This is a genomic window from Acidobacteriota bacterium (genome assembly GCA_016700075.1).
Classification (GTDB): domain Bacteria; phylum Acidobacteriota; class Blastocatellia; order Pyrinomonadales; family Pyrinomonadaceae; genus OLB17.
In genome coordinates this window covers 1,669,434-2,592,179 of record CP065000.1, presented here as the reverse complement: position 1 = coordinate 2,592,179, position 922,746 = coordinate 1,669,434, and the positions used below count along the sequence as shown (strand labels likewise).

Annotated in this window: 815 protein-coding genes, 10 tRNA genes, 12 pseudogenes and 1 riboswitch (1 of these 838 cut by a window edge); of the genes and pseudogenes, 377 read left to right on the top strand and 460 right to left on the bottom strand. The window is 55.1% G+C overall.

Annotated elements, in window-relative coordinates:
- From IPM50_11670 to IPM50_11645, 6 genes are all read right to left on the bottom strand, one after another.
- Positions 1 to 721: the 5' portion of a PD40 domain-containing protein gene (locus IPM50_11670; GenBank protein ID QQS32313.1), read on the bottom strand. Its footprint begins 233 nt before the window's first position; only the first 721 of its 954 coding nucleotides appear in the window; its start codon is at positions 719 to 721; the stop codon falls past the left edge of the window.
- A 74-nt stretch (positions 722 to 795) separates the two neighbouring features.
- Positions 796 to 1,830 carry an asparaginase gene (locus tag IPM50_11665; GenBank protein ID QQS32312.1) on the bottom strand — a complete coding sequence of 345 codons (1,035 nt, stop codon included), beginning with the start codon at positions 1,828 to 1,830 and terminating at the stop codon, positions 796 to 798.
- A gap of 95 nt (positions 1,831 to 1,925) precedes the next feature.
- Positions 1,926 to 3,599: a DNA repair protein RecN gene (gene recN / locus IPM50_11660; GenBank protein ID QQS32311.1), complete on the bottom strand. Its 1,674-nt coding sequence runs from the start codon at positions 3,597 to 3,599 to the stop codon at positions 1,926 to 1,928.
- Between the two features lie 12 nt (positions 3,600 to 3,611).
- Positions 3,612 to 4,916, bottom strand: a complete 1,305-nt coding sequence (locus tag IPM50_11655; GenBank protein QQS32310.1) for a peptidase M14 — start codon at positions 4,914 to 4,916, stop codon at positions 3,612 to 3,614.
- A gap of 49 nt (positions 4,917 to 4,965) precedes the next feature.
- The gene (locus IPM50_11650; protein QQS32309.1) at positions 4,966 to 6,081 is read right to left on the bottom strand and encodes a glycosyltransferase family 4 protein; all 1,116 of its coding nucleotides are present in this window, start codon (positions 6,079 to 6,081) and stop codon (positions 4,966 to 4,968) included.
- Positions 6,082 to 6,144: 63 nt separating this feature from the next.
- Positions 6,145 to 9,441: a TonB-dependent receptor gene (locus IPM50_11645; GenBank protein ID QQS32308.1), complete on the bottom strand. Its 3,297-nt coding sequence runs from the start codon at positions 9,439 to 9,441 to the stop codon at positions 6,145 to 6,147.
- Positions 9,442 to 10,090: 649 nt separating this feature from the next.
- Between IPM50_11645 and IPM50_11640 the strand changes: the two genes are divergently transcribed.
- On the top strand, positions 10,091 to 10,492 hold the full coding sequence (locus IPM50_11640; protein QQS32307.1) for a hypothetical protein: 402 nt from the start codon (positions 10,091 to 10,093) through the stop codon (positions 10,490 to 10,492).
- A 75-nt stretch (positions 10,493 to 10,567) separates the two neighbouring features.
- Here IPM50_11640 and IPM50_11635 read toward each other — a convergent pair whose 3' ends face one another.
- Complete coding sequence (locus tag IPM50_11635) at positions 10,568 to 12,472, bottom strand: hypothetical protein (GenBank protein QQS32306.1); 1,905 nt, start codon at positions 12,470 to 12,472, stop codon at positions 10,568 to 10,570.
- Between the two features lie 233 nt (positions 12,473 to 12,705).
- Here IPM50_11635 and IPM50_11630 point away from each other — a divergent pair, with 233 nt between their 5' ends.
- Genes IPM50_11630 through IPM50_11620 form a run of 3 tightly spaced genes read left to right on the top strand, consistent with a single transcriptional unit; the run spans position 12,706 to position 16,264 of the window.
- Positions 12,706 to 14,601 carry a 4Fe-4S binding protein gene (locus IPM50_11630; protein ID QQS32305.1) on the top strand — a complete coding sequence of 632 codons (1,896 nt, stop codon included), beginning with the start codon at positions 12,706 to 12,708 and terminating at the stop codon, positions 14,599 to 14,601.
- 46 nt (positions 14,602 to 14,647) lie between these two features.
- Positions 14,648 to 15,700: a hypothetical protein gene (locus tag IPM50_11625; protein ID QQS32304.1), complete on the top strand. Its 1,053-nt coding sequence runs from the start codon at positions 14,648 to 14,650 to the stop codon at positions 15,698 to 15,700.
- Between the two features lie 6 nt (positions 15,701 to 15,706).
- On the top strand, positions 15,707 to 16,264 hold the full coding sequence (locus IPM50_11620; GenBank protein ID QQS32303.1) for a M15 family metallopeptidase: 558 nt from the start codon (positions 15,707 to 15,709) through the stop codon (positions 16,262 to 16,264).
- A 102-nt stretch (positions 16,265 to 16,366) separates the two neighbouring features.
- Here the strand turns inward: IPM50_11620 and IPM50_11615 are convergent, their stop codons facing one another.
- On the bottom strand, positions 16,367 to 17,047 hold the full coding sequence (locus IPM50_11615) for a YceI family protein (GenBank protein ID QQS32302.1): 681 nt from the start codon (positions 17,045 to 17,047) through the stop codon (positions 16,367 to 16,369).
- Between the two features lie 30 nt (positions 17,048 to 17,077).
- Positions 17,078 to 17,470 (bottom strand): hypothetical protein, encoded by a 393-nt coding sequence (locus tag IPM50_11610; protein ID QQS32301.1) that lies wholly within the window; start codon positions 17,468 to 17,470, stop codon positions 17,078 to 17,080.
- 24 nt (positions 17,471 to 17,494) lie between these two features.
- Between IPM50_11610 and IPM50_11605 the strand changes: the two genes are divergently transcribed.
- Together IPM50_11605 and IPM50_11600 are read left to right on the top strand one after the other, a co-directional pair.
- Positions 17,495 to 18,007: a DinB family protein gene (locus tag IPM50_11605; GenBank protein QQS32300.1), complete on the top strand. Its 513-nt coding sequence runs from the start codon at positions 17,495 to 17,497 to the stop codon at positions 18,005 to 18,007.
- Positions 18,004 to 19,173 carry an NAD(P)/FAD-dependent oxidoreductase gene (locus IPM50_11600; protein QQS34514.1) on the top strand — a complete coding sequence of 390 codons (1,170 nt, stop codon included), beginning with the start codon at positions 18,004 to 18,006 and terminating at the stop codon, positions 19,171 to 19,173. The genes IPM50_11605 and IPM50_11600 overlap by 4 nt, the downstream gene beginning before the upstream one ends.
- A gap of 156 nt (positions 19,174 to 19,329) precedes the next feature.
- Here the strand turns inward: IPM50_11600 and IPM50_11595 are convergent, their stop codons facing one another.
- Together IPM50_11595 and IPM50_11590 are read right to left on the bottom strand one after the other, a co-directional pair.
- On the bottom strand, positions 19,330 to 21,027 hold the full coding sequence (locus IPM50_11595; protein QQS32299.1) for an NAD-binding protein: 1,698 nt from the start codon (positions 21,025 to 21,027) through the stop codon (positions 19,330 to 19,332).
- A 7-nt stretch (positions 21,028 to 21,034) separates the two neighbouring features.
- Positions 21,035 to 21,862 (bottom strand): J domain-containing protein, encoded by an 828-nt coding sequence (locus tag IPM50_11590; GenBank protein QQS32298.1) that lies wholly within the window; start codon positions 21,860 to 21,862, stop codon positions 21,035 to 21,037.
- A 152-nt stretch (positions 21,863 to 22,014) separates the two neighbouring features.
- Here IPM50_11590 and IPM50_11585 point away from each other — a divergent pair, with 152 nt between their 5' ends.
- From IPM50_11585 to IPM50_11575, 3 genes are all read left to right on the top strand, one after another.
- Positions 22,015 to 23,262, top strand: a complete 1,248-nt coding sequence (locus tag IPM50_11585; GenBank protein ID QQS32297.1) for a BtaA family protein — start codon at positions 22,015 to 22,017, stop codon at positions 23,260 to 23,262.
- A gap of 8 nt (positions 23,263 to 23,270) precedes the next feature.
- Positions 23,271 to 23,933, top strand: coding sequence for a class I SAM-dependent methyltransferase (locus IPM50_11580; GenBank protein ID QQS34513.1), 663 nt, complete (start codon positions 23,271 to 23,273; stop codon positions 23,931 to 23,933).
- Positions 23,934 to 24,176: 243 nt separating this feature from the next.
- Positions 24,177 to 25,382 carry a hypothetical protein gene (locus tag IPM50_11575; GenBank protein QQS32296.1) on the top strand — a complete coding sequence of 402 codons (1,206 nt, stop codon included), beginning with the start codon at positions 24,177 to 24,179 and terminating at the stop codon, positions 25,380 to 25,382.
- Here the strand turns inward: IPM50_11575 and bshB1 are convergent.
- Positions 25,379 to 26,113 (bottom strand): bacillithiol biosynthesis deacetylase BshB1, encoded by a 735-nt coding sequence (bshB1, locus tag IPM50_11570; GenBank protein ID QQS32295.1) that lies wholly within the window; start codon positions 26,111 to 26,113, stop codon positions 25,379 to 25,381. The two genes, IPM50_11575 and bshB1, sit on opposite strands and share 4 nt — an antisense overlap.
- Positions 26,114 to 26,151: 38 nt before the next feature.
- Here bshB1 and IPM50_11565 point away from each other — a divergent pair, with 38 nt between their 5' ends.
- Entirely contained in the window at positions 26,152 to 26,910 is a 759-nt protein-coding gene (locus IPM50_11565) for a ribonuclease Z (GenBank protein ID QQS32294.1), read from the top strand.
- Here the strand turns inward: IPM50_11565 and IPM50_11560 are convergent.
- Entirely contained in the window at positions 26,907 to 27,332 is a 426-nt protein-coding gene (locus IPM50_11560) for a hypothetical protein (protein ID QQS32293.1), read from the bottom strand. The genes IPM50_11565 and IPM50_11560 overlap by 4 nt on opposite strands.
- A gap of 58 nt (positions 27,333 to 27,390) precedes the next feature.
- On the opposite strand from IPM50_11560, the gene IPM50_11555 reads away from it, so the two are divergent.
- Complete coding sequence (locus IPM50_11555; GenBank protein QQS32292.1) at positions 27,391 to 27,900, top strand: PepSY domain-containing protein; 510 nt, start codon at positions 27,391 to 27,393, stop codon at positions 27,898 to 27,900.
- A gap of 57 nt (positions 27,901 to 27,957) precedes the next feature.
- Positions 27,958 to 28,623, top strand: coding sequence for a redoxin domain-containing protein (locus IPM50_11550; protein QQS32291.1), 666 nt, complete (start codon positions 27,958 to 27,960; stop codon positions 28,621 to 28,623).
- A gap of 128 nt (positions 28,624 to 28,751) precedes the next feature.
- On the opposite strand, the gene IPM50_11545 is transcribed toward IPM50_11550, so the two are convergent.
- A complete protein-coding gene (locus tag IPM50_11545) occupies positions 28,752 to 29,279 on the bottom strand; it encodes a hypothetical protein (GenBank protein QQS32290.1) in 528 nt (175 codons plus the stop codon).
- A 57-nt stretch (positions 29,280 to 29,336) separates the two neighbouring features.
- Here IPM50_11545 and lipB point away from each other — a divergent pair, with 57 nt between their 5' ends.
- The 3 genes from lipB (at position 29,337) to IPM50_11530 (ending at position 31,756) form a co-directional block, all read left to right on the top strand.
- The gene (gene lipB, locus IPM50_11540; protein QQS32289.1) at positions 29,337 to 30,011 is read left to right on the top strand and encodes a lipoyl(octanoyl) transferase LipB; all 675 of its coding nucleotides are present in this window, start codon (positions 29,337 to 29,339) and stop codon (positions 30,009 to 30,011) included.
- 16 nt (positions 30,012 to 30,027) lie between these two features.
- Positions 30,028 to 31,002, top strand: coding sequence for a hypothetical protein (locus IPM50_11535; GenBank protein ID QQS32288.1), 975 nt, complete (start codon positions 30,028 to 30,030; stop codon positions 31,000 to 31,002).
- Positions 31,003 to 31,069: 67 nt separating this feature from the next.
- Entirely contained in the window at positions 31,070 to 31,756 is a 687-nt protein-coding gene (locus IPM50_11530) for an esterase family protein (protein ID QQS34512.1), read from the top strand.
- Positions 31,757 to 31,829: 73 nt separating this feature from the next.
- Here the strand turns inward: IPM50_11530 and IPM50_11525 are convergent, their stop codons facing one another.
- The 26 genes and pseudogenes from IPM50_11525 to pstS form a co-directional block, all read right to left on the bottom strand.
- Entirely contained in the window at positions 31,830 to 34,385 is a 2,556-nt protein-coding gene (locus IPM50_11525; protein ID QQS32287.1) for a PBP1A family penicillin-binding protein, read from the bottom strand.
- 15 nt (positions 34,386 to 34,400) lie between these two features.
- Positions 34,401 to 35,519, bottom strand: a complete 1,119-nt coding sequence (locus IPM50_11520) for a rod shape-determining protein RodA (protein ID QQS32286.1) — start codon at positions 35,517 to 35,519, stop codon at positions 34,401 to 34,403.
- A complete protein-coding gene (gene mrdA / locus IPM50_11515; protein QQS32285.1) occupies positions 35,520 to 37,409 on the bottom strand; it encodes a penicillin-binding protein 2 in 1,890 nt (629 codons plus the stop codon). It abuts the gene before it with no gap.
- Between the two features lie 7 nt (positions 37,410 to 37,416).
- The gene (gene mreD, locus IPM50_11510; GenBank protein ID QQS32284.1) at positions 37,417 to 37,965 is read right to left on the bottom strand and encodes a rod shape-determining protein MreD; all 549 of its coding nucleotides are present in this window, start codon (positions 37,963 to 37,965) and stop codon (positions 37,417 to 37,419) included.
- A gap of 14 nt (positions 37,966 to 37,979) precedes the next feature.
- On the bottom strand, positions 37,980 to 38,873 hold the full coding sequence (gene mreC, locus IPM50_11505) for a rod shape-determining protein MreC (protein QQS32283.1): 894 nt from the start codon (positions 38,871 to 38,873) through the stop codon (positions 37,980 to 37,982).
- Positions 38,874 to 38,946: 73 nt separating this feature from the next.
- Positions 38,947 to 39,993 (bottom strand): rod shape-determining protein, encoded by a 1,047-nt coding sequence (locus IPM50_11500; protein ID QQS32282.1) that lies wholly within the window; start codon positions 39,991 to 39,993, stop codon positions 38,947 to 38,949.
- Between the two features lie 283 nt (positions 39,994 to 40,276).
- The gene (locus IPM50_11495) at positions 40,277 to 46,690 is read right to left on the bottom strand and encodes a M36 family metallopeptidase (GenBank protein ID QQS32281.1); all 6,414 of its coding nucleotides are present in this window, start codon (positions 46,688 to 46,690) and stop codon (positions 40,277 to 40,279) included.
- A 425-nt stretch (positions 46,691 to 47,115) separates the two neighbouring features.
- Complete coding sequence (locus IPM50_11490) at positions 47,116 to 52,317, bottom strand: hypothetical protein (protein ID QQS32280.1); 5,202 nt, start codon at positions 52,315 to 52,317, stop codon at positions 47,116 to 47,118.
- A gap of 350 nt (positions 52,318 to 52,667) precedes the next feature.
- Positions 52,668 to 59,024 (bottom strand): choice-of-anchor J domain-containing protein, encoded by a 6,357-nt coding sequence (locus IPM50_11485; protein QQS32279.1) that lies wholly within the window; start codon positions 59,022 to 59,024, stop codon positions 52,668 to 52,670.
- A gap of 379 nt (positions 59,025 to 59,403) precedes the next feature.
- The gene (locus IPM50_11480; protein ID QQS34511.1) at positions 59,404 to 61,146 is read right to left on the bottom strand and encodes a hypothetical protein; all 1,743 of its coding nucleotides are present in this window, start codon (positions 61,144 to 61,146) and stop codon (positions 59,404 to 59,406) included.
- A 2,172-nt stretch (positions 61,147 to 63,318) separates the two neighbouring features.
- Positions 63,319 to 64,044 (bottom strand): annotated as a pseudogene (locus IPM50_11475) (DUF4394 domain-containing protein).
- 198 nt (positions 64,045 to 64,242) lie between these two features.
- Positions 64,243 to 65,412: pseudogene (locus tag IPM50_11470) on the bottom strand (choice-of-anchor J domain-containing protein).
- Positions 65,404 to 65,838, bottom strand: a pseudogene (locus tag IPM50_11465) (proprotein convertase P-domain-containing protein). Before IPM50_11465 ends, IPM50_11470 begins: the two co-directional pseudogenes overlap by 9 nt.
- Before the next feature lie 1,983 nt (positions 65,839 to 67,821).
- Positions 67,822 to 69,219: pseudogene (locus IPM50_11460) on the bottom strand (fibronectin type III domain-containing protein).
- Between the two features lie 251 nt (positions 69,220 to 69,470).
- On the bottom strand, positions 69,471 to 72,293 hold the full coding sequence (locus tag IPM50_11455) for a DUF4394 domain-containing protein (GenBank protein ID QQS32278.1): 2,823 nt from the start codon (positions 72,291 to 72,293) through the stop codon (positions 69,471 to 69,473).
- Between the two features lie 147 nt (positions 72,294 to 72,440).
- On the bottom strand, positions 72,441 to 74,828 hold the full coding sequence (gene lon / locus IPM50_11450; GenBank protein ID QQS34510.1) for an endopeptidase La: 2,388 nt from the start codon (positions 74,826 to 74,828) through the stop codon (positions 72,441 to 72,443).
- A 90-nt stretch (positions 74,829 to 74,918) separates the two neighbouring features.
- Positions 74,919 to 75,281, bottom strand: coding sequence for an Hsp20/alpha crystallin family protein (locus IPM50_11445; protein QQS32277.1), 363 nt, complete (start codon positions 75,279 to 75,281; stop codon positions 74,919 to 74,921).
- Between the two features lie 10 nt (positions 75,282 to 75,291).
- On the bottom strand, positions 75,292 to 75,927 hold the full coding sequence (locus IPM50_11440) for a hypothetical protein (GenBank protein QQS32276.1): 636 nt from the start codon (positions 75,925 to 75,927) through the stop codon (positions 75,292 to 75,294).
- 8 nt (positions 75,928 to 75,935) lie between these two features.
- Entirely contained in the window at positions 75,936 to 76,403 is a 468-nt protein-coding gene (locus IPM50_11435; GenBank protein QQS32275.1) for a CBS domain-containing protein, read from the bottom strand.
- A gap of 141 nt (positions 76,404 to 76,544) precedes the next feature.
- Complete coding sequence (locus IPM50_11430; GenBank protein QQS32274.1) at positions 76,545 to 78,152, bottom strand: YbaY family lipoprotein; 1,608 nt, start codon at positions 78,150 to 78,152, stop codon at positions 76,545 to 76,547.
- Positions 78,153 to 78,265: 113 nt separating this feature from the next.
- Complete coding sequence (nadA, locus tag IPM50_11425; GenBank protein QQS32273.1) at positions 78,266 to 79,378, bottom strand: quinolinate synthase NadA; 1,113 nt, start codon at positions 79,376 to 79,378, stop codon at positions 78,266 to 78,268.
- A 57-nt stretch (positions 79,379 to 79,435) separates the two neighbouring features.
- Positions 79,436 to 80,098 carry a phosphate signaling complex protein PhoU gene (gene phoU / locus IPM50_11420; protein ID QQS32272.1) on the bottom strand — a complete coding sequence of 221 codons (663 nt, stop codon included), beginning with the start codon at positions 80,096 to 80,098 and terminating at the stop codon, positions 79,436 to 79,438.
- A gap of 50 nt (positions 80,099 to 80,148) precedes the next feature.
- Positions 80,149 to 80,904: a phosphate ABC transporter ATP-binding protein gene (locus tag IPM50_11415; protein QQS32271.1), complete on the bottom strand. Its 756-nt coding sequence runs from the start codon at positions 80,902 to 80,904 to the stop codon at positions 80,149 to 80,151.
- A 21-nt stretch (positions 80,905 to 80,925) separates the two neighbouring features.
- Positions 80,926 to 81,747 (bottom strand): phosphate ABC transporter permease PstA, encoded by an 822-nt coding sequence (pstA, locus tag IPM50_11410; GenBank protein ID QQS32270.1) that lies wholly within the window; start codon positions 81,745 to 81,747, stop codon positions 80,926 to 80,928.
- Positions 81,748 to 81,750: 3 nt separating this feature from the next.
- Complete coding sequence (gene pstC, locus IPM50_11405) at positions 81,751 to 82,686, bottom strand: phosphate ABC transporter permease subunit PstC (GenBank protein QQS32269.1); 936 nt, start codon at positions 82,684 to 82,686, stop codon at positions 81,751 to 81,753.
- Positions 82,686 to 83,780 carry a phosphate ABC transporter substrate-binding protein PstS gene (gene pstS / locus IPM50_11400; protein ID QQS34509.1) on the bottom strand — a complete coding sequence of 365 codons (1,095 nt, stop codon included), beginning with the start codon at positions 83,778 to 83,780 and terminating at the stop codon, positions 82,686 to 82,688. Before pstS ends, pstC begins: the two co-directional genes overlap by 1 nt.
- Before the next feature lie 217 nt (positions 83,781 to 83,997).
- Here pstS and IPM50_11395 point away from each other — a divergent pair, with 217 nt between their 5' ends.
- Positions 83,998 to 84,198, top strand: coding sequence for a hypothetical protein (locus tag IPM50_11395; protein QQS32268.1), 201 nt, complete (start codon positions 83,998 to 84,000; stop codon positions 84,196 to 84,198).
- Between the two features lie 138 nt (positions 84,199 to 84,336).
- Positions 84,337 to 85,770 carry a M48 family metalloprotease gene (locus tag IPM50_11390; protein QQS32267.1) on the top strand — a complete coding sequence of 478 codons (1,434 nt, stop codon included), beginning with the start codon at positions 84,337 to 84,339 and terminating at the stop codon, positions 85,768 to 85,770.
- On the opposite strand, the gene IPM50_11385 is transcribed toward IPM50_11390, so the two are convergent.
- The 3 genes from IPM50_11385 to IPM50_11375 are packed head-to-tail and all read right to left on the bottom strand — an operon-like array spanning position 85,771 to position 87,470.
- Entirely contained in the window at positions 85,771 to 86,955 is a 1,185-nt protein-coding gene (locus IPM50_11385; protein ID QQS34508.1) for an MFS transporter, read from the bottom strand. It lies immediately after the preceding gene.
- A gap of 54 nt (positions 86,956 to 87,009) precedes the next feature.
- Positions 87,010 to 87,267 (bottom strand): hypothetical protein, encoded by a 258-nt coding sequence (locus IPM50_11380; GenBank protein ID QQS32266.1) that lies wholly within the window; start codon positions 87,265 to 87,267, stop codon positions 87,010 to 87,012.
- A complete protein-coding gene (locus IPM50_11375) occupies positions 87,264 to 87,470 on the bottom strand; it encodes a DNA gyrase inhibitor YacG (GenBank protein ID QQS32265.1) in 207 nt (68 codons plus the stop codon). Before IPM50_11375 ends, IPM50_11380 begins: the two co-directional genes overlap by 4 nt.
- Positions 87,471 to 87,604: 134 nt before the next feature.
- Here IPM50_11375 and IPM50_11370 point away from each other — a divergent pair, with 134 nt between their 5' ends.
- Complete coding sequence (locus tag IPM50_11370) at positions 87,605 to 88,582, top strand: hypothetical protein (GenBank protein ID QQS32264.1); 978 nt, start codon at positions 87,605 to 87,607, stop codon at positions 88,580 to 88,582.
- Between the two features lie 77 nt (positions 88,583 to 88,659).
- Here the strand turns inward: IPM50_11370 and IPM50_11365 are convergent, their stop codons facing one another.
- Entirely contained in the window at positions 88,660 to 89,688 is a 1,029-nt protein-coding gene (locus IPM50_11365; protein QQS32263.1) for a site-2 protease family protein, read from the bottom strand.
- Positions 89,689 to 89,775: 87 nt separating this feature from the next.
- Positions 89,776 to 90,051: an integration host factor subunit beta gene (locus IPM50_11360; GenBank protein QQS32262.1), complete on the bottom strand. Its 276-nt coding sequence runs from the start codon at positions 90,049 to 90,051 to the stop codon at positions 89,776 to 89,778.
- Positions 90,052 to 90,244: 193 nt separating this feature from the next.
- Here IPM50_11360 and IPM50_11355 point away from each other — a divergent pair, with 193 nt between their 5' ends.
- Positions 90,245 to 91,069, top strand: a complete 825-nt coding sequence (locus tag IPM50_11355; protein ID QQS32261.1) for a zinc metallopeptidase — start codon at positions 90,245 to 90,247, stop codon at positions 91,067 to 91,069.
- A gap of 1 nt (position 91,070) precedes the next feature.
- Here the strand turns inward: IPM50_11355 and IPM50_11350 are convergent, their stop codons facing one another.
- A complete protein-coding gene (locus tag IPM50_11350) occupies positions 91,071 to 91,601 on the bottom strand; it encodes a hypothetical protein (protein ID QQS32260.1) in 531 nt (176 codons plus the stop codon).
- 268 nt (positions 91,602 to 91,869) lie between these two features.
- On the opposite strand from IPM50_11350, the gene IPM50_11345 reads away from it, so the two are divergent.
- Both IPM50_11345 and IPM50_11340 read left to right on the top strand, forming a co-directional pair.
- Positions 91,870 to 92,181 carry a TM2 domain-containing protein gene (locus tag IPM50_11345; protein ID QQS34507.1) on the top strand — a complete coding sequence of 104 codons (312 nt, stop codon included), beginning with the start codon at positions 91,870 to 91,872 and terminating at the stop codon, positions 92,179 to 92,181.
- Positions 92,182 to 92,184: 3 nt separating this feature from the next.
- Entirely contained in the window at positions 92,185 to 92,775 is a 591-nt protein-coding gene (locus IPM50_11340) for a riboflavin synthase (protein ID QQS32259.1), read from the top strand.
- A 73-nt stretch (positions 92,776 to 92,848) separates the two neighbouring features.
- On the opposite strand, the gene IPM50_11335 is transcribed toward IPM50_11340, so the two are convergent.
- From IPM50_11335 to IPM50_11305, 7 genes are all read right to left on the bottom strand, one after another.
- Positions 92,849 to 94,081, bottom strand: coding sequence for a type II secretion system F family protein (locus IPM50_11335; GenBank protein ID QQS32258.1), 1,233 nt, complete (start codon positions 94,079 to 94,081; stop codon positions 92,849 to 92,851).
- Positions 94,082 to 94,106: 25 nt separating this feature from the next.
- The gene (locus tag IPM50_11330) at positions 94,107 to 95,309 is read right to left on the bottom strand and encodes a type IV pilus twitching motility protein PilT (protein ID QQS32257.1); all 1,203 of its coding nucleotides are present in this window, start codon (positions 95,307 to 95,309) and stop codon (positions 94,107 to 94,109) included.
- Between the two features lie 25 nt (positions 95,310 to 95,334).
- The gene (locus IPM50_11325) at positions 95,335 to 96,150 is read right to left on the bottom strand and encodes a hypothetical protein (GenBank protein ID QQS32256.1); all 816 of its coding nucleotides are present in this window, start codon (positions 96,148 to 96,150) and stop codon (positions 95,335 to 95,337) included.
- A gap of 15 nt (positions 96,151 to 96,165) precedes the next feature.
- Positions 96,166 to 98,001 carry a type IV-A pilus assembly ATPase PilB gene (gene pilB, locus IPM50_11320; GenBank protein QQS32255.1) on the bottom strand — a complete coding sequence of 612 codons (1,836 nt, stop codon included), beginning with the start codon at positions 97,999 to 98,001 and terminating at the stop codon, positions 96,166 to 96,168.
- Between the two features lie 218 nt (positions 98,002 to 98,219).
- Positions 98,220 to 99,158, bottom strand: a complete 939-nt coding sequence (locus tag IPM50_11315) for a tetratricopeptide repeat protein (protein QQS32254.1) — start codon at positions 99,156 to 99,158, stop codon at positions 98,220 to 98,222.
- Positions 99,159 to 99,212: 54 nt separating this feature from the next.
- Positions 99,213 to 100,460 (bottom strand): cation:proton antiporter, encoded by a 1,248-nt coding sequence (locus tag IPM50_11310; protein ID QQS32253.1) that lies wholly within the window; start codon positions 100,458 to 100,460, stop codon positions 99,213 to 99,215.
- Positions 100,461 to 100,883: 423 nt separating this feature from the next.
- On the bottom strand, positions 100,884 to 101,255 hold the full coding sequence (locus IPM50_11305; GenBank protein ID QQS32252.1) for a transposase: 372 nt from the start codon (positions 101,253 to 101,255) through the stop codon (positions 100,884 to 100,886).
- Between the two features lie 902 nt (positions 101,256 to 102,157).
- On the opposite strand from IPM50_11305, the gene IPM50_11300 reads away from it, so the two are divergent.
- From IPM50_11300 to IPM50_11285, 4 genes are all read left to right on the top strand, one after another.
- Positions 102,158 to 102,234: transfer RNA gene (locus IPM50_11300), tRNA-Met, on the top strand.
- Between the two features lie 436 nt (positions 102,235 to 102,670).
- Entirely contained in the window at positions 102,671 to 103,108 is a 438-nt protein-coding gene (locus tag IPM50_11295) for a hypothetical protein (protein ID QQS32251.1), read from the top strand.
- Positions 103,105 to 103,497: a hypothetical protein gene (locus IPM50_11290; protein ID QQS32250.1), complete on the top strand. Its 393-nt coding sequence runs from the start codon at positions 103,105 to 103,107 to the stop codon at positions 103,495 to 103,497. Before IPM50_11295 ends, IPM50_11290 begins: the two co-directional genes overlap by 4 nt.
- Before the next feature lie 43 nt (positions 103,498 to 103,540).
- The gene (locus tag IPM50_11285) at positions 103,541 to 104,263 is read left to right on the top strand and encodes a VIT1/CCC1 transporter family protein (protein ID QQS32249.1); all 723 of its coding nucleotides are present in this window, start codon (positions 103,541 to 103,543) and stop codon (positions 104,261 to 104,263) included.
- Here the strand turns inward: IPM50_11285 and IPM50_11280 are convergent.
- The 7 genes from IPM50_11280 to bamA form a co-directional block, all read right to left on the bottom strand.
- Positions 104,260 to 107,373, bottom strand: a complete 3,114-nt coding sequence (locus IPM50_11280) for a VWA domain-containing protein (GenBank protein QQS32248.1) — start codon at positions 107,371 to 107,373, stop codon at positions 104,260 to 104,262. The two genes, IPM50_11285 and IPM50_11280, sit on opposite strands and share 4 nt — an antisense overlap.
- Positions 107,374 to 107,422: 49 nt before the next feature.
- Positions 107,423 to 107,638 carry a hypothetical protein gene (locus IPM50_11275; protein QQS32247.1) on the bottom strand — a complete coding sequence of 72 codons (216 nt, stop codon included), beginning with the start codon at positions 107,636 to 107,638 and terminating at the stop codon, positions 107,423 to 107,425.
- Between the two features lie 650 nt (positions 107,639 to 108,288).
- Entirely contained in the window at positions 108,289 to 109,068 is a 780-nt protein-coding gene (gene lpxA / locus IPM50_11270) for an acyl-ACP--UDP-N-acetylglucosamine O-acyltransferase (GenBank protein ID QQS32246.1), read from the bottom strand.
- Positions 109,065 to 109,334 carry a hypothetical protein gene (locus tag IPM50_11265; protein ID QQS32245.1) on the bottom strand — a complete coding sequence of 90 codons (270 nt, stop codon included), beginning with the start codon at positions 109,332 to 109,334 and terminating at the stop codon, positions 109,065 to 109,067. Before IPM50_11265 ends, lpxA begins: the two co-directional genes overlap by 4 nt.
- A 1-nt stretch (position 109,335) precedes the next feature.
- Entirely contained in the window at positions 109,336 to 109,791 is a 456-nt protein-coding gene (gene fabZ, locus IPM50_11260) for a 3-hydroxyacyl-ACP dehydratase FabZ (GenBank protein QQS32244.1), read from the bottom strand.
- An 87-nt stretch (positions 109,792 to 109,878) separates the two neighbouring features.
- A complete protein-coding gene (locus IPM50_11255) occupies positions 109,879 to 110,478 on the bottom strand; it encodes an OmpH family outer membrane protein (protein ID QQS32243.1) in 600 nt (199 codons plus the stop codon).
- Positions 110,479 to 110,632: 154 nt separating this feature from the next.
- Complete coding sequence (gene bamA, locus IPM50_11250; protein ID QQS32242.1) at positions 110,633 to 113,728, bottom strand: outer membrane protein assembly factor BamA; 3,096 nt, start codon at positions 113,726 to 113,728, stop codon at positions 110,633 to 110,635.
- A gap of 353 nt (positions 113,729 to 114,081) precedes the next feature.
- On the opposite strand from bamA, the gene IPM50_11245 reads away from it, so the two are divergent.
- The 3 genes from IPM50_11245 to IPM50_11235 all read left to right on the top strand — a co-directional run bounded on the left by IPM50_11245 (position 114,082) and on the right by IPM50_11235 (position 118,459).
- Positions 114,082 to 114,807: a hypothetical protein gene (locus tag IPM50_11245; GenBank protein QQS32241.1), complete on the top strand. Its 726-nt coding sequence runs from the start codon at positions 114,082 to 114,084 to the stop codon at positions 114,805 to 114,807.
- Positions 114,808 to 114,811: 4 nt separating this feature from the next.
- The gene (gene msrA / locus IPM50_11240) at positions 114,812 to 115,351 is read left to right on the top strand and encodes a peptide-methionine (S)-S-oxide reductase MsrA (GenBank protein QQS32240.1); all 540 of its coding nucleotides are present in this window, start codon (positions 114,812 to 114,814) and stop codon (positions 115,349 to 115,351) included.
- A 171-nt stretch (positions 115,352 to 115,522) separates the two neighbouring features.
- Positions 115,523 to 118,459: a carboxypeptidase regulatory-like domain-containing protein gene (locus IPM50_11235; GenBank protein ID QQS32239.1), complete on the top strand. Its 2,937-nt coding sequence runs from the start codon at positions 115,523 to 115,525 to the stop codon at positions 118,457 to 118,459.
- A gap of 174 nt (positions 118,460 to 118,633) precedes the next feature.
- Here IPM50_11235 and IPM50_11230 read toward each other — a convergent pair whose 3' ends face one another.
- Positions 118,634 to 118,906, bottom strand: a complete 273-nt coding sequence (locus IPM50_11230; GenBank protein ID QQS32238.1) for a TMEM165/GDT1 family protein — start codon at positions 118,904 to 118,906, stop codon at positions 118,634 to 118,636.
- 115 nt (positions 118,907 to 119,021) lie between these two features.
- Here IPM50_11230 and IPM50_11225 point away from each other — a divergent pair, with 115 nt between their 5' ends.
- Positions 119,022 to 119,564, top strand: coding sequence for a hypothetical protein (locus IPM50_11225; protein ID QQS32237.1), 543 nt, complete (start codon positions 119,022 to 119,024; stop codon positions 119,562 to 119,564).
- A gap of 89 nt (positions 119,565 to 119,653) precedes the next feature.
- On the opposite strand, the gene IPM50_11220 is transcribed toward IPM50_11225, so the two are convergent.
- The gene (locus IPM50_11220; GenBank protein QQS32236.1) at positions 119,654 to 120,613 is read right to left on the bottom strand and encodes a phosphoesterase; all 960 of its coding nucleotides are present in this window, start codon (positions 120,611 to 120,613) and stop codon (positions 119,654 to 119,656) included.
- 53 nt (positions 120,614 to 120,666) lie between these two features.
- Here IPM50_11220 and IPM50_11215 point away from each other — a divergent pair, with 53 nt between their 5' ends.
- The 4 genes from IPM50_11215 (at position 120,667) to IPM50_11200 (ending at position 123,180) form a co-directional block, all read left to right on the top strand.
- Positions 120,667 to 121,113, top strand: coding sequence for a GNAT family N-acetyltransferase (locus IPM50_11215; protein ID QQS32235.1), 447 nt, complete (start codon positions 120,667 to 120,669; stop codon positions 121,111 to 121,113).
- Positions 121,110 to 121,388 (top strand): hypothetical protein, encoded by a 279-nt coding sequence (locus IPM50_11210; GenBank protein QQS32234.1) that lies wholly within the window; start codon positions 121,110 to 121,112, stop codon positions 121,386 to 121,388. The genes IPM50_11215 and IPM50_11210 overlap by 4 nt, the downstream gene beginning before the upstream one ends.
- A 126-nt stretch (positions 121,389 to 121,514) precedes the next feature.
- On the top strand, positions 121,515 to 122,207 hold the full coding sequence (locus tag IPM50_11205) for an MBL fold metallo-hydrolase (protein ID QQS32233.1): 693 nt from the start codon (positions 121,515 to 121,517) through the stop codon (positions 122,205 to 122,207).
- A gap of 67 nt (positions 122,208 to 122,274) precedes the next feature.
- Complete coding sequence (locus IPM50_11200) at positions 122,275 to 123,180, top strand: MBL fold metallo-hydrolase (GenBank protein QQS32232.1); 906 nt, start codon at positions 122,275 to 122,277, stop codon at positions 123,178 to 123,180.
- Here IPM50_11200 and IPM50_11195 read toward each other — a convergent pair.
- The 7 genes from IPM50_11195 to IPM50_11165 form a co-directional block, all read right to left on the bottom strand.
- Positions 123,168 to 124,949, bottom strand: coding sequence for a hypothetical protein (locus IPM50_11195; protein QQS32231.1), 1,782 nt, complete (start codon positions 124,947 to 124,949; stop codon positions 123,168 to 123,170). The genes IPM50_11200 and IPM50_11195 overlap by 13 nt on opposite strands.
- 57 nt (positions 124,950 to 125,006) lie before the next feature.
- Positions 125,007 to 126,074 (bottom strand): class I fructose-bisphosphate aldolase, encoded by a 1,068-nt coding sequence (locus IPM50_11190; protein ID QQS32230.1) that lies wholly within the window; start codon positions 126,072 to 126,074, stop codon positions 125,007 to 125,009.
- A gap of 343 nt (positions 126,075 to 126,417) precedes the next feature.
- Entirely contained in the window at positions 126,418 to 127,275 is an 858-nt protein-coding gene (locus tag IPM50_11185; GenBank protein QQS32229.1) for an anti-sigma factor, read from the bottom strand.
- A complete protein-coding gene (locus IPM50_11180) occupies positions 127,272 to 127,826 on the bottom strand; it encodes a sigma-70 family RNA polymerase sigma factor (GenBank protein QQS32228.1) in 555 nt (184 codons plus the stop codon). The genes IPM50_11185 and IPM50_11180 overlap by 4 nt, the downstream gene beginning before the upstream one ends.
- 95 nt (positions 127,827 to 127,921) lie before the next feature.
- Positions 127,922 to 128,416: a vitamin K epoxide reductase family protein gene (locus IPM50_11175; protein QQS32227.1), complete on the bottom strand. Its 495-nt coding sequence runs from the start codon at positions 128,414 to 128,416 to the stop codon at positions 127,922 to 127,924.
- Complete coding sequence (locus IPM50_11170) at positions 128,413 to 129,156, bottom strand: thioredoxin domain-containing protein (protein ID QQS32226.1); 744 nt, start codon at positions 129,154 to 129,156, stop codon at positions 128,413 to 128,415. The genes IPM50_11175 and IPM50_11170 overlap by 4 nt, the downstream gene beginning before the upstream one ends.
- A gap of 9 nt (positions 129,157 to 129,165) precedes the next feature.
- Positions 129,166 to 131,091, bottom strand: coding sequence for a 1-deoxy-D-xylulose-5-phosphate synthase (locus IPM50_11165; GenBank protein QQS32225.1), 1,926 nt, complete (start codon positions 131,089 to 131,091; stop codon positions 129,166 to 129,168).
- A gap of 199 nt (positions 131,092 to 131,290) precedes the next feature.
- On the opposite strand from IPM50_11165, the gene IPM50_11160 reads away from it, so the two are divergent.
- Positions 131,291 to 131,842 carry a Spy/CpxP family protein refolding chaperone gene (locus IPM50_11160; protein ID QQS32224.1) on the top strand — a complete coding sequence of 184 codons (552 nt, stop codon included), beginning with the start codon at positions 131,291 to 131,293 and terminating at the stop codon, positions 131,840 to 131,842.
- A 300-nt stretch (positions 131,843 to 132,142) separates the two neighbouring features.
- Here IPM50_11160 and IPM50_11155 read toward each other — a convergent pair whose 3' ends face one another.
- The 4 genes from IPM50_11155 to IPM50_11140 all read right to left on the bottom strand — a co-directional run bounded on the left by IPM50_11155 (position 132,143) and on the right by IPM50_11140 (position 135,873).
- Positions 132,143 to 132,802 carry an META and DUF4377 domain-containing protein gene (locus tag IPM50_11155; GenBank protein ID QQS32223.1) on the bottom strand — a complete coding sequence of 220 codons (660 nt, stop codon included), beginning with the start codon at positions 132,800 to 132,802 and terminating at the stop codon, positions 132,143 to 132,145.
- A gap of 208 nt (positions 132,803 to 133,010) precedes the next feature.
- Positions 133,011 to 133,757: an aspartate/glutamate racemase family protein gene (locus IPM50_11150; protein ID QQS32222.1), complete on the bottom strand. Its 747-nt coding sequence runs from the start codon at positions 133,755 to 133,757 to the stop codon at positions 133,011 to 133,013.
- 94 nt (positions 133,758 to 133,851) lie between these two features.
- Positions 133,852 to 135,156, bottom strand: a complete 1,305-nt coding sequence (locus tag IPM50_11145; GenBank protein QQS32221.1) for a class I SAM-dependent methyltransferase — start codon at positions 135,154 to 135,156, stop codon at positions 133,852 to 133,854.
- 33 nt (positions 135,157 to 135,189) lie between these two features.
- On the bottom strand, positions 135,190 to 135,873 hold the full coding sequence (locus tag IPM50_11140; GenBank protein QQS32220.1) for an META and DUF4377 domain-containing protein: 684 nt from the start codon (positions 135,871 to 135,873) through the stop codon (positions 135,190 to 135,192).
- 101 nt (positions 135,874 to 135,974) lie between these two features.
- Here IPM50_11140 and IPM50_11135 point away from each other — a divergent pair, with 101 nt between their 5' ends.
- On the top strand, positions 135,975 to 138,611 hold the full coding sequence (locus IPM50_11135) for a PD-(D/E)XK nuclease family protein (GenBank protein ID QQS32219.1): 2,637 nt from the start codon (positions 135,975 to 135,977) through the stop codon (positions 138,609 to 138,611).
- On the top strand, positions 138,599 to 141,757 hold the full coding sequence (locus IPM50_11130) for a UvrD-helicase domain-containing protein (GenBank protein QQS32218.1): 3,159 nt from the start codon (positions 138,599 to 138,601) through the stop codon (positions 141,755 to 141,757). The genes IPM50_11135 and IPM50_11130 overlap by 13 nt, the downstream gene beginning before the upstream one ends.
- 377 nt (positions 141,758 to 142,134) lie before the next feature.
- Here IPM50_11130 and IPM50_11125 read toward each other — a convergent pair.
- A tRNA-Thr gene (locus IPM50_11125) sits at positions 142,135 to 142,210 on the bottom strand.
- Positions 142,211 to 142,580: 370 nt separating this feature from the next.
- On the opposite strand from IPM50_11125, the gene IPM50_11120 reads away from it, so the two are divergent.
- Both IPM50_11120 and IPM50_11115 read left to right on the top strand, forming a co-directional pair.
- Positions 142,581 to 143,108: a helix-turn-helix domain-containing protein gene (locus tag IPM50_11120; GenBank protein QQS32217.1), complete on the top strand. Its 528-nt coding sequence runs from the start codon at positions 142,581 to 142,583 to the stop codon at positions 143,106 to 143,108.
- A 71-nt stretch (positions 143,109 to 143,179) separates the two neighbouring features.
- A complete protein-coding gene (locus IPM50_11115; protein QQS32216.1) occupies positions 143,180 to 143,629 on the top strand; it encodes an ImmA/IrrE family metallo-endopeptidase in 450 nt (149 codons plus the stop codon).
- Positions 143,630 to 143,782: 153 nt separating this feature from the next.
- On the opposite strand, the gene IPM50_11110 is transcribed toward IPM50_11115, so the two are convergent.
- Complete coding sequence (locus tag IPM50_11110) at positions 143,783 to 144,304, bottom strand: hypothetical protein (GenBank protein ID QQS32215.1); 522 nt, start codon at positions 144,302 to 144,304, stop codon at positions 143,783 to 143,785.
- 76 nt (positions 144,305 to 144,380) lie between these two features.
- Between IPM50_11110 and IPM50_11105 the strand changes: the two genes are divergently transcribed.
- Positions 144,381 to 146,906, top strand: coding sequence for a tetratricopeptide repeat protein (locus IPM50_11105; protein ID QQS32214.1), 2,526 nt, complete (start codon positions 144,381 to 144,383; stop codon positions 146,904 to 146,906).
- On the opposite strand, the gene IPM50_11100 is transcribed toward IPM50_11105, so the two are convergent.
- The 11 genes from IPM50_11100 to IPM50_11050 all read right to left on the bottom strand — a co-directional run bounded on the left by IPM50_11100 (position 146,893) and on the right by IPM50_11050 (position 162,005).
- Positions 146,893 to 148,245: an O-antigen ligase family protein gene (locus IPM50_11100; GenBank protein QQS32213.1), complete on the bottom strand. Its 1,353-nt coding sequence runs from the start codon at positions 148,243 to 148,245 to the stop codon at positions 146,893 to 146,895. The two genes, IPM50_11105 and IPM50_11100, sit on opposite strands and share 14 nt — an antisense overlap.
- Position 148,246: 1 nt before the next feature.
- Positions 148,247 to 149,530 carry a tetratricopeptide repeat protein gene (locus tag IPM50_11095; GenBank protein ID QQS32212.1) on the bottom strand — a complete coding sequence of 428 codons (1,284 nt, stop codon included), beginning with the start codon at positions 149,528 to 149,530 and terminating at the stop codon, positions 148,247 to 148,249.
- 20 nt (positions 149,531 to 149,550) lie between these two features.
- Complete coding sequence (locus IPM50_11090) at positions 149,551 to 151,356, bottom strand: glycosyl transferase (GenBank protein ID QQS32211.1); 1,806 nt, start codon at positions 151,354 to 151,356, stop codon at positions 149,551 to 149,553.
- A 46-nt stretch (positions 151,357 to 151,402) separates the two neighbouring features.
- On the bottom strand, positions 151,403 to 152,629 hold the full coding sequence (locus tag IPM50_11085) for a glycosyltransferase family 4 protein (GenBank protein ID QQS32210.1): 1,227 nt from the start codon (positions 152,627 to 152,629) through the stop codon (positions 151,403 to 151,405).
- 153 nt (positions 152,630 to 152,782) lie between these two features.
- Complete coding sequence (locus IPM50_11080; GenBank protein QQS32209.1) at positions 152,783 to 153,610, bottom strand: class I SAM-dependent methyltransferase; 828 nt, start codon at positions 153,608 to 153,610, stop codon at positions 152,783 to 152,785.
- The gene (gene asnB / locus IPM50_11075; protein ID QQS32208.1) at positions 153,607 to 155,496 is read right to left on the bottom strand and encodes an asparagine synthase (glutamine-hydrolyzing); all 1,890 of its coding nucleotides are present in this window, start codon (positions 155,494 to 155,496) and stop codon (positions 153,607 to 153,609) included. Before asnB (IPM50_11075) ends, IPM50_11080 begins: the two co-directional genes overlap by 4 nt.
- Positions 155,496 to 156,869, bottom strand: coding sequence for a hypothetical protein (locus tag IPM50_11070; protein QQS32207.1), 1,374 nt, complete (start codon positions 156,867 to 156,869; stop codon positions 155,496 to 155,498). Before IPM50_11070 ends, asnB (IPM50_11075) begins: the two co-directional genes overlap by 1 nt.
- The gene (locus IPM50_11065; GenBank protein ID QQS32206.1) at positions 156,859 to 158,577 is read right to left on the bottom strand and encodes a carbamoyltransferase; all 1,719 of its coding nucleotides are present in this window, start codon (positions 158,575 to 158,577) and stop codon (positions 156,859 to 156,861) included. The genes IPM50_11070 and IPM50_11065 overlap by 11 nt, the downstream gene beginning before the upstream one ends.
- 21 nt (positions 158,578 to 158,598) lie before the next feature.
- Entirely contained in the window at positions 158,599 to 159,708 is a 1,110-nt protein-coding gene (locus IPM50_11060) for an NAD-dependent epimerase/dehydratase family protein (GenBank protein ID QQS32205.1), read from the bottom strand.
- Positions 159,709 to 159,784: 76 nt separating this feature from the next.
- Positions 159,785 to 160,924: a glycosyltransferase family 4 protein gene (locus IPM50_11055; GenBank protein ID QQS32204.1), complete on the bottom strand. Its 1,140-nt coding sequence runs from the start codon at positions 160,922 to 160,924 to the stop codon at positions 159,785 to 159,787.
- On the bottom strand, positions 160,917 to 162,005 hold the full coding sequence (locus IPM50_11050; GenBank protein ID QQS32203.1) for a glycosyltransferase family 4 protein: 1,089 nt from the start codon (positions 162,003 to 162,005) through the stop codon (positions 160,917 to 160,919). The genes IPM50_11055 and IPM50_11050 overlap by 8 nt, the downstream gene beginning before the upstream one ends.
- A gap of 200 nt (positions 162,006 to 162,205) precedes the next feature.
- Here IPM50_11050 and IPM50_11045 point away from each other — a divergent pair, with 200 nt between their 5' ends.
- Positions 162,206 to 162,979 carry a class I SAM-dependent methyltransferase gene (locus IPM50_11045; protein QQS32202.1) on the top strand — a complete coding sequence of 258 codons (774 nt, stop codon included), beginning with the start codon at positions 162,206 to 162,208 and terminating at the stop codon, positions 162,977 to 162,979.
- Between the two features lie 370 nt (positions 162,980 to 163,349).
- Here the strand turns inward: IPM50_11045 and IPM50_11040 are convergent, their stop codons facing one another.
- From IPM50_11040 to IPM50_11025, 4 genes are read right to left on the bottom strand one after another with little or no spacing between them, the layout of a single operon-like run.
- The gene (locus tag IPM50_11040; protein QQS32201.1) at positions 163,350 to 164,237 is read right to left on the bottom strand and encodes a glycosyltransferase; all 888 of its coding nucleotides are present in this window, start codon (positions 164,235 to 164,237) and stop codon (positions 163,350 to 163,352) included.
- A gap of 3 nt (positions 164,238 to 164,240) precedes the next feature.
- Complete coding sequence (locus IPM50_11035; protein QQS32200.1) at positions 164,241 to 165,038, bottom strand: class I SAM-dependent methyltransferase; 798 nt, start codon at positions 165,036 to 165,038, stop codon at positions 164,241 to 164,243.
- Positions 165,035 to 165,745 (bottom strand): class I SAM-dependent methyltransferase, encoded by a 711-nt coding sequence (locus IPM50_11030; GenBank protein ID QQS32199.1) that lies wholly within the window; start codon positions 165,743 to 165,745, stop codon positions 165,035 to 165,037. The genes IPM50_11035 and IPM50_11030 overlap by 4 nt, the downstream gene beginning before the upstream one ends.
- Positions 165,745 to 166,839: a glycosyltransferase gene (locus IPM50_11025; GenBank protein QQS32198.1), complete on the bottom strand. Its 1,095-nt coding sequence runs from the start codon at positions 166,837 to 166,839 to the stop codon at positions 165,745 to 165,747. Before IPM50_11025 ends, IPM50_11030 begins: the two co-directional genes overlap by 1 nt.
- Positions 166,840 to 167,211: 372 nt before the next feature.
- Here IPM50_11025 and IPM50_11020 point away from each other — a divergent pair, with 372 nt between their 5' ends.
- Positions 167,212 to 168,129: an FkbM family methyltransferase gene (locus IPM50_11020; GenBank protein ID QQS32197.1), complete on the top strand. Its 918-nt coding sequence runs from the start codon at positions 167,212 to 167,214 to the stop codon at positions 168,127 to 168,129.
- On the opposite strand, the gene IPM50_11015 is transcribed toward IPM50_11020, so the two are convergent.
- The 12 genes from IPM50_11015 to thiC form a co-directional block, all read right to left on the bottom strand.
- Complete coding sequence (locus IPM50_11015) at positions 168,099 to 169,601, bottom strand: polysaccharide biosynthesis C-terminal domain-containing protein (protein ID QQS32196.1); 1,503 nt, start codon at positions 169,599 to 169,601, stop codon at positions 168,099 to 168,101. The genes IPM50_11020 and IPM50_11015 overlap by 31 nt on opposite strands.
- Positions 169,602 to 169,646: 45 nt before the next feature.
- Positions 169,647 to 170,126 (bottom strand): isoprenylcysteine carboxylmethyltransferase family protein, encoded by a 480-nt coding sequence (locus IPM50_11010; protein ID QQS32195.1) that lies wholly within the window; start codon positions 170,124 to 170,126, stop codon positions 169,647 to 169,649.
- Positions 170,127 to 170,132: 6 nt separating this feature from the next.
- Positions 170,133 to 170,552 carry a PepSY domain-containing protein gene (locus IPM50_11005; GenBank protein QQS32194.1) on the bottom strand — a complete coding sequence of 140 codons (420 nt, stop codon included), beginning with the start codon at positions 170,550 to 170,552 and terminating at the stop codon, positions 170,133 to 170,135.
- A 96-nt stretch (positions 170,553 to 170,648) separates the two neighbouring features.
- The gene (locus IPM50_11000) at positions 170,649 to 171,251 is read right to left on the bottom strand and encodes a hypothetical protein (protein ID QQS32193.1); all 603 of its coding nucleotides are present in this window, start codon (positions 171,249 to 171,251) and stop codon (positions 170,649 to 170,651) included.
- A gap of 913 nt (positions 171,252 to 172,164) precedes the next feature.
- Positions 172,165 to 172,560: a VOC family protein gene (locus IPM50_10995; GenBank protein ID QQS32192.1), complete on the bottom strand. Its 396-nt coding sequence runs from the start codon at positions 172,558 to 172,560 to the stop codon at positions 172,165 to 172,167.
- A gap of 67 nt (positions 172,561 to 172,627) precedes the next feature.
- The gene (locus IPM50_10990; protein ID QQS32191.1) at positions 172,628 to 173,059 is read right to left on the bottom strand and encodes a helix-turn-helix transcriptional regulator; all 432 of its coding nucleotides are present in this window, start codon (positions 173,057 to 173,059) and stop codon (positions 172,628 to 172,630) included.
- A gap of 145 nt (positions 173,060 to 173,204) precedes the next feature.
- Positions 173,205 to 173,696, bottom strand: a complete 492-nt coding sequence (locus IPM50_10985; GenBank protein ID QQS32190.1) for a GNAT family N-acetyltransferase — start codon at positions 173,694 to 173,696, stop codon at positions 173,205 to 173,207.
- Complete coding sequence (locus tag IPM50_10980) at positions 173,696 to 173,965, bottom strand: DUF1778 domain-containing protein (protein QQS32189.1); 270 nt, start codon at positions 173,963 to 173,965, stop codon at positions 173,696 to 173,698. Before IPM50_10980 ends, IPM50_10985 begins: the two co-directional genes overlap by 1 nt.
- A 145-nt stretch (positions 173,966 to 174,110) precedes the next feature.
- Positions 174,111 to 175,019: a class A beta-lactamase, subclass A2 gene (gene bla / locus IPM50_10975; GenBank protein QQS32188.1), complete on the bottom strand. Its 909-nt coding sequence runs from the start codon at positions 175,017 to 175,019 to the stop codon at positions 174,111 to 174,113.
- Between the two features lie 65 nt (positions 175,020 to 175,084).
- Positions 175,085 to 175,522 (bottom strand): DUF1801 domain-containing protein, encoded by a 438-nt coding sequence (locus IPM50_10970; GenBank protein ID QQS32187.1) that lies wholly within the window; start codon positions 175,520 to 175,522, stop codon positions 175,085 to 175,087.
- Between the two features lie 171 nt (positions 175,523 to 175,693).
- On the bottom strand, positions 175,694 to 176,446 hold the full coding sequence (locus IPM50_10965; protein ID QQS32186.1) for a hypothetical protein: 753 nt from the start codon (positions 176,444 to 176,446) through the stop codon (positions 175,694 to 175,696).
- A gap of 162 nt (positions 176,447 to 176,608) precedes the next feature.
- Positions 176,609 to 178,597 carry a phosphomethylpyrimidine synthase ThiC gene (thiC, locus tag IPM50_10960; protein QQS32185.1) on the bottom strand — a complete coding sequence of 663 codons (1,989 nt, stop codon included), beginning with the start codon at positions 178,595 to 178,597 and terminating at the stop codon, positions 176,609 to 176,611.
- A riboswitch (TPP riboswitch) is annotated at positions 178,589 to 178,690 on the bottom strand. Its footprint overlaps the gene before it by 9 nt.
- 247 nt (positions 178,691 to 178,937) lie before the next feature.
- On the opposite strand from thiC, the gene IPM50_10955 reads away from it, so the two are divergent.
- From IPM50_10955 to IPM50_10945, 3 genes are all read left to right on the top strand, one after another.
- Positions 178,938 to 181,136: a tail fiber domain-containing protein gene (locus tag IPM50_10955; protein QQS32184.1), complete on the top strand. Its 2,199-nt coding sequence runs from the start codon at positions 178,938 to 178,940 to the stop codon at positions 181,134 to 181,136.
- Positions 181,133 to 181,708, top strand: coding sequence for a carboxypeptidase regulatory-like domain-containing protein (locus IPM50_10950; protein QQS32183.1), 576 nt, complete (start codon positions 181,133 to 181,135; stop codon positions 181,706 to 181,708). The genes IPM50_10955 and IPM50_10950 overlap by 4 nt, the downstream gene beginning before the upstream one ends.
- Before the next feature lie 168 nt (positions 181,709 to 181,876).
- Positions 181,877 to 183,052, top strand: a complete 1,176-nt coding sequence (locus IPM50_10945; GenBank protein ID QQS32182.1) for a PQQ-dependent sugar dehydrogenase — start codon at positions 181,877 to 181,879, stop codon at positions 183,050 to 183,052.
- Here the strand turns inward: IPM50_10945 and IPM50_10940 are convergent.
- Positions 183,021 to 183,884 carry a polyphosphate kinase 2 family protein gene (locus IPM50_10940; protein ID QQS32181.1) on the bottom strand — a complete coding sequence of 288 codons (864 nt, stop codon included), beginning with the start codon at positions 183,882 to 183,884 and terminating at the stop codon, positions 183,021 to 183,023. The two genes, IPM50_10945 and IPM50_10940, sit on opposite strands and share 32 nt — an antisense overlap.
- 6 nt (positions 183,885 to 183,890) lie before the next feature.
- On the bottom strand, positions 183,891 to 186,491 hold the full coding sequence (locus tag IPM50_10935; protein ID QQS32180.1) for a serine/threonine protein kinase: 2,601 nt from the start codon (positions 186,489 to 186,491) through the stop codon (positions 183,891 to 183,893).
- 129 nt (positions 186,492 to 186,620) lie between these two features.
- On the opposite strand from IPM50_10935, the gene bshA reads away from it, so the two are divergent.
- Positions 186,621 to 187,766 (top strand): N-acetyl-alpha-D-glucosaminyl L-malate synthase BshA, encoded by a 1,146-nt coding sequence (gene bshA, locus IPM50_10930; protein QQS32179.1) that lies wholly within the window; start codon positions 186,621 to 186,623, stop codon positions 187,764 to 187,766.
- A gap of 88 nt (positions 187,767 to 187,854) precedes the next feature.
- Positions 187,855 to 188,871, top strand: coding sequence for a hypothetical protein (locus IPM50_10925; GenBank protein QQS32178.1), 1,017 nt, complete (start codon positions 187,855 to 187,857; stop codon positions 188,869 to 188,871).
- 49 nt (positions 188,872 to 188,920) lie between these two features.
- Here IPM50_10925 and IPM50_10920 read toward each other — a convergent pair whose 3' ends face one another.
- Both IPM50_10920 and IPM50_10915 read right to left on the bottom strand, forming a co-directional pair.
- Entirely contained in the window at positions 188,921 to 189,397 is a 477-nt protein-coding gene (locus IPM50_10920; protein QQS32177.1) for a DUF3368 domain-containing protein, read from the bottom strand.
- Positions 189,394 to 189,654 carry a UPF0175 family protein gene (locus IPM50_10915; protein ID QQS32176.1) on the bottom strand — a complete coding sequence of 87 codons (261 nt, stop codon included), beginning with the start codon at positions 189,652 to 189,654 and terminating at the stop codon, positions 189,394 to 189,396. The genes IPM50_10920 and IPM50_10915 overlap by 4 nt, the downstream gene beginning before the upstream one ends.
- 174 nt (positions 189,655 to 189,828) lie before the next feature.
- Between IPM50_10915 and IPM50_10910 the strand changes: the two genes are divergently transcribed.
- Positions 189,829 to 190,773, top strand: coding sequence for a sigma-70 family RNA polymerase sigma factor (locus IPM50_10910; GenBank protein ID QQS32175.1), 945 nt, complete (start codon positions 189,829 to 189,831; stop codon positions 190,771 to 190,773).
- Positions 190,774 to 190,972: 199 nt separating this feature from the next.
- On the top strand, positions 190,973 to 192,073 hold the full coding sequence (locus IPM50_10905) for a hypothetical protein (GenBank protein ID QQS32174.1): 1,101 nt from the start codon (positions 190,973 to 190,975) through the stop codon (positions 192,071 to 192,073).
- Positions 192,074 to 192,079: 6 nt separating this feature from the next.
- Here IPM50_10905 and IPM50_10900 read toward each other — a convergent pair whose 3' ends face one another.
- Positions 192,080 to 193,723, bottom strand: coding sequence for a tetratricopeptide repeat protein (locus IPM50_10900; protein QQS32173.1), 1,644 nt, complete (start codon positions 193,721 to 193,723; stop codon positions 192,080 to 192,082).
- Positions 193,724 to 193,784: 61 nt separating this feature from the next.
- Here IPM50_10900 and IPM50_10895 point away from each other — a divergent pair, with 61 nt between their 5' ends.
- From IPM50_10895 to IPM50_10885, 3 genes are all read left to right on the top strand, one after another.
- A complete protein-coding gene (locus IPM50_10895; protein QQS32172.1) occupies positions 193,785 to 195,191 on the top strand; it encodes a M28 family metallopeptidase in 1,407 nt (468 codons plus the stop codon).
- A gap of 120 nt (positions 195,192 to 195,311) precedes the next feature.
- Complete coding sequence (locus tag IPM50_10890) at positions 195,312 to 197,027, top strand: DNA/RNA non-specific endonuclease (protein QQS32171.1); 1,716 nt, start codon at positions 195,312 to 195,314, stop codon at positions 197,025 to 197,027.
- Positions 197,027 to 198,958: a hypothetical protein gene (locus IPM50_10885; protein ID QQS32170.1), complete on the top strand. Its 1,932-nt coding sequence runs from the start codon at positions 197,027 to 197,029 to the stop codon at positions 198,956 to 198,958. Before IPM50_10890 ends, IPM50_10885 begins: the two co-directional genes overlap by 1 nt.
- 10 nt (positions 198,959 to 198,968) lie before the next feature.
- Here IPM50_10885 and IPM50_10880 read toward each other — a convergent pair whose 3' ends face one another.
- A complete protein-coding gene (locus tag IPM50_10880; protein QQS32169.1) occupies positions 198,969 to 199,346 on the bottom strand; it encodes a holo-ACP synthase in 378 nt (125 codons plus the stop codon).
- Here IPM50_10880 and pgeF point away from each other — a divergent pair.
- Positions 199,321 to 200,217, top strand: a complete 897-nt coding sequence (pgeF, locus tag IPM50_10875; GenBank protein QQS32168.1) for a peptidoglycan editing factor PgeF — start codon at positions 199,321 to 199,323, stop codon at positions 200,215 to 200,217. The two genes, IPM50_10880 and pgeF, sit on opposite strands and share 26 nt — an antisense overlap.
- On the opposite strand, the gene IPM50_10870 is transcribed toward pgeF, so the two are convergent.
- The 3 genes from IPM50_10870 to rlmN all read right to left on the bottom strand — a co-directional run bounded on the left by IPM50_10870 (position 200,192) and on the right by rlmN (position 202,392).
- The gene (locus tag IPM50_10870) at positions 200,192 to 200,665 is read right to left on the bottom strand and encodes a protein-disulfide reductase DsbD N-terminal domain-containing protein (GenBank protein QQS32167.1); all 474 of its coding nucleotides are present in this window, start codon (positions 200,663 to 200,665) and stop codon (positions 200,192 to 200,194) included. The genes pgeF and IPM50_10870 overlap by 26 nt on opposite strands.
- Before the next feature lie 38 nt (positions 200,666 to 200,703).
- Complete coding sequence (locus IPM50_10865; GenBank protein ID QQS32166.1) at positions 200,704 to 201,219, bottom strand: hypothetical protein; 516 nt, start codon at positions 201,217 to 201,219, stop codon at positions 200,704 to 200,706.
- A 123-nt stretch (positions 201,220 to 201,342) separates the two neighbouring features.
- On the bottom strand, positions 201,343 to 202,392 hold the full coding sequence (gene rlmN / locus IPM50_10860) for a 23S rRNA (adenine(2503)-C(2))-methyltransferase RlmN (protein QQS34506.1): 1,050 nt from the start codon (positions 202,390 to 202,392) through the stop codon (positions 201,343 to 201,345).
- A gap of 802 nt (positions 202,393 to 203,194) precedes the next feature.
- On the opposite strand from rlmN, the gene IPM50_10855 reads away from it, so the two are divergent.
- From IPM50_10855 to IPM50_10845, 3 genes are all read left to right on the top strand, one after another.
- Positions 203,195 to 204,046, top strand: a complete 852-nt coding sequence (locus IPM50_10855) for a DNA/RNA non-specific endonuclease (protein QQS32165.1) — start codon at positions 203,195 to 203,197, stop codon at positions 204,044 to 204,046.
- 244 nt (positions 204,047 to 204,290) lie between these two features.
- Complete coding sequence (locus tag IPM50_10850) at positions 204,291 to 204,851, top strand: hypothetical protein (protein ID QQS32164.1); 561 nt, start codon at positions 204,291 to 204,293, stop codon at positions 204,849 to 204,851.
- Positions 204,852 to 205,044: 193 nt separating this feature from the next.
- Positions 205,045 to 205,527 (top strand): SRPBCC family protein, encoded by a 483-nt coding sequence (locus tag IPM50_10845; GenBank protein QQS32163.1) that lies wholly within the window; start codon positions 205,045 to 205,047, stop codon positions 205,525 to 205,527.
- On the opposite strand, the gene dapF is transcribed toward IPM50_10845, so the two are convergent.
- Genes dapF through IPM50_10830 form a run of 3 tightly spaced genes read right to left on the bottom strand, consistent with a single transcriptional unit; the run spans position 205,524 to position 208,019 of the window.
- The gene (dapF, locus tag IPM50_10840) at positions 205,524 to 206,369 is read right to left on the bottom strand and encodes a diaminopimelate epimerase (GenBank protein ID QQS32162.1); all 846 of its coding nucleotides are present in this window, start codon (positions 206,367 to 206,369) and stop codon (positions 205,524 to 205,526) included. The two genes, IPM50_10845 and dapF, sit on opposite strands and share 4 nt — an antisense overlap.
- A gap of 9 nt (positions 206,370 to 206,378) precedes the next feature.
- Complete coding sequence (locus tag IPM50_10835) at positions 206,379 to 206,957, bottom strand: hypothetical protein (GenBank protein QQS32161.1); 579 nt, start codon at positions 206,955 to 206,957, stop codon at positions 206,379 to 206,381.
- Between the two features lie 15 nt (positions 206,958 to 206,972).
- On the bottom strand, positions 206,973 to 208,019 hold the full coding sequence (locus IPM50_10830; GenBank protein QQS32160.1) for a PD40 domain-containing protein: 1,047 nt from the start codon (positions 208,017 to 208,019) through the stop codon (positions 206,973 to 206,975).
- 95 nt (positions 208,020 to 208,114) lie between these two features.
- Between IPM50_10830 and IPM50_10825 the strand changes: the two genes are divergently transcribed.
- Positions 208,115 to 208,963, top strand: coding sequence for a ferritin-like domain-containing protein (locus tag IPM50_10825; protein QQS32159.1), 849 nt, complete (start codon positions 208,115 to 208,117; stop codon positions 208,961 to 208,963).
- Positions 208,964 to 208,971: 8 nt separating this feature from the next.
- Here the strand turns inward: IPM50_10825 and IPM50_10820 are convergent, their stop codons facing one another.
- Complete coding sequence (locus IPM50_10820) at positions 208,972 to 209,928, bottom strand: MBL fold metallo-hydrolase (protein ID QQS32158.1); 957 nt, start codon at positions 209,926 to 209,928, stop codon at positions 208,972 to 208,974.
- 320 nt (positions 209,929 to 210,248) lie between these two features.
- On the opposite strand from IPM50_10820, the gene IPM50_10815 reads away from it, so the two are divergent.
- The 4 genes from IPM50_10815 to moaA all read left to right on the top strand — a co-directional run bounded on the left by IPM50_10815 (position 210,249) and on the right by moaA (position 216,748).
- Complete coding sequence (locus IPM50_10815) at positions 210,249 to 214,067, top strand: carboxypeptidase regulatory-like domain-containing protein (protein QQS32157.1); 3,819 nt, start codon at positions 210,249 to 210,251, stop codon at positions 214,065 to 214,067.
- A gap of 68 nt (positions 214,068 to 214,135) precedes the next feature.
- Positions 214,136 to 215,071, top strand: a complete 936-nt coding sequence (gene queG / locus IPM50_10810; GenBank protein ID QQS32156.1) for a tRNA epoxyqueuosine(34) reductase QueG — start codon at positions 214,136 to 214,138, stop codon at positions 215,069 to 215,071.
- 1 nt (position 215,072) lies between these two features.
- The gene (locus tag IPM50_10805; protein ID QQS32155.1) at positions 215,073 to 215,723 is read left to right on the top strand and encodes a hypothetical protein; all 651 of its coding nucleotides are present in this window, start codon (positions 215,073 to 215,075) and stop codon (positions 215,721 to 215,723) included.
- Between the two features lie 35 nt (positions 215,724 to 215,758).
- The gene (gene moaA / locus IPM50_10800) at positions 215,759 to 216,748 is read left to right on the top strand and encodes a GTP 3',8-cyclase MoaA (GenBank protein QQS32154.1); all 990 of its coding nucleotides are present in this window, start codon (positions 215,759 to 215,761) and stop codon (positions 216,746 to 216,748) included.
- Between the two features lie 73 nt (positions 216,749 to 216,821).
- Here moaA and IPM50_10795 read toward each other — a convergent pair whose 3' ends face one another.
- Both IPM50_10795 and IPM50_10790 read right to left on the bottom strand, forming a co-directional pair.
- Entirely contained in the window at positions 216,822 to 217,190 is a 369-nt protein-coding gene (locus IPM50_10795) for a DUF5615 family PIN-like protein (GenBank protein ID QQS32153.1), read from the bottom strand.
- Complete coding sequence (locus tag IPM50_10790) at positions 217,187 to 217,408, bottom strand: DUF433 domain-containing protein (protein QQS32152.1); 222 nt, start codon at positions 217,406 to 217,408, stop codon at positions 217,187 to 217,189. Before IPM50_10790 ends, IPM50_10795 begins: the two co-directional genes overlap by 4 nt.
- Before the next feature lie 120 nt (positions 217,409 to 217,528).
- On the opposite strand from IPM50_10790, the gene acs reads away from it, so the two are divergent.
- The 4 genes from acs to IPM50_10770 are packed head-to-tail and all read left to right on the top strand — an operon-like array spanning position 217,529 to position 222,362.
- Positions 217,529 to 219,481 carry an acetate--CoA ligase gene (acs, locus tag IPM50_10785; protein QQS32151.1) on the top strand — a complete coding sequence of 651 codons (1,953 nt, stop codon included), beginning with the start codon at positions 217,529 to 217,531 and terminating at the stop codon, positions 219,479 to 219,481.
- Between the two features lie 6 nt (positions 219,482 to 219,487).
- Positions 219,488 to 220,774 carry an HD domain-containing protein gene (locus tag IPM50_10780; protein QQS32150.1) on the top strand — a complete coding sequence of 429 codons (1,287 nt, stop codon included), beginning with the start codon at positions 219,488 to 219,490 and terminating at the stop codon, positions 220,772 to 220,774.
- A complete protein-coding gene (locus IPM50_10775; GenBank protein QQS32149.1) occupies positions 220,749 to 221,618 on the top strand; it encodes an energy transducer TonB in 870 nt (289 codons plus the stop codon). The genes IPM50_10780 and IPM50_10775 overlap by 26 nt, the downstream gene beginning before the upstream one ends.
- Positions 221,619 to 222,362 (top strand): 1-acyl-sn-glycerol-3-phosphate acyltransferase, encoded by a 744-nt coding sequence (locus IPM50_10770; protein ID QQS32148.1) that lies wholly within the window; start codon positions 221,619 to 221,621, stop codon positions 222,360 to 222,362.
- Between the two features lie 47 nt (positions 222,363 to 222,409).
- On the opposite strand, the gene rpoC is transcribed toward IPM50_10770, so the two are convergent.
- From rpoC to IPM50_10640, 26 genes and pseudogenes are all read right to left on the bottom strand, one after another.
- Positions 222,410 to 226,723 carry a DNA-directed RNA polymerase subunit beta' gene (gene rpoC, locus IPM50_10765; GenBank protein ID QQS32147.1) on the bottom strand — a complete coding sequence of 1,438 codons (4,314 nt, stop codon included), beginning with the start codon at positions 226,721 to 226,723 and terminating at the stop codon, positions 222,410 to 222,412.
- Between the two features lie 91 nt (positions 226,724 to 226,814).
- Entirely contained in the window at positions 226,815 to 231,257 is a 4,443-nt protein-coding gene (rpoB, locus tag IPM50_10760) for a DNA-directed RNA polymerase subunit beta (GenBank protein QQS32146.1), read from the bottom strand.
- 379 nt (positions 231,258 to 231,636) lie between these two features.
- Entirely contained in the window at positions 231,637 to 232,032 is a 396-nt protein-coding gene (gene rplL, locus IPM50_10755; protein ID QQS32145.1) for a 50S ribosomal protein L7/L12, read from the bottom strand.
- A 304-nt stretch (positions 232,033 to 232,336) separates the two neighbouring features.
- Positions 232,337 to 233,089, bottom strand: coding sequence for a 50S ribosomal protein L10 (locus tag IPM50_10750; protein ID QQS32144.1), 753 nt, complete (start codon positions 233,087 to 233,089; stop codon positions 232,337 to 232,339).
- Between the two features lie 59 nt (positions 233,090 to 233,148).
- Positions 233,149 to 233,841 (bottom strand): 50S ribosomal protein L1, encoded by a 693-nt coding sequence (locus IPM50_10745; protein ID QQS32143.1) that lies wholly within the window; start codon positions 233,839 to 233,841, stop codon positions 233,149 to 233,151.
- Between the two features lie 102 nt (positions 233,842 to 233,943).
- On the bottom strand, positions 233,944 to 234,372 hold the full coding sequence (rplK, locus tag IPM50_10740) for a 50S ribosomal protein L11 (protein QQS32142.1): 429 nt from the start codon (positions 234,370 to 234,372) through the stop codon (positions 233,944 to 233,946).
- Between the two features lie 126 nt (positions 234,373 to 234,498).
- Positions 234,499 to 235,059: a transcription termination/antitermination protein NusG gene (nusG, locus tag IPM50_10735; protein ID QQS32141.1), complete on the bottom strand. Its 561-nt coding sequence runs from the start codon at positions 235,057 to 235,059 to the stop codon at positions 234,499 to 234,501.
- A gap of 12 nt (positions 235,060 to 235,071) precedes the next feature.
- Positions 235,072 to 235,311, bottom strand: a complete 240-nt coding sequence (gene secE, locus IPM50_10730; protein ID QQS32140.1) for a preprotein translocase subunit SecE — start codon at positions 235,309 to 235,311, stop codon at positions 235,072 to 235,074.
- A 25-nt stretch (positions 235,312 to 235,336) separates the two neighbouring features.
- Positions 235,337 to 235,412: transfer RNA gene (locus IPM50_10725), tRNA-Trp, on the bottom strand.
- A gap of 62 nt (positions 235,413 to 235,474) precedes the next feature.
- The gene (gene rpmG / locus IPM50_10720; GenBank protein QQS32139.1) at positions 235,475 to 235,627 is read right to left on the bottom strand and encodes a 50S ribosomal protein L33; all 153 of its coding nucleotides are present in this window, start codon (positions 235,625 to 235,627) and stop codon (positions 235,475 to 235,477) included.
- 82 nt (positions 235,628 to 235,709) lie between these two features.
- Positions 235,710 to 236,895, bottom strand: a pseudogene (gene tuf, locus IPM50_10715) (elongation factor Tu).
- A 64-nt stretch (positions 236,896 to 236,959) separates the two neighbouring features.
- Positions 236,960 to 237,034, bottom strand: a tRNA-Thr gene (locus IPM50_10710).
- A gap of 16 nt (positions 237,035 to 237,050) precedes the next feature.
- Positions 237,051 to 237,126 (bottom strand) — tRNA-Gly (locus IPM50_10705).
- A 46-nt stretch (positions 237,127 to 237,172) separates the two neighbouring features.
- Positions 237,173 to 237,260 (bottom strand) — tRNA-Tyr (locus IPM50_10700).
- Between the two features lie 115 nt (positions 237,261 to 237,375).
- On the bottom strand, positions 237,376 to 239,571 hold the full coding sequence (locus IPM50_10695) for a xanthine dehydrogenase family protein molybdopterin-binding subunit (protein QQS32138.1): 2,196 nt from the start codon (positions 239,569 to 239,571) through the stop codon (positions 237,376 to 237,378).
- On the bottom strand, positions 239,568 to 240,554 hold the full coding sequence (locus IPM50_10690; GenBank protein ID QQS32137.1) for a xanthine dehydrogenase family protein subunit M: 987 nt from the start codon (positions 240,552 to 240,554) through the stop codon (positions 239,568 to 239,570). Before IPM50_10690 ends, IPM50_10695 begins: the two co-directional genes overlap by 4 nt.
- Positions 240,551 to 241,240, bottom strand: coding sequence for a 2Fe-2S iron-sulfur cluster binding domain-containing protein (locus tag IPM50_10685; protein QQS32136.1), 690 nt, complete (start codon positions 241,238 to 241,240; stop codon positions 240,551 to 240,553). Before IPM50_10685 ends, IPM50_10690 begins: the two co-directional genes overlap by 4 nt.
- Positions 241,241 to 241,280: 40 nt before the next feature.
- Positions 241,281 to 242,174 (bottom strand): site-specific tyrosine recombinase XerD, encoded by an 894-nt coding sequence (gene xerD, locus IPM50_10680; GenBank protein QQS32135.1) that lies wholly within the window; start codon positions 242,172 to 242,174, stop codon positions 241,281 to 241,283.
- 65 nt (positions 242,175 to 242,239) lie between these two features.
- The gene (locus IPM50_10675; protein ID QQS32134.1) at positions 242,240 to 242,527 is read right to left on the bottom strand and encodes a hypothetical protein; all 288 of its coding nucleotides are present in this window, start codon (positions 242,525 to 242,527) and stop codon (positions 242,240 to 242,242) included.
- Positions 242,528 to 242,568: 41 nt separating this feature from the next.
- Complete coding sequence (locus IPM50_10670; GenBank protein QQS32133.1) at positions 242,569 to 243,396, bottom strand: hypothetical protein; 828 nt, start codon at positions 243,394 to 243,396, stop codon at positions 242,569 to 242,571.
- Positions 243,397 to 243,497: 101 nt separating this feature from the next.
- Positions 243,498 to 245,180, bottom strand: coding sequence for an energy-dependent translational throttle protein EttA (ettA, locus tag IPM50_10665; GenBank protein QQS32132.1), 1,683 nt, complete (start codon positions 245,178 to 245,180; stop codon positions 243,498 to 243,500).
- Positions 245,181 to 245,290: 110 nt separating this feature from the next.
- Positions 245,291 to 247,531 carry a TonB-dependent receptor gene (locus IPM50_10660; protein ID QQS32131.1) on the bottom strand — a complete coding sequence of 747 codons (2,241 nt, stop codon included), beginning with the start codon at positions 247,529 to 247,531 and terminating at the stop codon, positions 245,291 to 245,293.
- Positions 247,532 to 247,595: 64 nt separating this feature from the next.
- Positions 247,596 to 247,919, bottom strand: a complete 324-nt coding sequence (locus IPM50_10655) for a type II toxin-antitoxin system RelE/ParE family toxin (protein QQS32130.1) — start codon at positions 247,917 to 247,919, stop codon at positions 247,596 to 247,598.
- On the bottom strand, positions 247,920 to 248,156 hold the full coding sequence (locus IPM50_10650) for a type II toxin-antitoxin system ParD family antitoxin (protein QQS32129.1): 237 nt from the start codon (positions 248,154 to 248,156) through the stop codon (positions 247,920 to 247,922).
- Between the two features lie 119 nt (positions 248,157 to 248,275).
- Positions 248,276 to 249,385 (bottom strand): o-succinylbenzoate synthase, encoded by a 1,110-nt coding sequence (gene menC, locus IPM50_10645; GenBank protein ID QQS34505.1) that lies wholly within the window; start codon positions 249,383 to 249,385, stop codon positions 248,276 to 248,278.
- A gap of 17 nt (positions 249,386 to 249,402) precedes the next feature.
- Positions 249,403 to 251,529 (bottom strand): VWA domain-containing protein, encoded by a 2,127-nt coding sequence (locus IPM50_10640; protein ID QQS32128.1) that lies wholly within the window; start codon positions 251,527 to 251,529, stop codon positions 249,403 to 249,405.
- A 133-nt stretch (positions 251,530 to 251,662) separates the two neighbouring features.
- Here IPM50_10640 and IPM50_10635 point away from each other — a divergent pair, with 133 nt between their 5' ends.
- From IPM50_10635 to IPM50_10625, 3 genes are read left to right on the top strand one after another with little or no spacing between them, the layout of a single operon-like run.
- On the top strand, positions 251,663 to 253,957 hold the full coding sequence (locus IPM50_10635; protein ID QQS32127.1) for a transglycosylase SLT domain-containing protein: 2,295 nt from the start codon (positions 251,663 to 251,665) through the stop codon (positions 253,955 to 253,957).
- A gap of 39 nt (positions 253,958 to 253,996) precedes the next feature.
- Complete coding sequence (locus IPM50_10630; GenBank protein QQS32126.1) at positions 253,997 to 254,269, top strand: BrnT family toxin; 273 nt, start codon at positions 253,997 to 253,999, stop codon at positions 254,267 to 254,269.
- On the top strand, positions 254,250 to 254,501 hold the full coding sequence (locus IPM50_10625) for a CopG family transcriptional regulator (GenBank protein ID QQS34504.1): 252 nt from the start codon (positions 254,250 to 254,252) through the stop codon (positions 254,499 to 254,501). Before IPM50_10630 ends, IPM50_10625 begins: the two co-directional genes overlap by 20 nt.
- A gap of 11 nt (positions 254,502 to 254,512) precedes the next feature.
- Here the strand turns inward: IPM50_10625 and IPM50_10620 are convergent, their stop codons facing one another.
- The 15 genes from IPM50_10620 to IPM50_10550 all read right to left on the bottom strand — a co-directional run bounded on the left by IPM50_10620 (position 254,513) and on the right by IPM50_10550 (position 269,158).
- Positions 254,513 to 256,765: a S9 family peptidase gene (locus tag IPM50_10620; protein ID QQS32125.1), complete on the bottom strand. Its 2,253-nt coding sequence runs from the start codon at positions 256,763 to 256,765 to the stop codon at positions 254,513 to 254,515.
- A 61-nt stretch (positions 256,766 to 256,826) separates the two neighbouring features.
- Positions 256,827 to 257,783, bottom strand: coding sequence for a tyrosine recombinase XerC (gene xerC, locus IPM50_10615; protein ID QQS32124.1), 957 nt, complete (start codon positions 257,781 to 257,783; stop codon positions 256,827 to 256,829).
- The gene (locus IPM50_10610; protein QQS32123.1) at positions 257,758 to 258,366 is read right to left on the bottom strand and encodes a transposase; all 609 of its coding nucleotides are present in this window, start codon (positions 258,364 to 258,366) and stop codon (positions 257,758 to 257,760) included. The genes xerC and IPM50_10610 overlap by 26 nt, the downstream gene beginning before the upstream one ends.
- Positions 258,367 to 258,571: 205 nt before the next feature.
- Positions 258,572 to 259,666 carry a VWA domain-containing protein gene (locus tag IPM50_10605; GenBank protein QQS32122.1) on the bottom strand — a complete coding sequence of 365 codons (1,095 nt, stop codon included), beginning with the start codon at positions 259,664 to 259,666 and terminating at the stop codon, positions 258,572 to 258,574.
- Positions 259,667 to 259,674: 8 nt separating this feature from the next.
- On the bottom strand, positions 259,675 to 260,406 hold the full coding sequence (locus tag IPM50_10600) for a sulfite exporter TauE/SafE family protein (GenBank protein QQS32121.1): 732 nt from the start codon (positions 260,404 to 260,406) through the stop codon (positions 259,675 to 259,677).
- 143 nt (positions 260,407 to 260,549) lie between these two features.
- Positions 260,550 to 261,959: a methylenetetrahydrofolate--tRNA-(uracil(54)-C(5))-methyltransferase (FADH(2)-oxidizing) TrmFO gene (gene trmFO, locus IPM50_10595; protein QQS32120.1), complete on the bottom strand. Its 1,410-nt coding sequence runs from the start codon at positions 261,957 to 261,959 to the stop codon at positions 260,550 to 260,552.
- Positions 261,952 to 262,287, bottom strand: coding sequence for a hypothetical protein (locus IPM50_10590; GenBank protein ID QQS32119.1), 336 nt, complete (start codon positions 262,285 to 262,287; stop codon positions 261,952 to 261,954). Before IPM50_10590 ends, trmFO begins: the two co-directional genes overlap by 8 nt.
- A gap of 159 nt (positions 262,288 to 262,446) precedes the next feature.
- Positions 262,447 to 263,550: a Fic family protein gene (locus IPM50_10585; protein ID QQS32118.1), complete on the bottom strand. Its 1,104-nt coding sequence runs from the start codon at positions 263,548 to 263,550 to the stop codon at positions 262,447 to 262,449.
- 240 nt (positions 263,551 to 263,790) lie between these two features.
- Positions 263,791 to 264,114, bottom strand: a complete 324-nt coding sequence (locus IPM50_10580; protein ID QQS32117.1) for a hypothetical protein — start codon at positions 264,112 to 264,114, stop codon at positions 263,791 to 263,793.
- Positions 264,115 to 264,116: 2 nt separating this feature from the next.
- The gene (locus tag IPM50_10575; protein ID QQS32116.1) at positions 264,117 to 264,965 is read right to left on the bottom strand and encodes a P22 coat protein - protein 5 domain protein; all 849 of its coding nucleotides are present in this window, start codon (positions 264,963 to 264,965) and stop codon (positions 264,117 to 264,119) included.
- A gap of 25 nt (positions 264,966 to 264,990) precedes the next feature.
- Positions 264,991 to 265,383 carry a hypothetical protein gene (locus IPM50_10570; GenBank protein ID QQS32115.1) on the bottom strand — a complete coding sequence of 131 codons (393 nt, stop codon included), beginning with the start codon at positions 265,381 to 265,383 and terminating at the stop codon, positions 264,991 to 264,993.
- Positions 265,380 to 266,633 carry a phage portal protein gene (locus IPM50_10565; protein ID QQS32114.1) on the bottom strand — a complete coding sequence of 418 codons (1,254 nt, stop codon included), beginning with the start codon at positions 266,631 to 266,633 and terminating at the stop codon, positions 265,380 to 265,382. Before IPM50_10565 ends, IPM50_10570 begins: the two co-directional genes overlap by 4 nt.
- A 4-nt stretch (positions 266,634 to 266,637) precedes the next feature.
- The gene (gene terL / locus IPM50_10560) at positions 266,638 to 267,975 is read right to left on the bottom strand and encodes a phage terminase large subunit (protein QQS32113.1); all 1,338 of its coding nucleotides are present in this window, start codon (positions 267,973 to 267,975) and stop codon (positions 266,638 to 266,640) included.
- Positions 267,972 to 268,160: a hypothetical protein gene (locus IPM50_10555; protein ID QQS32112.1), complete on the bottom strand. Its 189-nt coding sequence runs from the start codon at positions 268,158 to 268,160 to the stop codon at positions 267,972 to 267,974. The genes terL (IPM50_10560) and IPM50_10555 overlap by 4 nt, the downstream gene beginning before the upstream one ends.
- A complete protein-coding gene (locus IPM50_10550; protein ID QQS32111.1) occupies positions 268,148 to 269,158 on the bottom strand; it encodes a chitosanase in 1,011 nt (336 codons plus the stop codon). Before IPM50_10550 ends, IPM50_10555 begins: the two co-directional genes overlap by 13 nt.
- Positions 269,159 to 269,427: 269 nt before the next feature.
- On the opposite strand from IPM50_10550, the gene IPM50_10545 reads away from it, so the two are divergent.
- Complete coding sequence (locus tag IPM50_10545) at positions 269,428 to 269,661, top strand: hypothetical protein (protein ID QQS32110.1); 234 nt, start codon at positions 269,428 to 269,430, stop codon at positions 269,659 to 269,661.
- 39 nt (positions 269,662 to 269,700) lie between these two features.
- On the opposite strand, the gene IPM50_10540 is transcribed toward IPM50_10545, so the two are convergent.
- The gene (locus tag IPM50_10540; GenBank protein ID QQS32109.1) at positions 269,701 to 270,354 is read right to left on the bottom strand and encodes a hypothetical protein; all 654 of its coding nucleotides are present in this window, start codon (positions 270,352 to 270,354) and stop codon (positions 269,701 to 269,703) included.
- 147 nt (positions 270,355 to 270,501) lie between these two features.
- On the opposite strand from IPM50_10540, the gene IPM50_10535 reads away from it, so the two are divergent.
- On the top strand, positions 270,502 to 271,020 hold the full coding sequence (locus IPM50_10535) for a rhodanese-like domain-containing protein (protein QQS32108.1): 519 nt from the start codon (positions 270,502 to 270,504) through the stop codon (positions 271,018 to 271,020).
- Between the two features lie 34 nt (positions 271,021 to 271,054).
- Here the strand turns inward: IPM50_10535 and IPM50_10530 are convergent, their stop codons facing one another.
- The 11 genes from IPM50_10530 to IPM50_10480 all read right to left on the bottom strand — a co-directional run bounded on the left by IPM50_10530 (position 271,055) and on the right by IPM50_10480 (position 279,627).
- Complete coding sequence (locus IPM50_10530) at positions 271,055 to 271,456, bottom strand: VOC family protein (protein QQS32107.1); 402 nt, start codon at positions 271,454 to 271,456, stop codon at positions 271,055 to 271,057.
- Between the two features lie 4 nt (positions 271,457 to 271,460).
- Entirely contained in the window at positions 271,461 to 272,192 is a 732-nt protein-coding gene (locus IPM50_10525) for an ankyrin repeat domain-containing protein (protein ID QQS32106.1), read from the bottom strand.
- A gap of 126 nt (positions 272,193 to 272,318) precedes the next feature.
- Positions 272,319 to 272,753, bottom strand: a complete 435-nt coding sequence (locus IPM50_10520; protein ID QQS32105.1) for an OsmC family protein — start codon at positions 272,751 to 272,753, stop codon at positions 272,319 to 272,321.
- A 46-nt stretch (positions 272,754 to 272,799) separates the two neighbouring features.
- The gene (locus tag IPM50_10515) at positions 272,800 to 273,915 is read right to left on the bottom strand and encodes an SMP-30/gluconolactonase/LRE family protein (protein ID QQS32104.1); all 1,116 of its coding nucleotides are present in this window, start codon (positions 273,913 to 273,915) and stop codon (positions 272,800 to 272,802) included.
- Positions 273,916 to 273,955: 40 nt separating this feature from the next.
- Positions 273,956 to 275,242 carry a homogentisate 1,2-dioxygenase gene (locus IPM50_10510; protein QQS32103.1) on the bottom strand — a complete coding sequence of 429 codons (1,287 nt, stop codon included), beginning with the start codon at positions 275,240 to 275,242 and terminating at the stop codon, positions 273,956 to 273,958.
- Between the two features lie 21 nt (positions 275,243 to 275,263).
- A complete protein-coding gene (locus tag IPM50_10505; GenBank protein ID QQS32102.1) occupies positions 275,264 to 275,707 on the bottom strand; it encodes a hypothetical protein in 444 nt (147 codons plus the stop codon).
- A gap of 10 nt (positions 275,708 to 275,717) precedes the next feature.
- A complete protein-coding gene (locus IPM50_10500; GenBank protein ID QQS32101.1) occupies positions 275,718 to 276,158 on the bottom strand; it encodes a GNAT family N-acetyltransferase in 441 nt (146 codons plus the stop codon).
- Positions 276,155 to 277,330 carry a 4-hydroxyphenylpyruvate dioxygenase gene (gene hppD / locus IPM50_10495; GenBank protein ID QQS32100.1) on the bottom strand — a complete coding sequence of 392 codons (1,176 nt, stop codon included), beginning with the start codon at positions 277,328 to 277,330 and terminating at the stop codon, positions 276,155 to 276,157. Before hppD ends, IPM50_10500 begins: the two co-directional genes overlap by 4 nt.
- A 48-nt stretch (positions 277,331 to 277,378) precedes the next feature.
- Entirely contained in the window at positions 277,379 to 277,879 is a 501-nt protein-coding gene (locus tag IPM50_10490) for a hypothetical protein (GenBank protein QQS32099.1), read from the bottom strand.
- A gap of 293 nt (positions 277,880 to 278,172) precedes the next feature.
- The gene (locus tag IPM50_10485; GenBank protein ID QQS32098.1) at positions 278,173 to 278,718 is read right to left on the bottom strand and encodes a hypothetical protein; all 546 of its coding nucleotides are present in this window, start codon (positions 278,716 to 278,718) and stop codon (positions 278,173 to 278,175) included.
- A gap of 6 nt (positions 278,719 to 278,724) precedes the next feature.
- Entirely contained in the window at positions 278,725 to 279,627 is a 903-nt protein-coding gene (locus IPM50_10480) for a phenylalanine 4-monooxygenase (GenBank protein ID QQS32097.1), read from the bottom strand.
- Between the two features lie 174 nt (positions 279,628 to 279,801).
- Here IPM50_10480 and IPM50_10475 point away from each other — a divergent pair, with 174 nt between their 5' ends.
- Positions 279,802 to 280,236 carry an Lrp/AsnC family transcriptional regulator gene (locus tag IPM50_10475; GenBank protein QQS32096.1) on the top strand — a complete coding sequence of 145 codons (435 nt, stop codon included), beginning with the start codon at positions 279,802 to 279,804 and terminating at the stop codon, positions 280,234 to 280,236.
- 28 nt (positions 280,237 to 280,264) lie between these two features.
- Here the strand turns inward: IPM50_10475 and IPM50_10470 are convergent, their stop codons facing one another.
- From IPM50_10470 to IPM50_10410, 13 genes are all read right to left on the bottom strand, one after another.
- Positions 280,265 to 280,873, bottom strand: a complete 609-nt coding sequence (locus IPM50_10470; protein QQS32095.1) for a winged helix-turn-helix transcriptional regulator — start codon at positions 280,871 to 280,873, stop codon at positions 280,265 to 280,267.
- Positions 280,870 to 281,448, bottom strand: coding sequence for an NAD(P)H-dependent oxidoreductase (locus tag IPM50_10465; GenBank protein ID QQS32094.1), 579 nt, complete (start codon positions 281,446 to 281,448; stop codon positions 280,870 to 280,872). Before IPM50_10465 ends, IPM50_10470 begins: the two co-directional genes overlap by 4 nt.
- Positions 281,449 to 281,499: 51 nt before the next feature.
- On the bottom strand, positions 281,500 to 281,763 hold the full coding sequence (locus IPM50_10460) for a DUF2024 family protein (protein QQS32093.1): 264 nt from the start codon (positions 281,761 to 281,763) through the stop codon (positions 281,500 to 281,502).
- 72 nt (positions 281,764 to 281,835) lie between these two features.
- A complete protein-coding gene (locus IPM50_10455) occupies positions 281,836 to 282,069 on the bottom strand; it encodes a thioredoxin family protein (protein ID QQS32092.1) in 234 nt (77 codons plus the stop codon).
- Positions 282,070 to 282,312: 243 nt separating this feature from the next.
- A complete protein-coding gene (locus IPM50_10450) occupies positions 282,313 to 282,705 on the bottom strand; it encodes a DUF1801 domain-containing protein (protein ID QQS34503.1) in 393 nt (130 codons plus the stop codon).
- 17 nt (positions 282,706 to 282,722) lie between these two features.
- The gene (locus IPM50_10445) at positions 282,723 to 283,181 is read right to left on the bottom strand and encodes a hypothetical protein (GenBank protein ID QQS32091.1); all 459 of its coding nucleotides are present in this window, start codon (positions 283,179 to 283,181) and stop codon (positions 282,723 to 282,725) included.
- The gene (locus IPM50_10440) at positions 283,178 to 283,588 is read right to left on the bottom strand and encodes a cupin domain-containing protein (protein ID QQS32090.1); all 411 of its coding nucleotides are present in this window, start codon (positions 283,586 to 283,588) and stop codon (positions 283,178 to 283,180) included. Before IPM50_10440 ends, IPM50_10445 begins: the two co-directional genes overlap by 4 nt.
- Entirely contained in the window at positions 283,585 to 284,856 is a 1,272-nt protein-coding gene (locus IPM50_10435) for a glycosyltransferase family 1 protein (protein QQS32089.1), read from the bottom strand. Before IPM50_10435 ends, IPM50_10440 begins: the two co-directional genes overlap by 4 nt.
- Positions 284,853 to 285,617 (bottom strand): hypothetical protein, encoded by a 765-nt coding sequence (locus IPM50_10430; protein QQS32088.1) that lies wholly within the window; start codon positions 285,615 to 285,617, stop codon positions 284,853 to 284,855. Before IPM50_10430 ends, IPM50_10435 begins: the two co-directional genes overlap by 4 nt.
- Before the next feature lie 52 nt (positions 285,618 to 285,669).
- Positions 285,670 to 286,002 carry a DUF5615 family PIN-like protein gene (locus IPM50_10425; GenBank protein ID QQS32087.1) on the bottom strand — a complete coding sequence of 111 codons (333 nt, stop codon included), beginning with the start codon at positions 286,000 to 286,002 and terminating at the stop codon, positions 285,670 to 285,672.
- A complete protein-coding gene (locus IPM50_10420) occupies positions 285,986 to 286,225 on the bottom strand; it encodes a DUF433 domain-containing protein (GenBank protein ID QQS32086.1) in 240 nt (79 codons plus the stop codon). Before IPM50_10420 ends, IPM50_10425 begins: the two co-directional genes overlap by 17 nt.
- A 34-nt stretch (positions 286,226 to 286,259) precedes the next feature.
- Positions 286,260 to 287,813, bottom strand: coding sequence for a glutamate--tRNA ligase (locus IPM50_10415; GenBank protein QQS32085.1), 1,554 nt, complete (start codon positions 287,811 to 287,813; stop codon positions 286,260 to 286,262).
- A gap of 73 nt (positions 287,814 to 287,886) precedes the next feature.
- Positions 287,887 to 287,977, bottom strand: a tRNA-Ser gene (locus IPM50_10410).
- Positions 287,978 to 288,133: 156 nt separating this feature from the next.
- On the opposite strand from IPM50_10410, the gene IPM50_10405 reads away from it, so the two are divergent.
- Together IPM50_10405 and IPM50_10400 are read left to right on the top strand one after the other, a co-directional pair.
- Positions 288,134 to 289,843: a TonB-dependent receptor gene (locus IPM50_10405; protein QQS32084.1), complete on the top strand. Its 1,710-nt coding sequence runs from the start codon at positions 288,134 to 288,136 to the stop codon at positions 289,841 to 289,843.
- Between the two features lie 204 nt (positions 289,844 to 290,047).
- Positions 290,048 to 293,014 (top strand): PAS domain S-box protein, encoded by a 2,967-nt coding sequence (locus IPM50_10400; protein QQS32083.1) that lies wholly within the window; start codon positions 290,048 to 290,050, stop codon positions 293,012 to 293,014.
- Here IPM50_10400 and IPM50_10395 read toward each other — a convergent pair.
- A complete protein-coding gene (locus tag IPM50_10395) occupies positions 293,007 to 294,260 on the bottom strand; it encodes an MFS transporter (protein QQS32082.1) in 1,254 nt (417 codons plus the stop codon). The genes IPM50_10400 and IPM50_10395 overlap by 8 nt on opposite strands.
- A gap of 96 nt (positions 294,261 to 294,356) precedes the next feature.
- Here IPM50_10395 and IPM50_10390 point away from each other — a divergent pair, with 96 nt between their 5' ends.
- From IPM50_10390 to IPM50_10380, 3 genes are read left to right on the top strand one after another with little or no spacing between them, the layout of a single operon-like run.
- Positions 294,357 to 296,219 (top strand): M61 family metallopeptidase, encoded by a 1,863-nt coding sequence (locus IPM50_10390; GenBank protein ID QQS32081.1) that lies wholly within the window; start codon positions 294,357 to 294,359, stop codon positions 296,217 to 296,219.
- A 3-nt stretch (positions 296,220 to 296,222) separates the two neighbouring features.
- On the top strand, positions 296,223 to 297,497 hold the full coding sequence (locus tag IPM50_10385; GenBank protein ID QQS32080.1) for a hypothetical protein: 1,275 nt from the start codon (positions 296,223 to 296,225) through the stop codon (positions 297,495 to 297,497).
- Complete coding sequence (locus IPM50_10380; GenBank protein ID QQS32079.1) at positions 297,494 to 298,036, top strand: DinB family protein; 543 nt, start codon at positions 297,494 to 297,496, stop codon at positions 298,034 to 298,036. The genes IPM50_10385 and IPM50_10380 overlap by 4 nt, the downstream gene beginning before the upstream one ends.
- Positions 298,037 to 298,200: 164 nt before the next feature.
- Here IPM50_10380 and IPM50_10375 read toward each other — a convergent pair whose 3' ends face one another.
- The 5 genes from IPM50_10375 to IPM50_10355 all read right to left on the bottom strand — a co-directional run bounded on the left by IPM50_10375 (position 298,201) and on the right by IPM50_10355 (position 306,061).
- On the bottom strand, positions 298,201 to 300,378 hold the full coding sequence (locus IPM50_10375; protein QQS32078.1) for a CHRD domain-containing protein: 2,178 nt from the start codon (positions 300,376 to 300,378) through the stop codon (positions 298,201 to 298,203).
- Between the two features lie 159 nt (positions 300,379 to 300,537).
- Positions 300,538 to 301,992: a S8 family serine peptidase gene (locus tag IPM50_10370; GenBank protein QQS32077.1), complete on the bottom strand. Its 1,455-nt coding sequence runs from the start codon at positions 301,990 to 301,992 to the stop codon at positions 300,538 to 300,540.
- Between the two features lie 42 nt (positions 301,993 to 302,034).
- Positions 302,035 to 304,818, bottom strand: coding sequence for a CHAT domain-containing protein (locus tag IPM50_10365; protein QQS32076.1), 2,784 nt, complete (start codon positions 304,816 to 304,818; stop codon positions 302,035 to 302,037).
- An 85-nt stretch (positions 304,819 to 304,903) separates the two neighbouring features.
- Positions 304,904 to 305,395 carry a carboxypeptidase regulatory-like domain-containing protein gene (locus IPM50_10360; GenBank protein QQS32075.1) on the bottom strand — a complete coding sequence of 164 codons (492 nt, stop codon included), beginning with the start codon at positions 305,393 to 305,395 and terminating at the stop codon, positions 304,904 to 304,906.
- Between the two features lie 69 nt (positions 305,396 to 305,464).
- On the bottom strand, positions 305,465 to 306,061 hold the full coding sequence (locus tag IPM50_10355; protein ID QQS32074.1) for a sigma-70 family RNA polymerase sigma factor: 597 nt from the start codon (positions 306,059 to 306,061) through the stop codon (positions 305,465 to 305,467).
- Between the two features lie 165 nt (positions 306,062 to 306,226).
- On the opposite strand from IPM50_10355, the gene murA reads away from it, so the two are divergent.
- From murA to IPM50_10275, 16 genes are all read left to right on the top strand, one after another.
- Positions 306,227 to 307,534, top strand: a complete 1,308-nt coding sequence (gene murA / locus IPM50_10350) for a UDP-N-acetylglucosamine 1-carboxyvinyltransferase (GenBank protein ID QQS32073.1) — start codon at positions 306,227 to 306,229, stop codon at positions 307,532 to 307,534.
- A 3-nt stretch (positions 307,535 to 307,537) separates the two neighbouring features.
- Positions 307,538 to 307,882 (top strand): histidine triad nucleotide-binding protein, encoded by a 345-nt coding sequence (locus IPM50_10345; protein ID QQS32072.1) that lies wholly within the window; start codon positions 307,538 to 307,540, stop codon positions 307,880 to 307,882.
- Positions 307,883 to 307,898: 16 nt separating this feature from the next.
- Positions 307,899 to 308,792, top strand: a complete 894-nt coding sequence (locus tag IPM50_10340) for a tetratricopeptide repeat protein (GenBank protein QQS32071.1) — start codon at positions 307,899 to 307,901, stop codon at positions 308,790 to 308,792.
- An 86-nt stretch (positions 308,793 to 308,878) separates the two neighbouring features.
- Positions 308,879 to 310,990, top strand: a complete 2,112-nt coding sequence (locus tag IPM50_10335; protein ID QQS32070.1) for a sigma 54-interacting transcriptional regulator — start codon at positions 308,879 to 308,881, stop codon at positions 310,988 to 310,990.
- Positions 310,987 to 311,688 carry a DUF2071 domain-containing protein gene (locus IPM50_10330; GenBank protein ID QQS32069.1) on the top strand — a complete coding sequence of 234 codons (702 nt, stop codon included), beginning with the start codon at positions 310,987 to 310,989 and terminating at the stop codon, positions 311,686 to 311,688. The genes IPM50_10335 and IPM50_10330 overlap by 4 nt, the downstream gene beginning before the upstream one ends.
- Positions 311,689 to 311,695: 7 nt before the next feature.
- Positions 311,696 to 312,082, top strand: a complete 387-nt coding sequence (locus tag IPM50_10325) for a GxxExxY protein (GenBank protein ID QQS32068.1) — start codon at positions 311,696 to 311,698, stop codon at positions 312,080 to 312,082.
- A 452-nt stretch (positions 312,083 to 312,534) separates the two neighbouring features.
- Positions 312,535 to 313,005: a dihydrofolate reductase gene (locus IPM50_10320; GenBank protein QQS32067.1), complete on the top strand. Its 471-nt coding sequence runs from the start codon at positions 312,535 to 312,537 to the stop codon at positions 313,003 to 313,005.
- Complete coding sequence (locus IPM50_10315) at positions 313,002 to 313,163, top strand: hypothetical protein (protein QQS32066.1); 162 nt, start codon at positions 313,002 to 313,004, stop codon at positions 313,161 to 313,163. Before IPM50_10320 ends, IPM50_10315 begins: the two co-directional genes overlap by 4 nt.
- A 2-nt stretch (positions 313,164 to 313,165) precedes the next feature.
- Positions 313,166 to 313,462 carry a DUF962 domain-containing protein gene (locus IPM50_10310; protein ID QQS32065.1) on the top strand — a complete coding sequence of 99 codons (297 nt, stop codon included), beginning with the start codon at positions 313,166 to 313,168 and terminating at the stop codon, positions 313,460 to 313,462.
- 9 nt (positions 313,463 to 313,471) lie between these two features.
- Positions 313,472 to 314,815 carry a gluconokinase gene (locus IPM50_10305; protein ID QQS32064.1) on the top strand — a complete coding sequence of 448 codons (1,344 nt, stop codon included), beginning with the start codon at positions 313,472 to 313,474 and terminating at the stop codon, positions 314,813 to 314,815.
- A gap of 34 nt (positions 314,816 to 314,849) precedes the next feature.
- Positions 314,850 to 315,098 (top strand): hypothetical protein, encoded by a 249-nt coding sequence (locus IPM50_10300; protein ID QQS32063.1) that lies wholly within the window; start codon positions 314,850 to 314,852, stop codon positions 315,096 to 315,098.
- Positions 315,095 to 315,532 (top strand): PIN domain-containing protein, encoded by a 438-nt coding sequence (locus IPM50_10295; protein QQS32062.1) that lies wholly within the window; start codon positions 315,095 to 315,097, stop codon positions 315,530 to 315,532. The genes IPM50_10300 and IPM50_10295 overlap by 4 nt, the downstream gene beginning before the upstream one ends.
- Positions 315,533 to 315,612: 80 nt before the next feature.
- Positions 315,613 to 317,625, top strand: coding sequence for a transketolase (tkt, locus tag IPM50_10290; GenBank protein ID QQS32061.1), 2,013 nt, complete (start codon positions 315,613 to 315,615; stop codon positions 317,623 to 317,625).
- Between the two features lie 35 nt (positions 317,626 to 317,660).
- Entirely contained in the window at positions 317,661 to 317,879 is a 219-nt protein-coding gene (locus IPM50_10285; GenBank protein ID QQS32060.1) for a type II toxin-antitoxin system VapB family antitoxin, read from the top strand.
- Positions 317,876 to 318,334 (top strand): PIN domain-containing protein, encoded by a 459-nt coding sequence (locus IPM50_10280; GenBank protein ID QQS32059.1) that lies wholly within the window; start codon positions 317,876 to 317,878, stop codon positions 318,332 to 318,334. Before IPM50_10285 ends, IPM50_10280 begins: the two co-directional genes overlap by 4 nt.
- 34 nt (positions 318,335 to 318,368) lie before the next feature.
- Positions 318,369 to 318,863 carry a DinB family protein gene (locus IPM50_10275; GenBank protein ID QQS32058.1) on the top strand — a complete coding sequence of 165 codons (495 nt, stop codon included), beginning with the start codon at positions 318,369 to 318,371 and terminating at the stop codon, positions 318,861 to 318,863.
- A gap of 110 nt (positions 318,864 to 318,973) precedes the next feature.
- Here IPM50_10275 and IPM50_10270 read toward each other — a convergent pair whose 3' ends face one another.
- A complete protein-coding gene (locus IPM50_10270) occupies positions 318,974 to 319,621 on the bottom strand; it encodes a hypothetical protein (GenBank protein ID QQS32057.1) in 648 nt (215 codons plus the stop codon).
- A 324-nt stretch (positions 319,622 to 319,945) separates the two neighbouring features.
- Here IPM50_10270 and IPM50_10265 point away from each other — a divergent pair, with 324 nt between their 5' ends.
- The 8 genes from IPM50_10265 (at position 319,946) to ygiD (ending at position 327,993) form a co-directional block, all read left to right on the top strand.
- Positions 319,946 to 320,599, top strand: a complete 654-nt coding sequence (locus IPM50_10265; protein QQS32056.1) for a hypothetical protein — start codon at positions 319,946 to 319,948, stop codon at positions 320,597 to 320,599.
- Between the two features lie 34 nt (positions 320,600 to 320,633).
- On the top strand, positions 320,634 to 322,169 hold the full coding sequence (locus tag IPM50_10260; GenBank protein QQS32055.1) for a tetratricopeptide repeat protein: 1,536 nt from the start codon (positions 320,634 to 320,636) through the stop codon (positions 322,167 to 322,169).
- A 61-nt stretch (positions 322,170 to 322,230) separates the two neighbouring features.
- A complete protein-coding gene (gene alaS, locus IPM50_10255; GenBank protein ID QQS32054.1) occupies positions 322,231 to 324,189 on the top strand; it encodes an alanine--tRNA ligase in 1,959 nt (652 codons plus the stop codon).
- On the top strand, positions 324,186 to 324,443 hold the full coding sequence (locus IPM50_10250) for a hypothetical protein (protein ID QQS32053.1): 258 nt from the start codon (positions 324,186 to 324,188) through the stop codon (positions 324,441 to 324,443). Before alaS ends, IPM50_10250 begins: the two co-directional genes overlap by 4 nt.
- A 20-nt stretch (positions 324,444 to 324,463) precedes the next feature.
- Positions 324,464 to 326,083 (top strand): aldehyde dehydrogenase family protein, encoded by a 1,620-nt coding sequence (locus IPM50_10245; protein QQS32052.1) that lies wholly within the window; start codon positions 324,464 to 324,466, stop codon positions 326,081 to 326,083.
- 70 nt (positions 326,084 to 326,153) lie between these two features.
- Positions 326,154 to 326,627, top strand: a complete 474-nt coding sequence (locus IPM50_10240) for a MarR family transcriptional regulator (GenBank protein QQS32051.1) — start codon at positions 326,154 to 326,156, stop codon at positions 326,625 to 326,627.
- A gap of 10 nt (positions 326,628 to 326,637) precedes the next feature.
- Positions 326,638 to 327,195: an NAD(P)H-dependent oxidoreductase gene (locus IPM50_10235; GenBank protein ID QQS32050.1), complete on the top strand. Its 558-nt coding sequence runs from the start codon at positions 326,638 to 326,640 to the stop codon at positions 327,193 to 327,195.
- A 33-nt stretch (positions 327,196 to 327,228) separates the two neighbouring features.
- Positions 327,229 to 327,993, top strand: a complete 765-nt coding sequence (ygiD, locus tag IPM50_10230; protein ID QQS32049.1) for a 4,5-DOPA dioxygenase extradiol — start codon at positions 327,229 to 327,231, stop codon at positions 327,991 to 327,993.
- 17 nt (positions 327,994 to 328,010) lie between these two features.
- Here ygiD and IPM50_10225 read toward each other — a convergent pair whose 3' ends face one another.
- Genes IPM50_10225 through IPM50_10215 form a run of 3 tightly spaced genes read right to left on the bottom strand, consistent with a single transcriptional unit; the run spans position 328,011 to position 330,525 of the window.
- Positions 328,011 to 328,427, bottom strand: a complete 417-nt coding sequence (locus IPM50_10225) for a YbaN family protein (GenBank protein ID QQS32048.1) — start codon at positions 328,425 to 328,427, stop codon at positions 328,011 to 328,013.
- 48 nt (positions 328,428 to 328,475) lie between these two features.
- Entirely contained in the window at positions 328,476 to 329,537 is a 1,062-nt protein-coding gene (locus IPM50_10220) for a VWA domain-containing protein (GenBank protein ID QQS32047.1), read from the bottom strand.
- A gap of 1 nt (position 329,538) precedes the next feature.
- Positions 329,539 to 330,525 carry a VWA domain-containing protein gene (locus IPM50_10215; GenBank protein ID QQS32046.1) on the bottom strand — a complete coding sequence of 329 codons (987 nt, stop codon included), beginning with the start codon at positions 330,523 to 330,525 and terminating at the stop codon, positions 329,539 to 329,541.
- A 348-nt stretch (positions 330,526 to 330,873) separates the two neighbouring features.
- Between IPM50_10215 and IPM50_10210 the strand changes: the two genes are divergently transcribed.
- A complete protein-coding gene (locus tag IPM50_10210) occupies positions 330,874 to 332,238 on the top strand; it encodes a phosphomannomutase/phosphoglucomutase (protein ID QQS32045.1) in 1,365 nt (454 codons plus the stop codon).
- On the opposite strand, the gene IPM50_10205 is transcribed toward IPM50_10210, so the two are convergent.
- Genes IPM50_10205 through IPM50_10195 form a run of 3 tightly spaced genes read right to left on the bottom strand, consistent with a single transcriptional unit; the run spans position 332,220 to position 334,610 of the window.
- Positions 332,220 to 332,405, bottom strand: coding sequence for an SOS response-associated peptidase family protein (locus IPM50_10205; protein ID QQS32044.1), 186 nt, complete (start codon positions 332,403 to 332,405; stop codon positions 332,220 to 332,222). The genes IPM50_10210 and IPM50_10205 overlap by 19 nt on opposite strands.
- Positions 332,402 to 332,830, bottom strand: coding sequence for an SOS response-associated peptidase family protein (locus tag IPM50_10200; GenBank protein QQS32043.1), 429 nt, complete (start codon positions 332,828 to 332,830; stop codon positions 332,402 to 332,404). The genes IPM50_10205 and IPM50_10200 overlap by 4 nt, the downstream gene beginning before the upstream one ends.
- Before the next feature lie 4 nt (positions 332,831 to 332,834).
- Positions 332,835 to 334,610, bottom strand: coding sequence for a hypothetical protein (locus IPM50_10195; GenBank protein QQS32042.1), 1,776 nt, complete (start codon positions 334,608 to 334,610; stop codon positions 332,835 to 332,837).
- 473 nt (positions 334,611 to 335,083) lie between these two features.
- On the opposite strand from IPM50_10195, the gene IPM50_10190 reads away from it, so the two are divergent.
- A complete protein-coding gene (locus IPM50_10190) occupies positions 335,084 to 337,762 on the top strand; it encodes an Rne/Rng family ribonuclease (protein QQS32041.1) in 2,679 nt (892 codons plus the stop codon).
- 29 nt (positions 337,763 to 337,791) lie between these two features.
- Here IPM50_10190 and IPM50_10185 read toward each other — a convergent pair whose 3' ends face one another.
- The 6 genes from IPM50_10185 to IPM50_10160 all read right to left on the bottom strand — a co-directional run bounded on the left by IPM50_10185 (position 337,792) and on the right by IPM50_10160 (position 344,985).
- A complete protein-coding gene (locus IPM50_10185) occupies positions 337,792 to 338,067 on the bottom strand; it encodes a hypothetical protein (protein QQS32040.1) in 276 nt (91 codons plus the stop codon).
- A gap of 15 nt (positions 338,068 to 338,082) precedes the next feature.
- Complete coding sequence (locus IPM50_10180; GenBank protein QQS32039.1) at positions 338,083 to 338,586, bottom strand: hypothetical protein; 504 nt, start codon at positions 338,584 to 338,586, stop codon at positions 338,083 to 338,085.
- Between the two features lie 77 nt (positions 338,587 to 338,663).
- Positions 338,664 to 340,943: an ATP-dependent Clp protease ATP-binding subunit gene (locus tag IPM50_10175; GenBank protein QQS32038.1), complete on the bottom strand. Its 2,280-nt coding sequence runs from the start codon at positions 340,941 to 340,943 to the stop codon at positions 338,664 to 338,666.
- A 91-nt stretch (positions 340,944 to 341,034) separates the two neighbouring features.
- Complete coding sequence (locus IPM50_10170) at positions 341,035 to 341,709, bottom strand: nucleotide exchange factor GrpE (protein QQS32037.1); 675 nt, start codon at positions 341,707 to 341,709, stop codon at positions 341,035 to 341,037.
- A gap of 42 nt (positions 341,710 to 341,751) precedes the next feature.
- Positions 341,752 to 344,364 carry an ATP-dependent chaperone ClpB gene (gene clpB, locus IPM50_10165; GenBank protein ID QQS32036.1) on the bottom strand — a complete coding sequence of 871 codons (2,613 nt, stop codon included), beginning with the start codon at positions 344,362 to 344,364 and terminating at the stop codon, positions 341,752 to 341,754.
- 120 nt (positions 344,365 to 344,484) lie between these two features.
- Positions 344,485 to 344,985 (bottom strand): Hsp20/alpha crystallin family protein, encoded by a 501-nt coding sequence (locus IPM50_10160; GenBank protein ID QQS32035.1) that lies wholly within the window; start codon positions 344,983 to 344,985, stop codon positions 344,485 to 344,487.
- A 219-nt stretch (positions 344,986 to 345,204) separates the two neighbouring features.
- Between IPM50_10160 and IPM50_10155 the strand changes: the two genes are divergently transcribed.
- From IPM50_10155 to dps, 6 genes are all read left to right on the top strand, one after another.
- Positions 345,205 to 346,137, top strand: a complete 933-nt coding sequence (locus IPM50_10155) for a GGDEF domain-containing protein (protein QQS32034.1) — start codon at positions 345,205 to 345,207, stop codon at positions 346,135 to 346,137.
- A gap of 67 nt (positions 346,138 to 346,204) precedes the next feature.
- Positions 346,205 to 346,876: a hypothetical protein gene (locus IPM50_10150; GenBank protein ID QQS32033.1), complete on the top strand. Its 672-nt coding sequence runs from the start codon at positions 346,205 to 346,207 to the stop codon at positions 346,874 to 346,876.
- Positions 346,876 to 347,775, top strand: coding sequence for a hypothetical protein (locus tag IPM50_10145; GenBank protein ID QQS32032.1), 900 nt, complete (start codon positions 346,876 to 346,878; stop codon positions 347,773 to 347,775). The genes IPM50_10150 and IPM50_10145 overlap by 1 nt, the downstream gene beginning before the upstream one ends.
- 2 nt (positions 347,776 to 347,777) lie before the next feature.
- Positions 347,778 to 348,851: a hypothetical protein gene (locus IPM50_10140; GenBank protein QQS32031.1), complete on the top strand. Its 1,074-nt coding sequence runs from the start codon at positions 347,778 to 347,780 to the stop codon at positions 348,849 to 348,851.
- Positions 348,835 to 349,506: a type II secretion system protein gene (locus IPM50_10135; GenBank protein ID QQS32030.1), complete on the top strand. Its 672-nt coding sequence runs from the start codon at positions 348,835 to 348,837 to the stop codon at positions 349,504 to 349,506. Before IPM50_10140 ends, IPM50_10135 begins: the two co-directional genes overlap by 17 nt.
- A gap of 86 nt (positions 349,507 to 349,592) precedes the next feature.
- A complete protein-coding gene (gene dps, locus IPM50_10130; protein ID QQS32029.1) occupies positions 349,593 to 350,066 on the top strand; it encodes a DNA starvation/stationary phase protection protein Dps in 474 nt (157 codons plus the stop codon).
- 68 nt (positions 350,067 to 350,134) lie between these two features.
- Here dps and IPM50_10125 read toward each other — a convergent pair whose 3' ends face one another.
- The 3 genes from IPM50_10125 to IPM50_10115 are packed head-to-tail and all read right to left on the bottom strand — an operon-like array spanning position 350,135 to position 355,524.
- Entirely contained in the window at positions 350,135 to 351,427 is a 1,293-nt protein-coding gene (locus tag IPM50_10125; GenBank protein QQS32028.1) for an amidohydrolase, read from the bottom strand.
- Between the two features lie 14 nt (positions 351,428 to 351,441).
- Positions 351,442 to 353,541 (bottom strand): glycosyltransferase family 39 protein, encoded by a 2,100-nt coding sequence (locus tag IPM50_10120; GenBank protein ID QQS32027.1) that lies wholly within the window; start codon positions 353,539 to 353,541, stop codon positions 351,442 to 351,444.
- Between the two features lie 9 nt (positions 353,542 to 353,550).
- Positions 353,551 to 355,524 carry a hypothetical protein gene (locus IPM50_10115; protein QQS32026.1) on the bottom strand — a complete coding sequence of 658 codons (1,974 nt, stop codon included), beginning with the start codon at positions 355,522 to 355,524 and terminating at the stop codon, positions 353,551 to 353,553.
- 610 nt (positions 355,525 to 356,134) lie between these two features.
- Here IPM50_10115 and ychF point away from each other — a divergent pair.
- The 3 genes from ychF (at position 356,135) to IPM50_10100 (ending at position 358,301) form a co-directional block, all read left to right on the top strand.
- Positions 356,135 to 357,238 carry a redox-regulated ATPase YchF gene (gene ychF, locus IPM50_10110; GenBank protein ID QQS34502.1) on the top strand — a complete coding sequence of 368 codons (1,104 nt, stop codon included), beginning with the start codon at positions 356,135 to 356,137 and terminating at the stop codon, positions 357,236 to 357,238.
- Between the two features lie 131 nt (positions 357,239 to 357,369).
- Complete coding sequence (locus IPM50_10105; protein ID QQS32025.1) at positions 357,370 to 357,789, top strand: hypothetical protein; 420 nt, start codon at positions 357,370 to 357,372, stop codon at positions 357,787 to 357,789.
- Positions 357,790 to 357,881: 92 nt separating this feature from the next.
- Positions 357,882 to 358,301, top strand: coding sequence for a hypothetical protein (locus IPM50_10100; GenBank protein ID QQS32024.1), 420 nt, complete (start codon positions 357,882 to 357,884; stop codon positions 358,299 to 358,301).
- A gap of 431 nt (positions 358,302 to 358,732) precedes the next feature.
- Here IPM50_10100 and IPM50_10095 read toward each other — a convergent pair whose 3' ends face one another.
- Entirely contained in the window at positions 358,733 to 359,968 is a 1,236-nt protein-coding gene (locus tag IPM50_10095) for a hypothetical protein (GenBank protein QQS32023.1), read from the bottom strand.
- 4 nt (positions 359,969 to 359,972) lie between these two features.
- Positions 359,973 to 360,329 carry a hypothetical protein gene (locus IPM50_10090; protein ID QQS34501.1) on the bottom strand — a complete coding sequence of 119 codons (357 nt, stop codon included), beginning with the start codon at positions 360,327 to 360,329 and terminating at the stop codon, positions 359,973 to 359,975.
- Between the two features lie 198 nt (positions 360,330 to 360,527).
- Between IPM50_10090 and IPM50_10085 the strand changes: the two genes are divergently transcribed.
- Together IPM50_10085 and IPM50_10080 are read left to right on the top strand one after the other, a co-directional pair.
- Positions 360,528 to 362,114, top strand: coding sequence for a peptide MFS transporter (locus IPM50_10085; protein QQS32022.1), 1,587 nt, complete (start codon positions 360,528 to 360,530; stop codon positions 362,112 to 362,114).
- 57 nt (positions 362,115 to 362,171) lie between these two features.
- Positions 362,172 to 362,547 (top strand): annotated as a pseudogene (locus IPM50_10080) (four helix bundle protein).
- A gap of 40 nt (positions 362,548 to 362,587) precedes the next feature.
- Here IPM50_10080 and IPM50_10075 read toward each other — a convergent pair.
- The gene (locus tag IPM50_10075) at positions 362,588 to 362,812 is read right to left on the bottom strand and encodes a hypothetical protein (GenBank protein QQS32021.1); all 225 of its coding nucleotides are present in this window, start codon (positions 362,810 to 362,812) and stop codon (positions 362,588 to 362,590) included.
- Positions 362,813 to 362,896: 84 nt separating this feature from the next.
- Here IPM50_10075 and IPM50_10070 point away from each other — a divergent pair, with 84 nt between their 5' ends.
- Together IPM50_10070 and IPM50_10065 are read left to right on the top strand one after the other, a co-directional pair.
- Positions 362,897 to 364,432 carry an insulinase family protein gene (locus IPM50_10070; protein QQS32020.1) on the top strand — a complete coding sequence of 512 codons (1,536 nt, stop codon included), beginning with the start codon at positions 362,897 to 362,899 and terminating at the stop codon, positions 364,430 to 364,432.
- 4 nt (positions 364,433 to 364,436) lie between these two features.
- Complete coding sequence (locus IPM50_10065) at positions 364,437 to 365,789, top strand: insulinase family protein (GenBank protein QQS32019.1); 1,353 nt, start codon at positions 364,437 to 364,439, stop codon at positions 365,787 to 365,789.
- 62 nt (positions 365,790 to 365,851) lie between these two features.
- Here the strand turns inward: IPM50_10065 and IPM50_10060 are convergent, their stop codons facing one another.
- Positions 365,852 to 367,837 carry a FecR domain-containing protein gene (locus IPM50_10060; GenBank protein ID QQS32018.1) on the bottom strand — a complete coding sequence of 662 codons (1,986 nt, stop codon included), beginning with the start codon at positions 367,835 to 367,837 and terminating at the stop codon, positions 365,852 to 365,854.
- Between the two features lie 291 nt (positions 367,838 to 368,128).
- Here IPM50_10060 and IPM50_10055 point away from each other — a divergent pair, with 291 nt between their 5' ends.
- The gene (locus tag IPM50_10055; GenBank protein QQS32017.1) at positions 368,129 to 368,638 is read left to right on the top strand and encodes a nuclear transport factor 2 family protein; all 510 of its coding nucleotides are present in this window, start codon (positions 368,129 to 368,131) and stop codon (positions 368,636 to 368,638) included.
- Positions 368,639 to 368,698: 60 nt separating this feature from the next.
- Here the strand turns inward: IPM50_10055 and IPM50_10050 are convergent, their stop codons facing one another.
- Both IPM50_10050 and IPM50_10045 read right to left on the bottom strand, forming a co-directional pair.
- A complete protein-coding gene (locus IPM50_10050; GenBank protein ID QQS32016.1) occupies positions 368,699 to 370,444 on the bottom strand; it encodes a GAF domain-containing protein in 1,746 nt (581 codons plus the stop codon).
- Between the two features lie 213 nt (positions 370,445 to 370,657).
- Positions 370,658 to 371,224, bottom strand: coding sequence for a NifU family protein (locus IPM50_10045; GenBank protein ID QQS32015.1), 567 nt, complete (start codon positions 371,222 to 371,224; stop codon positions 370,658 to 370,660).
- 109 nt (positions 371,225 to 371,333) lie between these two features.
- Between IPM50_10045 and IPM50_10040 the strand changes: the two genes are divergently transcribed.
- The 3 genes from IPM50_10040 to IPM50_10030 all read left to right on the top strand — a co-directional run bounded on the left by IPM50_10040 (position 371,334) and on the right by IPM50_10030 (position 377,472).
- Positions 371,334 to 373,175, top strand: a complete 1,842-nt coding sequence (locus IPM50_10040; protein QQS32014.1) for an ABC transporter ATP-binding protein — start codon at positions 371,334 to 371,336, stop codon at positions 373,173 to 373,175.
- A gap of 114 nt (positions 373,176 to 373,289) precedes the next feature.
- Positions 373,290 to 373,943 carry a GTP cyclohydrolase II gene (gene ribA / locus IPM50_10035; GenBank protein ID QQS34500.1) on the top strand — a complete coding sequence of 218 codons (654 nt, stop codon included), beginning with the start codon at positions 373,290 to 373,292 and terminating at the stop codon, positions 373,941 to 373,943.
- 274 nt (positions 373,944 to 374,217) lie between these two features.
- On the top strand, positions 374,218 to 377,472 hold the full coding sequence (locus IPM50_10030) for a TonB-dependent receptor (GenBank protein ID QQS32013.1): 3,255 nt from the start codon (positions 374,218 to 374,220) through the stop codon (positions 377,470 to 377,472).
- 114 nt (positions 377,473 to 377,586) lie between these two features.
- Here the strand turns inward: IPM50_10030 and IPM50_10025 are convergent, their stop codons facing one another.
- Positions 377,587 to 378,615 carry a carboxypeptidase regulatory-like domain-containing protein gene (locus tag IPM50_10025; GenBank protein ID QQS32012.1) on the bottom strand — a complete coding sequence of 343 codons (1,029 nt, stop codon included), beginning with the start codon at positions 378,613 to 378,615 and terminating at the stop codon, positions 377,587 to 377,589.
- A 104-nt stretch (positions 378,616 to 378,719) separates the two neighbouring features.
- On the bottom strand, positions 378,720 to 380,522 hold the full coding sequence (gene lepA, locus IPM50_10020; protein QQS32011.1) for an elongation factor 4: 1,803 nt from the start codon (positions 380,520 to 380,522) through the stop codon (positions 378,720 to 378,722).
- A 156-nt stretch (positions 380,523 to 380,678) separates the two neighbouring features.
- Here lepA and IPM50_10015 point away from each other — a divergent pair, with 156 nt between their 5' ends.
- Both IPM50_10015 and IPM50_10010 read left to right on the top strand, forming a co-directional pair.
- Positions 380,679 to 381,113, top strand: coding sequence for a YtxH domain-containing protein (locus IPM50_10015; GenBank protein ID QQS32010.1), 435 nt, complete (start codon positions 380,679 to 380,681; stop codon positions 381,111 to 381,113).
- 9 nt (positions 381,114 to 381,122) lie between these two features.
- Positions 381,123 to 381,662, top strand: coding sequence for a hypothetical protein (locus tag IPM50_10010; GenBank protein QQS32009.1), 540 nt, complete (start codon positions 381,123 to 381,125; stop codon positions 381,660 to 381,662).
- Between the two features lie 57 nt (positions 381,663 to 381,719).
- Here IPM50_10010 and IPM50_10005 read toward each other — a convergent pair whose 3' ends face one another.
- Complete coding sequence (locus tag IPM50_10005; protein QQS32008.1) at positions 381,720 to 381,917, bottom strand: hypothetical protein; 198 nt, start codon at positions 381,915 to 381,917, stop codon at positions 381,720 to 381,722.
- A 172-nt stretch (positions 381,918 to 382,089) separates the two neighbouring features.
- A complete protein-coding gene (gene prmC / locus IPM50_10000) occupies positions 382,090 to 383,091 on the bottom strand; it encodes a peptide chain release factor N(5)-glutamine methyltransferase (GenBank protein QQS32007.1) in 1,002 nt (333 codons plus the stop codon).
- A gap of 163 nt (positions 383,092 to 383,254) precedes the next feature.
- On the opposite strand from prmC, the gene IPM50_09995 reads away from it, so the two are divergent.
- Complete coding sequence (locus IPM50_09995) at positions 383,255 to 383,779, top strand: DUF4149 domain-containing protein (protein QQS32006.1); 525 nt, start codon at positions 383,255 to 383,257, stop codon at positions 383,777 to 383,779.
- A gap of 4 nt (positions 383,780 to 383,783) precedes the next feature.
- The gene (locus IPM50_09990; GenBank protein QQS32005.1) at positions 383,784 to 384,575 is read left to right on the top strand and encodes a hypothetical protein; all 792 of its coding nucleotides are present in this window, start codon (positions 383,784 to 383,786) and stop codon (positions 384,573 to 384,575) included.
- Positions 384,576 to 384,608: 33 nt separating this feature from the next.
- Here the strand turns inward: IPM50_09990 and IPM50_09985 are convergent.
- Positions 384,609 to 384,995 (bottom strand): annotated as a pseudogene (locus IPM50_09985) (four helix bundle protein).
- A gap of 44 nt (positions 384,996 to 385,039) precedes the next feature.
- Complete coding sequence (locus IPM50_09980; protein ID QQS32004.1) at positions 385,040 to 385,639, bottom strand: DUF2585 family protein; 600 nt, start codon at positions 385,637 to 385,639, stop codon at positions 385,040 to 385,042.
- 92 nt (positions 385,640 to 385,731) lie between these two features.
- Between IPM50_09980 and IPM50_09975 the strand changes: the two genes are divergently transcribed.
- On the top strand, positions 385,732 to 387,231 hold the full coding sequence (locus IPM50_09975) for a glycerol-3-phosphate dehydrogenase/oxidase (protein ID QQS32003.1): 1,500 nt from the start codon (positions 385,732 to 385,734) through the stop codon (positions 387,229 to 387,231).
- Here IPM50_09975 and IPM50_09970 read toward each other — a convergent pair.
- From IPM50_09970 to IPM50_09860, 23 genes are all read right to left on the bottom strand, one after another.
- On the bottom strand, positions 387,179 to 387,586 hold the full coding sequence (locus IPM50_09970; protein QQS32002.1) for a group III truncated hemoglobin: 408 nt from the start codon (positions 387,584 to 387,586) through the stop codon (positions 387,179 to 387,181). The two genes, IPM50_09975 and IPM50_09970, sit on opposite strands and share 53 nt — an antisense overlap.
- Positions 387,583 to 388,032, bottom strand: coding sequence for an SUF system NifU family Fe-S cluster assembly protein (locus IPM50_09965; protein QQS32001.1), 450 nt, complete (start codon positions 388,030 to 388,032; stop codon positions 387,583 to 387,585). The genes IPM50_09970 and IPM50_09965 overlap by 4 nt, the downstream gene beginning before the upstream one ends.
- On the bottom strand, positions 388,033 to 389,733 hold the full coding sequence (locus IPM50_09960; protein ID QQS32000.1) for a formate--tetrahydrofolate ligase: 1,701 nt from the start codon (positions 389,731 to 389,733) through the stop codon (positions 388,033 to 388,035). It abuts the gene before it with no gap.
- A gap of 79 nt (positions 389,734 to 389,812) precedes the next feature.
- The gene (locus IPM50_09955) at positions 389,813 to 391,033 is read right to left on the bottom strand and encodes a cysteine desulfurase (protein QQS31999.1); all 1,221 of its coding nucleotides are present in this window, start codon (positions 391,031 to 391,033) and stop codon (positions 389,813 to 389,815) included.
- 42 nt (positions 391,034 to 391,075) lie between these two features.
- Positions 391,076 to 391,447: a GxxExxY protein gene (locus tag IPM50_09950; protein QQS31998.1), complete on the bottom strand. Its 372-nt coding sequence runs from the start codon at positions 391,445 to 391,447 to the stop codon at positions 391,076 to 391,078.
- A gap of 34 nt (positions 391,448 to 391,481) precedes the next feature.
- A complete protein-coding gene (gene sufD / locus IPM50_09945) occupies positions 391,482 to 392,627 on the bottom strand; it encodes a Fe-S cluster assembly protein SufD (GenBank protein QQS31997.1) in 1,146 nt (381 codons plus the stop codon).
- Between the two features lies 1 nt (position 392,628).
- Positions 392,629 to 394,752 carry a phospholipid carrier-dependent glycosyltransferase gene (locus IPM50_09940; protein QQS31996.1) on the bottom strand — a complete coding sequence of 708 codons (2,124 nt, stop codon included), beginning with the start codon at positions 394,750 to 394,752 and terminating at the stop codon, positions 392,629 to 392,631.
- Positions 394,753 to 394,755: 3 nt separating this feature from the next.
- Complete coding sequence (gene sufC, locus IPM50_09935; protein ID QQS31995.1) at positions 394,756 to 395,508, bottom strand: Fe-S cluster assembly ATPase SufC; 753 nt, start codon at positions 395,506 to 395,508, stop codon at positions 394,756 to 394,758.
- Between the two features lie 80 nt (positions 395,509 to 395,588).
- Positions 395,589 to 397,028 carry a Fe-S cluster assembly protein SufB gene (gene sufB / locus IPM50_09930; protein ID QQS31994.1) on the bottom strand — a complete coding sequence of 480 codons (1,440 nt, stop codon included), beginning with the start codon at positions 397,026 to 397,028 and terminating at the stop codon, positions 395,589 to 395,591.
- A 28-nt stretch (positions 397,029 to 397,056) separates the two neighbouring features.
- On the bottom strand, positions 397,057 to 397,551 hold the full coding sequence (locus tag IPM50_09925; protein QQS31993.1) for a hypothetical protein: 495 nt from the start codon (positions 397,549 to 397,551) through the stop codon (positions 397,057 to 397,059).
- Between the two features lie 61 nt (positions 397,552 to 397,612).
- Positions 397,613 to 398,092, bottom strand: a complete 480-nt coding sequence (locus IPM50_09920; protein ID QQS31992.1) for an Rrf2 family transcriptional regulator — start codon at positions 398,090 to 398,092, stop codon at positions 397,613 to 397,615.
- 196 nt (positions 398,093 to 398,288) lie between these two features.
- Entirely contained in the window at positions 398,289 to 399,923 is a 1,635-nt protein-coding gene (locus tag IPM50_09915) for a peptidase M14 (protein ID QQS31991.1), read from the bottom strand.
- A 57-nt stretch (positions 399,924 to 399,980) separates the two neighbouring features.
- Positions 399,981 to 403,001 (bottom strand): hypothetical protein, encoded by a 3,021-nt coding sequence (locus IPM50_09910; GenBank protein ID QQS31990.1) that lies wholly within the window; start codon positions 402,999 to 403,001, stop codon positions 399,981 to 399,983.
- Between the two features lie 263 nt (positions 403,002 to 403,264).
- Positions 403,265 to 404,524 (bottom strand): TonB family protein, encoded by a 1,260-nt coding sequence (locus tag IPM50_09905; protein QQS31989.1) that lies wholly within the window; start codon positions 404,522 to 404,524, stop codon positions 403,265 to 403,267.
- A gap of 138 nt (positions 404,525 to 404,662) precedes the next feature.
- Positions 404,663 to 406,072, bottom strand: a complete 1,410-nt coding sequence (locus IPM50_09900) for an amidohydrolase (GenBank protein ID QQS31988.1) — start codon at positions 406,070 to 406,072, stop codon at positions 404,663 to 404,665.
- A gap of 33 nt (positions 406,073 to 406,105) precedes the next feature.
- Positions 406,106 to 406,561, bottom strand: a complete 456-nt coding sequence (locus tag IPM50_09895; protein ID QQS31987.1) for a hypothetical protein — start codon at positions 406,559 to 406,561, stop codon at positions 406,106 to 406,108.
- Between the two features lie 178 nt (positions 406,562 to 406,739).
- Positions 406,740 to 407,138, bottom strand: coding sequence for a cytidine deaminase (locus IPM50_09890; GenBank protein ID QQS31986.1), 399 nt, complete (start codon positions 407,136 to 407,138; stop codon positions 406,740 to 406,742).
- A gap of 8 nt (positions 407,139 to 407,146) precedes the next feature.
- Positions 407,147 to 407,779, bottom strand: coding sequence for a uridine kinase (udk, locus tag IPM50_09885; GenBank protein QQS31985.1), 633 nt, complete (start codon positions 407,777 to 407,779; stop codon positions 407,147 to 407,149).
- Positions 407,780 to 407,859: 80 nt separating this feature from the next.
- Positions 407,860 to 408,717 (bottom strand): purine-nucleoside phosphorylase, encoded by an 858-nt coding sequence (locus IPM50_09880; protein QQS31984.1) that lies wholly within the window; start codon positions 408,715 to 408,717, stop codon positions 407,860 to 407,862.
- A 5-nt stretch (positions 408,718 to 408,722) separates the two neighbouring features.
- A complete protein-coding gene (locus tag IPM50_09875) occupies positions 408,723 to 409,061 on the bottom strand; it encodes a type II toxin-antitoxin system PemK/MazF family toxin (protein QQS31983.1) in 339 nt (112 codons plus the stop codon).
- Positions 409,051 to 409,290: a hypothetical protein gene (locus IPM50_09870; protein ID QQS31982.1), complete on the bottom strand. Its 240-nt coding sequence runs from the start codon at positions 409,288 to 409,290 to the stop codon at positions 409,051 to 409,053. The genes IPM50_09875 and IPM50_09870 overlap by 11 nt, the downstream gene beginning before the upstream one ends.
- A gap of 41 nt (positions 409,291 to 409,331) precedes the next feature.
- Positions 409,332 to 410,252 carry an ABC transporter permease gene (locus tag IPM50_09865; GenBank protein QQS31981.1) on the bottom strand — a complete coding sequence of 307 codons (921 nt, stop codon included), beginning with the start codon at positions 410,250 to 410,252 and terminating at the stop codon, positions 409,332 to 409,334.
- Position 410,253: 1 nt separating this feature from the next.
- Positions 410,254 to 411,333 (bottom strand): ABC transporter permease, encoded by a 1,080-nt coding sequence (locus IPM50_09860; protein ID QQS34499.1) that lies wholly within the window; start codon positions 411,331 to 411,333, stop codon positions 410,254 to 410,256.
- A 363-nt stretch (positions 411,334 to 411,696) separates the two neighbouring features.
- On the opposite strand from IPM50_09860, the gene IPM50_09855 reads away from it, so the two are divergent.
- From IPM50_09855 to IPM50_09845, 3 genes are read left to right on the top strand one after another with little or no spacing between them, the layout of a single operon-like run.
- Positions 411,697 to 413,541: a tetratricopeptide repeat protein gene (locus tag IPM50_09855; GenBank protein QQS31980.1), complete on the top strand. Its 1,845-nt coding sequence runs from the start codon at positions 411,697 to 411,699 to the stop codon at positions 413,539 to 413,541.
- Positions 413,542 to 413,578: 37 nt separating this feature from the next.
- Positions 413,579 to 413,806 (top strand): hypothetical protein, encoded by a 228-nt coding sequence (locus tag IPM50_09850; protein QQS31979.1) that lies wholly within the window; start codon positions 413,579 to 413,581, stop codon positions 413,804 to 413,806.
- The gene (locus IPM50_09845) at positions 413,773 to 414,117 is read left to right on the top strand and encodes a type II toxin-antitoxin system PemK/MazF family toxin (GenBank protein QQS31978.1); all 345 of its coding nucleotides are present in this window, start codon (positions 413,773 to 413,775) and stop codon (positions 414,115 to 414,117) included. Before IPM50_09850 ends, IPM50_09845 begins: the two co-directional genes overlap by 34 nt.
- Before the next feature lie 4 nt (positions 414,118 to 414,121).
- Here IPM50_09845 and IPM50_09840 read toward each other — a convergent pair whose 3' ends face one another.
- The 4 genes from IPM50_09840 to IPM50_09825 all read right to left on the bottom strand — a co-directional run bounded on the left by IPM50_09840 (position 414,122) and on the right by IPM50_09825 (position 416,700).
- Complete coding sequence (locus IPM50_09840; GenBank protein ID QQS31977.1) at positions 414,122 to 414,862, bottom strand: YebC/PmpR family DNA-binding transcriptional regulator; 741 nt, start codon at positions 414,860 to 414,862, stop codon at positions 414,122 to 414,124.
- Between the two features lie 61 nt (positions 414,863 to 414,923).
- Positions 414,924 to 415,193, bottom strand: coding sequence for a YggU family protein (locus IPM50_09835; GenBank protein QQS31976.1), 270 nt, complete (start codon positions 415,191 to 415,193; stop codon positions 414,924 to 414,926).
- A gap of 60 nt (positions 415,194 to 415,253) precedes the next feature.
- Positions 415,254 to 415,844, bottom strand: coding sequence for a YggT family protein (locus tag IPM50_09830; protein QQS31975.1), 591 nt, complete (start codon positions 415,842 to 415,844; stop codon positions 415,254 to 415,256).
- Positions 415,845 to 416,019: 175 nt separating this feature from the next.
- The gene (locus tag IPM50_09825; protein QQS34498.1) at positions 416,020 to 416,700 is read right to left on the bottom strand and encodes a YggS family pyridoxal phosphate-dependent enzyme; all 681 of its coding nucleotides are present in this window, start codon (positions 416,698 to 416,700) and stop codon (positions 416,020 to 416,022) included.
- A 216-nt stretch (positions 416,701 to 416,916) separates the two neighbouring features.
- Here IPM50_09825 and IPM50_09820 point away from each other — a divergent pair.
- The 4 genes from IPM50_09820 (at position 416,917) to IPM50_09805 (ending at position 419,500) form a co-directional block, all read left to right on the top strand.
- Positions 416,917 to 417,003: transfer RNA gene (locus IPM50_09820), tRNA-Leu, on the top strand.
- A gap of 58 nt (positions 417,004 to 417,061) precedes the next feature.
- The gene (gene rsmG / locus IPM50_09815) at positions 417,062 to 417,670 is read left to right on the top strand and encodes a 16S rRNA (guanine(527)-N(7))-methyltransferase RsmG (protein QQS31974.1); all 609 of its coding nucleotides are present in this window, start codon (positions 417,062 to 417,064) and stop codon (positions 417,668 to 417,670) included.
- 35 nt (positions 417,671 to 417,705) lie between these two features.
- Positions 417,706 to 418,230 carry a hypothetical protein gene (locus IPM50_09810; protein QQS31973.1) on the top strand — a complete coding sequence of 175 codons (525 nt, stop codon included), beginning with the start codon at positions 417,706 to 417,708 and terminating at the stop codon, positions 418,228 to 418,230.
- 82 nt (positions 418,231 to 418,312) lie between these two features.
- Positions 418,313 to 419,500, top strand: a complete 1,188-nt coding sequence (locus tag IPM50_09805; GenBank protein QQS31972.1) for a tetratricopeptide repeat protein — start codon at positions 418,313 to 418,315, stop codon at positions 419,498 to 419,500.
- A gap of 2 nt (positions 419,501 to 419,502) precedes the next feature.
- Here IPM50_09805 and IPM50_09800 read toward each other — a convergent pair whose 3' ends face one another.
- From IPM50_09800 to IPM50_09790, 3 genes are all read right to left on the bottom strand, one after another.
- Positions 419,503 to 420,897, bottom strand: coding sequence for a sigma-54-dependent Fis family transcriptional regulator (locus tag IPM50_09800; protein QQS31971.1), 1,395 nt, complete (start codon positions 420,895 to 420,897; stop codon positions 419,503 to 419,505).
- Entirely contained in the window at positions 420,897 to 422,543 is a 1,647-nt protein-coding gene (locus tag IPM50_09795; GenBank protein QQS31970.1) for a PAS domain-containing protein, read from the bottom strand. The genes IPM50_09800 and IPM50_09795 overlap by 1 nt, the downstream gene beginning before the upstream one ends.
- A 236-nt stretch (positions 422,544 to 422,779) precedes the next feature.
- On the bottom strand, positions 422,780 to 423,661 hold the full coding sequence (locus IPM50_09790; protein QQS31969.1) for a hypothetical protein: 882 nt from the start codon (positions 423,659 to 423,661) through the stop codon (positions 422,780 to 422,782).
- A 238-nt stretch (positions 423,662 to 423,899) separates the two neighbouring features.
- On the opposite strand from IPM50_09790, the gene IPM50_09785 reads away from it, so the two are divergent.
- From IPM50_09785 to IPM50_09755, 7 genes are all read left to right on the top strand, one after another.
- Complete coding sequence (locus IPM50_09785; GenBank protein ID QQS31968.1) at positions 423,900 to 424,622, top strand: hypothetical protein; 723 nt, start codon at positions 423,900 to 423,902, stop codon at positions 424,620 to 424,622.
- Between the two features lie 74 nt (positions 424,623 to 424,696).
- Positions 424,697 to 424,784: transfer RNA gene (locus IPM50_09780), tRNA-Leu, on the top strand.
- Between the two features lie 39 nt (positions 424,785 to 424,823).
- Positions 424,824 to 425,855: a tRNA preQ1(34) S-adenosylmethionine ribosyltransferase-isomerase QueA gene (queA, locus tag IPM50_09775; protein QQS31967.1), complete on the top strand. Its 1,032-nt coding sequence runs from the start codon at positions 424,824 to 424,826 to the stop codon at positions 425,853 to 425,855.
- Positions 425,856 to 425,862: 7 nt separating this feature from the next.
- Positions 425,863 to 426,393, top strand: coding sequence for a ribosomal protein S18-alanine N-acetyltransferase (gene rimI, locus IPM50_09770; GenBank protein QQS31966.1), 531 nt, complete (start codon positions 425,863 to 425,865; stop codon positions 426,391 to 426,393).
- A 13-nt stretch (positions 426,394 to 426,406) separates the two neighbouring features.
- A complete protein-coding gene (thiE, locus tag IPM50_09765; protein QQS31965.1) occupies positions 426,407 to 427,039 on the top strand; it encodes a thiamine phosphate synthase in 633 nt (210 codons plus the stop codon).
- A 144-nt stretch (positions 427,040 to 427,183) separates the two neighbouring features.
- Entirely contained in the window at positions 427,184 to 428,392 is a 1,209-nt protein-coding gene (locus IPM50_09760) for a PilT/PilU family type 4a pilus ATPase (GenBank protein QQS31964.1), read from the top strand.
- 27 nt (positions 428,393 to 428,419) lie between these two features.
- On the top strand, positions 428,420 to 429,148 hold the full coding sequence (locus tag IPM50_09755) for a zinc-ribbon domain-containing protein (protein ID QQS31963.1): 729 nt from the start codon (positions 428,420 to 428,422) through the stop codon (positions 429,146 to 429,148).
- Here IPM50_09755 and holA read toward each other — a convergent pair.
- The 7 genes from holA to argH all read right to left on the bottom strand — a co-directional run bounded on the left by holA (position 429,145) and on the right by argH (position 437,130).
- On the bottom strand, positions 429,145 to 430,185 hold the full coding sequence (gene holA / locus IPM50_09750) for a DNA polymerase III subunit delta (GenBank protein ID QQS31962.1): 1,041 nt from the start codon (positions 430,183 to 430,185) through the stop codon (positions 429,145 to 429,147). The two genes, IPM50_09755 and holA, sit on opposite strands and share 4 nt — an antisense overlap.
- Before the next feature lie 6 nt (positions 430,186 to 430,191).
- Positions 430,192 to 430,746 carry a hypothetical protein gene (locus tag IPM50_09745; protein QQS31961.1) on the bottom strand — a complete coding sequence of 185 codons (555 nt, stop codon included), beginning with the start codon at positions 430,744 to 430,746 and terminating at the stop codon, positions 430,192 to 430,194.
- A gap of 18 nt (positions 430,747 to 430,764) precedes the next feature.
- Positions 430,765 to 431,625 (bottom strand): dihydropteroate synthase, encoded by an 861-nt coding sequence (folP, locus tag IPM50_09740; GenBank protein ID QQS31960.1) that lies wholly within the window; start codon positions 431,623 to 431,625, stop codon positions 430,765 to 430,767.
- Positions 431,626 to 431,741: 116 nt separating this feature from the next.
- The gene (gene ftsH, locus IPM50_09735; GenBank protein ID QQS34497.1) at positions 431,742 to 433,628 is read right to left on the bottom strand and encodes an ATP-dependent zinc metalloprotease FtsH; all 1,887 of its coding nucleotides are present in this window, start codon (positions 433,626 to 433,628) and stop codon (positions 431,742 to 431,744) included.
- A gap of 225 nt (positions 433,629 to 433,853) precedes the next feature.
- Complete coding sequence (tilS, locus tag IPM50_09730; protein ID QQS31959.1) at positions 433,854 to 434,987, bottom strand: tRNA lysidine(34) synthetase TilS; 1,134 nt, start codon at positions 434,985 to 434,987, stop codon at positions 433,854 to 433,856.
- Between the two features lie 99 nt (positions 434,988 to 435,086).
- Positions 435,087 to 435,500 (bottom strand): PaaI family thioesterase, encoded by a 414-nt coding sequence (locus IPM50_09725; GenBank protein QQS31958.1) that lies wholly within the window; start codon positions 435,498 to 435,500, stop codon positions 435,087 to 435,089.
- Between the two features lie 241 nt (positions 435,501 to 435,741).
- Positions 435,742 to 437,130, bottom strand: coding sequence for an argininosuccinate lyase (gene argH / locus IPM50_09720; GenBank protein ID QQS31957.1), 1,389 nt, complete (start codon positions 437,128 to 437,130; stop codon positions 435,742 to 435,744).
- Positions 437,131 to 437,249: 119 nt separating this feature from the next.
- On the opposite strand from argH, the gene IPM50_09715 reads away from it, so the two are divergent.
- From IPM50_09715 to IPM50_09695, 5 genes are all read left to right on the top strand, one after another.
- The gene (locus IPM50_09715) at positions 437,250 to 438,266 is read left to right on the top strand and encodes a tetratricopeptide repeat protein (protein ID QQS31956.1); all 1,017 of its coding nucleotides are present in this window, start codon (positions 437,250 to 437,252) and stop codon (positions 438,264 to 438,266) included.
- Positions 438,267 to 438,272: 6 nt separating this feature from the next.
- Positions 438,273 to 439,472, top strand: coding sequence for an argininosuccinate synthase (locus IPM50_09710; GenBank protein QQS31955.1), 1,200 nt, complete (start codon positions 438,273 to 438,275; stop codon positions 439,470 to 439,472).
- A 2-nt stretch (positions 439,473 to 439,474) separates the two neighbouring features.
- Positions 439,475 to 439,852, top strand: coding sequence for a nuclear transport factor 2 family protein (locus IPM50_09705; protein QQS31954.1), 378 nt, complete (start codon positions 439,475 to 439,477; stop codon positions 439,850 to 439,852).
- A 58-nt stretch (positions 439,853 to 439,910) separates the two neighbouring features.
- Positions 439,911 to 440,168 carry a type II toxin-antitoxin system ParD family antitoxin gene (locus IPM50_09700; protein ID QQS31953.1) on the top strand — a complete coding sequence of 86 codons (258 nt, stop codon included), beginning with the start codon at positions 439,911 to 439,913 and terminating at the stop codon, positions 440,166 to 440,168.
- 373 nt (positions 440,169 to 440,541) lie between these two features.
- Positions 440,542 to 441,366, top strand: a complete 825-nt coding sequence (locus tag IPM50_09695; protein ID QQS31952.1) for a 2OG-Fe(II) oxygenase — start codon at positions 440,542 to 440,544, stop codon at positions 441,364 to 441,366.
- On the opposite strand, the gene IPM50_09690 is transcribed toward IPM50_09695, so the two are convergent.
- From IPM50_09690 to IPM50_09640, 11 genes are all read right to left on the bottom strand, one after another.
- A complete protein-coding gene (locus IPM50_09690; protein QQS31951.1) occupies positions 441,363 to 442,811 on the bottom strand; it encodes an ammonia-forming cytochrome c nitrite reductase subunit c552 in 1,449 nt (482 codons plus the stop codon). The genes IPM50_09695 and IPM50_09690 overlap by 4 nt on opposite strands.
- Before the next feature lie 26 nt (positions 442,812 to 442,837).
- Positions 442,838 to 443,305: a cytochrome c nitrite reductase small subunit gene (gene nrfH, locus IPM50_09685; GenBank protein QQS31950.1), complete on the bottom strand. Its 468-nt coding sequence runs from the start codon at positions 443,303 to 443,305 to the stop codon at positions 442,838 to 442,840.
- A 65-nt stretch (positions 443,306 to 443,370) separates the two neighbouring features.
- Positions 443,371 to 444,447, bottom strand: coding sequence for an RluA family pseudouridine synthase (locus IPM50_09680; GenBank protein ID QQS31949.1), 1,077 nt, complete (start codon positions 444,445 to 444,447; stop codon positions 443,371 to 443,373).
- 11 nt (positions 444,448 to 444,458) lie between these two features.
- A complete protein-coding gene (gene lgt / locus IPM50_09675) occupies positions 444,459 to 445,277 on the bottom strand; it encodes a prolipoprotein diacylglyceryl transferase (protein QQS31948.1) in 819 nt (272 codons plus the stop codon).
- 6 nt (positions 445,278 to 445,283) lie between these two features.
- Positions 445,284 to 445,799 carry a signal peptidase II gene (lspA, locus tag IPM50_09670; GenBank protein QQS31947.1) on the bottom strand — a complete coding sequence of 172 codons (516 nt, stop codon included), beginning with the start codon at positions 445,797 to 445,799 and terminating at the stop codon, positions 445,284 to 445,286.
- A 4-nt stretch (positions 445,800 to 445,803) separates the two neighbouring features.
- Positions 445,804 to 446,244, bottom strand: a complete 441-nt coding sequence (locus IPM50_09665; GenBank protein QQS31946.1) for a hypothetical protein — start codon at positions 446,242 to 446,244, stop codon at positions 445,804 to 445,806.
- Between the two features lie 43 nt (positions 446,245 to 446,287).
- The gene (locus IPM50_09660) at positions 446,288 to 446,725 is read right to left on the bottom strand and encodes a hypothetical protein (protein ID QQS31945.1); all 438 of its coding nucleotides are present in this window, start codon (positions 446,723 to 446,725) and stop codon (positions 446,288 to 446,290) included.
- Positions 446,722 to 449,664, bottom strand: coding sequence for an isoleucine--tRNA ligase (gene ileS, locus IPM50_09655; protein QQS31944.1), 2,943 nt, complete (start codon positions 449,662 to 449,664; stop codon positions 446,722 to 446,724). Before ileS ends, IPM50_09660 begins: the two co-directional genes overlap by 4 nt.
- A 265-nt stretch (positions 449,665 to 449,929) precedes the next feature.
- A complete protein-coding gene (locus IPM50_09650; GenBank protein QQS31943.1) occupies positions 449,930 to 450,436 on the bottom strand; it encodes a hypothetical protein in 507 nt (168 codons plus the stop codon).
- Entirely contained in the window at positions 450,433 to 450,744 is a 312-nt protein-coding gene (locus tag IPM50_09645; GenBank protein QQS31942.1) for a DUF1778 domain-containing protein, read from the bottom strand. The genes IPM50_09650 and IPM50_09645 overlap by 4 nt, the downstream gene beginning before the upstream one ends.
- A 59-nt stretch (positions 450,745 to 450,803) precedes the next feature.
- Positions 450,804 to 451,124, bottom strand: a complete 321-nt coding sequence (locus tag IPM50_09640) for an ATP-dependent Clp protease adaptor ClpS (protein QQS31941.1) — start codon at positions 451,122 to 451,124, stop codon at positions 450,804 to 450,806.
- A gap of 136 nt (positions 451,125 to 451,260) precedes the next feature.
- On the opposite strand from IPM50_09640, the gene IPM50_09635 reads away from it, so the two are divergent.
- Positions 451,261 to 454,308, top strand: coding sequence for a sigma 54-interacting transcriptional regulator (locus IPM50_09635; GenBank protein ID QQS31940.1), 3,048 nt, complete (start codon positions 451,261 to 451,263; stop codon positions 454,306 to 454,308).
- Positions 454,309 to 454,310: 2 nt separating this feature from the next.
- Here the strand turns inward: IPM50_09635 and IPM50_09630 are convergent, their stop codons facing one another.
- Positions 454,311 to 455,456, bottom strand: a complete 1,146-nt coding sequence (locus IPM50_09630) for an aminotransferase class V-fold PLP-dependent enzyme (protein ID QQS31939.1) — start codon at positions 455,454 to 455,456, stop codon at positions 454,311 to 454,313.
- A gap of 64 nt (positions 455,457 to 455,520) precedes the next feature.
- Here IPM50_09630 and IPM50_09625 point away from each other — a divergent pair, with 64 nt between their 5' ends.
- The 5 genes from IPM50_09625 to IPM50_09605 all read left to right on the top strand — a co-directional run bounded on the left by IPM50_09625 (position 455,521) and on the right by IPM50_09605 (position 462,939).
- Positions 455,521 to 457,218: an FHA domain-containing protein gene (locus IPM50_09625; GenBank protein ID QQS31938.1), complete on the top strand. Its 1,698-nt coding sequence runs from the start codon at positions 455,521 to 455,523 to the stop codon at positions 457,216 to 457,218.
- A gap of 69 nt (positions 457,219 to 457,287) precedes the next feature.
- On the top strand, positions 457,288 to 458,355 hold the full coding sequence (locus IPM50_09620) for a rod shape-determining protein (GenBank protein ID QQS31937.1): 1,068 nt from the start codon (positions 457,288 to 457,290) through the stop codon (positions 458,353 to 458,355).
- A gap of 119 nt (positions 458,356 to 458,474) precedes the next feature.
- Positions 458,475 to 459,305: a TIGR00159 family protein gene (locus IPM50_09615; protein ID QQS31936.1), complete on the top strand. Its 831-nt coding sequence runs from the start codon at positions 458,475 to 458,477 to the stop codon at positions 459,303 to 459,305.
- Between the two features lie 136 nt (positions 459,306 to 459,441).
- Positions 459,442 to 460,347, top strand: coding sequence for a hypothetical protein (locus tag IPM50_09610; protein ID QQS31935.1), 906 nt, complete (start codon positions 459,442 to 459,444; stop codon positions 460,345 to 460,347).
- Between the two features lie 108 nt (positions 460,348 to 460,455).
- Positions 460,456 to 462,939: an alpha/beta fold hydrolase gene (locus tag IPM50_09605; GenBank protein QQS31934.1), complete on the top strand. Its 2,484-nt coding sequence runs from the start codon at positions 460,456 to 460,458 to the stop codon at positions 462,937 to 462,939.
- Here IPM50_09605 and IPM50_09600 read toward each other — a convergent pair whose 3' ends face one another.
- Together IPM50_09600 and IPM50_09595 are read right to left on the bottom strand one after the other, a co-directional pair.
- Positions 462,940 to 463,638 carry a hypothetical protein gene (locus IPM50_09600; GenBank protein ID QQS31933.1) on the bottom strand — a complete coding sequence of 233 codons (699 nt, stop codon included), beginning with the start codon at positions 463,636 to 463,638 and terminating at the stop codon, positions 462,940 to 462,942.
- Positions 463,608 to 464,423 (bottom strand): class I SAM-dependent methyltransferase, encoded by an 816-nt coding sequence (locus IPM50_09595; GenBank protein QQS31932.1) that lies wholly within the window; start codon positions 464,421 to 464,423, stop codon positions 463,608 to 463,610. The genes IPM50_09600 and IPM50_09595 overlap by 31 nt, the downstream gene beginning before the upstream one ends.
- Before the next feature lie 171 nt (positions 464,424 to 464,594).
- Here IPM50_09595 and IPM50_09590 point away from each other — a divergent pair, with 171 nt between their 5' ends.
- Positions 464,595 to 467,021, top strand: a complete 2,427-nt coding sequence (locus tag IPM50_09590) for a serine hydrolase (protein QQS31931.1) — start codon at positions 464,595 to 464,597, stop codon at positions 467,019 to 467,021.
- A 28-nt stretch (positions 467,022 to 467,049) separates the two neighbouring features.
- Here the strand turns inward: IPM50_09590 and IPM50_09585 are convergent, their stop codons facing one another.
- The 6 genes from IPM50_09585 to IPM50_09560 form a co-directional block, all read right to left on the bottom strand.
- The gene (locus tag IPM50_09585; GenBank protein ID QQS31930.1) at positions 467,050 to 467,310 is read right to left on the bottom strand and encodes a hypothetical protein; all 261 of its coding nucleotides are present in this window, start codon (positions 467,308 to 467,310) and stop codon (positions 467,050 to 467,052) included.
- Between the two features lie 280 nt (positions 467,311 to 467,590).
- Positions 467,591 to 468,490: a GIY-YIG nuclease family protein gene (locus tag IPM50_09580; protein ID QQS31929.1), complete on the bottom strand. Its 900-nt coding sequence runs from the start codon at positions 468,488 to 468,490 to the stop codon at positions 467,591 to 467,593.
- A 15-nt stretch (positions 468,491 to 468,505) separates the two neighbouring features.
- Complete coding sequence (locus tag IPM50_09575; GenBank protein QQS31928.1) at positions 468,506 to 469,066, bottom strand: hypothetical protein; 561 nt, start codon at positions 469,064 to 469,066, stop codon at positions 468,506 to 468,508.
- A complete protein-coding gene (gene dcm, locus IPM50_09570; GenBank protein ID QQS31927.1) occupies positions 469,063 to 470,385 on the bottom strand; it encodes a DNA (cytosine-5-)-methyltransferase in 1,323 nt (440 codons plus the stop codon). Before dcm ends, IPM50_09575 begins: the two co-directional genes overlap by 4 nt.
- Positions 470,382 to 470,630: a helix-turn-helix transcriptional regulator gene (locus IPM50_09565; GenBank protein ID QQS31926.1), complete on the bottom strand. Its 249-nt coding sequence runs from the start codon at positions 470,628 to 470,630 to the stop codon at positions 470,382 to 470,384. Before IPM50_09565 ends, dcm begins: the two co-directional genes overlap by 4 nt.
- A gap of 89 nt (positions 470,631 to 470,719) precedes the next feature.
- A complete protein-coding gene (locus tag IPM50_09560; protein ID QQS31925.1) occupies positions 470,720 to 471,148 on the bottom strand; it encodes a very short patch repair endonuclease in 429 nt (142 codons plus the stop codon).
- Between the two features lie 120 nt (positions 471,149 to 471,268).
- On the opposite strand from IPM50_09560, the gene tnpA reads away from it, so the two are divergent.
- Positions 471,269 to 471,721: an IS200/IS605 family transposase gene (gene tnpA, locus IPM50_09555; GenBank protein ID QQS31924.1), complete on the top strand. Its 453-nt coding sequence runs from the start codon at positions 471,269 to 471,271 to the stop codon at positions 471,719 to 471,721.
- A gap of 202 nt (positions 471,722 to 471,923) precedes the next feature.
- On the opposite strand, the gene ttcA is transcribed toward tnpA, so the two are convergent.
- On the bottom strand, positions 471,924 to 472,886 hold the full coding sequence (gene ttcA / locus IPM50_09550; GenBank protein QQS31923.1) for a tRNA 2-thiocytidine(32) synthetase TtcA: 963 nt from the start codon (positions 472,884 to 472,886) through the stop codon (positions 471,924 to 471,926).
- Positions 472,887 to 473,032: 146 nt separating this feature from the next.
- On the opposite strand from ttcA, the gene IPM50_09545 reads away from it, so the two are divergent.
- Both IPM50_09545 and mscL read left to right on the top strand, forming a co-directional pair.
- Positions 473,033 to 473,671, top strand: coding sequence for a polymer-forming cytoskeletal protein (locus IPM50_09545; protein ID QQS31922.1), 639 nt, complete (start codon positions 473,033 to 473,035; stop codon positions 473,669 to 473,671).
- Between the two features lie 70 nt (positions 473,672 to 473,741).
- Complete coding sequence (mscL, locus tag IPM50_09540; protein ID QQS31921.1) at positions 473,742 to 474,161, top strand: large conductance mechanosensitive channel protein MscL; 420 nt, start codon at positions 473,742 to 473,744, stop codon at positions 474,159 to 474,161.
- Here mscL and IPM50_09535 read toward each other — a convergent pair.
- From IPM50_09535 to IPM50_09525, 3 genes are read right to left on the bottom strand one after another with little or no spacing between them, the layout of a single operon-like run.
- On the bottom strand, positions 474,147 to 474,716 hold the full coding sequence (locus IPM50_09535) for a 5-formyltetrahydrofolate cyclo-ligase (GenBank protein ID QQS31920.1): 570 nt from the start codon (positions 474,714 to 474,716) through the stop codon (positions 474,147 to 474,149). The genes mscL and IPM50_09535 overlap by 15 nt on opposite strands.
- On the bottom strand, positions 474,713 to 475,840 hold the full coding sequence (gene mnmA / locus IPM50_09530) for a tRNA 2-thiouridine(34) synthase MnmA (GenBank protein ID QQS31919.1): 1,128 nt from the start codon (positions 475,838 to 475,840) through the stop codon (positions 474,713 to 474,715). Before mnmA ends, IPM50_09535 begins: the two co-directional genes overlap by 4 nt.
- A 57-nt stretch (positions 475,841 to 475,897) precedes the next feature.
- Positions 475,898 to 477,007, bottom strand: coding sequence for a hypothetical protein (locus IPM50_09525; GenBank protein ID QQS31918.1), 1,110 nt, complete (start codon positions 477,005 to 477,007; stop codon positions 475,898 to 475,900).
- Positions 477,008 to 477,256: 249 nt separating this feature from the next.
- Here IPM50_09525 and IPM50_09520 point away from each other — a divergent pair, with 249 nt between their 5' ends.
- Positions 477,257 to 478,687 carry an MATE family efflux transporter gene (locus tag IPM50_09520; GenBank protein ID QQS31917.1) on the top strand — a complete coding sequence of 477 codons (1,431 nt, stop codon included), beginning with the start codon at positions 477,257 to 477,259 and terminating at the stop codon, positions 478,685 to 478,687.
- 56 nt (positions 478,688 to 478,743) lie between these two features.
- Here the strand turns inward: IPM50_09520 and IPM50_09515 are convergent, their stop codons facing one another.
- Together IPM50_09515 and IPM50_09510 are read right to left on the bottom strand one after the other, a co-directional pair.
- A complete protein-coding gene (locus IPM50_09515) occupies positions 478,744 to 478,980 on the bottom strand; it encodes a hypothetical protein (GenBank protein QQS31916.1) in 237 nt (78 codons plus the stop codon).
- A gap of 153 nt (positions 478,981 to 479,133) precedes the next feature.
- The gene (locus IPM50_09510) at positions 479,134 to 482,736 is read right to left on the bottom strand and encodes a TonB-dependent receptor (protein ID QQS31915.1); all 3,603 of its coding nucleotides are present in this window, start codon (positions 482,734 to 482,736) and stop codon (positions 479,134 to 479,136) included.
- A 132-nt stretch (positions 482,737 to 482,868) separates the two neighbouring features.
- On the opposite strand from IPM50_09510, the gene IPM50_09505 reads away from it, so the two are divergent.
- From IPM50_09505 to IPM50_09495, 3 genes are read left to right on the top strand one after another with little or no spacing between them, the layout of a single operon-like run.
- Positions 482,869 to 483,093 carry a hypothetical protein gene (locus IPM50_09505; protein QQS31914.1) on the top strand — a complete coding sequence of 75 codons (225 nt, stop codon included), beginning with the start codon at positions 482,869 to 482,871 and terminating at the stop codon, positions 483,091 to 483,093.
- Positions 483,094 to 483,102: 9 nt separating this feature from the next.
- The gene (locus tag IPM50_09500; protein ID QQS31913.1) at positions 483,103 to 483,810 is read left to right on the top strand and encodes a leucyl/phenylalanyl-tRNA--protein transferase; all 708 of its coding nucleotides are present in this window, start codon (positions 483,103 to 483,105) and stop codon (positions 483,808 to 483,810) included.
- A gap of 39 nt (positions 483,811 to 483,849) precedes the next feature.
- A complete protein-coding gene (locus IPM50_09495; protein QQS31912.1) occupies positions 483,850 to 484,899 on the top strand; it encodes a saccharopine dehydrogenase NADP-binding domain-containing protein in 1,050 nt (349 codons plus the stop codon).
- A gap of 18 nt (positions 484,900 to 484,917) precedes the next feature.
- On the opposite strand, the gene IPM50_09490 is transcribed toward IPM50_09495, so the two are convergent.
- On the bottom strand, positions 484,918 to 491,523 hold the full coding sequence (locus tag IPM50_09490) for a carboxypeptidase regulatory-like domain-containing protein (GenBank protein ID QQS31911.1): 6,606 nt from the start codon (positions 491,521 to 491,523) through the stop codon (positions 484,918 to 484,920).
- Positions 491,520 to 491,735, bottom strand: coding sequence for a hypothetical protein (locus IPM50_09485; GenBank protein QQS31910.1), 216 nt, complete (start codon positions 491,733 to 491,735; stop codon positions 491,520 to 491,522). The genes IPM50_09490 and IPM50_09485 overlap by 4 nt, the downstream gene beginning before the upstream one ends.
- A gap of 180 nt (positions 491,736 to 491,915) precedes the next feature.
- Between IPM50_09485 and IPM50_09480 the strand changes: the two genes are divergently transcribed.
- Complete coding sequence (locus tag IPM50_09480; GenBank protein QQS31909.1) at positions 491,916 to 493,805, top strand: winged helix-turn-helix domain-containing protein; 1,890 nt, start codon at positions 491,916 to 491,918, stop codon at positions 493,803 to 493,805.
- Between the two features lie 93 nt (positions 493,806 to 493,898).
- Here IPM50_09480 and gyrB read toward each other — a convergent pair whose 3' ends face one another.
- Entirely contained in the window at positions 493,899 to 496,331 is a 2,433-nt protein-coding gene (gene gyrB, locus IPM50_09475; protein ID QQS34496.1) for a DNA topoisomerase (ATP-hydrolyzing) subunit B, read from the bottom strand.
- Between the two features lie 189 nt (positions 496,332 to 496,520).
- Between gyrB and IPM50_09470 the strand changes: the two genes are divergently transcribed.
- A complete protein-coding gene (locus tag IPM50_09470) occupies positions 496,521 to 497,246 on the top strand; it encodes a hypothetical protein (protein ID QQS31908.1) in 726 nt (241 codons plus the stop codon).
- On the opposite strand, the gene recF is transcribed toward IPM50_09470, so the two are convergent.
- A complete protein-coding gene (gene recF, locus IPM50_09465; protein ID QQS31907.1) occupies positions 497,243 to 498,346 on the bottom strand; it encodes a DNA replication and repair protein RecF in 1,104 nt (367 codons plus the stop codon). The genes IPM50_09470 and recF overlap by 4 nt on opposite strands.
- Positions 498,347 to 498,494: 148 nt before the next feature.
- On the opposite strand from recF, the gene IPM50_09460 reads away from it, so the two are divergent.
- The 3 genes from IPM50_09460 (at position 498,495) to IPM50_09450 (ending at position 499,727) form a co-directional block, all read left to right on the top strand.
- A complete protein-coding gene (locus tag IPM50_09460) occupies positions 498,495 to 499,007 on the top strand; it encodes a TlpA family protein disulfide reductase (protein ID QQS31906.1) in 513 nt (170 codons plus the stop codon).
- Between the two features lie 55 nt (positions 499,008 to 499,062).
- Positions 499,063 to 499,581, top strand: a complete 519-nt coding sequence (locus IPM50_09455; protein QQS31905.1) for a TlpA family protein disulfide reductase — start codon at positions 499,063 to 499,065, stop codon at positions 499,579 to 499,581.
- Positions 499,582 to 499,641: 60 nt separating this feature from the next.
- Positions 499,642 to 499,727 (top strand) — tRNA-Ser (locus IPM50_09450).
- A gap of 18 nt (positions 499,728 to 499,745) precedes the next feature.
- Here the strand turns inward: IPM50_09450 and IPM50_09445 are convergent.
- Positions 499,746 to 506,507, bottom strand: a complete 6,762-nt coding sequence (locus IPM50_09445; protein QQS31904.1) for a carboxypeptidase regulatory-like domain-containing protein — start codon at positions 506,505 to 506,507, stop codon at positions 499,746 to 499,748.
- Positions 506,508 to 506,918: 411 nt separating this feature from the next.
- On the opposite strand from IPM50_09445, the gene IPM50_09440 reads away from it, so the two are divergent.
- Positions 506,919 to 508,865, top strand: coding sequence for a winged helix-turn-helix domain-containing protein (locus tag IPM50_09440; protein QQS31903.1), 1,947 nt, complete (start codon positions 506,919 to 506,921; stop codon positions 508,863 to 508,865).
- A gap of 834 nt (positions 508,866 to 509,699) precedes the next feature.
- On the opposite strand, the gene IPM50_09435 is transcribed toward IPM50_09440, so the two are convergent.
- From IPM50_09435 to IPM50_09375, 13 genes are all read right to left on the bottom strand, one after another.
- The gene (locus IPM50_09435) at positions 509,700 to 511,298 is read right to left on the bottom strand and encodes a minor capsid protein (protein ID QQS31902.1); all 1,599 of its coding nucleotides are present in this window, start codon (positions 511,296 to 511,298) and stop codon (positions 509,700 to 509,702) included.
- A complete protein-coding gene (locus IPM50_09430) occupies positions 511,295 to 512,737 on the bottom strand; it encodes a DUF935 family protein (GenBank protein ID QQS31901.1) in 1,443 nt (480 codons plus the stop codon). Before IPM50_09430 ends, IPM50_09435 begins: the two co-directional genes overlap by 4 nt.
- 1 nt (position 512,738) lies before the next feature.
- Complete coding sequence (locus IPM50_09425; protein QQS31900.1) at positions 512,739 to 513,497, bottom strand: site-specific DNA-methyltransferase; 759 nt, start codon at positions 513,495 to 513,497, stop codon at positions 512,739 to 512,741.
- Positions 513,494 to 513,709 carry a hypothetical protein gene (locus IPM50_09420; protein QQS31899.1) on the bottom strand — a complete coding sequence of 72 codons (216 nt, stop codon included), beginning with the start codon at positions 513,707 to 513,709 and terminating at the stop codon, positions 513,494 to 513,496. Before IPM50_09420 ends, IPM50_09425 begins: the two co-directional genes overlap by 4 nt.
- A 34-nt stretch (positions 513,710 to 513,743) precedes the next feature.
- Positions 513,744 to 515,471: a phage terminase large subunit gene (gene terL, locus IPM50_09415; GenBank protein ID QQS31898.1), complete on the bottom strand. Its 1,728-nt coding sequence runs from the start codon at positions 515,469 to 515,471 to the stop codon at positions 513,744 to 513,746.
- Entirely contained in the window at positions 515,468 to 516,076 is a 609-nt protein-coding gene (locus IPM50_09410) for a hypothetical protein (GenBank protein QQS31897.1), read from the bottom strand. Before IPM50_09410 ends, terL (IPM50_09415) begins: the two co-directional genes overlap by 4 nt.
- A 9-nt stretch (positions 516,077 to 516,085) precedes the next feature.
- Positions 516,086 to 516,466: a hypothetical protein gene (locus IPM50_09405; GenBank protein ID QQS31896.1), complete on the bottom strand. Its 381-nt coding sequence runs from the start codon at positions 516,464 to 516,466 to the stop codon at positions 516,086 to 516,088.
- Positions 516,423 to 516,875 (bottom strand): hypothetical protein, encoded by a 453-nt coding sequence (locus tag IPM50_09400; GenBank protein QQS31895.1) that lies wholly within the window; start codon positions 516,873 to 516,875, stop codon positions 516,423 to 516,425. Before IPM50_09400 ends, IPM50_09405 begins: the two co-directional genes overlap by 44 nt.
- Positions 516,876 to 516,880: 5 nt before the next feature.
- On the bottom strand, positions 516,881 to 517,189 hold the full coding sequence (locus IPM50_09395) for a hypothetical protein (GenBank protein ID QQS31894.1): 309 nt from the start codon (positions 517,187 to 517,189) through the stop codon (positions 516,881 to 516,883).
- 13 nt (positions 517,190 to 517,202) lie between these two features.
- Complete coding sequence (locus IPM50_09390; GenBank protein ID QQS34495.1) at positions 517,203 to 517,658, bottom strand: peptidoglycan-binding protein; 456 nt, start codon at positions 517,656 to 517,658, stop codon at positions 517,203 to 517,205.
- A gap of 357 nt (positions 517,659 to 518,015) precedes the next feature.
- Positions 518,016 to 518,225 (bottom strand): hypothetical protein, encoded by a 210-nt coding sequence (locus tag IPM50_09385; GenBank protein QQS31893.1) that lies wholly within the window; start codon positions 518,223 to 518,225, stop codon positions 518,016 to 518,018.
- Positions 518,226 to 518,364: 139 nt separating this feature from the next.
- Positions 518,365 to 518,541, bottom strand: a complete 177-nt coding sequence (locus IPM50_09380; GenBank protein ID QQS31892.1) for a DUF1737 domain-containing protein — start codon at positions 518,539 to 518,541, stop codon at positions 518,365 to 518,367.
- Between the two features lie 87 nt (positions 518,542 to 518,628).
- Entirely contained in the window at positions 518,629 to 519,414 is a 786-nt protein-coding gene (locus IPM50_09375; GenBank protein QQS31891.1) for a DNA adenine methylase, read from the bottom strand.
- Positions 519,415 to 519,552: 138 nt separating this feature from the next.
- Here IPM50_09375 and IPM50_09370 point away from each other — a divergent pair, with 138 nt between their 5' ends.
- A complete protein-coding gene (locus IPM50_09370) occupies positions 519,553 to 519,798 on the top strand; it encodes a hypothetical protein (protein ID QQS31890.1) in 246 nt (81 codons plus the stop codon).
- On the top strand, positions 519,795 to 520,361 hold the full coding sequence (locus IPM50_09365) for a retroviral-like aspartic protease family protein (GenBank protein QQS31889.1): 567 nt from the start codon (positions 519,795 to 519,797) through the stop codon (positions 520,359 to 520,361). Before IPM50_09370 ends, IPM50_09365 begins: the two co-directional genes overlap by 4 nt.
- Here the strand turns inward: IPM50_09365 and IPM50_09360 are convergent.
- Positions 520,358 to 520,840: a hypothetical protein gene (locus IPM50_09360; GenBank protein QQS31888.1), complete on the bottom strand. Its 483-nt coding sequence runs from the start codon at positions 520,838 to 520,840 to the stop codon at positions 520,358 to 520,360. The genes IPM50_09365 and IPM50_09360 overlap by 4 nt on opposite strands.
- A gap of 102 nt (positions 520,841 to 520,942) precedes the next feature.
- Between IPM50_09360 and IPM50_09355 the strand changes: the two genes are divergently transcribed.
- Positions 520,943 to 521,137, top strand: coding sequence for a helix-turn-helix domain-containing protein (locus IPM50_09355; GenBank protein QQS31887.1), 195 nt, complete (start codon positions 520,943 to 520,945; stop codon positions 521,135 to 521,137).
- A 21-nt stretch (positions 521,138 to 521,158) separates the two neighbouring features.
- Here the strand turns inward: IPM50_09355 and IPM50_09350 are convergent, their stop codons facing one another.
- From IPM50_09350 to IPM50_09330, 5 genes are all read right to left on the bottom strand, one after another.
- Positions 521,159 to 521,659 (bottom strand): hypothetical protein, encoded by a 501-nt coding sequence (locus IPM50_09350; protein ID QQS31886.1) that lies wholly within the window; start codon positions 521,657 to 521,659, stop codon positions 521,159 to 521,161.
- Positions 521,660 to 522,123: 464 nt separating this feature from the next.
- On the bottom strand, positions 522,124 to 523,617 hold the full coding sequence (locus IPM50_09345) for a restriction endonuclease (GenBank protein QQS31885.1): 1,494 nt from the start codon (positions 523,615 to 523,617) through the stop codon (positions 522,124 to 522,126).
- Between the two features lie 3 nt (positions 523,618 to 523,620).
- The gene (locus tag IPM50_09340) at positions 523,621 to 524,142 is read right to left on the bottom strand and encodes a hypothetical protein (GenBank protein QQS31884.1); all 522 of its coding nucleotides are present in this window, start codon (positions 524,140 to 524,142) and stop codon (positions 523,621 to 523,623) included.
- 2 nt (positions 524,143 to 524,144) lie between these two features.
- Entirely contained in the window at positions 524,145 to 524,561 is a 417-nt protein-coding gene (locus tag IPM50_09335) for a LexA family transcriptional regulator (protein ID QQS31883.1), read from the bottom strand.
- Positions 524,562 to 524,589: 28 nt separating this feature from the next.
- Positions 524,590 to 525,027: a helix-turn-helix domain-containing protein gene (locus IPM50_09330; protein ID QQS31882.1), complete on the bottom strand. Its 438-nt coding sequence runs from the start codon at positions 525,025 to 525,027 to the stop codon at positions 524,590 to 524,592.
- 387 nt (positions 525,028 to 525,414) lie between these two features.
- On the opposite strand from IPM50_09330, the gene IPM50_09325 reads away from it, so the two are divergent.
- The 38 genes from IPM50_09325 (at position 525,415) to IPM50_09140 (ending at position 556,922) form a co-directional block, all read left to right on the top strand.
- Positions 525,415 to 525,936, top strand: a complete 522-nt coding sequence (locus IPM50_09325; protein ID QQS31881.1) for a hypothetical protein — start codon at positions 525,415 to 525,417, stop codon at positions 525,934 to 525,936.
- A 9-nt stretch (positions 525,937 to 525,945) separates the two neighbouring features.
- Complete coding sequence (locus tag IPM50_09320) at positions 525,946 to 526,182, top strand: hypothetical protein (GenBank protein ID QQS31880.1); 237 nt, start codon at positions 525,946 to 525,948, stop codon at positions 526,180 to 526,182.
- An 86-nt stretch (positions 526,183 to 526,268) separates the two neighbouring features.
- Positions 526,269 to 527,021 carry a hypothetical protein gene (locus IPM50_09315; GenBank protein QQS31879.1) on the top strand — a complete coding sequence of 251 codons (753 nt, stop codon included), beginning with the start codon at positions 526,269 to 526,271 and terminating at the stop codon, positions 527,019 to 527,021.
- Between the two features lie 18 nt (positions 527,022 to 527,039).
- A complete protein-coding gene (locus IPM50_09310; GenBank protein ID QQS31878.1) occupies positions 527,040 to 527,342 on the top strand; it encodes a hypothetical protein in 303 nt (100 codons plus the stop codon).
- On the top strand, positions 527,339 to 529,543 hold the full coding sequence (locus tag IPM50_09305; GenBank protein QQS31877.1) for a Mu transposase C-terminal domain-containing protein: 2,205 nt from the start codon (positions 527,339 to 527,341) through the stop codon (positions 529,541 to 529,543). Before IPM50_09310 ends, IPM50_09305 begins: the two co-directional genes overlap by 4 nt.
- Positions 529,544 to 529,683: 140 nt before the next feature.
- The gene (locus IPM50_09300) at positions 529,684 to 530,082 is read left to right on the top strand and encodes a hypothetical protein (GenBank protein ID QQS31876.1); all 399 of its coding nucleotides are present in this window, start codon (positions 529,684 to 529,686) and stop codon (positions 530,080 to 530,082) included.
- 124 nt (positions 530,083 to 530,206) lie between these two features.
- Positions 530,207 to 531,223, top strand: a complete 1,017-nt coding sequence (locus IPM50_09295; protein QQS31875.1) for an AAA family ATPase — start codon at positions 530,207 to 530,209, stop codon at positions 531,221 to 531,223.
- Between the two features lie 19 nt (positions 531,224 to 531,242).
- Positions 531,243 to 531,482: a hypothetical protein gene (locus IPM50_09290; GenBank protein QQS31874.1), complete on the top strand. Its 240-nt coding sequence runs from the start codon at positions 531,243 to 531,245 to the stop codon at positions 531,480 to 531,482.
- Complete coding sequence (locus IPM50_09285) at positions 531,479 to 531,787, top strand: hypothetical protein (GenBank protein QQS31873.1); 309 nt, start codon at positions 531,479 to 531,481, stop codon at positions 531,785 to 531,787. Before IPM50_09290 ends, IPM50_09285 begins: the two co-directional genes overlap by 4 nt.
- Positions 531,750 to 532,415 (top strand): hypothetical protein, encoded by a 666-nt coding sequence (locus IPM50_09280; GenBank protein QQS31872.1) that lies wholly within the window; start codon positions 531,750 to 531,752, stop codon positions 532,413 to 532,415. The genes IPM50_09285 and IPM50_09280 overlap by 38 nt, the downstream gene beginning before the upstream one ends.
- Positions 532,416 to 532,425: 10 nt before the next feature.
- The gene (locus tag IPM50_09275; protein QQS31871.1) at positions 532,426 to 532,851 is read left to right on the top strand and encodes a hypothetical protein; all 426 of its coding nucleotides are present in this window, start codon (positions 532,426 to 532,428) and stop codon (positions 532,849 to 532,851) included.
- Positions 532,851 to 533,468 carry a hypothetical protein gene (locus tag IPM50_09270; protein QQS31870.1) on the top strand — a complete coding sequence of 206 codons (618 nt, stop codon included), beginning with the start codon at positions 532,851 to 532,853 and terminating at the stop codon, positions 533,466 to 533,468. The genes IPM50_09275 and IPM50_09270 overlap by 1 nt, the downstream gene beginning before the upstream one ends.
- A 15-nt stretch (positions 533,469 to 533,483) precedes the next feature.
- Positions 533,484 to 533,861, top strand: coding sequence for a hypothetical protein (locus IPM50_09265; GenBank protein QQS31869.1), 378 nt, complete (start codon positions 533,484 to 533,486; stop codon positions 533,859 to 533,861).
- Between the two features lie 849 nt (positions 533,862 to 534,710).
- On the top strand, positions 534,711 to 535,778 hold the full coding sequence (locus IPM50_09260; GenBank protein ID QQS31868.1) for a hypothetical protein: 1,068 nt from the start codon (positions 534,711 to 534,713) through the stop codon (positions 535,776 to 535,778).
- Positions 535,778 to 536,329, top strand: coding sequence for a hypothetical protein (locus IPM50_09255; GenBank protein QQS31867.1), 552 nt, complete (start codon positions 535,778 to 535,780; stop codon positions 536,327 to 536,329). The genes IPM50_09260 and IPM50_09255 overlap by 1 nt, the downstream gene beginning before the upstream one ends.
- An 18-nt stretch (positions 536,330 to 536,347) precedes the next feature.
- Positions 536,348 to 537,406: a major capsid protein gene (locus IPM50_09250; GenBank protein QQS31866.1), complete on the top strand. Its 1,059-nt coding sequence runs from the start codon at positions 536,348 to 536,350 to the stop codon at positions 537,404 to 537,406.
- A 10-nt stretch (positions 537,407 to 537,416) separates the two neighbouring features.
- Complete coding sequence (locus IPM50_09245; GenBank protein QQS31865.1) at positions 537,417 to 537,734, top strand: hypothetical protein; 318 nt, start codon at positions 537,417 to 537,419, stop codon at positions 537,732 to 537,734.
- Complete coding sequence (locus IPM50_09240) at positions 537,735 to 538,178, top strand: DUF1320 domain-containing protein (GenBank protein ID QQS31864.1); 444 nt, start codon at positions 537,735 to 537,737, stop codon at positions 538,176 to 538,178. It abuts the gene before it with no gap.
- The gene (locus IPM50_09235) at positions 538,179 to 538,607 is read left to right on the top strand and encodes a hypothetical protein (protein QQS31863.1); all 429 of its coding nucleotides are present in this window, start codon (positions 538,179 to 538,181) and stop codon (positions 538,605 to 538,607) included. It begins immediately after the preceding gene.
- Positions 538,608 to 538,675: 68 nt separating this feature from the next.
- Complete coding sequence (locus IPM50_09230; GenBank protein QQS31862.1) at positions 538,676 to 539,122, top strand: phage virion morphogenesis protein; 447 nt, start codon at positions 538,676 to 538,678, stop codon at positions 539,120 to 539,122.
- A 5-nt stretch (positions 539,123 to 539,127) separates the two neighbouring features.
- Complete coding sequence (locus IPM50_09225; protein ID QQS31861.1) at positions 539,128 to 539,769, top strand: DUF1834 family protein; 642 nt, start codon at positions 539,128 to 539,130, stop codon at positions 539,767 to 539,769.
- The gene (locus IPM50_09220; protein ID QQS31860.1) at positions 539,769 to 539,969 is read left to right on the top strand and encodes a hypothetical protein; all 201 of its coding nucleotides are present in this window, start codon (positions 539,769 to 539,771) and stop codon (positions 539,967 to 539,969) included. The genes IPM50_09225 and IPM50_09220 overlap by 1 nt, the downstream gene beginning before the upstream one ends.
- Complete coding sequence (locus IPM50_09215; protein ID QQS31859.1) at positions 539,966 to 541,477, top strand: phage tail sheath family protein; 1,512 nt, start codon at positions 539,966 to 539,968, stop codon at positions 541,475 to 541,477. The genes IPM50_09220 and IPM50_09215 overlap by 4 nt, the downstream gene beginning before the upstream one ends.
- Positions 541,477 to 541,917: a phage tail protein gene (locus IPM50_09210; protein QQS31858.1), complete on the top strand. Its 441-nt coding sequence runs from the start codon at positions 541,477 to 541,479 to the stop codon at positions 541,915 to 541,917. Before IPM50_09215 ends, IPM50_09210 begins: the two co-directional genes overlap by 1 nt.
- A gap of 129 nt (positions 541,918 to 542,046) precedes the next feature.
- On the top strand, positions 542,047 to 542,766 hold the full coding sequence (locus IPM50_09205) for a hypothetical protein (protein ID QQS31857.1): 720 nt from the start codon (positions 542,047 to 542,049) through the stop codon (positions 542,764 to 542,766).
- A 40-nt stretch (positions 542,767 to 542,806) separates the two neighbouring features.
- A complete protein-coding gene (locus IPM50_09200; GenBank protein QQS31856.1) occupies positions 542,807 to 545,524 on the top strand; it encodes a phage tail tape measure protein in 2,718 nt (905 codons plus the stop codon).
- Positions 545,521 to 545,988, top strand: coding sequence for a hypothetical protein (locus tag IPM50_09195; protein ID QQS31855.1), 468 nt, complete (start codon positions 545,521 to 545,523; stop codon positions 545,986 to 545,988). Before IPM50_09200 ends, IPM50_09195 begins: the two co-directional genes overlap by 4 nt.
- Positions 545,988 to 546,236: a LysM peptidoglycan-binding domain-containing protein gene (locus IPM50_09190; protein QQS31854.1), complete on the top strand. Its 249-nt coding sequence runs from the start codon at positions 545,988 to 545,990 to the stop codon at positions 546,234 to 546,236. Before IPM50_09195 ends, IPM50_09190 begins: the two co-directional genes overlap by 1 nt.
- Positions 546,233 to 547,288: a hypothetical protein gene (locus IPM50_09185; GenBank protein QQS31853.1), complete on the top strand. Its 1,056-nt coding sequence runs from the start codon at positions 546,233 to 546,235 to the stop codon at positions 547,286 to 547,288. The genes IPM50_09190 and IPM50_09185 overlap by 4 nt, the downstream gene beginning before the upstream one ends.
- Positions 547,285 to 547,968: a hypothetical protein gene (locus IPM50_09180; protein QQS31852.1), complete on the top strand. Its 684-nt coding sequence runs from the start codon at positions 547,285 to 547,287 to the stop codon at positions 547,966 to 547,968. Before IPM50_09185 ends, IPM50_09180 begins: the two co-directional genes overlap by 4 nt.
- 5 nt (positions 547,969 to 547,973) lie before the next feature.
- Positions 547,974 to 548,360, top strand: a complete 387-nt coding sequence (locus IPM50_09175; GenBank protein QQS31851.1) for a GPW/gp25 family protein — start codon at positions 547,974 to 547,976, stop codon at positions 548,358 to 548,360.
- On the top strand, positions 548,357 to 548,578 hold the full coding sequence (locus IPM50_09170; protein ID QQS31850.1) for a hypothetical protein: 222 nt from the start codon (positions 548,357 to 548,359) through the stop codon (positions 548,576 to 548,578). Before IPM50_09175 ends, IPM50_09170 begins: the two co-directional genes overlap by 4 nt.
- A complete protein-coding gene (locus IPM50_09165; protein QQS31849.1) occupies positions 548,575 to 549,774 on the top strand; it encodes a baseplate J/gp47 family protein in 1,200 nt (399 codons plus the stop codon). Before IPM50_09170 ends, IPM50_09165 begins: the two co-directional genes overlap by 4 nt.
- Positions 549,764 to 550,420: a hypothetical protein gene (locus tag IPM50_09160; GenBank protein QQS31848.1), complete on the top strand. Its 657-nt coding sequence runs from the start codon at positions 549,764 to 549,766 to the stop codon at positions 550,418 to 550,420. The genes IPM50_09165 and IPM50_09160 overlap by 11 nt, the downstream gene beginning before the upstream one ends.
- Positions 550,420 to 551,193 carry a hypothetical protein gene (locus IPM50_09155; protein QQS31847.1) on the top strand — a complete coding sequence of 258 codons (774 nt, stop codon included), beginning with the start codon at positions 550,420 to 550,422 and terminating at the stop codon, positions 551,191 to 551,193. The genes IPM50_09160 and IPM50_09155 overlap by 1 nt, the downstream gene beginning before the upstream one ends.
- Positions 551,194 to 551,208: 15 nt before the next feature.
- Positions 551,209 to 554,004: a hypothetical protein gene (locus IPM50_09150; protein QQS31846.1), complete on the top strand. Its 2,796-nt coding sequence runs from the start codon at positions 551,209 to 551,211 to the stop codon at positions 554,002 to 554,004.
- Positions 554,005 to 554,436: 432 nt separating this feature from the next.
- Positions 554,437 to 555,075, top strand: coding sequence for a TetR/AcrR family transcriptional regulator (locus tag IPM50_09145; protein ID QQS31845.1), 639 nt, complete (start codon positions 554,437 to 554,439; stop codon positions 555,073 to 555,075).
- Positions 555,072 to 556,922 carry a long-chain fatty acid--CoA ligase gene (locus tag IPM50_09140; GenBank protein QQS31844.1) on the top strand — a complete coding sequence of 617 codons (1,851 nt, stop codon included), beginning with the start codon at positions 555,072 to 555,074 and terminating at the stop codon, positions 556,920 to 556,922. Before IPM50_09145 ends, IPM50_09140 begins: the two co-directional genes overlap by 4 nt.
- Before the next feature lies 1 nt (position 556,923).
- Here IPM50_09140 and IPM50_09135 read toward each other — a convergent pair whose 3' ends face one another.
- Positions 556,924 to 557,916, bottom strand: coding sequence for an SLBB domain-containing protein (locus tag IPM50_09135; GenBank protein ID QQS31843.1), 993 nt, complete (start codon positions 557,914 to 557,916; stop codon positions 556,924 to 556,926).
- 168 nt (positions 557,917 to 558,084) lie between these two features.
- Between IPM50_09135 and IPM50_09130 the strand changes: the two genes are divergently transcribed.
- Complete coding sequence (locus IPM50_09130) at positions 558,085 to 559,284, top strand: aminotransferase class I/II-fold pyridoxal phosphate-dependent enzyme (protein QQS34494.1); 1,200 nt, start codon at positions 558,085 to 558,087, stop codon at positions 559,282 to 559,284.
- Positions 559,285 to 559,391: 107 nt separating this feature from the next.
- A complete protein-coding gene (locus tag IPM50_09125; protein ID QQS31842.1) occupies positions 559,392 to 560,345 on the top strand; it encodes a PDZ domain-containing protein in 954 nt (317 codons plus the stop codon).
- Positions 560,346 to 560,393: 48 nt separating this feature from the next.
- Here IPM50_09125 and IPM50_09120 read toward each other — a convergent pair whose 3' ends face one another.
- The 7 genes from IPM50_09120 to speD all read right to left on the bottom strand — a co-directional run bounded on the left by IPM50_09120 (position 560,394) and on the right by speD (position 567,447).
- Positions 560,394 to 561,470: a hypothetical protein gene (locus IPM50_09120; GenBank protein ID QQS31841.1), complete on the bottom strand. Its 1,077-nt coding sequence runs from the start codon at positions 561,468 to 561,470 to the stop codon at positions 560,394 to 560,396.
- A 32-nt stretch (positions 561,471 to 561,502) separates the two neighbouring features.
- A complete protein-coding gene (locus IPM50_09115) occupies positions 561,503 to 563,092 on the bottom strand; it encodes an FAD-dependent oxidoreductase (GenBank protein ID QQS31840.1) in 1,590 nt (529 codons plus the stop codon).
- Positions 563,093 to 564,619, bottom strand: coding sequence for a polyamine aminopropyltransferase (locus tag IPM50_09110; protein QQS31839.1), 1,527 nt, complete (start codon positions 564,617 to 564,619; stop codon positions 563,093 to 563,095).
- A gap of 85 nt (positions 564,620 to 564,704) precedes the next feature.
- Complete coding sequence (locus IPM50_09105; GenBank protein QQS31838.1) at positions 564,705 to 564,959, bottom strand: DUF350 domain-containing protein; 255 nt, start codon at positions 564,957 to 564,959, stop codon at positions 564,705 to 564,707.
- Complete coding sequence (locus tag IPM50_09100; protein ID QQS31837.1) at positions 564,960 to 565,109, bottom strand: hypothetical protein; 150 nt, start codon at positions 565,107 to 565,109, stop codon at positions 564,960 to 564,962.
- Between the two features lie 23 nt (positions 565,110 to 565,132).
- Complete coding sequence (locus IPM50_09095) at positions 565,133 to 567,070, bottom strand: DUF4178 domain-containing protein (GenBank protein ID QQS31836.1); 1,938 nt, start codon at positions 567,068 to 567,070, stop codon at positions 565,133 to 565,135.
- A complete protein-coding gene (gene speD, locus IPM50_09090) occupies positions 567,067 to 567,447 on the bottom strand; it encodes an adenosylmethionine decarboxylase (GenBank protein ID QQS31835.1) in 381 nt (126 codons plus the stop codon). The genes IPM50_09095 and speD overlap by 4 nt, the downstream gene beginning before the upstream one ends.
- A gap of 93 nt (positions 567,448 to 567,540) precedes the next feature.
- On the opposite strand from speD, the gene IPM50_09085 reads away from it, so the two are divergent.
- Positions 567,541 to 568,482 carry a hypothetical protein gene (locus IPM50_09085; protein ID QQS31834.1) on the top strand — a complete coding sequence of 314 codons (942 nt, stop codon included), beginning with the start codon at positions 567,541 to 567,543 and terminating at the stop codon, positions 568,480 to 568,482.
- A gap of 47 nt (positions 568,483 to 568,529) precedes the next feature.
- Here IPM50_09085 and IPM50_09080 read toward each other — a convergent pair whose 3' ends face one another.
- From IPM50_09080 to IPM50_09050, 7 genes are all read right to left on the bottom strand, one after another.
- Positions 568,530 to 570,107: a GWxTD domain-containing protein gene (locus IPM50_09080; GenBank protein QQS34493.1), complete on the bottom strand. Its 1,578-nt coding sequence runs from the start codon at positions 570,105 to 570,107 to the stop codon at positions 568,530 to 568,532.
- A gap of 186 nt (positions 570,108 to 570,293) precedes the next feature.
- A complete protein-coding gene (tatC, locus tag IPM50_09075; protein ID QQS31833.1) occupies positions 570,294 to 571,337 on the bottom strand; it encodes a twin-arginine translocase subunit TatC in 1,044 nt (347 codons plus the stop codon).
- Positions 571,338 to 571,351: 14 nt separating this feature from the next.
- Positions 571,352 to 571,753 (bottom strand): twin-arginine translocase subunit TatB, encoded by a 402-nt coding sequence (gene tatB, locus IPM50_09070; protein QQS31832.1) that lies wholly within the window; start codon positions 571,751 to 571,753, stop codon positions 571,352 to 571,354.
- Positions 571,753 to 572,616 (bottom strand): ParB/RepB/Spo0J family partition protein, encoded by an 864-nt coding sequence (locus tag IPM50_09065; protein ID QQS31831.1) that lies wholly within the window; start codon positions 572,614 to 572,616, stop codon positions 571,753 to 571,755. The genes tatB and IPM50_09065 overlap by 1 nt, the downstream gene beginning before the upstream one ends.
- Positions 572,609 to 573,370 carry a ParA family protein gene (locus IPM50_09060; GenBank protein QQS31830.1) on the bottom strand — a complete coding sequence of 254 codons (762 nt, stop codon included), beginning with the start codon at positions 573,368 to 573,370 and terminating at the stop codon, positions 572,609 to 572,611. Before IPM50_09060 ends, IPM50_09065 begins: the two co-directional genes overlap by 8 nt.
- A gap of 111 nt (positions 573,371 to 573,481) precedes the next feature.
- Positions 573,482 to 575,374, bottom strand: a complete 1,893-nt coding sequence (mnmG, locus tag IPM50_09055; GenBank protein ID QQS31829.1) for a tRNA uridine-5-carboxymethylaminomethyl(34) synthesis enzyme MnmG — start codon at positions 575,372 to 575,374, stop codon at positions 573,482 to 573,484.
- A gap of 89 nt (positions 575,375 to 575,463) precedes the next feature.
- On the bottom strand, positions 575,464 to 576,321 hold the full coding sequence (locus IPM50_09050; protein ID QQS31828.1) for a universal stress protein: 858 nt from the start codon (positions 576,319 to 576,321) through the stop codon (positions 575,464 to 575,466).
- A 291-nt stretch (positions 576,322 to 576,612) separates the two neighbouring features.
- Between IPM50_09050 and IPM50_09045 the strand changes: the two genes are divergently transcribed.
- The 6 genes from IPM50_09045 (at position 576,613) to IPM50_09020 (ending at position 584,323) form a co-directional block, all read left to right on the top strand.
- Positions 576,613 to 577,836, top strand: a complete 1,224-nt coding sequence (locus IPM50_09045; protein ID QQS31827.1) for a succinylglutamate desuccinylase/aspartoacylase family protein — start codon at positions 576,613 to 576,615, stop codon at positions 577,834 to 577,836.
- 2 nt (positions 577,837 to 577,838) lie between these two features.
- Positions 577,839 to 579,755: a CBS domain-containing protein gene (locus IPM50_09040; protein ID QQS31826.1), complete on the top strand. Its 1,917-nt coding sequence runs from the start codon at positions 577,839 to 577,841 to the stop codon at positions 579,753 to 579,755.
- A 26-nt stretch (positions 579,756 to 579,781) separates the two neighbouring features.
- A complete protein-coding gene (locus tag IPM50_09035; GenBank protein QQS31825.1) occupies positions 579,782 to 580,111 on the top strand; it encodes a hypothetical protein in 330 nt (109 codons plus the stop codon).
- Between the two features lie 267 nt (positions 580,112 to 580,378).
- Positions 580,379 to 581,086 carry a Crp/Fnr family transcriptional regulator gene (locus tag IPM50_09030; GenBank protein ID QQS31824.1) on the top strand — a complete coding sequence of 236 codons (708 nt, stop codon included), beginning with the start codon at positions 580,379 to 580,381 and terminating at the stop codon, positions 581,084 to 581,086.
- 108 nt (positions 581,087 to 581,194) lie between these two features.
- Positions 581,195 to 582,223 carry a cytochrome C gene (locus IPM50_09025; GenBank protein QQS31823.1) on the top strand — a complete coding sequence of 343 codons (1,029 nt, stop codon included), beginning with the start codon at positions 581,195 to 581,197 and terminating at the stop codon, positions 582,221 to 582,223.
- A gap of 21 nt (positions 582,224 to 582,244) precedes the next feature.
- The gene (locus IPM50_09020) at positions 582,245 to 584,323 is read left to right on the top strand and encodes a hypothetical protein (protein QQS31822.1); all 2,079 of its coding nucleotides are present in this window, start codon (positions 582,245 to 582,247) and stop codon (positions 584,321 to 584,323) included.
- 73 nt (positions 584,324 to 584,396) lie between these two features.
- Here the strand turns inward: IPM50_09020 and IPM50_09015 are convergent, their stop codons facing one another.
- From IPM50_09015 to IPM50_09000, 4 genes are all read right to left on the bottom strand, one after another.
- Positions 584,397 to 586,013 (bottom strand): cytochrome c3 family protein, encoded by a 1,617-nt coding sequence (locus tag IPM50_09015; GenBank protein ID QQS31821.1) that lies wholly within the window; start codon positions 586,011 to 586,013, stop codon positions 584,397 to 584,399.
- 124 nt (positions 586,014 to 586,137) lie between these two features.
- The gene (locus IPM50_09010) at positions 586,138 to 586,476 is read right to left on the bottom strand and encodes a cytochrome c (GenBank protein ID QQS31820.1); all 339 of its coding nucleotides are present in this window, start codon (positions 586,474 to 586,476) and stop codon (positions 586,138 to 586,140) included.
- A 202-nt stretch (positions 586,477 to 586,678) separates the two neighbouring features.
- Entirely contained in the window at positions 586,679 to 587,548 is an 870-nt protein-coding gene (locus IPM50_09005; GenBank protein ID QQS31819.1) for a hypothetical protein, read from the bottom strand.
- Positions 587,545 to 588,711: a hypothetical protein gene (locus IPM50_09000; GenBank protein ID QQS31818.1), complete on the bottom strand. Its 1,167-nt coding sequence runs from the start codon at positions 588,709 to 588,711 to the stop codon at positions 587,545 to 587,547. The genes IPM50_09005 and IPM50_09000 overlap by 4 nt, the downstream gene beginning before the upstream one ends.
- Positions 588,712 to 588,852: 141 nt before the next feature.
- On the opposite strand from IPM50_09000, the gene IPM50_08995 reads away from it, so the two are divergent.
- Together IPM50_08995 and IPM50_08990 are read left to right on the top strand one after the other, a co-directional pair.
- Entirely contained in the window at positions 588,853 to 590,247 is a 1,395-nt protein-coding gene (locus tag IPM50_08995) for a sigma-54-dependent Fis family transcriptional regulator (GenBank protein QQS31817.1), read from the top strand.
- Positions 590,244 to 592,175: a PAS domain S-box protein gene (locus IPM50_08990; GenBank protein QQS31816.1), complete on the top strand. Its 1,932-nt coding sequence runs from the start codon at positions 590,244 to 590,246 to the stop codon at positions 592,173 to 592,175. Before IPM50_08995 ends, IPM50_08990 begins: the two co-directional genes overlap by 4 nt.
- A 6-nt stretch (positions 592,176 to 592,181) precedes the next feature.
- Here IPM50_08990 and IPM50_08985 read toward each other — a convergent pair whose 3' ends face one another.
- Positions 592,182 to 592,637, bottom strand: a complete 456-nt coding sequence (locus IPM50_08985) for a universal stress protein (protein QQS31815.1) — start codon at positions 592,635 to 592,637, stop codon at positions 592,182 to 592,184.
- Positions 592,638 to 592,775: 138 nt separating this feature from the next.
- Between IPM50_08985 and IPM50_08980 the strand changes: the two genes are divergently transcribed.
- Both IPM50_08980 and IPM50_08975 read left to right on the top strand, forming a co-directional pair.
- Positions 592,776 to 593,261, top strand: coding sequence for a pyridoxamine 5'-phosphate oxidase family protein (locus tag IPM50_08980; protein QQS31814.1), 486 nt, complete (start codon positions 592,776 to 592,778; stop codon positions 593,259 to 593,261).
- A 532-nt stretch (positions 593,262 to 593,793) separates the two neighbouring features.
- A complete protein-coding gene (locus IPM50_08975) occupies positions 593,794 to 594,066 on the top strand; it encodes a hypothetical protein (GenBank protein QQS31813.1) in 273 nt (90 codons plus the stop codon).
- Between the two features lie 129 nt (positions 594,067 to 594,195).
- Here IPM50_08975 and mnmE read toward each other — a convergent pair whose 3' ends face one another.
- From mnmE to IPM50_08960, 3 genes are read right to left on the bottom strand one after another with little or no spacing between them, the layout of a single operon-like run.
- Positions 594,196 to 595,575: a tRNA uridine-5-carboxymethylaminomethyl(34) synthesis GTPase MnmE gene (mnmE, locus tag IPM50_08970; GenBank protein ID QQS31812.1), complete on the bottom strand. Its 1,380-nt coding sequence runs from the start codon at positions 595,573 to 595,575 to the stop codon at positions 594,196 to 594,198.
- On the bottom strand, positions 595,568 to 596,299 hold the full coding sequence (locus IPM50_08965) for an integron integrase (protein QQS34492.1): 732 nt from the start codon (positions 596,297 to 596,299) through the stop codon (positions 595,568 to 595,570). Before IPM50_08965 ends, mnmE begins: the two co-directional genes overlap by 8 nt.
- A 39-nt stretch (positions 596,300 to 596,338) precedes the next feature.
- Positions 596,339 to 596,470 carry a phage integrase N-terminal SAM-like domain-containing protein gene (locus IPM50_08960; protein ID QQS31811.1) on the bottom strand — a complete coding sequence of 44 codons (132 nt, stop codon included), beginning with the start codon at positions 596,468 to 596,470 and terminating at the stop codon, positions 596,339 to 596,341.
- Positions 596,471 to 596,610: 140 nt separating this feature from the next.
- Here IPM50_08960 and IPM50_08955 point away from each other — a divergent pair, with 140 nt between their 5' ends.
- On the top strand, positions 596,611 to 597,069 hold the full coding sequence (locus tag IPM50_08955) for a GNAT family N-acetyltransferase (GenBank protein ID QQS31810.1): 459 nt from the start codon (positions 596,611 to 596,613) through the stop codon (positions 597,067 to 597,069).
- Between the two features lie 65 nt (positions 597,070 to 597,134).
- A complete protein-coding gene (locus IPM50_08950; protein QQS31809.1) occupies positions 597,135 to 597,473 on the top strand; it encodes an ankyrin repeat domain-containing protein in 339 nt (112 codons plus the stop codon).
- A gap of 504 nt (positions 597,474 to 597,977) precedes the next feature.
- On the opposite strand, the gene IPM50_08945 is transcribed toward IPM50_08950, so the two are convergent.
- The 6 genes from IPM50_08945 to IPM50_08920 form a co-directional block, all read right to left on the bottom strand.
- A complete protein-coding gene (locus tag IPM50_08945; protein QQS31808.1) occupies positions 597,978 to 598,427 on the bottom strand; it encodes a hypothetical protein in 450 nt (149 codons plus the stop codon).
- Between the two features lie 25 nt (positions 598,428 to 598,452).
- Positions 598,453 to 600,363 (bottom strand): membrane protein insertase YidC, encoded by a 1,911-nt coding sequence (gene yidC / locus IPM50_08940; GenBank protein ID QQS31807.1) that lies wholly within the window; start codon positions 600,361 to 600,363, stop codon positions 598,453 to 598,455.
- On the bottom strand, positions 600,363 to 600,572 hold the full coding sequence (gene yidD / locus IPM50_08935; GenBank protein ID QQS31806.1) for a membrane protein insertion efficiency factor YidD: 210 nt from the start codon (positions 600,570 to 600,572) through the stop codon (positions 600,363 to 600,365). Before yidD ends, yidC begins: the two co-directional genes overlap by 1 nt.
- Before the next feature lie 473 nt (positions 600,573 to 601,045).
- Positions 601,046 to 601,192 carry a 50S ribosomal protein L34 gene (gene rpmH / locus IPM50_08930; GenBank protein ID QQS34491.1) on the bottom strand — a complete coding sequence of 49 codons (147 nt, stop codon included), beginning with the start codon at positions 601,190 to 601,192 and terminating at the stop codon, positions 601,046 to 601,048.
- 242 nt (positions 601,193 to 601,434) lie between these two features.
- Complete coding sequence (locus IPM50_08925; protein ID QQS31805.1) at positions 601,435 to 602,013, bottom strand: phosphoribosylglycinamide formyltransferase; 579 nt, start codon at positions 602,011 to 602,013, stop codon at positions 601,435 to 601,437.
- A 15-nt stretch (positions 602,014 to 602,028) separates the two neighbouring features.
- Positions 602,029 to 603,051, bottom strand: coding sequence for a phosphoribosylformylglycinamidine cyclo-ligase (locus tag IPM50_08920; protein QQS31804.1), 1,023 nt, complete (start codon positions 603,049 to 603,051; stop codon positions 602,029 to 602,031).
- A 117-nt stretch (positions 603,052 to 603,168) separates the two neighbouring features.
- On the opposite strand from IPM50_08920, the gene IPM50_08915 reads away from it, so the two are divergent.
- The 3 genes from IPM50_08915 (at position 603,169) to IPM50_08905 (ending at position 604,999) form a co-directional block, all read left to right on the top strand.
- Entirely contained in the window at positions 603,169 to 603,552 is a 384-nt protein-coding gene (locus tag IPM50_08915; protein QQS31803.1) for a hypothetical protein, read from the top strand.
- 19 nt (positions 603,553 to 603,571) lie between these two features.
- Positions 603,572 to 604,162, top strand: a complete 591-nt coding sequence (locus IPM50_08910) for a nuclear transport factor 2 family protein (protein ID QQS31802.1) — start codon at positions 603,572 to 603,574, stop codon at positions 604,160 to 604,162.
- A gap of 132 nt (positions 604,163 to 604,294) precedes the next feature.
- Positions 604,295 to 604,999, top strand: coding sequence for a DUF2807 domain-containing protein (locus IPM50_08905; GenBank protein QQS31801.1), 705 nt, complete (start codon positions 604,295 to 604,297; stop codon positions 604,997 to 604,999).
- On the opposite strand, the gene IPM50_08900 is transcribed toward IPM50_08905, so the two are convergent.
- On the bottom strand, positions 605,000 to 605,371 hold the full coding sequence (locus IPM50_08900) for a hypothetical protein (protein ID QQS31800.1): 372 nt from the start codon (positions 605,369 to 605,371) through the stop codon (positions 605,000 to 605,002).
- 490 nt (positions 605,372 to 605,861) lie between these two features.
- Between IPM50_08900 and dnaA the strand changes: the two genes are divergently transcribed.
- Together dnaA and dnaN are read left to right on the top strand one after the other, a co-directional pair.
- Positions 605,862 to 607,277: a chromosomal replication initiator protein DnaA gene (gene dnaA, locus IPM50_08895; protein ID QQS31799.1), complete on the top strand. Its 1,416-nt coding sequence runs from the start codon at positions 605,862 to 605,864 to the stop codon at positions 607,275 to 607,277.
- Between the two features lie 347 nt (positions 607,278 to 607,624).
- The gene (dnaN, locus tag IPM50_08890) at positions 607,625 to 608,818 is read left to right on the top strand and encodes a DNA polymerase III subunit beta (protein QQS31798.1); all 1,194 of its coding nucleotides are present in this window, start codon (positions 607,625 to 607,627) and stop codon (positions 608,816 to 608,818) included.
- Between the two features lie 24 nt (positions 608,819 to 608,842).
- Here the strand turns inward: dnaN and IPM50_08885 are convergent, their stop codons facing one another.
- From IPM50_08885 to IPM50_08875, 3 genes are read right to left on the bottom strand one after another with little or no spacing between them, the layout of a single operon-like run.
- Entirely contained in the window at positions 608,843 to 610,264 is a 1,422-nt protein-coding gene (locus IPM50_08885; GenBank protein QQS31797.1) for an MATE family efflux transporter, read from the bottom strand.
- Complete coding sequence (locus IPM50_08880) at positions 610,264 to 610,623, bottom strand: DUF1428 domain-containing protein (protein ID QQS31796.1); 360 nt, start codon at positions 610,621 to 610,623, stop codon at positions 610,264 to 610,266. Before IPM50_08880 ends, IPM50_08885 begins: the two co-directional genes overlap by 1 nt.
- The gene (locus tag IPM50_08875; GenBank protein QQS31795.1) at positions 610,623 to 611,018 is read right to left on the bottom strand and encodes a DoxX family protein; all 396 of its coding nucleotides are present in this window, start codon (positions 611,016 to 611,018) and stop codon (positions 610,623 to 610,625) included. Before IPM50_08875 ends, IPM50_08880 begins: the two co-directional genes overlap by 1 nt.
- 119 nt (positions 611,019 to 611,137) lie before the next feature.
- Here IPM50_08875 and IPM50_08870 point away from each other — a divergent pair, with 119 nt between their 5' ends.
- From IPM50_08870 to IPM50_08840, 7 genes are all read left to right on the top strand, one after another.
- A complete protein-coding gene (locus IPM50_08870; GenBank protein ID QQS31794.1) occupies positions 611,138 to 611,860 on the top strand; it encodes a hypothetical protein in 723 nt (240 codons plus the stop codon).
- A 538-nt stretch (positions 611,861 to 612,398) separates the two neighbouring features.
- Positions 612,399 to 613,340 carry a S1/P1 nuclease gene (locus tag IPM50_08865; protein QQS31793.1) on the top strand — a complete coding sequence of 314 codons (942 nt, stop codon included), beginning with the start codon at positions 612,399 to 612,401 and terminating at the stop codon, positions 613,338 to 613,340.
- Positions 613,341 to 613,342: 2 nt separating this feature from the next.
- Positions 613,343 to 614,482, top strand: a complete 1,140-nt coding sequence (locus tag IPM50_08860) for a M20 family metallopeptidase (protein ID QQS31792.1) — start codon at positions 613,343 to 613,345, stop codon at positions 614,480 to 614,482.
- Positions 614,483 to 614,491: 9 nt separating this feature from the next.
- Positions 614,492 to 615,616 (top strand): DNA-protecting protein DprA, encoded by a 1,125-nt coding sequence (gene dprA, locus IPM50_08855; GenBank protein QQS31791.1) that lies wholly within the window; start codon positions 614,492 to 614,494, stop codon positions 615,614 to 615,616.
- Positions 615,617 to 615,743: 127 nt separating this feature from the next.
- Positions 615,744 to 618,266: a type I DNA topoisomerase gene (gene topA / locus IPM50_08850; GenBank protein QQS31790.1), complete on the top strand. Its 2,523-nt coding sequence runs from the start codon at positions 615,744 to 615,746 to the stop codon at positions 618,264 to 618,266.
- A gap of 8 nt (positions 618,267 to 618,274) precedes the next feature.
- On the top strand, positions 618,275 to 618,856 hold the full coding sequence (locus IPM50_08845; GenBank protein ID QQS31789.1) for a hypothetical protein: 582 nt from the start codon (positions 618,275 to 618,277) through the stop codon (positions 618,854 to 618,856).
- 13 nt (positions 618,857 to 618,869) lie between these two features.
- On the top strand, positions 618,870 to 619,634 hold the full coding sequence (locus tag IPM50_08840; protein ID QQS31788.1) for a hypothetical protein: 765 nt from the start codon (positions 618,870 to 618,872) through the stop codon (positions 619,632 to 619,634).
- On the opposite strand, the gene IPM50_08835 is transcribed toward IPM50_08840, so the two are convergent.
- On the bottom strand, positions 619,628 to 620,104 hold the full coding sequence (locus IPM50_08835; protein ID QQS31787.1) for a GNAT family N-acetyltransferase: 477 nt from the start codon (positions 620,102 to 620,104) through the stop codon (positions 619,628 to 619,630). The two genes, IPM50_08840 and IPM50_08835, sit on opposite strands and share 7 nt — an antisense overlap.
- Before the next feature lie 100 nt (positions 620,105 to 620,204).
- Between IPM50_08835 and IPM50_08830 the strand changes: the two genes are divergently transcribed.
- Together IPM50_08830 and IPM50_08825 are read left to right on the top strand one after the other, a co-directional pair.
- Positions 620,205 to 621,611 (top strand): DUF839 domain-containing protein, encoded by a 1,407-nt coding sequence (locus tag IPM50_08830; GenBank protein ID QQS31786.1) that lies wholly within the window; start codon positions 620,205 to 620,207, stop codon positions 621,609 to 621,611.
- A 97-nt stretch (positions 621,612 to 621,708) separates the two neighbouring features.
- Entirely contained in the window at positions 621,709 to 622,512 is an 804-nt protein-coding gene (locus IPM50_08825) for a CbbQ/NirQ/NorQ/GpvN family protein (protein QQS31785.1), read from the top strand.
- A gap of 713 nt (positions 622,513 to 623,225) precedes the next feature.
- On the opposite strand, the pseudogene IPM50_08820 reads toward IPM50_08825, so the two are convergent.
- The 6 genes and pseudogenes from IPM50_08820 to IPM50_08795 all read right to left on the bottom strand — a co-directional run bounded on the left by IPM50_08820 (position 623,226) and on the right by IPM50_08795 (position 626,190).
- Positions 623,226 to 623,618 (bottom strand): annotated as a pseudogene (locus tag IPM50_08820) (thrombospondin type 3 repeat-containing protein).
- A 3-nt stretch (positions 623,619 to 623,621) separates the two neighbouring features.
- Positions 623,622 to 623,750, bottom strand: a pseudogene (locus IPM50_08815) (PD40 domain-containing protein).
- Positions 623,751 to 624,047, bottom strand: a pseudogene (locus IPM50_08810) (PD40 domain-containing protein).
- 3 nt (positions 624,048 to 624,050) lie between these two features.
- A pseudogene (locus tag IPM50_08805) lies at positions 624,051 to 624,317 on the bottom strand (PD40 domain-containing protein).
- Between the two features lie 54 nt (positions 624,318 to 624,371).
- Positions 624,372 to 624,818 (bottom strand): annotated as a pseudogene (locus IPM50_08800) (thrombospondin type 3 repeat-containing protein).
- Positions 624,819 to 625,983: 1,165 nt separating this feature from the next.
- On the bottom strand, positions 625,984 to 626,190 hold the full coding sequence (locus IPM50_08795; GenBank protein QQS31784.1) for a hypothetical protein: 207 nt from the start codon (positions 626,188 to 626,190) through the stop codon (positions 625,984 to 625,986).
- 174 nt (positions 626,191 to 626,364) lie between these two features.
- Between IPM50_08795 and IPM50_08790 the strand changes: the two genes are divergently transcribed.
- From IPM50_08790 to IPM50_08755, 8 genes are all read left to right on the top strand, one after another.
- Positions 626,365 to 628,608, top strand: a complete 2,244-nt coding sequence (locus IPM50_08790) for a PD40 domain-containing protein (GenBank protein QQS31783.1) — start codon at positions 626,365 to 626,367, stop codon at positions 628,606 to 628,608.
- Positions 628,609 to 628,714: 106 nt separating this feature from the next.
- Complete coding sequence (locus tag IPM50_08785) at positions 628,715 to 628,957, top strand: hypothetical protein (protein ID QQS31782.1); 243 nt, start codon at positions 628,715 to 628,717, stop codon at positions 628,955 to 628,957.
- Complete coding sequence (locus IPM50_08780) at positions 628,905 to 629,381, top strand: hypothetical protein (GenBank protein ID QQS31781.1); 477 nt, start codon at positions 628,905 to 628,907, stop codon at positions 629,379 to 629,381. The genes IPM50_08785 and IPM50_08780 overlap by 53 nt, the downstream gene beginning before the upstream one ends.
- Positions 629,382 to 629,661: 280 nt before the next feature.
- On the top strand, positions 629,662 to 630,231 hold the full coding sequence (locus IPM50_08775) for a sel1 repeat family protein (protein ID QQS31780.1): 570 nt from the start codon (positions 629,662 to 629,664) through the stop codon (positions 630,229 to 630,231).
- A gap of 157 nt (positions 630,232 to 630,388) precedes the next feature.
- The gene (locus IPM50_08770; GenBank protein ID QQS31779.1) at positions 630,389 to 631,165 is read left to right on the top strand and encodes a hypothetical protein; all 777 of its coding nucleotides are present in this window, start codon (positions 630,389 to 630,391) and stop codon (positions 631,163 to 631,165) included.
- A 67-nt stretch (positions 631,166 to 631,232) separates the two neighbouring features.
- Positions 631,233 to 632,591 carry an FAD-dependent oxidoreductase gene (locus IPM50_08765; protein ID QQS31778.1) on the top strand — a complete coding sequence of 453 codons (1,359 nt, stop codon included), beginning with the start codon at positions 631,233 to 631,235 and terminating at the stop codon, positions 632,589 to 632,591.
- A gap of 234 nt (positions 632,592 to 632,825) precedes the next feature.
- A complete protein-coding gene (locus IPM50_08760; GenBank protein ID QQS31777.1) occupies positions 632,826 to 635,807 on the top strand; it encodes a TonB-dependent receptor in 2,982 nt (993 codons plus the stop codon).
- A 239-nt stretch (positions 635,808 to 636,046) separates the two neighbouring features.
- The gene (locus tag IPM50_08755; protein QQS31776.1) at positions 636,047 to 639,892 is read left to right on the top strand and encodes a carboxypeptidase regulatory-like domain-containing protein; all 3,846 of its coding nucleotides are present in this window, start codon (positions 636,047 to 636,049) and stop codon (positions 639,890 to 639,892) included.
- A 79-nt stretch (positions 639,893 to 639,971) separates the two neighbouring features.
- Here the strand turns inward: IPM50_08755 and IPM50_08750 are convergent, their stop codons facing one another.
- The 3 genes from IPM50_08750 to IPM50_08740 all read right to left on the bottom strand — a co-directional run bounded on the left by IPM50_08750 (position 639,972) and on the right by IPM50_08740 (position 642,867).
- Positions 639,972 to 642,038: a tetratricopeptide repeat protein gene (locus IPM50_08750; GenBank protein ID QQS31775.1), complete on the bottom strand. Its 2,067-nt coding sequence runs from the start codon at positions 642,036 to 642,038 to the stop codon at positions 639,972 to 639,974.
- Between the two features lie 85 nt (positions 642,039 to 642,123).
- A complete protein-coding gene (locus tag IPM50_08745; protein ID QQS31774.1) occupies positions 642,124 to 642,414 on the bottom strand; it encodes a Dabb family protein in 291 nt (96 codons plus the stop codon).
- A complete protein-coding gene (locus IPM50_08740; protein ID QQS31773.1) occupies positions 642,415 to 642,867 on the bottom strand; it encodes an SRPBCC family protein in 453 nt (150 codons plus the stop codon).
- 329 nt (positions 642,868 to 643,196) lie between these two features.
- Between IPM50_08740 and IPM50_08735 the strand changes: the two genes are divergently transcribed.
- Complete coding sequence (locus IPM50_08735) at positions 643,197 to 644,354, top strand: hypothetical protein (GenBank protein QQS31772.1); 1,158 nt, start codon at positions 643,197 to 643,199, stop codon at positions 644,352 to 644,354.
- On the opposite strand, the gene IPM50_08730 is transcribed toward IPM50_08735, so the two are convergent.
- Positions 644,340 to 645,860 (bottom strand): amino acid decarboxylase, encoded by a 1,521-nt coding sequence (locus IPM50_08730; protein ID QQS31771.1) that lies wholly within the window; start codon positions 645,858 to 645,860, stop codon positions 644,340 to 644,342. The two genes, IPM50_08735 and IPM50_08730, sit on opposite strands and share 15 nt — an antisense overlap.
- Positions 645,861 to 646,042: 182 nt before the next feature.
- On the opposite strand from IPM50_08730, the gene IPM50_08725 reads away from it, so the two are divergent.
- Positions 646,043 to 647,704, top strand: a complete 1,662-nt coding sequence (locus IPM50_08725; protein QQS31770.1) for an alanine:cation symporter family protein — start codon at positions 646,043 to 646,045, stop codon at positions 647,702 to 647,704.
- 67 nt (positions 647,705 to 647,771) lie between these two features.
- Entirely contained in the window at positions 647,772 to 649,199 is a 1,428-nt protein-coding gene (locus IPM50_08720) for a DASS family sodium-coupled anion symporter (GenBank protein ID QQS31769.1), read from the top strand.
- A gap of 95 nt (positions 649,200 to 649,294) precedes the next feature.
- On the opposite strand, the gene IPM50_08715 is transcribed toward IPM50_08720, so the two are convergent.
- Positions 649,295 to 651,274, bottom strand: a complete 1,980-nt coding sequence (locus tag IPM50_08715) for a peptidyl-prolyl cis-trans isomerase (GenBank protein QQS31768.1) — start codon at positions 651,272 to 651,274, stop codon at positions 649,295 to 649,297.
- Positions 651,275 to 651,436: 162 nt separating this feature from the next.
- Here IPM50_08715 and IPM50_08710 point away from each other — a divergent pair, with 162 nt between their 5' ends.
- Complete coding sequence (locus IPM50_08710; GenBank protein ID QQS31767.1) at positions 651,437 to 652,288, top strand: NAD(+)/NADH kinase; 852 nt, start codon at positions 651,437 to 651,439, stop codon at positions 652,286 to 652,288.
- A 13-nt stretch (positions 652,289 to 652,301) separates the two neighbouring features.
- On the opposite strand, the gene IPM50_08705 is transcribed toward IPM50_08710, so the two are convergent.
- Both IPM50_08705 and IPM50_08700 read right to left on the bottom strand, forming a co-directional pair.
- Complete coding sequence (locus IPM50_08705; protein ID QQS31766.1) at positions 652,302 to 652,664, bottom strand: MGMT family protein; 363 nt, start codon at positions 652,662 to 652,664, stop codon at positions 652,302 to 652,304.
- Positions 652,661 to 653,299, bottom strand: a complete 639-nt coding sequence (locus IPM50_08700; protein ID QQS31765.1) for a cyclase family protein — start codon at positions 653,297 to 653,299, stop codon at positions 652,661 to 652,663. Before IPM50_08700 ends, IPM50_08705 begins: the two co-directional genes overlap by 4 nt.
- 304 nt (positions 653,300 to 653,603) lie before the next feature.
- Between IPM50_08700 and IPM50_08695 the strand changes: the two genes are divergently transcribed.
- Positions 653,604 to 658,382 carry a VCBS repeat-containing protein gene (locus IPM50_08695; protein ID QQS31764.1) on the top strand — a complete coding sequence of 1,593 codons (4,779 nt, stop codon included), beginning with the start codon at positions 653,604 to 653,606 and terminating at the stop codon, positions 658,380 to 658,382.
- Between the two features lie 101 nt (positions 658,383 to 658,483).
- Positions 658,484 to 659,290, top strand: a complete 807-nt coding sequence (locus tag IPM50_08690; GenBank protein QQS31763.1) for a menaquinone biosynthesis protein — start codon at positions 658,484 to 658,486, stop codon at positions 659,288 to 659,290.
- Here the strand turns inward: IPM50_08690 and IPM50_08685 are convergent.
- A complete protein-coding gene (locus IPM50_08685; protein ID QQS31762.1) occupies positions 659,287 to 659,808 on the bottom strand; it encodes a DUF1905 domain-containing protein in 522 nt (173 codons plus the stop codon). The two genes, IPM50_08690 and IPM50_08685, sit on opposite strands and share 4 nt — an antisense overlap.
- 56 nt (positions 659,809 to 659,864) lie before the next feature.
- On the opposite strand from IPM50_08685, the gene mqnC reads away from it, so the two are divergent.
- From mqnC to IPM50_08645, 8 genes are all read left to right on the top strand, one after another.
- Positions 659,865 to 661,040: a dehypoxanthine futalosine cyclase gene (gene mqnC / locus IPM50_08680; protein QQS31761.1), complete on the top strand. Its 1,176-nt coding sequence runs from the start codon at positions 659,865 to 659,867 to the stop codon at positions 661,038 to 661,040.
- 66 nt (positions 661,041 to 661,106) lie between these two features.
- Positions 661,107 to 661,577 carry an SRPBCC family protein gene (locus IPM50_08675; GenBank protein ID QQS31760.1) on the top strand — a complete coding sequence of 157 codons (471 nt, stop codon included), beginning with the start codon at positions 661,107 to 661,109 and terminating at the stop codon, positions 661,575 to 661,577.
- Positions 661,578 to 661,633: 56 nt separating this feature from the next.
- Positions 661,634 to 661,969, top strand: a complete 336-nt coding sequence (locus IPM50_08670) for a hypothetical protein (protein QQS31759.1) — start codon at positions 661,634 to 661,636, stop codon at positions 661,967 to 661,969.
- Positions 661,970 to 662,095: 126 nt separating this feature from the next.
- The gene (locus IPM50_08665; protein QQS31758.1) at positions 662,096 to 662,758 is read left to right on the top strand and encodes a class I SAM-dependent methyltransferase; all 663 of its coding nucleotides are present in this window, start codon (positions 662,096 to 662,098) and stop codon (positions 662,756 to 662,758) included.
- Between the two features lie 294 nt (positions 662,759 to 663,052).
- Positions 663,053 to 670,276, top strand: coding sequence for a tetratricopeptide repeat protein (locus tag IPM50_08660; GenBank protein QQS31757.1), 7,224 nt, complete (start codon positions 663,053 to 663,055; stop codon positions 670,274 to 670,276).
- 131 nt (positions 670,277 to 670,407) lie between these two features.
- The gene (locus tag IPM50_08655) at positions 670,408 to 671,445 is read left to right on the top strand and encodes a glycosyltransferase family 9 protein (protein QQS31756.1); all 1,038 of its coding nucleotides are present in this window, start codon (positions 670,408 to 670,410) and stop codon (positions 671,443 to 671,445) included.
- A complete protein-coding gene (locus IPM50_08650) occupies positions 671,438 to 671,980 on the top strand; it encodes an isoprenylcysteine carboxylmethyltransferase family protein (protein ID QQS31755.1) in 543 nt (180 codons plus the stop codon). The genes IPM50_08655 and IPM50_08650 overlap by 8 nt, the downstream gene beginning before the upstream one ends.
- A 4-nt stretch (positions 671,981 to 671,984) precedes the next feature.
- Positions 671,985 to 672,788, top strand: a complete 804-nt coding sequence (locus tag IPM50_08645; GenBank protein QQS31754.1) for a DUF3108 domain-containing protein — start codon at positions 671,985 to 671,987, stop codon at positions 672,786 to 672,788.
- 2 nt (positions 672,789 to 672,790) lie between these two features.
- On the opposite strand, the gene serS is transcribed toward IPM50_08645, so the two are convergent.
- Positions 672,791 to 674,077, bottom strand: coding sequence for a serine--tRNA ligase (gene serS, locus IPM50_08640; GenBank protein QQS31753.1), 1,287 nt, complete (start codon positions 674,075 to 674,077; stop codon positions 672,791 to 672,793).
- 120 nt (positions 674,078 to 674,197) lie between these two features.
- On the opposite strand from serS, the gene galU reads away from it, so the two are divergent.
- Positions 674,198 to 675,067 (top strand): UTP--glucose-1-phosphate uridylyltransferase GalU, encoded by an 870-nt coding sequence (gene galU, locus IPM50_08635; GenBank protein QQS31752.1) that lies wholly within the window; start codon positions 674,198 to 674,200, stop codon positions 675,065 to 675,067.
- Here the strand turns inward: galU and IPM50_08630 are convergent.
- Positions 675,064 to 676,218 (bottom strand): MFS transporter, encoded by a 1,155-nt coding sequence (locus IPM50_08630; protein ID QQS31751.1) that lies wholly within the window; start codon positions 676,216 to 676,218, stop codon positions 675,064 to 675,066. The genes galU and IPM50_08630 overlap by 4 nt on opposite strands.
- Before the next feature lie 131 nt (positions 676,219 to 676,349).
- Here IPM50_08630 and ribB point away from each other — a divergent pair, with 131 nt between their 5' ends.
- The 3 genes from ribB to IPM50_08615 all read left to right on the top strand — a co-directional run bounded on the left by ribB (position 676,350) and on the right by IPM50_08615 (position 685,897).
- Positions 676,350 to 677,477, top strand: coding sequence for a 3,4-dihydroxy-2-butanone-4-phosphate synthase (ribB, locus tag IPM50_08625; GenBank protein ID QQS31750.1), 1,128 nt, complete (start codon positions 676,350 to 676,352; stop codon positions 677,475 to 677,477).
- A gap of 21 nt (positions 677,478 to 677,498) precedes the next feature.
- Complete coding sequence (locus IPM50_08620) at positions 677,499 to 682,586, top strand: translocation/assembly module TamB domain-containing protein (GenBank protein ID QQS31749.1); 5,088 nt, start codon at positions 677,499 to 677,501, stop codon at positions 682,584 to 682,586.
- 74 nt (positions 682,587 to 682,660) lie between these two features.
- Positions 682,661 to 685,897: a BamA/TamA family outer membrane protein gene (locus tag IPM50_08615; GenBank protein QQS31748.1), complete on the top strand. Its 3,237-nt coding sequence runs from the start codon at positions 682,661 to 682,663 to the stop codon at positions 685,895 to 685,897.
- A gap of 7 nt (positions 685,898 to 685,904) precedes the next feature.
- Here the strand turns inward: IPM50_08615 and IPM50_08610 are convergent, their stop codons facing one another.
- Positions 685,905 to 687,857 carry a diguanylate cyclase gene (locus IPM50_08610; GenBank protein QQS31747.1) on the bottom strand — a complete coding sequence of 651 codons (1,953 nt, stop codon included), beginning with the start codon at positions 687,855 to 687,857 and terminating at the stop codon, positions 685,905 to 685,907.
- Between the two features lie 226 nt (positions 687,858 to 688,083).
- Positions 688,084 to 688,290, bottom strand: a complete 207-nt coding sequence (locus tag IPM50_08605; GenBank protein ID QQS31746.1) for a hypothetical protein — start codon at positions 688,288 to 688,290, stop codon at positions 688,084 to 688,086.
- Between the two features lie 141 nt (positions 688,291 to 688,431).
- Here IPM50_08605 and IPM50_08600 point away from each other — a divergent pair, with 141 nt between their 5' ends.
- Positions 688,432 to 689,370, top strand: a complete 939-nt coding sequence (locus IPM50_08600) for a carbohydrate kinase family protein (protein QQS31745.1) — start codon at positions 688,432 to 688,434, stop codon at positions 689,368 to 689,370.
- Positions 689,371 to 689,484: 114 nt separating this feature from the next.
- Complete coding sequence (locus tag IPM50_08595) at positions 689,485 to 690,702, top strand: GGDEF domain-containing protein (GenBank protein ID QQS31744.1); 1,218 nt, start codon at positions 689,485 to 689,487, stop codon at positions 690,700 to 690,702.
- A gap of 74 nt (positions 690,703 to 690,776) precedes the next feature.
- Here the strand turns inward: IPM50_08595 and IPM50_08590 are convergent, their stop codons facing one another.
- The 6 genes from IPM50_08590 to IPM50_08565 all read right to left on the bottom strand — a co-directional run bounded on the left by IPM50_08590 (position 690,777) and on the right by IPM50_08565 (position 697,802).
- Positions 690,777 to 691,442, bottom strand: coding sequence for a dienelactone hydrolase family protein (locus IPM50_08590; protein ID QQS31743.1), 666 nt, complete (start codon positions 691,440 to 691,442; stop codon positions 690,777 to 690,779).
- An 86-nt stretch (positions 691,443 to 691,528) separates the two neighbouring features.
- The gene (locus tag IPM50_08585) at positions 691,529 to 693,865 is read right to left on the bottom strand and encodes a TonB-dependent receptor (GenBank protein QQS31742.1); all 2,337 of its coding nucleotides are present in this window, start codon (positions 693,863 to 693,865) and stop codon (positions 691,529 to 691,531) included.
- A 175-nt stretch (positions 693,866 to 694,040) separates the two neighbouring features.
- Positions 694,041 to 694,712 carry a thioredoxin domain-containing protein gene (locus IPM50_08580; GenBank protein QQS31741.1) on the bottom strand — a complete coding sequence of 224 codons (672 nt, stop codon included), beginning with the start codon at positions 694,710 to 694,712 and terminating at the stop codon, positions 694,041 to 694,043.
- A gap of 2 nt (positions 694,713 to 694,714) precedes the next feature.
- Entirely contained in the window at positions 694,715 to 695,128 is a 414-nt protein-coding gene (locus IPM50_08575; protein QQS31740.1) for a disulfide bond formation protein B, read from the bottom strand.
- A gap of 25 nt (positions 695,129 to 695,153) precedes the next feature.
- Positions 695,154 to 695,933, bottom strand: a complete 780-nt coding sequence (locus IPM50_08570) for a response regulator (protein QQS31739.1) — start codon at positions 695,931 to 695,933, stop codon at positions 695,154 to 695,156.
- A 3-nt stretch (positions 695,934 to 695,936) separates the two neighbouring features.
- Positions 695,937 to 697,802: a histidine kinase gene (locus IPM50_08565; protein ID QQS31738.1), complete on the bottom strand. Its 1,866-nt coding sequence runs from the start codon at positions 697,800 to 697,802 to the stop codon at positions 695,937 to 695,939.
- A gap of 92 nt (positions 697,803 to 697,894) precedes the next feature.
- Between IPM50_08565 and IPM50_08560 the strand changes: the two genes are divergently transcribed.
- Entirely contained in the window at positions 697,895 to 698,386 is a 492-nt protein-coding gene (locus tag IPM50_08560) for a histidine phosphatase family protein (GenBank protein ID QQS31737.1), read from the top strand.
- A 54-nt stretch (positions 698,387 to 698,440) separates the two neighbouring features.
- Here the strand turns inward: IPM50_08560 and IPM50_08555 are convergent, their stop codons facing one another.
- A complete protein-coding gene (locus IPM50_08555) occupies positions 698,441 to 699,112 on the bottom strand; it encodes an RNA polymerase sigma factor (GenBank protein ID QQS31736.1) in 672 nt (223 codons plus the stop codon).
- A gap of 290 nt (positions 699,113 to 699,402) precedes the next feature.
- Here IPM50_08555 and IPM50_08550 point away from each other — a divergent pair, with 290 nt between their 5' ends.
- Positions 699,403 to 700,158 carry a hypothetical protein gene (locus IPM50_08550; protein ID QQS31735.1) on the top strand — a complete coding sequence of 252 codons (756 nt, stop codon included), beginning with the start codon at positions 699,403 to 699,405 and terminating at the stop codon, positions 700,156 to 700,158.
- An 8-nt stretch (positions 700,159 to 700,166) separates the two neighbouring features.
- Here IPM50_08550 and IPM50_08545 read toward each other — a convergent pair whose 3' ends face one another.
- A complete protein-coding gene (locus tag IPM50_08545) occupies positions 700,167 to 701,303 on the bottom strand; it encodes an aminotransferase class V-fold PLP-dependent enzyme (GenBank protein QQS31734.1) in 1,137 nt (378 codons plus the stop codon).
- A 77-nt stretch (positions 701,304 to 701,380) separates the two neighbouring features.
- Here IPM50_08545 and lepB point away from each other — a divergent pair, with 77 nt between their 5' ends.
- The 3 genes from lepB to IPM50_08530 all read left to right on the top strand — a co-directional run bounded on the left by lepB (position 701,381) and on the right by IPM50_08530 (position 703,835).
- Positions 701,381 to 702,088 (top strand): signal peptidase I, encoded by a 708-nt coding sequence (gene lepB / locus IPM50_08540; protein ID QQS31733.1) that lies wholly within the window; start codon positions 701,381 to 701,383, stop codon positions 702,086 to 702,088.
- Between the two features lie 41 nt (positions 702,089 to 702,129).
- Entirely contained in the window at positions 702,130 to 703,221 is a 1,092-nt protein-coding gene (carA, locus tag IPM50_08535) for a glutamine-hydrolyzing carbamoyl-phosphate synthase small subunit (protein ID QQS31732.1), read from the top strand.
- 92 nt (positions 703,222 to 703,313) lie between these two features.
- On the top strand, positions 703,314 to 703,835 hold the full coding sequence (locus tag IPM50_08530) for a chalcone isomerase family protein (protein ID QQS31731.1): 522 nt from the start codon (positions 703,314 to 703,316) through the stop codon (positions 703,833 to 703,835).
- Between the two features lie 182 nt (positions 703,836 to 704,017).
- Here IPM50_08530 and IPM50_08525 read toward each other — a convergent pair whose 3' ends face one another.
- Positions 704,018 to 706,138 carry a sodium-translocating pyrophosphatase gene (locus tag IPM50_08525; GenBank protein ID QQS31730.1) on the bottom strand — a complete coding sequence of 707 codons (2,121 nt, stop codon included), beginning with the start codon at positions 706,136 to 706,138 and terminating at the stop codon, positions 704,018 to 704,020.
- Between the two features lie 175 nt (positions 706,139 to 706,313).
- On the opposite strand from IPM50_08525, the gene IPM50_08520 reads away from it, so the two are divergent.
- The 6 genes from IPM50_08520 to IPM50_08495 all read left to right on the top strand — a co-directional run bounded on the left by IPM50_08520 (position 706,314) and on the right by IPM50_08495 (position 711,417).
- Positions 706,314 to 706,712 (top strand): YjbQ family protein, encoded by a 399-nt coding sequence (locus IPM50_08520; protein QQS31729.1) that lies wholly within the window; start codon positions 706,314 to 706,316, stop codon positions 706,710 to 706,712.
- A 374-nt stretch (positions 706,713 to 707,086) separates the two neighbouring features.
- Complete coding sequence (locus IPM50_08515) at positions 707,087 to 707,500, top strand: hypothetical protein (GenBank protein QQS31728.1); 414 nt, start codon at positions 707,087 to 707,089, stop codon at positions 707,498 to 707,500.
- Positions 707,501 to 707,625: 125 nt separating this feature from the next.
- Complete coding sequence (locus IPM50_08510) at positions 707,626 to 708,228, top strand: YdeI/OmpD-associated family protein (protein QQS31727.1); 603 nt, start codon at positions 707,626 to 707,628, stop codon at positions 708,226 to 708,228.
- A 128-nt stretch (positions 708,229 to 708,356) separates the two neighbouring features.
- Positions 708,357 to 709,880 (top strand): DUF853 family protein, encoded by a 1,524-nt coding sequence (locus tag IPM50_08505; protein ID QQS31726.1) that lies wholly within the window; start codon positions 708,357 to 708,359, stop codon positions 709,878 to 709,880.
- Positions 709,881 to 709,992: 112 nt separating this feature from the next.
- The gene (locus IPM50_08500) at positions 709,993 to 711,063 is read left to right on the top strand and encodes an exo-alpha-sialidase (GenBank protein QQS31725.1); all 1,071 of its coding nucleotides are present in this window, start codon (positions 709,993 to 709,995) and stop codon (positions 711,061 to 711,063) included.
- Between the two features lie 75 nt (positions 711,064 to 711,138).
- Positions 711,139 to 711,417, top strand: a complete 279-nt coding sequence (locus tag IPM50_08495; protein ID QQS31724.1) for a MoaD/ThiS family protein — start codon at positions 711,139 to 711,141, stop codon at positions 711,415 to 711,417.
- A 5-nt stretch (positions 711,418 to 711,422) separates the two neighbouring features.
- Here the strand turns inward: IPM50_08495 and IPM50_08490 are convergent, their stop codons facing one another.
- From IPM50_08490 to malQ, 3 genes are all read right to left on the bottom strand, one after another.
- Positions 711,423 to 712,604, bottom strand: a complete 1,182-nt coding sequence (locus IPM50_08490; protein QQS31723.1) for a DUF1343 domain-containing protein — start codon at positions 712,602 to 712,604, stop codon at positions 711,423 to 711,425.
- 65 nt (positions 712,605 to 712,669) lie between these two features.
- Positions 712,670 to 713,203, bottom strand: a complete 534-nt coding sequence (locus tag IPM50_08485; GenBank protein QQS31722.1) for a YegP family protein — start codon at positions 713,201 to 713,203, stop codon at positions 712,670 to 712,672.
- A gap of 131 nt (positions 713,204 to 713,334) precedes the next feature.
- Positions 713,335 to 714,834 carry a 4-alpha-glucanotransferase gene (malQ, locus tag IPM50_08480; GenBank protein ID QQS31721.1) on the bottom strand — a complete coding sequence of 500 codons (1,500 nt, stop codon included), beginning with the start codon at positions 714,832 to 714,834 and terminating at the stop codon, positions 713,335 to 713,337.
- Between the two features lie 94 nt (positions 714,835 to 714,928).
- Here malQ and IPM50_08475 point away from each other — a divergent pair, with 94 nt between their 5' ends.
- From IPM50_08475 to IPM50_08460, 4 genes are read left to right on the top strand one after another with little or no spacing between them, the layout of a single operon-like run.
- On the top strand, positions 714,929 to 715,351 hold the full coding sequence (locus IPM50_08475) for a hypothetical protein (protein ID QQS31720.1): 423 nt from the start codon (positions 714,929 to 714,931) through the stop codon (positions 715,349 to 715,351).
- Positions 715,348 to 715,692, top strand: coding sequence for a hydroxyisourate hydrolase (uraH, locus tag IPM50_08470; GenBank protein ID QQS31719.1), 345 nt, complete (start codon positions 715,348 to 715,350; stop codon positions 715,690 to 715,692). Before IPM50_08475 ends, uraH begins: the two co-directional genes overlap by 4 nt.
- A gap of 27 nt (positions 715,693 to 715,719) precedes the next feature.
- Positions 715,720 to 717,033, top strand: a complete 1,314-nt coding sequence (locus IPM50_08465; protein QQS31718.1) for a phosphoenolpyruvate kinase — start codon at positions 715,720 to 715,722, stop codon at positions 717,031 to 717,033.
- 29 nt (positions 717,034 to 717,062) lie between these two features.
- Positions 717,063 to 717,545 (top strand): hypothetical protein, encoded by a 483-nt coding sequence (locus IPM50_08460; GenBank protein QQS31717.1) that lies wholly within the window; start codon positions 717,063 to 717,065, stop codon positions 717,543 to 717,545.
- Here IPM50_08460 and IPM50_08455 read toward each other — a convergent pair.
- A complete protein-coding gene (locus tag IPM50_08455; GenBank protein QQS31716.1) occupies positions 717,523 to 718,308 on the bottom strand; it encodes a patatin-like phospholipase family protein in 786 nt (261 codons plus the stop codon). The two genes, IPM50_08460 and IPM50_08455, sit on opposite strands and share 23 nt — an antisense overlap.
- A gap of 299 nt (positions 718,309 to 718,607) precedes the next feature.
- On the opposite strand from IPM50_08455, the gene IPM50_08450 reads away from it, so the two are divergent.
- Positions 718,608 to 719,732 carry a S8 family serine peptidase gene (locus IPM50_08450; protein ID QQS34490.1) on the top strand — a complete coding sequence of 375 codons (1,125 nt, stop codon included), beginning with the start codon at positions 718,608 to 718,610 and terminating at the stop codon, positions 719,730 to 719,732.
- A gap of 6 nt (positions 719,733 to 719,738) precedes the next feature.
- Here IPM50_08450 and IPM50_08445 read toward each other — a convergent pair whose 3' ends face one another.
- Positions 719,739 to 720,500 (bottom strand): hypothetical protein, encoded by a 762-nt coding sequence (locus tag IPM50_08445; GenBank protein ID QQS31715.1) that lies wholly within the window; start codon positions 720,498 to 720,500, stop codon positions 719,739 to 719,741.
- 173 nt (positions 720,501 to 720,673) lie between these two features.
- On the opposite strand from IPM50_08445, the gene IPM50_08440 reads away from it, so the two are divergent.
- From IPM50_08440 to IPM50_08425, 4 genes are all read left to right on the top strand, one after another.
- Complete coding sequence (locus IPM50_08440) at positions 720,674 to 721,981, top strand: DUF4912 domain-containing protein (GenBank protein ID QQS31714.1); 1,308 nt, start codon at positions 720,674 to 720,676, stop codon at positions 721,979 to 721,981.
- 85 nt (positions 721,982 to 722,066) lie between these two features.
- A complete protein-coding gene (locus IPM50_08435) occupies positions 722,067 to 723,737 on the top strand; it encodes a DUF1957 domain-containing protein (protein QQS31713.1) in 1,671 nt (556 codons plus the stop codon).
- 60 nt (positions 723,738 to 723,797) lie between these two features.
- Positions 723,798 to 725,114, top strand: coding sequence for an inositol-3-phosphate synthase (locus IPM50_08430; protein ID QQS31712.1), 1,317 nt, complete (start codon positions 723,798 to 723,800; stop codon positions 725,112 to 725,114).
- 346 nt (positions 725,115 to 725,460) lie between these two features.
- Positions 725,461 to 726,642, top strand: coding sequence for an ATP-dependent Clp protease ATP-binding subunit (locus IPM50_08425; GenBank protein QQS34489.1), 1,182 nt, complete (start codon positions 725,461 to 725,463; stop codon positions 726,640 to 726,642).
- A 32-nt stretch (positions 726,643 to 726,674) separates the two neighbouring features.
- Here IPM50_08425 and glpK read toward each other — a convergent pair whose 3' ends face one another.
- Together glpK and IPM50_08415 are read right to left on the bottom strand one after the other, a co-directional pair.
- Positions 726,675 to 728,174, bottom strand: coding sequence for a glycerol kinase GlpK (glpK, locus tag IPM50_08420; GenBank protein QQS31711.1), 1,500 nt, complete (start codon positions 728,172 to 728,174; stop codon positions 726,675 to 726,677).
- Between the two features lie 7 nt (positions 728,175 to 728,181).
- Positions 728,182 to 729,372 carry a PLP-dependent transferase gene (locus IPM50_08415; protein ID QQS31710.1) on the bottom strand — a complete coding sequence of 397 codons (1,191 nt, stop codon included), beginning with the start codon at positions 729,370 to 729,372 and terminating at the stop codon, positions 728,182 to 728,184.
- Between the two features lie 108 nt (positions 729,373 to 729,480).
- Here IPM50_08415 and IPM50_08410 point away from each other — a divergent pair, with 108 nt between their 5' ends.
- Positions 729,481 to 729,891 carry a winged helix-turn-helix transcriptional regulator gene (locus tag IPM50_08410; protein QQS31709.1) on the top strand — a complete coding sequence of 137 codons (411 nt, stop codon included), beginning with the start codon at positions 729,481 to 729,483 and terminating at the stop codon, positions 729,889 to 729,891.
- Here the strand turns inward: IPM50_08410 and IPM50_08405 are convergent.
- Together IPM50_08405 and IPM50_08400 are read right to left on the bottom strand one after the other, a co-directional pair.
- Positions 729,871 to 730,062, bottom strand: a complete 192-nt coding sequence (locus IPM50_08405; GenBank protein QQS31708.1) for a hypothetical protein — start codon at positions 730,060 to 730,062, stop codon at positions 729,871 to 729,873. The two genes, IPM50_08410 and IPM50_08405, sit on opposite strands and share 21 nt — an antisense overlap.
- The gene (locus IPM50_08400; protein ID QQS31707.1) at positions 730,047 to 730,808 is read right to left on the bottom strand and encodes a TlyA family RNA methyltransferase; all 762 of its coding nucleotides are present in this window, start codon (positions 730,806 to 730,808) and stop codon (positions 730,047 to 730,049) included. The genes IPM50_08405 and IPM50_08400 overlap by 16 nt, the downstream gene beginning before the upstream one ends.
- An 84-nt stretch (positions 730,809 to 730,892) precedes the next feature.
- Here IPM50_08400 and IPM50_08395 point away from each other — a divergent pair, with 84 nt between their 5' ends.
- Complete coding sequence (locus tag IPM50_08395; GenBank protein ID QQS31706.1) at positions 730,893 to 731,858, top strand: heme A synthase; 966 nt, start codon at positions 730,893 to 730,895, stop codon at positions 731,856 to 731,858.
- Here IPM50_08395 and IPM50_08390 read toward each other — a convergent pair.
- Entirely contained in the window at positions 731,843 to 732,565 is a 723-nt protein-coding gene (locus IPM50_08390) for a lysophospholipid acyltransferase family protein (protein ID QQS31705.1), read from the bottom strand. The two genes, IPM50_08395 and IPM50_08390, sit on opposite strands and share 16 nt — an antisense overlap.
- Before the next feature lie 86 nt (positions 732,566 to 732,651).
- Between IPM50_08390 and IPM50_08385 the strand changes: the two genes are divergently transcribed.
- The 5 genes from IPM50_08385 to IPM50_08365 all read left to right on the top strand — a co-directional run bounded on the left by IPM50_08385 (position 732,652) and on the right by IPM50_08365 (position 736,398).
- On the top strand, positions 732,652 to 733,455 hold the full coding sequence (locus tag IPM50_08385) for an ATP-binding protein (protein ID QQS31704.1): 804 nt from the start codon (positions 732,652 to 732,654) through the stop codon (positions 733,453 to 733,455).
- A 60-nt stretch (positions 733,456 to 733,515) separates the two neighbouring features.
- Entirely contained in the window at positions 733,516 to 733,764 is a 249-nt protein-coding gene (locus tag IPM50_08380; GenBank protein QQS31703.1) for an AbrB/MazE/SpoVT family DNA-binding domain-containing protein, read from the top strand.
- Positions 733,757 to 734,137 carry a type II toxin-antitoxin system VapC family toxin gene (locus IPM50_08375; GenBank protein QQS31702.1) on the top strand — a complete coding sequence of 127 codons (381 nt, stop codon included), beginning with the start codon at positions 733,757 to 733,759 and terminating at the stop codon, positions 734,135 to 734,137. The genes IPM50_08380 and IPM50_08375 overlap by 8 nt, the downstream gene beginning before the upstream one ends.
- A gap of 7 nt (positions 734,138 to 734,144) precedes the next feature.
- Positions 734,145 to 735,806, top strand: a complete 1,662-nt coding sequence (locus IPM50_08370) for an NAD+ synthase (protein ID QQS31701.1) — start codon at positions 734,145 to 734,147, stop codon at positions 735,804 to 735,806.
- Positions 735,807 to 735,882: 76 nt separating this feature from the next.
- Positions 735,883 to 736,398, top strand: a complete 516-nt coding sequence (locus IPM50_08365; protein QQS31700.1) for a hypothetical protein — start codon at positions 735,883 to 735,885, stop codon at positions 736,396 to 736,398.
- Here IPM50_08365 and IPM50_08360 read toward each other — a convergent pair.
- The 20 genes from IPM50_08360 to lpdA all read right to left on the bottom strand — a co-directional run bounded on the left by IPM50_08360 (position 736,395) and on the right by lpdA (position 753,628).
- Entirely contained in the window at positions 736,395 to 737,492 is a 1,098-nt protein-coding gene (locus IPM50_08360; protein QQS31699.1) for a VWA domain-containing protein, read from the bottom strand. The two genes, IPM50_08365 and IPM50_08360, sit on opposite strands and share 4 nt — an antisense overlap.
- A 69-nt stretch (positions 737,493 to 737,561) precedes the next feature.
- Positions 737,562 to 738,527 (bottom strand): OmpA family protein, encoded by a 966-nt coding sequence (locus tag IPM50_08355; protein QQS31698.1) that lies wholly within the window; start codon positions 738,525 to 738,527, stop codon positions 737,562 to 737,564.
- 166 nt (positions 738,528 to 738,693) lie between these two features.
- Complete coding sequence (gene sucB, locus IPM50_08350; GenBank protein ID QQS31697.1) at positions 738,694 to 740,433, bottom strand: 2-oxoglutarate dehydrogenase, E2 component, dihydrolipoamide succinyltransferase; 1,740 nt, start codon at positions 740,431 to 740,433, stop codon at positions 738,694 to 738,696.
- A gap of 87 nt (positions 740,434 to 740,520) precedes the next feature.
- Positions 740,521 to 740,928: a hypothetical protein gene (locus IPM50_08345; GenBank protein ID QQS31696.1), complete on the bottom strand. Its 408-nt coding sequence runs from the start codon at positions 740,926 to 740,928 to the stop codon at positions 740,521 to 740,523.
- A gap of 10 nt (positions 740,929 to 740,938) precedes the next feature.
- Entirely contained in the window at positions 740,939 to 741,214 is a 276-nt protein-coding gene (locus IPM50_08340; protein ID QQS31695.1) for a DUF4242 domain-containing protein, read from the bottom strand.
- A gap of 15 nt (positions 741,215 to 741,229) precedes the next feature.
- On the bottom strand, positions 741,230 to 741,676 hold the full coding sequence (locus IPM50_08335) for a hypothetical protein (protein ID QQS31694.1): 447 nt from the start codon (positions 741,674 to 741,676) through the stop codon (positions 741,230 to 741,232).
- A gap of 3 nt (positions 741,677 to 741,679) precedes the next feature.
- A complete protein-coding gene (locus IPM50_08330; protein ID QQS31693.1) occupies positions 741,680 to 741,928 on the bottom strand; it encodes a hypothetical protein in 249 nt (82 codons plus the stop codon).
- A 3-nt stretch (positions 741,929 to 741,931) separates the two neighbouring features.
- Positions 741,932 to 742,855, bottom strand: coding sequence for a calcium/sodium antiporter (locus IPM50_08325; GenBank protein QQS31692.1), 924 nt, complete (start codon positions 742,853 to 742,855; stop codon positions 741,932 to 741,934).
- Between the two features lie 24 nt (positions 742,856 to 742,879).
- On the bottom strand, positions 742,880 to 743,329 hold the full coding sequence (locus IPM50_08320; GenBank protein ID QQS31691.1) for a CBS domain-containing protein: 450 nt from the start codon (positions 743,327 to 743,329) through the stop codon (positions 742,880 to 742,882).
- 12 nt (positions 743,330 to 743,341) lie between these two features.
- A complete protein-coding gene (locus tag IPM50_08315) occupies positions 743,342 to 745,798 on the bottom strand; it encodes a cation-translocating P-type ATPase (protein QQS34488.1) in 2,457 nt (818 codons plus the stop codon).
- A 34-nt stretch (positions 745,799 to 745,832) separates the two neighbouring features.
- Entirely contained in the window at positions 745,833 to 746,783 is a 951-nt protein-coding gene (locus tag IPM50_08310) for a calcium/sodium antiporter (GenBank protein QQS31690.1), read from the bottom strand.
- 12 nt (positions 746,784 to 746,795) lie between these two features.
- Positions 746,796 to 748,025 (bottom strand): phosphoglycerate dehydrogenase, encoded by a 1,230-nt coding sequence (serA, locus tag IPM50_08305; protein QQS31689.1) that lies wholly within the window; start codon positions 748,023 to 748,025, stop codon positions 746,796 to 746,798.
- A 15-nt stretch (positions 748,026 to 748,040) separates the two neighbouring features.
- Positions 748,041 to 748,457 carry a type II toxin-antitoxin system VapC family toxin gene (locus IPM50_08300; GenBank protein ID QQS31688.1) on the bottom strand — a complete coding sequence of 139 codons (417 nt, stop codon included), beginning with the start codon at positions 748,455 to 748,457 and terminating at the stop codon, positions 748,041 to 748,043.
- Positions 748,454 to 748,684 carry a hypothetical protein gene (locus tag IPM50_08295; GenBank protein QQS31687.1) on the bottom strand — a complete coding sequence of 77 codons (231 nt, stop codon included), beginning with the start codon at positions 748,682 to 748,684 and terminating at the stop codon, positions 748,454 to 748,456. Before IPM50_08295 ends, IPM50_08300 begins: the two co-directional genes overlap by 4 nt.
- Positions 748,685 to 748,913: 229 nt before the next feature.
- Positions 748,914 to 750,536, bottom strand: coding sequence for a hypothetical protein (locus IPM50_08290; protein ID QQS31686.1), 1,623 nt, complete (start codon positions 750,534 to 750,536; stop codon positions 748,914 to 748,916).
- Positions 750,537 to 750,587: 51 nt separating this feature from the next.
- Complete coding sequence (locus IPM50_08285) at positions 750,588 to 750,863, bottom strand: helix-turn-helix transcriptional regulator (protein QQS31685.1); 276 nt, start codon at positions 750,861 to 750,863, stop codon at positions 750,588 to 750,590.
- Positions 750,856 to 751,212, bottom strand: coding sequence for a type II toxin-antitoxin system RelE/ParE family toxin (locus IPM50_08280; protein QQS34487.1), 357 nt, complete (start codon positions 751,210 to 751,212; stop codon positions 750,856 to 750,858). Before IPM50_08280 ends, IPM50_08285 begins: the two co-directional genes overlap by 8 nt.
- 194 nt (positions 751,213 to 751,406) lie before the next feature.
- A complete protein-coding gene (locus tag IPM50_08275; GenBank protein QQS31684.1) occupies positions 751,407 to 751,856 on the bottom strand; it encodes a DUF2442 domain-containing protein in 450 nt (149 codons plus the stop codon).
- On the bottom strand, positions 751,843 to 752,094 hold the full coding sequence (locus tag IPM50_08270) for a DUF4160 domain-containing protein (protein ID QQS31683.1): 252 nt from the start codon (positions 752,092 to 752,094) through the stop codon (positions 751,843 to 751,845). The genes IPM50_08275 and IPM50_08270 overlap by 14 nt, the downstream gene beginning before the upstream one ends.
- A 124-nt stretch (positions 752,095 to 752,218) precedes the next feature.
- Positions 752,219 to 753,628, bottom strand: a complete 1,410-nt coding sequence (gene lpdA / locus IPM50_08265; protein QQS31682.1) for a dihydrolipoyl dehydrogenase — start codon at positions 753,626 to 753,628, stop codon at positions 752,219 to 752,221.
- Positions 753,629 to 753,732: 104 nt separating this feature from the next.
- On the opposite strand from lpdA, the gene IPM50_08260 reads away from it, so the two are divergent.
- The gene (locus IPM50_08260) at positions 753,733 to 754,437 is read left to right on the top strand and encodes a class I SAM-dependent methyltransferase (protein ID QQS31681.1); all 705 of its coding nucleotides are present in this window, start codon (positions 753,733 to 753,735) and stop codon (positions 754,435 to 754,437) included.
- On the opposite strand, the gene IPM50_08255 is transcribed toward IPM50_08260, so the two are convergent.
- Positions 754,438 to 754,773: a winged helix-turn-helix transcriptional regulator gene (locus IPM50_08255; GenBank protein QQS31680.1), complete on the bottom strand. Its 336-nt coding sequence runs from the start codon at positions 754,771 to 754,773 to the stop codon at positions 754,438 to 754,440.
- A 79-nt stretch (positions 754,774 to 754,852) separates the two neighbouring features.
- Between IPM50_08255 and IPM50_08250 the strand changes: the two genes are divergently transcribed.
- The 20 genes from IPM50_08250 (at position 754,853) to IPM50_08155 (ending at position 779,168) form a co-directional block, all read left to right on the top strand.
- A complete protein-coding gene (locus IPM50_08250; GenBank protein QQS31679.1) occupies positions 754,853 to 755,413 on the top strand; it encodes a rhodanese-like domain-containing protein in 561 nt (186 codons plus the stop codon).
- A 9-nt stretch (positions 755,414 to 755,422) separates the two neighbouring features.
- A complete protein-coding gene (locus IPM50_08245; GenBank protein QQS31678.1) occupies positions 755,423 to 756,808 on the top strand; it encodes an MBL fold metallo-hydrolase in 1,386 nt (461 codons plus the stop codon).
- A 100-nt stretch (positions 756,809 to 756,908) separates the two neighbouring features.
- Complete coding sequence (locus IPM50_08240) at positions 756,909 to 757,262, top strand: DsrE family protein (protein QQS31677.1); 354 nt, start codon at positions 756,909 to 756,911, stop codon at positions 757,260 to 757,262.
- A 45-nt stretch (positions 757,263 to 757,307) separates the two neighbouring features.
- Entirely contained in the window at positions 757,308 to 758,111 is an 804-nt protein-coding gene (locus IPM50_08235; GenBank protein ID QQS31676.1) for a sulfite exporter TauE/SafE family protein, read from the top strand.
- A gap of 31 nt (positions 758,112 to 758,142) precedes the next feature.
- A complete protein-coding gene (locus IPM50_08230; protein ID QQS31675.1) occupies positions 758,143 to 758,580 on the top strand; it encodes a rhodanese-like domain-containing protein in 438 nt (145 codons plus the stop codon).
- Positions 758,581 to 759,199: 619 nt separating this feature from the next.
- The gene (locus tag IPM50_08225; GenBank protein QQS31674.1) at positions 759,200 to 759,628 is read left to right on the top strand and encodes a FixH family protein; all 429 of its coding nucleotides are present in this window, start codon (positions 759,200 to 759,202) and stop codon (positions 759,626 to 759,628) included.
- 22 nt (positions 759,629 to 759,650) lie between these two features.
- Positions 759,651 to 762,761: an efflux RND transporter permease subunit gene (locus IPM50_08220; GenBank protein QQS31673.1), complete on the top strand. Its 3,111-nt coding sequence runs from the start codon at positions 759,651 to 759,653 to the stop codon at positions 762,759 to 762,761.
- Between the two features lie 7 nt (positions 762,762 to 762,768).
- Positions 762,769 to 763,122, top strand: coding sequence for a cupredoxin domain-containing protein (locus tag IPM50_08215; GenBank protein ID QQS31672.1), 354 nt, complete (start codon positions 762,769 to 762,771; stop codon positions 763,120 to 763,122).
- A gap of 16 nt (positions 763,123 to 763,138) precedes the next feature.
- A complete protein-coding gene (locus tag IPM50_08210; protein QQS31671.1) occupies positions 763,139 to 763,798 on the top strand; it encodes a hypothetical protein in 660 nt (219 codons plus the stop codon).
- 28 nt (positions 763,799 to 763,826) lie between these two features.
- On the top strand, positions 763,827 to 765,173 hold the full coding sequence (locus tag IPM50_08205) for a TolC family protein (protein QQS31670.1): 1,347 nt from the start codon (positions 763,827 to 763,829) through the stop codon (positions 765,171 to 765,173).
- A complete protein-coding gene (locus IPM50_08200; protein QQS31669.1) occupies positions 765,170 to 766,699 on the top strand; it encodes an efflux RND transporter periplasmic adaptor subunit in 1,530 nt (509 codons plus the stop codon). The genes IPM50_08205 and IPM50_08200 overlap by 4 nt, the downstream gene beginning before the upstream one ends.
- Positions 766,700 to 766,914: 215 nt before the next feature.
- Positions 766,915 to 768,834, top strand: a complete 1,920-nt coding sequence (locus IPM50_08195; protein QQS31668.1) for an FAD-dependent oxidoreductase — start codon at positions 766,915 to 766,917, stop codon at positions 768,832 to 768,834.
- Positions 768,831 to 769,310: a Rieske 2Fe-2S domain-containing protein gene (locus tag IPM50_08190; GenBank protein QQS31667.1), complete on the top strand. Its 480-nt coding sequence runs from the start codon at positions 768,831 to 768,833 to the stop codon at positions 769,308 to 769,310. The genes IPM50_08195 and IPM50_08190 overlap by 4 nt, the downstream gene beginning before the upstream one ends.
- A gap of 3 nt (positions 769,311 to 769,313) precedes the next feature.
- Positions 769,314 to 770,861 (top strand): cytochrome b N-terminal domain-containing protein, encoded by a 1,548-nt coding sequence (locus tag IPM50_08185; protein ID QQS31666.1) that lies wholly within the window; start codon positions 769,314 to 769,316, stop codon positions 770,859 to 770,861.
- Positions 770,862 to 770,892: 31 nt separating this feature from the next.
- Positions 770,893 to 772,557, top strand: coding sequence for a c-type cytochrome (locus tag IPM50_08180; GenBank protein ID QQS31665.1), 1,665 nt, complete (start codon positions 770,893 to 770,895; stop codon positions 772,555 to 772,557).
- A 16-nt stretch (positions 772,558 to 772,573) separates the two neighbouring features.
- Positions 772,574 to 776,017, top strand: a complete 3,444-nt coding sequence (locus IPM50_08175; protein ID QQS31664.1) for a molybdopterin-dependent oxidoreductase — start codon at positions 772,574 to 772,576, stop codon at positions 776,015 to 776,017.
- A gap of 9 nt (positions 776,018 to 776,026) precedes the next feature.
- A complete protein-coding gene (locus IPM50_08170) occupies positions 776,027 to 776,494 on the top strand; it encodes a hypothetical protein (protein QQS31663.1) in 468 nt (155 codons plus the stop codon).
- A 2-nt stretch (positions 776,495 to 776,496) separates the two neighbouring features.
- The gene (locus IPM50_08165; GenBank protein ID QQS31662.1) at positions 776,497 to 777,639 is read left to right on the top strand and encodes a dehydrogenase; all 1,143 of its coding nucleotides are present in this window, start codon (positions 776,497 to 776,499) and stop codon (positions 777,637 to 777,639) included.
- Between the two features lie 14 nt (positions 777,640 to 777,653).
- Positions 777,654 to 778,508: a hypothetical protein gene (locus IPM50_08160; GenBank protein ID QQS31661.1), complete on the top strand. Its 855-nt coding sequence runs from the start codon at positions 777,654 to 777,656 to the stop codon at positions 778,506 to 778,508.
- Positions 778,509 to 778,523: 15 nt separating this feature from the next.
- Positions 778,524 to 779,168, top strand: coding sequence for a molecular chaperone TorD family protein (locus tag IPM50_08155; GenBank protein ID QQS31660.1), 645 nt, complete (start codon positions 778,524 to 778,526; stop codon positions 779,166 to 779,168).
- Here IPM50_08155 and IPM50_08150 read toward each other — a convergent pair.
- The 8 genes from IPM50_08150 to IPM50_08115 all read right to left on the bottom strand — a co-directional run bounded on the left by IPM50_08150 (position 779,165) and on the right by IPM50_08115 (position 787,410).
- Positions 779,165 to 780,076 (bottom strand): efflux RND transporter periplasmic adaptor subunit, encoded by a 912-nt coding sequence (locus tag IPM50_08150; protein QQS31659.1) that lies wholly within the window; start codon positions 780,074 to 780,076, stop codon positions 779,165 to 779,167. The genes IPM50_08155 and IPM50_08150 overlap by 4 nt on opposite strands.
- A gap of 10 nt (positions 780,077 to 780,086) precedes the next feature.
- Complete coding sequence (locus IPM50_08145) at positions 780,087 to 782,450, bottom strand: FtsX-like permease family protein (GenBank protein QQS31658.1); 2,364 nt, start codon at positions 782,448 to 782,450, stop codon at positions 780,087 to 780,089.
- A 3-nt stretch (positions 782,451 to 782,453) separates the two neighbouring features.
- Complete coding sequence (locus IPM50_08140; protein QQS31657.1) at positions 782,454 to 783,206, bottom strand: ABC transporter ATP-binding protein; 753 nt, start codon at positions 783,204 to 783,206, stop codon at positions 782,454 to 782,456.
- Between the two features lie 25 nt (positions 783,207 to 783,231).
- Positions 783,232 to 784,608, bottom strand: coding sequence for an aminotransferase class V-fold PLP-dependent enzyme (locus tag IPM50_08135; protein ID QQS31656.1), 1,377 nt, complete (start codon positions 784,606 to 784,608; stop codon positions 783,232 to 783,234).
- A 39-nt stretch (positions 784,609 to 784,647) separates the two neighbouring features.
- Positions 784,648 to 785,466, bottom strand: a complete 819-nt coding sequence (locus IPM50_08130) for a YwiC-like family protein (GenBank protein ID QQS31655.1) — start codon at positions 785,464 to 785,466, stop codon at positions 784,648 to 784,650.
- Positions 785,467 to 785,479: 13 nt separating this feature from the next.
- Complete coding sequence (gene ric, locus IPM50_08125; protein QQS31654.1) at positions 785,480 to 786,220, bottom strand: iron-sulfur cluster repair di-iron protein; 741 nt, start codon at positions 786,218 to 786,220, stop codon at positions 785,480 to 785,482.
- A gap of 90 nt (positions 786,221 to 786,310) precedes the next feature.
- Entirely contained in the window at positions 786,311 to 786,694 is a 384-nt protein-coding gene (locus tag IPM50_08120) for a hypothetical protein (GenBank protein ID QQS31653.1), read from the bottom strand.
- Between the two features lie 71 nt (positions 786,695 to 786,765).
- Positions 786,766 to 787,410, bottom strand: coding sequence for a Crp/Fnr family transcriptional regulator (locus tag IPM50_08115; GenBank protein ID QQS31652.1), 645 nt, complete (start codon positions 787,408 to 787,410; stop codon positions 786,766 to 786,768).
- A gap of 80 nt (positions 787,411 to 787,490) precedes the next feature.
- On the opposite strand from IPM50_08115, the gene IPM50_08110 reads away from it, so the two are divergent.
- Both IPM50_08110 and IPM50_08105 read left to right on the top strand, forming a co-directional pair.
- A complete protein-coding gene (locus tag IPM50_08110; protein QQS31651.1) occupies positions 787,491 to 788,915 on the top strand; it encodes a hypothetical protein in 1,425 nt (474 codons plus the stop codon).
- A 9-nt stretch (positions 788,916 to 788,924) separates the two neighbouring features.
- Complete coding sequence (locus tag IPM50_08105; protein ID QQS31650.1) at positions 788,925 to 789,518, top strand: molybdenum cofactor guanylyltransferase; 594 nt, start codon at positions 788,925 to 788,927, stop codon at positions 789,516 to 789,518.
- A gap of 3 nt (positions 789,519 to 789,521) precedes the next feature.
- On the opposite strand, the gene IPM50_08100 is transcribed toward IPM50_08105, so the two are convergent.
- Positions 789,522 to 790,448, bottom strand: a complete 927-nt coding sequence (locus tag IPM50_08100; protein QQS31649.1) for a universal stress protein — start codon at positions 790,446 to 790,448, stop codon at positions 789,522 to 789,524.
- Between the two features lie 134 nt (positions 790,449 to 790,582).
- Here IPM50_08100 and fumC point away from each other — a divergent pair, with 134 nt between their 5' ends.
- Positions 790,583 to 791,989 (top strand): class II fumarate hydratase, encoded by a 1,407-nt coding sequence (fumC, locus tag IPM50_08095; protein QQS31648.1) that lies wholly within the window; start codon positions 790,583 to 790,585, stop codon positions 791,987 to 791,989.
- A 3-nt stretch (positions 791,990 to 791,992) separates the two neighbouring features.
- On the opposite strand, the gene IPM50_08090 is transcribed toward fumC, so the two are convergent.
- The 4 genes from IPM50_08090 to IPM50_08075 all read right to left on the bottom strand — a co-directional run bounded on the left by IPM50_08090 (position 791,993) and on the right by IPM50_08075 (position 795,324).
- Positions 791,993 to 792,340, bottom strand: a complete 348-nt coding sequence (locus IPM50_08090; GenBank protein QQS31647.1) for a hypothetical protein — start codon at positions 792,338 to 792,340, stop codon at positions 791,993 to 791,995.
- Complete coding sequence (locus tag IPM50_08085; protein QQS31646.1) at positions 792,337 to 793,704, bottom strand: pyridoxal-phosphate dependent enzyme; 1,368 nt, start codon at positions 793,702 to 793,704, stop codon at positions 792,337 to 792,339. Before IPM50_08085 ends, IPM50_08090 begins: the two co-directional genes overlap by 4 nt.
- 85 nt (positions 793,705 to 793,789) lie before the next feature.
- Entirely contained in the window at positions 793,790 to 794,929 is a 1,140-nt protein-coding gene (locus IPM50_08080; protein QQS31645.1) for a saccharopine dehydrogenase NADP-binding domain-containing protein, read from the bottom strand.
- 29 nt (positions 794,930 to 794,958) lie between these two features.
- Positions 794,959 to 795,324 carry a PilZ domain-containing protein gene (locus tag IPM50_08075; protein ID QQS31644.1) on the bottom strand — a complete coding sequence of 122 codons (366 nt, stop codon included), beginning with the start codon at positions 795,322 to 795,324 and terminating at the stop codon, positions 794,959 to 794,961.
- A 359-nt stretch (positions 795,325 to 795,683) separates the two neighbouring features.
- On the opposite strand from IPM50_08075, the gene IPM50_08070 reads away from it, so the two are divergent.
- Positions 795,684 to 796,181 (top strand): 3D domain-containing protein, encoded by a 498-nt coding sequence (locus IPM50_08070; protein QQS31643.1) that lies wholly within the window; start codon positions 795,684 to 795,686, stop codon positions 796,179 to 796,181.
- Positions 796,182 to 796,237: 56 nt separating this feature from the next.
- Here the strand turns inward: IPM50_08070 and IPM50_08065 are convergent, their stop codons facing one another.
- The 4 genes from IPM50_08065 to IPM50_08050 are packed head-to-tail and all read right to left on the bottom strand — an operon-like array spanning position 796,238 to position 799,696.
- The gene (locus tag IPM50_08065; protein ID QQS31642.1) at positions 796,238 to 796,696 is read right to left on the bottom strand and encodes a hypothetical protein; all 459 of its coding nucleotides are present in this window, start codon (positions 796,694 to 796,696) and stop codon (positions 796,238 to 796,240) included.
- Positions 796,683 to 798,581, bottom strand: coding sequence for an ABC transporter ATP-binding protein (locus IPM50_08060; GenBank protein ID QQS31641.1), 1,899 nt, complete (start codon positions 798,579 to 798,581; stop codon positions 796,683 to 796,685). Before IPM50_08060 ends, IPM50_08065 begins: the two co-directional genes overlap by 14 nt.
- Before the next feature lie 3 nt (positions 798,582 to 798,584).
- The gene (locus tag IPM50_08055; protein QQS31640.1) at positions 798,585 to 799,004 is read right to left on the bottom strand and encodes a PaaI family thioesterase; all 420 of its coding nucleotides are present in this window, start codon (positions 799,002 to 799,004) and stop codon (positions 798,585 to 798,587) included.
- Positions 799,005 to 799,009: 5 nt separating this feature from the next.
- Complete coding sequence (locus tag IPM50_08050) at positions 799,010 to 799,696, bottom strand: hypothetical protein (GenBank protein QQS31639.1); 687 nt, start codon at positions 799,694 to 799,696, stop codon at positions 799,010 to 799,012.
- Between the two features lie 29 nt (positions 799,697 to 799,725).
- Here IPM50_08050 and IPM50_08045 point away from each other — a divergent pair, with 29 nt between their 5' ends.
- Entirely contained in the window at positions 799,726 to 800,490 is a 765-nt protein-coding gene (locus IPM50_08045; protein QQS31638.1) for an SGNH/GDSL hydrolase family protein, read from the top strand.
- Positions 800,484 to 801,968, top strand: a complete 1,485-nt coding sequence (locus tag IPM50_08040) for a hypothetical protein (protein ID QQS31637.1) — start codon at positions 800,484 to 800,486, stop codon at positions 801,966 to 801,968. The genes IPM50_08045 and IPM50_08040 overlap by 7 nt, the downstream gene beginning before the upstream one ends.
- Here the strand turns inward: IPM50_08040 and IPM50_08035 are convergent.
- The 3 genes from IPM50_08035 to IPM50_08025 form a co-directional block, all read right to left on the bottom strand.
- Positions 801,935 to 802,639: a response regulator transcription factor gene (locus tag IPM50_08035; GenBank protein QQS31636.1), complete on the bottom strand. Its 705-nt coding sequence runs from the start codon at positions 802,637 to 802,639 to the stop codon at positions 801,935 to 801,937. The genes IPM50_08040 and IPM50_08035 overlap by 34 nt on opposite strands.
- A gap of 45 nt (positions 802,640 to 802,684) precedes the next feature.
- Positions 802,685 to 803,563, bottom strand: coding sequence for a HAMP domain-containing histidine kinase (locus IPM50_08030; protein ID QQS31635.1), 879 nt, complete (start codon positions 803,561 to 803,563; stop codon positions 802,685 to 802,687).
- Positions 803,564 to 803,738: 175 nt separating this feature from the next.
- The gene (locus tag IPM50_08025; GenBank protein QQS31634.1) at positions 803,739 to 804,602 is read right to left on the bottom strand and encodes a fatty acid desaturase; all 864 of its coding nucleotides are present in this window, start codon (positions 804,600 to 804,602) and stop codon (positions 803,739 to 803,741) included.
- A 149-nt stretch (positions 804,603 to 804,751) separates the two neighbouring features.
- Here IPM50_08025 and IPM50_08020 point away from each other — a divergent pair, with 149 nt between their 5' ends.
- From IPM50_08020 to IPM50_08010, 3 genes are all read left to right on the top strand, one after another.
- Entirely contained in the window at positions 804,752 to 805,699 is a 948-nt protein-coding gene (locus tag IPM50_08020; GenBank protein ID QQS31633.1) for a lysophospholipid acyltransferase family protein, read from the top strand.
- 26 nt (positions 805,700 to 805,725) lie between these two features.
- Positions 805,726 to 806,520: a cyanophycinase gene (locus IPM50_08015; GenBank protein QQS31632.1), complete on the top strand. Its 795-nt coding sequence runs from the start codon at positions 805,726 to 805,728 to the stop codon at positions 806,518 to 806,520.
- A 71-nt stretch (positions 806,521 to 806,591) separates the two neighbouring features.
- Positions 806,592 to 806,882, top strand: coding sequence for a nucleotidyltransferase family protein (locus IPM50_08010; protein ID QQS31631.1), 291 nt, complete (start codon positions 806,592 to 806,594; stop codon positions 806,880 to 806,882).
- 183 nt (positions 806,883 to 807,065) lie between these two features.
- Here IPM50_08010 and pta read toward each other — a convergent pair whose 3' ends face one another.
- The gene (gene pta, locus IPM50_08005) at positions 807,066 to 808,073 is read right to left on the bottom strand and encodes a phosphate acetyltransferase (protein QQS31630.1); all 1,008 of its coding nucleotides are present in this window, start codon (positions 808,071 to 808,073) and stop codon (positions 807,066 to 807,068) included.
- A gap of 112 nt (positions 808,074 to 808,185) precedes the next feature.
- Between pta and IPM50_08000 the strand changes: the two genes are divergently transcribed.
- The 3 genes from IPM50_08000 (at position 808,186) to IPM50_07990 (ending at position 811,722) form a co-directional block, all read left to right on the top strand.
- Complete coding sequence (locus tag IPM50_08000; GenBank protein ID QQS31629.1) at positions 808,186 to 808,734, top strand: DUF1232 domain-containing protein; 549 nt, start codon at positions 808,186 to 808,188, stop codon at positions 808,732 to 808,734.
- 177 nt (positions 808,735 to 808,911) lie between these two features.
- Positions 808,912 to 811,299 (top strand): ATP-dependent Clp protease ATP-binding subunit, encoded by a 2,388-nt coding sequence (locus IPM50_07995; protein ID QQS31628.1) that lies wholly within the window; start codon positions 808,912 to 808,914, stop codon positions 811,297 to 811,299.
- 12 nt (positions 811,300 to 811,311) lie between these two features.
- The gene (locus tag IPM50_07990; protein ID QQS31627.1) at positions 811,312 to 811,722 is read left to right on the top strand and encodes a hypothetical protein; all 411 of its coding nucleotides are present in this window, start codon (positions 811,312 to 811,314) and stop codon (positions 811,720 to 811,722) included.
- Here IPM50_07990 and IPM50_07985 read toward each other — a convergent pair.
- Positions 811,719 to 812,561, bottom strand: coding sequence for a pyrroline-5-carboxylate reductase (locus tag IPM50_07985; GenBank protein QQS31626.1), 843 nt, complete (start codon positions 812,559 to 812,561; stop codon positions 811,719 to 811,721). The genes IPM50_07990 and IPM50_07985 overlap by 4 nt on opposite strands.
- 45 nt (positions 812,562 to 812,606) lie before the next feature.
- On the opposite strand from IPM50_07985, the gene IPM50_07980 reads away from it, so the two are divergent.
- From IPM50_07980 to IPM50_07970, 3 genes are read left to right on the top strand one after another with little or no spacing between them, the layout of a single operon-like run.
- Positions 812,607 to 813,812 (top strand): tyrosine--tRNA ligase, encoded by a 1,206-nt coding sequence (locus IPM50_07980; protein ID QQS31625.1) that lies wholly within the window; start codon positions 812,607 to 812,609, stop codon positions 813,810 to 813,812.
- Positions 813,813 to 813,862: 50 nt separating this feature from the next.
- Entirely contained in the window at positions 813,863 to 814,723 is an 861-nt protein-coding gene (locus IPM50_07975) for a metallophosphoesterase (GenBank protein ID QQS31624.1), read from the top strand.
- Positions 814,720 to 815,331 carry a CDP-alcohol phosphatidyltransferase family protein gene (locus IPM50_07970; GenBank protein ID QQS31623.1) on the top strand — a complete coding sequence of 204 codons (612 nt, stop codon included), beginning with the start codon at positions 814,720 to 814,722 and terminating at the stop codon, positions 815,329 to 815,331. The genes IPM50_07975 and IPM50_07970 overlap by 4 nt, the downstream gene beginning before the upstream one ends.
- Before the next feature lie 33 nt (positions 815,332 to 815,364).
- Here IPM50_07970 and IPM50_07965 read toward each other — a convergent pair whose 3' ends face one another.
- Positions 815,365 to 816,303, bottom strand: coding sequence for a hypothetical protein (locus IPM50_07965; protein QQS31622.1), 939 nt, complete (start codon positions 816,301 to 816,303; stop codon positions 815,365 to 815,367).
- A gap of 228 nt (positions 816,304 to 816,531) precedes the next feature.
- Between IPM50_07965 and dnaK the strand changes: the two genes are divergently transcribed.
- From dnaK to IPM50_07930, 7 genes are all read left to right on the top strand, one after another.
- On the top strand, positions 816,532 to 818,472 hold the full coding sequence (dnaK, locus tag IPM50_07960) for a molecular chaperone DnaK (protein QQS31621.1): 1,941 nt from the start codon (positions 816,532 to 816,534) through the stop codon (positions 818,470 to 818,472).
- A 115-nt stretch (positions 818,473 to 818,587) separates the two neighbouring features.
- Positions 818,588 to 819,748 carry a molecular chaperone DnaJ gene (dnaJ, locus tag IPM50_07955; GenBank protein ID QQS31620.1) on the top strand — a complete coding sequence of 387 codons (1,161 nt, stop codon included), beginning with the start codon at positions 818,588 to 818,590 and terminating at the stop codon, positions 819,746 to 819,748.
- Between the two features lie 101 nt (positions 819,749 to 819,849).
- Positions 819,850 to 820,248 carry a helix-turn-helix transcriptional regulator gene (locus IPM50_07950; protein QQS31619.1) on the top strand — a complete coding sequence of 133 codons (399 nt, stop codon included), beginning with the start codon at positions 819,850 to 819,852 and terminating at the stop codon, positions 820,246 to 820,248.
- Between the two features lie 95 nt (positions 820,249 to 820,343).
- The gene (locus tag IPM50_07945; protein QQS31618.1) at positions 820,344 to 823,766 is read left to right on the top strand and encodes a TonB-dependent receptor; all 3,423 of its coding nucleotides are present in this window, start codon (positions 820,344 to 820,346) and stop codon (positions 823,764 to 823,766) included.
- Positions 823,767 to 823,866: 100 nt separating this feature from the next.
- A complete protein-coding gene (locus IPM50_07940) occupies positions 823,867 to 824,658 on the top strand; it encodes a DUF4388 domain-containing protein (GenBank protein ID QQS31617.1) in 792 nt (263 codons plus the stop codon).
- A gap of 85 nt (positions 824,659 to 824,743) precedes the next feature.
- Positions 824,744 to 828,553, top strand: a complete 3,810-nt coding sequence (gene smc / locus IPM50_07935; protein ID QQS31616.1) for a chromosome segregation protein SMC — start codon at positions 824,744 to 824,746, stop codon at positions 828,551 to 828,553.
- Complete coding sequence (locus IPM50_07930) at positions 828,546 to 829,487, top strand: hypothetical protein (GenBank protein QQS31615.1); 942 nt, start codon at positions 828,546 to 828,548, stop codon at positions 829,485 to 829,487. The genes smc and IPM50_07930 overlap by 8 nt, the downstream gene beginning before the upstream one ends.
- 721 nt (positions 829,488 to 830,208) lie before the next feature.
- Here IPM50_07930 and IPM50_07925 read toward each other — a convergent pair.
- Entirely contained in the window at positions 830,209 to 834,480 is a 4,272-nt protein-coding gene (locus tag IPM50_07925) for a carboxypeptidase regulatory-like domain-containing protein (protein QQS31614.1), read from the bottom strand.
- 559 nt (positions 834,481 to 835,039) lie between these two features.
- On the opposite strand from IPM50_07925, the gene IPM50_07920 reads away from it, so the two are divergent.
- The 9 genes from IPM50_07920 to IPM50_07880 all read left to right on the top strand — a co-directional run bounded on the left by IPM50_07920 (position 835,040) and on the right by IPM50_07880 (position 842,223).
- Complete coding sequence (locus IPM50_07920; protein ID QQS31613.1) at positions 835,040 to 835,615, top strand: sigma-70 family RNA polymerase sigma factor; 576 nt, start codon at positions 835,040 to 835,042, stop codon at positions 835,613 to 835,615.
- Positions 835,608 to 838,433 carry a serine/threonine protein kinase gene (locus IPM50_07915; protein QQS31612.1) on the top strand — a complete coding sequence of 942 codons (2,826 nt, stop codon included), beginning with the start codon at positions 835,608 to 835,610 and terminating at the stop codon, positions 838,431 to 838,433. The genes IPM50_07920 and IPM50_07915 overlap by 8 nt, the downstream gene beginning before the upstream one ends.
- 1 nt (position 838,434) lies before the next feature.
- A complete protein-coding gene (locus tag IPM50_07910) occupies positions 838,435 to 838,764 on the top strand; it encodes a DUF962 domain-containing protein (protein ID QQS31611.1) in 330 nt (109 codons plus the stop codon).
- A 2-nt stretch (positions 838,765 to 838,766) separates the two neighbouring features.
- Complete coding sequence (locus tag IPM50_07905) at positions 838,767 to 838,988, top strand: hypothetical protein (protein QQS31610.1); 222 nt, start codon at positions 838,767 to 838,769, stop codon at positions 838,986 to 838,988.
- Positions 838,989 to 839,075: 87 nt separating this feature from the next.
- Positions 839,076 to 839,708 (top strand): DUF2721 domain-containing protein, encoded by a 633-nt coding sequence (locus tag IPM50_07900; protein QQS31609.1) that lies wholly within the window; start codon positions 839,076 to 839,078, stop codon positions 839,706 to 839,708.
- Complete coding sequence (locus IPM50_07895) at positions 839,671 to 840,678, top strand: radical SAM protein (GenBank protein QQS31608.1); 1,008 nt, start codon at positions 839,671 to 839,673, stop codon at positions 840,676 to 840,678. The genes IPM50_07900 and IPM50_07895 overlap by 38 nt, the downstream gene beginning before the upstream one ends.
- Positions 840,679 to 840,686: 8 nt before the next feature.
- The gene (locus tag IPM50_07890; GenBank protein QQS31607.1) at positions 840,687 to 841,142 is read left to right on the top strand and encodes a peroxiredoxin; all 456 of its coding nucleotides are present in this window, start codon (positions 840,687 to 840,689) and stop codon (positions 841,140 to 841,142) included.
- Positions 841,143 to 841,215: 73 nt separating this feature from the next.
- Entirely contained in the window at positions 841,216 to 841,509 is a 294-nt protein-coding gene (locus IPM50_07885; GenBank protein QQS31606.1) for a Fe(2+)-trafficking protein, read from the top strand.
- 30 nt (positions 841,510 to 841,539) lie between these two features.
- Positions 841,540 to 842,223: an arginine-tRNA-protein transferase gene (locus IPM50_07880; GenBank protein QQS31605.1), complete on the top strand. Its 684-nt coding sequence runs from the start codon at positions 841,540 to 841,542 to the stop codon at positions 842,221 to 842,223.
- Here IPM50_07880 and IPM50_07875 read toward each other — a convergent pair whose 3' ends face one another.
- A complete protein-coding gene (locus tag IPM50_07875) occupies positions 842,224 to 843,603 on the bottom strand; it encodes a deoxyribodipyrimidine photo-lyase (GenBank protein QQS31604.1) in 1,380 nt (459 codons plus the stop codon).
- Between the two features lie 60 nt (positions 843,604 to 843,663).
- Here IPM50_07875 and IPM50_07870 point away from each other — a divergent pair, with 60 nt between their 5' ends.
- The 3 genes from IPM50_07870 to IPM50_07860 all read left to right on the top strand — a co-directional run bounded on the left by IPM50_07870 (position 843,664) and on the right by IPM50_07860 (position 845,724).
- Positions 843,664 to 845,058, top strand: coding sequence for a beta-lactamase family protein (locus IPM50_07870; protein ID QQS31603.1), 1,395 nt, complete (start codon positions 843,664 to 843,666; stop codon positions 845,056 to 845,058).
- A 78-nt stretch (positions 845,059 to 845,136) separates the two neighbouring features.
- Positions 845,137 to 845,388, top strand: a complete 252-nt coding sequence (locus IPM50_07865) for an AbrB/MazE/SpoVT family DNA-binding domain-containing protein (GenBank protein QQS31602.1) — start codon at positions 845,137 to 845,139, stop codon at positions 845,386 to 845,388.
- On the top strand, positions 845,389 to 845,724 hold the full coding sequence (locus tag IPM50_07860; protein ID QQS31601.1) for a type II toxin-antitoxin system PemK/MazF family toxin: 336 nt from the start codon (positions 845,389 to 845,391) through the stop codon (positions 845,722 to 845,724).
- 20 nt (positions 845,725 to 845,744) lie between these two features.
- Here the strand turns inward: IPM50_07860 and clpA are convergent, their stop codons facing one another.
- Positions 845,745 to 848,000: an ATP-dependent Clp protease ATP-binding subunit ClpA gene (clpA, locus tag IPM50_07855; GenBank protein ID QQS31600.1), complete on the bottom strand. Its 2,256-nt coding sequence runs from the start codon at positions 847,998 to 848,000 to the stop codon at positions 845,745 to 845,747.
- A gap of 41 nt (positions 848,001 to 848,041) precedes the next feature.
- The gene (locus IPM50_07850) at positions 848,042 to 848,965 is read right to left on the bottom strand and encodes a homoserine kinase (protein QQS31599.1); all 924 of its coding nucleotides are present in this window, start codon (positions 848,963 to 848,965) and stop codon (positions 848,042 to 848,044) included.
- A 62-nt stretch (positions 848,966 to 849,027) separates the two neighbouring features.
- On the opposite strand from IPM50_07850, the gene thrC reads away from it, so the two are divergent.
- Positions 849,028 to 850,317 carry a threonine synthase gene (gene thrC, locus IPM50_07845; protein QQS31598.1) on the top strand — a complete coding sequence of 430 codons (1,290 nt, stop codon included), beginning with the start codon at positions 849,028 to 849,030 and terminating at the stop codon, positions 850,315 to 850,317.
- Positions 850,314 to 852,749 (top strand): bifunctional aspartate kinase/homoserine dehydrogenase I, encoded by a 2,436-nt coding sequence (gene thrA, locus IPM50_07840; GenBank protein ID QQS31597.1) that lies wholly within the window; start codon positions 850,314 to 850,316, stop codon positions 852,747 to 852,749. The genes thrC and thrA overlap by 4 nt, the downstream gene beginning before the upstream one ends.
- 23 nt (positions 852,750 to 852,772) lie before the next feature.
- On the opposite strand, the gene IPM50_07835 is transcribed toward thrA, so the two are convergent.
- The 11 genes from IPM50_07835 to IPM50_07785 all read right to left on the bottom strand — a co-directional run bounded on the left by IPM50_07835 (position 852,773) and on the right by IPM50_07785 (position 859,491).
- Positions 852,773 to 853,135 carry a DUF1304 domain-containing protein gene (locus IPM50_07835; protein ID QQS31596.1) on the bottom strand — a complete coding sequence of 121 codons (363 nt, stop codon included), beginning with the start codon at positions 853,133 to 853,135 and terminating at the stop codon, positions 852,773 to 852,775.
- 117 nt (positions 853,136 to 853,252) lie between these two features.
- Positions 853,253 to 854,149, bottom strand: coding sequence for a pirin family protein (locus tag IPM50_07830; protein QQS31595.1), 897 nt, complete (start codon positions 854,147 to 854,149; stop codon positions 853,253 to 853,255).
- A gap of 167 nt (positions 854,150 to 854,316) precedes the next feature.
- Positions 854,317 to 854,790 carry a hypothetical protein gene (locus IPM50_07825; protein QQS31594.1) on the bottom strand — a complete coding sequence of 158 codons (474 nt, stop codon included), beginning with the start codon at positions 854,788 to 854,790 and terminating at the stop codon, positions 854,317 to 854,319.
- Positions 854,791 to 854,982: 192 nt separating this feature from the next.
- Positions 854,983 to 855,273 (bottom strand): putative addiction module antidote protein, encoded by a 291-nt coding sequence (locus IPM50_07820; GenBank protein ID QQS31593.1) that lies wholly within the window; start codon positions 855,271 to 855,273, stop codon positions 854,983 to 854,985.
- Between the two features lie 9 nt (positions 855,274 to 855,282).
- Positions 855,283 to 855,576: a type II toxin-antitoxin system RelE/ParE family toxin gene (locus IPM50_07815; GenBank protein QQS31592.1), complete on the bottom strand. Its 294-nt coding sequence runs from the start codon at positions 855,574 to 855,576 to the stop codon at positions 855,283 to 855,285.
- Between the two features lie 90 nt (positions 855,577 to 855,666).
- Positions 855,667 to 855,918, bottom strand: coding sequence for a hypothetical protein (locus IPM50_07810; GenBank protein ID QQS31591.1), 252 nt, complete (start codon positions 855,916 to 855,918; stop codon positions 855,667 to 855,669).
- Complete coding sequence (locus IPM50_07805; protein ID QQS31590.1) at positions 855,911 to 856,558, bottom strand: class I SAM-dependent methyltransferase; 648 nt, start codon at positions 856,556 to 856,558, stop codon at positions 855,911 to 855,913. The genes IPM50_07810 and IPM50_07805 overlap by 8 nt, the downstream gene beginning before the upstream one ends.
- 19 nt (positions 856,559 to 856,577) lie before the next feature.
- Complete coding sequence (locus IPM50_07800) at positions 856,578 to 857,201, bottom strand: response regulator transcription factor (protein ID QQS31589.1); 624 nt, start codon at positions 857,199 to 857,201, stop codon at positions 856,578 to 856,580.
- A gap of 76 nt (positions 857,202 to 857,277) precedes the next feature.
- Positions 857,278 to 858,108 carry a hypothetical protein gene (locus tag IPM50_07795; protein ID QQS31588.1) on the bottom strand — a complete coding sequence of 277 codons (831 nt, stop codon included), beginning with the start codon at positions 858,106 to 858,108 and terminating at the stop codon, positions 857,278 to 857,280.
- A 188-nt stretch (positions 858,109 to 858,296) separates the two neighbouring features.
- Positions 858,297 to 858,821 (bottom strand): fasciclin domain-containing protein, encoded by a 525-nt coding sequence (locus IPM50_07790; GenBank protein QQS31587.1) that lies wholly within the window; start codon positions 858,819 to 858,821, stop codon positions 858,297 to 858,299.
- Between the two features lie 124 nt (positions 858,822 to 858,945).
- Complete coding sequence (locus IPM50_07785; GenBank protein QQS31586.1) at positions 858,946 to 859,491, bottom strand: regulatory protein RecX; 546 nt, start codon at positions 859,489 to 859,491, stop codon at positions 858,946 to 858,948.
- Between the two features lie 212 nt (positions 859,492 to 859,703).
- Here IPM50_07785 and truB point away from each other — a divergent pair, with 212 nt between their 5' ends.
- From truB to IPM50_07770, 3 genes are read left to right on the top strand one after another with little or no spacing between them, the layout of a single operon-like run.
- Complete coding sequence (gene truB / locus IPM50_07780) at positions 859,704 to 860,612, top strand: tRNA pseudouridine(55) synthase TruB (protein QQS31585.1); 909 nt, start codon at positions 859,704 to 859,706, stop codon at positions 860,610 to 860,612.
- Positions 860,613 to 860,624: 12 nt separating this feature from the next.
- Entirely contained in the window at positions 860,625 to 861,623 is a 999-nt protein-coding gene (locus IPM50_07775) for an alpha/beta hydrolase (protein QQS31584.1), read from the top strand.
- Positions 861,623 to 862,372 (top strand): aminotransferase class IV, encoded by a 750-nt coding sequence (locus IPM50_07770; protein ID QQS31583.1) that lies wholly within the window; start codon positions 861,623 to 861,625, stop codon positions 862,370 to 862,372. Before IPM50_07775 ends, IPM50_07770 begins: the two co-directional genes overlap by 1 nt.
- Before the next feature lie 63 nt (positions 862,373 to 862,435).
- On the opposite strand, the gene IPM50_07765 is transcribed toward IPM50_07770, so the two are convergent.
- Positions 862,436 to 862,618 (bottom strand): hypothetical protein, encoded by a 183-nt coding sequence (locus tag IPM50_07765; GenBank protein ID QQS31582.1) that lies wholly within the window; start codon positions 862,616 to 862,618, stop codon positions 862,436 to 862,438.
- Between the two features lie 100 nt (positions 862,619 to 862,718).
- On the bottom strand, positions 862,719 to 864,260 hold the full coding sequence (locus tag IPM50_07760; protein QQS31581.1) for a serine hydrolase: 1,542 nt from the start codon (positions 864,258 to 864,260) through the stop codon (positions 862,719 to 862,721).
- A 120-nt stretch (positions 864,261 to 864,380) separates the two neighbouring features.
- On the opposite strand from IPM50_07760, the gene IPM50_07755 reads away from it, so the two are divergent.
- On the top strand, positions 864,381 to 866,177 hold the full coding sequence (locus IPM50_07755; protein QQS31580.1) for an SLC13 family permease: 1,797 nt from the start codon (positions 864,381 to 864,383) through the stop codon (positions 866,175 to 866,177).
- Here the strand turns inward: IPM50_07755 and IPM50_07750 are convergent.
- The gene (locus tag IPM50_07750; protein QQS31579.1) at positions 866,170 to 867,225 is read right to left on the bottom strand and encodes a flippase-like domain-containing protein; all 1,056 of its coding nucleotides are present in this window, start codon (positions 867,223 to 867,225) and stop codon (positions 866,170 to 866,172) included. The genes IPM50_07755 and IPM50_07750 overlap by 8 nt on opposite strands.
- Positions 867,226 to 867,317: 92 nt before the next feature.
- Between IPM50_07750 and IPM50_07745 the strand changes: the two genes are divergently transcribed.
- From IPM50_07745 to IPM50_07720, 6 genes are all read left to right on the top strand, one after another.
- Positions 867,318 to 868,490: an acyl-CoA dehydrogenase gene (locus tag IPM50_07745; GenBank protein ID QQS31578.1), complete on the top strand. Its 1,173-nt coding sequence runs from the start codon at positions 867,318 to 867,320 to the stop codon at positions 868,488 to 868,490.
- 24 nt (positions 868,491 to 868,514) lie between these two features.
- Positions 868,515 to 869,018, top strand: coding sequence for a hypothetical protein (locus tag IPM50_07740; protein ID QQS31577.1), 504 nt, complete (start codon positions 868,515 to 868,517; stop codon positions 869,016 to 869,018).
- Between the two features lie 26 nt (positions 869,019 to 869,044).
- Complete coding sequence (locus IPM50_07735; protein QQS31576.1) at positions 869,045 to 869,368, top strand: hypothetical protein; 324 nt, start codon at positions 869,045 to 869,047, stop codon at positions 869,366 to 869,368.
- A complete protein-coding gene (locus IPM50_07730) occupies positions 869,361 to 869,933 on the top strand; it encodes a GNAT family N-acetyltransferase (GenBank protein ID QQS31575.1) in 573 nt (190 codons plus the stop codon). The genes IPM50_07735 and IPM50_07730 overlap by 8 nt, the downstream gene beginning before the upstream one ends.
- A gap of 134 nt (positions 869,934 to 870,067) precedes the next feature.
- A complete protein-coding gene (locus tag IPM50_07725) occupies positions 870,068 to 871,096 on the top strand; it encodes a radical SAM protein (protein QQS31574.1) in 1,029 nt (342 codons plus the stop codon).
- A gap of 25 nt (positions 871,097 to 871,121) precedes the next feature.
- Positions 871,122 to 871,439 (top strand): tetratricopeptide repeat protein, encoded by a 318-nt coding sequence (locus tag IPM50_07720; protein ID QQS31573.1) that lies wholly within the window; start codon positions 871,122 to 871,124, stop codon positions 871,437 to 871,439.
- 51 nt (positions 871,440 to 871,490) lie between these two features.
- Here the strand turns inward: IPM50_07720 and IPM50_07715 are convergent, their stop codons facing one another.
- Entirely contained in the window at positions 871,491 to 872,009 is a 519-nt protein-coding gene (locus tag IPM50_07715) for a peptidylprolyl isomerase (GenBank protein QQS34486.1), read from the bottom strand.
- A 257-nt stretch (positions 872,010 to 872,266) separates the two neighbouring features.
- Here IPM50_07715 and IPM50_07710 point away from each other — a divergent pair, with 257 nt between their 5' ends.
- The 6 genes from IPM50_07710 (at position 872,267) to IPM50_07685 (ending at position 881,174) form a co-directional block, all read left to right on the top strand.
- A complete protein-coding gene (locus tag IPM50_07710) occupies positions 872,267 to 873,922 on the top strand; it encodes a M1 family metallopeptidase (protein ID QQS31572.1) in 1,656 nt (551 codons plus the stop codon).
- Between the two features lie 204 nt (positions 873,923 to 874,126).
- On the top strand, positions 874,127 to 876,289 hold the full coding sequence (locus IPM50_07705; GenBank protein QQS31571.1) for a dehydrogenase E1 component subunit alpha/beta: 2,163 nt from the start codon (positions 874,127 to 874,129) through the stop codon (positions 876,287 to 876,289).
- A gap of 67 nt (positions 876,290 to 876,356) precedes the next feature.
- On the top strand, positions 876,357 to 876,752 hold the full coding sequence (locus IPM50_07700; protein ID QQS31570.1) for a GxxExxY protein: 396 nt from the start codon (positions 876,357 to 876,359) through the stop codon (positions 876,750 to 876,752).
- Positions 876,753 to 876,838: 86 nt separating this feature from the next.
- On the top strand, positions 876,839 to 877,531 hold the full coding sequence (locus IPM50_07695) for a DUF305 domain-containing protein (GenBank protein QQS34485.1): 693 nt from the start codon (positions 876,839 to 876,841) through the stop codon (positions 877,529 to 877,531).
- Positions 877,532 to 877,543: 12 nt separating this feature from the next.
- On the top strand, positions 877,544 to 879,436 hold the full coding sequence (locus IPM50_07690) for a hypothetical protein (protein QQS31569.1): 1,893 nt from the start codon (positions 877,544 to 877,546) through the stop codon (positions 879,434 to 879,436).
- A 205-nt stretch (positions 879,437 to 879,641) separates the two neighbouring features.
- Positions 879,642 to 881,174 carry a M20/M25/M40 family metallo-hydrolase gene (locus IPM50_07685; protein QQS31568.1) on the top strand — a complete coding sequence of 511 codons (1,533 nt, stop codon included), beginning with the start codon at positions 879,642 to 879,644 and terminating at the stop codon, positions 881,172 to 881,174.
- A gap of 67 nt (positions 881,175 to 881,241) precedes the next feature.
- On the opposite strand, the gene IPM50_07680 is transcribed toward IPM50_07685, so the two are convergent.
- Positions 881,242 to 882,039: a winged helix DNA-binding domain-containing protein gene (locus IPM50_07680; GenBank protein ID QQS31567.1), complete on the bottom strand. Its 798-nt coding sequence runs from the start codon at positions 882,037 to 882,039 to the stop codon at positions 881,242 to 881,244.
- Between the two features lie 94 nt (positions 882,040 to 882,133).
- Positions 882,134 to 883,750, bottom strand: a complete 1,617-nt coding sequence (locus IPM50_07675) for a hypothetical protein (protein ID QQS31566.1) — start codon at positions 883,748 to 883,750, stop codon at positions 882,134 to 882,136.
- A 172-nt stretch (positions 883,751 to 883,922) separates the two neighbouring features.
- On the opposite strand from IPM50_07675, the gene IPM50_07670 reads away from it, so the two are divergent.
- The 3 genes from IPM50_07670 (at position 883,923) to IPM50_07660 (ending at position 887,159) form a co-directional block, all read left to right on the top strand.
- Positions 883,923 to 884,333, top strand: coding sequence for an OsmC family protein (locus IPM50_07670; protein QQS34484.1), 411 nt, complete (start codon positions 883,923 to 883,925; stop codon positions 884,331 to 884,333).
- 78 nt (positions 884,334 to 884,411) lie between these two features.
- On the top strand, positions 884,412 to 886,580 hold the full coding sequence (locus IPM50_07665; protein QQS31565.1) for a peptidylprolyl isomerase: 2,169 nt from the start codon (positions 884,412 to 884,414) through the stop codon (positions 886,578 to 886,580).
- A gap of 84 nt (positions 886,581 to 886,664) precedes the next feature.
- The gene (locus IPM50_07660; GenBank protein QQS31564.1) at positions 886,665 to 887,159 is read left to right on the top strand and encodes a DUF4112 domain-containing protein; all 495 of its coding nucleotides are present in this window, start codon (positions 886,665 to 886,667) and stop codon (positions 887,157 to 887,159) included.
- An 8-nt stretch (positions 887,160 to 887,167) separates the two neighbouring features.
- Here IPM50_07660 and IPM50_07655 read toward each other — a convergent pair whose 3' ends face one another.
- The 3 genes from IPM50_07655 to IPM50_07645 form a co-directional block, all read right to left on the bottom strand.
- Positions 887,168 to 887,578: a transcriptional repressor gene (locus IPM50_07655; GenBank protein QQS31563.1), complete on the bottom strand. Its 411-nt coding sequence runs from the start codon at positions 887,576 to 887,578 to the stop codon at positions 887,168 to 887,170.
- A gap of 58 nt (positions 887,579 to 887,636) precedes the next feature.
- Complete coding sequence (locus tag IPM50_07650) at positions 887,637 to 888,755, bottom strand: VWA domain-containing protein (GenBank protein ID QQS31562.1); 1,119 nt, start codon at positions 888,753 to 888,755, stop codon at positions 887,637 to 887,639.
- Between the two features lie 214 nt (positions 888,756 to 888,969).
- Positions 888,970 to 890,052 (bottom strand): SDR family oxidoreductase, encoded by a 1,083-nt coding sequence (locus IPM50_07645; GenBank protein QQS31561.1) that lies wholly within the window; start codon positions 890,050 to 890,052, stop codon positions 888,970 to 888,972.
- Between the two features lie 92 nt (positions 890,053 to 890,144).
- Between IPM50_07645 and IPM50_07640 the strand changes: the two genes are divergently transcribed.
- Positions 890,145 to 890,417 (top strand): hypothetical protein, encoded by a 273-nt coding sequence (locus IPM50_07640; protein QQS31560.1) that lies wholly within the window; start codon positions 890,145 to 890,147, stop codon positions 890,415 to 890,417.
- On the opposite strand, the gene IPM50_07635 is transcribed toward IPM50_07640, so the two are convergent.
- The 5 genes from IPM50_07635 to IPM50_07615 all read right to left on the bottom strand — a co-directional run bounded on the left by IPM50_07635 (position 890,414) and on the right by IPM50_07615 (position 898,263).
- Positions 890,414 to 891,400, bottom strand: a complete 987-nt coding sequence (locus tag IPM50_07635) for an NAD(P)H-quinone oxidoreductase (GenBank protein QQS31559.1) — start codon at positions 891,398 to 891,400, stop codon at positions 890,414 to 890,416. The two genes, IPM50_07640 and IPM50_07635, sit on opposite strands and share 4 nt — an antisense overlap.
- A complete protein-coding gene (locus IPM50_07630) occupies positions 891,400 to 893,088 on the bottom strand; it encodes a TolC family protein (protein QQS31558.1) in 1,689 nt (562 codons plus the stop codon). The genes IPM50_07635 and IPM50_07630 overlap by 1 nt, the downstream gene beginning before the upstream one ends.
- Positions 893,089 to 893,096: 8 nt before the next feature.
- The gene (locus IPM50_07625; protein ID QQS34424.1) at positions 893,097 to 896,219 is read right to left on the bottom strand and encodes an efflux RND transporter permease subunit; all 3,123 of its coding nucleotides are present in this window, start codon (positions 896,217 to 896,219) and stop codon (positions 893,097 to 893,099) included.
- A gap of 74 nt (positions 896,220 to 896,293) precedes the next feature.
- Positions 896,294 to 897,592 (bottom strand): efflux RND transporter periplasmic adaptor subunit, encoded by a 1,299-nt coding sequence (locus tag IPM50_07620; protein QQS34423.1) that lies wholly within the window; start codon positions 897,590 to 897,592, stop codon positions 896,294 to 896,296.
- Positions 897,589 to 898,263 (bottom strand): TetR/AcrR family transcriptional regulator, encoded by a 675-nt coding sequence (locus IPM50_07615; GenBank protein ID QQS34422.1) that lies wholly within the window; start codon positions 898,261 to 898,263, stop codon positions 897,589 to 897,591. Before IPM50_07615 ends, IPM50_07620 begins: the two co-directional genes overlap by 4 nt.
- 244 nt (positions 898,264 to 898,507) lie before the next feature.
- Between IPM50_07615 and IPM50_07610 the strand changes: the two genes are divergently transcribed.
- Positions 898,508 to 898,864 (top strand): DUF883 family protein, encoded by a 357-nt coding sequence (locus tag IPM50_07610; GenBank protein ID QQS34421.1) that lies wholly within the window; start codon positions 898,508 to 898,510, stop codon positions 898,862 to 898,864.
- A gap of 74 nt (positions 898,865 to 898,938) precedes the next feature.
- Here IPM50_07610 and IPM50_07605 read toward each other — a convergent pair whose 3' ends face one another.
- Complete coding sequence (locus tag IPM50_07605) at positions 898,939 to 899,289, bottom strand: hypothetical protein (protein ID QQS34420.1); 351 nt, start codon at positions 899,287 to 899,289, stop codon at positions 898,939 to 898,941.
- 44 nt (positions 899,290 to 899,333) lie between these two features.
- On the bottom strand, positions 899,334 to 900,527 hold the full coding sequence (locus IPM50_07600; GenBank protein QQS34419.1) for a DEAD/DEAH box helicase: 1,194 nt from the start codon (positions 900,525 to 900,527) through the stop codon (positions 899,334 to 899,336).
- Positions 900,528 to 900,928: 401 nt separating this feature from the next.
- Here IPM50_07600 and IPM50_07595 point away from each other — a divergent pair, with 401 nt between their 5' ends.
- On the top strand, positions 900,929 to 901,777 hold the full coding sequence (locus IPM50_07595) for a DUF3828 domain-containing protein (protein QQS34418.1): 849 nt from the start codon (positions 900,929 to 900,931) through the stop codon (positions 901,775 to 901,777).
- Positions 901,704 to 902,525, top strand: coding sequence for a VTT domain-containing protein (locus IPM50_07590; GenBank protein QQS34417.1), 822 nt, complete (start codon positions 901,704 to 901,706; stop codon positions 902,523 to 902,525). The genes IPM50_07595 and IPM50_07590 overlap by 74 nt, the downstream gene beginning before the upstream one ends.
- Positions 902,526 to 902,584: 59 nt before the next feature.
- On the opposite strand, the gene IPM50_07585 is transcribed toward IPM50_07590, so the two are convergent.
- Together IPM50_07585 and guaA are read right to left on the bottom strand one after the other, a co-directional pair.
- The gene (locus tag IPM50_07585; protein ID QQS34416.1) at positions 902,585 to 904,306 is read right to left on the bottom strand and encodes a carboxypeptidase regulatory-like domain-containing protein; all 1,722 of its coding nucleotides are present in this window, start codon (positions 904,304 to 904,306) and stop codon (positions 902,585 to 902,587) included.
- Positions 904,307 to 904,636: 330 nt separating this feature from the next.
- Complete coding sequence (guaA, locus tag IPM50_07580; GenBank protein ID QQS34415.1) at positions 904,637 to 906,193, bottom strand: glutamine-hydrolyzing GMP synthase; 1,557 nt, start codon at positions 906,191 to 906,193, stop codon at positions 904,637 to 904,639.
- A gap of 110 nt (positions 906,194 to 906,303) precedes the next feature.
- Between guaA and rfaD the strand changes: the two genes are divergently transcribed.
- From rfaD to IPM50_07535, 9 genes are all read left to right on the top strand, one after another.
- Positions 906,304 to 907,278, top strand: coding sequence for an ADP-glyceromanno-heptose 6-epimerase (gene rfaD / locus IPM50_07575; GenBank protein ID QQS34414.1), 975 nt, complete (start codon positions 906,304 to 906,306; stop codon positions 907,276 to 907,278).
- 3 nt (positions 907,279 to 907,281) lie between these two features.
- Positions 907,282 to 907,854: a hypothetical protein gene (locus IPM50_07570; protein ID QQS34413.1), complete on the top strand. Its 573-nt coding sequence runs from the start codon at positions 907,282 to 907,284 to the stop codon at positions 907,852 to 907,854.
- A gap of 50 nt (positions 907,855 to 907,904) precedes the next feature.
- Positions 907,905 to 908,858 (top strand): bifunctional riboflavin kinase/FAD synthetase, encoded by a 954-nt coding sequence (locus IPM50_07565; GenBank protein QQS34412.1) that lies wholly within the window; start codon positions 907,905 to 907,907, stop codon positions 908,856 to 908,858.
- 58 nt (positions 908,859 to 908,916) lie between these two features.
- Positions 908,917 to 910,647, top strand: a complete 1,731-nt coding sequence (locus IPM50_07560) for an AarF/ABC1/UbiB kinase family protein (protein ID QQS34411.1) — start codon at positions 908,917 to 908,919, stop codon at positions 910,645 to 910,647.
- A 40-nt stretch (positions 910,648 to 910,687) separates the two neighbouring features.
- Positions 910,688 to 910,966, top strand: coding sequence for a type II toxin-antitoxin system RelE/ParE family toxin (locus IPM50_07555; protein ID QQS34410.1), 279 nt, complete (start codon positions 910,688 to 910,690; stop codon positions 910,964 to 910,966).
- A gap of 15 nt (positions 910,967 to 910,981) precedes the next feature.
- Positions 910,982 to 911,287 (top strand): HigA family addiction module antidote protein, encoded by a 306-nt coding sequence (locus IPM50_07550; GenBank protein ID QQS34409.1) that lies wholly within the window; start codon positions 910,982 to 910,984, stop codon positions 911,285 to 911,287.
- Between the two features lie 109 nt (positions 911,288 to 911,396).
- Positions 911,397 to 911,939 carry an ATP-binding protein gene (locus tag IPM50_07545; GenBank protein QQS34408.1) on the top strand — a complete coding sequence of 181 codons (543 nt, stop codon included), beginning with the start codon at positions 911,397 to 911,399 and terminating at the stop codon, positions 911,937 to 911,939.
- 38 nt (positions 911,940 to 911,977) lie between these two features.
- Complete coding sequence (mgtA, locus tag IPM50_07540) at positions 911,978 to 914,503, top strand: magnesium-translocating P-type ATPase (GenBank protein QQS34407.1); 2,526 nt, start codon at positions 911,978 to 911,980, stop codon at positions 914,501 to 914,503.
- Between the two features lie 48 nt (positions 914,504 to 914,551).
- Positions 914,552 to 915,172, top strand: coding sequence for a carbohydrate-binding family 9-like protein (locus IPM50_07535; GenBank protein ID QQS34406.1), 621 nt, complete (start codon positions 914,552 to 914,554; stop codon positions 915,170 to 915,172).
- Between the two features lie 85 nt (positions 915,173 to 915,257).
- On the opposite strand, the gene IPM50_07530 is transcribed toward IPM50_07535, so the two are convergent.
- Positions 915,258 to 916,031 (bottom strand): SDR family oxidoreductase, encoded by a 774-nt coding sequence (locus IPM50_07530; protein ID QQS34405.1) that lies wholly within the window; start codon positions 916,029 to 916,031, stop codon positions 915,258 to 915,260.
- A gap of 78 nt (positions 916,032 to 916,109) precedes the next feature.
- Between IPM50_07530 and IPM50_07525 the strand changes: the two genes are divergently transcribed.
- The gene (locus tag IPM50_07525; GenBank protein QQS34404.1) at positions 916,110 to 916,901 is read left to right on the top strand and encodes a hypothetical protein; all 792 of its coding nucleotides are present in this window, start codon (positions 916,110 to 916,112) and stop codon (positions 916,899 to 916,901) included.
- 8 nt (positions 916,902 to 916,909) lie between these two features.
- Here the strand turns inward: IPM50_07525 and IPM50_07520 are convergent, their stop codons facing one another.
- From IPM50_07520 to IPM50_07490, 7 genes are all read right to left on the bottom strand, one after another.
- Entirely contained in the window at positions 916,910 to 917,161 is a 252-nt protein-coding gene (locus IPM50_07520) for a twin-arginine translocase TatA/TatE family subunit (protein ID QQS34403.1), read from the bottom strand.
- A 70-nt stretch (positions 917,162 to 917,231) separates the two neighbouring features.
- A complete protein-coding gene (pip, locus tag IPM50_07515) occupies positions 917,232 to 918,182 on the bottom strand; it encodes a prolyl aminopeptidase (GenBank protein QQS34402.1) in 951 nt (316 codons plus the stop codon).
- 45 nt (positions 918,183 to 918,227) lie between these two features.
- Positions 918,228 to 920,138 carry an asparagine synthase (glutamine-hydrolyzing) gene (gene asnB, locus IPM50_07510; protein ID QQS34401.1) on the bottom strand — a complete coding sequence of 637 codons (1,911 nt, stop codon included), beginning with the start codon at positions 920,136 to 920,138 and terminating at the stop codon, positions 918,228 to 918,230.
- Positions 920,126 to 921,118: a hypothetical protein gene (locus tag IPM50_07505; GenBank protein QQS34400.1), complete on the bottom strand. Its 993-nt coding sequence runs from the start codon at positions 921,116 to 921,118 to the stop codon at positions 920,126 to 920,128. Before IPM50_07505 ends, asnB (IPM50_07510) begins: the two co-directional genes overlap by 13 nt.
- On the bottom strand, positions 921,115 to 922,068 hold the full coding sequence (locus IPM50_07500) for a glycosyltransferase family 2 protein (protein ID QQS34399.1): 954 nt from the start codon (positions 922,066 to 922,068) through the stop codon (positions 921,115 to 921,117). The genes IPM50_07505 and IPM50_07500 overlap by 4 nt, the downstream gene beginning before the upstream one ends.
- Positions 922,069 to 922,076: 8 nt before the next feature.
- Positions 922,077 to 922,484, bottom strand: coding sequence for a type II toxin-antitoxin system VapC family toxin (locus IPM50_07495; protein ID QQS34398.1), 408 nt, complete (start codon positions 922,482 to 922,484; stop codon positions 922,077 to 922,079).
- Entirely contained in the window at positions 922,485 to 922,733 is a 249-nt protein-coding gene (locus IPM50_07490) for a hypothetical protein (protein ID QQS34549.1), read from the bottom strand.
- Positions 922,734 to 922,746: the final 13 nt, after the last annotated feature.

Sequence of the window (922,746 nt, the reverse complement as noted above, 5' to 3'; positions counted from 1 at the left end):
CATCTGGCCTGACGACCGCTGCATACGAACCAGTGTCATCATTTGAGTAAAACGCAATCCAGCGTCCATCCGGCGACCAATGTATATGCCCGGCCCAACGGGCTTGCGTAGTTAACTGATGCTCTGAACCACCGTTAACATCGATTGTCCAAACTTCGTAGGTCCCGCTCCTTTTCGACCTAAAGGCGACTCGCTTTCCATCAGGGGAGAAGGAAAAGGGCAAGGTCCCAAACTGTCGTTTATTGCTACCATCGATCGCAACTATAAATCCCCAGACGTCATCCTTTAATGTAACAACTCCATCTCCGTCGCAATCGCCGTGTTCGTTAAATATCACATAACGGCAATCTTTCGACATCTCAGCCCCTCGATATGGAGATGTATATTCAGCAAGTTGCTTTCGAGAACCGTCGTCGAACTCGACAAAGAGATTAGAAAAATAAGGTGTCGTCCTGTCTTGACGTTCTGTCAACACCAACCGTTTCGCGGTCGCTATTTCACCAAAACGCAAAATTGTTAAGTCCGCCAAGTCAAAAGTGACCCTTGCACCGGAAACTTCGATGATGACAGATTTAGAATCTCCCGAAATAAATAAACCTGTAACCTTATCGCCGCCTTTAGTTTCAACGATTACTTTTTGTTTCGATTCGATTTTGGATTGCGCCAGTATTGGAAACGACAATCCTACAAGGATAAGTAATAGCGGGCTGATTGTTTTCATAACTAAATACCAACTATTTAAAGAACTTTAGAGAACATAACGACTGATAATCACTGCCGCGGCTGAGTATATGCCTATCTTTGTTTCTTATCAACGGTTACAGTTGCCATGGAGACGACGCGGCCGACCACGTCGCCGCGGCGGTTCTTGATCGGCATTGGCGAAAGTTCGGCAAGTGCGTCAGACGAAAGTACGCCAAGGTGTTTTAGCAACGCAACCGCGGTGACGGGCCGGGCTCGGCGGTCGTCGCCGTCCTCGACCTTAAGGGCGATGGCGAGGCTATTCGGATGCTTATCGCTTGGCAGAACGCCGCAAAGCCATACGCCTTCGGCACCAACCTTTGAAATGATGCGTCCTTCGGCGGCATGCATCAGCATCGAATCGAGCCGATCAGTACCGCCGACAAGCTCGGGATTGTTTTTCATTGCGGACACGACCCGCGATGCGGCTTCACGATATTTCGTATCGATGCCGTCGGGCGGCGAAATGAGATTCAGAAAGCTCTTCGCCATCGCGGCAAGCGGCATCGAAAAATTCGGCGCCGCACAGCCGTCGATGCCTATGGCGATCTTGTCCTCAGGCAATTCCGCAAAGACGGAGATAACTCGCAATATCTCCTGCTGCACCGGATTTTCGACCGAATCGTAGTCCGCGATCTCTGCCCCGGTGAATTTTGCGGTCGCCAGCATCGCGGCATGTTTGCCTGAGCAGTTGTTGTGAAGCTGCGTCGGATACTCGTTCGCACGCTGCATTCGCTCGGCCTCTTTTTCATAGAACGGCAAATGAGCGCCGCAGCGAAGGTGAGCTTCGGTCAGGCCGATACGCTCGAGCATCAATTCAGCAACGCGAACGTGCCGCTGTTCGCCGGAATGCGATGCACACGCCAACGCGATCTCTTCTTCTGAAAACCCGAATTCATCAGCCGCACCGCTTGCGACAAATGGAAGTGCCTGCAGCGGTTTGGCGGCCGACCGGAAATAGGTGACGGTCTTTGGATCGCCGAGCGAGAACATCACCTCGCCGTCGCCGCCGAGGACGATGACGTGGCCGCGGTGGACGGATTCGACCGTCTCGCCGCGAATGACATTTGCAATGACCTGTGAAGGCATAGAAAAAGTTAACCACAGATCAACACAAATGCACACAGATGGTCAGCAGAATTCAGGCATCGGTGTTGATCTGAGTTCATCGGTGGTTTCGATCCTTATTTTGCAGACGCGAGCATTGCCTTGGCGTTTTCGCGTGCTTCGTCTGTCACGCGTTCGCCGGCGAGCATGCGTGCGATCTCTTCAACTTGTTCTTCCGGTGAAAGGGATCGAACACCGATACTCGTGCTGCCGGATTTGACCTCTTTTTCGACAACGAAATGCCGGTCAGCGAGTGATGCGATCTGCGGCTGATGCGTCACGCACAGCACCTGTGCCGACGCGGACAGCGAACGCAGCTTTCTCCCAACGGCCTCAGCAACTCGTCCGCCAATACCCGAATCGACCTCGTCAAAAACGGCCGTTTTGGCACGTTTCGACGCACCGATGACGGTTTTCAGCGTCAGCATCAGACGCGACGCTTCGCCGCCGGACGCGACCCTGACGAGCGGTCGCACGGCCTCGCCGGGATTCGCGGAAAAGTAGAATTCGACGCGGTCCGTGCCTTTCGCCGAACGAAACTCGACGTCATTTTCGTCAAAACGCACCTCGAAACGCGCCTTTTCGAGTGCGACATCGGCGAGTGCCTTTACGACATCGGCCTCCAGTTTCTTTGCGGCCTTTTTCCGTTCGCGGCTGAGTTCGGCGGCAGCCGCGTCATACTCCGCACGCAGCGTCTCGAGCCGGAGGTTGAGTTCCCGCTCGCGAAGATCCGAATTGTCGAAGCCTTCAAGACGGATCTTGATGACGTCGAAATGTTCGAGCACGGCCTCGACCGACCCGCCGTATTTTCGTTTTAGCCGCGATATTTCGGCGAGCCGCGTCTCGATCTCTTCGAGGCGTTCGGGCGAAAATTCGAGATGCGTCGCCATGCCGCGAAGCTCCGACGCGAGGTCGTCGATCACCGAACGAGCCGTCTCGAGGCCTTCGAGATAGCCCGCGAAACGGTCTTCGAACGATGCAAGTTCCTCGACATTTCGGCGTGCACGCTCGATCGCGGAGCTTGCCGAAGCGTCGTCCTCGTAGAGCAGCGAAAGCGCCTCGCTGCTGAGCGTGGTCAGTTTTTCGACGTTCAGAAGACGACGCTTCTCCGCTTCGAGTTCATCTTCCTCGCCTTTGCGAAGTTCGGCACGCGAGATCTCGTCCGCCTGAAAACGCAGAACGTCGAGCATCTGCAGTTTTTCGGCGTCGTCGCGGCGAAGATCTGCGAGTTCGGCCTCAACGGCAGCATATTCGGAATAGGCGGCCGCGACTTTGCCTATGAATTCGGCCGTACCGGCGTATGCATCGAGCATATCCAGATGCCGCGAGGCGTCGTAGATGTCTGCCTGCTCGCCCTGGCCGTGAATATCGACGAGAAACATGCCGACGCGACGGAGCAGGTTTTGGGTGATCAATTGGCCGTTGAGAAAGATGCGGTTTCGCCCGGCGGCCGAAAGTTCGCGGCGGATGATGATCTCGTCGCCGGTCTCGGCATCGACGCCGCTTTCGGCGAGCAATTGAAACAACGGCGCATCATCGCTCACGTTGAACGCACCTTCGATCGAGGCGGTTTCGCTTCCCTGCTTGATGATGTCCGCAGTTACTCGTCCGCCGGTCAATGCACCCAACGAATCAACAATGATCGACTTTCCTGAGCCTGTCTCGCCCGTGAGCATATTTAGCCCGGGCCCGAACTCAACAACGAGCTCGTCGATCAGTGCGATATTGCGTATCTGCAGCAGTCTCAACATCTTACAGGGATATCATCTGATGGCGGGCAGGCTTCCTTTAATGAATTTGCCGCCGGAAAATACCGCATCGGGCGGAAATTCCTTCTCCAGATCGGGAGATGTCCAATCAATAACACGGCCCATTTTGTAGAAATAGAATTCGGCAAGTTCGCTTTCGCGGAGCCGCCCGAAACGCTGGACGATGTAATAGCCTGCGGCGTTATATTCGCTGAGTCCGACGAGCCGAGTATCGCGTGCGACCGATGTGATAAGAAACGCCTGTGCAAAGCTTGCACGCCGCCTCTGACGAATAGCGACGATAACGGACTCGCCGTTCGTAGGTTTGCCGGCGTTAACGACAATAGCATTGCGGAATATGACGTGCGCCAGAATTCCGGAGCCGTTAAGCGGCAAGGCAAGATACGGCGTCGTGCTTTCGTTCGCTTCGCTGCCGGTGGCGAGGGCGTTGAGAGCGGTAATGAACGCAACGAAATTCATTTTAACCAAGAACATCTCATCACGGCCGTGAAGTCCGCCTGTCTCTATCAATATCGTCGGCGTTCCCCACGCTGAAAAGTTGTCGCCGAAAGCCGTCGGCGTCCATTCGTCGGAATAGCGGCCGATGTGGCCCGGAATAAAACGCTGAAGAGCACGCGTCATGGCCGATGCGAGACGAAGATTGCGTTCCTGGCCTGGGCTCGTTGTCTTGTCGGGATCGCCGTAAACCACCAGGAACGATATCGCAGCCTGACGCGGTACATTTCCGGCGGCGGTAAGTTCCTGCTGGTTGTGCAGGTTAAAGCCGATCGCGGGGTTCCAGTCGTCACGCAGACGTTTCAATATCCTTGCCTCCGGCGTGGCGAGGTTCAGTGCATCGCGGTTGATATCGATGCCCTGAAGATTGCGCCGAATGAACAACTCTGCTCCGTCAGGATTGAGCATCGGAACGGCCCGGATGGTCATTTTCTCGGAAATGAGCTTGACGTCCGAACGGGCGCCATTCTTTTGCAGAAACGCGAAGAGGTCCATCAGGGCGGGCGTCGCTGTCGGCTCATCGCCGTGCATCTGCGACCACATAAAGACCTTCAGCGGGCCGGTGCCCCACTCCATCTGATAGATCTCGCGGTTGGCGTTCGACAGTCCGACCTGTTCGACCTTTATTCCGAGTTTTCGAAGTTCGTCCAGATAGCGCTTCACATCTGAATGACGCGTGTCCGACGGGAAAACGGTAGAAATTCGGGCGGCTTCCCAGTCCGCCGCGATATCCTCGGGCGTCTGCGCCGACACGTTCAGTAAAGACACCATAGCCGCGAGGAAGAAAAATAATAACCGCCGCATAGACAATAAGATACCCCTTGAACGTATGCTCGGCAAGGTAAATATCGATTCATTTTACGAGATCTCGATACAGCTTGTCGGTCGCGGCTATCATCTTTTCGATGCCGAAACGCTCGACCGCTGAGACGCGCAGTTCGCGGCCCAAAGATGCCCGTTTTTCGGCGTCGCCGATAAGCGGATCGATCTTTGCGGCAAGGTCGATGGGGTCGCGTATGCGTGCAAGCTCGGTGATGCCGCCGAGGAGTTCTTTTGCTCCGTCGGTCTCAGTGGCGACGACAGCACGGGCGGCCGCCATCGCGTCGAGAATAGCGAGCCCGAAACTCTCAGAATGCGAAGGCGAAACAAAAATATCCGACGCCGACATCAGCGGGGCGATGTCGTCGAGCCAGCCCAGCCACAGGAAGCGTTCGTCGAGGCCGAAAACGCGGACAATGCGTTTCAGTTCGCGGCGAAAACGTTTGTCCAGCGAATTATCCTCGCCCGCCATCACAAAAAAACATTCAGGATGACGTTTCGCGATCTCGTTCGCCGCCAGGACAAAGTCGCGTTGGCCCTTTTGCAGCTTTAGCTCACCGAGCGTCGTAATCATGACAGCGTCGTTCGGGATGGAATGAAGTTCGCGAAATTCGGCGCCGATGTTCTCATTGCCGGACAGGCCGCCAAAGGCTACGCCGTTCGAGATGGTGTGAACGCGGTCGTAGCGGAACGTCATCCTCAGCCTTTCCGTCACGGCAGGTGAAACGCCTATCGCGGCATCTACATTGGACAGAGCGATGCGGTGATAGGATTTCATCGGAAACATCACATGCCGCGTCAGGACGAGCTTGATATTTTGCACCGTACGGGCGGCGATGCTCGCCGTTATGTAGTCGCGGCCGAGATGCGCATGGATGATGTCGATGGAATGCTGCGACGCAAAGCGGGCGATCTTTTTCGCGGAGATCATCCCGAAAGAATTGCGGATCGATACGTAAAGAAAACGGTCTGCAGGCAGAAAATCGAGCCTCGCGGTCCATTCGCAGGAAGGACGAAGAGCAACATAAACCTCGTGGCCGAGAGCGTCAAGCCCGCGGCACAGCTCGACGAAATGGCGTTCGCCGCCGCCGAAAGAGGTTGCAGATGAGATCTGGAGTATCCGCACGCAAGTGAGATTATATCTCAACATCCGGCGCAAAAAAGGCACGCAGCCCGAAAGCTGCGTGCCGAAAGGCTGATAGCCGTGAGGCTATTACTTATTGAAGATATAGCGAATACCGATCTGAATACGATATACGTCACCTGAGTTTGCGGTCGAGATATACGAGCCCTGGATCAGATTTGGTCCACTATTGCGAAACCGGTAAAGAGCCGCTCCATTGGCATCAGCACCCTGCGAGATGAGCGGGGTCAGCGAATTGAACGCCTTGCCAACACCCCAATTTTTGTTCAGGAAGTTGCCGAAATTCAGAATATCGGCACGAACCTGGAATTTCTGAGTGCTGCCCTTTACCTTAAAGAACAGATCCTGAGCAATGCTAAAATCCGCGCGCGTCCGGAACGGCAGATAGGCACCGCCGCGACGAGCATATTTGCCGCGATTCTTGCTGAGGTAAGGATCTTGACTGATGAACGCATCCCATGCAGCGGCCTGCTGAGCGGCCGTAAAGGTCGTTCCGCTGGAAGTGTACTGCTGGAAGTTCATCTCGGAAATGCTGTTGTGGATGTAGACAAGATCGTTGCTCGTTCCGCCGTCGCCGTTCAGGTCGCCGCTGAATGTATAGCTGCCTATTCCGCCGCGGCTTCTTTCCCAGAACATTGAAACGGTCGTGGCTCCGAATTTGAAGTATTCCTTGCGATAGGTGAAGGTACCAAATATACGGTGTCCCTGATAAGCAAAGCTGCGGCCGAGGCCCGGAAGATTCGGGTTGCCTGCATGCTGGTTGTTGTTCCATGAACCAAATGCGATCGAGCCCGGATCGACGGTGTTCTCGGAGTCGCCATAGGCGTATGCACCCTTGACGTAAAGTCCATTTGCCCAGGGACGTTCGAGCGTAGCAGCGATATTCCACGTTTTGCCGACGTTCTGATTTTTCAGAACTACGGCGCTGGTGATATTACTGTTGATACGATTTGAGCCGATCCAGCGTGGACGATTGTCAACGCCCGTGAACGCACTATTGGGAGCCGCCAGATTGGCATTTATGTAGTAGATGCCATTAACGTCCTTCGAATGCATATATTCAACGCCTGCAACGAGGCCGAGCGGTATCTTCACATCCGCCGCTAGGCTGGAACGCCAGATCTGCGGGAATTTGAAGTTTGGCTGAGTGAGTGCCAATTCATACGAAGCCGCGGGAGCACCGGTAACGGTCAACGGCTTGTAGCGGTCCGGATTCGGGTTCCACGGCCTGAGGACCGTGTTATCGAGCTGTTCAAAACCCGTGAGGATACCATTGTTGCCGATCTGGTTTGAGATCCATACGTATGCCGGCCGTGCGGTAAAGATGCCGGTACCGCCGCGAACCTGAACCCGCCCGCTGCTCATCGGATTCCAGTTGAAACCGGCTCTCGGCGACCACAGGATACTGGCGTCCGGAAGCTGCTCGGTCCTATATTGAACAGCAGCACCGTTCTCATCACGGAATGTAAGGCCGTTTGCTTGCGGGTTAACAAAGCCCGTTTCTCCGAAGAAAGGAATGTCTGCCCTGACGCCGAACGAAAGTGTAAAGTTATCAGCGAGCTTCCAAGAGTCCTGGCCGTAGAAGCCCCAGTATTTGACCTCGAGCGGCTGTACAGGTTTATCGAGGCCCGGGATATTCGACCATCTTACCTGAAATCGGCGAAGAGTTACCGGCGAGGTAACGCGGTTCGGATTTGCAAGGTAATCATTCGCGTCCGTATAGAAATCCTGGAGCGAATTGTAAACATATGCACTCTGCGATCCCGGGAAGAAGACGTTCTCGGATTCGTACTTTTCAAAGCTCAAACCCGCCGTGATGGTGTGCTTGCCGGTATAGAACGTAAAGTTGTCCTGAACCTGGAACGAGTTGTACCGTAGTTCGTTATTCGGCGTGAAGGGTTCAAAACCGAAGGTGGTGTAAACCGAGCCGCCTTCGAGAATATCGACCATCGGGAAAAAGCTCCCGCGTGAAGCACGGCTTTCATCCTGAGTCGTGTAACCGACGATGAGGCTGTTAGCCATACGGCTGCTGAACGTGGAGGTCCACTCGCCAACCCATGAGCGGATATTCTCAAGGATCTGATAGTTGGAATTCTGGAAGTTGAGGCCATTCAAATTCGATCTGCGGGTACCAAATCCAAGCGACGACGAATTGGAGAGCAGAACGTCGGTGCTTGAGTCAAGTCGAATGTAGCGGCCCGTGATACGGTTCCTCGAGTTGAGGTTGTAGTCAACGCGGCCGAGCCATTTTTCGGCGGGCGTGAGGTGGCTGTATCCCTGATACGGGCCGGTTTCGTATCCGAAATTCGTGCGTAGATAGTTGCTGAGACCGTCCAAATCCGAGGCAAGAACACGTGTCGTGTTTCCGCCGATGGTCTGACCCGCATTGCGAGCGACAAATGTCGTGCCGGGCTCGGTCAATTCTTCCTTTTCATAGCTCAGGAAGAAGAACAGTCTATTCTTGCCGGAGATAAACATCGGCCCATCGTTTTCGCCAAAGTTAAAGAACGGCATTGGGCCGCCTACGCGGAAACCGTAGTTTTTAAAGTCAAAATTGCCGGGATCAAAAGCATTAGCACCTGCTTTTTTACCGACGAGGCTTGGCTTACGGAAAAGGTAATAGACCGAGCCGTTGTACTGGTTCGTACCGCTGCGGGTGATGGTGTTCACGCCCGCACCGACGAAGTTGCCCTGACGAACGTCATACGGAGCAACGTTGATCTGAAATTCTTCGATCGCGTCCAGCGAGATCGGCGAAACGTTAGTACGTTCACCGGGCTGGCCCGCCAAGCCGAACGAGTTGTTGAAATATGAACCGTCGATGGTGATGTTGTTCAGGCGATTGTCCTGCCCTGCAAAGGTTCCGCCGCCGCTGGCCTGCGGTGTGAGACGCGTAAAGTCGTTCAGGCGTCGGTTGATGGTCGGCAGCGTTTCTACAACGGCGCCTACCACACCGGTCGAAGCACCGGTCCTGACCTCACTGAAGATGCCGTCGCTGGTCACGGTGACCTCTTCTGAGATGGCCGTGCTAAGGCTAAAATTGACCGTCGCTGCGGTTCCCAGGCCAAGGCGCAAGTCCGTGCGGACCTGCTCATTAAAGCCCGCCTGGCTTACCTTAACCGTGTACGGGCCGCCGACGCGAAGCCCCGGCAACGCATAGCGTCCGGAATCATTCGTCGTCGTCGTGTAGACAGTGCCTGACGGTTCATGAGTCGCCTCGACGATCACGCCGCCGAGCGGTTGGCCCTGTGCGTCCGTGATGCGTCCGACGATCTCGGATGTGGTCACCTGTGCCGAAATTGATGCCGTAAGGATCAGTGCGGCGAACAGGGCCAAAACCGAAGGTATCGAAAATTTATTTTTCATTTTTGTTGTTTACCTCGAAATTTTCTTCTGTTGTTAAAAAAAAAGAACTTTATGAAAGCTCAAACCGGTCAAATGTCGTCATCCTTTTTGGATAATTATTCTATTTATTGGATGACGACCGAAGATTTTATGCGGATATTGAATTCTGCGCAAGTAGCGGCAAACATCTGAAATTTCCGATAATCTCCGTCAAATCAACCGTTTAGAAACCTGACGCTCGGTCGATCTTTCGATGGGCCTTTTGATACGTCAAAATAGCAGCAGCAAGTTATCAACCTTACGCAATTTGAGTTCCTCAGATCTCGCCGGAAGCTGCCGCCGCTTCTCCTGAATCTGTTACGGTATTCGGCGCGTATTAACTCTTTGTTAAATCGGGCTCACAAAGCCCTGAATTCGCAAATTTTTGTCAATTTGGCAACCAAATCGGGTCCCTATGATACAAAGTCATTGCTTTTTGTATCTTTTTTTGTTACAAAAGGAGACCTGAAGGCCTGACCGTTTCGATTTGGCAAGCTTTTGGCAGTTGGAAAAGGGGCGAAATTAAAACTTGACTTTTTTGTAAGATTGGAATAAGGTTTGGACTTCCTTGCGGACAGCCTATAAAAACAGCAAGGACGGTTTCATAAATATACTAGGCGAAAGGGGAATAATGGCAGAAGTAGAATACGCAACATCATCATACAAAACGCCGCTTCACCACCGTATCCTCGCAAGTATGCCGGTACAGGCATCTTGGGTGGACGCGGAAAGCGGAAAGACGATCAAAGTGAAGGGGCTGACCGAAAATGTCGGCGAGAACAGCACGCTGGTAAATTTGGAAACGCTGCCGCCGGTCGGAAGCAATGTTAAGCTTCGGATACTGTCGGAAGACAAGCCCATTATCGAGGTAGCGACCCGCGTGATCCGCGTCGAACGCGACCCGAGCAAGCCGCTCGCGGCATTGACGATACTCGAGAACCTCAAGAAATGGAAAAACGTCGCCATGACGGCTGCCCAGGAATGGGTTACCCGCCATTGGCACCTCAACTACGAGGAAGAGTGGGTTAACTAGAGTTTTCTTATTTTCAAACTAAAAAGGGAAGGCCATAACGGCCTTCCCAATTTTTTTGCCTTCCGGGCGAAACGCTTAGCAGCGGTTGCCCTGCGGAACGCGTGAACAGGTCGGGCTGCCGGCCTGAGGAGCGAGTACGCGAACCGTTATCGGCTGGCCCGTCTTGAAAAAGCCCATGCGTCCGTCGGTCAGTACCGGCGGTCGGTTCGAGTCAAAACGGACGTTATACATGGTGCCCCAGCGGATCGCGTTTGCGTTCGGGTTCTGAGCGAACGTTTCCGAACTCCAGAACTTGTAGCCGCTTGCATCGGATTCCGTCCAGGGAGCACTGCTGAAGCCCTGGCTGTTGTCCGTACCGTCGGCTGACCAGCCCGGGTGCTGCGGCGGAGCGTAGAACTGAACGTTTGTCAGCGTTACGCCGTTACCGATAGGAACGCCGAACGACTGGATCGCACGGTCGAGGTTCATGTTGTAAATGGCGTATTCATATCGCCAGACACCTGCCGAGGGATTCGTCACCTTATAGCCGACGAACGCTTTACCGTCCACGCCGGGTGCGGGATGCACCTCGCTGATGGTTGCACCGGTCCAGGCGTTGAGTGCGATCTTCTCACGCTGCGTCGAGCCGTTCGGCGAGAAGCTGAACGGTGCGGCAGTACCGGACACATTGTAGCGGCGGTACGAAACGTTGTTGTACTGATTGCACTGACCCGGATTCGACTGGCACCAAGCGTATTCATGCGGTGTGACGTACTGGCCCTCTGCAAAATATGCGGCACCGGGATTCTGCGTCGTGATCAGGTCATTCACACCGACCAGGATGCGGTGCGACGGGCCTGTGTGGGTGTGGCCGCTGTGGTTGTTCGGCGGCGTGGCCGAATCGCCGCGGGGGAAAAATCCGGTGAACGGATTGACCCAAGCACGCGAGCCGAGATTTGGGCCCGAATTCAAACTTGCCGAATACGGATCCGAACATCCTGAACCAAGGCGGCTGCCGCCGACGCCGTTGCAGCCGAAACCGCAAATGTTCTGCGTCAGTGCCGTAAATCCGTGCTTAAGAGCCGAATGGCCGACCATTTCAAAGCGTTCTGCGTTGTCGGCTCCTCCGCTCATGCGATAGAGGTTCATGCCGATGACAGGGTGGTCGTTGCTCGGGAGTGCGTTCCAGTTCAGGTCGATCGTACCGGCGTTGCAGGAATCGGTTCCTACTGCCAGACCTACCTGATTGTTTGCGGCAGAGCCGAACTGAGCGAGGCCGACCAGGTCTCCCACGATAACGTCGGGCCCGGGAACGGTTCCGGCCTCGGGGCTCATGCCTGCACCTGCCGGCAGCTTGTTTTCGGTAGCTTCACCGTCAACCAGCGTAGCGACCTCTATGGGACGCATCGTTACATTGACGTTGATCTGTCCGACGATCTTGCCGGCGTCAGACGCACGGCCGAGTGCCGCCGCGAACTCCTCAGTGATCAGCATTCTGCCGCCCGTGATGGTGAATGCGCGGGTGTTCGGGTCATAGTTGACCTCAGGCCCTTCGATATTGAAGAAACCGAAACCGTCGCGGCTATCGCGCACGACAAGCTCATACGGTGCTCCGATCGGCGAAACTTCGAGGATAAGATTCTCACGCGAGGCGGCGAGTTTTGCGGGCAGCTCGATCGAATTTGTCGATCCAAGCTCCATCGCACTCGGCAACATTGCACGCAATTCCCCGTTAAAAACGATGATGGTAAAGAAGGTGTCGCGTGCCGCGTCGAAACGCATGGAGCTCTCACGCGAACGGCTCTTAGCTCCGTTCAGTGCAGTGATGTCCATGTCCATCGTCGCGGTTCCGCCGGCTACGATCATTTTTTCGACCGTTCCGGTGTCACCGTTCTTTCCCATCGAGGCCTGTTCCGAAAAGAAAACAAGGCCTGCTACAAGGCTTAGCGCCAAAGCCGAAATAACAATCCCAAGCCGGCCGCCCGGCAAAAATCTTCTCATTAGTCTTGCTCCTAATTTGGTATACTTCGAAATCGTAGCTTCAAATCCTCTGTGGAAGGGTCAGCGTCTCTGAAGATGGAAACGAAGTTGTAAAATAACCAAATCTCTGTCAAAAGTCAATTAATTTTTAGAATCATTTTAATTTTCGCCGATCCGTAGAGCGACGTAAAAGTCTTTTCTTTCGGGTGTATTTAGCACACTCGAAAACCTATAATCATCTTTCGAGAGGCACGATGGCGAAAAGCGGCTGCGACCCGAACAATAAAAAAGTGCGTAAAGATCTTCCGGTCCTTAACGTGTCCGGTAAGGCTGAGATAGCGCATTCGCGGACGAGCCGATGGCGTGCGTTCGCCCTGATCCTTGTAAACCTGCTGATGGTGGCACACATCATCCAATGGTGGCTGATGGGCACGACCATTTCGCCGATCGAGCCGTCGGAATCGATGTTCACGCTCCGCGACGGCTTTGTGAACGCGGGCTTTATTTTCTTTACGCTGGCGATCTTAGCGACCGTCATCTTTGGGCGGTTCGTTTGCGGCTGGGGCTGCCACGTGATCGCGCTTCAGGACCTGTGCGCATGGATGCTGAAGAAAATAGGGCTGAAACCGCGGCCATTTCGCTCACGCCTGCTCATGTATGTCCCGCTTATAGCGGCGTTGTACATGTTCGTTTGGCCCACGGTCTCGCGGGCACTGACAAAGGCCCCAAATGAACCGCTGATCCCGCAGTTCACTAATCACATAATAACTACGGATTTTTGGGCGACCTTCCCGCCGGTAGCGGTCGCGATACCTTTCCTTTTTATATGCGGCTTTGTGACCGTTTATTTTCTTGGCTCTAAAGGTTTTTGCACGTACGGCTGCCCGTACGGAGGCTTTTTTGCGGTCGCCGACAAACTTGCTCCCGGCCGCATACGCGTGACCGATGCCTGCAACGAATGCGGCCACTGCACCGCGACGTGCACATCAAACGTCAAGGTCCACGCCGAAGTCAAACAATACGGCATGGTCGTAGATGCGGGCTGCATGAAATGCATGGACTGCGTTTCCGTCTGTCCGAATGACGCGTTGTATTGGGGCTGGGGCAAGCCGTCCGTTGCGGTCGAAAAGAAGGCCGCCGCAGATCATCCGCTGACGTGGACGGACGAGATCATCGTCGCCGCGTCGTTCGTTTTGAGTTATTTTGCCGTCTGGAACGTCTATCAACTAGTACCGATGCTGATGGCGATAGGCATCGCGATCGTGACGGCGTTCCTGGTTTACAAAACGCTGCGGTTGGTCAGTTCGCCCGACGCCGCGTTCTATCATTTCGCACTTCGCTCATCCGGCAGATCTACGGCGTATGGGTTGATATTTCTGGCATTTTCGGTGGTTTGGCTCGGCCTGAACATTCACAGCGGCTACGTCCGATATCACGAATACCGCGGAAATCAGGCGTTCGAATCGCTCACTATTCCGGACGAACTTGCACTCGCCGAAGCCGATCCGCGGCAATGGATAGAGGACGAAACGGCCGAGGCCATTCGCGGCGGCATCGGCAATTATTCGCGAGCAGCAGGTGCGGGGCTTTTCACGAACGTGGACGCTCTGCCCAAGTACGCATGGCTGGAATATCTCAACGGCGAGCCCGGTAAAGCATTGGAACTGCTAGGCAACGCCGCAGAACGCCAATCGGGCGAAGGGAAGGCGATCAGCCTTTATTACAGCGGTGCTATACGCAATCGGCTGGGACGTTTTGAAGAAGCAAAGGCGAACCTGAACGCCGCTCTCGCGGAACGTCCTGACCTTATCCTGGCTCGCGAAGAGCTCGGCGAAACGCTGTGGCAAATGGGCGAACGCGATGAAGCCTACAAGATGTGGCTCGACGCAGTACTCGGAAATCAGAACCTAGTGATATCGAATAATTTCCTCGCCGGAGCGTCAGCCGTCATGGGCAAGTCTGACGGCTCGGCATATGAACGCCGTGCAGAACAGGCAACGCCCCGCGATGCCCTGTTCAATTGGGTCGTCGGCCTGCGGCTGAAGAATCTGGGAATGAACGAACTCGCAGACAAGCATTTCAGGCGTGCGGCGATGATAGATTCGAGTTTCAGGCAGCGAATTGAGCAATTGAAACAAAGTCCGCAGTAAACGGAACGCGCCAACGTGCCGCACGTTTACGGCATCTGTAAAGAGGATGAGAACTTTTCTGCTTATCACGGCAATTTTTTGCGGCACGGTTGCCATTTCGGCACAAGGTGAACCGCTGACACAGCCCGAATACGTAAAATTGCTCTACGCGGCGGACAATGATGCTGCACGGGCCGAATTGATCGCCGTACTCCGCAACCGAGGCATCAGCTTTACCGTGAACGACGGCCTGCGCAACTTGACCCGCACAAAAAGCGGCAACGACACTGAGCTTCGCAGGGCTTTGGACGAAGCAGACCGCAGGCGGCGAAATCCTGAGGCATCACGCGTCCCTACCGCCGCAGAGGCAGCGTCGCTGCTTACGCGTTCACGTCAGGCGACGCTCGACGCCGTCGAAGAGATGCCGGATTTCGTCGTAAAACAACAGATACAGCGTTCAGCTTCGTTCGCCGGAACCGGCAATTTCCGCAATCTTGACCGCCTGGTCGTCGCGGTCAGCTATCGTGCGAGCGGCGAGGAAACATACAAGCTGCTGTCAAAGAACGGAGCGATCGAGCCGAATCCGCAGGAAAAGCGTTCATATGAAGAGGCAGGCGGGACGAGTTCGACGGGTGAATTCGTGACAGTGCTTGCGACGATCTTCAAGCCGGAGAGCAAAACGGAATTCAAAGTGGTCGATACCGACGAGATCCGCGGACGGCGTTCGATAGCGTTCGATTTTTCGATAGAAAAGGAGCTGGCGAAGCAGACCGTCGCGGCGACGGGCGTCACGACCGAAACTGCCGTTACGGGCATGAAAGGCCGACTGTGGATCGACCGCGAAACGGCCCGTGTGCTTCGAATAGAAAGCGAGGCGACAGGCCTGCCCGAAGGATTTCCAATTTCGGCAGCCCGCCGCACCATCGATTACGACTGGACAGAGATCGCCGGCGAACGCTTTCTGCTGCCGCTGCAGTCGGACGTCCGTCTGACGGTGCGCGAACGCAGCAACCGCTACGAGACGCGTAACGTGATACGGTTTCGCGATTATCAGAAATTCGGCACCGAGGTCATCATTCGCGACGACGACGTTTCGCCGGACGAAATTCAAAAGCCGTAAAACCACGTGATCGAACTCATCTCTCTCGACGACACCATTTGGCTGGATATCCGCTACGCCCGTGAGGACAACTTCATCGGGCGTGCGGTGTATTCAGAGGCTCGTGCGTTCATGCAGCCTGCCGCGGCTGAGGCTTTAGTGCGGGCACACCGGTCGCTTGCAGGCGACGGGCTCGGGCTTGTGATCTTCGACGGCTACCGGCCGTGGTCGGTAACAAAACTATTTTGGGATTTCGTGACCGAGGCTCAGCGGAAGTACGTAGCCGACCCTGCAGAAGGCTCCGTTCACAATCGCGGCTGTGCGGTCGATTTGTCACTGTGCGAACTCGCGACGGGGCGGCAGCTGCCGATGCCGTCGGATTTTGATGAGTTCACAGAAAGTGCCTCGCCGGAATATATGGGCGGCACGGACGAAGAACGCCGCAACCGCGACCTGCTGCGGCGAGCGATGGAATCACAAGGATTTACTGTTAATGCCAACGAATGGTGGCATTTTGACTTCGCCGGTTGGGAGAGATATCCGATCATGGACATCGCTTTCTCCCAATGTTCTGTAAAAATTTAGCCACGAATCACACAGATCACACGAATGTATCTTAGCGTCGCCTTAGGGCGGTTAATTCGTGCTATTCGTGTAATTCGCGGCTGAAATTCCTGTCTACCGATCTTAGTTCGGCTGAACGGCCTTTGCCTCAGCTTTAGGTGCAAGTGCCTCGAGCTGGATCTCGATCTTTACCTCGTCGCTGATCGCGGGAACGCCCGTCGGCAAGTTGTTGCCGTACGTGATGCCGTAGTCGCGGCGATTGATGGTGGTTTCGGCAGTCGCTCCCATGCGGGTTCCCTGCCGCTCGTTAGCCGGCACCCAACCCGTGATCTTGATCGGGAACGTGATGGACTTTTTCACGCCCTTCATCGTGAAATCGCCGGTCAGCATCCAGTGATCGCCTGTTTTTGCGACCTTTGTGCTCTTGAACGTGATGTCGGGATGTGTCTCGACCTCGAAGAAATCTTTCGAGCGAAGATGGTTATCGCGGCCGGCGACGCCTGTGTCGATGCTGGTTACCTTTGCGGTAAACTCTACCGTCGATTTAGAGACGTCTTGTGCGTCGTAGTTGATAGTGCCGGTAAAGTCGCGGAAATAACCCGGCACGTAGATCAGGCCCATGTGCTTGACCTTGAAGCCGATGAAGCTGTGTGCTTTGTCGAGCGCGTAGGTGGCCGTTTCGCCGTTCATCGTCGCTTCTGAAAAGCGGTCGGCGTGGGTCGTATTTACTGCCTCAGCTCCGCTCTGTGAAAGCACCGCCAAAGCCAAAACCGCCGCAAAAGCGGTCAACATCATTCTTTTCATAACTTGTTCTCCTACTTTCTTATTATGACCTTATTTGATCGAAACCGTAACCGAAAATCTTGCCGACGCAGGCCGGCCGACCTTTCGGCGGACGAACATATAGTAATCGCCTGTTTCAGGTACCTCAAAAACAATTTTCGCTGAGCTGTCGAATTCCGTTTCAAATTCGAAGATGTCGTTGAAAACGCGAATATCGAAAAGCCGCGGGTTAGCGTTCTTGACGGTCACGGTCTGGCCGGCACGGGCACGGAAAATGAAATCCATTTCCTGCGCGTTCGAGAGGGTGCCGCGGACCGTTGCCGACGATGCACCTCTGACAAAATCGATGCGTTTGGGCTCTGCCTTGCCGCCCTGTGCGAACGAAGCGGACGCAAGCAGCATCACTGAAAGTGCAACGGTCAAATAGCTTGTCTTTCGAACCATAGTTTTTTGATACTATAACCGAGTATGAGCAGACCCGAAACTTCAGAATACGCGGAATTCTACGCCGGCTATGTCGGGCTCGTCCCCGAAGATGACATCGTACAAGTATTGGATGCGCAAAACGACGAACTGCGTTCGTTGTTCTCGCAATTCGCGGAAGAAAAAGGCACATTCGCCTATGCCGAAGGAAAATGGACAGTAAAGCAGCTGCTGAGCCATATTATCGACGGAGAACGCGTTTTCGCGTACAGGTTTTTGCGGATCTCACGCGGTGATGCGACGCCGCTGCCTGGATTCGATCAGGACGTTTTCGTCAACGGGACCGATGCTCACGCCCGCACGCTCAAGAGCCTGATCGACGAATTCGATCATCAGCGGCGTTCAAATGTTCTGATGATTTCCGCAACGGACGAAGAGCAAATGAGCAGGACCGGAACCGCCAGCGACGCCGCGGTCTCCGCACGAGCTCTGGCTTGGATGATAGCGGGACACACGCAGCATCATTTGAACATCCTCAAAGAACGCTACATTTCCTGACGCAAGTGTACGACGCCATCATCATCGGCGGCGGTGCCGCGGGGCTTTTTTGTGCGATCGCGGCCGGACGCTGCGGGCGTCGCGTCGTCGTGATCGAACACAACGCCGAAGTTGGCCGGAAGATAATGATCTCGGGCGGCGGACGCTGCAATTTCACGAACCGCGAGGTTTCGGCGGAGAATTTTGTCTCGCGTAATCCGCATTTTTGCCGTTCGGCACTTGCGGGATTTTCGTCCGACGATTTCGTCAGCCTTGTTAAAGATCACCGAATCGCGTTTTACGAGAAAAAGCTCGGCCAGCTTTTTTGCCGCGAATCCTCGCGTCAGATAGTCGATATGCTGTTGGCGGAATGCCGCGATGCGCGTGTTCGCGTTGAGACGTCGTGTTCGGTAATAAGTGTCAGCCGAAATGGCGATGGCGAATTCGAGGCCGTGACGAGCAAAGGCGTTTTCCGTGCACCGAAGCTGGTCATCGCGTGCGGCGGACTATCGTTCCCGAAGATCGGTGCGACAGGTTTCGGCTACGATGTCGCGAGGCAGTTCGGACTCTCGATCGAAGAGACGCGGCCTTCACTCGTAGCGCTGGTCGCTCAGAAAAAGGCAGACGCTCGGCTGGCGGGCATCTCGGTTCACGCGGCGGTTTCGGCGGGCGGCGTTACGTTTCGCGAGAACATACTCTTTACGCATCGCGGTCTGTCCGGCCCTGCGATACTGCAAGCATCGAATTACTGGGATCCGTCAAAGCCCATCGCGATCGATCTGCTGCCGGAAGGCGACATCGTTGAACTACTGGGTGAAGCGGGAAATGCAAAAAAGACGGCATCGAATTTCCTCGCCAAATTTTTCCCCGAACGCCTTGCAGACACGCTGCTACCGCAGAATATTGCCGCGAAACGCATTGCCGAGCTCTCAAAAGCCGACATTGAAACGATCAGGAAAAACATTCACGACCGCCACATTCTTTTCAGCTCGACCGAAGGCTACGGAAGAGCCGAAGTTACGCTCGGCGGCGTTTCGACCGCGGAGCTCTCTTCAAAAACGATGGAAAGCCGGAAAGTCGCGGGACTGTATTTTATCGGCGAGGTCGTTGACGTTACGGGCTGGCTGGGCGGCTACAACTTTCAATGGGCTTGGGCATCGGGTTTTGCCGCCGGCAACGCGATATAAAAAGCGGGGGAAACGTCTCCCACACCGTTTCCCCCTTATCCCGCGGTTCACGCCGGGAGGCGTGAGGTCCGCGGAACCTTGTCCCGTCAAAAAATGCCCGCCTTTCCCAAATGCCGCCTATGTTTTCACAGTTTAGGCATCCGAGTCAATACTTTTTTATTCGAACACCTTTTCAAACGCCTGCATTTGCTCGCTCGTGCCCAGCAGATCAAGTTTTGCACCGGCGGGCAGAACGGTGTCGGGCGTCGGGTTCGCGTTAGTGTCGCCGTTATTCTCGACCGCAAGTACGATAAGGCCGGTCTTTGATCCGATCCCGCTTTTCGCAAGCGTTTTGCCGACGAGTTTCTCCGGGACCTTATTTACGAAAAGCTCCACGCCCTCGCCCATGATCATCGGCGGACGGCCCTGCAGTATCGACATTACCGATTCCGCACCGAGCGGTGCATAGCTCAGAACAAAATCAGCACCGGCACGGTGGATCGCCTCGACGTTGCGGACGTATTCGACGCGGCTGATGATGCGGACATCGGGATTCAGACGGCGGCAATAGATCGAAAGATAGATGTTAACGGCGTCGTCATTGGTCGTCAGCAGGACCAGAGACGATTCCATCAGGCCGCCAGTCATCAGTGTGTCGCGGTCGGCCGCATCGCCGATGGTCAGGCGGTCGAGATAGGGCCGTATTGAATCGCAGCGGTTCTTTTCGCGTTCGACCATGTAGACCGTAAGGCCCTTCTCTTTCAACGCTATAGCAGCGGCACGGCCGACCTTTCCGCCACCGAGTATCAGCACGGAATGCGATGTCGGCATTTCGTGCTTGAGCAGCTTTTCAAGCTCTGCGATCTGCTCGCTCGTCCCGACCGCGAGTGGGACGTCAAATTCGGCCAGGCGGTCGTCAGGATCCGCGGCGACCAGCATTCCACGCCGCCAGATGCCGATGATGCTCACGCCGGCCTTTTCGCGAAGTCCGGTTTCGCGTATCAGCTTGTTCTCAAGGCTGGTATTGTGGACGGTGAACTCGACGACGACCCATTTGCCGAACGTGCCGATCTCGTGCGTACGGACGTCGCCGACGCTGATGCGGTTGGCAAGATATTCGCCTAGCCGCTGTTTGAGGGGCAGCACGTGCGTGGCACCTGTCAGCTCCAAAATGTCGATCGAATCAGGGTCGGTCGCGGTCGCTGCAACAACAACATCAGGGGCCGCCTCGCGAACGGTCAGCGTGATGTTGGTATTCGTGGCGTCGTCGCGATTGGCGAAAACAAGAGCGGCCTTTTGGACGTTCATCCGCTCGTAGGCGTTTCGGCTGTCCACCTCGCCCTGGATCACCTTGATGCCGTCCTGCAGCATCTGCGCCGCCCGAGCAGGATCTGATTCGATGACAAAGTACTTGATCCCTTCTTGCTTCAGCCTTTTTATCAGATTGGGAGCGATGGATTCGTATCCGCAGATGATCACATGGCCCTGTGTTCCCTCAGGAACCTCTCGCGGAGTCCTAGTGTGCAGTTGAGCCTCGAGCCACGGTGCGTAAAAGAACCGTATGAACGTGAACGGCAGCATTATCAGCAGCAGCACTACGCCCGAAAGCAGCACTAGCACACTAAACGCACGCCCTAGGTCCGACGAGAACGTAATGTCGCCGAAACCGAGCGTGGACATCACCACCAGAACCCAATACAGCCCTGAAAGCCAGCTGTGTTCCTGGCCCTCATAGATCATCAAAAAATGAAAAAGGATCGTAAAAAGAACGATGACGCCGATCAGGAATGCGAGATATTTGGCCAGAGCGGCGATATTCTGCCGATTTTCGGCACGGCTCAAAAGATAGCTGACCTGACTGGATAGAAACTTCATTCGCTTCTTACTGCTTCTTTTGCCGGAAATCTTCGACGTCCATACCGAAGCGTTCCCGCACGTATTCCTCTTGAGCTTCGTTCACCTGTCTAAGGTTTGCGAGCCGCCGCTCGGATTTTTTGATGTGGACCTGAGTACGATTTGCCATCTGCGACAGGATGTCGCGGCCTTCGGCCATTTCGCGATCGACGTTCTGTTTCAGCCCGTAAAGCTCCGACGCCATGACCTCTGCCTCTTCCGCGGCGAGTTCGCGCAGCCGCTGATTCACCTGATAGATCGTTCTTATTACACGTATCAGCTCATCGCCGACCGAATCGCCGCGCACCATTTCAGGGCTTTGACGCATATCCGCGACGAGCTTGTTCAGCTTTTGCTGGTCGCCGCGTGAATAGGCGTCGTTCAGCTCCGCCATCATTACGTGCCGCCGCTCTTTCTCTTCATTGTCGAGAGCGAGGTCAGGGTGAATTGCGCGTGCGAGCTCGTGATAAGCCTTCTTGGCCTCGGGCGTCGGGTCGTGGCGAAAATTCGCCTTTTCGGCGTCCTCGGCTGCACGGGCGGCCGATTCTTCGGCACGACGGCGAAGCTCTTCCGCACGCTTCTTTATTTCTTCGTCGTCAGGAACGAGTTTGAATTCCTCTTCGGCGATCTGTGCTTCGATCTCGTCAAACTCGGCATATAGCCGTGCGACCTCCATCGTGTATTTCGCCTCGAACTGCTCCATCTCACCGCGCAGATCCGTCATCGCCTCCTCGCGGTCGGCAAGGCGGTCCTTCAGCCGCTCAAGCACACGCTGTTTTTTCTGCAGTTCGATCTCTTCGGGAGCGACGGTCGCCATTACCTAAAATATATCTCACATCGTATGCAGACCGCACTCACCGCAGCCACGGTTCGTCATAATATTTAACAGCCATTTCAGGATGTCGTTACACCTATTTGCGCAACATCGGTCAGATTTAACAAAAATGATTTTCTCCTGCCGTGAATATAATGATCTCTGAAACAAGACAAAACACCAGCGTAATGGATGCGGTCTCGATCGACACGGTGGTGTCGAGGGCGGGAATACTGCAGCGGCTATTCGCGTTGTGGTTCGACGCGTTCGTTTACAATCAGATCTGGGAAGATCCGCGTGTCGATATCGAAGCGATGCAGCTAGACAATGATTCCCGCATCTTGTGTATATCGTCGGGCGGCTGCAACGCCCTGAACTATTCGATCGCTCAGCCGGCCGCGGTCACGGTGGTCGATGTGAACCGACATCACATAAATCTGCTCAAGCTAAAGGTCGCCGCCGCACGCCATTTGCCGACATACGAACATTTTTTCCGGTTCTTCGGGCTCGGAAGCCACCGGCAAAATACGGCCGCGTATTACAAATACATCGCACCGGAACTCGACGACGAGACCCGCGACTTTTGGGAAGAGAACGGCCTGATCGGCGGTATTCTATACGGCGACCGTATCAATATCTTCGAAAAAGGCGGACTGTACGAACATTCGCGCAACGGTTATTTTCTGCGGTTCTTTCATCGACTCGCGAAAGTGATCGGCTGTCGCCCGGATGCCGTGCTCGATGCACGATCGCCGGAGGAACAGGAAGAGCTTTTCGAAAAGAACATCGCGCCCTTCTTTGATTCGACGGTGATCAAATTTGTCGGAAAACTGCCGGTGACCATGTTTGGCCTTGGAATTCCACCTCAGCAATACGAGGAGCTGAAAAAAGACCTCGCAGATGGTGGCTCAATAATTGATATTTATCGCGAACGGGCAAAACGCCTTGCATGCGGTTTTCCTATCGACGACAACTATTTCGCATGGCAAGCACTGGGACGGCGCTACGACACGGAAAAAAGGGTCTGCTTGCCGGATTATCTACGAGAAGAAAATTTCGCTTCACTCAAGGCAAATGCGGCAAAGATACGAGCTTCGGTTTGCTCTGTGACCAACGCCATTCGATCACAGCCCGCCGATACTTTTAACCGTTTCGTCTTATTGGACGCGCAGGATTGGATGGACGATCGTGCCCAGTCGGAACTGTGGTCGGCGATCGCGAAGTTTGGCGAGAGAGGTTCCCGCATAATTTTCCGCACTGCGGGCAGCGGTTCGCCGATCGAAGATCGTCTGCCTGTCGAACTTCGTTCACAATTTGAATATCACCGTGACGAATCACTATCTTTCGCAAAGAGCGACCGTGCCTCCATTTACGGCGGATTTCACCTCTACACGCTGAAATGAACAACGCAATGACCGACGCCGCATTCGAGAGAATGGATTCGATGTACCGCTATCAGCGGTATTTCTACGACGCGACCCGAAGATTTTACCTGCTCGGCCGAGACACCCTGCTCGATCGAATGTTCGTGCGGCCCGGCGACAATGTTCTGGAGATCGGATGCGGAACCGGACGAAATTTGAGAATACTCGCAAGCAGGCACCCGCAGGCGACGCTCTACGGCATCGACGCCTCATCGGAAATGCTGCTTACGGCCTCTGCCAAAATTGAGAAGGATGGCGTCACGAACATTCGCCTCGAAACCGCACTTGCCGAATCATTCGACCGTAGCGAACTTTTCGCGCTCGATGAGCGTTTTGACTCGGCATTTTTTAGCTATTCAATCTCAATGATCCCGCCGTGGCGGCATGCTCTGGAGCACGCAGCCGAACAGATAAAGCCCGGCGGTTCGCTTTATATTGTCGATTTCTATGATCAGGAAAGACTGCCTCGGTGGTTTCAAACGATGATAAAAGGCTGGCTGCGACATTTTCATGTCCAGTTCTGGTCGGACCTGCTACCGTTTCTCGATGAATTTGCAAAGTCGAAAGGTGCCGCGTTGACGATCGAGCCGCTCTACCGCCGATATTCCTTTTTCGCCGAACTGCGTTTTCCACAGAGCGAACAATCTTAACGAAATTGTAAGTCCACTTTAACTTTTACTTCAGAACGCATTGGTAAAACTTGATTTACGGCAACGGATCAAGAGCATGCCGCAGATCAAGAACGCACTTTTAACATCAACGTCACTTAAAATGCGAATGCCGCAGTCCAGCGGCAAGAGACCTCTACCCTTCGGATCAGAACAATACAAAAACAACAGACTCGCCGAGAATCATCGGCGAGTCTTTTTTCTTTGCCCAAACGGAGAAGTGAAATGAAATCGTCACGTTCACAGCTAAAGATTCTGGACAGATATGCGAATGCCGCCGGACATTCCACCGGCGTTTCGCTGCATTGCCATACGCAATATTCCAAAGAAATGCTCGATTTTCTGCCTTTCTATGCTGAAAAGATACCGCTGGTGCGGCATATCTGGAAACGCGAGGTCGAAAAATACCGCGCTGCGGCCGGCCAGTATCCAAATTTCAATACTGGCTATTGGGAACCGCCGCTCACCGGTCCCGAGGTGTATCAAATGGAGAGCGGGAACGTTGCCAAACTTGATGTCGAGCCGATCATTTCGATCACCGACCACGACTGCATCGACGCCGCAGTGCAGGTGAACGAAACCGTCGATAATTCTAAGGCGCCGATATCGATGGAATGGACGGTGCCGTTTGGCTGTGCCTATTTTCACCTCGGTGTTCACAATCTGCCGCCTGAGAGGGCCGTGGAACTAAGAGATCAGCTGCTCGCATATACATTTGGCGAAGCGGGACATGACCGCAATGAGCTGCGACGAATATTCGATCTGCTGAATTCGATAGACGAGGTTCTGATAGTTTTCAACCATCCCGTGTGGGATATAGAAATGATCGGCCAAGAGGCACACAACGAGCTGCTTCGCGATTTCATCGACGAGCACGCCCGCGATGTCCACACGATCGAGGTGAACGGTTTTCGGCCTTGGTCAGAGAACAAACTCGCCATCGAGATAGCGGAAACACTCGGCCTGCCGATCATCTCAGGCGGCGATAGGCACTGTATGCACGCGAACACGGTAGTGAACACCACGTCGGCAGGGTGTTTTTCCGAATTCGTCGATGAGATACGCAAGGACAAACGCAGTACGGTTCTCGTCCTGCCCGAATACAAGCGGCCGTTGTCATTTCGCCAGGTCGCCTCAATGGCACAGATCCTCGGCAACTATCCGCATTTTCCCGAAGGCAGACGCAGGTGGCACGAACGCGTCTATTTCGACGCCGAAGACGGCTGCGGCGCTCGTCCGCTGGCGGAGCATTGGAAAGGACGCGCCTCTGCATTTCACAACGCGGCGATCGGGCTGCTGACGTTCCTAAGCCATCGACGTTTCTCGTATCTTTTCAGGCTGAATGAAGCTCGGTCAGATTTTGAACCCACGCCGGATGTCGCTACGCAGTCCGGTATTCTGTTGGGAACACGCCGCCTGGCTGCGGATTAGGAATATAAATTCATCGAACGGGTAAGCAACGCAAATGGGTCTTCGATATTCAGGGCTTCGCGTACAAAGAATGGCTCACCGGCCGCGGTACCGATCAGCGATCCATAGTATCGCGAACGATATTCGATCTCGTCAATATAGGTCTCCCCGGTCAGCATCGTCTCAGGCTCGTTGGAATTGGGGTCAAAGAACTGCGACGCATGAGCGCGGATGGCGGCGATCTTGCCGTCAAGGTGCTCCGAGATGTCAACGATGAACGACGGATGCACGCTGCGCGAAAAAATATTGTGTGCGACGATCGGCGGTTTTATGCGCTCGCCGCCGGTTTCGGCGTCGAAATTGCTCATCGCACACAGCCGCGAACATTCACGCACAAGCTGAGCGATGTTGTTGTGGTCAGGGTGCGAATCGCCGATCTGATGCGTTATGACGACCCGCGGTTTGTGGCGGCGGAATGCTCGCGTCATCGCGATACGGCTTGCTTCATCGATGAAAACGTGGCCGTCGCGAAGCCCAAGATTTTCTCGAATATCCAGTTTTAATATTTCGGCGGCCTTTTTCGCTTCCTCTGCACGGCCTTCGACGGTGCCGCGTGTGCCCATTTCTCCGCGGGTCACGTCGAGAGCACCTGTGCGATACCCGAGGGCTTTCAGCTTGAGCATCGTGCCGCCGACGGACAATTCGAGGTCGTCAGGATGTGCGAAAACGGCGAGGACATCAACCTCTGTCATTCGAATAATTTACCACACACTAGTGCTATCATTGCCGTATGAAGCTGACGGTTCTAGGCTCGGGCACGTCCATTCCGCATCCCAAACGTGCGAGTTCAGGCTATTTTGTCGAAGCGAACGGCGGGACAATTCTGCTTGATTGTTCAGGGTCGATCGCGACGCGAATGGCCGCCGCCGGACTGAAATGGCCCGAGCTTGACGCGATCTGGATCTCGCATTTTCACCTGGACCACGTCGGCGGTTTGCCTTCTTTGCTTGCCGGAACGAAACACGCCGCCGAGATGCGCGGCCGTACAAAACCGCTGCAGATCGTCGGGCCTGTCGGGCTGAAAGGGCTGATCGAACGCTTTGATGCCGTGCGTGATTACAAGCTGCTCGAACAGCCGTTTCCTGTGGAGATCGCCGAGTTCGAGCCGCAGGAGCCTATTGAGATCGCGGGAATGAATGCCGTTACGCTGAAGACGCCGCACACGCCCGAAAGCCTCGCAATTCACCTGCGCGACTCCGACGAAAACACGCTCGTTTATTCCGCCGATACGGGATTCACGCTCGAACTAGCCGTCTTTGCACGGCTATGCGATCTGTTCATTTTGGAATGCTCGTTTCCCGCCGACAAACCCGCCGAAAAGCATCTCGACCTCGCCGAGGCCATGTACATCATCCGAAAAGCCAAGCCCAAAAGGGCGATGCTGACGCATTTTTATCCCGAATGGGACAGGGTCAACTTTCTGGAGGAGGTCGCGAAATACGACCCGCCGTGCGAGGTCATCGAGGCAATGGACGGCCTGGTTGTCTAAGATCTCGAACTGCGTTTGGCTAATGCCATCAGCTCTTCGGGCAACCATTTTTCGAGGTTCTTTTCTTCAGCACCGGCGATGCCGCGGTCGCGATTTCGCCATTCTTTCGCGGGATCGTCCTCGCGGCCGGACTGTTTAGGATAGTTTTCGACCTGTTCGAGGCTGATGATCACGCCGTGGACGACGTCGTTCCAGTCCTCATTCTGAATACCGCGAAGCGTTACGGGCAATCCGGCCGTCCAGTCTTCTTCGGGTGCGATATTGTCGTATTCGGGAATGGTCAGAAACGCAGTTTCAGGGAACTGACTGCCTGAAAACTCGCTCAAAAGCTGCGACTTTACGGCGGCATAATCCGCATTGGGATTTGATTCTCGGATCGCAACGGCACGCTTGAAGATGTCTGTAACAGTCGGTCGGCTCATATTTCGAACAACAGATTACCACAGATGGCCGCAGATGATAATCTTATCCTAAATTGCCATGAGAAATTTTATTTACAAACTTCATTTGATATTAGGTGCTTTGGCGGCAGTGCCCGTACTGGCGTGGGCGGCGAGCGGATTCCTATATGCACTGCCGAATACCATCGAAGGCGGCGTCATCGAAAATATCGACGCATCGCGGGTTGCCGTTTCGCCGGCGGCGGCGATGGCAAGTGCGAACGAGCTTGCCGGACGTCAGCTGCCGACGACGGCACTGACTCTGCTCATGAAGGACGGCAGGCCGCAATATCAGGCGGTCGGCGGGCTCGGTGCGGAGTCGATCTTTATCGATGCCGAAACAGGTGCCGCCGCATTTTCGAAACCGCCGTCGCTAAAGACACGTTTTTTCCGCGAGGCGCATTTCTACTTTTTTGCGGGAAAATGGCAGGTGACGCTGCTGCTGATCTTTTCGGCGATCGCGGCTTTATCGGCTCTTTCGGGCATTTATTTGAACATCGCCTACTGGACACGGCGGCTACGCCGCAGAGGCAGCGAAATTCAGGCATAAATTGCTTGTAAAAACGCATCTAAGCGGATAATCTTTGGCATAAGAAGCCGTCTAGTTATGAGAACCTTTTTACTTACAGCCGCCGTTCTTTTCCTGCTTGTTCCCGCATTCGGCCAGAACGAATCTGCACCGATGCAGGAAAAAGAGATCAATTACAAGAACTGGACCTACAAGAATTTAAGGACAGGAGAAAACGCAGAACTGCGTTCGATGATCGCGGGCAAAAAGGCGGTGATGCTTGTTTACTATGCTCCTTTTTGCCTGAACTGGCGGCACGACGCTCCTATCTTGCAGAGCCTCTATGACAAGTATGCCCCGCAGGGCCTTGAGATAATCGCGATAGGACTTTACGATCCGGCCGCGGCGATGCGTAGAAATCTGGATCAACTGAAGATCACGTTCCCTGCCGTCATCGAATCAGAATCGCGTGCCGACCGCACGTCATCGCAGCATTATGTTTACCGCCGCTCCGTGGGCGACAACCGCGGCTGGGGCACGCCGTGGTATGTTCTTTTCTCGCCGAACGAGGCCGAGAAAACTGGCGATGTTCTGCTGAAAAAGGCGAACGTCATCAACGGCGAGATCGTCCTCGAAGAGATAGAAACCTTTATCCGCGGTAAGCTCGGGATCAAAGCGGCGGGACAGGCCGTTTCAGCGACGGAAAAAGAAATTGAACCCTGTGATGAAGGTAAAAAAGTGCCTGAACTGAGGAAGCCGTGCTAGTCATTTATCATTTAGCATTTAGCATTTAGCAGTTTGCATTTATCGGTCAGCAGCTAGACTCTTTCCTTTTTCCTTTTTCCTTTTTCCTTCGTCTTGCGACTTCTGTCTTCTGTTTTGTGTCTTCCCACTCACGGCATCGCCACCAGCGTATCCGACAGCTTTTCAACAAGTTCGAGCAGCGGCCGGCCAGCGTCTGAAAAACGCCCGGCGGCGGCGAGCTGTTCGCATTCCGACGCCAACAGTGAAATTCCCTGTAAATTAAGCGCGTATTTCTGCAATGCGGGCTTTGTGCGAAATTCCGTCTCGAGAACCTCGATGCCCGCACGCAGGTTTCTTATCGCGGTGATGACGCTCCGCTTGTTGCTGTCGTTCGCATCGAGGGCAGCACGCGAGAGGCTGCGCGTTTTAGATTCGCGGTCGAGGTCCTCGATGCGGTTCGCGATGCCGCCGAGCGTGTAGAGGAACTTCGTCACATTTTTGATCTGTGTCGATGCTTTTTCGGCACCCAGCTTCACCTCTGCTGCTGCGGCCGCTGATGCAGCAGGTGCGGGCGGTGCAGGCGTGCGCCGCGGTGCGGGACGCCGCTGTGCGGATGCATCCAGCGAAATTATGCAAATTACTGTAAAAGCGGCAAATAAAAAGAGTGATCGGGTCATATCGGTGCGATGCGGCGTTCTTTAAGATCGGCCGCAAAAATCTTATCATAGTAGCAGATGCGTGAAAGGCCGCTCGAAGTTCGCCGTCTCGGCCGTGTTGCCTATGGCGACGGCCTCGAACTGCAAATGGAGTTGGAAACGCGTGTGATCGCTGAACGCATGCGCGACTATCTGCTCCTGCTCGAGCATCCGCATACATTTACGCTCGGCCGCCGTGCCAAAACGGACGGTGTGCTCGCGACGGCGGATCTGCTGCGTGCGATGGGCGTTGAGGTTTTTGAAACGAACCGCGGCGGACGCGTTACATATCACGGCATCGGCCAGGTCGTCGGCTATCCGATCGTGAACCTATCGCCGGACCGAGAGGACGTCCATCGATACGTCCGCGATCTGGAAGAAGTGCTGATCCACACGATGGGCGACTACGGCATCGAGGCGTTTCGCATCGAAGGCCTGACGGGCGTTCATACATCGGAAGGAAAGGTGGCGGCGATCGGCGTCCATATAAAACGCTGGGTCACGACGCACGGTTTTGCGCTGAACGTGAATACCGACCTGAGCTATTACAACTGGATCATCGCGTGTGAGGGCGAACCCGTAACGTCGATGGATCGCATTCTGGGCCGCAGTTTGGAAATGAGCGAGGTGGAAGACCGCTTGATTGAGAATTTTTGCAGTGTTTTCGGAAGCGTTCCCGTCGGTACAGAGATGCCGTCGGCCGTTTCGATCTAGGATATTGGAGATATTTATGAGAAGTACATCTTTTGTTTTTGTCCTTGGGGTTGCAATTTTGGGAACGTCACTTTTGATCGCGGGCTGCGGCGGGACTGCGTCGAACAACGCCGCGTCGAATACGGCCCCGGCGCCCGCAAATGCGAATGCCGGACCGCAAAATCTGAGCGTCGTCGAAGCCCCGCAAAGAATAAAGGAAATGATGACCGCCCGCGGTGAGCAGGATCAGGCACAGCCGGTGTTGAAGATCGTAGAACCGAAGGAAGGAGCGGTCGTGAACAGTTCGACAGTAAAGGTCAAGCTGGACATTTCGGGCGACCTGAAAGGCTACAAGCCGCATATGGACCACGAGACGAAAATGGGCAACCATATCCACGTCATCCTCGATAATCAGCCCTACGAGGCGTATTACAACCTCGATCAGGAGTTTGAGCTGAGGAACGTCGTGGACGGCGAGCACGTGCTGCGCGTTTTTGCTTCGCGGCCGTGGCACGAGAGCTACAAGAACGAAGGCTCATTCCAAATGGTGAAATTTACCGTCAAGAACGGCGGAGGCGACGCGAAACGGCCGACAACGACAGCCGAAAAGGAACAGGTGATGGCAAACAACAATTCGCAGCCGGCCGAAACGAAGCCCTCGCCGGAAGGCAAAGAAATGCGTCCGAGCAATGCCGGCCCTGTCGATGCTAAGAAGCCGCTGCTGACATTCAGCCGCCCGAAAGGCGAATATAAGGGCAACGATGCCGATCCGATAATGATCGATTTCTGGCTGACCAACGCGAAGTTGGCTGGCGACGGCGGCGAATACAAGATCAGATATACGGTGAATGGCGGCGAACCGCGTTTCATCGACCGCTGGCAGCCGATCTGGCTCGGCGGGTGGACGGCCGGACGCCACACCATTTCACTGGAGCTGCTCGACAAGGACGGAAATCCCGTTGACAACGGTGGCTACAATTCGACCGTGCGTGATTTTACGGTAGTAAAATAGTCTGGAGAAACGACACTAAATGCGACGAGACACAACATCGTGGTTCAGCCACAATTTGGGTATGGAAATGCCGCTGGTGGCATACGGCGACGCGGGCTATCCGCTGCTGATGTTCCCTACTGCAGCGGCAGATTATTTGGAATACGAGCGTTTTTATTTGGTTGACGCGATAAAGGAATTTATCGAAGCGGGAAAGATACGCGCCTATTCCATCAATTCAGTGAACCGCTACAGTTTACTAAACAAGGAATCGCACCCCGGCTGGAAGGTCGAGATGCTGACGCGCTATGACCGATACATCATGGAAGAGGTACTGCCGCTCATACGCAATGAGTGCGGTGCCGACGCAAAGCCTTTGACAACGGGCGCGAGCCTGGGCGCACTGCTTGCGGCAAACACCTACTTCAAACACTCGGATAATTTCCGCGGTACGATCGCGATGAGCGGCAGCTACGACATCTACAATTATCTTGAGAGCTACTACGACGACAACGTCTATTTCAACAATCCGTCGATGTACCTGAAAAACCTAAATGATGATTATCACCTGCCGCGTTTGAGGCGTGCCGATTCGATAGTGATAGTAACAGGGCAAGGCGCGTACGAGGCACCGGACCGCAGCCGCGAATTCTCCGGGCTGCTTCATTCAAAAGGCATCCCGCACCGGCTAGAGATCTGGGGACACGACGTGAACCATGATTGGGTTTGGTGGCGCAGAATGCTGCCGTATTACCTTGGAGAATTTACGAAGTAAGCAACTGCCCCGACAATGTAAAAGGGAGACAAGCCGTCTTGTCTCCCTTTCTTTTTCTGTTTTATTCTCCTAACTAACCCTCACCTTTCTTTCCCTGCCGACGCGGGCCTTCGGGCGTTTTTTCAGGCTGCGGATCGGGCCTAGGCGTTGATTGCACGCTTGGAGTCCTGACCACGATCGGCCTGTCGGGCGGCGGATCGTCCGAAGGACGCGGTGTCGTATCGGGACGCGGATCGTTCGGTTTCGGCTCGCCCGGCAATGGAGCGTCGGGATCGATCAGTGTTCCCGGCGTAAAGACTATACCCGAACGGCGGCCGCTCAGGTCAGCTTCTTCGAGCTTCTCAAGCTCCTCGCGTTTTCTCAGTTCTGCAGCACGTTTTATCTCAGGCGGCATTGGCGGCGGATCGGGGAATTTCACCATCGGCTTGCCTTTCATGAAAACGCTCATGAAGGCATTGAAATACGGAAGTGCGCCGCCGCCGCCCGTCATTCCGCGTCCTAAAGGTTCTTTCCGTTTCGGATTACCCATCCAAACGCCGGTCACATACTCAGGTGTATAGCCGATGAACCAAACATCGGTGTGGGCGTTTACCGTTCCGGTCTTTCCTGCAAGCGGATGCCCGGCCGCATTTGCACCGGACGCCGTTCCTCCTCCGCTCGTTACCCCTCGCATCATCTGCGCCATCGTCGATGCTACGTATTCGCTCATGACCTTCGTACTCTGGCCCTCGTTATCCTCGAGCAGGCTGCCGTCGCGGTTATAAACCTTGCGGATCAGATGCGGCATCATTCGTATACCCTTATTCGGAAAAGCCGAATAGGCGGCGACCATTTCCAGCAGCGACGCCTCAGAGGCTCCGAGAGCACTCGGCAGGCTCGGCGCCATCGGATTGGAGATGCCGAAACGGCGGACCATCTGAGCTCCCGCCTGAATACCGACCTGATCGAGCAGGTGAACCGCGGCGATGTTGTACGATTTCGCCAAGGCGATCTTCATCGGCACATTGCCGTGGCCGGGGCTGCCGTCATAATTCGTCGGCTGCCAGCCGCCGCGTTTTATCGGCGCGCCGCTGACGACCGTATCGGGCGTCATGCCCTCTTCGACCGCGGCCGCATAAATGAAAGGTTTGTACGCCGATCCGGTCTGACGAAGTCCCTGGGTGGCGTTATTGAATTTATTCGTGTGAAAATCGTAGCCGCCGACCATCGCCACGACCTCGCCGGTCTTGGCGTTCATCGTTACCATTGCGGCCTGGATCTCGGGCGTCTGTTCGAGCCGCACTTCGAGCGTCTGGTTCTCGTTATCGACCTTTTCGATGTAGAATTCAGCAAGAAAACCGGGCTTGAGTTCCTGACGCGGTGAACGGCCGGCACGGCCCATGTCGCCGGACCGCACGATCGCTTTGTAACGTCCGAAACGCACACCTACCTCATCGCTGTTCGGACTGGCACGCATTACGAGGCCTTTGATATATTCGCCCTCTTTGTATTCGTCGCCGTACCAATCAGGGTGCTTGTAGTTCTCAAGCATCTTCGACACGGTCGCTTCGTCGGTTACGGGGTTTCCCTCATCGTCGATCAGGATATCTTGATAGTCGGAGCGCCACTTTCGGCCCTTGTCGAATTGACGCAACCGCTCGCGGACGACACGCGTCGCCAGTTTTTGGGCGTCGACGTTGATGGTCGAATAGACCTTCAGCCCGCCCTGAGCGACGCGGGTCGTGTATTTCATCTCAAGGTAACGGCGTATCTCTTCAACCGGATAATCCCACGCAGTCGATTTAGGCTGTGCCTGATAATAGGCCGTACTGGCGAGCTGGATAGGCTTTGCTTTAGCAGCGTTTACGTCAGATTGCGAATATTTTTCAGGGTAATATTTCGCCATCTGGTCGAGCACGATGTCGCGCCGCATCCTCGCCTTTTCCATATTTCTCGTCGGCGAATACTCGGGCGATTTCGGAATGGCTGCCAGCAGTGCGGCTTCTTCCAGATTCAGGTCCTTTACGGATTTTCCGAAATACGTCCTCGAACCCGCCTCAAAGCCATAGGCTCCGGCGCCGAGGAAAACGTAGTTCATATACATCTCAAGGATCTGGTCCTTTGTGTAGAACCTCTCGATCTGCAGTGCAACGGCCCATTCGTTGACCTTTCGCGTATAGGTCTTGTCCTTATACAGGAAAAGGTTCTTGGCGAGCTGCTGCGTGATGGTAGAGGCACCTTCGACACGGTCGGACGTCAGGTTCCTGACGACAGCACCGACGATACGGTACGGGTCAATACCGATGTGGTCGCGATAGCGGTAATCCTCGATAGCGAGCAGTGCGTCGATGACGCGGTCCGGCACGTCCTGTATCTTTATCGGAATGCGTTTTTCAATTGCGAATTCGGCAAGTACGGTCTCGCCGTCGTCGGCATAGATGGTCGTCACCTGCGGCGGACGATACGTCGCAAGAGCAGAGACCTCGACGGAATATTGCGAATTGTTCAGGTAATACGATGCGAGCACGCCGGTCAGGCCGCCCGCTGAGACCGTCAGAACAATGGCCGAGAACCAAAATGTCAGCCACGAGGCGATGCCCTGTGCCGAGCCGGCCTCAACCGCCGGAAAACGTTCTGCTTCTACTGCCATATCGTGCTACTTCTCCTAATTAACAAATCGCCGCAACCGAATGCTGACTACAAATCCTATCGCTACGAAGGTCGTGAGCAATGCCGACAGCCCCGCGCTCATCAGCGGCAGCGGAACACCGATAACAGGCAGAAAACCCAGCGTCATCCCGATATTGATGAATATCTGGAAGACCATTCCGCTGACGATGGCCATTATAACAAGCATTCCCGCACGGTCGGAAGCCTCACGGGCACCCGCGATCATCCTCGAGAACAACAATGCGTAGGCCAAAAGCAGCGCCACGCAGCCGATGAAACCCGTATTTTCTGCCGTTACGGCAAAGATGAAATCCGTCTGCGGCTCGGGGAGAAATTTCAGAACACTTTGCGACGTTTCCGCATCGCCCTTGATGCCCGTCAGGCCGCCTTTGCCGACCGTGATCATGGACTGAACCGTATGATAACCGAAACCCCGCGGATCGACGCTCTCGGGATCAAGGATCGCCATGATCCGCTGCTGCTGATAGAGCTTGATCACGCCTGTATTCACGCCGACGATATATGCCGTCGGCAGGAAAACTGCGGCCGCCGCGATGGTCAATACGACATAGCGGATCTTTATCGCGGACAAAAAAAGAACGGCGCCGAGAAGCGGAAAATACGTTATTGCCTGGCCGGCGTCCGGCTCGAGCATGATCAGGCCGACCGGCCCTGAAAGTATCGCAGCGCCGACGAGCGTTTCCTTCAGCGTAAGCGGTTTCGGCTTTCGGGCTCCGAAATATTTCGCGAGCATAAGAACGGTCGGGATCTTCATGAACTCCGACGGCTGAAACTGCCCGATCAACGGCAGCCGCAGCCAGGCCTTTTGCCCGTTCACCTCAACGCCCAACGGCGTAAGTACTAGGAAAAGCAAAAACAGCCCGATGGCATAGAAAACCGGTGCCGCCTCTATGATGCGTCGAAAATCCGTGAACGCGACCACCACAAAGGCGACCATGGCGATCACGATGCCCGCTATCTGTTTTGACCAATAGCCTTCGCTCGGAACGGCGTTGTAGATCTGCCAAACGCCGAATGCCGAGATCGCGACGGCGAGCAGAGCCGTCTGCCAGTCGAGGTCGCGAAAGGAATGTTTTTCGAGAATGGCTGCCATCTACCTGCGTGCCACCTCTTTTTCAACATCGCCGCCGGGCCGTTTGGCCACATATGCGTCATAGATGCCACGAACGGCGGGAGCGGCGTGGCTGCCGCCGAAACCGGAATTCTCGATCAGAGCGAGAACTGCGATCTCCGGCTCATACGCCGGTGCGTAGCTGACGAACCAGGCGTGGTCCTTGTTCTTGCCTACGTCCTTTCCGAGCTCTGCGACCTGAGCGGTACCTGTTTTGCCGGCGATATCAAATCCCGGTATGGCGATCCGCGATGCGGTTCCGCCGCCGTTCACCACGGCCCACATTCCCTTTAGGATAACGTCCCATTTCTCGTCCGACATCGGGATCACTTTCGGGTCGGGATATTGAAACTTGAGACCGGGCCGTTCCTGCATGAACGTAGAAGTGCCGGGCTCGCCGACGGCTCCGATGGGCCGGACCTCTTTCATGAAATGCGGAATGTACTCTTTGCCGCGCATCCCGATCGCCGCGACAGCACGCAGCATCGAGATCGGCGTGACGACGACAGTGTCCTGGCCGATCGAGGCGTAAACAGTGCGGATGTCGCTCCATTTGCCTTCGTTCTTTACGACGTAAGACATCCACGATTTCGGCGTCTGCGGCACCTTTTCATTAGGAAGGTCGATGCCCGAACGCTTGTCAAAACCGTAATCCTCGATCATCTGGATCAGGCCGTCGATGCCCATCTTGAGAGCCAGGCGGTAGTAATAGCCGTCGCAGGATTTCGTGATCGCATAGGAAAGCGGCGGCGAGCCGTGACTGCCCATACAGCGTGTGAATTTATTTCCGATCGTGATGCCGCCGCCGCACGCCATGTTCGAATTGTTTACCGTGATGACGCCCTGCTGCAGTGCCGCAGCGGATTCGGGTATCTTCCATGTCGAGCCCGGCGGATAGCGCCCCTGTATGGCCCTGTTGAAAAGCGGCCGCTCCTCTTCCTGCCAATACTCTGCGATACGCTTTCGCCCTTCGGGCGTCGATGCACCGCGAACAAAGACATTCGGATCGAACGACGGAGCCGATGCCATCGCCAGCATTTCGCCGTTGCGTGGGTCCATCGCGATTATGGTGCCTCGTTTGGTGACCGATTTGGCGAGCTGCTCTTCGGCGGCCATCTGCAGATCGAGGTCGATGGACGTCACCAGATCCTGCCCCGATTGCGGCTGGACGACCTCAAGTTCGCTTTGAACGCGGCCGCGGCTGTCGACCAGCACCTTGCGGTAGCCCGGCCGCCCTCGCAGGTACTCGTCGTAATACTGTTCAAGCCCGCCTTTTCCGATGATGTCTCCGGGGCGGAAGCCGCGTTCCTGATATTTAGGATCCTCAAGCTGTTTCGGGCTTATCTCGCCGACGTAGCCGAGCACATGAGCAAGCGTCTCGCCCAGCGGATAAAAGCGCTGCGGCCGCAGTTCGACCCGAAGCTCGGGAAACTCAAGCGAGTGCGATTCGACCCAGGCGATGTCGCGCATATCGACGTTCTCTTTGAGCACCATCGACTCGAATTCGTTCTGCCGTCGGATCAGATTGAGACGTTCGACGACGTATTGACGGTCGAGCTTGAGCCCTTCGGCATACTCGTCTATCCGGTCGTTCAGGTCGATCCGCTTTAGAGGCACATTGGAAAGCACCACGTTGTATGTCGGCCGTGAATCGACCAATATGCGGCCTTCGCGGTCGAAGATCGCCCCGCGAGGCGCAGGAATCGGTATCAGGCGGACGCGCTGGCTTTCGGCACGTTCGGAGAAATGGTCGCCGCGGACGATCTGCAGGTGATAAAGACGCGCACCGAGTATAGCAAGCAGGACGAACGCCAATACCTGTATCACGGCGACACGGACGGCCAGGTTCTGTGCTTGATCTCCTATCTTCATTACTTCGCTATCTCCTGCCCAGGCGTATCGGGTTTCGTCTACGGGTATGCCTGCGTGCGGGAAAGTAATCGCTTTTCCGCGTTCGCGGCGTGGTACCCGAAAAGCTCTGGAGCATCAGAAAGATCATCGTGCCGACCACTGTCGTCCCGATCAGCGAATATGCCGCTGTGACCAACAGGTCGCCAACGGGAGGCTGTCCGAACATATTATGAAGGACGTAAACGGTCAGGTCATCAAAAATGCACGCACCTGCTAGGACGGGAATACGCAAAAGAACGTTGTCCAAATAGACCCTGCGTGCGATCTCGCTGACAATGTAGGCGACCAGTGTCTTGGCAAAAGCACCTGCACCGAGCAGCCCCCCGCTAAGCGCGTCCACCGCGAGTCCGGCAGCCGTCCCGAAAATGAGCGCCCGCATCGTGTTGCGGCCAACCGCCGCGTAAACGATCACGATCAGCGGCAGATCGATGTACATCAACGGTTCGAACACGTTGCGCAGCGTCCACTGCAGCGCAACCGCGACGATCAATGCAATTGTTAGGCGTACTCCTTCCACGTTAAGGTTCCGAATTACCTACGCTTCACGGCGTTGGGCAACTTTTGTTCAAATTCGGTTTTCTCCGGCGGCTCGTAAAGCAGGATCCCGACCTCCTGCATCGAATCCAGCCGTGCCGCCGGCCTGATCTGTATCTGATGCGGCGTCGTTGCGGAGCCCGGAACGATATTGACTATCTCGCCGATCTTCAGCCCCGCAGGGAAAATACCGTCCTGCCCGGTCGTGTAGACGATCTGTCCGACGCTGACCTCGATGCTGCCGCTGACGTATCTCATTTCCAGCAGGTCCTTTTTGCTGGTTCCCGATACGACGCCGAGAGCGTTTGACCCGCCGATCTCGCCAACTACGGCACCGACGCCGGATTTATCGCGCGTTATCAGATCGACCTGTGCGGTAAGAGGGCTGACCGCCGTTACGCGGCCCACCAGCCCGCCGCCCGTTACGATAGGCATGTTCAGCTTAACGCCGTCCAGGCTGCCGCGGTTTATGATCGACGAATCGAACCAAGCGGACGGGTCGCGGCCGATTATGCGTGCGGTCAACACGCGGTATTGCGTCTGTTCTTTTAGGTCAAGGAGCGAAAGCAGCCGGCGGTTTTCCGCGGCAAGGTCCTCTTTTTGACGTATTTCGACTTCCAGTTCCTGAATGCGCTCTTTTAAGATGGTGTTCTCATCCTGAGCAGAACGCAGGTTGGAGATCGACGTAAAGTAGTTTGAGATCGATGATGTAATGGTCGTCACCGGCGACTGCACAAAATCCGCTGCGGTCTGCGCCCATGCACGCACGACCCATTGGCCGGTCGTCCGGTCGCGAGCATCCAGAGCCATCAATGCGAAATTTATGAAAAGCAAGGCGAGCATCAGCCAGGGAGCCATTCGCCATACTTCGGTTTGACTGCGCTCAACCATCTAGTGAGTTGAGAGTTGAGAGTTGAGAGTTGAGAGTCTTCAATGCTCGCCCCTCTCGTCTCTCAACTCGATACTAAGTGCCTGTCATCAATGAATTGTCCCACCTGACACGCTTAAGAAGTTCGAAATCAGAGAGCATCTTGCCGGTGCCGAGCACGACCGAGGAGAGCGGATCGTCAGCGAGAGTAACGGGCAGCCCCGTCTCGATCATCAGACGCTTGTCGAGATTTTTCAGCAACGCTCCGCCGCCTGTAAGAACGATGCCGCGTTCGACGATGTCGGCAGAGAGTTCGGGCGGCGTACGTTCGAGGGCGACGCGGACGGCGTTGATGATGGTCGAAACCGAATCCGTGAGAGCCTCGCGGATCTCTTCGTCGGTCATCGTGACCGTCTTGGGAATTCCCTCGATCAGGTTTCGCCCGCGTACGTCCATCGTCAGCTTTTCTTCGAGCGGATATGCACTGCCGAGAGCGATCTTGATCGCCTCAGCCGTTCGTTCGCCGATCAGCAGATTGTATTTGCGTTTGATGTATTGCGTGATCGCCTCGTCCATCTCGTTTCCGGCGACGCGGACAGCACGCGAATAAACGATACCTGACAGCGAAATGACCGCGATATCCGTCGTGCCGCCGCCGATATCGACGACCATATTGCCGTGCGGCTCTGTGATAGGCAGCCCGGCACCGATAGCCGAAGCCATCGCTTCCTCAACCAGATAGACCTCCGATGCTTTCGCTCGATAGGCGGAATCCTCAACAGCACGGCGTTCTACCTGTGTGATCTCGGACGGAATGCCGATGACCACACGCGGGCGCACCCACGATTTGCCATTATGGGCCTTGCGGATGAAATGCTGGAGCATTTTTTCCGTTACCTCGAAATTAGCGATCACACCGTCCTTCATCGGGCGGATCGCGACGATGTTGCCGGGCGTGCGGCCAAGCATCTCCTTCGCGTCGCGGCCGACGGCCTCGACCTGATTCGTGACCTTATTGATGGCCACTATGGAGGGTTCTGAAACTACGATACCGCGGCCTTTCGCATAAACGAGCGTGTTCGCGGTGCCCAGATCGATCGCGAGATCGCTGGAAAACAGACTGAAAAGGGACTTGAATGCCATTATGTAAAACCAAAGATCCTATAACTCTACTACTTAGAACAATGTTAAACGGTGTGTTCGCCGCCCCGGCCGGGTGCATGATCAGTGCGTTTGGAGGGGGCGTCCGTCGCTCAAAATGTCTAACTTATTAGATTACACCTATTAACGCTTTGATTTCTAGTGAAAAGCCGATTTTTGCATAAAAAGATGCTTTTAGTGACAGATGGGCAAAAAAAGGCGGCCCCTTTTCGGGGCCGCCGGAGTTTGCTAAGGATCTCAGTGGTTCCTCTTTGTAGATGAGAAACTACTCAAGTCCGATGAAGTCGATATCGGTTAGGGTATCGAACACCTGAACGACACGCGGCGTGAAGCGGTAGCTGCGTGAGCTGACGCCCATCACATAGCTCTCGCCCACCGTGACGCCCTCGAACCGGTAGAAGCCGAACGACGAGGTCGTCGCCGTGCGTACCACTCCGTTCGCGTCCGTCATCGTGACCGTCGCGTTGCGAAGTCCGCGGCCGTCTGACGTCAGGACACGTCCCGATACGTCAACACCCGCTGACGTTGCGGTACACGAGATACCGGAAATGGTATCGACCCATGCTCCCGGTGTACCCGCCGCGACCACACTAGAATCGGTAGCCACGCGCCACTTCATCCTCACGATCTGGCCATTTGCCGTAGCCGGCAGATTGACCGTCGTAGTGATGTAGGCCGGTGCCGCCGTGGTGCCGCCCGAGAGGCCGCTCCATGCTTCGCGTCCCGCGATCGGGCTGCCGAATCCTGCGGATATCGTGCGGTTGTAGCCGCCCGTCACCCAACTGCCGCCTGCGGTGATGATATCCGCGAACGGACCGCCGTTGATCGAGATCTCGAGCACCATACCGTCAAAGCCGGTCGGGGCCGTTCCCGCCTCGAGGTTAAACGCGTTGCGGAACGTCAACTGTGAACCGCCTGCTGCGACGATGAACGCCGGCGAGACAAGCTCAGTGTTACTGACCGACGGGACAGATCCCGCGAACGCTGCGTTGAGCGGCGTGTCAGGATTGTTCGTCGTCGTCACCCACGGTGCCAAAACTCCGGTCGTCGTCGCCGCTGTCCAGCCTGCAGGCAGTGCCGGTGCGGTGAGAGTGTCGAAGTTCTGATCGCACGGTCCCGGTCCCGGTGACGGGCTCGGCGACGGGCTCGGTGAAGGTGACGGCGTCGGCGACGGTCCGCCGCCTATGTCGATACCGACCACATCGAACGGGAAGTCCTGAGGAACGTCAGGTGCCGATGCCGGATTACCCGTGTCGATAGCGGCCGTCCAGGTGTTCGTAGTACTCGAGAACTGCAGTGCGTTGTCGCCCGGTGCTCCTCTCGATCCTTCGATGGTCTTCGAAGGTGCGAAGTGTGCTCCGAGTGCAGTGATGCTCGTGCTCCAATCCAGCCAATACGTGCCCGGAGGCAGTGTCGTATTGATGCTGAGTGTGTTCCTCCAGATGCGGCGGGTCGTTCCCGGTGCCGATCCCGGAGGCGGTGCCACCGTATTGAAGATACGGAAGAACCCTGTATCCACTGAGCCGATCAAACGGTTCGTCGTCGTATCTCCGAAGATCACCGTTCCGCCTGCATTCGGCGGGCCGTTCCAGATCCTCAGCGTAGCTGCCGTGAACGGCGACGTTGTCGGGCCGCCCGTCTGATACGCATACGTATCTACGGTCTGCAGCTGACATGTCGTGCTGATCGTAAAGTCGTCAGCAAGACGGAACGTCGTCGTCGTTGTCACGCCGCCCGAGAATCCGGCCGATGTGTTCGCTTCGGCCGTGTTGCCCGTGTCGTTCTGCACCTCGCTCCAGAACGAGCCTGTAGGTGCCGCAACTCCGCTCTTCGTCAGCGGCTGCGGATTCAATCCGCCGTTGCTGAACGTACACGTTCCCGGTGTCGGGCTCGGTGACGGCGACGGGGTCGGCGTCGGCGAAGGCGTCGGTGTAGGCGTCGGCGTTACGCCCGGCGTCGGTGTTACCGACGGTGTCGGGGTCGGGCAATTGCCCTGGAACACCAGCGAGAAGCGGTGTATGCGGCCCGTGTCTGCTCCGGCGTTGTCACTGAACGTAATGGTCCAGTTGCCGTTCGGATCCTGTCCGTCGAACGCACTCAGAGGATTGTTCGGCGAATAGTTGCCTGCAGGGAAGCCTGCTGCCGTTCCGCCCGCGATGTCGCAGCCGTTCTCGACCGGCGGGAAGCCGCCGTCGTCATCAAGCAGTATCGCCGCAAGGTTGTTGTTGTTGCAGCCCACCGTTGACGGCGTAGGCACGCCCGGACGGTCAAAGACCGCTACCGTCGTTCCGCTCGGTGATTGTACGTTCACGATCAGGTCGCCGACCCATGAGTGGGCGACACCCACGTTGGGATCATTGACCGTTCCTGAGAATGTTCCGTCAAAGCGGAAGTTCATATCCGCGATGTTCGGTGCACCGGCAACCGGTACTGTAACCGAAACACCTGCAGGGTTGTTGTCAGGTATCGCAACACCCGCTGCGTTCTCATAGCTGAACACCAGATCGCATCCCGGTCCCGGTGTCGGGCTCGGTGAAGGCGACGGTGAAGGCGTTGGCGTCGGTGTCGGCGTCGGCGTCGGCGTCGGTGTCGGTGTCGGCGTTACGCCCGGGCTTGGCGTCGGTGTCGGGCCTGTCGGACAGCCTATTTCCACCGTGTCGATGCCGACGTAGTCAGAATTGGCTCCTGACGGACCGCCGTTCTCGACGAAGTATCGGAATGCAAAGCGTCCCGTTGCCGGGCCGCCAAGGCCGGATACCGTCACAGTGTACTGCGTCCATACGTTCGGATAGCTTCCCGGTCCTGTCAAAAGATAGGTGGGGTTGATATCCAGCAACAGTTCAGTGAAGTCAGCAGCATTCGTACTGGCTCCCGCCGTGCTCAATCGAACCTGCAGACGATCCGCAAAGGCAGGTGTCGTCACTGTCCTTGTCCAGAACGACATCGTCTGTCCGTTCGACAGCGTCACGACTGGCGTCATCATCCAGTTGCTGATAGTGCCCGACGGCGATGCTACGTTGTTGAAGTTAGCCCCAACGTAGCCGTTCGGTGCACCTGTCTGCGACGGGAATACGGCAGAGTTGCCCTGGAACCAGTTCGTCGTGCCAACGGCAGGCGTACTAAGGTTCTGCAGCGACCAACCCGCTCCGGGCAACGTTGTGATGTCGTCAAACTGCTCGGTAAGCGGTGTGCATCCGGGCGACGGTGACGGCGATGCTGTCGGGCTCGGTGACGGTGTCGGGCTCACTGACGGACTCGGTGAAGGAGTCGGTGTCGGTGAGGGGCTCGGGCTCGGTGAAGGCGTCGGTGACGGGCCTGCTCCGCAGCCGCCCGGTCCCGGCGTACACTGGCCGGCAGGAAGTGTCGCATTCAACTGCACCCCCGGCAAAATGACCGCCTGATTAAAGGAGTGCTGCGTGAACTGGGTTCCGCTGTTCGTCGCTTGTACGCCGACCGTTGCAGAAGCACCATTGGCCGTCGCGGCCGAAGCGGTCACCAACGTATATACATAGGAGAATGCTGACGAGCCTTCATTAAGGATCGCTGCGAAATTCAGCGTGATGCCGTCCGCCGCGACATTAGCGAAGTGCTGCGTTCTCCACTCGATAACGAGCTGGCGATTGGGTGCCGAGCCGATGGTATTTACAAAAATACCGCCGTTCGGGATACGAGTAGTGGCCGAATTCAAGTCATCCCAGAAGGGGAAGAGACGCGGCCCGGTAGGTGCTGAGGTGTGGGGCAATGCCGTATTCGTAAATGCCGTGGGTGCAGTTCCATTGACCTGAATTATGCCGTTGGTCGAAGCACTCAACGAAGTTACGGTCGTGCCGTACACCGACGAGGTCCAGCCTGTCGGCAGCGGAATGGTAACAGCGGCATCGTCTGCCTGGCTGCCCGCGACGAGCGTTCCGCCTGCCGGGATCGGGCTTGCCGTCGTGCCGCTAAAGGTATACGCATCGCCGGCTACGCCGACAGGGATCGAATAGTTGAAAGCTGCCGGCGAACCGCCGCCGCCGCCCGTATAGGTCACGGTCAGCGTCAATGCGATGTTCGTAAAGCAGGCAACCGTGTTATCCGTCGATACCTGGAACGGTGTCGTGTTATTTATAGGACCGCCGCCCGCAGGAATGTTCGGATATGCTGAATTCGGCTGCGAGATGGTAACGCCAGGCGTCGTCGTCGAAAGGACGGCCGTGATACCCGATGCTAACTCGCCCGAATTGTTCGAGAGCGGAATGTTGATGGTATTGCACTCGTTCGGCTCGATGATGGCGTTGCCGGACGTAACGACCGGCGGGCCGCCAGCCGAGACCTGGGGCGAGTCAAAAGCTTCCGTGACCGCCGTCGATGACTGAACGCTTGCAGAATATCCAAATCCGCGGATGCGGAAACCTTCGCGGACGTCGAGCGCGTCGGCAGGGGAATCAGGACCCGCCGATAGATTCGAAGCCGCTAAGATTATCGCATCGCGTTCCTGCAGCATGTTCGGGTTAGTCGGCGCGAGTTTCATACCGTCCGTGACGACCTGAAGTACGTCGCGTGTACCAACGGCAAATCCTTTGCGTTGGATGAACAGATGACGGACTTCCCAGAGGGCTGATTTCCAGATCTCACCGGCATTGTGCACCTGTGAGCAGTTGCCCGAGGTCGCAATGACCGGGCTACGCGGATACGCACTGGAAACTGCCGTGGTGGTTGTGCCGAGTGTGGTGTCACAACCCGTGTTGATATGGCCGAATGTCAGCGGGTTATGCGGACGATTGTTCGGGCCGCCGGTCGATGCCATGATGGCCGTCGGGAAGCGGCGGATACCGTAATAGTGGTTGGCAGTAAAGCCGGCACCGAGGTTCAAAAGAGAATAGCCGCCAAGGCCGTAAACGCCCATCGGGTCGTCGGTCGGCTCGGCAAGCATAGTGTGTGCATACCAGTCGCCCCAGCCTTCGCCCATCATGCCGCCCTGGTTGCCCAGGCCGCTGCCGTTGTTGTGCAGACGGTTCGAAAGGCCGTGCGAAACTTCGTGGATAACGATATCTGCGTCTGCCGTACCGTCGCGGTCGGGATTCGGACCGGTCCAGAGGAACATCTGCATACGTCCGCGGCTGCCGTCAGCCGGAGTTGAGAAGTTAGCGTTGTTGGTACCGCTGGAATCCTGGCCCTCTGATGAAACGCGATCGTTTGCGAGGCCGCCACGACCAAAGTTGTCGTTCTGGAAGTTGCGTGCAGCTTCGGTAAATCCGCGAGCATAAAGCTCTGACTGGTACCAGTTCATGATGTAGAACATCTGAATGACGGCACCGCGTTGAGCCTGCGCGGTCAGCGGATCATCACCCGGTGCCGGATTTCCCGGCGGAGGGTTCCATGTGGATGTGAAGACGCGGCATCCTGCGCCGGGACAGCCTGTGTCACCGGCCTGAGGAGCATCTACGCCGTTCGGTGCAACACGGTCAATACCGGCTTCGTTAAAGTTACCGTCGGTGACGTTCTGGCCGTCCGTGATCCAGCCAAGATTATTGGCAGAGAACGGGCCTTCGTTACCGATGAGGGTTACGCTGTTACGCGTAAGCAAAGCGCCCTGCGTACCGAGGCCCGGATCCATCGGTCCGGGTGACAGCGGTGCTGCGTGGTCAGCCACATTGATGTATGCGTTAGGATTCCTGTAAACCTGATAAGTTGCTGCCTGCGTCTGGTCGTCGGTGATATTCTTATGCCACAGGACCGTCTGCTTTTCAGCATCTACGATCACATAATAAGCATTGACCGGCTGCCAGATCAGGACACGCCATGCCGGGACGATAACGCCGGGCTCGGTCGGGAAATAGATCCTCTCAGCGGTCGTCGCCCAGTCGCCGGTTCCGTAAACGACAGTATTGTCGGTCGATTCAGCGGAATTACGTACAAATCGTCCGCCTTCCGGATTATGGCGAATGTGCTGAGCGGCCTTTCTGACGGCTAGGTCAGGGTTCCCGAAATCGCCGGAGATCGCACTGTAGTCAACGCCGGGGGCGAGGTTGTTGATGACGCGGATAATGCGTCCGTCGCGGGTAAAGCCCGCCTTTACCTCACCGCGGAAAACGGGCACGCCGTAAATTTCCTGTTCGAGGTGAGCGTAAGAGAGGTTTCCATCGGGATTGGTGTAGTCCGCAGCGACCTTCAGTTCGTCGATGCGTGCGGCCTCAAGGCCGACAAGGTTTTGGTTCTGTCTGACAAAATCACGGAGAGCTTCTGCTCGATTCTTGGAGGTCGGCTGAGAAAGCCATTCGATCCTCTGAGCCCAAACGTCGGGCGTGATGACCTCGGGAATCTGGATGTCGAGGTTGTATTCGACCTTGGCATTGGGAACGCGCTGTTTCAGCTCTTCCTCGCCGCGGACGAAATCCGCTCGAATATCCGCCACCGCTGCGGCGTCCTTGCCGGTGCGTTGACGGAAATAGCGGAGAGCCTCAGCGGCCTGATCGCCTTTTTCTTCGCGGATATCCCACATTTTGGGGATGCCCTCATCCTCGCTGACGGTCCTCCTGATGAGGCCGCCCACGTCATTGCCATTGCGCGGCGTATCAGAGCCCGCAGCGGCACTTGACCTGTACTGATACGGAACGGCGATGATCGCCGTGATCAGTGCTAATACAAAAAGACAGACAAGCGCGCCGACACGCGATCCTGAGTCTGTACGTCGAAACATAATAATACCCTCCAAAAGTTGTCAGTTGACCGAAAATGCAGAGCTGCGGACACAGAGCCCGTAACTCAAAGAAATCCTTTGATCCGAGAGAGCGGAATAATAGCGTTCCTCATTGATAGTTCGCACGCATGCGAATTGCTTTGCAGATGAAGACTGAAGCACTTCGTCGATCCCTATGGCGTCCGCGTCAAATCGCGTCCGACCGAAAAAAACTCTCAAACAATGATCGCTGTATTTGGAAATACGGTCGAAGTATATGCCGATAAATTTTCGATGTCAATCCAAACTTAAGGCAATAATGGATTTGCGGGAATAAAAGTTTCTTCGTCCAATTCAGGTGCGAGGCGACGATCGAGCGCCATATTTGACGAAAAAAGGCGGCCTGCCGGATAGCGGGCCGCCGAAAAACGGATGCCGTATCGGGGTCATTCGAGCCCGACGAAATCGACATCATTCAATGTATCGAGCACCGTTACGGCACGGGGCACGAATCTGTATTGCCTTGACCGAACTCCCATTACATAGGAATTCCCCACCATCACGCCTTCAAATCTGTAGTATCCAAAGGACGACGTAACGACAGAACGGTTTATTCCGTGCGGATCGGTCATCTCGACAACGGCATTTCTTATGCCGCGGCCGTCGGCCGTGACCACTCGACCAGCGACATCGACCCCGACCGAAGTAATCGGCAGCAGTTCGATGCCCCAGCCGCAGATCGCTCCGCTCTGGACCTCAGGCCTCGGGAAATTGCCGTCGTCGCGGACGTACAGGCTCCAAATGCCGTTGGCATTGATTCCGGCAAAATTGCCGAACATCGTCTGGCCAACAGGTCTCGCAACGGTCGAACCCGGCTCGACATACGGCGCCGGAGGTGCGGGCACCGGAAATGTCGAAACCGGCGTCTCCCAGTTCGTCGGCTGATATGCCCCCGTTGCCGGTGCAGCATTGTCAGCTATGACCTGGGGAGCTGAATCTGTGAATGTCAGCGTTCTGGTGTTGGATGCCGGGATCGGTACGAGTCCGCCGGCGTCGGCCATTAATATGTATTTGGCACCATTCGGCCCGACCAACAGAACGTCCACATTGTCAGGCGAATTCGACCAATAGTCATACAGCGTCACACGCACCCTGAATAGGTTCGAGGTCGCACCGGAAACCAGGATCTGCGACGGATAAAGCGTACCGAATGTATTCTCGAACAGATCGATGCACTGCATGTTCCGGAACTGGTTCGCAGTATCGATGATCGAAAGAACGGCATTTCCGGGTTTGCCGATGCTTGCATTCACGGGCGACGCCAGTGAAAGCAGAACGGTCTCGGTGTTCTCGGCAATTATGTCGCCGCAGATGCTCATTGTTACCGCCGCGGTCGTTTGATTAGCAACAAAGTTGACGACCGTTCCGGAGATGTTCTGCGCATCGACCCCGAGCGGCCCGCATGCGGCTCCGACATTTGCAGTGCCGTTAGCCGAATTGATCACGACACTCGCTGAACTGGAAACATCGCCCGTTCGCGACAGCTCTATAACAGCAGTCATTGTCTCGACGCCGGTATAGGCGTTCGTTACGAACTGTATCGTTGCTGATGCAGGTGTCGGAGTCGGGCTCGGCGTGGGTGTTGGCGACGGCGTCGGCGTGGGCGACGGCGTCGGCGTGGGCGACGGCGTCGGCGTCGGCGTGGGCGTCGGTGTCGGTTGGGTAACGTTCACGGTTGCTTCTGCCTGGAATGAGACATCCGCACCGCCTGCATTATAGGCACGCCAAGTGGCTGTGTTGACAGTTGTCACATTCGCGACGTACGGTATTGAAAGCCCCGCCTGAACGGTGTTGACACTGCTTCCCGGCGTCAGGTTGTAATTCAATCCTGAAAAGATGGTGCCGAGAACGTTGTCGTTAAGATCATGTTGCCCGAGAGCTACATTTCCGGTATTCGTGACCGCGTAGCAATAGTAAACGGTCGTTCCCGCCGGAACCGTGATCGACGTAGTTGCCGAACAAACTCCGGGCGTCGTTCCAACCGTCTTCACCATCGTTATCGACGGCGAAGGCGTCGGCGTGGGTGTTGGCGCCGGACCGGTCAGGCATTTGCCTAAACTGCCCGCTTTGTAGATCGACCGGATCTCGCTTTGTGACAATTCGCGGCCGAATATCTCCACCTCGTCGATCGAACCCGGGAAACGATAACCCGGATCGCCGTAGTGCTCTGTGACGCGGCCGCCAAAGTACACGTTCTTCGATGTCTCGGGAACGAATGTGCCTAATACCTCCGATGCCACGATCTGGCCGTTCTTGTACAGTCTCGCGATCCCGGTCGTCTTGCTATAAGTGAGTGCGATATGCTGCCACGCGCCATTTGTGATGACTCCGCCGCCGGTCGTGATCACATGATAGCCGCCGGTCGTATCCACAATGTTCGCAAACACGTTACCGTTAGAGATCGAAGATGCGTAGAAATGAACACCGTAACCATTGGTCACTCCGGCATCAGCGCTCCATTCGACGATCGGATTGTGGATAGAAACGTCGGTCGGATATATCCACGCATCGACCGAGAAGCCGTCGGCCAAACCCACGTCAAGTGAAGCAGAAGCAGGAACGCGTACATAATCGTCGACCCCGTCCAATCGGAATGCATTGCCCACCATTCCGGGGCCGTACGTCGCTCCCGATATGAGTGTGCCGTTATTGCCGTTTATGATATCGACGGTGTTGTTATTTCCCGTCCACCAAGCCGCCATGGTTTCGGGCGGCACAGCACAGGTCTTGCATTTTCCGGCACTGCCGGCGTTGTAGATAGCAGCGATCTCGGCCTCGTCAAGCACTCGGTCAAAGACCTCGACCTCGTCCACCTTGCCGCCGAACGCTTCGCCACTGGCCACACAGCAGAATCCACCGCCAATGCGAAAGTCCTGATTAGGAATATAATTCGCCGTGGTCGTGCCGGTCGCCTGCAATGCGCCGTTGACGTAGAGTTTGACGTTGGTGCCGTCTATGGTCGCCGCCACGTGATACCAAGTATCAGGCTGTACCGTGATCGGTGACTGAAGAACATCGATACATCCCGCAGGCAGTACATTCGACTTGAACAGCACTCCAAGCTGGCCGCCATAAAGCCCGATGCTCAGGTCGTTGCAGGCATCGTTGGAGCCGACCGCTGTCCTGCGGGTCAATCCCGGAATGCTGCTGTCAGAATATCCGCCGCTGAGAACACTTGGGCTGAGCCACGCATCTATGGTCACCTTTGTACCAAGGGTAATAGGTGCCAGCGTGACGATCTGATTTCCCGTGCCGTCAAAGCTGAACGCTTCGCCGACCTTACCGGGAGCGAACGTCGCCCCGCCCTGCATCACGCCGTTGTTCCCGCCGACTATGTCAATAGCGTCACCGTCACCTGTCCACCAATTGCGCATTTGCGGCGGCGGAGGTATGCATTCTTCCTTGCACTTACCGGAACCTCCCGCGTTGAAGATCGCCTGTATCTCAGCCTGGCTCAGAGCCCGATTGAAGAACTCGACCTCATCGATCAGGCCATGGAATCCCATGGTCTGTGTGACATAATTCCTGCCGATAACGATCGGTTCCGTAACAAAATTGATATTGCCGGTCTGCGGCAAATTCGCGGCGAGCTGACCGTCAATGTAAACCTTGACAGCCTCTCCATCGTAGGTTGCCGCGATGTGCTGCCAGACGCCGATCTGAACTGTATTCGTCGGCGTTCTCGCGAATCGATACTCGCCGTCTATATATACGGTCAGGTAAAAAGCGGTTGGGTCATCGCCGGCCGTTTCTAAGACGTAGCCACCCACATTTGATGTGGTACGTTTCTGAAAGATAGTGGCCCCGGGCTGATATGACTCCTGCTTGATCCAGGCATCTATGGTCAGGCCCGATGCGATGTTCTGACTCTCATCGTGCGGGATAACTACCTGATCATCTATGCCGTCGAAGCTGAACGCCTGTCCGACCATTCCGGGAGCGAACGTTGCACCGTTCTCCATAGTTCCGTTCTGGCCGTTCACGATGTCAAACGCATTACCGTCGCCCGGCCACCAATTTGCCATATTCTCGGGCGGTGGTGCACATGACGTTGCCGGCGGGCAAATGCCGCTGTAATCCGCCAAATAGATCGCCGATACCTCGGCCGGTGACAAAGCGCTCCCAAAGATCATTGGTTCGTCGATCATACCGTTGAACCAAACATGAAGATTGTCGTCGCCGCTGATGCGAAGATCTGACGTTGAGTTTGCGACCGACTTCGGCCCTACATTAGTCACACCCAGTTGATCGCCGTTAACGAACACCCTGAGGTTCGAATTGTCATATGTACACACGATGTGCGTCCATTGTCCCGGCGGAACAGAATAGCTTACAAGTACCTGATTGGTCGCCCAAGGTTCGCCTGAAGCGTTGAATTGGCAATAGATCAGGCTGGACGTGATGCCCATCTGATAGCCATTGTTTCCACCTGCACCGCCGACCTTTGAGAGCACGGCGCCCTGCTGACTGCCTTGCGATGCTGCAGGATTGATCCAAGCTCCCAGCGAAAAGCTGTTGGTAACGTCGAGGCTGGAAGAATCCGGGATCACTATCGAGCCGCCTGCTCCGTCAAAGTTGAACGCTTTGCCAACCTTGCCGTTGGCAAAGGTAACGCCGCCCTCTTGAGTTCCGTTGTTCCGGCCGAAAACGTCGGCCGTATTCAATTGTCCCCGCCACCAACTGATGGCGTCACCGGGGAGCGGCGTGCAAGCGGTCTTGCACTTGCCGTCGCCACCTGCAAAATAGATGTTTTGAATATCGGTCTCAGATAATGCACCGTTGAAGATCGTGACCTCATCAACCTGGCCGTTCCAAGACCCTGCCAGGCCCACACCGCGGCCTATGTAATTCGTGGTTCCCACAAGATTCAGCGGGTCAGAATAGGTCGTGGTCCCGACGTTGACCCCATTCACATACAGCGTAAAGACGCTGCTGTTTCGGACCAACGCGAAATGGTGCCAATTGCCGTCAGTATATTGATTCGGCGTGCCGGCTAAAATTCGGTTCTCGCCCGAGCCGTTCCAGTAGACCCATAAGCCCTGGCCGGGAATGTCCGGATCGTTGAAATCAAATACGAGGTTATTTATCGGATAATTCGGCAGGAACGAAAGTGCGTCCATTCGCCGTCCGGATTCGGGGCTACGCGCCCAAAAATCGATCGTGAAATCAGCGGTGCCGAAATTCAGTTCAGGCATCAGCGGCATCTGTGCGTGATCATCGACCCCGTCGAAACTGAACGCCTGTGCCACCTTGCCGGTGCCATAACCTGCCCCGTTTACCATCGTGACATCATAGCCGCCGATAATGTCGCGGGTGCTGCCGTCGCCGGGGAACCAGTTGATGATCCCTACAGGCGGAGCGATGCAGCCGCCCAGAGGCTGTGACGTGTATGACACATCAGAAACCTCGACTACCGCAGCAGCGGCTCTGTCGGTGCCGATACCGAAATAGCCCTTTACATCGTCCAAAAAAGAAAAAGCCGCGGCGTTGTAGCCGGCGGCTGCGATAACAGCAATGATCGCTGTAAAAACTGTCAGAAATCGTTTCCGTCCTACGCGGGAAACTCGTGGATCACTCTCTCCTAGCATCTCCTTCACCTCCGTTAGCCATAGCCGTCAAGACCATCCCTGACCGCAGGGTTCCAGATGAAAGAGGCGCCGACAGATCCATACAGCAACCGCGCAGAGACTCTGTCACGTTCTTTTGAAGCATTTTGCGTGCCATCAAGTGCATTGTTAGGCATCAACCGAAAGCCTTCTATTATGAGTTAGTTAGCGGGACGTCAGGGGCATAACGAAACGAAGACAAAGCCAGAAGTGCGGAATTTTACGCAATGTATGCTGAACTTACACGCGCCAATATCGAAAAAAAGGCGGCCCGTTGCGGGGCCGCCGGAGTTTGCTAAGGATCTCAGTGGTTCCTCTTTGTAGATGAGAAACTACTCAAGTCCGATGAAGTCGATATCGGTTAGGGTATCGAACACCTGAACGACACGCGGCGTGAAGCGGTAGCTGCGTGAGCTGACGCCCATCACATAGCTCTCGCCCACCGTGACGCCCTCGAACCGGTAGAAGCCGAACGACGAGGTCGTCGCCGTGCGTACCACTCCGTTCGCGTCCGTCATCGTGACCGTCGCGTTGCGAAGTCCGCGGCCGTCTGACGTCAGGACACGTCCCGATACGTCAACACCCGCTGACGTTGCGGTACACGAGATACCGGAAATGGTATCGACCCATGCTCCCGGTGTACCCGCCGCGACCACACTAGAATCGGTAGCCACGCGCCACTTCATCCTCACGATCTGGCCATTTGCCGTAGCCGGCAGATTGACCGTCGTAGTGATGTAGGCCGGTGCCGCCGTGGTGCCGCCCGAGAGGCCGCTCCATGCTTCGCGTCCCGCGATCGGGCTGCCGAATCCTGCGGATATCGTGCGGTTGTAGCCGCCCGTCACCCAACTGCCGCCTGCGGTGATGATGTCGAAGAACGGACCGCCGTTGATCGAGATCTCGAGCACCATACCGTCAAAGCCGGTCGGTGCCGTTCCCGCCTCGAGGTTGAACGCGTTTCGGAACGTCATCTGCGAACCGCCCGCCGCGACGATGAATGGCGGCGAGATGAGTTCCGTGTTGCTGACCGACGGAACAGAACCCGCGAACGCTGCGTTGAGCGGCGTGTCAGGATTGTTCGTCGTCGTCGCCCACGGCGGAAGTGCTCCGACCGTTGTAACACCGGTCCATGCCGTCGGCAGGGCAGGTGCTACGACCGTGTCAAAGTTCTGATCACAGGTAACCGGTGTCGGGCTCGGTGACGGGCTCGGCGTCGGCGTCGGTGTTACCGACGGTGTCGGGGTCGGGCAATTGCCCTGGAACACCAGCGAGAAGCGGTGTATGCGGCCCGTGTCTGCTCCGGCGTTGTCGCTGAACGTGATGGTCCAGTTGCCGTTCGGATCCTGTCCGTCGAACGCACTCAGAGGATTGTTCGGCGAATAGTTGCCTGCAGGGAAGCCTGCTGCCGTTCCGCCCGCGATGTCGCAGCCGTTCTCGACCGGCGGGAAGCCGCCGTCGTCATCGAGCAGTATCGCCGCAAGGTTGTTGTTGTTGCAGCCCACCGTTGACGGCGTAGGCACGCCCGGACGGTCAAAGACCGCTACCGTCGTTCCGCTCGGTGATTGTACGTTCACGATCAGGTCGCCGACCCATGAGTGGGCGACACCCACGTTGGGATCATTGACCGTTCCTGAGAATGTTCCGTCAAAGCGGAAGTTCATATCCGCGATGTTCGGTGCACCGGCAACCGGTACTGTAACCGAAACACCTGCAGGGTTGTTGTCAGGTATCGCAACACCCGCTGCGTTCTCATAGCTGAACACCAGATCGCATCCCGGTCCCGGTGTCGGGCTCGGTGAAGGCGACGGTGAAGGCGTTGGCGTCGGTGTCGGCGTTACGCCCGGGCTGGGCGTCGGCGACGGACCGCCTATGTCGATACCGACCACATCGAACGGGAAGTCCTGAGGAACGTCAGGTGCCGATGCCGGGTTACCCGTGTCGATAGCGGCCGTCCAGGTGTTCGTAGTACTCGAGAACTGCAGTGCGTTGTCGCCCGGTGCTCCTCTCGATCCTTCGATGGTCTTCGAAGGTGCGAAGTGTGCTCCGAGTGCAGTGATGCTCGTGCTCCAATCCAGCCAATACGTGCCCGGAGGCAGTGTCGTATTGATGCTGAGTGTGTTCCTCCAGATGCGGCGGGTCGTTCCCGGTGCCGATCCCGGAGGCGGTGCCACCGTATTGAAGATACGGAAGAACCCTGTATCCACTGAGCCGATCAAACGGTTCGTCGTCGTATCTCCGAAGATCACCGTTCCGCCTGCATTCGGCGGGCCGTTCCAGATCCTCAGCGTAGCTGCCGTGAACGGCGACGTTGTCGGGCCGCCCGTCTGATACGCATACGTATCTACGGTCTGCAGCTGACATGTCGTGCTGATCGTAAAGTCGTCAGCAAGACGGAACGTCGTCGTCGTTGTCACGCCGCCCGAGAATCCGGCCGACGTGTTCGCTTCGGCCGTGTTGCCCGTGTCGTTCTGCACCTCGCTCCAGAACGAGCCTGTAGGTGCCGCAACTCCGCTCTTCGTCAGCGGCTGCGGATTCAATCCGCCGTTGCTGAACGTACACGTTCCCGGTGTCGGGCTCGGTGACGGCGACGGGGTCGGCGTCGGCGAAGGCGTCGGGGTCGGCGTCGGCGAAGGCGTCGGCGTCGGCGAAACCGATGGCGACGGGCTGGGTGTCGGTGACGGTCCGGGGCCTGTCGGGCAATCGATCGATACCGTGTCAATACCGATGTAGTTAGAGTTAGCACCGGTCGGGCCGCCGTTCTCGACGAAGTAACGGAACGCGAAGCGACCCGTTGCCGGTCCGCCGAGCCCGGCCACTGTTACGGTGAACTGGGTCCACACTTCAGGATAAGTACCGGCCGTATAGGTCGGATTGATATCGAGCAGCAGAGTTGTAAAGTCACCGACAGATGTTGCCGATCCTCCGACGTTTGTACTTGCCCCTGCCGTACTCATACGGACCTGCAGCCGATCGGGGAATGTGTTGCCTGTTGTGCCACGGGTCCAGAAGGACATCGTTTGGCCGTTCGACAGAGCCACAACAGGCGTTATGAGCCAGTTGCTGATAGTGCCGGTTCCGGCCGTATTGTTGAAATTGGCACCAATGTAGGAGGTAGGTGCACCCGTATGGGACGGGAAAACGGCCGAGTTGCCCTGGAACCAGTTCGTAGTTCCAACCGGTGCCGACAGGTTTTGCAGAGACCAACCCGGAAGAGCCGTGATGTCGTCAAACCCTTGCGATGAAGGTGTGCATGACGGCGTCGGCGACGGGGTCGGCGTGCCCGTAGGTGTTGGGGTCGGCGTCGGCGTTGGGGTCGGCGTTGGGGTCGGCGTAGGCGTAGGCGTCACACCCGGTGTCGGCGTCGGGCCGCCGGCGCCGCAGCAAACCGGTACTGTCGAGGTGAATGAGTCGATCCTCCACCCCTGTCCGGCAACTGACGTGTCGGACGCCATTCTAAACCTGAGAACGGTCGACTGGCCGACTGATGCCGGAGGCATCGCAACGGTGGTCGTGATGAACCCGGCGGAATTGCCGGTCCATGCCTGACGGCCGCCGATCGGGCTTGAGAACCCGGTAGATATTGCTCCGGTGTAGCCGCCGGTAACGAAACTGCCGCCTGCGGCGATGATATCCTGGAAAGCTCCACTGTTTATAGAGATCTCGAGGACGCCGCCATCGAAAGTGTTCTCCAAATTGAAATTGTTCCTGAAGCTCAACTGCATTGCAGGCGTCGGTATAAATGACGGAGTGTCGAGCCGCTTGTCAGAGACTGTTGCCGGATCGTCGATAAAGGCCGCGTTTGGCGGGCTGTCCGCCGCGGGAGCCGGAACACCCGATGTGGACGTGACCCAAAGAGGGGCAGCACCCGCAGCATTTGCGGCGACCCAGCCTGCCGGCAAAGCCGGTGCGGTCACGCTGTCAAAATTCTCGTTGAAGGCTCCCGGTCCGGAGATACCGGTCGGCAATGTGTAATTGACCAAGCCCAAATTCGTCGCACCGTCCTGATGCTGTACAGATGCCGTTAATGTAGCTCCGCAAGCAAGATTAGGATCGGCAGTAAATGTGAATGTGCGATTGACGGCCGCTCCGCCCGCGGTAATAACACCGTAATTCTGCGGGCCGCTGGGAGCGGTCACACCGCCAGTCGCCTGAAGCGTTCCTACGTCATTGACGGTGTTGACGTTTCCGACATTCTGCACGCCCAGCGAGATCTGAACCGTTTCACCCGGATCGATCACACCGTTCGCCGGCAGACAGCTTTCGCTGACGAGTGTCGCACCCGAGGGCGACAACACCGCAGCATTGCCTTCATTGAAGTTGTATATAACAAGTGCAAAATGCTGGTCCGTGGGATCAGCATTGCCGAGAATGCCGTCACCGTTGAGCGCGACTGCATTCACCTGGATCGAAAATGTTGTGCCCGCGGCGACGCCGGGGGCAAGGCGGACCATTTCGACGTTGTCAATGGTGCTGTTGGATCCGCCTGTGGTCGAGAGCCCGCCCGAGAACACGTTGCCCCGGTAGAGCGTTCCGCCTACAGTTACGTTCAGGTCGAGGTTATTGACCAACGCGGGGTTACCGGCTCCCGGAGGATCGGTCCAAACCAGAGCTACGCGAACTTCTTTCGTAGCGTCAGCAACGGTGCCGACATACGTGATGGTTTCGCCGGGATTAAAGAACTCAACGGTCTGATTGACATATTTTGTCGGCACGCCGGTGTTCAGCAAATTCTTCATGAACACGCGGCCCCAGCCTTCAGCTCCATTCGGAACACCGGCTGTCGCACCGGTCCCTGTCATATCGCGGCCGGTATTGAGAAGGGCCGCCTTGAGCAATGCAGGGCTCGGGTTGTTGCCCGAATTCACGCTCTTCCACCATTGGGTGAACAGCACTGCTGCACCGGTGACGTTCGGTACAGCATGCGAAGTACCGCTGCTCCAGCGATGATCTGTGCCGATATTTCCGAATAGCGCGTCCGGTCCCGAACGTCCGCCAGTGATCGCTTGTCCCGGAGCTGTAATATCCGGCTTGATGCGGCCATCGGAAGCAGGCCCGCGGCTGGAGAACGAACTGATGTCCTCCATATTGTTTGCCGTGCCGTCGATCTCGGTTCGGAGGTTCTCAGAACTTGCGGTCGAGATCACGTTCTTGGCCACTTTGGGACGGGTCAGGCCAGAAGCTCCGGAGTTACCCGCCGAGAAGAGTATCGAGAGCGGCTGAAGGCCGGCCGCAGTTCCGGCATCTCGGACAAAGCCGTCATATTGAGCCGCCAAAGAATCGTAAGAATTGCCGTTGGTGCCGGCACCCCACGAATTGTTCGACATACTGCCGAGAACTCCATTTGGGCCCGCGGTAATTACAGTGTCATTTGACGGAGAAGCGTCCGTTCCGGTGTAACCGGTACGCAGCAGAGGAATATTGATGATATGCGAGTTAGGCGCAATGCCTCGGCCATAATTGTAGCCAAGCGGATCGAGGATAGGAGACGACGGGCCGCCTCCGGAAATGATCGACGCCTGCAGATGTCCGTGGCCCTGTGCTCCGGCACTCGCGCCGCGAAGCGGACCATTCACAGTGTTGGCCGCTGTGACGTAGAATCCTCCGTCTCCGGGGATGCCGACGCCGTCGTCAACGACAGATACCGTGACGTTCGTACCGTCAACGCCGAATTGCGTCAGCGGATCGTAACCGGGAGCGTTGATCGTCGTAGGCCCCGTATAGTTACCTGCGATGATCTGAGCGGCCCTCTCGTCTTCGCGGCTGGGCCGGATCCATGGATCGATACTGATCACACCTGGGATATCGCTCGTCGCGATCGCGACATCCAAGCCGAGCTCGACGCGGATAATGTCGAAGTAATTGGCAGTGAGCTTTGAGGTATGGATAACCTGTCCGCCGTATTGAGCCTCAATGACGGACGCGATGTAATCGACATCCGCACGCTTGAACACCGCCAGATCAAAGATCGCGGCATTGCGGCCGGTAACCTCTATCTGGACGGGGGCGGCTTTTGATCTGACATCGCCGCGTGCCCCCTGAACCTGCTCAAACGTGAACTTGGGCACCTTGTGGTCGGGCATATGGCGGCCGATCCATCGAATACGGGAATGTTCGGCGGCACGTGTTATCGCGTCGCCCTCAGCGTAAACGAAATATGCCTGATGCGGGACGTATTGGAGGATCTCGACGCCCGCGGCGATCAGGCTGTTGTACAGGCCGTCATCGACGGTCGTGCCGAATTGGATAATGTAATAGCCGCCGTCCTTATTATTCGGCGAGCCCGATTCGACCGTGCCGGGCTGCGGCTGTCGGATCGGATCGAAGGTCATGCCCGGCAGATGGATCGTCGTCGGGATCTCTTCGGCCGAGAGGCCTTCGCGTGTAATGCTCTTTGCGTTTTCGGCCGCGACCGTTATGAAGGAACCAAAATCACTTAACACAACACCGCCGCGTGACGCCCGGTCGCGGTCAGCGCGGTCGGCAACGGGCACACGAAAGATCTTCGTATCTGCGCTGCGGATCACTCGCGTGACATCGTCAGCCGAAGCAAACTCGGCAGGAAGTGCGCCGACGGACTTTGCCGCTGACACCTCTTGCGGAGCGTGCGTGTAACTAAGGATAGCTGCGACCAGTGCTATAGCCGCCATGGTCAGCACTGTATAGCGCATATTTCGTACATTCTTGTTCATGGTTTCCTCCAATTGGCCAACTTTTTCGATACTTTAAGTTCATGGACACGGCCGAAACAGTTCCGGCACGCTCCCGCCGAGGCCTAAAACGGGTCAGCGATCTGTCGATTTTCAATGAACCTAGATCGTTCATCGCTTCGAGCGGATCCAAAAACTGCGTGATAACCGCTCGTCCTCGACTTTTTTAATGAAAACCCTTTGACCTTACATCATTTTGACCTGAAAAGTCAATAAATACGAAAAATTACGGTATTAGACACGGGCGGAAAACATTGATCGACAAAAAGGCGGCCCCTCAATTGAGGGGCCGAATTTCTACAGTTCGTCAGTATTGGCGGCCGGCGATCTCGGAAAGATCTGCCGGCCATACCTTGGATCGCTATTCGATACCGACGAAGTCAACATCCGTCAAGGTGTCGAACACTGTGACGACACGCGGCGTGAAGCGGTAGAGGCGTGAGTTCACACCCATGACGTAACTCTCGCTCACTCGGACATTTTCGAACTTGTAGTATCCGAACGAGGAGGTAACGACCGTTCTGGTCACTCCAAACGCATCCGTCATAGAGACGGTCGCATTGCGGAGGCCGCGGCCATCCGGCGTAGTTACACGGCCCGCGACGTCAACACCCGCTGCAGTCGCCGGCAGCAGTTCGAGTCCCCAGCCGCCGGATACGGCGCCTTTCTGCGTGAAGTTGAGCGGGAATCCGCCGTCGTCACGTATGTAGAGGCTCCATACACCGTTGCCCGGATTGCCGCCGAAATTGCCGAACAGTGTCTGTGACGGAGGCCGTACGACCGTGCTGCCAGGTTCGACGTAAGGCAGGCCCGGAGCAGGTACCGGGAATGACGTGACCGGCGTCTCCCAGTTTACCGGCAGGTACTTGCCTGTTGCCGGAGCGGTGTTGTCCGGTACGAGCACCAGAGCCGCATCCTCAAATGTCAGCGTGCGGTGTTCGTTCGGGCCGATCGGCGACAGTCCGCCCGCATCCGCCATCAGTACGTACTTGGCACCGTTCGGGCCGACAAGCAGTACATCGACGTTGTCCGGGAACAGCGTGTAGTAGTCGTACAGCGTTACCCTGATGCGGAATGCCGGAGGCACGAGGCCGGAAACGGTGATCTGCGACGGATACGGCAGAGCGACCACTCCGCTGAATATGTCTATCGACGCATCGTTGCGGAACTGGTTGGCAGTGTCGTTGATCCTCAGCAGTGCGTTGTTCGGAGCACCCATTGTCGCACCGGTGGCGTTCGACAGAACGAGGAAGGCCGTTTCGATATTCTCAGCGATCGTGTCGCCGCAGAGAGGTATCGCAAAGGTCTTCTGCGTCTCATTCGGAGCGAAGTTCAGCACCAGATTGACGACCTCGATGTAGTCCGCGTTCGGCGAACAGCTCGGGGCCCCGTTGCCGGTACCGGACGACGAATTGACCGTCACGCTCGACGATCCCAACGTGTTGCCTAGCCTCGTTACCGTAATGACGGCAGACTGCGATTCATCGTCCTGATAGACGTTGTCGCTGAACTGAACCGTCGTGAACGGCGGCGGAGGCGTCGGTGTCGGCGTCGGCGTCGGCGTCGGTGTCGGTGTCGGTGTCGGCGTCGGCGTCGGCGTCGGCGTCGGCGTCGGGGTCGGTGTCGGCGTCGGAGTCGGAGTCGGTGTCGGCGTCGGTGACGGGCACGATCCGAGCACCTGATAGTTCACGTTGCCGGAGAATGCACGCGGTGTGAACTGCGTGCCGCCATAGGCCACGTTTCCTGTGCGTGCCACGTCGCTGAACAGCGTAAGATCGCTATTATTGAACGTCGTGGTCGCCGTCGTGCCTGTACCCTGATACCTGATGCCGTTACCAACGGTTATCGACTGCAGATAGATAGACGTTGTCCCGACAGGGATATTCAACGGCGTCGTCAGTACCACCGGAGCATTTGTAGTAGTTCCAGCGGAGACGAAGTTGACCGTATCGACCAGCGTCCAGCCCACACTGCTGGCCGTAAAGCCGGCGTACGGTCCCGGACGGGTCCACACTTCTACCTGTCCCGGCGTTCCCGCCGCCCCGGCAAATACCGTGTCGAACGAGTTCACCTGGAGTGCCGTGGTCGTAGGCGTGATCTGCATGAACACGCCTCCGGAGCCATTGTTGGCAGGTAACGTGCTGATGCTTGACGGCGGACACGGCGTCGGCGACGGGCTCGGCGACGGCGACGGCGTTGGCGTCGGCGACGGCGTTGGTGTCGGCGTCGGTGTCGGCGTCGGGACGCCAACATTCAACTGGACAGGAACGACCACGAGGTCGGTGCCGTTGCCCGGTCCTGCATCCGGATCGTTGCTGGTAATGCAAAGGTTTGCATTGTAGGTACCAGGTGCGAGTCCGGTCGAGTCGAAGGTAACCGTAACCGGCGTGGTGCCTGCGGCCGCGGTCGTGCCGTTGATAGGCGCGACGCTCAGCCAAGGAACATCTGCCGGTGACGAGCAGCCCGGACCGGCCAGCTTGACGTATTCAATGAAACGTCCGCTGACGCCCGTTATCTCGCTCTCGACCAGGTTTCCAAGGCGGTCTATCTCGTGAACACCTGTTCCGGTGGTCGTGAGGATATTGCCGTTGCCGAGTTCATAGACGCCGCGGTAGCCGGTCAAAGCACCCGGATCGTAACGGCCGACAAAGGTGCCGGTCGAGGTGAACTCGTGGACGCCCTCGTTAGCGGTTGGGCTGAAGTTTGCGACCAAGACGTTACCGCTCGGAGCTCTGTAGATCTGCTCAGGGAAGGTCGTGACAGATGCGAAGAAGTCGAGGAATGCCCCCGTATTATCGTATCTGTAGAGTCCCTGTGGAGCATTTATGCCCGAAACGAGCCAATCCGTACCGCGACTGTAGATATCGAACGGCGAAGACATACCGCCGGCTCCCGGAGCAATGAAATTGCCCGTGAAGTTGCCGCTCGTATCAAACCGCGGAACCGCATTAGCATTCGCTCCCGCGGCTGAGGTAACCAGCAGGTTGCCGCTCGGATCAAGCGAGATGCCGCGGATGTTGTCCATGATGGTCGTGTTGGCTCCGCCTGCAGGTGCGAATACACCTACATACGTGCCGTTCAGAGCGAACTCATGAACAACGTCGCCGGTCTGATCCGAGATGAGTATGCCGTTGCCGCCGGACTTGAGTATCGCGTGGATACCGGTTCCAACGACGGCATTGCTCGGAACGAAATTGGCATCAAGCAGAGCTCCCGTGACCGGATCGAACGACATGATGCGGTCATTGGTCGAATCCGGAACAAGCAGTACGCCGCTGGTCAGCATGGCTCCGCGTGCGACCAGATTTGCCGCCACGTCACGCTGTTCCACAGGTAGAGGCGTACCGCGTTCGACACCCTCAAGCTCGTCATTCACATTCGGGGCCGATTCGGCCGTATTACCCGCATTTCCGGACTTGACCGGTTCGAGCAGTAGTACGCCGCCGTTCTCGAGGAAGCCGGGTGCCTCTGCTATCGCCCAAGTCAGGACCGAGCCGCCTGTGTTGCCTATCAACATTCCCTGGATCGTCACTTGATCCGGCAATTGATTTGCCGCCAGGTTGAGCGGGCTGACGTCGATATTCGGCGGAGCCGGGCTCGGCGTCGGCGTCGGCGTCTCAACCGGCGATGGCGTCGGCGTCGGTGACGGGCACGAGCCTTCGAGTATCAGCGAGTAGCGATGGACGCGACCGGTATCTCCGGAGGCGTTGTCAGTGAAGGTGATGGTCCAGTTTCCGTCGGCGCTTTCACCGTCGAACACACTCATTGGATTGTTCGGCGAGTAGTTGCCCGCAGGGAAGCCTGCTGCCGATCCGCCGCCACCGTCACAGCCGCCCTCGATCGGCGGGAATGCCCCGTCGTCGTCGAGCAGGATAGCGGCAAAGTTATTGTTGTTGCAGCCAAATGCTGTTGCCGGAACGCCCGGACGATCAACGACCGTCACGTTGGTTCCGAGCGGTGAGGTGATGATCACTGAAACGTCGCCGACCCATGAGTGAGCGAGGCCCACATTCGGATCGTTGACCGTTCCTGAGAATGTTCCGTCAAATCGGAAGTTGACGTCAGAGATGGTTCCAACACCCGCTACCGGCATCACGACGCTTACGCCGGTGGTGGTGTTGTCCGGAATCGCGAGACCCGGCACGTCCTCATAACTGAACGTGGTCACACAACCCGGCGTCGGGCTGGGTGACGGCGTCGGTGTCGGCGTCGGCGTCGGCGTCGGTGTCGGCGTCGGCGTTGGCGTTACTGCAGGAATGAATACCGAGATATCCGGTATGAAGGTTCCCGCAGGATAGCTGCCACCGAATGTCTGGGCGCCGGTCACTTTGTCACGCAGATAGATACCCATCGACGCGCCGGTGTTCGGATCGTCATGCGTTACGTACAGATTGTCGGTAACACCGCTGACGTCCATGCCGATGCCGGCGTTGAAGGTCAGGAAGCCCGGCGGCAGATTGATAGTGAAAATCAATCCGGTGTTTGGGCTCGGCGTGCCGCCAGGGCCGCCGATCGTTATAAGGCCGTCATCGGAGTAATCCCACCCGAATAGCGTTGTGCTCGGAGCACCCGGCGTATTGTTCGAGTAAGCGATACCGGCTATGGCATAGTCGCTGCCGCTTTGCGGATCACCCGCGTCGAACGCAAGATTCGTATCAACAGCAACCAGAGCTCCCGTGTCCGGATGCACACGGAAGTTGTTGTTACCTGACGTATTACCGCCTATGGCTACAAGCCTGATCCTATCGACCGACGGATTGAAGTCCATGTCAACGATCCGGCTGGTCGCAGTGCCCAGTGCGAACGGCGATCCAACCGGCGTACAGGCAGCGGTTGCAATGTCAATAACGTAAACCTGCGCTTCTATGGCACCCGCGGTTGTCGTACTGACGCCGTAAAGTTGTCCGGTTGCGGGACGGAAGTCAATAGTTCTCATCGCATGACCCGTCAATACGCTTGTCAGCGGACCAACCGTGTTAATAGTACCCGGCGTGTCACTCATGAAGTTGACTAGATTAATGCCAGGGGCCGAGCTTGCGCTGCTAGATGCCGTTATACCGTAGATCAACTCGTTCGGGAACGGACTCGGAGTCGGTGTCGGCGACGGCGAAGGTGTCGGAGTCGGTGTCGGCGTTGGCGTCGGTGTCGGCGTCGGTGAAACGCTCGGGCTTGGCGTCGGTGTCGGGCCTGTCGGGCAATCGATCGATACCGTGTCAATACCGATGTAGTTAGAGTTAGCACCGGTCGGGCCGCCGTTCTCGACGAAGTAACGGAACGCGAAGCGACCCGTTGCCGGTCCGCCGAGCCCGGCCACTGTTACGGTGAACTGGGTCCACACTTCAGGATAAGTACCGGCCGTATAGGTCGGATTGATATCGAGCAGCAGAGTTGTAAAGTCACCGACAGATGTTGCCGATCCTCCGACGTTTGTACTTGCCCCTGCCGTACTCATACGGACCTGCAGCCGATCGGGGAATGTGTTGCCTGTTGTGCCACGGGTCCAGAAGGACATCGTTTGGCCGTTCGACAGAGCCACAACAGGCGTTATGAGCCAGTTGCTGATAGTGCCGGTTCCGGCCGTATTGTTGAAATTGGCACCAATGTAGGAGGTAGGTGCACCCGTATGGGACGGGAAAACGGCCGAGTTGCCCTGGAACCAGTTCGTAGTTCCAACCGGTGCCGACAGGTTTTGCAGAGACCAACCCGGAAGAGCCGTGATGTCGTCAAACCCTTGCGATGAAGGTGTGCATGACGGCGTCGGCGACGGGGTCGGCGTCGGCGTCGGCGTCGGCGTCGGTGTCGGCGTCGGTGTCGGCGAACCCACAATTACGCTGTACGTACCGAGCAAGGATGCACCACCAAGATCACCTACATCGTCGGCCGGGAAGAAGATATTTCCGGTCGTCGGTGAGGTCAAAAGGGCCGCGTACACTGCCGGGGTCGTTGTCCAGGTACCGGTCCCGGTAAATGCTAACTGTCCCGCGGTGAACGTTGTCGGCGTCGTGGCTGAATAGCTCCAAACGTTGAGGCCCGGATCATTCGAAGCTCGGAACAGAGCCGGCGAGTTGTCGGTCGGTACCGATGCCGCCGTCAGATTGCCGCTGACCAGCGTCGGGATTGTCCACGTGAACACACCCGCGTTGGAGAACACGTTCTGCAAATAGAACCCGATCGAAGTGCTGCCGCTGACGGTTGCTGCGGACACTCCGCTCGTTGCGGTGATCGTGATCTGGTTCGGCGTCGACAGATCGACCACTAACAGCTCTTCGAGAGCCGGCTTCGGGCTGGGTGACGGCGTCGGCGTTGGCGTCGGCGTCGGCGTTGGCGTCGGCGTCGGCGTCGGTGACGGGCACGAGCCTTCCAGTATCAGCGAGTAGCGATGGACGCGACCGGTATCTCCGGAGGCGTTGTCAGTGAAGGTGATGGTCCAGTTTCCGTCGGCGCTTTCACCGTCGAACACACTCATTGGATTGTTCGGCGAGTAGTTGCCCGCAGGGAAGCCTGCTGCCGATCCGCCGCCACCGTCACAGCCGCCCTCGATCGGCGGGAATGCCCCGTCGTCGTCGAGCAGGATAGCGGCAAAGTTATTGTTGTTGCAGCCAAATGCTGTTGCCGGAACGCCCGGACGGTCAACGACCGTCACGTTGGTTCCGAGCGGTGAGGTGATGATCACTGAAACGTCGCCGACCCATGAGTGAGCGAGGCCCACATTCGGATCGTTGACCGTTCCAGAGAACGTTCCGTCAAAGCGGAAGTTGACGTCAGAGATGGTTCCAACACCCGCAACCGGCATCATTACGCTCACGCCGGTGGCGTTGTTATCCGGAATCGCGAGCCCCGGAACGTCCTCGTAACTGAACGTCGTCACACAACCCGGAGTCGGGCTCGGAGTCGGCGTCGGCGTCGGCGTCGGCGTCGGTGTCGGCGTCGGCGTCGGTGTCGGCGTCGGCGGTACGCCGGCTGCCGGCTCGCCCAATGTCCAATCTGAGAATGAGGTCACACCGGTGATGGTCGCGGTATTGGCAGTTGTATCCACGGTTCCGCCGGGCTGCGTGAGCATACCATCGTACTTGAAGATAACGAAATCGTTCTCATTCGCCGTGACCGGAATATCCGTCGGGTCAAGATAATTGAATGTGAGGTCTGCTGTCAGGCCCGTACCCGTCAGCGACCAATAGCGCTGAAGCGCCAGCGACGGGACCGGAATATTCGGCTGCGGCCCCTGGACGGCTGCCGCGGTCAGGTTCTGCGGGAATGACCCGCCGGTCACGTTAACTGCCAGCGGCGAATAGCCGTTAGCGGTGCCGAGGAAATACGTGAATGCACCCGTAGCCGTAAACTCGCGCCGGAGATTTCCGTCAATGTAACCGTTGGTCCTTACCGGAGTACCAACTGGCGTAATGGTGTTGACACCGGTAACGACGCGGCCATTGGTAAGCGTCATCACGCCTGTGACAAGTATGTCACCACCGACGACATTATATGTTGCTCCCGCTACGTCATTATCGACCGTCCAGGTCGCCAAAATGCGGCTCGGGTTGATCTCAAATCCCGTGGGACGATTCAGCGTGGTCGTTCTCAGATGCAGGGCGATGTGGCCGCCGGAGCCCGCATTGTGAACGGGAGAAACATCGAACACTCCGGCGTTCGTCGGCGTGGTGGAGTTTCCGACCTGAATTACTGTTGTCGAGGTCCCGCCGTTGCCCATTGTGATATTGCCGCTACCGGTGAAACCGCCGTTAAAGATATTGATGCGGTTGATGAAGATCGGGGAATTGATAGCCGTGTTGCTCGAATTGCCGCTGTTGGCGCTCATGCCCACGCCGGCAAATGGCGTCGTCGCCGTACCGAAGTTGCCGGAACCGCCATAGGCCATTGGGCCGTTCGCCGCCCAGTCGAATCTCGAACTCGTACCGGTGCCCTGGATCAAGATGTCGCCATTGTTAATAAGCGTAGATCCGCGGAAGAATATCGCCCCACCGGCAGCACCGCTGCCGACGTGCATGGTCTTACCCGAAGGGATACTTATATTCGGCGTCGCTCCCAGTACCCTAAAAGCCTGAACCCCCGCACCTGTCCCGACGCTGAGGAACGTACCTGCCGGGTTCGTAACGAACGTCGAGGAGGTGCTGACGCTGTAATCAAGCGGTGTCGCAGCACCGCTCGGATTCACAAGAGTGATGTTGCCGCCCGCGAAGTCGAAGACGTTGGCTGTATTCGTCAATCCAAAACATGCCGTCGTCGCTGTATTGCCGACCGTGCAGACGTTCACCGCACCTCCGGTCTGTGTGTAGGAAACCGCACTCGTTGTCTGAAGCCTGCCGGCAAAGTTCGAAAAGCCGCCCTCGAAGATGAACTGAGCACCGGCATTGCCGCCCATCGAGTTGCCGCTCGATGTGCCGACGTTGAAATCGCCTTGGCTAACTCGCAGCAAGCCGGTTGTGGTCGGCGATCCATTCTGCCCCGCTACAACAAAGTTCGGATTGTTCAGCCAAAAGCCTCCTGCAGCCGGTATGGAGTATGCAGCGGCGGTGAAAACCCGATTTATCATCAAGAAGTTTCCTGAGATCTTGAACGTTCCGCTTGGTAAGGTCAAAAATCCGGCCACATCCGAAGTAACGCCCTGTACAGTGAAGTTCAAGGGGGCTAGTTCGACTATTCTCGACTGTGCTCCTTTTGCCACCACAATGCTTCTGACGTCTGTCGTCGCGCCGGATCCCGTCAGGCCAACATCAAATGCGCCAGGCCCAAAAGTTAGAATTGCACCGGAAGTGTTGCCGTTCGTGCTGAAGTCAAGGGTGCCGTTATTAACAACGCTTCCGACGACGGTAAGGTTGTTACTTGTAACCGCTCCGGTCAATGGCGATTGAAGTGTTCCGCCGGCATCAATTGTTACGCTCAAGGCTGTTGCAGTCGTAACATTTACCGTTACCGTGCAGCCTGAACCGATGGTTACGTTGTCATCGGATGTCGGCACAGATCCGTCAGACCAGGTTGCCGGGTTATCCCAGTCACCGCCCGCTCCGGCGCAAGTATCCGTCCCGCCAGCTGTTGTCATCTGGCTGCCGGAAATAGCAGAGCTGACGACGCCCTCTGCAGCCGCGAGCACTCGATAGAAATAATTTGTCGAGGGCAAAAGCAATGTATCAGTGAATGTCTCGGCGTTTGCAGCCGTTTGTGTCACGAACGAATAGTTAACGCCGTCGGTTGAGCGAAAGATCGCGTAACCTACCTCATTAGTAGCATTGTCTGTCCAGTTGAGTGTATTGCTCGTGGCTGTACTTGTACCAAATGTCAGCCCTGTCGGTGCTGCCGGTATATTGGTAGGCGTAAACAAGTAGGATTTACCTGCCGGGATCGCGTCCATCTGCGCGTTGTTGGCGGTGGTGTAATCAACCGAGTCGGTCGCTGTTGTCACACTGGCAATATTTGTCGCCGCGCCTGCCTGCAGGCCGACCGAATACCCGCCATCGGCCACTGTCGCCGGAATTGCCCCGTAAACGAACTGGATCAAGCCGGGTGTCGTTCCCGCCGATTCAAACAGCCACATCTGGAACGTGCCGTTTCCCGCACCACCACAGCCACTCGGAAGTGGATTTCCGCGAGTGATCTTCATGTTCTGAAATTCCACGATCAGTTTACGATTTGGAGCGGTGCCGATCGTTTTATAGTGAACCTGACCGTCAGACCCCACGCACAGATCGTCCCAAAACGGAGCGATCTTCGGCTCAGCCGTGACCGACGCAAGCGAATTTGTAAAGGTGGTGGTCACCTGAATGCTTCCCAACCGGCACAACCCGTTAGCATTGCACGAAAACTGCGAGGCATACCCACCGTCAAACCAAAAATCAAACCCGATGGGTGTTACTGCCGATGCCGTATCGTCTAGGCCCGGGCCCACAAGTTGCGTGGTACCGGACGACATATCCTCAAGCGCAACCGAGTTCATGAACGAGAACGCATACGTCGATGCGTTGATCAGCTCGGGACCGAGCACGATGGCTGTCATTCCGCCTGAAGCGATCAGGTCTTCTTCAACCTCGCTTTTTGGAAGAGCCGGATTTGCCTCTGCGGGCTCTATCCGAACTTGTTGCGCAAAAATCGATGCCGAAAAGAGCATCGAGATGGCAAAAAAAGTAACGACCAACGACACGAAACGGAATTTACGGCTTAACATTATCGGTTATCTCCCTCGTAGTTCTGGCTTCTTAACCCGATGCAAAAAAAACAGACACGATGATGCCCGGAGGCCTCGAGTTAAATTGAAAAAGCTGAAATTAGACAAGGCGAGTATAACCCAAAACAGATGTTTGTCAAGCGGCAAGAGAGCCTAAGTCCAAAAATATCTTCGTTTGCGCAAGAAAAGAAAAAGGGCGGAGGCCAAGCCTCCGCCCATAAAAATAAACAGCCCGTGTTCGGGAACCGCCGCTACTCGATGCCGATAAAATCGACATCGCTCAGCGTATCGGTCACCTGAACGACACGCGGTGTGAAGCGGTAGATTCTCGACGTCACGCCCATCACATACGACGGACCGGCCTCGACATTTTCAAAGCGGTAGTAGCCGAACGAGCTGGTCGTTGCGGTGCGAACGGTGCCGTTCGGATCGGTCATCGTCACCACGGCATTGCGGAGCCCGCGGCCGTCCGGCGTCAGAACGCGTCCCGAGACCTCAACACCTGCAGCGGTCGCAGGACAGCCTGCAAATATCAGCGAAAATCGGCGTGCCGTACCCGTATCAGCTGAAGCCCTATCGCTGAAATTGATGGTCCAAACACCGTCGGCATTCTCGCCGTCAAAGGCGCTGAGCGGATTATTCGGACTGAACGTGCCGGCGGGGAAAGGATCGGTGGTCAGAGCGTTGCATTGGTTCTCGACCGGAGCGAGCTTGCCGTCATCGTCCAGCAGCAACGCGGAAATGTTGTTGTTGTTGCAGCCGCTAGTCGTTGCCGGCACGCCCGGGCGGTCAAAAACAGTGACCGAGGTGCCCTGCGGCGAGGTGACACGCATTACGAGATCGCCGACCCACGTATGGCTGACTCCCGTTTCAGGGTCATTTGGCGCACCGCTCACAATGCCGTCGATGCGGAAATTGACGTCAGCGATCGAACCAACGCCGTTGACAGGTATTTGAAGGTCAACGCCGGCAACATTGTTGTCGGGGATGTTCACCGGATCGCCCTGATAGCTGAATGTAAAACCGGAGCAAATTGAATTTACGTCGGTTGACGAATTATTTCCCGGAACATTGTCAACGACACCGGCCGGAACCGTAACGGTCGCCGTATTGGCGTACGCAAATGTCGTATTCATCGTGACGGTCGCCGTTGCAAGGAACGTGACCGATCCGCCGACCGGAACATTGACAAGGGCGTTGATATTGCCAACGCCGTTCGCCGGGCAGGTCCCGCCATTAGCTCCCGTGCAGGTCCAGCTGATATTCATCAACGCAGGCGGGAAATTATCAACGACCGTAGCTCCGATAACAGGCTCAGGCCCGTTGTTGATCACGGTGATGTTGTACTCCGTGGTGTCGCCGGGGTTGATCGTAGTCCGGCCGTCGGTTTTGGTGATCGAGAGGTCGGCACATGCCGTTTGGCTCCAGCCGACAGCGACGCCGTCTATGACCTCGTCACCGACGCCGACGGTGCCGACCAATGTCGCGGCTCCTGTGGTCAGATCAATTCGATACAATCGCGATACGCTCGCCTGACGCAGGACCGCATATGCGGAATTCGTACCGCGTTGGATATCGAATCCGCCAAAATTCGTAACGTTCGTTCCCAGACCACCGACAGTGAACACCTGTCCGGTGTTGGGTGAAGGAGTTCCATCCGGGCCGCCGATGGTGACAAGTGTGTCCGTGTTGGCGTCGATGCCAAAGAGCGTGGTCAACGGCGTCCCGGCGAAATTGCGGTCATACGCTACGTGAACGACATTCGGATTCTGCCCTGCGTTCGGGTCGCCCGCTGCATAAGCAAGTGCCGTATCAGTGCCGGCAAGTGTGCCGTCGTTCGGATTGATCCGAATGTTAATATCGGCATCACTCACCTCACGCAGACGATCCGGGATCGGGTTAAAGTCATCGCCGAAGAAGAGGCCTTGCGGCGTGTTAAGGAAATTCGCGGCATTGACCTGCGTGACCACACCCGTCACAGGGTCGATCGTGACCAGGCGGTCGCCGTTCTGCTGTCCGCCGTTGCCTTTTGTCGCAATGCCGTACAGCAATCCGTCGGCCGGTCTGAAGTCTATATTTCTGATGAACTCGTCCTCCTGTGTATTGAGTCCGATCAGCGGAACGTCAGACAGCAGAACGCCCGGCGCATCGGGACGGAAGCTGACGATCCTGTCATTGAAGAAGTTGTACGCGTAGATGACGGTATTACTGCATGACGGCGTCGGCGTCGGGCTGGGCGTCGGCGTCGGTGTCGGCGTCGGGATAGAGCCGCAAACACCATTGACGTTCATGACGACGCGGACGTTGGGAAAGTCGAGGGTTGCAAACGGCGTCGGGTTCGTAATGCCGCAGGCTGCGGCCGAAATATAACTCGGAGCCGTTTCAGCGGCCGTATTCGAGCCTATGAAGAACGAATTATTTGCACCTGCACCGCTGGGCGTAAACACCTCGACGACCAGTTCCAACGTGCCTGCGGGAACCGTAGCAGCGATAGGAAGATTAAATACCGTGCCTGTTTGGTTGGTAATGTTGACTGTTGTCGTGCCGATCTGGGTCAGCGTGCCACCCGGGAAAACTGCTGCGTTATTCGCATAAAGCCTAAGCGTGACCGGCTGGCTGCCTCCCGGAGCATTTGCAGTCTCGATACCGAAATCGATCGACGTGACCTGATAATCATCATCAGGGTTCGCACCGAAATCTTCCAAGCTGAAAGCCCTCCAGTAGCTGTTATCCGCGTGGATGCCGGCAGCTCCGCAATGAACGGAATTCTGCGGGGTGATCGCCTGGCTCGTCGAATGAGTGATGAACGTCGGGCAATCTCCGTCGCCGAGTATCACTCGCTGACCGTCAGCGTTCCATTCCGCATCGTCGGCCATAATTCGGTCCAAACGGCGCTGAGAAAGTCCCGAACCCTCAGTCGAGCGCGTTAAAGTGTTGACGGTATCAGCATTTCGGCTGCTCTGAGCTCCCGTGCCGAAAGCCGCGATCCCGAAAACGGACGCTGAAATACCAAAAACCAACAAAACAGCCAACCCGCGATGAGCAGCCAAAAAAGTCTTTGCCCTGGAATACATCTTCGTTCCTAAACTCCTTAGTGGAATAACAATTGACCGAACGGCGAACCTTTCCCGAATAGAAAAGTGCGCCGCTCTTGCGAAAGTAACTTCTTAATTATGAACCTTTAAGGCAGCAATGTCTATAACCTTAATAATCCTGCCTGTTTATCGCAATTGTGCGGGATCACGCACAGTCGTTCCGTCGTCGGGAGGCGGCGGAACGACCGGTTTCGGCGCGGCCGCATCATCTGAAAGCGTCGCTTTCAGCACCTCGCTGATCCACGCGACGGGCAGTATCTCAAGGTCGCTGCGGACATCTTCGGGGATCTCGTCAATATCGGCCTCATTCCTGTTCGGCAGAACGATGCGGCGAATACCTGCACGATGTGCCGCAAGCACCTTTTCCTTTATTCCGCCCACAGGGAAAACGAGCCCTGAAAGCGTGATCTCGCCGGTCATTGCCGTATCCGAACGCACAGGCCGTCCCGTATAGAGCGATGCTAACGCCGATGCCATGGTAACGCCGGCGGAAGGTCCGTCCTTCGGTATTGCACCGGCCGGAACATGCAGGTGAACGCCGTTATTCTTTATCATTTCGGGGTCGATGCCGAATTCGGCCGCATGCGCCCACAAATAGCTGCGTGCGGCCTGTGCCGATTCTTTCATAACCTCGCCGAGCTGACCCGTAAGATTAAGTCCGCTGCCGCCCGGCAGCAATGTCGCTTCGATGAAAAGCACCTCGCCGCCCATTTCGGTCCATGCCATACCGGTCGCGACGCCCGCAGGGAGTTCCGCTCGAGCCTCTTCGGGGAAAACCTTCGGCGGGCCGAGGTATCCGCGTATCTCTTCCGCCGAAATATTAACGCTTTCGGTCGAACCTTCGGCGACCTTCAGCGCGACCTTTCGAGCCAAATTCCCTATCGAACGCTCAAGCTGGCGGACGCCCGCCTCGCGCGTGTAGCGCGCGGTGAGCAGGTTTATCGCGTCGTCGGTGATCGAAAGCTGTTCGGCGGTCAGGCCGTTCTCTTCTATCTGACGCGGAACAAGATACTGCTTGGCGATCTCGAGCTTTTCACGATCCGAATAACCTGCGAGCTGAATGATCTCCATACGGTCGCGGAGCGGCATCGGGATCGGCCCGAGTTGATTAGCGGTGGCGATAAAAAACACCCTGGAAAGATCGAACGGCAGGTCAAGATAATTGTCGCGAAACGTGTTGTTCTGAGCCGGATCGAGTATCTCCAGCAGTGCGGATGCCGGATCGCCGCGGAAATCGTTGCCGAGTTTGTCCACTTCGTCGAGCATCAGAACGGGATTGTTCACGCCGACGCGCCGCAGCGACTGCAAAATGCGGCCGGGCATCGCCCCAATGTACGTTCGCCGATGGCCGCGCAGTTCTGCCTCGTCCCGCATCCCGCCTAATGACAGACGGTCGAATTCCCTGCCTAACGCACGCGCGATCGAACGGCCGAGCGACGTTTTGCCGACGCCCGGCGGCCCGACGAAAAGTAATATCGGGCTTTTGCTGTCAGGGCGGAGCTTAACGACGGCGAGCGATTCGAGGATTCGCTCCTTGATGTCGGTCAGGCCGTAATGATCTTCGTCAAGTATCTTGCGAGCCTCGTTGAGGTCGAGCTTTTCCTCGCTCGATTTGCGCCAGGGCAGTTCCAGGATGTATTCGAGATATGTTCGAATTACATGATAATCAGGCGCCGCCTGCGGCAGCTGCTCCATGCGGCGGAGTTCGCGTTCGGCCTCTTTTCGAACGTCGTCAGGCAGATCGGCCTGTTCCAATCGGGTCCTCAGCTGCTCTGCTTCCGCTTTTTCGCCGGTCTCGTCCTCGCCAAGTTCTTTCTGGATGGCCTTCATCTGCTGGCGCAAAACGTAGTCGCGCTGAGATTTGTCCATCTCCTGCTGAGCCTCCGACGCGATCTTTGAACGGATCTGCATGATCTCAAGCTCGCGTGCCAGAGCGGCATGCGTCAGGGCCAGAAGTTCGTCAACCGTGGCAGATTCGAGCATCTTTTGCTCTGTATCGGTCCCCAGATCGAGCACAGAGGCGAGAAAATACGCCAATTGAACAGGGTCGTCCTGCGACGTCACAGCCACGCGTATCTCGGGCGGAACCTGCGGCAGCAGTGCGAGAGCCTCTTGGATCATCCCGTGAATATTACGTTTCAGAGCCTCGATCTCTTCTTCGTCCATACGCCGCAGCGGCGTCAGCATTTTGATCTTGGCCTTTAGATAGGGCTGCTCGGTCAGCCATTCAACGACCTCAAAACGACTCATTCCCTGCACGATCAGCTGCATCACATCGTCGGCACGCATCATGCGTTTTATGTTGACGAGCGTACCTACGGCATAGATATCGGAGGATTTGGCGTCGTCGCCGGTCACGTTCTCAGAACGTGTTGTGATACAGGCCAGAAGCTTTTCCTCCGTGGCGAGCGCCGCTTCGACCGCACGCGTCGAGCGTTCACGGCCTACTGCGAGCGGGACGACCGTATCCGGAAACAACGTCGTGTTCTGCAGCGGCAGAACGGCAATTTCCATCTCCTGCTTTAGGTCAATTTCCTGAGTTTTGAAGTTAAGTTCTTCCACAATATGTTTTTTCTCTGCGGCCTCCGCGGTCTCTGCGTTGGATCACGCTCCCGCTTTGCGTAAAGTGATGATCAGCAGACCGTTCTCGAATTCGTGTTCGATCTTTGCATTGTCAATGGATGCGGGAAAGCTCAGCGTCTTTTCGAAATTGCTGTATGTGATCTCCATCTGCTGATATGTAGCACCCGCGGCGCATGATCGGTCCTTGCGGCAGCCGGCGATGTAAAGCACGTTTCCCTGAATGTCTATGACGATGTCCTCAGCCGAAACGCCTGCAAGTTCGACCTTGACGACCCATCCTTCCGGCGTCTGGTAAACATCAGCCGCGGGATACCAAAGCTGGCCGGAACGAAAATTCTTAGACGTTCCTACGAACTGAAACAACCGGTTTGTTGCCTTTGCCATAACGGGCCAATTATCTCGTAAATCTCAGACTGTTCAGGCTGAAATCTATCATATTCAACTGCCTGTCGTCGTTGATGGTGATCACAAAAAAGACGACATACGGTGACCGCAGGGTCGCAAGATAACGCTGGCGAAAAGTGCCGTTTTCCTGCGGAATCTCCACCTCGAACTCCCTAAATCTGGATCGTCCGATATCAACGGAATGTATGTCTCGCAGCACTCTGGAACCGGGCGTCTGCAGAACCAGATCGCGGTTTGCGGAAAGATATTCGTCGAGCGTTGTCTTTCTCACTAGCCGCTGCACGCCGGCAGAGAATAATGCCGAGGTCTGCTGCCCGGCGAATTCCGGAGGCGTCGCCTGAAAGAGAATCTGCGTATTTTGGGCGTATTCCTTCAGCATCGCATCACCTGAACGCAAAGCACGCTCACGATTCAGGCGGACGAGCTCAGTATTTCGATCTTTCGGGACAACGTTCCACCCGCCCGGAGCGAGCATCTCCATCGCAAGCGAAGTGTTCGAATAAAGCAGTCCGTTGAAAACACCGGTTTCCGCGATCTGATCGACAGTCGCCGTCCCCCGCTGTGCAGTCGTATAACTTGCAAGCGCGAGAAACAGCAAAATAACAAGAAAAACGCGTTCTCTCATTCTGCTATCTATCGTTTTCCCCAAAATGCCGCACCGGACGAGATCTCTTCCAATGTTTCGGCGATCTCACGTTCGTCTTCCATTTGAAGTGCGACGTCGGCCATTGCGATGATGCCGGCGAGTGAACCGTCGGCCTCGACGACCGGAATGCGGCGAACCTGTTTGTCGCCCATTAGACGCGCGGCCTCAAAAACGAAATCATCAGGGCCGACCGTGAAAAGTTCCCGTGAGATGACATCGCCGACTGGCGTATCGCCGCTTTTGCCGTCGGCGACCGCACGCATGACAATGTCGCGGTCGGTAACGATCCCGACAATCCGCCCCGATTCAACTATCGGCAAAGCACCGACATCGCTGTCGCGCATCATCACGGCGACCTCGCGGAGCGACATCTCGGGCGACGCGGTCACGACATCGCTGGTCATGATCTCACGACAGCGTTTTCGCGTGTAGGAACCCGTCGCATCCTGCGGCATAGTTTATCTCCCCAATTTCCTTATTTTGTTTTACGGCAACAAATAAAGCAAGCGGTTTAGGTTTTGAACAGCCTGCGTAGCCGAAATGCAAAAAGAGGCTGCCTTTCGGGGCAGCCTCAGATAACTCAACTGATGCGATCTTTAGAAGCTGATCGTCGTTGCCTGGCCGTCGAGCATCAGGTCTTTTGACGAGATCGCGGTTATACGCGTTCCCTGAAACCTGATCTCGATCTCGCCGGACGCGTCGGCATTGCCTGAGCTGTCGACCATGATGCGGATTGTGTTGTCGTCAATATAGACGAGCTTGCCGCGAAACGGCGTGGTCGATGAAATGGTCGAGACGCCGACATTCGCGGTGCCGTCCGATGCAACGGTCGAGGTTACGCGAATGACGAAGCCGGGATTGCGGTCGCCGATCTTGATCGAACCGGTGCCGATGGCCGAAAGGTTGAGTGTGCGGCCGGTGATCACCTGCGGCTCTTCGCGTGCCATTTGAACGATCAGCGAAACACCCTGCGTCAGATTGTTGCGAAGCTGAACGCGTTCGCCGGTCTCCGAACGGAAACGCAGCACGCCGTTCGTGTAGATCTCTCCTATGAGCTCATAGTTCCGCTGCCGGTTGATATCGCGCGGTTCATAACGAAGCTCGAAAGGGATCGGCACCTGACGGCCGTTGGTGGCCACTGAGACCTCGGACACAGGGCGTCCGTTGGGATCGGCCGAATCGACCAATTTCACACGGACTTCCGAATCCGGGCCGATGGCGATCCGCTGAAGATAGCTGACCGTACCGCGGATGATGCCGCTGCCCTGAGATGGCTGAACCGGCCCAGCACCGCCGCCGACCGGAACGACCTCGATATCAACTACACGCGGATTTCCCAGCGTGATCACAGGATAATTCGTGTCCGTGATGAACAGCAGTCGGCTGCCGTCACGTATCTCTGCCTGTATCGAATAGCGGTTTCGCTCATTGATCTTTGAGCGGTCATACGCCATGTCCCAATTGAATGGAACCTGCTTACCCGCGGTGTCGATACGCTGCTCGGCTATCGTTATCGACGGAGCGTCCGCACGAGAGATATCGACAAGGCGGACCGTCAAAACCGCATTCGGCGGCAACGCCATGCGCGATCTGTATGTGACCGTGCCCGAAACGACGTTGTCCATTGTGGTCATCTGACCATCGTTACAGACCTGCGAAGTGCTGACGTCGTCTGCTTTCAAGACCGGTGCCGATCCCGCCGAGATCGAATATGTGACCAGGCTCGTCTGCGACGGGCAACAAAGCGCGTCGTTGGACGTGTAACGGGCGAATTCGGCCATCAGCGAATTTCTGCTGTTTAGGAAAATGCTGCCGAACGAACCGTCCGTACGCGCATCGACCGGCTGAGGTGCGAGTGTTCCGACAAATCGCGTCCCGACAAAAACGAAGCCGTTGTATTGTGTCGGGCGGCACATGCCGTCAGTTCCGGCCATTCCGGTAACGACGGTCGTCGAGCCGTAAACATACGCCGGACCGTATAGCGACCAGCCGGCACGAGTAACGGCTCGATCCGCCAGACTTTCCGGTGTCCGGATCTGTTCGCGGCAAGGGCCTTCGATCAGGCCGCCTCGCGGAGCCGTCGGAACGGTGCCGTTCGCACGGTTCCAATTATTGAGCGGGCGGTCGAGCCACGACGTCTGCGCATTTGCGGCGCCCACGAAAATGAAGATCGCTGCAAAAAAACTTGAAAATAGCTTTGTCATAATTACCACCTTTTTTATGTCTTCGATGCAAATAATTCCGGCAGGGCGCGTCAAAAAATGACATCGTGCCCTTCATTTAAAAGAACGCAAAACAGCCGCAAAACTTGCGGCGGTCAACCGGGCCGCTCGGTCATGCTGATCATGCGGTCAAGCGCGATGCCGGCGTAATGCTTGGTCTCGTCGTCAACTATTATCTCGTTCACGACGACGCCGTCGGCCAGATTTTCCATCGCCCAAGCCAGATTCTGAGGTGCGATACGATACATCGTCGCACACATACACAGATCGGGGGCGAGCAGATGAATTTCCTGATCGGGAAAACGCTTTGCGAGGCGATTTACGAGATTTACCTCGGTTCCTATCGCCCATTTCGAGCCGACCGGTGCGTTTTCGACGGTTTTGATAATAAAACTCGTCGAACCGTCTAGGTCGCTTTTCTCGACCACCTCGCGGGTGCATTCGGGGTGCACAAGGACCTTGACGCCCGGGACTTCCTCGCGGATCTTGTCCACATGCCACGCTTTGAAACGTCCGTGTACCGAGCAATGCCCGCGCCATAGGATCAGCTTGGCATCGTGAAGCTGCTCTACGGTATTGCCGCCAAGTTCTTCGTGCGGATTCCAGACGACCATCTTATCGAGCGGAATACCGAATTTGGCTCCCGTATTTCGCCCGAGGTGCTGGTCCGGGAAGAAGAACATCTTGTCGTACTCTTTCAGGTAAATATCGAAAAGCGGCACAGCGTTGGACGACGTACATACGACGCCCTCGTTTCGCCCGCAGAAAGCCTTGATCGCGGCGGTCGAATTCATGTAAGTGATCGGCGCGACCTTGCTGTCCAACACACCTATATCGCGGAGCTGCTCCCACGCGTCCTCTACCTGATCGATATTCGCCATGTCTGCCATCGAGCAGCCTGCGCCGAGATCGGGCAGTATCACGCGCTGCGACGGCTTGCCGACGACATTTGCGGATTCCGCCATAAAATGAACGCCGCAGAATACGATATAGTCGGCATCGGTCTGCGAAGCCATCACGGAAAGCTGATACGAATCACCGAAAAGATCGGCGTGACGAATGACGTCGTCACGCTGATAATGGTGGCCCAAAATGACAACACGCGGGCCGAGGGCCTCGCGTGCGGATTCGATGCGTTCGGCGATCTCCTCGTCCGAAAGAACAAGGTATTCTTCGAGTTCGCGTGTGGCTTCCAATACGGCTGACATCACGAAAATGATGGCACTTTGATGGCCTCAAGGCAAGCAAGTCGATCGCCGTAAAGACTAAGTTTTGGAGCCGTGTTTGATGAACACTGCCTCGCGGAGATAGACGTTGAGCTCGCAGATATCCTTGACGTAGTCGCCGATGCGTTCGAGGTGTTTCGCCACGAACAGCAGATGAGCGGCGCTGGTCGTAGTTGAAGGGTCGTCGATCATCATCTCGATAAGCTGATTGAAGACCTTTTTGTAGTTCTCATCGATCTCCTTGTCGCGCTTGATGACCTCGCGGGAAACCTGCGAATCTTCGGCGGTGAAAGCATCGAGAGCCGCCTGCAGCATTTCCGAAGCGGTGGTGGACATCAGGCGAAATTCGACGAACTGACGAACCTCGGGCTGCGTGTTGAGTACAAGCACCGATTCGGCGATGTTGCTGGCGTGGTCTGCGATGCGTTCGAGAACGGGCGTGATCTTGGCGACCGAAATAACGAAACGCAGATCGTGTGCCGCGGGCTGCTGAAGCGCGAGGATCTCGATGCTCATGCGGTCGATATCGAGCTCCATCTGGTTGATGATGGTGTCCTCATCGAGCACGCGTTTCGCGAGTTCGCTGTCGCGATTGATCAGCGAATCCATTGCGCGCGTCACCGCAGCCTCCGTCGCCCCGCCGAGCAGCAGGATCTTGTCCCTCAAAACGCCTAATTGCTGATCTATGATCCGAGTTTCCATTGCGAAAATTAACAATAATGTAACACAAGCCGCGGGCTTTGAATATCAAATTATCCGAATCTGCCCGTAATATAGTCTTCCGTCAGCTGTTCGTCAGGATTGGTGAACATTTTCTGCGTCGGGTTGTATTCGACGAGTTTGCCCAACATAAAGAACGCCGTTTTGTCCGAAACGCGTGCAGCCTGCTGCATGTTGTGCGTGACTATTACGATGGTGTATTGCTGTTTCAATTGAACGACGAGTTCTTCGATCTTCTGCGTGGCGGAAGGATCGAGGGCCGATGCCGGTTCATCCATCAAAACCACCTCAGGCTGTACCGCCAGAGCACGGGCGATACACAGCCGCTGCTGCTGGCCGCCTGACAGGCCGAATGCCGAACTCTGCAAACGGTCCTTCACCTCTTCCCAAAGCGCTGCGTCGCGAAGTGCCTTTTCGACACGGTTTGCCAGGTCCGCTTTGTCCGAATGAATTCGGTTTATGCGTATGCCGTAGGCGACATTCTCAAAGATCGATTTCGGGAAAGGATTCGATTTCTGAAAGACCATCCCGACGCGGCGGCGCAGCTTTACGACGTCGGTGGTCGGACGATATATGTCCTCGCCATCGATCAGAACCTTGCCCTCTGCACGCGTCAGCGGAATGGTGTCGTTCATACGGTTCAGCGTGCGAAGGAAAGTGGATTTGCCGCAGCCCGACGGGCCGATAAATGCGATCACCTCGCGCTCAGGTATCTCGATAGAGATATTGTGAAGCGCCTGCGCTTTGCCGTAAAAGAAATTCAGGTCTGTAACGCTGATCTTACTCATCGTTTTTCATCGTTGCCTGCTCTAATAACGCTTTCGCGTCACATACCGCATCGAGATATTGATCAGGAGTATCATCCCGACCAAGACCATCGTCGCGGCCCAGGCCTTGTCGTGCCATTCGTCAAACGGCGAAATGGCGTAATTGTATATCTGCACCGTCAGAGCCGCCATAGGCTCGTCGAGGTAGATGTTATAAAAACGGCTGCCGAACGCCGTGAAAAGCAGCGGTGCGGTTTCGCCGAGCACGCGTGCGACCGACAGCATAATTCCGGTAGCAATGCCCGACATCGCGGCCGGCAATACGATATCAAGCGTAACGCGCCACTGCGGAGCTCCGAGCGCGAGTGCTCCTTCGCGCATGGTCTTTGGGACGAGCTTGGTCATTTCCTCGGTCGTTCGCGTAATGATCGGGATCATTATCAAAGCCAGGGCGAGCGAGCCGGCCAACGTTGAGAAATATCCTTGCTGCAGAACGACCAAAGCGTAAATGAAAACACCGAAAACGATCGACGGCACGCCTATCAGCGTGTCGGCGACAAATCTAACCGTCGACCCGAACCAGCCGTCGCCCATTTCTGAGAGGTACGTGCCCACAGCGACGCCGATAGGCACGCCGAGCAGCGATGCCAGCCCGAGCATTATCAGCGAACCTACGATAGCGTTGCCGATGCCGCCGCCCTCGCCGACAGGTTTCGGGGTTTCAACGAGGAACTGCCAACTCAGCGACGAGATTCCCTGATACGAAATGTAGCCGAGGATGACTATCAGAACGCCGACCACCGCGAACGCTGCGACCGCGGTCGTGATAGTGGCTATCGCATTTGCTATTCTCCTGCTGTCCATATCCTAACCTGCTGCCGTGTTCTTGTTTCCTACGCTCAGGATCAAGAGTTTCGCCAGCGCGTTCACGATGAACGTGACCACAAAAAGTATGAGGCACATTTCGATAAGTGCGCTGATATAGAGTTCGCCCGTCGCCTCGGTAAATTCATTCGCGATGACCGACGCAATGGTATAGCCCGGCTCAAATAGTGACGCGGAGATCTGCGGCCGGTTGCCGATGACCATAGTGATCGCCATCGTTTCGCCGATCGCACGGCCAAGGCCCAAAATGACCGCTCCTGCGATCCCGGAAGAAGCATTTGCCAAGACGATGCGCGTAGTTTCCCAATGTGTCGCACCGAGAGCTAGCGCCGCTTCGCGTTGTGTCATCGGGACCGCCTCGAGGACATCGCGGACGACCGCAGTGATAATAGGCGTGATCATTATCGCGAGGATAATGCCGCCCGTAAGCATACCGAGGCCCGTCGCAGAGCCGCTGAAGAACGGAAGCCATCCAAGAGACGACTGCAGCGGCGGATAGATGTATTCCCGGAGGAATGGCGCCAATACAAAGATCGCCCAAAGGCCGTATACCACCGACGGGATGGCGGCCAGCAGTTCGACAAGGAACGCCATCGGCCTTGCGATGCTTTTCGGAGCCTGTTCAACAAAAAATATCGCCACCGCTATAGACATCGGCGTCGCGATGAGTACCGCCAGCAGTGCCGAAACTATGGTGCCGTAGATGAAAGGCAATGCACCGAACTGTCCTTTGATCGGGTCCCAGGTCGTGCCGTAGAGAAAGCCAATGCCGAATTCTTTGATGGAAAGCCAAGAATTATTCGTCATTACGACGACCATTCCGATAACGATCAGTAGGATCAGCGAAGCGCACGAGGCCAGGGACAGGCGGAAGAAGGTATCGCCGGAAAAGAGTTTCGACTGTGGTGCAGAATTCACTATTTTGCCGTTTCAGGCTTTGCAGCCGTCTCCCCTTTCAGCAATGCGATCTTTGCGGTCGCCCTCTGGACCATACCCGACGGAAGCGGAGCATAATAAAGCGGCTTGGCGAAACGCTGTCCGTCGTTGATGCTCCATGTGAGAAAATCGACCAGAGTATCGCGTATGCGAACGTCAGGCTGTTCGCGGTAAACCAAAATATAAACGTAGCTTGAAATAGGATACGCATCCGCACCGGCGGCGTTAGTGATCGTGACCCGCAGGTCTTCCGGTGTCTGATCAAGCGTCTCTGCGGCCGCGGCCGTCACCGCCTCGAAGGTCGGGACAACGAAATTGCCGGCTTTGTTCTTTATTTCGGCGACAGGCAGTTTATTCTTTACCGCGTAAGCGTATTCGACATAGCCGATGGTGTTCGGGGTCTGCTTGATCTGTCCCGTCACGCCTTCGTTGCCTTTTCCGCCGAGGCCGACCGGCCAGCTTGGGCTGGTTCCCTCACCGACCTTTTCTTTCCATTCGGGGCTGACCTTGCAAAGATAGTTCGTAAACACGGCGGACGTTCCGCTGCCGTCCGAACGGTGCACGACCGTCAGATCGACCGCCGGCAGTTCGACGCCGGGATTATCTGCCTTGATGCGGTCATCGTCCCAACGCTTTATCTTTCCGAGGAAAATATCCGCGATGGTTTCGGGTGAAAGTTTCAGAGGGACACTGACCTGCTCTAGATTGTAAGTAAGCACCACTGCGCCGAGAATGACCGGAACATGCAGCATCTGGCCGTCGGCGGTCGCCAGATCGTCATCTTTCATCGCGATGTCGGTCGCACCGAAATTTATCGTCCGTTCCTTTGATTGCTTTATGCCGCCGCCCGAACCGATCGACTGAAAGTCGATCTTGACGTTCGGATTGAGATAGCCGAATTCGTGGACCCATTTCTGCATCAGTGGGCTGATGAACGACGAACCCGCACCCTGCATTTTTATCGAATCACCGCGTCCCTGGCGGCCGCTGAAACATCCCGGCAGCGTCACGACAAGTGCCGCAAGGACCAACACCGAGACGATCCTTACCGTGGGGCTTTCACCATTGATCTTCATATGCAAGGCCATCAGATCCACAAGAAACAAAACGGTATTTTCGGACACAGAGACGCCGTTTTGCCGATTCATTTAAGAGTTTAAACCCAAATCAATTTAAGCGCGGTGTTGGTGAACAGAATTGTTAACATTTTGTTAACATCACAAGAGCTTTTCTCGGCTAGGCGGGTTGCAGGAGTTGTGCTAATCTTCGGCTCATAAGCTCAACGGAGGACCAATGGATCTGATCGACGATTTGGACAATGATCTCGTTTTTGCCTTTTTTGTGGAAAGAATGCACAGCCAAAAGATCGACGCAAGCGAGGTCGTCGCTTTGCTCGGAAAGGTCAGAACGGCGTTGAATTTTGATGCGGACCGAGTGACGCGAAGACTCGATTCTCTCAACCTCGAGCATTCCGTCCGCGCTACATATCACTGAATAGCCTTACCTTCTCTGCCGCCCCTCAGTGGGTCCGCGCCTAATTTTGCGGCGAACCGCGCACGCCCGTGCGTTCATCGTAAGATTGCCAACCGGCTCCCTTTATCGTAATTTCAATTTAAATATACGGAGGGCATTATGAAAACTACATTTATGATCAGAAAACATCTTTCGGCAGCACTGGCGGTCTTGATCGCGGCAACGCCGATACTCGTTCTCGGACAGCAGACACAGGTCAGCATGCCGAAGAACAAATACAAGGTGGAAGAGGACATCAAGCTCGGGCGTGACGCCGCAAATCAGGTCGAACAGCAGTTCCCGCTTCTCAATGACCGAGAGGCAGTTGAGTATGTCCAGCGGGTAGGACGCCGATTGGTGGATTCAATTCCGCGTCAGTTCAACCAGCCCGCATTTGACTATCGTTTTCAGATCGTAAATGCGAGCGACCTTAATGCCTTCGCTCTGCCCGGCGGACCGATGTACGTGAACCGCGGCATGATCGAAAAGGCACGCAACGAAGGCGAGATGGCCGGCGTGATGGCGCACGAGATCTCGCACGTCGCACTGCGGCACGCAACCGCACAGGCAACGAAGCAGTCTAGCGCCAAAAACACGCTCGGAATGTTGGGCATGATCATCGGCGGTGCGATACTCGGCGGCGAAGCCGGTGCTCAACTCGGCATGCTTGGTGCCGCAGCGTGGATGACGAAATACAGCCGCGAATACGAGACACAATCTGATGTATTGGGTGCACAGATAATGGCGAACGCGGGATATGACCCGCGCGACCTCGCGAATGTTTTCCGCACTATTGCCGAGGACGGAAAAGGACGCGGCGGCCCGGAATGGCTGTCGTCGCACCCGGATCCCGGCAATCGTTTCGAGAAGATAAACCGCGAAGCTCAGTACCTGACCATTCGCCCGTATCCGAATAACGACTGGCGTGCATTCGGCAGAATTCAGGAACGGCTGCGGTCGATGCCGCCGGCTAGAACGATGGCTGAGATCGAGCGCGACTACAAAGCCGGGCAAGGCCAAGGCGATCAAAATCCCACTGCCTCGGGACGCTATTCGAATAACGTCCAGTTTCCGTCAACGCGGCTCCGCACTTACTCCGGCCTGAACTGGCTCCGCGTGAACGTGCCGACGAACTGGCGCGATTTTCCGTCGGGTGACAGCGTGATGTTCTCGCCGGACGGTGCTTACGGAAATCAGGGCATCACTCACGGAGCGATGCTCGGAATTTACCGAGGCTCGACGCGAAGGCTCGAGAACGACACCGAGGAATACGTCCGCGGCATTCTGCAGGCGAACAACTTCCTGCGACAGCGTGACCAATTCTCGCGGACAACCCTCGCCGGCCGCCAAGGAGCGACGACAACGCTTGCGGGCCGTTCTCCGATCACTGGCCGCACAGAGGTCGTTTACATTCACACGACCATGCTGCGAAACGGTGAGCTGTTCTATGTGGCGTCGGTTGTTCCGGAGGATCAGATGTCGCGTTATCAGAACACGTTCCGCAATATGCTGAACTCGATCCGGCTTAACGACGGCGGTTTGGGCCTTCGTTAATTAGTGGCGGTGAGCGGGCCTCACGGTAGTGATCAGCCCGATGGCCGCGAACGATATGAGGGCGCTTGTCAGAAATGCTGACGGCGCCCCAAATTCATACCAGATCAATCCGAACAGCAGCGACGCCGGAAAGACCGTGATCCCGAATGCCAGGTTATACAAGCCGTATGCAGTGCCGCGCAGCCGTTCGCTTACCATGTCAGCAACGAACGCTTTTTCGACGCCTTCGGTCAGGCCGAAATATACTCCGTAAATGATGAACAGAGCCCACACCTGCCACGCAGAATCGACAAATGCGAAGCCGGCATAGACCGCCGCATAAACCACCCAACCTGCGATTATCACTTTCTTGCGCCCGAGACGGTCGGACAGGTCGCCGCCGACAAGTGAACTCGCGACCTTACTGAGATGCAGCGTCATCCACAGCAGCGGTATCTCGACCGGCGTAACGCCCGCGTCCGCGGCCCGCAGCAGCAAGAACGCGTCCGTCGAGTTCGACAGAGTGAAAAGTGCGATGACGAATAGAAAGCGTTTGAAGTTGCCGTCGAAACCTTTTAGAGAAAATTTCAGCGGTTCCGCCGTTTCGTGCGGCGAAACGACAGCGTCTTTTTCCCGCACGAAAACCGCGATAACGAAAAGCCCGATCACTACAGGAATGGCAGCGACCAAAAACACCTTTTGATATTCGCCGATAGCAGGATTTTCAGGGTCGGCTGCAAAGAGCCACAACAAAAAGAACGCCGCGATGGGGCCGAACACGGCACCGAGGTGATCCGCGGCACGGTTGAAGCCGAATGCAAATCCGCGCTCTTTTTGGGGTACGCTTTCGGCGATAAGGGCGTCTCGCGGCGCTCCGCGGATACCTTTGCCGGTTCGGTCTGCAATGCGGACGACGAGAACCTGCGGCCAGCTCGAGGCAAACGCAAGCAGCGGGCGTGTCATCGCCGAAAGCGAATATCCGAAAAACACCGGCAGCTTGCGCTTATTGAATTTGTCGCTTAAATAGCCGGAGACAAGCTTGAGCAGGCTTGAGACTGATTCGGCAAAGCCTTCGATAAGGCCAATGGCGAAGGGCGTTGCTCCGAGGCTCAGGAAAAGGAAAGCCGGAAGAAGCGGATAGATTATCTCGCTGGAGACGTCGTTGAGAAACGCGACCGCACTAAGCGCCACGACGTTTCGCGGCATCCGCAGATAGCGCCGCCATCCACTGTTATTCTCTGCGGTCGCGTCTATCGACATTTATCGCGGTGATGTACCCTTCGCAGGCTGACGGTTGGTTGGAGTGCGGGCGTCCGATCTTCCCCAATACCACAGAGCGGAGCCGCCGCCAGACGCGACCAGCAACATGATCGCTGCGATGATGATGCGCATCGTCATTCTAAGCGTCTTACGCAGCATCCTGAACGTAATGTAGGCCGCCGCTGCCATCACGAAAAAGAAAACAACGCCCGCGATGATCAGGTAACTGCCGGCATCGGCCAATAGGATCGAGTTCATTGCCGCTCTTTCTCCCTTTGTGCTCGCTCGACGGCTTCGATGTCCTCTTCTGACAGCGAAGTTGCTTCAGCGGGCAGGCTGTAACTTTCGTCCGCCCACGCACCGAAATCAAGCAGCTTGCAGCGCTCCGAACAGAACGGCCGGAATTCGCTCGCGTGAAAATCAACGTCTTTCCCGCATTCGGGGCATTTTATTATCAGCATCTTTCCAAGATCGAATACCGTAGGATAGCAAAAACACAAAACCTTTGCGGGGGCATTGCCGATTTTCGAAGAGTTCAATTAAGGAACTATCGCACGAAAAAAAGCGTAAAATACTTTTGCGGACGGAGGCAGAGATGACGGATTACAAAGAAAAGTTTGAAAGTTGGCAGAAACGGGCGACGGAGAAATTTGAGGAGATCGACGCACAGCTCGGGCTGAAGGATAAGATCGAGGAAGGAGCACGTGCCATCGTCGATACCGCCCAAAAGGGCGCCGACTACGTCAAGGCCGAGGCCGAGCGATCCGACATCGGCAAGCAGGCGGTCAAGGTCGCGGAAGACATTGCATCGACGGCGAGCGGAGCCGTAAAGTCTGCCTGGAACGTCAGCGAACCGGTTCGCGATGCGGCTTCGGACGCCGGGGCAAAAGCGGGCGGCGTTGTCGTGGACGCAGCGGAAAAAGCGGGCGACTTAGTAGGTGATGCCGCCGACACCGTCGGCACGAACGCAAAACGCGTGGCGAAAATGGTCGGTTTCGGCGCCAGCATGTCCTCGACCTTAGATTCCGCAATGAAAGCCGCAAGCAAAGGCGCCGACTGGGTCCGCGAGGACCCTTCGCGCGCCGCGACGACCGGCGCAGCGATGGCCGTCGGTGCAGGACTCGGCATTATTTTCACAGGCCTCTCGTCGCACTGGCTGCTGAATTCCGCGATCCCGACATACACCGTAAAAACCCTTGCAGACAATTTTGACGGCTATCTGAAACGCCGCGAAGAACTGATCGCAGCAGGTCGTCTGTCGGACGCGGACACGGCTCAGTACGAATTTGAACGCGATGTGGCAAAACGCGTGGGTGCCCCGCTGCTCGGCGCATTTTCGTTCGCGTCAGGCGCGGTGCTGATGTCGAACATCTTCAATCCGGGCTCGCTGACGGGATTTCCTATCGGCAAGATCTTCGACGGCAATCCGCTGCTCGAAGGTGTGTGGTTCTTCGGCAACGGCATCGTCTGCTTTAAGACGAGTTACGACTTTTTCATGATCGCGCTCGAAGGCCAGACCGACGTCGAAAAGATGGTGAAAGAGATCAAGGGAATGCTGCCGGCAGCAGGTTGATCGGTAAATGGTAGATCGTGAATTGTAAATAGCGGAATTATCAAGCTTTCTATTTACGATTTACCGTTCACGATTCACTAATTTATCTTGATCGGGAAAGGCACAAAGCACAGAGCAAAGATCACCAGCGTAAGGAATGCGATGAGTTTGCGTTTGCCGTCTAGCGGCGTTTGATCGACGGGACGCGGATGCCGCACGCGCATCATTATTCCCAATATCACCGCGATCAACAGTCCGCTCGGGCTGTTGAAGAAATAAATGCCCGCGATGGAAAGCAGCGACATTACTACGAACGCGATGCGTCCCGTCCAGAAATGCACTTTCTCACCGAAAACGGCGTAGATCGCGTGACCGCCGTCGAGCTGTCCTGACGGAATCAGGTTAAGTGCGGTTACCAGCAGTCCGACCCAAGCAGCGAAATAGAACGCGTTGCCGACACCGAAATTAAGGTCTATCCCAAACCCGAGTGCGAACAGCCGCATCAGCAGCGGATCGGTAAAAACGAGCGTGCCGCTCGCATCAGCAAGACGCGCGGGTGAGACCGTTTCCATTGTTGCCAATCCGATAAGAGCGACAGGTATCAGTGCAATGAATCCCGCGATCGGCCCTGCGATGCCGATATCAAAAACAGCGCGCCGCGACGGCATCGGCGACAGTATCTTTATGAACGCCCCAAAGGTGCCTGCGGGGCCGATCATCGGCGGGGTCGGTATGAAGAAAGGCAGCGTCGCGTCCACGCGGTAAATGCGGCAGGCGATGTAGTGCCCCATTTCATGGCTGATCAGAATGAAGAGAAGCGATACGGAAAAGCTGAGGCCGTAGATGAGATTTGCGGGATCCGCGAAAAGGTTCTGGATCGCCGCAAAGACCAACACCAGATAGTAGAACGGCAGCGATATAAAAAGGTTGATAAGCTCGCCAAAGGTCTGCGGATCGGCGATCGGAAACGCGTCGAATCTGCCGAAGGGAAAAAGCGTGCCGGCGACCGTCGCGGTACAGAAAGTGACCGCGAGCAGGAGCAAATGCTTGGCCCATGTGGAAGGCTTTGGCCGCAGGACGGGCCTTTCAAATTCAAACTGCGGTTCAAGCGATCCGGGTTCTGTCATCTGATGTTTTCAGGCCTCGAAAACAACTATCCCGGGCCGCGATTTGATGATATCACTGCCCGGGACATCTTGTAACTACTGCAAATGCTAACCGACCGCCTTGGGCGTCAACTCCTTGCCCGGCTTGAAGCGGATGGTCTTTCCGGCCGGTATGGGAACCTCCGTTCCGGTCCTCGGATTACGACCGACGCCGCGTTTTCTCGGCTTTACTACAAAGACACCGAACCCACGCAGCTCGATCCGTTTTCCGGCGGCGAGCGCATCCTTCATTGCCTCAAAAAGCGAATCGACTACCTGTTCGGCTTTTTGCTTTGGCACACCGGTGCGGTCAGCGACCAGATTTACGATGTCAAGCTTGATCACTAGTCCCTCCTACGGATCAGAAACCACTGAGAGAAAAACTAAACCAACTTCGTCGAGGGAATCATAGTCTGCTAAATCTCGCCGTGTCAAGAGTTTGCGACCGATTTGGCACGAAGCGGCACCATATCTGTTTCAAACCCTCGCAACGCGATGTTAGAATGCGTCTATCTGGATCATCACGGAGGGGCGAAAGATGCGTTGGCGGGATCAAAGACAAAGTTCAAATATTGAGGACAGACGTGGGATGCGCGGTCCCGCAATGATCGGCGGCGGCGGCATCGGAGTATTGATATTGGCGTTAGCGATCTATCTGTGCGGCGGCGATCCGTCGCAGCTGCTGCAACTCGCCACGGAACAGCAGCAGTCCCAACAAACGGCACCGGCCGCGAACAAGGTGAGTTCTGAGGACGAGAACCGCCAATTTGTCGGCGCGATCATGGGCAATCTCGAAGATGCTTGGCGGCAGATACTGCCGTCGCAATCGCGTGCCCGGTACCAAGACCCAAAACTTGTGCTTTTCACCGGACAGGTATCGTCCGCTTGCGGCTACGCATCCGCGGCATCGGGGCCGTTCTACTGCCCCGGCGACAGCAAACTTTATCTCGATTTTGCATTCTTTGACGAACTGCGGCGTGAATTCAAAGCCCCGGGCGATTTCGCACAAGCCTACGTCATCGCCCACGAATTCGGCCATCACATACAGAATCTGACGGGCGTGATGTCGCAGGTACAGCGTGCCGGGCAGAATAATCGTTTGTCGGTCGCTTTGGAATTGCAGGCAGATTGCTACGCGGGCGTGTGGGCAAATTTTGCTGCCAAACAGGGGCGTCTGGAAAAAGGCGATCCCGAAGAGGCCTTACGAGCGGCGGCCGCTGTCGGCGATGACGTCATCCAAAAGAGGACTCAGGGCTACGTCGTCCCGGAATCTTTCTCGCACGGTACCGCACAGCAGCGTATGCAGTGGTTCACCCGCGGAATACAGTCGGGCGATATGCGGCAGTGTGAAACCTTCAGGTAAGTTAAGGGGCGAAAACCTTTCCGTAAATTTCCTGATACAGCCAGCCGAGGACGCGTGCCTCAGCTGTGCACAATGCCTCAAGCCAGCAGCTTGAAAGGTAAAGCCGCCGTTCTGTACGCGTAGGTATCTTTTCAGCGCGTTCGACCGCTGAGCTTTCGAGATCGGCGTCGAGGCCGTATGCCGTCGTAAGCTCTGCCTTGGTTTCGCGTGCCTGATGCAGTGCGTTCAGCACATCGCTGATCCACAACTTTAACAGCGGCTCGGAATTATTCTCGTAAAGCGCCTGTATCGTGCCGACGGCAAAACGGGCCTCAGCGTTGGGGAAAGGATACGTTCCGATACCATTCTCCTCATCGTCGGCCTGCTTCCACTGAAAAAGTTCGTCAGTATGCGGATGCCGCATCCGCGAAGTTCGCTCGTCGAAATTCAGGAACCATTCGACAATGTCCGCCAGTGAGCCGTTGTCAGGGCTGCCGTCGGGTAGATAGCGTATCGAAGGCGGCGTAGGCGCTTGCTGCGCGGTCTCGGTCATAGACTCGATTTCAACATTTCGACGAAAGAAAAACAAAACATCAGAAACGATGCGGTCGTTTACATTTCAGGACAATGACGGCTATAATCGCTGTGTTTTCACGACTTCGCCGCGGTCAGCGATCGCAAAGAAGCCGACCATTCCAAAACCGGAGACCATTAAGATGCAGACTCAATACATTACCTGTTCAAACTGCGGTTCTCAGAATGCCGCGACCGGCGGACGCTGCACTAATTGCGGTATGTCGCTGCCGATGCCTCATATGCCGATGCAGCCCACGGGCGGAGGCGGAGGTGCGCAGATCCCGGGTGCTGAGAAAAAGCTCGCCGCCGGGTTGTGCGGCATCCTTGTCGGCGGTTTGGGAGTGCACAAATTCATCCTCGGGTATCAGCAGGAAGGCTTTATCTATCTCGGTATGCTCGGCGTCGGCCTGATCCTGACCTTCATTTCGTGCGGCATACTCGGTTTCGTGCTGATCATACCGGGCGTCATGGGCCTGATCGAAGGCATTATTTACCTTACGAAATCTGACGAGGATTTTGTAAACACCTACATCATCAACAAAAAGCCCTGGTTCTAAAAAGTGTTCACGGGCATCATTGAGGAACTCGGCACGGTTCGCAGCCTGACGGAAATTCCGGGCGGGCTGCGGATCGAGATCGCGGCGGATACGGTCACGCAGGACACGCAGGCCGGCGATTCGATAGCGGTGAACGGTGTCTGCCTGACAGCTCTGGATCCGAGCAATGCGGGATTTGCGGCAGACGTTTCGCCGGAAACGCTTGAAAGAACTACATTGGGAAGACTTTCTGCGGGCTCACGGGTCAATCTGGAACGAGCACTCCTGCCGACGACGCGGCTGAGCGGACACATCGTTCAGGGACACGTTGACGGACGCGGCGAGTTTGCCGGTGCGGTCGCGAAAGGTGGTTTTTACACCGTCACGATACGCTTTCCCGACGAACTGTCACGGTATTTTGTTGAGAAGGGTTCCGTGTCAGTCGAAGGGATCAGCCTTACGATAGCGTCGCTGCGGGACAGCAAATTCGACATTGCGATCATTCCGAAAACTTGGGAAATAACGAACCTGCACACGGTGCAGCCCGGCGACGCCGTTAATCTCGAAGTTGACGTTATCGCAAAATACGTCGAACGAATGATGCAGGGACGCTAGGATCTGCGTATCAAAAAGAATAGGCGGACGCTCGATGTGAGCCTTCGCCTATTCTCTTTTTGCCCGGGAAGGACTATTTTGCGCCGCCCGCGAGCTTCCCGATGAGCGAGAAGAGCGGAAGGTACATTGCAATAACGATAGACCCGATGGTCACACCGAGAAATGCGATGAGTGCCGGCTCGATCATAGCGAGCAGGTCAGCGATGGCCGTATCGACCTCTTCTTCGTAAAAGTCGGCGATCTTGCCCAACATCGCGTCCAGAGCACCGGTCTGTTCACCGACACCGATCATCTGGCCGACCATGTGCGGAAAGACGTTGGTCGCCTTCAGCGGATCAACGAAGTTCTCACCGCGTTCAACGCCGGCACGAACCTTGAGGATCGCGTCCTCGATGATTATATTTCCGGCAGTTTTGGCCGTGATATCAAGCGACTGCAGGATAGGCACACCCGATGACAGCAGCGTTGAAAGGATGCGGGCGAAACGAGCGACCGCAACTTTGCGCAGAATGCTGCCGATGATGGGCATCTTGAGCGTAAGCGCGTCGATGTTCCATCGGCCTTTCGGCGTTTTGTAGTAGAACTTCAGCCCGACGGCCGTTCCGATCAGAGTGATAAGCGTCGCGATACCGCCCCAGCCGGCGATAAAGCCGCTTATGGACATCACGATGCGCGTCGGCAGAGGCAGTGCCTCGCCCGGGCCCAAAAGGCCTAGGAAGATCTGCTCGAACTGCGGAATGACGACGACCATGATAACCGCGATGGCTCCGATGGCGACAGCAATGACCGCCGCCGGATAGATAGATGCGGAAATGATGCTGCGCTTCAGTTTGACGACCTTTTCGATCAGGGTCGCAAGACGCTGCAGGATCAGGTCGAGCACACCGCCCGTTTCACCGGCCTCGACCATGTGCGTGTAGAGTCCGTCGAAGACCTTCGGATGCTTATCGAGTGCAGCGTACAATGTCGAACCTTCTTCGACGCTCTGGCGAACCTCGCGAAGAACGTCCTTGAAAAAGTGGTTCTGCTGCTGCTCGGCGAGGATGTCGAGACACTGAACCAGCGGCAGACCGGCATCGATCATCACGGAAAATTGACGCGTGAAAACGGCCAGTTCCTTTGCCTTGACCTTCTTGCGGCGGCCCAGCTTCGGAATGGCGATCTCGCGGCCTTTTTCCGAGGCCTGTGTCAAAATGATCTGTTCGCGGCGAAGCAGAGCACGAAGTTCATCCTGCGATGAGGCCTCGCGTTCACCCGCGATCAGTTCGTTAAGCCGGTTTCTTCCTTTGAAAACGTATGTTGGCATTTTTGCGTTTCAACTCCTCGAAAATTTAGCTGACATTCGGCCGCTCGCCGATATTTCGTGCCTGTGCATAAGGGCTGCCGCCGGCGGGACGCGTTTTCGGCCGCGCACCGTAGGCGTCGTTGATGCCCGAACCGCGTTCGATCAACTCCTTCAGCTCATCGACGTTCGATGACCGCTGCAGGGCGACATCGAGGGTGATCTGACGTTTGTGATAGAGCGTGGCGAGAGCCTGATTGAAGGTCTGCATACCGAATTTGTCCTGTCCGGTCTGCATCATCGAATAGATCTGATGGATCTTGTCCTCACGGATGAGGTTGCGGATAGCGGCGTTCGGGACGAGAATTTCCAGTGCCATCACGCGGCCGTCGCCTGAGGCCTTCGGCAGCAGGGATTGGCAGAGAATTCCTTCGAGCACGAGCGAAAGCTGCGTTCGGACCTGCGACTGCTGTGCCGACGGGAAAACGTCGATGATACGGTTGATGGTCGAATAGGCTGAGTTCGTGTGGAGTGTGGCGAACGTGAGGTGGCCGGTCTCAGCGATGCGAAGAGCCATCTCGATCGTCTCGAGGTCCCGCATTTCGCCGACCAGCACGACGTCAGGGTCCTGGCGAAGTGCGGTCCTGAGAGCGTCCGCGAACGAATGCGTGTCAGCTGCGACCTCGCGTTGATTCACGACGCAGTTCTTGTGATTGTGGAGGAATTCGATGGGGTCTTCGATGGTGAGGATGTGGTCGTGGCGGTCAATGTTGATCTTGTCGATCATGGACGCCAGCGTAGTAGATTTACCGGAACCGGTCGGGCCCGTGACCAAGACGAGGCCGCGCGGCTTTTTACAGAGATCGGACACGACCGTCGGCAAACCCAACGCATCGAATGTCTTGATCTCGTAGGGAATGGCACGAAATACCGCGCCGACCGCTCCTTTCTGGTTGAACAGGTTGGCACGAAAACGCGACATTCCTTTAAGGCCGAATGAAAAATCGAGTTCGAGGTTCTCTTCGAAACGATGCTTTTGGGCGTCGGTCAGCACCGAATACGCGAGCCTCTTGGTGTCTGAGGGCGAAAGCGGTGCAAAGCCCGGCAGCGGCGAGAGATGGCCGTTCACACGGACCTGCGGCGCCGAATTGGTCGAAAGGTGCAGGTCGGACCCGCCCATGTCCGTCATCTTGCGGAGCAATTCCGGCAACGTGATCGAAGATTCAGGTGTTGTCGCTTGTTCGTAACTCATAAATTTAATTGTGGGAGGCCCGGTACTAGTCCTTACGCGTCGAGCTCTGTACGGGACGCACGCGGCTCTTGAGAGAATTGATCACCTTTTCCGATTCTTCGGCGAGACGCTCCCGCTCCTGGACCGGCGAGCTCGTCGCGACGCTGTAAACACGCCCGTCAACCTCTGTGAAATAGAATGTGCGTGCCTGTACGCCGCCGCTTCGCGTCTGCGATTGCGCCTCGACAACGAAAACCTGCTGGCCGCCGATCTCTTTTTGATAGTCGTTCACGACCCAGCCGTTCTCTTTGATCATGCGGTCGATCACCTCGCGGCGAAGCGCCGTCGTTGCAACACCGCCGATGGTCCTCTGCATACCGGTCGCACGTGTTTCTCCTACGGCCGGGCCAACGACGGAGATAGACGCCGAACCGACCTGTGCTCCTGACGAATTATCAACGCGAAACTGCAGTTCCGCGGGTGATGCCTGCGTCGCACGCCAGCCGCTCGGTGCCGGATCGCCTGACGGCAGAACGGCCTGCGAACCGCTGTTACCGCGTTGACGTGCCCCTGTGTTGCGGCCGTTGTCGCCCGCGACGGGAGCAGCACCGTTAACATTCCGCATCTTTGCCCGGCGAAGCTGCTTCAGGCGCAATGCCCGCTTGCGAGCCTGAAGAGCACGCTTTTGTTTTTGGCGGACGCGATACTGACGCCACCATTTCTTCGAATACTTTTTGTGTTTCGTTACTTGTTTCTTGCGCTTCGTTCGCGGCCCGGCCTCTGCCGAATCTGTCGCGAGCGGTATCAGCGTCCCGATACCGACAAGAAGTGCCATTGACAATGCGATCGCTCTGAACAACATATTTCCTCCAAACTCCTAAAGAACCGTTTCCTTCACAACCTCTTCGATCGTAGTAATTCCCTCACGCAGCTTGTATAGCCCTGATTCGCGCAGCGTGATCATCCCCAATTCGATAGCCTTTCGGCGTAGTTCCATCGCGCTGGCGCCGATAATGATCAGCTCGCGAAGCTCATCGGTGATCTCCATCACCTCATACAGACCGACGCGGCCTTTGTAGCCGGTGTTGTTGCATACTTGGCAACCGCGGCCTTTATAGACCTTCAGTGTCTTTGCCTCTTCAGCCGAAAAGCCGATCTCGACCAGGCCTTCAGGCGGAACGTGCGTCTCTTCTTTACAGCCGCTGCAGATACGGCGGATCAACCTCTGCGCCTGAATGATGTTCACCGACGTCGCCACGAGAAACGGCTCGATGCCCATATTGACCAGACGCGAAATGGTGGAAGGTGCGTCGTTCGTGTGCAGTGTCGAAAGCACGAGGTGACCTGTCAACGCCGCCTTGATAGCGATCTCGGCAGTTTCAAAGTCGCGGATCTCACCAACGAGGACGATGTTCGGGTCCTGACGGAGGAAAGAGCGAAGTGCGGCCGCAAAATTCAGCCCGATCTGCTCTTTCATCTGCACCTGATTGATGCCCTGCAGATTGAATTCGACCGGATCTTCGGCCGTCATGATGTTGGTCTCCGGCGTATTCAAAGCCTGAAGAGCCGAGTAAAGCGTATTCGTTTTACCGGAGCCTGTCGGGCCGGTGACGAGCACCATTCCGTACGGATTCGAAATGGCACGCTTGAATTTGTCCAAGCTCGCCTGCTCAAAACCGAGCTTGGTCATATCAAGCATCAGTTTTTCTTTATCGAGCAGACGAAGCACGACCTTTTCGCCGAACAGCGTCGGCAGGGTCGAAACGCGGAAATCGAGTTCCCGCGAGCGGTTGTCGATCTTTACCTTGATCTTGATACGTCCGTCCTGCGGCAGGCGCTTTTCGGAAATATCGAGTTTCGCCATGATCTTGAGACGCGAAATGAGCGGATCGCGTATCTTCATGGGCGGATGCATCACGTCGTAAAGGACACCGTCGATACGGAAACGGATGCGGAAATCTTTTTCGTACGGCTCAACGTGGATGTCAGACGCCCCGCGGCGGAGACTGTCCACGAGGAGCACGTTGACGAGACGAACGACCGGAGCGTCCTCACTCGCCCTGGCGAGTGCCGCCAGATCGATCTCGTCATTGTCTTCGACAACCTCAAAATCCTCGCCCTCTTGACCGCCGAATTCGAATTTATCGAGCGAGACGTCGAGGTCCGCATCGGTCACCTTTCCGGCTTCGGGCTTCTTGCCGTTCTTTGAACCATGGCCGTTCTTACCGTTCGTGCTGACATGTTCGGCCTCGACAGCAAGGGCCTGATCAAAAATGTCGATCTCTGTCGAGCCTGAGTAGTACTTGCCGACCGCATGAATGATGGACGATTCCGATGCGATCACCGGCTCGACGTTCAGCCCCGTCATGAACTTGATATCGTCCATGGCGAAAACGTTCGTCGGGTCGGCCATCGCGAGCGTCAGCGTGGCACCGGTCTTTGAAACGGGAAGTACGGAATATTTCGACGCGACCTCTTCAGAGATGAGCTTTATGACATCCTTTTCGATCTGGAAGAGCTCCAGATTGATGGACGGTACACCGTATTGGCGGGAGAGAACTGCGGTAACGACATCGTCGGAAACAAATCCCAATCTAACGAGATTTGAACCGAGACGTCCGCCGTTCTCGCGCTGATAGTCGAGAGTTTCGCGCAATTGCTGCGCGGTGATGAGGTTTTCGCGGACAAGAATTTCCCCAAGTTTTGTGGACATTGGTTTGCGAGGAGTTTCCTAGAGTTTATGGGCTAACGGCGGGAAACTTGTGTATAGAGGTTTTCAGGTCAAAATGACTGTGTGGCCCAAGGTGTAAACGATGCACAACATCGTTGACACTTAATAATACATTGTTGAACTCTCGAGTGTCAATACACTTTTCCGCAGAAAACCAAAGAAAGGATTTGCCGCTGCAGATCTGGTCAATCTGACCGAATTTATTGCTCGTCGTCGAGCTTTTTCAGTTGGGTGATAAATGACCGGACGGTCGTTGCGTCGCCGCTGTCAGGATAAAGGCGAAGGAATTCCTCGTAAACGGCGATGGCTTCCTTGTTGCGGTTCTGGCGTTCGTAAACCAGACCGAGGAGTTGATAGATGACCGAGGCTTCAGGTGCGCCCGAAAGCTGTTTGATAGCGATCCGCAGATTTTTGGAGGCTTCGGCGTAGGCAGCCGATTCTTCAACGAATTCACCGACCGAGCCGTGTGCCTCAGCTTTGTCCTTATATATGAGCCCGAGTCCCGTATGAGCTTCCGGCTGAAAACCGCGGCCTTCGGTGATCGACCGTTTGAATGCGGCGATGGCCTTTGCCTCTTCGCCCATCTCACGGTAAATGCGGCCTTCGACCGCTGCCGCTTCGGCAAAGCCCGGACGAAGCCGTCTTGCCGAAGCTACTGCCTCCAGAGCATCTTCCAGGTCGCCCATTTCAGATAGCTGCCTTGCGATGGCGAGAAAGGCGTCAGGAAAATTTGGACGGGCCTTTATCGCCCGGCGATACGCCTCGACGGCCTGTTCGCGGTCCAGCAACGAGAGACGTTCTGCTTCCTGAAAAGCGAGTTCAGCGGCATCGGTCGTCTTCGTTAGCGGAACGCGGATCTCGCCACGCTGCACAGCGGTGATGTTGGTGTTTGATTCACGAAAACCGTCGGCACGTATACGCAGTTTGTGCGCTCCCGTTGACACGGTCTTGATCTCAAGCTTGCCTGATTCGTTCGTGCGTCCGAATCGTACGCCGTCAAGCCAAATGACCGCTCGTGGTTCGGTGATGATGGTGATATTGCGGAAATTAGGTGCAGGTTCTGCGCGTTTTGCCTGTGCGGCAGCCGCCGACGCCGCGATCAAAAGTACCAAAAAAGCTAATAGAGAACGCACCTTCATCAATATTACTTGTAATATAAGACGCTAACCGCGGCGGTTGCGTTGCGTATCGCATCAGCCGATGCGTGCGAATTCCTCGGAAATATCGACATCTTCCGGCTCATCGGGCGTGCCGTCGCCGTCACGGTCATAAGTATAGAAAAACTTGATGAACGGCGGCGCGATCAGTGTGGTCGCAACTGCCATGAACAGCACCGCACCGAAGAAACGCGGTTCGATGACGCCGAGGCCCAATCCGATCTGAGCGACCACGATGCCGACCTCGCCTCGCGGGACCATGCCGACGCCGATCTGCGCCATCTTTTGAGCGCCCAGACCATAGCCGCCGAGGCCGCAGCCGATGAATTTCGTGATCACCGCAAAGAACGTGAGCACCAGCGCGAGCACGACCGTTGACGTTTCGCGAAAGATGCCCAGATCGAGCTGCATGCCGATATTCACCAGGAAGAACGGCACCAGAAACTCCGTAACGCCGGACGTGAGCTTGTGCATTCCGTGGTTCTCTTCGGTGGCTTCGGCTAGCGCCATACCGGCAAGGAACGCACCGATGATCGCCGCGACGCCGACGTATGCCGAAGCCACCGACAGGCCGAAACACAGTATCAGGCCGAGCGTAAAGAACGGTTTGTCGAGCTTAAGTTTTGCGATCCGCGGAGCGAGGCGGTTGATGACACGCGAACCGACGAGTGCCACGAAAACCGTGAACGCTATGGCCGCCGCCGCGGTCTTCGCAAGGGCCGCGGGACTGACGCTTCCCTTGCTGACCGAAGAGACGAGCGACAATATAATGAGGCCGAGAATATCGTCAATAACTGCGGCACCCAATATGATCTTTGCAGTGTCGGTATCGAGCAGGCCCATGCTGCCGAGCACGCGTGCCGTGATGCCGACCGACGTCGCGACGAGCGCCGCGCCGATGAACATCGCTTCGGCAAAATTCCCTTCCCAAAACAATGCGATGAAATAGCCCGCAACGAACGGCAGTATTACGCCAAGCACACCCACCACTGTTGCACGGCCGCCGACCTTGAAGATCGACTGCGGCTTTGTCTCGAGCCCGACGTTGAAAAGGAGAAAGATAACGCCGAATTCCGCAATGATGCTGATGATGTCGTCGGGCTTTACCAGTGCCAAAACGCTCGGGCCGATGATGACGCCCGCCAGGATCTCGCCGACGACCGCCGGCTGACGCAGGCGTTCGAATATTTCCGCCATCAGCTTTGCGGCCGCCAGCATCAGAAATAACGCGAGCAGGACCTGGAAATGTTCTACATTTGCCGCGAGAACAGTAGGAATGTGCATCTTAAGAAAGTAAAACTATCGCGTCCTAAAATGAGAAAACCGACGTTTTAGATTACTTTGCACCGTTCGCGATTTCAAACCAATAGCGATATTGCACAAGCCCGCGCGTAAGCAAGGGCGATATCCGGAACGCTGGATCGAGAGTGTCGAGCGGCTAAACAGTGTGAGACAAGGTTGCAAAAGCCCGCGCGTCAGCAAGGGCGATATCCGGAACGTAAGCCTGAAACAGAAAAACGTGTGGTAGAAGATACTTGCATTCAGGAGATCTGCTCTATGGTTCGCTATCGCCCTTGCTTACGCGCGGGCTTTTGCAACGTGGCGCATGCGTTGAAATGTTCCTGTTAGCGGTTCGCTATCGCCCTTGCTTACGCGCGGGCTTGTGCAACATCCGGCATCTGTTGAGGGTTGCTTTTTACCGAATTCTCAAGCGTCCGAAAGGTCAAACACGGTCTCGAACGGAATGTCTCCTTGTGAATAGAGAACGTATTCGATGGCTGCATCTACATAACGTGGCTTCCATAAATATCTGGTACTTGCCCCGCGTGACCAGACCTTTCGGTCCCTGAGAAAATCGCCGGCCTGCCGCAATCTTCGTGTCGAATAGGATTTTATATCGGAGGCGATCTTCTCAGGTTTCACCGCCGCCGTAACGACCATATGCACGTGATTCGAGCGAACATTGCATGCACGCAACACAAAGTTCCGATGCTCGCATGTTTCTCGAATGGATCTATCAACAAGGCCACGCTGTTTTTGGGATAAGATGACAGCCGAGTGCGTCATTTCGTCAGCCATTTTTTCTTTCAACGGTATATGCGGTGTTAGCCGAATTGTGCCAAACCTTTTATTTCGGCTTCGCTGCATTGAGGATCGTTCGTCGCCATGGAGCCAGGTTCCGTAGGTTCGAAACGTGATCAGGTAGGCAACTGGAAAAGCGTTTTCTTCATATCGCTCGAAACCGTACTCGTCAAGATTGCTTCCGAATCGTCTATTCACTTAATTCTGAAAGTTGCAGAAGCCCGCGCGTCAGCAAGGGCGATAGCGAACCAAGCAGGTATTCTCCCAAGTCCCTCCATTGTTCCGTATTTGTTTGAAGAATTAAAGTCGGAAACAGGCAAGTTGCAGAAGCCCGCGCGTAAGCAAGGGCGATAGCGAACCAAAAAAAGACCTTCCGAACGCGCCCATCTTCCGCCGGATGTTTTTCTGTTTCAGGCTTACGTTCCGGATATCGCCCTTGCTGACGCGCGGGCTTCTGCAATTTTGTCTCACACTGTTTAGCCGCTCGACACTCTTGATGCGGCGTTCCGGATATCGCCCTTGCTGACGCGCGGGCTTCTGCAACTTCGCGGCCTGAGCTAAACCACCCGATTCCGGCACAAAAGACATGCCAGTGTTGACGGGAACGTCAACCGCCGCAGGTGGTTCTGACAGATGCAGGCTGGCAGCCTGCGGTCCGGCGTTCGCCCTTGCTCACGCGCGGGCTTCTGCAACTTCGCGGCCTGAGCTAAACCCCCCGGTTCCGGCACAAAAGACGTGCCAGTGTTGACGGGAACGTCAACCGCCGCAGGTGGTTCTGACAGATGCAGGCTGGCAGCCTGCGGTCCGGCGATCGCCCTTGCTGACGCGCGGGCCTGTGCAACGTGAGAGCCGCGTAAGACTTGATTTTTTCGGGCTCAATTCTATAATCAAAGATTCGTGGCTGGGTAGCTCAGCTGGTTAGAGCGCGGGATTCATAACCCCGAGGTCGGGAGTTCAAGTCTCCCCCCCGCCACCACTTTTCCTCTTCGGGTCAACAGTTTAGGACCCAATAATTCCATATACATCCTGACCTATAGATCGCCGCGCGGGCGGAACGCGGGCGGCTGCTCACCCCGCGCATCTTTGGCGGAACTGTCCCGAGACCGCCTGACGACCCAAATTCGATCAAAACCGGCGTTTTGCAAACAAAAGGTGAGCGGCTGCGAACAAAGTTCATACGCCGCCGATCAAAATGGTACGGGCGCCGAACAGCATTTTTGCGCGAAAACACGGCCTCGCGGTGTGCGGCCCGCTTCGTTGTTCCCCGCGGTCTTCGTCTATTTCCCGTCCTCATTGTCGCCGTCATTCCGCGGCGTAGGCAAAACCGGCATTTTGAGAAATTTCTGCCGGTCGCTGCATTTTGCGTCAAAGCCGGAATTTTGGTGTGTCATTTTTCAGCGGTCTTCGACAGAATGCGGAGTATGGGAACGGTTTGGGAAGAATGTTTGCGGCCGAATCGTTTTTGGGGCCGGCAGCAGGAACTCTGCATATCGCTGAACCGACGCGGCGAGATCGCTCTGGGCGGAAAGACGTGGCTCGCTCTTGGCAGGCCGGGATATGCGGTGCTGCGGTTTGACCGCGAGGGACGCAGGATAGGGCTGAAGTTTGTGGCCGGCGGGACGCCGAACGCCTTTCCCATCAGACCGCTGGGCGAAGGCGACGCAAAGGTGATCCGTGCCCGGCGGCTGCTAAAACAGTTTGGCATCGAGGTTCCGACCACGCTGCGTTTCGACCCAAAAGAGGAAAAGGACGGTTCATGGATACTCGATCTAAAAACGGCGAGTGTGCCGAAAAAGGTGACACACCATTATCGGAACAGAAGACGAGCTACACCGCGAGGAGAAATATGATCAACAGAGATTGGACGACATTTGAAGGGCGGGCATACGGCAGGGCGCGTTCGGAGGAGGTGCGAGTAACGCTCAGCGAGCGGTCGGTTTTCTATCTGAACAGGGCCGCATTTACTGCACTCGGCGAACCGGCCGCCGTCGAACTGAGATACGACGGCATCAGACGCATCATCGGCATGAAACCGACAGACGCCCGCCTGCGGAACGCCTTTCCCGTGAAACAGCACTGCGGCGGAAACTATCGCAAGATAAACGCGAGTGCGTTCTGTCATCATTTTCGGCTGCGTGTTGACGGCACAAACCTTTTCGACCGTGCCGACCTAACCTCGGACGGCATTTTGGAACTGCCGATGGATTCGATGATCAACGTCGGCCGCGGCGCCCGCTAGGCCGTGTGTTTGCTTTCGACCTGCAACGGTTTATGATTGGCTCGTGCACGATCTGGAACATGAACACACTGCGGAGGCGATCGCCGAGCGGATCGCGTCGTCGAATCATAACTACATACGCGATTTCATTTACGGCGGTGTGGACGGTGCGGTGACGACGTTCGCGGTGGTGTCGGGCGTGGCGGGAGCGGAGCTGTCGGCAAAGATAGTGCTGATACTGGGCTTTGCGAATCTGGTCGCGGACGGTTTTTCGATGGCGGCGAGCAACTATCTGGGCACGCGTGCCGAGATCGACGATTACCGACGCATCGAGGCGATAGAATACCGCCACATCGAGCTCGCCCCCGAAGGCGAACGCGAAGAGATCCGCCACATTTACGAGGCGAAAGGATTCGAGGGCGAGGACCTGGAAAAGGCCGTCGAACTGATCACTTCGGACAAAGAACGCTGGGTGAAAACAATGCTCGCTGAGGAATACGGGCTGCCTTCGGAGATACGTTCGCCGTGTCTCGCGGCGGGAAGCACGTTCAGCGCGTTCGCGATCTGCGGGCTCGTGCCGCTGCTGCCCTACCTGTTCGGCGTAAACTCTTCCTTCCTGGTCGCCTGCATCATGACGGGCATCACGTTCTTTCTGATCGGCTCGTTCAAAAGCATCTGGTCAACGCATTCGTGGCTGCGGTCGGGGCTGGAAACTCTGTTTGTCGGCGCGCTCGCCGCCGGATTGGCATACGGCGTCGGCGTTCTGCTGAAAGGCATCGCGGGCTAACTCGTCAGCCGGCGATAGATATTGGGCAATCGTTCCGGTAATGAGAGGACGTCGTCGATGATGGTGTAGCCGACGTCGCCGTAGAGGTCGCGGAGCTCGGCCTCGGATTCGCGGTCGATGGTGATGCAGAATGGCGTGATGCCGTTCGTCTTGGCTTCGATCAGTGCCTCGCGGACGTCTTCGCGAGCGTAGCGTGCGTCGCCGTAGTCGTGATCGTACGGGCGGCCGTCGGTCAGGATGATGAGAAGTTTGGTGCGGTTCTCCTGCCGCAGGAGTTTGTGAGCGGCGTGGCGAATGGCGGCACCGAGCCGCGTGTTGTTTTGGAACGTGATGCCGCCGATGCGTTTTTCGGTCTCGTCGGAATATTTTTCGTCGAAATCCTTTACGACGTAAAACTTCACATTGCGGCGGCCTTCGCTGGTAAAACCGTTTATCGAATACACGTCACCGACGGCCTCGAGCGCCTCGCTCATCAGCACAAGGCCTTCTTTTTCGATCTCGATGATGCGGCGGCCGGGAAACGTGTACGGCTGCAGCGGATTTCGCGTGATGGTGCGGGCCGTCGATGACGACTGATCGAGCAGCAGCGAGACGGCGACGTCGCGTTGACGGCGCAGGCGTTTTGTGTAGATGTTCTCCGATTGGCGGCCATCCGCCTTGCGGTCGATGACCAGATCGACGAGTGCGTTCAGGTCGTAATCCTCACCGTCGATCTCGCGGTTGATCTTGGTCAGATTCTCGGGCTTCATCAGTTGGAACTGATGTCTGACGGACGAGATCACGCCGCGGTAACGCGAGCGTGCGAGCTCGACAAAAGTGCGGTCGCCTTCTTTTACGCGCTTTTCGATGACGCGGCTCCAGCCGACGCGGTAATCGTTAAGCTCGCGGTCCCATTCGTCATACGCGAAAGCCTCGTCGCCGGGCTCGAGCGGCAGTTCGGGCATCTCATTGTGCGACCACGCCTCGCTGCCCTGAATTTCGTCGGGCTCGCCCTCATCGTCGTCGCTGTTCCATGCGTTGAACAGGTCGCGCAGGTCCTGCATTGTCTGCGGGCGTTCGCGTTTCGACTTGTCCTCGGTCACCGCCTCGTCGGCGTGGTTGTCGTCATAGGCAAACTCGCTCTTGTCGTCAGGCTCGCCTGATTCGGCCTCCTGCACCTGTTCGGGCGTGATGTTTTGGAAGAGGTTGTAAACACGCGAGGTCGCGAACAGCGAATCGGCGACGGTGGGAAGCTGAGAGTAGAAATGTTTTTCGACGACGGTCTCGATCTCCGAAACGATCTGGCCGTAAAAGCTGCGTGCATCGTCGGTGGCTCCGCCGCAGAGTGTGATCTGGAACAGCAGTTCGAACGGCACCTGATGATAAGGCACGTCGAAAATATACGGGCGGCTGCCGCGCAGGAATTCCTGCATCAGGTCGAGGTCTTTGCGAAGCCCGCGATACGTTCGCCGCAGCAGAGCGTCGATGCGGGCATTCTCCATGGTGGTGAAGATCTTGCGCGCGAGCGCGGGCTCTGGAAAGATGCCGAGCACCGCACGATAGTCAGAATCGTTGGGCAAAGACTTGCGGCGGCGGCGGATTTCCTCGCGGATCTCATCGTCCGACAAAGCGCGCTCGCCTTTCTGCACATCCTCGATGTAGCCGGCCAGCGAAAATGCGTCGATCTCTTCGGCGGTCGCGGAATACAGCTCCGCTAGTTCGGTGAACGCGGCCTTGAGTTCCTCGGTGTCTTTGGCGAACGTCCCAAATTCGACCTGGCCGGCGCCGTAGGCGGCCAGCACCTTGTACAGGCGAAAGTCCATTTCGTCGGTGTCGTATTCGGCGATCGAGCCCGGTAAATAGACCGTTTTGCCGTCGCCGATACGCGAGCCCTGCGGCATCGCGGTCAGCGGTGCGATGTCGATCTCGCGGCCGGTGAGAGCCTCGATATAGAGCCGCAGCACGTGCTGCACCGCTTCGAGCTGCAGCCCGGAGCGCGTCTGCCGCAGGCTGTCGTTCGACTGGCGTGTTTCGAGTGCAAAGTAGCTGCGGCGCGACTTTGCCGAGCCTTCGTTCATCTCTCGAAGGCCGTCCAAGACCCATTTTTCGTATTGGCTGACCGAGACGCTTCGCAGCGCCGCCGATGACGATCGCAGCGCCGCGAGGGCGCTCTCGGCATCGGTCTCGGCTATGCGGTTCAGCAAATGAAAGACGCGGCGCAGTGCGTCGGTTTTGATGCTGCCGGCGGATTCGCCTTCGAGCTTGAGCGTCGCCGTCTGACGAAAGAACGGCGGCGTCGCCCGCAGAAACGCTATTAGAACGGCGTTTCCCTGCGGTGCGATACTTTCGAGAACGCTGCACCACTCATCAAAAACGCGTGGTTCCGTCCTCATGACATCGCCCGACGAAGCAACGAAATGCAGAGCGACGCTGCCGCCGTGATCGAGCATTTTCTCGGCCCGCGACAGCATCATCACGATGTTTTCGCTTTCCACGCCCGTTATGGCATCGGGCAGTGCCGCCCACAGGTCAGCGGTCATGCCGCCGGTGCGGTGAGCAAAATGCCCGGCCAGCGTCAGGCAGGCCGACGAGGCAACGCCGCCGTCGTCAAATTTATCGACAGCCTCGGCAAAGGCGGGCGTTCGTGCCAGCAGGTCGGAGCTGTGTTTGGCGGAACGGCCCGCGACGTCTAGAGCCAGCTTGATGATGCCGGCGAGAAGTTCCTTGTCCTTGACCGCTTTGGCTATCTCCGGCATTCGGTGAAACGTTTCGAGTGCGGTCGAGCTGGACAGGATCAGCTGGCGTTTGCAAATCTCAAGCGCATCGGTGCGGAGTTCGGCGGGGATCTTCCGCAGCACCTCGACTCCGTGTGCGAAGAATTCAGCTCCGGCGTCGGCGTTGCCCATAGCAAGTTTGCGGCCGAATTCGCCCCACGCGAGCAAGCCGTCCACCGTGAGCATACGCGCGGCCTTTGGCACGGTTTCGACAAACTCGCGGCCCGCACGGAACGAGACGCCCGCGACCGCGGTGCCCGCTTCGAGGGCGGCGCGCTTTTTGTCGGGCGGCAGCTTGCCCAGGCGCACCGCGAGCGTCGCGAAAGTCTGCCGTTCCTCGCCGTCGGTCGTCGCCATAGCTAAATTTTAAGTGATTGGGCTTGCGTGAAGAAAACGCAAGAGCATTTTAATGATTGTGTCCGCCCGGCGGGTCGAGTTTTGACAGGTCCATGAGCTTAGAGAATTGGTCAAAATGGAACATCGTGTCGTCGTGGCAGTGTTCGCAAAAAAAGGTGACGTCCTCGCCAAGGTACATGTCCTTCAGGTGATATGCGATAAAGCAGCCGTAGCAGCGCTGCACGCGCTTGCCGAAATCTTCGATGGATATTTGATGGTCTTCCATTTTGTTCTGACCTTTTTGCCACTAGCTCACGCGAGTGGTTCCCCCAAGTATATCGCGAAGGAAGCGGCCTGTGCAGGCCGGCGGAGCGGCCGTAGCTAAACCACCCGCTAAAGAGGGCGGTTCTCCCTTTGGATCTTGATCTGTACGCGTTTGTAAGCCCGTAAGATGCACAAGCCCGCGCGTTAGCAAGGGCGATAGCGAACCGTTAATTGGAACATTTCAACGCATGCGGGAAGATGCAAAAGCCCGCGCGTAAGCAAGGGCGATAGCGAACCATAGTGCAGATCTCCTGAATGCAAGTATCTTCTACCACACGTTTTTCTGTTTCAGGCTGCGTTCCGGATATCGCCCTTGCTCACGCGCGGGCTTCTGCAAATTCGCGGCCTGAGCTAAACCACCCGGTTCTGGCACAAAAGACGTGCCAGTGTTGACGGGAACGTCAACCGCCGCAGGTGGTTCCGACAGATGCAGGCTGGCAGCCTGCGGTCCGGCGACCGCCCTTGCTGACGCGCGGGCTTCTGCAACTTCGAGGCCTGAGCTAAACCACCCGGTTCCGGCACAAAAGACGTGCCAGTGTTGACGGGAACGTCAACCGCCGCAGGTGGTTCTGACAGATGCAGGCTGGCAGCCTGCGGTCCGGCGATTTCGGCCTATTTCACGACGCCGCGTTTTGAGGCTTCGATGAAATTAACGAGCAGATCGACCTCTTTGACGTCGGAGATCTCGGCACGGATGCGTTCGATGGCCTGCGTGGTGTTCAGTTTTGACGCGAGCAGCAGATGGAACGCGTGATTCAGCGCCGAGATGGACTCTTTCGAGTAGCCGCGGCGTTTCATGCCGAGGCGGTTCAGGCCGTAGCATTTCGCATGATTTCCCTGAATGATGGCAAACGGCATCGCGTCTTTCACAACGACGCTGTAGCCTCCGATGAACGCCTGAAAACCGACGCGGCAGAATTGATGCACGCCCGAATACGCACCGACGCTCGCACCGTCGTCTATCTCGACATGGCCGGCAAGCGTCGCTGCGTTCGCCATGATGATGCCGCTGCCCAGACGGCAATCGTGTGCGACGTGTGCCTGTGCCATCAGCAGATTGTCGTCGCCGATCACGGTAATTCCGTTGCCCGATCCAGTCCCGCGGTGAATGGTAACGAATTCGCGGATCTGATTGCGTTTGCCGATGACGGTCTTGGTCGATTCGCCTTTGTATTTGAGGTCCTGCGGAGCGAGGCCGACGGACGCGAACGGGAAAATATGCGTTTCGGCGCCGATGCTCGTGTCGCCGTCGATGACGACGTGCGATCCCAGCCGTACGCCATCACCTAAAACCACGCTGCCGCCGACCGTGCAGAAAGGCCCGATGTAAGTACCGGTGCCTATCTCAGCATCGGGGCTGACAATAGCTGTTTCGTGAACGAAGGTGGTCATTCGGAAATTTCGTCGGATGCTGCAGCTGACGTGTCAGGAGAGCGAAGTATCAGCCAGGTAAAAACGGCCATCGCGGGAATGGAAAGAAAAATGCCGAGTATCGCGCCGCCGACAGTCGATGCCAAGAGGCCGAAAAAGCCAAGCCGTATCTTCTTTTTTATGACACCCGCGACCAGCGGAACCAGCCCGAGTACGAGGCCGACCGCACCGCCGATCAGCGGCAGATAATACAGTGCGTTGTCGCCCAGCAGTTCCGTAGATCGCATCCTATTTACCCTTCTGTTCGCTGCGGTCGGCGATTATCGAAAGTATCTCAGCTTCGGAACAGATATTCCCGTCGACGGTCGCCACGCCTTTCATACGCTGGACGCGGTTGCCGATCCTTAGAGCCGTTACTTCCAGAATAAGCGTGTCGCCCGGGACGACAGGCTTGCGGAAACGTGCGTTCTCGATGCCGGTGAAGAACGGTATCTTCTCATCGCGGTTCTCGAATTCACGCAGTGCGAGTATCGCTCCGACCTGTGCGAGGGCCTCGATCTGCAGCACGCCGGGCATCACCGGAGCGCCCGGAAAATGCCCCTTGAAAAACTCCTCGTTCACGGTTATCTGCTTTACGCCGACAATGCGCTCGCGGGGAACCATCTCGATGATCTTGTCAACGAGGAGAAAGGGATACCTGTGCGGAAGTATCTCCTGAATAGCGACGGAATCGTAAACCACCATAACGCGGCAAATATGAAAGATATACGGCAAAAGCCGGCAAAACGCAATTTTGCCGGCTTTGCATTAAAAAATGGCGGTCGCTCGGGACTAGCGCGTCGGCGTCCGCGTGGCGGAACCGCCCGCACGTCCGTTGAAATACGTGATGAACGTTTTCGTGATATCGGCCGCGGGGTCGAACGCGAGGATCGCACCGGCCTGTGCCAGTGCCGCGAGGTCAAGGATTATCGTGTAACCGTTTGCCTTAGCGTACTCGCGAATGCCCGCGTTGATCTCGTCCTCGATCGGGCCGAGAACCTCGCCGCTGCGGCGTTCGAAATCAGCCTGAGCGTTCTTCTGCATGAACTCGAACTCACGCTGCAGCTTTTCGCCCTCAGCCTGTTTGGCTGCGGCGGCACGCTGGTCAACGGGAACGGCCGGATTCGATGACATTTTTCTGAGGTCTTCAGCGATGGCCTTGATCTTTTTGTCGAGGTCTTCCAAAGCGACCTGCTTCGGACGGAACTCGGTGTTCAGCGCCTTGGCGGCGTTGATATATTTGGTGATGCCGCCTTCTTCAGCACCCCAAGCGGCCGAATTGATCCAGCCGATCTTTTGCTGTGCGGGTGCGGCGGCGCCCTGTCCGAAAACGGGAACTGCGATCACTGCCGCAAAAACAAGGCTAAAAACTAAAAAAGCAAATCTTTTCATTTCTGTTTATGTACTCCGGTGCCGGTTGCGTGTCCATTGCCGGCGTTCTTTTTTCACGTCTATTTGAGACCAAAACCACTGAATTTGTTGCTTTGCGTTTCAAATAAAAAACGCAATCCTAACTAAACGACCATTCGATGTCAATATTCAGACATCAGAAGGTCCTGCCGACCGTGAACTTGAAACCGTTGCGCTTGCCCGGCAAAAAGATGCCCGGCAGCGATTCCTGAACACCGAACTTGCCGTTCGGATTGTAGAAATAGATCAGGCGGAACGGCACGTTGACGACCGGTACCTGAACTCTGAGTTCAACACCGACGCTGGCGCGAAAATCGCCGATCTTGGCGAACGCGGAATCGTCTATGCGAAGCAGCGAGTTCTGCTGAGCCTCGCCGCGCAGATAGAACTGCTGAACCTGCGGCGAAAGAGCCGTCGGACAGCCGGCACGGTTGCCGCGGCAAAACTCGTTGACAAAGTCGGTCTTTGTCATCAGGCGGCCGCGATAGTAAAGCAGGCTGCCGAAACTGCTTTCAAGGACAGGCGTATTTATCAGTCCGAGTGCCGTTACGCGGCCCGCACCGAGGAATTTATCGTCGTCCAGAAATTCGCTGTTGATACGCTGAATGCCCGATTTTCTCAGATTGAAGACCGAACCGACGTCGGCGAAAAGAGCCATGGTCGCCGGCCCGAAGATCGGTACGCGGTATTCGACGTTTGCCAGCAGCTGCGTGTCGCCGCCGATGAAGCGATAGTTTCGCGAGAACAGGGCCGGGTTGTCGCCGCCGACACCTGTCAGCAGGCCGATCGGCCTGATCTCGTCAGTGGTACGCTGGTCGAGCCCGGTTTCGGTATTCGGCGTTCCAAAGGCGTTGGTGGCGACGACCACATTCCTGGTCGTGACATAGGTGTCGAACGGAGTGATCGGGCCGATAGCACGCGAGTTATAACCTCTGATGTCGTTCTCGCTACCGAGATAGAAGCGTTCGTAAACAGGAATGCCGCCGATGAACGAGAGCGAATTCACATCGCGTACGGCCTTGCTCGTGGACCATGTGCCAATGGTACCGGCCAAAACGCGGAATGCAAGCACGTCAGGATTCTTCGAGTTCTTTTTCCGCATCGGGATGAACTGCGAATATGAAAGCTGAGGCGAATATGTTCTGACGTCGCCGCCGAGCCCCGCAAAGCCCAGCGAAAGTGAGACCTGTTTGCCGCCGAGCGTGTCGATGCCGTTCGCCGCCGGCTGACGCGTGTCATAAACAAAGGTACCTGTGACACGGCTGGTTATGATGTTCGGCTGGCGGTAAATGACAGGGATCCGCGAAGCCGGATCGGCAGATTCGTTTACCTCGGGGTCCTGGATCGTGGTCGCGGTGAACTGGTACGAAAGGCCGAGACGCGAGAACTGCGTGAATTTGCGCTTCTTAAAGAAAAGCTCGGAAAGCGGCGCGGTGGCGAAAACGTTCGCACCGTATGTCCGCTGTGTGAACAGATTGCTCTCATCCGTGCGGATCTGCGCAAGCGGATCGAAAAGCTGATTCAGCAGGTCCTCGTTCTGGGTCAGGAACGTGCCCTCGCCGAAGAATTTGTACCGCGAAGCAAATATCGAGAAGCCGACCGAAACGGGCCTTTCGCGGAAATAAGGTTCCTGATAGGTGAACTGCAGATTCTGCTGGCGGTTTCCGGCACCGAGATTGAACGAGATGACCTCGCCGCGGCCGGCAAGGTTGTTAGTCGAATATTCGAGGCCGAAGAACGAACCGCCGATGCCCGAAACGCCGCCGTTGAACGAGATCTGCTGACGGCCTTTTTCTTTGACCTTGACGATCAGGTCGACGTCGCCTTTCTCTTCGTCGGTTCGGATCTCGATGTCCTGATCCTTATCGATCGGGTCGAAATACTGCGTCTGATTAAGACGTGCGACAGAGATATCGAGGAACTGCTGATTGTAGATATCGCCTTCATTCAGCAGGAACTCGCGACGCATGACGCGGTCGCGTGTAAATGTGTTTCCGGTAAATTGCAAACGGCGCAGCGTGAACTGTTTGCCTTCCTCGATGGTCAGCGTGATATCGACGATGCCTTCGTTCGGATTGTCGGGATTGTCGCGGAATTCGGGGTCGTATTCGCCGACGTAGTTAACAAAGCCCTGCGAGCCGTAAACCTTCTTGAGGTCCTCGAAAACGGCATCCTGCAGGCGTTTGCCGTCCGCGATCTCGCCTTTTTTGAGCCCGATCGCCCCGAGTATCTGCTGTTCGGAAAAGATCGAATTGCCCTCGACCTTGAGTTCGCCGACGCGGAAAACCTTGCCCTCGTTTACAGGCACGACGATGCGGAGCGTGTCGTCGATGGACGTCAAAAGCGGTATCGGAAGATTGCCGATGATCGGCGGGCCGGTGCGTTTGAGGCCGAGGCCTTCGACCTCAGGTTCGCCGATGCGTGCCTGGAAATAGCCTTTTGACCACATGTAGGACCGCACATTTCGCTGCAGATCGTACTGCAGCTTACGCAGGTCCAAAATGTCCTGGCCGCGAAAACGAGCGATCAGTCCTGTCCGCTTTACAAGCTGGAGAGCGTTGCGAAGCTCGCTGTCCTTGAACTTTTCGTTGCCCTCAAAATCGATCTGGATGATGCGCGAACGAGGCCCCTGTTCGATCTCGAACGTAAGAGCGATGGACGTAGCGGAAACTTCCTCTTCCGTGATGTCCACCGTGGCGTTCGGATAGCCCTTTGACGCGAGCAGCTCGCGAAGAACGCGCGATGCGTTCCGCGCTTTTACGGGGTCGTAGATCGATTCTTTCGAGACGCCGACGCGGCGTTCGCGAAACTCTTTGAGAATATCGGATTCCTGCAGGGCCTTTGCTCCCTTGAACTGCAGGTCGCGGATGATCGGCAGTTCGCGGACCTCGAAGATCACGTTCACGCCGCCTTGAATGCCGTCCTCGGTGAGGACGCGGGTCGCTGTCTTATCAAAAAAGTTGAGCGAGAGCAGTTCGCGAAGGTCGCGTTCCAAGGCCGCGGGGCTGAAAACATCGCCGGGACGCGTGCGTATGTAATACAAAAGGTCTTCGTCGCGAAGACGGCGATTGCCCTGAATATCGACGCTCTCTACTACCTGTTGAACGGCTGCAGGTTTAGCGGGTTTAGCGGGTTCCTCTTTCGGGATCTCGTCGCCCGCCGAGGCGACGGCGGGAAGCGTTAGGAACGCAACCGCCAAAATTATGGAACCAAAAGCTCTCAGATAAGACATAAAAAGGAAAATTCCCCTCTGAGGAGATCGCACGAACCCCGTAGCGGCTCGTCTGCACCCCGACCTGTTAGCGTCGAATCAAGAATAATTCAACATTTGGGGCTTTTCAACGTCGGACCGAACAAGGCTTTTGATTCTGCCTAAATAGCGCAGGTTGCCTTTTCGTGCCTTTCCGTCAAACTTTCGGATTATACAGGCTGAGCAGCGGAAAATGAAGCGTGTAAACGGTTTCCTGAAACGGCTGACGAGGGCAATGCGGCGCACGGGCCGCAGCCGCGGTATCCTTATTCCTTGCTAAACGGCCGCAGCAGCATTATTATAGTTGATTGGCTCAAGTATTGGAGGCAGTTTCAGTGATACACGAACTTGATAAATTGATAGAGCTTCAGCGGGCGGATTCAAACCTCCGCCGGCTTAAAAACCTAATAGATACAGCGGACGAAAGGCGTGCAGCGATCGAACAGAAGTTTGAGGAGCACGCCTTTTCTATACGCGAAGTGCAGAACCGGCATTCGGACCTGAAAGCAACGCGGGCAACTTTGGAGAAGAACATCGCCGAACACAAAACGATGCTCGAACGCGCCGAACGCAACCTAAAGCACGCACAGAACCAGCGTGAATACGAATCGGCGATGCGCGAGACAGAGATACTGCAGAAGCAGATAGGCACGTACGAGAACGAGACCGTAGAAGCGATGGACGCCATCGAAACGGTCGAAAAAGAACTCGAAGAACGCGCCGATGAGATAAACAGCCTCGACGGCGAACGTGCCGCTGCAATGGCCGAATTCGACAAGGAACTCGCTGAAGCCAAGGCCGAATTTGCCCAGCAGACGGCCGCACGCAAGACCACATTCGACATGCTGCCCGCGAATCTAGCCGCCGTTTACGATCGCCTGGTACAGCGCAGCCGCGACGGCGTCGCCGTTGCCGAGGTCGTGAACGAATCGTGCAGTGCCTGCTATATGAAGCTGAGGCCGCAGGTTTTCATGAACGTCCGCAAAGGTGCCGAGATCGTGACCTGCGAGAGCTGTTCGCGGATACTTTTCGTACCGGCCGGCGAATCGCAGGCCGCCTGACGCCATGGCTGAACTGCAGACAGCGACCTTGGCCGCAGGATGTTTTTGGTGCGTCGAAGCTATCTTCGACGCCCTTGAGGGCGTCGAGGACGTCGTTTCCGGCTATACCGGCGGCCACACCGAAAACCCGACCTACCAGCAGGTCTGCTCCGAAACCACCGGCCACGCCGAAGCGATACAGATCCGTTTTGACCCCGACATAATTTCCTACGAAGACCTGCTCAGAATCTTCTTTACCACGCACGACCCGACAACGCTGAACCGCCAAGGCAACGATGTTGGTTCATCATATCGCTCGGGTATTTTTTACCATGACGAGCAACAGAGCGCATCGGCGAAAACTGTCCGCGACGAGATCGCGGCTGAAGGTCTGTATAGCGATCCCATCGTCACCGAAATTACTGCATTCGACCGTTTTTGGCCCGCGGAAGACTATCATCAGGAATATTTTGAGAATAATTCCAACCAACCATACTGCGCCGCGGTCGTCGCTCCAAAAGTAGCGAAATTCAGACAGAAGTATGCTTCGCGGCTGAAAAAGTAGTTAACAGCATGTGAAAACAGTGTTGATGACTGTTAAAAATAGCTTGACACAACTGCGCTGTCTTCACTAAACTTTCATTGACGGCTCGTGTCCTAGGGCTCGGACTCCCTTCATCCAACCAATTTCCAGCATAAGAGGCACACTATTCTCGCGGCCTCAGAATATCCAGTCATGAAAAACACACCCCTCGCTCGCAGAAGAGCGTTCTATATCACACTATTCGGATGCGTCGCGATGTTTGCGGCAGTCTTTGTATTTGACCTCTCGTCAAACGCTCAGCGTATGACGAAGCAGGACGATGAGATCTCGGCCCCAGTGCCTGAGGCCGGCACCATCAGCGGCCGAGTTTTTCAGGACTTTAACGGCAACGGCGTTTATAACACATCGACCACCATCACGAACGACGGTTTCGGCAACATTCCGGTCGCCATCGACCGCGGCGTTGCGAATGTCCAGGTGCGTGCCTTCAACGCTTCCGGAGCGAACGTAACCTCCGGCGGCGTGGTCAACACGGACGCCGCGGGCCTGTTCACTCTGACGACGACGGACGCAGGTTCGGGGCCGTATCGCGTGGAGTTCACGAATCTGCCCGCAGGATTCAAGCCGTCATCCCGCAGCACCGATTCGGTGAACGGCGGAACGGCGACCAACTCGGGTTCGACGGTACAGTTCGTCTCTACGCCGGCAACGAACGTCAACCTCGCTATCAATTACCCGACGGAGTATTCGCAGGACAATCCGCAGGTCGCAGCGGCCGTTTACCAATCCGGCGACAATCTGGTCAGCCCCAGCGGCGATCTGGTAACGCTGCTCAGCTTCCCGTATTCCGCCGGCAGCACCGACACTTCTACTTCCGCCACGCTCTCGCTGTTTGATGAGCCGGCGGCGAAACCGCTCGGCGTTCTGGCGGATCAGATCGGTCCGACATTCGGCCTGGCTTGGTCCAAGAAATCAAAGCGGCTCTATGCTTCGGCATTCTTCAAGCGACACGTCGGTTTCGGGCCGCAGGGGCCGAACGCGATCTATATCATCGATCCTTTAGGTTCGGGTACAGTGGTCGGGCATTTTATCGTTCCCGGCCCGGCGACGAATCTGCATGACACGTCGAACTATCCGCGAGATAACAACAACACAGGCTGGGACGCGGTCGGCAAATCAAGCCTTGGCGGTCTTGTGCTGTCAGAAGATGAGTCCACGCTCTACGTCGTAAATCTTGCAAACAGGACGCTTTATGCTCTGAATGCGACGACCGGAGCGATGATATCCAGCCAGGCATTCCCGACGAATCCGCCGCTGCCCTCGGGCAATTGCCCTGCAGCGGACGTTCGCCCGTTCGCTTTGGCGATGTACCGCGGCCAGCTTTTCGCCGGTATGGTCTGTTCGGCGCAGTCGAGTTCCAATGTGGACAGCTTTACAGATTCTAACGGCAACGGCATACACAATTCCGGTGATTACTATATCGATACTAACAATAACGGTGTTCGCGATACCGGCGAGCCATATGTGAATATCAACGGGACCGCAGGCTACCAAGCGGGCGAGCCGTTCACTGATGTTGACGGCAACGGAGTCCATAACTTAGGAGATGCTCGGCGACTTCGCGGCTATGTTTACTCGGTAAACCCGGCCACTCTCGCATTCGGCTCATCGCCGCTGTTTCAAATGCCGCTCAATTACAAACGCGGCCTGAACACACGCAGCGAAGGTTCGATGGCGGCTTGGCGTCCGTGGTCAGCGGTTTACAGGAACGCCTCGACCAATCAGTTCTGGGTGTCGTATGCACAGCCGATGCTTACCGACATCGCATTTGACAATGGCGACATGATCCTCGCATTCCGCGACCGGCTCGGCGATCAGATCGGCAATGGAACGCTTTCAAACCCGAGCGACCCGAGCAATACGAACTTCTATCAGCCGCGGACGGGCGGTGATATCATTCGCGCGTGCGGCAGCATCGGTTCGTGGACGCTTGAGAATGACGCACGCTGCGGCGGCAACGGTACGGGCCCGCAGAACACACAAGAAGGCCCGGGCGGCGGCGAATTCTATCACGGTGATGCATACACGTTGTCGGCCAGCTATACCTCGCCGACGACAACCATCGCCGGCAAGGGCAGCAATCACGACGACGTCACATCGGGCGGAGTGCTGATGATGCCGGGTGCGCCCGATGTGATCACAACCGTTTTCGACGCGATCCCGAACGTAACTAATCAGGTGTATGACGGCGGCATTCGCTGGCTGAACAACACGAACGGAGGATTTTCCAAGGCTCTGCGCCTGTATATCGGTGCCGGCAACGACCCGAACACGATGGGCAAGGCCGGCGGCGTCGGGTCGAGTATGGAATTGATGACGGATCCCGCTCCGATCGAGATCGGCAACCGCATTTGGCGCGACCTGAATCCGAACGGAGTTCAGGACCCCGGCGAATTTGGGCTTGCGGGCGTCACGGTTCGCCTGTATGACGGATCTTCGGTCGTCGGAACCGCGGTCACGGACGCTAACGGCGAATATTATTTCGTTTTCAGCGACACTGCGGACGGCGACCTGACCGATCACATCGGCCAGGTGCTCGGCGGCATCAAATACAACCATCCGTATGAGATCCGCCTGGACAACCCGGCGAACTACGCTCCGGCGCAGCCGCTCTTTGGATTGCTGCTGACCGCGGTCAACGTCAATACGCAGCTCGGCGACACTGATTCGTCGGATTCCGATGCCATAAGCGTGACGAATCCTGCCGGCTCACCCTCTGGTGTGTTCCCTGTGATCAGCCTGACGACGGGCGACCTTGGCAGCAACGATCATACGTTCGACATCGGCTTTACTGCTGTACCGACGTCGGCAAATGTATCGGTCGAAGGCCGTGTGATGCTGCAAAGCGGTGCGGGACTGCGTAACGCACAGATCACCTTGTCAGAAGCGAACGGCATCCGCCACAGTGTGATGACGGGCAGCTTCGGCTACTTCCGTTTCGAGGGCATATCTGCAGGGCAGAACGTCGTGGTCACGGTCAATTCACGCCGTTTCCGATTCGATCCGAACTCACGCCTGCTCGTCCTATCGGACAATTTGTCTGATGTGGATTTTATCGCTCAGGAGTAGGAGCGTCGAAATTTTTCGAATTGAGGCTGTCAGCAATGGCAGCCTTTTTTTGCATAGAGTCTTTCCGATTCTTTAAACTCTGCACTCTCTGCGTAAGACTCTGCGATCTCCGCGATTGCAAAACGTCAACGCAGAGATTCGCTGAGAAAGACGCAGAGTGCCCTAGAGATGGGCTCACAATTTACCGAAAAGCATCAGCACGCCGATGGCTATGAACGCAACAGCCACGATGCGCTGCAGCCATTCGGTCGGGACAAATTGCGTCAAAACGCCGCCGACAAGCACGCCGAGGCCCGTTACGACGATCAATGCCAGGCTTGCTCCGATGAAGACGGCGATCTTTGATTCCGTGCTGGCGGTCATCGTGATAACGGCAAGCTGCGTCTTATCGCCGAGTTCTGCCAGAAAGAGCACTAGGAACGAGGTGCCGAATATCTTCCAGTCCATAAGAATACCTTGCCTGTAAATTTACAATTCTTTACACCATTGCGAAAGCCGTTTGAGCTAGAATTGCGTCTTATTGACCATTGATACGAAATTAACCTGTTTCAGGAGTAAGAGAATGATCAGAAAGACACTTTTCGCGGCCGCCTTTGTAATGACGGCGATGGCAATTTCCGCTTCGGCTCAGAAGGCACCGGACATGTCCGGTACATGGATGCTCGACGTTGCGAGATCGAAAATGGCGATGCCGGTCGAATCGATGACGATGACGGTAACGCAGACCGAAGCTGACCTGTCGGTCAAGACCGAGACCAAGCGCGCTCCGCAGACCGGAGTTGAAGCTCCGCGCGGCGGCGGTGCACGCGGCGGCGGCGGATTCGGCGGCGATTCATCGTACACATACAGCCTGGACGGCAAGGACAAGAACACGCAGTCCGAAGGCCCGATGGGCCCGATCCCTGTTACTCTGAAGGCAAAATTTGACGGCGGCAAGCTGAAGCTTTCGCAGACACGCAATTTTGACAGCCCGATGGGCTCGATAACGATGGTCACTAAAGAGACTTGGGAAATGGGCACGGACGGAGGGCTGACGGTAACCCGCGAATCGCAAACGCCGCGGGGCAACAACACCTCGACTCTGGTATTTACCAAGAAGAACTAGGCTTTTTTCAATTCCCCCCTAAAAGGCCGCAAAGGATGTGCTCAGTAATTGAACGCATCCATTGCGGTCATTTTTCTTTTCGCGACAGGTCAATCTGCAAAACGCAGTGTTTCGATGATCTCCTGCATATACTGCCTGCCGAGCTCCAGGTCGTCGCGCTTCAGCGAAACCGCACCGACAACGGCGTGTCCGCCGCCGCCGTATTTCTCGCAGATCTCCGCAATATTGTGGACGCGGGGCCGCGGAGCCCACGGATTGGAACCGACCGATATCTTGGTCCGAAAATCGCTCTGCGTCAGCGAGACGTTATACGTCGTCTGCGGGAAATGATAATAGGGAATGAATTTGTTGTAGCCCTCGATGTCCGTGTCCGACAGGTCGAAAACCACCACGCCGCGGTCGTAAACCGAACGCTCCTTTATCAGCTCGACCGTTGACCAATGACGTTCGAGGATCGGCTTCAGACGCTGCTGTATCTCGTCCGAAGCGACGATGTCGTCAAGCGTCCGTTCGGTCAGCATTCGAATTATCTGTTCAACGAACTCGGGATCTTTTTCGCCTTCGATCACCTGCATCAGCTTCAGTGCCGAGGAACGCAGTTCAACGCACTGCGCGGGCGATTCGTAAAAGGCACCGTCGATGATGTGCGCCCATTCGATCAACTCTGCAAGAAAAGGGTCGTCAAATCCCCATTTTTCCTTGGCGACTCGTGCGATAAATTCCGCACACGAGGCGCTCTTGGTATCCAGGAACTTCTGTCCCGACGTGTCCGCCAAAAAATGAGCCTCGTCCTCTTTGGTCAAAAATGCCGACTGATGATGATCGAACCACCACGTCAGGCGCTCGTCGGGACAATATTTGAAATCGACGATGGCGTTATCGTCGCCGTCAAACTGTTCGCGGTCAAACGCATTTCCCGCACGGTGCATCGTCGGCGTATAGGCGACCAATGCGTCCGGATGAAAGACGGTGCGGTAGAATTTGGTAAAGATGGCGGCCGACGAAACACCGTCGAAACAATTGCCGTGATAGAGTATTCTTAGCTTCATAGGCAAAACATATTAGGCTAATAAACGGCTTGGGCCGCGTCAAGAAACAGGTTATGAAAGTAAGGCTTGCGGAAAAGACCGATGCACGGCATTTTGTCGATTTCAACTGCGCGATGGCGATGGAGACCGAGAATAAACAGCTCGATCGCGACACGGTCACGCGTGCGGTAGAGGACGTTTTTGACGATCCGCAGAAAGGGTTTTACATCGTGGCGGAAGACGGCGATGAGGTGCTCGGCGGGCTGATGATCACGTATGAATGGAGCGACTGGCGTGGCGGCTGGTGGTGGTGGATCCAGAGCGTCTTTATCGTGCCTGAAGCACGCGGCCGCAAGATATACACCCAACTTTACGATTTTGTGAAAGAGCGTGCCCGCGAGTCGGGAGATGTTTACGGAATAAGGCTTTACGTTGATCTCGATAACGAGAACGCACAGCGAGTTTACGAAAAGCTCGGTATGGAGCGGTCGCATTATTATATGTACGAAGAGAGCCTATGAAGATCACCGAGACGCAGTTCGCACGCATCGTTGACGGCATAATCGAGGACCGTGAGAGCATAATAAAACACAACGCGATCGGCACGGACGAAGAAATTCTGCTTTGGATGCTGCTCGCGTGTTTGACTAGTTTCCTGAGCCTCAGCGACAACGAGACGCCGTGTTTTACGGGCAAGCCCGACGCGAAAACCTATCGTGAGGCGATCGTTTTTATTTTGAAAGACCGCCGAGCGGATGCTTTCGATATCGAGCCATATTTGGGCAGTTTCGCATGAAAGCTTCATTTCATGTGCCGCGGCTGAATTGAATTTCTTCAGTGGATAGTGACAAGTCGTAAGTGGATAGTTTCTTTCACTTGTCACTTAACACTTAAAACTATCCACTGGAAAATTTAGATCGTGATGATAATTTCGACGTTTCCACAAACTGCATTTCAACAGAATACGCGTGTCGTAGCGTGCGAGAAGACACGCAAGGCGATATGCATCGATCCGGGCGAGGCTTCGGATGATGTCGTTAACTATCTGCGTGACAATGACTTAGAGCTGCAGGCAATCACGCTGACGCACGGGCATCTGGACCACGTCGGCGGGACGAAAGCCCTGCACGACGACTATCCCGAAGCCGACATCATCATTCACAAAGGCGATGAGCCGCTGTATTTCGGCCTGCCGCAGCAGCCGCTGCTGATGGGAATTCAGCAAAGCCAGCTTGCGGCTCTCGGGCTCGATTTCGACGCACCGCCGCCGCTAACGCGCAATTGGGAACACGGCGAGATCTACGAGGTCGGCGAGCTGCGTTTTTCGGTGCGGCATTGTCCGGGACACACGCCGGGACATGTCGTTTTCGCCGAAGAAAGCGAGAAAAAGGTATTTGTCGGCGACTGTCTTTTTTACGGCTCGATCGGGCGGACGGACCTGCCCGGCGGCAGTTACGAGCAGCTGATCGAATCGATCAACGCACAAATTCTCACGCTCGACGACGACACGGTCGTATATTCCGGCCACGGACCGGAAACGACCGTCGGCCGCGAACGCCGTCAAAACCCTTTCCTCAACGGCATTTACGACGCCGGCCGCGGGCGTTTCATTTAGCGTATCTCGGCATCTGTTCGGCGGCGGCGGGCGAATGCTAGAATGTAGAAAACCTCGGAGGACAAGAATGAAACGAGCGATAACATTTTCACTCGCAGCACTGCTGCTTACGTCAACGGCGTTCGGGCACGCGACGTTGGTCGGCGGCCACACCAAACAGAACGGCCAGCCCAATTTCCGCACCGAAAAGGTCGCAGGCAATATTTACGCGCTGTTCGGCAGCGGCGGCAACATCGGACTTTCGGTGGGCGAGGACGGCATTTTGATGATCGACACGCAGTTCGCGAACGTGGCCGACCGCATAAAGGCCGAGATGGCGAAACTCGGCTCGGACAAGCCGCGATTCATTTTCAACACACATTGGCACGGCGACCACACGGGCGGCAACGAACCTTTCGGTGCGTCGTCGCTGATCATGGCACACGAAAATGTCCGCAAACGCATGGCCGAAACGACGATGTTCCGCGGACAGGCACGCACGCCGTCGCCAAAGGTCGCATTGCCGATGATCACATTTGCGTCGGGCGTTTCGGTGTTTTTCAACGGCGAGGAAGTGAAGGCGTTTCACATGCCCCGCGGCCACACGGACGGCGACACCGTGCTGCATTTCACAAAGTCGAACGTGTTTCACCTCGGCGATAAGTTCTTTGTCGCGCGGTTTCCTTTCGTCGATCTGGAAAGCGGCGGCACCGTTCAGGGGCTGATCGGCAATATCGGCGATCTGCTACAGCTAATTCCCGCGGACGCGAAGATCATTCCCGGCCACGGCCCTGTCGCGACCATCAATGAGCTTCGCGATTATCACCAGATGATCATCGAAACTTCGCTGCTGATACGCCAGGGAATGGCAGCAGGCAAGACGCTCGACGAACTGAAAGCCGCCGGCCTGCCCGAGAAATACAAGGAAGCGGGTTCCGGATTTATTAACACGAACGCTTGGATCGAGACCGTCTTTCGCAGCTATTCCAAATAGAGCGGCTTTAGCTCGTAAACCCTGAAGAGCCCGATCACAGTGCCGCCGTCGCGTGAATACCACCGCTCGACGTTGGACCAATCGGGCTCTTCGCCGTCGGGCACGATGAAGTAATTCAACAGCGGCTCGTATGCGACGGCGGCGGTGACGGAATCGACGAATTCGCCGTATTTTTGCGATTCGGCGACGATCTCGTCATCCTCTATCGGGTCGTTGACGCCGCCGAGTTCGGGCAAGGCACGCCCGCCGCCGAATATGGCCGCCACCTTTTCAAACCAGCGTATCTTCAGAACGTGTTCGAGGTCTTTCGCGTCAAAACCCGAGAAATATATCGCACGGTAAAACTGCTCTTTCGCCTCCGCCTCGCTTACGGAACCGCCCGCGACGAGGTGCGGAGCCCAGACGACATGCGCCGGAACGACCGTCGGGATAAGGCTAGCGATTATAGGATTGGCGGAGTGAATGACGGGCGGCTCCGATCTGCCTTTGCTTCGTTCGCGGATATTTTCAAGCGCCGGATAGACAGCCTCGCGAACGGCTACCATGCCGAAATTTCGTTTCGCACCGTGGTCCGCTTCAAAAGAACCCCACACCGCCGCCGCGGCGCCGAGCACGGCGAACGCGACCTTCGGCAGCAGCGAGTTCCCTTTCAGCCCCGAAAACGCGAGCCATAGCAAGATGCAGATCCCCGCTAGCACACAGTAATTCGCGATGAATATCTCGTAATGTATCGGCTGCAGCGAGCGGCCCGTGATGACCTGCTGATTGAGCACGACAATGGGAACGGCAAGGAATGCATAGGTGAGCTTAGCCTGCGGCGAACGAGCGTCGATGCGTTTAGCGAAATGCAGAACTGCCGCAACAGCGAATGCAATGAACGCGGCGATGACGGTCGGTGCTGAAAGGTCGGGTTCGCGAGTGTAAACCAAGAGCTGGACCTCGTCGGAATTACGCGACCGCTGATCGAGCAGATAGAAGTAAGGCAAAAGAGCAGCGATTCCGATGCAGCCGACGATGGCGGCGTTTCGGAAAATATCTCGGCGGTTTTCCTTGTTTGCAATGAACGCGATGGCAAAAGCGGCCGCGAGCCAGACGAGAGCCGCTGTCCAAAGGTAGAAATACGAAAATACGATCGCCGCGAACGTAACGCCCGCCGCCGCCGCCCACGCCGTTTTTTGTCGGCTGTCTGAATACAGCGTCTGCCACGCGGCGGCGCACATCACGAAGAACAGCGGAAAACCGAAGCCCGGCTGATATCGGCGAAGAAACGGGAAAAATTCGATGATGTGAAATTCTTCGACGATCTGCCGCAGATAGCCCTCGTACGTTACTGCGGTGCCGAGGCACAATATGACCAACGTTCCGCCTGCCGCAGCGACGCCGCTTCTTGTCGTGGCAAACAACAACCAAAATATCGCCAGAGACGTGAATATCGCAAAAAACGCATGCAGAGCAATGAACGCCGTCGATGCCGATACGCCCAAAGCTCTAGCCGGCAACGCGATCGCGTAGCCCGGAATGAACTGTATCGAAAAGATGGATTCTTCTTTCGTCTCGCGGGCCATATACGGGTCGTAACGCCGCGGCTCGCCGTTCATCAGGCCGTTGACGTATGCCGAATACGCGACCTCGTCGTAATTTGACGCTGCATACGAGCCCGCCCAATTTTCGCCCGTCGTCTGCCACAGACGCACTTGCGGCAGCATCGCAAGCATCGTCATCACGATGACGGGCACGAGCGCGAGTGTCCATGCAAGACGCGGCTTCATATTTTGAGCAAAGAAAAAGGAGCCGACCGGCCGGACGGCTCCCGCACTGAAAGGCAATTACGCAACTGTGATCTCGTTCGTCAGATAAACGTCCTGAATTGCGTTGAGCAGCTCGACGCCCTCTGACATCGGCCGCTGGAACGCCTTGCGGCCGGAGATGAGGCCCGTCCCGCCGCCGCGTTTATTGACGACAGCAGTGCGGACGGCATCGGCAAGGTCACCTGCGCCTTTCGATTCGCCGCCCGAGTTGATCAGGCCGCAGCGTCCCATGTAGCAGTTCGCCACCTGATAGCGGACCAGGTCGATAGGATTGTCCGAGGTCAGTTCCTCGTAAACCTTCTTGTGCGTTTTACCGTAGCCGGAAAACGCGTTGTAGCCGCCGTTGCGTTCGGGCAGCTTTTGCTTGATGATGTCGGCCTGAATGGTCACGCCCAGATGATTTGCTTGTCCGGTCAGGTCGGCGGCCGTGTGCATGTCGCCATCAGGCGTCTTGAACGCCGGATTGCGCAGATAGCACCACAGAATGGTCGCCATGCCGAGTTCGTGTGCGTAGGCGAAGGCCTCAGCGACCTCGGTGATCTGCCGCGTCGCCTCTTCCGAACCGAAATAGATCGTTGCGCCGACGGCGACCGCGCCCATATCATGAGCCTGATCGACCGTGCCGAACATCACCTGATCGAATTTGTTCGGCAGCGTCATCAGTTCGTTGTGGTTGATCTTTACGACGAACGGTATCTTGTGAGCGTACTTGCGGGCGACCGAGCCCAAAACGCCGTAGGTCGATGCAACGGCGTTGCAGCCGCCTTCGATGGCGAGTTTGACGATGTTTTCGGGGTCGAAATACGCCGGATTCGGTGCGAACGAAGCTCCGCCCGAGTGCTCGATTCCCTGATCGACAGGCAATATCGAAACGTAGCCCGTGCCGGCGAGACGGCCCGTATTGTAGAGCGCCTGCATCGAACGCAGCACGCGCGGATTGCGGTCGCTGCCGGCCCAAATGCGATCGACAAAATCGCCGCCCGGCAGGTGAATATTCTCTTTCGGTATCGTCGTCGAAACGTGGTTCAGCAATTTGTCGGCCTCATCGCCGAGCAGCTCAGTGATTCTGTTAAGGTCAACGGACATCAATTTTCTCCTGAAAAAGTAATGATAAAAGCGAAATAAAAATAGGGATTATATCACAACTCTTTGCAGAAGCGGGGGCGATGCCCCCTTCCTGACATTTTGAAATTATGTTTATCGCGTGAATCCGTGTTGATAGATGGTCAGGATGGTAAAATGGGGAAATTGCTCGAAGCAAGACGGTCCGGAAGGGGGCGTCGCCCCCGCTTGGTGAATGTTCAACCACCCGGTTCCGGCAACCGCCGAAGGCGGTTCTGACAGGATGCAGGCTGGCAGCCTGCGGTCCGGCAAAAAAGAAAGCGGGCAAGGATGCCCGCGTTCCAATGTTGTTGTTTGTCCGTAGAGGCTACGCTGCGACCTTTGCCAGTGCGGCTATTTTCTCGCGTTTGGAAACGACGACGCCGCCCGGCGGTTCGATGGTGATGGCAAAGACCTTCGGCGACCTGGTCAGCAGTTTCGCGTTGATGGGAACGATGACCTCGCCGTCTGCGGTCACGTCAAACACGCCGCCGTCCTTCGGATGAGCTTCGAGTTTCGGATCCTCGAATATCCACAACTGATACTGCTCCTTCGTCGCGTCATTGACGGGCAGGCCGCGGAAACGCATGTAGCCGGTCTGCTTGTCGTCGCTCCAGACGACATCGCCGGTTATCTGTGCGATCTCTTTTACGTTGCCGGCAGACCACTCAGCCTTTACGGCGTTGGCTGAGGCAAGCAATTGCGAACGAAGCTCGCCGGGCGTAACGGGCTGCGGCTGTGCGGGCGGCTCCTGCTTAGCGACCTCTGGCGTCGTCGGCCTATAAACGAAAAGGTTGAGTGCGAGTGCGATAGAAGCCGCTGCAGCCGCTGCCCAACCTAACCAACCGAACCAGCCTAAACCGGGACGTTCAGGTTCTGCGTAGGTGATGCCGCGGTCTTCCGCAGGCTGCCACGCGGACGCAGTCTGTGCTTCTGCAGCCTCTGCTTTCGGCATCCATTCAGATGCACTTTCAGAAACGCGGGCGAAAAGGTGATCGGGCATCGCCTCGAAATCGCCGAGCTCCGCCATATTTATCGCAGCCGTGGTTATCTCAAGCGTGCGGAACTCAGCATCGACTATGTTCTGATCGAACTCAGCCAGCTGCTTCTCTTCCGAGGGCTCCAGACCGTATAAAACTTTCTTGGTCAGGAGGTCGAACAAAAGATCTCTCTGCTCTTCTGTCATAGCGCCACCTCCTGTTTACTGCTTCCCAAACCTAAATGCTCCCTAACTTGTAAAATTCCCCGCCGTGCATGCGTTTTCACGGTGCCAAGCGGCATGCCAGTAGCGTCCGCGATCTCCTGATGCGACATCCCCTGAACGATCGACAGCCTGAGGACCTGCTGCTGTTCAGGCCGCAGATTCCGCATGGCCACTGCCGCCTCGCGAGCCTCCAGCCCGAGCTGCATGTCCTTGTCGGCACGCGTAAAAGGCTCGAGCAGAACGTCGTCGAGAGAATCGGCGGTGATGCGTCGGTTCGAATGCCGGATCTTATCAATGAGGCGTCGGCGGGCGATCATAGCAATAAATGTCGTTTCGGATGACTTTGTTTCGTCAAAACGCTCGGCGTTCTTCCAAACATCAACAAAGATCTCCTGAACGGCATCTTCGGCATCATCAGCATTCCGAAGCATTTTCCTCGCCAAGGACCAGACCAGACCGCCGTATTTCTTTAGGCAATCTTCTACGGCCGTGCTGTCCCCGGCGGCGATGCGTTGTAGGATAGAGTCAGTCACAAATAATCGAACAAAACGGTCTCGATACTCAAAAATACCGTAAACAAGCGACCTCTGCAAAATCCGTTAACGCCGCACCGCGCCGTTCACGTGAATTAATTCGCGATGGCAGTTTCATCGGATTCAGCGGATACAAGTTTTTTTCCTCGAGACAAAAAGTATGAAACGGCAAAAAGAACGAACAGAGTGATCGAACTCAAAGCCGAGATCATACAGAACTGGCAGATCGCCCCGATCACGAATACCTGAAGATATATGAGCCACAGGCTCGCCGCCGCCATCGCCGCCGTCAGAAGCCCGAAAAGCTGCCACGTTCGCGGATAATGGAACGCCGTCAGCAGTGCAAGCGAGAACGCGGCAAAGTAGGCGAGCGCACCCAAAGCCGCGATAGGAACATCGCCGATGACCGCAAATTCGCTGTTGAGAACCTTTTCGCAGCCTTCGATAAGGCTGCACGGAACGGGCTCTGAGGTGTAGTGGCTAGCGGTGAGATATACGGAATCCGCGAGACCGACCAATGCGATAAGAGATGCCGCGATGGGTATTCGCGGCATCTTTAGATCTTCTTCAAATTCGACGTCTTCCGTCACTGCTGCGGCTCTGCCGGCTGACTTACCTTGGCAAGCTCGGCGTCGATCATCGCACGCATCGACTGGATGTTGCGCATTTCGTTGAACGGGACCAGATTGCCGTTGATATAAAGCGAAGGAGTAGAATCGACACCGATCGCACGTCCGCGTTTCAGATCCTCGTCAACTCGCGATTTCGCGGCGATGCCGAGAATGTCGTTCTCCCACCTTGCGATGTCGAGCCCGATCTTCTGGGCATATTCCTTGAAAGCCTGCTTGTGCGTGTCGCTGCGCGTCCACACCGCCTGATTGGTAAAGATCAGGTTCTGCATATCCCAGAATTTGCCCTGCATGCCTGCCGCTTCGGCGGCGACGGCGGCGTCATACGCCTTGTCGTGCATACTGAGCGGATAGTTGCGGAAGATGAAGTTGATCTTTGAGCCGTATATCGACTTGATCTCATTCATCGTCGGATTGACCGCGGCACATGAACCGCACTGAAAATCGGCAAATTCTTCCAATACTACGGCTGCCGTGGGCGAACCGGCCTGTGTCGGCGGCTGTGCGCCTTTAGGCGCGTTCGGCGGGATCGTGGCGTTCTTTTTCGCGGCAGGCGCCGAATTAGCCCTGTTCGCGTCAGACGCTGTGGGCGACGCGGGCCTTGTCAGCAAATACCAGCCGCCGATCATAGCGACCAGCAGCACACCCGCGATGATCAACATAGGAAGATTGCTTTTGGGGTTTTCTTTTTTCTTACTCATTTATTATGTTCAGCCTACTGACTGTAATTTTCTCTGCGGCCTTTCATGCGCCGCCGCCAATTCGGCCGCTACGCGGTCCGCGATGCCTTGCGCGTTCAGGCCGTATGCGGCGAGCAGGCGTTTAGGATCGCCATGCGTGACGATCTCGTCCGGCACGCCCATTCTTACTATTTTAACATCGCCGATCGAGCCGTTCGATTCGAAGAATTCGAGAACGGCGGAACCGAATCCGCCCGCCAGATACGCCTCTTCGACCGTCACGATGGTGTCATGTTCCGCGAGCAGCGACGCGAAAAGCTCTTCGTCTAGCGGTTTGACGAAACGCGCGTTTATCACGGTCGGTGAAATGCCGTTCTTTTCAAGTATCGCAGACGCTTCGAGCGAAGGATAGACCATAGAACCGTAGCCGATAATGGCGACGCCGCTTCCCTCTCGCAGAACCTCGGCCTTTCCGACCTCGAGCAGTTTCGGCTCGGCGGAAATGTCCACGCCAAAGCCGTTTCCGCGAGGATAACGAAGTGCCGCGGGGCCGGGATGTTCGATCGCCGTCAGCATCATGTCGCGCATCTCTGCCTCGTCTTTAGGCGCCATCAATATGATGTTCGGATAGCCGCGAAGGTACGCGATATCGAGCAGGCCGTGATGCGTGGGCCCGTCGGCACCGACGATGCCGGCACGGTCCATAGCGAGCGTGACGTTGAGGTCTTGCAGACAGACATCGTGAATTACCTGATCGAAGGCACGCTGCAGAAACGTGGAATATATCGCGGCGACGGGCTTTACGCCCTCGCATGCCATTCCAGCGCAGAACGTGATCGCATGCTGTTCGGCGATGCCGACGTCATACGCACGATCGGGAAATTTTTCGAGCACCTTATCGACGCCCGTACCGTCGGGCATCGCGGCGGTGAGTGCGACGATCTTTTCGTCGCGCGACATCAGCTCGCACATCGTCTCGCCGAAAACCTGAGTGTAGGTCGGTGCGGAAACGCCGCCGCCCGATTTATACGGCAGTCCTGTTTTCGGATCGAATGGGCCGGTCGCGTGATATGCGTAGTAGTTCTTTTCGGGATTCGGAAATCCTTTCCCTTTCGTCGTTAGAGCGTGCACGATCACGGGGCCGTCGTCCACTTTTTTGGCTTCTTCGAGAGCGCGGACGAGAGCGGGTACATTGTGGCCGTCAACGTAGCCGATGTATTTGAAACCGAGTTCGTTGACCAAAGCTCCGGGCAGCACCGCAGCGGCGATGGCGTCCTTGAAAGATTTCGCAGCACGCCGCAGCGAACCGCCGATGCCGGGCACGCTCTCGAGCGCGTCACCGATCTCTTCTTTTAGATGCTGGTAGCTCTGCGCCTCTTTGATGCGGTTCAGATAGCCGCTAAGCGAGCCGACGGCCGGAGCGATCGACATGCCGTTGTCATTAAGAATGACGACCATCCGCGATTTCAGATGGCCTGCCTGATTGATGGCTTCCATCGCCATGCCGCCCGCAAGCGACGAATCGCCGATCAGCGCACAGACGTGAAAATCGTCCTCATTATGATCGCGTGCAACCGCCATACCGAGCGCCGCAGAAAGCGATGTCGAAGCGTGGCCCGCACCGAAGGTGTCGTATTCGGATTCATCGCGGCGCAAAAAGCCGCTCAGTCCGCCGTCCTGTTTTATCGTGTGCAGTTCGTCGCGGCGGCCGGTCAATATCTTGTGTGCGTATGCCTGATGGCCGACGTCCCAGACGAGCTTGTCGTTCGGCGTATCGAATACGTAGTGCATCGCGACGGCGAGCTCGACCGCGCCGAGGCTTGCGCCCGTATGGCCGCCGATACGCGAACAGGTGTCGATGATGAACTGCCGAACTTCGTCGGCAACTTCCTGCAGGTCATCGACCTTTAGCTGCCGCAGGTCGGCCGGTGAATTGATCTCAGACAAAAATCTCATTAACTGATATCCAAATGACGCATTTTAGCTTTTATTAACTAGAATGTTCAATGTTCTGAAGACTCGTTTCGTCCGCGCGGCAATAGCGGATTTACATTTCTTTACGCAACTTGGCGCTAAATGCTTAGACCAAAGGGGTAAAAGGCGCGTCTTAAATAGCGAACGGCGAAAGCTGTATAAATTCCTAAGGAGTGAAATCATGACTATCAAAAATAAAATTCTCTCGGTGTTCACGCTCGCGCTCGGTGTAGCGATCTTCTCGACAGCCGTAGTCGCTCAGGACAGTTCCACCGATAAAGGCGACAAGAACAAGGCGGAAAAGACCTATAAACGTGAAGGCGGCTGGGACAAACGCGGCATGGGACGCGGCGGTTTTAAAGGCCGCGGCATGATGAAAGGCCGTATGGGCGGCATGATGATGCGCGGACTCGATCTGACCGATGCGCAGAAGATCCAGATCAGGGCTATCCGCGAAGCAAACCGTCCGGATCCCACAGTGATGATGGAAATGCGCGAACTTCGCAAAGCGAAATTTGAAGGCACCATCACCGCAGCACAGGAAGCACGCATGACCGCTCTCCGCGATCAGCAGATCGCCAAACAGCGTTCGGTCCGCGATCAGATCCATGCAGTACTGACCGCAGAACAGAAGGCGAAATTGGAAGAGCACAAGCAGAAAATGGAGCTCCGTTTCAAGGAACGCATGGAAAAGCGCAAAGCTGAAAAGGCCGCTAAGCCGAAAGTAAGCTAAACGCTCTGCGATGCTAAAACACAATGAGGCCGTCCGAAAGGACGGCCTCTTTTTTGTTTACGCGAAGTTGCCGAAGCCCGCGCGTGAGCAAGGGCGATAGCGAACCATTTATAAAAACACTGAACGCAAACATCTTCCGCCGGATGTTTTTCTGTTTCAGCCCACGCTCCGGATATCGCCCTTGCTCACGCGCGGGCTTCTGCAACTTCGAGGCCTGAGCTAAACCACCCGGTTCCGGCACAAAAGACATGCCAGTGTTGACGGGAACGTCAACCTCCGCAGGTGGTTCTGACAGGTTTTCTAACGATAGATCGTCACTTCTTGTTTGCCTTTTGCCAGTACCTTTACGAGTTGGTGGCGGTAGGCACAAAGTTCATTGCCTTTGGGAGCGGGCGTACGGCGGACCTTCAATTTGTAGAATTGGCCGGGCTGATAGTCGAAACCGATGATCGAATCATAGTAATTTTCCCACTTCGCGTTACGGTTTCGCTTGATGAGCATGCAGCGGAGCGGTTCGATGCCGCGGCAGCGGACGGTGCGGTTCGCAACATAGATCGTTTCGGTCTCGTTGTCATTTTCCGTATCAGAAACTGTCTCAGGTTTGTCTTTTGTAAATCGCAGAAAATATCCCGTTCGCGTATCCGACAAGGAGAGAGCGTTTTCCTTGATCTCGAGCTTGTTTACCTTGCCGAGCAGGTCGAGAAATTCAACCTCGAATTCGCCCTTTTCGCCCGGGCACATCATGTCGGTCGAGATGATGTCGCCCGCCGATATCTCACCGTCCTTTTGCACAAATTGCCCTCGATACGAGTTGCAGCCCGTGCTGCCGCCGAAACGCATCTCTGCGGCGAACTCGATATATGTGCCGAATTCACTGATGTTGTAGGCCTTTTTCGAAGCAAGGCTGTAAGAGCCCAGCTTCCATTTGCCGATGGTCTCCTGCTGTGAAAATGCGCTCATCGGAAACAGTATAACGGCTGCGAGTAAAATTATTGCGGATCTCATAGTAACAACACCTTCCCACAATTAGAACGCAAAATGGAGCATAAGATTGCACTTTGTCTTCCTTTGCGGTTCCTTTGCGTCTTCGCGGCTTGGCGGGAGATGCGGAAAACGTTTCCCGCAAAGACGCTAAGCTGAGCAAAGCGCCGCAAAGAAGAAGTACGCATCAGAGCGATACCTTTTTCGCCGCTCCGATATCAACGCCAAACGCCAAATGTGCCGAACGCCGCATTGCCGCAGCGTCGCCTGTCGTCAGAAAAACGTCGCTGCCGTCGCCTTTCAGGTACTTCGCCGGTATCGACCGAGCCAATGCCGCAGCGGGATCGAGAAACTTTGTCGTCGGCGATACGAATTCCGCAAGCACGTGTTCTGCCGCGGGATAATGCGTGCATGCGTGCAGTATGTGCGTGCAGTTTTTCAGCGGCCGCATGATGCGTGCGGCCTCGGCACGCAGTTCGGGCGAGTCTATTTTTCCTGCCTCGATCAACGCCGACAGCGGCTGTGCGGCACGCTGTCTTACGGCAATGCCCTTTTCCGCGAAACGCCGACGATGCACGCCGGACATCACCGTTCGCCGGCCGCCTATCATGCCGAGCTTTTCGGGACGCAGTTTCGCCGCCATCTCGACCGCAGGTTCGATAACACCGAAAACGGGAACGTCCGTTCTCAGATCGCCGATCGCCGTGCTTGCCGCGTTGCAGCCGATCACGACGGCTCCGCAGCCATTACTATGAAGATATTCAATTATCAGGCCGAGCCTTTTGGCGAGTTGAATGCGTGAAAGCCTGCCGTAAGGAGTCACGCCCGTATCGGAAAAATAGACGATCGACGCCTGCGGCGCGCGTTTCTTTATCTCGCGATAAACGCCCACGCCGCCGATGCCCCAATCAATGATGCCGAGTTTTATATTCATCAAGAAAATCATGCCCGCGAATAAAGCGAATGAACACAAATAAAAGATCCCAAACCAACATTCGCGGATATTCGTTATATTTGCGGGCAGTTCATTACGGATACGTCAGTTTCGCTTCGATGCCGCGTTCGACCGGGCCGCTGTCAAATGCCACGATCCGCGAATGCCACGCCATATTGAGTATCTCCATTTTGCGGCTGGGAAAACGGCTCTCAAGATACCATTTCATCTCGTGTTCGGAGCGAATGGGATTGTATTCGAGCATCTTTTTCCAGTCAGGATGCGAGACCAGTTCTTTTAACGCCGCGTCGAAACGTACGTTGGCCTTTTGGTTGCGCATGGTGCGGAGCTTGTCGCCGATCAGCCGCGGATATTCGGCGGTTTTCACGGGAACCGTGACCATATCGACGATCAGCAGCTTGCCGCCCGGCCGCGTCACGCGCTTTATCTCAGCCAACAGCGGATCCCAATCCAAGTAGCGGAATGACATCAGCGACGTCACGACGTCAAACGAATTATCGGGAAACGGCAAGATAGGGCCGTCAATGGTTTCAAATCTCAAATTTGAAATTTCAGAATTCTTGCGTCTTGCCCGTTCGATCATGGCGGCGGATTCATCGACGCCGACTCCCGTTGCGATCCGGTCGCTCAGGGCGTTCAGCAAGGCGCCGTTTCCGCAGCCGATGTCGAGCACGTCGATCTTGCCCGCGGGTAGATGTTCGTTCAGCCATTTCCATTCGTCTTGGCGGACGCGAATGTCCTGAAACGCCGCGTCGTAAAGCTCCGCGACCTTGTCATACGAAGCGTTTCCGTTCGCCGGCCGCGGCTCGAAACGCTTCATTTTCTCGGCGGGCATCATGCCCAGGCGCTTTTGAAATGTTGCCTTGATGCCGTGTGATTTGCGGCCTTTGCAGCCGATGGTGTAGAGCGGCGGCCGCGTGCTGTCGCCGGCGGCAACATAGCGTTCTTTGTCGCGGGAAAATGTGGTGTACCAAAAGAATCCGTATGCCGGAACGCCGAATGTGCGTGCGAAGAACGGTGCGAACCAGCGTGCAGAACGGCAGCAGTAGAACGATGCCGAGCCGTCCGCAGCGAACGGTATCGAAATCTGCTCCCACTCGTATGGCGAGAACTGCTCGGGAAAAGCGACAGTGCCGAACATCGGCCCGTACATTCCCGAATGCCCGACGAAGATGAACTCTGCGATCTGCTTTCCGCCCTCGGCAACCTCGGCGATCGCGGCGAGAACGTAGCGTTTGCTCTCGACCGCGCGTACGAGCACCTCGCTGCCGGCGTCACGTTTTTCGGCAGCCAAAGTTTCGGCGACCACCGGAAACTGATGGCCGCCGAGCCTGTATTTTGTTGTGTAGATGATCAGGACGACGCCGGATTTACTCATCTCAGTTTTAATAAAATGCCCGGCGCCTCGGGCTTAAAGTTCCTTTTCCTTTTTCGTCTGTTTGATGATGCGGATCAGACGATGTTCGTAGGCAGATGCACCTGCGGCCGGATCCGGCAGTCGAACGCGTTCGACCTCGATCACTGAATAGTAGTCCTTGCGGAAATTGAAGCCCTGTATCGGACCGAAGAAATCCTGCCATTGGCCGTCCTTGGTTTCCTTTACCTGCAGACACTTCGATTTTACGGCTCCCATGCAGTCAACGACCTTTTTATTGACGTACCAGGTCATGATCATCGGCTTTTCGGCCGGTTTGAACCGCAGAAAATTGCCCGTATCGGTGTCGGTGACGGTCAGCACGCCCGTTTCGAAAGAGAACGCGTCGGCCCCCTCGAGCGTCTTTAGGAACATTCGCTCGAACGTCATCCATGGTTCAGGACAAGCCATCATCGTGCCTGCGATAGGGCCGACCTTCAGACGGCCGGTTTCCTCGAATTTGAACGCACCCGTAAAGCGGTTGCAGCCTGAATTTCCGGCGACGCGGCCTTCTTTCGTATCGACGCTCATCGTGATCTTCTTATCACCGAGAGCGACGTTCATCTGGTCGAGCTTGTAGCTGACAAGCTGCCAGTCATCTGCTGCGGGACGCTGTGCCGAAACGGCCATCCCGACAAATAAAATTGTAAATACCGAAAATATGACCAACTGTGTTCTCATTAGTATTCCCCTTGGCTTTGTACGCCGAAAAATTGAACGATCGGGCTCGCCATTCTTGCGAAAAATCTTACTTGAACCGATACTCTATTGACAACCATCTGATGCGAATCGTTATCACAGACCCGTTCCCGACGGCACCTGCGGAGATCCCCGCAGGGCTGACCGTCATCACGCCGCATCGGAACGCCGCGAATGAACTGAACGTCGCCTGCGAAACGCTGGAAAAGCTGGCCCGCGAGACACTGCATCGCAACGAACTCAAAGTGCTGCCGAAACTGCGGTCGCGATACCTGTTGAAACGCGTCATCAAGAGTGTTTTGAGCAGCACCGATCCGGCCCCGTATGCAGCTCGCATCAACGAGACCCTGACGACAATTCTGCGGACACGCATCGATACCGATGACCTCATGCAGTTCGGCTCGCCGCGGGTTACCGACCTGGCAAAGATCGTTATCGGCTATCGCGAGGAGCTCGCAAACATCGCCGCAGTGGACGATGAAGAGATATTGATCCGCGCGTCACGGCTCGGCCCCGACACGATCCCGCTGCTCATCTGGGGGCATTTCAGGGCGCGTCATGAAGAGATCGAGTTCATCGACGCAGCGGCCGGCGACGGAAGCATCTTGTACCTGCCCTGCGGCGATGACGCCGTTTTTCAGACGAACCGCCGATGGGCCGATTGGCTGGAAATGCGCGGCTGGACCAAGCAAAACTCCGAACAGGGCGAAGACGATCGTTCAGGTGCCGCTTTGGCGAGGAAATTCTTTGGGATCTCGGGCGAAGTTCCCGCTCCGGCGCTGAAATTCGAGAACATCGATGCAGAGGTCCGCGGTGTGCTCGGCCGCTGCAAGCGTCTGATCGCCGACGGCACGCCCGCTCACCGCATTGCGATCGTCAGCCGTAAACCTGAAAACTTTGCTCCCGCGTTCGCCTCAGTGGCGGCTGAATTCGGAATGCCGATCCAGATACATCGGCGTATTCCAGCTCTGCACACTTCCTTCGGCGAGTTCCTTCGGCTGCTGCTCGAGACCATTGAGAACAGCATGCCGTTCGAAGAGACGGTACGGCTGCTGATGCATCGTTTCGGGCCGGGCGTCAGCAGCGAAACGCTGGAAAAAGCTCGGCAGGAGCATTTTTCGGGCCTGGACAAATGGGCAGAAGCGGGCATCGATACATCATTTTTCGCGCCGCCGGAACAGCAGACTCTCAAGGGCTGGCTCGGCTACATCGACCGTGTTTTTGAGAGTTTCCGTGTAGAGGCACGCACCGCCGCCGACAGCGCAGAAATGAACGCCCGCGAGGCGTTTTTCAGCGAGATGCGGACGCTGTCGCAGCTCGAGGCGGAGCGGCGATTCAGTTTTTCGCAATTCCGTGCCATCTGTCTTGAAGCGTTGTGGGAAACGGCCGTTCCTTTTTCGACGTCGCGTGCCGGCGTCGAACTGCTCGGGCCTGAGTCGATCTTCGGCTCGTCGTTCGACCACCTTTTCGTCATCGGACTCGCCGAAGGGCATTTTCCCGCACACGCGGTCGATAATCCGGCGGTCGATTTTTACGAACGCAAACGGCTCGCTCAACACGGGATCGAATTCGAGGAGGCGGCCGAGGTCGGCCGCTGGGAATCGCTCGCGTTTTGCCTGTCGCTGCTTGCGGCAAAGCGGGGCGTGACGCTCTCCTTCGCCGAAATGGGCAGCGGCGGCGAACTGCTGAAAAGCCCATTCTTCGACCGTCTTGGGCTCGAACCCGCGTTCGTTCAGGAAAAACCGTTTGCTGCCAGCCCGGAGGAACGGCGTGCATTTTTATTGACCGCCGCGGGCGATACAGACGGCGTACTGGAAGACGCACGCCGCAGATTCGCGATCGAAAAGAACCGCGAGGTCGGCACCGTTTACGACGAATACGACGGCATCGCAGGCATCGCGATCGACGCAGCGAAACGCAGCTGGAGCGTGTCGCAGTTCACGCAATTCGGGCAATGCAGTTTTCGGTGGTTCGCCCAGCGTTTACTCAATCTTGCCGAGCCCGACGAGCTCGAGCCCGCACTCGATTTCGCACACCGCGGATCGTTCTATCACAAGGTGATCGAACTTGCGACGCTGAGCGCTCTCGACGCACCGGATCAAAGGACCGCGATACTCGAAGCTTTGGAGGCCGCATTCCGCGCAGCGGAAGAAGACCCTGATGTCGAACTTCCCGCGTATACGAACTGGGAGCTGCAGGCGGACGAGCACCTGAGAACGCTGGAGAGGGCGATCAAGGCAGACGATTTTCTGCCGGAAGGCAGCACGATAATTGCCGCTGAAAAAAAGTTCGAAACGACATGGCTCGGGCTCCGCCTGACGGGCTGGATCGACCGCATCGATAGGCTGGGCGGCAAACTGATCGCCATCGATTACAAAACGAGCTCCGTAAAACCGAACGGGGCAAAGGACGAAACCGGAAAACTGAAGATCGATGTTCAGATCCCGGTCTATGCGGAGGTCGCGCTGAGGGCCCTATATCCAAAAGGAAACGTCGGCGACAGCAACTACTATTCGCTGACCAAGGCAAAGAAATTGCCCGCAGGACGAGACAACACCATAGAACGCGTCGCCGAGTTGGTCAAAAAGATCAAGGGACGCCTAGCGGCGGGTGCTTTCCCGATCGACCCCGACAGCAGGAACGAGGCGTGTAAATATTGTGACTTCACCGCGGTCTGCAGAAAAGGCCATCGGCTGGAAAGAAAAACGTGGAACGAGTAAGTCTAAATCCGGATCAGCAGCGGGCAGCGACAGCAGCGACTAGCGTCGCCGTGACCGCCGGCGCCGGCACGGGCAAAACGGCGATGCTATCGCACCGTTATCTGCACCACGTCAGCGTGGACGGCCTGTCGCCGCTCTCGATAGTTGCCGTTACATTTACTGAAAAGGCCGCCGCTGAGCTTCGTTCGCGCATCAGAAAGGTCCTGATCGAGGAAGGTGCTAGCGAAGAGACCATCGCAGAACTCGAGGCCGCACAGATCAGTACCATCCACTCGCTGTCCGCACGCATCTGCCGCGACCATTACGACATCGCCGGCCTGCCGCCCGATTTCGAGATCATGGACGACGTGACGTCGAAACTCTGGGAGCTGGAAAAATTTGACGAGGCCATCGCGCAAATACCGCCCGAAACCGTAAAGCTGGTGGGCTTCTCGTTCATCAACGAAGCCGTTGCCGAACTGCTGAAAGACCCTTTTCGCTCGGACGCCGCTCTCGGGCAAGGCACCGATCATTGGGCCGCCAAGTTTGACGAAATGCGCCGTCAAGAGGCTTTGGAACTTATCAATTCGGACTTTTGGCGGCTGACAGAAGGAAATCTGAAGAGCATCCAAGGCCCCGCCGGCGACAAACTGGAAGCCGCCCGCGCAGATGCCGTGAATGCGATGAGCGACGCCAGCCGCACCGTTTCTCTGAAGCCGATACTCGATGTTTTCAATATTCATAGGCCTGGCAACGTTGGAGCAAAGGCCAACTGGAACGAGGGTCAGCTCGAGATCGTACGCGAACTGCTCAAAAACTTACGCGATCAAACGCGCGAACATGCCGGGCTTGCTGTCGTTGATTTCGGCCCTGCCGACGAGGCGGTCGCCGAAATGATCGATGCGTTGGCAGATGCGTATCGGTTGGTCCGGCAATTCTTACGAGAGGAAAAGCTGAAGAACAAGCTGGTCGATTTCAATGACCTGGAACTGAACGCACACGAGATACTCAAGAACAAAGAGGCCGTCGCACATTACGCCGAGCGTTGGAAGGCGATATTAGTGGACGAGTTTCAGGACACGAACCCCATACAAGCAGCGATCATCGAGAGCCTCTGCGCAGGCACGCAGCTGACCATCGTCGGCGATGAAAAACAGTCGATATACGGTTTTCGCGGTGCGGACGTTGACGTTTTCGCCAGGTTTCGCGGGCGCATCGTCAGCGAGCTTGGCGGCCAACAGGTCGAGCTCAGCCTGTCGTACCGTTCGCACTCAGCACTGGTGGAAAATACGAACGCTGTATTCCGTACGGTGCTTGGCACCATTCATCAGGATCTGAATGCGTTCACCGAGGACACCGCCCATCCGCCGCCGTTCATCTCGCTGCACGTGACGGAAGGCGAAGGCATCGGCAAGCATATGCTGCAGCGGATCGAGGCTGACTTTATCGCGGAAAAGATCGCCTCGCTCCACGCCGAAAACAACGTCGCATATAAGGACATAGCGATACTAGCCCGCGTCTGGCAACCGCTCGATATCTATTTGGACGCACTGCTCGCCCGCGGCATTCCGGCGGTGCATTTCGGCGGCGGCAGCCTGCTGGAGACGCGCGAGGCGACGGACATCTATTCGCTGCTGCAGTTTCTCGCTCGGCCCGAGGACAACCTGCCGCTCGTCGCTTTGCTACGGAGCCCTTTCTTTGCGGTCAGCGACACAAAATTGCTTGCCGCCGCACTTGCCGAAGGCCGCGACATCGTCTGGTGGGACGCAATTCGACGCCGGTCCGAATTTGAAAAAGAAGCGGCGATGTTGACGGAGCTTTTGGAACAGAGCCGCACGCTGACTGCCGATGCGGTTATCGCTCTCGCGGACCGCATAACGGGATATTCCGCGATAGTAGCAAATCTGCCGCAGTCGAACCGCCGCTCCGCTGACCTTCGCGGGATCCGTGAATTCATACGCGATCTCGGCTCCGAAGGCCGTTCGGACGTGTTCGGCGTCGTGCGTTCGATACGCGAATTGCTGCGAGCCGAGGCCGAGGTCCCGCGGCCGCAGATACAGGCGGGCGACGCCGTGTCACTGATGACAATTCACAAGGCAAAAGGCCTGGAATGGGACGTCGTTTTCGTGCCGGACCTGGCACGAATGCCGAAGTCGGACAGCTCTAAACTATTGATAGATGAAGAGATAGGCGTGACATTCTCGGTCGAAGGCGAGGACGCCGAACGCGAACAGGGAGCGATATTCAAGCTGATACGCGCCCGCAAAAAACGCCGCGAAGAGGCAGAGCTGCGGCGTCTGCTCTACGTCGCGATCACGCGCGCAAAGCAATGTGTCGTTTTGTCGGCAACGGAGCACGACAAATACGCGCTCAAGATATTGAACGAAGGGCTGGCAAACGCCGGCATCGAACCGCAGTTCATACCTTTTGACGAGCAGAAGGCAAAGCCACCCACGCCTCGCGCAACGGCAGCCGCGGCGGCAGACATTGAAGAAATGCTCGACACCATTCCGGCTGTTCCCGCTTCGGTAACGGCGACGGGGCTTTCGGTTTATGCGAAATGCCCGAAACAATTCCGCTATCAATTTATCGAAGGCCATCCCGGCATCGCGGGCGAAGGCGGATCGAACGCCGCCAAGATCGGGTCGCTGACGCATCAGGCCCTGGAGATGGAGGTCTATTCGGTCGATGAGCTGCGGGATTTTACCGTCGATGCGACAGATGAGGATCTGTCAGAGGCGTTGCGGCTGGCGAACGTTTTCCGCGGATCGCCGCAATTTGACGGCGTGCGTTCTGACCTCGCTCGTTACGAAGTGCCTTTCAAGACGTCGGCCGGCGGGCTGAATATACACGGCAACGCTGATTATGTGACCGACGACGTCGTGCTCGATTTCAAGACCGACTCCGAAATGCACCCCGACGAACATCAGTTCCAACTATGGGCGTATGCAAAGGCTTTCGACAGGCAGCGGGCAGTGATCGCCTATCTCCGCCACGACACGCTTCACGAATGGAGCGGCGATGCATTTGCCGCTCTCGACGCCGAAGCCCACGCACTCGCCGCGCGCATACTCGCCGGCGACCACACCGCGACGCCGTCCGTCGCCAACTGCACCTACTGCCCCTTCAAAACCATCTGCCCCGAGAGTGCAGAGGCCCGCGCGTGAGCAAGGGCGATATCCGGAGCGTCGTCATACGGGTGGAGCTTCGTCGGAAGATGCCTGTGATCATTTTGTAAGCTTTGGTCGTTCGCTATCGCCCTTGCTTACGCGCGGGATTCTGCAACTTCGTTCTTTAACAAAATACCCCGCTCGTGAAGAGCGTGGCATTTCCGCCGGAGCGCAGGCTGCCAGCCTGCATCATAGCCACTTCCTCACGAAAGCGGTTCTCCCTGGTAGACCCGCAGGCTACCTGCCTGCTTAGGCTACAGAAGCCCGCGCGTCGGCACAGGCGATATCCGGTGTAAGAGTTCTAGAAATTTGTTCGATTGGAAGATCGACTGAAAAATGCCTGCGAGCAGGCTGCCTGCGGTCCGGCGGAGATGTGGAGCCACCCGTCGGATTTGAACCGACGACCTTTCGATTACGAATCGAATGCTCTACCAACTGAGCTAGGGTGGCTTGTCAAAGCGGCGGCCGGGAGCGTTGGAAAGTGAGCCGAACGGTCAGAAAAGCCGAGCAAGCAACGCACTTTGAGACTGTCAACAAGCACCGGGCGAACGGGTTTTGGCGTTCGAGGCCGAACTGAAAATATACGTTTCGCGCGCAGCCTGTGTCAAGCAATGTACGCCGCAAGTGATAAGCAGATATCAAACGCAAAGGCCGCAGAGACCGCAGAGGAGGAAGAGACAAAGGGCTCCGGTCGTGGCGGTTCGCATCCTTTTGTGCCGGCATCTGCGATGTGCGATTGCGTCATGCGGAGTACTGGGTTAACATTCGGCATATTGGAATAAACGGACGTTACAGCAAATAACAGCGAATTAGAGCGAATATGAACAAGGAATTTGTCGAGCGTTTGAAGCGAACATTTGAGGGCGACACGATGGCCGATGTGGCAAGGCGGCTCGAACTGCCGCACGCGACGGTCAGGAACTATTTCAACGGCCGCCTGCCGGCACCTGAAGTGCTGATAAAGATCGCGGATGAGACGGGGGTCTCGCTTAACTGGCTGCTGTCAGGCCGCGGCGAGATGTACGCAGGCGACACGGCTCCGATGAGCCTCGGCCGGTTCATCGAAGAGAAGATATCGCAGATGATCGACGAAAAACTCGACGAACGGTTCGGCAATGCAAGAACGGCATTGACATCGTCCGCTGTCTTCAGCGTGCGCGAGGCGATCGCTCGTCTTAACGACCCGCAAGCCATTATGCAGGAATGGTTTACGGTCGAAGGACGCGAATATCCGAGCGATTTCGATGTCGTATTTTTCCGCGGTTGGGCGGGCTTTACCGATGATCAGAAGTATGCTGCGATAATGGACGCAAAACGCGCCATCGACCACTCCCTTTCCGCCGAATAGCAAATTCCTTGCGCTGTTTTCGATGTTTCGCTATCATTTGAAAATTGCATCAGTGATACATACTCCCATATATGCATTTCCTTGTCGAAAAAATAAAGCAGCTCAAGATCGGCTGGAACGAACGTGTATTGACGGAAGCTGATGCTTTCAGGCTATGCCGGCGGTTCAAGGTGACGTATCAAGAAATGCCGCTTGCGACCGGCGGATTTTATTTTCGGCTTAAAGGAAAGGACTATATCGCGGTTGACAGCCGACTGCCTCAGGCACAACGAATGTTCGTTATGTTTCACGAGCTTGGCCATTTTCTGCTGCACGTGCCGGAGACCGGGGCGACGGCGAATTTCCACCGCGTCGGCGAGCGGACACGGAAAGAAAAAGAGGCGGACCTTTTCGCTTTGTGTGCTCTGATCCCAAAATCGAGGGTCGAAACTATGACGGCGGAAGAGCTTTTGGACGAAACTCATTTATCGCCCGAGCAGATCGCGGAGCGGTTCGAGGTGTATGAGAAGTATGGGATCTGATGCACGGGTGGAAATTGAATAGCTAAGCCTTAGTTGCAGTTACTTTGGGATCGCGTTCAAACTTTCCCGCCAAGCCGCAAAGCCGCTAAGATAAGATCCCGCAAAGTCCGCAAAGACGGAGAGCAGCAAAGGAAAAGCCCAAAGGTGCGAGAGTTAGGCATCGTCGATGAGCAGAGCGATGTGTTCGGCGAGGCGCCCTGTCGTGAATTCCGTGGGGTCCTCGTCCTCGCGCACGATGTGCCATTTCGGCAGATCGCCGCGATAAAGCAGATGCAGTGTGTCGCCGTGTTTCGGAAAGCCGAAATGACGGATGCGTGCGGCGGCGAATGCCTTGCCGAACATGACGCCGTCCGACGGTGTTCGTACCCAACCTGCCTCGACCGACAGACATCTTACTCCAAGCCGTATCTGCAGCAAGGCGCCCGACATCGACGAATTGCCGAGGGCGAAACGGTGCGGGTCATCGCGTTCGATAGTGATGGCCGAAATGCGGCGTTGTGCTTCGGCGGCGGCTTCGATGAACGACGCGAAAAGCCATGATGCCGCCTCGCCGCGAATGGCGTCGTTGCGTGCTTTCAGCCGCAGGTACTCCGCCACCAGATGGCGGTCGGTGTCGGCGGCACGCTGTTCTGCCTCGGCGATCATCGCTGACCATTTCGCGTCGAGCTCGAGCATATGGCGAGGATATGTAACGGCGGGGCAAAAGGCAATTTCGCATTATTATTTTCAAACGATAGAATCAACAACAGTAATGAAAGCCCTCATTCCCGTCATAATTCTGATCACGGCGGCCGCCGGTTTTGCTCAGCGTCCCACGCCGCGACCGACCCCAAAGCCGACCCCGCAAGCCGCGAGGCCGGCCGCGAAGCCCACACCCAAACCAACGCCCAGGCCGACGCCGCGTGTCGACGAGAACGCCGAGTGGGAAAAGACGCTTGAGATCGAGGATACTTTCGAGCGGATCGAGGCGGTCGAGAAGTTCGCCGCAAAGTTCCCGAGGTCGGAGAAGCTGCCGGAAGCACAGAAAACGCTTGCCGAGCTGTATATAGGTGCGGGCAATGTGCGGCTTTCGGAACGCAGCAATGCGGCCGCTCTTGAACTGTATAAGAAGGCGGTAGCCGCCGCACCGGAACCCATTCCCGACAACCTGTTCAACGAAGGTTTTGCACCGCTGCCGCAGGAGCTTTTCTTTCGAGGCGAGCAAAAGGCCGCGTTGGAACTGGCGGCGGCGATCGAAGCACGCGTCAAGAGCAGCGCGCCGCGGCTGCTGCGTCTGGCCGAATTTTATATGACCATCGAGAACGGCGGCGAGACGAAACGCCTTGCGCTCGAGGTCATCGCACGCGACGATGCATCGGCCGCCGGTTACCAGCTGCTGGGCCTGGCAAACCGTATGGATTTTCTGTTGGAAGAATCGGCGGCGGCATTTGAAATGGCTGTCGAAAGAGATCCGCGGTCGGCAGCGGCGCGTCGAGGGCTGGCTGAGGCGAAACGCTCGCTCGGCAAGGCGGACGAGGCAGCTGAGATATACCGTTCGATACTGAAGGATGAACCCGAGAATGTCGGTGCCGAAACGGGGCTGGTCCTTGCATTAATGGAAGCAGGCAAGGCCGCCGAAGCTGAGACGGCGCTAAATGAACTGCTTGCCAAGACGCCCGGAAATGTCATCCTGATGGGCAACGCGGCGTATATTTATGCGGCCCGCGGCGATGCCGAAAAGGCCGAGCAGATGGCACGGCGTGCCATTGCGGCAGAACCGCGTTTCATCTGGTCGCATATCGCATTGGGCCGGGCATTGATGATGCAGGGCAAGCCGGTCGAAGCGGAACGCACACTCCTGGCAGCACGGCGGTTCGGCAATTTTCCGACGCTGGTTTACGAGATCGCATCTGCACGAGCCGCCGCGGGCTTTTACCGCGAGGCCGCCGAAGAACTCGCCACCGCGTTCACCATCGAGGACGGGCTGCTGAGGACGCGGCTGGGCGGACGAATATCGCAGACGGACCGCAGCTTTACGGAGCTGGTCGGCCCCGAACGCCGTGCGAGCATATTCACGCCGGCGGCGGCGGATTCGAAAGAGAACGCTGCGCTGCTGACGGCATTGCTCAAATTCAACAACAGTTTGAATGACGAAACGGCTTCCGACGATTCGCTAGCTGATGCCGCAGCGGCTTTCACCGCAGGATCGGATGCGATGCGTTCGCACCGCAAAATATTTGCCGCGTCACAGATGCTCGAACGCCGGCGGGCGGCTGCCAAGGCGACCGAATTTGCACGCGAGGCCGTCTCGTCGTTGGACGCCGCTCTAAATGTTCCGGACGCTTGGGCCGCCATTTTGGCAAGCGAGCTTTACGAACCGCGGCGGGCAGTTCTGCAGCGGGGCGAGTTCCTGAATACGCCGGATGTGCCGCGTGCGACGCTGTCGGCCATACTCCGCGGCCGCGTCGAGGACTTGATAGGCTGGGGAAATCTGGAGCTTGAGAACAAGGACGAGGCAGTACTGCGGCTGCGTCGTGCGGTCGGCGTGCTTCCGGCGGACAGCGCGTGGTGGCGTCAGAGCATGTGGCGGCTGGGCACCGCCTTGGCCGTCGCGGGCAAGGATGACGAGGCACTCGACACGTATGTGAAAAGCTACAAGAGCGCAGGTGCGAACGCGTTTCGCTACAAGACCATCGCCGCTCTTTACTCACGCATCAAAGGCAGCCTGGAAGGGCTCGACGAATTGATCGGCCCCGACCCGTCGCCGCAAGTTGCGGCCGCCGTTCCAGCTGCGACACCGACACCCGCAGAGACGCCGACGGAAGAACCTGAGCCGGCCGCATCTCCTGAACCCGAAAAGAGTCCTGAAAAAGACGAAGAAAAGCGGCCCGAGCCTGAGCCCGACGCGACACCGACACCGGAGACATCGCCGACACCGGAACCGTCGCCAACAGCTGAGCCTACGCCCACGCCCGATGCCAAGACGCCTGATGACGTTCCCGCAGCGGTGAACGTCGAGCCGTGCAAGGTGATGTTGGACGAGGAAGATATCGTGCTAAAACGCGGACGCCGGTCCGCGATGATCACGCTGCGAACCGAAGATCACCGCGATGTGTCCGACGCGGACGCTGTTTCGCAGGCACCTGAAGACCTGGCGGTGTCGCGGTGGATGACGCCGTCCACGCTGAAGGACAAGGCGGCTTTCGTGGTCTCGACATCGGGAATAAGGACCGGCGATTTTGAGATAGAATTTCGGCTGCCGTGCGGCCGCAAGAAGCTGAAGGTCAAGATCGAGTAGCTTCCTTCTCGTCAGTCATTTGCGTAGCGAGAACGACCAGCAGCAGAAAGAAAAACCCATTTGAGAACGTACGCAGCGGAAAATCAAAAAAGCTGTGTATCAAGATCCCGAAACACCCCGCGAACGCCCCCGCCGCGATCGCACGCCGCGAACCGTGTGCCGACGCGATCACCGCTGACGCCTTTCTGAAGAACATCAAAATGAACGCCGCAAGCAGCAGAAAGCCGACGACGCCGGCGTCTGCAAGCATTTGCAGGTATTCATTGTGAGCCTGTTCGACGCGGAGAGCTCCGTTCCAAGTGTCGTACCGCGTGAAGGCAACGCCAAAAGCGTCCAGGCCCGCACCGAGTATCGGATTGGCGAGGAAGATCTGTATCGCGATCGGCCAAAAGTGAAAACGGCCCGTCGAAATGTCCATGCCGGGCCGGGCCGCGCCGACGCCGCGGAGGAGCGATTCGTCGCCGCCCACGAACAGGACCGTTCCTAAGATCAGCAGAATTATTGCGGCCGCGCCGATCACGATGCCGGCGTTCATTCGCAGCTTGGTGAAAATGCCTGCGTCCTCCGATGTTCGCTTTTGCCGGCCCAGACTCAGGAACGCAACAACAACGAGCATCGCAGCAAAGCCCAGCATACCGCCGCGGGAACTTGTCATGGCGACCGCTGTGCCCATCAGCACGGCGCCGGTCGCGATCAGGAGCATGGTGTTTCGCGACAGCGTCCTGCCGAAAACCAGCCCTAGCGCAACGCCGCCCGTCATCTGCATGAACGATGCGAAATGGTGCTGATTGACGAAGGGGCCGAACGGTATCGCCTGCGGCGTTTCGCGGAGGCCGTAAATGCCGTCGGGATTGGCGAGCCGCTGCAGAATACCGAAAAATGCCAGCAGCGAGCCGAAAATGACAACGAACATGGCGACGCGTTTTATTCGTTTGTCAGTGTCGATGAACGCGAAAGACGCTGCGAGGAACGTTGCGAATATCAGCAGTTTGAGAGCGAGCAGGCGAGTATTTATCGGCTCTTGCGAGGCGATGCCCGCGATAGGCAAAAGCTGAATGAAGCCGACCGCCGCAAGGCCGAGTATGGGCAATACGAGCGGCAAATTCGGCAGCGAAAGCCGATCGGTTCTCCACGCCTCAGCTGCCCAAAGCGCAACTATGACAACCCAAAGGATCTGGATCAGAGCCCATGTGTTGTTGTCCACGCCGCCGAAAAGTATCGTCGCTGCCGCCGGAATGAACAGCAGCAGCAGAAAGACCGCCGTATTCATGCGCGAGTATTCGCCGTCATACAATGGGCGGCTTTCGCGTCGGCGCATTTTTGCGATCTTTTCGGCCATTCTAGAGCTTCCTCAAAGTAATGTCGTCAAAAGCGATCCTGCCTGCGGTCGGGCACGTCGGGCCGACACAGCCGTCGCGAACGAACCTCAGTATGACGGCGTCGCCGCCCGCGGGCAGCTTGAACGACGCTTTTGCCGGCGCCCATTCCGCGGACGGGGCAAGTGCGGCCGTGCGGGCAAGCAACGCTCCCGCCGTAGCGTCGGTCACTTCCCAATAATATTTCGCGTCGGTTTTCAGATCGGACCGATACCAGGCCTCGAACTCGTATACCATATTCGGTTCAGCGAGGACGATCTGCGAGACCTCGCGGAAATCGGCCGTCGCGAACGAATTGAAAATGATCAGCAGGCTGTATCGGCCGCTGCGGACGCCGCTTTCCGTCAGCGTGATCTGCGGCTCGGCACCCTTGCCGATCTGCCACTCGAACGTGCCCGCATCGCGCATCTTTACGCCCGCTTCAAAACCCGGATCGTTGACGGCGCCCGCCTCGGCGACAGGTTTTCCGTTCAGGTTATTCAATATCACCGCTGCCGGAGCAAAACGCCTCGCGCCGATGAATCTGTCGGCCAAGGATTCGCTGAACATCGCGGTCTTTTCGGTCTTCCCGCGGTCGACCACCGTTTGCCATGCCGCCATCGCATCGTCATAACGCTTGTCGTTGACCAGATAGTACGCGAGGGCCATTTCGAGGTTGTCCGATCCGCCGAGGGCGTTTCGCAGCTTGGACAGGTCGCCTTCGAAAATCTGCATCGCCAGCGTGATCGCCGGCATGGCATAGCCGTCGTTTCCGTAAAGCGCCGCGGAGATCATTCGAAAACCCTCGTCGGAGCGTCCCTGCCTGATCAGGAAATTGCCATAGACCCATTGAACGTTGGAATTATTCGGGGCGAGTTCGATCGTGCGTTCATATTCAGCAGCGGCCGCATCGGCCTCGCCTGCGGAGCTCAGGGCCTTTGCCAGGGCGAGCCTGTAAACGTAATTTTGCGGCGACAGTTCGACGGCACGGCGATACGACGCTATCGCAAGCTCCTCGCTGCCCGGTTCAAAGCTCTTTTCGTGAAACTGAGCGAGGAAGAAATGCGCGGTCGGGTCGCGGGGCGATATCTCGACCAAATAAGGTGCCAGCAATGCCGCCTCGGGCGCCGCAGGGTCGAGCCGCCACGCGATGGCACTGGCGAAATTCCATTGCACCCCAAAATATGCGACGGCACACGCGGCGATCACTGCCGCGACTAGAAGTATGCGGCCAAATACGTTACGGGTTTTGAGCGTGAGGTCTTTCAATACAATAAATAGACGCTCGGTCAGATCTTTTCGAGCGGCTCGATGCGCATCTCTGCCTTTTTCACGGCGACCTCGGCAAGGTCACAGGCATCGCGAATTTCGCGCAGCCTTTCGGGCGTCATATTGCGTGCGGAGATCAGCAGTTCCGACACCTTTTCCCGGCGGCAAAGTTCGGTCAACGAGGCCGCTCCGTCAAACACCGTCAGGCCGTGTATCTTTTTATTCACCTTTCGCGGGTCATCATCAACAAAGCCGACGGCCGCCAGTTTCCACTGCGGATTGTTGTTCAGTTCGCGCAGCACCATCTCGCCTCCGTCGCCCGCACCGAATATGAGTACACGATTGCTGTCCTCTGATGCAGGGATGGGAATGATCTGCCTGATCAGCCGAAAGCCGATGCGGCTGCCCGCGACAGCGACGAACAGCAGTATCGCGTCAAGCATGAATACCGTTCGCGAAAAGCCGAAGAATCGATACAGCAAGAGTATGGCAAGCACGCTGAGCACCGAGCCGAGAACCACGCCCTTACCGATCGTCACCAGATCGCTCAAGCCCGTGTACCGCCATACGCCGCGGTAAACTCCCATCACCAGGAACGCGCTCAGCTTTAGCAGGATAACGAGCGGCAGCGTCGTCAGAAAAAGCGGCCATGCCGTCGAACCTTCCAAATTGCGTACGACCAGGGCATACGCCGAGTAGTACGCCAGCATGATCAGGAAAGCGTCGAGAAAGACCTCGAATATGCGGCGTTTGTATGTCAGATCGAGCAGGAACGCGAAGACGGCCTTGTCCTTGACCGCACTTTCTTCGTCCTCGCCTTCGTAAACCTTCACGCGAGAGAGATATACGCCGATGATGACCAGAACGACGCTGAACGCGCCTATCATCGCCAGGCCTCGCAACCGGCCGATCTGGCCGACGAACAAAGCAAGAGCACCGGCGGCCACTGCGAAAGCGTAAAGCATCAGCACCGCGTTTCGCTCGGTCAGCCCGAGAGCGACGAGACGGTGCGAAGTGTGATCGCGGCCGCCCTGCGATGCCTTTCTGCCCCACAATTTTCGTATCACCGTCACGAACGTCGTATCAAAGATCGGCACCAGCAGGATCAGCACCGGAACCGCCAGGATAGGCACGATGCCCCGCGAACGACCGCCGACCTGATTGAGCAGCACGGCACCTGACAGCAGAAACCCGATGAACATCGAGCCGCAATCGCCCATAAAGATGGTCGCAGGATTGAAATTGTAAACGAGAAAACCGACCAATGCGCCGATCAATGCTGCCGTTAATAACAGTTCGTTCGTCAGGCCGTTCGACGCGAAATTGAGCGAAAGCGAGAACGCCGCGATCGCCGCGATGCCTGCGGCCAGGCCGTCCATATTGTCGAGCAGGTTGATGGCGTTGGTGATGCCGATGACCCAAAATACGGTGATCCAGATGTCGATCAGAGCGTTGCCGGTAAGCGGCAGCGTCAGGCCCGAAAGCACCAGAATGCCCGCACCGGCGAGCTGGCCGATCAGTTTCTGATACGGACGTATGTTGAGGAGGTCATCGACCAGCCCGACAAAGAAAAGCAGTACAGCACCGCCCATTACAACGAGCGAGCCTTCTGTTTTCGGCACGAAAGCGAGGTACGCGATGACCGTCGCCGCCATGATGCCGACGCCGCCGAGCATCGCGGTGGGCCGTTTGTGCCAGCGGTCAGTTTTGGGCTTTGCAACGATGCCGCGTTTTATCGCGACCTCGCGGACTGCATAGGTGAGCAATAACGACAGAGCGGCCGCAGCCGCACCGACGAAGATCGGATTTGTGGTAAAACCGCCCATTCAGCCCTTTGAAGCGATAATAGGATACCGCTCAAGCAAGAATAAATTAAGTCCTGCCGCTCTTCGCATCAAACGCCGCGACACGCGGAGCGTAACGCTCAAGCAGTTCCTGATAGACATCAGAGATGTCAGCGACCATCTTTTCGGCGCGAAAATCGGGATCGACGCGTTTGCGGCCGTTCGCGCCGAGTTCCATGCGAAGTTCCTCATTTTCAAGCAATTTCGCGATGCGGTCGGCGAGCGTTTCATAATCAAAAGGCTCGACCAGATAACCCGTAACACCGTCGATAACGACCTCGGGTGCACCGTCCAGGTTGAAAGAGACGCACGGCTTGCCCATAGCGAGGCCCTGCGGCAGCACACGGGCGAGGCCTTCGCGGAGCGAAGTGTGCACGACGACGTCCATTGCGGATATCATTTCCGGGATCCGCGTCCGGTCGATCAGGCCCGCAAAGACGAAATTCTCAAGTATGCCGTATCCGCGGGCACGCTCCTGAAGATGTTCGAGCAGGATGCCGTCGCCGATGAGAAAGAATCGGACGTTCGGCACACGCCGGGCGATCTCAGGCGCGGCGTCCATCAATTGATCGTGGCCTTTCAAAGGAAAAAGCCGCGCTATCTTTCCGACGACAGGCGCCTCCTGCGGAATGCCGAACTCGCGCCGGATCGCTGCCGGGTCGAATTTGCCGTTCAGGAACCAATCGAGTTCCATGCCGCTGTAAACCGTGCGGAATTTTTCGAGCCTGCCGATGCCGGCCGCGACCGTCTTTTTGGACATATCGTCGCAGACGCTGATGAAAAAGGTCGTCATCGGCTCGCAGATCCTGTTGGCGAGCTTCCAAATTCGGTTGATGTACCAAGGCTGATATTCGTGAAACGCGAGGCCGTGTATGGTCTGAATGATGATCGGCGTCCGTGCGAGCCATGCGGCGAAACAGCCGAGAACATAGGCCTTTGACGAATGGGTGTGAACGATGTGGTAGCGGCCTTTTCTGATGAGCCGAAAAAGTTTCCAAAATGTAATGAGGTCCAGAACCGGATTGATCGCACGCCGCATTTCTTCAACGACGATGAGGTTGGTCGTTTCACGCGCCTGCGACAGAAGTTCGCCTTCCCTGCCGCGGTCGATGCCGCTGATGAAATCGACCTCGTATTCAGGCATCGCGTCGAGCCCGACGACCGAAAGCAGCGTGTTTTCCTGTGCTCCGCCGACGATCATACGCGTGATGATATGCAGCACTCTGACAGGCGGTTTTTCGACGTTCTCTGACATTCAAGACCATCGGCAGCCTGCCGTGCAGCCGCGGCCGAAAAAGCGAACCTCTCCGGCGGCGGCCGCACATACGAACGTGCGGGAAGTTCGCTGCCGACTGCCGATATAACGATTAGTTTAGCATTTTGCTGAGGAAATTGAACCGATGAGGCACTATAACTTGAAGCCAACAGCCGTCCAAAACGACGTCTCGCTGAATCTGATGTCGTCCAGCCCGCAACGGCGCATCATTGCCTCGATCTCGGCCTTCGAGAACCGCTGCTCGAGGCTTGTTCCGAACCGGTCAAGGGCGTCGTTGCGCATCACATAGAAGCTGTTGTTCCGATACTGTGCGAGCGGGAAATTATCAACCTTCATGCCCAATTTCTCAGCGAGCCATGCGGTCCTAGCGAGCGGCCAGTAAAGTAATGCCGCAAATACCGAGCTGAGGAAATATCGAAGACCGTTCGGCATGCGGCTGACAATGCCGCGGATCAGCTCGCTCGCCCGCCAAATGGCACGGAACCAGGCGGGCCGATTGTCGAAGCTGTAATAAAGATAGACCAGGAACGGCGCTCCGCTTTTCAATTTACGAACACAGTTCTGCATCGCGGCCTCGGTGTCCGGGATATGGTGAAGCACGCCGAGACTGTAGCCGAAATCGAAACTCTCGTCCGCGATCGGCATATCGTCAACGCCGGCGTTGTGAAATTCGACATTATCGGAGCCCGCAAGATTGCGTCGGGCAACGGCGAGTGCGTCCGGGCTTGGGTCGATAAGGTGCAGCTTGCCGACGCGCGGTGCTACGAGTTTCGCCCAGCGGCCGCTGCCGCAGCCGAGGTCGAATCCGACAGCGTTTTCGGGCAAACGATCCCAAGGAAAGATGTTGAAATAATTATCGAACAGCCTGCCGAGCTCTTCCTCGGTCAGGGCGGATTGGTCGAACCGCGACCATTCGTCGCCGAATCCTTCGACGACCTTTTTGTCGATGTTCGCGGTCATTTTTGATCGATAAAACGCTGAAACCACAGCTCCATCATCAACAGTGTCCAAACCTGGAACGAGTGATCGAACTTGCCTTCGATATGCTCATCAACGTATCGCCGCATCATTTCCGGCCTTATAATTCCGCGGTTCAGTGACCTTTCCGACAGCAGCACATCGCGCAAAAATCCGCTCATCTCACCGCGAAGCCAGCGGCCTACGGGCACGCCAAAGCCCATCTTTCGCCGATAAATAACCTCACGCGGGACGAGCCGTGCGGCGACCTTTTTGAGCAGATATTTCGGCCGCATCATGCTCATCTTGATGTTCTCGGGCAGGCTCGCAGCGAATTCGATGACATGATGGTCCAGGAAAGGCGAACGTGCCTCGAGCGAATTCGCCATCGACGCGATATCGACCTTTACAAGCAGATCGTTCGGCAGATATGTCATCTGATCGGTCAACAGCGTCGAATCGAGAATGCCGAGTCCATCTGCCCGATCGAACCACTTCCCCAAGACGTCCATTGAACGGCTGTTCGCCACGGAGGCGGCAAACTCGGCCGTGTAAAGCTCCGGTTTTACGGCGGGTTTGAATGTGGACATCCAGCGGAAATAGCGCTCGACGACGGGCTCATTTGCCGATATCAGGAACCGCTGAACGTCGCGGATGCGCGTCTTCTTCAATTCAGATGTCGGCAGGGCATTTATCGGATCTTCGATCAGATATTTGCGAACGGGCCGCGGAATGCGGTGGTACGATTCCGCCAGCTCCATCGCCATATAACGCTCATAGCCCGCGAAACTCTCGTCGCCGCCGTCGCCATTGAGTGCCACCGTCACATGCTGGCGCGTCTCTTTTGAGACGTAATATGTCGGAATGGCGCTCGAATCCGCGTACGGTTCGCCGTAGTGTTCGACGAGCGTCGGCAATATTTCAAGAGCGTTCGGGCGGACGATGAATTCGTTGTATTCGGCACCAACGTGCTCTGCGACGCGTTTGGCGTATTTCAGCTCGGAAAAATCCTGCTCTTCAAAGCCTATCGAGAACGTTTTCACGGGCCGGTCGCTGAGTTCCGCCATCAGTGCGACGACCGTTGACGAATCGACGCCGCCCGAAAGGAACGCTCCCAGCGGGACCTCTGAGATCATGCGCAGCTTGGTCGATTCGCGCAAAAGGCGTGTGGTCTCCTCGATAGCCTCGGTCTCGCTGATCTTGATCTTCTTAGAAAAATCGGGCAGCCAGTACCGTTGGGTTTCGATCTTGCCGGCTTTCCAGATAAGCCAATGGCCGGGCTCGAGCTTGCGAATTTCCTTGAACGCCGTCATCGGCGCCGGCACGCAGAGATACGACATATAGGCATCGAGCGCCGCGTGATCGACCTCGCGGGAAACGGCCGGATGCTCGAGCATCGCGAGAAATTCGGAGCCAAAGACCAAACTGCCGTCGGGACGGTGTGAATATAGCAGCGGCTTTTTGCCGACGCGATCACGGGCGAGGAAAAGGGACTTTTCACGCTCGTCCCAAATGGCTATCGCGAACATGCCGCGGAGATGCTGAACGCAATCGACGCCGTATTCGTCGTAAAGATGAATGATCGCTTCGGTATCGGACCGCGTGTAAAACGTGTGCCCGCGTTGTTCCAGATCGGCGCGGAGTTGCTGATAGTTGTAGATCTCGCCGTTGAAGACTATCGCCTTAGTGCGGTCGGCGTTGAATATGGGCTGTTTGCCGCTGGCAAGGTCGATGATCGACAGCCGACGCATCGCCATCGCCGCATTTTCATTGAGATAAAACCCGTCCTCGTCCGGCCCGCGGTGAGTGATGGCGCGGTTCATCCGCTCCAGGATCGCCCGATCCGCAAAGCCGCCGTCAGCGTTTATAAATCCGGTAATGCCGCACATTATACGCTCTGCCCGGCACGAAGGCCTTTTCGATGTTCCTGAACGCGCCTTGCTGCGGCGGCATCAACTAGTCGACGATTCTCACGCTGCTCCTTTACATAGGTCCAGCCTACTGCTGCAATGATGACGAGGAAAACTTGTATTTGTGTCCGTTGACGGTACGCGGTGCCCACGTTCCCCAGGAATATGGAATACGCAATTATCAGCAGCAGACTGAAAAACATAATGGGAAACGCATCCCTCAGCCGGTTTCTTATCGCATATCCCAGGCCGATGATGAGAAAAGGAACCATCGCCCACCAGATCATCATGTCCGGCAGCGTCAAAGCCTGTCTCAAATTGGTGATATGCCACGGGTAAGGCGCCAGCATCAGATAAACGGCCGCGCGAGGAATGGTGACAAGTGCGGCGGCCGGTGTGGAAACGTCCCAATCTTCGCCAAAACCCGATTCCGCCGAACGGGCGAGGTCCTGCCGGCTGATGTTAATGCGTTCAAGATCGGCAAAAGCAGTAACCTCTATTTCAGCCCGCTCCTGAATGCCGAGATACTGAAGCCCGATCGTCAGCAGCACCATGATGACGGTATTTCTTGCAATGGCCCTTGTTGAATTCGTGTAGGCAATGACGAAGCTCCCGACGATCGCAACCAGAACGATGTAGAAAATATAAAAACGCAGCGACAAAATGCAGACAAGGCTCAATAACAAGACCAATACACTCAGAATATCGATCTTTTCCTTTAGCCGCATCACCAACAGCATTACTAGGACGAGCAAGAATACCAACAGCCCATCCTTCAAAAGCTGGCTCGACCAGATAACGAAAGGCGGAAAGATCGCAACTATGACCGAGGCAATTTTTGCAGATTTGGCGTTATTAAAAACCCTATATGAACAGAGGTAGGTCAGCGGTGCAGACAAGGCACCAAAAAATGCTACTACAGACTGGGAAATAAAAAGTTCATGCCCAAAGACATAGTAGATGCTGCCGGTCAGGTACATCATCCCCCAGCCGGCACCGGAATAGGGATTAACATATCTTGCAAGCGTGTCTGTGTCCGGTGAGATGCCAGACCATTCATCGGCAACCGCTACTCCCACTGCATGATATAGGGTACTATCGCTGCCAAAATACCCCTGCAGTCCAAAATACTCCAGGACCACCCCAAGGGCTATGCGGACACCGACCGAAAGCAGGAGTATCATGATGATCCACTCTTTGTCAGGGGCGACCCGAGACAGCACGAGCGACGCGGCGACCAATAGGGCCACAAGGATGCCGAGAACAATTGGCCCCGTCGGCATTGGAATAGCTATCAGCAATCCAAGTACGGTCGCGGCCAAAAACAGGAAAATGAATGGTTTACCCGGCACTTTCACCTCTAACAACTAGATTGTTCTCAAGCACGAGGGCGTCGAAGTTGGCATTCTTGAATGTGTTGATGGCGTTCTGCGGTGTGCAGACGATGGGTTCCTGCACGTTGAACGACGTATTCAGCAGCATCGGGATGCCGGTGAGTTTGCGAAATTCGTCGATCAGGCGCCAATAACGCGGATTCGTTTCGCGGCTGACCATTTGCGGGCGTGCCGTTCCGTCAACGTGAACAACGGCGGGCACCTTTTCTTTATATTCTTCGGCGACCTCAATGACCGTGATCATGAAAGGATCGTGATGTTCGACGCCGAAAACCTCTCGTCCGGCCTCTTCGTGCATCGACGGTGCAAGCGGGCGGAACCATTCCCGCAATTTAACTTTATGATTCAATATCTCGCGCATGTCCGCACGACGCGGATCGGCGAGAAAGCTGCGTGCGCCGAGTGCCCGCGGACCGAGTTCGGCACGGCCGTTGAACCAGCCGATAATGGCGCCTTCTGAGATCATTTTCGCGAGCCGCGGCAGCAGAACGTCGTCGTCGAGCGTCTCGTATTTCAGCCCTTCGGCGTCAAGTGCTGCCCGGCATTCGTCGTTCGAAAAGCCCGGCCCCCAATACGCGTGCTTCATTTCGAACGAACGCGGCTTGCCGAGTATCTGATTCCAGACGTAGTACGCCGAACCGAGCGAACATCCCGCATCGCCTGCCGCCGGTTGGACGAAGAATCGCTTGAACGGTGTCTCGTGAAAGATGCGGCCGTTCATCACGGAATTGAACGCGACGCCGCCCGCCATGCAAAGATTCTCTTCGCCGGTCATCTCGTGGATCTTTTTCACGAGATAGATCGCGGTCTCTTCGAGGGCTTTCTGTGCCGAACACGCCACATCCCAATGATGTTCTTCGAGTTTTTCGCCCGGGACCCGTGCGGGGCCGAGCTCTTTCACGATAGCTTCGGGAAACTGATAATGCTTTGCGAGGTGGTGATCCAAAACGCGGATATCAAGCCGAAAATCGCCGTTCCCATTGGTCGTCAGCACCTTTTCGCGGAAGAAATCGACGAATTTCGGCTTTCCGTAGGCGGCGAGGCCCATCACCTTCCACTCGTCGCCGGTGAACATATCGAATCCAATATAATTCGTGACAGCAGAGTAGAACTGACCAAGGCTGTGCGGCAGTTTGATGCGTTTTAGAACTTCGATGCGGTTGTCCCGGCCGCGGCAGAAAAGCGTGGTCGTGTCCTCGCCGGTTCCGTCCCACGTGAGGATCGCCGCGGATTCAAACTGCGATACGAAAAATGCCGACGCCGCGTGCGTTTGGTGATGTTCGAGATAATGAAATTTGAAATTTGAATCGCCAAAATGCTCACGCAGGCGTTTCGGATGGCGGAACATCCCCAGATAGCTTTCGCTCACCTGCGCGACGCCGCGGTCGGCACGGGCCTTGAACATATCACGCGATATCAAAGCCGAACGGGCAGCCTGCATCGCCTTGTGCCGCAATATCCACGGCTTCCAATAATGCCCGACGTGCTTGACCTCCTTCAGTGTGATACCCGCCTGATCCAGGCAGAACTGTATCGCCTTGTAAGGAAAACCGCTGTGATGCTTAACGCGCGAAAAGCGCTCTTCCTCGACGGCAGCGATCAACTCGCCGTCCTTTATCAGCGACGCCGCAGAATCTCCGAGTGTTGTGAGGCCGAGAATGTACATCAGAAAAATATTAACAACGGATCACTTCACCAGGCCCTTGCTGCTGAGCTCCGCCGTAGCGGCTTCAACGCGGTCTTCGGCCTCCTGCGTCGAAAGCCATTCGAGCAGTTCCGCGAGGCCGTCCTCGAGCGTTACCTGCGGCTCGTAGCCAAGCAGATCGCGGATCTTTGAGATGTCGGAAACGCAATGCCGGATGTCGCCTTCGCGGTATTTGCCGACGATATCGGGCGCGATGTCCTTGCCGAGACCTTTCGCGAGCAACTCAGCGATCTGCTTGACAGTGGTCGGACGGCCGGTGCCGACGTTCATCGCCTCGTAATCGCCGCGGTCGGTCTCAAGCGCGAGCAGATTTGCACGAACGATGTCCTTCACATTTACAAAATCACGCGACTGCAGCCCGTCCTCGAATATCGTCGGAGCCTGATCGTTCATCAGCCGTGCAGAGAAGATCGCGCAGACGCCGGTGTACGGATTCGACAGAGCCTGCCGCGTGCCGTAAACATTGAAATATCGGAAAGCGACCGTCGGTATTGAGTATGCACGGCCGACCGCAAGGCAATACTGTTCCTGATCCTGTTTACTGACCGCGTAAACGGAGGTTGGGAAAAGCGGCTTTGCCTCCGTTGTGCCGATCGGTTCAAACAGCGTATCGCCGTCGCGAAGTTCCCAATCGTGGCTTTCAAGCTGCGACGCGGGCCGCAACTGCGGATAGATCGTCTCAGCGGTCGCCGGGTTGCGGTATGCACCTTCGCCGTAGATCGACATCGACGACGCGACGATCAATTTCCTGAACTGCCCCGGCCGTTTTATCATCTCTTCGAGCAGAACTGCGGTGCCGAGGTCGTTCGCCTTTACATACCGCACTATCTCGTACATCGACTGGCCGACGCCGACCTCGGCCGCCTGATGATAAACAACCTCAATGCCATCCAATGCCCGCGAAACCGCATCGGCATCGCAGACATCGGCGTGAATGAACTCGGCATTCGGATTGATGTGTTCGGGCGGCGTGTCGCCATGCACCTGTTCGACCAGCGAATCAAGTATCCGCACATTGTGTCCTTTATCGACAAGGGCATCAACGAGATGCGAACCAATAAAACCGGCACCGCCTGTAACTAATACCTTCATGTTGGTCCCAAAAAAACCGCGACAGGAAAAACTGCCAATTTTTCGGTCAAGGTTAAAGGATACTTGGCATGTACGGCTAACGCAATGCCGTCACTTCTGAGCACTGTTCCCTGTAGACCTGCTCATAACCCGAAACCATTCTCGAAATATCAAAACGGTCTTCAATATCCTCGCGGGCACGGGCGGCAATAGCCCCACGCATCTCAACATTGTCGATCAACTCGATGACCGCATCAGCCAAAGCGTCCGGATCCTGCGATTTGACCAGACGGCCCGTTTCACCATCTCTGATGATCTCCCGAACGCCATCGACCGCGGTTGCAACGGTCGGCTTTCCCGCAACCATAGCTTCTAAAACCGCGATGCCGAACGGCTCATCAACTGCCGGATGTACGTAGAGGTCGATCTTTGCCAACAATGCAGGAACTTTTTCTACAAACCCTTTGAAATCAACCTTGTTGCGGATTCCCAGTTTTTCTGTAAGTTCCTCAAGTGAAGCACGAAGAGGCCCTTCCCCGACGATCCACAGGACCGCATCCGGCCGAACATGCATTATCTTTGGAAAGGCGTTGATCAAATAACTTTGCCCTTTCCTATGGGTGAGGCTGCCGACAGAACAAATGATGAAGCCTTCCCGACGTGTCTCAGAGTGTTGAGAATTCTTGGAAGCAGAATCGAAACTGTCAATGTCGATGCCGTTGTGGATAACTGCGATCTTATCAGCTGAAACACCGCCGGCGATCATGTCTTCTTTTACATACTCCGATATTGCGATGATCCGGGCTGCCGAGTTCATCGCAGCCCTTTCGAGCCAACGTATTGGCGGAGGATATTTTTCTATCAGACGCCGCGTATAATGGCATGTGATCACGTGAATTGAATCGCAGAAACACACGGCTATGTAACCAAGCAATGTCGCTTTCATCATGTGCAGGTGCACGATGTCGAATTGCTCACGCCGCAGCAGCCGGATCAGGCGAAGCAACATCAACGGAATTTCCCAAAACCTTTTTCCCGGTATAACGAACTGCCTGAGCCCACGACGATTCAACTCCGTCGGGAAGGCACCGGAACTGTCTTGCTCACAAAACAGATTGCAATAGCTTAATTCGAACTCCGTTCTGTCGAACTTGTCCGACATATCGAGCAACAGCCGCTCGACACCTCCGATGCCGTACCTTGTGCTCGTAATGTTCAAGACTCGGATCTTACCCATTGTCCTTAGCGGCTTCTTGATAAACCGAGATATAGGAAGCGATCATATTTTCACGCGAAAGCAATCGCTCGGCCTTGGCCCGCGCATTCCGGCCTATCTTTTCGGCAAAGGCCTTGTCACTGCTGACCTTCTGCAAAGCGTTAAGCAATGCGGCTTCGTTGCGAACGGATACGACCAACGAATCAGAGCCGTGCTCGCACAACTCCATATTCGCCCTGATATCACTTGCTATGATCGAAGCGCCGCAGGAAAAGGCCTCGACAAGCGAATTCGACATGCCCTCTGCTGACGAAGGGAGGACAAAAACATCAGACGCCAGGATGTAGTCCTTTACATTCGGCTGATGGCCCAGGAATCGAACGTGCCGCGTGATACCAAGTCTTTCCGCGAGTTCCCGAAGATCGGCACCTACTCCGCGATAGGCGCTATCTCCGCCGATTATCAGCAAGTATGAATCCGAAACCGAAGCCAGCAAAGAAGCCCACGCGCGTATAAGCACATCGAGATTCTTTTCCTCGCTAAGCCTCCCGGCAAAGACCCCCAAAAATCCCGACGGCAACTCCATTTCATTGCGAAGGTCTTCCTTATATTTAGCCGTAATGTTAGACGGATCAGGCAGGTCAGTACCATTGTAAATGACCCTGATCCGCTCTCTCGATATTCCGAGACCCTCGATCTCTTCCCGCATCTCGCCATTAAGAACTATCCATCGCCTGACCCGCCGCAAGAGCCTCAGCCTGATGCCAGAAAACGGCATTTTCCGAACCGCGGCAGCTTCGCCGGTTCCGCCGGACAACGTGACTCTAACAACCGCAGGCTTTTTTGTGACAAAACCTGCAAAAACGGCGGCCATTGCCGGGCCGAACAATTGTTGACAGTGAACTACGTCATAACGAGCGCGGAATCTCAGCAACTGTCGAACCGAGTAGATGAAATAAATAATTCCGTTTATGCCTAGCACGCGACCGAAGGTCGGCGACCTCAGTACGTGTATCGACCCCGAAATTTCTTCAAGCGAAAGACCGGCGTAGTTTCGCGTGATCACCAATGTTCTTATGCCGCGGCTGCTAAAGGCATCCATCAGCAACCGGGTGTTTCGCTGTACTCCTCCCGTTGCGGCATCGAGATCTGTTACGAGGATGCACACAGAAATAGGCTTGTCTTGTGAATTGGGGACGATATGCGAGGTCAAAACTGTTTCTGATGTTATCCTACGTCGCCAAATAGTGTCAAAATATGCTGGAGGTCGCGAAATTTCGCGGACTGTCTGAAACGGCGAATATGCGATTTAAAGAAGTAGACGCAATAGTCGGCGGGATACCGTACATTAACCCGCGCAACGCAAGGAAATTGTATGATTTTATTCTTGAGACCGAGACCGTGCGCAACGTGCTGGAGTTGGGCTTCGCTCACGGCACGGCGTCCTGCTACATTGCTGCGGCTCTCGATGAAAAAGGCGGCGGCGAACTGATCTCGGTCGATCTCGAAGAAGCGAAAGAGATGTTTGACCCTTCATTGGAGGATCTTCTTTCTCGCACAGGGCTAGAGAGGTATGTATCGATCTTCAGGGAAAAGACCGGCTACAACTGGTATCTCCACAACGAAATAGAAAGCCGAACTACCGATCACATATGTGAGCCGCGTTTTGACCTCGCGATAATCGATGGGCCAAAGAACTGGACGATTGACGGAATGGCGTTCTTTCTTGTCGATAAGCTGCTAAGAAAGGACGGATGGGTGATCTTTGACGATTACGGATGGACATACGAATCTGCGCAAAGAGATGGCTACGATTCTACTGACGGGGTCGCACACAGAAGCCTATCGACCGAGGAGTTGACGACGCCCCATGTGCGAGAGATCTTTCAACTCTTGGTGATGCAACACCCGAATTATGGAAATTTCCGGATCCATGGTGAAGGCGATTGGGCTTGGGCGCAGAAAACCGGCGGCGGCAACAAGTCCGTAACCTATGAATACAACGCCACGTATAAGGACGGTTTTTCCAAGCTATTCGCAATCGTGAACAAGATCATTGGGATCAGACGATCTTAGATCTCGATAATGTATTCAGTCCACCGGTCGCCTTCCGCGTGCCTCCAACACATGTTTTTTTCTTAGATCTCCCCAAAGGTTTTCACCCAAACACCGACGAAGTCGCGATTCGGACAATGGTGTACCCGTATAAGAGGCCAACTGGGTCTTGCGGTATCGTTTCCATTGTTCTCCAAACGCAGCTGAGTAATTATCAAGGAGCACAAACCTCGGTATCCTGTTAACAAGTGAAAAACCGCAGCCTTGGCTGCATTTCAATTCCGAGTCTGCCGGCACAAGTTCAATGCCGTGTTCAGGGCAAACGAATGGTATCTGTTCAAGATCAGTCATGTATATGGATTGATAGCGGTAGCGTTTCGAATCGATAAGTCTATCGGATTTTGGCTGAAAGTACAGCAATTATTTTAGAAAAGGCGGTTATAGGATGATAGAAGAGAGAGCGAGCGAAATGATTCAATGCGTCAGTTATCCTCATTCCGCTTAAGCTTCCAATGGCAAGTGATGCTTCGAGTCCGGAAAACGCCGGACGCCTCAATTTGGCAAATTTTGGCGGCAGGCTCTTATCTGCAAAGAACTTTGAAAAAAGTGAATTTCCGTCGCGCTTCAGTGCATTCAAATTGTGGTGCATTTGGCCCGTATGGTGTCTGTAAAGAGCTAGAGGCTCATCTAGAGGCAGTATCTTTGAGAGCAAGGCAAATCGTAAAACCATGTCCGCATCGGCCGCCGTAGAAAGATTTTCGTCAAAAAGCCCGACTGCCTCTAACGCACTACGCCTCGCCAGGCCCGTCGTCGCGATGAATCCAGTATTTGACGATAATGTGACTATGTTTCTTACCAGTTGATCCGAATCCGGAACGCCGTTGCGGCCGATCTCGTTCCCGTCACCGTCAATGAAAACCACGCCCGTCAAACAGAGACCTGCGTTACTATTGATCATGACATCAACCTGCCGTTCGATCTTGTTGGGAAACCATTTATCGTCCGCGTCGAGGAAAGCAATAAATTCTCCCGCGGCCTCAGCAATTCCGCGGTTTCGAGCAGACGAAACACCTCCATTTGGTTTCCAAAAGTATCTAATTCGGTCGCCGAAACTCTCGCAGACCCTACACGTATCGTCGGTCGAGCCATCATCAATGACGATGCATTCCACCGCCGGATATGTCTGGCAGAGAATGCTTTCGATCGTTTCGGCAACATAGCGTTCGCCGTTATAAACAGGAATGACTGCGGAAACTAGAGGCAGATTCGGATAATTCATAGGTCACTTGACGCAGACGGCAACTTGAACGTAGCCGACATCTAACTCCGTTGCGTCGAAAACAAAATCATGTTCCCCGGGATAAAAGGTGTGCCCCGATACCAACCTTGCTGCCGATTCCCGTATGGGCGCCGGAAGCCTCGCCCCTAGTTTCCACCCTATTGTTTTTATCCGTGAAACAAGGTCGCGAGGCAGCATTTCCGGCTTCTCAAAATACGGGCAGATACGATACTGCGTTGTGACTCGCTGGCCCAAAAGCTCAACCGATGAAAAATGTGGCTCTAGTAGATCGCGATATTCAGTCGGGGTGAATTCATAGAGGTGAAACGGGTTCAAAGGTTTCCCGTTCACGGGCTTTGTATATAGTGCGTTCGGTGTAGAAATTACCGCCCTGCCGTCAGGTTTCAAAACACGGGCCAGTTCCGCAATAAAACCAGAGTGATCGGTAATATGCTCAACCGTTTCAAATGACGTCACAACGTCGATCGAATTGTCAGGAAACGGAAGCATTGTGCCATCCGCACGAAGAAGATGGGTATTTATAGGCAATTCATTTCGTGCATCGATGAGAGCCTCTGCGGCAAAATCAGCTCCGAATACACGTTCGGCTCCGTGTTCGATCAATATTCCTGCACCAAATCCCGTCCCGCACGCGATATCTAGCACCGACCGGCCTTCAACAAAACGAGCAGCAAACTGATATCGAGCTCGATGCTCACCCCACATGGGCGTTCCCGGTACGAGCGATGCCCTCTCTGCAGCCATTCCGGCCGATGTATTGTCTTCAGAAAAGTACGTCATTTCCCGGTAGTACACCAATACCTCTGCACACCGAAGCGAAAATCCTCATTTCGAATGGAAAGGGCGCACTCGGCAATCATCCGTTTCATTTCAGCTCGGTCAAACTCCCAGATATGATCGGCATCGGTATAGACCAAAGGCGAGCCCAATTCGATACGCATTTTATTGAAGATGGTCTTTTCAATGTCGGGAACCTCAATATAGATGAACCGGAAACGGTCTTTGTAGTGCAGCAGAAGTCCTTTCGGATCGTCCAAATGCTCGAGAATGTGAGAAAGGATCAAAACATCGAATGGCTCGTCACTTTTGGCAAGAAACTCGTCCGCGTCGCCGACAAAGTATTCAAGATTCTCCTTTGAGAACCGGCGAGCGATCTGTATTGCCTGTTCTGAATGATCTACACCTACGACCCGTCTCGCCTTCTCCGCCACCTTAGAGGTGATCTCTCCGCGGGAGCAGCCAAGATCGAGGACAACATGATCTGGCTCTATGAATTGCAGAATATGTTCGACCCCCTGCCTGCGCATCGGGTGTTCATCGGACGGATAAAACTCATAGGACGCCTCGTGAGCAAGGCGCTCAAATATCCACTCCAGATCAAGAAAGAGCTTCAATTTGCCCTTTCGTGCCAAGGGCAGCAGCTTTGCCCTGTAAACGAGCGATGCAATTAAACTGCGTTTCTTTGTTCGTTGGAGTTTTAACGGCATCACCCTTTAGCCAAAGCCCAATTATAGCAATCGATCCAGCCGTCGACCATTTTCTCCATTGTAAAATGATCGTTCACACGTTTTCGCCCGGCTTCAGCGAGCGAGCGTGAGAAATCAACTGAATTCAATACACTGAGCATTGCTTCCGACAGAGATCCCGGATCTTCAGGAGGTACTAACAGTCCACTAACTCCATCCTCCACTACTTCGAGAAGTCCGCCAACGCCTGAAGCCACCAAAGGGCGGCCGCTGCACATCGCTTCTACGGCGGAGATGCCGAATGCCTCGGTATAGCTCGGCATCGCGATCACGTCGCCTACAGCGAACCAGGGAGCGACGTCCTCTTGTCTGCCGGCGAAATGCACAGAAACATTATCCGCCAATTGAGATGCTCTTCGAATCTGCGGTTCATAATTGCCGTCGCCGGTAATTACGACGTGAAGCGGCATGGATAGCCGGTTTGCTGCCAATCTCGCCGCACTTATAAGGTTCAAATGCCCTTTTTCCTCACTCAATCTCCCAACAATAGAAATAACCTTGGCATTCGCCGGAATACCAAGTCTATCGCGAATCCCCTCGATCTCCGCAGGTTCCACATGACGCAATGGAGTTATCCCGTTGTAGGCAACCCTTATTTTTTCCTCTGGAACACCGTCCTCTCGCACTGCAAAAGCCTTTGTAAATGCCGAGCAGGTCATCGTCCTGTCTGAGAGACGGTTTGCAAGGTCGTAAAATACTCTTGATTTTTGTGGGCAAGCGTTGTGATGGCGATGGAACAGCCTTACGGGGCCGGGTGAAATGAACCTTGAAACGCCGCTTATTGCCGCACAAATAGATTCAGATGCATGCACAATGTTATATCGGCCATGACGAATCAACGCCGCCAATCGGAACGAGGCGATCGGGTATCTCAAAGAGCTTACTGCCCCAAGAGCATGAACCGGAATACCTTTTTCTGCGATAATCTCACTTAGCGGACCGGGCGGCCTCAGAGTAACAAACGAAACCTCTACTCCCTTTTTTGCGAGCAGTGGCACGGCTGCTTCCCAATAGCGACTCGGGGCACTTTGTTCAATGAGTACTAAGACCTTCATTACTTATGGCAAACGCACATCATCGTATTCGCACAAAGCCGACGCATGAACCGAGTACTTATCATCTCAAGAGGCGTGGGCGCTGCCTCATTGAGGACAAGATGTTTAATGAGAGACGTGGCCGTGCCGTCACCTTTGGATGATCCACCGCCCGTTCTGCTACGAACGCTATCGAAGATATGCCCGCGCTGTCAACCATTTCATAAAGAGGTTCATTCTTTAATAGTCGCGAAATGAGCATAAAAACGTTATAGCACAATAATGTTACTGAGGTTTCCCAATAGCGTCTCGCAGTTGAATGACCATTCTCCGCAAAGATCAACACATTCACATATTGACTAACCGCATTCGCCTGCTTCATGCTCATAAATAATGGCGACAACTGGAAACAAACAAGCTGATTATGCGTCCACGAGCACTTCGATCAGGGCTATGGTCATAAGCGCCCTACGCAGACCGCTGTTTATCCCGACTGTTGAAAATGTTTTACAGATGTATACCGCTCGCAGTCGTTACGGTAGTTTGATCAGCAGGATACCGCCCAAGCATGTTCATTATCGATCGCCTGCAATAAGGTTGACGACCGTTAATGGTATCAACTATCGAGTAGATCTTAGCGACCTGGTCGGTTGGTGTACGTTTTGGGGCTTTCAATTCGCTTCGCGTCAGCGTCTTTATTCTCTCATTAACCCAGGTGACACCGTTTTAGATATCGGAGCCAATCTGGGCGAAGTTTCGCTCAACGCCGCCAAGATGGTCGGCGATGCCGGTAAGGTATTCGCGTTTGAACCTTTCCCGGCAACCTTCAGGAAACTACAAGAGAACGCTGAGCTCAACTGTTTCACCAATCTCTGCCTAGTCAACAAAGCACTAGGCAGCGAAACGACGACCCTAACGATGTTCTCACCTCAGGCGGGCAACGAAGGAATGAACCGCATCTCGCCAGAGGCAACTTTCGGCTCGTCGGAGACCTTGGTTGATGTCATGCCTCTCGACGATTTCGCCGACGCTGAAGAGCTTAAAAAAATTGATCTTATAAAGCTCGATGTCGAAGGTTTCGAGATGTACGTTCTAAAAGGTGCAATCAGATCTCTCAAAAAATTCAGGCCAAAGCTGTTCGTGGAGGTCACCGATGAATATCTTACAGAGCAAGGTTCATCGGCTTCTGAACTGATCGAATTCTTGCTAGAACAAGATTACACTCTGACGCATGCCGAGAATGGGGAAGCCGTGACAACCTCAAGCGATTACCTGAAGACTCAGTTCGATGTGGTTGCACTACCTTTATAGATCAAGATGCGGGACGCTTTTATTTGTTTTCGCAACATCAACGCGGCAACTGCACCTGCGGCGCCAAAGATCATTACCGAGATAACGAACGAGTTCACCAGCGTAACCGCTGCCAGTGCGACCGCTATCGGAACTATCGAGATGAGTAGATTGCGGCCGGGCACCTCTATTTGTCTATGGCATAGTAAGATTACGACCGCACAGCAGACCGACACCGAAAAAAATGTTGCGATGGCACAGCCAACCAATCCGTAACGCGGTATAAGAATAAAGTTCAGCGAAATATTGACGATCGCCGCAAGAATCGAGGCTATCATTGAAACATAGCTCGCCGATATAGCGTGCGAGAATGCTGCGTAACCGAAGTAGATTGGTGCTCCGATCGCACTGCTCAACAGCAACACAAAAAGTGGGACCGCCGATGCCTCAAAATCGGGCCCGAATACCCTCGGGATCAACATTGAGCCGAACGCCGCTACACCTACACATGCCCCGCTCCAGATCAGTGTGGCTGACGGCAGCACGTCCTCTAGGTACCTTTGTATCGATCGTCTTTCACTTCGCGTTTCGAGGCTAACAAACATAGACAGCAAAACAGTGTTTGCGATGATCGGCAGCTGAAGTGTCATTCCATAGATCTGAGCCGCGATGGCGTATATACCCAAGTCTCGGGTCGAAAGATATCGGGTGATGAAAAACGCGTCCAGATGGCTGGTAGAGAGATATCCGACGATTGCAAAGGGTAGGAGCGGCAATGAGAACATCAGCATTCGTTTTAACTGCACCGTGTCGTAGATATTCCGCAACCCGACGAAGGGACGCAGTATCCCAATCCCTACCGCCGTAAGGATTACCGGCGGAATGATATAGCACCACAGTAAGTTCTCGATCGAGACCGCCCCAACGGCAATCAAACTCATAATCCCCGTAAAGACCATGACCCGTTCCATCATCAGCAAGATCCCTTGTAGGCGAAGCATCTTTACACCTTGCAGCCCGAACTGTATGTGTAGCCAAATAGCGGAGGTCAGTATATGAACGGCGAGCAGCCAGAATATCTGCGTCGGTATCGCAAGCGACACGACAAGTGGTGAGATCCATAGACTGCCAGTGAAAAGTATAAGAAAGAGGTTTGGAAAGAATATAAATGATCTAGACCAGAACGAGTGTGTAATCTTACCTGTTTTAACAAATTCTTCGATTCCAAAGCGGGCCAATGCTGTTGATGACCAATTGAGAAATATTTGGACCAACTGTGATCCGGCGACGAACGCAAATATTCCGCCATAGCCCTCCGGCCCGAGCTGTTTTGTTATCAGCCATACCGAAGCGAGTGAGAAAAATGCGGTTGCTCCGTGTGCTAGTACAAGAGCAGTGTAGTTCTTTGTTGCGTTGCGGATGTCCCAGCCGGACGACCTGCGGTCATCAGCGAAGGAAGACGTATTATCGCTGTCGGCTTTTTCGGGATCCACGTGGCAACTATATTTTTACGGGTCTGGAAGTGTCAAACGTCGGTTTCAAACCCAGCGGCGGACTTGGGAGATGTAGGCGTCGTATTCGCCGGGGAATTCGCGGCGGAGGCGGGGTTCTTCGTGGAGGAAGATGAACAGGTTGAAAACGGCGAACATGAACACGGAATAGATGGCCATTGCGGTGCTCCACCAGAAGAAGGTCTCGCCGATGAGGACGAGCATCATGCCGACGTACATAGGATTGCGGGAATATTTGTAAAGCCCGCTGATAACGAGGCGTTTTGTGGGGTCGAGCGGCGACAGCGTGCCTTTGCCCTCGATGGTAAAACGCACGATGCACAGCCCCGTGATCACAAATCCCGCGATCACGGCCGCGAAGCCGGCGTAATGATTCCACGCCCAAACGTCGGGCGTCAGCGGTTGGCCGACGAACTGCATCAGAGCAAGCGGGATCACCAGCACCGCAACGCCGGGCTGCAGCAATGCGAAAAAGACGGCTCGCAATACTAAGGGCAAATGGGGCATGATCAGCTATTTTCTTTCTATCTCGACCAGACCTCCGTCGTTGGCGTCGATCTTTACCTCGAACAATGCACCGTCCGATTTGCGGATCTTGAATTCGTACACGCGTCGGCCTTTGCGGTTCTTCAGCTCTTCTTTAACGATGTCGCCGGGAACGTGGCTCAATGCGATCTCGCGTGCGCGATCCCGCGAGATGCTTGTCGCCGCGCCGTTCGAGTTTGAGTTGCCGCTGTTGCTGTTCTGGGCCGAGTTGCTGTTGCCGTTGCGGTTTTGATCGTCGCTGCCGCGGCCGCGGCGTTTGTTATCGTTGCCCGTCTCGGCGCCGCCGGCGAAAACCTTACTCTCAGGCGTTTCAAAAACCATCGCCAAAGCCATAAACGACGCGAGGATCGTCGCCAGAACTGTGACACGAAGTGCTGTTTTGATCATATTTTTCTCTCCAATGGTAACACTACAGTGCGTTCGGCCACCTCGAAAAGACATTTCAGGTGGATATTCCCCTGCTCAAAGAACGCTCCGAGTGGATCACACGATCCAGCCGACCCAGCGTTTCCATATGTCTATTTCCTTTTTTCGAGCGGCAAGGTCAGCGGGCGGGAATTCGTGTTCGGCCTTAGTTCTTGTTCTGATGATCTCGATCTGCTCTGCCAATGAATTGAGCCCGACCGCAATTCTTCGCTCCTCGACCTTTTGAGTATCGTCGAACGGGCTCGGGCTCATTTCGCCGTTCTCGTCCCAGTCGAACTGCGTGCCGTAAAGCTGCGGACGGCCCTCGAAAACGGCGATGCGGTCGGTCAGATATGCAAGCTGTTTTGGATCGGCCTCATCCTCAGCAACTGCCTTTTCCAGCATCTGCGCGCATTTTCGCATGAAATTAGGCCGGCTGATGGAATGCTGGATGATCAGCCATGCTGCGTCGCTTGCCGCTTCGCCGACCTTGTCAGCCGTCGGATAGCCGATCTTGTCGATAATACTCTCCAACGCCTCAGCGTTCCTGATGTGCAGAGCTTCCATCTCGGCGTTGTAGCCCTCGAAAAGCTCGCTGGTTTCAATGAGCCTTTCACGCAACGCGAGGTCGGCATCGCGCATTTCGACGATCTCTTTTTCGATGTCGTTGAGCCTTTTCATTGCTTCTTGCGTCCTAATATACTATGTCGGCGATGGAATGGATGACGACGGGCAAGATCGCAATTTTCTTTACAGCAATGGCGGGTATTTTGCTGATGTTCGCGTCATCGACTGCGCAGGACGTCCGTCGGATCACCCACAACAAGGTAAGTTTTGATGTCGTCATCGACCGTCCGCCGAATCCTGTGGTCGATGTCATCGTCGCGTATCACGGCACGGTGCAGTCCGACGACCAGATAATTCCCGCCGCTATCAACACGCTGAACCGCGTTAAAGAGATAACGAACCGCAGCGATGTTATGTTCGTCAGCGTGGCTTATCCGCAGCAGAACGTGCTGTTCGGCGACGGAATACGCGAGGCAGAGGCTGCGCTGCTGTGGGTCAGGGAACGTACGCGTAAAGTGTTGAAAAGAAAGATCAGAAAGCTTTTCGTCGTCGGGCATTCGCAGGGCGGCTATATGGTCACGCGGCTGAACACCATGCACCGCACCGACGGAGTCATCGCAAATGGCCCCGGCCCGCTGAACCTCGTTTACCGCTGCGGGCTCGAGGAAACGGGCCAGGCGCCGCAGTCCGCCGTGTGCAATCTGCTAAGGCAAACCTACGGCACGACGACCGCGAATCCCGCCGCCTATATGGCTCGCTCGCTGCTCAATTTCACCAACGGCCACCGCTCCGACATTCTTTTTGTGCAGGGAATGCAGGACTCACCGATACAGATGTTCTCGTGGCCGGCTTTCAAACAGCAGATGACCCACTGCACCACCTGCCAACTGCGTCAATTCGCCGAGATCGCCGGCGCAGGCCACACCGCGATGTTCGACCACCCGGCCGGCATCGTGGCCTATAATGCGTTCGTTAACTGCGGACGAATCATCGCCGGTCCGAATTTTGGCGAAATGATCGCGGTTGGTCAAAGCATCTCAACTATCTGCATGTTGTTTCCGCAGGTGTCGTCAAATACTGCGATCTTTACCGTTCCCATCACAGTTGGTTCGACGCTGAATTCAACACCGAGTTCTCTTAACCGCTCGAAATCGGCCTGAACATCACTCGAGTCGAACTGCGTATATGGCATACCTGCGTCATAGAGTGCTTTCTGATAGATCTTTGCCGGTTCAAAATGGAGCGGCCCGGGCTCAAGCAATATTTCGGCGCCGTCCAGGTCTTCCGGGCTAACTACCGTGAGCCAACGATTTTGCCCTCCAAGAGGGACATCAACCTTTTTGATAAAACCGAGCTTTTCGGTATAGAACCTTAACGCGTGCTCTTGGTCGAGCACAGGAATGCTTACTATTCTAGCCTTCATTTGTTTCTCCTCTTCGGTCTGATCACGACCTTATGATCAAAGGTTATCAAAACAAATGAAAGGCAACTTATCGAATATTGCTCATTTTCTGAAAATTTTTTGGTGCGAGGCCGACTCGGGTTCGAAAAAGATTGCTGAACGACGCCGGGCTTTCGAATCCAATCTCAAAACATGTCTCAGTTACTGACCTGCCGCTCCTCAACAGCTCTTTGGCTTTTGCAATACGCAGCTCGGTCACAAACTGGCTGGGCGTCTGCCCATAGTATCTCTTGAAGAGTCGTAACAAGTGAAACTTTGACGTAAACCGAGCGTGCGAAATATCATCCAGCGAGATCGATCTGTCGAAATTCTCCAACAGGAAACGGCGGGTCTCGATAATATTCCTGATCTGCCAATCGTTCGCGTAAACCTCCGCCCTGATCCGCTCTAACTCGCGTTGAAAATATGTCATGGTCGTAGATCCGCTCACTGTAACGTCAATGATGCTCCTTTGCCCCATCGGGCAGATCGCCGCGATATATCTTGCTGCCGGTGGCTTTGAATTCGGCGGCTTTTTCGCTCATTCCGACGGCAAGGGCTTTTTCGGCTTCGATGTTTTGTTCTTTCGCATATTCGAGGAACGTTTCAAAGTCTATCTATCTACCCTAACTCAACGACTTACGAATATCTGCCATCTTTAGAAATAGATGAAATTCGTTGTGCGGCGAAGGCTCGAAGCCGAATTTTTCATAAAATGTTTTGGCTGATCCGTCTTTGGCATGGACGAGAAAAGCACGCAAACCGGCAATTTCCGATGCCCGAACCGCACGAAGCAGAGCATCTTTCATCAAGAATTTGCCTAAGCCTTTACCCTTTTGAGTTTTATCGATGGCCATACGTGCCAACAAAATGATCGGGATCGGGTATCTCCCAAGACCTGCCGAAATTTCGGGCGTGGTTTCTTCCATTGAAACCGAACCGAAAACCAATGTGTAATAACCGATTATTTGATCTTCTTCGTTAGCGACAACGTAGGTTCGTGCCGCATCTTTCTTTTGATTTTGGAGAGCATATTTTTTCAAATAGTCGTTCAACGGCTCAACTTCGCAATCAAACGAATCGCGGTCTTGGAGTTTGTCTAGAGGCTTTGTCTCCATTAAACATCTTCCAAGAATAGTTTGCGAAGTGCGGGAATAGATCTTGGCGGCTCGTCCAAAGCCGCTAAGAACTGCTCATATTTTTCACGGCTGACCGCAAATTGAGCATTGTCCAATTCAGACGCCTCGGCCGCAGCGACAGCATTATCCAGCACGAACTCGCTGATCGTCATATTCCCTCGCGACGCCGCACGCGCGATCAAATCCTTCTGCCTCGCCGTCGCGCGAATACTTAATCGATTCTCTCTGTTTTCCTTTGTCGTGATCATACCCATCTCCCCGCACCTATGTGTACACACGGTGTGTACACAGATTATCGATAGTCGAGGATGTATTGTCAATAAAATTAACTGACCGAATATTTTGTCCGAGAGGCCTATAGCCGAGTTTAGACCTTATTGCTCGTGCGGATCTTCACGGATCTTTCAACACAAAATGGTCCCAAGCAGCTTTGGCGATGTCGGCGATGATGCGTTCGTTGGTGTCGAAGTCCTCTTTTGAATCGCTTACGAAAACGCTGATGTAAAAATGTTTGCCGTTCGGCAAAAAGACGATGCCGATGTCATTGACGGCGGCGGTGATGCCTGTCGTTTTATTCGTGCCCGACCAGCCCGTCTTATGAGCCACGACCGTGCCCGCCGGCAGTTGGCCTTTCAACCGATTTACTCCCGTCGAGGTCTCTCGCATCACTTTCCAAATAAACGCATGGCTCTTAGGCGTGAGTAAGTAATTCTTGTTCTCGTAGAACTTTTTCAGAACTTCGTTGGCGGCCTTTGGCGTCGTCCAATTTTGGAACATCATATCCCAGTTCGACTGCATCTGCTCTTCATTGATCTTAATGGAGATGTCCTTGACGCCGTGTTTCCTAATAAAGCGTTCGACCGCAGCCGGTCCGCCAAGCAGTCGCAGCAGGGCATCGCACGTTACGTTGTCGCTCAGCGAAACTGAGTATTCGATCAATTTTGAGAAAGAGAAACTGCCGCCGTCAGGATTTTCGTCTCTAAGCGGACTCCATAGTCCCGGAAGTAGTTGATGCTTCTTGATCTCGACCTGTTGGTCGAGCGTAAACTTGCCCTTATCGATCTCAGTCATCATCGCGAGGCCGATGTGATACTTAAAAACGCTCTGCATTGGAAACCGACGATCGCCGTTGACCGTGACCTTCGTTTTGCCGTCGCCGCCCACGATCGCGACGCCGACGACGGCATTCTTAGAAGTAGCGATCGCTTCGATCCGCTTCTGCAGCGAACCGGTGGTGTGAGCAATTGCAGCACTCTTGGAAAAAAGCAAAAAAAGCAAGGCTAGGGAGAGTGTTTTCTTCATATTTCTGAACGGTCAAATTTCCATGATAGATAGCAACACAAGTGGAGCCGAATTCACCTTCCGGCTCACTTTTGCTTGATCTTTGAGATCGTCTTGGCGACTGTCCTCGACGGTTTGTCCATATCCTCGATGGCGAATCTGACGGCTTCTTTGACAAGAGCGATGACCTGCGGGTTTCGGTAATCGCTTGGCTGCTTGACGTCGATATGCCGTATCAGATTTCCTGTGCCGGTCAGCATTTTGTGAGGGTCGTCGAGAAGCGTGCCTTTGTTGAATCCGAGGTTAACGTGGTTCGCGTAAATCGGCAGCATGCAATACGCATCCGACAGCTTCTCGGAAACGGAGAAAACTGACGTCAAAGCATGCGTATGATATAGAAGCTCGTTGCCCTCAGGGTGGATATCCAAAACGAAATCCCTCAGGTCGCAGAAAAGCGCGACAAGCTCAGGCTCCTTAAAGCTCAGCAACGCCAGAAAGTCTGGATGGATAGGTCGCGATAACATAAACTTCTCTTCTCTCAGTGATGATCACCCGAGGTTGCTCCGTCCGGGCCGTGATAGATCTCGCTGCCCGTGGCTTTGAATTCGGCGGCTTTTTCGCTCATGCCGACGGCAAGGGCTTTTTCGGCTTCGATGTTTTGGGCGGCGGCGTATTCGCGGAAATCCCGTCCCCGTTTAAGGCCTTAGCCTGTCGAGTCGTAACTGCTCCAACTCAGCCTTTAGCGGCTGCCAATATTCTCTGTCAGCTTCACGTTCGATCTTTTCCTCTTGAAATAGTGCGTCGGCCAGAGCCATCTCATCCGCTTTCGAGGCGAACCTTAGTAACGGTCGAAATGCCTCAAGTGAATCAGCAAGCTCTGAATTTGCTGTGGCGACCTCTATCAGAAGTTCCGGGGTTCGCAATTCCAGCATCCAAAATTCCAACTGCTCCCCCGTCGCATGATCTCGGTTAGCAAAGTAATCAGCCTCAAGCAGGCGTCGGATCATCGGCCAATCTTTGTCCCGATGTGTCTTTTTAGCTTTGACCAGATCCGGTAAAGACAACAGATGAAACACGGTACCGTCATCCGACACAATAGCATGTCGCCGCTGCCAAAGCTCTTCGAAGTCATCGACACCGCGCAGCTTAGTCATAATGTCCACTCTTAAGCCTGCCGCCTCGGGTGCCGCACAACGAAAGTGTATCGCATGTCCGCGCTCGAGATAGTCTATGGAAAATGGAGGAACCGCGATGACCTCGGCTTCTAGTTCGTCGAGACTCGATCTTAGTTGAGCTATATTTTCTTTGCTTGCGAGGATCGCAAAATCGATGTCACGGCTAAACTCGGCGCCGCCGTAAAGTATGCACGCCTGGCCGCCCATCAATAGGGCGCGAACTTCGTACCGAGCGATCGAAGAAAGGACTTTGCGTATCGGGCTCAGGATCAAGGCTGCCTCCTAATGCTAGATAAGTTTCCCATAACTTGGAAGATTGCCGCCAACGCTCCATCGGTGTAAGCGAGTACCACTCAGCCAATTCTTCACCTACAAGCTCCTCGGCAGATATTTTGGTCATCGAATTCAAATTTTATCACAACAGAGCATAAAGCATCAGTGGTTCTTGGTCGAGCCATCGGGCAGGTTACCATGGTAGATCTCCGAGCCGGTGGCTTTGAATTCGGCGGCTTTTTCGCTCATGCCGACGGCGAGGGCTTTTTCGGCTTCGATGTTTTGGGCGTTGGCGTAGTCGCGGACGTCTTGGGTTATTTTCATTGAGCAGAAATGCGGGCCGCACATTGAGCAGAAGTGGGCGAGTTTTGCACCTTCGGCAGGGAGCGTTTCGTCGTGGAATTCTTTTGCTTTTTCCGGATCGAGGCCAAGGTTGAATTGGTCCTCCCAGCGGAACTCGAAACGCGCTTTGCTCAAGGCATTATCTCTGTACTGCGCTCCCGGATGGCCTTTGGCGAGGTCGGCGGCGTGAGCGGCGAGTTTGTATGTGATGACGCCTTCTTTCACGTCCTGTTTGTTAGGTAAACCTAAGTGTTCTTTAGGGGTTACGTAGCAAAGCATCGCCGTGCCGAACCAGCCGATCATCGCGGCGCCGATGCCGCTGGTAATGTGGTCGTAGCCCGGTGCGATGTCGGTCGTCAGCGGCCCGAGCGTATAAAACGGAGCCTCGCCGCAGACCTCGAGCTGCTTGTCCATGTTCTCTTTGATCAGGTGCATCGGCACGTGACCGGGACCTTCGATCATCGTCTGGCAATCCATTTCCCACGCGATCTTTGTCAGCTCGCCGAGCGTGTCGAGTTCGGCGAACTGCGCTTCGTCATTTGCATCGGCGATCGAGCCCGGCCGCAAGCCGTCGCCAAGCGAGAAAGCAACGTCGTACGTCCGCATGATCTCGCAGATCTCGCGAAAACGCGTATAAAGAAAGCTTTCCTCGTGATGCGCGAGGCACCATTTTGCCATGATCGAACCGCCGCGGCTGACGATGCCGGTCGTGCGTTTTGCGGTGAGCGGTATGTACGGCAAGCGAACGCCGGCGTGAATGGTGAAGTAATCGACGCCCTGCTCTGCCTGTTCGATCAGCGTGTCGCGATAAATTTCCCATGTGAGTTCTTCAGCCTTACCGTTCACTTTTTCGAGAGCCTGATAGATCGGCACGGTGCCGATCGGCACGGGTGAATTGCGTATGATCCACTCGCGAGTCTCGTGAATATTCTTCCCCGTCGAAAGGTCCATCACCGTGTCGGCTCCCCACAGCGTCGCCCAACGCATCTTTTCGACCTCTTCCTCGATCGACGAAGCGACCGCGCTGTTTCCAATATTTGCGTTGATCTTGACGAGGAAATTGCGGCCGATGATCATCGGTTCGCTCTCGGGATGATTGATGTTGTTCGGGATGATCGCACGGCCGCGTGCGACCTCGTCGCGAACGAACTCGGGCGTTACGAATTCGGGAATTGAAGCTCCGAATGATTCTCCGCGGTGCTGGTGATTCAGCGAAGAGCGGTCGCTTCTTTCAGAGATGCGGACAAGAGTGTCCGCGCTCCTGCCGAGATTCTCGCGCATCGCGACGAACTCCATCTCCGGCGTGATGATGCCGCGGCGTGCGTAGTGCATCTGCGTGACGCAATGGCCGGGTTTTGCGCGGTACACCGTATGCGAAAACTCCGTCCCGCTGTGCTCGGATATCGCCCTTACTGACGTGCGGGCTTCTGCAACGACGTCGCCGCGGGCAAGTATCCATTCACGACGGTGCGGCGGCAAGCCCTCGGTGACTTTCCCTTTGAACTGCGGATCGGTCCACGGGCCGCTCGTGTCATAGACGCGAACGGGAGCGTTCTCGACCAGCGTGCCGTCCATCTCACGCGACGGCGACAGCGATATTTCGCGAAAAGGTATGCGTAAATTAAAGCTGCCGCCGCTTTCCGCTGATCCCTCACTTAGGTGCGGGCTACTGACACCGGTCTCGACGTAAACTTTCTTTGATGCCGGCAGGTGCGTTTGCCCGGCGTTGCGATCGGAAACCCGGTCGCTATCGCTCTCGGTTTTGACATCTGACAACTGACCACTGACAACTGACAACTGTTCTTCCATTGTTTTTCTCCTTTCGTCGGCATTACCCGAATCAAGTAATATGGGTCTCCCGGAAATTCGGGACTCTCAGCTTTCGCTCCCCAGGAACTGAACGTTCTGACGTTAATCTTACATCAACAACAGGAATTGACGAATTCACGGCGTATTCCGATCAATTTCGCTCCTGCGATCTTTTCGCAGATATTTTTCATTTTTCTTGACGGGTTTTGTCGCCGATTCCTGCGTTAGTAGATAGAGGGGCAAATTTCGGCTTACCGCAGCATTTATGTACGGCAAGCCGTCAAACCGCTCCGATATGGGAGGGGAAAGATCCAAACTCACCGGAAACAAGGAGAAAACGATGAAAAGAAAAAAATCGATCGCCATACAACTTGTGCTTGCAGTACTTGTATTTGCAGGAGCGATGTCAGCACAAACAACAGAGTTCACCTATCAGGGGCGGCTGCTCGACGCAGGTTTGCCGCCGACCGCCGTTTATGACATTGAATTCACGCTGTGGGATTCGCTCGTGGGCGGGACGCAGCAAGGGCCTGCGGAGACCAAGACGGGAGTTTCGGTAACGGCGGGCATTTTCACGGTCAGGCTCGATTTCGGTGCACAGTTCACGGGGGCTGCACGTTTTCTGCAGATCGAGGTAAAGCCCACGGGGCCGGGACCTTTTACGCTGCTCGCACCGCGACAGCCGATCACGTCTGCACCGTACTCGGTGAGGAGTTTGAACACGGCGGAGGCAGATTCGCTGTCGGCAACGTGCGTCGGGTGCGTTACTTCGTCGCAGATAGGCAGCGTGAACGGCAGTGCTGTAACGGGGACGATACCCGTGGCATCTGTGCCGCCGGGCAGTGCTGACTACATACAGAACACGGCCTCGCCGCAGGCAAGCTCAAACTTCAACATCTCGGGCAACGGCACAGCCGGCGGCACACTCTCGGGCAATATTGTCAGCGCCGCGACGCAATACAACATCGGTGCAAACCGCATTTTGAGCAATCCGGGGGCAGATAATCTATTTGCCGGCGTCCTCTCAGGCACGTCCAACACCACCGGCGGCAACAATTCCTTCTTCGGCTCATCTGCGGGTGCAAGCAACACGACCGGGCTGAACAATTCCTATTTTGGAGCGAACGCGGGCCTTTTGAATTCGAACGGCAACGGAAGTTCGTTCTTTGGCACCTTTGCAGGCTTCAGCAATACTTCGGGCAGCAACAACTCATTCTTTGGCTTGAGTGCCGGTCAGAACAACACAACTGCCAGCAACAATGCGTTTTTTGGAACCAACGCCGGTCAGGCGAACACGACCGGCAGCGAGAATTCCTTTTTTGGAAGAAGCGCCGGTGAGAATAACACGACCGGCGCTGGCAACTCCTTCTTTGGTCAGGCTGCAGGTCTTAACAACACGACCGGCGACGGTAATTCATTCTTCGGCAGCAGCTCAGGGCGTTCGAACACAGAGGGTGTGAGCAATTCTTTTTTTGGAGCAAATGCTGGTTCTAGAAATACGTTGGGATATGCAAACTCCTTCTTTGGTATAAATGCAGGATTTGAGAACACCACGGGCGGTTCGAATTCATTCTTTGGAGGTGCCTCGGGTTTTAGCAACACGATCGGCAACAGCAACTCTTTTTTTGGAACAGGTGCGGGCTCTTTCAACACGACCGGTAGCGACAATGCCTTTTTTGGCTTCAATGCCGGTCAAAACAACACAACCGCAAGCAACAATGCCTTTTTCGGCAGCTCTGCAGGCGGGAGCAACACCACCGGCGGAAACAACGCCTTTTTCGGCAGGTCTGCCGGCCTGAGCAACACGGACGGGGTCGCTAATTCCTTTTTCGGCACGTCTGCGGGCCAAAGCAACACGTCGGGGGTTAACAACGCCTTTTTCGGCACCAGTGCAGGCCAAAGCAACACGTCGGGGGTTAACAACGCCTTTTTCGGCACCGGTGCAGGTCAGAGCAACACGTCCGGTACGAACAATACGATCATTGGACACTTAGCCAATGTCAGTGCGGGTATTCTGACCAATGCAACGGCTATCGGCAACGGTGCGATCGTCAATGCCAGCAACAAGATAAGGCTGGGCAACGCGAGCGTGACAGTGATCGAAGGCCAGGTCGCTTACACGTTCACGTCCGATATGAATGTCAAAGAGAACTTCCTGCCCGTCGATGGCCGCGACGTGCTGAGAAAGATCCGCGGTTTCAATATGACAAGCTGGAACTACGTCGGCCAGGACGCCACGCGGTTTCGCCACTACGGCCCGATGGCACAGGAGTTCTACAACGCTTTCGGCCGCGACGCGATCGGCACATTCGGCTCGCCGACGACCATCAACAGCGGCGACATGGCCGGCATCACACTCGCCGCGATCAAAGAACTCTCGATCGAGAACGAGGAACAGAAGACACTGATCGAAAGGCAAAAGATGGAAATGGAGAAGCAACGTGCCGAACTCGATCGACAGCGAGCCGAACTCGCTGCCCTGAAAGCCCTCGTATGTGCTCAGAACCCGACCGCGAACGTCTGCAAGGAGGAGAAATGAAGGTTTTCAAGTCAAAAGTAAAAAGGCAAAAGGCAAACGAGTTGTCACCGGCTGATAGGTGGCTGGTGTTCGGTATTCTTCTCTTTCTATTTACCATTTACCATTCACCACTTACCGTTATCGCCCAGACGGGCGGGCCGTATGACCTGAGCCACAATGTGATAGCCGGCGGCGGCGGGTCAAACTCGACCGGCGGAACGTTTAGCATAAGTGGCACCGTAGGCCAGCACGCTGCAGGGGTCTCGTCCGGCGGGACGCCCTTCGACCTGCACGGCGGCTTCTGGTTTCAGAACCTCGCACCGACCTCTGCCGCCGTTGCGGTCACGGGACGCGTCACGACCGCCGACGGCCGTGGCATCCGCGGCGTCCGGCTGACGCTGTCGGCCCCGGACGGCTCGCGTTTGCGGGCCATTACGTCAAACTTCGGTTACTACGCCTTTGGCGGCGTCCCTGTCGGCCAAACCTATGTGCTCGAGATATCGTCGAACCGCTTTACGTTCACCAACCCGACACGTATCTTTAGCCTGCAGGACGAACTGACCAATATGGACTTTACGGCACTGCCGTTATAGTGCGTGATGATGGACGCGTCGATCTGAGGCGAGCCGCCAGAGATCACAGAACGTATGGCCGAGTGTGCTTTACCCAAGCAGCTCGGCCATTTTTTGCGATGCCGCAGGATCAGCGGCCAGACGGTTTCGGCAACCGCAAGCGTGTCGTCGCGCGTCAAACCCTGTAATATGGAAACTATGCGAGCGATCTTGTTTGTGGTGATGATGCCGTTTGCCGTGCTTTTCGGGTGCTCGAACGCAGCACCGACGGGCGGCGTTGAGAATACCGAGTTTCAGACCGCTGACGGCGTTCAGTTCAGGGTCGAAACGGTCGCCGAGGGCCTCGAGGTGCCGTGGGCATTTGCGTGGCTGCCGAACGGCGATCTGCTGTTTACGGAACGCCCGGGCCGTGTGCGCCTGATCGAGGGCGGCAAACTGCGAACGGAGCCCGTTTTCACCGTGCCGGACGTTGAGCCCTCTAGCGAAAGCGGGCTGATGGATGTTTCGCTGCATCCGGATTTTTCGAAAAATTCGTTCGTCTATCTCGCGTATGCGTATCGCGAGGACGGCAAGCAGGTAAAGATCGTGCGTTACAGGCTTGCCGACAAAAAGCTGACCGAGCCGACCATCATCATCGAGAAAATCCCCGCCGCACCGAACCACGCCGGTACGCGTGCCCGTTTCGGGCCGGACGGAAAGCTGTATGTGACGACCGGAGACGCGACCGACTGGAACCTGTCGCAGGACAATATGTCGCTCGCCGGGAAGACGCTGCGTCTCAACGACGACGGTTCTGTTCCCAAGGACAATCCATTTGTCGGAAAAGCGGGATATCGCCCCGAGATCTGGACCACGGGACATAGAAACGCACAGGGCCTCGCGTGGCAGCCGGGCAGCGGGCTGATGTTTCAGACCGAACACGGGCCGAGCCATTTCGAAGGCCGCGGCGGCGGTGCGGACGAAGTGAACATCGTCGAAGCTGGCAAAAATTACGGCTGGCCGACGATCTACGGCACGCGAACGAAAGAAGGAATGGAGCCGCCGCTCGTCGAATACACGCCGGCGTGCGCTCCCGCGAGCGGTGCGTTCTACGACGGCGATAAGTTCCCGGTCTGGAAAGGCAATTTCTTTCTCGGCTGCCTTCGCGGAGCAAAGATCATCCGTATCGTAATGGACGGCCGCAAGGTCGTTCGTCAGGAAGACCTGCTCGCCGGCAACGTCGGCCGCGTTCGCGAGGCCGCAGCAGGGCCGGACGGATATCTGTATTTCTCAACGTCGAACCGCGACGGCCGCGGCACGCCCGACAAGGCGGACGACCGCATCATGAGGTTAGTTACGATTCCAGTGCCGTCTTCGCAGCGATGAGCTCTTCGCGCTGTGCGTCGGTGATCTTTGGATAGTGCAGGTTCATATTTTCGAGCCTGTTCACGATGACCTCGGAGATGGCGAGCCGCGTGTACCATTTCTTGTCGGCGGGGATGACGTACCACGGTGCGGCGTCGGTCGAAGTGGCTGAGATGGCGTCTTCGTAAGCACGCATATAATCGTTCCAGTAGCTGCGTTCGCGTACATCGCCGATGGAGAATTTCCAATTCTTTTCAGGCTCGGCTATGCGCTCCAGAAAGCGTTTCTTCTGCTCCTCGCGTGATACGTTCAGGAAAAATTTGATGATATGCGTGCCGTTCTCGGTGAGGTGCTGTTCCCAATCGCGTATGTGGTTGAAACGCTTCTGCCATATGTCGGGATCGTTCTTTATCTCGGGCGGGAGCTGCTGGCCCTGCAGTATCTCCTGATGCACGCGTACGACGAGCACCTCTTCATAATGCGAGCGGTTGAAAATGCCGATCTTGCCGCGTTCGGGCAGTGCCTTTTGGTGACGCCACAGATAATCATGATCGCGCTCTTCGGCTGACGGCGCCTTGAACGACGCCACCGAGACGCCCTGTGGATTGACGCCGCTCATCACGTGTTTTATCGCGCCGTCCTTGCCCGCGGCGTCCATCGCCTGAAAAACGATCAGCAGCGAATAGATGTCCTGTGCATACAGCATATCCTGCAGCTCGGTCATCCGCTCGATGTTCTTTTGCAGGGCATCGAGCGCGTCGGACTTGTCCTTCAGCCCGTCCGAGAACGCCGGATCGTGATCCTTTAAGTTGAGTTTCGTGCCTTCTGTTACGCGAAATTGGTCTATGTTCATATGTCTTTACGATAATCGGCGGACAGCGAGCCGCATCTCTTCCAAAAACTTGCGGTCGTAGTCTGACAATATCACCTTTTGCGATTCCATTTCCTCCATCAGTGAAAGGGCTTTCTTGTAGCCCGCGAGTGCGGCCGTCCTTTCCGCGGGAGAGCGTTCGCGTATCTTCGCGATCTCTGAATACACCGTCGCCAGGTTGTTCCGCGTGCGTTTATCGCGAGGATATTCGGCGGCGACGGCGGTGTACATTTCGACGGCCTCGTTGAAACTGTCGAGGGCCGCCGCGGTGTCGCCGTGATTCTTGCGGGCTTCGCCGAGCCGCGTCAGTGATGCCGCAAGGTCTGCCCGCAGGCGCCCGTTGCGCGTTTCAGTTTCAATAATGCCGCGGTAAATGCGGCTTGATTCTTCAAGATGCCGAAGTGCTTCGTCGGTCCTGCCCAGATCGTTGGCTGCCTGGCCGAGATGCGAGAGCGTTTTGGCGAGCCGCTGACGCGAACGCAGGTCCGAAGGGTCAGCCTCCGACGAGCGGCGGGCTATCTCTTCGGCCTTTTTCTGAAAAGCGTAGAATTTATCGTTGTTTATCTCTTCGTTGATGTTGCCGGCGAGCCAATAGATCAGCCATCTGTTCTCGATCGCGTCCGTGTTGGCCTCGCCCTGTTTTTCCGCTATTTCGATCGCCTTTTGCATCTCGGCCTCTGCCTCCGGCTGGCGCGATTCCCACGAGAGCGAATATGCACGCTGTGCGTAGCAGCTTGCCAGCAGGCGGTCGCGCGTCGGCGACGCGGGGACATCGGTCAAAATGGCGACGGCGTTGTCGTAGAAAGGTATCGCGTTGCCGTAGCTGCTCAGGCTGGTCTGGCCGACGCCGGCGTCGAAATTGAGCTGGGCGAGTGCGATGCTGAGTTCGTTGTCATCCGGCTGCTGCGTTCTCAGGCCGCTCAATATATCGATCGCACGCTTCAGATGCTCCTGTTCGGCGACGTAGTCGTTCGCTTCGCCCAAAACACGCCCGAGAGCCCGATGCGTCGCCGCCAGTTTACGCCGCGAATCTGCATCACTGACGCCCGCCGCATCTAGGTCCAGACGTATCCGCAGGGCCTTTTCGTAGCTCGCGACGGCGTCGTTGAGCATCACGAAATTGGGGTTCGCCGGATTGCCCTGCAGGTCGCCGACCTTTTCATATGCGGCGGCAAGCTCAGCCTGCAGCAGCAGATCGTTCTGTGCCTCGGCGGCGAGATCATCGAGATATTCGACCGCACGCTGCAGCATCAGTTCGCGTGCGGCAAGCGAGCCCTGCAGACGCTCGATCTTTGGCGCGATCTCAAACAGCAGCGAATTCGAAAGCTGGCGCAGATCGTTGAAACGAGCCTCGGCACGGTCGCGTTCCTTTCGCGTCTCGTTGAACTGCCACGCTGTAGCCGCAAGGCCCGCGATCAGCGACAGCAGCACGACGCCCGCAGCGGCGACAGCGACGCGGTTTCGCCTGATGAACTTGCCGGCACGATACGTGAAGGTGTTCGGCCTCGCCGTGACGGGCTCGCCCGCAAGATAACGTTCGATGTCGCGTCCGAGGTCCTCGACCGAGCCATAACGCATCGCCGGTTCTTTTTGCAGTGCTTTCAGGACGATGTTGTCGAGGTCGCGGTCGAGGCTGAGCCCCGAAGTATCCGCCTCGCCGCGTGATATCTCGCTTGGCCGCGGCGGATCGGCATCGGTGATCGTTCGGATCATCTCGTCGACGCTGCGGCCTTCGAAATTGAAAGGCTTGCGGCCTGTCAGAAGTTCATACAGCACCACGCCGAGCGAGTAAACATCGCTCAGCGTCGTTACATTTCTGCCCAAGAACTGCTCGGGCGACGCATAGCTCGGCGTGAACGCCCGAAAGCCCGTCTGCGTGGTGTTCGCGTCCATCTCGAATGCCTTTGCGAGGCCGAAATCGAGCAGCTTCGGCTCACCGTCAGCCGTTACGAGTATGTTTGACGGCTTGATGTCGCGGTGGACGATGAGATTTCGGTGTGCGAATGCGACCGCCGAGCAGACCTTCAAAAAAAGCCGCAGGCGTTCATCGACAGCGAGGTTTTCATCCGAAGCGAATTCGGTCAGCGGACGCCCGTCGATAAATTCCATCGCCAGATACGGCTCGCCGCGGCCGCTGACGCCGCCGTCTAGCAGCACAGCGATGTTCGGATGATGCAGATCGGCAAGTATCTGGCGTTCGCGGCGAAATTGCGAAACGACCTCGCTGCCCGCGATCGACTGGCGGACTATCTTCAGGGCGGCCTGCATCTCGAGCTGGCCGTCGATACGCTCGGCGAGAAAAACGCTGCCCATGCCGCCGCTGCCAATTTCGCGAATGATGCGGTAGTTGCCAAAGGTCTGCCCCTTGAAATTCGCCGTGCCTGTGCAAAGGCCCGCCTCCAGGTCAAGGGCGTTGGATTCGATGATGTTGCCCGTCTCATCGGCCGAAGCAAGCAGCGAATTGACCTCCGCGATCAGGCTGTCGTCGCCGGCGGCGGCGCGGCGCAGAAACTCTTCGCGGGCGGCGGCGGAAAGTTCCGCCGCCTCAGCGAAAAGCCTCTTTGTCAGCTCCCATCTCGTTTCGGCCATTGCGTGGACTGTTTCCCGATGATTTTAGGCGAAAACCGCAGTGAATTGCGAGAAACTTTTTCGCCGTAGTGAAAAATTCGTTTCGGTTTGCCGAAAATGTTACGATTTTCATTTGCCGAGAGGTGAGTAATGAATATCGGTATCACAGTTTATCCGACATACGGCGGCAGCGGCATCGTCGGATCGGAGCTCGGCCGCGACCTGGCCGAACGCGGGCATAATGTGCATTTCATCTCGTCGGTGCTGCCGACGCGCGTGACGGAATTGAACGAGCGTGTGCATTTTCACGAGGTCGAAATGATGTCCTACGCTCTGTTCGAACATCAGCCCTACGACCTCGCACTGGCGACAAAAATGGCGACCGTCGCACGTGCGGAAAAGCTCGACGTTCTGCACGTTCACTACGCGATACCGCATTCGATCTCGGCGATATTGGCACGCGAATCCATAAAGCAAAAGATGTACGTGCCCGTCATCACGACGCTGCACGGGACGGACATCACGCTGGTCGGCGCCGACCGCAGCTATCTGCCGATCACGCGTTACGGGCTGCAGCAATCGGACGGCGTGACGGCCGTTTCAAAGTTCCTGAAACAGGCGACCATCGAGACGTTCGATTTTGACGATATCGAGGTCATACCGAATTTCATCTGCCCGCTGCACTACACGCGGACGCCCGATTCGCCGCTTCGAGGCGAGCTTGCACCGAACGGCGAACGCCTGCTCGTTCACGTGTCGAATTTCCGTGCGGTCAAACGCCCGGCGGACTGTGTCGAGATAATGGCGGGCGTCAAAGCCGCCGGCAAAGCGGCTCGGCTGATCTTCGTCGGCGACGGGCCTGAGCTCTCGGCGGTTCGCTATCGAGCGGAACAGATGGGCATCAAGGGCGAAGTCACGTTCGTCGGTAAACAGTCGAATATCTCGGATTATCTCGGCATCGCGGACGTGTTTTTGCTGCCGTCGGAACTCGAATCTTTCGGACTCGCGGCCCTCGAAGCACAGGCCTGCGAAGTGCCCGTCGTCGCAACGCGCATAGGCGGCATTCCTGAGGTCGTAGGCGACGGCGAGACGGGATTCCTGAGCGATGTCGGCGACGTGACAAAGATGACCGCCGACACGCTGCGTCTGCTCGGCGACGAAGAAATGCGGCGAAATTTCGGCGAACGCGGCCGCAAGAACGCCGTCGAACGCTATTCCACCGAAAAGATCATTCCGCAATACATTGCGTTTTACGAAAAGGTGGTCCGCCGTGCGAAAGCTGCATCTGCCGCTTGAGTTTCGCCCACAGATGGACACGGATGAATGCCGATAGGTTCGTTCCGGATCTGAGTTCATCCGTGTTCATCTGTGGTTAATTTTCCGTATGCTGAAACGCTACATGCACGGCCGCGAACGGCACTTTGCGATGCTGAACGACAATCGCGTAGTTCGGCCTTTCGGCTGGGGCACCGAATACGTGATCGGCGAGACCGAGCCCGGCAGCGAGGCCGCCGAACTGAAACGCCTTTCCGCAGACTGGATCGAACGCAGCGATGAGTATTTTGCCTTGCCCGCGAACGGCATTGAATACATCGAAAACGACGCCGTCATACGATGGCAAAGCGCGGTGGAGACGCCCGACGCCGAGAATAATACCGCGATCGCACGCTATTTCCCCGCCAATAAGAACAAACGCTCTGCCGTCGTGATTTTGCCGCATTGGAATGCTAAGGCCGGGACGTATTTCGACCTTGCAAAGCTTTTCGCACGGCTCGGCGTGTCGGCATTTCGGCTGACGATGCCGTATCACGAAGAGCGTATGCCGCCCGATCTGGAACGCGCCGATCATCTGGTCGCGCCGAATATCGGCCGCACACTGCAAAGCGTCCGCCAGGCGGTAATGGACACGCGTGCCGCTGTTAAATGGCTGAAAACACAGGGCTATGAACGCGTCGGCCTGGTCGGCACCAGCATCGGCTCATGCACGGGATTTCTGGCGTTCGTCCACGATATGGACATCGAAGCGGGTGTTTTCAATCACGTTTCGGGCTATTTTTCGGACGTCGTCTGGCACGGGCTTTCGACCTATCACGTCAAAGAATCGCTGGAAGAACACGTCACGCTCGAAGAGCTTCGCGAGATGTGGCGGCCGATATCGCCGCTGACCTACATGCCGAAACTCGCCGCACAGCCGCCGCGGCCGCAGCGTTATATCTACACGCGCTACGACCTCACTTTCCCGCTCGACCTCTCGCTCGAAACGATGGCCGCACTCCGCCGCAACGGCATCAAACACTCCGAAACCGTCCTGCCCTGCGGCCACTACACTCTCGGCGAAAAACCGTGGGTCTATATCGACGGGTACAAGATCGTGTCGTTTTTGAGGAAGCACCTGCGGTAGCTCGATACACTCATCGTCGAAAATATTACTGCGATGTAACCTAAGCTGATTATCCGGAACTGTTCCGATCCAGAAAGCCCTTAATGATCGACTCCGACGGCATCCGAAATGTGGTGGCTGCAAGTGCGGCGATACTCTCCGCAAGATCGATCAAACCTGCTTTAGAAGCCTGCTCAAGGAGAGCAAAGGTCGTGAGCGTTCGCAGCCCTCGCCGTGTTGCCTCTCGAATGCCCCTACGATCATCCATCAATACGGCGTCAGCATCGATCTCAAGCGCAATGTTTATTGCCGCAGTTTCACCGGCGTCCAGGCCCTCGATAACGCTGCCGTCGATTATAGACCTCGATACAACCCAATCCGGTTTTGATCTGGCCCATTCTCGGACGATGAGTGGAGCATTCGGATGACACATCTCCCGAAGAACTTCCTCGGGCACCAGCACCTCTCCGAACAGTGCCGGAAGGACAAACTCTCTGTCAATGAGTATCAGATAATGGATCGGCGTCGTATCGGAAACAACGATCATTTGTTGAAGAGCAGTTCGATAGTTTGAAGATCACGTTCCATGTCTTCCTTATCATACGGGTTTGGAACATTACGATCCTTCAACAGCGCGTTAGCCTGATCGATCGAGAGGTCAAGGATCTCTGCGAGTCGCCCCAGGCTGATCTTCTCCTGCCGATAATTCTCGATGGCATAAGCCTCAAGCATCTCGCGTGCAAGTTCGTCTTCACTTCTAAAAGGCGGAATGAAGCCGTCCGGAATTGAAACTGTAACCTCCATAACAACTAAATTCTATCATCATTGAGCAGATTTCTACGAAATTATTGTTTCGGCAAAAAGCTGCGGAATCACATTGACGGGTACAAGATCGTGTCGTTTTTGAGGAAGCATTTGAAATAGGGTTGGCAGAAGCGCAATGGGATGCGAATTGATGCTAAAATCGTCTCGACCCAGATGGCAGTGATCCCGGCAAAACACAAAGCGACGATCGACGAGGCCGTTGAGCGGCTCATTTCGCGTGCGGAAAATGCACGCGGGCTTGTTGGCGGCGATATCGTCGCGCGTGTCGAGGCGGCACTCGAAAAATATCTTTTCCGCGACAACCCCGACATCGTAAATGCTGACATCAAAGCATTTATCGACGAAATTCGCGCCGACGACCTGTGCCTCGTCATTGCCTGCGAACGCGGCGATGAGACGGCATGGGAAGCTCTGGTACAACAATTCGACCCGACCGTAAAAAGTGCGGCACGCAAGGCAGCGTCGAATACCGAGGACGCCGAAGACCTTGCGTCGTCGATCTGGGCGGAGCTTTACGGCCTAAGGACCGATGCCGACGGCAACAAGAAAAGCAAGCTGGCGTATTATTCGGGCCGCGGCAGCCTCGGCGGCTGGCTGCGTGCGGTCACGGCGCAGCTTGCGGTGGACGGCTTTAGGAAACAGGCGAAATACGTTCAGATCGAGGAAGACCGCGAATTCGAGAATCTCGCGAATGAGGCCGCAGGCGAGGGCGAACTGATCGCGTATGACCCGAGCCCCGAAGATCTGCTGACAGACAGCCGCACAGCCGCCGACGTGACCGAGGCACTCGCTCAGACCGTCTCGGAACTCGACGCAGAAGACCGCCTGATAATGAAGCTCTATTATTTTGACGAGCTGAGGCTGAAACAGATCGCCGACACTTTCGGCTATCACGAGGCGACCGCCAGCCGAAAACTCGCCCGAATTCAGTCGGAAATTCGCAAGGGCGTCGAACGAACACTCAAAAACAAGCTCGGCTGGACCGATAACGAGGTCAAAAAATACCTGAGCGAGACGGCGGAAAGCCTCGGCGTCAGCCTTGAGACGATGTTCGCCGCGATCACGCTCGCGGTGCTGCTGCAAGAGATCTGGCTGTAGCGCGTTCTTAATATAGGCCGGGAGATCGGCCACAGAGAGCACAGAGAACACGGAGGGAAAAGGCAGAAGACAGAAGGTAGAAGCGCGGAGGGATTTGGTTTTGGGCTTTGGGTTTTTGATCTTTGTTTCCGGCCACCGGCCACTGACAACCGGCCACTTTTTCTCTGTGACCTCTGTGATCTCGGTGGCTAACAATTGAATGGAACCGTTATTCGACAAAGAAATTGATGCTATCCTGCGTGCTTCGCGGAACAGCATACCTGCGCCGACGCCGGCAGCCGCTCATGCGGACGCCGATGCGATGGCTGCGTTTGTCGAAAACGCTCTTCCGGAAAAGACGCGGCTGACGTATGCCGCGCATTTCGCGGATTGCGATGACTGCCGGCAAAAGCTCGCTCTCGCCGTCAGTTTACGTGCGCCTGAAACTGTCGCAGACGCAGTGCCTGCGGCGGTGCCGGCCGCCGTGTCCAAATTGCCGTGGTACAGCGGGCTTCTGCGTTCGCCGGGATTCGCGGCGGCGTTCGGCTTGCTGCTGCTGGCGTTTGCGGTCGGTTTGGGCTATTTGGTTTTGCAGACGCGGCAGGCAGAATCGGATTCTACGATCTCAAGGAACATCGAACAGGAACCTGCGGCAAACACCGCCGCCCCCGCAGCCAACATCGCTGCCGCTCCCGAGGAACAGAAGCCGTCAAATGCCGAGACGGCAGCTACGCCGTCGAACATGATCGCGGCTAACTCAACTGGAACGGGCCGCATGCCCGGCGGTTCAGGTTCGGGCATAGGTGTGGGACAAGGAACCGGCCTTGCTTCGGCTGACCGTGAACTTGACGCTGCTGCTCCGCCGCCGCCGACGGTTATGTCGGCTCCGGCACAGCCTGCCGCAGCGGCTCCTGTTGCTGATGACGCCAAAGCGGCGGAGGTCAGTAAAGAAGAGAGCAAGGATGCCGCCCTGGCGAAGCGAAAAGCAACAGAGGACCGCTTGGAACGCCGCGACGCTCCTCCGCCGGCAACCGCCAGATCAGCCCCGACGCGTTCCGGGCCTGCACAAGTGCAGTCGAACCAAGTTCAGCTCGACGGCCAGGCGGGCCGTGCACGCGAGCAAAGATCCGCGGGCGGCCGCACTTTCGAGAACGTGAACGGCGTCTGGACCGACACCGCATATCGCGGCCAGGCGACGACCAACGTCCGACGCGGCAGCGAAGATTACAAAAAGCTCGACAGCGGCCTTCGCTCGATCGCCGATCGCATTTCCGGCACGCTTATCGTCGTCTGGAAAGACAAAGCGTATCGAATTCAGTAGCTCACATTATTTATAGAGTCTTTCGACCTCTAATTTGCCGTCGGCTCCTGCCCACGCCCGCTCGAACTCACGCTGTACGAACCTCGCGGACGACGTCTTTCCCTGCTTTCTTAGGGCCTCTGCCAATCCGAAAAGTGCACGGCCGCTCCGAGGGCTTCGCTCTATCTCATCACGATAAACGGTTTCGGCTTGAGCATATTGGCCGTCTCTGAGCAGGGCGCGTCCCAACCATTCGCGAATGGGCAGGTCCCAATCGGGCGGCTCCGCGTAGTTGATCTTTCCCTCCAATTCAAGAGCGGAACGCAATAGGCCGATCGCTTTTTTGCGGTCGCCTTTCGATTCAGCGATCTGTCCGCTCAGCAGGTCATCGGCAACCTTCAGAACGGAGCTGACCGAATTGGTGAACAACGCAGCTTCTGCGGGTATCTTCGCTGCCGTCTCACGCATCGCGGCAAGCTCCTTTTCAGCATCAGCGGGCCGCCCGGTCTCGGCGAATGCCATTCCGCGGGCGAAATGCCAATGAGCTATCGTCGTGAGCATATGCGCGGCGGGCCGCGGGAACGCGAGCACCTCGTCCCATTTGTGGAACCGCACATCCACGATGATCGGATACGGCATGAACATCTCAACCGCCGGCACGTCCTTCACATTCGGGCCTGCGTTCGCGGCGAGCTCATTTGCCGTCTTGATCGCAGAGGCGTAATTGCCGTTCCCCGCAAATGACGCGGCAAGCATGTGTATATTGTGGTTGTAGTACATCAGCGGATACGCGCCCGAAGCACCGCTGCGCTCGATGAACTTCCTGTCCGCGATGATCGCCGCCTGATTGCTCTTGACCGACGCCTCGTAATCGCCCGTCCTGAGGTAAATATGCGAGGGCATATGCACCAGATGGCCCGCATTCGGCGCGAGGTCCATCAGGCGGTTCGCCGCCGCGGTGCCTCGTTCGGGCGTCGGGCTTGCCTCGACGGCGTGAATGTAATAGTGGTTCGCCCCCGTGTGGTTCGGATTGCGCCTAAGAACGCCCTCGAGGACGGCGATTATCTCGAGCGTTCCGGGTGCGGGTTTTCCATCGAGCGACCATAGCTGCCACGGACGCAGGTTCATCATGCTTTCTGCATAAAGCGTGGCCGCGTCAAGATCGTCAGGGTAATTCTTCACCAATTCCGCCATCGCCGCGGTGTAATCGTTTGCCAATTTCTGCTGATCCGCATTCGGATCCCGGGAATAGCGTTTTGCCAACGCCGCGATATACGCCTGCTCTGCCGGTGATGCTTTCGAGGCTGCTGCCTGTGCCTTTTTCAGGTACTGGTACGCGGCGGCAAAACGCTCGGGCCCTGCGGGGTCGTTGTAATTGGCACCCAGTCCCAAAGCGATGCCCCAGTATGCCATCGCGAGATCAGGATCCATCTCGGCCGCGTGTTTGAATGAGGCGACGGCAGCGTCATGATTGAACGCGTAAAGATAGGCTAGGCCTTGATTGAAAAATTTCTGAGCCTCGCTATTGTTCGTTGACACAGGATGGTCAACGTCGCCGAGCCCGTTGTCGAGCCAGATCGCTTTTTTGGTCGTAGCCGCTTTGGAAGTGCCGTGCCCGTGCTGAGCGCACACAAATGAAGCGGCTATCAAAATCAATGCTAGAGCTTTCATGATCTTGCCTCCTTTGGCTGTAGAATTTGTAGGACTTTTGCATAATATATAGCGTAAAACGATGCGAAACAAATCTATTGGTTATATGTTGCTAAGCGCCGCTGCACTTAGCCTTTTCTTGGCAGCCGGATCTCCGGCACAGAACGTAGGGTCAAAACCCGACCCCGAGGTCGCGAAGATGGTCAAAGAGGTCTCCGCCAAGAACATCGAGGGCTACGTTCGCAAGCTGGTGTCTTTCGGTACGCGGAACACGCTGTCGGAGCAGAACGACCCGACACGCGGCATCGGTGCGGCACGCGATTGGATATTTGAAGAATTCACGCGTATCAGCCGTGAGTGCGGCGGGTGCCTGGACGTGCAAAAACAGGCATTTACGCAGGAAAAGGCCGCCCGCATACCGGAGCCGACGGTTCTGACCAACGTTTTCGCGATATTGAAAGGCACGACCGCACCGGACAGAATTTACGTCGTTTCGGGGCACTACGATTCGATGTGCACTTCGCCGACGGACGCGAAATGCGACGCTCCGGGAGCGAACGATGATGCCTCGGGAACTGCCGTTTCGCTCGAGCTCGCCCGCGTGATGTCGAAGCGAAAATTTGACGCGACCATCATCTTTATGGCCGTTCCGGGCGAGGAACAGGGACTGCTCGGTGCCGCGTATTACGCCGAACAGGCGAAGCAGGCGAACATGAACATCGAGGCGATGTTCACAAATGACATCGTCGGCGGCGTGCTGACGAAAAAGGATTCGCCGCATCGTAAACGGGTTCGCGTTTTCAGCGAGGGCGTGCCGTCGAATGAAACGCCCGCCGAGGCGAACACGCGACGCAGCGTCGGCGGCGAGAATGATTCTTCGTCGCGACAGCTCGCCCGATACATCAAAGAGCAAGCCGAGCGGTATTTGAAAGACTTTAGTGTTTGGATGATCTATCGGCGCGACCGCTATGGACGCGGCGGCGACCACATTCCTTTCCTCGAACGCGGTTTCGCGGCGGTGCGATTTACCGAGCCGGACGAAGATTACACGCACCAGCACCAGAACGTCCGCACAGAGAACAGCATCAACTACGGTGACACGCCGGACCTCGTTGACTATGAATACAACGCCAATGTCGCACGCGTGAACCTGATCGCTCTCGCGGGACTCGCGAATGCGCCCGCAAAGCCGCGTAATGTCGGCATCGTAACCGGACGGCTGACCAACGACACCGACCTGAAATGGGACGCAAATTCGGAAGCCGACCTTGCGGGCTACGAGATCGTCTGGCGCGACACGACATCGCCGGTGTGGACCAACTCGCAATTCGTCGGCAATGTAACGGCGTACACGGTGAAGAATATGTCTAAGGACAACTACTTTTTCGGCGTGCGTGCGGTGGACAAGGCCGGCAACAAGAGCCCCGTGGTCTATCCGCGGCCCGCTCAGGCGGCGAGGCCGGCGGCGACGCCCAGAGCTTCGAATTAGCGTTTTCGTAACCTCGGTTTTACCGGATTTTCTTCGTCTGAACGTCGAAATGTGGTAGAAATATAGATTGCACGCGCAAATTCGGAAATTGGCAGTTGAGCCCTGGGGGCGTTCTTTTTGATGAAAAGTATTGTTTTGTTCGTGGCGGTCGCTGTTTTGGCCGCCGTTGGTTTATTTTTTGAGGCGCACACCTCGGCTCAATCGGATCGGCTCGGTCTCGCGGACAGCACTCTGGTGTCTCCGCACCTCGTTATCAGCCAATTTCAGGCAGGCTCGCCGGGAAATGCCAATGATGAGTTCATCGAGATACTGAACACGAGCGCCGCCCCGATCGACCTGAACGGCTACCGTCTCGTTTACCGCTCGCAGAACGGGACCAATGACGTAAATTTTCACGCCTGGACCACATCGACGGTGCTGCAGGCGGGGCAGTATTATCTGATCGCGTCCACATCCTATACGGGCGGCGTGACGCCGAACGTTACCTATAACAATGCAACATGCTCGTGTGCTCTGGCAGCCGCCAACGGCGGCCTGGCGATACGCCAGGGCGAGGCCAATTCCGGTGCGGTAATAGACGCGGTCGGCTGGGGAACGGGCAGCAACATCTTCTTTGAAGGAACACGAACGACGGCCCCCGGCGACGGCAACAGCAAAGCAAGGCTGCAGAACGGCTGTCAGGACACGGACGACAATTCGGTCGATTTTCAGACGCTCACACCTTCAGCGGCACGCAACACATCGACGGCACCCGTAACCTGTTCGGGCTCGGGAACCAATCTTTTCGCATCGCTCACAGCAAGCCCGACGACGGTCACACCGCCGGGAAATACTCTGCTGACGGCGACGGTCATTCCCGCGACCACGCCGCCGAGTACCGGCATTACCGTCACGGTAAACCTTACGAATATCGACGGCCCCGCGTCGCAGCCGCTTTTTGACGACGGTACGAACGGCGACGTTACGGCGGGCGATAATATTTTCTCGTTCCTGGCGACTGTCCCAACAACGGTCAGCGGCGGCACGAAGCAGATAACGGGCCTCGCAGCGGACGGACAAGGCCGGACGGTCAATCTCAACCTGAACCTCAACGTCAACGCGCCGCTGCCGAACGAGAATCCGCTGCTGTTCGGCAACCCGTCGAACGCAACGTCAGATCCGGCAAATCAGAACAATTATTTGATCGAGCGGCCCGCATACACGCTGTCCTACAACAGGTCGAAAGGCACGCCGAATTGGGTCGCGTGGCGTCTTGACACCTCGTGGATCGGTTCGGCGAACAGCGGCAGCTTTAGCCCTGACACATCACTGCCGGCGGGCTGGTATCAGGTACAGCCGAGCGATTATTCGGGCTCAGGTTACGACCGCGGGCATATGTGCCCTTCGGGCGACCGCACCGTCAATCAGACGATCAACGATTCGACGTACCTGATGACCAACATCATCCCGCAGCTGCCTGCGAACAATCAGGGGCCGTGGGTCGATTTTGAGAACTACTGCCGCACGCTCGCCAGCCAGGGCAACGAGATCTATATAATCTCAGGCCCTCATGGAAATGCCGGCACCATCGCGGGCGGACAAGTGGTCATACCGCAGGTCACCTGGAAAGTAGTTCTGATATTGCCCAACGGCAATAATGACCTGCAGCGTATTACGAAGGCAACGCGCGCATTTGGGATCATCGTCCCAAATCAGCCGCCTCTGACGCAGTCAACGCCGTGGCGGACCTTCAGAACGACCGTCGATGCGGTCGAATACCTTACGGGATACGATTTCTTCTCCGCGATAGGCAAGAATACGCAGGAGATTTTAGAGAGAAAACGGGATAAGCAGTAATGTTCTATAAGAATTCATTTCGCGGCATGGCCCGCTTTGCGGTCGTAATTTCGCTCTCCGCCTTAACTGCGGTTTCCGCATTCGCACAACGCGAATATCCGATACACGCAATTCAGGGCGATAAGAACGTATCGCCGTACGAACGGCAGATGGTAAAGACCACGGGCATTGTTACGGCCCGTGTGCGCAACGGATTTTTCATCCAATCGCCCGACGACAAGACCGACAACAACCCCGCGACCAGCGAAGGGCTATTCGTCTTTACCCGAACCGAGCCCCGCGGCGAGGCCGCCGTCGGCAATCTGGTCAGCGTGACCGGCCAGGTGACCGAGTTCAGGCCCACTGCGGAGCCGATGTCGCTGCCGATCACGCAGATAGTGATGCAGCAGAACCGCGACCTGATCCAGGTCCTGTCGAAAGATAATCCGCTGCCGAAACCAACCGTCATCGGTGCGAACGACATGAGCGCCCGCACCATCGACGAGCTTGAGCGGTTCGAAGGTATGCGGGTGATGGTCGCTGAAATGACCGTCACGCAGCCGACAGGCGGGCGCATCGACAACATAAACAATAGGGCGACGTCGAACGGCGTTTTTTACGGCGTTGTAAAGGGAATGCCGCGGCCTTTCCGCGAGCCGGGATTCAACATTTACGATTTCATTCTGCTGCCCGACAAGGATAAGAACGATTTCAGAAAAAATTGGCCCAAGATGCCGATCTTCAACTCGAACCCGCACGTATTGCGCGTCGAGAGCATGGCACAGCTAGGCTCGCAGGCCATCGACGTACCGTCGCAGACCGAGCTGAAGAACCTGACGGGCGTGATGTATTACGCGTTCCGCTCGTACGCGATATTGACCGACCCCGATTCGAGGCCGTCGGTCTCGTCAACGCTGAAGAGCTTTAAGATGCCGGCGCCCACCGACACGCAGTTCTCGGTGGCGGCGATGAACGTGGAAAATCTGTTCGATGACGAGGACGATCCGGGAATAAACGAAGAGATCGTAACGGCGGAATCGTTCACGCAGCGCCTGCGAAAGATATCGGCCGGCGTTCGGCTGGTAATGAACATGCCGGACGTCATCGGCATGGTCGAGGTCGAAAATCAGGCATCGCTGCAGCGGTTGGGCAACCGCATAAACGCTGACGCCGTGGCAGCGGGCGGCACCGATCCCAAATATGAGGCACACGTCGTTCGCGGCAACGACGGCCGCGGCATCAATGTCGGTTTCCTTGTGAAAACGTCGAAGATCAAGGTGCTCGAGGTAAAGCAGTTCGGCAAGGACGAAAAGTACACTTCGCCCGGCTCGCGTGAGCAGCGTCTGCTGAACGACCGTCCGCCGCTGATGCTGCGTGCGTCCTTTACTCCTAAGGACAGCGAAACGCCGTTCGAATTCATCACGGTCGTGAACCATCTGAAATCATTCCTCGGCTACAACGACCCGAAACGTCAGGACGACGTAAGAACGAAAAAACGCCTGCAGGCCGAGTTTCTCGCCAAATGGGTACAGGCGACGCAGACCGCCGATCCGAACGCGAAGATCATCCTCGTCGGCGATTTCAACGCGTATCAGTTCAATGACGGCATCGTCGATGTGATCGGAGCGATCAAGGGCACGCCCGCACCACGCGACCAGGTGATGAATCCGTCCGAGGACCTAGTGAATCCCGATATGGTCAACCTTGTCGATCTGATCGCCGCAGACCAGCGCTATTCGTATCATTTCGACGGAAACGCCCAGGTGCTGGACCACATCATCGTCAGCCAGTCGCTGCGGCCATTCATTCACGGCTTCGGCTACGGGCGGCTGAACGCGGATTTTCCGAAAGCTTACCGGAACGACAACGAGCGGCTCGAGAACTTCTCGGACCACGACCCCGCGATCGCATATTTCAACACGACCCCGCGTGCCGCCAGGCCGCAGCAGTAGAGGCCGCAGATCAGCTTTCGAAAATGACCTGTGCGACGGCGTGTTCGGACGTGTGGGAAATTGAAAGGTGAATTCGCGAGGCTCCCATCTCGTTGAACAGCCGCTCTGCCTCGCCGCTGAGTTTCAGCGACGGTGCTCCGGCGTCGTCATTCTCTACCTCGATGTCCGTCCAGGCGATCTTCCCTCGCCAGCCTGTTCTCAGTGCTTTAAGAAATGCTTCTTTCGCCGCGTAGCGTGCAGCATACGAACTGTCGGCGCCCGCGCCGCGGGCGTCGCAGTATTCACGTTCGGCGTCGGTGAACACTCGCTCGCGAAAACGCGGCGTTCTGGCGAGCGTTTCGCGTATGCGATAGACTTCAACTATGTCGATGCCCGTCGAGATGATCATGGAACAGGGGTCAGTGGCCGTTGGCCAGTGGCCGGATGATGAAAGAACTTTAGCAGATTCAGGCTTTTGTTGGCGAGAACGCAGCGGCGTAAAGGTGCTTGTTTGCACCGCATTGGAAGCGGCGGGCTTTGCGAACGGGTTTTCGACGCGGCTCGGCGGCGTGTCCGCAATACCTGAGAACAGCCTGAATCTTGCGGGGTATAACGACGATTCAGAAGAGCTGATCGCCGAGAACAGGCGGCGTTTTTTGAATGTTGTCGGTGATGAATTTCTGCTCGCGACCGTCTGGCAGGAGCACGGCGACCGCATAAAATTGGTCAAAGATGACCAAGATATTCCGGAGAATGACGACAAGGCAGATGCCGTTGCCTCGGCGATGGACGGCATTCTTGCGGCGGTAAAAACGGCGGACTGCGTTCCAATTCTGATAGGGGACACGGCGACGCGGAGCTTTGCCGCGGCCCATGCGGGCTGGCGCGGAACGGCGCTGTCGATAGCAAAAAAGGCTGTCAAGATGCTGATGCGTGAATTCGGCGCGACGCCTGAAAACATGATCACGGCGATCGGCCCTGCGGCATGCGGGCGAAATTATGAGATAGGCGAGGACGTGATGACGGCTTTTCGCGAAGCTTTCGGTGACGATGTGATGCGGTATTTTTCGCCGACTCGGCCCGGCCACGCACTTGTCGATCTGCATGCAGTCAACCGCGACCAGCTCATCGCGGCGGGAATTCCGGATACCGCAATTTTCACGGCTCCATATTGTACAATGGAACGCGACGATATTTTCTTTTCTTATCGAAAGGACCGGCCGAAATACGGCAAGACGGGGCGGCTGCTCTCCGTCATCGGACGTTCGCCGTCAGCGTGATATTCTGGGTTTTCGGCGCGTAGCAAACCTCATCAGTACAAGCCTGAAACCGCACGGCGACGTTCACGGAGATCGTAGAACCACGGTAGTTCGCCGGCACCGTCACGTTGAACGGGAACCGCACCTTGCCTGTGTAAACATTCAGAGGGCGTTCCGAGAACGCTAGTTTTTTGTTGCGGCCCGGCGGATAGGCGACGCGGCCGATGGTGATGCCGCGGGCACTCGGGCGGACCGTTGTGGGAATGGCGTATTCGCTGCCGGGACGATTGGAATTGGTATGAAGCCCTGCGGGAATGTCCAGCACGACGACCGCACGAGCGGTCTTGCCTCGGGATACTGTTCCGTTGCCTATCGAGCCGCTTGCCGACTGAGCTGAAGCCTGTTCAGCGGCACCGAACACCAACAGCAGAAACGCAGCAACGCTAAGTGTGAATACGCTTTTTCTCATAAGAATTATCGATGTTTTTCCCCATCTTCGGGTTGTAATCATTTGACCGAAAAACTCGAGACCAATGCGATGACGCGGCTTTCCGCATCAGCGTCAAGTTCGCCCGCCGACGTAACTTTTAATTGATACAAACTATCGCCGGAAACCGCAAGCTTGTATGTCACGGCGAGCGGTACTTCCCTTTCTTCAGACGTTCCTTCGACGACCGCATATTTTCTGCCGTCGATGACCTCGTCGATCTTCGAAGGCGAATCCACGGCACGCATTGCATCAGCAGCCGCGCTCGAAAGGCTCTTGCCCTTGAGCTTGACGATCTCGGCACGTATCTGGCGAATGTTGTCCTGTGCACCTTTGCCGTATTCCTTGGAGTACGATTCGAACGCCTTCGCAGGGTCGCCGTTCAGAACGTGGAGCATACCCTCGGGCTTTTCGATATAAAATGCGTCCGTTTCAATGGTCTCGGGCTCGAACGCCGCCGCAGCGGAACGCTTGATACGCGTTGAGGCGTAAACCATCAAAGCGACAAGTATCAATCCGGGTATCAGAATTTCCATAACTCAATGCAAACAATCCAAAATGCAAAATGCAGAATGCAGAGTGAAAACGCTCCCTGTCTCCCTGTCTCCTTGTCTCCTTGTCTCCCTGTCTCCTTGTCTACCTGTCTCCTTGTCTTCAGATCATGCCGCTTTCTCCATCGCGGCCAACTGCCCGCATGCGGCGTAAATGTCGCGGCCGCGGGGCGTGCGTACGTATGCATCGATGCCCATCGATTCGAGCGTCGATTTGAAACGCGCGACCGCCTCCGGAGACGAAGCGTCGTAATCCAGCTGTTCCGCACCGTTGTGCGGGATCAGGTTTATTTTCACACGCGAGAGCTGAAACCTATCCAGCAGCCTCGCAAGTTTTCGGGCATCTTCGGGCGAGTCGTTCACACCGCCGAGCATCACGTATTCAAACGTGAACCGCTCGCCGCGGCGCAGGCTGCCCTCAAACTCCTTTGCCGCCGTCATCAGCTCGTCGAGATCCCAGCGTTTGTTTATCGGCATCAGACGGTCGCGAAGTTCGTCCGTAGCCGCCGTCAACGATATCGCCAGATGCGGCCGGTCGGGCAGCGTCGCGAATTCGTAAATTTTCGGCACGATGCCCGCGGTCGATATCGTAACGCGGTTCGGCACGATGAAAAGCCCGTCCTCGTCGGCCGTGATGCGAAGAGCGGTGATCAAATTCTCGAAATTCAGGAAAGGCTCGCCCGCTCCCATGCCGACCAGATTCGTTCCGTGCGGCGTCTCGGCCGCTTCGCCGTAAACGTCGTTCAGGACGATGATGATCTGTTCGACGATCTCGCCGGCGGTCAGATTTCGCAGCAGGCCGAGCTGTGCCGTCAGGCAGAAATCGCATTTCAGCGGACAGCCCGACTGCGACGAAAAACAGATCGTGTCGCGGCCCTCTGTGGGAATAAAAACGGTCTCGACGGGCCGTCCGTCCGCCGTTTTCATCAGATAACGCCGCGTTCCGTCGGTTGAAACGTATTTTTGTTCGACCGTCAGACGCGATATATCGGCACGCTCGGCAAGCTTTTCGCGAAACTTTTTCGGCAGGTCCGTGATGTCATCAAACGACCGTAGACGACGCTGATGCACCGCTTTGAATATCTGCGTGGCGCGATACGGCGGCTCGCCGAGCGATTCGACGAACTCGCGCAGTTCCGCACGCGGCACTCCCGTGATGTGCAGCTTTTCGATCACTCTTTAGATTTTACCGCAGTTAGCGAAATCTTGCGTCGTTCATCGAAACGTCAGACGCTAAACCACCCGCTACCGCAGGTGGTTCTGACGGCCCGCAGTTAGCGAAATCTTGCGTCATTCATCGAAACGTCAGACGCTAAACCACCCGCTACCGCAGGTGGTTCTGACGGCCCGCAGTTAGCGAAATCTTGCGTCGTTCATCGAAATGCCAGACGCTAAACCACCCGCTACCGCAGGTGGTTCTGACGGCCCGCAGTCAGCGAAATCTTGCGTCGTTCATCGAAACGTCAGACGCTAAACCACCCGCTACCGCAGGTGGTTCTGACGGCCCGCAGTTAGCGAAATCTTGCGTCGTTCATCGAAATGCCAGACGCTAAACCACCCGCTACCGCAGGTGGTTCTGACGGCCCGCAGTTAGCGGATTCTTGCCTTAAGGCTCCCGAAGTTGCACAAGATCCGCGCCTGAGTTGCAGAGGCCCGCGCGTGAGTTGCAAAAGCCCGCGCGTCAGCAAGGGCGATAGCGAACGATGGGGCAGGGGAAAGGATCGCAAGCATCTTATCACTAACATCTTCTATCTTAGGCTGCGATGCGGATATCGCCCTTGCTTACGCGCGGGCTTCTGCAATTGTGTTCCACGCCGGTCTCTATTCTCTCTTCCCTCTTCCCTCTTTCCTCCCCACTCTTCCCTCGTTCCTCTCGGCGGTCCGCTATCGCCCTTGCTTACGCGCGGGCCTGGGCAACTTCCCTGCGATCGCATTTGGTAGAATTTACGAAGGATAGACTGTGAAGGCATCTTTTCGCACATATATGATCTTCCTGATCGCGGCAGTGATCGCCGCGACGGGCTGTACGCGTCTGCCGGATGCGCTGGGTGTGAACAGCGGCAATTCCGCACCGGCGAATGCTGCGGCGCCGGCGGCGGCATTGGAAGCATTGCCGTTCGGCAACCCTACGAACGCCGCGGCAGCAGATCCCGACAATTACCTGATCGTTCACGAAAGCCACGTGCTTTCTTACAACTCGAGCCGCGGCACGCCGAATTGGGTCGCTTGGTTCACGCGTGCCTCGAATCTGGGGGATTCGATCCCGCGGCCGCTGTTTCAGCCCGATCCGTCAGTTCCTGCAAAATTGACGCGGATACAGCACAGCGATTATTCCGGCAGCGGCTACGACCGCGGACACATGCTGCCGAGCGCTGACCGTTTCGCCGATGAGCGGCTGAACGAACAGACGTTCTATATGACGAACATCGTCCCGCAGACGATGGCGCTCAACCAATTCCCCTGGCAAAAGCTGGAATCTTACGCACGTTCGCTCGCACGCCGCGGCAACACGGTTTACACCATCGCCGGCGTTTACGGCGACGCGGGCCGGCTGAAAGGCCGCGTTACCGTGCCGACCAATTGCTGGAAGGTCATCGTCGTTTTTCCGCGTGGCGCAGGAATCGAGTTCACCAACCGCACCCGCGTCATCGCGGTCGATATGCCGAATATTGCCGGCATCGAGAACGAGGACTGGAAACGCTACAAAACGACGGTGCGCCAGATAGAGCAGCGCGCGGGCGTCGACCTTTTTAGTTCGCTGCCGCGGGGCATACAGGAAACCATCGAAACACGTCCGCCGATCGAATGGTGAATTTCGGAGATGCAGAAGCCCGCGCGTAAGCAAGGGCGATAGCGAACCTCAACACCGAGCTCTGAAACACAAGCATATTCTGCTTATCGGTTAATGGATCGATCCACGCGCGGATATCGCCCTTGCTTACGCGCGGGCTTCTGCAACTTGGGATCTATGAAGTTATATTACTGCGAATTGGGCCCGATCCCGACCAACTTCACAGCCGCTGAACATTTCTTTTGCGCGTTGCGTATCACTCGGCATGAAACGTCTATTGATCTTTTTATTCGCCGCCCTTTTCATAGCTGCTCCGGCTAACGCGCAATCTGCCGCTGCTCCTGCTGCTGCACCTATTCCCGCCGCCGCACCGTCTGACGTCAATTCGTTAGATTCGATAATGAAGGCCGTCTATGACGTCATTTCCGGTGACGCCGGCGAACCGCGAAATTGGGACCGCTTCAGATCGCTTTTTCACAAGGACGCCAGGCTCATCCCGACCGGCAAGAATCAGCAGACCGGCCTGACCGGTGCACGTGCATCAACGCCCGATGAATATGCTAGATCGGCGGGCTCGTACTTCGCGACGAACGGTTTTCACGAACGCGAGATCGCCCGCCGTGTCGATCAATACGGCAATATCGCTCAGGTATTTTCGACCTACGAGGCATACAGCTCGCGGACCGAGAAAAAGCCGATGCTCCGCGGCATAAACAGCTTTCAGCTTCTTTTCGACGGGCAGCGTTGGTGGGTGATGACCATCTACTGGCAGCAGGAAACGCCGGACAACATCATCCCGAAAAAGTACATGAAAACGGTGAAATAGGAAGCGTTCATTGGTTTCGTTCTTTGCCTTCTTTGCGTCTTGGCGGGAAACCACGATCTTTTTCCCACAAAGCGGCTAAGGCAGCAAAGCCCGCAAAGGAAGAAAGTCCTTAACTGTAGTCACGAGTCTCGCCCGTGATACATCCAGTGACGCGGTTTGGTCGAAATAAGTATTTGACGACGCAACGATCACGATGGCCGAACACATACTCACACGTTCACTCTCGATAGACCTGCCGCGGGCTGAGGTTTTTGAGTTTTTCGCGGACGCGGGAAATCTGGAACGCATCACGCCGCCGGAACTGAATTTTCACATCATCACGCCGCAGCCCATCAATATCGCGAAAGGCACGCTGATCGATTACAAATTGCGGCTCCGCGGCCTGCCTATGAAATGGCGAACCGAGATCTCGCTGTGGGAGCCGCCGTTCCGCTTTGTCGATCAGCAGCTTCGCGGGCCGTACGCGCAGTGGATACACACGCACACTTTCACCGAGACCGCGCGCGGCGGAACGCTGATCGAGGACGAGGTGCGATACCGTCTGCCGCTGGAGCCGCTGGGCGACGTCGCACATTTCATTGTGCGGAAAGAACTGGACAATATATTTGATTTCAGGACGAAGGCCGTAAAGGAAATATTGGAAGGAAAATCTCTAGCCGCATCGGCCGCTGCCTAAACCGCGGGCCAATCACCGCAAAACACGAATTCAGCACGGCCCTTGATGACCATCTCGTCGTCCTCACGCCAGATCACCTCGGTCAAACCTCCGGGCGCCAGCACGTTCACGCGGCGATCCGTTTGCAGAAGGAACGAGCTAAGGACCGCAGCTCCGGACGCACACGTTCCGGAGGCCGCAGTTTCGCCCGCACCGCGTTCCCAAATGCGAAGTTCGATAGCATTGCGGTCGATGACGCGGACAAAAACGATATTCGCACGGTCGGGAAAACGAGGATGAACCTCAAATTTGCGGCCAAGAGTGAGCCAGTCGAGATCGAAATTATCAACGTAGATACAGGCGACAGGATTGCCGACGTTCACCGCAGAGACCGAGTAGGTGCGGCCGTCGAGCTCGATAGGTTCATTGACGACGGCAACACGGCGCGTGTCCGTAACGACAGGCACTTCGTCGCTGCCGAACCGCGGCCTTCCGATCTCAGCCTCGAACCAATAGGCCTCGCCGCTGCGTTCGAGAAACCTGTACTTCTTTACGCCGCTCCGCGTTTCCAGCCTTAAAACCTCGTCGCTCCAAAGCCCTTTGTGATGCAAATAGGCCGCGGCGCAACGCGTGCCGTTGCCGGAAAAACCGGCGAAACTGCCGTCAGGATTTACGATCTCACAGAAAAAATCGGCGTCTTCGGCTTCCATGCGTTTCAGGACCGCGATGCCGTCGGAACCGACGCCCTCATGCCGATGGCAAATGGCTTTCGCCAGCTGCGAAAATTCGACGTTCTCAGGGATCTGATCGCCCTCAATTACGATGTAGTCGTTGCCGAAACCGTGAAATTTGCAAAATTCCATAATGAGAGATCATAGCCGCAAGCTCGAGCTGAAAATGGCTTTAAGAAAACGCGAAAGAGCGAGACTGTCGGCGACGGTTTTTGCGTCAGCTGCGGTCAGACGCTCGCGGATCTTACCGTTGATGTTCAATCGAAGCGCCTTGCCCTTAGCGAAATAGATGCGCGTTTCATCGGGCTGGGGTCCATCGCCGTCCGCCCGGCGAAAATGGAAGAGCAAGACACCTGAATCCGAAAATAGCAGCTCATCATAAACGGTGCGTGCTGAGACATTGCCCGTGATCTTAACGAATACAAGCCGGTCGGGATAGAGGCTTTCTTCGGTGTCGCCGCCGGTGTAAAAGAATTTGACGTTTCTATTGTAAATACCAACGGCACGCCATTGGCGGTTGCGCGAATTGATACTCAACTCGTTCACGACGATCTCTCCGGTCGCGGCGGCTTCATCGTCCGTTTCGGCAAGCCGCACTTTTTCGGCGATGCCGTTGTATCTCTGACGTATGTTCTCGACGCGGCTGTCAACCGACTGCGCGAGGACGCAGATCGGCCACAGCACCAATAATGCGGCGGCGGCGGAGAGGCTTTTTGTCATTGCGACGCTCCTCTTTTAGGGCACCCAATCGGCGATGAAGACGTTCGTGTCGCCCTCTTTCGCGTTGTTTCGGTTCGATGCAAAGACGATCTTCTTGCCGTCAGGCGAGAACATCGGGAATCCGTCGAATGTCTCGTTATACGTGACGCGCTCCAGGCCCTTGCCGTCGAGGCCGATCAGAACGAGGTCAAAATTACGCTTGCGCGGATCGGTCGCGTAGTAGTTCGTGCTGAAGATGATGCGTTTCCCGTCCGGCGTAAAGAACGGTGCGAACGAACCCGAATCGAGATTCGTGATCTGGCGTTTGTTCGAACCGTCGGCGTTCATCACCCAGATCTCGAACGTGGTCGGCACGATCAGATGCTCGGCGAGCAACGCCCTGTATCGGGCAAGCTCAGCGGCGTCTTTCGGTGTCGAACGTCGATAGACGATCTGTTTCGAATCCGGCGAAAAGAAAGCACCGCCGTCGTAGCCGGGCTCGTTGGTCAGGCGCTTTACGTTCTTGCCGTTGATGTCCATCGTATAGATCTCGAGTTCGCCGTCACGCTGCGAGGTGAAAACGATCTTTTTGCCGTCGGGGCTCACGGTCGCTTCGGCGTCGTAGCCGGGCGTGGTGGTCAGCCGCTTTGCCTTGCTGCCGTCGGCATTTGCAATGTAGATGTCATAGTCCGGATAAACGGGCCAGACATAGCCTTTCGACATATCGGGCGGCGTCGGGCAAGCACGGTTAGCATGCTGCGTCGAGGCGTAAACGATCTTCTTGTCGCCTTTCAGATAGTAAGCACACGTCGTGCGGCCGAGGCCGTTCGAAACCATCTTCACGTTCGAACCGTCCGCGTTCATCGTAAAGATCTGATCGCAGCCTAGGCCTTCGCGTTTTGACTGAAAGATCAATTTCTTGCCGTCAAACGAAAAATAGGCTTCGGCATTCTCTCCGCCGAATGTCAATTGCTTGATGTTCTTGAAACGCTTCTCGCCTTCGATAAGGAGCTTGCTGTCCTGTGCAAATGATGCACCGGTTATGGTTAGAATTGCCAAAAAAACAAGATACAACTTTTTCATAACTTAGATTATATTATTAGGACAATAATTTTTCGCATCGTCGAGTACCGCTTTTTTGCCAGATCGTTTGGAAAAACTGTCGCGACCTAATGTAGATGAGATTTGAGACTAGCAGAGATGTCCTGGATTGGTATGAACGCCAGCCGCGCGCTCTGACGCCGGAGTTCATCGCATCGATCCCTTGGGACAAGGTAAAGGACCATCCTTTTGACGAAAAGTACGTGCCTGTCCTTTTCTATATGCGCGACGTCGAGACGCTGACGGACATGTACCACCGCGAGCTGCTGAGGACGCCGACAGGAAAAGATCCGGACATCAGCAAATTCATGGAGCGATGGGGCGTCGAAGAAATAACCCACGGCGAGGTAATGAACCGTTTCCTGAACGAACTCGGTTACGAGACTGACGAAAAATGGCAAACCGAGATCCGCGATGCCGTAACAAAGGCGTATCAGGCAAATGCCTTCATGATCACGACGCTGACGAATCTGATCGGGAAAAAATTTACGGCGACACACATGACATTCGGCGCGATACACGAAATGGAGGCCGCTCAAGGATATCGCCGCTTGAAAACGCTGACCGATCATCCCGTGCTGAATCCGATACTCGACGCCATAATCCGCGAAGAATCCGCACACAACCAGTTCTATTGGAGCGTCGCAAAGCTGGAACTCACACGAAACAAAACCGCCCGCCGCATCGCACGCTTTGTGACCGAGCGCTTTTGGGCGCCCGTCGGCCAGGGCTCATTGGCGAAACGCCGAACGCAATACCTCGTTTCCACGCTGTTCTCTGAGGGCGAAGGCATCGAAACGATCGAAACAAAGGTCACTCAGCGCGTCCGCCAACTGCCGGGATTTGAGGACATTACAAAAATAACCGACACCATCTCGAACATGGCGGCGACGTCGGACGTTCCGTTCGAGGCAGCTCTGCCGTAAGAGGCTGACTAAAGCGGACGGTAGTATTCCACGCCGCCGCTCATTTCAACCGCAATTTTGTTCTCTCTTGCCGCATGGTCGAGGTGCGCGATCGCCTCTGAAATGGCGAGGAAACGGTGCACATCATGGCTGTGTGCGTCGGGGAAAAGCCGCAGGGCGACATCGTACGCGGTCGTTCCGCCGCCGATCAGAGCGATGCAGCGGGACTGTCGATCGTCGATAGCACGAACGTAGCGGTGAAATATCTCTTCAAAATCGGTTATCGGCTCGCCGTGGCCGCCGTGGACAAGTGTCGGCGCAAATGAACGAATGCGGGCGAGACTGACAAGATATTCGCCGAGCGAAGGATAACGTTCATTCGGATCGATCGGGTCCGGTGAAAGGATAGGGTTCGGCGTAATTCGTTTTAGAACGCAGTCGCCGCAGATGATGGTCCTGTCCGCCTCTCGAAGGAAAGAGCACGATCCCGGCGTATGCCCCGGCGTATGCAGCACGCGAAGCGAACCGGAATCGAATTCCAGCTCCATTTCGTCCTCAAGCGGCGAAAATTCGCCGTCGGCAAGCGAATCCGTAAGCAGGCTGACGCTCTCGTAAAGTGCCTGCATCTCGTCAAAAACACTGTCCGGCACGCCCGACCGCCGCATAAGCTGACGATGCTCTTCGCGTGCGAGACGCCCGAAAAGATGGCCCGTTTCCCAATCGTGTATCAATACCTCGGCATTTTTCGCCTCGTCGCGGACCTGTTTTGCGAGGCCGCAATGGTCCTCATGGGCGTGCGTCAGCACGATACGCCGCACATCAGAGAAAGAAACGCCGTGCGAGGCCAGTTTTTTGCGTAAAGCACGGGCCGCTTCGGGCGTTTTCGGGCCAACGTCGATCAGCGTGAGCGGGTCCTCGCGGATGAGATAGACGTTGACATCGCCGACGTAGAAAGGAGTTGGGATAGAAAGCGGGATGATCTTCATAGCCGGCATCGGGCGAGCATTGACGCGAAGTAAAATCAATATCACGCCATATCGTCAATATCCAAATCTGCAGCAGGCCGGACGACATTTCGGGCAGGCCCGACAATTCACACAAACGTAATATTTTACTTGCCTAACCGCCTGTTTTGCGGTAAAAACATTACAGCAATTCGGTTGTGTCTTTTTAGCTCCCGGTTAGCGTCTGGTAAGCAAGCAAATAAGTGAAGACCATACGCGTCAGCCGTAACCCTCGCAATTTTTTGGGGCTAAGGACAGATCCGAAATTCTTCAGCCAAATTTAAGCATTCAGGAGAAATATGATGAGAGATCTGAAGTCTGCGATTTCTGCCGGTTTTAAGGGCTTTTTGCTACTGGCAGCAGCAGTTCTATTTACTGCGGGCCACGCCGCGGCACAGGCACAGGCGACCGCCGCCGACCTGAGCGGAACGGTGGTTGACCCGAGCGGCGCCGTAGTCGCCGGAGCTACCATTACGGCAAGGAACGCCGCCACCGGCATTTCGCGAACCGTAACGTCCGACGGGCAGGGCAATTACCAGATAATCGGCCTGCCGCCGGGTGAATACGAGGTCTCGGCCGAGGCTGCGTCGTTCAGCAAGGTCGTAATTTCGGGCGTCCGGCTGACTGTCGGCCAGGCCGCGAATCTGACCATTCCGCTGAAGATCGGCGACCAATCCGTGGTCGTCAACGTCACCAGCGATGACGTTCAGATCATCGAGACCACGCGGACGACCGTTGCGAATACCATCGATCAGACGCGTATCAACAGCCTGCCGATCAACGAACGCAGTGCTACCGGTTTCGCTCTCACCATTTCGACTGTCGGCCGCGACAACGGACGCCCGGTCGGGCCGGCTCCGACATCGGGACTGAACATCGGCGGTCAACGCGGACGTTCGACGCTCGTACAGGTGGACGGAGCAGACTTTACAGATAATTCGATCAACGCCGCACGCTCGACCGTTTCGCAGGAAGCGGTGCAGGAATATCAGGTCACGACGAACTCGTACATGCCTGAATTCGGACGTGCGACCGGCGGTATCGTCAACGTCGTAACCAAACGCGGCACCAGCGATTTCTCCGGCAACGTATTCGGCTTTTTCCGTCACAAGACAATTCAGGCCCGCAATGCGTTCGCTCCTGTAATTGACGGCGATCCGAACAAGAAGCCGCCCTACACGCGTGCCCAATACGGACTTACGTTCGGCGGACCGCTGAACCCCGGCAAAACATTCTTCTTCGGTTCGTTCGAACAGCGACGCCGCCAGGAATCAGGCTTTTTCACCGGCGACATTACGGGCGGTGCTACGTCGAGCATCACGATAGGGGCTCCGTTCCTGCCGGTATCGCAGACATTTACTAATTTGACCGCGGCTCAGGTCACCTACATTCAGGGAGCACTCGGCAGTGCCAATGCAGACCAGATCAGCCGAGCCATAGCATATGCTCACCTTGCGTCGATCGGCGGCCAGACATCGATCAACGGCGGCAGCACGCTGGTCAACTTTGTTCCGGGCATCGGCGTCCCGGCGGGTCAGGTCGTCGGCAACCGTTTCGTACTTTCAGGTGCTCCGGTCCCGCTGACGAAGAATTCTGCAGGCCAGTTCCTTGCGTTCCGCCCGCTTGGTCAGCTTGCACGCGTCTTCCCGATCTCGGAAAGCAGCACGTTCCTGTCGTTCAGAGCAGATCACACCATCAACGCCGACAATCAGTTGAGCATCCGTTTGGGCTTCAATCCCAGCCGCATCAACGGCATTCAGGATGAATCGCAGAACCAGACGCTCGGCCAGAACGACTACTCGCGAACCGGTATTCAGCGGCTCGAAGATTTCTCGTTCGGCAGCTCGCTGACCAGCATTCTGACGCCGAGGGTGATCAACGAACTCTATTACAACTACGGCCGCCGCGTCGCCAAGTTCGATTCGCAGATACCGAGCGTCGCACTGCAGATCGCAGGTACCGGCTTTATCGGATCGAACCCGTTCTCGCCGGTCGACCGTGTCGAGGCCAGGCATCAGATCCGAAACAACATGACATGGGCGACCGCGAAGCACACCGTCAAATTCGGTGCTGATTTCAACTGGGTCTCCGGCCAGGCTCGTTTCGACCTGAACTTCCCGGGCCTGTTCAACTTCGGCCAGCAGGCCGCCGGTTCGCTCGTATCGGTCAACGGCGTCGCTTGCGATTCGTTGGCTCTGACCACCGCAGGCCTCGGACGCTGCCCGGCGCTGACGGCAACGCAGGCCTACGGACTCGGCTTCCCGAGCGTATTCATTCAGGGCTTCGGCGATCCGAACAGCTCGCTCAGCAACAAACCCATCGCGTTCTTCATTCAGGACACGTGGAAGATACACCCGCGGTTCACCATCAACTACGGTGTCCGCTATGACTACGAATTCACACAGGAATTCGCACCGTCGCCTTTCACCGATCCGCTGACCGGCATCACGCTGACGGCGAACGATGTGCAGACCGCACAGGACGCATTGAATGTGACGCAGGGTTTCCCGCGTGACAAGAACAATATCGCCCCGCGTGTCGGTTTTGCGTGGGACCTGGCCGGCAACGGCCGCACGGTCATCCGCGGTGCGGGCGGCATCTTTTATGACAAGCCGCTGCTCACCGTCTCGTTCAACTCGAACATCGCAGACGGTTCGCAGCAGCAGCAGGCAACGCTCCTGCCGATCGGCGGCCCGTCGCCTTTGGGTCTGTTCAACGCATTTCAGGTGATGCACGGCACGCTGATCCCCTGCAACTTCGCAGGTGCGACGCCGGGCGTCAACTGCACACCGGGCCTGGCACCGAGTGCTCAATATCAGCAGGGCCTGATGCGTTTCAACTCGTCGCTATTTACGGGGTTCGGCCCGATCCTGCCGTTCACGCTGCATGTGAGCAAGGATTTTGAATATCCGATGGCCGTGCAGGGCAACCTGTCGATCGAGAAGATGATCGGCAAATCGATGTCGCTTTCCGCAACGTACATCAACGTGACCGCAAAGCACCTCGCCCATCCGCAGGATGTGAACAACGTGAATTCGCAGGCACTCGTTGACAACTTCCGCCGCTTTACGGCTAACAACCCCGTCGCCTGCGGCGGCCCGTGCCCCGCGGCCGGCCGTGCTCCGACGAGCCTGACGGAAGCAGCTTTCTTCTCGCTGCCGACCACGAACAGTGCCCTTTACACGATGATCGTGCCGGGCTTCGTCATTCGCAACAACACGACGAATCAACTGATCGTCAGCCCGATCGCGGCTAACTTCTTCCGCAAGCTCGGCCCGAACTACTTCTTTGTCCGTGCCCTCACCGGCCTGACCAAAGCACAGTTCGATCCGCTGCTGAACGGAACGCTCCGCACGCCGGGCCCCATCAATCCGTACGCTGACGTCAACGCTCAGATGTCGGACGGCAACTCGTCGTACAACGCGATGAACATCGAGCTGAAGAAGCGTTTCTCGAACGGCATTCAGTTCTTTACAACCTATACATGGGCACACTCGATCGACGATTCGTCCGACCTGCAGACGCTGCTCAAGCCGCAGGACAACACGAATTTCCGTGCCGAGAAATCGAACTCGCTCTTTGACCAGCGTCACCGCTTTGTCATGAGCGGCGTGATGGGTGCACCGGATTCGTGGCGTGGTGCCGGCGGATTCAAGAGCTTCCTGCACGGCTTCTCGTTCGCTCCGATCGTCGAGTTCGGCTCCGGCCGTCCGTTCAACATCCTCGCCGTCGGCGATGCGAACGGCGATTTCCAGAGCACGAACGAGCGTCCTTCGGTACGCGCTGACGGAACGCTTTGTGCGACCGGCATCGACACCGATTGCCAGACGGGCATCTTCCCTGCGAACGGTACACTCGGCCGCAACATGGGCATCACGAGCAACTATTTCTCGGTTGACGCCCGCGTGACCCGCCGCGTCCGCTTCACTGAAAAGGTGAACCTCGACATCATCGCCGAGGGCTTTAACCTCTTCAACCGCTTTAACGAAGCTGCCGGCAACCCGTTCTATCAGGTGGTCAACGCTTTCGGCAAACGCAGCGGCGGCGGCAAGTATTTCAGCCAGCCGACGTCAGCGTTCGACCCGCGTCAGTTCCAGATCGGCCTTAAGCTGAGCTTCTAGGTTTCGACGCTTTTAACCTTTTGGCCGGAGCAACTCGTGTTTCTCCGGCCTTTTTCTTTTTTTCCGCGATGGCAATTTTTTCGTCAGACGTGAAACGCATCGGCACCGAAGCGGGCTTTGACCTCGTTGGCATCGCGCGAGTCGAAAAGCTGGAATCTGCCGATGCGAGGTTCCGCGAATGGCTGGACCGCAGCTTTCACGCCGCAATGGCGTGGATGGAACGCGAACCTGAAAAACGTTCCGACCCAAGACTGATCTTTCCCGAGTGTCGGTCGGTCGTCGTTTTTCTGCACAATTACTACACATCGCATCGCCACACATCGCCGGGCAAGGTCTCGCGATACGCGTGGGGCGACGATTATCACAACGTCCTGCGTGAAAAGATGGAAACCGTCCTCGGCGAACTGCGGACAATCGACGTGACCATTAAGGGCAAGTTATGCGTCGATACATCGCCGATAATGGAAAAACCGTGGGCCGTGCGTGCGGGCCTCGGCTGGATCGGCAAACACTCGAACCTGATCACACGCGACATCGGCTCGTGGGTTTTTATTGGTGCAATGCTCCTGAATGTCGACCTTGAGCCGGACGCTCCGTTCACCGAAGACCATTGCGGCACATGCACCGCGTGCCTCGACGCCTGTCCGACAAACGCCATCGTCGAACCGTATGTTGTCGATTCGGCAAAGTGCATCTCGCACGCGACCATCGAACTCCGCGGCGAAACGCTGCCCGATGATGTCGCCCAAAACCTCGACGGCTGGCTCTACGGCTGCGACGTCTGTCAGGACGTCTGTCCGTGGAATCGTTTCGAAACGCCAACAGGTGAAATTCGCTTTGAGCCGCGAAATAGTGAGACATCACTCGACGCCGTTTCGCTCTCTAAGATGTCGCACGAAGAATACGTCGAGCGGTTTCGCGGTTCGGCCATAAAACGTGCAAAATTAAGCGGACTGCAGAGGAATGCAAGATACTTGAACACCGGATCCCAAAAGGAGAATTGAGATGTCTTTCCAACATTCGACGAAGAAATTGTCGCAGATACTTTTCGTTTTAATAGCAATGCTTGTCGTCGCAGCAAGCGCTTCGGCTCAATCATCAGCGGCAGCATCGCGTGAATACAAACGCCTCTTAAAACTGAGCAACGATCTGAAAAAGATACCGTTCGACCGCTACGACAAAGAGCCGCACCGGACGTTCCTGAAACGCAACGACAAGGACATCGTTTACAGCGAACCCGCGGGACAGTGGTTTGTCCGTTCGGGACGTTTCTGGGACCTTTATAAGAAATACGCCAAACTGCCGATCGCTGACGACATCGCGTGGTCGGCCGCGGACAATCCACTGCCGGGCGAATGCGAAGGCTATGTTAATTGCTACATGTATAACATTCGCGTGACCTACGGCGAATACCTCAGGCTGTTTCCGAACGGCAAACACAGCAAGAAAGCGGTCGATCGGATCGTCGAATATCAGCAGTACATGGCCGACGATGAATATACGAACTACGAAGGCCCGGGAGATGACGCCGCCGAACGCAGTGACCTGAAAAAGATGATAACTGAACTGCGCGATATACTGACGAAAGCGTCTCCAGAGTCAAAGACCAAGGCTCTCGAACAGCTCGCCGTTATCGAATCGCGTTTCGCCCGATAGCGCATTTTACGGGCGATTCCTGATATCATTGGGATATGCTCCGCGACGGCTACAACAGAACCATCCGCGATCTGCGGATATCGCTGACCGATCGCTGCAATTTCCGCTGCTTCTATTGCCTGCCGCACGGCGAGCCCGCGTGGGCGAAAAAGGAAACGCTGCTCACATTTGAAGAGATCGCGAAGCTCGCGGATATCTTCGTCTCGCTCGGCATCGAAAAGATACGCCTGACCGGCGGCGAACCGCTGATCCGCCGCGACGTCCCGGTTCTCGTAGAAAAGCTCGCCGTACTAAAACCGCAGCTTGCCGATATCGCACTGACGACGAACGGATTCGATTTCGTCCGCCATGCCGATGCCTTGGTGGACGCAGGGCTCGACCGCGTGACGTTCAGCCTGGACAGCGTACGGCGAGATCGATTTGAGGAAATTACCGGCGTGGACGCTCTGGACCGCGTCGTCGAGTCGATAAAATACGCGAAAAAGATCGGGTTCGATCCGATCAAGGTGAACGCCGTGATCGTACGCGGCCGCAATGATGACGAGATCGTCGAACTCGCGCGTTTTGCCCGCGAACACGGCGTCGCGTTCCGTTATATCGAATACATGCCGCTCGACAGCGGCCACGGCTGGGACCGCAGCCATGTCGTCTCCGGCCGAGAGATACGCGAGGCTATCGACGCGGAGTTTCCGCTGGTCTTGAAAGAAACTTCCCGAGGAAGCGGCACGTCGTGGCGTTACGGCTTCGCCGACGGCTCGCCCGGCGAGGTCGGCATCATCGCTCCGGTAACGGAGATGTTCTGCGGCCAATGCTCGCGTATTCGCCTGACCGCCGACGGGCAGATACGCACCTGCCTTTTCTCCAACCGCGAACACGACCTCCGCGGCGTCCTGCGTTCCGGTGCATCTGATATCGATATTGCCGACTTCATCCGCTCGGTCGTCCTGGAAAAAGAACCGCGGCATTACATCAACGACCCCGCATTCTCACAGCCCGAACGCACGATGAGTTTCATCGGCGGGTGAGTATCTATCGGACCTAACTCTGAAAGGATTTGTCGCGGCGATCGCTTGCCGCGACGAAGGTATTCTGCAATTTTTATTCGGTGATCGACATTTCGGTTCGCATTCGAATGCCGCCGGGCGTAATGACGGTGAAATTATTTGGGAGATCCTTCCCCTGTTTCTGAAATGCTTCAGAGACGAGTTTGGCTTTTGTTTCGGGACTAAGTCCGGGCAATCGAACCAAAACCACGCCGTCGGACAATAAACGGCGGTCTAAGAAAACCATTTCGCCAAAGTCCTTATCGGCAGTGATCAGTAATGCCTTTTTTGAATTCGCCCGATCAAATACGGTGTTGTCGTCAATGCTCGGTTCTGATTCAGCGATGTAGGAAACGTCGTGGCCGTCGTTCCTCAATCGTGCTACGATCTGTCGATCGATGCTTTCGTCCGCCAAAAGATTCATGCAGCTTTCAACGAAGTGCTCGGCAGATTGCTCACAGCGAAGTGAAGCGCCGCAGAGATGGCTTCGCGGGTCAGTCGCGGATGTGCGTCCAGGATCTGCTCGATAGTTTCACCAGCTGCGAGTTTTTCCAGGATCAACTCAACTGTGATGCGCGTTCCGGCAACGACAGGCTTGCCCATCATTACGTTTGGTTTCGATTCAATGAGCTGTTCATACATAACTCGTCTATTATACAGCAATTGCGTTTACCGGGTTACGCAGTTTGAACATGCATTCTCACAGCCCGAACGCACGATGAGTTTCATCGGCGGCTAGACGTTGGATTATACTAGCGTCATATGTCCGAGCCCGTCGCTATCGAATCCATCCTGTCCGAAGACCGCGTTTTTCCGCCGCCGCCGGAATTTGCCGCCGCGGCGCACATCAAGAGCTTTGAAGAATACGAGCAGATGTATGCCGAGTCGATGCGGGACATTCCGGCGTTTTGGGAAAAGCAGGCCGAGGAACTTGAGTGGTTCGAAAAATGGCAAACGGTGCTCGAATGGAACTCGCCGCACGCGAAATGGTTCGTCGGCGGCAAGATCAACATATCGCAGAATTGCCTCGACCGTCATCTGACGACGTGGCGTCGGAACAAGGCGGCATTTATCTGGGAAGGCGAGCCGGGCGAACAGCGGACGTTGACGTATCTGCAGCTGCACCGCGAGGTCTGCCGTTTTGCTAACGTATTGATAAAGCTGGGAGTTGCGACCGGCGACCGCGTCGCATTGTATATGCCGCTGGTGCCGGAACTGGCCATCGCGATGCTCGCTTGTGCACGAATCGGCGCGACGCATACGGTCATTTTCGGCGGTTTTTCGGCGGACGCCATTCGCGACCGTGTGAACGACGGCGGCTGCAAGCTCATCGTTACCGCGGACGGTGCTTTTCGACGCGGAACCGAGGTTCGACTGAAGGACGCCGTTGACGAGGCCGCAAAGCAGACGCCGACCGTTGAGAACGTCGTGGTATATCGACGCACCGGCAGCAAGGTAGCGATGCAGCCGGGACGCGATCATTGGTGGCACGAGATCATCGAAACTGTCGATGCCGTCTGTCCCGCCGTTCCGCTCGACAGCGAACATCCGCTATATATCCTTTACACGTCCGGCACGACCGGCAAACCGAAAGGCATTCTGCACACGACGGGCGGCTATCTGACGCAGGCGGCATATACGTCGAAAATGGTCTTTGACCTGAAGGACGAGGACGTCTATTGGTGCACCGCGGACATCGGCTGGGTGACCGGGCATTCATACGTGGTTTACGGGCCGCTCGCGAATGGTGCGACCGTCGTCATGTACGAAGGCGCGCCGAATTTTCCCGGCTTTGACCGTTTTTGGGACATCATCGAACGGCATCGCGTGACCATATTTTACACGGCTCCGACGGCGATACGTGCTTTCATAAAATGGGGCGAGGAACATCCGCTGAAACACGACCTTTCATCGCTTCGCCTGCTCGGGACCGTCGGCGAGCCGATAAATCCTGAGGCGTGGATGTGGTATCGCGAGGTCATCGGCAAAGGCCGCTGCCCGATCGTCGATACATGGTGGCAGACCGAAACGGGTTCGATAATGATCTCGCCGCTGCCCGGTGCAACGCCCGCCGTTCCGGGCACAGCGACGCGGCCGCTGCCGGGCGTGATGGTTGACGTGGTCAAAAAGGACGGCACAAAATGCGAGCCGAACGAAGGCGGTTATCTGGTCGCAAAGCATCCTTGGCCGTCGATGCTGCGCACGTTGTGGGGCGACGACGAACGCTACAAAGAAGCGTATTGGTCCGAGATCCCAGGACACTATTTCGCGGGTGACGGTGCTCGGCGTGACGAACGCGGCTATTTCTGGATCATGGGCCGCGTCGATGACGTGATAAACGTAAGCGGCCATCGACTGGGAACCGCGGAGATCGAATCGGCACTCGTTTCGCACGAAGCCGTCGCCGAAGCCGCCGTCGTGGGCCGCCCCGACGAACTGAAAGGCCAGGCCATCGCCGCGTTCGTTACGCTGGAAGGCGGCCGCACAGGCAGCGACGAATTGAAAGAAGCTCTCCGTGCCCACGTTCAGAAAGAGATCGGTGCGCTAGCCAAACCTGACGACATACGTTTCACCGACGCGCTGCCGAAAACGCGTTCGGGCAAGATAATGCGGCGTCTGCTGCGTGAACTTGCTGCGGGCGGCGCCGTCGCGGGCGACATCACGACGCTGGAAGATCTTTCGGTTCTGGAAAAGCTCCGCGAGGACGAGGAATAACGCGAAATGGCAGAACGCATATACCGCGATTCGGTTCACAACATCATCCGCGTCAATACCGACACCGCGGAGGGCAAGCTCGTCACCAGGCTGATCGACACGCCGGAATTTCAGCGGCTGCGGCGGATACGCCAGCTCGGGCTCGCGTATTTTTCGTATCAGGGAGCCGAACATTCGCGGTTCACGCACAGCCTCGGTGCGTATCATCTGGCGGGGCGAATGCTGGCGAAACTGCGGCTCGACAGCGACATCGACGAAGAGCTGCAAACGGCGGTCCGCGTCGGCGCACTGCTGCACGACATCGGCCACGGGCCGTATTCGCACGTGATCGAATCGATACTCGATTTTCATCACGAAGAATTCAGCATCGCAGCCGTATTGAGCGAGAAAACCGAGGTCGGGCGTCTGCTGCGCGAGTATTCCTCGAATCTCGCAGAAAACATTGCGGCGATCATTCGCGGTGATTTTCAGCCGGCTGCGTTAGCGCAGATAGTTTCGTCGCAGCTCGACGCGGACAGAATGGATTACCTGCTTCGCGACAGCCTGATGACAGGTGCTCGATACGGCATTTACGATCTGGAATGGATAATCAAATCCATCGAGATCAGCCCCGACGGCGAGCATCTTTACGTGTCGGCACCCGGCATTTACGCCGTCGAAGACTATCTGCAGGCACGCTATTACATGTATCGGCAGGTTTATTTTCACCGCACGCTGCGTTCGGCCGAGGCCGTTCTGCGTGTGCTGCTGAAACGCGCCCTTCGCGTGCATGCCGACGGCGGCGACGCGTGGACCGCCGCCGATTCGCCGATGTCGCGGGTACTCGCGGGCGAGAAACTGACGCTGAAAGAGCATCTGGAATTTGACGACGCCGACGTGCTTTACAGCATAAAACGCTGGCGGCATTCCGGCGATGAGATACTCGGCGATCTGGCGGGGCGTTTCCTTGACCGCAGGCTTTTCAAGGCATTTGACCTCGACATGCCGGACGATGAGCGGCGTGATTTCATCACCGCGGCACGCGAGATCGTGGCGTCCGGCGGCTTCGACCCGGATTACTATTTCTACGAGGACCGAGCGGAAAACAAGCCCTACACTTACTATTCGAAAGAGAACGTCGAGAAAAAGAACCTCATTTTTGTAGAACACGGTTTCTCGAATCCCGAGATCCGCGAGATCTCGGAAGTAAGCGCCGCCGTTCGCGGGCTGCAGCAGGGCTACAGCATTCACCGCATTTGTTTTCCCGCGGAGATGAAAGAGAGGATCGGTGCACTTTACCGCAAAGACAGTTAAATTCGCTGCGGCGTTTGCGGTCGTTTTGCTCTTCGCGGCATCGGCGGCGGCGCATCGGATCGCCATCATTGCTCCGGACAAGGCGGTGGAAAGCGTCGCTTTCGCCGAAAAGCTGACCAACGCCATCAGGGACGTCGATCTGATCGACGGCGAAATGGCGCGTGCGGCATTTGAAGCGGTGGCTCCTGAGAACGCTTTCAACATGACACGCATCGAAGCACGCCGCGCCGGCTCGGCGATCGGCTGCAGCCATTTCGTCGTCTTGCGTTCGGCGGTGCAGCGGCGGACGTCGTTCGAGAAAAAGGAATATTACGAAGCGTACGCCGTGGTCTTTGTGGTCAGTTCGCGAACCGGGCGTCTGCTGCTGCCGATCCTGCGTTCGGCTGAAAGCAGCAGTTCGAAAGATGCATTTGAGAAGCTTTTGACCGAAATTCCCGCTGTCGCGAAAGAGATAGAGACAGAAGCTACGTCGTCTTTACGCAGAGAGTTAGCCGAACCGCCGCCGCCCGCGATGGAAGAGCCGCCCGACGAAGGAACGGCCGCCGCACGCGGTTTTCGGGCGCCTGTGCCGTATCGGCGCATCAGGCCGGAATACACACGAACGGCGAATCTGTACGACATCGCGGCGACGGTCGAGATAACGGTCGATCTGGACGAGAAAGGAAAAATACTGCGGACAGAGATCGAGCGTTGGGCCGGTTTCGGGCTGGAAGAATCGGTCGAAAAGGCGGTGCGTTCGATGAACTGGCGGCCGGCGGAACGCGGCGGCAAACAGATACCGATGCGGTTTCTGCTGCGTTACAATTTCACAAAACTCCCACGCGACGCGGACCGCGAACAATAGATGAGAACCATTCGGGCAGTATTGAGAATGACGGCTTTCGTGCTCGGCACGCTGGCGATCTATTACTATTGGTTCTTTACGCGGCCCGTCAGACGCGATCCGGCCGAGGCACGGCGGCATACATTCTTGCGTTGGTCGCGATACTTCAGATGGAACGCGGGAATGAAGCTCGTCGTGAAAGGCACTCCGCCGCCGCCGCCGTTCTTCCTGGTCTCGAACCATCTCAGCTACACGGACATCGCCGTTCTGCGGCTGGCTGCGGAGGGCGTTTTCGTTGCGAAACAGGATATCGAAAGCTGGCCCGTCGCGGGCAAGATCATCGCAGATATGGGCACGGTTTTCATCGACCGCGAGAACCGCCGCGACATTCCGCGTGCAGGCGAGCTGATCGACGCGAGGCTCGACGCGGGCGACGGCGTGATCATCTTTCCCGAAGGCACAAGCACACGCGGCGAGGTGGTGCTGCCCTTCAATTCATCGTTCTTTGAATACGCTGCACGGCGAAATATCGCTGTTTATTACGCCGCTGTCAGCTATTCGACGCCGCCGGGCGAGCTGCCCGCCGACACCGTCTGCTGGTGGGACGACATCTCGTTTTTCGCACATATGTTCCGGCTATTCTCGGTGAAAAGCTGGACGGCAACGGTTACTTTTGGTAGCGAACCTATAACAAGCACTGACCGCAAACTACTCGCCCGCGAACTGCACGAACGCGTGAGCGAAATATTCAAACCCGTTGCATAAAAAAGGCCGCACTCGCGTGCGGCCAAAAGCTCTGACTAAACAAGGTTTTAGATCTCCTCATCGACATCAACATCACCCAGATCGACGTCGTCGAGGACCTCTACGGTCTCGTCCATGTCGTCCAGCACGATATCTTCATCCGGTTCGTCGCCTTCGAGGATGGTCATATCGGCCAGGTCGCGGCCGCCGAGTTCGGCAGCCGTCGGGATGTCAATGCCGCCGCGGATGTAGTCCGTCATGCGGTCAAATTCATCCTTCGGTTTTTCGTCCATCGTCTTGTCATAGGCGATCTTGTTGTTGCGGTAATATTTCATGCCGGTTCCCGCCGGGATCAGGCGGCCCATGATGACGTTCTCTTTCAGGCCGCGCAGGTAATCGACGCGTCCGGAAATGGCCGCCTCGGTAAGCACGCGTGTAGTTTCCTGGAAGCTGGCCGCCGAGATGAACGAATCGGTCGAAAGCGATGCTTTCGTGATGCCGAGCAGGAGCGGTTCGCCGACCGCGGTCTGGCCTTTTTCTTCGGCAACGCGGCGGTTCTCGTCCTCATAGCGGAAGCGGTCGACCTGTTCCTCGAGCAGGAATTCGGTATCGCCGACCTCTTTTATCTTGACCCAGCGGAGCATCTGGCGAACGATCACCTCGATGTGCTTATCGTTGATGTTCACGCCCTGCAGCCGGTAAACTTCCTGGATCTCGTTCACCAGGTAGCTCTGAAGGGCCCACATACCGAGAACACGCAGGATGTCGTGCGGATTGAGCGGGCCGTCCATCAGCGGTTCGCCGGAGCGGACGACGTCGCCTTCCTGCACGTTGATGTGCGTACCGCGAGGGATGTCGTATTCCTTTTCGGTGCCGTCCTGGCCGCGGACGATGATCTTGCGTTTACCCTTTGAAATGGGGCCGAATTCGACCACACCGTCGATCTCGGACATAACGGCAGTTTCCGCCGGACGCCGTGCCTCGAAAAGCTCGACGACACGCGGCAGACCGCCGACGATGTCCTTGGTCTTGGTGGTCTCACGCGGGATCTTGGCGATGATGTCGCCTGCCTTGACCTGGTCGCCGTCCTCGACGATGAGGTTGGCACGGATGGGCATCTGATAGGTCTTGAGGACCTTGTTGTTGCCGCTGCGGATCTCGAGACGAGGCTGATTTTTCTCGTCCGAATCCTTAACGACCAGACGACGCTGTCCGGTGACCTTGTCGATGTCCTCTTCGACGGTCTTGCCCTCTTTCAGGTCCTGATATTTCACGACGCCGTCAACCTCGGTCAAGATGGCGAAGGTGAAAGGATCCCACGTTACGAGAACGTCGTCCTCTTTGACCTTTTGCCCGTCCTTGACGTGGATCTGAGCACCGTAAACCACCTTGTAGTGGGCTACTTCGCGTCCGCGTTCGTCAACGATAGCGATCTCGGACTGACGACGCATCGACACGAATTCGCCGTCGCGGTTCTTGATGACCTTCATTTCGTCAGAGAACTTAACGGTTCCGTCGATAGATGCGACGTGCTTGGTCTCCTGTTCGAGGCGTGCGGTACCGCCGACGTGGAACGTACGCATCGTGAGCTGAGTTCCGGGTTCGCCGATGGACTGTGCCGCGATAACGCCGACCGCTTCGCCGATCTCGACCGTATTGCCGGTGGCGAGGTTGCGGCCGTAGCATTTCACGCAGATGCCGCGGCGTGATTCACACGTGAGCGGGCTGCGGATGCGGACCTTTTGCAGGCCGGAAAGCTGTACGTGTGCACCGAGTTCTTCGTCGATCTCGACGTTGGACCGGACGATCACGGTGCCGTCAACGGGGTCGATGATATCGTCGAGCGATGTGCAGCCGACGATGCGGTCACGCAGGCTTTCGACCTCTTCACCGTTTCGGATGATGGCCTCTGCCCAGATGCCTTTCATCGTGCCGCAATCTTCTTCGGACACGATAACGTCTTGAGCGACGTCAACCAGACGCCGCGTCAGATAGCCTGAGTCGGCCGTCTTGAGCGCCGTATCGGCGAGGCCCTTGCGAGCACCGTGCGTCGAGATGAAGTATTGCAGAACGTCGAGGCCCTCGCGGAAATTCGCGAGAATCGGATTTTCGATGATCTCGCCCGACGGCTTGGCCATAAGGCCGCGCATACCGGCGAGCTGCCGGATCTGAGCCTCAGAACCTCGAGCACCTGAGTCCGCCATAACGAGGATCGGATTGAGTTCCTGGCGTTCGTCCTCGCGGGCGTGCATCGCCTTGAACATCTCTTTCGCCACCTGATCCGTAACTTCGGACCAGATCGCCGTAACTTTATTCGTGCGTTCGAGGTCGGTCATCGTAGCTTCTTCGTACTGCTTGCGAAGCTTGTCAACCTCTTTCGACGCCTTCTCGATGATCGCCTTTTTGCTTGCCGGCGTGACCATATCGTCAATGCCGATCGAAACGCCCGCACGCGTGGCGTACAGGAAGCCCATCGCCTTCAGATCGTCGAGCAGGACGACGGTGTCGTCCAGGCCCAGCCGCAGATGGCTGAATGTGACCAGCGACTGCAGGCCTTTCTTTTTCAGAACGCCGTTGACGAACGGCAGGCCGTCGCGGGTCAGACGCTCATTGATGATGACGCGTCCGGCGGTCGTTTCGACGAGCTGGTCGGTATTTTCGCGAACCGTCGCACGCATCACATCCTGCGGATCGTGTTCGAGCGTCAGGTCGATGAGTTCACCGCGCCAACGGAGCCGTATCTTCGTCTGCGTTTCGACGACGCCTGCGTCAAGAGCGAGCAGAACCTCATCGATCGAACCGAACGCTTTGCCCTCGCCCTTCATTCCGTCGCGGGCGAGCGTCAGATAGTAGCTGCCCAGAACGATGTCCTGCGACGGCACCGTGATCGGCTGGCCGCTGGCCGGCGAGAGCAGATTTTTGGAAGCGAGCATCAGCACGCTTGCTTCGATCTGCGCTTCAGCGGAAAGCGGAATGTGGACAGCCATCTGGTCGCCGTCAAAGTCGGCGTTGAACGCCGTACAGACGAGCGGATGGATCTTGATCGCCTTGCCCTCGACCAGGACAGGCTCGAAAGCCTGAATGCCGAGGCGGTGCAGCGTGGGCGCACGGTTCAGCAGAACGGGATGCTCAGTAATGACCTGTTCCAGAATGTCCCAAACGATGGGCTCCTGGCGTTCGACCATTTCGCGTGCCTGTTTGATGGTCGCCGCGTGTTCGTCGGATTCGAGCTTGCTGTAGATGAACGGCTTGAAAAGCTCAAGCGCCATCTTTTTCGGCAGCCCGCACTGATGCAGTTTCATTTCGGGGCCGACGACGATGACCGAACGGCCCGAGTAGTCAACACGTTTGCCGAGCAGATTCTGACGGAAGCGTCCCTGCTTGCCCTTGAGCGTACCCGACAGCGACTTCAGCGGGCGGTTGTTGGCACCGCGAAGTACGCGGCCGCGGCGGCCGTTGTCGAACAGAGCGTCGACGGCCTCCTGCAGCATTCGTTTTTCGTTGCGGACGATCACCTCAGGCGCATGCAGCTCGATGAGCTTCTTCAAACGGTTGTTCCGGTTGATCACGCGTCGATACAGATCGTTGAGGTCAGACGTCGCAAAACGTCCGCCGTCCAAAGGCACGAGCGGGCGAAGCTCCGGCGGAATAACGGGGATCACTTCCATGATCATCCACTGCGGGTCGTTGCCCGAACGCAGGAATGAGTTCGCGACCTTGAGCCGTTTGGAATATTTTAGCTTCTTTTGCTGCGAGGTCTCTTCCTTCATCTTCTGACGAAGTTCATCGACGAGTTCCTCGACATCTACCATTTGGAGCAGGTCCTTGATGGCCTCGGCTCCCATTTTGGCTACGAACTTGCCGGGATGCTCGCGAGAGAGTTCGCGATAGCGCTCGTCCGAAAGCAGGTCCTTCTGCTTCAGGTCAGGCAGTTCGCCCGGATCGACGACGATGTAGGTCTCGAAATAAAGGATCTTTTCGAGGTCGCGCAGAGTGATGTCGAGCAAGTGGCCGATACGCGATGGCAGCCCTTTGAAGAACCACACGTGCGAGCAGGGGCTGGCAAGTTCGATGTGGCCGAGCCGCTCGCGGCGGACCTTTGACTGCGTTACCTCGACGCCGCATTTGTCGCAGATGACACCGCGGTGCTTCATCCGCTTGTATTTTCCGCAGAGGCATTCCCAATCCGTTACCGGACCGAAGATGCGGGCACAAAAAAGCCCGTCACGCTCCGGCTTGAACGTCCTGTAGTTGATGGTCTCGGGCTTTGTTACCTCGCCATGCGACCACGAACGGATCTTGTCGGGCGACGCGAGCGAGATGCGGATGGCCTCGTAGTTCGAGGTGAGCTGCGTCTTGTTATCGTTATGCAATCGAAACATATTTTCTCCAATAGTCTGGAAAGTCCGGTCAGTCCGGAAGGTCCGGGAAGTCCTTTCGAGACCTCCCGGACTTCCGGGACTTCCTAGACCATTAATCTACTCCAACCAATGTATCCACGCCGGCTACCACTTCTTCCGGATCGACCTTTTCGATGAGTTCGATGTCGAGTCCGAGCGACTGAAGTTCGCGGACGAGCACGTTGAACGATTCCGGGATGCCGGGCTCGAAATCCGAGACGCCCTTGACGATGGTCTCGTAGATCTTCGAGCGGCCGGCGACGTCGTCCGACTTGCAGGTGAGCAGTTCCTGCAGGATGTGCGCCGCACCGTATGCTTCGAGTGCCCACACCTCCATTTCGCCGAAACGCTGTCCGCCGAACTGAGCCTTTCCGCCGAGCGGCTGCTGCGTGATCAGCGAATACGGGCCGATGGAACGTGCGTGGATCTTGTCGTCAACCAGGTGCGACAATTTGAGCATATATATGTAACCGACGGTCACTTTCTGCTCGAACATCTCGCCGGTCAGGCCGTCGTAGAGCTTCGTTTTGCCCGATGGGCCGACCGAAGGCCGCAGGCCCAGCTCGTCAAATTTGCCGTTCGCCTGCTTGATGTATTCCTTGATCTCGGCCTCGCTGGCACCGTCGAAAACGGGCGTCGCGAAATGCAGGCCCAGAACGCGTGCGGCCCAGCCGAGGTGCGTTTCCAGTATCTGCCCGACGTTCATACGCGAAGGCACACCGAGCGGATTGAGCACTATCTCGACCGGAGTTCCGTCCGGCAGATACGGCATATCCTCTTCGGGCAGGATGCGTGCGATGACGCCCTTGTTACCGTGCCGGCCGGCCATCTTGTCGCCGACCGAAAGCTTGCGCTTCATCGCGACGAAGACCTTGACCATCTTGATCACGCCCGGCGGCAGTTCGTCGCCCTGCTTGAGCTTGGTGATCTTTTCGTCGTAGATGTCGCGAAGGATGTTGATCTGGCGTTCGGTACGCTGTTCGTATTCCTTGATCTCGCCTGTGATGTCGATGGAACCGGCGGCGACCTCCGCTTTGCGGAGCAGCTTGGTGTCGATGCCGTGCAGCTTTTCACGCGAGAGCGTTTCGCCCTTTTTGATCAGGACGTCCTTGCCGTCAACGAGGTCCTTCGTCAGCTTGCGGCCGTCGAAAAGCTCATAGATTCGCTCGTCACGCTGTTCCTGCAGGATGCGGATCTCGTCCTCGAGGTCGCGGTGAAGCGCTTCTTCTTCCATTCCCTCGATGTCCAGGCTGCGGCTGTCCTTGTCCTGGCCCTTTCGGGTGAAGATCTGCACGTCAACGACGGTGCCGTCGATGCCCGGAGGACAAGTCAGGCTGGCGTCCTTTACGTCGCCTGCCTTTTCACCGAAGATCGCACGGAGCAGTTTTTCTTCCGCGGTCAGCTGCGTCTCGCCCTTGGGCGTGACCTTGCCGACGAGGATCGAGCCCGGCTTGACCTGAGCACCGATGCGAATGATGCCCGATTCGTCGAGGTCGCGAAGCATGTTCTCGCCGATGTTCGGGATGTCGCGGGTGATCTCTTCGGGGCCGAGCTTGGTGTCGCGAGCCTCGATCTCAAGTTCCTCGATGTGGATCGAGGTGTAGAAATCGTCCTTCACGAGACGCTCGGAAACGAGGATGGCATCCTCAAAGTTGTAACCGCGCCACGGCATGAACGCCACCAGCACGTTGCGGCCCAAGGCGAGTTCGCCGCGGTCGGTACACGGGCCGTCGGCGATGACCTGTCCCTTGCGGACGCGTTCGCCGACAGAAACGATCGGACGCTGGTTGATACAGGTGTTCTGATTCGAACGCTTGAATTTGACCAGCGAGTAGATGTCGGCGGTCACCTCGCGGGAGATGGTGCCGTCAACCTGATGGTCGGCCTTGACGATGATGCGTTCGCTGTCAACGTAGTCAACGACGCCGTTTCGTTTTGCTACGACCACCGCACCGGAGTCGCGTGCGGCGATCTTTTCCATACCGGTGCCGACATACGGCGACTCGGCACGGAGCAGAGGAACGGACTGACGCTGCATGTTCGAGCCCATCAGAGCACGGTTGGCGTCGTCGTTCTCGAGGAACGGGATCAGCGACGCTGCCACCGAAACGAGCTGTTTCGGCGAGACGTCCATGTACTGGATCTCCAGCTTGTCAGCCGTGATGAACTCGCCTTTTTGACGGGCGGCGTTGCGCTCGTTAACAAGAAAACCCTTTTCGTCGAGCTCAATATTCGCCTGTCCGATGATATAGCGGTCCTCTTCCCACGCGGTCAGATAGAACGGATGCGGGTCGAATTCTGCCTTTTTGCCGTCCTTGATCTTCTTGTTGGCTGCCTCGACATCTTCGAGCGGTACGTGATCGCCCGGCTTGAATTTCGTATCGCCGCCGTTTTGGACGAGCACGTATTCGATAACGCGGCCGTCAACGACCTTGCGGTAGGGCGATTCGATAAAGCCGTATTCGTTGATGCGTGCAAAACACGACAGCGACGAGATGAGTCCGATGTTCGGGCCTTCAGGCGTCTCGATGGGGCAGATGCGGCCGTAGTGCGTCGGGTGAACGTCGCGAACCTCAAAGCCCGCACGCTCACGCGAAAGTCCGCCCGGCCCGAGCGCCGACAGGCGGCGTTTGTGCGTGATCTCGGACAGCGGATTCGTCTGGTCCATGAACTGCGAGAGCTGCGACGAACCGAAGAACTCGCGGACCGCGGCGGTCACCGGCTTTGCGTTGACCAGGTCACGCGGCATCGTGGTGTTCATGTCCTGCTGTATGGACATCTTCTCCTTGATAGCGCGTTCCATGCGTTCGAGGCCGATGCGGAACTGATTTTCCAGGAGTTCGCCGACCGCGCGTACGCGGCGGTTGCCCAGGTGGTCGATGTCGTCCTGCGAATAATGATTGCTGTCGCGTTTCATGCGAAGCAGATAATTCACCACGTCGAGGAAATCCGTCGGCTGCAGCAGCGGATCGTTGATGCGGTCCTTTTCAGGACGGCCCATCTTGATATTGAATTTGAGGCGCCCGACCCGCGACAGATCGAATCTGCGCGTATCAAAGAACATTCCCTCGATCAGCCGATATGCGGTCGGAACGGTCGGCGGATCGCCGGGACGCATCTTGCGGTAGATCTCGAGCAGTGCGTCAACGGGCTTTTTGATCGGGTCTTTACGAATGGTCGCTGAGATGATCTCGCCGATCTCGTCCTGCTTCGGGAAAAAGACGGTCAGGTTCGAAACGCCTTCTTCGATGATCTGCTGCAGTTTGCCCGCGGTGATCTCGGTGTTCGATTCGACGATGACCTCGCCTGTTTCGGTATTGATGATGTCGTCGAGGGCGTAAACTCCCTCAAGGTCGGCCGCCATTACGGCAACGCGGGACGTGCCCATACGCTGCAGTTCGGCGAGCGCCATCTTAGTGATCTTTTTGCCCTTGCGGACAACGTCCTCTTTCTTATCCTTGATGTCCTCATCGGCGCGCAGGCCTACGAGATGCGTCTTGCCGTCCTCTTTGACCTTTAAATAGACGTTGCCTTTATCGATCTCGATCTCGTCGGTCGTGTAGAAAAGCTTCAGTATCTCGGCATCGCTGAATTCCGCTTCCTTGACGACCTGCTCCAGAATGCTGTCCGAAACGGTCTTCATGTCGATCTGCGGATTTAGCCACAGGCCGAGCACGCGGAGGAACGACGTCGCGATGAGCTTGCGTTTGCCCAAGCGTGCGTGGAGGATCTCTTTCTGATCGTATTCGAATTCGACCCACGAGCCGCGGTACGGGATGATCTTCGCCAGAAATTCGTCGCGGTCGCCCTTGAAGAAAACGCCGGGCGAGCGGTGAAGCTGCGATACGATGACGCGCTCGGTTCCGTTGATGATGAACGTACCGTTGTCGGTCATCAGCGGTATCTCGCCAAAGAAAACGTCCTCTTCCTTGATATCTCGAACGGTCGAAACGCCGGTCTCGGCGTCCTTGTCGAAGACCGTCAGGCGGATCTTGACCTTCAGCGGCACGCTGTACGACATTCCGCGTTCCTGACATTCCTGCTGGTCGTGCTTGTGCTTCAGGCCGACCGGCTCGCCGCAGTTGTTGCAGAGGTTCGGGCGGACGGCGTTGAAGATGCCGCAGTTCTTACAAAGCACTTCGGCCGGGTTGAACGGATCGACCTTGATCTTTGCCGAGCAGTTCTTACAGTTGGACCGCAGATGCTCGAGGCCTTCGAGGTTGCCGCACTTGCACTGCCAGTTGCCGATCTGATATTCGACGTACTCCAGCGTCGCGGTCTCGCGAAAATCCGAGACAGGGAAAATTGACGAGAAAACCGACTGCAGGCCGATGTGGTCCCTTTCTTCGGGGATCAGGTCCATCTGCAGAAAGCGGTTATAGGATTCTCGCTGTACCTCTATCAGGTTCGGGATCTGTGCCGTGGTGTAGATCTTTGAAAAATCTACGCGCTCCGGCGAACGGCTCGTTCTGAGCCCCAGCCCGTTCGGTGAATTTTGAAGAGGATTATTGATCATATGAATTTAGCGGGTTCAAAAAAACCTATTGATTTCGGCGGCCTTTACTGCTAGGATTACCCCGTTGAAAAAGCACTCGCCCTTTCGGTAAAGACGGCAAACGCGGCCTAGGGCAAACGATGCCCAGACCGCTTTTCAGCAGCTATCGCTGTGAATATAATTTTCGGGCGTGCCAAAAAAGAGACACTCACTCCCCACGTTTACAGGCCTTTAGGCCCATTCCATCGCCGCTGCCAATTCCACGCTGATATCGCTCCGTCCCACGCCGGGCAAGAGGCAATTTACGTGAAACGATAAGTATAGTCCTATTTGCGTCAAGCGCGCAAGGAAAACTAGGGGCCGTGCCGAAACACGGCCCCGATCCGTATCGTCGAAAAGGTTATTTGACCTCGACGGTTGCGCCGGCTTCGGTCAATTTTGCCTTGATATCGTCGGCTTCTGCCTTCGAAACGCCTTCTTTGAGGGCTTTCGGAGCGCCGTCGACGAGATCCTTGGCTTCCTTGAGGCCGAGGCCCGCGACAACTTCGCGGACGACCTTAATGACGGCGATCTTGTTGCCGCCGGCCGAAGCGAGAACGACATCATACGAGTCTTTCTCTTCAGCTGCACCGCCGGCATCGCCTGCGCCTGCACCGGCCGCTGCCACCATTACCGGAGCCGCTGCTGCCGCTGCCGAAACACCGAAGACCTCTTCGAGTTCCTTGACCAATTCTGACGCTTCGAGAAGCGACATGTTCTTCAAATATTCGACTACGTCGTCTTTTGTAATTGCCATGATTTTTATCTATCTCCTGTTTAGGGTTCTGTTTCTTAGTAAATAGTTAATAGTAAATCGTGAATAGAAAAGCTCTATTTACTAATTGCGATTCACCATTTACCGCGTATTTGCCGCTAGAACCCAGGGACGCTCAAAGAACGGGCTGCATCTCCTTTCTTCGGCCGTCCGAAGCCAAGCGACCTGACAAATCACTCGGCTCGTTTTCCTTGAGTACGGCTGTTTGCGGACGCCGCCGTCCGCATTTTTTCAAATTCAAGATCTGATATCTCAAATTCCTTTGAGAACACCAGATCTCAAAAACCTATTCCGCTGCCGGCTCTTCTGCCGGAGCTTCTTCAGCAGGTGCTTCTTCAGCAGGTGCTTCCTCCGCAGGTGCTTCCTCAGCAGGTGCTTCTGCCGCGGCTTCTTCAGCCGGTGCTTCTGCCGTCGGAGTTTCTTCTGCCGCTGCTTCAACTGCCGGTTCTTCCGCAGGAGCTTCTGCTACTGCCTCTTCAGCCGGTGCTTCTGCGGCTGCAGCGGGCTCTCCCGCTGCACGGCCTTCCTGCTCGCCGATCTGCTTGATCACGACCGCAAGGTCGCGCGGAACCGCGTTGATGACCGTGACGATACGCTGTGCTTGTGCGTTGAGCACGTAAAGCAGTTTCGAGATGAGTTCTTCTTTCGAAGGCAGGTTCGCGATCGTGGTCAGTTGGCCGAGATCGACGACCTTTCCATCGACAACTCCGGACTTGAAGGTGTAGATGTCCGAGTTGTCCTTCATGAACTTCGTCACTGCCTTTGACAGCACGACGGGATCATTCTCGGTCCATGCGATCGCGGTCACGCCTTTCAGCGCGTCGGTCACGCCTTCATACGGCGTGCCTTTGACGGCGATGCGTGCCAGCGTGTTCTTTACTACCTGATACTGTGCGCCTGCCTCACGCAGAGCGTTGCGAAATTCCTGATCCTTGGCGACCGTGAGCCCTGTAAAGCTCATCACCATCGCGGACTTGGAATTCTGCAGCGATTCGGTGAGGACGGCCAGGTCGTTTGCTTTTGTTTCTCTTGATTTCATTTTTTAACTCTCGGCAGCGTGCCCGTTTGTGCGGACATCTGCTGCCAAAGCCTCCTCACTTAGATATACGACAGCTCATCGAGCAGAACGCCCGGGCTCATCGTCGCGGCCAGATTGATCTTTTTCAGATAACGGCCTTTTGCGGTGGTCGGCTTTGCCTTCATCACCGCGTTGATCAGAACCTTTGTATTTTCGGCGAGCTTTGTCTCATCGAAAGACACTTTGCCGACCGGCGTGTGGATGACGCCCGTCTTGTCGACGCGGTATTCCACTTTACCTGCCTTCGTTTCTTCGACGGCCGTTTTCACGTCCATCGTAACTGTGCCTGTTTTCGGATTCGGCATCAGGCCTCGAGGACCGAGGACCTTACCCAACTGGCCGACCTTGCCCATCATGTCGGGCGTCGCAATGAGTGCGTCAAAATCCAGCCAGCCGCCTTTGATCTTGTCAACGATGTCGTCGCCGCCTGCGATGTCCGCACCGGCCTCCTCGGCCTCGCGGATCTTGTCGCCCTGTGCGATAACGACCACGCGTTTTGCCGCTCCGCCGAGTCCGTGCGGGAGCACGACCGTACCGCGAACCAGCTGATCCGCTTTACGCGGGTCAACGCCCAGCCACATTGTCAATTCGACCGTTTCGTCGAACTTGGCGAAAGCGATCTCTTTCAGTTTGCCGATCGCTTCGTCAAGCGTGTACTTTTTGCCGTGCTCAATCTTTTCGAGCGCGGCTCGATATTTCTTGCCTCTTTTCATTTTACCTCCAGGTAATAACGAGCAGCATTGCTGCTCTCCCAAGGAGAAAGGTCAAAGGCAAAAGGCAAAAATAGTTTTTCCTTTTACCTTTTTCCTTTTACCTTAACCTTCGACTGTCAGTCCCATTGACCTCGCCGTTCCTTCGATGGTCCGCATTGCGGATTCGAGGTTCGTCGTGTTCAGGTCCTGCATCTTCTTTTTGGCGATCTCTTCGATCTGAGCCTTAGAGATCGTTCCCGCTTTTTCGCGGTTCGGTTTACCCGAGCCTTTCGCGATGCCGGACGCCTTGCGGAGCAGGTCCGCGGCCGGCGGTGTTTTCGTTTCAAAAGTGAACGAACGGTCCGCGTAAACCGTGATGACCACCGGAATTTTCATGTCCGGGTCGTCGTTCTGCGTTTTGGCGTTGAACGCCTTGCAGAATTCCATGATGTTGACGCCGTGCTGACCCAAAGCCGGGCCGATCGGCGGAGCCGGATTTGCTTTGCCCGCAGGTATCTGCAGCTTAATGTAACCTTCTATCTTCTTTGCCATTCTTGTCGGAACGCAGGCAGCCTTGCCTGAATTCTTCTCCTTCTTCGATTTACGATCCCGAACTTTCGCCCGGGAATGTCCTCATTTTGCCGGGAGATGCAGGCTGGCAGCCTGCGTCCCCGACGGTTAATTCTCTTCCGCAAAGGTGACCTTTTCCACCTCAAGGAAACTAAGTTCATACGGCGTAGAACGCCCGAAAATTGTGATCGAGACCTTGAGAAGCGCTTTGTCCTCGTTGACCTCTTCGACCTTGCCTGTAAAGCTGGCGAAAGGCCCCGATTTGATACGCACGACCTCGCCGACCTGATAGGTGAACTTCGGTTTCGGCTTTTCGGTCGCGACCTCGATATTGTGTACGATCTGATCGACCTCTGCCTGCGAAAGCGGCGTCGGCTGGCGGCCGCCGAGGAAGCCCGTCACTTTCGGCGTCGATTTGATCGCGTGAAAAACGTTGTCGGGTATCTTGCCGGAATCGTCACATTCGATCTCGACCAGCACATAGCCCGGATAGAACATTCGCTCGGAAACGACCTCTTTGTTGCCGCGAAGCTCTACGACCTTTTCTTTCGGGAGCAGAACGCCCGTGATCAGCTCGGCAAGTTCCAGGTCGCGGATACGCGCGTTGAGGCTTTCGACGACCTTATTCTCGTGCCCGGAATACGTGTGTATGAAATACCACTGTTTCATTTCAAATATCCCTTAGACGCCCGCGATCTTGTTGACGAGCCACGTCAGGCCTTCGAGAATGTAAACCCATCCTTTATCGACCAAGAACAGATAGACCGCAAAAAATACGACGCAGATCAGCACGATGATCGTCGTTCCTTTTACGTCGCTGGACGACGGGAACGTCGTTTTATCGAGCTCGGCGCGCGTTTTCTGTATGAATTCGCCGACGCCTTCTTTTCTTTTTCCCTCTATCGAGGCTGCTTCTGACACCTAAGTCTCTCCTAAATGCTTCAAATGGCAGGGGTACCAGGACTCGAACCCGGACCTAAGGTTTTGGAGACCTCCATGCTAACCATTGACACCATACCCCTAAGACCAAATGCAAAGTGCAAAATGATAAATGCGATAATTGTGCATTTTGCACTGCGAATTACTATTTATTCTCGCGGTGCAGCTGGTGCTTGCGGCAGCGACGGCAGAACTTTTTGAACTCCAGCCTGTTGGGCGTGTTCTTTTTGTTCTTGGTCGTCACGTAGTTGCGCTCTTTGCACTCCGTGCACTGCAAAATTATGTTATCTCTCGGCATACTTCCTCAGTCGCCGGTTGCCGGCAGCCAGTTGTCAGTGCCTTTTTCCGGCGACCGACAACTGACAACTGACAACTGACTTTTATTCAACTATCTCCGACACGGTGCCGGCACCGACGGTGCGGCCGCCTTCGCGGATAGCGAAGCGGAGTCCTTTTTCCATGGCGATCGGTGCGATCAGCTCGATCTCCATCTGGATGTTGTCGCCCGGCATCACCATCTCGACGCCTGCCGGCAGGTGTGCTACGCCCGTTACGTCAGTTGTACGGAAGTAGAACTGCGGACGATAGCCCGTAAAGAACGGCGTGTGGCGTCCGCCCTCTTCTTTCGTGAGGACGTATGCTTCTGCCTTGAACTTCGTGTGCGGCGTGATCGAGCCCGGTTTGGCGATGACCTGTCCGCGTTCGATCTCTTTACGCTCAACACCGCGGAGCAGCAGTCCGACGTTGTCGCCTGCCATTCCCGAATCAAGAAGCTTCTTGAACATCTCGACGCCCGTTACAACGGAGTTGCGTGTCTCTTTGATGCCCACGATCTCCACAGGCTCGTTCACGCTGATCACTCCGCGTTCGATACGTCCCGTTGCGACCGTTCCGCGTCCCTGAATGGTGAAGATATCTTCGACAGGCATCAGGAACGGCTTGTCCGTCTCGCGTGCGGGTGTCGGGATGTAGTCATCCACTGCCTGCATCAGTTCGTCGATCTTTGCTTCCCATGCCGGATCGCCTTCCAGGGCCTTCAGTGCCGAGCCCCTTACTACAGGGATCTCGTCGCCCGGGAACTCATACGACGAGAGAAGTTCGCGAACTTCCATCTCGACAAGCTCCAGCAGCTCTTCGTCATCGACCATGTCCACTTTGTTCATGAACACCACCATCGAAGGCACGCCTACCTGGCGGCCCAAGAGGATGTGCTCACGCGTCTGCGGCATCGGGCCGTCCGTCGCTGCCACCACAAGGATCGCTCCGTCCATCTGTGCCGCTCCCGTGATCATGTTCTTCACGTAGTCAGCGTGGCCCGGACAGTCAACGTGTGCATAGTGGCGGTTCGCCGTCTCATACTCAACGTGCTGTCGCGATCGTGATGCCCCTCGCTTTCTCTTCCGGCGCGTTGTCAATACTGTCAAACGCTCGCACCACCATCTTCGGGTTGTGCTTTGACATCACTTTCGTGATCGCCGCCGTCAACGTCGTCTTCCCGTGGTCAACGTGACCGATCGTACCGATGTTCACGTGCGGCTTGCTGCGATCGAATTTCTCTTTGCTCATTTGCTTCCTCTTCTCTAAATTTCAGATCTCTGAACCAACGGTCCGAGGCCCATTTACCAACTTCTGGAGCCCAAGACGGGATTTGAACCCGTGACCTCTTCCTTACCAAGGAAGCGCTCTACCCCTGAGCTACTTGGGCGAACCGCCAAAATCAATGGAGCGGGAGACGAGGCTCGAACTCGCGACATTCAGCTTGGAAGGCTGACGCTCTACCAACTGAGCTACTCCCGCCCATTTCCGGAATCTCAAATACGCGATCTGAAATTCCAAGGCCTAATGGTGCATGGGGTAGGATTCGAACCTACGTAGGATGTTACTCCGCCGGGTTTACAGCCCGGTGCCATTAACCACTCGACCACCCATGCAAACCAAATTGTTAAGATGCCATAACCGGCTTTTAGAGCCAATTGGCAAATTTCCAATGATATCTAAACAGTAAATAGCGCGCAAGCGCCAAAACAGCGTTATTTCGGCGCTGTATCAGATCAGCTTGTCAGGCGTGATCGGCAGGCTACGGATGCGTTTTCCCGTAGCGTGATAGATCGCGTTGGCGATCGCAGCCGGAATTCCCACCAAACCGAGCTCGCCGAGGCCTTTTGCGCCGAGCGGATTAACTATCTTGTCCTCTTCTGGAACAAAGATCGTTTCGATGACGCCGATATCCGCATTTACGGGCACGTGATAGCCGGCAAGGTTCGGATTCATGATACGGCCGAGCTTGTGATCGACCTCAGTATGCTCCATCAACGCCATGCCGATGCCCCAAACGACGCCGCCCATTTCCTGGCTGTGTGCTCCCTTCGGGTTGATTATTCGCCCGGCCGCCGTACCCTGAACGACGCGGGTGACGCGAACTTGCCCTATTTCTTCGTCCACCTTGACCTCGACGAATTGAGCGCCGTGCGAGGCGATCAGGTATTTGCCGCGTTCGGCCGCATCGGGTGCAGAACGGTGGAGCACCGAAATGCTGCTCTCGCTGTGTCCTTTTAATATGTCCTGAAAACTGCGGCGGGTTTCCGGGCGTCCCTTTACCGCGGCCGAACCGTTCTCGAAAACGAGCTGATCGAAAGCCACGCCGCGAAACGGCGAATTTTCTTTGGCGTTCGCGGCGTCAACAAGCGCTTTCAACGCCAATTCACTCGCCTCTTTAACAGCGGTGCCGACGCTCGAGGTCGTCGTTGAACCGCCTTGCCCGGGCGTCGGCGGCATATCGCTGTCGCCGAGCACGAACGTGATCTTTTCGATCGGCAGCCCCAGAACCTCCGACGCGATGATCGTCATCGTCGTGTATGTGCCGGGACCGATGTCGGTCGTGCCGCTCTCGACGCGGGCCGTGCCGTCGGCATTCAAGATCACGCGAGCCGATGCAGGTGCCTGGCTTGCGGGCCAGGTTCCGGTCGCGAGGCCCCAGCCGACGAGATATTTTCCGTCGCGCATGGACCGCGGCTCGGGGTTGCGCTTGCTCCAGCCAAAACGCTCAGCTCCCTGTTTGTAACATTCGCGGAGCTCCTTGCTGGAAAACGGCCTTCCTGTTTCGGGGTCGGTCTCGGCGTAATTTCGCAGGCGGAGTTCGAGCGGATCGAGCTTCAGCTTGTACGAAAGCTCGTCGAGCGCCGATTCCAGAGCGAAAATGCCCGAAACCACGCCCGGCGACCTCATCCAAAGCGGCGTCTGCAGATCGGTGCGCGCGATCTTTGCGACCGTCCGCACATTCGGGCAGGCATAAAGCCCGCGGGAAACGCCGACGAGGCCTTCGGAAAAATTCTCGTATGCGGACGTGTTGTGAACCGCCTGATGGATGATCGACGTCAGCTTGCCGTCCTTGTCGGCAGAGACCTTTATGTTCTGTATCGATTCGGGGCGATAGCCGTGCGCTGTCGCAAGCTGGCGGCGTGAATAGACGACCTTTACGGGACGCTTCAATTCGCGCGACGCCATCGCCGCGACGATCAGATTCGGCCCGGGCCGCAAAGCCGCACCAAAAGCACCGCCGACGAAAGGCGAAAGCACGCGAATGTTTGCCCTTTCGATGCCGAACGCCGTCGCCAGATAGCCTGTCGTTCCCTGAATTCCCTGCGTCTTGTCGTAAACGGTCAGCTTGCCGTCTTCCCAATTCGCGACCGTCGCGTGCGGCTCCATCGCATTGTGGTGTTCGATGGGTATGTAGTATTCCGCCTCGACCTTGAATTCGGCGGCGGCGAACGCATCTTCGGGCTTGCCGCGGTCGGGCTGTTCGCGGCCGGGCACGAATGCACTGCCCAGAACGCCGCGAAGGTCGGTCGCGTGTGAAGCCTGTTCATACGTCACTTTGACAAGCGACGCGGCATAGCGGGCCTCTTCAAACGTCTCGGCGACGACGACGGCGATCGGCTGGGCATTGAAACGTATCTCGTCGCTCGTCAACGCATAAAAAGGCCTCGGTATGGCGTCCGGAGCCGGCGTCGGCACGGCGAGTTTCGGCAGATTCTTGTGCGAGAGCACCTTTATCACGCCGGGCTGTTTTTCTGCTTCCGCTGTATCGATATCGCGAATTTTGCCCTTCGCGATCGTGGATTGCACAAGATAGCCGTACGCCATATTCGGGAAGCGAAATTCGGCGATATACGTTGCCTTTCCCGTCACTTTCGCACGTCCATCGACGCGGCTCGGCTGTCGTCTCAGATCGTCCTGCCTCATATTTTAGCTGCCCTCCTTAATGCACGCTCGACCGAACGCTGCGTCATCCGGACCTTGTACGCGTTGTCAGAAAGCGGCTTTGCGTCCTTTACCGCGAGGTCGGCGGCCTGTTTGAGGATCGCGGCATCGAGCTTTTTGCCGGCGAGAAAACGCTCGGCTTCGGTGCAACGCCACGGTTTATGAGCGACGCCGCCAAGAGCGATGCGGGCCTGCTTTATCACGCCTTTGTCCAGCTCGACCGCGGCCGCGACGGAGACGAGTGCGAATGCATAGCTCGCACGGTCGCGGACCTTTAGATAATAGGTATTCTGCCCGAAATTGCTTTTCGGAATGTCGATCGATGTGATCAGTTCGCCATGCGAGAGGTTATTGTCGAGTTCCGGCAAGTCGCCGGGAAGGCGGTGAAAGTCGGCGAATTTTATCTTTCGCTCCTTGCCGTCCGGCTGACGAACGTTAACCACCGCGTCGAGCGCCGCCAGAGCGACGCACATATCTGACGGATGCACGGCCACACAAGAATCGCTCCATCCGAATACGGCGGAATAGCGGTTCAGGCCGTCCTTCGCACCGCAGCCGGAGCCGGGCTGACGCTTATTGCACCGCGTCCCGAGGTCGTAAAAATAAGCACATCGCGTCCGCTGCAGCAGATTGCCGCCGTTCGTCGCCATATTGCGTATCTGCGGCGACGCACCGGAGAGAATTGCCTGCGTAAGCAGCGGAAATTGGCTGCGGACGAGCGGATTGTTCGCCGTGTCGGAATTTTTCGCCAACGCTCCGATCGAGACGCCGCCGTCCGGAGTTCGCCGTATCGCTGCGAGTTCGAGCCGCGAGATATCGACAAGCTCATCAGGCCGATCGACGTTCTCTTTCATCAGGTCGATCAGGTTCGTTCCGCCCGCGATAAAACGCGCGTTGCGGTTCGCGGCGACGAGCTTTGCGGCATCGGCAGGTGCAGAAACGCGTTTGAAAGCAAATGGCCTCATTTCGCACCTCCTGCGTGGACTTCCTCGATCGCGGCGACGATGTTCGGATAAGCACCGCAGCGGCAGATATTGCCGCTCATGCGTTCCTTGATCTCAGCTTTTGTCAGTTTCGGCGAGCCCGCGGCGAGGTTTTCGGTAGCGTAACTCACGTCGCCACGCTTCGCTTCGTCGAGCATCGCGACAGCCGAACATATCTGCCCCGGAGTGCAATAGCCGCACTGCAGGCCGTCGAATTCGACGAATGCAGCCTGCATCGGATGCAGTTTTTCGCCGTCGGCGAGTCCTTCGATGGTCGTAACGCGGCGTTCGCCGCACATTGCGGCAAGCGTCAAGCACGAAAGCTCCCGGCGCCCGTCGATGATGACCGTACACGCACCGCATTGGCCGTGATCGCAGCCTTTTTTCGAGCCCGTCAGCTCAAGCTGTTCACGCATGGCGTCGAGCAGCGATGTCCGCGTATCAATGGGCAAGCTGTGTTCTTTGCCGTTGATGCTGAGCTTTACGGTGAGCTTTTCGACCGCGATGCCGCCCTCGACCGCAGGTTCGCTGGCAACTGCGGGAACGACATCCATCAGCGTTATCGCCGCCGCACCGATGCCCGCAAGTGCAGACCTTTTCAGGAAATCTCGCCGCGAGCCTTCACCCAAAAGCTCCCGTTCGTCAGGAAGTTTTATCTCGTCATGCATAAAATTGTATGGAACCACAATTTTAGCATGATCGCGGGCTCTATGACTTCTTCGAGCGCGGATGAAAATCCTCGTATGCCTTTTTCAGGTGTGCGCCGGTGATGTGCGTGTAGATCTGCGTGGTGGAAATGTCGGCGTGGCCGAGCATCTGTTGGACGCTGCGTATGTCGGCGCGGTTTTGGACGAGATGCGTCGCGAAAGAATGCCGCAGCGTGTGCGGCGAAACGCCTTCGAGCCCGCATTTTTCAGCGTATTCGCTGATCATCAGATAGATATGCTGGCGCGTCAGCGGTGCTCCACGTTCTGAAACGAAAAGCTGCGGACTGACGTCAACGCTGTTGTTGCCGGCCTTTCGCCGTGCCGCGAGATAGCTTTTCACCCATTCGGCGGCGGACGTGCCGACGGGAATTTTGCGTGTTTTCGAGCCTTTTCCCGTTGCGGTCAAAATGCCGCCGTCTATGTCGATATCTTGGATTCGCAGATCGACCACCTCAGAAACACGCAGGCCGCAGGCATACATCAGCTCAAGAATGGCACGATCGCGCAGGCCTGAAAGAGTCGAAACGTCCGGCACAGCGAACAGCATTTCGATCTCAGTCGTGTTTAGGAATTTCGGCAGATGAACGCCCTGCTGCGGCGAGGTAAGGTCGTCTGCGGGATCGGCAGTGATATGCTCCTCGGCAAGCAGAAAAGCATAAAAACGCCGAACGCTGCTGATCATTCGCCGACGCGAATTCACCGCCAAACCTCTCGCCGCCAGGTCCATGAGCCATTCGCGCAGGTCAACGCGCGTCATCGCCGTCAGAGCGATGCCGCAATCTTCCGCCCAACGCTCGAACCGCCGCAGATCCGCCTCGTAGGCGTTGAGCGAATTCGCGGCGAGGCCCTTTTCAACGCGGGCGTATGTGATGTATTCGCGGATAAGGTCGCGCATTCACCGTCATTATAACAGCGAGCGGATATACTATCGATAAATTGGTTGAGATCTGAATTCGTTCCTTAACTACCGGCGAATGGCGTTCCGACGATTCCCACAGCGAGCTCTGCCCAAATGATGAACAACGCCAGCAGTATCACGGCGCATGCTATCATGCGGTGCGATGTCTTTTGCAGCAGCCGCAACGCAAGCTCACAGAGGATTCCCGTTCCAAACAACAGTACGCCGCCGACCACGAAATCCAACGCTGTCCAATTCACTTCAGCGGTGAATATCATCGCGATCGCCGGTATCGCCAGCAGCACAGCTGCCGCGGCGATCAAGAAAATAAGACGTTTTGAGTTGCCCATACTGAAACCTCTTACGAATAAACTCAAGTCGCAGTTTACTCTTATTTCTTCTTTTGCGATACCTTTTCGCCCATGTTCTCAACGGGCAGTGCGGCGGGGTCGTCGATAGGAAATGTAAGACGTTTGCCCTGAATCAGGAAATTTTTGCCGTTCCATTTATAAACGGAACGCGTGTAGTGCGTCGGGCAGCAGATCTGCGGACGGTCGTCCTCGATGCGGCCGGTTTCGATCTGACCGAGAATGAAGCGGTCCTGCCCGTAAAGCTCGACGGCGAGCATGCCGTCTTTCGGAGCAAGGCATTTCAAGCCGCCTTCGGCCCGGTCGCCTGTGCGAAAATGCCACAAAAGCTCCGGCTTTTCATCTTTCCACCCGAAAACGTAAACGATCTGCGGAATGGCGGCTCCGCCTGTTTCGATCTTGAGCACGACGACTGCCTCATCATTTCCGTCGCCGGTGGCATCGAAATATTTCACAGAAACGAGCGACATACCGATACGCTGCCGGCTCTTATCTGCGATCTCCGCGGCTTCGACATTGCTCGGGGCCAGGTCTTTTGCGACAGGCTCTGCCTTCCCGTTTTGAAGTTCTATGTCCGTCGTGCCATCAGGATTTTGCCAACCGCGTGGAAGCTCGTATTTGAAATTGCGGAAATCGAATTTGCCGATCGGCGACGACGTCTCGGCGTATTTGCTGTCGGTCAATTCAGCCTGCAGATCGGGAGTTTCCGGGGTCGGCGTCGGCGAAGGCGATGAAAGCGGCGGCAATTGCGCCGTCGCTTCGATATTTTGCGGTGTTTCGACCTTGCCGCCGCACGCCGCTATAACTCCGGCAAATGCGCACGAGATCGTAAGTCGTATAAAAAAGTGCATTTTGAATCCGGGGAGATCCAAAAACTTCAGTAGATAGTTTTAAGGTGAAGTGACGATTTGTAACTATCCACTATCAACTTGTCACTATCCACTGAAGAGATCTACGCACGCGTCAAACTTCGGTATTTGATGCGGTGCGGCTGATCCGCGTCGTGGCCGAGACGGCGTTTGCGATCGGCCTCGTACTCGCTGTAATTGCCGTCAAAATATTCAACATGGCTGTCGCCCTCGAACGCCAAGATGTGCGTCGCGATGCGGTCGAGGAACCAGCGGTCGTGTGATATTACGACGGCGCAGCCCGCGAAGTTCTCCAGAGCCTCTTCGAGCGCACGCATCGTGTTCACGTCCAGATCGTTCGTCGGCTCGTCGAGCAGAATGACGTTGGCACCCGATTTCAGCATCTTGGCGAGATGCACGCGGTTGCGTTCGCCGCCCGAAAGCTGGCCGACGCGCTTTTGCTGATCAGAGCCTGAAAAATTGAACCGCGAAACATACGCCCGCGAATTCACCTCGCGCTTGCCGAGCTGAATGATATCGAGCCCGTCAGATATCTCGTCCCAAACTGTCTTATCGTCCGCAAGCGAATCACGCGACTGATCGACGTAGCCGAGCTTCACGGTCGGTCCGACCTTGAACGTGCCGCTGTCGGGCTGGTCTTGTCCCGTGATGAGCCGAAACAGCGTCGTCTTGCCGGCGCCGTTGGGGCCGATCACGCCGACGATGCCGCCCGGCGGCAGCGAGAATTCGAGGTTCTCGAAAAGCAGTTTGTCGCCGTATGCTTTCGAAACGCCGTGCGCCTCGATGACCGTATCGCCCAAACGTTCGCCGGGCGGAATGAAGATCTCGAGCTCCTCGCTGCGTTTTTCGGATTCGGTCGCGACGAGCTTTTCGTAGTCGTTAATGCGCGCTTTCGATTTCGCATGACGCCCTTTCGGCGACATACGGATCCATTCGAGCTCGCGTTCGAGCGTCTTGGCACGCTTGTCCTCAGACTTCTGTTCCTGAGCGAGCCGTGCCTGTTTCTGTTCGAGCCAGGACGAGTAATTTCCCTTGAACGGGATGCCTTCGCCTCGGTCAAGTTCGAGTATCCAGCCGGCGATATTGTCGAGGAAATAGCGGTCGTGCGTTACGGCGATGATCGTGCCTTCGTAACGCTGCAGGTGCTGTTCGAGCCACGCGACCGTCTCGGCGTCGAGGTGGTTCGTCGGCTCGTCGAGCAACAGGATGTCGGGCTTTTGCAGCAGCAGACGGCACAGAGCGACACGGCGTTTTTCACCGCCCGAAAGGTTCTTGATCGGCGTATCCGGCGGCGGACATCGAAGCGCGTCCATCGCCATCTCGAGCCGCGAATCTAGGTCCCAAGCATCCGCCGCGTCGAGCTTTTCCTGAACCTCGCCCTGGCGTTCGATCAGCGCGTTCATCGCGTCGTCGTCCATCGGCTCGGCAAATTTCGCGTTAATTTCCTCGTATTCCTTCAGCAGATCGACGGTCGATTGAACGGTCTCTTCAACGATCTGCTGGACGGTCTTCGATTCGTCGAGCTTTGGCTCCTGTTCGAGATAGCCGACCGAATAGCCTTTTGAAAAAACGACCTCGCCGTTGAACTCCTTGTCAGTGCCGGCGATGATCCGCAGCAGGCTCGATTTGCCTGCACCGTTCAGGCCCAAAACGCCGATCTTTGCACCGTAGAAGAAAGACAGATAAATGTCCTTCAGAACGGGCTTTTTGTCGTAAAACTTTGATACTTTGACCATCGAAAAGATGATCTTGTTCGGTTCGGTCATAAAAAAACTATTGCCACAGAGAACACAGAGGTCACTGAGGAATCTTGATACTGATCAGTCACCCTCGGAGACCTCGGTGCTCTCTGTGGCTCAAATCGCAAACTCCTAATCTATCGCTTGGGTAAATTGATACGCAAGCCGAGGCGGACGGAACGCGGTGCGGCGATCGTGCGGACGGGCGTTCGGCCGATGTCATAGCGTGAATTGAAAAGGTTCTCGATAGCGAGTAACGCCTCGACGGCGTCAGAGAATTTATGCGCGGCACGGGCGTCGGCGGTGAAATATTTTCTGAGCAGCAGCGTGTTTCGGTCGTCCTCAAATTGCGACGACGAAGCTCGTAGCTGCGTCGATACGTTCCAGCGTCTGCCGATGTCGTATCGAGCCTGTGCGGTAAAACTGTGGCGGGCGACCTGCGGCAGAGCGTTGCCGACGAGTGCCGGATCGGCGGGAAAGCTGCTGATCTTTGCATCTACGAAGAGATAGCCCGCGTTTAGTTTCAGTTTCGCCATCGGCCAAAACTGCATATCCGCCTCGAAACCGCGGCTCAGCGTCGAACCGACATTCCGCCGCTGCCGCGTGATGAGCGTCGGCGTGGACGACGTCGTTATGCTGACGACGGGATCGATGACGCGCGTCGAATAGACGCTCGCACGCAGTATCAGCGTCGGGTTTGTCAGCGAATAGCTGCCGCCGGCCTCGAACGTGTTCGCACGCTCAGGCGTTAGGAACGCGTTTGCTTCCGTCACAATGTTGCCGACGCGAAAGCCGCGGTAAAGCTCGTTCAGCGACGGTGCTCGAAACGACCGTGCGTATGACGCATAAACAGCCGCGGCATCATTGATGTCGAAAACGGCGGCAATGCGCGGGCTGAATGATGTATCGCTGCGGTCGGGAAAACGCGTCTCTGTGACATTGCCGGTTGCGATGGTTCGCGTCGTCGCGATGCCGTCAGAATTTTGCCGCGCATCGATGCGTGCGGAGAGATTGAGAGAAAATTTCGGCAGAGCTTTCCAATTATCTTGTATAAAAAATGACAGGTCGCGTGCCTCGCCGCCCGATCGGCTGACGTTCGCAGGATCTCCTGCAATGTAGCCGACCTCGTCGCTGAAACCGCGGGTTCGCAGCATTTCGGCAGACGCCGCGAACGAATGATCGGACAGCCGTTTTCGCCAGAAAATGCTCGCTCCGACGGCGTTCGAAGGCACTCGCTGCAGCCGCGTCAGCGTTTCGCTTTCCCGATCCGTGGCGACGGCGGAGAATGTCTGATCGTAAACCTGCCGCTCGCCGAAAGCACGAAATTGCATCTCGCCGTAACGCTGTGACGCCGCATCGGCACCGAACGCAAGCTGGCGGAAATTCGTCTGATTGTCGGTCAGGCGTGTGCCGTTGTCGCGGCGTTCGCGAAACAAGTTGCCGCGTGCGAAAACGCGGCCCGTTTCGCCAAAACTCCTGCCGATCTTCAATATCAAACTCCCGTGCCGCGACGCTGCGGGCGTATCAACGCTGCCGCGGGATGCTTCTTCGACAGGAATGTAGCCGCCGGTTCTGAACACGTCGCCGATCAGATCGACGTGCCAAAGGCCGCGTGAAGCGAGCAGCAAAGCACTCAGATCGCCCGTGTTTTGACTCGCGGCCGAGGTTTCGGCTTTGAGCAGAAATTTCTCTCCGCTACGCTTTACGGGAACGATATTTATCGCACCGCTAAGGCCGCCGCTGCCGTAAAACGAACTCGCACCGCCGCGGAAAACCTCGATCTGCTCGACCGCGATCATCGGCACACGCGACCAATACGTCCAACCGCCGAACGCGTCATTCAGCGACAGACCGTCGAACAAAACAGTGGTCCGCGACGCACCGCTGCCCGACACGCCGCGTAGGTTTGCACCCTGTGCGGTCGGGTTTGTCGTCCGGCTCCCGCTACGCCGAAAAAGCTGAAAACCGGGGATCTGTCGAAGCGTGTCATCCGCAGTCCGAGCCGCGGTCACGCCGAGGCTGTCGATAGTGATCACCGCAATGCTGGCGTTGAGTGAATCTTCCTCGGTTCGGGTGACGGTGACGGTGACATTGGTTTCAACCGAAGACACATCGAGAACGATGCGAAGCGGCTCAGCGGCGTCGACGGGAACGGTCAATGTTCGCTCGGCAAACGCCGTCGCCCGCACCGCCAGAGCCTTGCCCCGCGAGGCCTCGCTGAGTGTGAATTCACCTTCTGCATTCGTGCTAGTTCGCTCAATTACCTTGCCGTCGTCGTTCACCGTAAGCCTCGCGCCGGGGATCACCGCACCGTTCGCGTCGGTCACGGTCCCGCTGACACCCTGAGCCCGCACGCCCGCTGCCGCTGAGAAGAGCATCAATGTTAATAGGAGAATACGCACGATTTAATAATGGAAGGCTGCTAGGTCAAAGAGGTTGCCGTTACTCGGTTTCCTCCAGCCACGATGGAATGTCCATACTTTCGTGGAGAACGCGTGCCAACTCGATGCGGTTTTCCTTTTCGATGTAGAAGATCAGGTACGGGAACCCGACAACGGGCCAGTGCCTCAATTCAGAAATCTGAACCAAAAGACCATAACGGGGAGAACCGGTACCCGGCTGGCCGGCGATCTGGCGAGTGGTCAACTCCAGTTGATCGGCGAAATTCGTCGCGATCTCGACACCAGCCTCGCTCAAATAATATGCGATGGCGGCCTCGATATCGTCATCAGCTCGACGTCGGCGAACGACCGGTTTATGGATCACCTATCTTTTCTCCGCGATTCGGCTTCTCAGCTTCTCAAAATAGGCGGCATCCATCGGTTCGTCGAGCAACTCAGATTCCATCCCGTCGAGAATCAATTCCCGAAGCCGCACGCGGTCTTTTTCCTTGCGGAGCAATTCCCGTACGTACTCGCTGCTGCTGCCGTAATCGCCGTCAGAAACCTGCGAATCGACAAAGGATTTCAGCGACTCGGGCAATGAGATATTCATCGTCGTCATACGACAAAATTAGCACTTATGGCAAACTTTGCCAAGACGTTTTTCACCATAGAGAACTCAGAGAATACAGAGAACATTGAAGATTCCTCCGTGACCTCGGTGTTCTATGTGGTTAAGTCTTATTCTATGGTTTTTCTGTTAACGGCCGCCTTTTCAATGCGATCTCGTTTCACCTCAAACCCGATGCCCGCCGATTCCGGCGCGGTTATGGTGCCATCTGAACTTACCTCGACGGCGGGTTCGATGATGTCTTCGTGCCAATAGCGTTTTGAGGCGGAGACGTCGCCGGGCATGGTGTAGCCGGCAAGCGTGGAGATGGCGATATTGTGGGCGCGGCCGATGCCGCTCTCGAGCATGCCGCCGCACCAGACGGGCATTCCCGATTCGCGGCAGATCTGTTCGACGAGTTTCGATTGCGTGTGTCCGCCGACGCGGCCGTTTTTTAGGTTGATTATTTTGCCTGATTTTAGCTCGATGGCTTTGCGCGCCGTCTCGGGAGATTTGATCGGCTCGTCGAGGCAGATCGGGGTTTTTATGGCGGCTTGGAGTTTGGCGTGGTCGATGATGTCGTCGTGCGGGAGCGGCTGTTCGAGCATCATCAGGTCGAATTCGTCTAGGCTCTTTAGCTTGTCGATATCATCGAGCGTGTATGCGGAGTTCGCATCGCCCATCAACAGGATGTCGCCAAATTCCGCACGCACAGCTTTGATCACGTCGTAGTCCCACGACGGCGATATCTTGATCTTGATGCGTTTGTAGCCGGCCTCGAGCTCGACGCGGATCTTGTCCAAAAGCTGCGCGATCGAATCCTGAATACCGATCGAAACGCCGCATTCGATCACCTGATTCACACCGCCGAGGTGTCGCCACAGCGGAACGCCTAGTTTCTTCGCCTCAAGGTCCCAACACGCCGTTTCGATGCCCGATTTTGCCATGCGGTGGCCGCGGACCCATTTCATCAGGCCCCAGACGTCAGCAGCAGAATCGACCTCCTTTCCGACGACCATCGGTGCCAAAATTTTCTCCGCCGTCACCCAAGCCGAATCGGTCCATTCGTCGGAATAGCCGGGCGTTTCGCCGCAGGTTATCTCGCCCCAACCGGTCGCGCCGCCGGCGTCCTCGACCCGCACTAGAATGATGCGGCGTTCGTAAGTGCGGCCAAAACTCGTCTCAAAAAAATGTACGAGCGGCAGGCTGATCTCAGTCAGTTCTATCGAGCGAATCTTCAACATCTGCGATCAAATATCTAGTTTCCGATGACCTCAAATTCAACATATTGCGTTACGGAATTGTTCCGGCCGCCGGCCTGACGGTCCGTGACTACGATCTGGAGAATGTGATCGCCGGCCTGCATCTTTTCGCCGATCGCGAGTGCGCCTGAGGCTTTAATACGCTGCAGATCGGCTTGGCCCGCGGTGTCGATGGGCGTCTCTTTGCCTTCGAGAATTACCTTGCCGTCGCGGAAAACTCGTATCTGCATCGTAAGCCGCGGTTCGCGGTTCTGTGCGAGGCGGGCATTGTAAACCTCAAAACCGTATCGCAAAACGGTATTACGTTTCACGCGGCGAAGCGCAGTGTCGGTCATAGGGTCGGTTCCCGAACGCTCCTCATTGAGTTCCGAAATACGCCGCCAATTTTCGGCGGTGATGTTTTCGATGACGATGCTGGAAAGCGTCAGCCGACGCGATCTTAGATCAGGAACCTGAACGAACTGGCTTGCTGAACCGACGCGTCCCGATGCGGTATCGCGGATCGCGATGCGGTATTGATAGGCTCCCGCTTTCGCCGGAAACGCAAAATGATAGACAAATCCGTCCTTTACGACGCGATCGAACGCAGCCGGTTTGATAGACATCGTGTAGCTTTTCGAAAGCTGATCTACAAGCTCGCCGTTGTCGCCAAAACTCACCGCCAGCAGTTCGAACGTCGCAGAACGCGTGCCGTCCTCGCCCTTCGCAAAATCAAATTTCGACGGGTCGATATGCAGCAGCGAACGCACGAAACCCGCACTCTTCGGATCGACGCCGAAAAGCGCGTTCAGTCGCATATTTATCTCTGTTTTACCGAACGGCGAGAATATGGCATCGTGAAGCGAATTGTCAGAAAACCTGGCGATCGACTGTGCAGCTTCGGGCGTGGCGGTATTGAAAAATCCGCTGCGATGGCGAACGGTCACACCGCGCCGCAGCACTTTTACCTCAAGACGATTGAAACGCCGCTTTTCCGGGTCAAAGGTCTCGTCCGACGGCTCGTAGGAGACGAGATAATAGCTTTGATCCTCAAGCACGCGGCGAACGCCGCCGGCAAGGTCGTTGGAATTTACAATGGCGAAACCGCCTGTAGAGTCGGAGAGAAATTTCAGCCCGTCCTGCGTTTCCGCGAGCAAAGCACCGCGGCCTGCGACCGCGTTCTGCCGCTGTTCGGCGGACATCTCGCTCACATAATCCTCGGCTGTGATGCCGGTATATTTCAGCCCGCGGGCATCGACCGCGTAAAAGACGACCGAATTGCGGTTCGCCGTATCGACCAGCCGCCGCAGATAGTCGAATACCGTTCCGGCGGTCTGCGCTTCGCCGGGCGTGCCTTCGAAAATGCGGAATCCGTCCGAGAAAAGTATCACGGATTTACGCCCCGGCAATTCGCTCATCCCCGTTACGACATAGCGGAGTGCACCGAGCGTGCCGGTCGCGAATACCTGCGAGCGGAACTCTTCCAGTGTCTCGCCGGATCCGGTGCCAACCGCCGGAGCGTCCGTTTCTTCCTCGCCTTCTTCGTCCGCAGGCAGAGCCGACGAACCGAACGCCGCGAACGCACCGATGCCGCCGGAGCCGAGCGGATTCCATTTCACTTTTTCGATCGCGGCGTATAGCACGCGTTTGTCGGACGTGAACTGCTGCAGCGCGCCGATGCCCGCACCGGTGCGTATGATGGCGACGAGGTCGCCTTCCTGCATCTGTTCATCGACGAATTTTTTCAGGCTGCGGCGCGTCTGATACGCACTTTCAAATGACAAAGAGAGGTCGTCAACCACCAAGGCGATCGTGCGGCGGACGTTTTCGGGGCGTATCGTTCGCGGCGGAACGGGAACGCCCGGCACCGCTGGCCGCGTCTCAACGGGACGCGTGGCCGAAATGAAACGCAGATCCTCGATCTGCTGCTTTACGCCGTTCTCATAGATCTCGATCTCGTCGGGACGAAGGTCGGTGATGACCTTGCCCTTGCTGTCGGTAACGGTGACGTCCAGCCGGATCAGATTGGTGGAAATGCGGACGACATCCGTTTCGGGCGTCGGCGAAGGTTTGGGTGCAGGCGTCTGCGAGGCCGCGAAAGCTGCCGTCAAGACGATGCCGAGAAATGCCCCAAAATACCTCATTCCAAAATTGATCGAACACTGAAGTTGCGAACTTTGTTATGATACTGGTTTATCACCGCTCGTGCGAAACCGCTTCGCCCGCACACCTTTTTGAGCTCTGATGCATCTACAGTTATTGGTTATGCCCCGCAGTATGAGAAAGCAGTTTTTTCAAGTAATAACGACATCATTTTTCGGCCTCGTCCTGCTGACGATCGGCTGTTCGGCACAGCAGTCGGAAGAGCAGGCACTTCGTTCGCTTCGCGAGATGACACGCGGCGGCAAGCTGCCCGCCGAAGGCGTCGTCGCTGACATCGAGAAACGTTTTTCGAACCAAAAGACCGGTGCGCTGGCCAAGCTGCTGCGCGCACGTATTCGCTTTGAGAACAAGGATTTTGCCGGTGCTGCCGCCATTTTGGACAGCGACGTTTTCAAAAAACGCACAAAGATCGAGGACGATGCACTTTGGCTGCGTGCGCGTTCGCTGCGTTCGGCAGGCGACACGGCCGGTTCTCTAAAAGTGGCTGAAAAGCTGCTCAAGGACTATCCGGATTCGACGCGTGCACGCGACGCGAAAATGCTGTGGGCGGAATCCGCAATAGCGGCGGGCCGCGCCGTCGAAGTGCCGCCGTTCCTGGTCGAGATGTCAACGGCACACGACGCGGACGCGATGCTGTGGACAGCAAAAGCGTACGAAGCTCAGGGCTCGCAGAACGAAGCGATCACATACTATCGCCGCACATATTTTTACGGCGCAGGCACCGCCGCAGCACGCGAAGCGGAAACAAAGCTGACATCGCTCGGCCAGTCGCTGATGCCGCAGAACGCCGAGGAACAGCTCGCCCGTGCTGACAAACTGCTCGATGCGAAAAACTTTGCCGAGGCTGCAAATGCCTATTCGACACTCGCGGCCGCATTTCCCGCAGCACTCGATCCGGCAACACAAACGCGGCGCATAAACGCTCTGGCGAACGCCGGACGCATGGCTGAGGCACAGACCGTTTTCAATTCACTTCCGGTCGCCTCCTCTAAACGCGAAGAAGGTTTTCGCCATCTCGTACTCGGCTACGCAAAAGCCCGAAACTGGCCGCAGACGCGATCGACCGCGGACGCGATGCGTGCCGCATTTCCTAACGGCAAGCTCGTGCCGAAAACCTTCATCGATGCCGGCCTTGCCGCACGCGATGCCCGCAACCGCACCGACGAAGGCTATTTCCTCAACACGGCACACAACGCTTTCCCGAACGCCGTCGAGGTCGCACAGGCTCAGTTCGAAGCGGCGTGGTTCCAGCATGATCAGGGCAATTTCGCCGTTGCGTCGCAGATGTTCATCGATCATCTGGCCCGCTACGCCGACCGCGACACGACGTTTCGCGGACGCGCGGGCTACTGGTCCGCCCGCGACAGCGAGCGTGCCGGAAAGCTCGCCGAGGCATGTGCGCTCTACGACGCAGTGATCTATCGCTATTCGGCAAACTGGTACGGCTATCTCGCCGTCGATAGGATGGACAATCTGAAAAAACGCGGCGAATGCCGGTCCGTCACGCCGCCGAATGACACGGTCGCGCGTGCCGCTGCAAATCTGAAGACCATCACCGTCGCGGGCGAAACGGCAGCGAAACGCGAGCTTGACCTCGTCGAAAAGGCCGACGAACTGACGACCATCGGGCTTTTCGATTGGGCTCTCGATGAACTCAACGCCGCACGCCGCACCGCCGGCAACAGCCCGACCGTGAACCTGGCCATCGCACGGCATCACCGCATGCGCGGCGACAACGTCGCGGCTCTGCTCGCTCTGGCACGCAGCTATCCCGATTACGCGCAGATGTTTCCGGAGGAAATGGGACGCGAAGAATGGGACATCTTTTATCCGCACATCGCGTGGGACCACATCGCCCGCTGGTCGCGTGCTCGAAATCTGGACATTTTCAAGGTTGCCGGGCTGATACGCCAGGAATCGGTGTTCAACCCGACCGCACGTTCGTCCGCGAACGCCTTCGGGCTGATGCAGCTTTTGGTTCCCACGGCCCAAATGACGGCACGAAAGTTCGGTTCGCCGGCACGCATCACCACGGGCAGCGACCTCTACGATCCTGCGATAAATATCGAGCTCGGCACCGCATATATGCGCGAACAGCTTGACCGTTACGGCCGCATCGAATACATGGCAGCCGCATACAACGCCGGTCCCGGCCGCGTCGTTACCTGGCGCCGCACGCTGCCTGCCGAGATGGACGAATTTGTCGAAGCGATCCCGTTCCGCGAAACGCGTATGTACGTGCAGGGCATCATCCGCAACACCGCACAATACCGCCGGCTTTACGACGAGACAGGAGCTTGGCGTTCGAACGTCGGCACACGCCCCGTCCGCGCCGCACTCGACTCAAAGCCGCGAGATCAGTTCGCCGCGGAATTTCCGGAGGTCATGGTCAGCGAAAACGGCTCATAAAAAGGTTGTGTTTTGGTATAGTTTTGGTATATCGTTGGTATGGAGTTTGAATTCGATCTCGTAAAAAGTGAGGAGAATAAAGACAAGCACGGAATTGATTTTGAAGAGGCGAAAGCCATATGGAACGATCCTGAGACGATAGAGTTCGAGTTGCCGTTTGCAGCCGAGTTGCGACACATGGTGATCGGCAAGATAAACGACCGCCATTGGTCAGCGATAATCACCTACCGGGAAGATTCGATCAGGCTCATCTCGGTAAGACGGTCACGACGAAGCGAGGAGGTGCTTTATGATAACAGCAAAAGATTTTGACGAGATCTTCGACAAAGGCGAAGAAGATGTTCTGCAGTATGCGGACCTTTCTACGCTGCGAAAGGTCAATGAATCTGCCCAACGAGTGAACGTCGATTTTCCGCGTTGGGTCGTGAACCGCCTGGACCGCGAATCAAAGCGCCTCGGTGTATCGCGTCAGTCGTTGGTCAAATTTTGGATCACCGAACGCCTCGACAGCCTCGACCGCGACGACGTCAAAAAAGCTGCCTAAAGATTCTTTGCCTAAAGATTCTTGTAGATAAAATCCGTCATCATCGTGTACCAGTGTTTGACCAACGCGGGATTTGAGATGCCGTGGCGCTGTGTCGGATACAGCATCAGATCGAACTGCTTGTCGGCACGCTGCAGCTCATAGGCGAGCTGCGTCGTGTTTTGCATATGGACGTTGTCGTCCATTACGCCGTGGATAAGCAGAAGTTTGCCGTGCAGGTTTTTCGCAGCCTTTACGACAGATGTGCGGTCGTAGCCCTCGGCGTTGTTCTGCGGTGTCAGCATGTAGCGTTCGGTGTAGATGCTGTCGTACAGACGCCAATCGGTTACTGAGCCGCCCGCGATGCCCATTTTCCAGGTTTTGCTGCGGGTCATCGCAAAGCTCGTCATAAAGCCGCCGTAGCTCCACCCAAACAGCCCGATGCGGTCGCCGTCCACGTACGGCAGCGTTTTCAAGTAAGCCACGCTGTCCTCAAGGTCGCGCAGTTCGAGTTCGCCGAGCCGTTTGTACGCCGGCCAGACGGATTCTTCGCCTTTGCCGCTCGCGGTGCGGTTGTCGCAGACCCAGATGATGTAGCCTTTCTGAGCGAGCATCTGGAACCACAGTCCGCGGTTGCCGCCCCAACGGTTGGCGACCTGCGGCGCATGCGGGCCGGCGTAGGTGAACTGGAAAACGGGATATTTCTGCGTCGGGTCAAAATCCGGCGGCTTGATGATCATCGCCTCCATCTGAAAACCGTCGCGGGTCGAGACGTTCAAAAATTCGGGCGGGCTGATCTTGTAATCGTTCAGCAGATCGACCTTGTTTTCGTTAATGACGCGTTCGAGCGAGCCGTCAGCACGAAGCAGCCTCGTCTGCGGCGGCGTCGAGATGTTGCTGAAATTATGGACAAAATGAGTGAACGTCTTGTTGAACGAAGCAGTGTTCCAGCCTTCCAACGGCGTCAGCCGCTGCGGCTCGCCGCCCGCGAGCGGCACGCGGTAAACGTTCACCGCGATATGGCTGTCTTTCGTGCCTGAGAAATACACCCAGCCGCCGCGTTCGTCAACGCCGTAAACGTCGCGGACCTCCCATTTGCCGTCGGTCAATTGGCGTTTCAGCCGGCCCGCCGCGTCGTAATGATAGATATGTTTCCAGCCCGAGCGGGCGCTTTGCCAAACGAAGCTGCCGTCAGCGAGGAACATCGGATTATCGTAAACCTCGACCCACGCCGGCGTCTGCTCTTCGAGGAGTTTCTTGGCCTTGCCGTCCATATCAGCGGCGTTCAGATCGAGGAAGGTCTGCTCCCGGTTGAGTGCCTGATATACGACCGAGCTTGCGTCCGGCGTCCACGCAACGCGTGCGATCAGCAGGTCTTCGGGTTTGTATTTGTCGATATCAACGAACTTTACTGCATCGCCCAGCCGTCTGACGGATGCCGGCAAATTGCGTCCGACACGCGGAATTCGCGATGTGTTCGGCAGAAAACTCGTCTTGTTTATATCCGCGATGCCGAGTTTGACGGTCGGATTCGGGTCGCCCGCCTTAGGATACGGCGTCGTTTCGACAACCTGTTCGATAGGGATGTCGTTCGCCATCACGAACTTCGGCACCTTTGATTCGTCCAGCCGCAGAAAAGCGATCCGCTGCGAATCCGGCGACCACCAATAACCGCGATTGTTGCCGCGGCCGTAAAGCTCTTCCTCGTAAACCCAGACGAGATATCCGTTGAATATCTTTTCGGCGCCGTCGCGCGTCAGCTGCTTCTCGTTGCCCGTAGCCACCTCGACCACGAAAAGGTCATTGTTGCGCACGAAGCTCACCCATTTTCCGTCGGGGCTGAAATCGGCCTCTTTTTCTTCATCCTTGTTGTTCGTCAGCCGCTTGACCACGCGGCCGGCGACGTCGAAATGCCAGACGTCATTCTTGTGATTTATCAGAATGGCAGTGTCATCGGGATTGAATTTCAATGAAGGCGAGTTCGCTATCGCCCTTGCTTCGTCCGCCGAAACGCCGGCCCGTGTTAGTGCGGCGACGAACGAATCGACATCGTAATACGGCACGCGCTGACCCGTGACCGCATCGACCCGCATCAGCCGCCCGCCGACCATCTGACGAAAAGATCGCCCGTCAGCCGCCCACTGCACAAACGCAGGCGTCCCGCTGAATCGAACGCGTTTGCCCGCGTCAGGATTGAAAATATCGTCAAGCGTGATGAGCTTGTCTTGGGCAAGAACAGAGGAAGCCGCGAGTAAGACTATCGCGATAAGCCGAATATTTCTCATAATGAACACCAAAGGGAAAGGATTTTGACAGCGAGATTATAGCTCAGTTGACGTCACGCAATCACGCTTTCGGGTGGGCTTTTGTATAGACGTCGATCATTTTTTCCATCGAAACCTGCGTGTAGATCTGCGTTGACGAGAGGCGTGCGTGGCCGAGGAGTTCCTGAATATCTCGAAGGTCTGCTCCGTTGTCGAGCAGGTGCGTGGCAAATGTATGCCGCAGGCTGTGCGGCGAAATGGCGTGAATATCGGCGCACTGCTTGATGTATTTGTCTATCATGCGGCCGACGCTTCGCGTGGTCAGCCGGCCGCCGCGGCGGTGCAGGAACAGGGCCTTTTCACCGCGTTCGCTTTCGGGCAGCATCGCGATGAAAGCAGGACGTGCTTCCTGCAGATAGTGCAGCAGAGACTGCAGTGCCGGTTCGCCGAATGGCACGATGCGTTCCTTGTTGCGTTTACCCAGCACGCGGACCGTGCGTTCGCGAAGGTCAACGTCGTTCAGGTCAATGCCGACAAGCTCGCCGACGCGAATTCCCGTCGCATATAGGAACTCAAGTATCGCTCGGTCGCGGCGGCCGAGGTCGGTCGTGATGTCGGGCGTTTCGATGAAGCGAACGGCGTCTTCCATCGACAGGTGATTCGGCAATTTTCGCTCGATACGCGGCGTCGCAACCATCTTTGCGGGATTTGCGGCGAGCTTTTCTTCGCGTACTAGAAACTGAAAAAAGGTGCGCAGGCTCGCGAGCTTTCGCGCGATCGATGTCTTCTTATGATCGCCGTAAAGCGACGCCATCCATTCGCGTATCGTGCGATGATCGATGTCTTCGGGGCTGATGTCATCGCGTTTTTCGACGCGAAAGAGAAAGTCGGAGAACTGCTCGAGGTCGCTCGTGTAATTCCGCAGCGTGTGCGGGCTGACATTGCGCTCGTATTTCAGGTGCTGGAGGAATTCCACCACGCCGGACCGCAGGCTGCCAGCCTGCCCTTTGTTCTTACTTGTGTCGCCCCGCACAGCCATATTCCCAGTCCTCCGCCCTTACACACGATCCTGCCTTCACAGGATTGTTGTGAATATATCTTACGGTACTGACGTAGTGGTGCGAATTTCGAATATACCGGTCAAAATATTCGACGCTCCAAAAACTTCCCGTTCTTGCAAGGATCTTGTTTGCCTGGTTCGAAGTATAGGATTTCAGCGAGTGCATTATCGACGAAAGCGAATACCCGTTGATCGGGATAAGGAGAATATGAACATGGTTTGACATCAGGACCCAATGAAGAAGCCTGTACTTTTCGCCGTCAAAATTAAGCAAGTTATCTTCAACCATTCTTGCGATGTCGGGTACCTTCAGATGATCCGGACCAAACCCTTGATCCAAGAGCAACTCAACCCGGCGGTGGTATTCGATCTCCGTTATCTCGCCCGATTTGAAGAGTAAGGTGTTTCGTTTGATCAGTTTCTGAGGCAAGGAACCAGCCAGCCGATAGGTGACGAATTGGATCACTTCCTTTTTGTCGTAATGGGGTAGATAACCCCGGGAATTCCAGCCGGTATCGGGATCGATCAGCTTTGCTCTTTCGATGCGTTTGTGGATGCTCACATCAAGTGCAGGCTGGCAGCCTGCGGTCCGGCGTAGTTTTTTGCAGGCTGGCAGCCCGCGGTCCGGCGTAGTTTTTTGCAGGCTGGCAGCCTGCGGTCCGGCGTAGTTTTTTGCAGGCTGGCAGCCCGCGGTCCGGCGTAATCATTTGCAGGCTGGCAGCCTGCGGTCCGGCGTAGTTTTTTGCAGGCTGGCAGCCTGCGGCCCGTCACTTTCGAGCTACATAATACCCTTTTCGTGTGCGGATGGTCAGGTCTTTGCGGTTCGGCGAGGCGACCTCGATACGGCGGTAGGTGCCGGCCGCGGCGGTCTCTTCGTCAGGGTAATAGCTGATGATGTACTGCTGCGAGAGCTCGGCGTAGATGCGATCGAAAGCGTCGTCCATCTCGCGTTCGTCGATGGGCGAATAGACGGCTCCGCCGGTCTGCGCGGTGATCTCAGCCATGCGGCGTTCGGCGATCAGCGAACGCATATTCGCGTTGCCGCCGCGCACTCCCGTGCGTTTGAAATTCTCGAACTCCTTTGTTTTCACCACATAGACCTGGCAATCGTTTTCCTGGAGAGCACGGACGACGCTCTCGAGCGTTGTCCGTGTGTCGCTGTATGTGTCCTCGCCGTCCGACACGATGACGATCACGCGGCGGCCGTCCGAGCCGCGAAGATACGCCGCCGCACGGACGATGCCGTCGAACAACGCGGTTGCTCCCTTCGGTTTAGGAAACGATTCGATGGTGCGCACGATATCGCCAACGTCGCGCGTCAGCGGCTGCTCGAGGCGGATAGTATCTGACACGGAAAACAACGCGGCCATGTCGCGGTCGAGGCGAATGACGCGGCGGAAGAACCTAACGGCCGCGGCTATCTCGAATTCACGCACGAACGACACGCTCGACGAGTTGTCGAACAGCATCACCAGCCGCAGCGGCGTTTCGCTGCGTGCCAGGCCGTCTATCTCTTCGACCTTGCCGTCGATGCGGAGTTCGAGGTCGCTCGCCTTCAGCGTCGTAACGGCACGCCCGCGGGCATCCATAGCGATCATCGGTATCGGCACCAGCACGCTCTGAACTCGGATGATGTCATCATCAAGTTTTGGCGTTGCGGCCGGCAGCGGAGTCGGGACGGGCGTCGGACGCGGTGTTGAATTTGCAGACGGGCCGCTGATGGAATTCGGCGTGGGCGTGGGAGTCGGTTTTGTGCGGCCTGACTGCGCGGAGGAATTTCCCGCGAAAAACACGAAACAAACGAAACACAAAAATATCGAACGCAGCGGCACTTCGAAAGGTTTGATTGCGGCGGCGGCCAAAAATATGCCTAGACAAAAATAAGCTTTGCACCGGCGACGACCAGCACGACCGCCAGAAGACGCCGAAGCGTTAGCGAATCAAACCTTTTCGCCCCCAACGTCGAACCTATCATACCGCCAACCACTGCCGCCGCGAGCCAAGGTATGACATATGTCGGCAGTTCGAAAGCCTTCTCATAAACGCCGGCGAGCCCGGCGGCAGAATTTACCAAGATAAACAAAGCCGAAACGCCCGCCGCCACACGTGCCTCAGACCATCTCATCAGCAGCAGTACCGGCGTCAAAAAGATGCCGCCGCCGACGCCGACCAGCCCCGAAACAAGCCCGATCGCGGCGCCCAGTGCCAATGCGGCTGCAATGTTCGGTTCTTTCGTTTCACCGTCGTTCTTGATATTCAGCGAAAGCCGAACTGCTGTCAGAATCAGCACAACGCCGAGCACCGTTTTATAAACGTCGGTCGGCAGATCGATCCGCCCGCCGATGTACGCGAGCGGTATCGACGCAAGCGCAAAAGGCCAGAACAGCCGCCATGAGAAATGCCCGCGGCGGGAAAACTGTATGAGTGCGATAGTGGAAACCAGGACGTTCAATATCAATGCCGTCGGCCGCGTGATGCCCGGAGCCACAGCCAGAAACGCCATCACCGCCAAATACCCCGAAGCCCCGCCATGCCCGACCGACGAATACAAGACTGCGACGAGGAAAACGATGAGAATTATGAGAAGTGCGGTCGCTTCCATGACGGGCAGTTATTTGTTCTTTCGTTTGCGAACAAAGAAGTATATCAGATACCCAACTCCAGATCCGATAACGGTTGCGTAGGCAACAAGAGCGAACCAGAATATGTATTTGAATCCGGGCAGGTCACCGCCTGCAAACAATATCATGGTGTCGCTCTCCGTTTCTCCGCGTCACCGTCTCCCCGCGTCTGCAAACTTCTCATCCACTCATCCCAATCCACCAGCGCTCGTTCGACCTGGACCATGTGCCTTTCGCGTTTGCGTTTGTGGATCTTCCGCAATTCGACCGGCAACGGTTCCAGCAAGCCGAATGTGATGTTCACGGGCTGGAAGTTCTTTGTTTCGACATTCGAGACATAGCGACACAGGGCGCCGATCGCTGATGTCTGCGGTGCGGTGATGAGCGGTTCGCCGCGAAGCGTGCGGACGGCGTTGATGCCGGCGAGCCAGCCCGTCGCGACGGATTCGACGTAGCCTTCGACTCCCGTGATCTGGCCGGCGAAAAACAGGTTCGGTTCGGCTTTTGTCGCGAGCGTTTCGTTCAATATCTGCGGGCTGTTGATGAACGTGTTGCGATGTATCTGGCCAAACTGCAGAAACTCGGCGTTCTCCAAACCCGGGATCATTCTCAATAATCGTTCCTGTTCGCCGTAGCGAAGATGATTCTGGAAACCGACCATGCCGTAAGCGTCCGCCATCAGGTTTTCTTGGCGGAGTTGGACGCACGCGTACGGCTCTTTGCCGGTTTTCGGATGACGCAAACCCTTCGGCTTCATCGGGCCGAACCGCAAGGTCTCGGGCCCGCGGCGTGCGATCTCCTCGATCGGCAGACAGCTCTCGAACCAATGCGTTTCCTCGAAACGCTTGAGCGGGACGGACTTTGCCTCGAGAAGTTCTGCGATGAAACGCTCATACTGCTCACGGTCCATCGGACAATTTATGTAATCGGCACCGCCTTTGTCATACCTCGCAGCTTTCCAGGCGATGGACATATCGATGCTCTCCGCCGCAATTATCGGCGCGATCGCATCGTAAAAATACAACTGATCGTCGCCGGTGAATTTCATTATCTCCAACGTCAACGCGTCGGACGTGAGCGGCCCTGTTGCGATGATCGTCGGACCGCAGGCAGCCTGCCTGCTTCCGTCACCATCGTTCTGCAGGCTGGCAGCCTGCGCCCCGACGTATAAACTCGTAACTTCCTCACGGATGACGTCGATATTCGGATGTGCCTCGATGCGTTCGGTGATCAGCTCAGCAAACTTGACGCGATCGACGGACAGTGCCGCACCCGCCGGAACGCGTGTCGCTGCGGCGGCTTCCATCACGAGCGAACCGCCGCGGCGGAGTTCCTCTTTTAATAGATAAGGCGCTGTGCCGGGCTCGTCGGTCTTTAGCGAATTAGAACACACGATCTCCGCGAGCCTGTCCGTCCGATGCGCGGGCGTCTGCATCACGGGCCGCATCTCATAAAGCCGCACCTGCGCACCCAACTTCGCCGCCTGCCAAGCCGCCTCAACACCCGCAAGCCCACCGCCAATTACGTTAATCATTTCCCTTCTTTACAATTTTTAGACCTACGGCCGCGACCTGAATTGCGACGAACGCAATCCATGATCCGAGACCAAAATACATCAATGGCAAGAACCACGTGTCAACCTTAGCTATGGCATCTTGGCTGAACGAAAACCTCAGCTGAGCGAATAGCTCCCAGATTCTAATGCTCGAATAAATGATCAAGACTGCGGCAACACCCTGGGAGAGCCAGAAGAAGAGCCTTTCAAACAGTATGATGATCGTCAACAGTCCGGAGCATGCACAAACAACTACGAAGTGGCTTGCCATATATGGGAATCTGCTGTGAAGAATTTGAAAGGACATATGTTCGGTACTCCCTAATTCGTAGCCCGCGTACGCTCCTGCAAGGAGAGCCGTCACTACCGTTAGTAGGATCAGGATCACCTGTCGAATTCGTCGTAGAACATTCATTTTCATTACTGATAGTCGGTTACGCCGATCACCAGAAAATTACCGATTCGATCAATACGAGTCGAAACTATTTGATTCATCCGACAGTAACGTCATCAGCCTCGGATTGATGAACAGTTTTTCCTTGAGTTCTGCATTTTCGACGAGGACGCCGATGTCAACTAGTTGCTTTAAGTATACAGAGGCTGTTTGGCGTTTGGCGATGCCTTTATCTACTACATTTCCGATGCGGCAGTACGGGCGTTCAAAGATGAGACTGATCAACTCATTGCTATATACTCTCGGCAGTTTAGCCTTGACGTATTCGGCGGTGACATCGGCTAGTTCACGTATGGCAGCGATCTTGTTTGTGGTCCATCGCGCCGTGTCCGCTATGCCTTCTAGCATGAACTCGATCCAATTTTCCCACGCTCCGTCCTGCGTGACCGATAGCAGCAGGCGGTTGTAATCGGCCCTGCGGTCGAGGATGTATCGGCTGAGATACAGAACCGGAATGCTCAGCAACTGTTGTTCGATCAGAAAAAGGCTGTTGATGACTCGCCCGGTTCGCCCATTGCCGTCGGTGAATGGGTGTATCGCCTCAAACTGATAATGGGCGACCGCAAGCCGTATCAGCGGGTCGATCTCGGTCTCATTGTGGAGAAATCGCTCCCAGTTTGCGAGCAATTCACGCAAGACATCCTCACCGACCGGCGGCGTGTATACAATGTCGCCCGTCGCCTGATTGCCTAACGCAGTCCCAGGAACGCGGCGAACACGCATCTCGACGCCTTTTATCCGCGAGCATATTTCCTCTGCCGTTCGCGTACTCAGCCGATATTTCGACAGTGCATCGAAGCCTTGAAATAGCGCGGTGCTGTATCGCAACGCCTCTTTGGTCGCAGGGTCGGCGTTTCTTTCGCTGTTCAGATACTCAAACAATTTGTCGGTTGTTGTGACGATGTTCTCGATCTCTGAACTCGCCTTTGCCTCCAAAAGCGGCAATGTGTTGATCAGCATCGACGGATCGGGGATCAATTCCGCAGCCTGTTTGAGTTCGGCAAGGGCAGCTCGTGCCTCGATGCACTTCCGAAGGACTCTCTTTGTCTCGATATCTGCCTTTGGTGGAAGTTTTGGCAGCTCTTGATAAGGCTTTGTCGGATCCCATTTCGGCATATGTTTACGTCATCGACACATTACTGCAATATGTCGACGTTTCGCGTTTTTATCGACACATTGACAGCATATGTCGATGGCATCGACATGTCAAGAATATATGTCGATATTTTCGCATTTTATCGACATATCCGCGAGATGTGTCGATAGCGTGTACATATCGTTATCTGAACGAAAAATGCCGCAAAGCACTGAAATTACAGCACCTTGCGGCAATCTAGGTTAGCTTTCGGCGAATTCTCAGCCTGTAAACGCCGTAGCGGAGCGTTTGGCGGAATAGAACCGCGCCATCGCGAGGCAGTTCTCGAAAACGCGAGAGGTCGCCGTTCCGGTGTCTTCCGAAGCGGCCTCGACGGTCGCGGACGTGCGGGCAGCCTTTACAAGCCAAACGCGTGCGGCGGCTCGGTTCAGATCATACGTTGGCTCCCAATCGTCATCGCCGGGAGCAATCCCCGCGGCATCTTCTTTTGACGCCGAGCCGAGCAGGTCTTCGAGTTCGTCTTCGGTAAGCGTGGGCTCGACGTCCCACGCGGTCAGCAGTTTCAGTTCGTCAAGTTTCGTCATTGTCAGCTCTTGCTTGCGATCAGACACGCCAACGCCGAGGGCCGCACGACCTTTGCACCGTAAACGTGCAGGCCTTTGACCGCGTCGCCGAAACGTTTCTCGGGCTTGTACGTCTGCACGTCGAGGATCTGCTCGACATAGGCTGTCGCCATCGAGTGGCCGGCGAGTATCTTGTACTTCGCACCGGAGATGGCGGGCACATTATTCGATTTCAGAATGGAGAAACCTGCCGCCTCGCCGACCTCGCCGTTCCGCAGACGCCGGTCGCCCGACGCACCTGTGCGGATAAAACGCTCGTCCTTGAGCAGCAGCCCGTGAAACCACGCCGGCACTACGACGAAACGCCCTTCGATCGGCACGTTCGCCTCGTCCAGTTTGACGCCGAGATCGACGAGGTATTCGTAGGCGTCGTCCTTTGTCGGGACAATTGGCGTGGCGTTAGATCCGATCTTGTTTCCCGGTAGGACGGCCTGTTCCATCAGCCCCGCCAGAAATCGGTCCGCCACATCGCGCAGAGCCCACGCCGAACGCCCCATCGCCTCGTCCAGCACGTTGACGTTCTGCTGTGCGCGGTCGATGCTGTCCACATAAAAATTAAAGTAACGCTGCTGATCGATCGTGAGCGTCTGCTCGTCGTCGGTCAGCACCTCGGGGTCGTCGATGTCCTCGTCCTTGGTGTATTCGCCGATAGAAACATCGCCCACGGAGGCGATCTTTACGGTGTTGCCCGCGGAGCGTATCTCGCCCTCGTAGTCGCGGTTCGCGACCAGACGCTGGCCGTAGACCAGCGATGCCGAAAGTGCGGTCAGCAGCCGCGAAGCCCATACTGTCGGTATAAAACTCAATGCCATAATTCTCGTTTTCTCCTTATCTTTCCTATGCGCTCAAACAGGCGCGCACCTCGTCCCAATCAAGTTCGGCGATCTCCTGCGGAGTCATCGCGGCAAGCTGTTCGCGGCTGAGCATCGTGGAATTTCGTCCCGAACCGCCGCCAATGTCGCCGCCCGGCGTTGCAAACTGCTCGGGATATTGCCCACGCAGTTTCGCGACGTACGCGGCCGCGTCCTTTGCCGCGTTTTCCAGATCGTCATCGCCGATCACTTTCAACAGCAGCTCCGGCGAACGCGCTCCCGCCGCCGTCAGTTCTCCCGTTACCTGCCGGTGAACCTCGGCTCGGCGCATCGCCAATTTGAGCTCCTCATTTTCCGCACGCAGCTTTTCAAGTTCGTTCTCTGCGGACGGCGTTTCGTCCGTGTTTTGGTCTTTCATATTTCCTCCTCATTTTTTCTATCAGACTCAGCGGCACCGTAACCGGCCTCGGCCAGAAGCCGCGTTTGCGGTATGCCGAGCTGACGTTTCAACAATAGATTTCCGAGCCTTTCCTTTTCGGACGGCGGCGCGGCGTCTTCCCACAGTGTCCGCAAATGCGCATGGCGGCCCGTCTTTATACGCAGTGCGAACGACATCACATCGGCCCAAACTTCGCCGAACGCCGCCTGCCGGTCACGCACCTTTGCGAGGAATCGCGATTCGGCACGCCGCAGCGATTCGCCGCTCGGGAAACCCGACGCATTCTGCACGAAATAATGCAGCGGCGTCCCTGTGACCGTCGCCATATCGACGCGGAAGCTGTCCTTTACTTTCAGGAATTGGTCGAGCCTGGCGGCCTCAAAATCGCCGAATTTCGCGTCCGGATTTTCCGAGATCCACAGATGTTCGACGCCCGCACGAAACGGCGCGACCGGTTTGCCGTCCTGGTCCAGATCGAGTTCTATCCCTGCGGCCCAACGCTGGCGATACGCCGCAAATTCCATCGCGACGAGCATGTCGAGCACGGATTTGTTGAGCCCGTCCTGCACGGGGATCGCGGCATCGAGCTCCGAACGGCCCGAACTGCCGATGTCCGCGTTATTTGCAAAATGAAAGACCGGCACGACGCCAAAAGGATTCTTCACCACGGCGTCGCGTGTGAATTTTTCGCCGCCGTTTTCCCCGCAAGAGTATTTTTCGATGCGATCGGCATAGTAAAGATTCAGCCGCTCGCCGCCCGTCTCGACCCGCCAGCGTTTTGCCGCGAGCGTGACGACGCCGGGCGTTTCGTCGTCGTAAAAGACGGCCATGTTCGCCGCACGGTTCGGATGTATAACGGCCTCACCGCGGGCATTCGGCCAGACGACGACGTATGCATCGCCGCAGCGAAGCGCTTCTTTATGTGCTTCGCCCGCTCGCGTCTCCATACGGTTGCGCCGCCAGATCGCGTTGACGCTGCGGACCGCCGTGCCCGCATTTTCGACCTCGGAACTAAAGCCCGTGATCCGCAGTTTGTCGCGAACCGCGTCACAGACGATGGGGCACAGATTGAGTGCGAATTCGCGAAACAGCGAGCCGAAGGTGTTCTGAAATTTCTCTGTCGCAAATGCCAGATCGTGCCGGCCTTCGTAATAGCGTTCCGCTTTCGCGTATCTCGCGGCACCGCTGCGAATGCGTGTTATTGCTTTTTCGATGTCGTTATTTTTCATAAGTTTAGTCAAAGGCAACGAGGCCCTTTTTCCTGCCTTTTCGGATCATTCGCCAAGCCATGCTGACGGCATCGACCTGATCGTCGTGCCGGCCGTGCGGGAAGGAACAAACCTCGTCGATGAACTCCTCATTCCAGCCGCCGCGAACCAGCACGACCTTGCCTTCCTCTGCCAATGCCGCCCAGCCGAGCGAACGCGTCAGTTTGTCCGCGTCAACATCGACACCGCACAGCGACCGTCCGGCGGAACGCCTGTCGCTGCGAAGGTCCTGCAGCAAAGCCTTGCCGTGGAGAGAGCTTTCGATCGAGTGAAGGACGTGCGGTTCAGCCTCAAGCCTGCTCAGCACGTAACGCCGCTGTGCGGGATATTCGATCTGCCCGCGAAAGCCGTCCGCTATGTACAGCTCGCCCGTGCGTTCGTCGAGTCCGCACAGAAAACTCGCCGTGTAGTCGGCAGACGTTTTTGTCGAGACCGCAAGGTCATATCCGCGGACCCAGCGAAGATGCTTCGGCGGGCTATCGACAAAACGCGTGAACCAATGTCGTTTGAAGATGCCGCCTTCGCGGGGCGTCGGATTTTGCTGATAGAGCGATTCGAATGAATGACTGCCCTGCTGCGCGCGTATGCGTTCGAGATCGGAAACGCTGAAACGCCCGGGCCACAGAGCCTCGCCGGGCTTGCGCCGCATCGGATCGTTCTCTTCCGCGATCGCGGGCAAACGGACGACGTCCCATTTCTCGCCGCCCTCTGCCATGCGTTTGAGCAGACGGCCTGCGAGGTCGTCCTCATGCCAGCGTGTCTGGATCAGAATGATCGTGCCTTTCGGTTCGAGCCGAGTGTAAATATCGTCATTGAACCAATCCCAGACGTTCTCGCGATAGACGGGGCTTTCGGCCAGAGCACGGCTTTTCACCGGGTCGTCGATAACTATCAGCGACGCACCGAATCCTGTAACGCCCGCCCCGACACCTACGGCACGGACGCCGCCGCCCTCGCGCGTTTCCCATTCGTCTGCCGCACGGCTGTCCCTCGCCAGGCCGATTCGCTCGGCGGCAATGCGGCGGATATTTCGCGAAAAACGGTTCGCGAGCCTTTGGTTGTAGCAGCCCAGTATCACTTTCAATGTCCTCTCGCGCTCAATGCGCCACGCCGTGTATCGAATGGTCACCGTTTCGCTCTTGCCGTGACGCGGCGGCATAAAGATCATCAACCGCCGGCAACGGCCGGAAGTTACGCGTTTCAGATGGCGGTAAAGAAACCTTTGGTGCCGGCGATGCCATTTCCAGTTCGACGTTTCCGCCAGCCACGCCGGAAACTCGTCCGACGGTCTTTGTTTTGTCACGGAACGTCATTTGCGTCGGTGCAGATAGATCTGCAGCAGTACATCGACGTTTTGCCGATTACGAAAAAAAGAATAGGCAGCACGACGACCGAAACTACGGTCAGCGTCAGCCGGTCCGTCGCTGCCGCAAGCAAACCCGTCGCCGTGCTGAACCAAGCGAGAATGATGTTCTTTACGTCCTGCATTTTTCCTCCCTGATGCGTCCCAAAAGCGTCTGCCGGTAGATGTATGCCAGTACCAGAACGCCTGCGATCACCGCCGCGACGATCCAAACCTCGCGCGGAATTTCCAGGAGAGCCGACGCGGCCGCCCACGCCGCCTGCCACGCCGTTCCGCCGACCGTCGCCCATAAAGACTTCACGGAATCCGCACGCGTGCGAACCTCTTCTGCTGCTTGGTGAATGCCGTCGAAAATGCCGGCTTCTGTTTCGGATATCGGTGTGTCTGCGGTTTCGGCGATGTGCGGCGTGGCCGCGTGAATTTTCGGCAGGCTACGTTCTGTCAGCCGATACCCGTGAACCCGAAGCGGCAGGCGAAGCGCCCAATTGCCGCGCTCGATCTCGCCGAGGAAGAAACGCGTGCGGTAATTCGTCGCCGCGAGCCGCGGGACGTTCGTCAGCCACAGATGGCGTTTGCGGACGTAGTCTGTGATCCACAGCCGCTCGCTGCTGCGTTTGGTCCGCACGCGTGCGGCGATGCGTTCCCACGAACCGTGATTCAGCGAATCGTAAATGACCGCGAGCGACAGCGGTTCGCGAAAACCGTAACGCCGGCAGACCTCAATGGCGGGTGAAAGATATAGATCGAACGCCGCCTCGATCTGAACACGCTGCATCTCGGGCGTGCGGCCTGCGGCACGAAGAGCGTTCTTGAAAGCAGCGTCCGCGGCAAGCATTCTGATCGCGGCAACGGACGTTTTTCTGAGCAGCGGCAGCGATGCACGCAGCTTTGTTCTGCCCGCGTCGGCACCGGTCGCGAGATATCGTTCGACGACCTTTGCCAGCGAGCCCGAACGGTGCGTGAACTGGCTGATGCCGTATGAAACGCCGGCTCCGTCGCCCAGCACCACACACGCCGTGAAGTTGCCGATCGGCCGCGACGTCTCAAAGATATTCACGATCGCCAGCGCCTTTGCGAGGTCCTCGGAAGTGAAATTTGTAAATTTTTCGTTTGATAAAAACATTTGGTTGTTGTATATTAGAGAACGTTCGGACGATAATGGGCGAAGCCGATTCAATGAGATTTAATTCGCCGCTTACATATCGCCCGAACAATTGCGAGGTTAGAACAAAAGGACGGAAATTGATATGCTGAAATTCGCAGAATGCAGTATTATGAAAGTCTTTACATCATTTTCTCGTTTCTGCATATTTTGCGTATCCCATCCGCAGACCGACATTTCACGACCGCTTTTCGCGGCCATGGATCCTACTGAACACACACGAAACGCACATGAACACTACACAACGATTATTGGATTTGTCGCCGCGTACGAAGCTCCGCCTGTCTGAGATCGAGCGGCTCATACGCGTTCACCGCATCATCGTCCCGCCGCCTTCGCGTCGAGCTCTATTGGCGATGTGCGAGGACGGCACGTTCGAAACGGCACCTCGCCGATCGGACGGCGAGGCCTGGCTGGTTTATGAGGATTCTTTTCTGGATTGGGTGAAGGGGCTCGACGGGTAATAGCTCCCGCAGTTCATCCGTGAAATGCGGATGTATTTTTTATTTCGGTTTATCGAACGTTACGACAGTGCCCTTACCAACGACTCGGCCGCCCTCTTTTAGTTCAAAAGCGGTCCCTTTTTCGAGAGCCGCCGGAGAGTTGAGTTCTATCTCGACCTCGACGGCTTTGGCACCCGGTTCGACGGAATCGACACCGGACGGCAGCGTCACGATGCCGGCGTACATACCTAGACGGATGAAGACCTGCGGACGATAGCCCGTAAAAAAAGGTGTGCGTCGGCCGCCGGCAAGCGGAGCGACCATGTCCAGCGTGGCCTTGAATCTTGAGACGGCGGTTATGCTTCCCGGCTTTGCAATGACCTGGCCGCGGCTTAGGTCGTCTTTTTCAACGCCTTTGAGTACGATGCCGACCGCGTCACCTTTGGCGGCCTCGGTCTGCATCTCGCGGATCGGCGGTTTGATGATGCGCACGACGGAGGTCGCTTTTGTCGGCTTGATCCCGACAAGCTCCACCTCATCACCGACCTTTACTTTACCGCGCTCTATGGTTCCTCTGATCATTATCCCGGCACCTGAGACCGGGAACATATCCTCGATCTCCATAAAGAACGGCTCGGGTTTTGTTTCAACTTTTTGTCCAAAAACCAACGTCGAACACACGAGGATCATTGCCAATAAAGAAAGCATTTTCATATGAGGGGTCTCCGATTTTCTACTGTAAGTCGAAGCTGAGATTCATGCTACTCGAAATGCGATGCCCAGGCAATCGATATTTCAGGCACCTCATTTTGCAAGACGCGCATCACACGGGCGTTCTAGAGAGGAAAGAGAGGTAACACCATGAAAGCTATAGTAATGAGTCTCGCGATACTGTTTACAGCGGCGTCCGGATTTGGACAGATCGGCGGCGACATTCCGAATCCCGCGATCGATATGGAAGGTTATTTGAAGCTCGCCGGAGAGGCGGCAAAGCACCGCTCGACGCGGCGTTTGACCGAAGAAGAATTCATCCGAATGAGCCGCGAGCCGGGAACCGTGATACTGGATGCCCGCAGCACTGAAAAATACAACGAGATGCATGTGAAAGGTGCGGTGAACCTGAGCTTTCCGGACATTACGGTCGATAGCCTGGCGACGCTGTTCCCCGACAAGAACACGCGGATATTGATCTACTGCAACAACAATTTCGAAGGCGCGGAAGACCCTTTTCCAAAGAAAATGGCGACGGCATCGCTCAACATCTCGACCTATATTTCGCTTTACACCTACGGCTATCGCAACGTGTACGAGCTAGGGCCGCTCGTTGATATCGGCGCAACAAAGCTCGAGATGGTCGCGTCGGCCGACACGCGAGACTGAACACCCGCAACGAGCGTGACCAAGGCCCCGAGGATCACCGAACCGGATGTTGGAAGCAAAGCGTGTAGCCGTCGGGATCGGTCAGTGCCAACTGCCGCATTCCGTAGGGCGCGTTCGTCGGCGGGGCGAGGTCGATCCCCTTTTGCCGGAGGTGGTCGAATATCTCATCTACGCTCTCGCAGCCGAAGAAGAGGGTGGTATCGGAGTGCCAAGCGGTCCGTGCTGCGGGCGGCTCGGCAGGAACTTTTCCGGGCTCGTACTGATCATTGAGCATCAGATCGCATCCATCCTTACGCAGCCATACCCAGCTTGCGTCATCGCCTCCGCCGGAATCGGCAACCACCGAAAAGCCGAGAAGATCTCGATAGAAGGCAAGCGACCGCCGCATATTGAAGATCTGTAAGAGCGGTGTCAGCGAAGAGATCTCGATATTCATTTTCTTACACACCCGGAAGATAGTCTCCGAGTAGATTCCGTTCCATGCCGTTTCCCCAACCACAACCATGGTCGGAAGTGTTTCGCTCGACATGAAGATCGCTAATGTGATGCGGCGGGAATGCGAGGAGCTTTAGCACCGAACCCGGACGGAGATGCTCGCTCGCCCAGCTTAGCGGCGAATCGCCATGGGCATCTCGGGCCTCCTTTTCGGCGCCGCTTTGAATGAGGAATTCGATGGCCTCAGCGTCGGCGTAAGCGGCCGCCCGGTGAAGCGGCGTTTCGCCTTTTGTGCGGACGTCGCGCATGAATGCCCCGGTCGCTTTCCCGGGAATCGTCCGCGCATTGACGTCCGCGCCATTTTCGACGAGCAACTTGACCACGTAAAAGTAATACGGCCGGCCCGCTTTCGAGAGAGCGCTATGCAAGGGTGTTTCGCCAGTTTCCGGTTCGGACCAATTCACGTCCGCACCGTTAGCGATAAGGAAGTCCGCGACCTTCCAATGGCCGAAGAACGCGGCGTTACCAAGTTCCCGCCCGAGGTCAATGCCGGAAAGGTCGCCACCGGCATTCATTACCGCTTTCAGGGCCGTTACGTCGTTATAATAAATAAACCATTGGAGCGGGCTCACTTCGGCCGAATGAAGCGATTCGTTCCATCCTGACGTTGCGAGAAGATCGAAAACAAGGTCCGTCCGCCCGCGGGCGATCCTATCGAGTATCTCGCTTTGATCCATTAACCGCGTCCTCCTGATTGAATTGCATCATGAGATACGCCTCCGGACCCTATATTGTTGCGCAGAAAAGCCCGCGGAGGGCGATCCGGACACCGCCGCTCCGCGAGGCCTCAAGGTTATCGGCCGTTAGCTCTTGAGCGTCGCGTCGAGCGTGATCTCGGCACCGGCAAGCACGCGCGAGACCGGGCATTTTTCTTTTGCGTTCTTCGCGACCTCTTGAAACTCCTCGTCCGAAATATTCGGCACGACAGCCTCGGTGATCAGGTCAATTCGCGGGATGGAGAATCCGGCCTCTTCCTTCTCAACGTGGACGATCGCTTTCGTCTCGATGCTCGTTGCCTCAAAACCGGCGCGACCGAGAAAACCCGAGAACGCCATCGTGAAACACCCGGCGTGGGCCGCGGCAATAAGTTCCTCAGGGTTCGTCATCGACGTGTCATCGCCAAACCGCGCGTTGAACGAATACGGCCCCTCAAACGCACCGCTCTCAAGCTTTACGCTCCCCTTGCCCTCGGTAATGCTACCGCTCCATTTTGCTTCTGCTGTTCTTCTTATAGTCATAGGTTTTGTTGTATCAAAATATTCGAAAAAATTCTTCTTCAGCAATTCATCGTTCCAATTTTATGACCGCATTTCCTAGCCCCGTTACATAGACCGGCCCGTTGTTTGGTGAAAGGATCATACCTGTTATTGCTCCGGGGGCTGGATCCCATACGTCGGACGTAAAGAGTTCTAGCCAAGGCTTTCCCTCTCGCATTAATACTTCGATCTCCATTAAAGTCGATTCGCTTTTGGGCGTCGATACACGAAATACTGAAGTTGCCTGTTTGGTTGCGATATCGATGGACACGATTTCGTTTTGCAGCGGAAGAGCCATCCACAGCCTGCCATTCCCATCTAGCTCAATGTTGTCAATTGGCCGACCGTCGGCGTAAAATGTCGTTTTGTCGGACACCTTGCCCGCTGGTACGTCGAGACGATAGCGAAGTATCCTACCAGCGAACATTTCGGCTAGATATAGATACCCGTCCTTTTCGTCGAGCGCCAATCCATTCGCGAATAAGAAACCGTCCTCAAGTCGAATCGGTTCCAACCTTACGCCGACATCTTTTGGGGCCAGGTAAAAGAGCGCTCCATCCGGTGTGGGGACCGCGACCGAACGCCAGAGGTTTTGCGACCCCTTATCGATGGCGTTCCTCGTTGATTGAGTGAACCAGACCCCGCCGTTCGAGTCCTGTCGAGCGGCGTTCACCCCGTACATGTGCTGGTAGATCTTTTCCGTCGCTTCTGTCTCGGCATCGACACGGTATATTCCACCTTTGTAAACGTCGCTGACGAGAATGTATTTGCCTGTTGGGTCGAGCGAAACACCGTTGGCGCCGCCCTCGTCATCAGGCGGATCATTTGAATACCCAGCTTCTTTCATTTTGCCGAACGGCGTGGTGCTCCCGTCCTGCGAAACGAGCCTTAGCCCATCACTTTGATCAGCTACGATCAGCCGCCCATCTGCTAGTGCAATCCCGTCTTCAGGTCGCTTAAGACTACGGTTAGCGGGGAAGATCATATCGGGCGAAAACGTCCAGGTCGGAGTTTCAGCTACCGACTCCCTGTTGTTTCGCGGACCATGGTTCGCAGTGATCGTATCGTCGACATTACCCGCCGTACACCCAGTCAACACCAACGCTGTCATGACCATCAACGCCCTGGTCTGTTCTCTAAACATAGAATTCAAGCCTCCATTTGATCCAAGATATTGACCAAAACTATCGATTAGTTTGGAAATTCTTTTTCAGTCGCTGCCAAACTTCGAAGTATTCGTGTTGGAGGTAGGAAGTTTCCATTGCGAATTTGGTCGGGCGGATGATGTAGCGCGATTCGAACATGAATGCGAGCGTTCCGGAGAGCTTCTGCGGCTTCAAATCGGCGTTGGAGGCCTTTTCAAAGGCATCGAGGTCGGGGCCGTGGGCGGACATCTGGTTGTGGAGCGAGCCGCCGCCGGGGACGAAGCCTTCTTCCTTGGCATCGTATTGGCCGTAGATCAGTCCCATGTATTCTGACATATAGTTCCGGTGATACCACGGCGGACGGAACGTATCCTCGCCGACCAGCCATCTGTCGGGAAAGATCACGAAATCGCAATTCGCCACGCCCGGCTCACCACTTGGCGACGTTAGAACAGTAAAGATGCTCGGATCCGGATGATCGAACGATATCGAGCCGATCGTGTTGAAGCGGCGGAGATCATATTTATACGGAGCGTAGTTGCCGTGCCACGCGACGACATCGAGCGGCGAATGGTCGATACCGCAACGCCACAGATTGCCGCCGAATTTTGCTACCTGTTCAAACTCACCGTCAACGTCCTCGTACCAAGCGACCGGCGTCTCAAAATCACGCGAATTCGCCAGTCCGTTCGCACCGATCGGGCCGAGGTCGGGCAGTTTGAAATGCGCTCCGTAATTCTCGCAAATATAGCCGCGGGCATTTCCGCCGACCTCAACACGAAACCTCACGCCCCGCGGTATGCAGCAGACCTCGCCGGGCGACACAACGATCACGCCGAGTTCGGTGTAGATCGTAAGCGATCCCATTTCGGGTACGAACAGCATCTCGCCGTCGGCGTTGTAAAAATAGCGGCCGTCCATGCCTTTGTTGCAGGCATAGATGTGGATGCCGATGCCTGTTTGCGACATCGCGTCGCCGTTGAGAGCAATGGTCGTGATGCCGTCGATGAGATCGGTCGGTTCCGTCGGCAGCGGAAGCGGGTCCCAACGCAGTTGATTCGGCGTGACCTCGTCCAGATCAGGTTTGCTCAGCCAGCGGCCGTTGTCGATGCGCTCGAAAGGCTTGTGCATCACACTCGGGCGAATGCGGTATGTCCACGTGCGCTTATTACCCGAACGCGGCACCGTGAACGCCGTGCCCGAAAGTTGTTCGGCGTAAAGCCCCAGCGGGGCTTTCTGCGGCGAATTTCGCCCGATCGGCAACGCTCCCTCGACCGCCTCTGTAGCAAACTCATTTCCGAAACCTGTTTGATATTTTGTATCCATGATCCACCAAACGTCTAAATCCTAAGTTCTCTTTTCTTTGCTCGGCCAAACTGCGAAAGCGAAGAACGCCGTGCCGATCACGCTAAGCAATGTCGGTATACCCCAAAGGCCCACGAATCCGCCGGCCCGCACGCTGTATTGCTCGCCTCTGCCGATGTAAATATCCATTTGGTCGCCCTCGGCGTAACTGAAAAGCAGATTATCGACAGTTGCCGAACGCCTGCCTGAATCGACCTGATATCTGACATCGCAGGAATAGAAACCAAAACGAGCATTCGGCGAACTGTCCGACCGGCAGCTTTTGACCTCGGCAGAATATCTGTCGTAGGTCGCGATCGTCCGGACCGACCCGACAGCCTGCCATGCCGCGAAAGCAAAGAAAAGCAGCCCCAGGCTGAGGATCATACCGCGAAACAGCACGTCCAGAGGGTGCATCTTCGACAGCCTGTCAGAAACAAATTTCATACAAGATTGTTCAGTTGCCCGCTTCCTTGCGCATCCTGCAAATATCTATTCCCGGCCCGAAACCGTCGGGCGTGTGTTCGATCATCACAAAACCGAGCCGCTCGTAAAATCCGCTCGTATGCTGCGATGTGTTCGTAACGATGGGTTTCGCACCAAACATTTCCTGCGAGCGAGCCAGACGATACTCAGTCAGCAGCTTTCCCAAACCTGTTCCGAGACGGCTGCTATGGACCATTCCCCAACACAGTGAAACGGTATCGTCAGCGTTCAACGCAATGCCGCCCGCACCGACGACCTCGCCGTTAAGCTCGATGACATAATAATTTTCAACACTGTCCGCCAAAAATTCCCGCAGTTCGGATTCTTCCGATTCGACAAAATACTTCGGAATGTTCGACCGGAAGATCGCAATGACGGCCTCGAGGTCACCGGCCGAATATGGCCTGATCATAGATTGCCGCGCCGCCGCTGCTCTTCTTCGATCGAGACGAACAGCGCTTTGAAGTTGCCTTTGCCGAAGCCTTTGCAGCCTTTGCGTTGGAGAATTTCGTAGAACACCGTCGGGCGGTCTTCGACCGGCTTGGTGAATATCTGCAATAGGTAGCCTTCGTCGTCGCGGTCGACGAGGATGCCGAGCTTTTTCAGGCTTTCTATGTCTTCGTCGATCGGGCCGACTCTGTCGAGCAGGTCGTCATAATACGTGTCGGGTATCGTCAGGAACTCGACGCCGTTCTGCTGCAGCTTTTCGACGGTCGCGAGTACATCGCGGCACAACAGAGCGACGTGCTGAGCACCGGCCGATCGGTAAAAATCGATGTATTCCTGGATCTGCGATTTGCCGCCTTTACCCTCCGCAGGCTCGTTGATCGGGAACTTGATGTTGTGCTGTCCGTCCGACATCACGATCGACATCAACGCCGAATACTCTGTCGAGATGTCCTTGTCGTCGAACGTGATATAGCGGAAAAACCCGAGCACGTCGCGATAAAAATCGCACCAATAGTTCATCTTGCCGAGCTCAACGTTGCCGACGATGTGATCGACCAACATCAGCCCGACGCTTTCGCCTTCGACGGCTTGCGCGACAAATCCGGGCAGGAACGGGCCGTTGTACTGATTGTCAGAACCACCTGCGGTAGCGGGTGGTTGAACGCTGCCGTTTCCATTTCCATCTTTACTCACGTTCGGGCTACCGACGCCGTACGAGATAAACGAATGTATCGTATCGCCGTAGGTCGCGATCGCCGCCTTGCGGACCGAGCCGTTTTCGTCCTGCCAATCGTGCGGCTCGATGACCGGCGTCGCACCCCGGCGAACAGCCTCATTGAACGCATGATCCGCATCTTCGACGTAGAACGCGATGTCCTTCACGCCATCGCCATGCAGCTTGACGTGATCGGCCGCCGGATGTTCCGGCCCCATCGCCGCCGTCAGGACAAAATTCACATTGCCCTGCCGCATCACATAACTCGTCGATTCGCGATTGCCCGTCTCGAGCCCGGAATACGCATGCCGCGAGAACCCGAACGCCTTGCGATAATAAAACTCCGCCTGCTTGGCGTTGCCGACGTAAAACTCAACGTGATGTATCTTTTTTAATCCTAACGGGTTCTTGTTATCCATATAGTTAAATCTGCAAACTACTCAAAATCACCTGTCAAACCATGCCTGCTAAATACCCCAAATTTTGGCTTCTGTCATATAGAACTTTTTTTCCAAGGAGTCGAAACCGATCTCGCCATTGCATCCGCCTTCTAAACCCCGACCTAAGCTCAACACCTTCTTAGAAAAGACTCCGCCTTTTTCTGAGTATGTAAACCAATAGTTGTTGTATGCGAAAAATAATTTGCCGTCCTTATCTGAGATTGGAAAGATCTTGATGAATGGAATTCCGCGTTTTCGGTCTTCTTTTGAGAGCTTCCTGAATTCTCGGATCATCTCCGAGTCATTCAGATAACGGACTGTGATCTCACCCATCCGCTGTGGCAAATTTTTGGTTATGTAAAAGTCATACTCTACGATCACGTTTCGCAAGTCTTTTTGTGTAAATGTTGCATATGACGCAAGCTCCTTTTCCAGACACATCTGAAGACCGCGGGCGTAAAGAGAGTCGTTGGCGCCTTGGGATACGACAGGAACTGTAAATAAAAAAATTAATATCCAAGCTTTCATCGCGTCTACGTAACTGAGTTGAAAAGCATTATCGCCGGGACAGGAGCGGTGAAGAACTATGTGCCGACAATTTTCTATAACAAATTAAATAATCTCATCCGTGCCGGGCCGCGTGCCATTTCTTCCATTTAGATGGAATCGGTGTGCCTCCGTTGGCTTCCCGGATCGACAACATTTCGTAGTATCGCTCCTGCAAACTGACAAGTTGAGCGATCTTGGCTTCTGGTGAGAGAGACCTTAAATAAGAGCGCGATATGTTTTTGCGTCTTGTTAGTTCTGTAACTTCCTTTCCGCTACTCATTCATAAACCTCCACTTCTCATTTTTCCATTTTACCAGCAACTGGTGTCGCTCCAGAATATCCGTCAGTTTTTCGGTGTCCAGAATATCTGAGTCTACAAACGCTGCTATTTTTTGATAGTCCTTAGCCCGCCCGGCGAAAAGCCACATTGCTATAAGATACTCCTTATCGATCACAAACACGTCAAGACTATCGATAGACAGGACAATGGCATTTTCAATTGCCTCGGACCACAATCTACTTTGGCTAGCTTCGACAAATTGGACCAACCAACCGTGGATATTTACAAACTCATGATCGAACGAAAACCCGCGCGCCCGGGCGAACTCATAGATCGAGTCTAATGAAAGTACCAGTGACGACTGTTTTTCTTTGAAGAGAAAGAAAATATCGAGATCTATCGTCGATATAGGTTCATTGTGCAGGATCGCCGCAAACGCTCCGCCGATAGCATACTTATCGACTATCCCAGCCTGCCTCATTTCATTCAAGACCGACAAGACTTCGCCTATTTTTGTTGAGGGTATCGGGTTCTCCATCAAATTTTATTTCTGAAAACTCTCAATATACTTCCGCGTCACCTCTTTCAGCTCGGCATACGACGGAATCACGTACAGCACGGGCTGCATGTCGCTGTAGGTGTATTCGTGGTTGATGACCTGTTCGAGGTTGAACGGGCGGCGTTCGACGTGGGTTGAGAATGCGTGTTCGAGTTCGCCAAAGCTTGAGAGCAGTCCGGCGCCATATGCCTTGATGTCGCCTTCGTGCTCGACCAGGCCGAATTCGACCGTGAACCAATACAGCCGCCCGAGCTCCTCGATCTGCTTGTCGGTTGCGATGCGTGCGCCGAGGCCGATGAACTGCGAGAAATCGGCGAACGCCGGGTTTGTGAACATCGGAATATGGCCGATGGCCTCGTGAACGATGTCGGGTTCGGGCGTGTAGGCGGGCTGCGAGTGATGGCGGATGTACTGCGTACAGAGCATCACGCGGTACGACAGCCACGACAGAAACGCACGCGTTTCGACGAGCCCTTCGATCGGCGCAAGCCGAAAACCGGTCAGTTCACGCAGGCGGCGGTTCATCTCGGTCAGCTGCGGAATGCGTTCATTCGAAATACCGAGGTCGCGTTTAGCACGCAGGTAGAACGGCGATGCGTGCTTTTCGTGCAGCTCTTCCAGTTCCTCGGCGACATAACGCCATACGCGCTGTTCACGCGGGTTGTAATCGACGTCGGTGATCTCGCCCGTCTCGCGAAAGTTTTTCGCCAGCGACGCAATATGGTCGCGGCGTTCGCGGTATGCGAGGTCATTCGCGCCCGGATGATCGAGTTTGAGTTCGTTGATGTTTTCGAACTTCATGTCCCGAAATTCGGGCAGGTCGGCGTCCGATACCTGAAAATTCTCGATGGCAAAATCGGAGGTGGCGGTGGCGGTTTCTGTCAGCATAGCGTTTCAAAGTTTCAAAGATACGATGCCGGGAGATACTACTTGCGTTTGAACTTATTAGTTTAACGCAATTGCTAACGCCGCTGAATGGGATTAGTAAATTTCGAAACGCAAATCGCCTAACAATATATGTTTATTTGCACTTTTTGATTTATTTTCTAAACTAGACGTGAAATGATCGACGATATCGACCGAAAGATAATCGTAGAGCTGCAGACGGACGCACGCACGAGCTACGCCGAACTCGGACGCCGCGTCGGCCTGACGACGCCCGCCGTCATCGAACGCGTCCGCAAGCTGGAGGACGCCGGCATCATCATGGGCTATCGTGCGCAGATCGACACGACAAAGGTCGGGCTGCCGATCACTGCATTCGTCAGAATGAGCATTACGGGCGTCGATTACAGCCACATTATCGATGTCGCGCAAGGATCGAATGAAGTGCTCGAATGCCACCGCGGCACCGGCGGCGATTCGTTCATAATGAAGGTCGCCGTCGCCTCGGTCGAACACCTGCAGGAGGTCATCGACCGCCTCACACCCTACGGCATCACGACGACAACGATCGTCCTGTCGTCACCGGTACGGAAAAGGATAATTGAGGTTTGAAATTTTGATCGATCTTTGACAACAAAACTCACGCGGCCTTTCTGAGTTCGTGCTCGGCACAGTCGATCCTAAGTTCGACATCCATAAGCCGCTGCTTGAGTAGCTTACAATAATGCCCGTCCTCTGAACTGTAATAATGGCAGGACAGGCACATTCTTTGGATCGTAATGACCCCGGTTTGATTCAGCCGGCTGATTATTCCGAATAGACTCAAAAGTAAGTTTTCTTTTTCGACCGACGATAATTTCTCGATCGGTGCCTGTATTTGCTCGGCGAAAAAAGATGTCTTTTTTGCTATATCTTCGCCTTTCGCGGTCAGATGAATGGTATAGCTTCGTGCATCATTAGGTTCGAGATGCTTTTCGATCAGCTGTTTCTGCTCGAGCGACCTGACGCAATCGCTCATGGTCGCCTTTGTTACATTAAATTCGTCGGCCAGGTAGCTCACCTTTCGTTTTTCATCCGAATGATGCAGCAAAAAGATCAACACCTGTACCTGTATCGGGCTGAGCGAATGCTCCTTGCTTTCGTTCCATAGCAATACCCGAAATGCCTGCGAGATCCTTTCCAGAGATGCAACTATCTTGCTTTCAACACTATCGCTCTGATGTTTCGGGTCGAATGCCGAGCTGTTCATTTCTGTTCGCGTCCCAATTGCTCGACCTTTGCGAGCCATTTATTTCGAAACGAATCAGTTGATAATCGTATAGGTCCGATCGTAGTAGCTTTCACCGGTTTTATGCCGCAGAAATTCAACGTTAATCGTTTCATAGCCCAATAGCTCGGCTGTCGATTTACGAGCCAATAGAACCAAACCGGTTGGTCGAGTGTCGAAATTATCCTCGCGGACTTGCCTTTGAGCAGTGCATCCCACAAAAGTGAATTCTCGCGTTTCTTGAACGCAAATCCCGGCAAAAACACGCGGTCAATAAAGCCTTTCAAAATAGCCGGTAGCGATCCCCACCAAACCGGATAGACCCAAACCAGATGATCGGCCCATTTTATTTTTTCCCAGGAGTCTATGAGGTCAGGTTCCAGCTCGGTTCTCATTCGGTAACCAAATCGCAGATTGGGGTCGAATCGCAGCTCGGCTACTCTGATCTCTTTTACCACGGCTCCCGATGCGACGGCGCCTTTCGTGTAGGCCTCGGCAAGTGCGTAACAGTAGCTTTCTTTATCCGGATGGCCGTTGATCACCAGGATCTTTTTCATATCGTCAAATGTTTGCCAAGCCGGATACTTTTACATTCTCAGATAGATCAGCTAATCGCAATTCTCCATCTCGTAGATGAAATACCCTTTCTCCTCGATGGCTTTCACCCATTGCGGCTGCACCTCATCAACGTGACAAAAACTGCATTCGTTTGAGGTCAATGTCTGCGAATCCTCGCCCTTTTCTTTCAAGTAGTCGCGGCCGTAACCGTAGATCACCGCAGCATCTTTAATCTCGGCCGGAGCGATGATGTCAAAATGCATCGTTCTTCCGTCCCCGCGTTTTACGAAAGTGTCCCAAACCGCTACTTGCATAATATCTATTATCCGTAATTGAAAGGCAACCCTGCCGAAAAACTGTTTGGAGCCTTTCGACAGGGCTGATGATCATCCTTTAAGGTCTGCCATTGAAGCACCAAAATTGATGTGAAGCACGTTGCCGTTTGGGGTAATCAATGCCGGCACGGATTTGACGCCGGCCTTTTCCGCCTCTTCAAATCTCGACATATCATTACCAAAATGAACGACTTCCACATTATCGGCTCCTATAAGGCTGATAACGTCCTGCTCCGCACTAACGCAAACCGGACAACCGGCGTGATAAAAAACTGATTTGCTCATTTTTCACATCTCCTTAGCTAAATTTGACATAGTTGTCGATCTTATATTAGTTAGGAATCCTTACTATGTCAAATAACACTCATGATCTTCGGTCGGATCAGGGCCACCTGCCGCCTCACACCCTAAGGCATAACTACAACAACGATAGTGCTCCCCCCGCCTGACACAAAACCCGTTCAGCCTAATGAATAGCCTAGGCAACGGCGAAGATAAAACAAGCCGTTTTTGCCTGCGAAGTCAATACTACTTTAATCGTTCCAGGCGGCCCTTTCGTTTGACGATGTTCTTGTAGTCCCACTGGATCTCTTTGGACTTCTTTAACCAGCGTTTCAGGTCTTTAGGGTTGATCTGGTCGGCGGAGGTGTAGGTGACGGAGGCGTCTTTAAACTTACCGGTTCGCGGTTTGAGCTCTTCTTCGTCAAAATCGGCACCGCTCCAGAACATCAGCCTGATGCCGGCCTTCAACTTGCTGTAACCGACGATCGGATTGCCGTCGAGAAACCAAACCGGATGGCGGTGCCAGATCTTGTTCTCGGCCTTTGGCAATCCGCGCGAGATAGCTTCGGCAAGCGCGTTGCAGACCTCACGTTCCTCCGGTGTTTGGACGTCGTTATATGCCTGAATATCTTTGTTCATTCCCTCGTCTGCAAGCATCAGGAACTCGGCGGGTCGTCCCCTTCGTTAACAGGATTCTTGTCGATGCGATGATTTTCGAACATCTCGATCGCGGCTTTCAACAGGCCAATGACGCCGATACCCACGACGATCGTTCCGAGCGACAATTCTTTCAGGATCGGACTGTGAGAAACGTAAATACCAAAAAAGCCGATGAAAACGAACAGGAACGCCATTGCTGCGATCAGTATGAGAGCGATCTTTCCCTTTGTTGGGCTCTGCCAGATCCGACGCGAAAACTCGTTCTGCGTAGTGGTCGTGTCCTGGAGCGTCGAGAGACTGATCCCTAACCCACCGAATACCAGCACGTTGTTCAGATTTGCCCAAACGGTGTCAAACCCGACAATATACGGCTTGAATGCATAAAAAACCGCCACGGCAAACAGCGGATATTGCAAATAGCTGATCTTGTGAAACAGGGCACGAGTGTCTATCATCTCTTCCGCTTTTCGGTCATTTTGCCGTCAAATTCCTCGTCGTTCGCCTCGGCTTCTTCTTTTGTCTTACGTATGATCTGGTCTTTGTGATGCGGCGGTGAATAGATCGTGTAGATCTTCAGGTCTTCAGTCGCGGACGTGTTGATCACATTGTGCCGTGCACCCGCGGGAATGACGACCGCATCGCCATCTTTAACAGTGTACTTATTGTCATCGACCATTACACGCCCGGTGCCGCCTTCGAAACGCAGGAACTGGTCGTTCTCCGCATGCACTTCAGAGCCGATCTCTTCCTTCGGCTTGATGCTCATTAGTACCAATTGGCTATATGCGGACGTATAAAGAACCTTTCGAAAATTCTTATTCTTTAGTGTTTCTTTCTCAATGTTTGATTTATAGCCTTTCATGATCTCTCGATGTCGCCAACTATGATTTGATACAGCTTCCCGGCATCAGCTTCTGACGACATTGCCAGACCGATCCGCTCAGCGTTCGTTCCATGATCAAGATTATCATAAAGATCTAGCAACTTTTGTTCGAAATCTAGCTCCGTGAGTTTGCTGATCGCCAGCCCCGCGGGACCGGCGCCTTTTTCGTGAACGATCCTCGCCCAGAACGGTTGATCGAGAGCGTGCGGCACGACGAGGCTCGGGCAGCCGTATTTCAAAGCCATGTGAGTCGAACCCGAACCGCCGTGATGAACGACCGCGTAAATGTGCGGATAGAGCCAATCATACGGCACATCGTTTACGAAGAGGACGTGCTCCGGCGCGTCATCGATCTCGCAAAGTCCACCCCAGGATGTATTGATGATCGCGGGAATATTGTTTCGTTTTAACACATTGACGATCGCTCGCGTTTTCTCAAGCGGCTTTGTATTCGTCATACTGCCAAAGCTGATAAAGACGATCTTGTCGTGCGCCTTTAGAAACTCGAGCAGCCGCTCATCCGGCTGCCAACCGACGGCCTTGTCACGTTCGAAATAGCCGACGACCCGCGCCGTCTCGGGCCAGTATGCCGGCCGATCAAATAGGCTTGGCGAGACGGTATAGATCGTCTTTTCGGTTTCGAGTAACGCCCGGTTGATCTCAGCAACGGTGAGTTTCTTAAAGCCAAGATCGGTTGTGAATTGTTTCGTGAATTTCTTTACCGCGAACGCTTTGAACCAGTTGATCAGCCGATAGCTGGCACGGTTGATCGATCTGCCAAAGTCCTTCCACATCGGTGCAAATTCATCGACGGCGTGAACTAGGCCCGGGATCGGTGCCAACTGTATCGCCTTGCCCGGATTCGCCATTCCCCAGACGATCGCTGTGTTGCATTTCGGGTGATAAATGATGCGGTCAGGAGCTTCGTCGAGCTGAATGCGATGCTGCACCTCGACCGATTCGGCCGCGAGCTTCATACCGCTGCGGGCAAGCGTCGCCCAGTTTCTTACACGGCTGAACGCGCCGCCCTCGCCGCCAAGTATCTCTTTTGCGTCGCTGCCCTCGATCAGCTTCAGGAACTCTTCGCTAAACCCGTGGAACCGAAACCCCATCGCCTCCGTCATCCCGCGAAACTGCTCAGGAAACAGGCAAACGACCTCCCAACCTCTCTCGCCAAGTATCTCGCCCACCGCCAAAAACGGCTCGACATCACCACGCGTTCCCATTGAGATGAGAAGGGCTTTCATTGGACGGACGGTGAATCCTCGTGCGAACTAATCGGTTCTATAACAAAATTGTCTTCCAACGTGAGAAGCCAGCCTTTTGGACCCTTCGCAAGTGGTTTCCAGTCAATGAAAACATCCGCATCTAGAAAAATCGAAATGATCTTCTCGTCTACAGTCATTGGCCGGAGTTGGGCAGATCGACGATCATCATAGTGAACCTTCAAAAGTATTTCTATATTCCTCAAATGTTCGTGTGGCTCACCTTCGCTCGACGCTATTGCTAGAGCCTTTTTGTCGGGCTTGAGGTCTACTGTCGGCGGTTCACCAAATATTCGATAAGGGGTCTCAAGTTGCACTATCCGCACTGCATCGCGCATTTCCATCGGTAGAATCGTATCGTATTCCGGAAAGCCCAACTTCGTTGCAACAAGTTCTCCATATTGCGTTACGCTGAAATATGGAACGCCAAATTTTCGAATATACGGCGGCGGGGCGTATTCGTCGGAATTGCTACCAGATTCAAGAAGATTAAAGGCGGGAAGAACAAACACGTAGTCTCCAGCTTTCCGAACGTTTGCCCATCCACCTGTTTCGCAGTGCGTAAAACCGCAACGGTCGCAAATGATGAGTTGCGTCCCATCGGCTTCCCAGTCAGTCAACTCGATTGCGTTTAGTAACACGACACCGTCGAATACCAGTTGAGAAACTTCCCTAAAGCCCTGTTCAGAACTTGTGAAATCGAGTTTTGTTCGACGGATTATCGGGTTCTGTATGCGCCACATACGAATCTTGTTTCAGATATTACGTGAATTCGCCAGTTCCCCGCAGATCGAGTCATGGCAAAGCAAACAACGATTTTTCCTCATCGTTTGCGAAGGCTATCATGACATTGAGAGAACCCAGTAGCAATCGGGTGATCTCATCTGTTTTGCAGTTACCCAGTCTGATCCAGACCACTTTTGGCGGGTGGCCGAGCAGCATGCTTCGCTGAACAAAATCGTCGTCTTTCGTTACGATCGTAAAGTCATTGTCTCGAGCGAAATCCCAGATGGCCCGATCATCGGCGGAGGTCGATAGAGCCTGTTTGATATGTTCTGAGTCCGGATAGCTTTCGCGGAGTTCTACTACAAGCTTCCAAGAAAGGTTTTGGTCAAGCAGCAATTTCATATTGCGGCAAAATGGCTAATTGTCGTTCCCGATCCGCTGCAAACGCCAGGCAGGCCAGAATATCGTCGCGGTTAAGCTCTGGGAAGTCCGAGAGGATCTCTGCTTCAGTCATACCACCGGCCAAATATTCGAGAACATCCTGAACAGTGATCCGCATGCCCCGGATCGTCGGCTTTCCGCTTCGCTTACCTGGTTCGATGGTTATGATCTCTCGGTAATCCATTCCCTAACTATACCAAAGGTTGACCCATTCTTTGTTACAAATTCCAAGCCACCTGACTGCGCAGGCGCATCAGGGTTCGTTCGAGGCCGATGATCTCGAAAACCGAGAGCATTGATGGGCCGACAGCGACGCCGGTTAGGAGCGTGCGGGCTCCGTTCATTATGACGCCGAGTTTTGTGCCTTTTTCTTCGGTGAAGGCTTTGACGACGGTTTCGATGTTTTCTTCCGAATACTGCAGGCTGGCAGCCTGCGTCCCGTCAAACTCCTCCTCGAATCGGTCTGCGAGCTCGGGGAGCCACTCGCGGAGTTCGGGGAATTTCGTTAGGTTTTTCGCGATCGCGGCGGGGTCGAAATCGAAATCTTCGCTGAAATACGCACGGCCTTGGGTCGAGAAATCTTTGAGCGTGAAGAAGCGTGCGCGGATGAGATCCACCGTTTTTTCGTACCACGCACGGTCTTCGTCTTCGTATTCCTCGCGCCAGAGTTTGTTGGCCTTCAGTTCTGCCTTGACGTGGGGAAGCAGATCGGCGAGCGGCATCGTGCGGATGTATTCGGCGTTCATCCAAATGGCCTTGTCGTCGGTCCATTTCCGCGGGTCGTCGGGGCTGAAATTGAACACAGCGTTCGATCGATGAATGCCGTCTAGCGAGAATTTTGAGACGAGTTCATCGAGCGTGTAGATCTCCTGTTCCTCACCGGCAGACCAACCGAGCAATGCCAAATAGTTGCGAAATGCCTCTGGAAGAAACCCTGCGTCGCGGTACGTCGTCATCGAGACGACCTCGCCGTGCTTTCGCTTTGAGAGCTTGCCCTTGTTCGGCGCCATGATCAGCGGCAGATGAGCGAATGTCGGCGGCGTGACGCCCAGAGCCTCGTAAATGAGGATCTGTTTATGCGTATTCGTCAGATGATCTTGGCCGCGGATGACGTGCGTTATCTGCATCTCTATGTCATCGCATACGACCGCGAGGTTGTAGAGCGGATGCCCGTCGCTGCGGAGCAAAACGAGGTCTTCGGTCTCGGCGTAATCGCGTTCCTGCAGGCCGTAAACAGCGTCTTCAAAACTTGTCTTTCCTGAAGCTGAAGCCCAGTCGCTATCGCTCCCGGTTCTGACATCGGGCACCTTGAGCCGGATCGCAAATGGCTCGCCTGCTGCGGCTCGGGCGTCCGACTCCTCACGCGGCAGATCGCGAAACGGGTTGTTTCGCATATTCTTTTCGCCTTGATTCGCGCGTGCGCGTTCCTTGATCGCGTCCTTCACATTGGCGTCGGACGGTGCTTCTTTAGGCGTGAAATCGCGATACGCTTTGCCTTCGGCAAGCAGTTTTCGAGCCGTCTCGCGATGTTTGTCGGCATTGTCGGACTGAAAGACGATCTCCTCATCAGGAGCGAAACCAAGCCATTCGAGCCCGTCGAGTATCGAACGCGTCGATTCCTCGGTCGAGCGTGCGAGGTCTGTATCCTCGATGCGAAGCAGGAATTTGCCGCCGGTGTGGCGAGCGTAAAGGTAATTAAACAAAGCGGTTCTGGCCGAACCAATATGAAGATAACCCGTGGGCGACGGTGCAAATCTAACGCGAGTAGTCATAAACGATGATTTTCACGGAAAGCCGCATAGAACGCAAAGGCCGCCCGATTGTGCAGGCGGCCGCTGATCTTGATGGCGGAGACGACAGGATTCGAACCTGTGGTACCCTTTTGGAGTACAACGGTTTAGCAAACCGCCGCTTTCAGCCACTCAGCCACGTCTCCGGTAGAACGCTGAAAAGCAAGACTTAATTCTAGCCTGAGGGCAAACTTTGTCAAGTTAATCGCATCCCAAACAGCAGACGTTCACGTTGCCCCAAGGGCTTGACACGCTTGATTTTTGGTAACAGAATACGAAAGTTGCTTGTATTGCGGGCACTTATGCGTTTTAGGCTAATTTGCAGATCGGTATTGGCCGTCGCTCTGGCAGCGGCGGGCTTTACGGCGCAAAGCGTTTTCGCCGCCGAAACCGTCGAGGTCACCGCAACGGCCGAACGCGGCAGCAATATAGGCATCATCAAAGGCGTCGTCCGCGACGCCGCCGGTTCGCCCATCTCGGGAGCGACCGTTTCAGTCATCCGAAACACTACGTCAAAGCTCTTTCGACAGGTCGCCGCAGGCAAGGACGGCAGCTTTTTGCTCAAGGTCCTGCCCGGCAGCTACACGCTGACCGCGGTCGCGAACGGCTTTACGCCGGCACGCCTTTTGGGTGTCGAGGTCGGCCGTGCCGCCGAACTCAATTACGGCATCAAGCTGGAACGAGCCGGCGCCGGCAATACGATGCCCGAAAGCCGTGTTGACCGCAACAGCTCAAAGTGGCGCATCCGCGCGTCGCAGATAAACCGTTCGATCTACCAGAATACCGAGGGCGAAGAGCCCATAGTTGAAGAGCCCGTCCACGACGAACGCGATGCAACGCGAAAAGGCCAGACCATCGCAGAGAGCTATTTTGCGGCCAATCGTGGCGGTTCATTCGCCGGACTCAACGCCGCAACGCTCATTCCGATCAATCGAGACCTGGATATCATCCTCGCCGGACAGACAGGTATCGGCCGCTCGGCACCGCAGCGAATTGAAACCACGCTGAACTATCGCGCCGGAGCACATAATTTCAGGGTGACCGGCTCGGTCAGCAAACTCGGCATCCTGACGGGTACCAATGACACGCTCGGCCAGGCTACGTTCCAAGCGATGGACGAGTGGCGCGTCCGCGAAGGCATCATCGTCGTTTACGGCCTTGATTATTCGCGGTTCGTCGGCTCAGGCGGCGATTCGGCGATCAGCCCGAGGTTCGGCCTGCAGTTCGACGCAGACTCAAAAACCCGCGTCAGGGCCTCGTTCACACCGCAGACCGTAGAACGAAGCTGGGCACGCGCGATGGAACTTGAGGGCGCAAGCTTCGCATTTGCCGAGCCTGTCGCCATCGAGGATCTTGCCTTTGTAGAGGGCAAGCCGCAGATGAACCGCAGCTCGAGGCTGGAATTCGGGATCGAGCGTGTTCTCGACAGTCGTTCTTCGATCGATGCCGCAGTGTTTTTCGACACTGTTCAGGGACGCGGCGTCGGCATCAACACATTCGACCTGACTTCGCTCGAAGGCGTCGGCATCAGCGACATGACCGCATCACAGCAGGGCGCGGCACGCGGATTTCGCGTGGTTTACAACCGCCGCCTGAACGGGCCGTTCTCGGCATCAGCGGGATATTCTTACGGTGCGGGGCAAAAGCTGTCTGCCGCCGGTATTACCGATCCGCAAAGCGTTTTTGAGAACGACATTTTCCAGTCTTTCTTCGCACAGGTCTCCGCCGACCTTCGGTCGGGAACGAGCGTCCGCACGATCTACCGTTTGTCACCGCAGGCAACGGTCTTTGCCATCGACCCGTTCAAAGGCCGTCTGGCGATCTACGATCCCGGCCTTAGCGTTTACGTCACTCAAAACCTTCCGACGCTCGGCCTTCCCATACGTGCCGAGGCAATCATCGACGCACGTAACCTGTTTGACCTGCAGGCGGCAGCCGCCAGCGACGAGGGCCTGCTCCGTTTAAGCTCACAGCGAAGAATGCTGATGGGCGGCATCCAGGTGCGTTTCTAGTTTATTTCCATTTGTTTACAGGTTCGTCCAAATTCTCGGATGCCTTTCCGCGGAGTTTTTTCCACGACGCCGCAACAGCATGCAATTCTTTCCTTAACCCGCTGAAAATAGTATGCTTACAGCGTATATTTATGGCCGGCGCATCGGGGTGTTCATTGGAACGCTCTTTGCGTTAAAGACCGCAGGAGAGGTCTCCCCTTTTTGATGAAGGACAAAGTGCTGACAAGTTGGAGCCTGATCTGGCTGCTTGCGACCGTATTGCTGGTCGCTGCCGGGGCTCTCAACATGACCCAGCGCGCCTTTCAGTCGATGCCTCCGACCGACGGGGTTCTCTGGGTCCACCGCGAGGACGGCACCTATGCGGAAAAGGTCATCCCTGACCTCGCGGGCTCGCGGGCCGGCATCGCCGTAGGCGACAAACTCCTCGGCATCGCACTTGAGAACGACACGACCGACGAGGTGCTTTCGCCCGCCGATGTGCAGATGTATCTCGAGATAGCCGGCGTGGGCGGCAGCCTGACCTACTATTATCAGCGGCCCTCGTATTCCTTTGCAGACAATTTCTATTTCGCCGACCTCAGGAACATCGACCCCGTCAAACGCTGGACGCCCTCGATAATATTTCTGTCGATAGTCGGATTTGTCTGGCTAGGTGTCGGGCTCTTTGTGCTGTTCAAACAAGGCAGCAGGGCTCCGTTCGTTCTGCATTTCGCGATGGTGTGCCTCGCGGCTTTTGTGTTTCACGTTTACAGGCCTATCGGCATCGCGAAGGATTTCGACCTGGCGGTCGATCTGCTGGATAACTTTGCTCTGGCGTTCTTCGTGCCGCTATTCTTGCATTTCTGTATCAGGTATCCGGTCCGCAGCGACGTCCTTTCCGAAAAACCCTGGAATACTTACATACTTTATGTCCCGGCGGCAATCTTTGCGGCCGTGCTGACCTTTGTATCGCTGGTCCCGCAGTTCTTTCCCGAATCTTCGGTCACTGAGGCTATCGCCCGTTTGAGCGACCGGTTCAATTTCTTTTCCCTGCTGTTTCGCTTCAACTTTCTGCATTTTGTGGTCGGCGTTTCCGCCGGTGCGGCGGTGCTTGTTTGGCGTGTTTTTACCAGCAAGCAGCCTTTGGTGCGTCAACGGCTGAAATGGACGATGTGGGGCACCATTGCCGCTATCGTTCCCGTCGTGCTGATGCAGCTTGTCGAGCGTTTTGCCATTCAAATACCGGACGACAACTTCAGCACCGCGATAACCACGCTGCCGCTGGCGCTGATCCCGCTCAGCTTCGGACATTCGGTCGTCAGATACCGTCTGATGGACGTGGACGTCGTTGTACGGCGTGCGTTGGTCTATGCTCTGACCACACTGTTCATCGCAATGATGGTCGGCGGCGTTGCCCTTGGCCTGGTCTTTCTCGCCGTCGGCAAGGACCTTTCGACCGTCGAGATAGCTCTGCGTGCCATCATCGCCGTCGTGGCGATGGGCGCCATCATCATGCTCAGCGAACCGCTGAAGAAATTCTTGTCCGAGCGTGCCGACCGTTTCTTTTACGGCGAACGCTACGATCTGCGGCAAGGACTGCTTGATTTCGGTAAAACGCTGTCGGCGACGACCGCGCTGGACCCGCTGCTTGACGGCTTGGCGGAACGCCTGCGTCAAGTTCTGGACGTTGAAAAGGTCGCCATATTTCTCGAGGACGAGACGGCAGATTCGCATTACCGCATCGCAAAGGCACACGGCCTCAGCGAGCAATATCGAATTCCGCAGGATTTTCGAACGATGATCCGTCAGCGTTCCGCCGCACGCGGCATCGTTCGTGTGGATGAACTCGATATTCAGGAACCGGCCCCGCAGGCTGCCGTGAACGGAAATTCTGCATTGCCCGTCCGCCACGAGCTGCATTATTTCGTGCCGTGCGTCGCCGGCGGCAAAATGGTCGCGGTCATCGGCCTCGGACGCGCCAGCGACGGATCGCTGCTTTCGTCAGAAGACCTTGAGATCATCAAAGCGATCTCAGGCTATATCGCCGTTGCCATCGAAAACAGCCGGCTGTACGGCCAGCAGCGGCAGCACGCCGAAGAGCTGGCACTGCTGAAGGAATTCAACGAATCCATCGTCGAATCGGTCAACGTAGGCCTGCTCGCTGTGGACGAAACGGGACGCATCACGCGGTCTAATTCGACATTCGAGGAAATGATGGGCCTCAGCCGCGACGAGGCTGTCGGGCAGCTCGTCGAGGACGTTTTCGAGCCCGGTTTGTCGCAGAACATCGAGGCCATCCTCGGCAAATCGCGGTGGCACCTGACCGAGATCCGCAACGCCTACAAACTGCATACATTCGACCGCAGCGGAGCGTCACTCATAATCAACGTCGCAGTGGCACCGCTTCGTTCAGTTTCGAGCCAGCAGACCGGAGCGATCATCGTCCTCGAAAATGTATCGTCCCGTGTCAAGCTCGAAGAATCGCTGCAGCAAAGCGAAAAGCTCTCCAGCATTGGACTGCTGGCGGCGGGCGTCGCTCATGAGGTGAATACGCCGCTCACGGGTGTTTCCAGCTACACGCAGATGCTGCTCGGCATGATCCCCGAGACCGATCCGAAACACGCTCTGCTCGAAAAGATGCACCGCCAAACCGAGCGTGCGACCAACATCGTCGGCAATCTGCTCAATTTCTCACGCACCGGCACATCGGAAGAGTTCACCGAGATCGACGTCAACAAACTGCTCAACGATACGCTCCAGCTGCTGGAACCGCAGATGCGCAAGGGCAGCGTCGAGGTCGTCAAGGAATACGCCGATTCGCCGCCGCCGATCTACGGCAACGGCGGCAAGCTGCAGCAGGTTTTCACGAATCTGATCCTGAACGCTCGCGACGCGATGTTCGCCGGGGGCACCATTACACTGCGAACCAGGGCAGAAGGCGACGGCGTCGTTATCGAGGTCTCGGACACGGGCGAGGGCATTCCGGAAGAGAACTTGTCAAAGGTATTCGATCCGTTCTTTACGACAAAGGGCGTCGGCAACGGCACGGGACTCGGGCTCGCCGTATCGTACGGCATCATTCAGGAACACGCCGGAACTATCGAGGTCACAAGCCAAGAAGGCCGCGGCACCACGTTCACACTCGCTTTCCCCAATGCCGAAAAGAAAGGCCGCCGCCTGGCCGTCAGCTAAATTTTTCCTTCGGAACTCTTCTAAGAAATAGGCTTACGACAAGAGCCGCGACCATTATGCCTGCGGCCGTCCAGAATGTCCGCAGTATCGTCGCGTCGTCCACTTGGTTGAATTGATTGTTGAGCAGCAGCCCGCACAGCAGCGGGCCGATCACGCGTGCGAGGCTTGCAAAAGACTGCATGATGCCGAGCGCCTGTCCCTGCTCGGCTTCGTTGGCAGATTTTGAGGCAAGGCTCGTCAATGCGGGCGATGAAATGGAATTGCCGATAGCGAACGCAGCGATACCGATCAACAGCATCGGCAAACCGCCGCTCGCAGCACTGACGAAAGGCACAGCGACAAGGCTCGCTGTCAAGATCACGCAGCCCACAGCGATCAGCGGCACCTCGCCGAAACGCTTCGCCAAAACACCGAATACGCCGCCCTGCATCACCGCCGCGACCAGGCCGACAAAGCCCAAGAGATAGCCCGTCTTTTCGGCGTCATAACCGAATTTGACCATCGTGTAATAGGCGAACGCCGTCGTCATCATCGAGAATGCCGTAACGACAAGAAAGAAATCGAGCGAGATCTTAGCGAGTATCGGGTTCTTGATCGACGACCACATCTGCCGCAGACGGCCTTCGCGTTTCACGCCCACGCGGTCGGGACTAAGCGATTCCGGCAGGATGAAATAGAGCAGTGCGGCGTTCGCAAAACTCAATCCCGACGCGAAAATGAACGGCACGTGCATCCCGAATTTGCTCAGCACGCCCGCGAGAGCCGGCCCGATGATGAATCCGAGGCCGAACGCCATGCCGAACAGGCCCATTCCGCGAGCACGGTTCTCACGCGAGGTAACGTCCGCGATGTATGCCTGCGCGGTGGCAAGGTTGCCGCCTGCGATGCCGGAGATCAGACGCCCCGCATAAACCATCCACAGGCTCGTAGCGAGTCCCAGGACGAGATAACCGACGCTCGTTCCTAAGATGGTGAGAAACAAGATCGGCCGCCGCCCGAATCTGTCCGACAACGCTCCCCAAATAGGCGAAAAGCCGAACTGCATCAGCGAATACGACGAGACCAGCAGCCCGATATCGAGCGGCGTAGCGCCCATTTCCTCGCCGTAAAACGTCAGCAGCGGAATGACGATGCCGAAACCGACAAGGTCGATAAAGATCGTGAGAAAGATGATGAGCAGCGGCGGCGTGAAAAATCGCTCGTTTGCCGGCTGTATGCCGTTGTCGCCTTGTCCTGCAGTCTGCATATCACGCCCGCTGCGGCTCGCCTGAACACATGCGGTTTTTATAGTAAGATAACAAAAAACGAGATGTTAGCACGCCGAGTGCGCGAGTTTCATTAAATGTTTGAAAAAATTAGTATTAAAGTATTCATCGGGCTCATTTTCGTGAGCCTGTTCGTTATGTACCAAGAGACGCAGGCACAGCGAAAACCGGCCCCCAACACACGCAAACAGCCCGCTGCGGCAAAGCCCGCACCACCCGATATCGCGTTCACCGTTTCGATGCCTCGCCCGTGGACGCATCTGCTTGAGGTCGAGATGCAGGTCCGCTGGGAAAACGCTCCTGACAAGACCGAGCTGAAAATGCCCGTCTGGACGCCAGGCAGCTATCTGGTCCGCGAATACGCACGCCACGTCCAGCAGTTTGCCGTCCGCGACGCCGCTGGGCGCGAGCTGGAGTGGACAAAGGCGAACAAGAACACATGGCAGGTCGATACGAAGGGCGTGAAACAATTCACCGCCAGCTACAAGGTCTATTCGAATGAGCTGACCGTTCGCACCAACGAGCTGAACTACGAGCATGCGTTTTGGAACAATACCGCACTGCTTTTCTTTATCAAAGATCACCTGAACGTTCCCGCTACGGTCAAGGTAAACCCTTACGGCAATTGGCGTGTCGCGACGGGCTTGCCCGCAGTTGCAGGCAGCGAAAATACTTTTCAGGCGGAGAATTTCGATATTTTGTACGATTCGCCTTTTGAGGTGAGCGATTTTAAAGAGAAGCGTTTCGAGGTGCGCGGCAAAATGCACCGCTACGTCGTAACGGGCGACGGCAACTACGACCTCGACAAACTCGCTGCGGACACCGCGAAGATCATCGAGGAATGCTACAAGATCTTCGGCGAGTTGCCGTACGAAGATTACCTTTTCATCGTGAATACACGCGGCGGCGGCGGCTTGGAGCATATGAATTCGACAGCGCTGCAGGCCAACCGTTTCGCGTTTCGCAACGAGACGAGATATACGAATTTCCTGCGCCTCGTCGCACACGAATTCTTTCACGTTTGGAACGTAAAACGCATTCGTCCCGATGTTTTGGGGCCGTTCGATTATGAGAGCGAGAATTATACGCGTCTGCTCTGGGTCGCCGAAGGTGCAACCGCCTATTACGAAGGCATCATTCTGATGCGTGCGGGACTTCTCTCGCCGGACGGGATGCTCGACGCCATTGCCGGGCTGATAACGCAGCTCGAGAACCGGCCGGGACGATTGGAGACGAGCCTGGAAGAGGCCAGTTTTGACGCCTGGATCAAATACTATCGGCAGGACGAGAATGCGATAAACAATCAGGTCTCGTATTACGACAAGGGCGAGATCGTGAATATGATGCTCGACATCTCGATCCGCACCGCGTCTGACGGCAAACATTCGCTGGATGACGTTTTCCGCCATTTGAACGACGAATTCGCGAAAAAGGGCCGCAATTTCACGTCAGCGGATTTTCAGGCGGCGTGCGAGAAATTCGCGGGTAAGAGCCTGGACGAATTTTTCGCAAAATACGTCCGCGGCCGCAATGACATCGATTATTCAGCAATAACGACCGCGATCGGGCTGTGGTCTATAACATCGGAGCCTTCATCAAAACGTGCGTATATCGGTGCGGATATGGTCGAGGACGCAGGGCGGCTCAACATACGCAGCGTCCCCGCAGGAACGCCCGCATACGATCAGGGACTGAACGCCGGCGACCAGATCGTCGCGGTTGACGGCTATCGCGTTTCGCAGAGCTTTTTGACACAATACATCGGCGAACGCAAGCCCGGCGATAAGGTGCGGCTGACGATATTCCGCCACGACCGCCTTCGTGAAATTGAATTCACGCTGGGCGCAAATACGCGGAAAGAACTCAGCTTTGCTCCCGTCGAACAGCCGAGCGATCAGCAGCAAAGGCTTTATCGTCAATACTTTGGCCGCGATATGTAAACTATGCGTCATTTCACGCTGCTAATTCTCATCGCGTTGATCGCGGCCTGCACGCCGGCCCCTGATAAGAAGGAGCCCGTCGCGACCGCATTCCGCAATATTCCGGCGGTGAATCTGAATTTCCGCTACGAGGCCGACGTGCCCGGCCCCGCGGGAACGGACGACCGCTCCGCGTGGGAACGCAACGCCGCCGTGCAGTCGGACTTTGATTCGGGCCGGCCGGCAGACGTGCTGGACAGCACGATAACCTCGCCGGACAAGAAGCACGTCGTCGCGGTCTATCACCGCGTCAGCGATACACCGTCGGAATATCGCCTGGATATGTATTCGGCGGACGGCAAGCTGTTGAACCGCATAACGTCGGACCAGATGGCCGTGCGTTTTCCCGATTCGATCCGCTGGGCGCCCGATTCATCTTCGATAGCTTTCAGCGCCCTGTTCCGCAAATTTCAGCCGCCGACGGAAACCACGGACGCACCGACGCCTGCGGCAGTTGCGACACCCGCCGAAACGCCGGCCGAGAGCGAAGAACCTGAACCCGAACCGCAGGCTGCCGTGCAGGCACGCGAACTTCCGCCGCCGCCGACGGGCATACTGACGCTTCGCACCGAGCAGATCTATTTGACCAATGCCGACGGCAGCGGCACGCGGCCCGTAACGCAGACCGAAGGCCTCATTTATTATCACTATTCGTGGGCGCCGGACAGTTCGGCTCTTGTCGCACTTGCCGCGACCGAATATGAATGGCGTGTCTTGGACGTTTCGGCGAACAATAAGGGCGAGACGATGGTCCCGCAGGGCCGTCCCCGTATGATCGAACGAAACGGCCGCGAACGCCGGCTCGATGATAATCTGACAGCCGTTTTTCCTGTTTGGTCGCCTGATTCGTCAAAGGTCGCGGTCGGCTACGGCGTTCAGATCCGCATTTATGATGCGGCAGGGACAAATCCGACGCAGGCGGCGATACCGCTGCGCAACCAGCTCCTGCTTTCGTCGCAGGCCTACGATCAGCAGCAGCGGCAGTCACTGGAGCCCGCGAACACCGAAGGCGTCTCGAACACTGCTCAGACGCCTTCCGGGCCAACCTCGACACTGCCGGATGAAAAGGATCTGGTCTCATTCAATCCGATCGTGGAATTGTCGTGGCAGGCCGACGATATCCTGTATTTCAAGACAGCGTTCCTAAAGAAGATGAAGGTGGAGACCGAGAGCGTGCAAAGTTTTGCGCGCTGGCACCGCGTCGTCTTTTCGCCGCAGGCCGCAACCCCAAAACAATGAATCTGACACCTACCAACATCGATGAAATATACGGCCAAAACGGCGAATTCCGCGCTCGGATGGTCGAACTGCTGAAAACCGTCTCGCCCGAAGAAGAACGGCACGAGCAACCCGGCGGTTGGACGATAGCCCACGTCGCTGAACACGTCGCGATAGTGGAACACGGTATGTCGCGTTTGTGTTCGAGATTGTTGCGGGCGGCACGCGAGGACGGCATAGAATACAGCGGCGGGCCGCTGATCTCGCAGAGTTTTCGCGAACAGCTTGCCGTGTCGGCGGGCCGAAAAGTAGAAGCTCCCGATCAGGTCAAGCCGACCGGCGGGGTCTCGGTTGCAGAGTCGATCGAACGCCTTGCGGCAAGCGAGGCCGCATTTGAAGAGCTGCGTGAAGAGATGGCGAAATACGACCTTTCAAACCACCATTTCCCGCACCCGTATTTCGGTCCGCTGACAGCGGCAGACTGGCTGGCGATGGCGGGGCTGCACGCGTTTCGCCACACGGCACAGATCGAGCGAATGCTCGCAGATATCCGCAAATAAAAAAGCCCCGGCAGGACGGAGGGTGTATCCTGCCGGAGCTTAACGTTTCAGGCTTTTTGTATGATAGCTCGCTCACCTCAACATGAGCCCGAAACTCATCAATTTGATGGCCGCCGTAATATTTGAGTTGCCGGCCAAGATCACGGCGGCCGTCGTCAGATCAACTACCTCGCTATCAGCGGAACGTCGCCCGCCATACCAAAGTTAGCTATCTGAATGGTATTGTCCGAACTTCGGAGAATGTACCAATTGCCGTCCGACGGGCGGAACACCGCGATATCGGTCCTGCCGTCCGCGTCGTAGCGGCCCGCGACCGGTATATCGCCCGCAGTTCCCCAGCCGGTGATAGCAATTGTGTTGTCCGAACTGCGAAGCGAGTACCACGTTCCGTTCGACGGGCGATAAACGGTTATGTCGTTCTTGCCGTCGCCGTCGAAATCGCCCAGCACAGGCACGTCACCCGCGATGCCCCAGCCGGTGATGCGGATCTGGCGGTCGCTGCTGCGGATGTAGTAGAACGTGCTGTTCGAGGGACGGAACACCGCCGCGTCGGTCATGCCGTCACCGTCATAGTCAGCGGGCATCGGAACGTCGCCGGCCATGCCCCACGAGATGTGGCGTACGCCTGCACCGCCGCTGCGGAGAATATACCAAATGCCGTTCGACGGGCGGAATACTGCAAGGTCGTTCCTGCCATCGCCGTCGAAATCGCCCCGCAATGGCATATCGTCCGCGAGCCCGAAATTGCCGTATGTGATGCCGCCGTCGCTGCTGCGTCGGATCTGCCAGAGGCCATAGCCGCCGGAGTTCGAATATACGGCAGCGTCCGTTACGCCGTCGCCGTCGTAATCAGCAGAAACCACCTGATCGCCGCTGCCGCCGAACGTAAACCCTGAATTGCCGCTGCTGTTCGATGCGAACCATTCGCCGGTCGCCGGACGAAAGACCGCGAGGTCATCGTTGCCGTCGCCGTCCAGGTCGCTTTCGCCGCCGCGGGCACGGAACGAGCCTCTGATCTCGCCGTTGGGATTATTAACGCTGGTTATGACAGTCGACCACAGGCCTGCACGAAGCTGCTGGACCTGGATCGCCGATACCGGAAACGTCCTCGCAGCAAAATTGCCGTTGCGTCCGCCTACAACTCCGAGGTCGAGTATGGTCGTCACCGATCCGATGGCCGTCTCAATGCGGGCCCCTGTCTGATCGCTCATCAGGTTGTGAAATTCACCGAAGATGGTCGCTACCGTTTCGTCTGCATTGAGCGAAACTTTCAGTTCGCCGGTCGCAGGCGTGAAGACCGCGGGAACGACGCTATTGCCGTTGAGGTGCGCTTCGAAGGACCTTCCCATCGAAGGCGTGCCGCTCGGGCTCGGGCTCGGCGTTCCCGTAGGAGTGCCTGAGGGCGAAGGCGACGGCGATGGTGAAGGCGTAGCTCCGCCGGCGACGAAGGTTCCGGTCAGAATAGCCGAACCGTTGTGTTTGACGGCAGCCGACATTCCCGGCGTGACCACAGGCACGGTCGCGCCTTGGTCGCTGCGAAGCCTGAGCCTCGCTTCGCCGCCGCTTTCGATCTGAAATGCGCCTGCCTGCGTTCCGTTCACGTCAAAAGTAACGGTCGTGCCGATGGGCAGATTTATCTGCCGGAGGCGGACCTCGAGTTCCCGACGGCTGCTGTGGATCTCATATGTCGCAAAGCCGAAGGGCACAACGCCGTTGAGCACGGGCCCGCTGAGCCCGGCGACGATATCATTATTCGGCGATGCCGAAGGTGACGGCGAGGGCGTTCCGGTCGGTGATGTGGACGGTGACGGGCTCGCTGTCGGCGACGTCGTCGGCGATGTCGAGGGTGAAGCCGTTGGCGATGTGGAAGGCGAGGCCGTTGGCGATGGTGTCGAACCGCCGCCGCCGAATACGCCCGCTACGACGACCGTTGAGCCGTTCATTACGGCGACGGTCGAGCCGTCGACGGTATTCGGGACGTTCTGTCCGAGGCTGGTCTTCAGCTTGATCTTGCCGCGGCCGTCGCTTTCGATAAAGATCTGGCCGATCACATTGCCGTCAACCACGGCATTGAGAGCAGTTCCGGTGCCAAAATTCGTATCTTCCACTTCGACCTCGATCTCGCGGTCACCGTTGGAGTAGAGCTGCCATTCGGCATCGCCGTGCGGATTTATGCTGCCGGTCGGCGATGCTAGGATCGCCGTGCGTACGACGATCGGCACTCCGCTCTGAGCTTTGATCGCTTCGATAAACACGGGCATGAACGCCCAAAGAGCGATCCCGAGTGCGACCGCAGATGCCTTTAGGTAAAAGGCCATTGTCTTTACTGTATTCGTATTCATTTTTTTACCTGCCATTTGATTCTTAATTCGGTTTGCCGAATGTCGTCATAGCTACAGTGCAGCGGGACAGACAAAAAAGACACGGTGCGAAAAAAAAAGAAGACGCAGATCAATTCTGCGTCCTCCTTTCGGATCGGGGTGAACTGATAAGATCGACGACTATCTCACAGAAAACGCCTCGATGCCGGAGAATAGGCCTGCATTTTGAGGAATAGGGCAGTTTTGGTTATTGGTAACGGCACACAGCGCATCTACGCGTTTCAGCCGGACCTCGCCGAAGGGCTGCAGATTGAATCGTTTATCAACTGCGGTTTCCTTCACGCGGTCCAGCAGGTCATGCGGCGTCGGGAACGTGGTCGGATATCGTGCCTTGACCAGTGCCGTTATGCCGGCGACTATCGGAGCGGCCATCGACGTTCCGGACCAAACACCGTATCGCCCGCCCGGCAGTGCACTGACGATGTCCTCGCCGGGAGCCGTGACATCGACCCAGGAACGCTCGTAAGAAGAGAAAGGTGCCAGTGAATCGTAGCGGGTGCTTGCCCCGACAGACAGCATGCCGTCAGCCTGTTCGGCGGCAGGATAGATCATTGTGGAATTTCCGCCGTTACCCGACGCCACAGCGACGGCAAGCCTTTTGGTGCCGATCTCGGGAAAGGTCGTACCGGTCGGCGTCGTTCCGACGTCAACGCAATCCAGCAGATCCTTCAGCAGCCGCACCCTTTCCGGATAGCCAATGCTCAGATTCACAACGTCCGCACCGTTATTGGCAGCCCAGATCAAGCCCGCGGTGATACGCCACAGCTCGCCCGAACCGTCGGGCCCCAGAATGCGGATGGGCATTATCTTGGCATCGGGAACCGTCAGGGCGATTATGCCCGCCACATGCGTTCCGTGTCCGTAGGACGGATCTTGCCGCAGCTGTCCGACCTCGCTCGGGTCATTGTCGTTATCGACGAAATCCCACATCTGCGACTGCGGTACAAGCCGGCCCGCGAAAGCCGGATGCGAAAGGTCGATGCCGGTATCCATCACCGCGACGACCACGGGAGCTTCGTTGTCTATACGCAGCCCTCGTGTCCCTGCCGCCGCAAATGCCTCGTTGAGGCGAATTCGCCTCGGAAAATATTGCTTTCCAAAGCCTTTCGAGCTGCCGCCTATTGCCCACGAACGGCCAATGGCCCACGAACGGCCCTGTGTCCACGAAAGGCCCTCGCGTTCAGCATTTGAGAGTTTTCGGTTCACCTCGGCAAAAACGATGCGAGGATCGGCCGGCGTTGTCATCGCCGCGACGACCTGCTGGGGCGTCTGGCCCGATGTGATATTCATCAGATAGATCGATGGATCCGCGACCTGTGATATCGGCGTCGAACTCAGCCCGTACTGCGCCGCAACGGCGTTCAGGTCAGCGGAATTTGCCAGCTGGACGATGACCTGACCCGGAACGCATGAACAATCGCCTTCCGCATTCTTATCGGCGGCCGCCGGCAAAGGCGACAAGGCTATAGCAAAAAGTGCGATCGCAATTGTTAGTAATTTATTGGGCGTCACTGTTCCCCTCATCTCGCCCGCCGGGCCGCCTGAATGGCGCGTCTGCGGACGGGCGTTTCCCATACAGTGCATCTTACCGCAAAGAAAAGACACTGTGGGCAAAAATTATTTTCCCAAATAGACGAAAGCTCCCCAATGGTATGGCGAATGCCCGCGTCCTATCATTTTCATCTGCGCCTGCCTTAGTGATGCGGCCGCTGTGGCACCGCGTTGCAATTCGGCGTAGAGATGTTTCATCAGTTCGGCGGTCGAACGGTCGTTCACGGCCCACAGACTGACCGCGAGCCCGCATGCACCGGCCGCCAGAAACCCTCGCGACAGCCCGACCACCTCATCGCCGGCCCGAACGTCACTCATGCCCGTTTCGCACGCGCTCAGCACAACCAGCCGTGCCGAGATCTTTTCGGATACGAGGTCTCGGACCGTCACCCAGCCGTCGGCCAGGTGCAGGCCCGAATAGAACGGGTCGTCGCTGCGAAAATCGGCGTGACAGGCCAGATGTATAAATTCCCGGCCCGCAGTGTTGTTCATGAATGCGTCGTAAGCCGCCCGCTTTCCGCTGAATCTCACTGCACCTTTGACCGTTGCCGCAATTGCGGCGACCTCAGCATCCACGTGAGGTATCTTTTCGTCCGCGTAACCTATGATCAGCATCTCACCGTTCGCGGCGGGCCGGCGGTTCTTAAGCCGATGCCAAACCGACGCACTCGGCGCTAGGGTCACCGTGTATTTCTCTGCAAGATATGATGAACCGTCGAACAACGCGTTGAACGGAATGTAATGCAGCACGCCCGCCGGCACGATCAGCAGTTCTTTGCTCAGCACGGCTTCCAACGGCCGAATCAGCAGGCCGTACAGTTTTGCAAGACAGGCGTCGGACCGCTGCTTGATACTCTCCGCGAAACGCGCCGCGAACTCGCCGCCGTAACGCATCGCTCCGAAACCGAACCGCAGTTCGTCCATCAATGCCGCTGCCTCAGCGGCCGTCGCAAGTCCCTCAAAATACCGCAATTTGCCGTTTGATACCGAAAACGCAGAGATCATGCCGTCCAAAACGACATATTCGATCAGCGTCCGACCGCGGGCAATTGCGCTGACGATGTCGTTTGCGGAGAGGCCGGCATTAATGCTTCGGACACCTTTTTCCTGAATGTTCAGGCTGCTCGACCGCCTTTCCATATCCGCAAGTGCCTTTTCCTTGCGCTTCGCGGCGGCGGAAAGACGCTCTGCCTCGTCGCCTGTTTCGGATGCCAGCCGTGAATAGATCAGGTTGAGTTCGCGCCGCATTTCGTTCGCGGCGTCTTTCAATTTCGAACTGCGGCGGCCGGCGGTGCCTGCGCTCATCGCGTTCAAAAGGTCCCTGCTGCGGCCTCTTTCGACAATTCTGAACGCATCTTCGTACTTGCCCTGCTTCAGCAGCAGCTTTGTCAGCGAATCGTAACACTCGGCGTTCTTTGCGGCGACGGCAAGGCCCAGATCGGCCCCGGCGACCGAGCTACCCGCACGTTCGGCGGCCTCAACGGCGGAGTAGAGATATGAGACGGCCTTATCGATATCGACTGACTCGTGAATTTCGCCGAGAGCTTCATACGCTGCACGAACTAGGTCATCCAGTGAGTGCTCGCGTGCGGCGGACAACGCCTTTTCAACGGCCTTGGCCGCGGGCCTGCGGCGGCCGAGCCTCAGCATCGTACGGCCCTCGGTAAGGGCGGCGGCAGCATGTGTCCTGGGGTCCGCGATATCCGTTCGCCGAAATTTAGCTAACATTTCGAGCGCGTGCTCGGGCAGTCCGCGGCGCAGGGCGTCTTCGGCTGATGCGGCATGGGCGGCGGCAACACCGCCACTATTCTTTTCTTTTGCAAAAAGCCCGGCAGCGGCTGCAAGCTCCGTTTCAGCTCCGCGTGCCTGCGAAACCGAAAGCGCCCGCCCCAAGGCCAGCCTGGCACGAGCCTCTTCGGCCCGCAGCCTGAACCTGCGAAATGCGGCGGCGGATCGGCGGTAAAGCTCGACGGCTTGGCTGCTCAGTCCCAGCTCAGCGTAAATATCGGCTATCTCAAGGTCCGCGATGGCCGACTGATGCGGCATTTTCAGTTCGTCATATCGGCCGCGGGAACGCTCCAGAAAATGCAATGCGCGGGCAAAGCGGCTGCGTATGACCGCGAGATGACCGATGCTCGCCTCGATCTCCGCCGCGGTAACGTCCATTTTGCCGGCGGCGGCATTTGCCAAAGCCGATTCATACATCTGCTCGGCCTCGCCGTAGCGACCTATGTCCGCAAGCGTGTTGGCGAGGCTGTTCTCAGCCATGACCAGCCATCGCCGGTCGTTCGCTGTCAGGAAACTCAGCCGCGCGGCCGTTCCGTAACGAAGTGCATCGTCGAACGAGCCCCGGCGAGCAAAGATGTTGCTGAGGTTCATCTCGACCTTGCCTTTTGCCAGGTGGTCGCCCAACGACGCAAATATCTTCTTGGTGCTCTGCCCGATCTCGATCGCCTCATCGTAGCGGCCCAACATCGCCAAACAGATCAGGCGTGCGACATTCACCGCCGCGGACTCAGCGGCCGAGGATCCGCCGGAAAATAATTCTGAAGCTCGTTTGAGGTTGTCGTCCGCCTTTTCGAATTGGCCGGAAGTGATGGCAGCGATGCCGGCGGTCCAGTTCGCAGTCGCAGAGATCGCTGGATCGTTATTGAACTTGGCCAGTGATGCGACCGCACGTGCTAGCGGCCTTACTTTTTTCGTATCGCTCGCCCAAGCTTTGTAGCAGAGCTTGCGTATCTCGTCCGCGAGGCGTGCGTCGGCGAGCCTGCTGTTTTGCCTGAGCAGAATTGTGCGGCCCTTCGCCGTAGGAGACGCCGCCAAACTTTCAGCCAACTGCGATCTGCGCATCAGGAATGATAATACGCTAATGAAGGGGCGATGTTTTAAGCCGACACCGCCCGGAATTGCGAAGATCGTATGCGGGGCGGCCGATCTACTCGACCGTTATTTGCGGGATGACGAGTTCCTTGCCGCTGAGGACGATAGCGATCTCGCATTCGCCGGCCGGCAGCTTTTCAAATCTAAAGCCTCCGAACTCGTCAGTTCGTGTCTGCAGTGTCTTATTTCCTCTGGTGAGCCTTATTTCGGCGGACGACGTTTCGCCGCCTATGATCTGCCCCCGCAGTTCGTAACTGCGTCCGGCCTTCGTTATGCGGATATCCACCGCGTAAGCACCCGCATCAAAAAGCATCTGCCGTGCCGAGGCGGCTGATGCAGAACGCTCGCCGAATGCCGGCTTGCCCGGCTCCAGGTGCATCTTGAGCACGGCGACGATGCGTTCGACTATGCCGGGCTCTGCAGCCGTGATCCGCGACCTCATCAGCCCTTTTGCGTATATGATCGCGTCAGCCGGCGCGTCGGTCGAGCGGTCGTTCCGCATCAAGCCGATGATCTTATCCAATCTTTGTTCTAACAGGCTGCTCATTCCAAACTATCCTTCGGGCCGTTTGCCCTACTCGCTAATACAGTGCCGCTGAACGCGGCAAAAAGACACTTACCTTCGCAATATCTTTTCCAATTTCTTCAGACACCTCGAACGCAGCGGGCTGATGCTGGTCTCGCCGACGCCTATTGCCTTGCCCACCTCGGCATAGCTGGCCGCAGGTTCTCTGAGGTAAAGCAAAGAAAGCATTTTTCGGCACTTTTCTTCGAGGGTGGCAAGCGCCCGGCGGATCAGATGCTGCTGTTCGAGTTCGATCAGCATCTCGTCCTGCAGCGGGGCCGAGTCCTTGAGGTTTGCCATCTCGTTCTCCATCTCATCCTCGTCGGCCGGCGGATATTTCCCTTTCTGGCCGCGTATGATGCCCCAAGTCTTGAATTTCGCGGTGGTGACGATCCACGAACGCAGCAGCTCGGGCTGTTCGATCTCGTCGATCTTGTTGAACAGCGTCAGAAACACCTCCTGAAACACGTCCGCAGCCTGCTCTTCGCTAAGCCCTGCACGCATCGGAACGGCGTATATCAGTCGCTGGTATTTGTCCACGATCTCGTCCCACGCCGACTGATCGCCGCGGCGGCAGCGAGCGACCAGGTCGGCGTCCGCACGCGAAAAGCGTGAGCTTTCAAATTCATTTGTATTCGAAGTCGTCAAACCAATACTATGCAGCGATCAAAACATCCGGTCAGCGTGATCAGACGCACGGATAACAAATGCTCCGCGTTTTGCTTACCTCGCCGTTGCTCGGTATGATAACATTCCGTTTTCGGTAACATAAAGTTTTGTGAACTTGCGGGCCGAGTCGCGAAAGAGGCATAGATGGACAAGTTTTTGGTGCGCGGCGGCAAGCCGCTTAAGGGAAAGATCGAGATCGGCGGAGCGAAAAATTCCGCCCTGCCGTGCCTTGCCGCGACGCTGCTGACGCCTGAGACCGTCACGCTGCACAACGTCCCGTATGTAAAGGACCTGATCACACAGCGGCGTCTGCTCGAAGACCTAGGTGCGACCGTGCTGACGCCGGAACTCCGCACGCACAAGGTATCTGCACGCAACGTCGATATCTTTGAAGCGCCGTATCATCTCGTAAAAACGATGCGTGCCAGCGTGCTTGCTCTCGGGCCGCTGCTGTCGCGTTTCGGCCAGGCAAAGGTGAGCCTGCCCGGCGGCTGTGCCATCGGAACGCGGCCGATCGACCTGCATCTGCGGGCTTTTGAACAGCTCGGTGCTGTCGTATCGCTCGAAAGCGGCGACGTCGTCGCACGCGCTCCGCAAGGACGCCTGAAAGGTGCCGAACTTGAGTTTGAAAAGGTCACCGTAACGGGAACTGAGAATGTGATGATGGCGGCGGTTCTGGCGGAAGGCCGCACCGTCATCCGCAATGCCGCGATGGAGCCCGAGATCGAGGACCTCGCCGAATTGTTGAACAAGATGGGAGCCCGCATCCGCGGTGCCGGCACGCCCGTGATGGAGATCGACGGCGTCGAAGGCCTCGGCGGTGCAGAGCACACGATCATTCCCGACCGCATCGAAACGGGCACCTTCATCGTCGCTGCGGCCATCACCGACGGAGAGCTTGAGATAAAAAGCTGCCGGCCCGAGCACCTGACCGCCGTCATAGATAAGCTCCGCGAAACCGGCGTCGAGATAGAGGAACTGAATCAGAGCACGCTGCTGGTTCGCCGTTCGTCGGCGGGGCTGCGTGCGAGCGACGTCACGACCGAACCGCATCCGCTTTTCCCGACCGACATGCAGGCGCAATATATGGCGCTGATGACGCAGGCCGAAGGCACTTCGCATATTACCGAGACGATTTTCGAGAACCGCTTTATGCACGCATCGGAGCTTGTTCGTATGGGCGCCGAGATACACGTCGCGGGCAATACCGCGGAAGTGATAGGCCCGCGTAAATTGATGGGAGCACCGATACTGGCTTCGGATCTGCGAGCTTCGGCATCACTTGTGCTGGCTGCGTTATGTGCAGAAGGCGAGACGCTGATCGACCGCGTTTACCACATCGACCGCGGCTACGAACGCATAGTCCGCAAGCTGCGCTCTCTGGGAGGCGACATCGAACGAATTCCCGGCGGTATCGCTGATTCGGCCGATGAGGCCGGTTCGGGAATGTGATATATGAGTGATTGTCTTTTCTGCAAGATAGCTTCCGGCTCGATTCCCGCTACGCTCGTTCACGAGGACGACGCGTGTGTCGCCTTTAACGACATCAGCCCGCAGGCTCCCGTTCACATCCTGATCATCCCGCGTGTCCACATCGATTCGCTCGACAAGGCGGCCGCGGGCGATGCCGCACTGATGGGCCATTTGCTCGCCACAGCAGCCGACATCGCACGAAAGAACGGTTTCGCTGAGAACGGCTACCGCGTCGTTATCAACACCAACGCCGACGGCGGCCAGACCGTCTTTCACCTGCACGTGCACCTGCTGGCCGGCAGAACCTTCGTCTTCCCGCCCGGATAATGTAGGATATTTCTGTATGGCGTTCGTGCGTTTTTCGTTGTTCGTGGTGTGCCTGACCGTTTCAATGGCAGGCTGTTCATGGTGGTCCTCGCCGGCCGCAAATTCCAATACTGACGTTGCTCCGGCCGCAGAAAACCCCGCAGCAAAGATCACTGACGCCAACGAAGCCCTCACCGAAGGCTCGCGTCTGCTCGAAGAAAGCGACGTCGAGGCCGCGATCTTGTATTTAGAACGCGCAGTAGAGATCAACCCCGACCTAGGTGAGGCCTATTTCAAGCTCGGCATCGCGTATGGCCTGCAGCAGCTTCAGGCGACGCAGGCAGGCATCGAACTGGAGCCCGCGACCGACGACAGCGGAAAGCCGCGAAAGACTAGCTCGGAACGTGCGTTTGAAAAAGCCATCGAGGCTTACAAAAAATGGATCAAGGAAAATCCGAAGGATGACGTCGCTTTCTACAATATGGGCCGGGCTTACGCCAAGCTGATGGAAGACAAGGAAGCCGAGGATGCGTTCAAAAAAGCGGTCGCGATCAAACCCGACGATCCCGAATATCAGATGGAGCTCGGCGCCATTCGTATCAAACTCGCCAACTACGCCGAAGCTATCGCGCCGCTGAAAAAATCCCTGGAACTCGATCCCGAGAACGTGCGCGCCGATGAACTGCTCGAAGAGGCAGAGGCAGGCCGCCGCCGCGTTGAATACGTCTCGCCGAAAGGCAACACCAATACTCCATCGAACACCGCTTCGAATACCGCTGCAAACTCCGCCGGCACGGACGGCGGCGGAGCGAATACATCGCCGAAACCGCCGGCGGCGAATTCCGCAAAGACGCAGCCCCCGGCAAACAGGCCCGCTAGCCAGCCGACACCGAACCGGACGCCCGCACGTCCTGCCAATCGCAACAACTGACCCGGAAAACTGCGTTTGAACGCTGCATGGAGCAGAAGTGTGTCAACTTGACATTTTGGTGTCAAAATTACACATTTTAGTCGGAAATGACGCATGCCGACACAACTGAACGTGAGCTTTCGCCCGAACGGCGAGTCACGATGCAGCAGGCGCGCGACGCCATCATCGACCGCCTCGCACGCGACCTTCCGACGGACATCGACCTTGAACGATTTCTGAATGCCGTCGTTTCGGAACTCGGCCGAATGCTGGACGCCGACCGCTGCGACCTGCTGCAGATGCGCGAAGGCACCGACCTCATCATCAGCCACGAATGGCGAAAGGATCGAAGCGTTCCGAAAAGCCAGGGAACGACCATCCCGTTCGACCGGGAAAGGCTATCGGAGATGCTCGACATCTCAAAACCCATTCGCATCAACGACACGTCAAAGTTCAAGGACGAAACACTCAAGTTTTTCGCACGTGCACTGGATACGCGTTCGCTTCTGATCATACCGATCCATCTCAGCGGCCGCGTGCTCGGCCTGATAGGCCTGCACGACACGAAAAAGGCTCGTGTATGGCTCGACGAAGAGGTCGAATTTCTCGAATCGATCGCCCGCCAGCTCGCCATCGGTTACCAGTACACGACGCTTTACGTCGCTCAGGGCAAGGAGACGCGCCGGACGAATGCACTGCTCGAGATCGCGAACATGCTCAATTCGCATTCGGACTTCGGCGAGGTTTCGGACGGCGTGCTCGAACGCGCGATCAACCTGGTCGGAGCAGATTACGGTGCGCTTGGCGTGCTCGACCCGACGGGAAAGCGCATATCGCTGGCGGGCTTCAAATCGGCCGAAGGCATCCGATTGGGCAAGATGCTGAAGATGATCGAGCAATACAACAAATCGCTCGACGTAGATACTTTTGCCGCCATCGGCGAACTGATCCGCGACGGCAAGACCCTGCAGCTCGTCGATTCGCAGCTTCCTTTTGCGATACGGGTCTTTTTCAACACACAGCTCCGCGGCAAAGCGGCGCTCGTTACGCCGGTCAACGTGGCCGGCAAAACGTTCGGCCTGCTCGGCTTTGTGTGGAGCACGCGGAGCGCGTTCGAAGAACACGACATCGCACTGATCGAAGGCATCGCCGATCAGATAGGCACGGCGCTCGACCGAGACCAGCTTTCGACCGAGGTGATGCGGCTCCGCAGCGAACTTTCGCAGCGTCAGCAGACCGAGATAGTCGGGCAGGCTCACGAGATGCGCCGGGCGATAGAGATGGCACTCAATGTCGCGGGAACGGATTCGACCGTTCTGATCACAGGCGAATCGGGCACCGGCAAGGAACTGATAGCCAATCTGATCCAACGCAACTCCGGCCGCGAACGAGCCCCTTTCATCAAGATAAACTGCGGTGCCATTCCCGAAACCCTGCTCGAATCGGAGCTTTTCGGCCACGAGAAAGGAGCGTTCACCGACGCCCGCGACCGCCGCATCGGGCGTTTTGAAGAGGCGAACGGCGGGACGCTTTTTCTGGACGAGATCGCCGAGATGTCGCCCCAGGCTCAGGTTCGCCTGCTGCGCGTACTGCAGGACGGCGAGGTAACGCGGCTTGGCGGCAAAGATGTCATCAAGGTAAATGTTCGGGTCATTGCGGCGACGAACAAGGACCTGGAAGAGGCCATCGAAAACGGCACTTTCCGCAAGGACCTCTACTATCGCCTGTCGGTCTTTCCTATCTCGCTGCCTCCGCTCCGCGACCGCCGCGAGGACGTTCATCTGCTGGTCGTTCACTTTTTGGAGCAATATAAGGAAAAGACGGGCCGCTTCGTTTCCGGCATTTCGAAAGATGCGATGGACGCGATGCTCAATTACGATTGGCCGGGCAACGTCCGCGAGCTGGAGAACGCGATCGAAAGAGCGATCATTATCGCATCGGGGCGGCAAATTGAACTTTATGACCTGCCCGACGCCGTACAGCGTTCCGCGGGATTCACGCCGAGCCCCGCACGCCGCGGACGAAGGCTGATCGGCGGGGACGGCGGCAAATTGCTGATGGATATCGAATTGCCCGCTCCTATCGAGGAGATCGAAAAACAGGTCATCGAGGCAACGCTCGCTCTGACCGACGGCGACAAAACGAACGCCGCAAAACTGCTCGGCATCGGCCGCAAGACGCTTTACCGCAAACTCGAAGAATTCGAACCCGAAAAATGAAAAAATTTCTCACAGCACAGTGGCGCGACCTTGTGATGGCGAATTATGAGGTCGATCCGTCGCTGCTCGCGGACCGCGTTCCGGCGGGAACGGAGCTCGACCTATTTGACGGAAAATGCTTCGTCAGCCTCGTCGGTTTTATGTTTCTCGACACGCGTGTTGCCGGTTTTCTCGTTCCGTTTCATATCAACTTCGAAGAAGTGAACCTGCGTTTCTACGTCCGCCGCGAGACTGATGAAGAGGTTCGCCGCGGTGTCGTTTTTATCAAGGAAATAGTTCCGCGAATGGCCATCGCCGCCGTCGCCCGCACGCTTTACGGCGAGCCGTACGAATGCTGGCAGATGTCGCACACGCGCGATGCGCTTCGCGTCGGCTACGCTTGGGAACGCGGCGGCTGCCGAAATTCAGTGATGGTTGACAGCGGCAGAAACCTCGGCGTGCCTGACGAAGGCTCGCACGAGGAATTCATCATCGAGCATTATTGGGGCTACACGAAACGCAAAAAGGGTACCGACGAATACAAGGTCGAACATCCGAAATGGGAACTTTACGAAGTGCAGAACCCGCAGATCAACGTCGATCTCGGCTGCACGTACGGCGAAGAATTCGCTTTCCTGACGAACGCCGAACCGTATTCTGTCGTCCTGGCGAAAGGCTCCGAGATCGCAGTTTATAAAGGTTCGAAACTCGACACTTGATGTACTAATGCACGAAAACGAAATAGCCAGGCAGATAGTTGATACCGCGTACAACGTACACGTCAGGATCGGCCCGGGGCTTCTTGAATCCGTTTACGAACGGGTCATGCAGTATGAACTTGAGAAGTTGGGTCTCAAGGTCGATCGTCAGCGTGGTGTTCCGTCCGTCTATGAAGAGATCCGAATGCCCATCGGTTTCCGTGCCGATCTCGTTGTTAACAACAAAGTTGTGATCGAGATAAAGTCTGTTGAAGCTCTGGCTCCGGTTCACGCAAAACAACTTCGCACCTATCTTATTGCGATGGAAATGAAGCTCGGCCTGCTGATAAACTTCAATACCGAACTTATCAAACATGGCATCAAGCGTGTAGTGAACGGACTCGAGGAACCGTGAACACTTGGCTTCGCAGGCAGTTGGTTGGCGGGAGACCGAGCGTCTGCTCTTGATATTTGAATGACTCCGCGGGCGTTTCCCGCAAAGCAGCAAAGTATTTCCGCAAAGACGCGAAGAATCACGTCACTTTAGATGAACATCTGCGGTTTTCGTTGCGGTGCCTTTGCGGCTTCGCGGCTTGGCGGGAGACCGAGCGTCTGCTCTTGATAATTGAATGACTCCGCCGGCGTTTCCCGCAAAGCAGCAAAGTATTTCCGCAAAAGACGCGAATAAGCACGTCACTTTAGATGAACATCTGCGGTTTTCGTTGCGGTGCCTTTGCGGCTTCGCGGCTTGGCGGGAGACCGAGCGTCTGCTCTTGATAATTGAATGACTCCGCGGGCGTTTCCCGTACAGTATTGATTGGGTAGGTTTCCAAACGTGATCGAATTAAGATCTATATAAACAGAATTATGATCATCGGCATCGTTGCAATTTCTAAGAATTTCGCCATCGGCCGCGGCGGCAAACTGCCGTGGCATTACAGTGCTGACCTGAAGTTTTTCAAAGAGACGACGATGGGTGGAGCTGTCGTGATGGGCTCGCGGACGTGGGAATCGATCGGGCGGCCGCTGCCGGGGCGTTTTAACGTTGTGCTGTCGCGTTCCGGCCGCGTCGAGACGCCGCCGCAGGTGATGCGGCTGCGTTCGATAGAAGAGGTCATCGAGCTGGCGAAATATCTGAACCGCGACGTCTTTATCATCGGCGGTGCCGCGACATACGCCGAATTCGCCGACGTAATCGACCGGTGGATCGTCACCGAGATACCCGAAACCATCGAGGACGCCGACACGTTCATGCCGCGTGATTTTCTAGATGGCTTCAATGAGACCGAGAAGAGGGAACTAGGCGACGGTTTACGCGTGAAGATATTTCAGCGGTGATAAAACTCGGTGTATCATTCTGGAGAAAGTTGATATTTGGCGTCGCTGTCGGTGTGATCGTTTTCGTTGTTTTGCAGCACCTGACCGACGGCGTCTTTCCCGGAATTTCATTCGGTTTAGCAGCGGCGGCCGCTTGGCTGGCCGCGAGGAGGAACTAGAGATGATGGGTGGAAGAAGCTGGGACGATTGGATCGCGGAATATTCCGAAAGCCATCAGCACCCGATGAACAAACTGACGCACAAATTCGGCATACCGATGATCGCCGTTTCGATACTGCTGATACCTGTTTGCTTTTTTGTGAGCGATCTGTGGATGGTCGCCGTCGGGCTGTTCGTCGTCGGCTGGATACTGCAGTTCATCGGCCACTATTTCGAAGGCAAGCCGCCGGAATTCATGAAAGATTACCGCTTTCTGTTCGTCGGCCTGCGTTGGTGGTTCAAAAAGGTGCTCGGTTAACGGTCGTCGATGCCAGCCGCAAAAGCTCCCTGTATTTTAGGTATCGATATCGGCACGTCGGGGATGCGTGCCGAGATCTTTGATGCCGACATGCTGCCGATCCCGCGGCTGGCTGCAAAAACGTCCCGCACTCCCGAAGCCTCGCCGGACGGCGGATCATTCTTTGACGCCGAGAAACATTTTGCTGAATTTATCTGGCTCATCGACCGCGTCGCGGCGGCCGCGTCGGATCGCGGCATTGAAATAGACTCGGTCGGCTGGTGTGCGTTCTGGCACGGCATCCTCGGCGTCGATGAGCTAGGAAAGGCGACGACGACGCTTTTGACGTGGGCAGACCGCCGCAGCCGCGAATTCACGCCGCGGCTGAAAGTGCGATTTGACGAAGCGGAGACGCACCGCCGAACGGGCGCTCATTTCCATTCCAGCTTTTGGCCGGCGAGATTGCTGTGGTTTCGCGAGCGTCACGTGGACGCATGGCGGCGGACGTCGCGTTGGTGCTCTTTCAGCGACCTCATCGCCGAACGTCTTTTTGGCGAGTGCGTTACGAGCATCTCGATGGCATCTGCGACAGGTGTTTTCGACCAGCGAAATGCGACTTGGGACGGCGAACTGCTTCGTTATCTGAAAGTAAAACGGGCAACGCTGCCGCGCATCGCCGCCGATGGCGAGGCGTTCACGTTGAGCAGAAAGTATGCACGCCGCTGGCCCGTTTTGGCACACGCAAAATGGCTTCCCGCGATCGGCGACGGAGCTGCGGATCATCTCGGTTCCTGCGGCGTCTCGCCCCACACGGCGAGCCTGATGATCGGCACGTCGGCCGCGATGCGCGTTGCTTTCGAGGGCGACGTTCCCGCGGAGATTCCGCAGGGCCTGTGGTGCTATCGCATTGACAGCAAACGCTTTATCGTCGGCGGTGCGTTGTCTGACGGCGGCAATCTGCACGCTCTCATACGCGAACGATTTCGATTGCCGAAGAATTGCGACGCCCTCGTTACTGCCCGCGAACCCGACGACAACCTTGTTGTAATTCCGTTCTTTTTCGGCGAACGCTCGACCGGCTATGACGAAGACGCCCGCGGTGCCATTATCGGCATGACCGCCGAACACGACGGCATCGACGTGCTGCGGGCCGCGATGGAGGGCGTCGCATTTCGCCTGGCCGACATAATGACACGCCTCGAAGCCGTTACCGACATCAAAACCATCGTCGCGGCGGGCGGCGCGCTTCGGCAGTCGCCCGCGTGGCAGCAGATCGTCGCCGATGCCATTGGGCGTGATATTGCGATAAATGATACCGACGGATCATCACTGCGAGGCTCAGCAACATTCGCGGGCAATTTGATGATGTCTTGATGCCTACTAATTTTGATGCTATGATGTCTTTATTATGAGAACCACATTAACATTAGATGATGAGGTCGTGCTGGGGATCAAACGCCTGCAAAAGAAGAATCCCGATGCAACTTTCAAACACATAATCAACGACGTGATCAGAAAAGGCTTAGAAGCAGAAGGGGAAATGGTCAAAGTGCCATTCAAGGTAAGAGCAGATAAAAAAGCTAGGCCCAAATCCGGCATAAACTATGACAGCATAAGCAGACTCATCTCCATCGCGGAAGGAGACTCGCACCGGTGATAATCCTCGACGCAAATATCCTTCTATATGCGTACATGGCCAATTTCCCTCAGCACAAAAAAGCGGCGGATTGGCTTGAAAAAACCCTGTCTGGGAATGGGGCGACGATCGGACTTATATGGCCGGTAGCGACTGCCTTCCTGCGACTCGGCACAAATGCTCGAATATTTGATGACCCATTCTCGATGGATTTTGCACGATCGCGGCTCGACGATCTAGTTCAGCATCCAAGCGTCGTCGTACTTTCGGCTGGGCCTAGACACTGGTCGATTCTTTCGGGCCTGCTCAAAAAATACAACATAACAGGCGACCTCGTCACCGATGCCCATATCGCCGCGAGTTCAATTGAACACAAAGCGATCGTTGCAACCTCAGATCGTGACTTTCGTCGTTTTTCGGATGATATTTCGATCATTGATCCGATCGGCGGGTGACATTTTGCTCTTCGCGGCGATGACTGGCAGAATGTAGCTTACCGACCTGAATAAAGTTTCCGTTCGAACCAAACAAGACGATGATTTCACGATCCGATCTCGACCAGCTCTGTATCAACACCATTCGCACGTTGTCGCTCGACGCCATTCAAAAGGCGAACTCGGGCCATCCGGGACTGCCGCTCGGCATGGCGCCGGCGGCGCATGTGCTGTGGACCAAATTTTTGCGGCACGATCCGAAACGCCCAAAATGGTTCGGCCGCGACCGCTTTTTGTTGAGCGGCGGACACGGCTCGATGCTGCTTTATTCGCTGCTGCATCTGACGGGCTACGACCTGCCGATGGACGAGATCAAACGTTTTCGGCAGTTGGGATCGAAAACGGCGGGGCATCCTGAGAACATCCTGACGCCGGGCGTCGAGGTGACGACGGGGCCGCTGGGGCAGGGCTTTGCGAACGGCGTCGGAATGGGACTGGCGGGCAAGCATCTGGCGGCGCGTTTTAACAAGCCGGGCTTTAAGGTCATCGACGACTATATTTACTGCATCTGCTCGGACGGCGATCTGATGGAAGGCGTCAGTTACGAGGCCGCAAGCTTAGCCGGTCATCTGAAACTCGGCAATCTAATTTACCTCTACGACGACAATCGAATTACCATCGACGGCTCGACGGATCTGGCGTTCTCTGAGGACGTGACGAAGCGTTTCGAATCGTGCGGCTGGCATGTATTGGATGTCGCTGACGGCAATGACCTTAAGGCCATCGAAGCGGCGATCAAGGCCGCACAGAAAGTGAAAGACAAGCCGTCGCTGATCCGCGTGCACACGATCATCGGATTCGGAATGCCGAAACAGGGCACGTCAAAAGCACACTCTGACGCACCCGGCGAAGAGGCCGTGAAAGAAACCAAACGCAATCTCGGCTGGCCCGAAAACAAGCATTTTTACGTGCCGAAAGAGGTTTTCGCACACATGCGTCAGGCAGTGAAGAACGGCGCAAAACTCAGCCGCGACTGGGACAAGCTTGTAGCGAAATACGAAAAGACGCATCCGGAACTCGGTGCCGCCTTGCGCACGATGATCGACGGACTGCCCGACGGCTGGGAGGCAGCTCTGCCGAAATTTGACGGCGTCGATGCAAAGGCCACACGTGCCTACAGCGGCGACGTGATCAACGCCATCGCCGATGCCGTGCCGAATCTGATAGGCGGTTCGGCGGATCTGACGCCTTCGAATAATACGTTCATCAGATCGTCCGCCGATATTCAGGCAGGCCGCTACGGGAACCGCAACATCCATTTCGGCATTCGCGAACACGCGATGGGCTCCGTGATGAACGGCATCGCATTGTACGGTGGGCTCGTGCCGTTCGGCGGGACGTTCCAGACGTTCTCGGATTATATGCGGCCCGCGATAAGGCTGGCTGCGCTGTCGCACATACAGGTAATTTACGTTTTCACGCACGATTCCATCGGGCTCGGCGAGGACGGCCCGACGCACCAATCCGTCGAGCACATCGCTGCGATGCGTGCGATACCGAAACTCGCCGTCATTCGCCCGTGCGACGCCCACGAGGTCCGCGAAGCGTGGCGTGCAGCACTAAAACGCACAGGCGCACCGACGGCGTTCGCGCTGTCGCGGCAAAAGGTCGCCTTGATCGACCGCAAAAAATACGCCGACGCAAAAGGCCTCCACAAAGGCGCGTACATCCTCGCCGAAGCCGAGACAAAAGCCGGCAAAGCGGCGACACCCAAACTCATCATAATCGCGACCGGCAGCGAGGTCGGCCTCGCACTCGAAGCACGCGAAAAACTCAATGCCGAAGGCATGCCGACGCGGGTCGTCTCGATGCCGAGCTGGGAATTCTTTGACAATCAGCCGCAGAAATACCGCGACGAGGTCCTGCCGCCGAAAATTACCGCACGCCTCGCCGTCGAAGCCGGCGTCTCGCAGGGCTGGCACAAATACGTCGGCGACCGCGGCGCGATCCTCGCCGTCGATAAATTCGGCACATCGGCTCCTGCCGAGGACGTATTCCGGGATTACGGTTTCACGGCGGAAAATGTGGTCGCGATGGCAAAAACATTGGACTAGTCTAACAGCATTTTTTCTTCCAGTTACACAATAGGTTGTGTAAACTTTTACACACGGCCACAAACCTGGCACTAGACGATAAATTGCTCGAACGAGCTCGAAAGGCTGGCGGCCATCGCACCAAAAAGGCCACGGTCACCGAGGCCTTGGAAGAGTACATTCAACGGCGTAAGCAAGCCAAGACCGAACGTCTGTTTGGAAAGATCGATTTCGACAATGATTACGATTACAAGGAGCAACGGCGAAGGGCATGAACGTTCTCGTTGATACCTCGGTCTGGTCGCTTGCCTTTCGCCGATCGAACGAGATCGAACATCCGGCCGCTCTTCTGCTAAAAGATCTGGTAACCGACGGCCGAGCAGCTTTGATCGGCCCGATCCGACAAGAAATATTGTCAGGGGTTAGATCGCAAGATCAGTTCGTTTCATTACGTAATGGTCTGAGAGCGTTTCCAGATATTGTCCTCCGTTCGGATGATTACGAGGAAGCATCGCGTTTCTATAACCTTTGTCGAGCCAATGGTATCCAAGGCTCGAATACAGACTTCCTGATCTGCGCAGTCGCCTCAGAGCGAAAAATGCCGATACTCACGACTGATAAGGATCTTTATCATTACGCAAGAATATTGCCGATCAGTATTTACGAAGAGTTCGATCGAGGCATGTCGTCGGCAAACTTCGTCCAATGCCTTGATCGACGTCCACTGTGATCTAGGTAAGAAGGCTAAACAGATGAGATAGTCTATGCTCAAAACAACACTTTTCAACCAATTCAACCGCAGCTACGCGTCGAACGGATGGTTCGTGGCGGTGCGGAATGCGGTGATCGGTGTGACGGTGGAGCAGGCGTTGTGGAAACCGGATGACGTTGATCTGAATTGCATATGGGAGATCTTGTCGCACATCACGTATTACAACAACGCTTATCTGCAGCGTTTCAAAGGCATCGACTATAAATACGACGCGGGCTCGAACAACGAGACGTTCAGTTTCGGTGATGTCGATCCGGCGCAATGGCTCGAGGACGTTGAGCGTTTCGATGCCGTGATGACGGAATGGCGAGAACTGATCGAGACGGCCGATGAGGGAAAATTCACCGAGAACGTATCCTCCGACATACAGATATCTTGGGCAGACACCATCGCCACCATCAACGCCCACAACGCCTATCACGCGGGCCAGATCGTTCTGCTGCTGAGGCTGCAAAATGTGTGGGATCTCGAAAAAGGTGTGAAGTAGAGCAATATGCGATCAGGGCGGACTTGATGCCCGCCGCAATGCATTTCTCGACGTTGATGCCGATGTAGCTGATAATGCCGTTCCGGCCGCCGTGGAAAAGGCGGCTTAAATCACTTACCGACGCAAGCCATCTCTCGCCAGCTTTCGATCTTAAGGTTCGAGTATTGATCCATCGAGACCACGGCCCGGACACTCGCCGCTTTTCCGTTCGCCTTGGTGGCCATACAGAGCCTGAAGATACGTTCACCAAGTTTCGGTTCGCGGTCCTCGGCTTTAACGATCCGTTCGAGAGCTATTTCATTATTCTTATCGGTGCTTCGTGTCTTAACGGCGAAATCAGCGGCAAAACGTGCCCCGACGTCTTCAGAGCTAATAACCCTAAAAGCGTCACCTGCCGCCTTTCCGCCGCAATTCGAATTTTTCCAATTGAGCAGCTTTAGATTTGAGTACTGGTCCATTGAGACCATGGCTTGCACATTCGATGGTTTCCCATTCGTTTTAACCGCGAGGCAAAGGCGGAAATCCCGTGCTCCGAGCATTGGTTCATGGTCCTCGGCTGCAAGGATCTGTTCGAGAGCGATCCGCTGCTGCTTCTTTGCCGCTTGTTCCTTAACGGCAAAGTCGGCGGCGAGGCCGACTCCGGCGTCAGAAATATCGGTCGGCTTGAAATTGTCTGTCTGAGCAGCGGCCCCGACGGCAAGGGCAAGAACGATCGCTGCCGCCCTGACCGCTCGGTTTACGCATCTGTTGATCTTCATCCTGTTGCTCCTAATGGCGTGTCTTACTGCATGATCTTTCGGTCCTAAGAGAACCGTTATCGGGAAACCGTTGTCCACGATATCGCGCAAACCCACAAATTCAAAGGAGCTTCCTGAGCGAACGCCGCAGTCCCCGGATCAGTTTCAACCATTGGCGCCGTTCGCAAGAGTTCGATCTGCGAACGGGTATTTTGAACAGAACTCGCAATACAAGAACCTGATTCGTCCAACCGACAGCTACATATCATCATCACAAACGCAGGCTGTCAAAAATGCCGTTGCGGCATTTTGTGCTATTCTTGTAACATCTCAAATCGAAGAATTATGAGTTCATTTATCCGGATCTCGTCGCTGATTTGTATTGCGATCATTGTTTTGGCGTCGGCGGCATCGGCACAGCGTGCCCCGAAGTATAGCTATGCGGCACAGAAAAAGCTGATCCCGTCCGAGCTCGGCCAGGTCTATCTCGGAATGCCTCTGCGCGATTTTGCAAAGCAGATCGATCTGTCGCGTGCGGATATCGAGGACGACCGTTTTGAGGAAATGACGCTTCAGATACCTTTTGATAAAGGCAACATCAGAGGATTTACGGCAAAGGTCGCCGGCTTCCCCGTCGATGGCAGAGATGAGCTTCTCTCCGAGGCTACCGCGGCACGAAAGAACGACGAGGGCGGTGAATTTGAGATCGAGGTAAAACGTTTGATAATGAACAAGATACCTGCGGGCGCATTCGTTTACAGCATTACGGTCAATTTTAAACCAGAATTCGATCAAAAGGCTTGGGTGACAAAGACCTACGGCAAAGGAACCGTCCGCGATCCGAAGGACGAATACCATTTCAGCGACATCGAATGGGTCAAAAAGACCTCCGACGGCCTCACGTGGCTGATACGATCGCTGCATGAAAAAGGCGAACGCCGTTTGATGCTGTACGGCCGCATCAAGGGCACCGAATGGGAATTGGACGTTGATAATTAGGTCGTCTCAAGGCCACATATACCGAAGAGCATTTATGAGATATCTGGCGGCATTATTTCTGTTGTCGGCGGGCGTGATGTCGTTCCAAGCACAACCGGCAACCGCCGATCAACAGGCGACCCAGCTTTTCAACCGAGCCAGCGAGCAGTTGACCGCCGGCCAGAACGATGCTGCGATAGCAAATTTCACCGAGTATCTGCGGCTCAAACCGAATAGCTCTGCTGCGTATTACAACCGCGGGCTCGCGCTTTACAACAAGGCTCAGATCGCCCCGACCGAAGCCCTTTACCGCCAAGCGGCCGGCGATCTTTCTAAGGCGATCGAGATAAAACCGAACGATGCTGACTATTGGACATTGCGCGGCATGGTCTATAACCGGCTTGTCTTGGTCGATTTCAAACCTTCGCTTGCTCAGGCGATCGCAGATCTGACGCAGGCGATAAAACTCAACCCCAGACATGCCGGTGCGCATCGCGAACGAGGCATCGTTTACGAACTGTCGAATCAGCTGGCAAAGGCTTTGCCGGATCTCAATACGGCCATTCGCCTCGATCCGAAAGACGCTCTCGCTTTCTACACGCGGGCTAAGGTGCACGGCGCGTCCAAGCGTTACGCCGCGGCGAAAAAAGATGCCGAAACCGCGATCCGCCTTTTTCCTAATTACGAGGCAGCAAAGATCTACCTCAATTATATGAACGAGCAGATCGCAAGTTCATCTGCCGCCGCAAAGACCGCGCCGAGAACCAAACCGGTCGCGAAATCACCGGTTCGCGCTAACCCGACTCCTAAACCGACGCCGGCGAAACCCGTCAGGGCAGTCAAGCCCGATCCTGCCGCAGTTGCTGCCGCCATAGATGACCTTTCCGAGGCCTATAAGCAGACAGAAGCGGCCGCAAAGGCAAAAGATCACGTATTGACGGTCGCGCTCGCCACGCGCACGCTTCAGCTATTGCCGATGCGAGCGGAACTTGAGCCCAAGGATCACTTGATGATAAGTGTCTTTATGAATTCACTTGAATTCAGGGGCGATGCGTATGCCGCCCTCGGCAAGTATGCCGACTCCGATAAGGACTACAAGGACCTTTTGGATGCGTCCAATAAGGCGACGATCCGCCATATGAAGGCTTCGAACGTACAGCTCGGCGGCGAGGAAGGCTCCGGCGGAGGCACGATAATGGCAAATGTGGAGATGATCTTTGCCACCTCGGCGTGCAAGTCCGGATTTGATAAAGGCATAAAATGGATGGACGCCGTTCAAAAGACCCGGCCTAATGATTCGTCGGCGCGTATGAAAGCTGCGATCTCCGTGCTTGCGATCCGCGAGATCTGCGCCGCCGCTTTTATTATGTACGGCAACAATACCGCTTCCGAGGCATTGTATTTGCCGCAGCAAAAAACAAAACTTTTGAACGACGCGATCGGGCGATATACCGAGGCCATCGGTTTCCAGCAGTCGAATATGAGGGCTTATCAGGAACGCGCGAGGGCCTATCGCCAGCTCGGGCGCAACGACCTCGCTGCTGCTGACGAGGCAAAGGTGCGAGAACTCTCCGCAGCGAAAAAGAACTAGACATCAAGGACACCCGCCTTTTGCTGACATCGCTGCCGTGATATTGCTATCATCGTCAGTGATGAGCGTTTACGATCGACTCAATGAACAGCAGCAGTTTGCCGCCCGCGTGATAGCCGACCACGCGCGCGCGACCGCGTTTGCCATTGCCGACGGCATTCTGCCCGGCAACGAAGGCCGCAACTACGTCCTCCGCAAGATAATGCGCCGAGCCATTTACCACGGCCGCGAACACCTCGGCCTGAGCGACGCTTTCTTTTACAAGGTCTGCGACAAGGTCGTCGATGATTTCAGCGGCGCATTCCCCGAGCTCGAGACCCAGCGTGATTTCATCGGCAAAATGGTCCTTCTGGAGGAGGAGCGTTTTGGGAACACCGTAACAGTGGGCCTTTCCAAGCTCGGTGAACTCAATATCGACGCGAATACCGCTTCAGACGACGAGCTTTTCCGCTCCATCGCGACGCTTTACGACACATACGGTACGCCCCGCGACCTGATCCGCGTTTACCTGGAAGAGAAAGGCATCGTTCTGGAAGAGGACGATTTCAACGCGCGTTTCGACGCCGCTCTGCAGGCATTGCAGCAGCAGTCGGGCATCGGCAAAACGGAACGCAAGTCGCAGGTCTCGCCGGTTTATTTGGAGCTTGCGGAAAAACTCGGTGCGAATGAGTTCCTCGGCTACGAAACGACTCGGGTTGATGACGCTAAGGTCGTTGCGATCCTGGACGGCGACGCTCGGGTCGATTCACTCGGCGAGGGACAGCAGGGCAGCATCGTTCTCGACCGCACACCGTTCTACGCCGAATCGGGCGGCCAGGTCGGGGATGTGGGCGTTCTTGTCGGGACCGCTTACGGTAGTGGGCGGTTGAACTCCGGCGATGCGGACGTTAAACCACCCGCTACCGCAGGTGGTTCTGACTTGCGTGCCGCCGTGCACGACACTTACTCGCCGGTGGCTGGACTGATAATTCACAAGGTTACAGTCGAGAAAGGCAACATCGCGGTCGGCGATATTGTTTGTGCATTCGTTGACGAGACGAAACGCGACGCAGCGCGGCGGAATCACACCGCGACGCATCTTGTTCACGCTGCGCTCAAAGAGGTTCTCGGCACGCACGTTAAACAGGCGGGCTCTGTTGTGGCGCCGAATTATCTGCGTTTCGATTTCACGCATTATCAGCCGATGAACGACGCCGAGATCGCTGAGGTCGAGGATCTGGTGAACCGCTATATCCTGCAGAATGAACCGGTTACGACGAATATGATGGCTCTCGAAGACGCGATGCGTTCGGGCGCCGTGGCGATGTTCGGCGAGAAATACGGCAGCGAGGTGCGCGTGCTTTCGGTCGGCGACGGCAAATTCTCGATGGAGCTATGCGGCGGAACGCACGTCCGAGCGACCGGCGATATCGGCTCTTTTAAGATCACTTCGGACGAAGCCATCGCATCGGGCGTAAGGCGTATTCGTGCGATCACGGGCTTTGACGCTTTCAGGCGTTTTCGCGAGGACGAGAAGCTTATTGACGCCAGCCTGGCCGCGATGAATACACAACGCGACAACCTGCCGAACGCCATCGCCAAGCTGCAGGAAGAACTGAAACGCACACGCAAGGAAATCGACGACCTGAGGCTGAAAGCGGCGATGGGCGGCGGCTCCGCAGCGAACGGCGACAGCGACGACGTCAAGGAGATCGGCGGTGTAAATGTGCTCGCAAAGATCGTCGAGGGCCTCGACGCCGGAGCGACGCGGCAGCTTTCCGATACTCTGCTCGCTCGGCTGAAAAGCGGCGTCGTCATCATCGGCAGAAAAGATGAAGAAAAGGTCGGGCTGATCGTCCGAGTTTCTGACGACCTGACCGGTAAGGTCAGGGCCGGCGATATCATTCGCGAGATCGCACCGATAGTCGGCGGAAAAGGCGGCGGCAAAGCAGACATGGCCGAAGGCGGCGGAACCGAGCCCGCGAAACTCAGCGAAGCGATCGACGCGGCCTTTGCGATCGTCGAGAGGTCCTTTACATGAGCGACATACCCGCAGACGGAACCTGGTCGGTCGGCCATACGGGCCGTGACCTGATGTATTATGCGGAGGTTCGCGACCGTGAATGGCATGAGATAGTCATTGACGGCGAGATGTTGACGGGGCGGTCTCATCATATGATATTTTTCAGCCACATAAGTTTCCCCGATTGGGCAAAGGGCCGTGAGCAGGAGATCATTGACCGTATAAAGTCGCGTTTTCACCCGCCCGATTATGAATATTTCGAGGGCCGCTGATGCAATTTGGCAGTGAGATCATGTCCGGAGTACAAACTATCGCCGACCCCGCAAACGAGATCGTCTCTTTCAACCCGGCGACGGGTGAGGAGATCGGGCGCGTCAATAAGGCGTCCGGCGATGAGGTGCGCGCGGCCGTCGATCGTTCGCGGGCGGCTTTTCAGAGCTGGAAAAAGACGTCTTTCGCTGAACGCAAGCGGCTCGTACTCGCTGCCCGCGAAGTGACCCTCGCTGAGATGGACGACATCGCTCGGCTCATCTCACGCGAATCCGGCAAGCCCGTCGCAGAAGCTCTCGCGTTTGAAATTGCACCTGTTCTCGACCTGATGCGCCTGTTCGCGAACGGCGCCGAAAAGATGCTGCGGCCGCGGCGGATCGGCATCGGGCTTTTTGAATTGCTCGGCCGTTTTTCCAAGATCGTCTATCAGCCGCTCGGCGTTGTGGCGGTCATTCCCGCGTGGAATTATCCTTTTTCGATACCGCTTGGCGAGGCCGTGATGGCGGTGATGGCGGGCAACACGGTCGTCCTTAAACCGTCTGAACTGACGCCATTTGTCGGGCTGAAGATCGGCGAGATATTCGAAAAGGCAGGCTTTCCGCCTGACGTTGTGCAGATCATTTGCGGCGCGGGCGAGACCGGTGCCGCACTCGTCGAAGCAACGCCCGACAAGATACTTTTCACCGGTTCCGTCGCAACGGGCAAGAGGATCGCCGAGGCAGCGGCAAAAAATTTAACTTCGTGTGTATTCGAGCTCGGCGGTAAAGACCCAATGATCGTGTTTGACGACGCAAATCTCGAACTCGCCGCCGACGCCGCCGTTTGGAGTGCGTTCTCTAATTCCGGCCAGAACTGTGCGTCCGTCGAAAGGCTGTACGTCCAGCGTGCAGTCGCGGAAAAGCTGACGCAAAAGATCATCGATAGGACTCTCAAGCTCAAACAAGGCAGCGGCGAACGCGAGGACGTTTCCATAGGCGCGATGTCGTCGGAGCGGCAGCTGAAGATCGTTTTTGAACACGTCGAGGAGTTTCGCGACTGCGGAGCAAAGATAGAGACCGGCGGACGTATTCATGTGCCGGGATTCACCGAGCCGACCGATGACGTAGAGACGGCGGCGGGATTTTTCTACGAACCGACCGTCATCACGGGCGCGACGAACGACATGCGGCCGATGCAGGTAGAGACGTTCGGCCCGACGCTGCCGATCTGCGTTTTCGACACCGAGGAAGAAGCAATTGCGTTGGCGAACGATACCGAATTCGGCCTGACGGCGAGCGTCTGGACGCGCGACTACGCAAAAGGCCGCCGCGTCGCCGAGCAGATCGAGGCCGGCACCGTCTGCATAAACGAACACCTTTATACGCACGGCATCGGCCAGACGCCGTGGGGCGGTTTCAAAAATTCCGGCCGCGGCCGCACACACGGCATCGAAGGCCTGTTGGAACTCGTCCAGCCGCAGCACATACATACCAACCGCATCGCACTGCTGCCCGACGCTTGGTGGTTTCCCTATTCGCCCACGGCCATTGAGACCTTCCGCCAATTCGCGACCAAATTCGCCACCGGCTCGCTGTTCAAAACGACGGCCATGCTGCCGCAGCTTTTCCGGCGTATCCGCGAACTGATAGCAAACAGACGCTGAATCAACTCCCTTACTCATATGGATCATTTCGTGCTTGACCTTTATCGTTATAACGACTATCGTTATACGTATGAGCGTTGCTTTGCAAAACGAGCTTAAGCAGAACAAGCCTTTTGCCAACGAGGCCGAGGCCGCCCATCTCGCTGTGTTGGTCACGGCAGAGAAGCTAAAGGCGAATTCGGCACAGGTATTCAAGGCAAAGGATCTGACCGCGGCACAGTACAACGCACTGCGGATCCTGCGCGGTGCGGGGAAAGCCGGCATTACGTGCACCGAGATCAGCAGCCGCATGATCACACGCGATTCTGACATCACGCGAATGCTCGACCGGCTCGAGGCCCGCGGGCTAATATCCCGCGAACGCCAGGCAGACGACCGCCGCGTGGTGAAGGCATTCATTTCAAAGGAAGGTCTTCAGCTGCTCAAAGATCTGGACAGTCCGCTACGCAAGTTCATCGAAAACCAAATGGCAGGGCTAAGCGAAAACGATCTTAAGAAGCTGGTTAAGTTATTGGACAAGATAAGGGGCAATATTTCGGAATAGGGAGAAAATTATGAGCGATAAGATAAAGATAATTGGAGTTGCAGGCAGTCTGAGAAAGGCTTCGACGAACCGCGGAGTGCTGCGTGCGGCGGGGGAATTGCTGCCGGAAGGCGTCGAAATGGAGATATTCGACCTGGACGGCATGCCGCTGTTCAATGAGGAACTCGAATCGGATCCGCCGCAGATCGTAAAGGACCTTCGCGAAAAAGTGCGATCAGCGGACGCCGTCATCATCGCAACGCCGGAATACAATTACGGCGTTCCGGGCGTGCTAAAAAACGCCATTGATTGGGGTTCGCGTCCATACGGCCAGAGTGCGTGGGAAGGAAAGCCTGCCGCCATCATGGGTGCATCAGGCGGCAACATCGCCACGGCACGCGCCCAATACGACCTCAGAAAATCGATGGTCTTTTTGAATATGTTCCCGCTGAACAAGCCCGAAGTGATGATCGGCGGCAGCCGCGACAAATTCGACGCCGACGGCAACCTGACCGACGAGGCGACGCGAGACCACATCGCAAAAGCGGTCGCCGCACTGGTCGAATGGACGAGAAAACTGTCGCGCTGAAACTAGTCGCTGCGTGAGGAATGCGTTATGCGAATGCCTGCGATATTTTTCGGTCACGGAAACCCGATGAACGCGCTGGCCGACAATGGATACACGCGTGCATGGGCAGATATCGGGCGATCTGTCGGAAAGCCGCGGGCGATACTATGCATATCGGCTCACTGGTATGTGCCCGGCGTGGCTGTGACCGCCATGGAGAGCCCGCGGACGATACATGATTTCGGCGGTTTTCCGAAAGAACTATTTGCGGTGCAGTATCCGGCTCCGGGCTCTCCGGAGCTTGCGGCCAGAGTCTTAGATCTCTTGGACGGCACTGCCGTTGCGGACCGCAGCAGTTGGGGGCTCGATCACGGAACGTGGTCCGTGCTGTGCCATATTCATCCCGACGCTGATGTCCCCGTCGTTCAGCTCTCTATCGACCGCGACCGGCCGGCCCGCTTCCATCATGAACTTGGCAAAAAACTGGCGCCGCTCCGCGACGAGGATGTGCTGGTCATAGGCAGCGGAAACATTGTCCACAATCTGGGAGCGTATTCGTGGAGCGATCCGGAGATCGAGCCATTTGACTGGGCCATGCGGTTCGATCAAACAGCTCGCTCGTTGGCCGCGAATGACCATGGTCCACTTATCGACTATGCTTCTCTGGGTCCGGACGCGCTTCTCTCGGTACCGACGCCTGAACATTTCCTTCCTCTACTCTACATTTTGGCTTTGCGTCGTCAGGATGACGAGGTCAGCTTTCCCGTTTCGGGATTCGACGGCGGATCGATCTCGATGACTGCGGTTCGCGTTGGATAAGATCTAAAAAGAAGATCCTATTCTGCAGAGACGAGATCGGCTGAACGTTGAGTTTCCGTCTCCGGCCGATAGGTCTTGATCCAGAGCAGGTGGACGGTGACGCTGACAGCGATGGCGAGCATCAGAAGGTTGAACCACAGGGCCCCGGCGACATACCACATACTGAACCCGATCGACGCCCAGAGCAAGGCGATGGTTGATGCCTTTTGCCGTGCGGAGATGCCGCGGCCGCTCTTGTAGTTCTTGATATAGGAGCCGCACCAGCGGTTGCTGAGCAGCCAATTGTGAAATTTTTCCGAGCTTTTTGAGTAGCAGTAGGCCGCCATCAGCAGAAAGACGGTCGTCGGAACGAGCGGCAGGAACATTCCCAATACGCCGAGCGCGACAAAGAGCGTCCCGAAAAATATCAGTAATGCTTTCCTGATGTCCTTCATCGCAAAACGCTACGCCGGAAAAAGGCCGCGCGATCTTCTATTTTGCAACTAATTCACTGATTTCGCAAAATAGCCCTGCCGATGCGTCAGGCGAACTTTATCACGCTGCAGCTGCTGATTGGCCAGCTGTATCTCTATACGCCGATATGAGCCGTCGCGTTTCTGATTTGTGGGTTCGTAGGCGACGAGGTATTGCGAACGCATCTCTTCCTGAATTTGGCGAAATGCCTGCCTAAGCTGCGCTTCGTCGCGGGGAAAATACGCGCGTCCGCCCGTGCGTTCGCTGATCTTGTTCAATGAGCCCTTGTCCACACCGCTGTAATAATTGTCGCCGATGCCTATCGAGTAGATGATGGCCTCGGACCGCAGTGCCGCATTTACGGCGTCATCGAGCTTTTTCTTGCCTGAGGTATTGACGCCGTCGCTCAGCAGGATTATCGCTCTTCGCGTGCTCTCAGGTGCCGGGCCGAGAATTTCGTCGGCTGTTACCCAGATCGAATCCCAAATGGCCGTCGAGCCCTGCAGCATCGTTCCGCGGTCGGAGATCGGCGGTGTAGGGCCCATTACGCCGCCGCCAAGATAGCCCGCAGGCGGCGTGAAACGCACGCGTTCGATGGCCCGGCGAAGCCGTGTCAGGTTGTTGGTCATTCCCTGTTCGAGCGTCGCTTCGCCGGTGAACGAGATGATGGCGACCTCATCTTTGCTGGGCCGAATAACGGTGTCCAGAAATGCGATGGCAGCCGCCTTTTCTTCGGGCAGCGTACGCTCCTGCGAAACGCTGACGTCTATCAATATCGCCAGGCTGAGCGGCAGATCGACCTGCCGGCTGAAAGTGGTCACTTCCTGCGGCACGCCGTCCTCAAGCAGGCGAATATCCGACGCACGCAGATCGGTCAGCAAACGCCGATTGCGGTCCTGAGCGGTAAACAGAACATTGACGACCTCGGAATCGACTCGGATGATCTCGTCGTCATCATCGGGCGGAGGCGTCGGTGAAGCCGCGGGACGCGTCGTCTGTGCAACGGCCGGTTCGCCGTAAAACGCAAGCCCGCCCAACGCCGCGGCTGCGGTCAAAACAACGAGTAAGAACTGCAAAGACCTTTTCGGCATATTATTTCAGAGCGTCGCGTATCGCTCGATAGCTTGTCTTCGTCCTGACCTTATATTTCTTAGCTTTCGCGGCATCGGCCAGGCGGACCTCGATCTTTCTGGTGCGGCCGTCGTAGTTCTGGTCGATCGGCTGATAAGTGATCAGATACTGAGTACGGAGCTCGTCCGAAATGCGTTTGAACGCCCGTTCCAGATCGAGCATATTGCCCGTAAAGAACGCCTCACCGCCGGTCTCTTCGCACAACTGGGCCAACAGCCTGTCACCTTTGTCGCGTCCGGTCCCTGCGTCAACGCCGGGAACGGTGCCGAGAAAGCCGGCCTTTGTTGAGATGCCGAAGATCGTTGTTTCAGTACGCTGTGCTATGTCGATCGCGTCGCGGATATCGGCACGGCTGAATGTGTCGTCGCCGTCCGTGATCAGGACGATGACGCGGCGGCCGGGCACGTTGCGCAGCTTTTCATCGGAAAATTGCCAGATCGCGTCGTAGAGTGCCGTCTGCGAACCGGTCTTGTTGACCTTGTCAACGGCACGATCGAGCAGATCGAGTTTGTCGGTGAAATCCTGGTGCAGAATGACCTCGTGATCAAAGGTCATAAATGCCGCACGGTCCTTTCGCAGCCGCGTCACCGTATAGATGAAGTTCTTTGCCGCTTCTTTAGAGAACCGAAGCTTTGCGGCGGTCGACGGCGACGTGTCCATCAGAACGCCGACAAAAACCGGCGGATTCGTCTTTTCGTCCGAAAAGAACGTTATCTCCTGACGTACGCCGTCCTCGAGGATGATAAAGTCCGACCGGTTAAGCCCTGATATCAGGCTCTTCTTTTCCGTCACGGTGACAGGAAGCCGAACTTCGAAAACCTTCGTCGGTTCGTCATCACGCGGGGTCGGTGTCGGCGTCTGTGCTCCAACCGAGAACAGCCCGGCAGAGACGATGGCGGCCACGCCTGCGAACGTGAAAAGATATCGTGAAATCAGTTTGCTGATCATAATGAGCGAGCACGCTGTGACAAGGGTTTCGATGCCGCGACAGCCTCGTTTTGTTGCCCCGTGCAAACGCCAAGTATAGCAAAAACGGACATTTCGCGTCAGTTTGCTGCCTTGAAGATCCGCGGATCAGCGGTGAACGCCCGCCGCTTCGACCCTCTCTTTACGGCTTTGGTCTTTGCGGTTTTGTGGGAAACCGCGACGCGGCACTAAGATCCCGGAATGCAGACCTTCTGTCTCCCGCAAAGTCGAACAGCAAACTAAGTACTCCAAGAAAATTCTTGCCCCGCGCATCGTCCGCTAATTGCGATGTAGCGACATATCGGCGAAAATCGAAAATTAAGGTGAAAAATGGACAAGAATATATTTCGTGAATACGACATCCGCGGCGTGGTCGGAAAGCAGCTGACCGACGAGACGGTTTCGACTGTCGGGCTGGCGATCGGCACATTTTTTCGGCAGAACGGTGCGAAGCTGATAGCTCTCGGCTACGATGCCCGCGAAAGTTCGCCGCGTTTTTGCTCGCTTTTTGAGGAATCGCTGAAAAAGACCGGCTGCGATGTGCTGCTTATCGGCCGAGTTTCGACGCCGATGCTGTATCACACGGTTTTCACGGCGGGCGTTGACGGCGGCATCATGATCACGGGCTCGCATAATCCGCCCGATCACAACGGTTTCAAGATATGTCTGGGCAAGGACGCGCTGTTCGGATCGCAGATACAGGAGATCCGCGTCATCGCCGAATCGGGTGAATTCGCGGCAGGCGAAGGCACCAGCTCGAGCGTAGATGTGATGGAAAAATACTGTGACGACATCATCTCGCGCGTCGAGATGGGACCGCGGCCGATCACGGCGGTCGTCGATTCGGGCAACGGCATGGGCGGCATCACGGCGGTTCCCATCTACAACAGGCTGGGCATCAATGTCATCGACATTTTCACCGAACCCGACGCCAATTTCCCCAATCATCACCCCGACCCGACGGTCGAAGAAAATCTGACGATGATGATCGACAAGGTCCGCGAAACCGGAGCCGACGTTGGCATTGCATTTGACGGCGACGGTGACCGCATAGGCGTCGTTGACGAAAAGGGGCGCATCATCTGGGGCGACGAGCTTCTCATTCTCTATTCGCGTGCCATTCTCGAACAAATGCCGGGAGCGACCATCATCGGCGAGGTGAAATGCTCGAAAAACCTCTACAACGACATCGCCGCACGCGGCGGCAACGGCATCATGTGGAAGGCAGGCCATTCGCTGATCAAGGCGAAAATGAAGGAAACCGGAGCCGCTTTTGCGGGCGAGATGTCGGGGCACGTTTTCTTTGCGGACCGCTTTTACGGCTTTGACGACGCGGCATATGCGGGCGCACGTCTGCTGGAAATATTGACGAATACGGACAAGCCTCTGTCGGAACTGCTCGCCGATGTACCCGAAACATTTTCGACGCCGGAGCTACGCGTCGAATGCAGCGACGACATCAAATTCCGCGTTTCCGACGCGATCGCCGAGCGCTTCGGCCGCGATCATAACGTGAACACTATCGACGGTGCGCGTATCGATTTCGAACACGGTTGGGGCTTGGTGCGGCCTTCGAACACGCAGGAAATGCTGGTCGTCCGCTGCGAGGCCGATACGGAAGATCATCTGGAAGAGATCAAAAATACGCTGCTGACAGCGATCGAAGAGATAAAGACTCAGCTCGGCGATTCGTAGGGCTGGACGTGCGTTTCGCCGTCCGCGGCGGGGCTCATCATTCTTTGCAGTTCCTCAAAAGGCGTGTCGTCCGCCAGCCATTTCTCGCGGTCGTACGCGTGGATGACGACCGGCATGCGGTTTTTCGGATGTATGGGACGGACGACGTTGTTCGCCTCTGTCGTCAAGATGACGGTACAGCGTGTCGGTTCGCCTTTATCTCGCATGTTCGGGCGATGCCGCCGAAAGTAAAGATCGGCTCGTCAAACGTGAATAGATGCTTGCGTTTTTCGGCGTCCCACTCGAAAAATCCGGTTGCCGGTATCAGTACGCGATCATTGCGAAAACCATCCTTGAACATCGGCACGCGATTGACCGTCTCGCTCTTGGCGTTGATCACCTTCACGGGTTTTCCTTCCCACGTTTTGTCTGCGATGGTCCAGAATAGGTCTTCGGCACGGCGTTCATTATTGACGGCGAGGATCGGCGTTCCGGGAAATATCTCGGGCCGCGTGCGATAGCCGTGAATGTCAAAATACTCGTCGCCCTCCAGCCACGGGATGGCCGTGTAAAGCTCCTTTTGCTCCGCGTTCATCGCGTATCTGCCGCACATATCGCTATTTTGTCCATTCGTCGGCGATCGCCGCATCTACCTTTATAGGAACCTTTTTGACGAATTCCTCGCCCGCTTTCGTCATCGCGTCAACAAGAATGTCGCGTGTCGTTTCGGCATCGGCGGCGGCGCATTCAACCACGATCTCGTCGTGGACGATGTTGACCAGCCGAGCGGACGTTTCGCGAATGCGTTCGTGCAGCAGCCGAAGAGCACGTTTCAAAATATCCGCCGAGGTTCCCTGTATCGGCATATTGCGTGCGTAACGCTGCGCCGCACCGACGGACGCGCGGTCCGCCGGATCGAGTTCGATCTTCGCCAGACGGCCGGACATCGTTCTGGCGGCCCGCGACGAGATGACCTCTTTCGAACGCACCCTTAGCCATTCGTCCATTTGCGGATACGAGGCGAAATAACGCCGCAGTGCGTTCTCTGCCTCGCGGTCGGAAAGTCCCGTCATCTTTGCAAAACGCTGTGCTCCGATGCCGTAAACCACACCGAAATTCAGCCGCTTGGCAAAAGACCGCTGATCGGGCGTGACGGCGTCAGGCTCGACGCCGAAAACGCGTGCCGCCGTCGCCGCGTGGAGGTCGGCACCAGATTCAAATGCCGCGATGAAGGCAGCATCGGCGGACATTTCAGCAAGTATCCGCAGCTCGATCTGCGAATAATCCGCGACGACCAGCTTGTTTCCCTCTTCGGCGCGAAAACAGCGGCGGTAAACGTCCTCGTGCGGTATCTGCTGCAGGTTCGGATTTGAGCACGAAAAACGCCCTGTCGGTGCACCGATCTGGCGAAAATCGGCATGAATGCGGCCGGTTTTCGGTTCGATGAATTCCAGGATGTTCTCGCCGAAACTTCCCGCGGCCTTTGCGGCGGCGCGGTATTCGAGCAGTTTAGCGATCTGCGGATACTGCTCCGCGAGCGGCTGAAGCTGCCAGCGGCTGGTCGATGCAGGCATCGGAATTCCGAGGCCCGAAAGAGCCGCCGCGACCTGCTGCTGCGAATCCAGATTTATCTCCGTAGTGCCGAAAAGCGACGCCTGTGCAACGCCGGCTGCGAGCATCGACTGCAGTTCCTTTCCCGCGGCCGCCTGTTCGGCCTCTTTTACGGCGAGCTGTTCGCGCCAGCGTTCCGCATCGAGGAAAAAGCCGTTCAGCTCCATTTCCGCGACCGGCATCACGCATTCGTTCTCAAGTTTCAGAACTTGCTGCAGCCCGTCCGCCGCGATGCGTTCGTCTATTTTCGCCTTCAGCTCCGGCATCACGGCAGCGTCGCGTGCGGCGTATTCTGCCTGAGCCTGCGTCAGGTCCTCGGCGCCCCAATCGCTGACCTGCTCGGTCTTGTCGAGCGTTTTCTGCAGAAAGAACTGCACGACGTCCGCTAAGCCGTGCCTGCGTTCGCCCGTTCCGGCATCGATCAGAACGCTCGCGAGATACGTATCGTAAAGCCCGCCCGTTTCGACGCCGAGATGATGCCGCGTCCATTTCGCGTCAAATTTCGCGTTGTGTGCGATCTTTGTCGGGCGTTCGGCGGCTAACAGTTTGCGCAGCGGGGCAAGCTCGGACTGCGTCGCAAGGCCGCCGAATTTACGAAAAGCGTATAGGTCGATGACCTTCGTCCGGCGTCCGTCGCTGAGCTGCACGAGACGCAGATCGCCTTTGTACGGGTCGAGTTCCGTCGTTTCGACGTCAAAACCGAGGTCGGCGGCGTCGGATATCTCTTTGCACGCTTTTTCTAGTGCTTCAGGGTCGGTAATGAATTGAAATTGTACTTCCATCGGGCGCTCGGGGAATTACATTCTAGCCCGTTGCGGCGGCCCAAGCCAATCTGCAGCAGATCTGCAGCAGATCTGCGGCAAAATAATACTCAAAGGTCGGTTTACTCATTTCCCGTAATTGTTTATACTGCTTGCGGTTTGCGGTTTTGGCATTGCGCCTGTGGCCGCGGATACGAAAAAGATCTTTTCGGCCGACGGAGGCCGTGAATGAGAGTTATTGATAGGGTTTGAGCACGGCGTTTTATATGACTGCCCGTCGCTCCCCACGGAGAAAGGCGAAAAGGAGGCCGCATCTCCGCGTCAAACAGATCCCAACGTGAACATTCGTTCTCACTTTTCTGCCCGGAATCCATTTACGGAACAAAGTTGTAAGGCCAACGTGCGCCCTGCTTCTTGCCGGCAGTAAGATCTGCGATAGCTCCATCCGTTTTCCGCACCGTCTGGATCCCTAAATCAAAATACAGGGACAAAATATGTCTAAAGAAATGATCGTAAGCGTCAACGGACGCGAAAAAAAGATCGCCATTCTGGATAATGGCAAGGTCACCGAATTTTACATCGAACGCGGCGAGGAGAATTCAGGCGTCGCAGGCAATGTTTACAAGGGTCGCGTTATGCGCGTCCTGCCCGGAATGCAGTCGGCTTTTGTCGATATCGGGCTGGAACGCGATGCGTTCCTCTATGTTTCCGATTTCTTCGATGAGGACGAAGAGATCGAACGCATCGTCACCGAAAAGGGCAAGAAAACCTCGCCCGAAGACGCCAAAAAGGCTGCCAACGAACAGATCGAACGCGGCCGCATCGAACGCGAAAAACAGATGGAGTCCGTTCAGGAGATCGTCGAACCGATCGCCGAATCGGGTGCCGTCGTTGACGAGGACGCGACCATAGTCGCCGCAGATGAAGCGAGAAGCGGACGCAGCGATCGCGGTAAACGCGGACGCGGACGCCGTGAAGAACCGGCTGAAGCAGTCGAAGCCCCGGCAGACGATACAGCAGATGTCGAGTCAGTCGAAAGGGTCGGTCGTTCTGAGGCGATAGCCGCCGGCACCATACTTGACAAAGACCCGGACGCTTCGGGCTTTGAACGCATCGCCGACGATGACGCCGACACCGGCGAGATGTTCAAGGACGCGTACGTTCAGGAAGCGATAGTTGAAAGCGTGCGCGCTATTGAATTCAGTTTTGACGACAGCACTGCGGAAGCGGAGGTCGGTTCGCTGCTGGCAAACGCGAAAGGCGACGGAAACGGATTCGAACGCATCGCCGACGAGGACGAGCCCGAAGCCAAACCCGAGCCTAAAAAACGCGGCCGCCGCAAGAAAGACGATACCGAAGCTGCAGAGACGCCCGCGGAAGAAAAGCCGAAGGCCAAGCGTGCGGCGACGAAAAAGCCGGCAGCTGCAAAGGCGAAAACCACCAGAGGCAGAAAGAAAAAAGAGGACGAGCCGCTGGAAGATGCCGAGGCTTCGCTTCGTGAATCCTCAGACACAGCAGAAATGGCGGTTCGCCGAGGCGGCCGCGGAAAACGCCGCGGCGGTGCTAGGAACAAGATGGCGGAGGCTCTGGACGAACTCGATGAAACTGAAGTTATCGAGGGCTTCGCGGACGTAATGAGCGAGCCCGAGCCCGTAGAAGCTGCAGCCGAAGAACCCGTCGCCGCAGAAGAGACTCCGGGAACTGACGAGGTTCCCGCAGAAGAGGCAGCAGTGGAAGGATCGGAAGAACCTGTAGCCGACACACGGCCGGAACGATCAGACCGCGGCCGCAACAAACGCGGCGGACGCGACCGCGACAACCGCGACAACCGCGAAGCCCGTGACAAAGACCGCGGTGAAAGCCGCGACAGGGATCGCGACAAGGACCGTGATCGTGACCGCGACAAAGGCAAAGACAACGGCAAGCGTTTCGACCGCCGCGAGCGTCCGCCCATGCCCGCCATCTCGGACCTACTCCGCGAAGGCCAGGAGATAATCGTTCAGATCGCCAAAGAGCCCATCGCAAAGAAAGGCGCACGCATCACGTCGCACATCGCTCTGCCGGGCCGTTTTTTGGTCTATATGCCGACGATCGAGCATTTGGGCGTTTCGCGAAAGATAGAATCGTCCAGCGAACGCGGCCGTCTGCGGACGCTGATCCAAAAGATCCGTCAGGATCCGGAAATTACGTCGGGAGGATTTATCGTTCGCACCGCGGGCATTGGCATACCCGAGGACGAGCTTCGCAACGATGCGAAATACCTCGTCAAAACGTGGCTTGACGCTAAAAAGCGTTCGGAAAAGCGTAAGTCGCCGGCGTTGGTCCACCAGGACCTGGACCTCGTCCAGCGGATACTGCGCGATCAGCTTTCTGATGATTTCACGGCGATCCGCGTGGACAGCGAAGAGGAATATCTCCGCACGGTCGAGTTCATCAACCTCATCCATCCGAAGATGGTCAACCGCATCAAGCTGTACACGCGGGACGAGCCCATCCTCGATTACTACGGCGTTCAGGAAGAGATCGACAAGGCACTGAAGCCCCGCGTATGGCTGAAATCGGGCGGCTATCTGGTAATTAACCAGACCGAGGCACTCGTCGCGATCGACGTGAACACCGGCAAATTCGTCGGCAAGGGCAACGCACGCCTCGAGGACACCATTACGAAGACGAACATGGAAGCGGTCGATGAGATCGCACGCCAGATACGGCTTCGCGACCTCGGCGGCATCATCGTGCTCGACCTGATCGACATGGAAGACCGCCGCAATAGGCACAAGGTCCAGAAGGCACTGCAGGAGGCCCTGCAATCGGACCGCTCGCCGACCAAGGTGCTGTCGTTCAACGATTTCGGGCTCATTATCATGACCAGAAAGCGCGTCAAACAATCGCTCGAAAGGACGATGTGTACGCCGTGCGAGAACTGCGAAGGTTCAGGCTGGGTGAAATCGCCGACAACCGTCTGCTACGAGATACTCGCCGAAGCACGCCGCCTGTCGCGTGACGTCGAGGACGTTCGGCACACAACGCTTCGCGTGCATCCTGAGGTCGCAAAGGCTCTTCGCTCTACCGAGCGAGCCGTCTTGGAGGAGATCGAAGATATGCTGGGCAACGTGGACCTCGCCTCTGACCGCTCGGCACATCAGGCGCAGTTCGACTTCGCCTTCGTTTAGGCGAATTCAATTCAGAGGCAATTCGCGGCTCACAGCTTGATGTCGCGTTTTGCCTCTTTTAGATTGGCGGGTTTGACGAAGATCGAATCGGGAATACGTTTGTTGTATTCGATGGATTCGTAGTTGATGCGCGAGGCGTGTTTGCCGTCGGTAAAGCGGTCAACGACAAATGCCGCACGAATGCCGCTGACCTCGACGAACTGTGCAAAACGGTCCTCTTCGGTGATAGGTTCGCCGTCTGCATTCCGGCGTTTGTATATAGCCTTTTGCGGGGTGCCGTCGTCGGCAGAGAATTCAAATTCCACCTCGAAACCGTCGCTTTATTTCAGCTTTACGACATCGTTCCGACGCCCCAGCGAAGCAGGCCTGCGTCCCGCGTAACTCAGTTCGGCCTCGCCCTTCCAATAGCCTCGCAGCAGATTGTCCAGGCTCGTTCGGACGCCGCGTTTGAAATTGGCGAGCTGTATCTCGGTCTGATCGCGTATCGCCTCGGTCTCACCGTCGAACACCCAACCGCCGCCCGCGATGTTCACCTGAGTGCTGCGTATCCCGCTGCTGCGAAAATCCGTCCGCTCGCGGTCCGGGAAAACTATCACGTCGTGAAATGACGAGAACGAAATGACCGCGCCTTCGCGTATCACGCTGAATTTGCCGCGGCTCACCTGCGAGGTCACTTTCAAATAACGCTCGCCGCCCAGATACTCGACCGCTCTCGAGATAATGGCCTCAGGAGACGGCGGCTCGGATGTTTGCGCCGGCGACGCTGAGTGGCCAAACAGGAATATCATGCCGCAAAGGGCGAGCATCAAATAGGTTCTTTTCACAGTCTCGGTCATAGAGAAATAAAGGCCTTGAAGATATTATCCTCAAAGCCTTTGATGCAAAAAACGAAGATCTCGGCCTAATTCAGGCTGAAAACCTCGTCATTTCGGACGACGATGTCTTCGCCCTCGGCGTCAACGATGAATTTGGCCGCCGCTTTCCAAGAGTTCGTAATGGGCAATTTCACCTTTTGGTCGATGTGGCGTTTCAGGAAACGAGCGCCGTAGGTCGGCGAATAGCCTTTGTCCGTGATGAGTTCAAGCGCCGCATCCGTGACCTCGACGACCTTGCCCTGGCGTTCCATATTTCGCTGAATTTTCGCCAAATACAGCTTGGCTATCTCGCGGACCTCGTCGCGTGTCAGCGGGGAAAAGATCACTATCTCGTCGATACGGTTGCGAAACTCAGGCGTGAACCGCGTCTCTGCCGCCTTCATCACATCGCTGCGAATTGCCTGCATGCTGCCTACGGATTTCATGCCGAAACCGAGCGGCGATTCGTATTTCTTGAAATTCTCCGAGCCGAGATTCGACGTCATGATAACGATGGCGTCCGACAGATACACTTTCTTGCCGCGGCCGTCCGTGATCCAGCCTTCGTCAAATGCCTGCAGAAAAATGTTCATCAGATACGGCGATGCCTTTTCGACCTCGTCGAGCAGCAGCACCGTGTAAGGATTATCGCGAAGCTGTTCCGTTAAGATACCGCCGCGTTCCGAACCGACGATGCCGCGCGGCATCCCGATCAGCTTTTCGATGCCGACCGTGCCGTCGCCGTATTCGGACATATCGATGCGGATCATCTTGCTTTCGTCGCCAAACATGAACTCGGCGACTGCCTTCGCAAGTTCGGTCTTGCCGACACCTGTCGGCCCGAGGAAAAGCAGTACACCGTCGGGCGCATAGTGATTCTCTTTCAGTGGGCCCTTGTTCAGACGGAGCCTTTCGGCGACGGCCCGTACGGCGTCCTTTTGCCCGATAACGCGTTTCCCGAGCTCGTCTTCCATCAGCGAGAATCTGTCGGACGTGTCGCGATAGATCATGTCCTTCGGAATTCGCGATTCCTGCGAAATGACCTCAATGATGTGGTCCGGCTGCACGACCATGCCGTCAGCAGGATTTATCTCGACCTTGACCGATGCCGTGTCGAGCCAACCGATGGCTTTGTCGGGCAGATGAAGATTGCGGATGTATTTCGGCGACATCTCGAGAGCAGTATTTATCGCCTCGTCCGAGATGGTGACCGAATAGTTCTTTTCCAATCTCGGCCTCACGCCCAGCAATATCTGTTTCGTTTCGTCGATAGTGGGTTCGGGCACCTTAACGAGACGAAAACGCCGTGCAAGAGCTTCATCCTCGCCGATGTACTCCTTGTATTCGGTCATCGTCGTCGCACCAATAATGCGGAGTTCGCCGCGTGCCAAGGCGGATTTGAACATATTCGCCGCGTCGGATGTCGTCCCCATCGCGGCGCCTGCACCGATGATGGTGTGGGCTTCGTCGATGAAAAGGATGATGTGGTCTTTTTCCTTCACCTCGTCGATGATGCCTTTGATGCGCTCCTCGAACATTCCCCGCAGCATCGTTCCGGCGACAAGTCCGCCCATCTGAAGCTGGACGATGTGTGAATCGCGGAGTCTTGCCGGCACCTTTTCCGGCTCCAGCTCTATCATTCGGGCGAGGCCCTCGACAACGGCAGTTTTGCCGACGCCCGGCTCACCGACGAGCATCGGTGAATTGGACCGCTCGCGGTGCGACAGTATCTCGATCATCTGCCGGATCTCTTCTTCACGCCCGATGGTCGGCGGTATCTTGTCCTGACGGGCAAGCTTGTTCAGCGAAACGCCGAAATGCCGTAAAAAGCTTGGCAATTCGTATTTTTGCCTTACTCTCTCTTCTTCTTTCTCGCGTTTGCGTATGCGTGTACGGGCTATCTGCGCAACCTCTTCGGTCGGAACGCCAAGGTTCTGCAAAACCTCATTCAAGACGCTGCGTCCGTCATTCGACAAGACGTAGAAAATATCGCTCGCATCAATGACACGGCGGCCCTGCGAACGCGCGCGGTCCATCGAGCGTTTGAAAAGCTCCGTCGTTTCCGGGGCTATGCGATATCCGGTCCCGGTATGATGACGGCCATTGGCCATTCGCTTTTCGATAAGTATCTTTACCGACCGAGGATCGACCGACAGGTCGCGCATCGTTGAAGAGAAAAGGTCCTCTTCCTCACCCGCAAGCGCGTGCAGGATATGTTCGACCGCAATGTAGTTCTGGTCGCGCTTCTTGGATTCTGCCAGAGCGATGTCCAATATGCGCTGTCCGCTTTCGCTGAATTTATCCTTATACGCTTCTATGTCCGCCATAAATTTGGTTCCGCCTATTGGGCCGTTCGGGAAGGGAGAGGTTGGCTAAACGCCATAATAACATTCGCGCCGGTAATTGATAAGCTAAATCTTAACCCGCCTTTCCAACCTGCACCCGAGCGGGACGCAGCAGACGATCGCCAAAACGATAGCCCGTCTGATATTCAGCGACGATCTTTCCGTCATTCTCAGCATCTGCCGGAGCCATATCGACCGCCTCGTGCAGTTCAGGATCGAAATTCGTTCCGATGGACGGAACAGTTTCAACACCGACGCTCGCCAAGGCGTGTTCGAATGATCTAGCGACGCCTTTAACACCGGTCCTGAGATTCTCGATGGAAGGGTCCTCTTCGCTTGCATTCACGGCGAGATGAAGGTTATCCAAAACAGGAAGAAGCGTCTGAAGGAAATTGAATTTGTTCTGATTGGCCCGATCCTCCAGTGTACGCTTAAGCCTTTCGCGCATCTCGGCGGTCTCTTTTTCAAGCTCGGCCTTTGCCTCTTCGAACTTTGCCTGCACGCCGACCAGTTTCGCCTCGGCTGCCTCGCGGCGTTCGACCTCGGCCTTTAGCTGAGCTTCCAGTTCGGTCTCACGCTGCGGCTTTACGGGGACCGTCTTTTTTCCCGCTTCGGGCTCATCATCGCGGACGAGTTCGCCGTTCTCATTGAAACGGCGCTTGTCCTTGACCGCGATCGGCGGCTCCATATCCTCAGGGTGTTCTTCTATTAGGTGATCCAGTTCGCTCATCTTCTTTCGCTTAAACATCTAATTAGTATTCTAAAGGCTTGCGTTCCTCATTGGAAACCGTCAGTTCGAGGTGGCTTTGCCTTCGCCTGCCGACGGCGAGAATCTCATCTCGCCGTTTTCGGCTGAAACAATGACCTTTTGACCCGAACCGATCTCGCCGTTCAGCAGTTTTACCGCAAGCGGATTTTGGATCAGCGACTGTATGGCCCGCTTTAGCGGCCGCGCGCCGTAGATCGGATCGTAGCCTTCCTGAACGAGCAGATCGCGTGCCGACTGTTCCATCTCAACGGTGATATCGCGCTCGGCAAGCATCTTTCGAAGCCTCTCAATCTGCACGTCGATGATCGTGGCGATCTGTTCACGCGACAACTGCGTAAAGACCACGATGTCGTCGATGCGGTTGAGAAATTCGGGCTTGAAATGCCCCCGCAAAACTTGCAGCACATCAGCTTTCGTATCGCGGTCGGCAAGCGGATTTTCCGCCGCGGACTGTATCTCACGCGAGCCGAGGTTTGACGTCATTATCAGCACCGTATTCTTGAAATCGACCACGCGGCCCTTGCTGTCGGTCAGGCGACCGTCGTCGAGTATCTGCAGCAGGACGTTGAAAACGTCGGGATGCGCCTTCTCGATCTCGTCGAAAAGCACGACCGAATACGGCCTGCGACGGACGGCCTCGGTAAGCTGGCCGCCTTCTTCATAGCCGACGTATCCCGGCGGAGCGCCGATCATGCGGGCGACGGCGTGCTTTTCCATGTATTCCGACATATCGAGCCGCACCATCGCGCGTTCGTCGTCGAACAGAAATTCTGCTAGTGCCCTTGCCGTCTCGGTCTTTCCGACGCCCGTCGGGCCGAGGAATATGAACGAACCGACCGGCCGGTTCGGATCCTGCAATCCCGCACGTGCACGCCGGACCGCGTTCGCCACGGCCGAAAGAGCCTCGTCCTGGCCGATGACGCGCTTTCCGAGGTTCTGCTCCATCGCGACGAGCTTCTGCATCTCGCCTTCGAGCATTTTCGACACGGGCACGCCGGTCCATTTCGCCACGACCTCGGCGACGTCCTCTTCGTCAACTTCCTCTTTCAGGAACACGCCCTCTTTCTGCAGTTCGCCGAGCCGTTGCTGCTCTGTCTCAAGCAGCTTCTCAAGCTCGGGAATACGTCCGTATTGGATCTCTGCTGCCTTTGTCAGGTCGCCTGCCTGCCGTGCCTGTTCGAGTTCGAGTTTTGCCTGTTCGAGCTGCTCTTTGCCCTCGCGCATCTTCTCGATCTCTTCCTTTTCCGACTGCCATTGAGCCTTCATCGCCGATGAACGCTCTTTCAGGTCCGCGATGCGCTTTTCAATATCATTCAGCCGCTCTTTTGATTTCTCGTCGGTTTCACGCGACAATGCCTGCCGCTCGATCTCGAGCTGCAGTATCTCGCGTTCGAGTTCGTCTATCTCCTGCGGCAGCGAATCGATCTCGATGCGTATGCGCGATGCGGCCTCGTCGATCAGGTCGATGGCTTTGTCAGGCAAAAAGCGGTCGGTGATGTAACGGTTTGACAACGTCGCCGCAGCGACGATCGCCGCGTCCTTTATGCGGACGCCGTGATGCACCTCGTAGCGCTCCTTCAAACCGCGAAGTATCGCGATGGTGTCTTCGACCGTCGGCTCGCCGATGTAAACCTGTTGAAAGCGGCGTTCGAGGGCTTTGTCTTTCTCGATATATTTCTGATATTCGTTCAGCGTCGTCGCACCGACCGCACGCAGTGTGCCGCGTGCAAGTGCCGGCTTGAGCATATTTGAAGCGTCGATCGCGCCTTCCGAAGCACCGGCCCCGACGAGCGTGTGCAGCTCGTCGATGAACAGAATGATCTGGCCCTCGGCCTTTTCGATCTCTTTCAGTACAGCTTTCAATCGGTCCTCAAACTCGCCGCGGTACTTTGCACCCGCGAGCATCGAGCCAAGGTCGAGCGAAACAAGCCGCTTGTTTTTCAGCGTCTCTGGCACGTCGCCCGAAACGATCCGCTGTGCCAACCCTTCGACAATTGCGGTCTTGCCGACGCCGGGCTCGCCGATCAAGACGGGATTATTTTTAGTGCGTCGGGAAAGGATCTGTATCGTACGGCGTATCTCGTCGTCGCGGCCGATCACGGGATCCAGCTTGCCTTTGCGTGCCCGCTCGGTCAGATCCTGAGCATACTTTTCTAATGCTTGAAAATTTTCCTCTGCGTTCTGCTCCGTGATGCGCGAACCGCCGCGCATCTCGGTCACTACTTTTTCGAGATCCTCGCCGGAAACACCATTCGAACGCAGTATTCGGCCCGCGTCACCCTGCTTCTCAGCGGCGATCGCCAGCAGCAGATGCTCGGTCGAGATGTATTCGTCCTGCATCGCCTCGGCGATCTTCTGCACGTCCTGAAAGATGGTGTTCGTCCGCGAACTGAAATACTGCTGTCCGCCGGAAACCTTAGGAAACTTCTCGACCGCCGCAGTGAGCTCGTTCTCTATCTGCGCTAAATTGACGCCGATCTTTCCCAGTATCGGGCGCACGACGCCCTCCTTTTGCTCCAAAAGCGAGCTGAGAATATGCTCGGGCTCGACCTGCTGATTTTGATTCTTTTCAGCGACGCCTATAGCTTCCTGAACGGCCTCCTGGCCGCGAATGGTGAATCTGTCGAATCTCATAACTCTATTTTACTCCAAAAAAGCGGAACCGCCTGCTGCGGCTCGCGGGCCGTTTTCTTAGCAATGGCGGTTCCGACTCTTTGGGGTGTTTCACGCCCGCTTACGCGGGCGGTTCTGACCTTAGGCACCGGCCGTCTTGGCCTCGATGGTCTTCGGTTCGGCGTCGCCGCCAATGACCTCGATCTTACGTGCTTTTGTCTCCTCACGTTTCGGAAGAGTAACGTGCAGCACGCCGTTGTTGAACTCGGCAGCCGCGCCGTCCGGCGTCACCGTCTGCGGCAGAGTGAACGACCTTGTGAAGGATCCATAGGACCTTTCAACGCGGTAGTAGTTGCCCTCTTCCGTTTTCTTCTCGAACTTGCGCTCGCCCTTAAGCGTCAGCACATTGTTCTCGAATGACAGCTCGAAATCGTCGCGGGTCATGCCCGGAAGTTCTGCCTCGAGGACCAGATGGTCCTTGTCTTCCCAAATATCGACCTTCGGCGCCCAGTTGCCGCCGAACATTTCTTCGCGATCAGCCGCAGGAGCTACCCCGGCAAACAGCCTGTTCATTTCGTCCTGCAGGCTGCGAAGTTCGCGAAATGGATCATGTCTGATGATGTTCATTGCTTTATCCTCCATCAATGTAGAATAAAAAGACTAACAAATTAGTCCACGAGAATAATAAAACTTGAGTGTGCTGTTGTCAAGTAATTTTATATACATTTCGCAGAAAGTTGAAAACGGCACTACGGGCCCCCTTTTCCGTGCGGCATCGCGATGCGCAAAAAAGTGTGGAAAACGCTGTTAAAAATATTGTAGAATAGTGGTTGCTGCCTTCTCCCGCCCATTCCGCGGCATATGAAAGATTCCGAGATAATCCGCAGAGACATCCGGCCGTCGCTTGTTTTTTTAAGCGGTGAGCTGATCGCCGTGCCGATCCCGCTTGAACGTGAAGAGGTGATCCTCGGGCGGGCGATCGAGGCGGACGTCCGCGTCAATGATTTTCTTGTTTCGCGAAAGCATGCTCGGATCGAGGCAACACCCAGCGACTCAAGGGTCGCTATGGAATACATACTCCACGACCTTGATTCGCGGAACGGCACTTTTCTGAACGGCCGCCGCATCCGCCGCGAAAAGCTCGAGAACGGCGACAAGATCACGGTCGGCGAGACGATATTGCGGTTTGACCTGCTCGACGAGATCGACAGAGAGTATCAGCGGCAGATCCACAGGCTGATCTCGCACGATGACCTGACAGGCCTGCTCTCGAGCCGGTCGTTCTTTTCCGAACTGCGTCGCGAGGCCGGCCGTGCAAAGGCCGAGGGCCGCCCGTTCTGCGTACTGATGATGGACGGCGACAATTTTAAGAGCGTAAACGACACCTACGGCCATCTGACCGGCAGCAAGACGATTGAAGAGATCGGTTTTTCGATCATGACGAATCTGCGCACCGGCGACGCTGCGGCGCGTTTCGGCGGCGATGAATTCGCTGCATTTCTGCTCGATGCGGATCTGCCGCAGGGCCTTGTTGCCGCTGAGCGGATACGCACGTCGATAGAAGAATATCCTTTCAGCGTGATCCGCACGGGAAAAGAGCGCGAATCGCACAAGATCACGGTCAGCATCGGCGTCGCATCGTTTCCCGAAGACTCATCGGATCCCATAGAGCTTGTGGAAATGGCGGATTCGGCACTTTATCGTGCAAAACACGGCGGCCGAAACCGCGTTGCCGCCTACCGGGACATCTCTGACGAAGAAATGAAGCGCGACCTGCCGCCCAGACGCGCCTGATTTTTGCAACCTGCACAGCGTCCGCGACGTGAAAGACTTTGCTTTTCGTTCGTGCTACGATATTTTTTTGCGCGCTGAGCGAAATCAGACGGTCCAGGGCAAAGCGGTGATCACAAAGTTAAATCTAGCTACATACCCTTTCAGGAACAGAACGCTGCCGTATCTGCTGGCGAGCCTCGTCATCATGATAGGGCTCCTGACGGGCGTTTTTTCGCTGTACAGGCTCAACGAGAACCGTAAACGCAACGAGCTGCTCACACGTTCGATAGAGGAACGCAAAGAAGAGATACAACGGCTGAAAGGCGAGGGTGAAAAGGTGCAGCAGATGCTCTCGCCCGACCAGCGGCAGATGCTCGTCGCTTCGCACAAACTCGTCGCCAACAAGCGTTTCGGCTGGTCGCGGCTTTTTGCGGACCTTGAGGCCGTGCTGCCGAACAGCGTCAGCGCGTCGCGAATATCGGTGGTCAACATTTTTCAGGACGGCCAGCGAACTCGTGCCGAGCTGGAATTTTCTGTCAAGAGCCGCGATTACGCGGCGGTGATGTCGATGATCGAGAACATGAACAACTCCGGTTTGTTCAATGCTGAGCTTCGCGGACAGGACCTGCAGTCGAACGAACGCATCACCTTTACCGAATACACATTCAGGATCATTTATTCGCCGGGCTATGGATACTCGGCCGATCCGCCGGACGTCGCGCAGGCAAGGCCTGCAGTTTCAGGGGAGAACGGGCAATAGTGACTGAGAACGAAAACAATTTGCCTGTTGTTGAGGCTGTAGAGGTCCCGGTCGAAGCCCGGCCCTTGCCGCCTTCGTTTCGCAGGCCTCGTAAGGTTTACGGCGGAATGTGGGGCCCGGTAGAGATAGGCGTCATTGCGGCATCTTTTTTGGTGCTGGTGGCTGCGATCGCGGTGTATCTTTTCTTTACCCTGCCTTCCGACCGCGAGCTTGCAAAGAACAAGGTCGAGAACGACCGGCTCGAGGCCGAACTTGCTTCGGCTCGTTCAAAATACGGCGAGATAACGGACACACAGACTCAGGTGGACACGCTGATATCCAGCGTGGACGATTTTGAAACGCGGTTCCTGCCGGCTTCAGTAAACGGACGCTCGGCGATATATCAGCGGCTGAACGCGTTGATACGCGCCTACGGCCTTGTGAATACTTCGGGACCTGATTACGCACCGCTCGAACCGATCGGGCAGCAGGAACGGCAGCAGGAATCGGAACAGGAAAAGGGCCGTGCCCGTTTTCGCAGCCTGTATCCGGGAATGTATGTGACGACGACTCTTGAAGGTTCGTATCAGAATCTGCGTCGATTCATTCGCGAGATCGAGACCGGCCGCGAATTTCTGCTTATCAGCTCGATCGAGCTTGCACCTTCGGATTCTACGGACAAACCTAAGGAAACAAGGACCAACGTTCAAGAGGTTCAACCCGTCAACCCCGCAGTGCCGCCTGCTAACAATCGTATGTTCCAGCCGGGCATGAATCCCGCGGTTCCCGTACAGCCGGCGCCGGACGTGCCGCGTTCGCAGCAGGGCAGAATGCACGGACAGACAGTTACACTCAGGATCGAACTGGCGGCATATTTCCGCCGGCCGGCAATGGCAACTGCCCCGCCGGTGCAGCAGTAAAGATGGCAGCGACGATAAACATCAAGGACCCGGCAGAGAGAAACAAGCTGATTGCGGCAGCGGTGTTGGGACTGGTCGCGCTCATCGCACTCTACTTGGCTTTCGGCCGCGGTATGTTCGGCGGGAGCACGGCCGCTACGACCGCGACGACCCCGACGCCGCGGCCGACAGCATCGCCTGCCGACCGTACAGTGGATAACAGGATGGTATCGCGTGAGGAACAGGATTTTGTTTATCAGACGACGCCGATAGACTACAGCCCGGGAGCGTCCTATGCTCCTGACGCGGGCCGCAATATCTTTGCGTTCTACGAGCCGCCTCCGCCGACGCCTTTCGTTCCGCCTTCGCCTTCGCCGCCGGTGATCGTGCCGCCTTCGCCCGTGCCGACGCCGCCCATACTGCTCTCTTTCGTCAATCCGCAGACCGTATTTGCCGGATCGAAAGGATTTCGCCTGGAGATCAACGGCGACAAGTTCACTCCGGATACGCGCATCTATTTCAACCAGTCGCCCATGCCGACCGTTTTCGTTAACGCTCAGCGGATGTTCACGGACGTGCCGGCGAACCTGATCGCTCAGGAAGGCCCGAAGCAGATCATCATTCAAACGCCGGACGGCAAGACCTATTCAAATCAGGTCATTTTCAGCGTCCAGCCGCCGCCTAAACCGAATGTCACCTACATCGGTATGATCGCGAGAAAGCGTGCCAACAACGACACCGCATATTTCACGGAACCCGGCAACGACAAGCCTTACGGCAAGCGTTTGAATGACATCGTAGGCGGCAGGTTCCGTCTGATCAACATCACGTCGGAGAACGTTGAATTCGAAGATACGCAGCTGGGCTTCAAGCATCGCGTTCCGCTGAACCGAACGCCGCCCACCACGGCCGGCAACGTCCCTAGCCCGTATCCTACGTTCAACCCCGCGATGCCGGGCGGCAACATTCCGGGCATACCCGACAACATTCCGCGCTATGTCCCGCCTAATCAGCCGGCCAACGCACGTCCGCAGCGGCCGCCTGAAAAGAAAGAGGACGTTGACGATCTGGAGGACGGCGTTGAAAAGAAACCGTAATGGCGAACTCGGAATGACGCTGATCGCCCTGATGGGCACCATGGCGGTCTTTGCCGTGGCGCTGCTCGCAGTTGCTCCGTCGGTCTACACAGAGATCCAGCGAGAAAAGGAACTTGAGGCCATCCGCCGCGGCGAAGAGGTCGCTGAGGCGATCCGTCAGTACGTCGAATTCTATGGCGGCGGCAAGCTGCCGACCTCGATGGACGAGCTTCTGGAAGGTTTGCCCGCCGGCACGAAAAAGCGGCAGATCCTGCGCCCCTCGGCAGCCGTCGATCCGCTGAGCGAAGACGGCCGCTGGCGGCTGATAAAACCTGACCCCAATTCCATCGGCAGCTTTGCTCGCCGCGTACAGAACTATAACGGCGGCCTGCTGCCGGCAAACCCGAGCCCGCTTTTCGACAAATTCGCGGTTCAGTTCGTAAGTGTTCTGAATACGGAACTGGACAGCGACAATGAAGGCGACTCAAGTTTTGACATGGATTTCGACAACACGCCGTTCATCGGCGTCGCCAGCCAGAGCCTGTCAAAGTCGATCATCACGTATTACGGTATCGAGAATCATTCCCGCTGGGTCTTTACTCCGCTGTTTCGGGGTTCCGGCCGCAACGTCACACAATCTCCGCAAACCATCAGGAACCCGCCGGTACGAGAGTAGCATCGGGCAGATCCGTGCTCGGCAACGTGCGGCCATTGACTTTCTATACGATTATATTTAGAATAATTCTAAATACGGAGACAGCTATGCATACCACAAAGATAGACATTCCGCTGGAGACCCGCGAAAAGGTCGTCGAGATATTGAATCAACGCCTCGCGGACGCCTTTGACCTGAGATCGCAGGCAAAGCAGGCACATTGGAACGTTAAGGGAATGAATTTCATTTCCCTGCACGAGCTATTCGATCAGGTAGCAGCATTGATGGAGCCGCACATCGACGATATCGCCGAACGTGTAACAACGCTCGGCGGTACCGCCCGCGGCACGGTTCGCGTAGCGGCGCAGAATTCGTCGCTGGCCGAATATCCGCTTGAGATCACTGACGGTGCCGATCACGTCGATGCACTGTCGTCCGCGTTGGCGGACCTCGGCAAAAAGGTGCGCGCCGACATCGATGCAACAGATGAACTGGGCGACAAAGATACCGCAGACCTCCTCACGGGCGTCTCACGAACAGTGGACAAAATGCTGTGGTTCGTTGAGGCGCATAGACAGTAAAGAGGCAGTGCAGAAATGCGAAGAGGCCGCCGGAAAAGGCAGCCTCTTTTTTTGTCGTCCAATGACGGCTATTTTGCCGGATAGTCGAAAACTATGTTGCAGAAAGCCTTTACGCCGACGTCGAGGCGGCTGTCGTCAACGACGAAGTCGGGCGTGTGATGGGCTGTTTTCGCAGGATCGGTTCCGGGTGCCATGCCGCCGACCCAGAAATACATTCCGGGCACTTTTTCCTGAAAGAAAGCAAAATCCTCAGCCCCTGTTACCCAGTTGGCCTCGAACACGCGGTCCTTGCCCGCGGCCTTTTCCAAGGACGGCACCATGCGGCGTGTAAGTCCGGGCTCGTTGTAGGTTATCGGAGCGGCATTGAAGATCGTCAGCTCAGCGGTCGTGCCGACGCTCTCGGCTATTTTGGCCACGGTAAGACGCATCTTTTCATGTATGTCGCGCTGTATGTCGCGATCAAGCGCGCGGATGGTGCCGGCCATCGTTACTTCTTCGGGGATGATATTCTCGCGGACGCCGCCGCTGATGCGGCCGACCGTTATCACCGCCGGCGACGCGGTAAGGTTCGTCCGCCGTGAGACGATCATTTGTAGGCCCGTGTATATCTGCGTAGCGACGGCAATTGGATCATTGCCCATCCAGGGGTAGGCTCCGTGCGTTTGTTGGCCTTTGATCTTGATAGTGAACCAATCGCTCGATGCCATCGCGGCTCCTGACTTGTACGCGATCCGGCCGATCGGCATACCGGCACTGATGTGAATTCCAAATATCGCTTCCACCTTCGGGTTTTCCAGAACGCCTTCTTTGACCATCAGGTACGCTCCGCCTTCCTCGCCTGCCGGCGGGCCTTCTTCGGCGGGCTGAAAAACGAGAATGACAGTACCTTTGATCTTGTCCTTCATGCCGACGAGCACGTTTGCCGCTCCGAGCAGCATCGCCACATGGGTGTCATGGCCGCAGGCATGCATCACGCCGACCGTCTGGCCGTTGTACACGCCTTTTTCGACCGACCTGTACGGCAGATCGGCACGTTCTGTGACCGGCAGGCCGTCCATGTCCGCCCGTAGAGCTATGACAGGTCCCGGCTGTCCGCCGCGGATGATGCCGACAACCCCCGTGACCGCGATGCCCGTTTTGACCTCGATACCGAGGCGGCGAAGCTCGGTCTCGATGAATTTCGCTGTCTTGACCTCGCGGTTGCCGAGTTCAGGATACTTGTGCAGATGACGCCGCCATTCGATCACCTTTGGCAGTATCTTTTGTGCGGCGGCGTCAATTTCCGCACTCATATCCTTTGCCTGCGCCGACACAACGGCGCACGCGGTCATCATCAGAACAACGGCGAACTTTCTAAACATAGTTCCAGTTTCCTCTACTGCGTATAGCCCGGAATTGTCTTGTATTCCGGAAGTTTCGAAATGTCCTTTGCCTCGGCCGGTGCGATGTCGTTCCTGACCAGCAGGACAAGATTGACGCCCGGCCGCAGCGGATAGACGTCGAGCCATTTGTAATGATTGGCGTATTTTTGGAGCAGCAGAGCGTCCTGCGCGTCCTTCTTGGCGACTATCATTTCCGCGGTGTTGGCATCGACCGGCCTGCCGTGGAAATTCGCCTTATATTCGAGCATATACCAGGTCAGCGGCCAGTAGTCGGGCGAGACTATCTCAACGACGGCCTCTTTGCCTTTGCCGCTCTTGTCGGCAAATTTCTCGATGTTGTCAACCATGTCGAGGAAACCGCGTTTGGTGTGCGCATATACGTACGGCATGCGGTCGTCGTCATAGAATTGGAAATTGAGCTGATACGTCTGATAGGTCAGCAGCGAGGTTCCCGCGATGGCGAGAACAACGGCAGCCAGCCGCAGTATCTGTGTCTTTGCATCCAGCATTTCGCCGATGGCGTAGCCTGCGACGAGACACATCGGCATCAGAAAACTGATCGCGAGCCACGGCGTTTTATACGGAATGATGGTGTAAGCGACGAACAGGCCCCAAGCCCAAAATGCCGCAAACATGGCGAATCGATGCTTGCCTTTGAGAAGGGCGACAAATGCCCCGATCGCTGAAAATAGCAATATCGGCGCCTCTATGCGCATTCCCCACTTCAGATATGCGAACGGCCCGTTCATCGTATGGTCGCGGTTGCCGGTCTTCGTCCAGATGGCGTATGCCTCGAACGATTTCTTGATGCCGTCAGCGAACGTAAAGAACGACGAGAAGAACAAAATCCAAATATACGCGAACAACACCGCCGCGGCGATCAACGCCAGATACATGGTGGTACCGCTGCCGAGGGCACTTCGAAAACCGCCGAGCGTCATGTCCGCCGGCTCTGTCAGTTCGGTGTGATTCGTTTTGCGGCTTTCATTCAGGAACATTGCCCACGCCGCTATCGACGCAAAGATCAGGAACAGGATGGTGAAATAAGAGAAGTTGTCCTGCTTGCTGACATCCGCCGGCATGAAAACATCACCCATCCATTTCAGAGCGTCAGAAATGTAGGACGAGTAGTAAACGCCGCCCGCAGCCAATATCGCGCAGCCGACGATAATAATTGTGGTTATGTTGGTTTCAAACGCCTTGCTGAAACGAATGAGCCGCCAAATGTATACGCTGACGCAGGCGATGGCCATCGTGCCGAGCGTGATGAACGCCGTCTCTTTCGTCGCGAACATCAGCGATACACACGCCGATGCCAAGATGAGATACATCGGCCTGCCTTCGTCCCAGTTCAGCAGCGATCGGACGATGAAATAGGAAAGCAGAGCGTTGACGACCAGAAGGCCGATGCGAACCGCCCAAAGCAATCCGGTGTTGTCTTTGTCGATGTAAGACGAGACTGCCATCGCCGACGGCACGAAACACGTGAACAAAATCAACGCCATCCACGCGACGGCTCCGGGACCCGCCTTTTTGCCCTCGATGTAAAGCACTATCGCGACAGCGATGCCCATCGCGAGAAAGATGAAAAATATCTCGTGAATGAAGTATCGCGAGATGTAAACAAGCCCCGGCGAAAGTGCCATGAAAAGCGCCGCGAAAAGTGTACCGAGGTCGCCCAGATACCGCCGCAAATAAAACACCAGAACTACGCACAACACGCCGAATATCGCGACGCTGACACGGATGGGCACCGTTTCAAGCCCAAAGAGTTTGACGAACGGAAGCGAGAGATAATAGAGCGTCGGCCCGTGATAATTTGACGGATCGTAGCGATATGCTCCGTCGCGGACAAGATTGGTAAGGAAAAATCCGTTGACGCCCTCGTCGTGATGCAGCGGCTTGATGGCCAGCATCACGAAACGCAGCAACGCCGAAATGGCCGTAATGACGACCGCCGAGATCATCCACGTTTTGTCGTCTATCTTGAACGAGGGCAGTGCCAGTGCCGCACCGCCCGAACTCTTCTCAACCGCTGTCGCCTTTTGTTGCTGTTGCGGCTGCGCCTTCTGTGTCTTCTTCTTTTTTGCCATCAGTAACTCTTAATTTACTTTATAGACCCGATATTGGCCGCTCTCGGCAATGACGGGAAATTTCTTGAAGAACTCCTCGTTCGGCCTCAGCTCCCGTTCTTCGGGGCCGACCATCACGTATTCGATATTGTGTTTGCGCAGCAGAATGTCAGCAGTTCCGCCGCCCTGATAGATCTGGCGAACCTCATTCTCTCGCTCGAAATGATTGATGCCGTGCGAACTCAAATGGCCGCTGTAACGCATCAGCGAACGCCTGCCGGAGAGAGCGACGGCTGAATTGTACGTCGGGGCGTTAAGGAAAAGAGCTCTCGGCTCGGTCTTTGCTTTAATTTGATCGGCGATGCGAACGCCGTCCGTTTCAAAGACGCGGATCTTCACCTGGCCCGATGCCGTTCGCCATACGTCCAGAGCTCCTGCTGAGCACAGCCCTGCGAGAATGACCGTCGCCACGGTCTTGCCGGGAACACCGTATTTCCATATCTCCGACAACAGATACGCCATCAGCGGCAGCGAGCCGACCAGCCAGTAAATTAGGATCTTTATGTTGTCCCATTCCCACGGGGCCAGCTTGAAGACGTTTGAAATGATGAACAGTACGGCAAACGGAATGTAGAAGAGCAGCAGCTGCCTCAGACGCGGACGCTCATCGACGGTGTTCTTCTTTGCGTCCTCATCGGGCTTGCGTGTAAGCCTGAAGATAACGTATCCGATCGCCGCGAGGATAAGCGGTATTGTGAGTCCTGTATTTTTCAGCCAGAACGAAACAACATCGTCGTTTCGTTTATCCCAGCCGAAATGCCAGCCGAAGAATTTCGTACTGTCGGTCGCGCTGCCCGTCAGCGACCAGATCAGGATCGGTACCGCGACAACGCTGACGCCGACACCGAACGCGATCCACGTCCGCCATTGATCCAGACGCATGAAGAATAGAAAACCCGTAACGATGAACAGCACGACCAAGCTGTGCAGATGGATCAGCGGCAGCAAACCCGCTACGAGCCCAACGATGAACGCAGGCATCAACGCGGGGGCGAGCAGCTTGGATTCCTGAGGATTTTCTTCAGGGGAAGCGGTGAAATATTTCCATAGCTGCTGCAGCACGATGATCGTAAGCGGCATCCCGAGCAGCAGGCTGCGCTGCGTGATGAAAAGCACGACCATCGAATTGCCCCAACGGAACTTGTCGCCGATGGTGTAGTCCCTCGGCAGCTGCCACAGAATGTCTGTCAGCCCTTTGCCCGATTCGCTGACGTCCTGCAGGAACCACAAAAATCCAAGCCCGCCGCTGAAAATGAGCAGTGCGGGTGCGATGCGTGCGGCGACACGGCTGTCGGTCAGGCGGAAAACGAAACGCTCCAGAACGACAAGCAGCGAGAACGCCCACGCGATATTGAGAGCGTTGATCGCGGCCGAAATTGAGAACCCGAGCTTTACCGCGGCCGCCGATACGAGGTCCGCGATGAACGGATATGTGAATTTTGCTCCTGCCCACGACGGATTTTCGGGCGGGAAATTATTGCCCTCGGTAAAGCTGAATATCGCCCCAAGGTGGAACGGCATATCGCCGAGATTCTGCGAACCGCCTGTAAAAAGGCCTTCCGCAGTCTGATATACCGAGTGGCCGAAATAAGCCCAGAACAGGAGAAAAAAGCCCGCGTAATAGGTAAAAGCGAGAAAACGCGAAAGGCCAAAGCCCTGCATTTTTCCCTTGGCCTTGTTCCAGTCGTGTTTGAGCTTATTCTTATATTCCTCTTGTCTGAAAATAAGCGCCGGCAGCATCGACACGACCATCGCCGCAACGATAGTGATCGATGAGAGGCCCGCGACGGACGCTATCAGGAACATCGCCAGCCCGAACAGACCGGACCCGACAATGATGCCGACAGCGATCCGCCACATCAGAGGCTCGTCGTCCTCGATAAGGTAGCTTAACGCCAGCCCGCCGATCGCAATGATGGCAATAAAAAGCGCAGATAAGATCATCAGCAATAAAAGAGCAGCAGTAGATAAATTACTTCAAATCGTATTGAAAGCACAATTTATCGGTATTTTAATTTTAGGAGAGAGGGGAGAGACGAAGTTGCAGAAGCCCGCGCGTGAGCAAGGGCGATAGCGAACCGTCAGAACCACCTGCCGTAGCGGGGCGATTAAACGCGGACCGGCGAACCGTGGCAATGACGGCCTCCGGATGATCTATGCTGCGAGTTTCGCCCTTGCTGACGCGCGGGCTTCTGCAACTTTGTTCCGGCGCTGTCTCCGTTTCCGAGATTGGACGAGTATCGCATTGAGGCCTAACTGACGCGCGGGCTTCGGACGCTCTGTACTCCGGATATCGCCCTTGCTGACGCGCGGGCTTCTGCAACTTTGTTCCGGCGCTGTCTCCGTTTCCGAGATTGGACGAGTATCGCGTTGAGGCCTAACTGACGCGCGGGCTTCGGTCGCTCTGTACTCCGGATATCGCCCTTGCTGACGCGCGGGCTTCTGCAAATTTGTCTCTCCCCTCTCCCCTTTCCTTACATTCCCGGCTTTTGTCGTCACGAACTAATCGGTAGAATCTAACGTTTCGCCCGGCGCAAGCTGCGGCGACAAGAGAATTATGCTTCAGGCAGGTATCGTCGGATTGCCGAACGTCGGCAAATCGACACTTTTTAACGCACTAACCGCACAAGAGGCCGCATTGGCGGCAAATTATCCTTTCGCGACCATTGAACCGAATGTCGGTGTCGTCGCGGTGCCGGACGAACGGCTCGGCGTATTGGAAAAGCTCGTCGGAGCGCAAAAGGTCGTGCCCGCGACCGTGGAATTTCTGGACATCGCGGGTCTCGTCCGCGGTGCGTCAAAAGGCGAAGGCCTCGGCAACCAGTTTCTCGCAAACATCCGCGAAACCCACGCTGTCGTGCAGGTCGTACGGTGTTTTGAGGACGAGAACATCGTCCACGTCGAGGGTTCTGTCGATCCGATACGCGATATCGAGACCATTCAGATCGAGCTGGCACTTGCCGACCTTGCTTCCGCTGAAAAACGCCGCGACAAGGCCATGCGTGCCGCAAAGACCGGAGACAAGGACGCGAAACGCGAGCTTGAGATTCTCGACAAGATACAGCCGATCCTGGAAGAAGGCCGCCCCGCACGCGCCGCCAATTTGGATGACGACGAACGCGAGATCATCAAAAAATGGTTCTTTCTAACGACCAAACCGACCATCTATGCAGCGAACGTTGACGAGGTGTCGCTTGCCGATCCTGACTCGAATCCGCACGTGGCTCGCGTCAAAGAGTTTGCGGCCAATGAGAACAGCGATGTCGTCGTTATATGCGCAAAACTTGAAGCTGAGCTGGTCGCGCTCGATCCCGCGGACCGAGCCGATTATCTGAAGGACCTCGGCCTCACGGGGTCGGGCGTTGACGCATTGATCAAGGCCGCGTATCACATGCTCGGGCTGATGTCTTTCCTGACAGCCGGCGAAAAAGAAGTGCGTGCATGGACCATTCCTATCGGCACGAAAGCCCCGCAGGCCGCAGGCGAGATACATACGGACATCGAACGCGGCTTCATTCGTGCGGAGATAGTTTCGTTCGAGGACCTCGTGGCCTGCGGCTCGCGAAAGGCCGCCGCCGACAAAGGACTCGCCCGCCTGGAAGGCAAAGAGTACATCATGCAGGAAGGCGACGTTGTGGATTTTAGGTTCAATGTCTAGTGACCTGCGTCACAGCTAGTTTTCGGCAGCCCAAGTATGATCTTATCGAAAGCCGTTCATTTGGCTTTTGATGCAGTTTGTATTGAAAAATTGACCGTTTTTGGTATATTGTTAGGATTGTAATGTTCGTAATGAAAGAGACAAGCCGATACATCGCGATCTTCGTTGTGGCTTTTCTCTGCCTGAATCTCGGCGGGGCGTTGTGCTTTACGCACTGCGCGCTTGAAAGGGCATCTGCCGAAGATGAATTTGCAGGGCTTTCCGATCATTGCAAGGCTATCAAGCTGGCCGAACAGGCCGAAAACAAGGACGATTCAGCGACCAACAGTGAGGTTTCGGTATGCTGCGCAGTGCCGACCGCACTCGTAGCGGCACCGACCGAGAAAAAGGTCGAGCTTCAAAAAGTTGTCGCAGCAGCACTTGCGGCCGAACTGCCGAATATTCCACTCGTTGCGGCGTCTCGCAATGATCAAACCTCTATTCCCGTCTATCGTCCGCCGCCACTCGACCGGCGAGGTGAACGGCTGCTCCATTGTGTACACCTGATCTAGAAATCGGTTCGGCATGAAACGCTTTCATGCTGAGTGAACCGCAGAACGTGTGTTCTGCCAACCATTGGATCAGACATTTTTGGAGTAAGAAAATGAAAAAGAAATTAGCAATCTTTATGGCGGCGATCATGGTCTTTGGACTTGCTTTCGCTGTTTACGCATACACCTCGAACACCACGACATCGGACAAAAAGGCATCTTGCTGTGACAAGATGAAAGACGGCGAATCCTGCCCGATGAAGATGGGCAAGGCCGCAACCGGCGAGAAGACCGCTGCCGGCGAGAAAGCCTCGTGCTGCGGCTGTGACTGCTGCGGCGACTGCTGCGCAGGCCACGCCGAAAAGACAACTGCAGAGGGCACGAAGGCAGATGGCAAATCCTGCCCGATGATGAACGGAGAAGGCCACAAAATGGCTGCTGATGCCGTTCATGCTGAAAAAGGCGCCAACGAATGCTGCGGCTGCAGCTGTGCATGCTGCGCAGGCAAAAAGAAAGCCGAAACCGCTGTTTAAGCAGCACCTCGGTTCAGACGAGAAAAGGCTCCATTTCGGAGCCTTTTCTTTTTTTGATCCTATTGGGTATGCCCTCGGTAGGATTCGAACCTACAACCAACGGATTATGCTTACCAACTACGCCTTTCGACGCCCCTTTCGAGTTTGTGGTCTGGACTTTCTCTTCACGACAAAATGCCGTGTCTGCTGTCAAGTCTCTACACCTTTCCCGATGCTGATCGGGACTTGGCTCGGGATCACCATTCGATACAATATCGTTTAGGCTTCCCCGAATTTAACAGATTCTACCGGCGTAAACCGGCAACCCATTTTGTTGCAGCCATATGTAGCTCACACTTAGGCCGCATCCCTTGAGTCCGCTGCTCTGACCATTGAGCTACAAGGGCATACAGAAAGATTCTATTGTAACGAAACCGTTACCGCAAACGCCGTCAGGGCGTCATCAACGGACGGAATATCGCAGAACCTCTGATCTTTTCAACGGCGGCAGAGTTTGCCGAATTTTCCGCGGCGATCTCGTCGTCGGGACGGCCTCGCAGCATTTCCTCAAGCACGGTCATCTCTGCATCACCAAATTCCGCGATCCCGATGGCGTTCGCTCCTTCGACGCCGAAAATGCGCGTTTGAGCGAGGTCGAAGATCCAATCAAGCACCTTTTCGACAGGGTCCGTATCGGGAAAACGCTGCCGGATCAGGGCAAAGATCGCGTCGCGGCTGTCCAGGTTCATCAAGAGCGCAAGGAAAAATCGCAGTTCCGGCTGGGTCACGTAGCCGCGGCGAATGAGTATCTCATCGATGATGTCGTAATGCGCGAAGACGCGCCGTATCATCGCGGCATCTTCGCCGTGACGTTCCTCGACGGCTTCGAGCATCGCATTGAAACGCGCGGACTTGTCCTGCGGCAGAAAAAAGCTGCCGATCTGGTCGGTCCTCAAATACCCCCGAATGTGGACAAGAAGATTGAATGTGGTCTGCAGGTCGGCTCCGGCCAGGTATTCGCGAATGAGCGTGTCTGCATCTTCGCGGCCGGCACGGACGAACGCGGCGAGCACCTGAGCCTGCTTTACGACGGTCGGCTGTTCGAAGAAAGGGTCGATCGCAAGGCCGGGTTTGTGATAGGAAAATTGCGGCTGTTCGAGCGGCGAACGGTCGGTTCGGATTATCAGCGTCGCCGAAGGCTGATCGAGATGGAACAGCGAGTGAATATATTGCCGTCCGGGCCATATCTCCTGCACGTCCCCGATTTCGAGCAACTGGCAGACCTTCAGGTTCATCTCGCCGGTCTCGTAGAACATATTAATCCGGCGGTCAGAATTGAATTCGTACCAACTGTGGATGCTCGAACCGTGGAGTACCTGAAAGGCACCGCAGAAAGCGTGCTGGTGAATAGCGGTCGTTCCCTCGAACCAAAAGTAAACGTCGATATGAAAACGCGGCGCCGAATACAGCGTGATCGGCGGGTCGCCGAAACGGGCCGCCAGGTCGCGTTGGACCGGAAGCTCCGTCTGCCTCAATGACCATTCAGCGACTTCCCACGCCGTGATGTGCTCATGCGCATGGGCTTTTCGCAGTGCGTCCGCAGCGATCTCGGGCAGCTTGTCCTCATTGTAATTCTCGGCCTTCCAACGTCTTTCGACCTCTTCGCCGAGCTTTTCGATGATTTCCATTTTATTATAGCGGCTCTTCAAATTTTGGCCGCTTTGCGCTTATCTTGCGGTAAGTGCCGTCCGCAGTGACGTTGTGCCCAAAGCCGCAATCGGGCGACGAACCTTCCTGCGTCACGCGGACCGTTCCGGGGCGAACGAACTTTATTGTGATGCGGCAAGTGCCGAATTCCTCGGATTCAATGACCGCCGTGTCGCCGACGATCGACGCGTCGATGTCCATAAAGCCCATGTTCACGGACGTCTCGCCGTTTCGAAGCGTATAAGGGTAAACGAGGTCAAACGCCACGCGGAGCTTGCCGCCGCCCAGCGCCTGTATCTTCATGTCGTTGGACTGCTTGGCGAATTTGCCGCGGAAATTCATCTTATACGTCCCGGTGACCTCTTTGCCCGAAACGCTAGCCCGCTGGGCCGCCGTATTAGCTGAAACTGCGAAAAAGATGACCGCTGCTCCCAACAAAATGCTTATCTTGCGCATATTCTCTCTTTGTCGATAAATGCTTTTATCTGCTATATTTTGCCTGACCTTTTCTAAATCTCAAACACACAGCGAGGAAACTAAATGAGCAACGCGACAGATACGGCAAACTCGAATGAGCATGGCGGTTTTTTTGGCCATCCTAAAGGGCTCTCTACATTGTTCTTTACAGAGATGTGGGAACGCTTTTCGTTCTACGGCCTTAGGCCGCTGTTGACGCTGTTCATGGTCGCGGCCGTGATGCAGGGCGGCTGGGGCTGGGAACGCAGCGAGGCCGGTGCGATCGTCGGCATCTATGCATCGTGCGTTTATCTGGCGTCGCTGCCCGGCGGCTGGATCGCTGACAAACTGCTCGGCCTCAGACGCGCCGTGCTGTACGGCGGTGCATTGATCTCGCTGGGGCACCTCACGATCGGTATCTCGGGCATGGTCGAGCATAAGCTGCCGTTCTTCCTCGGGCTAATCTTCATCGTACTGGGCACCGGACTTCTGAAACCGAACATCTCCGCAATGGTCGGCGATCTTTATCCCGAGGGCGGGGCACGTCAGGATGCGGGCTTTTCGATCTTTTACATGGGCATCAACATCGGTGCGATGCTCGGGCAGTTCGTCACGGGATTCCTGGGCGAACAGATCGGCTGGCATTGGGGCTTCAGCGCCGCCGGTGTTGCGATGTTCATCGGACTGATCCAATTTTGGCTGATGTCGCCGAAAACGCTGGGCAATATCGGATCTGAGCCGTCGCGTCATCCCGATCCGGCGATACAGGCCAAGCAGGAAACTCAGGTAAAGCTTTTTGCAGGCATCGGATTGGCGATACTTGCATTAGTGGTCATACTCGTCGCAACCGGCGTCCTTACCATCAATGCACCGGTCGTCGGATCATATCTGGCTTATGTGCTCGTCGGGATCGCGTTCGCATATTTTGCGTACCTTTTCATTTTTGGAGGACTCTCGTCCGACGAGAAAAAACGGGTTGTCGTCATAGCGGTGCTGTTCGTTTTTGCGGCGATATTTTGGTCGGCGTTCGAGCAGACGCCAACTGCCTTGAACCTGTTCGCATACGATTTCACGGAGCGGATGATCGGCGGTTTTGAGGTACCGGCGACGTGGTTCCAGACCATCAACTCGCTCTTTATCATCCTGCTTGCGCCTGTGATCGCGGGATTTTGGACATTCCTCGCTCGCAAAAAGGTAGAGCTTTCCAGCCCGGTCAAATTTGCCATCGGCCTTGGCTTTGCAGCGGTCGGCTTCCTGATCATGATCTTTGCCTCGAACATCGTCGTCGCGGGAGCAGGCATCAAGGTCTCGGCGATGTGGCTCATCACCTTTTACCTTTTCCTGACCATCGGCGAGCTGTTCGTAAGTCCTGTAGGACTCTCGTCAATGACGACGCTCTCGCCGAAACGCTTTGTTGGCCAAATGATGGGCATCTGGTTCCTGGCTTCAGCTTTGGGCAATCTGATGGGCGGTCTTGTTGCGGGCAACGTCGATCCTGAAAAGCTCGAGCTGATGCCGATGCTATTCACGACAACGACGCTGTTCCTGGGCGGAGCTGCTGTCCTGCTCGTCATACTCGCGGTTCCGATAGCCCGCATGATGAGAAAGGCCGGTGGCGAAGTTCACCAGATCGACCCGATACAGGAAGTGCCGGGCGAAAAAGAGGAGTAGAGGAGACAGGGAGACGGGAAGACGGGAGACGAGAGACGGGAGACGGGAGACCAGGAAATGGGAATAAAGATTCTGCGGCATCAGGATCTGATTGTTTACAAAAAATCGATCGAGGTCTCAATGGAGATCTTTGAACTTTCAAAGAGCTTTCCAAAGGAAGAGACCTATTCGCTGACCGACCAAATGGCGCGCGTCTCGTTCGGTTCCGGCAAATATCACAGAAGCCTGGCGTAAACGTAGGTATCGAGCCGCACTGATCAGCAAGCTGAATGACGCTGAGGGCGAAGCTGCTGAAACACAGACGTGGCTTGAAATAGCAGTCAAAACAAAGTACGTTACGCGAGACTCTGCAAAAAGATTGTTCTTGGAATACGACGAGATAATATCAATGGTTGTTTCAATGCAAAACAATCCCGAAAAGTGGACTCTCTAGACTCCCGTCTCCTCGTCTCCCGTCTCTCGTCTCTCGTCTCCTAGTCTCCCCGGCGCGCTTCGCGATACGCGGCCATTGCCTCGGCGGCGCCGGCGTGCATTATCTCCGGTTTGTGGTATTTCCAGTAGGTTTCGAACTCTTCGTCGGTCTTTTCCGGCATTCCGGCGCGCGTTTTTTCTTTCAGATAATTCTCCGCCCACTCGCGAATTTCCATATCTCGATTCAACGCTGTGCGTGCGCCGTGCATCAAATTGTCTCGTTCCATTGTTATGGCCTCCGTATGTTAGATTATTTTATCCGCTCGGCTCGCCAAATGCCCACCGGATCACAGCGACTGGAGTTAATTTAAGTGAAAAGACCATTCATCTTTCTAATAATGGCGGCGATGCTCGCCGTCGGCACGTTTGACGCGACAGGGCAGCCGACGACGAGGACCACACGTCCGGCCCGTCCTGCAACGCAAACAGCAGCGGCGGCCGCACCGCAGCAGGCGTTCAAGGTCCCGTTTGTCAACAAAAAGCTGGCGAACGGCCTCGAGGTCATTGTTTATCCGGACAAAGGCGTGCCTCTTGTAACGGTCGAACTTGCCGTTCGCAACGGCTCTTTTACGGAGCCGCCGGAACTTAACGGCCTTTCGCACCTGTACGAGCACATGATCTTCAAACCGAACGCCGCAGGCCTGCTCGTCCGCTGTCAGATGTCGGCACGCGAAGGCCCGCTGTCGGATTACGGACGCCAGATATGCAATCCGATCTTTGATATGCGAAACGCCATCGGCGATGTCAGCTATCTGGACACCATCGGCCAACTCGGCATTTCGTACAACGGCGCGACGCGCGAAGAGGTCGTTTACTACTACTTTTCGACCTCGAGCAAACATCTCGAGACCGCTCTGCGCTTTATGCGCGACAGCGCCCGATTCCCGGTCTTTGACGAAGAAGAGCTTGCCCGCGAGAAAGAGGTGGTCATTGGCGAGATAGACCGCAATGAATCGAACCCGTTCTTTTATCTGAACCGCGAGTTGATGGAGCGGCTGTTTTACAAATACCCGTCGCGAAAGAATCCGCTTGGCTCACGCGAGACCGTTTCCGGTGCAACCGTCGAGAAAATGCGGCTAATACAGGAACGCTATTACGTTCCGAATAATTCGGCCGTCGTCGTAACCGGCGATGCGGAACCGGAAGAGGTCTTTCGCCTCGTCGAACAGATGTTCGGCGACTGGAAAAAGCGTGAACGCAACCCGTTTGACGAATTTCCGATGGTCGAGCATCCGGCGATCGAAAAGAGCGCCGGCTACATCGTCGAACAGCCCGTCCAGAACGTCCTGATGCAGATCGGCTGGCACGGCCCGTCGATCGGCAAGGACGACGAAGCAACATATGCGGCTGACGTTTTCTCGTATATATTGACTCAGCCCGATTCGCGTTTTCAGCGGAATTTGGTCGATTCGGGGCTCGCCGTCGGGGCTGAGATCGGCTATTACACTCAGCGAAACGTCGGGCCGATCGTCCTGACGCTCGTGACCACGCCGGACAAAGCAAAAGCTGCCTTAAATGCTGCGTATGCTGAGGTTGCGGCGTTCGACCAAGCGAATTACTACACCGATACTGAGCTTTCGAACGCCAAGACCATCCTGGAATCGCGCGACCTTTTCGAACGCGAAAAGCTCAGCGAATACGCGCACACGCTCAGCTTTTGGTGGAGCTCGACCGGCATCGAATATTTCCGCGGCTATCATCAGATGCTGCGGGCGACCACTCGTGCCGACATCAACCGATACGTCCGCACCTATATCAAAGGAAAGCCGCACATCACCGTCGCACTCATCTCTTCGGACGCACAAAGACAAGCAGGCCTGACCGCCGCCGACCTGATCGGAAAATAAGATAATGCACAGAAACTCAATTTCACGTTTTCAATTCAGTACCGCTTGGGCAGGCGTCCTTGTGCTTTTTCTGGCCTCGTTCGCGGCGGCACAGCCGGCACGCGTGGCGATCTCCGATCAGCAGTCGCTCGTTACCGAATTTGAAGTTAACGGCCTCAAGGTGCTCTTCAAACGCCGTCCGGGCAGCATGACCGTCGCGGCAGGGTTGTTCTTTCGCGGCGGAACACGCGTCCTGCCGAAAGACAGTGCAGGGCTTGAGAGCTTTACACTCACCGTCGCGGCAGAGGGCAGCCGGAAATATCCGCGAGCCGTTCTGCGCCGAGACCTGGCGGGCACAGGCAGCACGATAAGTGCGGGTTCCAACTACGATTACAGCCTGATGGCGCTTGCGTCCACACGAGAACATTTTGAGCGGAATTGGGATATTTTCACGGACATTGCTCTGAATCCCGCGTTCGACCCGCGTGATGTCGATCTGACGCGGTCAAAGATACTGTCCGGCCTGCAGGGCCGCGATGACGATCCCGACAGTCAATTGCAGGGCCTGACAGACAGGACAATACTATTCCCGTCAGCTTACGGCAGCGACCCGAACGGCACCATCGAAAGCATCAGCCGATATAAGGCAGAGGACCTGCGCGCATATCACGCCAAGCTGATGGAAACTTCGCGAATGCTGCTTGTGATCGTCGGCGATCTCGAACCGAACAGCGTCAGATCAGCCGTTTCGGCCTCGTTCGGCAAACTTCCAAAGGGCAATTTTCAGCTGCCGCCCGTCCCAAAACTCGACTTTGAAAAGCCGACGCTCGACATCCAGCGGCGCGACCTTCCTACGAACTATGTGAACGGCCTCTATGCCGCACCGTCGCCCAGCGATCCGGATTTCGCCGCGATGCGCGTCGCGACCAACCTTCTCCGCGAACGCGTCTTTGAAGAAGTGCGTGTAAAACGCAATCTTTCCTATGCTCCCAATGCCGACATGGGAAGCCTGGCAGCAAATACGGGCTCGATCTATGTAACTGCGGTCGATGCGAATCAGGCTGTCTCGCTGATGCTGGACGAGATCGAGGACCTGAAAACGACGCTTGTCGATCCGCGTGAGATATCAGCGGTCGGCGGCCATTTTCTGACGACGTTTCTGATCGGCCAAGAGACCAACGGCGCACAGGCACGCGACCTCGCAATCTATGAACTGATCGGCGGCGGCTGGCGAAATTCGTTCAACTTTGTGGAAAGCGTCCAGCGTGTAACGCCTGTTCAGGTTCGCGACGCCGCTAGGAAATACATGCGTAATATTCGCTTCGTCGTCGTGGGCGACCCGCAAAAGATCGACCGGGCGAAATTCATCCGACAATAATTCGTCTCAATAGAAAAAGGCCGCCTGCATTTGCAGGCGGCTCTTTCATTTTATTGCCCCCTCTATTCGCTGTCCTCTTTTGCCTTAGGGCGGCTTGCCGGCGGCGGTGCGGGTTTTGATTCCTCACGCGGCTTTGGCGGTGGAGCCTTGGTCGCGGGCGGATTGCTCCGCGTGGGCGGAGGCGTGCGGACCGGAGGAGGCTCGCTGCGTGTCGGCGGAGGTGTCCTCACCGGCGGAGGTGTCCTTACCGTCGGCTGCTCACGCTGCGTGGGCGGCGGGGTGCGAACCGGCGGCGGCTCGCTTCGAACGGGCGGCCTTACGGTCGGGGCATCGTCGCGTACTGACGGCTGCGTCCGAACGGGCTGCCGCGACGTGGGCGGTGTAGATACCACAGGCGGCTGTTTCACCGGTGCCGTTACCGTTGGCGGCGAAGGATTACGCGGCCTGTCGACGGCACCTGTCCGCGGAGGAACGATGCCCGGCGTTTGCACGGTCGTTGCAGGCGTACGCCCGCCTTGGATCCGCGTTTTCTGCAGATCGGCATCGAGCGGCCTGATATCGGTCCGCGGCGCCGCTCCGGTGCGTTTTGTGAACACGTCATCGCTGATCTGCGGACGCTGCCTGATCACGCTGCTCGGCGAGCCGGCACGCTGACCGTCAAATGTCGGCAGTGGCGGCGGAACGATCTCCGATGGCGAGCGGGAAAGTACAGCCTTAGCGACATTCTGCGGTGCCTGTGCGGCCGGCTGCTTTATGCCGAACGACGCTGCATTCGTTGTCACCACGCCGGTTGTGGGAACGATATCGTCCGTCCTCGGGTTCCTGGCAATTCCGGCACCTGCCTTGTCTGTCGGCAGAGTTCCCGCGACGGGAGGCGTCCACGGCGGCAAGTTCGGTGCCTGCGGCTCTTTCGGATTCTTGATCCCTCCGTGGCGGATCCTGCCCGTACGAATGAAGTAGTAATTGTAGTTGTAGAACGAGTAATGGTACGGCAGCGGATACCAGCAAAGATTGTTGCCGTAATACGTCATCACGACCAATGCCGGATACCACCAGCTTCGGCCCGTGCGGTGCGAGCTGTACGGTGACCAGTACCAACGCCCGCGGTGGTGGAACCAGCGGCCGTGATGGTACGTGGCCCAGCCCCAAGGCTCGTCATTTACCCAAACCCAACCGTAAGGACTCATCCAACGCCAATGTCCGTAACGATACGGCGACCAGTTGCTGTATTGGCTGATCGAGGTCGAATAGGGCTGCCACACATAGCCGTAGCCCGAAAGGTTGGTCCACTGGCCGTAGTCTGTCAGATCGTCGGCACCATAGATGTCGTCGTCGTAATACTGCCCGTAATGTGCCGTGCGGAGGCTCTGAGCAATGTTGCGGTCACGGTCTGCCGCCCAGCGGTCAAAATCGTCAATGAATCTCGACGCTACGGCCGTTTCCCACTCGCCTGCGGATGAGCCTGCCAGAAAGATACGTGCCCGGCGTCCGTCGCGGAGAATGAAACCTGCGGTCTCGGAATAAACTCGGGCCTCGCCGCCGTCGGTCGTCGCGACGATGACCTCATTGCTGCCCGGCAGTGCGTCGATGCGATAACTGCCGGCCGAGCGGACAGCCACGGTCGTCCGCGGCGCATCGACCTCAAAATACGGCCCTTCGCTCTCAAAACGCGCTATGCGAAGGTTCATCGAACCCTGCAGCAGGCTGATAGCTACGCCGTCTTCGCGGAACGTCATTATGGTGGCAAGCGAGTTCTCGCCGAGCCGCATATGCCGTTCGTTGTCAAACTGTATCTCCAGCCGCGTGCCTTGTGATGTTGCTATCTCGTCGCCCTCGACGATCGGCAGATTCAGCGTCACCTCTTCCCAGACGTCGCTTTCGGCACGCTTCAGCTTTGCCTCGCCGCTGATGAAACTTGCCCTGGCGACCTTTGCGTCAACATCCGGCCTATAATCGTCAACAACGGGACCGTAAACCTCGGCCCGCACTCCCGCTGCCGCGAGTATGACCGCGGCCGTGATCAAAAAATATGTTCTGATTTTCGTCATTTTAGAACCTCGCCTTACCAATTTTTCGTTGTCCGCCGGTTCCGGTCGAAAGGGCAACTTTTCGCTGACCGGCAGTTCTACCCGTATAGGTGCAAATGCCGTACCGCAATCTTTGATGATGAAAAACCGCGAAATATCGCATTTTGTTGGTCTTCGATAAGTTTTTATAGCCTAAATCGTATATTGGCTTCCCCTAGCGAACACCAAATAGTGCGCACCGAAAATGGGCGAAATTTGATAGATTAGGAACACAAGAAGTGTGAAGGGCGTGAAAGCTCTCAGAGGAATTTTATGATCAAGATCGCAGCTATTGTTTTTACGGTGTTTGCTCTTTCGTTCACTTCGTACGGCCAACGGGCCGGCGGCGGCACACCGGACCCGGCGAAGCAGGTCCGCGAGGCTTTCGACCGCCTGATCGAAGGCATCCGGCAGGTTGACGCTGAAAAGGTGATGTCGTCGTACGAAAAGAGCGACCGCCTGCTTATTTTCAACAACAACGGCACGGCCACCATCGGCTGGGAGAACGTACGGAGCAACGTCGAGTCGTCGTATGCGAAGATAACAAATGTAACGCTCGAGGTGACCGGAGTTCGCGTCGAGATGCTGGGCAAGAATTTCGCCTACGTATCGTGCAAATGGACGCAGCAGCAGGAAAATGACGGCAAGCCCGAATCGGCCGCCGGCCGTATGACGCTGATCTACAAACTCGTCGGCAAGGAATGGAAGATAACCCACCGGCACACCTCGCCAGATCGCCCTGACGCCTCTCGGCCTGTTTTCCCTTCGGAACGCGAGAACTAGAACCATAACTAAAAAAGGCTGCCGAAAGGCAGCCTGTTCCAATTCAAGAACAACCGAACTCTACCGGCCGCCCGGATAGGAAGCACCAAGCCGACCTTGGTCGCCGTCCGCCAGCGCATTAACGAGTTCATAGTGGAAATAGTCAAATTTCGCGGCGACCGGCGGCTGTACGCGTTTGTCGTACATCTCGCGTGAACGGTCTATCGCCTCTTTCAACCGGTCATAAAGGTCGTTTGCATCGCGGCCTTCGAGCACCTTCTTTTCGTTGTAGAGCTTTATCTCAGAAACCAGCAGCCTGGCAAAACGGCGTGCGTCATTGTGCAGGCGTCTTTCCTCTTCGGGAACCTCGATCGGCAGGTCAACATTGCGATCACTGAGCCGTGACCGCGGAACCGACGAAACACCCGGAGCGACCGTTTCGACAGCAGGTTCGCCCATCGGCTGATATGCGGGCGCCGCGTCGTGTACCACTGCCGGTTCGGGCTGCGGCTCGGGTTCGGGAACATACTCGTGGGCTGGTGCTTCGAACGGCGATCCGATCGGAGCTGAAGGTTCGAACGGTACCGGCGCATCGTAAACGATAGCTCCTTCAGTTGACGGCGCTCCTTCATTTGAAGACTCTTCCGCTCCGCTTTCAAACTGATACGAATCAAACTCTGTCGACGCTGTGGTCGTATCCTCGAACGGCTGTGCAGAATACGCCGGTTCCTTTTCCTGCTCTTGTTCGGATGCCGTTGTGAACGGCGTTTCCACCTGAGCCTCTCCAAAAGGGCTTTCCCCGGCTTGTTCGGTGTAAGCAGGCTCCTCGGAATAAGAGGTTGCCGCTGCGGGCTCCGGGGCCGGTTCTTCGTAAACGGTCTCAACTTGTGACGGCCGGTCGAAGCCGGAATATTCAGATCCGGTCTCAGCGGCAGGCCCGGCCTCATGCGTCTCAACATCGGTATACTGAGGCTGATCTTCGTGCGGGGACGTATCGAGATCCGCCTGAGGGTCATACGCACGCTGAACAGCAGTGCCGGCGGCAATGAGTTCTACGGTCATTCCCGCGATGCGGACGAGCGTTTCGAGAGCCTCGCGGTTCAGGAAAGCTCCTTCCTGTCCATAATCAGCGTACAACACTGCAACGCCTTTGCCTTTTGCGACCAATGGGATCGCATACATACGGTCCGGACGGCCGTATTCCAGCGGGTCCAAAAAGGCCGCATCGCTGGGATGTGCACCGGCTGCGCTGTCAACCGTCGTGCCCTGACGGATCGCTTCGCCCAATACGGAATCCGCAACGATCGGGAAATGTATCTCGCGAACCGATTCCTCTGCAGAATCAGCATCCGCACCGAAGACCTTCCATCCGACGAAATGCTCATTCTTGACGATGAAAAACGCACCGCGGGGAGCAAATTGAGCGACGTGGTCGATCAGCGCTTTCAAAATGGAGGACTGGGAATCTTTTGTGCTGATATCGGCTATCGCATCGCGGAGATTCTCAAAGCTCACAGCCGAAGCGGTCTCTTCCTGCAGCTTCTCAGCCTCGGCAAAAGCGGTCGCGGTGATCTTTGCACCTTCATCGCGGGCAAGCCGCAGGTGTTCGCTGACCGAGCCGATAAATGCTTCGTCAAAGTGGCTTTCGCTGTCCATTCGGGCAGAGAATGCGGCAAAAGCTTCGTCGATCTGAGCACGGTGTTTATCAAATTCAGCCTCGATCTTGGACTGAAATTCCCGGGCTTCCTGCTTCATTTCATTCAGGACGCCCTTAAGGTAGTTCTCAAACTCCGTCCTTAGGCTTAATTCGAGTTCTTCGCTATTCACTCAGTAAGTCCTCCGTAAAATTTAGAGACAAAAATACAAAAGTCGGCAAGAAAAAGTGGCGGCGGATCCGTTGTAGGGAAATTCCCGGTGGATATGGCTGCGATCGGCACACCGCGCCATCAAACCTCATTATCGGCAATAACGTCCCGAAATGTCAAGAAATACTTGAGAATCAATAAAATAAAATTTGTTGAACGCAGTGAGGAAAAGCGGCTAAACCGCGATGACCGTGATGTCGGGGTGTATCTCTTCGCGGATCATATTTTCGATGGCCATCAGCGTTCCGGTCAGAGAACTGGGGCAGCTGCCGCACGCTCCTTCGTATCGGATACGCAGCGTGTTGTCCTCGAGGCCGAGAACTTCGAGCCAACCGCCGTCGCTGGCAAGGTATGGGCGAATGCGGTCGTCGAGCAGGTCGTTGATCTCTGCCAGAACCGGGTCGTCTGATGCCGCGGCAGCGATCGCACCGCCGACAGCAGCGGCGGCTGCACGATTTCCGTTTGATGAGGTCACAGCGTCAGCCGCACGTATAGGTACGGCAAGTTCCGGCAGGATCTCGTCCCATTCGGCATCGTCGGTCTTTTCCACGGTGACCATTTTGTCCATGTAAAAGACGGAAACCACGTTGCCGACCTCGAATATCGAGTTCGCAAACTTATCATCTTTTGCGGAATCGGCCGTTTTGAACGAATGCGATGTCCCGTATGAAACGGGTTCCTTCAGAATGAATTTAACCGCATTCGGGTTCGGCGTTTCCTGTATGTCCGCGATCTTCGGCATCGTTTTACCTGCCCGCAAAAATGGGCGAAATACTAGAAGACCAAATCATTACATTTTTGTCAACATTGCCGCTCGGACTTGTGAGGTCTAGAATTCTCTTTTGTTCACGATGTCCGAAGCGGTCACCGGTTACCACGAAGAAGAAGCCATCGGCAAGACGTACGATCTGCGGATCGCTCGCCGTCTGCTGCGGTATTTGCTGCGTTATTGGCCTACTGCGGTCATAGCCTTGGTGCTGACATTTCTCACAAATGTTCTGATCAGCACGCAGCCGTATTTCACGAAAATGGCGGTCGATGATTACATCACGCCGCGTGTTACCGACGGCATTTGGCTTTTCGCTCTCGCATTTTTCGGCGTCTTTCTGCTTCGGTTCGTTTTCTCTTACGTTCAGGAGGTCCTGCTGAATGCCGTCGGCCAGCGCGTGATGCTGGACATACGTTCGGAGATATTTGAAAAGCTCCAACGGCAGGAACTTGCGTATTTCGACAGCAATCCTGTCGGCCGCATCATCACGCGGCTGACCAGCGACGTCGATTCGCTGAACGAACTTTTCACCTCCGGCGTGATAGATGTTTTGGGCGATCTCGTCATCATATTCGCCATCGTCGGGATAATGTTCTGGCTCGATTGGCGGCTCGCTCTCGTTTCACTCATAACAGTGCCGCTGCTGTTCGCCGCAACGAATTGGTTCCGCAAACACGCACGCCGCGGATTTGACCGCGTAAGGACGCGCAACGCCCGGCTCAATGCATTTTTGCAGGAGTATATTTCCGGCGCTCAGACCGTGCAGTTGTTTAATGCTGAGGGCCGTGCCCGCGGACGATTCAGGGCGATCAATGATGATTACCGCAACGCGAATATCGAGACCATCTTCTATTACGCGGTCTTTTTTCCGCTCGTCGATCTGATCAGCGCCATCGGCATAGCGGCCATTATTTTCGCATACGGTTTTGATCACGTCGCCGGAATTTCGGCCGCCGGCAGTGCTCTGACGGTCGGCATTTTGGCAGCATTTATACAATATTCGCTGCAGCTTTTTCAGCCGATACGTGACCTCTCCGACAAGTTCAATGTGCTGCAGGCGGCGATCGTAGCGGCTCATCGAATTTTCCAACTGCTCGACCGCGAAGTCCTCATCACGCCGCCGGAAACTGCACGCATCAGCGGCAGAACGGCGGGCAGGATCGAATTTCGCAACGTCTGGTTCGCATACAAGGACGAGGATTGGATACTTAAAGATGTGTCCTTCAAGGTCGAGCCCGGCGAAAGTATAGCACTCGTCGGCCACACCGGCTCAGGTAAAACGACCGTTACAAATCTGCTGATGCGGCTGTACGACATTCAGAGGGGCAACATTCTGATCGACGGCGTCGATATTCGCGAATGGGACCTTCCGTCGCTCCGGTCAAATTTCGCGGTCGTGCTTCAGGACGTCTTTTTGTTCAGCGGCTCAATTGAGGACAACATCCGGCTCGGGAATACTGACATCGCCGACGAGCGTGTCCGATGGGCGGCAGGCGAGGTGCGGGCAGATGAATTCATCAATAAGCTCGACGGCGGCTATTCTGCGGTTGTGCGCGAACGCGGTGCCGGGCTTTCCGTCGGACAAAAGCAGCTGGTGTCGTTCGCACGCGCGCTGGCATTCGACCCGCGTATTCTGATCCTTGACGAAGCGACAAGTTCCATCGACACGGAAACCGAACAACTCATTCAGAGGGCCGTCGCCCGCGTGATGGCGGAACGCACGTCGCTTGTCGTCGCACATCGTCTTTCCACCATTCAAAAATGTTCCCGCATCATCGTTCTGCATCACGGCGAGATCCGCGAGATGGGAACCCACGCCGAACTACTCCGCGAACGCGGACTCTACTGGCGGTTGTATCAGCTGCAATACTCGGACAATGATGAAGGCGGAACACTTTCGCCGCTCGAACCTGCAGCCGCGTAAATTCGTATGAAAATTTATATGGGCGCCGCTAAATCCGATATTTGGAAGCAGGCGAATAAAAACACGGTTCTAATTTTATACCGGTAGAGTTATACTTTTATGTTCGACCTTTTGATGACAGACGCTTCGACCACAATCCACGCCGTCGATGACCTTGACGGAGACAAACGCCCGACCACTGTCGAGCGTGTCGCCGACGCGAGCCTGCCGACGCAGATCGGTGAATTTCGGATAGCGGGCTACAGATCGGCCGTCACAGGTGAAGAGTACGTCGTTCTGTATAAAGGCAAATTGGACCGCGAAACGCCGACGCTGGTCCGCATTCATTCGCAGTGCCTGACCGGCGATGTGTTCGGCTCCATCAAGTGCGACTGCGGACCGCAGCTTCGCCGCACCATGGAAATGATCGAGGAAGAAGGCCGCGGAGCGGTCGTCTATCAGCAGCAGGAAGGCCGCGGCATCGGTATAATCAACAAGATCCGGGCCTACGCACTGCAGGACGAAGGTGCTGACACGATCGAAGCCAACGAACGCCTGGGCTTTAAGGCGGACGCCCGCGAATACCGCGAATGTGCGGAAATTCTCTATGATCTGGGCCTCTGCAAGGTCCGAGTGATCTCGAACAACCCCGACAAAATAGCCGCTCTCGAAGCCGCAGGGCTCAACTTTGTAGAGCGCGTTCCCATCGAGATCGAAGCGAAGGAACCTGCCGTTAACTATCTGAAAACAAAGAAGGAAAAGATGGGACACCTCTTTTCGCTGCTCTAATATACGGCAGGGCGAAATCCAGATATCTGAATAAACTCCAAATATTCATCCTATTTTGCCCTCAGGTTCCGACGTGCTAGCATCTAGTCAGCCTCTCCCGCTCCCCTAAACCCCTTATTCTCAATGCTTTGCAGATGCACGCAAATAACGCCGCATTGTGGCTCGATATTTGCGAAAATATGTCTGCAATCTTTTGCGCTGTTCGCCCACTGTCACGAGACATCGTAAGCGGCGACAAAATGTTAGGACTTACACTCTTTTAGGAGATAAAAGAATGACTAAAAACTTCAAATTTATGACCGGGGCTCTCTCGCTCATGCTTTGCTTCGCAGCATTTGCATTTGGCCAGAGGACCTCGGGAAACATTGAAGGTACCATTACCGACCCGAATGGCGCGGTTGTGACGGGAGCTACCGTCACGGCGAAGAGCACCGGTACTACCGCCGGCTTTACCCGCACGACCACTACGGACGGAAACGGATACTTTCAGTTTGGCCAAGTGCCTCCGGGCACCTATTCGGTCACGGTGGCCGCTTCAGGCTTTGCCGGTGCAAAGCGTGACGTTGCCGTCTCGATCGATTCGACCATCGCAGCTAACTTTCAGCTGACGGTCGGCGGCGGCGAGACCGTCGTTGACGTCATTGCCGATAGCAACGTGACGGTCGACCCGACGGATACCAAGATCGACAGCAACATTGGCAAAAAGCTCTACGAAGATCTGCCGTCAGGCGTTACCTTCGCATCGCTTCTCAAGGTTGCTCCGAACGTCCGCCCGGAACCCCGCGGCGGCGGTTTCCAGATCGACGGTGCTTCGGGATCTGAGAACGTTTTCATTATCGACGGCCAGGAAGTTACCAACTTCCGTACCGGCGTTCTGGATACGAACTTCAACCTTCCGTTCGAGATCATCCAGGAAGTACAGGTGAAATCCACCGGCTACGAAGCTGAATACGGCGGCGCCACAGGCGGCGTTATCAACGTTGTGACCGCGGGCGGAAACAACCAGTGGCAGGGAAATTTCGGAATGTCGTTACGCCCGGGCAAGCTCCAGGCAGACCGCAGGCCGGCCCTTTCCGCTTTCACGGCAGGCGGTGTTTCGAACACACCGGGCAACACGACCTATCTGACGCTCCCGAATGACGGCGGCGTTGATTGGTTCCCTGTCGCTCGTTTCAGCGGCCCGATCTTTAAGGATAAGATGTGGTTTTCGGCTGCTTACACACCGCAGATCTTTGAGACGACCCGTGTGATCGACTACTACACGAACACCATCTCGGGCAACTCGACAGCGAACCCGAGCGGCCGTGCGGTGATCAATCAGCTCACCTACAGCAACAAGGTCGTCCAGGAAGATTTCTTTGTCCGCGTCGATGCACAGCCGACGCAGCGTCTCCGTTTCTTTGGAACGTTCCTCTGGAATCCGGTCTATCAGAAAGGCCTGCTTCCGGGTACGACCGAAGGCTACGGCGGTGCAGCACAGTCCGTTAACTTCGGCGGCAGCATCGGCACGCTTACCGGCCCGGAACTTCTGAGCCGTCAGGGCGGACGCCAGAATGCTAACGCGTTCAACTTCCAGGGAACGTGGAACCCCACGAACAACTGGATCATCAACGGACGCGTCGGCCGCAGCTTCCTCAATGAGAAGCTCAGCTCGTATTTCATTCCTCGCGTTACCCGCTACATCTGTAGTGCTCTCGGACCGATCACGCCCGCTCAGGCAGGCTGCACCCAGGGCTTCCAGAACGTAGCCAGCAACTCGCAGGTCAACTACGACGTTTCGACGCGTGAAACCTACGATATCGACGCAAGTGCCGTTGGTATCAACTTTGGCGGTCGCCATAACTTCAAATTTGGTTATCAGATGAATAGGCTGTTCAATACGGTGGATCGCGGTTATAAGGACCTGGGCATCATCCAGATGTTCTATGACCGAACGATCACCGCGTTGGCGGGTGTTCCTGCCACTCCGGGCAATTCAGGATCGGGCCTCATGACCCGTTTCGGTACTGTCGGTGAAGCAAGCAGCGACAGCCAGGCACTGTTCGTTCAGGACAGCTGGACCATCGCGAACCGCCTGACCATCAATCCGGGCCTCCGTATTGAGAAAGAGATCGTCCCGAACTTCGGTACCACCGGTTCGAATGCTATCGAATTCGGCTGGGGCGACAAGATCAGCCCGCGTATCGGCGTAGCTTTTGACCTTACCGGTGACGGCAAGACGAAACTCTTTGGTAACTACGGCTGGTTCTATGACCGCTTCAAATATGAACTGCCCCGCGGTTCATTCGGCGGTGATTTCTTCCGTCGTGATTTCTTTGAGGTCTTTCAAATGGGCACGGGCCACGGTACGGGCCTGACCTACACGAACTACACGCGTGCCAACATCCTTGGATCGTTCACCGATCCTATCGGCGGAGAGTGCCCGATCGTTGCACCGACGGGTCTTTCACGCTGCCAGTTCGATTTTCGTATCGCGACCAACCTCGCGGGCGCAAACATCTTTGAGACGGGTGCTATCGATCCGAACCTCAAGGCCGCCCGCCAGAGCGAATACACCATCGGCGTCGAGCGTGCTCTCGGCAATCAGACGGTACTCGCAGGCCGATTTACCCACAAGAAGATCGACCGTGCTATCGAGGACGTAGGCGTATTCAACGATCAGGGATCGGAAGCCTACATCATCGGCAACCCCGGTTTCGGCCTCGTTTGCGAAGTTTCGCGAACCGCAAATCTGCCCTGCCCGAAAGCAGAGCGTGATTACAAAGCGGTCGAGGTTCGCCTCGACAGGCGTGCTACGAAATACTTCTTCAGCGGCAGCTACACTTGGAGCCGTCTCTTCGGAAACTACTCCGGTCTGGCCAGCTCTGATGAAGCAGGACGTACGAGCCCGAACGTGAACCGTTTCTTCGACCTTCCGCCCCTCGGCTTTACCGCGGACGGAGATCCTGACAACGGACTTCTCGCTACGGATCGCCCGCATGTCTTCAAGGCATACGGCGGCTACACGTTCGACTGGAAGAACAACAACATCCACAGGACGTCAGTTTCGGCCTTCACTGTGGTCCAGTCGGGTACGCCGCTCACGACCATCTACAACCTGTACAGCCTGGGCACCACGATCCTTAACGGACGCGGCGACCTCGGCCGTACGGAAATGTTTACGGAGACCGATCTTTCGATCAATCACCGTTACAAATTTGGTCGTGATGCTCGCTACACGCTCGAAGCGTTTGTTGATTTCCGCAATCTCTTCGATGAAAAAAATGTTACCGGCGTGCAGACAAACATTAGCTCGGTGAACTTTACCGCTGCTACGCTAAGCACGGCGGCAGCCGGTTGTACGACCTGCGGCACGGAAGCGGCAGTATTCCAGACCATTTTCAATGGCCCGGGTATCCGCCAGTTCGTTCTGAATTACATCAACAGCCCGAATACTGCTCTGGCGAGCCGCACACTCAACACGTATGGCCTGGCAAATGAATTCCAGGGACCGCGTGATGTTCGCTTCGGTTTCCGCTTCTACTTCTAATTGAAATAGAAACGGTACTCTCTTGGCCCGCTTCTTCGGAGGCGGGCCTTTTTATGCGCAACAAAAGAGCCGCCTATGCGGCGGCTATTTAGTTCGTATAAATAAGGTAAAGGCCTATTCGGTCTTCTTACCTGCCTTTTTCCTCAGGTCGGCGATCTTACTCTTTATATCTTCGGCTTCCTTTCCGACAAATCCCGAAGCTTTTAAGTAAAGCTCGAGTTCGTCCGCCGCTTCGCCGAATTTCTTCAGGTCGTTCGCATAAAGCTGGGAAAGTTCGCGCTGTATCTCAGCCACGGGCAGTTTCGAATTGCGTTTCGCGTTCAGCAGGTTCTTTTCGGCGTCCGCAAAATTTCCCATCGCACGCTGCGTCCGGCCAAGCGAATAGAAAACCTGAGCCGATCCGGGTGCGAGAATTGCTGACTGTGAAAGAGCCGTCTGTGACGCCTTGTAAAAATCCTTGCCCATGAAATAGAAGCAATTGCCCAGGTAATACAGTGTGTAGGCGCTCTTTTCATTCACCTCGACCGCACGCAGAAAATACGGGACCGCCTCGCGATAGCGTCCTAGAACATACATCTCTCTGCCCGCTCGATAAAGTGCGTCGTAATATTTCGGGAAAATGTTGAGTGCTCGGTTCAGCGTGTTGATGCCTTCGATCTGCCGTTTTTCTTCGAACTCCTTCAATGCCTCGCCATACAGACGCTTTGCCTCATCGGGTACCTCTTGTGCAAAGACAGTTCCCGTCTCTGCCGCAGCAAGGCTGCCGCGTTTTGGCGAAAGAAAGAAATCCTGAGTGAAATAACCGCTTCCCTCGCCGCCGCGGATATTCTGGGTGTTTATCTCCAATGGTATCGACTGGTCTTCCAGATCGTACCGAAATGCGAAAACACGGATGGTATAGTTGCCGTTCGACAGGCCGCTGAACTGATATCGCCCGGAGCTGTCGGTTTTTGTCCGGCCGTTCATCATCACGCGGTATAGATCGTCGAGCAGCTCGACGTCAACATCGGGCAGCGGATTTCGTTGCCGGTCGTAAACCCGGCCTGTTATCGTGCTCGACGCGGCTTCGTCAGCAGCCGTGCTATATACAGAAGTAAAGGAGAGAATAAGAAATAGAAAGGTTAAGCGTCGTAATACCGCCATTTGAACAATTGCCTCCAAGACAGGTTTTTGCGCCTTGTCATTATGCGGCAATTATAGCAGGAAGCGCGAGATCGAAAGAATAATTTACGGGCGCGAGGCTGAAATTAGCCCTGATTGACCTTCAGAACTGCCAGAAATGCCTCCTGCGGTATCTCAACGCGGCCGACCTTCTTCATACGCCGCTTGCCTTCTTTTTGCTTTTCGAGAAGTTTGCGTTTACGCGAGATGTCGCCGCCATAGCATTTTGCGATCACGTTCTTGCCCATCGCCTTGACGGTCTCGCGGGCGATCACCTTATTGCCGATGGCGGCTTGGATCGGCACTTCGAAAAGCTGCCGCGGGATCAGCTCTTTCATCTTCGCGGTCAGCAGGCGACCTTTCGCCTGTGCCGTGTCCGAGTGCATTATCAGCGAAAGCGCATCGACAGGCTCGCCCGAAACGAGAATGTCGAGTTTCACCAGCTTACTTTCCTTATAGCCCGACAGATGATAATCCAGCGACGCGTAACCGCGTGACACGCTCTTCAGCCGATCGTAGAAATCGAGCACGATCTCGTTGAGCGGAAGCTCGTAAACCAGCATCACGCGGTCTTTCGTCACGTATTCAAAGCGCTTTTGGATGCCGCGTTTTTCATCGAGAAGAGGAAGAATGCCGCCGAGAAACGCCTCATTGGTAAGAATGGTCGCCTCGATGAACGGCTCTTCAAATTTTGCGATGCGTGCCGGATCGGGCAGCTGCGACGGCGAATCGACCTCGTGCACGGCGCCGTCGGTCGTCGTCACGCGGTACCGCACGCCGGGCGCCGTCGTGATCAGCTCCAGATTGAACTCTCGCTCCAGCCGCTCCTGAACGATCTCCATGTGAAGCAGGCCCAGAAATCCGCAGCGGAAACCGAAGCCGAGAGCCGTCGAGCTTTCCGGTTCGAAAAAGAACGATGCGTCATTGAGCCGCAGCTTCTCCATCGCGTCTCTGAGGTCTTCGTATTGCGCCGAATCGGTAGGATAAAGCCCAGCAAAGACCATCGGCTTTACTTCCTGAAAACCGGGGAAAGGTTCCTTGGTCGGATTTGCCGCCTCAGTGATCGTGTCGCCGATCTGGACGTCCGCGACCGTCTTGATCGAAGCCGTCATAAAGCCGACCTCGCCCGGCCCGAGCTCGTTTATCGGCGTCGCCTTAGGCCGGTTAACCCCAATGGTTTCAACGAGATACTCACGTCCGGTATTGAAGAACTGAATCTTTGTGCCCTTCTTAAGCGTGCCGTCAATGATTCGGAAAAGTACGATAACGCCGCGGTAGCTGTCATACCAACTGTCGAAGATCAGCGCCTTCAGCGGCTCGTTTCGGTCGCCTTTTGGCGGAGGAACTTTTTCGATAATTGCTTCGAGGACCTCATCGACGCCTGCACCTGTTTTTGCTGATGTCAGGACCGCCTCGCTCGCGTCGAGTCCCACGATGCTCTCGATCTGTTCCTTAATGCGGTCGGGTTCTGCTGACGGCAGGTCGATCTTGTTCAGTACGGGAATGAGTTCGAGGTCGTTCTCGATGGCAAGGTATGTATTTGCCAATGTCTGAGCTTCGACGCCCTGCGAAGCGTCGACCACCAGCAGAGCTCCTTCGCAGGCTGAAAGCGAACGCGAGACCTCGTAAGAAAAATCGACGTGGCCGGGCGTGTCAATGAGATTGAGTACGTATTGTTTGCCGTTCTTTGCCTTGTAATCCAGCCGGACAGCATGCGCTTTGATGGTAATGCCGCGCTCGCGTTCCAGGTCCATATCGTCGAGCAGCTGCGCTTCCATATCGCGCTCGGCGACCGCTCCCGTCAACTGCAGCAGGCGGTCGGCGAGGGTCGATTTGCCGTGGTCGATATGGGCAATGATCGAAAAGTTGCGTATCAGCTCTCGGTCCATAACAAAGGTCAAACGAGAATTGTAGCAAATCGCATATACACTCGCATTTTCCGCATCGCCGGAAATATTTCATTGCCCCTTTCAGGCAGATTTTGTTATAGTGTTCGTATAAGACATGGTAATAATTTGTGTCGCAAAGGCACAGGAGGAATCATTATGGGAAACGATTTTAACAGGGACGAAACCAGCGCCGCGACAAAATTGACCTATTTGCTGGTCGGCGGCGGCATCGGTGCGATCCTCGCATTGCTTTTTGCTCCGAAATCCGGCGAAGAGCTGCGGCATGACATTGCCGAGGCTTCCCGCAAAGGGCTGGAGAAAAGCAAAGAGGCCGCTCATCATCTGCAGGAAAAGGCGGGTGAATATTACGAAGTGACGAAGGAAAAGGCCGAGGATATCCTCGAGACCGCTTCGGAAAAGGCTGAAGAATTTGCTGAAAAAGCAAAATCAGCGGCCGCCCGTACTGCGAACCCTTTCGCAGCGGCCATCGAGGCCGGCAAGGACGCATACACCGCCGAAAAACGTAAGAACGAGCCTAAATCAATTGCAGAAGGCCGTCCGACCTACAGCGTAGAGGACGACGGAAAGTAAATTCGAGATATGAACGCTGGTGATCCTCAGTTTTGGATGATGGTCTCGTCGATCATCATAGCGGTATGTTTCATCGTGATGGCGGCGGCTCTGATCGCCATCGCCGTCACGGTGAGAAAGGTGATAGCGACGGTGCGGAACATAGAGGCTCGCGTCGATCCGCTAATTACCAAAGTAGATGCCATCAGCGCTCAGGGGCGCGAGATATCCGTGCATTTTACTGAGGTCTCCAGCAATCTCTCTGTCGCCACAAAGCACCTTGCCGAATCAACTGAGCTGATAAAGGATGAGGTCGCCGAGCTGAAAATGCTGGTCAGCGAAACCGCCGTCACTGCAAAGGACAAGGTCGGCATGGTCAGCCGGTCTATAGACCAAACCCATGCCAAGGTCCTGGACACCACTGAATTCGTGAACCAAAAGATCGTGGTTCCGGCACGCGAGATCGCTGCCATAATGGCGGGTGTGAGAAAGGGGCTCGAGGTCCTCTTTGCCCCTGCCCCTAAACAGATCGACCGGGTTTACGTAGAAGACGAACTGTTCATCGGGTAATTTCCCCGAAACCTTTCGTACGACAATACGCAGCCCATCGGAAACGCTGTTCGGTCGCTATTCCGTGATATGGATGTCCTCCGTCTTGTTCACCCTGCCCGACAGGAAAAGCCCACCGAGTCCGATAGTCGCCAAAAGGAAAACAATAAATACCACGAACTGCCAAAGCTCTCCGCTGGCCCGATATTGAAGAAATATCACAACGGCGAGAACCGCAGAAACCAATGCCAAAATGGCATAAAGCATGTCCTTCACAAAATCACCTCCGATCCTAACTTGCCTGGCCCTGTAATGGGCTTCTAAACCTGAAACTGCTGTCCAAGTGCCTACTTGCGACCACCACGGTGTTTTCAAATTACTACAGCTATTTGTAAGACGATAGTAACCTCATTTTAGTTCTAAAAGCAAGGAATTTTGATGTCGTCGATCACGAATTATGCCCGTGAAGTTCGTTGAGTTCATTGCAGATCCTCTCGTAGTCTTCATCTGTCAGAGGCTCCGAACGACGGTCCGAGCGAAAATGTGCCGCGCCGCCGCAAACGAAGGGTTGCTTTTTGTCTTTGGTTTTTCTCTTAAGAAGGGCTCCGACCATCCGGCCAATGCCTGCCAGATCATTTTGGACCTGTACGAATGCGAACAAGCTCCGATCGAGCAGCAATGCCACGGCTCCCGCTTGTCCCGCTCCGACCTCGAGAAGAATGGCACCTCCTTCGTGTAAATGATCGGGCGCTCCATCGATGATCCGACGCATTATACTGAGGCCGTCGCTGCCTCCGGCCAATGCAGGCGGCGGCTCGAAACCTCGAACCTCTTTCATCAGATCGGCAATGTCCTCGTCGGGGATATATGGCGGATTGGAGACGATCAAGTGGAATTTGCCTTCCACATTCTCGTAAACGTCGCTTTGAATCAACGTGATGCGGTCGCGAACGCCGTGGCGAACGGCATTGCGCTCGGCGACAGCAATGGCTGCCCGAGAGATATCGACCGCGACGGCACGAGCGTTTGGCACATGTTTCAATATAGAAACGCTGATACAGCCTGATCCCACACCGATCTCCAAGAACCGAGGGTCGTCGGGCACGCTTTCCATTATTTCCAAACCCTGTTCGGCCAGCAGCTCGGTCTCCGGCCGCGGTATGAGCACGTCGGGCGTTACCTCAAATTCAAGCCCGTAAAACTCCTGAACTCCGATGATATATTGCAGCGGTTCGCGGTTCGCTCGTCTTTCGAGAAAGTCGGAAAAATTATTTTCATCGGCATCCGACAGGACATATTCACGATGCGCATACAGAAATGTACGGTCCTTGCCGATAGCGTGCATCATTAGCGAAACCGCCTCGCGGCGCTCATTTGCTACGCCCGCGGCCGCGAGTCTTTTTGTAGCCAGATCCAGTCCTTCTGCGACGTTCATCTTCTCTCTTTTCATTATCACCGAAATCGCCCCGTGTATAAATGCGGCGTCACTTTGCGGCCTTTGCTGTCTTCGCGTATTTGTGGGGAATACTCTGCCGCAGATGCTCACAAGCCGTTCTCTTTGCCCTTTCACACGAAAAGCAGGATAATTAAGCCTTGCGGCGGCGCTATTTTCGATGAAATTTTTTTCGGATATTCGGCTTCTATTGCTGGGGATCTGGCTCGGTGCGGCCGTGTTTTTCATCGCGGTCGCTCAAAGTGCGTTCGCCGTTCTGCCCCAGCGTGAAATGGCCGGTTCGATCGTGAACAGCACCCTCGCGGTCCTGAATTACTGCGGCATCGCGATATCAGGACTGTTGCTTTTGACGACACTGTTCGGCATGTCCGGCGTTAGGCCTCTGTGGATGTGGGCAGAAAGGATCTTGTTGATGCTACTATTTGCCGCATGCGCTATTGGGCATTTTGTCATAGGTTTTTGGCTGTCATCGATCCGATCGCAGATGAGCGGGCCGATCGACGACCTCGCTGTCGATGATCCGCTTCGTGTTCAGTTCAACATGCTGCACGAATATTCGGTCTGGGTGCTCTTTGCGGGAATGGCGGCGGCATTGGTAACATTTTTCATTATCTCGAACCGCCGTTTCGGCAAACCCGAACAGTCCGGCGATGTTTACGATTTTTCAAAGGAATTCAAGGTCTGAAAATATGGACGTCATCGAAAAACTCGAAGAATTTGAGAGGCGTTTTGCCAATTGGAATGCGAACGAAGAGCTTCGCGGATATCCGTTCGTGGAAAATGTGCGTGCTCCGTTCACGCCTGTCCGCAGGGCTCTGCCAATGCTGAATCTGGCGCTCATCTCTTCCGCCGGAGCGTATATCGACGGCACGGATCCGTTTGACCTCGCGTCGCGCGATGGCGATCTGAATTTCCGCGAGATTCCCGTCGAGGTCGAGGCAGCCGACCTGCGCTTCGCGGCGAAAGGCTATGATCCGGCTGCGGTCATGGCAGACCGCAACGTGCAGATCCCGATCGAACGCCTGCTCGAATATCAGGAGAATTCCGTTATCGGATCGCTGAATCAGGTTTGGTGGAGCCTGAGCCCTTGGATACCCAACGCCGCGGCCGTCGCCAATGACATCGGCCCACGCATTGCCGAACGCCTGCACCGCTACAACACTCAGGCGGCTCTTTTGATCCCTGCGTCGCGGCTCTGCCATCAGACTCTCGGCATCGTCGCACGAGTCATCGAGGCAAGCGGCATTCCGACGATGATGCTGTCGGTCGATACATCTGTGACCGACATGGTCCGCCCGCCCAGAACCGCATATTACAAAGGCGAACTCGGCTCGGTCGCAGGCAAAGCTGATTGGCGTGAATATCAACTCCGCATTCTCGACGAAGCCCTGCGCTGGACCGAGACATTTGACCAGCCGAGCTCGCGAAAACTCGCCGTTGATCTGCAATCACAGGTCGAAGCCGCTCGCGGCGAAAGATGATAAAGGCAAAAGTAGTAAGGCAAAAGGCAAAATTCATCGTCCAAGATTGTTCATCTTATTGACGATTATCTTACCGACTATTCTCGAAAGCTCATCTGCTTCTTGGGTCAATTCAGTAATGCCTTTGACGATTCCTGGCGGAAGCTTGTAAGAGGTTTGCAAGAGGCGTAACCAATATCCTGTTTCTCGGGCTTCTTTAAGAGAAATAGAGTTTTTATGTATGAAGTCCTTGCCCGTTTCCCCGGAGCCCGCCTCTTCAAGATTAGCCCCGATCGATGTTCCGGCGGCGAAAAGTTGATTTATCAGGATCCGGTTGACCTCAGTTTTCGTTGAAAGAAATTGGCAGAGTTTCACGATCCTGACCGCGAACTAAAACGCTCGCTCACGAATATCGTAAGTTTTATCGTTATCCGCTCCCATCATTACTTGTTGCCTCAATCAGTTTCTTCCTTTTGCCTTTCGCCTTATTGCCCGCCCATTTGCCACGCTTTGATCGCTTCCAGCGGATACAACAGCATTATTATATTTAGGATCAGGCTGTCGCGGATCCATGCGATCAGGAAGGCCTCGGTAGCGAGGAATAGAAGCAGTGAGCGGACGAAACCTATCTTGAAAGCGATCCAGAACCCAAGCGCGCAGGCGACGATGTCGGCAAGCGAATTCATTACTGAATCTCCGAAATAATCGAGCGACAAAGTAACGGTTCGATATCGTTCGATGATCGCTGGCGAATTTTCGGCAACCTCCCAAATGCTCTCGATCAGAATGGCCAGCGAAAACCGCCAGCCGAGCGGCAGGAAATAGAAGACCAGGCCGATCAGCCAGAATTCAAGTATGCCGTGCAGAACATGAGTGAAGGCATACGGATCGACGAGGTGCTGGGAATTGTGCGTTGTCCAGATGTCCCACGACCACGGTGCAGGGTCGCCCTCTTTACACCAAATAACGCGGCCCATCACGGCGAGCGTTATACCGGTCGCGATAAAGATCACAACGGTCACTGCGATCGGAATATGCCCGACCTCAGAAAAGAAGCCGTTTTTGTTATCTGATGTTTCGCTCATTTCGTCGCTGATTATCGTCTGAACCGCCGAAGAGTTCAAGAGGCGCAATTGCCCGACGCCGTCCGTTTAGTGCAGAATCAAGACCGGAAAGAATGAACCGCGGAGAGAATTTAGAACGTATCGCCGAACGCACGGCGGCGTGGGATATCGTTGTGATAGGCGGCGGTGCGACGGGCGTCGGCTGCGCGCTGGATGCGGCGTCACGCGGCTATGATGTTCTTCTGTTAGAAAAATACGACCTCGGCAGCGGTACGTCGAGCCGCTCGACAAAGCTGATACACGGCGGCGTCCGCTACCTTCGTGAGGGCGACATCTCGCTCGTCCGCGAGGCACTGCGTGAACGCTCGATCATTCTAAAGAACGCACCGCACGCCGCACACAAACTCGACTTCGTCATTCCGTGCTATGGCCTTCGCGACGAGCTTTTCTACGGCATCGGGCTGAAAGTTTATGATCTGCTCGCCGGCTTTCACGGTATAGGCGGCTCCAAGATGATCTCGCGTGCTGAGACCATCAAGCGATTGCCGACCGTTGTTCAAGACGGGCTTTCGGGCGGCGTCGTTTACACCGATGGGCAGTTTGACGACGCCCGGCTGCTGATAGATATGGCCTGTGAGGCGTCGCGGCGAGGTGCGTGCATCGTGAACTATGCATCGGTCGAAAGCATCGGCGGATCAAAAGTGATCGGCTTTGAAATTGTTTTTCGCGATTCGGAGACGAACGCCGAATACACCGTGAACGCTCGGTCGGTCATCAACGCAGCGGGTGTTTTCTGCGACGAAATTCGCAGCATCGCCGACAACAATGCCGAGCCGACGACAACATATTCGCAGGGAATTCATATCGTGCTGGACAAGAGATTTCTGCCGGCCGACGCCGCGATAATGATCCCGAAAACCGCCGACGGCCGTGTGCTTTTCTGCATTCCTTGGCTCGGCCATACTTTGATTGGGACGACCGACACGCCGGTAAATTCGGCGTCATTCGATCCGCGACCGATGGAAGCTGAGATCGATTTCGTGCTCGAGACAGCCGGGAAATATCTCACCGAAAAGCCGACGCGTGCCGACATTCTGTCGTCTTGGGCAGGCATCAGGCCGCTGATAAGAACTCAGGCAAATGTGGCGACATCAAAGCTTTCTCGCGGACACGAACTCTTCATCGACCCGAACGGACTCGTCACGATCACTGGCGGAAAATGGACGACATATCGCCGCATGGCTCAGGACGCGGTCAACAAAGCTGCCGACATCGGCGGCCTGGAAAGGAGAAAATGCGTTACTAAAGACCTGGCGATCTCGGCGCCGCAATACGCAGCAGGCGAGACGCTGCATCCCGACTTTCCTTACACCACCGGCGACATTGAACGCGCCGTCCGCGATGAAATGGCTCGTACCGTCGAAGACGTCCTCGCCCGCCGCACACGCATCCTTCCTTTGGACGCAGGAGCCGTTGCCGGTCTTGTTCCGATCGCCGCAGAAATATTGAAAAGGGAGTTGGGAAAGGGATCTGCGTGGGAAGCCGGTCAAATGGAAAGCTTCAACGCGTCTGTCGCGAAATATCGACCTGATGAAACCGCGAGTCAAGATTAAGCCGCTGGTCAAAGCTGTCTGCGACCATACGGGCCTTGAATTTGGCGGCCTCTGCGGCCTCTCCTACAAACAACAGGTCAACCTTTTCGACGAAGATCTCAACCCAGCGGCGGAAATGTTCGGTCGTCATCGGGACCTTTTCGTGCAGTTTCTGATGAACGGCGAGCGGATTGTTGAAATAAATGGGCCGGGCGAAAAGTGCCTTTTCCCAGAAATCGACGATCTTCGGCAGATGTTCTTCCAGATCGAGCTCTACGAAATGATGGCCGATCTCGGCGTCGGTCATAGCGACCGAATAGAATTCACGCATCAGCCTCTCAATATCATCGCGTGTTTCGATATCGCGCATCATCATTCGGTCGATGCCTCGCCGGAATCGTGCAGAGCGGCGGTGAGAGTATGCCAGCTCAAGCTGGCGCATTTGACACGCGCCGGGAATTCGAGCACTCCGGCGAACGCCCGCAGCTTGCCGAGGTGATTTTCGTCAGATTCAATATCAAGCTCGCCCGTGACCATACGGTGAAATTCGTCAAAAAGCTTGTCGGCCTCTTCACGAGTTTTGCCCTTCACGGCCTGCGTCATCATCGACGCCGAAGCTTTCGAAATGGCGCAGCCTGAGCCTTTGAATGCGACGTCAGCGACCGTATCGCCGTCCATTTTCACAAAGACCTGCAGTGCATCGCCGCAAAGCGGATTGTTGCCGAACGCGGTCTTGTCCGCATCATCGATCTCGCGGAAATTCCGCGGATTCTTGTTGTGTTCCAGGATGGTCTCCTGATATAGCTCGTTCAGTTCTGACATCTAAAATAGCCCAACCACGTTCCCGTTCTCGTCGATATCCACGCGTTCGGCCGCCGGGTGTTCGGGCAGAGCCGGCATCGTGCGCATATCGCCGCAGATAGGATAAATAAAGCCCGCACCGACGCTCGCACGCACCTCGCGGACGGGCAATGTGAAGCCCGACGGAGCACCTTTCAGCTTCGGGTCGTGGCTCAGGGAAAGGTGCGTTTTCGCCATACAGATCGGCAGATTGCCGAAACCATTCGCCTCGTACGATGCGATCTGCTGTTCGGCAAACGGCTCGAAGCGCACGTCCGCCGCACCGTAGATCTTCGTCGCGATGGTCTCGATCTTTGATTTGATCGGTTGATCGAGGTCGTAGAGGAATTTGAATTCGTTCGGCTCGTCGGCCGCGGCGATCACCATTTCCGCAAGCTCGATGGCCCCTTTGCCGCCGTCCGCCCAATGCGTCGAAACAGCCGCTCCGAGCGCTCCCGCCTCGACGGCGATGCGTTTGACGGCCTCGATCTCTTCCGCGTGGTCCGATTCGAAAGCGTTGATGGCGACGACGGGCGTCACACCGTGCAGGCGGACGTTCTCGATCTGTTTGCGCAAATTTGTCGCCCCTGCCTCAACGTCCGCAACGCTGCATTCGAGCATTTCAGGCGGCAAAGGTTTGCCCGCGACGATCTTGAATTTTCCGCTGTGCGATTTCAGAGCTCTGATGGTCGCCACGATCACGCAGGCGTCGGGCTTGAGGCCCGAATATCGGCATTTGATGTTGAAGAATTTCTCTGCGCCGATGTCCGCGCCGAAACCCGATTCGGTCATCAGATAATCAGCCATCTTTACGCCCAGCAGATCCGCGAGGATACTGCTGTTGCCGTGTGCGACATTAGCGAACGGGCCTGCGTGGACGAGTGCCGGCGTATTCTCCAGCGTCTGCATTATCGTCGGTCGAATGGCGTCACGCATCAGCACCGTCATCGCACCGGCGGCGCCGATCTCTTCAGCGGTGACGGGCGTTTTGTCGTGCGTCATGCCGACGACGATGCGGCCGAAACGCGTTCGCATATCCTGCAACGACGTCGTCAGGGCGAGTATCGCCATCACCTCTGAGGCGACGGTGATATCAAAACCCGTCTCCCGCGGAATGCCGCCTTCCATGCGGCCGCCGAGGCCGACGATGATCTTTCGCAGAGCACGGTCATTCGTATCAACTACGCGTTTCCACGTGATGCTGTGCGGATTGATGTTCAGCGGATTGCCGCGAAGCAGCCGGTTATCGATCATCGCGGCGAGCAGGTTGTTCGCGGCCGTAACGGCATGGATGTCGCCGGTCAGATTCAGGTTGAATGTCTCCATCGGCACGACCTGCGCCATGCCGCCGCCGGCCGCGCCGCCCTTGATGCCGAATGTCGGCCCCTGCGAAGGCTGCCGCAGCGTTATCACCGATCGCTTGCCGAGGTGCTTCATCGCCTGGCCGAGCCCGATCAGCGTCGTCGATTTGCCTTCGCCGAGCGGCGTCGGCGTGATGGCAGAGATGTCGATGTATTTGGCGTTCGGGCGGTCTTTGAACTTTTCCAGCACGTCCAACCGCACCTTGCCGATATACGGGCTGCCGTAAAGGTCTATGTCGTCGGGGCCGAGTCCGAGCTGTTCAGCGATCTCAACAACGGGGCGAAGTCTTGCACTCTGGGCGATCTCAAGGTCTGTTTTCATAAGGCGATTATCCTATCCAAGCCGGCCTGCATGGTGTGATCTCACTCACATATTACACCAAGTTCGCCCCAGCCGCCTGTTATGCAAAAACTTCGATGACCTTTTGAATGGCGTCGGCAAGTTTATCGATCTCTTCGCGCGTGTTGTAAAAAGCGAACGACGCGCGTGCCGTCGCGGGAACGTCAAAAAAGTTCATCACCGGCTGAGCGCAGTGGTGTCCGGCACGTATCGCGATGCCCTGCTGATCGAGAATTGTGCCGATGTCGTGCGGATGAATGCCGTCGATGGTGAACGACAGCACGCTTGCTTTTTGTGCGGCTGTACCGATGATCGTTACTTCCTCGATGTCCGCTAGCCGCGATGTGACGTATTCGAGCAACTCGTGTTCATATGCGGCAGCGGCCTCGAAATCAAGTGCGTTCAGGTAGTCGATCGCCGCACCTAATCCGATCGCTGCGGCGATGGCGGGCGTGCCTGCCTCGAATTTTTCGGGTATCGCCGCATACGTCGTGCCGTCAAAACTGACGGTGCGGATCATGCCGCCGCCTGTCTGATAGGGCGGCATCTTGTCCAGCCATTCCCGCTTGCCATAGGCGACACCGCTGCCGGTCGGGGCGAACATCTTGTGCCCCGAAAAAACAAAGAAATCAGCATCGAGGTCCTGCACATCAACCGGAAAATGCGGTACGCTCTGCGCCGCGTCCACGCACACCGGCACGCCGTATTTATGCGCGGTCGTGATCATTTCCTTGACAGGATTGACCGTACCGAGACTGTTTGAAACGTGGGAAACGGCGACAATTTTTGTCCTCTCGTTCAGCATCGCCTCGTATTCCTCGATGACAAGCTCGCCGGTTGAGTTTATCGGGATCACACGCACGCGGGCACCGCGTTCGGCGGCTGCCACCTGCCACGGAACGATGTTCGAATGATGTTCCATTTGCGAGACGAGGATCTCGTCGCCTTCGTTGACGAAGCCTTTGCAGTAGGAATGCGCGACAAGGTTGACGCCCTCCGTACAGCCGCGGACGAAAATACACTCAGCCGCCTCGCGTGCGTTTATGAAACGCTTTACCTTTTCACGCGCCGCCTCGAATGCGTTTGTCGCGTGCTGCGACAAATAGTGCACACCGCGATGAACATTCGAATGCTCCTCTTCAAGGTATTTCGAACCGCGGTCTATCACCATCTGCGGCACCTGCGACGAAGCCGCGTTATCCAAATAAACCAGCGGCTTGCCGTTCACCTCACGCGACAGCACCGGAAAATCCCGCCTTATTTTTTCTACATCCCAAGTCATAAATTCACATCACCACAGAGAGCACAGAGCACACAGAGGGTTTCAATTAGCGATCCTCTTTACGCCGTTTTTCAAGAGCTTAACGTTGAAATTGATGAGCAAACCGATCTTCTTATTGCTCAATTTCAAATAAGAGATCAGTTGCGCCTCATGGATCGGATGCAGCGTATCGACCGCCTTTAATTCGACGATCACCTCGTCCTCAACAAGCAGGTCAATTCGGTATCCGGCATCCAGCCTGACCGTGTCGTACACAACAGGAATAGGCACCTGCTTTTCGACTTTCAGACCTCGCTTTCCAAGCTCATGCAGCAAACAAACCTCATAAGTACTTTCCAGCAGGCCGGGGCCAAGTGCTTTGTGAACCTCGATCGCTGCGCCGATGATCGCTTCGGTGACTGAGTTCAACTCCATTTCCTGCCCTCTGTGCTCTCTGTGTCCTCTGTGGTTAGATCACCGTATTCAGCCGGTTCAGCACCATCGCATCAAGCTCGCTTTTGATCGACTCGATCTCGATCTTGTTGATGATCTCTTCGGCGAAACCGTACGTCAGAAGGTTGCGTGCGAGCGTTTCGGGCAGGCCGCGCGTCAGCAGATAGAACATCTCCTCGTCCTCCAGCTGGCCAACGGTCGCTCCGTGCGAGCATTTCACGTCGTCGTTGAATATCTCTAGCTGCGGTTTCGTATCGACGCGGGCATCGTTCGACAGCAGAAGATTTTTGTTCTGCTGCTGTGCGTCGGTGCCGTGCGCGTTTTCGCGGACAAAGACCTTGCCGTTAAAAACGCCCCGAGAACTGCCGTCGAGCACACCCTTGTATGTCTGATGCGAATTGCAGTTCGGCACGGTGTGGTCGATGCTGGAATGCGTGTCGTGATGCTGTGAACCCGACAGGATATACAGCCCGTCCACCCAGATCTCGCCGCCCTCAGCGATCAGCTTAGCGTCGATGTCGTGCCGCGAAATGGCACCGCCGAGATTGATATTGGTCAGGTCGTACCGTGCCGAAGGGCCGACCGTAACTTCCGTCACGCCGTAGTTGTAGGCGTCCGCCGCGTCTTTCTGCACACGATAATGCGTCAGGTTGGCGTTCTCCTCGACGACGATCTGCACCGCCGAATTCATCAGCCCGCGGCCGCCGCTTTTATATGTCTCGACGATCGTGGCTTTGCTTCCTGCTTCGGCAATGACGATCACGTGCGGCGACGCCATCTCGCCCTCAGCGGCGGAAAGGTCTAGTTCGATGGGCTCCGCGACGCTCGTCTCACGCGGAATAACGACGACAGAAAGATCCGCGAATGTGAGATTCAGAGCCGTAAAACCGTTGCGCCCGAAACGAAAATTCTCGAGCATCACACGCGGCCGCGGGTCGTCGTCCGGAAGCTGCGTGCGCATCTGCGTACACGGCCACTCGCCTTTCGCGATCTCGGCGACATTGGTATATTTCCAGTCCTCGTCCTTCGGCGTCGGGAAACCGGTCGCCGCGTAATACGAGAATGCTTCCTCGCGCAGAGCCTTTACCATCACATCCTTTTCCGACGCGATGCTGTCCCTAAAACATTGTCCAAAAAGAGTTTCCATCGTTGCTGATGTCATTTCACTTATCGATCCTTATCAGGCTGAACTTCTCGTCAGCACGAATGGTCCGCGCCGGGTCCAGCAAAAATTCCTTAGCGATCTTCAGTTTCGCCTCATTCTCGGGCCGGGGTTTTCGGTCGTCGACGAGTGTTGTGCGGTCGTAGTTGAACAAAAAATCGTGCCTCGCCAGAACATAATTCACGCCCATCTCGCGCGTCCTTTGCCGCAGGTCTTCCGCCGAACGTGCGTCCCAAACCATCTTTCTCAGCGTCCAATCCTCAAAGATGTAGTCGGAAAAAATGGGACGCTCGATGTGATACGTATCGCGGCGCATATTGATGAGCCACGTCTTTTCGTCGCCGCCGCTCTCGCTATTCAGCCACGAGTAGTAGCTGTAATGATCGAGATTTCTCGTTAGATAAACTCCGGTCGTTTCGCCGCCGAACGCCACCCGCAGCGGTGCCTTCATCGAGAACCACGCGAGCGCCGTCAGCACCGCAATAAAGGACGCCGCCGTAAGTGAATACTTCCAGGCGTTGCGCATCGCTCCATCTTTCAACTTGTCAGCGGCCGATGCTATAGCTATCGCAAGCAGCGGCATTATCGGCAGCAGATAACGCAGTTGCTGGCTTGAGAAAAGCCAGAAAAGATACACGACGCCCACGACTATGAGCAGCGATCCGACACCGTCCGCAAGTTCGCGTTTCCAGGCGGCCCACAGCACCAACGGCAGCCCGATGATAAACATCGCACCGATGACGCCGTCGTAAAGGTTCGCGTCCTCAGGCTGCGCCGCAAGCGAAATGCGCAGCGGTGCGATCAGATAGTTTTCCGGATGAGTTTGGACGCCGCCGTATTGCGAATTCATCCCCTGAAAAAGGTTCGACCGCTCGACGTCCCAGCCGGGAGCCTCGCCCGGCAAGATGCTCATATAAAAAGGGAACACCGGAGAGCCCGTTTCGGCCCAAGTCCGCAGATACCACGGCGACGCAATGACGCCCGCCAACAACAACGCCCCAAATCCGGTGAGTACAAACCTGCCCGCCCCGCCGGACCGCAGGCTGCCAGCTTGCCCATCCTTATTCTGCCTAGCCCGCAACAGGACGATCAAAACGAATGCCGCGATCACGAACACCGTTGTCAGCTTTATCGACAACGCCGCACCCAAGAAGATTCCAAGCAATATCGCCGACCTTGTGCTGCCTGTCCACAGCCAATTCAGCAGCGAATGAGCCGCCAGCACGACGAACAGCGACAATGCCAGATCTACGTAGCCGCTCGCCGCCACGTGATACGCCGTCGGTATGCACGCGACCAATGCAGTAGCCAATAACGACCACGGTTTCGAAATTCCTTCTTCGCGGGCCCAGCCGTAAACCGCCGCGAGCAGCAGCGGAAAAAAAAGCCACAGCACCGCACCGCCGGCAGCTTCGGCCGCACGTTCGCTAATGAAGCCGCCGAGCAGACGAGCCCAAACGACGTGCATCTCAGTTCCCAACGCAAGATAGCTCGCGATGTTGCCCTCGATGAAAGCATTGCCGCCCTGTGCGATGAACTGTTTCGGGACCGAGAAATGATAAAGCAGCGTGTCTTTAGCGGTCGGCGGAGCGAGCGACGAGATCAGCGAAAGAAGCAGCGGCACCGCTATCAGAACTTTCAGAACTATGATGAACGGCGAGCGGTCTCCGTCATCTTGCAGCGATGCTTTCGTGCCCTTCTTTCGCGTGAAAGCATAAACTCCTGCAAGAAATCCGAACAGAACGCTGAACGACGCGGCGATGCTGTTGTACAGCCCCGCGAGTCCCAGAAAGAACCAAACAAGCGAAAATGCGGCAGCTCCGAGAGCGGCTTTTTTCGCTATATCCATCTCGAAAGATGAGGCCCGATCATCAGAAGCAGGAATAAAACTATAGATGAAACTGCCGAGACAAAACCACGAAAAGCCGATAACAAGCGCCGCGACCACAGCGGCAAATGAATCTGCGATCCCGCTGCCGAACAGCGGCCCGCCGCCGAGGTTGCCGACCAGCGACGGCAGCTTCAGAATGTCATCGAAACGAAAAGCCGTGAAAACGACAAGCAATGCCGCCGCCCAAATGGCGACTAGCACCGCATTGCCGCTTCTGTTCGCTTTCTCGGTCACGCGCTAGTTTCCGGCGGCCTTGACCCAGTCGTAGCCCTTTTCTTCGAGTTCGAGGGCAAGCTCTTTGCCGCCTTCTTTGACGATCTTGCCGTTTGCGAGAACGTGGACGAAATCCGGCTGGATGTAGTTGAGCAGACGCTGGTAATGCGTAACGAGGATGATGGCGTTGTCCGCCGAACGGAGCTTGTTGACGCCTTCGGCGACGATGCGAAGAGCGTCGATGTCGAGGCCCGAATCGGTCTCGTCAAGAATGGCGAGCTTCGGCTCGAGCACGGCCATCTGCAGTATCTCGTTGCGCTTTTTCTCGCCGCCCGAAAAGCCTTCGTTCACCGAACGCTTGAAAAATTGCGGGTCCATTTCGACGATCTTCGCCTTTTCTTTCAGATAGTCGTTGAATTCCAGCGGGTCGAGCTCCTCGCCGCCAGTGTGCTTCATCTTCTCGTTGTAGGCGAGCCGCAGGAACTGCGAATTCGACACGCCCGGCACCTCGACCGGATACTGGAACGCCATAAAAACGCCGTCGCGTGCGCGCTCGTCGGGGTCCATTTCGAGCAAATTCTTGCCCTCATAGATCACCTCGCCCGACATCACTTCATACGAAGGATGCCCCGCGAGCACTTTTGACAACGTCGATTTGCCGGAGCCGTTCGGCCCCATGATCGCGTGTACCTCGCCTTTCTGCACACGCAGATTCAGGCCCTTCAATATCTCTTTTCCGTCAATGCCTGCATGCAGGTCTTTTACTTCAAGCAACATAAATTCTCTTCACAGAAGATGACGCGGAGCCCAACCAAACGAGCCTCTGCGTTCTCTGTGCTCTCGGTGGTTAAATTGATCTAGCCGACGCTGCCTTCCAATTTGAGCCCGAGCAGCTTTTGTGCTTCGACCGCGTATTCCATCGGCAGTTCGCGGAAGACCTCTTTACAGAAACCGTTAATGATCAGCGAAACGGCGTCCTCTTGCGAAAGCCCTCGCTGCTGCAGATAGAAAAGCTGTTCTTCAGAAATTTTCGATGTGGTCGCCTCGTGCTCTACGCGGGCGGTGTTATTCATCACCTCGATGTAAGGGAACGTGTTCGCCTCGCACCGGCCGCCGATCAGCATCGAATCGCACTGCGTATAGTTGCGTGCTCCGTCGGCTTTCGGCATCACCTTGACGAGTCCGCGATACGAATTGTTCGATCGGCCGGCCGAGATGCCCTTTGAGACGATCGTCGACTTTGTGTTCTTGCCGAGGTGGATCATCTTCGTGCCCGTGTCGGCGATCTGGGCGTTGTTAGTGAGCGCGACCGAGTAAAATTCACCGATCGAATTGTCGCCCTGCAGTATCACCGATGGATATTTCCAGGTGATCGCCGAGCCCGTCTCGACCTGCGTCCACGAGATCTTCGAATTCACACCGCGGCAGGCTCCGCGTTTCGTTACGAAGTTATAAATGCCGCCCTTGCCCGTTTCGTCACCGGCGTACCAGTTCTGAACGGTCGAATACTTGATCTCGGCATTGTCCAATGCGACGAGCTCGACAACAGCCGCGTGAAGCTGATTCGTATCGAACTGAGGCGCCGTGCAGCCCTCATTATAGGCGACGTAACCGCCTTCTTCTGCAACAATTAAGGTGCGTTCAAACTGCCCCGATTCCTGCGTATTGATGCGGAAATATGTCGATAGCTCCATTGGGCACCGAACGCCTTTCGGAATGTAAACGAACGAACCGTCCGAGAAAACGGCGGAGTTCAGGGCGGCGTAATAGTTGTCGCCGACGGGCACGACCGAACCGAGATATTTCTGGATCAGCTCAGGATATTCCTCGACCGCCTCTGTAAAAGAGCAAAATATCACGCCGGCTTCGAGCAGCTTTTTCTTGAATGTCGTCGCGACCGAGACCGAATCGAAAACAGCATCCACCGCCACATTTGCAAGCATCTTCTGCTCAGAAAGCGGAATGCCAAGCTTCTCAAACGTCTTGATCAGTTCCGGATCGACCTCGTCCATCGACGCCTTTGTCGGCTCTTGCCTCGGTGCCGCATAGTACGAGATATTCTGAAAATCGATCTCAGGATATTCAAAGTTCGGCCAATTCTTGGGCTGCTCCATTTTCAGCCATTGGCGATACGCCTTCAGGCGAAACTCAAGCATCCACTCGGGCTCGTTCTTCTTTTGCGAGATCAGACGGACCGTGTCCTCGGACAATCCTTTCGGGATAATGTCCGTTTCGATATCGGTGACGAATCCGTACTTGTATTCGCGATTCTGTAGTAATTCTGCTGCTGTCGACATAATGATTCTTGACTCGGGCTATCGCGTTCTACGAGATCAGCCGGCCGACCTCTGTCACATGCCAGTTATCGCCCTGCTTTTCCCATTTCACATAGAAAGCGTTATTCGGCTTACCTGTCTCTGCGTCAACTAATTGAAATTTGTTGCCCGCGACGAGCACCCATTTCTCAGTTCGCTTGGCAAATGCATCGTGAAAATTCGGACTGTCTTCCGAGGGCTTGAAAATGCCCTGATAAAGATCACCTTTCTTCTTCAGATCGTCGGCAAGTTCCTTGTAGGTCAGCGTCGAATCGAGCATTGGGTTGTCCATGTTGCCCTCTTCGCCCTGATCGATGGTGTTCATGATCCTAAGGCCCTTTTCCGGCGAAATGTAGCTCAGGAAGACGGTCGTGTCTCGCTTTTCAATGGATCCGATGAACTTTTTCATCTCCGCTTCCAATGCGGCATTTTCGGCCGATGCCTGTGCAAAACCGCCGATCGCCAAGATCATGACCGAAAAGATAACTGCAAGATCCCTTTTCATACCTGTACCCTTGCTTGAAATAAAACTATTCGCCGCACCAATATCAACGTGTTCGCAAAACTCAGATCCTCTGCGGCTCTATCGTCCTGTGGATTCCCTGTATCTGATGGAACATCGCATCTACCGTTTTCTCAGAACCCACCAACTGAGCGAGCGTGATCCGAGAGAGAGCGTTCTCGACGATCTCGTGCAGGCCGACGATGACCGGCCGTATGCCGCAATCGCCCGTGTGCACACACGTATCGAGCACGCCCGTGTAGCCCTCACAATGTGAGCTTAGAACATCCTCGTCCAGCACTTTTATGATCTCGTTCAGATATATCTCACCGGCAGGGCGTGCGAGAAAATAGCCGCCTTTCGTCCCGCGGGTCGAATTAACAAAGCCCGCTTTGTTGAGCAGCCACATCAGCTTGCCGGCGTTCGCCGTCGAGATGCCCTCGAGCTCAGCTATCTGCGGCAGAGTAAGCGATTCGCCATCCTTCAGATTTGCCAACTGAACTAGGCACCGAAGCCCATATTCCTCTTGCGCCGAAATTTTCATAAACCACCCTGCTGCAATGCTTTGACGTTGCCAACCATAAACCCAATAATCTCAAAACATTATTTTTTTGTCAAGATTGCGTGCAGTCCGTAAACCTGCATATTTCTGCCGCCGGGAACTTTGCACAAAAAGAAAGGGCGGCAGTAACGCATACCTGCCGCAACTATTGTTAGAGCGAACGATCTGTACCGGAATACTAGCCTGCCGGCCATAGGCCATCAGTCTTAAAGACGGCCTTTACGGAACCCCAATTTCCCGCCGTGTCGCGTGCCCGGACATAAATAATGTGCGTTCCGCTGCGGATGTTGAACGTGGCGAGGGCGTATTCGTTCATGCTGTTAAAGCTGCCGTCCTCAGGCGTCATAGCTATCGGCGTACCGCCACGCCACGGCGGCGTATTCAGATAGGCCTCGGCGGCAGCGATAGGCTGCCCGCCGTTGAACTCGTCGCTGAACTGCGCACGAAACCTGAATGACGCTGTAGAAAGCGCTGTGATCGTCAGTGTCTCGGCGGTCGGGCCTTCCGCAATCATGTACGGCGTTCTTGCGGTTTTTGCCATGTAGAGCAGGACGGGCAGGTTCTTGCTCCAAAAGTTTCCCGCCGTACCGCCGCCCTCGATGCATGTGTAAGCGGGCATGAATCCGCCGCAAGTGCCTGAGCCGTTGCCGATCTCCATCGTCATCGAAACAGCACCCAGTTCGCCGTAGGCATAATCTTTCGCCGAGCCGCTGGTCGGATACAAATTGACGCCTTGTATCGGATTGTAGCCGTTGTAAGCGGCCATTTTTCTGGCAAGGGTAACGATCTGCGGGTTTGGCGGAGGCAGGGTATCTTCACCCCAAGGATAGAGTATGAGATTCCCGGTCGAGTGCATGTCGAGGACAGCACCCGTAGCATCAATGGGTGCAGGTTCGTTACGCGGGGCACCTCGCTGGTCGGGGAAAAGCGTCGCGATCAGAGCCTCTTGGTACGCGATCTCAGGCTCGGAAGCGGCGGTAAGGCCCGGAAAGGTCTCGCCGCACGGTTCGGTCGGCGGATTGACGATGCCCCAACGGAACGAATAGTTGCGATTGAGGTCAATTCCGGTGGTCACGGTCGTACAGCTGCCCGAGAGATTGTTCATGTTCTTACGCTTTAACGCACCGGTCTCGGCGATCTTTCGCCCGTCGGGATTCATGATCGGGATCACGACTATCCTGTGTTCGTCGAGCAGCCAGGTGGCGTCGGCATCGATGCCGTAATTCGTAAGCAGATAAGAGATGAACCTGGTCGCAAGTTCCGGCGGAACGAGTTCGCGGGCGTGAAGTCCGGCTTGAAGCAGGAATGTGGGCTTTGGCCGTCGGTCGGAACTCTGGCTGGTTAGCGTGATTCCGGTCAACTTGTAGCCGTTCACCGGGTTTTGCACCTTGAGCCAACTGTCGCCGTAGGTGAAAACGCGGGCGAGGTTCGGGTAGGAAGCCTGCATCTGGTTGAGGAATGCGTACGTTTCCTCGACGGTACGATAACCGCCGTTGAACGTCTCGACGCCGTTACGGGGCAGTTCGGCGGTCAATTTTTTATCAGGCCGCACGTCAAATCCCGACCTCTGCAATTCCGCGATCTGTGCAGCGGTGGTGATAAAGATCAGGTCGTCGCCCTCGCGATATTCCATCAGGTCGAGCCCGAGGTCCATTACTCTCCGCATGTCGGCATCGGTCTTGACAGCGATGCGGGCGACGATGAGCTCGCTGTTCGGCGCCGCAACTTGAGCGAATACGGGCGTAAATGCCGCGAAACAGAGTGCCGCCATCAGCACCGCTGCGCCGGCCTTTCCTCTAAGCGTTTGGAACATAATAAGCGGACGATATCAGATTTTTGTTCGATTGTTAAGCAATTTCACCTTGCGGCCCTATGACCGCGGCTTTGAATACTTTCCGCGTATCTTTACCGCTCGTTCGATGATGTCGGCGTTCTCCAATATCTTGAGCCGCAGATCGCGGTCGAGCGTCGGGTTGTCGGCAAGGAATTTGTTGATGATTCCCAACGCCTCTTCGCTACGCTGTCCGCCGATGAAGGCGCCGAGCCAGCCGTTGACGAAAAATATCTTGCGATTGCGTTTGTGGTTGGGAAGCTCCGCGAGAGCCCGTTGCAGATAGGGCAGCGTCAACTCGCTGTGCCGGATGGAGTTCCACGGCCCAAACGCGGCCTCGATCCAGCTTTCCGAGATGTCTTTGTTGCTCACGAAATCGTTCCAATACTTCGCCTTGTTCTCAGCCGTCGCGATGCCCGCCCTCGCAGCGTATGCATATCGCTTCGCATCATCGCTACTTTCTGTTTTCTCGAGTTCCGCCAATAGCGTCGCCGCATCCGGATCGCCCAAGATCAACAGCCGCGTGACGATGTCGAATTTGTCTTTCGTCTTGAGCGGAAGCTTTCGCAGCATTTCCTCGAAACGAAGAATTCTTTCGACGTCTTCTTTAGAATAAATACCCGGAGGGAACGGCTTCGGTTCGTCATTTGCTTTTTCTCCGATTTTTGTCTTAAGCATCGCCCGCAATACTTCCCTCCCATTGGCACTCGATGCGATGTTCAAAAACGCCCGGTAATAGGTGATCCTTTGTCCGAGTGTCTCCGCGCTCTGCATTTGCTCGATGAGCAGATCCTCGACCCGCGGCCGCAGCCCTGCCGAACGGCTATCGTCGATGTAATAGTTCATCGCCGTCCCAACGCGGCTGAGCAGCAACGCCGTCGTCGATTCGTCATCACAGTTCAGAGTACAAGCTTTAGCTTGCCCTCCGCTGCCCGCAGACGTCTCTTTGCCACCGGGAAACAAACTAAAGTTTGAACTCTGAACGCTAAAGTTTGAACTCTGAACGCGGACCACCAGCTCCACAAACTCCCGCGGGTCGAGCTCGCCCTCGCGGACGCTGTCCCACAGAGCGCCCCACATCATCGACCGCAGGAACGGGTCCTTCTCGTTCTGGATGTTTTTCAGAACGTAATCGCGGCTCTTGCGATCTAATAAAAAAATCCCGTACCCGAGATCGCCGTGATTGGGAAAAATAAGCTCGGGATATGGATACTCGAATAAAGGCCTGTATGGCGCAATTTCCATTCTTGCAATCGAGCGGTTTTCATAAACTTTTTCGAAATATACGTTTATGATGGACGTCTTTTCATTCTTCAAAACAAGAAGATTTAATCTTTGCTTCCATGTCACGCCTTCATGAGCATTAATCTGCTCCATTTTATGTTCATACCGCGCTCCCATGTCTTCCCCCCAACCAACACGGTAAGCCGGTAATCCTTTTCTACTTACCCAGACGTCGGCCCATTCTTTCAAATCCTGCTTACTCGCAAGCTCAAACTGTTTAACCAGATCCTCCCACCCTGCATTCCCAAACTCATGCTTCTTCAAAAACGCACGGACGGCGGTTTGGAATTTGTCTTCGCCGAGGTAGAACTCAGCCTGCCGCAGGAACGCCGGGGCTTTGTTGTAGACGATGTTGCCGTAGGCGCTCTTTGCGGCGGAGAGGTTCGGTATCTCTTGATAGATCGGCGTCGTTCCCTTGGTCGAATCGGTCTGGTAGGCGGCCTGCTTGACGCGTTCGTAGAAGACCTTCCACGCCATCGTCTCCGGCATTATCCGCTCCATCGCCTTGTACGCCGTAAAGGTCGCAAAGCCCTCTTTCAGCCACAGGTCGTCGAACCAACGCATCGTCACCGTGTCCCCAAACCACTGGTGCGACGCCTCATGAAAGATCAGCAACGCCCGCGAGATGTGGTCGTTCCGCGTCGGCTCCTGCGGAAAAATGATCGAAGATTCCCGCAAAAACGTCGCCCCCGCATGCTCCATCCCGCCAAACGGAAACTCCGGTATCAGAACCAGATCGTACTTAGGAAACGGGAACTTGTAGTCGAAATATTCCTCGAAGTATTTGATAGCCTCGCGGTTGAGGCGAAAGACTTCGGCTGCGTGGGGCTTGAACTTGGCGGCCTGCGATTTGCGGACGTAGATCGAGGTCTGCGGCCCGGTCCTGTCAGAACCACCTGCGGTAGCGGGTGGTTGAAGGTTAGGATCGGTCGCGCTCGTTCTGGCCGCGTTCGTGGTACTCCGAGTTAAACCACCCGCTACCGCAGGTGGTTCTGACACGCGCTCCCATGGCCCCGCCGCGAACGCGAATACGTAGGTGCTAATGGGTTTGGTCTCGACCAACGTAGAGGAGAACTCTCTTGGCTTACCGTCGCTGAAAATCGTTTCGGAATCTTCACCTAGAGCGTTCGAAATGACCTCCCAGTCCTTAGGTCTCTTGACCTTCAACTCAAACCTCGCCTTCAGATCCGGCTGATCGAACACTGGGAACGCCGTGCTGGCGTCGCTTGGGACAAAGAGCGAGTAGATATACTCCGACCCGTCCTCTTTATCCACATACCGCGTTATCGCCGACCCGCTCGTCAATATCGGCGAGGTGAAATCGAGCTTGATGACGTTCTCGCCCAAGACAACGCCGTCGCGGAAGATGAGGTGTTCGTTGTATTCCTCAAAGCTGCGATCTGATATCGCCCTCGCTGACGCGCGGGCTTCTGCATCTTTGTCTTCAAGTTGAGCAGCAGATTGCGAAAGCCCGCGCGTTAGCAAGGGCGATACACTCAACTCAACGCCGTTAAGGCTTATGTTCGCAATGCTTGATTTCTCTTCATGGCCCGCGATCTTTCGCCAGTCGAGGATGATCGGCGGCGGAGACCCAGTCGCTATCGCTCCCGGTTCTGACACCTTTACGCGGATCTCGATCGTGCCTTTCAGCACCGGCGACATCTTTTCGAGCGTGAGGTTGAGCTTATACCGGACGTCGCTATACCGTTCGGCGCGCCATTTTGCGAGCTCGAGCGAGACGCCGGGTTCGATCGGCGGCATTTGAGAATGTGTCATACCGGCAAACAGTAACAATAAGATCAACAGTCGCAACGCCATAAGCAGATGGTTCACCACAGAGGGCACAGAGAACATGGAGGTAAGTTTATTAGCAAGGATCAGAGGCTGAATAGCTTACCGTCTTCACAGTGCACCCGATCCGTTTTCACAATTCTCTGTGCTCTCTGTGTCCTCTGTGGTGAATTCTGATCCCTAAAAACTTAGGCGGCTAACCTCGTGAATAGGTTGCCGCCTGCAAAGAACAAAATTGCTGCCCGCAGTTACAGCGCGAAATTAAAACTGACGAACCCAGTCGCACGGACGGGCTGGCCGTCGCGTGTGAAGGGGCGAAAACGCCATTTTCGCACTGCATCCTTCGCCGCGGCCTGCAGAATGACAGGGCCGCTGACGTTCTGTATCTCGGCGACGTCACCGTTCTCATCCACCATCAGATCGACGCGGACGACGCCCGATGCACGAACGGTGCGTGCCGCAGGCGGATATACGGGCCGGGTCTGGCTCGTCGCGTAACCGGTCAGCGAACCGACCTCAAGCGGTCCGTCGCTCGACGACTCTGTCTTTTCAGGAGCGGGCGGCGGGGTTTCCTTTTTCGCAACCGTCTCAGGCGCAGACTTTCCTACGACAACGACCGGTCGATCATTCTGGGTGGCAGCGGGCTTCTGTTCGGCGGGTTTTGAAGCAGCGACGGCCGCGGTTCCCGATCTGACTGCCGGCTGTGAAGCTGTTTGAGATGCGGTCTGCGTGACTGACGGTGCTGCTGCTGCGTTTGCCGGTGCTGCGGGCTCGGCTTTCGGCGGTTCCGGAGTTCCGTCGTTGATAGCGTTCAGCACGGTGCTGCGCGAATTTGCCATCTGCTCGCGCGTGTCCGAAAGCTTGTCCTGCCAACGCCGCGTATCAAAGCTGTCGCGTGCGAGTGCTCCGCGTGCGGCCACGGCCTCTTCCATCATCGCCATCGCGTCGGCGGTCTTTGCGTTGTCTTTGCCGAGTTCACGCGATTGGTCGATGACCAGTTCGAGCGTCTCGCGCATTTTTTCCAGATCGTTCACCGCCTCAAGCGGCAGTGCGCGGTCGTTGACGGTAAGCCCAAGCACGCGATAGCGTTCGACGCGATTACGCGCGACGCGGACGACCTGGCCCGCGACGGCCATGTACCCATTAAGCGGCCGCGACGCGCCGTTCTTTTGCTCGTTGGTGAAAAACTCGGTCAACAGATCCTGCGCGCGTTTGTAATCGCCCTTTTCGACAAAGCTATTCATCAGCAGGACGTTGACCACCGAACGCACGGCCTGATCGCCGGATTCGCGGCGAATATTCTCCAGCTCGAAAATGGCGGCGTTGTAATTCATCACCGCGATAAAGGCCTTTGCCTTTGAAATGCGGTCGCGCATCACATCGCCCGAAGTGGGCGGAGCGGTGTTCTGTGCCGGAGCGGGATCGGTGGTCTGCGTGTAGGAAACCGCAGCAAATGTGACTAAAACCAGTAAAATCGAAGCGTAAAACCTTCTGATCTTTAACGGCATCTTCTTCCTCCTCTCGTGGGTTGAATTTTCCGTAAAGGCCAAGCGAACTCACCTATAGAAGGCTCACTCTGACGACCTAATAATTCATTGCAGCCGCCAAATAAAAGCTTTGGCGAGCATTTGTAATGCCCGCCAATGTTAGTTTTTCAAACTATTTAAAATCTTATCGCGATAGCGGCGTGCATCTATTTTTATAGCATTTTCGTTTAACGTCAGCAAACGGCGGTCCTGCATGACGACGCGGCCCGCGATCAGAACGGTGCGTACGTCGGACGCTTTCGTCGTGTAAACGAGATGCGAATAGATGTTGTACATCGGGAGTTGATGCATTCCGTCGAGGTCGAGTATAACGATGTCGGCGGCCTTGCCTGATTCGATCGAACCGGTCACGCGGTCGAGATTCAACGCACGAGCACCGCGGATCGTCGCCATCTCAAATGCGGCCTCGGCAGGCACGGCTTTCGGGTCGCCTGAAGTGAGTTTGTGCAGCTTTGCGACGGAATCCATCTCGTCCCACATGTCGAGGTCGTTGTTCGAAGCCGGCCCGTCCGTGCCGATGCCGACCGCGACGTCCGCCGCCAGCATCGCTGGGATCGGCGCGACGCCGGATGCGAGTTTCATGTTCGATTGCGGGCAATGCGCCGAGCCGACGCCGCGGCGTTCGTAGATAGCGATCTCGTTGTCGGTCAGCCAAACGCTGTGCGCCGCGATCGTGCGGTCTGACAAAAAGCCGATGCTTTCCAGATATTCGACGGGCGTTTTACCGTATTGCGCGAGGATGTCGTCGCGCTCCTTTTTCGTTTCGGCGACGTGTATGACGACCGCCGAATTCAATCGATCCGACTGTGCTTTTATCGCTTTCAGATGATCGGTCGAGAGCGTGTATGGCGCATGCGGCGCCGCTGCGGGAACGATCAGCGGATCGTTCTGCCAGCGTTTGATGAAACGCTCGGTCAAGACAAGCGCGTCTTCGGGTGTTTTCGCGTCGGCGACGGGAAACTGGATTATAGTCTGGCCGAGCACACCGCGGACGCCCGCTTTTTTGGTCTCTTCGGCGATCGCGTCCTCGAAATAATACATGTCGCAGTAAGTCGTCGTCCCACCGCGTATCATCTCCGCCAGGCCGAGCCGCGTCCCGGCCCGCACGAACGGCTCGTCAACATTCTTCGCCTCGGCAGGAAATATGAACTGCGTCAGCCAGTCGTTCAGGTCGAGGTCGTCCGAAATGCCGCGAAACAGCGTCATCGGCACATGCGTGTGCGTATTTATCAGCCCCGGAATAACCGCCTTTCCGGCCGCGTTTATCACACGACGCCCGCGAAAACCCGCCGTTATCTCCCGACGCGTGCCGACCGCCTCGATAACGCCGCCCTTTATCGCGACCCCGCCGTCCTCAATAACACGCCGCCCGCCGTCCATCGTAACGACCGTGCCGCCGAGTATGAGGATGTCAACCGCAATCACCCGCGAACGCGTGCCCTGCGCGAAAGTCGAAAATGTGAATGTTAAAACGAGAAAAAATGCGGTAAGAGATCTAAGCTTTTTCATTTGTAGTGATCACCAATTGATGAGCGTATCCACTTAACGCATTCGCTCCAGCTTCTCGACATCCGCCAAATCCTGATGTCGGCCAACTGCTCGTTTATTGGAAATTAGGTCGTCGATATTTATCAGGCTTATTTCTAGATCATCCAATTCGACCAGTTTTCTGTTTGCAAAAGCGAGTTCGAAATCGACGCCTTCCAAATAATTGATGATCTCGATCTTTATTGGAGGAAATCCCATGCGAACGACACTTTTTGGCTTAGTAAACAACGATTTATCAAGTCCGGGTACGCCAAAACCAAAGTCGTCTAACGCTCTCACGAGTTTCTCAGCATTTTCTTGGTCATTCGAGACACAGACATCTAGATCATTTGTATTTCGGATGTGTCCATTAAGAATAACTGCGTATCCACCGATCAGAAGATATCGGACATCATTTCGGTTCAACGACCTCAAAAACTCTTGAAATTCTTTCTCTAATCTTATCGCCATATGCCATATACCTTAGCCGATAGGCGTATTCTAGCCGCTCTGCATACGTCGTGTTTTTCCAATACTCGATCTCATCAGAATCGTCAAAGTTCTCGATGACCTTGAGTCGTTTTCGATCTAACTTCAGTTCTGGCAATGGATCATTTTCATTCATGAATGTGAAACCAATGTAAGTATTCTATTTCAAAAACTTCGAATCAAACGCTCTTGGCAACAATTCGCCCATCTGTATTATCTCACTTTTCCCTTCCAAATTAGAGAGTATGACGGGAACGTCGCCGCAGAATTCCCAGATGATCTGGCGGCAGACACCGCAAGGCGGGGTGAGTTCTTCGGTATCGACGACGACGGCTATGCGCGTAAAGCGTTTTTCGCCGCACGAGATGCCTTTCCAGATGGCGACGCGTTCGGCGCAGACGGTCAGGCCGTAGCTGGCGGATTCGACATTGCAGCCGATATATATATCGCCGCTTTCGGCCTCGACGGCGGCGCCGACACGAAAATTTGAATACGGCGCATACGCACGTTCGCGGGCATCGGCGGCGGCTTTTATCAGTTCTTCTTTGGTGTGCTGCATTTGTACAACTATTCAGATGCTCCCGCGGCAGTCTGTGCCGCCAGGCGTTCGCGCACCAATCCGCAGAGTAGTTCCACGGTCACGCCCGTCTGGCCGCCTTCTGGAATGATGACGTCGGCGTGGCGTTTCGACGGCTCGACAAATTCGAAATGCATAGGCCGGACCGATGCAAAATACTGTTCGATCACGGATTCCGTTGTGCGGCCGCGTTCGGCGATGTCGCGGCGAAGCCTGCGAATGAAACGAATGTCATCCGGCGTGTCCACAAAAACGCGCACGTCCAGCAGGTCGAGCACACGCGTCTCTGCAAAGATCAAGATCCCTTCGACGATGACGACCTGTTTCGGCTCGATGATCTCAATGCGGTCGCTGCGGGTGTGCGTTTTGAAATCGTATAGCGGCATCTCGACGACGAGGCCCTGCTTCAAACGCAAGAGATGATTGACCAGCATGTCGCTGTCGATGGCGTCGGGATGGTCGAAATTCGCACGGTGCCGTTCGTCGAGCGGCATGTCAGCCAGGTTTCGATAATACGAATCCTGCTCGACCAGCACGACGTTTTCCGCGCCGACCGATTCGACCAGCTTTCGTGCAATGGTCGTCTTTCCAGATCCTGTCCCGCCGCAGATACCGATAAACATAAGAATCGTATTCTAACCGTAGAGAGGCCGAGACGCAGAGGTCAGAAATGAATTTCTCAGCGGCTCTGCGTCTCTGCGGTTCAATTTGTGTGAGTGATCACTCGCCGGAGCAGTTCCCCGAAAAATTCCGCCACACGGGCGCCGGTTTCCATTACCTCTTCGTGGTCGATATTTTGGCCGCTCATGCCGGCGCCGAAATTCGTTATGCACGAGATGCCAAGCACTCGCAGGCCCATGTGCCTTGCCGCTATAGCTTCGGGAACCGTTGACATACCGACGGCGTCGGCGCCGAGCTTGCGATAAAGCCGTATCTCAGATGGCGTCTCATACGTCGGGCCCGAAAGCGCACAGTACACGCCGCGGTGGAGCAGATCGTGCACCTTTTCATCGAGTCCTTTTTCAAAACGCTCGCGTGAGATATCCGCGGCGGCCTCTTCAGCGGTGACCATCATTTCGCGGTCGTAAACCTCCGTCATATCCGGAAAACGCGGGCCCAGCCTATCGTCATTCGGCCCGCGAAGCGGATTCACGCCCATCATATTCAGATGATCCGTGATAAGCATCAGCGAGCCCGGCGGCATATCCGTGTTCAGGCTGCCCGCGGCGTTGGTCAGAATGATGCGTTTCGCACCGAGCACGCCGAATGTGCGGACAGGCAGCATCACCTGTTCCATTTCATAGCCTTCGTAATAGTGAAAACGCCCCTGCTGCACCGCGACGCCTACACCGCCTATCTCGCCGATCACAAGCTGCCCGGCGTGACCCTCAACTGTCGAACGCGCAAATCCGGGAATATCTTCATACGGGATTCGGACGGCATTTTCTACGGTTTCCGCAAACGCACCGAGCCCGCTGCCGAGCACAACCGCCGTCTCGACCTCGCCGGCGTATTTACTCTTTATATATTCAGCGGCACGCGCCGCATTCTGGTAAGACATTTCGATCAAATCGCGAATAGCTTTCGCAGTCGTTCGTTCACGGCTTCAATTTGTGTTGCCGCCAGTTCGCCGAGTTCACGTTTTACCATGGTTCTGGATATTGTCATCAGCCTGTGAAGCCTGACGGCCGACGACACTTTCAGCCCCGTCGTTTCAAAATACGGACTGGTTGAGTCAATATTCAGGTCAGTTACCGACGGCTCGCTCGATAATCTACTGGTTATAAAAGCGACCACGATATGGCCATATGGCTCGATCTCGTCCGTGAGGCAGACGGCAGGGCGAACTTTTGCCGAGGAAAGATCGTCGAAAGGAAACGGGACCAAAACGATCTTATGTTTCATGGTCTATCGGCTTTCCGTCGTCCAAGGTGTAGATATCTTCGGCGTCATCGGCCAGAAACTCGAACGCAGAATTCTCTTTAGCGGCCGCTTGCCACTTGGAATCATCGATATCTTCGTCAAACAGCACAATTACACGCACCTTTTTCGACACATCCGGCGGAAGGTCTTCGTCGAGCAAAAGCTGCCTGTTCGGCCCAATTGTAGCTGTGGTCTCTAACGACGTTTGCATACTAGGATTCTACAATAACTAACGAAACAAGGGCTATAAGATCAGCTTTCCTTGCGATACGGCGTGCCGAGTGCTTTTGGTGCGCGGCTGAGGCCGATAAAGCCCGCGAGCACGATGATCGTGAGCACATACGGGATCATCTGTATGAACTGCACGGGCACGTCCTCGCCCGACGGCATCTTGATAACGCCCTGCATTTGGATCGCGAGAGCCTCGGTAAAACCGAAGAAAAGGCACGCCAGCAGCACCGGTATAGGCCGCCATTTTGCCAATATCAGAGCTGCAAGTGCGATATAGCCGCGGCCCGCGGTCATGCCGCGTGTGAAAAGCGACGACTGGCCGATAGAAAGGTACGCACCGCCCGCGGCGGCGAGTATTCCCGAGATGATAACGGCGGAATAACGGAGCTTCACCACACTGACGCCCGCTGCGTCCGCGGCTTCGGGATTCTCGCCGACCGCACGAATGCGCAGCCCGAAAGGCGTTTTGTAAAGCACGTACCAACAGATCGGCACCAGAATGAAAGCGAGGATCGAGGCGATGGAAAGCCTGTTCCAAAACTCGGGCAGCAGGAATTCCTTCGCTATCTGCTGCGTCGAACCCGCGGAATCGTAAATGCGGCTCGATATCACGGCAGGCAAGCCCAACATCAGCAGGCTGATCGCAAAACCGGTTACGACCTGGTCGGCCTCGAACTTGATCACGGCCACCGCAAACACCAAAGCAACTATTGCACCGACCGCCATTCCCGCCACGAAACCGATGTACGGATTCTGCAGTTCATACGTGACAACCGCCGCCGTAAATGCACCCGCGAGCATCAGGCCTTCGAGAGCAATATTGATCACGCCCGCGCGTTCCGAGAACATCCCGCCGAGCGCCGCGAAGATCAACGGCGTCGCCAGCCGAATGGTCGAGAACAGAAGGATCAGCAAAAATGTTGGTGTCAATACCTCGCTCATCTTACCTCCTGCTGAACCTCTGCAAAGATGCCACGAAAATGATGATTATGGCCTGCAGGACCTCGACCAGATCCTTTGATACGTATTTGGTCTCGATGTCCACAAAGATCTCGCCGCGTTTCAGCACCGCGAAGAAAAGTGCCGCGACAAAGATGCCGAGCGGGTGATTTCTGCCGAGCAGTGCGACGGCGATGCCTAAGAAGCCCCAGCCGTCCGAAAAGCCGTCGTAATAGCGATAGCGATAGCCGAGCACCTCGCCGATGGCGACCATGCCCGCGAGCCCGCCCGAAATGGTCATCGCGATGACGATCTGTTTTTTCGGCGAGATGCCGCCGTATTCCGCGGCGGTCGGATTTTCGCCGACGGCACGCAGCTCATAGCCCCACTTTGTCTTCCACAGGAAAATATAGACCAGCACGCACATCAATATCGCCAGCAAAAATGCGACGCTGAGCGGTACGAAATCCGGCATTCCGGGAATGTACTGGCTGATGCGCGGTATCTGTGCTGCCTTGCCGATCTCGGCGGTCTGCATGATCGGGTCGCCGGGAACCTTGAGATAATACTGTGTGAAATAGCTGACCAACGCGATCGCGACGAAATTGAGCATGATGGTGTTTATCACCTCATGCGAACCGAATTTCGCTTTCAGCAGGCCCGGTATCGCGCCCCAAAAAGCACCCGCGGCGACCGCCGTCAAGACGCATAGCCCAACAAGCAGCACGGCGGGCAGGCTGAACCAGGACCAATTCTCTTCCTTACCGAAAACCGTGACCATCGCACCGCCGAACTTGATGCCGACCCACGCCGTTGCGAACGCCGCTACGTAAAGTTGGCCCTCGGCTCCGATGTTCAGCAACCCGCATCGGAACGCAACCGCGACCGCAAGGCCGGTGAATATCAGCGGCGTAGCTATGAACAGCGTGTAGCCGATGTCGTTCATCGAGCCGAACGAATTCCCGATCAACTGGTAATAGGTTTGAAACGGATTGTCGCCGATCGCCAGCACGATGATGCCGCCGACAATGAACGCCGCAAAGACTGCGGTCAGCGGCCAGAGTATTTCGCGGAGGATCTTCATTCCCGGTTTGACGGCCCTGAGCTTTTCGCTTGCGAGCAATTGGCTGTCGCCATTGAAATTAAAGGAAACGTGCGAAATACAATATACATAACAATTATGACCGTGTCATCTGCGGAGGCCGACAGAAACGGACGATGCACCGTTAATGCGGCATAACCGGAATTCTCTTTGCTGCCTTTGCGTCTTTGCGGGAAACGCTCGCGTGATCATCCAAGTATCAAATGCAAACACTCGGCCTCCCGCAAAACCGCCAAGACGCAAAGCAACCGCAAAGTTCATCTCGCAGGTTCGCCGGCACTGCGAGTTCCCGTCCTTTCTGCCAATGGAAGCGGACTATGCTAATCTAACCGAACCAACTGACAGATGACCTTCGATCTCCGAAAAGACGCAAAATGGTATCTGCCCGTCGTCTTGGCCGCGATGCTCGTTTTCGCTAACGGCATCGGCGGCGAATTCGTTTACGACGACATGCGGCAGATCGTCCGAAATCCGCTTATTCAGGACATTGGAAATACATGGAAAGCCCTCACAAGCGACGTTTGGGCCTTCAAAGGCGACGGCTCGATCGCCGGCAGCAGCTATTGGCGGCCGACATTCACGCTGTGGCAGATAGTGAATTTCCAGCTCTTCGGAATGTCGCCCGCAGGCTGGCACGTCGGCAACATCGCCCTGCACGCTCTGGCGTGTTTTCTCGCTTTTGCACTGCTGCGGCGTTGGGAATTTTCGGCGCCCGCAGCGTTTTTGATAACTCTCATATTCGCCGTGCATCCCGTGCATGTCGAATCCGTAACTTGGATCGCCGGCGTTCCCGACATTCTGCTGACGGTCTTTTTTCTCGCGTCGCTGTGGTTCGCGACGTCATTTTACGAAACGGGCTCGACGAACAACCTGATAGTTTCCGCCATTCTTTATGCGCTTGTTCTCGGTTCAAAAGAGATCGGGCTGCTGTGTCTGCCGATATACTATTTTCTGTTTCTATACCTTGGTCGAGACAAGGAGAAGAAAAGACTGAAGGCCGGCACGACGACGTTCCTCGCCGTTCATACGGTTGTCGCTGCGGCATACTTTGCCGCCCGATGGGCCGTGTTGGGCAAGTTGAACTCGCCACCGCTCGATCCGGTGCCTTTTGGCAACGCGATACTTAGCATTCCGTCGATGGCAGCATTCTATCTGCGGCAGATGTTCTTCCCGTATTGGCTGGGCATCAACTACGACCTGCAGCCTGTCGAAACAGTTGGACTGACGAATTTCATCATTCCCGCCGCGGTTTGCATCGCGGCCGCTTTCGGTATCTACATTCTGGTAAAGCGCGGCATACGTGAACGCCTCGCACTGGCGCTATTAGCATTTCCGCTCCTGCTTGCGTTGAACGCGACGGCGTTTCCCGCCGACCAGATCGTCCACGACCGCTATCTTTATCTGCCGCTGTTGGGAGCGCTGATGCTCATCGTGCCTCTCGCGTTCAAGCTCGCGGAGCAGAAATTCGTGCTTGCCGCCGGCATCGCGATCTGTGCGGTACTGGCGTTTCAGACGGTGCGTTACAACACGGCTTACGCCAACGAAATGGCTCTGTGGCAATGGACAGCGAAGGTTGACAGCGGATCCTTTACGCAGGGGCAATTGGGAAGCGCTCTGGCAGAAGCAGGCCGCCATGAAGAGGCTGTCGCAGCCTATTCAAAGGCCATTGACGAACGGCCGACGCCGCGAAATTATCTTGGACGCGGCCGTTCGCTGATCCGTTTGAAACAGCACGACCGTGCGATAAATGACCTGAATGTCGGGCTGCAGTTTCCTGATGAGCAGATGGACATCTACGCCGCATATCAGCTTTACGAGGCTCTCGCAGTAGCCTTTTCCGAAACAGGGCGGTTCAAGAACGGCCTCGACAACCTCGCAAAGGCTCGCATCGAACTGCCGATGTACTTCGCCGCGATATCGAACAATATGGCGGTCATTCTGTATCAGGCAGGCCAAAAAGAGGCTGCACGGATAGAACTGGAAAACGCACGCGAGGCCGCTAAGAATGAGCTGCTGCCTGAATCTAAGAGCGTACTTTTTAGGCTTGGACTGCTCTACATGGAACAGAACCGAACCGACGAGGCCCGCACCGCATTGCAGGAATACCTCGCCCAAACAAACGGCCTGAGCGAAAAGTCGGTCCTGAATAACCGTGCACAAGCGGCGAAGGCGTTGGAAAGGTTAAGGTAAGGCCGACTGCCTTGACGTTCGTGCTAAAATTTTCCTTATGAGCCAGATCCTAGAAGCAGTTATTGACGGCAACGGCGTCCTGAAGATATTGAACGGCCATGACCTGCCGCGCAATCGCAAGGCTATAGTCACCGTTTTGGACGAAAGTCCGGAATCCGTCGCTGCCGACACTGCGTTGCTCAGTGAAGATGTGCTTTCCCGCGAGTGGCTATCTGAAGAGGAGGACAAGGCATGGGCCCACCTTCAGCCGGAGACGTCGTCCTAGTCAGGTTTCCTTTTTCCGACCTCTCAAACTCGAAACTCAGGCCAGCCGTCGTATTGGCAAACGCTGACCGAAACGACTGGATCTTGTGTCAGATCACCAGCAATGCTTTTGCTGACGATGTCGCGATCGCGATCGACAATGTGGATCTCAGATCGGGCGGATTGAAAAGGATCAGCTATGCTCGAACGGGGAAATTGTTTACTGCTAATCAAGAGATAATCTTACGCACCGCGGGAACACTCTCGACCGGCAAATTCAACGAGATAGTTGCGGGCGTTGTCAGCCGTTTCAAGACCTTGAATCGCGAATAAAAGGCTACCCCATCTCGCTCTCGTCTATATCAAAATTCGCATAGACTTTTTGGACGTCGTCGTTGTCCTCGAGCGCGTCATAGAGCTTGAGCATCGTCTTGGCGTCGGCACCTTCGAGCTTGATGTAGTTTTGTGGGATCATCGTCACTTCGGCGACCTGCGGTTCGATGCCGGCGGCCTTGACGGCGTCGTTGACCGCCTCGAAATTTTCGGGCGCCGTAAATATCTCAAAAACATCGCCGTCGTCCTGCATATCTTCAGCACCGGCCTCGATCGCTATCTCGAACAACTCGTCCTCGCTCTTCGCGGCCTTATCGACGACGATGTAGCCTTTCTTATCAAACATCCAACCGACCGAGCCGCTCTCGCCCATGTTGCCGCCATTCTTTGAAAAGATGTGGCGAATTTCAGCGACCGTTCTGTTGCGGTTGTCGGTCAGTCCCTCGACCATCACGGCGACGCCGTTCGGGCCGTAGCCTTCGTATGTCACCTCGTCATACGACGCTCCTTCCAGCTCGCCCGTGCCGCGTTTGATGGCGCGGTCGATTGTGTCATTGGGCATATTCTGCCCCTTCGCGTCCGAAACGGCCTTCCTCAAACGTGCGTTCGAATCAACGTCGCCGCTGCCGCCCGTGCGTGCCGCGACGGTGATCTCTTTTATGAGCTTCGTAAATATCTTGCCGCGTTTGGCGTCGAGTGCGCCCTTTTTGTGCTTAATTGTGTGCCACTTACTGTGTCCTGACATAAATGCTACTTAGTTACTGAGAATTTCGAATTGTCGAATATATCACGCCGGCAGCCGACGTTCAAAAATTTGGCACATCGCCCGCGAGGCCCGTGATACGAACGATCTTGTTCTTGGACGTTTCTCCCGAAACGATCTCGATGCTGCTTTTCCGCGTCGAAAAATGCTTCGCCAGAACGCGGATCAGTTCCTCATTCGCGGCGCCGTCAACCGGCGGTGCAGCGATCCGCACACGCAGAACGCCGTCCTGCATACCGACGACCTCACTCCGCGAAGCCCGCGGCACCACTCGGACATTGATCCTAACGGAGGAATTTTCTGCGGCAGGCATATTGAGGTTATGGTCCTTTGTCCTCTGTCTTTTAGGTTTTCGACTTTCGTATTTTGTCGCTTATCTCACAAACACATTCATCACGATCACTTGCAGGAATCCGATAAAAAGCAGCACGAGCATCGCTGAGATGTCGAACATCCCGACCGGCGGGATCAGCCTGCGTGCGGGGGCGAGTATCGGTTCGGTCACGCGGCCGACAAGGGCGAGAAACTTGTTCGGCTGAAAGGTGAACCACGACGACAAAAAGCGTATAAAGATGAAAAGTATCAGCACGCTCAAGGCTCCGTAGAGAATAAAACCGACGATCTTTTTCACGTCGCCCGTAGCGATGCCGGCCGTCAGTCCGTCGATGACGAACATCGCATTACCGACGACCTGCGTAAAAAAATACGTCAGCAGCAGCCCGATCAGCAGCGTCAGCAGCGGTGCCAGCCGCGTGTCGATCTTGTTTATCGCGAAAAAGCGTGCGGCGGGATATACCCATTTTTCGGTGCGTTTTCGCACCTTAAAGCCGAACCTGCCGACCTTGCCGAAAGGGTTCGGATCCGCGTAGTTAAACACCAACCGCAGCAGCATCACGGCCAAAAATACGCCAAAGACCGACCAAACGATCAGAAAAAACCACGGATAAACAAATGTCGTCAGCATACTTTTTTCACCACAGAGGGCACGGAGAAGCTAGAAGTCAGAAGACAGAAGTCAGCAACCGGAAGACAAAAACCGAGCTTCGAATCAGGAATTTGGCGTTTTATTTTGCCTTTTACCTTTTGCCTTTCGCCTTAGGCTACTGTCTTCTGGCTTCTGTCTTCCGACATCTCTTTAGCTAATACTCCCTTTCCCCGAATATCGCCGTGCCCACGCGGACCATCGTTGCACCTTCTTCGATAGCGACCTCAAAGTCGTGACTCATGCCCATCGAAAGCTCGCCGCCCGCCAGCAAATGATCGCGAATTTCCCGCAGCTTTTTGAAATACGGTCGCGTGGCTTCGGCGTCGTCAAAAAACGGCGGCAATATCATCAGCCCGATCAATTTCAGCCGCCCGCATTTACGCAGATAGTCTATCAATTCGCCAAGCCCATCTTCTGCGATGCCCGATTTCGTCTCTTCGCCTGCCAGGTCAACTTGTATCAGTACAGGCAGTTCCGCACGGCCTTCTTCGCCGCAGATGCGTTCCAGCCGATCGGCCAGTTCCAATGAATCGACCGAATGTATCACGTCAAAATGCTGCACCGCACGCCGGGCCTTGTTCTTTTGCAGATGCCCGATCAGATGCCACTTGGCGTCGCTGCGGCCGATCGCCGGAATTTTCGCGTCGGCTTCCTGAACCTTGTTCTCGCCGAAAACGTTAACGCCCGCAGCGATCGCCTCGCGCACGGTTTCCGCCGGATGCGTTTTGCTGACGGCGATCAGTTGTATCTCCGACGCATCGCGGCCCGCGCGTGCCGCGGCATCTGCGATACGAGTTCGCACCTCGTCGATCCGCTCTTTCAGCCCGCCATTCATCCGCACAACTATATTATCTGCAGCGACAAGTGATAAGTGTAAAGCGGATAGCTGTTTTCCCTTGTCACTCGTCCCTTGCCCCTTTCCCTTTCCCTTTCCCTTTTTTCCTTTTTCCTTTCCCCTCGCCCCTTTCCCCTCGCCCCTATCCACCGGACTTATCAGAGGTGTCTCTTGAAAAATCCAGGCGTAGTTAGTATCCTCAAAAGTTCGACGCGTGCGGACGTGGCGGAACTGGTAGACGCGCAGGTCTCAGAAGCCTGTTCTGGCAACAGAGTGGAAGTTCGATTCTTCTCGTCCGCACCAATTTTTCATTTCCCGCCCAACTTTGCGTTCTCAGCGGCTTTGCGTGAAACTTCTTTTCATGCAGAGCGAGTTTGCAGAAGCGATCAAACAGCATCAGACGGAATTCGGAGTGTCCCTTTCTGACGCTGTCGTAGAAAGGCTCGGGGCCTATTACGCGTTCATTCTCGAGCACAATCCGATGCTGCATCTCGTGGCTCCAAGCACGCCGGCGGAGTTTGCGACGCGGCACATTTTGGAATCGTTGACCTTGCTCGAATTCCTGCCCGAAGGGGCGAAGTTCGCCGATGTCGGCACGGGTGCGGGGCTGCCTTCTATACCGTGCCTGATCGCCCGCGAAGATCTGCATGCTGTCCTGATCGAATCGAAAGAAAAAAAGGCGAAGTTCCTTGAGCTCGCAGTCGAGCAGCTCGGTCTGACGGATCGCGTCAAGATCGTGAACAAACAGTTTCAGGAGGCCGATCCGGGAAACTGCGAATACGTTACCTGCCGTGCGCTGGATAAGTTTTCGGAGAAGCTGCCGCGGCTGCTGAAATGGGCGATGCGGCGGCATTTGTTGCTTTTCGGCAATCAAAAACTGGGCGAAATGCTGCAAGCGACAGGCCTTGACGTCGGTCCTAAGTTAATGCCGATGTCCGAACAGCGTTATCTTTTCGCCGCTATCAGGTAACGGTAAAAATTTCATCTCAAGGAAAAGGAGTCGTTGTGATGAGGAAATTCCCCTGGCCGCCGTCGTTCATATTGGTGCTTGCTTTCGCCGCGATGTCTTTCGCACAGACCGCCGATCATTACGAGATTCAGCCGGCAAAAAGCGTCGAACTCAACCCGCTCTTTTGCGTTGATAAGAACTCTGTTGACGGCCCCTTGCCGGCCCACGAAAAATGCATCACCGCGATCAGATCGCTGGACTACGACCTGCTGACGCAGACGCTCGTCCTGTGGGAAGCCCGCAGTGACCGCAATATGCGTGTGAAAATTAAGGTTTTCCGCAGCGACTCGGAACGCCGCATCCGCGTGATCATCAACAACATCTACGGCGGTTCAAAGGCGTCGGTGCAAAAAGGCGGTGCTCTTACGCTTGAAAAACCGCCCGCGGGCTACACCGTCTCGATCGAAGAGATCCGCGTTGACCGCATACATGACGGCGAAGACCGCGATGTCGAATTCATACTGCCCGACGATCTGAAAGGGAAAATTCCTGTAAGGAACGGCCAAATGACGCCTCAATAAAAACACTCCGGCTGTTGAAACCTTTACACGTTTCGGGGCATCATAGCGGCAGTCCCCGAAAAAGAAAAAAGGAGTTTTCCTTATGAAGCCGTACGCCCGTTTTGCACTTTTGCTCTCCGCCGCTCTCTTTTTTGCCTCGTCACTGCCGATCGCTGCACAGGACGACCTGAATCCGCGTGAGATGTGGCTGCGTGTTGAAACTCTGTTCGAGCAGAGCAATCGCGTCGATGCCTTGCCGTGGCTGGAAAAGCTGCTCAAGGCCGAACCCGACAACAGCGACGTTCACCGCATGCTGGCCGAAGCGCTGATGGCAAAGGCGTTTCACGTTGAAACCGATGAAGAATCAAAAGCGCTCAGAAAACGCGCGCGCGAATCATTTATCAAAGCCCGCGATCTGGGCGACACCAGCGAATACGTAAGGTTATTGATCGGCTCGATACCGCCCGACGGCGGCGGCAGGTCGAAATATTCATCCGTTCCCGCATCGGACGCGGCGACGCTTGCCGGCGAACAGGCATTCACATCAGGCAAGATAGACGAAGCACTCGGCCACTATCAGCGTGCTCTCGAACTCGACCAGAAGAATTATTATGCCGCGCTCTTTGCCGGCAATATGTACCTGCAAAAGAACGATTACAAGAATGCGGAAACGTGGTTTCAGAAAGCCATCGCCATAGATCCTTTTACAGAAACGGCGTATCGCTATTCGGCAACGCCGCTGATGCGGCAGAACAAATTCGATCAGGCTCGCGACCGTTATATCGAAGCATGGATCACAGAACCCTACAGCCGTTTTGCGATAAACGGAATGCTCGGCTGGGGCGAAGCGACGCGGCACAACCTCTCGCATCCGCGCATCGACCCGCCAAAGACCGAGACGGGCGAGGACGGCAAGCCGAAAACCACGATCAACGTGAATCCGCTAGCCGATGATGGTTCGATGGCGTGGATGGCATACGTTGCAGGTTCGGAGAAATGGGAAAAGGAGAAATTCAAGCAGCACTATCCGAATGAAACGGCATACCGCCGCTCGCTTGCCGAAGAGGTGGACAGGCTCCGCAGCGTGGTCTCAATGGCCAAGACCCTGAAACCCAAAAAACTGAACCCGCAGATCGAGATGATCGAAAAGCTCGACAAAGACGGTGTCCTCGAAGCCTTCATCCTGATGTCCTACGGCAATGCAGAGATACACCGCGACCACCGCGCATACCTCGCCGCAAACCGCTCTAAAATGCGGCTGTATGTGACGAAGTATGTGATCAAAAAATAGGGTCAGCGAGTATCCAGCCCGTATTCCCGCAAACGTCGGTAAAGCGTGGAGGGCGAGATGCCGAGCATTTCGGCGGTGCGGCCGCGGTGCCAGCCCGTTTTTTCCAATGCGCCAATGATCTGCCGGCGCTCGACGTCGCGTAGATTCGTCGGATGAGCGTGTGCGGTAACCGCGGCCGGTGCGTTCGCCGCATCGCCGTAATTCACAGAAAAGCTGGGCAGAGAAGTTTTGCCGAAAGCGACCTCAGGCGGCAGTTCACGCGGTGTGATGACGCCGTTGTCCGAAAGCAGCAGCGCTCGTTCCAGGCAATTGCGTAGCTGACGCACGTTGCCCGCCCAGTCGAAATTGGTCAGAGCTTCGATCGCCGCGGGCGACAGGTCGGGAGCGTTGGCTCCGGCGAGTTTGTAAAGCAGATGCCGTGCGAGCGGCTCGATATCCTCGCGGCGTTCGCGAAGCGGCGGCACGAATATCTCAAAACTGTTGATGCGGTACATCAGGTCGGCGCGGAAGATGCCCTCGGCGACCGCCTGCTCTTTGTCGCGGTTAGTAGCAGCGACCAGCCGCACGTCAACCTCTACCTTTTTCACGCCGCCGACGCGGAAAAACGTACGCGTCTCGAGCGCACGGAGCAGCTTGGACTGCAATTGCAGCGGCATTTCCATCACTTCGTCCAGGAACAGCGTGCCGCCGTCGGCTATCTCAAAAAGCCCGAGCTTTCGCTGCCGAGCTCCCGAGAACGCACCGGCCTCGTGGCCGAAAAGTTCGCTTTCGAGCAGCGTATCCTGCAGTGCCGCACAGTTCAGATCGATGAAAGGCTTGTCCGCACGGTCGCTCAGACGGTGTATCGCCTGTGCGATCAATTCTTTGCCGACGCCCGATTCGCCCGTTATCAAAACCGATGTTTCGGACGGTGCGACGCGGTTCACCAGCCGCAGTGCCTCTTTCATCTGCGGCGAATCTGCAACGATGTCGGGCAGCGGTGCAGTCTTTCGCTCGATCTGCGCCCGCAGCCGCTGATTATCAACCTTGAGTTGCTGTTTTTCGGTTGCGGCCGTAACGAGCGCCGAGAGCTCGCCGATGCGGTAGGGCTTTGTCAGATAATCATACGCCCCGAGCTTCATCGCCTCGATCGCGGTCTCTACGGTCGCCTGGCCCGTGAGCATTATCACCTCCGGCGGATCCTGAAGCTGCTCTTTGATACGGCGCAGCAGGCCCATTCCGTCGAGCCGCGGCATATTGATGTCGCACAGCACGACGTCGTACGACGCCGCTTCGAGCATTTCCCAGGCGGCCTCGCCGTCCTCGGCACATGCAGCCTCGTGGCCCTGCCGCGTAAGCTCCTTTTCTACGACAAGCCGCAGATTTTTCTCATCATCGACAATTAAGAGTTTAGCCATTATTCGGTTTTGAGAGCGGGAATTGATATAGAGAACACAGTTCCTTTACCAGGTGTCGAGCGGACGCTGAGGCGGCCGTTGTGTTCGGAGACGATGCCGTAACAGACGGCGAGGCCCAGGCCCGTGCCTTTGCCGACATCTTTTGTGGTGAAGAAAGGTTCGTAGATCTGCGACATGTTTTCCGGCGGTATTCCGACGCCGGTGTCTTCGACCTCGATGACGACGCGGTCGCCGCGTTCGGACACGCGGAAAGTGAGAATGCCGCCTTCCGGCATTGCGTCGATGGCGTTCGTCGCAAGAGCGATGACCGCCTGCTGTATCTGGCCCGCGTCCGCCGAAACTAGCGGCAGGTTGTCGGCGATCTCGACTCGCTGCGTGATGCCGTTGCCGCGTTTCTGATGCGAGATAAGGTTTGCCGCAGACCGTACGACCTCGCCAATGTCAGTCGGTGCCCGTTCGCCGGTGCGGACGCGGCTGAAATCAAGCAGGTCGGATGTGATGGATTTGCAGCGAAAGGCCTCGCTTTTCATCAGTTCGAGGAATTCTTTCAGGTCTGCCTCAGCTTCGGAATTTACAAACTCGCCGTCGGCGACGCGGTGCTCCAGCGATTCGGCACACGCGGCGATCGTCGCCAGCGGATTGTTTATCTCGTGCACGATACCCGCAGCGAGACGGCCGACCGCGGCCAGTTTTTCCGCACGGCTGACGGCCTGTACGGCTTCGACACGCATGGTCACGTCCTCACCTATGGTGATGACGTGCGTCACGTCGCGCGTATTCGGGTCGCGCATCGGCACTTTGCTGACCAGCCAATGCCGCGTCGATCCGTCGTCTGCGACCGTTTGCTGTTCGATGCGTTCGATACGGCCCGTGCGGAAAGCACGCTCAAACTCGGCACGATGGCGGCCTTGCGGATATTTCTCGAGAACGTCAAATACGTCGCGCCCGACGGCGATGTCGCGCGGTATGCCGAGCTGGCCTTCCTCGCGGTGGCGGTTCCACGCAACGATCTTGTAATCATGATCGACGACGTAAAGCGAGACCGGCAGAGCGTCCAATATCGCTTCCGTAAATTTGCGGTCCTCTTCACGGGCCTCGCTGATCGAGTTGTTTATCGTCGTCTCGTAATGTGCCGATAGATTCACGCTCATCGCAGCCATCTGCGTGGCGGCTTCGATCAGCCGTGTGTCGGCCTCGGTCAATTCAACGCCGTTCTGCAGTGCAAGTACGATCGCGCCCGAAATGCCGCCATTGATGAACAGCGGTGCGATGTATTCAGCACTGTGTGCTTTGCCGGCGATCAGAAATTCGTCTTTGTCAGTTTCCGCATGGGCGATCTGCGGCGGCATGAATGACAGCCATTTCTCGAATTTCTCACGGCTCAATTCCGCCTTGGTTTTGCCCTTCCTTGAAATGCTCGTTATAAGCCCCAGATTTTCGAGCTCGGCAGCAAAAGCGCAAACGGGCGCGTCAAAACGCACACGCAGAGCCTCCGCGACGCAGCTTGCCACCTTTTTGGGGTGGACTGTTGCAAGCAGGCTACGCCCAAGCTCGGAAATGAACTTTAGACTTTTTGCGGCGTCATCCGCATTCGGCATTGCAGCCGTTGCGTTTGCCGCTTTGCTGGGCAGCGACGGTGAAAGCATTGATGGTCGGGACCGACAGCCCGTTCAGCTTTGGAAGAAAAACGGCCCGCGAGGGATACAGTTGACTGTGAAAAACCCGACAGAGTTTTCCTCTTTAATTAGAAACAATTTTGAACATTGTGTCAACAGATTAAACACAGGTGGGGAAAAATTGTGCCGAAATGCAAAGGAGGCGGCATTTTCACACCGCCTCCGGAAATGGAGAACTATTGGTTGCTCAATATTGGCCGTATGCCTCAGTTTCGTCTGTGGTCACGCCACCATGGAGCATGCCCGCGGAGCAGATTGGTGAACGACATTGTCGGTGTCAGCACCGACCGAAGCATCTTTTTTGTAAAGGTGATGCTTCGCCGCTCGTCGCGTTCTATCCATCGATGAAGTACGTACTTGTCGATAGCATCTTCTGCTATCGTCAACGCGATGCCTCCGGTGGGCGTCACTACGATATCGCCCCACGTCATCTTGCTCTTACCTGTCGAATGTCGAACTCTGCCTACGTTTCCAATAGACGCTTCGCTGATCGGCCCGATCTCGAACTGTACATTCCACGCCGTTGCCCAAAGAAAGGCCTTTGCTCGCGTCTTCCAATACCGTGCGTCCTTGCCGAATTCGACACGGCCCGCCTGACGGTCATTGTTCAAATAGATCCGAGCCATTGCCGAACCTTCAAGCGGATGAGCTACATAGTTCGTAAAGAACTTGCCGCCGTCGTCCCAACCTTCGAGATTCTTTAATGAGTCCTTCCAGTCTTTGAAGAACGGCCCCTTCAATTCCTTACGCGTCTTCGGCTCAAGCAACCGGAATCCATGCTGTACACCGAGAAACATCAGCGACTGCAGGGTCGCCCCTTTCCAATTGAAATTCGGCTTCAGCGTTATCGGAGCACGCTCATAACTCTCATTACCGAGAAAATTGTTTTCCTCGTATCTTCTTCTCGGGTCGTCCACCACCTCGGTTTCGGTCACATCCGGACGGATCAGGATCGGTCTGACTTCCTTAGGTACAGCAATGGGAGCGGCCGGTTTTTCGACCTTTGGTTCGGCGGCCGGAACTTTGTCCTTTTGTTCCTTTTCAGCCGGGAGCGTTTGGGCACCGACAGCCAGTGTTCCTGCGGCCATAAGTGCGAACAGAATTTCCTTGAGATCCCAATTTCTCTCATTTCAAACACCTCCCGGAACCTCCCTCAAAGAAAGGTTCCTCGACCATACTGAAGGGCAACTTTTATGCCGCGGCGGTTATCAGATATTTGGTACATTTTCCGATAATGCACAGAGTTTATGGTTAGAATTTCGCGACTTGGTGTGTAGAAACTCGCAGACAGAGGACGGCACCGGCCCGGTTCGCTGATGTCGAACATTGACATCAATAGGACACGAGGCGAATATTTTCATTATCGACATGGCGAACATCTGCCAAAAAGTTCTGTTTTCCGCGATGCTCCTTTTCGTTGCGTCGGTTTTTTCGGCGCATTCTCAGGTTGAGGTCGATAAAACACTGGTTGTCTTGAACGACGGCGCCAGGACCGAACTTATCACTCTGTCCGACGTGATGTGGCAGATGGCACTGCAGCCGGGCACTGAGCTCGATCCGCCGGATGCGGATGATATGCAGCGGGCACTTCGCACCTTGATCGACCAACGGCTCTTCGCTCTGGAGGCCGAACGTCTGCCGCGGAACCCGCCGACCGAGCAAGAGGTGGCCGCGAAGATCGCCGAAACCGTCGCGTATTTTCGTTCGCCCGCTGAGTTTGAGGCAAGGCTGCGACGCGTCGGTTTCCGCTCAATAAACGATGAAGCCTTTCAGCGGCTGATGTCGCAGCGGCTGGCGATAGACAAGTACATCGATTTTCGTTTCGGGTCTTTCGTGGTCGTCACGGCAGAGGAAGAACAGCGTTTCTTTCAGGAACAGTACAGGCCTGATTTTCGAAGACAGTTCCCAGGCCTGCTGCTGCCGAACTTTGAAGATAAGCGTGCGGAGATACGCGAGATGCTGATCGCACGCAAGACAGGCCAAGCGATGGAACGTTTCCTGGAACAGGCACGTGAGCGTGTAGAGATCACCGAACTGTTGAAGATCTGAGAATTCCTCTCTTCTGTCTCTCACTTCTACTGCTTGACCGCTGTCGGTCGCGGGATTTAATATCTTAGTTCGCTGCCGGAGTGGCGAAATTGGTATACGCACCAGACTCAAAATCTGGCGGGCTTTACGCCCATGTCGGTTCGAGTCCGACCTCCGGCACCATTTTCTCGACGGCCGTTTCACCCAACGCAGCAAACCCGAATGAGGCTGTCCGACCTCGATTTTCATCTTCCCGAAGAACTCATTGCCCAGCAGCCGCTCGCTGACCGTTCGGCGTCGCGACTGCTCGTCGTCGACCGCTCGACCGGCACGTTTCGCGATTCTGTCTTTTCGGAATTTCCTTCTTTGTTGAAAAGGGACGATCTGCTGGTCGTCAACAATTCGCGTGTTTTTCCCGCCAGGCTTATCGGCCGCAGCGAAACAGGTGCCGCGGTCGAGATATTCCTTGTCAGAGAACTCGGCGGCGCACGCTGGGAAGCTCTCGCACGTCCGGCCAAGCGCCTGCAGCCCGGAAAACGCGTGCTTTTCGGCGACGAACTTTCTGCAGTCGTTGTGGAAAGAACCGACGAAGGCGGCGTCATCGTCGATCTGGAATGCAGCGGGGACGTTTTCGAGGCAATCGAGAGCGTAGGCCGCACGCCGCTGCCTCCATACATAAAACGGGAACGTGATTCTGATGACACCGACCGCGAACGCTATCAGACCGTTTACGCAAAGGACCGCGGGTCGATCGCCGCGCCGACCGCCGGGCTGCATTTCACGCCGGAAATTCTTGCTCAGATCGAGCAAGGCGGGATCAAAAGGATCGAGGTCACACTGCACGTCGGCTACGGTACGTTTCAGCCGATCCGCTCAGGGGACCTGACCGATCACCGCGTCGCTCCGGAAACCTACGAGATCTCCGAGGCCGCCGCCCGGGAACTTAATACCGCGTTGGATTTCGGCAGGCGGATCGTTGCCGTCGGAACAACGACAACGCGGACACTGGAGGATTGCTATTCTCGTTTCGGGCGTTTTGAGCCGGGCCGCCGCGAAGCGGAATTGACGATCACGCCAGGATTTCAGTTCACGGCGGTAAAGGCTCTGGTGACAAATTTTCACCTGCCGCAGAGCTCGCTGCTTCTCCTGACTTCCACATTTGGCGGGCGCGAACTTATAATGACCGCATACGAACACGCCGTTGCCGAAGGGTACCGTTTTTACAGCTACGGCGACTGTATGTTCATATTCTAGAAGGCTTATGGCGTTCCTGGACTCGATCCGAAGCATTTTCATTCCCGGCTTTTGGCCGGCCTATGAAGATGCGAGCCCGGCACCCGCGACCGAATATCACATCCGCCCTCTGACCCGCAGACAACTCGGCGAAGTGATCCGTCTGAATTTGCGGTGCTTTGCTAATGGCGACAATTATTCGAAATATACCTTTGAGTATCTTTTTGACGAACCGCTCTCTCTCAGCTACCGCATCGTTACGCCGGAACAGCGGATGGTCGCATTCGCATTTGCTCTGGTGAACGAGAACGGTTCGGCCCATCTGACGACAATAGGCGTCGCACCCGAACACCGTCGACGAGGACTCGCCGCAAGGCTCCTGGATCATCTTGAGGCCGCAATTGTCAGCCGCGGCCTCAGTACCATGGTGCTCGAGGTTCGTGTTAGCAACGTCCAGGCACAGGAGCTTTATCGTAAACGCGGCTACATCGCGGTCCAACGCATCTCAAAATATTATCGTGACGGCGAGGACTGTTTTCTGATGATGAAAGCCCTCTGAAAATGTGCCCTCCGTGAAATTTGACCTTCCGAAGATCTATCCGATAACTGACCGCCGTCTTTCCGGCATGCCGCACGCCGATCAGGTGCGCGAGCTTGCTCTGGGCGGGGCGTCATTGATCCAAGTTCGCGAAAAGAACTTGCCGTCGGGTGAATTCTTGACGATGGCTCGGGAAGCTGTCGCGGCAGGCAGAGAGTTTGACGTAAAGATCATCATCAATGACCGTGTCGATATAGCTCTGATGTCTGGGGCGGCAGGCGTACATCTGGGCCAAACCGATCTTCCGCCCGACGCGGCACGCGAAATGTTGGGTGCTGAAGCGATCATCGGCTACTCAACGCACAACATAGAACAGGCAACTGCGGCCGCGAAGCTGCCTGTGGACTACATTGCCGTCGGGCCAATTTTTTCTACTGATACAAAAGAAGATACTGAGCCTGTGGTCGGTATCGAGGGCATTACCGCGGTTCGGGCAGCGATCGGCGTCATACCGCTGGTAGCGATAGGCGGCATCAGCGAACTTCGAATTTCCGGGGTGCTGGCCGCCGGCGCCGATTCCGCGGCTGTCATATCAGCCATTTACGGCGATGATTCAGATATTTCCTCCCGTCTTTCCGAACTGATCAGAATAGCGAACAACAATTAACAACGCTGTTGACTTTTGTCTTGCATTCCGATACGGGCATCGGTTATCATTTTTCTGACGGCGTGTGCCGCTCGGCACGCGTTGTGGACATTCCTCACCAAACGCCTTCCCCGGTGAACCTTTGTTCAGGAGCAACACCTACAAATGAGTCTGCTTGATATAGCACCGATCATAGAGCAAATGCTGCTCACGTCTGAGAACGTCAGTGACCTCAATTTTTCGTGCGGTCAAAAGCCGCAGGTCGAGATCAACGGCGTACTCTATCCGACATCTCCGCTTGGGCTCGGTAAACTGAGCGCGTTTCAGACCGAGATGATAGCGATGGCGCTGATCCGCGACAATCCTGACGCCGCCGATCACCTCGCCCGCCTCAGAACCGCGGACCTCAGCTACGCTTTGCCGGGCAAGTGCCGTTTCCGTGTGAACATCTTTCAGCAGCGGAGCACATACTCGATCGTGATGCGTGTCATTCCGCATGAGATACCGAGTTTTGAGTCGCTCAGGCTGCCTCCGCAGCTTGCCCAGATCGCGGACATTCGCAACGGCGTAGTTCTGCTGACGGGGCCCACGGGTTCAGGAAAGAGCTCGACGCTTGCGGCGATCATCGACAAGATAAACGAAACAAAGGCGTATCACATCGTCACCATCGAGGACCCGATCGAATTTCTCCACTCTCACAAAAAGAGCACGATCAATCAGCGTGAGATCGGCGCAGATACGCGCGATTTTGCGTCCGCTCTGCGTGCCGCACTTCGACAGGCGCCGAAGGTCATCCTGGTCGGCGAGATGCGCGACCTCGAGACGGCTGAGATCGCCCTCGAAGCCGCCGAAACGGGCCACCTTGTCCTTTCGACCCTGCACACCATCGATGCGTCAAAGACCATCGACCGCATTATCGGCCTTTATCCCAAGAACGAAGAGCGGATCATACGCACGCGCCTTGCCCAGACATTCCGCTATATCGTCTCGCAGCGGCTTATCCCGACGGCTGACGGCCGCGGCCGCATAGCGGCGGTCGAGATCCTGAAATCGAATCCGCGAACACGCGAGTATATCGAACGCGGCGAAAGCGAAGGCAAGACGCTGCTCGACGCCATTCGTGACGGTGATCTGGACGGAATGCAGGATTTCGATACCGTCATCCGCGATCTGATCGAGTCGAAGAAGATCACCATGGAAGACGGCCTCGCTTTTGCTACAAATCAAAACAATTTGCTCCTTCAGCTTTCGGGCCTGGCATCGACAGAAGATTACATGCAGGTACATAGAAAAGAGGCTCTCTCTAAACAGGCCGTTGCTCCGCCGCCGCCGGCGACAAAAGACCCTGACTCGGTTTTGAACATGATGGAATAAAGGCCGTTTCGTGCCGGTAATACAGATATGATCATTAGATGCGATAGTTGCTCAGTCTCGTTACAGCTTGACGAATCAAAGATCCCGGCAGGGAGCTTCTCGGTTCGTTGTCCGCGGTGTCAAAACCTACTGCGAGTTCAGAAAGGTGCGGGCGGCAGGGCCGTTTCTCCGGTCGAACAACTCGCAGCCAATCAGCCTGCACAACCGACCGGCGACAACGCTGCCGAGTTCGCAAAGCGCGAGGTCGAAAAGCAGGTCAACGAATCGCTCCGGACGCTGCTTTCTGCACTGCACGGCGAAAAAAGCAAGCTGGATGACGACGATGACGACGAAAAGCCGCGCCGCGTCCTCCTGTGCCTCGGTGAGCAGCGGGACGAAGTGGCAAAACTGCTTGCCGGCTCCGGCTACAAGGTCTACGTCGCTCAAAATCCGGCACAGGCAAACGAAAGGCTTCGCGACGGAAAGACCGAGATACTCATATTCTCGCCTGACTTTGCACAGGAAAGCGGCGGTGCCGCCGTGATACAGCAGCGGGCCAATTCCATGTACTCGTCCGAACGCCGTAGGCTGTTCCTGATCTCGCTCGAGGATCAGGGTACGACGATGAACGCTCAGGAAGCGTTCATGCGGAACCTGAATCTCATCGTCAACAACAACGACATCAAACAGCTGCCGCTAATACTGAACAGAGCGTTAGGCGACTACAACGATCTCTATTTTAATTTTAATAAAGCTTCTGGATTGGAAGCGGTCTAGGCAAGTTCGCAGACAAGCATTTCCAGCAGCATACGGCCGCCCGCATCTCCGCCGCCGCCGATGGAAGTTTTCAGCGCGACGTCGGTCTCGGCGATGCGGATGACCGCCTTTCTGAGACGGTCCGCATCAGCACGTCTTGCGGCCGCCAAAAATGATTCCTGGTCGCTGTATCTGAGCTTGAGGACATTTGCGACATCGCGCCTGTCAGCGGAATGCTCCATCATTTCTTTGGCGATCAGCAGACGGCGGACATTGTAGGCTATCAGCCCGAGTATCATCAAAGGCTCTGCGCCGTCATCGATTATCTTCCGCAGGACACGCAATGCTGCCGGACGGTCGCCCGCGACCAGGTGTCTGCCGAATTCGAAATTGTCGAGCTCCCGCGTGAACGGCACGAGTTCGTCGACAAGCTCGGCAGTTATCAGTTTGTCAGGTAACGCAGCGGTAACCAGTTTTGACGCCTCATTCGTCACTCGACGCACGTCAGGACCGGCCCGTTTTACCAACAGGTCAAGAGCCGGTCTTTCTATTTCGCAGCCTGTTTCACTTATCCGGTCCGCGGCCCAATTTGTTAGCTCTGCGTCCGCCATCGGTTCAAAATCCACAGCGAAGGCTTTCTCACGAAGCAGTTTGCCCATGCGCCGGACGCCGTTCAGCTCGTCCGCCACAAAAATGACGATCGAATCCTTTGCGGGATCATCGAGATAGCTCCGCAGGGCGTTCTCATCTTCCTCTTCTTTGATAGTATCTCCGCGTCCTGATTGCGTGATCCTGACGTTCGTTACGCGGACGAGGCGGCGGCTTGCCATCATCGGCATCTGATACGCCGCAGTGAGCACACCGGCGAGCTCGCCTGCCTTTGCAAGAGCAAACGACGTTTCGTTGAAATCACGCGCGTCGCCCTCGTTAAAAGCCCGATCGGCTATCGTCTTTGCGGCAAGGTCGCGAAGGTAGGTCTCGGCTCCGAAAAGCACATAAACCGACGACAGTTCGCCGCGTTTCAGTTGAGCCCGCAGGTCTTCGCGTTTATAAGGCATGAAATTCTATTTCTTCTCTTCGCGTACGCCGACGCCATTGATGAAAGCAGAGACCGCAGCCGCCGCGAATGAACGCGCCATACGCTCTACGGCAGGGTCTTCCTCGTTAAAGAAAGATCTCGGATCATCGCTGAATTCGAACGAATCGCGGAAAATGAAATTCTGATTGTCGTAAATGATGTTGTTGTTTCGCAGGTCGCGGACAGTAACGGCGGTGACAATGGTCACCTCGTAAACGCGTGCTCTGCCTTCGCTGTCGAGCAGCACACCCGTGAAACTGAAATCGCGAATAGTTCCTTCGATCACAGCGTCGGCACGGTTCAGCGTACTTTGAACCTTGATGCCGCCGCCGCGGCGTATCAGCTCGCGGCTGACCGCTTCGGTGAAGCGGGCTTCCACACGATAGCGCACGCCCTGCGCCTCAAATTGGAACGCCGGCACGGCGACGACCTTGATATTCTTCAGAACGCCTGAGCCCGTGACCGGCTTGTAGCATTCGGTAAAACCCGCCGTCGCGAGCAACAGCAGCGTGAGCGAAAGAACTGTGAAATACTGCCTCATCTTGTTTTTGTCATGATATCACGAGCGTACGGAATTCGGTTCGCTCTGAGATATTGCGTGATGAATTCGTAATGCATCGGCGGTCTCTTTCACATCATGTGTGCGGACGATCGCGGCACCGCGTTCGACAGCGTAAAGAGCGGCGGCAAGGCTGCCTGCGAGCCTCTTTTCCGGCGACGCGTCGCCCAATATCTTCCCGATAAAGGACTTTCGCGATACGCCGATCAGAAACGGTATGCCGTCAAATCCGCGGGCGATCCCGGCGTGACGCGCGAGCAATTCTAGATTTTGCTCCAACGTTTTTCCAAAGCCGATGCCGACATCGAGCACGATCTTTTCAGATACGATGCCTGCGGCCTCTGCTTTTTCAACGCTGGCGGTAAGCCCGCTGCAAACCTCGTCAAATATATTTGCGACCGCCGGCTGCGAATGCATATCGGCAAAATCGCCGCGTGAATGCATCAGCACAAGCCCTGCTCCCGTTTCTGCGGCCGCTGCTGCCATATCGCCGTCAAATCGAAGGCCGGAAATATCATTTATGATCTCAGCTCCTGCGTCGATCGCGGCACGGGCGACCGATGACTTGCTTGTATCGACCGAGACGGGCACGTCAAAATGCAATGCGGATCCGATCGCAGGAATGACACGCCGGATCTCTTCATCCGCATCGACCTGTTCGCTGCCCGGCCGCGTTGACTCGCCGCCGATGTCGATGATGTCCGCCCCGTCAGCGATCATCTGCTCGATGCGTCTCGAAGCGGCATCGGGAGCATTAAATCGCCCGCCGTCCGAAAAGCTGTCGGGCGTGACGTTCAAAATGCCCATTACCAACGGCCGGCCGAGGGCGATGGTTCGGCGTGATGTCTGCCAGGAAAGCATAGGTCAAAAGTAAAAAGGCAAAAGGCAAAAGTAAAGCACTGTGCCCACTTTCGCCTTTCGCTCTAGGTCTTTAACCTTTTGAAATTATCCTTTTCCTTTTTCCTTTTTCGCTCCGCTTAAGCCGTCACCGGATCATTGCCGGTTATCGGCGGCAGTATCGTGTCGGTCAGACGCGACCCGCTCTTTTCTTCGGTATCGGAAGGCTTATCGTCGTCCGTTGATGCGGGAGCTTCAACGTCGAGCGGCAGCCCGGCGACGACACGCCTTATTTGCACGGCATCCAGCGTCTCGTATTCGAGTAGCGCCTCAGCAAGACGGATCAGGGCGTCCTTGTTCTCTCGAATAATGGTTTCGGCACGAGAATACTGTTCGTTGATTATTTTCTGTACCTGTTCATCGATCCTGATCGCGGTATCTTCCGAATAATCACGATGCTGGGCGATCTCGCGGCCGAGGAAGATCTGCTCTTCCTTTTTGCCGAAGGTCAGAGGCCCAAGCTCCGACATGCCGTATTCGCACACCATCGCACGGGCTACCTCTGTCGCTTTTTCGATGTCGTTGGCCGCACCGGTAGTGATGCTGCCGATAAAGACGTCCTCAGCGATGCGTCCGCCCATCGCCATTGCGATCTGGCCGAGCAAATACTCTTTCGACGCGCTCAGGCGGTCTTTTTCCGGCAAATACATCGTCAGCCCGAGAGCCATCCCGCGAGGGATGATGGTGACCTTGTGCACAGGGTCGATGTTCGGCACCTTGAGCCCGACGAGCGTATGGCCGGCCTCGTGATATGCAGTGATGCGCTTTTCCTCATCGGAAATGACCATCGACTTGCGTTCGGTGCCCATGATGACCTTGTCTTTGGCGACCTCAAAGTCGTTCATCGTGACGACCTTCTTGTTGTAACGCGCGGCATTCAAAGCCGCCTCATTGACGATGTTCGCCAGATCGGCACCCGTAAAGCCCGGCGTACCGCGTGCGATGACGCTGACATCGACGTTCTCGTCGAGCGGGATCTTTTTCGTGTGAACTTTCAGGATGCCTTCGCGGCCGCGGACGTCCGGACGTCCGACGACGACACGGCGGTCGAAACGGCCCGGGCGAAGCAGCGCCGGATCGAGCACGTCCGGCCTGTTGGTCGAAGCCATCAGGATGACGCCGTCATTCGATTCGAAGCCGTCCATTTCGACGAGCAGTTGGTTCAACGTCTGTTCACGTTCATCGTGTCCGCCGCCGAGGCCTGCCCCGCGATGACGGCCCACGGCATCGATCTCGTCAATGAAGATGATGCAGGGGGCGTTCTTTTTGCCCTGTTCGAACAGGTCGCGAACGCGGCTCGCTCCGACACCGACAAACATTTCGACAAAATCCGAGCCCGAAATTGAAAAGAAAGGAACGTTCGCTTCGCCTGCTACGGCTTTAGCAAGCAAGGTTTTTCCTGTCCCCGGCGGGCCGACCATCAGGACGCCCTTCGGTATCTTGCCGCCGAGCTTTTGAAACTTCTGCGGATCTTTCAGGAACTCTATGATCTCCTGCAGCTCATCTTTCGCCTCATCAACGCCGGCAACGTCCTTGAACGTAACGCGTTTCTGCTGATTGTTCAGCAGCTTCGCTTTGGATTTACCGAACGAAAGTGCCTTATTCCCGCCTGCCTGCATTTGCCGCAGCGTGAACAGCAGAAAGCCCATTAGCAGCAGGAACGGAAGCGCGTTGACCAGTATCAGCCAGCCAAAACCGCTGGACGCAGGTTCCAGCTTGATGACCGTATCTGTATCGGTCGACGCAGCATAGATCTGATCACGCGTGGAATCGCTCGAATCGAGCTTTGCGGTCATCTTCACATCGCCTTGATTTACAAGCTCGAGCGAATCTGACTTGATCGTGACCTCTTTGATGTCCTTGTTCTTTATCTGCGTCAGCGCCGCGTCAAACGACAGCTCTTTCGGCGGAGTGGTCTGCTTTGACTGCAGATACCACACGAAAATGAGCGCCGACGAGATTATCATCAGCCAAAGAAAAACTTGCTTTCCCTTAGAATTCAATTTAAAACCTCCAACGCAAGCCACTTTCCAACGGGCGTGCGTTCAGCAGCAAAGCATTTTAGATGATTGCCGCGTCCCTCGCGTTGTGCTGAATACGGTACGGCACTTATCGCAGGGGCAACTTTCGATTCTAGTGGGCGCAACCCGTATTTTCAACCCTTTCGTTGCTATCGCGCATACGCCGCACGGTCACGATCCTGCGTCAGCGAACCTCAACTTCCCGCCCGACCGTATCACGCGGCCGCCGCCCGGCAGTTCGACGACACGGCCGCTCTTCGTACTTTTGACCAAACGCTCGACGGCCTGAAGATGTTTCATCCCGAGCCGCCGCCGCGTGCCGCGGCGTTTTTCCAGCCAATCGCGAAGCGCATCACCGAGAGCATTGTCCGGCAGCGATCGCAGCTGCGTCACATAAAGGCTGCCGTCCTCGGATTCTGTGACGGGCGGCAATTCACGCGGAACCTCTCGCTGCAGCAATGCGGCGGTATTCGCGAGCGTTTCTATGATGTTGGGGTTCATATCAGCAAGCAGCGGGAGCAATATCTTGCGGATCTTCACACGTCGAAAAGCCGTGTCGTCGTTCATCGTGTCATAGCGATATTCGATGCCGGCATCGCGGCAATACATCTCGGTATCGCCGCGTTTCGCCCAATGCATCAGCGGCCTGACCAATTGCAATTGAGGAGTTGAGGAGAAGGGGAGAAAAGGAGACAAGGAGACAGGGAGATGCGTAGAAAAAGGATCAGTATCTGATGTCTGACCGACAAAAAGGAGCTTCGTCTTCCGGTCTCCTTGTCTCCCGGTCTCCTTGTCTCCTTGTCTCCTTGTCTCGGTTGCTCCGCGGCTGCCGAAAGCATCGATCGCTTTCATCCCGCTCAAACCCGCAGGGCCGCTGCCGCGCACAAGGTTCATCAGCAGCGTCTCGGCTTGGTCGTTCATTGTGTGGCCCGTCAGCACGGCAAATGCACCGACGCGTTCCGCCGTTTCGCGCAGGAATGCGTAGCGGGCACGACGGGCGTTCTCTTCCAGATTGCCGTCGCTCGCGATCAGGCCGCGGCCCGATGCAAATTCGACGCGGAACTCTGTCGTAAGCTCGCGAACGAATTCCTCATCTTCATCGCTCGCCGCACCGCGAAGCCCGTGATTGAAATGCGCCGCGACAAGCCGCAGTCTTAGCTTTTCCAGTTCTCGCAGTTCATACATCGCCCCGAGCAGGCTCGCCGAATCCGCGCCGCCCGACACGGCGATCACGACGGCCGCATCGTCCGCCGGCAGGCCGAGACGCCGCCATTCCGTGACGAGACTGCGAACGAATTTATGCATATTTGAAGTTTAGCCACGAATAGCACGAATTGCACGAATGATCAGCTATTAGTGATATTCGTGCAATTCGCGGGCTGATCTATCTCGCAGGTCGCAGATCTACCTAGCGGGGCGGGGTTGGATGAAAAGGGTGATGCGTGATGTGCAGATGAGCTTGCCGCGGTCGTTGGTTATGTCGATCTTCCAAACGGCCATTTTGCGTCCGGAATAGATCGGCGTCGCTTCGACCGTGAGCAGCCCGCGGCTGACCGCACGCAGATGATTGGCGTTTATCTCAACGCCGACCGGAGCAAACCTTTCAAGATCGGTTCCCGCGACAACGCCGACCGAAGCTGCCGTCTCAGCCAAATAAAGCGAAACACCGCCGTTCATTATGCCGAGATATTGATGGACCTTTGGAGTAACCTCCATCGTCAGAACGACGCGTTCGCCGCTCGCCTCGACGATCTCGATGCCGAGAAATTTGAAAAGCTCGTTGTCAGCGACGTCTTTTAATAATTCTTGTTTGTCCATCTGTTCAACGCTTCGCGATCTTGCAAAAGCCCGCGCGTCAGCAAGGGCGATATCCGACCGTTATACCCTGCAATAGCCCGCGGGTCAGCAAGGGCGATAGCGAACCTATTTGCAAAAGACCTGAACGCAAGTATTTTCTACCATAAGATTTTCGGATAAGCCTGCGCTCCATTTATCGCCCTTGCTGACGCGCGGGCTTCTGCAACGCACTCTTTGCGGTCCCTGCGTTAAGAGACCCTCGCTATCGCCCTTGCTCACGCGCGGGCTTCTGCAACTTCGCCTTTGCACCGGCCAGCTCAGCACGCACACGCTCCGGCGAAGTTCCGCCGATCGATGATTTGCTTGCCAGCGTCGCCTGCAAACTCAACGCTTCGAAAACGCTGTCGTCGATATCAGGAATACGGGTACGCATTTCTTCGATACTCAGCTCGTGCAGCTCGCGGCCGCTCTCAATGCCCAGCAAAACAAGCCTGCCGACGGCATCATGCGCATCGCGAAACGGCATTCCGCGTTTAACAAGATGGTCGGCGAGTTCCGTCGCGTTCAAATATCCGGACGAAGCGGCCTGCCGTGTTGTGTCTTCATTAACCGTCAAATTGTCGAGGACTATCGCTGCGATCTCCAGACACACGCGCACCGTATCGGCCGCGTCAAATACAGCCTCTTTGTCCTCCTGCATGTCTTTGTCATAGGCGAGCGGCAAGCCTTTCATTATCGCCAGCATAGCGGTCTGATGCCCAAAGACGCGGCCTGCTTTTCCTCGGATGAGTTCGAGCGCGTCAGGGTTCTTTTTTTGCGGCATCAGGCTCGAACCGGTCGAAACTGCGTCGCCCAATTCGACAAAACCGAATTCCTGCGACGCGTAAAGTATCAGGTCCTCAGCCAGCCGCGACAGGTGTACCATCACCAGCGAACACGCCGCGGCGAACTCGACCGCAAAGTCGCGGTCCGAAACCGCGTCGAGACTGTTTCGCGAAACAGAATCGAATCCGAGTTCTTTCGCAACGGCCTCGCGGTCAATATCGAACGAAGTCCCCGCCAACGCAGCCGAACCCAGCGGAAGCACATTGACCCGCTTTCGAGCATCGGCGAAGCGCTCGATATCGCGGCTGAACATCTCAAGATACGCTAGGCACCAATGAGCCCACAGCACAGGCTGGGCACGCTGCAGATGCGTATAGCCCGGCATGACCGCGTCTATGTGCCGCTCCGCGGCGGCGACCAATGCCGCCTGCGTGCCTTTCAGCGTTTTGGCAATGTCGTCGATCTCATCTCGGAGCCATAAACGAAACGCCGTTGCGACCTGATCGTTTCGGCTGCGGCCTGTGTGCAGTTTTTTCCCGAGCTCTCCGACCGCCGCGACCAATTGCTGTTCGATATATGAATGCACATCCTCGGCGTCCGCGGATATCTCGGCGGCGGCGATGGTTTTCAAAGCATTAGAGATCTTTTCCGCATCGTCCGCTGATAAAACGCCCGTGCCTACCAGCGCATTTGCGTGGGCGATGCTCGCTCGAATGTCCGCGTCGAGTAATCTTTGGTCAACCGTGAACGAGCTGTTGAAACGGGCAAATTCCTCATTCGCCTCGCCCGTAAACCGCCCGCCCCATAGATTGCCCGTTCGTTCCATTATCTCGCTCTATCTCACTGCAAAAACGCGCCCCACGCATTACGACTGTATTGATTAGGGCACTTTTAGAAAGTATCATTAAAGACCAATCCTTGACACCTGACGCGGAGGAACACGCTATGCGATCGTCAACATTATTTTCCTTGGTATTTTTGGTCGCCGTTCTTCTGGTGCCAAAGGCTTCGGCACAGGCTGACGCGATCTGCAGCGAATTCGGCGGCGGATTTATCTGGGCGACCGTAAGTGTCGTTTACGGCCGGGTCGAATTCAGCGGACTGCAGGATCCGAACAAGTTTCCTAAGGTAACCGTAACGCTCAACAACCAAGGGCGAACCATCGCCAGCACATCGGTCGGTCCTAGCGGCAACTATTGTTTTCGCAATCAGAGCGGCAACGGAGCGACCTTGGTCGTTGCCGTTGAGGACGTTGAGGTCGGCCGCAGAGACCTTCCGTCCGGTTCAGTGACCATCAACCAGGTCCGCCAGGATTTTCAGATAGATCTCGGCACCAGAACACCGCGGGCCGGCGTCATATCGGCAAAATATTTTTACGAAAGATCGGGAAAGAACGCAGAACTTTTCGCATCGGCAAGCGCTCACTTGCGTGACAAGAAGGCGGACAAGGCCATACCGCTGCTTTCGCAGATCGTCCGGAGTGATCCGAAAGATTTTGTTGCGTTGGGTCTGCTCGGTTCCGCGTACTTTGAGAAAGGCGACCTGCCGAGCGCCGAGCGAGCCTATTTGGGCGCTCTTGAAGCGAATCCGCGTTTCGCCCCCGCGATGGCGAGCTTGGGCCAGATATACCTGATGCAGAAAAAGCTCGAACTTTCTATCGCAGTGCTGCTGAAAGCCACTCAGAATGAGCCTGAATTTGCCCGCGGTTTTCGGCTGTTGGGCGAGGCTTATCTGCTATCAAAACAAGGCCGGCTGGGCCTGGAGGCACTTTACAAAGCTATAGAACTCGACCCGATCGGTATGGCCGAATGCCATCTGCTGGCGGCGAAACTGTTCGATGGCGCCGGTGCAAAGAACTACGCTGCCCGGGAATATAAGCTATTCCTCGAAAAGGTGCCTAACCATCCGCAGAAGAAACAGTTTCAAAAATACATTCAGGATAATCCGCCGGCAGATAACTAACCTTCGATGGAGAAGAAGATAGGAAAGGTCGTACTCGCGTATTCGGGCGGGCTTGATACGTCGGCGATGCTGCTGTGGCTGAAAGAGACCTACGGCTGCGAGGTCGTCTGCTATTGTGCCGATGTCGGCCAGGGCGATGAGCTGGACGGGCTGGAAGAAAAGGCTCTTGCAACGGGTGCGTCGAAACTAGACGTCGAGGATCTGCGCGAAGAGTTTGTCCGTGATTTCGTCTGGACCGCCGTAAAGGCGAACGCCGTTTACGAGGGCGTTTATCTGATGGGAACTGCACTCGCACGCCCCGTCATCGCCAAATGCCAGATCGAGATCGCACGCCGCGAAGGAGCCGACGCCGTCGCCCACGGAGCGACCGGAAAAGGCAACGATCAGGTGCGTTTCGAGCTTTCGTATTACGCTCTGCAGCCGGACATTAAGGTCGTCGCACCGTGGCGGCATTGGGATTTCAAAGGCCGTGCCGACCTGATAGCGTATTGCGAAAAACACGGAATTCCCGTTACCGCGTCCGCCGAAAAGCCGTATTCGATGGACCGCAATCTGATGCACATCTCATACGAAGGCGGCATTTTAGAAGACCCGTGGGAAGCTCCGCCCGAGAATATTTTCTTGCTGACGAAATCGCTCGAGAATGCATCGGACAACCCTCAAGAGATCACGATCTCATTCGAAAAAGGCGTGCCCGTAGCCATTGACGGCGTCACTCACGGTGCGGTCGATATGCTCTCAAAGCTCAATCATATCGGCGGCGAACACGGCATCGGCCGCGTCGATCTGGTCGAGAACCGCTTCGTCGGAATGAAGTCCCGCGGCGTCTATGAAACGCCCGGCGTTACGATCCTACAGGCCGCACACCGCGCGCTCGAATCCATAACGATGGACCGCGAAGTGATGCGGCTGCGCGACGGCCTCGGCGTAAAGTTCGCAGAGTCAATATATTACGGTTTCTGGTTCGCACCCGAAACGGAAATTCTCCGTTCCATGATCGACCAAACGCAGGAAAATGTCACCGGCGACGTCCGACTGAAACTTTACAAAGGCAGCGTGATCGTGACCGGCCGCCGTTCGCCGAATTCGCTCTACCGCGAACGCATCGCGACATTTGAGGACGACGCCGGAGCCTACGACCAACACGACGCAGAAGGGTTTATCAAGTTGCAGGCGTTGAGGTTGAGGTTGAGGAATATGGAGTAACGATGACACCCGTCAAAAGCTGGCACATTGTGGTCCGAGATCGTGATCTGAGAGCGTTGGAAGCGCTTTTGGCTGACGACGTTGTGTTTTACTCACCGGTCGTCCACACGCCTCAGGCCGGCAAACAAATAACTGCGATGTATCTGACGGCGGCGATGCACGTCATTGCGAACAACAGTTTCCGCTATGTTCGCGAGGTCGTCGGCGAATCAGATGCCGTGCTCGAATTCGAGACCGAGGTCGACGGAATCACCGTCAACGGCGTCGATATGATCCACTGGAACGCCGCCGGACAGATCACCGAATTCAAAGTGATGATACGCCCGCTAAAGGCCATCAACCTCATCCACGAGAAGATGACGGCTATGTTAAAGAGATAGGTTGTTTGGCAGATATTGACAGTTTTTGCCATTTGTGCCCGAATTCTAACTGACGTAAATGACCATGGGTGCTACTACGATGAACGTCTCTCTGCCGGAGTCGATGAAGGCCTACGTCGATGAGCGCGTCGAGCAGGACGAATACGGCACCGCAAGCGAATACATCCGCGACCTGATCCGCTCGGATCAACGGACCAGGGCCCAACGCCAGCTCGAGAAGGTGTTGCTTGAGCGTATTGAATCCGATGATTTCAGAGAATTCTCGATCGACGACGTAAGGAAAGAACTCGAACGACGTTTGGAAGCCCGCAAGTGAGGATCTAATATAACGACTCGGTTCAGAATGAGTTGGTCGAGCAAGCCACCTACTACGCTGATGCCGAAACCAATCTCGCCTTGCGTTTCCTTGACGCCTGTAATTCAAGCTTCCGCTTTCTTCTCGAAAACCCATACGTGGGAAGCCTCCGCGATTTTGAGGTCAACAAGTTAACCGCCGTCAGAATGTGGCGGGTGAGAGGATTTTAAAAACACCTGATCTTCTATTACCCGGATGATCGCGGGGTGACCATTCTTCATGTCATTCATTCGGCGGTAGATTACAATCGTATCTTTGAACATGACTGATGTGCATTACTCGGTTTTCTCTTATCTTGCTAATAGCATTTCTACGGTTATAGACTAAGCGCAAGATGCGTGAGGAACTTGTCAGGCTGATTCTTGAGCGGCTCGAGCGTGATGCGGAGGCTATCCGCGAGGATTTCGCCCGCGACAAAGGCGTTACGGCGCATTACACTGCCATCGACAACCTTTTGCCGGACGACATCGCCCGCCGCATCGCCGCATCATTCCCGCCGAATGATGAGATGCGGCTGCTCTCGAGCTTTCGCGAACGCAAGCACACTTCTAAATCGCTGGACAAATACGACCCTCTGATCGCGGACATCACGTTCGCATTTCAGGATGAGCGTGTTATTCGTAAGGTCTCTGAATTGACGGGAATAGAGGACGCCGTCGGCGACCCGCATTTATACGCCGGCGGCATAAGTGCGATGTCGACTGGCCATTTTCTGAACCCGCATCTCGACAATTCTCACGACGGCGAGCAGAAAAACTACCGCGTTCTGAATTTGCTCTACTACATCACGCCCGAATGGAAAGCCGAAAATGGCGGCAATCTCGAGCTGTGGGACATCGATGTGACGCGGCCGGTAGAGATACCGAGCCTGTTCAATCGACTCGTGCTGATGGGCACCGGCGACAAAACGTGGCATTCCGTCAACAAAGTAAAAGCGGACGGCACTCGCCGCTGTATCTCGAATTACTACTTCTCGCCGCACTCGCCTAATGGCTACGAAACTTTCCACGTAACTTATTTTATGGCGCGGCCCGAGCAGAAACTTCGCCGCTTGGTGACGCGTTTCGACAGCGACCTGCGCACTTACCTGCGCAAGATCAAGAAAGACGGTTTTGCGAAAAAAGATATCTACGAAAATAGCGACATTGCGGGCCGTTAACGCGAAGCGACCATCTTGACGTTCCGCAGCGATGCCTGGCCTTTTCGTGAAAAGTCTATTGATTCGCCCAATATCCTTGCCGCTTCTGCCGGTGCGTGGAATCCCATGGAATTTTCCGCCTCGACAAAATCCAGATAGAACTGCGCAAGACGCTGGTTCTTCCTTGCTTCCGCCAACTCCGCGTCGCCGGCTCCGCCGTCGCGTGCTGCCTTGATGTCTTTGATCAGATCGACCAGCGCATCCATCGCTATGCCCCGCAGCTTGTATGTTCGCTCCTGGATCGCCTCGGCCCGGTATTTCAGCTCGCTTTCCGGAGCTTTGTGACACGTCTGACACGAGATGTTTATGTTGAGCAGCGGCGAACGCACGTGATGGCTGCTGACCTTCATCGCGCCTTCGCGGACGTAGGGCATATGGCAATCTGAACACGACACGCCCGCGCGTGCGTGGATGCCCTGGCTCCACCTCTCGAATTCCGGATGCTGTGCCTTCAGCACGCCGGCGCCGGTCTGTTTGTGCGTCCAGTCGTTATGCTGCACCTCTTCGTAATAGGCGGTCATGTTCTCGATCTTCAGGCCTTTGTGCCACGGATATGTGAGCGTTTTTTCCGGGCCTTTGAAGTAATATTCCACGTGGCATTGCGCGCAGACGAATGAGCGCATCTCCTGACGTGTCGCGTCGCGGTTCACGTCATAGTCCTTCTTGCCTTCTGATTCTTTCAGAACACGCATACCTTCCATGAACGCGGGCCGTGTCACCCGAAGTGCCATCGAAAGCGAATCGTGACAATCGATACAAGCGACCGGATGTTTCACATGTTCTCTTGCCTCGCGATACGGCATCTTGTTCAATGCGTGAAAGCCTTTAACTATGTCGCCGCCGCCTAGTTCCTTATACGCCGGATAGGCAGATGCATGACAGTTTATGCAGGCTCCGGGCTGCTGAACCACATTCTGGCGTTCAGTGAACGTCTGATCCTCGAGCATATACGCGTGCCCGCGTTCCTCACGAAAATCGACGGCGAACGCATAGCCGTCCCACATAGTTACAAGCCGCGGATCCTCTTCCAGACGCGACTGCGAGACCACCGACCGCGGATCCGCTCCGCTGGGCGTTCGGTGAATTGCCTCACTGCCGCCAAAACGTGTGCGTTCCTGATCTACCGTCCTCAGGTAGCTGTCATACTGCATTGGAAAGTTCTTGCCCCAAACGGCCGGATCATAGGTTTCGTCATTGAGCTCGACCACGCGAAAGAAAGGATTCTGCGCTTCCTGCTTACGCTCCATGATATTGGTCAGCAGAGCGAGCCCCAATATCGCCGCAGCAAACGCGGCGACCGCGACCACCGTCAGGACCTTTACTCCGTACAGCCGGGGTTTGCGGGCAGGTGCTTCTTTTGAATCAGAAGTTTCAACATTTTCAGTTTTTTCCCTTTCTTCAGTCATTGACGTTCTCTCTCCTTTTTTCACGGTCAATCGCCCAGATGCGGATGGCCGACCGAGCTGTGGCAGCGTATGCACGACATATCGCTCGGGTGCAGCGTGTCGCCGCCGCTGACGATGGCGTCAACGATCGGCTGATGGCAATGCCGGCAGGATTGTTCTGCGATCTGCCGGTTTCGCTCGGTGATCATTATCGGTTCGTGAAAATTGTTCGCGGTGAAATAGTACGAATGCCAAAATCCGTTCCAGGCCTTTGTGAAGTATTTGTTGGCGAAATTTTGCGGTGTGTGGCAGTCGTTGCAGGTAGCTACCGAACGGTGGCTCGATTTTAGCCAGCCTGAATATTGCTGCTCCATTATGTGGCAGTTGGCACACGAGCCCGGGTCGTTGCTCAGATACGAGTAACCTTTTGCGTACCAGAACGTATACAGGCTGATGCCTGCCGCCAAGCCTAGCCCGACGCCCGCGATGATCAGTTTTGTCAGATAAAATGACACAGTTGCGAGGGCCGTAAGCCCGTCCGATCCCCGATCGACTGTTTCCCTGCTTGTCCAGAACTATGTTATAGCACGTTAATGAAAGCCGCAAGTTCTTTAGGTAGAGCAACTTCCAAAGACAGTGTTTCTGCCGTGGCGGGATGTGCAAAAGAGAGCTTTTCAGCGTGAAGGAAGAATCGGCCGAGTTTTTCGACCGCTTTGCGTATCTCGATGTTGGCTATGGTATTGTCGCGGCCCTCATTATAGACCGCGTCGCCGACAACGGGATGATTTATTGACGCGAGGTGGACACGTATCTGATGCGTGCGGCCGGTCTTGATATCGACCTCAAGAAGCGCAAATTTTTCGAACCGCTGCCGGACGCGCCAATGCGTCAATGCATAGCGTCCGTTCGCGGCGACGGTCATCTTTGTCCGGTGCCAGCGGTCGCGGGCGATCGGCCGCTCAATAGTACCCGAATTGTCCCGCGGGCTCCCATGAACTAGAGCAATATACGATTTCTCGACCTTACGCTTTCGGAACAGCTCGGACAGCTTTTCCTGCATTTCCTCGGTCTTCGCGACAACGATCAGCCCTGACGTGTCCTTGTCCAGACGATGCACGATGCCGACCCTGTTAGAACCTCCTGCGTCAGCGGGCGGCGTCTTGTCAGAACCGCCTCCGGTAGGAGGTGGTTGAACGTAAGCGGCACCCGATCCTAAACCACCCGCTACCGCAGTTGGTTCTGACATGAAATACCACGCGATGGCATTCGCAAGCGTCCCGCCCGAAATGCCCGCTCCGGGATGGACCACCATTCCCGCAGGTTTGTTGATGACGGCGAGGTACTCGTCCTCGTAAACAATATCGAGCGGGATGTTCTCAGGCTCGAAACGGACATCGGCGGGCTCTGTCAGATCGATGTCGATCTCGTCGCCTGCGCGGAGTTTGTACGAAGGCTTTGCCTGCTTGTCGTTGACGAGAACATCGCCGTCCTCGATCAGCCGCTGCAGCCGCGAACGCGACCAGCCCTCGATGCGCTCCGCTAGGAACGCGTCGAGTCGCGTGCCGGCCTCAGCGGCGGTTATTATGAGATCGAGAAGTGCTGGTGAAGACACGATATGTGCAGTGGATAGTTGATAGTGGTAAGTGACAAGTGACATCTATCCGCATGTCATTTGTCACTCTTAACGGGGTTTTCAGAATCAACAGCTTCGCCCGTCGAACGCAATCGAATTATGAGAAACACGATACACGCCGCCGCTACCACAAGGCTGATCAGCTGCGACGGCGAAAGGCCCGTCATCGCGGACGTGCCGAAAAGGTCGCCTCGCTGCGGATCGTCGCGCAGGAATTCGATCAAAAAGCGGAATATCGCGTAAATGATGCCGTAAAGTATCAGTATTTGGCCGTCAAAACGCTTGCGTTTGTGCAGCCAGACCAGCAGCCAGAACACGCCGAACATCGTGAACGATTCAATGAGCTGCGTCGGGTGCAGATGTACGCCGTCGGCAATTGGAACGCCTGTATATTCGTGGCCGAGTTCGGAAAAATGCACGCCCCACCAATTCGTCGTCGGCTTTCCCCAACAGCAGCCCGCCGCGAAACAGCCTTGGCGGCCGAACGCCTGTCCCAGTGCCACTGCGGGAGCAAAAGCGTCCGCCACCTTCCAAAACGGCAGTTTGTAATACGGCACGAGTATCGCGACAGCCAGAAAGCCGCCTATCAGGCCGCCGTAATACACGCCGCCTGATCGAAGGAAATCAAGCGAAAAGACGTTGATGTTGTCCTCGACGAAAAACATCAGCACCTTCGACCCGAGCAGCCCGCCGAGCAGCGTCCACAGCCCGAGGTCGTAAACGCGGTCACGAGCTATGCCGTCACGCTCAGCCAACCGCGACGCCGCAAAAAGCGCGACCAGCATCCCCACTGCCAGCCACACGCCGTAGCTGGTCAAAGGAAAATCGCCGATGCGGTAAATTTCGGGGTACATAAAGGATCAGGAATCGCTTTCGAGGGGTTCGGTCGGCCTTTTCTTTGTTAAGAGCATATCGATGATCAACAGGCCGGCTCCCATAACTATCGCCATGTCTGCGACGTTGAATGTCGGATAGTGCCACGAGCCGAATTGAACGTCGATGAAATCTACGACAAACCCGAGCCGGATACGGTCGGTCACGTTGCCCGCGATGCCCGCAAGCAGCAGAGCGAGAGCTCCGAGCACTCGGTCGTCCGTTCGCGGCGTCCGCCAAAAGAAATAAAGGATCAGAACGCCCGCTACCAATGCGACCGCAGACAAGCCCCAACGGCCTGCGTCGCCGTGATCGTCCAGCATTGAAAACGCCACGCCCGTATTGGTGGCATATGCAAAATTCAGCAGGCCGGGGATTACCGAGATGTCGCCGTCGAAACGAAGGCGTTTCACTGCCCACGCCTTCGTCGTCTGGTCGATCATAAAGATCCCGCCGGTGATGGCGAGATAGCCGAGTTTCCACAATAGATCGCGTCCGGTCACTAGTTTACTCAGTATAGGGGAATATCGCCTTTGGCGCGCGATGCCGCCGCCACCAGTCGGCATAGCAAACGTCCGTGCAGCCGATCGCATATGTAACGACACGCCAGCGGCCGCCGGTCTTTCGCAGAACGGTGAAGAAGTTGTTGTCGAACATATCCGCACGAACAGCTTCCCAATATCGCGTACCGCGGTAATTCGGTTTGCCGCCTTCCGGCGTCTGCGGATCGCCGCCCAGAAATGCCCAGTTCGCCGAGACGTTGAAATATTCGGTGTTGAAAACGATCTTTTGTTTCAGATCCCGCTCCACCGGCACGCGGAGAGCGTCCAAAATAGCTTTGCGTTCAGCAGAACCTCTCTCAGGCGTGTAAACCTTCTGCGCCGCGACCTGCGTTGCCGCAGCCGAAGCCAACAACATCACGAATGCCGCAAATATCATTTTTCGCATGTTCGAACTCCTCCGTGTCTCGCTTTTCTAAATTTGCCCGGCATCAACCGAACGGAAAGACCCGTTTCGGAGCTTTGTATTTCGTCGGCCAATCCAGATAACAAACGTCCGTACAACCAAGTGCGTGCTTGACGACACGCCATTTGCCGCCGGTCTTTTTCAACAGCCCAAAAAAATTGTCGTCGAAAAGATCTTCGGCATCTGCCCACGCCGTGCGGCTCAGGTTAGGCCGCGAACCGTCGGGCTGCGTCGGCTGTCCGCTGACGAAAGCCCAATTGCCTGAGATATTGAAATTATCAACGACAAAAACGATCTTTTGCTTCAGATCGCGTTCAACCGGCACACGAAGCGCCTCCAATATCGCTTTTCGATCGGGTGAATTCGGCTCCGGCGTACGCACGGCCTGAGCGGACGCTTCGCTGCCGACAAGCGCCAAAAACATAAAAACAGAAAAGGTCAGGATCAAGTTTCTATTTCTCATAGGTTCATCATTTCCAGAGCCTCGACACAGCGTTCGCAACACGTCGGGAAACGATCATTTTCGCCTACGCGTGTGGAGTAATTCCAACAGCGTTCGCATTTTTCGCCATCCGCCCTCGCGATATTGATGCCGAAAGCATCGCCCTCGTGCACCTCGACCTGCGACACGATAAAGATGTATCTCAACTGCTCGTAATAGCCGAGCAGGAACCGCGTCGTCTCGGCGTCCGTTTTCAGAATGACCTTTGCCTCGAGCGACGAACCGATCTGCTTGTCGTTCCTCGCCGTTTCGAGAGCCCGAAGAACTTCGTCGCGTATCGTAAATACGCGTTCCCATTTTGACAGCAGGCTGCCGTCGGACCGCGAATTTCCGACGGACCGCAGGCTGCCAGCCTGCTCTCTATTTTTCCCTGCAGGCAAGCTGCCTGCGCCCCCAACGTCGGATCGCAGGCTGCCAGCCTGCATTGCGTCCCTGAATTCCGCCAAATGCACCGACGCCTCGCGTTCGCCCGGCAGATTTTCCCATGCCTCGTCCGCCGTGAAAGCGAGCAGCGGAGCCATCAGCCGGCAAAGCGTATCGGCGATAGAGTACAACGCCGTCTGCGCCGAACGCCGGCCAACCGACGACGGAGCCATGATGTAAAGCCGGTCCTTGATGATGTCGAAATACCGCGCCGACAGCGTAACGGTGCAGAGGTTGTAAAGCGCGTTATACGCCGCCTGAAAATCATATTCGCGATACGCCGCGATGACCTTTGCCGCGACCTCGTCCAAGCCGGCGAGAGCCCAACGGTCGATCTCGAACATCTCGTTTTCGGCGACGGAATGTTCTTTCAGATCAAAGCCGTCGAGATTGCCGAGCGCATACCGCAGCGTATTGCGCATCTTGCGGTATGCATCGACGACACGCTGCAGTATCTCGTCCGAACACCGCACGTCCTCGGTATAATCGACAGCCGCCGCCCACAGACGCAGCACGTCGGCACCGGATTTGCCGATGATCTCCTGCGGAGCGGTTACGTTACCGAGCGATTTCGATTGCTTTTTGCCTTCGCCGTCAACGACCCAGCCGTGCGTGATGATCTGGCGATACGGGGCCGCATCATGCGCCGCGATGCCGCAGCTCATGGACGAATTGAACCAGCCGCGGTACTGATCGCCGCCCTCCAGATAAACGTCCGCCGGAAAACGAAGCGTATCGCCGCGTGTTTCCAGTACGGCGACACACGACGAACCCGAATCGAACCACACATCTAGAATATCGGTCTCTTTGCGGAAATCCGCTCCGCCGCATTTCACGCAGGCAAAGCCTTCGGGCAGCAGTTCCGCGGCCTCGCGTGCATACCACGCGTCCGAAGTTTCCTTCGCGAAAATATCAGCGACGTGATCGACGATCTTAGGATCGGCAACTGCCTCGTCACAGCCTGTGCAATAAAAAACAGGTATCGGCACGCCCCACGAACGCTGCCGCGACACGCACCAGTCGGGCCGGCCTTTGAACATATTCGCCATGCGGCCCTCGCCCCACGAGGGATGCCATTTCACATCGGCGATCTCTGCAAGTGCGCGTTCACGCAGGCTGCGGCCGTCAACGGCCTCGTCCATCGAGATGAACCACTGCGGCGTCGCTCTGAAAATGACCGGTTTTTTGCAGCGCCAACAGTGCGGATAGCGGTGCTGATAATTCTCGCTGAAGAGCAATGCTCCGCTCTCGCGCATGAATTCGACGATCTTCGGGTTCGCGTCAAAAACGCGCATTCCCGCGAAATGCTCGACCTCGGGCGTGAACGCGCCCGAAGCGTCAACCGGCGCATAAACCTCAAGCCCGTATTGTTTCGCAATGTGAAAATCGTCCGCACCGTGCCCCGGAGCCGTGTGGACGCAGCCGGTGCCGCTCTTTTTCGCGGACTTGTTCTCAAAACGCACGTCGAGCTCTGATTCGGCGTCTGCCTCGCCAAGCGTGACGTGCTCGCCGTTCATTATCAGCGACGGGCGATCGATCCAGGCATGCCGAGCTTGCATACGATCGAGCTTCGCTCCCTTAAAACGCGCAAGCTCTTTTGCGCTCTCAAAGCCACACGTTTCATTGAACGACGGTGCAAGCTCGCTCGCGACTATATAAACTTCGCTGCCAACCTCCACCGCCGAATACTCGAACTCAGGATGCACCGCAATGCCGAGATTTGCGGGCAGCGTCCACGGCGTCGTGGTCCAGATGACGACAAAAACCTGCTTGCCCGCGAGTGCCGGATCGATCTCGGCCGGATCGGTAACGAGCGGGAACTTCACATAAACCGAAGGCGAGGTGTGTTCGCGATACTCGACCTCTGCCTCAGCGAGGGCCGTCTGATCGTGTATGCACCAATAGACCGGACGCAGGCCTTTGTAAACAAAACCGCGTTCGAGAAACTTGCCGAACAAACGAGCGGTCGAAGATTCATATTCCGGAGACATCGTCAGGTACGGCATTTCCCATTCACCTAAAATTCCCAGCCGCTGAAAATCGCGCGTCTGGTTGTTCATCGCCGTCGAAGCGTGTTCGCGGCAAATGCGGCGAAAACTCGCCACGGGAATATCCGCTTTGTTCTTGCCTTTTTCTGCGAGTTTTCTTTCGACCAGCGTCTCGATGGGCAGTCCGTGACAGTCATAGCCGGGAACGTAGGGCGCGTCATAGCCCATCATCGAGCGGCTCTTGACGACGAAATCCTTCAATATCTTGTTCAGCGCCGTGCCGATGTGAATATCGGCGTTTGCATACGGAGGGCCGTCGTGCAGGATGAATTTCTCGCGCCCGCGTCTCGCTTCCGCGATCTGCTCATACAGCTTCGCTTCCTGCCACTTTTTCAGCCGTGCAGGCTCCATCTGTCCGAGATTCGCTTTCTGCGAAAAATCGGTCCGCGGCAAATTTACTGTCTTTTTCAACTCAAACTCTTCAGACATAAAAATCAGAATTCTAACATTTCTTGTTCAACATCAAACCAAGTTGCCAAAGCCCGCGCGTGAGCAAGGGCGAGAGCGAACCGCGATCAAGAAAACTGCCAACCGGCAAACAAAAAGCCCCAAGCTCGCTTTCAAGCTTGGGACCCATGGCAAACCTCGCCTTTTCGCCGTTCAGCAGCCGCCGAACGGTGTCCCTGATCTATCGGTAATAATGGGCGATGGCCTCCGCATAAACGTTTCTGATTTTATCACAACAACTGTTTTTTCAAACTCTATAGCCCGTTAATTCACGCCTGATCGTCTCGATCCTTTTCACTATTCTGAGGCTGTCGCCAAGCCTGATAAATCCATGCGATCCATTCCATCCGGCAAGCCTTTCGTTCCTGGCATCCAGAACTACCGCTCTTATTCCCACTATCTCGGCAGTCCGCATTGCCTTTGCCTGGGCGTCAACCAGCAGCAATTCGCCCAATCCGTTGCCCTGATGTTCTCGATCAACGCCCAACTGGCCGAGAAGTACTGCCGGTATATCACGCTTGATCTTAGGCCGGTCACCGGGTATTGCCTCCTGCGGGATATGGATCGGCGTGATGGTAAAGAATCCGAGTATCCCCGCAGGTTCGGACGTATCAGCGAGAACATACGACCTGCTCAGATCGAGATCCTGATCCTGCATCGCCTTTTGCTTCAGGAAAATATCGATGTCCGGATCGGAGCAGGAGAACCTTTTTCGGTCATGATCCCGTGACAATGCGACTATGTACAGCGTCATGCCCGCAGTTTGTGATCCTTTTTCAACCGCTTGTATCGCCGCGCAGCATCGAGCGCTGTTTTTGTCGGCTTTGCGGCCGGCCGGTCAAGGATCTCAAAAAAAGCATCCTTTTCAGCCTGCGTCAGCTCAAAACGTTCACTTTCATCGATCACAGCGATCGCCTTTTCGTTGAGCGTTGAGACGGTAAATTCCGTCAGGTCTTGACCTAACAGGCTGGCTGCCCTGGATACACGTTCCTTTACCAGCGGTTCAACACGCACGTTGATCCGATCGAAGACTCGTTTTGGTTTTATTGAACGTACCGCCATTTCATTAGGTGGCAAACTGCCACATTAGTAATCACACCGATCATCGGCGACGTCAATCTTTATTCCTCCTCAACCGTACACAGCAGCGGATATTCGCGGGCTCGGGCAAGGTTTATCGTTTTTTGCGATTTTTCGCTTGCGATCTCGTACGGATAAACGCCGGCGACGCCAATGCCGCTGTTGTGGACGCTCAGCATTATCGTCACGGCCTCGGCCTCCGAGCGTTTGAAAACATGCTGCAGTATAAAGACGACAAAATCCATCGTCGTGAAATCGTCGTTATGCAGCAGCACCTTGTACAGCTTGGGCTTTTCGAGGCGCGTCTTTTTCTCCGGCAAAACGCCGACGCCTCCTTCTTCGCTGTCAGTCCATTCGGGCACGAAAAAAATTATAGACTTCGCGGGCGTGATTTGCTACATTTCAACTGCGCTGTTTACTTAGTATTCAATTTTATCGATCTTGACCGGCTGAAAACTGAATTTTTCAGCGAATTGCACGTTTTCTGGTGCAGTTGTAATGCCAATCAGCAAGGCAAAGGGCCGCTCGGCATCTGCGAAAGGTGCGGCTGCGTTCCCAGCCGCAAACATGGACGCTCTGTTTCGCAACGTTGGGCAAAAGCTCCGCGAAGGGCTTTCGGGCGCCGCGGAAAAGATGCTCCGCGACGCACTCGAACGCGGCGGACACACGCCGGACGACCTTGCGAATCTGCACCGGCTGCTGAGCTTTACGTTAGAAACAACAGGGCGCTACAAGCAATCGCTCGAAACTATCCTTCCATACGACGCCGCTGAAAAGCTCAGTGAACTGGCTCTGGAAACGCAGATAAAGGTAACTGTACAGCTTGCTATCGCCTACAACAACACCGGCGATCAGCCGAAAGCAGCGACGCTCCTCAAAGACGCCCGCCACCGATCCGAGGAACCTGAACTGAAGCATCTGCTCGGTACCATCGACATCGCACTGGCACGCGTTTACCGCAAGCTGAACGAATTCCCGATCTGCCGTGACCATGCGGAACGGGCGCTGGATCATTTCCGTGCCGACGGCAACTGGCTCGGTATGGCTGAGGCATATCGGGAGATAGCTAACAGCCACCATCAGGAAGGCAACAGCGAAAAAGCGGTTGAAAATTTCCAACTCGGTATCGACATCATCGGCAACAACTCAGCTCCGTTCATGCTTGGAAAACTTTACACCGATATGTCCGGCGCATATTGGTTCCTACGCCGGCCGAAGGACGGTGTCGCCTGCCTCGAACGCTCGATCGAGTTTTTTGACCGCACCGAACATGCGCTCAACAGCGTCATAGCCTACAACAATCTGGGGATCAACCTGTATCTGATCGGAGATTTTGAAAGATCTGAACAAATGATCGTGCGTGCTCTCGAGCTGGCTGAAAAGGAAGGTTCGGCTCACGTTGCAGGCATCTATGATTCCCTGGGTGAACTTAATATACTTCGCGGCGAGCTGAAGACCGCGGAAAAGAACTTGAATAAAGCCGTCGAGCTTGCCGAAGAACACAAGCATCAATGGTACCGGCTGCAGTCACTGCGAAACCTCGCCCGGCTTTATCTAGCTCAGGACAAACTCGACAAAGCCATCAAAACGGCAAACGAGGCGATATCGTTGTCGGCCGATGTCGGCGACAAACACTATGGAAACATGGCGTGGCTCGTGCTTGCCGAGGCTCATTTGCTTTCGGGCGACAGGGAAGCCTGTGCGGATGCCTTGCGCTCGGTCGAAGACAACGCTCCCGATGCTGATTTCTTTGTCCTTGGCAACATTCAGCGAATTCGCGGCATGCTGGCCGCGGAACAGAACGACCTGGAGCTCGCGATCCATCATTTCAGCCGAGGGCTGACGATTTTCGAAACTGTCCAAGACCTATATCACACAGGCATGATGCATTCGCTTCTTGGTTCAAGCATCGATGGGCGCAACTATGTCCGTGCACGCCGCCATTTGGAATCCGCGATCGGTATCTTCAAGAAGCTGGGCATCAAAGAGTTCGTTACCGCGTCGGAAAAGCGCCTGACCGAGATCGCCGAAACCGCCGAAACGCCGCGCCGCGAAGGCCGTGCGAATTCAGTCGTTTCCCAGCTTTTGACCGTACGGCTTGCCGAAGCGACCGCCTCACGCGAGCTGCTTTTCCGCGAGCTTGTCGCCGTGCTGCAGCAGGACAGCAACGCGAAAAAGATCATCATAGCTCAGGAAAATGACCAAAAGCGGCTTTATCCATTCATCACACATGGACTGTCACCCGTAGAGAGCAATGAACTGGTAAACAAACTGAACGCGGCCGGGCCTGATGACGATCGGGCATTCGAACGCTCTAAAAATGTTTCGATCATGCGGCTGCGCGGCACGTCTTCGCCGCCGGCAGTTTTGATATTGTCTCCGCGGGCCGGGGCAGAATTGGCCGACGGCACTTCGCTCGATCCGCTGCTGCGCGTGGTCGAACTAGGGATGGACGTGATCGCACTTCGCGATGGCAGCCGCCGCTCGGCCGCAGGTGCAGAGGTCAGCCCGTACACATCGAACAGCCTAATGCCGGGCTTCATTCACTCTTCGCCGGCGATGACGGCTCTCGTTGAAGAGGTCTACAAGATTCGCTCGTCCGACGTGACAGTGCTGGTAACGGGCGAATCCGGCACCGGTAAAGAGCTGGTTTCGCGTGCGATACACAAACTGTCGAACCGCAAGGACGAGGCGTTCATACCATTCAACTGCACACTCGTACAGAAAGAAATGGCCGAAGCGACACTGTTCGGTTACCGCAAAGGCTCATTCACCGGCGCAGTGCAGGATTCGCCGGGACTTATACGCTCGGCTGACGGCGGCACGCTATTCCTTGACGAGGTCGGCGATCTGCCGCTCGACATACAGCCGAAACTGCTGCGTTTTCTGCAGGAAGGCGAGATACAGCCGCTGGGTGAGAAATCGCCTATCAAGGTGGACGTCCGCATCATCGCCGCGACGAACATGCCGCTAGAAGAGAAGGTCGCAGACGGCACATTTCGCGAGGACCTTTTCTATCGACTGAACGTCATTCGCCTGCGGGTGCCGCCGCTGCGTGAACGCCGAGCCGAGATACCGCCGATTGTAAATTATTACGTCAATCACTATTCCGACCGTTTCGGAAAACACGACATCACCGTCACGCCGCAGGCAATAGATATGCTGATGGTGTGCAATTGGGAGGGCAACGTCCGGCAACTGCAGAACGAAGTGCAGCGTTTTGTCGCACGTGCCGAAGACGGCGAGGTCATCACGCCGGCGCACATCTCGCCCGAACTAAAGCCAACGGGCAAGCCGCTGCAGACATTCGGCGGCGAATCGGCGCACGAACCGATCGCATCGTATGAAGGCACTTTCTCGCCCTTCGCAAATATCTCGGCCGGCGGCACGCTGGAAGATGCCGTCTCTGACCTGGAAATGCAGCTTATCCGCGCGTCTCTCGCTCGTCACAACTGGAACATCTCGCGCGTCGCCGGCGAACTCGGCCTCACACGCCGCGGCCTGTACCTCAAGCTCACACGCTACGGCATCACCAAGGCGGCGTAGGTTCATTTGCCTGCAAAGGCACGCACTTTTCTAACGACTTCCGGAATTATCTTGAGGGCGGAATCGACCTCTTCTGCGGTGTTGTAGCGGCCGAGCGAAAGGCGAAGTGATCCCATCGCGTAGGAAAACGGCACGTTCATCGCTTCGAGAACCGCAGAACCGCCGCCCTTTGAATGGCACGCCGAACCGGTCGAAACACATATGCCTTCTTTGTCGAGCAGGTTCATCAGCATCTCGCCGTTTGCGTTCTCGAAAGAGATGCTCGACGTATTCGGCAGCCGACGGCCTGCATCGCGTGAGCCGTTCACGCGTGTATTCGGAACAGCTTCGAGTAATCCGTTCTCCAAACTGTCGCGAAGCTCGCAAACCTCTTCCATTCTTGTAAGATCAGACACTAGCCCCGCCGCCGCACCGAGGGCCGCGATCTGATGAACGGCCTCAGTTCCTGCACGCCGTCCGTGTTCCTGTCCAGCACCTGTGATGAACGGCGGCAGAGCGACGCCGCGGCGTATATACATAGCACCGATGCCTTTCGGTGCGTAAAACTTATGTCCCGAAACCGTCATCAGGTCCACGCCCGTTTTTGCCGCATCAAGCGGAACCTTCCCCGCCGCGGAAACTGCGTCAACATGAAACAGTGCTTCCGAACGTTCTTTAACGATCTCAGCTATCTCGGCGATCGGGTGAATGACGCCGGTCTCGTTATTCGCCAGCATTACCGAAACGAGCGCAGTGTTTTCGTTTATCGCGTCCCGCAGTCCGCCGAGGTCGAGCGTGCCGTCCTCAGCGACGCCGATCAACGACAGTTCGCAGCCGCGAGCCGCCATGCGTTTGCAAGTTTTCAGGACAGCGTCGTGTTCGACGCGAGTCGTTATGATGTTCTTCTTTCCGGTGAGTTCTACTGCACCGAATATCGCCCAATTATTGCCCTCGGTGCCGCCGGACGTAAACACAACTTCGTCCGCGTTCTCGGCGCCAAGCAGCTCGGCAAGCGACGCCCGTGCTTCCTCGACGGCGCTTTTCGCTTCGCGGCCCAGGCTGTGAGCCGATGAAGGATTACCATAGCTGCCGTCGAGAAACGGCATCATAGCCTCGACCGCTTCCGGGGCGACATGCGTCGATGCATTGTTGTCAAAATAGATCGTCATTTGCAGCTTCAATGAAAACCGTCAATTTACCATTTCATCGTAACCCATTACAATTACGATTGCCTTGAGAGGAAAACTTCACATTACGGACGCATCGGGCGCATCGTGGACGCACGAACTGCTGCCGGACGCCGGCTGCACTATCGGCCGCATGCGCGGGAACGATGTCGTGCTCAATGACCGCCGCGTCTCGCGCAAGCATGCATTCATCGCACCCGAAGGCACGGCGTTCAAGCTGATCGACGGATTCCTCGAGGGCGGAGCGATCATCCGCAGCGTCAATCACATCTTTGTCAACGGCGAGATGCAGCTCGAACGCATCCTGCAGGACGGCGATTCGATCACCATCGGCCAGAGCACGCTGAAATTTGAGGCGATCGCGGAAAAACCGGTAACGCTGCGTTCCATCGAAACGCTAAAGCCGGCGGCGGAGACCGGACCACTAAATAAGAAGACGGTGAATTTTGAGGACGCACCGCTCGGCCACACGCAGATGCAGATCTCTGTAAATGAGATCCTTGGGGCTACGAATGTCTCTCTTGAATCGGCGCTCGTCACGCCCGGCGAGATAAAAACGCTGCGGCGCAAGGCAAAGGTCCTCGAACTGCTCTACGAAATGAGCAAGACGCTCGGCACCGTTTTTGACATCGAAAAGGTTTTTGAAAAAGCTACTGACCTCATTTTTCGCGGCACGCCTGCCGACCGCGTCGTTGCGTTGCTGATAGATGACACCGCAGACGGCGAGGGACATTCACTGCATCAGGTCGCCGCAAAGATGCGTGACGCTACGTCGTCAGTTCTGACCGCGAAACTCGGCGTCAGCCGAACCATCACCGAAAAGGTGATCAACGCCCGCGTCGCATTGCTCTCGCAGGACGTATCCGCCGACGAATCCCTGCAGGGTGCGGCGTCGATCGTGTCGCAGGGCGTGCGGTCGACCATCTGCGCACCTCTTATCACGCAATCCGGCGTTCACGGCGTCATCTACGCCGATCGGCTCGATCCTTTCGCGGCTTTTACCGAGGAACACCTCGCCCTGATCAGTGCGGTCGCCGCACAGGCCGCCGTAACGGTCGAGACCGTAAAGGCTCATGAGCGGCTCGCCCGCGAGGAGGTCGCCCGGGCAAATTACAGCCGCTTCATGCCCGAATATGTTGTGAAACAGCTCCTCGAAGACCCCGATTCGTTCCGGCTCGGCGGCGTCAATCAGACCATCACGGTTCTGTTTGCGGACATTCGCGGATTTACCTCGCTGTCGGAAACGGAGCAGCCTGAAAAGATCGTCGCACTGCTAAATCGTTATTTTTCAGTTATTTCCGAGATAATTTTTGGCAATGGCGGCACGCTGGACAAATACATCGGCGACGGCATAATGGCGTTGTTCGGTGCGCCGACCGCTTCTCCGAACGACGCACGAAACGCCGTCAAGGCCGCCGTAGAGATGCAGCGAAAGGTCGCCGAACTCAATCCCCAATTAAAGGCCGACGGTTTTGCCGAGATAGCCATCGGCGTCGGGCTGCATACAGGCGTCGCAACTGTCGGCTATATCGGCTCCGAACTTCGTTCCGAATACACCGCGATCGGCGACACTGTTAACCTCTCTGCACGCCTCGAATCCAACACCACAGGCGGCCAGATCCTCATCAGCGATGCAACGGCTGCGGCGGCCGGCGACATCTTTCCACTTGTCAGGCGGGACCCGCTTGCGGTCAAGAACCGGCAGCAGCCCGTCGATGTTTTCGAGGTCGTCTGGAACGCGTGAAACATGTTGTCGCTGGGCCGTGATTAGTCGTATAATTTAGCGAAACCTCCGACGTTGAACAGGCCTCGTATGCTGAAGAATCTAAAGAACTTCGTTACCGACTCGATGGCGATCGACCTCGGCACCGCGAGCACCATTATCGCGGTGAAAGACCGCGGCATCGTTCTCGACGAGCCTTCGCTGGTCGCTGTCAACGAAAATACGGACGAGATAGTCGCATACGGCCGCGAAGCGGCAGATATGGCAGGCCGCGAAGGCCGCGACGTCACGGTCATAGCACCGATGATCGGCGGCGTTGTAGGCGATTTTGACCGCACTAAACGGATGCTCACCCATTTTGTTCGCGAGGCAAAGACCGGGGGAAAGAACGTCGCTCTGCAGGCGGTGATGAGCATCGTTTCGGACGTTACACATGTAGAACAGCGAGCTTTGATGAATGCTGCCGACGACGCCGGCATCGGCAAGATCTTTCTGATGGAAGAGGGCCTCGCGGCTGCGTTCGGTGCGGGAGTGCTTCCGTCGGACAAGCGGGCGGCGGCCGTCGTTGATATCGGTGCCGCGACCACGAATATCGCTTTCGTCGCAAAAGGCAGCATCATTTTTTCAACCTCCGAACGTCACGGCAGCAATGCGATCAATGAAAGCATTGCCACACATCTGCGCCGGCATCGCGGTATTCAGGTCGGTGAAGAGACGACAGAACTGCTGAAAACAAAGTTCGCTTCCGCCTATTTGCCGGACGATATTTCGAAGACCGTTGAGGTGCGCGGCCGCGACGTGCAGACACGAAGTCCCGCCGCGGTCGAGATCACTTCCGGCGAAGTGTATCCCATAGTTGAGGGCATCGTCCGCCGAATCGCCGAGCGCATCAAGGATTCGCTGACCGAACTCCGTCCCGAGGTCGCCGCTGACATATATGACCGCGGCGTGATACTGACCGGCGGCGGAGCATTGCTCGACGGCATCGACAAATATCTCCGTTCATACATCAACCTGCCTGTGACCATTGCGGACGAACCGCGATATGCGACCGTTAACGGCCTCGTGAAGATGTTCGAGGATCACGAACTCCTAGACCGCGTTTCATTGAGCGAACTCCGCGTCCTGCAAAATGCCGAACCGCATTTTGAGGTCTAGGACCTTTAGGCTTCTGCATTCACCGTTCTTTTGTGTCGATGACTTTTCGTCGGCAGCGGCCCCGCTTGCCTGTTCAGCACCTCAGATATGATATTCTGTCGAATCAGATAGAGTTTCCGATGGACCTCACGGGTTACATTCCGGCAATTTCAACGCTGCGCAATGTCGTTGACATCGCACTCGTCTTTATCATTGTCTATGTAGTGCTGAAACTCCTCCGCGGGACGCGTGCGGTTCCGACCGTGGTCGGGATAATGATCCTGGCGATACTCTACTGGATATCGGTCACGCAGGAACTTGCGACGCTGGAGTTCGTTCTACGCTACGCGGTCGGCTTCATCGGCATTGCGATCATCGTTCTGTTCCAATCGGAGATACGCCAGGCACTTATCTATTTCGCGAATCGTTTTCGATTTCCGATACTTCGCCGCCAGCGGGGACAATTCGGCGGCAGCGTCTATGACGAGGTCGTGCTGGCCATCACAACACTGTCTTCGGAAAAGACCGGTGCGTTGATCGTCATCGAACGCAAGGTCGGCCTCCGAAATTTTGTTGATTCCGGCGTACAACTCGACGCACGCATCAGCTACGACCTACTTGTTTCGATCTTTCACCCGGAAACGCCGCTGCATGACGGCGCGGTCGTCATACAAAATGAACGAATAGCCGCCGCATCGGTATTTCTGCCGCTGACCAAAAATCCCGAGATCTCACGCGAGCTCGGCACACGCCACCGAGCGGCTATCGGCATCACTGAAGGCTCCGATGCAATTGCAATAGTGGTCTCGGAAGAAACAGGGCTGATAACGTACGTTGAGTCGGGCGTCGTTCACAGAAGTATCGATGCACCGAAACTGCGCAAATTGCTGCTTGAGGCTCTGGAAATTCCGTTGGTCGAAGCTCAACGCGAATCCGCCGCGATCAAAGAGGCCGAGAATGAAACGAGTTAGGAATTGTGCACCACAGAGTACGCAGAAAGCACAGAGGATAGTGAATTAGTACTCTTGGAACAAGCAGGATCGATCCACTCAATGTTCGTTGATTCATCTCTGTGCTCTCTGTGTCCTCTGTGGTAAAACGTCTTTGATGTCATCAGGGAAGGAAACAAAACTTTTCGCCAAGCACATCCTGCGCAAGGTCTTTCTTGAGGACTGGGCGCTGAAGCTGACCGCGCTCGGCATCACGCTAGCATTGTGGCTCGGCGTTACCGGACTCAGCACTCCGACGACCCGCCGGATCACCGTTCCTCTCTATCTCAATGTCGCCAGTAATGCTCAGGTGGTGAACGAACCGCCGCAAGAGGTCGAGGTCGAGATCACAGGCGACAAACGCAAGGTCGAGCAATTGAACCGCGGCGAACTCGTGGCTTCCGTTGACCTTTCCGATACGGCATCAGGTGAACGCGTCGTCTCGCTCTCACCCCAGAACGTTTATATGGAACTGCCGCAGGGCGTGAAACTGACGGACATCGCTCCGAGCCGCATTGCCGTAACTATCGAAAAAGTAGAGGAACGCGAGGTCGAGGTCCGCGTAGAGACAACGGGAACTCCGGCCGCGGGCTATGAGGTTTACAGCACCACGGCTCTGCCGCCGCGTATCCGCGTCCGCGGGCCTGAAAGCATAGTCCGCATGGTCGAATACGTACGAACCGAAAAGATCAACATCGCGGGCAAGACCGAAGACCATACCGTTCGGCAGGTTCCGGTTGCAGCGTCCGACCCGAAGGCCGCCGTGCTTAACACCTTTGTCGATGTCGTCTACAAAATAGGCGAACGCCGCGTCGATCGGCCCGTCACAGTGCCGATGCCGGGCGTGGCAGGCAAAACGGTCTCGTTCATTCTTTACGGTCCGCGTTCCGTCGTGAACCGCATCGCCGCTGCCGATATTCGTGTCGAAATGTCACTGAACGGCAACGGCGAAGAGGAGCCGACGGTCACGCTGCCGGAAGATGTTCGCAATTCCGTCGAGGTGCGGCGCGTCCGCCCCAATTGACTTTGACCGCAGGGCGAATGAATAATCTCTCTGTTCTGAATTTCTCAAAAAAAGGAAACCGCGTTTTCCGCAGCCGGCCTTAGGCTTGCGGAATGCCGCCGATATCTTATGACACTTCGACGCACGATCTCGCTATTTATTGTAATTGCAGCACTTACGACCGTCGGCTTAGCTCAGGCAAAACGGCAGTTCACGATCGACGACATCTTTAAGATAAAGAACGTCGGCGATCCGCAGCTTTCGCCCGACGGCGAATGGGTCGCTTACGTTCTGTCAAACACTGATACCAAAGCCGACCGTTCGCAGAGCGACATCTGGATGATCCGTTATGACGGCACCGGCGAACGCCGCATTACGTTTACCGAGACCGAAAGCGAGAGCCAGCCGCGTTGGAGCCCCGACGGAAAATATCTGTCCTTCGTATCGGGCCGTCCCGGACCGAACCGCGGCAGCCAGATCTGGCTGCTTGAACTGGGCGGCGGCGAAGCTCGTCAGTTGACCGACATAAAAGGACGCCTGCAAGGCTATGAGTGGTCACCCGATTCCAAACGCATGGCGATGGTCGTCGGCGATCCCGATCCGGACGAACCCGCGGGCGACGCACCTGCCGGCGGCACGCCGCGTGTCCCGAAACCGATCGCCATCGACCGCTATCGTTTCAAACAGGACGGCCAGGGCTATCTGCTCTCCAACCGCAAGAGCTATGTCTATATTTACGATATCGCATCCAAAAAACTCGAACGCCTGACCAAAAGCAAGTGGGACGAAGGCCAGCCAACATGGTCGCCGGACGGTACGCGGATAGCGTTTTTCAGCAATCGCCGAGAAGATCCCGACCGCGACTCGGGTGCGCAGCTTTTTGTCGCTGACGCGAAAGCAGGCTCAACTGAGAAGCAGGTCACGCCGACTGCGAACCGTGCTACGCGGGCGCGGCCTGAATGGAGCCCAGACGGAAAATGGCTCGCCTACATCGAAAATGACGGCATCGAGATCGACGCATATCAGACGCCGCACCTCGCGATGGTCGCTGCTGACGGCAGCGCCGCTCCGTATCGGCTGAAGGCAGCTCAGGACATCGACCGCGGAGTTTCTCAGGTTCGCTTCAGCGGCGACGGCAAGCACATACACTTTTTCGTGACCGATGACCGATCCGTTTATCCTGCACGTGCGGCACTCGCCGGCGGGCCGGTCGAAAAGTTGATACAGCCGCCGTTCGTCGGCAGTTCGTGGAGTTGGTCGAAAGGCCGAATCGTGATGCTTGTCGGAAAGCTCGACCGCCCGAATGAGATCTACGCATTTGAGAACGGCAGAGTGAGGCAACTCACACGGCAGAACGAAGAACTGTTCTCGCAATTCGAAATGCCGCTGACGGAAGGCGTCGAATTCAAAGGCGAGGACGGAACGACCATCGGCGCCGTCATCACATATCCCGTCGGCTATCAGCGCGGGACAAAAGTTCCGCTGCTTCTCCGCATTCACGGCGGCCCGAACGCTCAGGATCAGTTCAGCTACAGCACCGAGCGTCACTTTTTCGCCGCGAACGGCTACGCCGTTTACGCCGTAAATTACCGCGGCAGCTCGGGCCGCGGCAAGGCGTTCTCGCGAAAGATCGCGGCCGATTGGGGTAATTGGGAGGTCCGCGACCTGCTCGCCGGAATGGATCACATCGTGAAGGCCGGCGTCGCCGATCCTGAACGCCTCGGCCTTGGCGGCTGGAGTTACGGCGGCATTTTGACCAATTACCTGATCGCATCGGACAACCGTTTCAAAGCGGGCGTCAGCGGTGCGGGCACGGCGTTCACAGTGTCGTTCTACGGAACGGACCATTACATCACGCAATACGACAACGAGATCGGCCCGCCCTGGGACCCGAAGGCATGGGAAACATATCAGAAGCTCTCGTACCCGTTCCTAAAGGCCAACCGGATAACGACACCGACGCTCTACATGGGCGGCGAACGTGATTTCAACGTGCCGATCGAAGGCAGTCAGCAGATGTATCAAGCACTCAGAAGCCTCGGCATCGACACGCAGTTGATCATATATCCCAACGAGAACCACGGCATTCAGCGGCCCAGTTATCAGCGCGACCGCTGGGAACGCAACCTCGGCTGGTACGACAAATACGTGCTTGGCAAACCAGCAACCCCGCCGGCGATGATCGCCCGCTGGCAGGGAACGTGGAAAGGAGAGCTGAAAGACCTTCCCGCAAAACCCAACGCACCTAAGGTCGAAGTAACGATGGAGATCGGCCCGATGCCGTCGGCGGACAATTCCTGCACCGCGTGGAAAACGACGTACCTTGAAGACGGCAAAACCACTGTGAAGGACTACAAACTCTGCCGCGGCACCGGCGCGGAAGACCTCTACATCGACGAAGGCGACGGAACACGCCTGACCGGCCGCATCATCGGCGAAACGTTCGTCGTTCCGTTCCGCACCGCCGGTCGCCTCTTCGTCAGCTCTATGCGTATGCGCGGCGAGGTTCTGGAACAGGAGATCCTTACGGTCGATGACAAACCTGCAGCAGACGGCGTTCAGCCGCTGACGCCGCGGGGAACACAGCGTGTCGAACTCCGCCGCGTGCCCTGATCACGCGTGTTCCAGCAAGAAAGCACGAATGTCGTCACGCATCGCGTCGGTGATCTCGTGCTTTGCGGTGTATTGTTTTGAGGTGTAATTCGGGAGCAGCGTGCGGAGCTTTGCATCATGGCCCGCGAACTGCTCCTGCGTGTAAAATTCGTCAACGTCGCCATATAGATACAGCGTCTCGGCATCGAATGGCCGATACATTTCGTTCGTATCAATATCGCCGGGAATGCCGCCGCATACGCCTATCACGCCGCGGAGAATTTCCGGATTAGTGAACGCGAAACGGAAATTCAGAGCGCACGCCTGCGAAAATCCGTAAATGAAAACACGCCCGCGGTCGATCAGGCCTTCGCTGTCGAGCGCTTCGATCACGTCGAGCACGAATTTGTGATGCAGCCTGATGTGCTGCTCGGGTTTCTGGTCTGAAAGCCATCCATAGCCAATGCGATAGCCTTCGGCCGTCTGCCTGTAATGCGGATGAGGAGCCTCGATCGACGCTATCAAGAAACGCTCGCCCGCAACGGCACGAGCTTCGCGCATCATATAGCGTTTGTGCGCACCGTAACCGTGAACGGCGATCAGCAGCGGCAGTGGGCCGTCCGAGCCGTCCGGAATGTGAACGTCGTAGTAAAGCTCGATCTCTGCTTTTACTGTAAGGTCCGTTCGTGTCATCGCTTCGTCTTTAGCTGCTTCACCCACTTATTCGGATCAACGCGTCCGTGAGGCACTAGAAACTTGTAAAAGTTATATTTTTCTTTCTCAAATCGCGAGAGTTTTGCCGGATAAACGTGATACGGGATCATGCGAGCGAGCCGGCGATAGAATTTGATCTTCTGTTTTGTGAATTCCGCGGTGTCGCCGTCCGCATGAAACTGAGCCCAACCGATCGAGCCGGAAAACCCAAAAGCTCCGAAATGCGGCGAAAGTAGTATGTTCTCCGCGAAAACGCGAATGCCCCCATCGTACCTGTGCAATACGTCGTGAAATGCGACTATCGCCCCGTCGGCCAAGTGCGGCATAAACCCTTCGATGTCGGCTCGGACGCCTGCATACAAATGATCGCCGTCGATCCAGAGCAGGCGGAGCTTGCGGTCCCACGTCGGTGCAAGCTCCTGCGAGAACATCTGATGCAAGGTAATTGCGTCTTCGACGCCGGTCTTTCGGACATTTTCTCGAAAATCCGCCAACGTGCTCAAGGCGCCTTTCAGATCTGGATCCGTAATCGACGGAGCCGTCATCGGATCTACGGAATGAACCATCGCACCGTCACTCAACCGAGCGGCCCGCGCAAGAATGACCGTCGATTTGCCCTTAAATGCACCTACTTCAAGGATCTCGCCTTCAGTGGTCGGAATAGCTCCGACGATGGCGAGAAAGCGCTTTTCATTTGGATGTAGATATCCCTCGACCGTATCGGCGACAAGGCATATCTCATCAACCGCATCGTCGATGCCGGGCGGGATCGTATAGAGGCTTGAGTTCATACGGTCAGCGGGCTAGCTTCATGTCATGATATGTTTCATTGGAATCTAGCCCGAACTGGAATACACTATTCTAAACCATTAACACAAATGTAAAGACGGTCGTAGAACCATATTACGGGTTCGTTCGTATATAAGACTTATACATTTATTGGGGAAATTATTTTGTTGAAAATGAGATACCGCTACCTTTACACACTTTCGCTCGTTTTTGCCCTGATGATGTCGGCGATGCCACTTGCCGCACTCGGACAGACCGGAACCGCGACAGCGGCAGCAAATCCATATGCCGCACGGCTTGCGTCAATCGAAGAACGCGCCGAAAAACGCCGTGCTGAGCTCGGAATTCCCGGAATGTCGCTGGTGATCGTCAAGGACGACGAGGTCATTTACGCAAAAGGACTCGGCTACAAGGATCTCGAAGGCAAGGTGCCCGTCACGGCCGACACGCAGCTACCGATAGCGTCGGCGACCAAAGCGTTCACGGGCCTGTCGGTTTTGATGACTGCGGAGGACGGCAAATTTTCGCTCAACGATTCTCCAAAAAAGGTACTCCCGTATTTCAAAATGGCTGACCCCGACACGGACAAGAACATCACCATACGCGATCTGCTGACGCATTCTTCGGGGCTGACGCGCACAGACCTGGCGATGATCACCGGCCGTCTGACGCGGCAGGAACTGATCCGCGTTGTTGGCGAGGCAAAGCCCGACGCCAAGCTCGGCGAAAAGTTCGGCTATCAGAACATAATGTTCGCCGCCGCGGGTGAGGCCGTCGCAGAAGCGCAAAAGATGCCGTGGGAGCGTTTCGTGCCCGAGCGGATCTTCAAGCCGCTCGGCATGACGAACAGCAGCATGACCGCAGCCGATATGCAGAAAGCGAAGGACTACGCGTTCGGCTACAACTACAACACCGACACCAAAGAACACATACGCGTGCCGTTTCGCGAGATCACCGACACGGCGCCCGCGGGCTCTATTAATTCATCGGCGAACGACATGGCGAAATGGCTGCGTTTTGCGATGAACCGCGGCAAGGTTGGCGACAAACAGCTCATTTCCGATGCGAGCTTTGCAGAATGGATCAAGCCGCATATGAAGGTAACGCCAACGGGCTCAGTAGGTTACGGGCTCGGTTGGTTCGTCCAAACGTGGAACGGCATGACCGTCGTCCAGCACGGCGGCAACATCGACGGCTTTACGTCGCTCGTCGGTTTCATGCCGGAAAAGAAGCTCGGTTTCGCTCTGCTGATGAACGTCGGAAACGCGCCGCTCGGCAACGAGCTGATGGACGTCATCTGGGACCGCATGCTCCGCGATCCGGCGGCGATGCCGTCGGTTACGGCCGACGAGATGCAGAAGCTCGCGGGCAAATACAACCTGACGCCGACGGTCGAGATCGATGTCAGCATAAAAGAAGGCAAGCTCGTGATGACGCTGCCCGGCCAGCCGCCTTACGCGCTGGAGCCGACAGGTCCGCGTAAATTCAAACCCGCGGGGCTGCCCGACGGTTTCGCGGCGAACTTCTCGCCCGCCGAAGGCCAGGCCGCCGAGCTCGAACTCGTTCAGCCCGGACGTACGAGCAAGGCACCGCGTGCCGGCGCAGAGCCCGCAAAAACAACGGCCGAATCAGGCGCGAATCCCGCGAAAGAACTCGTCGGCAAATACGACGCTCCCGGAGCCGCCGGCCTGATCGAGGTCAAGGACGACGCCGGCAAGGTCACGTTCAACATCCCCGGCCAGCAGCCCTACGAACTCCGCGAACGCAAAAAGGACGAATTCGCGATGCAGCCGCTGCCCGACACGTATTTTCTGACCGTCAAACGCGATGACAAAGGCGCCGTGGCGGCCGTCGCGGTGAATCAGCCCGAAGGCGTGTTCGAATTCAAACGCTCGGCGGCCGCCGGCACTGTTGACTACGGCATAACGGTTGACGAGCTGATGAAAAAGGCCATCGACGCTATGGGTGGCGAAGCGAACATCCGCCGCATCACGTCGCGTGTGATTGAAATGGACGTGAACCTGGAAAATCAGGGCGTCCGTGCAAAAACGACCTCATGGGCAAAGGCGCCGAACCGCACCGCCACCGAGACGAAATTCACCGCCATCGGCAAAGACATCGGCCAAATGTGGAGCTATTTTGACGGCAAGAACGGCGAGGAGATATACACATTTGCCCCCAACGAGAAACTGACCGGCAAACGGCTGGCCGACACGGCACGCGGTGCCGATCTATATGCGGCGCTCGAGCTTGAAAAGTATTTCTCAAAGATCGAGATCACCGGCAAGGGCAAGGTCGGCGACGAAGAGACGTGGATCGTCAGCTTTACGCCACGCGACGGCACGCCGTATCGCGAGCACTATTCGACCAAGACGTTCCGCCCCGTCCGCCGCGAAGGCGTCATCGTCTCGGGCACCAGTTCGATCCAGTTGCCCTACACGTCCGATTTCGCCGATTACCGCGAGGTTGACGGCGTCTGGCTGCCGTTCCGCACCACGACCGAAACGCCGTCGATGGGCCGCAACGTCGCCGTAACGACGTCCGTCCGTCACAACGCCGCGATCGACGACAAGCTCTTCGCCCCGCGGAAATTGGACTAATGGAACGCGGGCATCCCTGCCCGCATCTTCAGACCGCACGCCGGGAACGCGGGCATCTTGCCCGCATCTTCAGACCGCCTGCCGGGAACGCGGGAATCCCTGCCCGCATCTTCAGACCGCACGCCGGGAACGCGGGAATCCCTGCCCGCATCTTCAGACCGCACGCCGGGAACGCGGGCATCCCTGCCCGCATTTCATTGCCGGACCGCAGGCTGCCAGCCTGCATCTCATTTGCCCCGCTTCCATTGGGAATTGCCCCGCTCTTCAGAGCGGGGTCTTGTTTGCCCACAAATGATGGGCTTCAGCCCAAACCGGTCATTGGGCTAAAGCCCGATTTCTTTTATGCCCATCTGCCCCCGCTCTAAAGAGCGGGGCAATTCCAAACACACAAACCCCGCCGCTACGCATTGTATGTTGATCGCCTGCATACAATGCGTATAGTGTGATCTCACGCGTGCGGTCGGAACGCGGGCACACTGCCCGATCGTTTTTCCTGACAACGGACCACCGGCCACCGACAACTGCCACATATGGCCGACAAAGCCCTACTCAAAGCCTTCGGCAAAAAGCTATTTAGACAGATATTTCTTATTCATCAATTGATACTCAGAGATAATCTTCGGTTTACCCTTAAATGAGTCGCAACGACAGAGGTTCATAAATGCGGAGATCATCATAAACTCTATCTCAACCCGAAAAGGCTCAAGGAGGGGCGGAAGGATATCGTATCGAAAGTGCGTCCAAGTCGGGATTTCTGGTCTTTTGGCGGAGAGCCTTGATTTCAACGAACTAGCCTCTCCAACATAGATTTGTTGACTAGGTTCATCGAGCAGAAAGTAAAGAACATTTTTTGCGTCAAAATGATTCTTTAGCTCTGATCTAGGATACCACTTGCTGTTAATTATTCGCTTCTCATGCTTGCTTTCAAACTCTAATTCAATACGGCTTAGAATAGTAGAATCCACTATCTTCTTGAACAGATGAGAGAAATGTGGTCTTTGCCGATAATGGCAAGTAAAAAATATCTCATTCTTTATGTCGTCATATTCGACATCGAGGAATTCCCAAAAAGGTATGAGATCTTCAATATTCTCTCGCCTTTCATCATTGGCGTAGTCACCAAGCTTGAACTCGAGATCGCGCATAAAGGACATTGCGAATGTATCCTTCAACTTTTCAGCTAGATCGGCACCATATGAAATGCGAAATAAATTGGATCTGGTCTTGTGTCCCGTGATATTACCTGCGAACTTTTCACCTTCAAAAAAGATTGGGACGATACTTTTTTCGTCTCTCTTAGACCGGATCCCCGCAAACCGTCTTTTAAGCTTCCAAAAGCCAACAAACGAGTTTGGAACAGTTATCATTCGCTCGTTAAAAATGGAACCATCTACTTTCTTTCTCCATATAGGAAAACGAATATCGTCCCGTTCCAGTTTGAATACTCTGTTGCGTCTCGCATCTGGCATAAAAGTGTTGAAGTATTATTGTCTTGCCATAGTGTGCAAATTAAGAACGGTCTTTGTTCCCCGTTCCTCATAACTAACGTAGAAGTCCATATCTTCGAAAACAACAATAAAAAGCTGTAAAGAGTATTGGGGCTTCAATATATCAACAAACTCATCGTAATCATCGCAGATTGAATCGAAGGTCATTGTGGATCCATCCAAGAGAAATTTGCTCTTGAATTCCCTTGACTGAGTAATCAAGAGAAAGTCGACCGTTCTATTTTTGTGTGTTTCTCGATAGAGCTCAAGAAATTTGCCGGATGTGTCATTCCGGTGCTGAAACATCCAGGAAACCCCATATTCTTCAGAAATACCTGGATCGATTCCAATATTTCCATCAACAAATTTCGGTCTAATTGTTCTGCTTAGTGTGTTGGCTATTGAAACATCCGAACTGCGGTTGGTTCGTTCTTGCCACATTTTATAAACTTCGGATTCGCAATCTTCAAGATACTTGGCGGCGGAAAGCTCAAGAAAATCGAGCCTTCTGATTCCACCGCTTGTTCGTCTATAGCAGCTGTATCTCATCGGCTTCATTCAGTTCTTTTTGCCAATTCTCGCCCGACCATTTCTACAACCCCGACAACTAGAGCGTTACCCATAAAAAAAGCTCTCTTCACATCAGAAATCCCTTCCACTTTCGTATGGCCGGGCGGAAACATATTGAGCCTTTCAAGTTCTTCGGGAACAAGCCTCCTCAACGAACCATTTACCTCTACAACGTGTTTGAAGCGAGACGGTGTTGCTCCGCCTTCACCAGTAATGATTGTCCTAGACGGTCGATCGAGCGGATCAGGAAATGACATTGGTCCTTCGTTGTAATGATAAATGAATCCTGATTTCGATTTTCTCGGATTGTTTTTCTTTGCACCTTTAAGGTACTTCCAGACATCAAGATTCTCTTCCGACAGAAAGAATGAAGAATCTATATCAAAGGACCCATTTCGGTAAATTACTTCACCCAGAGTCGTCCTTTTACCGTGAAAATCCGGCTCAGTTCGAAGCGTGTAAACATTTCGCCCCACCATAACTCCGCTGTTCTCAAATGGGCTGCTTTCCGAAGTAGTCACCTCATGGTTATCCTCATGAAGGTCCATTGGAAATCGATTAGAAATTGAATCTAGCGTACCGTTAATTTCAAATTTAGTTTTGATTGTATTCGATACCTCTTTAACAGGGAACGAACTTGCGAAGATGCCGTCCCTTTCTATCCAATTTGTAAGATCTTTTGTCTTAGTTAGCTCTTTCCAAATCTTTGAATTCCGACGATAGGCCAATATGAAGACTCGGCGGCGGCGCTGAGGCATCCCGTAATCAGCTGCATTAATCACTCTCCACTCAACTGCGTAGCCCAAATCACTAAGCGAGGCAAGCATTACTGCAAAATCTCGACCTCTTTGCTTTGCAGGAGATTTAAGCAGCCGATCCACATTTTCTAGAAATACGAATTCCGGCTTTCTACTCTTCTTTTGACGAAGGATTCTCTCAATTGCCCACCACAATACCCCTTTCTTTCCAGCCAAACCCTCGGCCTGATTCAGAGTTCGTGCGACTGAATAGTCTTGACAAGGAAAGCCGCCAACCAACATATCGTGATCGGGAATCTTTTCGATTGGATATGGAAAAATATCCTCGTTTACATGATTGTCGGAACCAAATCGTTCCTCATAAACTTTGGAGGCATGCTGAATCTTGGTAGATGGCTCGTACTGATTGGACCAGATCACTTTGAAAGGTGTCTTGTAGGGTTTCGTGTAGCCGGACGACGGTGATTTCCCCTTCCAGCCTTCAAGGCCCAATCGAAAGCCACCCACGCCGGCGAAAAGTTCTACAACTCTGATGTCTTTTCGGCTCATAGCGTGTCTAGTGTTCGTTCGATCTTTGCGACGAATTTTGGAAGGTCTATTCCGATCGCGTTGCAAAATGCTCTGAGTTCGACGATGTCGATACGGCGTTCGCCTCGTTCGACCTTGCTGACAAAGCTTTGCGTCTGGCCAAGCCTTTCGGCTACTTCGGTCTGAGTAAGTCCCTTTTCCTCGCGGGCCTTTCGGAGATGCTCAAGAAAAAGGGAGTACTCCTGCGAATAGATCGATTTTTCCATAGGAATTTTCTGCTAACTGGAAGGTATAGTCCGATTTCGAATAGTCCAAAATCGACTATTCCAACGGCGTCAAATTAGGGTGTTTGTGGTTAGCTGAGGTGAGAGATAATGCGGGAAAGCGTGCGGTCAAAACGGCGTTTCAGATCGCATTCCCAAACCGCTATGACCTGCCAGCCGGTTCGGCGTAGGTCACGCGTCTTTTTTCGGTCCCGGGCAACATTGCGGTCAAATTTTTCCTGCCAAAATGCGGTGTTGTTCTTCGGCAACGGATACTTGCATTTCGGGCAGCGGTGCCAGAAACAGCCGTGGACAAAGATCGCCAATCGGCGTGAAACAAAAGCAATATCGGGACGGCCGGGGACGCGTTTGTAGTGAAGGCGATATCCGCGAAAGCCTCGCCGCCAAAGTGCCTTTCGCAGCAGGACCTCGGGGCCTGAATCCTTTCCGCGGTTCGCGCTCATCACACGGGATACGGCCTCGCTCTTGGGAACCGGCGAACGTTTATCGCGAATGTACATAACTAAGATCCGAATCCTATCGCATAGCGATATCTGATTATAGCCGTGGGTGACAACCCACGGACGAGATACGTTAGAATGTTTGCGTCGCGTCAGCGACGATTGAAGACGCGCGTCAAAATGGCAAACACATATTCGCAGATATACCTGCATTTTGTTTTCAGTACAAAAAACAGGCAGCCATTGATTCATCCCGGGATCGAGGAACGCGTTTGGGCCTACATCGCGGGCGTCGCAAAACATCATGGGATGACGCCGATCCAGATCGGCGGAATTGAAGATCATGTTCATGCTCTCATCGGGTGTCCAACGACCATACCACCGAGTCAGATAGCCAAGGCGTTGAAAGGGGACTCTTCATATGGAATGAGACGGGAGTTTGAGGGATTCCATTCTTTTGGTTGGCAGGATGGTTATGGTGTTTTTTCCGTTTCAAGGTCGGCCCTAACATCGGTTGCGGATTATATCCGAACCCAACGTGAGCACCACTCTAAGTTGTCATTCGAAGATGAATACATCGGACTTCTGCAAAAGCACGGTGTGGAGTACGACGAAAAATATTTGTTCGATTGACATCAACCGTCGCTGACGCGACGAATCTTTGATTTACTTCCGTTACCGTCGGTTTCACCCACGGCTACAGTCAATTGCCGCGATGCGGCAAAGGCAAACCTGAATCAACCTCTGATCCTGTGGGTTTCACCCCGTCCCATGGCTTGTAACCCACGGCTACAATCAGGCGTAGCTACGCAACGAAGAAGATGGCGGATCCAGGCTATTGCAACACGGGAAGAGCATTTGGGCGGTGCGATTCGGGGGCGAAGGCGGCTTCGGAGTGGTCGAATACGTCGTCCAGCTCGCGCATCACGGAGCCGTGGCCGGCGGGAATTGCCTTTATCATCGGCTCGAAATTGCGAAAATCGTAGAGTTCATTGTCCAGCAGGTGCGAGCCCGTGACGTTCGTCATCGCGGTCAGCATCGTCTGGCGGATGTATGGTGTCTCTTTTTCCAGCTCGTTGACAAGCCGCTTGACGCGTGCGCGTTTCAGATTGGGCTGCGAACCGCACAGATTGCAGGGGATTATGGGAAATTGCTGCTGCTCGGCATACGCCGCGATCTCTGATTCCTGGGCGTAGGCCAGCGGGCGTATTATCGTATTGCGTCCGTCGTCGCTGCGCAGGATAGGCGGCATCGCCTTTAGCTGGCCAACGTAGAAAAGGTTCATCAAAAACGTCGCGATGATGTCGTCGGCATGATGGCCGAGCGCTATCTTTGTACAGCGTTCTTCGACCGCCGTCGTGTACAAAATGCCCCGCCGCAGTCGGCTGCACAGCGAGCAATAGGTCTTGCCCGCAGGGATGTGCTCTTTGACGACAGAGAACGTGTCTTCCTCAACGATGCGATACGGAACGCCGCGGCTTTCGAGATATTCGGGCAGGACGTGTTCGGGAAAATCGGGCTGCTTTTGGTCCAGATTTACGGCCAATATCTCAAACCGCACAGGCGCACGCCGCTGCACGTCGAGCAGCAGATCGAGCAGCGTATAGCTGTCCTTGCCGCCCGACAGGCACACCATCACGCGGTCGCCATCCTGGATCATCGAAAAATCCTCGATGGCGCGGCCCATCTTTTTGAGCAGTTTGGTCTTTAGTTTCGTTTCAGCCTGCATCGTAAACGCCAATTTTGAAGTGTGCCACGCCGGAACGGGTTTTACAACCTTTGGAAAAACGCTAGACATATCGGCGGTAAGTCCTCTATTATAGTTTGGACAGTAAAGATCTGAACCGAAAACGAGGGCCGCAGGATGCAAATTGCCCCGCTCCGCACGCCGTTCGCAACGAGGGTCTTTCCCGCAAAATTCAATTTTAGTGAGGATTTGAAACAATGATCAGAATGGGAAGAGGCAACCGGCCCGATAACGCCCCCGCCGAAAACGAGACACAGCAACCCGCACCATACGCCTACGCGACCGAGACGCAACCCGTCGCCACACGCGCGATATCCGAGAGCGATTCGATGGCCCGTGATATCAAGGAAGGCCGGCTGAGCGGCTTTGTCGGCCACGGCACGACGCTGACCGGCGAGACCGTATTTCACGCGATGCTCCGCGTGGACGGGCACCTGATCGGCACCGTCAGCAGCGATACGGGAACGCTGATCGTCGGCACGAACGGCCAGGTCGATGCCAATGTTTCGGTTGCCGCAGCGATGATAAACGGTTCGGTGAATGGCGACATACTTGCAACGGAAAAGCTCCAGCTCGGCCGCACGGCACGCGTCATCGGCAACATCCAATGCCCAAAGCTGATCGTCGAGGACGGCGCTATTCTGGAAGGCAACTGCACCATGCTGCGTGCCCGCGAGACTCAGGAAGAGGCCGCTGCCGCACCTGCCGTGCAGTACGAGCCTGAACCCGAACCAGTTGCAGAAGAGCCGTTCGTAGCGGCATCAGAGACCGAAGAAGAGGACTCTCTGCTCGACGGCATCAACGACGATGAAAGTGTCGAGGCGGCCGGTGCTTAAAGGGTTTTCGGATATTTGAAACTATTTTGGGCTGTCGTTTTCGGCAGCCTTTTGTTTGAGGAGAAGAGGAATGATCAACGATTTTAAAAAGTTCATAGCCCGCGGAAACCTGCTGGACCTATCCATCGGTTTTATTATGGGTGCGGCGTTTACGGCTATCGTCAAGACATTGACCGACGGGATAATAATGCCCATCGTCGCGGTGTTGACCGGAGGCATTGATTTCAAAAACAAGATCTGGGACATCAGCGGAACGATCCCGGCAAACGCTACGCCGGAACAGATCCAGGCAGCCGTCAAGGCCGGAACGCCTGTTATCCTGTACGGTCAATTCATCAACGACATCATAACGTTCTTGATCGTAGCGGTGGTGATGTTCTTTTTGGCACGTTATGCCATCAACATTTTCAAAGCCCTTGAGGCGGAGGCAGATCCGACGCCGCAGGAAGCTCTGCTGACTGAGATACGCGACATACTAAAATCGAAATAAGCGGTTCGGCGTAACGCAGGCATCAAGCGGGATGTCGTTTTCTGTCGTGTCCGAGACCTCAGTTTCCGGCGGGAAATAGCTGACGCCGACCTTTTGGCAGTCGGACCTGCATCGGGCTAGGAAACGGTCGTAGAAACCTTTTCCATAGCCGACGCGGTGGCCTCGTGTGTCAAAACACAGCAGCGGTACGATGACAAGGTCCAGTTCTGCGGAGTCCGCCGCATCGCCTAAGGGTTCTCGAATGCCCCAGTCGTTTTCCGTGAAATCGGTTTCGGCGTCAAACCGCACGCTCTCGAGTTCGCCGGTTGCGGCATTCATCCTAGGCGCGAATGTTTTTAAGTGGGGATGATCACGCCACAGGCGGAAATAGATATTCGAGGTATCTATCTCGTTGAATTTGCGAAGGCGGATGAACGTGTGAACATTCCTGACGGCGGCCAGATCTACCTCGGCAAAGAACCGCTCAGCGATCGCTCCCGACATTTCGACAGTTTCCGCAACGGTCAGCCGCGACCGTTTTTCGAGATACTTTTTTCGGAGCTCGGATTTGGTCACGGTTTGTCGGGCCTTTCTATCCAGCCGCCGCCGACAACCTCTTCGCCTGTCTCGATGTCGTAAAAGATCGTCGCCTGTCCTGGTGTGATGGCGCGTTGCGGCTCGTCGAAAACGATGCGGGCACGTGAATCGGGAAGTGCGTGGATGGTGGCCGGAACCGGATCATGGCGATAGCGCACTTTGACGAGTGCTCGGACGGGTTCGGCGGGCTCGTCAAATGCGATCCAATTCACGCCGCGTGCGGTAAATTCCGGCGAATCAAGCTCATCATCTTCGCCGACAATTATCTGATTCTTGGCCCGTTCGATCTGCACGACGTAAAGCGGCTTTTCGTGAGCGATGCCTAGTCCCCGACGCTGGCCAATGGTATAGCGGTGAATTCCCGTGTGCTCGCCGACAACCTCGCCCGCGGTGTTCACGATCTCGCCGCGTTCGGGTATCTCATCTTCGCGGCCTTCGTGTGCGAGAAATCGATCTATGAATGCGGAATAATTCCCGTCAGGGACGAAACAGATCTCCTGCGATTCCTGCTTTTCGGCTGTAAAGGCGTCGGTCCCGCGGATAATTTCGCGAACCTCTTCCTTCATCATTTCACCGAGCGGAAACATCGCACGCGATAGCTGATCCTGTGTCAATTCCCAAAGAAAATAGCTCTGGTCCTTCCAGTGGTTTCGTCCGCGGAACAGGCGGTAGCGGTCTGCCGCTTCGTCATACTCAACTCGTGCGTAATGGCCTGTCGCGACCTTGTCGCAATCCAATGACCGAGCCATACGGTCGAGCGATGCGAACTTCAAACGCGAATTACAGGCGACACAGGGAATAGGCGTTTCGCCCGCAAGGTAGCTTTGTATAAAAGGTTCGACGACGTCGCGGTCGAAATCTTTTTCGAGATTCAGAACATAGAACGGAAAACCCAAAGTTCCCGCGACGCGGCGAGCATCGTAAACGTCGTCCAAGGAACAGCAGCGGCTGGGCAGCGGATCGCCGTTCTCGTCAACGTTCACGTGCCGCCGCTGATCCCACAGCTGCATCGTAAAGCCGACCAGCTCGTGGCCTTGCTCCTTTAACAGTGCGGCCGCAGCGCTGCTGTCAACGCCCCCGCTCATAGCTACCGCTATCTTCATACAGTTCGAGTATAACCGTTAGGCACGGCCGTCTGAAAAGAAATTAAGCGGTCGAAGTTAGCGAATATGGCCGGAAAGCTTTGCGATGATGGCATCTGCATACGCACGCGAGCCTGCTTGGTCGGGATGGCCGATGGCGGCGGCTTCGCAAAGACGGACCGGATAGTCGATGCCTGTCGAACGTTTAAGCTCGGGCAGGGAAATGCGGCAATCATTGATCCTCTGACGAGCGACAGGGTCATCCACGATGCCGCCCTTGCGCATTCGGAACAGCCTTGTTTCCGGTGCTTCGATCGCATCCTTTTCGGTCAACGGTGAGCCGATGAAAACGGCACGGGTCGCTCCGAGTTTTGCGTTCAGCCGGTCTACGGCGGCTTGCTGGGCAATAGAAGATTCTTGGTGCCACACGCGGGAACGTTCAATAGCTCGACGCTTCAGTTTGTTGAAAAATAATGCTCGTCCGAGCGAATTATTGGGAACGAATTTAAGTGCTCGCGGGAACTTCAGTATCTCGAGCCACGCATTAAAGAGTTTCTTTGCATCGGAATATTGCGAGATGGCGTGGAAATAGCCGACGACCGCGATCAAAGAATTATGGTGCAGCCGCACGGCGTGCTCAAGCACATCATAGGTCGACCCGTCCAGATGCTTTTTGATCTGCTCCCTCAGCAGCTTCATATCACCGTTCGGGTTCAGAACCTCGGCGGTCGATATGTCGGTTATGCCGCCGGTCATCATGATCAGGTCCGCACCCGAAACACCGTCGCGGCGATATTCGTCAGCCGCGACCTCGATCTGTTTCCAAACGCTTGGCATCCCGATGTTGACCTCGGGCGGATACGGATGGGTTTCGTCCCGGCCGGCGATACGATATTTTTCGGCCTCGTCTTCCTGAAATTTCAGCGTAGAGCCGGAGTGTGCCTTTACCTTCAGAAGAACATCGCGGCCGTTCGTGAAGACGTCTCGCCTCAGCCATTCCGCTGTCAGATAGTAGAACTTGTCCTTTTCCTCCAGACCCTGTCCCCAAACCAAGGAATCGCCGGCTACGAGAAATTCGTAGGGTTTCGTCTGCGAGAACAACCTGCCGAGAGCGGGTACAGGCAGCGCTGCCGAACCCGCCGCACCTGCAAGCAGCTTTAAAAGGTCGCGTCTGGAAATGTGATTCATGGGCTGCCGAGCGGATAAAGCCGGAACGCAAGAATCTTAACCCCAATTGCCGCCCCGCGACAAGGCAAACTGCGACATTCCCGCACTTTGCGGTACGGCGTGGCCGTATGATATCTTCTCAAAACTATGCTGGCCGACTTTAGCTAGAACATCCGCACTCAATTGCCCGTTTCTTTAGGCGTATTGCGTCTTTGGAATGGGCGTCTCCGGCACCGCTCGTATGCCTTGGTTTAGCCTTTCAAATTAGTTATGCATTCGTCGGCCGAGTCTCCGAAAAAGGAGCGATCACATAATTCCATTCGTACTGTTCTCCGCGAGGCGTTTCGCGGAACGGACCGCGATTTCACCACAGGACCGATACTCGCGGGCCTGATAATCCTTGCTATTCCGATGACGTTCGAGATGGCGATGGAGGCCGTTTTTGCCATTGTCGATACATTCTTTGTCGCAAAACTCGGCGCCGAGGCCGTAGCGGTCGTCGGGTTTACCGAATCGATCCTCGCACTTGTTTACGCTGTTGCGGTCGGACTCAGCGTCGGAGCGACAGCGACCGTGGCCCGTCGAGTCGGAGAAAAGGACCCGGACGGCGCATCGCGAAGCGCCGCACACATGATATACCTCGGGCTCGCGGTCTCGCTGGCGATGGCGGTTCCGGGCGTTATTTTCGCCGCTGACATCCTGCGTCTGCTCGGCGCGGAACCCGCAGTGGTCGAACTCGGGACGCCTTTCATGCAGATAATGCTGGGCACGAACGTGGTGATCGTATTCCTGTTCCTGCTAAACGCCATATTTCGCGGGGCCGGCGACGCCGCGATCGCGATGCGTGTGCTGATCATCGCTAACGGACTTAACATCATGCTGGACCCGCTGTTCATTTTCGGTATCGCCTTTTTTCCTGAAATGGGTGTGACGGGTGCGGCCGTTGCAACGGTTTTCGGGCGCGGTATCGGCGTCGCTTACGCCGCTTGGGCACTGTTCTTTCGCGACAACGGCGGCCGCATAGAGATCCGCCGGGCACATTGGAAATTCGATCCGAAAATTCTCGCCGATCTGGTCCGGCTGTCTTCGGTCGCCGTGCTGCAGTTTCTTATCTCGACAGCGAGTTGGAGCGGGCTTGTAGTTATAATTGCGGGCTTTGGATCGGTTGCGATGGCAGGCTATCAGATCGGGCTGCGCGTGATAATTTTCATTATTCTGTTGGCCGCCGGCATCGCGAACGCCTCAGCAACGCTGGTCGGGCAAAATCTCGGTGCCGGCAAGCCCGACCGCGCAGAGCGTTCTGTGTGGATCGCGGGCGGCATCAACGCGGCATTGCTCGGCCTGATCGGATTTTCGTTCGTTCTCTTTCCGGAGCCGGTGATACGGATCTTCACCGACGATGCAGGGATCATTACGTATGGCGTCGATTGTCTGAGAATTATCGGCTACGGTTATGCTTTTTACGGGCTGGGAATGGTCATGGAAAGTTCGTTCAACGGGGCCGGTGACACGGTGACGCCGACCTATCTGAACTTCTTCGTTTTTTGGCTTTTTGAGATACCTCTTGCATACGTTCTTGCCTATAGATTCGAGATGGGTCCGCAGGGTGTTTTTTGGGCGATCACCATCGCATTCTCCGTACTCGCGGTCGTTTCGGCAATGCTTTTCAAACGTGGAAAGTGGAAGCTGAAGCAGGTATAGAAAAAAGGCGTCAGAGCCTGAGAGCCCTGACGCCAAATTTTTTCCCTCTAATAATACTAGAAGGAAATTCGGACCTGAAGGTCGATCACGCGGCCGCCCGGATCGTTGGTCGTGTTGTTGTCACGATAGGCCGATCCGCTCGGCAGCTGCCCGAACGTCGCACCGCAGCATCCGGATGTGACAGTGTTGGCCGCGAACCCGCCAACACGGAAGTTGGCATGGTTGAGCGCGTCGAGGAAGTTCGCACGGATCTCCATCCTGAAACGCTCGGTCAGCGGAATAGCCTTGTTCACACCGACATCCAGCTTGAAGAAGCTGGGGCCGTAGAAAACGAGGTTATTGAAGCCGCATTGGCCGCCAACTGGTGCAAGGCAATTGTTGTATCCGGCAGGTGCGATAAAGCGGCCTGTCGGCGGCCCGCCAAATGCAGTACTATAACCGTTGGGCTAAGTAATGCTCGTGGCGAACGCTCGCTGTGTGTTCAGGATGATGTCATCCGGAAGCCACGTTACGGTTGTAGGATTCTTGCGAACCTTGATCTCCTTCTGCAGTTCCTTAACGGTCATTCCGACCAATTGAGCATTTCCAAGCTGTATCGGAGCGCCGCTCTGCCAGGTGACGACGGGCAGAATGCTGAAACCGCCGACAAGTGCGTCCAGCCAACGGCCCGCTCCCGAGAAGAAGGTACGGCCGCGGCCGAACGGCAGGTCGTACGTGCCGTCAAACTTGAAGTTGTGACGGATATCGAACGCCTGAACGGTCTTAGCAAGCTGAAGCCCGAACGGACGGTTCGACATGCTGCTGTTCACGATGGCACTGACCGCAAAGAAGTCGGACTGTGCTTTCGAGAACGTGTAGCTCGCCTGTACGCGGAGCCCCTGTGCAAGGCGTCTGCGAACTTCGATAACTCCGCCGTCATACCATGAGTTTTGGGTGTTGTCGAGGATGAACGCACCAGCAATGTTGATCGGATTGACGAACATGAAGTTCGCGGGGAGTCCGGCAGCCAGAGCGTTCGCCCTTCGCGTCGGGTCACCCTCAAGCGCCGCCGCCCAACCGATGATGTTGGCTGCTACATTGTTGAGCGGGCTCGTGAATGTGGTGCTGCGGAAATTCGCGCTTCCATAATTGGAAGCCATCATTGCCGCTGCGCCGGTCACACTGCCGTTCTGGCCGAGTGCTCCGGGAGTGAGCGTAGCCTGAAGAGCATTAAAGTATGCAAGTGTGATCGGCAAAGGGTTGGTCCCTGTGCCCGGGCCGAAGTATGCAAAGTTGTATTGGCAATTCGCCGCGGTCACGCCCGTCTGGCAGCGATTGGCGGCGATATTCGCATACAGGTTCTGCTGAGCAAGAATGAACTCGGCCGCAACACCGTTTTCGAGCGTGTTGCGTTCGTTCACGTTGCGCAGGCGTTCCATATCTTTGCCGCGGTTGCCGACATAGCGAAATTCGACGACCGTGTTCTTATCAATTTCGCGCTGATAGCCGAAACTGAACGAATCGACATATCCCGTTTTGAGGTTTTCATCCACGGCAAACGACTGATTGGATGTCGTATGTGTGAACGGGAAATTCGGTGTGGGCGAGAAAGGAGCCGGTGAGAGCATCGGATTGCCCGGCGTTCTCAACAGCGTACCCGCCGTCATCTGGCCGTTCGTAAAGGTGCGGCTGACATCGATGCTGCCGCCGCCCGGATTGGCTGCCATTTGAAAAGCGACGTTCAGGCCTTCGCGAACGAATGACCGCGACCAGCCGCCGCGGAATACGCTCTTGTTGGCGCCGCCCATGACGTACTTTAGCAGCGGAACGTTACCCGCATTCGGCGACCAAACGAAACCGAACGAAGGTGCCCAGTTCTGCCATTTGTCCGGAGTGATCTTTTCACCGATAGCGTACGAAACGGAAACGGGAACCGGGGCATTCATCGGCGCTCCCGGACGGAACTGAGCGTCAGGAGTTCCCGACGTGCCGTAGAGCATATTGGTGCCGCCCGGCAGTTTGGCAAAGTTTGCAGTTTCTGCCGTAACACCCAGCCTTGGCTGCCAACGAAGTCCCAAAGTAACTGTGAGGTTATTCCTCATCTTCCAGGAATCCTGCGCATAAACGCCAAGCGTCCTTTCTTTCAGTTTCTGGAACAGATTTCCGCCTGCAGCATAAGTACCGTCAGCGGTACGGACCGCCGATCGGGTATATGATGTGATGCGGCCGATCAGTGCAGCGTAAAAATTACGTGCTAACTGGATCTGTCCCGGATCAGCTCCGGGCATCGTCGTTGCGTTGAACGCGTTGTATGCATCCGCATCGCGAACCTGATCAAGACCGAATCCGACCGTGGGACAGCAGACCTGGTTCGTATTCTCCCAACGGATGTCCTTGTACTGTCCTCCAAAAGAGAACGTGTGGTTCTTTTGCGTCCAGACCATGTTGTTTGTCCAGTCTCTGGTAGGCGTTGTACGTCCTGAAAGAGTGGTGACCTGACGTAGATTGACCGACATCCCCAGAGGAGCAGCAAGGCTTAGCTGTCTGCCGTTCTGGCTGTTGAAATCGTTACCGCAGCAGCCCTGTGCAAAGTCCGTGCGTCCGCCCGACCATGCGAAGCGTGCTTCATTGATCAGATTTTGGCGAAGCGTGGAACGCAGTGCTACTGTTGCAGATCGGCGAATGCCGCCCTGTCCATATTGCGGTCCGCCCGGCCACGGTGCGTCGTTGCCGTTGATGAAGTCGATCGACGGATAGAACTCCTGCCGATGAACAACGAATTCGGCGCTGTGGTTCTTATTGATATTTCCGTCAAACCGAAGTGCGAGAAACGTTCGGCGTGCCTGTCCCGGATTGCTGAACGTAGTGGTCTCACGGTTGGGATCGTTGGTGATCGGTGCGAGGGTTCCCTGCTGCGCCGCTGATCGGATCTCGTTCAGGACATTGCTGACGGTCGGGTCGATCGTCGTCGGAAGCCCCGGAACGGTGGAGGCAATGTTGAACAAGTTGACCGAATTCGTTGTACCGCCTGTGATATAGCGGAACGTTCCTGCGATCACCTCAGGCTTGATCACCGTACGGCTGCGGCTCTGCGAACCGGGGAGACGAAACTCTTCGTAATTGACGAAGAAGAAAGTACGGTCCTTGCCGCTGTTGATGGCCTTCACGCCCTCACCGAACTGAAGGAACGGCAGCGGGCCGCCGAATGAGAAACCGGGCTGATTCAGGTTGGTCCTGTCCCTCTGTTTCTTTTGGTTGCCGAAAGGCTTGTCGCGGTTGTTGTACCAATAAGCAGCGTTTAGCCAGTCATTTCGGATCTGCCAATATACAGTGCCCTTGTAGTCGTTGGTTCCGCGGCGCGTAGCAAAACGTACCTGAACGGCACCGTCACCCGTGCTTTCTGCACCGGGGCTGGCGGTGGAGACCACGACCTCTTCGATAGCATCGACACGCGGCCTTACATATGTAAAGAAGCCGTCAGACGAGCGAAGCACGTTGTCCTGAATGTCCACGCCGTCGAGCGTGAGCTGGAGCGAGCCTTTGGGAAGTCCGTTGATCGACGATTGTCGCGGAGCTCCTACTGACGAAACGCCCGGCAGACGCAGGATCAGATCGAGAGCGTCACGCGAGGCGATCGGCGTCTGGTTGATCTGTCGGCCTGAAATGGTGTTTCCGACCGTCGCGGTCTCGGTCTGTAAGACCTCGCCGCCGGACGAGACCTCAACGATCTCGCTGATGTCTCCGGCCTGCAGAACGATGTTCACGGTTGACGGCGTACCGATGTCGACCTTGACATTGTTGACGACGGATCGCCTAAATCCGCTCAAAGTGACCGACACCGTGTAGGTACCGGTCGCAACCGCCGGAACGCGATAAACGCCGTTATCGTTCGTCACCACGGTGAACGTTTGGCCGCCGGCACCCCTTACCTCCACCGAGGCATTGGGGATGATAGCGCCATTATTGTCGGTTACCATACCGGCGATCGAACCGGCTTGGCCCAATGCGGTAAGGCTGGCAAAGGCTAAAATGGCCACAGAGATGACCAAAGCCTTAAAGTCTATCTTCATGAATTTCCTCCTGAGTGAGGCATCTCTGCCTCGTGTTTTTTCTTCGAGTAATATGGGACAGCAATACAACGTATAAGTGCGCTGACCTACCGCAAAAAAACCAATAAAATTCGGAAATACGGATGTATAAGAATGAATCTGACTTTTTTAAGGCAAAACGCGTTCCCTGGCGCATTCATCGGCGTAAGTGGTTTATTAATAGACAGTAAACGCTTTGGCGGCTTTTCCGGCAGTAAGGGGTTTGCAGATAAATTTGGATTAAGTTCAGAATTTTGTACAGAAAGCGTTGGACGCCGCGTTGTTTGCCTGCATCCCTTTTCCGTTGACCCAACTCTGCAGAAAGCACTTCTGCTGTAAAATACCGCTGTGACGTTTCCCGATCCGCAAAGGTATGATTTTCCCGAATGGGTACTCCACGACGGATACTTTTTCTCGGCAGAGGACGTTATAGCTTTCGGCGTCGAGCCCACGGTCGAGAATCTGATCAAGGCCTATTCGAAAGGCATTTTTCCATGGCCTATGGAGGGCGTGCCGCTGCCGTGGTTCTGCCCTGCAAAGAGAGCGATCCTCGAATTTTCTGACTTGCGAATTCAACGAAGCCTCGCACGCGAACGCCGCAAAGCACCGTTCAAATTTACCATCAATAGGGCCTTTCGCGACGTGATAACCGAGTGTTCTCGTAGCCGGCGCAGCGGCCAAGCAGGCACTTGGATAACGCCCGAATTCATCGAACGCTATACAGAGCTGAACACACTCGGCTACGCGCATAGCGTCGAGGCGTGGGACGCGGACGGCAGCCTCGCCGGCGGGCTCTACGGCGTTGACGCAGGCGGTGTTTTCACAGGCGAATCGATGTTCTACAAAAAGCCGTTCGCATCAAAACTCGCTCTCCTTTTCCTCATCGATCACCTCGCCGGCCTCGGCGCAACTTGGCTTGACGTCCAAGTAATGACCCCGCATATGGAGGCTCTGGGTGCAAAGGAGGTTAGTCGCCGAGAGTTTCTGCAGAAGCTCGAAGATTCAAGATCATCCGGCGGCCACTTTTTAGAACAAGATGAACAACGGCCTACCTGATTGCTTATCCTGCGTATCCTGTTTATCCTGTTGGCACTAATGAACGATGACTTTCTGATATACGGAGCGAATGGCTACACAGGCGAGCTGATCACGCGGTATGCGGTGAAAAGCGGGATGCGGCCGATCATTGCCGGCCGGAATGAGGCAGCGATCGAGGCCTTGGCAAAAAAGCACGGGCTCGAATCTCGCATCTTTTCACTCGATGAAACGGAGAAGCTCGACGCGGCGTTGAATGAGGTCGCTACGGTCATCCATTGCGCAGGGCCTTTTTCGCTAACCTCGAGGCAAATGGGCGAAGCTTGCCTCAGGACAAAGACACACTACACCGACATTACGGGCGAGATCGCCGTTTTCGAGGCATGTGCCGCCGCAGACCAAAAAGCAAAAGATGGCGGCATTATGGTGATGCCGGGCGTCGGTTTTGATGTTGTACCTTCGGATTGTCTGGCACGTCACCTGAAGGATCGATTGCCGACCGCGACGAATTTGACACTCGCGTTTTATGGTAAGGGCCGCCTGTCGCACGGTACGCAGGCAACCATGACAATGAACGCCGGCAAAGGCGGAGCCGTTCGCAGAGACGGAAAGATCACGCCCGTTCCCGCGGCATGGCGGACGCGCTCGATCGATTTCGGAAACGGCGAGGTGAAGACCGGCGTAACCATTCCGTGGGGCGACGTGGCGACAGCATATTATTCGACCGGTATTCCCAATATCGAGGTTTACACCGTCGCGCCGCCGTCAGCATTAAAGGCCATGAAACTCAGCCGCTATCTCGGTCCGCTGCTGGAAACTCGGCCAGTCCAGAAATATCTGCAGTCGCGCATACCGCCGGGCGGCCCTTCGGACGAAGAGCGTGCACGCGGGAAAACGCTGCTTTGGGGCGAGGCTTCGGACGAAGACGGCAATCGTGTGGAAGCACGCCTGCAGTGTCCCGAAGGCTACACTATGACCGCACTATCTGCTCTGCTGATCACCGAAAAGATACTCGCCGGCAATTTCACGCCCGGATTTCAAACGCCTGCCAAGGCTTACGGCGCCGATCTTGCGCTCGAGATCGACGGCGTAGAACGGCAGGACGCATAGCCCTCACGCCACGGTCCTTTAGCGAGGTCTTCCGTTAAAAACAAGATCGTCGCGGTCGCTGTCCGCGTAAACGAAAACGCTATCGAAAATGAACGCTCGCGAGCTGACCGTCACGGCGTAATTCGATCCCGCGGCAAGCCCTTCGATCCTGAAATATCCGAACGAGCCAGTAACGGCTGTTCGTACCGTGCCGTCCGGAGCGGTCGCTGTGATCGTCGCGTTTCGTAAAGCTCGCCCGTCGGGAGCGAAGACCCTGCCGCCGATAGACACGCTCGCCGCCGTCGGCGAAAAGAGAACGAAATCCTGACCGATCAGATCGCTCGAGATCCGGGCGACGAATATCGACACCGGAGTCGGAGTGCCGCCCGCTGTACGTGCAGTGATCTCGAAAGAACTGTTCGCCGCAGCGTTGGCAAATGAATATTCACCGTTGGGATCCGTCGTTGTTGTCTGCTCGCCATCGCCGGACATCGTCACCTCAACCCCGGCGAGCGGCGTTCCGTCACCCATTCTAACGCTGCCGCTTACCGTGAATTGAGCCGCCAGGCCCCGGAAAACGACCGTGTTCTCGCCGGAAATATCGTCAAAGCCGGCCGATGAAATATCGAACAGATACCCGTGCTGATTGGGTGCGACGCTGTAGCCGCCGCCTGTGTTCAAGTTGGTAAATGCGAAGAGGCCCTCGTGGTCGGTCCGCGTCATCCGCTCATCATCGCCCTTAAGCACGACGAGATGGTCCGCAATGGGCTCGCCATTTTCATCGACGACCTGGCCGGCGATCGAAGGCATCGCGGGATCTATCAATTCGGCCACTGCAAAACCGCCCAGCGATGATGCATCACCGCAGATCGTTCGTACAGCCTCATTATTCGGCAGCGAAGTTATGTCAACGAACGAACCGCCTGTGAAATGCAGCAGCCGAAGCCGTTGGAATTGTGCACTTGCGCCGTAGCGTTCAGCAGGTATTGTTATGCAGACGGTCGCCGGCGGCGTAAAAGTGCCTGTGATGTCGAGTTCGTAGCCGGTCTGTGTAAAACGATATCCCGACGGCGCATCACCGAGCGATTCCGGGGCGATCGCATCAAAGGAAACTTCACTCGAGCCATCGGTCGTAAATGGAATGCCGCCGAACTGTATCGACACATTGCCCACCGCGGCGTTGACGCCTGTACCGGCAATGACCGGTTGTGAATAGTAATTCGCCCAAGACCTGTGTCCGCCGGGGCCATGTTCAAATTGGCCCGTTCCCGTCGATAGGTCGTACGAACGCATCACAAATCCGGAGGTGTATTCTGTTGAAAGAATTCGTAGACCGGTCGGAGAAAGTCTAAATTGTCCGGTGCCTGACAGGTTTGGTGTCTGCTGTTGGCCAGATCCATCGATGTTTGCTTTCCAGATCCCCGATGCATCCCGAAATGCTAGCAAAGAAGCGTCGGAAGATTCTTCTGCGTCATAGACTCCCCTATTTACCAGCAACTGTCTGTTATTGTTTGCCAGATCCAGCCGGTAAAGCTGGTCACCGCCGCTCGCAAATCGCCGCAAGAGCAGGGAATTGTTGCCTGACCAATTATAAAAGACCTCGGGAGTTGGTCCGCTGTATTGTGTCAGTGTCCCGGATGACGAATTGAGGGCACACACTTTAATGCTTGCCTGCTGACAGGTAGTTCCCAAACGGGATTTATCCGGGGACCACTTTAGTCCTTGTATGAAAATGCCATCCGGAAGAGTTCGGATCTTTGTCTTCCCGCTGCCGTCATAATTCATTGTAAATACGCCATCAGCCTGGTCGACGAAAGCGACCTTCGAACCATCCCGCGAGAGGTCTGAATGGGAAATATTATTTGGACTTCCGTTGGTCGCCAAAGTGACGACCCCCGAGCCATCCGCATTCATAGTTCGAAGTTCGCCGCCGTTTGAATGAAGTATCTTCCCGGTGATCTGATTGGCCGCCGCAAAATTGAACGTAGTGTTGTTGGAAACGGCCTGGGTCGATGAGCCGGGTGTGAATGTGAAACCGGTCCGCGACGGCGTGACGGTGTAGATACCGGCAAGGAGGTTTGAGAAAGCATAGTTGCCTGCGCTGTCGGTCGTCGCGGTCCGGCTTGCAGTACCGCTCAGAGTTACGGTAACGCCGGAAACGCCGACGCCGTTCGTCGAAACCTTGCCGCTGATGGTCAGATAATTTACGTTCGCCGTGTAGTTATCATCAACAGCTGTCGTGAGCGCCGTATAGGTCCGCGTCGGCGGCGAGAAAGTGTGATTCGCCTTTGTCATGCTGACAAAATAATCGCTGCCGGGATTCAGTCCTGTTAGCACAAATCTGCCTGCTGAATCCGTTACCGCAGTGCGGATGATCGGCGATGAGATAGTATTTCTCAGCTGCACTGCAACGCCTGACACCGGATCGTTAGACCCCTTACGAACGGTTCCCGCGATCGAGATCAGAGCTCCTCTTGCCTGTGAGAATTCTGAGGTGCGGCCCTCCGAGTCGGTCGCCGTCGCAGTGATATTGGTCGTGTCCGCCGGTACCGAAGGTGCATTGAACGTAAATGTGCCGGTCGAACAATTCGATCCTGTAGTAACGCTCTGCGAACCGATCCACGTTTTACCTTCGCCATAGCCTGCCGGATCCGCGACAGGATTTGCGTAGTAGTCAATGGTAAAAGTCTGATTCGGTGTGCTGTTGAGTGATGCCTCGATCTGCGCTCCGCCGCCTACCAGATTTACCGACGAGATGACCGGGAAATTCTGCTTTCCATTTGGTCCGGTATCTGCATCGCAATTGTCGTTGCCATTGACCCCTAATGGTTGCAGATCTATTCCCGGTCCGTTATTTGAGTGGATAGAGTTACCATTGACACGGGCTGATGCGGCATTGATCCGAATTCCATCCTGAGTATTGAAGGCAATTTTATTGCCGTCACCGAACGATGTGCCACCGATAATATTATTTTGTCCGGATGTCATCCAGATACCGACGAGATTCGGCATCGGCGCGATACCATCGGGAGCGGTGCCAATAAGGTTACCCTTTACAATGTTGTTTTGATTTCCCGAAAAAAAACTGATCCCAACATTGTTGCCTGTGATGACATTCCTATCCATCGGATCTGATCCGCCGATCAAGTTTCCGCTCGAGCCTACGGAGATCCCTGTGTGATTGCCGGCCGAAATTCCCAAAGGGCTCAGACCAAAATAGTTGCCGATTATGATGTTGTTGCTCGAGGCAATACGGAGAGCAGTCGAACTGAAACCGGTGAAAGCCAACCCCTTGATCGTATTGTTAGGACTCTGAGAGACGAGAGCGGTTGCATTAATTGCGGTATATTGCGACCCATTTATTTCTATCACCGGAGAGCCCGGGTAGCTGGGTTGGGTCGTGCCGTCGATCGTTACGGAATCAGTGATCGTTATAGGATCGCCGACCCCGACGTAGTTTATGGTATACGGCGGAGCGCCGGGGATGTTGAATGAAATTATCTGGTGTCCGGGAGTTGCATTAGCAGATCCTACTGCTGACCTTAAAGAGCCCGATCCTGAATTGTTAGTATTCACGACGATGAACGGAGAGAGTACGTCAAACGACTGACTTGTCGCAGTCGGCAACCCCGGAGATGTCGCCATAAGCGTATAGCCGGATCCGAAATTCAGGGCTCCTTCGATCCTGCATGAGAAAGTAGCGTATCCATTTATTGTGTTTTGGGGGCCTCCATTGACCAGGGTTCCCCCATTCGGATTGGTTTCGATAGTAATTGTTACAGGGATCGTTGCATTTGATGCCAAATTTCCAAACGCATCAAGGACGGCAACTCTCACAGATGGCTGAATCGTGGTGCCCGGGTACACATTTGTTGGCTGTTGATCATAAACGAGCTGAGCCGGTGCACCGGCGGCAATATTGAAGGCTTCTGAGAGAGCGCCCGAGAGCCCGTTCGAACCCGCAGTGAATGTGTAGCCGTTCCCGACCTTGTTCAGGCTGATGTCGTTGAATGTCGCTATGCCATTTACGGCGTTTCTCGTGATGGTGCCCGAGAGCGTAGAGCCGCCCGGATTGTCGAGCAGATTCAGCGTTACGGCATTTGTCGCATTGGGAATCGTATTCCCGTTATTGTCCTGTACCGCTACCTGTATCGCCGGTGAGATCGCCTGTCCGGCACTTCCGTTGGACGGCTGCACGCTAAATACAAGCCGCGTCGGCGGGCCGGGAATGACGTTGACCGTCGCGTCAGCCGTGGATCCGAAAGCGTCGGTGACGCGGATCGTGTCGGTAACGTTCATCGTGTTGCCGGCGGTATAGAGGCCGTTCGATGAGTTTATCGATCCGCCGGAATTATTCTGGACGAAGCTGAATGTCCGCGGCGCGAATCCGCCGCCTGCCGTGAAGGTCTGTGTCTGGTTTCGGTAAAGGCTGACCGTCTCGGGCGAGATGGACAAAGAAGCAGGACAGCCGCCGTCGAACGTCCAGTTGGCGCCTACGTTGCCGCTATTCGTGCTGCTGAACGCAGTGATTGCCGCCGATCCCGCCATGTCCTGAATATCGGTATCAACAAGTCGGAATGCACCGGAGCCGTTCCACTGCCGCTGTGTTCCTGAAACACTCGAGCGGATCAGGATCAGGTCATCACCCGGACAGTCCGCTCCGCCGCCCTGCAGGTCTATGCGGCCGCTGTTCGACACATTGCCGCCAAGAGTAATGGTGGTGGAGGAATCATTGACCAGCCGGCCGCTCGTTCCAATTGTAAGATTGCCTGAACGCAGGTCGCTGCCGTCAGCAAGATACAAAGCCCCCGATACGATATTCAACGCCTGCGAAGTGCCAAGCAGCATGTCCGACGCTGCCGTGACAGTGCCTGTAGGTTTATCGACGGAAAATGTGCCAGTCGGATTGACGCCGCCGTTATTTTGAAATGCCTGTGCCGCCGTTCCTGAAAAGCGCACCTCTGCATTGCCGCCGTCCGCTCCGGATTCGACCGTGAAGTTGCCCTCCGGCCGCAGAATACCGAATCCGATCTGCCCATTACTGACCGTTATGTCGCCGCTCGCTACCCAAGTGTCACCGCCGAGAGTCAGACTCGCATTTTCCGTCGTAAGTGCGAATACCAAATTGTGAAACTGACCTGTTCCGGGATTTCCGGGCAGGTTATGCCCAAATGCCGGATGTGAGCTGTCAAAGATCAGCGTTCCCTCATTGTGATTGAACGTGCCCGCGGTGTGGTCAAAGTTGAAGCCGACAGACATGTTCCCCGACGGCGCATTGAATGTGCCGCCGGAGAGATTGAAGGCCCCATTGACATCGACCGATCCGGCTCCGGAAGCAAAAAGGCCGCCCGACTGATTAAATGATGTGTTCAACGACAGACCGAAGGTGTTCGATCCGGTCGACGGTGTGAACGTACCGCCACTAAGGCTGAACTGCCCGCCGCCGAGGGCCACGGTTCCGGAACCCGCGTTGAAGGTGCCGTTGCTCAAACTGAAATTTCCGGCGGTGTTCCAAACCACATTGCCCGTAGTGATATTGAAGGTGCCGCCGGTCTGAATATATTGCGAGCCTGAGACGGCGGTCGTATATCCAAAGATCAGATCGGTATTTCCGATCTCGACAGTTCCTGCACTCAATGTTACGTCGTCAAGGTTCACCGTGCCGGGACCATCGGTGTTGACCGACACTTGGGGATCATCAATTACGAGAGCAGGCAGTTTTGAACCTGCGGGAAGCGTAACGGTTCGCGGTCCGGCTCCGTTTCGCAAAGCGATCGTACCTCCTCCGCCGCCGGTAGAGTTTCCAAACGTGGACTCAATGACGACCGGGCCTCTTGCCTCAAGCGTTCCGGACCCGCCATATATACCATCGATGAGTGAGAGTGTGCCAAGTACAGCGACCGTGCCGACACTACTGATCCCCAGCGAATCGGGTTTGTTGACGGTAAGGTTATTGACACTACCGTAGATGCCATCTAGGCTTTGATTCAGGCCGCCCGCAGCGATGATCGTACCGTTGTCAAAATCGCCCGTCCCCGCACTTCGGAAAAAGCTCCCCGTGATGGTCATTGTCCCCGATGTAAAGACAATATGGCCGCCGCCCATTACGATATTTGCAGCATTATGGACGGCTCCTCCTACGTCGAACGTGCCGCCGCTCGGGCTGATAAAGCCGGTGGTCAAGCTCCCGCTGCCGCCGTTGAAACTGCCGCCGGTCATCGTGTAGCTGCCGGCGACGGAGAGCGAGCCGGTGCCGATGCTTACCGAGCCGGACGCCTGTTCAATGTTGCCCGCCGCGATAGAATTGAGATCGGCGACGGACAACGTACCTGAATAAGCAGGAAGGATCTTCAATGTCGTAACCGAAACATTTGAATCGACCAGCGCATCCTTGCTGCTAGTCCCGTCGAATTGGACAACAGAACCTGAGATAGGCAGTTGGTCGCTGCACCAGTTCGCCGCCTCGGACCAATTATTGGTCGAGCCGCCGCCGTCCCAAATACGTTCGGAACCCGGACACGTGATGTTGATCATGCCGGAGCCGGCAGCCGATGAAGGTTGGATGGTAACCCTAAGGATCATCGCGGAGCCCGCGATCCCGGCTAACATTACAAATATTGCGATAACGTGAATCTTTTTTCTCATGGCTCTATTTCGGGTATCTCATTTTCGGCGGTATATGAAGGCGTCTGTAGATCAGACAGCATTCCTGATACGGCAGCAAGTACCTCATACTGCGGCTGAACGGTAAGGCCGATGTTCTCATCAGACACTGGTCGAGATGATCGGGTGAACTTTATCGTTATCGTCTCGACGGTCTCGGTTGTGATAAGAATTTTCTTTGCTTTTGAACGCATTTCGTCTAAAATCGCGCCATTAAAGGAAAAGCTTGGCCGGCAATTTGGCGGAGGGGTAAATGCCGGCGGCGGTTATTCATAGGACCAGTGGAACCGCGACTGCGATATCCTAGGGTTCATTCCAATTGAAAGTCTTTAAGAAACTTTCAATTTTTTCTCAACGTTGCGTTAGCGATCACTATGTCGTTGAAGAACAATGATTTACGCAGATTCGGACGATTTCGGCTCGATGCCGTATCCAAGGTGTTCTGGGCTGATGAAAAGCTCGTTCCGCTGCCGCCTAAAGAGGTCGAGATACTTTGTGTCCTAACGGAAAGCGGCAATGAGGTTGTGTCAAAGCGATTGCTGATGGACCGCGTTTGGCAGGATGCCTTTGTTGAGGAAAGCAATCTCTCGCAGCACATCTATCGCCTCCGACGCACCTTTGAAGAGTTTGGAGAAAGTGGATTCATACAGACTGTACCGCGACGCGGTTATCGCTTTACCGTTCCGGTCGAAACGGAGACGCCGGCCGACATTGTCATCGAGCGGCGGTCAGTGTCGAGCACGCTGGTCGAAGAGGTCGAAACTCCCACGATTTCTTCATTAGCGATCTTCTCAAGGCCGTACGCGGTCGCGGCTGTCGGCCTTTTGCTGGTCTTTGCGATCGGAGCGGCGTTTATCGGTTACAACGGTTTTGGAAGTCCCGCTTCCATCAGCTCGATCGCAGTATTTCCCGTCAGAGTTATTGCTGGCGACGAAGCCACAGGCATTCGGGCGCACGGCCTTACAGAATCGTTGGTCACTCATTTGGGCAGCATCGAGGGATTTCGCGTCTCGTTTTACGAGGCTGAGCTTAAGCAGCCGGGCAGCCAAATCGAATTGGTCGCCACCGGGCGTGAGCTCGGGGTAGATGCGGTCCTTGAGAGCGTGCTCCAGCAGGACGCCGGGGAAATGCGCATGTGGCTTCGGCTGCTTAGCGTCAATGACGGCCGTCAATTATGGTCGAAAACGATCATCGAGGATGCTCGTAACGTTTTTCGGCTTCAGGACCAGATATCGCATGAAACAGCGATGGCACTGTTCCGAAACCTTGACCCAAAGGCTCTCAAACATCCGACAGAAAATTCCGAAGCATTTGAAGCATATCTGCGCGGAAGATATCTGCTGGACAAACGCAGGTCCGAATTATACGAGCAGGCGCTCGTGGATTTTCGAAGGGCAGTTGAGCTCGACCCGCGATTTGCGGCCGCCTATAGCGGGATCGCGGACGTTTACGCCCTTCAGGCGAATCTAAAGACAGGTGTGCTTCGCGATGAACTCTACCGTGCGTCAAAGGAATACTCACTAAAGGCGCTCGAGATAGATCCGAATTCCGCCAACGCACACACGTCGCTTGCATGGGTCAAGCGTACACATGAATGGGATTGGGAAGCAGCGGAAAAACACTTTCGGCTGGCCATCGATGCGGATCCGAACTACGTCACGGCACGGCAGTGGTATGCCCTGCTTCTGACCTCGCTCGGACGATTGGATGAGGCGGTCATCCAGATCGAAAAAGCCCGCGAGCTTGAACCGCTTTCGCGGTCCGTTCTTACGAACTATGTGTCGATAGCTCAATACCGCGGTGATCTTGACCGCCTGACATCTCTTGCTCAAAAGGCAGAGTCGCTGGAAGATGATCCGGCGCGGCAATGGCGTGTGCGGATGCTCGCTCTCTATCGAAACGGACAGTTCGCCGAGGTGGTTGAGATGTTTCGCCAACGAACCGCGGAAAATGGCGGGAAAATGACCTCAGATTATGGGGCGATGCTGGCCGCCATGTCGCTGAAGAAGCTCGGCCGTCCGAATGAAGCGGCCCCATTCGTGGAAAACCTGATGAAACGCGCCGCCGACCGCCCCGAAGCTGCGTATAGGCTTGCCGTTGTCGAAGCTGAATTCGGCAATTACAAACGTGCCATGGACCTGCTCGAACACTGTCTGCGGGAACGCGACGATCGAATGGTCTGGCTCAAGGTTGAACCCGAATTTGCAGGGCTTCGGTCTTTTCCCCGCTTTACAGAGCTTCTCGCAAAGATGCGTTTGGCGTAATGCTCTCGCATTTCTGATCTTCTCTTCGACATAGAAAAACGCAGAGGAGGTATTAAACCCTCCCCTGCGTTCACAGACTCCACGTATGTGCCGTTACACGTCGAGATTCTTCACATCAAGTGCGTTATCCTCGATGAACCTACGCCTCGGTTCGACCTGATCGCCCATGAGCACGGTGAAAAGTCCGTCCGTCTCGACCGCGTCCTCGATCCGAACCTGCAGCATCGTTCTCTTTTCCGGATCCATCGTGGTTTCCCAAAGCTGCTCCGGATTCATCTCGCCCAGTCCTTTGTAACGCTGAATGGTTAGGTCTTTTTTCGCGAGAGACATTATCTTTTCGAGCAGGTCTTCGCGTGACGAAAGCTCTTCGCTGCGGCCGTTCTCGCCAAGCACGAAAGGAGCGGGAAAGCTGACCTCAAGATCGCGTTTGAGCTCAACGGCCTTTTGAAATTCGACGTAGCTCGCCAGATTCCAATCCACACGCACACGCTGTCCGTTCGCATATGCCACCTCTACCGCCCACAAGCTGTGTTCGTCGTCCATTACCAGATCTGTATTGAAGCCGGCGTCACGAAGTTTTGCCTCGACCTCCGCCATCAGATCCTGGTCGCCGAATATCTTCTTCATTCGGAATGAGCTTTTTGTAACCACGCCGTCACGTCCGCCAAATGCCTCCAGGAGCGATGTGACGAGCAGTTCATCACCCGAGAGGCGGCGCGTCAGCCGTTCGGTGTAATTCTTGAGTTCCGTCGTCTGCTCAAGTGCCTTTGAAAGCTCGCGTCCTTCGATAAGCCGATCTGCCGAACGCAGGCTCAGGTCGTTGGTCGCCATCCGCATCAGATAGCGGAACATTGCCTTCTCGTCCTTGATGTATTCCTCTTTCTTGCCCCGCTTTACCTTGTAAAGCGGCGGCTGAGCGATATAGACGAATCCGCCCTCGAGCAGCTCGGGCATCTGCCTGTAAAAGAACGTGAGCAGCAGCGTGCGAATGTGCGAGCCGTCAACATCAGCGTCCGTCATCAGACAGATCTTGTGATAGCGAAGTTTGTTTATATCGAAATCGTCCTTGCCGATGCCGGTCCCCAGAGCCGTGATCAGGGCCTTGATCTCGCCATGGCCGAGCATCTTGTCAAAACGTGCCTTTTCGACGTTAAGGATCTTTCCCTTTAGAGGCAGAACGGCCTGATTCTTTCGGTCGCGGCCTTGTTTTGCCGAGCCTCCGGCGGAATCACCCTCGACGATGTATATCTCAGAGAGAGCCGGATCCTTCTCCTGGCAGTCTGCGAGCTTCCCGGGCAGCGTTGACGTACCAAGCGCCGATTTTCGCACGATCTCACGTGCCTTTCTGGCGGCCTCGCGGGCACGGGCGGCGTCAACAGCCTTTCCGACGATCTTTTTCGCGACCGAAGGATTCTGCTCGAAAAACTCGCCGAGCTTTTCATTTAGGAATGACTCGACCGGGCCTTTCACCGGCGAATTGAGTTTGCCCTTTGTCTGTCCTTCGAACTGCGGCTGCGGGATCTTTACAGAGATAACTGCGACGAGTCCTTCTCGCACGTCATCGCCCGAAAGAGCGACCTTGGCGTTCTTCATGAGGCCGGAGCTTTCAGCGTAATTGTTGATAGTACGCGTGATAGCACCGCGAAAGCCTGACAAATGAGTTCCGCCGTCAACCGTATTGATGTTGTTGGCAAACGAAAAGATCTTCTCGTCGTAGCTGTCGTTGTACTGCATCGATACCTCGATCGAAAGATCGTCCGAGGTCTGTTCAAAATATAGAGGCTCGTCGTGAAGCGGGGCCTTGTTGCGGTTCAAGTGTTTTACAAACTCGGCAATACCGCCTTTGTAGTAGAATTCGTGCGACTTTTCCGGTTCCTCGCGCTCGTCCTTTATATGAATGCGAATGCCCTTGTTCAGAAACGCCTTCTCCCGAAGTCTTTCGGACAGCTTTTCGAAACTGTAAACCGTCGTTTCAAAAATGCTTGAATCGGGCCTGAAAGTGATCTTTGTGCCTCTTTTTGAGGTGGTGCCCGTCTCTTTCAGCGGCGCGACCGGTATGCCGGCCTCGAATTCCATCTCGTGCGTCTTTCCATCGCGCCAGATCTCAAGCCGAAGATACTCGCTCAAAAAGTTAACGCAGCTGACGCCTACGCCATGCAGACCACCGGAAACCTTGTAAGAATTCGAATCGAACTTGCCCCCGGCGTGCAGCACCGTCATCACGACCTCCGCGGCTGAACGGCCTTCCTGTTTGTGAATGTCGGTCGGAATTCCTCGTCCGTTGTCCACGACGGTTATAGAGTTATCCATGTGGATCGTGACCTCGATCGTGTCGCAGAAGCCCGCAAGGGCCTCATCTACCGAGTTATCGACGACCTCATAAACCAAATGATGCAGCCCTAGATCGCTGGTCGAGCCGATGTACATCGCGGGTCGTTTTCTGACCGCGTCACGCCCTTCCAGGACAGTGATCGCATCCGCACCGTATTCTGTTTTTGCCTTTGCCAAATCCTGTAAACCTCTGATTATTCAGCGACTGACCAAAATGCCGTAAATGCATATAAAATCAGCTACTTTTATTCGCAAATTATACCATTTTTTTGCCCTCTTTGATAACGCCCGCAGGCCTTTTCGCAGTGTATTTCATTGCTTTTGCCGGATACCCTCGGATATACTACGGTTATTCGGTCATTCATCGGCAAACGGAGTGGTTTTATGAAGTTCACCTATAGCCCAGTGATGGTACTTTCACGGGCAAATTGCCGTCTATTAACATCGGTTCTTGTGTCACTTTTCGCGATGGTGATCCTTTCTAATTCGGCAGTCGCACAGGGAAGCCCGGTTGCGAACTTGCGTGAAACCGACGCTCCCGGAGTTCTTATTGTGATCTTTTCGCCGGAGGTCGAACCGTCAAATCGAACGGCGGCTCAAGGTGTGGTGTGGAAAAAGTTCATCGAAAGGCTCCGCAAGAAGAAAGTAACTTCGATGGAGGTCGTGAATGAGGTCGCCGTAAACGATGCGGCAGATCGCGCAAGAGCTTTGGACCTGGCGATGGCGGAGCAAAACCGCTATACGATCTGGCTACAATTCTCAGCGATCACAGACGCCGCCGAGACGTCCAGGACCAAGGTCGCAGCGCCGGAACGCCTTACACTGAAATATCAGGTATATCCACCTGCCTCTAACCGTGTCATTTCGCAGGGAGAGGTCGAGGAGCAAAGGTCCCCGCAGGGACAGTTTCAAACCGCCAACAACGAAAAGGTATTCAGGGACAATTCCGGACGAGTTGTAAATGCCCGTCCGAATGTGCGGCTGCCGGACGGCAGCACGACCGCCGGCCCCGCGATAATGGACATCGACTCGCTGAGCAAGATCGGTGAGGATGTGGCCGACAGGCTATTGAGCGCTGTAAAGAAGGACACGTCGGGCAGAAAACCCTAAGCCGGCCCGCGGGCCGCTCCGCCTTCAATTCTGATGACATTTGCCTCATCACCGAAACGGTCGATGAGGCTTTCCTTTGACGTCGTAACGATCGTCTGCGTCTTTCCGTGAAGGTATTCCAGCAGCTTCCCGATACGTCGATAATCCAGTTCTGCATCGATATCATCGATCAGAAATACGGGATATTCGCCGCGAGTTGCATTGAACACCTCGATGCCAGCTAATTGCAAAAGCAGAAGGGCACTCCTCTGCTGGCCCGACGAGCCGAATTTTCGTATGTCTTTTCCGTCGAACAGTATCTCAAGATCGTCGCGATGCGGCCCTATCAGCGAATGCCCCGCGGCAAGTTCGGCGTCCAGCCGCAGGTCCAGCCTTTCGGCGATCAATCCGGCATAGTTATCCAGATCGCCCTTTCCTTCGAGTGACGAACGATAGCGCAGCGAAACGTCCTCACGGCTGAACAACCGCTTTTCAAGCACACCCGAAAGCCTTTCGACGAACCTGACGCGTGCCCGATGTATCTTTGCCGACAGCTCTATCAGCTGCTCGTTCCAAGGCTGCAAAGCATCGCGGATCTGATCGGTTCCCCAACCGGCGTCAAATGCCTTTGCCAGGAGTGCGTTCTTTTGGCGGATCACTCGCTGATGATCTGAAAATACCTTTCTGAACGGGGGATGAAGGCCTTCGATCCCCTCGTCCATGAAGCGGCGGCGGGCGTCCGGGCCGCCCCTGATGACCTCCAGCTCATCGGAATTGAAAAGCACCACGCTCAAGTTGCCTGCGTATTCGTTCGGTTTCGCTTTCTTGTCATTGATGAAAAGTTGCTTACCTCGTTCAACGATGCCTACGCCGAGTTTTCTGAGCACCTCCGCGGATTCGCGAACTTCTGCACTTACTGAAGCAGCTTCATGCTCGAATCGGATACTTTCACCAAGTTTTGATGTTCTGAACGAGCGGCCCGAGGCCGAGATGAATATCGCTTCAAGCCAATTGGTCTTTCCCTCGCCGTTGGGCCCAAGCAGTATGTTGAGGCCCGGCCGCAGATAGATGCTTCCTCGCAGGTTTCGCAGATCGGTCGCCGATACGGACTCAACAATCACCCGAAGATTCTAGCATTTCCCAAACTGAGAATTTTTAGCCGCAACGGTGATTTTTTTCTGAGAGCTTCGCTGAAACAATGGTGTATTATCACTTTGTTTTAATTAGGGTGTTTTACATCCTTTAACATCGGTCGGCCCGATACGTGCGATGAGAAATTTATTTCCGATATTGGTTCTGCTGGCGGTATGCTCCGTAATCCCGGCTATTGGTCAAAACCGAATAAACGTCGGTGCCGAAGCTCCCGGATTTTCTGCGACAGATATCAACGGAAACGCGCTCGAACTTAACGACCTTCGCGGGTCTGTCGTGGTCATCACCTTTTGGTCTACAAGGTGTGAGATCTGCAGACACGAGTTCCCCCACCTGAATAAGCTCATCGACGAGTATCGCGGCAAGAATGTCAACTTCCTGTCGCCCTCGATGGAACAGGAAGACCGCATCAAGGCATTTCTGCGGTCGAACCGGATCGCTTCTCGTGTACTTCCGAACAGCTTTGGCCTAGTAATGCAATACGCCGATAACGATGGTAAGGGTAGAATTGAAATGGGTTTTCCTTCGTATTTTGTGATCGGGACCGATGGCCGGGTTCGTTTCAGAGGAAGCGGTTGGAACAAGATCGAGCAACTGCGAAGCGCCATCGACCGCGATCTCGCCAAATAGTCCAACAAGGCCCGCAAATCTTGACATCGCTGCCGTTTAACACTATAAGGTGGGCATGCGAAAAGTTATCATTCTGATCGCCGCTTTGGCGATCTTTGCCGCAGCCGCAGCCGCCCAGCCCTCATCACCGTTTGTTTCCGATCCGAGTGAGCCGATATTTACGGCCGCCGACATGAATGGGAATCGCTTGGATATCCGAGATTTCCGCGGCAAGGTTGTCGTTCTCAATCTATGGTTCATTAACTGCCCGAACTGTCTGGCCGAAATAAAGCTCCTTAATCAATTGGTCGACGCCTATCAGGGAAAGGATGTTGTTTTCCTCGCTCCGGCAGCAAGCACCAAGACCGACCTCACAAAGTTTTTGGCGAAGAACCCGTTCAAATACAAGGTTCTCCCTGATGCCGGCAACATCATCATCGGTAAATTCGGCACGCCGGACAAAAGCGGCAGTATGAGTATGCCCTTCCCAATGCATATCGTGCTCAACCGAGATGGACGGATCATCACGAGAGCCCCCGGCATTAAGGGTATCGAAGCCGTGAAGGCTGAGCTGAAAAGACAGTTTCCCGGCTGATACTCCGTGAATTAGGTTGTTTCACCGCAGCGGTTTAGGTATATTCAGAGTTTACCTCGCGGAGAGGTAGCCTAATTGGTAAGGCAGTAGTCTTGAAAACTACCGCGGGTAACCGCTTGCAGGTTCGAGTCCTGTCCTCTCCGCCACTTTCTAATAACCAGCTATCACCACGACCCCAAGATCACGAGATCGTCCACATCGGTTGATACGTGGAGAACCCTTGGTTCAAAACGCAATCGCCTGTGCCGCACCGTCAGTACCACATTCGAACCCGCGGCTATGCCATCTAAGGAAAAATAGCCGAATCCATTCGACATCACCGAACGCGTATTGCCATCCGGCGTCGTCAAGCCAATTGCCGCCCGAGCCACGCCGCGACCATCCGGATCAATAACACGGCCGCTGATCGATACGCTTGCGGCGGTCGGGCCAAGCAGCTCGAATTCGAGGCCCAAAGTGTCGGTAAGGAGTGGTGAAACGATGATCTCTTCCGGAGTGACGCTTCCGAGAACATCTGTGGGAGTGACTGTATAAGAACCATCGGCGGGTAGTTCTTCAAACACAAAAATGCCGTCGGTATTAGTGACTGTATTTGCGATCTTATCGCCGGAGAGCGATACATTTACACCCGCTCGACCGAAACCGACCCCGTCCACAACACGCCCCGAAATCGTGCGCGATGATTCAGTGCCTGTGAAGACGACCGTCTCTTCACCGGAAACACTAATGAATATCTTGCTGAATTCGTCGAATATATAACCGAATTCGCGGGCCTGAACTTCATAGTTGGCCCCGTTTTCGAGATTCGGGAATGTGAACAGTCCTTCAGCATCGGTTTCGACGTATCGCTCCTCTGCGCCGGTCATTCGTACCGAGACATTGACCATCGGCTCGCCGTTCGAATCAACTACAAGGCCGGTGATGGATGCGAGCGACGGGTCGATCTGTTCGGCGACGACGAATTCACTAAGACCGTTCGTCTCAGCGCAAACGGTCCGTGTCGCAAGCTCCCGCGTCGTCGTGCGGTCAACAAGCGAGCCGTTCTCGTTGTGAAGTATCGCGAGGCGGTTAAAGCGTGCTTCGGTCGTGGCAACATTCTCGGGAACCTCGATACAAACGCCGACCGGCGGTGTGAATGTAGCGGTCGTCTGAATGTCGTAGCCGACATTCGTGAACGCGTATCCGTCCGGCGCAAAGCCAAGTGAGTTCGGCGCGATCGGATCGACTGTCAGTTCTCCCTCGGTCTGGACATCTGCAAATGTTACCGTAACACCGCCAAGCGTAAACGACTGTGCGGCACCGAAACTCTGCGGCACATTTGCATTTGGCGTCGGGGCCCAGTCGATGCCTTTGAAGGAACTCTGTTGGGACTGTGAGAATACAACCAGCTTGTTGACGCTATTCGAGGGCGTCACTACAAGCTCATGGCTAGAATTCGAGTTATTAAATCTCGTGTAATTTACAAATTGTCCATCGGGTGACCACCCGTACCCGAACGGAACGACGAAGAAATCGCTTAGGCCAAGAAAGATACTGTCCCCGTTCACTGTATCAAAAGTGAACAGATCGGAACCGTTGCCCACCAAACCGCCGCTCCGACTCAGAATTCGAGTCCCGTCCGGAGACCATCTTGGCATTCCAAAAATGGGTCCGAAAGTGCCGATGCTCCCGGCAGTTGAAATGATCCTGAGTCGATCCGCGGCGACCGACGCGATGGCAAGGCCGTTTGCATTCCAAGAGGTGAACCTTAAAGGAATCTCAGTTTGTGAGATCAGAGTCTGGTCCGAACCGTCCGGCGCCATAGCTCGGATCTCTCTGGAGTCGCCTGTCGTATTCGTTCTGATGAAAGCTACTCTCGCCCCATCGGCAGATACACCGGGGAATCCATCCGACTGGTTTGCAGGTGGCGATGTTCTCCGTACGAGGTTGGTGCCGTCGAAGTTTGCGGAATAGATACCCTGAAGCCCCGAGATCGCACCCGACATAAAAATAGTCCGTCCGTCTGGCGATGCGGCCGGAAACAGCAGTGGCTGGTTCGTGAATAATGTTACCAATCCGCGGCCATCCGCCTGGACCGATTTAAGGTTAACAGTGGATGCCCCTGATGGTTCTGTGAAATAGAATCTGCCCGTCAACTGGCTAAGGATGCTAGCGGCGGAGAATTCCGCGCTGGCATCTTCGGTCGTGAGAGCAACGTTGACCGAGGCCGGAGTGAATGTATATCCCGGCTTGGATGGCGCAAGCGTGTAATTTCCTGCCGCGAGTTCGTCGAATCTGAACGTGCCTGCGGGGTGGGCTTCGGCGGTTCGGTTCGCAGTGCCCGCCAATGTCATTGTTACGCCGCCAAGTCGGCCTACCGTTCCCGTGATGCGGAAGCTGGTTTTTTGGGCTGTAAAGTTTGAATTCGGTTGGTCTGAAAGAAGGTTAACGAATGACCGACTCGGCGGAGTGAATTCATACGTCGCTCGCGCCGGGCTCACCAAATAGTTCACGTCCGTTGGAAGATCTGTGAACGAATAATTACCCTGCGAGTCAGTTACCGTTGTCAGCGAGCGGCCGCCGGTCAAAGCTACCGACACGTTACTCAACGGCCCAGAAGAATCCGAGATCGTGCCTGAGATAGTAGCGGTATTCTGTGCCACCAGCCTGCACCCAGACAACTGAGATGTGTTGTTCTCAGAGTCGGTCGCGAGGGACGTGATCGATTTCCCGACAGGAACAACTAAAGGCAGTTCGTGGCTGAGGGCAGCGAGCCCACCGGCGTCGGTCGTTACCTCGACTGATCCGAGAAATTCCTTTGCATCTCCGAAGCCGATGCTGCAGACGTCACTCAGGAAAAAGTCGATGACGTAGTTCTCGGAGGGCTCGCTGCTGAACGTTCCGACGATCCGAGTGCCGGTTCCGGTCAGTACGGCCGATGTTAGGACCGGATGATTCTGAAGCCAGTTGGGCCCTTCGTCAGCGTCAAGCGGATCATTGTTATAGGATCCCGGTTGGAGGAAAATGAATTCCGGTAAACCTCGACCGCTCGAGTGGGATGAATTATGCCGAATCAAGTTTCCCTCTGAAGCGGTTCGACCATTCACCAGTCCGGCTACACGTACCGGCAGGTCGAGGAAGGCGAACGTATTCCCGGACTCCGGAGAATTGCCTCCTATTGCGTTGTGATTACCGAATAGTAATATCGCATTCTTGGGCGATGAGGGCGAACGATATTGGATAGGCGATGTACCGGAGTGGTCCGTTCCGAACTTGTTTCCTTCAATGACGTTGTTGTCCCCGGTGATGGACAAACCCACCCTGTGCCCAGAGAAGAGGTTTCCCTCGCCCGGGCCCGTACCGCCGATCTGAGAATTGAATAGCTGAGACTGAAGGTTTATGCCTGGGGCGCTCAGGCCAACCTGGGCGTCTCCTCCGAGTCCGATCGTACCCGCTGCGTTGGTCCCAATCAGATTTCCCTTGACCGAGATCGAATTACTGATCGCGTTGAGGGAAATACCCACTGATGCTGCGATGATATTGCCTTCCCCCGAGGCTCCGATGATCAGGTTTGATGTATTCAATGCCTGAATGCCAACAAAGGGTGTGATTTGGGATAACTCACCACCATGATCCAACCCGATGCGATTTTGTTTGATTGTGATGCCAGATCGGCCCGAACCGATGAAGACCGCCGTTCCCCGAGTATTAATGAGAAAGCCGCGGATCTCGGCATTGTCCGCATCGATGAACAGCGTCACGCTTCCCGGATCGCTCGGGCCGTCCAATTCGACAAGGGGGATCCCGGAATAACCGGGTTGGGACGTCGCGTCGATCGAGACCGGGTCCGTAACCATGGGAATCTGCCCGGTGAAAGCCACCGGAATAGTGAACGGACCGTTGCCTGGGATCGCGAAATTTATCACGTCCGGGCCCGGACGCTGATTTGCAATGTTTATCTGCTCGGAAAGTGACCCGGGACCGGTCGGGTCCGTTGTTGTAACAAGCAAGATCGGCGCCGAAATATTGAAAGGATCACTCTCAACTTCGAGTCCGCTTCCATTAACCGCCAGTGTGTATCCTGTTCCGGCGCGGTCGAGCGACAATCCGTTAAAGGTCGCTACCCCACCATCAGATTGTCGGGTTAACGTGCCTGAGAGTGTTGCTGAACCCGGATTCGATGCGATCGAGATCGTTAGATCGAGGTCAACCGTATCGACGGTGTTCCCAAACTGGTCACGGACAACGACCTGGGGGGCCGGTTCGATATCGGCAGAAACATCGGTGTCGGAGGGTTGAACGGTGAAGACGAGCTGATTCGGATCTCCGGGGGCGACGTTGAAAGCGTTGCTCGTGGCGCCGGTTAGCCCGGTGGAAGAGACAGCAAGTGTGTAGCCCTCGGCGGCTCGCTGGATCGAAATATCGTTGAAGGTCGCAATGCCCGCTACGGCGTTTCGAGTAGTTGTCCCGAGCAGAGTGGCGCCGCCCGGATTGTCTGCGAAAGCGATCGTGACCGAGTTCGCAGCCGTAGCGGCGCGATTGCCTGCGTCGTCCTGAAGTTCCGCGGTGATGGTGTTCAGTGTCAGGCCTGCAGTTGTGCTAACGGGCTGCTGGGTGATGACAAGCCGCGTCGGGATAATGTCAACGGTGATCGTCGCGTCAGAGAAGAAGCCGAAAGAATCTGCTACGCGGATAACGTCTTGAGCGCCGATCGTGTTTCCAGCGGTGTAGGTCGCGGTCTGCGAATCGAAGGACGCACCGGAGTTGTTCTGAATGATCGAAAATGTATACGGCGGATAGCCGGCGACGGCGGAAAAATTTATAACTGAGCCCGGAACGAAAGTACCGCCGGACGGAGAAATGCTGACCGGTTGGCCTACCTCTGCGAGAGTCCAATCAGAAAACTCAGTTACGCCGGTGACCGTCGCGGTATTCGCCGTGGTGTCTATCGTCGCCTGCGGCGGTTGGAATATCTGTAGCTCGCTTGTTGCAACGCGATGGAGGCGGTAGTCCGTTTCATTGCCATGAACATCGGTGTCGAAATAGTTGAATGTCAGCGTTGCTGTTACGTTTCCCGTCTCTGTGATCGGCCAATACCGACCTAATGCTGACGTCGCGTCAAGTCGGGGATGAGATCCCTGTTTCGCCCCGATGCGTAGTTGCGTCGGATTTGTTCCGAGAACGGTGATATTTGCCGTGACAGGTGAAAAGCCGTTTCCGGTCCCGACCGGATATTCGCGAACGCCGATTGAATTGATCCGTCGGTCAAGATCACCGATTATGTAGCCGTTCGTGCGGGTTATCGCTCTGGTTCCGGAGAGAACTGCGAAATCACCTGTTGAGATCGTTCCGTTCGTAAGCGCGAATCCGGCAGTTCCGTTACTCAGGTTCATATCGGAAAGTAGGTTCAGCGTTCCGCCGGACTTATCGATTGTGACCGCACCGGTTGGATGATTCCCGCCCAGGTTTTCGAAGTTCTGTTCGGCGGAGCCTGCGTAAGTGATCGGTACATTTCCTCCGTCGTAACCGGCTTCGATCAATACGTTGCCCTCAGCGCGGAGAAAGCGGCTGACAGCACCGTTGATCACGCCATTGACCAGATGAAGCTGGCCGCCAACGGTCCAGATCCGCGTATCTGTTCCGCCCATAGAAAGCCCGCCGGTTGCGGTGAGCGCAGCGATGCGAAGGTTGTTGACGTTAAGATTCGTTGCCGTGCCCGAGACCGAGACAGCCGGATTGCTGCCGACCTCGTCGAACGTTAGAGTTCCACCATTCGGGTCGAAAGCCCAACCTTCATTGATCACAAGCGTTTGAGATCCTGGGGTGCCGCTGGTAGTGAATATCAACTCTCCGGAGGTCGAGACAAATGTTCCGCCGGAAAACGTCCGCGAAACATTCATGTCGATCGTCCCGGTTCCACCGGTGAATAGTCCGCCGGTTTGGGTAAAACTTCCGTTGAAGGTCAGCGATCCGGAACCCTGTGTGAAATTGCTTGCAATTGTCATCGTGCCGCTGAATGTTTGATCAACGCTCCCGTTCGTCATCAAGGCCACGCCTTGTAGGTCGAGCGAGCGCAAGCCCGACGAGCCGGTTCCGGACGTATTTATTGTCGTGTTCGGGGCATTCACTATCAGGTTTGGCATATCGGCTCCGGCCGGGATCGTTATGACCCGTTCGAGATTTCCGACGAGTTCTAGGAAGGTGCTTCCGCCATCAAATGCCGCATCTATCAGCACGGCGTTTTCGGTGCGGATCCTGCGGTCAGCGTTCCCATTGATAACGCCGTTGATAAGGTGAAGTGTGCCGGCAATGTTCCAGACGCGGCTGCCGCTGGTTCCCATGCTCAGACCAACGGTATTTGCGTCAGAGTTTATAACAAGGTTATGAACGATCAGTTCTGTTGCAGTACCACTCACATTTACAGACGACCCACCGGAGCCGGGACCCTCGATCTCGATCGTGCCGCTGTTTGGATCGAAGACCCATTCCGCATCAACCGTGAGTGTGGTCGAGCCGGCCGTACCGCTAACACGAAAGATCGTTGTGCCGCTTGTCGCGGTAAAGTTACCTGCTGTAAACGTGCGAGAGCCGTTGAAACGGTGCGCCGCAGAGCCGCCACTGAAAGTTCCGTCTCGCTGCGTGAATCCGGCGTTGTGCTGAATGGTGGAAGATCCCTGTGAGATGGTCCCGGTGTAGCCCGTGTCGATCAGAAAGGTGCCGGTAGTAATGTTTACATCGATAACGCAGTCCTTCGTGCTCGTGGTATTGAATGTTACGTTCGCGCCCGTGTTGGGAACGGCGTCTGTTGACCAGTTGAGCGGATCGGACCAGTTGTTTGTCGGCCCGCCGCCGTCCCATGTCTGACCGGTCGCCGCGACCGCACACAGCACCAAAATGCAGAAAATGACCATCCCTCGTGTCGTGCCTTTTTGAAACTTGTTTCTCATTACTACCTCACATAAAGCTCAACCGCACCGCATAACAGATGCGAAACAAAATTGCATAAACCGATCTGCGGATTCCACATTGTGAAATTCACCCGCTTCGGCCATTCGAAAAACCTCGCGCTCACTCAAACGGGTGAGCGCGACCACTTCCTTCGTTGAAAGCCACCGAACCTCGGCATTACAAACGTCGCAGAGTCCCAAGGCCCATTTACTCTTTTGCCTTATGACCTGAAACTCCCGGGTCTCACGTGTAAGCACCATCAGTCGACGCATAAGAATTTCTTGCCTCTGCACCAAAATCCGCGCTAGAATCCGTCTAAACTTCAATCGTTTAGCAGTTTTACCAAGGCAGGAGATGATATGTCCTAAATGGCTATCTAAGTTTTTCTAAAGTTTTCTAAAGGTGCGGTAATGGCAAGTGAAATAAAGCGGTGCTACGATTTCGGCCCTTTTCATTTTGATTCCACTCGTCTCTCGCTTGAATGCGACGACGGGCCCGTTCAGCTGCCGCCGAAATCCCTACAGACGCTTAAGGTGCTCCTCGAACGCCGCGGCGAGACTGTTTCGCGTGAGGAACTGATGTCGAAGGTGTGGCATGAAGCCTTTGTCGAGGATTCGAATCTTACGGTGGCAGTTTCCTTGCTGCGGAAAACACTTTCTGCAATTGCCGGTCCCGACGAACTGATCCAGACGGTTCCGCGCGAAGGTTACCGGTTCATTGCAGATGTAAACGAAACCATCCATATCAGCGAACAGCCGATCCTTGTTGAGCGGCTTTCGATGGAGCGGATCACTTTCGATTCAGAACTTTACGAACCCGAGACGGGCCGGGCTCTCTTTCGCCGGCCGTCGTTTCGCCGAGGCACAGCGGCAGCGATCTGCACGTCCCTTTTCGTTCTTGTCGGCATTGTGTACTTTTGGAATCCTTTGAAAACGGCGTCCGGGGTCAGTGAAAATACGATTCAAAACATTGCCATACTTCCGCTCCGATCGGCAGGCGGCGATGGCGACAGCGAGGCGCTGCGACTTGGGATCGCAGATTCGCTGATCACTTCGCTAAACAACAGTGGCGACCTAAATGTTAGGTCGATAAACGCCGTCAGCAGATATCTAGATTCTCAAGAAGAGCCGGTGTCGATTGGAAAACAGCTCGACGTAGATAGGGTCATCGACGGCACGTATCAGATCGTCAGCGGTAAAATACGTATCAACTTGCGAATGTTTGAAACTCATAGCGGTTTACAGGTTTGGAGCAGCTCGCTTAACGGCGATGCCGCGAACATATTTCAGCTGCAGGACCGTTTAACGACAGCGCTTTCGCACTCTCTTGGAAAGCAGGCTCCTTCGCTCGGTTTGAAACCGAAGATGACCGACGATATTTCCGCCTATAATGATTATCTCAAGGGTCAGCATCTCGTGCGGCTTCGCGGATGGAATGTGGAAAAGAGTATTCCGTATTTTGAACGCGCCGTAAACAAGGATCCAAACTTCGCTGCAGCTCAAGCGGGTCTCGCAGCTGCGTATTCGATGACTCCCGGGAATTTTGAAAAAGCACTTCCCCTTATCGAAACTGCCCTTCGACTCGACCCGAACCTTGCCGACGCGCACGCGGTTCGCGGCTTCTTTGCCGTTTATCACGAATGGGATTGGGAAACTGCAGAAGTCTCTTTTTCTCGCGCGATCGACCTCGACCCGAACTCGGTCTCTGCTCTTCACTGGCGTGGCGAGTATTTCAAGATGCGCGGTCGTTTTGCCGAAGCTGAATCTGATCTATTAAGAGCCATTGAACTCGACCCGCTTTCGCTGATCATTCTGGCCGATCTTGCGGAGTTGAACCACTTTGCGGGCAATGATCACAGAGCGGTCGAATTTGCACGGCAAGCTCTGGCGATCGATCCTGATCATCAGTATGCGAATTTGGCCATGAGCCGATCATTGTTTCGGCTCGGGCGTATTGAGGATGCTTTTGAGTACCGCCTGAGATACTCGATCGCTGAACACAACATGTTGCTGCCGGAGGAACAGAGCTCTTATCGTCAGAGGATGAAAGCGCTTTTTCTCAAGGGTGGGCCGGAAGCGGTTTCCGCGGCCGGGTACAGAAACCAGCGACTCCGGCTTGCAAGATCAACCGATGTTTACGATCGTGTGAAGGTGAATTTGGACCTAGCGAGATATGAGGCCGCAAATGGCAGAGCCGAAGTTGCGGCAACTCGACTTTTGCAGGCATTTTCTGACCTTCAGCGGACGGGCCGCTCAAAAGGTTTTATGTTTAAGAATATCGCTGTCAACCCCTCATTCGAGTCCCTTCGTACTGAACCCAAATTTCAACAGATACTTCGTCAAATGGGGCTCAGCTGAATAAATTGTAAGATTCTAGAACGTTCTGTTAATGGGGCGTAGCGGGACATAGCGGGGCGGTGGCGGGGAAGTCCGCGTGGGTCAATGGTTTACGGCGATAATTTGGCATGGCGGCTGGCGCAGGAGTTTTTCTGAAGTGATGGCGATCTGGCGGTTCCGGTTTCAGAATATTTACTGAACTGGATTTGAAGGGAGAACGGTCGCTGAAAAGCCCGTAAATACGCATTCAATATCGATCCAATAGCGGCTGAATGAGCTGCGGTTCGAGTAAAGAACGCCCAAAATATGCAAGATCCAAAGCGCGTCCTAAGCACGTTCCAAAGCGCGCCCGATAAAATCCAAAGCGCGCCGGTAGAAATATCGACAAAATAAAGGGTTACAGCGAATGTTGAGGGGCGGAACGGCGAAATCCAAAGCGCGCCCGAGTTTTCGAGAAAAGGGTCGATCGGAATCGATCCAAAGCGCGCTCCGGATCATTGAAGAAGGCGCGAGTGTGAACAATCCAAAGCGCGCTTTTCGTATGTGGGAAAAATGGAGCCAAAAACTCCAACGTATTCCTGTGAAGAGATGATTCTGGAGAATCGGATATCAGATCAGCCCGGCGGCAGGCTTCGAGAATTTATCAGAGGCGGTTACATAGAACTCAAAGAATTTTATCCGGATGCAGAGAGGCAGCTAGTCCGACAGGAGGTGGAAGATTACGGCGTGGATGATCTATCGGAGAGGCGGGCTCTATCGGCCTTGATCTCTTCAGGGGTAGCTTTCGGGGAGAGTGCTTGTTTGTCATAACGTGATCGATCGCGACCAATAGCCGCGTCTCTACGGCGTTCGTCTTCAGTCAGCACCCAGTTTCCCTGCGAGTCTTGCTTTGGCATAAGTGACTCCTTTCACTATCCGAGTAGAGATTATCTCAAAAGAATAGCCACGTGCAAGTAAAAACTCGAACTCACGGGTCGCGAGAAAGTTCTCAACGTAAACGGCATTGGTGCCTTTGGGGATAACGAATTCCAGAATAAAGGGGCGCAATCCTTTATCTTTGGCATACCCGGCGAATCGTTCTGCGATATTCCGCAAGGGAGATGTTGAGGCAAAGCCTGCTTCTTGGATCATATCTCCGGTCTTCCACATTTGCTGCCCTTTATCGACACCCATACCGCGGTAGAGTTTAACGGGTCTGGTTACTCTGCCTTTAGAAATCGCAGAATCGAGATTGCTGATCAAAGAATCGATCTCTTTCGTCGATAATTTTCTGCGGCCAGGTTCCGGGCCTAAACCGCGAAGGTGTCTGTTAAGGTGCGAATAGGCATCGCTGCCGTACTGACGGATGGCATCGACCTCTTCCTTGATGATTGAGCGGTTGGAGACAGAGAACTGATCTTTTGCGAATTTCTCTAGGGTCGTCGAGCTGCGAAATTCTAAAGGCCTTTCCATTTCCCCGCTCACCCCGGAGGCGATGGCGACGGCAAGAGACGAACGTCGGGGGATGCCGCGGAATTTGCCAGGGCGGAGGGAGACAGTTTCGCCGTCCACGACACTCTTTGACGGCAGGCCAGTGTCGTCGTATTCGACGGCGTCGATGCCGTTGGGTTTTGCGTGGTCGTAATTTTTGCGATACGAAGGCATCGGGATGACGGTGCAGCGGCAGCCGAAATCCCACGGCGGATAGTACTGGTTCCAGAACGGGTGATCGGCCGGATAGGTGACGCCGTCGAGTGCTCTGTGACTGGCACGCGTGCGGTCATCGCCGACCGCAGAGTATTCCCAGATCGGCAATAGATCGACTGTCGCATCCATAGCAGCTCGACGACCAACGCCGTAGGCGACCATCATATTTGTGCGAACGATCGTCTCCAGACGACGGTTGGACAGGATCGCGTGCGGGCCGCCGTCGAGGATCGAGCGGAGGCGTTTGACGGTCTCGCGTTCGGGAATGCCATTTTCGAGTGCGTTTAGGATCTCGGTGCGGAAACCCTCGATCATGTCGTCGCGATAGACACGCGAGACGGTGAAGGCTCCGGTACGAGCCTCGGCGTCGAGCTTATAAAACTCTTCCGGCGAGACGCTTCGTTTACGTCGAAAATAGTCGATCGCTTCCTCGGGCGGGACGTCGAATCGCATATCGATGGAGATCGGCGAATCGTCGGAATCGATCGTGGCTCCGGACTGATCCTTTCCGTATGGCAGCCATGTAACAGATCGAGCTCCGCGACGGCGTTCAGGTTCGTTGTCGCCCTCGGCGAATGAGGCACCCGCCCTACCGGTTGGGTTTCTGCCGAGTGTCGCAATTATGTCGTCGCGAGCGGCGTCGAGGCCGAGCAGGTAGGATGCAAAGATCGATCTTGAAAGCAGATTGTCAAAGAGCTGAAACTCCGTTGAGACCACATTCGCGAAGTCGGGAACTTGGTAAGGAGACGCCTCGACGGCGAGGATCACTCGTCGGAAAATCTGATCATAGACGGCCGCAATCTGCCGAAGCGATCCGTCCTCGAGCTCGACCGCGTGCCGGAGCCAGGTAGGTACTTTTTTTTTTTCCCCTCCGCAAAGTCGGTCATAGACAGTTTTAACGGATCGCCGCCGGTCGGTGTTTCATCCGCTGCGGCCGCAGCGAGACGGTCGTCGTCGTCTCGCGGCTCGTCGATTTGAAGGTCCTCGCGTATCTGCTGTTTCGACAGGTCGAGGCCGATATTGGTGCGGATCACCGCGTACCGTTTTGCCTTGCCGTCGAGATCTTCTTTTGGCTCGTATTCGATCGTCCACTTTGGCAGCGGAACGCCGGGGCCAAAATTGAGCCGGACGAGAGGCCGAATGATCTCTTCATTGACAGCCTGCATCAGAGCCTTGCAATCGCTCTCGGCGATCGTGTCGCTGACACGTTCATGAACCTCACCCAATGCCCGCGAGCCGCCGCCGTCGCTACCGCGACTGGTGAGGGTCTGACCGAGATAGATCCGCGAGATCTCGGCATTGCAGAAATCGTCAACGAGTTCCTTGTGCGAAGAGCCGATGTTGCGGACCATTTCGTGCACCTCGATCTCAAATTTGTCGGGCGTCGCGACCGCTGTTTCGTCGTGCAATGCAGCTGCCGCCGAGAGTGCGTCCTGCTGCTCTTTCGGACCGGCAGATGACGGATATTTGGCATGGACGACGCCGGTGCCCTTTTCCTGATATCGGAGCCATTGGCGGATCGAGCTACGTTTGATCCACGACGGCCAAAACGCTTTACGATCGACGGGATCACCCCAACGATTGCCGTACCGAGGCCGAAATGAAAAGACGAAGAACTTGTCCTCCGGCAACGGTCCTCCGATAGGCATATCGGGAATGTTCACTCCCGACCTTAACTGGAGTGGGCCCGTTTGCGGATAGGCGATCGACGCCGTCGAAAAACCAGCGATGTCGGTCTCGCCGAATGAGAACAGGTGCTGCGGTTTGAACTTGACGGTCTCGATATAAATGCGATCGGAACCGTCGGCAAAGATGATCTCGCCGATGGAGACGCCCTTTCCGATCGCGTCGAGAGCCTCGAACAGAAAGCTCTCAAGATCGCGAAAATAGTGTTTCAACGACTCTTCAACAAAGTCTGCAACCCGACGATCGCGGCGGCTATCGGTCGCAGGAATGAGGTTTCGATTTTTCGAGAGGACGTTATTCTTCCGAGTGTCCAAAGCCGAGAAAACGGCCGCATCTTTTTCCTCCATGTCCCAATATACGGCCATAGCGATCCACGGGTTGAACTTGATCTGCTCCCAAGTCGCCGACGGATCGTCAGAATTGAACGCCGTGGACATGAACCGGTTGAAATTCTGGTACGCGCCAAGCTTGTCGCTCGCGAGTATCTCGGCAAATAGTTCGATGTTTTCTGCTGTCGTCATATTATTTCCCGAGAGCAACCTTTAACTCCGCCAGGCGGTGTTTGATCGTTTCGCAGTACTCAGGGCTGATCTCGCAGCCGATGCCGCGACGGCCGGAGATCATGCAGGCTGCGAGCGTAGTGCCGGATCCACTGAAAGGATCGAGGACGACATCGCTCTCATAGCTGTAGCTGCGGACGAGCCACTCGACCAGTTCGAGCGGCTTTGCCGTCGGATGGAGCGAACGGCCGCGGACCTTGTTGCTGTATTTGAGCACCGATCGCGGATGATATAGATCGGTGGTGGATTCGACGGTGCCGCCGAGCTGTGCTCCGTAGTGAACCGGTTTCCGTTTCGCACCGCCGATCTTGTGCGGTTTGCCCTTGACCTTTTGAGGGTTGTAGGTGGACTGCCTGAAACCAAGTCGCGTGAAGATCAACATCTGCTCGTGGGCACGCAACGGCCGGCGGTTAGCGTCGAGGTGACCAACTGCTTGGTCCTTTTCCCAGATCAACTCATATCGAAAATCAGTAGGATTCGAATTGATCAGCTCGTTCACAAATTTGCCTGCAGCGAATACGACCATAACCGCGTTCAGCTTGCAGACGCGTTTTACCTCTTCCCAAAACAGCGGCCAGTCGACCTTCTTGTCCCATGCGATCGACGTCGTGCCATACGGCGGATCGGTAAGCAGCAGATCGACGGAACCGGTTTCGAGAGCAGGCAGAACCTCACGCCAATCGGCGTGGTGGAGAGTTTGGTTGTCGACGTCGAGTCTCACTCCTTTTCGTTTCTGGCTATGCTAGCGTTTGCCCACATCATCGCCTGTTCCAAGTTTGTGAACGCAAGACTCTTTTCACGAGATTCGGGGCAGAGAGCGTTAATCTGTTCAGCGAATTCGCGTGCGTAGTTTCGCAGTCGTCCGTACCTGATCTCCTGATCCTTGATCGGAGGGTGATATGAAAAATTGTTCTTTATTTGTTCGTCTGTCATTTCGACTCAAATAGCAGGCTGGCAGCCTGCGGTCCTAGAATCCTCTCATTGCTGCACTGCCGTTTCTGACGCCGGTCGATCGAAATTCGATCAGGCCTGCCATCTCATTCATGCCGATGTGATCGGCGGACTCGATGGCGTCGATCGTGTCGTCGTAGCTGCCGGTCGGAAAATCCTCGTACTCCGAAAACCACTCCGGCCGGCGTGTTTCGTCGGCCCAACGATCGGGAAATCGAACGCCGCCCGTTTCGCAGCGGATCGAATGGCGTTCGAGTCGAGCAATCTTTTCGGTTGTATGCAGCAGCGTCCGGACACGGATATCGAGGCCGCGACGGCGGAGCTCGTCCTGAAAATTCTCACCGAGTATGTCGCCGAATGAGTTTTCCTCGATCCAAAGTTCGACTGCGTATTTCCCTTTTGCGGCCTCGATCCACCATTCGACAACTTCGGTCTTGGCGGCATTTGGTGTGAGCCGTTTTCGGAACGCGTTGAGCAAATAGGTGACGCGGCCGGTCGGGTCGACTAGGACATCTGCGAAACCCGAAAAGTCGCTCTTCTTTCGGCCCTTGCCTTTTTTACCTTTTGACGGATCGACGTAGAGAATTCGGAAAAGCCGCTTGTCCTCGATCTCGCCGCTTGGGTAATAGACAAACTCATTCGGTTTGAAGATCTGCGTCGATGGATCACGGGGATCATTCATATACTCGGCACCGAACTGCGTCGGCCCAAGCAACTCGCGGGTTTTGAGAAGTTTGTCGATCGTGAAACGCTGCGGCCATGCGGAGATCCATTCGCCGTCCGTGCCGCGATGCATAACCGGAAAACGGATCGATGTGAAAAAGCGCTGATCGTCGGCGTTCGTTTTACGCACCGCACGGGCGATGACGCAATCGAAATGAATGATCGTTCCGATCACGACGATGCGTCCGATCTTGGGATCGCGGGCCGGTTCGACAGCCGAGATGACCCAGTTCCATGCTTTCTCACGCTGCTCTTTTGTGATGACGTTCTCGTCATTATCGAGATCGTCGAGGATGATGTGCGTAGGGCGTTTGGTGCCGAATCGCCGGCCACGCATTTTACCGCCGCGACCGATCGCATCGACGCGGACACGATTTGCCGTTATGATCTGTCCCTCACGCCAAACGGCTCGGCCGTCGTTTCGCTGGACCAGTTCGGCAGAACGCCATACGCCCTGGTCGGGTTTGAGGTCGCCGAAATCGGCACGTATCTTTTCGTTGAATGCCAGCTCGTCTTTGAGATCCTCGAGCTGCGAGGCAGACTGACCAACAGTGTCGCTGCCTATAATAATATAGGGATCGAGCCCGTGGCAGATTCGACGGAGGCAATCGAACAGTATCGCGAATACCGATTTGGCACCGCCGCGAAATATGCAGATGGCCAGAAGCCGCAAATGCTGGTCGCCCTCGAACACCTCAATGCCGAGTTCCTCGGTCCATCGTTCTAGGTCGGCGGTCGTGTAATCCCCGACGAGAAGCCGATCGAGAACGTGGTGGTATGCAGGCGTCTCGGATTCAAAAAAATGCGGCAGATATGTCCGGCCAAATTCGAGCGGGGAATTGCGGGTTCGTTCGAGACGTTCCTCAAGTGTGCCGTCCTCGGGTCCGAACGCAGAGCGACCGGCAGCCAATTCGTCAGCGGCAACCTGTGCGGCCGCTCGAAGCTGCTGGATCTGTTCCGTCGCCGCTCGTGCAAGCTCGCGGAACTGTTCCTTTGAAATTGGCTGTTTGGGCAGTTTCATTTAGCAGTATCTGCAAGCCGGTTCTCGATGACTGCGAGTACGTCCGGCGATCGCCGCGTAAGTGCATCGACGACGTGCGGCTCGTGCTCGGCCATGACGGCGAGGACGATGCTCCAAACGTCGGCACCGATGGCGAGGCGATCGACGCGGACCGCGGCCTCGCGTTCGTGTTTCTCACGCTCGAAATCGAGCTTTGCCTGATTCAGTGCGATCTGCTCACGCTTGATCTTGAGCCGCTCATCCTCTTGCCGCAGCCCGAGCAGTTTGACCGGATCGGCGGACACGAGATCTCGCTCGTTCGTGAGCAGATGGTCCTCGAGGTTTTGGATCGTCGCGGCATACCGATCGTTGTCAACGTCGATGCCGGCGGTCTTGAGTTCCTCGACGAATGAACGAACCTGAAACCGCTTTAGCCGATATCGTTCGGCGAGCTCGTTGCCGGCTTTGTTACGCCAGGTGTTTAGGCTCGATTTTGGGAGCGGTCGTGAAAACTGTCGCTCGAACGCCGCCGATATCTCGCGATCGGTCGCACCGGCAAGAATGGCGCGTATGACGAAATCGAACTGATCGTCGGGCAGTTTGTCCACCGTACTTTTGCGTCCCATACATATCCTTTAACCAACGCGCGTAATACCAGCCTCGTCGAAGACGCCTTCCTGAAAATTGATGCCGCGGGTCGTGATCGATGCGGCGAAATGATCGTCGAGTTCACCCTCGCTGTCGCAATAGCGTTGGATCAGTTTCGCTTGTTCGACGGAGTTGAGTTCGGAATCAGCTCCGACTGGAAAGACACGAATGAGTTTTGGGCCGCGAAGAAAATCAAGGTCCTCGGCGAGTCGCCGTGCGGATACAGGGTTGTTGTGCTTATCGAGCAGAAATATCAACGACGAAAACTCAACCGGCTTTGGAGAGCTGATGTACAGAAAATGCAGGATCAGGCCGCGGCGTCGGTTAGTCGCGTTTTGACGCAACTGCTTTGGGTCTATGAGAGCCATAAATTCCGTGTTCCTTAATGGTCGTTTCCATCGAATCCATACGATCAACAAGCACATCAACGGTTTCGGAAAGCCTGTTCGTATCCTCGTTGTTGACGCGTTGAAGGATAAGCAAATTGTCTGTGGTCTTTCGCTGTTCGACCGCAATGTGATTGAGCGTTCCGCCCAACGAATCAATAGCGCCGGCGAGCTGGCTTTGTGCATTGGCACTCTGGAGAATCGCTGTCGAGATCTGTCCGGAGACTTTTGCCTCTTCGGTTCGAACGTCAAACTCGCGAGACTTAACGTCGCGCCAGGTCGGAAGCACTTTAAGCAGGAAGCCGAGAAACGCGACAACCAGCATCAGCACCGCTCCGGCGACACCCCATTGCGAAAAATCGCCCGCAGACTGTAAAAGCAGCAGCGGCATACGGATCACCCATTAAGAAAGACCTTGTATGCCATCGTCGCCAGACCGAAGATCTGAAGGCCGGCCTGCGGAATGGTGTCCCACGAGATCGGCCCGCCAGTCAACAGAAGCGAAATGACAACTGCAAGAGCGGCGGCAACGAACGACAATGCGAATGCTAAGAACGCCGCGGCGACGCCGAGCACTCCTGTCTGACGCTTTATCCACTGGGTGACACCTATCGTGACGAGTGCGCCGGCCAGCATCGTAACAATGCTTTCGGGTGTGAAGAATGAGAATGAGATGAACGCGAAAAATAGAAATGTAAGGAACATAGTTTCTCCTGTTCTAGTTGAACAACTTGGCCCGAGTGTTCGGACCGACAAGTCCATCGGCCGAGAGTTTTTGCGACCGCTGGAACGCCCCGACGGCGGCTTTCGTTTTTGCACCGAAAATGCCGTCGACCTCTTCGAGCGGCAGGAATCCCTTTGCCGCTAATTTTGCCTGGATATCACTAACGGCATCGCCGCGATCGTTGAGACCATATATTTTCTTTGCCGGCGGCGTCGGTGTAACGGCTGCCGGAGCGGTGGCCGCCGTCGCAGCTGCGCCCGGAACGGCACCTTTGATCTGACGCATCGCCTCGTCCCAGGTCAGACCCTTTGGCGTGAACTGGTAATGCCAGAATTCACGGCGGTTATATTTGCTCTGCCAGCCGGACCACGCGGGGATTCGCATGAAGTTCAACGATTCAGCGATCGCAGTGAAATCGACGAGCCATGCCGTAACGTTGTAGCCACGCATGTCACGGACGGTCAATTTTTTACCGAGCGTGCCGTCCTGCTTTTTACATTTAAGATATGTGCGGAAATATTGCTTGCCGCCTTTTGGTTCTGAGACGATTACGAGGGCTGACGACGTCTGATCGTAATCAAAGGCTCGTCCGGTTTTGTGCCAACTCTGATGGGCGACGCCGTCTTTCGAGGTTTTGAAATTTGCCGGGCGAAAGATGTCGCCGCATTTTGCGAGGAAGTCAAAGCCGGCGAGATCCAGGATCTGCGATCGAAGCCGATCGAAAGCTTCGGCTGCGTCGCGATGCATCTTTGGGGTCGGAGCATCGACACCTTTTAATTGAACTAGAACTGAACTCATATTGATCACCTATTCATTTCGAGCGATGCTGGCGTTCGCCCACATCATAGATTCCTCGATCTTGGTAAATGCGAGGCTCTTTTCACGCGACTCGGGACAGGCTTCCTGGATCAAAACCGCCATCGCCTTTGCCATTGTTCTGATCGCGTCGTATCGATCCGGCTGGCCGGTTTTGGGAGCGTGATAAGTAAATGTGTTGTCGATCTGTTCTTGGGTCATAGCTGTAAACACAAAAAAGCCCACGGTTCGTATGAACCATGGGCTTCTCAGAGCCTCTAAGAATGTGTGTTATTTTGGCCGTCGCGGCGGCTCGGTTTCGGTCGATTAAACTATAAACCGAATTGCATTTCGGTGCAAGCTAATCTTCAGATAGCTTTACCATCGCCTGGTAGGACCAGTCGGCTCCATCGGCCTCGGTGTCCGGGATTACCTGAACACCGCCTTGGCAGACCCAGCCTTGCTGCATGAGATCACGCACCTGCTGCTCTGGTTCTGCCTGCGATTCTTCTTCAACGATCTTATAATCAGTTTGCATTCATTTACAATTCTAAATTGAATCGGCCAAAGTGCAAAATCTTCGTCTCAAAACGGAGCCGAGGATTCGTCCGATCCTTTTGTAGAATTAGCCAATCGCCTCAGCCGTTCGCGGCGAGAGCCAGAGACTTTCGATCCGCTTGACCCCGCCATTTACCGTTGACTCGGTATCGATCCGCCGCCAATCACGCCGCTCGAAAATCTCTTTATATAGCTCACACGCATAGCCGCTGATCACCGCAAAGCCTTTGATGTTATTTGCGACCTCGCCGATCTGGCGGTGGCCGTCGTCGTCCAGCTCGTGGGCGTAACGCCTTTTGTCGGTCCGCGTCGAGGTGACATAAGGTGGGTCAAGATAGAACAGCGTCTCCGGCGTGTCCATCTCAGTGATCAGCTTCAGAGCATCGCGGTTCTCGATCTGCACCGGCGACAAGCGTTTTGCGGCCTCGTAAAGAGCCTGCGGTTTGATGCTCGTCACCGGCGAGCTGCGGCTTTTGTGCCGGCGAAAGTTTGACGCGATCGCACGGGTGCCGCCGTGCATGCTCATCTTAAGTCGGAAATACAATCGCCGCGCACGCTCGAGAGGATCGGCGGCCGAATGCAGACAAAGCTCAAACTCATCCCGCGACCATGGCGTCAGTCGGATCGCCCGGATCAACTCGTCAACGCGATCGCGGACGACCAGAAAGAAGTTGCAAACGTCGCCGTCGAGATCGTTATACGTTTCGATCGCCGAAGGCGGTTTTTGCAACAAGACGGATCCACCGCCGCCGAACGGCTCGACGTAGGAATCGTGAATAGGAAAATGCGAGATTATCCAACGCGCCAGACGGAACTTGCCGCCGTAATATCTCAGAACAGGATTTGTGATCATAAGTGCCTCCAAACAAGTCAAAGGCACACACACTAGCGTGGGTCAGGGGCAGGTTGTCAAGTATGGAATTCACACTACCGCCGCGAGGGATTTTTCGCTAAACTAAAGCTAATGAGTAACAAATTGTGGAGGTGCAAGATGTTTGCAAAGGAACTGAAGTTCTTTATTAAGAATCAGCCGAAGTTGGTACAACAATACAGGGGTAAATATTTACTCATCTATGGAGACAAAGTAATTCAGGCTTTCGACACCGCCTTGGAGGCATATTTGGACGGTAACGAAAAATTTGATCCCGGTAAGTTCATGATCCAACCATGTCTACCAGGTGCCGATGCGTACACTGTCTCCATTTCATCGGCCAACACTATATTTGAGCAGAAATGAAAGCCAGGCCTCTTCCCCAATTCCACGCATTAACGAACTCCTATCCCGGCATAGTAAACCGCATAATCACCCGTGCGAGCATTAGCGTCGCATTTGATCCCAAGAACCCGCCAAAGAACCCTTTAAAACATGAAACCGATGCTTTGTGGGATACCGGTGCGACCTCGTCTGTGATTACCTCTGGTGTAGTGAAAGCCCTTGGTCTGATGCCTATCGGTAAATCGATCACGAATCACGGTGGCGGTCAATCTGAGGCTCTGAGGTATATTGTGAACCTGTTTCTGCCGAACGGCGTGGCATTTCCCGGAGTACCGGTGATCGAATTACCGGAAGTCGTGGATAATTTCGGAATCATCATCGGGATGGACGTGATCGCGTCGGGTGATTTTTCGATAACGAGTTTTAAGGGAAAGACTTGTTTTTCATTCCGAATTCCCTCCCAGGGTAGTGTTGATTTCGTAGAAGATTTCAATACGCAGCTTAGGAATGCCGTTGGCCCGAATGACCCATGTCCTTGCAATAACGGAGTCAAGTTCAAGAAATGCCATGGAGCCAAGGCCTAACCGTGTGCGGTGGAACCGCAAATTCGAATATGGATCTCGTCTAGGTCGGCCGCGTCGGGCATTGGGACGCCGATCGCGGCTAGGATCTGGTTTGCATGGTCGATGCCGGCGACCATTTCCAGCCGTCGAGCAGAATTGTCATTTAGGCGGACAGCACCAGGAATTTGCGTTTCAGATAGTTCGCTGATCTCCCCAGCCGTTTCGTTGATATCATCAAGCATTTCTGCGAAAGCCCTAAAACAATCCAGGGTGACGCGATCGGCGGCCAGCACTCGATCGTTGGCATCCATAATTTCCTTGAAATTGGAGTTCAGATAACGGACGGTGTTAAAGAGATCGTCATTATCGATCGCGCCATTCTTGACTAAAGTCTCACAAACAACATGGAAAAGCCGGTCGAGTGCTTCGACGCGTCCGGCAACGGCAGCTATATCGATACTCGGAGTGCTTTTTAGATCTGTGTTATTATCATTTGACATTTGAGGGCTCCTTTTTTGGAGTAATTCTATCAAGCCTGACGCTGAAATGCGTCGGGCTTGAACTGTTTTAAGGAAAGTTATCAGGGTTCGGTACTTTTTTCAATGAGCAGGAAGATAACAGCTCGCGAGGTCGCTGAACGACTAGGAGCAGCGGTATCAACGATCAATCGGTGGTGCAGGATCGGGAAACTGCCAAACGCTCGAAAGGTCAAGACGCCGCTCGGAGAATATTGGGAGATACCGGAAAGTGATCTAATGGGCGTTGAGGTCAAGATGGGGCGGCCCAAGAAAGTCTAAATATTGACAAACGCATCTCCACTAGCCGCTAAGCCACTGACCGAAGTCTAGTGTCAAAAACTCATCAATTCCAGAGACCGAAACGAAAGCTATTGAGCGCGTAAATGCAGTAAAATATCTATCAACGTTTGTCTGAGAGCCTTCATGGTTTTCAAAAGCGAGGTCCAGATCGGCGTGTCGTCGAAAGTTGTACCATAGCCAGGGTCGTTTGATCAGGGCGTTCGGGTCAGTGTTGATTTCCCCCGAAGCTAGATCCGCCGCGGACAAATCAACGTCGGATTCCAAAAGATCAGCTGTAGTAAAGACAACAGGAATGAAAACATTTTCTCGCCGCAATCGCTCTTGCTTGTCTGTTCCCGTCATCGACGAGAGGTGGAAAATAAATCCTCGTTGTCCCAGAAGGACTTGGTATGCCGCATCGTTAATAGGCGATTTGGTTAGCGGAGACAACGGATCGTTTGGCTTATGTGATTTAATCTCAAATGGGAGTTCGAAGGTCGGAGAGTCCCAGTGTTTGATCATTCCGCCCTTTGAAATGCGATCTTGCGAATCCCGTAAGACGATCCTATCGAATTGGATTGGGTGACTGGATCTATGCATGTTCCGCATGGGGTATGGATTCCGAACAAAACACCATTTTGATCTTAACGGATTCACGCGTTTACATTCCGCTATCAGGTACAAATTAAGAGAAGAAGTGGAGCCCCGCCCATCATACCTTCGTAGGACAAAGTCAACATGTGTTGAGCGTCCGGATTCGCCGACCGGGACCTCGGAAGATTCAAACACCCAATCCGACATTTGTGAAGTTTGAAGGTGACGGGCACGCTGGAGAACGGCGAATTGAAAAGGATATCCGTGGGCATTGAGCACTCGCTTGAAGTACTTTTCCGTGCTTTCACCTTGTTCACAGGATCGATCTTCAGGTTTAGACATCAATTCTCCGTACTAATCAACAGGCAAAACAATCGCAGAGATCTCAGGCGTTAGAATTCAGGCAGCAGGCGTTGGGCGACAACGGCGGGGTCGTCGGTGACGGCACGCTCGGCTTTCTTGAAAGTCTGAATATTCGGAGGCAGATCGGGCTGCGTGCCATTAAGGATCTCCTTGACGGTCAGGATCTGAATCTTCGGATAATCCTTGTTCCAGCCATGCGAATGGTAAAAGCCCGCCTCGGCAGCTTCCTTTTCCATGGGTTTGGTGGGCGGCTCGAGCGTAACAAATAGGCCGATTGCAGCTTTTTCGCGTTCGACCGTCCCGACGAGATCGCGAATCTGGGAGACATTCACGTCGCCGCCTTTGACCGAGACGATAACTCGTTTTGCCCTGCCCGAATTGTCGTCGGTAAAGACGATCATTCCGTCGATGCCGCCGTCTGCGCCTTTCTTTCCAACCTTTTTCCCGGCCTCAGAACCAAACGCCTTAGCACCGATGAGCGGAAGAACCCACCATTGGAAGCCGTATTTGTCTTTCTCGGCCAATTCCCTCGCCCCGCCGATGCTCGTTGGCTGACCGATGACCCTGTAATCTTTTCCGGCCGTCAAATTAAATGAATCCATGAGCCGGAGCTTTTGTAGTCCGACGGACAAATGCGTAATGTCGATTCCGATCCATTCGCGATTCAACTTCTGCGCCGCCGCGATGGTCGTCCCGCATCCACAAAAAGGATCAAGAACAACATCGCCCTCATTCGACGATGCAGAGATGATCCGTTCAATTAGTTCAAGTGGCTTTTGTGTCGGGTAACCCAGTCGTTCTTTTGCGGCCGGATTGATAATTGATATCTCCCACCAATCGGCCATTGGCGACCCTTCAGATTTATCTTCCAAGTTCGTCGCCAAGCGCCTCCCTTGTTCGTCAAACACGGCCTGTTGCTTTTGTCCTTTCCACCTTTTGAGGGTCCCTGGCGATAGCGGAGCAAATAAGGTGTTGAATGTATTCACCCTTCTGTCATGCTTGGAATAAAAAAGAATTACGTCGTGATTACTAACAAACTGGCTCTGAGCTACGGACCATTTGCGATAGCACCAAATAATCTCGTTCCGAAAATTTCGGCCGCCGAAGATCGTATCGAGAAGAATCTTTAGGTAATGGCTGGCGGTTGGGTCGCAGTGGAGATAGAGCGAGCCGGTTGGTTTTAGGACGCGATGAAGTTCTTTTAGGCGGATGGCCATCATCGTCAGATAGGCCATCATCTGGTTGGTGCCGATGAAGCCGCGAAAGGATTCGATCATGCGGCCGACCTGATCGGGTTCGTTTATCAGTTCGTTATAGGTCTGCTCGGCTTGCATATTCCAATGCCACGAGTCCTCGAAGGCGGTAATTTGAGACTGTGAGTCTGTGCCGCTCTCGTTCTTGAACAGGACGTTGTAATTGCGGTTGGAATTGAACGGCGGATCGAGGTAGATAAGGTCGATAGATCCGTCCGCGATGTAATCACGCAAAATGTCCAGATTGTCTCCGTAGTAGAGAGTGTTCATGTATTATCGTCGCTTTGCTTTTCTGTTTGCTGTTTGCCAATCATCGACGAGGTAATCGATGTAGCCAAGGATTCGATCCAGAAGATCTTGCGTATTCTTAATCTCCGATGTCCCACTCGTTCGTTGGATCCAGGTAATTACCTGTCCCTGAATCTCCGGATCGCGAAGCACCACAGCTTTTTCCTCGACCGAAACCGAGAACCAATATCCAAAGGAGCGGCCATCGTACGACTCGTCGTAACTCACAATAATGTTGATGATCGGGAGACCGGACGATCTCGGCGGGTACGGAGGCTTTAAGATGCCGATTCCACCGCTCTCCAATCTTGCGATTGCTTTTGATTCGACGCCCGCTCTCCTTAGTTTCCGCTCCAATCCTTCGCCGACATAGATCACTTCCAGCTTCGCATTTTCGATTCCGATCAAGGCAGACGCCTGCCGGCTTACAGCTGAATTCGGGGTCTGGCAAATGACAACAGCTGAAAGAACGAGCAGGAGGAACTTAAGTACTATTAGTCGTTTCAATTTCAAAACCTATGTATCACGAACTTAACGATTCCCCAAACCGCAAACGTGTCTTCGCGGCGAATCTCGCATTCCGGGTATTGATCGTTCGACGGGACGAGATAGAGGCCGCGGTGGTTTGTTCTTAGCCGCTTCACCGTGAACTCACCATTGATCTCAGCTATCACTACGTCGCCGGTGCAGGCATCCGGCCTACGGTGAACAACTAGAATATCGCCATCCGAAATACCGTCACCAATCATCGAGTCGCCAGAAACCTTAATATACGCGACAGCGTCGGATCCATGTCGGAGGTATTCGTCGATGTTGATCCACTCAGCGTGGTGTTCAGCCGGCTGCGGAGCTCCGGCGGCAACAGGGATCGGAAAAAATGGACAACGTTGATCTGAAGGAACGAAAGTGAGAGTTTGTATCGTCATAGTGTTTCGTGTCAATTAGCCTATTGTGTTAGCCCGTTTTACGGGTCTTTTCGTCGTCAGCATTCCCAACTTCCAATGGCACAACGAGCCGAGACGTCTGATTGCTGATCTCTTCTTTAATGATTCTGCGAAATATATCACGAACTTTCTGCGCGTCAATATTGGATTCGTCGTCTAGCAATCTCAAGACGGTTGAGCGGATTTCGGCATGAAAAGCTGAGATGAAATCTTCAGGCTCGGCGTCGAGAAACGGGTCACCTTCACCGGTTAGGAGCCAATGAAGATTACAATTTGTGGATTTTGTGATTTTACCCAACAGGTCAACGTCTGGCACTCGGCCGCCGACATAATTCGAGACAGCCGACTCTGAGACGCCTAATTCACGGGCTATCTGAATGTTTTTAGCTCCCCGAAAGGCAGTCTTAAGTCTTTCTCCAAAACTCAGCATCAAAAGAAAACTTGCCAAACTGTCAAAATTTCACTTGACATCGCCCCAATACGTGGATCTTCTCAATTCTACGTGAATCTGTTCACGCAAAAAGCAAGTGAATTCTAGCACATGAAGCCCCAGGAAATCAGAGCAGAGATGATTAGAAAAGGTATCGGCAGAGATGCGATTGCAAAGGAAGCAAACTGCACTCAGCCCGAAATCTCCATGTGTATCAGCGGTGCGCGGATATATCCACATATCAGACGGGTGATAGCGAGACACCTCGGGAAACCGGTTGATAGGGTCTTTGGACGACATCATCCTAATCCTAAGCAGCATCGGAAATTTCGATGGCGTAAGGCCGCATGAATTCTAGCGCGTCGGGTGGGCCGACGCTATTGAAAAAACTGGAGGGAAATTCAAATGGCAGCAGATCTGAAATTAGTAGATGACAAACCGGAATGTCCGAGCCCGATCGCGTTGACGTTCGAGGCGGAGATCAAGCGGATCGCCGCAGAAAAAGGACTTGAGATAGGCAAGGTGATGGAAAAGCTATCGGGTTTCACCGGGATCAGCACGACCCACCTGTACAACTATCGAACCGGCAAGACGCCGATACCGGCTGATCTGATACCGGTGCTGTGCAAACAGTTTCATTCGCGAGCTCTCGCGATGACGCTGATCGCAATGTGCGACGAGACTCCGGAGGATGATCACGACGGACTGGAACTAACCCAGTTCTGCTCGAGATCAACACGCGAGATGCTGTCTTTCAGCGAGGAATTTCTGGCCGCATTTGACGACGGCAAGATCGACGGGCACGAGGAGATCAAGCTGCGAAACTCGCACGCGAAGATCATAAGAAACGCGAACAGAAAACTGGAACTGGTGGTATCGGCCCGGCGTCGATCGCGAGGAAGAGAGACGGCATCGACGGCAGCATGAGGGGATCAAATGAATAAACAAAGACGAAAACATCTGGTGTATTTGCTGGAAAAACTTGAAGAAGCCCAGGTTCAACTTAGTGCCTTGGCGGAGGAAGAACGGGACTATTTTGACAATATGCCGGAGGGCATTCAGACAAGCGAGAAAGGTGAAAAGGCAGACGATATTGCTACTCAACTTGAGGACATCGCGGCATACATTGAGGAGCAAATCAATGAGCTTCAATGCGTTATCAATGAGGCTTAAATCTCTCAAATTGAGAGATGAGAGGACGTGAAGCCCAATGTTTCATTGAAAAGCCGTCTCTCATTTGAGAGACGAGAAGAGAGAAAATGGCAAAGACGGCACTTCAGAAATCACTCGAGCGATCGACGGCCGATCGCGATCTATCACAGCAGTTGCTAGGTGCGTCGAAGTACGCAACGGCGCTTCATCGGCAGACGGGTTCCGATCTCCTACGATTTCTGATCACTGTTCGTGACGACAAACGGTACCTGGACTACGACTGCCAGAATTTTGACGAGTTCCTCGACTCAGTTCATTCACCGATCTCAAGACCGACTTTCTACCGCCAGCTCGAGCTTTTCAAGCTCGAAGGCGACAAATACGACCTGATGAGCGAGTGGCGGATCCCGGTGTACATGCGAAAGCTGCTCTCGGCCGGTGACGTCACCGTCGATGGCGACGAAGCGGTCATTGGCGATCAGAGGATCAGCCTGAACGGCGGCGGAGTTGGAGTGAAGGAGTTGGTCGAACGGCTGGTCAAGGACAAGATCGCGTCCGAGAATTCAAACGCCAAACTCGAGGGGTACAAGGCGAAGTACGATGAGCTGAAGGCAAAGGTCGATGCGGCAGCGGAAAAACCAGAGTATGTAGTCGCTTATATGAACGCAGTCGAGGCACTGCTGGTCCTTATCGCCGAGGTCAACGTTCTGCCGGGAGAAGTAAAGGCGAACAGAGCCGCGGGGGATCTGTCTCACATCGGCGAATTGATGGATCAACTCTCACGAGCATACGGCAAAGGCGGCAGCACCAGACAGCCGGCGCCAGCAATGTTTGTAAGCCTAGACGGTGACAATTTCTAGGAAAAGGAGCAGCGAATCATGTCAAACATAACTGTCTATTTTCTGAGTCTATTGGGCGTGATCATCGGTTGTCTCGGCGTCGGGATGATCATCGGTTTCGCATTGCGAAAACCGCAGTCGGCGAGATGGTCGACAGGTTCTTTGAATGGGACGAGGACGATGCGCGGAATTGAGCGGCGGCGATTACGGCCGGAGCGGACGAGGATCTACAACTGCGACGTTTGCGGAATGGTGATCCTGCACGAGCTCCCGACGGGTTTGAAAGGTCAATTTCGGCACCTGAGATGTGCTGAAAGCGAGCAGGTAAAACGAGAGAAATGATCTGGCTGACGATCGAACAACTGAAACTGATCGGTGTTTCGCGGGGGATGCTTGCCCGGCGGCGTGATCAGTGGACGTGGCGATCAACAGGCCATCGCGGCAGGAATGGGAAGCCGATCCAGGAATGCCTGCTTGAATCGCTGCCGGTCGAGTTTCAGAAACGATGGCTCGACGCAGAGGCAGCCGCAAACGGATATTTGACAAACGAACCAGATGAGCCGGCGATCTTAGCTCCCGCCGGCCATGGCCTCGGTGCCAATGAGGCAATGGCAGCCGCCGAGGCCAGATTGACGCAGGCGTTGCTGCGATATGAGCCAGACTACCGACTGTCCTTTCTGGCTGAAGCACAACGCCTGGCGTCAATCGTGGAGCGATACAACGCGATCACTCCAAAGCGCGAGCGGAACGGGCACGGAAAATTTGATTACGTCTCAGCGATCTACGCGTTGGCGTCAGAGACAGCGTGCTCTGATGCCGCGGTGCTAAAGATAGAACCGTCGCGGGCCAAGGCACGATCCCCGCATACGCTCGAGGCATGGTCAAAGGAGTTCAAACGAGATGGCCTAGCGGCCTTTCTGCGAAAGCCGGTCGAAGCTCAAAAGCAGAATGACGGACGACGGGTCGTCATCAGCGCCGAGGCGGTCGAGTGGTTGAACGCAAATTGGCGTAAGAAGCCGAGCCCGAGGCACCTGCATCGAGATCTCGAAAAACTCGCGACGAAGCATGGATGGAGCATTCCGTCCTACGGCTGGATCTGGCGGCGATACAAGGACCTGCCGAAGATCGTTTCCACCATCACATTCGAAGGGCAAAAAGCATATACAGGCAAGCTCGCCCCGTACGTTCCACGCGACGTTCGGGACATTGACGCCCTGCAGATCCTCGTCGGCGATCACTCGGTACGCGATGTCACGGTGATGCTGCCGACGGGCGAACTGACACGACCATGGCTGACCGTTTGGCAGGACCTTAGGACCGGGTTGATCTGGGGCTGGCATCTGGATCTAACACCGTCGTCGGTCACGATCGGGCTGGCGTACGCCAACGGATGCAAAAACTTTGGAGCACAGCCGCTCTCGCAGCCTGACCGCGACTATCACAGCTACCTCTACACCGATCAGGGAAAGGACTATCGCTGCAAGACAATCACCGGCCAGACGCTCGAGTTCAAAAGGGCGGCAGCGATCGAGGGCGGCATTAACGTTCTCGCGACGCAACGCCGAGTCGGACTGATCGACGAACTAGGGCTAAAACACCTGATGGCTCGCGGGTATAACGCCCGAGAAAAATTCGTCGAGCGAACGTTCAAGGACCTGTCCGCATGGGAGCGGAACACATTTGAGAATGAATACTGCGGTTCCGGCAAGGGACATAAACCAGAGCGATGGCAGAGAGCATGGCATCGACATGAGCGACTCGTAAAGAGGATCGGGATGCACACAGAATGGCTGCAGTCAGAATCGCCATTCATGATGCTGGACGACTACCGCGAAGCTCTCGCCGGCTGGATCAACGAGTACAACCATTCGGCCCACACGCGATCGGTGCTCGGCGGAGCCACGGTCGTGCCGATCATGGAATATGAGCGGCTTTACCGTACGCGGTACGAGATATCGGACGACGCACTCGCTCTACTGTTGATGAAGGCCGCCAGACGAAAGATCGGAAAAAACGGGATCCAGTTCTTTCAACCGCACTGGTATTTCCTTAATCCGGCGATGAAGGAATTCGCGGGGCAAGAGATCGAGATCCGATACGCCGACGGCGACTGGGAACGCGTCTGGGCCGTGTTGCCGGACGGCCAGGTCGTCGAGGCAGAGGCGGTCGGAAACTCGGGTGTGTTGAACAAAAACAAAAAGACGATGGGGCTGATCGCGAAGCAGCGGGCCCACGAGCAGAAGGTCGCTCGGGAATTTCATTTTATACAAAGCTCCAACTTTCGCGGCGAAACGGCTGAGGATAGGCTGGCGGCTCAACTCGTGGCCGATATCCCGGACAAGCCAGTCGACAGCAATCGCCAGCGCATGGCGGTCAATGCCTCGCCTAAAGTGATCAATCTGACACGGTTCGACAAGCCAAAGTCGTCTCGGTCAGCGACGTCGGTAACAGCAGACCAGGTCGAAGCCGCAAACGTGATCGAAGGGATGTTCCGCAGGTCAGGATCGTCACCGCCGATCAAGGAGGAGTGGGAAGACGAATGATGAATCAGCATACATCTCAACACCATCGACGACCGGCCACGGTCGAGTCCATGAGGTGCTTCGTCTGCACCCAATTTGCCCGGATCCACTATGTCGGAGCGCATCGAGGAGAAAGGTTTGGTGTCTGCCTGCCATGTACGATGAGGTACCAGAACCCGGTCGGACAGGCGGAGAAATACGGGCGGCGGTACCGGTTCGTCGAAAAGTGCGAGATACCGCATCCGGACACATTGACGATCAACGAGGGATCAACGGTGTTCAAGCCATGGCACCCATATCACGAGATATACAAGATCTGCCTGCTCGTGAAAGAGCGGATGGAAATCCAAGGGAAGGAGGTGGAATGGAAGGTGGACGATCAAACAAAGAAGATATTAAAGCTACCAGCACAGGTGGCGGCGATAGTTGCCCGAACCTATACAGTCTGCGGTGACGACGCCAAGCTCGACGACAACGAAGCCTTGGTCCGGATCCGCGATCTACTGGAATCGATCGACCCGGCGATCATCGACCGGAACAAAAAGAAAAGGCTTCCCTGACCTGAGAAGCAGAGAAGCCACTTACGGTCGGCACGTCTATTTCAAACGCAGCGAACCATGTCAACTACGTTTATAGCCGTGCCGACCACATCAAGTCAATTAGAAAAATAGAGGGAAATTTACAATGGCAGCAGACGATTTCAAATTAGACAGTGGCGTGAAGGCCGTTGGCGACGAAGAGCTTCGTCAATGGCTGGCCGAGTATGTCGAGGGACACCCGAATCTTACAACGTCAGAACTCTCACGGTCGGACCATATCGGGATGTCAAAGACAGCTCTCGATGCGTATATAGGGGGGACATACTTCCTTCAAAAGTCCGCAGGGGGGCACGGTGTGGATCCAAAAAACTCAAAGCTCGAATCAAAGCTCCGAGCATACCGTGATCGCGTCGAGGGCACCGTCCGGCATGGGTACAAAAACTCATTTATAGAAACGCGAAGCTGGCAGCAGTTTCGTCACGCGTGCAAGACAGCGATCGAGGAGAGCGTGATTGTCGTTGTTTGGGCAAAGCCCGGCGTTGGCAAGTCCAGATGTATGCTCGAATTCTCTAACGAGTCGATGAAGACGAGGCCGATCGACATACTTTGTTCGGCCAATATTACCACTCGGTACTTCGTTCAAAAAATCGCCCGAGAACTTGGGTTAAACGACTGGCATCCGACCGCCAAGCTGGAAGACATGATCTCGGAGAAGCTGAAGCGGAATCCGAGGCCGTTATTTGTAGACCAGGCGAACTATCTCAACGAGAAGGCACTCGGTACGATCTGCTATGTCTGGGAACGGGCTCGGATCCCGATCGTGCTGATCGGCACAAAGGACCTTTTCGAACTATTCACACGGTCGAGCATGACGGAGGACGTCCGGGTGCAGCTTTCCAGCCGCGTCGCAATGCACTATCCGCTTATGGAGCTGTCGATCGAAGAGGTGAAAACGATCGTGGTCCACGTTCTGGGCGAGAGGGCAACGCCATCCGTGATAGGACACATTCATCAATCGACCGGCGGAAATCACCGGCATTTGGACATGATAATGCCGCGGCTGGTGCAAATGATCGAGCGGAACGAGGAGGGACTGAACAACGGAGCGGTCTCGATGGAACAACTGATCGACAAGGCGGCGAGCCGCCTGATGGTCGGCTAAGAAGGAGGGAAGTAAGGATATGTATAGATGCGAAAGTTGCAAACACTATCAGGCCGCAATCAGTGGCAGAGATTTTCAATCGGGCTTCTGCCTGAGCCCGCAGCAGCCGCGGACGGCGATCATGAACGCGCGCGAGATCTGCGACCGCGAAGGCGACGGCCGGTTCGTTTTCTACGAGCCGAAGGAGCCCGCGTCGGGAGCCGAGTTTGTTCAGATCACGCGTGACGAGCCGGATCTGGCGATGAGGGCTATAGCATGATGTTCGGGAACCGGATCAATAAGGACTCGATGCCGGAGGTCCTGCAGATGAAGATCGTCTGCGGCGACTGTGCGGGCGAGGGCTTATTGCCGATCCATACCAACCTGACGACCGACGGCAGATGTGCTGAGTGCGGCGGTCGCAGCTTTGAATTTGCCTCCCTCGTCGGGACCGCACTCGCACGTTACCTGAGAAATAACGGAGATAGAAACCATGTCAGACACAAAAATACAACCAACGGAGAGCCAGCGGAAGACTCTCGCGATTTTGAGGCAGAACTTCGACTTGTCGGACAGCGACATTGAACGCTGCCTTTTCTTTAGCCGGGATCAGGAGATCCCGTTCATACCGACGGAGATCCTGATCAGGATCGCACGCTCGACCGGAGACTTTGCTTCGATCGAGCCGGATTATTCCACCTACGTTCACGCGCTTGAGCAGCTGGTTTACAAAGGAACAGTAGTTGATCGCGATGGACGGTCGATCACCAGGATAGGCGTCGCCACACTTGGCGAGAAGCCAGGTGGATATGAGATAGACACGCATAAGTTGGCAGAGAGCCGCGCACTTGGTTCGGCACTTTCAGATGCAGGATTCAACCCGTTGAAACCTCGGTCGGTCGTGAAGTTTGAGAAACCGATGACGCCCCCGAATGCAACGCCTGAGGAGCTATACGCAACCGCCGAGGCGTTGAGCGATGCAGAGAAACGGCGTAGGGATCTGTCGCGGATCCACGTTCTCGCGCGTGACTGCGGCTTGCTGAAAAAGCTCGACGCGGGCGGCTGGGATACGTCAGATTACCGGAAATGGCTACAGGAGAATTTTGGAAGCAGAACCGCCTCGATACTCGACGAGACGACGAGGGCACAGGTGATCAACAAACTCAGCCTTTATCCGGATGACGAGGTGTTCTTTGAGTCTTTGGCCGCATAGGAGCAGATCAATGGGAATGATAGATCCTGAACTTCCGTTTTCGACGATCGAAGAAGAGGTTATCGAGCCGCTTCGAGGCGTTGAGTTGACGGACACAGAGCTATTCGTAGCGGGGTTGATACTGAACGCCACCACGTCGAAGCCGATCAAAATGGCGGAGATCATCGACAGGGCGTACGTCGATCGCGACGTAAAGCTGACATCGCGGCAGGTCAGGATCATCGTTCGCAGCCTCCGTCGCGTTCACGGCTTTCCGATCTGCACCCGCAAGGGCCATCCGGCAGGCTACTGGTGGGGCAGATCGGAAGCCGAACTCGAGGAATTCGTGAATGTTTGGAAAGCGCAGTATCTCGATGAGATCACCACGCTCCATACGATGATCAAGATCAATTACCCGAGGCTGGCCGGGCAACTAAAGCTGGCGTTGGAGGAGTAATGCCAGCAACACGAAAAAAGACATTCAATCGAGGAAAAGCGATCGCTGCGGTCCAGATCTGTTGGAAGCAGATATCGCCAGACGGGGATCGCGACGAACGACTTGCGTGGATCTCCGAGTTTCTCGACCGTGAGGTTTTTTCGCTCAAGGATCTTACTGACGAGCAACTCGGAGCGGTCGCGGGCGAAATGAAACGGTTGACCGGTCAGACGGCCGCAGCGAGATCGAAACCGGCAAGGCCAGTAACGAGCGTCTCGGGCAATGTCGTCGCCGGAAACTTCGGCCGTGGCGAAACGAGACCTGACCGGTCACAAGACGATCGCGAATCCCAGACGGTCTTTCTGGCGAGCGATGAACAGGTCTATACGCTCGATAAGCTCGACGCATACATCGGTTGGCCGTCTGATGATCGCGCCAAGTTCCTAACAAAACGGTTCAAGACCACGAATTTCCGACGGCTGACATTCAAACAGGCAACTTCGGCCACGAACATGCTGCTGCACATTGCAGCGCACAAGGATCTCAAGCGACGCAGTGGTGCGGACCAGCCGGTGAGCCGAACAGAGATCAACAAGTACATTCCAAAATTGAAATCAATACTCTCGATAGATAGATAGACAGGTGAGGAAAAGATGAACAGCAGCGAAATTAAAGAATTGATCAGCGAGATCAGTTTTATGGATTACGACCTTATTGTCGTCGACGCCCCTCGAATGTATCTGCAGGGGCAATACTACGAGCCGGACGTTGTGACCGGTGAGATTAAATTGCAAAAAACGCGGAAGTGGATGCTTTCGGAACATATGACGAAATCTGAGATCGTGCAGACCGCATTCAAACTGGCTCTGACGTCGATGGAGCACCGCACGCGGGAGCATTTCCTATACAGTGGCGAACGGGTATACTCGCCGCACTACGATGTAGACGCATTGGTCGAGCTATGTCGGGCAGGAGCTTTCGATGAGCGGGAGGACTGGTATGAGGAGGACAATCCCACGACATCTGGTTAAGATGCCGGGCGAAACCAGGCCAAGCCTAACGCCGCTCTGGTGGCGAGGTTGAATATTCAAACGTGCCGGTGCGGAGCAAAACTTCGCCCGGAGCGGAAGAGTGACTTTTTTGGTCACTGCTCTTGGGATTGCCTTCAGAGATTCGTTCACGAAACCGATAACGAAAGAAGCCAAAGCAAAGGGGCACGCGGGGCCGCCTCGATATTTGGAGCGAAAGGGATACTGTGATGCCAACCCTAGATGAGTTGCGATCACAACGCGATGCATTCAGGCGGCTTCGACTGAAACACGAGGCGCGGCCGACTCATATCCTCGCAGCCAATGGCAGGACCTGTGGGACATGTCGACACGCAACACGGATCAGTTACGGCAAGTCGTTCTACAAATGCGAGCTCGCACGCGATAAATGGACGCACGGCCCAGGAACGGACATCCGGCTAAAAGACCCTGCATGTTCGTTTTATGTGGAAAACGACGCAGGTGTAGCAGCCAGCCGGAAAAATCGAAATTGAAAGCATTGGACGTAATTGAAAGCCTATCTAAAAATCACAAGAGAGGTCAATAGAGTGCCTGGAAGCGAAAATGACGGAGATCTGAAGGACGTGCGGTGCCCGACATGCAGGGCATTGGTTTTTAAGATGACCGAGGACTCGTCGGGTAGGATTGAGATCGTTTGCAGAAAATGTCGTCGACGCAACGTTTTACACTTGCACGGCGAAGCGAAAAGGTCTATGATTCCCTCAATCGGCACATCAAGTGCCTACAACAAGAGACGCTGAGACGTCCTTAATCAAGTTAGAGGCTCTGTGAAGCCCATGATCCGAACGGATCGTGGGCTTCTTTTCATTTATGCCAAGAGACGGCTTCAACAATCAGTGGATCGAGATATCGAGGGCCGGCCGGTTCCGCGATGCGAACGGCGTCGAGCGGAACCTGACGCGAGATATGTTCGACCAGGTGATTGCCAATTTCGAACACTCCACCAGCCCGATCGTCGTAGGTCACCCCGAAAACGATACCGCACCGGCGTACGGCTGGGCATCGGAACTCAGGCTGAACGGCGACTCGCTCGAGGCCCGGTTCTCGGACACAGATCCCAATTTTGAGCAGCTCGTCGCCGCCGGCCGTTTCAAAAAGCGATCGGCCAGTTTCTATCTCGAACCACCGAGGTTGCGACACGTCGGATTTCTAGGAGCCACACCTCCGGCCATAAAAGGCCTGCGAGACATACAGTTTGCAGAAGGCGAATCCTTCGCCGTCGAATCAACGATCAATTTTAAGGAGACAGATATGGGACTCAAAGATGAGGACATCGACCAGCTGCCGGAGAGCTTCTGGGCGAAATTCAAAACGAAGCTCGGCCTCGGTACTGCCGACCTGAGCGAAGGCAAACAGCCAGCCGCCGCGGCGCCGCCGGCGAATTTCAGCGAAGCCGAGCTGAAGGGCCTGATAGCGGAAGCGATCACATCGGTAACGGCCGAGTTCAAGCAGCAGGTCGAGGCACTCGAGCAGGCCAACACGGAATTGCGATCGCGGGTCAATGACACGGTCGCGGGCTCGGCGAAAGCTGAGATCGCGTCATTCGTCGAATCAATCCCGGCCGAGAAAGGAAAGCACTTCCTCAAAAGGATCGGGATCGCCGATTTCCTCGAGCGGCTCGCTCAGGACGACGCTTCGGACGAGAATTCGCCCCAGGCGATCTCGTTCAGCGAGGGTGACGGCGACGACAAAGAGACGCATGAGTTCTCGCGACTCGGCTTTGCAAAAGAGCTGATCAACGCTCTGCCGAACCACGTCGAATTTGGAGAGAAGTTTGGCGGCCTCACAGCCGTCAAGGATCCGGATCCGCTGATCAACAGCGATCGGGTCAAGGAGATGAAAGCGGCGGCCGGAGTCGCGGACGGAGGTGAAAAATAATGCCAAGTACGCAGATCGAAAATTACGGAGCCAAGGCTCCTCTTGAAAAAACACGCCCGGACCTCGCGGTCCTCACGGGCGTGACGGCAAAGGATACGCACTCAGTAGGCCGCGGCGACGTGATCGGTGTGATCACGGCGAGCGGCCTGGTGCGACGACGAACGCGAGCCGCGGTAACCGGCACTGCTTTCGCAACAAACTCGCCGACCGGTACGGTCGATGACGTGACAGTGTTTAAGGTGGGCGATGTGATCAAAAATGCTGCCGGCGCAACCGTCGGCACGATCGATGCGATCAACACCGGAACCAACACGATCACTCTTACCGGCAACGCGGCGGTCGCGGTTTCGACCGGAGCCAACGTCTTCGGATCAGATGGGTCGCAGGTCGCGGCCGGCATCGCGGACGAGGGATCGAACGGCACGGGCGACACGCCGATCGCGGTGTTCATCGCCGGGCTGTTAGATGAATCGCTGATCCTGCGGCTCGACGCCACAGCGAAAACCGAACTCGGCGGAGCAACCGTCGCCGGTGGCATTTTCAAATTCTAGGAGGCTTTTGAACAAGTAATGTTGACACTCACTTTTCCAACCAACGCCGAGCTCAATGAGGTTGTTCAGGCCTTTCAGGACGATCCGAGCCAGCATATCGGGGCAGGAATTCTGCCTATAAACACATCGATGGCGCAAAAGGTGCGCTGGGATGAACGTGATCACGATCGCGGACTGACCGCTCCGCACGTAATGGGTACGGATCCGAAAACAGACACTCGCCAGGGTCACAAGACTTACGAGTATGAACCGATCCCATTCAAGGAGACGGATCTGCTCAAAGAAAGCGAGATTCTGCGATCACGCGAGCTCGGCACCCTTGCCGGCACACTGGATCTGTCGAGCGAGATCGCACGAATCGCACGCGATCGTTTTAACAAAACGATGGCGAGGATCGAGAAGCTCCGCTGGGATACTCTCAAAGGTGCGATCGCGATAGACGAGAACGGCGTCAAGGTCAACGAGACGTTTGCGGTCCAAACGCACTCGCCGCTCGTTGATTGGGACACGTTGGCAACCGCAAAGCCGCTTGCGGATTTCAATGCCCTCAAACTGAAATTCCGTAAGACCGGTGCGACGGCTGCCGGTGCGAAAGCCTACATGAATCAGGTCACGGCGAACTGGCTGCTCGAGAACCAAAACGCAGCTGATCTGAAAGGGTTTCAAAATCAGAACTTCGCTCACCTTCCGTATTCGGTCGAGGAGATGAACAAGATCCTGGCAGTCCGCGGACTGCCGGAGATCGTCGTTTATGATGGCGGGTATGTCAACGAAAACGACACATTCGTTCCGTTCCTCGCCGACGCTGAGGTGATCGTAATCGGCAAACGCCCGGCCGGTCAGAACGTCGGGGATTTCATGTCAACGCCGTCGCTTCACAATAGTGCAAATGGTCAACCGGCTCCGGGCTATTTCTCGATCATCGAGGTGAACGGACAGCCTAGCGAGGCGGTCGGAAGCGTGTCGATGGGTCAACTAGGATCGGCGAAGAATCCAAAGGTCGAGATCACCGGCGGCATCTACGGCGGGACGCGGCTGCTCTATCCGAAGTCGGTGATCAAATTCTTGGTCTCATAAGGAGAGTGCGATGGCAAAAAAGAAGATCGCGACGCCGGCGGACGGCGGCATAACCGCAGAGGCAGACGTTGCCGGCGAAAAGCTCAATGCGGATCCGACCCAGGTTGAAACGGTGGCCGAGCCAACTGTAAATGGTTTGGCACCGCCTGGGGAAAATCAATCGGAGGCACCGAACGGTAAATCCAATGAGAAGACAAAGCGCGTCCGCGTAATATGCGACGGCACGCTAGGCCCGAAGCTGCTGGAAAAAGGTGACATCACGGATGACCCGGACTATGTGGCACTGCTCGAGATCAAGGGCCAGAAAAAGGTGGAGGCCGTTAAGTAGATGGCCTACATCGGTATCGATGATCTGTTGGACGAACTGGGCGAGAACACTCTCGTCCAGCTCACCGACGACGAGGGAACGGGAGAGATCAATGAAACGCGCGTTCTAAGGGCGATCGAATACGCCTCTGGTATGTTCGACTCCTACGCGCGCTCCCGTTATGCACTGCCGGTCGCATCGACACCGCTAGTCAAAGCAACGAACCTCGACCTAGCTGTCTTTCATTTATACAAGTCGCGATCTGATCTCCCCGAGGGAGTTTACGTCGTCAAGAAGAACGCTCACGACGAGGCGATCAAAACATTGAAAGATATTGGCTGCGGTAAGGCGGCATTAGACGTGGCCGCGATCGACGAGACGCCGACGAACCCGGACAACAAGGATCAGATACTGACAAACGCATCATCGACGAGGTTCACTGATGAGCGATTGAGGTCATATTGAATGGCTGTTCAAACCGAAAAAGACATCCGCGATATGGTCGACGAGTGGGGCCGCTTGCAGAAGCTGATGGCTCCGATCGCGGAGGGATCCGAAGCTCTCGAGAAGCAGATCAAGTCTTGGCTAAACAAGACGAAACGTACCGTCACGATCACCGGCGACATTGCGATTGCGAGGCGTTTCCAAGAAAAGAAGTTCGGATCTCGTAAGGTCGACCTCCACTCATTTATGGAAGTGACCGCCGATCTGGATCCAGCCGATCGCGACGAGTGTCTAAAAGTTGAGATCAAGAAAGCTGAGCAGCTGCTCGGCGAAGACACGTTGAACAAGATCGCGGAGCGGCCGACGAGCAAGAAATTTGTAACCGAACTGGAATTGAAGGAAAAACCCACCAACACGGTGGCTGCAGACTTTCCGCTGGAAGAGAGATAGCAGCCAATACAGATGAAGGGCGGTAGTTGCCGCTGGATGCAAACACCGCCCTTCCCATGGCTTTTAAGATGAACGGAATCGAAGGCATCGATAGAGCATTCAAACGGATCTCGCGGATCTCGCAGAACATTTCGCGAGATGCCGAGAAGCCGCTGAAAGCGTCAGGTGTCTACATGCTCGGTTCGATCGAGCGAAACTTCAAAGCATCGGGCCGTCCGACGAAATGGAAGGCACTCAGCGAAAAGACGCTGGCTCGCCGCAAGAAAGGTAAAGGCCGCGGTGGTTCGAAAATTCTGATCGATACGGCTCAAATGAAAAATTCGATGGCGGTCAAGGTGAGAACAACCGAGGTCCAAATCGGCACAAACGCGATCCAGGCGAAACGCCAGCATTTTGGATATCCGGGCGGTGCGGGCCGCGGTCGATCGAAAACGCCAGCGAGGCCGTTCGTGATGATCCAGGACGAGGACCACGATGCAATAGCAAAGATCTTCAGCCGGCACATCCGGCGGTGACGGACATGGATCCAGGCGATTTTGAATTCTTTGCAGGCGGGATCGAGGACGGGATCTTAGAAATCTTAAGACCCGCAATGACGCCACAGCCACTTGGTGTCAGAAATTTGACAACCTATTCAGGCGAACTCGACGCGGACAACCTGAAAAAGGCGATCGCATCGCTGCCGTCGGTCTTTCCAATGGTGATGGTGTCGTATGCCGACGGTGAGGACTCGCTCTTTGCCAAGTCGTCTCCGATTCTAGGGCGGCCGCGAGTTTACCGGCACGAGTGCACATTCGTCGTGATCTGCGCGGACAACAACCCGCACGGTGAGCGGGCAAGACGCCGGTCGAAGGTCTATTCGATGATCGCTGCCGTGAGACGAGAGCTGACCGATCGTCGTTTGAAAACGATCGTCGATGACGACGAAGTGCTTTTGACAACCGAACCTCTGACGCCGGTTGCAAACGAGTACGTGATGCGAATGCCGAATATCACCGCCTATGCGGTGGTGTTCCAAACGGCATTCAATTGGGAATCAGAGGATCGGACGGCTGATGGGGTCGATGTGACCGACCTGCTGGTCGGGGTTGACAGTTTGAATGAAGCGACGACGAACGCAGGCGATCTGCCCGGCGTCGAGGTAAGCGTAGGAGAGCCATGATGATAGAGATCAAAAATGTTTCGAACAACCCGCTCGTGTTGTCTGACGGAAAGCTGCTTGCGGCCGGTGAGAGCCGGAAGTTCAGGAGTGCCAGCGATCGCGAACGGTCGTTCGCGGCTCGCGGATGGCTGGAAATAATCGCCCTAAAACCTGACGAAAAAACGGTGGAGACAAAGCCGGAGAACGGAGGAAAAAAATGAGTTTAGTAATCGAATCAACAAAGCCCGGTGTAACAGCCGTTGTGAACCAGGGGCAGGTTGCCCGCCCGTTTACTCGACAGCCGAGCTCGACGGCATTCGCGATCGGATTCGCACCGTGGGGACCCGTCGGCGTACGCAAGCTGGTCACGTCGTGGTCTGAATTTCTGCGGACGTATGGCGGCTTTCACGCCCTCGGCTGGATCGCCGAGCTTGCCTATGTCTATTTCAACCTTTTCGGCGGCAAGCAGATGATGCTCGTCCGTGCGGCAGGATCGAGTGCGGTTGTTTCGACGGTCACGCGAAACAACCGAGCAGGCACGCCGGCGGCCACGTTCAAGTTTGACGCGAAATATCCGTCATCGACGGTCGATATATCGGTCACGGTTGTAGACACGTCGGATACCGACCGCTGCGATATCTCGATATCGAGTGACGCTCTAGGGATCGTTGAAACGTATAAGGGAGCGGATCTGCGTGACAACTCAGAGCGAACCGCGATCAACTCGGCGTCGAGATTGGTCAATATTTCGCTTGTGGCGGAAACTGTGTCGGGGCCGACCGGAAGACCGGCAGCGGGGACGTTCGCACTGACGGGCGGCACGGACGATACGAGCGATTATGATCTCGAAGATTTGGCTGATTATCTAAGTCAATTTGCCGATGAGAATCTCGGCGGCGGCCAGGTGCTGATCCCCGGTCAGTATGATCCGGCGAACGTTGCGGCTCTGACCGCACACGCCGAGCAGTACAATCGCCTGGCGATACTCGACCACGAATTGGCAGCGGATTATCAGGACGTCGCCGCCGACATGAACGACACACCGTCGAGCCACGCGGCCGCATATTTCCCGTGGGTGGAGATGCCGCCAATGGCCGGACAGGATCGAAAGTTCTTTCCGCCGTCGATCTTTGCGGCCGGTGTTTGTGCAAGGGTGGACCGCACGATCGGCACGCACAAGGCACCGGCGAACATCAAAGTGCCGAACGCGATCGACGTTGAGAGGAACGTGGACGGCACTTCGGTGATCAATGACGGTGTCCGCGAATTTCTCAACGGCAAGAACATAAATGTGATCGCTCCGGTCGAGGGCGAGGGCATCAAGATTTATGGTGCCCGCGTGTTGGCTGAGGCCGGCGAGACGCGTATCAAATTCGTCCACGAGCGACGAATGCTAAACCTGATCTATTACACGGCCAAGATCGGCTATCGCTGGGCGGTTTTTGCCGTTGTTGACGGAGCCGGACGGCTGTTCCGAGATCTACGTGCGTCGGGGCAGAATTTCCTGCGGTCGCTCTGGCAGTCCGGCGGGCTTTACGGCCGGACCGAGGAAGAGGCGTTCATCGTCGTCGCGGATGAGACAAACAATCCGCCGGAAGATCTCGCAGAGGGCCGCGTCCACGTTCAGATCGGCGTCAAGCTCTCGCCAACCGCCGAGCAAATATTCGTCAACATCGACAATGTCCCGCTCGGTCAGGATCTGAACATACTCACAGGAGGTGATGCGTAATGGCAAGAGGAACACACTCAGGACATTTTTTGGTTGAAATGGACGGTGTCTCGGTGATCGAGGCTACGGAGGTCACAGGACTCAAAAAGGTGCACGAGCCCGTCGAGATTAAAACGGGAAACCGTGCGATGCCGACATACGCTCGCGGCAAGTCGAAGGCCGAGCCGATCACTCTAAAACACGCATTTGCCCTCAACCGATCCGGCCGCGAGATCTTTCAGTATTTCAACGCGTACTGCGCAGGACTGCTGACAGAGAAGCGATCGTTTCGTGTCATCCAACTCAACGAGGACGGATTCTCGACGCACGGCGTTTATGAACTGATCGACTGCGTGCCGAAAGAGTTCGCGATCGAGGGTAACAAGGCAGACGGCAGCGACGCAGCGTACTATACGGTCGTGCTGCAGCCGACGGATATGTTCATCGACACGGACGGTTAAACAGGCCGACGATGCAGCAGGGGATTGATCTTCGGTCGAGGCGTTACCTCCGCTAACACCGAATGAGCACCGTGGACGCCGATCTGCTGCCGGCGGCCCACGGTGCTTTTTTAGCTCAAGGCAATCACTATGGAACACACAATTCAACTGCCATTCGGATACGAGGATAAGAAAGGTGTGATACATCGAGATGTCATTTTCTCACAGCGTTTGACCGCTGGGGATTTCATGCTCCTTGATACTGATCCGCAGGCCACGAACCCGACACAATACGGTGACCTCGTCCGTCGAAAAATGATCACGAGGTTTGGCGATCTTCGTTTACCGGTAGATCTCTCTGTGCTGCTGTCGTTGAACTCGATCGACCGAGAGGAACTCCAAATCGGAGCGGATGAGTTCATTCGCACGAGCCGCGGGAAAGCAGTTTCCGAATTCATGCCGGACAACAGAGTCAAGTTGTACTTCGGGTTCGAGATCGACGGTACGCGATACCCGGTCGTAGAGATCGGACGAATGACCACAGGCCGTGATGAAGTCGAGGCTGACAGACTTAGCTCGCGGGGCATTACTCGAGAGTGTTTCTTGCTAGGGCAGATGATCACTCGCATCACCACGGCTGATAGCGAGGCGACCGTTGAAGGACCGATCAAACTGGAATTATTCAACCAACTCGATGCAGAGGATCTCAACCTGTTAAGGATCGGTGCCCGTTTGGCGGAGGCCACGTTTCGATTCAGAGGAAGAACGGTTTCGGGCGAGCGGGATGGCGAGGGCGGTATTGGTAATGATGCGCGAGACGGGCATGAGCGAGGCGGAGATCCTGAACCTTCCGCGGCGACGGCTGGATAGTTATCTAAAGTTAATGAACGAGCTCTACAAAAAGGAATAAATGGCAGGCGAAGCATTACAACTGGCAATCCTTTTAACGCTAAAGGACGCAGCGTCAGGCGGGCTCGACCGCTTTGGATCCAGATTGCGTGATCTTGGTAAAGACGGTGAGAAATTCCATTCCGAATTCGCGAAGATACGACGCGACCTTAATCGCGGATTAGCCATCGGCGCGGCCGGTATCACAGGACTGAAAGTGCTTAAGGACGGAGTTCAAACCGCTGCTGATTTTCAATCGGCGATGACGGATCTGCGGACCACCTTTTCACAACTAGGTGCTGACGGTCGGGTTAATCTGAATCAACTCGGCCAGGACATGCTCAAGGCTGAAGCTATTGCTCTCGACCTTGGAAATCGCTTGCCAGGTAACACGCAGGATTTCGTCGAGATGATGCAGGTGTTAAAGCAGAACGGGCTGGAGGCAGAAACGATCTTTCGCGGTGCCGGGAAAGCAGTAGGCGAACTGGCTGTAGCAAATAAGTCCTTACCCAAAGATGTTGCCAAAGACTTCGCACAGTTCGGGCAGCTCTTCCGTTTGAAGCCCGAAGAGTATGAACGAGCGGCCGATGTTTTCTCGCGGCTGTTTACGTCAACAGGAATCGGCTCCGCCGAGTTGATCGAGGCGTCGAAATATTTCCAAGGCCGCACCGGTTCGGCGATCGGCATCTCTGGTCTAAAGGATGCCGAGGAGATCACCAGGCTCTTCGGTCTAATGCGCAAGCAAGGCATGGAAGGGTCGATGGCGGGCACCGCTATGGACAATTTTTTTGTCCAGTATTTGGGTGAGAAAAAGAAGATGCAGGAGGTCTCGCAAAAGTTCGGTATACAGCTCGAATTTTTTGACGAGAAAGGCAAATTCAAAGGTGTTGAAAATCTATTCCGAGAGCTCGAACCACTGCAAAAGCTGTCAGATAAGGAACAGGCACAGGCTCTCCAGGCGATCTTCGGTCAACGTGGCATGGCTGCCGCATCGATGATGGTCAAGTCGGGTTTAGAGGGATGGAAGCAATTCAATGCCGAGCAGGACAAGACGATCGGTCTGAATGAGAAAAATGCCGAGATCGCCAAAAACTACAACAACCAGATGGAGGCGTTGACCGGCACGTTGACCAACCTAAAGGTTGCGATCTTTGAGCCTATGATCCCCGGTGCAACGGCGGCGGTTGAAAAAGCCAATGAGATCGTTAGCGTAATGCAGGAGTTTACGAAAACCCACCCGGACATCGCCAAGTACGCGGTCACAACACTCGCGGTCGGTTCGGCGGCAATGATCGCATATTCAGGTATCAAGATGCTCACAACGGGCGTTCGATTGTTGAGGATCGCGTCTGCCGTTTCCCGTAGTGAGGGGCTCGTCGGGATGTTGAGCTCGACAAATGCCGCAGCTCCGGCCGCTACGAAAAATGTTGCAGGATTCACCAGCCAGGTTGACACCGCCAGTAAAAAAGCAGCTGGGCTGCGAAAGAACCTCTTGTCACTTAATAACGTCTTCAAGGCGATCCTTGTTGTCGAGGCGGTCGGTTTCACGTGGAATCAGATCGAAAATCTGCGGAATGTGCTAAACGAGAATCTGAAAATGGAGCGGGGTCTCGACGATGTCGGCAAACAGTCGCTTAGGGCATATCAGGGGCAGCCTGCCTCGCAAAAGGATCCAACGGCCGAGGCTCGGTCGATGTTGTCGTTACTACAGCAGGGAAACGCAGAGTTTGAAAAGGCCTTGGACCCGAAACGCCGTACGTGGGCAGATTCATACCGGAAATTTTTTGCGTCGATCATGGGTGAGACGGTCTCGGCCCCGTTGTATAAGAAGAAGCTGGATCCAGTGGAACTCGAGCTGGGCAAACGGCGGACGGAACAGTATTCTCGACAGAACCCGGACATGGGATTCGCGAAGGCAATGAGGCTCGGGTACGGAGAGGTTGCTGGAGCAAAGTTTTTGAGAGAGAGAGCTCCATCGCTGAGTGATCCTGAAGTGATGCGATCATTCCGACGCGACGTGATCCCCACGCTAAACCTTTCGAATGAAAAAGAGCAGCACGTCGATCAAATGCTCAAAATCGCATTTCCTGAGAGCTTTTCAGCCTCACTATCCGGGATGTCCACGTCGGCTGATAGTTTTGCGCAGGCTCTCTCATCGCTGCAGCAGCCAATGGCAGGGACGGCTGAGCTTTTTTCGGGACTTCCACAACTGATGACCGACGCGACAGGGAGCTTTCAGGCTCTACTACCTCCGACGAACGACACCGCGGGCGCATTTGATCGGATCGTACCGCCAGCGGGCAAGCTGCCGGGGGCATTTAACAATATTTTCAGTTCCGCGACAAGCGCATCTACAGCTTTGAACCTATTAGGTTCAAAGTTTAGCAGTTGGCAGATGCCAGCTCCGCAATCTATCTCGCCAGCCGGACAAACAACCGGCTCGACGCCGTCAACAGGCGTTCCATCCATATTTTCGCCCCCCGGATTTGCTGTCGGCGGAACTGTCACACGATCAGGTCTGGCATTTATCCACGCGAATGAGGATATTGTCCCCGCAAAGGCGAAACCGTATCGCGAGGCGAATGCCCGACCGATCGTGGTCAATGCACCAGTTACTGTGAATGTCAATGGCGGTGACAAACAAGCAGTTTTAGATATCCGACGCGAGCTTTATGCCCATGCGAAGGATATCGAACGGATCGTTGCAAAGGCCGCTGGCGAAGGGAGGAATCGGGCATGAGTAGCTTTCAGCTAATCGATCTCGACAGTGACATTTCATTTACGTTCCAGTTCTTTCCGGAGCGAATCCGGACATCCGACCGAGCAAACTGGACACCGCAGGAGACGACGATCGGAGTGAAGCCGCTATTTTACGGCAACCGCGAACCGCTACAGATATCGGTCGATGAGCTGATACTTGACAACACGGACTCGAACATCAGCCTACGGGCGGACCTTGAGGACCTTCGCTATCTGGCGAATGAGGTTGATGGCAAAGGCACGCCGCCGCCGCTGCTCGCCGTGTGGGGCGAGAACCGTGTCCGAAGTGTTCTGACGGATCTATCGATCGAGGAAGAGGAGTTTGCGCCGGAGGGCGAGCCGCTGCGAGCGCGTATCCGGCTGGAACTGATGCAGCTGCAGGATATCGGAGAGGCTACGAACGTTCGGGTATACGAGTACAACGAGGACGTGGAGCCAGGCTAATGAGATCGATCAGCCCATATGAAAGATACGGTGATGCCCGCCCGGAAAGCGAGGCTGCGTTGACGATCCATACGGTGATCGCCGGTGAAACTCTCTCGATGTTGGCCGACCGGTATTACGCCGACTGGCGTCGGTGGCGGCTCATCGCCGACAGGAATCAGATCCAAGATCCGCGAAAGATCGAGCCGGGCACTCAGCTGATCGTTCCGAGACTACCACTCGAACGCGGACGTTACGAAAGTTTATGAGAGAGCTGCCATCAAATCCGCATGCAATAGTCGAGATCACGTCCACAACGCCGGACGGGAGCTCGAATATCCGTTGGGACTCATGGGAGCACAAAAGGTTATTTGAAAGCATTGATGTCGAACTCGTAACAAACGAGACCTCGCAGGCCGAGTGGCGAGTGTTCGATCCGGAATTCAAACTGATCGACCAGTATGCTGTTGCGGAGCCGTTGCCGCTGGCATCGGTGAGAGTGTTCATGGGTTATGGTCCTGATCTCGGTGAACCGGTATTCAAGGGTCTGCTGGCGGCTGTTGTCCGCGAGAACGCCTCAACAACGTTCAGGGCGCTTGATATGGGACTAAAGATGAAACTACTGAAAAAAGCCGGATACAAGAACAAAAAGGACGACCTCGCGATCTTGCGAGAGTTGACAACCAGAAACGGCTTGAGGTTTAAGGGTCCCGAAAAGCCGCTCAATCTCGAACCGTATCGAGCCATGATCCAGGATGAGGCGACGGATTGGGAATTCGTGCTCGAGCGTGCACGCGACGCCGGTCTGGTGATTTTTGTCCGGCACGACACGCTGTTTGCCAAGCGGCCGGCAAAGGTCGGTTCGCCGAAATTGACATTGAAGAATCGCAAGGACTTTCAGTTATTGAGCGGCTGGGATCTAGAGTACAGGACCCCAGAGAATCAAGACTCGAGGCCGATGGAAGTGCAGCGACGAGCAAGAGGTAGAGGCGGACGTCGCTTAACAGGTACGTCAACAAAGGGCGCGCGAGGCCGACAGTCGGTCGTGTTGAAACGTGATGTTCCCGGTAGGGCCACAAGATCGAAGCTGACAAAACGGGCTCAAGCACAGAAAGAGCTCGAGCGGGAACATGCATTCGAGGGACATATTGAAACGACGTTTCCGGTGACGACAAAAAGGGTTGATGTTCGGGACACGATCGCGATCGAGGGCGTCGGCAAGCTGTTCTCAGGCAAGTACATCTGCGACGCGGTTAACTATCGCTTCGAGCCCGGACGGCTGTCGATCGGAATGGATCTATATCGGGACATAGCGGAATGAGACGGATTGCAAAAGAGATCAGGGCTGGGGGACACGCAGCGATCGCCGAGGACGGCCGTTGGCTGATGGGCGTTCCGGCGATCGTGGCCGACAATGATGATCCGGAGCGTCAACATCGCGTACGTGTGATCATTCCATCGATCGACGAGGATCAGGTTTTCGACGAGTGGGCACGTCAGCTCGTGTTTTGTTTAGGCGATGGATTTGGGACGGCTTTCATTCCGCCGAAGGGAAGTGAGGTCATTTTGTTCGGGCAGCTCGGCCAGAAGTTCAATTTCTTTTACGCCTCGGTTTACAACGAGGAAATGGCGGTTGCCGATGGTTATGACGACGAGATGACTGTCGGTGCTCGCGTGCCGGGCGATTTGAAATTTAGAGCTGAGCAGCTCGGACGAGTTGATGCCAACAACGTCGAGATTCACGCCGACGAGGACGTTGCGATCGACGGTCGAAACATCGAGAGCCAAGCGGCACAGCTAAACAAGACAGTCGGGCAAACGGTCGAAAGCACGGCCGCCGGTCAAAACAAGCTGGTCGGTCAGACGATCCAGTTGAACGGGACTACGATCCAGATCAGCGGCAATGGATCGATCTCGATCACGGGCGAATCGGTCGTTATCAATGGGTCGAGCGTGACCCTAAGAGGCCGTCCGGTCAATCCGACGGGGCCGCCAATTTAGATCTTATGAACCTGCACGGAGCAGCCATAGATTTCCCATTTCGGACCGACTCACGCGGAACCTGTGTGACGACGGACGAGCGGCCTAGCGTGATCGCTCAGGCGATCGCGGACATCATCGAGACGCGTCGCGGCGAACGCGTGATGTTGCCGGACTATGGCATTCGCGATCTTGTTTTTGCGGTACAGGATGCATCGTTTGTACAGCGGCTAGCCTACGAGATCGAAGCGCAGGTAAGGCGATATGTGCCACTCGTTAGGAATCTATCGGTCAAGGCCGCGACCGACGAGGATGGCCGGGCGATCGTTGACATTGGATATACCGAAGTTGGCGAGATTCAGGCTCCTCGAAACATGGTCTATCCGATCTGGCAGCTGGTCGAGGGAGTATGAGTTGGATCCGTCAGGAGTTTGATGATCTCGTTGATATCTCGCCGCGTGGCGAGGAGACGATGCACATCGCCGACGCTGCGTGCGAGTGTCTGCCTCGGCTTAGTAAATTCAATGACGGACGTAGGATGTTGATCCATCAAACGTTTGACGGAGCCGAGGGATTTGAACGAATTGAAGCCGGATTGAACGAGTTTTATCAGGGGAGAATTGCAGCGTGATCGAATATCCGCAGATTGAGATCAGGAATGCAGAGCGGTTCGCGGCCGAGGCGATAGCAAAGGTCTCGGGCGGCCTGACGCCGGAACGTGTCGCCCTGCAGATCGAGGAACGCCGCGAGCTGCTGAAGCTGATCGAAGCCGGCCTAAATGCTCCGGTTTGTCCGGAACTCACGAACGCGAATCCGTCGTCGCCCCATACGGTGATCCTCGAAGCGATAGCGTGGGCACTTGACCAGCAAGCGTATCGATTCAATCGCGTTCCAGAGCAAAACCTTATCGCGTTCGCTAATCTGTTCGGACTCGATCGAAGACCGGCAACAGCGGCCGAAACTGTTCTGAGATTTACAGTCGATCCGCCTGCTGATACAGACGTGACGATCCCGGCCGAAACAGAGGTCTCAACCGTTGACGGCCGTCATGTTTTTCAAACCACCGAAGCGGTTACGATCCCATTCGGAACACCGTCGGGCGACGTCGCTGCGAGGCGAACCGTCACCGGACGCACGCTGCTCTCGCCAGATGTGCTGACGACGATGATAGACAACGTCGCCTTCGTCGAATCAGTGACAAATCCGAATGCGATCGACGACGGTACGGATCTCGAGCCGATCCCGCAGACTCTCGAGAGGGTTCGTCGCTATCAGCGTCGGGGTGAACGACTGGTTTCGACGCGAGACCTCGAGGACGCGATCCGCGATGAGGCTCTCGGGGGCACAGGTATCGTTCGGGCTTTTCCGTTCGTTAAGAATGGCGAGTTCGGCCCGCAGGTCAACAGGCTTGTTGGATTTACATCAATCGTGGTCATGACGGCCAGCGGCGATCCGATCGATGGCCCGACGCGTGCACGCGTCGGCCAGCTACTGGATCAGGCCGTCGGCAATCAGTTCATCTATATCGTCGATCCGGCGTTCGTAACTTTTAATGTGGCTGCGGCGGTTCGCGTTTATACGGGAGCACCAGAAGGCGGTGTGTTGACGGCGATCGAGACGAACTTACGCAGTTTCTACGCGGCATCTAAAGCAAATTTTGGCCGCCCGATCCTGCGCAGCGAGATCATTGCAGTAATTGAGGGGACGGAAGGCGTCGATCGGATCGTCGCAAACGACACCGACATACTCGGTTCGCCGACGGTCGATACGCGGCTAGCGGAATTTCAGCTGCCGCGGCTTGTGGAGGTGACGATCGATGCCGTTTGATAACACAGCGTACATCTATGATCATCTGCCGTCACGCTATCGCCGCGAGGACCGTGATCTGTTTCTCCGTAGATTCCTATCGTTTGCCGGCGTGACGATGGATGAATGGGACGGCACGTTCGATGCGTTCTGGTCATCTATAAACCCTGAAACGGCTCCTGCTAAATGGATCGAGTTTTGGCTGCTGGTCCTTTTCGGGTGGTCATGGTTCCCGTGGTGGTTCACGCTGCTCGACAAACGCAGGATCTACGGGAATTTCGCGAGACATCTGGGCCGACGTGGTACTCGTCGCGGGATCGAGCTTTGGCTGGCAGATTTCGGTATCGCAGCACGAGTTCATACCAAGACTCTGCCGTGGGGCGAGTTTGTGTGGGGTGAGCCGGCGTTTGCGATCACGCGGCCGCTTCACCTGATCATTGAGATCTTGTTCGTGCGTATGTCAGCGGCCGATATGTGCGTCACCGGCGAAGGCGCGTGGGGCGAAGCTTTCTATGCGAGGCCGAGGCCGGTTTTTTCGAAGCGAGAGATCGTCGAGCTGGTCCGCTATGTTCAGCCGCTGGCTCAAGAGGTTGTGATCGTTTGGGGCAATGGCTCGGCCGCAACAGCGGACGACGGCGAGGTGTATTGGAGGCAAATAAGCTGGTAATGAGTCGAATCAAGGTTAAATTCTATAAAAAGATCGGGCTGCCAAGTGAGCCCGAGGCAAACTCCCTTTACTTTATCGACAACGACGATGTCGCCGAGATCTTTGTCACTGACGCCGATGGCGTCATACGCAAGGGCGGCAATACCGACCTGGTCGCAGCAATGATCGCCGGTAAAGCCGACATTGAATTTGTAAATACCGAGATCGCGGCGAAAGCGGATATCAACTCGCCTGAGCTCACCGGCATGCCGACCGCACCGACCGCGGATCCCGAAACATCAACCGGTCAGATCGCAACGACCGAGTTTGTTCAATCTGTCGTCGATGTAAATGCAGACGCACGGACACCGATGGTTCGTGTAACGGGTAGTGACACAACGAGAGGATTTTTGGAGGGCGGTGGTCCGGACCCGTACCTGCAGTTTACAGACGTACCCGAGGGAATCTATATGATCCGGGGATTGTTGCATTGGGAGAGTGAGGACAGACACGTTGGCAGAATCTTAGGATGGAAATCGGGCAGCATCAGTATATTCGGAATGCAATCTGGCCGGTATTCTCCGGCCGATCCGATCTTTGTGACTGTCGATACAGACTACTTGGACGCGTCTCACACGTTGGATTTTAGCCCAGGACTCTGGTTTATCGAGGGGGTCATATCCGTAGAAGCTGAAGCGTTTGTCCGGTTGGACTGGACGTATATGAATACCGGCCCGTCGACGTTGAAGCAGGGATCGTATCTGACACTCGAGAGGTTAGTTGATGCAACATAAGTTTGCGGAGAGAATATGAAAACAGCAATTGTACAGGCTATCGAACAAAGCGGACACCTCTACGGCCAGGTCTCAGATCCAGACGATCTGATGAAAGCTCAGGCGTTCCTGCATTCGCGGATTTCTCAGGCGGTCCAAGATTTTGTAAATCGAGATCGGACCGCAGAGGTTACCGGTTTCGCTTACTCATTGGGCGGCGGGAACTCGATGCAGGTATCGATCTCGCGGCCCGGCAGGGTCTGGACGCAAGACGGACGGTCATTCGACCTGCTTCAGGACACAACGATCACTGTGCCAGCCGCTGACGGCGAAAAGCCGCGGCTTGACCTCATTGTTGCCCATCTAGACGACGAAATCGACGCCGAACTGGATCTGATCCCGTTTGTGCGTCTTCGAACAAGCGAGGAATTCGGCGACGGCGTACCGCCTTATCCGCCAGAGAATATTTCGGTTGCAACCGAACGGCACTGCAGGGCAGTTGTGCAACTAAAGTCCGGCAGTCCGGGCGATATTCCACCAGTGCCGGAGTTCGCATCAAATGAGGTACCGCTTTATCTGATCGCGGTCGCTCCCGATGCGGCCGGTATTCGATCCGATGACATTCTGGATCTCCGCGAGGTGATCCTGACGCTTAGGCAACTGAACACGATGGTCGGGGAAACGAGGGTCGATCTCGCAAACCTGTTGAATCGCGTTCGGCGTCTTGAAGACCTGTCGGGACAGCCCATTGACCTGTCGCAGATATTCGGCAGCCTGAAAACTCTCGGACAGATCCTAGCTGCTTTGCAGGCTCAATTGAATGCGGCTCGCGACATTCCGGAGATTCGGTTCGACAGACCGAAGCTCGCACTGACGGATATCGAGACGTCAAAGATCCGAGCGAACGGCGACGTTGATTCGGGAGTACCGTGCGTCGATATCGAGATCGGCGGACGCATTAACTTCGGCGATAGCGAGCATGTGATTCTGCCGCAAAACTTTGCGGATCAATCGCTCAATCCTCGTTTTGAAACTACAGGCGGAACTCCGGGGCACGTTCGTCGGACGGTGCCGATCACGCTGGACACGGTGATACAGACCGACGGAAGCGGATTCATCGATTTTCTCGAGCGAGCGGCAGAATTTGAAACGCCACGATCTCGGCCGGCAACAACTGGTCGCAACGACCAGTTCATAGAGGTGTTCGGCGGCCTCGCCGTCGATAATACGTCCTCGCTTGGTGACTGGCTAACGTATGACGTTTTAAACGACACGCTGACACCAAGAACGCCTTCAGTAACGCTGCCCGCGGTGAACCGACCGGCACTATTCCCGTACGGCGACGGCACACATGTCCTGCTCATCGCAGCATCGGATAACGTTATAAATCCACAGGTCTTTAAGCTGAATGCTGCGACCGGCGACGTGACCGAGATCACAACGACAAAGCCGTCGGGCCGTGTGTTCATTGGAGATCTTATTGCTCCAGGCAAAGTGTTTCTCACCGTTTTGAAACCCGACGAAACGAACGAAGTGGAAACCGAGTTCTGGGAGTTTGATACGGCGACCGATACATTCACGCAACTCGGCGTCACCGGCAATCTACCGACGCCTCGGATCGATCATGCAGATGGCTGCTACTATGGAACCAACAAGTTTGTCCTGGTCACATTCGAAACGAACGCGGCGAGCGGAAAGACGTTTGTCTTCGACCGGGGATCTCTGCAGTGGACTCGTCTGCATATCCCGCAGCCGTTTGGCGGTGACCCGTCGTCGCAAATGGCTCTCACGCATTTTCGCCTCGCAAACGTGAACGGCCGCCCGCTTTTGGTCGGCGGCAAGCACAACTATGTCGGCTCCGAATCAACGAAAGTGTGGGAGTTGATACGGCCGACCTCGAACGTCAAATCGCATGCCTGGCAGAGCTATGTAGCGACATTCCCGCCGATCATTCATCACGGTTTGGCATCTACTCTGGACAACGGCCGCCCAACCGGTAAGGCATCGCTGCTGGCCGGAGCCGGCTTGTTTTCAAACGCCCGTCCGAAAGTATTCGCGTCCGTTCAGGGCGGCTTAATCGCCGTTAGCCACGGAGGTGAAATGGGCGTCTCAATCGCCGAAGGAAGTACTTTTGCTCAGTTCGAACTGCCGGCGTACACAGCAAGCTGGGTAGTTGCTTCCTACTGGGCCTCTCTCCAAGGTGCAGGCATTGACAAAGGAAGTGTAAAGGTGGAGGTCAGCTTTGACGATGGCAATAATTGGGCCACGCTCGACCTAGCAAAGTTGTTCACCGTGTCACAGTCCTCGGATCCTGGAGAGCGGCGACTCCGAATAACGCTGTTTGCGGCGGCCATAAATGATGTCGAGCGTCCAGTACTGACACACCTCATCGAGGTACTCGACGAGGACGGCGGCGAGCTCGAGGACAGACTCATAATTAGATATGACGCTCCGGCCGCGGAATCGGCTCTTTATGTGCTGCGCAATGGCTCCATAGTTCTAAGTGAGACGATCGAACCCTCTACGCCCGAAAAAGCACTGATTCATAAGGTGACGCCGGACGGTACCTCGGCACCTGCTGTCAAAAACTATGTGAATCGTCGCCGAGCCCACTACAAGTTCACGGGAACGATCGACACGGGAAATACGGATACCCGTAAGTTCGATAACGATCTGGCGGTGCCTGTGCGTTACGTCGACGCCAGGGCGGACCGCTCCGGTTTCTTGGTGTATCACGCTCCGCCGGCGATAGGATTCGACGAGGTTGTTGACGTGGATCCTGACGAAAAGCTCCTCAACGACGACTACTGGATTGTCGAGATCGAGGGATAGTCTGTTCGATGCATTCTTTTCGGCTGGGATAACTTTTTGATGCGGCATTCCGATTTTTGATCAGAACTAGATCAATTGGACCGAACAACACAGTTCCAGCACGCCTTCAATCGACGTTTAGTGGTGCGGATTTTGGATTAGAATCGGGAGTCTGTGCGGCACTTCAGTAAAAGATGTGCGCCACTTCGCAGCGAGTTTTATATCCACTTCAGTAAAAGATGTGCGCCAGAACTAAAACAAAAACGGCCCGTCAAGAGCCGTCACTTCAGTAAAAGATGTGCGCAACTTAATAAAAAGATCTGCGCCGCAACATAAATCGTTCGTTGTCGCTCTTGCCGGAAAATTCGAAATGGGTTAAATTACACCTACTGAATGAACATTCATTCATAGCCGAATGCTGACGGAATTCCATGGAACACATGGAACAAAGGAATGTCCGATCATTCGTTTTCGATGAATCAAAAGCCCAAAAATATGATCGGTGTAAGGCCTGGCGCGACCGGAAAACGCGAAGCGATCCACCGCGCGGCTATAGCCGTCTTTGCCGAAAAGGGATTCTTTAACTCAAAGGTCTCTGATATTGCAAAACAGGCGGGCATTGCCGATGGAACGGTCTATCTTTACTTCAAGAGTAAGGACGAGATCCTGAGGTCGATTTTTGACCGGGCAATGGACGAATTCATCGGCGAGGGCCGCAAAGAATTGGCAAAACTTTCCGACCCCACGGAAAAGCTTCGACGGATCGCTGAACTTCATCTGGAAAAACTAAGCGAGGACCGTGATCTGGCTGTTGTTTTTCAGGTCGAGCTTCGCGGAAGCACGAAGTTTATGCAGGTATTTTCTGCCTCGGGATTTCGCGACTACCTTGAGATCATTCGAAAGACATTTGAAGAGGGCCAACGCGACGGCGTATTTCGTACCGATATCAAACCGGTGGTCGCGGCAAAGATCTTTTATGGGGCTTTGGACGAGATGGTGACGAATTGGATACTTTCGCCAAAGAATTATCCGCTCAGGCCAATGGCCGACGAAGTTCTAAAGGTTTTTATTCATGGTACTGCTATAAAATGAACGATACGTCCACAGACATCATCGCCGGTTTAGGCGAATTCGGGCCAAGGTTGCTGGCATCTGAGCCGACAACTTTGCCTGAGCTTTTTCTAAGGTCCGCCATCGAATTCGCATTGCCGGACGCCCTCAATTACAAGGACGGCGACGCGTGGAAGCCGATATCCGCAAGCGATTTCATCGAAAAGTCAGCTGATCTGGCGGCAGGGCTGATTGAAAGCGGCATTGGCAAAGGCGATCGCGTGGCGATACTCTCGGCAAATTGTCCGCAATGGACCATCTCCGATGCAGGCTGCCAGCTTGCCGGTGTTGTCGATGTGCCGATCTATACGACACTCGGGCTTGATTCCGTTAAGTACATCATCAATGATTCCGGTTCGAGGATATTGTTTCTGGAAAATGCCGAGACTTTTAGCCGCATCGAACCGGTACTAGGAGATTGTCCGACGGTCGAGAAATGCGTGATCTTCTCAGACGAGGATATTGCCGATAATAGGACGATGTCCTTCTCTGAGTTTGGTGAGATGGGTGGAAAAAAACGCGCAAGTGATCCGGGTCTTTTCGAGACTCTCTACCGTGCCGTCAGCCCCGATGATGTTGCAACCTTGATCTACACCAGCGGAACGACCGGCGAACCGAAGGGCGTGATCCTGACGCAATCCAATCTCGTTTCAAACGTCCTCGATGCGAGCGAGAAGTATGAATTCTCACCGGACGATGTCTCGCTGTCGGTCCTGCCGCTGTCGCATGTTTTCGAACGCACGGGCATGTACATTTATCTGCGCAACGGCATGCGGGTTCATTACGCCGAATCGATCGATAAAGTGCCGGGCAATCTTCAGGAAGTGCGGCCCACGATCTTTGTCGGTGTTCCGCGCATCTTTGAAAAGGTGTTCGAACGTGCGCAGATGAAGGCGTCGCAAGCTGGGCGACTAAACGAGACCATCTTTGAATGGGCGATGTCCGTTGCAAAAGAGTACGCGATGCTCCTGGAAAAAGGTGAGCCGGTCTCGCTGGCTCTAACGGCAAAACACAATGTCGCGGACCTGATGGTGTTCTCAAAGCTGCGTGATTTCTTTGGCGGTAGGCTTCGCTGCTGCATCACCGGCGGTGCGGCATTGCCGGACGAGATATTTCTGATCTTTACGGGCGCGGGTATTCCTATCATGCAGGGCTACGGTTTGACCGAGACCTCGCCTGTGATCTCGTCAAATAATCCCTCAGCAATAAGGGTCGGAACCGTGGGCAAACCTATCCGTCACGTTGATGTGCGAATAGCAGAGGATGGTGAAATAGAGGTACGCGGGCCCGGCGTGATGAAAGGTTACTACAACAAGCCCGAAGCGACTGCCGAGGTTTTTACCGACGACGGCTGGTTCAGGACCGGCGATATCGGAGAACTCGATGATGATGGTTTTCTAAAGATCACAGACCGAAAAAAGGAGCTTTTCAAGACATCGGGCGGGAAATACATCGCTCCTTCGCCGATCGAGCAAATGCTTCGCGGTTCACGCTTCATCAGCCAGGCGGTTCTCATCGGTAACGAGCGAAAATTTCCCGCAGCTTTGATCGTGCCTAATTTTGAAATGCTGCGTTCCTACGCCGAGTTGAAAGGGCTGGACATTTCTACGGAATCCGAGTTTTGTACGCATCCGCGAATTTTGGATCTGATAGATCGGCAAATTGCATCGATCCTAGACGGTCTGGGTCAGTTTGAAAAAGTAAAGAAATTTGCTCTGCTTGAAAAGGAGCTTTCCGTCGAGAACGGCGAGCTTACACCTACTCTAAAAGTAAAACGCCGCGTTATCGACGAACGATACCGCGACGTTATAGAAAGTCTTTACAGCTAGATCAATATAGGATGCGGTAGCCTACGCCGCCGGAAACGCTCGAAACCACACTTCGTCCGGCCCCAACCGCGACCTTCAAGATGGTCTGGGCGATGCTGTCTTTTGCCTTGTCCACCTCAACTATATCGTAAGGCTCCAAAACCACATCTTTCTGTTCACCGCGTTTTATCAGATCGTAATTAGCGGCAATTATCTCGCGGTCCTTGGAATTCGGTTTCTGCCGATAGATCTTGATCTCTTTCGTTTTTGCTTCGCGGCGTACGCCGCCGACCTTGGCGATCGCCTCGGTCAATGTCATGCCGCGTTCTTTCAGATAAATGCCCTGCGGCTGAGCTACCTCACCCGTCAGATAAACGGGCGATGCCTTGTGAACGACGATAACGTCGCCGGGAACTACCTCAGGATTAGCGTCTTCGCGTCCCATTTGAACGCTGCTGAGGCTGTAGGTTCGCGATGGCACATCCAGCGGATCGCCGGAGGTGGAGGCCCAATAATTATCGGAACCAGCCTCTGAACACATCGGCGGCTGCGTTCGAAATATCTGAATGACGCCTCCTGCGTCCTCTGTGACACCGCCCGAAAACGCCAGTAATTCGACCAGCGTCGCTCGCCGCATCATGACAACCTGTTGCGGAGTCCGCACCTCACCGTAAATTGTTGCAGGCGGACGGCTCTTTCGGTCTGTGATCCTCAAACTCATTTGCGGGCTGCGAAGATACTTACCTAAAAGCGTAGCGACCTCAGTTCTCAGTTCACGCTCGGTCTTGCATTTCGCAATGATCGGCTGCTCAAAGAACGGCACTTCAATAGCACCGTTCTCATCGATCGTTGCCACGAAATCAAACTGCGGCTCGCCCAGCACCTTTACGGTGACCTCATCGCCGGGGCCCAATAGATAGCCTTTTGCCAGCGACATATTCACCGGCGGCTCCTGTGCTGCGGCGGCTGATACCGCAAGAATGATCAATAAAATCGTAAAAATGCTCTGCTTCATTGGTAGTACTTCCCTTGCTGTTATCGCAAAACTAGAGTCTATCGCACGCCACACCGCCAAACAAGCTGTTTTTCATGCGCACACTTTGCTTGCATCTAGGATGATTCGATCGCAATGGCGGCTGCCTATTGAACTGACGCAATAAAAGGCAGATAATTTGAAATTATGATGCATCCCGGATCGTCGAAAAACAGGATCTCGCGCAAAGCTGGGAGTTTTACCGAATCCGTAATTCGCGAAATGAGCCGTGAGGCAGTAAAACACAGGGCCGTGAACCTTGGCCAGGGCTTTCCCGATTGGGCCACACCGGAAGACATCAAGCAAAAGGCGATCGAGGCGATCGCTGCTGACCACAATCAATATGCGGTCACTTGGGGTGTCAAAGAATTTCGGGATGCGATCGCCCGCAAGACAATGTGGTATCTCGGGCTCGATATCGACCCTGAGTCAGAGATCACGGTGACGTGCGGTTCGACAGAAGGAATGATCGCCGCTATGCTTGCCACAGTCGATCCCCTGGACGAGGTGGTCGTTTTCGAACCTTTTTACGAGAACTACGCCCCCGATGCGATCTTGTCGGATGCCACACCTCGTCATGTTCCGCTATACAGGACGGAGAATGGATTTGTTTTCGACCGCGAGCAGCTGAGGGCCGCCTTCAATGAGCGAACCAAAGCGATAATCATCTGCAATCCTAATAATCCGACCGGCAAGGTCTTTACACGGGATGAGATGGAGTTTATCGCCGATCTATGCAAAGAGTTTGATGCACTGTGTTTTACCGACGAGATCTACGAACACATAATCTACGGCGTCGATGAGAACGACCCCGCGTCGCACATCTGTATGGCCAATCTGCCCGGCATGCGCGAGCGGACGGTCGTCGTGAATTCGCTTTCAAAAACATATTCCGTCACCGGCTGGCGTGTCGGATATTGTATCGCACCGCCGGATATCACGTCGGCGATACGCAAGGTCCACGATTTCCTGACCGTCGGTGCGGCAAATGCACTTCAGCATGCCGGTGCCTATGCGATGGGCTTGCCGCCGGCTTATTACAGTGAGCTGCAGCATGAATATCAGCGAAAGCGGGACCTTCTCGTTCCGGCCCTACGAAATGCGGGGTTCAAGTGCGATACACCGGAAGGCGCTTACTATGTAATGGCTGATATATCAAAGTTCGGATTCGCCAACGACATCGAATTCACAAAGCACCTGATCCAAAACATCGGCGTTGCGGTGGTTCCGGGCTCGTCGTTCTATCGAGATCCGGTCATGGGCTCACAGATCGTCCGATTCTGTTTCTGCAAAAAGGACGAAACGCTCGAAGCTGCCATCGAAAGGCTTGCAAAATTGACCGCAGGCTGAAAAGCAACCATTCTGCCGCTTTGACGCAACAAAAATACTGCAATTTCGTATAAGTGGCTGATCTTATAGGCCGATCTCCCGCAAATTTAATTTGATAGGAGGCAATAATGTTCAGAAAAATACTGACTTTTGGTCTGCTTTTGTCCGTATCCGCGATCGGTGCTGCTGCACAAAGCGCCGAACAGGACAAGGTGACACGCACTTTCGCTTTCACGATCGACGGCAACGGCGGCTACCTCGGTGTGCAAACCGTAGAAATAACCCGTGACAACACGTCGAAGTACGGGCTAAATGACGTCCGAGGCGTTGCGGTCGAAAAGGTGATGGACGGCTCGCCCGCAGCTGCTGCAGGCATACGTTCAGGAGACGTTATAGTTCGCATCAACGGTGAGGCAATAACGAGCACACGCAAATTGACGCGTGTAATTTCCGAAATTGCACCCGACCAACAGGCGCGGGTCACCATAATTCGCGGTGGCAGCGAACAGGAAATTACCGCGACGATCGGCAAACGCCCAATGCCGCAATTTGAGGAGGGCCGTTTCACAATGCCCTTGCCGGATCTGCCGGAAATGCCGCAGTTGGAACGTCTGCGGGAGCTTTTCAAGAATGACGGCGGCGGAAATGTGTTCACATTTCCGGAAGGCGAAGCTGACGTTTTCACTCTTCGCCCCGGCACCGGACGCCAGATCGGCGTCAATGTATATCCGGTCACAAAACAGCTCGGCGAGCGGTATGGCGTTGACGGCGGTGTTCTGATCAACAGCGTCGGCGAAAATTCTGCCGCGGCTAAAGCGGGGCTGAAAGCAGGAGACATCATCGTCGAGGTTGACGGTAAACAGGTCAAGAACAATCTCGATCTGATGCGTTCGGTAAATGAAAAGAAAGAGGGCGATGTTATCTTAACTTTCGTCCGCGATCGCACTCGCCAGACCGTGACGGTAACGCCTGAGCCGATGAAGGACGGCAGTTTCTTTTTCCGTACCGAAAGGTCGGTCGATGGTCCGGCACGTACTTCACGGCCGGGCATGACGGTTTTCGGCAATAGAAATATGTTGTAGTTTTTCGTTTCAACCGTAGCTTGAGGCGGCTTTCCGGAGCCGCCTTTTTTATATGAACTTCAGCCCGGCATTTCCGCGTTTTCTCCAGATGAAACCGTCGAGGATGTAATGCGTCAACTGCGGTACTGCGAGCAGCGGAACCAGCCACATTTTCCACGCTGCCCAATCCCAATTCTCACCGAAAAGCCATGTCCGCTCATGCCAGACGCCGCGGCTCCAGAATAATTCTTCCACATAGGCGATCGCCCACAGCGTCGCAAGGAAAAGGACCCAGTTGCTCGACAGACCGCGATAGATCGGGCCCGCCGTTTCCCGTCGCATCCTTGCATACATATAGATCAGCGCAAAATACGGAACGCCGTGGATGATGACGTTAGTTACGGTGAATGCGTAGTCAGAATTGAAAAACACGATGCCGACGTACCAACAAATAGCCGTCGTGGCAACGACGATATCTTTGCCGATGTTCAGAAAGCCTTCAGTAAAATACAAATAGATCGATTTACCAAAATACGCCGTCAACGCAATTACGTATATGGGAAACAAAAAGTCCTCAACGACGGCGGGTAAGGCAAAGAAGTCGTTCTCGAGGAACCAATTGAAATTCCTCGGCAGCGAAGTCATCCAAAACGCCAGCGGATAAACCGTCGCAAGATAGACGGCAACGGTGTCGATCGCCCATGTCCAACGCTCGGTCTCGCCGGCTTTTCGACGATAGAGAGCGACCCAGCCGTATTGCTGCCGGACAAAATGAAATACGGCCACGATCGCCAGCGCTTTCCAAAAAACAAGCTCGCCCTCGGAATACAAAGCGACACCGACCGCATACCCAAAGATCGGAACAAGTGTGTATAACCAGAATCGTCGTTTGTATTCCTCAACGTCAAAATAAACGCGAAAGCTCGTTGACCAAACGTGTGCGACGTCGATCAGCAAAACCGCCGTCACCCAGGTCCACTCCGGCGACGCCTCGTCCAAAATGCCCAACCGCCAACCGACCGCAAGCAGCAGGAGCGATACGACCGCACTGCCGAGAAAGACCGACAGATCGATGTTGCGGGAGAATAGCCAGGTATTTGAACCTGCGGTCTCGATGGCTGCGGATATGTTGTTTGCCGCCTGCATTGGAATCTCTCTGTGTCTCAGCATCTCCACGGTCAAATGGCGTCCGCCGCACGCAACCCATGATAAAACGCCTCTTCGAACAACGCGATGCCGCTGAGATCCGTGTGGGCGAAGTGTATGTTTCGATACGGTTCGAGAGCTTTGCGGCGATCTTCGCCCCAAATGAAACCGGGCGTGGGCGAGATCATCGCGTGACCCCAACGCATAATATCGATGCGTTCGGTGAGATCGTAGATCTCAGGATGAGCTCGGGAAATGTCCGTCAGACAAACGTCGGCAAGCTCACGCCAATCGTAATTCAGCAGCTTCGTCCGGCCGTCGGGCTCATGGCACATAGGATAGTAATACGTCCAAACGGCCGCGCCGTGATCGATGCCTTTTTGGTGCGTTGCGTTTACGTATCCCAAACTAGGGCTTTCGTAAATTACGTTGTCCCACGCGAGCGGAAAATCACGAGCAAATCTAGGTATGGGTCGATCCTTTAAATGCAGATTTGCGACGAACCACGAGTTGCTGTGAAATGCTCGCGGGTTGAACGGCGGCCTTTCCGCAAAACCGCGAATCACGAACGGAGCCGTAAATACGGGAGATGCATAGATAACTTTCCTGCAGCGAAAGCCCCGAAGCTCGCCGTCTGCCAGACAAATTACATCAGCACCTGCATCGGTCGGTACGATCGAAACGACCGCATGCGATGGTCTGATGTGATCGCGAACTTTGTCCGCCATGTGCCGAACGAATCGGCCATTGCCCTCGGGAAAGGTGATGAAAGGCTGCGATTCGTCACCGCGGTTGCGCACACGCGAACAAAAATAGAACAGCCCTGCCCACGCCGACGTTTGTTCCAGCTTTAATCCGTAATCGTCGCGGCAGGCGTAATCGCAATACCAAAACAGCCGCTCGGACGTAAAGCCATTTTGCCGTAACCAATCACCGAACGAGATCTTGTCCAGCGACGTAACCTCGGCATCGTCGGAACCCAACGCCGACGGCACGACGAACGCTCGCCGGCCGCGGCCGTCCCGCCAATTGACCCAATGGTTTATATGCTCTTCGAATGCGGCAAAATCGCGTTTGTCTTCCTCGCTCTCGCCAACATGCAGGTACAATCCGGCATACCAGCGGCCTTTGTAAAAAACTCGTTCCTCCGGCTCGCGGCAGAGAAATTGTTCTTTGATGATCAGATCGCCTGCATCTGTCTTGCCATCGGAAAGCGACATTTCATCCAACAGCTCGACCAGGTCCGCATTTTCCCGAAACGGAACAGGAAGATAATGCGCTCCCCACGGATAGCCGACCGGCGACGCTTCGCCTGAACGCGATGTCCCGCCTGTTTCTTTTTCAAGCTCGAAAACCGCAAAGTCGCTGTTGCCGCTCCGCTTCAGTTTCCACGCCGCCGCCAAACCCGCGATGCCGCCGCCGACTATCGCAACGCCGACGTTTTGCCACCTATCCGAAGGAACGTTGAAACTCCGCCCTTCGCGCAATATATGCCCGAGCTCCCAGTTCGCACCGACTATCTCGCCCTCCGGAAACTTGCGAACGCCTGATTCCCGACACGCCGCCAACGCTATCGGCGCACCGAGGAACATCGTCAGCAACTCTCTTCGGCTCAGATGCATTTACTGCTCAAAGCGTCTCCACTCGCTTTCGTAATATCGAACCAATGCCTGATTATCGAGCCGGTTTATCTCGATATCGTCGGAAGGCAGCGTCATGTCTGACGGGAAATTGAAAAGTGATGCGAAGGAAACGTCGTTGAGGTATTTTAGTTCGATCCCCTCGCGGGGTTTTGCCGGAGTTTCAAAGGTTTCGAGCTTCGCAAGTGCATAGCCCCAAACACCGAAGCTCGGCACGGTCGTCTGAAAAGGCTTCACAATAAAGCCGGTCGCTTCAAGCGTCTTAATGATCGACCAATAGGAATTGCGTGCATAGAGCGGCGATGTGCACTGGATGACGACCGCCGCATCGGGCGTCAACTTTGTTTTGAGTAAGTTGTAGAAACGTGTCGTATAGAGCTTGCCGAGAGCAAAGTTGTTCGGGTCGGGAAAATCGACGATCGCGATATCGAACCGTTCGAGTTCGCTGTTGTCCAGCCAAACAAATGCATCAGCGTTTATTACCGTTACGCGCTTGTCGGCGAATGCGTTCTTGTTCAATTCGGCTAGTGCAGGAATTGCGTTTGAAAGTTCGGTCATCAACGGATCGAGGTCAACAAGCGTGACGCTCTCGACCGAGTCGTATTTCAATATTTCACGAACAGCGAGTCCATCACCGCCGCCGAGCACCAAGATGCGCTTCGCATCGCCTTTGTAGGCGGCAAATGCCGGATGAACCAACGCCTCGTGGTAGCGGTATTCATCAAACGAATTGAACTGCAGGTTTCCATTCAGGAAAAGCGAATGTCCCAGCTTTCCACGCGTCACCACAATTCGCTGATATGGCGAGCTCTTGGCATAAACGATCTGATCCGGAAACAGTCCGTCCTCGGCCAGCGTGGTCAGGCTCTCGGCCTTTATCATAGCTATCGCAAGTATCGCTATGACGACGAATCCTTTTACACGTAATATCGTCAACCGCTTGCGGGAGATCAGCGGTTCCAACAGCCAGGTCGCCCATATGCCCACCGCGGCATTCAGCATACCGAAAAGGAGTGATGTGCGGTTCAGGCCAAGCTTGGGTACCAGAAAAAGCGGGAACATCAACGCGGCAAGCAAAGCCCCAACATAATCCAACGCCAGGACACGCGAAACGAGATCTTTGAAATCCAGGTGATCCTTCAATATCCGCATCAGCAGCGGTATCTCAAGGCCGACCAGAGTTCCGATTATAAATACCAGCGAATAGAGGATCAGGCCGAAATATGAAACATAGGCGAACGTCAGAAACAGCACCGGTGCCGAAACTCCGCCGATGATGGCAACCGCAAGCTCTATGTCGATGAACTTCTCTGCAATATTCTTCTCAATGAATCGCGACAGCCAAGAGCCGACGCCCATCGCAAAAAGATATACACCGATTATTGTGGAAAATTGAGTTACCGAATCGCCGAGAACATACGAGGAGACCGTCGCTGCAAGCAGCTCATAGATCAGCCCGCATGTGGCAATGATCACGACATTGATGAAAAGAAGTGGAACGTTCTTCATAGAAAGCCCGGCGTACAGAATAAGAGACGCGGGGACACGGCGAAAACGTCACCGTGCCACCGCGTCGCTGTATCGCAGGATAGCTCTATCCGTGGATCGCGGCCGCAATGATGATCGAAATGCCGATCATGATCGCTCCGATGATGACCGCGAGTGCAGTGTTGTGATCCTCTTCGATCTCGTGATGGATGTCAAAAATTCGGCTCAGGATAAAATAAGCGAGCGTGAAAAACAGCAGGCCGATGACGACAAAGATCAAGGTGGTCACCAGTATTTCACCTAGCGCATCAAATCGAACGACCAAGCCCAACAATGCGGGCGTTAGAAAATTGCTCAACATTTACTTACCTCCACGAAAACCGGAATAAAAGAATGGAATACCCAATCGCGACTTGCTGCCTGCATTCGCCAGTTCCCAACCGAACCACGCTGCCGATGCATAGAGAAGTAAGACCACGAATCCAAAGATCATATACAGTTTCTTGAACATACGGTTTACCTAAATGGGCGTCATCATTCGTCATCGTCGCCCGAATACGAGAACATGCTGTCAGCCCAGCGTTTCGACTCAAAGGTCATCTTTCTGATCAGCCCGATCCCGGGAACGATCAACAAAACCAAGAGCGCACAGACGAAATTCACGCCTCGGTTCACACCTTGATCAACCTTTATTTGAACGGGCATCTGTGCCTGCCAATTCTGCCAGGTTCCCTCGACCCGCAGTGTATATTTGCCGGCGGGCAGCGACGATATTGTCATGTTTTGAAATTGTCCGCCTTCGGACCAACTCTCACCGCCGTCGACGCCCGAATAAAATTCGATAGGTATTCCTAACGATTCCACTTCTTGGCTTTGCTCATTTATAAGGTCAACGTCCAGATCCGCCCACGAGTTATTTACCGGTGCAGAAGCAGTGATGCGTAGGTTACGGTTCGCTTTGATATCGAAAGGCTGACTGAATACGATCTGAGCGGTGGTCGCGTTTGCCATCGGCGGAAGCATAAGCTGCTGGTTCAAGACCGTGCTGGAGATCCCTGTGAACGGGATCATAAATATCGCGATCAAGAACAAAAGCAGTAGCGGCAAAGCTCCCCACGTGTAATAGAACTGGCCTGTGAACGGCTGGTTGGGAGCAACACCCCAAGGACGAGGAAGGCCGGATATTCCAAAGGCCTCTTCAACCTCTTCATTGGTCATATAAACACCGACGGACCAATTTATTTCGCCCGGTGAGACCTCCTGCGACAGCATAAGGGGTGCCGCGACATAGTCAACCGCACGAACTGTCTCCCCCTGTTCAACGCGCCAATAGAATTCGCCTTTCACGAATTCGACCTTTGCCATTGCATCCTGAAAGATCTTGAAGGTCGTGCCGTTATACTTCGCTGTCGAGCCGTAGGTTATACCACCGATCTGCTCAACATCCGCAGTGTTGATCGGTTCGACAAAATTCCAATGGTTATCCGAATGAACAAGCCAACGGAAACCGATCATTGGGTTGTAGAGCAGATATTCGTGCCAATAGTAAGTTACTCCGTCTATCGTCACGCTGCGGACCATCGCACCGATGATCTTGAACTTAGACCCGTCTGCGAATGTTCCTTCTGCGCCGATCGGTGCAACAAACTCAGGAGCATTTGCCGGCGGCTTAAGTGTCTTAAGGTATTTGAGGTTCCCGTTATCTACATCAAGAAGAGCCTCACAGTATGGACAGGCGACGCGCTCAGACTGGTCGGGAACGATAAGCTCCAACGGGCCGGCACAATTCGGACATTGGAGCGATGCGGATGCGACACTTTTGGGGTCGCGATCGATAGGCCGTGCATCGCCAAGCCCGATATCCTGCAGCGTGACCTGATCGCCGAGAAATACCCACGGCGGATCGATACTGTAATCTATTGTTGCGAATGCATTTTCTTTGCCCGCGAGGTCGGCGTACTCGAACTGTTCGCCCGGAACCAGCTTGTATGGTATCTCGCCCTCCGCAGCAGAATACGTAGCCCGGCCTTTTTCCTGAACCATCAGCGGCACACGCGACGGTATCTCAGAAACGACCTGGCCGAGTTGTAAGTTACTGAAAACAGGTAATGTTACGCCATCAGCTAAGGGCTGGAAAAAGGTCATGTAAAAGCGGCCTTGTGCTTCGGCGAGCCAGCCGACCCAGCCGTTCGAAAAGGTCGCGTACCATTCGTCCCAAGACCCGCCTAGTTCATGTTTCAACTGAGCTCGTCCGGTCAGTTCAAAACGATTGCCTTTATAGTTTCCCTTTATGCCGAGCTTTAGCGGTGAACGCGATTCCACGACCTCCGCGATCTTTCCGAGGTCTTCAACGCCTCGGTCGGTCCTCGCGACCGCCGTTTTACAGAAAGGACAAATTACAACGATCGTAGAACCCGCGACGAACTCGATCGGACCGGCACACGACGGACAGCTTGTTTGCAGAACGCTCATCGCTCACCTCCGGCCGGCCGAATTTGCATTTCCGCCGCACTTCCTCTTTCGAACGTAGTGATCGTAACCTGATCGGCGCCAAGCAATTCGGCAAGTTTAAGACTCCAGTTCCATTCGGGCCTGGAGCGGCAGCAGTAAAGATTAAATGTGGCGATGCCGTGTTCGGGATAGGTGTGGCAAGCCAGATGAGATTCGGTAAGAGCGATCATACCCGTCACGCCGCCCTCGCCCGGAAACTTATGCCATACTTCGCCGACCGAGATAAGACCGAGGTCGTTCATTACTGATGATAGGACCTGCCGGAGCAGCGGCTCATCTCGCAGCCGTTCCGGGTCACACCCCGTCGCCTCAATGAGCCATTCAGTTCCAACGATCATACTCAGTGCAGTTAAATACGATACAATTTTTTAAGGTTTCATCTTTGACGCTTGAGTCATCAAACGCAATATAGCTTAGATAGAGAGAACTTTATGTCGAACTTCACTATACCGAAATACTCTTTGGTTGTCATTTCATGTGCTGTCGCATTTCTGATCGCGTCCGCGTGCGCTTTCGATTCAGGCTCGGCAGCGGAACCGCTGGGTGACGACCTTCGCGGACCTCAGGTTTTCGGGTCGATCCGCTCACAGGATATAGGCGAAAGCAGTGGTGTCGCTGCCTCAAAGTGCCAGAACGACGTCTTTTGGACACATAATGATTCGGGAGACGGTCCGTTCATCTATGCATTCAATGTGAAGGGCGACAATCTGGGCACATGGAATGTTGAGGGCGCGACCAATATCGACTGGGAGGACATGGCTATCGCTCGAACCCGCGACGGCCGCTGCTTTATCTACATTTCCGACACGGGCAATAATAAGCAGGACCGAGCAGAAGTGACGATCTATCGCGTTGAAGAGCCGGTAGTTACGGAGAAGGATAGGGGACGCCGAAAACGAAATGCGGTCGCGACCGCAAAGGCCGATTCTATGCAACTCCGCTTTCCGGACCGCGTTCAAGATGCGGAGACGCTTATGGTCAATCAACTGACCGGCGAGATCTACGTCCTGACAAAGCGCCTAACGGAACCGTCCTCGATCTACAAATTCAATTGGCCTGAAAATCAAGAGGTTGTGACGGCGAAACTAGTCGGAACCCTAAGTGTTCCGGCCATCCCAAACGGCCTTTTGACCGGCGGAGATATGTCGTCGGATGCTCGCCGCGTCGTTGTTTGCGATTATGCGAGAGCCTATGAGCTGACGTTGCCGCGAGAGTCCAACGACTTCGATGATATTTGGAAACAGACCCCTCGACCTATTGACCTAGGAAAGCGTGAAGCAGGTGAAGCCATTGCTTACATACCGGACGCATCCGCAATAGTCGCGACCAGTGAAAAGTTGAACTCGCCAATAATCATTGTCCGCCGCAAATAGAAAAGGCTACCTTTCGGCAGCCTTCGCAAATTAGACAAACATCAAGCTTAAGGAAGTATCGAAAACTTCCCTTTGTTTTCAACCATCTGACCGCCAACAAGGTCTCGTATCTGCACACGGATCTCGTAGTTGCCGAGCGGAAGCAGCGTGGTCGGAAGCAATTTTGCCAATGTAAGCCGCTGCCCCGAATCGCTCAGTCCCTCCCAATCTTCCTTCTGACGAAATACTTCCTTACCATCCTTAAAAAGGACGTAGTCGACATCAACGGCGGGGCGAAGCGTCGTCTGATCGATACCGGCGTTGTAAACCTGTAGGTAAACGCCGACCTCCTGGCCTACGCGGTAATTGCCTGACAGGTTAGGGATCACCTTTGAATTGCCAATGACGAACATCTGGCCAATGTCGTTCTCGTTGGTTGTTCTAAGACGCGTGGCAAGTATCAGCGAAGACGTCGACAGTTTCTTTTCATCGTATTTCGGGACCGTGAATCCCAGATTGCGGATCCCTCTGTTGCCGGATTTCACATCACGGACGACGACGTCAACCTTGTACGTTCCCGGCGTCAGAGCGATCGCCCTTTGATAGACCGACTTTTTGTCGCGGGCGTCCAGCAATTCCTCAGCGGTGGCTGTTGTTGAAACCGAATCCTCAAAAATGCCCGACCTCTTGCCCGAAACGGCGGTCACTCGCCCGAAGATGTTCATCGTCGCCTGCTCGAGGCCGCCGACCTGTTCGAACGTCAGATCCTTGTTGTTTGTTTGAACCGTGAACGCCGTGATAACTCGGTCATCTGACTGCCGGAAAAAATCGACCCGCAGATCGAAATCGAGCGGATTATTATCTAGCACACCGGAATCGCCGCCTGCCAAACCTTGCAGATCGCTGAACTTGACTTGCGGCGGACGCATCAGGTTAGTCATGATCTCAAGCCGGCGGAAGGGCGAGTCCTGCTCTCGCATATAGTTCGGTGCGTCTTTCGAACCGATGCCGGTTATACGATCACCCTTCGTGCTGAGCCCAAGCTGTTCATTCAGAGTCAGGCCTGCACCCGGAACGAACTTCAGAGCGTCCTTTTCCTGTGCGTCACGGGCCAAACGATATTCACCCGTTCCCGTCGGATCAACGAACTCGATCTCGAGTCCGTCGCCAACGCCGTCAAGATGACGATAGAACCAAACCTCGAAAGGATAAGTAGAAGTGGAGCCGCCGCCCTCGTAGCTCGGACGCTCGTACATGCCGCCCGCGGGTCTTGATTCGATCGAGTCGGGCTTACCGAATGTTATGTAGATCCGGCCGCGATCGGTTTTCCAGCCGGGAATTCCCGAGGTGAAATGCTCGTTGGCATAGGCGATTCGTTCGTAATATTCTTCCCTGTACTCATTTTCCTCGGTGTCAGGATTCGGATCACGACGACGCCAAAAATTCTCAATGAAGTTCTCTCTTTCTTCGTCGGTAGCGAGGGCGCGAAATGCCTTTTTCTCCTGATCGGTGATGATGTAGGCAACGTCGTTTTCCAACCACTTCTTATAGGCTGTCTTGAGCTCCGGGCGGACATTGCGCGGCCTTTCAGACGGATCGACCGTAGGCCGAGGTTCAGGACGCTGTGCCGCCCCCGTATCCGCCATTACGACCAGGACAAAAAATGAGATCAAACTTGCTTTGACGTAACGCATTGTACTTAGACTCCAAATTCCGCCGGTTTTGTCGAGACTCACGAAAATGAACAAAAGCGAACAGAATCCCTTATTTTAGAAGTAAATATCCAATAACACAAGATGCTTTGAAGCTGCTGCAGGTTGCATATTTGAAGACTAGACCTCGGCGTCGGTCTTACGTTTGCTGCCAAAGACCCACGCTATGAATATCGACACCACATAGAGGGCGGTCATTGGCATTGCAAACAGCATCATGTTTGGTACGTCGCCCGTGGGGGAAACAACAGCAGCGACGATGAGGATAACAACCAGAGAGATCTTCCAACTGCGTATCATCAGGCCTGCGGAAACCAGCCCGATGCGCGACAGAACGTAGGTAATTGCGGGCATTTGGAATATTACGCCCATCGCCAACATTATGATGGTGATAAAGTCCAGATAATCACTTGCCCTCAAGACCGGCTTGAAATTTTCGCCTAATGCCAGCAAGTATCTGACCGCAGGAGGAAATACGATGTAGTATGCAAAGGCGACGCCCAGAACGAAAGAGATCGTTGAAAGGCCGATGAACGGGGTCACATATTTGCGTTCGTGCAGATACAAGGCAGGTGATATGAAGCCCCATATCTGCCACAGGAGGAACGGTACAGAAAGGGCCAGAGCGGCATAAAGCGATACCGTGACATATAGCGTGAACGGCTCGACGGCGGTCGTAAACACCATCCGCTCTTCCATTCCCGCTTCGCCCGTCCCATCCAAAACGACCGGCAGCCTCATTCCTTTTGGAATTATCGCGTTTGATGTAACTAACTCCTCTGTCGTGAAAAGGCCCGGTTCGCCGGCCGCGTCAACGGCTACTTCTGCGGAAACCGTCGCTCCCGAAGGCACAACACCCATTCCGACCCGGAAAGTGCGGTCGAAAACATACCGGCCTTTGTCGCCCATCTTGAGTTCGCCGATGGATAGTATCTTTTCTTCGCCGGTCAGGCCGGCAACCGGCAATTCTCGTCTCTCAGCCTCGGAAAGCGCTTGGCGGATGGGAACCGACAGGAACTCGTATATTCGGTCTGAAACGAACCAGCACACAACGAACGCGAGGACGACGATAATGACAGAATTGACCAGCCGCCGCCGCAGCTCGTCCAGGTGCTCCAGAAACGACATCTGTGCCGTTGGATCTGTATTTTCGATTGCTGGCATCTTATGCCGGTGATCTAAAGCCACTCGGCTCTCTCATTTTCTGTTGCGGCCTTTTCGACTGCAGTGTCTTCCTGATCGATCTGTTCAGAAAGCTCGGCTCGGTTGCTGAGCTGTTTAAATGTTTCCGGGTCGACTTCCTTCACGGTTGGTTTGGCAGAGCGGGTATCCGAGGTGTTCGCAATTGGCTCTTCCGCCTCTAACTCACTGAGCTGTAAGGACTTAGCTTCTTCCTCGAAATTGACTTCGCGTGACCAGGTCTCTCTGAATTCACCTGCCGTTGACCGAAACTCTGCCATCATTTTTCCGATCTTTCGCGCCATCAGGGGCAATTTGCGCGGACCCAGAAAGATCAGAGCAACGATCCCTATCAGGATCAGTTCAGACGTGCCGAGCGATTCGAAAATGAATAGGAACATCAATTCTGCCCCGCGATGATCTGCCGATAGATACGATCAAGGTCGTCGAGATTGTAGTATTCGATCTCGATCTTTCCCGCAGAACCCTTACCATTTGGCCGGATCTTTACGTTTGTCTTAAGTTCCCGCATCAAACGAACCTCGGCCGCCTTTATATTTGGATCTGCGGCGGTTTCATTTCCTTTGGTTCCAGGCCTAGGGACGTTTCGATCGGCCTTTATAGCCCTCTCTACCTCGCGAACCGAAAGGCCTTTCTCAATTATCTCATCGGCGACGGACCTTTGGATAATTGGGTCGTCAGTCAGGAGCAAAGCCCTGCCGTGGCCTGCTGACAGCATTCCGTTCTCAAGGTCCTTTTGGACCGTCGCGGGAAGCTTGAGCAGACGCATCGCTGTGGTGATAGATGTCCTTGATCGCCCAACCCGTTCAGCGACCGCTTCCTGCGTAAGTCCAATGTTATCAATGAGTTTGCGGTATGCTGACGCTTCCTCGATCGGGTTCAATTCCTGTCGTTGAATATTCTCGATCAGGGCCAACTCTAACAATTTCTCGTCTGAAACCTCCCTTACAGCAACCGGCACCCGACGCAATTCAGCCTTTTGCGCTGCTCGCCAACGCCTCTCTCCCGCAACGATCTGGTACCTTGTTCCGATCTGTCGAACAACAATAGGCTGCACTATGCCGTTAGACCTGATCGACTGCGCGAGTTCCTCCAGAGTGTCGTCGGCAAATCGGGATCTTGGTTGATCGGGATTGGGATCGATCAGGTCAATATCGATCTCAGTGGTCTTGTTTTCGGCCGTCGGAGCACTTGCCTCTCCCAGCAAGGCGTTCAGCCCTCGGCCAAGAGGTTGTCTAGCCATTTTTAAGAATCTCCTTTGCCAATTGTCTGTAGCTTTCGGCCCCGCGCGATCTGGGGTCGTAGATCGCAATGGGTTTACCGAAACTTGGGGCTTCCGCCAACCTCACATTTCTGGGGATCACAGTTTTTAGTACGCGGGAACCGTAAAAATCCCTTAGGTCTTTGGCTACAGCCGACGAAAGATTAGTTCTTTCGTCATACATCGTCAGCAAAAGGCCCTCGATCGCTAAATTTGGATTCAGCTCTCTTCTTAGCCTCGCCAGCGTATCAAATAACTCTGTGACCCCTTCGAGTGCGTAATATTCGCATTGGATCGGAACCAAAAGCGTGTCGGCAGCGGTCAGGCCGTTCAGTGTGAGCAATCCTAATGACGGCGGGCAATCTATGATCAAATAATGAAAAAATGGGCGAACGTCCTCTATCAACTTCTTCAGAGCACCCGAACGCTCTGCAGATTCGACCAGTTCGACCTCGGCACCCGCCAGATTCTTGTCGGACGGCAGCACCCAAAGTGTAGGTATGTCGGTAGAAACGACCATTTCCCTGACAGGTTCACCGCCGATCAAGGCGTCGTAGAGGCTTTTTCGAGAGACATTTCGGGGCACGCCCGCCCCGGAGGTCGCATTTGCCTGGGGATCGGCATCGATCAGCAAGACCTTTTTCCCTTCAAGCGCCAATGCCGCGGCCAAATTGACTGCCGTCGTCGTTTTCCCTACTCCGCCTTTTTGGTTCGCAACAGCGATAACTCTGCCCATTTACAGCAATTATTGTTAATCTAGCACACAGCCCGTCTAGGCGCGAATTAAAATGTGGCACGTGCCACATAAAGACAGCGTGATCGACCATGTGGCACGTGCCACATTTGACTACCGGTTTGTCGGACGCCGATCGGTGCCTGCTGCGGTGAGGTGAACAAGAACCGACGAAAGCGCGGCAGGGGTTAGCCCGGAGACAGACCTGACCTGACCGAAATTGCTTGGTCTTGCCCTTTCCAGCCTTTCGACCATTTCATTCGATAATCCGCCAATTGACGAGAACTCAAAGCCTTCCGGAACTTTCAAACTATCGTGATTTTTGACCCGTTCCGCGGCGGCTTGATGTTTTTCGATGTACCCTTTGTACAGTGAATCCGCAAGCGCCGATTCAAGATCCTCCACAGAGACCTCATTTTGCAATTCTGCCGGCAGCAGCCGCCTGATCAGATCCGGAGTAACACCCTGTCGCATCGCAAGCTGAGTAAGTGTAAAGGAATCCCCAAGGTCCTTGCCCAGAATACCCGCAACTCCGGCGTATTCAGGCGATGAGCGTCTAAAACGCGAGTTATCGAGAGCCTCCTGGAGTCTTGCCAGCCTTTCTCGCTTATTGTTGAACCTCTCCCATTCCTGATCGCCGATCAAGCCGACCTCTTTACCTTTTTCCGTGAGCCGCCTGTCCGCATTATCATGCCGCAGCGTCAACCGAGCCTCAGCACGCGAGGTGAACAAACGGTACGGCTCATCGACGCCATGCCTTATCAGATCGTCGGCCAAAACGCCGATATAAGCCTCATTGCGGCCCAACATAAAAGGCTGCCGCTTTTCGACCTTAAAGGCTGCATTTATTCCGGCCAAAAGTCCCTGACATGCCGCCTCTTCATAGCCCGTAGTGCCGTTTATCTGTCCGGCCAAAAAAAGACCGTCGATCCTGGAACTTTCCATCGTGGGTTTAAGTTCCCTGGGATCCACGAAATCATATTCGATAGCATAGCCGGGCCGAATGATCCGTACATTTTCAAATCCTTCGATCATTCGCAGCAATTCAAGCTGCAGCCCCGACGGCAGTGACGTCGAAAAACCGTTCAGATAGACCTCGTTCGTGTCGTGCCCTTCGGGTTCGAGGAACAGCTGGTGCCTATCTTTTTCAGCAAACTTAACGACCTTGTCTTCGATAGATGGGCAATATCGGGGACCAACTCCCTTTATTTTCCCCGAATAGAGTGGTGATTGATCCAAATTGCCTCGAATTTCGCGGTGAATATGTTCGTTGGTATAGCCGATAAAACAATTTATCTGCTTTTGCTCGATCTTATCCGTTGAAAACGAGAAAGGGACGGGACGTTCATCAGGCGGTTGCGGCTCAAAGGCATCCCATTCGATGGTTCTTCCATCAAGCCGCGGCGGTGTTCCGGTCTTTAGTCGGCCGACCGGAAAACCGAGGCGCTTCAGATGTTCGGCCAAGTCGATCGATGCGGGTTCGCCTGCACGACCGGCGGAATAGGTGGTCCGGCCGGTGTGTATCATTCCATTCAGAAATGTACCGGTGGCAATGACCACAGTAGACGCTCCAAACCTTCTCGAATCTTGCAGCTCAACGCCTATAACTTTATTGTTTACAACAATTAACTCGGTCACAACTCCCTGTCGCAGTCCAAGGTCGCCGGTGTTTTCCAAGAGCGAACGCATCTCCGTTCGATATAGTGACCGATCTGCCTGGGCTCTCGGCGATTGCACCGCAGGGCCTCTTGATCGATTCAGGAGTCTGAACTGGATGCCCGCCCGATCGATCAGACGGCCCATGATCCCGCCAAGGGCATCTATTTCCCGGACCACATGGCCCTTCGCAATGCCTCCTACCGCGGGATTGCACGACATCTGTCCGACAAGGTCCAAGTTGATCGTGACGAGCGCGGTCCTTACGCCGAGGCGCGCCGCAGCAGATGCCGCTTCGCATCCGGCATGACCTGCCCCAATGACAATTACATCGAACGTCTCGTCAAACATACCCACTTCGGCAATCGAAACCGAAACGGTCAGTTTATAACAGTGTTAGGGATTTGGAAAGAAATTTCGATGACCCGAGAGGCGGCGTTTCATGTGAAACAGCGACATATTTCGACGGACCGGTCGGCTCCGGCAGCTACTGCGAGGGACACATTTCCCAACGTCGATCGTTCGCCAATGGTTGGTGCGCTGTGAGGACCTACCAAGATCGCGTCGGCTCTCCAATCAACTGCTTCAGTCAGAATACCCGTGACAGGGCTGCCAAACCTCACAGCGACATCAGATGCAATATCTGCTTTGATGAGCCGCTTTCTCGACCCTTCGCATAGTGTTTCTGCCCATTGCTGTACGTACCGCTCACTGACGGCAAGATCTCTTATCTGCGGTGCGAATCGTCCTATGGTCGCTACAACGGCGGAATCAGCAACGCTGACAAATCTGACCTCGAGGCCGTCAGGCCAAGTTCTGGACAATAATGATTCCACAGCACATTTCGAACCGGCACTTCCGTCGTAGCCCACCAGCACCCGTGTGGGCCTTGCTTCTTTTACGCCGGGAGCTCTTGAGATCCTGACAGAACATGTCGTATCGGAAATAACCTTTTGTGAAACCGGGCCGAGTTTAAAATGACCGTCGGCGTCGGGATTTCCCGGTTCACCGAGCATTATCAGGTCCGGGTGAAAAGCGTCCGCCTCGCGCACCACCGATCCGGCCGCATCTCCGGAATCCAGCCGGTATTGAAAAACATAATTCGGAAATCGATTGCACATTTCCCGGTGAGCAGATTCGGCTAGGTCGTTGGCCTCTGCTTCGGTCTTCGGAAAAACCAAGGGATCGGCCACCACCAAGATCCGGATCTCGGACTTTGGCGGCAACCCAGCAAAAGTGAGATCCTCAAATATTGCTGACGATGCTGAGGATCCGTTGTACCCGATCAAGACCCGCATAACTTTAGAACCACCCGCTCATCTTTTTTTGGCATCGGCCCGGCCGATTTGCCTGCCGAGCGTAGGTGCAAGCACTATGCCAGCGAAAGCTCCATTTTTGATCGAATTTTGCTCCCAAAGTGTGTGAAATTACACACGCGCCGTTAAAATCTTCTCACCTTGGACATATTTCGGCTCCAATTTGTCAAATTTCTGCCTACTTATGGGCCGATTTCGAGAGATCGACTTGGAATGAATATTGCAGGAATGGTTGTGTATTCAGATTCTAAACGCTGAAGTAGGAGGAATTCAGTGACACCACAATTATCAACTGATGATCGAAGTATTCAACGGTCTGATCAGGGACCGGGTGTTGTTACTGCGGGAGACCACAATATCGCGTCCTTCATCGGTGATGTCGCCGGACCGACCTTGATCGTGGTCGGCGGGCTGCACGGAAACGAGAACGCGGGAGTCATCGCTCTTCGCAAGGTCGCTTCCACGCTCCGAGATCGAAGTGACCGTATACAAGGAAGAGTGGTGTTTCTTTCCGGAAACACCAGAGCTCTGATCGAGGGCAAACGATTTATTGAGCACGATCTGAACAGAGCGTGGACGTCCTCCGCGATGTCAAAAGTCGGCTCGCAGGAAATGCTCCAAACATCTGAGGGCATTGAACTTACGGAACTTGATTCGATCCTCGACAGTATCCTCATCACCGCAAGGGGCGAAGTATATGTGCTAGATCTGCATTCAACCTCCGCGGACGGGATGCCATTTGCGACCGTTGGGGATACGCTGCGTAACCGCAATTTTGCACAGCAATTTCCGGTTGCGATCCTGCTCGGTATCGAGGAGCAATTGGAGGGAACCATGCTCGAATACCTGAACAATCTCGGAGCCGTCACGCTCGGTTTCGAGGGCGGGCAGCATTATTCTGGAAAGACCGTGAAGAATCATGAAGCACTTGTTTGGCTCGCACTGGTGAACTCCGGCATTCTTGCCGAAAAGGACGTTCCGGATATTAAAGAAAAATATAAACGCCTCGATGCGGCCGCTAATGGTTCAAAAATATTCGAGATAAGATATCGTCACCCCGTGAAGCCCGAGGACGATTTCATGATGGACGCCGGTTATAACAATTTCGATCCGATCGAAAAAGGACAGGCTCTTGCGGTCGACCGGAATGGAAGAGTGTTTGCCGGTGAGAATGGTGTTTTGCTGATGCCGCTGTATCAGAAGCTCGGCGAGGATGGATTTTTCACCGGACGGCGTATCTGGCCTTTTTGGTTGTGGCTTAGCGGAGTTTTGAGACGCATCGGGGTTCAATATTGGGTTCGGATATTGCCCGGAGTGAGGCGAGACGGCAAAGACCCGGACACATTGATCGTAAATACGAGCGTAGCCCGTGTGTTCCCTTTACAGATATTTCACCTCTTGGGCTTTAGACGACGCAGATGGATCGGAAAAACGCTGGTGGTAAGCAGGCGGAAACATGACGTTATAAGTCCCTTCGTTCGCGAACGTACCGGATAAGTATGGGCGAAAAGACCATTTCATTAGATTACGACGAAGCTCAGATGCGCACCTTTACAATGGGCGTACTGCACGACCTGCAGGCTCTCGAAAAAATGCTGGAGAGTGGAATGTTCGAGGAGAATGTCCTTCGCATCGGTGCCGAGCAGGAGATGTTCCTGGTTGATTCCGCAATGCGGCCGGCACCGATAGCGATGGAGGTCATCGAGGCAGCCGGCGACAACAGGCTGACAACAGAGATCGGGCGTTTCAACCTGGAAGCAAACCTCACGCCGCTTGACCTGAACGGAGACTGCCTGGCCAAGCTTGAAGCAGAGATCTTAGATGTACTGGATGTCGTAAGGAATGCCGCCGGAGAATTTGGGGCTGACATATTGCTGGCGGGTATTTTGCCTACGATCCAGGTCTCAGATCTGTCGGAAAAGAACTTAACACCGCTGCCGAGATATCGCGAAATAAACCGCGTGGTGACGATGCTCCACGGAGAAGATAGGCTCATCCAGATCAAGGGCCTGGATGAACTTCAGTTGACCCTGCAGGATACATTTACAGAGTTTTGCAATACCAGTTTTCAAATTCACCTGCAGGTCGGAGCGAAAGATTTTGTACGGTATTACAATTGGGCACAGGCCATTTCGGCTCCCGTTCTGGCATCGGCTGTGAATTCGCCGCTGCTGTTCGCTCACAGGCTTTGGCATGAGACGCGGATCGCACTTTTTCAGCACGCTGCAGACACTCGGTCGCATATACATAAAGAAAGAAGCCAGCCGCCTCGCGTGAATTTCGGCGATCGATGGGTCAATGACTCAATAATAGAGGTCCTTCATGAGGACGCAGTTCGTTTCAGGATACTGCTGACGCAAGCTATCGAGGAAAACTCGGTTGAGACACTTCAGAAAGGTGGAATTCCGCAGCTCGCTGCCTGGCGGCTGCATAACGGCACGATATGGCGATGGAATCGCCCGTGCTATGGGGTCGCGAACGGCAAACCGGGACTGCGGATCGAGGCAAGATATCTCCCGGCGGGGCCTTCCGTAGTTGATGAGATGGCAAATGCGGCATTCTTTCTTGGGCTTATGACGGAATTGCCCGAGGAGTTTGGGGACATAACAGAATATATGTCCTTTGACGACGCAAAGAACAATTTCTACAACGTAGCCCGCTATGGAATGAACGGCCAGATCTATGGCCTTGACGGCAAAAGCCGCCGCGTGGGACGCCTGATCCTCGAGGAACTGCTGCCGCGTGCCCGCAAAGGGCTGCAGCGTGTCGGCGTGGACGAGAACGACAGTGAAAGACTTTTTGAAATACTGGAAAAACGAATAAAGGCCGAGAAGACCGGTGCCTGCTGGATGATCGAATCCGTAGCCGGAATGGACGAACGTGCAAAATGGAATGTGCGGTTAAGGTCGCTGACCTCTTCGATCAAGGAAAATCAGGAGAAAAATATGCCTGTACACGAATGGGAGCCGGCAACCATTCCGGAGCAGTCTGAATGGATAGACAATTACAAGACCGTGGAGCAGTTCATGGCCGTCGATCTGTTTACCGTGCGGCCTGAGGATGTCCTCGACCTTGCGGCCAGTCTAATGCATTGGAAGCATGTCCGGCACGTTCCCGTGGAAGATGACGCGGGCAATCTTATCGGCATTGTCTCGCACCGTGATCTATTGGAGCTTTTCGCTTTGGGAAAGATCCGCGGTCCTGCCGAATTGATCGTGCGGGACGTCATGAAGACCGATCTCATTACCATAGATCCCGAAACACCGACGCTGACCGCCCTGGAATTGATGCGCGAAAAACGGATCGGCTGCCTGCCGGTGGTCAAGGATGCAAAGTTGATCGGTTTGGTCACGGCGTACGATTTTTTGACCGTTTCAGCAAAACTTTTCGAAGAAAAGCTTTGCAATGTTATGTAATTAGTGGTTTCACTCGCGGAGGTAATATGTCTGCAGTAGCAACAAGAGACAATTGGTCTGACTTCATTTCTTACTTCAACGGCGCCAATCTTGGCCGCAAGACGCGGTTGGGTGTTTTTGAAAATCCGGCAAACGTCGTTACGGACTACTGGATAGAAAGCGGGTTGCCGTTCTCGGGAATCGACAAGGAATCCCGTGACGGCCGGACCAATCTATTCATTCGTGTAAATACAATGTGTCACACCGTCAATGACGTCAAGGAGATCACGATGCACTTGAGCCGCTTCTCGGACGAGGACGGCATCGACATTTCGAGTGCGGACGGCCGTGTTACGCTGCTTCGGTTCGAGAACTAGTCAGTCGATCAATAATACGGCAATAGCGCGTAAATTTACGCGCCTTGCCCGAAAACTTCGCAACATTTGCGGCAAATCATTGTTAAATTGAAGAGAATAGAGTAATTTAGTGGTGCTTTTCCTTTAATTCAGTGGAATGAGGTTTGCCTTTGAATGTTGCCGACAGGTTGCAGCTACCTGTAGGCGATGATGAAAAACACTATTACTATAAACGGCGGGTTAAAGTGCAGCGGTTGTGACAACCGCTCTCATAATTATTTTTGCGAATTGCCTCATGATGTCGGGATCGCATTGGACGCCATCAAGTTTTCCAGATCATTCCCAAAAGGCTCCATTATTTTTCTTGAAGGGCAGCCTGCCCACGGCGTTTACATTCTCTGTGAGGGAAAGGTAAAGATAACCTCGTCTTCGCCCGACGGAAAGGTCATTATTTTGGACATCGTATCGCCTGGTTCTTTGATGGGCCTTAGCTCTGTGATGTCCGGGGGAAATTTTGAAACCACTGCGTGCTCGATCGAGGATGCCGTGGTCAACTATATTTCCGCACCCGACTTTGACAGGTTTCTGCACGAGCATCCCGCGGCCTGCTTCAATGCTGCTGTTCAGTTAAGCAGCTCGCTCCAGCGCGCGACCCGGCAGGTCTGTGCACTTGGGCTTGGTGAATCGGTCGCCGACAAACTTGCAACATTGTTTTTGGACTGGTCCTCGGGAATGAACTGCAATGGGAACGGCATCGTGATCCGAAATGCATTTACACATGAGGATATCGCACGGATGATAGGAACATCCCGCGAGACGGTTACCAGAGCGCTTCGTACATTTCGTGAAATTGGCGTTGTAACCCTTAAGGGCTCTGAGTTAGTAATTCATGACCGTGAAAGGCTTCGGTCGGTCATCGGTTGTCGTTTACAGGCATCGAGAAGCGATGGGCTGAATATGAATGGGAACGGGAATGCTCATCAATTTCTCTGTTAGCTTAACTTTTATTGAAATTTGTGACATCGCTCACAGATAAATCTTATTGCCCCGCCTAATATTATCGCGGGGAAATGTTTTCCTCATCACTCTTTTCGGAGGCACAACATGGCTTCATCATTTAAAGTAAAGGTCGCTTTGCTGGCGGGATTTTCTGTCCTTGTGACAATTTGGGCGATTTCCGGCAGCTTTTCCCCTGCAATGGGGGTTTCGGTAAGTGAGGAAATGGCGGCGGCAGCTCCGGCGATTTCCGGTAACGCGGATGATTACGTCGGCAGTGAGGCTTGCCTTGCGTGCCACGAGGATCAGTCAAAGCACTTTGCTATGACAAAACACGCGAAGTTGAAAGATGTGCCCGCATGGAAAGACAAGGTATTGGGCTGCGAAGCCTGTCATGGCCCCGGCAAGGCACATATCGAGGAGAACGATCCGAAGAAGATCATCTCATTCAAAGATAAGAATTCGAAAGAGATCTCTGAAACATGCCTTACCTGCCATTCAGGCAAAGAGGCTCATAATAACTTTCGCCGCGGCGAACATTGGCGCAATGACGTCGGCTGTACAGACTGCCATTCATCGCATAGTGCTCCGGAAAACAATTTCCGTCCTGACTCCGTCGTTTTCGTAGGCGATGTATCCAGACAAAATCCCGGAAGGGCTCCGAATGCCATGCTTCGCCAGCCCGAACCGCAGTTGTGCATGAGCTGCCATACGGAAACACGCGCTCAGTTCAGCAAGCCATTTCATCACAAAGTTTTGGAAGGAGCCATGAACTGCACCAGCTGTCACAACGCTCACGGCGGATTTGAGTCAAAACAGGCAAAACTCGGCGTAGGGGCCGACACATCGTGTGTGAAATGCCACACAACCAAACAAGGCCCGTTCGTTTTCGAACACGCCCCGCTCAAGACCGAGGGCTGTGCCGCTTGCCACGCTCCGCACGGATCTGCAAATCCGAAGATGCTCAATCGAGGCAACATCAGACAGTTGTGTTTGGAATGCCACAGCAATATCACTGAGCAGTTGGCTCCCGGTTTACCGTCATTCCACAATCAGCTGAACGTCAGGTACAAGGAATGTACAACGTGTCATACAACAATACACGGATCCAACTCAAGCAGATTCTTCTTCAGATAGAGTGCATGCCGGAGGTAAATGATGACTGAAAAAATATCAAGAGATAACTCAGTGTTCGGCTTGGCTAGTCCTTTAGGCCGCACTCTAGTTACATTTGCGCTAGTTTCCTTGTTTGCTGTCGCTGCGGCGGCACAAACCCCAGAAGCATCGCCGGCCACTGTCGGAGGCTACACCGTGACCGCAACGACCGAATTCGGCTGGCGGTGGAAGGATGTTTCAGGCAGTGAGAAAAAATATCGAAGTGACCTGAACTATAAACAAGGATTCAGGACGTTCGATTCGAATATTCTGTTCGAAGCAGAATCAGGTAAAGGCAAGTGGTTTGATTCGCTTTTCATTACCAACACCGGTTGGGGCTCCGATCCTTCGGGTTTCACACGCGTGAATATGGAGCGGACCGGTGCCTACAAATTCAACGCGAACGTTCGGCGGATCAAATATTTTAACGATCTGTCGAACGTTGCCCTGGGGCAGCACACAAGCAACACTAAGCACACTTTTGCAGATTTTGACGGCACGATCCTGCCTCAGAACGAAAAGATACGCTTCATCTTGGGTGCAAGCTTCGGGAACATGAATGGTCCCGGTTTCAATACCACAAGGGCGTACAGCGATGAATTTCCGGTCGCCACCAACACCAATAACCGGACCGACGACTATCGCGTCGGGATCGAAGGTAGGGTGATCGGACTGAATTATGGACTTACGCAGGGGATCCGCAATTTCCGTGACCGTTCGTTTTGGGAACTGACCGCACCGCATCCGGGCAACAACACCACTAACAACGGCGTTCTTGCTACTTTTCGCAGGGACATGCCCACGGAAGGAAAGACCTATTTCACGCAGGGCTTCCTAAATAAGACGTTCGCTGAAAGGCTCGAGGTTACCGCCCGAGGCATCTATGCCTCTACAGATTCGGCGATGGCTTTGTTTGAGACGATTACCGGCCGCGACAACTCGAACAATTTCGTTGACCTCGACCGCTTTTTGATCAACAGCTTTGCGAAGAGGATCCAGAAGCGCGGCGATCTGGGTGCCACATGGATGGCAACTAAAGACTTTAGGATCTCGAACTCGTTCACCATCGACGCGTTCACGATAAACGGAGGAGAAGATCTGGACAATGCCCTTTTCCGTCGAAATGCAAGCGGAACTCCGCTCGCCACAGCGATCGTAAGGTCGAACGCGTTCCGGATCACTGATTACCTGAGATACTCGAATCTCGCAGAGGGCGATTATCAGGTAAACAGGTATTTCGGATTTCACGTCGGTTATCGATTCACACATCGTAAGGTCGATATCGCCGTTCGGGACACTACGCTAACGTCTCCGCCTTCCGGAACTAATCCACGCATCGTGAACGAAACAGAGGAGAACAGCACCCACACGCTCATCGCAGGCGTTAAGATCAAGGTCAAAAAGTTTGGTGCTATCTTCTCCAGTATAGAGAAAGGTACCGCCGATAACGTCTTTTCGCGTGTGGAGAACTATAAGTTCACTAACTACAAGGTTCGAGGCAGATTCACGTTCAATAAGGTGGGCCTGAGCCTTTCAGCGATGACCAAGGACAACACAAACCCCTCCACTTTCCTTACGAATCCGAATATCGACTTCACGACCCGAGTGAAAACACGATATTTCTCGAGTTCGATGGACTGGACGCCCGCCGATGCAGTTATGCTGAGCGGCGGCTATTCGTACAGGCATTTGGATAGCTACACGCCGATCATATTGCCTCTCGGAGGTGTTCAAACACAGGGCACCAGCGAGTTTTTCGCCCGTGACCATTTCGGACACGTCGATATCTCGGTCAAGGCCGGACGCCGTGTCGGTTTTTACGGCAGCTATCGTATCAGCAAGGATAACGGTCAGGGATCGCGTATCGGAGCTCTGCCGCAGAACTTGGTCGGGTCATATCCGATGTCATTTACTTCCCCGGAGATCAAGGTCTCCGTTAAACTGAACCGGAACATTGATTGGAATGCCGGTTATCAATACTACAAGTATAGCGACGTTCAAACTCCGTCGCTGAATTACAGATCACACCTGCCGTTCACATCGCTGAGGATCTTCTTTGGCGGACGAGCCAATGACAGATGATCTCAGTCTCGTAGTAACCGCATCATCGCACATCCGGCGGAGTTCCCCACTCCGCCGGTTTTTTGTTTTATGATCAATATCCGGGATTGCCTTTGTGGCATTCCGCACATTGGAATCTCGATATATCACCGAGATTAAGAGGATGGACAAAGGCCTTATCGCCTTTGTGGCATGCGGCACATTGGTAGGTGTTCATCGTACCGAGTTCTACCGGATGCCGGAACACGCCGTTCTCCGGAACAAAAGTACTTCCGGCATAGGTCTGGCTCAGCGTCGTGTGGCAGACCGCACAGTCGTTTCTGATCGGCTTGCCCTCCTTGCTGAAATGCTGGCCGTCATGACATCGGAAACACCCTTGTGCGTTGAAATGGCCGATATTGTTGATATGGGCCCGCCAATCGGTCTTCATCTCGGGGAAAAAATAGGTTTGATACAGCCTCTGTACTTCAGAAACCGCGGCCGCGACAGCAGTACCTTTCTTAGCGAAAACATCAGGATGCGTAGTCTGGTAATACTGATTGATATCGCGGGCTATGGCCGCGAGGGCCTCATCCTTTGTTTCGTATTCCTTTGCTAGAGCATCGACGGCCCTTGCCTTTAAAAAGGGAATGCTCTGATCCAGCTTGCCTGCGTCAAACGCAACATCTACAGCTCTGGCAGGCGAAAGATAGTCATGCGCCGGACGGCTGTGGCAATCGACACAGTCCATTTTCCGTTGGGGCATCTTATCGATCTCTGCCTGCGATGCCGTGAAATCGGCCGTGCGGTATTCGGTCACCTTTCCAGTAGCATCAGTGAACTTGACCCAAGGGATCACCTGACGTCTTTCATCTGAATAAACAAATGCCACGTCATTCGATAGATTCATGTGCCAATGGATGCCGCCGACAGGCCCGGTCGCTGCGTTTCCGCCGCCGACCTTAAGCAGCATACGGGTTTGATTCAGCGTGTTAGCCTCATCGTAGGCATAATGGTTAAAGACCTTTAGAACGTCTCCATGATATTTTTCCGACCAATGACATTTTTGACAGGTTTCGGTCGCTGAGCGGAGATTATGGATCGGAGTTTGGATCGGACGGTTGTAGTGCCCCGTCATCACGCCGTAAAGCTGCCGCATACCGGACAGCTTTGCCTGCACATAGGCGTCAGCACCGCTGCCGACGTGACATTCGACGCATGCGACCTTCGCATGCGGAGACGCCTGATACGAAACAAATTCAGGCTCCATCACCGTGTGGCACGCTTGGCCGCAAAATATGACGCTTTCCGTGTATTCGAACGCGCGATAGCTGCCAAATGCAGACAGGAAGAGAAAAGCGAACGAAAGACAGCCAAAGACTATAAGGGTGCGTCTCCGCTTCGGGTCGTTCAGATCGATGACCGGAAAAGGCGCTATATCCTCAGGGGCCTTATTCCGGCGGCGACGCCTTTCTATCAGGGCCCCAAGCACGACCAGAAACAACCCAAAAACCAGAACACTCGGTACAAAAATAAATGTAACAAGGTCTGTATACGGGTTATCTGTGTCGCCTGTTAGTTCGATCATGAACAGCAGAACGAAACTCGTGAAGCTCGCTGCGGCAATAGCGATCCCGACGAAACTGATATAGTTTCGCAGCAGGCTGGGCATGACCATAGGCTTTCCGTCTTCGGGACGTTCGGATTCGGGCCTTTCGTTTTCTTCTTTCATAAATCACACTACATCCAAGAACAGCTGACAAACGCAAAAATCCCAAAACCCGCGATCGGCGTCAGTAAAAATGCTCGATACAGCGGGTTTTGGTGTCTAGGTTAAGTGTCCTATGAGGCGATCCCTATTCGGCAGGCTGCCTAAGCGACTTCATGTAGTCGACAAGTGTTTTCGCTTCTTCGGTCTTCATTCCCTTTGCCTCGTAGCCGGGCATGTGAGGCGGCTTTTCCATCTTCTTGCCCTTCATGATGATCTCGATCTGCTCTTCCTCCGGCATATTCGGATCATAGAACTTCTCAGCTTTAGGGCTGTGACACATCGCACAGTTCTTCTTGTACGATGCGGCTGCATCTTGAACCTCTTCCCCGGCAAAACTTTGCGTTTCGGCTCGGAATACCACTACCAATGCAACAAATATCAGGAAAGAAATGATGGCTACAAATTTTGCGTTTCTGGTCTTCATTATAAACTCCTTGTTCATACACATCTGACGGAACGAAAAAATGCGTCCCGACAACATAGTGTTATCGCAAAGCCTGTGCCATCTGCAGTTCAACCCCGATATCGCTGTAACTCATTGCGTTGTATAGGTTTATAAACGTGAGCAGTGTTCTCGAATTGTCAAAGATCGAACGCGATGTGCGAAAAATACCACACCCTCGCTTTTAAAAGCTGAAATTACCACCCTGATGGCATCGCTTACAGCTCTCAAACACGCCGTCCCCGATCCCAAAGGCTCTGCGGTCGTTGTGACAGGTCGCGCAGCTTTGCCGTCCTTTGGGAGGATTGTGCATAGCAACAACCGGAGAGATAACTTGCCTGCCGCGGGGTGCGCCGGCGCGTACCATGTGGCATGAAGAGCAGTTCAACTTCGCACGTCCGGCGTGAGCAGCGTGACTAAAACTCTTCTGAAAAGCCGTCGATGCCTTGATTGCGGCGGGTGGGCGTCCCTGTTCGTGACAGGTCGCACATGAACCGATATTCTCGCCGCCAATCATTGCCTCAGGACCGTGGCATTGATAGCACGTGTTGTGGGCATTGAGTCCGCTAGGATACGAGAATGTCGCGCCTCTACGCTGCGGGCTATGACACGTCACGCATCCTGTCTGACGAGTGTGTTTTGCGTGATCGAAGCGTACGTTAAAGCTCTTCAACCGTGGAAACTTCTTCATCGCTCCGCTGGATGCATCCGTATGGCAAACCGAGCAGATCGCATTCCCGCTATCGGCAAACTGATCGGTATGACAACTGGCGCACGGAATGTGGCCCGGCAGAGTTGGGGTCGCAGCGTTATCGTTACGAGTATGGCACAACAGACACGGCAGACGTGCGTGCTGCTCGTTGCTGTGTAGAAATCGTGAAAAATCTTGCCCTGTATCTACTACCTTCGCAATGTTGGAGTTGGTCTCCTCGGCAGGCGGAGGCTCTGCAACGGCAGTATTCTCGGGCGCCGATGGCGACGAACATCCGACGATCAAGAACGACAACGAAAGAACGGCGACCATGACTGAACTGAGAGTTTGTGGAAACTTCATTTTCCAGCCTCCTCGACCGCCCGTACGTGGGACGCCGGCACAGGCATTTTGCCGAATACGACATGACACTTCATGCACTCAAATGTCGGATCCGTCTTTCGCTGATCGACAACATAATTCAAAATGCCGCCGTCATCCGTCGTCGGGGTCGCATGACACTTTGCGCATGATGAGACCGGAACCTTCTTAGTCAACGGATCCAACGCGTTCAGTGTTGATATGTTATGGCACGTCGCACACGCGAGCTCGTTATGTGCAAAATGTTCATGCTGAAAACGCCCCGAGCCAAACCGGCGTTTCCACGCGAGCCAGACCGGCCTGTTTTCCAATTTGTGCGCCGCGAAGAGCGTCTGGTCAAAATCCGCCGCCGGCTGCGCGGGCCGCGGTTTGTGGCAACTGCCGCAGTTTTCGGGTGCGGGTTCAATTCCAGTATCTGCCGAATGACAAGTAAAACAGGTCGTATGACCGAGAGGAACGGACTTAAAAGTTCCCCTTTTTAGCCAAAAACCTTCGCCGAGGTCAGGCGGCGGCGGCACCAAATATTCATCGGCGGACTCGCCCTGCGGCGACATCGTTTTATGGCAAACTGCACAACTTGCCTCGTTCTCGCTCCGCAATACACGACTCGTAAACGACGCATTCACAAAATTGCCGTTGCTCCTTCGCAGCGACGAGACGATATCAACGTGTTTGTCGTGCGGGAACGCGACCACGAAACTCGATTCGGCGTTCTTACCCTTTGGTGAAACATCGTATATCTCTCGCGGGTTTGGAAACGGATGTCGTGCGTTGTTCCGGGGCGAGGGGTTCGTGTGGCAGATCGAACATATCGCCGGAGTCGCACCTCTGAAAAACTGCTGCGAGTGGCATTTCAGGCAAGAATTATGTTGCGGATAATCTGTAATATCGGGAAACGCGTCCGCTTCCGGCCTTACTTTATTCCAGTTTTTCGACGGGAATTTGTGGCACGACGAGCAGTCCATTCGATGAGCCTTCGTCAGGTGGTCAAATTTAGAGTATTTAGGCGGAGGGGAAGATCGCCGCACCGCCGGGCGTCGTTGCGCATCCGCAGTATCGGGCGCGATATGAACAGCCGCCATCGCGAAAACGGCGACGGAGAAAACGACCGCATATCGTCTGAATCTTGCCTTTACCCGGGACATCAGTAGGAACAACCTCTTGATTGTATTCTGTTCTCCTGAATTGCCTTGTGATTCGGGTCACATTATTGTTTTTAGGAAACTGCGAAAATTTTCACGGTCGCTTCGCTTTTTGTGCCTCAGAGAGGCATATTGGAACTGCAAATGAAGAAAGAATCAGTGGGAAAGGTACTTATCGTTGATGATGATCGATTTGTACGCATGGCTTTGGTTGAAGCTCTGATTTCATGGGAATACGAGCCTTTTGAAGCCGACACCATCGCTAGCGGTAGAAGTTCAGTTGCTGAAGTTGAGCCTGATGTCGTTTTGCTGGACATCGATCTGCCGGATGGTTCAGGGCTCGATCTGCTGACGGAGATCAAACAAAAAGATCCTGATGTCATCGCGGTGATGATCACGGGGAATGTCGACGTTGAAAATACTATTGCGGCTTTGCGGGGCGGTGCGCACGACTTTATCGGAAAACCGGTGCGAATTGAGGAACTTCGTGTGACGCTTCGGAATGCGGTGGAAACAGGTGAACTTCGCAAGGAGATCCGCCAGATCCGCACGGACCGCAAACGCAGGTTCTCTTTTTCCGAGATAATTGGGGAATCCGATACGATGAAAAAGGCAATCGATCTTGCTCAAAGGGTCGCTGAATCGGACGTCGGGTCGATCCTGCTCAATGGTGAAACAGGGACCGGAAAAGATCTGTTTGCAAGGGCGATCCATTATGCGTCGTCACGTGCCGACGCCCCATATCTGGCGATCAACTGTGCCGCACTTCCCGCAAACCTGATCGAATCGGAGCTCTTCGGCTATGAGAAAGGTGCCTTCACCGATGCAAAAGCAAGGAAGGAAGGGCTATTTGAACAAGCCCACGGCGGAACGATCTTTCTTGATGAGATAGGCGAGATGGAACTCGGGCTCCAAGCTAAATTGCTTAGGGTTTTGGAGGAGGGAGCTTTTCGCAGGGTCGGCGGGCTAAAGGACATACAGATGAACGCGAGGATAATCGCGGCCTCCAATCGAAATCTAAAAGCCGAAAGCGAGGCGGGCAATTTTCGCCTCGACCTGTACTTTCGCCTTTCGGTCATTCAGGTGGACATACCGCCGCTCCGCGAGAGAGGCAATGACGTGATATTGCTCGCGGAACATTACATCGAAAAGGCAAATCTTAAAAGACGCGGTCAGAAATTAAAGGGACTTACGGAGGAAGCCGCGAGTATTTTCCGGCATTATCGATGGAGCGGAAATGTCCGCGAATTGCGGAATGTGATAGAGCGAGCCTCTATCCTTGAGGATGGCGAGTATGTAACCATAACGCACTTGCCCGCAGACATGATATCCGAGGAAATGATGGCTAAGGTCGGATCATCAGAGTTTCGTTTGCCTGATGACGGCATCGCACTTGAAACCGTCGAATTTGAGCTTGCAAAGCAGGCATTTCAGCGAACCGGCGGCAACCTGACCAGGGCCGCAAAACTGCTCGACATTTCCCGCGATCAGCTTAGGTATAAACTTCGCAAGGCCGGTTTCGAAATGGAGAGCAATTGATCGAGAAGATAGTGAACGATAACGAATCACCTGCAAACGGGGCATCCGTTTCTGCGCTCAAAGAGCTGACAGACCTGAAAAGGGCTATTGACGCGGCTGCGATCGTTGCCATTACCGATCAAACCGGCAAGATCACCTATGTAAACGACAAGTTTTGCGAGATCTCAAAATACAGCCGTGACGAACTGCTCGGTCAGGACCATCGCATCATCAATTCCGGATATCATTCAATGGAATTTATTCGAAACATCTGGACGACGATCTCTAAAGGCAGTGTTTGGCACGGCGAGATAAGAAACAAAGCAAAGGACGGTTCCATCTACTGGGTGGACACCACCATCGTCCCTTTTGTCGATGAGGACGGAAAGCCGTTCCAATATATTGCGATTCGCTTCGAGATCACCGAGCGAAAACTGGGCGAGGAACGCATCCGCCAACAGGCCTCTCTGTTGGACAAAGCACAAGATGCGATCATGGTCTGCGACCTCAATTACCAGATCCTCTACTGGAATAAGGGCGCCCAGCGAATGTATGGCTGGCAGGCCGAGGAAGTGTTTGGACGCCATATTGCGGATGTTCTTTGCGAAGGTGATGAGAGCCACATTAAGGAAGCCGTCGACGGTTTGGAGAAAACAGACGAATGGAAAAAGGTAGGGAAACACCGAGGCAAAGACAAGACCGAGCTTACCGTTGAATGCAGATGGACTCGGGTAAGGAAAGAGGACGGCGACCCGGACTATTTCCTAATAACCAATACTGATATCACCGAACAGAAGAGAGCTGAAGAGCACCTTTTTCGAGCCCAAAGAATGGAGTCGATCGGAACTCTGGCGGGCGGCATAGCTCACGACCTGAACAATATACTCTCGCCTATAACGATGGCTGCTGACATGCTGAGGTTGGAAATAACCGATCCGGCAGGCGCTCGTTGGGTCTCGATGATCCGTGAGAACGCCGATCGAGGCGCCGAGTTGATCAAGCAGGTCCTGACCTTTGCCCGCGGAATGTCCGGAGAAAGAATGCAGGTAAAGCTGAAGCATCTGATCAAAGAGCTCGTAAATGTTCTAAACGAAACATTGCCGAAATCGATAGCGGTCAAATTCAATGTCAGCCCTGACCTTTGGACGATAATGGCTGATCCAACACAGATACACCAGGTGCTTCTCAATGTCTGCATCAATGCACGCGATGCAATGCCGCATGGCGGGACAATAACGATACGAGCTGAGAACGTATCGATCGATGAGAATTATGCACGGATGAATCTGGAGGCCGAGCCCGGAAATTTCGTAGTAGTCAGCGTGACAGACACCGGCAGCGGTATGACCCAGGAGATCGTCAAGCGTATCTTCGACCCTTTCTTTACTACAAAAGAGATGGGCAAGGGAACCGGCCTGGGGCTAGCCACATCGATGACCATTGTGCGGAGCCACGGCGGGTTCATGAATGTTTACAGCGAACCGAATAAAGGAAGCCGATTCTCCATCTATCTTCCTTCAGCGGAGGCCGAGGGTTCTGTAGCCGTTCGGCCTCTGCAAACTGAATTCCCGGCGGGAAAAGGTGAGACCATTCTGGTTGTCGATGACGAGGAAAATATCCGCACCGTTGCAGAAGCAACATTGACCAAATTTGGCTACAAAGTAATAACCGCAGGCGACGGCACTGAGGCCTTGGCGGTTCATTCACAAACGGAAAATGAGATATCGGCAGTCATCACGGACGTCGCGATGCCTTTTATGGACGGGCCTTCTCTGATCCGGGCTTTGCGAAAGTTAGACCCTCAGATCAAGATCATCGCTATGAGCGGCCTGGTCTCTGAGGGGCAAAGCGGTGAATTGGCCGAACTGGGAATAGACGCGTTTCTCGCAAAGCCGTACACAGCAGAAACCCTCTTGGTCACGCTGAACGATATTCTGGGCCCGCGATAGATCAGCCTAACTTTCGGACGACCTGACCACGAGAACGGAACATTTCGCATGGTGGACGACGCCGTTGGAAACTGAACCAAGCAGCCTTCCCCAAAATCCGCGGCCGTGTGAACCGACGACGATCACGTCAGCTCCCCATTCTTCCGCCTTTTCGACGATCTGCTGAACAGGTGAGCCGCGCAATACCTCAGTGACAACAGGCACATCGGCAAGCGGAAAGTGCTTCTCGATGACCGACTTTGCCGCGGATACGAAACTCTCGGCCTGCTCACGAACTGCATCATCGAGTTTCTGATAATAATCCGCCGATAGTGCGAACGGTTCTGCCGTTACCGGATATGCGTCCTCGTAGGATGAAATGATCATCACTTCGGCTCCCTTCGGCCGCAAAAGTATCCTGCACGCTTGATCAACTGCGTTCAAGCTGTATTCCGAGCCATCTGTTGCAATCAATATTTTCATTATCGCCTCCTTCTCCTCATTCCCTGATGATCACCGCAATCGGCATTCCAATTGCCGTCTAAAGTTCAGGTGCCCAAAAAAACGAATGGATGATCAATATACTGTTATAGTAAGGATATCACGGAGGCATCATCCGCTATGATAGAGATCGAAGACCTCACCCGCGAAGAATCCATCGAACTGCTTGAATCGATCGGCTACGGACATCTTGCATGCTGCAAAAACGACCGGCCCTATGTCGTTCCGGTGCATTATGCGTTCACTGATGAGAAAGCATATATCTATACAACGGAGGGGAAAAAGTCAGATATCATCAAGGCTAACCCCAATGTTTGCCTGCAGGTAGAGGACGTCGCGACAAATCGGGACTGGCAAAGCGTGATACTCGAAGGGAAGGCTGAGCGCATTGGTCCCGGCGAAGAACGGGATCTTGTGATCGCACTCATTTCAAAGATAAATCCCACCTTTACGCCTGCAGTAAGTATCAGATGGCTGGACAGCTGGGTTCGCGAAAATGTCGAAGTGATATTTCGCATCGTTCCGGAAAATATTAGCGGACGCCGCGGCGTTGACCGTACCGAAAAGCCTTTCGCGCCGCATCCTCAAGATCGAGTACCGAACTAGCCGGAAGTCTCTCTACTGCGAATTTTTTCTGTCTCTATTTGTTTAGACCGCGAAAATTCCCGCATTAGGACGAGGTTCTCATCGAGTTACTACGGCACTTTTCCCGCCAATTTAACAGAAAAGCAGTAAAATACGAGCAAATTCACTTTAGGCACGCAACGTGCACTGAAGGTATATCGGCAAGGCCGGATACCTCGCTGAATCCCGAGTTGAATTGGGGATCAAATGATCAGGTTTTCTGAAAGTCTTGCAAAGTATTTCGGCAGCGTCGAACTGTTCGCCGATGTCGAAAAATGAGGACCGCGGGTTTTAGGACGGGGAAAATGCGCCGACCCCCCTGAATGAGACCTGACGGTCCTCTTAATTGCGAGAAATTTCGCAAAGTAAGCGGTTCAGCAGCGAAAAACATCGCGCACACTTCAAAGCATCCATTGAAAAACAAAGGGTTTTGCTGCGGCACAGTGTTTGCCCTGTAGCATTAGCGGCCGGTGAGGCAAAGGCCGGCCAAGTTGAAAAGCAGAACGGAGGAAATATGACACCTAAATTTTACGGATATCTTTGGTTAGCATTTGCGGTTATTGCCGCATTGTCTCTTGTAGCCGCCGGCTTCAGCCTTCTTATGTGGGTTGTTGTGGGCTTTGTTGCATTCGGCATGATCTGGGCCGGGATGATATGCGTCCTTCCCGGAATGTCCGGTCATTCGCACGAAGCTCCTGTGGCCGAGCGAAATGAGAGACGTGAATCCGTAAGAGGGGCGGTTTCCACCGTTCACGCGGGTGGTTTTGCGAAATACAGGTCCGCCTGACCTGTTAGGCCCCCGATCAACATTGCGAACAGCGGGCCGCGGTACATTGTTTCTGGTTGTGCCGCACCAAAGCCGACAGCATCGCATCAAGAGCGAAGGCCGGTACCTCCTTCCGGCCTTCGCCTGCGCTTACTTACCGATGCAGAATGTAGAAAAGATCCGCGTAAGCATATCTTCCGTAGTGGTCTCGCCGGTGATCTCGCCTAAGAATCTGAGCGCATTATGAAGCCCGATCAGTACGATCTCTTCTGAAGAGCCTTCCTGCAAACTCTTGATAGACCCCTCTGTTTCCTGCGCACATCTATTCAACAGGTCGTGATGCCGTGCGTCAGTTATCAGCAATCCCGACATATCAACATTCGCGTCAGCAAAAGGCCTGAGGATCGCGGCCGCCAGATCGTCCAGGCCTTCACCTGTTTTTGCAGATATCGGGACAATGTGTGCCCGCATGTCAGCATGTTTGCCTTTGCCGGCAACCAACCGGTCAATGTCTTTGGAAGGTTCTTTGTCTATCTTGTTGACAGCGACAATGTATGTCAGGTCATTCACGCTCTCGAGTATCGCCAGATCTTCATCTGTAATATCATCCGAGGCATCCATTATGACGATCACAAGATCCGCATCGGCGAGGACAGCTCGAGTGCGCTCCACACCGATCTTCTCGACAGTATCCGTCGTTTCGCGTAAACCGGCAGTATCGATCAGCGAGATCGGAACGTCATTAATAACGATACGTTCGTGAAGTTGATCGCGTGTCGTCCCCGCGATGTCGGTTACGATCGCACGCTCGGAACCAAGTAAAGCATTGAAAAGACTCGATTTACCTACATTCGGCCGGCCGGCGAGAGCAACCCGCAGACCGTCTCGGATCAGATGCCCCGCAGCAAACGTCCCTGCAAGACGTTCACATTCATCGGCGATCGACCGAAGGCTTTCCAGGACCTTAGCAGTTTGCGTTTCAGGCAGATCGTCTTCGACAAATTCGAGGGCGGATTCGAGAATAACGATGACATTCAACAGGTCGTCTTTCAGCGGCTGCAGACGCTGCGAAAGTTCACCCCGCATTTGCCTTACCGCCTGCCGGGCCGATGCCGTGGTTTGTGCGTCGATGAGGTCGCGTATCGCCTCAGCTTCCGCAAGATCGATCCTGCCGTTAGCAAGGGCACGCAAGGTAAATTCGCCGGGTTCCGCCAGCCTGGCATCGAGCCCAAGGCAAATATCTATAACCTGTCTTAGCAGAACCGGCGAACCGTGACAGCTGATCTCAATTACATCTTCGCCGGTGAATGAATGCGGAGCTTTGAAAAATGTGATCAATGCCTCGTCTATCGTCTCTCCGCCCACAGGGTCGACAAGCTGCCGCAGAACTGCGGCACGCGGTTTAGGCGAAAATCCGCTTTCACCGATGAGATTTCCGGCTATTCTGAGCGCATCCTGCCCGCTCAGCCGTATCACACCGATACCGCTGCGGCCCGCCGGCGTTGCAAGTGCGACGATAGTATCAGCCATCAAGCGGACTTCTTACAGAATTCTTCTTCTGCATAACGTGAGTATATATCTGCGTTGTTCTGACGTCTTTGTGGCCCAGCAATTCCTGAACAGTGCGAATGTCGTAATGATCTTCTAAGAGATGTGTGGCGAAACTGTGACGAAAGCTGTGACAATTTGCGTGCTTGAAGATGTTCAGTTTCGACATCGCGCATTTTACCGCCTGCTGGACCGTGCTTTCTGCAGTGTGGTGCCGCCTGACGACGCCATCTTCTCTGGACGGCGATAGTTTTGCCGACGGGAAGACATAGGCCCATGCAAACTCCTTATCCGCGTTACGGTACTTGCGGGCAAGTGCATACGGGAGCAAAACCGAACCGAAACCTCGAGCGACATCCTGCCGATGGATAAGCCTTACGTGTTCGATATGATCTCGCAGGTCATCAATGATCCCATTTGGCAACACGGTCGTTCGGTCCTTTCCACCTTTCCCGTCGCGAACGACGATATGCGCGCTGCCGAATTCAATATCTTTGACCCTGAGTCTTAGTGCCTCGGTTAGACGAAGCCCGCTTCCGTAAAGCAGGCTGACGATGATCCTTACCGAACCGTCAAGCTCGCTGATGATCGCTTTTGCCTCTTCGGGTGTAAACACGGCGGGAAGCCGCGGCGGGCGTTTCGCCCTTAGAACACCATCGATGAGCGGAAGTTCGATTCCCAGCACCTGTTTATAGAGAAAGAGGATCGCATTGAATGCGACATTCTGTGTTGAGGCCGCGACGTTCTAGTCAACTGCCAAATGCGTCAAATAAGCTCTGATCTCATCGACACCCATTTCCCTCGGGTGCCTTTTGCCGTTGTAAATGATAAATTCGCGGATATACGCGGCGTACGCTCGCTCAGTCTTGTGGCTCATGTGCTTCAAACGAATGAGATTACGCACTTGATCAAGTAGTTTCGGCTGCTGCGACATAGTGAAACTTGATAATAAGCTCTCAGATATGTATTATCAATGGCGTTGGAGTTAATCAACAGTTAGCCGGACAGAGCCCAAGCATGGTTCACGTACGAAGAGCAACGGCAGACGACGTTTCGATTTTGCTACCCTTGGTAGCGGCATACTGGAAATTCGAAGACATCTCCGGATTCCACGCGCAGGGCATTGCACCTCAATTGGAGCGACTGCTTTCGGAGCCGAACCTTGGGGCTGGTTGGATTGCGTTGGCGGGCAACACTCCGGTGGGCTACCTGCTCGCCGTCTACGTCTTCAGCTTGGAGCACAAGGGGCTTACTGCAGAGATCGATGAGTTCTTCGTGTCGCCGTCCGAGCGCGGTGAGGGAGTAGGATCTCAGCTGCTCCGGATCGCTGAAGCGGAGTTTTTGCGACTTGGATGCACCAACGTGTCCTTGCAATTGTCGCGAAGCAATGATGGTGCGCGCCGTTTCTACCGTCGACAAGGCTACGAAGACAGGTCCGGATATGAGCTGCTTGATAAGACGTTGCATGCCGGCTAACAACAGGTTGCAGCGGACGGTCCGCTGCGCGGCCCGCCGCTGAACCTGGGCGTTATCTGGCAAAAATGAGTGACGACAGATCCTACACACTGGACCAAGTACGTGAGGCCATACGGCGTGGCGACACCGAATACGTTCAGCAAGCGATCGACTCCGGCTTCGATCCGAACACACAAGATTCAAACCGCTGCACGCCGTTGATCTTCGCGGCGGAACATCAGAATCCGGTGATCGTAAAACTTTTACTCAGTCACGGCGCAGATGCCTCGCATAAAGAATCAAACGGATACGATGCATCGGGTGTGGCCACATGGCACGGCGAGTATAGAATGGGTGCATACACCGACGAATCAAAAGAGATACAGGCCATCTTAAAGGCACACATCGAATCACGACACTCGTGACATTGCGTCTGTATGAAGAAAGGGCGGCCACATAATTGGACGGACATTCGGGTGCTTGATCACGCGCGCTGACAAGACTTCGGCGGCTTCAACTCACGGGCATAACCACCTCGAGTAAAGCCGGCGAACCGGGCGTTGCATTCGAACTGGCGGCAGTGAAGGTTTTGAAGTCAACGCCACACGCTCCCACAGCGTGAACTTGGTCGTTTAAAACAAGTAGTAACTCGAAGTGCCGTAATCAGGTATAATATTGTTGATGGGAGAGGCAGAGCGGAAAAAGAGAGCGGAAATGCGCCGTAAACGCATGGTGATAACGCGATGCAAGTTGGAAGATTTCGACATTGACCCGAATCCTACGTTTGGGGCCGAGGCGATTTCGCTGACCGCGCGCCTTTCACAAGAGGCTTGGTTGAAAAGCGGTCGCGAATTGCCAAACCACAAGCGCTCCGAGATGCCCATTCGGTTCGTATCCCTAGAATCGAAGAACGACTAAGAACCTACCTTTTACTGCAGTCTTACTTGCAGCCTTCTGTCTCGTCCGTCGCCCACAGATTCTGTCAACAGGTCGTCCTCTTGTTGCAGCGTCAAGTGAATTATCCGGCGCTCGGTCGAGTTGAGAACGCCGAATGTGAAAGGCCGGCCGCTTTTTCGCACCTGTTCCGCGGCAAAGCGTGCCATGGCAAGCAACTCGGCCTTGCGGGTCTTTCTGAAGCCTTCCGCGTCAACGATGAAGCGGTGCGAACGGTCGAGTTCTCGCCCAAAAGCCTGAAATAGAATTACCTCGAAAGCATCTAAAAGCTCGCCGTTCTCTGCCAGTGCCAAATTGGCATCGCTGCCGGATAGGTCGATATGGCAGCCTTCTTCGGTCCATTCCGATGTCGCGACAAGGTCAAAACCCATACCCGACGTTAGTTCGTTCAGGAATTCAGTTGCCTTGTTACAGATCTCACTCATTTCTTTCGTTCCTCGATTCAACAAACTACGCCGGCTTTGCCTTCACCTTTTTCGCACCCGCGGGAACCGTGCTGACGACCTGTGTTCCCGGCGGGTCGTCCGACTTGTTCATCCTGTTGATGATCATCTGCTGGCCAAAGCTAACGATATTACCCGTGAACCAGTAAAGCAACAAGCCCGAAGGTGCCGCCCACAAAACCCACAGCATCATCGCGGGCATGAAGTATGTCATCATCTTCTGCTGCATCTGCTGTTCAGGCGTAACAGCTGCTCCCGTCGGCGTGAACTTCATAGCCAGCACCATCGATGCAGCAAAGGCGAATTCAAGGATGTGCCACGGATCGGCAGCGGACAGATCAGGCAGCCACAGGAACGACGCCTGACGGGCCTCGAGCGATACGGTAACGGCGGTGTAGAAAGCGATCAGCAGCGGGAACTGAAGCAGCATCGGCAAACAGCCGCCCAGCGGAAGTGCGTCCTTCGTTAGCTTCAGCTGCTCCATCTGCAGCTCACGCATACGCGGATCGTCGTTCGGGATGCCTTTCTTCTGCATCGCCTTCAGGCGGTCCTGAAGCTCCTTCATTTTGGGCGCATTCGATGCTGCCTTTTTGAAGGATCTCGACTGTTTCCAACGCAGAGGGAACAGCAGCGAGTAGAAAAGGAAAGTGAAAACGACGATCGCGACGCCGTAATTATGCGTCAGCGTGTTAAAGAAATTCAGCGCGTAGAGGATCGGGATCGAGAGCGGCTTCGTCATCCAACGCAGCCAGCGATAGTTGCTAAAATTGATCAGGTTGACTATCTCGAGTTCGCGGCCTGCACGTGCGGACATTTGCTCGTCGAGCTCACGCAGCAGGAAATAATCCTTAGCTCCGGTAAAGATCTGCATCGGCGAACCGTCCGCCTGAATGGGCAAATGCACGGTCACGAGATGCCGCTTTTCGCTCGTCTGAGCGTTGCGGAGTATCCACTGAAAAATGCTCTGGAAATACGGCTGCGTCTCGACCTCGTAACGCGCCGCCTTGTATTCCACGCCCTGCACCGGAGCCGCCGGCACCGCGACCATCGCAAAATACGCATCGCCCACGCCGGCCCAGCTTACCTGGCCTTTGTCGGCCAGCGTCGCCTGTTCGTTCGCGTCGTATGTAAAGCTGTAATTGCCCTGATGGCGATAAATATCGCCGTCGATCGCCGCAATGGACTCTGATTCGATGTTGTAAAAAGTGTGGTGATTTATCGCGTGGTCGCCGATGCTCGCTCCGATCAGCAGCTTTGTGTTCGGCATGGTCTCACCGTTCTTTTTAACCTTTACGGCAAGATCCGCGACATAGCTGTCCGCTTTGAAAACAAATGTCTTTTCCGCCTCGATGACGCCTGCTCCGCGAAGCGTGAATTTTACTTCGCGTTCCTCGCCCGGATTGAGCGTGATGTTCTCATCAGGTATCGATATCTCGTAATTGCGGTCATTCAGCAGCGTATCGGCAGCAGCGTCGCCCGTCGCTAAACGGAAAGGTATCTCACGCGGGCTGCTAGCGAGTGCCTGCTGCGAGATCAGCTGAAGAGGTTTTTCGTTGTCCGGCGTCGAACCATCGGCAAATATCGGAAATTCCGCTTTTGGCGACTTATTTTTCTTGATTATCCAGCTTGTCGCAAGAGCACCCTTTGAATCGAATGTGACCTCGTAAAGCGGAGAGCTGATCTTAACGCTGCGTGCCGGAAGTGTGTCCGGCTCGACGGCAGCAGATTCGGCCGGCGGTGTCGGCGATGGTGCTTCTGTTGGAGCGGGCTGAGTTGCGGCGGTGTTTGCCGCTGTATTCGTATTATCGGGCGGGACAGGTTTGGGAGCGAAAAAATAAGACCAGATAAAAAGTACCGCCATCGAAAGGATGGCAGCGAGCAGGAAACGCGATTGATTCCCTTGATTTTTTTCTTCCATTACTTGACCGGGTCGTGCCCGCCCTCACAAAAAGGCTGACATCTGAGGATACGCTTCAAGCCCATCCAGGTTCCTTTCAAAGCACCGTATCTCTCGACAGCCTGCCGCGTGTATTCCGAGCACGACGGCTCAAATCGGCACGCTGCGGGCAGGAACGGCGAGATCGCCGCCTTGTAAAACCCGAGAATGTCGATCGCAAGAAATTTCATTTTCTATTCGCCACAGAGGATACTGAGAGATCGGAAAGCAGTTATCTCAAGTTCGGCCGAAACACCGATCTGCAAAACCCAAATCCAAAAGCCAAAAACCTAAACCTCCGTGCTCTCTGTGTTCTCCGTGGCTAACTTCTTAATTATCTGCCGAAATTCGGCCAACGGCTTTTCCAGCTTTGCAAAGGTCACGCTGCGGCGGGCGTTCAGCACCCAATCGTATTTCCGCGTCCACATTTCCAGTTCAGGCCGCGTCAGGCGAAAACACTCGCGGAGCAGGCGTTTCGCACGATTACGGTCATGCGCCTTGCCTATGGCCTTTTTGGTCGCGGTGACACCGACTCGGTGAAGCGGCCCTTTTGCGGGCAAAATAAAGACCGTCATAAAACGGCCTTCTATACGCTTGCCCTGTTCATAGACCCGCAGAAACTCGGCGCGTTTTCGCAGCCGAGCCTCTTTAGGCAGGCCAAAATTTAATAGTGCTGAACCGTTAATCTTTTGCGTCCTTTGGCCCGGCGGCGTTTGAGCACCGCGCGGCCGTTCTTTGTCGCCATGCGTGCGCGAAAGCCGTGCTTTTTGGCGCGCCTTCTGTTGTTCGGTTGAAACGTTCTCTTCGGCATATCTGCTCTCCATTAGCTTCACTTCGAGAAGTGAAAACTTAGAGTTTACGCGCCGAAAGACGCGATTGTCAAAGCAATTAAAGGGCGCTTTAACCACGGAGAGCACAGAGTACACAGAGGTATGATCTTAGATATTTGGACACAGGATCCCGGCTTTCGGACTTGGGTTTTGAAATTTCGAATTTGTAATTTCGAATTTCGGCTTTTGAATTCAGACTTCTGATTCTGGCTTCCGGCTTCTGCTACTCCGTGTTCTCTGCGGCGAGTACGATCTTCCGCACGGCTTCGATATAGGTTGGGTGTTCCTGTTCCAGGATGCGGGCGGCGAGCGTTTCGGGTGTGTCGTCGGTCAGGACGGGAACCTCTCGCTGCAATATGATCGGCCCGTGATCCAGCAGCTCATCGACAAAGTGCACCGTGCAGCCCGAACGCGTTTCGCCTGCGGCAATGACACGCTCATGAACATGCAGCCCCGCATACGCGGGCAGCAAACTCGGGTGAATATTCACGATGCGATCAGGAAACGCCTGAACGAACAACGGCGACAGCAGCCGCATATAACCTGCTAAACAGACCAGTTCAACGCTGCGTTCTTTTAACGCCGCCACGATCTCGGCGTCATGTTCCTCACGCGTACGGCCTTTTCGTTCGATCGCAAATGCCTCAATGCCGCGTTCTTTCGCTCTTTCGATCCCGCCAGCGTCCGCCTTGTCGCTGATCACAACGGCAACTTCGGCAGCCGGTATATCGCCGCTTTGCACAGCATCGACCAACGCCACCATATTCGACCCGCGTCCCGAAATAAGAATTCCGATCTTCATAGCAGTCGGGCGTATCTATATGATCTCGACCGACCCTGAGCCAGCGACGACGCGTCCGATCTCGACGCAGTTTTCGATCTTCGCGGCGATGTTGTCCTTTTCATCTTCTGAACAGACAACGACCATCCCGATGCCCATATTGAACGTACGGAACATCTCTTCGTCGGCGACGTTGCCGAGCCGCTGCATCATTCCGAAGATGGGCGGTTCTGTCCATGATCCGCGTTTTATCTCAACTGAGACGCCTTCAGGCAGGATGCGTGGGATGTTCTCGAGAAATCCGCCGCCGGTGATGTGGGCGAGGCCGTTGATCTTGCCGGATGCCAAGATCGGGCCGATCTGCGGCAGGAAGGAAGAATGCGTGGCGAGCAGTGCTTCGCCGACCGTTGTGCCGATTTCGTCAATATGCGAGTCGACCGTGTAACCGCCGACCTCGAAAAAGAGTTTGCGGGCGAGCGAGTAGCCATTTGTTTGCAGGCCTGTTGACGGAATTCCGAGCACGATATCGCCCGGCCGGATGATTTTGCCGTCGATAACATTTTTCTTATCAACAACGCCGACGATAAAACCGGCAAGGTCGTACTCGCCGGGCGGATAAAAATCCGGCATCTCGGCTGTTTCGCCGCCGAGCAGGACGCAAGCGTTCTCGCGGCACGCCCGTGCCATGCCTTCGACCACCGCGGCAGTTACGTCGGGTTCCAGCTTGCCGGTAGCGAAATAATCCAGGAAAAACAGCGGTCTTGCCCCCTGCACGAGAATGTCGTTGACGCAGTGATTCACCAGGTCCGCACCGACGGTGTTGTGAATGCCGGTCTCGAAAGCAAGCTTCAGTTTCGTCCCGACGCCGTCCGCCGACGCCACAAGGATCGGCTCCGCCATGTCGGGAAACATCGCAGAAAACATCCCGCCAAAGCTGCCTATTTCCGTGAGCGTGCGTTCATTGAACGTCGATTTGGCGTATTCGCGTATCTTTGCAACCGCAATATTCGCATTGTCTATTGAAACGCCCGCGTCGGCATATGAGATGGATGCTGTCATAAAGCGATAATTATATTCCGTTGGCTGACGCGATGCGAATACGCTGACCGAGCAAACGTGTGGTATTTTTTACTAAACATTGCGAACCTGTTTGGCATTGCTTTCAAATAAAAATTTATGAGCTTCACACTGATCGATTCCGGTTCTGAGGGTTACGAGTTTTCAACAAGCGTCTGGCATTGGAAAGCCGCTGTCGAAATAATAAAGAGCCTTGACGCACTCAGCGAAGGAACGGTCCGCCAGATGGGATATAACGCCATGGGCATCAAGATCGATCAGGAAGAAGCAAAGAAGATAGCCGACGGTATCCGAAGCGAGATACTGCCGAAACTGAAACCGAACAAGCGAATGTTCGCGGATCTCAGCATCACGGACGAGCCCGACGACGGCACCATCTATCGCGACGAGGACGAGCAGTGGAAGAACTATAGCGTGACGCACGATTGGCTGGCCGAACTCGCAGATTTTTGCGAACGGTCCAAAGGATTTCAGATATTTTGATCATCATCGGAGGCAGGAAATGAAGAAATTTGGGTTGAGTATTGCGATTTCTGTTTTTGCGGCATTGTCGCTGAACGCTCAGACAGCACCGGACGCCGCTGAGCTGACGCGTTTGTTGAACGATTTCCTTGCCGGTGCGGGTCGCAACGATGCATCTATTCACGAACGTTTTTGGGCCGATGATCTGATCTACACGCGTTCGGCAGGAGTTCGAATAAACAAGAACGAGTTGATGCGCGGTGTCCTGGAAACGCCGGCTGCAAAACCCGGCGATCCGGTAACGGTCTATACTGCTGAAGAGATCCGCATACAGCAGTACGGCAATGCCGCGGTCGTCGCTTTTCGGTTGATCGGCACGACGACGCGTTCCGACGGCACCAAGACCGTAACGCGTAATCTGAACACAGGAACATTCATCAAACGGGACGGCCGTTGGCAGGCTGTGGCGTGGCAATCGACCGTGATCCCTGAAAGTCCTACAGCGCCAAAGGCCCCGGCCACTAATTCGTCATCTGATGGCAGAAAGTATATTCTCGGACCTCGCGGCGGCTGCCACTACATCACCGACAGCGGCCGCAAGGTCTATGTAGATAAATCACACTGCAATTGATGCAAGGCATTATAGTGTCCGCTTTCGATCAAAATTAAATCAGAGTCCGTCGTAATTTCAATGCCGTTCTTATTCTGAACAAATCTCCGCGCCGCATCGTTAGCATTTTTGGTATCGAAAGACGGAGTCGTTATGAAAAAGTTCGGTTTTCTTATATTCATCGTCGCCTTGGTGATCGGTTTGATCTTCGCCAATGTCTCCGCCATCAAACGCATGTCGAAAGATGGCATTGACCTCTCCTTTGACTTCGGAGGAAAGACAGGTTCCGGTAATGTTGCGATAGAGCAAAGAAACATTGAAGAATTCACCGGCGTAGATTCGTCGGGTATCTTCAAGGTCGAGATAGTGCTCAAGCGGGATCGCGGGATCGAGGTCGAAGCAGACGACAACCTTTTGCCGTTCATCAAGACGAAAGTACGCCGAGGCGTATTGCGGCTCGAGACTGACGGAAAACTGAGGTCATCGAATCCTATCCGCGTACGTATATTTACGAACACGATTGAAAAAGTATCCGGGTCAGGCATCACGGAGATTTCCGTTTCGGAACTCGATTCACAGGAATTCACCGTTGATACCTCTGGAGCTTCTAAGGTGACGATCGCCGGCAAGACCGCCTCTTTTACCGTTGACAGCAGCGGAGCTTCAAAAATAGACGCTACTGGCCTGCTTGCAGAAAATGCCGCCGCAGACCTGAGTGGAGCAAGCGAGCTGAAGGTTCAAGTGACCGGAACTTTGAACGCCAAGGTCTCGGGAGCGGCAAAAGTGTATTACGTAGGTTCTCCGACCGAGGTAATAAAGAAAACAAGCGGAGCAGGAAAGGTCTCGCCGTTGGAGTGATCACGTTTCAACGGCTTGGGTCTTTATCCCTGAAATGCGGGATGTTCTGTCAATACCCGCAATCACTATATCGATCCTGATCTTCCCGAACCGATAAACTTTCAGATCAGTTAGCAGTTCTTCCATCAAAGCGTGAAGTTTGCGAAAGCGCAACGCGCTCTTTTTCTCTCTCTCGCCGAACCACTCTTTTTCTACTGTCAAGCGATCAAAAAACTCCTCTGCAGAGAGCTCCTCTACCGGTTCCCGAAATTCGACGTTTGCTGCCGATGCGGATGCCTCAGGCGATATCTCTTCCGCACGCGGGCCCCTAAATGGTATGATGAGGGCATCCGTCTCGCTGATGAAAACGAGTCCTTCGCAGGCCTCTTTCAATGAAACCGGCTCCTTGTCCCGATCTTTTTTCCGGGATGGTGTTTTTTTTGAAAAATTTTTGCTGTTTTTCGTCATTTTTCTGACCAAAACTGCGTCGAAATTTTAGTCTAACACATTCACGATTTGGCTCGAATTGTTGTCAAAAAAGGTAGTTAAATTCATGTTAAACACTCCGAAAAAAAGCTGTGGATATTCGTTTGCAAGACTCCGGTTTTCGTGTTAGCCTTTATTCCGTTTCCCGAGAATGGGCGGTTGTAAGTTGTTGAAATAAAAGGGCTTAATGCTCTGTCTTAGGTTTTAAGCAGTTTCCGCCGCTGGCTGTGGAAAACCCTGTGAATAAGACGAAATGGCGGCGCAGCCTCAAGGCCATTAAGTCGCTGATTCTCAAGCCGATTCTCGAAATATTGAGCGGACCCGATTCCGCTTAAACACTAGCCCGATAAGGCGAACTGTTTCGCCCGGAAAATTTTAGAATATTGGTGATCCTATTTTGATCCATACTGCTCAAAAATCTACGATCTGGGACAAGACACTTCAGACACTAAAGGCATCTGTCGGCGAGGAGGTCTATTCGAATTGGTTCGCCCGTATCCGAATGGAATCCTTTGACGAGGAGAACGGAACTGCCACTCTTGCAGCCGATCCGGTCATAACGGACTGGATAACGAGTTACTACAAAGACCTATTGGAAAATACACTGTCCGATCTGCACGGATCGGAGGTGTCGCTCATTTGGGAAACTGCCGGAGAGACCCAGATCGACCTTGACTTCGGTGCAACGGTCGATACTGACGAGCCGGAAATTCTCTTTCGGCCAAAAGGAACTCCCGTCTCTGTTGTGAGCGACGGGGCCCTATCGCATTTTATCGAGATCGAGGCGGTCGAGGATTCACTCAACCCAAAATACTCTTTCGACAAGTTCGTTGTCGGTTCGAGCAATCAGTTCGCACACGCTGCGGCTCTCGCCGTGGCAGCAAAACCGGGAACGGCATACAATCCGCTTTTCGTCTATGGCGGATCGGGGCTCGGAAAAACTCATCTGATGCATGCGATCGGTCACAGCATCAAACAGAACTTTCCGTTCTTGAAGGTAGCGTATATAACGTCAGAGCTCTTCATGAATGAACTCATAAACGCGATCAGATTCAACAAGACGCCGGCGTTTCGCGACAAGTATCGTTCCGTTGACGTATTGCTGATGGACGATGTCCAGTTCTTTGCGGGGAAAGAGCGAACGCAGGAAGAGTTTTTTCATACATTCAACGCTCTCCACAACGCTCAAAAGCAGATCGTAGTGACATGCGACACTGCCCCCGGCGAGATCCCGTCTCTCGAAGAGCGTATGCACTCGAGATTTCAGTGGGGTCTGATAGCCGACCTGTCGCCGCCGGACCTTGAGACCAAGGTCGCTATTCTGCGCAGAAAGGCGGAAATGGACGGCATAAAACTTGACGACGACATCGCGATGTACATAGCAGGCCGCGTAAAGAGCAACGTCAGAGAACTCGAGGGTTCACTTGTACGCCTGATCGCCATTGCCTCACTGAAAGGCGTACCGATCAGCAAAGCTCTTGCTCGCGAGTCTATGAAAAATATTCTCGAAAGCGAGCGGGTTGCAGGCGTAACAATTGACAGGATAACCAGAACGGTCGCGTCGCATTACGATATGTCTGTCGATGAACTGCTCTCAAAGAGCAACGCCAGGGCCATTGCAATGCCGCGGCAGATCGCTATGTATATGTGCAAACGGCTGACCCAGCACAGCTTTCCCGAGATCGGAAAGGCCTTCGGCGGCAAGCATCATACGACGGTAATGCACTCGGTGGACAAGATAGATTCGCTGGCACGCGAGGATCGGAATTTCCACAGGGAACTAACTGAGCTAATCGATAGTATTTGCAATTAGTTAACGGGAATTCGCCAATTTGACCGCTGCGGAAAAATCCACAACGCTCAATACGTCGATAATCTTCTAAGTTGTTTGTTTTTAGTTATTTGAGATGAAATTTTCCACATTTCCACTTGTCAGGACCGTTCCCGTCTGTGGAAGTCTGTGGAATACTGAAAGCGGGAAAGCGTTTTTCACAGAAAAACTCTTATCCACAAGTTTTCCACAAGCAACTGTGGAAAGAAAAGTGCTTGAAATCATTGAGGTTTTGCCGTTTTCCTCGGTTTCCACAGCACCTAATACTGTATCTGTTTTATAATTAGGTCTTAGAACAGTTACTGTAGAAAAAGCGAATGAGGTAAGCCATGGAATTTAAGATCGAACAAAGTGTTCTCAAGGAAGAACTCAGCTACATTCAGGGCGTCGTCGACCGAAGGGCGACCATACCTGTGCTTTCAAATATTCTGATCGAGTCGCTCGGTGAGAAAGAAATACGCATCGTCGGAACCGACCTGGACTGCACCATTCGCTGCGATGCCGAAGCGGAGATCATTCAGCCGGGCGCCGTTTGTCTGCCTGCGAGGAAGATATTTGACATCGCACGGGCGATGGATTCAGGTGTGCTGCATTTTAAACGCGAAGACAACGATTGGGTCACGCTGAAAGCCGGGCGGGGCAGCTTTAAACTCGCCGGCGTTGGCAAGGATCAGTATCCCGAGATACCTCAGTTCAAGAGCACGCCGATGAAACTGCCGGCGGAGATATTTGCCTATTTCATCAGGAATACTCAGTTCGCGATCACGACCGAGGTTTCGCGGTTCACGCTGTCAGGGGCAAAATTCATGGTCGGCGATGGAGCGGCCAGAATGGTAACTACCGACGGACATCGTTTGGCGTTCGTCGAAAAGCAGCTCGATACAGGCGACTGGTCGATGGACACGCTGGTTCCCCGCAAGGCTTTACAGGAATTGCTGAAGTTAACGCGGACCGCTGACGAGATCGCTTTCGGCGAGGATATCAATCACATCTATTTTGAGACAGAGGGAAGGCTCCTTATCACACGAAAATTGACGGGGACATTTCCGAATTATGAGATGGTCATGCCCCACGACAGCGACAAGGCCGTAACGTTCGATCTGGCGGAAATGCGTTCATCCGTTTATCGGGTTTCACTCGTGGCTGATGACCGCAACAATGCTATGCGTATGAAGATCCGTGAAGGCGAGGTCGAGGTTACCGCAAGATCCGCTGAAGAAGGCGAGGGCGTCGAAACAGTGCAGGCGGATTATAAAGGTGACGAGACTGAGATCGGTTTCAACTGCAAATATCTTCTTGAATTGCTGAACAATGTCGGCTCGCTTGAGATGATAGCCGCCGAGGCACAGGACGATGACGATGCCGTAAAAGAAACTGACGGCGACAAGGTCCGTGTCCGCGAAACCGCACCTCCGATGAAATTGACGCTGGAATTCAAGGATTCAAATACACAGACGCAGTTCCGCATAGCCGGCGAAACCAATTTCGACTACAGATACGTTGTCATGCCTCTTCGCATCTGAGAAAAAACACTCAGTGCAACAAGCTCAAGCGGCGGTCTTATCGATCTCAATTTCGATAGACCGCCATTTTCCTTGGTGAAAACGGAGCATACTTAACACGCATCGGAATATGTGTCCGGTCAAGATGGCGAGCCAAATGTGCATCGCCTCAAGCGTTGAGAACATGCTGATGACCGAACATATACCCAACGGCACAGCGACCTGCGAGATCAGAGAAATATAAAGAGGGCTTTTCGTATCGCCGGTTCCCTGAAGGCCGCCGGTATAGGTCAACGCTGTTGCAATGAAAAGGCCGGAAACGCTCAAGACCCGAAGCAGCTGCGTGCCAATTTCCAAAACTGCGGGTTCCTGCATACCAAAGAGGCCGAGCAATTCCCGCGGAAAGAGAAAGAAGAAGATCCCGATAAATGCAGCGACAGCAAGGCCGAATTTTGCCGCAGTGTGTACGCCCGCCATCGCCCTTTCGGGCTTTCCGGCGCCGAGATTCTGCCCGGCGACGGCTGCCGCCGCTCCCATCAGTCCGACCGAGGTCCATGTGATCAATGAGAAAAGCTGGGTGTATGAGACCGCAAATGCGGCCTGTGCAGCGGCGCTCTCGGCGAGCGAGCCTATGAATGCGAGTATCAGCACGCCGCCGACATTCATTGCGACGCCTTGAAATCCGGTCGGCAGGCCAAAACGGAAGATATTGCGGATTATCTTCAGGTCGGGCTTATAACTCATTCCTTTTGGAAATCGAACTACCCATCCGCCGAAAAAGAGCCTCCACATCGCGTATGACCCGACAATGAACGTAGCGACCGATGTCCCGATCGCTGCACCCGCGGTGCCAAATGACGGTATCGGTCCGAGTCCGCGTATGAAGACAATATTCAGGACTAGATTGAGTATCGTCATCACAACGCCAAGGATCATCGGCGTCTTGGCGTCGCCCGCGGAGCGGAGTGCTCCGCTGAGCATGAAATAGATCAGCAGTCCGAGACTAAAAATGAAAGTTATCCTGAGGTACGGAAGTGCTTCTGCTTTGACGCCAGCCTCTGCATTGACCAGATCCAGCAGGAACGGCGATGCGAAATATCCTATCGGAGCCAATACGCCGACGGACAACAATATCGCGGTCAGGAACGCCTGATATACGGTCCGATCGACCTTTAATTCATCGCCGGCGCCCGTATAGCGAGCTACCAGCACACTCATTCCGCTGAAAAGCGACGAGATAAAAACGATGACGACAAGGAATATCTGCCAGCTCACGCCGATGGCAGCATTTGCTTTGAAACCGATGACGTTTCCTACAACGATGTGGTCTACCAGGCCCTGCAGACCGGCGATGACATTTGTGAGCATGGTCGGCCATGCGATCTTCCAGACGGATCGGCCCAGCGGCCCCTCGACGATGGTTCTGTCGAATCTGGAATTACCGTTGCTTGGATCTTTTTCTGCCATTAAAGGTCGACCAGTATTTTGAATCCGCCGTAAACCATACGCTTGCAGTCGAACGGCAGTTCACCCGGCATCGAGGCTTCCATTTCGGGGTCGTTGTAGAGCTTTTTCATCACCTTGTTACGGTGTGCCTCGCTTTTGAATTCGACAGCAGCATAAACAAGTGTCTCGCCCGGTTTGAGCTTTATCTGCTTTGGAAATGGAACGCAGAATTCGTTTGTCAAATCCGACGCGACATATTCCCGGTAGCGAATAGCCCCGTTCTTCATGAAGACCTTTCCTGCTTTTGAGGCGATCTTCTTGTATTCAGCGATATTTTCTTCCTTGATCGGAAGAAGGTAAACATCGACGTATTTTGACATCACCAACTCCTTTTGAATGGTATTAGTTCTCGTAGACGCTCGTTTCGTAGGTAAAGCCCTCCCCAGAACGCCATGCCGATAAGAACCTGGATGATGAACAGATCACCGACGCGATAATGCGTGGCGATGGCTCCGCCCATATAACCTGTCAACAATATAGCCCCGACGACCGAGGTGCGTGGTATCCAGTAGATCGCGACGCAGAGCAGTTCGACAACTCCAAGGGCATACATTTGGTCCGCTCGATAACCCATTAAGGCCAGGCCTTCTTCAAAGCCGGTGGGCTGAACGAATTTCATCACGCCGCTCAATGTCAGCATCAGAGAGGGAATTATGCTAAGAGCCAGTCCTCCCCATTTGGCTCCCGCAGAGATATTTGTTGCTTCGCTTTCCATTGGGTTTCTCCTTTCAGGTTTGGCGTTAATTCAAACATATTTGCTGCAGTGATAACAAACGCCTCTGCCAAAACGGGATTTATTTGCATTAATTGCACATCTGCTCTATAAAACGAGTTATGAAAAGATGCCCTTCCTGCGGTGCCGACTACGCCGATCCTAACCTAAACTTTTGTCTGAACGACGGAACGTTGTTGGAGAACGCCGGAATATCATCGGCTTCTGATTCGGAGGAAACGGTTGTTATGTTTCAACCGGACACGTCGTCCACACCTCCGCGTCCCACACAGTTTCAAACGCCGTCGATCGCTCCGCCGCCACAGAAAAAAGGAGGTTCCGGAGTGGTAAAACTGTTGATAGGGCTGGTCGTCGCAGGGTTTCTTTTCCTGGTCGTTGCCGGTGTCGGGGTCGCAGCCTTCTTTTATTTTTACGCCGGATCAATGACCGTGAAAGAAGAGCCTAGGCCGCATCCACCATCCTCGCCGCCGGCCGCAAAAAAGGACCCCAACAAACAACTTCAGGACGAGATCGCTAATCTTCAAAAGCAGATCGAAGAACAAAAGACCGGACCCGACGAATACAACGTAGATCTGCCCATAGACCTTTTGGATCCGCGGCCCGCGACCGTCAATTCACCCAATGACGGCTTTCTCGCACTGCGTTCGCTGCCAAATTCCGATATCGGCCAAAGGATCGCGAAAATTCCTCACGGCGAGACCATCACTATCGGAATGTGCATTGACACCGGAAAGGCAGGCGGCAAGAAAGGCAATTGGTGTATGGCACGATATGGCGACAAGACCGGTTGGGTCTTTGACGCATATTTGATCATTCAGGAATAAAAAGAGAAAAGGGTGCGACTCGTTTTTGAAAAGCCGCACCCGGTAGGTCTATTTGGTAGGTATAATTGAGGGTATTTATGAATACGTTCAGTTTAGGTCGAACGGCACCTATGGGGTGAAGTAAAAGTTCCCCAATGTTTTGAAGCTTGTTGTATCAAATAACTTTCTCGCACCGCAATCTATACATACACGATACGAGCCTGTTTCATCCGAAAACGGACGGCTGAGCACCCTGTGCCAGCAACCGAAAAGCGTGCCTAGAATACCTATCGGCCTTCCGGGCGAACTGCTATTTCTACCAGTTATACGCTTACTTGTCAAACTTTGTTGCAAAACTTTTTGAACTGCTTTCATTTCTGTTTCCCCCCTGTCTTTCGGGCCTCTCCAACCTAGGAACGAGAAACGGGGAAAGTCTTGCACGGTTTAAGATGTTCGAGGTACAAAAAAAGTTTGCTTACCGCACTTTTTAACAGACCTCTTTGCCTCTGTTGGTGTTTTCGCTAATATCAATTAAAAGGATTCAAACGGACAAAGATTTATGAAGAGAGCAATTTTGTTGGTGTTGCTGCTTTTGGCGGGCACAGTAGGAACATTTGCGTGGGACGACGTCGGCCACAAGATCACGGGATATGTTGCGTGGCAGCGGATGTCGCCAAAGGCAAGAGAGAACGTCATCCGCATACTGCGGGCGGCACCGGAAGATTCGCATCTGTCGGTCTATTACCAGCTATATGGTGCCCGCACCGATGCCGACAAGCAGCTTGATTATTTCATGCTTGTGCCAACTTGGGCAGATATTGTCCGCGACCGTTCGTTTCCGGTGCGTTTTGAGAAATATCACAAGGGTGAATGGCACTATACGTCTGTTTTTTGGCGAAAAGTAAACGAGAAGATCGAGCTGATAGCCGACAAGAGACCCGACGGGCTGGCGATCGACAAATTGGGCGAATTTGAAAAAGCAATGCGCGACACAACCGTCAGCGACCGCGAAAAGTCGATCGCCCTGGCGTGGTTCCTGCACATCGGCGGCGACATACACCAACCGCTGCACACGTCGAGCCGAGTAACGGAACGCGAGCCGAACGGAGATCTCGGAGCGAACACGTTTCTCATATCACCGGAAGGCACACCTCGTGCGGACCAGCAGAATCTGCATTGGTTTTGGGATTCCATTGTTCCGCGCAACATCCCTTTCAATTTCGGGCTTTGCGAAGGCGATTACGTCCGCCATGTCGCGAATGCTATGATCTCGCGTTATCCCTTTGAATCGATGAAAGCGGGCCTCGCTCTTTCCGACTACGCCAAATGGAAGGACGAGAGCTTGGTACTTGCACAAACAGAGGTTTTTCGTTCGGATCTGGTGCGTTTCCAATTCCCGAGCGACGATTATCGCAGAAATGCTATGAGCGTTTCTGAACGCCGATTGGTCCAGGCAGGCTATCGTATGGGCGACACGCTGGAAGCGATATTCGGGAAATAAGCATGACGCCGGCTGAATTGCAGAACAGATACGTACAGCGTTTGCCTCAGATCATCGACGAGATACGCGAGATCGTCGATATCGAATCACCTTCATTTGACGAAGCAGCAAGCAGCCGCGTAGCGGACTGGCTGGAGGAAAAGGCAAATGGAATATCGCCGGAATTTACTGTCGATCGTCACGCCGCCGAAGGCGTCGGCGAACACGTGATCATTCGGGCGTTTGCGGGCGGAGGAAAAGCGAACCTTGTTCTTGGCCACACGGACACCGTGCATCCCGCAGGCACGCACGAGAAAAATCCGACGCGTATCGAGGACGGGAAATTTTACGGTTGCGGGATCTTCGACATGAAGGCGAACATCGTATTGATGTTCGAGGCGTTGCGGTATTTCGTCGAGAGCGGCCGACGGCCGATGCGGCCGGTAAACATACTGCTAGCCGCCGACGAAGAGGTCGGCAGCAAGACAGGACGGCCGCTGGTCGAAAGTGAGGCGGCAAAAGCGGAGAACTGTTTTGTTTTTGAACCTTCGGCCGCGGGCAAAGTAAAAACCGGCCGCAAGGGAACGGGCACCTTTACCGTTTCGGCACACGGTGCTCCATCGCACGCCGGGCTCGATCCTGAAAAAGGTGCGAACGCCGTTACGGAACTCGCTCGGCAGTTGGAAAAGATCCATGCCGTTGCACGAAAAGATGCCGGCACGACCGTCAACGTGACGACGTTCCACGGCGGAGCCGTAACTAACGTCATTCCCGACCTCGCAATGTGCGAGATCGACGTGCGGTTTTCGAGGATAGCCGAAGGTGAGCGTGTCATGGAGGAGCTCAAGCGGCTGACGCCCATTGACGACCGCGTGCGGCTGGAATTCGTTGGCGACATCAACCGTCCGCCGCTCGAGAGGACTGAAGCCGTAGCCGCTCTTTTCGAGAAAGCGAAATCGATTGCCGCCGAATTTGATTACGCGTTAGAAGAAACGCAGGTCGGAGGCGCCTCGGACGGTAATTTCGTCGCCGCTATGGGCGTGCCCGTGCTCGACGGGCTCGGCATCGCGGGCGACGGTGCCCACACGCTTCACGAACACATCCTTGTTGACGACATCGCTGATCGGGCCATGCTGGTGACGATGCTGCTGTCGCGAATTTGAAACCCTATCATGCTCTCCTGGATCGCATTGAATATGACACCCGGCGTCGGGCCTCTCGCGGCGAAGCGGCTGCTTGAGGCGTTCGGTTCGGCGGACGCTGTTTTCAATGCGCGGCGAAATGAGCTTGAGCGTGCGGGACTGCGGGGCGAATCTGTCGATTCGATACTCGAGCGTGACCGTCACTCGGCAGCCGAGACGGAATTGGATCGGGTAAAACAGCTCGGCGGCGATATTCTTCTGCTCGATGACGGCAGTTATCCGGCCTACCTCCGAGAGATCGCCGATCCGCCGATGGTGCTTTACGTGAAAGGCAACTGGCAGGAATGTTTCGATCAGCCGGGAATTGCGGTGATAGGTTCGCGCCGTTGTTCGACGTATGGCGAGAATGCGGCCGAAATGTTATCGCGGGATCTAGCCGAACACGGCATCTGCATAATTTCAGGTCTCGCCCGCGGCATTGACGCCGCCGCCCACAAGGGTGCTTTGTCGGCCGGCGGACGGACGATCGCCGTCATCGGCACAGGGATCGACAACGTATATCCACGCGAAAATACCGGACTGACGCGAGAGATCCTTGATAACGGCGGTTGTCTTGTTTCGCAGTTTCCATTGGGGACGCCGCCGCTGCCGGAACATTTCCCGTTTCGCAACCGCATCATCAGCGGGTCGAGCATGGGCGTGCTGGTCGTCGAGGCATCGGAACGCAGCGGTTCGTTGATAACCGCAAGGCTCGCTGCGGAACAGGGCCGCGAAGTGATGGCCGTGCCGGGCAACATAACATCCGGCAATTCGTACGGGACGAATTACCTTATTAAGAGCGGTGCGAAACTTGTGCAGCAGTGGCAGGACGTCGTCGCTGAGATGCCGCCTGATATCGCTGCGGGCATATTGCCGCCGCCAACTGACAAAAAGAATGAAGCGGCAGAAGATCAGCCGCAGCTTGCACCCGCAGGTTTATCAGAGAAAGAGTTGAAGGTTTGGAATACGCTGACCGCCGATGACGAAACGCATATCGACCAGCTCTTGGCAAAAACCGGAATGGGTTTCGGTGACCTGAACAGTGCGTTGGTGAGTTTGGATATCAAGGATCTCATACGCGTGCTGCCCGGAAAAAATTACGCTCGCCGGATCTGATCTTTTCCCGCTCGGCAGGTGAAATTTCGCATCACATAAAACACGTTGAGATTGACAGAGGCTCTCTCGAGGTGCTAGAAGTCAGATTCGTCAATGCGCCGCCTCGGCACGCTGACCGTTTATCAAGATGGGTAAAAACCTGGTTATAGTTGAGTCGCCTGCCAAGGCAAAGACCATAAATAAGTATCTCGGTGCCGATTACAAAGTAATGGCATCGATCGGGCATATCAAGGACCTTCCGATGAAGGACCTCGGTGTGGATATCGATAATAAATTCGAACCGCACTACGAGGTCATTCCGGATACTCGAAAACGCAATAATAAAAAGATCGTCTCGGACCTTAAGAAAGCCGCAAAAGAGAGCGAATCCATATACCTTGCTGCCGACCCCGACCGCGAAGGCGAGGCGATCTGTCAGCATTTGGCCGAAGAGATCGTACCGAAAAAAGGCACCCAAAAGGTATTTCGCGTGATGTTCAACGAGATCACCAAGAACGCGATAAATGATGCCTTTAAGGAACCTAAACAGGTCGATAAGAATCTTGTTTTTGCTCAGCAGGCACGTAGGATACTTGACCGGTTGGTTGGCTACAAGGTTTCGCCGATCCTGTGGAAGACCATCGGAGGCAGGCTTTCTGCGGGACGCGTGCAGACGGTTGCCGTCAGACTGGTGGTAGAACGTGAACGCGAGATAGAAGCATTCAAAAAGACAGAATATTGGTCAATTGTCGCGAATCTAACGGCTGTGTTACCGCCGAATTTTGACGCTAAACTGGCCCGTGTCGGTGATCTCACGGTCAAAGGCGGCAAGTTCGATGAAGCTGTTAAAGACAACGAGATACATATAAAGACGCAGGCGGACGCCGACGCGATCGTAACAGAGGCAGAAAAGGAACAATTTATCGTTTCTTCGCTGACCACAAAGGAACGCAAGCGCAATCCGACGCCGCCTTTCATTACGTCGAAACTTCAGCAGGACGCCGCTCGGAAACTCGGGTTTTCCGTGAAACGGACAATGACCGTTGCTCAGAGGCTCTATGAGGGTATCGAACTGGGAACTGAAGGGGCGGTAGGACTGATCACCTATATGCGAACGGATTCGACGCGGGTTTCCGACGCGGCCCTGATCGATGTCCGCGGTTTCGTTGAGAACAATTACGGCGAAAGCTATCTTCCGGCCAAGCCGAATATTTACCGGTCCAAAAAGGACGCTCAGGACGCACACGAGGCTATCAGGCCGACGGATGTTACGCGGACTCCCGAGAGCCTGTCGGACATACTCGGGCCTGACGAATTGAAGCTCTACCGGCTGATCTGGCAGCGTTTCGTCGCATCGCAAATGTCCCCCGCCGTTTTCGATCAGACCACTATCGAGATCGAGGCCGGACGATTTATGTTCAGAGCATCGGGATCTGTGCTGAAATTTGACGGCTTCCTGCGCGTCTATCAGGAAGGCCGCGACGAAAAACCGGCGGACGAAGATGACGACGAGGGCCGCGATCTGCCGCTTGTGAAAGAGGGCGAAACACTTCGCCTGAACAGCATCACGCCGAATCAGCACTTCACCGAACCGCCGCCGCGTTATACGGAAGCGACGCTGGTAAAGGCTCTGGAAGAAAAAGGCATCGGCCGCCCATCGACGTATGCGGCGATCATGACGACCATTCAAGATCGTGAATACGTCGAGAAGGTCGAAGCCAAATTTCATCCGACGCCGCTCGGCACCACCGTCAACGACCTTTTGATCGCAAGTTTTGACGATATCTTCAATACGGCCTACACGGCGCGTATGGAAGAAGAGTTGGACGAGATCGAGGAAGGCAAGCTGGATTGGCGGGACGCTCTCGCGGAATTTTACGAAAAGTTTGCCAAGGATCTTGAAAACGCTGCCGAGTCAATAAAGAACATCAAGAAGACCGCCATACCTACCGACGAGATTTGCGAGAAATGCGGTGCAGGCATGGTCATAAAGTTCGGAAGATTCGGGCAATTCCTGGCATGTGCGACCTATCCGGAATGTAAGAATACGCGCGAGGTCGCGGCGAAGCGCTCCGTGGACGAAAATGGCAGCGAGGCTTCTGAGGGATCCGAAGAAAGCAAGGTCGAGCCTTGTGAGCTCTGCGGAAAGGAAATGGTGCTGAAAAAAGGCCGGTTCGGGTCTTTTTACGGTTGTACCGGATATCCGGAGTGCAAGAACATTCGCAAACTGGCGAAAGGTGATCAAAAACCCGCTCCGCCGCCCGAGCCGCTGAACGAACAATGTCCGGTCGATGGTGCGAATCTGGTGCGGCGTTTCGGAAGATTCGGTGAGTTCATTTCGTGTTCGAATTATCCGAAGTGCGACTACATCAAACGCGAGACCGTAGGCGTCAAGTGTCAAAAGGACGGCGGCGAGATAGTCGTAAAGAAATCGCGCCGCGGCAAAGTTTTCTACGGCTGCGGGAACTATCCGAAATGCGACGCCGTATTTTGGGATAAGCCGGTCGCGGAATCGTGCCCGCAATGCAGCGCGCCGTTCCTTTTGGAAAAGACGACCAAAAAAGAAGGTACCATCCGCTATTGCCAAAACGAGGAGTGTGATTATAAAATTACGGGGCTGGAAACACCAAATAAAGAAACACCCGCATCGGAGATAGCCGAAAAGGCCTGACGTGTCCAATGAAGGAAAAAGTGAAATTCCTCCAAGCCTTTCTTAAAAACCCGCTAAAGGTCGGCGCCATAATGCCGAGCTCGCCGGATCTCGCAGCTCAGATGCTCGCGGGAATCGTCCCTGACGATCATCACATCGTTTTGGAATTAGGTGTAGGTACTGGTGCGATCACTAAATTCCTGCGGGATATGATACCGAGCAAGGATTCTTATCTGGGCCTGGAACTTGATGCGAATTTGGTCAAAGAACTAAACAAGACCTTTCCCGACATGCATATCGTCCAGGGCAACGCCGCAGAAGCATACAAGATCCACGCGGAATCGGGCCTGGGCAAGGTTCGTTATCTGGTCTGCTGCCTGCCGTTCGTCTCATTGCCGAAAGAGGTTAGCGAGAGCGTGCTGGTCGAGATCGAGAAGTTCATGGATGAAGGCTGCGAACTCCGCATCTTCCAATACGCTCACGGTTACTTTTTGCCGCCTGCCGTCCGGCTTCGCGATATGCTGAAGAAACGGTACGGCAGCGAACACCGCAGCCCACTCGTGATGAACAACGTCCCGCCCGCCTATACGCTCACTTGGTCAACTCTTTAGAGATACTAATTTCATGGTGCTGCTGCAACATCTTTCGGGCGCAATAAAAGCGGGAGACTGTATCGCGAACGGCTGGAATCTCGTAACGCAGAATCTCGGCATCTATCTTGTAACCTCTCTCTTAGCTATCCTGATAATGGTGTGCGTCCCTTGCGTCAACGTCCTGCTGGTCGGGCCGATAATGGGCGGCATTTATTTTATGATGCTGCGGTCAATGCGCGGCGAGCCTGTCGATTTCGGGATGATGTTCAAGGGATTCGAGCATTTCCTGCCGCTGATGGTCGTGGGGTTTGTGGTTTCTATTCCCGACATCGGATTTCAGGGGGTTCAGTTCATTGTCGATATTAATGATCTGATCCGCGGCGGCGGCTTTCCTACTGCTGATCCTACGTTCTTTCAGGGAGATGCGTCAGTTTATCGAGACCTTACTCAATTGTGGCTTCTGGCCGGAGTTGCGTTCGCGTTTGGGCTTTTTGGTTTTATCTGGAAAATATTGCTGTTTTTCGCGGTGCCGCTTGCCATGGAATACAAACTTGGCCCGCTCGACGCGATGAAACTCAGCGTCTCGGCAGCGATGTCCAATCTGGGCGGCCTGATCCTGCTGACAATACTTGAGGTGATTGTCGCCATCATCGGGGTGCTCGCACTTTGCATCGGTATATTTCTAGCAATACCCGTTATCTGGGCCGCGAATGCTTTTGCATACAGGCAGGTCTTTCCTCATTCGGGGGATATTTCAGTAGGACAAACGATCAACAGCCAATTTGGTGCCTATTGATCAAAGAGTTTTAGTTCCATGAACAGGGTTCCGGAGTTTGGATTGTCATAATAACGCTCGATCTCCTCAAAGCCGTGCGATCTGTAGAGGTCCACGGCATTTTTCATTTTCGGCGGATATGTGTCGAGCCGCATTGCTGAATAGCCCGCCGATTTTGCCTCCGCGATGATGCGCGAGATCAGCGTTTCACCAATTTTTTGACCGCGAAAAATCTCGCGAACATAGAGCCGCTTCATTTCGCAGATACGGGCGCCGAGGTTTCGCATCGCAACAACGCCTGCTATTTCACCGTTGGTTTCCGCGATAAGAAGACGGCCTTCGGGCTGTGCGTATTTACCCGGAAGCTCGGCAAGTTCCTGTTCAAATCCCTGAAAACAAAGGTCAAAACCGAGCCATTTCTCATATTCGCGAAAGATCTTTCTGACCTCGTCGATGTCCGTATCTGATTCCGCCTGTCTGATCGTGAACATATTTCCGCCGTCTTAAATCCATCTTACATCGGTTTTGAAATATTGAAACCTGCTGCCGCAATCGGTAATCTATGAGAATACGGCGCGTAAAGAATACATGATGAACAGACGCAGATTTTTGTACGATCTCTCGATGTTTTCGGGTGGTTTGGCGCTCGCCGGAAGCGGGTTGATGCGGCGCGTGGCGGCGTTTGAGCAAGACGGCGACCTGAGCAAATTTCGCGCCTTCGGCTACGGAGAACTCGTACCGACAGCATCTAAAAACACCGGCGAGACCATCCTATCGCTGCCGAAAGGCTTTGAATACAACGTCCTGGGACGCATGAAAGAAAAGATGTCCGACGGCCGTCCGACGCCTTTGCTGCACGACGGCCAGTGGGCGTTTCGCGTCGGCCGCGAACTCCGGATCGTGCGAAATCACGAAGTTACGAACGGCCACATTCCGCGTGAAGGTGCCGGCATCGGATCAAAGAATCATTACGACGAAGGAGCTGGCGGCGGCACGACGACACTCGTGATCGATCCAAAGACCAATATCGTAATTCGCGATTTTGTCAGCCTGTCGGGAACATCGACCAACTGCGCCGGCGGCCCGACGCCGTGGGGAAGCTGGATCACCTGCGAGGAAACCACGCTCGGTGCGGCCATACGCACGACCGCCCGCGGACAAAAACGCGGCGGCTTTGCGAAACCGCACGGCTATTGTTTCGAAGTTCCTGCGGCAGCTAACGGCGAGGTCGTTCCGGTTCCGTTAAAAGCGATGGGGCGTTTCGAACATGAAGCGGTCGCCGTTGACCGCAAGACCGGTATCGTTTATCAAACAGAAGATTACGCGACATCGGGGCTTTACCGATATTTGCCGAATAAGAAAGGAAAACTCGCGGAAGGCGGCAAGCTGCAGATGCTCGCGGTCAAGGGCAAGCCGCAGTTTGACACACGCACGGGACAGAGCGTCGGCAAACGGCTTGAGACATATTGGGTAAATATCGACAAGCCTGATCCCGAAGAGGCCGACCTTGAGCCGAACGTTGTCCACAAAGAAGGCTTCGACAAAGGCGGCTGTACCTTTGCACGGCTGGAAGGCTGCGATATCGACGCACGCGGCATTGTCTATTTCACCGCGACCAGCGGCGGCGATAAAAAAGGCGGCCAAATATGGTCGTATCAGCCGACGGGCCGCGACACCGGCGTTCTGGCGCTTGTATTCGAATCGCCGGACCAGAAAGTACTCCATATGCCGGACAACATCTGCCTGATGCCGAAAAGCCGCCGTATAATGATCTGCGAGGACAGCGATTATGCCGGCCAGCAATCGATAAATTACCTTCGCATTCTTACAGAGGATGGCAAGGTGGCAGACTTTGCTCAGAATATAAGCAAGGAATTTCCACGCAGCGAATTCTGCGGCTCGGTCTTCTCGCCCGACGGCAGGACAATGTTCGTCAACGTCCAGCTCGCCGGCGTCACTCTCGCCATAACCGGCGACTGGTCGAAGTTCCGAGCCTGACCACAATCGACAGATGAATGCAGATACACACGGATATTTTTTCTATCCGTGTTTATTTGTGTGCATCTGTGGTTATATCTTTCTATAATTTTCTCGTATGGAAACTGCGGTCGAGCAATACAGAGTTGCGACGGAACCTTTTTATCTGCCGATCGGGAAAGAGGTCGAGCTTTTTGAGGCAGCGTACGCGGCGAAACTGCCTGCATTGCTGAAAGGCCCGACGGGCTGCGGAAAGACGCGTTTTGTCGAGTACATGGCGCACCGTTTGGGGCGGCCGCTGATTACCGTCGCATGTCACGAAGATCTTTCAGCAACGGATCTGGTGGGACGGTTTTTGCTTGAGGGCAACGACACCGTCTGGCACGACGGGCCGCTGACAGCTGCCGTGCGTGCCGGTGCGATCTGCTATCTCGATGAGGTCGTAGAGGCACGAAAAGATACTGTCGTTATCATCCATCCGCTGACCGACGATCGCCGGCGACTGCCGATAGAAAAACGCGGCACAATTATCGAAGCACCGCCGGAATTCATGCTCGTGGTTTCGTACAATCCCGGCTATCAGTCCATCCTAAAAGACCTGAAACAGTCAACGCGGCAGCGTTTTGTCGCGATGGAATTCGATTACCCCGAGCCCGAGGCAGAAACCAAGATCGTCGCGAAAGAAGGCGGCATCGACGAAGCAATGGCAGCAGACCTCGTAAAAATAGGCCAAAAGGTCCGCAACCTCCGCGGTCACGGCCTCGAAGAAGGCGTCTCGACCCGCCTACTCATCTACGCCGCCCAGATGATCGCCAAAGGCATCTCGCCCATCGACGCCGCTGAAGTCGCCATCGTCTCGCCCATCACCGACGACCGCGACCTGCAGCGCTCGATCCGCGAGATCGTAACGACGATCATATAGGAGCTGCTCTGTACCTATCTGCGATGACTGTCCATGTGAGCCCGCAGCTATTCGATCGCGATGAAATCCACGTCCGTAAGTTCATCGAACACCGAGATCATTCGTGACGGTTGGGCGAATCGATAGCGTCGGTCGTTGACGGAGATCACGTAGTTCCTGCCGGTTTCGACATTATCGAAGGTGTAATATCCGAACGACCCGGTCACGGTCCGGCGTTTGTTGCCTTCAGGGTCAGCTAATGTGACGGAGACACCCCGTATCGCAGATCCGGATATCGTTGTAATTCGTCCGCTTACTGAGACGCCTGCCGAAGTCGGGATCAGCGTTGAAGCAAGCAGGAACGGTGAGAGCGAATTCACTACACCGCATACGAATCGGGTTCCGAATTTATCAGTAAAACGATGGGTTGTTCGGTCAACGTAAACACCGTCTTCGCCGTGCAAGAGCCGTAACGCGACATAGATCGGGTCGCTCACTGTCGGAGGTACCGCAAAACAAACTGTGACCGGCGGAGTGTATTCGGCGGTGGTCGTAATGTCATATGCCGGACAGTCCGGGCAAAGCGTAAACCCTGTCGGCAGTGTTTCGCCCGAACCGTCGATCGTTACAAACGAGGTAATACCGCCTTTTGTGACGTTGGAAAATGTGACGATGGCGTCGCTCGTAGCGACGAATGAATCCTCGCCCTCAAAAGTGTAGATATCGAACGAAGGGTCGCAGGCATCGCCAATGCCATCAAAATCAGAGTCCTGCTGATCAGGATTTGCGATAAGTGGGCAATTGTCGCATGCATCACCGACACCGTCCGCGTCGGTATCGAGCTGGTCGGGATTTGCGACAAACATGCAATTGTCGCAATCGTTTCCGAAACCGTCGCTATCGGAGTCGAGCTGATCGGGGTTTGGGATATCGATACAATTGTCGCACGCGTCACCGGCGCCGTCTTTGTCTGAATCGAGTTGGTCGGGATTTGCGACGAACGGGCAATTATCGCAGGCGTTGCCGAGACCATCGCCATCAGAATCCAATTGCGGCGCCATCGACGGCTGTGAATTCGTGCCGGTCGTATCGGTCAACTGAACAAGGCCTGTCCCGTCGATATTCATCTGATAAAGCTCGAGATCGCCGCCGTAGTTAGCCGTAAACACGATGCTTCGACCGTCGGCGCTAAACGCAGGATTTGATTCAGTCGCGGTCGAGTTTGTTATCCGGGTCTGTTCCGATCCATTGGCATTCATTATGTAGATCTCGCCATTTTGGCCAAGCCCATCGCGGTCAGATATGAAGACTATCTTGCCCCCATCGCGACTATACTTTGCCTGATGATCTTGCCCATCTGCATTTGTCAGACGAATCTCGTCCGAACCGTCAGGAGCGACGGTGTATATATCCCATGAGCCCGCGCCGATCACGCCACGTTGGCTATCAAACATTATTCTTGAACCGTTGTGGTTATAAACGGGGTTAAAGGCAATGCCGCTAAAACTATTCTCGTTCTCGGTGATCTTGAGTTGGTTGGTGCCGTCGGCATTCATCGTATAAATGTTGTTCGTGCCGTCGTCCCATGAAGCTCTAAAGGTGATCTTTGTTCCGTCCGGGCTGAACGATGGGGTGTGTGCACCTCCGACGCGATTTGTCAGCCGAGTTGCTCCGCCCAGGCCGCTCGCATTGATCGAATATATTTCGTATCGGCTGTTTAACCTGTTCGAAGAAAATACGATCTTGCTGCCGGTGCGATCGTAACTGGGGTTCTGGCTGACGGATGCGCTGACAAATCTTATCAGACCCGTTCCGTCCGTGTTCATCGTGTAGATCTCGCTTCTGCCCAAGATCCGGCCCGATGCAAAAGCCACGCGGTAGGGGTTGTACGTCAAGCGACAATTATCAAATTCATCTTCGACACCGTCGTTGTCATTATCAGGGTCACAGGCGTCGCCAATGCCGTCGCCATCTATATCGGCCTGATCCGGATTGTAAACAAGCGGGCAGTTATCATCCTCGTCCAGTATGCCGTCGTTATCGTCGTCCGGGTCACACGCGTCACCCAAACCGTCGCCGTCCGTATCGATCTGATCCGGGTTTTCGACAAGTCGGCAGTTATCACACGAGTCGCCAACACCGTCGCCGTCCCAGTCGGCAAACACTACGCCTTCGAAATGATCAACTGCTAATGGACTGTGAAAATTACTTATATTAGTAAGTCCCGATCCATCAATAGCGATTCTGTACACCTGAGATCTTTGACTCCCCGGCTCAACATCCCTGGTTGAGTTGAAGAAGATCTTAGTTCCATCCAGGCTGAACAGTGGACTATACGAAAAAAACCCCGGTTCTTCGTCAACTAGTGTACGGAAATTTGTACCGTCGATGTTTATCAGGTGTATATCTCTTTCGCTAAAGCCGCCTTTAATAGCGTAAGGCCCTCCGGAAACAACTATTGTATTGCCATCAGGGCTGAATCGCGGAAAAAGGAGCAACCGTCCGGGAGCATCGTGAAGAGTTGTTCGTCCGGTGCCGTCCGGATTCATGATCTCAAGCGTCGACTCCGTGTCATACTGGTCACTGTTAACAAATACCAACTTTGAGCCATTGTGGTTGAAAGCTAGAAATTCGTTGCCTCGATGCAACAAATTCTGGGTCAATTGGGTCACCCCCGTTCCGCTAGGATTCATTGAGAAGATCTCAGTACTAAGGTAAATATTATCTAGCCAGATCGAGCGCACAAAATATATTCTGTTTCCGCTAGGGGAAAAAATGGGGTTACGTTGCGGAGCATCGGACGCGATCTGTGTCAGTTCACTACCGTCAGTGTTGATAGTCCAGAAGCCCTTATCATATAGAGTTGTCGAACTTTCTCTGGCAAAAAGGACCTTGCTGCCGTCCGGGCTGAAAGACGCATCGCTATCTCTGCCAACATTTGTTAGTTGGCGCAGGTTCGATCCGTCCGAATTCACAAGATATAGATCTCCATAGCCGGACCCATCATATTGCCTTTTGAATAATACTGTTCGTCCGTCGGGACTGAAGTCTTCAAAAAACGCAAACATCCCTTCTGGAAGGAGGCCAACTTTACCCGTACCATCTGGATTCATCCTTACGAGATCCCTGTCTAGATAATCACGCCCGCTTCCGAAGAATATTGTGGAACACTGAGAGCCGGATGGGCCGTTTCCGATCGCTACCGCCCGATCGGCCGATACTTGCTTCACAGAGGTGAATAACAAAACCCCAAGGACCAATGTAATGACCGCTGCTGTTCCCATAGTGCCGTACTTTCTATATTTCATGGTTCTTTTCCTCACTAAATACTCTATTCTCTGATCTCACGCTCTGAATCGCTGAACATAAGGACGTGAGCATCAACCTCAAGAACGGATCAACATGCCGTCTCAGCGTTGATCTAACAATGACCGAACTTGGGGCGTAGGCAACGACACTTTTTAGAAGCTGTCCTGCCGCGGCACATCGCCATTATTCAATGGCGATAGTATCCACGGCAGTTATTTCATCCAACGCCGAGATAGCGCTTGACGGTTCGGCGAAACTTTTCTGAGGGGCGTGTTCCTGCCCTTCGTTTTGTCCAACTACCGTATCGACCGAGCATTGCCGGCTTCGGATGACGGTCGTTGTTTCGGTTTCGATCACGATTCGAAGTTGCCTTTTTGAAATGCTCTTCATTGTTTCTTCAATCCGAAAAAATCTTGATTAGAATTCGACAAATCTGATATCTTTTTAGTGATAACGCTTAAAAGAAAGCCCACGGTTGCCAGTAATGGGATTATTCGACGCAGTGGCGCTAAATGTCCTTAACGGCAGCCTAAAAGTTCCTAATTGTCTGTATGGACAAGCTAAATGATTGAGCAGACACGGTTTATATTTGGAGAATTTGAGCTCGATACGGTTCGCCGACGGCTACTAAAAAGCGGTGAACAGGTGCCGTTGAGTTCGCGAGCCGTGGATCTGCTGATTGTTTTGATCGAAAGACACGGTGCGGTCCTATCAAAAGACGAGCTTTTCGAACGCGTTTGGCCAGGTCAATTCGTCGAGGAAAACAATCTTTCCGTACAAATATCCGCCATCCGAAAAGCCCTCGGTGACAATATTGACGCATCGAGTTTCATCATTACTGTACCGGGCACGGGATATGGTTTTGTAGCTGATGTCGCCCCGGCAATCGACGACACAGAATTGGTGATCGAAAGTCACACACGCTCGACGGTCATCGTCGAGGAACATATTGAAGAAGATGTGAGTTATGTGGACGATAGGTCAGCATCGCCGTCCAACTATCTTGAAGGTCGCCGCCGACCTATGCGACAGATCGGGCTCGCGGCCGCAGCTCTAATGTTGGTCACGATCTTTGCCGGCGGATATGCGTTTAGGGCTCTATTATTCGGCGGATCTACGGCTGCGGGCGGCTTTTCAAAACACAAAGTTAGACAGCTAACCACAAATGGCAAGGTCGGCAGAGCCGCATTGTCGCCTGATGGAAAGATGTTCGTCTATACGATCGACGATCTAGGGAAAAAGAGCTTATGGCTTGGCTACGTCGCAGGCGGCAATCATTTGCAGCTATTAGAGCCGGCACAGATCCAGTTTCGCGGGCTTACGTTCTCACCGAACTCAGAAAGTATCTATTTTTCGACGGTCGAAGACAGAAATTCTAAGAGCACGTTATACAAGATACCGGCCTCCGGCGGTCCGCGGTCACAGATAATGACAGGTGTCGGGCGATTCTCGATCTCACCCGACGGCGAAAGGGTCGCATACACGACACGAAATACAGACGAAGGTTCCATCGATATAATGATCACCGGCCTCAACGGGTCTGAGACTGAGGTCGTAACATCGGTAACGTCCGGTGTATCGACGATTCCGGGAACAATATCGTGGTCGCCGGACGGCAAAAAGCTGGCATTTAGCCGAATAGCATCGTCGACAAAAATCGGATACGAGCTAGTCACTGTTTCTGTGGATGGTTTAGATATTCGCTCCATTTTGGTTCCCGGCCTCAGTGAGATCGCAACGACGATATGGGGCCGCGAAGGTAACAGCATAATCGTTACGGCTCGTGAGAAAAATGAACAGTCGTCCGTTCCTCAATATCACCTCTGGAACGTAGCCCTGCCCAATGGCGAACTGAGCAGGATCACGACGGATAGGAGCAACTATGGTGCATCGTGGCACAACGACTCAGGCGAATCATTGAGCATATCGTCGGATGGGGAAAAATTGTTGGCCGTGGAACATCGTCAGGTCACAAACATCTGGGTCGCCCCCATCAGCGATCTAAAGTCAGCCGTACAGATAACGGACGGTTCTTTTGGCAAATACGACGGGCTCTGGGGCCTGGATTGGTCCCCGGACGGACGGCTCATCTATACGACATCGGACACACAAAGCCAGTTTTTGGCCCGCATAAACCCGGACGGTTCCGATCATCGCCCTCTAACAGCACCGGGAAAGATCGACAGTGTTTTGACGGTAACCAATGACGGGCGTTATGTGTTGTTTCATTCGAATCGCGGCGGTGAAGATGGCTTTGATATATGGCGGATGGATATTGACGGGTCAAACATCAAGCAACTGACATTCGGCGGCCAAGGGTTTCAACCAACGGTCTCGGGCGATGGAAAATGGGTCTATTACATCTCCATTATAGACGGGTCGAGAGAGCTTGCCAGAGTCTCGATCGACGGCGGCGACCCGGAGTCGATCTACAAAGGTGAGGTTTTCTGGCCAAGTGCGTCTCCGGACGGCAGGCTGATCTCGATAGCAGAAATAACCGAAAGGCGTCAAACAATTATCCTGTCCACCGACACGCATCAGATCTTGTATCGGTTTGGTATACCTCCGGACGCCACTCATTTTATGGGAGCTCGATGGACCCCGGACGGGCGATCGATCGTCTTTCGAGATCTAAATGCCGGATACTGGATCCAGCCGCTAGACAGCGAAACCGCGATACCAATGGAGGGCGTGCCAAGCGAACGGCTGTATAACTTCGCTTTTTCAAAGGATGGCGGCCAATTCGCCTTTGTCCGCGGCAGAGAAACTCGTGATGTCGTACTACTCGAGCCCCAGATCGAAAAGTAGCATTCGATCACGAGGTGCAAAAAACGAACATTTTTAATGGACCACTCGATTTGCGAGATCGTTACGACGATAATCTAGTGACAAAAAGCGTGATAAAATATAGGTTGTGAACGCGAAAACCACGAAATACGTAGATGATAAGGGACGACTCGTAATGGCCCGTTGGGGAAAGCTAAGCGAGTCGGATGACCGCTCATTCGACATCGAGTTTTGGCAGAGCCTTACAGACGGACAACGCATGGCGGCTATGTGGGAATTGGTCGAAACTGCTCATAGACTCAAAGGGGGCAAACTGGATGAACTCAGACTTCAGCGATCTGTTGGTGGCTTTAAACGACGCCGGCGCTGAGTACCTTGTCGTCGGCGGATACGCGGTTGGAAAACACACTGAGCCTCGTTACACCAAAGATCTGGATGTGTGGATAAACAATAGCCGAGAAAACGCTGAGCTAGTTTTGCAGGCTCTCGCTGCCTATGGAGCGCCGGTCAAGGGCGCTACTGCCGATGACTTCACCGGCACCGATAAGTTCTTCCAGATTGGCGTAGAGCCCGTGAGGATCGACGTCATTTCGGACCTGCCAGGGGTTGATTTCTCGGAATGCTGGGAAAACCGAGTTGTCGCCGATGTAGACGGGCTATCGGTGAACTTCATTTCATTGCCAGATTTGATCCGCAATAAGGAGTTCGTAGGCAGGCCGCGCGATCTCCGACACGTGAAAGAACTCCGAAAAAAGATGGAAATGTATGGCGAGTCCGAACCGAAAAAGGAATGACTGGTCGTCCAAGCCCGACTACCTAGAACGCCTCTGCCTGCTGCTCAACTGTACGCCGAACGACCTCTTCGACTGGAGCGAGGACGGCAAAACCGTCGTCCACGACACCCACGCCCTCCGCACCCTCATCAAACAAAAAGACGACATCCAAACCACCCTCCGCGTGCCTCCCGCTCGATAAACTGGAAAAGCTGGGTGAGATGCTTGAGGAGTTAAACAGTGACCGAGAGAAACAATGAGTGAGAATCGGGCACCCGCGACAGTTAGGGTTAATTAGGATATGGCAAATCAACAACACTTCACAAAGTGCTTATTTTACGGGCTTATTCTGCTAATTCTTTCACAAACAATTTTAGTTGGGCAAAATACGAGATTCGACGATCTTCGTGAAAGAGCTAGGCAGAATGACGTTGATGCACAAAACGAACTTGGCATTGCCTACTTTAATGGTACGGGCGTCCGGCCAAATCGTAAGAGGGCTGTCTACTGGTTTAGAAGAAGCGCCGAGCTTGGCTACGCTATCGGGACGTGCAATCTAGCACTACATTACTTTCGCGGTTGGGGCGTTCCTAAAGATAAAACTCTCGGTCTCAAATATGTTTTTGCCGCCAACGCTTTAGATGGTTTGAAATGCCATCCAACCGACTTCATTGAGCTCGCCAAGCCGACGGAGTGTCAACAGAAGATAGCATGGGATGCAGCAGTGATATGGCTGCGAGCACATCCGGACTTCAAGAACAATTTCGGGAAGAAACAATGGATGGATCAAAATAGCGATTATCCGATAAACTTAAGAGAAGGAAGTGAAGTGACTAAATTCCCGATACGAAGCAAAAAGAGGTGTTATTAGAGACTGCCAAAATGTGAATACCATTAAAATAGTGAAGCCATTTTGTCTAACCGGGACGTCAGCGAACTTCAATGAACCGCACCCATCCGGCCCGCAAACTCCCGCTCGATAAACTGGAGAAGCTGGGCGAGATGATGGCTCAATTGAAACAAAACGAATGAGCAGAGGAAAACTTGACGAAGAAACAGCTAAGAAGGTTGAAGATGAACTGCCTAATGTTGATGTAGTGAGGTGTTCATCTCTCGAACTGAACCCGGATTTAATCTCAATTGGTTTTCCGGTCGGTAGTTCATTTCCCATTGCCGCTGTTTGCCTTCACGACGCAACATCGGTTTTGCAAGAAGCAAGATATGCACTGCTGGAAGCTATTGCACATTTGGTTTGGTATCGAGTTAAGAACAACCCACCCAACGAATATCTCGCTCTATTCTTCGGTAAGTTTTATGCGGACGATGTAGCCCTTCGCCTGTATGCTGCTGCCGAACATCTCGCTAACGCAATAATTAACATTCTTGATATTGAGAGCGACATTGCGGATTTTAAGAAGTCAAAAAAGCTCGGCGTTTCGAGTCAACAAGCAATCGTTGGCAAATACTTAGCTAAGAACCTACCAACTCACAAAATCACCAAAGCCATTCTTTCCTTAAGAGATTCGCAGGATTGGAAGAAGACGAGGGACTATCGCGACGCTTGGGTACACCAAAAGCCGCCTATTATTAAAGGTTTAGGCATTAATTATCAACGTAGAAACAGGCTGAAAGTTACTAACAATATGATGGGCGTAACCTTCGGCTCGGGTGATGAGGCAGTGTACACCGTAGACGAACTTCTGAATTTCATGAAACCATCATTGTACTTGCTAACTGATGCGACGTCGCAAATTGTCGAGCATTTTATTAATTATCTAAATGAGAATCTGCTGAAAGACTTCTGACAATATATTATCTATCGTCAGGTTAGGGTTTGTTCGTTATGATTTTTTGGTTCTATAATCTTCGCAAATGAAAAAAACAGATCGGCGCGGGTTTCTGAAGATATTGGGGGCGGCTTCGGCGGGGGTTGTGTTAGCGCCGAACATTTTGGCGCAGCGGCGAAAGAGAACGTGTGTGATCGTCGGGTCGGGGCTTGCAGGGTTGTCGGCGGCTTTGAAACTTAAAACTGCGGGTTGGAATGTGACGGTGCTTGAGGCTCGAAATCGCATCGGCGGGCGTGTGTTTTCGCACGTAATGCCGAACAGCGACGGGCTGATATGCGAGCTCGGTGCCGAATGGGTCGGCGAGAGCCACGAGCGCATCATCGAGCTTTGCAAGGAATTCAATATTCCGCTGCAAAAGCATCAGTTCGAGGATCACCTGCTCAGGAACGGCAAGCATTCGCGGCCCGGTACGTGGGATCTGTCGCCGCAGGCAAAGACGGCTTTTGAAAAGATGATCGCCGGCTATGAAAAGCTGACCGCTGCACAAAAACGCCGTCTGGACAGCAAGGATTGGTGGACGCACCTGTCGGATATCGGTTTTACGCGCGACGATCTGATACTTCGCGACCTGGCTGACAGCACTGATTTTGGCGAATCCATCCGTCACGTCTCGGCATTTTCGGCTCTGGCGGAATATGCGGAATCGAGCCCGAAAAACGAGATGGATTACAAGATGACCGGCGGCAATTCGCGGCTCATTGACGAATTCGTCAAACGCGTCGGTGCTGAGAATATTCGAACCGGCATGAAAGTTTCCGAGATAAACCAGCGTGCGGGCGTTGTCACTGTAAAGGTCGGCGACGAGAGTTTCCGGGCTGACGCTTGTATCTGCACGGCGCCGGTTGCGAGCCTCAGAAAGATAAAATTCACCCCGCCGATGCCTGCGGTGCAACGAGATGCTGCTGACAAACTAAGCTACGCACGCATCGTCAAAAATTCCGTACTTTACGAGAACCGTTTTTGGAAGGACGACAATTTCTCGATGGTCACGGACACGACGTCGCATTACTATTTCCACTCTACGCAAAAACAGCCCGGCGATATGGGCATCTTGACCGCGTACGCGATCGGTGAAAAGGCTGACGTGCTCGCCTCGCAAGACGATGCGCGACGTATGAAGGTCATCACCCGCGACCTTGTTGACTTTGACCCGAACGCACCGTCGCTCGGCCGCGGCATCGCGTCATACGCGTGGCAGCGTGACGAATATACCGAGGGTGCGTATGCACTTTATCGTCCGGGGCAATGGTTCGGCATTCGCCCAATCCTCGCACGTCCGCACGGCAAGGTATTATTCGCCGGTGAACATCTCGCCGATTGGCAGGGCTTTATGGAAGGCGCCATAAACACCGGCGAAGACGCCGCCGACAGCTTTATAAAATAGACACTTTCAGATCACGGATACAGCTCTTGCCTCGAGTATGAGGCGAGGGCTGTTTTCGATTTAACAAACACTTAACATCGCATTCACACCTTGTTAACTTTCCTGAAATAGTTTTGGATATTGCAGCCCATTTTTCGAAAAAGAATATCCAAAATCAATGCAGAAATGTTGTGGCCGAACGGCCTGAATGCAGCTTTTGGAAGCCAATTTCAAATTATTTCAGGAGTATTTTTAATGTTAACAAGATACGGATTACCCAGAGTGCGGATGTTCGCATTCTTTGCTTTAATTCTGTTGCCGATCGGCGTTTTCGGCCAATCCGACGCCGGTAGCGCCGCGCTCGAGGGCGTCGTCCGCGATCAGGCCGGAGCGGTCATCCGGGGAGCCACCGTGGTTATCAAGAATCGCGATACGAATTTGGAAAGGACCGTTACTACAAATCAGAACGGCCTTTTCTCAACCAGCGTTCTGCCCGTCGGCCGATATATTGTCACAGCAAAAAGCACCGGTTTTGCGGACGCACAGGTCGGTGTAACTTTGACAGTCGGCGAGAGCACGCCCGTAGAGATCCAAATGTCGGTCGAAGGGGCGACCGCGGTTGTGGAAGTTACCGACAGCACTGATACGCTGGAGACCGAGTCGGCGTCGGCGGGAACCACTATCGCACCGAGGTTGGTCGCGGATCTGCCGGTACGCGGACGCAATTTTACGGAATTCGTCCAGCTGACGCCTGCTGTCATTCAGGAGGGCGACCGCAGCGGACTCGTAATTTCCGGTCAGCGTTCGATCAATTCGAACGTCGCCGTTGACGGCGCCGATTTCAACGATGCGCTGCAGGGCAACCAACGCGGCGGTAACGAAGCCGTTTTCTTTTTCCCACAAACAGCCGTTCGCGAATTTCAGGTCGTGCGCTCAGGCGCTACTGCCGAGGTCGGCCGCACCGGAGCCGGATTTGTTAACGCCGTTACCAAATCGGGTACGAACGAGATCAGCGGTGAGGCTTTCTTTTTCAATCGCAACAGACGGCTGACGTCGCCTGATGCTTTCGGCCAGGAGCAGGACAACGCTCAGAACCAGTTCGGCGGCTCTATCGGCGGTCCGATCGTACGAAACAAAGTTTTCTATTTCTTCGGCATCGAGCAGAACTTTTTACGCGTTCCGTTCTTTGTTAAATTCGACACAATTCCCGGACAAGTAGTTCCGGCGAACATCTTGGCCTACGAAGGGCCGGCACGCGGCACGAACAATCCGACAGCGACGTTCACGCGCATCGATTGGGCACTGAATCCGCGGCATTCGTTGAAAGTACAGCACACGTACACGCGTTTCCGCGGTGAGAACTTCAACTTTGAGAATCCGCGTCAGAACGTAGCGGTCGAGGGCAACTACACCAGAAAGAACACAAGCAACGGCATAAAATCAGGCCTGGTTTCCGTGATCAATCCTAACCTGATCAATGAGTTTCGCTTTCAGGTCGCAACGGACAAACGTCTCGAGGATCCGAATACGAACATCGGCCAGGCCGTTATTGCAAACTTCGGAACGCTCGGCGGCGACCGTTCGCGGCCTCGAAGATTTGAGACCGTCAGAACTCAGCTGTCCGACAATATCAGTTACGACACGGGCCGAAACAAGATGCGTTTCGGTGTGGATATAAACGTAAACCAGGTGCGTCAGCAGCGGGAATCGAACACGCAGCCGCGCTTCGATTTTGAAAGCCGCACGGTCAGCGGAAATCTGGTGTCTACATCGCTCGACAACTACCTAAACGGCCGGCCGCGTCGATTCCGGCAGACATTTGCTTCGAGCGACCCGAACGATCTTATCTATCGCGGTACAGTTAAGGAGTTCGCTCTTTTCTTTCAAAATCGTTTCAAGGTCAGCAGTTCACTCAAGATCAATTTCGGTCTTCGGTGGGAAGCACAGATCAATCCGCAGCCCAAGAAACCGAACCTCGCGATACCGCAAACAGCACGCATTCCCAACGACGTCTCACAATGGCAGCCCCGTGCGGGACTGACGTATGACGTCGGCAATCGCGGTACGACCGTCATACGCCTCTCGGCAGGAATTTTTGCAGCTCGCACGCCTGCAAACCTGTTCCAGCGTGTATCTACGAACAATGGGCTTACGGTCAGCGAAGTTGAGATAGCCGAAACGACCGCCTGCCGAAACTCAACGGTCGTCAACCTTGCGAACTGCAATCTCCGCGGGCCAAACGCCATAGTCACGTATCCGAACGGCCTTGCGACCCTGCCTACGAACTTTATCGTAAAGCCCAGAGTATTTGGGTTCGATCCAAACTTCAGGAACCCGAGGTCATTCCAGGCTTCGGCAACGGTCGAGCAGCGTATCGGTGCTGACCTCGTGCTGACGGTCGGCCTCATAAGGCAGTCCACATGGAACCTGCAGCGAAGGATCGACCGCAATCTGTTCCCGCCGACACTGCAGGCAAGCGGATTCCCGATATTCTCGACAACGCGCCCGAACACGGCGATAAATCAGCTTGAGATCAACGAATCGTCGGCGCACTCGGATTACAACGCGTTGACCGTTTCGCTGCGTAGGCGATTTGCAAAGCGCTATCAGTTCGAAACGAATTATACTTGGGCGCGAAACCGCGACGACGATTCGAATGAACGCAACTTCTCGCGTCAGCCGACCTTGAATCCTTTCAACCTCAAGCTCGAAGCGGGCCCGTCGAAACAAGATGTTCGTCACAACCTGAACGTAAGCGGATTGGTCGATCTGGGCCGCGGATTTACGCTTAGCGGCATTATCGTTACGCGTACCGGTTTCCCATACACAGCGGTCATTCAGGACGGTGAGGATTACAGCAGCGACCTGAACGATGCCAATGACCGGGCCGTCGTCAATGGGGTCGTATCAGGCCGTAACGCATTTCGACAGCCGAATTTCTTCAATCTTGATGTTCGGCTCCTGAAGGCATTCAGGTTGGGCGAAAACAAGCAGCTCGATATTTCGGCTGAGGTTTTCAACGTCACCCGCAATACAAACAAAGGTTTCGGTGTGGACGCGATCAGCAATTTCTGCACGGGTACGCCGTCGCTTGCGAACCCGTCCAATCCGCTGAACATTACCTGCCCGACCGGCCTTTTCCCATCGGTGCTGGCCGATGTGCCGTATTCGGCACCGTCAACAGCCCGATTCGGCGGACCGCGCCAGGTGCAGCTCGGAGCAAGATTCCGCTTTTAGTCGAAAGACCTTTTTATCTCCGCTAGCCCTGACATTCGGCTGAATGTCAGGGCATTTTTCTGTCCGAAACAATTCACATAATTTTATCAGCGATTTAACTTCTCATTAACCCGGCAGGCATATTCTCTCATTTGCTTTCAAGGAATATTAGGGAGAACGGGCGTATCGGCCGGCATAGAAGGCCGATCGTATGCAGCTCTAAACAGTTTATTATCAATAGTTTCCATATAGGAGTAACCATGAGATCGAGCATCTTTTCATTGATCTTGGCAATTGCTGCAATTGCAATATTCACGCCGGCTGCGCAAGCTCAGGCGACAGGCACGCTGACAGGTACGGTTCGCGACGCGAACGGTGCCGTCATACAGGGGGCGGCCGTTACGGTTCGCAATTCAGCCACTAATGTAACCCGCAATGTTGTGACCGACAGCGACGGCCGCTGGACGGTCAACGTTCTGCCGGTCGGCATCTATTCAGTTTCATATGATAAAGAAGGCTTCAAGAAAGCCGTAAGCGGCAATATAGAGGTTGAAGCATCGGTGATCCGAACCGTAGATGTGACCATCGACGTCGGCATCTCGGACGTATTCGTAGATGTATTGGCTGAGCAACCGCTCGTTCAGGCTGAATCGCCCGCAATTTCGCGACAGATCAGCGGTGAACAGCTTATCAGGACGCCGACATCTACACGCAGTTTTACGGGCCTGCTTGGCTCCGAAGCCGGTGTGTCGTCAGAACTCGCACCTGTCGGAGTGAACGGCAGCGGCAACATCTCGCCGTCTGTGAACGGTACGCGAACGACATCGACGAGCCTCTTCTTTAACGGAGTGGATGCGACCAACATCACAAGCAACGAGGGTTCGCTCAACGACAACATCTCGCCGGCACCGGAAACGCTCCAGGAAGTGAAGCTCCAGACATCGCTTTACGATGCGTCAACTGGTCGCAGCGGCGGCGGCAATTTCCAGCTTGTTACGAAATCCGGCGGCAATAGCCTAAACGGTTCTGCCTATTATTATCTGCAGAACAAGCGATTCAATTCTAACGAATTCTTTCTGCAGGAAAGCGGCAATGAAAAACCGCAGGCCGACAGAACAGAATTCGGTTTTACTTTGGGCGGTCCCATAAAGAAGGACAGGGCATTCTTTTTCGGCGGATATCAGTTCACCGATGCGGTAACGGGGCTCGTCTCGACGGCACGCACACGCACTATTCTCCCGCTCGCCATGACAGCACTCGGCACTGACCGTTCGAAAGCTGCGTTGGCGGCCGCGTTCAACCAGTTCAATGGCTGTGCAGGAGCGAACTGCCTCACGGCGGCTGACATCTCGGACGTGGCGTTCAAGATATTCAATCTTCGCAACCCCGTTACCGGCGGTTTCTATCTTCCTACGCCTACACTGTTTCGACCGCTCGGCATTGTCGATCAGACAGGAACAGGTTCGTACCAATACGGCAATTTCCCGTCAATTACGACGCGGACCATCCAGCGAAATAATCCGCTTATCGAAGTGATATCGGTAGAGCCCTCATCTTTCAGGCAGCACCAATTCACAACACGTTTGGATGGACAACTTACGGAGAATAACAATCTCAGCGGAACGTTCTTCTTTTCGAATTTCCCGGGCCTTGATTCGTTCCCGGATCCCAGCTCGCTCGTTTCGCCGACCACGCTTCGCAAGAACGACCGAAACCGAACACTCTCGATCGGCAACACTCACATCTTCTCGCAAAACGTCGTTAACGAAGTTCGGTTCGGGTATTTCTATTTGAACAATACCCGCGGGCTGACCGAGGATTTTTCCACCGGTGATTTCACGAACGCCTTCATCGGCGTGACCAACCCGGCATCGACCTTTGACAACAGCGTCGCAACGACGCGCCTTGGCCACTATATCGGTCGCAACAACATCTCCAATTTCTCGTTCGGCGGCCCGAATGATTCATTTAACCGCCGCAAACAGGCAACTTGGAGCATAAGCGACAACCTTAGCTGGACAGCAGGAAAACACAGCATCAAATTCGGCGGTGAATTCAAACAGCACCAATACGACACCAATCTGCCCGAGGAACAGGCGACCGAATTCGAGAAGTTCGACTCGTTCACACAGCTTTTGACAGGCAACGCGACCGAAGCCGACACGCAGTACGGCATCACGGATAAGAGCTTCCGATTCCGCGACCTCGGCTTCTACTTCACCGACAACTGGAAGGTCACACGAAAATTGACGGTGAATGCAGGTGTTCGCTATGAGCTATTCATGTGGCCCGAGGAAAAGAACGGCCGCATCGGCAACTTTGATCTCAAGCCTTGGCTTCCATGTTTTGCTCCGACCGGCGGCACAAATGCATTGTGCGACAATCCTTCTTCGGGATTCATCGTGCCTAAGAATGTCGCCACGACAGGCAATGCGGTTGTTGACGGTGCCATCAACGCTACACAGGTGGTCGACAGCAATCATACGCTGAACGGACAGGACCTGAATAATTTCGCTCCTCGCGTCGGTTTCGCGTACGCATTCAGTGATCGAGTGGTGGTCCGCGGCGGATACGGAATGTTCTATGATCGGCCCTCGGCTGCGTTCATCAACACTATCTTTTCAAATTATCCTTTCCTTCGTGAGGTTGAGATAACGGTGCCGAGCGGCAACGTAAGCATTCCGACGGCATTCTCGGGTGTACCGACCAACATCCCGCTAAATCAGTGGCTGCCGTTTCGCATCATCCGTGCGACAGGTGTGAATGGGGCTTACCAGATCCGCGATAATACACCTGTTTTTGTGGATTCACGAGGTGTTCCGCAAAACGCTCCGGGCTTGACTTGCGATCCGCTGACAGGAAACGGATGTATTCGCGGAAACATTGCTGAGACATTTGAGTTTCGTGCCATCGACCGCGATCTGAAGACGCCTTATGTACATCAATGGAACGTCGGTGTTCAGTACGAATTCATGAAGGACCTGATGTTTGAGGCCCGCTATGTCGGGACAAAGGGCAAGAACCTGCTGATCGCAAGGGCACTCAACCAAGGCTTCGATCTGAACGACCCGAACACGCCGGACCATATTTTCGAGCGTTTCAATCAGGCGTATGTCGCCGCAGGCTCGCCGAACGGCCCGCTCAACGCAGGCTCGACGGCCCGTGCACGCGGCCTCGGCCGTGCGTTCGGCTTTCTTAACACTGTCACTAATCAGACAGATCTGAACCTTTCGTCGGCGAATGGAACGATCATCAACTTTGAGGCCCGCGTACCGATCCTCGGTTTCAATGTGCCTGAGGCGTTGCTGCTGGAATCAAAGGGCACTTCGGACTATCACGGCGGGCAATTCAGCTTGACGCGGAGAATGTCCAAAGGGCTGCAGGCAAACGTATCTTATACGTTCTCAAAGTCCATCGACATTATGTCGACCGATCCCGGCAGCACGGCGGGCAGCGGAAAACCCGACGTCCCGAACAGCGGCTTCATCGCACAGGGCGATTCGAACAACCTTGCAAACAACAAGGGACTTTCGGATTTCGACAGAACGCACCGTTTCAGCACCAACTTCGTCTGGGAGGTTCCGAACGGCAACAGCAGCAGCAGGCTGACGAACGGCTGGGTAGTGAGCGGCTTCTATCAGTGGCAGTCGGGTTCGCCGTTCACGGTCTTCGCTTCCGAGCCCGAGATCGCGAACGCGTCGCAGCTGACCAGCGTCACGCGCGGAGCGGGCGGACTGTATCGTGCGGGATTCGGCAGGCCGAATATCACATGTTCGGCAGATCAGGCGATCGGCAATTACAGCACCGGAAATCTGAACGTCATTAACACAGCCTGTTTCACTTCTGCTTTCGGATCTTGGGGCAACCTCGGACGCAATACGTTCCGCGGCCCTTCGCAGAACCGTTTCGACGTTAGCTTCGGGAAAAACACGCGTATAAACGAGCGTATGAGTTTCGAGGTAGGTTTTGACTTCTTCAATATATTCAACACCATCAACCTCGGTAATCCGAACAGCGACCTGCAGGATTCTGTTGATTTCGGTCAGATCACCAACACCGTTGGCGGACCTCGCGTGGGACAGTTCCGTGCAAAGTTCCGCTTCTAATAACTCCTGCGGTTGAGAAACTGAAAGAGGCTGCCCGAAAAAGGCAGCCTCATTTTTTATTTCCAATTACCGCAATTATCTAACGGCCTGAATTTAGCAGACGCTCACGTGGGTCGTACGGGTTGGCCAAATAGCGTTTTACCGCGTCCTGAGCGTTATCATAGTTGTCGCCGCCGGTTTCTGCACGCTTATACGCGGCAACGGCACGAACGCGGTCGCCTTTTGCGTCATAGGCATTTCCCATTTTGATGAACGACCAAACCTCCAGCCACGCGGGATTGAGGTTGCCTGACAATGATGCCTTGAAATTGTCGATGGCGACATCGTAGTTTCGCTGTTCCAAGAACAGCAGGCCGAGATGGTAATAGATCCATGAATTCGAGCGGTCCAGCTTCAGTGCCGCTTCGAATTGTTGCTGTGCCTCGACATAGTTACCTTCTTTGAACTGCTCAATGCCGCGTCGAGCTATGGACGACACACGAAGCTCGGGTGAGATACGCAGGACCTTGTAGCCCGGATCGATGATGACAGCAAGCGGCTTGCCGTCGGTTTCGATACGGAAATCAGCACTTGCCTCGTCAATACGCAGCGTTTCAAGGTGAATGCCCTGCTCGCCCTCAGAACGGAGCTGGATGTCAACGGGAAGGCGAAGATTGTCGTAGTTCTGTTTTACCGTGCCGCGGGCGACGAACTTGCCGGACCGCGTCCGCAGGATCTCGTAATCGGCGGTGAATTCGGGTACGCCCGTTCCTTCGACCCAACGAGCGAAAAAGTAACGCATGTTTTGGCCGGCGATTCGCGAGGTCAGGCGTTCAAAATCATCGATCCCGGCGTTCTTTCCGCGAAATTCCGACAGGTACGTTCTCAAAAGCTCTTCGAACTTCGCTTCGCCGAGTGTGTCACGGAGCAGCTTGAAGACAAAGGCACCTTTGCCGAACATTATGTACTGATAGGCAGTGCTCTGGTCATCCAGGTTGGCCGGAGCACGCAGCAAAGATGCCGTCTGTTCAAATGTGAGCGACCTTTCAAGGAGTTCGCGGCGGAGTTGGTCCAGCTTTGCAGGTTCCAGTCCGGCTTCACGGAGTGTGAAAGCGCTGTACTCCGCAAGGCCCTGCGATAGCCAAACGTCGTCAAACGAACGCAGTCCGACAGTCATTCCCCACCATTGATATGCGGCCTCACGCTGCAGACGTGTGAGCGTTACTTCGCGTGCCTCATCAAACTGACGGGCGCCTATGAACAGCATTCCGGGTGCTGAATAAAATTCCAGGCTCTCGTCATCTATCTGAACTACCTTGAGCGTGTTTCCGGTCGCAGCCGCGCCGAATCGCCGGGAATATTCAGACATAGCCTTTCCGAGCGTCTCTCCGTATCTGGCTACTTGGTCGTCCGTGCCGGGGCGTGTGTAAAATACTATCTCCTGATCAGCCAAACGCAGCGATCGCGGGGTGAAACGCGTGTATGCGATATTGCCGGGAAGCGACGGCGAGGTCTGAACGAAGCGGTATTTACCTGCGGCCGCAGGCATTTGCGTATCGGAAAATCCGGCCACCTGATAGCCGGCAGGCAACGAGATCGTAACGTCCGACGTCGCCAGGTCTGCCGCGTAATCATTAAAAGGGAACCAGCGTGCGGCATACATCAAATAGCCGAGGTCATTGCCTATAAATGCGAGCCGTTTCGCAAGCAAAGGGCCACCGGCAGGCCCATCCAAAACCCCTGCGTACTTGAAACGCAGAGTAACGGGCGTCCCCTTTGCAGCGGTCTCTCCGATGTCAACACGGACGTGCGGACCTAGGTCGCTGGCGTTGGTTGGATCCTGAACGAAGGTAATATTATTCACCGCGGCCGGCGGTTGTGCTCCGCGAGGCGGCGTTCGCGGTGTCGGAGTCGGAACGGCTCCGGGCGTGATCTTTGTGATCGTGTCGATCTTTAGCGAGCCGTTGAGTTCAAATGCGAACGACCTCGAATCCTCAAGCGGGACGAAAGTAACGTCCACTGTGGCGGCAATTCGACGGTCGTTCGGGCTCAATGTGGCGTCGATGACGTAGTTCTGCACGTCAAACGGTGTGCGTTTCACGGTCTGCGCCGAGGCGCCGACAGCCGCAGCCGCTATCATTATCAATATCGAAAATCTTTTCTTCATTTGTCGGATCCAATAAACACTTATTAAATACGGTCTTTAAGATGTTTTGCGCGTCAATATCGTTTGCCCGATGCGCAGTGCGGCGTTATGTTTCAAAGTCAACAGAAACGGCACGCTCGGCTATCTCGCGGCCCATTGCCGCGACCTTTTGATGTTCAGGATGTATCGTGTAGTTCTCAAGAGCATCGCGGCCCGTGAACTTTATCACAAGCCCCGTGTCGAAAGAGCGGTCAAGTCCCAAGATATCGGCCCCGACGTCGAGGCTTTCGATACCGGCGACGATATCGCTCAACGCGCGAAGGCTTTCGATATGCTTAGTTCGCATTTCCGGCGTTGTTTCGGGTTTGTATTTCCAACAGACAATATGGATGAGCATTTAATCTTCAGTTTCGCACCATTCTTTAGTCGCCTTGTGACGAAATTCGAACATCTTCTCGATCCGCGGCAGAATGAAAAGCGGTGCCGCAAGATCGCCGATAAATGACAACGGCGGTTCGAACTCGATCTCGTCGCGAAGCACGGCACCTTCAGCGTGCGGTTCGACGATGTGTTTGTGCCGCCAAGAGGCGAACGGCCCCGAGATCTGTACATCTTCAAACATCCGGGGCGGATCGTAAGCCGTGTGTTCTGCTACCCAGCGGGTCGGGACGATGCCGAACAGCTTTTGCTCGATTATCGCACGCGAACCGACCTTTGAGATATCGGCGCGCTCAACGATCTTTGCGTCTTCCCACGGCGGAACGAGCCGGTCAAATGCGTCGTCGAGTTCGTGAAAGGCAAAAACGCGCTCGGGCGAAGCGTGAATGATGGTTTCCTTTATATACTTCATACGTCACGTTTTCTTGGCGAACTTTGCGGCAAACGTCCGCGGGTTCGTTCAGGTTTCAAACGCATACACTCGACCTCCCGCAAAGCCGCGAAGCTACAAAGGAACCGCAAAGAAGAATGTTCACGATCACCGTGCGAAACTCTCTCCTTGGCGCCTTTGCGAAAGAACTTTGCTCCTTTGCGGGAAAGGCCCGCCGAATCATTCAAGTATCAAGAGCAAATGCTCGACTTTCCCGCCAAGCCGCCAATTGTTACCGGGCGCAACCGAAACCGCACGTTGCGGCGAATATACTGATATCTGATTCGCACAAAACGCGACAGCGGATTGTTATGATAAACGATTTCTTCAAGCCACTGGAAAATTTCGCCTCCGCGGCACTAGACGGCATCACGGGCATCTTCGCTCCGGAAAAGCCTCTGCGCACAGAATACGCCAGCGACGAACTGCGGCTGCCCGACGCGTTTTTCGCTCAGCCGGACGCACAGACCGAATGGTGGTATTACACCGGCCATTGCGAAACCGCGAGCGGGCGAAAGCTTGGCTTTGAACTTGTCTTTTTCAAACGCCGCACCGACCTCGACAAACTCGGCCCAGTGCCGATGTCTCTGCTTGCGAACCCGATCTACGCGGCTCATTTTGCCGTGACGGATATTACACGCGGGCTTTTCCAATACGATCATATTCGCAGCTTCGGCGGACAGTTGGATATTCCTGTTTCGATGAGCGAGCGTTCGTTCGATGTGCAAATGGGCGATTGGTCGGTTCGCGAGGTCGGCGGGAAACACGTCCTGCATGCAGCGCTGGACGGCGTCGTTTTCGATATCATCCTCGAACCCGCGAAACCGCTTGTCCTCAACGGCGACGACGGCAACGGTGTCAGCCGCAAGATGAAGGGCGTCTCACGGCATTTTTCGTACACGCGTATGAACGCCGTCGGCACCATCACCACGATGGGCCGCACGGAAAATTTCACAGGCTCGGCGTGGATGGACCGCGAATACGGCGCCTGGGAACAGACGAATTGGGATTGGTTCAGCATACAATTCGACGACCGCACTGAGCTGATGATCTATCAATTCAGGACCGAGAGCGGCGAGGCGAACGGCGATTCGACCGGCACTTTTGTTGACGCCGACGGCAATTGTAAATATCTGACGCGGGCAGAATTCGAGATCGAAACTTTGGGCACGTGGAAGAGCTACTCGACAGGAGTTGAATTTCCGAGCGGTTGGCGCGTCCGTGTGCCGAGCATTGACATCGAGATCGAGGTAAAGCCGCTGCTGAAAGACCAGGAACTCGACACACGCGGGACGACGATGGTCGTCTACTGGGAAGGTGCATGCAGCGTCGCGGGGCGAAAAGGGAGCAGCGACATCGGGGGAAATGCCTACGTTGAGCTTGTCGGCTATGACCGCACGCATGAGGAACTCGACGTGATGACATTCCTCTTCAGGGATCCGCTGCGACGCGTGTCACGCCTTTTCTAAAGCGGCGGCTAGGTGTTCGTTCAGCAGCCGCCATACCTTTTCGAGATGGCGCTCCTCGACGCGGATGCTGCCCACAGAAAGCCGCAGCGTGTATTTGCCGTTGAGTTTTGTGTGCGACAGATACGCCTCGCCTGAGGCATTGATGGCGTTCATGATCCGCTCGTTGAGTGCGTCGAGCTCGGCATCAGACATTCCGGCCTGTTTTGCTCGGAAACAGACGAGTGCAAATGGCACCGGAGCCATCATCTCGAAATCGTCGGACGCAGCGACCCACGAAGCGAAACGCTCGGCAAGGCGGCAGTGTTCGCGGATGCGCGTCGTCAGGCCTTTGACGCCGAAATAGCGGATCACGAACCACAGCTTAAGCGCACGAAAACGCCTTCCAAGCTGAATCCCGTAATCCATACCGTTCTTTACGGCCGGCTCGTCGTTCGTTTTGAGATACTCGGCGACCAACGAGAATGCACCTTTCAGTTCGCTTAGGTCGCGGCAATAAAGCACCGACAGATCGAACGGCGTGAAAAGCCATTTGTGCGGATTGAGCACGATGGAATCGGCGCGTTCCCAACCGCGGAACAGCGGCCGCTTTTCTTCAAGCAAAGCCGCGGGTCCGGCATAAGCGGCATCAACGTGCAGCCAGATGCCATATTTTTCGCAGATGTCGGCAATGGCATCGACGGGATCGACACTCGATGACGATGTCGTGCCGATGGTCGGAATGACGCAAATGGGAATGTGACCGGCCTCGATGTCGTCTTCGATAGCTTCGGCGAGAAGTTCGGGGATCATCTCGAAGCGTTCGCTGCAGCCGATCTTTCGCAGGCTCTGCAGGCCGAGGCCGAGCGTGATGCAGGATTTGTCGATGGACGAATGAACGTGTTCCGACGTGTAAACGCGGAGCAGCGGCAGATCGGCGCGTCCGGACATGCCGTCACGGCGTATGTTCAAGTTTGACATTGCGGCTGCGTCGAGAGTATCGCCCTCACTTACGTGCGGGCTTCTGCAACTTGCTCTTTCGCGGGCGGCGGCGATGGCGTGCATCGTCGAAACTGACGCCGTATCGTAAATGATGCCTTCGAATTTGTCCGGCAGGCCCAGCATCTGCCGCAGCCAATCCAGCGTAACGTCCTCGAGTTCGGTCGATGCGGGCGACGTGCGCCACAGCATCGCCTTCATATCAAAAGCGGCTGAAAGCATCTCGCCGAAGATACCGACCGAGCTGGTTGACGTGGAAAACAGGCCGTGAAAATTCGGGTGATTCCAATGCGTGACGGCGGGCATGATCAGCCGATCGACATCGGCAAGTGCATTGTCGAAGTCTTCGCCTTCGCTTGGCGGCGATGCCGGAAGATTCTCTTTCAGCCAGCCGGGCTCTATCTGCGATAGCACGGGAAATTCTTCCAGATGCGCGAAATAATCCGCGATGCGGTCAACCATCGCATAGCCGTGGCGGCGAAATTCGTCCGCGGGCATATCGCCGAAATTCGTCTTGTTATTTTCGCTCATTGTTCTTTGTGATTTTACCCTGTTCAGTGCTCGACAACCTACCTAAATCGGTTATAATGCAACGGTAAATTTACAGATGCGGCAAATATCTTCTCCCGGCGCATTGCGGCTCTCGTGTGTAATTTTCGGCGACGTTCCGCCTGATGAACACGATACCGATACCCCAATTTTCAGAGGTAAAAATGAATAGAAACTTCTACCGATTCGTAACCGGACTGGTGTTTTCGATATTGCTTCCTATCGTCGCTTTTGCACAGGAAAAAGGGCTTGACGAAAGGATCGATGAGGCATTCAAGCCCGTCGCTGACGGCTTTGAGTCGCTTGTATTTTACGCTGCCCCGCTTCCCCCACCGTTCGATCTGCCGATCGTACTTTACCTCCTGATATTTGGGGCATTGTTCTTCACGCTCGCTTTCGGGTTTGTGAACATCCTGCGTTTCCCGCTGGCGATAAACGTCGTTCGCGGAAAGTATGACGAGATCGAAATGGCGGCCGACCCCGATCACGAAGAGCCGCACACGGCGGTCGAAAAACCTGATGTTTACGTCACCGAAGAAGGCGACGTAAAACGCACGATCCGCGACGAAGGCCAGCACGGCGAGGTCAGCCATTTTCAAGCACTCGCTACGGCCGTTTCGGGAACGGTCGGCTTGGGCAACATCGCCGGCGTCGCTATCGCGGTCGGCATCGGCGGTCCGGGTGCGACGTTTTGGATGATCATAGCCGGTTTGCTCGGCATGTCATCGAAATTCGTCGAATGTACTCTGGGTGTGAAATACCGCGATATAGATTCGGACGGCACGGTACACGGCGGCCCGATGTACTACCTCTCGCGTGGATTTCAGGACCTTAAAATGGGCGGGTTTGGTAAGCTGCTGGCTGTCATTTTCGCGATCTTCTGTATCGGCGGCTCGCTCGGCGGCGGTAACGCTTTCCAGGCGAATCAGGCGACCACCCAGATCACAACGATGCTCGGTATCGGCAGCGGCGGCGCCGCGAGAACGCTGATCGGCTTGGTCATGGCAGTTCTCGTCGCGGTGGTCATCATCGGCGGCATCAAACGCATTGCAAAGGTAACTGACAAGCTCGTTCCGCTGATGGCGATCGTTTACATCATCGCCTCACTCATTATCATTTTTGCCCACTTTACTGAAATACCGACGGCGATCGGAATGATCATCTCAGGTGCATTTACGCCTGAGGCCGGTGTCGGCGGTGTAGCAGGTGTCATTATCCAGGGCTTCCGGCGTGCGGCTTTCTCGAACGAGGCGGGTGCCGGTTCTGCGGCTATCGCCCACTCCGCAGTTAAAACGAAATACCCTGCCAGCGAAGGTCTCGTCGCACTGCTTGAGCCGTTCATCGACACGGTCGTTATTTGTACGATGACCGCTATCGTGATCGTGCTCTTTAATATGAAAGGCGATTTCTTTGTTTACGGCGGCGAGATGCTCAATGGGGCACGCAGCGTCGTTATCGAGGGCCAGGCGGTGAACGGCGTCGATCTCACTGCTCGTGCATATAATGACGTGCTGCCCGGATTTAACATCGTTCTGACGTTGGCCATCGTTATGTTCGCTTTTTCTACTATGATCTCGTGGTCTTACTACGGGCTGCAGTCGTGGAAATATCTTTTCGGGCGATCAAAGGCATCTGACCTGACGTTCAAGGTACTTTTCTGCCTGTTCGTCGTCATCGGTGCAGCGGCATCGCTCGGTTCGGTTCTTGCGTTCTCTGACGCGATGATCCTGGCGATGGTATTCCCGAACATGATCGGCCTGCTGTTCCTGTTCCCGAAGGTGCGGGAAGAGCTGAATCGTTATTTGAAAGCGATCAAAGGCGCGTAGCCTCTTTGCAGTTGTTCTTTACGGGGCCGTCTCTTGACCTAGGAGATGGCCCTATTTTTCTAAGGAAATGTCCAAACGCGGCGACATCGTGAATAAACTGTGGCGTTGGCTGGTGACGGTCGGCGTCGGCGTTGCGATAGCTTTCGCTCCTATTCCAGAAGGAATTACGCGCGAGGCCTGGACGCTTTTTGCCGTTTTCATCGCGACCATCGTCGGCTCGATAGTGCAGCCGCTGCCCGGTGCGGCGATGGTTCTCGTCGGCGTGATCGCGACCGTTGTTTTTGGTGCACTGAAGCCGGCCGAGGCTTTGAAAGGTTATTCCGAGCCGGTCGTATGGCTTGTTCTCGCGGCGTTCTTTCTATCCGTCGGGATGATAAATACGGGCCTCGGCCGACGCATCGCACTGCTGTTCATAAAAGCTATCGGGCGAAAGACGGTCGGCCTAAGCTACGCGCTGATCGGGACGGATCTCGTGCTGGCTTCGATGATACCTTCGAACGCGGCACGAAACGGCGGTGTCATACTGCCGATCGCACGCAGCATCTGCGAAACGTATGATTCGCGGCCCGATGACGGCACCGCAGGACGGCTGGGAACGTATCTGATGTCGCTGCTCTATCAGGCGGACGTCATCATCTGTGCGACGTTCATCACGGGACAGGCGTCGAACATCATCATCGCCGACCTCGCTCAAAAGAACGCCGGCGTCACGATCGGATACGCAGGCTGGTTCGCCGCGGCCATTGTTCCCGCAATTGTCTCGTTGATACTCGTGCCGTGGATGATCTTTCGCGTATCGCCGCCCGAGGTGAAAGAAACGCCCGAGGCGGCCGAATTTGCTGCTGCCGAACTTGAAAAGCTCGGCCCCGTAAAACGCAAGGAATGGCTGATGCTGGCGGTGCTGGTCTCGGTCGTCGTCGCCTGGACAACAAAAGATCACCTGCACTCGCTTGACACGGCCATCGTCGCGATGGCTGGCATCTGTGCACTGCTCGCATTCCGCGTGATCGATTGGCCGGACCTGATGGGCGAGCGGAATGCGTGGTCGGTTTTCGTCTGGTACGGCGGGCTCGTAAATATGGCGAACGCTCTGAGCAATACGGGCCTGACCAAACTATTTGCAGATACGGTCGGCGGTTATACGACGGGAATGTCGTGGGTCGTCGCGTTGGCGTTGCTCGCTCTTGTCTATTTCTACACGCATTATCTATTCGCTTCGATCACGGCACATGTACTCGCGATGTTCGTACCGTTCCTCGCGGTGACTGCCGCCGCGGGAGCACCGGCGGGGCTTGCTGTGCTGCTGCTCGCGTATTTCTCAAACCTCAACGCCGGGTTGACGCATTACGGCACGACGCCCGCACCTATCTATTTCGGCACAGGCTATGTCAAACAAGGCCTCTGGTGGAAGATCGGCCTGATCGCATCGGTCATCAACATCGCCATTTGGTCAACGCTCGGGCCGCTGTGGTGGAAGCTGTTGGGATGGTGGTGAAGCAGTTGAGAGAGGAGAGTTGAGAGTGTAGAGAAATGTGGAAAGAAAAAAGGCCGTCGCGAAAGACGGCTCTATAAGTATATTCTGTCCGGTAATTAGTTGAGCCCTGACTGCAGCTGCTGAGCCTTTGCGTCGATCTTAGCAAGTGCGGCATCATAAATGACGATCTTGCCGGCGGTTTCAAGTTTCTGACGTGCGGCGGCCAAATAGTCGTTGAATAGCGTCGCACGTTTGCGGCCAAGCATCTGGTCCATGATGCTCGAACGCTGCGTCGCGAAATCCTCACTCTTCGGATCTTCACGCTTTGTCACACCGACGATCATTTGATTGTCACCGATCTTTACGGGATCTTTCATGACGTCGCCAGACTTCATGGCAAAGATGGCCTTTTCAAGTGCCTCGCTGGTTCCCGCAGTCGGCCCTTCGCCTACAGGTGAACCGAGGACGAAATCTTTCTGGTCTTTTGCGGTGACGCCGTTTGCCGAGGCGATCGAGTTGAGGCCCGACGCCGTACCTGCACCTTGTGCGATCTTCTTGGCGATCTCGTCGATCTGAGCACGGGCCTTATCAAGTTTTACTACGTCAACGACCTTTGAACGGACCTCTTCGAATTCTGCGTCACGCGGCTCTTTCTTATCGACCAGCGTCGGGATAGCAAAACCGTTCTGTATCGGTGTGCGTTCGCCGATGTCGCCGACGTTTTCGAGAGGAGCGATGCCTTCTTCGAACTGCGGCGAAGTGCCGATCTCCGGCACGTCATCGCCCGGCTTTACGTAGCCGGTCTCGCGTATCATCTCGGCCACGCTCATGTTGGCCTGCGACGCAAAATCCTGAGCCGTCTTGTTGATGTCCTTGTTCTCTTTCAGGGCGTCAACAACCTTTTGTGCAAGCTCCGCGGCCGCTGTATAGGCTCGGCGGTTTCTCAGGCTGACCTCGATCTCTTTGCGGGCCTGTTCAAACGTCTTCGGTATCTCTTCACCGCGTCGGAGAATGAAATAGCGGCTCTGGTAAAGAATAGGTTCGCTGACCTCGCCGGGCTTCATCTTCAAGAGCCTCTGGTACGGGTCATCGGGCTTTGCAGGGTTTTCACGCACCGGGCCGCTGAGTTTTCCACCGCCCGCCGCGGTTGCGGGATCTTCGGAATAACCTTTTGCGATATCCGCGAATCCGGCTTCCGTCACTTCTGTACCGTCTTTTTTCAGCCGCTGGATGATCTCATTGGCACGCTGAAAAACTTCGCCTTCCTGATCGGGCCTGTTGACGCGAAGCACTATCTGCTGGCCGTTCACGCCGGAGATCTTCTTATCGGCGGGCAGTGCATCATATTCCGCACGCAGGTCTGCTTCCGGCAGCTGCAGCTTTTCACCGATCTTGTTCGTATTCACGAAGATATATTTGATCTTTTTCTGCGGAACGTTGATGTAATAGCTCGCCTTGTTCTTTTCAAAGTATTCCCGTAATTCGGCATCAGTAGGTGTGATACCCTTCGCCAGTTCCGACGGATTGATCGAAACATAGACAAGGTCGAATTTCGTGTTGCGGCGGTTGAATTCCTCCAGAACGGCCTCTTCCGAAACGGTAACGCCTGACGTGACGAACGCCTCAAGCTTTCTTGAGCTCAAACTGTCGCGGACGCTCTGCTCGTACATCGAGATGCTGCCGAACTGCTCCGTAATGTTCTGCTCGTAACGAGCCTGATCGAAGGGCTTTCCGTCCTCAGGTTTAAAGTCCTCGCGGATCTTTGCGGCAACTTCGGCATCGCTTGCCGTCAGCCCGAGTCGCGCCGCCTCGGCACGCGTGATACGGCTCGAGATCAGGCTTTCGAGAATGGTCTTTGCCGGATAGCTCTGGCCGCGGCTGAAGCGCTCGAAATTCTCTTTCTGCCGAGCTATCTCGCCGACCGTGATCGTATAGCCCGCGACCTTTGCCGCGGTCTCTTCGCTGGCGGCGAGATTAGCCAACGCCGTGTTCGGGTTCGGCGCATAAAAGAGCACAAGACTGCCGACCATGACCACGGCAAAAAGCAGAAGAACGAAATTGCGCGTCCTTTCGAGACGTGTGAAAAACTTTAGCATTTACAGTACACCTACGGAATAAAGTTCATTTTGCCGAAAATATGGGCAAACTATGATTCTAGCAAAGCGCTTTGGCAAATTACCAACAGATACGACAATGCCGTCGGAATAAAACTTGCGAAATGACGGTAATTAATTGATGATTAACCCGTATATCAGCCGATGGAAACAGCCCAGATCACTGCAGTAACCATAATCGTAAAGCCCGGTGACGGCGAGGCCGCGGCGACCGCACGCGAATTGGCGGCATGGTTGACCAATATGGATGTTATGCAGGTTCGCGGTCCGTTGACTGCCGGGTCGCAGGAGGCTGACGAGGCAGAATTTAGTGATGGGGAACTGATCGTTGTCCTCGGCGGCGACGGCACGATGATCTCAGCGGCCCGAATTGCTGCCGATGCAGACGTACTTGTTATGGGCATCAATTACGGCGGTCTGGGCTATCTGACCGATTTCCGTATCGAAGAAATGCACTCGGGCATTGAGGCGGTCTTTGCCGGTGAATACGACATCGATAGCCGCGTTATGCTGCGTGCGGAGCTGTGGCGAGGCGACCAAAAGCTCGCCGACGGCCGCGTATTGAACGACGTCGTCATCAACAAGGCCGCCGTTGCACGCATCATCGAGATAGATGTGAGCCTGAACGGACTTTTCGTAAATTCGTTTCGTGCTGACGGGCTGATCGTTTCGACTCCGACGGGCTCGACCGCGTACAATCTTTCCGCGGGCGGCCCGATAATCTATCCTTCGATGAATGCCGTCGTCCTGACGCCGATCTGCCCCTTTACTCTCACGAACCGCCCGATCGTCATTCCCGACAGTGCAGAAATAGAACTAGTTTTGGATAACGAGAACGAAGGCGTCGTCCTGACGCTCGACGGCCAGAACGGCTATGCGATGCACTCCGGTGATCGTGTAAAGATCCGCAAAAGCGGTACTATGCTGAAACTCGTCCAACCGCCGAACAGGAACTATTTCGATGTCCTCAGGAATAAACTGAAGTGGGGACGTTAGAGCAAAGTGCCCATTACGAGAATAGACTGATCTGATCGTCACCTTCCGTATCCATGCCTTCGGGATGCCATAGATACCGGCCAAGATCGCAGCGTTCTTTCGAATCAAATACCACACCTTCCTGTTCCAGCATTGACTGCTGCAGATTCACAGGAATTGTCATTTTCCCGGTCGAACATTTCCCTTGCGAATTGATCACTCGCTGCCACGGCACATTTTCCGTGTCGGCGCCGTGCATCACAAAGCCGACCGTCCGCGGCGTGTAACCCTCGCCCAAAATTGCGGCGATCTGTCCGTACGTCATCACACGGCCCGCCGGGATCTGTTTTACAAGATCGTAGACTCGTTCGCGGTATCGAGGCTCGTTCGGGTTCATAGGAGTTCTCTCAGAAATGTCCTCGCCGGGGCACCGTCGCCTGTCGCACCGTCGTATTTCAGCGGGCCGCAGAATATCTCGTAGTCGCCGGGCGGAACAGCACGCAGATCGACGCCCTCCAGAATGACGACCTCATTACCGAGCAGCGTCGTGTGGACGGGTTTTGTTTCGCCGCCGCTTTTTTCTATGGAAAGATAATCGATGCCGACCAAAACGATGCCGTTTTCGACGAGCAGATCGGCGGTCGCCGGCGTGATATAGGTGAAATCCGAACGGAATCCGTCCTCCGGTGTCGCCCAAAATTCGGAATTTCGCGTTTTAAAGATGACGCGTTCGACACCGTTCAGGTCACCCACATGTTCGGGCTCGATCTCGATGACATGGCTCGGTATCTCTATGACGCGGCAGGGACCGATGAGTTTTTGCGGGTCAATTTCGTGAACGCGCTTTGTTCCGTCGATGAAGTGATTCGGAGCGTCGATGTGAGTCGCGGTGTGCACGCCAAATGACATCTCTGTCACATTCGCTGAATTGCCGCGGGCAATTGCCTTGAACGAATTAAGTTCCACACCCGGATCGCCGCGGTAGATAGGTACCGTTTCGCTGATCGTCACGGTAACGTCGTAGATCTTCATAACGTCAATAATACTCCGCGTCAAACGCTAGGCGAAATCGTCAAAACCCACCGAAATGCGGCTTTGACCGTGAAAAAATCCACACTTAAATGCATATCGAGGCGGATCAATTTCCACCGCAAACCGCGTAAATATCTCTGTATCAATAGTTAACCAAAATTTGGGCCAACGGCACAGCTAATGCTCATTCAAAGTTAAGCGCAAGGGTAATTGTCTATGTGCCCTGGCCGATTGACAGCACGTTCTTACCGTTTGCCCTCTCACGATCACCCGGCATGAACGGCGGAGAGGAGGTTCTAAGGAAATGATGCGAAAAATTGCTGACGGACGCACACGGCTGATCCCTCCCTTGGTTTCAGCGATCATGTTTATCTCGTTCTTGGCAGCTGCCGCTTCCGGCACTGCCTTTTTGTTTCAGAATTGGGGATCAATAGCTGGCGAAGCGGCCGATCGCGAAGCAATGCTGCAATGCACGCCTGCCCCGCCGCAGATGACATCGTGGTGGACAGGTGATGATACGGCCGATGATCTGCTCGGAAATAACAACGGTACTTTAGTGAATGGAGCCGGTTTCGCGGACGGAATGGTCGGCCGGGCGTTCAGCTTTACAAACTCTTCCCATCGAGTTCAGGTCAACGACTCGGCGTCTCTGCAGCCCGGCAACGCGATCTCATTTGACGCGTGGATCAAGCCGGCAAGCCTGAGCAACACGTTCAATGCCGTGCTGGCGAAAAGCGAAGAGTCTATTGGACAGCGAAGTTACGGGATGTGGATAACAGGGGACGGAAAGGTGCTTGTCATTCCGAGTACATTTTCCGGAATATCAGCGTGGACAGATCCAGGAAAGGTTTCGGTCGGGCAATGGACACACGTCGCCGCGGTCATTACCCACGGCGTCGGTTACAAGATATTCGTGAACGGGGTTGAGCAGGTTATAACCGTAGAGGGGCCGCCGCCTGTGCTTGCCGCGACCGACACGCCGTTCACCATCGGCACGTCCGATCCGAGCTGGCCAAACCATAATTTTCAGGGCCTGATCGACGAGGTCGAGTTCTTTCAGAGAGAATTGACCGCAGCAGAGGTGAATGCGATCTACGCCGCCGGCAGCGCAGGTAAATGCAAGCCTGTAGCAACTCTAGGCGACTACGCTGACTCGTCGGTAGCATTAAGCGGCAACGCCGTTGTTACACCCGACGCAGTGCCGACGGGAATAACGAGGATAACAGTATTTGCCCCGACGAACTTCCGCGGACAGCTTACCGTGGACAACTCGACGGGTGCGGTTCGCGTGACAAATGCTCATCCCGCGGGCGTCTATCCGATAACCGTAAAAGCGTTCGGTCTCGGCGGAACTGCAACAAAGACATTTCAACTGACGGTAAGTTCAGGGCAAGCGTGCAATACCATTGGCTTCCAGCCCGCCGGCCAATTTCCGCTTGGGGCATCACCTACCGCTGCAGCTCTAGGAGACTTTAACAATGACGGCCATCAAGACGTTGCGATGACCGCATCGCCCAACCTGCTATTGGTTTGGGCGGGCAGCGGAACAGGAACATTCCCGGGCTCCGCGGCATTTACGGTTGGAAATAGCCCGATGGCAGTCGCGGTCGGCGACCTTAATGGTGATGGACATGCGGATATCGTCACGGCAAATCTTAATTCGCATACCGTTTCTGTACTAATGAACAACGGGGCCGGCAGTTTTGCTTCGGCAGTAAATTATTCTGTCGAAAACGCGCCGCGTTCTGTGGCGATCGCTGACCTCAACAACGACGGTCTGCTCGATATTGCGGCCGCGAATGTGGACTCGAACAGTGTTTCCATACTACTCGGCAACGGAACAGGAACGTTTCCGGCATCAGTCAGCTTCCCGACCGGCACCAACCCGATCTCGATAGCGATAGGCGATCTCAACGGAGACGGGAACAAGGATATCGCTTCTGCAAATTTTGCAGGGAATTCGGTTTCGTTAGTTTTGGGAAACGGCCTCGGCGGGTTTGCTTCGCCGGCGACCTACGGCGGACTGTCCAATCCGCACTTCATAATTGTCGCCGATCTGAATAACGACGGGAACCAGGATGTCGCTGTTCCAAATGTTGCAGCCGATCAGGTATCGGTAATGCTCGGAAACGGAACCGGGATCTTGGCGGCGCCCTCACACTATTCGGTCGGTTCGACGCCAGTGACCATCGCGGCGGGAGACTTTGACCGCGACGGAGCTCAGGAGCTGGTGACATCAGACCACCTTTCGGGTCAGGTCTCAATATTGAAAGGTGACGGGCTCGGCGGTTTTGGCGCCGCAGTACTGGTGGCCGTCGGCACATTGCCGTACGGACTGGCTGTCGGTGACCTCAACGGTGACGGTGTTCAGGACATTGTTTCGGCAAATGCGTCGTCGAACGACCTCGCGCTCCTGTTGGGTGTTTGTGCATTGCCTTCTCCGACGCCCACGCCAGAACCTACGCCTACGGCAACCGCTACGGCTACGCCGACGGCCACTCCTACCGCGACGCCTACGCCGTCTTGCATTGACGCTCCGGCCGGCATGGTCAGTTGGTGGCGGGCTGATGACAACGCGTGGGACGTAATGAACCTGAACAATGGCGTGCTGCAAAACGGAGCGACGTTCTCGGCGGGCGTTGTCGGCAAAGCATTCGAGCTCGACGGCATTGACGATTTCGTGCGGGTGCAGCCAACCTCGTCGCTTCCCGTCGGAGCACAGCCGCGGTCGGTGGAATTTTGGTTCAGAACCCCCGTTGATCTTTCTGTAAACACCGAGTCGGCCCTGTTCCAATACGGCACGGCAAACACGAGCCAGATGTTTGGACTCATCACATCCGGCAATTCTCCCGGTCGAATTTATTTCTACGGCCACGGTAACGACCTTGCTGGAGGGACCCTTCTGCAGCCTGATACGTGGTACCACACAGCGGTCACTTACGACGGTGCGACAGTCAGGCTATATCTGAACGGAGGCCTCGACGCCAGCGCCCCGAAAACCCTTAACACGGTACTCGACACCAACGGCATCACCATCGGCAGCCGTCCGGGCGGATCAAAGTGGAAAGGCCAGATCGATGAGCCGACGCTCTACAATCGTGCTCTTTCCGGTGCAGAAGTATTCGCGATCTATCAGGCAGGCTCATCCGGCAAATGCGGAACTTGCGCTCCGGTGCCGGTAGGCATGACAGCTCTGTGGCCGGGTGATCAGGGTGCGAGAGATATCCGCGGCGGGCATGACGCCGGGCTGTATAGCGGTGCTCAATATACCGACGGCAAATACGGCATAGGAGCTTTCGAGTTCAATGGAGCGGGCTCTTATGTTGAGGTCGGAGGTGATTTTTTCAATCCCGGCAACCAGCCATTTACAAATGAATTCTGGTTCTACTCATACGGTACACCCGTTGCGGATGCATATTTGATCGGCAAATCCAATCCCGATGCCGGGCAGGGCTGGGATATCCGTTATGGAGCGGGGCGGATAAAGGTATCCGGCATAAACGGATGGGATTTCAACATTGTAACTGACGTCATCGCGCCACCGAATATGTGGCATCATGTTGCCCTGACAGCGACAACGACCGAGGCACGACTATACGTAAATGGAGTTCTTGAAGGATCGTCGCCTCGATTCGGTGTCAGCTCTACGTCAAATCCAATGCGTTTCGGTTTCACTACAAATTTCGGCGGGTCATCTTTAGCCGGTAAGATGGACGAGATCTCATTCTATGACCGGGCCCTGTCGGCAGCAGAGATCGCTGAGATCGCGGCCGGCAGCGGTTTGGGTTGGTGCAAACCGACCGCGACCTCACCGCCTGACGGCATCGTCCGCTGGTGGAGCGGCGACGGCGACCTTAAGAACTTCTCGCCGTTCTTTGCTCCGCTGAATGACGTCAACGGCGTCGGATTTATCGTCGGCAAGGTCGGACAGGGCTTTCGTTTCCGCCGAGCCGATCAGGTGTATTTCTGGGCGACGGACAGCGGAATGCCATTCGGTGACGCGTCGCGTACGGTCGAGTTTTGGGCAAGACCGACATTCAACGCTAGGATGCCGTTCTTTTATGGCGGGTTCAGCACTTCCGGAGCGTTTTACCCGATGTTCATCAACGATAAGGCCTGCATAGGAAACTGGGGCGGAGGCGACGTCTGCGGAACTACAAACATTGCTGACGGACAATGGCGCCACATCGCACTGACCTATTCGCAGAGTGACCATTATGCCAGGATTTACGTCGACGGCAACTATGAAGCGTCAATGTTCCGCATCTACGCCTCCGTTCCAACGGGCAGTATGTTTGTAGGATCCTCGACACCCGCGGGCAGCAACGAGTTTTATGACGGAGATCTGGACGAGGTCACTGTCTATGACCGGCAACTGACCGAGGCGGAGATACAGCGAATAGTTCGTGCCGGTTTTGCCGGCAAACTGAAGCAGGTTCCTGCACCGGCTTCCGGCGGTTTGGCCGCTAGGACAGAAGCGAGTGCATACATCTTTGTGGGCGATGCGGCGGTCAGTTTCCCGTCCGTAACGACGGCAGGGCAACTGCACGAGATCCCGATTGCCCTGAACGGCCTGCCGCCGCTGCCGTATCTGTCGATGGGCCTGACGTATGACATCGCGACGAGTGCCGAATACACGGGCCAGCCGACGGTATGCTTTAATCTGCCTGCATTCACGCCGCCCGAATACAACGGCATGCGGATACTGCATCTGGAGAACGGTCAGTGGGTCGACCGCACGCTGTTAGGCAACACATATCCTGTCCGCTGTGCTACGGGAATGACGTCGCTTTCGCCTTTCGCGATCGCATACCTGACGCCGACGGCAGCGGGAGTTTCGGTCAGCGGACGTGTTCTGGACGGTACAGACCGCGGCATTATCAATGCCCGTCTAACGCTGACTGACACTGCGGGAACGGTGCGGACGGCGGTTTCGAATTCGTTCGGATACTACCGATTCGAGGGTGTACCCGTCGGCGAGACTTACGTGATCGAAGCGAAACACCGCAGGTTCCGTTTCATGCCGCACGCCGTTAATGTCAGCGACCACGTCAACGAGCTTGACCTCATTGGTATTGAATAAGGAAGGGGTTTTTACACATCAATGAGGTTCGAGGGGCCCGAGGCCGAAAGGCTTCGGGCCCTATTTTGACGCACGACGAACTTTGCCGCAGACTAAGGTCAATGATCCGTATTTCCGCATCCAGCTATTCGAATACTGCACCGCTGATCTGGAGTTTTCTCTACGGCAGCGGCCGCGGTACGGCGGAGGTGATCCTGGACAATGCGCCGTCGCGTTCTGCAGAGCTGCTCGCCGAGGATCGCGTCGATGCGGCCCTTGTGCCTGTTATTGTTTCGCAGTTTTTGGATGATGTGCGAATCGTACGGGGCGTTTGCGTCGGAGCGAGGGAAAGCGTACGAAGTGTTTGTTTGGTTACGGACGGACGCGAACTTGTGGACGTCCGCTCGGTCGCCCTGGACACCTCGTCACGAACTTCTGTTGTGCTGACGAAGATCATCTTTCGCGAATTCCTCGGTTTTGAACCCGAATGGCTCGACGCCGCACCTGATATCGACGCGATGCTCTCGACGTCCGATGCGGCATTGATCATCGGCGATCCGGCGCTTGCTTTGTCAGAACCACCTGCGGCAGCAGACGGTTTAACATTGCGGACGTTCGACCTCGCCGAGCTTTGGCATCGTTACACAGGGCTCGGTTTCATTTTCGCGATGTGGATGACGCGGCGTTCGGGCGTGCCGCTCGACCTCGCCGCTGCACGCGACGAAGGCGTTGCAAACATCGACGCCATCGCTGCGAATTATGCCGCATCGACCGGACTGTCTATTGCCGATATGGCTGATTATCTGCGGAACAACATCTGCTACACGCCCGACGAAACCATGCTCGCAGGAATGGAGCTGTATTTCGAGTTGGCGGAGAAGCAAGGTCTGATCCCAAACCGAAGAGAGCTTAATTTTCTGCAAAGCTAGAAAAGCGGCCGTTTCAGCTCCTCGACCAGAGCTTTGTCGATTATCTTGCCGTTCTCTTTCAGGTGTTCGACTACGATCAGGGCTTGATGGATGCGTTTGTCGATGTCTTTCACGTTGCTGATCAGATAAATAAGCGACCTCTGTTTGCCGGGCGTGAGAGCGTGAAACAGACGGTCGCCGTCGGGGTCCTGTTTCAGCACTTCTTCAAATTCCTCAGGCATCGGCATCCCGTACTTGCTATCGTCCTGCGTCAGCTCGACCGTCACGGTTTCACCCACCTCGATGCCGAGCGCATCGCGACGCTTTTTGTTGACGATGATGTAGAAAATGCCGCCCCACGGCATCAGAGCGCATTGAAACGGCTCGCCGCTGTTTATCGAACATACTACACGGCGGGTCTTGCCGTCGGTCGGGAATTTCTCGGCGATCTTACGATCGACCTCGAGATATATCCAGCCGGATTCCGGAAATGTCCTGACCAGCTTTGTTTTGAATTTGATAGGTTTTGCTGCAGCCAAGTGCGGTTACCTCACCTTTCAACATTGATTTTGCTAAAATTCACTTGAGAAACGAAATGACCCCGAACATACAGCCGATACTTGATAGAGCACTAGCGGGCGAACGTCTGACATCCGACGACTGCGCCGCATTGCTCGAATCGAATGATTTTGTCCGCATTGGCCTTGCCGCCGACGAGATCCGCAACCGAAAGAACGACCCCGCGGTCGTGACATACATAATCGACCGCAACATCAATTACACGAACGTTTGCAACGTGGTCTGCACCTTCTGCGCATTCTATCGTCGGCCGGGCAAACCGGAGACCTACGTGCATTCGATCGACGAGATCTGCACACGCATCGACGAGACCATCGCGCTCGGCGGCACGGGCGTGCTGATGCAGGGCGGGCTGCATCCAGACTTTAATATTGAGTGGTATGAAGACCTGCTGAGCACGCTGCACGCAAAATATCCCGATTTTCAGCTTCACTGTTTTTCGCCGCCGGAGATACACAATATTTCGCTGATCTCAAAGCTCGATTACGAGACGATACTTCGCCGTTTAAAAGCCGCAGGCCTCAATTCAATGCCCGGCGGCGGCGGCGAGATCTTGGACGACGAGGTCAGAAAACGCGTCTCGACCAAATGCACTACGCAGGAATGGCTCGATGTGATGCGTGCAGTTCATAAGGTCGGGTTGATCTCGACCGCAACGATGATGTTCGGGATCGGCGACCGCATCGAGCATCGCGTTCGACATCTCGAACGCATCCGCCAGGTGCAGGACGAGGCCCTTGCCGCCAAGGCGATTGACCCGAACTACGGCGAATTCACCGCGTTCATCCCGTGGACCTTTCAGCGTGAGAACACCGCCTTGGGCCGCAAGATCACTGAGGAACCGACCGGCGTCGATTATCTAAAGATGCTCGCCGTATCGCGATTGTTTCTAGACAATATCCAGCACATTCAGTCGTCGTGGCTCACCCAAGGCATTCGCCTCGGCCAGGCTGCTCTGCGCTTCGGTGCGGACGACATGGGCTCCATCATGATCGAGGAAAATGTCGTCTCCGCCGCCGGCGCCCACAACGAAGCGAACGAAAAAGACCTCCGCTACCAGATCCGCGAGGCCGGCTACCGCCCGCAGCAACGCGACATCCTCTACAACTACATCAACCGCGAAAACATAGACGCGCTCGATCAAAGCGATTCGATGAAACTCAAAGAACTGACCGTAGCGTTTGCCGATTGAGGTCAATTGAGAAAATACATCGTCGCTATCTGAGAACGCGGAGTTTGTGGCGGCAAACTATTGTGTATGACTACATTAACGCTCGAAACTCGTATCAACGCACCTGCCGAGGTTTGTTTCGATCTGATGCGTGACGTCAGGCTTCACACTCAAACGACGGCTCATACAAACGAAAAAGCGGTCGCCGGTGTGACGAGCGGAATGATCGGCTTGGGTCAGACCGTTACGTTCGAAGGCACGCATTTCGGAATGCGGCAGCGGCTGACGGTCGAGGTCACTGCATGCGATCGGCCGAATCTGTTCGTTGACGAGATGATCGAGGGAAAGTTCCGCTCGTTCAAACACACTCACGAATTCAGCGAAACCAGTGGCGTAACACTGATGCGCGACACCGTCATATGGACCTCGCCGTTCGGTATTTTGGGTCGATTAGTTGATAAACTAATTCTTGAACGGCACCTTCGTGATCTGGTGACCGGACGAAATAAAATGTTAAAAGAGATCGCCGAGGCCACGCAGAAGTCGATTGCCGCATAGTTTATGCTCTGATAAACTGCATTCGAACCGCATCCGTACATACAGTATCGACATCTATGACCGCAAAGATCGTATCGGCATTTCTCACCTTGATCGCTGTTGCGGGGTCGGCAGCTTTCCTGTTCATAATGCTTCTGGTGGCGTTGAACGGATTTCACGGTTCGGATGCGACCTATGGGGTATCGGCGTACACGATCCTTTCGGTGGCGAATGTTATCGCGATGGCCGCGGCGGCGTTCTTTGTGGCCGGTTTTTTGATCAAACGCGAGTTCAAAGGCTACGTCGCCGGGTTGATCGCGGTGCCGATATTGACGATAGTCGGTGTAGTTCTTGAACTCGTCATTCTTTTTGTAAGCGTGCTGTTTACGGACATCGCCAGCAAGAACTTCTGACCTCCAAAAACACGCGTTTTTCTGCATTCGTTTTCGTTGCATTGTTCCTCAACCGCACTCCGCATATCATTGAACTAGGTTCAAAAATCGAAAATTCAGGTCTTTTCTTCCTTTTGTCTAAGGAAAATGGGTATATCTTTACGCGACAGGATACGCAATACTTCGATCTATAAGAAGGTCGGCGTCCGTCTGAACGTGTTAAAAGGGCGGCTTTATGACATGCGCCACGGCGTGCATACCGCCCCGGAAATTCACCTTGAGGATCTCGATATCGAGAGCCCGAATGCCAGCCGCGGAGGCAATTATTCAGGTACTGAACCGAATTATTTCCGCCAGATCATGGATGGCCTCGACCTTGATCTGTCCCAATTTACGTTCATCGACCTCGGTTCGGGAATGGGACGAGCCCTATTTCTGGCGTCAGAAAAGCCTTTCAAACGCATCATCGGCGTCGAATTTGCCCGCGAGCTTCACGAAATAGCAGAAGCTAACATCACAAAATTTCGTTCGCCGGATCAAAAATGTTTCGATATTTCGTCAGTTTGCGAGGATGCCGCTGCCTTTGAACTGCCGGACACACCGCTGATCTGCTATCTGTTCAATCCATTCGACCGCGAGGTTTTCGAACGCGTCATTGCCAATTTCGAGCGTTCACTGAAGACATCGCCCCGCGAATTTTACGTCATATACACCAATCCGATGCACAACGATCTTTTCGTTGCATCGCCGGCTTTCGAACAGATAGCCGAAGGCCCGTGGCACACCCTTCATCTTGCAGTTAGATCGTGATCGGCCACTCAAGATCACAGATCGTTCCGTTCATTATTCTAGGGCAATAAGACCAATCAACTCCGAACAGAATAGGCCACTGCGAAAAATTTCGCGGCAAGGACGACTTTTTCTCACTTCTAACAAACCTCGTGCGGTGGATCTCCCGCAATACGCGTGATTTCCAGCCTTTTTCGCGTGTCGAATACGACCGTGAATAGGCACAACGCTTGCAGTTTATTGAGGGCGGACCGGAATTGAGCAGAACGTCCCCGCCAATTCTGATCATAATCCTGCTATGGATGGTGAACCGCAATGCAAACCAACTCAAAGATCCGCAATTTCTCAGTATCGTTGATAGTGATCGCAGGCCTAGTATGGTCCGCGATAGGCAATACCCTTCCTCGGAACGTATTCGTCGTGCCTGTCTATGACACATCAGCGATTGTTTCTGACCCGAGCCCCTCAACATTTACAGTGGGAGTTGCGTCCTTCCCTGAGGCACCCGCACAGGAAGAGCTCTTGGATGCAGCCACACGAAACATGCTTGCGGGCATGAGCGGGACCCGACGCGAGGTCGCACTCATCGTCATCGAAACGGTCAATAAGAGCGGAGCAAAGGTGGTCGGAGTAGGTTCGTGGATAACGGGTGGAAAATACAACGATCCGCTGACGGGCGGGACATCCGATCACGATCTGCGACTAGTAATGGACAATGTTGATGAGGCCAGGGCGGTCGCGCAATGGAGGTCCGTTCGCGGGGATATTGAACGGCAGGTTCGGGCAAAGTTCGGCAATCAAGCAGACGACGTTCTGAGGTCAATAAACCTCTATCCGCCCGAGGTCGTCTTGGAGGGTATTGATGACGCAGAGGAGGCACTTCAAAAGCTAAAAAATCTGCGGATGAATCCAAATCTTGGCGGAGCCCAGGCTGAGGGCTTGTGGGGCAAGGGGTCGAAGGCCTTTCGCGACACCTACGAGGCGACCAGTGGACGCGTTTTTTGGAAGAACGGAAACAGGGTCAATTCGGGATTTGCAGATCTGCTGCCGCTCGGTGAAACGAGGGGCGTTTATACCATTGGCGGTTCTGCAAATACTGCATCGCAGTTTGCCGACAAGATCGATGATGCTCTCAAAAAGTATGATGCCAAGACCGTTCGCAAGAACCTGCATAGACTCCGTGATTCACTAAAAAAATCGCGTGATCTTGCCCGGATGGAAAAGGCGACGTATCTGGATGACCTCATTAGAACATTCGACGAGTTTGGCGATGACCTGGAAGGTCTGAAACGTGAGCTAATAAAACCCGGAACACGTCAGGCTCTGGACGGTGCGATCGCTCAGGCAAAGATGGACTCGCAGCTTCTCAAAAAGTTCGCTGAAAGCTCAAATCCGCGCGATCTAAAGATACTGCAAGAAATGTTGGAGGAGGGAACGGGAAAATGGGCGCGCGTAAAGCGTGCCCTTTCAAACGCAAGTTCACGGGTCCCGTGGGGAACCTTATTGAACGCATTCATGGCGTTCATGGTGTTCATACAAGTCAAGCAGGTTGCCGGTGATCTAAAGGCCGGCGACTACGAAATGGCATTCCAGAGCATGCTTGTGGACGCCGGATTCATGGCCAGCTTGCCCGCGGGGTTATTGGCTTTGATAGTCTCGTCGATCATCGAAGACGCAAAAGATGCGGGCTATTCGCTGGTCGCAAGCTATCAGGACTGTGAAGACCTCATTGCAGGAATATACGAGGTCAAGGGCAGAGAGAGATTGACCACCGACCAGAAAAGCGAGACGAATATAGCCGCTCTCGCCCAAACGTATACGGAAAAGGAAGACATTATCAAAATCGTTGAACAGCATGCGCGCGAGGCCGCGAGCCGGGAACTGCCGGGAGAGGTGACCAAAAAGGTTGATGAGGAAGTCGCGAAAAAGCTCATCGCTAGGTGTTCTCCCCAGGTTGTCGGTAAATGGCAGAACAAAAGGGCAGACATGATCGGCGATGCTGCCGAATCACTACTGTCGATCGACGAACGGATGCAGAACATTCAGGTGATCCGAAACATCTATCCTGAACCGGTCGTTCTGCGAAACGGAACGGCAGATGCAGAGGCACGGGCGGTCTTTTCAGGCAGCGGCGCTGCCGAGTCGGCTCTCATCGACAAGTACGTGAATGCGCTGCGGATCCTTGGCGGCGAGGAAAAATTGGTAGCGGTTTCAGTGGATCATACATACCGCTGGTCGTTGGGCAGTCAGGAGATTTCCTATGATGAAAGCTACTTTTTGCCCGGACGGCCGATCTTTAACCAGGAACATCTTTCCCGGGTCTTCACATTTTCAAAGCCCGGAACCTATACCGCCAAGCTTGTTTACACACTCACTATCAACATAAATACGATCGCCAGCGATGTTCTTTCGGCGAAGGGCTACCTAACAAGGGTGTATGTGCGCGAGATACCTTTTCAGATCGATGTGCAAGGCGACGAAAAGCCGAGTCCGACGCCGACACCTACGCCGACCGTGTCGCCAACGCCGCAACGTTCACCCACCCCGTCACCGACGCCCACAGCGACCGCAACGCCGAGAGTAGCACCGACGCAGTCGCCGACCGTCAAACCGACGCCCTCGGGACCGAGCGAAGCGGAACTGAAGTCCCAATACATGAACTGCCTGTGCCGATGCTATTCGGGCTGGGCCGGACATATCGGCGTTTGGTGGGATCCTGAGAATAAGTCCAAACCCGAGTGCGACAGTTCAGGGCCGTGTTTCGGCGGTGCAGGAGCTTTCGGATGTACGCGGCGTCATAGTTTCGGCGCACCGAACGAGTGTTCACAGTCTTGTTGGGAAGGCGTTTACGGCAAAGGAACGTATGACCCCGAGAAAGCCGATAAGATCCGCCGCGAAGAGAACCGCAAGCACATGCGGCCGCTGACGCTGAAACTCGACAAAGAGAAATGCCCGATCAAGGTGCAGCTTGGTGAAACGGTGAATTTCACCGCTTTGGCCGAAGGCGGCATCCAGCCGCACAAGGTCACATGGACAGGTAACGGATCGGCAAAAGAGAACAACTTTACATTCGCAAATTCGCGGCAGCCCGGAACCTATCCGATCTCCGTGACGGTCTCTGACGACGAAGGCAACACCGCAACAGCATCTTGTTCCGTTGTTGTTGAAGCAATGACCGTCAAGATCGAGATGGTCGAAACTGACAATAAGGTCACCTTCGGCGGCAACCGCAATTTCAAGGCGACAGTGATGTCCGGCGGCAAGCCCGCACGCGGAAATTTCTATTTACTGTGGCAGCCGCATCCCGAGCTGCTGTTCGCACCGTTCGAATACAACGGCGGCAACGCATCATCTACAAGAGTGACATTCAACAAAATGGGCACGTCAAAGGTATGGGCCGTTGCACACACACGAGAAGGAGAAACGCTGACAACGGTCGGCGAATCCGATCAGATCGAGATCGAGGTCGGAAAGCCTGAACTCAAACTGACGTTGACGCCGCAGAAAGGGATCGTCGGTTCCGAGATAAAAGCAAAGGTCACGACCAATGTGCCTGACCTTAAAGAGATCGATTTTCGCTGGGATGTCGGTGCTCCCGGAAAATTGATGGGACAGTCGCAGGATAGTTCTGAGATAACATTCATCCCACAGGCCACGAAACCCATCACCATCACAGTGAACGCGCGTGCTCCGGGCGTCGGCGACGACCTCGGTCAGCAGACGGCGACATTCACCGCAGATCCCGCAACCGTAAATGTGGTCATTCTCGGTGCTGAAGGGCAGAAACCGCAGGTCTGGAAGCCGGGCGTTGGACTGGTCACACTCGAAAAGGAGATCGCCGTCCATCAATACGTCGGGATCAAGGCAGAAGTGACGCCGACGGTCGAAGATGCCCGATATGAATGGAGCGTGAATGAGGATACACACATTGTCGGGAACAGCATTTCACAGCAGATACGTGTTACGCGCAGCCAGGTCGGCGGCGGCGAAGCCACGGTCATCGTCAAGAACAAGGACGGGCTCGAGATCGGACGCGGAATGGGAACCTTCTCCGTTACCGTTTCGCAGGCAGAGCTCGACAAGGCGAAAAACTTGGGCGGGACCACGGAGAAACTGGCTGAGGCGAAGGCACTCGTCGCCAAAGGACAACTTGACGAGGGCATCACAATGATCGATCAGGTCGTCGTCGCTGCTCCCAAGAACACCGAAGCCAAAAACCTTTCCACAAAATGGAAAAAAGATCGAACGACCATTCAGACACAGTTAGGAAAGGTAAAGGACCTGATAACGAAACAGGCATTTAATGACGCAGCAAAGGAACTGACGGTTGCGAAAAATCTGCACAATCTCTATCCGCCTGTTGTCGAAGCCGAAAAGGAACTCAACGAAAAGACGAATGCTTATCAAAAGGGCGTGGGCGACGCCGTGGCGGCGATCAACGAGGCAAATCAGAAAAAGGATTTCAAGAAAGCACTGCAGCTGTGTAGTGAGATCCGCACGACTTACAAACTAATACCCGCCACAGAGCAGACCGTGAAAGGTTATGAGGATTTCGCACGCTCGCACGAGAACGAAAAGGAACGCGTCCGCGGCGTGCTGAAACAGGGCGAGGCGAAATACAACGCCGGCGACATTGACGGAGCCCTGAAGGATCTCGATCAGCTTTGGGTCAACTTCAATGCTTACTGGAATCCTGAGATCGATCCCGAACCGAAATATTATGAGAATCTAAAGAACGAGGCACTCAAGAAACGCGACCGCGTGAATGCATTGATGCCGCAAGTAAAACAGGCGGCGGAAAATCCCAAATATGACAAGAAGCAGCTCGAAGCCGGCCAAAAGATGGCTGACGAGGTCTTGGGTATCTTCCCCGCACACGCTGACGCTAAGAAATATCGTGACATGATCGCTGATCGGATGGCACGCGGCGAAAAAGGAGCGAAGGCTGACGAATCAAAGGCAAAGGGTGACGAGCACCAACAGGCAGGCCGCCACAACGACGCGATCAAAGAATACGACACTGCTATAAAGTCGGACCCGAATAACGCCGAAACTTACATCAAGCGTGCAAATTCAAAGCTCGCAAAGAACGATGTTGCCGGTGCTCTGAAAGACCTCGACAAGGCGATAGAACTAAAGCCCGGTAACAAGGAATGGCATCAGAAGCGGGCCGAGACCCGTGAAAAGGCCGGCGACAGCAACGGTGCGGTCGCTGATTACAATTCCATCATCGCGATCGATCCGCGTAACGTAGAGGCCTTGACCGCCATCATACGAATTCACGGTGCTAACCGGAACTGGCCGGGCGCGATCGACGCATTGACGCGGCTCATAAATATGCAGCCGACAAATGCCGCAGCATACACTGCGCGAGGCTTGGCTCATGAAGCCAATAACGATTGTATAAAGGCGATCCCCGATTTCGACAAAGCGATATCGCTGCAGCCGAATAGCAGTGAAGCCTACAACGGCCGCGGCGAATGCCGTGAGGCAGGGAACGACCGTCGCAGTGCGCTGGCGGATTACGAGAAAGCGGTTCAGGCGGATCCGAGCAATGCTGTCGCGGTCGCAAATCGCGACCGGCTGAAGGTCGCTCTTGCTCCTACGCCGAAACCGACGCCGACGCCCAGAATGACGCCGACACCGCGGCCAACACCTGTCGCGACCCCGAAACCGACACCGGCCGCTACTCCTGCCCGTACACCGCGTCCTACCCCGACCCCAACGCCGGCAAGAACTCCGGACTCGGGAACCGACCGGCTCGGAAGTGAATGGACCGTGACCGAAGGGGGAATTCCGGGCCGCTGGGTTCGTCGAGGAACTACGTTCACCTGGGATGCACGTTGGAATAATGGAGCAGTTGCGGTTTTGACGATCACTCACAGCGGAAATAAGGTCCAGATCGTTCGAAATGATACAGCCGGCCCGATGCTTTGCACGGCAGTTTATGAAGGCGTAATAGCAGCCGACGATACGATCAAGGGCAGTGAAACTTACCGATGTCCTCCGGGCGGGCCTCCCAAGACGCAGCAATGGCAGGGACGCATCGTAAGGGGCAAACAAACGCAGATCGACGGCACCATTCCAAAAGTAACGCCGACGCCTATACGTACGCCAACGCCGGCACCGACACCCGGCAGAACGACTACCACGACCGCGGCATCGAATTTCTATCCTATCGACCTGACACCGGTGGGCGGCAAGAAAGGCTCGCCGCGAATGGCTAAGGAAATTCAGATAGATGATGCATCGTGGATACGGCTAAAGAGCACGGATGAGAATCGCCGCGTCATTCAACTCGATGTGCCACGGGTGTTTAACGCCACTCAAATAGCTATCGTCACAAATCTCGACGACGCAACGTATCTTGAACAGGGTGCGACCATAGCCAGGATGACACTCACAACCGATTCGGGGACAAAGACCTTCGACATCAAGGCCGGCGTTCACAGCAGCGAATGGAATTATGGCGTAGGGCCCAAGCATCGGCGTGTCGATGCTCTAGACATAGGAGACAATAGGTTCTTGGCGGTCTTTCCGCTCGAAAGGACAACGGTTGTCCGTAGGATCAGGTTCGATTACGTCGAGACCAACACTCAGAAATGGGCGGGGCATGCACCTGGATTCGTACTTCGCGGCGTAACGCTGATAGGCTCGGGAACGGGACGTTCGACGCAGAACAGCGGCAGCACACCTAAACCGACGCCGACGCCAAAGAAAGGCTGGGAGATACCGAGCGAAGTAAAGATACCCAGCGTTGGAACGATAAAACTGCCCGGAGCGACACCCACACCGAAGCCGCCGCCTTCGGCACCGCCGAAACCGCCCGCAGGCGGCGATTCCGAAATATTCAACAACGGCAATATTTACGCCGTCTATAACAAACCGACCGCGCCAACGCAGTTCACGCTGAACCGTCCCTATGTGATCACTTCACTGATCACCTATCACTGGAATAACGCGCGCGGCACGACCCAACCGGGAACGATCGCAGTTCGGAGCAGCGACGGCAGGACCTACGGGCCGTGGCGAGCTGCCGGCAGCCCCGGTCAGGGCGGGGTTGTTAACGCTTATTGGACGGTAAAGCCGAACATCACTCTGCCCGCCGGAACCTACACTGTCATCGATTCTGATCCGGAAACATGGGCACAGAATTCGGGCAGCGGCGGCCGAGGCCACGTAATAATGCGCGGTTACCCCGCGTCCGGCACAGCATCGACACCGACTCAAACCACTAAACCTCCGCCTACTTCAGGCGTTGGAGCGACGGTGCTCGCGATACTTGAGAACCGGTCGGGCGAGGCGGTTCACATCTTTCCCGAGGCCGAGGGCTTCGACCCAAGAAATAAGATCGCACCGGGCGCCAAACGCGAGGTCGTGGTGACAATGGCTCCTGATGGGCGTGTGAAGTTCGTATCGGGGCGCAACGGGCAGGTGATCGCCACAAAGATATGGAACGGCGACCCGAGCGACCGCAGCCGCTATCCGCGAGTGGTGTTTGACGGCAGAAATCTGCTGATAACCACTGGCTTGAGATGACGAGGCGCACTGATAGCCACAAATGGCGGATCTCTTGATAGGGATCCGCCTATCCTTGTTTGACCTCCCTGTGGGCGGCGTCTTGTAAACCTGCGTATAATCTAATTCGTTGGTTTTATTTGATACGTTCCTTGCGAATACTTTTCATCAAGCTCAGTTCGATCGGCGACATCGTACACACCCTGCCCGCGCTTGCGGCGGTTCGGCGGCGCATGCCCGATGCGCACATAGCATGGGCGGTCGATTCGCGATATGCAGAGATATTGCGGGGAAATGAGCTGATCGACGACCTAATAGAACTGGACACACGCTCGCTCGCGGGCGGGAAAACGATCGAGGGAATTCTGCTCGATGTCACCTCACAGCTTAACCGCGTCCGCAAGGCAAAATTCGATGTTACGCTCGACTTTCAGGGACTCTGGAAATCAGCATTCGTAGGCAAATTCTCGGGTGCGAAGGAACGCTGGGGTTTCAGTAAAGATGCTTTGCGTGAGCCTTCTAGCCGTATGCTGCTGACGCATACAGCAAATGTTGACGACGGCATACATGTCATCAGAAAGAACCTCGAGCTTGCGAGTCAGGCCCTCAAGTTCTACATCGCAGACGAAGAACCGTCATTTCCGATATTTACTGCACAGGCAAACGTCGCCGAAGCCGAGGCGATCGCGGCGAAAGCAGGGGGGAAATTCGCGATCTTGAATCCCGGCGGCGGCTGGGTGACCAAGCTGTGGCCAGCTGAGAATTTTGGTGCGCTTGCGGCGATGCTGAGGTCTGAACTGGGAATTGTCTCTGTCATCACATCGGGCCCCGGTGACGCGGAGCTCGCAAAGAGCGCGGCGGCGGCTGACAATACAAAAACCGCGATCATCGCCGAGCCGAGTCTGAAAGCTCTTTACGAACTCGCAAAAAGGGCGTCAGTTTACATCGGCGGCGATACAGGACCGACGCACATCGCGGCTGCCGCCGGCACGCGTGCCGTCGGGCTTTTCGGTCCTACAGAATGGTGGCGTAATGGGACGCTGAATCAAAAAGACATTTGCGTAGAAAGAAGCGACATCGGCTGTCGTGTAAACTGTCATCGTCGTACCTGCGATAAATGGATATGCATGGATATCAGCGTTGAGACAGTTTTCGATGCCGTGAAGGCAAGGTTGGCTTCGGATGAATAAACGAATTCTCCAACGCATTCGCGTACCGCTCGGTTTTGCATTCGCGGCGGTTTTTCTTTATTTCGCAAAACCGACGGCGATGACGCTGGTTATAGGTTCTGCCGTTGCCGTCGTAGGACTAGCGATCAGGGCGTGGGCATCGGGACATATTCGCAAGGCGAAGGTCCTAGCTGTCTCAGGGCCCTACGCATTTACACGCAATCCGCTCTATGTCGGCAGCCTTTTGATGGGCGTAGGATTTACTGTTGCTGCGGGAGTTTGGTGGCTGACACTGCTGTTCGCGGTCCTATTCATCGGCATCTATTTGCCCGTAATGCGCGTCGAAGCAGAGGATATGCTGAGGATATTCGGTGCAGAATATGAGGAATACGCCGATAATGTCCCGATGTTAATTCCGCGACCATCGCCGTGGAAAAGTTCTGATGTCGGATTCGATTTTCAGCTATACTTGCAATATCGCGAGTACCGAGCGGCTCTCGGCGTTGCAGGTGCGATAGCCATCCTTGCTGTAAAAGCAGTGGTTTGGCCCCAGTGAATTGGTGAGACAAAGTATCTCAAAAACTTACGTTCTTCTTGTTCTGCTGCTTTTCGGCGGTATTGCCTCCGCGCAGCCGAAGCAGACGGCTCCTATGTCGCCGGCGGCGAGGTTTGCGGGAGAGAAACTCGTTTATGAGGGCAAGGTCAGCCGGCTGAAGATCAGCATCTCGGTCGCCGAATTGACCTTTACATCCAAGACGAACGATCGGGGTGAACTGATCATTCAAACCGAAGCTGTTTCAAAAGGAACTCTGCTGAGGCTTTTCCGATTTAGCTTTCTACAGCAATACGAATCATTTGTTGACCCCAATTTTCGCATAACGCGCACTTTGAAACATGACGTCCAAAAACAGCGTGTTCGTGACAGCGAGGCAGTGTTCGATTACAACGACCAGAAGGTAACCTACGTCGAAACCGATCCCAAAACACCAACACGCCCGCCGCGGCGAATTGCAAGCGAGATACCTGCACAGATGAACGACATGGTCTCGGCCATCTATTTTCTTCGTGCTCAGGAAATAAAAGTAGGCATGCGTTTTGACGTGCCCGTCAGTGACTCGGGCCTTGTTTATAATGTCCCTGTGGTAGTGGCGGCACGGGAACGACAAAAAACGGCGATCGGAGAGAAATGGTGCTTTCGTATCGAGCCGGAAATTTTCGGCAAGGGCCGTTTGATCGAGCAAAAAGGCAAAATGACCCTTTGGCTTGCCGATGACGCCTTTCTGACGCCGGTCCGATCTGTTATCAATTCGGAGCTCGGAAAGATCGAGGTAAAGGTCAGATCTGCAACACCGCCGAGCCGATAATTCTACTTTTCCATCTTTGTCAGCCCGTTCATGAACGGCCGCAGGGCCGCGGGAATGGTCACACTTCCATCTTCTTCCTGATAATTTTCCAGGATGGCTAACCACGTTCTTCCGACTGCCAATCCGCTGCCGTTCAGCGTATGAACATATTCGGGCTTTGCTCCGCCGGCCCGCCGAAATCTAGTGTTCATTCGCCTTGCCTGGAAGTCACCGCAGTTCGAGCAGCTTGAGATCTCGCGATAGGTATTCTGCGAAGGCACCCAAACTTCGATGTCGTAGGTCTTTCTCGCACCGAATCCCATATCGCCGGTCGAAAGAACGACGGTGCGATAGGGAAGTTCGAGCAGCTGAAGGATCTTTTCGGCATTTGCCGTAAGCTTCACGTGCTCTTCCTCGGAGGTCTCCGGCGTGCAGATCTTGACCAGTTCGACCTTTTCAAATTGATGCTGCCGTATCAGCCCGCGGGTATCACGGCCATAGCTGCCCGCCTCAGAACGAAAACAAGGCGTGTAGGCTGTGTAGTATTTCGGCAATTCTGAAGCATCGAGGATCTCGTCCGAATGATAATTGGTCACCGGAACCTCGGCCGTCGGTATGAGGGCAAAGCCACGCTCATCGGTCGTGTGAAAAAGGTCCTCTTCAAACTTCGGCAGCTGATTCGTGCCGAAAAGTGATTTGCGGTTGACGAGAAACGGCGGGAGCGTCTCGGTATAACCGTGCTCTTCGGTATGGACCGCAAGCATGAAATTGACCAACGCCCGTTCCATACGCGCCCCCAAACCGTTCAGGATTGCAAACCGCGAGCCGGCGATCTTCGATGCTCGTTCGAGGTCCAAAATGCCGAGGCCGGTGCCTATATCGACATGGTCTTTTACCGCAAAATCAAATTGACGAGGCGTTCCGACTCGGCGGATCTCAAGATTTGCCGTCTCGTCCGCTCCGACAGGAACATCAGCAGCAGGCAGATTCGGCAGTCCGGCCAGCAGATCGTTCATCGCCGTAACGGCGTCATCGCGGCGTTTTTCGAGCTCTGCCTGGCGTTCTTTCAGGTCGGCGACCTCGGCCTTCAGTTTTTCTGCGGCATCGCGGTCGCCTGCTTTCATCAGGTCGCCGATCTCTTTGCTCGCCGCGTTGCGTTTCTGGTTGATCGCGTCAGCTTCACCGATCACAGCTTTCCGTTCGGCATCCAGCTCCGAAAAACGATCGAGCGAATCGATAGGGAAATTGCGGGTTCCCAACGCCTTTTTTACCTCTTCCAGGTTCTCTCTGACAAGATTTATATCTAACATCTCAAAATGTATCTACAATGTAATTACGGCTAATAGGTTGTTTCGATGACCTCAATAACCTAAAATCTTCATCGGCTCAGATAGACGACGGTCCGAAGCGTCGAATTTATCAAAATTGATATGGCAAAGAAAATTCGCAAGGCAGTTTTCCCTGCGGCAGGTCTAGGCACTCGCTTTCTGCCTGCGACAAAAGCGTCTCCAAAAGAAATGCTTCCGCTCGTGGACAAACCGCTCATTCAATATGCGGTCGAGGAGTCCGTCGCCAGCGGTATTTCTTCAGTGCTGATCATCACGGGCCGCGATAAGACGGCGATCGAGAATCATTTTGACATCTCGTTCGAGATGGAAAGCCTGTTAAAGACGAAGGGAAAGGACGATCTGCTGGACGAGGTTCGGCAGATCTCGAACCTTGCGAGGATCAGCTACACGCGGCAAAAAGAAGCGCTCGGCCTCGGCCACGCGATATTGCAGGCGGAGGATTATGTGGGCGATGAGCCTTTCGCGGCATTGCTCGCAGACGACGTCGTCGATGCCGAGATCCCCGCTTTGCGGCAGATGATCGACGCCTACGAACGTTTCGACGCGCCTGTGATCGCGACCATGCAGGTCGAGGGCGAGGCGATCTCGCGTTTTGGCGTCATCGACGCCGAAGAGGTCGAGCCTAATGTTTACAAGATCAACGACATGGTCGAAAAACCGCCCTTTGCCGAGGCGCCGTCGGACCTGGCTATCATCGGCCGCTACATTTTCACGCCTGATATCTTTGACGCGATCAAAGAGACAAAGGCGGGAGCCGGCGGCGAGATACAGATCACGGACGCGATGCGCATTCTGATGCGAAAGCGGCCATTTTATGCCGTCAAACTTCAAGGGCGCCGCCACGATGCAGGCGACAAACTGGGATTTCTGATCGCGACCGTTGAATATGCGATGAAACGAGATGACCTCGGCCCGGCATTTCGTGAGTATCTAAAGACCCTTCCTATCTAGATTTTCATTCCGTCGTGTGCGCCTGTCCGCAGCACCAGGAGCGTCTGAATTACGATCAGAACCGCTGAAAAGACGCCGAGGACGAGCATGCCGAACCAGAGCCCGCCGGCGGCGTCTGAAACGAAGCCAACGAGCCATGTCGAAAGGGCGGCTCCAATGGTGCCGGCGACAAAAAGGGGAGTTGCCCGCCGCGTCGCTTCGGGACCGAATGTCTTTGAGAATCGCGAGATGTTCGTCGGGAACAACCATGACGTGCCGAATCCGGCCAACGCCGCACCGGTCCCGAGCAGAGCAACAGAGTCAGCAGATAATGCCAGGACCATTCCCGCCGCGACGATAAAAAGCCCAAGAAAAAGCATCTTGTTGTCGTCCAGAAACCGGAATAAGATCGGTGCCGCCCCGCGGCCGATGACGAACAGAAGAAAGTAGAAAAGCGTCGGCGACAGCCAGCCAGCCGGCATTTCACCGGGCAGACGGCCTGCATATGTCGTCAGCCAGCCGCCCATACCGCTTTCGAATCCGACGTGAACCAAATTGAAGGCGGCGATCGCCCATGCGACCGGATGCCGCCAGATCGGCGTGCTGTTTGAGTCGGCTGTTTCCATCGGGCTGTGTGATCTGGACTGCACAGCAGTAAAGATCAAGAGAATAGTGGTAACAGCGATGGCAACGGTCAGAAATAACGCGGTGCCGACAAAGTTGGTTTCGCTGCTGAAAGCGTCGACGAACGGTTTGCATACTATCGCTCCCAGGCCCCAAAAGAAGTTGAGAAAACTCAGCGCGGGACCCGACCTTTCGGGATTTAATTCCACGACCACCATATTGATCGACGGCAGCGTCAACCCTACGCCGAGCCCTAAGATAAAAAAGCCGGAAAGGCATGCTGCATACGATTCGATAGTCAGAAGCAAGATGCCCAGGCAGAAGCAAAAGCCGCCGGTGACGACAGCGTTCTTGTGATCATTTCGCTGTGCGAAGCGGCCTGAAACCAGCGTTCCGATGATGGACCCCGAAAACTGTGCCGGAAAGAAGAACCCGGCGTACAGATCGTTCAATCCGAAACTCCTCGAAAGGATCGGCAGCACCTGCCCGATCAGCACCGTGGCGATGCCGGATAGAAAGAACATTAGGTGCAGCAGCGGCTTCAGCATACGAAATGACAATTGTGCCAATTATGGGCATCATTTCGAAGCCGTAATGTGATTTATTCGCTTAAATTGCGGCGATTCGATAAAATCAATCAGGATAAAAAACTGCGTTTCGTACACAGCAGGAAGAACAAATGCCGCTTTCTTCAATAGAGGACGCCGCACGCGACATCCGCGATGGGCGAATGATCATCATTGTCGATGACGAGGACCGTGAGAACGAGGGCGACCTCGTCTGTGCGGCCGAAAAGGTTACGCCTGAAATGATCAATTTCATGGCTGTCCATGGCCGCGGACTGATATGCTTGCCGATGACCGAGGAACGCTGCGACTTTTTGCAGCTTTCGCCGCAGGCGGCCGAGAATACGTCGAGTTTTGGAACCGCCTTTACGACCTCGATCGAAGCACGTGTGGGCGTAACGACCGGCATTTCGGCGGCAGACCGTGCAAAAACGATACTGACCGCTGTAGATCCCGATTCGCAGCCGTCGGACCTGGCAAGGCCCGGACATGTTTTCCCTTTGCGTGCCCGTGACGGAGGCGTCCTTGTCCGCGCCGGACAGACCGAAGCGAGCGTAGATATGGCCCGAATAGCCGGCCTCACCCCGGCTGCGGTCATCTGCGAGATAATGAATGACGACGGCACGATGGCCAGAATGCCGGAACTGGAAGCTTTCGCAGGTAAACACGGCTTAAAGATCATCTCTGTTGCGGATCTTGTTCGATACCGTATCCAAAAGGAAACTCTTGTTCGTCGTGCCGTGGAAACGCCGCTGCCGACGCGGTACGGTACCTTCAATGCGGTGCTGTTCGAGAATATTACGAACGGCGAAACGCATCTGGCACTGACGCTCGGGGATGTTTCGGGGACAACGGAGCCCACATTCGTTCGCGTCCAAACCGAGAATGTGACGTTCGCAATGTTCGGTGCCACGCTGGGCGAGGCGTCGGCGGCAATTGAGGCATCGCTGCGAATGATCTCAGAAGCAGGACGCGGCGTAATTCTGTATATGCGTCAACGCGAGAACAGCCTCGACCTGCAGGATCAGCTTCGGACGTACGGCGTGATGCAGGAAAGAGGCATTGATATGCAGGCCGCACGGACGGAGACCGGCTATGGAAAGGTGCACGATCACGGCATCGGAGCGCAGATCCTGAAAGACCTCGGCGTTAGCCGAATACGTCTGATATCAAATCATCCGCCGCGGGTTTCGGCGTTGGATGCGTTCGGCCTCGAGATCGTGGAAACGGTCGGTTTCTGACCTATAAATGTTGGCTTGCCTATGTCGGAAAATGACATCGACATACCTGAAAACGACGTTGTCGCCGACGAACCAGACCGCAAGCGCGGCCGTTGGCAGCTCGTCGCTCTCGGCGCTCTCATCGCAGGTGTTCTTGCCGGCATAATCATTCTGATCCTCTTCCAGACAGGTGCTGTGGACAACATGGCACGGACGCGTTTTACAAATGCGATGGCCGAGATGGGCATTGCATTTGAAGCAGAGGCTTTTCGGATCGGGCTAACGCCGACCGAGATCGAGTTTCGAAATGCGACGTTTCGCGACAAACTGACCGGCGAAAAGCTGTTCTTCGTGCGCGAGGGAATGATGCGCATGACCATCCTCGAAGCATTGTCATTAAACACACGCCGCGATGTAAATATTGACTCGCTTGAGCTTACGGGACTGGAAGCGTGGGTTCGTTTTGATGAGAACGGCCGATCCAACTTTGCGAACCTTCGTTTGCCCGACGACGATCCGTCCGCCCGTCTTTCTTTCAAATTCACCTCTTCCAACGTGGTCATTACTGAAAGCGTAGTGTATTTCGGAGACGAGGCAAGAAATATCTCGGCGACTGGCCGCGATCTGATCCTGTTGGTCGAGCCGCAGGAAACCGCCGCAGGAGGCGACGATCGAAATTACAAGATCTCGCTCCGCTCCGCAAATTCTACGTTTGTTTATGACGGCAGAGCGGTTAACGACGTGACCGTTTCTGCGGAGGCGATGGCCCACTCGGGCGGCGCCGATATTTCGCGTTTCGAACTGACCACGCCGATCGGCTCGACGTCGATCTCAGGAACGATCCGCAACTGGGAAAAGCCCACGTACGATCTGGACGTCACTTCGACGGTCAATCTTGCACAGGCTAACGAGATCCTCGTTACCGGAACGACGCTCGCCGGAGTAGGCAATTTCACTGGCAAGATCTCGGGCGAGGGCGAGACATACCGCATTGATGGCGAGATAATGTCCGATTCGCTAACGGCCGCCGGCGTTACGCTCAGGGGAATGAACGTAAACGCTAACGCTACTATCCGCGATTCGGCGTATGAGGCGAACGGGACGGCGCTCGCCCGAATGCTTACATTCGAAGATTTCACGGTCAATTTTCTAAAGCTGGCCGGCAACGTCCGCGGCACAGGCTACGATTTCAATTGGATCGGCGAACTCGAGGCGGCCGCCGCAAGGTCGCCCAATATGTCTATCGCTTCGCTTTTCCTTAGCGATGCACGTGCCGAATACAAAGACAGGCAGCTGCGTCTGGGTGCAGGCAGCGGCCGTGCCGGTAAATTCACGTTAGCGGACGCACGGTTTTCGGACCTTCGGGCACGAGGGCTCTCGTTTTCGGTAAAGGACGATTCAACCTTGATAACGGCACCGTCCGCGCAGACGGCAGTGTTTGAGACCGACGAATACAAACTGCAGAACGTCACCGGATCGAATGTCCGCGTTTTTCATAAGAATGGGTTTACCGATGTTGACCTCGACGGCCTGCGTGCCTCATCCGCAGAGCTTGAAGGAAACCGGGCCAGCAATCTCAGCGTGGCAACATTTCGGTTTCGCGATGAGCCCTCGGTTACAAATATTCGTGCCGAACGTATCTTTGCGGACAATCTTTTCATTGCTGCAGCACGCGTTGACCGCCTTGAAATTCCCGCTATTGATATGCAGAACACACGCGAAGGACTGACCGTCTATGCCGATAAGGCTCGCGTGGCAAAGATCGACGCAGACGCGGCCGTTTTCGGCAGCATGAACATAGGCGGCGTTCGCCTTACGGTTCGCAGAGGTACGCTGCAGGTGACCACAAATGATATTGATGCGGGTACAGTGGCAGTAACCCGTTCGGAGACGTTTCCGGAGGGCGGTGAGCTTCGCAATGTGAGATTTGGCCGGCCGATCTACACGCTTGAGCCGTCCGGCCGATATCGGGCCTCGGCCGATATGACGCTCGGCGGAGGCCTTGTCGGCGATATCGATCTCGGCACCGGCAAAGCAAAGATCGTCGCTACTAACGGATCGGTCGCGATCAACGATATAGACGCCGAGATCATGGGCGGACGGTTAGAGGCAGATGCGGCCATCGCCGTTACATCACGGGATCGTTCAGCGATAAAGGGCAGATTCGAGAACCTCGATGCGTCAAAATTGTTGGCACTGTTGACCGGTTCGGTGATACCGGTGGAAGGAAATACTGACGGGACTGTTGACCTGACCTTTGCGGGCCGTGACGGGAAGTCGATATCAGGTACCGTGAACGCTGATATAGAGGCAAGTGCCGGATCGGCCGATCGAGGCTTGGTTCCTATGGAAGGTAAGCTCGATCTGAATGCGGATAACGGGCTCTTTACCGTTAATACTGCATATTTCCGTACGGCGGACAGCCTTATGGTCGCTGATGGCCGAGTCGATATCCGTGACAACAACACGCGTCTCGACCTGCGGCTTTCGTCAACCAATGCCGCCGAAGTAGAACGCATCGTCCGCGTGACCGGCCTTGCCCCTGCCCTTGAAGAACAGCTTGATTCGCTGCATATATCGGCCCGCGGGCGAATGGACCTTAACGCATTGATCGAGGGCCGCATCAGCGATCCATCAGCATCAGGCAAGGCCATGTTCGCGGATGTGACGATGCGCGGGCGGCAGATCGGAACGGTCACGGCAGACTATGTTCTTTCGCCGGAGGCATTCAATGTCACGAATGGATTGCTTCGTGAGTCGACCGGCGGTTCGGCGACGTTCAGCGTGAAGGTTCCACGCACCGGCGAGAACAACATCGCGGTAACCGCGGACCTCAAGGGCGTCAATGCCGGCAACCTGCTTGCCGCCTTGCCGTTTGAACTTCCTGAGCGGATCAGCGACCTGCGCGGGGCGGCGACCGGGAGCGTAAAGCTGGAGGGGCTGCCCGATGCGGCAAAAGGTTCGATAGACATCGCGGCCGCGAACGGCACAATTGCCGGACAAAATTTCGATTCGCTTAAGGTGAACGCAAGTTTCGAAGGCATGCGGATCGACCTAACGGCAGGCGAGATAGCCCTCGGGAGCGGCAAACTCGGCGTAAAAGGAAACTATGACCGCGCGACCGAGAAGTTCGATCTCGAGATCGACGCGAACGCCGTGCCTGTTCCGCTGGTCCTGGCGGTGCTGCCGAGAAATGACAGTATTCCGGACATCACGGGCCGCGTTGACGGAAAGGGCAGTGCAAAGGGCACGTATGGGAATAAACGTTCCTACGAGGTCACGTTCAATGGACGCATTCCTTCGATTGAGGTCGGCGGCGAAGCCATCGGCGGTGCCGATATCGCGATAAGCACAAAAGACGGCAAGTTGTTCGCAAATGTGAATGCGGACCTCAGCGGCCGGCCGCAGGTAGTTGCAGCGGAGATCGATCTGAACAATGAATCTCTGCCTTTCACCGCGGTCACGGAATTCGACAACAGTCCGATCGCCCCGTTCCTGGCATTCATTCCGCAACTGAAAGACCTCGGGATCACGGGAACGGCGACGGGCCGCGTCGAATACAAAGGCAACATTGCGGCACGCAACGACAAAGGTGAGATCGTGTATTCTGCAGACGCTCTTGAAGGAACGGCAAACTTCACACAACTGGCACTGCTGATACGAGATACGCCGCTTAATGCGGTCGAGCCGATCAACATCACTTTCAATACACGCGAGCTGAACGTCGGTAAAGCCCGATTTTCCGGGGGCGGCTCGAATATGGCTATAGCGGGGACAAAGGCCCTGAGCGAAACGGCCATCAACAACCTTGCGATCGAAGGCCGCGTCAATCTGAATTTGGTCAATCTTTTTGTCAAAGATACGTTCTTTGCTGGCTATGCCGATACTAAGATCACTCTGATCGGGCCGAACAGGACCGCAAAGATCTCCGGAACAGCCGACATCGTAAACGGCTCCGTGGCATCGTTCATCGGGTCCGACAGATTCACGGCTGACCGCATCAAGGGCCGCCTGATCTTTACATCCGATCAAGTGGAGCTTGAATCGGCGACAGGTTATCTCGGCGGCGGAAAATTCACTGCCTCGGGCGGCGGCATTTTGGAAGGGCTCTCAGTAAAGGCTTACAGGCTGTCTCTCGTAGGTGACGGCATTACGGTCCCGCTGCCGAAGGATTTCATTACCACCGGTGACGCAAATCTCGAGATAACCGGCATCCGTCGAAGAACGGATGCTCCGATCGAAACAACGATAGCCGGACGCGTATTCGCACAGCGGAGCCTGTATTCGCGGGACATTGACCTTGCCAACGTGGTCGGCGGGCGGCGTGACCCCGTGCTGTCGGGCGGAGGTTCTGCGGGTGCGATCCGTTTCGACCTGATCATCGAAGGACGCGACGCATTGGTCGTCCGAAATAATATCGCCGATCTTACGGCGTCGGTATCCCTCGTACTGACCGGAGATGCCGAAAATCCGATCTTAGCAGGAAGGATCACGGCAAACAGCGGCACTATACTCTTCCGAAAAGACCGTTATGAGGTTCAGCGGGGAGTTCTCGAATTTCCGCCGAACAGGGGGATCGATCCCGTCATCAACCTTCAGGCCGAATCGACCATCGCGGGCTATCAGGTGTATGTCAACCTATCAGGGCCGCTGAAAGAAACGGAGCTTCTGGTCGCTAACGTGCGTTCCAGCCCGGCGCTTCCGCAGGCTGACGTTGTTTCTCTGATAACGACCGGTACACTGGCGAACACGGCCGGCGGCATACCGACCCTGGCACAGACCGGCATCAACACGGCGGCTGAGGTCATTGCCGATTCGATCATCAACACTCCCGTTCGAAAGGCGACCGACAAGCTTTTCGGGCTCAATGTTTTTGAGATAGACCCGATAATCTCGGGGCGTCAGGCAAACCCGGCCGCCAGGCTGACGGTCGGACGTCAGATAAATAACAATTTGCGTGTGACCTATTCGACGAACCTATCGCAGGACCAGAATCAGGTGCTGGCTTTCGAATACAGGGTCTCCAATCGTCTGTCATTTGTCGCTCAATACGAACAGAGATCGCTGACAAATGTTACGCGCAATCGCGACAATTTTAGTTTTGAGGTGCGGCTGAGAAAAAGGTTTTGATTCTGCGGCGTGACATTCGAGCTTTGACTCACTTCGTTCCCATTAGGGTGCGCGGTCTTCGATGCGCGGTCGTATTGGCGTTCTTTTTCGCAGCGGTCCTGCCGCTCGCTGCACAAGAATCGTTGGACGGCCGGACGGTCTCGTCGGTTACGATACGTATCGACGGCGGCGACGACCCGTCACTTCGCGATGACCTGCAGAGCGTAGTTTCGGGACTTGTGGGCACGCAATACTCAGCACCGGCGATCCGCGAATCGGTCGAAGCTCTTTACAGGCGGCGGCCGATAGATCATGTTCGAGCACTCGCTTCAATAGATACGGGCGGCGGTGCGGAGGTAATATTTGTGGTCAAGCCGAAAGCCCGTGCCGGCAGAGTCACGGTCAGTGTCGAACCTCATGTCGGCGATCAAGTAACTGAACAAGAGATACTTTTCAAGCTGAATCTGCTGCGTCCCGGGACCGCCGTCACCGAGCAACTGCTGCAGTCGAATGCCACTCAGATCCTCGAATATTTGCGTGATCGGGGCTTTTACAGGTCGGATGTAAAATACTCAAGAAATCCGGCAAGACAGCTTTCTGACGAAGACATCGAGTTTCGTGTAAAGCCGGGGACCCAATCACGTATCGATACGTTTGCGGTTGAAATTGAGGGCTATGAGAAGCCATTACCTGTGAGGCTTTTGAAACTCACAAAGGGCGAGGCTTTCTCGCGTCAAAAGTTATCTTCGGACGTTGAGAGGCTTCGCGATCATCTGAAAAAGGAGGGATTTCTTGCGCCGCGGCTGAATGATCCCAGAATAGTTTACGATCCGGACACCGATCTGATATCCGTTACTCTCTCCGGCAGAGTCGGTCCCTCTGTCAACATCGAGATCGAGACCGACAAGGTGCGTGAGGCATCGGGTTCGGAAGAGCGTCTGCTGCCTGTCAGCCGCGAAGGAACTCTCGATTACGCTGCCATAATCGAAGGCGAAAGGCGGTTAGAAAACTATTATCAGGAACGCGGCTATTTCTTTGTTGATGTGGTCCCGGTATGTTCTGTCGATCCGCCGCTCGCAGATGCCGACGGGGTTGCGGTGCCGAATGAAAGTGAATTCTTGTGCTCCTTCCTGGGAAGCGAGGACCTTCTTGGCCGAAAAGTAGCGGTCAGGTACAGAACAGATCTGGGCCGGCGGTTAACGCTTGACCGTATTCAGATACGCGGGACGAAGGTCATTACCATCGACGACGTCAGGGGTGTCTTGGGTTCGCAGGAGGCAAACTTCCTCGGCTTTCTCCCGCTTTTCGGCTATGGTCGGGGTTTCACCAGCACAGTTCTATTAGAGGACGACGCTGCGACTTTGAGTTCGTTGATGTTCGAACTCGGATACCGCGAGGCACAGGTACGCGTCCTGCAGGGCGTCTCGCCCGACGGCGATTCCTTGATAATTACGTTCCAGATAGAAGACGGCCCGGCAACGGTGGTTGACAGTTTTGAGATCGTCGGGAACACGGTCTTTTCGGACGATGAACTAAAGTCAGAGCTTCCGGAGATCGTAGGGAAGAACCTCTCTCGTGCAAGGAACCGCAACTCCGTTCAAAAGATCACCGAGTACTATGCCTCCTGCGGTTACTTTGATGTACGCGTGACCAGCTCTTTGCAGGAAGACATGGACGATGCCGCGACCGACGAAAAAGAGGTAAAGGTAATATTCCGCGTCGAGAACGAAGGGAAGCAGGTTCGTATCGGAAGAGTGTACGTTACCGGAAATGAACGGACACGATCGAAGGCGATCATTGATTCTCTCACTTTTAAAGAGGGAGAGCTGCTTCGATCATCGGACATCTATTCAAGTGAACAGAACCTCTACTCGACCGATGCATTCGAACGGGTAGAGGTCACGCCGCGGCCTGCGGGCGAGGTAGACGCAACTTCGCGTGTGTCTGATGTAGTGGTCGACGTCGCAGAACAGAAACCGAGAGTGCTTGCATATGGAGGCGGTTTTTCGACGGATGTCGGCCTCAGCGGGTTTTTCGACCTTCGTCATTCCAATCTATTCGGCAGGCTTTGGCAAGGCGGAGCGAGGCTCCGCGTCAGCCAACGTCAGCAGCTCGCACAAGTCGATTTTACCAATCCGCGATTTCTGCTGGACGGCAAGAAACGTTTTGCACCGCTTACATTCACGGCGCTTTACCAGCGAGACACGACGGTCACCCGGTTCTTCAGATCGGCATTCGACAAAGGCACTTTCGGCATTGTGCAGCGTTTGGACGAGGAAGGAAATCCCATCGACGAGTTTGGTAACCGAACAGGAAGCCCGACGATCAACCGTCTTGCGTTCTTTGCGGAAACGAATCGCACAATTAGCCTGAAGAGCCGAAGCATTCTTTTTCTACGGTATCGTTTTGAGGATGTTCGGCTGTTCAATATCAGCAGCCTTCTGGTCAAGGACCTGCTGATACCCGACAGAAAAACACGAATTTCCGGATTCGGCGCGACCTACGTTCGCGACACGCGTCGAAACTGTGTGATCAAATATACGATCCTTGAGATCATCGCAAAGGGAGACCCAACTGAGCCATGTCGGTACAACGCAAGCGACCCGACCAACGGTTTTTACATCACCGCTGATTACAACGTTTCGCTGCCGGAACTCGGCGCGAACATCGGGTTCAATAAGTTCCAAGCGGGTGTCAACTATTTCTATACCATCCGGGCAGCAAAGAATACGACATTGGCGGCCCGCGGACTGCTTGGCGTTGCGAATGTTTTCAGCAATGCGAACCGCTTTACGGATCCGCAGTTTACCGCTCTGAACGGCCTTCTGCCGATAAGCGAACGCTTCTTTGCCGGCGGGGCGAATACGCTTCGAGGGTTTGATTTTGAGGAGGCAGGCCCCCGCGTCGTCATAATTCCGCAGGGGATATTTCGAAACAGCAACGGCGAACCTGTCACGCTCGATCCGTTTACAATTCCTTTCGGCGGTAATGCGCTGGTGGTCATGAATCTTGAAGCAAGAATACAGGTCTCAAACTCAGTCAGAGCGGTGCCATTTTATGACGGCGGAAACGTATTCCGCCAGCCTTCCGATATTTTCCGCAGGCCTGAGGTGCCGCCGGGCGATATAGTCAGGACGAACCAGCGTGCGGTTTGGACACACTCCGTGGGTTTGGGGTTACGTTTGAAAACGCCGGTAGGCGGGGAATTTGGTGTGGACTATGGCTATTTGCTCAATCCGCCGCGATTCCTGATACCGCAGGCCGTGCCGCCGCCCGCAAACTTCATTCTGAAGAAAAGCCAGATCCATTTCCGTTTCTCGCAGGCATTCTAGCGGCTGTTCAACTCACCAGTACATGTGTCTCATCCAGTTCAACGATAAGGCTTTGGTTCGGATCATCCGGCATCGGCGGCTCTGAATGGTGTGTGTCAAGGATCGGTTCTGCGGAGATCAGCATTCCCGCGGCCGCTTTTCGTTCCATCTTCCGAAGATACATCGCTTTGTCCGCTGCGATAATGAGCTGGTCGAACGTGCTGCCGTGCCGCGGATATCCCGCGCTTCCCAAACTGACGCCTACGGACGCTTTTGACTTTCCGACAACCAATTCAAATTGCCTGACGGCCTTCTCAATACGTTCGCAGAGTTCATCAACGTTATTATTCGCAGCTTCGGGAACCAGTGCGACAAACTCATCCCCGCCGTATCGAGCGAGAAAGTCGTAGTCGCGCAGCTGTTCTTTAATGACCGAACTGACCTCTTTCAACATTTTGTCGCCGAACTTATGTCCGAGGTTGTCGTTGACGGTCTTGAATCCGTCAAGGTCAAGCATGAGCAATTGGAAACTCGAACCGGCCCGTGTAGCTCTCGCGACCTCCTTTTCAAACTGTTCCTGAAGGCTCCGCGCATTCGGCAGTCCTGTCAGCGGGTCGGTCATCGCGTGCATCTTCGCTTCGCTGTGTTCGAGCGATTTGTCGATCGCATCAGCCGCTATGCGCGAGATCGTGTCCAGTAGCCGCAGATGTTCTTCCGCATAAGATTTCAGTTCCCGTGAGTAGATGGTCACGGCACCGATGATCTCCTCGCCTGAGATAAGCGGAACCGAGGCGAGGGTACCGTACAGTTGAGTAAGGTCCGGTCGGGTCGTATAAAAATCGAGATCGGGGTCGACATTCGCAACGGTCTCCATATTCTTAAGTGCAAAACCCGTTGCACCTTTGCCGACCTTGACCTGCATCTTCAATATCCGTTTCGCGTTGAGTCCCTCGACGTGTGCCGCCGAGGCCGATTCTTTGTCATCATTGAGCAGGAAAAGGGCACAGGTATCGAACGGAACGAACTCCCTCAGCTTTCGCGAAAAAAGCTGCAGCGTTTGCTGCGGTGTAACCGTAATACTGAATTCCCGGGCAAGCTCATATAAATTGAAGACCTCGCGGTTTGCCCTTTTTATCTGTTCGACGAACTCGTCGTCTTTCGATTTGGGGACATTTCCCGGAGCGTCATCGTACGCCAGCCCGCTCTGTGCGATATCGTCCTCAAGTGCCGAAAGATGCCGCAGCAGGACAGCCACGATCTGAGGATCGAACCTGGTGCCGGCTTCTGCCTGCATTATCTGGCGGGCTTTTTCACGTGACATCGCGGGCCTGTACGGACGTGTTCCGCGCAAGGTGTCATAAGCGTCAGCGACGGTCAGGATCCGGGCTGTCAGCGGTATCGCTTCGCCCTTCAAACCGTCGGGATAGCCGGAGCCGTCCCAACATTCGTGATGGTATTTGACCGTTGGAACCACCGGCACATCAAAGCCGATCTTCTCGAGAATAGATGCTCCAACGACCGAATGTATCTTTGTTTTCTCCAGCTCAGCCGGCGTGAGTTTGCCGGGTTTGTTCAGGATATGGTCCGGGACCGCCAGTTTGCCGATATCATGAAGCAATGCACCTGTCCTCAACGCCTCCATTTCTTCGGGAGAGACATTCATTAATCTTCCGAGTCCGAGGGAATAGATCTGAGCACGACGAACATGTCCGACGCTGATCTGGTCACGGGCATCAATGGCGGTTGCGAGTGCCTCAACCGTTGCCAGGTGTATCTCATTGGCACGTCCAAGTTGCGTGGTCTTTTCCGCCAGGATCTTTCGGTTCGCTGCGAATGACCATAATCCCAGAGCTCCAAGCGGGATGGTGATCAACAATGCGAGCCAGCCGAAAAAAAGAACGGCAAAACTGGACAGGATCAATACAGCGGCCGCAGAGCCTGCAAGTTCGGATGTGTTTTCTTTGATAATGCTGATTCCCATTACGATCAACTGAAGTCGGGAGAGACCGGGGCCGGCACAACGAGGGAGATGCGGCCTATTGGTCAAGATCAATTCTCGTGCCACTAATGCGGCACAACAGATTCCCTTCTAAATAACGGCTTTTTGATGGATCAAGAGGGAAAAGGAGAGTATTACGACGTGTCAAAAAGACGTGTTTCCCGGCGGAAACCTGTCAATCTGACCGAATTCGACGAATGCGATCTACTTAGGAGGCGTCGTCAAAATCGTAGCTGTCAAAGTCGTCGTTGAGACGGTCTTCGTCCTCTTCAGCACGGAGGTCGAGTTCTATCGGATCGAGGCCGACAACGACAAGCGAGGCTCCGCACTCTTCGCATTCCGCGATATCGCCTTGCTCGACTTCGGCATCGACATAAACTTCTTCATCACATTCCGGGCAAATAGAGGTAGGCATTATTGTAAGACTTCTCCGTGAAAGAAAGAAAAAATGACATGCAGCCTTGGCCAGACAGCTCACTGCAACGACAGTTATAAATCTAACCTTTGCGGGCTGAATTTGGCAAGACGGAAATTTGAGCGCGATACTTTCTATCGTATGAAACCCTTGTTCGAACTGCCGGCCGACCGCCGATACGATGTCGTTGGATGTGGTTCGAATGCAGTTGATAACATCATCGTTGTAGATTCCTATCCGAAATTCAACAGCAAGGAAGAGTTCATCTCCCATCAAAGACTGGCCGGCGGCGAAGCGGCATCAACCATGGTCGGGCTGAGCAGGCTTGGCCTGAGAACGGCGTACGCGGGGAGTTTCGGAGATGACGAAGAGGGAAAACTTGGTTTGAGCTCGCTTTCCGCAGAAGGTGTTGATGTTTCTTTCAGCCGTATTATCGAAAATGCCCGCACTCAATCAGCGTTCATAATCGTCGATAACAACAGCGGAGAAAGGACGATACTCTGGAAGCGGGAAGCATCACTAAATTTCCCTGCGGACGCGGTGCCCGTTGAACTTGCCGCTGAAGCAAGGGTCTTGCATCTCACACCGCACGATCTTGACGCAGCGGTGATGATGGCAGAAGCCGCACGTACGGCTAGTGCCATTGTAACGATTGATATCGATTCGCCGACTGGAGGCCATGAGTTGCTTCTGCCGCTTGTTGACGTCTGCATCGTTTCCGACAGTTTTCCATGTGCTGCATTCGGCGAAAGCGACCCCCAACGGGGACTCGAAGAGATAAGAGAAAAGTTTGGATGTACGATCGCAGGCATCACACTCGGAGCAAAAGGCTCTATGTTTTTGTGCGACGACGGGATCATCGAATCACCGGCATTTCCGGTGCCGGGCGGTTGTAAGGACACGACCGGTGCGGGCGACGCGTTTCGTGCAGGATTTATTTTTGGAATTGTCTCGGGTTATGACATCGCCGGATGTGCCAGGTCGGCGAATGCCGTTGCGGCATTGAAATGCCGCGGCATCGGGGCGCGCTCCTCGCTCCCAATTGCTAAAGAATTATCAACACTGTTGAAAAATGACTAGACATCGTTGTCATCCTTGCCGTAAGATTAAGAAGTGAGCTCCCGCACTCACCGCAAAGCTTCTGCTTTTCCTCCCGCCGCTCGTTAGAACGGCAGATATTTTTCTACAGGTGAAATGGACTCAAAGTTAGGCCTGATAATTCAGATCGCCGGCGTGGCTCTTATCACGCTCCTGACGCTGTTTCTGCGGCGTTCGATCAACGTGCCTGCTCTGCGCCATTGGACAAACGCCTGGCTTTTCCAATGTTTCGCACTATTCTGTCTTCGCCTTGCTTTTAGCTACGAGGAATACTCTCTGCAGCTCCTCGGATTTTTCTTTCTCTCTCAGTATATTTTCGGCTACCTGTTAGTGTTGGGCTGCCGAAGCCTCTCTCAAGACGGCAGGCAGGGCGTTCTCAGCGAGATATTTGTTCTTCCGTTCATATTGTTGGCATTTGGACTGCCATTTCTTGGGAATGAGCTGAACCTGGTGATCAATACTCACTCTCTTCTGGTCGCAGGGTTTTTTGCCGTAGCGTTTTCTACTCTTTGGAGGACCAAGCTAAAGACATTCGGCTGGAAAGTGATGCTCGTGGCCTTAGGGTTGCTGGTATTGGATTTTTCACACTATTTTGCGGATTATGCACTTCGAAACTACGCGGTCATAAGCGTCGGGCTTTCGGAATATAACTCCGTGGTCGACCTCGTTCTACAGATCCTGCTTGGCTTCGGTATGGTGATAGTCCTTCTCGAGCAGGTTCTTAACGATGCAAAGGTCGCTAACGAAAAGCTGAAAAAGGCGCATGAAAAGCTCGAGGAACTTGCACATATCGATCCACTGACCACGGCACTGAACCGTCATGCGTTCTACGGATATCTCAACCGAAAAGGGAACGAAGGCAAAGAACTGCACGGGTGTCTTGGATTTTTCGATATTGATGATCTGAAAGAGGTCAATGATCAGTTTGGGCATGCTGTCGGCGATGCGGTAATACGCAGCGTTGTCAGGGCAATTAGGGACTTGGTCCGAAGCGAAGATCTGATATTCCGTTGGGGCGGAGATGAGTTCTTTGTTTTGATGATCGGCATCAGCGCCGAGGCTGCAACCGTGCGGATGAGAAAGGTCGAGGAGATCCTGAAGGGCATTACAATCGACGGCGTTCCCTATCCGATGACAATTTGCGTATCGCACGCTTTCGAAAATTTCACTAGCCTTTCAGATATCGAGGACACCATACAAAAGGCGGATGCCGGAATGTACCGTGTAAAACAAACAAGGAAATTGAAGCAGGACGCTGAGGAGATCTCGGAGATCTTGGACGACCTATTCGAAGACATCGAGGTAGTTCGCTGAGTCAATCGAAATATTTGATAAAAGCCGGGCCGAAGATGATCGGGCCCGGCTTTTTCTATAGCATCAGCTCATGATCAGAGCCGATCCTTGAAATGTCCGGTCACCAGAGCCCATGCATCGCGGGCAGAGGTTTCGTCATAAACCTCAGGACGCGTGTCATTAAAGAACGCGTGATCGGCGTCGTACTTGGCCGATGTGACCGGAAGTTCGAATCGTGCCGCGGAATCTTCCAGTCCGGCTACCTTTTCGGGCGTGATCCATGCGTCTCGAGTTCCGGAAACAAAAATGGTGGGCACCGTCAGTTTTTCCAGAACGCTGTCATCAGGGATATCTCCATAGAAAGGAGCCGCGGCGCTGACTCCTTCAAGTTCGCATGCAGCACGCAACGCAAAAGTACCGCCCATACAATAGCCCGTGACGCCGAAATGCGTTATTCCGTAGGCGACTCTGGCCGCCTCGATGGCATGCCTGATAGTATCGAGGCCGTCTTCGACCGCAAGGCCGTGCATCAGCCGCGATGCCTCTTCGGGGTCTTTTGTCACCACTCCGCGATAGAGGTCAGGAGCGATACAGACGAAGCCTTCGTCCGCATAGCGGCCGGCGATATCTTTGACGTGGTCGTTCAGCCCCCACCATTCGTGGATCAGAATGACGGCCTTGTCGGTGTCGGCGTCGGGCATCGCAATATATGCGCTCGTAGCGCCATTAGCGGTGTCAAAAGTAAGCGTTTCAGTCCTCATAAAAAGCCTCCCGATATCATTTTCCTCAATTATAGAAAAGAAAAGGCCGCGAATCACGCGGCCCGTTCATAAGTATGAAGACCGTCCTAAAAGAACCTGACCGAATATCCAAATCGGAACCCGCGGCCGGGCTCGGGTATCAGATCCTTTATGAAGGAAAGATGGTTGCGATACAGCTTGTTGCCGAGATTCGTGGTCCCGGCAAAAAGCGTGTGGGCCGCGCGTCCGCGAAGTATAGTATACGATCCGTTGACGTTCACCAATGCGTAACTATCGGTTGCGGTTTCCAGCGGAAACACGTTGCCGAGCGTCCGCTTTGCCGTCAATTGCAGTTCGGGTCGGAGCGAAAGGCCTTTGTAACGCATTTCAGCACCAAAACGCATCCTCGCCGGTGTGATACGCGGCAGCCGAGTTCGGTTGTCGCGCAGCTCGGCTTTAACTGTGTCTGCATTTACAAATAGCGTCATCCACGAATTTACGTCAACATCCAGCGAGGCATCGGCGCCCGTAAATGAGGCATTTTCCTGATCAAATTCCGCGACCGGCAGATTGTCGTCCACGTCGATGCGTCCGTCGCCGTCACTGTCCACGTATTTCAGGAATACGAAATTGTCGATGCGATAGTGGAAAAAGCTGCTGTTCAAACGTACGCGTTTTGTGCGGTGGCGAAGACTGAATTCGACGCCGTTCGAACGCTCGCGGGCTAGGTTCTGGTTCCCTTCTTCATACGTGACGGTGCCGATATGCGGGCCGTCGTTGTAAAGCTCCTCGAGTGCCGGTGAGCGATATGAGCTGGTAAAGCTTGCAACGAAGGCACCGCCTTCCCAAAGGCGAAAACGTGCGGCCGCTGAGCCTGAGAAGCCTGTGAAGTTGCGTTTGAAGTATTCAGAAAGGTTTTCCGGCGAATAACGGTTCGTTTCGATGCGCCCGCCGAACTGCAGTGCGACGCGGTCAAAGTCAATTTCCTGCAGCCCGAACGCGGCGAAGTTGTTCTGGCGGACGCGGCCGTCGATCAGGGCCTCGGCTCCTTCGACGCGATAATTTCGGGTGAACCCCTCGAATCCGAACCGTCCCGAAAGCCGTTTGTATTTTGCCTGTTCGAAGAAACCGCGATAGGAAAAGGTGTCGTTGTAGAATCGCGTTTTGACCTCGTCGATGCCATCCTCCGTTTCAACTTCATTATGGCGATAACGTGTGTAGTTGACGGAAAAATTGCCGCGGCTGATGGCTCCGCCGACATCGCGGAAACCGCCCTTTAGTCGAAAATTGTGGCTTCGCATAGCGATGTCGATCTCTTCGTCCGGAGTTTCGGGAAGCTCATTCCGGAACCAACGCTGAATAGCGAACGGGTCGTATTGGCAATCACCTTTTCCTTTGCCGTCTGTCACGCAAGGGTCGCCATCGTCGTCCACGAGCAGCTTGCCCTCTTCGAAAAGTGCGGCATATGGAATGCCGTAACGTCGGCGGTCATAGCTGTACGAGCCGCTGAGAAATACTTTGTCGCCGAAATAGCCGAGGCTGCCGCCCGTGCCGAAAGAACGTGACGACGAATTCGGAATTCGGCCCAGCGGCGTTCTCATATCACCCTCGCGCATGCCGGTGCCGTGGCCTTTCAAAACCCATTTATCCCAACCGTATTCGACGCCTCCTGAGACAGAGCCTTGTCTGTTGTTGGTCCCGCCGAGCGTTGTGAAATAGCCGCGAAGTCCGGGATGCGGATCGTCCTCATCGGTAGTTACCGCATTGACAACGCCGCCGATCGCGTTCGAGCCGTAAAGCAGCGTTGCCGGGCCTTTAATGATCTCAAGCCGTTCCAGGCCGAGTGCATCCACAGGCTCGCCGTGATCGCCCGACTGAGAACCGACGGATCCGTTTCGCACACCGTCCTGAAGGACGAGAACACGATCGCCGTCAAAACCGCGGATCACGGGCCGCGAACTGCCGGGGCCGAACGAACGCTTTCCGACGCCGGCTTCCTTGTCCAATATCTCGCCGACCGACGTGCTTGCCTGTTCTGCGATACGCAAACTGCCGACAGCGTTGACGGACTTGACCGTCTCGAAGACCGATTCTTCGCTGCCTGTCGCTGATACAGTTACCTCCTCACGTATTGAGCCGATGCTCATCGCAAAGTCGACCTTTGTCAACGCATTGCCCGAAACTGTGACCGAGCGTGTCTGATCGGAGAATCCGTCCTTGTGCGTGATGACGGTGTAGCGGCCGTTCGGAACGTTTGTAAATTTATAACGTCCGTTAGCATCTGTTTCGACGCTGATCCTGAGCTGGCTGATCTGGACCGACACACCGCTTAGCGGCTGACCGTTGATCTGAGTGGTGATCGTCCCGCTGATGGAGCCGGTCTGTGCAAAAGCCGAAACGCAAGAAAGAAGGATAATTGCAAAAACACCCTTGATGGATCTCATAAGCTTCTGTTTCCTTTACGAGAACAAAAGCAAAATTTTACGCGGATATCTCCACCATGATCTTTCAATTCAATGAATGGCAAATTTGGGGGAATGAATGGTGCAAAAAACACGTCGCCAGCGTGAAAAGTCATCACTGCTGCCCGCGCCGTCGATCGATGTTGGAAAAAAGTACCTAGTTCTTTTCCAATTCTTGTTTGATCATTGAGCGAAGCTCGCTTTCGAATAGGCGGTTCATCTTACGGCCGTTGACGAAGATCGTGGGCGTCTGGCGAACTCCGACGGTTTGGCCGTCCTGCTTGTCGCGGTCCACTTTTGACCCGAAACGGTTTTCCTTGATCGCGGAGTCGACCTTCTCGATGTCCAGACCCAGTTCTTTCGTAAATCTTTCAAAGGCGGCTTTTGCGTCAGGCTGTTTCGTCCCCGGAGGTGCGCCGTGTATTTCGCCCCATTCACTCTGTTTGGCGAATATCAGGTCGAGAGCTTCCCAGTACTTGCCTTGTTCGCCGGCTGCCTCAAGGAAATTCGCCGCCATCAGCGAGCTGGGATGGAATGGCATATACCTGATGACCAGGCGAACGTTCGGTTCGTATTCCTTGATCATCTTCTTGATGGTCGGTCCGAATGCAGCGCATGCTTCGCACTCGGGGTCGAGGAATTCGACGATCGTCACCTTAGCATCCGCAGGCCCGAGCGTCGGGCTGTCGTCGCGGATAAGGAAAGGATTTACTCTGTCATCGGTCTTTGCCTTTTCGGTTACATTGCTCTTGTAATAGTTCGAGCCCAGAAAAACGCCGATGATAACGATTACCAGCAGCAGCCCAAGTATCTTTATCTCTTTACCCATATTTAGATCTTCTCTTGCTTATAGGCTAACAAACACGCAGTTAGCACGACAAAAGCTCCCAGGCTCATTAGCGGAATTGTGATAAAACCAAGCAGCTCAAGCTGGACAGCATTGCACGGGACGCCTTCGGTGCAGGGCGTGATCTCCGCCGGAATGATGCCATAATAATAGAGGTTGTGATAGATCGCGATCGAGAGTCCAGCAATAGCCAGCGGTAAGGCGTAAAGCTTCATTCGGGCGTCTTTAAGAACGATGCCTGTCGCAATAACGAAGACCAGCGGATACATCGCCGCCCGCTGATACCAGCAAAGGTCACAAGGCGGCAGCTCCATCACTTCACTCAGAAAAAGGCTGCCGACCAGCGACGACAAAGCGATAAGCCATGCGATATACGGAAGAAGTCCGTTTATTCCCATTCTCTTATCTTACAACAACGGGTGGTCAGAGCTTGAGAAGGCGTTCGCGAAGTATACGCGACTGCAGCCGGCTGGAGGCTATCTCGCGCCCGTTGGCCAGCGAGACGGCATACGTACCGCCCGGCAGCGGCGAGATGGCATCGATCGTGTTGACATTGACAAGAGCGCCGCGTGAAAGCCGAATGAAAGTGTCTGCATCGAGCCGTGCTTCGATGTCCTTGAGACGGTAGTTGATGATGAACTTGCGATTCTCGGTAGTGGTAATGTGGAGCAATTCACCGTCGGCCTCGATACACGCGATGTCGTTGGCTGGCACGAGAATTATCTCGTCGCGGACCTTTACGGGAATACGTGAGAGCGGTTTGTTTGCGGCGGCATCGCTGTAATCGCGTGCGGCATTTTTTAACTTCTCAGCTTCGGCGGAACGCCAGTCGTCGGTTTCCAGGCGATCCGCGGCGCGTTTCAGTGTTTCCGCAAGCCGCCGTTTTTCTACAGGCTTCAGCAGATAATCGACGGCGTTCAGCTCGAAAGCCTGAACCGCATATTCGTCATATGCGGTCGCGAAAGCAAAAAGCGGCATCTGCGTTTTGCGCAATTGTCGGACAGCTTCGAGGCCCGACATCGCCGGCATCTTCAGGTCGAGAATGGCGAGGTCCGGTTTCAGTGTCTTTATCAGTTCGACCGCGTCGGCTCCATTGTCGGCCTCACCGATCACGTCGCAGCCACCCAGCTCTAAAAGCAGAGCTTTGAGGAATTCGCGTGCCGGGCGTTCGTCGTCAGCAATGAAAACTCGCAGTTTCTGCATAATTTAGGCAGCCTTTTTCGCGGCGGTTGAAGCCAAAGGTATCGTTATCTCCGCCGTTGTGCCGCCGTACCGGTTGTCGCGGAGTTCCAGTGACGCCGCGTCGTCATAATATGCGGCGAGGCGTTCGCGGATATTTGCCAGGCCCACGCCGCCTTTCGTCTTTGCAGATACCGCAGCGATCTCGCCGCGGCCGGTGTCTGAAACGCTCATCACGAGCGCTTCGACCGACAAACGGGCAGTTACTTCGACCGCGCCGCCATTGCGATTCTCGGAAACCGCGTGTTTAATTGCGTTCTCGACCAACGGCTGTAGGATAAGCGACGGTATCTCGATCTTTCGTAACTCGTCGGCGATGTCTATCGTCACCGCAAGCCGTTCTTCAAATCTGGCACGCTCGATGTCCAAATAGCTTTCGATGATCCCTATCTCTTCGCCTAGCGTTGTAAATTCACCGGTCGTTTTCAACACGCCGCGAAGCAATTGCGTTAACCGCAGCAGAGTATCGTAGGCTCGGTCCGGTGACGAGCGTATCAGATAGCCGATGGTGGTGAGAGCATTAAAAAGAAAATGCGGATTTACCTGTGAGCGAAGGGCAGTCAACTGCGCCTCGGTTGCCAGGCGAACGAATTCTTGTTCGCGAAATTCGCGTTCGCAGCGTTCGTGATCGACCCTGAGAGCGTCGATGCGGCGTGCCACGATGAACGCCACGCTCTCCAAAAACGACACGTCGTCCGAAAGCAGACGCCTGCCGCCGGCGAGTTCTCGAAATTCCAGAACAGGATGCGGTTCTTCCGTCGTCGGAACAATGACGGAAACAGAATCCAAGGTGTTTTGTACGATATCGACCCCGTCGGTCCGTTCGTCAGTAAGGTGGCTTTCAAAGTGATCGGCAGCGAGTGTTCGGCTGATGTGCGAGGCGGCCGCTGCCGTCGCTACGTCCTGAGAAAGCGCCAAGTCCATTTCGGTAGATATGGTTCTGAGTAATTCTGAGTAATCGGCGCGTTTCAAGATCACCGCATCGACGAACCACGAAGCCGCGCGGTAGATCGCCGGATATGTTAGGGCCGTAATGACCCACAGCCCTATGATCAGTCCCGCAGCGAGTACGTCGTCGCGGTCGTGCGTTTCGTGATAACGCAGTCCCGGCACGGCGACGAAAATATAAAATGCGACGGCGACGGACGCGAGCATCATCAGCGATATGGCGCGCTTCAGGAAAAGATCAGCGAAAGCGAAGCGGTAGTTTTGATAGAGAATTGCAAGTGCGATCGGCAATGACGACTGATGTGCGAAAAGCTCGACATACCAATAGGTCGTTTCCTTTTCGCCGCCCAAATGAAGCGCCGACGCCGCAAAGACCAGCAAGGCCGCCGCCCAAATGGCCTTGCGTTCCAGGGTCTGGTGCAGCTTGAATATGAAGATCGCCGCCGCGAGCACCAACGACCCGGCCGCAAGCACCGTGAAAGCAAGGTCGGACGGAACGCTGCCGGCCGTAGAGGCCTCGCCTACATGAAGCAACGCGGCAAGGGTGCTGATGGCGTATGCAAGGTATGTTAGCCGGTTCGTTTTGTCAGATTCCGAACCGGCAAAATGGACAACTACCGACGGCAAAAAGCCGAGCGCTGAAAATGCGATCGCTGCGAATATCGGCGGCATCGTTCTCAACCCGAGATCCGCTTGAGCAAACGCATACAGTTCGCCAGCATTCCACAAAATGCCCAGTGCCGCAGTTATCAGCAGCAGAATGCCGGTGTTCCCCAGGCCGCCGCGGCGATGGCGCAGCACCATCATCGCCAGCATGCCGTAAAGGGCAAGGCCGAGCGAAAATCCTGTCAGGTTAACAAGCGATGCAGCGTTCAGAGACGACATTCCTCCAAAAAGTATGTTGTGCGGCGGCCAAACGATGATTTTATCTCAATGGATTGCCGTTTTGACACAACGAACTGTAGAATCGCGGGAATATGAAGAAGCTGCTCGTGCTGAGGCACGCGAAATCAAGCTGGGACGATGATTCACTTTCAGACTTTGAGCGTCCGCTCAATGACCGCGGACAACGGACTGCCCTATTCATGGGAAAGTTCATTGCCGACAACGGATTGACGCCCGAGGTCATCGTCTCGTCGCCCGCTGCGAGGGCACGTGCGACGACCGAACTAGTCGCAGAGGCGATGGAGTATTCCGGTGATGCGATCTTTGATCCGAAAATTTATGAGGCAAGCGCGAACGCTCTTGTCGGCGTGGTTTCTCAGATAGACGAAGAATACATGACCGCTTTGCTCATCGGCCACAATCCGGGACTCGAGGGCCTTGTTTATTATTTGACGGATGTTTTCGAGCCGTTGCAGACCGCCGCTCTCGCTGTCATTGAGCTCGACATCGAAAATTGGGGCGATGTTGACAGCCGAACCGGAAAACTATCCGCGATCTATCGGCCGCGGGATCTGATGAAATAGAAAGGGCCTTCCGAACCTCTCGGAAAGCCCTTTGGCACCAACCTGCAACTTGTTCTACGCGTGGACGCTCGCAAGACGCGGATTCGCCTTTTTCTTGAGCAGCTTCTGCAGTTTCAGCCTAGCTTTATGAAGCTGTGACTTTGACGTGCCCACTGAGCATCCGAGTATTCTGGCGACCTCTTCGTGCTCAAAACCCTGAACGTCATGCAGTAAAAAGACGTTCTTGTAGCCTTCCGGCAACTGGGCGATAGCGTTCTCGAGAGCGATCTTGTCTACGATGCGCATCCTGTCCGGATTCGCCGTACCCGAGACGATCTGTTCCGGCGTTTCGCCTTCCTCGGTCGTCTTTTCAAACTTCACATTCCGCTTGCGGAAATGCATCAGTACCTGATTGACGGTCATTCTGTGCAGCCACGTTGTGAAGGCCGAGTCTCCGCGGAAACTGGATATCTTTCGATAAAGCTGTATGAAGACGTCTTGCGTGAGGTCTTCGGCCTCGCTCGTGTTCTGCAGCATCCTCAGGCAGATCGCATACACTCGACGATGATGCCGGCGATAGATCTCTTCAAAGGCGGCCATGTCGCCACCGGATGCGAGCCTTGTCAGCGTCAGGTCATCGATCTTGCCTATCGGGGCCGGAGCCTTTTCGGCGGCAAAGTGTACCGTGTCGGCATCGACACCTGAAGGACTGTGAAAAACCGGAAAATTCAACGTATTTGTGGTCATTGTTTTCCCTCCCACCAAGGTATATCTCAAATGCCGTGCCAATAACTTCCGTCGCCTGGGTCCAATGCCCTTAAACACGTCAAAATCTTCGTAAAGTTCCGTTTTTACAGACATACTCGTTATTTCGAGAAACATCAAAACATAGATTCAGAACGCTGTCTGCCGACGAAGAGCGCGCGCCGCTACACGATTTGGTATGTTCCGCCAATGCTCTGCTAAATAACGGCTTCAGGTGCTAGAATCTATTTTCCGCACCTTTACCGTACCGTGGTTTTCGTGCGAGAACTCATATGCACAACGCCGTTCGGTTATTGGCAGTTTCCCTTTTTGCGGCAGCATTCTTAGCGGCGGCCGTACTTGCCCAGCCTTCGGCGACACCTCGTTTCAAGAGCCGTGAATACTCAGAAAATGACGGAACTCCGGTCCTGATGAAGCACCTGCCGAATTGGGAGGCGGTGATCGATTCTGCGATCTTCGTGTCCAATGTCGATGACCTGAGGGCCGCGCTCGGCGATCGTCCGGTCTTTCGCCATCTGGAGTTCATTCCCGGCACGGAGGCGGTTGCCGCGGCATACGAACCGGGAAAACTGCTTATCGTGGAGTTCATGACCCCGCAGGCTTCGGTGGATGCCGACAATAAAATATTGGCTGAACTCGCTGCCAACAACGACGGTTCGACCTTCTATCGACGCGTCGGCAACTACAACGCCTTTGTCTTCGATGCGTCGAATTCAAGGGCCGCAGAAGCTCTTCTGGACGAGATCAAGTATCAAAAGCAAGTTCAGTGGCTGGGCGAGAATCCGTTTCAGATCGACCCGGAGCGGGCCTTTGTGCTGACGACGAGGGACATTTTCGTCTCTACGGTCCTCTTCATTGTAATGGGGCTCGGTCTTGCAGTGATGATCGGTATCATTGTTGGAGCCGCCTATTTCCAGTCCTCTGATCGCCGGCGGGCGAGGATGACCGCGCATTCAGACGCGGGCGGAATGACGAGGCTAAATCTCGACGGACTTACAGCGGAGCCGGAACACGGCATCGATAAATAACACTCTAATTACAACGACTCAGGAAGCAGGTCGATCAACGCGTCGATATCCTCGGAATTGTTGTAGAAGTGCGGCGAAATGCGCAGACGCCCGCTCCGAGCGGACACAATGACCTGTCGTTCTTCCAAATGCCGATAGATCTTGTGTGCCGGAATGCCGTTCGTGTGCCTAATGCATAGGATCTGCGAACGTTCGCTGGTCTTAAGCGAACTCACGACCTCATAAGGTTTTCCTTCGATCCCGCGACAAAGTTGGTCGCCCAATTGGAACAGATGTGACCGAATATTTTCTGCTCCGGCATCTCGGAGCAGCAGCAGACTCTGTTCAAGGCCATAGAATAGTGACGCCGGGCCCGTTCCGCTTTCCCATGCAAGAGCCGTCGGCCGCAGCGGCTGTTCACGGGCTTCAAAGTCCCATGGTTCTTCCACGCTGATCCAGCCGATCAGCGTCGGGCGAATTCTTTCGCGTGCTTTGTCCGAGAGATAGATAATTCCGACACCTTCCGGAGCACAGAGCCATTTGTGGCTCGCCCCGCACGCCGCGTCGACGCCGAGTGCAGGCAGATCGAGCGGCATTGCACCGAATGCCTGAATGATGTCAACACAAAACAAAGCATCAACCGCGTGTGCCGCACGGGCGATGCGTTCGAGATCGGCCTGAAAGCCGGAGCCGAACTGGACGGCGCTGACTGCGACGACCTTTGTTTCGCTGTCGATCAAAGAGATAAGCTCGCCGTGGTCGAAACCGCCGTCGCTGCGTGCCGGACAGATACGAAGTTCTATGCCGAGTTCGTCGCGAAGACGCCGCCAAGCGTAGTAATTCGCGGGAAATTCCTCGGCGAAAGTGACTATATTCCCGCCGTGCGACCAATCAAGCCCGTTCGCAATACTTGCAAAGCCGTCTGACGTATTCCGGACAAATGCGACCTGTTCGGCATGTACACACAGCATTTCCGAGACAAGGCTGCGGCAGCGTTCTTTTGTTTCAACCCATTTCTGATAGTGCAGCGTGCCGTTTTCCGCAACGTCCCGCAGCTGCCAAAGCACGGCATCGACCGCGTTCTGCGGCAGCGGCGAAACTGCAGCACTATTTAGGTATGCGAGATTTTTTGTCGTGGCAAATTGATCGCGGATAGCTTCGTTCATTTCCAAAATTCCTTTGACAAATGCCGTTCGGCGGTCGGATGATAAGAAATTGCCTGCACTAAGCGGGCGGGTAAATTATGTTCGACCTCGGGCGGAAAAACAAAACCGAATTCGGCTTCATCGCGGCAAATGACGATCGTGACATAGCCGTTACGCACATTGCCCGAGAATCGCGTCAGGGTCTGCTAACTGAGGGCTTGAGACTGCTGCGCGATATTTTTCTGATAATCGTTGTTTTCATTCTGCTCGGGGTATTCTTTATTCAACCTGTCGTCGTAGAAGGCACGTCGATGCTTCCGCAGCTTCAAGACGGTGAGCGGCTGCTCGTGAACAAGCTCGTTTATTACAAGCTGCAAAGCGTCAGCTGGGGACATATCGAACGCGGCGACATCGTTGTGTTTTGGTTTCCTAACGACCCTGACAAAAGCTATGTAAAACGCGTAATAGGCCTGCCGGGCGAGACCGTAGAATTGAGGAACGGCAAGGTTTACGTTGATGGACGCGAATTGACCGAAAGCTATCTTGATTCCGACTACAACACCACGACCCCCAATGCTCCGGCGAAGTTGGTCGAGGACCATCATTTCTATGTCATGGGCGACAATCGGGATAATTCGTCCGATTCGCGATATTGGGGACTCGTGCCGGAAAAATACATCTATGGCAAAGCGTTCTTCCGTTATTGGCGCCCGTCGAAGGTGGGATTTCTGGAACACGGCGAATATGACCCCGACATTCCCGTAAAGCCAGTAGATAAACGCTCGATGCGCAATGGCGAGCGGTGATTTCAGACCGCCGCGGATTTGCTGTAAAATCTTTCCTGCCAATGAAAGATAATGCAAAAGCACTGCTCGTCCTCGAAGATGGACGGGCATTTTTTGGCTCTTCGTTCGGTGCTGAGGGTGAGACGTTTGGCGAGATGGTCTTCAACACGTCAATGACCGGCTATCAAGAGATCTTGACTGACCCGAGCTATGCCGGGCAGATCGTTTGTATGACATATCCGCTGATCGGCAACTACGGCGTGAACGAGACAGACGTGGAATCGCGAAAGCCATGGGCCACCGGTTTCGTTGTCCGCGAAGCGAGCCGCATATATTCAAATCATCGCGCCACCGGCTCGCTGCAGGATTACCTCAACGCATACAAGATCGTCGGCATCGAGAATATCGACACACGAGCCCTCGTTCGGCACATTCGCGACAAAGGCGCCATGCGTGCCGGCATTTCGACGGTTGATCTTGATCAAAGCAGTCTGCTCGAACGAGTTCGTACAACGCCCGAAATGAAAGGCCGTGAACTCGCAACCGAGGTATCAGTAGATGAGAGATTTGAATTTCCTTCCGCGTCGGAAGCGAAGCATCATATTGTCGCTTACGATTTCGGAGTGAAGACCAACAGCCTGCGTGAGTTCGCCCGCCGCGGATGCCGCGTAACGGTCGTTCCGGCTGATACGCCTGCGGAAGAAGTATTTGCCTTAGAGCCGGACGGCATCTTTCTTTCAAACGGCCCGGGCGACCCTGCGTCGATGAGCAAGGTTATCCAAGAGATAAGGAAACTCGCAGCATCGCAAAAACCGATGTTCGGCATTTGCTTGGGACATCAGCTGATCGGCCAAGCGTTCGGCGGGACGACGTTCAAGATGAAATTCGGCCATCGCGGCGGCAATCAGCCGATCAAAGATCTGACAACAGGAAAAGTCGAAATAACGTCGCACAATCACGGCTTTGCGGTCGATCCCGAATCGCTGCCGGCGGATGTTGAAGTTACGCACATCAATCTCAACGACAACACTGTCGCCGGCCTTCGTCACAAGACATTGCCTGTTTTCTCGGTTCAGTATCATCCTGAATCAGCACCCGGCCCACACGATTCTGGATACCTTTTCGACAGATTTATCGGGCTATTGTCCGAGTGAACAAGCATACTTTCAGGAATGCGGTGTTTCAGCGACAGCCGATCTTTCATTTAGTTGTTTATGAACAATATTGACCTACTATCTCCATCTTTATGCTAAAACCTACACTCATTTCACTTGCTTTGATCTGTATTCTCAACGTGGCCGGCCTTTCGCAAATCGGGCCGGTAAATGTGTCCGGCGTTGCCGTCGATCGGGCCGCTTTGGTCGGAGGGGAGAATCTAATGCTGAACGGTGCGGGCGTTCGTACCAGGGCCGCTTTCAAGACCTATGTCGCGGCCTTGTACCTCGGCAAGAACGTAACTTCGACGGCAGACGCCCTGAGTCTCCCGGGAGCAAAAAGGCTTCGGATAGTCATGCTCCGCGATATGTCTAGTTCAGACGTCGGCCAGAGTTTCACAAGTGCTTTGAACGCCAATACCACAGAGGAAGAGAGAGCAAAGATACAGTCTTCCACGATACAATTCACGGGGGCCTTCAATGCGGTGACAGTGTTCAAGAAGGGTGACGTCATTACCTTGGACTGGGTCCCCGGCACCGGGCTGAGAACCATGTTGAATAACCGCGAGGTCGGCGGCCGGATCGGTGGCCGTTGTTTTTCCAATCGGTGTTGAAGGTCTGGTTGGGAAATCGTCCCGTGGAAACTGCCCTAAGGGCTACCCTGCTTCGCGGAAATGCCGGTTAGTATCGCCGGGTTGTTTCTGAGGACATACCCGGCGGAATGAGCCAATGAACAGAAAAATGGCCGATCCGAGAGATTCGGATCGGCCGCTTTCATGTGTATAAAAAACCTGCCTTATTGTCCGATGCCGTAAATATAAGGTGCTATGACCAGCGAGACGATGGACATCAGCTTGATCAGGATGTTCATCGACGGGCCTGACGTGTCCTTGAACGGATCGCCGACGGTGTCGCCTGTAACAGACGCCTTGTGCGGTTCTGACCCTTTGTAATACATCTCGCCGTTTATCTCGACGCCCTTTTCGAACGACTTCTTCGCGTTGTCCCATGCACCGCCTGCGTTGTTTTGGAAGATCCCCATCAGAACGCCCGACACGGTGACGCCTGCGAGCAGTCCGCCCAAAACTTCGGGGCCCATTGAAAAGCCGACTACCACCGGCGTGATCAGAGCGATCGCACCCGGCAGCATCATCTGACGGATCGAGGCGTTCGTCGATATCTCAACGCATTTCTCATATTCAGGCTTTGCTTTGTATTCCATGATGCCCGGTATCTCGCGGAACTGGCGGCGAACTTCGTTCACCATGTCCATAGCCGCGTTGCCGACCGCCTGAATACAAAGTGCAGAGAAAATGAACGGGATCATTCCGCCGATGAAAAGCCCGCCAAGTACAGGGGCTTTATAGATATCGATGCGGTCGATGCCGGCAATGCCGACGAATGCGGCGAACAAAGCAAGTGCCGTGAGGGCTGCAGATGCGATCGCAAATCCCTTGCCCGTGGCTGCTGTAGTATTACCGACCGCGTCAAGAATGTCCGTGCGTCCGCGAACCTCGGCGGGAAGCTGGCTCATTTCGGCGATGCCGCCGGCATTGTCGGCGATCGGCCCGAATGCATCAATGGCGAGCTGCATCGCGGTCGTCGCCATCATACCCGAAGCGGCGATAGCAACACCGTAAAGACCTGCGAAGTAATACGAGATGACGATACCCGAAGCCAGCGTAATGATCGGGACAACGGTAGATTTCATGCCTACGGCCAAACCGCCTATGATGTTCGTCGCATGTCCCGTCGAGGACTGCTGAACGATCGAATTGACCGGCTTTTTGCCCATCGCCGTGTAGTATTCGGTCGCGTAGCTCATGATCGCACCGACAATGGTACCGACAACGATGGAGTAAAACACGCCCCATTTATCGAACGACTGTGAACGAAGCGTCAGTGTACCGTCCGGCAATATCCACATCACTGCAAAGAACGACGCTGCGACAGTGAGCAGCATTGCCGACCAGTTGCCGATATTGAGTGCGTTCTGGACGCTGGAATTTTCGTCGCTGATGCGGACGAACAGCATACCGACGACCGAGAAAACGATCCCGAGTCCGCCGATGACCATCGGCAGCAGGATCGGCGACAGCCCGCCGAGCGTGTCTCGTGCGACTATTTCCTGGCCGAGCACCATTGTCGCGAGGATGGTCGCCACGTAGGAACCGAACAGGTCGGCTCCCATGCCGGCTACGTCGCCGACGTTATCGCCCACGTTGTCCGCAATGGTCGCCGGATTGCGGACGTCGTCTTCCGGAATGCCTGCCTCAACCTTTCCGACAAGGTCGGCGCCGACGTCAGCAGCCTTGGTATAGATACCGCCGCCGACGCGTGCAAAAAGAGCGATGGATTCAGCACCCAGCGAAAATCCCGTCAAAACCTCGATCGCCGTCTTGATCTGATTCGGCCCGAGGCCCGCAAATATCGCTAAAAATACGATGAACAGACCGCCGAGGCCCAAGATTGCAAGGCCAGCAACTCCGAGGCCCATAACGGCTCCACCCGTGAACGAGACCCGTAACGCCTGTTTCAGGCTGGTGCGAGCTGCCTGCGTTGTTCGGACGTTCGCCTTCGTGGCGACCTTCATTCCGATATAGCCTGCAGTAGCCGAAAACACAGCGCCGATCAGGAACGCGACGGCGATCAGCCAATGCGAGTGGATCTCGCGGCCGCCGATCTCGTGAATGGTTCCGGAATAAGCCAACAAGGCGGCGGTGATCACAGCAAAAATACTGAGCACCTTCCACTCGGCCTTGAGAAACGCCATCGCGCCTGCGGCGATGTGTCCGGCAAGCTCGCGCATGTTATCGTCGCCGGCGTCCTGTTTGCCGACCCAGATCGATTTATAGGCGGTTACGATCAAACCAAAAAGCCCGAGTGCGGGCACCAGATAGATAACGTATTCGTTCATATCGTTTTAACTGTTCGTGGCAGCATTTTGCAGCTGCATACTCGTTAAGGTTTTAGTAAATACCAAAATCAACGATTATCAGATAAATACGGCCGATAAACAAATTTGCAGCGATGGAAATTGGGGTTGGCCGCTGCCTGTGTCAATGCCGGCGGAGTGTGGTAAATAGTTAGAAATGGTTTCAATTTCCGTATCGTCAACGAGACGCGAGGAGATGATAGACATCACCGCTGAGGTGCAAAGACTGTTGCCCGACGGCGACGGTGCTGTTGTGTTATTCACCCAACACACTACCTGCGGCTTGACCATCAACGAGAATGCCGACCCGGACGTACAGAGCGATATGCTCGGTTTTCTGAATCGGCTGATACCGCAATACGAGCCGAATTTCCGCCATTTCGAACACAACTCGGACGCGCATATAAAATCGTCGCTGGTCGGGTCAAGCGTAACGCTCCCTTTCGAGGACGGCCGCCTTTGCCTCGGCCGCTGGCAGGGGATATATTTGTGCGAATTCGACGGCCCGCGAGAGCGGACGGTGATGGTCTCGACATTTCCTGCGGCAATTGCGTAACAGACCGCTCGCCGAACAAAACAGACCACCCCGCGTACAAAACATACCGTTTACCGAACAAATACTACCCGCCAACGCACAAAATACCCCCGCGGGCGTATAAAATTTTGACCGCTTTTTCGGTGCTTTCCCGCCAGAGTGCCGACAGAAGCAAACGCAGCAAACGCATGCCAAACGCCGCAAAAGTGCTCTCGGCATTGTCTCGTTTTAACCTATCTACTCGCAGAGGCCGCTGAGAGAAACGCGGACGCTTTAGATGACCCGGTATTTCCATTATTTGACATTTTCAAACGATTGTGTCATAAATGAAACATCGTAGAATATGCGACACGCTAAATTTTGGGCGTGATCGAGAGGGTTTGAGGAATATGAATATGATCGACAGGCAGTGCGAGAAATTTATGGGCGGGCCGACTGTGCCGTATGCCGAACGTGTGCATGTGACGATAAAATCCGACGGCACGATCTTTCTAAATCAAAAAGCACATAAAATGATGGGCCGCCCGATAGCCGTCTATCTATATTTCAACCGTCCGAAAGATCTGATCATTTTGGAACCGACACAGGCCACGAGCGGCTCGGCGGCGTTTCTGTTAAAGGACGCCGGCCATTCGGCACGCCTGATCTATGCCAATCCGTTCTGCAAACATTTCGGCATCAAAATAGAAGGCACGCAGCGGTTCATCGACCCCGAGGTCGATGCCGCCGGCCGCATGTACCTGAAACTCTACGAAACCGTCACAGTGACCCGCGGCCCGAGGAAAAAACACCGCCCTAATAAGCCATAGCTGTGTTCTCGCTTTTTTCGTGTGGCAGGCTGGCAGGAGCGCTGTCCGGCGGGGAAAATTGGTCAACGGAATTGGGAATCGTGTATAATCCGAGACACATTTTCATTTATGGAAGGAGAAATCCGATGCCAAAAACCGATCCGCGAATTGACGCCTACATCGAAAGATCTGCTGAATTTGCGCAACCGATACTTACACACATCCGCAAACTGATCCACAAAGCGTGCCCCGATGTCGAGGAAACGATGAAATGGAGCATGCCGCATTTCGATTTCAAAGGGCCGCTGTGCAATATGGCGGCATTCAAGCAGCATTGTGCTTTCGGGTTTTGGAAGCAGCAGATCATGGACCATTCGGCGATCGATGCGGAACGCAATACGCTCAGCAGCTTCGGAAAGATCACATCGCTCAAAGACCTGCCAAAGGACAAGGTCATCATCGAACTCATCAACCAAGCGATCGAGCTGAACGAAAAAGGAATTAAAATACCAAAACCGAAAGCATCAGAGAAGGCCGAGATCGTCGTGCCGGATATACTTGCCGCGGAGCTGAAAAAGAATAAGAAGGCCGCCGAGACGTTCGACAAATTTCCCCCGAGCTGTAAACGCGAATACATTGAGTGGATCACTGACGCTAAGACCGAGCCGACGCGCGAAAAACGGCTTGCGACGACCATCGAATGGCTGACGGAAGGTAAACGTAAGAATTGGAAATACGAGAAATGCTGAGAAACAGTGGCCGGTTGTCAGTGGCCGGAAAAGCTTTATACGGAACACCGAACATTGAGCATTGAACATTGAACATTGAACATTGAACACCGAATACCGAATACTGACCACTGACCACTTTTACGAATATGAGCGAACCAATATTAGTCGCAAAAAAAGACGAATCGCCCGAAAGCGGGTTTTATCTGCTGCCGCAAATGGCGAACCGCCACGGCGTGATCACCGGTGCGACCGGCACCGGCAAGACCGTTACGCTGCAGCGTATCGCTGAAGGTTTTAGCAAGATCGGCGTGCCGGTCTTTATGGCCGATATCAAGGGCGATCTGACCGGCGTTACTCAGCCCGGCGGCGGGAACGCCAAGATCGATGCGCGCAATGAACAACTCGGTATTACGCCCGTATTCGAGCAGTTTCCGGCTACTGTCTGGGACGTTTTCGGCAAGCAGGGGCATCCGCTGCGGGCGACCGTTTCGGAAATGGGCCCGCTGCTGATCGCACGGCTTTTGCAGCTGAACGACACGCAGGCGGGCGTGCTGCAGATCGCGTTCAAGTATGCTGACGATAATGGCCTGCTGCTTCTTGACCTGAAAGACCTGCAGTCGCTAATGCAGTTTGTAGGGACAAATGCCAAAGAACTCACGCTTCAGTACGGCAATGTGTCGGCCGCGTCAGTAGGAGCGATCCAGCGAGGGCTGCTTCAGCTCGATGAACAGGGCGGACATCTGTTCTTTGGCGAACCTGCGGTCTCGCTCGATGATTTTATGCAGTCGGCTGACGGCAAAGGCGTGCTCAATCTGCTTGCTGCGGACGAACTGATCAATTCGCCGAAGCTGTATTCGACGTTTCTGCTGTGGCTGCTGAGCGAGCTTTTCGAATCGCTGCCGGAGGCGGGTGATCTGGAAAAACCCAAGCTCGTTTTCTTTTTTGACGAGGCTCATTTGCTTTTCAACGATGCCCCGCCTGCCTTGGTGGAAAAGATCGAACAGGTCGTCCGGCTGATCCGCTCAAAAGGTGTAGGGGTCTATTTCGTCACGCAGAATCCGGCGGACATCCCTGAAAAGGTCCTGGCACAATTGGGCAATCGTGTGCAGCACGCATTGCGTGCCTACACGCCGCAGGAACAGAAAGGCGTGCGCGCCGCGGCATCCTCGTTTCGGGTGAATCCTGATATCAAGACCGAAACGGTGATAACGGAGCTGGGCGTCGGTGAAGTGCTGATCTCCACGCTCGACGAAAAGGGCATTCCGACCATGGTCGATCGTGCGTTCGTCGTTCCGCCTGCCGGACACATCGGCCCTATCACGCCCGAACAGCGGCAGCAGCTCCAGAATACGTCGCTTGTGGCGGGTGTTTATGAAAATGCCATCGACCGCGAATCAGCGTACGAGATGCTGACAGCAAAGGCCGAGGAGCGTGCGGCCGCAGAAGCCGCGACAAAGGCACAGCTTGAAGCCCAAAAAGAAGCTGAAAAACTAGCCCGTGAAGAGAGAGCCGCGGCACGTCAGCCGGACACTTTGGTCGAATCCATCGCAAAAAGTGCCGCTCGCTCCGCCTCGACATCCATCGGTCGCCAGATAGGAAATACTATAATCCGCGGCGTCCTCGGCAGCATCTTCGGCGGCGGGTCGAAGAAAAAAACGAGCTGGTTTTGACTCGTGATCTTTAACTTTTGACTAACCACTGAATTTATACAGTGACAAGTGATAAGTGACGAGTGACAAGTTAGAAGTGACAAGTGTTTAGTGGATAGTGTTGGAGGCGCAGATGGCCGGATCAATTTTGTTACTTGTAGGGACGGCGAAGGGGCTGTTCGTATTACGCCGGGGCGGGAATGGGCGGTGGTCGATAGATGGGCCGCATTTTTCGGGGCTGGCGGTTTTCTCGGCGTTTCTGGATCAGCGGAAAGGCCGCAACGTGATGTGGGCCGCACCGGCGAGTTGGCATTTCGGGGCCGAGCTTTGCAAAAGCACCGACATGGGCAAAACGTGGGATCAGCCCGAGAAACGCCGCATCAAGATGCCCGCGAATACAAAAACGTCGCTCGAGAATATTTGGCAGATAACCGCGGGCGGCGGCAGCGATTCGCTGTACGTCGGCGTGGCACCGGCTGCTCTGTTCGAATCGCACGATCAAGGCGAGACGTGGTCACTGAACAAAGGGCTTTGGAAGCATCCGCATCGCAAACAATGGCAACCGGGATTTGGCGGGCTCTGCCTGCACACCATCGTCACCGATCCGAAAAACCCGAAAGACATCAAGATCGCAATATCGACGGGCGGCGTTTATCAATCGGCTGACGGCGGCGAAACGTGGGGCTCGACGAACAAAGGCGTGTCGGCATATTTTATGCCGGACAATTATCCCGAATTCGGCCAATGCGTGCACAAGATCGCACGCCATCCGTCGAAAAAGAATCTCTACTTTCTGCAGAACCACCACGGCGTTTACCGCAGCCGCGATGGTGCCCGCACTTGGGAAGAGATCGAGAACGGCCTGCCATCGAATTTTGGATTCGGCCTGACAGTGAGCGAGTCGGGCTCGGCTTTCATCGTGCCGCTGCAAAAGGACGCTGAGCGTTTCACCTGCGAAGGCAAACTCCGCGTTTACCGTACCCGCGACGAAGGCGAAAGTTGGCAGCCGCTGACCAAGGGTTTGCCGCAGAAAAATGCGTACGAGGTCATCCTGCGCGACGCGGTCACATCGGTCGGCGACAACATCTTTTTCGGAACAAAGAACGGTAAGCTTTTCGCGTCGATGAACGACGGCGATTCGTGGAAGATGATCGAAGGCTCGCTGCCGGAGATCTGCTGCGTCAAGGCGTATGCAGTAGATTAACTTTGTGGGCTTCGTGGCTTAGCGGGAAACATCTCCCGCAGAGACATGAAGGCCGCAAAGTTTTCTAAGGAGATCATGTCGATCACAGTTCACCTCAGCGGGCACCTTAAGTCGTTTTCCGGCGGTGCTACGGAAATGAAGTTGGTAGGCGAGTTCGCTCTTGTCAGCGATGTGTTGGATGCTTTGTGGAAACAGCATCCTGCGCTCCGCGACCGAGTTCTGAATGAACAGGGCGAGATCCGCACCCACGTGAACATCTTCGCCGGCAATGACAACGTCAAACGCCGCCAAGGCCTGGCAACCAAACTCACCTCGGACGAAATTCACATCTTCAACGCCGTCAGCGGTGGATGAGATCGTCAATAGATAGAAAATTTGCTTCGGGCGCCCACGAATTCAGCTAGTGTGTTCTGCCACGCATTCTCGATCTCCGAGACCTTAGCTCTATCTTCAATAGCCAGGCGGATCTTATCCGTGCCGCAGACGACGTCGAAGGGGTTTTTGTCGTATTCGTATTCGTAGGCGTTTTGGCGCCACTGGAAGTGGTCGGGGTACATCTCGTACGCGGTTTTGACCATGGCGATGCCTGTAATGACGGGTTTGAAGGCGTCGCGATCGGTGATGTGGAGCTGGACGCCGCCGCATGATTGGCCGGCGAATTCGCAGAATGTCGGCTGAAAATACGCTTCGCGAAATGCTACGCCCGGCAGGTCAAATTTGCGGAGCTCCGCCGCCCAATCGTAAGGGTCGATGAAAGGTGCTCCGTTCAGGAAAAACGGCAGCGTCGTGCCTCGGCCTTCTGAGAGTTCGGTGCCCTCGAGATGAACGGTCGCGGGGAATACGACGCATGTATCAACGTCCGGCACGTTCGGCGATGGCAATATCCACGGCAGCCCTGTCTCGTCGCCCCACATCTCGCGTTGCCAGCCCTGCATCTCGACGACATCGAGTTCGCAGCCGATACCGAAATGGTCGTTGAACATTTTTGCGAGCTCGCCGATCGTCATCCCGTGACGGGTCGGTATCTCAAATTGCCCGACGAACGATGTGAATTCTGTTTCCGTCACGTTGCCTTCGATCGTGACGCCGTTGATCGGATTCGGCCGATCACAGACGATGATGCGTTTGCCGTGTTCGGCGGCGGCACGCATGCAGTTCGCCATTGTGTAGATAAATGTGTAGATGCGGCAGCCGACGTCCTGCAGATCGACGACGATGTCATCAACACCTGCCAGCATTTCCTCGGTCGGAACACGCGTTTCGCTGTAGAGCGAATACACCATCAGCCCTGTGCGGCGGTCGCGGACGTGCGGCGTCTCGATCATGTTGTACTGCACGTCGCCGCGAATGCCGTGCTGCGGCCCGAACAGCGTAGTCAGATCTATGTCGGGGTGTGCGCGAAAAACGTCGGCTGCATGTGCAAAGCTGTTGGGCAAAACCGACGCTTGATTGCATACCAAGCCGACACGACGGCCTTTCAACAGGCCTGCCTGTTCTTTCAACAAACGCTCGATGCCGAGCATGACGCGGGCGTTACTCATAGACAAAAATAATAGCCCAAGCTGACGCTCGGGCTATATTGGATCCGAAGAAATCTTCGAAAAAGCTATTTCTTCTTAGCTGCGGCTTTCTTTGCCGGTGCTTTCTTAGCCGGAGCTGCCTTCTTTGCAGGAGCGGCCTTCTTTGCAGGAGCGGCCTTTTTCGCCGGAGCTGCTTTCTTAGCCGGTGCCTTTTTAGCTGCCGGTTTAGCAGCGGGCTTAGCAGCTGCCTTTGCCGCAGGTTTCGCTGCAGGCTTTGCAGCCGGCTTAGCATCGCCGTCAACGACCGGTGCGTCAGGGGCGTGCTTGCCTACCGAAGCGACACCGTTCTCCATCGACTTGACGGTCTTATACATTTCGCTCTTGCCGATGATCTCGCCATTAGCTGCCTTGAGCACAAAGAACGGCGAACCGTCTTTCGCGGTCTTGCGTTCGAAACGCTTGTCGTTCGTTGCGTTCTTCTTTACAGAAGCGACGCCCTTCTTTGCAGCGGCCATTGATTCGTATGCTTCGCTGGTCAGAATGATCTGACCATTGCTCGCCTTCAGATTGAAGCGGACCTTGCCGGTCTTGCCTGTCTTGATCTCAAATTTTCCTGCCATAGTTTATATTGGTCTCCTCAAAAAAGTGTAATAAAAATAAGGTCTTACCCTAACAATCAATAAAATATGGCACAGTGTTTGTTGTTTGGCAAACTCGTTGGACGGTGAAATGTGTTTTTGTCAAGCGATGATCAACGCTGTCTTGATCGACCAAATATCTCGCATATCTTATGCAGCCGGTCAAACGCGCCGGAGGTTAGCATCTCGCCCGGAACGCGCCACGCCCAATTCCCATCTTCTTTGCCCGGAAAATTCATACGCCCGTCGCTCCCGAATCCGAGCAGGTCCTGTAGCGGAATGATGGCCGTATCTGCAACGGAAGCCAACAAACATCGGATCATTCCCTGATTAATGTCGCGGCCGGAAAATCCCAAATAAGAACGCAAATGCCGTCGATGTTCTTTCGTCAGAGAGTGGTACCAGCCGAGAGCTGTGTCGTTGTCGTGCGTCCCTGTGTAAGCAACGCAGTTGCGGGGATAGTTGTGCGGCAGATCGCGATTGAACGCATCGCCGCCGAATCCGTACTGCAATACGCGCATGCCCGGAAATCCGAATTTGTTGCGAAGCTCCTCGACCTCGGCGGTGAGTGAGCCAAGATCCTCGGCGATCAGCGGCATGTCGCCAAGCCTGCGTGTGAGCGTCGCGAAGATGCGTTCGCCGGGCACGTCGACCCATTCGCCGTTCTCCGCAGTTTCGTCGCCAAACGGAATTTCCCAGTTCCTGACAAAGCCTATGAAATGATCGAGCCGAACGATATCGTTACGCTGCAGCTCCCATGCTATGCGTGCCGTCCACCAGCCGAGGTCGTCCTCGAACATCGCTGACCAGTCGTAGATCGGATTTCCCCAAAGCTGTCCTGTTTCTGAAAAATAGTCCGGCGGCACGCCTGAGACCACCTTCGGCATACCGTCCAAATCGAGTTTGAAAAGATGCTGGTTGCACCACACATCAGCAGAATCGAGAGCAACGAAGATCGGTATGTCGCCTATGATCCGGACGCCGTGAGTATTTGCATAACGCTTCAATGCGTTCCACTGACGAAAGAAGAGGAACTGGGCAAAACGCTCTTGATCCATCTCGCGTGCATACTGCCTGCGCGCACGCTCGACGGCTTCGATGTCACGAGCCCTGATAGGCGTCGGCCATTCGAACCAGGCCTTGCTGCCGAATGCATCTTTCAGGGCAGTGAAAAGCACATAGTCCTCAAGCCACCAGGCGTTCTCATCGGAAAAGCGTTCAAATTCCGCTGCGATCTCCTTAGACGGCGACGACCGAAAGTTTTCGAAGGCAGCTTCGAGCAACGGCCCCTTCCATCGCCAAGCACCTTCAAAATCTACGGCTGCTTCCTCGAAGGCCGGAAAGCCGGATACTTCGATCCGATCTAGTATTCCGTCAGCGACTAGACGCTCGGGTGATATGAGAAGTTTGTTTCCGGCAAATGCGGAGCATGAGGAGTAAGGTGAATTGCCTGCTCCTGCCGGCGTCAGCGGCAGTATCTGCCAATAGGCCTGCTCGGCCTCGGCCAACAGATCGACAAATTCGAACGCATGATCGCCCATATCGCCGATGCCGTGCGGCCCGGGCAGCGACGAAATGTGAAGCAAAATTCCTGATGCTCGCGGAAATTTCATTCTGACTGTATCGATTATATTTTAGACGATGCGTCCTCGGTTGTCTTGGCAGGCGATATCGGTTATTTTCCTCTTACGCGCTTTCGTGAATCCTTTGCAGAGAAAAGCTAAATTTTCGGTCTATCGCAACCTGGATCGTCTGAATCGCCTATCGCGAGACGAGGCGGTTCAGATGTTCCTGCAATGCTGCGGTTCGCTCGCTTGGGCAGAACGCATGTCGTCGGCACGTCCTTTTCCGATGTTGGAACAGCTTTTCATGGCGGCCCGCCGGATCTGGATCACATTGGACCCTGCAGATATCAATGATGTCCTCACCGCTGATCCCGGGCATCTCCCAACATCTTCCTTTGCTAATTCGAAGCAAGGCGTTATAGTTAAGTCGGATGGAGCGAAGGTCGACCGTTTCCCATCAGAACCCGCCATTTCAGGCTCAGAGCCGGATGTTGGCTTGCGTTTTGCTGCCGTCAGACATTACAGACAGATAGAAAAGAGGCTCTCATCCCTATTGGAAACATGAGCGCTATCACAACCCATATAATCGATACGACCAATGGCCGTCCGGGCGTAGGAATACCGGTCGTACTCGAAAGAAAAACCCATACTTCAGGATGGCAGGCGATCGCCGAGGGTATTACAGATACCAATGGAAGCCTGGATGATCTGCTGTCGGTGACGGAGGCGTTTCTGCCCGGACACTATCGGTTCATCTATGAGATCGGGCCGTATTTCTTGTTGAGGGAAATGGAGTGTTTTTTCCCGCAGATCACGATCAGCTTTGTCGTCAAGGATCCGACGCAGAAATATCATGTGCCGCTGCTGCTGGGGCCTTTCGGCTATTCCGCCTTTCGTGCTGCATGATGACACGGATCGAATAGCGACCGCGGTATGAGAACTTCACTCCCGGATGATCTCCTTACATCATCGCTGGGTAAGCTCGGCGGAATTGAACATTCCAACAATTTGACCGGCCAGCCGCTGCATACGGTTTACGGCGGCGCTAACCTTTTCAGCTCTGATACTCCTGCAAAGCTCGCCCGACTAACCCGAGGTGCGTTTGAAACTTACCTGCCTGATACCGGAGCGGTAACGTCCGTCTTTGGGATAAGCACCCGACTTGCTGAAGAAGTCCATCGCAAAATATCTGAAAGGCTTCGGAAAGACGCTATTGATGATCTTCGTGCAGATTTCGAGGACGGATACGGATCGCGGCCGGATGCAGAAGAAGATGGGCACGCAGTCGCAGCGGCTAGAGAGACCGCAAAAGCGCGATCCGAAAACGCCTTGCCGCAATATTTCGGCATTCGAATAAAGTCGCTCGCGGGCGAAGCACGACGCCGGTCGCTGCGGACGCTCGACCTGTATCTGACCGCGCTCGTTGACGCCGGATCGATGCTCCCCTCAAACTTCGTCGTTACGCTGCCGAAGGTCACGCACCCAAGTCAGCCGCAGGTGCTGGCTGCGACGTTGGATGCACTTGAGGACCGTCTCGGTTTTGAAAAGGGTTCGATCAAGATCGAGTTGATGGTCGAAACACGAAGATCGCTCGTTGCTGATGACGGCCGATTTGCGTTGCCCGAGCTTGTAGATGCATGCGGCGGCAGATGCCGCGGACTGCATTTCGGCGCGTGGGACTATCTTGCCGAATTCGGCGTTACTGCGGAGCAGCAGCATCTGCTGCATCCGCTGTGCGATACCGCCAGACAGATAATGCAGCTTTCCGCTCCCGCGGGCATCTGGATCTCAGACGGTGCAACGAACATTATGCCGATCGGGCCGCATCGCGCCGGCGAACTCACAGACGAACAGATCGAAGAGAATCGCCGTGTCATTCACGATGCGTGGCGGCTGCATTTTCGGCATTGCCGAGCGGCTCTGGAGAGCGGCATTTACCAAGGCTGGGACCTGCATCCGGCTCAGATCCCTGCCCGGCTCGCGTCTGTTTATTCGTTTTTTTTGGAGAACATCGGCGAAACGGCTGAACGACTGCGTCGTTTTGTGGACAAAGCCGCGCAAGCAACTCTGGCCGGCGACGTTTTCGACGATGAAGCTACAGGACAGGGAATGCTCAATCATTTCGTCCGTGCTGTGAACTTCGGCGCTCTGACCCAAGCCGAGGCCGAGGCGCTGACCGGCATCTCGATGCAGCTTCTTTCAGCAGGTTCATTCGCAAAAATTATCTCGTCCGGCCAAAGCAACTAAATCCGCATCACACAACTCTTAGCAATTGAATGACCTTGGGTTCTGTTCTATTGCTGATCGTTTCGGGCTTGAGCATATTGTTTCCGCCGGCAGGAGCACCGGCCGGCTTTGGCGGCATTGCGGAGGCGTATCTCGCCAAGGATAACGGCGACGGCACTGCAGGCGAGGCTGCAAACGAGTTCGATACTGATGACATTCCGATATACTGCGTGATAATGCTCGATACGGATGAGGTGGTGACCGTAAAAATGGAACTCATCGCGGTTGATGTCAAAGGCGTGCGGGCAAACAGCAAGGTCCTTAATGCCAGCTACACGACCAAACGAGGCGAAACCAGGGTCAATTTCACGGGCAGGCCCCAAGGCAGATGGACGCCGGGCAAATATCGTGTCGATCTCTTTGTGAACGGCGTTCGGTCCGAAGATCTGCCTTTCACGATCAACGGTGCTGCGAAAAACACGCTCACACCCAAACCGGCACCATCCTCTGTCAAACGCTTTCGCCGGCCATAGCTTTTATTTCTTCGATTCTTTCCAGAGCGGCCGCCTCTCCGAGTTCCATCAGCTCCTGCTTTCGTTTTAGCTGGTCCGGCCGGATATGGGCGATCGCGGGATCGATAACGATGTCCGCTCGCAGACGCTGCTCGAGAGCGGATGTGCGCAACAGGGTCAGGGCTGAGCGGATCATCACGCCGACCGCTGTTTTGGGATCTGCCCTGAAAGAAGCTCCGCAGCTGACCAGATCGACGCCGATCACAATGTCCGCTCCCATCGCCCGCACCTGATCGACGGGCATGATCGATGTCACGCCGCCGTCAACCAATACCTTGCCGTCTCTTGTCCGCACCGGTGTAAAAATTCCCGGCACCGCACAACTCGCTCGAACGGCCTCGGCGATGTCACCCCTGCTGATGACGACCTCTTCACCGCTGACGATATCAAAGGCGACAGCGGCATAGGGCAGCTTTAGTTCACTGATCTCGCTGACAGGAAGATTTTTTCGCATAAATGTGCCGAGCGGTTGATTCGAGAAGAAGCCCATTGGCGAAACTACCGGCCGCACCGCAGAACTCCACTTCATTTCCGCCGTAAGCCCTGTAATTTCATCTACAGTCATTCCCGCCGCGACAAATGCTCCGAGGGCCGATCCTGCAGATGTACCTGCGACCATATCAGGCACAATTCCGTTCGCCGCCAATGCTCTCAGAACGCCGACCTGCGAAAAGCCTCTGGCTCCGCCGCCGGACAACGCCAAACCTATTGTCTTTCGTGCCATTTACGATCATTGATTTTAAACGTGCCATGTGGAAAACTTAAAATCCGACGATGACCCCCAGGGAGAACGTAGTTCCGTTTCGCGAAAGGACCCAGGCCGATATTGCCGCCGGCGAGCGGTCGTGCCCGGTCTGCGCACGCGGTTCCGACGATGAATACATTCCGCTGGCGGCCCTTTCAAACGATCTGGAAAAACTCGTGCGTGCAAACGCTCCGGATACGCACAATTTTGAGGCGGTATGTTCGCGATGCGTTCGGCTTTTTGAACGAGCGAAAGAACAGATCATCAAAGAGGCCGCGATGCAGAAGGACGGATCGCACGTTCTTTCGACACCGCTCCGGCTCGACGCTGACGAGCGCTTTACGGGACGCGGCGTGACCATCGCATTTCTCGATTCAGGCTTTTATCCGCACGTCGATCTGACCACGCCGGTCAACCGCATCCTCGCTTACCGCAACATGCTCCATGACGACGGCGACCTGACGTCGCTGTTCCAGCCCGACGTCGCCAGCTGGCACGGCATGATGACCTCGGTCGTAGCTGCCGGCAATGGTTCACTGTCGAACGGCTTTTATCGAGGCATCGCGTCAGAAGCTGACGTGGTTCTGATCAAGCTGGCGAGGACCGGCCGTATCACTGACGAAAATATCCGCGAAGGGCTGCAGTGGGTTTATGACAATCGCGAGCGGTTCAATATACGCGTCGTAAATATCTCGGCCGGCGGGGACGACGAACAAAGTTATCTGCACGATCCTCTGTCACAGCTCGTTGAGGAATGTTCCGCCGCGGGCATTACAGTCGTCTGTGCTGTCGGCAATGCGGGCCATGAGCCCGGCCATCCCGTAGTGCCGCCTGCGAGCGCTCCGTCGTGCATAGCGGTCGGCGGTCTCGATGACAACAACTCCATAAACCGTGCACGCCGCGGCATGTACCGATCGTCTTACGGCCCGACCATCGACGGCCTTCAAAAGCCAGAGGTCATCGCCTCATCGATCTGGGTGCCGGCCCCGATATTGCCGAACACACCAACCTCAGCACAGGCAGAATTGCTTGACTCGCTGGACAAAAGTGATGATGACGAACTTCACCGGATCATTGCCGAAAACTCCGGCATCGACCCGGAACTCGACGCTGCTTTCGATAGGCCTGTCCACAGCATTCGCCAGATCATTACGCTGAAGCTCCGCCGCGAGAACGTCATCACGAAACACTACAAATACGTTGACGGCACTTCGTTCTCGGCACCTATCGTTTCGTCGATCGTCGCGCAGATGCTCGAGGCTAATTCCGATCTGACGCCGTCGCAAGTGAAAAAGATCCTAATTTCGACAGCCGAGAGGTTGCCGCATTACGAGGTCGACAGGCAAGGTTGGGGCGTCGTCGATCCGCGAAAAGCGGTCGAAGCTGCATTAGATCTAAGATAAAGGAAACTATTTTCTTCCGTCGCCAGGCCTGTTCGCTGCCCCCGCAGGCGGACGCGGGCCTGTTCTGGGCGTACCTGCCGGAGCTGCGCTGTTCGCGGGCGGACGGTTCGCTGCCGGAGTGCGGTTCGGTGTCGGAGTGCGGTTCGGTGTCGGGTCCGGCGAGTCGTCCTCTATCGGCGATGGCCGCGGGGTCGGCGTCGGGCTCGGCTTTGGCGAAGGTGTAGCTGTCGGCGACGGCCGCATATTCGCGTTGGTGTTCAGATTCAAGTTCAAGTTCAGCGGCGGCAAATTATAGTTGGTGTTCAGGTTTGCGTTGAAATTGAAATTGGAATCAAATGCCAGGTTCGTATTCAGATTAGTATTCTGATTCGCCAGATTAGCGTTCGTGTTCACGTTGAGATTTGTCGCAGGCGAACCCTGAAAGAGCCAAAAAAGCAAAGCACCCAAGCCAACTGCAGCAAGCGTGCCGATGACGGTCAGCACTACGGTTTTTGTCGTATTGGGCGGAGGCGGCGGCGGATAATACGACCGCTGCTGTGCCTGTCGGACGTTCTGTTCGCGGTACTGTTGTTCCGTGGGGACAACGATGCGCTCTCGCGGCTGCGAAGCCGTGCTGTCCGGCCGCGGCCGAATAACGGTCTCCTGCCCGAGGTCATCGTCCGCAGCATCGATGAAATTCGGCTCTTCGATCAACTCTGTGCCGTCGATAGTGCAGTATTTGATTATCTCTTCGTCGAAGCGGGCGTTGCATTTCGGGCAATATCTCATAGTCTTTTCACTCAAAAACCACCTTATCCTAACACGTTTTTCTTGAAGGAACATAAACCTCTTCGGGCGGCAGAGGCCTATGGCAAAGGTTAAGTGAACGTTACAGGTAGGTCGTAAGGGTTGTAACTCAATGCCTAAAAATCGCATACTGTTAGTTTGCCGAAAGGTGAGTTATGGCGACAGAGGAAAAGAAAAAGAAGAGAACACCGACGCGAAAGGCCGTAAAATCAACTGTTGAGACGCAGATCGATCCTTTTGCCGAGGTCGTAGATGCGGTCGAAGTAAAGGCGGCGGATCCTAGGAAACCCGCGCCGAAAAAGCCTCGCGTCAAAAAGGCACTCGCTGAGCCCGTTGTTGTCGCTGCCGATGCATTCGCCGAGCCGGCGGTTGAGAGTTCGCCGGTCAAAAAGCGAGCAGTTCGCAAGAAAAAGGTAGAGACAGCGGTTGCTGAAACTATCGAGGCTAAAGCGGTTCCAAAGAAGCGTAATACTGCGGTCCGCAAAAAGGCAGAGCCAAAGGCCGTTTCGGCTGTCGCTGTGGCCGAGGAAACCGCCGTCGTTGACGCAACGGCGGAAATTGCCCGCAAGGAGCCTGAGGTCGAACTCTCGCCCGTGTTCAAGGCGTTGGCAAATGTAGAACTGCCGGACCTCGAACGCGAGAACCGTGCGCAGCTGTTGATGCAGTCGCCGACGCGGCTATATTTCTATTGGTCAATACGCGAAAATCCGTGGCAGCGTCTGCGTGCGATATTCGGCGAAGACCTCGGCAGCTATCGTCTTGTCCTTAAACTTAAGGACCTGAAACGGGATACAGAAGAAATATTTCCGTGCGATGCCGAGGGCAATTGGTGGTTCAATGTCGAGCCCGACGGCGAATATGAGGCTGAACTGGGGTTTTACGCAGTCAATCGTCCGTATTTTCGCATTCTGTATTCAAACTCCGTCACGACGCCCCGACGCAGCCCCAGCCCGCGGCCCGCGAGCGACGCGAAATGGACAGTATCGGCGAACAAATTCGCCGAGGTGCTCGATATGTCCGGCTTTACGCGCGACGCTTACGACGTCGCGCTTGCCGGCGATGATCCGGTCACCGCGGACAACGCGACGCAGATCGCTTTCTCGCAGTTCGTCGATACAAGCGAATTCGCCCTGAACGGCATCACCGCCGAGGATATCCGTTTCGCGATGATCGCCATCGCCGCGGGACGCACGCTTGAGGAGCTTCGCTGGCGCGTTGGACCGTCACTTTTCGCGATCCTGCAGGAAAATGCCGAAAACCTCGCCGCCGAAAATGCGCGGAAAGCACTTGGCGAATATTTCGACATCGACGAAAGCGAATGGACCGAGGAGGAATTCTCGTCAGCCGTTTACGGCGCGAGCCTCGTGCATTTTCCAAAACAGTTGAAGAAGAGAAAGTTGTCGGCAAAAACGAGTTATTCGCCGCGATACAATCCGGTGAGTTCGCACTCGATCGGGCGCTAGCAGAATTCAAACAGGATGGACAGGATAAGCAGGATATTAAGTTGCATCCTGTCTATCCTGTTCATCGTGTTCTAATATATCGCTAATGCCGAGCGGTTATTTCAGCCTTATTCTCCACGCACACCTGCCGTTCGTCAGGCACCCCGAATATCCCGAATTTCTGGAAGAAGACTGGCTTTACGAGGCGATAACCGAGGTCTATCTGCCGCTGATCTTTATTTTTCAGTCGCTGCACGAGGCCGGTGCGACACCGCGTCTGGCGATGAACGTCTCTCCGCCGCTGTGCGAAATGCTGGCCGATCCGCTGCTGCAGGAACGCTACACGCGGCATCTGGAAAACCTGATCGAACTCGCCGAAAAGGAAGAACACCGCACGCGTACAAACGACCGCGAATTCCACGACGCTGCGAAGATGTATGTCGATAACCTGACCGCGTCGCTGCACCTGTGGAATGATCGTTATGGCCGAAATTTGGTCAATGCCTTCCGAGAGCTGCAGGACGAAGGCGTGATCGAGATCATCACATGCTGTGCGACTCACGGTTTTCTGCCGCTGATATCGACTTACGAATCCCGCCGTGCACAAATAGAAATTGCGGTTACGAATTACAAAAAGCATTTCGGCCGGCGGCCGAGGGGCATCTGGCTGGCGGAGTGCGCCTATGAGCCCGGCGTCGAAGACCTGCTGAAAGAAGCCGGTATCGAATACTTCATTTCAGATACGCACGCCATTCTCTACGGCGATCCGCGGCCGCGTTACGGCGTCCATGCTCCGGTCGTGTGTCCGAACGGAACCGCCGTTTTCGCACGCGACGTGGAAACAAGCCAACAGGTCTGGTCCGCTGAGATCGGCTATCCGGGGAACGACGTTTATCGTGAGTTTTACCGCGACATCGGCTGGGACGCTCCGATGGAATTCCTGCGGCCGCATCTGCATTCGGACGGCGAACGCCGTCACCTCGGGCTGAAATATCACCGCATCACGGGCCGCGATGTTCCGCAGCAGATGAAGCAGCCGTACATTCCGGCGCTAGCACGCGAAAAGGCTGCTGAGAACGCCAGCCATTTCATCGGCGAACGCATTCGCCAGGCGATCGCACTGCGGCAGACTTTCGAGGGCCATCCGCCGCTGGTGGTTTCGCCTTATGATGCAGAGCTTTATGGGCATTGGTGGTTCGAAGGGCCGCAGTTCCTGGATTTCTTTTTCAAGAAGATCCATTTCGATCAGAACGAGATCGAATGCATCACGCCCGGCGATCTTCTCGATTCCGGTCTGCCGATACAGGTGCAGCAGCCGACGGCCTCGAGCTGGGGCGAGAACGGCTATTACAAGGTCTGGATCAACGAAAATAATTCGTGGATGTATCCGTATCAGCACGATGCCGAACGCCGGATGACGGGTTTGAGTGACGCGTTTTCGCGTGATGCTGACGCCGGCGATATTCAGGAGCCAAACTCCCCTGACGGCATAACCACTGACCGGATACTCAAACAACTTGCCCGCGAGCTCCTCCTGGCACAGTCCTCCGACTGGGCGTTCCAGATCTATCAGGGAACCACGGTGCAGTATTCATCACGCCGTTTTCAGTCGCACATTCAGCGTTTCAATATGATCTCCGAGATGCTGGAAATGCATGTGGGCGGCGGCAACGAACTGTCCGATCAACAACTGGAGCTGCTGGTCGAGATCGAAATGCGCGATAACATCTTTGCCGAGATCGACCCGCAAGTTTATCGTCGGCGCTCCGCTGTTTAGTTTGCTTTAACCTCAGCAGAGGTCTATCCTTATAGTTTTGTATTTCTTGGAGAAGAAACAATGATCGAACCCGGAGTAGAAATAGCTCCTGCAGAAGGAAAGCTTGGTATTTTGTTGGTCGGCCTCGGTGCCGTGAGTACGACTTTGGTAGCCGGCGTTGAAGCAATTCGCCGCGGCATTTCGCAGCCGGTGGGCAGCCTGACACAGATGGGCACCATCCGCCTCGGCAAGCGAACCGACAATCGTTCGCCGCTTATAAAGGATCTTGTACCGCTCGCCGGACTCGACGATGTTGTGTTCGGCGCATGGGATATTTTCGCAGAGAACGCCTATGAGGCTGCCCTGAATGCCGGCGTTCTGGAAAAGGAACTGCTGGCACATGTTTCTGAACAGCTTGCGTCGCTCAAACCGATGCCTGCGGTTTTTGAACAGAACTACGTCAAACGCCTCAATGGCAACAACATTAAGCAGGGCGCCAATAAGATGGAGCTCGCTGAACAGCTGATGCAGGACATCGCCGATTTCAAGGCGGCGAATGGTTGCTCGCGGCTAGTGATGGTCTGGGCGGCATCGACTGAGATATTTCTTGAGAGCTCCGATGTACACTCGTCGCTTGAAGCGTTTGAAAAGGGCCTTTACGACAGCGATCCGGGGATTGCCCCGTCGATGATCTACGCTTATGCCGCCCTTAAGTCAGGCGTGCCTTTTGCAAACGGTGCACCGAATCTGACGGTCGATATTCCGGCATTGCTCGAACTCGCCGACAAGATGCGTGTCCCGATCTGCGGAAAAGACTTTAAGACCGGACAGACATTGATGAAGACCATCCTGGCTCCGGGCTTCAAAGCGAGGATGCTCGGCCTCGAGGGCTGGTATTCGACGAACATCCTCGGGAACCGCGATGGTGAGGTCTTGGACGATCCTGAGAGTTTCAAGACCAAAGAGGAATCAAAGCTTTCGGTGCTCGATCACATCCTGCAGCCTGAGGTCTATCCGGACCTCTACGAAGGTTTTTCGCATGTCGTCCGTATCAACTACTATCCGCCACGCGGCGATAACAAAGAAGGTTGGGACAACATCGATATCTTCGGCTGGCTCGGATACAAAATGCAGATCAAGGTCGATTTCCTTTGCCGCGATTCGATCTTGGCCGCGCCGCTCGCGCTCGACCTTGCACTTTTCCTGGACCTGGCACAGCGTGCCGGTATGAAGGGAATTCAGGAATGGCTTTCGTTCTACTTTAAGGCACCGCAAACAGCGGAGGGGCTTTATGCCGAACATGACCTTTTCATCCAGTTGATGAAGCTCAAAAATACGCTGCGTCACATGAAAGGCGAGGAACTGATCACCCATCTCGGCTTGGAATACTACGACTAGCAGACTCGTCACCTGCGTTGAACAGCCCGCATGCGATAGACCGCCTGCGGGCTGTAATGTTTCATGAGATGCCGGGCGACATGACGAGATTCGCCTGTTTTCCTATTGCACGAGCCTCGGATGTGTGCTAATTGTAATCTCGTCGAGGGTCTTCATGCCCGCGGCCGTCATCTGGACGTGAGTCTCCCGCGTTCCAAAGTCCAGCCAACGATACATGTTTTGAAAACATCTTTAGTGTCAGCCGCTCGCGTCCCTCCTGCGAAAGACTGGCGAGGTTTAGGTCAACGGAAGTTCTGACGAGCATTAATTACTAGCGATGAAACAGGATACGGCCAAATCAAAACAGATGAGCGGAAAGGGCATATTGCTCGATCCGGACAGAAAGAGCCCGCGTGCAGCCGAATTTGAGGGGAAGCTCTCCGAACTGATCGTCGGTCAGGAGCGCGCCGTAAGGCGTATGAGCGGGCTGTTCCAGATATATCTCGCCGGGATGAATAATCCGTCACGGCCGCTCGGCACCATGCTCTTCCTGGGACCGACGGGCTCAGGAAAGACCCGCGTTGTCGAGGCCGCTTCCGAGGTTTTGTTCAACGACCCGCATGCTGTCGTCAAGATCGACTGCGCAGAGTTTCAGCATTCCCACGAGATCGCTAAACTGATCGGCTCGCCGCCGGGATACCTCGGACATCGCGAAACGTCGCCGATGCTGACGCAGGAAAATCTCGACAAGGCACATACAGAGGAAACGAAGCTCACGTTCGTACTTTTCGACGAGATAGAGAAAGCGTCGGACTCGCTTTGGCAGCTTCTGCTCGGGATCCTTGATAAAGCGACGCTCACGCTCGGTGACAACCGCCGAGTAGATTTTTCGAAAACACTTGTCATAATGACGTCGAACCTCGGTGCTCGCGAGATGTCAGAAATGATCTCGGGCGGCATCGGGTTTGCACCCACAAAGACCGACCAGACAAAAGAAGACAACGAGATCGATACTAAGATCTACCGCACCGCTCTCGAGGCCGCAAAACGAAAGTTTTCGCCCGAGTTCATGAACCGTATCGACAAGGTCGTCGTTTTCCGCAGCCTGAAAGAGCACCATCTCCGGCAGATATTGAACATTGAGCTGCGGTCGGTTCAGGACAGGATCACAGAATCCGCCGGTACGAAGTTCGTTTTCGAATGCACGGATGCCGCGAAAGAATTCCTGCTCGGCGAAGGAATCGATCTGAAATACGGAGCGCGCCATCTCAAACGCGCCATCGAAAGGTTCCTTGTTTATCCGCTGTCAAACCTCGTTGCGACCGAACAGGTGGAGACGGGCGACCTCGTGATGATCGACTACGACGGAGAACGCGAATCGCTGACGTTTACTAAGCAGGCTGGCAAGATGATAGTCGCTGAGGTAGGTGAACCGAAGGATGATTCGCCCGAACCGCTTGTAAGTGCAGACGGAGTCGGATTGCCGCTGCCGCAAGTGCAGGCTGCACCTCAGCTAAGCAGATCAAAAGGAGAAGATTCCGGAGAGTAGTTCAACGAGAATGATCGAACTGATGCGGGGCTTCATTCAGCCCCGCTTTTCTTTTCCCATCCAAGCGAACGCCGCACGGCTTCATTCCAGCGTTCCTTTCCGGCATCAGCCTCGGACGCGGATATCCGCGGTTCGAAAACTCTGTCGGCCTGCCAATGGGCGGCTATGTCATTTGTACTCTCCCAAACGCCGGCGGCCAAGCCCGCCAGATATGCTGCACCCAAAGCTGTGGTCTCGCGAACCTTAGATCGAACGACCGGTATCTGCAGCAGATCGGCCTGTATCTGCATCAGCAGGTCATTTTCAACTGCACCGCCGTCAACGCGCAGTTCCTTCAATGCTGTCCCCGAGTCGGCGTTCATTGCAGTGACGAGGTCCGCGGTCTGATAAGCGATCGACTCTAACGCCGCACGGGCAATATGGGCACGGCCCGTGCCCCGCGTTAATCCGACAATGGCTCCTCGTGCATCCTGATCCCAGTATGGTGTTCCTAAACCGGAGAACGCGGGAACGAAATAGACCCCTCCATTGTCGGCAGCCTCTTTAGCCAACGCCTCTACATCGGCGGAGCTGGAGATGACCCCGAGCGAATCGCGGAGCCATTGAACGACCGCTCCGCCGATGAAGACACTGCCTTCGAGCGCATATGTCGTCGCATTGCCCTGCCTCCAGCCGATCGTAGTCAATAAGCGGTTCTCGGACGGGCTCGGCGTAAGGCCGGTATTCTTTAGCAGAAAGCAGCCGGTGCCGTATGTGCACTTCGCAGAATCTTCCGAAAAACAGCCTTGCCCGAACAGGGCTGCCTGTTGATCACCGGCGATGCCGCCTATAGCGATCCCCGAAAGCTCGCCAACCGACTCGACCTGACCGACGATAGCGCTCGAATCGACGATCTGCGGCAATATCATATACGGAATAGCGAATATATCAAGCAGTTCGTTGGACCATTCGCCTCTGTGTATATCAAACAGCATCGTCCGCGATGCATTTGAAGGGTCAGTTGCATGGACCTTCCCGCCGGTCAGCTTCCACAAAAGCCAGCTGTCTATCGTGCCAAATGCGAGACGCCCATCTCCTGCTTTTGATCTGGCTTCAGGAACGCTGTCCATTAGCCAAGCCATCTTGCTGGCAGAAAAATAGGCATCAACCTCAAGCCCGGTCAGCTTGCGGATCATTGCACCGTGTTGTGACCGGACGTCATCGCACAGGGCGGACGTGCGTCTGTCCTGCCAAACGATGGCGTTGTGGATCGGCTCACCTGTCTCTCTGACCCAAATTACAGTCGTCTCACGCTGATTAGTTATGCCGATAGCAGAAACATCTGAAGATCGGAGTCCTGCCGAGGCCAAAGCATCAATTGCGGTCTGCGATTGCGCCTGCCATATCTCTTCCGGGTCGTGCTCGACCCAGCCGCTCTTCGGAAAGATCTGTCGGTGTTCCCGCTGCGCGGTCGCTACCGTGTCGCCGTGTTCGTTGAAAATGATAGATCGGCTGCTCGTTGTCCCTTGATCCAAAGCAAGAATGTATTTCATATTCTGTTTATCGAATGTGTTCTAGGGCTTGTTGAATGTCGGCGATGAGGTCTTCTGCGTATTCGATGCCAACAGACAGGCGGATCAGGCCATCCGAAATGCCGGCCTTGGTTTTCTCTTCAGGTGTCAGCGTGGCATGTGTCATTGAGGCTGAATGCTGGACGATCGTTTCAACTCCGCCGAGTGACGTGGCAAGTTTGCACAGCCGCACATTGTTGACAAATGCCTTTCCGGCCTCAAAACTCCCGACATCGAATGACACCATGCCGCCAAACCCCTTAGACATCTGCCGTTTCGCAATCTCGTGCCCTTCATGTGTCGGGAGGCCTGCATAGTAGACCGCAGAAACAGCAGGATGGCCTGACAACATATGTGCTATGGCGAATGCGTTAGAATTGTGCCGCTCCATCCGCAATGCTAACGTCTTGATCCCGCGGAGAACTAGCCACGCGGCATTTGGCGAGATGTTTCCCCCAAAGTACTTGTTTGCTCCCTTGCGGACGCGTTCGATCACATCTGCATTTCCGGCAGCGATCCCGCCCGTTACATCGCTGTGGCCGCCAAGGTATTTCGTCGCGCTGTGTATGACGGCGTGTGCACCTAGTGAGAGAGGCAGCTGATTAAATGGGGTCGCAAATGTATTGTCTACTATGCAGTATAGACCGCGTTCGCGCGCCAGTCGGGAAACGGCGGAGATATCCGTGATATTCAGCAACGGATTGGATGGCGTTTCAACCCACAATAGCTTCGTATTATCTTGCAAAGCGTCTGCGTAGTCGGCAGTTTCGCGGGCATCGACGAATGTGGATGATATCCCAAAGTTCTCCGCAATATAATTAAGAAAATTCGCAGTTGTTGAATAGCCGGAGATCGGGGCGACTATGTGGTCACCGGTCTTCAGCAAAGACAATATAACGCCCGACACCGCAGCCATACCCGAGGCGAGGGCGATCGAAGCTTCCGCTCCTTCAAGATCTGACATCGCGGCCTCGAGGGCGGACTGGGTCGGGTTTCCCAAGCGGCCATAGTAATAGCCCGGTTTCTCCTCGTTGTGTATCGCAGCCCCTTCATCCGCATCAGGAAGTTCAAATGTTGATGCGTGATAGATGGGAACCGACAATGCTCCATGATGCTCGCCGTCGTCGGTGCCCGCGTGTACTACTCGAGTAAAGAACGAAAGATCCTGCTGCTCAGACATGAGAGTATCGTAAAGCCGATGCGGAAAAGACGCAACCTTTGCCGTCACGTTGTCAAATTACAACATATCTGTTATAGGTAATATGTCGATGTAAAGCCGGAGGCCGCTATGTCACAAAATAATATCGAATCAATGCAGAAACTGTTCCTTAGTCTTTCCGATGTTACCCGGTTGCGGATATTGGAAATGCTGTGCGGCGGCGAACGGTCAGTAGGCGAATTTGTAGGGTCGCTAAAAGAGCCGCAGCCGAAAATATCCCGCCACCTGGCCACACTCCGCGATGACGGCATCGTCACGACCCGCCGCGACGGAAAGAATATCTATTACGCAATCGCTCCGGCGGGTGATGCATACACCTTGCCCGTACTCGCTTCTGTATTGCGAGCACTTTCGAGGGACAGCGAAACAGTAACTGAAGCGATCTCACGTGATATATCTGACATAACAGATATAAGTGATGAGGTTGGCGGTCACGAGCATATCGAAAACTCGGACGAACTACCCATTTTCCTTCTTTAGGGACCCGCAATATCCGTAAGGGCAGTGCCGGCAGCCGTTTTCGCAGCAATAGCCGCGTCGGCGCAGGTATTCCTCGGTCATCACCAGCAAACCTTTCTCAAAATAGTAGTCCCGTCCCTCGACGAACTTCGGTTCGGAGCTAGTTGTCTCACCTCTTATTGTCTTTTCCATGCCGCCAGAAACTCCCTATTGCCCTCAGCACCGGTGATCGGGGAATCAATGGTGCCAATATGTTCCATGCTGAGCATCGAAACGAACGATACGATCGTGTCTATCACTCGTCGGTGTTTTTCGGGTTCGCGGACGATGCCGCCTTTGCCGACCTCGCCTTTGCCGACCTCGAATTGAGGCTTTATCAACACGATCAGAATGCCGCCGTCAACTAGTAGACCGACAACCGCAGGAATTACCTTTGTCACAGAGATAAAGGACACGTCCATGACCGCGATGTCGAACTTGGCCGGAAACACATCAGGCGAAAGATAGCGGGCGTTCGTATTTTCCCTGACGTCCACGCGTTCATCGCTGCGGAGTTTCCAATCGAGTTGATTCGTTCCGGCGTCAACAGCGGTAACGTGAGCTGCACCGTGCTGCAGAAGACAGTCAGTGAATCCGCCGGTCGATGAACCGATGTCAATACACCTTTTCCCAGCGGGATCGATCGAAAACGCCTGCAGCGCAGCTTCGAGCTTCAGTCCGCCGCGGCCGACATATCGCGAGGATTCGTTGTCCCCTTTAATTCGGATCGTAACCTCGCTGCTAAAAACCTGTGACGGCTTTTCAACCTTCTTTTCATTCACCAAAACTTCGCCGGCCATCACCAACGCCTGCGCCTTCGCGCGCGACCCGGCAAAGCCGCGCTCCATCAGCAGCAGGTCGATGCGCATCTTTTCCGGTTTCGAATTAGCGTCGTTCATCTACGGCATTAACTTAGCGAACCTTATAGTATTCTAACTGAGGGCGCCGTTGATGGTAACGTCTTACTAAGGAGATCATTAAGTGTGTTAAGTCGATTTCGGGAATTATCAGGTTTGGCAAAATACGCGTGGATAACGCTCGTCTGGAATGTCCTCGTGATCCTGTGGGGTGTTTTTCTGCGAGCCTCTAAATCGGGCGACGGCTGCGGGCAGCACTGGCTGACATGCCACGGCGAGGTGATACCGTCCGCTCCCGAGCTCAAAACGGTCATAGAATTTTCCCACCGTATCACCAGCTTTATAGCCCTGGTGATGGTCGTAGCGCTTGTAATTTGGGTCTTTCGAAAGTTTAAAAAAGGCGAACCCATACGAAAAACCGCCATCGGTTCGCTGGTCTTCATTTTGACGGAAGCACTGGTCGGTGCCGGCCTCGTCCTGACCGGAAACACGGCGGAAACCCTAACGCCGACGCGGCCTTTTTGGATGATGGGGCATTTGCTCAACACCTTCATTTTGCTTGCATTTCTCACGCTGACCGCGCGTTATGCCAGCGGCGGTGCGAAAATGCGATTTCGCATTGAAACCCAGCATCTTGTCGTTATAGTACTTGGCATCGTTGCAATAATCTTTGTCGGATTGACGGGCTCAATAGCGGCACTTGCGAACATGATCTTCCCGTCGCAAACAATAGCGGAGGGCATGGCAAAGGACTTTTCGCCGACCTCGCATATGCTGCTCAGGCTTCGTTTGCTGCATCCGATCAGCGGCATCATTTCGGGCATGATGCTCGTTTTTCTGACAGGAATGCTGGCCCGTGCCAGCGGCCGCGAGGCCGGAATGGTGCGTTGGTCAAACGTGATGTTCCTGCTTGTCGTGGTGCAGATCGCGTTCGGATCGCTGACGCTCTTCATGCTGGCACCTATCGTTATGCAGGTCGGGCATTTGCTATTGGCAGATGCGATCTGGATCGCATATGTGCTGCTCGCGGCGAGATTTCTGTCGATCGAACATCCTGAGGGCGAAGGCGAAATAGTTCAATCGGAAAACTGACCGCCGTTCAGCCGCCAGCGTTCGCCGGCGGCTACAAGGTTGTCCAGCGATGCTTGAAATTCTATCTGTTTCGCCTCGATCTCGGCATCATTAGCTTTTGCGTCAACGTATATCGGTTCACCGACGATGACCGCTGCCCGAGTAAAAGGCAACGGTATCTGCAGACGGTCCCAGCTTTTTATCGTGCGAAACCGCATGCATTCAAATACGAATGGTATGAGCGGATTGCCCGTCTTTTTTGCAAGAAGGACGGGTCCGGCTTTCGCGACATAACGCGGCCCTTTCGGACCGTCGGAAGTAAACGCCATCGCGTAGCCTTGCTTCATCATTCTGATCATATTGACCAGAGCCTGGACGCCGCCGCGTGTTGACGAGCCTTTGATAATTCCAAAGCCGAAACGCTGTATGCAGCGTGCCGTATATTCGCTGTCGAAACTCGACGACGACAGAACGATGATGCCGCGACCTCGAAAATAGTAGGTCCCCGAAACGATGCGGTCGTGCCAAAAACAGTAGATCGGTATCTTTCCTGCGGCCGCGACCTCATCAAAACGTTCGATGCCTCTGGTTTCAAACCTGATGGTCGCTCCGATCAGACGTACCAATAGATAGAAGACGACACCAAGAACGCGGATCACGATACGTTGCCCGAATGCAAATCGTTCGAGGCTGCCGAACGTATAAGGTGTTTCGCTCTCTGTCGTCACTGATAGGAAATAACTATCAATTTGCGTTATCATTTGCAACAACGGCCTGTTCTTATTCGTTATAAATTTGGCTCTGCCCCTTCACCATGGATCGACGAATATTGATCATAGACGACCACGATGACCTGGCGAGTGCGCTGGAAGAGGTCTTTACGCACACCGGCCACGAGGTAAAGGTGCTGACCGACCGCTCATCTGCTCTGAGAGAACCCGACATCGGCGGTTATGACGTTGTGATCACCGATCTGGACGTTCGTCCCGGTGATATGGATAGCCCCGACGAAAAGGAATGTGCTCCATGCCTGCCCGACATAAAGGTCTCTACCGATGCCGAAAACATCAAGGCATTTAAATTGTGTGCCGCGAATTTTCGCCGCGAGGGCTCTACCGAAGAAGAGCTCAAGAATCTGGTCGCGACGGTGCTCGACTACAAGATCCGTTTTGTCGATCGCGAAGAGGCCGTGCAGGGGCTTCATGAAAAGATCGAGTTCGAACTGCCGAGCGCGATCTCGCTGATGCACATCGTTCTCGATTACCTTCTCAAACGCGTTGAAAAACTCCGCGTGATCGACCCCGAGCGCTCCAATCTATTCGTCGCTCTTGACGAGGCGTTCGTCAATGCCGTCAAACACGGCAACAAATACGACGCGGACAAGGTCGTGCGGATCGAATGCGAGATATCGCAAAAAGAGGCACGTTTCACGGTCGAGGATGAGGGCGAAGGATTTGACGTCAACGCAATTCCCGATCCGCTCGATCCTGAAAACCTTTTCAAAACCAGCGGCCGCGGCGTGCTTTTCATCTACAACATCATGGACGAGGTCGCCTACAACGAACGCGGAAACAGGTTGACGATGGTGAAGAAAGCACCAGACTCGGATCAGGCGTGACATATCGTGACAATGTGTCACGATATGTGTATTATGTCATAAGGAGGTCGCAAGACATTAATGGGAGCTACGACAACAATGACAGGAGGCGGCAGGATCGTTATCCCTGCCGAAATACGCAAACGGCTCGGACTTAAGTCGGGTGAGAGATTCAACGTTGAGGTAGATGCCGATGATTCTTTGCGAATAACCAGTCGTACGCAGGCCCTTCGTCGAGCGCAACAGCTCTTTAGACAGCAAGTGCCCGAAGGTACGCCTGTTGTTGATGAATTTATAGCAGAGAGGCGGAAGGAAGCCGAGAATGAGTGACCTTATACTGGATGCTTCGGCTGTTTTGGCGTTCTTGAACAACGAGAACGGGGCCGACGTGGTGGAGCGGCTGATCCCGGATGCTAAGATCAGCTCGGTTAACGTGGCGGAGGTAATAACGCGTTCGTTGGACCTAGGGCATACCCTTGAATCAGCTCATAAAGCCTTTTCCATGTTGGGCTTGGAGGTCATCTCTTTTGATGAACGGCAAGCGATAAAGGCGGCTGAGCTTCGTACTGTGACTCGAGTTCAGGGTCTATCTTTGGGTGATAGGAGCTGTCTTTCATGTGCGATCGTCCGAAATGCCACCGCAGTGACGGCAGACCGTCAATGGACAAAGTTCGATCTATGTCCAATAGAACTGATTAGGTAAACCACCATTGAAAGTCACCATTGCCCAGATCAATACGACGAACGGCGACCTTGCCGGAAATACACAAAAGATAATTTCGGCGATCGAAAAGGCGCGCGGCGACGGTTCGGATCTGGTCGTTTTTCCTGAGGTCGCGACGCACGGCTATACGTCTCTTGATTGGTTTCAAGATGCCGACATCATCGCCCATTCACTCGATCCGCTTCGCGAAATAATTCCCGCAACTAAAGGGATCACAGCAGTTATCGGCACTATCCGCCCGAACGATGCAAAGGACGGACGGCGTCTGTATAATACGGCCGCGGTCATTCGCGACGGTGCATTGATCGGCTTTGCCGACAAGACGCTGCTGCCCGAATACGACGTTTTCGACGACCCTCGATATTTTGAACCGAGCGATCACCGCCGCATTTTTGACGGCGGCGGAGTCAAACTCGGCGTCGTGGTCTGCGAGGATTTTTGGAACGACAAGACATTTTGGCGTGAGCGTTTGTACGAAAGCGACCCGACCGACGAAGTGCTGCAGATGGGCGCCGAGGTCATCGTTTCGGTCAACGCATCGCCATATAACAAAGGCAAGATCCGCCTGCGGTGCGATATGGTCGCCCATCGTGCAAAGCTGCAAAAACGGCCCATAATCTTTGTCAATCTTGTCGGCGGTAACGACGGCATCATCTTTGACGGTGCGAGCCTGGTCGCCGATGAGGAAGGCGACATCATTTTGCAGGCATCGGCATTTGAGGAGTTCGTCGAGACGGTCGAGCTCGACGTCCGCAAGCCCGACGCACGCGGCATCTCGGGCGACGAGATCGAGTCGATCCGACGAGCACTCGTGCTAGGCATACGCGATTACGCGCAAAAGAACGGTTTTCAAAAAGCTGTCATTGGGCTGAGCGGCGGCATCGATTCGGCGCTCGTGGCGGCGCTCGCGTGTGAAGCTATCGGGCCTAAAAACGTGCTCTGCGTGATGATGCCATCGCCATTTTCATCCGAGGGTTCGATCAAAGACAGTGAGGAACTTGTCCGCAATCTGGGCTGCGAAAGCCGCATAGAACCGATATCCGACGCATTCGAGGTGCTGCTGCGGCAGCTTGGCCTCGATAAACCGAAACGCGGCGGCGATTCGTTGGCAGCCGAAAATATGCAATCGCGTATCCGCGGCGTCATACTGATGGCAATATCGAATGCGGAAGGCCGGCTGGTGCTTTCGACCGGCAACAAATCGGAACTCGCCGTCGGCTATTGCACGCTTTACGGCGATACTAACGGCGGACTCGCCGTACTCGGCGACGTGCTGAAAACCGAGGTTTGGCAGATCGCCCGCCATATCAACAACGCCGCCGGACGCGAGGTGATCCCGAACAAGATCATCGAAAAACGGCCGTCCGCCGAACTTGCCCCCGACCAGTTCGACGACGACAGCCTGCCGCCGTATGATGTGATGGACCCGATCCTGCGGATGTATTTCGAGCAGAAAGCATCGCCCGCGGATATCATAGCCGCCGGGCACGACGCCGAGCGCGTCTATTGGATACTCAACAAGGTCGAGCACCCGGCGAACGAATTTAAACGCCGCCAACTGCCGCCCACGCTCATCATCTCGAAGAACGCCATCGGCATCGGCCGCCGCCGCCCCGTAACGCATAAGTACAAGAGGCGGCCCTCATAGAATTTTTTTGCAAGGTTTGTTTTGGACGCCGTTCTTTCATTGTCAGTCGAACTGATAGAGAAAGAACGGAGTTTTTATGCCTGCATTTACTGATCCTTTAAGCAATTTGAGAGTAGCGAGCCCGTGTCCGGCGGATTGGGAACAGATGTTCGGGAATGAACGCGTCAAGTTCTGCGGCGAGTGTAAGCTGAATGTTTACAACCTTTCCGGCATGACGCGGGACGAAGCGGAGAGCCTGATCATCAATACCGAAGGGCGACTTTGTGTGCGTTTTTACCGCCGCCGCGACGGCAGTATTTTGACGCAGGACTGCCCGGTCGGCTGGGCAAAGGTAAAGCATCGTGCACGCCTTTTCACCACTGCCGCGGCCTCGCTGCTGATGTCGCTGCTGACGGGTGTTTTCTTTGCACAGCTTTTTTCGCGAAATTCAACTCCGTCGCCGATCGTGATGGGAGCGATTCCGATGGAAAGAAACCGAGAGCCTGAACTTTATCCGATCCAGGGAAATGTGGCGATGCCGATCGAGGTCAAAGGTGAGATGTTGGTGGAAGACGTTCGTAAAACGCCGCCCGCGCAAATAAGCCGCCGTTAGTTTCCGCGCAGATAGAATCCTTTTCGCGAACGCACCTTTGCATCGCTGCGGCCTGTGACGGAAATCGAGATCGGCACGAAACGGTCTGCGGGGCCGTCGGCGTCGGTGTAATACTGGACCAGATATTGCGAACGCAATTCGTTGGCAAGCTGTGTGAAGATGCGGTCGAGGACCTCGCCGTTCTTCCGGCGGTTCGCGTTATTCAGATATTCGTCCTTCGTATCAATGGGCGAAAAACGCGGCAGAAATGCCGAGCCGCCGGTCGCATCGGCGAAAAGCTGCATATTTTCCTGTCCGAAAACGCTGATGGCATTCAGATGAAACGAACTCCCGCCCGGATTTATCGAATAAAATACTGCATCGGCGTCCTGCAGCAGGCGTCCGACACGCTGGCGCTCGGCACGGCTCGCGTCGTCGCGGAGCTTAACGGTCATTTGATATAGCGACTTGCTGTCCAGCGTATTGATCTTTTCGCCCGCCCGTCGATAGCCCGACTGAATTGCTTTGCGGATCTGTTCACTGTTCGTGTCCTCTCCGTCAGAGATGACCAGAATTACGCGGCGTGAATTTTCTGCTGCATTATCACGCAGATGCTTCGCAGCGGCGGCGATCGTGTCGTAGAACGCAGTGTATTCTTTTGTCGCTTCGATCTTGTTGAGGGCGGCAACTGCACCGTCTGCATTCGCACGGGCTCCGACGAGAACCGGTTTCGAGCCGATAGAAAAGACCGCCGCGTTGTCCTGAGGCCGCATAACGTCGCGTAGGAATTTTGCCGCCGTCTCTAGCTGAAATCGAAACATCGGGCTTGTCGTCGCCGAAATATCAAAAAGCAAAGCGATCTCCAGCGGCACATCCGCCGCCGATCCTACGCTTTCGATGGCCTGATTGCGGCCGTTTTCCGTGAGACGAAAATCGGTTTCAGTAAGCCCGAGCACGGCGTTACCGCTCGCGTCCGTGACAGAAACAGGTATCACGATCAGCCGCGAATCGACACGGATCACCTCGTCCTCGTCGGGCTTTGTCGGAACCTGAGAATACACCGACAGCGAGGCCGCAAAGATCACAAATACTGCAAATAAACGGCTTAGCGACATCTTAGAAGTGGCGATGCGGAAAATGAGGCGGCGTTTTGTCGACGCCGCCTCGGAAATGACCGGTGAGTGTTAGTTGTCGTCAGATTTCGCGGGGCGGACCTCGACGTTCTGGTTGATGCCGCGGCTGACCATCAGTTTGACCTCTACGCGGCGGTTCTGTTCGCGTCCGGCTGAGGTGCGATTGTCCGCGACCGGCTGCAATACGCCGAATCCGTACGATTCGACAAAGCGGCGAAGCGGGACATTGTGGGTCTGGATCAAATAGTCCTTAACGGCCTTTGCACGGCGTTCGCTGAGCACCTTATTCTGCTGGGCATTGCCTTCCGACGAAGCAAAGCCGGTCACCTCGATGACGTAGCCTTTCAGCGTCATCGCTTTCGCGGCGACCTGATCAAGAGCGGCTTTGCCTTCCGGCGAGAGAACCGCACTGTTTACGCGGAAATTCACCGTAGTCGCGGACTGCAGCACGTAATCATCAAGGTCGGAAATGCGGCGATTCGTCGCATTAACGCCTTCGATAGCCGCATCCGCTGAATCCTGAGCTGCCTTTGCACCGCCGCGGGCGGCGTTCGAGATGGCCATCAGCTCATCGATCTGGCCTGACACGCGTTGTGCGTTTTCCTCAGCGGCCGACAGCCTTTCCTCGGCGGGCGAAACGCGTGAATCGATCGACTGAGCGGTTTGCAGATTGCTCTTGTCAAAACGAACCTTGGTCACGTTCACACTGCCGCTGCTGTCGCCGATGCCCTCGACCTCCATATTCAGTCCGCGGACCAATGCCGAAACCGGATATCGGTCGCCGCCGCCCCAGAAACTGTTGTGCTTGATATCGGCACGCGGTGCGATCACGATACGCGTATCAATGCCCACGCTGTCGCGAATGACAAAGGTACTTTCCGCCTCCTTTTGGACGATGACGCCTTTGATCTTATATTTCTGGCCGGCAACCGCCGTGCGAAGCTGCGCTGACTGTGCGATCGCTCCGACGACGCCGACGCTCAACAAAACGAAAAGAACTGATAATTTCCTCAGCATAATGACTCCTGTTTCAATCGGGTAATAAAAGGATTCCGGCAAGTTTGACGCCCCAGTTGCGGTGCGGGTTGTCGGATTTTTTTCACGAGCAATATTTCGCCCGAAAAAGTTAATGGTCTGATGATACCGCACATCAGACCATTTGCAAACAATTTTTAACAGATTATCAGACCTCGAATTCGGCGTTCTCGAGATACCGTTTCATGAAGGACAGGAATTTCTCGGCGTCCGCACCGTCCACCACGCGGTGATCATAGGTCAGAGCAAAGTACGCCATCTGCCGAATGGCAATGTAATCGTCGCCATCGGGCGAGGTCATTACCTTTGCCCGCTTTTCGATCGTGCCGACGCAAAGTATCGCCACCTGAGGCTGATTGATGATCGGCGTTCCGTACAGCCCGCCGAAAACACCGGGATTCGTAATGGTGAATGTGCCGCCCTGAACTTCGTCGGGGTTGAGTTTCTTGCCGCGTGCTCGGTCGGCCAGGTCGTTCGCCTTTACGGCAAGCTCCGCCAGCGACATCGTCTCGGCGTTTTTGATCACGGGAACGATCAGCCCCCAATCCAGAGCCACGGCCATGCCCAGATTGATGTCGCCCTTATAAATGATGCTATCGCCGTCAACCTGCGAATTTACGATGCGGTGCTCGCGAATAGCGGCCGTAACCGCCTGGAAAATGAACGGCATGAACGTGAGTTTTGTGCCGTATTTCGCTTGAAACGCCGCCTGATTCGCCGCACGGAAACGAGCGACATTTGTCATGTCGATCTCGTAAACGCTGGTCACGTGTGCCGACGTTTGCTTTGAGAACGTCATGTGTTCCGCGATCTTTTTACGCATCACGGACATTTTTTCGACGCGGTCTTCCATCGTCGTCAGGTTGTGCGGAGTGACGAATGCGGGCTTCGCCGCCTTCGGCGAAGAAACGGCCGGAGCAGCCGGTGCGGCAGCCGCACCTTTGACCAGCAGATCCTGTGGACGCAGAGCGGCACCGGTTTCGATGAATGCCAGAATGTCGCTCTTTGTAACTCGGCCGCTGATGCCGCTGCCCGGAATACGTGTTATGTCAATTCCGTGCTCGCCGGCGATCTTGCGGACCAACGGGCTGCTCTTTTGACGGCGGAGTTCGTCCAGCGATCTGTCTCCGTTACCCGACGCCGCAGCGGCATTTGCTTGGACCGGCGTTGCTTTCACCTCTGCAACCGACCCGGTCGCTATCGCTCCCGGTTCTGACTTCGGGGCTGCGGTTTTCGGCTGCTGACCGCTCACCGCTCCTTCGGCTCCGACGAGGGCAAGCACTGAGCCGACCTCCACCGTTTCGCCTTCGGCGACATTGATCGAAAGCAGTTTGCCTGCAGCGGGCGAAGGAACTTCGGCATCGACCTTATCCGTAGATATTTCGAGCAGCGGCTCGTCTTTTTCGATGGTATCGCCGACGGATTTGAGCCACTTCGAGACGGTGCCTTCGGTGATGGATTCGCCCATCTGCGGCATTACGACCTCGGTAGCGTCGGCCGATGCTGCTGCAGCTTTTGCCGGTTCGGCCGCCGGAGTTTCGGAGACAGGTTCTGATGGGATAGCTTCCGGCTCAGGCTCTGACGCCGTGGTCATCTCGACCTCGGGTGAGGTTTCCGGTGCAGGAGCGGGAGCAGTTGCTCCTGACTCGCCCTCTTCGCCGACGATCGCGATCACGGTGCCGACCTCGACGGTCTCACCTTCCTGATGGCGTATCTCAAGCAGAACGCCCGCTCCGGGGCTTGGAACCTCGGCATCGACCTTGTCGGTCGATATCTCAAGGATCGCCTCGTCTTTCTCAATGCGGTCGCCGACCGCTTTCAGCCATTTTGAAACGGTACCTTCGGTGATCGACTCGCCCATTTGGGGCATCACAACTTCTACGCTCATAAAAACTCCGCAAATTTCCGCAGAAAAGCCTCCCGTGATCGGGAAACATATAGAATACCGCAAATGCGGCGGCAATAAAATTCCGGCTTAATCGGGAATGCGGGTTTGAATGAGTGCAAACAGCTCTTCTGAACGGTCGAGTGCAGTAGGAAGCTGGAGCTTTTCACCTTTTTCGAGCGACAAAACGCCGGTCTTTTCGACTCCGGTGATATCGCTCCAAAAAACAGAACTGTCGCGAAATCTCAGCCCGTTGTCGTAAACCTCGACAACCGTCCGCCTCTGACGGATCCAAGAGAACATCGTGGCGATATAGACCAGCAGGAATGCCGTCGAAAGCAGGAAGTAACCGATATTCTGCCGAATGTAAAATGCCAGCATCATCGCCATGAAAAACAAAAATGACAGCACGGCGATGAAAACCGCCCGCTGCATCTGAGCGGGCGATGTCGTGTGAACGGCGATAAGCCGGCCGAGGCTTTTCTTGTTGGAACTCAAGGCGAAAAGTTCAGGCCGCAGCTCGCGAAGGATCGATCAGAGCTCGGACCTCAGAAATACTGTTTGCGGGAAATCCGGATTCACGTGCATGTTCTTCGATCATTTCCTTGTTGGGTGCGGTGTAAACGCAATAGATCTTGTTGTCCGTAACGTAGCTGTGGATCCACTGTATCTCGGCACCCATCGCGTTCAGCACGCTGCAAGACTTTGCGGACGCGCCATGCAGATCGGCCGCGGTCATCGATCCTGCACCGGGAATTTCTCTTTCGATCACAAATTTTGGCATCAATTTCCTCCTTCTTTAGTTAACCAGCTTCTGTGTCTCGGCATCGTCACCTTCGTTGTCGAAAAGCCGGCTGACTACAGAGCCCGGCTCGGTGATCATACTTGGCGTTTCCGCATGTGCCGCCTCGAATGCGGCGATCGCTGCTTTTGCACGTTCAATGTCGGCTTTAACGATCTTTAGGACCAGCTTGCCGTCATTGTTCGGCAATTCGGCAAGACGCGCCAGAGACTTCAGGCGTATCTCGATCTTTGCACCGTATCCTGCAAAACCTTTTTTGAATTTTACGTCCAGGATCTCAGCCATCGGCAGCCGCGTCTCGCGAACGCCGGTCGGAAACAGGTCCAGTATCTTCGATTCAAATTCGAGCACGACGCCGGCGTCAGAAAATTTTGCAACGCCGTTATACGAGCGAAAGCCGTTCGCGCTTGATGCTTTGAAAGGTATGCTGATGAAATTTTCCATCGCTCATTTTCGGCCCGCGAAATATCTGACGATGCCGTAAACGCTAATAATAAGCCAAAATGCCTCTACGATAAACGCCGAAAGATTAAAGCTGTAATAAAGCGAAATCAAGATCAACGCGGCGCCGACGGCGTTCCGCAGGGAATATGAGAGCTGCGTGCTATGCAGACGGCCGGCCTGCAGCAGGACGTAGGTGATGATGATCATCGCCACACCGATGGTTCCAAGGACGTCAAAGATCGTGATATTCATCGATTATTGCTGAAGTATGGTCAACGTGTATGCCAGACATAGTATCAGCAGCATCACGCCGCGGCGACGTCCGATGATGCCTCCGCGGCCGGGAAATGTCAGAGCGATGGTTATCACGCCAAAGCCGAGCCCGATCGCGAGTTCTCTGATCGGCAGGTTTTCCATCGGGCGTATCAGCGTCGCGACCGAAACGATCCAGAAATTGTTAAAGATGTTGCTGCCGAGTATCGTCCCGAGCCCGATCTCTTCGTGACCGCGGAGTTTCGAGATAATAACGGTCGCAAGTTCCGGAAACGACGTGCCTATGGCAACGACGGTCGCTCCGATCACGAATTCTTCCAACCCGAACGATGCCGCGATGCCTTTAGCTCCCCAGACGATCGCACGCCCCGCAAAGATCAGCAGCCCGAGTCCCGCCACAACCGAAAAAACGATGCTCAGACGGTTTTGATCGCCCAGTACTTCTTCGGCCAAGCTTCGCTGCTTTTTAACCTCAATGACAACTGCAACGATCCAGACGATGAAGGCGACGAGCATTATCGCGCCGTCGATGCGGGAAAGTTCGCCGTCGAGCACCAGCAGTCCTGTCAGCAGCGGCGCCAAGATCGCAACAGGGAAATCCCGTTTGATGCTGTCACGCGGGGCCTTTAGAGAAGCAAAAATGAGTGCCGCACCAAGCACGAGGCCGATATTTGCAACATTGCTGCCAAGAGCGTCGCCCAGGGCGATATGCGGTTTTCCTTCGAGAGAGGCGTTGACGGAGACGGCGAGTTCGGGAGCTGAGGTTGCGAACGCGGCAACAGTTGCACCGATGATGCCTGCGGGAATTCGGGCCCAAGCGGCCAGGCCCACGGCTCCGCGGACGAACATCTCGCCGCCAAAGCCGGCGGCTGCGAGTCCGAGAGCGAGGATCAGGTAATCACTCAAAACCGTGCCAGATCAAAAATTCGTTCAAACTCTTCCCGCCATCAGCCGGAGCAGATCGTGGCGTGCAACGATACCGACAGGCTTGCCGTCGCGTACGACGGGGATGCGGTTGATGTCGTGCTCGAGCATCAGCTCGACGGCACGATTAACGGATTCGTCCTCTTCGATGGTAACAACGTTCTTCACCATTATCTCGGAAACCGGCGTTTGCCGCGCCTCTGCGTAGATGTTGGCGACGCTGGTGTCCGAAAGCCAACGGCCGAGCAGCTGCGGGGCTCGAAATGTCGAGAACGGAATGCCCTTGCTCTTCGCCGCAAAACTGGCCTCCGTAACGATGCCCGCAATTATGCCGTCTGCATCTACGACAGGAACGCAGCCGATGCCCTTGTCGAGCATCAGCCTAGCAACGTCTTCCAGCGAGGTCGATTCACCGACCGTGATCGCGGGTGATGCCATTATCTCATTTACTTTCATAGCTTTACGGGACTAGTGTGCTCCGAAACGGTGTTCCAGACGCGTTGTGACCTCGGCAGCGGCCCATGTGATCAACACCGCGGCCGCGATGATGCCGAATGCTGCCGCGTCCAATGTCTCCAATCCTAACAGATTTCTGAGCGGCGGAAAAAATATTGTCGCCGCCTGCAAACCGATGCCGCCAAATACCGCGATGTGCAGAACCATGTTGCGTTCGGGCGGCGAGATGATCTTTCGCGATGGATATGCCATAACAAGCTGTGCGATGGATTCGAACAGGAAAACGCCCGACCGCGTAGCGAGCAGACTGTAACCATAACGCGGCATCATTACCAGCAAAATGCCGCCCATCAGAGCCTTTACAACGCCCGTCGAAACGATAAAGCGGATCGAAGGCTTGTCCAGAAGCGGCGATGCAGGATCGCGCGGGCTGAGCGACATAACGTCGCGATTGTGATCCAGCCCAAGAGCAAGCGCAGGCGGCCCGTCCGCGATGATGTTTATCCACAACAATTGCACCGCCGTCAGCGGCAGTAACAGTCCGCCGAGCTCGTCGGTCAGGCCGAGCATAAATGAGCCGAACGCACCGCCGACAACGAGCAGCACGAGAGCGAGATTCGTCGAGAAGAGAAATCGTATGAACTTCTGGATATTGTCGTAGATGTTGCGGCCTTCTTCGATGGCGGCGACGATGGTCGCAAAATTGTCGTCCATCAGCACGAGGTCCGCGACCTCACGCGAAACGTCGCTGCCGCGATCGCCCATCGCCACGCCGACGTCCGAGCGCTTTAGCGCCGGAGCATCGTTCACGCCGTCGCCCGTCATTGCAACGACCTCGCCCTGTTCACGCAGCTTTTCAACGAGCAGGAGCTTGTGTTCGGGCAGCACTCGGGCAAAGATGCCGCACGTGCGGACGGCCTCAGCGTGCTCTTGCGAGGTCATCTTGTCGAGGTCTGCTCCGGTCAATACGTCCGTAGCGGCGATACCTATCTCGCCCGCGATCGCCTTTGCCGTATCGGGATGATCGCCGGTGATCATGACGACGCGGATGCCCGCCCGTCGTGCCTCCGCAATAGAATCCGGCACCTCGGGCCGCGGCGGATCCCAGAGCTTTATGACGCCGACGAAATCGATATCGTCCTCGCTTTCGCCGGTGCTTTTTCCGACGGCGAGGACGCGAAACCCTTTCGCAGCATACTCTGCGATACGCGTCTGCCATTTTTCGCGTTCGCTTGTCGCGAGCGAACTCATCTCAAGCAGCACCTCGGGAGCGCCCTTGAAATAGCTGACTGTTCCCGCACCTTCACGGACGGTCACTCGCATGAATTTGTAAGAGCTGTCGAAGGGCCGCACAGTGACACGCGGAAATTCCGCACGCAGGGCAGCAGTTTCGATGCCTTCGCTGCGAGCATGTTCGAGGAGTGCTGTTTCCAACGGGTCGCCGATCTCGCCGCCTTCGTCGGCATCGTTGGCGATGACCATCGCATGGAGAGCGGCGTGATCGTCTGCAGTATCCGTACCGCGGACGGTCATCTTGTTTTCGGTCAGCGTGCCGGTCTTATCCGTAGCGATCACGGTCACGGAGCCAAGAGCCTCGACCGCGCTCAGGCGGCGGACGACCGCTTTGCGTTTTGCCATTCGTTCGACGCCGAGTGCCAGCGTCAGCGTCAGCACCGCCGGCAGTCCTTCCGGAATTGCCGCGACCGCGAGGGCGACCGCGAATATCAGCACGTGGCCGAGCCGGTCGGTGCCTTCGATCAGCAGACCGCCGACCGTGATCAACACTGCGAGCACAAGAATGATCTTCGCCACCTGATCGGCGAAAACGGCGAGGCGGATCTCGAGCGGTGTCTTACCCGTTTCGATCGAGCCGATCATCGTCGCCACGCGGCCCATCGCGCTGTCGCTGCCGGTTCGCGTTACCTCGATGTGAGTTTTGCCGCGGAGCACTAGCGTCCCGGCCGAAAGCTCATCCGCTCCGGCCTTTTCGACCGGTACCGATTCGCCCGTAAGCAGCGATTCATCGAGCAAAACGCTGTCTTTATCCAGATTCGTTCCGTCTGCCGGCACGCGATCGCCTGCTTCGATGCGGACGACATCGCCCGGCACGATCTGCGATGTCGGAATGTGTACGTAATGCCCGTCGCGCAGGGTCCAAGCAAGCGGAGCCGCCATTTCCTTAAGCCGCGAGAGTGCCGCTTCGGACTTGCCTTCCTGATACATTCCAAGCCCGGAATTTAGTATCAATATCAGCGCGATCGCGATGGATTCAACGGGAACGCCGGTCGCACCTTCGGCCAGCCAAATTACGAAATCGACGAGCAGTGCAAAAAGGAGAATGTAGATGAGCGGGCTTTGAAATTGTTCAACGAATCGACGAAGCAGCGTTTTCGGAGGCTTTTCAGGAACCGAATTTGGGCCGTACCTCTCAAGGCGAGCGGCGGCTTCCGCGGCAGTCAATCCTGTCACGCTGGTTTCCGAGTTCGTCATGTTGATCTGTCTCTTAATCCGACGCGAGCAGTGTCACGATGTAAATGACATAGCCCAAAACCAGGATTATCCCTTCCGGGCGGTCGATATTGTATCGGCGGCCGAGCATCGCCCATACGAGAATGACGCTGCCCAAAAATACTCCAACGTCCAGCGAGCGTATGCCCTCGGTCGGGATCGGGCTGATCATCGCTGCGATGCCGAGCACGGCGAGGATATTGAAAACGTTCGAGCCGATGACGTTGCCGAAAGAAATGTCCGCTTCGCCGCGATACGACGCAACGACCGACGTGGCCAGTTCCGGCAAACTTGTGCCGATCGCCACGATGGTCAGCCCGATCACCGCCTCGCTGAGGCCGATGACCTGTGCTATATCAATTGCGCCGTCAACTAATATATTAGCACCAAAAATAAGGGCGCCGAGACCGAGAAAAATGAAAATCGCGTCTAGCCAGCCGGCACGGCCCGATGGCTTTACTGCCTCGTCATACTCGGCCTCGACCTCGGCGTCTTCCTTCGTTCTTGAAGCGATGTAAGCCCCGACCGTGTATGCGACCGCACCGATGGTCAGCAATATCCCATCGATTCGCGAGATGACGCCATCCCACATCATGATGCAAAGAAAGGCCGTAACTGCCATCAATATCGGCATCTCGCGGCGGAGTATCTCGGCCTTGACGGCCATCGGTGCGATCAGGGCCGCACAGCCGAGGATGAGAGCGAGATTCGATATGTTCGAGCCGATGACGTTGCCGAGCGCGATGCCGCTGCTGCCCTTTAGAGCGGCCTCAAGCGAGACGACGAATTCAGGGCTGCCCGTTCCGAACGCGACGATGGTCAATCCGATCACAAGCGGCGTTATGCCAAGCCGCAACGCCAGCGACGCACCGCCGCGTACAAGCAGCTCAGCCCCGACGGTCAGAACAACTAGCCCCGCGACGATGAGGAAAATTGAGAAGAGCATTTTGGGTGTCTTTTAGTAAACCATCCTTGCCCGGATGGTTCCGTCGATGTCTTTCAGTATCGCAAAGGCGTCTTTCGAGATCTTGTTGTCAACGTCGAGGACGACGTAGCCGATCTCTTCGTTGGTTTTCAGGTATTGGCCGAGGATGTTGAAACCGCGGTCCGATAGCCGCGAGTTTATCTCGCCGAGGATGCCGGGAATGTTGCGGTGAATGTGCAGAATTCGGTGCGTGCCGGCCTGCGGAGGCAGTGAAACGGGCGGGACGGTGTGCGAGCCTTCGCTGTTGCCGAGGTCGAGATAGCCGATCAGCTTCGATGTGACGTCCGAGCCGATGGCGGCCTGTGCCTCTTCGGTGGAACCGCCGATGTGCGGTGTCAAAATCACGTTCGGCAGTTGCTGCAGCGGACATGCGAAAGCATCGCCGTTCTTTTCGGGCTCCTGCGGGAAAACATCTATCGCCGCACCCGCGAGCTTACCGCTCTTAAGAGCCTTCTTAACCGCTTCGAGATCGACAACGTCGCCGCGGCTATAATTGAGCAGCAAGGCCCCGCGGCGCATCGAGCGTATCGCTTCGGCGTCGATCATGTTCCGCGTCGAAAGGTCCGACGGCACGTGCAGCGTGACAATGTGCGAGCGTCTGAGCAGCTCTTTTAAGTCGCGTATCTGTTTGGCATTGCCGTGCGGCAGTTTGGTCGCGATGTCATAGTAAATAACCTGCATTCCCAACGCCTCGGCCATTATCGACACCTGCGAACCGATATTCCCATAGCCGATGATGCCGAGCGTCTTGCCGCGAAGCTCGAATGAGCCTTTTGCCTCTTTCAGCCATTCGCCGCGATGAGCCGCCGCGTTCTTATCTGCGATCTTGCGGATCAGCATTACACAAAGGCCGATAATCAGCTCAGCCACCGAACGCGTATTCGCATGAGGCGCATTGAACACCGCAACGCCCTTCTCCGTCGCCGCTTTTAGATCGACCTGATTGACACCAATACAAAAAGCACCGACAGCAAGCAGCTTGTCCGCCGCCTCGAGGACATTTCGCGTCACCTGCGTTTTTGAACGTATCCCGAGCACATGCACGCCCCGGATCGCTTTGGTCAACTCCTCCTCGCTGGCTGCCCCGCCCAGCCGCTGCACCTCCATATAACCACCCGCACCAAACTCCCGAACAGCCGAATCAGAAATATTCTCAAGCAGCAGGATCTTGATCTTGGATTTTGGGTATGATGTTTGAGCCATTTCGAAACCTTGAGATCAAAGATCTCCGAGCCATTTCAGATGTTTTCCGAGCGAAGTCCCAGAAAGAGAATCGTAGAACTTACGGTCGGCAGTTACAAATTCGCACGAAAGTGAAATGGCAAGTGCCAAATATGTCCAATCGTAAACCGTCTGGCCCGAGAGGCATGCTCCGACAAAAGCAGAATGAGCAACCGGCCTGTGAGCCCGAATCCGCAAACCCGACCGGGAAAATGCCTTTACTATTGCAGTGCCTTCGCCTTCGGTGAGTTCACTACGCCTGATTTTTTTCCAGATGATGTTGCCAAACTCAGGGATCACTAGGTCAGGCGCATACAGGACATCGCTTTGTGTGAGCAGAGTGTCCGCTTGGTGATTGAGTGTCTCAGGAACGTACCATTTAACCGCGACGCTGGCATCAACGACGCGTCTCATCGCAAACGATCCTCTCGCAAAAGCTTTTCGGAATCGCTGTGTGATCTGCCGGAAAGTGCTTTCTTTATACGTCGAGCGACCACAGCGTCCGATACAGCGTTATTCCCGAGACGTTCACTGATCAAAAGCCGAACCTCTGCCTGCATAGACCGTCCATTCTCGACGGCACGTTTCCTTAAAGTCTCGATCACCGCCGCGTCCACGTCTCGTACCAGTACATCAGGCATAAATGACATTCTCCCATGCTATCGAAATGATAGCACACAAGTGTCGGTCCGGGGTAAAGCAGATATTGACGGTGCCCGCGAACAGGCTCACTTTATCTGTTGAACGTAATCAGTCGGCGCCCCTCCGTATATCCTTTCACCCCAAACTCCCGCACCGCCGCGTCAGAAATATTCTCAAGCAGCAGTATCTTGATCTTGGATTTTGGGTATGAGGTATCCGACTTAGTCATCAATTCTCGTCTTCTTCAAGTTCCCACGAATCAATGATACTACTTAGAGCCGCCCGAAGCTTTTCGTTCGCCTTGATCTTTGACTTTTCAAACTCTATTCCAATGGCGCACATGCCAAACAGCAGCCCACTCGACATTCCTCTTTCATTCGCCAACAGAAATAAAGATTCCGCGAAAACGCCGTTCGCTTTGGCGGTGTGACCTATTTCTGCATACGCCCGGCCGGTTTTTCCAAAAACATCGAAACGTCTTGCATCGAAAACTTCATCAAAAGGCCGCCTCAAATTAGAAACAGCTTCATCAAGATATCTGTTCAACGTTTTGTCGGGAAGCTCGTTTTTGTTCATGAGGACAAACTCCGTCAGCATTTCGGCTTTCAGATAAGGTTTTCGGATCTGCGAGATCAGTTTTAATGTCTCTTTGTCAGCCCGCAATTTGGCGAATCGACGAGCTATCTCAGCTTGATACTTTGCCTGCTCCCACTTGCCGGAGGTCCAGAGCGAGCCGCTCTCCGCTTCGCTTGTGTCGATTAACAATGTGCGGGAATATGCGAAACGGAGCAGTTCAAGTGCTTTTGCTCTCTTATTGGCGGCCTGGTAATTAGCGGCAAGTCTTAACAAGAGGTTTTGTTGCGCGTAATCGCTGCCGGTTAGCGTTTTAGCGATCGTGACAGCTTGTTCGGTTTCACCGATCCCCATAAATACTTCTGCGAGGATCGTAAGGTTAAAGCTATCTGCGTATTGTTTGGGATCAAGGCGTGAAATAGCTTCTTTAAAATGAGCCATTGCCGCTTCTCTGTTGCCTTTCGAAAAGAGGCTCTCACCGAGGCGGATAAGGAACCTCGGCTCGTCGACCTCGCCGGCACGACGCGCAACGTCAAATGCGAAGTCGTACTCGCCAAGGATCAAATACAAGGCGATGACCTCGCGGACCGCGAATGCGTCGTCTGGCTCGAGGGGCCGCTCATTCCAAGAAATATTCCTAACGGCTTTCTCGGCCAGGTCAAAACTTTTCCCCTTATCACCAAGTTTTGCGAAGAGTAAGGCGGTCTTGGCTACATCCCTTTTCTCTTCGTACTGTGTCTCTTCAAGATAAGTTATAAGCGAGTTAAGAATTGTAGTTGCTACACTCTTGTTTCCTTTCTCGATGAGGGCTTCGGCGATAAGAATGTTTGATTCAAACTGATCTACAGGTTCGAGTGTGCTGGCCACATCGAATGCAGCAGTTTCCTGATCGAGTATGACCAAGTAGCGCCATAGCGGCCGCAGCCGATATTCGTTCTTTTCAAACCTCTTCAACAGGTACAACGCCATGTCCGAGGCCTCTCGGTTCCGACGGTTCTTTATCAATGAATCTACGACGAGGATAAGGTCAGTTTCAGCATAATGGTCTTCGGTCAAAAGCGATGCCGTCTTCTTGGCCTTATCTGCCTTTCCGACTTCGGCAAACGAAATTGCAAGGCACGCCTTTTCCCTGGGCCTCTCGTTGTATTGGTCTTGTGAAATAAGATAGAAAACGGTAGAAAGAGGGCTCTCTTCTGCCTGAAAACGAGCATCTTGGGAGACGGGCGTGATCGAGCCGGTCAGTAAAACTAACAAGACCAATGAAGTGCGAGCAAACATCTAGCAGTTTGAAAACCTAAACAAAGATATTAGGTAAAGGAGAGATCATACTTAAGCTATTTCAAGCCTGATATCTTTGCCCAGTGCTCTTGCATACTTGCGAAGCGTAGATAGCCGTATGTCGTCCGAATGATTTTCGATCCTTGAAATCGCGGATTTGTTGGTGCGCAGCTTTTCGGCGACCTGTTCCTGCGTTATCCCAGAACTCTCACGAGCCTGTCGCAAAAGTACTCCGATCTTGAAATTCTCAAAGCCTTTCTCATAGTCCTTGGCGAATTCAGCATCTGCCTTCTTTCGCTTACTAATGTACTTTTTAAGATCACTCATTTTTCTTACTCCTATCTAAATGATCCCTCTTTCGCCGTTCAGCCAATTCAATTTCAGAGATCGGCGTCTTTTGTGACTTCTTAGAGAAACCGTTGGTCAAAACAACCAAATTGCCTTTGTGCATGAATCCGAGCAGGCGGAATGCATCTCGACCAACATCAACTCTTATTTCCCAGATGTCGTCGGTCGATTCAAGTTTCTTGAAATACTGACGCGGAACCCTTTCGAGCGTCTCTACCAAAGACATTACCCAAGTGACCTTTCGAGCCTGCTTTGCTGTCAAAGAATCAAGGAAATCTTCTATCGGGAATTTTCCATTTTCGGTCCTGTAGAAGACTATCTCCCTCACCATTAGAAGTTAACATATATGTTAACTCGCGTCAATAAAATATATCCGGTAGTCAAATCTAATGCTGACGACCGGCCATTGACAGCTGTCCACTGCCAATTACATATGTATCGTCATATCATGCACGCCTTCGGCGGCTTCCATGACCGCTTCGGATACGGTCGGGTGGGCGTGGATAACGCGCCAAGAGAGGTTTACCCTACATTCCTTGGCCGGCCGCCGAGTTTCCCGTTTTCACGCGAGGCGATTTTCTTTTTATCGCTCGTGACAGAGCCCTTGCGGCGTCCCAGTTCAGCGCTAATGTATTTTTCACCGATCAGATCTAGGACAAGCGGACCAATGCCAAGCTGTTGGTCGATGGATGGCCACTCGAGGGCGGATCCCGATCCAAGTAAGGTGACGTCTGAAAGTTGCTCATCTGTGGCATTTTTCAAGAGCTTATATCTTCTTGGATCGAAACTAAAGCTCCACCCCGACGCGAGACGCACCGTCACCTCCCCGTTTTGATAGCTTGCGGAAACTGCACGCGGATCATTCTTCAGTGATTCCTCACCACGCTTTGTAGCCTCGCGGTATTGACGTTCGAATTCCTTGTCCGAGATCCCGAATTCTTCAAGGTCCCACTTTTCTTTAACCTTCACCATGAATCTTCGTCCACTCCTCGACAAACATGTCGTTGTTCGCGAGCACCACCCGCAAAACGCTCGCCAATTCCCGACGGTTTAGTCGGTAGTTTGCCTTTATCGATGCAGGGCTTTCGCCCATTCCCAAATTGATCACAGCCGCTAACAATGTGCCGCGTATAATATGCACATGCGGCGGCGCATGGTCGTCGGGCCATATAACAAATCTGAAACCACCACTTCGGAAAATAGTAGGCATGGTCAGAATAACCTAACCGTTAGGTTTTGTGCAAACTTTATGTCTCGAGAAATATACCACAAAAAAAGTGGCCAGACGGTTCGGACGTCTGACCGCTGGCGACTGACAACCGACCACGGCCGAATTACATATGTATCGTCATATCATGCACGCCTTCGGCGGCTTCCATAACGGATTCGGAGACGGTCGGGTGAGCGTGGATGACGCGGCCGAGTTCGTCTGCGGTGGTCTCGAGTGCCATGGCGACGCAGGCTTCGGCAAGGAGTTCGGTGGCGTGCGGGCCGATGATGTGAACGCCAAGCACCTCGTCGTATTTCTTTTCGGCGACGATCTTGACGAAACCATCAGTTTCGCCGAGTATGCGGGCTTTGCCTGAGGCCGAGAATGGGAACTTGCCGACCTTGACGTCGTAGCCCGCCTCGATCGCTTTGGCTTCGGTCAGGCCGACGCTGGCGACCTCGGGGTCGCAGTATGTGCAGTTCGGGACGAGGTTTTGCTTGATCGGCTCGACCTTTTTACCCGCGATCTTTTCAACGACGAGGATGCCCTCTTTCGAAGCGAGATGAGCGAGCCACGCTGTGTCGATGACGTCGCCGATGGCGTAAACGCCGGGTTCGTCGGTCTCGCAATACTCATTTACCTTAACGGTGCCGCGGGGATTAACGACGACCTTTGTCTTGTCGAGCCCCAGCCCGTCGAGGTATGGCATACGGCCGACGGCGACGAGAAGCATCTCGGCTTCGAACGTCACGTCCTCACCTTTCGCGTTCTTGCCGGAAACCTTGACGGCGTCCTTTTTCTTTTCCAGCTTGTCCAGCTTGATGCCGGTCTCGCATTTGATGCCCTGTTTTTTGAATGCGCGAGCGAGTTCTTTTGACACGTCAGCATCTTCGATCGGGACAATTCGGTCCATCAGCTCGACGACCGTCGTCTCGCAGCCGAAGCGGTGATAAACGCTCGCGAATTCGACGCCGACGGCGCCGGAGCCCATGACGATCATTGATTTGGGCACGCGGTCGAGCTCGAGTATCTGATCGGAATTCACAACCTGTTTGCCGTCAACTTCAAATCCGGGGATCGGCCGCACGACCGAGCCGGTCGCGATGATGATGTTCTTGGTGTCGATCGTCTCTTTTTTGCCGTCTGCGAGAGCGACCTCGACCTTGCCTTTTCCGGCGATCTTGCCATGGCCGTTGAACACAGTGACCTTGTTCTTTTTCATCAGATAGGTCACACCGGCGGCGTTCTTATCGACGATGCCGGATTTGTAATTCTGAACGCCGGCCCAATCGTATTCGAGGCCAGATACCTTGAGGCCGAACTTCTCGAATTCGCCCGCTTTCTGATAGAGATGAGCCGCGTTCAGCAACGCTTTGGTCGGGATACAGCCGCGCAGACCGCAGGTGCCGCCGAGTTTGGCGTCCTTTTCTTTTTCAATAATTGCCACCTTTAGCCCAAGCTGAGCTCCGCGAACCGCCGCCACATAGCCGCCCGGGCCGGCTCCGATGATAGTTACGTCAAATTGTTCTGCCACAATAGTTTTCCTCTTTTATAGATCTCTTGAATTTACAACAGCGTAAACAGATATTATAGGTTCTTCGCCGATAGCTTTCTAGTTCGGGCGAAAACGAGGTGCATATGACCGATGGAAAAGAAGAAAAACGCGAGCGGGTGCGAGAGATCGCGTCAGAGCATTACAAACGCGGCGACGTGCTCGGCTGGTTCGACGCTTTGTATAAAGAGGCGGCCGGAGACAACGAGGTCATTCCGTGGGCTGACCTGGAGCCGAACCGGTATTTCCGGCGCTGGGCCGAGGAGAACGGCCTGAAAGGGAACGGCGAACGGGCACTCGTCGTCGGCTGCGGACTTGGCGACGATGCGGCTTATCTGGACGATCTAGGTTTCGACGTGACGGCATTCGATATATCGTCGACGGCGATCGAATGGGCGAAAAAACTATATGCGGATAGGAACATAAAGTTTGAGGTGATGGATCTTTTTCAGCCGTTTCGCGGTTGGACCTGCGGGCAGGCTGGCAGCCTGCGGTCCGGCGGATTCGACTTTGTGCTTGAGGTCTATACCATTCAGCCGCTGCCTATCGAGATGCGGCAGAAAACGATGGATGCGATCGCTGCTTTTGTCGCTCCCGGCGGGTGTCTGGTCGTTGTTACGCGCGGCCGCGGCGATGATGAGGAAGTTGATGAATTGCCGTGGCCGATCTCACGAAAGGAATTGGCGTGGTTTCAGGATGCAGGGCTGGAGGAGAAAAGTTTCGTCGTCTATCCTTCCGACGAAGAGGACGAGCCGGAGCGGTTCATCGTCGAATACAGCCGGCCGAATTGATCAGCCGAAGATCGCGCTTCTTTCCGAATAACGCTCCTTCAAGCTGCCGCAGACCACACGGCAAAGCTCGAATATCGAATCGTCCGCAATGCGGTAATAGACGGTGTTGCCCTCGCCGCGGCGGGCGACCAGTCCTTCGTCCTGCAGCATTCTGAGATGTTTGCTGACGTTCGGCTGAGTCGCTCCGACGGCGTTTGTGATCGCCGTCACGCTCGCCTCGCCTTCCTCCAAATACTGCAATATATGCAGCCGCAGCGGCTCTGAGAGCACTCTAAACCGTGAAGCTACAAGGCTTACGGCCTCAGGCGACATTTTTTCATTTAATTCGTTTTTCATACTTGACAATATAACGATATAGGTATATGCTCATACACAAGTCGAGTATAATCGACAAAATGAGGTAAAATCAAGACATATGATCAAACAAGCAACAGTACACGAGATCAACGAGCTGCTCGACAGCGGCGGCGAATGCCAAGTGATCGACGTTAGGGAATTTTCTGAGTTCAACAGCGAACGCATCGCCGACGCGCAATTAATGCCGCTGTCGAATTTTGAAAAACACGCCGACGAGATCGACCATTCAAAGCCGGTCTATCTGATGTGCCGTTCGGGCAACCGGGCGACGCAGGCAGCAGAGAAGCTCGCCGCAAAAGGATTCACCGATATCCACGTCGTAAAGGGCGGCATGACGGCTTGGGTCGGTGCCGATCTGCCGATCATCAAGGGCGAGTCAAAGGTGTGGTCGCTCGAACGACAGGTGCGTTTCGCTGCGGGGCTATTCGTCCTTACCGGCGTCGTGCTCGGTTTTGCGGTCAGCCCGTATCTGTTTTTGCTCAGCGGGTTTGTCGGAGCAGGGCTGATATTCGCCGCGGTAACGGACACCTGCGGAATGGCGATGGTGCTCGCTCGTATGCCGTGGAATCAGAAGCCGGGCGGAAACGGTGTAGTAAGTGGGCAAGCTTGCAGTAAATAGGAGAAGGAAATGAAATTTAAGCAATTTTATCTGGGGTGTCTTTCGCACGCCTCTTATTACATAGGTTCGGGCGACGAAGCGGCGATCATCGATCCGCAGCGTGACGTCGAGCAGTATTTGGAAGAGGCCGCAGCGAACGGACAGAAGATCAAGTATGTGATCGAAACGCATTCGCACGCGGATTTTGTATCGGGACACGTCGAGCTTGCCAAAAAGACCGGGGCCGAGATCGTTTTTGGGCAGCGGGCAAACACACAGTTTCCGACGCTGAAGGTGAAGGACGGTGACGAACTGACGGTAGGCGATGTGAAGCTTTCATTTATGGAAACGCCCGGACACACTCCCGAAGGCATCACGATCTTGGCAAAGGACAAGACCGATGAATCGGCCCCGTTGAAGATGTTCACCGGCGACACGCTGTTCATAGGCGATGTCGGGCGTCCGGACCTAATTGGTTCCAAAGGTTTTACTGCAGAGCAGATGGCGTCAATGCTTTACGATTCGCTGCACGAAAAGATTTTGCCGCTGCCCGACGAAACGGAGGTCTATCCGGCACACGGTGCGGGCTCTCTCTGCGGCAAATCGCTGTCGAAAGAGACCTGGTCAACGCTCGGTGAGCAGAAGCGTTTCAACTACGCACTGCAGCCGATGTCACGCGAAGAATTCGTAAAGATCGTCGCCGCGGATCAGCCTGAAGTTCCGGCATACTTCCCGCTGAGCGCAGCAAAGAACCTGGAAGGTTCGGCCCCGCTTGAGAATTTGCCGCAGCCCAAAAAGATGACGTCCGAAGAGCTTGCTGCTTTTGACGGGATCGTTCTCGACGTGAGAAGCGCCGATCAGTTCGGTGCGGGCCACGTGCCGAATTCGATAAACATCGGGCTCGGCGGGCAGTTCGCTTCGTGGGCGGGAACGATGATCCCTATCGGCGTGAATATCGCTATCGTTGCTGAAACCGACGAACAGATAGACGAGGCGGTGATGCGGCTCGCACGCGTCGGCCACGAAACGGTCGAGGGCTTTGCCTTGATCGGCGAATATTCCGGCGAAAAGAAAGTGGTCAAGCAAGTGCCTGTGGAAGAGGTCGCAGGTCTGATGAACGCGGACACAAAGCCGCAGTTCGTCGACGTTCGCCGCACCCAAGAGCACGCCGGCGGTCACGCTCCCGGAACTGTGAATATTCCGCTCGACCGTCTGGCGATGGAATTCACAAGCCTCGACCCGAATGCTCCGACATACGTGATCTGCCAAGGTGGATATCGTTCGAGCCTGGGAACGAGCATTCTCGAAAATGCCGGTTTTGGTGAGATATACAACGTCATCGGCGGGACAAAAGCCTGGATCGACGCAGGCATGGAAACGGCGGTCTCGACTACGGCCTGTGTCTCCGGAAGATGATCAAAGAAATAGTGTCCCGCCATGTAGTTTCGCGGGATGTTGAAATATAGCTCAGGCATCTGGCTTTTGTATAGCCGGATGCCTAGAGCCGGAGTCTGCAATGAAAACACTGATAATAATAAATGACGCACCCTACGGCACTGAAAAAGCGTTCAATGCTATGCGTATCGCAAATCAAATAAACAAGGACCTTCCGGAGCACGAAGTAACGGTATTTCTGATGGCCGACGGGGTGAATTGCGCCATCGAGGGACAAAACACGCCAAATGGCTACTACAACGTAGAAAGAATGTTAAGACTCGCTCTATCAAAGGGAACGAAGGTTTTGCTTTGCGGTAGTTGTCTAGACGCTCGCGGATTACATGGTGTCAAGCTGATCGAAGGCTCAGCACGCAGTTCTATGCAGGAGCTCGCAGCCGAGATCGTGAACAGTGAGCGAGTACTGACATTTTAGTTGGCGGTCTTCGTCGACTCCCACCGAGTTGAAAAGGAAGAAAAAATGGAGATCGCAGCATTTTTGGCCGCCACGCTGATCGGGCTTTCGCTCGGAATGATAGGCGCAGGCGGCAGTATTTTGACGGTTCCGGTGCTGGTTTATTTGGCAGGCGTTGATCCGGTTTTGGCGACGGGCTACTCGCTCTTTGTGGTCGGTTCGACCGCCCTCGTCGGCGGACTAAAGAGCGCACGCCGCGGAATGGTCGATTTCAAGACAGCGGCTCTTTTCGGCCTGCCGTCTATCTTGGCGGTCTATGCGACGCGGCTGTGGCTGATGCCGCTTATACCGGAGCAGATATTCACACTTGGCGGATTTACGCTGTCAAAAGGCACCGGCCTGCTGCTGACGTTTGCGGTTTTAATGATCGCAACGTCAGTTTCGATGATACGCGAACGAAAGAGCGTTGAACCGGAGGACGGTGAGAAACACAAGCCAAGGAATATCCTCTACGTTTTTGGCGAAGGCATCGGCGTAGGCGTCTTGACGGGACTGGTCGGTGCGGGCGGCGGCTTTCTGATCATTCCGGCCCTTGTCCTGCTTGCGGGCCTTGAGATGAAGATCGCCGTTGGCACGTCGCTGTTCATCATTGCGGCAAAATCGCTTTTCGGCTTTATCGGCGATATTCAGAACGGCGAACTCATAAATTGGTCATTTCTTGCCGTGTTCACCGCATTTTCGATCACGGGAATATTTGTGGGTTCCTGGTTAGCTGGATTTGTGAATGGAGCCAAACTGAAAAAAGCCTTTGGTTGGTTCGTGCTTGTGATGGGTGTATATATGGTAGTTAGGGAGACTATGTTCGCATAGCAGCTCGCCGATATCGGCGCGGGAGGTAGTTATGAATCATATTTTTTTAGTTATTCTTTTTGCGATATCAGCTTTTGGATGCAGCACGGCGATGACACCGGGAACCGTTGCGACCGGTGATTCGGTCGCTACAGTTTCGCCGCAGCAGGCTCAGGAGGAGGTTTCTAAGGCGTACTCGCAGTTCATTGACGTCAGGACGCCCGAAGAGTTTGCTGCGGGCCATGCCGCCCGCACTCGAAACATACCGCTCGATACTATCGAACAAAATCTCGACCTGATGCGTCGAGATGAACCCGTTTATCTGATCTGCCGCAGCGGCAGCCGCTCGGCAAAGGCCGCACAGATATTGTCTAATGCCGGCTTTACCAAAGTTTTCAACATAGCGGGCGGCACGGACGCGTGGAAGGCGGAAGGGCTACCGATGAGTTCCGGCAAGGTTGCGGGAAAGGATGAAAAACCACAACGATAGTGATCCACTCTTCAGGCAAACCGAAACGCTCTTGGAGTCGCCGTTCAAGATATCACTTGACAAAACGGCGGCCACAGGTACATATTCCTCTATTGGGTCATGCTGAAACGATTTGCAGCACTACTATTCGTTCTAACCATTGCCGGTAATGTCTGGGCAGGGGTTTGCGGCTGCATTGAGGGCTCGGACCATCCGCGGTCCTCTTGTTGTGACCGAAAGACGGGCGCGCGAGACTCGGTGTCGGCGAAACCGTGCTGTGATGAGGAATGCGGAGAAACATCGCTCGTAAACACCCATCGCGTCCAGTCGGATTCGTCATTGAAACTTCCACTTCCAAAGTTTGTTAACGAAACTGTCAACTGGGAATTCTGTCCGATCGCACCGTTCCGGACGTCTTCCGCCGGGTTTGACACCAAGCTGCATATTTGGCACGCTCAGATACCTCGCCCACCGAACCTTTACATTCGCCACCAGTCATTTCTGATCTAATTAGTTGAACCTTTGTGTATTCGCATTTGTGCGAACTTGCCGGAGGTTCATTTAGCGCGCGCCTGTCTGCGTCCCCTGACGCAGGCCGGAAGCATTTCATTTCTAACGATCAACTTTAAGGAGAATTTCAATGAAGAAAATTACGGTACTACTACTAATTTCAATTATTTCCGTGTTCGCGGCCGCTTGTGGCTCGTCAACATCCGGCGATGCGGCCGGCGGCAAGACCGTCAAGAGCGGGCCTGCCGGAAACAATTTGACGGCGACGCTTTCGAGCAAGGACGGCGTTCTGCGCAAAGGCAAGCAGGATTTTACGCTTACTTTCACAGACGCTTCCGGCAAACCGGTTGATGTGGGTAATGTCGCACTCAATTTCCATATGCCCGCGATGGGAACGATGGCCGTGATGAACAATCCTGCGACATTTACCACTACAGGGACGCCCGGCGTTTACGCAGGGAAAACCGATCTCGAAATGGGCGGTGAATGGCAGGCACAGATATCGTACGAAGGGCCGGCCGGCACGGGCAAGGCAAACCTGCCGATCGTGGCTCAGTAGAAGGGATGACTGAAACGGGACGATGATCAATTGGTTGCTTGAATGGTCTATCAGGAATCGCGTGATCGTGATCGCGGTCTATGTCGCGCTTGCGGTGGCGGGCTATTTTGCGCTTGTGCATACGCCTATCGATGCAATTCCCGATGTCTCTGACAATCAGGTCATAGTGTTTACCGACTGGCCCGGGAGGTCGCCGAAGGAGGTCGAGGATCAGGTAACTTATCCGCTGGTCTCAAATCTTCAGGGGCTTCCCGGCGTCAGGACTGTAAGGGCAAGCTCGGCATTCAGCTTCTCGATGATCAACGTGATCTTCGAGGACAACATTGAATTATATTGGGCACGAACGCGAATTCTCGAACGTTTGAATCTCGTTGCCGCGCAGCTGCCCGCCGGTGTAACGCCGACGCTCGGGCCCGATGCGAGCGGGCTCGGGCAGGTATATTGGTACACGCTCGAGTCTGAACAGCACGATCTGCGTGAGCTGCGTACCATACAGGATTGGTTCGTTCGTTACCAGCTCAATTCGACCGAGGGAATCGCCGAGGTCGCAACCGTCGGCGGATATGTTCAGCAGTATCAGGTAGATATCGATCCGAACAAACTCCGCGCGTATAACATCCCGTTGTCCAAGGTCCTAATGGCTGTCGAGAGTTCAAACACGAACGTCGGCGGCAACGTCGTCGAACAGGCAGGCGAATGGGCGGTGGTACGCGGCATTGGCTTGGTCGAGTCTGTCGCCGACGTCGAAACCATCGTCGTAGGATCGCAAGGCGGGACGCCTATCTACGTTCGCGATCTCGGCGAGGTAAAGATCGGCAATGCATTCCGCACGGGTTCGCTCGACAAGAATGGCAAAGAGGCCGTCGGCGGCGTCGTGATAATGCGTTACGGTGTCAGCGCCTTGGTCGCGATCGAGAACATTAAAAAGAAGATCGAGGAGATAAAGCCGGGATTGCCGCCCGGCGTCTCGATCGTCCCATTCTACGACCGAACAGACCTGATAAATCGAACGGCTGACACATTGAAGACGGCTCTCATCGAGGAACTCATCCTCGTTACGCTGGTAAACCTTATTTTTCTGGCGCATTTCAGGTCGATCTTTATCGTCACGATACCGCTTCCGCTGGCGGCACTCTGCTCGTTCTTGTTCATGTATTTCTTCGGCATAACGTCGAATATCATGTCGCTGGCGGGCATAGCGATCGCGATTTCCGATCTCGTTGATGCCGGCATTGTCGTGACCGAGAATGCTTACCGCGCCATTGAGAAAGAAGGCGTGAGCTTTAAGGATAAGGAGCGCGTCTGGCAGATCGTTTTGGACGCGACAAAGATGGTCGGGCGGCCGATATTTGCATCGATGGCGATCATTGTCGTGGCTTTCGTTCCGGTCTTTGCCCTTACGGGACAGGAAGGAAAGCTTTTCCATCCCCTCGCATACACCAAAACGTTCGCGATGATCGCTGCGGCATTCATTGCGGTGACGTTGGTCCCCGTTCTATGCGGCTTTCTGCTTGGCGGAAAACTCCGTCCCGAGGAATGGAATCCACTGATGCGATTCCTAAGGGCGATATATAAGCCCGTCTTGACCACCGCATTGCGAAACCGTCCCGCAACCATCGCCATTGCATTTGTCTTTTTCGCCGGCGCGATGTTCGTCACAACTCAGATCGGCAGCGAGTTCATGCCTGCATTGAACGAAGGCGATCTGATGTATATGCCCGTCACCGATCCCGGTATCTCGCTTGACGAGGCCACGCGTATACTCAGCAAACAGGACGAGATAATCGCGGGATTTCCTGAGGTGAAATGGGCCGTCGGAAAGGCCGGCCGTGCCGAAAGCTCAACCGATCCCGCTCCAATAAACATGAACGAGACCGTCGTTCATCTTAAGCCCGAAAGCGAGTGGCGGCCGGGAATGACCCGCGAAAAGTTGATCGGAGAGATGGATGCCGAACTCCGGATGCCGGGCGTCACGAATATCTGGACACAGCCGATCATCAATCGTATCGAAATGCTCGCGACGGGCATTCGCTCACAGATCGGCATTAAAGTGTTCGGAAACGATCTCGAAACGATAGAAAAGACCGGGCAAGAGATCGCCGCGATCATTAGAGATGTGCCCGGTGCGGCTGACGTCTATCCCGAGCAGATCGGCGGTGCACCTTATATCGATATCGACATCAATAGGCCGGCGGCAGCTCGTTACGGAATTGAGGTTGCTACGATCCAGGAGGTCGTTGAGCGGGGCATCGGCGAAACGAACCTGACGACGACGATCGAAGGGCGGAACCGTTTCCCTATCCGCGTCCGTTACTCTGAAGAGTTCCGTTCGTCGCCCGAGGCGATCGGACGCATCCCAGTCACTTCGCCGACCGGAGAATCGATACCGCTGTCGATGCTTGCCGAGATACGCACCGTTGAGGGGCCGGCGATGATCCAGAGCGAGAACGGCCTGCTTCGCGGTACGGTCCTGCTGAACGTTCGCGGCCGCGACATCGGCAGCTTTGTTGAAGAGGCGGACGCCCTGCTGCGTCAAAAGATGCAGATGCCGACGGGATATTACTTTAATTGGAGCGGCCAATATGAGAATCAGGTCAGGGCACGCGAACGGCTGATGATCGTGATACCGATCGTGATACTCATAATTTTCGCGACACTATATTTCACATACCACTCGCTACTGGAAGCGGCCCATGTGCTGCTTGCCGTGCCGTTCGCTTTGACCGGCGGATTCTATTTGCTGTGGATGCTGCAATACAACTTTTCGGTCGCGGTCTGGGTCGGCTTCATCGCACTTTTCGGGGCGGCGGTGCAAACGGCCGTCGTAATGGTCGTTTACCTTGAGGAAGCGGTCAGACGAAAACGCGAGGAACTAGGCGAGCTGGACAGTGACAGCTTACTCGACGCTGTGACCGAAGGCGCGTTGCTTCGCCTGCGGCCAAAAGTGATGACCGTGGCAACCATTGTTTTCGGACTGATGCCTATCATGTGGAGTTCGGGTGCCGGCTCCGAAGTTATGAAACCTCTTGCCACGCCGGTCTTTGGCGGGATGATCTCTAGTTTGGTCCACGTGCTGATCGTAACACCTGTGATCTTTTATTGGATCCGAATCTGGGAGTTAAAAAAGGAGTAATTAGAAAATGAAACATAGAAATATCATTGCAGTAGTGATTGTCATGCTCGCGGTTCTTGCAGGCAGCGCAGCCGCTCAAACCAAAGGAAAACAGCGGTCACAATCGGCCCGCATCAAGATCACACAAATGGGCTATGAACCGGGCAGTATTACGCTAAAACGCGGAATTCCGGCACAGCTTACCTTTTTGCGTCTGACCGACAACACCTGTGCCACCGAGGTCGTTTTTCCGGATTACGGCATCAATCGCCCTTTGCCGCTTAATACACCGGTTACCGTCAGGCTCACACCTAAGAAAGCCGGTGAGTTCGCATTTACCTGCGGTATGAATATGCACCGCGGAAAGATGATCGTTCGTTGACCGAGGAGATGGATCATTGAAAAACCTAAAGCTCAAACACAGCCTCAGCCTTGCTGTGATCCTGTTGTATGCGGTATTCGCATTCACGGCCTATGGCCACGAAGGGCACAACAAGCCGGCGCCTGCAAACGCCAATGCTGAACAGAATCCTGCAAATGCACCGGGCCAGCCGGTTCCGACTCCCGCGGGTGGCGCGACGATCGAGCAAGCCGACGGTCATTTGGAAGAGTTTCCTACGCTTCATCCTATGATCGTTCACTTTCCGATCATGCTGTTGATGCTTGCTGCCGTGATCCAGATCATTGGGCTTGCGGTGTTCAAGAGGGAGTTCGGATGGCTAGTGTTGGGAATGACCCTTGTCGGGGTCGTCGGAGCGTGGCTGGCGTCGAATACGTTTCACCCGCATACCACAGGATTGAGTGCCGCTGCCGAGCAGATCCTTTTAGAGCATGAGCAGTTTGCAGAGGCAACATTTTGGCTTGGTTTGGCCGGCCTTGTATTAAAGGCGGGATCGATGTTCTTGCTGAAGATGAAATGGTGGGCAGAAACCCTGACGACGGTCGTCCTTGTCGCAGCGGCGGTCGCGGTGGCGCTTGCGGGACATCACGGTGCAGAACTCGTCCATAAGTTCGGCGTCGGGCCAAAGGGAATGTTCCTGGAAATGCACGACCATTAGGGCCGTATCAGACACCGGTCGCGACTTTATGCGTAAGCGTTCGATCAGATCTTTCACTTTCGGTGTAGCGATGCTTCTATGCGTCGCTGCCGCTTGGGGACAGGTTGCGCCTACACCGCCGAGAACGAGTTCTTTCGAGCGATATCTGGATCAGGCGAACGGAATGACGGCTGATGCGGCCGTTTCGTATGCCATCGACAACAATCCGGAGATCGAGGCGATGCGAAAAGAGGCCAAGGCGGGCGAGTTCCTCATTGCTCAGGCCCGCCTGCGGCCGAATCCGAGTGTGGAGGTGAGCGGATCGAAACAGATCGGAGGCGAGGATAACAGCTTCATGGTTGAGGGCGGAATTCCCTTGGAATTGGGCGGCCGCCGCGGCTCAAGAATACGGGTTGCCGAGAGTGAGCTGGAAATACGAAAACTTGCCGTCGCCGAACGCGAACGCATGCTTGCGGCCGAGGTTCGGATGCTGTTTGGTGAGGCACTGGCCGCGATCCTAAAACTCAAATTCATCGAAGAGATGCTGGGCGCTGCCATTGAGAATTACGACCTCGTTTCGGCACAGGTAGATGAGGGCCGCCGTGCTCCGCTCGAGCGGAATATGGAGGTCGTCGAACTGAATCGCATCAGGGCAATGCGGGAAATGGCCGAGGGCGATGCCGAGATACGTCTGATCGATCTTCGAAATCTCATGGGAATGCAGCCCGATGTCCCGCTTAAGATCAAGGGCGATCTTGAGAGCCCAATTGTTCAGATGCAGCCATTGGCGGAAGCGGTGCAGAACGCACTTCGATCACGAACGGATCTTTCGGGTGCCCGTGCCGTCGAAAGGCTCGCCGCTGCAAGGACCGATCAGGCACGAGCCGAGGGCCGGATCGATGCCGACGCCATGATCGGTTACCAGCGGATGCGGTCCGGCTTTCCGCTCTCGGGTTACAACGAAATGGGAGTTCTGATGCCGATCATGGACCGGATGAATTTCTTCACTTTCGGCGTACGACTCAACCTGCCCGTGCGTAACCGGAATCAAGGTATGATCGCCGCATCCGTTCTTGAGGAAGAGGCTGCGGCAAAGCGGCGTGAATTCGGTGAACTGGTGGTCCGACGCGACGTTGCGGCCGCGTATGCGAGATATAACCGGGCGGCTCGTGCCGAACAGATCTTCCGCGTCGGCGTCAGGGAACAGGCTGCGCAAAATCTGGACGTCGTGCGGCAAACGTACGAACTCGGGTCAAAGACGCTGCTCGATTACATAGGCGAATTGAGGCGTTTCATCGATACGGAAATCGGCTTCATCGAAGCTCAGAAGGAACTTTATCTGGCACGGATCGAGGTTCTGCGTTCGGTAAATTCTACGGAGTTGATCAACAAATGAACGAAACGGAAAACAATAAAGTGATCGAGGACGAAGGCGGCCCGAACCGCGTTTCCGACGGACGCAGACAAATAAACCCTTTATTATTTGCTGCCATTGCCATAATAACGCTCGGCGTCTTGATCTTTGCCGTTTGGTTCTTCGGTTTCCGCCGTAGTGGCGGCGGCGGCCAGCCGGTTTCTGCTCCTCGAACGGCGACCTTCGGCGAAGCCGATCAAGCAGAGCCGCTTACCGGACGGACGCTCACGGTCTCGGAGGAACAGCGTGTGAATTCCGGCATTGAGATCGAAACCGTCGGAGAGCAATTGGCCGCTGAGCTTGGCCTCACCGCCGCGACCGGCGTCGTCGAAGCAAATGCCTATCGTAATACGCCTGCGCTTGCATTAGTGGGCGGCGTCATTCGACGCGTGATTCCCGAACTCGGAGATTCGGTGACGAAAGGTCAGACGATCGCAGTTGTATTCAGTAATGAATTTGCCGGGGCTCAGGCTCGGTACGTCACGCTGCTTACTGAGGCTGAGAATGCACGTAAAAACTTTGACCGCACACAGCGACTGGTCGCGATAAATCAGCCCGGTCGCACTGAATTTGATAACTCTGCCAGGCAAGTGAAGGCCGCCGATGCCGCCCTTGCGGAGATGCAGGCGCGTTATCAGCGGACGACACGGCTGCTCGGAATTGGGGCGGCGAGCCGTGAGGAACTTGAACAGGACAACACGAAACTGCGAAGCGCCGAGGCTGAAGCGGCAGAGGCACGAAATCGCTACGATCGTGCGTCCAAATTGCTGGAGATAAATCCTGAAACGAGATCTCAGAACGAGGAGGCATTGAACAAACTGCGTTCGGCGGAAAGCGAACTTGCGACCGCCAGGCAGCGGCTCATCCTTTATGGAATGAGCGAAAAGCGCATCTCGGCACTGCGATCTGCCGATCAGGTCAGGTCGGAATTAGAGATCCCTGCACCGGCGAGCGGAACGGTCACCAGCCGTACTGCAAATGCCGGTGAGGTGATCGAAGACAACAAAGAGATCCTGCGGATCACCGATCTTTCGAGCGTTTGGGTGATAGCCCAGGCATTTGAACGCGACCTCGCGAAATTGCGTACCGGCAGCGGAGCCAGCGTGACAACAAGTGCGTACCCCGACCGCCTTTTCCGCGGCCAGGTAACATATATCGACCCCTCGATCGACGAAACGACGCGAACGGCAAAGGTTCGCGTAGAGATCGCGAATGCTGACCGCGCGCTAAAGCTCGGCATGTACGTAAATGTCGCGTTCGGGTCGCTGCAGCAAAGCGAACGCACAGTTCCCGTGGTCCCTGCATCAGCCGTGCAAACGATCAACGGCCGGCAAACAGTGTTTGTAACGACCGCAGATCCGAACGTCTTTGAACTTCGCGAGGTTCGTCTCGGAAGCGAGGTCAACGGCCGATTTCCTGTGATCGAGGGTATTCACGTCGGCGACCGCATTGTGAATAAAGGCAGCTTTATGCTCCGAGCAGAGTGGGTGAAATTGAATCGCAGCTAGGAACTATTGTCGCTCACGTAAAAGACCTAAAGGCCGTCGCCGGACGGCCTTTTCTTTATTCTGACCGGCTTTGTGAAACTCGCGCGTCAACACTAAACCGACATTATGACCTAGATCATATTTGGGGCGGCAACTTTCTTTTAGCCTTCTAATAATGCTGATATTTGCCTAAATATCGCACCAAAAAAACCGTTAGCTTGGTTGCGGACTTCAAAATGGATGGATCGCCGCTAAAGATCAATGTCCCTGACGTGGATTACCACAAGAACCTGATCTCTTGTCAGGTCGCTTGTCCGGTGCATACGGACGCACGCGGGTATGTCCGTGCGATAGCCGAAGGACGGTTCGAGGAAGCATACCTTATAGCACGCGGTCCGAATCCCTTTGCATCAATTTGCGGCCGCATTTGCGGTGCCCCTTGCGAGACCGCATGCCGCCGCGGCAAGGTTCCGAAGGTTGACGACGACGGTAATTTCGTCGGCATCGACCGGCCCATTGCGATCCGTGCATTAAAAAGATTTGCCTGCGAACAGGCAGGACCTGAAGCCCGCACCGTCAGCGAGGTCATAGATTCCGTAACAGACTTCATCCCGCCAATAGCCGCCAGAGCCGACGAGATGGCCGCACTGCTCCGCTCGGCTCTGGACGGCAACTTTGAGAAGGCGGACGGACAGAAAATAGCCATTATCGGTTCCGGTCCCGCCGGGCTTTCGGCGGCACACGATCTCGCTTTGATGGGTTTTCGCCCTACAGTTTTCGAACTTGAGAGCGTTACCGCCGGCATGCTCGCGGTCGGCGTTCCCGCCTATAGGCTTCCCCGCGAGCTCATAGAAAAAGAGGTCGATGTGATAAAGGCTCTCGGCGTCGAGATACGGTCGGGAATACGCGTCGGGGCTGATGTTTCCTTTGCTGATCTTCGACGCGATTTTGACGCGGTGATAATCGCCGTTGGTGCGAAATCCTCGCGCAGCCTCGGCCTGTCCGGCGAGAATGGCCCCGGCGTTTACGGCGGCGTCGATCTGCTGCGGGCGGTTTCCGTTGGTGAAAAGGTTCCGGTCGGACGCGAAGTGGTCGTCATCGGCGGCGGCAATGTCGCTTATGACGTGGCCCGAACCGTCGTTCGGCAGATCGCATTTGATACGGCGCGCACGGCCGCCCGCATGGCAGATACTTCTCGTGTCTTTTTGTATTCGCTGGAAAGCGCGGAAGAAATGCCCGCCGATACTATCGAGATCGTCGAAGGCGATGAAGAAGGTATTCAGCGTGAGAATGGCTGGGGCCCCGTAGAGATAATTCGCGGCGACGACGGCCGCGTTACCGGCGTAAAGTTTCGCCGTTGCCTTCGCGTGTATGACGAAGACCGAAAATTCTCGCCCGTCTATGACGATGAGGACACTCGGATCGTCCCGTGCGACACGGTTCTGCTCGCGGTCGGGCAAGCGCCGAATCTCGATTTTCTTGAGGATGGCGGCGGCGATGTCGAGCTGATGCGTGGCGGTTGGGTCACGGTTGACCGTGAAACTTTGCAGACTACGGCACCGGGCGTTTTCGTCGCCGGCGACCTCGCTCACGGCACCAAACTGCTCATCGACGCCGTCGCGTCCGGCAAGCATGCCGCACGTTCCATCTACCAATTCCTGACAGGCCGTCGTCTCGAAGAAGAAAAGATGACATCGCACATCGTGCTCGACCGCTATCGACGCGAACGCGGTTACGAGAGCATTCGCCGGGTCGAAGTGCCCACCATCGAGCCCGAGGAAAGGCTCGAGCATCCCGAGAACGTGGTCGAGCTCGGATATACGAAAGAGCAGGCGATGCGCGAGGCATCGCGATGTCTCGACTGCGGAGTGACGCCTGTTTTCGACGGTACGCGGTGTGTGCTCTGCGGCGGCTGTGTGGACGTTTGTCCGACGCAGTGTCTGAAGCTGGTTTCTCTGACAACTCTCGAAGCTTCAGACGAATTATCTCTCGTGATCGACGGACAGCTTGGCAGCGATGCGGACCTTGATGAGAATTCCGCGATCCTGAAAGATGAGGACCGTTGTATCCGCTGCTCACTGTGTGCGATCCGCTGCCCTGTTGACGCGATCACGATGGAGCGGGTCGCATTTTCAACAACTTGGAGGACCATATGACGACACAACCGGGCGAAAAGAGGTCACGATTTGATCCGGAACCGATGCCTCGAAGGGATTTCCTCGGGCTAGCCGCCTTGGGAACGATGATCGCAGCGTTCGTCGTTTCGCTTTTCGGCATGCTCAAGCTGCCAAAGGCGGCAGTTTCCGCTTCGCCTTCGAAAAAATACAAGGTGCTGCTGCCGGACGCATTGCCTGAGGGCGAGGCTTTCATCCCGCCGGGCCGCAATGTCGCAATTTATCGTGACGGCGAAGGCGTTTACGCTCTATCGACCGTCTGCACTCATCTCGGCTGCATCGTCAAAGCGAACGCGAAAGGATTTGAATGCCCGTGCCACGGCTCCGGCTTTGCAAAGGACGGCGCAGTGACCAAAGGCCCGGCGCCGACGGCATTGCCGTGGCTCAAGGTAACCGGCGGTGCCGGCGTTTATACCATCGACGAGGACAGCCATGTAAAGGCCGGAACAAAGGTGTAGATCATGGATGAAGCGAAGCGATCAGCTCTGAATGAATTCTGGATAAATCTGAAGACCGCCCCCGGACAGATCTACAGGGCGATGTTTCGCGGTGGTGCGCCGGTCTCTGACCGCACACGCTCGTCTTTCGTTTTCGGAAACGTCTTTCTTCATCTGCATTCGGTCCGCACGCACCTGTGGAGCCTGAAATGGAGCACCACGATGGGCTTGGGCATCATAACGACCGCGGCATTCCTGATCACGCTGGTCACGGGAATATTGCTGATGTTCTATTACAAGCCTTATCCCGATGTTGCGTACCAGTCGATAAAAGATATTCATTTCATCGTGCCGACAGGCCGGTTCATGCGAAACATTCACCGTTGGGCGGCGAATGTTATGGTCGTCGCGGTGATCTTGCATATGGCGAGGGCGTTTTACACCGCTTCATACCGCAAACCGCGTGAATTCAACTGGTTCATCGGCTGGGGACTGCTGGTCACGACGCTAGCACTCTCCTTCACGGGCTATCTGCTGCCATGGGACCAGCTTGCATATTGGGCCATCACCATCGGTGCCAACATCGCCCAAAGTCCGCGTGAGATAACGGACGCAATGGGCATCACGGAGTATTTCGACATCGGCGGGCTGCAGCGTGAGATATTGCTCGGCTCCGAGATAGTCGGCGAAGAATCGCTCATACGTTTTTATCTGCTGCATGTAATGATCCTGCCGTTGGTGCTTTCAATGCTGATGGCCGTGCATTTCTGGCGTATCAGGAAGGACGGCGGACTCGCGAAACCGAAAAATGTTGACGAACTCGTCGCGGCCGATCCGAAGCAGCATTATCCGGTCTTCACTGAACAGCCGCAGAAGACCTATCAGCTCGCGGCTGTCGTCAAAGGCAAGACGCCGGCAGTCGGCAGCGGGCCTGAGAACACTGTGCCGTCTATGCCGCATCTTTTCTATGCGGAGCTCGGCGTGCTGATGTTCACGGTGCTCATCTGTTTTTTCCTGGCGTTCGTTTCGGACGCACCGCTCAAGGAACTGGCAAATCCGCTTGTGCCGGAGAATCCGGCAAAGGCTCCCTGGTATTTCCTCGGGCTTCAGGAGATCGTCTCGTTCTCTGCATTCATGGGCGGCATCGGTATTCCGATGCTCTGCTGGATCGGATTGGGCCTGATACCGTTCCTCGACAAGGAAACCGAAGGCACCGGCGAATGGTTCGGCGGTCCGGGTGGAGCGAAACTCGTCGGCTGGTCCGCACTTTACGGCTTTGCAACGTCGATCGCGGTCGAGGCGTTCGCGATCAGATTCGGCTGGCTGCGTGAATGGTTCCCGGATATTCCGCAGCTTGTTATCACTTTCGTCAATCCGGGAACGGTGATCACGGTGCTGTATGCGGCGTTCTCGATATGGGTACTGCGGCGTTTCAATTCGACGCGTGCGGGTGCATTGGCACTGTTCACGTGTTTCCTGGCGGGCTTCATCGTGTTGACCGTGATCGGCACGCATTTCCGCGGGCCGAACTGGGATTTCTTCTGGTCACCGTCGCATTGGCCGGGACATTAGTGGACAGAATGACCACTAGAAAAGGTAAGTCATGAAAAAGAACAAACACTTACTTTTATTTTCCAGCCTTGGCGTGCTGCTGCTGCTGCTTGCCGCGGCCGCTTCTGAGAATTTTCTTAAGGATTGGCATTACATTCAAAGCACGGCAAAAACGCAGGACGGCCCGATCGACGTTCGGCTGCGGCAGATCGTCAACAACGACCTGAAACGTGCCGACCGCTGCGTTACTTGCCACGTCGGTATGGCGCCCGGCGAGACGATCATCTCTGACCAAAAGGTCGCACAGCCGCACAAGCCCGTCGTTCACGACATCACGGCCATGGGCTGCACGACCTGTCACGGAGGCCAGGGACAGGCGACCGAAAAGGACGACGCTCACGGCAACGTCCACTTCTGGATGGAGCCGATGCTGCCGGCGAAATATGCCTACGCCGGCTGCGGCACGTGTCACACGCCGCTGAATGTTCCGAACATTGAAACGCTCAATTCCGCCCGCCGGACTTTCGAAAAGCTGGATTGCTATGCGTGTCACCGCCTTGACGGCCGCGGCGGAACGCTGAGGCCGGGCGGCGATGTGACCGGAATGGAAGGCCCTGACCTGTCGCACATTGGTCTAAAAGGCTACGACCGCGGATGGTACGCGGCTCACTGGGAAAAGAACAAAACTGCAACGGACGGGCTTTGGAAAAACGCTTTCCGTGAGATCAGTGAAGAAGATCAAAAGGCCGTCACGACATTTCTCGAAACGCAAATGGGCGCTCCGAAGCTGATCGAGGCCCGTGCGCAGTTCAATTCGGTGGGATGTGCCGGTTGCCATGTCGTGGGCAATTTCGGCGGCGAGAACGGGCCCGAACTTTCGAGGTCTGGCGAGCGAGATCCAAACCAACTGAATTTCAGCAATGTGCCCGGCGAACGCACGCTGGCTAACTGGTTCGCTCAGCATTTCCGTTCGCCGGCATCTACGGTCGCCGGATCGCTGATGCCGGCATTGAACCTCTCCGAAGATCAGATAGACCTACTGACAATGTACACGCTTTCTCTTCGGCGGCGTGTTTTGCCGGATGTCTTCCTGCCGAAAGACCGCGTGAAAGCGATGCGATTCGGCGAGAGGGAATTCGCATCCGATCCCGCGACGCTGTATTCGACCATTTGCGCAAGCTGCCACGGTGCGGCCGGCACGGGAATGCGTTTTCCGGGGCTGCCGCCGAATCCTTCAATAGCGAATCCTGATCTGCTGGCGTTGGCTTCGGACGATTTTCTATTTGCGGCGATACGCAGCGGACGTCCCGGCAGGCCGATGCTGTCGTGGGGCGAGCGGACGAACGGGCTGAAAGACGACGAGATACGTTCGCTTGTCGCGTACATTCGCCAACTCGGCGGCGCCATTCAGCCCGAGGCCGATGCAAAACCGGCACGTTGGGTCACGGGCGATGTCGGAATGGGCGGCAGGCTGTTCGCGTCGTATTGTGCGGGCTGCCACGGTCCGATGGGCTCGGGCGGCGAAGGGCCTGCGATCGGGAACAAGGTATTCCTGCAGACGGCGACGGATACATTCCTGGTCGAGACCATTGCCCGCGGCCGACGCGGAACCGTTATGCAAGGTTTTTCGACACCGTCATCCGTAAGGCCGGCCTTGACGCGCGGCGAAATAGAAGCGATAGCGGCATACATCAGAACGCTTGAAACCAAGAATTAGTGAGCGAGGCAACGATATGAAAAGCGAATATTCAAGACGCGAATTTCTGGCACGCATCTCAGCGGCAGGCTTTGGAGCGTTGGCCGCATCGGCGACGAATGCATGGGGCCTTGACGCGATCACGAACCCGCTGGCGGTATATCCTAACCGCGGCTGGGAGGACGTTTACCGCGACCTGTGGCGGTACGATTCGAAATACACATTTACATGCGCGCCGAACGATACGCACAACTGCCTGCTCAACGCGTACGTCCGCGACGGCGTCATTACGCGGCTCGGGCCCACGATGCGTTACGGCGAGGCGAAAGATCTGAGCGGCAACGGCACCTCGCACCGTTGGGATCCGCGCGTTTGCCAAAAAGGCCTCGCACTGACACGCCGTTTTTATGGCGACCGCCGCGTCAGCCAAACGATGGTGCGTGCGGGATTCAAGCGTTGGTATGAGGAAGGCTTTCCCAGAGGAAAGGACGGGCGCCCCGACAAAAGCTATTTCAACCGTGCCCGCGACGAATGGATACGAATGTCGCACGACGAAGCGGCGACCATCGTTGCCGCTGCTCTGAAGAACATCGCTGAGACGTATTCGGGCGAAGAGGGAATGCGCCGGCTCCGTGAGCAGAACTATGAAGAGGCCGTGGTCGAGGCGACGCAGGGCATCGGCACGCAGGTAATGAAATTCCGCGGCGGAATGCCGCTGCTCGGTATTACGCGTGTTTTCGGCATGTACCGCCTAGCGAATTCGATGGCTTTGCTCGATGCAAAGGTACGAGGCGTCGGGCCTGATCAGGCCGTCGGCGGCAAAGGCTTTGACAACTATTCTTGGCACACCGACCTTCCACCCGGACACCCGATGGTAACGGGACAGCAGACGGTGGAATTTGATCTGAACTCGACCGAATATGCAAAGACCGTCGTGGTGTGGGGAATGAACTGGATCACGACGAAAATGCCCGATGCTCATTGGCTGACCGAGGCACGCATCAAAGGCACAAAGATCGTAGTCATCGCGTGCGAATATTCGGCGACGGCAACAAAGGCTGATGATGTGATCGTCGTGCGTCCCGGCACGACACCGGCGCTTGCACTTGGGCTGTCGAACGTCATTCTCCGCGAAAAACTCTACGACGACGAATACGTCCGCAGCTGGACCGACATGCCGGTTTTGGTGAGGATGGATTCACTGAAGTATTTGAAGGCTGCCGACGTTTTCGGCGGAACACAAGCCGAGCTTAAACAGACATTCATCGTCCGCGAGGGCGAAAAGGAACCGCCGCCCGCAAAACAAACGTCGCAGAACGTCGTCGCCGAAAAGCTGCGTGCGGAATGGGGCGACTACGTTTTCTGGGACACGAAAACGAATGCACCCACCGCATTGACACGCGACGATGTGGGCAAGAATTCAAAGACCGCGGACGCGATGCTGGAAGGTTCTGTCGAGGTAACGCTCGCGGACGGCAGCAAGGTAAAGTGCCGGCCCGTTTTTGACCTTGTGAAGGAATACGCTGCACATTTCGATCCGAAGACGGTCGAGGAATTGACTTGGGCGCCCGCGGCCGCGGTCGAGGGACTCGCACGCCACATCGCCAAAGAGCCGGGCACGACGCTGTTCGCGATCGGCATGGGTCCGAATCAGTTCTTTAACAGCGACAACAAGGACCGCGACACGATCCTGCTTGCCGCATTGACGGGAAACGTCGGAAAGATCGGCGGCAATATTGGTTCCTACGCCGGCAACTATCGCGTCGCGTTATTTAACGGTTCGCCGCAGTATATCAACGAGAATCCGTTCGACATCGAGCTCGATCCCGAAAAACCGGCACGGCCTAAACAGTATTGGAAGCCCGAATCGGCACATTATTACAACCACGAGGACCATCCGCTAAAGGTCGGAAAGACCATCCTTACGGGCAAAACGCATATGCCGTGTCCGACGAAATCGATGTGGTTCGCCAACGCCAATTCGATCCTCGGCAACGTGAAATGGCACTACAACACGGTCTTTAACATGTTGCCGAATATCGAGATGATCGCCGTCAACGAATGGTGGTGGTCAACTTCGTGCGAATGGGCGGACGTGGTTTTCGGTGTGGATTCTTGGGCCGAGCTGAAGCATCCCGACATGACGGCATCAGTAACGAATCCGTTCCTGCTCGTCTTTCCAAAAACGCCGATCAACCGCATTTTCAATACCATCGGCGATATAGAGGTGTTCGCACTGGTTTCTTCAAAACTTGCAGAACTCACCGGCGACCAGCGTTTCAATGACTACTGGAAATTCGTCCGCGAGGACCGGACGGACGTCTATTTGCAGCGGATACTCGATAATTCGACGAATACAAAAGGCTATAAGTTCAGCGAGCTTCATCAGAAGGCACTCGAAGGCATACCGGCATTGATGAACAGCCGAACTACGCCCAAGAACGTCGGCTACGATCAGCTAACCGATTCGACGCCGTGGTACACAAAGAGCGGCCGTTTGGAATTCTATCGCGAAGAGGACGAGTTCATCGACGCGGGCGAAAATCTGCCCGTGCACCGCGAACCTGTCGATTCGACATTCCTCGAACCGAACATCATCATCGCACCGCCGCATGAGGCCATGCGGCCAAAGAGCCCCGAAGATTACGGAGCGAAACGCGACGACCTGTCGTGCGAAACCCGCTGCGGCCGCAACGTCGTTTACACGTGGGAGGAAGCGAAAAAGACCGCACATCCACTGATGAAGGACGGATTCAAATTCATCTTTCACACGCCGAAATACCGCCACGGCTCGCACACGACGCCTATCGACACGGACATGGTCGCGATACTTTTCGGGCCGTTCGGCGATATTTATCGCCACGACAAGCGGTCGCCGTTCGTGACCGAGGGCTATGTGGACATTAATCCCGGGGACGCACAGGAACTTGGCATCAACGATGGCGATTACGTCTGGATCGATCCCGATCCGGAAGATCGTCCGTTCCGCGGCTGGAACAAGAGTGCGAACAAGGCCGATTTTGAGGTTGCAAGGCTCATCTGCCGGGCTCGCTACTATCCCGGAACGCCCCGCGGCGTAACGCGAATGTGGTTCAACATGTACGCCGCGACGCCCGGCTCGCAAAAAGGCCAGAAGGACCGCAAGGACGGCCTTGCAAAGAACGAAGCGACCAACTATCAGGCAATGTTCCGCGGCGGTTCGCACCAATCGGCGACACGCGGCTGGCTGAAACCGACCTGGATGACCGATTCACTTGTCCGCAAAGGGATGTTCGGCCAGGGCATTGGCAAAGGTTTCGCTCCTGACATTCATTGCCCGACCGGAGCACCGCGTGAGGCGTTCGTCAAGATCTCAAAAGCCGAGCCCGGCGGCATTGACGGCAAAGGGCTTTGGAGGCCGGTCGAACTCGGCATTCGTCCGCGTACGGAATCTGACGCGATGAAAAAATACCTCGCGGGTGACTTCGCGAAAAAGGGTTAACCATCAGAAATGGACGCTCAGAAGTTACATCTTATCCTGAATCACTACCCCGCGATACTGATGGTCGCGGCGACGGTGCTGCTCGCTTTCGGCATGTTTCGGGCGAGCGACGGAGTTACGAAATTCGGGCTCTATCTGGCCGTCGCGGCCGCACTGATCGCATTGCCTGCATTTGTGACGGGCGAGACGTCGGGTGCGAAAGCAATTTACTCAGGCCCGCACGCCGAGGCTTTGGCTGCACACAAACACACGGCCAGAACGTCGTTCTTTCTGATCGAGGCCGCGGCCATCGCATCGCTGATCGCGGTGTTCAGGTTGCGTATGGGGAGCAAACTCGGAAAGGCATTTGCGGGGTTGATACTCGCTGTATCGGTCGTCGCTTGCGTGATGATCGTTTACACCACGCATCTCGGCCGTCAGGTGAAATGGGCAGCCGCAGAAAAAGCAGATCTCATAGAAAACATTAAGGAGAACTAACAATGGCACGCGTAAACAATTGGCAACTTGGACGGGAAATGTCCTATTGGTATCCGGAGAGCCGCCCGCAAAAGCAGTTCGCCGCAGTATTCGATACGAACAAGTGCATCGCGTGCCAAACCTGCACGCTTGCCTGCAAAACCACGTGGACCTCGGGCAAAGGACAGGAGTACATGCTGTGGAACAACGTCGAGACCAAGCCCTACGGTTTTTATCCGCTCGCGTGGGATCTGAATTTGCTGGATATGCTCGACGGCGGCAATTGGAATGAGAGCGGCGAACGGCCCGTTTACGAGGGCAGCACCATTTTCGAATCCGCACCCGCGGGCGAACGCGTTCTCGGCTGGCGGCCCGAAGATCAGGATTACTCCTATCCGAACGTAGGCGAGGACGATTGTGCCGGCCAGATCGACGGCGGTGCGAGCATTGCCGGATCGCACGACATGGCGTGGTTCTATTATCTGGCACGCATCTGCAACCACTGCACGTATCCGGCGTGTCTGGCGTCCTGCCCGCGAGGCTCCATTTATAAACGGCCTGAGGACGGCATCGTGCTGGTAGATCAGGGACGCTGCCGCGGTTATCAGGAATGTGTAAAAGGCTGCCCGTACAAGAAAGTTTTCTACAACGCGATGACCGGCACGAGCGAAAAATGTATAGCGTGTTTCCCGAAGATGGAATCAGGAATTCAGCCGCAATGTTTCGTCAACTGCATCGGCAAGATACGCATGGCAGGCTATCTGAACACGCCCGAGAACGCGCGTGCCGACAATCCGCTCGACTATCTCGTTCACATCAAAAAGGTCGCGTTGCCCCTGTTTCCGCAGTTCGGACTCGAACCGAACGTATATTACATCCCGCCGGTTCACGTGCCTACGTCGTTCACACGGCAGATGTTCGGGCCCGGCGTCGAAAAGGCCATCGAAACATACCGCAACGCCGTCAATGATACTGATCTGGCGGGACTGCTGGGACTCTTCGGATCGTCAGAACGCGTTATGACCAAATGGCGGCGGATCGGCGAGACGATAACGGGACTCGATGACGACGGCAACGTGCTGGTCAATGTTCCATTGAAAGAGCCTGTCCATATCAGGCCGGCGTATGACACTTTACACCAGATAACGCGGGTCAACTGCCCGTAACAACAGGAGGACAGATGTTCACCAAAAAGACGGTCTTAATTACACTCGCTGCCCTTTTCCTCCAAGGCGCGATCTCGTGCAGCAGGGCGGTCGTAACGACGCCTGACGTTCAGGCTGTTTCGGCCGAGCGCATCACGCTCGACCCGAACGACAATGTCTGGAACGCCGCCCCGCTGCATTCATCGAAACTGATACTCCAGGACCTCGTCGATCCGCGGCTGATGGAGGCATCGACGCAGGAGGTCTTTGTAAAGGCGATCACGCACGGCAACGAGATCGCGTTTCGGCTCGAATGGGCAGACGCTTCGCAGAACGATCTGCCGGGCCCGCGTGAGTTCGTAGATGCGGCTGCCGTGCAGCTTCCCACGAAGATCGAGGCAAGCGTGCCCGCACCGCAAATGGGCGAGGCCGGAAAAACGGTCGAGATATCGTATTGGCGGGCTGATTGGCAGGCGATAGTTGACGGACGTGCTGACGAGATAGCAGCCCTGCATCCGAACGCTACCGTCGATCACTATCCGTTTCAGGCAAAACCGCTCGAAAATGACCCGAATGCAAAGGCAAGCGCCGAAATGCGTTACGCACCCGCACGCAAACTCGGTAACAACCGTTCCGGTCCGCGGGAAAATCCTGTCGAGGACCTTATCGCCGCAGGACCGGGCACTCTCTCGCCGGGGCCTAACGCTTGGTCCAAAGGCAAAGGCGTTCGAACAAGCAACGGATGGGCCATCGTCTTGACGCGGCCGATACCCGAGGGCTTTTCACAGGCCTCGCCTACTCAGGTAGCGTTTGCCGTCTGGGAAGGTACGCATCAGGAAGCAGGCGCGCGGAAAATGCGGACAGGCTGGGTGCAGATGCTGCAGAAATAGTCAGCGAGGTACAATATGCAGAAACGAGAAGAGAACAGACTGCTTCGTGAGGCCGCACAGTGGCGCATGACGGCGCTTCTTTTCGAATGCCCGTCGGAAGAATGGAAGCGTGAGGTAGCGGACCTTGCGTCTGAGGTCGGTGATAAAGACCTCAAAAAGGCGGCGACGAGCGCTCAATTCGAGGCCGGCGAGGGCCTGTATCATGCGACATTCGGCCCCGGCGGCCCGGCCCCGCCGCGTGAGGTAACTTACCGTAGTTGGGTTCAGCCGGGATATCTTTTGGCCGAACTCTCCGCTTTTTACGACGCGTTCGCTTACAAACCAAAAACTCCCGATGTGCCGGATCACGTCGCCGTCGAGGCCGGCTTTATCGCTTATCTGAAGCTCAAATCCGCATTTGCCATCGCGAACGGCGACGCCGAGGCCGCGGCTGTCGCGTCCGAGACAGCGGAACGATTTGTTGCCGATCACATTACGAAATACGCGGAAAAACTTGCCGCATCGTTGGAGTTCTCAGGTATCGAATATCTCGCTTTGGCCGGCAAGTCGCTGTTCGATCTGGCGGGAAAGGACCCAGACGCCGCACGTACCCCGCTGCCCGTGATACAACAGGTCGAATCGGATAATTTTACATGTTCGGTCGCGGGAGAAGTTCCCTAATTCGACTTGACCCTTGATCTGTCCGTCAGGTCCTTTGGCGGATACAGAACAACGGTGTCGCCGTCATCAAGCCCGCCGAGCACCTCGGCGTATAGAGTCGATCTTTGCCCGATCTGAACGGTGCGGGTACGGGCTTTTGATCCCGACACGACAAAGACCTGCCAATCATCGCCTGTCTTGAACAGAGCGCTCATCGGCACGCGGAGCACGTCCTTGCCCTCCCACAGCACGATGCGAATGTCTGCCTTATAATTGTCGCCGATGTTATTCGGCGGTACATCAAAATCGGCGATGACGTTTACGCGTTGTTCTTCGACGCCCAGCGATGAGACCTTGGTAAATGCCTGCGGTTCTATCGTCCTGATCCTTGCTTCGAGCGTGCCGTTGCCGCCCCAATTCTCGACCAAAACGCGCATATGCGGCCGCGCCTTTGCAGCATCTGTTGACAGTATGTCCGCTACGACCTCAAGCTGGGACGGTTTGCTTACCTCAGCAAGCTGAGCGCCTGCCTGCACCATGCCTTCGCTCTGAACGAATATTTTGGTGAGAATACCGTTCTCCGGCACGTAAACGTTGTAGGCATAGGCGTAAACATTGGGCTCCGGGGAGCGCGTCGGATCGGTAGGCCTTGGCGGAGACGGATCGATACGGGTCAGAACGTAACCTTTCGGAACGCGGTCGCCCTCGTGCAGTTGAATGCGGTACATCTTGCCGGAAATAGGAGCAGTAACGACAAAGCGTTCGTGATATCTTACTCGGCCTTCGGCGTCGATGGTGGACATCATCTCGCCGCGTGAAACGGAGCCCGTTTCGACCGTGACCGCATCAGAGCGAATAAAGCCGAAATACACCACGATCAGGAACAGCAACGCTCCGGCGGCGATGTAGATCGTTCTTCGCTTTGGCATTTTCATCGATTCACTCGCGGGTTTTCAGCACGGCTATCAGATCCATGTTCCCGATACGGCGTGCGACCAAAATTCCGGAGAGTATCGCAGCGGCCGCCACTATCAGCCCGGAAAACAAAAAGGTCCGAACGGAAAACACGATCGGCAGCCGTATGATCTCCGCATCGACCACTTGGGTAATTATCACACAGATGCCAAGCCCGATGGCGAATCCGAGCGGTATCGCAAATGTGGTCAGTATCGCCTGCTCCTCCAGCAGAAGCCTGCCCACTTCGTCTTGCCTATAGCCAAGTACACGAAGCGAGGCCAGCTCACGCCCGCGTTCGGCAAGGGCGATACGTGCTCCGTTATAAACTACACCGAACGCAATTACGCAGGCAAAACCTATCAAAAATGTGGTCGATGTCCCGATGGTACGTGCCATCGTCTCATTGAAACTCGAAAGAGTTGATTCCGGCATCGCGACGCCCGCCACCGACGGCGTTGTTTTCAGGCGTTTGTAAACCGCGTCTTTCTTATCATTTTCGATCGAGAGAAATGCGCCTGAAACTGTGTTCTGTTCGTTCATCAGCCTATTAAGGGCGGACAACTCCATATAAACGCCCATGCCGAGCAGCTCATCAGCAATATCGGAAATTACGACTTCTTTTTTCGGCCGCGACCCTTCCGTGACCTCGACCGATATCCTGTCACCTTTTACGGCACCCAATGAATCTGCAATGGTCTTGCCTAAAACTATGCCTTCGGGCGGCAGATTGACACGGCGAAAATCACGGTCGATGATCCGTCGAAGCTCATTGTCGTTCGACGCTCCGCTGATGCCGACCCTCCGCGACCGATTGCCATTGCGCAGTATCGCCGGAACAACCCGATACGGCTCGACCCTGATGACGCCCGGCAGCGACGCAAGGTCATAAACCGACAGGCCGGATCGCGGTTCGACAAAGGTGACCTCGACGTCTTCGCGTTGGATCTGACCGAACTGAATGTCGATTATCCTGTAGATCGCGTCGAAAAAGTAAAATCCGATGAAGAGAAGCGCGACCGAAAGCGATATACCCAGCGATGACAGAAATGCTTTCAACGGCCTTCGAATGATGTTCCGCACGACCATTCGCGACCTTGCCGAAAGCAGTTCCCTGAATCCCGCGGTCTCAAGAAAACCGGCGTGAAAATTCGGCGGCGTTTCGGGCCGCATCGCTTCGGCGGGCGGCAGCGAAACGGCCTTGATAACCGCGGAAACGGCTCCCGCCGATGCGGCACCAATGCTGATAAGAACTGAATATGCGATGACCTTGAGCGAGACCGAATAATCGAGCACCGGAAAATGGAAGTACTGGCCGTACAATGCCGCCATGCCCGTTCCGAGCCACGCACCGAGCCCGATGCCGATCACTATGCCGCCGGCAACGGCCAAAACGGCAAGTTTCAGATAATGCAGGCCGACGTCGCGGTCGCGATAGCCGAATGATTTCAAAAGTCCGATCTGTTCGCGTTCCACATTCACCAACCGCGAAAGCACCAGATGCAGCAGAAATGCGGTCACGCCAAGGAAAACCGCAGGAATGAACGTACCGAAAACCTGCAGCTCCGCCAGCTCATTCGAGACAAAACGGTGTGAATATTGGTCGATTCTCGTATATGCGCCAAAGCCGCCGTATGGCTCCAAAATGCTGTCGAGCTTCTGAATAACGTCGGCCTCGACAGCCGACGGCCCGAGCGTAAGCACGACGTCGTTGAATGCATTATCAAGTTGGAAAAGCGAGCCGGCGGCCTTGCGGTTCATCCAGAGGATGCCGAAACGGCGATTGTCAGGAAAGATGTCGCCCGGCCGTATCTCATAAATGAACTCAGGCGAAAGAGCGATCCCTGCGATAAACAACTTTCTAAGACGTCCGTTCAAAACGGCGCTCAGGTGGTCTCCGGGCCGCAGGCCGTTAGCATCGGCAAATGCGCCGCTGATGACCACCTCATTCTCATGGCCCGGTTCCAAGGCTCGGCCCCGCTGCAGATAGAGCCCGTTCAGCGGATTTGGGTCGGTCTCTGACACGGAAACAACACGTCCCTGAACAGGCTCCCTGACGTCGGGCAGGTCAATCGTGACTGTCGCGACGACGCGCGTCTCCACCGCGGTGACGCCCTCGATGGCAGCGATGCGAGATCGTACCGATTCCGGAGCGCTCTTGAGCGACGCGAATACGTCTGCGAATTTGAAATGTGCGTAATAGCCGTCGCGGCTCGCCAGCAGCGAATCGTAAGTGCTCCGCATCGCCACGAACGTGGCCACGCCGCAGGCGACGACCAACGCTGTCGTTATCGCCTGGCCCCGCAGGTGCCATAGGTCGCGCAGCATTTTCAGATCGAGGGCTTTCATTATTCACCAAACAAGGTCGGCAGGATTCGCCCGAACCTCATTCTTTTCGATAGAAACTATTTCGCCGCTGCCGATATGAATGACGCGGTCTGCCATAGCGGCAATGGCGGCGTTGTGGGTGATCACGGCCGTTGTCGTTCCAAGCTCCAGATTGATATGCCTTATCGCTTCGAGTACGAGTTTGCCTGTCTTCACGTCGAGAGCTCCTGTCGGTTCGTCGCACAAGAGAACATCGGGCTGCTTCGCGATCGCCCTCGCTATTGCGACCCGCTGCTGCTCGCCGCCTGACAATTGCGCCGGGAAATGGTCCTTGCGATCTGCCAAGCCGACCATCTCGAGAGCCTTTTCTGCCGGCATCGGATCTTCGGAGATCTCTGTGATCAGCCTTACGTTTTCGATAGCTGTCAGACTGGGAATGAGGTTATAGAATTGAAAAACAAAGCCGACATGTTCCCGGCGAAAGCGTGTCAGCTCCGCGTCGTTAGCCGTTGTAAGAACGTGATCCTGATAGATCACGGTTCCTTCGGTCGGGACGTCAAGGCCGCCGATGATATTCAGGAGAGTGGATTTGCCGCTGCCTGAAGCACCCAGCAATACGACGAGCTCGCCTCGGTAAAGGTCCAGATCGACCGACCGAAGGGCATGCACATCAACGTCGCCCATGCGATAGACCTTTGACACGCCGCGAACCTTGAACACTGCATCGTCAGCGCTCGTCATGGGTCCATCTTCTTTGTCGCTTTCCGGCATCGACATCGTCTCCGCACCGGCGAAAGTTCGATCAGGTGCGCATCGTCAACAGTATATCCTCTATGTCACGCGTAGTAGTGTCGGGGTTAATGAAGCAGAACCTAGCGACCGTCTCATGCTCGCCGTTCGTCCGCCATTTTGTCGGGGCGACAAGTGCAAAGCCTGCATCGTGATTTTTGATGGTCCAATGAGTATAGTCCTCAGGTTTCCAACCGACTCGCCGAAACAGGACGCACGAAAGGCTCGGTTTGCGAACGAGTTCCAGATAAGGATCTTCGTCGATCAGACGCCCCGCTATCTTTGCCAACTCGATGCCGCGTTCGATGGCTTTTGCATAGCGGTCAGTGCCGTGCATGGCCAATGAGAACCATAGAGGCAACCCGCGGACGCGACGTGTCAACTGTATCTGATAGTCAGCGGGATTGAAGCCTTTGTAACCTTCGTCGTAAAAGATATCGAGATATGAACCGCCCTGCGAATGTGCATTTTTTGCGAGTTCAGGTTCGCGGTAGATCACGGCACCGCAGTCGTACGGCGAGAAAAGCCACTTATGCGGGTCGATAGTGACGCTGTCTGCAAGCTCGATGCCATTGAAAAGATGCCGGACACTCGGTGCGGCCAACGCTCCGCCGCCGTATGCTGCATCGACGTGAAACCATATCTCGTTGTCGCGGCAGTAGCCGCCGATGCCTTTCAGGTCGTCGATGATACCGGCATTGGTCGTGCCGGCCGTGGCAACGACCGCGAACAGCCGCTCACGGTCTTCGGCAGGCATCGCCGCGACGTGAGCCTCCAGCATCTCGCGTTCAAATCTTTCTTCTGTGTCCACGCGTTCGATGTCGCAGTCGATCACCTTCGCCATTGCCTTTACGGACGAATGTGCGCCCGCCGATGTGATGATGATGCCCCGCGTGGTCGCCCGCGACGCGTCCTCTGCACGCCAAGCCTCGCGAGCGGTGACCATGGCGGAAAGGTTTGCTTCGGTGCCGCCGCTGGTGAAAACGCCGAACGCACCCTCAGGCATTCCGGCCAGCGACACGAGCCAACGCATCGCTTCATTTTCGGCAAAGATGCAGCCCGCACCCTCGAGCCAGAACGCGCCGTGGACGCTTGCGGCAGATGTAACGAGGTCGAACATCACCGCTGACCGCGTCGGCGACGCCGGCACGAATGCAAGATGTCGAGGATGGTCAATGGGAATGCTTGCCTTGATCAGCACGTCGCGAAACAGCTTGAATGCGGTCTCGCCGCCGATGCCTTTAGGAGTTACGGTCTCGCCGACCAGCGACTTCAGTTCTTTTTCGGTCTTTGGTTTTCCAAGAACAGGATCTGTGTCGGTAATACGGCCGATCGCGAATTTCATCACGTCGAGCGTCATTTCAATGAGGTTCAGATCGATCTCATGCATGGTTTGATTGTAGCCCTAAAAGGCGAAATTGGTGACCGTTCAAATGCCCCAATGATATCCGACGATAAGTGCGGCAAGCGAAACAATTCCCAGCACGACCTCGATTACGCCGATCTTCATCGCCTTCGTCGGTTTGCGGTAACGCGAAAGGCCGACCGATGCCCTGAAAAGCAGCACCGCCATCGCCGGGATCGTCAGAAATGGCAGTTTGCCAAATGCCGCCAACGCTGCCGTCAAAACCAATGCAACGGTGTGCGCTGTCACCGCAGGCCAATAGGTGAACGGCTTGCTTTTTTCCACGCTGAGCCGATTCCTGACATACAGGATCGACGTTGTCAGCCTGGCCGCCAGGAAGAACCACACCGCTGCCGCAAGCTGCCATTCACCGCCGCCGGCGAGAATGATCGCCGCAGCCGATGCCGACATTGCCAGAGCACCGGCGATTTCCGGCAGCATTTGCCGATTTTGCCGATATACATCGCTGTGTAGCTGAAAGACGGCAAGCGGCGGCAGAATGATGAGCGGCAATAGTGCCGAGAAATTCACGGTCAACAAGATCCCGACAGCACCTGCTGCAAGGACAAGTGCGTAGCCGGCCGCATATTTGGCAGATAATGACCTAAATTCGTTTTGCCTGCCGGCCACGGCCTGCATCGCCCAAACCGACAGCGGACGACGCAGCAGGAACGCACCGACGATCATCACTGCGATCCAAACTCCGCCCATCGAGAACGAGATCGCAAGGCCCGCGACGATAGGTTCAAACAGAAAGCTCCACCCGCCGTGCTCGACGGGCAGAGCTACTTGTTTGGCCTTGACGCTGCGGACTTCTCTCGTGTTGACAGCTGCAGCAGTCATTTCCATAGGATACCTACACGGCCGCTGTCGCGAAAACACGACGTTCCAGTTCGGCCGCCTTTGGAAACACGAGATTGTTTTCCAGATGTATATGCTGATGCAGGTCCTTTTCAAATGCTTCGAGCCGGTGATAGAGTGCCGTGAAACTCGGACACGCACCTTCGGGCAGCGTGTAGTCCTCCGAAAGTTCACGCAATTTGGCTAGCAGCTCGCCGGCCAGCTCATGTTCGGACATCATCATTCTGACAGGATGCTCGACCGTGCCGAATGGCGGAAATATTCCGGGACGTCCGTGTTCAATACTGCGCTCGAGGTCTTCGATGTATGGGAACAGCACCTTTTCCTCTTTCTCCATATGCGGCCACAGTTCGTCGCAAAGCGAATTGAATGTGTGCTCCATCTCGATCAGGTATTGGTAGTGTTCGCCGTGGCGGCGTGCGACCTTTGCCATCAGAGGCATCAATTGCTGCATTTCGCTGCGTGTGAAAACGTGGTGCGTGTCTAGGATATGCGTGATCAATTCCCTGAGCGGCATTTCCGTGAATCGTTCGTCGCCGGTCTTTCGGCCTTCGCTCAAAACGTTTTCGATCTTTTCGATCACAACGTCCGGTGTTGTGCCGGCATTGACGCAGGCCTCATCAAACGGCGTGTCGCCGTGACAGCAATAGTCGATCTTAAACTGCTCAAAAACGCGCGTTGTGACCGGTGCTTCGAGTGCGATCTCTCGAATGGTTCTCGTTTGGTATGAATGCATAAAGTTTTCCCCCGAAGTTCTCCTGACTTCGAGAAAAATTTTCTCAGGGCCGGCGGCCTAAAAATATGATCAAGGTCATCTTGGCAAAATTCAGCAGGAGTTTTTTAGATCGGGATTTGGAAAGTTATCTGATTCGTCCTCGCCGTCACGGGGTTTCAGGCACGTTAGGTCCTTTTCAACCAAAATATCCAGCACACTGCCGTCCGCGAGCATCTGCCGTCCGCTGAAACCGAGTTGATCGGCCGCCGCCCATTCGTCCGCGATCGCCGCAGGCACAGTCACCGTCATCCTGCCGCCGCTAAAGCCCGCAGCAACGATATTGCCATCGCCTATTTCAATTCGATAGGAAAATACATCCTCGTCCAAAGGTCCGAACATTGTGCGTTCTTCGACCGATCCTTCTGAAGCCAAGGCGTCTACTTCCGATCGCGTCATTCTCAGTCTTATGGAATTTCCTTTTATTCGTAACTTCATAGCGTGTGCCTCCGCAACCGAATAAAATCTATTCCCGAAAGCGTCGACAAAATATGATGCCGATCACAAACTCATCGGATGAATCTGCGGAGCGGCTCGGTATCGCTGATGTGTATTTTTCCGTGGACGATCTCAAACAGGCCGTTCTTCGCCATCCTGCGGATGCTCCTTATCGTTGATTCGATGGTCAACCCCGACATTTCAGCGATGTCTTGGCGGCGGTGTGTGATCTTCTTGACACCGTTCGGCGGTATATCGCCGGCCAGTTTCAAAAGTGTGGCGGCGACGCGCTGTTCAGCCGATGAGGTCGCAAGGATCTGTATCGTCTCCGAACGCTCGCGCAGCAATCCGCACATTTTTTCTAATATAAGGGACGAAAACTCGGGAAATCTGTCTTTCAGAGCAAGGAATTTATCCCGCGGCAGCAGCAACAGCCGGCTGTCCTCCATCGCGATCGCAGATGCAGGAAATCGTTTGCCGTCGAGAGCAGGCGGTATAGCAAAGATCTCGCCCGCACCGAACATTCCGATTATTATTTCTTTGCCCGGCTCGGGATAGCGAACCATCTTGATACGGCCGGTAACCACGATCGGCAGAAAGTCCGCCTTTTCACCCTCTGCGAAAACTTCGGCATTCGCGTTGAAAGTTCTTGTGTGCCCCGCAGAGATGATCGCACTGCGTGTGGATTCACTTATGTTTTCGAGGATCGCGGTCATTTATGATGCACATCATAAAAGTAACACAATATTAAGCAAAGAATGGTTCATGAAGGGGTTTGGTCCCCGGCGAGGTCGCTATGTCATTTCAAAAATTGGTCTGTGTCGTACTTATGATGGTTTCCGGTGCGGTTCTGTCGCTTGGTCAGACCGGAGAAGCGGCAGATCTGGAGAAATTGCAAAAAAGGGTCACTGAACTCGAATCTCAGCTCCGTGCTTTGAGTGATGAGATAAACAAAATTAAGGACACGAAAAAAACAACACCGGCTGAGGTTGGCACCGATATGAAAGAGCCGGCGGTTTCCAAGGCAGCGGTTCCGGAGCCCGAAAAGAAGAAAGAGTTAGGAATTGACGTCGGCAGCGCGCGCATCACGCCGTATGGTTCTATTTATGTGAATGCGTTCAACAACAGCGGAGCGACGAACAACTCGGACGTGCCGCTGTTTGCCACGCCAACAGGTCGAGGCAATGCCGGAGCGAGTGTGCGGCAGACCCGGCTCGGCCTGCGTCTGGAAGGTGCCCGCATAGGTGATTCGCGTTTGGGAGCGGTCATCGAAACCGACTTTTTCGGCGGATTTCCCGCGATCGGCATCGGAGAGAATTTCGGCATCGTTCGGCTCCGGTTGGCATACATGAAGATCGACCGCGAAAAAACATCATTCACTGTCGGACAGGATTGGATGGTCTTCGCACCCCAAAATCCCACATCGCTTGCCGCCGCCGCGATACCTCAGCTTGCCGCCGCAGGAAACAATTGGGGCCGGATGCCGCAATTCAAGGCCGATCACAGGCTCGGCAAGAACGTCCGGGTTCAGGGTGCCGTTCTCGCACCGCAGACGGGCGACTCTGCTGCTGCATCGGCATTTTTCCTGCAGCCGAATTCCGGTTCGGTTTCCCGAGTTCCATTCTTTCAAGGCCGTATCGCATTCTCTGAAGGCAACTTCCTCGCGACCGGAAAGCCGGGCACGATAGGCGTTTCCGCTCATTACGGCAGGTCGCGTGTTTACAGCGGAACTCCGCTAGCACGGTATGACGTCGATTCAACCGGCATTGCTGCGGACTGGAACATTCCGCTTTCGCGGCGCGTCGTTCTGGTCGGCGAGGCGTTCAAAGGCAAGAATCTGGCAGGCTTTCAAGGAGGTGTTTTCCAGGGCTACAACACCGAATTTGCGACTCTGCAGGGCAGCACACTGGTCGCGGCGGGCGTTCGAGGCATACGTTCCCGCGGCGGTTGGGCACAGCTCGGTTTCACACCGCCTGTCGCGAAAGATCGACTGTCCTTATACGGTTCCGCAGGCATCGACGATCCTGACGATCGCGACCTTGTCACGTTGGTTCCACGCGATCTGCGGCGGAGAAATCTCGCATGGGCTTTCGATGCGATCTATAAGGTAACGCCGCAGTTCTCGGTAGGGTTTGAGTATCGAGGATTCAACACGCATTGGACACTCAGCGGCAGACGCACCTCGAACCATGTTAATCTTGGAGCCGTTTATACTTTTTAACGGCGATCGATGCGCATTCAGGGATTTGTTTTAACCGGCGGTGCCTCGCGGCGTATGGGCCGCGACAAGGCCGCGATCGTTATGTCAGGGCAGACACTTGCCCAAAAGGCGGTCAACACGCTAAATGAATTTTGCGACGAGGTCTTCACGGTCGGCGGAGAAAGCGGCTTTTCGGACGCACAGCATCTGATCGATCTTGAGACGCCTTTTGCGGTGGTTGGCCGTGCTGCAATGGCCGGTATTTACACAGCATTGCGCCATTGTACCGCCGAATATGCAGCTATCCTGCCTTGCGATATGCCGAATGTAAGTGCTGAGGTTTTCAGGATATTGCTCGAAAAGATCGAGGCGGAAGGCGATGCCGACGCAGCGATCCCTCTGGATCGGGCAGGGTCTTCGCAGCAGGTGTGTGCCGTCTTTCGCCCGAAAAATTGCCTTGTCGTGATCGAAAGGTTGCCGACCGGCCGGACGCCCGCGGTAATGGATATGATACGGGAGCTGAAAGTAAGGATCGTCGATTTTTCCGAGTTTAGGCACCTGCCGTCGGCAGATTCTCTTTTTGCAAACCTCAACAGGCCGGAGGACCTGAGCGTCATCAACTGATAACTATTTTGCTCGTACGACCTCGACCGTACAAGACGCCCTGGCCGCTACTGCGGCAGACGTGCTGCCCATTATAAATCTCTCGAACCTGCTTCCGTAGGCATTCGCACCTACGAATATAGTGTCGGCTCTCCAATATTCTGCATCGTCAACGATTCGGCTCTTCGGGTTTCCCGTGAGGATCACAAGCTCTGAGGAAACGCCTGCCGCTTTCAGTTTATCGGTTGCGCGTGCAGCTACGTCTTCTATCAGTTTTCGCTCGTTTTCGTTTATCTGTTCCGCCGCCTGCCTTGCCGCGGGAACAAAACGGCCGATCGGCGTCGGGAACACAGGATCGACGACAGCGACAAGTCGCACCTCTGTTCCTTCCGGCCACGTACGGGCGGCGATGGATTCTATGCACCGCTCGGCTCCCTGAGACATATCAAAGCCGACCGCGATGCGGATAGGTGCCGGTTCCACCTCGACTTTCCCGCGGGCAACACGGACGGAACACCTCGCTTCGGTCATTACCTTTTGCGAGATGCTGCCCAAGAGAAAACGGTTCACTAAGCCGTAGCCATGCGAACCGATCACTATCAGATCGGTATCGAGGGCTTCAGCTTTGTTCAATATCTCCCAAGCTGGCGATCCGTAGGTCGCTTCGCTGCGTACATTCCAGCCGGGCAAGGCGACGGAAACTCGTTCACGGCCGCGTTCAGCCATTTGCTCGGCTTCGCGTAAGGCGTCCTCGCTTTTTTGCCGCATCTCGGCAAGCAGCGATTCAAGATACGGATCGAGTACCGTATCCTCGCCGTTTTTCGGCGGCAGCCAAACCTCGGCGACGGAAACCACAACTGCCTCACCGGTCGGCGGCAAACCTGCCGCCCGCAGGTCATCTATGGCAGCTTCCGAACAATCCGAACCGTCATACGCGATCAAAACTTTCATTGATTGCACCTTCTCCGACTGTTTCTATGTTAGCCCGATTCGCGATGCATTTCTATACGCTGAGTTGCGATAAGGATTTTTTGGTTGGGTCGCGGTCATATAGAATTGGTAAAAGGAACTGAGGAAATCACTCTATGTCAGAAGCAGCAGAAACCGCAGTCAGAACACGCATTGAGACAGATTCGATGGGCGAGATAGAGGTGCCCGCCGATGTTTATTGGGGAGCGCAAACGCAGCGTTCGCTAAAGCATTTCAACATCGGTTTTGATGTGATGCCGCGTGAGGTGATACGCGCGCTCGGCATTTTGAAGAAAGCCGCGGCGATGACCAATCATGAACTCGGGAAGCTGCCCGAGGATAAGATGAAACTCATCTCGCAGGCCGCCGATGAGGTTATCGAAGGCAAGTTGGACTCGCATTTTCCGCTCCGCGTCTGGCAGACCGGCTCGGGCACGCAGACCAACATGAACGCGAACGAGGTCATTTCGAACCGCGCTATTGAGATAGCCGGCGGCGAGATGGGCTCGAAATCTCCTATTCACCCGAATGACGATGTAAATAAGTCGCAGTCGTCGAATGATACTTTCCCGACGGCGATGTATATCGCTGCGGCCGAACGCACGACGGCTCTAATTCCTGAACTCAAGAAAGTTTCGGCTGCGATCAAGGCAAAGGCGAAAGAATTCGACGGCGTCGTAAAGATCGGCCGCACGCATCTGCAGGACGCAACGCCCGTACTTGTAAGTCAGGAATTTGGCGGCTGGGCGAACCTGATCGATCGTGACATCGAGCGGCTCGAGATGGTGCTGCCCGGACTAATGGACCTTGCGATCGGCGGTACGGCCGTGGGAACAGGGCTGAATTCGCATCCCGAATTTGCCGACCGTGCCGCGGCAAAGATCGCCGAATTAACAGGGTTGCCATTTAGGGCTCATCCTGACAAATTCGCGGCATTATCGGCTCATGACGAGGTCGTCTTTGCTTCCGGAGCATTGAAAACGCTGGCCGCATCGCTGATGAAGATCGCCAACGATATACGTTGGCTGGCATCGGGACCGCGGTGCGGAATCGGCGAGATCACACTGCCGGAAAACGAGCCGGGCTCGTCGATAATGCCCGGCAAGGTCAATCCGACGCAGAGCGAAGCGATGACGATGGTGGCCGTTCAGGTGATGGGAAATGACGCGGCGATCGGGTTTGCGGGCTCACAGGGAAACTTCGAACTGAATGTTTTCAAGCCCGTGATGATCCACAACTACCTGCATTCCGTCCGGTTGATCCACGATGCTTGTCACGGATTTGTCGATTACTGCATCGCCGGAATCGAACTTAACCGCGAACAGATCGAGCGTTACTTGAGCGATTCGCTGATGCTCGTGACGGCGCTAAATCAGCACATCGGCTATGACAATGCGGCCAAGATAGCCAAACACGCGCACAAGAACGGCACTTCATTAAAGGAAGCGGCTCTTGAGTTGGAACTGTTGACCGCAGATCAGTTTGACGAGTGGGTCGTTCCTGAGGCAATGACGCGGCCTTAGGAGCTAAAATGTACCGCCTTCGGGCGGAACGTAGAAATACAAGAAGTAAAGCAACGCCCCTAGAATGATGGCGAGGCTGAGGCAGATTATCCCGACGAAGAAGGCCACGGTGCTTAGGCATCCGCCTTTTTTCTTTGCGCGGGTTTTGGGGCGAACGTGCTGCTTTTCATCCGCTGTGGGAAGCTCGCCGGTGTCTGCCTCGTCCAGGTCTTTGTCGGCAACGTCCGTCGGGATATCCTCTTCCGGGCCGTCAATACCTTTTCGCGGGTCGTAGCCTTTTGACGATCGAAACACCGGCTCGGGCATCACCCAGCCGTTTTCGTTGTCGGGTTGCTGTTTCTCATCCGTCATCGATGAATTTCCAGAACGTCGCCTCTGGTCAAGATACCGGTGATCCGTTTGAAATCTTCGATCAGGACCGCGGGCGAGCGGACAAGCTTCGATTTGATCTCGTTAATGCTCGTATCCACATCGACCACCGGAAAGCTCTTATCCATCACTTCGCTGACCTTAGCGTTCAACAGTTCGCGGTTAGCAAGTAGTTTGGTCAGCACCTGGCTCTCCCGAAGGCTGCCGACGGACTCGTGTCCGTCCAGAACGGGAAGCTGCGTTATGCCGTTAGCATTCATCTTGTCCAGAGCGTCGCTGACAGTATCGTCGGGTGTTACGAAAACCAGTTCTTGCGGAGATGTCCCATTTTTGGTCTCTGCGATCAACCCTGCAGTGATGCGTTGCGGTTCCAGCAGGAGTTTTTCCTTCATCCATTCGTCTGAATGGAATTTCGTCAGATAATGTTCGCCCGTATCGCACACGATAAAGACGACGACCGCGTCTTCATCAAGGTCTTTGGCTACCCGCAAAGCACCGGCAAAATTCGTCCCCGTCGATCCGCCGCAGAAAATGCCTTCTCGCCGCGAAAGCTGGCGTGCAAGGTCGAAAGACTCGCGGTCGGTAATGTTGATTATCTCGTCAATTATCTTAAGGTCGGCGTTGCCTACGGGAAGCGATTGGCCGATGCCTTCTACAAGATAAGGCGTCGCTTCGGGCACCTTGCCGGATTCTTTATAGGTCTTGAATATCGAGCCGTAAGGGTCGGCTCCGATGATCTTGATCTTCGGGTTCTGCTCTTTCAGATAACGTCCCGTACCGCTGATCGTACCGCCGGTACCGATGCTGGCTACAAAGTGCGTTATCTTGCCGTCCGTGTCTTCCCATAATTCGGGGCCGGTCGTGCGGTAATGTGCCTCAGGATTTGCGGGATGATTGTACTGGTCGGGATAGAAAGAATTGGGTGTTTCCTGTGCGATGCGTTTTGCAGTCTCAACGTAGTGATCGGGTGTGCCGTGCTTTGCGGCGGCGGGGCAGACCACGATATCTGCGCCGAGTGCTTTCAGATAACGCATCTTCTCGACCGAAACCTTGTCCGTCAGCACAAAGATACATTTATATCCCCGCACTGCCGCGGTCAACGCCATCCCGATGCCTGTATTCCCGCTGGTCGCCTCGATCAGGGTGCCGCCTTTTTTCAGCACGCCTTCGCGTTCGGCCCAGTCGATCATCGAAATGCCGATGCGGTCCTTGACGGAATAGCCGGGATTTAGGCTTTCCATCTTGGCATAAACCTGTGCCTTGATCTTGTGTTCGCGTGTAAGGTGATTGATGCGGACGAGGGGCGTCCGGCCGATAAGTGCTGTGATGTCGTTATAGGCTTTCATTTATATCGCTTGTGCCGAGGTGCGGCCAATTTGTGGAACGAAACAAGTTTATTCCTATTGGCAAAATGCCGCAAGAGATGCCGACTCAGCGGATCGTCAGCACAATGCCGCGGCGGGTCAGCTCATCAACGAATCTCTGCGGATCGATGGCCTTTTCCTGCGGCAGGGCACCGCGGGAAAGAACGTCGCCTTTCGCCATCATTTGAGCGATGATCGACGCAGGAAACGCCGTCGTCCGCATCATTGCAGATAGCCCCGTTGCCTCGTCCTGCTTGTCCACAATGTCGTAACGGAGCTTCTTTTCAGCACCGTCTTTCGTTCCCGCGAAGTCCAACCTGACAAGAACGTAATCGGGTCCGTCAGCGGGCAGATTCCGCGTCAGCAGTTCGCCGAAGACCTTTCGCGGGACAACCTTCTGGTAATTGGCCACGATCTCTTCACTGGAACAGAGGCCTAGGTCGATCATTGTTTTGAATTTCTCGCAGTGGCCCGCGTAGCGGATCGTCTTGTAATCAAGTTCCTTTATCTTGCCGAGGAAAGAATCCGGCAGCGTCGATGTACCGCCGCTTGTCTGAAATGCCTCCAGCGGAGGGAATCCGTCAAATTCCAATTGCTCGACCTCGGTCATCGAGGGAACCTCGGTGATCTCGCCGTTGCGTATGACCCGGGCGACCTCAACGTATTCATTTATCAGCCCTTCTACGGAGAAGACGAGCTGATAATCGAGCGGCGGCTTCGGATCCTGCGGCAGGCCGCCGACGCGGATGTGTATCTCGTCAACAGAGTCAAACTCCGCCGCTCCGTGCATCGCAAGGATCGACACCATTCCCGGTGCCAAGCCGCAATCGGGAATGATGCTGATACCGGCGTCGCGAGCTTGGTCGTCGAGTGCAAGCTGTTCGTCAACGATGTAATTGTTGCCGCCCAGATCGCAAAAGCTCGCACTTGCCTCGATCGCCGCACGTGAAAGCGAGACGTTGTACCAATAATTAACACACGAGATGACCGCATCGTGCCCCCGCATTAGCGCGGCCACGTCAGAAGAATTTGCAGCGTCGACGTGATGAGCGTCAACGCGCGGCGTGCCAACGGCTTCGGCGATATCCTCGGCTTTTTTCAGGTCAACGTCAGCGACCGTTACCAGTTCGACGCCGGGAGAATTGTGGACAAGGTCGTGTACCGCGCCGTGGCCCATACGGCCGGCGCCAAGAACGAGAATTTTCATAACTTAGGATCAGGAAGAAGGACGGCAGTTTACCAGTCGTCGATGTCCTCGGGCTCTTCCTGGGCGATCAAGACGCCCGCATATTCCCACACCTTCTTTTTCCATACGCGCAGGTTGTCCAGCAGCATTAGGGCGGCCTGCGGATGAGCGGCATTGCGCTCGAGGCGTATTACCTCGGCGGTAACAGACACCTCATCTTTCGGGTTTTCGGTGACCGTCAGATTGACCTTGCCGCCAACCAAAGGAAGGGCTCGCGGCAGATAAATGAGAGTTCCGTGCAAGCCCACATTCTCCGTCAGGCCTTCCTGAACGACCTCTTGCCCGCTCGGATCCTTCCACTTTACGCGGATCGGAAACGAGACAGCGTAGCGTGTTCCCTGACGTCTTTCTCTCATATTGGTCCTGCCGGTATGGCGCCGTTATACGCGGCGAATGAATTGAAATATACCCGAAACGATGCCTGAAAGTCTAATTTTAGGCAAAAAAATGAGGCCTGATAAGCCCTTTAGAATGCGGTAATTGCACGAATATGCCAATTTTGGGCTCGTTAACACGTTGGACACATCAGTTTTGGCGCGCTAGGTTAAAAGGTATGTTTCGCGCCGCCGTGGCTCGAAAACAGGCCGGAACTCGCCGGCCGACAATTGTTTCGCCGCGTGAAAAGCGATGAGCTTCTCCTACGGCAGCCGCAGTTTTCGGAACCAGTTTTCGGGAACGCACGGAGAGCGGGACGGATTGAAAAGGAGAATAAGGAATGAGAAGTCTCGTTAGAGGAGGTTTCGTCCTCGGGCTTCTGGGCATGATGATGGTCATCATCATCGCACAGACCTCGACGGAAAAAGACCTCATTATAGCGAACGATTCGCAAAACGAAGTAGTAGTTAATAATCAAGTTAATAATTCGGTTAGTAATAATACTGAAGTTCAGGACAAGGATAAGAAACTCGTAAAGAAAACGGGTTCATCGAAAGCGGCAGGCGTAAGCAAAGGCAAATTTTCGGCCACGGCATACTGCCTGCAGGGAAAGACAGCGATGGGACACGGCGTTCGCCGCGGCATCATCGCAGCCGATCCGAGAGTTTTGAGGCTCGGTTCGACAGTCGCAGTAGAAGGCGGCGGTTACAGCGGAACGTATCTGGTATCAGATACGGGAGGCAAGATAAAGGGCAACAAGATAGATATCTGGATGCCCAGCTGTTCCGAAGCTCGTAAATTCGGACGGCGTACCGTCAGCATATCGACCCTGAACTAGATCAAAAATAATATAAAACTCACGCGAGGCTGCCCTTTTCGGGCAGCCTCGTTTTTTTAATTTTTGTATGTTGCGTCGAGCACGGCCTTTTTCGTCGGGCGATGTATCAGCACGCCGATCACACCGACAATCCCGAAAAGGAAAAAGTATTTGTAGCCTGCGACCAATGCCAACAGCAGCCCGAACAGAACTACGGATTCGGACAACGCGACGCCCACGATCATCGCCGTCTGGACGAGATGAACACTCTGCTCAGCAACTGATCGTGCCAGGAAAGTCTTCCTCAAAAACAGCGACACCGCCAAGATCGAGATCGACAATACTACGAAAACCGCGATCATAAGCGCGCTTTCTGCCGGCAGCAGTTCGGCGCTGGAAAGATCTAACAATTCCGGTTTAACGAAATACGCGAAGCCGACCAATATGAACTGTGACATCAACAGCGCGAACCAGATCACCATCATTGTCTGTAGTGCACTGTCCGGGTTTATCCGCTTATCGTTATTCTGTTGCATCTATTTCCTCCTCCAGTAATTGCCTTCTGTAAAGTTCGGCGTATTCCCCGCCCGCGGCGAGCAGTTCGTCGTGAGTGCCGCGTTCGGTTATGCGGCCTTCGTTGAGCACGCAGATCATATCGGCGTCCTTTATCGTGGAAACGCGGTGCGAGACGATCAGAGTCGTTCGCCCGCGGCGGACGTTACGCAGGTTTTTTAATATCGTCTCTTCCGTGTATGTGTCAACGGCGGATAGAGCGTCGTCGAGGATAAGTATCTTCGGATCGCGCATCACCGCACGAGCTATCGCGGTCCGCTGTTTCTGACCGCCTGAAAGAGTGATACCGCGTTCACCGACGAGCTGTTCGTAGCCGTTCGGAAATTCGGCGATGTCGCCCGCGAGTCCCGCGATCTCTGCAGCCTCCTCTACTGTGAGTTGAGAGTTCAGAGTTGAGAGTTGAGAGTTCGGCTTTTTCTCCTGACTCTCTACTCTCAACTCTCCACTCTCGACTCCGAATGCGATGTTCGCGGCGATAGTGTCGCTGAAAAGAAAGGTTTCCTGCTGCACGAAGCCGATCGCTTTGCGCAATTGCTCTAACGGATAGCTCCTGACGGGAACGCCGTCGATCAGCACGCTGTCGTCCGACGCATCGAGCAAACGCGGTACGAGGCTTACCAAGGTCGATTTCCCGCTTCCTGTTTTGCCGACGAATGCGACGGTAGAACCGGGCAAGATGTGTAGGTCAATATCGCGAAGAACGATCCTGTCAGAACCACCTGCGGTAGCGGGTGGTTGAGAAGGACGTTGATCCGGGCTGCTTTCATTCGCCGATGCCGGCGTTAAACCGCCCGCTACCGCAGGCGGTTCTGACCTGTATACGAAATTCAGACCGCGAAACTCTATCTCGCCGCGGATATCGGGTTGCGGGCGTGCGTTTTCGTCATCGCGGATCGTGGGAACGACGCTGAGCACTTCGCGAAAACGCTTTAGCGATGCGGTGCCGCGTTGGTAGAGATTGACGACGTATCCGAGCGCGATCAGGTACCAGATCATCCGCTGCAGATACAGCATAAATGCCGTGAAATCGCCCGCCGTGATCTCGCCCTCGACCGCCATCGGCACGCCGACCGCGACGATCAGCACGAATCCAAGCCCTATAAAAAAGAAAAGCAGCGGCCGCATCGCCGCCGAATAACGCACCAGCCGCAGTGCCTGCGAGGCGTATTGGCGGTTCAGTTTTTCAAATTCGGCGATCTCGGTCTCTTCGCGTGCATAGGCGCGTATCACGCGGACACCTGTCAGGTTCTCCTGCGCACGTGCCGTAATGTCGGAAAAGAATTCCTGCAGTTTCTCAAAACGTTTGTGTACCTGCGCACCCAGAGTTTTCACCGTCAGCGAAACGAGCGGCATCGGGATGAGCAGCAGCAGCGTCAGCTTTACCGAGATGCCGAGCATTATCGGAAGTGCGATGCAAAGAGCGAAAACCGCCTGAAAACTGTAGAGGATCATCGGCCCGACGATCTGGCGGATCGCCGCGAGGTCATTTGTCGCACGCGCCATCAGGTCGCCTACGCGCGTCTTTTGAAAATACTCGAGCGGCTGGTTAATGAGAGCAGCGTAAAAATCCTCGCGCATATCAAATTCGATATGACGCGATGCATTTATGAGCAGCCGACGCTGAAGAAAGAGGAAGATCCCGCTTGAAATGCTGAGCCCAAGGATCGCCAACGGATAGTAGATGACCTTATCGCGAGTAACGCCGGCGGTCAGATCATCGACCGCTTGGCCGATCATCCACGGTATCGACAGGCTGAAAAACATCGACGCCAAGATACACGTGATGCCCGCCGCGACATAAGCGCGGTATGGTCGCAGGTATCCGGCGAAGTATCTCAGTTCTTCCATGCTTTACAGCCGCGTATAGGTCGATAGAGCAGTCGCAATGGCTTTGCCCTCAGCGTTGTGGACCTCGGCCGAAACGGTGATGATGCGTTTTCCGGGACGAACGACCGTTGCGGTGCAGAGAATTTCGCCCTCTGTATGCGGCCGCAGATAGTGAATGGTTAGATCGATGGTAGCTGTCGCTTCGTCAAGCGGCACGATCGTCCTGATGGCAAACGCCATCGCCGTATCTATCAGCGTGGCGGTGATGCCGCCATGCAGCACGCCGCCGAGCTGCCGCATATCGTCGCGCATCGGCATAGCCAACACTGCCTCACCGCGGCGTAGTTCGCGCAGTTCAAAACCGAACGTCTTTGCCACCGGCACCAGTGAAAGCGCGTGCGTTGCTATGTTGAACGCACCTTCGGGAAGTTCATCGTGCTGCATAAATGTCATTTTGTAACGGAGCCTTTCGGCCGCGTATCGATATTAGCGAGCGGTACTGTGCGATAGCCCGCCGGCAGTTGGAACAGAGCTTCATCTGCCTCCAGTCTCAAATTGCGAAGCTCGAATATTGCCGTGGTTCGCCGTGAGCCTTCGCTGTCCTCCGTCGTGAAAAATTCCTGTCGGACGACGAGCCGCTTTTCCTCGTCGAAAAACAAAGCAACCTGTTCGCCGCCTGTTTCTGCCACGTATTTTTTTAGGCCGCCTTCGGTGCCGGCGTCGCGATATCTCACATATTCGGCACCCATCAGAAACAGCGGCGGCGGGCCCGCAGGCGATGAATCTTTCAGCCCTCCGCCCGTAACCTCTGCATACACACGGCGGCGGTGATCGATGATATAACGCCTGTCCGCAATGATCTCGCTCACCGTCGGCGTATCGCCTTCATAATGATCGTAACGCATACGGTCGCCGCTTTTCGCGATTCCCCAACGTCTTATGGTTTCGCCCGCCGTCAGAAATGCTTCACATGAATAAACCTCGGGCTCGCGAACCGCGAAAGGGAAATGCTGAGGTGCTTCTTCGGTCAGCGTGATGGTGTTGTCGTTGCCCGCCGGGGCAGAATTGCACGACGTGAACATTACAGCAGCGACCGCGATAATGAGTGGGCAGGCGAGCGGGTTTGACAAACGCATCGGAGTGCCTAAATTTTAGCATAAGCGAGATGACGGACAAGCAGGACAAACTAGTGCGGCGATTGGAAACGCGTTTTTGGCTGGGTGCGGCCGCCGTAGCACCGTTGGCCCCTCTGCTCTTTATTCAGGGCAAGGTAGCTCGTTGGAAGATCGGCCTGCTGCCGGACGCTGCGGAGCCAAATTCCGGAGTCGCGGGCGAAGGCGAAGAGACATCTTTGCTTGTGATCGGCGAATCGACGGTCGCCGGGCTCGGAGCAAGCACGCAGGAACTCGCGCTTGCGGGGCGTTTTGCTCACCATTTGTCGCGGCAGATCGAAAGACGTGTAAGCTGGGACGCCGTCGGGCGTGCGGGCGTAACGGCGCGTCGGACCATCAACGAACTGCTGCCGCTGATACCGCGTTCGGATTACGAATACATACTGATCGCCGTAGCGGGCAACGACGTGATAAAGCTGTCGCCGCCCACGAGGTTTCGCCGGGATATGCTCGAACTGATCGACCGATTGCGCGAGAACAGCCCCGCGTCGCGCATTTTCATGGCGAATTGCCCGATGATCAAATACGCGTGGGCCGTGCCGCCGCCTTCGCGCCAATTGCTGTGGCAGCTATCGCAAATGCACGACCAAAACGCACGCGAATTCACAAAGCTTCGTGAAAATGTTCATTATTTCCCGCAGCCTGTCGTGGTGCGCGAGGAAGGCTTTTTCTCAGACGGCGTCCATCCGTCAGAACAAGGCTACGACGACTGGGCAGCGGGCATGATCCAATATTTCGCAGAAAACGTCGAATGGTGAGTTCGGACGAGATCACAATACTGATCGCATCACGCCGCGAGTGGCTTTTGGTGCGTGAGAACGGGCGGGTGTTTCCGCTACTCTCGGAAGAGATAGATATCACTCAGAACGGCAGCAAGACGCTGTTTTCTTTCCCGAATGAGACGGGTTACAACACCTGGCGGCTGAACGGCTGGAATGAACAAGGCACGGAAATAATTGTGGATGTGGCCGGAGCATTCGGCCGGGATCAGCAATTGCTTCGTTTGATACCGCGGACGCAGGCGGCGGAGACTTCGGCGGCGGTCGAAGCGGCGAGGCTTGAAAAAGCGAATGAGATCGCCGAAATACTCAACAATTCACCTGCGGTTACGATCGAAAGCGTCCGGCTGAATGTGCCCGGTGGGCGTATTGCTCAGGTGATATTCCGCGATCATCATTTGCGGATCGCTGCGGCTTACGACGTGACGGGTGAACTCACTCATGAAGCGTTGATGGGCTCGGCAATGGTTTGGTTTGAGAAAACGCTCGCTCACAGAAAGAAGCCCGTTGCCCTCGTCCACGTCATCTCCGAAGGCCGCAGGGCTCATCTGCTGCAAAAGCTGCACGCGTTGTTATCGCCGCGATGGCGGCAGATCATTTCCGTAAATAAGGTCACCCGAAAGACCGAGCCGCCTGAGGTCAACGAGCTTCCAAAGCTGAATATTTCCGGCCTATGGCGTGAAAAGGCACGCGCTCTTGTTCTGCCCAAAGAAACGAGACCGAGCGAGAGCGCCGCCGCGACAATTTCAAAAGCACCTGAAGCTATCGACATCGTGTTTTCGCGAAACGGCGAGACGCTGCGGTTCAACGGGATGCCGTTCGCACGCATCCGCCGAGTATCGGGCGAGGAAAAGGTTTGGTTCGGGACGGGCCGGCGTATGCAGCTTCTCGACGAGCGAAATCGCGAACAATTTGACGAGGAGGTCGAACAACTGCGTCTGTATCGCACGGCAAGCAGCCCGAACAAGCGTCACGCTTACTATCAGGCGTCACCCGAAGCGTGGCTCGAATCCATCCTTCGCCGCGACATCAAGCTGCTCGACGGCAACCTGATCCCGGCGCCGATCTACAATCAGTTCCGCTCATCGAATGACAAGATCGACCTGCTCGCTCTTCGCAATGACGGGCGGCTGGTCGTTGTTGAGGTCAAGGCAAAGCCGGACCGCGACGCGATCCTGCAAGTCGTTGATTATTGGCGAAAGATCGAACTCCAACGCCGTCGCGGTGTGTTGGCCGAGGCCGACCTTTTCGACGGCCGCGACATCGCCGACAAACCGGCGGTCATATACCTCGCCGCTCCTGCGTTGGGCTTTCATTCGGATACGGAATTCTTTATGAGGTCTGTCGCACCTGAGATCGAGATCTGGCGTTTTGAACTGCACCAAAAATGGCGTGAAAAGATACGAGTGATCGGTAGACGCAGTCAGTCAGAACCTTCCGCAAAAACAAATCTGTAGCCGATGCCGCGGACGGTGAGGACGACGGCCGGGTTTGCGGGGTCATCTTCCAAATAACGGCGCAGCCGTACGATGAAATTGTCTATGGCACGCGTGTCGGTGTCTTCGGCTAGCTGCCACACGTGCTCCAATATCTCAGAACGCGAAACGATGCGGCCCTCCGCGGCGATCAGATATTCGAGCAGCCGCGATTCCATCAGCGTCAGGCGGTAAACCTCAGTGCCGTGCGTGATCGTCAGCTCGGCGGTGTCTATCAGACGGCCGTTCACTGAGACAGGAGCAGCGGCAGGTGCAGATGGAGCTTCGTTCCAATTCATACGGCGCAGCAGAGCGCGTGTGCGTGCGAGAAATACGTTGAGATCAAAGGGTTTAGGCAGATAATCGTCGGCACCGGCGTCTAGGCCTTCGAGGATGTCTTCGGGCCGGCCGCGTGCCGTCAGCATCAGCACAGGCGTGGTGTCCCCTTTTTCTCTCATTTCACGAACCGCATCGAAACCGCTCATGCCGGGCAGCATCACGTCGAGGATCACCGCGTCGAATTTTTCGCCGCGTAATTTTTCAAGCGCAGTCTCCGCGTCCTCGGCAATATCGGTCGAATAACCTTCGGCGTCGAGATTGTATCGAAGGCCTTCGGCGAGATGGGATTCGTCTTCTACGATGAGAATGTGCATTTAGGTCATCTCTACAAGCGAACTGTCGGCCTGTCGAACTTCGATTCAGGCTCGCGGCAGCGTTATCGTGAACGTGCTTCCCTTACCGGTTCCGCGGCTCTCGGCTGTGACGCGGCCGCCATGTTTTTCTACGATCGCCTGCACGATCGCCAGTCCCAAACCCGTACCCTTGACACCTGCGCGCCCCGGCACGCGGTAAAACCTTTTGAAAACACGCTTCAGGTCGGCCGGCGGAATGCCAACACCATTGTCTGCTACCGAAATTTCCGCAAGGCCGCGTTCACGTGCGGTCAGGGTTACGGTCACACGCGGCTCGTCGCCGGAATATTTCACTGCGTTGTCGAGAATGTTCCCCAGGGCCGACCGCAGTTCTTCCCGGTCACCCAAAACCTCAATCTCAACGGGCGGCGGCACGAATCGCATCGCTTCTTCGCTCAGGCCGCGGCGGCCGCGGATGAAGGCGATGCTCTCTTCGATCAGTTCCGATAATGAGAGTATTTCCCGGTCGATCAGACGGCCCTTTTCACGCGTGCGGCTCGCTAACAGCACTTGTTCGACCGTGCCGAGCAAGCGTTCGCTGTCCTCTTTCATTATGTCGTAAAACTCGCGGCGTTTCGCGGCGTCGGGCTCGCGTGTGCGCAATGTGTCTAGATAAAGCCGTATAGAAGCCAGCGGCGTTTTCAGTTCGTGGGTGACGGCGTTGAGGAATGCATCGTGCTGTTCGTTTCGGCGTATCTCGCGTATCAGGAAGATAGTGTTGAGTATCAGGCCCGTGATTATTAAGGCGAAAAAGATGACCCCAAATATCAGCAGCGCCGCCTCGCGCAGATTCAGGATGATCCAGCCGACGTTCAGGGCGATCGCCAGCGCAGACAGGCTGATCCCCAGTACGAGAAAGAAGATAGCTGTCTTACGCCGCCGCATGATTCAATTAGACGGGAAAACGCGGAAAGGTGGCAACGTGGGAACGTGAAAAGGTGAAAGAGGGGGAAAAGCGAAAGAGTGAAAAGGTGAGAAGGTGAAAAAGTGAAAAAAGTGAAAAGGCCGCTCATTGCAGGCGACCTCTTTTTCACATTTCCGGCTCTTTCACCCTTTCACTTTAGGCAGCTTTCTTATAAACGCGGGCTTCTTTCGCGTCGAGGTCCATCGCGTAAATATCTGTCGCGAGGCCGAGGCGTTCTAAGATGCGTATCTGCACCCAATTGATGTCGAACTCGCGGCTGGTGAGTCCGTGACGGGCCGAACGCGGATACGCATGGTGATTGTTGTGCCAGCCTTCGCCGAATGTGAGAGCCGCGATGAAGCCGTTGTTCCGCGAATCGTCGGTCGTCTCGAAACGGGTCGTTCCCCACAGGTGCGTGGCGGAATTTACGAGCCACGTGAAATGCCAGAGCATGACGGTTCTGAGGAAGATGCCCCAGACGACCATCGTCCAGCCGCCGACCAAAAACAAGATACCTGCGGCGACGACCGATGTCAGATAATAGTGGCGATCGAGAAATCCGAGATATGGATCGCGAAGCAGATCAGGAGCATATTTCTTGACGACAGCATCGGGCTGCCGCTGTGCCGTGCCCGAAAATATCCAGCCGATGTGAGACCAGATGACGCCGTTGCGAGGGCTGTGCGGATCTTTGTCCGTGTCGGTGAACGCGTGATGCAGGCGGTGCGTCGTCACCCAAGCTATCGGGCCCGATTGCAGAGCGAGAGTGCCGAATGTAGCGAGTGTTCGTTCCACCCAACGCGGTGTTTTGAACCCGCGATGCGTCAGCAGACGGTGATATCCCAGCCCTATGCCGAGACTGCCTGAGATCCACCACACGATCAGCAGAGCCGTGAGATTCGCCCATGAAAATGTGAAGAACGCCGCCACCGCCACCAAGTGAAACACTGCTACGATGATAATCGTGTCCCAATGAATTCTCTTCTTTCTTGCCTCATCCAACCGAACGATATTTTCCATCTAGATCTCCTGAAATTTTGTCCCGGAACCTATTGAACAGGTTTCCTATTATTGAGGCTAACAGGTTTTGCGGGCGTCGATTGTAAGAGTTTTGTAAGAGTTTTCGCGGCAGGAAAATTGAATTCGGCGGTGCGGGAATTTAAAGTCTAATGAGTCTCGAAAAGGTTGTGGCAAAGAAAGGAAAACTGCTCATCAACGTGGAATACGCGGCCGCACGCACGGTGTTTGCCCTGCTTGGGCTGCTGCCGCGCCGCGCGGCGATCGGTTTCTGTGTGGCGTTGATGCGGCTCCTGCCGACTTTGCTGAAGAATCTGCGAAAAACCGGAATGCGTAATCTTGAGATCGCGTTTCCCGAAAAAAGTGTCGATGAACGGCGAGAGATACTCGCCGGTTCTCTGGAAAACCTAGGACGCGTACTCGGCGAGCTTTCGCAAAATCACAAATATTCAAAAGAGCGTTTTGCGGAGAAGGTCGAATTCGACATGGACGATGAGACGCGGGAACTCTATCGCCGAAACCGCGAAGAGGGGCAAGGAGTCGTAATCACGACGGGGCATTTCGGCAACTGGGAGATGTTCGTGCTGGGCTTTGCAGCCGCGTTTCAGCCCATCAGCTATCTCGCCCGCCCGCTTGATAATCCGAAGATCGACGCGATGTTGAACGCACGCCGAGACCGTTTCGGCAACCGGCCGATAAACAAGGCATTTTCCGCGATGACCGCGATAAAACTCGTTCGCGATGGCGGCATACTCGGCATTTTGGCGGACGTTAATACGCATCCGCGTGAAGGTGTTTTCGTGCCTTTCTTTGGCGTGCCGGCGTGCACGTCTGCCGGTGCAGCGACCATCGCGACACGCTCCCGTGCGGTCATTTATCCCGCCGTTTGTGTGTATGATCGGGACAAAGATAAATATCGAATGATCCGCGGCGAGATCATCGTGCCCGAAAATACGGGTGACCGCGAACACGATATTCGCGAAACGACCGCGAGATTCACGCTCGAAATGGAAAAATTCATACGCCAATATCCGGAGCAATGGATGTGGATACATCGGCGTTGGAAAACGCGACCGCCCGGCGAACCGTCGGTCTATTGAAAGAATTTATGAGAGGAAACAGGTTATTGAAGAAACATCTAGCGGCGGCATTCGTCGCCGTATTGCTGCTTTCGGCGGCGGCTGTCGCACAGCAGCGTCTGCTCGTGATCGGCGGCGGCAAACGTCCGCCCGATGCGATGAAAAAATTTGTCGAATGGAGCGGCGGTGAAAGGTCGAACATCCTCGTGATCACATGGGCGAGCGAGGTTCCGGAGGAGAATTTCGAAGGCCTGAAACGCGACCTGACCGCAGGCGGTGCCGCAAACGTCATTCACGCGGCGATGCGTCCACTCGATGCCGAAAGGCGCGCAGCTTTTCTCGATCAGATCTCGAAAGCGACAGGCGTTTTCTTTTCCGGCGGCGACCAGAACCGAATCATGGACGTGCTCGCGGACGGTGAGCTTCTCAAGATAATACGCGAACGCTATAACAAAGGCGTTCCTTTTGGCGGCACGAGCGCCGGTGCCGCCGCGATGTCCGACCCGATGATGACCGGCGACGCGGACCTGAAAATTCTCGACGGCAAACAAGTCGGCGTTCGTAAGGGCCTAGGGCTAATTCCAAACGTAATTTTCGATCAGCATTTCCTTGTCCGTCAGCGTCACAATCGACTGTTCGGCCTGATCGAGGTCAATCCGAATTATCTCGGCATCGGCATCGACGAGGACACAGCCGTCCTCATCGAAGACAATCGCAACTTAACCGTCGCCGGCCCGACCCAAGTGATGTTCGTCGATGCAAAAAAGGTAAAGCACGGGATGGCAGTTTACTTTTTGAAGGCAGGCGAAAGGTTCGATCTCGCGAAACGAAAGCTGAACTAGCCTTGCGGTAAGCCGAGTCAAATTTCATTGAAGACTGTTGCGTAGTTCTGTTAAAGTTCGAGTTGAAAAGTATGTCAAGCATAGATGATATTCGTGAAGTCCTTTATACTAGCAAGCCTGAACTCTTGACCAAGTTTCACGTGAAAAACCTAGCCGTTTTCGGCTCATACGCCCGAAATGAACAGCGCAGTGATAGCGATATCGATATTCTAGTTGAATTCACCGAACCGGTCGGCATCGAGTTCGTCGATCTCGCCAACTATCTTGAGCGGCTGCTCGGACGCCGCGTTGACCTCGTCTCCCGAAAGGGCATCAAACCCAAATATTTTGAGAAGATAAAGGGCGATCTTCAATATGTCTGACCGCAGCCCAAAGCTACTGATAGTGGATATCCTCGATGCGGCGGATAAGATCATTGGATATACGGAAGGCATGACTATTTCGGAATTGACTTCGAGATCGTCTGGGGTATCAGAGAGAATTATATCCCCAAACTCATCACTACTCTCAGCGAATGCCTAAAGTCGTTGGAAAATTGAGCAGAATCAGGTAGCTTTACGTGCCTGCGACTGAACTGCGGTGATCGCGACGGCATCGACAATGTCTTCGGCTTTGCAGCCGCGGGAGAGGTCGTTGCACGGGCGGTCGAGGCCTTGGAGGATCGGGCCGATGGCGGTGCCGCCGGTGAGGCGTTCGGTTAGTTTGTAGGCGATGTTACCGGCGTTTAGGTCGGGGAAGACGAGCACATTTGCCTTTCCGCCGACCGGCGAGCCGGGTGCTTTTGACGCGGCAACCGATTGAACAAGAGCGGCGTCTGCCTGCAGTTCGCCGTCGATTGTGAGATCGGGCATGCGGGCCTTGACGGTTTTTGTGGCTTCGATGACCTTGTCGATCAGCTGATGCTTTGCACTTCCCTTTGTCGAGAACGACAGCATCGCGACACGCGGTTCGACCTGCAGGAGAGCACGGCATGATTCGGCGGATGCAAGAGCGATCTCGGCAAGTTCTGACGAGTCAGGGTCGATAACGACGCCGCAATCGGCGTAGATCATCGCTCCGCGTTCGCCGAATTTTTTGTCCGGCACGACCATTAGGAAAAAGCTTGATACGGTCTTAAATCCCGCCTTTACGCCGATGCATCTGAGTGCCGCAGCTACAGTGTGGGCCGTGGTATTCGTCGCTCCCGCGACCGAGCCGTTGGCGTGGCCTTCTCTGACCAAAAGGTTCCCGTAATAGAGTGGATCTTTGACGGCCTGCTCGGCTTCTTCCAGCGTGACGCCTTTTGCACGGCGAAGCTGATGATACAAATGAGCCATCTTGCCGTGATCTTGATGAGATGCTCGATGATCTAAAATTGTGACGCCGTTCAGGTTCGCCCCGCACTCTGCAGCTAGGCTGCGAAGTTTTTCTTCGTTGCCGATGACGGTTATCTTCGCTATCGAATTTCGGACGCACATCTCCGCCGCCTGCAGCGTACGCGGGTCGTCGCCCTCGGGCAGAATTATGTGCTGAGGATCAGCGGCAGCACGTTGGCGGATGTTTTCGAGGATCATTCGATGCGTTTCCGATACACTTCGGGCAGCGGATGAAATGAATTTACCATACAACCCGCGGCATCGAAACTTGCACAAAGCTCGGGTTGTTTTTAGACTTGGGAGAATAGCGATGAGTACAAAGGCAGTAAAAGCAAAAGAGAAAGCACCGGCGGCGCCGAAACCGCGACGCGAACGCGGCGAACTGAAAGCCCGTATGCGCGGCTTTTTGATGTTTTTGCCAAACCTCGTCTTGCTGCTGGGGCGTATGCTAAAGGACGGCCGCGTTCCAACCGCAGAAAAAGCGCTTTTCGTTGCGGCGATCGTTTATGTCATTTCGCCGATCGACCTCATTCCGGATATTTTCCCTTTTATCGGTCAGGTGGACGACCTGTATGTCGTAGCTTTGACGCTGCTTAGGCTGATAAACAGGACCGACGATACGGTCGTCAGGCAGCATTGGCCGGGCGGCGGCGACATCGTAGCTTTGGCGGATTCGATAGCCAACATCGCACCCAAATTCCTGCCTCGGCGCGTATCGCGTGTTATCACTTCGCGGGTAGAACTTGCCCCCGCGGGAAAGGCGCTCCGCAGTATCACCTCAAAGGACGAACCGCTGGTACGCGAGATAATTTCCGACGACGATCTGACCATCGACACTCGCTCCGGCTCGCTGAATTGACCAACCAAGGAGTTTTTTCGATTTTTTGTTATTTCTCAGGCCTTTGTTGTGGATTCCAAAGGGCTTTGTAACTATTACAAAAACAAGCTCGTTTCGCTTTATTTGAGCAATTCTACGCCGAAGGCCGGTTTTTCGTTATAATGGCGCGTATAACGAAAGGCCGCGGGATCGATCTTTATGTTTGAACGCTACACGGAAAGGTCGCGGAGAGTGATCTTTTTCGCACGTTACGAGGCATTGCAGTACGGCTCGCCCGTCATTGCGCCGGAGCACATTCTCCTTGGGCTGATGCGCGAGGACAAGTCGCTCGCCGCCAAGTTCCTGCCATTCAAACACTCACTGACCGTTGACACGATGCGCCGCGAGGTCGAGGAACGCATTGTCGTCCGCGACCGTAAACCGCAGAGCTCCGAACTCCACCTTTCCGCCGCGACCAAACAGATACTTTTCTACGCTAACGAAGAAAGCCGCCAGTTGAAGAACCGACACATCGGCCCCGAACATGTTCTTTTGGGCATTGTCCGCGAGGAGCGTTCGATAGCTGCAGAAATACTGTTCGGCTACGGCATACGCCTGCAGGACATACGCGACGAGATGATGCGGCAGAGCGGAATTCCGGGCGTGCTCGCCGCCGGAGCCGATACCGCGAAACCGGCCGGACTGGCAGAATACACACGCGACCTCACCGCAGACGCCGCCGCAGGCAAACTCGATCCGCTGGTCGGCCGCGACCCCGAGCTTGAGCGAATAATCGAGATCCTCTGCCGCAGAACGAAGAACAATCCTGTTCTGATCGGCGAGGCAGGCGTCGGCAAAACGGCCATCATCGAGGGCCTCGCACAGCGTATCGTAGACCGCGAAGTCCCGTCGTTCCTTGAGAAAAAGCGCGTTCTTTCGCTCGATCTTTCGCTTATTGTCGCGGGCACGAAATATCGCGGCCAATTTGAAGAGCGGCTGAAAAAGATAATGTCGGAGCTGAAGGAGAACCGCGACAACATCGTCTTCATCGACGAACTGCACACGCTCGTCGGAGCAGGCTCAGCCGAAGGGACGCTCGACGCCGCGAACATCCTGAAACCGGCTCTTTCCCGCGGCGAGATACAGTGTATCGGCGCGACCACGCCTACGGAATTCAGAAAATATATCGAAAAGGACCGTGCGTTGGAACGCCGCTTTCAGGCAGTAAAGGTCGAGCCGCCGACCGAGGAACAGGCGATCGAGATCATTCGCGGTGTGGTCGAACGCTACGAAGCGTTTCACCAGATCCGATACACCGCCGATGCGTTGACCGCTGCGGTCAAGCAATCGAACCGTTATATTCCTGACCGTTTTTTGCCGGACAAAGCTATCGACGTTCTGGACGAAGCCGGAGCCCGTGCGAAACTGCGGCACAACCAAGAAAACCGCGGCGAGCCTTCGTGGAAAGAGACGGTCGAGAATTGGAAACGTGCGTCGGCGAATGAGGATCAGCTTATATCGTACGAGCTGCGTTCGCTCGAAGATTCTTTCGCCGCGGTCGAGGTGACCAAGGACGACGTCGATGCCGTGATCGCACGCTGGACCGGCGTGCCCGTTTCATCCGTGAAGCAGGAAGAGGCCGAGAAACTGCTCGGCATCGAAACTGCTCTGCACGAACGCATCATCTCGCAGCGTCCCGCGATCTCGGCTCTCGCACGGGCGATTCGCCGCTCTCGTGCCGGCCTGAAAAATCCCGGACGGCCAGTTGGTTCGTTCCTTTTCCTCGGGCCGACCGGCGTCGGAAAAACAGAGGTCGCGCGTACGCTCGCTGAATTCCTTTTCGGTTCGGAACGTTCGCTAATTCGCTTTGATATGAGCGAATTCATGGAAAAACATTCCGTCTCGAAATTCATCGGCTCGCCGCCGGGATACGTCGGCCATGACGAAGGCGGACAGTTGACCGAAAAGCTACGTCGCTCGCCGTATTCCGTCGTGCTTTTTGACGAGATCGAAAAAGCTCATCCCGACCTTTTCAATGTGATGCTGCAGGTTTTTGAGGATGGTGTACTGACGGACGCAACGGGCCAGACGGTCGATTGCAAAAATGCGATCTTCATAATGACCTCAAATCTCGGTGCTCGTGCGATCCAAAAGACGGCATCGCTCGGGTTTCAGGCGAGTTCGTCTGCGAACCGCGAACGGGCCGAAAGCGAGGTGATGTCTGAGGTCAAGCGAATGTTCGCACCGGAATTTATCAATCGCCTCGACGAGATGATCATCTTTGATGAACTGACCGACGAGGACCTCTACAAGATACTTGACCTGCAGGTCGCACGGCTAAATCTGATCACCGCCGGCCGCAGCATCCATGTTCTATTGAGCGAAGACGCTCGCCGCTGGCTTATCGACAAAACCTGTGCCGACCGCAAATATGGTGCACGGCCGCTCAAGCGTGCACTCCAGCGATATGTCGAGGACGAACTTTCGGAAGCTCTCATTCAAGGCGACCTCGAACCCGAAAGCATCGTCGAGGTCGGCGTATCGGGCGACGGTTTGGCATTTCGCCGAGTCGTCGATGAGGCGCTGAACGCCGTGCCGAATTCCTGACATCTAAAGCATATGTCCGCAGAATACCCGTTCACGCATGAAGATGCCGGACGGGTCTTTTCATGGGCTGAGGTAAGCCGCGTTCATCGCGTCCGCATCGGAATTTATCAGAGCCGCGGGCGGCTCGTTTCGCTGCTCACCGATCTCGGAAAGATAAATCCCTGCTATCCGGATCACCACGCCGGCGGCGAGAACACCATTCTTTACACCGGCAACGGCCGCCGCGGCGATCAGAAACTCGATGCACAGAACCGTGCATTGCTCGACGCTGCCGAGACCGGCCATGAGGTCCCGCTCTTTTGCAAACTCGGCGTGAACCGATGGCAGTTCATGGGTTACTGGTTCGTTGCGGACGGGAAATATGTCTTTGACGAAAATCGTAGCCGCATGATCTGGCGTTTCACGCTCCGCCGAAGCGGCTAATTTTGCTTTTTACCCAGATCGACCGCGCGTTTGTAGGCGGCATAGACGGCTTTTGACAGCACTGTACGCAGCGTGCCTTTTTCCATTTGATAGATGGCTTCGGCTGACGTTCCGCCGGGCGATGTGACCATATTGCGAAGTTCGGCGGGGTGTTTGTGCGAGGCCATCGCAAATTTGACCGAGCCGAGCATCGTTTCCTGGACAAGCTCTTTTGCCATGTCGCGTGAGAAACCGAGATGCACGCCCGCGTCGGTCAGCGCTTCCATGACCATAAAGATGTACGTCGGGCCGGTCGCTGAAAGCGACGTCGCCATGTCGATCATGTTTTCGGTTTCGACAAAAAGCTCCTTGCCGAGTGCGGTCAAAATGCGTTTCACGTTCTCACGGTCTTCGGAACCGACGGCCTCAGTGCAGGTCCACGCCGTTATGCCGGCGCCGATCTGTGCGGGCGTGTTGGGCATCGCCCGGACGACCTTTGCTGTGCCGAGAGCTTCGGCAAGCTGCTCGATACGTGCTCCGGCAATTATCGAGATCACCAGATCATTTGGATGGAGCACGCCGTCCAGATCAGCAAGCACCTTTTTCAGCCGCTGCGGCTTAACGCACAGCACGATCGCCGAATTTTCGTGTCCCGCGACCGCACCTGCGGCTTCAGAGTTATTGCCGAAAACAGAGATGCCGTGTTTTTCTGCTAACTCGGCACGGCGGTTTTCACGCGGATGGCTCGCCGATATGTGAGCGGCATCTACAATGCCGTTCCTGAGCAGTCCTGCAACGATCGACTCCGCCATCACGCCGCAGCCGATGAAACTTAGCCTCATATCCGCTTTGTTTTCCATAACGTGATTGTAGCTGATTAGCATTTACCTTAAAATCTAGAAGCTATGACGATCGACGAACAGATCGAATTTCTTAAGAAAGGCACGGTGGATCTGATCCGCGAGGAAGACCTCCGCAAAAAGCTTGATCGCTCTGCAAAGACCGGCAAGCCTTTGCGCGTAAAGCTGGGCCTCGATCCGACGGCGCCGGATATTCACCTCGGCCACACGGTCGTCATCCGGAAGTTGAAGGCCTTTCAAGACCTCGGCCACACGGTCATATTTCTGATCGGCGATTTTACAGGAATGATCGGCGATCCTTCGGGCAAGAACGTGACGCGGCCGCCGCTCTCACGCGATGAGGTCAACGCCAACGCGGAAACGTACAAGCAGCAGATGTTCAAGCTGCTCGATCCGGAAAAGACCGAGCTCCGTTTCAACGGTGAATGGATGGACAAGTTCACCGCCGCGGATTTCGTCAAACTTTGCGCTAAAACCACGGTCAAACAGATACTCGAACGCGACGATTTCACAAAGCGAATGCAGGAGGAAAAACCGATATCGCTGCATGAGCTGCTGTATCCGCTGACACAGGGTTATGACAGCGTCGCACTTGGATCCGACGTTGAGCTCGGCGGCACCGATCAAAAATTCAATTTGCTGATGGGCCGCAACCTGCAGCGTGAATTCGAGCAGGAGCCGCAGGTGATCATTACGACGCCGCTGCTCGAAGGGCTCGACGGCGTGCAGAAGATGTCGAAATCGCTCAACAATTACATCGGTATCGAAGAGCCGCCGAGCGAGATGTTCGGCAAAGTGATGTCCATCTCCGACGAGCTGATGTGGCGGTACTACGAGCTCCTGACCGACCTGACGACCTCAGATATTTCAGATTTAAGATCTGAAATTGAAAAAGGCGAAAACCCGCGAAACCTCAAAGTAAAGTTGGCTAAGCTCATCATAACGGATTTTCATTCCGCCGCTGATGCAGACGCCGCTGAGGAAGATTTCAACCGGCGTTTCGTCAAAAAGGAAGTCCCCGACGAAATAGAGGAACGCATTATTGCCGCGGGCTCGTACAATCTCGCACAGCTTCTCGCGGATACCGGACTCTCTGCATCTAAAGGAGAGGCTCGCCGTCTGATCGAACAGGGCGGTGTAAAGGTTAACGGCGAGAAAGCGTCGTCAACAGCAGCGGAAATTCAGATAGATGGTGAGGGAACGCTGCTGCAGGTAGGCAAACGCAAGTTTCTAAAACTGACGGCCGCCTGAAAAAGTTTGTCATCTCGCCATTGTGCGGATATAATCCAACACGCCCCCTCATGAAAAGAACCGCCCTAAAACGTGTTAAGCTCCGTGACCGCATCAACGCCTATGTTGCGGCGGAAAAGCCTTTGCGTTTGTTGGCGGACAATTGGACGAAAAAGGCCAGAGAGGCCATCGAAGAAGCAAACAGCCTGTCACTCGAACGGGTCAATATTGAACTGAAGCGCTTGCCGCGAAAGTTGGACGGTTTTCGCATAATTCACCTTTCGGATATTCACCACAGTCCGTTCACAGGCGTCGAGCATATCGAGCGGGTCGTGAAGATAACTAATCGCCTGCATCCTGACCTGATCGTTTTGACGGGCGATTACGTCTCGCATCATACCGAATATGTTGCTCCCGTGGCAGAGCTTCTTGGACAGCTCAAGGCACCGCACGGCGTTCACGCCTGTCTCGGAAATCATGACCACTGGACCGATGCCGAGCTTGTCACTCGATCGTTTCGAGATGAAGGAATTAACCTCCTCGTGAATGAAGGCTTCCGATTGGAGGTCGAAGGCGGGGCGTTCTGGCTGGCAGGCGTTGACGATCACATGGTCGGTAAAACGGACGTGAAGGCGTCGCTTTTAGGATCATTCCCGGATGAAATGAAGATGCTCCTCGCTCATAACCCGATCATTTTTCGCGAGGCGGCACGCTACGGCGTCGATCTGACGCTGAGCGGACATACGCACGGGGGGCAGATCCGCGTTCGCGATGCAGAAAAAGGTATCATTCCCCGCCGCCGAAAGGCGGGCCTTCATCGCAACCGCGGTTCGCAGCTTTATATAACACGCGGCATCGGCACGGTCGTGGTCCCGGTTCGTTATCAATGTCCGCCCGAGATCTCGCTTCTCGAACTCAAGACCGCAAAATGAGCGACTCCCAGGTTTCAACGAAGGTCCTCACCATTCCGAATCTGCTGACCTTTCTTAGGATGGCGCTGATACCGCTTTTCGCCATCCTGCTCGTATATAATCGCGAAGGCTGGGCTCTCGTACTGTTTACGATCGCCGGCGTTTCGGACGGCATCGACGGTTTCGTCGCACGCCGTTTTAAACAAGAATCCGAACTCGGCACCATCATCGATCCGATCGCCGACAAGCTGCTGATGACCACGGCTTTTATAATGCTTTCCTGGCCCGGTGTGCTTGAAGTTTCGCGGTTTCTTCCCGTTCCGTTTTGGGTAACGGCTACCGTCATCGGCAGAGATGTTCTGATCGTAACGGTGGCCGCATCGATCACGGTGATGACAGGATTTCGCGATTTCGTGCCGTCATGGCTGGGCAAGGCGAGTACTTTTGTTCAGGTTGTTGCGGTGATAATGATCCTCGTTGCGGCTACGTATCCGCAGCTTCGCGGCTTTTATCTTCCTACCGTTTACACCACCGTTGTCGCCTTCGCGGTGTTTTCAGGCGTTCATTACATCTTCCACGTCGCAAGATTAATGCGTGCCGCAGAAACAGAAAAGCCCCAAAACGACTAACGCTTCAGGGCTCTGATATTGGATGTCGTCGTTTTAGAACTTTGACGGGTCTGCGAGCGGCCTTGTGTTCGCAAACCGCATAAATTCGGGCAGGCCCTCTTTCGTCTTGTTCTTGAATTCATATATCTGTTCCAGACGAGCCTTCCATTCACCCAAATTCGGGTGTTTTTGGTCCTCGGCCCTTTTTATCACCCTGGCGTACGCATCCATCAAAAGATCGATAGCTTTCGCGACCTTGTCGTTCTCTGCCTTGAACTCAGCGTCGGACATCGTGTTCTTTTCTGCCTTGGCTTTTAAGGCCGAGGAAAGCGATGCCTGAACATCCTCGTAATATGCCGCGATCAGATAATACGGCAGCGGGTCGTTCTTCAGCTGCGACTCGTACTGCAGCGACTTGTAAATATTCTCTGCGGCCTGCTTCGGCTCCTTTTCCATCGACAGGCTTCCGTCGATGAAATGCATGTAAGCAGAGGCTTCTGCCTGATTGCTGAACGGAGCGAATGATTCCGGCAGTTTTCCAGCGCCCATCAGCGACATCGCGTTTCGGGCGTATTTGACAGCATCGTCACGGTGTTTCGGGATGCCGCCGCCTGTTGACATGTATCCGGAATATGCAAGATTGAGCATCACGTCGACACTTTCCGGCTTTTCTGCGAGGATCTCGGCACCGAGAGCAAATGCTTTATCGTAGTTGCGGGCATCCGTCGCGTCGAAAAAGCGGTCCATCCGGTAGGCGTCTTTCCAGGCACGGACCTTTTTGACATTTGCGTCTTTCGTTTCGTTGCCAAAACGCGCGAGGAACTCTTTGGCAAGCTCGTAGGCCTTTTGGCCGTCTTCCGGCTGCTTCGTGTTCGACAAAGCTGCTATTTCCTTCAGGTAGTCAGCCTTTGATCTTTGGTTTTGACCGATCACGGGATCGGCCGAAATGCCGACAGCGAGAGCCAGGGCAACAATAGAGAAGATTCGTTTCATATATGTAAAAGTGGTCCGACCAAATTCGATACTATAACAGACCGCTGTTTCGATGCTCAAATGTATTCAATAGTTTCGCTTTGCAGAGCAGAAATACGAATAAAATACAACTTGACAATAACACACTCAACTATTATTCTAATGCCATGCTCAAGTGGCATGCCCGAATCGGTACGCCGCAAAACAGCAATAGTTTATTGGCAATAATACCTAATTGGAGACAAGATAATGGGAAAGATAATCGGAATTGACCTGGGAACGACCAATTCGGTCGTAGCGGTGATGGAGGGCGGCGAGCCTATCGTTATAACCAATAGCGAAGGCGGCAGAACGACGCCTTCGGTGGTCGCCTTTACAAAGGACGGCAATCGTTTGGTCGGCCAGGTCGCAAAGCGGCAGGCCGTCACTAATCCTGAGAATACGCTTTACTCGATCAAGCGTTTCATGGGACGCAAATTCGACGAAGTTCAGGGCGAGATCAAACAGGTGCCTTATTCGGTCGAAAAGGCATCGAACGGCGACGTTCGCATCGCAGCGGAAGGCAAACAGTACAGCCCACCGGAAATTTCGGCTATGGTGCTGCAAAAGCTGAAGCAGGCTGCTGAAGATTATCTCGGCAGCAAGGTCGATCAGGCCGTGATCACGGTCCCGGCATATTTTAATGACGCTCAGCGTCAGGCGACGAAAGATGCGGGCAAGATCGCGGGCCTCGAGGTTCTGCGTATTGTAAACGAACCGACGGCCGCAGCTCTCGCATACGGCCTTGATAAGAAAAAAGACGAGATCATAGCGGTGTTCGACTTCGGCGGCGGCACATTCGACATTTCGATCCTCGAGGTCGGCGAAGGCGTGGTCGAAGTGAAATCGACGAACGGCGACACTCACCTTGGCGGCGATGACGTTGACGAAGTTCTCGTCGGCTGGATCATCGACGAATTCAAGAAAGATCAGGGCATCGACCTGCACAATGACAAGATGGCGCTTCAGCGTTTGAAGGAAGCGGGCGAAAAGGCAAAGGTCGAACTCTCAAGCGCAATGGAAACCGAGATCAACCTGCCTTTCATTACGGCGGATGCATCGGGTCCGAAGCACTTGGTGATGAAGCTGACGCGTGCGAAATTCGAACAGCTCGTTGAGCCGATACTCAAGCGGCTTATGCCGCCTGTCGAACAGGCCATCAAAGATGCCGGCCTGACGCCGAAAGATATCGAAGAGATCGTGCTGGTTGGCGGCTCGACCCGTATTCCTAAGGTCCAGGAAATGGTCAAGGAATATTTCGGCAAAGAGCCGAACAAGTCGGTTAATCCTGACGAGGTAGTCGCTCTGGGAGCTGCTGTTCAGGCCGGCGTGCTGGGCGGCGAGAAGACGGATATCCTGCTTCTGGACGTAACGCCTCTTTCTCTCGGTATCGAGACCTTGGGCGGCGTGATGACGCCGATGATCCAAAAGAACACGACCATCCCGACCCGCAAGAGCGAGATATTCTCGACCGCATCGGACAACCAGACCAGTGTCGAGGTTCACGTTCTGCAGGGCGAGCGGCCGATGGCAGCCGACAACAAGACGCTCGGCAAGTTCCACTTGGTCGGTATTCCGCCCGCACCACGCGGTGTTCCTCAGGTCGAGGTGACCTTTGACATCGACGCAAACGGCATCGTGAACGTTTCGGCAAAGGACGTCGGCACGGGCCGCGAGCAGAAGATAACGATCACAGCTTCGTCGGGCCTCTCGAAAGAAGAGATCGACAAGATGATGAAGGACGCCGAATCGCACTCGGAAGAGGACGAGAAGAAAAAAGCGGCCATCGAGGCACGCAACCGTCTGGACGGCCTCGTTTACAGCGTCGAAAAATCGCTGAGCGAGCACAAGGACAAACTCGACGCCGCCGCGTCCGGCGACATCGAATCGGCCATCAGCGACGCCAAAACCGCTCTCGGCGGTGAGGATGTAGATGCTATGAACAATGCGTTCGAGCGTTTGCAGTCCGCTTCGCACAAGCTGGCCGAGGTTCTTTACAGCCAGACCGCGGCAGGCGGTGACGATGCGGGTACTTCGGAGCAGGCATCATCTGCATCTGCGGGTGCCGAAGGCGACTCGTCGGGTGCCGCATCGGACGACAACGTGATCGATGCTGAGTACGTTGACGTCGAAGAAGAGAAGAAGGACTAATTGTCCGGCAGGCAGTGAGCGGCGGACAGTGAGCAGCCGTTCACTGCCGCCGCTTTTGATTGTCCGCCGAACATTCGTAGAATAGGCAAGACTCGCGTTTGGCTCTCATTACCGCATGGCGAAAAAGGACTATTACAAAATTCTCGGTGTCAAAAAGGATGCTAAGGCTGACGAGATCAAGAAAGCCTATCGCCGTTTAGCGCGTAAGTTTCATCCTGACGTGAATCCCGGCGACAAAGCTTCGGAAGACAAATTCAAAGAAGTGCAGGAAGCCTACGATGTACTTTCCGATGACAAGAAACGGAAGGTATTTGACCGGTTCGGCTACTACGCGGACAACCTCGACCCCGATTCTCCTTTTGGAGCTTCCGCCGGTGCGGCGGGCGGTGCCGCCGGCTTTGATTTCTCGGGATTCTCATGGGATCCGGGTACGTCGACGAGCAGCGGATCGAGCTTTCGCGATATCTTCTCAGATCTTTTCGGTGGCAGCGGCGGTGCCAAAGCCCAGCCGGAGCCGCCGCGGCCCTTGCCGAAACGCGGCCGCGATATAGAGATGCCGCTCGCTTTGAGTTTCGAAGAGGCATTCTCAGGGCTTACGACAAATATAACCGTCAATCGTTCTGAGCAGTGTTCGCGTTGTCAGGGAGCGGGCGACACCGGCGGACCCGTCGTTCAGTGTTCATCGTGCAAGGGAACAGGCCAGGTGATGCGTACCGGCGGCAGGCTGCAGTTTTCGCAGGGCTGCCCGGACTGCGAGGGAACGGGCCGACGGCGTCAACCGTGTTCGCTGTGTAACGGAAAGGGTACGACGCCAAAGACCGAGCAGGTCAAGGTACGTATTCCTGCGGGCGTCGATACAGGTTCGCGTGTCCGTATCCCGAAAAGAGGCCACGGCGGGCGTTTGGGAGCGGAGCCCGGCGATCTGTTCATTTTGACGAATGTCGGAAAACACCCATTCCTGACACGCAAGGGCGACAACGTGTATGTAACGGTTCCGATAACCGTGTCGGAAGCGGCTCTGGGAACGAAGATCGAGGTTCCGACCGTCGAAGGAAAAGCCCAGCTCAAGATCCCGTCCGGAACCGAATCGGGGCAAAAGTTCCGACTGCGAGAACGCGGTTTCCCGAGCCTGCGAAACCCGAGCCTTCGCGGCGACCAGTTCATCGAGGTGAAGATCACACTGCCGCGGATACTATCGGAGGAAACAAAAGAACTGCTTAGGCAATTTGAAAAGCTAAATCCCGACAATCCGCGAAAAGCGATGGGACTGGAGTAAGTCGGGACAGTCGCGAAAGTCTAGGAAGTCTTGGAGGTCCACAAGCAATTTGATTTTTACTTCCCAGACTTTCTAGACTTCCTAGACTTTCTAGACCAATTATGAAAAAGCGCGTCAAAACATACACCATCAGTGCCGTTGCGGAGATGTACGACATACATCCGCAGACGCTGAGGCTGTATGAGCGCGAAGGGTTGCTCAAGCCTTCGCGGTCTGACGGGAACACGCGCCTTTTCGAGGACAGCGACCTCGAACGCCTGGAGGTAATTCTTTCACTCACACGCGACCTCGGTGTCAATCTCGCGGGAGTTGAGATCATCCTCAATATGCGTGAGAAAATGGCCGAAATGCAGAGCGAATTTGAACGGTTCTTCGCGTATCTCCGTTCCCACGCCACCGAATTTGCCCGCCACAACGAGGCATTCTCTTCCAGCGAGGCATTGATACCGGTTTCACGCATTAGGGCATTGCGTCGTGAACCCGCCGAAAACGACGATTAATTTTCAGTTAATACAACCTTTTTCCGAATTGCTTTCGCGTTGCTTCTGAGTTACGATTTTTTGATTCGTAGCATAGTTTTCAGGAGTATTTCGAAATGTCATTTCATGGATTTAGAAGGATCATCGGCGCGTTTGTGTGCTCGATGTTCTTGGTAATTGGTGCATTCGCTCAGGACCTTGACGACGTCACTATCTCAGGCCGCGTGACCGACGCTAACGGCCTGCCTGTCGTCGGTGCGACCGTCACTGCGACTCTGGTCGAAACAAGCGAAAAGCGGTCGGTCGTCACGGACGACGACGGCAGATACCGGCTTATCAAACTAAAGCCCGGCACATACAAGATCTCCGCTGCCGCCAGCGGTTTCGGCACACTCGAAACGCCGCCGACGCCCACCGTTTCTGCCCAGAACCTTCTAAAGGATTTCAAACTTTCACCTGCTGACATTCGCGAAGAAATGACGGTCACCGTCATTGAAGACGACGGGCCGCTCGTGGATACGACCAGAACCATCGTCGGCGGCACCATCACGGAACGCGAGATCGAGGAGCTGCCGAACAACACACGAAATGCTCTCGATCTCGTTCTGACACTTGGCGGCACCTCCGAAGAGCAGCTGTCGACAAGCGGCCTCTCAGACGACAGATTCCAGAATTCGCCGACAGCACCGCTTGAGCAGGGAAATTTCTCGCTTTCCGGCGGCGTGGCATATTCGAACAACCTGACGATCGACGGGCTTGATAACAACGACGACCGTTCATCGCGAGAACGTTTTCAGCCTTCGCTTGAGGGAATTGCAGAGGTTCAGGTCATCTCGAATCAGTTCTCGGCCGAATACGGGCGAGCTTCGGGCGGTCGGATCAATATCAGAACGCGTGCCGGCTCCAACCGTTTCCGCGGCCGAGCGTTCTTTTTCTTCCGAGACGACAACCTGAACGCTAACAGCTGGTATAACAACAGCCGCGGTTTTTCGCGTCAGCCGCTGACTGAGTACAATCCCGGCTTTTTCCTTAGCGGTCCCGTTAGGCTGCCATTCTACGACGGCCGTAGAAAGACCTTTTTCTCGGTCGCCTATGAATACGAGAATGTTCAGGACTCGACCTTTATTGATACATGGCTTCCCGTCGGCAGCAATCCGAGATTCCCGCTGCCGCAGGGCAATCTGCAGTGTCCCGCAGGCGTGACCTGCAACGATCCGAGCAGTTCGCCGCCGACCCCGATCTTGCCGTACCAGGCGATCGTTGCAACCCCGAACCTGGCTCACCGACTGACCGCCCGCGTCGATCACAATTTCTCGCAGCGTAACAATGCGACATTCGGTTATCAGTTCGGCCGCCGTGCGAACAGGCGTACGACCTTCCAATCGACCACGCGGCTTGATGACGCTCTTCAGGTCAGGAACATAGATACGGACGCATTCAACTTTACGAACAATCACGTTTTCAGTGCCCGTGCCGTTAACCAGATCCGCGGCCAGTATTCTATCTACGAGCCAAGCTTCCAGACTGATAACGCGACAGGCCCGGTGGTCCTGATCAGTTATCAGAACCCGCAGTTCGGCGGCACACAGACGCTGATCGCCGGTAATTCGACGGCGGCGATCACGGGCGACGCGACCGGCTTTCCGCAGAATCGCCGCGAGACGAGGATCCAGATCCAGGATTCACTGACGTACCTCGCGGGGCGGCACAGCCTGAAGATGGGCTTTGACATCATGCGCGTGCGCTCAAAGGCACTCGGCCTCGGCGATGCTACCGGAACGTTCAACTTCACCGGAATCTTGAATTTCCAGAACAACGTCCTCTCGCGATACCGTCAGAATTACGGCACACGCTCCGACGTCATCAACACCTATTGGGGCGTCTTTTTTAACGACGAGTTCAAGATCAAGTCGAATCTCACGCTTAGCTTCGGCGTTCGTTATGAACGCGAAACTGCGGTCACCGACAATAACAATATCGGGCCGCGTATCGGCGTTGCGTGGGATCCTTTTAAGAAAGGCCGAGGCGTGATCCGTGCGGGTGCGGGCATCTTCTACAACCGCGTCCTTCTCAGGACCGTTGCCGATTCGATCCAGAACACTGGCGGAAACCTCGTCTCTTTCGATACGAACCTTATCGGTACAGCGGCCACAGATCCGCGGCGAGTTGCGATCCTCAATGCGATCGCACAGAATTTCCCCAACGCCTTCGCGACCCCTGATGACATTCGAGCACTGCTTACATCAGTTTGTCCGACGGTGGTCAATCCGCCGGCTCCCTGTACGACCTCCACCGGCTTTCGCGACAGCGTTACAAGCACGGGCAATCCGCTGAGGACGGTTGACCCGAATCTGGTCATCCCGGAAAGCTATCAGTACAACATAGGTTTTGAACGTGAGATCAACCGCGATTGGCTTTTTGAGGCAAACTTTACCGTTAATAAAACGGTACATCTTTGGCGGGATACCAACGGCAACAAGGCGCGGCTTCCGGCCGGTTTTGCCGACTGGACTCAGTGGCTGTTGGCGAATAGCTTCCAGCTGACCAACCAAAACGGTACCATCCGTAACTATACATTCACGCTCGGCTCAACGACCGATACCAGCGGCGTATCGACGTGCAGTTTTACGACCAATAACACCTGCGTCGTCAACCTGAACACGACAAATACGTCAACAACCGCTCCGGCAGCGGCATCGACCGGCAATAACAACAATGCGACCGGCGGCCCTATCGGCATCGCTCGTGCGGCCATCGCACAATTTCGTCCGAATCCTAACTTTGGTGAGCAATCGGTCATCAGGTCCATCGGCAACGCCTATTATCAGGGGCTTGTGCTCGAATTGCGGCGTCGTTATCGCCCGCTTGGAGCAGGATTTGGTTCTTCATTGCGGTTTGTTTATACGCTCTCAAGCACCAAGGATGACGGCCTGAACAATACGTCAAATGCTCAGATAGATGGTGATTTCGATTCGGAATGGGCAAGGTCACGACAGGATCGCCGTCACCGCATAGCATTCACCGGTACCTTTGATACGCCGTGGTGGATGGGCAAACTGCGGTTCTCGCCGCTTGTTCGCTGGGGAAGCTCGGCGCCGTTCAGCCTCGGCAACGGCGGCAGTGACCGCAACCTCGACGACAATTCGACCGACCGGCCGAATTTCGCCGGCAATCTTTCGGATATCAAATGGAGGCCGCCCGGTTCGCCAATTCCGACAGCATTGATCGCTCAGTTCTCGCTGCCTCCGATCGGTGCCCGCGGCGGCAACCTGCCGCGAAATGTGGGAACGGGCCCGAGCTTTTACACGTTCGATCTGAACATTACTCGCGAATTCCGCTTCAAAGAGCGGTACCGAATACGCCCTGTTGCTCAGTTCGACAATATCCTGAATGCCGCGGTCTTTGCTTACGGTGCAGGGTTTATCGATTTCAGCGGCCTGGCACAGGTCGGCAACGTCGCAGCGCAGCAGGCTTTCCTTGTCCCGACACGCACCTATCGCCAGCGTCAGATCCGTCTCGGAATGCGTTTCGATTTTTAACTCTTTCCGCGATGATCTTTTCCGGAGGCTGTCTGAAATGGCAGCCTCTTTTTTCGTAGAAAATATTAGTTACACACAGCGTTTGCTGTGCTAAAATCAGGTGTTGAACATTTTTGTTCACGCATCTGCTATGAATCAGGTCCTCGAATCTCCGTCGCTGCCCGTCACCGAAACCACCATCGAATCCGTACTTCTCGATGCGGATCTGTTCATCAAATACAGTTCGCCTGAGAAGGCCTTTGACCTGCTCCGAGCGTCGATCGAACGCAGTCCGCGGTCAATACCGCTGCGTGAAAAGATGCGGGATATCTGCGTCCGGCAAAAGAACCTTAGCGAGGCCGCACGGCAATGTTTGGCTCTTGTCAGCTTATACATCGCTCGCGAAGATTTCGACATCGCCTACGACCGCCTGCAAGAGGCAAAGCTGCTCGACCCGCGCATTTCAGTAGCTCCGGGACTCGAGGCGATCCGGCGTGCACGCAGGCCCGAGTTTGCCGAAGGCCGCGACCGAAAACCGCAGCAGATACGTACCGACGTCACTTTTGCAGGAAACCTTGCTTACGTCAGCCTGTTTGACGCGGTTCAGGTCATCGAAAGTGCGAAAATGACTGGCTTGCTCGTCATAAAATCTGACCTGCACATGGGCAATGTCGCGTTCAACGAAGGCAAGATCGTCGATGCGGAATGCAATGGGCACAACGGACAGACGGCTTTTCGCGATCTTATCGAGATCAACGGCGGTACTTTTGAATTTTCCACATCACAACAGGAATTTCCGGTCGTGATCGTGGTTTCCAACAATACGAATTTTCTGCTCGACGTCCTCACCGAACTTGACCATGAACGAGCCGAAAAGCAGGGGCTGCGTGACGTCGGGAGCGAAATGATCTAAGGACGCTGAGCCGCGAAATTAAGGTTGACTTAACACTACAAATGCCACAAAATATAGTGCTTCTTTAAATCAAGAGCACTATAGAATGTTTAAGCTCCAGCGCCTCGAGATCACCGGTTTCAAGTCCTTTGCCGACCACACCGAGATAGTCTTTACCGGCAACGGCATCACTGCCGTCGTCGGGCCGAACGGTTGCGGCAAATCGAATGTATCCGACGCAATTTCCTGGGTCCTGGGAGAACAGCGCGCGAAAAGCCTTCGCGGCGGCGAGATGAAAGACGTCGTTTTCGCAGGGACGAAAGACCGAAAACCGGGAGGAATGGCAGAGGTCGTCCTGCATCTTGTTCGCGATGATTCGACGTTCGACATCGACGAAGGCGAGCTTGAGGACATCGATGAGCGCCTCAGTTCCATAGACGATGCCTCGGTCGACATGAATGAGATCGAGGGCATCGACCCGGAACCTGAAGAAGCGGCCGAACTTGTCGAAGCCATCGCAGAACCTGACGCGGATCAGCCGGAGAAAACTGAGGCAGCGGAATCTGAACAGATCGAGACGGTGAAGGCACTTGCGGTGGGTTCCGCTCAGGTCGTCCAGACAAAGGTAAAGACAAAACGCCATTGGCGGCCGCGTTCATTCGCGTTGGATTTCGCTCCCGGCGAGGCGGTTTCCGTCACTCGTCGGCTTTATCTTTCGGGCGAGAGCGAATATATGCTCAACGGCAAGACATGCCGTCTGCGCGACATTACGGACCTGTTCGCAGGAACCGGCCTGTCGGGAGCTCATTACGCGATCATCGAGCAGGGACGCATCGGACAAATACTCTCTGCCAAGCCTGCAGACCGACGCAGCCTGATCGAAGAGGCGGCCGGCATCTCAAAATTCCGAGCCCGCCAGCGTGCTGCTGAATCGCGTCTGGAATCTGCAAAGACCAATCTCGCCCGCATTTACGATATCGTTTCAGAGGTCGAAACGCGGGTGAATTCACTTCGCAGGCAGGCCGCCAAAACCCGACGTTTCAAGCTGCTGCAGGAAGAATTCCGCGGCCTGCTCCGCACGCTTTATGCAGCCGAAGGCCGCCATTTCGCACAGCTTTCCGATGAGTTGAGACAGCGCCTTGCCGAAGCGTCGAAGGAAGAAGAGGCCCTGCACCAGCAGCTCGCGGACAAGGAGAACGCGGCAAAGGAGCAGACACTTCGTTCGCGCACAGCAGAGGAAAGCCTCGCGGAGTTGCGGAAGATACATTCGCACAATGCCCTCGAACGCGATCGTGCCGAACGCGAGCATCTGTATAAATCAGATCAGCTTGTTTCGCTGAATACACGTTGCGAAAGTCTTCGCGGCGAGATCGCGGCAAGCAAACAGCGGATCGAGCTGCTCGCTACGGAGATAGAACGCCTGCGTGGGGACGAACAGCGTGAAACGGCGGCCTATCAACAGGTCCACGAGGAGCTCACACATGCCGAAGAGGTGCATGCACGCGAGGCGTCAGCTCTGGCTGAGATCGAGACAAAGCTCGACGAACTCCGCACGCATCTCATACAGCACACCGCCGCTGCCGAGCGTTTTGACGAGATCGCAAAACAGCTCGACAACAACATTCGTCGTTTGAACGACCGTGCCGCGGGCCTCGATGTCGAAGGCGAACGTGCGGCCGGTGCATTCACTGCAAATCAGAAGACCGCGGAGGAACTTGCGGCGAACCTTGCCGAGGAAGAGGCAAAGCTAATATCGCTAAATGCCGAAAAGGAAACGCTGATGGCCGAAACCGCGGCCGACCGCGACGCTTTGCGTGCCGCGGAATCGGCCTTGCAGGCTCTTCAGGAGGAGCATTCGGCAAAGAAACATCGGCTTGAGACGCTCAAGGAACTCGAAGAAAAGCGTGCCGTTTACGCTCCGCAGGTGCAAAAGATTCTGAACTCTGCGGATGAGATCGGCGTCCGTTTTCACGGCGTATTGGCTGACCGCCTGCACGTCACGCCCGATGCCGAATCGGCGATCGAATCGCTATTCGGGCCGTGGCTTGAGGCCATCTGTGTCGAATCCGTCGATGACGCGAAACGCGCGACCGCGTGGCTGCGTTCGCAGGGTATAGGCCGTGCGGCGATGGTCGTCCTTCCGCCGTCGGAACAGAACGAAGAGCCCGCAGAAGGCATTGCGGGCGTTCTCGGCATTTCGAAGAGAACTGCCGATGCACTCAGCGGCGTTTTCGCCCGCGAGATGTCTGCCCAGCTGGTCGATGCCCTGCCGTCCAATGGAAACGCGGGCACGGGCGTTTACGTTGACCGCTCGGGCGATATTTTGATCGGCGGACGGCTGTTCATCAGCGGTGACGGAAACGCTGCAGGCCAGAATGACTCGCTGCTGGCATTCAAACGCGAACTTACACAGCTTGCGAAAGACACGCGTCGGCTCGTCGGCGACATCGAGGCATCGGTCGCAAAGGTCGAATCTGCACGAAGCCGTCTGATCGAGAGTGAAAGCAAGATGGTCGACCTGCAGTCCCTGATCATCAAGGTCGATCGCGGTATTCATGGGCTGCAGATACAGGTCCTCGCCGCGAAAGAAGAGATAGAGCGTGCCGAACGGCATCGGAAATTGGTCGCTGACGAGGCGGGCCAGATCCGCTCGGAACTCGCCGAGATCGAGGAACGAAAGGCCGAGGCCCTAAGCGGAAAAACCGAAGCAGAAAAAGCCCTGACAGAGGCGAGCAGCGGGATCGAAGCACTCGCCGGATCATTGGCGGAGGCACGTTCGCGGACGCATGCCGCTGACGCCGTTCTCAATGAAAAGCGCATGACGGCCGCGACCTCGGACGAACGCAGGCGTGCCGCCGTGAATGCTCTGCGGCGTGTCGAGAACGAAAGCCGCGAATTTGAAAGCCGGCTCAATCTGCAGTCGGTCGAGCTTGCCGAGGCAGAGGGCAAGATACGCTCGCTTCATGAAGAGATCACAGCGATCACTGACCGCATCGCGAATTCAGGTGTCGAGGTGGAACGCGAGGACACCGAGATCGCCGATGCCATAGCGGCTTTGTCGGCCGCACGCGAAGCGTCGGATCGGGCGAGCGAAGAACTCGCCGAGCTTAATCGGCAGGCAGCCGAGGCACGCGACCGCCGTGCCGAGATCGAAGTGCGTCAGGCAGAGGCGGCGACCGAGCTGAAGAACGTTTCAGAGAATTGCGTCCACGAACTCAACATCGCCATTAACGACCTGATGGCGGAGGTCGAACTGCCGGAAGAACTCGACCTTGCCGAAACTCGTCGTCACGCGGACGATCTTCGCGACAGGCTGGAGGGATTCGGAGCGATAAACATGCTCGCTCTCGAGGAGCTGGCCGAGGCAGAAGAGCGGCATCAGTTCCTTACATCGCAGCGGCAGGACATAGTTGACAGCATAGCCGCGACCGAAGAGGCACTTCGTGAGATAAAGCAGCGTTCACGCGAGCGTTTCAAGACGGCATTTGAAGCGATCAATCAGAATTTCACCGAATTTTTCCGCGAGCTATTCGGCGGCGGACAGGGCGAGATGACGCTGCTTGAGTCCGACGATATTCTGGATGCAGGCATAGAAATAGTCGCGCAGCCGCCGGGCAAACGTCTTCAAAACATTCTACTTCTCTCCGGCGGCGAAAAGGCGATGACAGCCATTGCGCTAGTACTTGCGATCTTCAAATACCGTCCGTCGCCTTTCTGTCTGCTTGACGAGGTAGATGCTCCGCTGGATGACGCGAACGTCGGCCGCTTTGCGCAAAAGGTCGCCGATATGTCTGAAAGAACGCAATTCATCGTCATCACGCACAACAAAAAGACGATGGAGGCCGCACGTGCGCTCTACGGCGTCACGATGCAGGAGCCCGGCGTTTCGAAAATTGTCTCCGTCAAGTTTGATTAAACTTCACACCGATGTTGTAAACTTCCTGTTTGCCCGCCGCATCATAGGTGCGTTGCAGGGCAGCAGTATAATGGCGAATTTCTCGGAAAGATCGATAGGTTGGAGGGCCGCATTTGCGGCGTCGGTTATTGCGGGTAGCGTATTCGTGTTCGACTCCGACGTTTTTTCCCAAACAAAGGCAAAAGCGGCAAAACGCAAGCCCGCAAAGGCCGCGGTCACGGTCGTGGAAGAGACTCCTAAGCCTGCGGCAGTGCCCGTAGTAACTGAGGTTCCAAAAGAGGAGCCGAAAAAAAACTCGCGGCCCGCGGCCCCTTCGGCTCAGCAGGCCCAACCGATCATTGTTCCCGCCGCTCAAGAGAGGCCCGAATATACGTACGTATTCATTCGTCCGGGTTTTACATACGAACGCGTCGTCATCGAACACGACGCTTCCGGTAAAGGAACCTTCACATTCAAGAAACTCGGCTACGATGAAGAGATAACCGACCCGCTGTCGCTCACAGCAAAAACGATGTCGTCGCTGCGTTCGGCATTCGAAGCTCTCGATTTTCTGAACTCGACCGAAAGCTACCAGGTTCCTCGTGACTACTCGCACATGGGCACCATCGAACTGACGCTTCGTCGGATGGGCCGCGAACGCACAGCACGCTATAACTGGACGGACAACAAACAGGCGAAAGCCTTGATGGACGAATATCGCCGTATCGCAAATGAATTCACTTGGCGGTTCGAGATAGCATCAGCTCGCGACAACCAGCCGCTGCAGTCGCCCGGCCTGATGAACCTGATCGAAAGCTACGTCAAGAGAAACGACATCTCAGATCCGAAAAATCTGGTCCCTTTCCTCACACAGCTTGCGTCGGACGAGCGGCTCCCGCTTATGGCCCGTAACAAGGCCGCCGACCTCGTAAAACACATCGAGAAGACAAAATAGCAAGAACCATCCGCTTCGGCAGGTGATGCATTCTTGTCGGACCGCAGGCTGCCAGCCTGCAGAGGTTGCAGAGGCCCGCGCGTAAGCAAGGGCGATATCCGGAGCGTCATGCGGGAGGAGCTTTGCCGGAAGATGCCTGTGATCATCTTGTATGCTTTGGTCGTTCGCTATCGCCCTTGCTTACGCGCGGGCCTCTGCAACTTCGTTCTTCAACAAAATACCCCGCTCGTTAAGAGCGGGGCAGTTCTGTCGGACCGCAGGCAGCTTGGTTGCGGGCCGGCGAACAACCACCCGCTACCGCAGGTGGTTCTGACAAGATGCAGGCTGGAAGCCTGCTGAGGTTGCAGAAGCCCGCGCGTAAGCAAGGGCGATATCCGGAGCGTCGTCATACGGGAGGAGCTTCGCCGGAAGATGCCTGTGATCATTTTGTATGCTTTGGTCGTTCGCTATCGCCCTTGCTTACGCGCGGGCCTCTGCAACTTCGTTCTTTAACAAAATACCCCGCTTCAAAGAGCGGGCAATTCTGTCGGACCGCAGGCAGCTTGGTTGCTCTTGCTATAATACATTGCAGGCCACCAGCCTGCGGTCCGGCGAACAACCACCCGCTACCGCAGGTGGTTCTGACAAGATGCAGGCTGGCAGCCTGCGGTCCGGCGAACAACCATCCGCTGCCGCAGGTGGTTCTGACAAGATGCATGCTGGCAGCCTGCGGTCCGACGTGTCACTCCAGTCCCACGAAATCGACATCGGTCAGCGTATCGGTGACTGTTACAACACGGGGAACGAAGCGGTAGCTGCGTGAGTTGACCGTCATCACGAACGAATCGCCCACAGGCACGCCCTCGAAACGGTAGTAACCGAAGCTGGATGTGACAGCGGATCGCGTAACGCCTTGTCCGTCGGTCATCGTCACTGTGGCGTTGCGTAAGCCTCTGCCGTCAGATGTGAGGACGCGGCCTGACACTTCAACACCTGCTGCGGTCGGAGGCAGGAACTCCAGTCCCCAACCGCCTGCGATGCTTCCGATGGCCGTCATTGTGAGCGGTGAGCCGTTGTCGTCTCGGACATAGAGGTTCCAGTTGCCCATAGGGCTTGTCAGCCCGAATGCCCCGAACATCGTCTGCGTGACGGGCCTTGATACGACACAGCCCGGTTCGATGTACGGCCCTGCAGGAGCTCCCGCAAAGTTCGTCACAGGCGTCTCGCAGGTCGTGGGCAGGTATGTGCCTGTCGTCAGCACATTCGAATCAGGCAGCACCGCCGCAGCACTGTCAGTAAAGCTCAGCGTTACAGGCGAATTCACATCTATAGTGAAAGGCCCGCCGGTATCGCCCATCAGCACATACTTTGCACCGTTCGGCCCTATGAGCAGTATGTCTATGTTGTCCGGGATATCGTGCGACAGGTCATACAGAGTAACTCTCATTGAACCTATGACCGTCGGTCCGCCGGTGACGTTGATGGTCGAAGGATTCGGTGATCCTGCCGTTCCCAAGAACATATCTATCGCTGTCGCATTGCGGAACTGCGATGCGGTGTCGTTTATCAACAGAACCGCGGTATTCGGCGAGCCGATGTCGGCGTTGACGTTGCTGGTCAAAGACAGATCCACGGTCTCTGTGCCTTCATTGATCACATCACCGCACAGAGGTACGCTGAAAGACTCGGAATCGTCATTGATCGCAAAGTTCAGCGTCACCGGCCCCGTGTAAACATAATCCACACCCGACGTCGTGCAATCAGCACCGCCTGTCGCCGTCCCGTCCGTCAGCACGACATCTACGCTCGACGCCACAGCCAAACTGCCTGTCCTCGTCACCGTGATCACAGCACTCTGCGACTCATCATCCATGAACGTCGAAGCCGCGAACTGCACCGCCGGCGGCGGAGCTGTGGTAGTGAACTGCTGAACCGCACCGAATGACGTGCCTTCAGAGTTTTGAGCTATTGCGCAGAAATAATATGTCGTCGAAGCCGACAGCCCCGTGATCGCCTGCGAATATCCGACGCTCGTCGTGCCGCTGCCGAGGCTCGTTCCGCCGGTCGAAGGAGCACGCGTGCCGAATGAATCGTTACAGGTGCCCGGGCTCGCCGTAGCGTAGCGGTACCAGCCGGTCGTCTCGGCTCCGCCGGGGTTGGCCGATCCGTTCAACTGGGCGGACGAATTTGTTACGAGCGTTGCCGCAGATGTCGAGACGGTCGGCGGTAAAGCGTTCGTTGTGAACGACAGCACGCTGCCGAATTCCGTTCCGATGGCGTTCGACGCGATCGCGCAATAGTAGTAGGTCGTCGCGGGTGCGAGTCCGGCTATCGCCTGCGAGTAATTGGCGAGCGACGTTCCGGAACCGAGGCTCGATCCGCCGGACGTCGGAGCACGTGTGCCGAATGTGTCATTACACGTTCCGGGGTCCGTCGTTGAATAACGGAACCAGCCTGTCGTCGCGGAACCGTTCGGGTTTGCGGCGCCATTCAGCGTAGCCACCGATGCAGTGACCGCCGTGGCGGCGTTGGTCGTCACCGTCGGGGCATCCTGAGCAATTAAGCCCATAACAGTGCCAAAGGATTTGCCGATGGAATTCTCCGCGATCGCACAGTAGAAATAGATCGTACCGGTAACGAGCCCGGTGATCGACTGAGAAAAAGGACCGCTCGTCGTGCCGCTGCCTAGCGAAGTGCCGCCCGACAACGGAGCGCGCGTGCCGAATGAGTCGTTACAGGTTCCGGGGTTTGTCGTCGAATACCGGAACCAGCCGGTCGTCGCGGCTCCGCCCGGGTTTGCGAATCCGTTGAGCGTTGCCCCGCCTGAAACAAAACCGTTGGCGGCAGATGTCCCCACGGTCGGAGCATTCGCAAGCGTCGTAAAGCTCAGCACACTGCCGAACGAAGTGCCCTCGGCGTTTTGAGCGATCGCGCAGAAATAATAGGTCGTCGCGGGAATGAGGCCGGTTATCGAGCGGTTATACGCGGTGGGCGAAGTGCCGCTGCCGAGCGAGGCTCCGCCGGTCGTAGGGGCACGTGTGCCGAACGTGTCATTACACGTACCCGGATCGGTCGCTGAATAGCGGAACCAGGCTGTCGTGGCCGATCCGTTCGGGGTTGCTAAGCCGCTCACGGTTGCCGTAATCGCCGTAACGCTCGTCGCGGCGTTGGTCGTGACAGTGGGCGGGCCGACGGGAGTAAATGTCTGCACGGCGCCGAACGATGTGCCGCCGCTGTTCTGTGCGATGGCGCAGAAAAAATATTGTGTGCCGGCGACAAGCCCGGTAATACCAAAGCTATACGGGACGCCGCTCGTGCCGCTGCCGAGGCTCGTTCCGCCGGTCGAAGGAGCACGCGTGCCGAAACTGTCGTTGCACGTTCCGGGGCTGACCGTCGAATAACGGAACCAGCCGGTCGCGGCGTCGCCGTTCGGGTTCGCGGTGCCATTGAGCGTAGCCGAGGTTGCGGTCACGCTGGTGGCGGCGTCTGTCGAAACGATCGGCGGGCTGGCGAGCGGCGTACAGGCGGTCGCGCCTGTTCCCGACGTAGTGCCGGCGGGACAAGCTATCTGGGCCGTCGCACCCGGATCGGGCACGTAAAAGCCCGGGCTTGCGAGCATGCAGGACGACTGGCCGGTGTTCGGCTGATAGCTGCCGGCGGCGCATTGCGTGGACGCGGTAGCTCCGGTCGTGCTGACAAAGCTTCCCGCCGGTGCAAACAGGCACGACGTCGCACCGGAATTCGGCTGAAATGTTCCTACGGGGCACTGCGTCTGCGAAGTCGCTCCCGATGTTGCTACGAAATTGCCGGGGCTTGCGAGTATGCACGATGTCTGGCCTGTGTTCGGCTGATAGCGGCCTGAGGGACATTGCGTGGGCGCGGTAGCGCCTGTCGTGCTGACGAACGTTCCCGCCGGTGCGAGTATGCACGACGCCTGTCCAACGTTCGGTTGAAATGTTCCCGCGGAGCAGAGCGTCGGCGAGGTCGCGGCGGTGGTCGAAACAAAAGTGCCCGCAGGGGCGAAGAGGCAAGAGGTGGAACCCGAATTCGGCTGATACGTGCCGGCCGAGCACGGCGTCTGCGAAGTTGCTCCCGATGTAGGAACGAAAAATCCGGGGCTTGCCGCGACACAAGAAGTGCCGTTGTACCACGATCCCGCCGGGCAGACCGGCGGAACGCCATATGCGGTGATGCCGAGGTTGTCTATTCCGAGACCTTGACCGTTTGTGCTACCGCCAACGCCGGTGAGCGTCCAACGCAAGTAATAATGCGAGCCGTTCGGAATATTGAGGCCGCTGAGCGTAAAAGACTTGCTTATTGTCGTCGGGGGATTAAAAACCGTAGTGTTGTTGGCATCAGCGGCATAGGACTGATCGCCCGCGGTTGCGGCGGTTGCCGGTGCGGTCGTAGAGCCGTGAAAGAACGTCCAGTCGAAAGCCCTTGAGCCGGAGCGGTATTTTTCGTAATCGAAAGCGATATCAAGGCTGCCGATCGTTGATCCCGTGTTGTTTGTGATCCGCAAGAAAAGTGACCGCGGCGACGTAAAGCTACCGGAGTTTAAAATCCCTAAAGAACGATCTGTCGAGCTGTCCCTAAGACCGTCAGCAAAATTATAAACACCTGCGGTAGATGTGCCTGTAAGTGCTCCTATACCAGTTGTTCCAGCCCATTGGGAAGTGCCAATTTGGTCTTCGTTCCATACGTTTGTAAAGGTTAAAACTCCACTATGTGCAAAGCCATCTGGCAGCGCCGCTGACTGAAAGAAACCCATACTGTCAAAATTCTCCGTGAACGCGATGCCGAGGGCGGTTATGGAGTTTACGGCGTCGATGCCGTGCGTATCAGGTACAGCGGCCTCAACGACAGGCGATTCCGGGCTTTCAAGCCCAAGAAAACTTCCGATCGTGGAGACAAAGCCGAATTGCGATGCGGCGTCGGCGGTGATCGCGGGCAAAGAGACGGCTATTACGGCAGCAAGCAATACGGCTGCAAGACGGAAACGGCGGTTTTTCATGGTTTTTGGGCTCCTCAGGGCTCTGATCTCTTGTCGGTCATGCATACGCGCACAGCGTACCGTTCTCTTGAGAAAAGCGGGGTCCGCTCAAAATGCAACGCATGAGCGAAGACCGATCTATGACGACAGAATATGCGATAAGTATAGGCAAGAACGCAAAAAAGTCAATTGACTAGTCAGTAATCAGTAGCCGGTGGGCGATGGCGAGCCGCAGTGCTGAAAGGCTTCCCGGAAACTATGCTGAGTGTATCGCCCTCCCTCACGGTCGGGCCTTTGCAACATCGCGGCAAAGTTGCAGAAGCCCGCGCGTCAGCAAGGGCGATAGCGAACCGTCAGTGCAAACCAAAAAAAACGCACGCATTCTCTACTCGCGATTCTTTCGTCCACTAAGCTCCGGATATCGCCCTTGCTGACGCGCGGGCTTCTGCAACTATGGCCGCCGGATCGCAGGCCGGCAGCCTGCGTCCCGACCACGGAGATGGCCGGGCAATTTGCGGCAGCGGCGAAAAGTTCTATCCATAATGCCGGAAATCGTTTAGAATACCGTGAAACCTCAAATATGTCTGAAGTACGGGGCGACATTACCAGGCTGCTGGCTGATTACGGCAAAGGAAACCGTGACGTGCTCGATCAGCTTTTGCCGCTCGTTTATGACGAGCTTCGCGGCATCGCCGGAGCGTATCTGGCAAAGGAAAGATCGGACCACACTCTCCAGCCGACGGCACTCGTGCATGAAGCGTATATGCGTTTGATAGATCAGCGGACGACCGATTGGCGCAATCGTGCCCAGTTTTACGGCCTGGCCGCTCAGATGATGCGGCGCATATTGATAAACCACGCCGTCGCCAAAAAGGCCGAAAAACGCGGCGGAGCCGAACGCCCCGCTTCGCTTGAGGGACTGACCATCGCCTTTGACGATACAAATTTTGACCTGCTCGATCTGAACGAAGCTCTTGACCGGCTCGCAGAGCTCGACAAGCAGAAATGCGAGATCGTCGAGATGCGGTTCTTTGGCGGAATGACAACCGAAGAGATCGCTCAGGCGTTGAATTGTTCGCCCTCAACGGTCGAACGCGGCTGGACTTTTGCACGAAGTTGGCTGTATAAGGAACTCGACAGCAAGCAATATGCCTGAACCGACGCGACAGCGTGAATCGATAGATTGGGCCCGTTTGAACGACCTTTTCGAGCGTGCTCTGTTGCTTGATCCCGCGGAACGCCGGAGATTTGCAGTCGATGAATGCGGCAGCGACACCGCTCTGTGCGATGAGCTGCGGGCAATGCTCGACGCCGAGCAGGCCGCGGAAAGACGCGGCTTCTTGAAGGACGCCATTTTTTCGGGCGGTGCTTCGGCTCTGGCATTTGACGATGAGACGCTGCCTGAACGCATCGGCGATTATCGGGTCATCGGCGACCTCGGCCGGGGCGGCATGGGCATCGTTTATCTGGCCGAACACGTCGAGCTAAAGCAAAAGGCTGCCGTTAAGGTGATAAAGCGCGGCATGGATACGGACGAAGTGCTGCGGCGTTTCAAGGTGGAACGTCAGGTGATGGCCGCATTGCAGCATCCGAACATCGCCCGGCTGCTCAACGGCGGTACGACCGACGACGGACGTCCGTTCTTCGTGATGGAATATGTCGAAGGCGTTCCGGTCACGACTTTTTGCGACGAGAACCGCCTGAACATCGACGACCGGTTGCGGTTATTTGCAAAGATCTGCTCTGCCGTTTCTTTCGCACATAAGAATCTCATCATCCACCGCGACATCAAACCGAGCAACATACTCGTCGGTACTGACGGCGAGCCGAAGCTGCTTGATTTCGGCATTTCAAAAATACTGTCGGACGAGGTCGTCGGTGTGACGCTGGCAGAGACCGCGTTGGGGATGCGGATGATGACGCCGGAATATGCGTCGCCCGAACAGGTCGCCGGTGCGCCGATCACGACCGCGTCAGACATCTACAGCCTCGGCGTTCTGCTTTACGAACTGATGAGCGGCCATCGCCCGATCGAGCTTGCGGGGTGTTCGCGTGCCGACATCTCTAAGTTCATCGCCGAATCCGAGCCCGATGCGCCTTCGACGGCCGCCGTCCGTCCGCGTGAAACCGGCCGGGAAATTACACCCGAAACACTCGCGGAATTTCGCAATGAGCGGCCCGACCGTCTGCGTCGGCGGTTGAGCGGCGATCTGGACAACATAGTTCTGATGTCGCTCAGAAAAGAGCCTGAACGAAGATACGGCTCGGTGATGCAATTCGCAGAGGACATTGAACGACATCTGACCGGTATGCCGGTGATGGCACGGCCCGCGTCGTTCGGCTATCTGGCGTCAAAATTCATAGAACGTCATCGTCCGCAGACGGCCGCTGCGGCCGCGATTGCGGTCGCTGTTCTGCTGGGCTTCGGTGCGGCCATGTGGCAATGGAATGCCGCTGCCGCCGAACGCGACCGGGCAAATCAACGTTTCGAGCAGGTGCGGCAATTATCAAATTCGCTCATTTCCGGCTGGGATGATGGCCTTGATGAGGCCCAGGTCAGCCACGAGGCACGAGCACGTCTGATAGCGATATCGGCAGAGTTTCTGGACAGTTTGGCAGCACAAACAAGGGAACCTGAACTGCTTGCCGAACTTGCAGAGGCGTATCTGAAGCTTGGACACGAATTCGCGTATCAATCGATCGACATCGAACGTGCCCGCGAGAGCCTCGCAAATGCGGAATCTATTGCCCGCCGTTTGAACGGTGAGATCGACGACGGCCGGTATCGCGACCTGCTTGTCCGCGTACTTTACAAACAAGACGAATTTTTCGGCGATACCGATCTGCAGGCTTCACTAGAGAACCGTTTGGAAAGGCTGGCTCTTCGGGAACGCAACCTCACACTCGCCCCAAATGACGAACCGGCCGTCCGTTGGTATGCCGCCGCACTTGCGGACGTCGCGAACGGCATGCTTGAGCTCGGACATGATGTAGATGCAAGGGAATATTTTCTGCGTTCCATCGATGGCTACCGTCAGCGAATTCAGTTGCTCGATGCCAATGGGTCCGATCCTGAAGCCGCGGCAAAGATGGCATCGACCTACGCAACGATCGCGGACCACTATGCCAACCGCCTAAACGATATCAGGTCTGCCGAGGCCGCTATCAGCGAAGCGGCCGCTATTGCTCAACGATCACTGGAGAAGGATCTTTCCACCGGCAGAAACGCCATTTCGGCTGTGTCCGTACATTTTCTTAGCGGCAGTATACGGGAAAAGGCGGGCGACACGGCAGCTTCCGAACAGGCTTACGCTAAGGCCGCTGAACTGGCACGGGAGCAATTGAAGCGAGGCTCATGGAGTTTTTTGGCGAGAAAGGAATACGACGCTTATCTGTCGCTTGCTGAACTCGCGGTGATGCGAGGCGACAGGGCAGAGGCTCTTGCACTGATCGAGCGTTCGCGTGAGAGCCGCAGAAAATGGGAGGCCGCGGACACTAATCGCAATAATGCACGCAGCCGTCACAGCGGCGCGATCCACTCGATAGTTGTCGGTAAATTACTGATATCGATGGGCGAAACGTCCGCCGGAAGACAAGAACTTGAGAGAGCAGCTGCTGTACTGACCGGCGTCATCGAGGAAAGCGATCCAATGAATAGAAAAGCGGTCCGCCATCTTGCGGGAGTATATGCCGTGCTTGGCGATTCTTATGCGGGCGTTGGCCTTTGTTCGGGGTCGGAGAGGCCGTTCGGCGGCATCACTGAACAAATCTACTACTGCCGTCCGGGGAATTTACAGCCGTCAAACCGCAGCCAACTCAATGCCGAAGCTGCCCGATCATTCTATAAACGGTCCGAGGCTGTTTTTGCCCGGCTCGAAAGCAGCGGCATTCTGACGGCGATCGACAGGGAACACTTAGCTGCGGTCCGCGTACGTGCCGATTCGTCCGGCGAGATCGCAGCGATCAAGAATTAGGATGGCGGAGAACAGAATAACGATCTACAGCGAGTTTTGGGACTTTTACGTTGCCGAGCACAGCAAGCCGCTGACTCGCATCCTGCACTTCATCGGCACGTCGCTCGGCCTCATTTTGCTTGCTTGGTTCATATGGCGCGGCACGTGGTTTTACTTTCCCCTCTGTTTTGTCGTCGGTTATGCTTTTGCGTGGTTCGCCCACTTTGTTATTGAAAAGAACCGTCCCGCGACATTCAAATATCCTTTCTGGTCGTTTATCTCCGACTACAAAATGATGTGGTATATGGCAACGGGCCGCATGGGCCGCGAGGTCGAGCGGGTCACAAAGTAGCGATGGTGAAACGCGAACCCGAAACGCTTACTCAAGGCATGCGTGCATTCGCCGCTTTGATGGCGGCACTTTTGATCGCGGTTGGTCTCTACGCAATTTATCTGGGCATTGCCGAGGATACATTGCTGACAGCGGCCGCGGGCGTAGGTGTCATCGTTTACGGAGCGTTATGGGGAAACCTGGCTCGTACCGGCCGCCATGGAAGGGTCCCGCTCTGGCCTTAGCAATGTGGAGTATCAGCGTGGTCAAAATATACAAGATCCGGCAAGTTCTCTCTGCGACTCTGCGTGTCTGCGGTAATATATAGCCCTATGGCCGCGAACGATATCGTCAATCCTGACGCACTAAGCTCAACCATCGAATTTCTGACCGCGATGATCACGCCGGCATTGTTGATCTCTGCGACGGGTTCGCTCGTGCTTTCAACTTCGACGCGTCTGGGCCGCGTGATAGACCGAGTGCGTTATCTTGAGGAACGGCTCAGCGAGCTGATCTACATAGACAATAAAGCGGAGATACCGCTGTACGACAAACGCGTCGAGGTGATCGTAGATCTGCTAGATAAGGTAACGAGCCGCTCGCGTCTGCTGCAAAAGGCGATGCAGTGGTTCTATTACGGGCTCGGTGCGTTCATTTTGTGCAGCGTCTCCATCGCTCTCGCGGCATTCCTGAGCCGCTATGCATTCGCGAAATATCTGCCGATCATCATCGGCGTTTTCGGGATAATGTTCTTGTTTTACGGCAGCATTCTGATGCTTCGCGAAACGCGTATGGCCACTGCGACTGTCAATGCCGAGATGGATTTTACGTGGGAACTCGCCCGCGAGGTCGCGCCAAAGGACGTGTCGGTAAAATATGAACCAAAGGGCAAGAACGGCGGAATGCGGCCGGCAAAGATCAAACTAAGTGGACGCAAAATACCTGACACTCTTAGCGGAGAATAGGTTCGAAGAACGCGTCGAGCAGCTCGAGGCACTGCTGCGTTCGTGCACCGTCTGCCCGAAAGACTGCGGCAACGATCGTCTCAACGACGAGATCGCCGCGTGCTATTCGGGCCGCCTGCCGATCGTTTCCAGCTACACCGCACATTTTGGCGAGGAGCCATGTTTGAGCGGAACGCACGGGGCAGGGAACATCTTTTTCGGCAACTGCAATCTCCGCTGCGTTTACTGTCAAAATTATCAGATCTCGCAAACCTGGAAAACACAGAAAACGAACGAGGTTACGCACGAACGCCTGGCCGAGATGATGCTCAAGCTGCAGGCTCGCGGTTGCCACAACATCGGTTTTGTCTCGCCTACGCATTTCGCCCCGCAGATGGCTCGAGCGATATTCATCGCGGCTCAAAAAGGACTGCGGCTGCCGATCGTTTATAACACCAATGCGTACGATTCGGTCGAGGTTCTGAAACTGCTCGAAGGCATCGTCGATATTTATCTGCCGGACCTGAAATACGCGGACGCCGATGCGGGATTCCAATATTCCAAGATCCGCGATTATCCGAAATTCGCCCGTACTGCGATAAAGGAAATGCACCGCCAAATGGGCGATGAGCTCGTTTTCGACGACAACGGCTTGCTGCGAAAAGGCCTTCTGATCCGACTGCTCGTTTTGCCAAACGGCATCGCGGACATCGAGGAAAACCTCCGCTGGATCCGTGACGAACTTTCACCCAAGACAGCCATCTCGCTGATGGCGCAATACTACGCCACCAACAAAGCCGCGACTGACCCGAGATACATCCTTCTCTCCCGACGGATCTCCGAAGGCGAATGGTTCGACGCCGTCTCTTTGCTCGAAGACCTCGGTATGGAAGAAGGCTTCATGCAGGAATACGAGTCTGCATCGTACTACTACCGGCCGAATTTCACGGACAAGGAAGAGCCGTTCAGGGATATCAGAGATTTTAGATAGGGGAAATTATGAAGATAGGCGAAGCAGCTCATGATCTCATTTTAAAAGATGCCGAAGGTAACGATTGGCGGTTGAGCGATCATCGCGGACGCGTGGTCGTGCTTATATTTTATCCCGCCGACAATTCACCGGTTTGCACGGCTCAGATGTGTTCGGTTCGGGATCATTGGTCGGAGTATCAGGCGACGGGAGCGGAAGTTGTCGGTATATCGACCGATTCTGTCGAATCGCACAAAGGCTTTGCGGAAAAGAACGAGCTTCCGCTGAAGCTGCTGTCGGACACGGACCGTAAGGTATCCGAAATGTACGGAATGAAAAGCTGGCTCCCGGGCCGCTCTGCACGCGGTGTGGTCGTGATCGACCGCGAGGGCAAGATCGCGTATCACAAGGTCGAGGCCATCAGCCTGTTCCGTCCTGCTGACGCTGACGTCCTAGCCGCCATCAAGGCGATCGACCGCAGATGAACGCCGATATACACGGAGCGGTAGCAATTAAATATCTGTGTCCATCTGTGTTAATCTGTGGCTAATAATTGTTATGGGATTGTTTGGAGACAAATTCAAATGTGCCCGCTGCGGGCAGAAAGGTGAACCGCTCGGCTATGCGCCGATACCGACGGAATTGGGGCAAAAGATCGGTGCCGAGACCTGCGGCGACTGCTGGAAAGAGTGGCTGCAAAAGCAAAATCAGCTGATCAACCATTTCGGCATCGACGTTTCAAACCCCGACAGCCACGAATTCCTTTTCGATCAGATGAAGATCTTCTTCTTTAACGAAGGCGTTGAGCTTGCCCAGATCGACACTTCGAAAGAAGGCAGCGTCAGTTGGTAGAGTGCTCGGGGCCGGGCGAGGCGTTTGGCGATGGACATCGACGAACTGCGAAGAAATTTCGTCCACGGCGAGGCAGAACACTACCGTCTGAACAGGCCTGATTTCGACCGCCTGATGGCCGAGGGCTGGAGAAATTTCGGCTGCAAGTTCTTTCGGTACAATTTGGGATTTCACGGCGAAGATCTCGTTCACGTTATTCCGCTCCGAGTTCAGCTCTCCGAACTGAAGCTTTCACAAAGCCAAAAACGTATCCTAAAAAGGAACGTAAACCTTCAAGTAACCATCGAGCCCATCAACATCACCGATGAGGTTGTCGATCTTTTCTTTCGCCATCGCGAGCGATTCACCGAATATCCACCCGAAAACATCTATATCTATTTGTCGGACGATCCCGCGAATAGGCCCGTCGAAGGCAAGCAGTTCAATGTCCGCGATGGCAGCGGAAAACTACTTGCCCTGGGAATTACGAATGTCGGCGAAGACTGTTTGTCGGCGGTTTACTCTTGCTTTGAGCCCACAGAAAAGAGCCGCAGCCTCGGCATCTTTCTGATGTTGAAAGAGATAGAATACGCCCAGTATCTCGGGATGAGCTATTACTATCACGGCTACGCATACGACAAACCGTCTTATTACGATTACAAAAAACGATTCACCGCCCTTGAAGCTTTCGACTGGAAAGGAAACTGGCTGCCGTTTGAAAGACAAACCGCCTGATCACAGACCCTTTGTCCATTCAACATACTTTTTGGAATCAAATTTCTTGCCCGTGCTGCCGCTGGTCATATAACGCATCTGACCGAAAACGGGCCTTTCGAACCACGGACGATCGTGCTTGCCAAAGCACCATAATATGCCGGTGTATGAATTCGGATCGCGTCCGTCGAGGCAGTATTTGTTGTTTAGATGTACGATCGTCTCGAATGCCGTTTCGTAGTTCGGCGTCCAAGCGATGACGTTCTTTCCCCACAGCATACGCACGTAATTGTGCATCTCGCCGGTGCGCACCATCTCGCGTTGGCAGGCGTTCCACAATTCGTCGTGCGTTTCGCCCGCCTCTAACTGTTCTAAAGAATAAAGATACTGCCGCTCATCCGCGGCGTGTTCACGCATCGTTTTCTGTGCCCACGGCGGCAATGCGGCGAGCGAATCGTAATGCGGATTGTGCCGCGTCATGTTGTAGGAAAGCTCGCGGCGGACTATCAGCTCTTCCAAAAATGCGTCTTTCGATTCCTGCGGTGCGTCCGAATCGCGAGCGGCAAGGGCAATTTCGATCGGCGAAAGATAGCCAAAGTGCAAATACGCCGATAAACGCGAAGAACCGTCGCGGTCAGGTTTATTTCTAGCCTCACTGTAATTACAAAGTATATCCCTGACGAATTTGCCCAGTCTTTTTCTGCCGTTCGCAGTGCCGCCGTGATAGATGTTGGACGGCGGAACCGTGTGATCGATTTCGCATTCAGCGACAAGTCTGGCGATATTCTCTGAACTTACAATGGTTTCAAAGCTGTCATCGATATCTATGCCGATGCTCGAAACCTCCACCGTCTCTTCGGGCACGGGCACGAGATAGCGGTCAAGCAGTTTATTTATCTTCGGCCTGATCGTGTAGGCGGCGTATTCTTCCTTGTCGAATTTCGACATAGGGATAACGCCGTTCGAATCGACGGCATGAACGGCGATCTCGGCACGTTCGGCGATGCGGCGGTTGTGTTCCGGTATGATAAAGCAGGGAAAATCGTCGGTCACGATCAACGCCGCATCGCGTGCCAACCGCGCGACGGTGTTTTTCTGCGAAGATGCATCTTGCTGCAAATAAAAGAGATAGCGAATCCCCAGCCGCTCAAATTCACGCCGCTTTTCCTCGACGCCCTCAAGAATGAACGTGTGAATACGGTCCGACGCCCAAGGATAGTAATACTTAAGCCCTTCGTAAACGACGAGCGGAAGATTCAGTTCATTCGCCTTTCTGACAGCCCAGATCAGAGAATGATTCGCGTGCGTGCGTTTGAACATCTGCATCCAATACAGCACGTAGCGGCCCTTGTTGTTTATGGGTTTGTCGTTCAGTTGGACGACCCTTTCATTGATCCGCATTGCTCGTTATTATAGTTACATTTCAAAGCGAATAGCATCGGCCGCCGCCGAGGATATCCTATGTACAGAACTTCTTTTCGAGCGATTCTTGCTTTCATATTCATCTTCGCCGCCGTTTCGTTCGCATCGGCGGATGAAATTGACCGCATAGTAATGGAGCGTTTGAGGGAACGCAACATTCCGGGTGCAGCCATCGCAGTCATTAAAAACGGCAAGGCCGTGAAGATGAAAGGCTACGGGCTGGCGAGCGTCGAATTCGACGTGCCGGTCAGTACAGAAACCGTTTTTGAGATCGGCTCGGTATCAAAACAGATGACCGCGGCGGCGATCATGCTGCTCGTCGAGGACGGCAAGGTCAAGCTTGATGCCCCAATTTCAACGTATCTGCCGAATACTCCCGATTCGTGGCGGGACGTCACTGTTCGACATCTGCTGACCCACACTTCGGGCATCAAAAGTTACACGAGCCTGACGGGATTTGAGCTTTCGCGGCGTGTAAGGATCGACGGCTTTATTGGGCAGCTCGCTCCGCATCCGCTGGAATTCACGCCCGGCGATCAGACCATTTACAGCAACAGCGGCTACAATCTGCTTGCCTACATCATCGAAACTCAGTCGGGCAAACCGTATATGCAGTTCATGCGCGAGCGTATTTTTACACCGCTCGGAATGACAAAGACCGGCGACCGCGACCCGCAGTTCATCATAAAGAACCGTGCGGCCGGTTACGAATGGAACATCGACCGCCTCACAGGCCGAGACGGCAGCCCGACCGATCTGATGGGGGCCGGCTCGATCGTTTCGACCATCGGCGACATGGTGAAATGGGACGCGGCGCTCAACGGGACGAGTTTTCTAAAACCCGAAAGCCGTCGCGAATGGTGGACACAATTCACGCTAACTAACGGCAAACCTTCGGTTTACGGTTTCGGCTGGCGAATTTCCAATATTCGGGGTCATAAATTGATCGGCCACACGGGGCAGACGGCGGGTTTCGGTGCGGCGAATTTTCGTTATGTGAATGACGGTGTGAACGTGATGGTCCTGACCAACCTGGGTGAGATCGGCCTCGGCGGCCAGCTTGCGGCACGGATAGCAAAGGCATATATTCCCGGCCTCTCGCTAAAAGCAATAACTCCGCGGCCCGAGCCGGTCGCAGGACTTGGCGAAAAACTTCTTTCTGTTCTCCGTGCCAGAAACGCCGGTTCTCTCGACAAAGCACCGCTCGCTCCGCAGCTTATTCGCTCGCTTTTTACCGATCGTGCGAAAGCAGCTTACAAACGCATCGCTGCTCTTGGCGATCCGTCGAACGCCGCCTTTGTTGAAATCGACGAAACCGGAAACCGGATCGCCTATCGTTACCGCGTCGCTGCCGGAAAACGCCTGTTCCTCTGGCGCGTCTCGGTCGACGACGAAGGACGCATCGCCGAAATGAGCCTGGAAGAGGAAGAATGATCCTTTACAGCGATGCAGAAGCATTGACACTCCGTGAGAGCATGGTGTATACGAGGTATATACGCAGGAGAGATATCAATGATAACGACAAAGATCCAGAAGTGGGGAAACAGTCAGGGACTGAGGCTATCAAAACAGATCCTTGACCAAGCTGACATAGAAGTTGGAGATGATGTTGAAATTATCGTCAGCGAAAGGCAGATCTTGGTGAAAAGATCGAAGCGGTCGAAACCGAAATACGATATACGCGAATTGGTCGCAAAAATTCCCGGAGGTTACAAAAGCAATGAAGTCTCATTTGGACCTGCGGTCGGAAAGGAGGAATGGTAATTGGGGCGATACATTCCACAAAAGGGCGATCTCATAACGATATACTTCGACCCGCATGCAGGGCATGAGCAAAAAGGACGTCGACCAGCGATCGTATTGAGTAACGACCTTTTCAATGAACACACCGGACTTGCGATAGTATGTCCGATAACAAATACAAACCGCGGGTTTCCCTTTCACCTTCCTCTTCCGAATGGCACCCGACTGACCGGCTTTGTAATGGCCGAACAAGTCAGATCAATAGATCATAAAGCTCGAAAGGCAAGATTGGTCGAACGGGCACCGACCACATTCGTGAAAGAGGTGCTGGAACTAATAAATGCCTGTCTAAGATAGCGACAGATCGCATTTTAACATCAACACTCTTGACCTAGGTCAAGCCTCAAACCATTCTCATCCGCATCGACCTCGACGCTGCCGCCGTCGGCGAGCTTACCGAAGAGTATGTCGTTTGCCAGCGGCTGCTTGATCTTTTCATGGATCAGCCGGGCCATCGGGCGGGCGCCGTAGCGGGCGTCGAAGCCGTTATCGGCGAGCCATTCACGCGCCGCATCGGTTAGTTTCACAAGGACGCGTTTTTCCGCAAGCTGGCCGTTGAGCTCGTTGATAAATTTATCGACGATGAGTTTTATCACCTCGATATCCAGCGGTTTGAATGCGACCCAAGCATCGAGCCGATTACGGAATTCCGGAGTGAACGTGCGTTCGATGACGCCTTTGGCATTGCCTTTTGTGCTGGCGTCATTTCTGAATCCGACGCCGCCCGAAGACAGTTCTCTCGCGCCGGCGTTGGTCGTCATTATCAGAATGACGTTGCGAAAATCGGCTTTTTTGCCGTTGTTATCGGTCAGCGTGGCAGAATCCATCACCTGCAGCAACAGATTGAACAGGTTTGGATGAGCTTTTTCTATCTCGTCCAGCACGAGCACCGCATGAGGCGTCCGCATGATCGCTTCGGTCAGCAGCCCGCCCTGATCGAAACCGACGTATCCCGGCGGTGCGCCGATCAGCCGCGAGACGGTGTGCGGCTCGGCGTATTCCGACATGTCGAAACGTATGAACTCGATGCCGAGCTGCTCGGCAAGCTGCATTGAAACTTCGGTTTTCCCGACGCCTGTCGGTCCTGAGAACAAAAACGAACCGACAGGTTTTGTCTCGTGACCGAGGCCTGCACGCGAGATCTGAATTGCGTCAACTATGGCGTCGATCGCCTCGTCCTGGCCAAAAATGAAGCGTTTCAGATCGTCTCGGAGCGACCTTAAACGTTCCTTTTCATTCGTCACCACGGTTTTCGGCGGTATTTTAGCCATGCGGGCAATGGTGGTTTCGACCATCGAAACCGAGACCTTTTTAGGGCGTCGGCTTTCGGGCAGCAGCTTTACTGAAGCGCCGACCTCGTCGATGACGTCGATCGCCTTGTCCGGCAGAAAGCGGTCGTTGAGATATTTGCCCGCAAGTTCCGACGCGGTCCGCAGGCTCTCGTTTGAATACTTGACGCCGTGATGCGCCTCGTAAAATTTCTTCAGCCCTTGGAGTATCTTGTAGGTCTCTTCGACCGTCGGCTCGTTGATGTCGATCTTCTGAAAGCGGCGTGCCAGCGCGCGGTCGCGGTCGAATGCGGCCTTGTATTCCTGATGCGTGGTCGAGCCGATACAGCGAAGTTCGCCCGCCGCGAGTGCGGGTTTCAAAATGTTCGAGGCGTCCATTGAACCGCCTGAAACTGCACCGGCACCGACGATCGTGTGGATCTCGTCAATGAAAAGAATGGCGTTCTCGTGTTGTTTCAGCTCGTTTATGATCGCCTTGAAACGCTGCTCAAAATCTCCGCGATAACGGGTGCCTGCCAGCACTGCACCCATGTCGAGTGCAAAGACCTTTGCGTCTTTCAGCACTTCCGGGACGTTGCCTTCGCTGATCTTTAGGGCGAGGCCTTCCGCCAACGCCGTCTTGCCGACGCCGGGCTCACCCACGTATAGCGGGTTGTTTTTCTTTCGGCGGCAAAGCACCTGGATCGTGCGTTCGATCTCGGCCTCGCGGCCGACAATAGGGTCGATCTCGCCCGCAGCGGCACGAGCGACAAGCTCTACCGTGAAGCTCTCGAGCGGCTTCTTTCGCGGCGGTTCGGCATCGTTCTCGAGGTCATCAGGGTCGAAACCGGCAGGCATCGGGTCCTCGAGGCCCATTTTTGAGATACCATGCGAAATGTAATTGAGGACGTCCAGCCGTGTGATGCCCTGCTGCAGCAGCAAATAAACCGCATAACTCTGCTCTGCCTGATAGAGAGCGGCCACGATGTTGCCGCCGTCAACTGCCGGCTGCCCGCTGCCTTCTGCTTGGAGGACGGCGTAGTTGATCGTTGATTGGAACGTCGTTGTCAGTTCCGGCATCACGCGTACGTCAGCGGGCAGTTTTTCGATCACGTTGTCGAAATACTCGGTCAGCGCCCGCGAAATTTCAACCAGGTCCGCACCGCAATTCACCAACACATCAGTTGCCGCATCGTTTTCGAGCAGTGCAAAAAGCAGGTGCTCGAGCGTGACGTATTCGTGCCGGTGTTTTACCGCCTCGTTGACGGCGTTGTTCAGTGTCTGTTTAAGCTCGCGGGTCAGCATAACTCTATTCTATCAATTCCGCCGAAAAAATTAACCGCCTATCAGACGGCGGACATCTTTACGCCGTTCGGGTCGATCGCAGAAACATAGGTGTGGAACTCGATCCCTATCCCTGAGTAAACATCTGACATCGCCTTTGCAACACTTTGAGCGGTCTCTTGCGTAGCCGAAATCATGAACATTGACGGCCCGGAACCTGAGATGCCGCCGCCGATAGCGCCTGCCGCGATGCCGGCGTTTTTTACGTCATCAAAACCCGGGATCAGAGAACTGCGTGCGGGCTCGATTATCTCGTCCCGCATCGCCCGCGACAACATTTCCGTGTCGCCATTGTTTAGAGCGGCGACGAACGCGCCGAGATTGCTCCAGTTCCGCACGGCCGCGGCAAGCGGCACCTCACGCGGCAATATCGCACGGGCTTCGCTAGTCTTTATCTCTATCTGCGGATGCAAAACGGTTGCGAACAGCGGCGGATGATCGAGTTCTATCACGTCGAGCGGCTGCGATGAGCGAACCAATACGAAACCGCCAAAAATGCACGGTGCCAGATTGTCAGCATGCCGCGAACCCGAAGCGAGCATCTCGCCGGCCATCGCGAATTCGATCAGTTCGAGCTTCGAGAAACGCCGTCCCAGCAGTTCATTCGCTGCGACGACCGCACCGCATGCGCTCGCCGCACTCGAACCGATGCCGCTGCCGGGTTTGATGCCCTTTGCTATCTCGACGTCAAATCCGACCTCTTTATCAATGGCATCGAGCATCGCCCGCAACGCCACACCTGCGACGTTTCTCTCGGGTTCGGTCGGCAGCCCAAAGCTGTCGTTGTGGGAAATTCTGATGACCGGCTCGTCGATCAGACGCAGCGTGATGTCGTCATACGGCTCGCTCAGCGCAAAGCCGAGACAGTCGAATCCGCAGACAACGTTGGAAACGGTCGCGGGTGAGTGTACACGTATTGCATCCATATTTTCACTTGATCTTCGCCTGCATCGCACCGGCGTTATATCATTAGAAAGCAGCGAATCCGATGCAATACTTTAGCACAAACCGCCGTTCGCCCGCCGTGTCGTTTCGCGAGGCCGTTATCCAAGGACAGCCCGACGACAAAGGCTTGTATTTTCCCGCCGAAATACCGCGTCTGAAGGAGGGCTTTGTTGAACGACTGGGCGAAATATCGAATGCCGAGATCGCATACGAGGTAATACGTCCCTATATCGGCAACGAGATAGACGAAGTAAGGCTTCACGAGATCTGTGAAGAGACGGTGGATTTCGACTTCCCGCTTGTTCACTTGGTCGATAACATCTCGGCTCTTGAGCTGTTTCACGGGCCGACACTTGCTTTCAAAGACGTCGGTGCGAGATTCATGAGCCGCTGTCTCGGCTATTTTTCGCAAGGGAAAGGTGAGAAAACGGTAGTAGTCGTTGCAACGTCAGGCGATACGGGCGGAGCCGTTGCGGCCGGTTTTCACGGCGTCGAAGGCGTTGAGGTCGTCATCTTATACCCAAAAGGCCGCGTCAGCCGAATTCAGGAGCTGCAGCTGACGACATTTGGCGGGAATGTAATTACATTGGAGGTACAGGGCAGCTTTGACGACTGCCAAGCCCTGGCTAAAGCGGCTCTTGCGGACGAAGAATTGCGTTCACGAGTTTCGCTGACCTCCGCGAACTCGATAAACGTCGCCCGATGGCTTCCGCAGCAGTTCTATTACTTCTTCGCCCATAAACAATGTGCCGGCGAAGCACCGACCGTGTGCGTGCCGAGCGGAAATTTCGGTAATCTGGCATCGGGAGTGATCGCAAATTTGTCAGGATTGCCTGTAAGCAAGTTCATAGCGGCATGTAATGCGAACGATGTTGTTCCGCGGTTCCTTCAAACGCAGAAATATGAGCCGATTCCTGCTGTCGCAACCTTATCGAACGCAATGGACGTGGGTTCGCCCAGCAATTTTGTTCGCATTTTGGAACTTTTCGAACACGATCTTCCGCAAATTGCGGCGAAGATCGCGGCAACAAGCATTTCTGACGACGAAACCCGAGCGATCATTCGCAGTGTGTACGAACAAAGTAATTACATTCTCGACCCGCATGGAGCGGTCGGCTACGCATCCCTTTCGAAATACTTAGAAGAGCACGGCGGCCGAGGCTATTTGCTGGCGACCGCACATCCGATAAAATTTGACGTGGTTTCGGAAATCCTCGGTTTTGAGCCCGAGATTCCCGAAAGCGTGAGCGGCCTCGCAGAAAAGACGAAGCAGAGCATGGAGATAGATAATGATTACACGGCGGTTCGCGATGTTATCCTGAGCAGAATATGAAGGTCCTTAAGTTCGGCGGCTCGTCCGTCGCCAACGCAGAAAATATCAGCAAGGTTGCCGACATCGTCGCTTCACGCTGCGGTGAGCGGCTGGCGGTCGTGGTTTCGGCGATGCAGGGAACGACCGACGCACTGATCGCACTCGGCCGCGAAGCGGAATCAAAGGGCCGGACGAATGCCGAAAAGTTGGACGAACTGCGCAGTAGACATCTCGAGACCGCTGAAAATCTGCTTTCGGGAGCACATCAGGAAGAAGCGGCGGAATTCATCAAACTCTCATTCAAGGAGCTTGCAAATCTTTTTGACGGCGTCGGCTTGGTCCGCGAGCTTTCACCCAAAACGTTGGACAAGATACTGAGCTTTGGCGAGATCTTGTCTTCCAGAATTCTGACAGCGTTGCTAGTGTCGAAAGGCATTGATGTCGAGTGGGCAGATAGCCGAGAGCTTGTACGAACGGACGCCGTTTTCGGCAAAGCCACTGTCAAATTCAGCGAGACGAACAGCAACGTCAAAGATTACTTCGATGCGTCAAATGCTCAGGTAACCGTGATGCCCGGCTTCATCGCTTCTACTGAGAGCGGCGACACGACCACGCTCGGACGCGGCGGTTCGGATTATACGGCAGCGATAATTGCGGCGGCCGTTGACGCTGAGATGTTGGAAATTTGGACGGACGTTTCGGGCATGATGACTGCCGATCCGCGTTTCGTGCGAAACGCCAAACACATCCCTGCGATCTCGTATCGCGAGGCGATGGAGCTTTCGCATTTCGGGGCAAAGGTCATCTATCCGCCGACGATACAGCCGGTGATGTCGCCGGGCATTCCGGTGCTCGTGAAGAACACATTCGCTCCCGATGACGCGGGCACGCTGATCGAACAACAAACCGATGACGGCGGCATTATCCGCGGCATTTCCAGCATCGACGGCATTGCCATCTTGAATCTCGAGGGCTCCGGAATGGTCGGCATTCCGGGTTTTTCAAAGAGACTTTTTGGTGCTCTCGCCGCGGCGCAGATCAACGTAATTCTGATCACGCAAAGTTCGTCTGAACATTCGATCTGCGTGGCTGTGGAAGAAAAGTTCGCCAACACCGCAAAACAGGCCGTCGATGCGGAATTCGAGAACGAGATCGCCGTAGGAAAGATCGACCCGCTTCGCGTCGAAACTGGTTTTTCGATACTCGCACTCGTCGGCGACAACATGCGTTTTCACACCGGCGTCAGCGGCAAGATGTTCTCAACGCTCGGCAGCAACGGCATCAACATACACGCCATCGCGCAGGGCTCCAGCGAGCGTAACATCTCCGCCGTCATCGCGTCGTCGGACGTCCGCAAGGCGGTCAACGTCCTGAACGAAGAGTTCTTCTCAGACGGCAGCAAGCAAGTGAATGTCTTCATCGCGGGCGTCGGAACCGTCGGCGGCCGATTGCTGGACCAGCTGCAACGCCAGCACGATGCGCTGCTCGATGACCTGCGGCTGAACGTCCGCATAGCCGGCGTTGCGAACAGCCGCCGGGCCATGATCGACGAAGAGGGAATTGGTGCGGCCGCGATAGATCTCGACCAAATCGGTGCGGAAATGGATATTTCGCAGTTCACCGATCGACTTATCGCGATGAACTTGCGAAACACGGTCTTCGTGGATGTAACCGCGAGCCCGCAGGTCGTCGAATGCTATCCAAAGCTGCTGAAACGCAGCATTTCGATCGTCGCCTGCAACAAGATCGCCGCGTCATCCGAACTGGAGAAATATAGGCAGTTGAAGGGCCTTGCCAGAGAATACGGAGCCAATTTCTTTTTCGAAACTAACGTCGGTGCCGGGCTGCCGATAATTCACACGCTCGGCGACCTTCTCCGCAGCGGCGACCGCGTCCGCCGCATCGAGGCCGTGCTTTCGGGCACGCTGAATTTTGTTTTCAATAATTACGACGGCACTCGGCCCTTTGCCGATGTCGTCAAACAGGCACAAACGGAAGGCTATACGGAGCCCGATCCGCGATTGGACCTGAACGGCACTGACGTCGCACGCAAGATATTGATACTCGCCCGCGAGGCCGGTTACGCACTGGAAATGGATGACATCGAGAACGAAGGATTCCTGCCCGCTTCGTGTCTTTTGGGTTCGGTTGAGGATTTCTATCGCGAACTTTCAGCGAACGAAACACATTTCAGAGGCCTGCTCGATGCCGCGGCCGCCAATGGCAAGACGCTTAAATACATCGCGTCATTTGCTGACGGTACAGCAAAGGTCGGGCTGCAGCAGATCGGCCCGGAGCATAATTTCGCGGGGCTTTCGGGCAAGGATAATGCCGTGCTTTTTTTCACTGACCGCTATTCCGAACAGCCGCTTGTCATCAAAGGCGCCGGTGCAGGAGCTGATGTGACCGCCGCCGGCGTCTTCGCCGACATCATTCGAGCTGCGCGTTCTTGAGCAAAAAGCCGCTTGAATATGGTTCATTCGACTTCGGGGGAAAACGTGACCACGAGGAACGCCAATACAGCCGGCAGTGCTTGTGTAAAAATGATCGACGTTTTTGCCGTTGCCCCGCCGAAGATGCCGGCGACGATCACGCAGCCGAGAAAGAAGAGTTTGATCTCACGCCGTCCGTTGATCAATCCCCAGAAAAGACCAGCTGCCAGAAATCCATTGTACAAACCTTGGTTGGCCGCGAGCGTAGCCGAAGCCGCAGATAATTCGGGCGTCATACCGAAGATCCGCTGACCGACCGGATGATCCCAAAAAAACATCTCAAGGATCATGATCCCGATATGCTCGATCGCGACGAACGCCGTGAGAATTTTTGCCAATAGCGACATCAGCGGAAATATACCACGTTGGAGACCTAATCTAGGACAAATAGTATGAAACCCACTCGTCAAGCTGAGCTGTGTATCAGCCTGATTCGAGTGGGCTTGTAGTTCCGATCAGATCGATCAGTCTGCCAATTCGCCGAATTTACCGGACTGAAAATCCTGGATCGCCTGTACGATCTCCTCACGCGTATTCATCAAAAACGGCCCGTACTGAGCGATCGGTTCATTCAGCGGTTCGCCCGCCAGGACTAGCAGGATCGCGTCTTCGTTCGCTCGCACAACGATCTCGGTACCCTCATTTGCAAAAACCGCCAGGTGATCGAGCGGCAGTTCTGTGTCGCCATTTATCGTCGCCGAACCCTCTATCGCCAAAATTGCGGTCGTGTAATGTTCCGGGAATGACAGCTTGAATTCAGATCCCGCGATCGGTTTTGCATTGTAAAGATGAACGGGAGAAAAGGTCGTCGCCGGCCCTTTGACGCCGTCAAATTCACCAGCTATGATCTCGACCTCGCCGCCGTTTGGCAAAGCGGCTCGTCCCATCTCGCCGTTCGTTATCGCCTGATACCGCGGCTCGGTCATTTTGTGAACTGCCGGCAAATTGACCCAAAGCTGGACCATCTGAAACTCGCCGCCGCGCATGCTGCGTTCCTTTTCGTGATATTCCTTGTGCAGCAACCCGCTGCCCGCGGTCATCCATTGAACGTCGCCTTCGCCGATGACGCCGCCATTGCCGCGACTGTCGTGATGAGCGACCTTGCCTTTGTAGGCGATGGTCACTGTCTCGAATCCGCGATGCGGGTGCGGCCCGACGCCATAAGGCGTTTTGCGTGGCGGGAAATCCATCTTTGCATTGTAATCGAGCAGAAAGAACGGACTCATTCGCTCAGCGTCCAGCGGCCCGTGCGGCAAAAATCCATGCACGTTAAATCCATCGCCGACCCAATGCCGCGGCGGCGGCGTAACGATCCTCTCAACCTTTTTCACTTGTCTGGCCTGTTTTGTCTCTGCAGTCATCTATGATCTCCTTATTCGCCGTCGCGGCCTTGCGCCTTTGCGGGAGGGAAATTTCCCGCAGAGTCGCGAAGCCGCAAAGCAACTAAAATAAGTTTATCGAGTAAGGATCGGAATGTAACCATCAATTGCGGTGAGCAGAAGCTAATACTTTTGGGTGAGACGGCCGATCACTTCTTCATCTCGACCCTTATGAGTTTGATGGCGATGGTCTTGCTGAGGTTCTCGACGGAATGCGGCGCTTCGGGTTCTTTATACATCGTGAGTGGAAATTTAAGCGGTTCAGGGAGCTTTCGTGTGTCAAAGATGACATTGCCTGAGCCATCGCGGTCTATAAAGTCCCCGGCTTGGGTTATATAAAGTACACTCGGCCATTGATGATGATGAACGGATTCTTTTTCACCGGGAAGCACAGTAACTTCCAGCACGCGCACTTCGTCGTTCTCAAGCAGTATCTTGTGATTCTTCTTAGCTGAAACCACCGCGTCCTGCTCTTTCGGCCAGTCGGCAGGGTTACCGGTCTTGTACAGCAAAGATTGAGGTTGTTTCGGTGCCGCAGTTTGACCCGATACCGAAAAAGTGAGGGAAAGCACGAAGGACAACAGAATGATCAGGTGTTTCATGCGGGAGAGTATATACCGCATAACCTTAAATACCGAACCCGGCGCGAGATGCGTGGCGATCCTGAAGCATTGCCTCAGTTCTTGCACATGATCATCAACCCGTCCCTCACCGGCAGCAGAATATTCGAAACGCGGTCTTACGCCGCCCATAAATACTGTAGGGTCGTAAATGTTGCTTAATGGACGAGTGGTGCATCAGCGAATCTGTCCCGACTACTTCACGGGAGAAGCATGTAGTTTTAGACCCAAAGCCTGAACCACTTTCAAGATCGTTGAAAATTCTGGATTTCCATTTGGCGACAGAGCTTTATAGAGACTCTCGCGACCAAGTCCGGTATCTCTCGCGAGTTGGGTCATCCCGCGGGAGCGTGCAATGTCGCCAAGTGCCGCGGCTACCAAAGATGGCTCGCCCTCCTCAAGCGCAGCCTCAAGATAGGCGGCCATTTCCTTTTCGGAATTTAAATGCTCCGCCGGATCCCACGGGGTCGTTTTGATCTTTCCCATACCGATCTCCTAATCGACATCTTTGGCGATCTGTTTCGCCTTTGCGATGTCTTTTTCTTGTGTGGACTTATCGCCACCTATCAAAAGCAGGATCAGTTCGCTGCCTTTCGTCAAAAAATACACCCGATAGCCGGGCCCGTAATCGATTCTCATTTCAGATACACCTTCGCCCACGGGTTTCACGTCGCCCGGATTCCCGAGTGAAAGACGCCGAATACGGACGTCGATTCGCGCTCTGGCAATGTGATCCTTAAGAGCCTTGAACCATTTGGCGTAGTGCTCGGTTTGGCGAATCTCGATCACGGTTAGAGTGTATCATATGGGATACACCCATTGCCAAATTATTATTTTGCGAACCATGAGCCATACGCATCAACGACCGCGGGGACGCGATTATGATCGATTTCTCAAGTACAGAAAAAGTATAGAGTTCAATACGGCGCCAACGACACACCCGATCATGATGATCTTGTCACCGTCAGTTGTCATATACAGGATCAGACCGCTAAGCATCATCAACGGAATGCTCCACGGAATGGCAAGCAAGCTAAGGCCGACAGCTGAATCGACAAAAACAAGAAGCGCGATGATTCCCAGATAGAACGCTACGATCACCAGGTCGACGGCTAATTGAGACTTACGCATAGCCGCCCTTCTTCCTCGCGACCATAAGCCCGTCTCTTATCGGGAGGAGGATGTTCTCGACGCGGCCGTCTGCCATCACCTTTTGGTTGTAATCGTGCAGTGCCTGAGTGTCCGCGTCCTTGTCGGCGTCGAGGACCTTGCCGCTCCAGAGGACGTTATCGGCGACGATGAAGCCGCCGGGGCGGACCTTGTCGAAAACGAGATTGTAGTAGTTTGAATAGTTGGGTTTATCGGCGTCTATGAAGACGATGTCAAATGTCTCGTCGAGTGTTGGTATGATCTCAAGTGCGTTCCCGAGGCGAAATTCTATGCTTGCCGCGTATTCTGTGCGTTCAACAAAGCTCTTGGCAACTCGGTTAGTGTCTTCCTGTATGTCCAATGTAATTACTTTTCCGCCGTCCGCTAGTCCTTCGGCCAGGCAGAGTGCCGAATAGCCCAGATAGGTGCCTATCTCGAGCACAACATTCGGGCGGATCATGTGCGAGAACATCGACAACACACGGCCCTGAAAGAAGCCCGAAAGCATGGAACGGTCTTCGTAATGAGCGTAGCAGTGTTCGCGCAGTTCGCGCAGGACATCGCTCTCGCCCGAGGTGAAAGCTTCCGCGTAATCGGTCAGTGCGTTCTTGATCTCGTTCATACCTTTTCGAACTAGTTCACTAAATATCAACCCTCACTAATCCGCGCTTTATCGCAGTTGTCGCTGCGGTCGTACGGTCCGAAACGCCCATTTTGTCAAAGATGTTACTAACGTGCGATTTGATCGTGTTCTCGGAAAGGTCAAGAGCGAACGCGATCTCCTTGTTCGACATACCGCCGACGATCATTCGGAGTACGTTCGATTCAGCGGGCGTCAGTTCTTCGCTGCCGAGGTTTTCACTCAACACACCCGCGACATTTGCGGGAATGAATTTGCCACCCGCGGCGACGCGGCGAATAGCCTCGATCAGTAGTTCGGGTTCGATATCTTTTGTAACGTAGCCGGTGGCACCTTGTTTCAGTGCACGGCTTATCTCGGCATCGCCGGGGCGTTCCGCCAGGATGATGATCTTTGCCTTCGCGTCTTCTTTGAAATAGCTCCCGAGGTCGTCGATAGCGCACGAATCCGGCATCCGCAGTGAAAGCAATACGACATCCGGCCGCCGCGTTGTAAAAAGCGTAAATCCTTCGCCTGCCGTTCCTGCCTCGCCAATTACCTCGATGTCCGATTCATTTGCGAGTATCGCCCCGATGCCGACTCGGACAAGCGGCTGGGATTCAATGATGAGGACCTGAGTAGGCATTACGCGATCTTAGTGGAAATCGGGCAGATGAATCGTATATCCGCGTTCAAAATGCTTGCCGCTCTTTGCCGGCCGCTTATGCAGGCGGTTCTGTCAGCGACGAGGCGTACTCGACCAGCGGCCGTATCAGATCGGTGTCGTAATTCGTCTTTACGTTCTGCATTACGGCAGTAATGCGTTCGAGGCCCATGCCGGTATCGACCGAAGGAGCTGGCAGCGGTGCCAGCGTGAACGAGCCGTCGTCATTTTGCGAACGGTTGTATTGCATAAAGACGAGGTTCCAGATCTCCATCGTCGTATCGCCGGGGCCGTTGACGAATTCGGCGCGATTCTTTTCGGGATCCGTCGGATCTTCACCCATGTAATAGTGGATCTCCGAACACGGCCCGCACGGGCCGGTGTCGCCCATCTGCCAGAAATTATCTTTTCGGCCAAAACCGAGAACGCGCTCAGGCGGAGCACCGGCCTTGATCCAAAGTTCGCGGGCCTCGTCGTCAGGGCCGACCTCTTCGTCGCCCTCGAAAACAGTGAACCACAGCCGTTCGGTGTCGAGCCCGAGTTCATCGACCAGAAACTCCCAAGCGTATTTGATGGCGTCCTCTTTGAAATAATCGCCAAACGAAAAATTGCCGAGCATTTCAAAGAAGGTATGGTGGCGGGCGGTCTTGCCGACCTCGTCAAGGTCGTTGTGTTTGCCGCCGGCCCGTATGCATTTTTGCGTGGTAACGGCTCGTGTGTATTCGCGTTTTTCGTTGCCGAGAAAAAGGTCCTTGAACTGATTCATCCCGGCGTTGGTGAAAAGCAGCGTCGGATCATTTGCCGGCAACAAAGGCGAAGAGGACACCACTTTGTGTCCGTTCTTTTCAAAGAAATCCAGGAATTTTTGTCTGATCTCGCTGCCTGTCATAAAGCAAGAATTCTAGCACAATGAAGTTGCATCGGGCATCATGCCTCTAAGCGCGAGTTCGCCCGGCGAACGAAGGGCTTTTTCCCTTTCCATCTCTCAGAGCACCCCTCCAGAAACTCTTTGATCAGGAAACCTTGAAACCGTGCCTTCGTCCGCCAGGCGAAGCCTAGGAGGAAAAGAGCTACTGACTACTTAGGCAGAACAACGGAGTCTATGACATGGATGACTCCGTTCGAACCCTTGAGGTCAACAGCCGTAACTTTTGCCTTGTTGCCTTTCTCGTCTTTCAGCCAAACACTGCCGTCTTTCATCATCGCCGTCAGCTTGCCGCCGGAAACGGTGGTGAGTTCAGCTTTGCCATTGCCCTTCTTGATCGCTTCAGCGACAGCCTTCGAATCGATGTTGCCGGCTACGACGTGATAGGTCAGAACCTTAGAAAGCATCGCCTTATTTTCAGGCATAAGCAGCATGTCAACAGTTCCTGCCGGCAGCTTTTCAAATGCCGAGTTTACCGGAGCGAAAACCGTGAACGGGCCTGCACCGTTGAGCGTCTCAACGAGGCCTGCTGCCTTAACGGCAGCAACGAGCGTCGAATGGTCCTTCGACGAAACTGCGATGTCAACGATGGTGTTCGTCTTTTCAGCCTGCGTCGGCAGAGCGAAAGAACCGAAGACCAGAGCGAATGCTACTACGAAAAATCCAAACAATTTCATGACTATTAATCTCCCCTTAAATTTATTGAACTAACAAAAATTAAAACCGAAGGCTTGATTGCCTTTTGGAGAGTTATTCGGGTTTGGAAAAAGTTTGGATTCAGAAAAAGCGCAAAATTTTGCGCTATTCGTTTTCGGCGGGCATATCTTCGGCGGCGGCAAGGTTCAGCTTTTCGCGGATAAGCGAATATGAAAACCCAAGCCGCATCAGGTGATCGTAGAATTTTTTCAGGTCATTGCGGTCTTTGGGATGCCCTTTCAGTCGAATGCGTTTTTCGATGGCATTTTCGAGCAGTGCTTCTTCCGGCAGCTGTTCGTAGGCTTCGGCAATTGCCGCCTCGACGTTTTCCGAAGAGAGCTTTTTGTCGCGCATCGAAAACTGCAGACGCCGGCGTCCTTGCGGCTGACGGCGAAGTTTTGATAGCGCGGTGTCGCGGGCGAACTGCTCGTCGTCGAGGTATTTGTACTCGCTGAGTTTTGCGATGACCGCGTCAACGATCTCGGCGTTCGTCCACGCTTTTTCCAGCAGACGCTGACGCAGCTCTTCGACCGAACGCGGCTTTGCGGCAAGCAGTTTGACGGCGCGGTTCATCGTCCGCTCACGCGCTTTTTCGACGTCCTTGATGACGCGTACATCGTCGCTGATCTGCCGCTTTTTCTTTTGCCACATTGGGGCGATTTTGCTGTATTGTGATGCAGGTTGGCAAGTACGAGAAATTCTTGTTGACCTTTGCGGCCTTCGCGCCATTGCGTGAAAAAGTTGGTTTTTTAACGCAGAGCCGCAAAGGCCGCAAAGTTTCGCAAACATGAATTCAAAATGGATCCAATCCATCCACTGACGCGCCACTGACGCGGTTGGATCGCATCTCGTAATATATAGACGTGGACGGCGTTCTGATCATCGACAAGCCTGAAGGTATGACATCGCACGATGTGGTCAACCGTGTTCGTCGCGTCATGGGCACGAAGAGGGTCGGCCATACCGGCACGCTTGATCCGTTTGCGACGGGCGTTCTGGTGATATTGGTCGGCAAAGCGACGCGGATGGCGCAGTTCATCGACAAGGACGAAAAGGAATACGCGGCGACGGTCGCGTTTGGCTACCGTACCAATACAGGCGACCGAACGGGAGAAAGACAAGGAGAAGAGGAGACAAGGAGACGGGGAGAGGTCTTGATCGAAGATATCATGCAGGCCTTACCTGGCTTCCGCGGTGAGATCGAGCAGGTTCCGCCTATGTATTCGGCCAAAAAGGTCGCGGGAAAAAAGCTCTACGAACTTGCACGACGAGGCGAAGAGATAGAGAGAAAAGCCATCCCGGTAAATATTTCGAAACTTGAAATAGACGGTGAACTCCACCGATCGGATTCGGACGCTGATGTTTCGCATCTGAACCTCATCGTCCGCTGTTCGGCCGGAACCTACATCCGCACGCTTGCTGAAGATATCGGAAAAGCCGTCGGCTCCGGGGCACATCTGAAAGAACTGCGGCGAACGCATGCCGGGCGCTTTGCTCTGGAGCAGGCGGTAACTTTGGAACAATTGGAACAAACTGACGATCCCGCGGCTTTGCTTTTGCCTATCGACACGGCTGTCGAGCACCTACCGGAATTTCGCCTCGACGAAAACCGGGTCGCCGCGACGCTGAATGGCATGTCAACGCGGGTGAACTCCGATGAATGGCAGGCAGGCGGCCTTGTACAAATGACCTCGCCGGGTGGCAAACTGATCGCTATCGGGATATTCGACGCGGAGGAAAACTCTGTTCGCCCAAAGGTCGTTTTGGGTTAAAATCATCTCGTAATGAAAAAGAGGAACATTGCAATTGCTATCGGCGGTGCGGCGGGTGCGGCGGTCGCCGTTAAGATGCTGACGCGTGCCCGAACGGTCGAGTGGGAAAGCGTCGCCGACAAGGTGATTCATTCGGACAGGTCGCGTTTTATTACGGTTGACGGCATACGGCTGCACTATCAGGAATTCGGCGAATCGAATGCACCTGTGATGCTGCTGATACACGGCTACACCGCGTCCGCCTATGTATGGAAAACGACTGCGCCTATGCTCGCCGATGCGGGCTATCGCGTAATTGCGATAGACCTTGTCGGTTTTGGTTATTCGGAAAAACCGCGTTGGTTTGACTACACCATACAGTCACAGTCTCACATCATCTCACGGTTCCTGAATCGCCTCGGGATCGGGCGGGCGATCGTGGTTGGCAGTTCTTACGGAGGTGCAGTTGCGTTGAACTTGACGCTGGACGATCCCGGGATCGTTGACAAGCTCGTCCTCGTCGATGCCGTGATAAACGACCGCCCGAAAAAGCATCCGCTGCTGCGGCTCGCGTCGCTGCCGGGCGTCGGCGAAGCGATGACGCCGTTCCTTATAGATTCAAAGGCTTTCCTGCGAATGCGTATGCATGGCACGCTCGCCAAGGCGAATCATCATCTGATAACCAAAGACCGCATCGAATCGATCCGCCGTCCGCTCCACGCGGCTGACGGGCATCATGCGGTGTTGGCGACATCGCGAAATTGGCACGCCGACCGCATCGAACGCGACCTCGAACTAATCGACCAGCCTACACTGATCATCTGGGGCGATCAGGATACGGTCATCCGGATCGGCAACGGCTACAAGCTGCACAAAGGCATACTTCAGTCGCGTTTCGTTATTTTCAAAGATTGCGGCCACGTCCCGCAGGAAGAAAAAAGCGATCTGTTCGCACAGCTTGTTACAGATTTCTGCAAGACGGCCAAAGGACGCATCACCGCTTCGTCTGATGATGCAAAACTGGTGGCGTGATGTTTCCGTCGCAAGCCCGTCTTTACGGCAAAGGCATTTTCACGACCATCGCTTTCCGCGATGGGAAGCTGCTGTTCTGGGAAAAACACTGGCGGCGAATTGTCCGCGATTCGGAAGCTGTCGGTATTGATCTCAGCGAACATTCGGAAACTGAAGTCCATTCTGAAGTCGCCGATGCCATAGCCGCAGGCGGGCTGACAGACGGCCGTGTCAGAATAACTTTTGCTGACGAGACCGCGGGGCCGCATTGGCCGACGGTAAATCCTTTGACAACAACGAGTCTGGACATTCTCGTCGGCGGAATGCGATCGGTCGCAGATGGATTGCGTTTGGGCGTTTCTCCCTATTTGTTCAATTCGACGTCGCCGCTTGCGGGTGTGAAATCCTGCAATTATCTCGAGAATGTTCTCGCCATTAAAGAGGCGAAAAGCCGCGGATTCAATGAGGCTGTCCGCGTGAACGAACGCGGCCATATTGCAGGCGGATGTATGTCGAATGTTTTCTGGCTGAAAGGCGAAAAACTTTTCACACCGTCGCTCTCGACGGGTTGTCTGCCCGGAACGACGCGGGAATTTGTGCTTGAGAATCTTGAGTGTGACGAGGTCGAGGCTGATTTGAAAGAATTGGAAAACGCTGATGCGGTCTATCTGACGTCCGCAGGTTTGGGCGTCGCCACAGTTGCGGAACTGGACGGCAGACAACCGGCAGGTCCGCCCAATCCGATCACGGAATTACTCGCCGAACTATAAACACACGAATGTTGGACGAACATACGTTCGCCGAACATTCGTGCGAGTTGAATTTCGCTGAATTTACGCCGCTGTTTCAAACAGGGCAAGTATCTGCTTGCCCTCGTTCGATCGCGGATCGATCGTGCGGATGTGTTTTTGGCCCTGCATCTCCCAGATCGCCGTTACCACGCCTTCTTTTTCGACGGCTTGGTAATGAACGTCCTCGGTCGGTGCCTCGGCCTGCTGAACTGCTTCTTCTGACATTTATCTAACGATATCTCCTGTTTCCCGATTCTAAGTTGGAACGGAAAAAGAATTCTTACATAACGGCGTCGAATTTGTCGAGCCGTCATGGACACAGGATCTAGTTCTTCCTTCGCAGATCCAGCTCGTAAAACCAGAAATCATTGTTTGGCTGTTCGACGATCAGGCGTTCGGTCTTGCCCGTTTTATCGAGTGTGAAAACGACGAAACCGCGGGGGAAATTGTACGCGACCGAAGGCCGCCATTTGATCTCGAACGTATCGTAATGCCAATGTTCGAGGTCGGCGACAAAATTTGGCGAAGGCCCGAACCGCAGCACAAGCCTACCGTTCTCCTCCGCGACGGAAACGTCTCCGTAGAGTTTATCGCCGTAAGTTCCAACATAGCCCGACATGGCCAGCGACGGCTTTGTGCCCTGAACGCGTGCGGCGTCTTCTTTCGCTCGTGCCTCGTCCGCAGCCTTTTTCGCAGTTGCGGTTCGCGTCTTGATCTCCTCGTTCCAGTCGCGTTTCGGAGCACCGGTCAGCACGTCCATGATCTTGTTCATCATTACGTTGTACGACGGCGACTCGTTGTTCGTTAAGATCACGAAGCCGGCATTTTCCTCTGGGATCAGCACCGTGTAGGACAACATTCCATCGAGCCCGCCGCTGTGATTGATGACCTTTTTGCCCTGATGATCGAAAACGAACCATCCCATACCGACGCCTGAGAACTTGCGGGTCGGATAATTACGCAAGGCCTGCGGGCTTACCTGCTGAGCCAGCCATGGTTGGTGCATTGCCCACGACTGCTGCTCGCTGAATATCTGTTTGTCGCCGAATTTGCCGCGGTTTAGCTGGGTTCGGACCCATTTTGACAGGTCAGCGACCGACGAATTCAGGGCCGCCGCCGCGTACGAGCCGTCGACGTTGCCGCGATGCAGCACGCGAAGCTTGCCGCCGGATTCATTGTGCGGCCACGCGGCGTTGTCGGGGAGGTTGTTGATGCTGCAGGTCGTGCGGTTCATCTCGAGCGGTCTCAGGATTCTTTCAGTGACAAAGCCGCACCACGTCATTCCCGATACTTTCTCGATCACCTTACCGGCGGCGATGAACATCAGGTTTTGATAGCCGAACCGCGAGCGAAAACTTGAAACCGGCTTTAGATAACGCACTCGTTTCAGGATCTCGTCCGGCGAATACGTAGTCTCGTACCACAGCAGGTCACCGCTGAAGGTATCAAGCCCTACGCGGTGCGTGACCAGATCGCGGACAGTCAATTCATTGGTGACCCAAGGATCGTACAGCTGAAAATCGGGCAAATATTTCGAAACCTTGTCGTCCCAATTCAGCTTCTTTTCATCGACGAGAATGGCCAGTGACGCCGTTGTAAATGCCTTTGAATTTGATGCGATGGCAAAAACGGTGTTCTCGTTCACGGCTGCCGGCTCGCCGAGTTTCAGGACGCCGTAGCCTTTCTGCATTACGACCTTGTCGTCCTTTACGACCGCGATGGCCATGCCGGGCCCTTTCCATGTTTCAATGACGGTCTTGGCGTAAGCGTCTATCTCGGCCAGCTTTTCATCAAGGCTTTGGCCCGGCAACGAACCCGCCAAAAATGTCAGTAAAAGCAGCAAAACAACAGGTTTTAGGACTCGCATAGTTTGAATTCTCCCGATCTGGAACATACCCGAAAAGGCCGGATTTGAGTCGATTGTAACACGGCTCTAGACGTAAAAACGCTTTGATATCAGCACGGTTTCGATTATCCTTGCCAAACGATGACCCCCGAGATCGCTGTCACGCTTTTCCTCATCACGCTCGCGATAATCCTATTCGCGACCGAAAAGCTGCCCGTCGACGTGATCTCGCTTTTGCTCGTAGTGGCATTGGTGATGTCGGGCGTTTTGAATATCAAGGACGCCGTCGCAGGCTTCGGAAACGAGATCATCATTACCATCGGAGGCCTTTTTGTTCTTGTTGGCGGTCTGATAAAGACCGGCTTGGTTGACCTGATAGGGCGGCGTATCAGCAAGATCGCCGGGACGAACGAGTTCTTCTTGACCGCACTGATAATGGGCGTCGCCGCATTGGCGAGCGCGTTCATCAACAATACGACGACGGCGGCTATGCTGTTGCCGGTCGTGATCGGGCTTGCGGCGAGGTCGAAACTGCCGCCCTCAAAACTCCTGATGCCGATGGCGTTCGGCACGATACTCGGCGGCTCGTGCACGCTTATCGGTACATCGACAAACCTCGCCGTCAGCGGTGCACTTCAGCGTTACGGGTACGAGCCGATCTCGATGTTCGAGTTGACGCCGGTCGGCCTGGTCATGGTCCTGGCCGGCATTCTTTACATGCTCGTCATTGGCCGAAAACTGCTTCCTGCCCATAAAGCTTCCGGAGATTCGCTGACCGACGACTACAGCATTCGCGACTACATCTCCGAGTTGATCGTTCTGCCGGATTCGCCGCTGGTCGGTGAAACGCTCGCGTCCGCGAACATCCGCGCCGAAATGGACCTCAACGTGTTGGGCATCATCCGCGGTGAAGATAAGATCGCGGCACCGTCCAATAACGAACGAATTCAGAGACGGGACATCTTGGTCGTCGAAGGCAAGATCGCCGACATTCTGCGGGTAAAGGACGAATCAGGACTCGAGATCAAAGCGGATTTTGAACTGAACGACGTCCTGCTTGAGAGCGACAACATAGAGCTTTTTGAGGTGCTGATCACCATCGATTCCACATTTGTCGGCCGTACGCTCAAGATGCTCGACTTTAGGGACCGCTACGGCCTGACGGTGCTTGCGATCAACCATCATTCAAAGACCATTGTCGAAAAGCTTAGCGGCGTCCATCTGCGTTTCGGCGACGTACTGCTCGTTCAAGGGCCCCGGAAAGCCGTGGAAAATCTGATAACCGACCGCGAGGTGATCCTTCTGGAGGACGTTTCAGACTCTACGGCCCGGACGGACAAACGCCGATGGGCGATCGCAGCATTCGCACTTTTTCTTGGGCTTTCATTTATGAAGGTCGCTACCGGATTTGAGGTCCCGGTAGCTGTATGTGTGCTGTCGGGCGTGTTCCTTATGCTCGCGACAAAGACCGTTCGTTATTCCGAGATCTACTCGTTCATAGATTTCAGGCTGCTTGTCCTGATCGCGGGAATGATGAGCTTCGGCGTCGCAATGGAAAATACAGGCACGGACCGTTATCTTGCGGGTATCATCGAGACGACATTTGGGAGTTTCGGTGTCACTGCGGTTTTGGGAGGGTTCTTTTTACTTACCGTTCTGTTGACGCAGCCGATGTCCAATCAGGCGGCGGCCCTTGTCGTGCTCCCGGTAGCCGTAAAAACCGCACTCGAATTCGGCGCCGACCCGCGGCCCTTTGCCATCATGGTCACGCTTGCGGCGTCGTTCTCGTTCATCACACCGCTGGAACCTGCGTGCGTTCTGGTCTATACAGCCGGACGTTACCGATTTATGGACTTCGTAAAGGTCGGCTTCATTTTGACGACGGTCGTTTTCGCTGCCGCCATGCTGCTGGTGCCGATATTTTGGCCGTTCAACTGACGTTCTGCCGCCTGAATTCGCGAATACTCAATCCGCGTTTGAGTATCAGCAGATATCCGACGGTCGCCCAAAACAAGATGCGTCCTTTTCTGATGATCGCCAGCGTCACGCCGACTCCCGCTCCGATCGCTAAAACCTCTGCGACGAACTGAGCACCGGCTTCATCAACACCGATCAGAAAAGGGACCAGTTTGAAAACCACTGTTATAAGTCTGCTGACAGATTCGAGCAGGAACGCCGACACGACCGGCGGCAGAGTGTCGCCGATACGTAACAAGATGAACCAGACTTCAAGAATGCCGAGCGAATGGAACGCCGCCTCCAGCAAAACGATCGGGATGAAGCGGTTCGGATGCCGCCTGTAAAAACCGTAGATGAGGTTCTCGAAAAGGCGTATGTCCATCCGAAGTTTTTCAAAAATACCTCGAGCAAAACCTTTTCGATAGAGCCATTCTGCGGTCTCGCTCGCCATGTGCCATTGCCGAATGACCATTATCACGCCGAGCGTCATCAGTATCAGGAGCGAACTGATGATGAACATCAGCACATACGCAGTATTGTCGTCCACCGCAAAACTGCCGAGCAGGAAAGCTGCTCCGAGCACCAGGAAAATGCCCGTGACAAGGCTGTAGAAAAGATTCTCCGTCGCCACAGAAGACAGGCCGGCGACCAGCGGTATACGTCGGCGGACGGCGATCGCCTTGGCAGTTCCGCTGACCAGAATTCCCAGCGGAAAGGTGCTGCTCATTGCCTCGCCGATGACGACGGCGGGCACCGTGTCACGCATTTTCAGCGCGTACGGCTCGTGAACGGAGAGTTTCCAGGCAAACGCCCTGATACAAATGCGAACGAAATACAGTGCCAAAATTACCGCGAAACCGACAAAACCGAACCTAGCGATGCCGTCAAGAATTTCGGTTATTCCAACCGAAAAGACCAGATACGAGAACAGCCCGATCCCCAGCAAGGTCAGCACAACGGCCGCCAGTTTAATGCGTGTCATTGTCGCTGCGGGGTCGGTCTGATGCGGTTGCGGCTGTTCGTTCACTTGATTGCTTTAGCCCGGCGGCAAGACTAAAATGTTATCTTAACGAATCTGTTAAATGCCCGCACGTGGTTGCGGATAGCACGGAGAACATTATGAGCACAGCAGCAGGAACCGCGTTGTCAGGCACCGGCCTGACCGTTTTGTCAGAGGAAGAGGAACTGTTTCGCGCATCGGTCCGCGAATTTGCCGAGGGCGAAGTTCGCCCGCGCGTCGAGCACATGGAAAAAGAGGCAAAGCTCGACGCCGACCTGATCAAACAGTGTTTCGAACTCGGACTGATGGCCATCGAATCGCCCGAAGAATACGGCGGTGCGGGCTCGACAATATTTAACGCGATCCTCGCGATCGAAGAGCTGGCGCGTGTTGACGCGAGCGTCTCGGTTTTCGTTGATGTACACAACACACTCGTCACGAATGCATTCATGCGTTGGGGCAGCGACGATCTCAAGAAGAAATATCTGACACAGATGGCGACAGGCCGCGTTGGTGCTTACGCTCTTAGCGAAGCGTCGTCGGGATCTGACGCTTTTGCACTAAAGACGAAAGCCGTGGATAAAGGCGACCATTGGGAACTCAACGGCCAAAAACTCTGGATCACAAACGGCAACGAGGCCGAGATATTCATCACCTTTGCCACGGTCGATCCGGATGCCGGTTACAAAGGCATCACGGCTTTCATCGTCGAAAAAGGCTTTGAAGGCTTTACGGTAGGCAAGAAAGAGGACAAGCTCGGAATTCGTGCGTCGTCAACAACAGAGCTTATTTACGAGAACTGTAAAGTGCCTAAAGACAACGTTTTAGGCGAGGTCGGCAAGGGCTATAAGGTCTCGATCGAGACGCTCAACGAAGGCCGTATCGGCATCGCCGCACAGATGCTCGGTATCGCTCAGGGTGCTTATGAGTGCGCTCTCGCCTACACCGCCGAACGCGAGCAGTTCGGCCAGTCGATCAATAATTTCCAGGCAGTTCAGTTCCAGCTAGCTGAAATGGCGGTCGAGATCGAGGCGGCAAGATTGCTGACGTATAACGCCGCTCGCCTGAAAGACGCAGGCAAGCCTTTTGTCAAAGAGGCCGCGATCGCAAAGCTCTACACTTCACGCGTCGCTGAAAAGGTCTCGTCGAAAGCCATCGAGCTCTACGGCGGCTACGGCTACGTCAAAGACTATCCGGTAGAAAAATTCTGGCGCGACTCCAAGATCGGAGCCATCTACGAAGGCACATCGAATATGCAGCTCCAGACCATTGCGAAGCTGATAATGAAGTAGCGTTTACCAGGTCCGCGGCAAGCTATGACCGCAGCAGAGATAAAACAATACCTGACCGAGCTGAATGATGAACTTGCTCTAAAGGACGTCAAGGGAGAGGTCGCACTTTTCGGCGGGGCGGTAATGGTGCTTGTGTTCAAAACCCGTATTGCAACGAAGGACGTGGACGCGATCTTCCATCCCTCGGCCGAGATTCGTGAAGCTGCGTCGCGTATTGCGAATAGGCACGGCATCGATGAAACATGGCTTAATGACGGTGTGAAAGGTTACGTCGTCCCGCATTCAAAGAACGTGCTCTTTCACATGCCGCACCTTACAGTTCTTCTGCCCGACGCTGACTACTTGCTCGCGATGAAGGCCCTGGCAGCCCGTTCAGATACTGAGGACGAGTCTGATCTGCGTTTTTTGATCGATCATATGGCGTTAAAGTCGGCAAATGAAGTGTTTTCGATCATCCAAAAGTACTACCCCAAGCAACAGATCCCGCCTCGGACGCAATATTTTGTCGAGGGCATTTTTGGCCAATGATAACCGCAGCCGAAACCAAATCAAGAATGCGCGAAGAACCTCGTTGGTGGAAGATCGCGTTGATGGATTTCGTCGATAGTTTCAGATTTCACCGCGATGTACGGGCCATCGCCGAGCCTTTTGATCTTGACGACGAGGAGAAAGATGCAGTGTTAGCCGGCACGATCGAAACACTTTGCGATGAATTGGGTGTTTCGATCCCTGTATGGCTTTCTGACGTGCCCGCGAGCCGCGAACCTGTTTTTCTGTCGGGCGTCGAGGCGATGAAAGCATTTAGCCTGGCGGAATCGCCTGCGCATTTTCGTGCTCGAAAGGTCTTTGTTTGCGAAAACTTTCTCCACCGTGTCTGAAAGAATATCGATCAGATCAGCTTTGGTCACCGACGCGGCAATGCTCGCTGAGCTCGCATACGTGACGTTTTGGGACGCGTTTCACGCTCATCCGGCGAATCGGCCCGAGGACATGGCGGCGTATATGGCGGCGGCGTTTTCTGAAGAGCAGATCGCACGCGAGCTTGGCGATGAACGAAATATGTTTCTTATCGCCGAGATCGACGGCGAGGCTGCCGGATATGCCAAGTTGGTAAATGGAGCCTCCGAAGATGGCATCACGGCATCGCGCCCGATCGAGCTTGCGAGGCTTTATTCACACCAGAGATTTTTGGGCACAGGCGTCGGTCAGATGTTGATGGATGCCTGTTTTTCTAAGGCACGCGAACTGGGCTGCGACGTGATGTGGCTCGGCGTTTGGGAACACAATCCGCGGGCTCAGCGTTTCTATGAGCGTAACGGCTTCAGCTTTTGCGGCACACACATATTCCAGCTCGGCTCTGACCCGCAGACCGACCTGCTGATGCGGAAGGACCTCTTCACCACAGAGCACACCGAGGGCACAGAGGAAATTCCGGGTCGATAGTTTTCAGCCTTCTGGAAAGGAACCAATGCTTCTTTCTATTGACTTCTGACTTCTTGCTACTTATTTCTCCGTGCTCTCTGTGTGCTCTGTGGCAAATATTGCCTTTTCTCTGCAGATGCGATAGTGTTGCATCTGTGCGACATGTTAAGAATCCTCCAAATCCATATAACCGCTATTCGGCGGAATACGTCGGTGAACCGCCGCCGACAAAGCTGGAGGTTTTTGAAGAAACCGCGACAAAAAAGGTAATCACAAAAGCTTTTGCGTCTGACTGGGAAGGCGGTTGGCGTTACACCGTGAACTGCTATCGCGGCTGCATTCACGGCTGCACGTATTGTTTTGCCCGCCAATATCACGAATATCTCGGCTACGGAGCCGGGACGGATTTTGAAACAAAGATCGTCGTCAAGCCGAACGCCCCTCAGCTTCTTCGCGAAGAGCTAAAGAAATGCCGCGACAAAATGCCGCACCTTGATTTTTCATTCGCGACCGATCCGTATTTGCCGCTCGAGGCGGAGTATAAATTGACTCGGCAGTGTCTCGAAGTATGCGTCGAATTTCGCGTGCCTGTCGCGATCGTAACGAAATCGCCGCTCGTCACACGCGATCTGGGCATCATAACGAAGCTTTCGGAAGTAACGGTCTTTTTCTCGCTGCCTTTCTTGACAAAAGAACGCTCGAATCCTTTTGAGCCGTACACGCCGGTCCCCGAAGCCCGTTTTCGTGCGATGAAAATGCTTTCTGACGCCGGCGTCAAGACCGGCATCGGCATCGCACCCGTGATCCCGGGCTACAACGAAGCCGACATTCCCGGTCTCCTCGAACGTGCAAAAGAAAGTGGCGCACAGCGAGCGTTCATGTCGATGCTCCATATCGATACCGATTCGATCGAGGAGTATTTTGTGCAAAAAATGAACGAGCGGCTTCCCGAAACCCGCGTCCGCAAGATCATCAATATGATGGGCCGCGAACGCGGCGGCGGTTTGCGCCATCGCAGCTACGCAGAGCGCATGACGGGCCGTACCGAGCAGTGGGAAGTAACGAAAAAGCTGTTCGATTTCCACGCCAAACGCCTTGGTTTCAAACAAAGCGAACGTGCCGTCGTAGATGGGGACGAGCCCAACATCCCGGCGGCCGAACCCGTTCAGCAGACTCTGTTTTGACGGCCTCGCTTGATAAACTCAAAGCATGCAGGATCGAATCGCAGTTTTCGAACAAATGCTCGCCGCCGATCCGTCGAATGCGATGGTTATGTTTGGCCTCGCAAAGGAATACGAAAAGGCAGGTGATCATCAAAAGGTGATCGCGTTGTTGGAAGCTTATCTCGAAAAGGCCGACGACGAAGGTAACGCGTACGGAACGCTTGCCCAAGCCTTTCTTGCGAACGGTGAGCGCGAAAAGGCGATCGAAACTTACCGCAAAGGTATCGAAGTTTCACTCGCCCACGGCCATCCATCAATGGCAAATGAATATCAAATGACGCTGGATATTGATCTGGCGGATTAGATCATTTTTTCAGTGATAAGTGATAAGTGGATCGTTACAACTTGTCACTTGTCACTTAACACTAACCACTGAATCTTGGTTGGTCCCGCAGTTTTTCACCGACGCCTTTCTGATCCTCACAGGTTTCTCCGGTTTTTCGTTCGTTACTTTGGCTTTGTTTATCTCGTCGGCGACGTCCATTCCTTTTGAGACGCGGCCGAACGCGGCGAATGTGCCGTCCAGGTGCGGTGAATCACTTACCAGAATAAAGAAATTCGTTGTAGCGGTGTTGGCTTCTTCACCGCGTGCCATCGAAACGACGCCGCGTTCGTGCAAAATGCGGTTCGGTTCGTCCTTTAGGCGGCGGCGGGCACGCGCTCCCATTTCGGTCGTAACACCGCCTTCGCGGGTCCAGACATTGCCGCCCTGCACGACGAAATCCGGCACGACGCGGCTGAATGTCGTCGTATCAAAAAAGCCCATCGCGACGAGGTTGAGAAAATTGCGGACGGTTTCAGGTGCGTTTTCGGGATAGAGCTCGATAACGATCAGCCCGGCTTCCGTATCGAGCTCGACACATTTCGATGCCATAGTTTTGATGTCGGCGTCGTCGAAAGGCTCTTTCGCTGCAGCGGCGGCCTGCGGGCGTTCGTTGGCCTTCTTTGTTTCGGGAGATGCTGCCGGTTCCTGGCCCGTGATGCCGACAAAACTGAAAGCCATCAATGAACAAAAGAAAATTGCGATGCGCATTTGTTATGAAAAAATATTCGCTTGCTCTGCAAAAGGCAAGCGAAAACCGGCGTCCGTGCTAGAATGCCTTGAAACTTTCAGCGCCTGCGAGGTCTTATATGAGGTCTATACTTTTTTCGTTCCTTTCGATTTTAGTCATTGCCGCTGCAGCATACGGCCAGCGTGATCTTGGCGTCCGCCCGACAGAAACGGGCGGCCCGCTGAGTTATGAGCAAGCGGCGTATGACGTCTATTACTATGGGATCGACGTTAAGGTCGATCCGAAAGAGCGTTCGATAATCGGCGAAGTGCTGATGACGGGCCGCATCGTCCATCCGACGAATGTGATCGTCGTTGATCTTGACACGCCGTTTCAGATCGAGTCCATCGAAAACTGGATGACACCGGCAAAATGGGAACGCCGCGGAGGAAAGATCTGGATCAAACTGCCGCAGACGCTTCAGGCAGGCGAGATGTTCGCGATCACGACCAAGTACAGCGGCAAGCCCCGCGTTGCTCCGCGTCCGCCGTGGATCGGCGGTTTTATGTGGGAGAAAACTCCGTCAGGTGCTGATTGGATCTCGGTCGCATTGCAAAACGACGGTGCCGACCTTTATTTCCCCATCAAAGATCACCCGTCCGATAAGGCCGATACTGCAGATATGTTCATCACGGTCCCCGATCCGCTCGTCGTTGCCGGGCCGGGCATTTTGGAACGCGTCGATAAGAATACGGACGGTACTACAACTTTCAAATGGTCGGTAAAGAATCCGATCCCGAACTACTCGCTGGTTTTTAACGCCGCTCCCTACAAGGTCATCAAAGACAGCGTCAAAAGCATCACGGGCGAGAACATCCCGATCGAATTCTACATACTGCCCGAAAACTTTGAGAAAGGGCCGCGGCTGATCGAGGAAACGAAGAAGTACAATGCGTTCCTTGAAAAATATCTGGGTCCGTACCCGTGGCGTTCGCAGAAGCTCGGCATCGCCGAGACGCCGCATCTCGGGATGGAGCATTCGACGATGATCGCGTATGGCAACAAGTTCAAGTACAACGAGGACGGCATCGACGGGCTGATGCTTCACGAATACGGCCATGAATGGTGGGCGAACCTAGTTACCGCGAGCGACTGGCGTGATTTCTGGATACACGAAGGTTTTCAGTCATTCATGGACACGCTCTATCTGGAACACATCGGCAAAAAGGACGCTTATTTTGCGGGAATGCGAAACCGCGCCGCCAGAACTCGCAATATGCAGCCCGTTGCTCCGCGTGAGATGAAGTTCGCATACGAGGTTTATCTGCAGGCACCTGATTTCATCGCAAGCGACGGCGACATTTACGGCAAAGGCGCCGTCGTGCTGCACACGCTTCGATATCTGATCGGCGATGAGGCATTTTTCCGAGCGCTCCGCAGAATGGCGTATCCCGACAAAGAGATGGAGTCGAGAACCGACGGTTCACAGACGCGGCTGGTCAACACGGACGATTTCCTGACCATTGCAGAGGAAGAATCGAAAATGGAACTCGGCTGGTTCTTTGAGGTTTATCTGCGTCAGCCGAAACTCCCGAAGTTGGTATTGGAACTCGTGCCCGGAACGCTGAGTCTTAGTTGGGAAACGCCGAACAACTTGCCGTTCCCGATGCCTCTTGATGTCGTGATCAACGGTAAAACGGAGCGCATTGAGATGAAAGACGGTAAAGCAAGGGTCTCGTACACCGGAGATGTGCCGACGGTCGATCCGGTCGGTTGGGTGTTGAAGGCTAGATAACACTTACGGTCTCTGAGTTCAGATATTCCGTCTCGGTGCTCGATCAGGTCGCCGTTCGTTCTGCTGTCGGCCGCGGCGATATCCTGAGCCGGCTAATATTGCAGAAATGCGGTCCAGAACTCCGAAATTGCCCGCCTTTCGTCGATTTGGTATCGTAGAACCTTGCCCGATATTCAGAATTATTTATAAAAAGTAGATTTAACAATGGCGACTGCGACTGAAAAATTGAACGCAAAGGCAGCCGGTGCGGCATCTGCCGCGGCAGATGACAAGTATCACGGCTTGGAGGCCGAGACGCTGGTCGAGATGTATCGGACGATGTATATGTCGCGCCGCATCGACGACAAAGAGATACAGCTGAAAGGCCAGAACAAGATATTCTTCCAGATCTCGGGTGCGGGCCACGAGGCAATGCTCGTCGGCGCCGCAAAGGCGATGAAGCCGGGCTACGACTGGTTCTTTCCTTATTACCGCGACCGCGCATTGATGCTCGGCTTGGGCATGACGGCGCAGGAAATGCTTTATTCATCGGTCGGAGCTGAGGTCGATCCGAATTCGCACGGCCGCCAAATGCCTTCGCACTGGGGACACAAGGACCTGAATGTTCCGTCGCAGTCTTCGTGTACGGGAACGCAGGCGCTTCATTCGGTCGGTGCTGCCGAGGCGAGCTATCGCGCAACGCTGCTCCCTGAACTTCAGGACAAGATCACGGGTTACAAGGGTGACGAGGTCGTCTATATGTCGGTCGGCGACGGCACGACCAGCGAAGGCGAATGGTGGGAAGCCCTGAACACCGCATGCAATCTCAAACTTCCGGTAATTTTCGTCGTAGAGGACAACGGCTACGCGATCTCTGTTCCGGTCGAAGTAAACACCGCGGGCGGCGATATATCTAAACTCGTTTCCGGCTTCCCGAACCTTTTTATTCAAAAGTGCGACGGAACCGACCCGCTGGATTCTTACGCCGCGTTCAAGCGAGCCGTCGAATACTGCCGCGAGCGCAAAGGCCCGGCATTTGTTCACGGCAAGGTGATACGGCCCTATTCGCACTCGCTGTCGGACGACGAAAAATTGTATCGCCCCGATGAAGAGCGTGATGCTGACGCCGCCATCGACCCGATACGCACATTTGCTGAGTTTCTGATGACCGAGCGCATCATTACTTCGGAAAAGCTCGAAGCTCTTCGCAAGGAAGTTGACGACGAGGTCAACAAGGCCGCGGACATCGCGGTCGAAACACCTCAGCCGCCGCCGGAATCCGCGCTTCGCAACGTATTTTCGCCGGATGTCGATCCGACCGACCGTCAGCTGTTTGATAGCGAAAACGGTGCTGAACTGTCAGGCAATCCCGGCACGATGGTCGATCTGATCAACCGCTGCATGCACGAGGAGATGGAACGCGATCCGCGGATCGTCGTTTTCGGCGAGGACGTTGCCGATTGCTCACGTGAGGAATATCTCGACATCGTCAAGGGCAAAGGCGGCGTGTTTAAGGTAACGGCAAATCTGCAAAGAAAATTCGGCTCGGCACGCGTTTTCAATTCGCCGCTCGCCGAAGCGAACATCGTCGGACGTGCCGTTGGAATGGCGCTCCGAGGGCTAAAACCCGTGGTCGAGATACAGTTCTTTGATTACATATTCCCGGCGATGATGCAGATCCGCAATGAGGTCGCCTTGACCAGATGGAGAAGCGACGGCGATTCGAAATGCCCGATGGTGCTGCGTGTTCCGGTGGGCGGCTATCTGAAAGGCGGTGCGGTTTACCACTCGCAATCAGGCACCACGCTGTTCGCGCATACGCCCGGGCTTCGCATCGTTTATCCTTCAACGGCACTCGATGCTAACGGCCTGCTCCGAACATCGATCCGCTGCGACGATCCCGTGCTTTTCCTCGAACACAAACATCTTTACCGCCAGGTTTACAATAAATCCGCGTATCCCGGCAGTGAGTTTCTTATTCCGTTCGGCAAGGCAAAGACCGTACGCGAGGGAAGCGACGTCACGATCGTCACCTTTGGTGCTCTGGTTGAACGCTCAAATCAGGCGGCGAAACGGCTCGAACAGCAGGGCATTTCGGTCGAGCTGATCGATCTTCGAACGCTCGTTCCGTACGATTGGGAAGCAATTGCCGAATCCGTGAAAAAGACGAGCCGTGTGCTCGTCGCTCACGAAGATCCGATCTCTTATGGCTACGGCGCCGAGATCGCCGCACGCATTTCGAACGAGCTTTTTGAATACCTCGACGCTCCGGTCCGACGCGTCGGCGCGACCGACACCTTCGTCGCCTATGCCCCGCAAGTGGAGGACTTCATCCTGCCGCAGTCAGAGGACGTCGAAGTCGCCGTGCAGGAGTTGATGAAGTACTAAGAAAACTAACCGCAGATAAACGCAGATGAACGCGGATTTCGTTTACTTGCGGTTAGATTTTCAGCTTATGACTGAATCGGAACTTAACAGCCTATCTGAAAAAGTCATCGGTTGTTGTCATACGATCAGCAACTCTCTTGGAAGCGGGTTCCTTGAAAAGGTGTATGAAAACGCATTGGCTCATGAGTTGCGAAAACTCGGGCTCAGGGTAAAGACGCAACAGCCCATTTACGTAATCTATGACGGCGTGATCGTTGGTGAATATTTTGCGGACCTTCTGATCGAGGGAGTTTTGATCGTTGAGCTGAAATCCTGCAACGGATTCAATGAAATTCACAAGGCCCAATGTATCAACTATTTGAATGCGACCAAGTTGCCGCTTTGTCTGCTAATAAATTTTGGACGCCCAAGGGTCGAGGTCAAACGCATCTTTCAATCTCAGTTTCTAGATAACATTGCCTGAATATCTGCGTGCCTCCGCGTGCATCTGCGGTTTATGTTTCCTCATCGAACTATCACGTTAAACGAGTGTGACAAGATATGCCATCGATGAAGGTGCCCAAACTCAAAGATTACGTAAGACTCTCAAGGTTCGTCCTAGCATATGCGATCGCGGCGATACTGATTTTTGTATTTTCAAGTGATCAGACAGCGGCTCAGCAAACGGAAAACGAGAAACCGCCGGTCATCGTTCAGCCCGGAGCACCGGGGCAGCCGACGCGCGTTTTGCCTCCCGACACTCGGGCAAAGCTGCCGCCGGTTTCTGCTAAAGACATCGAATTCATGCGCGGGATGATCGTTCATCATCTGCAGGCGGTCGAGATGACCGATCTGATAATGGCGCGCACCGAAAATGCGGACCTTCGCTCACTAGGTGCCCGGATCGCCCGCGGCCAGACCGACGAGATGGACTTCATGAAAAAGTGGCTCGCGTTCCGCGGCATTGATGGATCAGAAAACGCGGGCAGTGCGCACGGTTCCACGCAGCATAAAATGATGCCCGGCATGCTCACGAGGCAGCAGATGGATGCTCTGCGTCGAGAACGCGGAGGCGAGTTCGACCGCCTTTTCCTCGCGGGAATGATACAGCACCACGAAGGTGCCCTCACGATGGTCAAAGACCTTTTTGACGCCGCCGGAGCCGGTCAGGACGCAGAACTTTTCAGCTTTGCGACCGACGTTGACAGCGGCCAGCGTGCCGAGATCAAAACAATGCAAACTTTACTCGCAAGTTTGCCGTAATACACATCACTTATGAAGAAATTGTCCTTTGTCGCTCTTATAGTGTTCGCATTCGCCATCGCGGCAAATGCGCAGCTTCCTTCGGCCCCGAAGATGCCCGCGGGCATGAAGGGTGCCGATACAAAAGACCCGCGTGCGAATCTGAAACCGGGGCTTTTTGACGCCGGCGAGGCGGCGTTCGGCATCAAGCATATTTCGCTGTTGAAAAAGCCCGAGGCCTTCGACATGGGCGTCGATCCGAGCGCTCCGAAGGTCGGCGACGCGCTGAAAGCTCTCGGCATTCCCGACCCGCGGATGATCCCCGAAAAGGAACGCCTTGCATTCGCGGGGCTCGCATTCGCCAATTCGGACATCGCATTTCAGGGCAACAAGCTTTTCCTGGGCAATTTCTACGGCATAAATATCTATGACATCTCGACGCCGTCGAAAACAAAGCTGCTCACATCACTGATCTGTCCGGGCGGACAGGGCGACGTTTCGGTGCACGGCAACCTGATGTTCATGTCGGTCGAGATGCCGAACGGCCGCCTCGACTGCGGCACCGAAGGCTTTCCGCCGGCACCGATGGGGCCGATGGGAATGGGGATGCCTGCTGCGAATAAGGATCGCTTTCGCGGCGTGAGGATCTTTGATATTTCCGATATTCAAAAGCCGAAACAGGTCGCCGCCGTCCAATCATGCCGCGGTTCGCACACCCACACGCTGCTCGTCGATCCGAAAGACAAAGAGAACGTTTACGTTTACATTTCGGGAACTTCGTTCGTACGGCCCGGCGAAGAGCTGGAAGGCTGTTCGGGCGGCCCGCCGGATAAAGACCCGAATACGGCGTTGTTCCGAATCGAGGTCATAAAGGTCCCGCTCGCAAATCCGGAGAACGCAAAGATCGTTTCAACGCCGCGTATTTTCGGCGACGAAAAGACAGGCAAGATCAACGTACTCGATGACGGCGGTTCGCATTCGAATGCCGGCCGTAAAGAGGAGACGAATCAGTGTCACGATATCACCGTTTATCCTGAGATCGGCCTGGCCGCAGGTGCGTGTGCCGGAAACGGCATTTTGCTTGACATTCGCGACCCTGTAAATCCGAAACGCATTGACGCGGTCAACGATCCGAACTATGCCTATTGGCACTCGGCGTCGTTCTCGAACGACGGTAAAAAGGTCGTCTTTACCGACGAATGGGGCGGCGGCATGGGCCCGCGTTGCCGCGAGAATGACCCCGACAAATGGGGTGCGAATGCGGTTTTCACGCTCGATAACAACAAGCTGAAATTCCAAAATTATTACAAACTGCCTGCCGCACAGACAGATCAGGAAAACTGCGTTGCACACAACGGTTCGCTCGTTCCCGTGCCCGGACGCGACATCAAGGTGCAGGCATGGTATCAGGGCGGCATTTCGGTCAAAGATTTCACCGATCCTGCAAAGCCTTTCGAGATCGCCTATTTCGACCGCGGCCCGATCGACGCGAACGTCCTCGTTATGGGCGGCTCGTGGTCGGCATATTGGTACAACGGCCATATCTATTCGTCCGAGATCGCTCGCGGCCTGGACGTTTTCGAACTGACGCCGACAAAGTTCTTAACGCAAAACGAGATCGATGCGGCAAATTCAGTTCGCTTCGACGTGTTGAATGTCCAGCATCAGGAACGCATAAAGTGGACCAATGATCTCACAGTCGCGAAGGCCTACCTCGACCAGCTTGAGCGTTCGAACGCACTTCCGGCGGCACGCATCGCGGCGATGCGCCAAGCGATCGGCAAGGCTGAAGGTTCGACCGCCGAGGCCGCTAGGTTGAATGGGCTCGCCGGTGCTCTGACCAAGGACGCGCTCAGAGCAAAGAACCCGAAGGACGCACATCGAATGCGGGAGCTGGCGGAGATCTTCAGAAATCCTGCTGTTTAATTGATCCTTCGGTGCAAGGGATAACCGCTTCCGGGAGGAAGTAGCCACTTTCAACATTCTGTCAACATTTGGGATTGCCCCGCTCTTTAGAGTGGGGTTTTTGTCGTTCTTGAGATCTTGGGCTTTAGCCCAACTTTCAATTGAGGTTGGGCTGAAGCCCAAGTAATTGTGTATGCTAACCTGCAGCTAAAGCTAGAGGCAATTTATGAACAAGATCGGACTCGCGTTTTCGTTTTTCGCTCTAATCGTTCAACTAACGCTCGGGCAGAGTGTTCAAACGGACACGATTCGCGAATACCGCCAAGCTAACGAACATCGCCTCGTTACTGATTTCGTAAAACTTCTCTCGATACCCAATATTGCATCTGATACGGTTAACATCCGCAAGAATGCTAACCATCTTGTTACCGAGATGACTAAACGCGGCTTGAAACCGCAATTGCTTGAGGCCGCCGATAAAAAGGTTCCGCCGGTCGTTTATGGTGAATGGATGACGCCGGGTGCGACGAAAACTATTATTTTTTACGCTCATTACGACGGGCAGCCGGCCGATCCGGCAGCGTGGACGGGGAGTAAACCTTGGGAACCGGTACTGCGGTCGAACTCGCTCGAAAAGGGCGGCAAAGATCTGCCGTGGCCGTCAGCGACGACAAAGATCGATCCCGAATGGCGCATTTACGCACGATCGGCGTCGGATGATAAGGCCGGTGTTTTTGCTATCCTCACCGCGTTTGACGCGCTGGTCGCAAAAGGGATAAAGCCGACGGTGAACATCAAATTTTTCTTTGAGGGTGAAGAAGAGGCAGGTTCGCCGAACCTGAAAGAGATACTCACCAAAAACAAAGAATTGCTGAAGGCTGACGCTTTTATCGTGTGCGATGGCCCGGTTCATCAGTCGGGACGAAAGCAGGTTGTGTTTGGCGTGCGTGGTGATGTTAACGTAGATCTCACTGTTTATGGCGCCAAACGGCCGCTGCACAGCGGGCATTACGGCAACTGGTCACCGAATCCGGCGATGACGCTTGCGAGGCTACTTGCGTCGATGAAGGACGCCGCGGGAAACATCATTATCAAGGGATGGGCCGACGACGTGGTGCCCTTTGGACCGATTGAGATTCAAGCCATCAAAGAAGCCCCGCAGTACGACGACGAGCTCAAGAAGCAGCTTGGGATCACGTTTACAGAAGGCGGCGGCAGCCTTCTCGAACGCATCAATCAGCCGTCACTTAACATCAACGGCTTCAAAAGCGGCGATGTCGGCAGCCTTGCGAGAAACGTCATTCCTACGACCGCTACGGCGGTTCTCGATCTGCGGCTCGTCAAAGGCAACGACGTCGCGCGTCAGATCGAAAAGCTTCGCCGGCATATCGAATCGCAGGGCTTCTATGTGATCGATCGCGACCCGACCGATGCCGAGCGTCTCAAACATCCCTTCATAGCCAGATTCACTCAGCTAGAGGACGGATATAATGCACAGCGTACGAAGATGGACCTACCGATCTCCATCGCCGTGATCAACGCCGTCCAGGCCGCGTCTGTTGAACCGATCGTGCGTATGCCAAGCCTCGGCGGCAGCCTGCCGCTGTCGATCATCAGCGATACGCTGGGGATGCCGACGATCACCGTTCCGATTGCGAATCACGATAACAATCAGCACGCGGAGAATGAGAATATCCGTATCCAGAATCTTTGGGATGGAATTGAAACATTTGCTGCATTGATGACGATGAAGGTTTAGCAACAGAGCACACATAGAACATTGAGGGGAGAGATACAAATCTAAGTATGCTCGGTGATCTCGGCTGCTAAATGTTCTTTAGCTCGTAAATCCCCGTAGCGAGACGATCAGCTAAACCCTCATCCACAAGTTCGTGATTCGCCTTGCCCGCTTCGGCTCGTGACAGGCCGAATTTGCCTGCAAGCTCGCCGCGCAATGTCATTCCGAACGCCCTCAAGTATGCCCTTGCCAGGTCGCGAACTGCATCTTCGCGTTTCATCTTCACTTTCAACTCTTTCGGAAAGCGTCCTTCTGCGAGCGTCCAAATGTAGGTGAATTTCGGCACGTAAACCACCTCCGCGGGGACGACCTTCATTCGCTTTTGGAGTTCGTCGATGGCCTTAGTCAGTCTTGCACGGTCAAATCCCGTTTCGGCACGCAGATCGGCTGTCGCCATTTCCCATTCTTTTCTCAATATTTTCAGAACGGCCTGAGCGTCTTTAGACAAAACGCCCGCCTCGCCGGCTTTTGAGCAGCCCCAGAGCGAGTTGAATACAGGTATCAGCCGTGGTGCGAGAAACATCGAATTGCCCTTATGGATCTTGCCGTAATAAACGCGGCCGCGTGCGATGACCTCGTCCTTCAACACCCATGCGGCACTCGCCTCTTCGTCTTTTTGAACGTTGCGGGGCATATGTGCATCGCGGCGGCCGCAAACGGCGATATAGACGGACGGCATACGTTTGCGTACATCGGTCATCCCGAGGCAGAAGCCGAGGTCCTCGACCATCGCCTCGACGTCCTCGACCGTTTTGACGCGAAGATGCTCCTCACGCCGCCACAAGCGGTCTCGGTAGGCTTCGATATCTTCCGATATACCCAACATAACAGCGGAAGATTACTCTACTTTTCGCCCCAAGCAAAAGGATTAAAAAAGGACGGCACTTTCGCACCGTCCAATTCGCTGCCGTTGCGAGAAATTATCGATAGCTTCGATCCGGCGACGTAGATGTCAGTACGAATGTCGTCCCCTGCATCAGCCGAAGTTCTTCCTTGCCGGTGACGATCACCGAACCGGCTCCCGCTCCGCCGCCGATCACGGCACCGATCGCCGCGCCTTTTGCGCCGCCGGCGATTGCTCCGATGATGGCTCCTACGCCTGCACCGATACCGCCGCGTTTTGCGGTCTCTTTCGTCTGCGAATCGCTTTTCGCGGAGCCTTCGTCGTCGATCTTGATCACTTTTCCATTAAGATCGCGGATCTCCCCCAGTACGCCCGCAAAATCGTAGGTTGCCCCGTCGCGGAGCGTGATCTTGTCGAAATTGAACGTTATATTCGACCTGCCGGAAACGCGGCCCGAGCGGTTCACGTTAGTTATGTAACCCTCTATAACGGCACCGCGAAACTCGTCCGGCGACTGCACCGTCATTCGAAACCGATCGTTATTCTGCGAAACTCCGGTCCGGATCTCGTTGTCGAGCAGAGCCGTCACCGAGGTATTGAATGGGACAACGTAGTTACCCGGACGAGATGTTGCGATCACAGGGCCGCGGCCCGTTGATGTGCCTTGCGTCGTCCCTTGTGTGCTGCTGCTGGGCGGATCGTTCTCGGAATAGCCGCCGTAGTTGTCATCATTCGGAGCGGCACCGCCGCCGATATTGAGCCGGGCAACGGAGTCCGTCTTGTTATAGACGCTCTCGGCGAATACCGTCTGACGCAAATATTCGGTAGTTATCCGGCGTGATACCTTCATCGAACGCCCATTGCTTACTGATGTGAAAGTTATCGTATAATCCGTCTCGCCTCCCAGGCTTGAAATTGTCAGCGTGTCGCCGCTCAGCGTCGCACGCAGCCGCACCGTCGCACCTGCGGCGTTGCGTTCGACCTTGTCGCGGCCGTCAGCGGTCAGCGTTATTGCCGGCCCTCTGGAGGAAGCGAGCGTCACCTGTCGCCCGCGTATCTCAATAGCAAGCTGTTCCGGGGCCTCGAGCTTTTCGGCAAGGTCATCGCGATCCTCATCGCTCAGGTTCTCGCCCGAAAGTACATCATCGATGCGTTCGCTGCGTTCCCGGTCAAGTTCGTAAGTCCCTGAAAGGCCCACGCTTAGAGTACTAGAGGGCATCGGCTGCGAATAGCCGCCGCTCGTTCCGGCATCAGCTCCCCATCGTGTGACGATGCCATAATTGGCACCCAAACGGTCGAGCGATGTTCGCACGCCCATCCAGTTATCCATCACCTTTTGATTCTGAGGATTATCTCCGAGGAAGCGTTCCACACGCTGTGCAGCGTCGATGACCGCACGCGCATCGCTGCGGTTCTCGCGTTTTCGGTCGAAATTCTGCTCAAATTCACGCATCCGGTCGCGCATCTCCCGGATCATGTCCTGAGCATCAGAGAGAAGTTCGTTCGAATCAGAGCTCGACTGCATTTGAAAACGCAGATTGTATTCAAAATCGTCTAGCCGCGACTTCAGCGCCCGCACCGTATCGCGGACCTCGCGTTCATTGCGATTCTGGGCCTCTGCGGTGGCCGATAAACCTGAGATAACGAACATCGCAGCTGCGGCCACGGTAAGTAAACGAATTTTTCCAAACATTTTCAGCATCCTCATTATGATGGCAATTGTGAGCCGACCTTGGGACACACTGCCCCTACGCGCTCTTTGAAGCATAACGCGTGCCAAGGGTTGCGTGCCAAGATGATTGCGCAGGTTCGTATGATAAAATTGAACTGTTTCGGCGCGTAATATCATGGCAACAAGCAATACAATGTCCGCAGAAGTGATCTCATGCGGGGACGAGCTCTTTATCGGTATCGGGCCCGGCGGGCTCGCACAACTTATGGATACTAAAGGAGATAGGCACTCCGCACCTACTCCGATGGAAATGCTGCTGGTCGCCGTCGCAGGCTGTACTGCGGTAGATGTCGCGTCAATACTCGAGAAAAAACGCCAGCAGGTAACTGACTACAGGATCAAAATAACCGGCACACGCGCCGACGATCATCCGCGAAAATTCATCTCGTTCGACGTCCACCATATCGTGTATGGCCGCGACGTTTCCGAAAAAGCGGTAGCCGACGCCGTCGAGCTTTCGGATATGAAATACTGCTCCGTCGCCGCCACCGTCCGCCCGACCGCGGCCATCAACACGACGTATGAGATCGTTGAGGTCGAATAGGCGAGCTTAAGAGCGTTCCGCATTTTTTGACAGCCTCGTGTAGGGATATCATTAGATATCTCGACCCGAGGCATGTTTATGAAACGAACTAGTTTGATCTTTGCCGCTATATGTTTGTCGGCCGTGTTCGCTGCTGCGCAGGTACCTGTTAATACCCAGATCCAGATCGTAAAGGCGGAAGACGCCCGGCGTTATGACGCGACGCTGGAAAATTTACTGCGGTCGCCGAATGCTGATGTGCGTAGGCGTGCGGCGCTTGCTGCAGGACGCATCGGAAACGAGGCGGCGATACCTGTGTTAGCGGAACTGCTTGCGAGTGACGGTTCCAATGCTGTTCGTGCAATGGCAGCGTTCGCGATCGGTGAGATCGAATCGGTCAAGGGAGCCGAAGCGATATTGAAACAGGCAGCGGTTTCACTCGACCGCGAGGCAGCGGGCGGCCCCGCCGTCATCGCAAGGGCTGTCGAAGCCGCAGGAAAGATCGCCGCTGCAAACGCAAAAGATCCGTCCGCGGCAAAACTGAGCGAAGCGATCATCGCTGTACTCGCCGCGGAAAGTGAACTGGGCAAAGATCGTAACGCTGACATCGTGCTCGCGGGAATCACTGCCGTCTTGCGGGCACGTCCTGCACAGGGCGAACAGGCAGCAGCGGCGTTTCTCACGGATGCTGATGCCCGCATTCGTGCTGATGCCGCAAATACGCTGGGTCGATTGCGTGCAAAGATCGGCGTTCCAACGCTGCGATCGATGCTCGCGTCAGATCCCGATGCCGTCGCTCGGGCAAATGCGGCACGTGTGCTCGGCGTTTCAGAGGATAAGTCGGTAGTTCCCGATCTGATCGCAGCATTGAAAGACCGCGACACGCGGGTCCGTGTTTCGGCGATACGCTCGCTCGCGACCTTGCGCGACAAAGCCGCCGTTGAACCGCTGATCGCTTACGGGGAAGCTCTTCTGCAAGCCTATAAGAAAGCGAAAAAGCTGAATTTCTACCCTGTCGAGGAGAATGAATTTATCGAGCTCGCCACCGCTCTCGGCCAGCTAATACCGAATTCGTTCAATGAATCCGCGCTGAATTTGATACGTGAATTCGGCAAGCTAGACAAAGGTTTCGCGACCGAGGTTTACGTTGCAAGGCTGCGGATAGCTCCGGGCCGCGGCGATCAGGGAATGCCCGAGCTTGAACACTGGAAACAGTATCGAACGCTGGTCACCATTGTCGGCGAATTTGCCGGCATCGAACCGGCGACCGACGAAGGCAAGGCGATGAAAGCCGAAGCTCCGTCCGTGCTGAAGCCGCTTGCTGAGGCATTTGCCGAAGCCGATCCGAAAGAGGACGCAGACACGATACTCGCCGGTGCCGATGCCCTTCGCGCATACGGACGATTTTTCACAGACGACCTAGACGAGCTGCTGCGGCTTGCCCTAAAGAACAAAGACGTTCAGATACGCACCGCTGCCGCTAGCCTGTTGGGCGAACGTCCCACTACAGAGATCAACGTAGCTGCGGTCCGCGATGCGTTTTTTGCCGCGAAAATGGACCGCGACAACGACGCCCAGCTTGCGATGCTGGCGGCGGTCGTAAAGCTCGACAAGGCAGCTGCCGAGCCCGCGCTGCGTGCGGCGCTCGATTCCGTAGATCATCTGGTGCGAAAACGAGCCGCGGAATTGATCCGTCTCAACGGACTCGATGACAAATTCCCGGGGTATCGCGATAAAGCCGAGCCGCTGAGAGCATTTGCGCCCGGAAACCCCACGAGAATGGGCCAGATCATTTATCGCGACGCAGATTACCGTCGTGCCGTTTCCCGAAAGAACGGCTCCGTGAAGGCCGTCCTGACAACGCAGAAAGGCAGATTCACGATCGACCTGCTGCCCGAGGACGCACCGCTCACCGTAGATAATTTCATCACGCTGGCACGCCGCGGATATTTTAATGGCCTCGCCGTTCATCGCGTCGTTCCCAATTTTGTGATGCAGGACGGCGATCCCCGCGGCGACGGCACCGGCGGCCCCGGCTGGTCGATCCGCTGCGAGGTGAACACCGTAATGTACGAACGCGGAGTTGTCGGCATGGCACTTTCCGGTAAAGACACGGGCGGTTCGCAGTGGTTCGTCACGCACGCACCGCAGCCGCACCTGGACGGCGGCTACACCGTTTTCGGCAGAGTGAACGAAAACGATATGAAGGTCGTAGATAACATTGTCCGCGGGGACAAGATCTTGTCCGTTCGGATCGTAGGAAGATAATTCACCACAGAGCCCACGGAGAACACGGAGCGATGTCGGGACGGTATACTCTCTGTGGCCTCTGTGTGCTCTCTGGCCAATTAAATGTCGGATAGCGAAATCACAAAACGCCAGGTCGAGATCGAGGAAGGGCTCGACAATCTCGCTCATTATCTGGACGGACTGTTTCGCATTCCGGGAACAACGTGGCGTTTTGGGTTGGACGCGGTCATCGGCCTGATACCGAACGTCGGAGACACGCTGACATCATTCGCATCGTTTTACATACTGCTGGCAGGTGTCCGCTACGGCGTTCCAAAGATAACGCTGCTGCGTATGGCGTTCAATATCGGGCTTGATTACGTGGTGGGTGCGATACCGTTTCTTGGCGATGCGTTCGATTTCTTTTGGAAATCGAACCGCCAAAATATGGAGCTTATCCGCACACGTGCCGCAGGCCACGGCAAAGGGAAGACGAGCGACTACGTTTTCGTTTTCGGCCTGATCGGAATACTCATTCTGCTACTGATCAGTTCGATCCTTGTGAGCGTTTATGTGATCTCCGCGATACTTTGGGAGATCTTGACGCTAAATATTTAACGGAAAGACTAATTCGCAGCTTGGCAATCGGGACAGGTGCCGCGGAGGGTGAATTCGAGGCTTTCGGGCTTAAAGTGCGACATTTCCGCCGCTCTTGAGACGAACTGCTTCGGCATCGGCATTTCGATATCGACCAGTTTTCCGCACGAGGTGCAGATGGCGTGATCGTGCCGGTGGGTGAAACGGTCAAATCGGCTGGCACCGTTGCCGAACTGTATCTCGGCAATATGTCCGGCGTCTTTCAAAAACCGTAGGCTGTTGTAAACCGTCGCAAATGAGATCGACGGCAGCAGAGCTTTTGCATGAGCAAAGACCTCGTTCGCCGTTAGGTGCTCTTCAGAATCGCGGATAACTCGCAATACAGCTTCCCGCTGCCGCGTCAAACCCGTAACATTTTCATTCCCCTTGACCATAGCCATCTTAAGTCAAAATTAGAATAATTCTAATGTAACGAAAAGTCAATATCGACAGGCGCCTCTAGTTTTGAGTTGCGATCAGCAGTTTACGGCGGGCCTGAACCGTGAGGCCCGGGCGTTTTGAGACGACCTCGATCTTTCGTTCGGCGATGCCGCGTGTGCCGACGGCCTCTTCGCGGGGCATATAGGTGACCACATAAACAGAATCGATCATACGTGCGACGCGTGGTGCCTTTTCGATCATTTCGTCGACGGTGCCGGGCAGAATCAATTCGCCGTTGGTGTTCTCGGCGAGCTTGCCGAGCTGTTCCTGGCTCAGGTCCAGATCGGCCTTGCGGGCCTTCATACGTCGAATAAAAGTGCGGTCGGTGTTGATGGTCGCGATGCGCGGAGCTTTCGCAGCGTCGCGGACGCCGTTGGGCAGCGTATCAGCGATCTCGTCCGGCATTGGCCGCGGTGGAGGTGTTTTGGAAATGCCTTTGGTGCGCGGTTCGATATCCACGGATTCCATTTCTGTGTAGCTGAAAACGTGAACACTCGCGTCGGTCGCGGTCAGCCGTTGAAGCGCGTCAACCTTCGCGGACGAATTGGCAACACTGTCCGTGCCGTCCGTGATCAATACGATGTGGCGGTTCTCGAGGCCCGAACGCTTCATCAATTCGGCGGCGTGGTTGAGCGCATCGACAAACGCTGACTTTCTGCCAAAACTCGACCTTGCTACTGCGGCACGCGCCTCGCCTCTGTCGTTCGTCCATTCCGCCAGCAGTTCGGGCTTGTCGGCATACTGCATCACCGCAATGGAATTGCCTTCAGCGAGAGCGTCGATGAGAGCAATCGCTACGCGTCGCGTACGGTCAAGCGATTTCACGTAGCGCAGCTCGCCGCCCGTATCCATAATGATAAGAACATTTGCAGGAATGCGGCGGACGCTGGTCGGCGGATGCAGGCGATCGTTTTCGACGATGACCAGATCGTTTTCGGTCACACCGCGAAAGAATTTGCCGCTGTCGTCAAAGGCGAGGACGTTCAGTTTTATCTCTTCAATAGTGATCTTTACCGTGTCGTCGTCCCGGGGTGTTGGTGTGGGCGTCGGCTGCACACGACCGCTCTGCGCGGAGGTAAAGATCGCCGCCGACAGCAGCAAAAACAATGCGAATGAGATCTTTCTTGTGTGCAACATGCCTGACATTCGACAAATATGATGCCCTATATTGGCATCTCTTTGCATTCAGATCTACATAGTTGCAGAAGCCCGAGCGTCAGCAAGGGCGGTATTCGGAGCGAAAGGACATAAAAGCGATACGGGCAGAAGATATTTGCACTTCTTTCGTTTGCTCCCGGCGTTCGCTATGGCCCTCGCTGACGCGCGGGCTCTCGCAACTTAGAACGAACGTTCAAAGCTTAGGATACTCTTCGACGAAATCAAGCAGATTGCCGACGTAGTCCTTGAACCGCGGGCATTCGATCGAATGAGCGGCGAGAAGTTCGTCGGCGACCGCCGTGTCGTAAGTTTGCGATATGAAAAAATACGGTACTCCGGAATGCGGCAGGCCCGTAAGCTTTGGCGAGATGCCCGTGTTCAGAAACCATTCCGCCAGTTTGGTAGGCGGGGCGAATTCGGACTTTCGGCCGGTCATTTCGACTGCGATCGCGTCGAATAACGCGGCGGTCGTTAACGGATCAGGGTCTGCGAGAGCGATAGTTTTCCCCATTGCGGCGCCGTCGCGGGCGAGCTGTGCTATGCCTTCGACGACAAAATCGACCGGAACCAGGTTCAGCCTAACCTGTTTGTTGCCAACATTTATCAGACGAAGAAGCCACGGTGCTTTGCGGAGATAATGGATCAAATAATAGATACCGTCGTATTTGGCGGTCTCACCGGTTTCGGAATCGCCCACGACCACTGAAGGCCTAAAGATCGTTAGCGGCACCATATTCTTCAGCCTTTCGACCTCGAGCTCGGCAAGATATTTCGTCTCTTCGTAGTAGTTGCGAAACCCTGCTTTGTGCTCGAGCTCGGTCTCCAAAATGACGCCATCGCGTTTGCCCGCGACATAGCAGGTCGAGATGTAGTTGTATCGTTTCAGGTCTTTGATCGACAGCACGAGGTCGTTGACGTTCTTTGTGCCCTGCAGGTTCACACGAAACGCAAGGTCCTTTTCCACGTCCAGATCGTAGGCCGCCGCAAGGTGAAAAACGTCCGTCGTTTCGAACTGTATGGTCTCAAGATCGGCATTCGGTATGCCGAGCTGCGGCTGCGTTATGTCGCCTTCAACGATGACGAAATTTTCAAGCGGGACGGCAGTTGCGACGGAGATCTCTTCGATCTCTTTCATCGCTCGTTCTACAAAATGCGGCTGGACCAGAAGGAAGAACTGCGTTTCGCTCGATGCGAGGCGAGCGATCAGCCTTTCGGCGATAAAACCGGGAAATCCCGTGATGAAATACGTCTCTCGAAAAAGCATACCCAATCCCATTTTACCAATTAACGTAAGCGGCGTGCCGAATCATTTGGGTAAAATGTTGTTTACACCGCGTGAAGCGTTGTGATAGATTCGGGGCAATTGGAATGAAGATCCAGGACATGAGGCCAACTCTGGGACAATTGCTGCGCGATGAAGGTGTCGCGGTGGCGGAGCCTGTTCCTGAAACGCCGGAACCTGCAGTGATCGAAACCAGCGAGATCGAAGAACCGGCTTGGGCGGTTGTTTCTTTTGACCGCGTAGAGGCCGGCGGGCTGACGCACGCCGAAGCCGTAAGGCTGATGGCCGAATTGGATCGTGCTGGCGTCGCGGGGCTTTGTATCATTACTGAAGCAGCCGCTCTGCGGATGCGGTCTTAAAATTCCAAAACCACTTTCCCGAAACTCCGATCAGAGCTAAGATACTCCAAGGCTTCTTTCACGTCCGCCGCCGCAAATACGCCATCGACGTTCGGCCGCAGCTTTCCCGTCTCAAACAGCGGCAGCATCTCGTCCGCAAATCGCCGTGTCGCGTCGATCTTTTCCTCAGTTGACCGAGAACGCAGAACTGTTCCTTTGATCGTCAGCCGCTTGGTCAGCGCCGGCCCCATATCAAATTCGGCCTTTCGTCCCGCTGTTAACCCAACCAGCATCAGGCGGCCCTTCGTTGCGAGCGAACGCAGGTTCTCATCGAAATACGCTGCACCAACAAGGTCGAGAATTACATCGACGCCTTTGCTGTCAGTCTCGGACATGACTTTCTCTGCAAACTCAGGCCCGTCCGGCAGCGCAATAGCGTGTTCGAGCCCGTACTCTTTACAGCGTTCCAATTTGTCGGCGGTGCGGGACGTTCCGATGGTCTTGATACCTTTTGCTGCCGCCATTTGAAGTGCGGCAAGCCCGACGCCTGAACCGACGGCGTGTATCAGCAGCGTCTCGCCTTCTTTCAAACCGGCCTGAACAAATGCGGCATCATGAGCAGTGATGAATGCTTCGGGAATGGCGGCGGCTTCTGTAAATGAAAGCCGGTCAGGTATCAGCATCGCCGTGTCGGCGTGGACATTGACGTATTCGGCGAAGGAGCAGCCCGCGGTAATTCCCATTACGCGGTCGCCTGTCGAAAACGTATGCACATCTATGCCGGCGGATTCGACCACACCTGCGTATTCCAGCCCGGGAATTCTGGGATCAACGCCCGCGGGCGGCGGATAAAGCCCGCGTATCTGCAGCAGATCTGCCCGATTCAGACCGGCTGCGTGAACACGGACGCGGATCTCGTTTGCGGCGGGCTCACGAACGTCGTCGACATCGCTCAATGACACGTCGAGATCGTCGCCAAATCCATTGATATTTATCGATTTCACTATTTCAGCTTTGCTTCGACGCCGTTCGCTGTGAGCGTAGTGCCGGTCGTCCGGTGATATTCGGCGATCGCTTTGTTCAGGTCGATGCGGGCACGGAGTTCGTTGCTGCGTGCGGCGGTGAGAGCCGTCTGGCGTTCGAGCACCTTGTAAACGTCCGACTGGCCGGCGTCGAGTTTTCGCTGTTCTGATTCGTACTGACGCTGCGAATTTTCGCGGGCGATGGCGGCGGTGCGGAGTTTTGCTTCGGCGGTACGGATCGCCTGCATCGCGTTTCGCACTTCGACCTGAATGCCTTGTTCTATCAGTTCACGCTGCGTTTCGATCCGTTCGGCCTCCACCATGGCCTTGCCGTATAGCGCGTCCGCGGACCTGTCGCCGAAAAGCGGCAGGTTGAACGTAACGCCCACGCGGAAAGTAGGAAATTTATTCTGCAGCAGGCCCGAATATGGATTTCCGGTCAATGCGGCGAGATTCGTCTGCTGCTGCTGACATGCCGGCGACGTCGGATCGACCGTGCAGGGAAGCGGGAACGGTGCAGAGAAATTCGGATTCTGAGAACCGCCGATCCCGGACGTGCCGTAGCTTGCGTTCAGGTCGATCTGCGGTTTTCGCTGCTCACGATAAAGACGTTTGTCGAGATCGTTGATGCGAAACTGCGTCTTATTCAGCTCGATCTCAGGCCGGTTGTCGATAGCCGTCTCAACGGCATTTTCGAGCGAGCCTGCGGGCGGTGCGATCTCAACCGGTTGAACAGGCGTGATCGCCTCGGTCCATATCGCGGCATTGCGGTTCGGCGAGATCAGATTTTTCAGGGCGTTTTCGGACAAATTGACGACATTCAGTGCCTCGTAAACCGCCTGCTCGAAATTTGCCACCTGTGTTTCGGCCGCGACGATATCTATCGGCGCAAGCTGGCCTTCGGCGACGAGACGGCGATTGTGTTCGAGCTGCTGTTTTGCGTCGCGGACGGCGTCACGCTGCACCTGGAGATTTCGCAATGCAAAGGTCAGGTCCCAATACGCCTTCTCGACCGCAGCGACCACCTCGATCGAACGCTGCCGGAACTGCGTGTCTGTTAGTTCTACGTTGCGTTTTGCTATCTCGATAGTACGGCGGTTCGCGTCGAACTTGCGTCCGCGGAGCAGAGGCTGATTCACGATGAAACTCAGCGTTGCGTTGTATTGCGGGCTGAGGATGCTGATCGGGTTGTCCGTCGTCAGACGCTGATTCGCTAAAGTGCCGGAAAGCGAAGTGCCGTATCTCGGAATGTAGCCCTGCAGTGTCGCGTTGCCGACGAACGTGCCTTGCGTCGTTTCGCGGTTGGTGCTGAAGATGCTCACGTTCGGCGTTTTCGTGCGGTCGTAATATGCCTGACCGACCAGACGCGGCTGAAAGAAACCATCCGTCGCACGCAGGTCAAATTCCGCTGCCCGGTTCGTTTTCCGCGTGATCTCGATGTCGCGGTTGTTCTCCAATGCCATCTCGACGGCGTCGCGAAGCATCATCGCACGCTGCCTCGTGATGTCAACGCCGACTCGGCCGAGTTCGGGAAACTTCCTATCATCCGAACGGTAGTCGGGTGCGATCTCGGGCACGGGCTTCAGGTCTTCCGGATTTTGGGCCCGCAAAAAGCTTCCACCAAATAGGAAGAGCACCGCAGCAAAAATGTGGAAAATACGCCAACTCACTTCTTGCTCTATTGCCTCCCGATGATGGAACTTGCCGTTGCGGCGGTGCGCCTTTTGATGGTAGAAAAGAACCTTTCGCCAAAGCGGCCTATCGAATTAAAGATCCGCATTTCAGAAAGATCGTCGAACAATGAATAGAAGACCGGCACTGCAAGGAGCGTCAGCAGCAGACAGAGCGTCTGCCCGCCGACGACGAGAACGCCGATCGAGCGGTTCGTTCCGGAGCCGGCTCCCGTGGCGAGAACCAGAGGCATCATTCCCGCTACAAGTGCGATGGTCGTCATCAGGATCGGCCGCAGACGGTCGCGGTTCGCCTGAATGATCGCGTCGTATCGCGAGAGCCCCGTCGACCGCAGGCTGTTCGTATGGTCGATCTGCAGAATGGCGTTCTTTTTGACCACACCGAAAAGAAGCAATACACCAAGTCCTGAGAAAATATTCACCGTTTGTCCCGCGATCAACAGGCTTAAAATACCGAACGGAATAGCGAGCGGCAGCGTCAGCAGGATGGTCACGGGATGTATGAAAGATTCGAACTGCGCCGCAAGCACGATATACATGAAGATAAACGACAGCACGAACGCCAGCAGGAAGTAAAAGCCCGCTTTGCCCATTTCCTTCGATTGGCCGACATAGCCTGTTTTGTATTCGGCAGGCAGGTTAAGTTCCTTCACATAGCTGTCTATCGCCGATGTAATGCTCGCCGCGGAGCCGCCGGCCCGCGTATTCGCGAGCAGCGTGACCTGACGCTGGCGGTTCGTGCGGTCGATCGAGCTTGGACTGGTGCCTTCCTTCACGGTGACCACGCGGTCGAGCGTGACCCAGCCGAGTTTTGACGACGGGACGATCAAGCGTTTGAGGCCTTCGACGTCGGTACGGAATGTATTTATCGCCCGAACCCGAACGCTGTACTGGTCGCTGCCGCTGTTGAACGTCGTCGCTTCCTGGCCCGCAACGAGCGTGTTCAGTGCCTGCGAGACGTCACCGATGCGTACACCGAGATCAGCCGCGGTGTCGCGGTCCACCTCAAGCTGCAGTTCGGGTTTGCCCGCGATCAGCGTCGAATCGACGTCCACTGCGTCCGGGACGGTTTTCATTTTCGCCAGTATCTTGTCGGAATATTCTTCCAGTTTTTTCAGGTCCGGACCCGCTATCAGGAACTGCACGTTCGCATTGCGAAAACCGCCGCCGGAAAATGCCTGCACTTGCTGGACCGCGGTTCGGAGCTCTGCCGGAAACTGTGCCAGCAGATCTCGGGCGTCTGCCATCATTTCTTCCTGCGACTTGGTGCGGTCCTTAATGTCGGCGAGCTTTACGTATATCGTGCCTGAATTCACAACAAGCTGAGTGCCGCCGCCGACCGTTGCAAGAGTATCGGTGACGCCGGGCATCTTTCGCACTTCGGCCGCGATTCGTTCGAATATCTGCGACGTCGCTCCTAAACTTGTCCCTTCCGGAGCACGTACCTGAATTTCGAACTGCGATTGATCGTCAACAGGGAGGAAGTTCTTGCCGACGAAGATGAAAAGCGGCACGATGCTCAGGAAAACGAAAATGCAAACGCTGATGATCACCCAGCGGTGGCCCATTGCGAATTTGAGCAGAAATGTATAGGTCGCATCCAAATATCGGAACCAGCCGCGCTCCTTGCTCTTCGCTTCGTGTTCATTCTCGTTCTCTTCGAGTCCTTTGGTTTTTGTCTTGTGCTTGATCAGCCTTGCGGCGAGCATCGGGGTCAACGTGAACGAAACTATCAGCGATACGCCGACCGCGAACGACGCAGTCAGGCCGAACGAAGACATGAAACGCCCGACGATGCCCTGCATAAAGCCGATCGGCACGAACACCGCCATCAGCGAAAGCGTCGTCGCCAGTACGGCGAGGCCGATGTCGCGTGTGCCTTCGATCGCGGCCTGATAGGGGTTCATCCCTTTTTCTTCGACAAACCGGTAGATGTTTTCGAGCACGATGATCGCATCGTCGATCACGATGCCGACCATCAACGTGAGCGAGAGCATCGTGATGGAATTGAGCGTATAGCCCATCGCGTACATCAGAGCGAAGGTTGCGATGATCGACGTCGGGATCGCGAGTGCGGCGATGAACGTGGCGCGGAAATTCCAAAGGAAAAAGAAAACGACGATCGATGCCAGCAGCGAACCGATGGTCAGATGCTCCTCGAGTGCTCCGACGGCATTTTTGATGAAGATCGAATTGTCACCGATGATCCGCATCTGAAATTCAGGCGGCAGCGTCGGCTCGATCTCTTTCAGGCGTTCCTTTATCTCTTCGGCGACGGCGACAGTGTTTTGTCCTGACTGTTTCGAGACGATCAGCGTAACTGCAGGCTGGCCGTTCAGACGCGCCTCGGAACGCGGTTCCTCAGCACCGTCCTCGACGTAGCCTAGGTCTTTCACCTTGACCTGATAGCCGCCGCGTGTGGCGACGACGACGTTCTCAAACTCCTCAGGTCTTTGGATCTTTCCTATCGTGCGAACGGCAGTTTCACGCTGGCCTTCATCCAGGCGGCCGCTCGGAAATTCGACGTTCTGTATCCTCAGAGATCCCGAAACTTCGGCCGGCGTTACGTTGTAAGAGCGAAGTTTGTCGGGATCGATCCAGACGTGGATCTGCCGCTCGACGCCGCCGATGATGGTCACCTGACCGACGCCGTTGATCGACTGGATTCGCTCTTTGATCTGCTTTTTGGCGACCTCAGTCACTTCACGGAGCGACTTCGGTGCGGAGATAGATATTCGCAGAACGGGAGCCGCGTCGGTGTCCAGCTTTTGCACGGTCGGGCGTTCTGCCGTTTCGGGCAGACGAGGTATGACGCTCTGGACGCGGTTCTCCACCTCCTGAGCCGCGATATTTACGTTCTTTTCGAGAATGAACTGGACAAAGACCTGCGACACGCCTTCGAGCGAGACCGAACGCATCTCGTCGATACCGCTGATGGTATTGACGGCTTCTTCGATCTTGTCGGTTATCTCGGTCTCGATCTCTTCGGGCGAGGCCCCGGGATTGGTCACCGTCACGGTGATGGTCGGAAAATCGATCTTCGGAAAAAGATCGACGCCGAGGCTCATGAACGAAAAAGCACCCACGACGACGAGCGAGAGAATGAGCATCGTCGCGAATACAGGTCGTTTTACGCAAATTTCAGCCAGCCACTGCATACAACTCTACGTGTGGTCCTTTACCGCTATTGAGCGACGAAAACTCCGTCGAAAAGTGAATCGAGATTGGATACTGCGACGATATCGCCCTCTGCAACGCCGGATTTGATCTGTATCATCCGGTCTTCCAGCAGCCCCAACTGAACCAATTGTTCGCGAGCCGCCCCGTCGCGGATGACAAAGACCTTGTTCACGTCGCCCTCTGTCTTGACCGCTGCGACCGGAACCATCACTGCGTTCTCAGGTTCCGCCTGTGTGATCCGCACAATGGCGAACTGTCCGGGCTTGAGCAAGCCGTCCGTGTTCGGAACTTCAGCCTCGACCGTCAGCGACCTTGCCTGCGCATTCAGCGTGGGCAGCATTCGAACCACGCGGCCCGCAAAATTGCGGTCCGGATAAGCACTCGTCTGCATTGAGATGCTTTGGCCGATCTTTACCGAACCGATCGACTGTTCGGGAACGTCTATTCTGAGACGCAGCGTGCCGGTACGGACGATCGTCGCGACCTTTGTATTCGGTGCGTTCGGGGTTACGAATTCGCCGGGATCGGCGATGCGTTCTGAAATGTAACCGCTGATCGGTGCGGTGATGACAGTATCGGACAAAGCTTTTTTCGCCTGATCGACCTGCGTTTGGGCGGTGTTGACAGCTGCTCGTGCTGAAACGACGGCGGTTTCGGCGGCTGTTATCGCCTTGACCGCAACGGCTGCGTTCGAACGTGCCTCCGCGAGTTGGCCTACGAGCGCGTCACGCTGTGCCCGACGCTGGTCGAGCAGCGAACGCGAGATGTCTTCAGTGGCGTAGAGCCTTTCAGCACGGGCGAGTTCTTTTTCCGCGAGTTCCAAGTTCGCCCGCGTTGATATCACCTGCGAAAACTTTTCTATGTCGAAGGTCTCGCCGTCACGAACGCCGAGACGGATCTGTGCCTGTCGAAGGGCGGCGACGGCCTGATTCACCGCCTTTTTCTGCTGCTCAACCTGAGCCTCAGCCTGTTCGACGCGGATGCGTGCGTCGCGGTCGTCCAAACGAACAAGTACACTTCCTTTCTCGACGTAACTGCCGACGTCGAAATTGACCTCGACTATCTTGCCGCCTATTGCCGGAGCGACATCCGTAGCAGCGTCGCTGGCAAGGTTGCCGGTCGCCTCAAAGTATTTCGGTATCTGGCGAACGACGGCCTGCGTGGTCTCCACCGGTACGGTCGTCGGTGCCGCAGCGGCCGTGTTGGCGTTCTCCGACTTGCCGCCCGCTCCGCACGCGGCCCCTGCTATCGCCGCTATCACTGCAGCGGTGATCAAAATGATCGCGCCGAACTTTCCTCTCATTTGTCCTTCGCCTCCGAAATCCCGGCAGTTATGCCGCGGAGCAAAATGTCCGCAAAATTCCTTGCCGCCTCCTCGTTCGGGATGTCCAGTATCTTTCGATTCTTGTCCCAAAGAATGTTGTTTAGCGAGTGATGTATCAGCATACCCAAAAATGACCTGACGACGATCCGTGGATTTACATCGCGAAAAATGCCGTCCGCCTGCCGGCGTTCTATGTAACCGCCGATGAACTCATAGACCTGTTCAACGAATTCGTGAAAAAAACGTTCCGCCAGATCGTGCTCTTCAAGGGCCGAGTAAAACAGCAGCCGCATGAACGCGACGTCTTCCTGATGTTTGTTCAAGGCCGCAAGTGCTACGCCTGCAAAGAAGGCGTGGTCGTCGTTTTCATCGAGTGCCTTCAAAACGGCCGGATCGCCGTCCCAAGGAAACTTGTTTACGCCGTCGATGCATGCTTTGGCGTGGATAATAGCTCCGTACAGCTCATCCTTCGTCGCAAAATGACGAAAGACCATTGCCTCCGAAACGCCCGACGACGCGGCTATCTGTTTAGTTGTCGTGCCTTTGAAGCCGTGCTGCGAGAACAGTTCTACCGCCGTCCGCAGTATCTGCTCGCGGCGCTCGTCGCCCGACATCCGGCCTGTGTGGTCACATTTAATTGCGTCGTCCATCAAAAAAGTACGTCAATAAACCTTAGTAGTAAGTAAGCACTTACTATCTTTCGTGATAGAATCACATTTGGATGCAGGTTTGTCAATTTTAGTTCGTGACGCCTGTCACAACGTCGAAAACGGGCGAACAATTTGTAGCGGATTTCGTTACAACTAATGCCGGCGGCGGTTCATCCGAAAATATATCCGACGGATCTCAAGAGCGGAGAGCTTTTATCACAATTGTTATTGGAGGAATAAGAAAATGTCAGAATTTGAAGCGGAAGTAAAGAAAGCGGAAAAGGAATTGGAACAGGGCCTGATCCCGGTCGGAAACGGCGGATTTGGCGACGGCGCAATGAACGATGAATTTTTAGGAGACCTCAAAATGCAGGCACAGGAATACGGACAGCAGATCAAGGACGCGGCCGAGAAGGCACGCGATTTTGCATCAGAGAAATTTACGCAGGCAGGCGACAAGATCAAGGACCTTTCATCAAAGGATCCGAAAGAGCTTGTCGAGGACGCAAAGGAATTTGCACGGCAGAAACCGGGCCAGACGATCCTGATCTCGGCGGCCGTGGGGCTCGTGTTGGGATTGCTTCTGCGCGGACGCAAGTAGCTTCCGATCAAGAGCTTTACGATGAAAAGGGTTGGCCGTTTGGCCAACCCTTTTTCTCATTGCGAAATTTCAGTTTACGATTGCTCGTGAATCAGCCGACGAACTTCATTTCCGAATAGAACGTCGATCTTGTGCGGTTCGACAACGGCAGTTACTTCACCTCGACCGAACTTCTCGTGCATCATCGCCTGGCCCTTACGGTATTTTCGCAGACGGTCATAGGGAGAAGCGTTCTTTCCCTTGCCGGTAGCGAACTCCGTTTTCACGCCTCTTGAGAACGTACTCACGCTCTCACAGGTCTCGCACGCGGCCTTGGTGATCGTTCCTTGTTTGGTTACGGCAAGGACCTTGTGCACCTGTTCGACATCGCACTGTGAACACATCATTTCTTGCCGGTCATCAATTGAATAGGCTTTGGTTTTCATAATCATTTCTCCGGGTTGCTTCGAACAAAAAATGTGCCGCAGCCTTATCGGCGGCGGCGCGAACCGAATTGGCGAAACGGCCGCCGTGCGGTTTCCGTCTTAGGAGCTTCAGTAAAGATGCCGCCGTGTTCGGGGTGAATTACGCGTTCGACCGTTTCACCTGTCAGGCGTTCGATCGCACGCATCGCGTGCTCTTCGGCGGCCGTAAATATCGTGATAGCACGGCCCTTGTTGCCCGCGCGTCCCGTTCGGCCGATGCGGTGGACATAGTCCTCCGGAACCACGGGAATATCGTAATTGATCACGTGAGCGACGGAATCAATGTCGATGCCGCGTGCGGCAACGTCGGTAGCGACGAGGACATTGGTCTTGCCGGACCTGAAGCCGTTCAACGCAGCGTCACGCTGCGACTGCGAGCGGTCGCCGTGAATGCGGTTCGAGCTGTGCTGCCGTTTTTCCAGAACGTGTGCAAGCCTGTCCGCCTGGCGCTTCGTGCGGGTAAAGACCAGCACACGCCGCAGGTCTTCCTTTTCAAGAAGATCCAGCAGCAGTACCATTTTCGAATTTGCCTGGACGGGATAAGCGGTCTGTTCGATCAGCTGCGATGCCCGCCCGCGGGGACTCGCTTCGATCAGCGTCGGGTCGGTCAGCATCTTGTACGCAAGTGCTTCAATTTCCGGCGACATCGTCGCTGAGAAGAAAAGCGTCTGGCGGTTCTTCGGAATGGCATTCACGATACGCCTGATCGAAGGCAGAAAGCCCATGTCCAGCATACGGTCAGCTTCGTCGAGTACCAGCGTTGTCAGTGTTCGAAAATCTACCAGCCCTTGATCCATCAGATCGATCAGACGGCCGGGCGTTGCGATGATGATGTTCGGCGACCTTTTCAAGGCGTCCATTTGCCGTTTATAACCAGAGCCGCCGATGATCGCCGTACACGTTACGCCCTTAGGGGCGAATTGCCGGCAAGCCTCTTCGGTCTGCGTCGCGAGTTCACGTGTCGGAGAGAGAACCAAGATGCGGGTTCCCCGCGTTGTATTGGTTTCAATGAGCTTCTGAATGGAAGGCAGCAAAAATGCCGCGGTCTTGCCGGTGCCCGTTTCGGCACAGGCGATGATGTCACCGCCCTGTAAAACTATGGGAATCGCCTGTTTTTGTATGGGTGTAGGCTCTGAAAAACCCAATTGCCTGCACTTTTCCGTTAAAACGGGCAGCAGGCCGAGATCTTTAAAATTCACTTGAATCTACCTTTGTTGGATCGACCGGCAAGATGTTCGAAGCGGCGCAGGCCAATGGCATGCGCTCTGCTTTCGCAGTATCTCGATGATCGTAAAAGAAGTTATCTAACGGTGGGTTATTACTTTCGGTGTAACGGTTGCAGCGAAGAACCAACGCGAGAAAGCATGGGCACTAGCGCCCTTGCTGCTTCTGACAGTTATTAACGTGTCCACCTCTCGAGAGTTCCTAAACGCCTTCACAATGATCGCGTACTTACCGTCGACAAAAGAGCGATGGAATTATCAATCATCTACTCTAGAACATTTTATTTTAATTAGCAAGCTAATTTTCTAAGGGGTCTTACCATTGTGCGTGGGCGAAGTTTCTATCCATCGTCATTTTTCATACCATCGTAAACAATATGTTGTTTCGTTTTTCAGTTCCGGCTGTTGTTTTTGTGGTTCTTTTTTGCGCGTCCTGCGGTTTGATCGACCTGGGTAGAAAGGACGTTTCGAATACAAATACTCGCTCCATTGCATCCGAAGGTGACGTGCCCGAAACGCCCGCGGTCGCAGGTGGTGAATCGCAGTCGTCGGCTGCGGAAGCGCTCGTCGCGGACCTCTACAAACAGCACGATGCGAAAAAGAGCCCGTTCCATCAGACCTCTGATCGAGCGCGCGTCGATAAGTATTTTGCAAAGGAATTGGCAGATCTGATCTGGAAGGACGCGTTGCGGCCTAGCGACGAAGGTGGCAGCATTGACGCGGATCCGTTATACAACGCACAAGATATCGACATAAAGAATTTTAACATCGGCACGGCAAAAGTGACCGATGACTACGCGATACTCCCGGTCACGTTCACAAATTTCGGTCAGAAACAGTCGCTCAAATTCAAAATGAAACGCACCGGCGGTAATTGGAAGATCACAGATATTTCATATTCACCGAAAGACAGCCTTTTGACCTGGTTAAAAGCGAACGACAGTTCTACAAAAACTACGACAACAGCCGCAAGCGGCGAATTCGAAGGAAAATATAGGGTCGGCGAAACCACATGCACCGTCAGCCCCGATCGTATGGCATTTCAGGTCAAATGGGCGAAAGGCAGCGGCAGCGAATATTTCTTTTATAAGGACGCGAACACGTTCGAATCCGAGCCCGACAAGAGCGGTGGCCGCAACGAATTCCGCTTTGATGACGAGAATTACAATTCGGGAACTTTCGTCCGTGCAGACGGCAAGGTCTTTTCTGTTTCGCGGGCTCGTTAATAGCGGAGCGGTCCAGTTGTTTCATTCAATTCGAAAACACATAGCCGAATTCGGCCGGCTAACGCCGCTCGGCGTCGTTTCGATGCTGCTGCCGATCGTTGGAAGCGCATTGCTGATCGGCTTTATCGTGCCTATCGGCGCGTGGATGCGGGCGAATTGGGAAGCCGGAATATTCGTGTTCCTCGCATCCGTTCTGTTCTTTTGCGGCCTGGCACTCCTTCCGACGAACGTGATCGGTTTCGTCAGCGGCTGGGCTTTCAATTTTCAGCTCGGGCTTGTAGTTCTGTTAGTTGGCATCGTTGGTGCAGCGGTGATCTCGTTCTTTATAAACAAACGCATCACAGGCGAAAAGCTGCAGGAAGCTCTGCAGAACCATCCGCGCTCGCGTGCCGTCTATCGTGCATTGCTAAAGGATGACCGTCGAAAGACGATGCTCATCATTTTCCTGGTCAGAGTATCCGTGATAATGCCCTTTGCGTTCACGAATTTCGTATTGGCGGCGGGCCGCGTTCCGCTCGGTTCGTACATTGTAGGGACGACCGCCGGGATGCTGCCGCGAGCCGCTGCCACTACCTATGTCGGAGCCGGAATGTATGATCTCGATCTGGCGAATGCTAGAGATTCCTCTTTCTTTTTCGCGGGCCTCGCTGCGACCATAGTCTCTGTATTCGTGATCGGCTACATCAGCCGCCGGGCTCTGGATCATGTCACCCGCGATCATCAGACTGCCGATATCGCCGAAACATAAGCATGAAAAAAGGGCCGGCACCCGAAGGTACCGGCCCAAGCCGTAGCCCTTTGCCTACACTACTTTTGTATTGCCACAAAGTTCACGTCCGTCATATTGTCCACGATCGTGATTGTCTGCAATGGCGGATCGAAACGATAACGCCTTGCCGTCACGGTCACAGCATAGCTCTCGCCGGCTGCAAGGCCTCGGAAGGCGTAATAGCCGAACGTGCTCGAGCTTAACGCATATGTCTCACCGTTCGAGATCCTGAACAGCTGGACAATGGCTCCACGGACCGGCAATCCCGCCGTGTCGGTTATTCTTCCGCTCAGCATCAGATCCGCCGATGTCGGCCGGCCGTTGATGAACGTGCAGGTGACGAACTCACCTTCCTCAAGTGTAATGACCACCTGCCGCTGCGGAATGGAGATCGTATTATTGTTCGTGCCGGTTCCTCCGCCGGGATCGCTCGTGCAGACGATCTGGCTCAGCGAATACGGCAAGATGTCGGCGGATTCCGTGACCGTTACTTCATGCCCGTTCCCGAAATTCGTCAGGTTCGCAAAAGCCTGAGTGTTCGAGTAGGTATTCGTATTGTCACCATCGTCGTCCAGCGTAAAGTTGCCGGTTGCGCCCGGTCCGACCGCCGTAAACAGGAAGGTCTGCGTCGTATCAGGCTGAGCGTCCTTTATGATCTCTATCCGGCCCGGATAAATGACCGCGTTGGCCTGAAGACCGCGATCCTGGTTTCCCCCGGAACCGTCCAGATCGATCAGCCTCATATGAAATGGAGCACCGCTGATCGCGACAGCCGAATTGCCGACACCCCAATCGGCACGCGTGGCGATATGGCCGCCCCAAGCAAGTACAACGTTCGGATCTGTGTTTGTGAAGGTTATTGAGACCTTTACCTGGCTCTTACCGGCAAAGGTTCCGAGCATTGTGTAATTCGAAACGCTCAGGACAGTGCCATTGAAGATCGTGAAGGCTCCCGGAACTTGTGCGATGTCATCGGCAGTGCCCGGAATGCCGTCATGTCCAATTGTTACATTCACATCGATCGGGATCTCGAAATGATCATGCACAAGCGGGTCGCAGTTCAGTGTGCCGTCACACGGCGATGCGTCCGTTTCCGTGCGGTCAAAGCTTGTCAGATAGTCGATCGCGTGTTTGCCGCCCTCAGTTGTATCGTACTCAATTGTCACTGTGTGAGTCGGGCCGACCGTGAGTCCGGTCATCGCCAGACGATACGGAACTGACTCGCCCTCTAAATAGTGAGCCTGGCTGCCGTTGAGGTTGCCGTTGACCCAGTTGGTACCTGTACAGGGCTCCGGTGCACCGTTTGGGCCATTGCGGCACTGGCACAGATCGGCGGCACTCCCAAGAAGTATCTCCGTGCCTCCAAAACCGGTTCTGGCCGCTTTCCCTGAAACGGATCCGATCGCTGTCACGTTATATTTCAACGCATTATCCATCATGAACCAACGAGTCTCAAAATTTCCGTTTCCGTCTGCGAATACATTCCATTGTCCAAGCATCATTGGCTCCGGGAGCGATGCAAATGACGTCTCCACAAATACGCCGATGCTTTCAGATGGAATGAAACCTGTCCCCAAAATGCGAACAACGCCAAAAATATCGGCGTTGGTACGGAGATCTGTAGTTGTTTGCTGGGTGTATGTTGGATCTTTCGCGGTGTTGGGGAGCCTCTTTGTTTCAACCTGCGAATAACTTCCGACAACCCCTAAAAACGCGATCACGACGACCGCGATACTTCGATTTAACCATGTATTCCTCATAAGACCCCCTTTCCGGAGTCCCAATGTCTCCGAACGGATCTACCGTTGTATATTTTTCATCTTCAAATAAGCACTCCTCGTAAAAAAATTTGCGAGTACACTTCTATCCTGCGTTGCCGCAAGTTGCGTGCCCTACGCAACGATCGCGGAAATGCGGTAAAGCCCATATTTACAGCCGGTCATCCATTTCGGATCCCTTTACATCTCATCCCGGGCGCGAGGGATTACGCACTGTTGCGTGAGAATACACACAATGCGACGAAAGAATGCGTGAGTACACGGCAGCAAGCCTGACCTTAGCGGCCAACGCTCAGATCTTAGATCCTATAATTATTCCCACTCGATCGTGCCGGGTGGTTTTGATGTGATGTCGCAGACGACGCGGTTGACGCCGCGGACCTCGGATGTGATGCGGGACGAGACGGCGGCGAGGAAATCGTGCGGCAGGCGTGCCCAATCGGCGGTCATGCCGTCGGTGGAGGTGACGGCACGCAGGACGACGGTCTTCTCATACGTGCGGAAATCGCCCATGACGCCGACAGACTGTATCGGCAGCAGCACAGCGAACGCCTGCCAGACATCCTTGTATAGGCCAAAATTGTGCAGTTCCTCGATGAAAATGCGGTCAGCTTTTTGCAGCAACTCGACCTTTTCAGGCGTAATGTCGCTGAGTATGCGGACGCCGAGTCCGGGCCCGGGAAATGGATGGCGTTCGAGTATCATTTCCGGAATGCCTAGGTCTCGGCCTATAAGGCGCACCTCGTCTTTGAAAAGCTCACGCAGCGGTTCGATGAGTTTCAGGTTCATCTCTTCCGGCAGGCCGCCGACGTTGTGATGAGTCTTTATTGTTACAGATGCTCCGCGAACCGAAACGGATTCGATCACGTCGGGATAAAGCGTCCCTTGCACGAGCCAGTTAGCGTCGGCGATCTTGTCAGCTTCTGCCTGAAAAATGTCGATGAACTTTGCCCCAATCGCTTTTCGCTTCTTTTCGGGATCGCTGACGCCTGCGAGCACCTCGTAAAAATCCTGCGAGGCATCAACGCCGATCACATTGAGGTGGAGATTGTCTCTGTAAACCTGCAGCGTGTCCTCGAATTCGCGATACCGCAGCAGGCCGTTGTTGACGAAAATACATGTCTGGCGTTCGCCGATGGCCTCGTGGACAAGTACCGCAGCCACTGTCGAATCGACACCGCCGGACAGCCCGCAGATGACGCGGTCGGTCTCGCCGACTGTCGCACGGATCTTTTCTATCTCTTCTTTTATGAAGCTAGATGGCGTCCAGTCGCCCGTGCAGCCGCAAATATTGAAAAGGAAATTCCGCAGGATCTCTTTGCCAAGCGGCGTATGCGTAACTTCGGGATGGAACTGTACGCAGAAAATTCTGCGTTCGGCCGATTCCATCGCGGTAACAACATCGCCGGTCGTCGCGGTCGTTTGAAAGCCCGGCGGCAGTTCGGTTACGTGATCGCCGTGGCTCATCCAGACGTCCAGCTCGAACGGCATTTCGTCAAACAGCCGTGTTCCGCCGCTCAAAACCTTCAATTTCGCGTGTCCGTATTCACGTCGAGCGGCGGGCTCGCTTTTGCCGCCCAGATCGACCGCGGTGAGCTGCATTCCATAACAAATGCCCAGGATCGGAGCATTAACCTTGTCATAAAATCCGGCTTCGACCCGCGGTGCGTCCTCGTCCGTTACCGACGAAGGCCCGCCCGACAAAATGACGCCTTTCGGCCGCTTTGCCGCTATCTCGTCGGCCGAAAAATGGTAAGGATGTATCTCGCAATAGACGCCCTGTTCGCGGACGCGGCGTGCAATCAGCTGCGTATATTGCGATCCGAAATCCAGAATGAGCACCAGCTCGTGTTGTGATCCTGATGACATGTTTCAAGCCTGCTGTAAATGAAAGTATAGGTTCTCGCTCGTGCTTTATGAAATCGGCCGATGTCGCAGAACTTCGATAATGTAGTAAATTAGCGTTTGGATCTGATCGTATGGCAAAGATCATCGTAACAGGCGGAGCGGGTTTCATCGGCAGTGCGGTCGTTTGGCAGCTGAACGAGCTGGGATATGACGACATTTTGATAGTCGATCGGCTCGACGAGACCGACAAATGGAAAAATCTCGTGCCTCTGCGTTTTGACGACTACGTCGATGCGGACGATTTCGCTGACGAGATGGACATGCACGACGATACGGAGGTCGTTTTTCATCTCGGAGCGTGTTCCTCGACGACCGAGACCGACGCGGACTATATGTTCCGCAACAATTTCGAATACACAAAATTGCTCGCTCTTTGGTCGTTGGAAAATGATGCCCGCTTTATTTATGCATCTTCGGCGGCAACCTACGGTGACGGTTCGGCAGGTATGGAAGACGGGTTCGACGGCCTTGATAAACTCCGCCCGCTCAATGTTTACGGATATTCAAAACACCTATTTGATCAGTGGGCAGCGAGGAACGGCTTGTTCGACGACATCGTCGGGCTGAAGTATTTCAACGTTTTCGGCCCCAACGAGGATCACAAGGGCGACATGCGGTCGCTCGTGAACAAGGCTTTCGGTCAAATACAGCAGGCCGGAAAGCTGCAGCTTTTCCGCAGCCATCATCCCGATTACACCGACGGCGAGTTCGGCCGCGATTTTGTTTATGTGAAAGATGCCGTCGATATGACGCTGCATTTTATGGAGGACGGAACAGGCGGACTTTTCAATGTCGGCTCAGGGCGAATGAATACTTGGAATGCTCTGGCTGACGCAATATTCGGCGCGATGGATATGCCGCGAAATGTTGAATATATCGATATGCCCGAGCACCTTCGTGATCGATATCAATACAACACGCAGGCCGACCTGACGCGGATCCGCGAGGCCGGCTACACGGCCGAAACGACCGATCTACAGACGGCGGTCGCGGATTACATTCAAAACCACCTGATCCCGGGCAAACATCTCGGCGACTGCGTATAGCCGATGCAGATATTAGCCGCCGCATTATTTCTGACCTGCATGCCGACAGCATTGCTCGATTTCGCGATTCCTAAATGGAATACAGAAGAGGCTTTTGCGATAGCGGATGCCTACAAACACCTCTTTCAGGCTACGATGGGCGGCGAACACGCTGCACCTGAACGCGATATCGCACTTGCTCGGCTTGAAAAGGAATGGTCAGAAATGGGCAATACGCCCGCAGGCGAGAACGAATGGGAACCGCTTTGTCCGGGCGGCGAGATCGGCCGCGTAAACCTTCGGCCTTTCAAACGCAGCGGTGGTAAACAGGTTGACCTCATTGACGCCTTCCTCGCAAGTTCACGGGAATTTCGTCCGGACAAAGACAAATTCCTGGCGGCATGGACGGAACTCGGCAGCCGTCTCGAAAAAGGGAAGATCGGCAAGCTCGACCAAAAAGCGTGGCGAAAATTTGACGCGGAAATGAAAGAACGCGGCTATCCCGCCGTCAGCCACAGCGTAGAATACCGCAGGGCAAAACGCCCCGCCTATCGCGTGATAACGCTAGAACAGGTACAGCTGCTGATCGCGTCGTAGCCGAAATGCCGGTTGCTCCGTTTAGAAGGCTGAAATACCATTTTATGGCGATGAAGATCTACCACGGAACAGAGAATGCAGGCATTCAGCGGCCGACCGTGCTGACATTGGGAGTTTTCGATGGGCTGCATCTCGGCCATCAGAAAATAATGCGGACGGTCGTCGAGCGTGCCCGTGCCGTCAATGCCGTGCCGACCGCGATCACGTTCGATCCGCATCCGCGTGCCGTACTGCATCCTGATTCCGCACCGCCTCTGCTGCAAACGCTAGATCAGCGGCTTTCAAATTTTGAATTCCTCGGCATCGAACAAGCCATCGTTATCAAGTTTGACCTTGATTTTTCTCAGCAGCCGGCCGAAGGTTTCATAAAGGACATCATCCACGAACGCCTGCATGCCCGCGAGGTGCATTTGGGAAAAGATTTCGCCTTCGGAAAAGGCCGCGGCGGGAACATTGAACTGCTCAGGAAAATGGGAGCCGAGTTGGGTTTCCTGGCCGACGAGGTCGATGAGGTGCAGCTTCGCGGCATACGAATCAGCTCGTCGCGAATTCGCGAACTGCTCCGTGACGGCCGTGTCAATCTCGCCCGCCGTATGCTCGGGCGTCCTTACGGTGTCGAAGGCGTCATTATCCGCGGCGACCGCCGCGGCCATACCATCGGATTTCCAACCGCGAACCTGAAACCTCAGAACCGCGTCATTCCGAAATTCGGCGTTTATGCCACGGCGACGCTGGTCGATGGAAAATGGCGCCGCGGCGTTACGAATATAGGCGTGCGGCCTACTTTCGGTGCAGACTCGGATCCCTCGATCGAAACGTACCTATTCGATTTTGACGGCGATTTGTATGGCGATGTGCTCCGCGTCAGATTTCTGCATCGGATCCGCGACGAGCGTAAGTTCAACGGAATAGATGAGTTAAAGGCACAGATCGAACGAGATTCGGGCCGTGCGAGGAACTATTTCGGCCGGCCGGGCGTAATGAATATGCTTGAGATCTTGTGATGCAAACATCACGCGATCTGCCGCATCGAAACGCGGTTCGACAGCGAATTACATATTGATGAACGCAGTTTCCGAAAAAAAGCTTCCCGAAACACTCGAACGCCGCGAGGCACAGCTTGTCGCAACGGCGATGGTGCCGACCGATGAACTGCCGATCGCGAAGTATGTCACGAATGAGGAGTTGATCGAGGAAGAGAAGTTCCTGACCGCGAAAGAGGACGAGGTCGAGCACCAGTATCTCGGCATGAAAGGCTGGCTGAGAATGTCTCGCGTCTCGATGGTGATCGGCAAGTTGGCTCTATATCTCTATCTCGACCAACTCGACGTTCACAAACGTGCTCATTGGAAGATCGCGGGTGAGCGAATGAAAAAGGCTCTTCGCCTTACGCGTGCGGCCGTTTACGGCGAATATCTTTATCGCGGCAGGCTGTGGGTGTTCCACCGTTTTCTGAATTTGCTTCGGCTGATGTTCCTCGGCCGCAGCACGAACCGCGAGACAAATCAGGAAAAACAGGCAATTTGGCTCAAGGAAAAACTCATCACTCTCGGGCCGACGTTCATTAAGATCGGCCAGTCGATGGGCACGCGAGCCGATCTGCTGCCGCTGCCTTTTGTAAAAGAGCTCGGCACGCTGGTCGATCAGGTACCGCCGTTTCCGAACGATGTCGCATTCGCCATCATCGAACGCGAGCTTGAACTGAAGATCAATCAGGTTTACGCGGAATTCGACGTCGAACCTGTCGCCGCGGCGTCGCTTGGCCAGGTTTATCGTGCCCGCTTGCACACGGGCGAAGAGGTCGCCGTAAAGGTTCAGCGGCCAAATCTCGAAGCTACAATCAAAGGCGATCTCGTCATACTGAAAAAGGTCGCGAATTTTGCTGAGCGCTTTCCGCAGCTCAGTGAAAATGCGGACTGGGTCGGAATGCTCCGCGAGTTTGACCAGACCATCCATGAAGAGATGGACTATGCCGCGGAAGGCCGCAACGCCGAGCGATTTCGCGAGAATTTCAAGAACTGGAACAACATCCACGTACCGAAGATCTACTGGAACGCCACCACATCGAAGGTTCTGACGATGGAGTTCATCCACGGCACAAAGGTCACCGACCTCGAAGCACAGCGGCGGATGAACATCTCGCCCGCGAAGGTAAACCGTTTATTGATAAAGACTTATCTCAAGCAATTGCTCGAGGACGGCTTCTTCCATGCCGATCCGCATCCGGGCAATTTGCTCGTTATGCCCGACGGACGGCTCGCATTTTTTGATTTCGGAATGGTCGGCCGCATCACGCCCGAACTGCAGGCGAAGATGATCGATGCTTTCTTTCACGTCGTCGGCAAAGATCCTTCGGGCATCGCGCAGGACCTGATCGACCTCGATTTCCTAAAGCCCGGAACGCCGCACTCCGTCGTTAAGCCCGTCGTTGAAAAGATGTTCGAGTTTCATTTCAACCTGAAGCTCAAGGACGTCAATTTCAAGGAGCTGACCTATGACCTCGCGGATGTGATGTACGATTATCCGTTCCGTCTGCCGTCAAATTTCACCTACATCATGCGTGCACTGATGACGCTCGAGGGCATCGGCATCATCACCGATCCGGAATTCAATTTCTTTGAAACGGCAAAGCCCTACGCCAAGGAATTCATGCTCCGCCGCGAAGGCCGCGATTTCCGCAAGATATTTGTGAACAAGATCATGGGCCGCGATACCGACGGCAAGATCGACTGGGACCGCACCTGGAAACTCGCGAAAATGGCGGTGAAGACAGTATTGAATACGGGGCGATAGAAAAGGTTTACAGTAATCACGCGATACGTTACTATTTTGTATGATCAAGACCTTTAAGTGCGAAGACACAAAGGCCTTGGCCGACGGTGATCGTGTTCGGCGATTTGTGAACATCGAAAAGGTCGCCCGTCGTAAACTTCGGCAGCTGGATATTGCGGGACGGCTCGATGATCTGAAGGTTCCGCCCGGAAACAGGCTTGAACTGCTCAAAGGTGACAGAGCCGGACAATACAGCATCAGAATAAATGAGCGTTGGCGTATTTGTTTCAATTGGGGCGAAGCGGGCGCAGAAGAGGTTGAAATAGTTGATTATCACTGATAGAAGAGAGGCGTTATGCGAAAGTTGGATCCAATAACTCCCGGAGAATTATTGCTTGAAGAATTCCTGAGGCCAATGGGCATCAGCCAATATCGGCTCGCAAAAGAGATCGGCGTTCCCGCCCAGAGAATAAGTGAGGTCATTGCCGGCAAGCGTTCTATCACGGCGGATACTGATCTCCGCCTTTGCCGTTTCTTTGGTCTCTCGAACGGCTACTGGCTCCGTGCGCAAGCCGCGTACGATACAGAGGTTGCCGAACGAACTCTTGGTCCGGTCCTTAACAGAATACGACCTTGGACTCAGCAAACAGTTTCTCGGTAGATCACAACGCCACCCGTTCGAACGAACTTCCCGAGGCGCACCTGGAAACTTGCCAAGATGGCGGTGAAGACCGTCCTGCGAACGAATTGACGAACCGCTGATCGTAACGATGACTGTCCCTGAACGAACCTCTAATAAATGGTATGTGATAACCGGCGGGCCGTGCTGCGGCAAGACCACGACCGTCAATTTGCTCCTTTCGTTGGGGTACGAAACGACCGTCGAAGAGGCACGGCACTATATCGATCTGCAGAGGGCTCACGGCAAAACGCCCGAAGAGATAGAGCGCAACCAAGCGGATTTCCAGAAGCACGTGCTCGATCTGCAAATAGCTCAAGAGCGTTCGCTCTCGCCTGAAAAGGTCGTATTTTTGGACCGGGCCATTCCCGACGCACGAGCGTACTATCAGTTTCTCGGCATCCCGGAAGACCCTCGGCTTGCGGAGATACTTGAGTCAGTCTCGTATCAAAAGGTCTTCATCCTCGATCTTCTTCCTCTGGTAAATGACTATGCACGTCGCGATAATGAGGACGCGCAAAGGTCCATACACGCCCTCCTGATCGAGGTTTATCGCTCTCTGGGTTTCCCTGTTTTTCAGGTGCCGGTGCTGCCCGCTGAAAAAAGGGTTGAGTTCATACTGGATCGCCTGTAACATCGGGCTGGAAAGGCTCGATCCGCGAGGCGACTGCAATGTCTGAAACCCACAAGCCCGAAACCACCGGCGGTCAAGCAGTTGAACTCAGCGGACTTGCCGCAGAAGAGGCAGACAGGCGTCTGGCAGAAGCCGGGCCGAATGAGATCGAGACTTCGAGACGGCTCGGCCCGGTCGTTGAGGTACTTCTTCTCTTTGCCAATCCTCTCGTTATAATTCTTCTCCTCGCCAGTGCGATATCGTTTGCGGTCGGCCAATGGATAAACGCGTCGATCATCGTTTTGATGGTCTTTCTCAGCGTAATTCTCAATTTTGTCCAGACATCGCGATCAAAAAATGCAGCTGCTCGTCTGCGCCAAGAGGTCAGCCTGACGGCGACGGTCCTGCGTGACGGCAAATGGGGCGAGATACCGCGTCGCGAGGTAGTCACAGGCGATCTGATACGTCTTTCCGCCGGTGATCTTGTACCTGCGGATTCACGGATCGTCGAATGCAGCAGTTTCCACGTTCAGGAATCCGCGCTGACCGGCGAATCACTGCCGGTCGAGAAACGATCCGAAAGCGGTCTGAACAGTATATTTCTTGGCACATCGGTGATCAGCGGTGAGGCGACAGCGGTCGTGACGGCGACCGGAAAGAATACTGAACTTGGCCGCATCGCCGCACGACTCGTGGAAAGATCGCCGGAGACCGAGTTCGAACGCGGAACAAAAAAATTCGGCTACTTCATCGCACGCGTCATTTTCGTTCTGGTGATTTTTGTATTCTTCGTAAATGCCCTGATGGAGCGGGACCTGCTGGAATCACTCCTCTTCTCGATCGCATTGGCGGTCGGCCTGACGCCGGAGTTCTTGCCGATGATAACCACCGTCACGCTCGGCCAGGGCGCCATGCGAATGGCGAAAGAGAAGGTGATCGTAAAGCATCTCGAGGCGATACAAAATTTCGGCAGCATCGATATTCTCTGCAGCGACAAGACCGGAACGCTGACCAAAGGCGAGATGGCGTTGAAGGATCACTGCGGTCCCTTTGGCAAATCATCGGAATTTCCGTTCTTTCTCGCATATCTGAACAGCAGTTTAGAGACCGGCGTTACCAATCCGCTTGACGAGGCTATCCGGTCAAAGGAGGTCTCCAATCCGCTCGATGCCGCGATCTTGACCCATGATCAACCAAAGATCAGCGACTATCGTAAGGCCGCGGAGATACCTTTCGATTTTGAAAGGCGGCGCGTTTCCGTCATTGCTGAAAGCAAACATCATCGCCTGCTGATAACAAAAGGTGCTCCCGAAAGCGTCTTAGATGTTTGCACGAGGTATCGCGACAAGGGAAAGATCGAAACGCTCGATGATCAAAAAAGATCGGAGGCCGAACGGACATTCAGGACATTTAGCGAGGATGGCCTGCGCGTTTTGGCAGTGGCCTATAATGAGGTGCCCGAGAAACCCAACTATCAAACCGATGATGAGACGGAATTGATCTTTGCCGGCTACGTAACGTTTGCCGACGAGCCGCTCGAGACCGCGGCAAAGGCCATTGAGGACTTAGAGAATGACGGCGTCACAGTCAAGATCCTGACTGGAGACAACGAACTTGTCACTCGTTATGTCTGCGAACAGGTCGGCCTCGATGTCGAGAACATAGTACTCGGCGATGAGATAGACGGCCTGGATGACGCCGCTCTGGGGCAGGTCGCTGAGAAGGCAACCGTCTTTGCCCGCGTTTCTCCGATCCAAAAGAACCGCATTCTACTAGCGCTAAAGGCCCGCGGCCATGTTGTCGGATTTTTGGGCGACGGTATCAACGATGCTCCTTCGCTTCATTCCGCTGATGTCGGGATCTCGGTCGCGACGGCAACGGACGTTGCAAAAGATGCGGCTGAGATCGTCCTGATGGAACGCAGCCTCGCCGTCCTGCACAACGGCATTATCGAAGGCCGCAAGTCTTTCGGCAACGTCATGAAGTATCTGCTGATGGGCACGAGTTCCAACTTCGGGAACATGTTCAGCATGGCCGGTGCGGTCATATTTTTGCCGTTCCTGCCGATGCTGCCGACGCAGATCCTGCTGAATAATTTTCTCTACGACCTCGCACAGGTGACCATACCGACCGACACGGTCGACGAGACGTTCATTCACAAACCGCATCGCTGGGACGTCGGGCTGATACGCGACTTTATGCTCTACATCGGACCGATCAGCTCAATATACGACTTTGCTACTTTTTATATCCTTTTGGCGGTGTTTCACGCCTCGGAAAAACTCTTCCATACAGGTTGGTTCGTGGAATCGCTCGCCACTCAGATACTTGTCATCTTCATCATCAGAACGGCAGGGAACCCATTTCGCAGCCGTCCGAGCCCTGCCTTGGTGATTGCGATTATGCTTGTTCTCTCCGCAGGTGTGATCTTGCCGTTCACTCCAATTGGCGAAGTGTTGGGATTTGTGCCGTTGCCGGCCGGCTATTTCATTTTTCTCGTTGGTGCTACCATCACTTACTTGTTTCTGGTAGAGCTGGTAAAACGAAAACTGATGCGGCGGCTTGTCGAAACACCGGCCGGCTAACGTTGTCGGTCGCAGGATATGTGTCCGAGCCTGTATTGCGGCTTTGGTATGAAAATTCGAAGAACAGAAGAGTTCAGCGGCGATCTATTGGACCCCCGCATTTGGCATTTGTCGGGCCGGGAGACCATACGAACCTATTGGGACGGCACCGAAGCCGCACCTTCCGGAGAATTCAGAGTCGGGCTCCTGTACTCCGATGAACACCTTTACGCAAGATTCGATCTAAATCAGGCTGAAGAACTTGTCATTTCGACGGCTCCCGACCTTTCTGCGAAGGCCATCGGCCTATGGGAACGCGATGTTTGCGAGATCTTTATTGCCCCTGACAGGAATGAGCCGCGGCGGTATTTCGAGTTCGAGGTGGCGCCGACGGGTGAGTGGCTTGATCTTGCGATCGACATGACGAGTGGCGAGCGGGTGACGGATTGGGACTATCATTCAGGAATGAAAGCCGCCGCGCGTATTGAAGAAGACCGCGTTTTGATGGCGATGAAAATTCCGTGGGAGGCGTTTGGGCGAAAGCCGAAAGCGGGAGACATTTGGTTAGGGAATATCTTCCGCTGCGTCGGCGAGGGCGAGACCCGCGGCTATCTCGCGTGGCAGCCGACTATGACTGAAAAGCCGAATTTCCACGTGCCTGAAGCGTTCGGGGAATTTGTCTTTAGTTAAGTTCAGAGTTACGACGTGTTTAGAGTTACGCGTTTACGCGTGAATCACTCCTAAAGGCGAAACTCTGAACTACAACTCTGAACTTCTAAACGGTCATTCCGCCGTCAACGGCGATGATCTGGCCGGTAATGTAGCTGGACGCTTCAGAAGCCAAAAAAACGGTAATGCCTTTCAACTCGCCTTCTTCTCCGACTCTTGGAATTACGTTGTTTTCCTGGATAGAACGTTCGTAAATGTCGATGACAGCGTCGGCGAGCCGCGAGTGGAAAAAGCCCGGGGCGACGGCGTTCACGCGGATCCCGCGTCGTCCCCAGCTTGCGGCCAATTCGCGAGTCAGGCCGATGAGGCCGGCTTTGCTCGCGACATAGCCCGCATAAAATGGACCGTTGGCGGATGACGTCATTCCCGCGATCGAGGCGATATTTATGATCGAGCCGCTGCTGTTCTTTAACATTTCGCGGCCTGCTGCCTGGGCCATCAGAAAACAGCCGGTCAGGTTCACGTCGATCACCTTTTGCCATTGTTCCAGCGTCATTTCCTCGGGCATCGCTCCCCACGAAATACCTGCGTTGTTTATCAGGATATCGACCTTGCCGAAATGCTTCACGGTTGAATCCACGACCGCCTGAACCTCGTCCTCTTTTGAAACGTCGCAGACCTTGCCTATCGCATTGAAGCCGCGTGCCGCAAACTCGTTCACCGTCTCGTCGAGCCATTCGCGGCGGCGAGCGCATAGCATCAGGTTAGCTCCTGCTTCGCCCAAGGCTTCTGCCATTTCCTTTCCGATGCCTCGCGAACCGCCGGTGACGATCGCGGTACTGCCTGTCAGATCAAAAATCTCTTTGATGTGCTTGCTCATATTTCAGAAAAGCATATCAAAAGCCGACAGCGGCGGCATCCTTGTTATTCCGGCAGCGGCGTGCGTTACAATGGGTTTATGCAGAAGTCTGCCAAAGAGCTGGCATTTTTACGCGACCTTTACGTGCAGGACGAATGGACCCGCAGATTTACCGACCTTGTCGATAAGCATGCGAAACTGACCGATGCCGAGGAACTGCTTTACCTGAACGCAGGCACCGGAACCCATGCATTGGTACTCGAAGAGCGTATCGGGAATGAGACGGATATCTTTGCGGTCTGCGGCGATGAATACGAGTTGGCGATCGCCGCCGACAAGGCCATAGCCGTCGGATCCAAGGTCGAATTTTCGACAAAGAGTTTCGGTGATGACGCATTCGCGTGCGTTGTGGCCGACCTCAGTTTCGTTCGCTTGGAGGACACGGCGGAGACGATCGACGATGTTGTCCGCAAAGCCAAGACGGACGGAGAGGTGGCACTTGTCATGCCGACGGCGGGCAGCTTCGGCGAACTTTACTCCATGTTGTGGGAAGTCTTGGCCGACGCAGACGTTGAGCTTTCGACCAAAGCAGAAGACCTCATCACGGGGCTGCCATCTGTCGCTGCGGTCAAACAGGCGGCGGAGAATGCCGGCCTTGTGAACATCAAGTCGGAAACGGCGAATGAGGCCTTCGATTTTGAGACAGGCGAGGATCTGGTCAATTCGCCTCTCGTCGCAGATTTTCTGTTTCCAATGTGGTTCGGAGAGATAGATGACGCTGAGGACGCTGCGATCAAGGAAAAACTCGCAGGCCTGATCAACGCGGAACTCGGCGACCTATCGTTTCAGTTTACGGTGAAGGCCACATTGATCCGCGGCCGTAGAGCGTAGTGGTAAGACTATTTTGCTTCGGCCCGGCGGCGGAGTTCTTCGGCGAGGGCTTCGTCCGAAACCTGATTGATCTGCGGAGCCGCTTCGCTCGAAAGCTTTTGCTGTTCGGCCTTTTCCTCTTCTTCAGCTTCTCGCATTCCTTCTTTGAACGCTTTCCGCGACTGTCCCAACGATTTCGCAAGCTGCGGCAGCCGTGACGCCCCGAAAAGCAGGAATAGTACAGCGACGACGAGAATTATCTCAGTTGTTCCAAAATTCATAAGCAGCATACGCAACCTTCCTGAAAGCCAATCATACAGCTTTCACTCCTGTTTTTCATCAACAAAAACCTTAACTTGCCGTTTTGAACCTGTCCATAGCATCTACTAACGCCGAGGTAATGCCGGGTTCCGAGACCGAATGTCCTGCATCCGGAATGACGATAAATTCGGCTTCCGGAAACGCCTGGTGCAGGTCCCATGCGGATGTGATCGGGCAAACCACGTCATAGCGGCCCTGAACGATCACCGTTGGAATATGGCGTATCTTGTCCACGTTCTCGAGCAAATAATTGTCCGAAGGGAAGAATGAACCGTTAGTAAAATAATGGCATTCGATGCGGGCGAGGCTCAGAGCTTCATGCGGCTCTTCCCAATGATCGACGAGGTCCTGGCTGGGATACAGTTTCGAGGTCGCACCTTCCCAAGTGCTCCATGCCCGTGCCGCCGCCAGCCGCGTCGCTTCGTCGTCGCTGGTCAGGCGTTTGTGATATGCCGAGATGAAATCGCCGCGTTCTTCCTCAGGAATTGCATCGCGATAGCGTTCCCAGAAATCGGGAAATATTTCTGAAGCTCCGTATTGATAGAACCAATCCAGCTCTTTCTTTCGCGTCAAAAAGATGCCGCGAAGAATAAGCCCCAGGCATCTGTCAGGATGCGAGATGGCATAGGCAAGGCTAAGCGTCGAGCCCCACGAACCGCCGAAAACATACCATTTGTCGATGCCGAATTTTTCCCGCAGCGTCTCGATATCGTTGATCAGATCCCACGTCGTGTTCTCGTTCAGTTCGGCATGAGGCGTCGATCTGCCTGAACCGCGTTGGTCGAACAGAACGATGTGATATGCCGCGGGGTCGAAAAACTGCCTATACATCGGCAGCAGTCCGCCGCCCGGCCCGCCGTGCAGGAAAACGACGGGGATGCCGTTCGGATTGCCCGCGCGTTCGTAATAGATAGTGTGCAGTTCAGACACCGGCAGCATGCCGCTGTCAAATGGTTCGATCTCGGGATATAGATTTGCCATAGCCTGATAATAACAAAAAACTGTTCGCTATCCACTTTTCGCCATTCACTGCAGAAAGCGATCATGCCACAACTGAAAAACTAGCAGGGTCCAAAGCTGTTTGTGGTGGCTGGCGGCGCCGGATTCGTGTTCGCGGATCAGTTGTTCAACGAAAGCGGGCTCGAATAAGCCTTGCCGTTTTAGGCGATCGGGCGAGAGCATGTCGCGCATCAGCGGATTCAGACGGCCTTTCAGCCATTCTGCGACCGGAATTCCAAAACCTTTTTTGGGACGGTTCAGGATCTCGTTCGGCAAAATGCCGTTGAGCGAGCGTTTTAGTATGTATTTGCCGGTGCTGCCGCGGAGTTTGTAATTGACCGGCAGCGACGCCGCGAATTCGCCGATACGCGGATCGAGGAACGGCGCACGCGTTTCCAATGAGACTGCCATCGCGGCACGATCGACCTTGGTGAGAATGTCCTCGGCGAGGTAGAGATTGATATCGAGATACTGCATACGCTCGATGTCGTTGTCTGCGTCGCAATGCTTGAGCAGTTCGCGGGCAATGTCGTAAATATCCGCGTCGGCGGCAGCATTGACGTCAGCCGTGAAAAGCTGCCGCTGTTCGTCGGGCGAAAAAGAACCGAACCACGAGTGATGCCTCGTCACAACGTCATAATTCGCGGATCGCACGAATCGTTTTGCGCGATATTCGAACGACAGGTTCTTTGTCGAGACGGGAAGTGCCCGCACGACCGGTTCGATCAGCCCCGAACGCAGAAACGCCGGAATCATCTTGTATGCCCGCGCCACTCGGTGGCCGTAGTACATCGGATAGCCCGCAAAAAGCTCGTCGCCGCCGTCGCCGCCGAGAGCGACCGTAACGTGATGCCGTACGAAACGGGCAAGCATGTATGTCGGAATCAGCGAGCCGTCAGAGAGCGGTTCGTCCAGCCAAGAGCCGATGTCGGAGATCAGATCGGCGGCGGTGTCTACGCTCAGCGTCGCTTCGTAATGTTCCGTCCCTAGCCGATGTGCGACTTGCCGTGCGAAACGGGATTCGTCAAAAGAATCTTCTTCAAAACCGATCGAAAACGTCTTTACCTTTTCCGTCGCATGCTGCACCGCAAACGCCGCGATCGCCGAAGAATCCACACCGCCCGAAAGCAGAATACCAAGCGGCACGTCCGACACCAGCCGCATTCTGACAGCATCGGATAGGAGGTTTTTCAGCTCCTCGGCTCTCTCGCTTAGCGTTCCTTTGTGGCCTTGCGGCTTTGCGGGAGAGCCGTCGTCCCACCTCAGATCCCAGTAGCGCCGTATCTGCACCTCACCGCCATCGACCGTGAGAACATGGGCGGCCGGCAGCTTGCTGATGCCTTTGTAAATGGACATTGGCGCCGGAACGTAGTCGTAAGAGACGTAATGGCGGAGTGCGTTCAGGTCGAGTTCGGGCGTCACGTCGGGATGAGCCAGGATCGCCTTCGGCTCGGAAGCCCAGATCAGCTTGCCGTCGAAAACGCCGTAATAGAGCGGCTTTTCTCCGAAACGGTCGCGGGCGATGATGAGTTTCTTTCGCTTCGTGTCCCACAGCGAGAACGCATACATGCCGTTCACATGCTCGAGCAGATCTTCGCCGTACTCTTCGTAAAGATGCGGCAGTATTTCAGTGTCTGAATTCGTCTTGAACTTGTGGCCTTTCTTTTCGAGCTCCGCACGTACTTCGCGATAGTTATAGAGCTCGCCGTTCATCATCACGACGACCGAGCGGTCGCAGCTAAACACAGGCTGGTCGCCGGTGTGCAGGTCGATGATCGAAAGCCGACGCATGCCGAGAGCGACCGTGTCATCAAGCCACACGCCTTCGCTGTCCGGACCGCGATGCACGATCCGTTCACACATCGAGTGCAGCACCGCATCGGCGTTTTGTTCAGCTTTGGTTGTGTCCAGGTTTATCCACCCTGCTATTCCGCACATGAACTTTCTCGAGTTGAAGCGTATTTCTCAATGTAGCTTACTGCTTCTAGTATATCCCTCACCGCAAAACAGCGATCAGCTACACCTGCCTCACGAAGCGCATGTATCGGACTAGGCCGATGAATTAGGGCAAGCTGTCGTGAATCGACCTGTAATAAATCGATTTTTTCACGATTTGCCAGAAATATTCCCATATGAACCGCATCTCGGAACGTGTTACCTAGTTTCATGAACTCCTTCTTAGAAGCGTCCCCGACGACGACATTAAGAGGACGAGACTCCAGAGTTACAGACGAATTAATAAGTTCCTTTTCGCGTTCAAGTTTTTCAACGGTTGGTTCACCTAAAGCCGTGAGAAAGTTTTCCGCAATCAAAGACGGGTTACTAGTAATGGACTCTGGCGAGATATCAATCGATTTTAGCTTGCGCGCTTTTTCTGCCGGAAGAAACTCACCCATCCTCGTTGTCAAGTCGTGTCCAAACTCAGAGAACTTCTGTATCCTTTCAGCATCAGAGGACTCTGACGTTATGCCTAGGGCGTACAAGAAGGGCTCGAGTGCTTTTTGAACCCGCTCCTGATCGTTTTCGCTCAATCTCCTTTCAGCAAGCGAGGAAAGGCTTCTGGCTACGGTTTCGTTATCGAACACGGATTGCAAGAACTTTGCGAAAAGATCTCGCTGTTCTCCAGCCAACAAAAGGAGATTCCATTCGAGTAAATCGACTCCTTGGAAATGACCGTATTGGATTCGGCATGGCTCCAGAGACAACTTTCCCACTCGCTCTACCAATCGCTGATCCTGCGAATCGCGGCCCGATCCGGAAAGTAGCTCGTGCAAAATGTGCGAGGAGAGTACATGTTTGACCTCAAGCCTGTTCAATCGGTAAATCACCGAGTCCGCTATACTAGGTTCAGCTTTTGCTAACCAAACGTAAAAGCTCGTGTCGAAATAAACCGTGATGGGCATATTATGCTCGGTCAAAATCCTATCCTCTCCCGCACCGCATATATCGCTTTGTCCTGCGATTCGTGGTAAGTGCGAACGAGGAGTTCGGCGAGAAGGCCCATCAGAAAGAACTGCACCGATATCGCAAGCATCACAACTGCGATCACGGGCAGCGGCGTCAATATGAAAGAGACGTTGTAGCCGAATTTGAGCACCAATGCCCAGATGCTCGCCGCCATCGAGATCAAAAATGCGATCATCCCGAAAGCACCGAAAACGTAGATCGGCTTTGTGTGATATTCGGCCATGAACTTGATGGTCATCAGGTCGAATATCACCTTGATGGTGCGTGAGATGCCGTATTTCGATCTGCCCATCGTGCGGGCGTGGTGATCGACCGGTATCTCGGCGACGCGTGCTCCCGCCCAGCTTGCGTATATCGGTATAAAGCGGTGCATCTCGCCGTAGAGCTTTACGTCCTGTATGACCTCGCGGCGATATGCCTTGAGCGAGCAGCCGTAATCGTGCAGCGGCACGCCGCCTATCCACGATACGATCCTGTTCGCGATCTTTGACGGAATTTTTCGCGAGATCATCTTGTCCTGGCGGTTCTTTCGCCAGCCTGAGACGACGTCGTAGCCTTCGTCGAGCTTTTTGAGCAGTTTTGCTATATCAGCAGGATCGTTCTGCAGGTCGGCGTCCATCGGGATGAGTATCTCGCCTTTTGCGGCGTCGATGCCGGCACTCATCGCAGCGGTCTGACCGTAATTTCGCCGCAAGCTAATTACGCGAACGCGGTCGTCCGATGCAGCGATCTCTTTCAATATCTCCAGAGACCTATCCGTTGATCCGTCATCAACGAAAATGACCTCGGCGGTCTTGCCCAGCGTTTCGAGCGCCGCCTGTATTTTGGCGTGCATCGGCCGCAGATTGTCCTCCTCATCAAGCACGGGAAGAAATAATGATAGTTCAGGGTTTGATGACATTGAGTGATCTACTCTTCCCAATCAGTAATGTTCAGATCCGCTATCCGCGAAAACTCTGACGTATTGTGTGTGACCAGAGTGAGTCCATTTGCGACAGCGATCGCGGCTATTTGCATGTCATACGGTCCTATCAACTGGCCTTTTGCCGCCAACAAAGCACGGATGTCCGCATATTCATTCGCCGCACGATCATCAAAAGGGAATGACGCAAAATGATCTAGAAACCGCAATTGCTTCGCAAGATTCACTGTCGGGTTCTTGCTTTTCCTCGAACCGAAGAATAGTTCAGCTTTTACTATCGAGCAGACGGCGATCTCGTTGGCCGGAGTTGAGCGAATAACCGAACTCACCTTCGAAAGTGGGTCATTCAGGTAGTTTATGCAAACGTTTGTGTCTAAAAGGAACTTTAGCGGCAATCAGTTAAGCTCCTCCCTTACCTCCAAATCGCCTTGCGGGGCGCGTTCGATCGGGTCATTAGCAAGCGAACCGGCGGTTTCTTCGAAAAAACCGACCGGATAGCCGAAACTATCAACGGTGCTGTCCTTTTTGCCGGACGATCCATTTTCGAGAGGCAGAATGATCACCTCAACGTCGCGATCGCGTAGCTCTTCAGGCACCTCGATCAAAGGCGGAACTCGGCGAATTGTTTGACGATAAAAATCCATCTCAATCCGATAA

Bases quoted from the DNA above. Each gene is read 5' to 3' on its own strand.
- IPM50_11665 (QQS32312.1), bottom strand. From the start codon at position 1,830: ATGCCTTCACAGGTCATTGCAAATGTCATTCGCGGCGAGACGGTCGAA.
- recN (QQS32311.1), bottom strand. From the start codon at position 3,599: ATGTTGAGACTGCTGCAGATACGCAATATCGCACTGATCGACGAGCTC.
- IPM50_11655 (QQS32310.1), bottom strand. From the start codon at position 4,916: ATGCGGCGGTTATTATTTTTCTTCCTCGCGGCTATGGTGTCTTTACTG.
- IPM50_11650 (QQS32309.1), bottom strand. From the start codon at position 6,081: ATGTTGAGATATAATCTCACTTGCGTGCGGATACTCCAGATCTCATCT.
- IPM50_11645 (QQS32308.1), bottom strand. From the start codon at position 9,441: ATGAAAAATAAATTTTCGATACCTTCGGTTTTGGCCCTGTTCGCCGCA.
- IPM50_11640 (QQS32307.1), top strand. From the start codon at position 10,091: ATGGCAGAAGTAGAATACGCAACATCATCATACAAAACGCCGCTTCAC.
- IPM50_11635 (QQS32306.1), bottom strand. From the start codon at position 12,472: ATGAGAAGATTTTTGCCGGGCGGCCGGCTTGGGATTGTTATTTCGGCT.
- IPM50_11630 (QQS32305.1), top strand. From the start codon at position 12,706: ATGGCGAAAAGCGGCTGCGACCCGAACAATAAAAAAGTGCGTAAAGAT.
- IPM50_11625 (QQS32304.1), top strand. From the start codon at position 14,648: ATGAGAACTTTTCTGCTTATCACGGCAATTTTTTGCGGCACGGTTGCC.
- IPM50_11615 (QQS32302.1), bottom strand. From the start codon at position 17,047: ATGAAAAGAATGATGTTGACCGCTTTTGCGGCGGTTTTGGCTTTGGCG.
- IPM50_11610 (QQS32301.1), bottom strand. From the start codon at position 17,470: ATGGTTCGAAAGACAAGCTATTTGACCGTTGCACTTTCAGTGATGCTG.
- IPM50_11605 (QQS32300.1), top strand. From the start codon at position 17,495: ATGAGCAGACCCGAAACTTCAGAATACGCGGAATTCTACGCCGGCTAT.
- IPM50_11595 (QQS32299.1), bottom strand. From the start codon at position 21,027: ATGAAGTTTCTATCCAGTCAGGTCAGCTATCTTTTGAGCCGTGCCGAA.
- IPM50_11590 (QQS32298.1), bottom strand. From the start codon at position 21,862: ATGGCGACCGTCGCTCCCGAAGAGATCGAACTGCAGAAAAAACAGCGT.
- IPM50_11585 (QQS32297.1), top strand. From the start codon at position 22,015: ATGATCTCTGAAACAAGACAAAACACCAGCGTAATGGATGCGGTCTCG.
- IPM50_11580 (QQS34513.1), top strand. From the start codon at position 23,271: ATGACCGACGCCGCATTCGAGAGAATGGATTCGATGTACCGCTATCAG.
- IPM50_11575 (QQS32296.1), top strand. From the start codon at position 24,177: ATGAAATCGTCACGTTCACAGCTAAAGATTCTGGACAGATATGCGAAT.
- bshB1 (QQS32295.1), bottom strand. From the start codon at position 26,113: ATGACAGAGGTTGATGTCCTCGCCGTTTTCGCACATCCTGACGACCTC.
- IPM50_11565 (QQS32294.1), top strand. From the start codon at position 26,152: ATGAAGCTGACGGTTCTAGGCTCGGGCACGTCCATTCCGCATCCCAAA.
- IPM50_11560 (QQS32293.1), bottom strand. From the start codon at position 27,332: ATGAGCCGACCGACTGTTACAGACATCTTCAAGCGTGCCGTTGCGATC.
- IPM50_11555 (QQS32292.1), top strand. From the start codon at position 27,391: ATGAGAAATTTTATTTACAAACTTCATTTGATATTAGGTGCTTTGGCG.
- IPM50_11550 (QQS32291.1), top strand. From the start codon at position 27,958: ATGAGAACCTTTTTACTTACAGCCGCCGTTCTTTTCCTGCTTGTTCCC.
- IPM50_11545 (QQS32290.1), bottom strand. From the start codon at position 29,279: ATGACCCGATCACTCTTTTTATTTGCCGCTTTTACAGTAATTTGCATA.
- lipB (QQS32289.1), top strand. From the start codon at position 29,337: ATGCGTGAAAGGCCGCTCGAAGTTCGCCGTCTCGGCCGTGTTGCCTAT.
- IPM50_11535 (QQS32288.1), top strand. From the start codon at position 30,028: ATGAGAAGTACATCTTTTGTTTTTGTCCTTGGGGTTGCAATTTTGGGA.
- IPM50_11530 (QQS34512.1), top strand. From the start codon at position 31,070: ATGCCGCTGGTGGCATACGGCGACGCGGGCTATCCGCTGCTGATGTTC.
- IPM50_11525 (QQS32287.1), bottom strand. From the start codon at position 34,385: ATGGCAGTAGAAGCAGAACGTTTTCCGGCGGTTGAGGCCGGCTCGGCA.
- IPM50_11520 (QQS32286.1), bottom strand. From the start codon at position 35,519: ATGGCAGCCATTCTCGAAAAACATTCCTTTCGCGACCTCGACTGGCAG.
- mrdA (QQS32285.1), bottom strand. From the start codon at position 37,409: ATGAAGATAGGAGATCAAGCACAGAACCTGGCCGTCCGTGTCGCCGTG.
- mreC (QQS32283.1), bottom strand. From the start codon at position 38,873: ATGGTTGAGCGCAGTCAAACCGAAGTATGGCGAATGGCTCCCTGGCTG.
- IPM50_11500 (QQS32282.1), bottom strand. From the start codon at position 39,993: ATGGCATTCAAGTCCCTTTTCAGTCTGTTTTCCAGCGATCTCGCGATC.
- IPM50_11495 (QQS32281.1), bottom strand. From the start codon at position 46,690: ATGTTTCGACGTACAGACTCAGGATCGCGTGTCGGCGCGCTTGTCTGT.
- IPM50_11490 (QQS32280.1), bottom strand. From the start codon at position 52,317: ATGCTAGGAGAGAGTGATCCACGAGTTTCCCGCGTAGGACGGAAACGA.
- IPM50_11485 (QQS32279.1), bottom strand. From the start codon at position 59,024: ATGAACAAGAATGTACGAAATATGCGCTATACAGTGCTGACCATGGCG.
- IPM50_11480 (QQS34511.1), bottom strand. From the start codon at position 61,146: ATGCAGATCACGCCTACGACCACGGCACTCCAGGTGAACTCGTTCGAC.
- IPM50_11455 (QQS32278.1), bottom strand. From the start codon at position 72,293: ATGTATTCCAGGGCAAAGACTTTTTTGGCTGCTCATCGCGGGTTGGCT.
- lon (QQS34510.1), bottom strand. From the start codon at position 74,828: ATGGAAATTGCCGTTCTGCCGCTGCAGAACACGACGTTGTTTCCGGAT.
- IPM50_11445 (QQS32277.1), bottom strand. From the start codon at position 75,281: ATGGCAAAGGCAACAAACCGGTTGTTTCAGTTCGTAGGAACGTCTAAG.
- IPM50_11440 (QQS32276.1), bottom strand. From the start codon at position 75,927: ATGAGAGAACGCGTTTTTCTTGTTATTTTGCTGTTTCTCGCGCTTGCA.
- IPM50_11435 (QQS32275.1), bottom strand. From the start codon at position 76,403: ATGCCGCAGGATGCGACGGGTTCCTACACGCGAAAACGCTGTCGTGAG.
- IPM50_11430 (QQS32274.1), bottom strand. From the start codon at position 78,152: ATGACAAAGCTATTTTCAAGTTTTTTTGCAGCGATCTTCATTTTCGTG.
- nadA (QQS32273.1), bottom strand. From the start codon at position 79,378: ATGTCAGCCGTATTGGAAGCCACACGCGAACTCGAAGAATACCTTGTT.
- phoU (QQS32272.1), bottom strand. From the start codon at position 80,098: ATGGAAACTCGGATCATAGATCAGCAATTAGGCGTTTTGAGGGACAAG.
- IPM50_11415 (QQS32271.1), bottom strand. From the start codon at position 80,904: ATGAGTAAGATCAGCGTTACAGACCTGAATTTCTTTTACGGCAAAGCG.
- pstA (QQS32270.1), bottom strand. From the start codon at position 81,747: ATGGACAGCAGGAGAATAGCAAATGCGATAGCCACTATCACGACCGCG.
- pstS (QQS34509.1), bottom strand. From the start codon at position 83,780: ATGAAGATCAATGGTGAAAGCCCCACGGTAAGGATCGTCTCGGTGTTG.
- IPM50_11395 (QQS32268.1), top strand. From the start codon at position 83,998: ATGGATCTGATCGACGATTTGGACAATGATCTCGTTTTTGCCTTTTTT.
- IPM50_11390 (QQS32267.1), top strand. From the start codon at position 84,337: ATGAAAACTACATTTATGATCAGAAAACATCTTTCGGCAGCACTGGCG.
- IPM50_11385 (QQS34508.1), bottom strand. From the start codon at position 86,955: ATGCCGCGAAACGTCGTGGCGCTTAGTGCGGTCGCGTTTCTCAACGAC.
- IPM50_11380 (QQS32266.1), bottom strand. From the start codon at position 87,267: ATGAACTCGATCCTATTGGCCGATGCCGGCAGTTACCTGATCATCGCG.
- IPM50_11375 (QQS32265.1), bottom strand. From the start codon at position 87,470: ATGCTGATAATAAAATGCCCCGAATGCGGGAAAGACGTTGATTTTCAC.
- IPM50_11370 (QQS32264.1), top strand. From the start codon at position 87,605: ATGACGGATTACAAAGAAAAGTTTGAAAGTTGGCAGAAACGGGCGACG.
- IPM50_11365 (QQS32263.1), bottom strand. From the start codon at position 89,688: ATGACAGAACCCGGATCGCTTGAACCGCAGTTTGAATTTGAAAGGCCC.
- IPM50_11355 (QQS32261.1), top strand. From the start codon at position 90,245: ATGCGTTGGCGGGATCAAAGACAAAGTTCAAATATTGAGGACAGACGT.
- IPM50_11350 (QQS32260.1), bottom strand. From the start codon at position 91,601: ATGACCGAGACCGCGCAGCAAGCGCCTACGCCGCCTTCGATACGCTAT.
- IPM50_11345 (QQS34507.1), top strand. From the start codon at position 91,870: ATGCAGCCCACGGGCGGAGGCGGAGGTGCGCAGATCCCGGGTGCTGAG.
- IPM50_11335 (QQS32258.1), bottom strand. From the start codon at position 94,081: ATGCCAACATACGTTTTCAAAGGAAGAAACCGGCTTAACGAACTGATC.
- IPM50_11330 (QQS32257.1), bottom strand. From the start codon at position 95,309: ATGAGTTACGAACAAGCGACAACACCTGAATCTTCGATCACGTTGCCG.
- IPM50_11325 (QQS32256.1), bottom strand. From the start codon at position 96,150: ATGTTGTTCAGAGCGATCGCATTGTCAATGGCACTTCTTGTCGGTATC.
- pilB (QQS32255.1), bottom strand. From the start codon at position 98,001: ATGTCCACAAAACTTGGGGAAATTCTTGTCCGCGAAAACCTCATCACC.
- IPM50_11315 (QQS32254.1), bottom strand. From the start codon at position 99,158: ATGAAGGTGCGTTCTCTATTAGCTTTTTTGGTACTTTTGATCGCGGCG.
- IPM50_11310 (QQS32253.1), bottom strand. From the start codon at position 100,460: ATGCACATTCCTACTGTTCTCGCGGCAAATGTAGAACATTTCCAGGTC.
- IPM50_11305 (QQS32252.1), bottom strand. From the start codon at position 101,255: ATGGCTGACGAAATGACGCACTCGGCTGTCATCTTATCCCAAAAACAG.
- IPM50_11295 (QQS32251.1), top strand. From the start codon at position 102,671: ATGCGGAGTATGGGAACGGTTTGGGAAGAATGTTTGCGGCCGAATCGT.
- IPM50_11290 (QQS32250.1), top strand. From the start codon at position 103,105: ATGATCAACAGAGATTGGACGACATTTGAAGGGCGGGCATACGGCAGG.
- IPM50_11280 (QQS32248.1), bottom strand. From the start codon at position 107,373: ATGGCGACGACCGACGGCGAGGAACGGCAGACTTTCGCGACGCTCGCG.
- IPM50_11275 (QQS32247.1), bottom strand. From the start codon at position 107,638: ATGGAAGACCATCAAATATCCATCGAAGATTTCGGCAAGCGCGTGCAG.
- lpxA (QQS32246.1), bottom strand. From the start codon at position 109,068: ATGACCACCTTCGTTCACGAAACAGCTATTGTCAGCCCCGATGCTGAG.
- IPM50_11265 (QQS32245.1), bottom strand. From the start codon at position 109,334: ATGCGATCTACGGAACTGCTGGGCGACAACGCACTGTATTATCTGCCG.
- fabZ (QQS32244.1), bottom strand. From the start codon at position 109,791: ATGGTGGTTTACGATTCCGTCGCTATTCAGGAGATACTTCCGCACAGG.
- IPM50_11255 (QQS32243.1), bottom strand. From the start codon at position 110,478: ATGAAAAGATTTGCTTTTTTAGTTTTTAGCCTTGTTTTTGCGGCAGTG.
- bamA (QQS32242.1), bottom strand. From the start codon at position 113,728: ATGTCTTATCTGAGAGCTTTTGGTTCCATAATTTTGGCGGTTGCGTTC.
- msrA (QQS32240.1), top strand. From the start codon at position 114,812: ATGGCTGAACTGCAGACAGCGACCTTGGCCGCAGGATGTTTTTGGTGC.
- IPM50_11235 (QQS32239.1), top strand. From the start codon at position 115,523: ATGAAAAACACACCCCTCGCTCGCAGAAGAGCGTTCTATATCACACTA.
- IPM50_11230 (QQS32238.1), bottom strand. From the start codon at position 118,906: ATGGACTGGAAGATATTCGGCACCTCGTTCCTAGTGCTCTTTCTGGCA.
- IPM50_11225 (QQS32237.1), top strand. From the start codon at position 119,022: ATGATCAGAAAGACACTTTTCGCGGCCGCCTTTGTAATGACGGCGATG.
- IPM50_11220 (QQS32236.1), bottom strand. From the start codon at position 120,613: ATGAAGCTAAGAATACTCTATCACGGCAATTGTTTCGACGGTGTTTCG.
- IPM50_11215 (QQS32235.1), top strand. From the start codon at position 120,667: ATGAAAGTAAGGCTTGCGGAAAAGACCGATGCACGGCATTTTGTCGAT.
- IPM50_11210 (QQS32234.1), top strand. From the start codon at position 121,110: ATGAAGATCACCGAGACGCAGTTCGCACGCATCGTTGACGGCATAATC.
- IPM50_11205 (QQS32233.1), top strand. From the start codon at position 121,515: ATGATAATTTCGACGTTTCCACAAACTGCATTTCAACAGAATACGCGT.
- IPM50_11200 (QQS32232.1), top strand. From the start codon at position 122,275: ATGAAACGAGCGATAACATTTTCACTCGCAGCACTGCTGCTTACGTCA.
- IPM50_11195 (QQS32231.1), bottom strand. From the start codon at position 124,949: ATGAAGCCGCGTCTTGCATGGACACTCGCGCTCGTGCCCGTCATCGTG.
- IPM50_11190 (QQS32230.1), bottom strand. From the start codon at position 126,074: ATGTCCGTTGACCTTAACAGAATCACTGAGCTGCTCGGCGATGAGGCC.
- IPM50_11185 (QQS32229.1), bottom strand. From the start codon at position 127,275: ATGACAGAAGAGCAGAGAGATCTTTTGTTCGACCTCCTGACCAAGAAA.
- IPM50_11170 (QQS32226.1), bottom strand. From the start codon at position 129,156: ATGAGTAAGAAAAAAGAAAACCCCAAAAGCAATCTTCCTATGTTGATC.
- IPM50_11165 (QQS32225.1), bottom strand. From the start codon at position 131,091: ATGAGATTTTTGTCTGAGATCAATTCACCGGCCGACCTGCGGCAGCTA.
- IPM50_11160 (QQS32224.1), top strand. From the start codon at position 131,291: ATGACTATCAAAAATAAAATTCTCTCGGTGTTCACGCTCGCGCTCGGT.
- IPM50_11155 (QQS32223.1), bottom strand. From the start codon at position 132,802: ATGAGCGCATTTTCACAGCAGGAGACCATCGGCAAATGGAAGCTGGGC.
- IPM50_11150 (QQS32222.1), bottom strand. From the start codon at position 133,757: ATGAATATAAAACTCGGCATCATTGATTGGGGCATCGGCGGCGTGGGC.
- IPM50_11145 (QQS32221.1), bottom strand. From the start codon at position 135,156: ATGAGTAAATCCGGCGTCGTCCTGATCATCTACACAACAAAATACAGG.
- IPM50_11140 (QQS32220.1), bottom strand. From the start codon at position 135,873: ATGAGAACACAGTTGGTCATATTTTCGGTATTTACAATTTTATTTGTC.
- IPM50_11135 (QQS32219.1), top strand. From the start codon at position 135,975: ATGCGAATCGTTATCACAGACCCGTTCCCGACGGCACCTGCGGAGATC.
- IPM50_11120 (QQS32217.1), top strand. From the start codon at position 142,581: ATGAACAAGGAATTTGTCGAGCGTTTGAAGCGAACATTTGAGGGCGAC.
- IPM50_11115 (QQS32216.1), top strand. From the start codon at position 143,180: ATGCATTTCCTTGTCGAAAAAATAAAGCAGCTCAAGATCGGCTGGAAC.
- IPM50_11110 (QQS32215.1), bottom strand. From the start codon at position 144,304: ATGCTCGAGCTCGACGCGAAATGGTCAGCGATGATCGCCGAGGCAGAA.
- IPM50_11105 (QQS32214.1), top strand. From the start codon at position 144,381: ATGAAAGCCCTCATTCCCGTCATAATTCTGATCACGGCGGCCGCCGGT.
- IPM50_11100 (QQS32213.1), bottom strand. From the start codon at position 148,245: ATGGCCGAAAAGATCGCAAAAATGCGCCGACGCGAAAGCCGCCCATTG.
- IPM50_11090 (QQS32211.1), bottom strand. From the start codon at position 151,356: ATGGGCGGTTTTACCACAAATCCGATCTTCGTCGGTGCGGCTGCGGCC.
- IPM50_11085 (QQS32210.1), bottom strand. From the start codon at position 152,629: ATGTCAGAGAACGTCGAAAAACCGCCTGTCAGAGTGCTGCATATCATC.
- IPM50_11080 (QQS32209.1), bottom strand. From the start codon at position 153,610: ATGACCGCGAACATCGACAAAAAGGTCGTCGAAGGATTCGGCGACGAA.
- asnB (QQS32208.1), bottom strand. From the start codon at position 155,496: ATGTGCGGCATTACCGGATTTATAAACGCTGACGGCGGCTTTGCGGAT.
- IPM50_11065 (QQS32206.1), bottom strand. From the start codon at position 158,577: ATGTACATTCTCGGCCTCACAACACTCGGAGATTCTGCGGCGTCGCTG.
- IPM50_11060 (QQS32205.1), bottom strand. From the start codon at position 159,708: ATGAAGGTATTAGTTACAGGCGGTGCCGGTTTTATTGGTTCGCATCTC.
- IPM50_11055 (QQS32204.1), bottom strand. From the start codon at position 160,924: ATGGGTAAGATCCGAGTCTTGAACATTACGAGCACAAGGTACGGCATC.
- IPM50_11050 (QQS32203.1), bottom strand. From the start codon at position 162,005: ATGGATGCCTTTAGCAGCCGCGGCATAAGAACATTGGTGATCACGCGA.
- IPM50_11045 (QQS32202.1), top strand. From the start codon at position 162,206: ATGCGATTTAAAGAAGTAGACGCAATAGTCGGCGGGATACCGTACATT.
- IPM50_11040 (QQS32201.1), bottom strand. From the start codon at position 164,237: ATGAATTATCCGAATCTGCCTCTAGTTTCCGCAGTCATTCCTGTTTAT.
- IPM50_11035 (QQS32200.1), bottom strand. From the start codon at position 165,038: ATGACGTACTTTTCTGAAGACAATACATCGGCCGGAATGGCTGCAGAG.
- IPM50_11030 (QQS32199.1), bottom strand. From the start codon at position 165,745: ATGCCGTTAAAACTCCAACGAACAAAGAAACGCAGTTTAATTGCATCG.
- IPM50_11025 (QQS32198.1), bottom strand. From the start codon at position 166,839: ATGAAGGTCTTAGTACTCATTGAACAAAGTGCCCCGAGTCGCTATTGG.
- IPM50_11020 (QQS32197.1), top strand. From the start codon at position 167,212: ATGGCGACAACTGGAAACAAACAAGCTGATTATGCGTCCACGAGCACT.
- IPM50_11010 (QQS32195.1), bottom strand. From the start codon at position 170,126: ATGCCCCATTTGCCCTTAGTATTGCGAGCCGTCTTTTTCGCATTGCTG.
- IPM50_11005 (QQS32194.1), bottom strand. From the start codon at position 170,552: ATGATCAAAACAGCACTTCGTGTCACAGTTCTGGCGACGATCCTCGCG.
- IPM50_11000 (QQS32193.1), bottom strand. From the start codon at position 171,251: ATGAAAAGGCTCAACGACATCGAAAAAGAGATCGTCGAAATGCGCGAT.
- IPM50_10995 (QQS32192.1), bottom strand. From the start codon at position 172,560: ATGAAGGCTAGAATAGTAAGCATTCCTGTGCTCGACCAAGAGCACGCG.
- IPM50_10990 (QQS32191.1), bottom strand. From the start codon at position 173,059: ATGGGGCAAAGGAGCATCATTGACGTTACAGTGAGCGGATCTACGACC.
- IPM50_10985 (QQS32190.1), bottom strand. From the start codon at position 173,696: ATGGAGACAAAGCCTCTAGACAAACTCCAAGACCGCGATTCGTTTGAT.
- IPM50_10980 (QQS32189.1), bottom strand. From the start codon at position 173,965: ATGATCACGACAAAGGAAAACAGAGAGAATCGATTAAGTATTCGCGCG.
- bla (QQS32188.1), bottom strand. From the start codon at position 175,019: ATGAAGAAAACACTCTCCCTAGCCTTGCTTTTTTTGCTTTTTTCCAAG.
- IPM50_10970 (QQS32187.1), bottom strand. From the start codon at position 175,522: ATGTTATCGCGACCTATCCATCCAGACTTTCTGGCGTTGCTGAGCTTT.
- thiC (QQS32185.1), bottom strand. From the start codon at position 178,597: ATGGAAGAACAGTTGTCAGTTGTCAGTGGTCAGTTGTCAGATGTCAAA.
- IPM50_10955 (QQS32184.1), top strand. From the start codon at position 178,938: ATGAAAAGAAAAAAATCGATCGCCATACAACTTGTGCTTGCAGTACTT.
- IPM50_10950 (QQS32183.1), top strand. From the start codon at position 181,133: ATGAAGGTTTTCAAGTCAAAAGTAAAAAGGCAAAAGGCAAACGAGTTG.
- IPM50_10945 (QQS32182.1), top strand. From the start codon at position 181,877: ATGGAAACTATGCGAGCGATCTTGTTTGTGGTGATGATGCCGTTTGCC.
- IPM50_10940 (QQS32181.1), bottom strand. From the start codon at position 183,884: ATGAACATAGACCAATTTCGCGTAACAGAAGGCACGAAACTCAACTTA.
- IPM50_10935 (QQS32180.1), bottom strand. From the start codon at position 186,491: ATGGCCGAAACGAGATGGGAGCTGACAAAGAGGCTTTTCGCTGAGGCG.
- bshA (QQS32179.1), top strand. From the start codon at position 186,621: ATGAATATCGGTATCACAGTTTATCCGACATACGGCGGCAGCGGCATC.
- IPM50_10925 (QQS32178.1), top strand. From the start codon at position 187,855: ATGCTGAAACGCTACATGCACGGCCGCGAACGGCACTTTGCGATGCTG.
- IPM50_10920 (QQS32177.1), bottom strand. From the start codon at position 189,397: ATGATCGTTGTTTCCGATACGACGCCGATCCATTATCTGATACTCATT.
- IPM50_10915 (QQS32176.1), bottom strand. From the start codon at position 189,654: ATGGAGGTTACAGTTTCAATTCCGGACGGCTTCATTCCGCCTTTTAGA.
- IPM50_10910 (QQS32175.1), top strand. From the start codon at position 189,829: ATGGCAGTGATCCCGGCAAAACACAAAGCGACGATCGACGAGGCCGTT.
- IPM50_10905 (QQS32174.1), top strand. From the start codon at position 190,973: ATGGAACCGTTATTCGACAAAGAAATTGATGCTATCCTGCGTGCTTCG.
- IPM50_10900 (QQS32173.1), bottom strand. From the start codon at position 193,723: ATGAAAGCTCTAGCATTGATTTTGATAGCCGCTTCATTTGTGTGCGCT.
- IPM50_10895 (QQS32172.1), top strand. From the start codon at position 193,785: ATGCGAAACAAATCTATTGGTTATATGTTGCTAAGCGCCGCTGCACTT.
- IPM50_10890 (QQS32171.1), top strand. From the start codon at position 195,312: ATGAAAAGTATTGTTTTGTTCGTGGCGGTCGCTGTTTTGGCCGCCGTT.
- IPM50_10885 (QQS32170.1), top strand. From the start codon at position 197,027: ATGTTCTATAAGAATTCATTTCGCGGCATGGCCCGCTTTGCGGTCGTA.
- pgeF (QQS32168.1), top strand. From the start codon at position 199,321: ATGTCGATGCCCGTCGAGATGATCATGGAACAGGGGTCAGTGGCCGTT.
- IPM50_10880 (QQS32169.1), bottom strand. From the start codon at position 199,346: ATGATCATCTCGACGGGCATCGACATAGTTGAAGTCTATCGCATACGC.
- IPM50_10870 (QQS32167.1), bottom strand. From the start codon at position 200,665: ATGAGAAAAAGCGTATTCACACTTAGCGTTGCTGCGTTTCTGCTGTTG.
- IPM50_10865 (QQS32166.1), bottom strand. From the start codon at position 201,219: ATGGAAATTCTGATACCCGGATTGATACTTGTCGCTTTGATGGTTTAC.
- IPM50_10850 (QQS32164.1), top strand. From the start codon at position 204,291: ATGAAACGTCTATTGATCTTTTTATTCGCCGCCCTTTTCATAGCTGCT.
- IPM50_10845 (QQS32163.1), top strand. From the start codon at position 205,045: ATGGCCGAACACATACTCACACGTTCACTCTCGATAGACCTGCCGCGG.
- dapF (QQS32162.1), bottom strand. From the start codon at position 206,369: ATGGAATTTTGCAAATTTCACGGTTTCGGCAACGACTACATCGTAATT.
- IPM50_10835 (QQS32161.1), bottom strand. From the start codon at position 206,957: ATGACAAAAAGCCTCTCCGCCGCCGCCGCATTATTGGTGCTGTGGCCG.
- IPM50_10830 (QQS32160.1), bottom strand. From the start codon at position 208,019: ATGAAAAAGTTGTATCTTGTTTTTTTGGCAATTCTAACCATAACCGGT.
- IPM50_10825 (QQS32159.1), top strand. From the start codon at position 208,115: ATGAGATTTGAGACTAGCAGAGATGTCCTGGATTGGTATGAACGCCAG.
- IPM50_10820 (QQS32158.1), bottom strand. From the start codon at position 209,928: ATGAAGATCATCCCGCTTTCTATCCCAACTCCTTTCTACGTCGGCGAT.
- IPM50_10815 (QQS32157.1), top strand. From the start codon at position 210,249: ATGAGAGATCTGAAGTCTGCGATTTCTGCCGGTTTTAAGGGCTTTTTG.
- queG (QQS32156.1), top strand. From the start codon at position 214,136: ATGGCAATTTTTTCGTCAGACGTGAAACGCATCGGCACCGAAGCGGGC.
- IPM50_10805 (QQS32155.1), top strand. From the start codon at position 215,073: ATGTCTTTCCAACATTCGACGAAGAAATTGTCGCAGATACTTTTCGTT.
- moaA (QQS32154.1), top strand. From the start codon at position 215,759: ATGCTCCGCGACGGCTACAACAGAACCATCCGCGATCTGCGGATATCG.
- IPM50_10795 (QQS32153.1), bottom strand. From the start codon at position 217,190: ATGAATCTTTTGGCGGACGAAAGCATCGATCGACAGATCGTAGCACGA.
- IPM50_10790 (QQS32152.1), bottom strand. From the start codon at position 217,408: ATGTATGAACAGCTCATTGAATCGAAACCAAACGTAATGATGGGCAAG.
- acs (QQS32151.1), top strand. From the start codon at position 217,529: ATGTCCGAGCCCGTCGCTATCGAATCCATCCTGTCCGAAGACCGCGTT.
- IPM50_10780 (QQS32150.1), top strand. From the start codon at position 219,488: ATGGCAGAACGCATATACCGCGATTCGGTTCACAACATCATCCGCGTC.
- IPM50_10770 (QQS32148.1), top strand. From the start codon at position 221,619: ATGAGAACCATTCGGGCAGTATTGAGAATGACGGCTTTCGTGCTCGGC.
- rpoC (QQS32147.1), bottom strand. From the start codon at position 226,723: ATGTTTCGATTGCATAACGATAACAAGACGCAGCTCACCTCGAACTAC.
- rpoB (QQS32146.1), bottom strand. From the start codon at position 231,257: ATGATCAATAATCCTCTTCAAAATTCACCGAACGGGCTGGGGCTCAGA.
- rplL (QQS32145.1), bottom strand. From the start codon at position 232,032: ATGGCAATTACAAAAGACGACGTAGTCGAATATTTGAAGAACATGTCG.
- IPM50_10750 (QQS32144.1), bottom strand. From the start codon at position 233,089: ATGAAATCAAGAGAAACAAAAGCAAACGACCTGGCCGTCCTCACCGAA.
- IPM50_10745 (QQS32143.1), bottom strand. From the start codon at position 233,841: ATGAAAAGAGGCAAGAAATATCGAGCCGCGCTCGAAAAGATTGAGCAC.
- rplK (QQS32142.1), bottom strand. From the start codon at position 234,372: ATGGCAAAGAAGATAGAAGGTTACATTAAGCTGCAGATACCTGCGGGC.
- nusG (QQS32141.1), bottom strand. From the start codon at position 235,059: ATGAAACAGTGGTATTTCATACACACGTATTCCGGGCACGAGAATAAG.
- rpmG (QQS32139.1), bottom strand. From the start codon at position 235,627: ATGCCGAGAGATAACATAATTTTGCAGTGCACGGAGTGCAAAGAGCGC.
- IPM50_10695 (QQS32138.1), bottom strand. From the start codon at position 239,571: ATGAGGCAGGACGATCTGAGACGACAGCCGAGCCGCGTCGATGGACGT.
- IPM50_10690 (QQS32137.1), bottom strand. From the start codon at position 240,554: ATGAGGCCATTTGCTTTCAAACGCGTTTCTGCACCTGCCGATGCCGCA.
- IPM50_10685 (QQS32136.1), bottom strand. From the start codon at position 241,240: ATGCATGACGAGATAAAACTTCCTGACGAACGGGAGCTTTTGGGTGAA.
- xerD (QQS32135.1), bottom strand. From the start codon at position 242,174: ATGCGCGACCTTATCCGCGAATACATCACATACGCCCGCGTTGAAAAG.
- IPM50_10675 (QQS32134.1), bottom strand. From the start codon at position 242,527: ATGGGCAACTCAAAACGTCTTATTTTCTTGATCGCCGCGGCAGCTGTG.
- IPM50_10670 (QQS32133.1), bottom strand. From the start codon at position 243,396: ATGCACTTTTTTATACGACTTACGATCTCGTGCGCATTTGCCGGAGTT.
- ettA (QQS32132.1), bottom strand. From the start codon at position 245,180: ATGACCGAACCGAACAAGATCATCTTTTCGATGGTCAAAGTATCAAAG.
- IPM50_10660 (QQS32131.1), bottom strand. From the start codon at position 247,531: ATGCTCTTCTCAGCGGCAGCGGGCGTGCGGGCTCAGGGTGTCAGCGGG.
- IPM50_10650 (QQS32129.1), bottom strand. From the start codon at position 248,156: ATGACGACGATGAATATCTCATTGCCCGAGTCGCTGAAATCCTTTGTC.
- IPM50_10640 (QQS32128.1), bottom strand. From the start codon at position 251,529: ATGAGGTATTTTGGGGCATTTCTCGGCATCGTCTTGACGGCAGCTTTC.
- IPM50_10635 (QQS32127.1), top strand. From the start codon at position 251,663: ATGAGAAAGCAGTTTTTTCAAGTAATAACGACATCATTTTTCGGCCTC.
- IPM50_10630 (QQS32126.1), top strand. From the start codon at position 253,997: ATGGAGTTTGAATTCGATCTCGTAAAAAGTGAGGAGAATAAAGACAAG.
- IPM50_10620 (QQS32125.1), bottom strand. From the start codon at position 256,765: ATGAGAAATATTCGGCTTATCGCGATAGTCTTACTCGCGGCTTCCTCT.
- xerC (QQS32124.1), bottom strand. From the start codon at position 257,783: ATGGCTGTGCGGGGCGACACAAGTAAGAACAAAGGGCAGGCTGGCAGC.
- IPM50_10600 (QQS32121.1), bottom strand. From the start codon at position 260,406: ATGGAAGCGACCGCACTTCTCATAATTCTCATCGTTTTCCTCGTCGCA.
- trmFO (QQS32120.1), bottom strand. From the start codon at position 261,959: ATGATTAACGTAATTGGCGGTGGGCTTGCGGGTGTTGAGGCGGCTTGG.
- IPM50_10590 (QQS32119.1), bottom strand. From the start codon at position 262,287: ATGTCCTTTCAAATTCTTCACAGCAGATTCCCATATATGGCAAGCCAC.
- IPM50_10585 (QQS32118.1), bottom strand. From the start codon at position 263,550: ATGCCGAAATGGGATCCGACAAAGCCTTATCAAGAGCTGCCAAAACTT.
- IPM50_10580 (QQS32117.1), bottom strand. From the start codon at position 264,114: ATGACGAAACTTGACGAACTGAAACTGCTGACCGCGTGGGACGTCGAG.
- IPM50_10575 (QQS32116.1), bottom strand. From the start codon at position 264,965: ATGGCATTGAGTTTTATACCGACAGTATGGGCTTCGCGGCTGCTGACC.
- IPM50_10570 (QQS32115.1), bottom strand. From the start codon at position 265,383: ATGAAAGACCAAAACACGGACGAAACGCCGTCCGCAGAGAACGAACTT.
- IPM50_10565 (QQS32114.1), bottom strand. From the start codon at position 266,633: ATGAAAAATAACGACATCGAAAAAGCAATAACACGCATTCGCAGCGGT.
- IPM50_10555 (QQS32112.1), bottom strand. From the start codon at position 268,160: ATGCAGGACGTAAAGAACATCATTCTCGCTTGGTTCAGCACGGCGACG.
- IPM50_10550 (QQS32111.1), bottom strand. From the start codon at position 269,158: ATGTTTTTATCAAACGAAAAATTTACAAATTTCACTTCCGAGGACCTC.
- IPM50_10545 (QQS32110.1), top strand. From the start codon at position 269,428: ATGAACACTACACAACGATTATTGGATTTGTCGCCGCGTACGAAGCTC.
- IPM50_10540 (QQS32109.1), bottom strand. From the start codon at position 270,354: ATGAAAATGCTTTCTTTATTGGCAATGATCCTCGTGTGTTCGACGTTG.
- IPM50_10535 (QQS32108.1), top strand. From the start codon at position 270,502: ATGAAAGCTATAGTAATGAGTCTCGCGATACTGTTTACAGCGGCGTCC.
- IPM50_10530 (QQS32107.1), bottom strand. From the start codon at position 271,456: ATGAATATCGAGATCTCTTCGCTGACACCGCTCTTACAGATCTTCAAT.
- IPM50_10525 (QQS32106.1), bottom strand. From the start codon at position 272,192: ATGGATCAAAGCGAGATACTCGATAGGATCGCCCGCGGGCGGACGGAC.
- IPM50_10520 (QQS32105.1), bottom strand. From the start codon at position 272,753: ATGACTATAAGAAGAACAGCAGAAGCAAAATGGAGCGGTAGCATTACC.
- IPM50_10515 (QQS32104.1), bottom strand. From the start codon at position 273,915: ATGTTTAGAGAACAGACCAGGGCGTTGATGGTCATGACAGCGTTGGTG.
- IPM50_10510 (QQS32103.1), bottom strand. From the start codon at position 275,242: ATGGATACAAAATATCAAACAGGTTTCGGAAATGAGTTTGCTACAGAG.
- IPM50_10505 (QQS32102.1), bottom strand. From the start codon at position 275,707: ATGAAATTTGTTTCTGACAGGCTGTCGAAGATGCACCCTCTGGACGTG.
- IPM50_10500 (QQS32101.1), bottom strand. From the start codon at position 276,158: ATGATCAGGCCATATTCGGCCGGTGACCTCGAGGCCGTCATTGCGATC.
- hppD (QQS32100.1), bottom strand. From the start codon at position 277,330: ATGGATAACAAGAACCCGTTAGGATTAAAAAAGATACATCACGTTGAG.
- IPM50_10490 (QQS32099.1), bottom strand. From the start codon at position 277,879: ATGAAAGCTTGGATATTAATTTTTTTATTTACAGTTCCTGTCGTATCC.
- IPM50_10485 (QQS32098.1), bottom strand. From the start codon at position 278,718: ATGGAGAACCCGATACCCTCAACAAAAATAGGCGAAGTCTTGTCGGTC.
- IPM50_10480 (QQS32097.1), bottom strand. From the start codon at position 279,627: ATGCTGACAGAAACCGCCACCGCCACCTCCGATTTTGCCATCGAGAAT.
- IPM50_10475 (QQS32096.1), top strand. From the start codon at position 279,802: ATGATCGACGATATCGACCGAAAGATAATCGTAGAGCTGCAGACGGAC.
- IPM50_10470 (QQS32095.1), bottom strand. From the start codon at position 280,873: ATGAACAGCTCGGCATTCGACCCGAAACATCAGAGCGATAGTGTTGAA.
- IPM50_10465 (QQS32094.1), bottom strand. From the start codon at position 281,448: ATGAAAAAGATCCTGGTGATCAACGGCCATCCGGATAAAGAAAGCTAC.
- IPM50_10460 (QQS32093.1), bottom strand. From the start codon at position 281,763: ATGCAAGTAGCGGTTTGGGACACTTTCGTAAAACGCGGGGACGGAAGA.
- IPM50_10455 (QQS32092.1), bottom strand. From the start codon at position 282,069: ATGAGCAAATCAGTTTTTTATCACGCCGGTTGTCCGGTTTGCGTTAGT.
- IPM50_10450 (QQS34503.1), bottom strand. From the start codon at position 282,705: ATGAACAAAGATATTCAGGCATATAACGACGTCCAAACACCGGAGGAA.
- IPM50_10445 (QQS32091.1), bottom strand. From the start codon at position 283,181: ATGATAGACACTCGTGCCCTGTTTCACAAGATCAGCTATTTGCAATAT.
- IPM50_10440 (QQS32090.1), bottom strand. From the start codon at position 283,588: ATGAAAGGCTATAAATCAAACATTGAGAAAGAAACACTAAAGAATAAG.
- IPM50_10435 (QQS32089.1), bottom strand. From the start codon at position 284,856: ATGAAAGCCCTTCTCATCTCAATGGGAACGCGTGGTGATGTCGAGCCG.
- IPM50_10430 (QQS32088.1), bottom strand. From the start codon at position 285,617: ATGTGGCGCATACAGAACCCGATAATCCGTCGAACAAAACTCGATTTC.
- IPM50_10425 (QQS32087.1), bottom strand. From the start codon at position 286,002: ATGAAATTGCTGCTTGACCAAAACCTTTCTTGGAAGCTTGTAGTAGAA.
- IPM50_10420 (QQS32086.1), bottom strand. From the start codon at position 286,225: ATGGATTACCGAGAGATCATAACCATCGAACCAGGTAAGCGAAGCGGA.
- IPM50_10415 (QQS32085.1), bottom strand. From the start codon at position 287,813: ATGACTACTCGCGTTAGATTTGCACCGTCGCCCACGGGTTATCTTCAT.
- IPM50_10405 (QQS32084.1), top strand. From the start codon at position 288,134: ATGCGTTTTAGGCTAATTTGCAGATCGGTATTGGCCGTCGCTCTGGCA.
- IPM50_10400 (QQS32083.1), top strand. From the start codon at position 290,048: ATGAAGGACAAAGTGCTGACAAGTTGGAGCCTGATCTGGCTGCTTGCG.
- IPM50_10395 (QQS32082.1), bottom strand. From the start codon at position 294,260: ATGCAGACTGCAGGACAAGGCGACAACGGCATACAGCCGGCAAACGAG.
- IPM50_10390 (QQS32081.1), top strand. From the start codon at position 294,357: ATGTTTGAAAAAATTAGTATTAAAGTATTCATCGGGCTCATTTTCGTG.
- IPM50_10385 (QQS32080.1), top strand. From the start codon at position 296,223: ATGCGTCATTTCACGCTGCTAATTCTCATCGCGTTGATCGCGGCCTGC.
- IPM50_10380 (QQS32079.1), top strand. From the start codon at position 297,494: ATGAATCTGACACCTACCAACATCGATGAAATATACGGCCAAAACGGC.
- IPM50_10375 (QQS32078.1), bottom strand. From the start codon at position 300,378: ATGAATACGAATACAGTAAAGACAATGGCCTTTTACCTAAAGGCATCT.
- IPM50_10370 (QQS32077.1), bottom strand. From the start codon at position 301,992: ATGGGAAACGCCCGTCCGCAGACGCGCCATTCAGGCGGCCCGGCGGGC.
- IPM50_10365 (QQS32076.1), bottom strand. From the start codon at position 304,818: ATGCGCAGATCGCAGTTGGCTGAAAGTTTGGCGGCGTCTCCTACGGCG.
- IPM50_10360 (QQS32075.1), bottom strand. From the start codon at position 305,395: ATGAGCAGCCTGTTAGAACAAAGATTGGATAAGATCATCGGCTTGATG.
- murA (QQS32073.1), top strand. From the start codon at position 306,227: ATGGACAAGTTTTTGGTGCGCGGCGGCAAGCCGCTTAAGGGAAAGATC.
- IPM50_10345 (QQS32072.1), top strand. From the start codon at position 307,538: ATGAGTGATTGTCTTTTCTGCAAGATAGCTTCCGGCTCGATTCCCGCT.
- IPM50_10340 (QQS32071.1), top strand. From the start codon at position 307,899: ATGGCGTTCGTGCGTTTTTCGTTGTTCGTGGTGTGCCTGACCGTTTCA.
- IPM50_10335 (QQS32070.1), top strand. From the start codon at position 308,879: ATGACGCATGCCGACACAACTGAACGTGAGCTTTCGCCCGAACGGCGA.
- IPM50_10330 (QQS32069.1), top strand. From the start codon at position 310,987: ATGAAAAAATTTCTCACAGCACAGTGGCGCGACCTTGTGATGGCGAAT.
- IPM50_10325 (QQS32068.1), top strand. From the start codon at position 311,696: ATGCACGAAAACGAAATAGCCAGGCAGATAGTTGATACCGCGTACAAC.
- IPM50_10320 (QQS32067.1), top strand. From the start codon at position 312,535: ATGATCATCGGCATCGTTGCAATTTCTAAGAATTTCGCCATCGGCCGC.
- IPM50_10310 (QQS32065.1), top strand. From the start codon at position 313,166: ATGATGGGTGGAAGAAGCTGGGACGATTGGATCGCGGAATATTCCGAA.
- IPM50_10305 (QQS32064.1), top strand. From the start codon at position 313,472: ATGCCAGCCGCAAAAGCTCCCTGTATTTTAGGTATCGATATCGGCACG.
- IPM50_10300 (QQS32063.1), top strand. From the start codon at position 314,850: ATGAGAACCACATTAACATTAGATGATGAGGTCGTGCTGGGGATCAAA.
- tkt (QQS32061.1), top strand. From the start codon at position 315,613: ATGATTTCACGATCCGATCTCGACCAGCTCTGTATCAACACCATTCGC.
- IPM50_10280 (QQS32059.1), top strand. From the start codon at position 317,876: ATGAACGTTCTCGTTGATACCTCGGTCTGGTCGCTTGCCTTTCGCCGA.
- IPM50_10275 (QQS32058.1), top strand. From the start codon at position 318,369: ATGCTCAAAACAACACTTTTCAACCAATTCAACCGCAGCTACGCGTCG.
- IPM50_10270 (QQS32057.1), bottom strand. From the start codon at position 319,621: ATGAAGATCAACAGATGCGTAAACCGAGCGGTCAGGGCGGCAGCGATC.
- IPM50_10265 (QQS32056.1), top strand. From the start codon at position 319,946: ATGAGTTCATTTATCCGGATCTCGTCGCTGATTTGTATTGCGATCATT.
- IPM50_10260 (QQS32055.1), top strand. From the start codon at position 320,634: ATGAGATATCTGGCGGCATTATTTCTGTTGTCGGCGGGCGTGATGTCG.
- alaS (QQS32054.1), top strand. From the start codon at position 322,231: ATGAGCGTTTACGATCGACTCAATGAACAGCAGCAGTTTGCCGCCCGC.
- IPM50_10250 (QQS32053.1), top strand. From the start codon at position 324,186: ATGAGCGACATACCCGCAGACGGAACCTGGTCGGTCGGCCATACGGGC.
- IPM50_10245 (QQS32052.1), top strand. From the start codon at position 324,464: ATGTCCGGAGTACAAACTATCGCCGACCCCGCAAACGAGATCGTCTCT.
- IPM50_10240 (QQS32051.1), top strand. From the start codon at position 326,154: ATGAGCGTTGCTTTGCAAAACGAGCTTAAGCAGAACAAGCCTTTTGCC.
- IPM50_10235 (QQS32050.1), top strand. From the start codon at position 326,638: ATGAGCGATAAGATAAAGATAATTGGAGTTGCAGGCAGTCTGAGAAAG.
- ygiD (QQS32049.1), top strand. From the start codon at position 327,229: ATGCCTGCGATATTTTTCGGTCACGGAAACCCGATGAACGCGCTGGCC.
- IPM50_10225 (QQS32048.1), bottom strand. From the start codon at position 328,427: ATGAAGGACATCAGGAAAGCATTACTGATATTTTTCGGGACGCTCTTT.
- IPM50_10220 (QQS32047.1), bottom strand. From the start codon at position 329,537: ATGCCGAAAAGGTCTTTGCAGTTCTTACTCGTTGTTTTGACCGCAGCC.
- IPM50_10215 (QQS32046.1), bottom strand. From the start codon at position 330,525: ATGATCAGCAAACTGATTTCACGATATCTTTTCACGTTCGCAGGCGTG.
- IPM50_10210 (QQS32045.1), top strand. From the start codon at position 330,874: ATGGACAAGAATATATTTCGTGAATACGACATCCGCGGCGTGGTCGGA.
- IPM50_10200 (QQS32043.1), bottom strand. From the start codon at position 332,830: ATGTGCGGCAGATACGCGATGAACGCGGAGCAAAAGGAGCTTTACACG.
- IPM50_10195 (QQS32042.1), bottom strand. From the start codon at position 334,610: ATGGAAGTACAATTTCAATTCATTACCGACCCTGAAGCACTAGAAAAA.
- IPM50_10190 (QQS32041.1), top strand. From the start codon at position 335,084: ATGTCTAAAGAAATGATCGTAAGCGTCAACGGACGCGAAAAAAAGATC.
- IPM50_10175 (QQS32038.1), bottom strand. From the start codon at position 340,943: ATGGCGGACATAGAAGCGTATAAGGATAAATTCAGCGAAAGCGGACAG.
- IPM50_10170 (QQS32037.1), bottom strand. From the start codon at position 341,709: ATGTTTAAGCGAAAGAAGATGAGCGAACTGGATCACCTAATAGAAGAA.
- clpB (QQS32036.1), bottom strand. From the start codon at position 344,364: ATGAGATTCGACAGATTCACCATTCGCGGCCAGGAGGCCGTTCAGGAA.
- IPM50_10160 (QQS32035.1), bottom strand. From the start codon at position 344,985: ATGGAGGATAAAGCAATGAACATCATCAGACATGATCCATTTCGCGAA.
- IPM50_10155 (QQS32034.1), top strand. From the start codon at position 345,205: ATGAAAGATTCCGAGATAATCCGCAGAGACATCCGGCCGTCGCTTGTT.
- IPM50_10140 (QQS32031.1), top strand. From the start codon at position 347,778: ATGGCAGCGACGATAAACATCAAGGACCCGGCAGAGAGAAACAAGCTG.
- dps (QQS32029.1), top strand. From the start codon at position 349,593: ATGCATACCACAAAGATAGACATTCCGCTGGAGACCCGCGAAAAGGTC.
- IPM50_10125 (QQS32028.1), bottom strand. From the start codon at position 351,427: ATGTTTAGAAAGTTCGCCGTTGTTCTGATGATGACCGCGTGCGCCGTT.
- IPM50_10120 (QQS32027.1), bottom strand. From the start codon at position 353,541: ATGGCAAAAAAGAAGAAGACACAGAAGGCGCAGCCGCAACAGCAACAA.
- IPM50_10115 (QQS32026.1), bottom strand. From the start codon at position 355,524: ATGATCTTATCTGCGCTTTTTATTGCCATCATTGCGATCGGCGGGCTG.
- IPM50_10105 (QQS32025.1), top strand. From the start codon at position 357,370: ATGAAAGAGACAAGCCGATACATCGCGATCTTCGTTGTGGCTTTTCTC.
- IPM50_10100 (QQS32024.1), top strand. From the start codon at position 357,882: ATGAAAAAGAAATTAGCAATCTTTATGGCGGCGATCATGGTCTTTGGA.
- IPM50_10095 (QQS32023.1), bottom strand. From the start codon at position 359,968: ATGGAAATCATCGAAAAGCTCGGCGAAGAGGTCGAAAGACGTTGGAAG.
- IPM50_10090 (QQS34501.1), bottom strand. From the start codon at position 360,329: ATGAATTTCCGCGGCAAATTCGCCAAGCAGTCCAACGACATGAAGATA.
- IPM50_10085 (QQS32022.1), top strand. From the start codon at position 360,528: ATGAGCAACGCGACAGATACGGCAAACTCGAATGAGCATGGCGGTTTT.
- IPM50_10075 (QQS32021.1), bottom strand. From the start codon at position 362,812: ATGGAACGAGACAATTTGATGCACGGCGCACGCACAGCGTTGAATCGA.
- IPM50_10065 (QQS32019.1), top strand. From the start codon at position 364,437: ATGCACAGAAACTCAATTTCACGTTTTCAATTCAGTACCGCTTGGGCA.
- IPM50_10060 (QQS32018.1), bottom strand. From the start codon at position 367,837: ATGACGAAAATCAGAACATATTTTTTGATCACGGCCGCGGTCATACTC.
- IPM50_10055 (QQS32017.1), top strand. From the start codon at position 368,129: ATGATCAAGATCGCAGCTATTGTTTTTACGGTGTTTGCTCTTTCGTTC.
- IPM50_10045 (QQS32015.1), bottom strand. From the start codon at position 371,224: ATGCCGAAGATCGCGGACATACAGGAAACGCCGAACCCGAATGCGGTT.
- IPM50_10040 (QQS32014.1), top strand. From the start codon at position 371,334: ATGTCCGAAGCGGTCACCGGTTACCACGAAGAAGAAGCCATCGGCAAG.
- ribA (QQS34500.1), top strand. From the start codon at position 373,290: ATGACAGACGCTTCGACCACAATCCACGCCGTCGATGACCTTGACGGA.
- IPM50_10030 (QQS32013.1), top strand. From the start codon at position 374,218: ATGACTAAAAACTTCAAATTTATGACCGGGGCTCTCTCGCTCATGCTT.
- IPM50_10025 (QQS32012.1), bottom strand. From the start codon at position 378,615: ATGGCGGTATTACGACGCTTAACCTTTCTATTTCTTATTCTCTCCTTT.
- lepA (QQS32011.1), bottom strand. From the start codon at position 380,522: ATGGACCGAGAGCTGATACGCAACTTTTCGATCATTGCCCATATCGAC.
- IPM50_10015 (QQS32010.1), top strand. From the start codon at position 380,679: ATGGGAAACGATTTTAACAGGGACGAAACCAGCGCCGCGACAAAATTG.
- IPM50_10010 (QQS32009.1), top strand. From the start codon at position 381,123: ATGAACGCTGGTGATCCTCAGTTTTGGATGATGGTCTCGTCGATCATC.
- prmC (QQS32007.1), bottom strand. From the start codon at position 383,091: ATGAAAAGAGAGAAGATGAACGTCGCAGAAGGACTGGATCTGGCTACA.
- IPM50_09995 (QQS32006.1), top strand. From the start codon at position 383,255: ATGAAATTTTTTTCGGATATTCGGCTTCTATTGCTGGGGATCTGGCTC.
- IPM50_09990 (QQS32005.1), top strand. From the start codon at position 383,784: ATGGACGTCATCGAAAAACTCGAAGAATTTGAGAGGCGTTTTGCCAAT.
- IPM50_09980 (QQS32004.1), bottom strand. From the start codon at position 385,639: ATGAGCGAAACATCAGATAACAAAAACGGCTTCTTTTCTGAGGTCGGG.
- IPM50_09975 (QQS32003.1), top strand. From the start codon at position 385,732: ATGAACCGCGGAGAGAATTTAGAACGTATCGCCGAACGCACGGCGGCG.
- IPM50_09970 (QQS32002.1), bottom strand. From the start codon at position 387,586: ATGATGATGCGCGATATCGAAACACGCGATGATATTGAGAGGCTGATG.
- IPM50_09965 (QQS32001.1), bottom strand. From the start codon at position 388,032: ATGTCAGAACTGAACGAGCTATATCAGGAGACCATCCTGGAACACAAC.
- IPM50_09960 (QQS32000.1), bottom strand. From the start codon at position 389,733: ATGAAAACAGACCTTGAGATCGCCCAGAGTGCAAGACTTCGCCCCGTT.
- IPM50_09955 (QQS31999.1), bottom strand. From the start codon at position 391,033: ATGACTTGGGATGTAGAAAAAATAAGGCGGGATTTTCCGGTGCTGTCG.
- IPM50_09950 (QQS31998.1), bottom strand. From the start codon at position 391,447: ATGGAGTTGAACTCAGTCACCGAAGCGATCATCGGCGCAGCGATCGAG.
- sufD (QQS31997.1), bottom strand. From the start codon at position 392,627: ATGACATCAGCAACGATGGAAACTCTTTTTGGACAATGTTTTAGGGAC.
- sufC (QQS31995.1), bottom strand. From the start codon at position 395,508: ATGTTGCTTGAAGTAAAAGACCTGCATGCAGGCATTGACGGAAAAGAG.
- sufB (QQS31994.1), bottom strand. From the start codon at position 397,028: ATGTCGACAGCAGCAGAATTACTACAGAATCGCGAATACAAGTACGGA.
- IPM50_09925 (QQS31993.1), bottom strand. From the start codon at position 397,551: ATGAAAAGGGATCTTGCAGTTATCTTTTCGGTCATGATCTTGGCGATC.
- IPM50_09920 (QQS31992.1), bottom strand. From the start codon at position 398,092: ATGAAAATTTCGGCGCAAGAGGAATATGGGCTTCGGTGCCTAGTTCAG.
- IPM50_09915 (QQS31991.1), bottom strand. From the start codon at position 399,923: ATGTTCCAAACGCTTAGAGGAAAGGCCGGCGCAGCGGTGCTGATGGCG.
- IPM50_09910 (QQS31990.1), bottom strand. From the start codon at position 403,001: ATGACACATTCTCAAATGCCGCCGATCGAACCCGGCGTCTCGCTCGAG.
- IPM50_09905 (QQS31989.1), bottom strand. From the start codon at position 404,524: ATGCCGTTAAAGATCAGAAGGTTTTACGCTTCGATTTTACTGGTTTTA.
- IPM50_09900 (QQS31988.1), bottom strand. From the start codon at position 406,072: ATGAAAAAGCTTAGATCTCTTACCGCATTTTTTCTCGTTTTAACATTC.
- IPM50_09895 (QQS31987.1), bottom strand. From the start codon at position 406,561: ATGGCGATAAGATTAGAGAAAGAATTTCAAGAGTTTTTGAGGTCGTTG.
- IPM50_09890 (QQS31986.1), bottom strand. From the start codon at position 407,138: ATGCAGCACACCAAAGAAGAACTGATAAAAGCCGCCGCCGATGCCCGC.
- udk (QQS31985.1), bottom strand. From the start codon at position 407,779: ATGTTTATCGGTATCTGCGGCGGGACAGGATCTGGAAAGACGACCATT.
- IPM50_09880 (QQS31984.1), bottom strand. From the start codon at position 408,717: ATGTCTTACCAGAATGCGGCGCGTGCCGCTGAATATATAAAGAGTAAA.
- IPM50_09875 (QQS31983.1), bottom strand. From the start codon at position 409,061: ATGAAACATAAGATCGTTTTGGTCCCGTTTCCTTTCGACGATCTTTCC.
- IPM50_09870 (QQS31982.1), bottom strand. From the start codon at position 409,290: ATGCAAACGTCGTTAGAGACCACAGCTACAATTGGGCCGAACAGGCAG.
- IPM50_09865 (QQS31981.1), bottom strand. From the start codon at position 410,252: ATGAGCGAGGTATTGACACCAACATTTTTGCTGATCCTTCTGTTCTCG.
- IPM50_09860 (QQS34499.1), bottom strand. From the start codon at position 411,333: ATGAAGATCCTCCGCGAAATACTCTGGCCGCTGACCGCAGTCTTTGCG.
- IPM50_09855 (QQS31980.1), top strand. From the start codon at position 411,697: ATGACCTTCGATCTCCGAAAAGACGCAAAATGGTATCTGCCCGTCGTC.
- IPM50_09850 (QQS31979.1), top strand. From the start codon at position 413,579: ATGAGCCAGATCCTAGAAGCAGTTATTGACGGCAACGGCGTCCTGAAG.
- IPM50_09845 (QQS31978.1), top strand. From the start codon at position 413,773: ATGGGCCCACCTTCAGCCGGAGACGTCGTCCTAGTCAGGTTTCCTTTT.
- IPM50_09840 (QQS31977.1), bottom strand. From the start codon at position 414,862: ATGTCAGGACACAGTAAGTGGCACACAATTAAGCACAAAAAGGGCGCA.
- IPM50_09835 (QQS31976.1), bottom strand. From the start codon at position 415,193: ATGCCTGCCGCAGAAAATTCCTCCGTTAGGATCAATGTCCGAGTGGTG.
- IPM50_09830 (QQS31975.1), bottom strand. From the start codon at position 415,844: ATGCTGACGACATTTGTTTATCCGTGGTTTTTTCTGATCGTTTGGTCG.
- IPM50_09825 (QQS34498.1), bottom strand. From the start codon at position 416,700: ATGAATGGCGGGCTGAAAGAGCGGATCGACGAGGTGCGAACTCGTATC.
- rsmG (QQS31974.1), top strand. From the start codon at position 417,062: ATGCAGAGCGAGTTTGCAGAAGCGATCAAACAGCATCAGACGGAATTC.
- IPM50_09805 (QQS31972.1), top strand. From the start codon at position 418,313: ATGAAGCCGTACGCCCGTTTTGCACTTTTGCTCTCCGCCGCTCTCTTT.
- IPM50_09800 (QQS31971.1), bottom strand. From the start codon at position 420,897: ATGGCTAAACTCTTAATTGTCGATGATGAGAAAAATCTGCGGCTTGTC.
- IPM50_09795 (QQS31970.1), bottom strand. From the start codon at position 422,543: ATGCTTTCACCGTCGCTGCCCAGCAAAGCGGCAAACGCAACGGCTGCA.
- IPM50_09790 (QQS31969.1), bottom strand. From the start codon at position 423,661: ATGGCCGCAGGAACACTGGCTGTCGGTGCCCAAACGCTCCCGGCTGAA.
- queA (QQS31967.1), top strand. From the start codon at position 424,824: ATGAGGCTGTCCGACCTCGATTTTCATCTTCCCGAAGAACTCATTGCC.
- rimI (QQS31966.1), top strand. From the start codon at position 425,863: ATGGCGTTCCTGGACTCGATCCGAAGCATTTTCATTCCCGGCTTTTGG.
- IPM50_09760 (QQS31964.1), top strand. From the start codon at position 427,184: ATGAGTCTGCTTGATATAGCACCGATCATAGAGCAAATGCTGCTCACG.
- IPM50_09755 (QQS31963.1), top strand. From the start codon at position 428,420: ATGATCATTAGATGCGATAGTTGCTCAGTCTCGTTACAGCTTGACGAA.
- holA (QQS31962.1), bottom strand. From the start codon at position 430,185: ATGCCTTATAAACGCGAAGACCTGCGGGCTCAACTGAAACGCGGCGAA.
- IPM50_09745 (QQS31961.1), bottom strand. From the start codon at position 430,746: ATGAGGCAGTATTTCACAGTTCTTTCGCTCACGCTGCTGTTGCTCGCG.
- folP (QQS31960.1), bottom strand. From the start codon at position 431,625: ATGCTTTCCTGGCAGACATCACGCCGAACCATCGCCCTCGGCCGGCCG.
- ftsH (QQS34497.1), bottom strand. From the start codon at position 433,628: ATGATAATCTCGTCGGCGCTCATTTTCGTGTGGTATCTGCAGTCAAAG.
- tilS (QQS31959.1), bottom strand. From the start codon at position 434,987: ATGCATAAATTCGTTCGCAGTCTCGTCACGGAATGGCGGCGTCTCGGC.
- IPM50_09725 (QQS31958.1), bottom strand. From the start codon at position 435,500: ATGGACAAACAAGAATTATTAAAAGACGTCGCTGACAACGAGCTTTTC.
- argH (QQS31957.1), bottom strand. From the start codon at position 437,130: ATGGAACGAACGGGCAATCTATGGGGCGGGCGGTTTACGGGCGAGGCG.
- IPM50_09715 (QQS31956.1), top strand. From the start codon at position 437,250: ATGCGATCGTCAACATTATTTTCCTTGGTATTTTTGGTCGCCGTTCTT.
- IPM50_09710 (QQS31955.1), top strand. From the start codon at position 438,273: ATGGAGAAGAAGATAGGAAAGGTCGTACTCGCGTATTCGGGCGGGCTT.
- IPM50_09705 (QQS31954.1), top strand. From the start codon at position 439,475: ATGACACCCGTCAAAAGCTGGCACATTGTGGTCCGAGATCGTGATCTG.
- IPM50_09700 (QQS31953.1), top strand. From the start codon at position 439,911: ATGACCATGGGTGCTACTACGATGAACGTCTCTCTGCCGGAGTCGATG.
- IPM50_09695 (QQS31952.1), top strand. From the start codon at position 440,542: ATGCGTGAGGAACTTGTCAGGCTGATTCTTGAGCGGCTCGAGCGTGAT.
- IPM50_09690 (QQS31951.1), bottom strand. From the start codon at position 442,811: ATGACTGAAGAAAGGGAAAAAACTGAAAATGTTGAAACTTCTGATTCA.
- IPM50_09680 (QQS31949.1), bottom strand. From the start codon at position 444,447: ATGTCACTTGTCACTTACCACTATCAACTATCCACTGCACATATCGTG.
- lgt (QQS31948.1), bottom strand. From the start codon at position 445,277: ATGTACCCCGAAATTTACCGCATCGGCGATTTTCCTTTGACCAGCTAC.
- IPM50_09665 (QQS31946.1), bottom strand. From the start codon at position 446,244: ATGCGAAAAATGATATTTGCGGCATTCGTGATGTTGTTGGCTTCGGCT.
- IPM50_09660 (QQS31945.1), bottom strand. From the start codon at position 446,725: ATGAGAAATAGAAACTTGATCCTGACCTTTTCTGTTTTTATGTTTTTG.
- ileS (QQS31944.1), bottom strand. From the start codon at position 449,664: ATGTCTGAAGAGTTTGAGTTGAAAAAGACAGTAAATTTGCCGCGGACC.
- IPM50_09650 (QQS31943.1), bottom strand. From the start codon at position 450,436: ATGACGCTGTACATAGTCGCATTGTCACGGGATCATGACCGAAAAAGG.
- IPM50_09645 (QQS31942.1), bottom strand. From the start codon at position 450,744: ATGGCGGTACGTTCAATAAAACCAAAACGAGTCTTCGATCGGATCAAC.
- IPM50_09635 (QQS31940.1), top strand. From the start codon at position 451,261: ATGCCAATCAGCAAGGCAAAGGGCCGCTCGGCATCTGCGAAAGGTGCG.
- IPM50_09630 (QQS31939.1), bottom strand. From the start codon at position 455,456: ATGACGATCTATTTTGACAACAATGCATCGACGCATGTCGCCCCGGAA.
- IPM50_09620 (QQS31937.1), top strand. From the start codon at position 457,288: ATGCTGAAGAATCTAAAGAACTTCGTTACCGACTCGATGGCGATCGAC.
- IPM50_09615 (QQS31936.1), top strand. From the start codon at position 458,475: ATGGACCTCACGGGTTACATTCCGGCAATTTCAACGCTGCGCAATGTC.
- IPM50_09610 (QQS31935.1), top strand. From the start codon at position 459,442: ATGTCATCAGGGAAGGAAACAAAACTTTTCGCCAAGCACATCCTGCGC.
- IPM50_09605 (QQS31934.1), top strand. From the start codon at position 460,456: ATGACACTTCGACGCACGATCTCGCTATTTATTGTAATTGCAGCACTT.
- IPM50_09595 (QQS31932.1), bottom strand. From the start codon at position 464,423: ATGAACTCAAGCCTCTATACGATCCCGCCCGGCATCGACGATGCGGTT.
- IPM50_09590 (QQS31931.1), top strand. From the start codon at position 464,595: ATGAGATACCGCTACCTTTACACACTTTCGCTCGTTTTTGCCCTGATG.
- IPM50_09580 (QQS31929.1), bottom strand. From the start codon at position 468,490: ATGCCAGATGCGAGACGCAACAGAGTATTCAAACTGGAACGGGACGAT.
- IPM50_09575 (QQS31928.1), bottom strand. From the start codon at position 469,066: ATGAAGCCGATGAGATACAGCTGCTATAGACGAACAAGCGGTGGAATC.
- dcm (QQS31927.1), bottom strand. From the start codon at position 470,385: ATGAGCCGAAAAGACATCAGAGTTGTAGAACTTTTCGCCGGCGTGGGT.
- IPM50_09565 (QQS31926.1), bottom strand. From the start codon at position 470,630: ATGGAAAAATCGATCTATTCGCAGGAGTACTCCCTTTTTCTTGAGCAT.
- IPM50_09560 (QQS31925.1), bottom strand. From the start codon at position 471,148: ATGTACATTCGCGATAAACGTTCGCCGGTTCCCAAGAGCGAGGCCGTA.
- tnpA (QQS31924.1), top strand. From the start codon at position 471,269: ATGGCAAACACATATTCGCAGATATACCTGCATTTTGTTTTCAGTACA.
- ttcA (QQS31923.1), bottom strand. From the start codon at position 472,886: ATGTCTAGCGTTTTTCCAAAGGTTGTAAAACCCGTTCCGGCGTGGCAC.
- IPM50_09545 (QQS31922.1), top strand. From the start codon at position 473,033: ATGATCAGAATGGGAAGAGGCAACCGGCCCGATAACGCCCCCGCCGAA.
- mscL (QQS31921.1), top strand. From the start codon at position 473,742: ATGATCAACGATTTTAAAAAGTTCATAGCCCGCGGAAACCTGCTGGAC.
- mnmA (QQS31919.1), bottom strand. From the start codon at position 475,840: ATGAAGATAGCGGTAGCTATGAGCGGGGGCGTTGACAGCAGCGCTGCG.
- IPM50_09525 (QQS31918.1), bottom strand. From the start codon at position 477,007: ATGAATCACATTTCCAGACGCGACCTTTTAAAGCTGCTTGCAGGTGCG.
- IPM50_09520 (QQS31917.1), top strand. From the start codon at position 477,257: ATGCATTCGTCGGCCGAGTCTCCGAAAAAGGAGCGATCACATAATTCC.
- IPM50_09510 (QQS31915.1), bottom strand. From the start codon at position 482,736: ATGAAGATAGACTTTAAGGCTTTGGTCATCTCTGTGGCCATTTTAGCC.
- IPM50_09505 (QQS31914.1), top strand. From the start codon at position 482,869: ATGAATCTGACTTTTTTAAGGCAAAACGCGTTCCCTGGCGCATTCATC.
- IPM50_09495 (QQS31912.1), top strand. From the start codon at position 483,850: ATGAACGATGACTTTCTGATATACGGAGCGAATGGCTACACAGGCGAG.
- IPM50_09490 (QQS31911.1), bottom strand. From the start codon at position 491,523: ATGAGAAAAAAGATTCACGTTATCGCAATATTTGTAATGTTAGCCGGG.
- IPM50_09485 (QQS31910.1), bottom strand. From the start codon at position 491,735: ATGCGTTCAAAAGCAAAGAAAATTCTTATCACAACCGAGACCGTCGAG.
- IPM50_09480 (QQS31909.1), top strand. From the start codon at position 491,916: ATGTCGTTGAAGAACAATGATTTACGCAGATTCGGACGATTTCGGCTC.
- IPM50_09470 (QQS31908.1), top strand. From the start codon at position 496,521: ATGAAGTTCACCTATAGCCCAGTGATGGTACTTTCACGGGCAAATTGC.
- IPM50_09460 (QQS31906.1), top strand. From the start codon at position 498,495: ATGAGAAATTTATTTCCGATATTGGTTCTGCTGGCGGTATGCTCCGTA.
- IPM50_09455 (QQS31905.1), top strand. From the start codon at position 499,063: ATGCGAAAAGTTATCATTCTGATCGCCGCTTTGGCGATCTTTGCCGCA.
- IPM50_09445 (QQS31904.1), bottom strand. From the start codon at position 506,507: ATGAGAAACAAGTTTCAAAAAGGCACGACACGAGGGATGGTCATTTTC.
- IPM50_09440 (QQS31903.1), top strand. From the start codon at position 506,919: ATGGCAAGTGAAATAAAGCGGTGCTACGATTTCGGCCCTTTTCATTTT.
- IPM50_09430 (QQS31901.1), bottom strand. From the start codon at position 512,737: ATGACGACAGCAGAAAACATCGAACTATTTGCCGAGATACTCGCGAGC.
- IPM50_09420 (QQS31899.1), bottom strand. From the start codon at position 513,709: ATGACAGACGAACAAATAAAGAACAATTTTTCATATCACCCTCCGATC.
- terL (QQS31898.1), bottom strand. From the start codon at position 515,471: ATGAAACTGCCCAAACAGCCAATTTCAAAGGAACAGTTCCGCGAGCTT.
- IPM50_09410 (QQS31897.1), bottom strand. From the start codon at position 516,076: ATGGGACGCAAAAGTACGGTGGACAAACTGCCCGACGATCAGTTCGAT.
- IPM50_09405 (QQS31896.1), bottom strand. From the start codon at position 516,466: ATGGCTCTCATAGACCCAAAGCAGTTGCGTCAAAACGCGACTAACCGA.
- IPM50_09400 (QQS31895.1), bottom strand. From the start codon at position 516,875: ATGCCGCTGCTGCTTTTACAGTCTGCGGGCGATTTTTCGCAATGGGGT.
- IPM50_09395 (QQS31894.1), bottom strand. From the start codon at position 517,189: ATGTTCCTTACATTTCTATTTTTCGCGTTCATCTCATTCTCATTCTTC.
- IPM50_09390 (QQS34495.1), bottom strand. From the start codon at position 517,658: ATGCGTGGCTACAACGTTACGGCATGGCTCGTCGATTTCACTGCGATC.
- IPM50_09385 (QQS31893.1), bottom strand. From the start codon at position 518,225: ATGACCCAAGAACAGATCGACAACACATTTACTTATCACGCTCCCAAA.
- IPM50_09380 (QQS31892.1), bottom strand. From the start codon at position 518,541: ATGCAAACTGATTATAAGATCGTTGAAGAAGAATCGCAGGCAGAACCA.
- IPM50_09375 (QQS31891.1), bottom strand. From the start codon at position 519,414: ATGATCACAAATCCTGTTCTGAGATATTACGGCGGCAAGTTCCGTCTG.
- IPM50_09370 (QQS31890.1), top strand. From the start codon at position 519,553: ATGTTTGCAAAGGAACTGAAGTTCTTTATTAAGAATCAGCCGAAGTTG.
- IPM50_09365 (QQS31889.1), top strand. From the start codon at position 519,795: ATGAAAGCCAGGCCTCTTCCCCAATTCCACGCATTAACGAACTCCTAT.
- IPM50_09360 (QQS31888.1), bottom strand. From the start codon at position 520,840: ATGTCAAATGATAATAACACAGATCTAAAAAGCACTCCGAGTATCGAT.
- IPM50_09355 (QQS31887.1), top strand. From the start codon at position 520,943: ATGAGCAGGAAGATAACAGCTCGCGAGGTCGCTGAACGACTAGGAGCA.
- IPM50_09350 (QQS31886.1), bottom strand. From the start codon at position 521,659: ATGATCAAACACTGGGACTCTCCGACCTTCGAACTCCCATTTGAGATT.
- IPM50_09345 (QQS31885.1), bottom strand. From the start codon at position 523,617: ATGAACACTCTCTACTACGGAGACAATCTGGACATTTTGCGTGATTAC.
- IPM50_09335 (QQS31883.1), bottom strand. From the start codon at position 524,561: ATGACGATACAAACTCTCACTTTCGTTCCTTCAGATCAACGTTGTCCA.
- IPM50_09325 (QQS31881.1), top strand. From the start codon at position 525,415: ATGGCAGCAGATCTGAAATTAGTAGATGACAAACCGGAATGTCCGAGC.
- IPM50_09320 (QQS31880.1), top strand. From the start codon at position 525,946: ATGAATAAACAAAGACGAAAACATCTGGTGTATTTGCTGGAAAAACTT.
- IPM50_09315 (QQS31879.1), top strand. From the start codon at position 526,269: ATGGCAAAGACGGCACTTCAGAAATCACTCGAGCGATCGACGGCCGAT.
- IPM50_09310 (QQS31878.1), top strand. From the start codon at position 527,040: ATGTCAAACATAACTGTCTATTTTCTGAGTCTATTGGGCGTGATCATC.
- IPM50_09305 (QQS31877.1), top strand. From the start codon at position 527,339: ATGATCTGGCTGACGATCGAACAACTGAAACTGATCGGTGTTTCGCGG.
- IPM50_09300 (QQS31876.1), top strand. From the start codon at position 529,684: ATGAGGTACCAGAACCCGGTCGGACAGGCGGAGAAATACGGGCGGCGG.
- IPM50_09295 (QQS31875.1), top strand. From the start codon at position 530,207: ATGGCAGCAGACGATTTCAAATTAGACAGTGGCGTGAAGGCCGTTGGC.
- IPM50_09290 (QQS31874.1), top strand. From the start codon at position 531,243: ATGTATAGATGCGAAAGTTGCAAACACTATCAGGCCGCAATCAGTGGC.
- IPM50_09285 (QQS31873.1), top strand. From the start codon at position 531,479: ATGATGTTCGGGAACCGGATCAATAAGGACTCGATGCCGGAGGTCCTG.
- IPM50_09275 (QQS31871.1), top strand. From the start codon at position 532,426: ATGGGAATGATAGATCCTGAACTTCCGTTTTCGACGATCGAAGAAGAG.
- IPM50_09270 (QQS31870.1), top strand. From the start codon at position 532,851: ATGCCAGCAACACGAAAAAAGACATTCAATCGAGGAAAAGCGATCGCT.
- IPM50_09265 (QQS31869.1), top strand. From the start codon at position 533,484: ATGAACAGCAGCGAAATTAAAGAATTGATCAGCGAGATCAGTTTTATG.
- IPM50_09260 (QQS31868.1), top strand. From the start codon at position 534,711: ATGCCAAGAGACGGCTTCAACAATCAGTGGATCGAGATATCGAGGGCC.
- IPM50_09255 (QQS31867.1), top strand. From the start codon at position 535,778: ATGCCAAGTACGCAGATCGAAAATTACGGAGCCAAGGCTCCTCTTGAA.
- IPM50_09250 (QQS31866.1), top strand. From the start codon at position 536,348: ATGTTGACACTCACTTTTCCAACCAACGCCGAGCTCAATGAGGTTGTT.
- IPM50_09245 (QQS31865.1), top strand. From the start codon at position 537,417: ATGGCAAAAAAGAAGATCGCGACGCCGGCGGACGGCGGCATAACCGCA.
- IPM50_09240 (QQS31864.1), top strand. From the start codon at position 537,735: ATGGCCTACATCGGTATCGATGATCTGTTGGACGAACTGGGCGAGAAC.
- IPM50_09235 (QQS31863.1), top strand. From the start codon at position 538,179: ATGGCTGTTCAAACCGAAAAAGACATCCGCGATATGGTCGACGAGTGG.
- IPM50_09230 (QQS31862.1), top strand. From the start codon at position 538,676: ATGAACGGAATCGAAGGCATCGATAGAGCATTCAAACGGATCTCGCGG.
- IPM50_09225 (QQS31861.1), top strand. From the start codon at position 539,128: ATGGATCCAGGCGATTTTGAATTCTTTGCAGGCGGGATCGAGGACGGG.
- IPM50_09220 (QQS31860.1), top strand. From the start codon at position 539,769: ATGATAGAGATCAAAAATGTTTCGAACAACCCGCTCGTGTTGTCTGAC.
- IPM50_09215 (QQS31859.1), top strand. From the start codon at position 539,966: ATGAGTTTAGTAATCGAATCAACAAAGCCCGGTGTAACAGCCGTTGTG.
- IPM50_09210 (QQS31858.1), top strand. From the start codon at position 541,477: ATGGCAAGAGGAACACACTCAGGACATTTTTTGGTTGAAATGGACGGT.
- IPM50_09205 (QQS31857.1), top strand. From the start codon at position 542,047: ATGGAACACACAATTCAACTGCCATTCGGATACGAGGATAAGAAAGGT.
- IPM50_09200 (QQS31856.1), top strand. From the start codon at position 542,807: ATGGCAGGCGAAGCATTACAACTGGCAATCCTTTTAACGCTAAAGGAC.
- IPM50_09195 (QQS31855.1), top strand. From the start codon at position 545,521: ATGAGTAGCTTTCAGCTAATCGATCTCGACAGTGACATTTCATTTACG.
- IPM50_09190 (QQS31854.1), top strand. From the start codon at position 545,988: ATGAGATCGATCAGCCCATATGAAAGATACGGTGATGCCCGCCCGGAA.
- IPM50_09185 (QQS31853.1), top strand. From the start codon at position 546,233: ATGAGAGAGCTGCCATCAAATCCGCATGCAATAGTCGAGATCACGTCC.
- IPM50_09180 (QQS31852.1), top strand. From the start codon at position 547,285: ATGAGACGGATTGCAAAAGAGATCAGGGCTGGGGGACACGCAGCGATC.
- IPM50_09175 (QQS31851.1), top strand. From the start codon at position 547,974: ATGAACCTGCACGGAGCAGCCATAGATTTCCCATTTCGGACCGACTCA.
- IPM50_09170 (QQS31850.1), top strand. From the start codon at position 548,357: ATGAGTTGGATCCGTCAGGAGTTTGATGATCTCGTTGATATCTCGCCG.
- IPM50_09160 (QQS31848.1), top strand. From the start codon at position 549,764: ATGCCGTTTGATAACACAGCGTACATCTATGATCATCTGCCGTCACGC.
- IPM50_09155 (QQS31847.1), top strand. From the start codon at position 550,420: ATGAGTCGAATCAAGGTTAAATTCTATAAAAAGATCGGGCTGCCAAGT.
- IPM50_09150 (QQS31846.1), top strand. From the start codon at position 551,209: ATGAAAACAGCAATTGTACAGGCTATCGAACAAAGCGGACACCTCTAC.
- IPM50_09145 (QQS31845.1), top strand. From the start codon at position 554,437: ATGTCCGATCATTCGTTTTCGATGAATCAAAAGCCCAAAAATATGATC.
- IPM50_09140 (QQS31844.1), top strand. From the start codon at position 555,072: ATGAACGATACGTCCACAGACATCATCGCCGGTTTAGGCGAATTCGGG.
- IPM50_09135 (QQS31843.1), bottom strand. From the start codon at position 557,916: ATGAAGCAGAGCATTTTTACGATTTTATTGATCATTCTTGCGGTATCA.
- IPM50_09130 (QQS34494.1), top strand. From the start codon at position 558,085: ATGCATCCCGGATCGTCGAAAAACAGGATCTCGCGCAAAGCTGGGAGT.
- IPM50_09125 (QQS31842.1), top strand. From the start codon at position 559,392: ATGTTCAGAAAAATACTGACTTTTGGTCTGCTTTTGTCCGTATCCGCG.
- IPM50_09120 (QQS31841.1), bottom strand. From the start codon at position 561,470: ATGCAGGCGGCAAACAACATATCCGCAGCCATCGAGACCGCAGGTTCA.
- IPM50_09115 (QQS31840.1), bottom strand. From the start codon at position 563,092: ATGCATCTGAGCCGAAGAGAGTTGCTGACGATGTTCCTCGGTGCGCCG.
- IPM50_09110 (QQS31839.1), bottom strand. From the start codon at position 564,619: ATGAAGAACGTTCCACTTCTTTTCATCAATGTCGTGATCATTGCCACA.
- IPM50_09105 (QQS31838.1), bottom strand. From the start codon at position 564,959: ATGTTGAGCAATTTTCTAACGCCCGCATTGTTGGGCTTGGTCGTTCGA.
- IPM50_09100 (QQS31837.1), bottom strand. From the start codon at position 565,109: ATGTTCAAGAAACTGTATATGATCTTTGGATTCGTGGTCTTACTTCTC.
- IPM50_09095 (QQS31836.1), bottom strand. From the start codon at position 567,070: ATGAGCGTTCTGCAAACAAGCTGTCCGTCGTGTGCCGGTCCGATCGAG.
- speD (QQS31835.1), bottom strand. From the start codon at position 567,447: ATGATCGTTGGAACTGAATGGCTCATTGAGGCGACGGGGTGTGACCCG.
- IPM50_09085 (QQS31834.1), top strand. From the start codon at position 567,541: ATGTCGAACTTCACTATACCGAAATACTCTTTGGTTGTCATTTCATGT.
- IPM50_09080 (QQS34493.1), bottom strand. From the start codon at position 570,107: ATGGCGGATACGGGGGCGGCACAGCGTCCTGAACCTCGGCCTACGGTC.
- tatC (QQS31833.1), bottom strand. From the start codon at position 571,337: ATGCCAGCAATCGAAAATACAGATCCAACGGCACAGATGTCGTTTCTG.
- tatB (QQS31832.1), bottom strand. From the start codon at position 571,753: ATGTTCCTATTCATTTTCGAATCGCTCGGCACGTCTGAACTGATCCTG.
- IPM50_09065 (QQS31831.1), bottom strand. From the start codon at position 572,616: ATGGCTAGACAACCTCTTGGCCGAGGGCTGAACGCCTTGCTGGGAGAG.
- IPM50_09060 (QQS31830.1), bottom strand. From the start codon at position 573,370: ATGGGCAGAGTTATCGCTGTTGCGAACCAAAAAGGCGGAGTAGGGAAA.
- mnmG (QQS31829.1), bottom strand. From the start codon at position 575,374: ATGTTTGACGAGACGTTCGATGTAATTGTCATTGGGGCAGGTCATGCC.
- IPM50_09050 (QQS31828.1), bottom strand. From the start codon at position 576,321: ATGCGGGTCTTGATCGGGTACAACGGATCCTCAGCATCGTCAGCAATA.
- IPM50_09040 (QQS31826.1), top strand. From the start codon at position 577,839: ATGGGCGAAAAGACCATTTCATTAGATTACGACGAAGCTCAGATGCGC.
- IPM50_09035 (QQS31825.1), top strand. From the start codon at position 579,782: ATGTCTGCAGTAGCAACAAGAGACAATTGGTCTGACTTCATTTCTTAC.
- IPM50_09025 (QQS31823.1), top strand. From the start codon at position 581,195: ATGGCTTCATCATTTAAAGTAAAGGTCGCTTTGCTGGCGGGATTTTCT.
- IPM50_09020 (QQS31822.1), top strand. From the start codon at position 582,245: ATGACTGAAAAAATATCAAGAGATAACTCAGTGTTCGGCTTGGCTAGT.
- IPM50_09015 (QQS31821.1), bottom strand. From the start codon at position 586,013: ATGAAAGAAGAAAACGAAAGGCCCGAATCCGAACGTCCCGAAGACGGA.
- IPM50_09010 (QQS31820.1), bottom strand. From the start codon at position 586,476: ATGAAGACCAGAAACGCAAAATTTGTAGCCATCATTTCTTTCCTGATA.
- IPM50_09005 (QQS31819.1), bottom strand. From the start codon at position 587,548: ATGAAGTTTCCACAAACTCTCAGTTCAGTCATGGTCGCCGTTCTTTCG.
- IPM50_09000 (QQS31818.1), bottom strand. From the start codon at position 588,711: ATGTCCCGGGTAAAGGCAAGATTCAGACGATATGCGGTCGTTTTCTCC.
- IPM50_08995 (QQS31817.1), top strand. From the start codon at position 588,853: ATGAAGAAAGAATCAGTGGGAAAGGTACTTATCGTTGATGATGATCGA.
- IPM50_08985 (QQS31815.1), bottom strand. From the start codon at position 592,637: ATGAAAATATTGATTGCAACAGATGGCTCGGAATACAGCTTGAACGCA.
- IPM50_08980 (QQS31814.1), top strand. From the start codon at position 592,776: ATGATAGAGATCGAAGACCTCACCCGCGAAGAATCCATCGAACTGCTT.
- IPM50_08975 (QQS31813.1), top strand. From the start codon at position 593,794: ATGACACCTAAATTTTACGGATATCTTTGGTTAGCATTTGCGGTTATT.
- mnmE (QQS31812.1), bottom strand. From the start codon at position 595,575: ATGGCTGATACTATCGTCGCACTTGCAACGCCGGCGGGCCGCAGCGGT.
- IPM50_08960 (QQS31811.1), bottom strand. From the start codon at position 596,470: ATGAGCCACAAGACTGAGCGAGCGTACGCCGCGTATATCCGCGAATTT.
- IPM50_08955 (QQS31810.1), top strand. From the start codon at position 596,611: ATGGTTCACGTACGAAGAGCAACGGCAGACGACGTTTCGATTTTGCTA.
- IPM50_08950 (QQS31809.1), top strand. From the start codon at position 597,135: ATGAGTGACGACAGATCCTACACACTGGACCAAGTACGTGAGGCCATA.
- IPM50_08945 (QQS31808.1), bottom strand. From the start codon at position 598,427: ATGAGTGAGATCTGTAACAAGGCAACTGAATTCCTGAACGAACTAACG.
- yidC (QQS31807.1), bottom strand. From the start codon at position 600,363: ATGGAAGAAAAAAATCAAGGGAATCAATCGCGTTTCCTGCTCGCTGCC.
- yidD (QQS31806.1), bottom strand. From the start codon at position 600,572: ATGAAATTTCTTGCGATCGACATTCTCGGGTTTTACAAGGCGGCGATC.
- rpmH (QQS34491.1), bottom strand. From the start codon at position 601,192: ATGCCGAAGAGAACGTTTCAACCGAACAACAGAAGGCGCGCCAAAAAG.
- IPM50_08925 (QQS31805.1), bottom strand. From the start codon at position 602,013: ATGAAGATCGGAATTCTTATTTCGGGACGCGGGTCGAATATGGTGGCG.
- IPM50_08920 (QQS31804.1), bottom strand. From the start codon at position 603,051: ATGACAGCATCCATCTCATATGCCGACGCGGGCGTTTCAATAGACAAT.
- IPM50_08915 (QQS31803.1), top strand. From the start codon at position 603,169: ATGAGCTTCACACTGATCGATTCCGGTTCTGAGGGTTACGAGTTTTCA.
- IPM50_08910 (QQS31802.1), top strand. From the start codon at position 603,572: ATGAAGAAATTTGGGTTGAGTATTGCGATTTCTGTTTTTGCGGCATTG.
- IPM50_08905 (QQS31801.1), top strand. From the start codon at position 604,295: ATGAAAAAGTTCGGTTTTCTTATATTCATCGTCGCCTTGGTGATCGGT.
- dnaN (QQS31798.1), top strand. From the start codon at position 607,625: ATGGAATTTAAGATCGAACAAAGTGTTCTCAAGGAAGAACTCAGCTAC.
- IPM50_08885 (QQS31797.1), bottom strand. From the start codon at position 610,264: ATGGCAGAAAAAGATCCAAGCAACGGTAATTCCAGATTCGACAGAACC.
- IPM50_08880 (QQS31796.1), bottom strand. From the start codon at position 610,623: ATGTCAAAATACGTCGATGTTTACCTTCTTCCGATCAAGGAAGAAAAT.
- IPM50_08875 (QQS31795.1), bottom strand. From the start codon at position 611,018: ATGGAAAGCGAAGCAACAAATATCTCTGCGGGAGCCAAATGGGGAGGA.
- IPM50_08870 (QQS31794.1), top strand. From the start codon at position 611,138: ATGAAAAGATGCCCTTCCTGCGGTGCCGACTACGCCGATCCTAACCTA.
- IPM50_08865 (QQS31793.1), top strand. From the start codon at position 612,399: ATGAAGAGAGCAATTTTGTTGGTGTTGCTGCTTTTGGCGGGCACAGTA.
- IPM50_08860 (QQS31792.1), top strand. From the start codon at position 613,343: ATGACGCCGGCTGAATTGCAGAACAGATACGTACAGCGTTTGCCTCAG.
- dprA (QQS31791.1), top strand. From the start codon at position 614,492: ATGCTCTCCTGGATCGCATTGAATATGACACCCGGCGTCGGGCCTCTC.
- topA (QQS31790.1), top strand. From the start codon at position 615,744: ATGGGTAAAAACCTGGTTATAGTTGAGTCGCCTGCCAAGGCAAAGACC.
- IPM50_08845 (QQS31789.1), top strand. From the start codon at position 618,275: ATGAAGGAAAAAGTGAAATTCCTCCAAGCCTTTCTTAAAAACCCGCTA.
- IPM50_08840 (QQS31788.1), top strand. From the start codon at position 618,870: ATGGTGCTGCTGCAACATCTTTCGGGCGCAATAAAAGCGGGAGACTGT.
- IPM50_08835 (QQS31787.1), bottom strand. From the start codon at position 620,104: ATGTTCACGATCAGACAGGCGGAATCAGATACGGACATCGACGAGGTC.
- IPM50_08830 (QQS31786.1), top strand. From the start codon at position 620,205: ATGAACAGACGCAGATTTTTGTACGATCTCTCGATGTTTTCGGGTGGT.
- IPM50_08825 (QQS31785.1), top strand. From the start codon at position 621,709: ATGGAAACTGCGGTCGAGCAATACAGAGTTGCGACGGAACCTTTTTAT.
- IPM50_08795 (QQS31784.1), bottom strand. From the start codon at position 626,190: ATGAAGAGCATTTCAAAAAGGCAACTTCGAATCGTGATCGAAACCGAA.
- IPM50_08790 (QQS31783.1), top strand. From the start codon at position 626,365: ATGATTGAGCAGACACGGTTTATATTTGGAGAATTTGAGCTCGATACG.
- IPM50_08780 (QQS31781.1), top strand. From the start codon at position 628,905: ATGAACTCAGACTTCAGCGATCTGTTGGTGGCTTTAAACGACGCCGGC.
- IPM50_08775 (QQS31780.1), top strand. From the start codon at position 629,662: ATGGCAAATCAACAACACTTCACAAAGTGCTTATTTTACGGGCTTATT.
- IPM50_08770 (QQS31779.1), top strand. From the start codon at position 630,389: ATGAGCAGAGGAAAACTTGACGAAGAAACAGCTAAGAAGGTTGAAGAT.
- IPM50_08765 (QQS31778.1), top strand. From the start codon at position 631,233: ATGAAAAAAACAGATCGGCGCGGGTTTCTGAAGATATTGGGGGCGGCT.
- IPM50_08760 (QQS31777.1), top strand. From the start codon at position 632,826: ATGTTAACAAGATACGGATTACCCAGAGTGCGGATGTTCGCATTCTTT.
- IPM50_08755 (QQS31776.1), top strand. From the start codon at position 636,047: ATGAGATCGAGCATCTTTTCATTGATCTTGGCAATTGCTGCAATTGCA.
- IPM50_08750 (QQS31775.1), bottom strand. From the start codon at position 642,038: ATGAAGAAAAGATTTTCGATATTGATAATGATAGCGGCTGCGGCTGTC.
- IPM50_08745 (QQS31774.1), bottom strand. From the start codon at position 642,414: ATGCTCATCCATATTGTCTGTTGGAAATACAAACCCGAAACAACGCCG.
- IPM50_08740 (QQS31773.1), bottom strand. From the start codon at position 642,867: ATGAAGTATATAAAGGAAACCATCATTCACGCTTCGCCCGAGCGCGTT.
- IPM50_08735 (QQS31772.1), top strand. From the start codon at position 643,197: ATGATAAACGATTTCTTCAAGCCACTGGAAAATTTCGCCTCCGCGGCA.
- IPM50_08730 (QQS31771.1), bottom strand. From the start codon at position 645,860: ATGAGCGAAAATAACAAGACGAATTTCGGCGATATGCCCGCGGACGAA.
- IPM50_08725 (QQS31770.1), top strand. From the start codon at position 646,043: ATGAATAGAAACTTCTACCGATTCGTAACCGGACTGGTGTTTTCGATA.
- IPM50_08720 (QQS31769.1), top strand. From the start codon at position 647,772: ATGTCCAAACGCGGCGACATCGTGAATAAACTGTGGCGTTGGCTGGTG.
- IPM50_08715 (QQS31768.1), bottom strand. From the start codon at position 651,274: ATGCTAAAGTTTTTCACACGTCTCGAAAGGACGCGCAATTTCGTTCTT.
- IPM50_08710 (QQS31767.1), top strand. From the start codon at position 651,437: ATGGAAACAGCCCAGATCACTGCAGTAACCATAATCGTAAAGCCCGGT.
- IPM50_08705 (QQS31766.1), bottom strand. From the start codon at position 652,664: ATGAACCCGAACGAGCCTCGATACCGCGAACGAGTCTACGATCTTGTA.
- IPM50_08700 (QQS31765.1), bottom strand. From the start codon at position 653,299: ATGAAGATCTACGACGTTACCGTGACGATCAGCGAAACGGTACCTATC.
- IPM50_08695 (QQS31764.1), top strand. From the start codon at position 653,604: ATGATGCGAAAAATTGCTGACGGACGCACACGGCTGATCCCTCCCTTG.
- IPM50_08690 (QQS31763.1), top strand. From the start codon at position 658,484: ATGATCCGTATTTCCGCATCCAGCTATTCGAATACTGCACCGCTGATC.
- mqnC (QQS31761.1), top strand. From the start codon at position 659,865: ATGACCCCGAACATACAGCCGATACTTGATAGAGCACTAGCGGGCGAA.
- IPM50_08675 (QQS31760.1), top strand. From the start codon at position 661,107: ATGACTACATTAACGCTCGAAACTCGTATCAACGCACCTGCCGAGGTT.
- IPM50_08670 (QQS31759.1), top strand. From the start codon at position 661,634: ATGACCGCAAAGATCGTATCGGCATTTCTCACCTTGATCGCTGTTGCG.
- IPM50_08665 (QQS31758.1), top strand. From the start codon at position 662,096: ATGGGTATATCTTTACGCGACAGGATACGCAATACTTCGATCTATAAG.
- IPM50_08660 (QQS31757.1), top strand. From the start codon at position 663,053: ATGCAAACCAACTCAAAGATCCGCAATTTCTCAGTATCGTTGATAGTG.
- IPM50_08650 (QQS31755.1), top strand. From the start codon at position 671,438: ATGAATAAACGAATTCTCCAACGCATTCGCGTACCGCTCGGTTTTGCA.
- serS (QQS31753.1), bottom strand. From the start codon at position 674,077: ATGTTAGATATAAATCTTGTCAGAGAGAACCTGGAAGAGGTAAAAAAG.
- galU (QQS31752.1), top strand. From the start codon at position 674,198: ATGGCAAAGAAAATTCGCAAGGCAGTTTTCCCTGCGGCAGGTCTAGGC.
- IPM50_08630 (QQS31751.1), bottom strand. From the start codon at position 676,218: ATGCTGAAGCCGCTGCTGCACCTAATGTTCTTTCTATCCGGCATCGCC.
- ribB (QQS31750.1), top strand. From the start codon at position 676,350: ATGCCGCTTTCTTCAATAGAGGACGCCGCACGCGACATCCGCGATGGG.
- IPM50_08620 (QQS31749.1), top strand. From the start codon at position 677,499: ATGTCGGAAAATGACATCGACATACCTGAAAACGACGTTGTCGCCGAC.
- IPM50_08610 (QQS31747.1), bottom strand. From the start codon at position 687,857: ATGGGAATCAGCATTATCAAAGAAAACACATCCGAACTTGCAGGCTCT.
- IPM50_08605 (QQS31746.1), bottom strand. From the start codon at position 688,290: ATGCCTACCTCTATTTGCCCGGAATGTGATGAAGAAGTTTATGTCGAT.
- IPM50_08600 (QQS31745.1), top strand. From the start codon at position 688,432: ATGAAACCCTTGTTCGAACTGCCGGCCGACCGCCGATACGATGTCGTT.
- IPM50_08595 (QQS31744.1), top strand. From the start codon at position 689,485: ATGGACTCAAAGTTAGGCCTGATAATTCAGATCGCCGGCGTGGCTCTT.
- IPM50_08590 (QQS31743.1), bottom strand. From the start codon at position 691,442: ATGAGGACTGAAACGCTTACTTTTGACACCGCTAATGGCGCTACGAGC.
- IPM50_08585 (QQS31742.1), bottom strand. From the start codon at position 693,865: ATGAGATCCATCAAGGGTGTTTTTGCAATTATCCTTCTTTCTTGCGTT.
- IPM50_08580 (QQS31741.1), bottom strand. From the start codon at position 694,712: ATGGGTAAAGAGATAAAGATACTTGGGCTGCTGCTGGTAATCGTTATC.
- IPM50_08575 (QQS31740.1), bottom strand. From the start codon at position 695,128: ATGGGAATAAACGGACTTCTTCCGTATATCGCATGGCTTATCGCTTTG.
- IPM50_08570 (QQS31739.1), bottom strand. From the start codon at position 695,933: ATGCAGAAACTGCGAGTTTTCATTGCTGACGACGAACGCCCGGCACGC.
- IPM50_08565 (QQS31738.1), bottom strand. From the start codon at position 697,802: ATGTCGTCTCTGAACGCTGCATCGCTTGTTAACCTGACAGGATTTTCG.
- IPM50_08560 (QQS31737.1), top strand. From the start codon at position 697,895: ATGAAGAAGCTGCTCGTGCTGAGGCACGCGAAATCAAGCTGGGACGAT.
- IPM50_08555 (QQS31736.1), bottom strand. From the start codon at position 699,112: ATGACCACAAATACGTTGAATTTTCCGGTTTTTCACAGTCCTTCAGGT.
- IPM50_08550 (QQS31735.1), top strand. From the start codon at position 699,403: ATGCACAACGCCGTTCGGTTATTGGCAGTTTCCCTTTTTGCGGCAGCA.
- IPM50_08545 (QQS31734.1), bottom strand. From the start codon at position 701,303: ATGAACGAAGCTATCCGCGATCAATTTGCCACGACAAAAAATCTCGCA.
- lepB (QQS31733.1), top strand. From the start codon at position 701,381: ATGTTCGACCTCGGGCGGAAAAACAAAACCGAATTCGGCTTCATCGCG.
- carA (QQS31732.1), top strand. From the start codon at position 702,130: ATGAAAGATAATGCAAAAGCACTGCTCGTCCTCGAAGATGGACGGGCA.
- IPM50_08530 (QQS31731.1), top strand. From the start codon at position 703,314: ATGCTAAAACCTACACTCATTTCACTTGCTTTGATCTGTATTCTCAAC.
- IPM50_08525 (QQS31730.1), bottom strand. From the start codon at position 706,138: ATGAACGAATACGTTATCTATCTGGTGCCCGCACTCGGGCTTTTTGGT.
- IPM50_08520 (QQS31729.1), top strand. From the start codon at position 706,314: ATGGTTTCAATTTCCGTATCGTCAACGAGACGCGAGGAGATGATAGAC.
- IPM50_08515 (QQS31728.1), top strand. From the start codon at position 707,087: ATGATCGACAGGCAGTGCGAGAAATTTATGGGCGGGCCGACTGTGCCG.
- IPM50_08510 (QQS31727.1), top strand. From the start codon at position 707,626: ATGCCAAAAACCGATCCGCGAATTGACGCCTACATCGAAAGATCTGCT.
- IPM50_08505 (QQS31726.1), top strand. From the start codon at position 708,357: ATGAGCGAACCAATATTAGTCGCAAAAAAAGACGAATCGCCCGAAAGC.
- IPM50_08500 (QQS31725.1), top strand. From the start codon at position 709,993: ATGGCCGGATCAATTTTGTTACTTGTAGGGACGGCGAAGGGGCTGTTC.
- IPM50_08495 (QQS31724.1), top strand. From the start codon at position 711,139: ATGTCGATCACAGTTCACCTCAGCGGGCACCTTAAGTCGTTTTCCGGC.
- IPM50_08490 (QQS31723.1), bottom strand. From the start codon at position 712,604: ATGAGTAACGCCCGCGTCATGCTCGGCATCGAGCGTTTGTTGAAAGAA.
- IPM50_08485 (QQS31722.1), bottom strand. From the start codon at position 713,203: ATGGCAGGAAAATTTGAGATCAAGACAGGCAAGACCGGCAAGGTCCGC.
- malQ (QQS31721.1), bottom strand. From the start codon at position 714,834: ATGAAATTTCCGCGAGCATCAGGAATTTTGCTTCACATTTCGTCGCTG.
- uraH (QQS31719.1), top strand. From the start codon at position 715,348: ATGAGCGCTATCACAACCCATATAATCGATACGACCAATGGCCGTCCG.
- IPM50_08465 (QQS31718.1), top strand. From the start codon at position 715,720: ATGAGAACTTCACTCCCGGATGATCTCCTTACATCATCGCTGGGTAAG.
- IPM50_08460 (QQS31717.1), top strand. From the start codon at position 717,063: ATGACCTTGGGTTCTGTTCTATTGCTGATCGTTTCGGGCTTGAGCATA.
- IPM50_08455 (QQS31716.1), bottom strand. From the start codon at position 718,308: ATGGCACGAAAGACAATAGGTTTGGCGTTGTCCGGCGGCGGAGCCAGA.
- IPM50_08450 (QQS34490.1), top strand. From the start codon at position 718,608: ATGCAGAAGGACGGATCGCACGTTCTTTCGACACCGCTCCGGCTCGAC.
- IPM50_08445 (QQS31715.1), bottom strand. From the start codon at position 720,500: ATGAGATATTGCCCGAAATGCAACGCCCGCTTCGACGAAGAGATAATC.
- IPM50_08440 (QQS31714.1), top strand. From the start codon at position 720,674: ATGGCGACAGAGGAAAAGAAAAAGAAGAGAACACCGACGCGAAAGGCC.
- IPM50_08435 (QQS31713.1), top strand. From the start codon at position 722,067: ATGCCGAGCGGTTATTTCAGCCTTATTCTCCACGCACACCTGCCGTTC.
- IPM50_08430 (QQS31712.1), top strand. From the start codon at position 723,798: ATGATCGAACCCGGAGTAGAAATAGCTCCTGCAGAAGGAAAGCTTGGT.
- IPM50_08425 (QQS34489.1), top strand. From the start codon at position 725,461: ATGAGCGGAAAGGGCATATTGCTCGATCCGGACAGAAAGAGCCCGCGT.
- glpK (QQS31711.1), bottom strand. From the start codon at position 728,174: ATGAAATACATTCTTGCTTTGGATCAAGGGACAACGAGCAGCCGATCT.
- IPM50_08415 (QQS31710.1), bottom strand. From the start codon at position 729,372: ATGTCTGAGCAGCAGGATCTTTCGTTCTTTACTCGAGTAGTACACGCG.
- IPM50_08410 (QQS31709.1), top strand. From the start codon at position 729,481: ATGTCACAAAATAATATCGAATCAATGCAGAAACTGTTCCTTAGTCTT.
- IPM50_08405 (QQS31708.1), bottom strand. From the start codon at position 730,062: ATGGAAAAGACAATAAGAGGTGAGACAACTAGCTCCGAACCGAAGTTC.
- IPM50_08400 (QQS31707.1), bottom strand. From the start codon at position 730,808: ATGAACGACGCTAATTCGAAACCGGAAAAGATGCGCATCGACCTGCTG.
- IPM50_08385 (QQS31704.1), top strand. From the start codon at position 732,652: ATGGATCGACGAATATTGATCATAGACGACCACGATGACCTGGCGAGT.
- IPM50_08380 (QQS31703.1), top strand. From the start codon at position 733,516: ATGGGAGCTACGACAACAATGACAGGAGGCGGCAGGATCGTTATCCCT.
- IPM50_08375 (QQS31702.1), top strand. From the start codon at position 733,757: ATGAGTGACCTTATACTGGATGCTTCGGCTGTTTTGGCGTTCTTGAAC.
- IPM50_08365 (QQS31700.1), top strand. From the start codon at position 735,883: ATGCCTGCATTTACTGATCCTTTAAGCAATTTGAGAGTAGCGAGCCCG.
- IPM50_08360 (QQS31699.1), bottom strand. From the start codon at position 737,492: ATGTCGCTAAGCCGTTTATTTGCAGTATTTGTGATCTTTGCGGCCTCG.
- IPM50_08355 (QQS31698.1), bottom strand. From the start codon at position 738,527: ATGCTGAGGAAATTATCAGTTCTTTTCGTTTTGTTGAGCGTCGGCGTC.
- sucB (QQS31697.1), bottom strand. From the start codon at position 740,433: ATGAGCGTAGAAGTTGTGATGCCCCAAATGGGCGAGTCGATCACCGAA.
- IPM50_08340 (QQS31695.1), bottom strand. From the start codon at position 741,214: ATGCCAAAATTTGTGATCGAAAGAGAAATTCCCGGTGCAGGATCGATG.
- IPM50_08335 (QQS31694.1), bottom strand. From the start codon at position 741,676: ATGGAAAATTTCATCAGCATACCTTTCAAAGCATCAAGCGCGAACGGC.
- IPM50_08330 (QQS31693.1), bottom strand. From the start codon at position 741,928: ATGAATATCACGATCTTTGACGTCCTTGGAACCATCGGTGTGGCGATG.
- IPM50_08320 (QQS31691.1), bottom strand. From the start codon at position 743,329: ATGAAAGTAAATGAGATAATGGCATCACCCGCGATCACGGTCGGTGAA.
- IPM50_08310 (QQS31690.1), bottom strand. From the start codon at position 746,783: ATGCTCTTCTCAATTTTCCTCATCGTCGCGGGGCTAGTTGTTCTGACC.
- serA (QQS31689.1), bottom strand. From the start codon at position 748,025: ATGGCTCAAACATCATACCCAAAATCCAAGATCAAGATCCTGCTGCTT.
- IPM50_08300 (QQS31688.1), bottom strand. From the start codon at position 748,457: ATGAGACGCGTCGTTGATGCCAGCGTCGCGGTTAAATGGTACGTTCCT.
- IPM50_08295 (QQS31687.1), bottom strand. From the start codon at position 748,684: ATGCCTGATGTACTGGTACGAGACGTGGACGCGGCGGTGATCGAGACT.
- IPM50_08290 (QQS31686.1), bottom strand. From the start codon at position 750,536: ATGTTTGCTCGCACTTCATTGGTCTTGTTAGTTTTACTGACCGGCTCG.
- IPM50_08285 (QQS31685.1), bottom strand. From the start codon at position 750,863: ATGAGTGATCTTAAAAAGTACATTAGTAAGCGAAAGAAGGCAGATGCT.
- IPM50_08275 (QQS31684.1), bottom strand. From the start codon at position 751,856: ATGGTGAAGGTTAAAGAAAAGTGGGACCTTGAAGAATTCGGGATCTCG.
- IPM50_08270 (QQS31683.1), bottom strand. From the start codon at position 752,094: ATGCCTACTATTTTCCGAAGTGGTGGTTTCAGATTTGTTATATGGCCC.
- IPM50_08260 (QQS31681.1), top strand. From the start codon at position 753,733: ATGACCGATGGAAAAGAAGAAAAACGCGAGCGGGTGCGAGAGATCGCG.
- IPM50_08255 (QQS31680.1), bottom strand. From the start codon at position 754,773: ATGAAAAACGAATTAAATGAAAAAATGTCGCCTGAGGCCGTAAGCCTT.
- IPM50_08250 (QQS31679.1), top strand. From the start codon at position 754,853: ATGATCAAACAAGCAACAGTACACGAGATCAACGAGCTGCTCGACAGC.
- IPM50_08245 (QQS31678.1), top strand. From the start codon at position 755,423: ATGAAATTTAAGCAATTTTATCTGGGGTGTCTTTCGCACGCCTCTTAT.
- IPM50_08240 (QQS31677.1), top strand. From the start codon at position 756,909: ATGAAAACACTGATAATAATAAATGACGCACCCTACGGCACTGAAAAA.
- IPM50_08235 (QQS31676.1), top strand. From the start codon at position 757,308: ATGGAGATCGCAGCATTTTTGGCCGCCACGCTGATCGGGCTTTCGCTC.
- IPM50_08230 (QQS31675.1), top strand. From the start codon at position 758,143: ATGAATCATATTTTTTTAGTTATTCTTTTTGCGATATCAGCTTTTGGA.
- IPM50_08225 (QQS31674.1), top strand. From the start codon at position 759,200: ATGAAGAAAATTACGGTACTACTACTAATTTCAATTATTTCCGTGTTC.
- IPM50_08220 (QQS31673.1), top strand. From the start codon at position 759,651: ATGATCAATTGGTTGCTTGAATGGTCTATCAGGAATCGCGTGATCGTG.
- IPM50_08215 (QQS31672.1), top strand. From the start codon at position 762,769: ATGAAACATAGAAATATCATTGCAGTAGTGATTGTCATGCTCGCGGTT.
- IPM50_08205 (QQS31670.1), top strand. From the start codon at position 763,827: ATGCGTAAGCGTTCGATCAGATCTTTCACTTTCGGTGTAGCGATGCTT.
- IPM50_08200 (QQS31669.1), top strand. From the start codon at position 765,170: ATGAACGAAACGGAAAACAATAAAGTGATCGAGGACGAAGGCGGCCCG.
- IPM50_08195 (QQS31668.1), top strand. From the start codon at position 766,915: ATGGATGGATCGCCGCTAAAGATCAATGTCCCTGACGTGGATTACCAC.
- IPM50_08190 (QQS31667.1), top strand. From the start codon at position 768,831: ATGACGACACAACCGGGCGAAAAGAGGTCACGATTTGATCCGGAACCG.
- IPM50_08185 (QQS31666.1), top strand. From the start codon at position 769,314: ATGGATGAAGCGAAGCGATCAGCTCTGAATGAATTCTGGATAAATCTG.
- IPM50_08180 (QQS31665.1), top strand. From the start codon at position 770,893: ATGAAAAAGAACAAACACTTACTTTTATTTTCCAGCCTTGGCGTGCTG.
- IPM50_08175 (QQS31664.1), top strand. From the start codon at position 772,574: ATGAAAAGCGAATATTCAAGACGCGAATTTCTGGCACGCATCTCAGCG.
- IPM50_08170 (QQS31663.1), top strand. From the start codon at position 776,027: ATGGACGCTCAGAAGTTACATCTTATCCTGAATCACTACCCCGCGATA.
- IPM50_08165 (QQS31662.1), top strand. From the start codon at position 776,497: ATGGCACGCGTAAACAATTGGCAACTTGGACGGGAAATGTCCTATTGG.
- IPM50_08160 (QQS31661.1), top strand. From the start codon at position 777,654: ATGTTCACCAAAAAGACGGTCTTAATTACACTCGCTGCCCTTTTCCTC.
- IPM50_08155 (QQS31660.1), top strand. From the start codon at position 778,524: ATGCAGAAACGAGAAGAGAACAGACTGCTTCGTGAGGCCGCACAGTGG.
- IPM50_08150 (QQS31659.1), bottom strand. From the start codon at position 780,076: ATGCCAAAGCGAAGAACGATCTACATCGCCGCCGGAGCGTTGCTGTTC.
- IPM50_08145 (QQS31658.1), bottom strand. From the start codon at position 782,450: ATGAAAGCCCTCGATCTGAAAATGCTGCGCGACCTATGGCACCTGCGG.
- IPM50_08140 (QQS31657.1), bottom strand. From the start codon at position 783,206: ATGTCGATGCCGGAAAGCGACAAAGAAGATGGACCCATGACGAGCGCT.
- IPM50_08135 (QQS31656.1), bottom strand. From the start codon at position 784,608: ATGCATGAGATCGATCTGAACCTCATTGAAATGACGCTCGACGTGATG.
- IPM50_08130 (QQS31655.1), bottom strand. From the start codon at position 785,466: ATGACTGCTGCAGCTGTCAACACGAGAGAAGTCCGCAGCGTCAAGGCC.
- ric (QQS31654.1), bottom strand. From the start codon at position 786,220: ATGCATTCATACCAAACGAGAACCATTCGAGAGATCGCACTCGAAGCA.
- IPM50_08120 (QQS31653.1), bottom strand. From the start codon at position 786,694: ATGAAGTTACGAATAAAAGGAAATTCCATAAGACTGAGAATGACGCGA.
- IPM50_08115 (QQS31652.1), bottom strand. From the start codon at position 787,410: ATGACCGCGATCCTCGAAAACATAAGTGAATCCACACGCAGTGCGATC.
- IPM50_08110 (QQS31651.1), top strand. From the start codon at position 787,491: ATGTCATTTCAAAAATTGGTCTGTGTCGTACTTATGATGGTTTCCGGT.
- IPM50_08105 (QQS31650.1), top strand. From the start codon at position 788,925: ATGCGCATTCAGGGATTTGTTTTAACCGGCGGTGCCTCGCGGCGTATG.
- IPM50_08100 (QQS31649.1), bottom strand. From the start codon at position 790,448: ATGAAAGTTTTGATCGCGTATGACGGTTCGGATTGTTCGGAAGCTGCC.
- fumC (QQS31648.1), top strand. From the start codon at position 790,583: ATGTCAGAAGCAGCAGAAACCGCAGTCAGAACACGCATTGAGACAGAT.
- IPM50_08090 (QQS31647.1), bottom strand. From the start codon at position 792,340: ATGACGGATGAGAAACAGCAACCCGACAACGAAAACGGCTGGGTGATG.
- IPM50_08085 (QQS31646.1), bottom strand. From the start codon at position 793,704: ATGAAAGCCTATAACGACATCACAGCACTTATCGGCCGGACGCCCCTC.
- IPM50_08080 (QQS31645.1), bottom strand. From the start codon at position 794,929: ATGAAAATTCTCGTTCTTGGCGCCGGCCGTATGGGCCACGGCGCGGTA.
- IPM50_08075 (QQS31644.1), bottom strand. From the start codon at position 795,324: ATGAGAGAAAGACGTCAGGGAACACGCTACGCTGTCTCGTTTCCGATC.
- IPM50_08070 (QQS31643.1), top strand. From the start codon at position 795,684: ATGAGAAGTCTCGTTAGAGGAGGTTTCGTCCTCGGGCTTCTGGGCATG.
- IPM50_08065 (QQS31642.1), bottom strand. From the start codon at position 796,696: ATGCAACAGAATAACGATAAGCGGATAAACCCGGACAGTGCACTACAG.
- IPM50_08060 (QQS31641.1), bottom strand. From the start codon at position 798,581: ATGGAAGAACTGAGATACTTCGCCGGATACCTGCGACCATACCGCGCT.
- IPM50_08055 (QQS31640.1), bottom strand. From the start codon at position 799,004: ATGCAGCACGATGAACTTCCCGAAGGTGCGTTCAACATAGCAACGCAC.
- IPM50_08050 (QQS31639.1), bottom strand. From the start codon at position 799,696: ATGCGTTTGTCAAACCCGCTCGCCTGCCCACTCATTATCGCGGTCGCT.
- IPM50_08045 (QQS31638.1), top strand. From the start codon at position 799,726: ATGACGGACAAGCAGGACAAACTAGTGCGGCGATTGGAAACGCGTTTT.
- IPM50_08040 (QQS31637.1), top strand. From the start codon at position 800,484: ATGGTGAGTTCGGACGAGATCACAATACTGATCGCATCACGCCGCGAG.
- IPM50_08035 (QQS31636.1), bottom strand. From the start codon at position 802,639: ATGCACATTCTCATCGTAGAAGACGAATCCCATCTCGCCGAAGGCCTT.
- IPM50_08030 (QQS31635.1), bottom strand. From the start codon at position 803,563: ATGCGGCGGCGTAAGACAGCTATCTTCTTTCTCGTACTGGGGATCAGC.
- IPM50_08025 (QQS31634.1), bottom strand. From the start codon at position 804,602: ATGGAAAATATCGTTCGGTTGGATGAGGCAAGAAAGAAGAGAATTCAT.
- IPM50_08020 (QQS31633.1), top strand. From the start codon at position 804,752: ATGAGTCTCGAAAAGGTTGTGGCAAAGAAAGGAAAACTGCTCATCAAC.
- IPM50_08010 (QQS31631.1), top strand. From the start codon at position 806,592: ATGTCAAGCATAGATGATATTCGTGAAGTCCTTTATACTAGCAAGCCT.
- pta (QQS31630.1), bottom strand. From the start codon at position 808,073: ATGATCCTCGAAAACATCCGCCAACGTGCTGCCGCTGATCCTCAGCAC.
- IPM50_08000 (QQS31629.1), top strand. From the start codon at position 808,186: ATGAGTACAAAGGCAGTAAAAGCAAAAGAGAAAGCACCGGCGGCGCCG.
- IPM50_07995 (QQS31628.1), top strand. From the start codon at position 808,912: ATGTTTGAACGCTACACGGAAAGGTCGCGGAGAGTGATCTTTTTCGCA.
- IPM50_07990 (QQS31627.1), top strand. From the start codon at position 811,312: ATGTCCGCAGAATACCCGTTCACGCATGAAGATGCCGGACGGGTCTTT.
- IPM50_07985 (QQS31626.1), bottom strand. From the start codon at position 812,561: ATGGAAAACAAAGCGGATATGAGGCTAAGTTTCATCGGCTGCGGCGTG.
- IPM50_07980 (QQS31625.1), top strand. From the start codon at position 812,607: ATGACGATCGACGAACAGATCGAATTTCTTAAGAAAGGCACGGTGGAT.
- IPM50_07975 (QQS31624.1), top strand. From the start codon at position 813,863: ATGAAAAGAACCGCCCTAAAACGTGTTAAGCTCCGTGACCGCATCAAC.
- IPM50_07970 (QQS31623.1), top strand. From the start codon at position 814,720: ATGAGCGACTCCCAGGTTTCAACGAAGGTCCTCACCATTCCGAATCTG.
- IPM50_07965 (QQS31622.1), bottom strand. From the start codon at position 816,303: ATGAAACGAATCTTCTCTATTGTTGCCCTGGCTCTCGCTGTCGGCATT.
- dnaK (QQS31621.1), top strand. From the start codon at position 816,532: ATGGGAAAGATAATCGGAATTGACCTGGGAACGACCAATTCGGTCGTA.
- dnaJ (QQS31620.1), top strand. From the start codon at position 818,588: ATGGCGAAAAAGGACTATTACAAAATTCTCGGTGTCAAAAAGGATGCT.
- IPM50_07950 (QQS31619.1), top strand. From the start codon at position 819,850: ATGAAAAAGCGCGTCAAAACATACACCATCAGTGCCGTTGCGGAGATG.
- IPM50_07945 (QQS31618.1), top strand. From the start codon at position 820,344: ATGTCATTTCATGGATTTAGAAGGATCATCGGCGCGTTTGTGTGCTCG.
- smc (QQS31616.1), top strand. From the start codon at position 824,744: ATGTTTAAGCTCCAGCGCCTCGAGATCACCGGTTTCAAGTCCTTTGCC.
- IPM50_07925 (QQS31614.1), bottom strand. From the start codon at position 834,480: ATGAAAAACCGCCGTTTCCGTCTTGCAGCCGTATTGCTTGCTGCCGTA.
- IPM50_07920 (QQS31613.1), top strand. From the start codon at position 835,040: ATGTCTGAAGTACGGGGCGACATTACCAGGCTGCTGGCTGATTACGGC.
- IPM50_07915 (QQS31612.1), top strand. From the start codon at position 835,608: ATGCCTGAACCGACGCGACAGCGTGAATCGATAGATTGGGCCCGTTTG.
- IPM50_07910 (QQS31611.1), top strand. From the start codon at position 838,435: ATGGCGGAGAACAGAATAACGATCTACAGCGAGTTTTGGGACTTTTAC.
- IPM50_07905 (QQS31610.1), top strand. From the start codon at position 838,767: ATGGTGAAACGCGAACCCGAAACGCTTACTCAAGGCATGCGTGCATTC.
- IPM50_07900 (QQS31609.1), top strand. From the start codon at position 839,076: ATGGCCGCGAACGATATCGTCAATCCTGACGCACTAAGCTCAACCATC.
- IPM50_07890 (QQS31607.1), top strand. From the start codon at position 840,687: ATGAAGATAGGCGAAGCAGCTCATGATCTCATTTTAAAAGATGCCGAA.
- IPM50_07885 (QQS31606.1), top strand. From the start codon at position 841,216: ATGGGATTGTTTGGAGACAAATTCAAATGTGCCCGCTGCGGGCAGAAA.
- IPM50_07880 (QQS31605.1), top strand. From the start codon at position 841,540: ATGGACATCGACGAACTGCGAAGAAATTTCGTCCACGGCGAGGCAGAA.
- IPM50_07875 (QQS31604.1), bottom strand. From the start codon at position 843,603: ATGCGGATCAATGAAAGGGTCGTCCAACTGAACGACAAACCCATAAAC.
- IPM50_07870 (QQS31603.1), top strand. From the start codon at position 843,664: ATGTACAGAACTTCTTTTCGAGCGATTCTTGCTTTCATATTCATCTTC.
- IPM50_07865 (QQS31602.1), top strand. From the start codon at position 845,137: ATGATAACGACAAAGATCCAGAAGTGGGGAAACAGTCAGGGACTGAGG.
- clpA (QQS31600.1), bottom strand. From the start codon at position 848,000: ATGCTGACCCGCGAGCTTAAACAGACACTGAACAACGCCGTCAACGAG.
- IPM50_07850 (QQS31599.1), bottom strand. From the start codon at position 848,965: ATGGATGCAATACGTGTACACTCACCCGCGACCGTTTCCAACGTTGTC.
- thrC (QQS31598.1), top strand. From the start codon at position 849,028: ATGCAATACTTTAGCACAAACCGCCGTTCGCCCGCCGTGTCGTTTCGC.
- thrA (QQS31597.1), top strand. From the start codon at position 850,314: ATGAAGGTCCTTAAGTTCGGCGGCTCGTCCGTCGCCAACGCAGAAAAT.
- IPM50_07835 (QQS31596.1), bottom strand. From the start codon at position 853,135: ATGTCGCTATTGGCAAAAATTCTCACGGCGTTCGTCGCGATCGAGCAT.
- IPM50_07830 (QQS31595.1), bottom strand. From the start codon at position 854,149: ATGACTGCAGAGACAAAACAGGCCAGACAAGTGAAAAAGGTTGAGAGG.
- IPM50_07825 (QQS31594.1), bottom strand. From the start codon at position 854,790: ATGCGGTATATACTCTCCCGCATGAAACACCTGATCATTCTGTTGTCC.
- IPM50_07820 (QQS31593.1), bottom strand. From the start codon at position 855,273: ATGGGAAAGATCAAAACGACCCCGTGGGATCCGGCGGAGCATTTAAAT.
- IPM50_07810 (QQS31591.1), bottom strand. From the start codon at position 855,918: ATGCGTAAGTCTCAATTAGCCGTCGACCTGGTGATCGTAGCGTTCTAT.
- IPM50_07805 (QQS31590.1), bottom strand. From the start codon at position 856,558: ATGAACGAGATCAAGAACGCACTGACCGATTACGCGGAAGCTTTCACC.
- IPM50_07800 (QQS31589.1), bottom strand. From the start codon at position 857,201: ATGCCTACTCAGGTCCTCATCATTGAATCCCAGCCGCTTGTCCGAGTC.
- IPM50_07795 (QQS31588.1), bottom strand. From the start codon at position 858,108: ATGACAGGCAGCGAGATCAGACAAAAATTCCTGGATTTCTTTGAAAAG.
- IPM50_07790 (QQS31587.1), bottom strand. From the start codon at position 858,821: ATGAAATTGTTTGGATTTTTCGTAGTAGCATTCGCTCTGGTCTTCGGT.
- IPM50_07785 (QQS31586.1), bottom strand. From the start codon at position 859,491: ATGTGGCAAAAGAAAAAGCGGCAGATCAGCGACGATGTACGCGTCATC.
- IPM50_07775 (QQS31584.1), top strand. From the start codon at position 860,625: ATGAAAAAGAGGAACATTGCAATTGCTATCGGCGGTGCGGCGGGTGCG.
- IPM50_07770 (QQS31583.1), top strand. From the start codon at position 861,623: ATGTTTCCGTCGCAAGCCCGTCTTTACGGCAAAGGCATTTTCACGACC.
- IPM50_07765 (QQS31582.1), bottom strand. From the start codon at position 862,618: ATGTCAGAAGAAGCAGTTCAGCAGGCCGAGGCACCGACCGAGGACGTT.
- IPM50_07760 (QQS31581.1), bottom strand. From the start codon at position 864,260: ATGCGAGTCCTAAAACCTGTTGTTTTGCTGCTTTTACTGACATTTTTG.
- IPM50_07755 (QQS31580.1), top strand. From the start codon at position 864,381: ATGACCCCCGAGATCGCTGTCACGCTTTTCCTCATCACGCTCGCGATA.
- IPM50_07745 (QQS31578.1), top strand. From the start codon at position 867,318: ATGAGCACAGCAGCAGGAACCGCGTTGTCAGGCACCGGCCTGACCGTT.
- IPM50_07740 (QQS31577.1), top strand. From the start codon at position 868,515: ATGACCGCAGCAGAGATAAAACAATACCTGACCGAGCTGAATGATGAA.
- IPM50_07735 (QQS31576.1), top strand. From the start codon at position 869,045: ATGCGCGAAGAACCTCGTTGGTGGAAGATCGCGTTGATGGATTTCGTC.
- IPM50_07720 (QQS31573.1), top strand. From the start codon at position 871,122: ATGCAGGATCGAATCGCAGTTTTCGAACAAATGCTCGCCGCCGATCCG.
- IPM50_07715 (QQS34486.1), bottom strand. From the start codon at position 872,009: ATGGCATCGAAATGTGTCGAGCTCGATACGGAAGCCGGGCTGATCGTT.
- IPM50_07710 (QQS31572.1), top strand. From the start codon at position 872,267: ATGAGGTCTATACTTTTTTCGTTCCTTTCGATTTTAGTCATTGCCGCT.
- IPM50_07705 (QQS31571.1), top strand. From the start codon at position 874,127: ATGGCGACTGCGACTGAAAAATTGAACGCAAAGGCAGCCGGTGCGGCA.
- IPM50_07700 (QQS31570.1), top strand. From the start codon at position 876,357: ATGACTGAATCGGAACTTAACAGCCTATCTGAAAAAGTCATCGGTTGT.
- IPM50_07695 (QQS34485.1), top strand. From the start codon at position 876,839: ATGAAGGTGCCCAAACTCAAAGATTACGTAAGACTCTCAAGGTTCGTC.
- IPM50_07690 (QQS31569.1), top strand. From the start codon at position 877,544: ATGAAGAAATTGTCCTTTGTCGCTCTTATAGTGTTCGCATTCGCCATC.
- IPM50_07685 (QQS31568.1), top strand. From the start codon at position 879,642: ATGAACAAGATCGGACTCGCGTTTTCGTTTTTCGCTCTAATCGTTCAA.
- IPM50_07680 (QQS31567.1), bottom strand. From the start codon at position 882,039: ATGTTGGGTATATCGGAAGATATCGAAGCCTACCGAGACCGCTTGTGG.
- IPM50_07675 (QQS31566.1), bottom strand. From the start codon at position 883,750: ATGTTTGGAAAAATTCGTTTACTTACCGTGGCCGCAGCTGCGATGTTC.
- IPM50_07670 (QQS34484.1), top strand. From the start codon at position 883,923: ATGTCCGCAGAAGTGATCTCATGCGGGGACGAGCTCTTTATCGGTATC.
- IPM50_07665 (QQS31565.1), top strand. From the start codon at position 884,412: ATGAAACGAACTAGTTTGATCTTTGCCGCTATATGTTTGTCGGCCGTG.
- IPM50_07660 (QQS31564.1), top strand. From the start codon at position 886,665: ATGTCGGATAGCGAAATCACAAAACGCCAGGTCGAGATCGAGGAAGGG.
- IPM50_07655 (QQS31563.1), bottom strand. From the start codon at position 887,578: ATGGCTATGGTCAAGGGGAATGAAAATGTTACGGGTTTGACGCGGCAG.
- IPM50_07650 (QQS31562.1), bottom strand. From the start codon at position 888,755: ATGTTGCACACAAGAAAGATCTCATTCGCATTGTTTTTGCTGCTGTCG.
- IPM50_07645 (QQS31561.1), bottom strand. From the start codon at position 890,052: ATGGGATTGGGTATGCTTTTTCGAGAGACGTATTTCATCACGGGATTT.
- IPM50_07640 (QQS31560.1), top strand. From the start codon at position 890,145: ATGAAGATCCAGGACATGAGGCCAACTCTGGGACAATTGCTGCGCGAT.
- IPM50_07625 (QQS34424.1), bottom strand. From the start codon at position 896,219: ATGCTCATTCTCTCGCTCGTCGTCGTGGGTGCTTTTTCGTTCATGAGC.
- IPM50_07620 (QQS34423.1), bottom strand. From the start codon at position 897,592: ATGAGAGGAAAGTTCGGCGCGATCATTTTGATCACCGCTGCAGTGATA.
- IPM50_07615 (QQS34422.1), bottom strand. From the start codon at position 898,263: ATGGACGACGCAATTAAATGTGACCACACAGGCCGGATGTCGGGCGAC.
- IPM50_07610 (QQS34421.1), top strand. From the start codon at position 898,508: ATGTCAGAATTTGAAGCGGAAGTAAAGAAAGCGGAAAAGGAATTGGAA.
- IPM50_07605 (QQS34420.1), bottom strand. From the start codon at position 899,289: ATGAAAACCAAAGCCTATTCAATTGATGACCGGCAAGAAATGATGTGT.
- IPM50_07595 (QQS34418.1), top strand. From the start codon at position 900,929: ATGTTGTTTCGTTTTTCAGTTCCGGCTGTTGTTTTTGTGGTTCTTTTT.
- IPM50_07590 (QQS34417.1), top strand. From the start codon at position 901,704: ATGACGAGAATTACAATTCGGGAACTTTCGTCCGTGCAGACGGCAAGG.
- IPM50_07585 (QQS34416.1), bottom strand. From the start codon at position 904,306: ATGAGGAATACATGGTTAAATCGAAGTATCGCGGTCGTCGTGATCGCG.
- guaA (QQS34415.1), bottom strand. From the start codon at position 906,193: ATGTCATCAGGATCACAACACGAGCTGGTGCTCATTCTGGATTTCGGA.
- rfaD (QQS34414.1), top strand. From the start codon at position 906,304: ATGGCAAAGATCATCGTAACAGGCGGAGCGGGTTTCATCGGCAGTGCG.
- IPM50_07570 (QQS34413.1), top strand. From the start codon at position 907,282: ATGCAGATATTAGCCGCCGCATTATTTCTGACCTGCATGCCGACAGCA.
- IPM50_07565 (QQS34412.1), top strand. From the start codon at position 907,905: ATGAAGATCTACCACGGAACAGAGAATGCAGGCATTCAGCGGCCGACC.
- IPM50_07560 (QQS34411.1), top strand. From the start codon at position 908,917: ATGAACGCAGTTTCCGAAAAAAAGCTTCCCGAAACACTCGAACGCCGC.
- IPM50_07555 (QQS34410.1), top strand. From the start codon at position 910,688: ATGATCAAGACCTTTAAGTGCGAAGACACAAAGGCCTTGGCCGACGGT.
- IPM50_07550 (QQS34409.1), top strand. From the start codon at position 910,982: ATGCGAAAGTTGGATCCAATAACTCCCGGAGAATTATTGCTTGAAGAA.
- IPM50_07545 (QQS34408.1), top strand. From the start codon at position 911,397: ATGACTGTCCCTGAACGAACCTCTAATAAATGGTATGTGATAACCGGC.
- mgtA (QQS34407.1), top strand. From the start codon at position 911,978: ATGTCTGAAACCCACAAGCCCGAAACCACCGGCGGTCAAGCAGTTGAA.
- IPM50_07535 (QQS34406.1), top strand. From the start codon at position 914,552: ATGAAAATTCGAAGAACAGAAGAGTTCAGCGGCGATCTATTGGACCCC.
- IPM50_07530 (QQS34405.1), bottom strand. From the start codon at position 916,031: ATGAGCAAGCACATCAAAGAGATTTTTGATCTGACAGGCAGTACCGCG.
- IPM50_07525 (QQS34404.1), top strand. From the start codon at position 916,110: ATGCAGAAGTCTGCCAAAGAGCTGGCATTTTTACGCGACCTTTACGTG.
- IPM50_07520 (QQS34403.1), bottom strand. From the start codon at position 917,161: ATGAATTTTGGAACAACTGAGATAATTCTCGTCGTCGCTGTACTATTC.
- pip (QQS34402.1), bottom strand. From the start codon at position 918,182: ATGGCAAATCTATATCCCGAGATCGAACCATTTGACAGCGGCATGCTG.
- asnB (QQS34401.1), bottom strand. From the start codon at position 920,138: ATGTGCGGAATAGCAGGGTGGATAAACCTGGACACAACCAAAGCTGAA.
- IPM50_07500 (QQS34399.1), bottom strand. From the start codon at position 922,068: ATGTCATCAAACCCTGAACTATCATTATTTCTTCCCGTGCTTGATGAG.
- IPM50_07490 (QQS34549.1), bottom strand. From the start codon at position 922,733: ATGGATTTTTATCGTCAAACAATTCGCCGAGTTCCGCCTTTGATCGAG.